This is a genomic window from Halomonas sp. C10-5, assembly GCF_057169305.1.
Genome location: NZ_CP175665.1, coordinates 2,307,995 through 3,195,755, shown reverse-complemented (window position 1 = coordinate 3,195,755; position 887,761 = coordinate 2,307,995). Strand labels below are relative to the sequence as shown.

812 protein-coding genes, 26 tRNA genes, 6 rRNA genes, 1 other RNA gene and 1 pseudogene (2 of these 846 cut by a window edge) are annotated in these 887,761 nt (G+C 67.3%); 492 read left to right on the top strand and 354 right to left on the bottom strand.

The genetic code is table 11. The features are described 5' to 3' along the window. Both ssrA and smpB read right to left on the bottom strand, forming a co-directional pair. Positions 1-4: a transfer-messenger RNA gene (ssrA, locus tag ACJ7IV_RS14975) on the bottom strand; it reaches 377 nt to the left of the window's first position. A 40-nt stretch (positions 5-44) separates the two neighbouring features. Beyond that, positions 45-536, bottom strand: a complete 492-nt coding sequence (smpB, locus tag ACJ7IV_RS14970; protein WP_483865042.1) for an SsrA-binding protein SmpB — start codon at positions 534-536, stop codon at positions 45-47. 127 nt (positions 537-663) lie between these two features. Here smpB and ACJ7IV_RS14965 point away from each other — a divergent pair, with 127 nt between their 5' ends. Next, the gene (locus ACJ7IV_RS14965; RefSeq protein WP_161430113.1) at positions 664-1,098 is read left to right on the top strand and encodes a type II toxin-antitoxin system RatA family toxin; all 435 of its coding nucleotides are present in this window, start codon (positions 664-666) and stop codon (positions 1,096-1,098) included. A gap of 3 nt (positions 1,099-1,101) precedes the next feature. Continuing rightward, positions 1,102-1,398, top strand: a complete 297-nt coding sequence (locus ACJ7IV_RS14960) for an RnfH family protein (protein WP_483865041.1) — start codon at positions 1,102-1,104, stop codon at positions 1,396-1,398. 54 nt (positions 1,399-1,452) lie between these two features. On the opposite strand, the gene ACJ7IV_RS14955 is transcribed toward ACJ7IV_RS14960, so the two are convergent. After that, entirely contained in the window at positions 1,453-1,878 is a 426-nt protein-coding gene (locus tag ACJ7IV_RS14955; protein WP_483865040.1) for an outer membrane protein assembly factor BamE, read from the bottom strand. Between the two features lie 72 nt (positions 1,879-1,950). Between ACJ7IV_RS14955 and fur the strand changes: the two genes are divergently transcribed. After that, positions 1,951-2,397, top strand: a complete 447-nt coding sequence (gene fur, locus ACJ7IV_RS14950) for a ferric iron uptake transcriptional regulator (RefSeq protein ID WP_161430116.1) — start codon at positions 1,951-1,953, stop codon at positions 2,395-2,397. Positions 2,398-2,484: 87 nt separating this feature from the next. Here fur and recN read toward each other — a convergent pair whose 3' ends face one another. Continuing rightward, a complete protein-coding gene (recN, locus tag ACJ7IV_RS14945; protein WP_483865039.1) occupies positions 2,485-4,158 on the bottom strand; it encodes a DNA repair protein RecN in 1,674 nt (557 codons plus the stop codon). 241 nt (positions 4,159-4,399) lie between these two features. Between recN and grpE the strand changes: the two genes are divergently transcribed. The 3 genes from grpE to dnaJ all read left to right on the top strand — a co-directional run bounded on the left by grpE (position 4,400) and on the right by dnaJ (position 8,341). Beyond that, entirely contained in the window at positions 4,400-5,029 is a 630-nt protein-coding gene (gene grpE, locus ACJ7IV_RS14940) for a nucleotide exchange factor GrpE (RefSeq protein WP_161430118.1), read from the top strand. A 124-nt stretch (positions 5,030-5,153) separates the two neighbouring features. Continuing rightward, positions 5,154-7,085: a molecular chaperone DnaK gene (dnaK, locus tag ACJ7IV_RS14935; protein WP_213312206.1), complete on the top strand. Its 1,932-nt coding sequence runs from the start codon at positions 5,154-5,156 to the stop codon at positions 7,083-7,085. Between the two features lie 104 nt (positions 7,086-7,189). Further along, positions 7,190-8,341 carry a molecular chaperone DnaJ gene (gene dnaJ, locus ACJ7IV_RS14930; RefSeq protein ID WP_213312207.1) on the top strand — a complete coding sequence of 384 codons (1,152 nt, stop codon included), beginning with the start codon at positions 7,190-7,192 and terminating at the stop codon, positions 8,339-8,341. 380 nt (positions 8,342-8,721) lie between these two features. Here the strand turns inward: dnaJ and ACJ7IV_RS14925 are convergent, their stop codons facing one another. After that, entirely contained in the window at positions 8,722-10,413 is a 1,692-nt protein-coding gene (locus ACJ7IV_RS14925) for a methyltransferase domain-containing protein (protein ID WP_483865038.1), read from the bottom strand. Between the two features lie 284 nt (positions 10,414-10,697). Between ACJ7IV_RS14925 and ACJ7IV_RS14920 the strand changes: the two genes are divergently transcribed. The 7 genes from ACJ7IV_RS14920 (at position 10,698) to greA (ending at position 18,431) form a co-directional block, all read left to right on the top strand. Next, positions 10,698-10,976: a DUF2218 domain-containing protein gene (locus ACJ7IV_RS14920; protein ID WP_161430122.1), complete on the top strand. Its 279-nt coding sequence runs from the start codon at positions 10,698-10,700 to the stop codon at positions 10,974-10,976. Next, positions 10,973-11,878 carry a DMT family transporter gene (locus ACJ7IV_RS14915; RefSeq protein WP_483865037.1) on the top strand — a complete coding sequence of 302 codons (906 nt, stop codon included), beginning with the start codon at positions 10,973-10,975 and terminating at the stop codon, positions 11,876-11,878. The genes ACJ7IV_RS14920 and ACJ7IV_RS14915 overlap by 4 nt, the downstream gene beginning before the upstream one ends. Positions 11,879-11,951: 73 nt before the next feature. Then, positions 11,952-12,329 (top strand): cupin domain-containing protein, encoded by a 378-nt coding sequence (locus ACJ7IV_RS14910; RefSeq protein WP_483865036.1) that lies wholly within the window; start codon positions 11,952-11,954, stop codon positions 12,327-12,329. A 111-nt stretch (positions 12,330-12,440) separates the two neighbouring features. After that, complete coding sequence (gene dapB, locus ACJ7IV_RS14905; RefSeq protein WP_483865035.1) at positions 12,441-13,244, top strand: 4-hydroxy-tetrahydrodipicolinate reductase; 804 nt, start codon at positions 12,441-12,443, stop codon at positions 13,242-13,244. 276 nt (positions 13,245-13,520) lie between these two features. Beyond that, complete coding sequence (gene carA, locus ACJ7IV_RS14900; RefSeq protein ID WP_483865034.1) at positions 13,521-14,669, top strand: glutamine-hydrolyzing carbamoyl-phosphate synthase small subunit; 1,149 nt, start codon at positions 13,521-13,523, stop codon at positions 14,667-14,669. Between the two features lie 58 nt (positions 14,670-14,727). Continuing rightward, positions 14,728-17,958 (top strand): carbamoyl-phosphate synthase large subunit, encoded by a 3,231-nt coding sequence (gene carB / locus ACJ7IV_RS14895; RefSeq protein ID WP_282042310.1) that lies wholly within the window; start codon positions 14,728-14,730, stop codon positions 17,956-17,958. Next, positions 17,955-18,431: a transcription elongation factor GreA gene (greA, locus tag ACJ7IV_RS14890; RefSeq protein WP_213312212.1), complete on the top strand. Its 477-nt coding sequence runs from the start codon at positions 17,955-17,957 to the stop codon at positions 18,429-18,431. The genes carB and greA overlap by 4 nt, the downstream gene beginning before the upstream one ends. 198 nt (positions 18,432-18,629) lie before the next feature. Here the strand turns inward: greA and ACJ7IV_RS14885 are convergent, their stop codons facing one another. Beyond that, positions 18,630-18,956, bottom strand: coding sequence for a YhbY family RNA-binding protein (locus tag ACJ7IV_RS14885; protein ID WP_213312284.1), 327 nt, complete (start codon positions 18,954-18,956; stop codon positions 18,630-18,632). 167 nt (positions 18,957-19,123) lie between these two features. Between ACJ7IV_RS14885 and rlmE the strand changes: the two genes are divergently transcribed. The 15 genes from rlmE (at position 19,124) to pnp (ending at position 34,850) form a co-directional block, all read left to right on the top strand. Then, positions 19,124-19,783 (top strand): 23S rRNA (uridine(2552)-2'-O)-methyltransferase RlmE, encoded by a 660-nt coding sequence (gene rlmE, locus ACJ7IV_RS14880; RefSeq protein ID WP_232912133.1) that lies wholly within the window; start codon positions 19,124-19,126, stop codon positions 19,781-19,783. 191 nt (positions 19,784-19,974) lie between these two features. Then, a complete protein-coding gene (ftsH, locus tag ACJ7IV_RS14875) occupies positions 19,975-21,960 on the top strand; it encodes an ATP-dependent zinc metalloprotease FtsH (protein WP_232912132.1) in 1,986 nt (661 codons plus the stop codon). Between the two features lie 88 nt (positions 21,961-22,048). Next, positions 22,049-22,897 carry a dihydropteroate synthase gene (folP, locus tag ACJ7IV_RS14870; protein ID WP_483865033.1) on the top strand — a complete coding sequence of 283 codons (849 nt, stop codon included), beginning with the start codon at positions 22,049-22,051 and terminating at the stop codon, positions 22,895-22,897. Next, a complete protein-coding gene (glmM, locus tag ACJ7IV_RS14865; protein WP_483865032.1) occupies positions 22,897-24,255 on the top strand; it encodes a phosphoglucosamine mutase in 1,359 nt (452 codons plus the stop codon). The genes folP and glmM overlap by 1 nt, the downstream gene beginning before the upstream one ends. Positions 24,256-24,329: 74 nt before the next feature. Continuing rightward, positions 24,330-25,079, top strand: a complete 750-nt coding sequence (tpiA, locus tag ACJ7IV_RS14860; protein ID WP_483865031.1) for a triose-phosphate isomerase — start codon at positions 24,330-24,332, stop codon at positions 25,077-25,079. Positions 25,080-25,083: 4 nt separating this feature from the next. Then, positions 25,084-25,443 (top strand): preprotein translocase subunit SecG, encoded by a 360-nt coding sequence (gene secG / locus ACJ7IV_RS14855; protein ID WP_483865030.1) that lies wholly within the window; start codon positions 25,084-25,086, stop codon positions 25,441-25,443. A gap of 30 nt (positions 25,444-25,473) precedes the next feature. Continuing rightward, positions 25,474-25,560, top strand: a tRNA-Leu gene (locus ACJ7IV_RS14850). 129 nt (positions 25,561-25,689) lie between these two features. After that, positions 25,690-25,766 (top strand) — tRNA-Met (locus ACJ7IV_RS14845). Positions 25,767-26,009: 243 nt separating this feature from the next. Next, a complete protein-coding gene (rimP, locus tag ACJ7IV_RS14840; RefSeq protein ID WP_483865029.1) occupies positions 26,010-26,471 on the top strand; it encodes a ribosome maturation factor RimP in 462 nt (153 codons plus the stop codon). Between the two features lie 82 nt (positions 26,472-26,553). After that, positions 26,554-28,044: a transcription termination factor NusA gene (gene nusA, locus ACJ7IV_RS14835; protein WP_213312216.1), complete on the top strand. Its 1,491-nt coding sequence runs from the start codon at positions 26,554-26,556 to the stop codon at positions 28,042-28,044. A 117-nt stretch (positions 28,045-28,161) separates the two neighbouring features. Next, positions 28,162-30,684: a translation initiation factor IF-2 gene (gene infB, locus ACJ7IV_RS14830; protein WP_483865028.1), complete on the top strand. Its 2,523-nt coding sequence runs from the start codon at positions 28,162-28,164 to the stop codon at positions 30,682-30,684. 18 nt (positions 30,685-30,702) lie between these two features. Further along, entirely contained in the window at positions 30,703-31,110 is a 408-nt protein-coding gene (gene rbfA, locus ACJ7IV_RS14825) for a 30S ribosome-binding factor RbfA (RefSeq protein ID WP_483865027.1), read from the top strand. Next, a complete protein-coding gene (gene truB / locus ACJ7IV_RS14820; RefSeq protein WP_483865026.1) occupies positions 31,110-32,027 on the top strand; it encodes a tRNA pseudouridine(55) synthase TruB in 918 nt (305 codons plus the stop codon). Before rbfA ends, truB begins: the two co-directional genes overlap by 1 nt. A gap of 76 nt (positions 32,028-32,103) precedes the next feature. Next, a complete protein-coding gene (gene rpsO, locus ACJ7IV_RS14815) occupies positions 32,104-32,373 on the top strand; it encodes a 30S ribosomal protein S15 (protein ID WP_161430138.1) in 270 nt (89 codons plus the stop codon). A gap of 341 nt (positions 32,374-32,714) precedes the next feature. Then, positions 32,715-34,850 carry a polyribonucleotide nucleotidyltransferase gene (pnp, locus tag ACJ7IV_RS14810; RefSeq protein ID WP_483865025.1) on the top strand — a complete coding sequence of 712 codons (2,136 nt, stop codon included), beginning with the start codon at positions 32,715-32,717 and terminating at the stop codon, positions 34,848-34,850. Between the two features lie 164 nt (positions 34,851-35,014). Here pnp and ACJ7IV_RS14805 read toward each other — a convergent pair whose 3' ends face one another. From ACJ7IV_RS14805 to dksA, 11 genes are all read right to left on the bottom strand, one after another. Beyond that, positions 35,015-36,190, bottom strand: coding sequence for an acetyl-CoA C-acetyltransferase (locus tag ACJ7IV_RS14805; RefSeq protein ID WP_483865024.1), 1,176 nt, complete (start codon positions 36,188-36,190; stop codon positions 35,015-35,017). A gap of 193 nt (positions 36,191-36,383) precedes the next feature. Then, the gene (gene panD / locus ACJ7IV_RS14800; protein ID WP_161430141.1) at positions 36,384-36,764 is read right to left on the bottom strand and encodes an aspartate 1-decarboxylase; all 381 of its coding nucleotides are present in this window, start codon (positions 36,762-36,764) and stop codon (positions 36,384-36,386) included. A 26-nt stretch (positions 36,765-36,790) separates the two neighbouring features. After that, on the bottom strand, positions 36,791-37,639 hold the full coding sequence (gene panC / locus ACJ7IV_RS14795; protein WP_483865023.1) for a pantoate--beta-alanine ligase: 849 nt from the start codon (positions 37,637-37,639) through the stop codon (positions 36,791-36,793). A 51-nt stretch (positions 37,640-37,690) separates the two neighbouring features. Next, a complete protein-coding gene (gene panB, locus ACJ7IV_RS14790) occupies positions 37,691-38,482 on the bottom strand; it encodes a 3-methyl-2-oxobutanoate hydroxymethyltransferase (protein WP_161430143.1) in 792 nt (263 codons plus the stop codon). Between the two features lie 101 nt (positions 38,483-38,583). Beyond that, on the bottom strand, positions 38,584-39,090 hold the full coding sequence (gene folK / locus ACJ7IV_RS14785) for a 2-amino-4-hydroxy-6-hydroxymethyldihydropteridine diphosphokinase (RefSeq protein WP_483865022.1): 507 nt from the start codon (positions 39,088-39,090) through the stop codon (positions 38,584-38,586). Then, positions 39,087-40,496 (bottom strand): polynucleotide adenylyltransferase PcnB, encoded by a 1,410-nt coding sequence (pcnB, locus tag ACJ7IV_RS14780; RefSeq protein ID WP_483865021.1) that lies wholly within the window; start codon positions 40,494-40,496, stop codon positions 39,087-39,089. Before pcnB ends, folK (ACJ7IV_RS14785) begins: the two co-directional genes overlap by 4 nt. 909 nt (positions 40,497-41,405) lie before the next feature. After that, positions 41,406-42,800, bottom strand: a complete 1,395-nt coding sequence (locus tag ACJ7IV_RS14775) for a sigma-54-dependent transcriptional regulator (RefSeq protein ID WP_483865020.1) — start codon at positions 42,798-42,800, stop codon at positions 41,406-41,408. Further along, the gene (locus ACJ7IV_RS14770; RefSeq protein WP_483865019.1) at positions 42,797-45,730 is read right to left on the bottom strand and encodes an ATP-binding protein; all 2,934 of its coding nucleotides are present in this window, start codon (positions 45,728-45,730) and stop codon (positions 42,797-42,799) included. The genes ACJ7IV_RS14775 and ACJ7IV_RS14770 overlap by 4 nt, the downstream gene beginning before the upstream one ends. Further along, positions 45,720-45,896, bottom strand: coding sequence for a hypothetical protein (locus tag ACJ7IV_RS14765; RefSeq protein ID WP_170293762.1), 177 nt, complete (start codon positions 45,894-45,896; stop codon positions 45,720-45,722). The genes ACJ7IV_RS14770 and ACJ7IV_RS14765 overlap by 11 nt, the downstream gene beginning before the upstream one ends. 27 nt (positions 45,897-45,923) lie before the next feature. Beyond that, positions 45,924-46,817 carry a tRNA glutamyl-Q(34) synthetase GluQRS gene (gene gluQRS, locus ACJ7IV_RS14760; RefSeq protein ID WP_483865018.1) on the bottom strand — a complete coding sequence of 298 codons (894 nt, stop codon included), beginning with the start codon at positions 46,815-46,817 and terminating at the stop codon, positions 45,924-45,926. An 84-nt stretch (positions 46,818-46,901) separates the two neighbouring features. Then, positions 46,902-47,339 carry an RNA polymerase-binding protein DksA gene (gene dksA / locus ACJ7IV_RS14755; RefSeq protein ID WP_161430149.1) on the bottom strand — a complete coding sequence of 146 codons (438 nt, stop codon included), beginning with the start codon at positions 47,337-47,339 and terminating at the stop codon, positions 46,902-46,904. Between the two features lie 236 nt (positions 47,340-47,575). On the opposite strand from dksA, the gene ACJ7IV_RS14750 reads away from it, so the two are divergent. Together ACJ7IV_RS14750 and sfsA are read left to right on the top strand one after the other, a co-directional pair. Beyond that, positions 47,576-48,736, top strand: a complete 1,161-nt coding sequence (locus ACJ7IV_RS14750) for a pyridoxal phosphate-dependent aminotransferase (protein ID WP_483865017.1) — start codon at positions 47,576-47,578, stop codon at positions 48,734-48,736. Positions 48,737-48,744: 8 nt separating this feature from the next. Beyond that, on the top strand, positions 48,745-49,503 hold the full coding sequence (gene sfsA, locus ACJ7IV_RS14745) for a DNA/RNA nuclease SfsA (protein WP_483865016.1): 759 nt from the start codon (positions 48,745-48,747) through the stop codon (positions 49,501-49,503). A gap of 6 nt (positions 49,504-49,509) precedes the next feature. Here the strand turns inward: sfsA and ACJ7IV_RS14740 are convergent, their stop codons facing one another. The 6 genes from ACJ7IV_RS14740 to ACJ7IV_RS14715 are packed head-to-tail and all read right to left on the bottom strand — an operon-like array spanning position 49,510 to position 54,042. After that, positions 49,510-49,965 (bottom strand): DUF4426 domain-containing protein, encoded by a 456-nt coding sequence (locus ACJ7IV_RS14740; RefSeq protein WP_483865015.1) that lies wholly within the window; start codon positions 49,963-49,965, stop codon positions 49,510-49,512. Between the two features lie 41 nt (positions 49,966-50,006). After that, a complete protein-coding gene (metW, locus tag ACJ7IV_RS14735) occupies positions 50,007-50,603 on the bottom strand; it encodes a methionine biosynthesis protein MetW (protein WP_161430153.1) in 597 nt (198 codons plus the stop codon). After that, a complete protein-coding gene (metX, locus tag ACJ7IV_RS14730; protein ID WP_483865014.1) occupies positions 50,600-51,757 on the bottom strand; it encodes a homoserine O-succinyltransferase MetX in 1,158 nt (385 codons plus the stop codon). The genes metW and metX overlap by 4 nt, the downstream gene beginning before the upstream one ends. A 46-nt stretch (positions 51,758-51,803) precedes the next feature. Next, the gene (locus ACJ7IV_RS14725; RefSeq protein ID WP_483865013.1) at positions 51,804-52,397 is read right to left on the bottom strand and encodes a YggT family protein; all 594 of its coding nucleotides are present in this window, start codon (positions 52,395-52,397) and stop codon (positions 51,804-51,806) included. A gap of 55 nt (positions 52,398-52,452) precedes the next feature. After that, positions 52,453-53,277, bottom strand: coding sequence for a pyrroline-5-carboxylate reductase (gene proC, locus ACJ7IV_RS14720; protein ID WP_483865012.1), 825 nt, complete (start codon positions 53,275-53,277; stop codon positions 52,453-52,455). Positions 53,278-53,334: 57 nt separating this feature from the next. Next, complete coding sequence (locus tag ACJ7IV_RS14715; protein ID WP_483865011.1) at positions 53,335-54,042, bottom strand: YggS family pyridoxal phosphate-dependent enzyme; 708 nt, start codon at positions 54,040-54,042, stop codon at positions 53,335-53,337. Positions 54,043-54,103: 61 nt separating this feature from the next. Here ACJ7IV_RS14715 and ACJ7IV_RS14710 point away from each other — a divergent pair, with 61 nt between their 5' ends. Both ACJ7IV_RS14710 and ACJ7IV_RS14705 read left to right on the top strand, forming a co-directional pair. After that, on the top strand, positions 54,104-55,132 hold the full coding sequence (locus tag ACJ7IV_RS14710) for a type IV pilus twitching motility protein PilT (RefSeq protein WP_282042355.1): 1,029 nt from the start codon (positions 54,104-54,106) through the stop codon (positions 55,130-55,132). A gap of 50 nt (positions 55,133-55,182) precedes the next feature. Further along, complete coding sequence (locus ACJ7IV_RS14705; RefSeq protein WP_483865010.1) at positions 55,183-56,328, top strand: PilT/PilU family type 4a pilus ATPase; 1,146 nt, start codon at positions 55,183-55,185, stop codon at positions 56,326-56,328. Positions 56,329-56,349: 21 nt separating this feature from the next. On the opposite strand, the gene ACJ7IV_RS14700 is transcribed toward ACJ7IV_RS14705, so the two are convergent. Continuing rightward, positions 56,350-57,504 (bottom strand): anhydro-N-acetylmuramic acid kinase, encoded by a 1,155-nt coding sequence (locus ACJ7IV_RS14700; RefSeq protein ID WP_483865009.1) that lies wholly within the window; start codon positions 57,502-57,504, stop codon positions 56,350-56,352. Positions 57,505-57,618: 114 nt separating this feature from the next. Between ACJ7IV_RS14700 and tyrS the strand changes: the two genes are divergently transcribed. The 6 genes from tyrS (at position 57,619) to rrf (ACJ7IV_RS14670) (ending at position 64,556) form a co-directional block, all read left to right on the top strand. Beyond that, on the top strand, positions 57,619-58,818 hold the full coding sequence (gene tyrS / locus ACJ7IV_RS14695) for a tyrosine--tRNA ligase (RefSeq protein ID WP_483865008.1): 1,200 nt from the start codon (positions 57,619-57,621) through the stop codon (positions 58,816-58,818). A gap of 561 nt (positions 58,819-59,379) precedes the next feature. Beyond that, positions 59,380-60,918: ribosomal RNA gene (locus tag ACJ7IV_RS14690) — 16S ribosomal RNA — on the top strand. 97 nt (positions 60,919-61,015) lie between these two features. Then, positions 61,016-61,092, top strand: a tRNA-Ile gene (locus ACJ7IV_RS14685). An 86-nt stretch (positions 61,093-61,178) separates the two neighbouring features. Further along, positions 61,179-61,254, top strand: a tRNA-Ala gene (locus ACJ7IV_RS14680). 217 nt (positions 61,255-61,471) lie between these two features. After that, positions 61,472-64,358: ribosomal RNA gene (locus tag ACJ7IV_RS14675) — 23S ribosomal RNA — on the top strand. Between the two features lie 82 nt (positions 64,359-64,440). Further along, a 5S ribosomal RNA gene (rrf, locus tag ACJ7IV_RS14670) occupies positions 64,441-64,556 on the top strand. Together the 16S, 23S and 5S rRNA genes with 2 tRNA genes alongside form the textbook arrangement of a ribosomal RNA operon. A 241-nt stretch (positions 64,557-64,797) precedes the next feature. On the opposite strand, the gene ACJ7IV_RS14665 is transcribed toward rrf (ACJ7IV_RS14670), so the two are convergent. The 4 genes from ACJ7IV_RS14665 to ACJ7IV_RS14650 all read right to left on the bottom strand — a co-directional run bounded on the left by ACJ7IV_RS14665 (position 64,798) and on the right by ACJ7IV_RS14650 (position 70,962). Next, on the bottom strand, positions 64,798-67,644 hold the full coding sequence (locus tag ACJ7IV_RS14665) for a valine--tRNA ligase (RefSeq protein WP_483865007.1): 2,847 nt from the start codon (positions 67,642-67,644) through the stop codon (positions 64,798-64,800). Between the two features lie 102 nt (positions 67,645-67,746). After that, on the bottom strand, positions 67,747-68,193 hold the full coding sequence (locus tag ACJ7IV_RS14660; protein WP_161429895.1) for a DNA polymerase III subunit chi: 447 nt from the start codon (positions 68,191-68,193) through the stop codon (positions 67,747-67,749). Positions 68,194-68,196: 3 nt separating this feature from the next. Beyond that, on the bottom strand, positions 68,197-69,297 hold the full coding sequence (locus ACJ7IV_RS14655; RefSeq protein WP_483865006.1) for a branched-chain amino acid aminotransferase: 1,101 nt from the start codon (positions 69,295-69,297) through the stop codon (positions 68,197-68,199). Positions 69,298-69,441: 144 nt separating this feature from the next. Continuing rightward, the gene (locus ACJ7IV_RS14650) at positions 69,442-70,962 is read right to left on the bottom strand and encodes a leucyl aminopeptidase (protein WP_483865005.1); all 1,521 of its coding nucleotides are present in this window, start codon (positions 70,960-70,962) and stop codon (positions 69,442-69,444) included. 136 nt (positions 70,963-71,098) lie between these two features. Here ACJ7IV_RS14650 and lptF point away from each other — a divergent pair, with 136 nt between their 5' ends. From lptF to bfr, 5 genes are all read left to right on the top strand, one after another. Beyond that, entirely contained in the window at positions 71,099-72,181 is a 1,083-nt protein-coding gene (lptF, locus tag ACJ7IV_RS14645) for an LPS export ABC transporter permease LptF (protein WP_483865004.1), read from the top strand. Further along, positions 72,178-73,242: an LPS export ABC transporter permease LptG gene (lptG, locus tag ACJ7IV_RS14640; protein ID WP_483865003.1), complete on the top strand. Its 1,065-nt coding sequence runs from the start codon at positions 72,178-72,180 to the stop codon at positions 73,240-73,242. Before lptF ends, lptG begins: the two co-directional genes overlap by 4 nt. 14 nt (positions 73,243-73,256) lie before the next feature. Next, positions 73,257-73,733 carry an RDD family protein gene (locus ACJ7IV_RS14635; protein WP_483865002.1) on the top strand — a complete coding sequence of 159 codons (477 nt, stop codon included), beginning with the start codon at positions 73,257-73,259 and terminating at the stop codon, positions 73,731-73,733. A gap of 100 nt (positions 73,734-73,833) precedes the next feature. After that, positions 73,834-74,040, top strand: a complete 207-nt coding sequence (locus ACJ7IV_RS14630; RefSeq protein WP_213312236.1) for a (2Fe-2S)-binding protein — start codon at positions 73,834-73,836, stop codon at positions 74,038-74,040. A 95-nt stretch (positions 74,041-74,135) separates the two neighbouring features. Next, positions 74,136-74,618, top strand: a complete 483-nt coding sequence (bfr, locus tag ACJ7IV_RS14625) for a bacterioferritin (protein ID WP_213312237.1) — start codon at positions 74,136-74,138, stop codon at positions 74,616-74,618. Between the two features lie 66 nt (positions 74,619-74,684). On the opposite strand, the gene ACJ7IV_RS14620 is transcribed toward bfr, so the two are convergent. The 5 genes from ACJ7IV_RS14620 to ACJ7IV_RS14600 form a co-directional block, all read right to left on the bottom strand. Continuing rightward, a complete protein-coding gene (locus ACJ7IV_RS14620) occupies positions 74,685-74,909 on the bottom strand; it encodes a DUF1653 domain-containing protein (RefSeq protein ID WP_161429903.1) in 225 nt (74 codons plus the stop codon). An 85-nt stretch (positions 74,910-74,994) separates the two neighbouring features. Continuing rightward, positions 74,995-75,834, bottom strand: a complete 840-nt coding sequence (gene tcdA, locus ACJ7IV_RS14615) for a tRNA cyclic N6-threonylcarbamoyladenosine(37) synthase TcdA (RefSeq protein ID WP_232913361.1) — start codon at positions 75,832-75,834, stop codon at positions 74,995-74,997. 4 nt (positions 75,835-75,838) lie between these two features. Next, positions 75,839-76,645: a pseudouridine synthase gene (locus tag ACJ7IV_RS14610; protein ID WP_483866601.1), complete on the bottom strand. Its 807-nt coding sequence runs from the start codon at positions 76,643-76,645 to the stop codon at positions 75,839-75,841. Positions 76,646-76,658: 13 nt separating this feature from the next. After that, the gene (locus ACJ7IV_RS14605; protein WP_483865001.1) at positions 76,659-77,918 is read right to left on the bottom strand and encodes an iron-containing alcohol dehydrogenase; all 1,260 of its coding nucleotides are present in this window, start codon (positions 77,916-77,918) and stop codon (positions 76,659-76,661) included. 34 nt (positions 77,919-77,952) lie between these two features. Next, complete coding sequence (locus tag ACJ7IV_RS14600; protein ID WP_483865000.1) at positions 77,953-79,122, bottom strand: cation diffusion facilitator family transporter; 1,170 nt, start codon at positions 79,120-79,122, stop codon at positions 77,953-77,955. Positions 79,123-79,288: 166 nt separating this feature from the next. On the opposite strand from ACJ7IV_RS14600, the gene aceK reads away from it, so the two are divergent. The 4 genes from aceK (at position 79,289) to ACJ7IV_RS14580 (ending at position 83,258) form a co-directional block, all read left to right on the top strand. Further along, positions 79,289-81,034, top strand: coding sequence for a bifunctional isocitrate dehydrogenase kinase/phosphatase (aceK, locus tag ACJ7IV_RS14595; RefSeq protein ID WP_483864999.1), 1,746 nt, complete (start codon positions 79,289-79,291; stop codon positions 81,032-81,034). Between the two features lie 80 nt (positions 81,035-81,114). Further along, complete coding sequence (locus tag ACJ7IV_RS14590) at positions 81,115-81,534, top strand: SpoIIAA family protein (protein WP_483864998.1); 420 nt, start codon at positions 81,115-81,117, stop codon at positions 81,532-81,534. Between the two features lie 74 nt (positions 81,535-81,608). After that, the gene (locus ACJ7IV_RS14585) at positions 81,609-82,343 is read left to right on the top strand and encodes an SIR2 family NAD-dependent protein deacylase (RefSeq protein WP_483864997.1); all 735 of its coding nucleotides are present in this window, start codon (positions 81,609-81,611) and stop codon (positions 82,341-82,343) included. Positions 82,344-82,409: 66 nt separating this feature from the next. Beyond that, on the top strand, positions 82,410-83,258 hold the full coding sequence (locus tag ACJ7IV_RS14580) for a tRNA-uridine aminocarboxypropyltransferase (protein ID WP_483864996.1): 849 nt from the start codon (positions 82,410-82,412) through the stop codon (positions 83,256-83,258). A gap of 68 nt (positions 83,259-83,326) precedes the next feature. Here ACJ7IV_RS14580 and ACJ7IV_RS14575 read toward each other — a convergent pair whose 3' ends face one another. The 7 genes from ACJ7IV_RS14575 to def all read right to left on the bottom strand — a co-directional run bounded on the left by ACJ7IV_RS14575 (position 83,327) and on the right by def (position 90,837). Beyond that, positions 83,327-84,571 carry a TraB/GumN family protein gene (locus ACJ7IV_RS14575; RefSeq protein WP_483864995.1) on the bottom strand — a complete coding sequence of 415 codons (1,245 nt, stop codon included), beginning with the start codon at positions 84,569-84,571 and terminating at the stop codon, positions 83,327-83,329. A gap of 65 nt (positions 84,572-84,636) precedes the next feature. After that, the gene (locus ACJ7IV_RS14570) at positions 84,637-86,085 is read right to left on the bottom strand and encodes a TrkH family potassium uptake protein (RefSeq protein ID WP_483864994.1); all 1,449 of its coding nucleotides are present in this window, start codon (positions 86,083-86,085) and stop codon (positions 84,637-84,639) included. 13 nt (positions 86,086-86,098) lie between these two features. Then, complete coding sequence (trkA, locus tag ACJ7IV_RS14565; protein ID WP_483864993.1) at positions 86,099-87,472, bottom strand: Trk system potassium transporter TrkA; 1,374 nt, start codon at positions 87,470-87,472, stop codon at positions 86,099-86,101. 102 nt (positions 87,473-87,574) lie between these two features. After that, complete coding sequence (locus ACJ7IV_RS14560) at positions 87,575-87,781, bottom strand: dodecin (RefSeq protein ID WP_483864992.1); 207 nt, start codon at positions 87,779-87,781, stop codon at positions 87,575-87,577. Positions 87,782-87,849: 68 nt separating this feature from the next. After that, positions 87,850-89,217 (bottom strand): 16S rRNA (cytosine(967)-C(5))-methyltransferase RsmB, encoded by a 1,368-nt coding sequence (rsmB, locus tag ACJ7IV_RS14555; RefSeq protein WP_483864991.1) that lies wholly within the window; start codon positions 89,215-89,217, stop codon positions 87,850-87,852. After that, the gene (fmt, locus tag ACJ7IV_RS14550) at positions 89,214-90,218 is read right to left on the bottom strand and encodes a methionyl-tRNA formyltransferase (protein WP_483864990.1); all 1,005 of its coding nucleotides are present in this window, start codon (positions 90,216-90,218) and stop codon (positions 89,214-89,216) included. Before fmt ends, rsmB begins: the two co-directional genes overlap by 4 nt. A 106-nt stretch (positions 90,219-90,324) precedes the next feature. After that, complete coding sequence (gene def, locus ACJ7IV_RS14545; protein ID WP_483864989.1) at positions 90,325-90,837, bottom strand: peptide deformylase; 513 nt, start codon at positions 90,835-90,837, stop codon at positions 90,325-90,327. Positions 90,838-91,064: 227 nt separating this feature from the next. Here def and ACJ7IV_RS14540 point away from each other — a divergent pair, with 227 nt between their 5' ends. From ACJ7IV_RS14540 to aroE, 5 genes are read left to right on the top strand one after another with little or no spacing between them, the layout of a single operon-like run. After that, entirely contained in the window at positions 91,065-92,093 is a 1,029-nt protein-coding gene (locus tag ACJ7IV_RS14540; RefSeq protein WP_483866600.1) for a LysM peptidoglycan-binding domain-containing protein, read from the top strand. A gap of 7 nt (positions 92,094-92,100) precedes the next feature. Next, complete coding sequence (dprA, locus tag ACJ7IV_RS14535) at positions 92,101-93,201, top strand: DNA-processing protein DprA (protein ID WP_483864988.1); 1,101 nt, start codon at positions 92,101-92,103, stop codon at positions 93,199-93,201. A gap of 46 nt (positions 93,202-93,247) precedes the next feature. Beyond that, positions 93,248-93,805, top strand: coding sequence for an L-threonylcarbamoyladenylate synthase type 1 TsaC (gene tsaC / locus ACJ7IV_RS14530; RefSeq protein WP_483864987.1), 558 nt, complete (start codon positions 93,248-93,250; stop codon positions 93,803-93,805). A gap of 36 nt (positions 93,806-93,841) precedes the next feature. Next, positions 93,842-94,777: an oxygen-dependent coproporphyrinogen oxidase gene (hemF, locus tag ACJ7IV_RS14525; RefSeq protein ID WP_483864986.1), complete on the top strand. Its 936-nt coding sequence runs from the start codon at positions 93,842-93,844 to the stop codon at positions 94,775-94,777. Continuing rightward, entirely contained in the window at positions 94,774-95,586 is an 813-nt protein-coding gene (gene aroE, locus ACJ7IV_RS14520) for a shikimate dehydrogenase (protein WP_483864985.1), read from the top strand. The genes hemF and aroE overlap by 4 nt, the downstream gene beginning before the upstream one ends. A 15-nt stretch (positions 95,587-95,601) precedes the next feature. Here the strand turns inward: aroE and ACJ7IV_RS14515 are convergent, their stop codons facing one another. Continuing rightward, the gene (locus ACJ7IV_RS14515; RefSeq protein WP_483864984.1) at positions 95,602-95,859 is read right to left on the bottom strand and encodes a hypothetical protein; all 258 of its coding nucleotides are present in this window, start codon (positions 95,857-95,859) and stop codon (positions 95,602-95,604) included. Position 95,860: 1 nt separating this feature from the next. Beyond that, entirely contained in the window at positions 95,861-96,664 is an 804-nt protein-coding gene (locus tag ACJ7IV_RS14510) for a M48 family metallopeptidase (RefSeq protein ID WP_483864983.1), read from the bottom strand. 277 nt (positions 96,665-96,941) lie between these two features. Here ACJ7IV_RS14510 and ACJ7IV_RS14505 point away from each other — a divergent pair, with 277 nt between their 5' ends. Next, on the top strand, positions 96,942-97,808 hold the full coding sequence (locus ACJ7IV_RS14505) for an ATP-binding protein (protein WP_483864982.1): 867 nt from the start codon (positions 96,942-96,944) through the stop codon (positions 97,806-97,808). A gap of 57 nt (positions 97,809-97,865) precedes the next feature. On the opposite strand, the gene ACJ7IV_RS14500 is transcribed toward ACJ7IV_RS14505, so the two are convergent. The 15 genes from ACJ7IV_RS14500 to trmJ form a co-directional block, all read right to left on the bottom strand. Continuing rightward, positions 97,866-98,489 carry a hypothetical protein gene (locus ACJ7IV_RS14500; RefSeq protein WP_483864981.1) on the bottom strand — a complete coding sequence of 208 codons (624 nt, stop codon included), beginning with the start codon at positions 98,487-98,489 and terminating at the stop codon, positions 97,866-97,868. Positions 98,490-98,645: 156 nt separating this feature from the next. Beyond that, positions 98,646-100,049 carry a ribosome biogenesis GTPase Der gene (der, locus tag ACJ7IV_RS14495; RefSeq protein WP_161429926.1) on the bottom strand — a complete coding sequence of 468 codons (1,404 nt, stop codon included), beginning with the start codon at positions 100,047-100,049 and terminating at the stop codon, positions 98,646-98,648. After that, a complete protein-coding gene (gene bamB, locus ACJ7IV_RS14490; protein WP_483864980.1) occupies positions 100,046-101,194 on the bottom strand; it encodes an outer membrane protein assembly factor BamB in 1,149 nt (382 codons plus the stop codon). The genes der and bamB overlap by 4 nt, the downstream gene beginning before the upstream one ends. Then, positions 101,191-101,868, bottom strand: a complete 678-nt coding sequence (locus tag ACJ7IV_RS14485; protein WP_483864979.1) for a YfgM family protein — start codon at positions 101,866-101,868, stop codon at positions 101,191-101,193. Before ACJ7IV_RS14485 ends, bamB begins: the two co-directional genes overlap by 4 nt. A gap of 32 nt (positions 101,869-101,900) precedes the next feature. Further along, positions 101,901-103,214 (bottom strand): histidine--tRNA ligase, encoded by a 1,314-nt coding sequence (gene hisS, locus ACJ7IV_RS14480; RefSeq protein WP_483864978.1) that lies wholly within the window; start codon positions 103,212-103,214, stop codon positions 101,901-101,903. A gap of 28 nt (positions 103,215-103,242) precedes the next feature. Continuing rightward, positions 103,243-104,358 (bottom strand): flavodoxin-dependent (E)-4-hydroxy-3-methylbut-2-enyl-diphosphate synthase, encoded by a 1,116-nt coding sequence (ispG, locus tag ACJ7IV_RS14475; protein ID WP_483864977.1) that lies wholly within the window; start codon positions 104,356-104,358, stop codon positions 103,243-103,245. A gap of 10 nt (positions 104,359-104,368) precedes the next feature. Then, a complete protein-coding gene (locus ACJ7IV_RS14470; RefSeq protein WP_483864976.1) occupies positions 104,369-105,382 on the bottom strand; it encodes a RodZ domain-containing protein in 1,014 nt (337 codons plus the stop codon). 30 nt (positions 105,383-105,412) lie between these two features. Next, positions 105,413-106,162 (bottom strand): type IV pilus biogenesis/stability protein PilW, encoded by a 750-nt coding sequence (gene pilW, locus ACJ7IV_RS14465; protein ID WP_483864975.1) that lies wholly within the window; start codon positions 106,160-106,162, stop codon positions 105,413-105,415. Positions 106,163-106,284: 122 nt separating this feature from the next. After that, the gene (rlmN, locus tag ACJ7IV_RS14460) at positions 106,285-107,412 is read right to left on the bottom strand and encodes a dual-specificity RNA methyltransferase RlmN (protein ID WP_483864974.1); all 1,128 of its coding nucleotides are present in this window, start codon (positions 107,410-107,412) and stop codon (positions 106,285-106,287) included. Positions 107,413-107,499: 87 nt separating this feature from the next. Continuing rightward, positions 107,500-107,925: a nucleoside-diphosphate kinase gene (gene ndk, locus ACJ7IV_RS14455; RefSeq protein WP_483864973.1), complete on the bottom strand. Its 426-nt coding sequence runs from the start codon at positions 107,923-107,925 to the stop codon at positions 107,500-107,502. A 210-nt stretch (positions 107,926-108,135) separates the two neighbouring features. Continuing rightward, on the bottom strand, positions 108,136-108,462 hold the full coding sequence (locus ACJ7IV_RS14450) for a HesB/IscA family protein (RefSeq protein WP_161429934.1): 327 nt from the start codon (positions 108,460-108,462) through the stop codon (positions 108,136-108,138). Between the two features lie 56 nt (positions 108,463-108,518). Next, the gene (locus ACJ7IV_RS14445) at positions 108,519-109,676 is read right to left on the bottom strand and encodes an IscS subfamily cysteine desulfurase (RefSeq protein ID WP_483864972.1); all 1,158 of its coding nucleotides are present in this window, start codon (positions 109,674-109,676) and stop codon (positions 108,519-108,521) included. 31 nt (positions 109,677-109,707) lie between these two features. Further along, a complete protein-coding gene (locus tag ACJ7IV_RS14440) occupies positions 109,708-110,181 on the bottom strand; it encodes an Rrf2 family transcriptional regulator (RefSeq protein ID WP_161432943.1) in 474 nt (157 codons plus the stop codon). A 285-nt stretch (positions 110,182-110,466) separates the two neighbouring features. Then, positions 110,467-111,318 carry a serine O-acetyltransferase gene (gene cysE, locus ACJ7IV_RS14435; protein ID WP_483864971.1) on the bottom strand — a complete coding sequence of 284 codons (852 nt, stop codon included), beginning with the start codon at positions 111,316-111,318 and terminating at the stop codon, positions 110,467-110,469. Positions 111,319-111,437: 119 nt separating this feature from the next. Then, positions 111,438-112,178, bottom strand: coding sequence for a tRNA (cytosine(32)/uridine(32)-2'-O)-methyltransferase TrmJ (trmJ, locus tag ACJ7IV_RS14430; protein ID WP_483864970.1), 741 nt, complete (start codon positions 112,176-112,178; stop codon positions 111,438-111,440). 156 nt (positions 112,179-112,334) lie between these two features. Here trmJ and ACJ7IV_RS14425 point away from each other — a divergent pair, with 156 nt between their 5' ends. Further along, positions 112,335-113,129 carry an inositol monophosphatase family protein gene (locus tag ACJ7IV_RS14425; protein WP_483864969.1) on the top strand — a complete coding sequence of 265 codons (795 nt, stop codon included), beginning with the start codon at positions 112,335-112,337 and terminating at the stop codon, positions 113,127-113,129. A gap of 99 nt (positions 113,130-113,228) precedes the next feature. On the opposite strand, the gene hisC is transcribed toward ACJ7IV_RS14425, so the two are convergent. Continuing rightward, positions 113,229-114,293, bottom strand: coding sequence for a histidinol-phosphate transaminase (gene hisC, locus ACJ7IV_RS14420; RefSeq protein WP_483864968.1), 1,065 nt, complete (start codon positions 114,291-114,293; stop codon positions 113,229-113,231). A 109-nt stretch (positions 114,294-114,402) separates the two neighbouring features. Between hisC and ACJ7IV_RS14415 the strand changes: the two genes are divergently transcribed. The 5 genes from ACJ7IV_RS14415 to mnmH all read left to right on the top strand — a co-directional run bounded on the left by ACJ7IV_RS14415 (position 114,403) and on the right by mnmH (position 119,577). Further along, positions 114,403-115,302, top strand: coding sequence for an AEC family transporter (locus ACJ7IV_RS14415; protein WP_483864967.1), 900 nt, complete (start codon positions 114,403-114,405; stop codon positions 115,300-115,302). A gap of 105 nt (positions 115,303-115,407) precedes the next feature. Beyond that, positions 115,408-115,857 (top strand): copper resistance protein NlpE N-terminal domain-containing protein, encoded by a 450-nt coding sequence (locus tag ACJ7IV_RS14410; RefSeq protein ID WP_161429941.1) that lies wholly within the window; start codon positions 115,408-115,410, stop codon positions 115,855-115,857. Between the two features lie 131 nt (positions 115,858-115,988). Beyond that, positions 115,989-117,365, top strand: a complete 1,377-nt coding sequence (radA, locus tag ACJ7IV_RS14405; protein ID WP_483864966.1) for a DNA repair protein RadA — start codon at positions 115,989-115,991, stop codon at positions 117,363-117,365. A 50-nt stretch (positions 117,366-117,415) separates the two neighbouring features. Beyond that, entirely contained in the window at positions 117,416-118,453 is a 1,038-nt protein-coding gene (gene selD, locus ACJ7IV_RS14400; protein WP_483864965.1) for a selenide, water dikinase SelD, read from the top strand. Continuing rightward, entirely contained in the window at positions 118,450-119,577 is a 1,128-nt protein-coding gene (mnmH, locus tag ACJ7IV_RS14395) for a tRNA 2-selenouridine(34) synthase MnmH (protein ID WP_483864964.1), read from the top strand. Before selD ends, mnmH begins: the two co-directional genes overlap by 4 nt. On the opposite strand, the gene ACJ7IV_RS14390 is transcribed toward mnmH, so the two are convergent. Beyond that, the gene (locus ACJ7IV_RS14390) at positions 119,552-120,241 is read right to left on the bottom strand and encodes a type 1 glutamine amidotransferase (RefSeq protein WP_483864963.1); all 690 of its coding nucleotides are present in this window, start codon (positions 120,239-120,241) and stop codon (positions 119,552-119,554) included. The genes mnmH and ACJ7IV_RS14390 overlap by 26 nt on opposite strands. A 46-nt stretch (positions 120,242-120,287) precedes the next feature. On the opposite strand from ACJ7IV_RS14390, the gene ACJ7IV_RS14385 reads away from it, so the two are divergent. Together ACJ7IV_RS14385 and ACJ7IV_RS14380 are read left to right on the top strand one after the other, a co-directional pair. After that, complete coding sequence (locus ACJ7IV_RS14385; RefSeq protein ID WP_483864962.1) at positions 120,288-120,581, top strand: MGMT family protein; 294 nt, start codon at positions 120,288-120,290, stop codon at positions 120,579-120,581. A 139-nt stretch (positions 120,582-120,720) separates the two neighbouring features. Beyond that, positions 120,721-121,305: a YjaG family protein gene (locus ACJ7IV_RS14380; RefSeq protein WP_483864961.1), complete on the top strand. Its 585-nt coding sequence runs from the start codon at positions 120,721-120,723 to the stop codon at positions 121,303-121,305. Between the two features lie 3 nt (positions 121,306-121,308). On the opposite strand, the gene hisF is transcribed toward ACJ7IV_RS14380, so the two are convergent. The 4 genes from hisF to hisB form a co-directional block, all read right to left on the bottom strand. Then, positions 121,309-122,082, bottom strand: a complete 774-nt coding sequence (gene hisF / locus ACJ7IV_RS14375; RefSeq protein WP_483864960.1) for an imidazole glycerol phosphate synthase subunit HisF — start codon at positions 122,080-122,082, stop codon at positions 121,309-121,311. 2 nt (positions 122,083-122,084) lie between these two features. Continuing rightward, complete coding sequence (gene hisA / locus ACJ7IV_RS14370; RefSeq protein ID WP_483864959.1) at positions 122,085-122,831, bottom strand: 1-(5-phosphoribosyl)-5-[(5-phosphoribosylamino)methylideneamino]imidazole-4-carboxamide isomerase; 747 nt, start codon at positions 122,829-122,831, stop codon at positions 122,085-122,087. A gap of 64 nt (positions 122,832-122,895) precedes the next feature. Beyond that, complete coding sequence (hisH, locus tag ACJ7IV_RS14365; protein WP_483864958.1) at positions 122,896-123,537, bottom strand: imidazole glycerol phosphate synthase subunit HisH; 642 nt, start codon at positions 123,535-123,537, stop codon at positions 122,896-122,898. A gap of 31 nt (positions 123,538-123,568) precedes the next feature. Beyond that, positions 123,569-124,162 (bottom strand): imidazoleglycerol-phosphate dehydratase HisB, encoded by a 594-nt coding sequence (gene hisB / locus ACJ7IV_RS14360; protein ID WP_483864957.1) that lies wholly within the window; start codon positions 124,160-124,162, stop codon positions 123,569-123,571. A 204-nt stretch (positions 124,163-124,366) separates the two neighbouring features. Between hisB and ACJ7IV_RS14355 the strand changes: the two genes are divergently transcribed. The 7 genes from ACJ7IV_RS14355 (at position 124,367) to ACJ7IV_RS14325 (ending at position 128,998) form a co-directional block, all read left to right on the top strand. Then, positions 124,367-124,828 (top strand): acetyl-CoA sensor PanZ family protein, encoded by a 462-nt coding sequence (locus ACJ7IV_RS14355; RefSeq protein WP_483864956.1) that lies wholly within the window; start codon positions 124,367-124,369, stop codon positions 124,826-124,828. Further along, positions 124,825-127,170: an AsmA family protein gene (locus ACJ7IV_RS14350; protein ID WP_483864955.1), complete on the top strand. Its 2,346-nt coding sequence runs from the start codon at positions 124,825-124,827 to the stop codon at positions 127,168-127,170. Before ACJ7IV_RS14355 ends, ACJ7IV_RS14350 begins: the two co-directional genes overlap by 4 nt. A gap of 52 nt (positions 127,171-127,222) precedes the next feature. After that, on the top strand, positions 127,223-128,314 hold the full coding sequence (gene mutY / locus ACJ7IV_RS14345) for an A/G-specific adenine glycosylase (protein ID WP_483864954.1): 1,092 nt from the start codon (positions 127,223-127,225) through the stop codon (positions 128,312-128,314). A 25-nt stretch (positions 128,315-128,339) separates the two neighbouring features. Then, positions 128,340-128,612: an oxidative damage protection protein gene (locus ACJ7IV_RS14340; protein ID WP_161429955.1), complete on the top strand. Its 273-nt coding sequence runs from the start codon at positions 128,340-128,342 to the stop codon at positions 128,610-128,612. Positions 128,613-128,672: 60 nt separating this feature from the next. Next, a tRNA-Phe gene (locus ACJ7IV_RS14335) sits at positions 128,673-128,748 on the top strand. 6 nt (positions 128,749-128,754) lie between these two features. Further along, positions 128,755-128,829, top strand: a tRNA-Gln gene (locus ACJ7IV_RS14330). 93 nt (positions 128,830-128,922) lie between these two features. Then, positions 128,923-128,998: transfer RNA gene (locus ACJ7IV_RS14325), tRNA-Thr, on the top strand. A 141-nt stretch (positions 128,999-129,139) separates the two neighbouring features. On the opposite strand, the gene ACJ7IV_RS14320 is transcribed toward ACJ7IV_RS14325, so the two are convergent. The 4 genes from ACJ7IV_RS14320 to ACJ7IV_RS14305 all read right to left on the bottom strand — a co-directional run bounded on the left by ACJ7IV_RS14320 (position 129,140) and on the right by ACJ7IV_RS14305 (position 132,610). Continuing rightward, the gene (locus tag ACJ7IV_RS14320) at positions 129,140-129,676 is read right to left on the bottom strand and encodes a winged helix DNA-binding protein (RefSeq protein WP_483864953.1); all 537 of its coding nucleotides are present in this window, start codon (positions 129,674-129,676) and stop codon (positions 129,140-129,142) included. A 2-nt stretch (positions 129,677-129,678) separates the two neighbouring features. Continuing rightward, entirely contained in the window at positions 129,679-130,974 is a 1,296-nt protein-coding gene (locus ACJ7IV_RS14315) for a TRAP transporter large permease (RefSeq protein ID WP_483864952.1), read from the bottom strand. Positions 130,975-130,990: 16 nt separating this feature from the next. Beyond that, positions 130,991-131,542 (bottom strand): TRAP transporter small permease, encoded by a 552-nt coding sequence (locus tag ACJ7IV_RS14310; protein ID WP_483864951.1) that lies wholly within the window; start codon positions 131,540-131,542, stop codon positions 130,991-130,993. A 63-nt stretch (positions 131,543-131,605) separates the two neighbouring features. Further along, positions 131,606-132,610, bottom strand: coding sequence for a TRAP transporter substrate-binding protein (locus ACJ7IV_RS14305; RefSeq protein WP_483864950.1), 1,005 nt, complete (start codon positions 132,608-132,610; stop codon positions 131,606-131,608). 200 nt (positions 132,611-132,810) lie between these two features. Here ACJ7IV_RS14305 and ACJ7IV_RS14300 point away from each other — a divergent pair, with 200 nt between their 5' ends. From ACJ7IV_RS14300 to ACJ7IV_RS14280, 5 genes are all read left to right on the top strand, one after another. Next, entirely contained in the window at positions 132,811-133,572 is a 762-nt protein-coding gene (locus ACJ7IV_RS14300) for a 5-oxoprolinase subunit PxpA (RefSeq protein WP_483864949.1), read from the top strand. Beyond that, on the top strand, positions 133,569-134,291 hold the full coding sequence (gene pxpB, locus ACJ7IV_RS14295; protein ID WP_483864948.1) for a 5-oxoprolinase subunit PxpB: 723 nt from the start codon (positions 133,569-133,571) through the stop codon (positions 134,289-134,291). The genes ACJ7IV_RS14300 and pxpB overlap by 4 nt, the downstream gene beginning before the upstream one ends. Continuing rightward, entirely contained in the window at positions 134,288-135,250 is a 963-nt protein-coding gene (locus tag ACJ7IV_RS14290) for a 5-oxoprolinase subunit C family protein (RefSeq protein WP_483864947.1), read from the top strand. Before pxpB ends, ACJ7IV_RS14290 begins: the two co-directional genes overlap by 4 nt. 175 nt (positions 135,251-135,425) lie before the next feature. Next, on the top strand, positions 135,426-136,424 hold the full coding sequence (thpD, locus tag ACJ7IV_RS14285) for an ectoine hydroxylase (protein WP_483864946.1): 999 nt from the start codon (positions 135,426-135,428) through the stop codon (positions 136,422-136,424). A gap of 101 nt (positions 136,425-136,525) precedes the next feature. Continuing rightward, a complete protein-coding gene (locus ACJ7IV_RS14280) occupies positions 136,526-137,191 on the top strand; it encodes a fumarylacetoacetate hydrolase family protein (protein WP_483864945.1) in 666 nt (221 codons plus the stop codon). Positions 137,192-137,442: 251 nt separating this feature from the next. Here the strand turns inward: ACJ7IV_RS14280 and speA are convergent, their stop codons facing one another. From speA to ACJ7IV_RS14265, 3 genes are all read right to left on the bottom strand, one after another. Next, positions 137,443-139,365: a biosynthetic arginine decarboxylase gene (speA, locus tag ACJ7IV_RS14275; RefSeq protein ID WP_483864944.1), complete on the bottom strand. Its 1,923-nt coding sequence runs from the start codon at positions 139,363-139,365 to the stop codon at positions 137,443-137,445. Then, on the bottom strand, positions 139,362-140,321 hold the full coding sequence (locus ACJ7IV_RS14270) for a homoserine kinase (RefSeq protein ID WP_483864943.1): 960 nt from the start codon (positions 140,319-140,321) through the stop codon (positions 139,362-139,364). The genes speA and ACJ7IV_RS14270 overlap by 4 nt, the downstream gene beginning before the upstream one ends. 74 nt (positions 140,322-140,395) lie before the next feature. After that, complete coding sequence (locus tag ACJ7IV_RS14265) at positions 140,396-140,689, bottom strand: DUF2782 domain-containing protein (RefSeq protein ID WP_483864942.1); 294 nt, start codon at positions 140,687-140,689, stop codon at positions 140,396-140,398. A gap of 157 nt (positions 140,690-140,846) precedes the next feature. On the opposite strand from ACJ7IV_RS14265, the gene polA reads away from it, so the two are divergent. Beyond that, positions 140,847-143,615, top strand: coding sequence for a DNA polymerase I (gene polA, locus ACJ7IV_RS14260; RefSeq protein ID WP_483864941.1), 2,769 nt, complete (start codon positions 140,847-140,849; stop codon positions 143,613-143,615). Positions 143,616-143,676: 61 nt separating this feature from the next. Here the strand turns inward: polA and ACJ7IV_RS14255 are convergent, their stop codons facing one another. After that, a complete protein-coding gene (locus ACJ7IV_RS14255; RefSeq protein ID WP_483866599.1) occupies positions 143,677-144,705 on the bottom strand; it encodes a Fe(3+) ABC transporter substrate-binding protein in 1,029 nt (342 codons plus the stop codon). 223 nt (positions 144,706-144,928) lie between these two features. Here ACJ7IV_RS14255 and ACJ7IV_RS14250 point away from each other — a divergent pair, with 223 nt between their 5' ends. Further along, entirely contained in the window at positions 144,929-146,101 is a 1,173-nt protein-coding gene (locus ACJ7IV_RS14250) for an ABC transporter ATP-binding protein (RefSeq protein WP_483864940.1), read from the top strand. Here the strand turns inward: ACJ7IV_RS14250 and ACJ7IV_RS14245 are convergent. The 4 genes from ACJ7IV_RS14245 to dctP (ACJ7IV_RS14230) form a co-directional block, all read right to left on the bottom strand. Then, positions 146,018-147,595, bottom strand: a complete 1,578-nt coding sequence (locus tag ACJ7IV_RS14245) for an ABC transporter permease (RefSeq protein WP_483866598.1) — start codon at positions 147,593-147,595, stop codon at positions 146,018-146,020. The genes ACJ7IV_RS14250 and ACJ7IV_RS14245 overlap by 84 nt on opposite strands. A gap of 272 nt (positions 147,596-147,867) precedes the next feature. Continuing rightward, a complete protein-coding gene (locus ACJ7IV_RS14240) occupies positions 147,868-149,196 on the bottom strand; it encodes a TRAP transporter large permease (RefSeq protein WP_483864939.1) in 1,329 nt (442 codons plus the stop codon). Continuing rightward, positions 149,193-149,696, bottom strand: coding sequence for a TRAP transporter small permease subunit (locus ACJ7IV_RS14235; protein ID WP_483864938.1), 504 nt, complete (start codon positions 149,694-149,696; stop codon positions 149,193-149,195). The genes ACJ7IV_RS14240 and ACJ7IV_RS14235 overlap by 4 nt, the downstream gene beginning before the upstream one ends. 93 nt (positions 149,697-149,789) lie before the next feature. After that, on the bottom strand, positions 149,790-150,899 hold the full coding sequence (gene dctP / locus ACJ7IV_RS14230) for a TRAP transporter substrate-binding protein DctP (protein ID WP_483864937.1): 1,110 nt from the start codon (positions 150,897-150,899) through the stop codon (positions 149,790-149,792). A 365-nt stretch (positions 150,900-151,264) separates the two neighbouring features. On the opposite strand from dctP (ACJ7IV_RS14230), the gene ACJ7IV_RS14225 reads away from it, so the two are divergent. Together ACJ7IV_RS14225 and ACJ7IV_RS14220 are read left to right on the top strand one after the other, a co-directional pair. After that, a complete protein-coding gene (locus ACJ7IV_RS14225) occupies positions 151,265-153,472 on the top strand; it encodes a tRNA(Met) cytidine acetyltransferase TmcA (RefSeq protein WP_483864936.1) in 2,208 nt (735 codons plus the stop codon). A gap of 29 nt (positions 153,473-153,501) precedes the next feature. Then, on the top strand, positions 153,502-154,971 hold the full coding sequence (locus ACJ7IV_RS14220; RefSeq protein ID WP_483864935.1) for an aminoacyl-histidine dipeptidase: 1,470 nt from the start codon (positions 153,502-153,504) through the stop codon (positions 154,969-154,971). A 75-nt stretch (positions 154,972-155,046) separates the two neighbouring features. Here the strand turns inward: ACJ7IV_RS14220 and ACJ7IV_RS14215 are convergent, their stop codons facing one another. Next, on the bottom strand, positions 155,047-155,520 hold the full coding sequence (locus ACJ7IV_RS14215; protein WP_483864934.1) for a Dps family protein: 474 nt from the start codon (positions 155,518-155,520) through the stop codon (positions 155,047-155,049). Between the two features lie 278 nt (positions 155,521-155,798). Here ACJ7IV_RS14215 and ACJ7IV_RS14210 point away from each other — a divergent pair, with 278 nt between their 5' ends. Together ACJ7IV_RS14210 and ACJ7IV_RS14205 are read left to right on the top strand one after the other, a co-directional pair. Continuing rightward, complete coding sequence (locus ACJ7IV_RS14210; protein ID WP_483864933.1) at positions 155,799-156,338, top strand: hypothetical protein; 540 nt, start codon at positions 155,799-155,801, stop codon at positions 156,336-156,338. Then, positions 156,335-156,694 carry a hypothetical protein gene (locus ACJ7IV_RS14205; protein WP_483864932.1) on the top strand — a complete coding sequence of 120 codons (360 nt, stop codon included), beginning with the start codon at positions 156,335-156,337 and terminating at the stop codon, positions 156,692-156,694. Before ACJ7IV_RS14210 ends, ACJ7IV_RS14205 begins: the two co-directional genes overlap by 4 nt. A 35-nt stretch (positions 156,695-156,729) precedes the next feature. On the opposite strand, the gene ACJ7IV_RS14200 is transcribed toward ACJ7IV_RS14205, so the two are convergent. Then, the gene (locus tag ACJ7IV_RS14200; RefSeq protein WP_483864931.1) at positions 156,730-157,173 is read right to left on the bottom strand and encodes an HIT domain-containing protein; all 444 of its coding nucleotides are present in this window, start codon (positions 157,171-157,173) and stop codon (positions 156,730-156,732) included. A 140-nt stretch (positions 157,174-157,313) separates the two neighbouring features. Between ACJ7IV_RS14200 and ACJ7IV_RS14195 the strand changes: the two genes are divergently transcribed. The 3 genes from ACJ7IV_RS14195 to ACJ7IV_RS14185 all read left to right on the top strand — a co-directional run bounded on the left by ACJ7IV_RS14195 (position 157,314) and on the right by ACJ7IV_RS14185 (position 158,662). Next, entirely contained in the window at positions 157,314-158,060 is a 747-nt protein-coding gene (locus ACJ7IV_RS14195) for a sulfite exporter TauE/SafE family protein (RefSeq protein ID WP_483864930.1), read from the top strand. Positions 158,061-158,125: 65 nt separating this feature from the next. Then, positions 158,126-158,257, top strand: coding sequence for an entericidin A/B family lipoprotein (locus tag ACJ7IV_RS14190; RefSeq protein ID WP_483864929.1), 132 nt, complete (start codon positions 158,126-158,128; stop codon positions 158,255-158,257). A gap of 90 nt (positions 158,258-158,347) precedes the next feature. After that, the gene (locus tag ACJ7IV_RS14185; protein WP_483864928.1) at positions 158,348-158,662 is read left to right on the top strand and encodes an I78 family peptidase inhibitor; all 315 of its coding nucleotides are present in this window, start codon (positions 158,348-158,350) and stop codon (positions 158,660-158,662) included. Here the strand turns inward: ACJ7IV_RS14185 and ACJ7IV_RS14180 are convergent. The 4 genes from ACJ7IV_RS14180 to ACJ7IV_RS14165 form a co-directional block, all read right to left on the bottom strand. Further along, entirely contained in the window at positions 158,659-159,174 is a 516-nt protein-coding gene (locus ACJ7IV_RS14180; RefSeq protein WP_483864927.1) for an acyl-CoA thioesterase, read from the bottom strand. The genes ACJ7IV_RS14185 and ACJ7IV_RS14180 overlap by 4 nt on opposite strands. A gap of 90 nt (positions 159,175-159,264) precedes the next feature. Further along, the gene (locus ACJ7IV_RS14175) at positions 159,265-160,575 is read right to left on the bottom strand and encodes a short-chain fatty acid transporter (RefSeq protein ID WP_483864926.1); all 1,311 of its coding nucleotides are present in this window, start codon (positions 160,573-160,575) and stop codon (positions 159,265-159,267) included. Positions 160,576-160,646: 71 nt separating this feature from the next. Next, the gene (locus tag ACJ7IV_RS14170; protein WP_483864925.1) at positions 160,647-162,017 is read right to left on the bottom strand and encodes an MATE family efflux transporter; all 1,371 of its coding nucleotides are present in this window, start codon (positions 162,015-162,017) and stop codon (positions 160,647-160,649) included. Positions 162,018-162,125: 108 nt separating this feature from the next. Next, a complete protein-coding gene (locus ACJ7IV_RS14165) occupies positions 162,126-162,737 on the bottom strand; it encodes an outer membrane beta-barrel protein (protein WP_483864924.1) in 612 nt (203 codons plus the stop codon). Between the two features lie 214 nt (positions 162,738-162,951). Between ACJ7IV_RS14165 and ACJ7IV_RS14160 the strand changes: the two genes are divergently transcribed. Continuing rightward, positions 162,952-163,266 (top strand): hypothetical protein, encoded by a 315-nt coding sequence (locus tag ACJ7IV_RS14160; protein WP_483864923.1) that lies wholly within the window; start codon positions 162,952-162,954, stop codon positions 163,264-163,266. Positions 163,267-163,347: 81 nt separating this feature from the next. Here the strand turns inward: ACJ7IV_RS14160 and ACJ7IV_RS14155 are convergent, their stop codons facing one another. From ACJ7IV_RS14155 to ACJ7IV_RS14140, 4 genes are all read right to left on the bottom strand, one after another. Next, complete coding sequence (locus ACJ7IV_RS14155; RefSeq protein WP_213312667.1) at positions 163,348-163,596, bottom strand: YfhL family 4Fe-4S dicluster ferredoxin; 249 nt, start codon at positions 163,594-163,596, stop codon at positions 163,348-163,350. 69 nt (positions 163,597-163,665) lie between these two features. After that, on the bottom strand, positions 163,666-164,145 hold the full coding sequence (gene coaD, locus ACJ7IV_RS14150; protein ID WP_213312666.1) for a pantetheine-phosphate adenylyltransferase: 480 nt from the start codon (positions 164,143-164,145) through the stop codon (positions 163,666-163,668). A gap of 5 nt (positions 164,146-164,150) precedes the next feature. Next, the gene (locus tag ACJ7IV_RS14145; protein ID WP_483866597.1) at positions 164,151-166,031 is read right to left on the bottom strand and encodes a beta-ketoacyl synthase; all 1,881 of its coding nucleotides are present in this window, start codon (positions 166,029-166,031) and stop codon (positions 164,151-164,153) included. A gap of 123 nt (positions 166,032-166,154) precedes the next feature. Next, positions 166,155-166,997: a Tim44 domain-containing protein gene (locus ACJ7IV_RS14140; protein WP_483864922.1), complete on the bottom strand. Its 843-nt coding sequence runs from the start codon at positions 166,995-166,997 to the stop codon at positions 166,155-166,157. 117 nt (positions 166,998-167,114) lie between these two features. Here ACJ7IV_RS14140 and ACJ7IV_RS14135 point away from each other — a divergent pair, with 117 nt between their 5' ends. Continuing rightward, positions 167,115-167,690 (top strand): isochorismatase family protein, encoded by a 576-nt coding sequence (locus ACJ7IV_RS14135; RefSeq protein WP_483864921.1) that lies wholly within the window; start codon positions 167,115-167,117, stop codon positions 167,688-167,690. A gap of 60 nt (positions 167,691-167,750) precedes the next feature. Here ACJ7IV_RS14135 and yaaA read toward each other — a convergent pair whose 3' ends face one another. Both yaaA and ACJ7IV_RS14125 read right to left on the bottom strand, forming a co-directional pair. After that, positions 167,751-168,530 carry a peroxide stress protein YaaA gene (gene yaaA, locus ACJ7IV_RS14130; protein WP_483864920.1) on the bottom strand — a complete coding sequence of 260 codons (780 nt, stop codon included), beginning with the start codon at positions 168,528-168,530 and terminating at the stop codon, positions 167,751-167,753. Between the two features lie 98 nt (positions 168,531-168,628). Further along, positions 168,629-169,660 (bottom strand): NADP(H)-dependent aldo-keto reductase, encoded by a 1,032-nt coding sequence (locus ACJ7IV_RS14125; protein ID WP_483864919.1) that lies wholly within the window; start codon positions 169,658-169,660, stop codon positions 168,629-168,631. A gap of 223 nt (positions 169,661-169,883) precedes the next feature. Here ACJ7IV_RS14125 and ACJ7IV_RS14120 point away from each other — a divergent pair, with 223 nt between their 5' ends. After that, positions 169,884-170,399 (top strand): tetratricopeptide repeat protein, encoded by a 516-nt coding sequence (locus tag ACJ7IV_RS14120; protein WP_483864918.1) that lies wholly within the window; start codon positions 169,884-169,886, stop codon positions 170,397-170,399. A gap of 61 nt (positions 170,400-170,460) precedes the next feature. Then, a complete protein-coding gene (locus ACJ7IV_RS14115; RefSeq protein WP_483864917.1) occupies positions 170,461-170,961 on the top strand; it encodes a 3'-5' exonuclease in 501 nt (166 codons plus the stop codon). A gap of 1 nt (position 170,962) precedes the next feature. Here ACJ7IV_RS14115 and ACJ7IV_RS14110 read toward each other — a convergent pair whose 3' ends face one another. From ACJ7IV_RS14110 to ACJ7IV_RS14075, 8 genes are all read right to left on the bottom strand, one after another. Beyond that, positions 170,963-171,511, bottom strand: a complete 549-nt coding sequence (locus tag ACJ7IV_RS14110) for an LOG family protein (RefSeq protein ID WP_483864916.1) — start codon at positions 171,509-171,511, stop codon at positions 170,963-170,965. 116 nt (positions 171,512-171,627) lie between these two features. Further along, positions 171,628-171,750: a hypothetical protein gene (locus ACJ7IV_RS14105; protein ID WP_483864915.1), complete on the bottom strand. Its 123-nt coding sequence runs from the start codon at positions 171,748-171,750 to the stop codon at positions 171,628-171,630. A gap of 59 nt (positions 171,751-171,809) precedes the next feature. Further along, positions 171,810-172,331, bottom strand: coding sequence for a DUF501 domain-containing protein (locus ACJ7IV_RS14100; protein ID WP_483864914.1), 522 nt, complete (start codon positions 172,329-172,331; stop codon positions 171,810-171,812). Further along, the gene (locus tag ACJ7IV_RS14095; RefSeq protein WP_483864913.1) at positions 172,312-172,629 is read right to left on the bottom strand and encodes a hypothetical protein; all 318 of its coding nucleotides are present in this window, start codon (positions 172,627-172,629) and stop codon (positions 172,312-172,314) included. The genes ACJ7IV_RS14100 and ACJ7IV_RS14095 overlap by 20 nt, the downstream gene beginning before the upstream one ends. A gap of 71 nt (positions 172,630-172,700) precedes the next feature. Next, entirely contained in the window at positions 172,701-173,171 is a 471-nt protein-coding gene (gene ybaK, locus ACJ7IV_RS14090; RefSeq protein ID WP_483864912.1) for a Cys-tRNA(Pro) deacylase, read from the bottom strand. Next, entirely contained in the window at positions 173,168-173,575 is a 408-nt protein-coding gene (locus ACJ7IV_RS14085) for an acyl-CoA thioesterase (RefSeq protein ID WP_161429988.1), read from the bottom strand. The genes ybaK and ACJ7IV_RS14085 overlap by 4 nt, the downstream gene beginning before the upstream one ends. 60 nt (positions 173,576-173,635) lie before the next feature. Next, a complete protein-coding gene (locus tag ACJ7IV_RS14080; RefSeq protein ID WP_483864911.1) occupies positions 173,636-174,448 on the bottom strand; it encodes a hypothetical protein in 813 nt (270 codons plus the stop codon). Positions 174,449-174,474: 26 nt separating this feature from the next. Then, a complete protein-coding gene (locus tag ACJ7IV_RS14075; protein ID WP_282040101.1) occupies positions 174,475-174,909 on the bottom strand; it encodes a hypothetical protein in 435 nt (144 codons plus the stop codon). A gap of 46 nt (positions 174,910-174,955) precedes the next feature. On the opposite strand from ACJ7IV_RS14075, the gene ACJ7IV_RS14070 reads away from it, so the two are divergent. Then, positions 174,956-176,119, top strand: coding sequence for a MalY/PatB family protein (locus tag ACJ7IV_RS14070; RefSeq protein WP_483864910.1), 1,164 nt, complete (start codon positions 174,956-174,958; stop codon positions 176,117-176,119). Positions 176,120-176,177: 58 nt separating this feature from the next. Here ACJ7IV_RS14070 and ACJ7IV_RS14065 read toward each other — a convergent pair whose 3' ends face one another. Together ACJ7IV_RS14065 and ACJ7IV_RS14060 are read right to left on the bottom strand one after the other, a co-directional pair. Next, complete coding sequence (locus tag ACJ7IV_RS14065) at positions 176,178-177,125, bottom strand: tetratricopeptide repeat protein (RefSeq protein WP_483864909.1); 948 nt, start codon at positions 177,123-177,125, stop codon at positions 176,178-176,180. Positions 177,126-177,387: 262 nt separating this feature from the next. Then, a tRNA-Met gene (locus ACJ7IV_RS14060) sits at positions 177,388-177,464 on the bottom strand. 188 nt (positions 177,465-177,652) lie between these two features. On the opposite strand from ACJ7IV_RS14060, the gene phbB reads away from it, so the two are divergent. Beyond that, complete coding sequence (gene phbB / locus ACJ7IV_RS14055) at positions 177,653-178,399, top strand: acetoacetyl-CoA reductase (RefSeq protein WP_483864908.1); 747 nt, start codon at positions 177,653-177,655, stop codon at positions 178,397-178,399. 99 nt (positions 178,400-178,498) lie between these two features. Here phbB and ACJ7IV_RS14050 read toward each other — a convergent pair whose 3' ends face one another. Beyond that, the gene (locus tag ACJ7IV_RS14050) at positions 178,499-181,282 is read right to left on the bottom strand and encodes a DUF349 domain-containing protein (protein ID WP_483864907.1); all 2,784 of its coding nucleotides are present in this window, start codon (positions 181,280-181,282) and stop codon (positions 178,499-178,501) included. 244 nt (positions 181,283-181,526) lie between these two features. Here ACJ7IV_RS14050 and minC point away from each other — a divergent pair, with 244 nt between their 5' ends. From minC to sbcB, 4 genes are all read left to right on the top strand, one after another. Then, on the top strand, positions 181,527-182,273 hold the full coding sequence (gene minC / locus ACJ7IV_RS14045) for a septum site-determining protein MinC (RefSeq protein WP_483864906.1): 747 nt from the start codon (positions 181,527-181,529) through the stop codon (positions 182,271-182,273). 55 nt (positions 182,274-182,328) lie between these two features. Further along, positions 182,329-183,147: a septum site-determining protein MinD gene (gene minD, locus ACJ7IV_RS14040; protein WP_161429995.1), complete on the top strand. Its 819-nt coding sequence runs from the start codon at positions 182,329-182,331 to the stop codon at positions 183,145-183,147. Then, complete coding sequence (minE, locus tag ACJ7IV_RS14035; RefSeq protein ID WP_161429996.1) at positions 183,144-183,404, top strand: cell division topological specificity factor MinE; 261 nt, start codon at positions 183,144-183,146, stop codon at positions 183,402-183,404. The genes minD and minE overlap by 4 nt, the downstream gene beginning before the upstream one ends. A 122-nt stretch (positions 183,405-183,526) precedes the next feature. Beyond that, the gene (sbcB, locus tag ACJ7IV_RS14030) at positions 183,527-185,020 is read left to right on the top strand and encodes an exodeoxyribonuclease I (RefSeq protein WP_483864905.1); all 1,494 of its coding nucleotides are present in this window, start codon (positions 183,527-183,529) and stop codon (positions 185,018-185,020) included. A 74-nt stretch (positions 185,021-185,094) separates the two neighbouring features. On the opposite strand, the gene ACJ7IV_RS14025 is transcribed toward sbcB, so the two are convergent. Both ACJ7IV_RS14025 and ACJ7IV_RS14020 read right to left on the bottom strand, forming a co-directional pair. Further along, on the bottom strand, positions 185,095-187,938 hold the full coding sequence (locus tag ACJ7IV_RS14025; RefSeq protein ID WP_483864904.1) for an insulinase family protein: 2,844 nt from the start codon (positions 187,936-187,938) through the stop codon (positions 185,095-185,097). Continuing rightward, positions 187,935-188,624, bottom strand: coding sequence for an SOS response-associated peptidase (locus ACJ7IV_RS14020; RefSeq protein ID WP_483864903.1), 690 nt, complete (start codon positions 188,622-188,624; stop codon positions 187,935-187,937). The genes ACJ7IV_RS14025 and ACJ7IV_RS14020 overlap by 4 nt, the downstream gene beginning before the upstream one ends. Before the next feature lie 114 nt (positions 188,625-188,738). Here ACJ7IV_RS14020 and ACJ7IV_RS14015 point away from each other — a divergent pair, with 114 nt between their 5' ends. Together ACJ7IV_RS14015 and ACJ7IV_RS14010 are read left to right on the top strand one after the other, a co-directional pair. Next, positions 188,739-189,344, top strand: coding sequence for a TetR/AcrR family transcriptional regulator (locus ACJ7IV_RS14015; protein WP_161429999.1), 606 nt, complete (start codon positions 188,739-188,741; stop codon positions 189,342-189,344). An 8-nt stretch (positions 189,345-189,352) separates the two neighbouring features. Beyond that, positions 189,353-190,075 carry a 1-acyl-sn-glycerol-3-phosphate acyltransferase gene (locus tag ACJ7IV_RS14010; protein WP_483864902.1) on the top strand — a complete coding sequence of 241 codons (723 nt, stop codon included), beginning with the start codon at positions 189,353-189,355 and terminating at the stop codon, positions 190,073-190,075. 15 nt (positions 190,076-190,090) lie between these two features. Here ACJ7IV_RS14010 and ACJ7IV_RS14005 read toward each other — a convergent pair whose 3' ends face one another. Then, positions 190,091-191,362, bottom strand: a complete 1,272-nt coding sequence (locus ACJ7IV_RS14005; RefSeq protein ID WP_483864901.1) for an HlyC/CorC family transporter — start codon at positions 191,360-191,362, stop codon at positions 190,091-190,093. Positions 191,363-191,441: 79 nt separating this feature from the next. After that, complete coding sequence (locus tag ACJ7IV_RS14000; protein ID WP_483864900.1) at positions 191,442-192,242, bottom strand: cytochrome C assembly family protein; 801 nt, start codon at positions 192,240-192,242, stop codon at positions 191,442-191,444. Positions 192,243-192,444: 202 nt separating this feature from the next. On the opposite strand from ACJ7IV_RS14000, the gene ffh reads away from it, so the two are divergent. The 11 genes from ffh (at position 192,445) to ACJ7IV_RS13945 (ending at position 203,482) form a co-directional block, all read left to right on the top strand. After that, entirely contained in the window at positions 192,445-193,854 is a 1,410-nt protein-coding gene (ffh, locus tag ACJ7IV_RS13995; RefSeq protein WP_483864899.1) for a signal recognition particle protein, read from the top strand. A 123-nt stretch (positions 193,855-193,977) separates the two neighbouring features. Further along, complete coding sequence (rpsP, locus tag ACJ7IV_RS13990; RefSeq protein ID WP_161430004.1) at positions 193,978-194,226, top strand: 30S ribosomal protein S16; 249 nt, start codon at positions 193,978-193,980, stop codon at positions 194,224-194,226. 38 nt (positions 194,227-194,264) lie between these two features. After that, positions 194,265-194,816 (top strand): ribosome maturation factor RimM, encoded by a 552-nt coding sequence (rimM, locus tag ACJ7IV_RS13985; RefSeq protein ID WP_483864898.1) that lies wholly within the window; start codon positions 194,265-194,267, stop codon positions 194,814-194,816. 38 nt (positions 194,817-194,854) lie between these two features. Beyond that, on the top strand, positions 194,855-195,616 hold the full coding sequence (gene trmD / locus ACJ7IV_RS13980; RefSeq protein ID WP_483866596.1) for a tRNA (guanosine(37)-N1)-methyltransferase TrmD: 762 nt from the start codon (positions 194,855-194,857) through the stop codon (positions 195,614-195,616). Positions 195,617-195,769: 153 nt separating this feature from the next. Continuing rightward, the gene (rplS, locus tag ACJ7IV_RS13975) at positions 195,770-196,126 is read left to right on the top strand and encodes a 50S ribosomal protein L19 (RefSeq protein WP_483864897.1); all 357 of its coding nucleotides are present in this window, start codon (positions 195,770-195,772) and stop codon (positions 196,124-196,126) included. 118 nt (positions 196,127-196,244) lie between these two features. Beyond that, positions 196,245-197,144, top strand: a complete 900-nt coding sequence (xerD, locus tag ACJ7IV_RS13970; RefSeq protein WP_483864896.1) for a site-specific tyrosine recombinase XerD — start codon at positions 196,245-196,247, stop codon at positions 197,142-197,144. A 3-nt stretch (positions 197,145-197,147) separates the two neighbouring features. After that, the gene (locus ACJ7IV_RS13965; RefSeq protein ID WP_483864895.1) at positions 197,148-197,888 is read left to right on the top strand and encodes a DsbC family protein; all 741 of its coding nucleotides are present in this window, start codon (positions 197,148-197,150) and stop codon (positions 197,886-197,888) included. Positions 197,889-198,027: 139 nt separating this feature from the next. Continuing rightward, complete coding sequence (locus tag ACJ7IV_RS13960; RefSeq protein WP_483864894.1) at positions 198,028-199,344, top strand: homoserine dehydrogenase; 1,317 nt, start codon at positions 198,028-198,030, stop codon at positions 199,342-199,344. Between the two features lie 3 nt (positions 199,345-199,347). Then, the gene (gene thrC, locus ACJ7IV_RS13955) at positions 199,348-200,736 is read left to right on the top strand and encodes a threonine synthase (RefSeq protein WP_483864893.1); all 1,389 of its coding nucleotides are present in this window, start codon (positions 199,348-199,350) and stop codon (positions 200,734-200,736) included. A gap of 324 nt (positions 200,737-201,060) precedes the next feature. Further along, positions 201,061-202,854, top strand: coding sequence for a single-stranded-DNA-specific exonuclease RecJ (locus ACJ7IV_RS13950; RefSeq protein ID WP_483866595.1), 1,794 nt, complete (start codon positions 201,061-201,063; stop codon positions 202,852-202,854). 10 nt (positions 202,855-202,864) lie between these two features. Further along, a complete protein-coding gene (locus ACJ7IV_RS13945; protein ID WP_483864892.1) occupies positions 202,865-203,482 on the top strand; it encodes a YitT family protein in 618 nt (205 codons plus the stop codon). Between the two features lie 84 nt (positions 203,483-203,566). Here ACJ7IV_RS13945 and ACJ7IV_RS13940 read toward each other — a convergent pair whose 3' ends face one another. Then, positions 203,567-206,347, bottom strand: a complete 2,781-nt coding sequence (locus ACJ7IV_RS13940; RefSeq protein WP_483864891.1) for a heavy metal translocating P-type ATPase — start codon at positions 206,345-206,347, stop codon at positions 203,567-203,569. Next, entirely contained in the window at positions 206,344-206,802 is a 459-nt protein-coding gene (locus ACJ7IV_RS13935; RefSeq protein WP_483864890.1) for a MerR family transcriptional regulator, read from the bottom strand. The genes ACJ7IV_RS13940 and ACJ7IV_RS13935 overlap by 4 nt, the downstream gene beginning before the upstream one ends. Before the next feature lie 301 nt (positions 206,803-207,103). Here ACJ7IV_RS13935 and ACJ7IV_RS13930 point away from each other — a divergent pair, with 301 nt between their 5' ends. The 4 genes from ACJ7IV_RS13930 to ACJ7IV_RS13915 all read left to right on the top strand — a co-directional run bounded on the left by ACJ7IV_RS13930 (position 207,104) and on the right by ACJ7IV_RS13915 (position 211,990). Continuing rightward, a complete protein-coding gene (locus tag ACJ7IV_RS13930; RefSeq protein WP_483864889.1) occupies positions 207,104-208,405 on the top strand; it encodes an OmpP1/FadL family transporter in 1,302 nt (433 codons plus the stop codon). A gap of 199 nt (positions 208,406-208,604) precedes the next feature. Next, positions 208,605-209,703, top strand: a protein-coding gene (gene prfB, locus ACJ7IV_RS13925; RefSeq protein WP_483864888.1) for a peptide chain release factor 2 whose coding sequence is annotated in 2 segments (ribosomal slippage) — positions 208,605-208,679 and positions 208,681-209,703 — 1,098 coding nt in all. Because the reading frame shifts where the segments join, the coding sequence is not laid out codon by codon here. A gap of 138 nt (positions 209,704-209,841) precedes the next feature. Further along, positions 209,842-211,392, top strand: a complete 1,551-nt coding sequence (gene lysS, locus ACJ7IV_RS13920) for a lysine--tRNA ligase (RefSeq protein ID WP_483864887.1) — start codon at positions 209,842-209,844, stop codon at positions 211,390-211,392. Positions 211,393-211,603: 211 nt separating this feature from the next. Beyond that, positions 211,604-211,990: a hypothetical protein gene (locus tag ACJ7IV_RS13915; RefSeq protein ID WP_483864886.1), complete on the top strand. Its 387-nt coding sequence runs from the start codon at positions 211,604-211,606 to the stop codon at positions 211,988-211,990. Between the two features lie 43 nt (positions 211,991-212,033). On the opposite strand, the gene ACJ7IV_RS13910 is transcribed toward ACJ7IV_RS13915, so the two are convergent. Next, positions 212,034-212,828 carry a class I SAM-dependent methyltransferase gene (locus tag ACJ7IV_RS13910; protein WP_483864885.1) on the bottom strand — a complete coding sequence of 265 codons (795 nt, stop codon included), beginning with the start codon at positions 212,826-212,828 and terminating at the stop codon, positions 212,034-212,036. 106 nt (positions 212,829-212,934) lie between these two features. On the opposite strand from ACJ7IV_RS13910, the gene ACJ7IV_RS13905 reads away from it, so the two are divergent. The 4 genes from ACJ7IV_RS13905 (at position 212,935) to ACJ7IV_RS13890 (ending at position 216,067) form a co-directional block, all read left to right on the top strand. Next, positions 212,935-214,314, top strand: coding sequence for an MFS transporter (locus ACJ7IV_RS13905; RefSeq protein ID WP_483864884.1), 1,380 nt, complete (start codon positions 212,935-212,937; stop codon positions 214,312-214,314). A gap of 88 nt (positions 214,315-214,402) precedes the next feature. After that, the gene (locus ACJ7IV_RS13900) at positions 214,403-214,711 is read left to right on the top strand and encodes a BolA family protein (RefSeq protein ID WP_161430019.1); all 309 of its coding nucleotides are present in this window, start codon (positions 214,403-214,405) and stop codon (positions 214,709-214,711) included. Further along, a complete protein-coding gene (locus tag ACJ7IV_RS13895; RefSeq protein ID WP_483864883.1) occupies positions 214,708-215,529 on the top strand; it encodes a hypothetical protein in 822 nt (273 codons plus the stop codon). The genes ACJ7IV_RS13900 and ACJ7IV_RS13895 overlap by 4 nt, the downstream gene beginning before the upstream one ends. Beyond that, positions 215,519-216,067: a GNAT family N-acetyltransferase gene (locus ACJ7IV_RS13890; protein WP_483864882.1), complete on the top strand. Its 549-nt coding sequence runs from the start codon at positions 215,519-215,521 to the stop codon at positions 216,065-216,067. The genes ACJ7IV_RS13895 and ACJ7IV_RS13890 overlap by 11 nt, the downstream gene beginning before the upstream one ends. A gap of 14 nt (positions 216,068-216,081) precedes the next feature. Here ACJ7IV_RS13890 and ACJ7IV_RS13885 read toward each other — a convergent pair whose 3' ends face one another. Both ACJ7IV_RS13885 and rsmD read right to left on the bottom strand, forming a co-directional pair. Continuing rightward, the gene (locus ACJ7IV_RS13885; RefSeq protein WP_161430021.1) at positions 216,082-216,276 is read right to left on the bottom strand and encodes a cell division protein ZapB; all 195 of its coding nucleotides are present in this window, start codon (positions 216,274-216,276) and stop codon (positions 216,082-216,084) included. A gap of 97 nt (positions 216,277-216,373) precedes the next feature. Continuing rightward, a complete protein-coding gene (gene rsmD / locus ACJ7IV_RS13880; protein ID WP_483864881.1) occupies positions 216,374-217,039 on the bottom strand; it encodes a 16S rRNA (guanine(966)-N(2))-methyltransferase RsmD in 666 nt (221 codons plus the stop codon). A 90-nt stretch (positions 217,040-217,129) separates the two neighbouring features. On the opposite strand from rsmD, the gene ftsY reads away from it, so the two are divergent. The 4 genes from ftsY to rpoH all read left to right on the top strand — a co-directional run bounded on the left by ftsY (position 217,130) and on the right by rpoH (position 221,207). Next, positions 217,130-218,581, top strand: coding sequence for a signal recognition particle-docking protein FtsY (gene ftsY, locus ACJ7IV_RS13875; protein ID WP_483864880.1), 1,452 nt, complete (start codon positions 217,130-217,132; stop codon positions 218,579-218,581). Continuing rightward, positions 218,578-219,246 carry a cell division ATP-binding protein FtsE gene (gene ftsE / locus ACJ7IV_RS13870; RefSeq protein WP_161430024.1) on the top strand — a complete coding sequence of 223 codons (669 nt, stop codon included), beginning with the start codon at positions 218,578-218,580 and terminating at the stop codon, positions 219,244-219,246. The genes ftsY and ftsE overlap by 4 nt, the downstream gene beginning before the upstream one ends. Further along, complete coding sequence (ftsX, locus tag ACJ7IV_RS13865; protein WP_483864879.1) at positions 219,243-220,217, top strand: permease-like cell division protein FtsX; 975 nt, start codon at positions 219,243-219,245, stop codon at positions 220,215-220,217. Before ftsE ends, ftsX begins: the two co-directional genes overlap by 4 nt. A gap of 123 nt (positions 220,218-220,340) precedes the next feature. Next, complete coding sequence (rpoH, locus tag ACJ7IV_RS13860) at positions 220,341-221,207, top strand: RNA polymerase sigma factor RpoH (protein WP_232912739.1); 867 nt, start codon at positions 220,341-220,343, stop codon at positions 221,205-221,207. A gap of 201 nt (positions 221,208-221,408) precedes the next feature. On the opposite strand, the gene slmA is transcribed toward rpoH, so the two are convergent. Genes slmA through coaBC form a run of 5 tightly spaced genes read right to left on the bottom strand, consistent with a single transcriptional unit; the run spans position 221,409 to position 226,188 of the window. Then, the gene (gene slmA, locus ACJ7IV_RS13855) at positions 221,409-222,020 is read right to left on the bottom strand and encodes a nucleoid occlusion factor SlmA (RefSeq protein ID WP_483864878.1); all 612 of its coding nucleotides are present in this window, start codon (positions 222,018-222,020) and stop codon (positions 221,409-221,411) included. Between the two features lie 7 nt (positions 222,021-222,027). Then, the gene (gene argB / locus ACJ7IV_RS13850; RefSeq protein WP_161430028.1) at positions 222,028-222,927 is read right to left on the bottom strand and encodes an acetylglutamate kinase; all 900 of its coding nucleotides are present in this window, start codon (positions 222,925-222,927) and stop codon (positions 222,028-222,030) included. A gap of 40 nt (positions 222,928-222,967) precedes the next feature. Further along, positions 222,968-224,362 carry a phosphomannomutase/phosphoglucomutase gene (locus tag ACJ7IV_RS13845; protein WP_161430029.1) on the bottom strand — a complete coding sequence of 465 codons (1,395 nt, stop codon included), beginning with the start codon at positions 224,360-224,362 and terminating at the stop codon, positions 222,968-222,970. A 40-nt stretch (positions 224,363-224,402) separates the two neighbouring features. Next, positions 224,403-224,870, bottom strand: a complete 468-nt coding sequence (dut, locus tag ACJ7IV_RS13840) for a dUTP diphosphatase (RefSeq protein WP_161430030.1) — start codon at positions 224,868-224,870, stop codon at positions 224,403-224,405. A gap of 28 nt (positions 224,871-224,898) precedes the next feature. Beyond that, a complete protein-coding gene (gene coaBC / locus ACJ7IV_RS13835; RefSeq protein WP_420841734.1) occupies positions 224,899-226,188 on the bottom strand; it encodes a bifunctional phosphopantothenoylcysteine decarboxylase/phosphopantothenate--cysteine ligase CoaBC in 1,290 nt (429 codons plus the stop codon). A 130-nt stretch (positions 226,189-226,318) separates the two neighbouring features. Here coaBC and radC point away from each other — a divergent pair, with 130 nt between their 5' ends. The 10 genes from radC (at position 226,319) to ACJ7IV_RS13785 (ending at position 235,017) form a co-directional block, all read left to right on the top strand. Continuing rightward, the gene (gene radC, locus ACJ7IV_RS13830; protein WP_483864877.1) at positions 226,319-226,993 is read left to right on the top strand and encodes a RadC family protein; all 675 of its coding nucleotides are present in this window, start codon (positions 226,319-226,321) and stop codon (positions 226,991-226,993) included. Positions 226,994-227,292: 299 nt separating this feature from the next. Next, a complete protein-coding gene (rpmB, locus tag ACJ7IV_RS13825) occupies positions 227,293-227,529 on the top strand; it encodes a 50S ribosomal protein L28 (RefSeq protein WP_023007520.1) in 237 nt (78 codons plus the stop codon). Positions 227,530-227,572: 43 nt separating this feature from the next. Then, entirely contained in the window at positions 227,573-227,728 is a 156-nt protein-coding gene (gene rpmG, locus ACJ7IV_RS13820) for a 50S ribosomal protein L33 (protein ID WP_021819788.1), read from the top strand. Between the two features lie 103 nt (positions 227,729-227,831). Then, positions 227,832-228,662, top strand: coding sequence for a bifunctional DNA-formamidopyrimidine glycosylase/DNA-(apurinic or apyrimidinic site) lyase (gene mutM, locus ACJ7IV_RS13815; RefSeq protein WP_161430033.1), 831 nt, complete (start codon positions 227,832-227,834; stop codon positions 228,660-228,662). Positions 228,663-228,678: 16 nt separating this feature from the next. After that, on the top strand, positions 228,679-229,872 hold the full coding sequence (locus ACJ7IV_RS13810) for a class I SAM-dependent rRNA methyltransferase (RefSeq protein WP_161430034.1): 1,194 nt from the start codon (positions 228,679-228,681) through the stop codon (positions 229,870-229,872). A 38-nt stretch (positions 229,873-229,910) separates the two neighbouring features. Continuing rightward, a complete protein-coding gene (locus tag ACJ7IV_RS13805) occupies positions 229,911-230,228 on the top strand; it encodes a putative signal transducing protein (RefSeq protein WP_483864876.1) in 318 nt (105 codons plus the stop codon). A gap of 33 nt (positions 230,229-230,261) precedes the next feature. After that, entirely contained in the window at positions 230,262-230,696 is a 435-nt protein-coding gene (locus ACJ7IV_RS13800; RefSeq protein WP_483864875.1) for an acyl-CoA thioesterase, read from the top strand. Positions 230,697-230,767: 71 nt separating this feature from the next. Further along, a complete protein-coding gene (locus tag ACJ7IV_RS13795; RefSeq protein ID WP_483864874.1) occupies positions 230,768-231,793 on the top strand; it encodes a tryptophan--tRNA ligase in 1,026 nt (341 codons plus the stop codon). A 181-nt stretch (positions 231,794-231,974) separates the two neighbouring features. Next, positions 231,975-233,183: a YeeE/YedE family protein gene (locus tag ACJ7IV_RS13790; protein WP_483864873.1), complete on the top strand. Its 1,209-nt coding sequence runs from the start codon at positions 231,975-231,977 to the stop codon at positions 233,181-233,183. 154 nt (positions 233,184-233,337) lie between these two features. Next, positions 233,338-235,017, top strand: coding sequence for an NAD-dependent malic enzyme (locus ACJ7IV_RS13785; RefSeq protein WP_483864872.1), 1,680 nt, complete (start codon positions 233,338-233,340; stop codon positions 235,015-235,017). A 76-nt stretch (positions 235,018-235,093) separates the two neighbouring features. On the opposite strand, the gene acnA is transcribed toward ACJ7IV_RS13785, so the two are convergent. After that, positions 235,094-237,838, bottom strand: a complete 2,745-nt coding sequence (gene acnA, locus ACJ7IV_RS13780) for an aconitate hydratase AcnA (protein WP_483864871.1) — start codon at positions 237,836-237,838, stop codon at positions 235,094-235,096. Between the two features lie 205 nt (positions 237,839-238,043). Here acnA and ACJ7IV_RS13775 point away from each other — a divergent pair, with 205 nt between their 5' ends. Further along, the gene (locus tag ACJ7IV_RS13775; RefSeq protein WP_282039775.1) at positions 238,044-238,253 is read left to right on the top strand and encodes a zinc ribbon domain-containing protein; all 210 of its coding nucleotides are present in this window, start codon (positions 238,044-238,046) and stop codon (positions 238,251-238,253) included. A gap of 110 nt (positions 238,254-238,363) precedes the next feature. Beyond that, positions 238,364-239,314, top strand: coding sequence for a thioredoxin-disulfide reductase (gene trxB / locus ACJ7IV_RS13770; RefSeq protein WP_483864870.1), 951 nt, complete (start codon positions 238,364-238,366; stop codon positions 239,312-239,314). 63 nt (positions 239,315-239,377) lie between these two features. Here the strand turns inward: trxB and ACJ7IV_RS13765 are convergent, their stop codons facing one another. Further along, a complete protein-coding gene (locus tag ACJ7IV_RS13765) occupies positions 239,378-239,623 on the bottom strand; it encodes a SlyX family protein (RefSeq protein WP_213312080.1) in 246 nt (81 codons plus the stop codon). Positions 239,624-239,717: 94 nt separating this feature from the next. Between ACJ7IV_RS13765 and ACJ7IV_RS13760 the strand changes: the two genes are divergently transcribed. Then, positions 239,718-240,182 carry a cold-shock protein gene (locus tag ACJ7IV_RS13760; RefSeq protein ID WP_483864869.1) on the top strand — a complete coding sequence of 155 codons (465 nt, stop codon included), beginning with the start codon at positions 239,718-239,720 and terminating at the stop codon, positions 240,180-240,182. A gap of 92 nt (positions 240,183-240,274) precedes the next feature. Here ACJ7IV_RS13760 and ACJ7IV_RS13755 read toward each other — a convergent pair whose 3' ends face one another. From ACJ7IV_RS13755 to map, 7 genes are all read right to left on the bottom strand, one after another. Further along, positions 240,275-240,676 (bottom strand): hypothetical protein, encoded by a 402-nt coding sequence (locus ACJ7IV_RS13755; protein WP_483864868.1) that lies wholly within the window; start codon positions 240,674-240,676, stop codon positions 240,275-240,277. 7 nt (positions 240,677-240,683) lie between these two features. Continuing rightward, positions 240,684-241,856 (bottom strand): succinyl-diaminopimelate desuccinylase, encoded by a 1,173-nt coding sequence (dapE, locus tag ACJ7IV_RS13750; RefSeq protein ID WP_483864867.1) that lies wholly within the window; start codon positions 241,854-241,856, stop codon positions 240,684-240,686. Beyond that, the gene (dapD, locus tag ACJ7IV_RS13745; RefSeq protein WP_483864866.1) at positions 241,843-242,868 is read right to left on the bottom strand and encodes a 2,3,4,5-tetrahydropyridine-2,6-dicarboxylate N-succinyltransferase; all 1,026 of its coding nucleotides are present in this window, start codon (positions 242,866-242,868) and stop codon (positions 241,843-241,845) included. Before dapD ends, dapE begins: the two co-directional genes overlap by 14 nt. Positions 242,869-242,920: 52 nt before the next feature. Continuing rightward, on the bottom strand, positions 242,921-243,265 hold the full coding sequence (locus ACJ7IV_RS13740; RefSeq protein WP_213312083.1) for a Spx/MgsR family RNA polymerase-binding regulatory protein: 345 nt from the start codon (positions 243,263-243,265) through the stop codon (positions 242,921-242,923). Next, positions 243,265-244,464: a succinyldiaminopimelate transaminase gene (gene dapC, locus ACJ7IV_RS13735; protein WP_483864865.1), complete on the bottom strand. Its 1,200-nt coding sequence runs from the start codon at positions 244,462-244,464 to the stop codon at positions 243,265-243,267. The genes ACJ7IV_RS13740 and dapC overlap by 1 nt, the downstream gene beginning before the upstream one ends. 108 nt (positions 244,465-244,572) lie before the next feature. After that, complete coding sequence (locus ACJ7IV_RS13730) at positions 244,573-247,254, bottom strand: [protein-PII] uridylyltransferase (protein WP_483864864.1); 2,682 nt, start codon at positions 247,252-247,254, stop codon at positions 244,573-244,575. 4 nt (positions 247,255-247,258) lie between these two features. Beyond that, a complete protein-coding gene (map, locus tag ACJ7IV_RS13725) occupies positions 247,259-248,050 on the bottom strand; it encodes a type I methionyl aminopeptidase (protein ID WP_483864863.1) in 792 nt (263 codons plus the stop codon). Between the two features lie 316 nt (positions 248,051-248,366). Between map and rpsB the strand changes: the two genes are divergently transcribed. From rpsB to tilS, 18 genes are all read left to right on the top strand, one after another. Then, complete coding sequence (gene rpsB, locus ACJ7IV_RS13720) at positions 248,367-249,116, top strand: 30S ribosomal protein S2 (protein ID WP_161430051.1); 750 nt, start codon at positions 248,367-248,369, stop codon at positions 249,114-249,116. Between the two features lie 162 nt (positions 249,117-249,278). Then, positions 249,279-250,148 carry a translation elongation factor Ts gene (gene tsf, locus ACJ7IV_RS13715; protein ID WP_213312087.1) on the top strand — a complete coding sequence of 290 codons (870 nt, stop codon included), beginning with the start codon at positions 249,279-249,281 and terminating at the stop codon, positions 250,146-250,148. A gap of 113 nt (positions 250,149-250,261) precedes the next feature. Further along, positions 250,262-251,023: a UMP kinase gene (gene pyrH, locus ACJ7IV_RS13710; RefSeq protein WP_161430053.1), complete on the top strand. Its 762-nt coding sequence runs from the start codon at positions 250,262-250,264 to the stop codon at positions 251,021-251,023. A gap of 4 nt (positions 251,024-251,027) precedes the next feature. Continuing rightward, on the top strand, positions 251,028-251,585 hold the full coding sequence (gene frr, locus ACJ7IV_RS13705; protein ID WP_232912715.1) for a ribosome recycling factor: 558 nt from the start codon (positions 251,028-251,030) through the stop codon (positions 251,583-251,585). Positions 251,586-251,644: 59 nt separating this feature from the next. Further along, on the top strand, positions 251,645-252,433 hold the full coding sequence (gene uppS, locus ACJ7IV_RS13700; protein ID WP_483864862.1) for a polyprenyl diphosphate synthase: 789 nt from the start codon (positions 251,645-251,647) through the stop codon (positions 252,431-252,433). Then, entirely contained in the window at positions 252,426-253,226 is an 801-nt protein-coding gene (locus ACJ7IV_RS13695) for a phosphatidate cytidylyltransferase (protein WP_483864861.1), read from the top strand. The genes uppS and ACJ7IV_RS13695 overlap by 8 nt, the downstream gene beginning before the upstream one ends. Before the next feature lies 1 nt (position 253,227). Further along, positions 253,228-254,427 carry a 1-deoxy-D-xylulose-5-phosphate reductoisomerase gene (gene ispC / locus ACJ7IV_RS13690; RefSeq protein WP_483864860.1) on the top strand — a complete coding sequence of 400 codons (1,200 nt, stop codon included), beginning with the start codon at positions 253,228-253,230 and terminating at the stop codon, positions 254,425-254,427. Positions 254,428-254,476: 49 nt separating this feature from the next. Continuing rightward, complete coding sequence (gene rseP / locus ACJ7IV_RS13685) at positions 254,477-255,835, top strand: sigma E protease regulator RseP (RefSeq protein ID WP_483864859.1); 1,359 nt, start codon at positions 254,477-254,479, stop codon at positions 255,833-255,835. A gap of 164 nt (positions 255,836-255,999) precedes the next feature. Continuing rightward, positions 256,000-258,348: an outer membrane protein assembly factor BamA gene (gene bamA, locus ACJ7IV_RS13680; protein ID WP_483864858.1), complete on the top strand. Its 2,349-nt coding sequence runs from the start codon at positions 256,000-256,002 to the stop codon at positions 258,346-258,348. A gap of 62 nt (positions 258,349-258,410) precedes the next feature. Then, on the top strand, positions 258,411-258,893 hold the full coding sequence (locus tag ACJ7IV_RS13675; protein WP_483864857.1) for an OmpH/Skp family outer membrane protein: 483 nt from the start codon (positions 258,411-258,413) through the stop codon (positions 258,891-258,893). A 19-nt stretch (positions 258,894-258,912) separates the two neighbouring features. Beyond that, positions 258,913-259,950, top strand: coding sequence for a UDP-3-O-(3-hydroxymyristoyl)glucosamine N-acyltransferase (lpxD, locus tag ACJ7IV_RS13670; protein WP_483864856.1), 1,038 nt, complete (start codon positions 258,913-258,915; stop codon positions 259,948-259,950). 101 nt (positions 259,951-260,051) lie between these two features. Further along, on the top strand, positions 260,052-260,495 hold the full coding sequence (fabZ, locus tag ACJ7IV_RS13665; RefSeq protein WP_161430061.1) for a 3-hydroxyacyl-ACP dehydratase FabZ: 444 nt from the start codon (positions 260,052-260,054) through the stop codon (positions 260,493-260,495). Next, the gene (lpxA, locus tag ACJ7IV_RS13660; protein ID WP_483864855.1) at positions 260,492-261,259 is read left to right on the top strand and encodes an acyl-ACP--UDP-N-acetylglucosamine O-acyltransferase; all 768 of its coding nucleotides are present in this window, start codon (positions 260,492-260,494) and stop codon (positions 261,257-261,259) included. The genes fabZ and lpxA overlap by 4 nt, the downstream gene beginning before the upstream one ends. Positions 261,260-261,261: 2 nt before the next feature. Continuing rightward, positions 261,262-262,476: a lipid-A-disaccharide synthase gene (gene lpxB / locus ACJ7IV_RS13655; protein WP_483864854.1), complete on the top strand. Its 1,215-nt coding sequence runs from the start codon at positions 261,262-261,264 to the stop codon at positions 262,474-262,476. Then, entirely contained in the window at positions 262,473-263,117 is a 645-nt protein-coding gene (rnhB, locus tag ACJ7IV_RS13650; protein ID WP_483864853.1) for a ribonuclease HII, read from the top strand. The genes lpxB and rnhB overlap by 4 nt, the downstream gene beginning before the upstream one ends. A gap of 102 nt (positions 263,118-263,219) precedes the next feature. Beyond that, positions 263,220-266,732 carry a DNA polymerase III subunit alpha gene (dnaE, locus tag ACJ7IV_RS13645; RefSeq protein ID WP_483864852.1) on the top strand — a complete coding sequence of 1,171 codons (3,513 nt, stop codon included), beginning with the start codon at positions 263,220-263,222 and terminating at the stop codon, positions 266,730-266,732. 113 nt (positions 266,733-266,845) lie between these two features. Then, complete coding sequence (accA, locus tag ACJ7IV_RS13640; protein WP_483864851.1) at positions 266,846-267,799, top strand: acetyl-CoA carboxylase carboxyl transferase subunit alpha; 954 nt, start codon at positions 266,846-266,848, stop codon at positions 267,797-267,799. Then, the gene (gene tilS, locus ACJ7IV_RS13635; protein ID WP_483864850.1) at positions 267,783-269,078 is read left to right on the top strand and encodes a tRNA lysidine(34) synthetase TilS; all 1,296 of its coding nucleotides are present in this window, start codon (positions 267,783-267,785) and stop codon (positions 269,076-269,078) included. Before accA ends, tilS begins: the two co-directional genes overlap by 17 nt. 23 nt (positions 269,079-269,101) lie before the next feature. Here the strand turns inward: tilS and ppx are convergent, their stop codons facing one another. Then, positions 269,102-270,628 carry an exopolyphosphatase gene (gene ppx, locus ACJ7IV_RS13630; protein WP_483864849.1) on the bottom strand — a complete coding sequence of 509 codons (1,527 nt, stop codon included), beginning with the start codon at positions 270,626-270,628 and terminating at the stop codon, positions 269,102-269,104. A 439-nt stretch (positions 270,629-271,067) separates the two neighbouring features. On the opposite strand from ppx, the gene rho reads away from it, so the two are divergent. The 9 genes from rho to ACJ7IV_RS13585 all read left to right on the top strand — a co-directional run bounded on the left by rho (position 271,068) and on the right by ACJ7IV_RS13585 (position 280,140). Continuing rightward, positions 271,068-272,327, top strand: coding sequence for a transcription termination factor Rho (gene rho, locus ACJ7IV_RS13625; RefSeq protein WP_161430068.1), 1,260 nt, complete (start codon positions 271,068-271,070; stop codon positions 272,325-272,327). Between the two features lie 74 nt (positions 272,328-272,401). After that, positions 272,402-273,889, top strand: coding sequence for a 4-hydroxy-3-polyprenylbenzoate decarboxylase (ubiD, locus tag ACJ7IV_RS13620; RefSeq protein WP_483864848.1), 1,488 nt, complete (start codon positions 272,402-272,404; stop codon positions 273,887-273,889). 34 nt (positions 273,890-273,923) lie between these two features. Further along, positions 273,924-274,703 (top strand): NAD(P)H-flavin reductase, encoded by a 780-nt coding sequence (locus tag ACJ7IV_RS13615; RefSeq protein WP_161430070.1) that lies wholly within the window; start codon positions 273,924-273,926, stop codon positions 274,701-274,703. Next, the gene (gene folM, locus ACJ7IV_RS13610; protein ID WP_483864847.1) at positions 274,700-275,413 is read left to right on the top strand and encodes a dihydromonapterin reductase; all 714 of its coding nucleotides are present in this window, start codon (positions 274,700-274,702) and stop codon (positions 275,411-275,413) included. The genes ACJ7IV_RS13615 and folM overlap by 4 nt, the downstream gene beginning before the upstream one ends. A 95-nt stretch (positions 275,414-275,508) precedes the next feature. Further along, on the top strand, positions 275,509-275,637 hold the full coding sequence (locus tag ACJ7IV_RS13605) for a hypothetical protein (RefSeq protein ID WP_023004631.1): 129 nt from the start codon (positions 275,509-275,511) through the stop codon (positions 275,635-275,637). Positions 275,638-275,697: 60 nt separating this feature from the next. Further along, entirely contained in the window at positions 275,698-275,826 is a 129-nt protein-coding gene (locus tag ACJ7IV_RS13600; protein WP_483864846.1) for a hypothetical protein, read from the top strand. Between the two features lie 297 nt (positions 275,827-276,123). Beyond that, entirely contained in the window at positions 276,124-277,188 is a 1,065-nt protein-coding gene (locus ACJ7IV_RS13595; RefSeq protein ID WP_483864845.1) for a 3-deoxy-7-phosphoheptulonate synthase, read from the top strand. Positions 277,189-277,379: 191 nt separating this feature from the next. Next, positions 277,380-277,892: a DUF3087 family protein gene (locus ACJ7IV_RS13590; RefSeq protein ID WP_483864844.1), complete on the top strand. Its 513-nt coding sequence runs from the start codon at positions 277,380-277,382 to the stop codon at positions 277,890-277,892. A 133-nt stretch (positions 277,893-278,025) separates the two neighbouring features. Next, positions 278,026-280,140 (top strand): PhoX family protein, encoded by a 2,115-nt coding sequence (locus tag ACJ7IV_RS13585; protein ID WP_483864843.1) that lies wholly within the window; start codon positions 278,026-278,028, stop codon positions 280,138-280,140. 125 nt (positions 280,141-280,265) lie between these two features. Here ACJ7IV_RS13585 and ppk1 read toward each other — a convergent pair whose 3' ends face one another. Then, the gene (gene ppk1 / locus ACJ7IV_RS13580; protein ID WP_483864842.1) at positions 280,266-282,479 is read right to left on the bottom strand and encodes a polyphosphate kinase 1; all 2,214 of its coding nucleotides are present in this window, start codon (positions 282,477-282,479) and stop codon (positions 280,266-280,268) included. 47 nt (positions 282,480-282,526) lie between these two features. Continuing rightward, complete coding sequence (gene hemB, locus ACJ7IV_RS13575; RefSeq protein WP_483864841.1) at positions 282,527-283,534, bottom strand: porphobilinogen synthase; 1,008 nt, start codon at positions 283,532-283,534, stop codon at positions 282,527-282,529. A 208-nt stretch (positions 283,535-283,742) separates the two neighbouring features. Here hemB and elbB point away from each other — a divergent pair, with 208 nt between their 5' ends. Beyond that, the gene (gene elbB / locus ACJ7IV_RS13570) at positions 283,743-284,405 is read left to right on the top strand and encodes an isoprenoid biosynthesis glyoxalase ElbB (RefSeq protein ID WP_483864840.1); all 663 of its coding nucleotides are present in this window, start codon (positions 283,743-283,745) and stop codon (positions 284,403-284,405) included. A gap of 145 nt (positions 284,406-284,550) precedes the next feature. Here the strand turns inward: elbB and tatC are convergent, their stop codons facing one another. The 13 genes from tatC to ACJ7IV_RS13505 all read right to left on the bottom strand — a co-directional run bounded on the left by tatC (position 284,551) and on the right by ACJ7IV_RS13505 (position 297,145). Next, on the bottom strand, positions 284,551-285,318 hold the full coding sequence (tatC, locus tag ACJ7IV_RS13565) for a twin-arginine translocase subunit TatC (protein ID WP_483864839.1): 768 nt from the start codon (positions 285,316-285,318) through the stop codon (positions 284,551-284,553). After that, the gene (gene tatB / locus ACJ7IV_RS13560; protein WP_483864838.1) at positions 285,315-285,740 is read right to left on the bottom strand and encodes a Sec-independent protein translocase protein TatB; all 426 of its coding nucleotides are present in this window, start codon (positions 285,738-285,740) and stop codon (positions 285,315-285,317) included. Before tatB ends, tatC begins: the two co-directional genes overlap by 4 nt. Before the next feature lie 6 nt (positions 285,741-285,746). Continuing rightward, positions 285,747-286,019, bottom strand: coding sequence for a Sec-independent protein translocase subunit TatA (gene tatA, locus ACJ7IV_RS13555; protein ID WP_483864837.1), 273 nt, complete (start codon positions 286,017-286,019; stop codon positions 285,747-285,749). A 64-nt stretch (positions 286,020-286,083) separates the two neighbouring features. Then, positions 286,084-286,419: a phosphoribosyl-ATP diphosphatase gene (locus tag ACJ7IV_RS13550; RefSeq protein WP_161430081.1), complete on the bottom strand. Its 336-nt coding sequence runs from the start codon at positions 286,417-286,419 to the stop codon at positions 286,084-286,086. 38 nt (positions 286,420-286,457) lie between these two features. Then, positions 286,458-288,080, bottom strand: coding sequence for a ubiquinone biosynthesis regulatory protein kinase UbiB (gene ubiB / locus ACJ7IV_RS13545; RefSeq protein WP_483866594.1), 1,623 nt, complete (start codon positions 288,078-288,080; stop codon positions 286,458-286,460). Beyond that, on the bottom strand, positions 288,080-288,718 hold the full coding sequence (locus ACJ7IV_RS13540) for a ubiquinone biosynthesis accessory factor UbiJ (RefSeq protein WP_483864836.1): 639 nt from the start codon (positions 288,716-288,718) through the stop codon (positions 288,080-288,082). The genes ubiB and ACJ7IV_RS13540 overlap by 1 nt, the downstream gene beginning before the upstream one ends. Before the next feature lie 7 nt (positions 288,719-288,725). Then, positions 288,726-289,493 (bottom strand): bifunctional demethylmenaquinone methyltransferase/2-methoxy-6-polyprenyl-1,4-benzoquinol methylase UbiE, encoded by a 768-nt coding sequence (gene ubiE / locus ACJ7IV_RS13535; RefSeq protein ID WP_161430083.1) that lies wholly within the window; start codon positions 289,491-289,493, stop codon positions 288,726-288,728. 93 nt (positions 289,494-289,586) lie between these two features. Further along, entirely contained in the window at positions 289,587-289,970 is a 384-nt protein-coding gene (locus ACJ7IV_RS13530) for a gamma-butyrobetaine hydroxylase-like domain-containing protein (protein ID WP_213311310.1), read from the bottom strand. 186 nt (positions 289,971-290,156) lie between these two features. After that, entirely contained in the window at positions 290,157-291,479 is a 1,323-nt protein-coding gene (gene hslU / locus ACJ7IV_RS13525; protein ID WP_483864835.1) for an ATP-dependent protease ATPase subunit HslU, read from the bottom strand. Positions 291,480-291,489: 10 nt separating this feature from the next. Further along, positions 291,490-292,023: an ATP-dependent protease subunit HslV gene (gene hslV, locus ACJ7IV_RS13520; protein WP_483864834.1), complete on the bottom strand. Its 534-nt coding sequence runs from the start codon at positions 292,021-292,023 to the stop codon at positions 291,490-291,492. Positions 292,024-292,171: 148 nt separating this feature from the next. Then, on the bottom strand, positions 292,172-292,906 hold the full coding sequence (locus ACJ7IV_RS13515) for an SPOR domain-containing protein (protein WP_483864833.1): 735 nt from the start codon (positions 292,904-292,906) through the stop codon (positions 292,172-292,174). Between the two features lie 3 nt (positions 292,907-292,909). Further along, a complete protein-coding gene (gene argS, locus ACJ7IV_RS13510; protein ID WP_483864832.1) occupies positions 292,910-294,595 on the bottom strand; it encodes an arginine--tRNA ligase in 1,686 nt (561 codons plus the stop codon). 150 nt (positions 294,596-294,745) lie between these two features. Continuing rightward, positions 294,746-297,145 carry a primosomal protein N' gene (locus tag ACJ7IV_RS13505; RefSeq protein WP_483864831.1) on the bottom strand — a complete coding sequence of 800 codons (2,400 nt, stop codon included), beginning with the start codon at positions 297,143-297,145 and terminating at the stop codon, positions 294,746-294,748. A 20-nt stretch (positions 297,146-297,165) separates the two neighbouring features. On the opposite strand from ACJ7IV_RS13505, the gene rpmE reads away from it, so the two are divergent. Beyond that, complete coding sequence (gene rpmE, locus ACJ7IV_RS13500) at positions 297,166-297,378, top strand: 50S ribosomal protein L31 (protein WP_483864830.1); 213 nt, start codon at positions 297,166-297,168, stop codon at positions 297,376-297,378. A gap of 186 nt (positions 297,379-297,564) precedes the next feature. Further along, a complete protein-coding gene (locus ACJ7IV_RS13495) occupies positions 297,565-298,833 on the top strand; it encodes a malic enzyme-like NAD(P)-binding protein (RefSeq protein ID WP_483864828.1) in 1,269 nt (422 codons plus the stop codon). 96 nt (positions 298,834-298,929) lie between these two features. Here ACJ7IV_RS13495 and ACJ7IV_RS13490 read toward each other — a convergent pair whose 3' ends face one another. Continuing rightward, positions 298,930-301,446: a penicillin-binding protein 1A gene (locus tag ACJ7IV_RS13490; RefSeq protein ID WP_483864827.1), complete on the bottom strand. Its 2,517-nt coding sequence runs from the start codon at positions 301,444-301,446 to the stop codon at positions 298,930-298,932. 260 nt (positions 301,447-301,706) lie between these two features. Here ACJ7IV_RS13490 and ACJ7IV_RS13485 point away from each other — a divergent pair, with 260 nt between their 5' ends. From ACJ7IV_RS13485 to eno, 12 genes are all read left to right on the top strand, one after another. Continuing rightward, complete coding sequence (locus ACJ7IV_RS13485; RefSeq protein ID WP_213312107.1) at positions 301,707-302,768, top strand: pilus assembly protein PilM; 1,062 nt, start codon at positions 301,707-301,709, stop codon at positions 302,766-302,768. Further along, positions 302,765-303,352 (top strand): PilN domain-containing protein, encoded by a 588-nt coding sequence (locus ACJ7IV_RS13480; protein WP_483864826.1) that lies wholly within the window; start codon positions 302,765-302,767, stop codon positions 303,350-303,352. Before ACJ7IV_RS13485 ends, ACJ7IV_RS13480 begins: the two co-directional genes overlap by 4 nt. Further along, a complete protein-coding gene (locus ACJ7IV_RS13475; RefSeq protein WP_483864825.1) occupies positions 303,349-303,972 on the top strand; it encodes a type IV pilus inner membrane component PilO in 624 nt (207 codons plus the stop codon). The genes ACJ7IV_RS13480 and ACJ7IV_RS13475 overlap by 4 nt, the downstream gene beginning before the upstream one ends. Further along, entirely contained in the window at positions 303,969-304,505 is a 537-nt protein-coding gene (locus tag ACJ7IV_RS13470) for a pilus assembly protein PilP (protein WP_483864824.1), read from the top strand. Before ACJ7IV_RS13475 ends, ACJ7IV_RS13470 begins: the two co-directional genes overlap by 4 nt. A 136-nt stretch (positions 304,506-304,641) precedes the next feature. Then, a complete protein-coding gene (locus ACJ7IV_RS13465; RefSeq protein ID WP_483864823.1) occupies positions 304,642-306,741 on the top strand; it encodes a type IV pilus secretin PilQ in 2,100 nt (699 codons plus the stop codon). After that, positions 306,741-307,283: a shikimate kinase AroK gene (gene aroK, locus ACJ7IV_RS13460; RefSeq protein WP_213312111.1), complete on the top strand. Its 543-nt coding sequence runs from the start codon at positions 306,741-306,743 to the stop codon at positions 307,281-307,283. Before ACJ7IV_RS13465 ends, aroK begins: the two co-directional genes overlap by 1 nt. Before the next feature lie 3 nt (positions 307,284-307,286). Beyond that, positions 307,287-308,393, top strand: a complete 1,107-nt coding sequence (gene aroB, locus ACJ7IV_RS13455) for a 3-dehydroquinate synthase (RefSeq protein ID WP_483864822.1) — start codon at positions 307,287-307,289, stop codon at positions 308,391-308,393. Positions 308,394-308,855: 462 nt separating this feature from the next. Next, positions 308,856-313,307 carry a glutamate synthase large subunit gene (gltB, locus tag ACJ7IV_RS13450; RefSeq protein ID WP_483864821.1) on the top strand — a complete coding sequence of 1,484 codons (4,452 nt, stop codon included), beginning with the start codon at positions 308,856-308,858 and terminating at the stop codon, positions 313,305-313,307. 128 nt (positions 313,308-313,435) lie between these two features. After that, complete coding sequence (locus ACJ7IV_RS13445; protein ID WP_483864820.1) at positions 313,436-314,854, top strand: FAD-dependent oxidoreductase; 1,419 nt, start codon at positions 313,436-313,438, stop codon at positions 314,852-314,854. 210 nt (positions 314,855-315,064) lie between these two features. Then, positions 315,065-316,720: a CTP synthase gene (locus ACJ7IV_RS13440; RefSeq protein WP_483864819.1), complete on the top strand. Its 1,656-nt coding sequence runs from the start codon at positions 315,065-315,067 to the stop codon at positions 316,718-316,720. A gap of 5 nt (positions 316,721-316,725) precedes the next feature. Further along, entirely contained in the window at positions 316,726-317,577 is an 852-nt protein-coding gene (gene kdsA, locus ACJ7IV_RS13435; RefSeq protein ID WP_483864818.1) for a 3-deoxy-8-phosphooctulonate synthase, read from the top strand. Positions 317,578-317,611: 34 nt separating this feature from the next. Further along, entirely contained in the window at positions 317,612-318,904 is a 1,293-nt protein-coding gene (gene eno / locus ACJ7IV_RS13430) for a phosphopyruvate hydratase (RefSeq protein ID WP_483864817.1), read from the top strand. 491 nt (positions 318,905-319,395) lie between these two features. Here the strand turns inward: eno and fdxA are convergent, their stop codons facing one another. Together fdxA and mutS are read right to left on the bottom strand one after the other, a co-directional pair. Continuing rightward, complete coding sequence (gene fdxA / locus ACJ7IV_RS13425; protein ID WP_213312115.1) at positions 319,396-319,719, bottom strand: ferredoxin FdxA; 324 nt, start codon at positions 319,717-319,719, stop codon at positions 319,396-319,398. A gap of 155 nt (positions 319,720-319,874) precedes the next feature. Next, entirely contained in the window at positions 319,875-322,454 is a 2,580-nt protein-coding gene (gene mutS, locus ACJ7IV_RS13420) for a DNA mismatch repair protein MutS (protein WP_483864816.1), read from the bottom strand. A gap of 151 nt (positions 322,455-322,605) precedes the next feature. Here mutS and ACJ7IV_RS13415 point away from each other — a divergent pair, with 151 nt between their 5' ends. The 9 genes from ACJ7IV_RS13415 to ACJ7IV_RS13375 all read left to right on the top strand — a co-directional run bounded on the left by ACJ7IV_RS13415 (position 322,606) and on the right by ACJ7IV_RS13375 (position 329,711). Continuing rightward, the gene (locus tag ACJ7IV_RS13415) at positions 322,606-323,118 is read left to right on the top strand and encodes a CinA family protein (RefSeq protein ID WP_483864815.1); all 513 of its coding nucleotides are present in this window, start codon (positions 322,606-322,608) and stop codon (positions 323,116-323,118) included. A gap of 106 nt (positions 323,119-323,224) precedes the next feature. After that, complete coding sequence (gene recA, locus ACJ7IV_RS13410; protein ID WP_483864814.1) at positions 323,225-324,289, top strand: recombinase RecA; 1,065 nt, start codon at positions 323,225-323,227, stop codon at positions 324,287-324,289. A 3-nt stretch (positions 324,290-324,292) separates the two neighbouring features. Beyond that, positions 324,293-324,775: a regulatory protein RecX gene (locus ACJ7IV_RS13405; protein ID WP_483864813.1), complete on the top strand. Its 483-nt coding sequence runs from the start codon at positions 324,293-324,295 to the stop codon at positions 324,773-324,775. A 163-nt stretch (positions 324,776-324,938) separates the two neighbouring features. After that, the gene (alaS, locus tag ACJ7IV_RS13400; protein ID WP_483864812.1) at positions 324,939-327,548 is read left to right on the top strand and encodes an alanine--tRNA ligase; all 2,610 of its coding nucleotides are present in this window, start codon (positions 324,939-324,941) and stop codon (positions 327,546-327,548) included. Between the two features lie 107 nt (positions 327,549-327,655). Further along, a complete protein-coding gene (locus tag ACJ7IV_RS13395; protein WP_161430109.1) occupies positions 327,656-328,909 on the top strand; it encodes an aspartate kinase in 1,254 nt (417 codons plus the stop codon). A 206-nt stretch (positions 328,910-329,115) separates the two neighbouring features. Continuing rightward, positions 329,116-329,313, top strand: coding sequence for a carbon storage regulator CsrA (gene csrA, locus ACJ7IV_RS13390; protein WP_161430110.1), 198 nt, complete (start codon positions 329,116-329,118; stop codon positions 329,311-329,313). Positions 329,314-329,395: 82 nt separating this feature from the next. Then, positions 329,396-329,488: transfer RNA gene (locus tag ACJ7IV_RS13385), tRNA-Ser, on the top strand. Positions 329,489-329,509: 21 nt separating this feature from the next. Continuing rightward, positions 329,510-329,586: transfer RNA gene (locus ACJ7IV_RS13380), tRNA-Arg, on the top strand. Positions 329,587-329,634: 48 nt separating this feature from the next. After that, positions 329,635-329,711 (top strand) — tRNA-Arg (locus ACJ7IV_RS13375). Between the two features lie 164 nt (positions 329,712-329,875). Here the strand turns inward: ACJ7IV_RS13375 and ACJ7IV_RS13370 are convergent. Further along, a complete protein-coding gene (locus ACJ7IV_RS13370) occupies positions 329,876-330,874 on the bottom strand; it encodes a tRNA dihydrouridine synthase (RefSeq protein ID WP_483866593.1) in 999 nt (332 codons plus the stop codon). 179 nt (positions 330,875-331,053) lie between these two features. On the opposite strand from ACJ7IV_RS13370, the gene ACJ7IV_RS13365 reads away from it, so the two are divergent. From ACJ7IV_RS13365 to ACJ7IV_RS13355, 3 genes are all read left to right on the top strand, one after another. Beyond that, complete coding sequence (locus ACJ7IV_RS13365) at positions 331,054-331,308, top strand: OadG family protein (protein ID WP_483864811.1); 255 nt, start codon at positions 331,054-331,056, stop codon at positions 331,306-331,308. A 68-nt stretch (positions 331,309-331,376) separates the two neighbouring features. Further along, positions 331,377-333,197, top strand: a complete 1,821-nt coding sequence (gene oadA / locus ACJ7IV_RS13360) for a sodium-extruding oxaloacetate decarboxylase subunit alpha (RefSeq protein WP_483864810.1) — start codon at positions 331,377-331,379, stop codon at positions 333,195-333,197. A 10-nt stretch (positions 333,198-333,207) separates the two neighbouring features. Then, positions 333,208-334,530: a sodium ion-translocating decarboxylase subunit beta gene (locus tag ACJ7IV_RS13355; RefSeq protein ID WP_483864809.1), complete on the top strand. Its 1,323-nt coding sequence runs from the start codon at positions 333,208-333,210 to the stop codon at positions 334,528-334,530. An 86-nt stretch (positions 334,531-334,616) separates the two neighbouring features. Here ACJ7IV_RS13355 and ACJ7IV_RS13350 read toward each other — a convergent pair whose 3' ends face one another. Then, positions 334,617-335,234, bottom strand: coding sequence for an IMPACT family protein (locus ACJ7IV_RS13350; RefSeq protein WP_483864808.1), 618 nt, complete (start codon positions 335,232-335,234; stop codon positions 334,617-334,619). After that, positions 335,234-335,716: a transcriptional repressor LexA gene (gene lexA / locus ACJ7IV_RS13345; RefSeq protein WP_483864807.1), complete on the bottom strand. Its 483-nt coding sequence runs from the start codon at positions 335,714-335,716 to the stop codon at positions 335,234-335,236. The genes ACJ7IV_RS13350 and lexA overlap by 1 nt, the downstream gene beginning before the upstream one ends. 188 nt (positions 335,717-335,904) lie before the next feature. On the opposite strand from lexA, the gene ccmA reads away from it, so the two are divergent. The 13 genes from ccmA to ACJ7IV_RS13280 all read left to right on the top strand — a co-directional run bounded on the left by ccmA (position 335,905) and on the right by ACJ7IV_RS13280 (position 350,869). Then, on the top strand, positions 335,905-336,549 hold the full coding sequence (gene ccmA, locus ACJ7IV_RS13340; RefSeq protein WP_483864806.1) for a cytochrome c biogenesis heme-transporting ATPase CcmA: 645 nt from the start codon (positions 335,905-335,907) through the stop codon (positions 336,547-336,549). A 7-nt stretch (positions 336,550-336,556) separates the two neighbouring features. Then, positions 336,557-337,297, top strand: coding sequence for a heme exporter protein CcmB (gene ccmB, locus ACJ7IV_RS13335; RefSeq protein WP_483866592.1), 741 nt, complete (start codon positions 336,557-336,559; stop codon positions 337,295-337,297). A 14-nt stretch (positions 337,298-337,311) separates the two neighbouring features. Next, positions 337,312-338,052, top strand: coding sequence for a heme ABC transporter permease (locus ACJ7IV_RS13330; RefSeq protein ID WP_483864805.1), 741 nt, complete (start codon positions 337,312-337,314; stop codon positions 338,050-338,052). Continuing rightward, positions 338,052-338,291, top strand: a complete 240-nt coding sequence (gene ccmD / locus ACJ7IV_RS13325) for a heme exporter protein CcmD (RefSeq protein WP_483864804.1) — start codon at positions 338,052-338,054, stop codon at positions 338,289-338,291. The genes ACJ7IV_RS13330 and ccmD overlap by 1 nt, the downstream gene beginning before the upstream one ends. 1 nt (position 338,292) lies before the next feature. After that, positions 338,293-338,796 carry a cytochrome c maturation protein CcmE gene (ccmE, locus tag ACJ7IV_RS13320; protein ID WP_483866591.1) on the top strand — a complete coding sequence of 168 codons (504 nt, stop codon included), beginning with the start codon at positions 338,293-338,295 and terminating at the stop codon, positions 338,794-338,796. A 26-nt stretch (positions 338,797-338,822) separates the two neighbouring features. Further along, complete coding sequence (locus tag ACJ7IV_RS13315; protein WP_483866590.1) at positions 338,823-340,817, top strand: heme lyase CcmF/NrfE family subunit; 1,995 nt, start codon at positions 338,823-338,825, stop codon at positions 340,815-340,817. Next, positions 340,814-341,347, top strand: coding sequence for a DsbE family thiol:disulfide interchange protein (locus ACJ7IV_RS13310; protein WP_483864803.1), 534 nt, complete (start codon positions 340,814-340,816; stop codon positions 341,345-341,347). Before ACJ7IV_RS13315 ends, ACJ7IV_RS13310 begins: the two co-directional genes overlap by 4 nt. Beyond that, positions 341,347-341,820, top strand: coding sequence for a cytochrome c-type biogenesis protein (locus ACJ7IV_RS13305; protein ID WP_483866589.1), 474 nt, complete (start codon positions 341,347-341,349; stop codon positions 341,818-341,820). Before ACJ7IV_RS13310 ends, ACJ7IV_RS13305 begins: the two co-directional genes overlap by 1 nt. Continuing rightward, positions 341,817-343,067, top strand: a complete 1,251-nt coding sequence (gene ccmI, locus ACJ7IV_RS13300) for a c-type cytochrome biogenesis protein CcmI (RefSeq protein WP_483864802.1) — start codon at positions 341,817-341,819, stop codon at positions 343,065-343,067. Before ACJ7IV_RS13305 ends, ccmI begins: the two co-directional genes overlap by 4 nt. A 19-nt stretch (positions 343,068-343,086) precedes the next feature. After that, entirely contained in the window at positions 343,087-346,578 is a 3,492-nt protein-coding gene (smc, locus tag ACJ7IV_RS13295; RefSeq protein WP_483864801.1) for a chromosome segregation protein SMC, read from the top strand. A 225-nt stretch (positions 346,579-346,803) separates the two neighbouring features. Then, positions 346,804-348,384: a cell division protein ZipA gene (gene zipA / locus ACJ7IV_RS13290; protein WP_483864800.1), complete on the top strand. Its 1,581-nt coding sequence runs from the start codon at positions 346,804-346,806 to the stop codon at positions 348,382-348,384. A 134-nt stretch (positions 348,385-348,518) separates the two neighbouring features. Further along, complete coding sequence (gene ligA / locus ACJ7IV_RS13285) at positions 348,519-350,600, top strand: NAD-dependent DNA ligase LigA (protein ID WP_483864799.1); 2,082 nt, start codon at positions 348,519-348,521, stop codon at positions 350,598-350,600. After that, positions 350,597-350,869 carry a YheU family protein gene (locus ACJ7IV_RS13280; RefSeq protein ID WP_213312129.1) on the top strand — a complete coding sequence of 91 codons (273 nt, stop codon included), beginning with the start codon at positions 350,597-350,599 and terminating at the stop codon, positions 350,867-350,869. The genes ligA and ACJ7IV_RS13280 overlap by 4 nt, the downstream gene beginning before the upstream one ends. 45 nt (positions 350,870-350,914) lie before the next feature. Here ACJ7IV_RS13280 and mnmC read toward each other — a convergent pair whose 3' ends face one another. Together mnmC and ACJ7IV_RS13270 are read right to left on the bottom strand one after the other, a co-directional pair. Then, positions 350,915-352,930: a bifunctional tRNA (5-methylaminomethyl-2-thiouridine)(34)-methyltransferase MnmC2/FAD-dependent 5-carboxymethylaminomethyl-2-thiouridine(34) oxidoreductase MnmC1 gene (gene mnmC, locus ACJ7IV_RS13275; RefSeq protein WP_483864798.1), complete on the bottom strand. Its 2,016-nt coding sequence runs from the start codon at positions 352,928-352,930 to the stop codon at positions 350,915-350,917. Positions 352,931-353,084: 154 nt separating this feature from the next. Then, positions 353,085-353,384 (bottom strand): YciI family protein, encoded by a 300-nt coding sequence (locus tag ACJ7IV_RS13270; protein ID WP_483864797.1) that lies wholly within the window; start codon positions 353,382-353,384, stop codon positions 353,085-353,087. Between the two features lie 126 nt (positions 353,385-353,510). Here ACJ7IV_RS13270 and ACJ7IV_RS13265 point away from each other — a divergent pair, with 126 nt between their 5' ends. Next, entirely contained in the window at positions 353,511-354,416 is a 906-nt protein-coding gene (locus tag ACJ7IV_RS13265) for a PHP domain-containing protein (protein ID WP_483864796.1), read from the top strand. Positions 354,417-354,420: 4 nt separating this feature from the next. Further along, positions 354,421-355,044, top strand: a complete 624-nt coding sequence (locus tag ACJ7IV_RS13260) for an L-threonylcarbamoyladenylate synthase (protein WP_483864795.1) — start codon at positions 354,421-354,423, stop codon at positions 355,042-355,044. Between the two features lie 12 nt (positions 355,045-355,056). On the opposite strand, the gene ACJ7IV_RS13255 is transcribed toward ACJ7IV_RS13260, so the two are convergent. Both ACJ7IV_RS13255 and ACJ7IV_RS13250 read right to left on the bottom strand, forming a co-directional pair. After that, a complete protein-coding gene (locus ACJ7IV_RS13255; protein WP_483864794.1) occupies positions 355,057-355,989 on the bottom strand; it encodes an ion transporter in 933 nt (310 codons plus the stop codon). A 23-nt stretch (positions 355,990-356,012) separates the two neighbouring features. Further along, entirely contained in the window at positions 356,013-356,879 is an 867-nt protein-coding gene (locus tag ACJ7IV_RS13250; protein ID WP_483864793.1) for a CYTH domain-containing protein, read from the bottom strand. Positions 356,880-356,983: 104 nt separating this feature from the next. On the opposite strand from ACJ7IV_RS13250, the gene ACJ7IV_RS13245 reads away from it, so the two are divergent. The 6 genes from ACJ7IV_RS13245 (at position 356,984) to glrR (ending at position 364,834) form a co-directional block, all read left to right on the top strand. Continuing rightward, the gene (locus ACJ7IV_RS13245; protein ID WP_483864792.1) at positions 356,984-357,664 is read left to right on the top strand and encodes a TIGR00153 family protein; all 681 of its coding nucleotides are present in this window, start codon (positions 356,984-356,986) and stop codon (positions 357,662-357,664) included. A 73-nt stretch (positions 357,665-357,737) separates the two neighbouring features. Next, positions 357,738-359,003, top strand: coding sequence for an inorganic phosphate transporter (locus ACJ7IV_RS13240; RefSeq protein ID WP_483864791.1), 1,266 nt, complete (start codon positions 357,738-357,740; stop codon positions 359,001-359,003). A gap of 173 nt (positions 359,004-359,176) precedes the next feature. Continuing rightward, positions 359,177-360,490 carry an amino-acid N-acetyltransferase gene (argA, locus tag ACJ7IV_RS13235; RefSeq protein WP_483864790.1) on the top strand — a complete coding sequence of 438 codons (1,314 nt, stop codon included), beginning with the start codon at positions 359,177-359,179 and terminating at the stop codon, positions 360,488-360,490. An 847-nt stretch (positions 360,491-361,337) separates the two neighbouring features. Further along, complete coding sequence (locus tag ACJ7IV_RS13230) at positions 361,338-362,825, top strand: sensor histidine kinase (RefSeq protein ID WP_483864789.1); 1,488 nt, start codon at positions 361,338-361,340, stop codon at positions 362,823-362,825. A 4-nt stretch (positions 362,826-362,829) separates the two neighbouring features. Then, positions 362,830-363,405 (top strand): hypothetical protein, encoded by a 576-nt coding sequence (locus ACJ7IV_RS13225; RefSeq protein WP_483864788.1) that lies wholly within the window; start codon positions 362,830-362,832, stop codon positions 363,403-363,405. A 58-nt stretch (positions 363,406-363,463) separates the two neighbouring features. Further along, a complete protein-coding gene (gene glrR / locus ACJ7IV_RS13220) occupies positions 363,464-364,834 on the top strand; it encodes a two-component system response regulator GlrR (RefSeq protein WP_232912112.1) in 1,371 nt (456 codons plus the stop codon). Between the two features lie 64 nt (positions 364,835-364,898). On the opposite strand, the gene ACJ7IV_RS13215 is transcribed toward glrR, so the two are convergent. Further along, positions 364,899-365,555: a peroxiredoxin gene (locus ACJ7IV_RS13215; RefSeq protein WP_232912087.1), complete on the bottom strand. Its 657-nt coding sequence runs from the start codon at positions 365,553-365,555 to the stop codon at positions 364,899-364,901. A 152-nt stretch (positions 365,556-365,707) separates the two neighbouring features. Continuing rightward, positions 365,708-367,075: an exodeoxyribonuclease VII large subunit gene (gene xseA, locus ACJ7IV_RS13210; protein ID WP_483864787.1), complete on the bottom strand. Its 1,368-nt coding sequence runs from the start codon at positions 367,073-367,075 to the stop codon at positions 365,708-365,710. 140 nt (positions 367,076-367,215) lie between these two features. Here xseA and guaB point away from each other — a divergent pair, with 140 nt between their 5' ends. From guaB to ACJ7IV_RS13190, 4 genes are all read left to right on the top strand, one after another. Continuing rightward, positions 367,216-368,685 carry an IMP dehydrogenase gene (gene guaB, locus ACJ7IV_RS13205; RefSeq protein WP_213312134.1) on the top strand — a complete coding sequence of 490 codons (1,470 nt, stop codon included), beginning with the start codon at positions 367,216-367,218 and terminating at the stop codon, positions 368,683-368,685. A gap of 96 nt (positions 368,686-368,781) precedes the next feature. Further along, entirely contained in the window at positions 368,782-370,359 is a 1,578-nt protein-coding gene (gene guaA / locus ACJ7IV_RS13200; protein WP_161431191.1) for a glutamine-hydrolyzing GMP synthase, read from the top strand. A 139-nt stretch (positions 370,360-370,498) separates the two neighbouring features. Further along, positions 370,499-371,173, top strand: coding sequence for a glutathione S-transferase family protein (locus tag ACJ7IV_RS13195; RefSeq protein ID WP_483864786.1), 675 nt, complete (start codon positions 370,499-370,501; stop codon positions 371,171-371,173). 90 nt (positions 371,174-371,263) lie between these two features. Next, positions 371,264-371,740: a phosphate-starvation-inducible PsiE family protein gene (locus ACJ7IV_RS13190; RefSeq protein WP_483864785.1), complete on the top strand. Its 477-nt coding sequence runs from the start codon at positions 371,264-371,266 to the stop codon at positions 371,738-371,740. A 56-nt stretch (positions 371,741-371,796) separates the two neighbouring features. On the opposite strand, the gene ACJ7IV_RS13185 is transcribed toward ACJ7IV_RS13190, so the two are convergent. Beyond that, a complete protein-coding gene (locus tag ACJ7IV_RS13185) occupies positions 371,797-372,795 on the bottom strand; it encodes a zinc-binding dehydrogenase (protein WP_213312140.1) in 999 nt (332 codons plus the stop codon). Positions 372,796-373,002: 207 nt separating this feature from the next. Beyond that, complete coding sequence (locus ACJ7IV_RS13180; protein ID WP_161431197.1) at positions 373,003-373,206, bottom strand: cold-shock protein; 204 nt, start codon at positions 373,204-373,206, stop codon at positions 373,003-373,005. 310 nt (positions 373,207-373,516) lie between these two features. Here ACJ7IV_RS13180 and ACJ7IV_RS13175 point away from each other — a divergent pair, with 310 nt between their 5' ends. The 6 genes from ACJ7IV_RS13175 (at position 373,517) to nadA (ending at position 377,698) form a co-directional block, all read left to right on the top strand. Further along, entirely contained in the window at positions 373,517-374,434 is a 918-nt protein-coding gene (locus tag ACJ7IV_RS13175; RefSeq protein WP_483864784.1) for a segregation and condensation protein A, read from the top strand. Next, the gene (scpB, locus tag ACJ7IV_RS13170; protein ID WP_483864783.1) at positions 374,431-375,309 is read left to right on the top strand and encodes an SMC-Scp complex subunit ScpB; all 879 of its coding nucleotides are present in this window, start codon (positions 374,431-374,433) and stop codon (positions 375,307-375,309) included. Before ACJ7IV_RS13175 ends, scpB begins: the two co-directional genes overlap by 4 nt. Further along, positions 375,306-376,157 (top strand): 23S rRNA pseudouridine(2605) synthase RluB, encoded by an 852-nt coding sequence (rluB, locus tag ACJ7IV_RS13165; protein ID WP_483864782.1) that lies wholly within the window; start codon positions 375,306-375,308, stop codon positions 376,155-376,157. Before scpB ends, rluB begins: the two co-directional genes overlap by 4 nt. A 77-nt stretch (positions 376,158-376,234) precedes the next feature. Then, a tRNA-Lys gene (locus ACJ7IV_RS13160) sits at positions 376,235-376,310 on the top strand. Between the two features lie 28 nt (positions 376,311-376,338). Continuing rightward, positions 376,339-376,414 (top strand) — tRNA-Lys (locus tag ACJ7IV_RS13155). Positions 376,415-376,669: 255 nt separating this feature from the next. Continuing rightward, a complete protein-coding gene (gene nadA, locus ACJ7IV_RS13150; RefSeq protein WP_483864781.1) occupies positions 376,670-377,698 on the top strand; it encodes a quinolinate synthase NadA in 1,029 nt (342 codons plus the stop codon). Between the two features lie 163 nt (positions 377,699-377,861). Here the strand turns inward: nadA and ACJ7IV_RS13145 are convergent, their stop codons facing one another. Beyond that, positions 377,862-379,328, bottom strand: a complete 1,467-nt coding sequence (locus ACJ7IV_RS13145; RefSeq protein ID WP_483864780.1) for a M48 family metalloprotease — start codon at positions 379,326-379,328, stop codon at positions 377,862-377,864. 131 nt (positions 379,329-379,459) lie between these two features. Between ACJ7IV_RS13145 and ACJ7IV_RS13140 the strand changes: the two genes are divergently transcribed. Continuing rightward, a complete protein-coding gene (locus ACJ7IV_RS13140; RefSeq protein ID WP_483864779.1) occupies positions 379,460-379,708 on the top strand; it encodes a sulfurtransferase TusA family protein in 249 nt (82 codons plus the stop codon). Beyond that, a complete protein-coding gene (locus ACJ7IV_RS13135) occupies positions 379,705-380,805 on the top strand; it encodes an AI-2E family transporter (RefSeq protein WP_483864778.1) in 1,101 nt (366 codons plus the stop codon). The genes ACJ7IV_RS13140 and ACJ7IV_RS13135 overlap by 4 nt, the downstream gene beginning before the upstream one ends. A gap of 28 nt (positions 380,806-380,833) precedes the next feature. Here the strand turns inward: ACJ7IV_RS13135 and ACJ7IV_RS13130 are convergent, their stop codons facing one another. Beyond that, positions 380,834-381,322: a peroxiredoxin gene (locus ACJ7IV_RS13130; protein WP_483864777.1), complete on the bottom strand. Its 489-nt coding sequence runs from the start codon at positions 381,320-381,322 to the stop codon at positions 380,834-380,836. A gap of 233 nt (positions 381,323-381,555) precedes the next feature. Between ACJ7IV_RS13130 and dapA the strand changes: the two genes are divergently transcribed. Genes dapA through purC form a run of 4 tightly spaced genes read left to right on the top strand, consistent with a single transcriptional unit; the run spans position 381,556 to position 385,002 of the window. Next, positions 381,556-382,440 carry a 4-hydroxy-tetrahydrodipicolinate synthase gene (gene dapA, locus ACJ7IV_RS13125; protein WP_213311418.1) on the top strand — a complete coding sequence of 295 codons (885 nt, stop codon included), beginning with the start codon at positions 381,556-381,558 and terminating at the stop codon, positions 382,438-382,440. Between the two features lie 45 nt (positions 382,441-382,485). Further along, positions 382,486-383,442, top strand: a complete 957-nt coding sequence (locus ACJ7IV_RS13120; protein WP_483864776.1) for a lipoprotein, NlpB — start codon at positions 382,486-382,488, stop codon at positions 383,440-383,442. Then, positions 383,442-384,248: an MBL fold metallo-hydrolase gene (locus tag ACJ7IV_RS13115; protein ID WP_483864775.1), complete on the top strand. Its 807-nt coding sequence runs from the start codon at positions 383,442-383,444 to the stop codon at positions 384,246-384,248. The genes ACJ7IV_RS13120 and ACJ7IV_RS13115 overlap by 1 nt, the downstream gene beginning before the upstream one ends. Positions 384,249-384,288: 40 nt before the next feature. Further along, positions 384,289-385,002, top strand: coding sequence for a phosphoribosylaminoimidazolesuccinocarboxamide synthase (purC, locus tag ACJ7IV_RS13110; RefSeq protein WP_483864774.1), 714 nt, complete (start codon positions 384,289-384,291; stop codon positions 385,000-385,002). Positions 385,003-385,054: 52 nt separating this feature from the next. On the opposite strand, the gene tsaA is transcribed toward purC, so the two are convergent. After that, positions 385,055-385,780 carry a tRNA (N6-threonylcarbamoyladenosine(37)-N6)-methyltransferase TrmO gene (gene tsaA / locus ACJ7IV_RS13105; protein ID WP_483864773.1) on the bottom strand — a complete coding sequence of 242 codons (726 nt, stop codon included), beginning with the start codon at positions 385,778-385,780 and terminating at the stop codon, positions 385,055-385,057. 101 nt (positions 385,781-385,881) lie between these two features. On the opposite strand from tsaA, the gene ACJ7IV_RS13100 reads away from it, so the two are divergent. Next, the gene (locus tag ACJ7IV_RS13100) at positions 385,882-386,421 is read left to right on the top strand and encodes a GNAT family N-acetyltransferase (RefSeq protein ID WP_483864772.1); all 540 of its coding nucleotides are present in this window, start codon (positions 385,882-385,884) and stop codon (positions 386,419-386,421) included. Here the strand turns inward: ACJ7IV_RS13100 and nadC are convergent. Further along, a complete protein-coding gene (gene nadC, locus ACJ7IV_RS13095; protein WP_483864771.1) occupies positions 386,418-387,278 on the bottom strand; it encodes a carboxylating nicotinate-nucleotide diphosphorylase in 861 nt (286 codons plus the stop codon). The two genes, ACJ7IV_RS13100 and nadC, sit on opposite strands and share 4 nt — an antisense overlap. A gap of 95 nt (positions 387,279-387,373) precedes the next feature. On the opposite strand from nadC, the gene ampD reads away from it, so the two are divergent. The 6 genes from ampD (at position 387,374) to ACJ7IV_RS13065 (ending at position 395,695) form a co-directional block, all read left to right on the top strand. Next, on the top strand, positions 387,374-387,943 hold the full coding sequence (gene ampD / locus ACJ7IV_RS13090; protein ID WP_483864770.1) for a 1,6-anhydro-N-acetylmuramyl-L-alanine amidase AmpD: 570 nt from the start codon (positions 387,374-387,376) through the stop codon (positions 387,941-387,943). Positions 387,944-388,280: 337 nt separating this feature from the next. Further along, positions 388,281-390,959 carry a pyruvate dehydrogenase (acetyl-transferring), homodimeric type gene (gene aceE, locus ACJ7IV_RS13085; protein WP_483864769.1) on the top strand — a complete coding sequence of 893 codons (2,679 nt, stop codon included), beginning with the start codon at positions 388,281-388,283 and terminating at the stop codon, positions 390,957-390,959. Between the two features lie 58 nt (positions 390,960-391,017). Continuing rightward, on the top strand, positions 391,018-393,015 hold the full coding sequence (aceF, locus tag ACJ7IV_RS13080; RefSeq protein WP_483864768.1) for a pyruvate dehydrogenase complex dihydrolipoyllysine-residue acetyltransferase: 1,998 nt from the start codon (positions 391,018-391,020) through the stop codon (positions 393,013-393,015). Between the two features lie 239 nt (positions 393,016-393,254). Then, complete coding sequence (adk, locus tag ACJ7IV_RS13075; protein WP_483864767.1) at positions 393,255-393,911, top strand: adenylate kinase; 657 nt, start codon at positions 393,255-393,257, stop codon at positions 393,909-393,911. A 318-nt stretch (positions 393,912-394,229) separates the two neighbouring features. Further along, positions 394,230-394,934 (top strand): tRNA (adenosine(37)-N6)-threonylcarbamoyltransferase complex dimerization subunit type 1 TsaB, encoded by a 705-nt coding sequence (tsaB, locus tag ACJ7IV_RS13070; RefSeq protein ID WP_483864766.1) that lies wholly within the window; start codon positions 394,230-394,232, stop codon positions 394,932-394,934. Continuing rightward, positions 394,931-395,695 (top strand): class I SAM-dependent methyltransferase, encoded by a 765-nt coding sequence (locus tag ACJ7IV_RS13065; protein ID WP_483864765.1) that lies wholly within the window; start codon positions 394,931-394,933, stop codon positions 395,693-395,695. The genes tsaB and ACJ7IV_RS13065 overlap by 4 nt, the downstream gene beginning before the upstream one ends. On the opposite strand, the gene plsB is transcribed toward ACJ7IV_RS13065, so the two are convergent. Further along, complete coding sequence (gene plsB / locus ACJ7IV_RS13060) at positions 395,696-398,152, bottom strand: glycerol-3-phosphate 1-O-acyltransferase PlsB (protein ID WP_483864764.1); 2,457 nt, start codon at positions 398,150-398,152, stop codon at positions 395,696-395,698. Between the two features lie 110 nt (positions 398,153-398,262). Here plsB and ACJ7IV_RS13055 point away from each other — a divergent pair, with 110 nt between their 5' ends. After that, entirely contained in the window at positions 398,263-399,384 is a 1,122-nt protein-coding gene (locus tag ACJ7IV_RS13055; protein ID WP_483864763.1) for a phospholipase D-like domain-containing protein, read from the top strand. A 114-nt stretch (positions 399,385-399,498) separates the two neighbouring features. Here the strand turns inward: ACJ7IV_RS13055 and ACJ7IV_RS13050 are convergent, their stop codons facing one another. After that, a complete protein-coding gene (locus ACJ7IV_RS13050; RefSeq protein WP_483864762.1) occupies positions 399,499-400,137 on the bottom strand; it encodes a YecA/YgfB family protein in 639 nt (212 codons plus the stop codon). 82 nt (positions 400,138-400,219) lie between these two features. Between ACJ7IV_RS13050 and ACJ7IV_RS13045 the strand changes: the two genes are divergently transcribed. The 3 genes from ACJ7IV_RS13045 (at position 400,220) to ACJ7IV_RS13035 (ending at position 403,770) form a co-directional block, all read left to right on the top strand. Beyond that, on the top strand, positions 400,220-400,780 hold the full coding sequence (locus tag ACJ7IV_RS13045) for a SprT family zinc-dependent metalloprotease (protein WP_483864761.1): 561 nt from the start codon (positions 400,220-400,222) through the stop codon (positions 400,778-400,780). A 169-nt stretch (positions 400,781-400,949) separates the two neighbouring features. Further along, the gene (acs, locus tag ACJ7IV_RS13040; RefSeq protein WP_483864760.1) at positions 400,950-402,899 is read left to right on the top strand and encodes an acetate--CoA ligase; all 1,950 of its coding nucleotides are present in this window, start codon (positions 400,950-400,952) and stop codon (positions 402,897-402,899) included. A gap of 208 nt (positions 402,900-403,107) precedes the next feature. Continuing rightward, positions 403,108-403,770 (top strand): LuxR C-terminal-related transcriptional regulator, encoded by a 663-nt coding sequence (locus ACJ7IV_RS13035; RefSeq protein WP_483864759.1) that lies wholly within the window; start codon positions 403,108-403,110, stop codon positions 403,768-403,770. A gap of 239 nt (positions 403,771-404,009) precedes the next feature. Here the strand turns inward: ACJ7IV_RS13035 and ACJ7IV_RS13030 are convergent, their stop codons facing one another. The 4 genes from ACJ7IV_RS13030 to ACJ7IV_RS13015 form a co-directional block, all read right to left on the bottom strand. Then, entirely contained in the window at positions 404,010-407,954 is a 3,945-nt protein-coding gene (locus tag ACJ7IV_RS13030; RefSeq protein ID WP_483864758.1) for a hybrid sensor histidine kinase/response regulator, read from the bottom strand. 66 nt (positions 407,955-408,020) lie between these two features. After that, positions 408,021-408,539 (bottom strand): hypothetical protein, encoded by a 519-nt coding sequence (locus ACJ7IV_RS13025; RefSeq protein ID WP_483864757.1) that lies wholly within the window; start codon positions 408,537-408,539, stop codon positions 408,021-408,023. Between the two features lie 114 nt (positions 408,540-408,653). Then, entirely contained in the window at positions 408,654-410,450 is a 1,797-nt protein-coding gene (locus ACJ7IV_RS13020; RefSeq protein WP_483864756.1) for a sodium:solute symporter family protein, read from the bottom strand. Positions 410,451-410,456: 6 nt separating this feature from the next. Then, on the bottom strand, positions 410,457-410,717 hold the full coding sequence (locus tag ACJ7IV_RS13015) for a DUF4212 domain-containing protein (protein WP_161431234.1): 261 nt from the start codon (positions 410,715-410,717) through the stop codon (positions 410,457-410,459). A 566-nt stretch (positions 410,718-411,283) separates the two neighbouring features. Here ACJ7IV_RS13015 and ACJ7IV_RS13010 point away from each other — a divergent pair. The 3 genes from ACJ7IV_RS13010 to ttcA all read left to right on the top strand — a co-directional run bounded on the left by ACJ7IV_RS13010 (position 411,284) and on the right by ttcA (position 414,754). Further along, complete coding sequence (locus ACJ7IV_RS13010; protein ID WP_483864755.1) at positions 411,284-413,104, top strand: DUF294 nucleotidyltransferase-like domain-containing protein; 1,821 nt, start codon at positions 411,284-411,286, stop codon at positions 413,102-413,104. Between the two features lie 34 nt (positions 413,105-413,138). After that, entirely contained in the window at positions 413,139-413,765 is a 627-nt protein-coding gene (locus ACJ7IV_RS13005; RefSeq protein WP_483864754.1) for a 3'-5' exonuclease, read from the top strand. 83 nt (positions 413,766-413,848) lie between these two features. Continuing rightward, complete coding sequence (gene ttcA / locus ACJ7IV_RS13000) at positions 413,849-414,754, top strand: tRNA 2-thiocytidine(32) synthetase TtcA (protein WP_483864753.1); 906 nt, start codon at positions 413,849-413,851, stop codon at positions 414,752-414,754. 135 nt (positions 414,755-414,889) lie between these two features. On the opposite strand, the gene fnr is transcribed toward ttcA, so the two are convergent. The 11 genes from fnr to ccoN form a co-directional block, all read right to left on the bottom strand. After that, complete coding sequence (gene fnr / locus ACJ7IV_RS12995; protein WP_483864752.1) at positions 414,890-415,633, bottom strand: fumarate/nitrate reduction transcriptional regulator Fnr; 744 nt, start codon at positions 415,631-415,633, stop codon at positions 414,890-414,892. A 108-nt stretch (positions 415,634-415,741) separates the two neighbouring features. Then, entirely contained in the window at positions 415,742-417,082 is a 1,341-nt protein-coding gene (locus ACJ7IV_RS12990; protein ID WP_483864751.1) for a radical SAM protein, read from the bottom strand. Positions 417,083-417,173: 91 nt separating this feature from the next. Next, positions 417,174-417,878 carry a sulfite exporter TauE/SafE family protein gene (locus ACJ7IV_RS12985; protein ID WP_483864750.1) on the bottom strand — a complete coding sequence of 235 codons (705 nt, stop codon included), beginning with the start codon at positions 417,876-417,878 and terminating at the stop codon, positions 417,174-417,176. Then, positions 417,878-418,168: a cbb3-type cytochrome oxidase assembly protein CcoS gene (ccoS, locus tag ACJ7IV_RS12980; RefSeq protein ID WP_483864749.1), complete on the bottom strand. Its 291-nt coding sequence runs from the start codon at positions 418,166-418,168 to the stop codon at positions 417,878-417,880. The genes ACJ7IV_RS12985 and ccoS overlap by 1 nt, the downstream gene beginning before the upstream one ends. Then, on the bottom strand, positions 418,165-420,651 hold the full coding sequence (locus ACJ7IV_RS12975) for a heavy metal translocating P-type ATPase (protein WP_483864748.1): 2,487 nt from the start codon (positions 420,649-420,651) through the stop codon (positions 418,165-418,167). The genes ccoS and ACJ7IV_RS12975 overlap by 4 nt, the downstream gene beginning before the upstream one ends. Before the next feature lie 15 nt (positions 420,652-420,666). Further along, positions 420,667-421,170, bottom strand: a complete 504-nt coding sequence (locus ACJ7IV_RS12970; protein ID WP_232912263.1) for a FixH family protein — start codon at positions 421,168-421,170, stop codon at positions 420,667-420,669. 1 nt (position 421,171) lies between these two features. Continuing rightward, positions 421,172-422,611: a cytochrome c oxidase accessory protein CcoG gene (ccoG, locus tag ACJ7IV_RS12965; protein ID WP_483864747.1), complete on the bottom strand. Its 1,440-nt coding sequence runs from the start codon at positions 422,609-422,611 to the stop codon at positions 421,172-421,174. Positions 422,612-422,718: 107 nt separating this feature from the next. Further along, positions 422,719-423,648, bottom strand: a complete 930-nt coding sequence (gene ccoP, locus ACJ7IV_RS12960) for a cytochrome-c oxidase, cbb3-type subunit III (RefSeq protein WP_483864746.1) — start codon at positions 423,646-423,648, stop codon at positions 422,719-422,721. Then, positions 423,645-423,860, bottom strand: a complete 216-nt coding sequence (locus ACJ7IV_RS12955; RefSeq protein WP_483864745.1) for a cbb3-type cytochrome oxidase subunit 3 — start codon at positions 423,858-423,860, stop codon at positions 423,645-423,647. The genes ccoP and ACJ7IV_RS12955 overlap by 4 nt, the downstream gene beginning before the upstream one ends. Before the next feature lie 2 nt (positions 423,861-423,862). Beyond that, a complete protein-coding gene (gene ccoO, locus ACJ7IV_RS12950) occupies positions 423,863-424,468 on the bottom strand; it encodes a cytochrome-c oxidase, cbb3-type subunit II (protein WP_483864744.1) in 606 nt (201 codons plus the stop codon). A gap of 23 nt (positions 424,469-424,491) precedes the next feature. After that, complete coding sequence (gene ccoN, locus ACJ7IV_RS12945; protein ID WP_300273274.1) at positions 424,492-425,916, bottom strand: cytochrome-c oxidase, cbb3-type subunit I; 1,425 nt, start codon at positions 425,914-425,916, stop codon at positions 424,492-424,494. Positions 425,917-426,080: 164 nt separating this feature from the next. Here ccoN and ACJ7IV_RS12940 point away from each other — a divergent pair, with 164 nt between their 5' ends. The 10 genes from ACJ7IV_RS12940 (at position 426,081) to ACJ7IV_RS12895 (ending at position 434,731) form a co-directional block, all read left to right on the top strand. Continuing rightward, positions 426,081-426,824 carry an alpha/beta family hydrolase gene (locus ACJ7IV_RS12940; RefSeq protein WP_483864743.1) on the top strand — a complete coding sequence of 248 codons (744 nt, stop codon included), beginning with the start codon at positions 426,081-426,083 and terminating at the stop codon, positions 426,822-426,824. A gap of 89 nt (positions 426,825-426,913) precedes the next feature. Further along, positions 426,914-426,989: transfer RNA gene (locus tag ACJ7IV_RS12935), tRNA-Val, on the top strand. A 39-nt stretch (positions 426,990-427,028) separates the two neighbouring features. Then, positions 427,029-427,105, top strand: a tRNA-Asp gene (locus ACJ7IV_RS12930). A gap of 29 nt (positions 427,106-427,134) precedes the next feature. Then, a tRNA-Asp gene (locus ACJ7IV_RS12925) sits at positions 427,135-427,211 on the top strand. Between the two features lie 51 nt (positions 427,212-427,262). Continuing rightward, a tRNA-Val gene (locus ACJ7IV_RS12920) sits at positions 427,263-427,339 on the top strand. 3 nt (positions 427,340-427,342) lie between these two features. Next, a tRNA-Asp gene (locus ACJ7IV_RS12915) sits at positions 427,343-427,419 on the top strand. Between the two features lie 255 nt (positions 427,420-427,674). Then, positions 427,675-429,687, top strand: coding sequence for an FAD-dependent oxidoreductase (locus tag ACJ7IV_RS12910; protein WP_483864742.1), 2,013 nt, complete (start codon positions 427,675-427,677; stop codon positions 429,685-429,687). A 235-nt stretch (positions 429,688-429,922) separates the two neighbouring features. Next, positions 429,923-431,845 (top strand): PrkA family serine protein kinase, encoded by a 1,923-nt coding sequence (locus tag ACJ7IV_RS12905; RefSeq protein ID WP_483864741.1) that lies wholly within the window; start codon positions 429,923-429,925, stop codon positions 431,843-431,845. Positions 431,846-431,860: 15 nt separating this feature from the next. Further along, on the top strand, positions 431,861-433,147 hold the full coding sequence (locus ACJ7IV_RS12900; RefSeq protein WP_483864740.1) for a YeaH/YhbH family protein: 1,287 nt from the start codon (positions 431,861-431,863) through the stop codon (positions 433,145-433,147). Positions 433,148-433,174: 27 nt separating this feature from the next. Next, entirely contained in the window at positions 433,175-434,731 is a 1,557-nt protein-coding gene (locus tag ACJ7IV_RS12895; protein ID WP_483864739.1) for a SpoVR family protein, read from the top strand. A gap of 120 nt (positions 434,732-434,851) precedes the next feature. Here ACJ7IV_RS12895 and ACJ7IV_RS12890 read toward each other — a convergent pair whose 3' ends face one another. Then, positions 434,852-435,166 (bottom strand): high-potential iron-sulfur protein, encoded by a 315-nt coding sequence (locus ACJ7IV_RS12890; RefSeq protein ID WP_483864738.1) that lies wholly within the window; start codon positions 435,164-435,166, stop codon positions 434,852-434,854. 305 nt (positions 435,167-435,471) lie between these two features. On the opposite strand from ACJ7IV_RS12890, the gene ACJ7IV_RS12885 reads away from it, so the two are divergent. Then, the gene (locus ACJ7IV_RS12885) at positions 435,472-435,747 is read left to right on the top strand and encodes an Lrp/AsnC family transcriptional regulator (RefSeq protein ID WP_213311440.1); all 276 of its coding nucleotides are present in this window, start codon (positions 435,472-435,474) and stop codon (positions 435,745-435,747) included. Between the two features lie 95 nt (positions 435,748-435,842). Further along, positions 435,843-436,709 (top strand): DNA/RNA non-specific endonuclease, encoded by an 867-nt coding sequence (locus ACJ7IV_RS12880; RefSeq protein WP_483864737.1) that lies wholly within the window; start codon positions 435,843-435,845, stop codon positions 436,707-436,709. A gap of 89 nt (positions 436,710-436,798) precedes the next feature. On the opposite strand, the gene ACJ7IV_RS12875 is transcribed toward ACJ7IV_RS12880, so the two are convergent. The 3 genes from ACJ7IV_RS12875 to ACJ7IV_RS12865 form a co-directional block, all read right to left on the bottom strand. Beyond that, positions 436,799-436,885: transfer RNA gene (locus tag ACJ7IV_RS12875), tRNA-Leu, on the bottom strand. Positions 436,886-436,923: 38 nt separating this feature from the next. Beyond that, a tRNA-Leu gene (locus tag ACJ7IV_RS12870) sits at positions 436,924-437,010 on the bottom strand. A gap of 32 nt (positions 437,011-437,042) precedes the next feature. Then, positions 437,043-437,129, bottom strand: a tRNA-Leu gene (locus ACJ7IV_RS12865). Positions 437,130-437,351: 222 nt separating this feature from the next. Between ACJ7IV_RS12865 and rnr the strand changes: the two genes are divergently transcribed. Then, the gene (gene rnr, locus ACJ7IV_RS12860) at positions 437,352-439,772 is read left to right on the top strand and encodes a ribonuclease R (protein WP_483864736.1); all 2,421 of its coding nucleotides are present in this window, start codon (positions 437,352-437,354) and stop codon (positions 439,770-439,772) included. A gap of 53 nt (positions 439,773-439,825) precedes the next feature. Then, complete coding sequence (gene rlmB, locus ACJ7IV_RS12855; RefSeq protein ID WP_483864735.1) at positions 439,826-440,635, top strand: 23S rRNA (guanosine(2251)-2'-O)-methyltransferase RlmB; 810 nt, start codon at positions 439,826-439,828, stop codon at positions 440,633-440,635. A 68-nt stretch (positions 440,636-440,703) separates the two neighbouring features. Here the strand turns inward: rlmB and ACJ7IV_RS12850 are convergent, their stop codons facing one another. Further along, positions 440,704-442,086 (bottom strand): NAD(P)-binding domain-containing protein, encoded by a 1,383-nt coding sequence (locus tag ACJ7IV_RS12850; protein ID WP_483864734.1) that lies wholly within the window; start codon positions 442,084-442,086, stop codon positions 440,704-440,706. A gap of 261 nt (positions 442,087-442,347) precedes the next feature. Here ACJ7IV_RS12850 and ACJ7IV_RS12845 point away from each other — a divergent pair, with 261 nt between their 5' ends. From ACJ7IV_RS12845 to ACJ7IV_RS12810, 8 genes are all read left to right on the top strand, one after another. Next, positions 442,348-442,533: a hypothetical protein gene (locus ACJ7IV_RS12845; RefSeq protein WP_483864733.1), complete on the top strand. Its 186-nt coding sequence runs from the start codon at positions 442,348-442,350 to the stop codon at positions 442,531-442,533. A gap of 114 nt (positions 442,534-442,647) precedes the next feature. Further along, positions 442,648-443,031 carry a 30S ribosomal protein S6 gene (gene rpsF / locus ACJ7IV_RS12840; protein ID WP_483864732.1) on the top strand — a complete coding sequence of 128 codons (384 nt, stop codon included), beginning with the start codon at positions 442,648-442,650 and terminating at the stop codon, positions 443,029-443,031. A gap of 33 nt (positions 443,032-443,064) precedes the next feature. Continuing rightward, positions 443,065-443,292 carry a 30S ribosomal protein S18 gene (gene rpsR, locus ACJ7IV_RS12835; protein ID WP_027960188.1) on the top strand — a complete coding sequence of 76 codons (228 nt, stop codon included), beginning with the start codon at positions 443,065-443,067 and terminating at the stop codon, positions 443,290-443,292. A 12-nt stretch (positions 443,293-443,304) separates the two neighbouring features. Then, complete coding sequence (locus tag ACJ7IV_RS12830; RefSeq protein ID WP_483864731.1) at positions 443,305-444,156, top strand: hypothetical protein; 852 nt, start codon at positions 443,305-443,307, stop codon at positions 444,154-444,156. Positions 444,157-444,171: 15 nt separating this feature from the next. Beyond that, a complete protein-coding gene (gene rplI / locus ACJ7IV_RS12825; RefSeq protein WP_161431260.1) occupies positions 444,172-444,618 on the top strand; it encodes a 50S ribosomal protein L9 in 447 nt (148 codons plus the stop codon). A gap of 121 nt (positions 444,619-444,739) precedes the next feature. Beyond that, the gene (dnaB, locus tag ACJ7IV_RS12820; protein ID WP_161431261.1) at positions 444,740-446,128 is read left to right on the top strand and encodes a replicative DNA helicase; all 1,389 of its coding nucleotides are present in this window, start codon (positions 444,740-444,742) and stop codon (positions 446,126-446,128) included. Positions 446,129-446,207: 79 nt separating this feature from the next. Further along, a complete protein-coding gene (locus tag ACJ7IV_RS12815) occupies positions 446,208-446,501 on the top strand; it encodes a hypothetical protein (RefSeq protein ID WP_483864730.1) in 294 nt (97 codons plus the stop codon). A gap of 119 nt (positions 446,502-446,620) precedes the next feature. Then, complete coding sequence (locus tag ACJ7IV_RS12810) at positions 446,621-446,923, top strand: DUF6482 family protein (RefSeq protein WP_213311447.1); 303 nt, start codon at positions 446,621-446,623, stop codon at positions 446,921-446,923. A 45-nt stretch (positions 446,924-446,968) separates the two neighbouring features. Here the strand turns inward: ACJ7IV_RS12810 and ACJ7IV_RS12805 are convergent, their stop codons facing one another. Together ACJ7IV_RS12805 and ACJ7IV_RS12800 are read right to left on the bottom strand one after the other, a co-directional pair. Then, on the bottom strand, positions 446,969-447,373 hold the full coding sequence (locus ACJ7IV_RS12805; RefSeq protein WP_483864729.1) for a thiol-disulfide oxidoreductase DCC family protein: 405 nt from the start codon (positions 447,371-447,373) through the stop codon (positions 446,969-446,971). Next, positions 447,370-448,980 (bottom strand): cryptochrome/photolyase family protein, encoded by a 1,611-nt coding sequence (locus ACJ7IV_RS12800; RefSeq protein ID WP_483864728.1) that lies wholly within the window; start codon positions 448,978-448,980, stop codon positions 447,370-447,372. Before ACJ7IV_RS12800 ends, ACJ7IV_RS12805 begins: the two co-directional genes overlap by 4 nt. A 119-nt stretch (positions 448,981-449,099) precedes the next feature. Between ACJ7IV_RS12800 and hemH the strand changes: the two genes are divergently transcribed. Then, positions 449,100-450,188, top strand: a complete 1,089-nt coding sequence (hemH, locus tag ACJ7IV_RS12795) for a ferrochelatase (RefSeq protein ID WP_483864727.1) — start codon at positions 449,100-449,102, stop codon at positions 450,186-450,188. Positions 450,189-450,241: 53 nt separating this feature from the next. Here hemH and ACJ7IV_RS12790 read toward each other — a convergent pair whose 3' ends face one another. Genes ACJ7IV_RS12790 through ACJ7IV_RS12765 form a run of 6 tightly spaced genes read right to left on the bottom strand, consistent with a single transcriptional unit; the run spans position 450,242 to position 456,077 of the window. Further along, positions 450,242-450,628 carry a Na+/H+ antiporter subunit G gene (locus ACJ7IV_RS12790; RefSeq protein ID WP_483866588.1) on the bottom strand — a complete coding sequence of 129 codons (387 nt, stop codon included), beginning with the start codon at positions 450,626-450,628 and terminating at the stop codon, positions 450,242-450,244. Between the two features lie 14 nt (positions 450,629-450,642). After that, positions 450,643-450,912 carry a K+/H+ antiporter subunit F gene (locus tag ACJ7IV_RS12785; protein WP_483864726.1) on the bottom strand — a complete coding sequence of 90 codons (270 nt, stop codon included), beginning with the start codon at positions 450,910-450,912 and terminating at the stop codon, positions 450,643-450,645. Then, a complete protein-coding gene (locus ACJ7IV_RS12780; RefSeq protein WP_483864725.1) occupies positions 450,906-451,403 on the bottom strand; it encodes a Na+/H+ antiporter subunit E in 498 nt (165 codons plus the stop codon). The genes ACJ7IV_RS12785 and ACJ7IV_RS12780 overlap by 7 nt, the downstream gene beginning before the upstream one ends. Beyond that, positions 451,400-452,908, bottom strand: coding sequence for a monovalent cation/H+ antiporter subunit D (locus ACJ7IV_RS12775; RefSeq protein ID WP_483864724.1), 1,509 nt, complete (start codon positions 452,906-452,908; stop codon positions 451,400-451,402). The genes ACJ7IV_RS12780 and ACJ7IV_RS12775 overlap by 4 nt, the downstream gene beginning before the upstream one ends. Then, complete coding sequence (locus ACJ7IV_RS12770; protein ID WP_023006663.1) at positions 452,905-453,249, bottom strand: Na+/H+ antiporter subunit C; 345 nt, start codon at positions 453,247-453,249, stop codon at positions 452,905-452,907. Before ACJ7IV_RS12770 ends, ACJ7IV_RS12775 begins: the two co-directional genes overlap by 4 nt. Next, entirely contained in the window at positions 453,249-456,077 is a 2,829-nt protein-coding gene (locus tag ACJ7IV_RS12765) for a monovalent cation/H+ antiporter subunit A (RefSeq protein ID WP_483864723.1), read from the bottom strand. The genes ACJ7IV_RS12770 and ACJ7IV_RS12765 overlap by 1 nt, the downstream gene beginning before the upstream one ends. A 222-nt stretch (positions 456,078-456,299) precedes the next feature. On the opposite strand from ACJ7IV_RS12765, the gene ACJ7IV_RS12760 reads away from it, so the two are divergent. The 12 genes from ACJ7IV_RS12760 to rloA3 all read left to right on the top strand — a co-directional run bounded on the left by ACJ7IV_RS12760 (position 456,300) and on the right by rloA3 (position 466,225). Further along, entirely contained in the window at positions 456,300-458,630 is a 2,331-nt protein-coding gene (locus tag ACJ7IV_RS12760; RefSeq protein ID WP_483864722.1) for a putative monovalent cation/H+ antiporter subunit A, read from the top strand. Next, a complete protein-coding gene (locus tag ACJ7IV_RS12755) occupies positions 458,623-459,057 on the top strand; it encodes a Na+/H+ antiporter subunit B (protein WP_483864721.1) in 435 nt (144 codons plus the stop codon). Before ACJ7IV_RS12760 ends, ACJ7IV_RS12755 begins: the two co-directional genes overlap by 8 nt. 9 nt (positions 459,058-459,066) lie before the next feature. After that, positions 459,067-459,414, top strand: coding sequence for a Na+/H+ antiporter subunit C (locus ACJ7IV_RS12750; protein WP_483864720.1), 348 nt, complete (start codon positions 459,067-459,069; stop codon positions 459,412-459,414). Then, positions 459,411-460,928, top strand: a complete 1,518-nt coding sequence (locus ACJ7IV_RS12745; protein ID WP_483864719.1) for a Na+/H+ antiporter subunit D — start codon at positions 459,411-459,413, stop codon at positions 460,926-460,928. Before ACJ7IV_RS12750 ends, ACJ7IV_RS12745 begins: the two co-directional genes overlap by 4 nt. After that, a complete protein-coding gene (locus ACJ7IV_RS12740; protein WP_483864718.1) occupies positions 460,925-461,398 on the top strand; it encodes a Na+/H+ antiporter subunit E in 474 nt (157 codons plus the stop codon). The genes ACJ7IV_RS12745 and ACJ7IV_RS12740 overlap by 4 nt, the downstream gene beginning before the upstream one ends. Before the next feature lie 28 nt (positions 461,399-461,426). Further along, positions 461,427-461,696: a monovalent cation/H+ antiporter complex subunit F gene (locus ACJ7IV_RS12735; RefSeq protein WP_161431274.1), complete on the top strand. Its 270-nt coding sequence runs from the start codon at positions 461,427-461,429 to the stop codon at positions 461,694-461,696. Further along, positions 461,689-462,093 carry a monovalent cation/H(+) antiporter subunit G gene (gene mnhG, locus ACJ7IV_RS12730; RefSeq protein WP_483864717.1) on the top strand — a complete coding sequence of 135 codons (405 nt, stop codon included), beginning with the start codon at positions 461,689-461,691 and terminating at the stop codon, positions 462,091-462,093. Before ACJ7IV_RS12735 ends, mnhG begins: the two co-directional genes overlap by 8 nt. A 172-nt stretch (positions 462,094-462,265) precedes the next feature. Beyond that, the gene (locus ACJ7IV_RS12725) at positions 462,266-462,418 is read left to right on the top strand and encodes a DUF2256 domain-containing protein (protein WP_483864715.1); all 153 of its coding nucleotides are present in this window, start codon (positions 462,266-462,268) and stop codon (positions 462,416-462,418) included. Beyond that, positions 462,415-463,782, top strand: coding sequence for a DASH family cryptochrome (locus ACJ7IV_RS12720; RefSeq protein ID WP_483864714.1), 1,368 nt, complete (start codon positions 462,415-462,417; stop codon positions 463,780-463,782). Before ACJ7IV_RS12725 ends, ACJ7IV_RS12720 begins: the two co-directional genes overlap by 4 nt. 10 nt (positions 463,783-463,792) lie before the next feature. Further along, complete coding sequence (locus tag ACJ7IV_RS12715) at positions 463,793-464,272, top strand: DUF3429 domain-containing protein (RefSeq protein ID WP_483864713.1); 480 nt, start codon at positions 463,793-463,795, stop codon at positions 464,270-464,272. Positions 464,273-464,347: 75 nt separating this feature from the next. Beyond that, positions 464,348-465,631, top strand: a complete 1,284-nt coding sequence (locus tag ACJ7IV_RS12710) for a lytic murein transglycosylase (RefSeq protein WP_483864712.1) — start codon at positions 464,348-464,350, stop codon at positions 465,629-465,631. Positions 465,632-465,652: 21 nt separating this feature from the next. Then, entirely contained in the window at positions 465,653-466,225 is a 573-nt protein-coding gene (rloA3, locus tag ACJ7IV_RS12705) for a retropepsin-like aspartic peptidase RloA3 (RefSeq protein ID WP_483864711.1), read from the top strand. On the opposite strand, the gene ACJ7IV_RS12700 is transcribed toward rloA3, so the two are convergent. Continuing rightward, complete coding sequence (locus tag ACJ7IV_RS12700; RefSeq protein WP_483864710.1) at positions 466,226-466,942, bottom strand: 16S rRNA (uracil(1498)-N(3))-methyltransferase; 717 nt, start codon at positions 466,940-466,942, stop codon at positions 466,226-466,228. A 117-nt stretch (positions 466,943-467,059) separates the two neighbouring features. Here ACJ7IV_RS12700 and phaR point away from each other — a divergent pair, with 117 nt between their 5' ends. The 5 genes from phaR to ACJ7IV_RS12675 all read left to right on the top strand — a co-directional run bounded on the left by phaR (position 467,060) and on the right by ACJ7IV_RS12675 (position 470,663). Then, entirely contained in the window at positions 467,060-467,539 is a 480-nt protein-coding gene (gene phaR, locus ACJ7IV_RS12695) for a polyhydroxyalkanoate synthesis repressor PhaR (protein WP_483864709.1), read from the top strand. Between the two features lie 96 nt (positions 467,540-467,635). Then, complete coding sequence (gene purD / locus ACJ7IV_RS12690) at positions 467,636-468,928, top strand: phosphoribosylamine--glycine ligase (RefSeq protein ID WP_483864708.1); 1,293 nt, start codon at positions 467,636-467,638, stop codon at positions 468,926-468,928. Between the two features lie 45 nt (positions 468,929-468,973). After that, a complete protein-coding gene (locus ACJ7IV_RS12685) occupies positions 468,974-469,414 on the top strand; it encodes an acyl-CoA thioesterase (RefSeq protein WP_483864707.1) in 441 nt (146 codons plus the stop codon). Further along, positions 469,414-470,286, top strand: a complete 873-nt coding sequence (locus tag ACJ7IV_RS12680; RefSeq protein WP_483864706.1) for a phosphoribulokinase — start codon at positions 469,414-469,416, stop codon at positions 470,284-470,286. The genes ACJ7IV_RS12685 and ACJ7IV_RS12680 overlap by 1 nt, the downstream gene beginning before the upstream one ends. 35 nt (positions 470,287-470,321) lie before the next feature. Continuing rightward, positions 470,322-470,663: a histidine triad nucleotide-binding protein gene (locus ACJ7IV_RS12675; protein WP_349608244.1), complete on the top strand. Its 342-nt coding sequence runs from the start codon at positions 470,322-470,324 to the stop codon at positions 470,661-470,663. 122 nt (positions 470,664-470,785) lie between these two features. Here ACJ7IV_RS12675 and ACJ7IV_RS12670 read toward each other — a convergent pair whose 3' ends face one another. The 3 genes from ACJ7IV_RS12670 to ACJ7IV_RS12660 all read right to left on the bottom strand — a co-directional run bounded on the left by ACJ7IV_RS12670 (position 470,786) and on the right by ACJ7IV_RS12660 (position 473,171). Continuing rightward, positions 470,786-471,205 carry an OsmC family protein gene (locus ACJ7IV_RS12670; protein ID WP_483864705.1) on the bottom strand — a complete coding sequence of 140 codons (420 nt, stop codon included), beginning with the start codon at positions 471,203-471,205 and terminating at the stop codon, positions 470,786-470,788. Positions 471,206-471,471: 266 nt separating this feature from the next. Then, entirely contained in the window at positions 471,472-472,152 is a 681-nt protein-coding gene (gene murU / locus ACJ7IV_RS12665; protein WP_483864704.1) for an N-acetylmuramate alpha-1-phosphate uridylyltransferase MurU, read from the bottom strand. Next, the gene (locus tag ACJ7IV_RS12660) at positions 472,149-473,171 is read right to left on the bottom strand and encodes an aminoglycoside phosphotransferase family protein (RefSeq protein WP_483864703.1); all 1,023 of its coding nucleotides are present in this window, start codon (positions 473,169-473,171) and stop codon (positions 472,149-472,151) included. Before ACJ7IV_RS12660 ends, murU begins: the two co-directional genes overlap by 4 nt. A 142-nt stretch (positions 473,172-473,313) precedes the next feature. Between ACJ7IV_RS12660 and ACJ7IV_RS12655 the strand changes: the two genes are divergently transcribed. From ACJ7IV_RS12655 to ACJ7IV_RS12620, 8 genes are all read left to right on the top strand, one after another. Next, positions 473,314-475,767, top strand: a complete 2,454-nt coding sequence (locus ACJ7IV_RS12655; RefSeq protein WP_483864702.1) for an LPS-assembly protein LptD — start codon at positions 473,314-473,316, stop codon at positions 475,765-475,767. Between the two features lie 44 nt (positions 475,768-475,811). Further along, a complete protein-coding gene (locus ACJ7IV_RS12650) occupies positions 475,812-476,465 on the top strand; it encodes a SurA N-terminal domain-containing protein (protein WP_483864701.1) in 654 nt (217 codons plus the stop codon). Continuing rightward, positions 476,465-477,538, top strand: coding sequence for a 4-hydroxythreonine-4-phosphate dehydrogenase PdxA (gene pdxA, locus ACJ7IV_RS12645; RefSeq protein WP_483864700.1), 1,074 nt, complete (start codon positions 476,465-476,467; stop codon positions 477,536-477,538). The genes ACJ7IV_RS12650 and pdxA overlap by 1 nt, the downstream gene beginning before the upstream one ends. A 137-nt stretch (positions 477,539-477,675) precedes the next feature. Then, on the top strand, positions 477,676-478,494 hold the full coding sequence (gene rsmA, locus ACJ7IV_RS12640; RefSeq protein WP_483864699.1) for a 16S rRNA (adenine(1518)-N(6)/adenine(1519)-N(6))-dimethyltransferase RsmA: 819 nt from the start codon (positions 477,676-477,678) through the stop codon (positions 478,492-478,494). Beyond that, a complete protein-coding gene (gene apaG / locus ACJ7IV_RS12635; protein WP_483864698.1) occupies positions 478,491-478,904 on the top strand; it encodes a Co2+/Mg2+ efflux protein ApaG in 414 nt (137 codons plus the stop codon). The genes rsmA and apaG overlap by 4 nt, the downstream gene beginning before the upstream one ends. A 41-nt stretch (positions 478,905-478,945) precedes the next feature. Next, positions 478,946-479,767 carry a symmetrical bis(5'-nucleosyl)-tetraphosphatase gene (locus tag ACJ7IV_RS12630; RefSeq protein ID WP_483864697.1) on the top strand — a complete coding sequence of 274 codons (822 nt, stop codon included), beginning with the start codon at positions 478,946-478,948 and terminating at the stop codon, positions 479,765-479,767. A 48-nt stretch (positions 479,768-479,815) separates the two neighbouring features. Then, positions 479,816-480,136: a thiosulfate sulfurtransferase GlpE gene (gene glpE, locus ACJ7IV_RS12625; protein WP_483864696.1), complete on the top strand. Its 321-nt coding sequence runs from the start codon at positions 479,816-479,818 to the stop codon at positions 480,134-480,136. Positions 480,137-480,144: 8 nt separating this feature from the next. Beyond that, the gene (locus ACJ7IV_RS12620) at positions 480,145-481,287 is read left to right on the top strand and encodes a tRNA nucleotidyltransferase/poly(A) polymerase-related protein (RefSeq protein WP_483864695.1); all 1,143 of its coding nucleotides are present in this window, start codon (positions 480,145-480,147) and stop codon (positions 481,285-481,287) included. Between the two features lie 9 nt (positions 481,288-481,296). Here ACJ7IV_RS12620 and folK (ACJ7IV_RS12615) read toward each other — a convergent pair whose 3' ends face one another. Continuing rightward, the gene (gene folK / locus ACJ7IV_RS12615) at positions 481,297-481,815 is read right to left on the bottom strand and encodes a 2-amino-4-hydroxy-6-hydroxymethyldihydropteridine diphosphokinase (protein ID WP_483864694.1); all 519 of its coding nucleotides are present in this window, start codon (positions 481,813-481,815) and stop codon (positions 481,297-481,299) included. Further along, positions 481,815-482,180: a dihydroneopterin aldolase gene (gene folB / locus ACJ7IV_RS12610; RefSeq protein WP_483864693.1), complete on the bottom strand. Its 366-nt coding sequence runs from the start codon at positions 482,178-482,180 to the stop codon at positions 481,815-481,817. The genes folK (ACJ7IV_RS12615) and folB overlap by 1 nt, the downstream gene beginning before the upstream one ends. 138 nt (positions 482,181-482,318) lie before the next feature. Between folB and plsY the strand changes: the two genes are divergently transcribed. Continuing rightward, complete coding sequence (gene plsY / locus ACJ7IV_RS12605) at positions 482,319-482,906, top strand: glycerol-3-phosphate 1-O-acyltransferase PlsY (protein ID WP_483864692.1); 588 nt, start codon at positions 482,319-482,321, stop codon at positions 482,904-482,906. 2 nt (positions 482,907-482,908) lie between these two features. Here the strand turns inward: plsY and tsaD are convergent, their stop codons facing one another. After that, positions 482,909-483,937 (bottom strand): tRNA (adenosine(37)-N6)-threonylcarbamoyltransferase complex transferase subunit TsaD, encoded by a 1,029-nt coding sequence (tsaD, locus tag ACJ7IV_RS12600; RefSeq protein WP_483864691.1) that lies wholly within the window; start codon positions 483,935-483,937, stop codon positions 482,909-482,911. A 261-nt stretch (positions 483,938-484,198) separates the two neighbouring features. On the opposite strand from tsaD, the gene rpsU reads away from it, so the two are divergent. Together rpsU and dnaG are read left to right on the top strand one after the other, a co-directional pair. Next, a complete protein-coding gene (gene rpsU / locus ACJ7IV_RS12595; RefSeq protein ID WP_016416934.1) occupies positions 484,199-484,414 on the top strand; it encodes a 30S ribosomal protein S21 in 216 nt (71 codons plus the stop codon). Positions 484,415-484,565: 151 nt separating this feature from the next. Continuing rightward, on the top strand, positions 484,566-486,422 hold the full coding sequence (gene dnaG / locus ACJ7IV_RS12590) for a DNA primase (RefSeq protein ID WP_483864690.1): 1,857 nt from the start codon (positions 484,566-484,568) through the stop codon (positions 486,420-486,422). 8 nt (positions 486,423-486,430) lie between these two features. On the opposite strand, the gene ACJ7IV_RS12585 is transcribed toward dnaG, so the two are convergent. Continuing rightward, positions 486,431-486,637, bottom strand: a complete 207-nt coding sequence (locus ACJ7IV_RS12585) for a hypothetical protein (RefSeq protein ID WP_483864689.1) — start codon at positions 486,635-486,637, stop codon at positions 486,431-486,433. Positions 486,638-486,662: 25 nt separating this feature from the next. Between ACJ7IV_RS12585 and rpoD the strand changes: the two genes are divergently transcribed. Further along, positions 486,663-488,495 carry an RNA polymerase sigma factor RpoD gene (gene rpoD, locus ACJ7IV_RS12580; RefSeq protein WP_213312856.1) on the top strand — a complete coding sequence of 611 codons (1,833 nt, stop codon included), beginning with the start codon at positions 486,663-486,665 and terminating at the stop codon, positions 488,493-488,495. Between the two features lie 108 nt (positions 488,496-488,603). Here rpoD and ACJ7IV_RS12575 read toward each other — a convergent pair whose 3' ends face one another. Beyond that, entirely contained in the window at positions 488,604-489,260 is a 657-nt protein-coding gene (locus tag ACJ7IV_RS12575; protein WP_483864688.1) for a hypothetical protein, read from the bottom strand. Positions 489,261-489,583: 323 nt separating this feature from the next. On the opposite strand from ACJ7IV_RS12575, the gene ACJ7IV_RS12570 reads away from it, so the two are divergent. The 5 genes from ACJ7IV_RS12570 (at position 489,584) to ACJ7IV_RS12550 (ending at position 494,336) form a co-directional block, all read left to right on the top strand. Continuing rightward, complete coding sequence (locus ACJ7IV_RS12570; protein ID WP_483866587.1) at positions 489,584-490,357, top strand: ABC transporter ATP-binding protein; 774 nt, start codon at positions 489,584-489,586, stop codon at positions 490,355-490,357. Further along, on the top strand, positions 490,354-491,100 hold the full coding sequence (locus ACJ7IV_RS12565; RefSeq protein ID WP_483864687.1) for an ABC transporter ATP-binding protein: 747 nt from the start codon (positions 490,354-490,356) through the stop codon (positions 491,098-491,100). Before ACJ7IV_RS12570 ends, ACJ7IV_RS12565 begins: the two co-directional genes overlap by 4 nt. Before the next feature lie 84 nt (positions 491,101-491,184). Next, complete coding sequence (locus tag ACJ7IV_RS12560) at positions 491,185-492,405, top strand: ABC transporter substrate-binding protein (protein ID WP_483864686.1); 1,221 nt, start codon at positions 491,185-491,187, stop codon at positions 492,403-492,405. Positions 492,406-492,462: 57 nt separating this feature from the next. Beyond that, positions 492,463-493,350 carry a branched-chain amino acid ABC transporter permease gene (locus ACJ7IV_RS12555; protein ID WP_483864685.1) on the top strand — a complete coding sequence of 296 codons (888 nt, stop codon included), beginning with the start codon at positions 492,463-492,465 and terminating at the stop codon, positions 493,348-493,350. Between the two features lie 2 nt (positions 493,351-493,352). Then, positions 493,353-494,336: a branched-chain amino acid ABC transporter permease gene (locus tag ACJ7IV_RS12550; protein ID WP_483864684.1), complete on the top strand. Its 984-nt coding sequence runs from the start codon at positions 493,353-493,355 to the stop codon at positions 494,334-494,336. Between the two features lie 78 nt (positions 494,337-494,414). Here the strand turns inward: ACJ7IV_RS12550 and gfa are convergent, their stop codons facing one another. The 9 genes from gfa to pqqA all read right to left on the bottom strand — a co-directional run bounded on the left by gfa (position 494,415) and on the right by pqqA (position 504,229). After that, entirely contained in the window at positions 494,415-495,125 is a 711-nt protein-coding gene (gfa, locus tag ACJ7IV_RS12545; protein ID WP_483864683.1) for an S-(hydroxymethyl)glutathione synthase, read from the bottom strand. A 99-nt stretch (positions 495,126-495,224) separates the two neighbouring features. Then, on the bottom strand, positions 495,225-496,334 hold the full coding sequence (locus ACJ7IV_RS12540; RefSeq protein WP_483864682.1) for an S-(hydroxymethyl)glutathione dehydrogenase/class III alcohol dehydrogenase: 1,110 nt from the start codon (positions 496,332-496,334) through the stop codon (positions 495,225-495,227). Between the two features lie 99 nt (positions 496,335-496,433). Continuing rightward, positions 496,434-498,989 carry an insulinase family protein gene (locus ACJ7IV_RS12535; RefSeq protein WP_483864681.1) on the bottom strand — a complete coding sequence of 852 codons (2,556 nt, stop codon included), beginning with the start codon at positions 498,987-498,989 and terminating at the stop codon, positions 496,434-496,436. After that, the gene (locus tag ACJ7IV_RS12530) at positions 498,976-500,820 is read right to left on the bottom strand and encodes a S9 family peptidase (protein WP_483864680.1); all 1,845 of its coding nucleotides are present in this window, start codon (positions 500,818-500,820) and stop codon (positions 498,976-498,978) included. The genes ACJ7IV_RS12535 and ACJ7IV_RS12530 overlap by 14 nt, the downstream gene beginning before the upstream one ends. Next, a complete protein-coding gene (pqqE, locus tag ACJ7IV_RS12525; RefSeq protein ID WP_483864679.1) occupies positions 500,817-501,968 on the bottom strand; it encodes a pyrroloquinoline quinone biosynthesis protein PqqE in 1,152 nt (383 codons plus the stop codon). Before pqqE ends, ACJ7IV_RS12530 begins: the two co-directional genes overlap by 4 nt. Beyond that, positions 501,961-502,251 (bottom strand): pyrroloquinoline quinone biosynthesis peptide chaperone PqqD, encoded by a 291-nt coding sequence (gene pqqD / locus ACJ7IV_RS12520; RefSeq protein WP_483864678.1) that lies wholly within the window; start codon positions 502,249-502,251, stop codon positions 501,961-501,963. Before pqqD ends, pqqE begins: the two co-directional genes overlap by 8 nt. Continuing rightward, positions 502,248-503,027, bottom strand: coding sequence for a pyrroloquinoline-quinone synthase PqqC (gene pqqC, locus ACJ7IV_RS12515; RefSeq protein ID WP_483864677.1), 780 nt, complete (start codon positions 503,025-503,027; stop codon positions 502,248-502,250). Before pqqC ends, pqqD begins: the two co-directional genes overlap by 4 nt. Before the next feature lie 102 nt (positions 503,028-503,129). After that, a complete protein-coding gene (gene pqqB / locus ACJ7IV_RS12510; RefSeq protein WP_483864676.1) occupies positions 503,130-504,059 on the bottom strand; it encodes a pyrroloquinoline quinone biosynthesis protein PqqB in 930 nt (309 codons plus the stop codon). Between the two features lie 98 nt (positions 504,060-504,157). After that, on the bottom strand, positions 504,158-504,229 hold the full coding sequence (gene pqqA / locus ACJ7IV_RS12505; RefSeq protein WP_081786101.1) for a pyrroloquinoline quinone precursor peptide PqqA: 72 nt from the start codon (positions 504,227-504,229) through the stop codon (positions 504,158-504,160). 397 nt (positions 504,230-504,626) lie between these two features. Here pqqA and ACJ7IV_RS12500 point away from each other — a divergent pair, with 397 nt between their 5' ends. The 8 genes from ACJ7IV_RS12500 to ACJ7IV_RS12465 all read left to right on the top strand — a co-directional run bounded on the left by ACJ7IV_RS12500 (position 504,627) and on the right by ACJ7IV_RS12465 (position 512,607). After that, on the top strand, positions 504,627-506,411 hold the full coding sequence (locus ACJ7IV_RS12500) for a methanol/ethanol family PQQ-dependent dehydrogenase (protein WP_483864675.1): 1,785 nt from the start codon (positions 504,627-504,629) through the stop codon (positions 506,409-506,411). Between the two features lie 153 nt (positions 506,412-506,564). Then, positions 506,565-507,080 carry a c-type cytochrome gene (locus tag ACJ7IV_RS12495; RefSeq protein ID WP_483864674.1) on the top strand — a complete coding sequence of 172 codons (516 nt, stop codon included), beginning with the start codon at positions 506,565-506,567 and terminating at the stop codon, positions 507,078-507,080. Positions 507,081-507,164: 84 nt separating this feature from the next. Beyond that, positions 507,165-508,028, top strand: coding sequence for a quinoprotein dehydrogenase-associated putative ABC transporter substrate-binding protein (locus tag ACJ7IV_RS12490; protein WP_483864673.1), 864 nt, complete (start codon positions 507,165-507,167; stop codon positions 508,026-508,028). Then, a complete protein-coding gene (locus ACJ7IV_RS12485) occupies positions 508,018-508,665 on the top strand; it encodes a hypothetical protein (protein ID WP_483864672.1) in 648 nt (215 codons plus the stop codon). Before ACJ7IV_RS12490 ends, ACJ7IV_RS12485 begins: the two co-directional genes overlap by 11 nt. 141 nt (positions 508,666-508,806) lie before the next feature. Further along, entirely contained in the window at positions 508,807-509,988 is a 1,182-nt protein-coding gene (locus ACJ7IV_RS12480; protein ID WP_483866586.1) for an ABC transporter substrate-binding protein, read from the top strand. 86 nt (positions 509,989-510,074) lie between these two features. Then, positions 510,075-511,007 carry a PQQ-dependent catabolism-associated beta-propeller protein gene (locus ACJ7IV_RS12475; RefSeq protein WP_483864671.1) on the top strand — a complete coding sequence of 311 codons (933 nt, stop codon included), beginning with the start codon at positions 510,075-510,077 and terminating at the stop codon, positions 511,005-511,007. 8 nt (positions 511,008-511,015) lie between these two features. Continuing rightward, complete coding sequence (locus tag ACJ7IV_RS12470; protein ID WP_483864670.1) at positions 511,016-511,801, top strand: ATP-binding cassette domain-containing protein; 786 nt, start codon at positions 511,016-511,018, stop codon at positions 511,799-511,801. Further along, the gene (locus ACJ7IV_RS12465) at positions 511,798-512,607 is read left to right on the top strand and encodes an ABC transporter permease (RefSeq protein ID WP_483864669.1); all 810 of its coding nucleotides are present in this window, start codon (positions 511,798-511,800) and stop codon (positions 512,605-512,607) included. The genes ACJ7IV_RS12470 and ACJ7IV_RS12465 overlap by 4 nt, the downstream gene beginning before the upstream one ends. Before the next feature lie 9 nt (positions 512,608-512,616). On the opposite strand, the gene ACJ7IV_RS12460 is transcribed toward ACJ7IV_RS12465, so the two are convergent. The 3 genes from ACJ7IV_RS12460 to ACJ7IV_RS12450 all read right to left on the bottom strand — a co-directional run bounded on the left by ACJ7IV_RS12460 (position 512,617) and on the right by ACJ7IV_RS12450 (position 514,398). Continuing rightward, positions 512,617-512,964: a c-type cytochrome gene (locus tag ACJ7IV_RS12460; RefSeq protein WP_483864668.1), complete on the bottom strand. Its 348-nt coding sequence runs from the start codon at positions 512,962-512,964 to the stop codon at positions 512,617-512,619. Between the two features lie 63 nt (positions 512,965-513,027). Continuing rightward, the gene (locus ACJ7IV_RS12455; protein ID WP_483864667.1) at positions 513,028-513,393 is read right to left on the bottom strand and encodes a hypothetical protein; all 366 of its coding nucleotides are present in this window, start codon (positions 513,391-513,393) and stop codon (positions 513,028-513,030) included. Between the two features lie 114 nt (positions 513,394-513,507). Beyond that, positions 513,508-514,398: a LysR family transcriptional regulator gene (locus ACJ7IV_RS12450; protein ID WP_483864666.1), complete on the bottom strand. Its 891-nt coding sequence runs from the start codon at positions 514,396-514,398 to the stop codon at positions 513,508-513,510. A gap of 125 nt (positions 514,399-514,523) precedes the next feature. On the opposite strand from ACJ7IV_RS12450, the gene ACJ7IV_RS12445 reads away from it, so the two are divergent. The 5 genes from ACJ7IV_RS12445 (at position 514,524) to fdhF (ending at position 522,021) form a co-directional block, all read left to right on the top strand. Beyond that, entirely contained in the window at positions 514,524-515,633 is a 1,110-nt protein-coding gene (locus ACJ7IV_RS12445; RefSeq protein ID WP_483864665.1) for an S-(hydroxymethyl)glutathione dehydrogenase/class III alcohol dehydrogenase, read from the top strand. Between the two features lie 70 nt (positions 515,634-515,703). Continuing rightward, positions 515,704-516,561: an S-formylglutathione hydrolase gene (fghA, locus tag ACJ7IV_RS12440; protein ID WP_483864664.1), complete on the top strand. Its 858-nt coding sequence runs from the start codon at positions 515,704-515,706 to the stop codon at positions 516,559-516,561. A 112-nt stretch (positions 516,562-516,673) separates the two neighbouring features. Further along, positions 516,674-517,378, top strand: a complete 705-nt coding sequence (gene mtgA / locus ACJ7IV_RS12435; protein ID WP_483864663.1) for a monofunctional biosynthetic peptidoglycan transglycosylase — start codon at positions 516,674-516,676, stop codon at positions 517,376-517,378. 70 nt (positions 517,379-517,448) lie between these two features. After that, the gene (locus tag ACJ7IV_RS12430) at positions 517,449-519,167 is read left to right on the top strand and encodes an NADH-ubiquinone oxidoreductase-F iron-sulfur binding region domain-containing protein (protein ID WP_483864662.1); all 1,719 of its coding nucleotides are present in this window, start codon (positions 517,449-517,451) and stop codon (positions 519,165-519,167) included. Between the two features lie 10 nt (positions 519,168-519,177). Next, the gene (gene fdhF / locus ACJ7IV_RS12425) at positions 519,178-522,021 is read left to right on the top strand and encodes a formate dehydrogenase subunit alpha (RefSeq protein WP_483864661.1); all 2,844 of its coding nucleotides are present in this window, start codon (positions 519,178-519,180) and stop codon (positions 522,019-522,021) included. On the opposite strand, the gene ACJ7IV_RS12420 is transcribed toward fdhF, so the two are convergent. Further along, entirely contained in the window at positions 521,981-522,904 is a 924-nt protein-coding gene (locus tag ACJ7IV_RS12420) for a DMT family transporter (protein ID WP_483864660.1), read from the bottom strand. The genes fdhF and ACJ7IV_RS12420 overlap by 41 nt on opposite strands. A 449-nt stretch (positions 522,905-523,353) precedes the next feature. Here ACJ7IV_RS12420 and dctP (ACJ7IV_RS12415) point away from each other — a divergent pair, with 449 nt between their 5' ends. The 5 genes from dctP (ACJ7IV_RS12415) to ACJ7IV_RS12395 all read left to right on the top strand — a co-directional run bounded on the left by dctP (ACJ7IV_RS12415) (position 523,354) and on the right by ACJ7IV_RS12395 (position 530,157). Next, positions 523,354-524,514, top strand: coding sequence for a TRAP transporter substrate-binding protein DctP (gene dctP / locus ACJ7IV_RS12415; RefSeq protein ID WP_483864659.1), 1,161 nt, complete (start codon positions 523,354-523,356; stop codon positions 524,512-524,514). A 144-nt stretch (positions 524,515-524,658) separates the two neighbouring features. After that, positions 524,659-526,857 (top strand): TRAP transporter large permease subunit, encoded by a 2,199-nt coding sequence (locus tag ACJ7IV_RS12410; RefSeq protein ID WP_483864658.1) that lies wholly within the window; start codon positions 524,659-524,661, stop codon positions 526,855-526,857. Between the two features lie 132 nt (positions 526,858-526,989). Next, positions 526,990-527,376 carry a DUF4168 domain-containing protein gene (locus ACJ7IV_RS12405; RefSeq protein WP_483864657.1) on the top strand — a complete coding sequence of 129 codons (387 nt, stop codon included), beginning with the start codon at positions 526,990-526,992 and terminating at the stop codon, positions 527,374-527,376. Between the two features lie 146 nt (positions 527,377-527,522). After that, a complete protein-coding gene (locus ACJ7IV_RS12400; RefSeq protein ID WP_483864656.1) occupies positions 527,523-529,436 on the top strand; it encodes a DUF294 nucleotidyltransferase-like domain-containing protein in 1,914 nt (637 codons plus the stop codon). A 1-nt stretch (position 529,437) separates the two neighbouring features. Beyond that, complete coding sequence (locus ACJ7IV_RS12395; RefSeq protein WP_483864655.1) at positions 529,438-530,157, top strand: 3'-5' exonuclease; 720 nt, start codon at positions 529,438-529,440, stop codon at positions 530,155-530,157. A 114-nt stretch (positions 530,158-530,271) separates the two neighbouring features. Here ACJ7IV_RS12395 and ACJ7IV_RS12390 read toward each other — a convergent pair whose 3' ends face one another. The 5 genes from ACJ7IV_RS12390 to ACJ7IV_RS12370 form a co-directional block, all read right to left on the bottom strand. After that, the gene (locus tag ACJ7IV_RS12390) at positions 530,272-531,945 is read right to left on the bottom strand and encodes a BCCT family transporter (protein WP_483864654.1); all 1,674 of its coding nucleotides are present in this window, start codon (positions 531,943-531,945) and stop codon (positions 530,272-530,274) included. Positions 531,946-531,995: 50 nt separating this feature from the next. Continuing rightward, positions 531,996-532,424: a universal stress protein gene (locus ACJ7IV_RS12385; protein WP_023006121.1), complete on the bottom strand. Its 429-nt coding sequence runs from the start codon at positions 532,422-532,424 to the stop codon at positions 531,996-531,998. Positions 532,425-532,706: 282 nt separating this feature from the next. After that, on the bottom strand, positions 532,707-533,582 hold the full coding sequence (locus tag ACJ7IV_RS12380) for a glycine betaine ABC transporter substrate-binding protein (protein ID WP_483864653.1): 876 nt from the start codon (positions 533,580-533,582) through the stop codon (positions 532,707-532,709). 96 nt (positions 533,583-533,678) lie between these two features. Then, positions 533,679-534,512 carry an ABC transporter permease gene (locus tag ACJ7IV_RS12375; protein ID WP_483866585.1) on the bottom strand — a complete coding sequence of 278 codons (834 nt, stop codon included), beginning with the start codon at positions 534,510-534,512 and terminating at the stop codon, positions 533,679-533,681. 5 nt (positions 534,513-534,517) lie between these two features. Beyond that, positions 534,518-535,768 (bottom strand): quaternary amine ABC transporter ATP-binding protein, encoded by a 1,251-nt coding sequence (locus ACJ7IV_RS12370; protein ID WP_483864652.1) that lies wholly within the window; start codon positions 535,766-535,768, stop codon positions 534,518-534,520. Between the two features lie 353 nt (positions 535,769-536,121). Here ACJ7IV_RS12370 and ACJ7IV_RS12365 point away from each other — a divergent pair, with 353 nt between their 5' ends. Together ACJ7IV_RS12365 and ACJ7IV_RS12360 are read left to right on the top strand one after the other, a co-directional pair. After that, the gene (locus ACJ7IV_RS12365; RefSeq protein ID WP_483864651.1) at positions 536,122-536,490 is read left to right on the top strand and encodes a hypothetical protein; all 369 of its coding nucleotides are present in this window, start codon (positions 536,122-536,124) and stop codon (positions 536,488-536,490) included. A 105-nt stretch (positions 536,491-536,595) separates the two neighbouring features. Beyond that, complete coding sequence (locus ACJ7IV_RS12360; protein WP_483864650.1) at positions 536,596-537,003, top strand: hypothetical protein; 408 nt, start codon at positions 536,596-536,598, stop codon at positions 537,001-537,003. 114 nt (positions 537,004-537,117) lie between these two features. On the opposite strand, the gene ACJ7IV_RS12355 is transcribed toward ACJ7IV_RS12360, so the two are convergent. The 5 genes from ACJ7IV_RS12355 to ACJ7IV_RS12335 all read right to left on the bottom strand — a co-directional run bounded on the left by ACJ7IV_RS12355 (position 537,118) and on the right by ACJ7IV_RS12335 (position 543,132). Further along, positions 537,118-538,527, bottom strand: a complete 1,410-nt coding sequence (locus tag ACJ7IV_RS12355) for a sigma-54-dependent transcriptional regulator (RefSeq protein ID WP_483864649.1) — start codon at positions 538,525-538,527, stop codon at positions 537,118-537,120. Beyond that, positions 538,524-539,966 carry a sensor histidine kinase gene (locus tag ACJ7IV_RS12350; protein WP_483864648.1) on the bottom strand — a complete coding sequence of 481 codons (1,443 nt, stop codon included), beginning with the start codon at positions 539,964-539,966 and terminating at the stop codon, positions 538,524-538,526. The genes ACJ7IV_RS12355 and ACJ7IV_RS12350 overlap by 4 nt, the downstream gene beginning before the upstream one ends. Before the next feature lie 51 nt (positions 539,967-540,017). Further along, complete coding sequence (locus tag ACJ7IV_RS12345; RefSeq protein ID WP_483864647.1) at positions 540,018-541,169, bottom strand: PQQ-dependent sugar dehydrogenase; 1,152 nt, start codon at positions 541,167-541,169, stop codon at positions 540,018-540,020. A gap of 105 nt (positions 541,170-541,274) precedes the next feature. Further along, entirely contained in the window at positions 541,275-542,153 is an 879-nt protein-coding gene (locus ACJ7IV_RS12340) for an AEC family transporter (protein ID WP_483864646.1), read from the bottom strand. A gap of 70 nt (positions 542,154-542,223) precedes the next feature. Then, a complete protein-coding gene (locus ACJ7IV_RS12335; RefSeq protein WP_483864645.1) occupies positions 542,224-543,132 on the bottom strand; it encodes a LysR family transcriptional regulator in 909 nt (302 codons plus the stop codon). Between the two features lie 180 nt (positions 543,133-543,312). Here ACJ7IV_RS12335 and ACJ7IV_RS12330 point away from each other — a divergent pair, with 180 nt between their 5' ends. The 7 genes from ACJ7IV_RS12330 to ACJ7IV_RS12300 all read left to right on the top strand — a co-directional run bounded on the left by ACJ7IV_RS12330 (position 543,313) and on the right by ACJ7IV_RS12300 (position 552,098). After that, positions 543,313-545,268 (top strand): ligand-gated channel protein, encoded by a 1,956-nt coding sequence (locus tag ACJ7IV_RS12330; protein ID WP_483864644.1) that lies wholly within the window; start codon positions 543,313-543,315, stop codon positions 545,266-545,268. 74 nt (positions 545,269-545,342) lie between these two features. Further along, on the top strand, positions 545,343-546,272 hold the full coding sequence (locus ACJ7IV_RS12325) for an ABC transporter substrate-binding protein (RefSeq protein WP_483864643.1): 930 nt from the start codon (positions 545,343-545,345) through the stop codon (positions 546,270-546,272). Between the two features lie 56 nt (positions 546,273-546,328). Then, a complete protein-coding gene (locus ACJ7IV_RS12320) occupies positions 546,329-547,297 on the top strand; it encodes a FecCD family ABC transporter permease (protein ID WP_483864642.1) in 969 nt (322 codons plus the stop codon). An 88-nt stretch (positions 547,298-547,385) separates the two neighbouring features. Then, positions 547,386-548,453 (top strand): FecCD family ABC transporter permease, encoded by a 1,068-nt coding sequence (locus ACJ7IV_RS12315; protein WP_483864641.1) that lies wholly within the window; start codon positions 547,386-547,388, stop codon positions 548,451-548,453. Then, positions 548,450-549,253: an ABC transporter ATP-binding protein gene (locus tag ACJ7IV_RS12310; RefSeq protein ID WP_483864640.1), complete on the top strand. Its 804-nt coding sequence runs from the start codon at positions 548,450-548,452 to the stop codon at positions 549,251-549,253. The genes ACJ7IV_RS12315 and ACJ7IV_RS12310 overlap by 4 nt, the downstream gene beginning before the upstream one ends. Positions 549,254-549,325: 72 nt before the next feature. Further along, the gene (locus ACJ7IV_RS12305; RefSeq protein WP_483864639.1) at positions 549,326-551,149 is read left to right on the top strand and encodes an ABC transporter ATP-binding protein; all 1,824 of its coding nucleotides are present in this window, start codon (positions 549,326-549,328) and stop codon (positions 551,147-551,149) included. Further along, a complete protein-coding gene (locus ACJ7IV_RS12300) occupies positions 551,142-552,098 on the top strand; it encodes an arsenic resistance protein (RefSeq protein WP_483864638.1) in 957 nt (318 codons plus the stop codon). The genes ACJ7IV_RS12305 and ACJ7IV_RS12300 overlap by 8 nt, the downstream gene beginning before the upstream one ends. A gap of 66 nt (positions 552,099-552,164) precedes the next feature. Here the strand turns inward: ACJ7IV_RS12300 and fhuB are convergent, their stop codons facing one another. The 3 genes from fhuB to ACJ7IV_RS12285 all read right to left on the bottom strand — a co-directional run bounded on the left by fhuB (position 552,165) and on the right by ACJ7IV_RS12285 (position 555,832). Next, a complete protein-coding gene (gene fhuB, locus ACJ7IV_RS12295) occupies positions 552,165-554,141 on the bottom strand; it encodes a Fe(3+)-hydroxamate ABC transporter permease FhuB (RefSeq protein WP_483864637.1) in 1,977 nt (658 codons plus the stop codon). Beyond that, positions 554,131-554,982: an ABC transporter substrate-binding protein gene (locus ACJ7IV_RS12290; protein WP_483864636.1), complete on the bottom strand. Its 852-nt coding sequence runs from the start codon at positions 554,980-554,982 to the stop codon at positions 554,131-554,133. The genes fhuB and ACJ7IV_RS12290 overlap by 11 nt, the downstream gene beginning before the upstream one ends. A gap of 79 nt (positions 554,983-555,061) precedes the next feature. Then, positions 555,062-555,832, bottom strand: a complete 771-nt coding sequence (locus tag ACJ7IV_RS12285) for an ATP-binding cassette domain-containing protein (RefSeq protein ID WP_483864635.1) — start codon at positions 555,830-555,832, stop codon at positions 555,062-555,064. Between the two features lie 195 nt (positions 555,833-556,027). Here ACJ7IV_RS12285 and ACJ7IV_RS12280 point away from each other — a divergent pair, with 195 nt between their 5' ends. Beyond that, positions 556,028-558,223, top strand: a complete 2,196-nt coding sequence (locus ACJ7IV_RS12280; protein WP_483864634.1) for a TonB-dependent siderophore receptor — start codon at positions 556,028-556,030, stop codon at positions 558,221-558,223. Positions 558,224-558,291: 68 nt separating this feature from the next. Here ACJ7IV_RS12280 and fhuF read toward each other — a convergent pair whose 3' ends face one another. Together fhuF and ACJ7IV_RS12270 are read right to left on the bottom strand one after the other, a co-directional pair. Next, positions 558,292-559,035 (bottom strand): siderophore-iron reductase FhuF, encoded by a 744-nt coding sequence (gene fhuF, locus ACJ7IV_RS12275; protein WP_483864633.1) that lies wholly within the window; start codon positions 559,033-559,035, stop codon positions 558,292-558,294. Positions 559,036-559,113: 78 nt separating this feature from the next. Further along, positions 559,114-560,133 (bottom strand): CNNM domain-containing protein, encoded by a 1,020-nt coding sequence (locus ACJ7IV_RS12270; RefSeq protein WP_483864632.1) that lies wholly within the window; start codon positions 560,131-560,133, stop codon positions 559,114-559,116. A 150-nt stretch (positions 560,134-560,283) separates the two neighbouring features. Here ACJ7IV_RS12270 and ACJ7IV_RS12265 point away from each other — a divergent pair. The 7 genes from ACJ7IV_RS12265 (at position 560,284) to ACJ7IV_RS12235 (ending at position 567,439) form a co-directional block, all read left to right on the top strand. Then, positions 560,284-560,360 (top strand) — tRNA-Ile (locus tag ACJ7IV_RS12265). A 263-nt stretch (positions 560,361-560,623) separates the two neighbouring features. Beyond that, positions 560,624-561,877 (top strand): IS256 family transposase, encoded by a 1,254-nt coding sequence (locus tag ACJ7IV_RS12260; protein WP_483864631.1) that lies wholly within the window; start codon positions 560,624-560,626, stop codon positions 561,875-561,877. 145 nt (positions 561,878-562,022) lie between these two features. Beyond that, the gene (locus ACJ7IV_RS12255; RefSeq protein WP_483864630.1) at positions 562,023-564,413 is read left to right on the top strand and encodes a DNA/RNA helicase domain-containing protein; all 2,391 of its coding nucleotides are present in this window, start codon (positions 562,023-562,025) and stop codon (positions 564,411-564,413) included. Between the two features lie 108 nt (positions 564,414-564,521). Beyond that, entirely contained in the window at positions 564,522-564,878 is a 357-nt protein-coding gene (locus ACJ7IV_RS12250) for a nucleotide pyrophosphohydrolase (RefSeq protein ID WP_483864629.1), read from the top strand. 220 nt (positions 564,879-565,098) lie between these two features. Continuing rightward, positions 565,099-565,875, top strand: coding sequence for a type IV toxin-antitoxin system AbiEi family antitoxin domain-containing protein (locus ACJ7IV_RS12245; protein WP_483864628.1), 777 nt, complete (start codon positions 565,099-565,101; stop codon positions 565,873-565,875). Beyond that, positions 565,865-566,785 carry a nucleotidyl transferase AbiEii/AbiGii toxin family protein gene (locus ACJ7IV_RS12240; RefSeq protein WP_483864627.1) on the top strand — a complete coding sequence of 307 codons (921 nt, stop codon included), beginning with the start codon at positions 565,865-565,867 and terminating at the stop codon, positions 566,783-566,785. Before ACJ7IV_RS12245 ends, ACJ7IV_RS12240 begins: the two co-directional genes overlap by 11 nt. Positions 566,786-567,160: 375 nt before the next feature. Next, complete coding sequence (locus ACJ7IV_RS12235) at positions 567,161-567,439, top strand: hypothetical protein (protein WP_483864626.1); 279 nt, start codon at positions 567,161-567,163, stop codon at positions 567,437-567,439. Positions 567,440-567,456: 17 nt separating this feature from the next. Here the strand turns inward: ACJ7IV_RS12235 and ACJ7IV_RS12230 are convergent, their stop codons facing one another. From ACJ7IV_RS12230 to ACJ7IV_RS12210, 5 genes are all read right to left on the bottom strand, one after another. Then, positions 567,457-568,254 carry a ribonuclease H family protein gene (locus ACJ7IV_RS12230; protein ID WP_483864625.1) on the bottom strand — a complete coding sequence of 266 codons (798 nt, stop codon included), beginning with the start codon at positions 568,252-568,254 and terminating at the stop codon, positions 567,457-567,459. Between the two features lie 68 nt (positions 568,255-568,322). Further along, on the bottom strand, positions 568,323-569,552 hold the full coding sequence (gene chrA, locus ACJ7IV_RS12225; protein ID WP_483864624.1) for a chromate efflux transporter: 1,230 nt from the start codon (positions 569,550-569,552) through the stop codon (positions 568,323-568,325). Between the two features lie 94 nt (positions 569,553-569,646). Continuing rightward, positions 569,647-570,945, bottom strand: coding sequence for an MFS transporter (locus ACJ7IV_RS12220; RefSeq protein ID WP_483864623.1), 1,299 nt, complete (start codon positions 570,943-570,945; stop codon positions 569,647-569,649). A 36-nt stretch (positions 570,946-570,981) separates the two neighbouring features. After that, complete coding sequence (locus tag ACJ7IV_RS12215) at positions 570,982-572,184, bottom strand: MFS transporter (protein WP_483864622.1); 1,203 nt, start codon at positions 572,182-572,184, stop codon at positions 570,982-570,984. A 29-nt stretch (positions 572,185-572,213) separates the two neighbouring features. Further along, positions 572,214-572,558, bottom strand: coding sequence for a DsrE/DsrF/TusD sulfur relay family protein (locus ACJ7IV_RS12210; RefSeq protein ID WP_483864621.1), 345 nt, complete (start codon positions 572,556-572,558; stop codon positions 572,214-572,216). A gap of 106 nt (positions 572,559-572,664) precedes the next feature. On the opposite strand from ACJ7IV_RS12210, the gene ACJ7IV_RS12205 reads away from it, so the two are divergent. Beyond that, positions 572,665-573,321 carry an ArsR/SmtB family transcription factor gene (locus ACJ7IV_RS12205; RefSeq protein ID WP_483864620.1) on the top strand — a complete coding sequence of 219 codons (657 nt, stop codon included), beginning with the start codon at positions 572,665-572,667 and terminating at the stop codon, positions 573,319-573,321. A gap of 29 nt (positions 573,322-573,350) precedes the next feature. Here the strand turns inward: ACJ7IV_RS12205 and ACJ7IV_RS12200 are convergent, their stop codons facing one another. From ACJ7IV_RS12200 to ACJ7IV_RS12185, 4 genes are all read right to left on the bottom strand, one after another. Continuing rightward, on the bottom strand, positions 573,351-573,674 hold the full coding sequence (locus ACJ7IV_RS12200; RefSeq protein ID WP_483864619.1) for an AzlD family protein: 324 nt from the start codon (positions 573,672-573,674) through the stop codon (positions 573,351-573,353). Further along, a complete protein-coding gene (locus tag ACJ7IV_RS12195; protein WP_483864618.1) occupies positions 573,671-574,378 on the bottom strand; it encodes an AzlC family ABC transporter permease in 708 nt (235 codons plus the stop codon). Before ACJ7IV_RS12195 ends, ACJ7IV_RS12200 begins: the two co-directional genes overlap by 4 nt. Before the next feature lie 113 nt (positions 574,379-574,491). Then, a complete protein-coding gene (locus ACJ7IV_RS12190) occupies positions 574,492-575,142 on the bottom strand; it encodes a hypothetical protein (RefSeq protein ID WP_483864617.1) in 651 nt (216 codons plus the stop codon). Beyond that, complete coding sequence (locus ACJ7IV_RS12185) at positions 575,139-575,348, bottom strand: hypothetical protein (protein WP_483864616.1); 210 nt, start codon at positions 575,346-575,348, stop codon at positions 575,139-575,141. The genes ACJ7IV_RS12190 and ACJ7IV_RS12185 overlap by 4 nt, the downstream gene beginning before the upstream one ends. Before the next feature lie 388 nt (positions 575,349-575,736). On the opposite strand from ACJ7IV_RS12185, the gene ACJ7IV_RS12180 reads away from it, so the two are divergent. Both ACJ7IV_RS12180 and ACJ7IV_RS12175 read left to right on the top strand, forming a co-directional pair. Next, positions 575,737-576,297, top strand: coding sequence for a cysteine hydrolase family protein (locus ACJ7IV_RS12180; RefSeq protein WP_483864615.1), 561 nt, complete (start codon positions 575,737-575,739; stop codon positions 576,295-576,297). Positions 576,298-576,366: 69 nt separating this feature from the next. Next, the gene (locus ACJ7IV_RS12175; protein WP_483864614.1) at positions 576,367-577,050 is read left to right on the top strand and encodes a cupin domain-containing protein; all 684 of its coding nucleotides are present in this window, start codon (positions 576,367-576,369) and stop codon (positions 577,048-577,050) included. Here the strand turns inward: ACJ7IV_RS12175 and ACJ7IV_RS12170 are convergent. After that, on the bottom strand, positions 577,010-577,933 hold the full coding sequence (locus ACJ7IV_RS12170; RefSeq protein ID WP_483864613.1) for a LysR family transcriptional regulator: 924 nt from the start codon (positions 577,931-577,933) through the stop codon (positions 577,010-577,012). The two genes, ACJ7IV_RS12175 and ACJ7IV_RS12170, sit on opposite strands and share 41 nt — an antisense overlap. A 158-nt stretch (positions 577,934-578,091) precedes the next feature. Between ACJ7IV_RS12170 and ACJ7IV_RS12165 the strand changes: the two genes are divergently transcribed. The 4 genes from ACJ7IV_RS12165 (at position 578,092) to ACJ7IV_RS12150 (ending at position 582,507) form a co-directional block, all read left to right on the top strand. Beyond that, the gene (locus tag ACJ7IV_RS12165; RefSeq protein ID WP_282039310.1) at positions 578,092-578,304 is read left to right on the top strand and encodes a hypothetical protein; all 213 of its coding nucleotides are present in this window, start codon (positions 578,092-578,094) and stop codon (positions 578,302-578,304) included. Continuing rightward, positions 578,297-579,757: a sodium:solute symporter family protein gene (locus ACJ7IV_RS12160; RefSeq protein ID WP_483864612.1), complete on the top strand. Its 1,461-nt coding sequence runs from the start codon at positions 578,297-578,299 to the stop codon at positions 579,755-579,757. The genes ACJ7IV_RS12165 and ACJ7IV_RS12160 overlap by 8 nt, the downstream gene beginning before the upstream one ends. 17 nt (positions 579,758-579,774) lie before the next feature. After that, positions 579,775-581,094 carry an amidohydrolase gene (locus tag ACJ7IV_RS12155; RefSeq protein WP_483864611.1) on the top strand — a complete coding sequence of 440 codons (1,320 nt, stop codon included), beginning with the start codon at positions 579,775-579,777 and terminating at the stop codon, positions 581,092-581,094. Positions 581,095-581,202: 108 nt separating this feature from the next. Further along, positions 581,203-582,507, top strand: a complete 1,305-nt coding sequence (locus tag ACJ7IV_RS12150; RefSeq protein WP_483864610.1) for an OprD family outer membrane porin — start codon at positions 581,203-581,205, stop codon at positions 582,505-582,507. A gap of 93 nt (positions 582,508-582,600) precedes the next feature. Here the strand turns inward: ACJ7IV_RS12150 and ACJ7IV_RS12145 are convergent, their stop codons facing one another. The 7 genes from ACJ7IV_RS12145 to ACJ7IV_RS12115 form a co-directional block, all read right to left on the bottom strand. Then, complete coding sequence (locus ACJ7IV_RS12145; protein ID WP_483864609.1) at positions 582,601-583,980, bottom strand: L-serine ammonia-lyase; 1,380 nt, start codon at positions 583,978-583,980, stop codon at positions 582,601-582,603. Positions 583,981-584,001: 21 nt separating this feature from the next. Further along, entirely contained in the window at positions 584,002-585,240 is a 1,239-nt protein-coding gene (gene sstT / locus ACJ7IV_RS12140) for a serine/threonine transporter SstT (RefSeq protein WP_483864608.1), read from the bottom strand. 181 nt (positions 585,241-585,421) lie between these two features. Then, the gene (gcvT, locus tag ACJ7IV_RS12135) at positions 585,422-586,537 is read right to left on the bottom strand and encodes a glycine cleavage system aminomethyltransferase GcvT (RefSeq protein WP_483864607.1); all 1,116 of its coding nucleotides are present in this window, start codon (positions 586,535-586,537) and stop codon (positions 585,422-585,424) included. Positions 586,538-586,765: 228 nt separating this feature from the next. Further along, the gene (locus tag ACJ7IV_RS12130) at positions 586,766-587,074 is read right to left on the bottom strand and encodes a monooxygenase (RefSeq protein ID WP_483864606.1); all 309 of its coding nucleotides are present in this window, start codon (positions 587,072-587,074) and stop codon (positions 586,766-586,768) included. A gap of 42 nt (positions 587,075-587,116) precedes the next feature. Next, positions 587,117-587,359, bottom strand: a complete 243-nt coding sequence (locus ACJ7IV_RS12125; RefSeq protein WP_161431366.1) for a hypothetical protein — start codon at positions 587,357-587,359, stop codon at positions 587,117-587,119. A 127-nt stretch (positions 587,360-587,486) separates the two neighbouring features. Then, positions 587,487-589,220 (bottom strand): isocitrate/isopropylmalate family dehydrogenase, encoded by a 1,734-nt coding sequence (locus ACJ7IV_RS12120; protein ID WP_483864605.1) that lies wholly within the window; start codon positions 589,218-589,220, stop codon positions 587,487-587,489. A gap of 88 nt (positions 589,221-589,308) precedes the next feature. Continuing rightward, entirely contained in the window at positions 589,309-590,556 is a 1,248-nt protein-coding gene (locus tag ACJ7IV_RS12115; protein ID WP_483864604.1) for a threonine ammonia-lyase, read from the bottom strand. Between the two features lie 150 nt (positions 590,557-590,706). Here ACJ7IV_RS12115 and ACJ7IV_RS12110 point away from each other — a divergent pair, with 150 nt between their 5' ends. Continuing rightward, entirely contained in the window at positions 590,707-591,453 is a 747-nt protein-coding gene (locus ACJ7IV_RS12110; protein ID WP_483864603.1) for a tellurite resistance TerB family protein, read from the top strand. Further along, complete coding sequence (locus ACJ7IV_RS12105; RefSeq protein ID WP_232913145.1) at positions 591,453-591,926, top strand: phosphatidylglycerophosphatase A family protein; 474 nt, start codon at positions 591,453-591,455, stop codon at positions 591,924-591,926. The genes ACJ7IV_RS12110 and ACJ7IV_RS12105 overlap by 1 nt, the downstream gene beginning before the upstream one ends. On the opposite strand, the gene ACJ7IV_RS12100 is transcribed toward ACJ7IV_RS12105, so the two are convergent. Together ACJ7IV_RS12100 and ACJ7IV_RS12095 are read right to left on the bottom strand one after the other, a co-directional pair. Beyond that, entirely contained in the window at positions 591,911-593,851 is a 1,941-nt protein-coding gene (locus ACJ7IV_RS12100) for an alkaline phosphatase family protein (RefSeq protein WP_483864602.1), read from the bottom strand. The two genes, ACJ7IV_RS12105 and ACJ7IV_RS12100, sit on opposite strands and share 16 nt — an antisense overlap. A gap of 447 nt (positions 593,852-594,298) precedes the next feature. After that, a complete protein-coding gene (locus ACJ7IV_RS12095; RefSeq protein ID WP_483864601.1) occupies positions 594,299-595,555 on the bottom strand; it encodes an ISL3 family transposase in 1,257 nt (418 codons plus the stop codon). Between ACJ7IV_RS12095 and ACJ7IV_RS12090 the strand changes: the two genes are divergently transcribed. The 6 genes from ACJ7IV_RS12090 (at position 595,554) to ACJ7IV_RS12065 (ending at position 602,018) form a co-directional block, all read left to right on the top strand. Then, positions 595,554-596,774, top strand: a complete 1,221-nt coding sequence (locus ACJ7IV_RS12090) for an IS200/IS605 family accessory protein TnpB-related protein (protein ID WP_483864600.1) — start codon at positions 595,554-595,556, stop codon at positions 596,772-596,774. The genes ACJ7IV_RS12095 and ACJ7IV_RS12090 overlap by 2 nt on opposite strands. Before the next feature lie 178 nt (positions 596,775-596,952). After that, positions 596,953-598,071: a substrate-binding domain-containing protein gene (locus tag ACJ7IV_RS12085; protein ID WP_232913147.1), complete on the top strand. Its 1,119-nt coding sequence runs from the start codon at positions 596,953-596,955 to the stop codon at positions 598,069-598,071. Between the two features lie 24 nt (positions 598,072-598,095). Continuing rightward, positions 598,096-599,271, top strand: coding sequence for an ABC transporter ATP-binding protein (locus tag ACJ7IV_RS12080; RefSeq protein ID WP_483864599.1), 1,176 nt, complete (start codon positions 598,096-598,098; stop codon positions 599,269-599,271). After that, positions 599,264-600,151: an ABC transporter permease gene (locus tag ACJ7IV_RS12075; protein WP_483864598.1), complete on the top strand. Its 888-nt coding sequence runs from the start codon at positions 599,264-599,266 to the stop codon at positions 600,149-600,151. The genes ACJ7IV_RS12080 and ACJ7IV_RS12075 overlap by 8 nt, the downstream gene beginning before the upstream one ends. Further along, positions 600,148-600,951 carry an ABC transporter permease gene (locus ACJ7IV_RS12070; protein ID WP_483864597.1) on the top strand — a complete coding sequence of 268 codons (804 nt, stop codon included), beginning with the start codon at positions 600,148-600,150 and terminating at the stop codon, positions 600,949-600,951. Before ACJ7IV_RS12075 ends, ACJ7IV_RS12070 begins: the two co-directional genes overlap by 4 nt. Before the next feature lie 167 nt (positions 600,952-601,118). Continuing rightward, positions 601,119-602,018 carry a cation diffusion facilitator family transporter gene (locus tag ACJ7IV_RS12065; protein WP_483864596.1) on the top strand — a complete coding sequence of 300 codons (900 nt, stop codon included), beginning with the start codon at positions 601,119-601,121 and terminating at the stop codon, positions 602,016-602,018. 6 nt (positions 602,019-602,024) lie between these two features. On the opposite strand, the gene ACJ7IV_RS12060 is transcribed toward ACJ7IV_RS12065, so the two are convergent. From ACJ7IV_RS12060 to ACJ7IV_RS12050, 3 genes are read right to left on the bottom strand one after another with little or no spacing between them, the layout of a single operon-like run. Then, complete coding sequence (locus ACJ7IV_RS12060; protein WP_483864595.1) at positions 602,025-603,374, bottom strand: sensor histidine kinase; 1,350 nt, start codon at positions 603,372-603,374, stop codon at positions 602,025-602,027. Beyond that, on the bottom strand, positions 603,371-604,042 hold the full coding sequence (locus ACJ7IV_RS12055) for a response regulator transcription factor (RefSeq protein ID WP_232913152.1): 672 nt from the start codon (positions 604,040-604,042) through the stop codon (positions 603,371-603,373). The genes ACJ7IV_RS12060 and ACJ7IV_RS12055 overlap by 4 nt, the downstream gene beginning before the upstream one ends. Next, positions 604,039-604,419, bottom strand: coding sequence for a PepSY domain-containing protein (locus tag ACJ7IV_RS12050; protein ID WP_232913153.1), 381 nt, complete (start codon positions 604,417-604,419; stop codon positions 604,039-604,041). Before ACJ7IV_RS12050 ends, ACJ7IV_RS12055 begins: the two co-directional genes overlap by 4 nt. 112 nt (positions 604,420-604,531) lie before the next feature. On the opposite strand from ACJ7IV_RS12050, the gene ACJ7IV_RS12045 reads away from it, so the two are divergent. Continuing rightward, positions 604,532-604,999 (top strand): PepSY domain-containing protein, encoded by a 468-nt coding sequence (locus ACJ7IV_RS12045; protein ID WP_161431379.1) that lies wholly within the window; start codon positions 604,532-604,534, stop codon positions 604,997-604,999. A gap of 91 nt (positions 605,000-605,090) precedes the next feature. Here the strand turns inward: ACJ7IV_RS12045 and ACJ7IV_RS12040 are convergent, their stop codons facing one another. From ACJ7IV_RS12040 to ACJ7IV_RS12030, 3 genes are all read right to left on the bottom strand, one after another. After that, entirely contained in the window at positions 605,091-605,873 is a 783-nt protein-coding gene (locus ACJ7IV_RS12040) for a TSUP family transporter (RefSeq protein ID WP_483864594.1), read from the bottom strand. Continuing rightward, on the bottom strand, positions 605,873-606,445 hold the full coding sequence (locus tag ACJ7IV_RS12035) for a gamma-glutamylcyclotransferase (protein WP_483864593.1): 573 nt from the start codon (positions 606,443-606,445) through the stop codon (positions 605,873-605,875). The genes ACJ7IV_RS12040 and ACJ7IV_RS12035 overlap by 1 nt, the downstream gene beginning before the upstream one ends. A 75-nt stretch (positions 606,446-606,520) precedes the next feature. Then, positions 606,521-607,429: a LysR family transcriptional regulator gene (locus ACJ7IV_RS12030; RefSeq protein ID WP_483864592.1), complete on the bottom strand. Its 909-nt coding sequence runs from the start codon at positions 607,427-607,429 to the stop codon at positions 606,521-606,523. Positions 607,430-607,593: 164 nt separating this feature from the next. Here ACJ7IV_RS12030 and ACJ7IV_RS12025 point away from each other — a divergent pair, with 164 nt between their 5' ends. The 7 genes from ACJ7IV_RS12025 to ACJ7IV_RS11995 all read left to right on the top strand — a co-directional run bounded on the left by ACJ7IV_RS12025 (position 607,594) and on the right by ACJ7IV_RS11995 (position 615,266). Then, entirely contained in the window at positions 607,594-609,105 is a 1,512-nt protein-coding gene (locus ACJ7IV_RS12025) for a CoA-acylating methylmalonate-semialdehyde dehydrogenase (protein ID WP_483864591.1), read from the top strand. Positions 609,106-609,267: 162 nt separating this feature from the next. After that, positions 609,268-610,914 (top strand): GMC family oxidoreductase, encoded by a 1,647-nt coding sequence (locus tag ACJ7IV_RS12020; protein WP_483864590.1) that lies wholly within the window; start codon positions 609,268-609,270, stop codon positions 610,912-610,914. Positions 610,915-611,126: 212 nt separating this feature from the next. After that, positions 611,127-611,333 (top strand): cold-shock protein, encoded by a 207-nt coding sequence (locus ACJ7IV_RS12015; RefSeq protein ID WP_213312394.1) that lies wholly within the window; start codon positions 611,127-611,129, stop codon positions 611,331-611,333. A 148-nt stretch (positions 611,334-611,481) separates the two neighbouring features. Next, positions 611,482-612,150, top strand: coding sequence for an alpha/beta hydrolase (locus ACJ7IV_RS12010; RefSeq protein WP_483864589.1), 669 nt, complete (start codon positions 611,482-611,484; stop codon positions 612,148-612,150). Positions 612,151-612,256: 106 nt separating this feature from the next. Beyond that, positions 612,257-613,459, top strand: coding sequence for a tryptophan synthase subunit beta (gene trpB, locus ACJ7IV_RS12005; protein WP_483864588.1), 1,203 nt, complete (start codon positions 612,257-612,259; stop codon positions 613,457-613,459). Positions 613,460-613,624: 165 nt separating this feature from the next. Beyond that, positions 613,625-614,968, top strand: a complete 1,344-nt coding sequence (locus tag ACJ7IV_RS12000; protein WP_483864587.1) for a sensor domain-containing diguanylate cyclase — start codon at positions 613,625-613,627, stop codon at positions 614,966-614,968. 76 nt (positions 614,969-615,044) lie between these two features. After that, complete coding sequence (locus ACJ7IV_RS11995) at positions 615,045-615,266, top strand: hypothetical protein (protein WP_483864586.1); 222 nt, start codon at positions 615,045-615,047, stop codon at positions 615,264-615,266. A gap of 80 nt (positions 615,267-615,346) precedes the next feature. Here the strand turns inward: ACJ7IV_RS11995 and ACJ7IV_RS11990 are convergent, their stop codons facing one another. From ACJ7IV_RS11990 to ACJ7IV_RS11980, 3 genes are all read right to left on the bottom strand, one after another. After that, on the bottom strand, positions 615,347-616,741 hold the full coding sequence (locus ACJ7IV_RS11990; protein ID WP_483864585.1) for a PhoH family protein: 1,395 nt from the start codon (positions 616,739-616,741) through the stop codon (positions 615,347-615,349). A 238-nt stretch (positions 616,742-616,979) separates the two neighbouring features. Further along, positions 616,980-618,005, bottom strand: a complete 1,026-nt coding sequence (locus ACJ7IV_RS11985; RefSeq protein ID WP_483864584.1) for a patatin-like phospholipase family protein — start codon at positions 618,003-618,005, stop codon at positions 616,980-616,982. A gap of 78 nt (positions 618,006-618,083) precedes the next feature. Beyond that, positions 618,084-618,806: a murein L,D-transpeptidase catalytic domain family protein gene (locus ACJ7IV_RS11980; RefSeq protein ID WP_483864583.1), complete on the bottom strand. Its 723-nt coding sequence runs from the start codon at positions 618,804-618,806 to the stop codon at positions 618,084-618,086. A gap of 188 nt (positions 618,807-618,994) precedes the next feature. On the opposite strand from ACJ7IV_RS11980, the gene ACJ7IV_RS11975 reads away from it, so the two are divergent. Beyond that, positions 618,995-620,170 (top strand): RNA-guided endonuclease InsQ/TnpB family protein, encoded by a 1,176-nt coding sequence (locus ACJ7IV_RS11975; RefSeq protein WP_483864582.1) that lies wholly within the window; start codon positions 618,995-618,997, stop codon positions 620,168-620,170. A 64-nt stretch (positions 620,171-620,234) separates the two neighbouring features. Beyond that, positions 620,235-621,845, top strand: a complete 1,611-nt coding sequence (locus ACJ7IV_RS11970; RefSeq protein ID WP_483864581.1) for a L,D-transpeptidase family protein — start codon at positions 620,235-620,237, stop codon at positions 621,843-621,845. Here the strand turns inward: ACJ7IV_RS11970 and ACJ7IV_RS11965 are convergent, their stop codons facing one another. From ACJ7IV_RS11965 to ACJ7IV_RS11955, 3 genes are all read right to left on the bottom strand, one after another. Beyond that, entirely contained in the window at positions 621,846-623,702 is a 1,857-nt protein-coding gene (locus ACJ7IV_RS11965; protein WP_483864580.1) for an ABC transporter ATP-binding protein, read from the bottom strand. Between the two features lie 85 nt (positions 623,703-623,787). Then, complete coding sequence (locus tag ACJ7IV_RS11960) at positions 623,788-625,587, bottom strand: peptidoglycan DD-metalloendopeptidase family protein (protein WP_483864579.1); 1,800 nt, start codon at positions 625,585-625,587, stop codon at positions 623,788-623,790. Between the two features lie 226 nt (positions 625,588-625,813). Next, the gene (locus tag ACJ7IV_RS11955) at positions 625,814-626,683 is read right to left on the bottom strand and encodes a pirin family protein (protein ID WP_483864578.1); all 870 of its coding nucleotides are present in this window, start codon (positions 626,681-626,683) and stop codon (positions 625,814-625,816) included. 100 nt (positions 626,684-626,783) lie between these two features. On the opposite strand from ACJ7IV_RS11955, the gene ACJ7IV_RS11950 reads away from it, so the two are divergent. The 4 genes from ACJ7IV_RS11950 to ACJ7IV_RS11935 all read left to right on the top strand — a co-directional run bounded on the left by ACJ7IV_RS11950 (position 626,784) and on the right by ACJ7IV_RS11935 (position 631,580). Beyond that, positions 626,784-627,698, top strand: coding sequence for a LysR family transcriptional regulator (locus tag ACJ7IV_RS11950; protein WP_483864577.1), 915 nt, complete (start codon positions 626,784-626,786; stop codon positions 627,696-627,698). A 100-nt stretch (positions 627,699-627,798) separates the two neighbouring features. Next, positions 627,799-628,803 carry a glutathione S-transferase family protein gene (locus ACJ7IV_RS11945; protein WP_483864576.1) on the top strand — a complete coding sequence of 335 codons (1,005 nt, stop codon included), beginning with the start codon at positions 627,799-627,801 and terminating at the stop codon, positions 628,801-628,803. 43 nt (positions 628,804-628,846) lie between these two features. Continuing rightward, the gene (gene hslO, locus ACJ7IV_RS11940) at positions 628,847-629,722 is read left to right on the top strand and encodes an Hsp33 family molecular chaperone HslO (RefSeq protein ID WP_483864575.1); all 876 of its coding nucleotides are present in this window, start codon (positions 628,847-628,849) and stop codon (positions 629,720-629,722) included. A 304-nt stretch (positions 629,723-630,026) separates the two neighbouring features. Continuing rightward, positions 630,027-631,580 (top strand): phosphoenolpyruvate carboxykinase, encoded by a 1,554-nt coding sequence (locus tag ACJ7IV_RS11935; RefSeq protein WP_483864574.1) that lies wholly within the window; start codon positions 630,027-630,029, stop codon positions 631,578-631,580. A 119-nt stretch (positions 631,581-631,699) separates the two neighbouring features. On the opposite strand, the gene ACJ7IV_RS11930 is transcribed toward ACJ7IV_RS11935, so the two are convergent. Next, positions 631,700-633,409 carry an AMP-binding protein gene (locus ACJ7IV_RS11930; RefSeq protein WP_483864573.1) on the bottom strand — a complete coding sequence of 570 codons (1,710 nt, stop codon included), beginning with the start codon at positions 633,407-633,409 and terminating at the stop codon, positions 631,700-631,702. A 260-nt stretch (positions 633,410-633,669) separates the two neighbouring features. On the opposite strand from ACJ7IV_RS11930, the gene ACJ7IV_RS11925 reads away from it, so the two are divergent. The 4 genes from ACJ7IV_RS11925 to ACJ7IV_RS11910 all read left to right on the top strand — a co-directional run bounded on the left by ACJ7IV_RS11925 (position 633,670) and on the right by ACJ7IV_RS11910 (position 639,253). Then, positions 633,670-636,024, top strand: coding sequence for a Tex family protein (locus tag ACJ7IV_RS11925; RefSeq protein WP_483864572.1), 2,355 nt, complete (start codon positions 633,670-633,672; stop codon positions 636,022-636,024). A gap of 229 nt (positions 636,025-636,253) precedes the next feature. Beyond that, entirely contained in the window at positions 636,254-637,864 is a 1,611-nt protein-coding gene (gene gshA / locus ACJ7IV_RS11920; RefSeq protein ID WP_483864571.1) for a glutamate--cysteine ligase, read from the top strand. A 5-nt stretch (positions 637,865-637,869) separates the two neighbouring features. Then, positions 637,870-638,373 carry a disulfide bond formation protein B gene (locus ACJ7IV_RS11915; protein WP_282039632.1) on the top strand — a complete coding sequence of 168 codons (504 nt, stop codon included), beginning with the start codon at positions 637,870-637,872 and terminating at the stop codon, positions 638,371-638,373. A 19-nt stretch (positions 638,374-638,392) separates the two neighbouring features. After that, the gene (locus tag ACJ7IV_RS11910; protein ID WP_483864570.1) at positions 638,393-639,253 is read left to right on the top strand and encodes an alpha/beta hydrolase; all 861 of its coding nucleotides are present in this window, start codon (positions 638,393-638,395) and stop codon (positions 639,251-639,253) included. Here the strand turns inward: ACJ7IV_RS11910 and ACJ7IV_RS11905 are convergent. The 5 genes from ACJ7IV_RS11905 to ACJ7IV_RS11885 form a co-directional block, all read right to left on the bottom strand. Further along, on the bottom strand, positions 639,238-639,918 hold the full coding sequence (locus tag ACJ7IV_RS11905) for an ABC transporter ATP-binding protein (RefSeq protein WP_483864569.1): 681 nt from the start codon (positions 639,916-639,918) through the stop codon (positions 639,238-639,240). The two genes, ACJ7IV_RS11910 and ACJ7IV_RS11905, sit on opposite strands and share 16 nt — an antisense overlap. A 5-nt stretch (positions 639,919-639,923) precedes the next feature. Further along, entirely contained in the window at positions 639,924-640,667 is a 744-nt protein-coding gene (locus ACJ7IV_RS11900; RefSeq protein WP_483864568.1) for an ABC transporter ATP-binding protein, read from the bottom strand. Further along, entirely contained in the window at positions 640,660-641,601 is a 942-nt protein-coding gene (locus ACJ7IV_RS11895; protein ID WP_483866584.1) for a branched-chain amino acid ABC transporter permease, read from the bottom strand. Before ACJ7IV_RS11895 ends, ACJ7IV_RS11900 begins: the two co-directional genes overlap by 8 nt. Before the next feature lie 85 nt (positions 641,602-641,686). Continuing rightward, entirely contained in the window at positions 641,687-642,607 is a 921-nt protein-coding gene (locus tag ACJ7IV_RS11890) for a branched-chain amino acid ABC transporter permease (RefSeq protein ID WP_483864567.1), read from the bottom strand. 95 nt (positions 642,608-642,702) lie between these two features. After that, positions 642,703-643,845 carry an ABC transporter substrate-binding protein gene (locus ACJ7IV_RS11885; protein WP_483864566.1) on the bottom strand — a complete coding sequence of 381 codons (1,143 nt, stop codon included), beginning with the start codon at positions 643,843-643,845 and terminating at the stop codon, positions 642,703-642,705. A 249-nt stretch (positions 643,846-644,094) separates the two neighbouring features. Between ACJ7IV_RS11885 and rsd the strand changes: the two genes are divergently transcribed. Then, complete coding sequence (gene rsd / locus ACJ7IV_RS11880; RefSeq protein WP_483864565.1) at positions 644,095-644,598, top strand: sigma D regulator; 504 nt, start codon at positions 644,095-644,097, stop codon at positions 644,596-644,598. 75 nt (positions 644,599-644,673) lie between these two features. Here rsd and ACJ7IV_RS11875 read toward each other — a convergent pair whose 3' ends face one another. Next, positions 644,674-647,745: an efflux RND transporter permease subunit gene (locus tag ACJ7IV_RS11875; RefSeq protein ID WP_483864564.1), complete on the bottom strand. Its 3,072-nt coding sequence runs from the start codon at positions 647,743-647,745 to the stop codon at positions 644,674-644,676. 1 nt (position 647,746) lies between these two features. Then, on the bottom strand, positions 647,747-648,871 hold the full coding sequence (locus ACJ7IV_RS11870; RefSeq protein ID WP_483864563.1) for an efflux RND transporter periplasmic adaptor subunit: 1,125 nt from the start codon (positions 648,869-648,871) through the stop codon (positions 647,747-647,749). A 224-nt stretch (positions 648,872-649,095) separates the two neighbouring features. Here ACJ7IV_RS11870 and ACJ7IV_RS11865 point away from each other — a divergent pair, with 224 nt between their 5' ends. Further along, positions 649,096-650,073: a malate dehydrogenase gene (locus tag ACJ7IV_RS11865; RefSeq protein WP_483864562.1), complete on the top strand. Its 978-nt coding sequence runs from the start codon at positions 649,096-649,098 to the stop codon at positions 650,071-650,073. A gap of 139 nt (positions 650,074-650,212) precedes the next feature. Here ACJ7IV_RS11865 and ACJ7IV_RS11860 read toward each other — a convergent pair whose 3' ends face one another. Then, positions 650,213-650,869: a histidinol-phosphatase gene (locus ACJ7IV_RS11860; protein ID WP_483864561.1), complete on the bottom strand. Its 657-nt coding sequence runs from the start codon at positions 650,867-650,869 to the stop codon at positions 650,213-650,215. Positions 650,870-651,023: 154 nt separating this feature from the next. Between ACJ7IV_RS11860 and ACJ7IV_RS11855 the strand changes: the two genes are divergently transcribed. Both ACJ7IV_RS11855 and ptsP read left to right on the top strand, forming a co-directional pair. After that, positions 651,024-651,515: an RNA pyrophosphohydrolase gene (locus ACJ7IV_RS11855; RefSeq protein WP_213312355.1), complete on the top strand. Its 492-nt coding sequence runs from the start codon at positions 651,024-651,026 to the stop codon at positions 651,513-651,515. A gap of 170 nt (positions 651,516-651,685) precedes the next feature. Further along, complete coding sequence (ptsP, locus tag ACJ7IV_RS11850; protein WP_483864560.1) at positions 651,686-653,944, top strand: phosphoenolpyruvate--protein phosphotransferase; 2,259 nt, start codon at positions 651,686-651,688, stop codon at positions 653,942-653,944. 81 nt (positions 653,945-654,025) lie between these two features. Here ptsP and ACJ7IV_RS11845 read toward each other — a convergent pair whose 3' ends face one another. Further along, the gene (locus tag ACJ7IV_RS11845; protein ID WP_483864559.1) at positions 654,026-654,787 is read right to left on the bottom strand and encodes an NRDE family protein; all 762 of its coding nucleotides are present in this window, start codon (positions 654,785-654,787) and stop codon (positions 654,026-654,028) included. A 107-nt stretch (positions 654,788-654,894) separates the two neighbouring features. Here ACJ7IV_RS11845 and ACJ7IV_RS11840 point away from each other — a divergent pair, with 107 nt between their 5' ends. From ACJ7IV_RS11840 to ACJ7IV_RS11805, 8 genes are all read left to right on the top strand, one after another. After that, complete coding sequence (locus ACJ7IV_RS11840; RefSeq protein ID WP_483864558.1) at positions 654,895-655,890, top strand: response regulator; 996 nt, start codon at positions 654,895-654,897, stop codon at positions 655,888-655,890. Beyond that, positions 655,887-656,681, top strand: a complete 795-nt coding sequence (locus ACJ7IV_RS11835; RefSeq protein ID WP_483864557.1) for a sulfite exporter TauE/SafE family protein — start codon at positions 655,887-655,889, stop codon at positions 656,679-656,681. The genes ACJ7IV_RS11840 and ACJ7IV_RS11835 overlap by 4 nt, the downstream gene beginning before the upstream one ends. Positions 656,682-656,704: 23 nt before the next feature. Then, on the top strand, positions 656,705-657,502 hold the full coding sequence (lgt, locus tag ACJ7IV_RS11830; RefSeq protein WP_483864556.1) for a prolipoprotein diacylglyceryl transferase: 798 nt from the start codon (positions 656,705-656,707) through the stop codon (positions 657,500-657,502). Positions 657,503-657,613: 111 nt separating this feature from the next. Next, positions 657,614-658,387 (top strand): thymidylate synthase, encoded by a 774-nt coding sequence (locus tag ACJ7IV_RS11825; RefSeq protein ID WP_483866583.1) that lies wholly within the window; start codon positions 657,614-657,616, stop codon positions 658,385-658,387. After that, complete coding sequence (locus ACJ7IV_RS11820; RefSeq protein WP_483864555.1) at positions 658,384-658,926, top strand: dihydrofolate reductase; 543 nt, start codon at positions 658,384-658,386, stop codon at positions 658,924-658,926. The genes ACJ7IV_RS11825 and ACJ7IV_RS11820 overlap by 4 nt, the downstream gene beginning before the upstream one ends. A gap of 103 nt (positions 658,927-659,029) precedes the next feature. Beyond that, entirely contained in the window at positions 659,030-660,085 is a 1,056-nt protein-coding gene (locus ACJ7IV_RS11815; protein WP_483864553.1) for a ProQ/FINO family protein, read from the top strand. Positions 660,086-660,484: 399 nt separating this feature from the next. After that, positions 660,485-661,618, top strand: a complete 1,134-nt coding sequence (locus ACJ7IV_RS11810; RefSeq protein WP_483864552.1) for a porin — start codon at positions 660,485-660,487, stop codon at positions 661,616-661,618. 103 nt (positions 661,619-661,721) lie between these two features. Next, the gene (locus tag ACJ7IV_RS11805; RefSeq protein WP_483864551.1) at positions 661,722-662,774 is read left to right on the top strand and encodes a hypothetical protein; all 1,053 of its coding nucleotides are present in this window, start codon (positions 661,722-661,724) and stop codon (positions 662,772-662,774) included. 138 nt (positions 662,775-662,912) lie between these two features. Here ACJ7IV_RS11805 and ACJ7IV_RS11800 read toward each other — a convergent pair whose 3' ends face one another. Together ACJ7IV_RS11800 and ACJ7IV_RS11795 are read right to left on the bottom strand one after the other, a co-directional pair. Further along, positions 662,913-664,079, bottom strand: coding sequence for a DcaP family trimeric outer membrane transporter (locus tag ACJ7IV_RS11800; RefSeq protein ID WP_483864550.1), 1,167 nt, complete (start codon positions 664,077-664,079; stop codon positions 662,913-662,915). A gap of 389 nt (positions 664,080-664,468) precedes the next feature. Continuing rightward, positions 664,469-665,629, bottom strand: a complete 1,161-nt coding sequence (locus ACJ7IV_RS11795; RefSeq protein ID WP_483864549.1) for a DcaP family trimeric outer membrane transporter — start codon at positions 665,627-665,629, stop codon at positions 664,469-664,471. Positions 665,630-665,946: 317 nt separating this feature from the next. Between ACJ7IV_RS11795 and ACJ7IV_RS11790 the strand changes: the two genes are divergently transcribed. Together ACJ7IV_RS11790 and ACJ7IV_RS11785 are read left to right on the top strand one after the other, a co-directional pair. Further along, positions 665,947-666,963 carry a cache domain-containing protein gene (locus tag ACJ7IV_RS11790; protein ID WP_483864548.1) on the top strand — a complete coding sequence of 339 codons (1,017 nt, stop codon included), beginning with the start codon at positions 665,947-665,949 and terminating at the stop codon, positions 666,961-666,963. Between the two features lie 42 nt (positions 666,964-667,005). Continuing rightward, entirely contained in the window at positions 667,006-667,911 is a 906-nt protein-coding gene (locus ACJ7IV_RS11785) for a GGDEF domain-containing protein (protein WP_483864547.1), read from the top strand. Between the two features lie 23 nt (positions 667,912-667,934). Here the strand turns inward: ACJ7IV_RS11785 and ACJ7IV_RS11780 are convergent. Next, a tRNA-Arg gene (locus tag ACJ7IV_RS11780) sits at positions 667,935-668,011 on the bottom strand. A 23-nt stretch (positions 668,012-668,034) separates the two neighbouring features. Between ACJ7IV_RS11780 and ACJ7IV_RS11775 the strand changes: the two genes are divergently transcribed. Next, positions 668,035-670,137: a TonB-dependent receptor domain-containing protein gene (locus ACJ7IV_RS11775; protein ID WP_483864546.1), complete on the top strand. Its 2,103-nt coding sequence runs from the start codon at positions 668,035-668,037 to the stop codon at positions 670,135-670,137. A gap of 126 nt (positions 670,138-670,263) precedes the next feature. Here the strand turns inward: ACJ7IV_RS11775 and ACJ7IV_RS11770 are convergent, their stop codons facing one another. After that, entirely contained in the window at positions 670,264-672,198 is a 1,935-nt protein-coding gene (locus tag ACJ7IV_RS11770) for an FUSC family protein (RefSeq protein WP_483864545.1), read from the bottom strand. A 153-nt stretch (positions 672,199-672,351) separates the two neighbouring features. Between ACJ7IV_RS11770 and ACJ7IV_RS11765 the strand changes: the two genes are divergently transcribed. Then, positions 672,352-673,182 carry a methyltransferase domain-containing protein gene (locus ACJ7IV_RS11765; protein WP_483864544.1) on the top strand — a complete coding sequence of 277 codons (831 nt, stop codon included), beginning with the start codon at positions 672,352-672,354 and terminating at the stop codon, positions 673,180-673,182. Beyond that, positions 673,179-674,234, top strand: coding sequence for a methyltransferase (locus ACJ7IV_RS11760; RefSeq protein ID WP_483864543.1), 1,056 nt, complete (start codon positions 673,179-673,181; stop codon positions 674,232-674,234). Before ACJ7IV_RS11765 ends, ACJ7IV_RS11760 begins: the two co-directional genes overlap by 4 nt. Here the strand turns inward: ACJ7IV_RS11760 and ACJ7IV_RS11755 are convergent, their stop codons facing one another. Both ACJ7IV_RS11755 and greB read right to left on the bottom strand, forming a co-directional pair. Then, a complete protein-coding gene (locus ACJ7IV_RS11755; RefSeq protein WP_161431434.1) occupies positions 674,235-674,489 on the bottom strand; it encodes a DUF2442 domain-containing protein in 255 nt (84 codons plus the stop codon). Between the two features lie 41 nt (positions 674,490-674,530). Next, on the bottom strand, positions 674,531-675,070 hold the full coding sequence (gene greB / locus ACJ7IV_RS11750; protein WP_161431435.1) for a transcription elongation factor GreB: 540 nt from the start codon (positions 675,068-675,070) through the stop codon (positions 674,531-674,533). Positions 675,071-675,207: 137 nt separating this feature from the next. Between greB and ACJ7IV_RS11745 the strand changes: the two genes are divergently transcribed. From ACJ7IV_RS11745 to ACJ7IV_RS11725, 5 genes are all read left to right on the top strand, one after another. Then, positions 675,208-675,855, top strand: a complete 648-nt coding sequence (locus ACJ7IV_RS11745) for a tetratricopeptide repeat protein (protein ID WP_483864542.1) — start codon at positions 675,208-675,210, stop codon at positions 675,853-675,855. A gap of 71 nt (positions 675,856-675,926) precedes the next feature. Continuing rightward, positions 675,927-676,568, top strand: a complete 642-nt coding sequence (locus ACJ7IV_RS11740; protein ID WP_483864541.1) for an NUDIX domain-containing protein — start codon at positions 675,927-675,929, stop codon at positions 676,566-676,568. 1 nt (position 676,569) lies between these two features. Further along, a complete protein-coding gene (locus ACJ7IV_RS11735) occupies positions 676,570-677,019 on the top strand; it encodes a DUF1249 domain-containing protein (protein WP_232912009.1) in 450 nt (149 codons plus the stop codon). Positions 677,020-677,094: 75 nt separating this feature from the next. After that, the gene (locus ACJ7IV_RS11730) at positions 677,095-677,835 is read left to right on the top strand and encodes a phosphodiesterase (protein WP_483864540.1); all 741 of its coding nucleotides are present in this window, start codon (positions 677,095-677,097) and stop codon (positions 677,833-677,835) included. A 5-nt stretch (positions 677,836-677,840) separates the two neighbouring features. Further along, positions 677,841-679,172 carry an RNA-guided endonuclease InsQ/TnpB family protein gene (locus tag ACJ7IV_RS11725; RefSeq protein ID WP_483864539.1) on the top strand — a complete coding sequence of 444 codons (1,332 nt, stop codon included), beginning with the start codon at positions 677,841-677,843 and terminating at the stop codon, positions 679,170-679,172. 331 nt (positions 679,173-679,503) lie between these two features. Here ACJ7IV_RS11725 and ACJ7IV_RS11720 read toward each other — a convergent pair. After that, a pseudogene (locus tag ACJ7IV_RS11720) lies at positions 679,504-679,593 on the bottom strand (DUF1698 domain-containing protein); the annotation flags it as partial. 91 nt (positions 679,594-679,684) lie between these two features. Here ACJ7IV_RS11720 and ACJ7IV_RS11715 point away from each other — a divergent pair. The 3 genes from ACJ7IV_RS11715 to ACJ7IV_RS11705 are packed head-to-tail and all read left to right on the top strand — an operon-like array spanning position 679,685 to position 680,942. Further along, positions 679,685-679,936: an AbrB/MazE/SpoVT family DNA-binding domain-containing protein gene (locus ACJ7IV_RS11715; protein ID WP_483864538.1), complete on the top strand. Its 252-nt coding sequence runs from the start codon at positions 679,685-679,687 to the stop codon at positions 679,934-679,936. Continuing rightward, complete coding sequence (locus ACJ7IV_RS11710) at positions 679,842-680,228, top strand: type II toxin-antitoxin system PemK/MazF family toxin (protein WP_483864537.1); 387 nt, start codon at positions 679,842-679,844, stop codon at positions 680,226-680,228. Before ACJ7IV_RS11715 ends, ACJ7IV_RS11710 begins: the two co-directional genes overlap by 95 nt. Before the next feature lie 39 nt (positions 680,229-680,267). Beyond that, positions 680,268-680,942 (top strand): zinc metallopeptidase, encoded by a 675-nt coding sequence (locus ACJ7IV_RS11705; protein ID WP_483864536.1) that lies wholly within the window; start codon positions 680,268-680,270, stop codon positions 680,940-680,942. Between the two features lie 108 nt (positions 680,943-681,050). On the opposite strand, the gene ACJ7IV_RS11700 is transcribed toward ACJ7IV_RS11705, so the two are convergent. The 3 genes from ACJ7IV_RS11700 to cmoA all read right to left on the bottom strand — a co-directional run bounded on the left by ACJ7IV_RS11700 (position 681,051) and on the right by cmoA (position 683,164). Then, on the bottom strand, positions 681,051-681,299 hold the full coding sequence (locus tag ACJ7IV_RS11700; RefSeq protein WP_483864535.1) for a GlsB/YeaQ/YmgE family stress response membrane protein: 249 nt from the start codon (positions 681,297-681,299) through the stop codon (positions 681,051-681,053). A gap of 87 nt (positions 681,300-681,386) precedes the next feature. After that, entirely contained in the window at positions 681,387-682,379 is a 993-nt protein-coding gene (gene cmoB / locus ACJ7IV_RS11695) for a tRNA 5-methoxyuridine(34)/uridine 5-oxyacetic acid(34) synthase CmoB (RefSeq protein ID WP_483864534.1), read from the bottom strand. A 2-nt stretch (positions 682,380-682,381) separates the two neighbouring features. Further along, positions 682,382-683,164, bottom strand: a complete 783-nt coding sequence (gene cmoA, locus ACJ7IV_RS11690; protein ID WP_483864533.1) for a carboxy-S-adenosyl-L-methionine synthase CmoA — start codon at positions 683,162-683,164, stop codon at positions 682,382-682,384. Between the two features lie 93 nt (positions 683,165-683,257). On the opposite strand from cmoA, the gene pgi reads away from it, so the two are divergent. The 7 genes from pgi to leuA all read left to right on the top strand — a co-directional run bounded on the left by pgi (position 683,258) and on the right by leuA (position 694,172). Beyond that, positions 683,258-684,916, top strand: a complete 1,659-nt coding sequence (pgi, locus tag ACJ7IV_RS11685; protein WP_483864532.1) for a glucose-6-phosphate isomerase — start codon at positions 683,258-683,260, stop codon at positions 684,914-684,916. Between the two features lie 28 nt (positions 684,917-684,944). Further along, a complete protein-coding gene (locus tag ACJ7IV_RS11680; RefSeq protein ID WP_483864531.1) occupies positions 684,945-685,571 on the top strand; it encodes a YqiA/YcfP family alpha/beta fold hydrolase in 627 nt (208 codons plus the stop codon). Between the two features lie 15 nt (positions 685,572-685,586). Continuing rightward, complete coding sequence (gene parE, locus ACJ7IV_RS11675) at positions 685,587-687,467, top strand: DNA topoisomerase IV subunit B (RefSeq protein ID WP_483864530.1); 1,881 nt, start codon at positions 685,587-685,589, stop codon at positions 687,465-687,467. 200 nt (positions 687,468-687,667) lie between these two features. Then, a complete protein-coding gene (gene parC / locus ACJ7IV_RS11670; protein WP_483864529.1) occupies positions 687,668-689,929 on the top strand; it encodes a DNA topoisomerase IV subunit A in 2,262 nt (753 codons plus the stop codon). A gap of 149 nt (positions 689,930-690,078) precedes the next feature. After that, on the top strand, positions 690,079-691,308 hold the full coding sequence (gene serB / locus ACJ7IV_RS11665) for a phosphoserine phosphatase SerB (protein WP_483864528.1): 1,230 nt from the start codon (positions 690,079-690,081) through the stop codon (positions 691,306-691,308). Then, the gene (locus ACJ7IV_RS11660; protein WP_483864527.1) at positions 691,305-692,129 is read left to right on the top strand and encodes an ion transporter; all 825 of its coding nucleotides are present in this window, start codon (positions 691,305-691,307) and stop codon (positions 692,127-692,129) included. The genes serB and ACJ7IV_RS11660 overlap by 4 nt, the downstream gene beginning before the upstream one ends. Positions 692,130-692,465: 336 nt before the next feature. After that, positions 692,466-694,172: a 2-isopropylmalate synthase gene (gene leuA / locus ACJ7IV_RS11655; RefSeq protein ID WP_483866582.1), complete on the top strand. Its 1,707-nt coding sequence runs from the start codon at positions 692,466-692,468 to the stop codon at positions 694,170-694,172. 110 nt (positions 694,173-694,282) lie between these two features. Here leuA and epmB read toward each other — a convergent pair whose 3' ends face one another. After that, positions 694,283-695,272, bottom strand: coding sequence for an EF-P beta-lysylation protein EpmB (gene epmB / locus ACJ7IV_RS11650; protein WP_483864526.1), 990 nt, complete (start codon positions 695,270-695,272; stop codon positions 694,283-694,285). A 315-nt stretch (positions 695,273-695,587) separates the two neighbouring features. Here epmB and efp point away from each other — a divergent pair, with 315 nt between their 5' ends. Both efp and epmA read left to right on the top strand, forming a co-directional pair. Beyond that, positions 695,588-696,154, top strand: a complete 567-nt coding sequence (gene efp / locus ACJ7IV_RS11645; protein ID WP_161431454.1) for an elongation factor P — start codon at positions 695,588-695,590, stop codon at positions 696,152-696,154. 131 nt (positions 696,155-696,285) lie between these two features. Further along, positions 696,286-697,272, top strand: coding sequence for an EF-P lysine aminoacylase EpmA (epmA, locus tag ACJ7IV_RS11640; protein WP_483864525.1), 987 nt, complete (start codon positions 696,286-696,288; stop codon positions 697,270-697,272). Positions 697,273-697,419: 147 nt separating this feature from the next. On the opposite strand, the gene asd is transcribed toward epmA, so the two are convergent. The 3 genes from asd to rsgA form a co-directional block, all read right to left on the bottom strand. Beyond that, complete coding sequence (asd, locus tag ACJ7IV_RS11635) at positions 697,420-698,265, bottom strand: archaetidylserine decarboxylase (RefSeq protein ID WP_483864524.1); 846 nt, start codon at positions 698,263-698,265, stop codon at positions 697,420-697,422. A 54-nt stretch (positions 698,266-698,319) separates the two neighbouring features. Beyond that, the gene (locus ACJ7IV_RS11630; RefSeq protein ID WP_483864523.1) at positions 698,320-699,147 is read right to left on the bottom strand and encodes a sulfurtransferase; all 828 of its coding nucleotides are present in this window, start codon (positions 699,145-699,147) and stop codon (positions 698,320-698,322) included. A 62-nt stretch (positions 699,148-699,209) separates the two neighbouring features. Beyond that, complete coding sequence (gene rsgA / locus ACJ7IV_RS11625) at positions 699,210-700,244, bottom strand: small ribosomal subunit biogenesis GTPase RsgA (protein WP_483864522.1); 1,035 nt, start codon at positions 700,242-700,244, stop codon at positions 699,210-699,212. A gap of 96 nt (positions 700,245-700,340) precedes the next feature. Between rsgA and orn the strand changes: the two genes are divergently transcribed. Next, positions 700,341-700,946, top strand: a complete 606-nt coding sequence (gene orn, locus ACJ7IV_RS11620; RefSeq protein ID WP_483864521.1) for an oligoribonuclease — start codon at positions 700,341-700,343, stop codon at positions 700,944-700,946. 86 nt (positions 700,947-701,032) lie between these two features. Here orn and queG read toward each other — a convergent pair whose 3' ends face one another. Further along, positions 701,033-702,145 carry a tRNA epoxyqueuosine(34) reductase QueG gene (gene queG, locus ACJ7IV_RS11615; RefSeq protein ID WP_483864520.1) on the bottom strand — a complete coding sequence of 371 codons (1,113 nt, stop codon included), beginning with the start codon at positions 702,143-702,145 and terminating at the stop codon, positions 701,033-701,035. 126 nt (positions 702,146-702,271) lie between these two features. On the opposite strand from queG, the gene ACJ7IV_RS11610 reads away from it, so the two are divergent. The 11 genes from ACJ7IV_RS11610 to ACJ7IV_RS11560 all read left to right on the top strand — a co-directional run bounded on the left by ACJ7IV_RS11610 (position 702,272) and on the right by ACJ7IV_RS11560 (position 715,415). After that, a complete protein-coding gene (locus ACJ7IV_RS11610) occupies positions 702,272-703,774 on the top strand; it encodes an NAD(P)H-hydrate dehydratase (protein ID WP_483864519.1) in 1,503 nt (500 codons plus the stop codon). A 19-nt stretch (positions 703,775-703,793) separates the two neighbouring features. Beyond that, positions 703,794-704,303 carry a tRNA (adenosine(37)-N6)-threonylcarbamoyltransferase complex ATPase subunit type 1 TsaE gene (gene tsaE, locus ACJ7IV_RS11605; protein WP_213312326.1) on the top strand — a complete coding sequence of 170 codons (510 nt, stop codon included), beginning with the start codon at positions 703,794-703,796 and terminating at the stop codon, positions 704,301-704,303. Further along, positions 704,300-705,748, top strand: a complete 1,449-nt coding sequence (locus ACJ7IV_RS11600; protein WP_483864518.1) for an N-acetylmuramoyl-L-alanine amidase — start codon at positions 704,300-704,302, stop codon at positions 705,746-705,748. Before tsaE ends, ACJ7IV_RS11600 begins: the two co-directional genes overlap by 4 nt. A 151-nt stretch (positions 705,749-705,899) precedes the next feature. Next, a complete protein-coding gene (gene mutL / locus ACJ7IV_RS11595) occupies positions 705,900-707,855 on the top strand; it encodes a DNA mismatch repair endonuclease MutL (protein ID WP_483864517.1) in 1,956 nt (651 codons plus the stop codon). 4 nt (positions 707,856-707,859) lie between these two features. Continuing rightward, positions 707,860-708,798 carry a tRNA (adenosine(37)-N6)-dimethylallyltransferase MiaA gene (miaA, locus tag ACJ7IV_RS11590; protein ID WP_483864516.1) on the top strand — a complete coding sequence of 313 codons (939 nt, stop codon included), beginning with the start codon at positions 707,860-707,862 and terminating at the stop codon, positions 708,796-708,798. Positions 708,799-708,898: 100 nt separating this feature from the next. After that, the gene (gene hfq / locus ACJ7IV_RS11585) at positions 708,899-709,147 is read left to right on the top strand and encodes an RNA chaperone Hfq (protein ID WP_161431466.1); all 249 of its coding nucleotides are present in this window, start codon (positions 708,899-708,901) and stop codon (positions 709,145-709,147) included. 8 nt (positions 709,148-709,155) lie between these two features. Beyond that, positions 709,156-710,478, top strand: coding sequence for a ribosome rescue GTPase HflX (gene hflX, locus ACJ7IV_RS11580; protein ID WP_483864515.1), 1,323 nt, complete (start codon positions 709,156-709,158; stop codon positions 710,476-710,478). An 84-nt stretch (positions 710,479-710,562) separates the two neighbouring features. After that, a complete protein-coding gene (gene hflK / locus ACJ7IV_RS11575) occupies positions 710,563-711,795 on the top strand; it encodes an FtsH protease activity modulator HflK (protein WP_483864514.1) in 1,233 nt (410 codons plus the stop codon). Further along, complete coding sequence (gene hflC / locus ACJ7IV_RS11570) at positions 711,796-712,680, top strand: protease modulator HflC (RefSeq protein ID WP_483864513.1); 885 nt, start codon at positions 711,796-711,798, stop codon at positions 712,678-712,680. Positions 712,681-712,882: 202 nt separating this feature from the next. Continuing rightward, positions 712,883-714,058 (top strand): ATP phosphoribosyltransferase regulatory subunit, encoded by a 1,176-nt coding sequence (locus ACJ7IV_RS11565; RefSeq protein ID WP_483864512.1) that lies wholly within the window; start codon positions 712,883-712,885, stop codon positions 714,056-714,058. Between the two features lie 61 nt (positions 714,059-714,119). Beyond that, positions 714,120-715,415, top strand: coding sequence for an adenylosuccinate synthase (locus ACJ7IV_RS11560; protein ID WP_232912036.1), 1,296 nt, complete (start codon positions 714,120-714,122; stop codon positions 715,413-715,415). Positions 715,416-715,493: 78 nt separating this feature from the next. Here the strand turns inward: ACJ7IV_RS11560 and ACJ7IV_RS11555 are convergent, their stop codons facing one another. The 8 genes from ACJ7IV_RS11555 to ACJ7IV_RS11520 form a co-directional block, all read right to left on the bottom strand. Further along, on the bottom strand, positions 715,494-718,208 hold the full coding sequence (locus ACJ7IV_RS11555; RefSeq protein WP_483864511.1) for a tetratricopeptide repeat protein: 2,715 nt from the start codon (positions 718,206-718,208) through the stop codon (positions 715,494-715,496). A gap of 49 nt (positions 718,209-718,257) precedes the next feature. Next, complete coding sequence (locus ACJ7IV_RS11550; RefSeq protein ID WP_483864510.1) at positions 718,258-719,508, bottom strand: alginate lyase family protein; 1,251 nt, start codon at positions 719,506-719,508, stop codon at positions 718,258-718,260. A gap of 37 nt (positions 719,509-719,545) precedes the next feature. Further along, the gene (locus ACJ7IV_RS11545; RefSeq protein ID WP_483864509.1) at positions 719,546-720,427 is read right to left on the bottom strand and encodes a polysaccharide lyase; all 882 of its coding nucleotides are present in this window, start codon (positions 720,425-720,427) and stop codon (positions 719,546-719,548) included. Positions 720,428-720,491: 64 nt separating this feature from the next. Continuing rightward, complete coding sequence (locus ACJ7IV_RS11540; protein ID WP_483864508.1) at positions 720,492-722,009, bottom strand: PilZ domain-containing protein; 1,518 nt, start codon at positions 722,007-722,009, stop codon at positions 720,492-720,494. Then, positions 722,002-723,960, bottom strand: coding sequence for a glycosyltransferase (locus ACJ7IV_RS11535; RefSeq protein ID WP_483864507.1), 1,959 nt, complete (start codon positions 723,958-723,960; stop codon positions 722,002-722,004). Before ACJ7IV_RS11535 ends, ACJ7IV_RS11540 begins: the two co-directional genes overlap by 8 nt. A 12-nt stretch (positions 723,961-723,972) precedes the next feature. Further along, positions 723,973-725,319, bottom strand: coding sequence for a UDP-glucose dehydrogenase family protein (locus ACJ7IV_RS11530; protein ID WP_483864506.1), 1,347 nt, complete (start codon positions 725,317-725,319; stop codon positions 723,973-723,975). Between the two features lie 302 nt (positions 725,320-725,621). Further along, positions 725,622-726,221 (bottom strand): cob(I)yrinic acid a,c-diamide adenosyltransferase, encoded by a 600-nt coding sequence (gene cobO / locus ACJ7IV_RS11525; protein WP_483864505.1) that lies wholly within the window; start codon positions 726,219-726,221, stop codon positions 725,622-725,624. A gap of 67 nt (positions 726,222-726,288) precedes the next feature. Beyond that, positions 726,289-727,785 (bottom strand): RimK family protein, encoded by a 1,497-nt coding sequence (locus ACJ7IV_RS11520; RefSeq protein ID WP_483864504.1) that lies wholly within the window; start codon positions 727,783-727,785, stop codon positions 726,289-726,291. Positions 727,786-727,962: 177 nt separating this feature from the next. Between ACJ7IV_RS11520 and ACJ7IV_RS11515 the strand changes: the two genes are divergently transcribed. From ACJ7IV_RS11515 to pepN, 4 genes are all read left to right on the top strand, one after another. Beyond that, positions 727,963-728,454, top strand: coding sequence for a GNAT family N-acetyltransferase (locus ACJ7IV_RS11515; RefSeq protein WP_483864503.1), 492 nt, complete (start codon positions 727,963-727,965; stop codon positions 728,452-728,454). A 39-nt stretch (positions 728,455-728,493) separates the two neighbouring features. After that, positions 728,494-728,979 carry a YajQ family cyclic di-GMP-binding protein gene (locus tag ACJ7IV_RS11510; protein ID WP_483864502.1) on the top strand — a complete coding sequence of 162 codons (486 nt, stop codon included), beginning with the start codon at positions 728,494-728,496 and terminating at the stop codon, positions 728,977-728,979. Positions 728,980-729,132: 153 nt separating this feature from the next. Then, on the top strand, positions 729,133-729,504 hold the full coding sequence (locus ACJ7IV_RS11505; protein ID WP_483864501.1) for a YbaN family protein: 372 nt from the start codon (positions 729,133-729,135) through the stop codon (positions 729,502-729,504). 66 nt (positions 729,505-729,570) lie between these two features. Further along, positions 729,571-732,201, top strand: coding sequence for an aminopeptidase N (pepN, locus tag ACJ7IV_RS11500; protein ID WP_483864500.1), 2,631 nt, complete (start codon positions 729,571-729,573; stop codon positions 732,199-732,201). 63 nt (positions 732,202-732,264) lie between these two features. Here pepN and ACJ7IV_RS11495 read toward each other — a convergent pair whose 3' ends face one another. The 4 genes from ACJ7IV_RS11495 to ACJ7IV_RS11480 are packed head-to-tail and all read right to left on the bottom strand — an operon-like array spanning position 732,265 to position 734,826. Further along, the gene (locus tag ACJ7IV_RS11495) at positions 732,265-732,552 is read right to left on the bottom strand and encodes a hypothetical protein (RefSeq protein WP_213312309.1); all 288 of its coding nucleotides are present in this window, start codon (positions 732,550-732,552) and stop codon (positions 732,265-732,267) included. Positions 732,553-732,568: 16 nt separating this feature from the next. After that, positions 732,569-732,955, bottom strand: a complete 387-nt coding sequence (locus ACJ7IV_RS11490) for a CBS domain-containing protein (protein ID WP_282039080.1) — start codon at positions 732,953-732,955, stop codon at positions 732,569-732,571. Positions 732,956-732,982: 27 nt separating this feature from the next. Further along, entirely contained in the window at positions 732,983-733,333 is a 351-nt protein-coding gene (locus tag ACJ7IV_RS11485; protein WP_282039078.1) for a P-II family nitrogen regulator, read from the bottom strand. Continuing rightward, positions 733,330-734,826 (bottom strand): DUF1538 domain-containing protein, encoded by a 1,497-nt coding sequence (locus tag ACJ7IV_RS11480; protein WP_483864499.1) that lies wholly within the window; start codon positions 734,824-734,826, stop codon positions 733,330-733,332. The genes ACJ7IV_RS11485 and ACJ7IV_RS11480 overlap by 4 nt, the downstream gene beginning before the upstream one ends. A 196-nt stretch (positions 734,827-735,022) precedes the next feature. Here ACJ7IV_RS11480 and ACJ7IV_RS11475 point away from each other — a divergent pair, with 196 nt between their 5' ends. The 3 genes from ACJ7IV_RS11475 (at position 735,023) to ACJ7IV_RS11465 (ending at position 738,311) form a co-directional block, all read left to right on the top strand. Beyond that, entirely contained in the window at positions 735,023-735,619 is a 597-nt protein-coding gene (locus ACJ7IV_RS11475; protein ID WP_483864498.1) for a LemA family protein, read from the top strand. 13 nt (positions 735,620-735,632) lie between these two features. Beyond that, positions 735,633-737,543, top strand: coding sequence for a M48 family metalloprotease (locus ACJ7IV_RS11470; protein ID WP_483864497.1), 1,911 nt, complete (start codon positions 735,633-735,635; stop codon positions 737,541-737,543). Positions 737,544-737,606: 63 nt separating this feature from the next. Further along, positions 737,607-738,311 carry a hypothetical protein gene (locus tag ACJ7IV_RS11465; RefSeq protein WP_483864496.1) on the top strand — a complete coding sequence of 235 codons (705 nt, stop codon included), beginning with the start codon at positions 737,607-737,609 and terminating at the stop codon, positions 738,309-738,311. A gap of 127 nt (positions 738,312-738,438) precedes the next feature. Here the strand turns inward: ACJ7IV_RS11465 and ACJ7IV_RS11460 are convergent, their stop codons facing one another. Next, positions 738,439-738,645: a cold-shock protein gene (locus ACJ7IV_RS11460; RefSeq protein ID WP_023005630.1), complete on the bottom strand. Its 207-nt coding sequence runs from the start codon at positions 738,643-738,645 to the stop codon at positions 738,439-738,441. Between the two features lie 263 nt (positions 738,646-738,908). Here ACJ7IV_RS11460 and ACJ7IV_RS11455 point away from each other — a divergent pair, with 263 nt between their 5' ends. Continuing rightward, on the top strand, positions 738,909-739,325 hold the full coding sequence (locus tag ACJ7IV_RS11455) for an NINE protein (protein WP_161431482.1): 417 nt from the start codon (positions 738,909-738,911) through the stop codon (positions 739,323-739,325). A gap of 6 nt (positions 739,326-739,331) precedes the next feature. Continuing rightward, complete coding sequence (locus ACJ7IV_RS11450; protein WP_483864495.1) at positions 739,332-739,976, top strand: LysE family translocator; 645 nt, start codon at positions 739,332-739,334, stop codon at positions 739,974-739,976. Positions 739,977-740,088: 112 nt separating this feature from the next. Here the strand turns inward: ACJ7IV_RS11450 and ACJ7IV_RS11445 are convergent, their stop codons facing one another. Beyond that, entirely contained in the window at positions 740,089-742,035 is a 1,947-nt protein-coding gene (locus ACJ7IV_RS11445; RefSeq protein WP_483864494.1) for a transglycosylase SLT domain-containing protein, read from the bottom strand. Positions 742,036-742,196: 161 nt separating this feature from the next. Here ACJ7IV_RS11445 and ACJ7IV_RS11440 point away from each other — a divergent pair, with 161 nt between their 5' ends. From ACJ7IV_RS11440 to sixA, 8 genes are all read left to right on the top strand, one after another. Continuing rightward, entirely contained in the window at positions 742,197-742,541 is a 345-nt protein-coding gene (locus ACJ7IV_RS11440) for a YkvA family protein (protein ID WP_483864493.1), read from the top strand. A 40-nt stretch (positions 742,542-742,581) separates the two neighbouring features. Continuing rightward, positions 742,582-743,070, top strand: a complete 489-nt coding sequence (locus ACJ7IV_RS11435) for a PaaI family thioesterase (protein WP_232912565.1) — start codon at positions 742,582-742,584, stop codon at positions 743,068-743,070. Next, entirely contained in the window at positions 743,063-743,533 is a 471-nt protein-coding gene (locus ACJ7IV_RS11430; RefSeq protein WP_483864492.1) for a PaaI family thioesterase, read from the top strand. The genes ACJ7IV_RS11435 and ACJ7IV_RS11430 overlap by 8 nt, the downstream gene beginning before the upstream one ends. A 106-nt stretch (positions 743,534-743,639) precedes the next feature. Continuing rightward, positions 743,640-745,547: a molecular chaperone HtpG gene (gene htpG / locus ACJ7IV_RS11425; RefSeq protein ID WP_483864491.1), complete on the top strand. Its 1,908-nt coding sequence runs from the start codon at positions 743,640-743,642 to the stop codon at positions 745,545-745,547. 233 nt (positions 745,548-745,780) lie between these two features. After that, positions 745,781-747,352, top strand: a complete 1,572-nt coding sequence (locus tag ACJ7IV_RS11420; protein WP_483864490.1) for a Re/Si-specific NAD(P)(+) transhydrogenase subunit alpha — start codon at positions 745,781-745,783, stop codon at positions 747,350-747,352. A 16-nt stretch (positions 747,353-747,368) separates the two neighbouring features. Then, positions 747,369-748,811, top strand: a complete 1,443-nt coding sequence (locus tag ACJ7IV_RS11415; RefSeq protein ID WP_483864489.1) for an NAD(P)(+) transhydrogenase (Re/Si-specific) subunit beta — start codon at positions 747,369-747,371, stop codon at positions 748,809-748,811. A gap of 116 nt (positions 748,812-748,927) precedes the next feature. After that, positions 748,928-750,019, top strand: a complete 1,092-nt coding sequence (locus ACJ7IV_RS11410; RefSeq protein WP_483864488.1) for an NAD(P)H-dependent glycerol-3-phosphate dehydrogenase — start codon at positions 748,928-748,930, stop codon at positions 750,017-750,019. After that, positions 750,012-750,488: a phosphohistidine phosphatase SixA gene (sixA, locus tag ACJ7IV_RS11405; protein ID WP_483864487.1), complete on the top strand. Its 477-nt coding sequence runs from the start codon at positions 750,012-750,014 to the stop codon at positions 750,486-750,488. The genes ACJ7IV_RS11410 and sixA overlap by 8 nt, the downstream gene beginning before the upstream one ends. Positions 750,489-750,544: 56 nt before the next feature. Here the strand turns inward: sixA and ACJ7IV_RS11400 are convergent, their stop codons facing one another. Continuing rightward, entirely contained in the window at positions 750,545-751,492 is a 948-nt protein-coding gene (locus ACJ7IV_RS11400; RefSeq protein WP_483864486.1) for an AEC family transporter, read from the bottom strand. A gap of 206 nt (positions 751,493-751,698) precedes the next feature. Here ACJ7IV_RS11400 and ACJ7IV_RS11395 point away from each other — a divergent pair, with 206 nt between their 5' ends. From ACJ7IV_RS11395 to ACJ7IV_RS11385, 3 genes are read left to right on the top strand one after another with little or no spacing between them, the layout of a single operon-like run. Next, positions 751,699-752,511, top strand: a complete 813-nt coding sequence (locus ACJ7IV_RS11395) for an alpha/beta fold hydrolase (RefSeq protein WP_483864485.1) — start codon at positions 751,699-751,701, stop codon at positions 752,509-752,511. Further along, positions 752,508-753,404 carry an alpha/beta fold hydrolase gene (locus ACJ7IV_RS11390; protein WP_483864484.1) on the top strand — a complete coding sequence of 299 codons (897 nt, stop codon included), beginning with the start codon at positions 752,508-752,510 and terminating at the stop codon, positions 753,402-753,404. Before ACJ7IV_RS11395 ends, ACJ7IV_RS11390 begins: the two co-directional genes overlap by 4 nt. Next, on the top strand, positions 753,401-754,474 hold the full coding sequence (locus tag ACJ7IV_RS11385) for a patatin-like phospholipase family protein (RefSeq protein ID WP_483864483.1): 1,074 nt from the start codon (positions 753,401-753,403) through the stop codon (positions 754,472-754,474). Before ACJ7IV_RS11390 ends, ACJ7IV_RS11385 begins: the two co-directional genes overlap by 4 nt. Positions 754,475-754,482: 8 nt before the next feature. On the opposite strand, the gene ACJ7IV_RS11380 is transcribed toward ACJ7IV_RS11385, so the two are convergent. Further along, positions 754,483-755,055 (bottom strand): Smr/MutS family protein, encoded by a 573-nt coding sequence (locus ACJ7IV_RS11380; protein ID WP_483864482.1) that lies wholly within the window; start codon positions 755,053-755,055, stop codon positions 754,483-754,485. A 126-nt stretch (positions 755,056-755,181) separates the two neighbouring features. On the opposite strand from ACJ7IV_RS11380, the gene prmB reads away from it, so the two are divergent. From prmB to phaC, 5 genes are all read left to right on the top strand, one after another. Next, positions 755,182-756,135: a 50S ribosomal protein L3 N(5)-glutamine methyltransferase gene (prmB, locus tag ACJ7IV_RS11375; RefSeq protein ID WP_483864481.1), complete on the top strand. Its 954-nt coding sequence runs from the start codon at positions 755,182-755,184 to the stop codon at positions 756,133-756,135. A gap of 31 nt (positions 756,136-756,166) precedes the next feature. Next, positions 756,167-757,252 carry a chorismate synthase gene (gene aroC, locus ACJ7IV_RS11370; RefSeq protein ID WP_483864480.1) on the top strand — a complete coding sequence of 362 codons (1,086 nt, stop codon included), beginning with the start codon at positions 756,167-756,169 and terminating at the stop codon, positions 757,250-757,252. 101 nt (positions 757,253-757,353) lie between these two features. After that, entirely contained in the window at positions 757,354-757,806 is a 453-nt protein-coding gene (locus ACJ7IV_RS11365; protein ID WP_483864479.1) for a hypothetical protein, read from the top strand. Between the two features lie 130 nt (positions 757,807-757,936). Continuing rightward, on the top strand, positions 757,937-758,362 hold the full coding sequence (locus ACJ7IV_RS11360; protein WP_213312297.1) for a phasin family protein: 426 nt from the start codon (positions 757,937-757,939) through the stop codon (positions 758,360-758,362). A gap of 139 nt (positions 758,363-758,501) precedes the next feature. Further along, the gene (phaC, locus tag ACJ7IV_RS11355; RefSeq protein ID WP_483864478.1) at positions 758,502-760,340 is read left to right on the top strand and encodes a class I poly(R)-hydroxyalkanoic acid synthase; all 1,839 of its coding nucleotides are present in this window, start codon (positions 758,502-758,504) and stop codon (positions 760,338-760,340) included. Positions 760,341-760,476: 136 nt separating this feature from the next. Here phaC and lnt read toward each other — a convergent pair whose 3' ends face one another. The 5 genes from lnt to miaB form a co-directional block, all read right to left on the bottom strand. Beyond that, a complete protein-coding gene (gene lnt, locus ACJ7IV_RS11350) occupies positions 760,477-761,943 on the bottom strand; it encodes an apolipoprotein N-acyltransferase (protein ID WP_483864477.1) in 1,467 nt (488 codons plus the stop codon). Positions 761,944-761,966: 23 nt separating this feature from the next. Continuing rightward, entirely contained in the window at positions 761,967-762,848 is an 882-nt protein-coding gene (locus ACJ7IV_RS11345; protein ID WP_483864476.1) for an HlyC/CorC family transporter, read from the bottom strand. Beyond that, the gene (gene ybeY, locus ACJ7IV_RS11340) at positions 762,845-763,333 is read right to left on the bottom strand and encodes an rRNA maturation RNase YbeY (protein ID WP_483864475.1); all 489 of its coding nucleotides are present in this window, start codon (positions 763,331-763,333) and stop codon (positions 762,845-762,847) included. The genes ACJ7IV_RS11345 and ybeY overlap by 4 nt, the downstream gene beginning before the upstream one ends. Then, positions 763,330-764,424 carry a PhoH family protein gene (locus tag ACJ7IV_RS11335; RefSeq protein WP_483864474.1) on the bottom strand — a complete coding sequence of 365 codons (1,095 nt, stop codon included), beginning with the start codon at positions 764,422-764,424 and terminating at the stop codon, positions 763,330-763,332. The genes ybeY and ACJ7IV_RS11335 overlap by 4 nt, the downstream gene beginning before the upstream one ends. Before the next feature lie 166 nt (positions 764,425-764,590). After that, entirely contained in the window at positions 764,591-765,934 is a 1,344-nt protein-coding gene (miaB, locus tag ACJ7IV_RS11330) for a tRNA (N6-isopentenyl adenosine(37)-C2)-methylthiotransferase MiaB (RefSeq protein ID WP_483864473.1), read from the bottom strand. A gap of 436 nt (positions 765,935-766,370) precedes the next feature. Here miaB and ACJ7IV_RS11325 point away from each other — a divergent pair, with 436 nt between their 5' ends. Then, positions 766,371-767,009: a TIGR04211 family SH3 domain-containing protein gene (locus ACJ7IV_RS11325; protein ID WP_483864472.1), complete on the top strand. Its 639-nt coding sequence runs from the start codon at positions 766,371-766,373 to the stop codon at positions 767,007-767,009. A gap of 22 nt (positions 767,010-767,031) precedes the next feature. Beyond that, positions 767,032-767,673, top strand: a complete 642-nt coding sequence (locus tag ACJ7IV_RS11320; RefSeq protein WP_483866581.1) for a class I SAM-dependent methyltransferase — start codon at positions 767,032-767,034, stop codon at positions 767,671-767,673. Positions 767,674-767,676: 3 nt separating this feature from the next. Here ACJ7IV_RS11320 and ACJ7IV_RS11315 read toward each other — a convergent pair whose 3' ends face one another. Further along, a complete protein-coding gene (locus ACJ7IV_RS11315) occupies positions 767,677-768,267 on the bottom strand; it encodes a YajG family lipoprotein (RefSeq protein ID WP_483864471.1) in 591 nt (196 codons plus the stop codon). A 115-nt stretch (positions 768,268-768,382) separates the two neighbouring features. Between ACJ7IV_RS11315 and ACJ7IV_RS11310 the strand changes: the two genes are divergently transcribed. After that, a complete protein-coding gene (locus tag ACJ7IV_RS11310; RefSeq protein WP_483864470.1) occupies positions 768,383-768,811 on the top strand; it encodes a GNAT family N-acetyltransferase in 429 nt (142 codons plus the stop codon). Positions 768,812-768,848: 37 nt separating this feature from the next. Here the strand turns inward: ACJ7IV_RS11310 and msrQ are convergent, their stop codons facing one another. Continuing rightward, positions 768,849-769,469 carry a protein-methionine-sulfoxide reductase heme-binding subunit MsrQ gene (gene msrQ / locus ACJ7IV_RS11305; RefSeq protein ID WP_483864469.1) on the bottom strand — a complete coding sequence of 207 codons (621 nt, stop codon included), beginning with the start codon at positions 769,467-769,469 and terminating at the stop codon, positions 768,849-768,851. Then, positions 769,469-770,485: a protein-methionine-sulfoxide reductase catalytic subunit MsrP gene (gene msrP / locus ACJ7IV_RS11300; RefSeq protein ID WP_483864468.1), complete on the bottom strand. Its 1,017-nt coding sequence runs from the start codon at positions 770,483-770,485 to the stop codon at positions 769,469-769,471. The genes msrQ and msrP overlap by 1 nt, the downstream gene beginning before the upstream one ends. A gap of 190 nt (positions 770,486-770,675) precedes the next feature. On the opposite strand from msrP, the gene rpe reads away from it, so the two are divergent. From rpe to trpC, 6 genes are all read left to right on the top strand, one after another. Further along, positions 770,676-771,377, top strand: coding sequence for a ribulose-phosphate 3-epimerase (rpe, locus tag ACJ7IV_RS11295; RefSeq protein ID WP_483864467.1), 702 nt, complete (start codon positions 770,676-770,678; stop codon positions 771,375-771,377). Positions 771,378-771,381: 4 nt separating this feature from the next. Further along, complete coding sequence (gene gph, locus ACJ7IV_RS11290; RefSeq protein ID WP_483864466.1) at positions 771,382-772,560, top strand: phosphoglycolate phosphatase; 1,179 nt, start codon at positions 771,382-771,384, stop codon at positions 772,558-772,560. 253 nt (positions 772,561-772,813) lie between these two features. Continuing rightward, the gene (gene trpE / locus ACJ7IV_RS11285; RefSeq protein ID WP_483866580.1) at positions 772,814-774,310 is read left to right on the top strand and encodes an anthranilate synthase component I; all 1,497 of its coding nucleotides are present in this window, start codon (positions 772,814-772,816) and stop codon (positions 774,308-774,310) included. Positions 774,311-774,329: 19 nt separating this feature from the next. Continuing rightward, complete coding sequence (locus ACJ7IV_RS11280) at positions 774,330-774,938, top strand: anthranilate synthase component II (RefSeq protein ID WP_483864465.1); 609 nt, start codon at positions 774,330-774,332, stop codon at positions 774,936-774,938. A gap of 16 nt (positions 774,939-774,954) precedes the next feature. Next, positions 774,955-775,974 (top strand): anthranilate phosphoribosyltransferase, encoded by a 1,020-nt coding sequence (gene trpD, locus ACJ7IV_RS11275; RefSeq protein ID WP_232912594.1) that lies wholly within the window; start codon positions 774,955-774,957, stop codon positions 775,972-775,974. 43 nt (positions 775,975-776,017) lie between these two features. Continuing rightward, the gene (gene trpC / locus ACJ7IV_RS11270; protein ID WP_483864464.1) at positions 776,018-776,821 is read left to right on the top strand and encodes an indole-3-glycerol phosphate synthase TrpC; all 804 of its coding nucleotides are present in this window, start codon (positions 776,018-776,020) and stop codon (positions 776,819-776,821) included. A gap of 179 nt (positions 776,822-777,000) precedes the next feature. Here the strand turns inward: trpC and ACJ7IV_RS11265 are convergent, their stop codons facing one another. Both ACJ7IV_RS11265 and ACJ7IV_RS11260 read right to left on the bottom strand, forming a co-directional pair. Next, on the bottom strand, positions 777,001-778,800 hold the full coding sequence (locus ACJ7IV_RS11265; protein WP_483864463.1) for a cation:proton antiporter: 1,800 nt from the start codon (positions 778,798-778,800) through the stop codon (positions 777,001-777,003). Between the two features lie 139 nt (positions 778,801-778,939). After that, positions 778,940-782,152 (bottom strand): FAD-binding and (Fe-S)-binding domain-containing protein, encoded by a 3,213-nt coding sequence (locus tag ACJ7IV_RS11260; protein ID WP_483864462.1) that lies wholly within the window; start codon positions 782,150-782,152, stop codon positions 778,940-778,942. A gap of 180 nt (positions 782,153-782,332) precedes the next feature. On the opposite strand from ACJ7IV_RS11260, the gene serS reads away from it, so the two are divergent. Continuing rightward, positions 782,333-783,610 (top strand): serine--tRNA ligase, encoded by a 1,278-nt coding sequence (gene serS / locus ACJ7IV_RS11255; protein WP_483864461.1) that lies wholly within the window; start codon positions 782,333-782,335, stop codon positions 783,608-783,610. A gap of 132 nt (positions 783,611-783,742) precedes the next feature. After that, positions 783,743-784,846, top strand: coding sequence for an AI-2E family transporter (locus tag ACJ7IV_RS11250; protein WP_483864460.1), 1,104 nt, complete (start codon positions 783,743-783,745; stop codon positions 784,844-784,846). Between the two features lie 81 nt (positions 784,847-784,927). On the opposite strand, the gene trxA is transcribed toward ACJ7IV_RS11250, so the two are convergent. Beyond that, entirely contained in the window at positions 784,928-785,251 is a 324-nt protein-coding gene (gene trxA, locus ACJ7IV_RS11245) for a thioredoxin (RefSeq protein ID WP_161431525.1), read from the bottom strand. Positions 785,252-785,494: 243 nt separating this feature from the next. Between trxA and cysB the strand changes: the two genes are divergently transcribed. After that, a complete protein-coding gene (cysB, locus tag ACJ7IV_RS11240; RefSeq protein ID WP_483864459.1) occupies positions 785,495-786,466 on the top strand; it encodes an HTH-type transcriptional regulator CysB in 972 nt (323 codons plus the stop codon). 17 nt (positions 786,467-786,483) lie between these two features. On the opposite strand, the gene pabB is transcribed toward cysB, so the two are convergent. Continuing rightward, on the bottom strand, positions 786,484-787,845 hold the full coding sequence (pabB, locus tag ACJ7IV_RS11235; RefSeq protein WP_483864458.1) for an aminodeoxychorismate synthase component I: 1,362 nt from the start codon (positions 787,843-787,845) through the stop codon (positions 786,484-786,486). Positions 787,846-788,076: 231 nt separating this feature from the next. Between pabB and ACJ7IV_RS11230 the strand changes: the two genes are divergently transcribed. The 11 genes from ACJ7IV_RS11230 to rrf (ACJ7IV_RS11180) all read left to right on the top strand — a co-directional run bounded on the left by ACJ7IV_RS11230 (position 788,077) and on the right by rrf (ACJ7IV_RS11180) (position 802,058). Further along, the gene (locus ACJ7IV_RS11230; protein ID WP_483864457.1) at positions 788,077-788,787 is read left to right on the top strand and encodes a GntR family transcriptional regulator; all 711 of its coding nucleotides are present in this window, start codon (positions 788,077-788,079) and stop codon (positions 788,785-788,787) included. 30 nt (positions 788,788-788,817) lie between these two features. Further along, a complete protein-coding gene (prpB, locus tag ACJ7IV_RS11225; RefSeq protein WP_483864456.1) occupies positions 788,818-789,708 on the top strand; it encodes a methylisocitrate lyase in 891 nt (296 codons plus the stop codon). Positions 789,709-789,751: 43 nt separating this feature from the next. After that, on the top strand, positions 789,752-790,879 hold the full coding sequence (gene prpC / locus ACJ7IV_RS11220; protein WP_483864455.1) for a bifunctional 2-methylcitrate synthase/citrate synthase: 1,128 nt from the start codon (positions 789,752-789,754) through the stop codon (positions 790,877-790,879). A gap of 83 nt (positions 790,880-790,962) precedes the next feature. Continuing rightward, entirely contained in the window at positions 790,963-793,578 is a 2,616-nt protein-coding gene (gene acnD, locus ACJ7IV_RS11215) for a Fe/S-dependent 2-methylisocitrate dehydratase AcnD (protein WP_483864454.1), read from the top strand. Then, the gene (gene prpF, locus ACJ7IV_RS11210; RefSeq protein ID WP_483864453.1) at positions 793,575-794,753 is read left to right on the top strand and encodes a 2-methylaconitate cis-trans isomerase PrpF; all 1,179 of its coding nucleotides are present in this window, start codon (positions 793,575-793,577) and stop codon (positions 794,751-794,753) included. The genes acnD and prpF overlap by 4 nt, the downstream gene beginning before the upstream one ends. A 122-nt stretch (positions 794,754-794,875) precedes the next feature. After that, a complete protein-coding gene (locus tag ACJ7IV_RS11205) occupies positions 794,876-796,357 on the top strand; it encodes a bifunctional 2-methylcitrate dehydratase/aconitate hydratase (RefSeq protein WP_483864452.1) in 1,482 nt (493 codons plus the stop codon). A 605-nt stretch (positions 796,358-796,962) separates the two neighbouring features. Beyond that, a 16S ribosomal RNA gene (locus ACJ7IV_RS11200) occupies positions 796,963-798,501 on the top strand. Between the two features lie 97 nt (positions 798,502-798,598). Then, positions 798,599-798,675 (top strand) — tRNA-Ile (locus tag ACJ7IV_RS11195). 4 nt (positions 798,676-798,679) lie between these two features. Continuing rightward, a tRNA-Ala gene (locus ACJ7IV_RS11190) sits at positions 798,680-798,755 on the top strand. Positions 798,756-798,973: 218 nt separating this feature from the next. Then, positions 798,974-801,860 (top strand): 23S ribosomal RNA (locus tag ACJ7IV_RS11185). Between the two features lie 82 nt (positions 801,861-801,942). After that, positions 801,943-802,058: ribosomal RNA gene (gene rrf / locus ACJ7IV_RS11180) — 5S ribosomal RNA — on the top strand. Between the two features lie 707 nt (positions 802,059-802,765). Here the strand turns inward: rrf (ACJ7IV_RS11180) and gdhA are convergent. Continuing rightward, positions 802,766-804,118, bottom strand: a complete 1,353-nt coding sequence (gdhA, locus tag ACJ7IV_RS11175) for an NADP-specific glutamate dehydrogenase (protein WP_483864451.1) — start codon at positions 804,116-804,118, stop codon at positions 802,766-802,768. Positions 804,119-804,489: 371 nt separating this feature from the next. Here gdhA and rlmM point away from each other — a divergent pair, with 371 nt between their 5' ends. After that, positions 804,490-805,557 (top strand): 23S rRNA (cytidine(2498)-2'-O)-methyltransferase RlmM, encoded by a 1,068-nt coding sequence (rlmM, locus tag ACJ7IV_RS11170; protein WP_483864450.1) that lies wholly within the window; start codon positions 804,490-804,492, stop codon positions 805,555-805,557. A 3-nt stretch (positions 805,558-805,560) separates the two neighbouring features. Here the strand turns inward: rlmM and ACJ7IV_RS11165 are convergent, their stop codons facing one another. Then, positions 805,561-805,851 (bottom strand): antibiotic biosynthesis monooxygenase family protein, encoded by a 291-nt coding sequence (locus tag ACJ7IV_RS11165; protein WP_483864449.1) that lies wholly within the window; start codon positions 805,849-805,851, stop codon positions 805,561-805,563. Positions 805,852-805,895: 44 nt separating this feature from the next. Here ACJ7IV_RS11165 and tusA point away from each other — a divergent pair, with 44 nt between their 5' ends. After that, positions 805,896-806,135 (top strand): sulfurtransferase TusA, encoded by a 240-nt coding sequence (gene tusA / locus ACJ7IV_RS11160; RefSeq protein WP_483864448.1) that lies wholly within the window; start codon positions 805,896-805,898, stop codon positions 806,133-806,135. Here tusA and ACJ7IV_RS11155 read toward each other — a convergent pair. From ACJ7IV_RS11155 to ACJ7IV_RS11145, 3 genes are all read right to left on the bottom strand, one after another. Beyond that, positions 806,132-806,863 (bottom strand): hypothetical protein, encoded by a 732-nt coding sequence (locus ACJ7IV_RS11155; protein WP_483864447.1) that lies wholly within the window; start codon positions 806,861-806,863, stop codon positions 806,132-806,134. The two genes, tusA and ACJ7IV_RS11155, sit on opposite strands and share 4 nt — an antisense overlap. 157 nt (positions 806,864-807,020) lie before the next feature. After that, entirely contained in the window at positions 807,021-808,073 is a 1,053-nt protein-coding gene (locus ACJ7IV_RS11150) for a DUF3080 family protein (RefSeq protein ID WP_483864446.1), read from the bottom strand. Further along, positions 808,045-809,493 carry an MATE family efflux transporter gene (locus ACJ7IV_RS11145; protein ID WP_483864445.1) on the bottom strand — a complete coding sequence of 483 codons (1,449 nt, stop codon included), beginning with the start codon at positions 809,491-809,493 and terminating at the stop codon, positions 808,045-808,047. The genes ACJ7IV_RS11150 and ACJ7IV_RS11145 overlap by 29 nt, the downstream gene beginning before the upstream one ends. A 110-nt stretch (positions 809,494-809,603) precedes the next feature. Between ACJ7IV_RS11145 and ACJ7IV_RS11140 the strand changes: the two genes are divergently transcribed. Both ACJ7IV_RS11140 and ACJ7IV_RS11135 read left to right on the top strand, forming a co-directional pair. Next, positions 809,604-810,161: an elongation factor P hydroxylase gene (locus ACJ7IV_RS11140; protein WP_483864444.1), complete on the top strand. Its 558-nt coding sequence runs from the start codon at positions 809,604-809,606 to the stop codon at positions 810,159-810,161. A 90-nt stretch (positions 810,162-810,251) separates the two neighbouring features. After that, the gene (locus tag ACJ7IV_RS11135; RefSeq protein ID WP_483864443.1) at positions 810,252-812,417 is read left to right on the top strand and encodes a thiamine pyrophosphate-dependent enzyme; all 2,166 of its coding nucleotides are present in this window, start codon (positions 810,252-810,254) and stop codon (positions 812,415-812,417) included. Between the two features lie 8 nt (positions 812,418-812,425). Here ACJ7IV_RS11135 and ACJ7IV_RS11130 read toward each other — a convergent pair whose 3' ends face one another. Then, positions 812,426-812,929, bottom strand: a complete 504-nt coding sequence (locus tag ACJ7IV_RS11130; protein WP_483864442.1) for a hypothetical protein — start codon at positions 812,927-812,929, stop codon at positions 812,426-812,428. 11 nt (positions 812,930-812,940) lie between these two features. Continuing rightward, the gene (locus tag ACJ7IV_RS11125; RefSeq protein WP_483864441.1) at positions 812,941-813,834 is read right to left on the bottom strand and encodes a TatD family hydrolase; all 894 of its coding nucleotides are present in this window, start codon (positions 813,832-813,834) and stop codon (positions 812,941-812,943) included. A 124-nt stretch (positions 813,835-813,958) separates the two neighbouring features. Here ACJ7IV_RS11125 and ACJ7IV_RS11120 point away from each other — a divergent pair, with 124 nt between their 5' ends. Next, positions 813,959-815,917, top strand: coding sequence for an ATP-binding cassette domain-containing protein (locus tag ACJ7IV_RS11120; protein ID WP_483864440.1), 1,959 nt, complete (start codon positions 813,959-813,961; stop codon positions 815,915-815,917). Between the two features lie 48 nt (positions 815,918-815,965). On the opposite strand, the gene ACJ7IV_RS11115 is transcribed toward ACJ7IV_RS11120, so the two are convergent. Beyond that, positions 815,966-816,421, bottom strand: coding sequence for a universal stress protein (locus ACJ7IV_RS11115; RefSeq protein ID WP_161432585.1), 456 nt, complete (start codon positions 816,419-816,421; stop codon positions 815,966-815,968). A 134-nt stretch (positions 816,422-816,555) separates the two neighbouring features. Here ACJ7IV_RS11115 and ACJ7IV_RS11110 point away from each other — a divergent pair, with 134 nt between their 5' ends. Further along, complete coding sequence (locus tag ACJ7IV_RS11110; RefSeq protein ID WP_483864439.1) at positions 816,556-817,086, top strand: preprotein translocase subunit YajC; 531 nt, start codon at positions 816,556-816,558, stop codon at positions 817,084-817,086. Here the strand turns inward: ACJ7IV_RS11110 and slyA are convergent. Both slyA and ACJ7IV_RS11100 read right to left on the bottom strand, forming a co-directional pair. Next, the gene (gene slyA, locus ACJ7IV_RS11105) at positions 817,083-817,532 is read right to left on the bottom strand and encodes a transcriptional regulator SlyA (protein ID WP_483864438.1); all 450 of its coding nucleotides are present in this window, start codon (positions 817,530-817,532) and stop codon (positions 817,083-817,085) included. The two genes, ACJ7IV_RS11110 and slyA, sit on opposite strands and share 4 nt — an antisense overlap. Before the next feature lie 73 nt (positions 817,533-817,605). Next, the gene (locus tag ACJ7IV_RS11100) at positions 817,606-818,904 is read right to left on the bottom strand and encodes a DUF5924 family protein (protein ID WP_483864437.1); all 1,299 of its coding nucleotides are present in this window, start codon (positions 818,902-818,904) and stop codon (positions 817,606-817,608) included. A 181-nt stretch (positions 818,905-819,085) separates the two neighbouring features. On the opposite strand from ACJ7IV_RS11100, the gene fadB reads away from it, so the two are divergent. Both fadB and fadA read left to right on the top strand, forming a co-directional pair. Further along, a complete protein-coding gene (gene fadB, locus ACJ7IV_RS11095; protein ID WP_483864436.1) occupies positions 819,086-821,278 on the top strand; it encodes a fatty acid oxidation complex subunit alpha FadB in 2,193 nt (730 codons plus the stop codon). A 30-nt stretch (positions 821,279-821,308) separates the two neighbouring features. Beyond that, complete coding sequence (fadA, locus tag ACJ7IV_RS11090) at positions 821,309-822,487, top strand: acetyl-CoA C-acyltransferase FadA (RefSeq protein WP_483864435.1); 1,179 nt, start codon at positions 821,309-821,311, stop codon at positions 822,485-822,487. A 71-nt stretch (positions 822,488-822,558) separates the two neighbouring features. Here the strand turns inward: fadA and ACJ7IV_RS11085 are convergent, their stop codons facing one another. Next, positions 822,559-823,575: a TAXI family TRAP transporter solute-binding subunit gene (locus ACJ7IV_RS11085; RefSeq protein ID WP_483864434.1), complete on the bottom strand. Its 1,017-nt coding sequence runs from the start codon at positions 823,573-823,575 to the stop codon at positions 822,559-822,561. Between the two features lie 237 nt (positions 823,576-823,812). Continuing rightward, positions 823,813-824,277 (bottom strand): flavodoxin family protein, encoded by a 465-nt coding sequence (locus ACJ7IV_RS11080; protein ID WP_483864433.1) that lies wholly within the window; start codon positions 824,275-824,277, stop codon positions 823,813-823,815. Between the two features lie 68 nt (positions 824,278-824,345). On the opposite strand from ACJ7IV_RS11080, the gene ACJ7IV_RS11075 reads away from it, so the two are divergent. Beyond that, on the top strand, positions 824,346-824,825 hold the full coding sequence (locus ACJ7IV_RS11075; protein ID WP_483864432.1) for a YbhB/YbcL family Raf kinase inhibitor-like protein: 480 nt from the start codon (positions 824,346-824,348) through the stop codon (positions 824,823-824,825). Positions 824,826-824,923: 98 nt separating this feature from the next. Here ACJ7IV_RS11075 and ACJ7IV_RS11070 read toward each other — a convergent pair whose 3' ends face one another. Then, positions 824,924-825,610: a type 1 glutamine amidotransferase domain-containing protein gene (locus ACJ7IV_RS11070; RefSeq protein WP_483864431.1), complete on the bottom strand. Its 687-nt coding sequence runs from the start codon at positions 825,608-825,610 to the stop codon at positions 824,924-824,926. A 142-nt stretch (positions 825,611-825,752) separates the two neighbouring features. Here ACJ7IV_RS11070 and ACJ7IV_RS11065 point away from each other — a divergent pair, with 142 nt between their 5' ends. Next, on the top strand, positions 825,753-826,130 hold the full coding sequence (locus tag ACJ7IV_RS11065) for a thiol-disulfide oxidoreductase DCC family protein (protein WP_483864430.1): 378 nt from the start codon (positions 825,753-825,755) through the stop codon (positions 826,128-826,130). A gap of 57 nt (positions 826,131-826,187) precedes the next feature. Here the strand turns inward: ACJ7IV_RS11065 and ACJ7IV_RS11060 are convergent, their stop codons facing one another. Together ACJ7IV_RS11060 and ACJ7IV_RS11055 are read right to left on the bottom strand one after the other, a co-directional pair. Further along, positions 826,188-827,120, bottom strand: a complete 933-nt coding sequence (locus ACJ7IV_RS11060) for a 2-dehydropantoate 2-reductase (protein WP_483864429.1) — start codon at positions 827,118-827,120, stop codon at positions 826,188-826,190. A gap of 76 nt (positions 827,121-827,196) precedes the next feature. Then, positions 827,197-827,658 carry a potassium channel family protein gene (locus tag ACJ7IV_RS11055; protein ID WP_483864428.1) on the bottom strand — a complete coding sequence of 154 codons (462 nt, stop codon included), beginning with the start codon at positions 827,656-827,658 and terminating at the stop codon, positions 827,197-827,199. Between the two features lie 171 nt (positions 827,659-827,829). On the opposite strand from ACJ7IV_RS11055, the gene ACJ7IV_RS11050 reads away from it, so the two are divergent. Together ACJ7IV_RS11050 and ACJ7IV_RS11045 are read left to right on the top strand one after the other, a co-directional pair. After that, positions 827,830-829,410, top strand: a complete 1,581-nt coding sequence (locus ACJ7IV_RS11050; protein ID WP_483864427.1) for a thymidine phosphorylase family protein — start codon at positions 827,830-827,832, stop codon at positions 829,408-829,410. A 4-nt stretch (positions 829,411-829,414) separates the two neighbouring features. Continuing rightward, a complete protein-coding gene (locus tag ACJ7IV_RS11045; protein WP_483864426.1) occupies positions 829,415-830,320 on the top strand; it encodes a ribose-phosphate diphosphokinase in 906 nt (301 codons plus the stop codon). An 86-nt stretch (positions 830,321-830,406) separates the two neighbouring features. On the opposite strand, the gene ACJ7IV_RS11040 is transcribed toward ACJ7IV_RS11045, so the two are convergent. From ACJ7IV_RS11040 to ACJ7IV_RS11030, 3 genes are all read right to left on the bottom strand, one after another. Then, positions 830,407-830,655, bottom strand: coding sequence for a hypothetical protein (locus tag ACJ7IV_RS11040; RefSeq protein ID WP_483864425.1), 249 nt, complete (start codon positions 830,653-830,655; stop codon positions 830,407-830,409). Between the two features lie 207 nt (positions 830,656-830,862). Then, positions 830,863-832,107: a M20/M25/M40 family metallo-hydrolase gene (locus ACJ7IV_RS11035; RefSeq protein WP_483864424.1), complete on the bottom strand. Its 1,245-nt coding sequence runs from the start codon at positions 832,105-832,107 to the stop codon at positions 830,863-830,865. A gap of 70 nt (positions 832,108-832,177) precedes the next feature. Next, positions 832,178-833,236 (bottom strand): SO_0444 family Cu/Zn efflux transporter, encoded by a 1,059-nt coding sequence (locus tag ACJ7IV_RS11030; protein WP_483864423.1) that lies wholly within the window; start codon positions 833,234-833,236, stop codon positions 832,178-832,180. A 128-nt stretch (positions 833,237-833,364) separates the two neighbouring features. Here ACJ7IV_RS11030 and ACJ7IV_RS11025 point away from each other — a divergent pair, with 128 nt between their 5' ends. Beyond that, positions 833,365-834,123 (top strand): VIT1/CCC1 transporter family protein, encoded by a 759-nt coding sequence (locus ACJ7IV_RS11025; RefSeq protein WP_483864422.1) that lies wholly within the window; start codon positions 833,365-833,367, stop codon positions 834,121-834,123. Positions 834,124-834,198: 75 nt separating this feature from the next. Here ACJ7IV_RS11025 and ACJ7IV_RS11020 read toward each other — a convergent pair whose 3' ends face one another. Further along, positions 834,199-835,635, bottom strand: a complete 1,437-nt coding sequence (locus tag ACJ7IV_RS11020; protein WP_483864421.1) for an alanine/glycine:cation symporter family protein — start codon at positions 835,633-835,635, stop codon at positions 834,199-834,201. 343 nt (positions 835,636-835,978) lie between these two features. Here ACJ7IV_RS11020 and ACJ7IV_RS11015 point away from each other — a divergent pair, with 343 nt between their 5' ends. Further along, positions 835,979-836,404: an Hsp20/alpha crystallin family protein gene (locus ACJ7IV_RS11015; protein ID WP_483864420.1), complete on the top strand. Its 426-nt coding sequence runs from the start codon at positions 835,979-835,981 to the stop codon at positions 836,402-836,404. A 1-nt stretch (position 836,405) separates the two neighbouring features. Here the strand turns inward: ACJ7IV_RS11015 and ACJ7IV_RS11010 are convergent, their stop codons facing one another. Together ACJ7IV_RS11010 and ACJ7IV_RS11005 are read right to left on the bottom strand one after the other, a co-directional pair. Then, positions 836,406-837,500, bottom strand: coding sequence for a histone deacetylase family protein (locus ACJ7IV_RS11010; RefSeq protein ID WP_483864419.1), 1,095 nt, complete (start codon positions 837,498-837,500; stop codon positions 836,406-836,408). A gap of 115 nt (positions 837,501-837,615) precedes the next feature. Next, entirely contained in the window at positions 837,616-838,524 is a 909-nt protein-coding gene (locus ACJ7IV_RS11005) for a complex I NDUFA9 subunit family protein (protein ID WP_483864418.1), read from the bottom strand. Between the two features lie 131 nt (positions 838,525-838,655). Between ACJ7IV_RS11005 and ACJ7IV_RS11000 the strand changes: the two genes are divergently transcribed. The 8 genes from ACJ7IV_RS11000 (at position 838,656) to ACJ7IV_RS10965 (ending at position 846,031) form a co-directional block, all read left to right on the top strand. Further along, positions 838,656-838,994: a zinc ribbon domain-containing protein YjdM gene (locus tag ACJ7IV_RS11000; protein WP_483864417.1), complete on the top strand. Its 339-nt coding sequence runs from the start codon at positions 838,656-838,658 to the stop codon at positions 838,992-838,994. A gap of 205 nt (positions 838,995-839,199) precedes the next feature. Beyond that, entirely contained in the window at positions 839,200-839,664 is a 465-nt protein-coding gene (locus ACJ7IV_RS10995) for an SUF system Fe-S cluster assembly regulator (RefSeq protein ID WP_161432605.1), read from the top strand. Between the two features lie 72 nt (positions 839,665-839,736). Further along, complete coding sequence (sufB, locus tag ACJ7IV_RS10990; protein WP_483864416.1) at positions 839,737-841,179, top strand: Fe-S cluster assembly protein SufB; 1,443 nt, start codon at positions 839,737-839,739, stop codon at positions 841,177-841,179. A 44-nt stretch (positions 841,180-841,223) separates the two neighbouring features. Further along, positions 841,224-841,976, top strand: coding sequence for a Fe-S cluster assembly ATPase SufC (sufC, locus tag ACJ7IV_RS10985; protein WP_232911964.1), 753 nt, complete (start codon positions 841,224-841,226; stop codon positions 841,974-841,976). Continuing rightward, the gene (gene sufD, locus ACJ7IV_RS10980) at positions 841,973-843,334 is read left to right on the top strand and encodes a Fe-S cluster assembly protein SufD (RefSeq protein ID WP_483864415.1); all 1,362 of its coding nucleotides are present in this window, start codon (positions 841,973-841,975) and stop codon (positions 843,332-843,334) included. The genes sufC and sufD overlap by 4 nt, the downstream gene beginning before the upstream one ends. Positions 843,335-843,361: 27 nt before the next feature. Beyond that, a complete protein-coding gene (locus tag ACJ7IV_RS10975; protein WP_483864414.1) occupies positions 843,362-844,618 on the top strand; it encodes a cysteine desulfurase in 1,257 nt (418 codons plus the stop codon). 40 nt (positions 844,619-844,658) lie between these two features. After that, entirely contained in the window at positions 844,659-845,231 is a 573-nt protein-coding gene (gene sufT, locus ACJ7IV_RS10970; RefSeq protein WP_483864413.1) for a putative Fe-S cluster assembly protein SufT, read from the top strand. A 71-nt stretch (positions 845,232-845,302) separates the two neighbouring features. After that, entirely contained in the window at positions 845,303-846,031 is a 729-nt protein-coding gene (locus ACJ7IV_RS10965; protein WP_483864412.1) for a SanA/YdcF family protein, read from the top strand. A 77-nt stretch (positions 846,032-846,108) separates the two neighbouring features. Here ACJ7IV_RS10965 and ACJ7IV_RS10960 read toward each other — a convergent pair whose 3' ends face one another. The 4 genes from ACJ7IV_RS10960 to ACJ7IV_RS10945 form a co-directional block, all read right to left on the bottom strand. Continuing rightward, a complete protein-coding gene (locus tag ACJ7IV_RS10960; protein ID WP_483864411.1) occupies positions 846,109-846,558 on the bottom strand; it encodes a hypothetical protein in 450 nt (149 codons plus the stop codon). A gap of 122 nt (positions 846,559-846,680) precedes the next feature. Next, a complete protein-coding gene (rimK, locus tag ACJ7IV_RS10955) occupies positions 846,681-847,589 on the bottom strand; it encodes a 30S ribosomal protein S6--L-glutamate ligase (RefSeq protein WP_483864410.1) in 909 nt (302 codons plus the stop codon). Between the two features lie 31 nt (positions 847,590-847,620). After that, positions 847,621-848,058 (bottom strand): ATP-dependent zinc protease family protein, encoded by a 438-nt coding sequence (locus tag ACJ7IV_RS10950; RefSeq protein WP_161433130.1) that lies wholly within the window; start codon positions 848,056-848,058, stop codon positions 847,621-847,623. A gap of 24 nt (positions 848,059-848,082) precedes the next feature. Next, positions 848,083-849,102: a DUF3549 family protein gene (locus tag ACJ7IV_RS10945; protein WP_483864409.1), complete on the bottom strand. Its 1,020-nt coding sequence runs from the start codon at positions 849,100-849,102 to the stop codon at positions 848,083-848,085. 262 nt (positions 849,103-849,364) lie between these two features. Here ACJ7IV_RS10945 and ACJ7IV_RS10940 point away from each other — a divergent pair, with 262 nt between their 5' ends. Beyond that, positions 849,365-849,697, top strand: a complete 333-nt coding sequence (locus tag ACJ7IV_RS10940; RefSeq protein WP_483864408.1) for a YqcC family protein — start codon at positions 849,365-849,367, stop codon at positions 849,695-849,697. A gap of 96 nt (positions 849,698-849,793) precedes the next feature. Here ACJ7IV_RS10940 and ACJ7IV_RS10935 read toward each other — a convergent pair whose 3' ends face one another. Then, positions 849,794-850,420: an OmpW/AlkL family protein gene (locus tag ACJ7IV_RS10935; RefSeq protein WP_483864407.1), complete on the bottom strand. Its 627-nt coding sequence runs from the start codon at positions 850,418-850,420 to the stop codon at positions 849,794-849,796. A gap of 209 nt (positions 850,421-850,629) precedes the next feature. On the opposite strand from ACJ7IV_RS10935, the gene ACJ7IV_RS10930 reads away from it, so the two are divergent. Beyond that, on the top strand, positions 850,630-850,923 hold the full coding sequence (locus ACJ7IV_RS10930) for a hypothetical protein (protein WP_483864406.1): 294 nt from the start codon (positions 850,630-850,632) through the stop codon (positions 850,921-850,923). A gap of 92 nt (positions 850,924-851,015) precedes the next feature. Here ACJ7IV_RS10930 and putP read toward each other — a convergent pair whose 3' ends face one another. The 7 genes from putP to ACJ7IV_RS10895 form a co-directional block, all read right to left on the bottom strand. Beyond that, entirely contained in the window at positions 851,016-852,506 is a 1,491-nt protein-coding gene (putP, locus tag ACJ7IV_RS10925; protein WP_483864405.1) for a sodium/proline symporter PutP, read from the bottom strand. A gap of 15 nt (positions 852,507-852,521) precedes the next feature. Further along, a complete protein-coding gene (locus ACJ7IV_RS10920; protein ID WP_483864404.1) occupies positions 852,522-852,644 on the bottom strand; it encodes a hypothetical protein in 123 nt (40 codons plus the stop codon). A 44-nt stretch (positions 852,645-852,688) separates the two neighbouring features. Beyond that, complete coding sequence (gene putA, locus ACJ7IV_RS10915; protein WP_483864403.1) at positions 852,689-855,880, bottom strand: bifunctional proline dehydrogenase/L-glutamate gamma-semialdehyde dehydrogenase PutA; 3,192 nt, start codon at positions 855,878-855,880, stop codon at positions 852,689-852,691. Positions 855,881-856,034: 154 nt separating this feature from the next. Then, positions 856,035-856,826, bottom strand: coding sequence for an AraC family transcriptional regulator (locus ACJ7IV_RS10910; RefSeq protein ID WP_483864402.1), 792 nt, complete (start codon positions 856,824-856,826; stop codon positions 856,035-856,037). 58 nt (positions 856,827-856,884) lie between these two features. Next, positions 856,885-857,259: a hypothetical protein gene (locus tag ACJ7IV_RS10905; RefSeq protein WP_483864401.1), complete on the bottom strand. Its 375-nt coding sequence runs from the start codon at positions 857,257-857,259 to the stop codon at positions 856,885-856,887. 61 nt (positions 857,260-857,320) lie between these two features. Then, a tRNA-Gly gene (locus ACJ7IV_RS10900) sits at positions 857,321-857,394 on the bottom strand. A 379-nt stretch (positions 857,395-857,773) separates the two neighbouring features. After that, positions 857,774-858,181 carry a CBS domain-containing protein gene (locus ACJ7IV_RS10895; protein ID WP_483864400.1) on the bottom strand — a complete coding sequence of 136 codons (408 nt, stop codon included), beginning with the start codon at positions 858,179-858,181 and terminating at the stop codon, positions 857,774-857,776. 162 nt (positions 858,182-858,343) lie between these two features. On the opposite strand from ACJ7IV_RS10895, the gene ACJ7IV_RS10890 reads away from it, so the two are divergent. From ACJ7IV_RS10890 to ACJ7IV_RS10855, 8 genes are all read left to right on the top strand, one after another. Continuing rightward, positions 858,344-858,853 (top strand): YqaE/Pmp3 family membrane protein, encoded by a 510-nt coding sequence (locus ACJ7IV_RS10890; protein ID WP_483864399.1) that lies wholly within the window; start codon positions 858,344-858,346, stop codon positions 858,851-858,853. A 76-nt stretch (positions 858,854-858,929) separates the two neighbouring features. Further along, entirely contained in the window at positions 858,930-859,799 is an 870-nt protein-coding gene (locus tag ACJ7IV_RS10885) for a carboxylate/amino acid/amine transporter (RefSeq protein WP_483864398.1), read from the top strand. Between the two features lie 65 nt (positions 859,800-859,864). Beyond that, complete coding sequence (locus ACJ7IV_RS10880) at positions 859,865-860,782, top strand: NAD(+) kinase (RefSeq protein ID WP_483864397.1); 918 nt, start codon at positions 859,865-859,867, stop codon at positions 860,780-860,782. Position 860,783: 1 nt separating this feature from the next. Continuing rightward, on the top strand, positions 860,784-861,788 hold the full coding sequence (locus ACJ7IV_RS10875) for a metallophosphoesterase (protein WP_483864396.1): 1,005 nt from the start codon (positions 860,784-860,786) through the stop codon (positions 861,786-861,788). A gap of 177 nt (positions 861,789-861,965) precedes the next feature. Continuing rightward, positions 861,966-862,820: a rhomboid family intramembrane serine protease gene (locus ACJ7IV_RS10870; RefSeq protein WP_483864395.1), complete on the top strand. Its 855-nt coding sequence runs from the start codon at positions 861,966-861,968 to the stop codon at positions 862,818-862,820. Positions 862,821-862,863: 43 nt separating this feature from the next. Next, on the top strand, positions 862,864-863,148 hold the full coding sequence (locus ACJ7IV_RS10865; RefSeq protein ID WP_483864394.1) for a YeaC family protein: 285 nt from the start codon (positions 862,864-862,866) through the stop codon (positions 863,146-863,148). Continuing rightward, on the top strand, positions 863,132-863,992 hold the full coding sequence (locus ACJ7IV_RS10860; protein ID WP_483864393.1) for a DUF2797 domain-containing protein: 861 nt from the start codon (positions 863,132-863,134) through the stop codon (positions 863,990-863,992). The genes ACJ7IV_RS10865 and ACJ7IV_RS10860 overlap by 17 nt, the downstream gene beginning before the upstream one ends. Before the next feature lie 55 nt (positions 863,993-864,047). Beyond that, on the top strand, positions 864,048-865,046 hold the full coding sequence (locus ACJ7IV_RS10855) for a zinc-dependent alcohol dehydrogenase family protein (RefSeq protein WP_483864392.1): 999 nt from the start codon (positions 864,048-864,050) through the stop codon (positions 865,044-865,046). A gap of 74 nt (positions 865,047-865,120) precedes the next feature. On the opposite strand, the gene ACJ7IV_RS10850 is transcribed toward ACJ7IV_RS10855, so the two are convergent. Then, a complete protein-coding gene (locus ACJ7IV_RS10850; protein ID WP_483864391.1) occupies positions 865,121-865,510 on the bottom strand; it encodes a hypothetical protein in 390 nt (129 codons plus the stop codon). A gap of 183 nt (positions 865,511-865,693) precedes the next feature. On the opposite strand from ACJ7IV_RS10850, the gene ACJ7IV_RS10845 reads away from it, so the two are divergent. Beyond that, positions 865,694-867,019 carry an IS200/IS605 family accessory protein TnpB-related protein gene (locus tag ACJ7IV_RS10845; protein WP_483864390.1) on the top strand — a complete coding sequence of 442 codons (1,326 nt, stop codon included), beginning with the start codon at positions 865,694-865,696 and terminating at the stop codon, positions 867,017-867,019. On the opposite strand, the gene ACJ7IV_RS10840 is transcribed toward ACJ7IV_RS10845, so the two are convergent. The 4 genes from ACJ7IV_RS10840 to ACJ7IV_RS10825 all read right to left on the bottom strand — a co-directional run bounded on the left by ACJ7IV_RS10840 (position 867,004) and on the right by ACJ7IV_RS10825 (position 871,047). Then, positions 867,004-867,201: a twin-arginine translocation signal domain-containing protein gene (locus tag ACJ7IV_RS10840; protein ID WP_483864389.1), complete on the bottom strand. Its 198-nt coding sequence runs from the start codon at positions 867,199-867,201 to the stop codon at positions 867,004-867,006. The two genes, ACJ7IV_RS10845 and ACJ7IV_RS10840, sit on opposite strands and share 16 nt — an antisense overlap. A gap of 348 nt (positions 867,202-867,549) precedes the next feature. Beyond that, positions 867,550-868,146: a hypothetical protein gene (locus ACJ7IV_RS10835; protein WP_483864388.1), complete on the bottom strand. Its 597-nt coding sequence runs from the start codon at positions 868,144-868,146 to the stop codon at positions 867,550-867,552. Between the two features lie 133 nt (positions 868,147-868,279). Beyond that, positions 868,280-869,572, bottom strand: a complete 1,293-nt coding sequence (gene gabT, locus ACJ7IV_RS10830; RefSeq protein ID WP_483864387.1) for a 4-aminobutyrate--2-oxoglutarate transaminase — start codon at positions 869,570-869,572, stop codon at positions 868,280-868,282. A 29-nt stretch (positions 869,573-869,601) separates the two neighbouring features. Beyond that, positions 869,602-871,047, bottom strand: a complete 1,446-nt coding sequence (locus ACJ7IV_RS10825; RefSeq protein WP_483864386.1) for an NAD-dependent succinate-semialdehyde dehydrogenase — start codon at positions 871,045-871,047, stop codon at positions 869,602-869,604. Positions 871,048-871,268: 221 nt separating this feature from the next. Between ACJ7IV_RS10825 and ACJ7IV_RS10820 the strand changes: the two genes are divergently transcribed. The 3 genes from ACJ7IV_RS10820 (at position 871,269) to ACJ7IV_RS10810 (ending at position 875,808) form a co-directional block, all read left to right on the top strand. Continuing rightward, complete coding sequence (locus tag ACJ7IV_RS10820) at positions 871,269-873,734, top strand: DUF1266 domain-containing protein (RefSeq protein WP_483864385.1); 2,466 nt, start codon at positions 871,269-871,271, stop codon at positions 873,732-873,734. Positions 873,735-873,952: 218 nt separating this feature from the next. Further along, positions 873,953-874,582 (top strand): C40 family peptidase, encoded by a 630-nt coding sequence (locus ACJ7IV_RS10815; protein WP_483864384.1) that lies wholly within the window; start codon positions 873,953-873,955, stop codon positions 874,580-874,582. A 32-nt stretch (positions 874,583-874,614) separates the two neighbouring features. Beyond that, the gene (locus ACJ7IV_RS10810) at positions 874,615-875,808 is read left to right on the top strand and encodes an MFS transporter (RefSeq protein ID WP_483864383.1); all 1,194 of its coding nucleotides are present in this window, start codon (positions 874,615-874,617) and stop codon (positions 875,806-875,808) included. 78 nt (positions 875,809-875,886) lie between these two features. On the opposite strand, the gene ACJ7IV_RS10805 is transcribed toward ACJ7IV_RS10810, so the two are convergent. Then, on the bottom strand, positions 875,887-876,369 hold the full coding sequence (locus tag ACJ7IV_RS10805) for an FKBP-type peptidyl-prolyl cis-trans isomerase (protein ID WP_213313009.1): 483 nt from the start codon (positions 876,367-876,369) through the stop codon (positions 875,887-875,889). 221 nt (positions 876,370-876,590) lie between these two features. Here ACJ7IV_RS10805 and ACJ7IV_RS10800 point away from each other — a divergent pair, with 221 nt between their 5' ends. Next, a complete protein-coding gene (locus ACJ7IV_RS10800; protein ID WP_483864382.1) occupies positions 876,591-876,872 on the top strand; it encodes a hypothetical protein in 282 nt (93 codons plus the stop codon). 118 nt (positions 876,873-876,990) lie between these two features. On the opposite strand, the gene ACJ7IV_RS10795 is transcribed toward ACJ7IV_RS10800, so the two are convergent. The 9 genes from ACJ7IV_RS10795 to ACJ7IV_RS10755 form a co-directional block, all read right to left on the bottom strand. Then, entirely contained in the window at positions 876,991-877,458 is a 468-nt protein-coding gene (locus tag ACJ7IV_RS10795) for an outer membrane lipoprotein (RefSeq protein WP_483866579.1), read from the bottom strand. Positions 877,459-877,724: 266 nt separating this feature from the next. After that, complete coding sequence (locus ACJ7IV_RS10790) at positions 877,725-879,317, bottom strand: isocitrate lyase (protein ID WP_483864381.1); 1,593 nt, start codon at positions 879,315-879,317, stop codon at positions 877,725-877,727. A gap of 338 nt (positions 879,318-879,655) precedes the next feature. Then, positions 879,656-880,093 carry a GNAT family N-acetyltransferase gene (locus tag ACJ7IV_RS10785; RefSeq protein ID WP_483864380.1) on the bottom strand — a complete coding sequence of 146 codons (438 nt, stop codon included), beginning with the start codon at positions 880,091-880,093 and terminating at the stop codon, positions 879,656-879,658. A gap of 167 nt (positions 880,094-880,260) precedes the next feature. Next, positions 880,261-881,439, bottom strand: a complete 1,179-nt coding sequence (locus tag ACJ7IV_RS10780; protein ID WP_483864379.1) for a JmjC domain-containing protein — start codon at positions 881,437-881,439, stop codon at positions 880,261-880,263. Further along, positions 881,436-882,824: an adenylosuccinate lyase gene (gene purB, locus ACJ7IV_RS10775; protein WP_483864378.1), complete on the bottom strand. Its 1,389-nt coding sequence runs from the start codon at positions 882,822-882,824 to the stop codon at positions 881,436-881,438. The genes ACJ7IV_RS10780 and purB overlap by 4 nt, the downstream gene beginning before the upstream one ends. A gap of 49 nt (positions 882,825-882,873) precedes the next feature. Further along, positions 882,874-883,515, bottom strand: a complete 642-nt coding sequence (gene hflD, locus ACJ7IV_RS10770; RefSeq protein WP_483864377.1) for a high frequency lysogenization protein HflD — start codon at positions 883,513-883,515, stop codon at positions 882,874-882,876. Next, positions 883,512-884,642, bottom strand: a complete 1,131-nt coding sequence (mnmA, locus tag ACJ7IV_RS10765) for a tRNA 2-thiouridine(34) synthase MnmA (protein WP_161432468.1) — start codon at positions 884,640-884,642, stop codon at positions 883,512-883,514. The genes hflD and mnmA overlap by 4 nt, the downstream gene beginning before the upstream one ends. 72 nt (positions 884,643-884,714) lie before the next feature. Beyond that, positions 884,715-885,164 (bottom strand): NUDIX hydrolase, encoded by a 450-nt coding sequence (locus tag ACJ7IV_RS10760; protein ID WP_483864376.1) that lies wholly within the window; start codon positions 885,162-885,164, stop codon positions 884,715-884,717. After that, a complete protein-coding gene (locus ACJ7IV_RS10755) occupies positions 885,161-885,802 on the bottom strand; it encodes a pseudouridine synthase (protein WP_483864375.1) in 642 nt (213 codons plus the stop codon). The genes ACJ7IV_RS10760 and ACJ7IV_RS10755 overlap by 4 nt, the downstream gene beginning before the upstream one ends. Positions 885,803-886,079: 277 nt before the next feature. On the opposite strand from ACJ7IV_RS10755, the gene ACJ7IV_RS10750 reads away from it, so the two are divergent. Next, positions 886,080-887,761: the 5' portion of an NADP-dependent isocitrate dehydrogenase gene (locus ACJ7IV_RS10750; RefSeq protein ID WP_483864374.1), read on the top strand. The gene runs 556 nt beyond the window's last position; only the first 1,682 of its 2,238 coding nucleotides appear in the window; the start codon lies at positions 886,080-886,082; its stop codon lies off the right edge, out of view.

Sequence of the window (887,761 nt, the reverse complement as noted above, 5' to 3'; positions counted from 1 at the left end):
CCCCTCAATTGGCATCCTAACAGGATGTCCGAGCTTATGACAGATCAGCCACGGTTTTGTTCCCGCATGATGCGTCCCTTCTGACGCTGCCAGTCGCGATCCTTCTCGGTGGCGCGCTTGTCGTGCAGCTTCTTGCCGGTCACCAGCGCCATTTCGCACTTCACCCGGTTGCCCTTCCAGTAGAGCTTGAGCGGCACGCAGGTGTGCCCCTTGTCCTGGGTGCGCGAGAAGATCCTGGCGATCTCCTTCCTGTGCAGCAGCAGCTTGCGGGTGCGCGTGGGGTCGGCCACCTCGTGGGTGCTGGCGGTGTTGAGCGGCAGGATATGGCTGCCCAGCAGCCATGCCTCGCCGTTCTTGACCAGGATATAGGTGTCGGTCAGCTGGGCCTTGCCCGCACGCAGGCTCTTGACCTCCCAGCCAGCCAGCACCAGGCCGGCCTCGAAGGTCTCTTCGATGTGGTATTCGAAGCGCGCCTTCTTGTTCAAGGCGATGACGTTGCTGCCTGGGCCCTTGCCCTTGGCTTTCTTGTTGGCCATGAAACCTCGTATCGTGTCCTTGCCCGTGGCGGCTCCCTCCGAGATGGGGGGAAGCGTGGTACCATTCAAGGCCTGAAATGACGGCCCATGATACGCCCTGGGCACCGTGAAGTCAGCGAGGAGCGCAATGCCAACGGTCAACCGAACCGCCATGGTGCGGCATACACCCCAGGAGATGTTCGATCTGGTCAACGATTTCGAACGCTATCCGGAGTTCCTGCCGGGCTGCCGCCGCGCCCGCCTGGTGGAGCGCGACGAGTCGCACCTGATCGGCGAGATGACCCTGGGGCGGGCCGGCATCGAGCAGAGCATCATGACCCGCAACGACCTGATCGAACCCGAGCGCATCGAGATGTCGCTGGTCAGCGGCCCCTTCAAGCGCCTGCGCGGCCGCTGGCTGTTCACGGCGATGGGCGAGGATGCCTGCAAGGTGAGCCTGGAGATGGAGTTCGAGTTCGCCAATCGCCTGCTCGGCATGGCCTTCGGCAAGCTCTTCCAGCAGGTCGCCGGGCAGCTGGTCGACTCCTTCACGCGCCGCGCCAACGATCTCTACGGGAACTGAGGGATGGCCGAGATCGCGATCGAGGTGGCCTTTGCGCTCCCGGAAAAGCAGCGCATCATCAGCCTGCGGGTGCCGCTGGGCACCACCGCCCGCGAGGCCGTGGTGCTCGCCGATCTGCCGTCACACTTCCCCGAGCTGCCCGCCGATGCCTTCAGCGACCCCGACCTTGGCCTGTTCGGCAAGCGCCTTCGCGAGCCGGGGACCCATCGCCTGCGCGCGGGTGACCGGGTCGAGGTCTACCGCGGGTTGATCATCGATCCCAAGGCGGCGCGTCTGGCGCGGGCCGGCACCAGACGCTGACGCCCCGCCGGGCAGGAGCGCGGCGGGGCGTCGGATTGGCCGTGCGAGCGGGTATCAGCGCTGGTCGGCGGGTGCCGCGTTGGGCGTCACCTGAGGGGTAGCGGTGCCGCCTTCCGGCAGCGGACCGCCTTCGCTCTGTTGCATCTCGATCGCCTCGTCGAGGTCGCCCTCGCGCTGGATATCCACCAGGCGGTTGCCGTCGAAGGTCAGGGTCACGCGGCGGCGTTCGATGTCCTCGTAGGCCTTGTCCAGATAGAAGACGTAGTCCCACTGGCTGGCGTCGAAGGGCGCCTCCAGCAGCGGGCTGCCCATCACATAGACGACGTCGTCGCGAGTCATGCCCGTCCGCAGCTGCTCGACCATCTCGGCGGTCACCAGGTTGCCCTGGGGGATGTCGCGCTTGTAGACGCCGAAGTAGCTGCAGCCGCTGGCCATCAGCAGGGCGGCGGTAAGGGTGACGATTCTGGTCAACTTTTGCATTTGCGCCTGTTCTTCACTATCGTGGTTTCGGTCGATCATACCCGACCCTACCTGATACTGCGAAGAGCAACCATGGCCGACCAGAACCATGAATTACGCAAGGCCGGTCTGAAGGTGACCCTGCCCCGCGTGAAGATCCTGCAGATCCTGGAAAACGCCCAGGGCGAGCATCACATGAGCGCCGAGGATGTCTACAAGACGCTGCTCGATGCCGGCGAGGATGTGGGCCTGGCTACCGTCTACCGCGTGCTGACCCAGTTCGAGACCGCCGGCCTGGTGGTGCGTCACAACTTCGACGGCGGCCACGCCGTGTTCGAGATCTCCCAGGAGGAGCACCACGACCATATGGTGTGCCTGGAGAGCGGCGAGATCGTCGAGTTCTTCGACGAGGTGATCGAGCGTCGCCAGCAGGAGATCGCCGAGGAGCATGGCTACGAGCTCGTCGACCACGCCCTGGTGCTCTATGTGCGCCCGCGTGGTTCCAGCGTGACCCGCCAGGACGGCCCGCCGCGCAAGTAGCCGGCAGCGCCAGCCAGCAGCACGACGGCCCCGATCATCGATCGGGGCCGTCGTCGTTTGGGGCATCGTATGGGGCGATGGCAGGCCCTAGTGGTGGGGACGCTGGCTGGCGTCGAGCATCTCCCGCGCATGGGCGAGGGTGCGGTCGGAGAGATTGACCCCGCCCAGCATGCGCGCCAGCTCGCCCACGCGGCCGGCCTCGTCGAGCAGCGCCATGCGGGTCAGTGTGGTATCGCCCTCGGCCTGCTTCTCGATATGCAGGTGGCGGTGGGCCTGGGCCGCCACCTGGGGCAGGTGGGTCACGGTCATCACCTGGCCCTGCTCGCCGAGCCGACGCAGCAGCTGACCGACGATCTCGGCGGTGGCGCCGGAGACCCCCACGTCGACCTCGTCGAATACCAGGCTGGGAATGGTGGAGTGGCGGGCCGCCACGACCTGAATCGCCAGGCTGATGCGTGACAGCTCGCCGCCCGAGGCGACCTTTGCCAGTGGGCGTGCTGGCTGGCCGGGGTTGGCACTGATCAGGAAGCGCACCGCGTCGAGCCCCTCGGCGGCGGGCGCCTCGCGCTCGCTGACTTCCACTTCGAAGCGCGCCTTGCCCATGGCCAGGAAGGCGAGCTGCTCCTGCACCGCCTCGCCGAAGCGGCCGGCGGCCTGGCGGCGGGCTTCGCCCACCTCGCGGGCCAGGCGCTTCCACGCCTCGCGCAGCGCCTCGACCTCGGCAGATAGGGCGTCCAGGTCCTGGTCGCCCTCTTCCAGTGTCGCCAGTTCGGCCTGCAGGCGCTGATGCAGGGTCGGCAGCTCCTCGGGCATCACGTGGTGCTTGCGCGCCAGGCGGTGTACGTCGCCCAGGCGCTCGTCCACCCAGGCCAGGCGTTCCGGGTCGAGCTCGGTGTCCGCGGCGAGGTGGGAGAGCTCCCGGGCCGCCTCCTCGACCTGGATGCGCGCCTCGCCGAGCATGCCCAGCGTCTCGCCCAGGCGACCTCGCTCGCAGCCGGGCAGCGCCTCGAGGCGGCCGATCGCCTGGGTGAGCAGGCTGATGGCGCCACCCTCGTCATTGTCACAGCACTCGCTGGCGAACTGCGTCTCGCGCAGGCGCTCCTCGGCGTGGGCCAGCTCCTCCTGCTCCTCCTCCAGGGCCTTCAGCTCACCCTCGGCGAGCCCCAGCTGGTCGAGCTCCTCCACCTGGTAGCGCACCAGCTGGCGGCGGGCGTTCAGCTCGTCGCCATCCTCGGCCAGGCGCTTGAGCCGGCGGCGAGCGGCCTGCCAGGCGCGGAAGGTCTCGGCCATCTCGGCCACCGCCTCGCGGTGACCGGCGAAGTCGTCGAGCAGCCGCAGATGGGTCTCCTCGCGCAACAGCTGCTGGTGGGCGTGCTGGCCATGCACCTCGATCAGGTGCTCGCCCAGGGCGCGCAGGTCGGCCACGGTGGCCGGCTGGCCATTGATCCACGCCTTGGAGCGTCCGCTGGCACTGACCACCCGCCGCAGCAGGCAGTCGTCGGCGGGCAGCTCCCGGGCGGCCAGCCAGGCACGAGCCTGGGGCAGGTCGGCGATATCGAAGCGAGCGGAGAGGTCGGCACGATCGCGGCCGTGGCGCACGCTGGCGGCATCGGCGCGCTCACCCAGGCACAGGCCCAGGGCACCGAGCAGGATCGACTTGCCGGCGCCGGTCTCGCCGGTGATGGCGGTCATGCCGCCGGCAAGTTCCAGCTCGAGATGGTCGACGATGGCGAAGTCGCGAATGGCAAGTTCCGTGAGCATGTTGCCTCCCCGGTCGGGCCTGTTATCGGGCACCTGTTCATTCATACATGATGTGAGTGTTTATACAGTAGTCCAGGATTTCCGACAATGCACGGCCGACTCGTCTCGCCCGATGCCTTGAGTTCCGCGGCGACGTCCCCATATAGCGGGCATAACCGTTTCACGTCCACATTGATCATCTTGCATCGGCGGCCCCTGGCCGCCGCATCTGAATTTCACAGAAGAGCTTCAGGAGAGACCCATGGCCAAAGATCCCCAGACCCCGCTGGACGAGGAGCTCAAGCGCCAGGAGGAAGAAGCGGAGCCCCAGGCCGAGCCGCAGCCCGTGGAGGGTGAGCTGGAGGAGGTTGCCGAGGCCGCCGATCAGGCGGAGCAGGCCGCAGCGTCCGGCGACAATCCCGAGGCCGAGGTGCTGGCCGCCCGCGTCGAGGAGCTCGAGCAGAGCGTGGCCGAGGCTAAGGACCAGGCGCTGCGCGCCGCCGCCGAGGCACAGAACGTGCGCCGCCGCGCCGAGCAGGAGGCCGAGAAGGCCCGCAAGTTCGCGCTGGAGAAGTTCGTCAAGGAGCTGCTGCCGGTGGTCGACAGCCTGGAGAAGGCGCTCGAGGCGATGTCAGATGAGGCCAGCGAGGCCCACCTGGAGGGGGTCTCCATGACCCTCAAGATGCAGCTCGACGTGCTCGGCAAGTTCGGCGTCGAGGTGGTGGACCCCGCCGGCGAGCCCTTCGACCCGCAGTACCACGAGGCCATGGCCATGGTGCCCAACCCTGAACTCGACCCCAACAGCGTGATGGAGGTGGTTCAGAAGGGCTACCTGCTCAACGGCCGCCTGGTGCGCCCGGCCATGGTGGTGGTCAGCCAGGCCGCCGGCTGAACGGCAACAATTCCGGGGCGCGGGGCTTGAAATGCTTCCCGCGGCCCCCAGATAGATGGCAACTCCGCGGCGAAAGCCGCTGAACACGACTCCTGAATACATCACACGACTTCGAGGATTTCCTATGGGACGCATCATCGGAATTGACCTTGGCACCACCAACTCCTGCGTGGCCGTGCTCGACGGCGACAGCGCCAAGGTGATCGAGAACGCCGAGGGTACCCGCACTACACCCTCCATCATCGCCTACACCGAGGACGGTGAGACCCTGGTGGGCCAGGCGGCCAAGCGCCAGGCGGTCACCAACCCCGAGAACACCTTGTACGCCATCAAGCGTCTGATCGGTCGTCGCTTCAAGGACGACGTGGTCCAGAAGGACATCAAGATGGTGCCCTACACCATCACCGAGGCAGACAATGGTGACGCCTGGGTCGAGGTGAAGGGCAAGAAGCTGGCCCCCCCCCAGGTCAGCGCCGAAGTGCTGAAGAAGATGAAGAAGACCGCGGAAGACTACCTGGGTGAGGAAGTCACCGAGGCGGTCATCACCGTGCCGGCCTACTTCAACGACAGTCAGCGCCAGGCGACCAAGGACGCGGGCCGCATCGCCGGCCTCGAGGTCAAGCGCATCATCAACGAGCCCACCGCGGCGGCGCTGGCCTACGGCATGGACAAGTCGCGCGGCGACAAGACCATCGCGGTCTATGACCTTGGCGGCGGCACCTTCGACATCTCCATCATTGAGGTGGCCGACGTCGACGGCGAGACCCAGTTCGAGGTGCTGGCCACCAACGGCGACACCTTCCTGGGCGGCGAGGACTTCGACCTGGCGCTGATCAACTACCTGGTCGACCAGTTCAAGAGCGACAGCGGCATCGACCTCTCCGGCGACAACCTGGCCATGCAGCGCCTCAAGGAAGCCGCCGAGAAGGCCAAGATTGAGCTCTCCAGCGCCCAGCAGACCGACGTCAACCTGCCGTACATCACGGCGGACAACACCGGTCCCAAGCACCTCAACGTCAAGGTGACCCGCGCCAAGCTGGAGTCGCTGGTCGAGGAGCTGGTCAAGCGCTCCCTCGAGCCGTGCAAGACCGCGCTCAAGGATGCCGGCCTCTCCGCCTCCGAGATCGATGACGTTATCCTGGTCGGCGGTCAGACCCGCATGCCCATGGTGCAGAAGTCCGTGGCCGACTTCTTCGGCAAGGACGCCCGCAAGGACGTCAACCCGGATGAAGCCGTGGCCGTGGGCGCCGCCATCCAGGGTGGCGTGCTGGGCGGTGACGTCAAGGACGTGCTGCTGCTCGACGTCACCCCGCTGACCCTGGGCATCGAGACCCTGGGCGGCGTGATGACCCCGCTGATCGAGAAGAACACCACCATCCCGACCAAGAAGACCCAGACCTTCTCGACCGCGGATGACAACCAGACCGCCGTGACCATCCACGTGCTGCAGGGTGAGCGCAAGCAGGCGGGCGGTAACAAGTCGCTGGGCCGCTTCGACCTGGCCGATATCCCGCCGGCACCGCGCGGCGTGCCGCAGATCGAGGTTGCCTTCGACCTGGACGCCAACGGTATCCTCAACGTGTCTGCCAAGGACAAGGCCACCGGCAAGGAGCAGTCCATCGTCATCAAGGCCTCCAGCGGCCTTTCCGACGACGAGATCGAGCAGATGGTCCGCGACGCCGAGGCCCACGCCGACGAGGACAAGAAGTTCGAGGAGCTGGTCCAGCTGCGCAACCAGGCCGACGGCATGGTCCACGCCGCACGCAAGACCGTGGAAGAGGCCGGCGAGCACGCCAGCGACGAGGAGAAGGAAGCCATCGAGAGCGCCGCCAAGGAGCTCGAGGAGGCGATCAAGGGGGATGACAAGGACGACATCCAGGCCAAGCTCGACAAGCTGACCGAGGCCTCCGGCAACCTGGCGCAGAAGATGTATGCCGCCCAGGCCGAGGCCGGCCAGCAGGCTGGCGGCGAAGCCGGCGACGCCGGTACCAAGCCGGAAGATGACGTGGTCGACGCCGAGTACGAAGAAGTCAACGACGACCAGAAGAAGCAGTAAACCACGCATCTGAACTACGCATCTAAGCCATGGATGACACCAGCGCGGGGGCCTGACTCCCGCGTTGGTGTTTCCGAGGGACCGCGACGGAGGCGGACAGACCCATGTCCAAACGCGACTATTACGAGGTACTGGGCGTAGAGCGCGGTGCCGATACCAAAGACATCAAGAAGGCCTACCGCCGGCTCGCCCAGAAGTTTCACCCCGACCGTAACCCGGATGACGAAAGTGCGGCGGAGAAGTTTCGCGAGGTCTCCGAGGCCTACGAGGTACTCAGCGACAGCGAGAAGCGCGCCGCCTACGACCAGTTCGGCCATGCCGGCGTGGATGGCCAGGCCGGCGGCTTCGGCGGTGGTGGCTTCGGTGGCGCCGGGGCCGGTGGCTTCAGCGATATCTTCGGCGATGTGTTCGGCGATATCTTCGGCGGCGGCGGTGGCCGGCGGCATCCCAACGCCCCGGCCCGGGGCAGTGACCTGCGCTACAACCTCGAGCTCGACCTCGAGGACGCCGTGGCCGGCACCAGCGTGGATATCCGCGTTCCGCGCCACGTGGAGTGCGAGCGCTGCGACGGCGACGGCGCCGAGCCGGGCTCCAGCAAGGAGACCTGCCCGACCTGTGGCGGTCATGGCCAGGTGCGCATGCAGCAGGGCTTCTTCGCCGTGCAGCAGACCTGCCCGACCTGCCATGGCTCCGGCCAGCACATCAAGGTGCCGTGCCACAAGTGCCACGGCGAGGGCCGGGTACGCGAGACCCGCACCCTGTCGGTGAAGATCCCCGCTGGCGTGGATACCGGCGACCGCATTCGCCTCAATGGCGAGGGCGAGGCCGGCATCAACGGTGGCCCGCCGGGAGACCTCTACGTTCAGGTGCACCTCAAGCCGCACCCGATCTTCCAGCGCGACGGCCGCCACCTGCAGTGCGAGGTGCCGATCAACTTCGTCGATGCAGCGCTGGGTGGCGAACTGGAAGTGCCGACCCTGGGCGGCCGGGTCAAGCTGAAGATCCCGCCCGAGACCCAGACCGGCAAGCTCTTCCGCCTGCGTGGCAAGGGCGTCAAGCCGGTGCGCGGCGGCGCCCCGGGCGACCTGATCTGCAAGGTGGTGGTCGAGACCCCGGTGAAGCTCAAGGAGGAGCAGAAGGAGCTGCTGCGCCAGTTCCAGGAGAGCCTGGGCGGCACCAACAGCGCCCACCACTCGCCCAAGAAGAGCGGCTTCTTCGACGGCGTGAAGAAGTTCTTCGAGGACATGAAGCCCTGACGCTATCACCCCAGCGGCTCGCTCCTCGAGGCGTTTCAGGAGACCCCGGCATCGCGAGATGCCGGGGTCTCGTGTATGGGGCTCAGCGCTGCAGGTGTGCCAGGCGCCAGGCCAGTGCCTCTCGATCGGACTGCCAGTGCGGATCGCGGGGCAGCACCAGCGGCTGTTCGTCGAGTTCGCACAGCCAGCGGCTGTCGGGCACCAGTGCATCCACCGTGGGGCTGACGTGCCTACAATCTGCCGCGAGCTGCGGCTCACATCATGTTATTACACGACTAGACTCGCGCTCACCTTCGGAGCGAAACGTGAGTGTTGCAGCCAACGGTGCTCAGGAATGTGGCGGGCATTGGAGAAGATGTCCGGCCCCCCGCTCGTAGTACTCAGCTGGCTAGTCCCTGCCATTCCGCCAGCTGCTGGTTGGCCTTGAGCCGCTGACGCTGCAGCAGCACGCTGTCGAATAGCTGAGTCAGGTCCGCACCGCTGGGCAGGAGCGGCAGAGAAGCCTGCGCTTCGTCGCGGAACTGGCTGGCGAGGGTAGGTTCTGCGTCCAGGATCTCCCACCAGGCCAGGATGTCCTGCCTGGCATGCTCCATTAGTGCGGCAGCGGGCAGGCGGTCGGACTTAGCGGCATTGGCCCGCTCGGTGGCCGGTAGCAGGTTCCAGAGGTCGTTGTTCTGCCAGCGTGACCATGGAAAGCAGTGGTCCACCGCGTAGGCTCGCTTGTGCAGGTCCTGTTGCGACCACACGCAGTGCAGCGGTGCCGGTGTGGACAGGTGCTTGGCGATCAGATGGCGAACCTGCTGGGTTTCACGCCGGCTTTCCGGCCAGGTGAGTGCTCGATGCAGCAGGCCAACATCAGCTTGGGGGTTGTAGCCCTGCATCAGCTGCATCCACTCATGCGTGATCGCGGGCTCCAGCCAGCAGGCATAGCGGCTCATGCAGTCCCACAGCGCCGTGGGCACCCGGTACTCGCCGAACGCGGCCAGCATTTGGGTATCCAGCCGGACGGGCCGGCCGTTGACCCTCATTCCCCGGCGCTCACCGGCAAAGACGGGCTCGGCACTCCCTGGCCAGGTGGTGTAGCGCGTGGGCATGTGCACGATAGTCTGGCAGGCATCACGAATGGCCCGTAGTACGGTGGCGGCGATGTCGGAGTCTGACAGCGGACTGCCGATGCGCATGTCCCCGGGTGCCAGCTGTGCCAGGCGGTGAAAATCCTCCTTGGCAAACCCGTAGCCACGCGAACCGGGTGACTGACGCAGGTGATGATCCAGCAGCAGCGGTCGGTAGAGGTGTAGCCAGTACAGACCTACCGCACCTAGGGGTAGTATCACCCAGTCATCGTCGCGTCGTGAGACGATGCCCGGTGCGGTATCGGCCAGACGTACCAGGGTACGCAGCAGGGCCAGCTTGTAGGTGGAAGACTTGTCGTCGTTGACGATGATATGGCGCAGCACTGGCAGTGCTCCGGTGCCGTCATCGGGCAGGCGATAGACACGCAGCTGCCAGTCCACGCTGCGTCGGCCCAGCTGGTCATCACTGCGTGACGCGGCAAGCGGAAGGAGGGCGAGGTCTTGAGCCCAGCGATCCAGGGAGGCCAGGCTGACCTCGAAGAACTGACGCTCATCGCCGCTCTTCCCCTGACGGGCCGAGATCACCAGTATGCCTCCCGGAGCCAACAGCATGGTCAGCACGCGCAGGGCACGTTGCTGCTCCTCGGGGCGCAGGTGCATCCACACTGCCGAGATCAGGATAAGCGAGTAGCGCTGGGAGAGGGCGCGCAGCTTGGCCAGACTGGGAAGTCGATCATCTAGCCAGGTGACGTCGTGGCCTGCTGTGTGGGCGCGGCCGAGCTGACGAAGGTTGTCGGCAGGCTCCACCGCGACGACTTGCCACCCACGCTCGGCCAGAGCCCGGGCGTCACGTCCGCTGCCGGCACCGACGTCTAACGCCAGGCCGGACTGCTCCGGCATCAACGACAGCCAGTCGTGGTGCACCTGCTCGAAGTCGACCGACTGGTACTGATCGAAGAACCGCCTGGCGTGCTCATGGTAGGGCCGTTCGCTGGACATCCTGTCGCTTCTCTTGAACCTGATAGCGCTACGTTACCGCCCGGTCTGCAGGAATGCGATACGCCGATTAGCGTATCTCAGAAGTCGTGGTAATACCGATGTGAGTGTGATTTGCCAGTGCTTGTGGTGTTCTGCAGGCCATTTATCAACGCTCGACAGACTTGGCGCTACGTTGTCTTGGTGGCCGCTATCGAATGTGAGCAAGCGTGTAGAAGCGCCCGCTTGGCTTCGACGGTGAGGCGGCATAGTCTGGAGATCCGACATTTCTGCAGGAGGAGAGCGCCATGCCCATTTCACGCGCCGAGCTGCACGCCGACGATGCGGCAGCCCTGATCGATCAGCTGTGCGAGCGCTGGTCGGACGCCAAGGAGGTGGACCGTTCCGCCGACCCGGTGCGGGTCGATTTCGAGAACGGCAGCTGCTATCTGCAGGCCCAGCCGGACAAGCTGCTGGTGGTGGTTGAGGCCGTCGATGACGAGAGCCACGACCAGCTGGAGGGCCAGGTGGATCACGCCCTGGATACCCTCAAGGGTGTCGAGCTGGATATCGTCTGGGAGGCGTGAGCCGAAGCGTTACCTCCCGCGGCGCCCACCTCGGCATGCTGCTGTGGGCGGCCCTGGTAGGGCTCTCCTTTCCCGTCGTGGGGCTGATGAGCGAGCTGCCGCCACTGCTGCTCACCGCCCTGCGTTTCGCCATCGCCTGTGCCGGCCTCTTCGTGCTGGCCAGGCGCTCGCCTGACTTCCTGCCCCGGGGGCGGAGCCTGCCGCTGTATGCGCTGATGGGGCTCTGCCTGGCCGGCTTCTTCTCGGCCATGTTCTGGGCCGCGCATCATGCCACGGCGCTCACCATGGCGACCCTGCATGTCACGGTGCCGCTGCTCGCCTTCCTGCTGGGCCTGGGATTGCGGGTGGAGAGGCCAGGCTGGCGGCTGCCCGCGATCCTCGCCCTGGGCGCCATCGGCGCCCTGGGGCTGGCCGTCGCCGAGGCGTGGCAGCAAGGTGGCGGGCTGCGCTTCGGGATCGGCGAGGCGGTGTTCTTCGTCGGCTGTGTCGCCACGGCGCTCTATCCGGTGCTCAGCCGCTGGGGGCTGGCCAGTGGCCGCCTGCCGGAATCGGCGGCGGTGCGCACCTTCTGGAGCCTGGGCCTGGGTGGCCTACTGGTTGGCCTGGCCGGCCTTGCCATCGAGCCGGTGGGGCGCCTGGCGGCCATGCGTGCCACGGACCTGACGTTGCTGGTCTATCTGGGGCTCTGCTCCAGCGCCCTGACCTTCTGGCTGATGCAGCGGGCCACCGCGGTGCTCACCCCGGGGGTGGTCACCGCCTACGGCTATCTGGTGCCCTTCGTCTCCATGCTGCTGCTGTTCCTGCGTTCGCCGCAGCATATCGGCTGGGTGTGGCTGCCGGGCAGCCTGATGGTGCTCGTGGCCATGGCGCTGCTGATGCGCCGGGATGCCCCTGCGACATGAGGTCTCGCTGCCTTGCCTCTTTCCAGGGGGCTGCCTAGTCTGGAGGCGTTGTCTCGATTCCGAGGGAGTGATCATGACGCAGGAAACGCAACGCACGACCCTGCCCATCGTGCAGATGGCAAAGGATAACGACGAGTTTCGCCAGGTGATCTGGACCGGTGAACAGACGCAGCTGGTGTTGATGGCGATCCCGGAAGGCGGCGAGATCGGCGGCGAGGTCCACGAGGGCCACGACCAGCTGCTCTACTTCGTCGACGGCCAGGGTGAGGCCACCATCGGAGAAGCCAAGGTCAGCGTGCAGGCCGGCGATGTCAGCATCGTGCCCTCCGGCATGTTCCATAACTTCAGGAACAGCGGCAGCGGCATGCTCAAGCTCTACACCACCTACAGCCCGCCCGAGCATGAGCCGGGGACCGAGCATGCCACCAAGGGCGAGGCCGACGCCGAATAGCCCCGGCAGGCCATGCGTGCCATTGCTCCGTTGCCTGCGGGCCCGGCCATGCCGGGCCCGCTCTGTTATACTGGCCGCCCATCGTTTCCACCGAATATTGCAGGAGCCCTCATGACCCGAATCGCCATCGTCGGTGTCGCCGGCCGCATGGGCCGCACCCTGGTCAATGCCGTTCAGCAGGATGACGGCGCCACCCTGGCGGGGGGCATCGTCGAGCCGGGCAGTTCGCTGATCGGTGCCGATATCGGTGAGCTGGCCGGGGTCGGCCGGGTGGGTGTGAGCGCGGTGGACGCGCTGGACGCCATCGTCGATGACTTCGATGTGCTGATCGACTTCACTGCGCCTCGGGTGACGCTTTCCAACCTGGCGTTCTGCGCCGCCCATGGCAAGCGGATGGTGATCGGTACCACCGGGCTCTCCGACGAGGAGCTGGCCGAACTCGACGCCTTCCGTGAGCAGCTGCCCTTCGTCTTCGCCCCCAACATGAGCGTGGGGGTGAACCTCACACTCAAGCTGCTGGAGACCGCGGCCCGGGCGTTGGGCGACGAGGGCTACGATATCGAGGTGATCGAGTCCCACCATCGCCACAAGGTGGATGCCCCCTCCGGCACCGCGCTGAAGATGGGCGAGGTGGTGGCCGAGAGCCTGGGCCGCACCCTCAAGGAGCATGGCGTTTTCGAGCGGGTGGGGCAGTGCGGGCCGCGCACTGACAAGGAGATCGGCTTCGCCACGGTGCGCGCCGGGGATATCGTCGGCGAGCACACGGTGATGTTCGCCACCGAGGGCGAGCGCATCGAGATCACCCACAAGGCGTCGAGCCGCATGACCTTCGCCAAGGGGGCGGTGCGCGCCGCGCGCTGGGTGGCCGGCCAGGACAAGGGGCGCTACGCCATGCAGGATGTGCTTGGGCTCTGAGACTTATGGGGTAGTCGCCGGGCGCCGTTTCCTGTAATATCCCCAAAATTTTGGCCGGGCGCCTGGGCGAAGACCCAACACAGCGCTTGTTGCTTCGGCCCTTTGTTCTGAGCGAACCAGCTCTGAGCACATCAGTTCCGAGCGAATGACAACAAGCGGGATGAAACCGGTCACCATCGGGTTTCGTCCCGCTTTTTTGCGGGCCGGCCATCGGCCACCGTATGCCTTGACGAGCTGTCTCGATAGCTCTCTCTAAAAACCTGGGAGGACGTTGCATTGAACAGACCCGCGATACTGGCCCTGGAAGACGGCAGTGTGTTTCACGGCACGGCCATCGGTGCCGATGGACAGACCAGCGGTGAGGTGGTGTTCAATACGGCCATGACCGGCTATCAGGAGATCCTGACCGACCCCTCCTACACCCGACAGATCGTCACCCTGACCTACCCCCATATCGGCAATACCGGCGTCAACACCGAGGACGTGGAGTCCGGGGCCATCGCCGCCGCCGGCCTGGTGATCCGAGACCTGCCGCTGCTGGCCAGCAGCTTCCGTTGCGAGCAGACCCTCTCCGACTACCTCAAGGGTCAGAACGTGCTGGGCATCGCCGAGATTGATACCCGCCGTCTGACGCGTATCCTGCGCGACAAGGGCGCCCAGAACGGCGCGATCCTGGCCGGCAGCGAGGCCGAGGGCGAGGACGCCGTGGAGCGTGCCCTGGCCGCCGCCCGCGCCTTCCCGGGCCTCAAGGGCATGGATCTGGCCAAGGTGGTCTCCTGTCAGAGCCCCTACCAGTGGAGCGAGGGCGAGTGGGCCCTGGGTCAGGGTTACGCCGACACCACCCAGGGTGAGCGCCCCTTCCATGTGGTCGCCTACGACTTCGGCGTCAAGCGCAACATCCTGCGCATGCTGGCCTCCCGCGGCTGCCGTCTGACCGTGGTGCCGGCCCAGACTCCGGCGTCCGAGGTGCTGGCCATGGCCCCCGACGGCATCTTCCTGGCCAACGGCCCCGGCGACCCCGAGCCCTGCGACTACGCCATCAAGGCGATCCAGGAGATCCTCGAGACCGAGATCCCGCTGTTCGGCATCTGCCTGGGCCACCAGCTGCTGGCCCTGGCCAGCGGGGCGAAGACCGTGAAGATGAACCATGGCCACCATGGTGCTAACCACCCGGTTCAGGACCTCGACACCGGCCATGTGATGATCACCAGCCAGAACCACGGCTTCGCCGCCGACGAGGCGAGCCTGCCGGCCAACCTGCGGGCCACCCACCGCTCGCTGTTCGACGGCACCCTGCAGGGGATCGAGCGCACCGACCGCCCGGCCTTCAGCTTCCAGGGCCACCCGGAGGCGAGCCCCGGGCCCCGGGACGTCGCGCCGCTGTTCGATCGTTTCGTCGAGATGATGCGGACCAGCCAGGCCTGAGCCTGGGGAATCGCCACACTCACGTCGCCACTCGTCACCCTTTTCAGCGGGAAGCACCATGCCCAAGCGTACCGACATCCAGAGCATCCTGATCATTGGCGCCGGCCCCATCGTCATCGGCCAGGCGTGCGAATTCGACTACTCCGGCGCCCAGGCCTGCAAGGCGCTGCGCGAGGAGGGCTACCGGGTCATCCTGGTCAACTCCAACCCGGCCACCATCATGACCGACCCGGCCATGGCCGACGCCACCTATATCGAGCCGATCACCTGGCAGGCGGTGGAGAAGATCATCGAGGCCGAGCGCCCCGACGTCATCCTGCCCACCATGGGTGGCCAGACCGCGCTCAACTGCGCGCTGGAGCTGGACAAGCACGGCGTGCTGGCCAAGTACGGCGTCGAGATGATCGGCGCCAACGCCGACGCCATCAACAAGGCCGAGGACCGCGACCTCTTCGACCAGGCCATGAAGCGCATCGGCCTGGAGTGCCCCAAGGCCGAGGTGGCCCACAGCATGGAAGAGGCCTGGCGCATCCAGGGGGATCTGGGCTTCCCGGTGATCATCCGCCCCTCCTACACCATGGGCGGTTCCGGTGGCGGCGTGGCCTACAACAAGGAGGAGTTCGAGGAGATCTGCCAGCGCGGCTTCGAGCTCTCCAACAACCACGAGCTGCTGATCGACGAGTCGCTGCTGGGCTGGAAGGAGTACGAGATGGAGGTCGTTCGTGACAGGAACGACAACTGCATCATCGTCTGCGCCATCGAGAACTTCGACCCCATGGGCGTGCACACCGGCGACTCCATCACCGTGGCCCCGGCCCAGACGCTGACCGACAAGGAATACCAGATCATGCGCGACGCCTCACTGGCGGTGCTGCGCGAGATCGGCGTCGAGACCGGCGGTTCCAACGTGCAGTTCGGCATGGATCCGAAGACCGGACGCATGGTGGTGATCGAGATGAACCCGCGGGTGTCGCGCTCGTCGGCGCTGGCCTCCAAGGCCACCGGCTTCCCGATCGCCAAGATCGCCGCCAAGCTGGCGGTGGGCTACACCCTGGACGAGCTGCAGAACGACATCACCGGCGGGCGCACCCCAGCCTCCTTTGAGCCGTCCATCGACTACGTGGTCACCAAGATCCCGCGCTTCACCTTCGAGAAGTTCCCCCAGGCCAACGACCGCCTGACCACCCAGATGAAGTCGGTGGGCGAGGTGATGGCCATCGGGCGCACCTTCCAGGAGTCGCTGCAGAAGGCGCTGCGCGGCCTGGAGACCGGCAACGACGGCCTCGACCCCAAGGTCACCCGCTTCGACGCCGACGGGCTGGCGCATATCAAGGGCGAGCTGCAGGCCGCCGGTGCCGAGCGCATCTTCTACGTGGCCGATGCCATGCGCGCCGGCATGAGCCGCGACGAGATCTTCACGCTGACCAACATCGATCCCTGGTTCCTGGTCCAGCTCGAGGACCTGGTCGCCACCGAGGCCGAGGTGGCGCGGCGCTCGCTCTCCGAGCTCGACAAGCGTGAGCTGTTCCGCCTCAAGCGCAAGGGTTTCAGCGATGCGCGGCTGGCCACATTGCTCGGCGTCTCCGAGAAGGAGTTCCGCAAGACCCGCCAGCAGGCCGGTATCCGCCCGGTCTACAAGCGCGTCGACACCTGTGCCGCGGAGTTCGCCTCGGATACCGCCTACATGTACTCCACCTACGAGGAGGAGTGCGAGGCGGAGGTCTCCGACCGCCAGAAGATCATGGTGCTGGGCGGTGGGCCCAACCGTATCGGCCAGGGCATCGAGTTCGACTACTGCTGCGTCCATGCCGCCTTCGCTATGCACGACGACGGCTATGAGACCATCATGGTCAACTGCAACCCGGAGACCGTCTCCACCGACTACGACACCAGCGACCGCCTCTATTTCGAGCCGGTGACCCTGGAGGACGTGCTGGAGATCGCCGACAAGGAGCAGCCTGTCGGCGTGATCGTGCAGTTCGGCGGCCAGACCCCGCTGAAGCTGGCCCGCGAGCTGGAGGCCGCCGGCGTGCCGATCATCGGCACCACCCCGGACGCCATCGACCGCGCCGAGGACCGCGAGCGCTTCCAGCAGATGATCGAGAAGCTGGGCCTCAAGCAGCCGCCCAACGCCACCGCGCGCAGCTTCGAGGAGGCCTTCGCCAAGGCCGAGACCATCGGCTATCCGCTGGTCGTACGCCCGAGCTACGTGCTGGGCGGCCGCGCCATGGAGATCGTCTACGACGCCTCGGAGCTGGAGAACTACATGACCCACGCGGTCAAGGTCTCCAACGACTCGCCGGTGCTGCTCGACCACTTCCTCAACGCCGCCATCGAGATCGACATCGATGCGGTCAGCGACGGCAAGGAAGTGGTGATCGGCGGCATCATGCAGCATATCGAGCAGGCCGGGGTGCACTCCGGCGACTCCGCCTGCTCGCTGCCGCCCTACTCGCTGCCCGCCGAGGTGCAGGATGAGATGCGAGACCAGGTCCGGCAGATGGCGGTGGAGCTTGGCGTCAAGGGCCTGATGAACGTCCAGCTGGCCTGGCAGGATGGCGAGATCTACATCATCGAGGTCAACCCCCGTGCCTCGCGCACCGTGCCCTTCGTCTCCAAGTGCATCGGCACCTCGCTGGCCCAGATCGCCGCCCGCTGCATGGCCGGCACCACCCTGGCGGAGCAGGGCTTCACCCGCGAGATCGTGCCGCACTTCTTCAGCGTCAAGGAGGCGGTCTTCCCGTTCAACAAGTTCCCGGGGGTCGACCCGATCCTGTCGCCGGAGATGAAGTCCACCGGTGAGGTGATGGGCTCAGGCGATACCTTCGCCGAGGCCTTCTACAAGGCGCAGCTGGGTGCCGGCGAGGCGATTCCGCCGCTTTCCGGGCCGCGCAAGGCGTTCCTCTCGGTGCGCGAGCCGGACAAGGCGGGTGTTATCGAGGTGGCGCGTTCTCTGGTAACATTGGGCTTCACGCTGTGCGCGACCCGCGGTACCGCCGCCGCCCTCGAGGCCGCCGGTATCGATGTCGAGGTCGTGAACAAGGTCTTCGAAGGCCGCCCGCATATCGTCGATCTGCTCAAGAACGACGAGATCGCCTATATCGTCAATACCACCGAGGGTCGCCAGGCGATCAACGACTCCTCGGTGATCCGTCGCACCGCGCTTGCCCGCAAGGTTCCCTACGCCACCACGCTGGCGGGGGCCAGTGCCGTTTGTCTGGCGCTCGAGTACGGCAACGAGATCACGGTGCGGCGGCTACAGGAACTGCATGCAGGAGCTGCACAATGAACAAGGTCCCGATGACCGTCGCCGGAGAGTCGCGCCTGCGCAAGGAGCTCGAGCACCTCAAGAGCGAGGCGCGTCCGAAGGTGATCGCCGCCATCGCCGAGGCCCGTGAACACGGCGACCTCAAGGAGAACGCCGAGTACCATGCCGCCCGCGAGCAGCAGGGTTTCATCGAGGGGCGCATCCAGGAGATCGAGGGCAAGCTCTCCAGTGCCCAGGTGATCGACGTCACCAAGCTGCCCCAGACCGGCAAGGTGATCTTCGGCGTCACCGTGGGGTTGCTCAACCTCGATACCGACGAGGAGGTGACCTACCGCATCGTCGGCGAGGACGAGGCCGACATCAAGCAGGGGCTGATCTCAGTGACCTCGCCCATCGCCCGCGCCCTGATCGGCAAGGAGGAGGGCGACGTGGTGGTGGTCAAGACTCCCGGCGGTGACGTCGAGTACGAGATCTCGAGCGTGGAGCACCTGTAACTCAAGCTTGAAGAAAAAACACCCCCGCAGCCATGGCTGCGGGGGTGTTGTCGTATGGAGCCGCCGTAGGAGGGATGCTTCGCATCGCGACTGGCGCCGTAAGGCGCCCGGTGGTTTCACTGGCTCACGGGTGGCCTGTTAGGGAGGCCTTCGGCCTGCGTCGCGAGACGGAGTCTCCCTCCTACCTGGACGCGGGCCTCAGTGCCGCCCGTGGTGCCCCTCGTAGCGCTGCACGTTGGAGAGCTTCGGGTTGGCCTGGGGATTGCGCCGATAGAGCAGCGCCATCTTGCCGATCTTCTGCACCAGCTCGGCGCCGCTCGCCTCGATCAGCTCGTCGAGCATGGCGCCGCGTTCGTCGCGTTCCGGCAGGGCGAACTTCACCTTGATCAGCTCGTGGTCGTTGAGGGCCCGGTCGAGCTCCGCCAGCACTCCTTCGGAGATGCCGTTCTCGGAGATCATGACCACCGGGTTCAGGTGGTGACCGATGCTGCGAAATGCTTTCTTTTGTGCCTGTGACAAGCTCATGGTATCTTGCGTCTTCTCGGTTGCGCGCAGCCAGCCATGGTACGCGCAAATCGTCACGCCGAAAACGTCTTCGGTGAAAGCGCCGGATCAACCGGCCATTCTTCGGCGCTTCAGTACCGTAATCCGCTCCGCGCCAGTCACACCCCCGCTACGTTCCAGGTGATGCCGTGGCTCGTTCCCGCACCCCATCTCCCGCCTCCAGCAAGCACTCTGCCAGCAAGACCAGCAAGGGCTGGCTGAAGGAGCACTTCGACGACCAGTACGTGCAGCGCTCCTGGCAGGAGGGCTACCGCTCGCGGGCCAGCTACAAGCTGTTCGAACTCGACGAGAAGGACCGGCTCCTGGCGCCGGGCATGACGGTGATCGACCTGGGGGCGGCGCCCGGCGGCTGGAGCCAGGTGGCGGCCGAGAAGGTGGGCCCCGAGGGGGTGGTGATCGCCTCCGATATCCTCGAGATGGATGCCCTGGCCGGGGTCGACTTCATCCAGGGCGACTTCACCGAGGAGGCGGTCCTCGAGGCGATCCTCGCCACCCTGGGCGGCCGCCCGGTGGACCTGGTGATGTCCGACATGGCCCCCAACATGAGTGGCATGGCCGCCATCGACCAGCCCCAGGCGATGTACCTGGTGGAGCTGGCGCTGGACCTGGCCGGGCAGACCCTGCGTCCCGGCGGCACCTTCCTGGCCAAGGTGTTCCAGGGCGAGGGCTTCGATGAATACCTGAAGGCGCTGCGCAGCGCCTTCACGCGGGTGGTGACCCGCAAGCCCGGCGCCTCACGGGCGCGCTCCCGTGAGGTCTACCTGCTGGCCCAGGGCTTTCGCGGCTGAGCCTGACCGGATGGGCGCCGTGATAGTCCCGGCCTACCGGGGCGATTGCCGGACAGCGCAGCACAAAGTGTGTCACAGTGCCTGCTGCGGTGGACCGCCCGGCGGGCGGTGGCCGAACGCGGCCGGCTCCTGTAGTGTCCAAGGTGCCAGGTCCCTGCGGCCGACAGATTTCAGATATTGAGGGTAGTCCCTTGAACGATATGGCGAAGAACCTGATCCTGTGGTTGGTCATCGCGGCAGTCCTGCTGACGGTGTTCAACAACTTCAGTGTCGATAGCTCACCTCAGGCGATGAACTACTCCCAGTTCGTCCAGCAGGTGCAGAACGAGCAGGTACGCAGTGTCACCATCGATGGCTATACCATCACCGGTGAGCGTACCGATGGGTCGCAGTTCCGGACCATCCGCCCCGCGGCGGAGGACCCCAAGCTGATGGACGACCTGCTCTCCAGCAATGTCACCGTGGTGGGCAAGGAGCCTGAACAGCAGAGCCTGTGGATGCGGCTGCTGATCGCCAGCTTCCCGATCCTGCTGATCCTGGCCATCTTCATGTTCTTCATGCGCCAGATGCAGGGCGGTGGTGCCGGCAAGGGCGGGCCCATGAGCTTCGGCAAGTCCAAGGCCAAGCTGCTCTCCCAGGACCAGATCAAGACTACCTTCGCCGACGTCGCCGGCTGTGACGAGGCCAAGGAGGAGGTCGAGGAACTGGTCGACTTCCTGCGCGATCCCACCAAGTTCCAGCGCCTGGGCGGCACCATCCCCCGCGGCGTGCTAATGGTGGGCCCGCCGGGTACCGGCAAGACGCTGCTCGCCAAGTCCATCGCCGGGGAGGCCAAGGTGCCGTTCTTCTCCATCTCCGGCTCCGACTTCGTCGAGATGTTCGTCGGCGTGGGTGCCTCCCGCGTGCGTGACATGTTCGAGCAGGCCAAGAAGCAGGCGCCCTGCATCATCTTCATCGACGAGATCGATGCCGTGGGCCGCTCCCGTGGTGTCGGCATGGGCGGCGGCAACGACGAGCGCGAGCAGACCCTCAACCAGCTGCTGGTGGAGATGGACGGTTTCGAGGCCAACGAGGGCATCATCGTCATCGCCGCCACCAACCGTCCCGACGTGCTCGACCCCGCGCTGATGCGCCCGGGCCGCTTCGATCGCCAGGTGGTGGTGCCGCTGCCCGATATCCGTGGCCGTGAGCACATCCTCAACGTGCACCTGCGCAAGGTGCCGCTGGCCGACGACGTCAAGCCGTCGCTGATCGCCCGCGGTACCCCCGGCTTCTCCGGCGCCGACCTGGCTAACCTGGTCAACGAGGGTGCCCTGTTTGCCGCGCGGCGCAACAAGCGCCTGGTGGGCATGGAAGAGCTGGAGATGGCCAAGGACAAGATCATGATGGGCGCCGAGCGCCGCTCCATGGTCATGACCGAGAAGGAGAAGCTCAATACCGCCTACCACGAGTCGGGCCACGCCATCATCGGCCTGGTGATGCCGGAGCACGACCCGGTCTACAAGGTGACCATCATCCCGCGGGGCCGCGCCCTGGGCGTGACCATGTTCCTGCCCGAGCAGGACCGTTACAGCCTGTCGCGCCAGCAGATCATCAGCCAGATCTGCTCGCTGTTCGGCGGCCGCATCGCCGAGGAGATGACCCTGGGCCCGAATGGCGTCACCACGGGTGCCTCCAACGACATCAAGCGTGCCACCGAACTGGCCCATAACATGGTCGCCAAGTGGGGCCTCTCCGAGGAGATGGGTCCGATCATGTACGACGAGGACGAGTCCCACCAGTTCATGGGCGGTCCCGGCCAGGGCGGCAAGCTCAAGTCCGGCGAGACCATCTCCAAGCTCGACAAGGAGGTCCGCAAGGTCATCGACGGCTGCTATGCCGAGGCCAAGCGTATCCTCGAGGAGAATCGCGACAAGCTCGACGCCATGGCCGACGCGCTGATGAAGTACGAGACCATCGACGCCGACCAGCTCAAGGACATCATGGAGGGACGCACGCCGCGTCCGCCCAAGGACTGGGAGGACGGCGACTCCTCCGGCCCCGGTGCCCCGGTGACCGAGGGTCCCCAGGCCGAGGCTTCCCCGGACGAGCCGGAGCAGGTCGACGGCGACGAGGACGATGACGAAGAGCCGCGGCGGCGGCCCTCCGACCCGCTGGGCGGGCCGGCCGGCTCCTGAGTCTGCCGCGACACTGCCTTTCAGGCGCCCCCGCGGGGGCGCCTTTGCCTTTCTGGTCCACCCCTTTCCGATTACCAGCCGAGCGAAGATGAACCCGACAGCCTCCCTGATGTGCGGCCGACACCGGCTCGACCTCTCCTATCCCCGCGTCATGGGGATCCTCAACGTCACTCCCGACTCCTTCTCCGACGGCGGCCGCCATGTGGCCCTGGACGACGCCCTGCGCCACGCCGAACGGATGCTGGCCGAGGGCGCGGCGATGATCGATGTCGGTGGCGAGTCGACCCGGCCGGGGGCCGAGCCGGTCTCGCCCCAGGAAGAGCTCGAGCGCGTGGCGCCGGTGGTGGAGGCGCTGGTGCGCGAGCTCGACGCCCTGGTCTCGGTGGATACCAGCTGCCCCGAGGTGATGCGCGAGAGCGCGGCGCTGGGTGCGGGAATGATCAACGACGTGCGCTCGCTGGATCGCGAGGGGGCCATGGCGGCCGCTATCGGCAGCGGACTGCCGGTGTGCCTGATGCACCGCCAGGGCGAGCCCCGCGACATGCAGCAGGCGCCCCGCTATGATGTGCCCATCGAGGAGGCGGTGGCCGAGTATCTCGCCGCGCGCGTGGCCGCCTGCGAGGCGGCCGGCCTGCACCGCGACCGCCTGCTGCTCGACCCGGGTTTCGGCTTCGGCAAGAGCGTGGAGCACAACCTGCGCCTGCTCAACCGCATGGATCGCCTCGCCGAGCTCGAGCTGCCGCTGCTGGTGGGCATGTCGCGCAAGAGCATGATCGGCAAGGTGCTGGAGCGTCCGGTGGAGGAGCGCCTGCCGGGCGGCCTGGCGCTGACTGCGCTGGCGGTGGAGCGCGGTGCCCGCATCCTGCGCGTCCACGATGTGGCCCCCAGCGTGGATGCGGTGAACATGACCTGGGCCGTACTCAAGGAGGGTTGCTGATGGCACGACGCTACTTCGGAACCGATGGCATTCGCGGCACGGTGGGCGAGCCGCCGATCACCGCCGACTTCATGCTCAAGCTGGGCTGGGCCACCGGCCGCGTGCTGGCCTCGCGCAACCCCAAGCGCCGCCACCGGGTGCTGATCGGCAAGGACACCCGCATCTCCGGTTATATGTTCGAGTCAGCCCTGGAGGCCGGGCTCTCCGCCGCCGGCGTCGACGTGGCCCTGCTCGGTCCCATGCCGACCCCGGGTATCGCCTACCTGACCCGCACCTTCCGGGCCGATGCCGGCATCGTCATCTCGGCGTCGCACAACCCCTTCGCCGACAACGGCATCAAGTTCTTCTCCACCGAGGGCGCCAAGCTCGGCGACGAGCTCGAGGCGGAGATCGAGGCGATGCTCGACGAGCCGTTGACCACGGTGGCCGCCGACCGGCTCGGCAAGGCCGCGCGTATCGATGATGCCGCCGGGCGCTATATCGAATTCTGCAAGTCCACCATTCCCGACCGGGTCAGCCTCGCGGGGCTCAAGGTGGTGCTGGATTGCGCCCATGGCGCCACCTACCACATCGCCCCCAGCGTGTTTCGCGAGCTGGGCGCCGAGGTGAGCCTGATCGGTGCCGCCCCCGACGGCCTCAATATCAATCGCGAGGTGGGCTCCACACATCCGGCGGCGCTGCGTGCGGCGGTGATCCAGCAGGGTGCTGACCTCGGCGTGGCCTTCGACGGCGACGGCGACCGGGTTCTGCTGGTCGACAGCGACGGTCGCGAGATCGACGGTGACGACATCCTCTACCTGATCGCCCGCGACCGCCACGCCCGTGGCGAGCTGGGCGGCGGCGTGGTGGGGACCCTGATGACCAACTTCGGCCTCGCCGCGGCACTCGAGACGATGGGCGTGCCCTTCGAGCGAGCCAAGGTGGGCGACCGCTACGTGATGGAGCGGCTGGCCATCAATGGCTGGCAGCTGGGTGGCGAGTCATCCGGGCATATCGTCTGTGGCCATGTGCAGACCACCGGCGATGGCATCGTCTCGGCACTGCAGGTGCTGGCCTTCATGGTGCGCGAGGGCAAGTCGCTGCAGCGCCTGCTGGATGGCCTGGAGAAGGCGCCCCAGGCGCTGGTCAACGTGCGCCTCACGCCGGGCAGCGATGCCCGGGCGGTGATGGCCATGCCGGCCCTCCAAGAGACGGTGAGCGAGGTCGAGGCCGAGCTGGGCGACGAGGGGCGGGTGCTGCTGCGCCCCTCCGGTACCGAGCCGCTGATCCGGGTGATGGTGGAAGGGCGTCCGCACCTGGACGTGGACGGCCTGGCGCGGCGTCTCGCCGAACGGGTCGAGGCGCTGCTCGACGCCTGAGCGCGCAAGGCCACCGGTTGTCTTGACAGGGCCTCTCCTATACCATTTCGCTCCACCTTGAAAGAGGACAGTCGATGCGCACGCCGCTGATTGCCGGCAACTGGAAGATGAATGGCTCGACCGAGCTGGTCGAGGCCTTCGGTCGGACCTTCTCCAGTGCCGCGCTGCCGAGTTCGCTGGAAGCGGCGATCTTTCCGCCCTATCCCTATCTGGATGCGGCGCGGCGCGCCTTCGCCGAGACGCCATTGCGGCTCGGCGCCCAGACGCTCAATCCGCTCCACTCCGGCGCCCATACCGGCGAGGTGAGCGGACGTATGCTGCGCGAGTTCGGCGTCCGGTATGCCCTGGTGGGCCACTCCGAGCGCCGCCAGCTCTACCGCGAGAGTGACGAGCAGGTGCACGACCGCCTGCTGGCTGCCCTCGGTGTCGACATCACGCCGGTGCTCTGTGTGGGCGAGACCCTCGAGGAGCGCGATGCTGGTCACACCATGCAGGTGGTGCTGCGCCAGGTCGGCTACGTGATGGCGCGACTGGAGCCGGAGCAGCGCGAGCGCGTGATCATCGCCTATGAGCCGGTGTGGGCCATTGGTACCGGCCGTACCGCGACGCCGGAGCAGGCCCAGGAGGTCATGGCCGGTATTCGCGAATACCAGGCCGGCTTCGATCGCGACCTGGCGGCCAGGCTGCGGCTGCTCTACGGCGGTAGCATGAACGCGGGCAATGCGGCGGAGCTGCTTGCCCAGCCCGATATCGACGGCGGCCTGGTGGGCGGTGCCTCGCTCAAGGTCGACGATTTCCTAGCCATCTGTCAGTCAGCAGGTTGATCCCATGCAAGTTGCCATTCTCATGATCCACGTGGCGGTCGCCATCGCTCTGGTCGTCCTGATCCTGCTGCAGCAGGGCAAGGGCGCCGAGGCCGGTGCCGCCTTCGGTGGCGGTGCCTCCCAGACCGTGTTCGGCTCCCGCGGCAGCGGCGGCTTCCTGTCGAAGTTCACCGCCGTGCTGGCGGCTGCCTTCTTCGCCACCTCCCTGACCCTGGCCTGGTTCGCCGGCCAGGCCGGTGATGCCCCCGAGGCGGGAATTCCCGACTCGCGGCTGATCGAGCAGCAGAACAGCGTGCCGACCCTTGACGACGAGGGCTCGAGCATGGATAATGCTGCGCCAGTGCTGGAGGGCAGCGACGAGTAGTTCGCTGCGCAGTTTCCAGCCTCCCCTGATGCCGAAGTGGTGGAATTGGTAGACACGCTATCTTGAGGGGGTAGTGACCTTACGGTCGTGCGGGTTCAAGTCCCGCCTTCGGCACCATCTGATTCATCGCGGCACCCATGGCAAGTCTGGCGTGTGTCGACGATCCTTCAGAAGCAGGATTGGCAACGCGGTGTGCGCCACTTGACGGATTCGTCAGTTGCGTGTAAGATCACCGACCTAGATTGATGCGGGGTGGAGCAGTCTGGTAGCTCGTCGGGCTCATAACCCGAAGGTCATCGGTTCAAATCCGGTCCCCGCTACCATCTTCCGGCAGGTGCCTGTCGAACACTGACTCGGTCATGTTCGAATCGAAGGGGCAGCCAGTTTGGCCGGAGTGGTTTACAGGTTTCTTGTGAAAGCCCCTTCCTGTGAAGGGGCTTTTTGTTAGCAGCTTGCCCAGGGCGCCAGGCGCCGGGGCACTGTTCCGGGCAATGCCAATCAGCCACCTGACTTCCCAGTTCTCTCCCGGCCAGGTGCCTGATGCAACGGCTGTAGGAGTCTATTCCGTGGCTACCAAGGATGCTGCGCTATACGCATTGATCGAACCCGTGGTTACCGCCATGGGCTTCGAGCTGTGGGGCATCGATCACCTCTCCCAGGGTAAGCACTCTCGCCTGGTGATCTATATCGATCACGAAGACGGCATCAACGTCGACGACTGTGCGGACATCAGCCGCCAGGTCAGTGCCCTGCTCGATGTGGAAGATCCGATCCACGGCGAGTATCGCCTCGAGGTCTCCTCTCCGGGGATGGATCGCCCGCTGTTCACCCTCGATCAGTTTTCCCGCTACCGCGGCCACGAGGTGGCGCTGAAGCTGCGTGCCCCCTTCGAGGGGCGCCGCAAGTTCCAGGGCCTGCTAGCCGGCGTGGAGGGCGACGAGGTGCTGCTGCAGGTCGAAGGCGAGGAGTACTGCTTTCCCGTCGATGGCATCGATCAGGCCCGCGTGGTGCCCCGTTTCGAGGACTAGCCCGCGGTTCAAGGATTCGGCCTCCCCCCGGGAGGCAAGTTGAGCATCAGCTCGAGAACAGGTTTTCTGGCGAGGCAAAGGCATGAGTAAAGAGATTCTGGCGGTCGTCGATGCGATCTCCAACGAAAAGGGAGTTCCCCGCGAGGTGATCTTCGAGGCCGTCGAGGCGGCCCTGGCCAGCGCATCGCGCAAGCGCTTCGAGGACGAGGAAGCTAGCGTGCGGGTGCATATCGACCGCAGCACCGGTGACTACGAGACCTTCCGTCGCTGGGAAGTGGTCGAGGATGACGACTTCGATGGTCCCGACCACCAGATCAAGCTCACCTTCGCCGAGCGTCGCGACCCGCCCCTGGGCCTGGGCGACGTGGTCGAGGAGAAGATCGAGAACGCCGACTTCGGCCGCATCGCCGCTCAGACCGCCAAGCAGGTGATCGTGCAGAAGGTCCGCGAGGCGGAGCGCGCCGAAGTGGTGCGCCTCTACGCCGACCGCGAGGGCGAGCTGGTCTCGGGCATCGTCAAGAAGACGACACGCGACGGGCTGATCATCGACCTGGGGGACAACGCCGAGGCGTTCCTGCCGCGCAGCGAGATGATTCCCGGCGAGCGCTACCGCATGAACGAGCGGGTACGCGCCCTGCTGATCAAGGTCGACCCGGAGGCGCGCGGTGCGCAGCTGATCCTCTCACGCACCTGCCCCGAGCTGATCATCGAGCTGTTCAGTATCGAGGTGCCAGAGATCGCCGAGCAGCTCATCGAGATCAAGGGTGCTGCCCGCGATCCGGGCTCGCGGGCCAAGATCGCCGTGAAGACCAACGACCGCCGCATCGATCCGGTGGGTGCCTGCGTCGGCATGCGCGGTTCGCGGGTCCAGGCGGTCTCCTCGGAGCTGCAGAACGAGCGTGTCGATATCGTGCTGTGGGACGACAACCCGGCTCAGTTGGTGATCAACGCCATGGCGCCGGCGGATGTCGCCTCCATCCTGGTCGATGAGGATGCCCACGCCATGGACGTGGCCGTCGCCGAGGACAACCTGGCCCAGGCCATCGGCCGCAGCGGCCAGAACGTGCGCCTGGCCTCCGAGCTCACCGGCTGGCGGATCAACGTCATGACCGAGGCCGAGGCGGAGGACAAGCGCGACCAGGAGATCGACAGCCTGGTGGAGCACTTCGTGCAGCACCTCGATATCGACGACGAGGTGGCGCGCCTGCTGGTCGAGGAGGGCTTCACCACCCTGGAAGAGATCGCCTACGTGCCGGTCGAGGAGATGCTCGAGATCGAGGAGTTCGACGAGGAGACCATCGAGGAGCTGCGCGCCCGCGCCAAGGACGAGCTGCTCAACCTCGCCATCGCCTCCGAGGAGGAGCTGGACGGTGCCCAGCCGGCCGACGACCTGCTGGAGATGGAAGGTATGGAGCGCCACCTGGCCTTCATCCTGGCCAGCCGCGGGATCGTCAGCATGGAGGATCTGGCCGAGCAGTCCGTCGATGATCTGCTCGATATCGAGGGCATCGACGAGGAGCGTGCCGCGTCACTGATCATGACTGCCCGTGCGCCCTGGTTTGAGAACGAGTAGTTCGCATACGAACCGGTTGAAGGCGAATAGCGTGCAGACAGGGGTCCGATGCCCAGCGCTCGGACCGGCAGTATTCGAAGCGAACAGATTTGGGGTCACGGGCTCAGGAGGGTCTACATGTCAGACATGACCGTTAAGGATTTTGCAGCGAAGGTGGGACGCGATGTTCCCCGCCTGCTGGAACAGATGAAAGAAGCCGGGCTCAAGCACCAGTCCGAGAGCGATGCCGTATCCGAGGAGGACAAGCGTCAGCTGCTCGACTACCTGACCAAGAGCCATGGCGGTAACGCCGAGAAGGCTGCGCCGAAGAACCGCATCACCCTGACGCGCAAGACGCGCAGCCGCATCAACACCGGTGAGCGTGGCAAGACCATCGAGGTGCAGGTGCGTAAGAAGCGCACCTACGTCAAGCGCGCCGAGGAAGAGAGCAAGCCGGAGCCGGTGGAAGATACCGGGCCGCGCCAGTTGGTCGGCGACATGGCCGACTCCCAGCAGGCCCAGGCCGCGAAGGAGGCCCGCGAGGCCGAGGAGGCCAAGGCAAAGGCCGCGGAGCAGGCTGCCCAGGAGGCCGCTGCCAAGCTCGAGGCCCAGAAGGCCGCCGAGGTTCCCGATATTCCGGTACCCGAGCTCGAGACTCCGGCACCCTCCGACGAACCGCCGGCTCCCCCCAAGGAGGGTCGCTCCGATCGTCGCACCGCGCCTCCCAAGAAGGCCGCGGCCAAGAAGGGGCGCCACGAGCGTGACGACGACGACCGCGAGGAGCGGCGTCGTGGCGGCGGCAAGAAGGCCAAGCGCGCCGAGCGCCGTGGCGGTCGCCGCGGTGGCAGCAGCCAGGGCGGTGGCAAGCACGGCTTCCAGAAGCCGACCCAGCCCATCGTTCGCGAGGTCTCGATCCCCGAGTCGATCAGCGTTGCCGACCTGGCCGACAAGATGTCGATCAAGGCCAACGAGGTCATCAAGACCATGTTCACCATGGGCGCGGCGGTGACCATCAACCAGACCATCGACCAGGAGACCGCGGCCATCGTGGTCGAGGAGATGGGCCACAAGCCCAAGCTGGTCAAGGATGATGCGCTGGAAGAGGAAGTGCTGGAGAGCATCTCCTACGAGGGGGAAGAGCTCACTCGCGACCCGGTCGTCACCGTGATGGGTCACGTCGACCACGGCAAGACCTCGCTGCTCGACTACATTCGCCAGGCCAAGGTGGCCACCGGCGAGGCCGGCGGCATCACCCAGCATATCGGCGCCTACCACGTCGCCGCCGAGAAGGTGAACGGCTCCCACGGTGTGACCTTCCTGGACACCCCCGGTCACGCGGCCTTCACCGCCATGCGTGCCCGCGGTGCCAAGGCCACCGACGTGGTCATCCTGGTGGTGGCCGCCGATGACGGCGTGATGCCCCAGACCATCGAGGCAGTAGAGCACTCCAAGGCTGCCGGTGTGCCGATGGTGGTCGCCGTCAACAAGATCGACAAGCCGGCCGCCGATCCGGACCGCGTCAAGAACGAGCTCTCCCAGCACGGCGTCATCTCCGAGGAGTGGGGTGGCGACACCCAGTTCGTGCACGTCTCCGCCAAGACCGGCGAAGGCATCGACGAGCTGCTCGAGGCGGTGCTGCTGGTCTCCGAGGTGCTCGAGCTCAAGGCCGTGCCCGAGGCGCCCGGCAAGGGCGTGGTGGTCGAGTCGCGCCTGGACAAGGGCCGCGGCCCAGTGGCCACAGTGCTGGTCCAGAACGGTACCCTGAAGAAGGGCGATATCGTGCTGGCCGGCCTGCACTACGGCCGCGTGCGCGCCCTGACCAACGAGCTCGGCAAGCAGGTCGACGAGGTCGGCCCGGCGATGCCGGTGGAGATCCAGGGCCTCGACGGCACCCCCGAGGCGGGTGACGACTTCATGGTGCTGGCCGACGAGAAGAAGGCCCGCGAGGTCGCCAACTTCCGCCAGGGCAAGTACCGCGAGGTGCGCCTGGCGCGCCAGCAGAAGGCCAAGCTGGAGAACATGTTCAGCCAGATGGGCCAGGAGGTCGCCGCCAAGCTCAATATCGTGCTCAAGGCCGACGTCCAGGGCTCCCTGGAAGCGATCAAGGGCGCACTGGAAGAGCTCTCCACCGACGAGGTGGAAGTGGCTGTGGTCTCCTCAGGCGTGGGTGGCATCACCGGCACCGACGCCAACCTGGCGCTGGCCTCCGAGGCCATCGTGATCGGCTTCAACGTGCGTGCCGACGCCGCCGCCCGCGAGATCATCGAGCGCGAAGGCCTCGACCTGCGCTACTACAGCGTCATCTACCAGCTGATCGATGAGGTCAAGCAGGCGATGACCGGCATGCTGGCACCGGAGTGGAAGGAAGAGATCGTCGGTGTGGCCGAGGTCCGCGACGTCTTCCGTGCGCCCAAGATCGGCGCCATCGCCGGCTGCATGGTCATCGAGGGCAGCGTGCACCGCAACAAGAAGATCCGTGTGCTGCGTGATGATGTGGTCATCTACGAGGGCGAGCTCGAGTCGCTGCGTCGCTTCAAGGACGACGTCCAGGAAGTGCGCAACGGCATGGAGTGCGGCATCGGCGTGAAGAACTACAACGATGTCCAGGTCGGCGACAAGATCGAGGTCTTCGATCAGGTCAAGGTCGAGCGGACCCTCTAAGGGCTCGAGGAGTCGTACATGCGCGAGTTCAAGCGTACCGACCGGGTGGCCGACCAGCTCCAGAAGGAGCTGGCGGTACTCATCCAGCGCGAGGTCAAGGATCCGCGCCTGGGCATGGTCACCGTCAGCGGGGTCGAGGTCAGCCGTGACCTCGGCTATGCCGATGTCCATGTGACCCTGCTGGGCGAGGATACCCCGGAACGCATCAAGGAGAACCTCAAGGTTCTCAAGCAGGCTGCCGGCTTCCTGCGCGGACAGATCGCCCGGCGCATCAAGCTGCGCCACGTGCCGGAGCTGCGCTTTCACTACGACGAGAGCGTGGTCCGTGGCCAGCGCCTCTCCTCGCTGATCGACGAGGCGGTGGAGAGCGACCGCGTCCGTCATGGCGAGGAGTCTTCCCCCGAGGACGAGGGCGAGCGCGGCTGATGGCGCGTCGACGTCGCGGCCTGCCGGTCAACGGGGTGCTGCTGCTGGACAAGCCTGCGGGCATGTCCAGCAACCATGCCCTGCAGCGGGCCAGGCGCCTGTTCCAGGCGCAGAAGGCGGGTCACACCGGAACCCTGGATCCGATGGCGACCGGCCTGCTGCCGGTGTGCTTCGGCGAGGCGACCAAGTTCTCCGCCCACTTGCTGGCATCCGACAAGGTCTACCGCACCCGGGTGGAACTTGGTGTGGTGACCGACACCGGCGACGCCGAGGGCGAGGTGGTCGAACGGCTGGCGGTGCCGGTGCTGACCGCCACCGACGTGGAGGCGGTACTCGCGCGCTTCCATGGCGAGATCGAGCAGGTGCCGCCGATGTACTCGGCGCTAAAGCACCAGGGCCGCAAGCTCTACGAGCTGGCCCGCGAGGGCAAGTCGATCGAGCGTGCAGCACGCCGCGTGACGGTGTATGATGCGCGGCTCGTTGCCTTCGAGGGCAGCGCCTTCGAGCTCGAGGTGACGGTCAGCAAGGGCACCTATGTGCGCACCCTGGCCGAGGATATCGGTCGCGCCCTGGGTAGCGGCGCGCATATCAGTGCGCTGCGACGTCTGGCCACCGGCCCCTTCGGCGCCGAGGGCATGCTGACCCTCGAGGCGCTGACGGCACTGCCCGACCAGGACGCCCGGGAAGCGACGCTGCTGCCGGTGGACATCCTAGCCGCGCACCTGCCACGGCTCGAGGTCGACGCCGACGCGGCCCGGCGACTGACCCACGGTCAGTCGGCCCGGGCGGACACCGGCAGCCTCGCCGTCGACGATACGGCAAGACTCTACTGCGACGAGGCCTTTCTGGGTCTCGGCGTGGTAACGACGCCACAGGAGGTGGCGCCGAAACGGTTGCTGAGCACCGCAACCGACTAGGGAGCAACGCGGAGACTGCAAATATGCGTGGTCTCACACATTCATCATTCAGGCATATTGCTTACTGGAGAGACAGATGGCACTCACAGCCGAACAGAAGGCCTCAATCGTCAACGAATTCGGTCGTGGCGATAACGATACCGGTTCCCCCGAAGTGCAGGTTGCCCTGCTGAGCGCCAACATCGATGGCCTGCAGGACCACTTCAAGACCAACAAGCAGGATCACCACTCCCGCCGTGGCCTGATCCGCATGGTCAACCAGCGCCGCAAGCTGCTGGACTACCTGAAGCGCAAGGACTTCGAGCGCTATCAGGCTCTGATCCAGCGTCTGGGCCTGCGTCGCTAAGCGACGTACCCCACGCGGCAGAGAAACGGGCAGCCTTCGGGTTGCCCGTTTTGCGTTGGTAAGTCCGCGATTTCACTTAGTTATCGGAGTCATAAACAGCGAGGGACGCTGGGGGCAAGCCGAAGAGGAGGCCCTACGCCAGGGATGGCGTCGGTAGCGTACAGGGAGGTATTCACAGCGCCTCCTCGCAGGCTTGCCGCCAGATCAGGCCCGAGCGATGCATGGTGATGCAATACCCAGGAAATGTCGCTATCCGGTGGCCGCGGGACGCGTCAACCCCTAAAATGGTCGGCGAGTCGAAACGACCCAAACACAGAAAAGTAACGTTGAAGGAAGTCGCCGTGAATCCGGTCAAGAAGACATTTCAGTACGGTCGCAGCACCGTCACCCTGGAAACCGGGCGCATCGCTCGCCAGGCCACCGGTGCCGTGATGGTCACCATGGACGATACCGTGGTGCTGTGCACCGTGGTCGCCAAGAAGGAGGCCAATCCTGCCCAGCCCTTCTTCCCGCTGGGGGTGTTCTACCAGGAGAAGACCTACGCGGTCGGCAAGATCCCCGGCGGCTTCTTCAAGCGCGAGGGGCGTCCCACCGAGAAGGAGACCCTCACCTCGCGGCTGATCGACCGCCCGATCCGCCCGCTGTTCCCCAAGGGCTTCATGAACGAGGTGCAGGTCGTCTGTACCGTGCTTTCCACCGACCGCAACCATGACCCGGATATCGCGGCGCTGCTGGGTACCTCCGCGGCCCTGTCCATCTCCGGCGTGCCCTTCAATGGCCCCATCGGTGCGGCCCGCGTCGGCTTCGACGAGGAGAAGGGCTACTTCCTCAACCCCACCGTGGAGGAGCTCGCCAGCTCCGAACTGGACATGGTCGTTGCCGGTACCGAGAAGGCGGTACTGATGGTGGAGTCCGAGGCCGATGAGCTGCTCGAGGACGAGATGCTCGGCGCCGTGCTCTATGGCCACCAGGAGATGCAGGTGGCGATCCAGGCCATCAACGAGCTGGTCGCCGAGGCCGGCAAGCCGAAGTGGGACTGGCAGCCACCGGCGGAGAACACCGCCCTCAAGGCCGCCGTGGCCGAGGCCTTCGAGGCCCGCGTGGGCGAGGCCTATCGCATCACCGACAAGATGGCCCGTCAGGACGCCCTCTCCGCCCTCAAGGCCGAGGCGGTCGAGCAGCTGGCCGGCGAGGAAGAGGGCAAGTTCGACAGCGATGAGGTCAAGGGTGCCTTCGCGAGCCTGGAGAAGCGCGTGGTGCGCCATCGCGTGGTCAAGGGCGAGCCGCGTATCGATGGCCGCGATCACAAGACCGTGCGTCCGCTGGATATCGAGGTGGGCAGCCTGCCCAAGACCCACGGTTCCGCGATCTTCACCCGCGGCGAGACCCAGGCCATCGTGGTCGCCACCCTGGGCACCCTGCGCGACTCCCAGCTGATCGAGTCGCTGGAGGGCGAGCGCAAGGATCGCTTCCTGCTGCACTACAACTTCCCTCCCTACAGCGTGGGCGAGGCCGGCTTCATGGGCGGCCCCAAGCGTCGCGAGATCGGCCATGGCCGGCTGGCGCGTCGCGGCGTGCAGGCGATGCTGCCCGACGAGGCGGATTTCCCCTACACCATCCGCGTGGTCTCCGAGATCACCGAGTCCAACGGCTCCAGCTCCATGGCGTCCGTGTGCGGCTCCTCGCTGGCCCTGATGGACGCCGGCGTGCCGATGAAGGCCCCGGTAGCGGGTATCGCCATGGGCCTGGTCAAGGACGCCGATGGCTTCGCCGTGCTGACCGATATCCTCGGTGACGAGGACCATCTCGGCGACATGGACTTCAAGGTGGCCGGCTCCGCGGATGGCGTTACCGCCCTGCAGATGGACATCAAGATCGAGGGCATCAACGAAGAGATCATGGAGCAGGCGCTGCAGCAGGCGCTGGAAGCGCGCCTCGGCATCCTCGAGCAGATGAATGCGGTGATCGCCCAGAGCCGCGCTGAGGTCTCCGAGAACGCCCCCTCCATGGCCACGATCAAGATCGCCCCGGACAAGATCCGCGATGTCATCGGCAAGGGCGGCGCCACCATCCGCAAGATCTGCGAGGACACCGGCGCTTCCATCGACCTGGACGACGACGGCACCGTGCGCATCTACGCCGAGGACAAGTCGGCGGCCAAAGCGGCCATCGATACCGTGCTGGCGATCACCGCCGAGCCCGAGATCGGCAAGCTCTACCGCGGCAAGGTGGTGCGTATCGCCGACTTCGGTGCCTTCGTCAACATCATGCCCGGCACCGACGGCCTGGTGCACATCTCCCAGATCGTGCCGGAGCGGGTCAACGACGTGCGTGACTTCCTCAACGAGGGCGACGAGCCCATCGTCAAGGTGCTCGATATCGACAACCGCAACCGGGTGAAGCTCACCATCAAGGAGATCACCCCGGAAGAGAAGGCGGCATTCGAGGCCGAGGAGGCCGCCGAGCCCGCGCTGTAAGGAGCCACAAGCGCCAGGGAACAAGGCGCAAGGGAACCGCCGTCAGGGTCATGCCCTGGCGGCGGTTTCTTGTATGGGGCCGAAAAGAACATGCCCCGGGAGTCGATCCCGGGGCATGCTGTCTGCTTGGCGCTTGGCGCTTGGCGCTTGGCGCTTGGCGCTTTTTAGCGCTCGATGGCGAGTGCGACCCCTTGCCCACCGCCGATACACAGGGTGGCCAGGCCCTTCTTGGCGTCGCGGGCGATCATCTCGTGGACCAGCGTCACCAGGATGCGGCAGCCGGAGGCACCGATGGGGTGACCGATGGCGATGGCACCACCGTTGACGTTGATCTTGGAGGCATCCCAGCCCAGCTCCTTGTTGACTGAGAGTGCCTGGGCGGCGAAGGCCTCGTTGGCCTCGATCAGGTCGAGGTCGTCGATACTCCAGCCGGCCTTCTCCAGGCAGCGGCGGGTGGCCGGGGCCGGGCCGATGCCCATGATGGCGGGGTCGACGCCGGCATTGCTGTAGGCCTTGATGCGGGCCAGCGGCTCGAGGCCCAGGGCCTTGGCCTTCTCGGCGCTGCACAGCATCACCACGGCGGCGCCGTCGTTGATGGAGGAGGCGTTGCCGGCGGTAACGGTGCCATCCTTCTTGAACGCCGGACGCATGCCGGCGAGCTTCTCGGCGGTCACGTCGCGGGGGCCCTCGTCGGTGTCGAAGACGACCGGGTCGCCCTTGCGCTGGGGGATCTCCACCGGGACGATCTGCCCCTTGAACTTGCCCTCGCGAATGGCGGCGGCGGCCTTCTGCTGGGAGCCGGCGGCGAACTCGTCCATCTCCTCGCGGGTGATGCCGTACTTCTCGGCCAGGTTCTCGGCGGTGATGCCCATGTGGTAGTTGTTGAAGGCGTCCCACAGGCCGTCGTGCACCATGCTGTCCACCGCCTTCCAGTCGCCCATGCGCTGGCCATTGCGCGAGTTGGGCAGCACGTGGGGCGAGGCGGACATGTTCTCCTGGCCGCCGGCGATGATCAGCTCGGCGTCGCCGCAACGGATCGCCTGGGTGGCCAGATGCAGCGCCTTGAGACCCGAGCCACACACCTTGTTGATGGTCATGGCCGGCACGGCGTCGGGCAGGCCGGCCTTGATGGCCGCCTGGCGTGCGGGGTTCTGGCCGACACCGGCGGTCAGCACCTGGCCGAGCAGCACCTCGTCCACCTGATCGCCGGCCACACCGGTGGAGGCCAGAAGGTCCTTGATGACCACGGCGCCCAGGTCGCTGGCAGGGATGCCGGCCAGGGAGCCGCCGAAGGAACCGACGGCGGTACGGCGGGCGGCAACGATAACCACTTCTTGCATGTGAGCACTCTCCTCGCTGGAAAGACGGGCTTGCGGCCTTGTCGCGACAGCCGGACACGACCGGGCCTTTCAGCATAGGGGAGTCTTGTGCGGCGCCGCAATGTTTGCATGGCGGCAATTGGTGGTAGGCGAGAGCCCGGGGCGGGAGGCGGGCGGCAACCCGGCATGCAGCGGCGGGTTACCGCCCCGGGGCTCAGGCCATCTGGACGGGGATGGCGTGGCTGGTGTGGCTGACGTGGTTGCCTTCCTGGAGGTAGACCAGGGCGGGCTGGTGGCTCTCGAGCTCTGCGTCGCTGTAGTGGGCATAGCTGCAGATGATCACCCGCTGACCCTCGCTGGCCAGGTGGGCGGCAGCGCCGTTCACCGAGATCACCTTCGAGCCCTCCTCGGCACGGATGGCATAGGTGGTGAAGCGCTGGCCATTCTCGACGTTGTAGATCTGGATCTGCTCGTTCTCGCGGATGCCGGCCATGTCGAGCAGCTCACCATCGATGGCGCAGGAGCCCTCGTAGTTGAGCACGGCGTGGGTGACGCGGGCCATGTGCAGCTTGGCCTTGAGCATGATGGTGTACATGGAAACAGGGTCCTCCAGGGGCTGCCTCAGCGCGGCAGGGTCAGGGTCAGGTTATCGATCAGCCGGGTGGTGCCCAGCCGGGCGGCGGCGAGCAGTACTGCCTCGCGGGTGGCGGTGGTGAGCGGCCCGAGGTCGGCGGCGCGCAGCTCCAGGTAGTCGGGCTCGAAGCCGGCCTCCTCCAGGCGTGTCCGGCCCTGCTCCAGGAACGCGGACGGGGTGCCTCCGGACTCCAGGCCCTCGCGCAGTTCGCACAGGGTGGCGTAGAGGCGCGGGGCGATGGCTCGCTGCTCGGGGCTCAGGTAGCCGTTGCGCGAGGAGAGTGCCAGGCCGTCCTCGGCGCGCACGATGGGCACGCCGATGATCTCGATGGGGAAGTGCAGGTCGGCGACCAGGCGTCGGATCACCGCCAACTGCTGGTAGTCCTTTTCGCCGAAGCAGGCGAGGTCGGGCTGCACCAGGTTGAAGAGCATGCCGACTACCGTGGAGACGCCGTCGAAGTGGCCGGGGCGTGAGGCGCCGCACAGCCCTTTGGTGACCTCGGGGACCACGATGCGGGTCTGGGCTTCCAGGCCGCGGGGATAGACGGTGGTGGTGTCCGGGGCGAAGAGCAGGTCGCAACCGGCCGCTTCGAGTCGCGCCTGATCCTCTTCGAGGGTGCGCGGGTAGGCGTCGAGGTCCTCGCCTGCGCCGAACTGCAGCGGGTTGACGAAGATGGTGGCGATCACCACCTCGGCCCGCTCGCGGGCGGCGGCGACCAGTGCCAGGTGGCCATCGTGGAGGTTGCCCATGGTGGGGACCAGGGCGATGCGCTCGCCGCGACGACGGGCGTCGCCCAGCGTCTCGCGCAGGGCGGGTATCTCTCTCAGGGTGCGCATGGCAAAGTTCCGGCTGGAAGCGGTATTCAATACCGTATTTAACACTCGAATCTAGAAACAGTGCTCCTCGGCGGGGAAGCGCCGGGCCTTGACGTCCTCGTGATAGCGACGGAAGGCGCCGTGGATGTCCTCGGCCTCGGCCATGAAGTTCTTGACGAAGCGGGGCTTGCGACCAGGAGTGACGTCAAGCATGTCGTGCATGACGAGTATCTGGCCGTCGGTGTCGGGGCCGGCACCGATACCGATCACCGGTACATCGAGGGCCTCGGTGATGGCGCGCCCCAGGCTCGCCGGCACGCACTCGAGCAGGATGACCGAGGCGCCGGCCTCGACCAGGGTGCGGGCGTCCTCGAGGATCTGGCTGGCGCGATCGGCATCGCGCCCCTGCACCTTGTAGCCGCCCAGCTGGTAGACGGTCTGTGGCGTCAGGCCCAGGTGGGCGCACACCGGCACGCCGCGGCGGGTCAGCTCACGGATCCCGTCGGCCATCCACGCCTCGCCCTCCACCTTGACCAGCTCGGCCCCGGCTCGCATCAACTCACCGGCATTCTCCAGCAGGCGCTCGGTGCTGGCATTGCCCATGAAGGGCAGGTCGACCATCAGCAGGCTAGCGCCCTTGCCACGGGCCACGCAGCGGGTGTGGTAGCAGATCTCCTCCAGGGTGACCGGCAGGGTGCTGGCGTGGCCCTGCAGGACCATGCCCAGGGAGTCGCCCACCAGCAGCACCTCGATGCCGGCATCGCTGGCGGCCCTGGCGAAGGAGGCGTCGTAGGCGGTCAGGGAGCTGAAGGTGTCACCGGCGCGCTTGTAGGCCTGCAGCGTGCTCAGGGTGATGGGTTTCATGGCGTGCTCTCTCGTTTGTGACGTCGGGTCGCGGCGCGGGGGCCGGCCCGTGTAACCCGCGATTGTTACCTGAAAGGCCGCGTTGTGTCGATGGGTAACACTTATCGTCCATTGACCCCGCTGGGTAACACTCGCAGTGTCGCTGCGTCGGGATGCGCCGCCTCCAGGTCGGCCAGCCGCCGGCCATCGGGCAGCCGCATCCGCGGCTCCACCGTCAGCAGCGGCACCAGCACGAAGGCGCGCCGGGTCATCTCCGGGTGCGGTACCGTCAGGCGCGGCAGGCAGAGGGTGCTGTCACCGAACAGTAGCAGATCCAGGTCGAGGGTGCGGGGCCCCCAGCGGCGGCTGCGGACCCGCCGGTGGCGTTGCTCCAGGGCCTGTAGCTGGTCGAGCAATGCCAGCGGCGAGAGGCGGGTCTCCACGCAGGCCACGGCATTGATGAAGTCGGGCTGATCCTGGGGGCCGACGGGGCGGCTGGCATACAGCCTTGATGCGGCGGTGCGACGCGTCAGGGGCAGCCGGTCGAGTGCCTCGAGGGCCCGGGCGACCTGCGCCTCGGGATCCTCGAGGTTGCTGCCCAGGCCGATCCAGGCGCGCTGCACGCTCATGCCTCGGGGCTGCCGCCATCGTTGTCGCGGCGCGGCTTGCGCCGGCGGCGCCGCTTCTTGCGGCCGGGTTTGCCGCTACCGGCGGGGTTGGCGCCGGCCTTGTCGAGCAGGCGGGCCTGTTCGTGTTCATCGGCCTTCTGGAAGGCGGTCCACCAGTCGCCGAGTCCGGGCTCGAGTTCGCCGGCCGCCTCGCGCAGCAGCAACAGGTCATAGGCGGCGCGGAAACGCGGATGCTCGCGGGTCTGGAACACCCGGCGACCGCGGCGCAGCGGCAGGCGTTGCTGGAGGTCCCAGATGTCGCGCATGGGCAGGCTGAAGCGCTTGGGGATCGACACGTGCTGGAGCTGGCGCGAGACCACCTGCTGGGACGCGGCCTGCAGCGCCGGGATCGGCGGCAGGCCCCTGGCCTCCTGTTCGGCCTGGCGCTGCACCACCGGCCCCCACAGCATGGCCGCAAACAGGAAGGCCGGGGTTACCGGGCGCTCCTCGAGGATGCGTCGATCGGTGCTGGCCAGGGCCTCCTCGACCAGGCGCTCGGCCCAGGGCAGCTCGTCCATGGCCTCGGCGGCCTCGGGGAAGAGCATCTCGAACAGGCCGTAGTGTCGCAGCAGTCGGAACGTCTCGACGCCGTGACCGGCCATGAACAGCTTGAGCACCTCGTCGAAGAGACGCGCCGGGGGAATCTGCAGCATCAGGGGGGCGAGCTCGCGGATCGGCGCCTCGCTGTCCGGGGCCAGCTGGAAGTCGAGCTTGGCCGCAAAGCGCACGGCACGCAGCATGCGCACCGGATCCTCGCGATAGCGGGTCGCCGGGTCGCCAATCAGCCGCAGGGTGCGCACCTCGATGTCGCGAACGCCGTTGGCGAAGTCGTGGATCGAGAAGTCGGCGATGCTGTAATAGAGGGCGTTGATGGTGAAGTCGCGGCGCAGCGCATCTTCCTGGATGTTGCCCCAGACGTTGTCGCGCAGCAGCAGGCCGTCGTCGGACTGCTGGGCGATATGGTCGGCGTGGTCGTCGCCGGGCTTGCCGCGGAAGGTGGTGACCTCGATCACCTCGCGGCCGAAGCGCACGTGGACGATGCGAAAGCGGCGACCGATGATCCGCGAATTGCGGAACAGCCCCTTGACCTCCTCCGGCGTCGCGTCGGTGGCGACATCGAAGTCCTTGGGCATGCGTCCCAGCAGGGAGTCGCGGATGCAGCCACCGACCAGATAGGCCTCGAAGCCGGCGTTATGCAGCCGATAGAGGACCTTGAGGGCGGCATCGCTGAAGTGCTGGCGCGATACCGGGTGCTCCTCGCGGGGAATGACGCGCACCTCGGGCACGCCGGCGGCGGCCTCGGTACCGAACAGCGACTTCAGGCTCTCGCCGGGGCTCTGCAGAAAACGGGTAAATCCTTTGAACATGCGGCGATATCGACTCGCAAGGCGGAGAAAGCTCGTGGAAAGCGTATAAAAGCATTGAGTGTAGCGGACCCCCGTAAGCTTGCATAGCGCAGGGCGCCTGCCGAGCGGCCACACGTAGAAGGGGGAGGCCGATGGCCTCCCCCTCAAGCAACGGTGCAGCATCCCTGCTGCTGGTTCTTCTTCGTGATGGCACATCGCCTTGAATACGCACCACAGTCACCAAGGAGTACAGGCAAGCAGTGTTGTTATCCTTGTTGGCGCTCCCGGGGGTAACCGCCTCGTATTCAAAACAATAATCCAACCACGACGGCAGAAAACCTGCCTTCCCCCGGCGTCTTGGTATTGTTTCCGGGGGTGCACCTCGCTTGCCCATTGTTCTTGTTGTGGGCGTGGCTGGCGCGTCGCGTCCTGAGTCTTCCGGTGCCTCGGGTTGCTGTTGTTGTTGGGGCCGAGGGGCCGGGCACGTCATTCAGTTGTTCTTGTTGGTCTCGTGCCTGTAGCGGCACTCGCCCACGCTGTTGGCATTGTTGTGGTGGGCGTCTGCCATCCGGGCTGCGCTGTTGTTGTTGTGGCGGGCAGCGGATGACGCCGGAACTTGTTTTTCTTGCCCTTTTATATAGCAGACGGCATGCCAGGCTTTGGTTTTTCCTATTTATTCAGCTGGTTACGGAAGGTGGTAAAAAGGATGCCGTCGGATGCGGGGGTGAGTGTTACCCGGATGGCACCGTGTTGGGGCCCTGTCTGTGTGGGACGGTAACAAATGGTGCGTGGCTGGCCCGGAAGCTGCCCCCGGGCGTCGACAGGAGGCCAGGAGAGAGCTCTTGCACCTTGGTCGAAGGTGCCTCGCTTCGATCACGCCCTGGCCGGGCGAAGGGTGGTCGTGGCCTGGTCAGCGGGGGTGGTCAGGAATCAGTCGGCCCTGCGGCGGGGGCTCTTCTTGCGGGGAATGCCGAGTCGCTGGCGCCGTTCCCAGAGCGACTTGCGGCTGATGCCGAGCTTCTGGGCCAGCTCGGTCTCGCTCATCTGGTCCTGATGCTCCAGAACGAAGTGCTGGAAGTAGTCCTCCAGGGAGAGGTCGTCCTCGGGTGCGCTCTCCTCCTTGTCGTCCGCGGGTGCCTCCGGGGGTGGGGTAGGGCGTCGAGCCATCGCCGGGGCCCCGCCGGCCGCGGAGAGGCCCAGGTCATCGGGGTGGATCAGATGGCCCTCGGCGAGGATCACGCCGCGCTCCAGGGCGTTCTCCAGCTCACGTACATTGCCGGGCCAGGGGTAGTGGCGAATCTCCTCGCGTGCGGCCCGGGAGAGGCGCAGCCCCTCGCGCTCATGGCGCCGGCAGGCCTTCTCCAGCAGGGCGTCGGCGATCAGCAGCACATCGTCCTCGCGCTCGCGCAGGGGCGGCAGGTCGATCTGCATCACGTTGAGGCGATAGTAGAGGTCGAGGCGAAATTCGCCGGTCTTCGACAGCGATTGGAGGTCACGGTGGGTGGCGGCGATCAGGCGCACATCGACGTGGCGGGTCTCCACCGAGCCGATCTTGCGGATCTCGCCCTCCTGCAGCACGCGCAGCAGCCGCGCCTGGGCGTCCAGGGGCAGTTCGCCGATCTCGTCGAGGAACAGGGTGCCGCCGTCGGCGGCCTCCACCAGGCCGGTACGGGCCGCACTGGCCCCGGTAAAGGCGCCCTTCTCGTGGCCAAACAGCTCCGACTCGATCAGCGTCTCGGGAATCGCCGCGCAGTTGACGCAGATCAGCGGCGCCTGGGCGCGCTTGCTCTGCTGGTGCAGGGCGCGGGCCACCAGCTCCTTGCCGGTGCCGGACTCCCCCTGGATCAGCACGGTAACATCGGCCGGGGCGGTCTTGCGGATCCGCGAATAGACTCGCTGCATCGCCTCGCAGTGGCCGATCATCGGCCGCGCCTGGCCATCGGGTTCGGCGACGTCGGGGGGCTCGGCGCGCAGGCTGCCCTGCTGGTGGAGCACCCGGGCCACGGTCTCGAGCAGTTCATCGTGGTCGAAGGGCTTAGCCACATAGTCCACGGCACCCAGCTTGAGCGCGTCCACGGCCGAGCGCATGCTGGCATAGCTGGTCATGATCAGCACCGGCACCGGAGCAGCGCGGGCGATCAGCTCGGTACCAGGCTCGCCCGGCAGGCGCAGGTCGCTGATCACCAGGTCGAAGCGCTGCGGATCCAGGCCCATGGCATCGGCGACCGAGCCTGCCTCGTCGACCCGGTAGTCGTGGCGCTCGAGCAGGCGGCGCAGCGCGCGGCGGATGATGGCTTCGTCTTCTACGATCAGGATCCGGCTCATCGGGGTGTTTCACCCTCCTTCTGGTGGCGCGGCAGCCACAGGCTGATGCGGGTGCCACGCTCGCGTCCCGGTGGTGGAGATTCGACCTCCAGGTTGCCGTGGTGCTCGGCGACGATGCTGTAGACCAGCGGCAGGCCGAGGCCGGTGCCTTCGCCGGGGGGCTTGGTGGTGGTGAAGGGCTCGAAGAGGTGGTCGCGCACGCTGGGGTCGATACCGGCCCCCTCGTCGGTGACGCTGATCCTCAGCCCCGCGCCCTCCGGGACCGCCTCGATGGTCACGCCATCCCCCGGGCCACTGGCGTCGCGGGCGTTGCCCAGCAGGTTGACTATCACCTGCAGCAGGCGCTGGGCATCGCCCTCGATGCGCTCCGCCGCCGGGCAGCGATTGTCGAAGCGCACATCCTCCCTCGAGCGGGCGAGGTGGATCAAGTGGATGGCCTCGTCGACCACCTCGGCGATGGCAACCGGGGCGAGCTCGCGGCCGGCCAGGTGGCGCCCGCCATGGGCAAAGCCCACCAGCGAGGAGACGATGCGTGAGACGCGGTCGGTGAGCTGCTGGATCTGCTCGGTGGTTTCCAGCACCTCGGGGTCGTCGGTCTCGTAGCGCAGGTTCTGGGCCAGCGAGGAGATGCCGGTGATGGGATTGCCGATCTCGTGGGCCACGCCGGCGGCCAGCTGGCCGATGGAGGCCAGGCGGGCGGCGTGGACCAGTTCGTCCTCCAGCCACTTCATCTCGCTGTGGTCCTCGACCAGGATCACCATGCCGCCGGGTTCGCTGTCGTTGCCCTCCAGGGCGGCCTTGTGCAGGCTCAGGTATCGTGTGGTGCCGTCCAGGCTGACCGGCTGCTTGTAGAGGTGGCTGCCGGGCTCCGCGATGATGCGTCCCAGCAGTTCGCCCCAGGGGGCAGGCAGGCTCTCGCGCCGTGCGCCGACCACACCGCCGCCCTCGATGCCCGAGAGCCGGGCCAGGGCGTCGTTCCACATCAGCAGCTCGCCATCCTCGCCGAAGGCGCACAGCCCCACCGGTAGCCGGGTCAGAGTGCGGCGGTGATAGCGGCGCAGGCCGTCGAGCTCCCGGGCGAGACCGGTGAGCCGCGAGCGGTAGGCCTCCAGGCGGCTCTCCACGAAGTGGATGTCCTCGGTGGCGCTGGGACCATCCTGACGGTAGGGCAGGTAGCGGTCGACGATGTCCTGGGCCACCGAGGGACCCATCAGCCCTGAGAGGTTGGCCTGCAGGCGGTCGCGCAGCCGGCGCAGTGCATAGGGGCGGCCGTCCAGGGGTGACAGGCCCAGGTCATCCAGGGCGCGATCCACCTCGCGGGCCGCCACCGACTCGCCCAGGGCGCGTGCCAGGTGCGACTTGAACTCCTCGCCGTTGGCGGCCTCCAGCGGCAGCCGTTTGGGGCGGATCACTGCGTCCACCGAGCAGGCCTCGGCGGCGGCGCGCTCCCCCTCGGAGGTCGGGGTGGCCAGGGAGACCACGATGAACACCAGGGCGTTGCTCGCCAGCGAGACCAGGGTCACCGCATACCAGGCGGGCTCGCCGGCCAGCGCCTCGAGTCCCGGAGGAATGATCACCAGGGCGGGCAGTCCGGTCAGCAGCGGCAGCCACAGCCCGGCGAGCCACACCAGGATGCCGCTGGCCAGCCCGGCCAGCATGCCCCGCCGGTTGGCACCCGGCCAGTAGAGCAGGGCCAGCAGGCCGGGCAGGCATTGCGCCATGCCCACGAAGGCGGCAAGCCCCAGGCTGGTCAGGTCGTGGTGCACGCCGACGATGCGATAGAACAGCCAGCCACCGAGCACCACGGCGGCGACCAGTCCGCGGCGCAGCCAGCGCAACCAGCGGTAGAGGTCTTGGTGGGCCTCGGGAGGGTGCGCCACCAGGAAGACATGGTTGACCAGCATGCCCGACAGCGCCAGGGCGATCAGCAGCGTGGTGGCACTGGTGGCGGCCAGGCCAGCAAGGAAGGCCAGGGCCTGGAGTGCCACCGACTCGGAGAGGCCGAACGCCAGGTAGGCGGTACCCAAGGGATCATCGGCGCCCAGGCGCTGGCCCGCCCACAGGATCAGTGGCACCGGCAGCGCCATCAGCAGCAGGAACAGGGGCAGTGCCCAACTGGCCTGCAGCAGGGTGTGACGCGATCGGGTCTCGGTGAATACCAGGTGGAAGATGTGCGGCATCAACAGGCCGGCGAAGAACAGCAGCAGCAGCGAGCGCCAGTGCGCCGGGTCGGTCTGGACCACGCTGGCCTGGAAGGCCTGGCCAGGACCCTCGAGCCAGGCCTGGACGTCGGCGGGACCCTCGAACACGGCGAACAGTGCGAAGGCACCCAGGCCCAGCATGGCGGACAGCTTGATCAGCGAGGAGAGTGCCATCACCGCCAGCAGGCTGTCGTGCTGGCCGTCGATGCGCCGTCGCCCCACGAAGGTCATGTCGAACAGCGCCAGCAGCACGCAGAAGACCAGCGCCAGCGTTGCCGGCGAGGCGGCGCCGGTCATCAGGTAGATGGCGTTGCCCATGGTCTGCACCTGCAGCGCCAGCAGCGGCAGTACCGCCAGCAGGCTGACCAGGGTGATCAGGGTGCCGACCCAGCGCGAGCGATAACGGAAGGCGAAGAGGTCGGCCAGGGAAGCCAGCTGATGGGTGCGTACCATGCGCTGGATCGGCACCAGCAGCACCGGCGCCAGCAGGAAGGCACCGGCCACGCCCAGGTAGTAGGTCAGGTAGCCGTAGCCGGAGGTGGCGGCCAGCTCCAGGCTGCCATAGATCGCCCAGGCGCTGGCGTAGACTCCCAGCGCCAGGGCGTAGACCAGCGGGTGGCGGGTGATGCGCGTAGGGATCCAGCCGCGATCCACGGCCAGGGCGCAGAGCCACAGCAGCAGCAGGAAGCCGGCCCCCACGCCGAGCATGGTCGCCAGGCTAGCGTTCATCGAGCTTCCTCTTCTGCTCAAGCCACACGGTCAGGGCGATCAGCACGCCCCAGATGACGAAGGGACGGTACCAGGCGACGCCGGGAGTGGCCCAGCCACTCATGATCAGCGGCGAGAGCAGGTAGCCACCAAGCACCAGGAACAGCATCAGCCGATAGACGTACATGGAGCCTCCTTCTCTTTCAGCGCGCCGTTACCCCGGCGTGTCAGTGAGCGGGCGCTCGGCCAGCGGGCGGATGCGTGCCACCGACCAGGCCTCCAGGGCCCAGGCAAGCTGCTCGGCCACCGGGGCGGTGGCCAGGGCGTCTGGTGGGGCCTGGTCCAGCGCTGCCAGGGCGGCGTGGAGCAGCGGGCGCACCGCGGCATCGCCGGTGGGCAGGGCCGGTGCCAGGTTCTGCTTGGAGAGCTTCTGGCCGCCTTCGCCGGTGATCAGCGGCAGGTGCAGGTAGCGCGGCTCGGGATAGCCCAGGGCGTGCTGCAGCTGGCGCTGCCAGGGGGTATTGTCGAGCAGGTCGAAGCCGCGCACCACGTCGCTGATGCCCTGGTCGGCGTCGTCCACCACCACGGCGAGCTGATAGGCCCACAGGCCATCCTTGCGCTTGAGCACCACGTCGCCGAGCTCGGCCGGGTCGAAGCACTGCTCGCCGAACAGGCGGTCCTGCCATACCACCGGGCTCAGCCCCAGGTCGCTGCGCAGCCGCCAGGCCACCGGCTTGTCGGGTTCGCGCACGCCTTCTCGGCACCAGCCGGGATAGATGGAGAAGTCGCGCCACTGCTTGCGTGAACAGCCGCAGGGGTAGGCGAGGCCCAGTGCGGTCAGCCGCTCGAGGGCGGCCTGGTAGGCGTCGCCGCGATTGTGCTGCCAGAGCACCGGGCCGTCCCAGTGCAGGCCGAAGGCCTCCAGCTGGCGCAGGATCGCGTCGGCGGCGCCGGACGGGCAGCGCGGCGGATCGATATCCTCGATGCGCAGTAGCCACTCGCCCCCGGCGCGGCGGGCATCCAGGTAGCTGGCCAGGGCCGCCACCAGCGAGCCGAAGTGCAGCGGCCCGGAGGGGGTGGGGGCGAAGCGTCCGCGGTAGTGGCTCATGGGCGGCTCCGGGCAGCGGATACGCGGACGGGCACCCAGGGGTGCCCGTCACGGAGGGTCGGCCAGGCCATCGGCATGCCTGGATCAGCCGCCTAGCTGCTTTTCCTTGAGCTCGGCCAGCGTCTTGCAGTCCACGCACAGAGTGGCCGTGGGACGGGCCTCCAGCCGGCGAATGCCGATCTCGACGCCACAGGCCTCGCAGAAGCCGTAGTCGTCCTCGTCGATCTTCTCGAGGGTCTCGTTGATCTTCTTGAGCAGCTTGCGCTCGCGATCCCGGGTGCGCAGCTCCAGGCTGAAGCCCTCCTCCTGAGTGGCGCGGTCGGCCGGGTCGGCGTAGTTGTTCGCCTCCTCCTGCAGGTGGCGCACGGTACGGTCGACCTCCTCCATGAGCTCCTGCTTCCAGCCCAGCAGGATCTGCCGGAAATGCTCCAGCTGCGCCTCGTTCATGTACTCTTCACCCGCCGCCGGTTCGTAGGGGGTGAACTTCTTGGGCGCTTCCGTTTTCTTGTCGGCTACTGGCATGGGACTGCCTCGTTACTTGAGTGACTGCTGATCAATACCCGCTGCGATGCAAGGTATCTCACGCCAAAGGCATGCTTGTTTAGCCGAAAAGGCGCGGGGTTGCAACCTCGGGCACGCCATTGGCTGCGATCCTGCCACCAAAGTCGCTACACTAGGGCCTTCGATGACACCATCTTTTGACCACGCCGCGGGGCCCTGGCTCCCCGGCGTACTGGCCTACCGACAGGAGTCCTGCCATGGCGTGGAGCCCGCGCATCGACCAGGTTGCCCCCTTCCGGGTGATGAGCCTGCTGGAAACCGCCCAGGCCCGCGAGGCGGCCGGCCATGACGTGATCCACCTGGAGGTGGGCGAGCCGGACTTCGCGACCCCGGAGCCGGTGGTCGCCGCTGGACAGGCGGCGCTGGCGGCGGGGCACACCCGCTACACGCCGGCGGCCGGGCTGCCCGCCCTGCGCGAGGCGATCGCTGGCCACTATGCCGAGCACTTCGGTGCCGCCGTCGACCCGCGCCGTATCCTGGTCACCCCCGGTGCCTCCGGGGCGCTGCTGCTCGCCAGCCAGCTGCTGGCCGGCCCCGGCGACCGGGTGCTGATGGCGGACCCCAACTACCCCTGCAACCGCCACTTCATGGCCCTGGCCGGGGCCGAGGTGGATGCCGTGCCGGTGGGGCCGGCAAGCGGTTGGCAGCTGGACGCCGAGCTGGTCGCAGCGCACTGGCACGACGCCACCCGCCTGGCGATGCTCGCCACGCCCTCCAACCCCACCGGCCATATGCTGGATGCGGGGCAGCTGGCGGCGGTGGCCGAGACGGTGGCAGCGCGGGGTGGCCACCTGCTGGTGGACGAGATCTACCAGGGGCTCTGCTATGACCTCGAGCCACTCTCGGTGGCGTCGATCACGCCGGACGCCTTCGTGGTCAACAGCTTCTCCAAGTACTTCGGCATGACCGGCTGGCGACTGGGCTGGCTGCTGGCGCCGGAAGAGGCGGTGGAGCCGCTGACGCGGCTGGCCCAGAATGTCTTCCTGGCCGCCCCGACCCCGGCTCAGCACGCCGCCCTGGCGGCCTTCACCACGCAGACTCGGGGCATTCTCGAGGAGCGTCGGGCCGAGCTGGGCCGGCGCCGCGATGCCCTGCTGGCCGGGCTGGCGCGGCTCGGCCTGGCGCCCTCGCTGCCGCCCCAGGGGGCCTTCTACCTGTGGCTCGACATCTCCCGCTACAGCGACGACAGCCAGGCCTTCTGCCGGCGCCTGCTGGAGGAGGAGAACGTGGCCATTACTCCGGGGATCGACTTCGCCCTGCAGGGCGGTGAGCACCATGTGCGCATCGCCTTCACCACCGGGGTCGAACGCCTAGAGGAGGCGGTGAGTCGCCTCGAGCGCTTCCTGGCGCGCCAGTAAGGAGCCACATGGACTATCCCGAACTGCTGCCCGGCACCCTGCTGCGTCGCTACAAGCGCTTCCTGGCCGATGTGCGCCTCGACGATGGCCGCGAGGTGGTGGCCCATTGCCCCAATACCGGCTCCATGCGAGGGGTGAACGTGCCGGGCTGCCGGGTGTGGCTGTCGCCCAGCGATAACCCGAAGCGCAAGCTGGCCTGGACCTGGGAGCTGATCGAGCTGCCCCAGCCCGACGGCCGCCTGGCCATGGCCTCGGTACAGACGGGGCGCGCCAACCGCATCGTCGAGGAGGCGCTGCGCGCCGACAGGGTGCCATCGTTGACCGGCTATGCCGAGCTGCGACGCGAAGCGCCGGTGGCCTGTGCGGGGGAGAAGGCCTCGCGGCTCGATTTTCGCCTCGACGACCCCGAGCGCGGCACGGCCTTCGTGGAGGTCAAGCAGGTGACCCTCAGGGAGCCCGACGGGCACGGCTACTTCCCCGACGCGGTGAGCGAACGCGGCAGGAAGCATCTGGAGGTGCTGATGGACCTGGCCGAGGCGGGGCAGCGTGCGGTACTGCTGTTCTGCGTGGCCCACGAGGGGATCGATGCCGTGGCGCCGGCCGAGCATCTGGATCCCGCCTATGCCCGGGCGCTGCGCGAGGCAGCAACACGCGGTGTGGAGGTGCTGGCGCAGCGCTGCGAGATCCGGCGCGAGGGCAAGCGGCCGGTGGCGATCCACCTGGGCGAGGTGCTGCCGGTGGATCTGGAGCGGCGCTTCACCGCGTAAGGCGTGCTAGCGGTCGATATAGAAGCGCTGGATGAAACGCACGCGGGCCGGCTCGGCGTTGCGGTCGTGGTAAACCTCCAGGTCGAAGCGCATCGGCTCGTCATCGTCGATGCGGAATACCGCCACCTGGGAGGGAGTGTCGCCGATGCGCAGGGTGCGGAAGCTCAGCGGCCGGCCGTCGTCATCCTCGGCCACGCTGCCGACCCGGCCATCGACCCGGGCGGGCACGCTGCGGGTGGTGCCGTCCTCGCGCTCCTCGAGCACGCTTATGTTGAGCAGTGCCATCGCCGGGCTGCGCTGGATCTGGTGTTCGCGGGCCACCGCCTCGGGCAGGAAGCTGGTGGTCACCGCGCTGTAGTGGATCTGGACGTCGCCTACCTGCTCGTACTGCTGGGCGGTGGCCTGTCCCGCCAGCAGCGTCAGTGCGCCCGCCAGCAGGGCGCTCAGGATGCCTCGCTTCATCGTCTTCCCTCTCTTGCCGTCAATCTCCGGTCGATTCCGGGTCAGCCGCGGGTGACCCGGAAGATCGCGATCTCGCCGAACAGGTTGGGCCACCACCGCGAGGTCCAGTGCCCCTCGTGATCGCCGATGCCCACCGCCCGGTCGACGATGATCAGACCCTTGTCGCGGCAGAGTTGTTCAAAGTCGTTGAAGGTCGACAGGTGGATGTTGGGGGTGTCGTACCAGGCGTGGGGCAGCGACTTGGAGACCGGCATGTAGCCGCGGATGCCCAGGTGGACCCGATGCCGCCAGTAGGCGAAGTTGGGGAAGGTGATGATCGCCTCGCCGGCAACCCGCAGCATCTCGTCCAGGGCACGGTCGGGGCGGCGCAGGGCCTGGAGGGCCTGGGTCATCACCACCAGGTCGCAGGCGCCATCGTCGAAATTGGCCAGCCCGTCATCGAGGTTCTGCTCGATGACGTTGACGCCCCGGGCGATGCAGGCGGTGATGCCGTCGGGGTCGATCTCCAGGCCGTAGCCGGTGACCCCCTTGTCGCGGGCCAGGGCGTCGAGCAGGGTGCCGTCGCCGCAGGCCAGGTCGAGGATATGGGCGCCGGCCGGTACCCACTCGTGGATCCGCTTGAAGTCCGGGCGGTTCATGGGCGTTCCTCCAGGCCCAGGTCCCGAGCCACCCGTGACATGAAGGCGGCAAACACCGCCTGGTAGCGTGGCTCGGGCATCAGGAAGGCGTCGTGGCCGTGGCTCGAGTCGATGTTGGCATAGCTGACCGGTTTGCCGGCGCGGATCAGGGCGTCGACCAGCTCCCGGGATCGCGAGGGCGGGAAGCGCCAGTCGGTGGTGAAGCTGACCACCAGGAAGGGACACTGGGCCGGGGCCAGGGCGCGGGCCAGGTCGCCGCCATGAATGGAGGCCGGGTCGAAGTAGTCCAGCGCCTTGGTCATCAGCAGGTAGGTGTTGGCGTCGAAGGAGGTTGAGAAGGTGTCGCCCTGGTAGCGCAGATAGGACTCCACCTGGAACTCCACGTCGAAGCCGAAGTTCAGGTCGTCGCTGCGCAGGTCGCGGCCGAACTTGTGGCCCATGGCGTCTTCGGAGAGGTAGGTGATATGTCCCACCATGCGTGCCAGCTTGAGCCCGCGCCGGGGGATGGCGTCGTGCTCGGCGTACCAGCCGTCATGGAACTCGGAGTCGGAGCGGATCGCCTGGCGCGCCACCTCGTTGAAGGCGATGTTCTGGGCCGAGAGCTTGGGGGTGGCAGCGATCACCGCGGCGCTGGCGACCCGCTCCGGGTAGCTCAGGGTCCACTGCAGGGCCTGCATGCCACCAAGGCTGCCGCCGATCACCGCGGCGAAGCGCTCTATCCCCAGGCGGTCGGCCAGGCGGGCCTGGCTGTGCACCCAGTCGCCCACGGTCATCATCGGGAACTCGGGGCCCCACAGACGCCCGGTCCCCGGGTTGGTGCTGGCCGGGCCGGTGCTGCCATGGCAGCCGCCCAGGTTGTTGAGCGAGACCACGAAGAAGCGCTCGGTGTCGATGGACTTGCCCGGCCCGATATGGGCGTCCCACCAGCCCGGCTTGCGCTCCTCGGCGGTATGGTAGCCGGCCGCGTGGTGGTGGCCCGAGAGGGCATGGCAGATCAGCACGGCGTTGGAGCGCTCGGCGTTGAGGGTGCCGTAGGTCTCGTAGACGAGGTCGTAGGCCGGCAGCGTCATGCCGCAGGCCAGGTCCAGGGGGTCGTCGAAGTGCGCCGTCTGGGGCGTCACCAGGCCGACCGAGTCGCGTGCGATCTCGGGCATCAGTCCTTCCGTGTCCAGTCGTTGCGGAGGTGGTTCGCCGCGGTCCTCAGAGCCCCACCAAGGCCCCGGCCACCCCGGCGGCACGGGTCAGCGAGGTCACCACGATACCATCGATCAGGCTGATGGCGATGAAGATGAAGATCGGTGACAGGTCGATCATGCCCAGGGGCGGGATCACCTTGCGTACCGGTGCCATGATCGGTTCCAGCAGCTGCATGACCAGCAGCGCCCCGGGATGGCTGGCGTTGGGCGCCACCCAGCTGAGGATGATCATCACGATCAGGGCGAAGAAGTAGATCTTGAGGATGGCGTTGGCCAGCGCCGCCACGGCAGCGATGGCGACCCCCGCGATGGAGGGGATGCCGAAGCCGGCGATCTGCAGGATGATCACGATGCTGACCGCCTTGATCACCAGGCCGGTGGCCAGGGTGGCCAGGTCGAAGCGCCCCATCACCGGCCCCAGGAAGCTCTGGAAGGGGCGCACCGCCGGCTGGGTAACCTTGACCACCGATTGGCTGATGGGGTTGAAGTAGTCGGCCCGGGATGCCTGCAGCAGGAAGCGCAGCATCAGCAGGAAGATATAGATATTGATCAGGGTGTTGACCAGCATCAGGCCGGCGCTGCCCAGTTGGCTGCCCATAAGGGCCCTCCTCAGGATTCGCTTGAAGTTGCGCAGCGCATGGCTGCACCTTTGCTCAGTTCTTGCCGAGTTCGTCGGCCATCTCGCGGGCACGCGCCGCACAGGCGTCCATGGCCTCGGCCAGGGTGGTGCGCAGTCCGGCCTGCTCGAGGTGCTCGATGGCGCGCTCGGTGGTGCCGCCGGGCGACATCACGTTGCGCTTGAGCTCGGCCGGCGACTTGTCGCTGGCCATGGCCATCTTCGCCGCCCCGAGGGCGGTCTGCATGGCCAGGCGGCGCGCGGTGCCAGCGGGCAGGCCGAGCCTGGCACCGGCCTCCTCCATGGCCTCGAACATCAGGAAGAAGTAGGCGGGCGCGCTGCCGGAGACGGCGGTGACGGCCTCCAGCAGGCCCTCGTCGTCGACCCACTCCACCAGCCCCACGGCCTCCATCAGCTCGGTGGCCAGGCGCCGTTGTGCCTCGTCGACGTTGGCATTGGCGTAGAGCCCGGCGGCGCCGGCGCCGACCAGCGAGGGGGTGTTGGGCATGCAGCGCACCAGCGGCAGGTCGCCGCCCAGCCAGCGCTCCAGAGTCTCGGCAGGCAGGCCGGCGGCCACCGAGACGATCAGCGGGCGGCGGGCCTGGACGGCGTCGCGCATGCCCTCGCACACCTCGCGCATGATCTGCGGTTTGACCGCCAGCACGACCACATCGGCCTCGGCCACCGCCGCGGCGTTGTCGGTGCTGGTGTGGATGCCGAGGCGCTCGCGCAGCGGGGCCAGCATGCTGTCATCGGGGGAGGTGGCGGTGATGGCATCGGCGCTGAAGCCGCTGTCGATCATGCCACCGATGATGGCGCCGGCCATGTTGCCGGCGCCGATGAAGGTGACTCGGTTTGCCATGGGAATGTCCTGTGTCACTCGCTTGAGGCGACCGCCGCTGGCGGCCGCGGCGTTGGGTCACTCGTGTCGCTGTCTTGCCCCGAAGATGGCGGTACCCAGGCGTACCAGGGTGGCACCCTCGAGCACGGCGGCCTCCAGATCGTCGCTCATGCCCATGGAGAGGGTGTCCAGCGGCGCCTCGGGGAAGCGCTCGCGGAGCCTATCGAGGGCCTGGCGCAGCCGGGCAAGGGGGGCGCGCTGGGCATCCAGCCCCTCGGCCGGGGCGGGTATCGCCATCAATCCGCGCAGCCGCAGCCGCGGCATGGCCAGCACCGCCTCGGCCAGGGCCGGGAGCTCGTCGAGGCTCACCCCGGACTTCGAGGCCTCGGCGCTGATATTGACCTGCAGGCAGACCTGAAGGGGCGGCAGCGCCTCGGGGCGTTGATCGTTGAGGCGCCGGGCGATCTTCACGCGGTCTACGCTATGTACCCAGGCGAAGCGCTCGGCCACCTCGCGGGTCTTGTTGGATTGCAGCGGGCCGATGAAATGCCACACGATGCCCGCGAGGTCGGCCAACTCGTCCTGCTTGTCCAGCGCTTCCTGGACATAGTTCTCGCCGAAATCGCGCTGGCCGAGGTGCCAGGCCTCACGGATCATGGCGGCGGGCTTGGTCTTGCTCACTGCCAGCAGGCGCGCATCGGCCAGCGGGCGGCCAGCTTGCTGCAGGGCATCGGCCAGGCGCTGCCGGGCGGCGGCAAGGGATTCGGAGATCACCGGCTCCGTCATGTCTCAAGCTCTGTCATACTGGACCTCACAAGACGCACCACATCGGGAGCAGGGAAAACGCATGGATATTACCGAACTGCTGGCGTTCTCGGCAAAGCAGAACGCCTCCGACCTCCATCTATCGGCTGGCCTGCCGCCGATGATTCGCGTGGATGGCGATATCCGCCGGCTCAACGTGCCGGCCATGGAGGATCGCGAGGTCCGCAAGCTGATCTACGACATCATGGCGGATCGGCAGCGCCGCGACTACGAGGAGTTCTTCGAGACCGACTTCTCCTTCGAGGTGCCGGGCATCTCGCGCTTTCGTGTCAACGTCTTCAACCAGGCCCGCGGTGCGGGGGCGGTGTTCCGTACCATCCCCACCGAGGTGTTGACCCTCGAGGACCTGGGGATGGGTCAGACATTCCGCCAGCTCTCCATGCTGCCGCGTGGCCTCGTCCTAGTCACCGGCCCCACCGGCTCGGGCAAGAGCACCACCCTGGCGGCGATGATCGATTACATCAACGACAACCGCTACGAGCATATCCTGACCATCGAGGACCCGGTGGAGTTCGTCCACCGCAGCAAGCGCTGCCTGGTCAACCAGCGCGAGGTGCACCGCGACACCCATGGCTTCGCCCCGGCTCTGCGCAGTGCCCTGCGTGAGGATCCGGACATCATCCTGGTCGGTGAGCTGCGTGACCTGGAAACCATCCGCCTGGCGCTCACCGCGGCCGAGACCGGCCACCTGGTGTTCGGCACCCTGCATACCACCTCCGCCGCCAAGACCATCGACCGGATCATCGACGTCTTTCCCGGCGACGAAAAGTCCATGGTGCGCTCGATGCTCTCGGAGTCGCTGCAGGCGGTGATCTCCCAGACGCTGCTCAAGCGCATGGGTGGGGGCCGGGTGGCGGCCCACGAGATCCTGGTCGCCACCGCGGCGGTGCGTAACCTGATTCGCGAGGACAAGGTGGCGCAGATCTACTCGGCCATCCAGACCGGCGGCAACCTGGGCATGCAGACCCTCGATGCCGCCCTGGCCAAGCTGGTGACGGACAACGTGGTGGCTCGTGACGAGGCCCAGGCCAAGGCCAAGGGCCTGATCTGAGCGAGTCAGGAGCGAGACAGAACGACACTACAGGCAGAGGGAGCAGGGACATGACGGCTCAAGAGTGGCTCAACCAGCTGCTGGACATCATGGTGCAGAAGGATGCCTCGGATCTGTTGATCTCGGTGGGGGCGCCGCCGACCATCAAGATGGCCGGCAAGCTCACCCCCATGGGCGAGCAGGGGCTCAGCGTTCAGCAGGTCAACGAACTGGTCAACGCCACCATCCCGGAGGTGACGATGGCCCGCTTCGAGGCCGAGCACGAGGCCAACTTCGCGCTCAGCCTCAAGGGCAAGGGGCGCTTCCGTGTCAGCGCCTTCCAGCAGCGTAACCAGAAGGCCATGGTGATCCGGCGCATCGGCTTCGAGATTCCCCATCTGGAGGAGCTGTCGCTGCCCTCCACGCTCGGTGACCTGGCCAATAACAAGCGCGGTCTGGTGTTCGTGGTGGGCGGCACCGGCACCGGCAAGTCGACCACCCTGGCGTCGATGATCCAGCAGCGCAACGAGACCCTGGGCGGGCATATCATCAGCGTCGAGGATCCCATCGAATATGTGCATCCGCACAAGAAGGCGATCATCAACCAGCGCGAGGTGGGCATCGACACCGAATCCTTCGAGGTGGCGCTCAAGAACACCCTGCGCCAGGCGCCGGACGTGATCCTGATCGGCGAGGTGCGGACTCGCGAGACCATGGAGCACGCCCTGACCTTCGCCGAGACCGGCCACCTCTGCCTGGCCACGCTGCACGCCAACAACGCCAACCAGGCGCTGGATCGCATCATCAACTTCTTCCCCATCGAACGGCACGCCCAGGTGTGGCTCGACCTGTCGCTCAACCTGCGTGCCATCGTCGCCCAGCAGCTGCTGCCCACGCTGGATGGCGGGCGCTGTCCGGCCATCGAGATCATGCTCAAGTCGCCGCTGATCGGTGACCTAGTGCGCAAGGGGGAGGTCTCCGAGATCAAGAACGTCATGTCGCGCTCGCGGGATCTCGGCATGCAGACCTTCGACCAGGCCCTCTATGACCTGTTCAAGGCGGGCAAGATCTCCGAGGAGGTGGCGCTGGTGCACGCCGACTCGGCCAACGACCTGCGCATGATGATCAAGTATGGCGGTGGGGAAGCTAGCGAGGGGATCGGTCAGGCCAAGGAAGCCGCCAGTCAGCTTTCACTGAAGCGTGACGACGACTTCTGAACCGCTGCCGAGGGGCGGCGATCAGGCGGCGTAGACCCCTCCCAGTACCCGGGGGCCGGCGGCACCGGTGACGCTGGGCAGGTTGCCCGGGAGTCCGGCCAGTCGTCGCCAGGCCAGCCAGGCGAAGGCGCCGGCCTCCAGCCAGTCGGCCGGCCAGCCCCACTCGGCGCTGTCGCCGAGGGTTGCCTCGGGCAGGCGGCGGGCCAGTCGCCCCAGCAGGTCGCGGTTGTGGGCGCCGCCGCCACAGGGAATCAGCCGCGCCGCCGGCGGGGCATCGAACCGCTCCCGGGCCATCTCCACCGCCAGCGCGACGCTCGCCGCAGTCAGCTCGGCGAGGGTCGCCTGCACATCCTCGGGGCGCTCCTCTCCGCCCAGTCGCTTCTCCAGCCAATCGAGATGGAAGAGCTCGCGACCGGTGCTGCGCGGTGGCGGCAGATGGAAGAAGGGCTCCTCCAGCAGGCGTGCCAGCAACGTCTCGTCGACCCGTCCCGAGGCGGCCCAGGCGCCGTCCGCGTCGAAGGCGCCGCCGCGGTGGCGGGCGTGCCAGGCGTCCAGCAGGGCGTTGGCCGGCCCCGAGTCGAATCCCAGGGGGGCGCGTTCGTCTTCACCGGGGGGCAGCAGCGTCAGGTTGGCGAAGCCACCCAGATTGAGCACCAGCCGCCACTCGTGGCGATCGCGGAACAGCGCCTCATGGAAGGCCGGTGCCAACGGAGCCGCCTGGCCACCCGCCGCCAGGTCGCGACGCCGGAAGTCGGCCACCACGGCGATCCCGGTGAGTTCGGCCAGCCGGCTGGGGTTGTCGAGCTGCAGGGTGTAGGCGGGGCCATTGGCATGGCTCCCATCGGGATGTCCATAAGGGGCGTGCTCGACGGTCTGGCCATGGCTACCGATGGCCACTACCGCCTCGCGCGCTGTTCCGCTGGCGGCCAACAGGGCGATCACGGCCTCTGCCTGGAGCCGACAGAATGCTTCCTCGGCCGCCGCCAGTTCGGCGAATCCGACGCGCTCGGCGTGGCAGAGCTCCCAGAGCCGCGACCGCAGCGCTGCCGGCATCGGCTCGGCGTGGCTGGCGAGTAGGCGGGGGTGGCCCCCGGCTGGCCTGTCATCGATCTCCACCAGGGCGGCATCGATGCCGTCCAGGCTGGTGCCGGACATCAGGCCGATATATAGGGGCATGGCGGTCTCCCGGGGCAGTGTGGCGTCAGCGCAGAGCGTCGACTCATGCTACCATCCTGCCCCATTCGATGGCCTCATCGGGGCCGGGCAACCTGATACGTGGAGTAGGAGACGATGAGCGATGTGGCGAGCGCGCTGGCGCTGCTGAAGCGGGGAACCCAGGAGATCCTGCTGGAGGAGGAGCTGGTCAAGAAGCTGGAGTCCGGGCGCAAGCTGCGCATCAAGGCGGGCTTCGATCCGACCGCCCCGGACCTGCACCTGGGACACAGCGTGCTGCTGACCAAGATGCGCCAGTTCCAGGACCTGGGGCACGAGATCATCTTCCTGATCGGCGACTTCACCGGTCGCATCGGCGACCCCACCGGCAAGAACGTCACCCGCAAGCCCCTTACCGAGGAGGAGGTCAAGGCCAACGCCCAGACCTACAAGGAGCAGGTGTTCAAGATCCTCGACGCCGACAAGACCGAGGTGCGCTTCAACTCCGAGTGGTTCACCGCCATGAGTGCCGCCGACATGATCGAGCTGGCCGGGCAGAGCACGGTGGCTCGCATGCTCGAGCGGGACGACTTCGAGAAGCGCTACAAGGGGGGGCAGTCGATCTCCATCCACGAGTTCCTCTATCCGCTGGTCCAGGGCTACGACTCGGTGGCCCTGAAGGCGGATATCGAGCTGGGCGGCACCGATCAGAAGTTCAACCTGCTGATGGGGCGCGAGATCCAGAAGCACTTCGGCATGGAGCCCCAGGTGGTGGTCACCATGCCGCTGCTGGAAGGGCTCGACGGCGTGCAGAAGATGTCCAAGTCGCTGGGCAACTACGTGGGTGTCGACGAGGCGCCGGGCGCGATGTTCAACAAGCTGGTCTCGATGCCCGATAGCCTGATGTGGCGCTACTTCGAGCTGCTCTCCCTCAAGCCCAACGAGGAGATCGAGGCGCTCAAGCGCGACGTGGAGGCGGGCGCCAACCCGCGCGACATCAAGATGGTCCTGGCGCGTGAGCTGATCGCTCGCTACCACGGCGAGGAAGCCGCGGCCAACGCCCACCGCTCCGCCGGTAACCAGCTGGCCGAGGGTGAGCTTCCCGAGGACCTCCCCGAGATCGAGGTGGACTTCGAGGGCGGTGCCCAGGCACCGATCGCTGCCGTGCTCAACCGCTCCGGGCTGACAAGGAACAGTGCCCAGGCCAAGGACATGCTCGGCAATGGCCGGGTCAAGGTCGATGGCGAGGCGGTGGCGCGTGATCACATGCTGGAGACCGGCCGCAGCTATGTGATCCAGGCGGGCAAGAAGCGGTATGCCCGGGTCGTGCTCAAGTAGGGAGTGTCATGCTCCCGAAACTTTTTATCCGAAGGTATTGCACGCCGCCGGGGAAAGCCGTAAAGTACGCATCCGCTGCCGGCGACGGGCACACGTTGCAGGCGGTGGAAGTGGCAGAAGTGATTGTTCTGCTTGGAGTTTTTCGAATCCCTTCGAAATATTCCGATTGACAATCACGGCACGTTCGGTAGAATGTGCGCCACTGGATTCGCAGCCATCTCGGAAGGATGAGATGGGCAGTCAGCGGGATATGGACGGGATGCAGCGCATCGCCAACCACCGCTTGACACGCTGACGCGAATCGGTAGAATACGCCTTCCTCGCAGGGCGCTGGCGACACGGAGTCCGCTCCGGCCGGCAGCAAGCGAGACGCTTCACCCAATAGGGTTTGAAGCCGCTCTTTAACAATCGATCAGGTAATTCATGTGGGCGCTTGTCGATGGCTCGGTGATCATGTCATTGAACCATCAAGGCAAGCGACTCGTCATAGATCTTCGGATCTATTTGAGAACGTTTGAACCTTGAGCCAAGTTTGGTGCTACTTCAAGCACTTATGATCTTAAACTGAAGAGTTTGATCATGGCTCAGATTGAACGCTGGCGGCAGGCCTAACACATGCAAGTCGAGCGGAAACGATGGAAGCTTGCTTCCAGGCGTCGAGCGGCGGACGGGTGAGTAATGCATAGGAATCTGCCCGGTAGTGGGGGATAACCTGGGGAAACCCAGGCTAATACCGCATACGTCCTACGGGAGAAAGCAGGGGATCTTCGGACCTTGCGCTATCGGATGAGCCTATGTCGGATTAGCTAGTTGGTGAGGTAATGGCTCACCAAGGCCGCGATCCGTAGCTGGTCTGAGAGGATGATCAGCCACATCGGGACTGAGACACGGCCCGAACTCCTACGGGAGGCAGCAGTGGGGAATATTGGACAATGGGCGAAAGCCTGATCCAGCCATGCCGCGTGTGTGAAGAAGGCTTTCGGGTTGTAAAGCACTTTCAGTGGGGAAGAAATCCTCGGGGCCAATACCCTCGAGGGAGGACATCACCCACAGAAGAAGCACCGGCTAACTCCGTGCCAGCAGCCGCGGTAATACGGAGGGTGCGAGCGTTAATCGGAATTACTGGGCGTAAAGCGCGCGTAGGCGGCGTGATAAGCCGGTTGTGAAAGCCCCGGGCTCAACCTGGGAACGGCATCCGGAACTGTCAGGCTAGAGTGCAGGAGAGGAAGGTAGAATTCCCGGTGTAGCGGTGAAATGCGTAGAGATCGGGAGGAATACCAGTGGCGAAGGCGGCCTTCTGGACTGACACTGACGCTGAGGTGCGAAAGCGTGGGTAGCAAACAGGATTAGATACCCTGGTAGTCCACGCCGTAAACGATGTCGACTAGCCGTTGGGGTCCTTGTGACCTTTGTGGCGCAGTTAACGCGATAAGTCGACCGCCTGGGGAGTACGGCCGCAAGGTTAAAACTCAAATGAATTGACGGGGGCCCGCACAAGCGGTGGAGCATGTGGTTTAATTCGATGCAACGCGAAGAACCTTACCTACTCTTGACATCGTGCGAACTTTCCAGAGATGGATTGGTGCCTTCGGGAACGCACAGACAGGTGCTGCATGGCCGTCGTCAGCTCGTGTTGTGAAATGTTGGGTTAAGTCCCGTAACGAGCGCAACCCTTGTCCCTATTTGCCAGCACGTAATGGTGGGAACTCTAGGGAGACTGCCGGTGACAAACCGGAGGAAGGTGGGGACGACGTCAGGTCATCATGGCCCTTACGAGTAGGGCTACACACGTGCTACAATGGCCGGTACAAAGGGTTGCGAAGCCGCGAGGTGGAGCTAATCCCGAAAAGCCGGTCTCAGTCCGGATCGGAGTCTGCAACTCGACTCCGTGAAGTCGGAATCGCTAGTAATCGTGAATCAGAATGTCACGGTGAATACGTTCCCGGGCCTTGTACACACCGCCCGTCACACCATGGGAGTGGACTGCACCAGAAGTGGTTAGCCTAACTTCGGAGGGCGATCACCACGGTGTGGTTCATGACTGGGGTGAAGTCGTAACAAGGTAGCCGTAGGGGAACCTGCGGCTGGATCACCTCCTTACCGATATGTCTCCGACTGTCGGCAAGTGCTCACAATGAATTACCTGATCGACCAGAGCAAAAGACTGTTTGGGTCAGCGACCCAGTGGTTGGAAGCCGGGTCTGTAGCTCAGTTGGTTAGAGCGCACCCCTGATAAGGGTGAGGTCGGCAGTTCAAATCTGCCCAGACCCACCAAATTTGCGTGATACTGCGTTGCTCCGACTCTCGCATAGCAGGCTATGCGTCGCATCGAGGCGCCTTGTCTCACACAAATTATCTTCGGGGCCTTAGCTCAGCTGGGAGAGCGCCTGCCTTGCACGCAGGAGGTCAGCGGTTCGATCCCGCTAGGCTCCACCATCTCCCACCCCACAGTCTTACCTGATCGGATCCGCAGTCATAAGCCATCCTTGCACAGCGCAATGACCGGTTTATGACTGTCGATTGACAGTCTGCTCTTTAACAATGTGATTCATGCTGACAAACGTTCTTTCCGCAAGGAAAGAACACGAGATACGTCTCAAGCGTATCCGGCAATGTCGTGTGTCATCGCGGACCAGACCCTTTGGGGTTATATGGTCAAGCGATGAAGCGCATACGGTGGATGCCTAGGCAGCCAGAGGCGATGAAAGACGTGGAAGCCTGCGATAAGGCTCGGCGAGGTGGCAAACAACCTGTGACCCGGGCATCTCTGAATGGGGAAACCCACCCAGTGTAAGCTGGGTATCCCGCACTGAATACATAGGTGTCGGGAGGCGAACCAGGGGAACTGAAACATCTAAGTACCCTGAGGAAAAGAAATCAACCGAGATTCCCCCAGTAGCGGCGAGCGAACGGGGACCAGCCCTTAAGCATGTGACTGATTAGACGAACGCGTTGGGAAGCGCGGCCATAGTGGGTGACAGCCCCGTAGTCGAAAATCTGATCATGTGAAATCGAGTAGGTCGGGGCACGAGAAACCTTGACTGAAGACGGGGGGACCATCCTCCAAGGCTAAATACTCCTGGCTGACCGATAGTGAACCAGTACCGTGAGGGAAAGGCGAAAAGAACCCCGGAGAGGGGAGTGAAATAGATCCTGAAACCGTATGCGTACAAGCAGTGGGAGCATGCATGTCATGTGACCGCGTACCTTTTGTATAATGGGTCAGCGACTTATTTTCAGTGGCGAGCTTAACCGTATAGGGGAGGCGTAGGGAAACCGAGTCTTAACTGGGCGACCAGTCGCTGGGAATAGACCCGAAACCGGGCGATCTATCCATGAGCAGGTTGAAGGTTGAGTAACATCAACTGGAGGACCGAACCAGGATCTGTTGAAAAAGATTTGGATGACTTGTGGATCGGAGTGAAAGGCTAATCAAGCCCGGAGATAGCTGGTTCTCCTCGAAAGCTATTTAGGTAGCGCCTCACGTAGCACCGCCGGGGGTAGAGCACTGTTTCGGCTAGGGGGTCATCCCGACTTACCAACCCGAGGCAAACTCCGAATACCGGTGAGTGACGCGTGGGAGACACACAGCGGGTGCTAACGTCCGTTGTGAAAAGGGAAACAACCCAGACCGTCAGCTAAGGTCCCGAAATCCTGGTTAAGTGGGAAACGATGTGGGAAGGCTCAGACAGCTAGGAGGTTGGCTTAGAAGCAGCCATCCTTTAAAGAAAGCGTAATAGCTCACTAGTCGAGTCGGCCTGCGCGGAAGATATAACGGGGCTCAAACCAGGTACCGAAGCTACGGGTTCGTCGAATGACGAGCGGTAGAGGAGCGTCGTGTAAGCCGATGAAGGTGGATCGAGAGGTCTGCTGGAGGTATCACGAGTGCGAATGCTGACATGAGTAACGACAAGGGGAGTGAAAAACTCCCCCGCCGGAAGACCAAGGGTTTCTGTTCGACGCTAATCGGAGCAGAGTGAGTCGGCCCCTAAGGCGAGGCCGAAAGGCGTAGTCGATGGGAAACGGGTTAATATTCCCGTACCTCACTGTATTGCGATGGGGGGACGGAGAAGGCTAGGTGAGCCAGGCGTTGGTAGTCCTGGTGAAAGTCAGTAGGCTGAGGATTCAGGCAAATCCGGATCCTCAAGGCCGAGAGACGAGACGAACTGACCACGGTCAGGAAGTCATCGATGCCACGCTTCCAGGAAAAGCCTCTAAGCTTCAGATACAGTGGGACCGTACCCCAAACCGACACAGGTGGTCAGGGTGAGAATCCCAAGGCGCTTGAGAGAACTCGGGTGAAGGAACTAGGCAAAATGGTGCCGTAACTTCGGGAGAAGGCACGCCGCGTTAGTGTGAAGGCCCTGCGGCCGGAGCACGAGGCGGTCGAAGATACCAGGTGGCTGCAACTGTTTATTAAAAACACAGTACTCTGCAAACGCGTAAGCGGACGTATAGGGTATGACGCCTGCCCGGTGCCGGAAGGTTAAGTGATGGTGTTAGCGCAAGCGAAGCTCTTGATCGAAGCCCCGGTAAACGGCGGCCGTAACTATAACGGTCCTAAGGTAGCGAAATTCCTTGTCGGGTAAGTTCCGACCTGCACGAATGGCGTAATGATGGCCACGCTGTCTCCACCCGAGACTCAGTGAAATTGAAATCGCAGTGAAGATGCTGTGTACCCGCGGCTAGACGGAAAGACCCCGTGAACCTTTACTATAGCTTCACACTGGACGCTGATGTTGCTTGTGTAGGATAGCTGGGAGGCTTGGAAACCCGGACGCCAGTTCGGGTGGAGCCAACCTTGAAATACCAGCCTGGCATCATTGGCGTTCTAACTCAGGTCCGTTATCCGGATCGAGGACCGTGTGTGGTGGGTAGTTTGACTGGGGCGGTCTCCTCCCAAAGCGTAACGGAGGAGCACGAAGGTACCCTCAGCACGGTTGGAAATCGTGCAGTGAGTGCAAGAGCATAAGGGTGCTTGACTGCGAGACAGACACGTCGAGCAGGTACGAAAGTAGGTTCTAGTGATCCGGTGGTTCTGTATGGAAGGGCCATCGCTCAACGGATAAAAGGTACTCCGGGGATAACAGGCTGATACCGCCCAAGAGTTCACATCGACGGCGGTGTTTGGCACCTCGATGTCGGCTCATCACATCCTGGGGCTGAAGTCGGTCCCAAGGGTATGGCTGTTCGCCATTTAAAGTGGTACGCGAGCTGGGTTTAGAACGTCGTGAGACAGTTCGGTCCCTATCTGCCGTGGGCGTTGGAGATTTGAGAAGAGCTGCTCCTAGTACGAGAGGACCGGAGTGGACGCACCTCTGGTGTTCCGGTTGTCACGCCAGTGGCATTGCCGGGTAGCTATGTGCGGACAGGATAACCGCTGAAGGCATCTAAGCGGGAAGCCCCCTTCAAGATGAGATCTCCCCGAGGCCTTGAGCCTCCTGAAGGGCCCAGCGAGACCAGCTGGTTGATAGGCCGGATGTGGAAGCGCTGCAAGGCGTTGAGCTAACCGGTACTAATGGCCCGTGAGGCTTGACCATATAACACCCAAGGGGTCTGTGATGACCCACGACGCCGGATACGCAAGAGACGTGTCTCGTCAGCATGAATCACCGTTTTTCGCCTGACGACCATAGCGAGCGTGAACCACCTGATCCCATGCCGAACTCAGCAGTGAAACCGCTCAGCGCCGATGGTAGTGTGGGGTCTCCCCATGTGAGAGTAGGTCATCGTCAGGCACTTATTCAGAAACCCCAGCCCATGGCTGGGGTTTCGTCGTTCCAGGGGTCTCCCCATGGAGAGTAGCGGAGCGCCGCCCGGATCATCGTCAGGCACTTATTCAGAAAAGCCCCGAGCATCGTGAGATGCTCGGGGCTTTTTGCGTTCGGGGCATTCCATGGCTGGCTCCACCGCACGGTCGGCAGGCAGTAAAAAGCCCGGCCATCGGCCGGGCTCGGGTCAGACGGGCGCTGGGTCGGCTCAGAGGGCGGCGATCTTGTCGCGCTGCTCCGCCAGCAAGCGCCGGGAGGCCAGGAAATCGTTGAGCTTGCCGCGCTCCTTCTCCACCACCGCGGCGGGAGCCTTGGCCACGAAGCCTTCGTTGGAAAGCTTCTTCTCGATGCCGCCGATCAGCTTGTCCTGCTTCTCGATCTCCTTGTCGAGGCGGGCCAGTTCTGCCTCCTTGTCGATGAGGTCGGCCATGGGCACCAGCACCTCCATCTCGCCAACCAGCTGGGTGGCCGAGAGCGGCGCCTGCTGCGGATCATCCAGCCACTCGACGCTCTCCAGCTTGGCCAGCTTGGCCAGGAACAGGCGATTGGCTTCCAGACGCTCGCGATCGGCACTGCCGCCCTTGGTGAGCAGCACGTCGAGGGGCTTGCCCGGGGCGATGTTCATCTCGGCGCGGATATTGCGTACCGCCACGATCACCCCCTTGAGCCACTCGATATCCCGGGTGGCGCCCTCATCGAGCAGCGCCTCGTCGGCGGTCGGCCAGGGCTGGGCCATGATGGAGTCGCCCGCGCCCTGGAAGGTGCCGGCCAGCGGCGCCACGCGCTGCCAGATCTCCTCGGAGATGTAGGGCATCATCGGGTGGGCCAGGCGCAGGATGGCTTCCAGCACGCGTACCAGGGTCTGGCGGGTACCACGCTTGGCTTCGAGGCTGGCGTTGTCGTCCCAGAGTACCGGCTTGGAGAGCTCGAGGTACCAGTCGCAGTACTCGTTCCAGACGAACTCGTAGAGCGCCTGGGAGGCGTGGTCGAAACGGAACTCCTCCATGGCCCTGGTCACCTGGGCGGCGGTCTGCTGCAGACGCGAGAGGATCCAGCGATCGGCCAGGGACAGCTCGATCGCATCACCAGCCAGGCCGGTATCCTCGCCCTCGGCGTTCATCAGCACATAGCGCGAGGCGTTCCACAGCTTGTTGCAGAAGTTGCGGTAGCCATCCAGGCGGCCCATGTCGAACTTGATATCGCGTCCGGTGGTGGCCTGGGAGAGGAAGGTGAAGCGCAGCGCATCGGTACCGTGGGGCTCGATGCCCTCCGGGAACTCGCTGCGCGTGGCCTTGGCGATGGCCTTGGCCTTCTGGGGCTGCATCATGTTGCCGGTGCGCTTCTCCACCAGCGTGTCCAGCTCGATGCCGTCGATCAGGTCGATGGGGTCGAGCACGTTGCCCTTGGACTTGGACATCTTCTGGCCCTGACCGTCACGTACCAGGCCGTGCACATAGACCTGCTTGAAGGGCACCTCGTCGGTGAACTTCAGGGTCAGCATGATCATCCGCGCGACCCAGAAGAAGATGATGTCGAAGCCGGTGACCAGCACGCTGGAAGGGTGGAAGGTCTTGAGTTCCTCGGTCTGTTCCGGCCAGCCCAGGGTCCCGAAGGTCCACAGCCCCGAGCTGAACCAGGTGTCCAGCACGTCCTCGTCCTGGTTCAGCTCGAGGTCGGCAGGCAGTCCGTGCTTCTCGCGGGCCTCCTGCTCGCTGCGAGCCACATAGACGTTGCCCTCGGCGTCGTACCAGGCGGGAATACGGTGCCCCCACCACAGCTGGCGGGAGATGCACCAGTCCTGCAGGTCGCGCATCCAGGCGAAGTACATGTTCTCGTAGTTCTTGGGGACGAACTGGATATCGCCCTTCTCCACTGCCTCGATGGCCGGCCTGGCCAGGCTCTCCACGGCGACGAACCACTGATCGGTGAGCAGCGGCTCGATGACATCGCCACTGCGGTCGCCATAGGGGAGGGTGTTGTTCACCGTCTCCACCTGCTCGAGCAGGCCTGCGGCCTCCATGTCGGCGACGATGAGTGCGCGGGCCGCGAAGCGGTCGAGGCCGGCGTAGGCCTCGGGCAGGCTCGTGTCGATCTCGGCCAGCGGACGGCCCTGGATATCGAAGGCCTCGGCGCGCCCAAGGATCGATGCGTCCTGGGTGAAGACGTTGATCAGCGGCAAGCCCTGGCGACGGCCCACCTCGTAGTCGTTGAAGTCGTGGGCCGGGGTGATCTTAACGCAGCCCGAGCCCTTCTCCATGTCGGCATGTTCATCCGCCACGATGGGGATCCGGCGCCCCACCAGCGGAAGCGTAACGAACTTGCCCACCAGCGAGGCGTAGCGCGGATCCTCGGGGTTCACCGCCACGCCGGTATCGCCAAGCAGGGTCTCGGGGCGGGTGGTGGCGACCACCAGATGGTTCTTGCCGTCGTCTGTGGTGGCGCCGTCGGCCAGCGGGTAGCGGAAGTGCCAGAAGCTGCCCTGCTGGTCGCGGTTCTCCACCTCGAGATCGGAGATGGCGGTGTGCAGGGTCGGGTCCCAGTTGACCAGCCGCTTGCCGCGGTAGATCAGGTCCTCCTCGAAGAGGCGCACGAAGACCTCCTGCACTGCCTTGTAGAAGCCGTCGTCCATGGTGAAGCGTTCGCGGCTCCAGTCGACGCTGGCCCCCATGCGACGCAGCTGGCGGGTGATATGCCCGCCGGATTCCTGCTTCCACTCCCACACCTTGTCGATGAAGGCCTCGCGGCCGAGGTCGTGGCGGCTCTTGCCCTCTTCCGCGGCGACCTTGCGCTCCACCAGCATCTGGGTGGCGATGCCGGCGTGGTCGGTGCCCACCTGCCACAGGGTGTTGCGCCCCTGCATCCGCCGCCAGCGGATCAGGGTGTCCATGATGGTGTCCTGGAAGGCGTGACCCATGTGCAGGCTGCCGGTGACATTGGGCGGCGGGATCATGATGGAGTAGGGCTCGCCCTCGCCTGCGGGGGCGAAGCGGCCATCGGCCTCCCAGCGCTGGTACCAGCGGGATTCGATCTGCGCGGGTTGGTAGGTCTTGTCCATGGGCGTTCCGGGTCCAGAAATGATCACCGCCGGCCAGATGGCCGGACGGCAGGAATGGCGACGAAAAATGGGCTTGATTATAGCCCGGCGGGGTAGCTGGCGTCAGCCTGGCTGGCCGCGCAGCTGATGCGCCTTGACCGGATAGCCGCGCTTCCGGTAGGTCTGCCAGCACTCGCGTTTAGCGGTCAGTACCGCCTGGTGCTGGTTGATGATCTCGGCGACACGCTCAAAGCGCGAGAACCACTCGGGGATGCCCGGCGAGAGGTTGAGCAGGGCCTGCACCGCACGCTCGGGAGGCGGCGGCTCGGCCCAGCCGATGGTGACTGGCACCCGGTCGGCGAGGTCGTCGCCGGCGAGGGCATGGGGCACATAGGCGTCGGCCCGGAAGGTCCACAGTGCCGCGTCGAGCTCCCTGGCCATGGCCTCGTCCTCGGCGTGCAGGTGCAGCCGATAGCCCTTGCGCTGGATGGTCTCGGCCAGCCGGCAGGCGAAGTCGAGACGCGCCTCCAGGGTGGTATCGGGAAGGACGTAGAAATCGATCTGGGTCACGCCCTACACCAGCCGCGTCAGCCAGCCGTGGGTGTCTTCCGCACGGCCATACTGAAGGTCGAGCAGCTTGGCGCGCAGACGCTTGGCGATGGGGTTGCCGTTGTCGCCGGCCAGGCGGATGCGCTCCTGCTCGCTGACCAGCTCGCCCACCGGGGTGATCACCGCGGCGGTGCCGCAGGCGAAGACCTCGGTGATCTCGCCGCTGGCCGCGCTCTCGCGCCACTCTTCGATGCTGATCGGGCGCTCTTCGGGCGTCAGCCCCTCGTCTCGGGCCAGGGTCAGCACCGAGTCGCGAGTGACGCCCTCGAGGATGGTGTCGGTCAGGCGCGGGGTGGCGATGCGTCCGTCCTTGAACACGAAAAACAGGTTCATGCCGCCCAGCTCCTCGATCCACTTGTTCTCGGCGGCATCCAGGAAGGCGACCTGGCCGCAGCCATTGGCGCTGGCTTCCTTCTGGGCCGCCAGGGAAGCGGCATAGTTGCCGCCGCACTTGGCGAAGCCGGTACCACCCGGTGCCGCCCGCTTGTAGTGCTCCGAGAGCCAGATCGAGACCGGCTCCACGCCACCCTTGAAGTAGGCAGCCGCCGGCGAGGCGATCACGTAGTAGTCGACCTCCTGGGCCGGGCGCACGCCGAGGAACTTCTCGCTGGCGATCATGAAGGGGCGCAGGTAGAGGCTGCACTCGTCGGCCTCGCTCTTCGGCGTCGGTACCCAGGCGTGGTCCTGGGCCAGCAGCGCCTTGATCGAGCCGATGAAGTCCTCGTCGGAGAGTTCGGGCAGGGCCAGCCGGCGGGCGCTGCGGCGGAAGCGCTGGGCATTCTTCTCGGGACGGAAGGTCCAGATGGAACCATCGGCGTGGCGGTAGGCCTTGATGCCCTCGAAGATCTCCTGAGCGTAGTGCAGCACGGCGGCGGCGGGGTCCAGGGTCAGCGGGCCATAGGGACGTACCTCGTGGCCGTGCCAGCCGGCGTCCAGGGTCCAGCGTACGTGGGCCATGTGGTCGGTGAAGTACTGGCCGAAGCCGGGGCTGGCGAGGATGTCCTCACGGATCGAGTCGGCCGTGGGGGTGGAGTTGGGCAGGAGTTCGAAGCTGGCATTCGACACGGCAAGGGGTCTCCGCTACGCCCGGGGCGTGCCTGCCCCGGGGTGATACTGGAAGCTCGGGCCGGTGAGAGCCGGCCCGGGTCGTGGATTCATCGTCAGTCCCACATGAGAAAGGCGACGCGAAAAAAACGCAAGAGCGAGGCGCTATTCCGCCTCGGTTTCCACCGCGGCGTCGGCTTCCCGGTCCAGCAGGTACTGGGTCAGCAGGCCCACGGGGCGGCCGCTGGCGCCCTTGTCCTTGCCGGAACTCCAGGCGGTGCCGGCGATGTCCAGATGTGCCCAGGGGAACTTGTCGGCGAAGCGCGAGAGGAAGCAGGCGGCGGTGATGGTGCCCGCCGGCTTGCCGCCGATATTGGCCAGGTCGGCGAAGTTGGAGTCGAGCTGTTGCTGGTACTCGTCCCACAGCGGCAGGTGCCAGGCGCGGTCCCAGGCCGCCTCGCCGGCATCCAGCAGGTCGAGTGCCAGGTCGTCGTCGTTGGCGAGCAGGCCGGTGGCGTGATGGCCCAGTGCGATGATGCAGGCGCCGGTGAGGGTCGCGATATCCACCACGCTGGCAGGCTCGAAGCGCTCGGCGTAGGTCAGGGCGTCGCACAGCACCAGGCGGCCCTCGGCGTCGGTATTGAGCACCTCCACGGAGAGGCCTTTCAGCGTCCTGATGATGTCGCCGGGCTTGGTGGCGCGGCCGTCGGGCATGTTCTCGGCGGCGGCCACGATGGCTACCAGGTTGACCTTCGGGCGGATGCCGAGAGTCGCCTTGACGGTGCCGAACACGCTGGCCGCGCCGCACATGTCGAACTTCATCTCGTCCATGGCCTCGCCGGGCTTGAGCGAGATGCCGCCGGTGTCGAAGGTGATGCCCTTGCCGACCAGCACGTGGGGCGCCTCGTCGGCATCCTCGGCGCCCTGGTACTTCATGACGATCAGCCGCGAGGGCTGCTCGCTGCCGCGGCCCACGGAGAGCAGGCTATGGGCGCCCAGCGTCTCGAGGGCCGCCTCGTCGAGGATCTCCACCTGCAGGGTGCCGCCCGAGTCCCGGCCCAGCGCCTCGGCCTGCTCGGCCAGGTAGCTCGGGGTGCAGACGTTGCCGGGCAGGTTGCCCAGGGTGCGGGCATAGTTGATGCCCTGGCCCAGGGCATCGCCGATGCGCGCGCCTTCGGCGGCGGCCTGGACGTCGTCTTCACCGTTGACCAGCAGCTCGACCCGCGCGAGTCGCGCCGCAGGGGCCTTCTCGGACTTGAACTCCTCGAAGCGGTAGAGGGCGCGCTGGGCGGCCTCGGCGACCATGCGTGCCTTCCAGTCGATGCCGCGATCCGCCAGGGGTACCTCGGTGAAGGCCACCGCCACCTCGTCCACTGGCAGGCCTGCCAGGGCCGTGAAGGCGGCATCCAGCGCCTTGCGGAAGGCCGTCTCCTGGCACGCCTCTCGCTTGCCCAGGCCGACCAGCAGCAGGCGCTCGCTGGCGAGGCCCGGCGCGAAGGGGATCAGCTGCACGTTGCCCAGCCTGGCGTCGAAGTCGCCACGCTCGAGCAGCTGGCCCACCAGGCGCTCGCTGGCATCATCCAGGCGGGCGGCGGTGGGCAGCAGCGCCTCCTCCTTGAACACCGGGATGACGAGACATGCGCTCTCGACCTTGGCGGGGTTACCCGTCCTGACAGGGAATTCCATGGCGTCTCCACAAGACAAGCGTTGGGGTTACAGGCGATTGGGGTTACAAGCGTACGGGGATTCTGGATAATGCCGGCACGTTGCCGTGTCGCTCCAGTGTACTCAAGGCATGGCCCCATTGCATGGCAGACGCCGCATGATCATCTTCCGTTACCTGACCCGCGAGATCCTGCTGACCATGGCGGCCGTTGCCGGCGTGCTGTTGCTGGTGATCATGGGCAGTCGCTTCATTCGCTACTTCAGCAATGCCGCCGAGGGCGAAATTCCCGCCGATATCCTCGGTACCCTGATGCTGCTGCACCTGCCGGGGTTCCTAGAGCTGATCCTCCCCCTGGCGTTCTTCCTGGGCATCCTGCTCGCCTATGGCCAGCTCTATCTTAACAGCGAGATCACCGTGCTGGTGGCCTGTGGTACCAGCCCCAACAAGCTGCTGCAGGTGAGTCTGGTGCCGGCCGTCCTGGTGTCTGTGCTGGTCGGGCTGTGCAGTCTGTGGCTGACCCCGGCCGGGGCTCTCGAGACCGAGACCCTGCTCGAGGACCAGCGCAGCCGGGTGGATTTCTCCACCCTGGGACCCGGCCGCTTCCAGGAGTTCGGCAGCGGGCGTACCGCCTATACCGAGGGCTTCAGCGAGGATGGTAGCGAGATGCGCGGCGTCTTTATCAGCGAGCGGCAGCGGCGCAGCGATGGTACCCCGGAGAGCGTGGTGACCCGCGCCGAGGGCGGCCACCAGGCGGTGGACGACGATACCGGCAGCCGCTTCCTGGTGCTGACCGACGGCGAACGCTACAGTGTCGAGCCGGGCAGGCAACAGGCCGAGCGTCTCGAGTTCGAGACCTATGCGGTGCGCCTGTCGCGGGCCGAGTCGCTGGGCGAGCTCGACTCCCCGGAGCTCACCCCCACCCGCGAGCTGCTCGGTGACGACTCGCCGGAGGCGCGCGCCCAGTTGCAGTGGCGGCTGGGCATGCCGCTGATGGTGTTTATCCTGACCCTGCTGGCGATGCCGCTGTCGCGAGTCAATCCGCGCCAGGGGCGCTTCGCCAAGCTGCTGCCGGCGATCTTCCTGCATGTGGCCTACCTGAGCCTGCTGCTGGCGGCACTGGACGCCATCGGTCGCGGCAACCTGCCGGCCGCGGTGGGCATGTGGCCGATCCATGGTGCCTTCCTGGCGCTGGGGCTGTTGATGATGATGCGCGCACAGCGCAAGGGGATGAGCGGATGATTGCCGATCGCTTCGACCGCTACCTGGCACGCAACGTGCTGGGCGCCATCATCGTCGTCCAGGTGGTGCTGCTGGGCCTCGACCTGGTGATCACCTATATCAACGACCTGGGCGATGTGGAGGGCGACTATGGCGCTCTCCAGGTGCTGCTCTACCTGCTGATGCGCCTGCCCTGGCGACTCTATCAGTACGCGCCGGTGGCGGTGCTGATCGGTGCGCTGATCGGCCTGGGCAGCATGGCCTCCAGCAACGAGCTCACCGTGATGCGTGCCGCCGGGCGCTCCCTGGCGCGGATCCTGTGGGGCGCCATGAAGCCGATCATCCTGGTGGTGGTCGTGGTGCTTTTCATCGCCGAGTACGTCTCCCCGCGCACCGAGCAGTTCGCCAGCGCCTGGCGCGTCGAGAAGATCCAGGGCTCCGGGGCCCTGGTTACCGAGCGCGGGGGCTGGCAGCGGGAGGGTGACAGCTTCTACCGCTTCGGTGCCATCCGCGCCGACGATACCGTACTCGACCTCACTCGCTACCGCTTCGAGGGCCAACGCCTGGTCGAGGCGCTGAGCGCCGCGCGAGCCATCTGGCGGGAGGGGCACTGGGAGCTGGAGGATGTCGCGTTGACGCGGTTCACCGAGCAGGGTACCGAGGCGCAACACCTCGCGACCCGGGGGTGGGATACCCAGCTGACCCCTGAGCAGCTCTCGCGGCTGCTGCGCGACGTCGAAAGCCAGTCGCCCAGCGAGCTGTGGGCCTACGCTCGCTATCTGCGCGAGCAGGGTCAGCAGGCCACCCAGCCGCTGCTCTACTTCTGGCAGAAGATGCTGTTGCCACTGACCATGGGCTCGCTGGTGCTGGTGGCCGCCTCCTTCGTGTTCGGCCCGCTGCGCAGCGTGGCCGCCGGCACCCGGGTGTTCTACGGGGTGGTCACCGGCCTGGCATTCAAGTACCTGCAGGACCTGCTGGCGCCGGCCTCCACGGTCTTCGGCTTCTCGCCCGCCTGGGCGGTGCTGGCGCCCACCCTGATCTGCGCCGCGGTGGGAATCCTCCTGCTGCGCCGCAGCGGCTGAGACAAGGAGAGCCCATGCCCCGCCGCTTCCCCAACCTCGATGATGTCTGGCCCGCCGGCCTCGGCCGCCGGCTGGGCGCCATGCTCTACGATGCCTTTCTGGTGGTCGCGATCTGGCTGCTGATGGCCGGCCTGCACCTGCTGGTCGTGCGTCACCTGGTCGGCCTGCCGGCCGAACAGGTCGGGGTGGGCTTCCTGCAGGTCGCCTCCCTGCGGCTGATCATGCTGGTGTCGGCCTTCGCCTTCTTCGCCTTCTTCTGGTGCCGTGGCGGCATGACCCTGGGGATGCAGGCCTGGCGGCTGCGGGTGCAGACCCTGGATGGCCACGCCATCTCCCTGCGCCAGGCCATGGTGCGCTACCTGGTGGCCTGGCTCTCGGTGGCCGCGCTGGGACTCGGCTACCTGTGGGTGCTGTTTGATGCCGAGCGGCGCAGTTGGTCCGATATCGCCTCGGGCACCCGGGTCGTGGTGCTGCCCAAGCCGGCCAGATAGCCCGGGTATTGATCGGGGTCAGACATTGGTCGAGTCCCGGTTGCAACACCTTATGCGAATCATTTACATTTGTTCTCGCTATCCAACGCGAGGTGTTCGCATGTACGTCTGCATCTGCAAGGGAGTCTCCGATCGCCGTATCCGTCAGGTCGTCGAGGAGGGCGCGCGCAGCTGGCGCGAGGTCCAGGCCGAGACCGGCTGTGGCACCCAGTGCGGCAAGTGTGCCTGCGTGGGCAAGAGCCTGACCCGCGAGGCGGTGAAGGAGGAGCTGCTGCTCTCCGGCGCGGAGCTCGCCTACGCCGTATAACGGCATCGGCGAATATTATCCCGTCGGGGTTTGGCAATCGTCATCCCGGCATGCCAAGCTTGGAGTCGACTCCCCACATCATGAGAGGCAGATCCATGAAAGGCGACAGCAAGGTCATCGAGCATCTCAACCGCGCCCTGGGCAACGAGCTGGTGGCCATCAACCAGTACTTCCTGCATGCCAAGATGTACAAGGACTGGGGCCTGCAGAAGCTGGCCAAGTGGGAGTACGACGAGTCCATCGAGGAGATGCAGCACGCCGACAAGCTGATCGAGCGTATCCTCTTCCTCGAGGGCATCCCCAACCTGCAGGACCTCGGCAAGCTGCATATCGGCGAGAACGTGCGCGAGATGCTCGAGAGCGACCTCAAGATCGAGCACGAGGGGCGCAACGACTACATCGAAGCCATCGGCTACTGCGAGCAGGTGAAGGACTATGTGACCCGCGACCTTTTCCGCGACCTGCTGGCCGACGAGGAAGGCCATATCGACCATATCGAGACCGAGCTCGGCCTGATCGACAAGGTCGGCATCGAGAACTACCTGCTCAAGCAGATGCAGGAGGCCGGCGACGAGTGATCGTCACCGTCATTTCGCTCCCGACACCGGCGCCCATCGTGGCGCCGGTGGTCGTTTTGGCCCGCCTCAGAAGGCCTTCTCCAGGTCGAAGCGCGGCACCGGCTCGCCCTGCACCTCCACCAGCTCGGTGAACATCGCCAGCGGTCGTACCCACAGGCCATAGTCGCCGTAGAGGGCGCGATAGACCACCAGTGGCTCCTCGCTCTCGCTGTGATGGGCCACGCCGAGTACCTCGTAGCGGTTGCCCTTGTAGTGGCAGTAGATTCCGGGAACCGGTAGCGGGCGGGTCATGGCACTCTCCTGAAGAAGAAGGGAATCCTGATCGAGACACGAACCCCCGGGGCTTTCGCTATGCTGGGGGCGGCGGCTGGGATCATCAAGGGGAAGTCTGCTCGCTGGCGGCCTGCCTGGCCAGCCGGGCCAGGGTGCGCGAGGCGGCCACGAAGCCGAAGCTGCCGGTAACGAAGGTGGCGGCGCCGAAGCCGGAGGCGCAGTCCAGGCGGGTGGCCTCGCCGCTGCCCGGCTTCTGGAAGCACACCTCGCCGTCGCTGCCCGGGTAGACCAGCTGCTCGTCGGAATAGACGCACTCCACCGCGAAGCGCCGTTTCGGATTGCGCGAGAAGCCGAAGTCGCGGCGCAGCCGCGAGCGCACCTTGGCCAGCAGCGGGTCGTGCTCGGTGCGCGTCAGGTCGGCCACCCGGATGCGGGTGGGATCGGTCTGGCCGCCCGCCGCGCCGGTCACCGTGATCGGCAGCTTGCGCCGCTTGCACCAGGCGATCAGCGCCGCCTTGGCGACCACGCTGTCGATGGCGTCGATCACGTGGTCGGCGTCCTCGGGAATGCGCTCGGCCAGGTTGGTGGGCGTGACGAAGGCGGCGTCGGCCATTACCTCGATCCCCGGCTGGATCGCCCGACAACGCTCGGCCAGCACCTCCACCTTGGGGCGCCCCACGCTGCCGTCCAGCGCATGGAGCTGACGGTTGACGTTGGAGACGCAGACATCGTCCAGGTCAATCAGCGTCAGCCTGCCGATGCCGGAACGCGCCAGGGCCTCCACGGCCCAACTGCCTACGCCTCCCACGCCGACGACCACCACATGCGCGGTACGAAAGCGTGCGAAGGCGCGTGCGCCGTAGAGACGGCGAATGCCGCCGAAGCGCAGCGCGTGGTCGTCCTCGGCGAAGGCGGCAGGGGAGGCGGTAATGGGATCGCTCATGGTCTCATGGGGTCGTGAGTAGGTCAGTGGGTGGCGTCGCGACGGCGGGCCAGAGGGTATCGCCAGGCGCGAGGTCCCGAACGCCGTCCCTCGGCAGGTGGCCGGCCCAGCCGAAGCGTTCGAGCAGCGCGGTCATGGCGCCATCCGGGGCGCATTCGACGCTCAGCCGCTGGCCCGAGGCCGGGTGATCGAAGGCCACTCCCACCGCGGCCAGCAGCAGCCGGGGGGTGCCCAGGCGCTCGGCGAAGAAACGGTTGTGGTTGCCCTTGCCGTGCTTGGCGTCGCCGATGATCGGATAGCCGCGCCGGGAGAGGTGGCGGCGGATCTGGTGGCGCCGCCCGGTCAGGGGGTAGGCCTCCATCAGCGAATAGCGGCTCCGGGGATAGCGGTCCACCTGCACCGGCAGCTCCACGCTGTCGAGGCGGCGGATATCGGTGACGGCCTCCATGGCCGGCATCTCCGCCTTGGGGCGGCTGCCATCCTCCTCGCGCAGCGCATAGTCGAGGCGTTCGGTCGCGGGCCCGATACCACGCACTACCGCCAGGTAGCGCTTGGCCACCTCGCGCCCGGCGAAGGCCGCGCCCAGGGATGCGGCGATCTCGGGCGACAGGGCGAACACCATGGCCCCCGACGTGGGGCGATCGAGGCGGTGGGCCGGATAGACCCGCTGCCCCAGCCGGTCGCGCAACCGCTGCAGCAGGAACTCGCGCTCGCCCCGGGCCAGGGCGGTGCGATGCACCAGCAGCCCGGCGGGCTTGTGCACGACCACCAGGTGCTCGTCGCGATAGAGAATGCGCAGCTCGTCCGCCATGGCCGGGTCCGGTTCAGGAAGGGCGGCCATTGTCGCCCTCAGTCGCGGCGATGTCATCCCCGGCCGAGGCGGGCTGGGCCATCAGCCCGCACAGCAGGCTCTCGAGCTCCGCCTGGCCAAGGTAGCGCGGGACGGCATAGGTGAAGCGCACCTCGGCGCGGGCCGCCCTGGCCAGCGCCGGGATATCCTCGCCGCGTAGCGCCGCCACCCGTTCGGGGATGCCGAAGTCGGCATTGAGCCGGCGCACGCGGGCGATGAACGCCTCGGCCGCGGTGCCGTCGTCGGTGCTGGTGGTGACCTGGCAGTGGCGGGCAAGCGAAGCCAGTCGAGGCGCGATGGTTGGCAGCGATGCTTCCAGCAGGTGCGGCATCACCATGGCATTGGCCAGGCCATGGGGCAGGTGGTACCAGGCGCCCAGCTGGTGGGCGATGGCATGGATATAGCCGACACCGGCCTGGGTAAAGGCGTAGCCTGCCTGGTGGGCGGCCCTGGCCATGCGCAGGCGGGCCTCGAGGTCGTGGCCGGCGGCAACACAGCGTGGCAGCTGTGTCAGGGTCTCGCGAGCGGCCTGGAGTGCGGCGCGATCGGTGCGCGGCAGGGCGTTGCGCGACAGGAATGCCTCCACGGCGTGGGTCAGGGCATCCATGCCGGTGGCGGCGGTGATATGGGGCGGCAACCCGATCATCAGCTCGGGGTCCAGGGCGGTGGCCCGGGGCAGCAGGCGCGGGTCCACCGCGGCGAGCTTGCGACGCCGGGCGGGGTCGGAGACCACCGCGGCCAGGGTGGTCTCCGACCCGGTCCCGGCGGTGGTGGGGATGGCGTAGAGGGGCGGCATGCCGCGGTGGACGCGAAACAGCCCCGCCAGGCGCCGTACCGGGCGACGGTTGTGGGCGCGGGCCCCGATCAGCTTGGCGGCGTCGATGGGCGAGCCGCCGCCGATGGCCAGCAGCGCCTCGGTCCGGTGCGCGTTCAGGCAGGTCAGGCCGGCCTCGATCTGGCCGATATCGGGATCGGGTGTCACGCCATCGAACAGGGCCCAGGCCACGCCATGGCGTTCCAGCTCCTCGAGCAGGGGGGCCACCAGGCCGAGGCGCACCAGCTCGGCGTCGCTGACCACCAGCACCCGGCGGTGACCCGCCTCTGCCAGGAGGCGCACCAGGTCGCGTGCGCTGCCGGGACCCTCGAGGCAGTGCGGCCAGCGCAGGGGTAGCAGGGCGGTAACCGTCTTGAGGCCGAGCATACAGGCCCGCAGCGGGAGGTGCTGCCACGCCATCACGATTCCTCCTTGGCTGGACCGCGAGGGGGCGTCAGCCGGTGGCCGGTAGGTAGGGGGTGCCGGCCAGGCGGCGCACCTCGACGTGGGAGAGCCAGTCGATATCGGCGGCGCGCCCTTCCAGCTCCCTCGCTACCGCCCGGCTGTCCCGGGGGCACTCCTCGTCCAGGCAGATCACCACGGTGACCGCGCCCTCTAGATAGTGCAGCTCCATCTCGCGGATCTCCGACCAGACTCCCAGGGCGGACCAGCGTCGGGCCAGCGCGGCCTCCACCTCGGGACGCAGTGGCAGCCCCGGGAAGCGGCTGGGATCTCCCTCGCCGGCGTCATCTTCGGGGTCGATATGGAAGGTCAGGTCGGTGAGGGCGGGGAAGCCGTTGCGCAGTCGGCGGCTCACCTCGTTGCCGATCTCGTGGCCCTCGGAGACGCTGATCCGCGGCGGCACCACCACGTGCAGGTCGAGCATGGTGCGTCCCGCCGACTGGCGGGTGCGCAGGTCGTGGATGCCGTGCACGCCGGGTACGCTCATCGCCATCTGGCGCATCTCCTCCTGGGTGGCCACGGGCAGGGCGGTATCCACCAGTTCGCGGCCCGATTCCCACAGCAGGTCCCAGCCGACCTTGCCGACCAGCAGGCCGACGATCACCGCCGCCACGGTATCGATCCAGGCGGCGCCGAACTGGCTGCCGATCAGGGCCACCATGACCACGCCGGTGGAGAGCACATCGCTGCGGTGGTGCCAGGCGTTGGCCTCGAGCATCTTCGAACCGATGCGCTGCGCCACTCGGCGGGTGATATGGAAGAGCCACTCCTTGGCGAGCAGCGCCAGGGCGGTGAGCAGGATCGCCCAGAGGCCGGGGGGCGGGATCTCGGCGGCGGAGAACAGCCGCTCCAGGCTCGACCAGGCGATGGCGCCGGCCACGAAGATCAGCACGCTGCCCAGGAACAGCGTGGCCAGGGTCTCGATGCGTCCATGGCCGTAGTGGTGGTCGTGGTCGGGGCCCTGGTGGCCATAGTGGGAGGCGGTGAGCACGAAGCCGTCGGTCACCAGGTCGGAGAAGGAGTGCACGCCATCCGCCACCAGCGCCGCCGAGCCGACGACCCAGCCCACGATGATCTTGGCCACGCCCAGCACGCAGTTCACCCCTACCGACAGGAGGGTGACGCGACGGGTGGCCTGGTGTTTCTCGGGATTGGTCTGCATGGTCGATCCTGGGACGCTTCCCTGGAGGAGCCGCCTTGGCGGTATCGCTCAAATGGTACTGAAAAGGTCCTGATTTGCGCAAGGCGCTGACATCAGGGCCGGCTCGCCGTGGCAGCGCCTGCGGGTCATGCGATAGGCTTGCCTGATGCCGCCTGTGGAGCCGCCCATGCCACTCTCGCCCAGCTACCGCCTCGCCGCCACCATCCTGCACGGTTTCGACGCCTATCGTTCGCGCTTCAAGGCGATCACCGCTGACGCCAGCCGGCGTTTCGCCGAGGCGGCATGGCGTGAGGCACAGCAGGCGTCGGCTGAGCGCATCAACCTCTACGAGGAGAAGGTCCAGGATACCCTGAACCGGCTGCGTCGCAGTTTCGCCGATGATCTCCTCACCGACTTCGAGTGCTGGCGCGAGGCACGAACCCACTACGCCGAGCTGATCAACCAGCGGCTCGACTACGAGCTGGCCGAGACCTACTTCAACTCGATGTTCTGCTCGCTCTTCCACCACCGCCATATCCGCAACGACTGGATGTTCGTCTACAGCTCCCGCGAGCAGGCGGCCCACCATTCCGGCCTGACCCTGTGTCGGCACCGCCGGGTGGCGGGCGACTGGGTGGCCGGGCTACGCTGGGCGCTGGGCGAGGCGCGCTTCGAGACGCCTTTCATCGACCTGGAGCGGGATGCGGTGCAGGGGGGCGAGGCCCTCCGGCGGCTGTTGCCGGAGGCCGTCCGTGACGATCCCGAGGCCGAGATCGAGCTGATCAAGAGTGTCTTCTATCGCAACAAGGGGGCCTACCTGGTCGGCCGGGTGCGGGGAGTCGGCCAGCAGGTGCCACTGGTGCTGCCGGTGCTCCACGAGGAGGGCAAGGGGCTCTACCTGGATACCGTGCTGATCGAGCCCGACGAGGTGTCGATCATCTTCTCCTTCACCCGCGCCTACTTCCAGGTCAAGGTCGTGGTGCCCAGCGAGTTCGTGCACTACCTTCAGGAGCTGATGCCCGACAAGCCCCAGGGCGAACTGTATGCCGCCATTGGCTTCTTCAAGCACGGCAAGACCGAGTTCTTCCGGGCCCTCAACCACCAGGTGGCGCGGCGCGAGGACAGGTTCATCATCGCCCCGGGGGTGCGCGGCATGGTCATGGCGGTGTTCGTGCTGCCCTCGTTCCGCACGGTGTTCAAGATCATCAAGGACCGCTTCGACCCCGGCAAGGCGATGAGCCGGGATAACGTGCGCGAGAAGTACCGTCTGGTGAAGCGTCACGACCGTGTGGGGCGCATGGCCGATACCCAGGAGTTCTCCAACTTCATCGCCCGCCAGGACCACTTCACCCCCGAGTGCCTGGCGCACCTGCTGGAGGTGGCCCCCTCCACCGTCACCCTGCGCGGTGACAAGGTGATCATCAAGCACTGCTACACCGAACGCATGATGACCCCGCTCAACCTCTATCTCGCACAGTGTGACGAGGAGGAGACCCGGGCGGTGCTCAAGGACTATGGCAACGCCATCAAGCAGATGGCCGCCGCCAACATCTTTCCCGGCGACATGCTGCTCAAGAACTTCGGGGTGACCCGCCATGGTCGGGTGGTGTTCTACGACTACGACGAGGTCTGCTACCTCACCGAGTGCAATTTCCGGCATATCCCCGAGCCGCTCTACCCCGAGCAGGAGCTGGCCGACGAGCCCTGGTACTCGGTGGGGCCCAACGATATCTTCCCCGAGGAGTTCGGCCCCTTCCTGTTTGCCGATATTCGCCTGCGCAAGCTCTTCTACCAGCTCCACCCCGAGCTGTTCGATGCCGACTACTGGAAGGGGTTGCAGCAGGCGATCCGCGATGGCCGGGTCATCGACGTCTACCCCTACCGCAACAAGCAGCGCTTCAGTGGCGACGAGGATAACGGCCTGGTCCACTAGCCGAAGCGCGGCACGCTATGCTGAAGGCGAGTGAAGTCCCTGATGACTGCATGCAGGGCTCTCGACCCAAGGAGAACATCATGTTGGACCTGATTACCCATTCGGCGGGGCATGTCGTGGCGATGAAGGCGGGTGGCATGGTGACCGGACAGGAGCTGCAGCGTGCCATCGATGCCATCGAGGCCGCCAAGCGAAGCCACCCCCTGGTCAGCCTGGTGATCACCATCGATGAGCTGCGCTGGATGACCCTCGGCGCGCTGCTCAAGGATGTCGGTTACGGCCTGACGCAGCTCGGCGACCTGGAGCGCTATCACCGTGCCGCCGTGGTCACCGACCAGGCGTGGCTCAAGCACGTTGCCCATCTGGAGGAGCGCCTCTTCAGCGCGGTGGAGATCCATACCTTTGCCAGGCGCGACCATGCTGCCGCCATGGCCTGGGCCGCCGAACTCCCCAGAGGCGCCCACGAGAGTCCCGAAGAGGACGGCTATCACGGGGCCTGAGCCGGCTCGCTGCTGGCCGGTCCGAACAACAGGTGATAGCTTCGTTCGAGGCAGTCAGTGGCAAGAGGTGACGCATGGCGGAGCAGCGAGTGCCGCATCTGGTGGTGTTGAGCGGGGCGGGCATCAGCGCCGAGAGCGGTATCCAGACCTTCCGCGCGACGGATGGTCTGTGGGCCGACCATCCCGTCGAGGAGGTGGCTACCCCCGGCGCCTGGCGGCGTGACCCGGCGCGGGTGCTGGCATTCTACAACGCGCGTCGCGACCAGGTTCGCCGGGCGCGGCCCAACGCCGCGCACAAGGCCCTGGCGGCGCTGGAGGAGCAGGGCTTTCGGGTCAGCATCATCACCCAGAATATCGACGACCTGCATGAGCGGGCCGGTTCCCGCCATGTGCTCCATCTGCACGGCGAGATCCTCAAGGCACGCTCCTCGGTGGACCGCCGCATGCACTATCCGCTGCCCCGCGGCGGCATCGAGCTGGGTGACATCTGTGACAAGGGTAGCCAGCTGCGCCCCGATGTAGTGTGGTTCGGCGAGGAGGTGCCCCACTTCGGCGAGGCCTGCGAGATCGTCGCCGATGCCGACCTGGTGCTGGTGGTGGGCACCTCGCTTGCGGTGATGCCGGCGGCCTCGCTGCTTCAGCAGGCGCCCTTCGGCACGCCCTGCGTGCTGGTCGATCCCGAGGCCGAGTCGCTGGCGGCTCCCGGCGTCACCCGACTCAGCCAGCCTGCCGGCAAGGGGGTGCCGGCGCTGGTGCGCCACTGGCGACGCGAGGGGCGGCTCTGGGTCCCGGAGACACTATTAGGCTGAGGCGGGGCAGGGCGTGAGTCGCATGCTAGAATGCGGCCCCGCTTTTGCCCCCGGACACAGGCCACCATGCAGGACGATTCCTTCCACGACCCCGAGCCCCGTCAGCGGCGCGACCTTGCAACCGGCTCTTCGCGTGACCCTGGGACCGGGCTTAGTGACCCCGGGACCGGGCTTGCGAGTGACCCCGGGACCGGGCTTGCGAGTGACCCCGGGACCGGTCATCCACGGCCGCCGCGCCGCGAGTTCAAGGCCCGCGGCAGCTTCGTAGAACGCTGTCCGGGCTGTAACCTGCCGCAACTCAACTGCCTGTGTCCCTATGCGGTCGGCGCCGAGAGCGAGGCGCGGGTGTGGCTGCTGACCCACTCCATGGAACACCTCAAGCCCACCAATACCGGGCGGCTGATCCGGGACGTGCTGCCCGATACCGAGGTCTTCACCTGGTACCGCACCGCGCCCGACGAGCGCCTGCTGACGCTGCTGGAGGATCAGCGCTTTGCGCCCTTCGTGGTCTTTCCCGATGACCAGCCCGACTACGCCGAGCGTGTGGTGGGCATCGACGCCGTGGCCGAGGCGAAGGCGGCGGGTCGCATTCCGGTCTACCTGCTGCTCGACGGTACCTGGCGCCAGGCACGGCGCATCTTCCGCAAGAGCCCCTATCTCGATGCCCTGCCGGTGCTGCCGCTGCGCACCGAGCGGCTGACCCGCTATCGGCTGCGCAAGCCGGCCTCCAGCGCCCACCTGTGCACCGCCGAGGTGGCCGCCGAACTGCTGCGCCAGGGCGGCGACGAGGATGCCGCCCAGGTCCTGGACGACTACTTCGATGCCTTCAACGACAGCTACGCTGCCAGCCGGCGCTTCGAGAAGATCGAGGCACCGACGGCGGCGATGCGTCGCCTGCTGGCGCGAAAGGGATAGCGCTATAACGCAAAGATAGGGGCGCTTGTCGCCAGGTCAGCCCCGGGCCGTAGGGGCTCCTGGATTGATCAAGGCGAGCCTCCGAACAGCGTGCCGGCGATGCGGAAGCCGGCGATCCAGGTGCCGGCGGCGGAGCCCAGGGTGGCCGTCAGGAACACCAGCAGGGTGCGAGAGACCCGGTTGCGCCACCACCCCTTGAGGTGGGTGACATCGTGGCGCAGCGTGGAGAAATCGCGCACCTTGGGCTTGCGCAGGTAGAGCTCCACCCCGGCGGCCACGAAGCCGGCACCGATGGTGGGGTTGAGCGAGGTGAGCGGTGCGGCGAAGAAGGTGGCGATCACCGTGACCGGGTGGGCCAGGGCCACCAGGGTGGCCCCCGCCGAGAGCACGCCGTTGATCAGGAACCACTCCACCACCAGCTGCCAGCCCAGGTCGGTGTTGCGTGAGAAGCCGATGGCGAAGCCGGTCAGTACCAGGGCGGTGATCAGCCAGGGCAGCGACTTCCAGATCTTCGACGGCGGTGGCGTGGCCTCGAGCGCCTCGCGCTCCGGACGCGGGGCCTCGGGAAGCGGTGCGGCGAAGTGCTCGGCCATGCCCTTCATATGGCCGGCGCCGATCACTACCAGCACGTGGCGGTAGCGCCCCGGAGGCGCATCCTCGGCCAGGCGCAGCACCATGTAGCGGTCGCGTTCGCTGATCAGCGGGGTGTAGAGACTCTCCGACTCGGCAGCGAACTCGCTGAAGGTGGACTCCAGCACGTCGCCCTCCTTGAGCCGCTCGATCTCCTCGGCGGAGACCTCCTGGCGCGACATCACGCTGCCGAGCAGCCCCGAGAACAGCGAGAAGCGCTGCCACCAGGGGACGTTGTGATAGATGCGCTTGAGGGTGATCCCCACGTCGCGGTCGATCAGCAGCAGCGGCAGCTCCGCCTGGCGCGACTCCTCCAGGGCGGCACGCATCTCGGCGCCGGGCTCGATGCCGGACTGCTCGGCCAGGCGCTGCTGGAAGGCGCCCAGCGCCAGGCTGGCGGCCACCACCCCGGCCTTGCCCTGGCGGAAGATCTGGAACAGGTCCTGTTCGCCCAGGGCGTCGGGGTTGGTGAGGCTATGGTGGCGCGAGTCGCACAGCTCGATGGCCACGGCGTCGAACTCGCCGGAACGGATCAGTCGGCGCACATCCTCGGCGCTCTCGGCGGAGACGTGGGCGGTGCCGAGCAGGGTGTAGCGGGTCTCGCCGACCTGCAGGACCCGCTGCGGGCCGCTGGTGGCGTCGTCCGTATCGCGCGGAATCACGCTGTCCTGAAGGTCGGTCATGAAGTCTCGTTCTGAAGGGGTGAGGGCCGATTATCCACGATGGGCCGGGGCTGGGCCAAATCCGCTCAGCGGCGCCAGAAGGCCGGGGTAAAGAGTACCAGCACGGTAAAGATCTCCAGGCGGCCCAGCAGCATGGCCATCACCAGGATCCACTTGGCCAGGCTGGGTAGGTCGCCGTAGTGAGCCGAGGCCTCGCCCAGGGCCGGGCCCAGGTTGTTGAGCGCCGAGCCCACCGTGGACCAGGCGGTGACCTGGTCGACCCCGGTGGCCATCACCCCCACCAGCATCAGGAAGAACAGCATCACGTAGACGGAGAAGAAGCCCCATACCGCCTGGGCGATACCGTCAGGCACGCTCACCTTGCCGATCTTCACCGTGATCACCGCGCTGGGGTGGATCAGGCGCATCACCTCGCGCATGCCCTGCTTGAGGATCAGGATGATGCGAATCACCTTCATGCCGCCGCCGGTGGAGCCGGAGCAGCCACCCACGAAGGCGGCCATGAACAGCAGGAAGGGCAGGGCGCCGGGCCACAGCGAGAAGTCGGCCACCGCGAAGCCCGCAGTGGTGGCCACCGAGACCACCTCGAACAGCGCATGGCGCAGCCCCAGCTGGGTCTCGTAGGTGCCGGTCAGCCACAGCGAGACGGCGGTGATGGTGGTCAGGCCGGCCAGGAACAGCAGCAGGAAGCGCGCCTCGGGGTCATCGAAGTAGTGCAGCACGCTGCGCTCGCGCCAGGCGGTGAAGTGCAGGCTGAAGCTGACCGCGGAGACCAGCAGGAAGAACACGCAGATCAGCTCGATGGCGGCGCTGTCGAAGTGGCCGATGCTGGCATCGTAGGTGGAGAAGCCGCCGATGGCCACGGTCGAGAAGCTGTGGCCAAGGGCATCGAACCAGTTCATGCCGGCGGCCATGTAGGCGAGCATGCAGGCGATGGTCAGCGAGGCATAGATATACCACAGCGCCTTGGCGGTCTCGGTGATACGCGGGGTGAGCTTGGAGTCCTTGAGCGGCCCCGGAATCTCGGTGCGGTAGAGGGCCATGCCGCCGACCCCCAAGGTCGGCAGGATCGCCACCGCCAGCACCACGATCCCCATGCCGCCGAGCCACTGCAGCTGCTGGCGGTAGTAGAGGATCGATTCGGGCAGATGGTCGATGCCGGTGATCACCGTGGCGCCGGTGGTGGTCAGCCCCGAGAAGGACTCGAACACCGCATCGGTCAGGGAGAGCGCCGATTCGCCGGTGAGCATCAGCGGCAGCGAGCCGAACAGCGCCAGCACGCTCCAGAACAGCGCAGCGATCAGGAAGCCGTCCCGGGTGCGCAGCTCCTTGCGGGCGCGGCGATTGGGCAGGAACATCAGTGCGCCGGTGGCCACAGTGATGCCGATGGCCACGGCGAAGGCGTCCCACTGGCCGTCGGCGAACAGCAGCGAGATCAGGATCGGCGGCATCATGGTCAGGCTGAAGAGCATCAGCAGCAGCCCCAGGATGCGCAGGATCATGCGCAGGCTCATTGATGACTCCCGTTCAGAAGAAGGTCAGCCCGACCTGGAACAGGCGCTCCACGTCACGGATACGGCGCTTGTCGATCACGAACAGGATGACGTGGTCGCCGGACTCCACCACCACATCGTCGTGGGCGATCATCACCTCCTTGCCGCGCACGATGGCGCCGATGGTGGTGCCCCGGGGCAGGTCGATCTCGCCGATGGCGCGGCCCACCACCTTGGAGGACTGGGTGTCGCCGTGGGCGATCGCCTCGATGGCCTCGGCGGCGCCGCGGCGCAGCGAGTGGACGTTGACGATGTCGCCACGGCGCACGTGGGTCAGCAGGCTGCCGATGGTGGCCTGCTGGGGCGAGATGGCGATGTCGATCTCGCCGCCCTGCACCAGGTCGACATAGGCGGCGTTGTTGATCAGGGTCAGCACCTTCTTGGCGCCCATGCGCTTGGCCAGCATCGACGACATGATGTTGACCTCGTCGTCGTTGGTCAGCGCGCAGAAGATATCGCACTCCTCGATGTTCTCCTCCTCGAGCAGCCGCTTGCTGGTCGCGCTGCCATGCAACACCACGGTGCGGTCGAGGCGCTCGGAGAGCACCGTGCAGCGCTCCAGGCTGTGCTCGATGATCTTCACCTGGTGGCTGTGCTCCAGGTGCTCGGCGAGACGCTCGCCGATATTGCCGCCGCCGGCGATCATCACCCGGCGGAAGTCGCGGTCGAGGCGCCTGAGCTCGCTCATCACCGCGCGAATGTCGCGCCGGGCGGCGATGAAGAACACCTCATCGTCGGCCTCGATGACGGTGTCACCGCGGGGAATGATTGGCCGGTTGCGGCGGTAGATGGCCGCCACACGGGTGTCGACGCTGGGCATGTGGCGGCGCAGGAAGGCCAGGTCCTGGCCCACCAGGGGGCCGCCGTAGATCGCCTTGACCGCCACCAGCTGCACCAGGCCACCGGCGAACTCCAGTACCTGCAGGGCGCCGGGGTGCTCGATCAGGCGGCGGATATGGTCGGTGACCACCTGCTCGGGGCTGATCAGCACGTCGATGGGCACCGCCTCGTGGGCGAACAGGCCGCGGCGGGTGAGGTAGGCGGTGGCGCGCACCCGGGCGATCTTGGTGGGGGTGCGGAAGAGGGTGTGGGCGACCTGGCAGGCGATCATGTTGACCTCGTCCTGGCTGGTCACCGCGATCAGCATGTCGGCGTCCTCGCAGCCCGCCTGACGCAGCACCACGGGGTAGGAGCCGGGTCCCACCACGGTGCGGATATCGAGCTTGGTGTGCAGCTCGCGCAGCTTGTTGCCGTCGGTGTCGACGACGGTGATGTCGTTCTCCTCGCGGGCCAGGTGTTCGGCCAGGGTGCCGCCGACCTGGCCGGCGCCGAGAATGATGATCTTCATCGCGTGGGGATTCCGCTGGGTCGAGGGGCGGCGCCAGTGGTGCGCCGCAGCACGTGACGGCTAGCCTAAACCAGCCGCCACGGGAAGGACAGGTCGCCGGGGTCAGTCCAGGGTGAAACCGACCTTGAGGGTGACCTGCCAATGCACGATCCGGCCATGCTCGACATGGCCGCGGGTGTCGATGACCTCGAACCAGCGCATGCCGTGCAGGCTCTCGCTGGCCTTGGCGATGGCGCTCTCGATGGCTTGCTGGATGCCCTCCTCGGAGGAGCCGGTGAGTTCGATATGCTTGTAGACGTGGTTGCTCATGATGCCTCCGGCGCGTGTGGATAAGCGGTCATGCGGTGCAGCCTGGCGGGACGGCGGCCCTTCCCGCGTCAGGCATTGGCCTTCCTGAGTCTGGCATAGAAGAAGCCGTCGTGGCTGTCGACCTCCGGCAGCAGCTGGCGCCCGGCACCGGCGGGGCGCCCCCAGGCCACGTCTGGCGGGGTGGTCGCCTCGGCATCCGGGGTGCGGGCAAGGAAGGCAGCGACCTGCTCGCTGTTCTCCTCGGGGAGCACCGAGCAGGTGGCGTAGAGCAGGGTGCCGCCCGGACGCAGCAGCGGCCAGAGGTTGTCGAGCAGGCGTGCCTGCAGCGCGGCCAGCGCCTTGATATCTGAGGGGCGGCGCAGGCGCTTGATATCCGGGTGGCGGCGGATCACGCCGCTGCCCGAGCAGGGGGCGTCGAGCAGGATCGCCTCGAAGGGGGTGCCGTCCCACCAGTCGCGGGCAGTGGCGTCGCCGTGTGTCAGGCGCGCCTTCAGGCCGAGGCGCTGCAGGGCATCCTCGACCCGGGCCAGGCGTTCGGCGTCGCTGTCCACGGCATGCATCTCGACATCGAAGACCTCCAGCAGGTGGGCGGTCTTGCCCCCAGGGGCACAGCAGGCATCGAGTATCCGGCCACCGGGGCGTGGCGCCAGGGCCGGGCCCAGCAGCACGGTGGCGAGCTGGGCGGCCTCGTCCTGGACGCTGACGTGGCCGGCGTCGAACCCCGGCAGGTCATGGACATCGCAGGGGGCCTCCAGGGTGATGCCGTCCGGGGCGTGGGCGCACAGGCGCGCCTCCAGGCCGGCGGCGGCGAGGCGGTCGAGGTAGGCCTCGCGATCGCCGTGGCGGCGGTTGACCCGCAGCGTCATGGGGCCGGGAACATTGTTGGCCTCGGCCACGGCGCGCCAGTCGTCGGGCCAGGCCTGGCGCAGCGCCTTGAGCAGCCAGCCGGGATGCAGCAGCGCCACCGCCGGGTCGCGATCCACTTCCGCCTGCAGGGCGGCGGATTCGCGCTGCAGGCGGCGCAGGCAGCCGTTGAGCACCCGGGTGGCCCACTCCTTGCCGAGCAGGCGAGCGGCGCCGGCGGTCTCGCCCACGGCGGCGTGGGCGGGCACGCGCAGGTAGAGCAGCTGGTGGATGCCCAGCAGCAGCAGCGCCTGGACATCGGCATCCCGCGCCTTGAAGGGCTTGACCAGCAGCTTCGCGGCCAGGGCCTCGAGGCGCGGCAGGGTGCGGCACACCCCGTAGCAGAGCGCCTTGAACAGGGCGCGGTCGCGGGCCACCACCTGGTGGTCATCGAGCCCGGCAAGCGAGCCCTTGCCGGTGATCACCGGTATCAGGGCGCGGGCGGCGGCGGCGCGAACGGCCAGGCCGCCGTCGTTCTCCAGGCCTCGAGAGGCGGGACGGCGCGGCTTGCCGTGGGAGGGTGGGTGGCTCATGCCGGGGTCTCCTGGTCATGGTGGCCTAGGCGCAGGCCGGGCGGGAAGCGGTCGGCGCGGGCGCGCAGCAGCTCGCTGACCGGCAGTGCCTTGCCGCCGGGCAACTGGGCGCGGGTGACCCTCAGTACCTCCCGGCCATCGGGACCGCAGGCGATGCGCAGGGCCTCGTCGTCATGGTCGAGCAGGGTGCCGGGGGCGGCGGGGGAGGTGTCTCTGCCGAGCCCATGCGCCTCGCCCTGCAGCAGGCGCAAGCGGTCGCCGTCGAAGGCGCACCAGGCCACCGGCCAGGGATTGAAGGCGCGCACCCGGGCGGCCAGCTCCGCGGCGGGGCGGCGGAAGTCCAGCTCGGCCTCGGCCTTGGAGAGCTTGGCGGCGTAGGTCACACCCTCCTCGGGCTGGGGAGTGGCGGGCAGGCCCTCTCCGGCCAGGGCGTCCAGGGCCTCGACGATCGCCTCGCCGCCCAGCGTGGCCAGGGTGTCATGGAGTTCGCCGCCGGTGGTCGAGGCGGTGATCGGCGTGCGTCGCACCAGCAGCATGTCGCCGGTGTCCAGGCCCTCGTCCATCTGCATGATGGTCACGCCGCTCTCGGTGTCGCCGGCCTCGATGGCGCGCTGGATGGGCGCCGCCCCGCGCCAGCGTGGCAGCAGCGAGGCGTGGACGTTGAGGCAGCCCAGCCGCGGCGTAGCGAGCACCGCCTTGGGCAGGATCAGGCCATAGGCTACCACCACCATGAGGTCGGCGCCGAGGGCGGCCAGTTCGGCCTGGGCCTCGGCGGCCTTGAGGCTCTCGGGCTGGTACACCGGCAGGTCGTGCTCGAGGGCCAGCGCCTTGACCGGGCTCGGCGTCAGCTTGCGGCCGCGACCGGACGGGCGGTCGGGCTGGGTATACACGGCGATCACGCGGTGGCGGCTGGCCAGCAGCGCCGCGAGGCTCTCGGCAGCGAAGTCGGGCGTGCCGGCGAAGATGACGCTGAGTGAGCGAGAGTCGTGGGATCGGGACATGGTGGGAGCCTGGCCGGGAGTGAATACCCCTAATGATAACGGAGCGCGCCGCAAACGACGAAGGCCGACGCATGTTGCGTCGGCCTTCGCGTGAGACGGGGCGGCTTCAGGCGTCGTGCATCAGCTTGTGGCGCTTCTGCATCTTCTTCATTACCCGGTCGCGCTTGAGCGGCGAGAGGTAGTCGACGAACAGCACCCCCTCGAGGTGGTCGTGCTCGTGCTGGATGCAGTGGGCCAGCAGGCCGTCGGCCTCCAGCTCATAGGGCTGGCCGTCGCGATCCAGGGCCTTGAGGTGGACACGCAGGGCGCGCGGCACATCGGCGTAGTACTCGGGGATCGACAGGCAGCCCTCCTGCATCGGCTCGCGCTCCTCGCCGATGGGCGCAACCTCGGGGTTGATCAGCACCAGGGGGCTCGAGCGGTCGTCGCTGACATCCATGACGATCACGCGGCGGTGCACGTCCACCTGGGTGGCGGCCAGGCCGATTCCCCTGGCGTCGTACATGGTCTCCAGCATATCGTCGACCAGCCGGCGCACCTCGTCGTCGACGGTCTCCACCGGCGCCGCCCGGTTGCGCAGGCGTTCGTCGGGATATTCGAGGATAGGTAATTTGGCCATGGCGTTGGATTCACCGTTATGCTGTCATTTACACAATGACTCTATTCTAGGTGTGTTGCGCACATCGGCGACAGGGGCTGCGTCGCAACACGTCGATAACCTCAGACTATAACACGCCGGTAGCGTTCCATGGCATCGGCCGGCGACACGCGGGGAGAGCAGGGATGAGGCAGAGAAGTGATGGCAAGGGGCCGCGCCGCTGGCTGGGCCTGGTGGCGGCGTTGGGCATGGCCCTGGCTGCCGGCGTCCAGGGCCAGGGGCTCAGCTGGGAGGATGGCCTGCGTGGCGACGCTCCGGACCGCTATACCGTGGTGCGCGGTGACACCCTGTGGGACATCTCGGGGCGCTTCCTGCGCCATCCCTGGCAGTGGCCCGAGGTGTGGCAGGTCAACCCGCAGATCCGTAACCCGCACCTGATCTATCCGGGAGACGTCATCTACCTCTACGACTGCGACGGCCGCCCTTGCCTGGGGCTGGAGCGGGGTCAGGGGCAGGTAAGACTGTCGCCCGAGATGCGCACCATCCCGCATCGCGAGGCGATCGAACCGATTCCCCTGGAGGATATCCGCCACTTCCTGCGTGAGCACCGCATCGTCGATGACCCCGAGGCCCTCGAGGAGCTGGCCTATGTGGTGGGTGGCGATGACCGTCGGCTGATGAGCGGCGTGGGCGATCGCCTCTATGCCCGGGGCGAGGTGCCTGCGGGCGGGCGCGTGGGCTTCTATCGCGTGGGCGAGCGTTTCCTCGACCCGGCCAGCGGCGAGCTGCTGGGTCTCGAACTGGAGAGCGTCGGCCAGGCGCGCCGCGAGCGCCAGGAGGAGGACATGGCGGTGCTGGAGGTGACCTCGTCACGCCAGGAGGTGCGCAACGGCGATATCGTGCTGCCCCTGGAGGATCGCGGCCTGGTGACCGAGTTCATTCCGCGTGCCCCCGAGCGCGAGGTCGAGGGCACCATCCTGTCGGTGCCCGGTGGGGTGCAGTTCATCGGCCGCCTGCAGGTGGTGGCGCTGGACCGCGGCCAGCGCGACGGGCTCGAGGCCGGCCATGTACTGATGGTCGAGCAGCGCGGCGAGCTGGTCAGCGATCCGCGCACCGGCGAGCAGCTGCGCCTGCCGGGTGAGGATGCCGGTCTGGTGATGGTCTTCAAGACCTATCAGAAGATGAGCTACGGCCTGGTCATGGAGGCCAGCCGCACCCTGGGCGTGGGGGATCGCGTCCATAACCCGCGGCGGGCGGTCAGCGCCGCCCAGCGTTGAGGTCACCATGTCGTCGCCGGCCCTCGGCGCCCGGGAGTGGCTGGCCCTGGCGGGCCTGCCGGGGCTCGGGGCGGGCTCGCTGGCCGAGCTGGCCGCCCGCCGACCCGAATGGCCCGGCGGCTGGCTGGCGGTGCTGCCGTGCGAGGCCGCTACCGCGCTGCGGCTTTGGCTCGATCATCCCTCTCGCAGTCCGCTTTCCCCTGCGGTAGAGGCGGCCCTCGCCTGGGCCGAGGGTTCCGCCGACCGCCACCTGCTGCATGCCGGGCACCCTGCCTGGCCCGAGCTGCTCACCGAGATTCCCGATCCGCCGCCGCTGCTGTGGGCCTGGGGTGACCTCGCCGCCCTGGCGCCCCCCAAGCTGGCCATGGTGGGGTCGCGTCGTGCCACCCGCGAGGGGCTGACCAACGCCGCCGCTTTCGCCCGCGAACTCGCCGAGCGGGGCTGGTGCGTGGTCAGCGGCATGGCGTTGGGCATCGATGCCGCCGCCCAGCAGGCCGCCCTGGATGCCGGCGGGACCAGCGTGGCGGTACTCGGCTGCGGTGTCGATGTGGTCTATCCGGCACGCCACCATCGCCTGCACGCCCGCCTGCGTGAATCGGGTGGCCTGCTGCTCTCCGAGCACCCGCCCGGCACCCCGGCCCGGGCCGGCTTCTTCCCTCGTCGCAACCGCATCGTCACCGGGCTCAGCTGCGGGGTGCTGGTGGTGGAGGCGGCCGAGCAGAGCGGCTCCCTGGTCAGCGCGCGGCTGGCCGGGGAGCAGGGGCGTGAGGTGTTCGCCCTGCCCGGCTCGCTGCATAACCCCCAGGTGCGGGGCTGCCTGCGGTTGATCCGCGAGGGTGCCGTGCTGGTGCGCGGGGTCGATGACATCCTCGCCGAGCTCACCCAGTGGCAGGCCCCGGCGATGCCCGTCGCGCCCCGTGGCGAGGCCTCGGGCCGGAATGATGACCCGCTGCTGCGCTGGCTGAGCGGCAGCCCGACCCCCGCGGACGCGCTGGTAGGGCTGACCGGTCTCGACATCGCCGAGTGCCAGCGGCGCCTGCTGGCGCTGGAGCTGGAGGGCCAGGCGGCGCGGGTCGCCGGCGGCTGGGTGCGCCTCTCGGCGCCGTGATAGAATCCTGCGCTGTTTCGCCGCACCGAGCCAGGAGAGCTATCCAATGAGCCAGGCCAGCCAGATCGACCATGCCGTCGCCGCCCTGCGCCGGGGCGGCGTGATCGCCTATCCCACCGAGGCGGTCTGGGGCCTGGGCTGCGACCCCGACAACGACGCGGCACTTGCGAAACTGCTGCACCTCAAGCATCGCGATCCCGCCAAGGGGGTGATCCTGGTGGCGGGGCGCACCGAGCAGTTCGCCGCCTGGCTCGAGGGGCTGCCCCTCGAGCTGCAGGAGCCGCTGGGGGCCAGCTGGCCGGGGCCCAATACCTGGCTGGTGCCCGACAACGGCCGCAGCCATGCCCTGGTGCATGGCGAGCATGACCGGGTGGCCCTGCGGGTCAGCGCCCATCCGCTGGTGGCCACGCTGTGCGAGGCCTTCGGCGGCCCCATCGTCTCCACCTCGGCGAACGTGGCCAGCGAGCCGCCGGCCAGGAGCGCCGAGGAGGTGCGCAGCATCTTCGGCGATGGGCTCGATGCCATCGTCGAGGGTGAGCTCGGCGGCCTCGAGCGGCCCAGCACCATTCGCGACCTGGTCAGTGGCCGGGTGCTGCGCGACTGACCCTTTTCCGTCACTTCACCCCATCCGGAGGCTACGTTGGCCCACCCGCGACTCGATGACGTCAAGACCTACCTGCTCGACCTCCAGGAGCGCCTGTGTGCCGCCCTGGCCGCCGCGGATGGCGGCGCCGGATTCCGCGAGGATGCCTGGCAGCGCCCGGCGGGCGGCGGCGGCCGCTCGCGGGTGATCGAGAACGGGCGCGTGTTCGAGAAGGGCGGGGTTAACTTCTCCCATGTGTATGGCGAACGCCTGCCGCCTTCGGCGACCGCGGCTCGCCCCGAGCTCGCCGGACGCAGCTTCCACGCGGTGGGGGTCTCCTGGGTGCTGCACCCGGAGAACCCCCATGTGCCGACGAGCCACGGCAACGTGCGCTTCTTCATCGCCGAGAAGCCCGGCGAGGCGCCGGTGTGGTGGTTCGGGGGCGGCTTCGACCTGACACCCTTCTACCCGGTACTCGAGGATGTGGTGCACTGGCACCGGGTGGCCAGGGAGGCCTGTGCGCCCTTCGGCGAGGAGGTCTACCCGCGCTTCAAGGCGTGGTGTGACGACTACTTCTATCTGAAGCATCGTGACGAGACCCGGGGCGTGGGCGGGCTCTTCTTCGACGATCTCAACGACTGGGGCTTCGAGCGCAGCTTCGCCTTCCAGCGCGCCGTGGGTGACGCCTTCCTCGAGGCCTACCTGCCCATCGTGAGTCGCCGCGTCGACACCCCCTGGAGCGAGCGTGAGCGCGACTTCCAGCTCTATCGACGCGGGCGTTACGTGGAGTTCAACCTGGTCTGGGACCGCGGCACCCTGTTCGGGCTGCAGAGTGGCGGGCGCACCGAGTCGATCCTGATGTCGATGCCGCCGCTGGTGCGCTGGGAGTATGCCTGGGAGCCCGAGGAGGGGAGCCCGGAGGCGGAGCTCTACGCACACTACCTGCACCCCCGGGACTGGCTTGGCGAGGCACGAGAGGAGAACGAAGCATGATCGATCGCTACTGTGTCTTCGGCCATCCGGTGGCCCACTCGAAGTCGCCACTGATCCATGCGGCCTTCGCCGAGCAGACGGGCGAGAGCATCGAGTACACCGCCATCGAGGCGCCGCTGGATGACTTCACCGGCGCCTGGCGGCGCTTTACGGCCGAGGGCGGACGCGGCGCCAACGTCACCGTACCCTTCAAGCAGGAGGCCTTCCGGCTCTGTGACACGCTCAGTGAGCGCGCCCGCCGCGCCGGGGCGGTCAACACCCTGGTCCTGGGCAGGAACGGCCTGACATATGGCGATACCACCGATGGCATCGGTCTGGTGCGCGACCTCGAGCGCCACGGCGTGACGCTGTCCGGAGCACGAATCCTGGTACTGGGCGCCGGAGGCGCGGTGCGCGGGGTGCTGGAGCCGCTGCTGGCCGCGGGGCCGGGAAGCCTGTTCGTGGCCAACCGCACCGCCGAGAAGGCCGCGCGGCTCGCCGCCGACTTCAGCGACCTGGGTGAGATTGCCGGCGGCGGCTTCGACGCCGTGGCCGGTCCCTTCGACCTGGTGATCAACGGTACCAGCGCCAGTCTCGCCGGTGACCTGCCGCCGCTGCCCGATGACCTCTTCGCCCCGGGGGGCACTGCCCACGACATGATGTACGGCGCCGCGCCCACCGTCTTCCTGCGCTGGGCCGCCGAGCGTGGCGCGCGCACCGTGGACGGCCTCGGCATGCTGGTGGAGCAGGCGGCGGAGTCATTCTTCCAGTGGCGGGGCAGGCGACCCGAGACGGCCCCGGTGCTGGAGGCGCTCCGCCAGGTGCTGTGATCTCGGCGGCGCCCTTCAGCGCCGTTTGGTATAGAGCCCCACCATGCACAGCACCAACCCGACCAGCGACAGCAGCATCCCGCCGTTGACCAGCCAGGGGTAGCGCTGCAGCCAGGAGACGAAGGGCTGTGGCGTATCGCGGCAGATTCCCTCCAGATAGTCCCAGTGGCCACCGGAGAGCGTGCACTCGCGCACGCTCGAGTACTCCCAGAAGTAGACCCCCATCAGCACCAGCATGGGGGCGATCAGCAGCAGCAGTCCCAGTCTCAGCATCTTACGGCCCCGGGCAGTCGGGGGTGCGGCCGGCCTGGCGAGCACGCTCGTAGCGGCCCAGGGCCTCGTTCATGCGCGCCTGCAGGTCCTGGGTGCGCTGGCCGTGGCTGGGGTGGCTGGAAAGCCAGGCCGGCGGACGGGCCCCGCCCTGGGCGCTCATGTTCTCCCACAGCGCCAGGCTGGCGCGGGGGTCGAAGCCGGCGTCGGCCATCAGGTAGAGGCCCAGTTCATCGGCCTCGCTCTCGTGGCGCCGCGAGAAGGGCATCAGGATGCCGTACTGGGCGCCCATGCCCAGGGCGCCCATGATCTGCTGGCCGCCCGCGCCCTCCAGGCCCGCTGCCGAGGAGAGCACCGAGAGTCCCAGCTGGGTGGCGGTCTGGGTGGAGACCCGCTCGTTGGCATGGCGGGCCAGCACATGGGTGATCTCGTGGCCGATCACCGCGGCCAGTTGATCCTGGTTCCTGGCCACCTTCAGCAGGCCGGTGTTGACCCCCATGTAGCCCCCGGGCAGGGCGAAGGCGTTGGCATCCTCGGCCTCGAAGACGCGGATCTGCCAGTTCTGCGACTCACGTTGCTGGGGCGGCAGGGCGCTTACCAGCGCACTGGCCACACACTGCACATAGCGGTGGGTGGCGCCGCCCACGGTGGGGCGCTCCTGCTGATACTGCTCGAAGGCCTGGGCGCCCATCTGGTCGAGCTGGGCGTCCGACACCAGGGTCAGCTGCTGGCGGCCGGTGGGCGAGGTGGTACAGGCGGCCAGGGCGAGGCTGAGGGCACCGATGGCGAAAGGTTTGATCCAGCGCATGGCGGGTCTCCTTGGTGGGGTGTGGCATCCAGCCAACGTAAGACGCTGGACGGGCGTCCGGGTTCGCCACAAGATACCCTGAACGCCTGCAAGGTCAACCACTGACACGGTGTGCCCATGGCATGAGGCTTACCCGGCGACAGGCCTTCGAGGGGGTGCTGTGAACCACTCCCTGGGCGCTACCGACGCCATCCCTGGCGTAGGACCCCCTCTTCGACCTGTCCCCGGCGCCTCATGCGGTGAGTGCGCCGCCATCGACATGGAGAAGGAGAGGAACATGGATCCCGAGCTGACGCGTCGCCTGCTGCATCTGCTGGATCACGTCGAGCACTGGCTGCCCCCGGCCCCGGTGGAGGTGGACTGGTCGCGGGACGTGGCCGCCCTGTGGCAGCGCCACGCCCTGGGTGGGCGCCTGCTGCCGGTGCCGCCGCGCGACGCCCTGAGCCTGGATGACCTGCTGGGCATCGAGCGCCAGAAGCTGGCGCTGGTCGACAACACCCGGGCCTTCCTGCAGGGCCTGCCTGCCAATCACGCCCTGCTGTGGGGCTCCCGGGGCAGCGGCAAGTCGTCGCTGATCCGTGCCCTGCTCAACAGCCTGGCCGGTGAGGGGCTGCGCCTGGTGCAGGTGGATCGCCACGACCTCGCCAGCCTGCCGATGCTGGTAGAACAGCTGCGCCACCACGGTCAGCGCTTCGTCGTCTACTGCGACGACCTCTCCTTCGAGGGCCACGACGATGCCTACAAGGCGCTGAAGAGCGTGCTCGACGGCGCCCTGACCGGCCCGCCGGCCAACGTGCTGCTCTACGCCACCTCCAACCGCCGCCACTTGCTGCCGGAGTCGATGAACGACAACGAGGGCTCGCGGCTGGTGGGTGATGAACTCCATCACGGCGATGCCGTGGAGGAGAAGATCTCGCTCTCCGACCGTTTCGGGCTGTGGCTGGGTTTCCACCCCTTCAACCAGGACGTCTACCTGGAGGCGTGCTGCCACTGGGTCACCCAACTGGGGCGCCGCGAGGACTGGAACGCCGAGGCCCGCGCCGAGGCGATCCGCTTCGCCACCCTGCGCGGCGGGCGCAGCGGCCGTGGCGCCTGGCAGTTCGCCACCCAGTGGGTGGGCCGCCGGCGCCTGCACGGGAAGTAGTGACGCGCCCCGAGACCAGGGGCGCCGGAACAGCCCCGCTTCGACCTGTTATCAGCACTACCCCCGCGGAATCAGGCTGCCGTCCTCGCCTACGCCCAGGCGGATGGTGGGGGTGAGCAGGCTGGCGGGCAGGGTCATGCCCAGGCCGCGCAGGTCGCCGGGGGTGATGGCAAGCTCGCTGCCGGCGGGCAGTTCGCCCTGGCTTGCCAGCTGGCTGGCCAGCTCCACCATGGGGCCCAGCTGCTCGCGGCCGCCGCCCAGCAGGTCGAAGGCCACCGGCAGGCGCAGTTTGGCGTCGTCGGCCGAGGTCAGGGTCACGTCCTGGGCGTAGTCGCCGCTGACCGGGTCCACGCCCGGTATCTCCAGTGACCAGCGAAAGCCGGCCATCTCCACCGGCGGCATGCCGCTGGGCAGGCCCAGGCCCATGGCCAGGGTCGCCTGCACCGGCAGGCTGCCGGCACCCAGGCTGGACATCGCCAGGGACATGATATCGCTGGTGTCGAGGCGGGCATCCACGCTGTAGGGGCCGATGCGGACCTCCTCCACGCCCAGCGAGGTCACCGCCAGGCGGAAGGCGAACAGCCCCGTCTGGGGCAGCGCCAGGCAGCCGGCGAGCAGCAGGGAGAGGCAGAGCGGCGCCAGCAGGCGCCAGCGCCGGACAGCAACGGGAAGTGGGAACATCCAGGACGCCTCCTTGGCGAATCGGCTATGCATCGACGCCGATGATGCGCCTTCCCTGCCCGGCGTGGAAGTGGCGAAAAAGCGACAGCACCCGACTCACTCCTGCTGTGGTCAGGGGCGGGTCGGGCGCTGTGGGCCGTGCCAGGTGCAGCAGGATCAGCGGCGGCTCTTGCGCGCCTCCTTGGTGCGACCCAGTTCGCGTTTCTTGGCCTTCTCTCGATCGCTGGCGTTGGCCATGGGATCGAAGGGGTTGCTGCCGGAGCGGAACTCGAAGCGCATCGGCGTGCCACGCACCTTGAGCACCTTGCGGAAGGTGTTGGTCAGGTAGCGGCGATAGGCCTCGGGCAGGGAGCCGGTCTGATTGCCGTGGACCACGATGATCGGCGGGTTGCTGCCGCCCTGGTGGGCCATGCGCAGCTTGATGCGGCGACCACGAACCAGGGGTGGCTGGTGGGATTCCACCGCGTCCTGCAGGATGCTGGTCAGGCGATTGGTGGACCAGTGGGCGTTGGCCGAGGCGAAGGCGCGCTCCAGCGATGGATAGAGGTCGCCCACGCCGGTGCCGTGCAGCGCCGAGATGAAGTGCAGGTCGGCGTAGTCGGCGAAGCCCAGGCGGCGCTTGATCTCGGCACGCATCTTCTCCTTGGCTTCGCTCTCCAGGCCATCCCACTTGTTTACGGCCAGCACCAGCGCGCGGCCGGTGGTCAGCACGTAGTCGAGCAGGTGCAGGTCCTGCTCCACCAGCCCGGAGCGGGCGTCGAGCACCATGATCGCGACATGGCACTCCTTGATCGCTTCCAGGGTCTTGATGATCGAGAACTTCTCGGCGATCTCGTGAACATTCTTGCGGCGCCTTACGCCGGCGGTATCCACCAGCACATAGGGCTTGCCGCGGCGCTCGAAGGGGATCTCGATGGCATCGCGGGTGGTGCCCGCCTCGTCGAAGACCACCACGCGCTCCTCGCCGAGCAGGCGATTGACCAGGGTCGACTTGCCCACGTTGGGGCGGCCGATGACGCCGATGCGGATGCCCTTGGTGCCGGTATCCGCCGGGATGCTCTCGTCGCGCTCCGGGAAGGGGGCGAGCACTTCGTCGATCAGCGTGGTGACGTTGCGGCCATGGGCGGCGGCGATGGGCCGCGGCTCGCCCAGGCCCAGCTCCCAGAACTCGGCGGTGGCGCTGTCCTCGTCGAGGCCATCGGTCTTGTTGACGACGAGCCAGGTCTTCTTCTGGTTGACCCGCAGGTGGTTGGCGATGGCCTGGTCGGCGACGTTGAGACCGGCCCGGGCGTCGACCAGGAACAGCACGATGTCGGCCTCGTCGATGGCGGCCAGCGACTGCTCGGCCATGGCGGCATCGATACCATCCTCGTCACCGCTGATGCCGCCGGTGTCGATGACCGTGTAGGCCTTGCCGCCGAGCATGCCATTGCCGTACTTGCGGTCCCGGGTCAGGCCCGGGAAGTCGGCCACCAGAGCGTCGCGGGTGCGAGTCAGGCGGTTGAACAGGGTCGACTTGCCCACATTGGGCCGGCCGACCAGGGCGATCACGGGTGTCATCGGATATCCAGGGTCTCGAGGGTGCCGTCATTGGCCAGCACATGAATGCGGTTGCCTTCGGTGACCGGGCGCACGCCGATCCCGGAGCCGTCGATTCGCTCACGACCGACCATATCGCCGCTGCGCGCGTCGATCAGATGCAGGTAGCCTTCGTAATCGCCGAACACCAGCTTGCCGTCGGCGAAGGCCGGTGAGGTAGGCTGGCGGCCCTCCAGATCGGTGTTGCGCCACACCTCCTCACCGTTGTCGGCGGCCAGGGCCAGGATGCGCCCCGACTCCTCCACCACGAACAGGAAGTCACCCACCACGATGGGCGTATGGTAGCTGGAGAGGTCGCGGGCCCACAGCGGCTCGCCGCGGGACGCTTCCAGGGCCACCAGGCGGCCGTTGTAGCTGGTCACGAAGAGGCGGCCATCGGGAGTCAGTACCGGCTGGGCGGCGAGGTCGACCAGGCGCTCGATGTCGCTGCGCCCCTGGGCCACGGCGATGCGTCGCTCCCACAGTGGCTGGCCGCTGCGGTTGTCCAGGGCCACCAGGCGGCCGTTGGCGAAGCCGGCAAAGGTCAGCGGGTCGATGGTGGTGGGGGTACCGGTGCCGCGCAGGGTCAGCGAAGGCAGGCTGGCCTGGTAGCTCCAGCGCTCGTCGCCGCTGCTGCGGTCCAGGGCGGTGATGGTGCCGTCGACGCTCTGCACGATCAGCAGCTGCTGGTTGGGTTGCGGGGCGGCCAGTACCTCGCTGGGCACGCGGGCGCGCCAGCGCACGCTGCCATCGCGCTGGCTCACCGCCAGCACCTCGCCGTTGCGGGTGCCCAGGTAGAGGTCCCCGGCCACTGCGGTCAGCGCGCTGGAGACTGGTACCTCGAGGTCGACTTCCCAGCGGGTGTCGCCGTCATCGGCGTCGAAGGCGAACAGCTCGCCGCGATAGTCGGCGGCGAACAGGGCATCGCCGTCGCGGGCCGGGGCGATGGGGTAGGCGGCGCGCCCCAGGCCGTCACCAGCGCCCTCGCGCCAGGCGCTGGAGAGCTCTGCGCTCGCCGCGAAGTCGCTGAGCTCGGTGGGCGGATACTGCGGTTCCACCTTGTTGCCGGCGCAGCCCGCCAGCAGGGTCAGGCCCGCGAGGGTGGCGATCAGGAAGGTCGGTTTCATGAGTCCAGCCCCTGGTTGTCGGGACCCGCTGCCAGGCCCAGGTTGTCGAGCTTGAGTTGCACGCCGTAGAGCGGCTGGTCGTTGGTCTCGGCGAGATCCAGCGCCTCGCGCCAGGCCGCGGCGGCATCGGCCTCGCGGCCCAGGGCATGCAGCGCATCGCCGCGCACCTCGGCGCGCTGGGCGGCCAGCGCCTCGGGGACGCCGCTCTCCAGGGCGTCGAGAGCCGCCTCCGCGTCGCCGTCGGCAACCAGCAGGCGTCCGAGGCGCAGGCGCGCCAGGCCGCCCACATAGCCGCGAGAGTCGGCATCCGCCAGGGCCTGCAGCCGCTCGCTGGCCCCCGCGAGATCGCCCTGAGCGACCGCCAGGCGGGCATCCACCAGGCGTGCCAGATCGGCATAGAGGGTCTTGCCGTGCTCCTCGACGATCTCCTCCACCAGGGCGCGGGCCTCGGGCAGTTGGGCCTCGTCGAGGGCGTTGCCGGCGGTCAGGTTGACCAGCTGCTGGTAGCGCATCGAGGCGGCGGTGGCCTGGTTCTCCTGGTAGCCCTGCCAGGCGTTCCAGCCAAGCACGCCGGCCCCGGCGATGACCACGCCGGCGATCAGCGAGAGGCCGTTCTCCTTCCACCAGCGCTTGAGCGCCTCGACCTGTTCTTCCTCGGTTCTCAGCTCCGCCACGGGCGGTCTCCTTGTATGTCTCGTGTGGGCCTTCAGGCCAGCAGTTCGCGCAGCTCGTCGACCAGGGCGTCCCGCGCCAGGCTGCGCTGCTCACGCTCCTCGCGCAGGAACTTCAGGGTCGCGGTGCCGTGTGCGAGTTCGTCCTCGCCGAGCAGCAAGGCCAGGCGGGCGCCGCTGCGGTCGGCCTTCTTGATGCGACTCTTGAAGCTGCCGCCGCCGCAGTGCAACTGGGCACGCAGCTCGGGCAGTTCGCCACGCAGGCGTTCGACCAGCTGCAGGGCGGTACCGGCAGCGGTGTCATCCATGGGCAGCACATAGAGGTCGAGCTCGCCGCGGGCGGCGTCGGGGATTAGCTCCAGGGTCTCGAGCAGCAGCACCAGGCGCTCGATGCCCATGGCGAAGCCCACCGCCGGGGTCGGCTTGCCGCCCAGCTGCTCCACCAGGCCGTCGTAGCGGCCGCCGGCGCATACCGTGCCCTGGCTGCCCAGGGCAGTGGTGGTCCACTCGAAGACGGTGCGGCCGTAGTAGTCCAGGCCGCGCACCAGCCGCGGGTTGATCACGTAGTCGATGCCGGCAGCGTCGAGCAGCGCGCACAGCGCCTCGAAGTGCTCCCGGGAGTCAGCGTCCAGATGGTCGAGGAGCCGCGGGGCGCCGGCCAGCATCTCGGCCATCTCCGGGTTCTTGGAGTCGAGGATGCGCAGCGGGTTGCTGGTCAGCCGCCGGCGCGAGTCCTCGTCGAGCACATCGAGATGCTGCTCGAAGTAGGCCACCAGGGTGTCGCGATAGGCAGCACGAGCCTCGGAGGAGCCCAGGGAGTTGAGCTCCAGGGTGACGTGCTCCATCAGGCCCAGCTCGCGCCACAGGCGGGCCGAGAGCAGGATCACCTCGGCGTCGATATCCGGACCCTCGAGGCCGAAGCTCTCCACGCCCACCTGGTGGAACTGGCGATAGCGCCCCTTCTGGGGGCGCTCGTGGCGGAACATCGGACCCTGGTACCACAGACGTTGGGTCTGGTTGTGCAGCAGGCCGTGCTCCATGGCGGCGCGCACGCAGCTCGCCGTGCCCTCGGGGCGCAGGGTGAGGCTGTCACCGTTGCGATCCTCGAAGGTATACATCTCCTTCTCGACGATATCGGTGACCTCGCCGATGGAACGCGCGAACAGCGCGGTCTGCTCGACGATGGGCGTGCGGATCTCGGCGTAGCCGTAACGGGCCATCAGGTCGCGGACCTTGCCCTCGAAGTACTGCCACAGCGGCGACTGCTCCGGCAGCAGGTCGTTCATGCCGCGAATGGCCTGGATCTTCTTCTTGCTGGGTGCCTTGTGACTTGCTTGGGACTTGCTCAACGGTGGCTCCTTGATGGGTGCCGGCGACTCAGGCGTCGCGGGCGATCACGTCCTGTTCGGCCTGCTCCTTCTCGCGCACCTTGTCGCGGATCAGCCGCTCGAGGTCATCGACCAGGTGGTCGTTGCGCAGCTTGGAGGCCGGCTTGCCGTCGATATAGACGAGGTTGGCCGGTGAACCGCCGGTGAGGCCGACATCGGTCTCCTTGGCTTCGCCGGGACCGTTGACCACGCAGCCGATCACCGAGACATCGAGCGGGGTCATGACGTCCTCGAGACGTTCCTCCAAGGCGTTCATGGTGCCGATGACGTCGAAGTTCTGGCGCGAGCAGCTGGGGCAGGCGATGAAGTTGATGCCCTTGGAGCGCAGGCGCAGGCTCTTGAGCATGTCGAAGCCGACCTTGATCTCCTCTACCGGGTCGGCGGCGAGCGACACGCGGATGGTGTCGCCGATGCCGTCCATCAGCAGCATGCCCAGGCCGATGGAGGACTTGACGGTGCCCGAGCGAAGCCCGCCCGCCTCGGTGATGCCGAGGTGCAGCGGCTGCTCGATGCGCGTGGCCAGGTCGCGATAGGCGGCCACCGCCATGAACACGTCGGAGGCCTTGACGCTGACCTTGAAGTCGGGGAAGTCGAGGCGGTCGAGGTGGTCGATATGGCGCATGGCCGACTCCACCAGGGCCGCCGGGGTGGGCTCGCCGTACTTCTTCTGTAGGTCCTTCTCCAGCGAGCCGGCGTTGACGCCGATGCGGATCGGGATGCCGTTGTCACGGGCGGCGGAGACCACCGCGCGCACGCGCTCTTCCTTGCCGATATTGCCGGGGTTGATGCGCAGGCAGTCGACGCCGAGCTCGGCGACGCGCAGGGCGATCTTGTAGTCGAAGTGGATATCGGCGACCAGCGGCACCTCGACCTGGCGCTTGATGCGGCCGAAGGCCTCGGCCGCCTCCATGTCGGGGACAGAGACGCGCACGATATCGGCACCAGCGGTCTCCAGCTGGCGGATCTGCGCCACGGTGGCGGCCACGTCGAGGGTGTTGGTGTTGGTCATGCTCTGCACCGAGATCGGGGCATCGCCCCCGACGGCTACCCTGCCGACGTGGATCTGGCGCGACTTGCGACGGACGATAGGGGATTGTGCGTGCATGATGGTGGAATCATTCTCCCAGGGTGAAGCGGGCGACGTTGTTGGCCCCGGCGCGCGCCGGGAGGTCCACGGGCTCGCCTTGCCAGACCAGCTCGACGCCGGTGGCGTTGCCCACGGTCAGGCGGAAGGGCGGCTCGCCTTCGACGCTGGCCGTGGTGCCGGGTTCCTGCAGGCCGACGAAGACGCGCTGGTTATTGGCGTCGAAGACCTCGGTCCATGACTGTTCGTTGAAGGTGAAGGCGAGGCGTCCGGCCTCGCCCTGCGGCTCGGCGGCGGCAGTGTCGACCTGCTCGGCTTCCGCCGCGGTCTGCTGCTGCTCCTCGTCGGCTGCGGCCTCGCTATCCTGCTCCTCGCGGACGGTGTCCGATGCGTCGATGCTCGCGGCGAGCTCGGCGTCCACCGACGCGTCGTCGGCGAGGGCGTCGTCGGTCTGCTCGCCGGGTGCCTGGGCGGTGGACTCTGTCTCGGCCACCTCCTCGGGCAGCGGCGGCAGGCTATCCGGCCCGGTGCCGTCGGCCGAGGTGTCGGGCTCGGTCACGCTGGCGGAGCCATCCAGGCGGTCGACGGAGACCGGATCGCTCTCGCCGATGCTGGGTGGCTCGCCGCCGCCGCGGCTTTGCCACCACATCAGGGTCAGGCCGATCAGGCCGGCCAGCACCAGCAGGGAGACCAGGCGGAACAGCCAGGCTCCCAGGCGTGAGGGGGGCTTGCTGACCTGCACCGGGGTGACCTTGCGCTGGGCGGCATCCTGGCTGCCGAAGCGGGCGCGATAGGCCTCCAGCACCGGAGTGTCGTCGATGCCCAGCAGGTGCGCATAGGCGCGCAGGTAGCCACGCCGGTAGGTGGCGATCGGCACCTCCTCGTAGCTGTCCTCCTCCAGGCCGCGGACCACCGCCGGCCGCAGGTTGAGCGCGCCGGCCACCTCGGAGACGGAGAGGCCCTGATTCTCGCGTTCAAGCCTCAGCTGCTCGCCGGGCGAGGCCGTGGCGTCAGCGTGCAGGTCCGGTTCGTGGGTGTCGCTCATGGCGGCGCATCCTTCGGTGGTGTTCTCGGGTCAGGGCGTGGTGCCACGCCCCTCCAGCTGTTGGGTGTAGAAGGCGGCAGTGGCGCTGTCGCCCTGGGCGCGGGCGATGTCACCGGCCAGCCTCAGGGCCTCCGGGCGCGGCCCGGCCAGGCGCATGAAGGCCTCGATCTGCGCTCGCGCCTGGGCCAGGTTGTTGTCGGCGTACTCGAGCTCGGCCAGGGTGAAGTAGCTGCGCGGCGCACGGGGATCGATCTCCTGGGCGCGCTGCAGATTGCGGCGTGCCTCCTGCACCTCCCCCAGCTCGCGATGGCACTGCCCGAGGTTGGCGAACAGCTGGGCGCGATTGGGGTACTGGGCATCCGTCGAGGCCCGTTCGAGCTGCTCGCAGGCTTCGCGTACGCGGCCTCGGGCGTAGAGAAAGGCCGCGTAGTTGTTGCGCGCGCGGGTGAAGTCGGCGTCCGCGGCGAGGGCCCGACGGAAGGTCTCGTCGGCCAGCGCCTCCTCCCCCTGGCGCTGGTAGACCATGGCCATGGCCTGCAGTGCCTCGGGGTCATCGGGGGCGATCTCCAGGGCGCGGTCCAGGGCGCCCATGGCGCGGCGCAGGTTGTTGCGCTCCAGATAGGCGACGCCGAGCTGGGTGTAGGCGTCGGCCGGGCTGGCCTCGCGGTCGGCGCCGCTGATGCCCTGGGACTGTGTGGCACAACCGGTCAGCCACAGGCCGCCCAGCAGGGCGGCCAAGGGCAGCAGCGAGCGTCCGGGCAGTCGTGAGCGGCGGGTCATGAACTCCTCCCGAGGGTCGGCGGGCTCCCTCCGGCGGCGTGCCGCGGGCAAACGGAAGCCGGGGGGAGGCAGGGCCTGCCCATCAAAGCGCTGTGCCCGGTTGAAGTCAAGGCGGGCTCCCTTCAGTCGGCGTCGATCTGGATCGACTTGATATAGCGCTCGTGCCGACGGGTGCGGTCCTTCACCCGGCCCACCAGCTGGCCGCAGGCGGCGTCGATATCGTCACCGCGAGTGGAGCGGATCGGTGCCGTGTAGCCCAGTTCGTAGAGCCACTGCTGGAAGCGCATCACCTGGTTGCGTGACGGCTTCTCGTAGCCCGAATGGGGGAAGGGGTTGAAGGGAATCAGGTTGATCTTGCACGGCAGCTCGCGCAGCAGTTCGGCGAGCTGCTCGGCGTGCTCCTGTTGGTCGTTGACGTCCTTGATCACCGTGTATTCGATGGTGACCATGCGCGTGTCGTCGCACTTGGCGAGATAGCGCTGGCAGGCATCCAGCAGGCTGCGGATGTTGTACTTGCGGTTGAGCGGCACCAGCTCGTTGCGCAGCTCGTCGTTGGCGGCGTGCAGCGAGATGGCCAGGCTCACGTCGAGCTCGTCGCCGAGCTTGTCGAGCATCGGCACGACTCCGGAGGTGGAGAGCGTGACGCGGCGCTTGGAGAGGCCGTAGCCGTCGTCGTCGAGCATCAGCTTCATGGCCGGCACGACGTTGTCGTAGTTCATCAGCGGCTCGCCCATGCCCATCATCACCACATTGGTGACCGGGCGATTGGCTGTGTCCTTGCGCGGGCCCACGCTGCGCTGGGCCACCCACACCTGGCCGATGATCTCGGCGGCGGTGAGGTTGCGCTGGAACCCCTGCTTGCCGGTGGAGCAGAAGCTGCAGTCCAGCGAGCAGCCCACCTGGGAGGAGACGCACAGGGTACGGCGCTTGCCGTTGTCGGCGGGGATCAGCACCGTCTCCACATAGCTGCCGTCCTCGACCTCCAGGACCCACTTGCGAGTGCCGTCGTTGGAGGTGCCCTCGTAGACCACGCCGGGGCCGCGGATCTCGGCCACCTCGGCGAGCCTGGCGCGCAGCGCCTTGGCGAGGTTGGTCATGGCCGCGAAGTCGTCACAGCCCTCGTGGTGGATCCACTTCATCACCTGGGCGGCACGGAACTTCTTCTCGCCGATGGAGAGGAAGAAGGCTTCCATCTCCTGGCGGGACATGCCGAGCAGGTTGGTCTTCTGGGGTGCGGTATCAGCGGTCATGGCGATCAGCGGGTCGGGGAAGGGAAGGCGGCAGGGGGAGGCGGAGACAGGGCCCCGCCCGGAGCCTGGATCAACGCGGGCCGAAAATCAGCGCGGGCAAAGTTCGCTGCTCTCGAAGAAGTAGGCGATCTCGCGCTCGGCGGACTCGGGAGAATCGGAGCCGTGCACGGCGTTGGCGTCGATGGTCTCGGCGAAGTCGGCGCGGATGGTGCCCGGCGCGGCTTCCTTGGGGTTGGTGGCGCCCATCAGTTCACGGTTCTTGGCGATGGCGTCGTCGCCCTCGAGCACCTGCACGACCACCGGACCGGAGGTCATGAAGCCGACCAGATCCTTGAAGAAGGGGCGCTCCTTGTGCTCGGCGTAAAAGCCGCCGGCCTTGTCGTCGTCCAGCTTGAGCATCTTGGCGGCGACGACCTTGAGGCCGGCCTTCTCGAAGCGGGCGATGATCTCGCCGATGGCGTTCTTGGCGACGGCATCGGGCTTGATGATGGACAGGGTGCGCTGGGTAGCCATGGGCATGTCTCCAGTAGGGGGTGATGGGGTGTCGAAAGAGTGCGCCGCGCCACCCTCGGGCTTGGGAAAGCGAGGGCGGCGCGGCGAATCGGGTAATGCGGCTCGGCGATGCGCCGACTGGGCCGGGATTATAGCGCCCCGCGGTGGCGTTGAACAATCGTCGCTGATCGCGAGGCGCGGCGCGCCTCGGGTCGCGGGAATTCTGTGAACCTAGACCGAAAAGCTCTCGCCGCAGCCGCACTGGTCCTTGACGTTGGGGTTGTTGAAGCGGAAGTAGCGGTTGAGCCCCTCGTTGACGTAGTCGACCTCGCTGCCGTCGAGCATCTCCAGGGCATCGGGGGCGACGAAGACCTTGACCCCGTGCTCCTCGAAGCAGGTGTCGTCGTTGGCCGCCTCGTCGGCGAAGTCGAGTACGTAGCTGTAGCCGGAGCAGCCGCTGGGCTTGACCGAGACGCGCAGGCCAAGGCCCTGGCCGCGCTCGTCGAGCACCCGGCGGATCTGCTCGGCGGCGGCGTCGGTGATGGTGAGATGCGCCATGGTCTCTCTCCTGTGGGTAGCTGCCTGTTGCAGGGGTTGCGCCTGTCGCGAAGGCGTCATTGGGCCTGGCGGCGCAGGCCGGACAGGGCGTGACGCAGGGCGTCGACGGCCCGGTCGATGTCGGCCTCGGTGGTGAAGCGTCCGAAGCTGAATCGCAGCGAGGCGAGCGCCAGCGCCCGCGGCAGGCCGATGTTCTTCAGTACATAGGATGGCTCGACGCTGGCCGAGTTGCAGGCCGAGCCGGTGGAGAGGGCGATATCGCGCAGTGCCATCAGCAGCGACTCGCCCTCCACGCCGGCGAAGGCCAGGTTGAGGATATTGGGCACGGCGGCTTCCAGCGCGGTATTGCGATGGATACCGTCGAGGTCGGCCAGGCCGTCGAGCAGGCGGTCGCGCAGAGAGGTGATGCGGGCCTGGTCGGCCTCGCCCTCGGCGGCGGCGATGGCGAAGGCCTCACCCATGCCGACGATCTGGTGAGTGGGCAGGGTGCCGGAGCGCATGCCGCGTTCGTGGCCGCCGCCGTGGATCAGCGCCTCGACGCGGATATCGGGGTGGCGCCTGACGTAGAGGGCGCCAACGCCCTTGGGTCCATAGGCCTTGTGCCCGGAGAGCGACATCAGGTCGATCCCCAACTGGTTCACATCGAGGTCGAGGCGGCCTACCGCCTGGGCGGCGTCGACATGGAAGGCAGCGCCGCCGGCATGGGCCACCTCGGCCAGTGCCGCCAGGTCGTGGATTACGCCGAGTTCATTGTTGACCGCCATCAGCGACACCAGCGCGGTGTCCTCGCGCAGTGCCTCGCGCAGCTGTGCCGGGCTGATCCGCCCGTCGCCTGCCGGTGTCAGCCAGGTCACCTCGAAGCCCTCGTCCTCCAGCGCCCGGGCGGTATCCACCACTGCCTTGTGCTCGACGACGGAGGTGATCAGGTGGCGGCCACGGTGGCGATTGGCGCGCAGGAAGCCGGTTAGGGCCAGGTTGTCGGCCTCGGTGGCGCCGCTGGTCCAGACGATCTCGCGCGGATCGGCAGCGATCAGGTCGGCCACCTGGCGGCGGGCATTCTCCACCGCCTGCTCGGCCTGCCAGCCCAGCATGTGGCTGCGCGAGGCGGGGTTGGCGAAGATGCCGTCGAGGGTCAGGTGGCGCGCCATCAGCTCGGCGACCCGGGGGTCGACGGGGGTGGTGGCAGCGTAGTCGAGATAGACGGGTGTGGTCATGGCCTCGGGAAGTCTCGGTTTGGCCTGGCGGTCAGGGCGCTGAGGCGAGGATGCTGTCGTCGCCATCGAGGCGGCGCCGCTGACGGCTGGCGATCTGCTGGATCTCCTGGCGGTCGGCCAGCTGACCCAGGGTGACGCCGTCGAGGAAGCCGTGGATATGCGCCGACAGCTCGATCCACAGGTGGTGGGTGAGGCAGGTATCGCCCTGCTGGCAGTCGGAGAGGCCACCGCAGCGCGTGGCGTCCACGGACTCATCCACGGCGTCGATCACCCGCGCCACCGAGATTGTCTCCGGCGCCTGGGCCAGCAGGTAGCCGCCCCCCGGGCCGCGCACGCTGTCGACCAGCCCGGCACGGCGCAGGCGGGCAAACAGCTGCTCGAGGTAGGAGAGCGAGATCTCCTGGCGTCGCGAGATATCGGCCAGGCAGATCGGCCCGCTGCGGGCGTTCATCGCCAGGTCGAGCATGGCGGTGACGGCGTAGCGTCCCTTGGTGGTCAGGCGCATGGCGTCCTCGGCGCCGCCGGGGCGGCGTTGGGTAAGCGTCGGCTCCGGGGGAGCGGTCGAACTGACCGTGCATTATGGGAAAGACCGAGTGGCATGGTCAACCATTTGCTGACTGGCGTAGTGGGTGGCCATCGAAAGGCTGCTTGTTCCGGAGCTGATCTGGGGGCAAGCCTTCGAGGAGGCGCTGTGAACCCATCCCTGGGCGCTACCGACGCCATCCCTGGCGTAGGACCTCCTCTACGACTTGCCCCCAGCGCTCCTTCTATACCTGTCGATCTGGTTGGCCTAGTCGCGTCGCTCCCCTTCGCCGGCCTTCTCGGTCGTCTCGGCGGCCGGCGTCTTCTCCGGCATCTTGCAGGCGTCGTCGAGCACCTCGGCGAAGTCCTCGTCACGAAGCTCCGGCAGCTCGCCCTCGCGGTAGCTGGCGTCCACCTTGCGCAGGGTCTGGCACATGCGCTCGAGGCGCTCGTCCACGGCGTGCATATGATCGAGCATCGCCTGGATGGAGCGGGCCACCGGGTCGGGCATGTCCTCGCTGACCCCGTAGGCGTCGAAGCCGAACTTGCGGCGAATCGCCTCGCGGCGCTCGGGGTCGACGTCCAGGGTGTCGGCGGCATCCGGCTCCTCGCGCTTGACGATCTTGCCGGGGATGCCCACCACGGTGGCGCCGGCGGGGACCTCCTTGGTCACCACGGCGTTGGAGCCGATCTTGGCTCCGGCCCCGACGCTGAAGGGGCCGAGGATCTTGGCGCCGGCGCCGACGATCACGCCATCCTCCAGGGTGGGGTGGCGCTTGCCCTTGTTCCAGCTGGTGCCGCCCAGGGTCACGCCCTGGTAGAGGGTGACGTCGTCGCCCACCTCGGCGGTCTCGCCGATCACCACGCCCATGCCGTGGTCGATGAAGAAGCGCCGGCCGATGGTGGCCCCGGGGTGGATCTCGATGCCGGTCAGCCAGCGCGAGAAGGTGGAGAGGCTGCGTGCCAGCCAGCGCAGGTTGGCGCGCCACAGGCGGTGGCTCAGGCGGTGGAGCAGCAGGGCGTGCAGGCCCGGGTAGTTGGTCAGCACTTCGAGGAAGTTGCGTGCCGCCGGGTCGCGGTCGAAAACGCTGTTGATGTCCTCACGCAGGCGTTGAAACATGCAGCGGTCCTTGGGCTTGGATGGGCAGGGCGGCAACCGCCGCGGATGATCATCTCAGTGTGGGGGCGGCGGTGGGGAGCTTCAAGGCGAGCCTGCCCCTTTCCGCCGGGCGTTGGCCATCACTCATCCCGCGGCGGGGCGAGCTTCTCGGTATCCGAGAGGATGCCGCGCAGGATGTTGAGCTCCATGCGCTCCGGGCGGGCGCGCAGGGTGAAGCGACGCAGCCGGGCCATCAGCTGGCGCGGGGTGGCCGGGTCATGGAAGCCGATGGCGACCAGGGTGCGCTCCAGGTGGGCGAAGTAGTGCTCGAGCTCGGCGTGGGTGGCCAGGGCCTGGTCGGGCTCCACCGGGGCGGCCGGCTCTCCCGCCAGCCAGGCCTGGCGGCACTCGTAGGCCAGCACCTGCACCGCCGCGGCCAGGTTCAGCGAGCTGAAGTCCGGGTTGGTGGGGATGTGCACGTGGGCATGGCAGCGCTGCAGCTCGGCATTGGTCAGGCCGCTGTCCTCGCGGCCGAACACCAGCGCCACCCGGGCGTCGGGGGCGGCCAGCTCCTGGGGCAGGCGGTCGCCCAGCTCGCGCGGCGAGAGCATCGGCCAGGGCAGGGTCCGCGAGCGGGCACTGGCGCCCACCACCAGGGTGCAGTCGGCCACGGCCTCCTCCAGGGTGTCGACCACCCGGGCGCCGTGGACCAGGTGGTCGGCACCGGAGGCCCGCGACACGCTATCGGCGGTGATCGGCTCGCAGCGCGGCGCCACCAGGGCAAGGTCGCTCAGGGCCATGTTGTGCATGGCGCGGGCGGTAGCGCCGATATTGCCGGGGTGGCTGGTGCCGATCAGGACGATACGGATGCGCTCGAGCATGGGTCAGGGTCCGGTGCTGCAGGAAGTTGAGGAGCGCAGTCTAGCATGCGAGCGTCGCGGTGGATGGCGCGTCCCGAGCGCTTCTGCTAGGATTCGCGCCAGCGTTTCGAGTGAACGCCCCGTTCTTTAACACCACCGACTCCCCAAGGCCCGATCATGCATCCGATGGTCCAATACGCGCTGCGCGCCGCACGCAGCGCCGGCGAGCAGTTCCTGCGCATTCGCGAGCGCATCGAGAACTCCCACCAAGAGCACAACCTCGACCGCCTGCTGGAAGACGCCGCGCGCAACGCCGAGACACTGATCGTGCGTCAGCTCTCCCGCGGCTACCCCCAGCACGGCGTCGTCGGCCGTTTCACCCCCCATCGCGAGGGGGAAGGCGAGGGGCGCGATGTGCTGTGGCGCATCGAACCCTTCCACGGCTACTCGAACCTCGAGGTGGCCGCTCCCGGCTTCGCGCTGTCACTGGTATGCCTGGTCAAGGGCCGTGCGGAGCATGCGGTGGTGATCTGCCCCTTCAGCGACGACGAGTACCTGGCCAGCCGTGGCCGTGGTGCCCAGCACAACGGCAAGCGTATCCGCGTGCCCGGCAAGCATGCCGTGGCCGGCACGCGCGTCGCCATGGGGCTGCCCGACAGCTCGCTGCGCAATCGCTACCTGCCCTCCTACCTGACCCTGGTGCAGCAGCTCGGTCCGCTCATCGAGGTGCAGCGGGCCAGCGGCAGCGGCCTGCTCGATCTCGCCGAGCTGGCCTCCGGGCGTGCCGATGCTGCCTTCGTGCTGGGCCTGGAGGAGCAGGATCTGCATGTCGGCAGCCTGCTGCTCAAGGAGTCCGGCGCGCTGATGGGAACCCCCGACGGCCAGCCCAGGGTGGACGCGGATGGCCCGCTGATGGCCGCCGGTCCGCGCCTCTACAAGGCGCTGGTGCAGCAGCTCAAGCTGCACTTCTGACGCTGCGGCGAGCCTGACCCGAGCCCGAGTGAAAGCCCCGCGGCGCGCAAGTGCCGCGGGGCTTTCGTGTGTGTGGAGGGAGGGTGGTGGGGCGGGGGCTCAGGTCGGCGCCTGGCAGAGCAGCGTCAGGGTCTCGATGAGGCTCTCCATCTCGTCATCGGTGCCGATACTGATGCGCAGGTGGTCGCGCAGCGCCTCGGTGTTGAAGTGGCGCACCAGCACGCCCCGCTCGCGGAGCCCCACGAAGAGCTGGGCGGCATCCTGGTCGGAATGGCGTACCAGCAGGAAGTTGGCCTGGGAGGGCAGCACCTCGAAGCCCAGTCGCTCGAGCGCGCTGCGGGTTTGCTCGCGGGTGGTGATCACCCGTTCACGGCACGCCTCGAAGTGCTCCTCGTCGGCCAGGGAGGCGATGGCCACGGCGCTGGCCAGGCTGTCCACCGGGTAGGAGTTGAAGGAGTCCTTGACCCGCTCCAGTCCCTCGATCAGTTCCCTGGAGCCCACCGCATAGCCCAGCCGCAGGCCGGCCAGGCTGCGCGACTTGGAGAAGGTGCCGGTGACCAGCAGGTTGGGGAAGCGCTTCACCAGCGGCACCGCGCTCTCGCCGCCGAAGTCCACGTAGGCCTCGTCGATCAGCACCACCGACTCGGTGATCCTCTCGAGCAGGGCGGCGATCGCCGCGCGGTCGTGGCCGTGGCCGGTGGGGGCGTTGGGGTTGGCAAAGACCACCCCGCCCGCCGAGGGGGCGAAGGCCGCGAGGTCCACCGACCAGTCGGCGGCCAGCGGCAGGGCCTGGCGCTCGATGGCGTAGAGCCGGCAGTAGACCGGGTAGAAGCTGTAGGTGATCGTCGGCATCTGCAGCGCCGCTGCCTGGCGGAAGAAGGCCTGGAAGGCCAGTGCCAGTACCTCATCGGAGCCATTGCCCACGAACACCTGCCCGACCTCGACGCCGAGTTCCGCGGCCAGCGCCTCGCGCAGCGCCCGGGACTCGGGGTCCGGATAGCGGCGCAGGTGGTCGCTGGGGAAGTCACGCAGCACGGCGCCGACTCCCGGGGCCGGGGGGTAGGGGTTCTCGTTGGTGTTCAGCTTGATCAGGCGCTCGCGGGGCTGCTCGCCGGGAACATAGGGCGTCAGCTCGCGGACCTCGGGGCTCCAGAACTTGCTCATGGCTCTCGCTCGGGACAGGGAGGGAATGTCGGCATGGTGACCCGCGCGGCCGAGCCGCGCAAGCCGTGCTAGGCTGGTGCCCCCTGACCCCGATCACAATGACTTCGCGATGACCGCCCAGATCCTTGCCACCCTGCTGCCGGTATTCCTGATCGCCGGATGCGGCACCCTTTACGGCCGCCTGCGCAACCCCGATATCGCCACCCTCAACACGCTCAACATGGAGCTCTTCGTGCCCATGCTGGTGTTTGCCGTGCTGGCCGACGGCCAGGCGCCGCTGGAGGAGTATGCGGGGCTGGCGCTGGGCGGCACGGTGGTGGTGCTGGGCTCCGGGTTGGTGCTGTGGCCATTGGTGAAGTGGTTGGGGTTGGAGGTGAAGACCTTCCTGCCGCCGATGATGTTCAACAACTCCGGCAACATGGGCATCCCGCTGCTGCTGCTGGCCTTCGGCGAGGCGGCGCTACCCGCCGCGGTGGTGTTGTTCATCGTCGAGATGCTACTGCACTTCACGGTAGGGCTGTGGATGCTGAGCCCCGGCTCCTCGCTGCTGCGCATCCTGCGCCTGCCCATCGTGCTGGCCACCTTCGCCGGCCTGGCGGTCAACCTGCTGGGCGCGCCGCTGCCCGGTTGGCTGCTGGAGGCGCTGCATATGCTGGGTGGGGTGTGTATCCCGCTACTGCTCTTCGCCCTCGGCGTGCGCATGCTCGACATCGACTTCTCGGACTGGAAGACCGGCCTGCTGGGCGCCGTGCTCTGCCCGCTCTCCGGCCTGGTACTGGCCGCGCCGCTGGTCTGGCTGCTGGGGCTCTCCGGGCTGCAGGCCGCGGCGCTGTGGGTGTTCGCCGCCCTGCCGCCGGCGGTGCTCAACTACCTGGTGGCCGAGCAGTACCGCCAGGAACCTCACAAGGTCGCCTCGCTGGTGCTGATCGGCAATCTCGGTTCGCTGGTGGTGATGCCAGTGGTGCTGGCGCTGGTCTTTGCCCATGTGCATGCCGGTATCGGCGGATGAAGGGCCGTGAAACTGTGCGTCGGCCGTATCAGCGGTTATGCTGTGACTCAGGCCGTCAGGCCGCCGTGCATTACGGTGCAACGCCCACTGCCCAGGAGGACACATATGCAAATCAGGACCTTGCTTGCCGGATCGGCGATGCTTGCGCTGCTGGCCGGCTGCGCCGCCGGCCCCACCGATGGCCCTGCGGGTGCCGCCGTGGAGCCCGACGAGGAGCGCTACCAGGGCACTCTGCCCTGCCGCAACTGCGATGGTATCGACCTCGATGTGCTGATGCGTGGCGATGAACAGGCCGCCGCCGAGGATCGTACTTTCGAGCTCAACGCCTCCTATCGTGGCCATCCGCAGAGCCCCCCGGACGAGACCTACGCTGGCAACTGGGAGGTGCTGGAAGGTACCGCCAATGAGCCTGATGCCACCGTCTACGAGCTCACGCCGGACGGCGAGGGGCAGATCTACTACTTCCTGCGCCTCGATCCGCAGACCCTGGAGCTGATCGACCCCGAGCGTCGGCGCTTCCAGAACAGCGAGATGCTGCAGCTCAAGCGTCAGTGATCGCTCGCGGATGACCCCGGGTGATCCGGTGGGGGCGGCCTTCGGGCCGCCCCCTGCCGTTGTGGCTGTTGCCACTGACGCCACGGCCCGACCAGCGACACTTAACGATCCATCCACCCACGAGACACGCCATGGCCAAGGCAAAGAGCGCCTACGTCTGCACCGAGTGCGGCGCCGAATACCGCAAGTGGCAGGGGCAGTGCACGAGCTGCCGAGAATGGAACACCCTCAGCGAGGTGCGTCTCGCCCCGGCTCGACCGGGAGCCGCAGCCGCATCGCCGGCGGCGCGCGGTGGCTATGCCGGCGCTCTGACCCGCGAGGTGGTCGACCTGGCCAATGTCGATCTCAGCGAGGTACCCAGGCTCTCCTCCACCTTCGCCGAGTTCGACCGGGTGCTGGGCGGCGGCCTGGTGCCCGGCTCGGCGGTGCTGCTGGGCGGCCACCCCGGGGCGGGCAAGTCGACGCTGCTGCTGCAGACCGCCTGCAAGCTCGCCCAGGGGCGCGGCGTGCTCTACGTCACCGGCGAGGAGTCGCTCTCCCAGGTGGCGATGCGTGCCCACCGCCTGCAGCTGCCCACCCAGGGGCTGAAGATGCTGGCCGAGACCAGCGTCGAGACGATCCTCGCCGTGGCCGAGCGTGAGCGGCCGGAGATCCTGATCATCGACTCCATCCAGACCATGCATCTGGAGGATATCGCCTCGGCCCCGGGCGGTGTGGCCCAGGTGCGCGAGTCCGCCGCGGCCCTGACCCGCTTCGCCAAGCAGAGCAACACCGTGCTGCTGCTGGTGGGCCATGTGACCAAGGATGGCAGTCTCGCCGGCCCCAAGGTACTGGAGCATATGATCGATGCCTCACTGCTGCTGGAGGGCGGCGCCGACTCGCGCTTCCGCACCCTGCGCGGCCAGAAGAACCGCTTCGGCGCGGTCAACGAGCTGGGGGTCTTCGCCATGCTCGAGCATGGCCTCAAGGAAGTGAAGAATCCCAGTGCCATCTTCCTGTCGCGCACCGAGGAGCAGGCGCCGGGCAGCCTGGTGATGGTGGTGTGGGAGGGCACCCGGCCGATCCTGGTGGAGGTGCAGGCGCTGCTCGATGACTCGCCGCTGGGCAACCCGCGCCGCGTGGCGGTGGGCCTCGATGCCAACCGCCTGGCCATGCTGCTCGCCGTGCTGCACCGTCATGGCGGGCTGTTCACCGGTGACCAGGATGTCTTCCTCAACGTGGTGGGCGGGGTCAAGGTGCTGGAGACGAGTGCCGACCTGGCGGTACTGCTGGCGGTGGTTTCCAGCCTGCAGAGTCGCCCGCTGCCCCGCGAGCTGGTGGTGTTCGGCGAGGTGGGGCTCTCCGGCGAGATCCGCCCGGTGCCCAGCGGCCAGGAACGTATCCTCGAGGCCGCCAAGCACGGCTTCACCCGCGCCATCGTGCCGCGGGCCAACGCCCCCAAGCGGGCCCCCGAGGGGATGGAGGTGGTGGCGGTGGACAAGCTCGCCGACGCCCTCGAGGCCCTGTGAGCCGGGGCCTTGATGTTAGAATACCCGTAACCGATTCCGAGGAGATTCCGATGAGCGCCATCCGCCTGACCCAGTACAGCCACGGAGCCGGCTGCGGCTGCAAGATCGCCCCCGACGTACTCGACGGCATCCTGGCCAAGGCCGGTCCGGGGGCCACCCATTCGCGACTGATCGTCGGCAACCAGGGACGCGAGGATGCCGCCGTCTACGACCTGGGTGACGGCCGCGGGATGATCGCCACCACCGACTTCTTCATGCCCATCGTCGACGACCCCTTCGACTTCGGGCGCATCGCCGCCACCAACGCCATCAGCGATATCTACGCCATGGGTGGCACCCCGGTGATGGCCTTGGGCATCCTCGGCTGGCCGCTGGACAAGCTGCCCGCCGAGGTGGCCGGTGACGTGATGGCCGGCGCCCAGGCGGTGTGCCGCGAACTGGGCCTGGCGCTCGCCGGCGGCCACTCCATCGATGCCCCGGAGCCGATCTTCGGCCTGGCGGTGAACGGCCTGGTGAACCTGGAGCATCTCAAGCTCAACAAGGGCGCCAGGCCCGGTGACCTGCTGTTCCTGACCAAGCCGCTGGGGGTGGGCATGCTGACCACCGCCGAGAAGAAGGGACTGCTGGAGCCCGGCCACCAGGGCCTGGCCCGGGAGACCATGCTGCGCTCCAACCGCATCGGTGTGGACCTGGCCCGGGTGGCGGGCGTGCACGCCATGACCGATGTCACCGGCTTCGGGCTCGGCGGCCACCTGGCCGAGGTGTGCGCGGCCAGCGAGGTGGCAGCGCGCATCGACTTCCGGCGCCTGCCCCGCTTGGCCGAGGCCGAGGCCTATCGCCGCCAGGGGGCGGTGCCGGGAGGCACGCTGCGCAACCGTCAGGCCCTGGGGGCGAGCCTGCCCGAGATGGACGAGGCCCACTGGCAGTGGCTGTGCGATCCCCAGACCTCCGGCGGCCTGCTGCTGGCGGTGGACCCGGCCTGGGAGGATGACGTCGAGCGGATCGGCCGCGAGCATGGCCTGACCCTCGAGCCCTTCGGCGAGATCATCGAGGCCAGCGGCCCGGCGCGCATCGAGGTGCATGGATGAGTGAGCTGCCGCTGGTCGACCCCGACCTGGCGCTGCTGCGTGAGGGGCGGCACCTCATCGATGTGCGCGCTCCCGTGGAGTTCGCCCAGGGGGCGCTGCCCGGGGCGGTGAACCTGCCGCTGATGGATAACGAGGAGCGCCGCCTGGTCGGCATCGAGTACAAGCAGCGCGGCCAGGCCGCGGCGATTGCCCTGGGCGAGCGTCTGGTCAGTGGCGAGGTCAAGGCGGCGCGGGTGGCGGCCTGGATGGCGGAGCTAGAGCGTTACCCCGATGCCATCGTCTACTGCTTCCGCGGCGGGCTGCGTTCGCAGATCGCCCAGCAGTGGATCCGTGAGGCGGGCATCACCCGGCCGCGCATCCGCGGCGGCTGGAAGGCGATGCGCCAGGCGCTCTGCGCACGCATCGATGCCGCCGCCGAGCAGCCGCTGCTGGTGGTGGGCGGGCTCACCGGCTGTGCCAAGACCGACCTGGTGCTGGCCCTGGACAATGGCCTGGACCTGGAGGGGTGTGCCCGTCACAAGGGCTCCGCCTTCGGCCGCCATCCGCTGCAGGCCCCCGGCCAGATCGACTTCGAGCATGCCATGGGCCTGCGCCTGCTGGAGTTGCCGGGCCCCGTGGTGGTGGAGGACGAGTCACGCCATATTGGTGGCGCCAACCTGCCCCAGGCCTTCTGGGAGGCGATGCAGCACGCCCCGCGACTGCGCGTGGAGATGTCCCTGGACTGGCGCCTGGCGCAGATCCACCGCGACTATATCGAGGAGCTGTGGGCGGTCTATCGCCGGCAGTTCGGCGAGTGGCTGGGCTGGACCCTGATGCGCAAGCAGCTGGAGGAGTCCCTGGCCAAGCTGCGCAAGCGCCTGGGCAGCGCGCGCCTGGCCCGGCTGCAGCGGCTCCAGGCGCTGGCCTTCCGCGAGCATGAACGTGGCAACCCTCAGGCCCACGAGGCGTGGCTGGCACCGCTGCTGACCGAATACTACGACCCCATGTATCGACACCAGCTGGAGAAGCGTGATCCGGGTCACTTCCTGCATGTGGGCGACTGGGAGAGCTGCCTGGCGGTGGCCCGGGAGTGGTCCGAGGAGCAGGCGTCGGTCACGCCTAAGCACTCCGCAGCCACTGGCTGAGCAGGCGGTCTAGCAGCGGGGCGAGGCGGTCGAAGCGCCGCGGGTCCCCGAGCATCGCCGCGGTATCCTGGGCGTGGGGGCTGGCCTCGCTGCCTTCGGGCAGCGGCTCGTTGGCGAGCAGCGCCCCGACGCTCTCGGCGGTGGCCTCCAGGTGGCAGAGCAGCCCCAGCACGCGGCCGAGATCCCAGCTGAAGCCCTGCAGCGGGCTCGCGTCGCTGCCACCCAGTGGCATGGCCTGGTCGGGCAGGGCGAAGACCTCGCGATGCCACATGAAGGCCTCGAACCGCTCGGGCAGGTCCAAGCTGCTCTCCGCGGCAAGCGTGACCGGGTGCCAGCCGGTTTCCGCGAAGGTGCCGCGGGCGACCACCGCACCCAGCGCCGTGGCGATCAGGCGAGCGCCGTAGCCGATGCCCAGCAGCGGCCTGTGGCCGTCCAGGGTGCGCTCGACCAGCTTGCGCTCGCGCCTGAGCCAGGGCTGTCGAGTCTCGTCCAGGGGGCCCTCGGGGCCATCGAGCAGCACCAGGGCATCGCCGTCGCCGGGTTTCGGCGGCAGCTCGCCGGCGTCGAGGTGGAATACCGTGTGGCTGTGGCCCATGCTGGTCAACCAGTCGGCCAGGCGTGCCGGCCCCTGGTGGGGGGCGTGCTGGAGCAGATGAACGTGCATGGGTAACCTCGCCAGCGGATGCAACGGACAGGGGGCGCAAGGGTACATGAAGGCCGGCTGGAGGGAACAGGTCCTGACCATCATCGCCGAGATCCCGCCCGGGCGGGTGACCACCTATGGGCGCATCGCCGCCATGGCCGAGGGCGCCACGCCGCGGCTGGTGGCCCGTGCCCTGCGCGAGCTACCCGCCGGCCACGACCTGCCGTGGTTTCGCATCATCACCGCCTCGCGCAAGCTGGCCGACCACCCTGGCGCCGCGGAGCAGCGCCAGCGCCTGGCCGCCGAGGGGGTGCTGTTGGATGCCCGCGGCCGGGCGCCGGCGGAGCGGATGTGGCCGTGAACAGACCATAGACACTGAACCTGCCCGAGGAGCGCCGGGGTCAGGTCGTATAGGATGTGAAGGCCTGTCGCCGGGTCAGCTCCGAGTACTGCCATGGTCGAAGGGGGCAGCCGACAGAACCAACAGCCAAGGAGAGTCCATGAGCGGTTTCTTTCAGCGCCTGCAGGGCCTCGAGCCGCGTCGCCAGCAGGCCTTCATGGCGGCGCTGTGCGAGCGCCTTCTGCCCAACTATGTCCTCTATGCCCAGACTGCCGGCCATGGCAACCCGGCGGGGCTGCGCGCCATCCTCGACCTGGTGTGGGAGCGGCTGGCGATTGCGGGGGCGCGCATCGACTTCGAGCGCCAGGCCGAGAAGCTGGCCGAGCTGGCACCGCCGGAGGATGACGACAGCTTCGGTGCGCGGCGCGCCACCGAGGTTGTGGCGGCGCTCTCGGCGCTCCTCGACACCCTGCAGGGCGAGGCGCCCGAGGCGGTTCTGGAGGTGAGTCGCGCCTCGCGAGGCGGGGTGCGGGCCTTCATCGAGCTGACCGAGGGCGAGGAGGACGGCGAGCGCCTGGCCGCCCTGGTGCGCGAGCATCCGCTGATGGCGGACGAGAACGACTTTCAGGACGCAGTGCTGGAGGCGGTGGAGGCAGGCCCGCTGGATCGCGATGCCCTCAAGGCGCTGCGCCGGCTGGGGCGCAACGAGGGCGTCAGCAATCTGGGGCTCTCCGCCGACGAATAGTGCCTACAGCCGCATCTCGATGCCCCGCTCGGCCATGTAGCGCTTGGCCTCGGGGATGGTGTATTCGCCGAAGTGGAAGATGCTGGCGGCGAGCACCGCGTCGGCACCGCCCTCGACCACGCCCTCCACCAGATGGTCGAGGTTGCCGACCCCGCCGGAGGCGATCACCGGCACGCTCACCGCCTCGCTGATGGCGTGGGTCACGCCGAGATCGAAGCCGGCCTTGGTGCCGTCGCGGTCCATGCTAGTGAGCAGCAGCTCGCCTGCGCCGTACTCCACCATCTTCTTCGCCCACTCCACGGCATCGAGGCCGGTGGGGCGGCGCCCTCCGTGGGTGAAGATCTCCCAGCGCGGGGCCTCGCCCTCGGCGGAGACCTTCTTGGCGTCGATGGCCACCACGATGCACTGGCTGCCGAAACGCTCGCTGGCCTCGCGCACGAACTCCGGGTTGGTGACCGCGGCGGTGTTGATGGAGACCTTGTCGGCACCGGCATTGAGCATGGTGCGGATGTCATCGCAGGTGCGGATGCCGCCGCCCACGGTCAGCGGGATGAAGACCTCGCCGGCGATGCGCTCGACCATCTCCACCGTGGTGCCGCGGTCCTCGTGGCTGGCGGTGATGTCGAGGAAGGTGATCTCGTCGGCGCCCTGCTGGTTGTAGCGCTGGGCGATCTCCACCGGGTCGCCGGCGTCGCGGATGCCGATGAAGTTGACCCCCTTGACCACGCGGCCGGCGTCGACGTCGAGGCAGGGGATGATGCGCTTGGCGAGTCCCATGGTCAGCTCCCTTTCCGGGCGAGTTCATCGCACAGCCGTTGGCCCTCGGCCAGGTCCAGGCTGCCCTCGTAGATGGCGCGTCCGGTGATGGCGCCGAGGATACCGGGTTCGTCGGCGGCCACCAGGGCGCGCAGGTCGTCGAGGTTGGTCACCCCGCCGGAGGCGATCACCGGCAGGCCGCCGTCACGGGCGAGTGCCGCGGTGGCCTCGACGTTGACGCCGTTGAGCATGCCGTCCCGGGCGATATCGGTGTAGACGATGCTGGAGACGCCGTCGTCGGCGAAGCGCTTCGCCAGGTCCACCGCCTTGACCTGGGAGACCTCGGCCCAGCCGTCGGTGGCCACGAAGCCGTTGTGGGCGTCGAGGCCGACGATCACGTGGCCCGGGAAGGCGCGGCACATCTCACCCACGAAGTCGGGCTCCTTGACCGCCTTGGTGCCGATGATCACGTAGCTGACCCCGGCCTTGAGGTAGTGCTCGATGGTCTCGGCGGAGCGGATGCCGCCGCCGATCTGGATCGGCAAGTCGGGGTAGCGGCGGGCGATGGCGGTGACCGCCTCACCGTTGACCGGCTTGCCCTCGAAGGCGCCGTTGAGGTCCACCAGGTGCAGGCGACGGGCGCCGGCGGCGACCCAGCGCTCGGCCATGGCCACCGGATCGTCGCCGTAGGTGGTGGCATCGTCCATGCGGCCCTGCTTGAGGCGCACGCACTGGCCATCCTTGAGGTCGATAGCGGGAATTACCAGCATGTCAGTGTCCTGTTGATCCATGGTCGGGCGGCGCGGGATGGGCCCCCGGTTGACCGGGCGCGGTTCAGGGCGCCCAGTTGACAAAGTTCTCGAGCAGCCTGAGGCCGGCGCGGGAGCTCTTCTCGGGGTGGAACTGCACGGCGAAGGTGGCGTCGCGGCCGATCGCCACATGCGCCTGCACCCGGCCGTAGTCGGTGGTGCCGAACACCGTGGCGTCATCACTGGCCGCCACGTAGTAGCTGTGCACGAAGTAGAAGTGCTCGTCCTGGTCGATGCCATCCCACAGCGGGTGCTCGCGCTGCTGGTGCACCAGGTTCCAGCCCATATGGGGGACCTTGAGGCGCTGGTTCAGGTCGTCGCGCATGTCGCCGGGGAAGCGCTTCACTTCACCGGCGAGGAAACCCAGGCAGTCAACGCCGCCGTTCTCCTCGCTACGGTCGAGCAGCATCTGCTGGCCCACGCAGATGCCCAGCAGGGGTTTCTCCTGGCTGGCCAGCAACTCCTCCACCAGGCCGCGCAGCTCGGTCTTCTCCAGCTCGCCGATGCAGTCGCGAATGGCGCCCTGACCGGGCAGCACCAGGCGTGTAGCGCCGAGGATTCGGCGCGGGTCACGGGTGATCACCACGTTCTCGTGGGTGACGTGCTCCAGTGCCTTGGCGACGGAATGCAGGTTGCCCATCCCGTAATCGATGACGGCAATCGTCATGGGGCGCTCCTCGTGGGGTGGTACGTGGGCCTCACAGGCTGCCCTTGGTGGAGGGCATCTGGCCGGCCATGCGGGGGTCTTCCTCCAGGGCCATGCGCAGGGCACGACCGAAGGCCTTGAAGATGGTCTCCGCCTGATGATGGGCGTTGAAGCCCTTCAGGTTGTCGATATGCAGGGTGACCATGGCGTGGTTGACGAAGCCCTGGAAGAACTCCCAGAAGAGCTGGGTATCCAGGTGGCCCACGGCGGCGCGGGTGAACTCCACATCCATGAACAGGCCGGCGCGGCCGGAGAAGTCGACCACCACCCGGGAGAGGGCCTCGTCGAGCGGCACATAGGCGTGGCCGTAGCGCCGGATGCCGCGCTTGTCGCCGATGGCCCTGGCGAAGGCCTGGCCGAGGGTGATACCGAGGTCCTCGACGGTGTGGTGGTCGTCGATATGCAGGTCGCCTTCGGCCTTGATGTCGAGGTCGATCAGGCCGTGGCGGGCCACCTGGTCGAGCATGTGGTCGAGGAAGGGTACGCCGGTCTCGCAGTTCAGCTTGCCGCTGCCATCGAGGTTGACGGTGACGCTGATCCGGGTCTCCTGGGTGTCGCGACTGACCGTGGCGATACGCTCGGACATTGAGGCTTCTCCAGCGCCTGGGCGCATGTCGAGGCGGACCGCTGGCACAGCGGCCCGCAGAAACGGGGGTGACGGCGGACCTCGCCCGCGGTCGGAAAACTGCCATTATAGAGAATCGCCGACCCCATCCGCTACAATGCCTCCATTCACTACGCCCGTCGCGCGGCGGCGATACCTGCCGTCCCGGCCCAAGGAGGTTCTTTTATGCCGGTGACTCTGCACCCCGTCGATCGGGGCGCCTGGGAAGCGGACGCCCAGGCGCGAACCGACCTCGCCCGAATCTATGCCGACGCTCCTGCCGAGCGCCTGCCCGCCCCTGCCGATGCCTTTATCGAGGATCACCTGACGGCCGGGGGCGCCTTCCTCTGTGCGCGCTTCAATGATCGCCTGATCGGTGCCGTGGCGCTGCGCGACGATGGCAGAGCCTGGTGGCTTTCGCACTTCTGTGTGCGCAAGCCGACTCGGCGCCGGGGCGTCGGCTCGCGCTTGCTGGCGCTGGTCGGCGAGGCCGCCAGCGCCGAGGAGAAGCCTCTGCGTGCAGAGCTGGCCCAGTTGCAGATGGCCGACCAGCTGATGCTCTCGCGGCTCGGCTATCGGCTCGACCGTAGCGGCGACCATTATGAGCTCGTCCTGCCCGGCTGCCACCCCAAGGAGTCACCGCGATGAAGCGCCTGCTGAGCACCCTGCTGGCCGCTATCGGTATCCTCGCCGTGCTGGCGGTGGGGGCGGTGGTCTACGTTACCACCTTCCTCGACCCCGAAGACCTCAAGCCTCGGCTGGAGGAAGTGGTGCAGGAGCGGGTCGGCCTGACCCTCTCCCTCGAAGGCCCCATCTCGTGGTCGTTCTACCCGCGGCTGGGGGTCGGCGTGGAGCAGGCCGAGGCCTGGCTGCCCGAGCAGTCGGCCGGCGAGGACGCCGCCTTCATGGCCTTTCGCCGTGCCGAGGTCAGCCTCGCCTTCGCCTCACTGTTGCGCGGCGAGGTGGCCATCGATGGCATGACCCTGGATGGCCTGCGACTCAACCTGTCCCGTGACGAGGACGGTCGCGGCAACTGGGAATCCCTGATGGAGCGTTTCGCCGGCGGAGAGGACTCGCCGACGCCGGCCAGTGCCTCCTCGGCGCCGGTTCCCGGTGGTGGCAATGGGCCCTCCGTGGCCTTCAACATCGCCAGCGTGGAGGTCAAGGACGGCGAGGTGAGCTATACCGACCAGTCCGCCGGACACTCGCTGCGCCTCAAGGGGCTCTCCGTCACCGGGCGCAACGTCAATCCGCGCCGCTCCTTCCCCTTCACGGCGGATTTCCAGCTACTCGGCCATGACACTCCAGCGGGCGTGGACGACACCGTGCCGCGGCTGGCCAGCGAGGTCGCCATGCAGGGGCGCCTCGCCCTGGCCCTCGCCGAGCGCCGCTATACCCTCGAGGACCTGTCGCTTTCCACCCGCAACCGGCTGGCCGGTGTGGAGAGCCCGCAGCAGCTGGAGCTGAGCGGCCAGCGGCTGGTAGTCGACATGGCCGCGCGCCAGTTGCGCCTGGAGCCCGGCACGCTGAAGGCCACGCTGGCGCATCCCGCGCTGGGTGACACGCCTCTCTCACTGGCCATGGAGTTCGCCCTGGAGTCAGACCTGGCCGCCGGCAGTGCCCGGCTGCGCGACCTGACGCTGAGTGGTGACCATGGACTGCGCCTCAGCGGCAACCTCAACCTTGCCAACCTTCACGAGTCACCCCGCTACGATGGCCAGCTGCGTCTGGCTCCGCTCTCTCTGCGGCCGTGGCTCGAGCGCTTCGACAGCCTGCCGGCCACGGCCGATCCCGAGGCGTTGAGCGACGTGGCGTTGACCACCCCCCTGGAGGGTGACCTCGAGCGGGTGGACCTTACCGGCATGACCCTGGTGCTCGACGGCAGCACCTTTACCGGGCGCCTGGCGGCGGGCCTCGACGGCCACCGCCTGGAGACGGAGCTGCAGGGGGACAGCCTGGACCTGGATGCCTACCTGCCGGCATCCACGGGGCAGGCGCCGGACGCCGCCGGCCTGTGGCTGCCCGGTGTCGGTCATGCCCACGCCCAGGACGAAGAGGCACTCCTGCCCGTCGAGTGGCTGCGTGAGCTGGCGCTGGATGCGCGGCTGAGCCTGAGCAGCCTGCGGTTGGGCGGGCTGGATTTCCGCGACGTGGCGTTGCGGCTCGAGGGGCGGGACGGCCGGCAGCGGCTGGTGTCGCTCGAGTCGGCCTTCTACGAGGGCAGCCTGGCCGCCGATGGCGAACTGGACCTGACCCGCGAGCCCGTCGCCTGGCGGCTGGCGCCGCGCCTCGAGCGGGTGCGCATCGATGCGCTGCTGGAGGCGCTGGGCGAAGGCGAGGAGCCGGCGCCGCTGCGTGGCCTTGCCTTCGTCGAGGGGGAGCTGACCACCCAGGGCAATGCCTGGCCGGTGATGAAACGCGGCCTCGATGGCCGCCTGGCCGCGCGCCTGGATGACGGAGCCATCCTCGACGTCAATGTCTCCCGGGAGCTGTGCAGTGCGGTGGCGAGCCTGCAGGGGGAGCAGACCCAGCGCGAGTGGGAGGCGGATACCCGCTTCGAGCGCGCCGAGGCCACCCTAAGCGTGCGCGATGGCGTGGTGGAGAGCGATGACATCATTGTCACCCTGCCGGGCATCGATGTGGGCGGCGAGGGCACTCTCGACCTGACCACCGAACGCTTCGATCTGCGTGCCGCGGCGCGGGTGGTGGATACCGCGGATGTGGCCTGCGAGGTCAATCCTCGCCTCGAGCGCCTGCCCCTGCCGGTTCGCTGTGAGGGCAGCCTCGGCGGCGACAGCGCCGAGTGGTGCCGCTTCGATCGTGAAGGCTTCAGCGCTGCCATCGGTGAGGCACTGCGTGAAGAGTTGGGCAGCCGCGCCGGTGACGAGGTGGAGCAGCGCCTGGAAGGCGCCCTCAACAAGCTCGAGGAGCGCGTCGGCGAGGACGCCGGCAGGGAACTTCGCGACGCCCTCAAGGGTCTCTTCGAATGAGCAAAGTCAGTCCCTGCGTCGGCCCCGTGCCGGCGCCTTTTTTTGAGCCGCAATGACCGACACGCCGACTCCCTTACTCGCCCCCGCGGCCTTCCAGCGGCGCCTGCTCGACTGGTTCGATGAACACGGCCGCCACGACCTGCCCTGGCAATTCGGGCGCACGCCCTACCGGGTGTGGGTCTCGGAGATCATGCTGCAGCAGACCCAGGTGGCCACCGTCATCCCCTACTTCGAGCGCTTCATGGCGCGCTTCCCGGATGTGCAGAGCCTGGCGGCAGCGGACCAGGATGAGGTGCTGCACCTGTGGACGGGGCTCGGCTACTACGCCCGCGGGCGCAACCTCCACAAGGCCGCCAGGGTGGTGGTCGACGAGCATGGTGGGGAATTTCCGCTCCACAGCCTGGAGGAGATGGCGGCCCTGCCCGGCATCGGACGCTCCACCGCCGGGGCCATCGTCGCCCAGAGCCAGGGGCGGCGTGCGGTGATCCTCGATGGCAACGTCAAGCGCAGTCTCAGCCGCCTGCACGCCGTGCCAGGCTGGCCGGGACGAGTGGCAGTGGAGCGTCGGCTATGGGAGCTGGCGGAGCACTATACGCCCCACGAGCGACTGGCCGACTATACCCAGGCGATGATGGACCTGGGCGCGACCCTCTGCCGTCGCGGTACCCCCGAGTGTGGCCGCTGCCCCTTCAACGATGTCTGCCTGGCCCATGCGCGCGGCGAGGAGCGCCGCTTTCCGGAATCGAAGCCGAAGAAGGCGTTGCCCACCCGAACCACCCGCATGCTGCTGCTGCTTGATGCCCGCGGCCGGGTGCTGCTGGAGCAGCGCCCGGCCAGCGGTCTGTGGGGCGGGCTGTGGAGCCTTCCCCAGTTCGATGAGGCGGCAGCGCTGCAGGCCTGGCTCGATGCCCACGCCCCGGGCAGCCGGCTGGATGCCCCCCGGGCTCCCTTCACCCATGTCTTCAGCCACTTCCGCCTGGAGATCACCCCCCAGCCGGCGCGGGTCGAGCGCCTCGATTCGATAGGCGAGACGCGTCGCTGGTACGATCCCGATAATCCCGATGCCGTGGGCCTGGCGGCTCCGGTGAAGGCGCTGCTGGCGAGCCTGGCGACCTTCACCCTGGATACGCCGCCGGGACCCTGAGTTAGCGTTTACCAAGGAGTCACCCATGAGCCAGACCGTGTTCTGTCGCAAGTACCAGCAGGAGCTCGAGGCCCTGCCGTTCCCGCCGCTGCCCGGCAAGAAGGGGCAGGAGATCCAGGCCAGCGTGTCGAAGCAGGCCTGGGAGGAGTGGCAGGCGCTGCAGACCCGCCTGATCAACGAAAAGCATCTCAACATGCTCGAACCATCGACCCGGGAGTACCTGATGGAGCAGATGGAGCGCTTCCTGGACAACCGTGAGACCGACCGTGCCGAGGGCTATGTACCGCCCTCATCTTGATGAAAAGAAAGGGGTTGACGAGAAAGGTCGGTTGGGGTTTAATACGCACCGTTGGCAAGGGGCCAGATAGCTCAGTTGGTAGAGCAGGGGATTGAAAATCCCCGTGTCGGCGGTTCGATTCCGTCTCTGGCCACCACGCTGCTGGGGTATAGCCAAGTGGTAAGGCACCGGTTTTTGGTATCGGCATTCCCAGGTTCGAATCCTGGTACCCCAGCCATCGCCAACCTCGTTTTCGAAAGACCGTGGACTCGAGTTCACGGTCTTTCTCGCTCAGAGGACCTCGTCCTCCACGCCGTCAAGAGCGGCAGTTGCCGGCATAGCTCAGTTGGTAGAGCAACTGACTTGTAATCAGTAGGTCCCGGGTTCGACTCCTGGTGCCGGCACCATTTAAAGCCTTGTGATTCATCGCTTTACCGCGATACCCAAGCCGCCCCGAGAGGCGGTTTTTTGTTGCCTGCAGAAAATCCCCTCCTCTTGCCCCCTGTCCATCGCGCGGTGAACAGGGGGCAGATGCGCGATTCAGCTGGCTACAGCGAGGCCGCCGCCCTGGCGGCCTGGTCGTAGATCCCCGACATCGCCCGCAGCATGCCCGCCAGGCGGCTGGTCTCCTCGGGCTCGATGCCCAGCGACGACAGCGACTCGATCAGGCAGTCCTCGCGAATCTCGGCGTAGCGCTGGCAGGTGCTGCGTCCTTCCTCGGTGGTCCTGAAGAAGGTCTCCTTGCCGTGCTTCTCACCGTGCACCAGCCCGAGCTTGGCGAGCTTCTTGAGGGCATAGGTCACGGTGTGGCTATCCTCGACGTTGAGTACCAGGCAGATGTCCGCCAGGCGCTTGGCCCGTTCGCGATGGTTGACGCTATGCAGCACCAGCACATCCAGCGGCCCCAGCTCCGGGAAGCCGGCGGCGGTCATGCAGCGCACCATCCAGCGGGTGAAGGCGTGGGAGGCGATGATCAGGCCGAACTCGAACTCCGACTGCTCCTGGGCCCGGTGGGAAAGGTGTTCCGAGGAGACGATCGGGCCGCTGGTGCGGCCCTTGAGGGAGGAAGCGGAGGATGCGGGCATGTCTAGTTGCTCATGGCGTTGGGCAGATAGGTGACGATCGCGGGGAACAGGCTGATCAGCACCACCCCGAGCATCATCAGGAAGAAGAACGGCATGGCAGCCCAGGCGATGGAGAGGATGTTGCGTCCGGTCATGCCCTGGAGCACGAAGAGGTTGAACCCCACCGGCGGCGTGATCTGCGACATCTCCACCACGATCACCAGGAAGATCCCGAACCATATCAGGTCGATACCCGCCGCCTCCACCATGGGCAGCATGATCGAGGTGGTCAGTACCACCACCGAGATACCGTCCAGGAAGCAGCCCAGCAGGATGAAGAACAGTGTCAGCGCGGCGAGCAGCATCCAGGGCGAGAGGTCGAGGGTGCCGATCCAGGCGGCCAGGTCGCTGGGCAGCCCGGTGAAGCCCATGGCGGCGGTCAGGAAGGAGGCCCCGGCGAGGATGAAGGCGATCATCGTCGAGGTACGCACCGCGCCGAGCAGGGCATCGCGGAACGTCGTGCGATCCATGTTGCCCTGGATGCGAGCCAGGAGCAGCGAGAGCACCACGCCCACCGCGGCCGCCTCGGTGGGCGAGGCCAGGCCGGTATAGATGGAGCCGATGACGCCGATGATCAGGGCCAGCATGGGGATCAGGCGGCGCGCACGGCGCAGCTTCTCCGCCAGCGGCAGGCGCTCCTCGGCAGGGGGGACGCGATCGGGATAGCGCCAGGACCACAGCATCAGGTAGAGGCCGAACAGCGAGATCAGCATCAGCCCGGGCAGGATGCCAGCCATGAACAGGCGCGAGATGGACTGGTCGGTGGCCACACCGAAGACGATCAGGATGATCGAGGGCGGGATCAGCAGGCCCAGGGTCGCGGAACCGGCCAGGGTGCCGATCACCAGGCTCTCGTCATAGCCGCGGCGGGTCAGTTCGGGGATGGTCATCTTGCCCATGGTGGCGCAGGTGGCCGCCGAGGAGCCGGAGACCGCGGCGAATAGCCCGCAGCCCACCACATTGGTGTGCAGCAGGCGACCGGGGATGCGCTGCATCCAGGGCGACAGGCCGGTGAACATGTCGTCGGCCAGGCGCGAGCGGAACAGGATCTCGCCCATCCAGATGAACATCGGCAGGGCGGTCAGCTCCCAGCTGTAGCTGGAGCCCCAGATATCCGAGGCCATGACGTCGCCGGTCGGAATCGAGGTGAACTGGGAGAGGCCGATCCAGCCCAGGGCGAGCAGCGAGAAGCCCACCCAGACCCCGCTGCCGAGCAGCAGCAGTAGGGCCCCGAAGAGCACGGTCATCATCAGTAGCATGGTGGTTCTCCGGGGCTCACTCGTGGCCGCTGTCGTCGATGGTGAAGCTATGGGGGTGACGGATCGCTGCGTTCAGCGTCTGCAGCAAGCTCTCGATCAGCACCAGGCAGAACAGCACCACGCCGGTGATCATGGCCGACTGGGGAATCCACAGCGGTATGCTGACCAGGCCATAGGAGGTCTCGTTGAAGGCGATGCTGTCGGCGAGCAGCCAGTAGAGGTTCCAGGCCAGGTAGAGGCACAGGGCCAGGGCGATGGAGAGGCAGAATACCTCGACCCAGGCGCGTGCCGCCGGGGCCAGCCGCCCGATCAGCAGGGTCACGCGGATATGGCCGCCATGCACGAAGGTGTAGGCCAGGCCCAGGAAGCTGGCGCCGACCAGCAGGAAGCCGGAGATATCGGAGAGCCCCGGGATCGCCAGGCCGATGCGCTCGCCGCCGATGGCGGTGGCGATCTGGTCGATGATGCGGCCCACGATCTGGGCGGTAATCAGCAGGCAGATCAGGGTCAGGCAGGCGGCGGACAGGTAGCCGCCGAGGTTGTAGAGGGGACGTAGTCGATAGGTCATGGCGAGTATCCCGTGGACGGTTCAGGATCGCCCCGGCGGCAAGCCGGGGCGGTCGAGTCGGGATTACTCCCGGGCGCTCTGGTAGGCCTCGAGGATCGCCTGACCCTGTTCGCCGGCGCTCTCGACCCACTCCTGGGTCATGGTCTCGCCCACTTCCTTGAGTTTCTCGGCCAGTGCCTCGCTGGGCTCGCTGACCACGATGCCGTTCTCCTCGAGTACGGCGAGGGCGTCGTCGGTCTCCTGGCGGCTCATCTCCCAGCCGCGGGTCTCGGCCTCGGCGGCCGCGTCGAGCACCGCCTCCCGGGTGGTCTCATCGAGGCGAGAGAAGGCCTTCTCGCTGACGATGATCATGTTCTTGGGCAGCCACAGCTGGGCATGGTTGAAGTGGCTCAGGTAGTCCCAGGCCTTGGTGTCGGCGCCGGTGGCCGGGGAGGTGATCATGGCCTCGACACGCCCGGTGCTGAAGGCGGTGGGGATATCGGGGACCTCCACCTGGGTGGGTACCGCGCCGACCAGCTGGGCGATGCGCTCGCTGGCGGTGTTGTAGGCGCGCATGCTCAGGTTCCTGAGGTCATCGCCGCTCTCTACGGCCTGGTTGGTGTAGATGCCCTGGGGCGGCCACGGCACGGCGAACAGCAGGCGCAGGCCCTGCTGCTCGAGCTCCTCGGCGATGATCTCGCGGGAGGCCTCCCAAAGCGTCCACGCATCCTCGTAGCTCGCGGCCAGATAGGGCACCGAGTCCACCTCAAAGATGGGGTTCTCGTTGGCCAGGCGGGACATGATCACCTCGCCCATGGGCACGATGCCGCGGCGTACGGAATTCTTGATCTCGGCATGGCCGATCAGCGAGCCATTGGAATGCACGGTGATATCCAGCTCGCCATCGGTGGCTTCACGCACGTCATCGGCGAATTCGCGGATGTTCACGGTGTGGAAGGTGCGATCGCCGTAGGGCGTCGGCATGTCCCACTCGGTGGCGGCAACGGCGCCCGTGGAGAGGGTGGTCAGGCTGGCGCCCAGGACCGCGGCAGTGGCCAGGCAAGAAAGACGGGATTGGATCGCAGGCATCGAAAGGTCCTCGTTGAGTGTTCGTTGTTGTCCGGGTCACATCGGCTAGGTCACCGACTACGCTCTGAGTGTAGCCGTTGATGATGGGGCGAGGTTAGGTGGCCGCCATTGACTTCGTCAACGTTAACTAGACGAATGGATGATGTGTTATCGGTAAAACGTTGATAAATTCACTGAGAAACTTCGATCAGGAGAGGCCCATGCCGTCACGTCCCTTGCTGCTCAATGCCGATATGGGAGAGAGCTTCGGTCCCTGGGTGATGGGGATGGATCATGAAGTCATGCCCCATGTGGACCTGGCCAACGTGGCCTGCGGCTTTCATGCCTCGGATCCCGACGTGATCCGCATGACGGTGCGGCTGGCGGCACGGCACGGGGTGCGGGTCGGCGCCCACCCTGCCTATCCGGACATGGTGGGCTTCGGTCGCCGTTCCCTGGCCTGTTCCTCCGAGGAGGTGGAGAACCTGGTGCTCTACCAGCTCGGAGCCCTGGCCGGGGTGTGTCGCGCCGAGGGGCTTACGGTGAGCTACGTGAAGCCCCACGGTGCCCTCTACAACGACATGGCGCGTGACCCCGAGATCATGAGTGCGGTGATGAAGGCGATCCTGGCCTTCGATCCAGCCTTGCCGCTGATGACCATGGCGACCCGGGATACCGGTGCGGTAAGAGAATTGGCCGCCGAGCATGGTGTCACCCTGTGGTTCGAGGCCTTCGCCGACCGCGCCTACGACGGCGCTGGGCGGCTGGTCTCGCGGCGTGAACTGGGCGCGGTGCACCATGATCCTGCGGTGATCGTCGACCAGGCGGTGCGTATCGCCAGCGGCAAGCCGTTGATCGCCAGTGACGGCAGCGAACTGATCCTGGCCGCCGACACCCTCTGCGTGCATGGCGACAATCCCGAGTCCATCGCCGCGGTCAAGGCGATCCGCGAGGCCCTGGGCCGACTCGGGGCCGTCGCATGATTCAAGGTGAGCGTTTGCCACGCATCGAGTCGGCGGGCCTCGATGGCTGGATGGTGCGGCTGTTCGATCGCATCGACGAGGTCAACCTGGCGTGGCTCGGCGCGCTGGTGCGGCGTTGCGAGGCCGGGTTCGGCGAGGCGCTGATTGACCTGGTGCCGTCCTACACCACGCTGTTGGTCGTGTTCGATCCGTTGAGGCTCTCTCCGCTGATGGCGCGACAGAGGCTGGAGAGGTTGCTGAGGGACCTGGAGCCCGAGGAGGCGGCCGCCGCGGGTGAGGTTCACGAGCTGCCCACCTGGTATGACCCGAGCGTGGGCCCGGACCTGGAGCGTGTCGCCCGATACGCGGGCATGAGCGTGCAGGCGGTGATCGATTGTCACGCCGGGCAGGAGTACCGCGTCTTCGCCCTGGGCTTCGCGCCGGGCTTCGCCTTCATGGGGCTGCTCGATGAGCGGCTCGAGGTGCCGCGGCTGGATACCCCGCGCAAGAGGGTGCCGGTCAACAGCGTGGCCATCGCCGGCCGGCAGACAGCCGCCTACCCGGCGGTAACGCCTGGCGGCTGGAACCTGCTGGGGCGAACGTCGGCGCGCCTGTTCGACCGCGATCGCGACGGCTTCAGCCTGCTCAAGGTGGGTGATCGCGTGCGTTTCGTGCCGGTGGATCGGGCAACTTTCGAGCAGCAGGGCGGTGATGTTACCCCTGTGGAGGCGTCTCGATGAGTCAAGAGCGTGTTATCGGGTTTCGCGTCCAGCGTGCCGGCCCCTTGGCCCTGCTGCAGGATGCCGGCCGGTTCGGTGTGCGTCGCCTGGGTGTCACCCAGGGTGGCCCGGCCGACCTGCACGGCTGGGCCTGGGCCAACCGCCTGGTGGGTAACGCCTGGGGCTCTCCGGCGCTGGAGGTCACCTTCGGTGGCCTGACCCTGGTGGCGGAGCGTGACCTGACCATCGCGGTGGCCGGTGCCGACCTGGGAGCCACGCTTGAGGGAAGCCCCTTGCCGCCGTGGCAGCCGGTGAGCCTGCGCGAAGGCCAGACCCTGGTATTCGGCGCACCGCGCAATGGCCTGCGTGCCTACCTGGCGGTCGCCGGTGGCTTTCAGGCCGAGCCGGTGCTGGGTAGCGTCAGCTGTGTGGTACGTGAGGGGCTGGGCGGCTTCGATGGACGCGGCGGCAAGCTCGCCGAGGGTGATCGCCTGGCGGTGACCATCGATGCCAGCCGGCGAGTCGAGGGGCGGGCGACTCCTGATCCGGAAAAGCCCGACTACAGTCAATCGGCAACCCTGGCGTTGCTGCCGGGTGCCCAGGTGGCGGATTTCACCGGTGACAGTCTGTTTGCCGCCTTCAACCGCCCTTGGCGAATCGATGATCGCGCCGATCGCATGGGGGTGCGCCTCACGGGGCCGAAGCTGACATGCCGGATCGACTCGCTTATCTCCGAGGGGATCGGGCTCGGGGCCGTACAGGTGCCACCGGATGGCCAGCCCATTGCGCTGCTCAATGATCGTCAGACGATCGGGGGCTATCCGCGCCTGGGGGCGCTGACACCGCTTGCAGCCTCGCGTTTGGCCCAGTGTCTGCCGGGCCAGGAGGTGCGCCTGGCAACCACGACCCACGAGCGCGCCTTGGCTGCCTATCGAGGCTTTCGCGCAGCAGTCGGTGATGCGATCGCCTCGGGTAACTGAGTGGCACCTGGCCGCGCTGGTAGGGGTCCATCGCGGGGGCGAACTGCCCCTTGAATACTTCCGAGGCATCCCCAGATGATGACATGCGGCTCCTTCCCGGGGTCGCCCACGGCTGTCTTGCCGTCGGATCACGAGTTTTGCTGAGACTGATCACGGATACACAGGAGGTGATTGGATGTCAGTCAAGACGTCTGAGCGTACCCTGCAAGAGAGCGTTTACCAGCATGGCGTTGTCGATTCGCCGGACCCACAGAGCCGCGTGAAGAGTGCGCCGCGCCCGGGTGATGACCCCTATCCCACGCGCCTGGCGGAGCCCCTCGACATGCCCTGGCTCAACCGTCGCGAGGCGGTGGTGAAGGGGCGTGCCGAGGATGGCCCCCTTAGCCAGGCGCAACTCGACGAGTTCGACCGCAAGGGCTTCCTGTTCGAGCCCGGTTTCATCGGCGGCGAGGAGCTCGACGAGCTGCGTCGGGAGCTGGCGGCGCTGCTGGAGAATCCCGACTACCGCCATCGCGACTTCAGCATCACCGAGCCCTCCGGCAACGAGCTCCGCTCGCTGTTCGCGATGCACTTCCTCTCCGAGCGCTTCGCCCGCCTGGCCCGCGACGAACGCCTGGTGGGGCGTGCCCGCCAGATCATCGGCGGCGAGCCCTACGTTCACCAGTCGCGCATCAACTACAAGCCGGGCTTCGAGGGCAAGGGCTTCAACTGGCACTCGGACTTCGAGACCTGGCACGCCGAGGACGGCATGCCGGCCATGCATGCGGTGAGCGCTTCCATCGTGCTCACCGACAACCACCACTTCAACGGCCCGCTGATGCTGATTCCGGGCTCCCACCGAGTGTTCGTGCCCTGCCTGGGCGAGACGCCGGATGCCAACCACCGGCAGTCGCTGAAGCAGCAGGAGCTCGGCGTGCCGAGCCGCGAGGCGCTTGCCCGGCTGGTCGAGCGCCACGGCATCGAGGCGCCCACCGGCGCCGCCGGCGGCCTGTTGCTGTTCGATTGCAACGTGCTGCATGGTTCCAATGCCAACATGTCGCCGGACCCGCGCAGCAACGCCTTCTTCGTCTATAACCGGCGTGACAATCGCTGCGTGGCGCCCTTCGCGGCCCCCGGGCGGCGTCCGGCCTTCCTGGCCCACGCCCCCGACGAGGCGTGGTCGCCGGAGGAGTAAGGGCCGCGCGACGGCGGCGTTGTGGCGTGTGCCGCGGGCTGCGGTAGACTGGGAGGTCTGTCGCGCCCGCGGCACGCCTAACGAGAAGGAGAAGATGCGCCATGCGCTTTGTCCCCCGCTTCACCGACGGCCAGGCCTTTCCCGAGCGGCTCGGCAAGGTCGTCTGCGTCGGCCGCAACTACGCCGATCACGCCCGGGAGCTCGATAATCCGGTGCCTAATGAGCCGCTGCTGTTCATCAAACCGGCGACCAGCGCCGTGCCCCTGGAGTCGCCCATCGAGGCCCCCTTCTCGCGGGGTGAGGTGCACTACGAGACCGAGCTGGCGCTGCTGATCGGTGAGGAGCTCACCCACGTCACCGCCGACGAGGCGGAGCGTGCCGTGGTGGGTATCGGGCTGGCGCTCGACCTGACCCTGCGTGATGTCCAGTCGCGGCTCAAGGAGAAGGGGCACCCCTGGGAGATCGCCAAGGCCTTCGACGGCGCCTGTCCGCTCTCCTCCTTCCTGCGGCTCTCCCAGGTGCCCAACTGGAGCGCGCTCTCCTTCACCCTGGAGGTGGACGGCGAGCCGCGCCAGCATGGCGAGGGCGCCGACATGCTCTTCCCGGTGCCGACCCTGCTGGCCGAGATGAGCCGCCACTTCTCCCTGCAGCCGGGGGACGTGGTGCTCACCGGCACGCCCGCCGGAGTCGGCCCGCTGGAGCACGGCAGCGAGCTGCGTTTCACCCTGACCGGCGGCCTGCAGGTGACCACCCGCGTGGTGGAGTAGTGTTAGTCAGTAGGTGTCGCTCGAGGCTTTTCCGGCGACAGATCCCGGAGCGCCGGACCGTCGATGGGGCGCTGTGAACCCGTCCTTGGGCGCTACCGACGCTCTGCTTCGCTCTCGCGTCCTGCTTCGCTTGCAGGACCGGTGCTGGCCATCCATGGCCAGCCCGTTCGAAGCAGTGCTTCTCACCCCTGGCGTAGGACCCCCTCTTCGATCTGTCCCCGGCGCCTTCTCGCTCTACTCTTTTGGCGCAGTCACTCGAGGTAGGTATAGCCCGCCAGCCCCTCTGAGAGATCATCGAGGAAGCGCCGCTGCTCGGCCTCTTCCAGGCCGCTGGCGGCGAGCTGCTCGGCCAGGTTGTGGCGCAGCACCTCGGCGTCGAAGTTGACGTAGCCGAGCACATCGGCCACCCGGTCGCCCTGCTGGATATGGCTCAGGGTCCAGCTGCCGTCGTCGTTGAGGGTGGCGTCCACCGAGTCGGTGTCGCCGAACAGGTTGTGCAGGTCGCCGAGGATCTCCTGGTAGGCGCCCACCATGAAGAAGCCCAGCAGTCGCTCGTCACCCTCCTGCCACTCGGGCAGCGGCAGGGTGGTCTCCACCCCCTGGCCATCCACGTAGCCGTCGATGCGCCCGTCGCTGTCGCAGGTGATGTCCTGAATCACGCCGCGGCGTACCGGCTCCTGATCGAGGCCGGTGAGCGGCATCACCGGGAAGATCTGCTGGATGCCCCAGACGTCGGGCACCGACTGGAACAGCGAGAAGTTGACGAACAGCTTGTCGGCGAGCTTCTCGGCCAGCTCGTCGCCGATCTCGCGGTGCACCCGGTTGCGGGTATCGAGGCGCGCCCGCAGCCGCGCGGAGGCGGCGAAGTAGACCGCCTCGCCCTCGGCGCGGGCGGTGATATCGGTTAGCCCCATGACGAAGCGTTCATGGAGGTCACCCATGGCCTGGACCAGGTCGTGCCAGGCCTCGACCAGGCCACGCTGGTCGGGGGAGGCGCCGAGCAGGTCGTGGACGCGCCACAGTTCGTCGACCTGGGGGTCGCCCTCGACCCGGCGCTCGGGGGAGGCGTCGCTGACCCGCTCCTCACCGATCACGTTGGTGATCAGCACTGCATGGTGGGCGGTGAGCGCACGCCCCGACTCGCTGATCAGGTGGGGCTGGGGCAGGTCATGCTCCTGGCAGGCCAGGCGGAAGGCGTAGACCACGTTGCGGGCATACTCGAGCATCGAGTAGTTGGCCGAGCAGAAGCTGCGTGAGCGGGTGCCCTCGTAGTCGACCCCCAGGCCGCCGCCGACGTCCACGGTGTCCACCGGGGCGCCCAGCTCGACCAGGCTCTGGTAGAAGCGGGCACACTCGCGCAGGGCGCGCTGGATATCGCGGATGTTGGCGATCTGCGAGCCGAGGTGGAAGTGCACCAGCTGCAGGCTGGCCAGGGCGTCAGCCTCGCGCAGCTGCTCCACCACGCTGAGGATCTGGCTGGCGGTAAGGCCGAACTTGGACTTCTCGCCGCCGGTGTTCTGCCAGCGGCCACGCCCCACGGTGGCCAGCCGGGCACGCAGGCCGATACGCGGCTTGACGCCGAGCGCGGCGGCCTCCTCGAGGATCAGCGGCAGCTCCGAGAGCTTCTCCACCACCAGGTAGACGCGATGGCCGAGCTTCTCGCCCATCAGCGCCAGGCGCACATATTCGCGGTCCTTGTAGCCGTTGCAGACGATCAGCGAGGGGCCGTCACCGGAGAGCGCCAGCACGGCGAGCAGCTCCGGCTTGCTGCCGGCCTCCAGGCCGACGCGGTCGCGGCCGCGCTCCGGGGTGGCGAGGATCTCCTCCACCACCCGGCGCTGCTGGTTGACCTTGATCGGGTAGACCGCGGTGTAGCCGCCGTCGAAGGCCTCCTCGGCCATGGCGGTGTCGAAGGCGGCGCACAGCTGTTCGACGCGGTCGTGGAGGATGTCGATGAAGCGCACCAGCACCGGCAGGCGCAGGCCGGCGGCCTTGAGCTCGGCGACCAGGTCGTCCAGCGGCAGGGCGGGACCCTCGGCCTCGCTGCCCTGGGGGCGCACCAGGGCGTGGCCGGAGTCGTCTACGTCGAAGTAGCCGCTGCCCCACTGATCGATGTTCCAGACGCGACGTGCGCGGCGGGCGGGACTTCCCGAACTGGCCATGGGTCGACTCATGAATCAGCCTCCGGCAGGGGCAGCGCATCCTGGTCGATGCGCGCCTTGAGGATGGTGCGGAACCGCTCGGGATCGTGGGGGGTGAGGTCGTGGGCCGGCGGGTCGACGTAGACCACCAGCAGCCGCGAGAGCCAGTAGCGCAGGGCGGTCAGGCGCAGCATCATCGGCCAGGCGTCGCGCTCGGCGGCGGTCAGCGGGCGATGGGCCTGGTAGGCGGCGAGGATGGCGTCATGGCGCTCGGCATTCAGGCGACCGTCTGCATCGCTGGCCCAGTCGTTGATGACGATGGCCAGGTCGAACAGCAGGTCCCCGGTGCAGCCGTTGTAGAAATCGATGATGCCGCCCAGGCGCTCGCCCTCGAACAGGGTGTTGTCACGGAACAGGTCGCCGTGCAGGGCGCCCTGGGGCAGCTCGGGACCATTGCCGAAGAACCCCTGGTAGGTCTCCACCTCGTCCTTCATCAGTGTCTGGTCCTCGGGGGCGAGGTAGACCAGCACCTTGTGGTGCATGGGCAGCAGCCAATGGAGGTCGCGGGGGTTGGGACGGTGGCCGGAGAAGTGCCTGGATACCCGATGCAGGCGTCCCAGGGTCTCGCCCAGGGTGCGACACTGGGCCAGGTCGGGGGCGCTGGGGTGTTTGCCGGGCAGGCGCGGGAAGAGCAGGGCAGGCTTGCCGGCCAGGTCGTGGAGTGCCACGCCGTCGCGGTCGTGCAGCGGTCCCGGCACCGGCAGGCGGTGCTCGTCGAGGTAGTCGAGCAGGTCGACGAAGAACGGCAGCTCCTCGTGTTCGCCCTGCTCGAACAGGGTCAGCACAAGCTCGCGCCGGTCGGTGCTGACGAAGAAGGTGCTGTTCTCGGTGCCGGCGGGAACGCCCTCCAGGGAGACCAGTGAGCCGGCGTCGAAGCGGCTCAGGAAGGCTTCGACCTGGGACTCGGTCAGCGGTGTGAATACGGCCATGTGTCTCTCACCCGGGAATGCCAAGCCGCCTATTGTAGCGACTTGCGAGTGTGATGCACGCGTCGTCTACCTGATCAGAAAGTCTTCAGCACCCATTCGGGCACGGCGATGCGGTCGCCCTCCTGGCGCTCGAAGTTGCCGTCGCCGTCGTGGTCGACCAGGTAGTAGGAGGGGCCGGCAGAGGGGCGGATCTCGATGGCGTAGAGCTCGCCATTGACCCGGTACTCGCGGATGATGCGCTCCTCCTCCTGGCGGATGGTGATGTCCGGCTCGAGGTTCTCGTTGGATTGGGCCAGCGCGGGGGAGGCGGCGGCGAGCGTCAGCCCCAGGGCCAGCAGCAGGGCGGAAAGCGAACGAAGGGCGTTCATGGTGACCTCCAGGCCGCCGGTGGGCGGTGAAATGGTGAGCCTGCCCCCAGTGTAAGGGGTCTCACCGCTTGCGCCCACTGGCCGCGGCAAAACGCCCGCGCAATGCGTATCATGGTTGACCAGAATCATCTTCCGCTCAGCTGCAATGGATGCCTCCATGGCCGATACTCCCATCGTTCTCGTCGACGGTTCCTCCTACCTCTATCGGGCCTTCCACGCCCTGCCGCCGCTGACCACCTCCGAGGGCCTGCCTACCGGGGCGATCAAGGGCGTGCTCAACATGCTCAAGCGGCTGATCAAGGACTATCCGGACAGCCCCATGGCGGTGGTCTTCGATGCCCCGGGCAAGACCTTTCGCGACGAGTTGTTCGAGGAGTACAAGTCCCATCGCCCGCCGATGCCGGATGATCTGCGCGACCAGGTGCAGCCACTGCACGACTGCGTGAGGGCGCTGGGGCTGCCGCTGCTGTGCATCGAGGGGGTCGAGGCCGACGATGTCATCGGCACCCTGGCGCGCCGGGCCACCGAGGCGGGCCGCGATGCGGTGATCTCCACCGGCGACAAGGACATGGCTCAGCTGGTCAATGCCCATATCACCCTGGTCAACACCATGAAGGATGAGACCCTGGACGTGGCGGGGGTGAAGGAGAAGTTCGGGTTGCCTCCGGAGCTGATCATCGACTTCCTGGCGCTGATGGGCGACAAGGTCGACAACATCCCCGGAGTGCCGGGGGTGGGCGAGAAGACGGCACTCGGCCTGCTGCAGGGCATGGGCGGCGGGCTCGACGCCATCTACGCCGACCTGGAGAAGGTCAAGACGCTGGGCTTCCGCGGCGCCAAGACCCTGCCGAAGAAGCTCGAGGAGCATCGCGACCAGGCCTTCCTCTCCTACCAGCTGGCCACCATCAAGACCGACTGCGAGCTGCCGGTGGGACTCGACGATCTGGATATCGCCCATCCGGATCGCGAGGCGCTGCTCGAGCTCTATCGTCGGCTGGAGTTCCGGGCCTGGCTCTCCGAGCTGCTCGAGGGCAGGGACGAGGGCGTCGACGACGCGGCGGGCGGCACCCCGGTGCCGGCCGGGGACGAGGGGGCGACCGGTTCGGAAAGCCGCTCCCCCCGCGAGGACCATGTCATCCTGGCGCAGGCCGACTTCGACGCCTGGCTCGAGCGGCTCAAGGCGAGCACGGCCTTCTGCTTCGACCTGGAGACCACCAGCCTGGACTACATGGAGGCGCAGATCGTCGGCGTGGGGCTGGCGCTGGAAGCGGGGGAGGCCGCTTATATCCCGCTGGCCCACGACTACCTGGACGCCCCCGAACAGCTCGATCGCGATGCCGTGCTCGCCGCACTCAAGCCGCTGCTGGAGGATGGCAGCAGGACCAAGGTCGGCCAGAACCTCAAGTACGATATCTCGGTGCTGGCCGGTTACGGCATCCGGGTGGCGGGGCCGCTCCAGGACACCATGCTCGAGTCCTATGTGCTCGACTCTACCGCCACGCGCCACGACATGGACTCCCTGGCGCTCAAGTACCTGGGGGAGAAGACCGTCTCCTTCGAGGAGATCGCCGGCAAGGGCGCCAAGCAGCTTACCTTCAACCAGGTGGCCCTGGAGCAGGCCGCGCCCTACGCCTGCGAGGACGTCGACATCACCCTGCGCCTGCACAAGGAGCTGCGTCCCCGCGTCGAGGCCGAGGGACGGCTCGCCGAGGTGCTGGAGGCGATCGAGCTGCCACTGGTGCCGGTGCTCTCGCGCATGGAGCGCACCGGGGTGGCACTGGATCCTCAGCGTCTGCACGACCAGAGCCAGGAGCTGGCGAAGCGCATCGACGAGCTGGAGGCGCGGGCCCACGAGCTGGCTGGCCGCGAGTTCAACCTCGGTTCCCCCAAGCAGCTCGGCCAGATCCTCTTCGATGAGCAGCAGATCCCGGTGATCAAGAAGACCCCAAAAGGGGCGCCCTCCACCGCCGAGGCGGTGCTCGAGGAGCTGGCGCTGGACTATCCGCTGCCCAAGGTGATTATGGAGCACCGTGGCCTGGCCAAGCTCAAGTCCACCTACACCGACAAGCTGCCGCGGCTGGTCAACAAGGCCACCGGCAGGCTGCACACCAGCTACCACCAGGCGGTCACCGCTACCGGGCGGCTCTCCTCTAGTGATCCCAACCTGCAGAACATCCCGATTCGCACAGAAGAAGGGCGCAAGATCCGCCAGGCCTTTATCGCCCGGCCGGGTTACCGCATCGTCGCTGCCGACTACTCCCAGATCGAGCTGCGCATCATGGCCCACCTCTCCGAGGACAAGGGGCTGCTCGAGGCCTTCGCCGAGGGGCGTGATATCCACGCCGCCACCGCCGCCGAGGTGTTCGGGGTGGCGCTCGACAAGGTCTCGGGTGACCAGCGGCGCAGCGCCAAGGCGATCAACTTCGGGCTGATCTACGGCATGAGCGCCTGGGGGCTGTCGCGGCAGCTGCATATCGAACGCAACCAGGCCCAGACCTGGATCGAGCGCTACTTCGACCGCTACCCCGGGGTGGCCCGCTACATGGAGCGCATCCGCGCCCAGGCCGCCGAGGACGGCTTCGTCGAGACGGTGTTCGGTCGGCGCCTCTACCTGCCCGAGATCCGCTCCCAGAACCGCGCCCGCCGCCAGGGCGCCGAGCGCACCGCCATCAACGCCCCCATGCAGGGCACCGCGGCGGACATCATCAAGCGCGCCATGATCGATGTGGCCGCCTGGCTGGAGGAGGGCGAGATGGACGCCTGGATGGTGATGCAGGTCCACGACGAACTGGTGTTCGAGGTGGCCGAGGCCCAGGTCGAGGCCTTTATCGAGCAGGTGAAGGCGCGCATGCAGGCCGCCGCCGAGCTCAGCGTGCCGCTGATCGTCGAGGCCGAGAGTGGGGCGAACTGGGACGAGGCCCACTGACCATCAAAAAAACGCCACCGTTAGACGGTGGCGTTTCTGGTTGAAGCGAGGGCCGAAAGGCTTAGCGCCAGCCGACGCGATCGAAGATCTTGATCGCCTCGGGGTTGTTCTCGCCCAGCTTGCTGATGTTGAGGCTGTCCATCTTGAAGTTGCCCCAGGATTCGAGCACCGGATTCTTCTTCACGTCTGCCACCACCGGGAACTCGTAGTTGCCGTTGGCGAAGATCTCCTGGGCGGTGTCGGAGGCCAGGAACTCCAGGAAACGCACCGCGTTCTCGCGGTTGGGAGCCCCCTCGACCACACCGGCACCGCCGACGTTGATATGGGTGCCGCGGTCATCCTGGTTGGGGAAGATCACGCCGACCCGGCGGGCGACCTCGCGATCCGCCTCGTCGTCGGAGTGCAACAGGCGCACGTAGTAGTAGTGGTTGGCCACCGCCAGGTCGCACTCGCCGTTGGCCACGCCCTTGATCTGGTCGGTGTCGCCACCCGCGGGATCGCGGGCCATGTTGGCGACCACGCCCTGGGCCCACTCCTCGGCACCCTCGGCGCCGTGATGCTCGACCAGCGAGGCGAGCAGCGACTGGTTGTAGATATTGTTCGAGGAACGAATGCACACCTCGCCCTCGAATTTCGGGTCGGCGAGCTCCTCGTAGCTGCCGATCTGGCTCGGATCGAAACTCTCGCGGTCATAGAAGATGGCGCGGGCGCGCTGGCTGAAGCCGAACCACAGCCCCTCGGGGTGGCGCATGGCCTCCGGCAGGCGCTCGTTCAGCACCTCGGAATCGACGCTCTGGAAGATCTCCTCCTGCTCGGCGCGCCACAGGCGGCCGGCGTCCACGGTGATCATCACGTCGGCGGGACTGGCCACGCCCTCGCGGGTGATGCGTTCGATCAGCTGATCCGAATCGCCTTCCAGCAGGTTGACCTCGATACCGGTCTCCTCGGTGAAGGCCTGATAGAGCGCCTCGTCGGAGTCGTAGTGGCGCGCCGAGTAGATATTCAACTCGTCGGCGGAGGCGACGGTAGCGAAGGCGGAGCCGGCCAGCGCGACGGCGATGGGAGCGGCGAGACGAGCGTGCTTGATCATCATGACCTCGGTGGTTTCCGGTGGAATGGATGAGTGGAATGATAATACGTTGCATTATTGACACGCCTATTGAAGCCCCGCATGTCGGCGACGTCAAGTGGCCGTGGGCAGATTCCTTGCGCTGAAGCAGGTAATTCGCTGAATGCGAGTCGCTTTCAAACGCATTAGCGCTCACGATCGGTTATGATAAGGGCAACTCCACCGACACGACGTCGAGGGCCCCATGAACCAGAATCTCCAGCAATCGCTCTCCTCAGCCGCACCGGCACTATCGATGCAGGGCATCCACCATGCCTTCGGCAGGCACGAAGTGGTGAAGGGCATCGACCTCGAAGTGCTGCCCGGCGAGGTGGTCTGCCTGCTGGGCCCCTCGGGCTGCGGCAAGACCACCCTGCTGCGCATCGCCGCCGGTCTCGAGAAGCTGCAGCAGGGCCGTGTAGCTCTGGAAGGCAAGGAAGTGGCGCGCTCCGGTGGGCGTCATCTACCCCCCGAGAAGCGCAGTGTCGGCCTGGCCTTCCAGGATTCCGCACTCTTCCCCCACCTCTCCGTGCTCGAGAACGTGACCTTCGGGCTCAAGCACCTGCCGGCGGGGGAGCGCCGTCAACGCGCCCTGACGCTGCTCGAGCAGCTGGGCATGGCGGCTCACGCCGAGAGCTATCCGCACATGCTCTCCGGTGGTCAGCAGCAGCGCGTGGCCCTGGCCCGCGCCCTGGCACCCGAGCCGCACCTGATGCTGCTCGACGAGCCCTTCTCCAGCCTCGATGCGCGACTGCGCGACCAGATCCGTGATGACACCCTGCATGTGCTCAAGAAGGTCGGGGCCGCCACCCTGCTGGTGACCCACGACCCGGAGGAGGCGATGTTCATGGCCGACCGCATCGCGCTGATGCGCGATGGCCATATCGTCCAGGTAGGCACGCCGCGAGAGCTCTACTGCAACCCCAGCGATCCCTTCGTGGTGACCTTCTTCGGTGAGGTGAACGAGCTCTCCGGCGAGGTTCGCGACGGCCAGGTACTGACCCCGGTGGGCCCCGTGGATGCCGGCTGGCTGGCCGAGGGGAGCACCGCACGGGTGCTGGTGCGGCCGGAGGCGCTGCAGGTCGCGGCGCTGGATGCGCCGGCGGAAACGCATAGCCATAGCCATATCGTCATGGCCAAGCTGCTGGGACGCAGTAGCCTGCTGCATATCTGTGCCCATGCTCCCGACGGTGAGGAGGCTCACGTCCACGCTCGGGTGCCGGGGGTCTTCCTGCCTGCCGAGGGCCAGCCCGTGACCCTGCGACTCGACCCCTCCCAGGTATTCGTCTTTCCCTCACTCCCCGCCGGGGCGCGAGCGGCGCATGGCCAGGCTCAGCAGGATCACCGGCACTATGCCTACGACCACGATGGCCAGTGAGGCCGTCGAGGCCTCGGCGAGCCGCTCGTCGGCCGCCAGGCTGTGAGCCCGCACCGCGAGGGTATCGAAGTTGAAGGGGCGCAGGATGATGGTTGCCGGCAGCTCCTTCATCACATCCACGAACACCAGGATGCAGGCCGCCAGCAGGCTGCCGCGCATGATCGGGGTGTGCACGCGCTTGAGGGTGCCGGTGGCAGTCTGGCCCAGGGTGCGTGAGGCGGCGTCCATGCTCGGGGTCACCTTGCCCAGGCTGGCCTCCACGGCATTGAACGATACCGCCAGGAAACGCACCACATAGGCGTAGATCAGGATGAACGCCGAGCCGCTGAAGATCAGTCCGATCACCTCCCCACCGCGCGACAGCAGCCAGGTGTTGATGGTGTTGTCCAGCCAGGCGAAGGGGATCAGGATGCCGACCGCGACCACCGAACCCGGGATCGCATAGCCCATGGCCGAGATGCGCGTGGCAGTGCGGGTCAGCCGGGTATCGTTGAGGCGTACCCCGTAGCTGAGCACCACCGCCAGGGTCACCGCGATCAGCGCGGCGATGCTGGCCAGCACCAGGCTGTTGCGGGCGTAACCGATAAAGCTCGACCCGAACAGCGCGTCGCCCTGCTCGATGGCCAGCTCGGCGAGGATACCGCTGGGAATCAGGAAACCACCCAGGATCGGCAGCAGGCAGGCCAGGAAGGCGCCGGCCGAGGCCCAGCCGCCGAGCTGGAACTCCGGCAGCTGCTGGTAGCGGCTGGAGGTGTGGAAGTAGCGGCGCTTGCCCCGCGACCAGCGCTCCAGCAGCACCAGGGCGATCACGAAGGCCAGCAGGCAGGCGGCCAGCTGGGCAGCGGCGACCTGCTCGCCGAGGCCGAACCAGGTGCGGTAGATGCCGGTGGTGAAGGTATCCACGCCGAAGTACTGCACCGCGCCGAACTCGTTCAGGGTCTCCATCAGCGCCAGCGATACGCCACCCACCAGGGCGGGGCGCGACAGCGGGATCGCCACGCTGCGGAACAGCTGCCAGGGGCCGCGGCCCAGGGTGCGACCCACGTCCAGCATGCACACCGACTGCTCCATGAAGGAGGCGCGCGCCAGCATGTAGACGTAGGGGTAGAGCACCAGGGTGATCAGCGTCGCCGCGCCGCCCAGTGAACGCACCTCGGGGAACCAGTAGTCACCGAAGCTCCAGCCGAACAGGTCGCGCAACCACCCCTGCAACGGGCCGGAAAACTGCAGGAAGTCGGTGTAGGCGTAGGCGATCACGTAGGTGGGTACGGCCAGCGGCAGTAGCAGTGCCCACTCGAACAACCGACGTCCCGGGAAACGGCACATCACCACCAGCCAGGCGGTGCCGGTGCCGATCACCAGGGTACCGAGCCCCACCGTGATCACCAGGAACAGGGTGTTGGCCAGGTAGCGTGGCAGCACCGTGCTGGCCAGGTGCTGCCAGACGCCGCCGGTGGGCATCAGGATATGCGCCAGTACCGCCAGCACCGGCATCGCCACGATCAGGGCGACCCCGAGCAGCAGGGCGGTCCAGGGGGTGAAGGAGGGAATCAGCCGGCGCGATAGGGCGGGCAGGCCACCGCTGGAGGGTCGAGACAAGGGAAGGCTCCTTGCAGGCGCGGAAAAGCAAATGCGAGACGTTGACGACGGCAAATGGTATCAGTTGCGCCCGATCGCTGCAGCCGACTTCGGCTGACCGGTGTCAAGACGACGACGCCCGCCGTCATATGACGGCGGGCGTCGCGCCTCGTACTGCTCGGGGAGGGTCAGTAGCCCAGCAGCATCGCCGGCAGGCCGGTGATCAGCACCGGGAAGAAGGCCATCAGCACGCAGGCCAGCACGATCAGTGCCACGAAGGGCACCACCGCCTTGTAGAGGTCGACGATCTCCACTCCGGGCGGCGCCACCCCCTTGAGGTAGAAGAGCGCATAGCCGAACGGGGGGGTCAGGAAGGAGGTCTGCAGTACCACGGCGACCATCACCACGAACCACAGCATATCCACGCCCATGGTGTCGACGATGGGCAGCATGATGGGGAAGCTGAGCAGCACGATGCCGGTCCAGTCCAGGAACATGCCCAGGATGAAGACCAGGAACAGCATCAGGATCAGCGCCCCGGTGGTCCCGCCGGGCATCGCCGTCACCACGTTGTGGATGACGTCCATGCCGCCACCGATGGAGAACACCCCGGTGAAGGCGGTGGCCCCCACCACCACCAGCATTACCATGGTGGTGGTCTTGCTGGCCTCGATCAGGGTGCGATAGCAGGTGGAGGCCTTGCGGTCGCCGAAGATCAGGAACAGCAGGAAGGCGATGAAGACCCCGATGGCCGAGGCCTCGGTGGCCGTGGCGATGCCCAGGAACAACGAACCCAGTACGCCGAGGATCAGCGACATGGGCGGCAGCACGTATTTGCCGAGCATGATCAGCAACTCGCCGGTCGAGGTCTCGGCGCGCTCCGCGGCCGGCACGGCCGGGCCATAGCTGGGTTTGATAAAGCAGATGATCAGTACGTAGAGCGCGTACATGGTGCCCAGCATCACCCCGGGTACCAGGGCGCCGGCGAACAGCGCGCCCACCGAGACCGGCGAGTAGCTGGCCATCAGGATCAGCATGATGCTGGGAGGGATCAGGATGCCCAGGCAGCCGCTGGCCATGATCACCCCGGTACTCAGCTCCTTGTTGTAGGAGTACTTCAGCATCGGGACCAGGGCGATCATGCCCATCACCGCGATGGAGGCGCCGACGATGCCGGTGGTGGCGGCCAGCAGCACCGAGACGATGACCACGGTGAGTGCCAGGCCGCCGCGCAGGTTGGCCAGCAGCAGGCGCATGGTGTCGAACATCTTCTCGGTGACGCCGGAGTCATTGAGGAAGCGTGCCATCAGCACGAACAACGGGATGGCCACCAGGACATAGTTGTCCATGGAGTTGCCATAGATGTTGTTGATCAGGATGCCCAGGGTCTTGGCACCGGGACCGAGCCAGGCGCCGAGCACGGCCACGCCGCCCAGCACGAAGGCCAGCGGATGGCCCATGAACAGGCCGATCAGCAGACCGCTGAACATGAACAGGGTGAGCATCTCGGGGCTCATGCGGTGGTCTCCTTGCGCAGTTCACCGAAGGCGCGGATGACGATGGCGATGGCCTGCAGCAGCAGCAGCACGGCGGCCACCACAATCACGCCCTTCACCGGGTAGACCGGGATGGACATCATGCCGTAGGTGGTCTCGCCGCGGCTGAAGGAGCGCTCGAAGAAGGCCCAGCCGAAGGTCAGCAGCATCCAGATGAAGGGCACGAAGAAGAGCAGGTAGCCGAGAATGTCCAGCACCGCCTGCTTGCGGTGGGAGAGCAGGCGCTTGAGCACGTCGACCTCGACGTGGGCGTGATGGCGCAGGCCGAAGGCGGCCATCAGCATGAAATGGGCGCCGAACAGCATCTTGGTGACATCGAAGGCCCAGTCGCTGGGGCGTCCGATGAAGAAGCGGGCGGCGATATCATAGATCACGATCAGCGTGATCACGGCTAGTAGCGGGGCGATCAGGCGTCCGAACCCCTCGTTGAGGGCATCGATGGCCCTGGCAATGGCGTTCATGGTGAGGCTCTCGGAAACAGGCGAATCAGACGAAAGGCGGCGCCAGGGGCGCCGCAGGGGAGCCGGGCCCCGAGGGCCCGGCGGTTTTCCCGATTACTGGTTCATGCAGGCCTCGAGCTCCTCCAGGGACGGCAGGTTGTCCATGGTGCGGCTCATGTTGAAGGGCACGGTCACGTCACGCCAGTTGGCGTAGTGCTCCAGGTAGCTGACCATGGAGTGGTAGACCTTGGCATGCATCGGGTCCTCGCAGGCGCCCTGCAGGATCACCTCGTTGGTGACCTCCTGGATGCGGGCCAGGTCCTCCTCGGACAGCTGATTGATGGTCATGCCCTCGTCCTTGAACTTGACGGTGGCCTCGGTGGAGCCGCGCTCGGACCAGGCCAGCGACCAGGCCATGGTGGCCTCGGCGGCGATCTTCAGCTTCTCCTGGGTCTCCTCGGAGAGGGCATCCCAGGCGTCCTTGTTGATCATCACGCCGAACACGCTGGCGGACTGGTGCCAGCCCGGGGTGGACCAGTAGTCGGCGACCTCGCCGAAGCCGGCCTTGTAGTCGACCCCCGGGGTGGAGAACTCGCCGGCGTCGATCACGCCGCGCTCGATGGCCTGGTAGACCTCGCCGCCGGCCAGGGTGACCTGGGAGCCACCCAGCTGCTCGAGCACGCGACCCTGGTCGCGGCCGGAGAGGCGCAGGCGCTTGCCCTCGAGGTCGGCGATGCTCTCGATGGGCGTGCCGCCCATGAAGCCGGACTCGTTGTTGGTGATGCCGTAGGGCAGGTAGACCATGTCGTACTCGCCGTAGACCTCCTGGTAGAGGTCCCAGCCGCCCCACTGGTTGATCCAGTTGAGGTAATCCACGCCGTTGAAGAGGCTGGTGGTGGTGGCCAGCGGCGAGAAGGCCGGGCTCAGGCCGGCCCAGTAGCCGGGCCAGTCGCCGGCTGCCTCGATGGCGCCGGTCTGGGTGGCGTCGAACACCTCGGTGCCGGGCATCAGGGTGCCGCCGGCGCGGAAGTCGATGGTCAGTTCTTCGCCGGCCAGCTTGTTGACCAGCTCCACCCAGTGGCGGTCGATCTGGATCAGGTCCAGGTTGTCCGGCCAGGTGGTGGTCATGGTCCACTCTTCCTGGGCCTGGGCGGTGGTGCTCAGCGTGGCCAGGGCCACGCCGGCGGCCAGGCCGGTGAGCGTGAAGGTGCGCATTGCTTTCATGTTGTTCTCCCTTCGGGTCTGAGCAGGCGGCGGCGCCTCTCGGCGTCGACCGGATAATGCCGGGTTGCGGGGGCCGTTGGCATGCTGCATTGGCAGATCCGCAACTTCGGCCCCAAGCTAGCACGCTATTGGCTTGCGCGACGATCTCGTCGTTGTGACGGAGGTGCCCCCCGGGGGCAAGGTGGCGGTACCGGTAGCCTGTCAGTACAGGGCCTAGGCGATGTTGATAAAATGTTTCTTTATCAATAGTTTGGACTTGGCTTACGTTAACGTAAAGGTCGCGGTTTGCGGGACCTCCAGCGTTGAATGTTGCATCGCCATAAGACCAAAGTGCTAGAAGCGGCCACGGTGCCAGGGGAGGGGCGATGATCCAGAGGCAAGAGGAAGGGGCCAGAGAAGGGGGCGAGCGGCACGCCGCGGCGCGGCCATTGTTGGCCCATGCCAGGCGGCTCGGCCGGCGTCGCTGGCGGGGACTGGCGTGGCTGCAGGGCACGCCGGAGGCGTGTCGCGGAGCCGCTGTCGAGCTGTGGAGAGCCGGTGGCTGGCGTGCGCCCCTCTGGGTGGCACCCGAGGGCCCCCGGCAGGTCGAAGAGACGCACTGGCTGGCGCCGGCCCGGGCGCGCACTCGCCTGGGGGGCGAGCACGACCTGCTGGTGATCGACGCCGTCTCCTGCGGGGCGGGCTTCGACCCCGACGCCGTCGCGGCCCTGGTCGGCACCCTGTGCGCCGGCGGCCTGCTGGTGCTGATGACCCCGGAGGACTGGGGCGCCCGTCCGGATGCCGACTATGTGCGGCTGGCCGAGCACCCCTGGCGGCCCGAGGCGCTCTCCAGCCGCTACCTGGCCCGGCTGGCGCGGCTGTTGGCAGGCGCCGACGAGGTGATTCGCTGGCGCGCCGGGCAAGTGCCGTGCCTGCCCAGGCTCGCCGTTCGCGAAGTGTGCAACGGGGTGACGGTGGGCGACGGCGACTGCCTGACCGCCGACCAGGCCCAGGCGGTGGCCCGCCTGGGCCGCCTGCGTCGCCGTCGTCCGCTGGTGATCACCGCCGACCGCGGACGCGGCAAGAGTGCCGCCCTGGGTATTGCCTGTGCCCGCTGGCTGGCCGCGGGGGAGAGCGAGGTGCTGGTCACCGCGCCGCGGCCGGCGGCGGTGGATAGCCTCTTCGAACGCCTGGCGGCGCTCTGCTCCCACGGCGAGCGGCAGGGGCACGCCTTTATCACCGACCACGGCGCGATTCGCTTCGTGGCCCCCGATGCGCTGGCCGAGCTGGCTCGGCAAGGTGAGCTGGGCGGCGCCGGAAGGCTGCTGCTGGTGGACGAGGCGGCGGCGATCCCCGCCGGGCTGCTCGGCGAGTGGCTCGAGGCCTTCCCGCGCATTGCCTTTGCCACCACGGTGCACGGTTACGAGGGCTCCGGCCGGGGGTTCGCCCTGCGCTTCCGTGAGCGTCTCGCGCGCACCACGCCGGAGTGGCGCGGGCTGCACCTGGCCGAACCGATCCGCTGGGCAAGTGACGATCCGCTGGAGCCACTGGTCCATCGCCTGCTGATGCTGGATGCCGAACCTCCCGAGTCCGCGGCGCGGGCCGACGGCATGCCGGAGTGGTTGCCGCGGGATGAACTTGTCGTCGATGAGCCACGCCTGCGTGCCCTGTTCGGCCTGCTGGTGCAGGCCCACTACCGGACCACGCCGAGCGACCTGCGCCTGCTGCTGGACGGTCCCGGCCTGGCCGTCGGCGCGCTGATGGCAGATGACGCGCCGCTGGGGGTGGTGCTGACCGCCGACGAGGGGGGCTTCGCGGCGGAGCTGGCCGAGCGAGTCGCCCGTGGCGAGCGGCGCCCCCGTGGCCACCTCATGGCCCAGTCCCTGGCCGCCCACGCCGGATCCCGGGAAGCGCTTACCGGTCGCCTGCGCCGGGTGGTACGCATCGCCGTAACCCCCGAGCGCCGCCGGGAGGGACTGGGGCAGGCGCTGGTCGAGGCGGAGCTGGCGCGAGCACGGGAGGATGGCTGCGACCTGCTTGGCGCCAGCTTCGGCGCCGAGCCCGGGCTGATCGCCTTCTGGCGACGCCTGGGGTTTCGCGCGGTGCGCCTGGGCCTGACCCGCGAGACCGCCACCGGTGAACACGCCCTGATGGTGGCCCGGGCCACCGGCGAGGGCGGCGAGCGCCTGCTGGCCACCCTGACCGAGCGCTTCCAGCGCGCCTTGCCGGGCCTGCTTGCCTTCGAGTTGCACGACCTGGCGCCGGAAGTGGCCGCCGCCCTGCTGTCGGAGGGTGACGGACCGGCCCTTACCGACGACGATCGCCAGGATGCCGAGGATGTCGCGGCCGGCCACCGTGAGCCGGCGCTGGCCCGCCACGCGCTGCAGGCACTGGTGCGTCACGCACTGGCCCGCGGCGTGCCTCCCGAGGATGCCGACCTGGCGCTGCTGGTGGCCTGGGGCTTCCAGGGCCTGGCCGGCGAGGCCCTGGCCCGGCGCCTCGGCGTGCCGGGGCGCCGCCAGGCCACCGCCCGGCTCCGCCAGGCGGCAGGGAGGCTGTTGCCTTCTCTTCCCCTGCCGGAGCGGGCTGAGTAAGGTAGGTCGGTCAATCAGGAAGGATCCCCATGAACGAACATCTCGACCGGCTCGCGCCGCAGCCGCTGTGGCGCCACTTCCGCACCCTGTGCGAGACCCCGCGCCCCTCCGGCCACGAGGCCGCCCTGGCGGAGCGCCTCGAGGCCTGGGCCGACGCCTGGGGCCTCGCCCACGAGCGCGATGCCTTCGGCAACCTGCTGATCCGCAAGCCCGCGACTCCTGGCCGCGAGGCCGCCCCGGGGGTGATCTTTCAGGGCCACCTGGACATGGTGCCCCAGGCCAACAGCGACCGCCCCCACGACTTCACCCGCGACCCCATCGAGACCCGCCTCGGCGACGATGGCTGGCTGCGCGCCAGCGGCACAACCCTGGGTGCCGACAACGGCCTCGGTGTGGCTGCCGCCCTGGCGATCCTCGAGGCCGATGACCTCGAGCATGGCCCGCTAGAGGCGCTCTTCACCCTGGAGGAGGAGTCCGGCATGGGCGGGGCGCTCAACCTCGCCGAAGGCTGGCTCACCGGGCACTACCTGCTCAACCTCGACTCCGAGGATCGTGGCGAGGTGTTCATCGGCTGTGCCGGCGGCACCGATGTGGTGGTGGAGGCGCAGCTGCCGACCGCGGCGATGGCCGACGACGAGGTGGCGCTGCGGCTGTCGCTCACCGGCCTGCGCGGCGGCCACTCGGGAATCGATATCCACAAGGGGCTGGGCAACGCCAACCGGCTGCTGGTCCGCGCGTTGCGCGCCCTGGAGTGCTTCGATGCCCGCCTGGTGAGCTACCAGGGCGGCACCCTGCGTAACGCCCTGCCGCGGGAGGCCTTCGCCGTGCTGGCGCTGCCCGAGGAGGAGCGCGAGGCCGCCACGGCCGAGATGGCAGCCCTCGAGGCCACCCTGCGCGCCGAGCTGGCCGGGGTCGACGATGGGCTTTCGCTGACCCTCGAGGCGACTGAGAGGCCCGCCGACGAGCCGCTCAATCCCCAGGCGACCCACCTGCTGCTGGCCGCCCTGCACGCCGCTCCCTGCGGCGTCGAGCGCATGAGCCAGGAGGTGCCTGGCGTGGTCGAGACCTCCAATAACCTCGGGGTGGTCAGCCTCGAGAAAGGACGCTTCCAGCTCGGTGCCCTGGTACGCTCGCTGCGCGACAGCGCCACCCGGGACCTGGCCGACCGCCTGCGTGCGCTATTCGAGCTGATCGGCGCCCGGGTGCGCATCGAGAACGGCTATCCGGGCTGGACACCGCAGCCGGGCAGCGAGCTGCTCACGCGCTTCCAGCGGGTGCACCGCGAACGGTTGGGCAGCGAGGCGGCGGTCAAGGTGATCCATGCCGGGCTGGAGTGCGGCATTCTGGGCGGCAAGTACCCCGAGCTGGAGATGATCTCCTTCGGCCCGCTGATCCGCGGCGCCCACTCGCCGGACGAGCGGGTCGAGGTCGCCTCGGTTGAGGAGTTCTGGACGCTGCTGCGCGCCCTGGTGGAAGACCTGGCTCGCCCCGCGGCCTGAGCGCCGCGCCAGCCAGATACGACAACGCCGGGCCTGGGGGCCCGGCGTTGTCGTGAGAGAAACCCTGCTTCCGGATCAGGCCAGGTAGCTGGCCAGCATCCATACGGTCTTCTCCTGCTCGCGGATATAGTCGCCGGCCTGGGCGGCAGTGCCCTCGTCGTCGGCATCCGAGGCCAGGGAGAGGATCTCGCGCTGCAGCTCGATCAGCACCTGATAGCCTGCCAGCACGCCCTCGACGCAGGTCTTGCCGTCCGAGACGTTCTTGTCCTCCTTGACGCGCGAAATCTCGACGTAGTCACTGTAGGCGTGCACCGGCTGGTGGCCCAGGGTAAGGATGCGCTCGGCAACCTCGTCGACCTTGGTCAGCAGGTCGGTGTAGAGCTCCTCGAACTTCTCGTGGAGCTGGAAGAACTGCGGCCCCTTCACGTTCCAGTGGTAGCCGCGCACGTTCATGTAGAAGATCTGGTAGTTGGCCAGCAGCTCGTTGAGCTTCTCGGCCAGCTGGCTGGCGCTGGCCTCGTGCAGGCCGATACGGTTGGTGTCGCTCATGCGAATGCCTCCTTGGTCGCTTGGGTATCCATGATCAGCGTGCCACCAGATGGCGGCCAGCGCATCCTGATCATGGCCATGATAGCCGTGTTGCATGACATCTTGGCAGGCGATGCCGATTTCAAGTGACCTGCGTCACCCCGCCGCGCCTACAGTGCGGGGCAATCGCAGATGGCAGTACCGCTCAAGGCTGTTCCCGGCGCCTTTCGCCATCACCCTGTCGGTAACCGCGATTGCCCTGGCCTACACTGGAGCTGTCCAACCTCGGGAGAGAGACCATGCGTCCCTGGCCGTTGCTCATCATGCTGGCACTGGCCGGCTGCCAGACCGTTCCCGCGACCTTGCCGGTAGCGGAGCCACCTCCCGCGGCGGCCTGCCGCTGGCCGGCTGCGGCCGAGCCACCCGGCGAGATCCTGCGTCGCGCGGTGGTCGCCCTGGAGGATGACGGCTTCCTGATCCGCCATACCGCCACCGCCCCGGCACTGGTGAGCGCCGAGCGTACCCGCATCCTGCCCGGCTACGGCGATCGCTACGCTACCGGGGGGCGTCACGGGGTGTTCGGCGGCATCGGCCTCGGCGGGGGCAGTGGCGGCATCGGCGGCGGGGTGATGATCGGCTTCGGCGGGGTCGGCAGCCTGACCCGCGACGCTACCCAGCTGGAGCGGGTCTCGCTGCTGGTCAGCGGGAGTGAGGTGCGGGTCAGCCGCGACCTGCAGATCATCGACTGGCGCGGCGAGCTGGTGGAGACACGCAGTGCCAGCACCGAGGCCTTCTGCAGTGACCTGCACCGCGCCATGCGGGCCGGGAGTGCGCCATGAGTCGTCTGCCGATCGTGCTGCTGGTGGCCCTGCTGCTCGCCGGGTGCGCCACCCCGCGGCCCGCGGCGTCGCCCACCGAGTTGATGCTCGCCGCGTCGCCGGATGCGGCCCTGGAGGCCGCCGCCGAGGCGTTGATGGCGGGCGGCTATGTGGTGCGCCATGCCGACGCCTCCCTGGGTCGGCTCGAAGCGGTGTTCTCGCGCTGGCCGGGCTATCGAGTACTGGTCCGTGTCGAGGCCCGGGGGGAGGGCAGCCAGCTTGCGCTGACCGCCACCCGTGGCGGGCGTGTCCTGCCGCCGAGCACCCTGGGGCGGCTGACGGCGGAGATTGCCGCCAGGTTTGCCGCCAGTGACTGACTGTGGCTCGGCAGTCCCGGTATCGGCCGGCGGCCTCAGCTGGCCTTTGCCGCCTCGGGGCGCAGGTCGAGCCCCTCGATCATGGCCAATACTCGGTCACGCATGGCGGCCAGGGCATCGAGGTCGTAGGGAGTGGCCTCGCCCTGGCCCCACACCGGCCCCGGCCAGGCGTCGTCACCCTCCCGGCGCAGCACCAGGTGCACATGCAGCTGTGCCACCACGTTGCCGAGGCTCGCGACATTCAGCTTGTCGGCCTCCATCAGCGTCTTGAAGGCCTGGCCGATCCGCCCCGCCTCCCGCCACAACTGCTGCTGCTCCGCCTCGTCCAGTTCGAAGACCTCGCCGACACCTCGCTTGCGCGGGATCAGCAGCAGCCAGGGAAAGCGGGTATCGTTCATCAGCCGCAGCTGGCACAGCGGCAGCTCGGTGACCGGATAGCTGTCTTCCACCAGGCGGGGATCGGGCTCGAAGTGGTCCATCTGGGCTCTCCCGGGTAATCAACGAGTGGTATCGCCTGCCTGGCATCATGCCACAGAACCGCTGGTACAGAAGCGCGGGGAGTTTTCCCCGGCTGCCCGGGCGGCTAAGCTGTGCAGCCCGCCCCTGAAAGGACTCTCCCATGACCCTGTTCGAGGCGCTGGCCCTTCTGCTGATCGGCACGCTGGCCGGCTTCATCAATGTGCTCTCTGCCGGTGGGTCCATGCTCACCCTGCCGCTGCTGATGTTCCTGGGCCTGCCGCCCCAGGAGGCCAACGGCACCAACCGTGTCTCCATTGCGCTGCAGAGCGTCTCGGCGGTCTACAACTTCTTTCGCGCTGGGGCACGCCATCTGGGACTCTCGCTGCGGCTCTCGCTGCCGGCGGTGGTGGGCTCGCTGGCCGGGGCCTGGCTGGCCCTGCGCACCGGCGATGCCCTGTTCGAGGCGATCCTGATCGTGGTGATGGCGGGGTCGGCACTGCTCATGCTGCTGCCTCAGCCGCGCCTGGACACCCGTCCGCTGACGTCCGAGCGGCTGACCCCGGCGATCTACCTGGCGATGTTCGGCATCGGGCTCTACGGCGGCTTTATCCAGGTGGGGGTGGGCATCCTGTTCATCGTGGTGCTCTACCGGATGCTCAAGATCGACCTGGCCCAGGTGAATGTCTTCAAGGTGCTGATCGTGCTGGTCTACACCCTGCCGGCGCTGCTCATCTTCCTGGTCGAGGATCAGGTGCGCTGGGGTTACGGCCTGCTGCTGGCGGCGGGAAGCATGACCGGGGCCTGGCTGGCGGTGAAGGTCAACGTCAGCCCGCGCGGGGCCTTCGTGGTCAAGTGGCTCACCGTGGCGGTGATCGTGGCAATCATCCTGCGCCTGCTGATCGGGTAAGGCGGGTATTGCCGTCACCTGCTAAATTACTGGAGCAACATCCGAATTCCACAAGGAGGTCGACCATGAAACGCACACTGACGATGCTTCTGGCGGCGCTGTTCGCCATGTCGCTGCTATCCGGCTGCAATACCATTCGCGGTGCCGGTGAGGACATCGAGCGCGGCGGCGAGGCGATCCAGGACGCCAGCGACTGATTCCCCAGGGACTTCGCGCCGGAGCGATTGTCGCTTCGGCGTTTTTTATCGCTTCTGAGATAGAAACCCAGGCAAGGAACCCATATGTTCATGACGAGACTCACGCCGCTTGTAGTCGGCCTGCTGCTGGCCGGCTGCAGCGGCATGAACGCGGCGCCGAGCCCCGACCCGGCCCCGCCGCCACCCCGGGTGGAGTCCAGCGGCGAGTGCGGCGCGGAGCTTGTGCAGGACCGTGTCGGCCGCGCCTACAGTGAGGCGCTCGGCGAAGCGATCCGCGCCGAGAGCGGGGCGGCCGCCATGCGGGTGATTCGCCCCGGCGAGGCGGTGACCCTCGACCATCGGCCCGATCGCCTCAACGTCCACCTCGACGAGACGGATACCATCGCTTCCCTGGACTGTGGCTAGTCGCTCCCTTCCCTGGCGCCGTGCTCATCCTGGGTGCGGCGCTCCTCCTCCTCGGCCTGCTTGCGCAGTTTCTTGCGCAGGGCGGCCTTCTCGAAGCGCAGCTTCTGCAGTTTCGTCTCCAGCCTGAGCGGAGGCACCGGGGCCGGCTTGCCGTCGGAGTCCACCGCCACCATGGTCAGGTAACAGCTGTTGGTGTGGCGGATCAGCTTGTTCTGGATGTCCTCTGCCACCACCTTGACGCCGATCTCCATGGAGGAGCGGCCGACGTGGTTGACGCAGGCCAGGAAGGTGACCAGCTCACCCACGTGGATCGGCTGCTTGAACAGCACCTGGTCCACCGAGAGGGTGACCACGTAGTGGCCGGCGTAGCGGCTGGCGCAGGCGTAGGCCACCTCGTCTAGCTTCTTGAGGATGGCCCCGCCATGCACCTTGCCGCTGAAGTTGGCCATGTCGGGGGTCATCAGCACGGTCATCGAGAGTTCATGCTGGCCGGGCAGGGGGTGGGTGTCCATGGGAGTCTCCTTGTGTGTTATCCACAGCATAACGCCTTGCCCCCGGCCTGGGGACAAGGCGTCAGCGTGTCGAGCAGTTGATGCCTTGCGTCAGAACCAGGTCAGGCCGATGGAGATCAGCACCCCGGTGATGACCAGCTGGATCAGGCAGAAGCCCATGATGTCCTTGGCCTTGAGGCCGGCGATGCCGAGCACCGGCAGGGCCCAGAAGGGCTGCAGCAGGTTGGTCCAGGCATCACCCCAGGCCACGGCCATGGCCACCCGCGGGATCTCCACCCCCAGTGCCTCGGCGGCGGGCAGCATCACCGGCGCCTGCACGGCCCACTGGCCGCCCCCGGAGGGCACAAAGAGGTTGACGATGCCGGCGCTGATGAAGGTCCAGAAGGGCAGGGTGGTCTCGGTGGCGAAGGAGACCAGACCCTCGGAGAGGGTCGCCGCCAGGCCGGACTGCACCATGATCGCCATGATCCCGGCGTAGAAGGGGAACTGGATGACGATGCCGGCGCCGCCCTTGATCGCCTCCTGCAGGCTGGTCAGCAGGCTGCGCGGGGTGCGATGCAGCACGATGGCCAGGAACAGGAACAGGAAGTTGACGATGTTGAGGTTGAGGCCTCCGCCGCGCAGGAAGAAGTGGTCGACCAGGTAGATCAGGCCGGGGATGCCCACCAGCCAGGCCAGCACCACGCTGTTCTCCATGCGTTCGGCGGGGCGGGTGATGCGCACGCGCACCTCCTCATCCTCGCCCAGCAGCTTGGGATCGATGAAGACGCTCTCGTTCTCGTCGGGAAGCATCATGCGGTTGACCAGCGGTACGGCGATGAACAGCATCACCACGATGGCCAGGTTGAAGAAGGCGAAGACGGTGGAGCCGGTGCCGATCACTCCGATCTGGTCGGCACTGAAGTGGCCCTCGGTGGCGATGGTCAGCGGCACCGAGCCGGCCAGGCCACCGTGCCACACCACGAAGCCGGAGTAGGCACTGGCCACCAGCAGGCGGTAGTCGACGCGCACCAGGCGAGCCAGCTCCTTGGCGAACAGCGCACCCACCACCAGGCCGAAGCCCCAGTTGATCCAGCTGGCCGCCAGCGACACATAGGTGACCAGCAGGATGGCGCCGCCGGGCCCCTTGGCCAGGGCCGCGAGGCGCTGCAGCAGCTTCTTCACGGGAGGGGAGCTGGCCAGCATGAAGCCGGTGACCAGCACCAGCAGCATCTGCATCGAGAAGGTCAGCAGGTTCCAGAAGCCGTCGCCCCACATGCGCATCACCGCCAGCGGCGTCTGGCGCTCCACGGCGATGGCCGCCACCGCGGCGATGATGGTCAGCAGCAGCACGAAGATATAGGGGTCGGGCAGGTAGCGTTCGACCAGCTTTACCGCCGGTCTCGAGAGGGCCTTGAGCATGGCGTTCCCTTACTGTTGTGGGTGTTCTTGAAGTTTCAACACAGAAAGTAGCGCAGCGTCAGTATCTTGCGTTATTGCACTACCAACGGTCCAGGCTTCTCACGCCAGTCGCTGAGCCGACGCCTGCGGTAGTAGGCGATCAGCGTCGCCGAGCGCACCAGGGTAAACAGCGTGAAGGCCAGCCACAGGCCGTGGTTGGTCAGTGCCTCCGGCAGCAGCGCCTGGGTCAGCCACCAGGCGGGCAGGTAGACGGCGAGCCCGGCGAAGATGCTGTTGCGCATCTCGCGGATCGCCGTGGCGCCGATGAATACGCCGTCCAGCAGGTAGCTCCACACCGCGATCAGCGGCATGGCGACCATCCACGGCAGGTAGCTGGCGGCGGTGTCCCGCACCTCCGGCAGGCCGGTGAGCAGGGCGATCAGCGCCTCGCCGCCCAGGGCGAAGGCCAGCGAGGCGATGCCGGCGGTGATCAGCGAGAACCAGGCCGCACCGCGCACCATGCGGCCGAACTCCGCCCAGCGCCTGGCGCCCACCGAGCGCCCGGTCAGCGCCTCGGCGGCGTGGGCGAAGCCGTCCAGGGCGTAGCTGGTGAGCATGATGAACTGCAGCAGCACGGCGTTGGCGGCGAGCACGGTGTCGCCCTGGGCCGCCCCCCGGGAGGTGAAGAAGGCCATGGCGAACAGCAGGCCCAGGGTGCGCACGAAGAGGTTGGCGTTGACCGAGAACAGCTCGCCATAGGCGGCAAGCGCCAGCAGCCGGCTGCGCAGGAATCGCCCCGAGAGCCACCTGAGCTGGCGCGAGACCAGCCACAGCCCGAAGGCGAACGCCGTGTAGTCGGCGATCACCGTGGCCCAGGCCACGCCGTCGCTGGTCATGCCCAGGCCCACCACGAACACCAGGTCGAGCACGATATTGACGCCGTTGGTCAGCACCAGGATGGCCAGGGTCACCCGCGAGTTCTGCTGGCCCAGGAACCAGCCGAGGATGGCGTAGTTGGCGAGCACCGCCGGCGCCGAGAGGATGCGGATCTCGGCATACTCGGCGGCCAGCGCCGTGGCCGCCTCGCTGCCGTCGAGCAGCCACAGCCCCAGCGTGATCAGCGGTCGCGAGAGCAGGATCAAGGCCGCACCGATGCCCGCCGCCAGCAGCAGCGACTGTCCCAGCAGGTTGCGCACATCCGTGTCGTTCTCGCGGCCCACCGCCTGGGAGGTGAGGCCGGTGGTACCCATGCGCAGGAAGCCGAAGCCCCAGTAGAGGAAGCTGAACAGGGTGGCGCCCAGGGTCACCGCGGCCAGGTAGCGGGAGTCCGGCAGGTGGCCGACCACGGCGGTATCCACAAGTCCCAGCAGCGGCACGGTGATATTGGAGAGGATGATCGGCCAGGCCAGCGTCAGGATGCGCCGGTGCGCGGACGCGGGGGACGAGGAATCCGAGCGGCTCACGATGGGCTCCTGAGGGTTGCGAGCCGCGCAGCATGGCCGGCGGCGGGGCATAACGCAACCGCCCCGCGCTGGGGCGGGGCGGTTGGGGCAGCTTGGCTCGGTTTTCGCTTAGAAGCGGTAGCCGATGCTGGCGGAGATCAGGTCGATCTCGAAGTCCTCGCCGCTGTCGCTGATATCGTAGCGTTCGAACTCGGCACGCATCAGGATGCGCTCGACCTCATACTCGGCACCGATACCATAGTAGGGGTCGCTGCCGTCTTCGCTGGCGGAATCGCGATAAATATCCCCACCAATGGTGGCATCCAGGTCCAAGTCAGCATCCCATGCGACCATGCCCAGCTTGCCGAAGACGCTAAAGCCGTTCTGGATCGGTAACTTTCCGACTAACGCTGCGGTGAAACCCTCAACACCAAGTTTCAGGCGGGCACTATCAGTTCCATCTGCCCCACTAGCGTCGAAGTCACCAAAGTCGACATAGCCGGCTTCAACGGCAAAGTTGGGGTTGAACTGATAGCCGACGAAAAGCTTGTAACCAGTGTCGCTGTCATCGGTGCTTGCGCCAATATCCCCGAGCCAGTCGAGGGTGTCGTTATCCAGCTTGGAGTACCCCAGCCCCGCACCCACATAGGGCCCCTCGTTGGGGTTGTACTGATAGCTCTGGGCGAAGGCGGGGCTGGCGACGAGGGTGGCCAGGGCGGCGGTGGCGATCAGACGTTTCATCATGCGCTCCATTGCATGGTGGTGGTGCAGGCGATGCCTGCGGGTTGGGCAAGCGGTGAAAGCCGTCTACCCTGATGTAAGATCCTGTGAAAGGATGTAACCTCGGGCATTCTAGAAGCTAACAATGGTTAGTGCCATACCCGGTATATCGGTGGGCTGGTACTGGCAGGGTGACAACGGCAGCAGAGACTGCAGGGAGCAGGGAGTGAAAGCGATGGGCAAGCGGACCTTGATTTTCTTCGCGCTGGCGCTGGTGACGCTGCTGGGCACCACCCCGGCGGTGGCGCAGGAGCAGCGCGCGGAGGCCCAGCCGAGCGGCGGGGCAATGATCGCCGATGCGGTGATCGCGCGGCCGCTGCTGGCGGCGGCCACTGTTGGCGGCACGGCGGTGTTCCTGGTCACGCTGCCCTTTACCGCCCTGGGTGGCGGCGTTGATACCGCCGCCGAGACGCTGATCAAGACCCCGGCCGAGGCGGCCTTCCGCCGCTGCCTGGGCTGTACGGTAAGCAAGCGCGCCGACGAGCTGTAGCGCTCCGCCCAACATCCCAACGCAAGACGCCCCGCTTCGAGCGGGGCGTCGTGTCATGCTGTCGGGACGTTCAGTACATCTTCAGGCCGCGGTGATGCGCTCATACTTGGCCATCAGTTCCTCGCGGCTCTCCTCGCGCTCGGGGTCGAGGGGAATGCAGTCCACCGGGCAGACCTGCTGGCACTGCGGTTCGTCGTAATGTCCGACGCACTCGGTGCACAGCTCCGGGTCGATGATATAGATCTCCTCGCCTGGCGAGATGGCGCCGTTGGGGCATTCCGGCTCGCAGACATCGCAGTTGATGCACTCGTCGGTGATCATCAGGGCCATGGGGGTACCTCACGGAAGTCGCTGGCCGCGGTCGTCGGGATCTGCTCGGTGCAATCCCGAGCCTTGTGGTCAGGTATTGTAAAGGCTCTTCAGCGCCGCGGCGACCCTGGGATGCACATGCAGCGAGACATCGCCGCCCAGCTTGGCGATCTCGCGCACCAGGGTGGACGAGATATAGGAGTTCTCCACCGCCGGAGTCAGGAAGACGGTCTCGAGTTCCGGCATCTGGGCGCGATTCATGTTGGCCAGCTGCAGCTCGTACTCGAAGTCGGAGACCGCCCGCAGGCCGCGCAGCAGCACGCGGGCCTGCTGCTGCTTCATGAACTCGGTCATCAGCCCCGAGAAGCCGACCACCTCGATGTTGTCGAGTCCGGCGGTGACCTCCCGGGCCAGGGCGATCCGTGTATCGATATCCAGCGCCGGGCCCTTGCCGGGGCTCGTGGCGATGGCCACCACCACCTTGTCGAAGAGTCGAGAGGCACGCTCGATCAGGTCGAAGTGGCCGTTGGTGATGGGGTCGAAGGTGCCGGGGTATACCGCGATATTCATCGCCGTCACTCCTCGAGTCTGCCGAAGGGATTGTTCACCGCCAGGGAGACAGGGCGGGCATAGCCGGGGATCTGGATCTCGTCGTCGCTGATCGTGAGCTCCGGCCCCTCCAGCACGCCCTCACCGAAGCGGTAGCGCGGCGCGAAGCGCCCCTGGTCGGCCTGCCGGCGGTAGGCGGCGGCGGCCTCGCGGGTCGCCTCGCGGCGTACCTGCCAGGCGGCAACGGCGGCCTCGCCGTGGCGCTGCAGCAGCAGGCGCTCGGTCACGGCCGGGGAGAGCAGCACGCCGGTAGCGTTGTTGCCGCCGAAGCCCTTGGCATTGATGAAGGCGGCGTCCGCGGAGAAGGGCATGGACTCGCATGAGAGCCGCAGCCGCTCGGCATGGACGTCGTCGGCCACGGCATCCAGATTGGCGATGCCCGGCAGCAGGCCGTGGGCGAAGCTGCCCAGGGCGCTGGTCAACTGGTCGCCGGCGGCACTGCCCTGGGAGTGGCCCACATAGGACTTCACCGCCACCACCGGCCACGCCTCGATGCCATAGGCCCGCGCTACCAGGTCGAAGACATGGGATTCGGTGGTGCGGTTCTTGGGCGTGCTGGTGCCGTGGGCGTGCAGGAAGGTGCGCTTGCGCAGTGCCTGTTCGCCGAGCATCTCCCGCACCAGGGAGGCGGCCTTTCCCAGGGTGATGTAGTTGCCGATGCCCGGCGCGGAGATCGAGCGTTTCCAGCCGTCGGCGTTGACGAAGACGTCCGGCACGCTGCCCAGGATCTCGGCGCCCACCTCAAGAGCGAGGGCATCATCCATCAGCATCACGAACTGGCTGGATTCGGCGATGGTGAAGCCGCAGTTGCGGGCGAAGGGGCGGCAGGCCTTCTGGTAGTCGGCGTCGGTCAGCAGCTCCAGGGCATCCAGGGCGCGCAGGCTGTCGTCGTCGGCCAGGGCGCCCATGGCGCGGAAGCCCTCGATGATCTCCGGGGTGACCGGAGCATCGGCGGTGCCCACCATGACTACCCGGCGGCGTCCGGCGCGGATATCGTCCACGCCCAGGCGCAGGTTGTAGAGGAAACTGGCGCAGGCGCCCATCGCCGCACCAGTGCCGCCTACGCTGCCCAGCACATAGGCGTTGAGGAAGTCGGCAGGCATCTGGCCGTAGCCCAGCGGCATCTGCTTGGAGGTGGCGCGCTTTCCGGAGACGAAGCTCTTGAGCAGCCCGCCCCAGCCCTCGTCGTCAAGCTGGCCGATGGAGTTGCCGGCATAGACGGCGACCGCGTCGGGGTCGAGGCGGTCGCGCAGGGTGTCCCAGTCGAGGCCGCTGTCGCCCAGGCAGTCGCTGGCGGCGAAGATCGCCATGGAGAGGCCGCGAGGGTGGTGCACGCTGCGGTAGAGCTGGCTGGGCTCGAAGCCGCTGGGCAGCTGGCCGGCGGCCCGCACCTGGGCGGAGCGGTGCTCGGGCAGCATCACGTCCATCTCCCCGGCGGGCACCGTCACCTCGAGCAGCTTGCGATCGAGTTCGCGTACCTGCCAGGTCGGCGGCAGATCCCGGGGTAGCTGGCGACGACGGATGCGGAAGGTGAGGGGAGCGTCCAGCGCCAGGCTGGCCTGGCGGTTGGCGGGCAGGCCCTCGTCGTTGAAGAGCGGATCCTCGATGCGGCGGATCAGGGTATGGTCGAGGACCTGCTGGCGGGTCTGCTCGACGATAGCGTCAGGATCGAGGGGGCGACCCTCGGCGTCCTGCCAGCCGCCGTCTTCCTCGCCGCTGGCCAGGCGCATCATAGCGGCCAGGCCCAGCAGGGTGCGGGCCTGGTCCTCCGCGGGCAGGGCATCGAGCACGGTGCGGCGAAACGCCTGGTGGCCCGAGGTTCTGCCGGCAGGGTTCACGCCGCCCATGCCGACGATCACCGGTAAGTGTGACAAGCCGGATTCCTCGTTGTGCTGTTGGTGTCTACGAGTTCGTTATTGATCGTGGATCATAGCACCCGGCCAGTGGCGGCGTCATGCGGGGCCCCGGCCCTAGCCGTTCTGTTCGATGCCCTGCACGTACCAGGGGGCGCCATCGCGCAGCTCGCGCACCAGATGCCAGGTCTCGTTGAACTCGTTGTGCTCGCCGTTCTCGTCGAGGATCCCGTGGAAGATCACCGTGGCCTCGGCCTGCTGGCCCACCTCCTGCACCATGCCGAGCTCGGCGAACAGGCGCACCACCTCGGTGCGGTTGTTGGCGGGCTGGCGGGCGCGCTCCTCGCGCAGCAGGTTGTAGAGTTCCGGGGTGACGTACTCCTGGATGCCGCTGAGGTCGTTGTTGTCCCAGGCGCGCTGCAGGGTCATGAAGTGCTCCTTGGCGCCGCCCAGGAAGCGCTCGCGGTCGAACCACTCAGGCTCGCCGGCGAAGGCGCCACCGAGTGGGGCACCGCTGGCCTGGAAGGGCTGGGCGGTAGCGTTGCTGCGGGCCGCCTCGGCGTTCGGCGCGGGGCCGCCGGCCACGGCTGGCCGGCGGCGCGCCAGCAGCCGGAAGAGCAGGAAGGCGATGCCGGCCACCACCAGGATGTCCATTAGCCGCAGCTCATCGAAGGCGCCGCCGAAGAACAGCGCGGCGAGCAGACCACCGGCTAGCATCCCGCCCAGCATGCCCGGCATGCGCGAGCCGGTACGGCCCGGGGTGGCGCGGGTGCCGGTGGCCTGGTTCTGGGTGGCGGCCGGCTGCTGCTGCACGCTGCGCGACTGGGTGCCGAAACTCTTGCCGCCGCCCAGGCGACGCGCCTCAGCGTCCTGCAGGGCCGGGCCCAGAGTGAATAAGCCTGCCACCAGCATGATCAGCAGGTGGCGGAAGAGCGAGGTATGAGCGAATCGTGTGGTCATGGGGTGTCGTCTTCGGTCAGGGGGAGGAAGAGTCGAGTCAGGCCATTCTAGCGGCTATGCTGGTGGCCTCCACTAAAATCGACAGCGTAGTGCCGACAACAACAGGGAGTGAGTGCCATGCGCCTGAAACGTGAAGAGAGCCTGCTGCTGGTCGTCGATCTGCAGGCGGGTCTGCTGCCGGTGATCGAGCACGGCGACCAGGCGGTAAACGAGGCGGCCTGGCTGGGCGGCCTGGCCGAGTCCATCGAGGTGCCGGTGTGGGTCACCGAGCAGTACCCCGAGGGGCTGGGCGGCAGCGAGCCACGGCTGCTCGAGGCGCTGCCGGGGCACCGGCTGTGGCAGAAGTTGACCTTCGACGCCTGCGCCAACCCGGAGTTCGCCGCCACCCTTGCGGAAAGCGGCCGGCGCCAGGTGGTGCTGTGCGGCACCGAGGCACATATCTGCGTGATGCAGACCGGGCTTGGACTACTTGAGGCGGGCTACGAGGTCTACTGGCTCACCGAGGCCTGCGCCAGCCGCCGCGCGGCGGAGGCGCGCCTGGCCCGGGAGCGCATGGTGCAGGCGGGGGCGGTGGCGGTGAGCGCCGACATGGTGGCCTACGAGTGGCTGCACCGCTGCGACGACGAGCGCTTCAAGCAGGCCCACCGCCGTTTCCTCAAGGCACGTGCCTCACGGCCGCTGGTCTTTACGTAGTGAGGTGAGCGCGCAGCGCGCTCACCTCACTACAGCTTACAGCTCCCGGCGCAGCCGGGTTCAGGCGGCCCCTTCGGGGCGGGTAAATACCAGGGTGCTGCCCTCGCTCATCGCCGGGTTGTAGGCGTAGCCGGCCACATCGAACGCCTTCAGGCCCTCGGGATCGTCCAGGCGCTGGCGGATCATCCAGGCCGCCATCAGGCCGCGAGCCTTCTTGGCGTAGAAGCTGATGATCTTGAGCTTGCCGTTCTTCTCATCCTTGAACACCGGGGTGATCACCCGCGACTCGAGCCGCTTGGTGTCGATCGCCTTGAAGTACTCGTTGGAGGCGAGGTTGACCAGCACCGGGCTGCCGCTTGCCGCGACGGCGCGGTCGAGTTCGGCGGTGAGGGTCGCCTTCCAGAAGGCGTAGAGGTCCTTGCCCGCCGGGTTCTCGAGCCGGGTGCCCATCTCCAGGCGATAGGGCTGGATCAGGTCCAGCGGGCGCAGCAGGCCGTAGAGGCCGGAGAGGATGCGCAGGTGCTCCTGGGCGAAGGCGTTGTCGCCGTCGTCGAAGGTGTCGGCCTCGAGACCCACGTAGACGTCACCCTGGAAGGCCTGGGCGGCGGGCTTGGCGTTCTGCGGGGTGAAGGGGGTGTGCCACTCGCCGTAGCGGGCGGCGTTGAGGGCGGCCAGCTTGTCGCTGATGCCCATCAGCTCGGAGAGCCGCTGGGGCGAGTAGTCGCGCAGGATATCGATCAGCTCGCGGCTCTGGTCGAGGAAGTCCGGCTGGGTGTGCAGGGCCGTGGTGGCCGGGGTCTCGAAGTCCAGCGTCTTGGCGGGCGAGATCACGCTCAGCATGGGGCGCTCCTGAATCCGGTGGGGTCGCGGACGAGTATACCAAGGGCGCCCCGCCCGAGGGGCTATCGCGGTGATAGTCGCCGGGCGGGGCGGTGGCCTCAGGGGGCGGGATTGGAGTAGCGCCGATGCACGTCCTCGATGGCCTCGAGCACCTCATCGTCGAGGCGCAGCGACTCGCTGGCCAGGTTGCTCTCCAGCTGCGCCATGCTGGTGGCGCCGATGATGTTGCTGGTCAGGAAGGGGCGCGAGTTGACGAAGGCCAGCGCCATTCGAGCCGGGTCCAGGTCGGCTTCCCGGGCGATGCGCACGTATTCGGCGGTGGCGGCCTGGGCCTGGGGGTTGGTGTAGCGCTGGAAGCGCTCGAACAGCGTCAGCCGAGCCCCCTCGGGGCGGGCGCCGTCCAGGTACTTGCCCGAGAGCATGCCGAAGGCCAGCGGCGAGTAGGCCAGCAGTCCCACCCGCTCGCGATGGGCGATCTCGGCCAGGCCCACCTCGAAGCTGCGGTTGAGCAGGTTGTAGGGATTCTGCACCGAGGCGACCCGGGGCAGGCCCTGGGATTCGGCCAGGTGAAGGGCGCGCATCACGCCCCAGGGGGTGTCGTTGGAAAGCCCGATGGCGCGCACCTTGCCGGCATCCACCAGCTCCTTGAGGGCGGCCAGGGTCTCTTCGAGCGGGGTGGCGTCCTCCCGCTCGTCATGCGCATAGCCCAGCTTGCCGAAGAAGTTGGCCTTCCGCTCCGGCCAGTGCAGCTGGTAGAGGTCGACATAGTCGGTCTGCAGGCGCTCAAGGCTCTCGTCGATGGCCTGGTGGAGATGCTCGCGGGTCAGCCGCGGGCCGCCGCGGATATGCTCGAGTCCTGGGCCCGCCGCCTTGGTGGCGATGATCACGTCGTCACGGCTGCCGCGCTGCTTCAGCCAGCTGCCGATATAGGCCTCGGTGCGGCCCTGGGTCTCGCCCTTCGGCGGTACCGGGTACATCTCGGCGGTATCGATGAAGTTGATGCCGAAGGCCACCGCGCGGTCGAGCTGTGCGTGGGCCTCGGCCTCGCTGTTCTGTTCGCCGAAGGTCATGGTGCCCAGGCAGAGGCGACTGACCTCGATGCCGGTATCGCCCAGTGGTCGCGTCTGCATCCTGGCTTCCTCGCGGATCTGGAAATGGAGTCGGCATGGTAGCCAGGCGCTGTCGGGGCGGCAAATCGGGCGCGGGTCATGCTCCGGGTTGAGTCGGCGTCGGGGCGGGCGTATGCTGGCCGCCCGTTGCGCCCCGTGGACCGGGGCTGGCCAGACTTCAGACGCCGCGCACAGGATGGTGCAGGGTGTCTTTTTCTTGCGATACAGGATCCGGTAGAAGGCCATGACACAGGCATCATCACTGTTCACCCGGCTCGAGTACCGCCTGGCGGAGCAGCTCTTCCATACCCGCTGGCTGCCTCGTTCACCGCGCACCCAGCGCCTGACCATGCATCTCTTTCAGCGCTGTGCCGATGCGGGCCATCCGGCGGCGCTCTCCACCTACGGTCATATGCTGTTCCACCGCGGCCGGACGCCCCAGGACAAGGCCCGTGGTGCGCGCTACGTGCTCGAGGCGGCCCACGCCGGCGACTCACGTGCCCAGTACCAGGCGGGGCAGATCTACGAGAATGGCTGCGCCCTCTATCCGCGCCGCGACGACCACGCCGTGACCTGGTACGCCCGCGCCGGCGAGGCGGGCCATCCGCTGGCTGCCCAGCGCCTGGCGCGCGCCTATCGTGAGGGCCAGCTGGGACTGCCGGTGGACGCCGAACGTGCCGCCCACTGGCAGTGCCTGGCCGACCGCGCCGCCGGATTCGGCGAGGTGCTGGACAGCGTGGAAGCCGAGACGCGACACTGACCTGCGCGGCGCCGGCGCGACGGCGCCCTTCCTGTTTCCGCCTCGAGGATGCCTGCCCGCCGTGACGCTACCGACCCTGCTCGATATCGAGGCGTCCGGATTCGGGCGTGGCAGCTACCCCATCGAGGTGGGGCTGGCTCGGCCCGATGGCAGCAGTTGCGCCTTCCTGATCCAGCCCCTGGCCGAGTGGACCCACTGGGACCCCAAGGCCGAGCTGCTCCACGGCATCAGCCGGGCACGCCTGCAGCGCGAGGGGCATCCGGTGCGCCAGGTGGCACAATGGCTCAATGACGAGCTCGGCGAGCTCAAGATCTGCTACAGCGACAGCTGGGGTTACGACAACACCTGGCTGTCGCTGCTCTTCCATCATGCCGGCATGCTGCCGGCCTTCCGCCTGGAGGCGCTGCGCAAGCTGCTCGATGAGGGGCAGCTGGCGTTGTGGAACCCTACCAAGGAGGCGCTGATCGAGGAGCTGGGCATCCACCGGCATCGCGCCGGCGAGGATGCCCGGCTGTTGCAGCTCACCTACCAGCGCACCCGCGAACTGGCCGGCGAGGCCTGACTCAGCGAGCCAGTTGGGCTTCCAGCATATCCAGCAGCGCGAGGGGCTCGCTGGCGTCGAACAGCTCGGCCCGGGTGCGGGCGTTGAGGAAGCCCTGTTCCACGGTATTGTCGAGAAAGGCCAGCAGTGGCGCGTAGAAGCCTTCGGTGTCGAGCACGCCGATCGGCTTGTCGTGGAGCCCCAGGTAGCGCCAGGTCCACGCCTCGAAGAACTCCTCCAGGGTGCCGATCCCCCCGGGCAGCATGATGAAGGCATCGGCATGGGCCGCCATGCTGGCCTTGCGCTCGTGCATGTTGCGTACGTGGATCAGCCGGGTCAGGCCGCGATGGGCCTGCTCGCGCTCCACCAGGTGGTCGGGCATCACGCCGATGACCTCGCCGCCGGCATCCAGGGCGGCATCGGCCAGGGCCCCCATCATCCCGATGCGGGCACCGCCATAGACCAGGGTGTGGCCACGGCGCGCCAGCGCCTCGCCCAGCCGCCGGGCGTCGGCCAGGTACTGCGGGTCACGGCCCTCCCGTGAGCCCAGAAAGACGCAGAATCTCGACATGCTCATCTCCTTGGCAAGAGTGCCCATCCTGGCGTGCCCCGCGTGTTGCCGCAAGACCTTGAAGCAGAACGACGAAGGGCGCCATCAGGCGCCCTCATTGACCGCGTTGCCCTGCTTCAGCGGGCGGCGTCGGCGTCGCGCTTCATGGCTTCGCGCAGCAGCTTGACGCCGACCACGGAGATGCCGATCAGGCTGGCGATCAGGGCGAGGCTGGCAATGACATGGGTATCGACGTACATCGGGGGCTCCTTGTTGAGCATCTTATGGTCAGGGGGGGCGAGTGGAGGCGCCGGGTGCTTCAGGGCAGGCAGTCGGCGACGCCATACTCGGCGTCCATCCAGCGGCCGATGACATTGTTGCCGCACAGGTGGTGGGCGTACTGGGTATGCAGGCAGCGCACCTGGTCCCAGTTGGCGATGCCGCCGATACCGCGCTCCGTGAGCACGCCATCATAGCCGAGCCGGATTACCTCAGCCTTTTGTGTCTCGCTCATGTGCCGCCAGCGCGCTGCCACGTAGTCGCGGTGGCTGGCGTGGTAGGCGGCGAGCAGCTCGGGCTCCTCCTGCAGGCGGGCCTCGAGTCGCTTGATGGCGCCGTCGGCCTCGATGCGCGAGATCACCACCTTGAGGAGCTCGGAGCTCAGCCAGTAGAGGGTCGGGAAGGGTTTGCCATCGACGATCGGCGCCATGCGCAGCACCAGGGGAGTGCCCTCGCCATCGGTGGCGGCCACGGCCTCGATGCCGCGGGGGGCGCGGCCGAGCTGCTCGGTGATGATCGCCAGCTGGCTGGGGTCTGGCGGGTTATCGGTCTGGATCACCATCGTCGGGGTCCCGTAGAAACTTGTTGGACTCGCCAACGGCCAGGAAGAAGGAGCGATTGAGCTGCTCAGGGGTGGGCACGTAGCACCACTCTCGCTCGCAGTATTCCGCGGCCCGCGCCATCAGCACGTCATGGAGTCGATTGAACGGCGCATCATAATCGTAGGGGTCGGCGCCGAACAAGCGGATGTGGGGATAGTCGGCGAAGCGCTCGATGAAGTAGCGCAGCAGCTGTGCCTCCATGGCGCGGTGGCGCTGGGTGTCCTCCGGGTCCAGCCAGAGGGTGTAGCGGATGGCCATGGCGGGCTCCTGTGGGTGCATGTCCCGGGCTTGCCCGGTCTCTCGTGGGACAGCGGTGGTGGGCGATCGGCTCAGTCGCGGACCAGCTTCGCCAGGCGTGCGCCGGTCAGCCGGAGCAGGTCGGACGGCGCCAGGCGGATCTCGAGCCCGCGGCGGCCGCCGCTGACGTGGATCGCCGCCAGGGCCTCGGCGCTGGCATCCAGGAAGGTGGCCAGGCGGCGCTTCTGGCCCAGCGGGCTGATGCCGCCCACCACATAGCCGGTGGCCCGCTGGGCCTCCTCGGCCTCGGCCATCTGCGCCTTGCGGGCGCCGGCGGCGCGTGCCAGGGCCTTGAGGTCGAGCTTGCGCGATACCGGCACGATGGCCACCGCCAGGCGGCCGTCGTCGAGCCTGGCCAGCAGCGTCTTGAATACCTCGTCCGGCGACAGGCCTAGTGTCCGGGCGGCCTCCTCGCCGTAGGCGGGGCTGCGCGGGTCGTGTTCGTATTCGGCCAGGGCGAAGTCGACCCCGGCCTTCTCCAGCTGCTTGACGGCGGGAGTCATGCCTCGGCGGGCTCCTCGTGGAAGTGCGCCTCCAGGGCCTCGCGCAGCTCGCCCTCGATGGGGATGGCCTGCTTGGCCTCGTGGTCGAAGTGCACCATCACGGTGTGCCCCAGGTTGGTGAGCTGGCCGCCCTGGCGCGCCTCCTGGCTGACGGTGAAGGAGCTGTTACCGAGCCGCGAGACGTAGGTGCGGATCTCGATCTCCTGGCCATACTGCAGCTCGGCGCGATAGTCGACCTCCATGCGGGCCATGATCAGCCGCCACTTGCGCGGGTCCAGGTCCGGCGTGAACAGCCGGAAGAGGTCGTTGCGGGCCAGCTCGAACCAGGCCGGCAGTCGGGTATTGTTGACGTGGCCCAGGGCATCGGTGTCGTAGAAGGCGGGCTCGATGGTGCGGGTAAACATGGGGGAATCCTTGTTGTGGTGTCTCCAGAACGAACAGCTTTGCCCCGAGCAAGCGCTCGGTCAAGTCCTCGCGGCCCGTCTTGCTCCCTGCCAGGCCTGGAAGCGGGTCCAGGCGGCGAGCCACAGGGTGGCCACGGCGAAGCCGGCCAGGGTGCCCAGCGCCAGCCCCAGGGTTGGGTAGGCGAAGGAGACGCACAGCGCATAGCAGAGCAGCGCGCCGAGCCCCATGGGATAGTGCTTGATCACGGTGGCCACCGGGCCGGGGCCATGGGTCAGATGGAGGATCACCAGGAAGGGATACATGGTGACCGGGAAGGCGGCCATCACCCCTGCCCAGGCGGCCGGCAGCACATGGGCCAGGCCGGTGATCACGAAGATGATCACCGCGGCGAGCAGGGCGCGCACCATCAGGGCGGCCCAGGAGAAGCGCCCGGCGGGTCGGGCCGCGCTGTCCGGTACGCGGCGGTAGAGCCAGGTGAACAGGGCAATGGCGGCCAGGGTGGTGAGGGTGCCGGTGAGGCGGTCGAACTCCACCCGGGTCAGCACCAGGCTGACTGCCAGGAAGGCGGCGAGCCCGGCGGCGGTGCCGGCCGCTACGCCGGGTAGCCCGGGACGGCGCCCGGCCAGCAGGTAGCCGCCGCCCAGCGCCAGGGTGGCGGTGAAGCCGGCCAGGGTGTGCACGGCGCTCTCGGCGGCGAAGCCCGGCGATAGCTCCAGGCCGATGAAGAACAGGGCGATGGCGGTGCCCAGCGGATAACCCGCCAGCAGGCCGGCGACGCGGGGACTGACACGCACGGCGATGGCACCGAGGCCCAGCACCATGCCGATCGAGACCGCAAGCTTGGCCAGCTGCCAGCTCAGGGGAACTTCCATCTTGTTTTCCTTATCCTTGTTAGACGCTAGATCAGTCGCAGTCCCTGGCGGTCGCGCCAGGCGGCTGGCAGGGCATCTGCCAACGGCTCGCGCAGGTGGGCCGGCAGCGCCGATGTCGCCGCCTCCAGGGAGTCGAAGTCGCGGTTGCGCAGCCAGCAGTAGGCCCAGGCGCAGGCCTCGTCGCCGTCGCGGGGCTGGGGCCGGGCGGGCATCTGCACCAGCAGGAAGGTGGCGGTCCGCGCGGCCCACAGCGGGATCTCGTCGCCACTCTTCGCCTCGCTCCAGGCCGTCAGGGTGGCGGCGTCGGGGGTGGCTTCCGGCTGGCCGATGCGTACCACCCGGGCGGTCTCGGCGAGCAGCAGGGCGAGACGCTGCGGGGCATCCTGGCCCAGTTCACGCCATTGCGCCACCAGTCGCGGCATGCCGCGTCGCACCTTGGCATAGAAGTCGTCCTGGGGCATGGTCGAGGTCATGGGATTGTCCTGGCCGTCGAAAAGGAGTGAGCGCATGGCGTTCGATTTTGCCACGCCGGTGGAGCGTCGGCACCCGTCCGGTAACTGGCCATCACAGAAGTGGCATCGCTACGGTGACGGGGTACTGCCGCTATGGGTGGCCGACATGGACTTCGTTTCGCCCCCGGCGGTGCGTGAGGCGCTGCGCGCCCGGGTCGACCACGGCGTCTTCGGCTATGGCCTGGTGCCCGATTCGCTGCGCGAGACGCTATGCAGCTGGAGTCGCGAGCACTACGGCTGGGAGATCGCCCCCGAGTGGCAGCAGTGGCTGCCCGGGGTAGTGCCGGCGTTGCACCTGGCCAGCATGGCGCTGACGTCACCCGGTGACGGGGTGCTGACGGTAACGCCCATCTACCCGCCCTTCCTCAAGGTGGCCGAGCGTTCCAGGCGCACGCCTCAGCAGGCGAGCATGCGCGAGCCTGCGGCGCCGGGCCAGCCTTGGCGCCTCGACCTCGAGGCCCTGGAGGCGGCGATCACTCCGCGCACCCGGCTGCTGCTGTGGTGTCACCCCCACAATCCCACCGGGCGGGTATGGGATTACGACGAGCTGGCTGGACTGGCCGAGCTGGTGGAGCGCCACGATCTCCTCGTGGTCTCCGACGAGCTGCACTGTGACCTGCTGCTTGACGATGGCGCCCGCCACGTGCCGCTGGCGCTGGCCTTCCCGGCGCTGGTCGAGCGTACCATCACGCTGTGGGCGCCCTCCAAGACCTTCAATTTGGCCGGGCTTACCACCGCCTGCGCGGTGATCCCCGACCCCCGGTTGCGACGGCGCTTCGCAGCGGCGGCAAAGGGGCTGACGCCGGATGGCAACGTGCTGGGGCTGGTGGCCGCCGAGGCCGCCTACGCTCAGGGGGACCCCTGGCGGCAAGTGCTGCTCGAGGTGCTGCGTGACCACCGCCGCAGCCTGGTCGAGCGAGTGGCGTGCTGGCCCGGGGTTTCCATGAGTGCCCCGGAGTCCACCTACCTGGCCTGGCTCGACCTGCGCGAGGCGGGGCTCGGCGCATCACCCCAGCAAACGCTGCTGGAGCGAGCCGGGGTGGCGCTCTCCGATGGCGCCGACTTCGGCCACCCCAGCTTTGTTCGGCTCAACTTCGGGACTACCGCCACCCAGCTGGAAGAAGCCCTGTCGCGGCTGGATGGCGTGCTGACCGGCTGAACGCGATACGGCCGCCCGAGGGCGGCCGTATCGGAGGCATTAAAGCCCCGGCGCGGGCTCAGTAGAGCATGGCGAACAGCTTGCGGCGGTAGCTGACCGTGAGCGGGTGGTCGGCGCCCAGGGCATCGAAAACCCGCAGCAGGGCCTTGCGTGCAGCGTCATCGCCAAAGGCACGGTCGGCTTTCATCAATGCCAGGAGCCCCTCGAGACCCGGCTCATAGTCGCCATCGGCGACCCGGCGCAGGGCACGCAGGTACTGCGCCTCGCTGTCGTCGCGCTCACCCAGGGCGGCCAGCTCCTCGGCGGAGGGGGCTTCCTCGCCGAACTCGATGCTGGCGCGCACGCCGCGGGCCGGAGCAGCATCGCGCTCCTCTGGCGGCAGGTTGTCGAGCACGCTGCGAGCTTCCTCGGCGCGGCCTTCGACTACCAGGGTACGGGCCAGCTCCACCTGGTAGGGCGTGTGGTCCGGGTATTGCTGGCTGAGTTCCTGATAGATGGCACGGGCAGTGGCGGCATCCCCGGCGGTCAGTGCCTCGGCGGCCTGGTCCTCGGGGCTCGCCGGGGCGTCTTCCGGGGCGGGGAAGTAACGGCCCAGCCACTCGCGGATCTCTTTCTCGGGCAGCGCGCCCTGGAAGTGGTCGACCAGGCCGCCCTGGCTGACCAGCTTGACGTCGGGCACCGATCGCACGCCCAGCTGGGAAGCGATCTCCTGGTTCTCGTCGATGTTGAGCTTGGCCAGGAGGAAGGCGCCCTGGTATTCGCGGGCCAGCTTTTCCAGTACCGGCATCAGGTTCTTGCAAGGGCCGCACCAGGGGGCCCAGCAGTCGAGCAGCACCGGCAACTGCATGGAGAGTTCCAGCACCTGCTGGATGTTGCTGGCGTCGACGTCGATGATGACCTCGGGGGCCCCACCCGCCTCGGCCTGGGCAGGTTGCGACTGAGCCTCATGCGGGGCACTGGTGTCGGCAGTGAGCGGTTCACCGGTACGCGGATCGACGATGGACATGGTTGGGCTTCCCGAAAACGAATGGATTTACCTTCGAGATGCGGGTGAAGGCGGGCAGATTCAAGGGGGAGAGGCTCGTGCAGTGCGGATCGCGGGTCCTTAGGCGAGCGGGCATGAAAAAAGCCGACTTCCGGAGGAATCGACTTTACTTAGCTATTTGTTAGCGGGGACCGCTGGTTCTGAAACGTGAGGGAACCGATGGCCTTCGGAGTGTGAGCAAGAAAAAAGCCGACTCCCGGAGGAATCGGCTTTCTTCGATATTTGGTAGCGGGGACCGGATTTGAACCGATGACCTTCGGGTTATGAGCCCGACGAGCTACCAGACTGCTCCACCCCGCATCAACGTGTTGCGTATTCTACACGGGATTCACCTTTAGTCAACCTTTGCTCTCAAACGCTCGTCCCTCATGCCCTCCTTGCGCCATACTGATCCTGGTTTGTCATCAAGGTGACAACTTGACCAAGAACAATGCGATGTTCGGCCGGCTGGGCCGGAGCGCAGTGTCATCATCATCAGGGAGGTACACATGGCCAATCAATCACGCGTCGCTTGGGTAACCGGTGGTACTGGCGGCATCGGTAGTGCGATCTGCCGTTCACTGGCCGCCGAGGGCTACAAGGTAGTAGCCGGTTATCATAACCCTGAGAAGGCCAAGGCCTGGCTCGAGGAGCAGAAGGCCGCCGGCTTCGACAATATCGACATTGCCGGGGTCGACCTGGTTGATTACGACGCCTGTGTGAAGGGCGTCAAGGAGATCGAGGAGAAGCACGGGCCGATCGCCGTGCTGGTCAACTGTGCCGGTATCACCCGTGATGGCACCATGAAGAAGATGAGCCCCGAGCAGTGGCACGAGGTCATCGACACCAACCTGAACAGTGTCTTCAACACCTGCCGCAGCGTGATCGAGAGCATGCTCGAGCAGCAGTACGGCCGGATCATCAACATCTCCTCGATCAACGGCCGCAAGGGCCAGTTCGGGCAGGTGAACTACGCAGCCGCCAAGGCGGGCATGCACGGCCTGACCATGTCCCTGGCCCAGGAGACTGCCACCAAGGGCATTACCGTCAACACCGTGTCGCCGGGCTATATCGCCACCGACATGATCATGAACATTCCCGAGAAGGTGCGCGAGTCGATCCGTGAAACCATCCCGGTGAAGCGTTACGGCAAGCCCGAGGAGATCGGTCGCCTGGTGGCCTATCTGGCCGACGAGGAGTCCGGCTTCATCACCGGTGCCAACATCGATATCAACGGCGGCCAGTTCATGGGCTGATCCCGGTTGTCGCCTCGCCGTTCGGCGGAGCAACACGACGCAGGAGCGCGGGGAGGAACCTCGCGCTCCTGCGTCGTTTCGGGGCTCGGATGCCGGGCTTCAGGGGGGTGGAAGGCGCGACAGCCGCTCCAGCAGATGGTCCAGCTCGCCCACCTCGCGTTCCCACAGCTCGGGCGGTACCGGGCCGATGGCCAGCAGCTCAACCAGCACGCCGCGCACCTCCTTGGCTCGGGAGCGCTCGCGTCCCAGATTGTCGTTGAGGCGTTCGACCTGTATCGCCAGGCGCAGTGGGTCGTCGCGGTGGCTGACGCTACCCTCGGCCAGCAGCGAGAGGTGTACCCGGACGCGAGCGAGGCGCTCTTCGACGGTGTCGGTCGCGGCGCCCTCCTGCCGGGCGGCGTTGCGCCTGAAGTGGGCGCTGCGCAGGTCTTCAGAGAGCGCCGGACTCTCCGCGAGCGGCACCTCGCGCGGCTCGTTGCCGGCCAGGCTCTCGGCGTCCGCCGCCAAGTGAGCCTCGAGCAGGGGGCGCACTGCCTGCCAGGTGTCCACCTGGTCGGCCACCGCCAGCCGCTCGAGGCGCTCGCGCCGGGCGCGCACGATGCCGGACCAGCGTCGGCGCATGCCTTCGCTGCGGCGTCCGCCGGGAAGCGGCTCCAGCGCGGCGGCCTCGTCGATGGCCCGGGCCAGCACCTCGGCGTCTTCCGGTCGGGTGGGCTGCCAGCCATCCATGCGGTCGACAAGCGCCTGCATGGTGTCAAGGCGCTCCCTGTCGCGGCGCACGCGGTCATCCCGAGCCGCCTCGCGGCTGGCGAAGATGGTGTCACACAGGCCACGGAACTCGCGCCATAGCGCCTGCTCCTCACCCTTGGGGGCTCGGCCCAGTTCTCGCCAGCGACGCTGCAGCGTCTTGGCCTGCTCGGCACGCCTGGTCGCCGGCATCTCCTCTGCCGACAGCTGGCGTGCCTCCTCGACCAGCTCGCGCTTGGCCTCGGCGATGTCCCGGGCGCGCTGATCGATCAGTGCCTGGAGCCGGTGGCGGATGGCGCCGAAGCGGCGTCCGATGGCCTCCGCCTGGTCGCGGGGCACCGGCGACGCCCGGCGCCACTGGTCCCGGGCGCGATCGCGGATCTCGCGCAGGGCGTCCGGGTCGGCTTGCTGTGCGGGATGGTCGAGGAGTGTCTCGAGCTGTTCGCATAGGGCGATACGCGTCGCCAGGTTGTTGTCGCGCTCGGCGTCCAGGCGTGCCCGCCAGCCCGCCAGGCGCTCGTGGATGCGATCCGAGGCGGCGCGGAAGCGGGCCGACTGTTCGCGGTTGGCGGCGGCGTCGCCCAGTGACTTCCACTCCTTGACCAGCTGACGGTGGCGGCGATCCAGGGCGGCCTCCACGCTGGCCTCGTCGTCGGCCAGGGCCTCGATGCCGGCAACCAGCTGCTCGCGCTTGGGGCCGGCCACGAACCCCCGCCAGTCGCGCAGCTCGGCCAGTCGGGCGCCAAGGCGCTTGAAGCGTGCCTCCAGTGGGCGGAACCGGGCGCCATCGACTCGCTCGGCGAGTTGGCGCAGGCGCTGGTAAAGGCGGCTGGCGGGCTTGAAGGCGCCGCGCTCCAGCAGGCGCTCGAGCTCATCGAGCTGCTCCTCGAACTGCTCCGCCGATACCGCGTCAGTTGCCGGGGTGGTGGCGGGGCGGTGCTCGAGTCGCTGGCGGGCCCTGTCCAGCAGTGGCGTGGGGGCCAGGTCGTCGGGCCAGTCGATCGCCGTGAGCAACCCCTTGAGGCGCTCCTCGTCGTCATCCTCGAGGGCGCGTTGGAGTTCGCCGGCGCGCTGAGTGAGGCGCACCCAGGCGCCGCCGATCTCCTCGAAGCGGCTCAGGGCGGCGTCGTAGCGCCGGCGCAGGGCTTCATCGGTGACATGATGGTCGGCGAGCTCCTGCCAGCGGTGGGCCAGCAGTCGCTTCTGTGCGCGCAGGCTGTCGATATCCTGGGCCCCCAGCGTCTCGCTGCGCTCGAGTGCCTCGAGGCTCTCTTCCAGCGCCTCCACCAGGCTCTCGCTGGCCTGCTGGGCATCCTCGCGATGCTGGTAGGCGGCGGCATTGGCACGCTCCTGGGCCTCGTGATCCTCGATCACCTTGCGACAGCGCAGGCAGGCGTCGTGGTAGCGCCGCTCGAGGCTCGCCTCGGGGGTGTCCTCGAGCTGCTGCCATTCGCGCATCAGGTGGCGCAGGCGCCCGGCATAGAGGGGCTCCCAGGGAGCGGAGGCATGCCGTTCCAGTGCCCGCACCAGTGTTTCGCGGCGCTCCCGGGCGGCGGCCAGCTCGGCGGCATCGGCACGGCGGCGGTTGAGTCGCTCGCGGGCCTGGCGCATCACCTGGCGGTCGCGTTTCGCCTCGCGCGCCAGCCGCGACAGGCCGGTGTCGCTGTCGACCCTGACCGCCGCGGCATGGCGTACCGCGGCGATGCCGTTGTCGCAGGCCTGGCGCACCAATGCCTCCTCGTCCTCGAGGCGCTCGATCGCCGCCAGGCGCAACTGCTGATTGTCGCCCTCGAAGGCGATCGTCTCGAGCAGCGCAGCATCCTCCAGCCGGCCGACCATGGCGACCCGCGCCGAGAGTTCAAGCTGGCCCTCCTTGCCGCAGATCAGCGCCGCTAGGCGTCGTTCGAGCTCCGGGGAGCGCGCCTCGTCATCGAGCAGGGCGATCAGCCCTTCGGGGTCTTCGAGCCGCGCAAGCGCCGCGGTGCGCACGGCCGGGTCGACATCCGCTGCCAGCCGTTCCAGGGCACGACGCTGGTCCTCGCGGGAAGGATCGAGGCGCTCGATGGCCTGGCGCCGCACGCCGGGGTCGGGGTGCTGCCAGCGGGGGGCGAAGAGGCGGCGGAAGAGTCCGGACATTGGGTATCCTGGGGTGGGCGGCGCGGCATGCCGCGGTAATCTCGCCCGTAGTGTTGTTGGTCAAGCGTGTTCCCGCTATCTAAGCATGCGCTGCGCCTGGGGAAAAGTCCGGTCCACGGAGTGTCTGTGGTCGGATGGCGACACTGACAGTCGGCGCGTGTCGCGCGTATGATGGAGTTGCAGGGGAGGTGTGAGTCGCTTAGCTTTGACTCTAACTCTCATCACAGCGATCTGGAGTTCGGCAATGAGCCTCAAACTGGACAGGGAAAGCGCGGCCTTCACCTTCAAGGGGGGCATGTTGCCAATGACGGTCATGGAACTGGCCAGTGCCGATCCCGAGCAGATTCGCGATCAACTCGCCGGCAAGATGAGCCAGTCACCAGCCTTCTTCCAGCATACGCCGGTGGTGCTCAGCGTGGAGAAGCTCGACGAGCCTCATCTCGCACTGGAGCGTATCTGCGCCGTTTGTCGCAGCCACAAGCTGCTGCCCGTGGCCGTGCGTGGCGGTGCCGATCCGGTCAAGCAGTCTGCCTGGGCCCTGGGCCTGGGCTGGTTCCCGCCCCAGGAGAGCGGCCGAGCGCGTCCGCTGGAGAGTGTCACCGCCGGTGACGCCATGGAAGACGAAGAGTCGGTCGATCTGGCGGTGCCGCCGGGCGTCGCCAGCGGAGGCCGCATCTTCCGCGGGACGGTACGTTCCGGGCAGCAGATTACCTCGCCCAGCGGTGATCTGGTGGTGGTCGGTGCCGTGAATGCCGGCGCCGAGGTGCTCGCCGCGGGCAGTGTGCATGTCTACGGCGCGCTGCGTGGCCGCGCTCTGGCCGGGATCCATGGTGATCCCCAGGCCAGCATCTTCTGCCGTGAGCTCCACGCCGAACTGCTCTCGGTGGCCGGCAACTACAAACGCCTCGAGGACATCGACCGACGGTTGCTGGGCACCCCGGTGCAGGTACGCCTCGACGGGGATCAGCTGGGCATTACCTCGCTCGCCTGAGCGACATGCCCGTCGATAGCCCGATCCATTTCAACGACACGACAGGAAGCGACTCTTGGCCAAGATCATCGTTGTGACCTCCGGCAAGGGAGGCGTCGGCAAGACAACCAGTGCGGCAGCCATTGCCACCGGCCTGGCACTGCGCGGCAACAAGACCGTGGTCATCGACTTCGACGTCGGACTGCGTAACCTGGACCTGATCATGGGCTGCGAGCGGCGCGTGGTCTACGACCTGGTGAACGTCATCCAGGGAGAGGCGGGCCTGAGCCAGGCACTGATCCGCGACAAGCGCGTGGACAACCTGCATATCCTCCCGGCCTCCCAGACCCGCGACAAGGATGCCCTGACCCTGGAAGGGGTCGAGAAGGTACTCGATACCCTGAGCAAGGACTTCGACTACATCCTCTGCGACTCCCCGGCAGGCATCGAGCGTGGCGCCCAGCTGGCCATGTACTTCGCCGACGAGGCGATCGTGGTCACCAACCCCGAGGTCTCCTCGGTGCGCGACTCCGACCGCATCCTCGGCCTGCTGGCCTCCAAGACCCGCCGCGCCGAGCGCGGCGAGGATGAGATCAAGCAGCACCTGCTGATCACCCGCTACAATGCCATGCGGGTCGACACCGGCGACATGCTCAACCTCGAGGATATCCGGGAGATCCTGGCCATCGACCTGATCGGCCTGATCCCGGAGTCCGAGGCGGTACTGCGTGCGTCCAACCAGGGGGTGCCGGTGACCCACGACAACGATAGCGATGCCGGCCAGGCTTACGCCGATACCGTGTCGCGTCTGCTCGGCGAGGAGGTGCCCCTGCGCTTCCACGAGTACCAGAAGAAGAGTCTGCTGAGCCGCATGTTCGGAGGAGGTCGTCGTTGAAACTGCTTGAATTCCTGAAGCGAGAACGCAAGAAGTCCGCGTCGGTCGCCAAGGAGCGGCTGCAGATCATCGTGGCTCACCAGCGCAGCCAGCGGGGGCAGCCCGATTACATGCCGATGCTCGAGCGCGAGCTGCTGGAGGTGATACGTCGCTACGTCCAGGTGGACGACGATGCCATCAACATCAGCCTCGACAGCGAGGACAACTGCTCCGTGCTGGAGCTCAACGTGACCCTGCCCAAGGGCTCGCCGGGTTGAGCCAGCGCCCCTGAAGCCTGGTGGCCGCGATAGCCCTGCGGGCTGAGCCAGGCTGGCTGAGCGCGCCGCGGGGCTGTGCTAGGCTGTGGCCTCCATGCTGAATCGCCGGAGAGACCTTGCCCATGGCGCCGCCTGACGCCCCGCAGACCTTCCTGTGGCACGACTACGAGACCTTCGGTGCCGATCCCCGGCGCGACCGGCCCTCCCAGTTCGCCGCTATCCGCACCGATGCCGAGTTCAACGAGATCGGTGAGCCGGTCACCTGGTACTGCCGGCCGGCCGACGATTTCCTGCCCCATCCCCAGGCCTGCCTGGTCACCGGCATCACCCCCCAGCAGGCGCGGCGCCGCGGGGTGCCCGAGGCGCAGTTCGCCGGGCAGATCGAGGCGCTGATGAGCGTGCCGGGCACCTGCTCGGTGGGCTACAACAGCGTGCGCTTCGATGACGAGATCAGCCGCCACCTCTTCTACCGCAACCTCCTTGACCCCTACGCCCGGGAGTGGCAGAACGGCAACTCCCGCTGGGACCTGATCGACGTGGTTCGCGCCTTCCATGCGCTGCGCCCCGAAGGGCTCGAGTGGCCGCGCCGCGGGGATGGCGCCCCCAGCTTCCGCCTTGAGGACCTCACCGCCGCCAACGGCATCGAGCACGCCGGGGCCCACGATGCCCTGGCCGATGTGCGCGCCACCATCGCCCTGGCCCGGCGCCTGCGCGAGGTAAACGCCAATCTCTTCGACCACCTCCTCGGGATGCGCGGCAAGCGCGCCGTGGGCAAGTTGCTCGATGTGCCCGGGCGCAAGCCGCTGCTGCATATCTCGCGGCGTTACCCGGCCAGTCGCGGCTGCGCCGCCCTGGTGGTGCCGCTGGCCGAGCACCCCACCAACCCCAACGGGGTGATCGTGTACGACCTCTCGGTGGATCCAACGCCGCTCTTCGAGCTCTCCGCCGAGCAGATTCGCCAGCGGGTCTTCGTCAGCAACGACGACCTCGCCGAGGGTACTGAGCGCATTCCGCTCAAGGTGATTCATATCAACAAGTGCCCAGTGCTCTTCCCGGCCGGCGCCCTCAAGGACGTGGCGGGGGAGCGCAAGGGACAGTACGGCGAGATCGTCGAGCGCCTGGGCCTGGACATGGCGGCCTGTCGTGACCACTGGAAGCGCCTGGCCGGCCACCCCGAGGTGGCCTCCCGGGCCGCCGAGGTGTTCGCCGAGCCGCCCCCGGTGGGGCCGGGAGATCCCGACCTGATGCTCTACTCGGGGGGCTTCTTCTCGCCGGCGGATCGCCAGCAGATGCAGCGGGTGCGGGATACCGATCCCTGGGACCTGGTGGGGGCCACTTTTGCCTTCCAGGACCCGCGCCTGGAGGAGATGCTGTTCCGTTACCGGGCGCGCAGCTTCCCCGAGACGCTGGAGGGCGACGAGCTCGCCCGGTGGGAGGCCGACCGCTGGGCGCGCATGAATGACGCCGAGGTGGCGAGCCTGACCCTCAAGGGCTTTGCCCGGGAGATCGAGCGACTCAACCAGGTCGAGCTGACCGATCGTGATCGCCAGGTCCTCGAGGAGCTGGTCATGCACGTCGAAGCCATACTGCCGCCTCAGGCCTTCGACGCGGACTGACTCCCTGCGCCAACGAGCCGGGGCAGGCCCTTGCGGTCCTGCCCCGGCGCATCTCACTCCTGGCGTCTCACGCCTCAGCCTTCATCGTGTTTTGGCAGCGGCGCCAGGTGCTTGGTCAGTGCCAGCACATCGTCGGGCTCGTCGCCCGGGTCGAAGGCGACCGCCACCGTCGGCGCGTCGCGCAGCGCCTGCCAGGCCTGGCGCAGCTCGTCGGGGCTCACCGCGAGCACCCGCTCGGCCAGCCGCTCGCGGCGATCGAAGTCGGTGTCACCGTAAGCCAGGGCCCGCCACAGGCGGTCGGTGCGGCCCCCCAGGCTGGTGTCGCGTCGGGTCAGCTCGGCGTGCACCGCTTGGCGATAGGCGGCCAGGTCATCCTCCTCGAGCGTCGCCAGGGTCGCCTCGAAGTCGTCGAGGAAGGCGTCGACGTGCTCGCCGATCGCCTCGCTCCCGGTCTCGGGTGACTGCACCATCAGGGCGAGCCCCGGGGCATCCAGCATCGGCGAGTAGCCGGCGTTGACCACGTAGCCGAGCTGCTGCTCGGTGCGCAGGCGCTGGTAGAAGGGCGTGTCGATCAACTGCCCCAGCACCGCCAGACGCGCCTGGCTCGAGAGCGAGCGGTCCGGGCCCTGCAGGTAGCGCAGCAGTATCGATTCTTCGCGACTGGTGTGCGGGGTCAGGGTGGGCAGCTCCGAGGAGGCATCCAGGGGCACCAGCTCGGGAATCGCATCGGCGGAGAGCGTCGGGGCGAGGGTCTCGGCCACCCGGCGCGCGATGGTGTCTGCCTGCTCGGCGTCGAGGTTGCCCACCGCCATGGCTTCCAGACGCAGCTCGCCGAGGAAGGCATCGCGGAAGTCGCGCAGGTCCTCGGTCGTCAGGCCCTCGCTTTCCTCGAGCAATGCCGCGCTGGGCCACTGGGGACGCACCAGGGCCTCGGCCAGGGTGCGGTTGGCCTGGCGGTGCAGCGGGTCCTGGGGGGCATTGCGCCACTCGCGCTGCAGGCGGTAGCGCACTCGCTCGAAGGTGGCCGGGGCGATCTCGCCCTCCTGCAGCTGCTCGATCACCCGCTCCATCACCACCTCCTGGCGGTCGCGCCAGCCGGAGAAGGCCAGGGTGATGCCCCGGGCGTGGGCATAGGCATCGACCCCCTGGCCGGCCAGCCGTGCCGGGTAGAGCGCCTCGTTCAGGCTATCCTCCAGCCAGCCGGCCAGCAGTCGGGCCAGCACCGCGGCGCGGGGCGCCTCGGCGGCACGCGGGTGCTGCAGGCTGAAACGCCACTCCGCCTTGGGCGTGTCGAAGCTGGCGTCGGCCATGTGCCAGAAGGCGAAGGCGGGCTCGTCGATCCGCTGCCTCGGGCGCTCGTCCTGGGCGTCGAGCAGCGTGAGGTCCTCGGCGATATAGGGGTTGGGCTCGGGCAGCGCCAGCTCGTCGAGGAGCCTGCCGTCGGTGCTGTGCGTATCGTCACGCCAGGGGGCGTTGAACCAGGGCGAGGTCTGCTCGCCCTCGACGTCCGGGGCGCTGTAGAGGCGGATCAGGTTGTCGGGGGTGAGGGCGGCCAGGTAGCCGCGGGTACGCTCGCGGTCGAAGCCGTCCATGCGGTAGTCGGCATACTGCACATCCTCCACCGGGAAGCGCGCCAGGTTCATGGCCAGGCGCATGGCGTCCTGCAGGGGCGAGCCGTGCTGCTGGAACTGGAAGCTCTGCTCGGCCAGGCGCGCCTGCTGCTCATAGCGCCACGCCTCGGGGCCGGCCTCGCGGATCGTCTCGATGGCGGCGAACAGGCTGTCCTCGATGGCGTCGCGCTGCTCGGCGCCCTCCGGGGTCAGGCTGAGGCTGACGGTGAACAGGGCATGCCGGCCATCGCCCCGGGAGACCCCGGCGGAGAGACCGTCGGCCCAGCCCGCCTCGCGCAGGGCGGCGAGCAGGCTGCCCTCGCCCTCATGTCCCAGCAGGTGGGCGATCAGGTCGGCGGGCTTGTGGCGGTACTCGGCGACGGGGTCGGGTACCGGGAAGAAGAAGCGCAGCTGGCGGCTGTCGCGCAGTGACTGCACGGCGACCCGCCGGGGCAGCGACTCCGGCAGGGCCAGCGGGGTGGCTATCTCGGGGCGCTCGAGGCCGCGATCGGGCACCGTGGCGAAGCGCTCGGCGAACAGCTTTTCCAGCTCGTCCAAGGGCTGGGGGGCCACCACCGCCAGATGCATGACATTGGGGCCATAGTACGACTCGTAGAAGTCGATGACGCGCTCACGCAGGTCGGGTTCGCCCTCGGGGCGGTCGGCCAGGGTCTCGCGGCTGCCGACCGAGAAGCCGGTAAAGGGGTGTTCCGGGTTCAGCACGCGGTCGAGCACGTCGTTCTCGCGTCGCCCCTCGTCGCGGATGCGTGCCATGTACTCGGAATGCACCACGTTGCGCTCGCTCTCCAGGCGGTCGGCGTTGAACAGCGGGGCGATGAAGAACTGGCTGAAGCGGTCCAGGGCGCCCTCCAGGGCGTCCGGCTCGATATCGAAGAAGTAGTTGGTGTCCTGGGGCGCGGTGAAGGCGTTGTGGCTGCCGCCGTGGCGGGTCAGGTAGCCCTGGTAGGCGTCCGCCTCGGGGTAGGACTCGGTGCCCAGAAACAGCATGTGCTCGAGGAAGTGGGCGAGGCCGGCCAGGTCCTCGGGATCCTGGGCGCTGCCCACCGAGACGTTGAGGGATACCGCCGCCTTGTCGGCCTCGGGGTCGCTGACCAGCAGGGCGGTGAGGCCATTCTCCAGGGTCACCACACGATAGTCGCGCTCGTCGTGGGGGCTGACGCGGGGCGTGGTGGCATCGGCCACCTCGTCGATGCTCTCGGCCCGGGTCGGGGCGGCGAGCGCCAGCAGGGCGAGCAGGCAAAGGGGCAGCAGCCGCATTAGCGGCGCGAGGGGCTGGGCGCGGGTCATCGTCTCTCCAGGGGGTTCTGGTGGCGTAGCATGGGGCCTACCGGATGGGCGCAGGCCGCCTCCTGGTTCGCCGGGTTGTTCACACGTCTTGATACCGGGAAAGCGCCGAGGAGTTCCCGTGGTGCCGCGGCCAGCAGGGCCTGGGCGCTCTCGACCGGCGTCTGCGGGTCGAGCCAGCGTCGTGCGTCATCGGAAGGGATGACCGCCGGCAGGCGGTCGCCGAGCGGCGCCAGCAGGGCGTTGGTCGGCACCGTGATCAGCGCCAGGGAATCGGTGTGCTCGGCGAGGCTGGTGTGGAAGCGGCACCAGAGGGCGGCCAGCAGCAGCGGGCCGCGGTCGACCCGGGTGACCAGGAAGGGTTGCTTGGCGCGCGGCTGGGATTTCCAGACATAGATACCGGTGGCCGGAACCAGGCAGCGCCGGGCCTGGAAGGCATCGCGAAACATGCGGCGCTCGGCCAGCGACTCCGCCCGTGCGCAGTGGGGGGCGTGGTCCAGTACCGTGAGCCAGGGCGGCGTCAGCCCCCAGAACAGCCGTACCAGGTGCAGCCGGCCGGCCTCCAGGCGAATGCCCGAGAGCATGCGGCGGGGTGCCAGGTTGGCACTGGTCACCTGGGGCATGTCCATCACCAGGTCGGGCAGCAGCTGGCTGAAGTCGATCGGTGCGATATGCAGTCGGCCGGCCATGGGAGCTCCGGGTCTGGGTGCGTCAGGGTAACACAGCTATCGAAAACAGTGTTCGATGTGCGCTATCCTTGGGGTCCTTCACGCAACTGCCCGCTCCGGCTCGCGAGGAACTCGATGGCTCGTCCCAGACAGCATGCTCCCGAGGCACTTCATGCCCAGGTCATGGCGGCGTGCGACGCCTGGTTGCAGGACAATCCGGTACACAGCCTGTCCCTGCGTGCCCTGGCGCGCGAGGTGGGGTGCGCTCCCAGCACCCTGCTCAAGCTCTATGGCAGCTTTCATAACCTGCTGCAGCACGTCAATATCGAGACCCTCGGCCACCTGCGCGAGGTGATCGAGCCGCTGACCAGCCAGGCCACCCCGGAGGAGCGGCTGCGTGCCCTGGCTCGTGCCTACTGGCAGTTTGCCCAGCGCGAGGCCTACCGCTGGCAGCTGCTGTTCGACTTCCCGCTGGCCCAGGAAGGTGAGCTGGATCAGCGTCAGACCGAGATGATCGAGGCGCTCTTCCGCCGTGTCGAGGCCACCCTCAAGGAGTATCAGCCGGCCCTCGATGACCTCGAGGCGCGCCGCCTGGGGCGCACCCTGTGGGGCAGCGTGCATGGCCTGGTGCTGCTGGGCCTCAACGAGCGCCTGGGCTACTGGCAGGGCCAGCAGCTGGAGGTGGGTGAGCTGCTCGACCAGCTGCTGGGAACCATCCTCGCCGGCCTGCGAGCCAGGTAGGAGGTCCGTTGACGGCGCTGATCTGGTCCCTGGTCGCCTGTGTGGCACTGTGGTTCGCCTGGCGGGTCAAGCAGGCGCCGCGCCCGGCGGTCCGCCTGCTGGTCTACCTGCTGGTTCGCCTGGTCTACCGGCTGCGCCGGGTGGGGGTCGAGCATCTGCCCAGGCGCGGGGCCGCCCTGGTGGTATGCAATCACGTCAGCTTCATGGATGCGCTGGTGATGGGGGGCGCCAGCCCGCGGCCTTTGCGTTTCCTGATGGACAAGCCGATCTATGACTCACCCTGGCTCAACTGGCTGTTCCGCCTGGTGGGTGCAATTCCCGTGGAGTCGGAGCGCTGCGACACGGGTAGCCTGCGCCGAGCGCTGGATGAGGTGAGTCGTGCGCTGCGCGATGGTGAGGTGGTGATGCTGTTTCCCGAGGGGCGGCTGACACGGGATGGCGAGGTGCAGGAGTTTCGCCGTGGCCTTGAGCTGATCCTCGCCCGTGACCCGGTGCCGGTGATTCCGGCGGGCCTCTCCGGGTTGTGGGGATCGTGGACCTCCCACTGCCACGGCCGCGCCCTGAGCGGGCGACCACGCCGCTTCCGCGCCCGGGTGATGTTGCGGCTCGGCGAGCCGCTCTCGCCGGGTGCGGCCACCCGGCGCCACCTGCAGGCCCGGGTAAGCGAGCTCAAGTGCGAAGGGGATGCCTGGACCCAGCCGCTAGCCGAACAGCAGGTCCAGCGGCACTGAGCCTGGGCTCCCGGCTCAGCGCCGTCGTGGTGCCGGCCAGCAGCGGGCCTCGGTGATCAGGTTGTCGCGGACCTCCTGGATCTCCATGCGTACGCCACCCACCTGCAGCGAGACGGGGCCCTCCGGAAACGCCTCCAGGTGCTCGAGGATCAGGCCGTTGAGCGTCTTGGGGCCATCGGTGGGCAGCTGCCAGCCCAGCGACTTGTTGACGTCGCGGATATTGGCGGTGCCCTCGATCACCACGCTGCCGTCCTCCTGGCGATGGATCTCCTCCTCCATGCCCGCCACGTCGGTGGTGAACTCGCCGACGATCTCCTCGAGGATGTCCTCCAGCGTCACCAGCCCCTCCACATCGCCATACTCGTCCACCACGATGCCGATGCGGCGTTTCTGCTTCTGGAAGTTGAGCAACTGGGTGTGCAGCGGGGTGGATTCGGGAATGAAGTAGGGTTCCCGTGCCTCCTGGACGATGGCCGCCTTGGTCACCTCGCTGCGGGACAGGAAGCGTGCCGCGTTGCGCAGGTGCAGCATGCCGATGATGTTGTTGATGTCCCCCTTGTAGACCGGCAGCCGGGTGTGCTGGCTGGTGCGGATCTGGGTGAGGATCTCCTCGAGCCCGTCGTCGAGGTTGATGCCGACCACCTCATGGCGCGGGACCATGATGTCGTTCACGGTGACGTTCTCGAGGTCGAGGATCGAGAGCAGCATCGTCTGGTGGCGCTGGGGGATCAGGGTCCCCGCCTCATGGACCACGGTGCGCAGCTCGTCGCGGGTCAGGTTGTCGCCGTCGCCATCGATGTTGCGCACGCCGATCAGGCGCAGCAGGCCATTGGAGATTACGTTGACCAGCCATACCAGCGGATAGAGCAACTTGAGCAGCGGTTCGAGGACCAGCGAGGCGGGGAAGGCGATGCGCTCCGGCTTCACTGCCGCATAGGTCTTCGGGGTGACCTCGGCGAAGATCAGGATGGTGATGGTCAGTACGGCGGTGGCCACGGCCGGGCCGGTGACGTCGCCGAGGAAGTGAATGGCGATGATGGTGGCGATTGAGGCTGCCAGGTTGTTGACGAAGTTGTTGCCGATCAGGATCACGCCGATCAGCCGGTCGGGGCGCGACAGCAGTCGGGCGACCCGCTGGGCGCGCGCCTCGCCGCTGTTGACCCGGTGGCTGAGGCGGTAGCGGTTGATCGACATCATGCCGGTCTCGGAGCTCGAGAAGAAGGCAGACAGGCAGATAAGCAGGAACAGCAGGCCGAACAGCAATCCCAGTGGGAAGTCGTCGCTCAAGTCGAAGGGTCCTCGGTCGCGGGTCAGGCTCGATTTGACGGGAGGTGGGCGCGCGGTGTCAAGGCGGCGGGAGGCCCGCTCAGCCGCGGCTGAGCAACACTTCCAACACGAAGCGGCTGCCGAAGTAGGCCACCAGCAGTACCGCGCAGCCTCCCAGGGTCCAGCGCACGGCACGCATGCCGCGCCAGCCCAGCCGGTGATGGCTGAACAGCAGTATCGCGAAGATCACCCAGGCGGCCAGGGAGAGGATCGTCTTGTGGGCGAGGTGCTGGGCGAACATGTTGTCGAGGAACGCGAAGCCGCTGATGATCGCCAGGGTCAGCATGCCCATGCCGGCCCAGATCAGTTCGAAGAGCAGGCGCTCCATGGAGGTGAGCGGGGGGAGGGCCTGGACGATGCCGCGGATCTGGTGATGGCGCAGGGCGTGATTCTGCAGGCCCAGCAGCACGGCCTGCACGGCGGCAATGGCGAGTATCGCAAACCCCAGCAGGGAGCTGATGGCGTGGAGTGTCACGCCGAGTGGCAGGTCCTCGGAGGGCGGTGCCGCCGGTACCGTTGCGGCCAGCAACAGCGCGATTCCCGCCAGCGGCAGGATGCCCGTCGCGGCATCCAGTACCGGCTTGAGCAGGCTGATTGCCAGCAGCATCGCCACCACCATGGCGCTGATCAGCACCATGCTGGCATAGAGCCCCGGCAGCACCTGGACGTCATGTCCGAACAGGCCGACGACCAGGGGCAGGTGGCACAGCAGGCCGAGCAATGCCAGGCCGCGCACCAGCATCGGCTGCGGTGCGACCCGTCGAGCCAGGGTCAACCCCTGCCAGGAGGCGGCGGCGATGTAGAGGAGGAAGGCCATTATGGCCAGGGCGAGCGCCTGCATGGGTTGCGATCCGTGCGCCTGTGGAAGTGAACAGCATAAGGGTGACTAGCGTGCGGCTACTATACCCAATCCCCTGCCTGCCGCACAGGCCGTGGCCTGCGGCGCCTCGTCCCGGGGCGCGAAGCCAGGTGCATGGAGAGTCGCGCCCACAGCGCGTATAATCGCCCGCAACCTTCAGGCCATCGCACATGTGGAGAGGCCAATGTTCCAGAATCTCAGTGAGCGCCTGTCGCAGACGCTCAAGTCGATCAAGGGTCAGGCGCGCCTGACCGAAGACAACGTCAAGGATACCCTGCGCGAGGTGCGCCGGGCACTGCTCGAAGCCGACGTCGCCCTGCCGGTGGTCAAGGACTTCATCGAGCGGGTGCGCGAGCGCGCCGTGGGTCAGGAGGTCTCGAAGAGCCTCTCGCCCGGCCAGCAGTTCGTCAAGATCGTCCAGCAGGAGCTCGAGGCGACCATGGGCGAGGCCAATGAGGGTCTGACGCTCAAGGGCTCGCCGGCGGTGGTCCTGATGGCCGGCCTGCAGGGTGCGGGCAAGACCACCTCGGTGGCCAAGCTGGCGCGCTACCTGCGCGAGCGCGAGAAGAAGAAGGTGCTGGTGGTTTCCGCCGACGTCTATCGCCCGGCGGCCATCGATCAGCTCGAGACCCTGGCGAAGGAGGTCGAGGTCGACTTCTTCCCGTCGCGTTCCGACCAGAAACCTGTCGATATCGCCGAGGCGGCGATCCGGCACGCCAAGATCCAGTTCCATGACGTGGTGCTGGTGGATACCGCCGGTCGCCTGGCCATCGACGAGGCGATGATGGCGGAGATCCAGGCGCTGCACAAAGCCGTCTCGCCCCAGGAGACGCTGTTCGTCGTCGACGCCATGACCGGTCAGGACGCCGCCAACACCGCTAAGGCCTTCCACGAGGCCCTGCCGCTGACCGGCGTCATCCTGACCAAGGCCGACGGCGACGCCCGCGGCGGCGCCGCGCTCTCGGTGCGCCATATCACCGGCAAGCCGATCAAGTTCATGGGCGTGGGCGAGAAGGTCGACGCCCTGGAGCCCTTCCACCCGGACCGTGTCGCCTCGCGGATCCTCGGCATGGGCGACGTGCTGTCGCTGATCGAGGAAGCCGAGCGCACCGTCGACAAGGGCAAGGCCGAGAAGCTGGCCAAGAAGGTCAAGAAGGGCCAGGGCTTCGACCTCGAGGACTTCCGCGACCAGCTCCAGCAGCTCAAGAAGATGGGCGGCATGGGCGGCCTGCTGGGCAAGCTGCCGGGCATGGGGCAGATGGCCGAGATGGCTCAGGGCCCCGGCCCCGAGAAGGAGATGGGCAAGCTCGAGGCACTGATCAACTCCATGACTCCCCAGGAGCGCCGCAAGCCCGAGATCATCAACGGTTCGCGCAAGCGGCGCATCGCCGCCGGCGCCGGCCTGCAGGTGCCCGACCTGAATCGCCTGCTCAAGCAGCACAAGCAGATGCAGAAGATGATGAAGAAGGCGGGCAAGAAGGGCGGCATGCAGAACATGATGCGCGGCATGTCCGGCATGATGGGTGGCGGCGGCCTGGGAGGCCCCGGTGGCATGGGCGGAATGGGTGGCCCGGGCGGCAAGCCCTGGCGATAAGCCCGAAAAAGGTTCCCAAGCGGGGCTGTTTTCCGTAGAATGCTGCGTCTTCACTGGCAGGACCGCGAATGGCGCGGTCATCGTCGTGACCGAATCCAACTCAACCGAAGGACTGACTAGGCCATGGTTACCATTCGTCTGGCTCGTGGTGGCGCCAAGAAGCGTCCCTTCTACCACCTGACCGTTACCGATTCCCGCAACGCCCGCGACGGCCGCTTCATCGAGCGTCTCGGCTTCTTCAACCCGGTCGCCCGCGGCCAGGAAGAGCGTCTGCGGATCGACCTCGACCGTATTGCCCACTGGCAGAGCCAGGGTGCCCAGCTCTCCGGCCGCGTCGCCGAGCTGGTCAAGGAAGCTCGCAAGCAGGCCTGAGGCCTGATGCGATGGTTATCTCGGTTCCGAGGTCGTCGATGAGCGAATCCGCCAAGGCTCAGCCCGCCGACGATCATGTGGTGCTGGGAAAGCTGACCAGCCCCTATGGCGTGAAGGGCTGGCTCAGGGTGTACTCGTACACCAGCCCCATGGAGGGCATCCTCGACTACTCCGAGTGGGTAGTGCGTCACGATGAGACGCTCGAGCGTCGCCGCCTGGTGCAGGGGCGCCGCCATGGCAAGAGCCTGGTGGCCCGGCTGGAGGGGTGTGATAGCCGCGAGGCCGCCGAAGCGCTGGCCGGTGCGGAGATCGTGATGCCCAAGGCCGAGTTGCCCGAACTGACCGGCGACGACTTCTACTGGCACGAACTGGAAGGCCTGCGGGTCGTGACCCGCGAGGGCAGCGTGCTGGGACGCATCGACCACCTCTTCGAGACCGGCGCCAACGACGTCATGGTCGTGAAGGGGAGTCTCGAGGCGGACGCCATCGACGCCCGCGAGCGGCTGCTGCCGTTCCTGCCCGAGGAGGTGATCCTCGAGGTCGACCTCGATGCTGGCGTGATGACTGTCGACTGGGATCCCGAATTTTGACGGAATCCGAACCGACCCCGGTCGAGTCGGTGCCCGACATGTGGATCGGCGTCGTCTCGCTGTTTCCGGAGATGTTCGAGGCGATAACCCGCCACGGCGTCACCGGTCGGGCAGTGGACAACGGACGTATCGCGCTGGAGATCTGGAACCCGCGCGACTACGCCAGCGACCGGCATCGCACCGTCGACGACCGCCCCTACGGTGGCGGGCCGGGGATGCTGATGAAGGTCGATACCTTGCGCGCGGCGATCCACGCCGCCAGGGCCAGGGCCGAGCAGGCCACCGGGCAGCGTCCCAGGGTGATCTATCTTTCGCCCCAGGGTCGGCGGCTCGACCAGGCCGGCGCGCAGGAACTGGCTGCCGGACCACCCTTGGTGGTGGTGGCCGGGCGTTACGAAGGCATCGATGAACGCGTGGTGGAGAGCGACATCGATGAGGAGTGGTCGATCGGCGACTACGTGCTGAGTGGCGGCGAGCTGCCGGCCATGGTGCTGATCGATGCCGCGGCAAGGCTGGTGCCCGGAGTGCTGGGCCATCAGGATTCCGCGGTCGAGGACTCCTTCAACGACGGGCTGCTGGACTGCCCGCACTACACCCGCCCGGAGGTGATCGACGGGCGGCAGGTGCCGGAAGTCCTGCTCAGCGGCAATCACGGCGCCATCCGGCGCTGGCGGCTGAAGCAGTCCCTGGGGCGTACCTGGCAGCGGCGTCCCGACCTGCTGGAAGGCAGGGAGTTGAGCAAGGAGCAGCGCGAGCTGCTTCGGGAGTACCTCGAGGAACACGCGCTGCTCGCCAGATAGGGCAGGGCGGAGGTGCGGGACACCCGAGCCGCCGAGCTCGTGGCCCCGCGTCACCCATTATCTCCCGCGCTCTCGAGTTCGTTCGAGCGCCGGGATCACGATTCACCGGCAAGCCAAGCGACCGCTGAATCAAGTTATCAAGGAGTCATTGTCATGAGCAGCAAGAACAAGGTGATCCAGGCGCTCGAAGCCGAGCAGATGAGCAAGGAAGTTCCGGCCTTCGCCCCCGGCGACACCGTCGTCGTCCAGGTCAAGGTCAAGGAAGGCAACCGCGAGCGTCTCCAGGCCTTCGAAGGCGTGGTGATCGGCAAGCGCAACCGCGGCCTGAACTCCGCCTTCACCGTGCGCAAGATCTCCCACGGTGTCGGCGTCGAGCGTACCTTCCAGACCTACAGCCCGCTGGTCGACTCCATCAGCGTCAAGCGTCGTGGCGACGTGCGCCAGGCCAAGCTCTACTACCTCCGCGAGCGCAGCGGCAAGTCCGCTCGCATCAAGGAAAAGCTGGTCTGAGGCCGAGCCCTCGCAGCCCTCGAGCCGGGGCCCAGCCCCGGCTCGACCGAGAAACCCCGTCACCGCACCCGCGGGGCGGGGTTTCCTTGCATCCGGGGGCTGCCCACCGGAGCCTGCCATGAGCGCGTCCGACGACAGTATCGCCATCGACGCCTTCCTCGACGCCCTGTGGCTCGAGCAGGGGGTGAGCGAGCATACGCTGGCCGCCTACCGTCGTGACCTGGCTGCCTGGGCGGCGCGTCTCGCCGAGGGTGGCGAGACTCTGGTCACGCCGGCTCCCGCAAGCCTGCCGACCTGGCTCGATGAGCGGCGTGCGGCCGGCTACCAACTGCGCAGCAACGCCCGGCTGCTCTCAAGCCTGCGTCGCTTCTACCGCTGGGCGCTGGAGACGGGGCGTATCGAGCGCGATCCGCTGGCTGAGATTCGCCTGCCGCGGGTGCGCCCCAGCCTGCCGGAGACCCTGGAGGAGGTCGAGGTGGAGCGGCTGATCGCCGCGCCGGATATCACAACCGACCTGGGGCTGCGCGACCGCACCATGCTGGAGGTGCTCTACGGAGCGGGGCTGCGTGTCTCGGAGCTGGTGGGGCTGACCACCGATGCCGTGAACCTGCGCCAGGGGGTGGTCAGGGTGCGCGGCAAGGGAGACAAGGATCGCCTGGTGCCGCTGGGTGAGGAGGCCGTCGACTGGGTCTCGCGCTACCTGCGCACCGCCCGCGGGACGCTGATGCGCGACGCCACCCGGCCCGCGCTCTTCCCGGGGCGCGATGATCGTCCATTGACCCGCCAGGCCTTCTGGTACCGTATCAAGCATCATGCCCGGGTGGCCGGTATCGAGCGCTCGCTGTCGCCGCATACCCTGCGCCACGCCTTCGCCACCCATCTGTTGAATCATGGGGCCAATCTGCGTGTCGTACAGATGCTGCTCGGTCACAGTGACCTCTCCACCACCCAGATCTATACCCATGTGGCCCAGGCGCGTCTGGAGCGCCTGCACGCCGCCCATCACCCACGAGGATGAACCATGACGACCCTTTCCCGGATCCTTCTTCTCGGCCTGCTGGCCGCGCCGCTGGCGAGCTCGCCAGCCCTCGCCCAGCAGGACGGTGCCGAGCGCCTCGCCGAGCGGCTCTCGGTCAACGGCCAGTCGATGCCGGTGCAGAGCGTGCGCGAGGCGCCGATGGACGGTCTCTTCGAGGTGCGCCTGGAGACCGGTGAGCGCTTCTACAGCGACGCCGAGGGCGAGCACTTCCTGGTCGGTGACCTCTACCGCAATGGCGACCAGGGCCTGGTCAACCTGACCGAGGAGGGGCGCAACACCGAGCGCGCCGCGCGGCTGGAGCAGGTGCCGGAGTCGGAGCGCATCATCTTCCGCGGGCCGCAGAGCGACGCCAGGGTGATGGTGTTCACCGATACCACCTGCCCCTACTGCCGGCAGCTCCACGAGGAGGTGCCGCGGCTCAATGAGCTGGGTATCGAGGTGCACTACCTGGCCTTCCCGCGCAGTGGCATGAATGCCCAGGGCGCACGTGACATGCAGCAGGTGTGGTGTGCCGACAATCCCGCCGAGGCGATGAGCGCCGCCAAGCGGGGTGATTCGCTTTCGGCCCCCGCAGACTGCGACAATCCGGTCGAGTCGCAGTATCATCTGGGGCTGGAACTGGGCGTCCAGGGGACGCCAGCCATCGTGCTCCCCGACGGCCGCCTGGTGCCGGGCTACGTGCCCGCCGAGCGCTTGGCCGCCATGCTGGGGCTCGACGAGTAGGGCGCAGACCATCAGCGGCGTACGCATGAATGATCAGACGCCCCGGGGCGGGGTTACACTCGCCCCGGCGGCGTCATCGACACGCCTGGACACGACACGCCATACAACGAACTCGGAACACGCGAGCAGGAGCAATACATTGAAACCGGTGAGAGTAGGAATCTGTGGGCTGGGGACCGTCGGCGGCGGAACCTTCAACGTGCTGACGCGCAACGCCGAGGATATCGCCCGGCGAGCCGGGCGACCGATCGCCATCGAGCAGGTCGCCTATCGCACCCCCAACCCCGAGTGCGACCTTACCGGCATCAACACCACCGCCGACGTCTTCGAGGTGGCCAGCAACCCCGATATCGACGTGCTGGTGGAGCTGATCGGCGGTTATGACGTGGCCCGTGAGCTGGTACTCGCCGCCATTGCAAACGGCAAGCACGTGGTCACCGCCAACAAGGCGCTGATCGCCGTGCACGGCAACGAGATCTTCGCGGCGGCCCACGAGAAGGGTGTGATCGTGGCCTTCGAGGCCGCCGTGGCCGGGGGCATCCCGGTGATCAAGTCGCTGCGCGAGGGCCTCGGTGCCAACCGCATTGAATGGGTGGCCGGCATCATCAACGGCACCGGCAACTACATCCTCACCCATATGCGCGACGAGGGCCGGGCCTTCGACGATGTGCTGGCCGAGGCCCAGGCGCTGGGCTACGCCGAGGCCGATCCGACCTTCGACGTCGAGGGCATCGATGCCGCTCACAAGCTGACCATCCTCGCCTCCATCGCCTACGGCGTGCCGCTGCAGTTCGAGAAGGCCTATACCGAAGGCATCTCCCGGGTTACCGCCCAGGACGTGGAACAGGCCGATAACCTGGGCTATGTGATCAAGCATCTGGGTATCTCCAAGCGCACCGAGCAGGGGCTGGAATTGCGTGTGCATCCCACGCTGATTCCCAAGGAGCGCCTGCTGGCCAATGTGCACGGCGTGAAGAACGCCATCGCCGTGATGGGTGACGCCGTGGGGCCGACCCTCTACTACGGCGCCGGCGCCGGGGCCGAGCCTACCGCCTCTGCGGTGGTGGCCGACCTGCTCGACGTGGCCCGCGATATCACCACCGACCACCACTACCGGGTGCCCTACCTGGCCTTCAGCGGCATCAGCGAAGACGTCAGCCAGCTGCCGATCATGCCCATGGAGGAGATCACCACCGCCTATTACCTTCGGCTGCTGGCGGTGGACCGCCCCGGCGTTCTGGCGCGAGTGGCCACCATCCTCTCCGAGCAGGGTATCTCCATCGAGGCGCTGATCCAGAAGGAGGCCACCGAAGGCGAGCTGGTGCCGATCATCCTGATGACCCATCGCACCCGTGAGCAGCACATGAACGAGGCGATCCGCCAGATCGAGTCCATGGCCGATATCGCCGGCCCGGTCACCCGGATTCGCGTCGAGTCCCTGGACGAGCAGGAATAAGCCATGCGCTATATCAGTACCCGCGGGCAGGCGCCCGCGCTCTCCTTCGAGGAGGTCGTGCTCACCGGCATGGCCAGCGACGGCGGCCTCTACGTGCCGGAAGAGGTTCCCACGCTCACCCGTGACGACCTCGCCGCCATGGCCGGGCTCTCCTATGCCGAGATCGCCTTTCGGGTGATGAAGCCCTTCGTCAACGGCGAGATCGACGACGAGACCTTCCGCGGCATCGTCGAGGAGGCCTACGCCACCTTCAGCCACGACGCCGTGGTGCCCCTCAACCAGCTCGACGCCAACCACTTCCTGCTCGAGCTTTTCCACGGCCCGACCCTGGCCTTCAAGGACGTGGCGCTGCAGCTGCTCGGCCGCATCCTCGACCACTTCCTGAAGAAGCGCGGCGAGCGGGCGGTGATCATGGGGGCGACCTCCGGTGACACCGGTTCGGCCGCCATCGAGGGCTGCCGCCACTGCGACAACCTCGACATCTTCATCCTCCACCCCCACAACCGGGTCTCGGAGGTGCAGCGCCGCCAGATGACCACGGTGATGGCGGACAACGTCTTCAACATCGCCATCGAGGGCAACTTCGACGACGCCCAGGCGATGGTCAAGGCGAGCTTCGCCGACCAGTCCTTCCTGAATGGCACCCGGCTGGTGGCAGTCAACTCCATCAACTGGGCGCGCATCATGGCCCAGATCGTCTACTACGTGGCCTCCGCCGTGGCGCTGGGTGCGCCACAGCGCGAAGTGAGCTTCTGCGTGCCCTCGGCCAACTTCGGCAACGTCTTCGCCGGCTACATGGCCTACCGAATGGGGCTGCCGGTGGAGCGCTTCGTCATCGCCACCAACGCCAACGACATCCTGCACCGCACCCTGGCAGCCAACGACTTCTCGAAGCAGGAGCTCAAGGCGACTCTGGCGCCCTCCATGGATATCGTGGTGTCGTCCAACTTCGAGCGGCTGCTGTTCGAGGCCTACGAGCGTGACGGCGCCGCCGTGGCCGAACTGCTCGAGCGCTTCCAGGCCGAGCCCACGGCACTCGCCGATGCGCCCCTGGCCAGGCTGCGTAAGAAGTTCGCCAGCCACAGCGTGGATGATGCCACCATCCTCGAGGTGATCCGCGAGGCGCACCACCGCACCCAGGAGATCCTCGACCCGCACACCGCCACCGGCTACCGCGCCGCGGAGCGCGAGCGGGGCGATGCCGCCGTGCCGATGATCACCCTGGCCACCGCCCACCCGGCCAAGTTCGCCGAGGCGGTGGTCAAGGCGGGCTTCCCGGGCGTGCCGCTGCCGCCACACATGGACGACCTACTGGAGCGCGAGGAGCGCTACAGTGTGTTGCCGGCGGAGCTTTCTGCCGTGCAGCAGTTCGTCGTCGAGAATCGCCGCTGAATCTCATGCCTGTAGTGCAGCGTCATCACTAGCGAGGGACGCTGCTCGAGTTCGATGCCCGCTCGGGGCTGATCCGGCGACAGGCCTGCGAGGGGGGGCTGTGAACCCATCCCTGGGCGCTACCGATGCCCTGCTTCGCTCTCGCGTCCTGCTCGGCTTGCAGGACCAGTGCTGGCCATCCATGGCCAGCCCGTTCGAAGCAGTGCTTCTCACCCCTGGCATAGGACCCCCTCTTCGGCCTGTCCCCGGCGCCCCTCGCTATTGCGGTGCCCCTCTCTTGCATGCGGTCATAGACTTGAACCAGAGGAGCCTGGCTTGGACGCAGTGACGGACCCTATCGATCTCAGCGAGCGCCTGAGGCCACGCATCCTGCCGCGGCCCCGGGATGCTGCCCTCTATGCTCGCGCCCAGCGCGAGGGGCTCTCCGAGCTCCAGGCCCGGGTATTGGCCGGGCGCCTGGCGGGCTATCAGGGCGAGCTCGCTCCGCTGGTCTCGCCCAGCCTGCGTCATCTGGCCCACCCCGAGCGGCTCGCCGACGGGCGTCGCGCCGCCGAGCGCATCGCCCAGGCTGTGGTCGACGGCGAGCATATCGGCATCCTCACCGACTACGACGTCGACGGTATCACTTCCCATGTGGTCATCCGGCGCACCCTGCACGAGCTGTTCGGCGTGCCCGAGGCGAAGCTGCACAGCCTGATCGGCCACCGCATCCACGACGGCTACGGCATCAGCCTGCCGCTGGTGGAGCGTACCCTGGCCCTCAAGCCGCGGCCCAGCCTGGTGATCACAGCCGACTGCGGGAGCTCCGACGAGCCGCGTATCGCGCGGCTGGTCGCGGAGGGCATCGAGGTGGTGGTCAGCGACCACCACGCCCTGCCGGTGGAGGGGCCGCCGCCATCCGCCCATGCGGTGGTCAACCCCACCCGCGATGACTGCGACTACCCCGACCCGACCATCGCTGGTTGCATGGTGGCCTGGCTTACGATGTCGCTGACCCGCTCGGTGCTGATCGAGTGGGGCGTGCTGGGTCGGGAGACACCCAAGCTCTCGCCCTGGCTCTCCTACGTGGCACTGGGCACGGTGGCGGACTGCGTCTCGCTGGGTGGCAGCCCCGCCAACCGGGCGGTGGTGACCCACGGCCTGACCCTGATCAACCGCATGGAGGCCGCCTGCTGGCGCGCCATGGCCCAGCGGTTGGGGGCCGACAGCGTACCCTTCGACGCCGAGACCCTGGGTTTCCAGATGGGGCCGCGCATCAACGCCCGCTCGCGGCTCGATGACCCCTATGCGGCGCTGCACTTCATGCTGGCAGCCGATGACGCCACGGCGTCACGGCATCTGGAGACGCTGGATCAGGACAACCAGTCGCGCAAGGCGATCGAGGCCGACATGGCCGAGGAGGCGCGGGCACTGGCACTGCCGGCGTTGACCGCCGACGAGCCGGCCATCGTGGTCTATCTCGAGAGCGGCCACGCCGGCGTGCAGGGTATCGTCGCCTCACGGCTGGTGCAGGCTTACGGACGCCCTGCGCTGGTACTGACCCCCGCCGCGGCACCGGGCATGCTGACCGGCTCGGGGCGCTCCATCGAGGGGCTCCACCTGCGTGACGCCCTGCAGCGCACCTTCGAGCTGGAGCCCGAGGCGCTGCCACGCTTCGGCGGCCACCGCGGGGCGGCCGGCGTCGGCGTGCCCGTCGAGCAGCTGGATGCCTTCAAGGCTGCCTTCCTTCAGGCGGTGGCCGAGCAGCTGGGCGGGGCGGCGCTCTATCCGCGGATCCTCACCGATGGCGACCTGACCCCCGAACAGCTGAGCCTTGCGACCCTGGACGAACTTCAGGCGCTGGGCCCCTATGGGCGCGAGTTCGATCCGCCGCTGTTCCAGGGCGAGTTCATCGTCGAGCGGCTGCGTCCGGTGGGCGCCGATGGCAACCACCTGATGCTGGAGCTCTCGCTGGGCAGGGTCATCCACCGGGCGATCTGGTTCCGGGCGGTGACCCCGGGCGAGGTGCCCGCCTTCGGCGTGGGCGACCGGCTGCGCTGCGCCTACAAGCTCAACCGCAACCGCTGGCGGGGCAGGGAGAACCTGCAGCTGATGGTCGAGCACGCCGAAGTCATATAAGGAGTCAGGCATGGATCCGCAGGAGCTGCCCAAGGACCCCCACTCCCTCCGGGAGGACGCCATGGCGATGCTGGTCGGCACGCTGTTCGTGGCGCTGGGCGTGACCCTCTACACCCAGGCCACGCTGCTCACCGGCAGCACCGCCGGCATGGCCTTCCTGCTGCAGTACGCCAGCGGCTGGCCCTTCGGCGCCTGGTTCTTCCTGATCAACCTGCCGTTCTACTGGCTGGCCATCAAGCGCATGGGGTGGTCGTTCACGCTGCGTACCTTCGCCGCCATCGGCCTGGTGTCGCTGTTCTCCGAGCTCACCGGTCGCTGGATCGACATCGCCACCGTGGCGCCGCTCTACGGTGCACTGATGGGTGGCTGCCTGATCGGCATTGGCATGCTGATCCTGTTTCGCCACCGCGCCAGCCTCGGCGGAGTGAATATCCTGGTGCTCTACCTCCAGGACCGCTTCGGGCTGCGTGCCGGCTATGTGCAGCTGGCCATCGACGGTGCCATCATGCTGGTCGGCCTGGCGCTGCTGCCGGTCGACCGGGTGGGGCTCTCGGTGCTCGGTGCGGTGGCCCTCAACCTGATCATCGCGCTGAACCACAAGCCCGGGCGCTACATGGGGGTGAGCTGAGCCGGCACCCGGCTCAGCGCTTGCCCCAGAACCACCAGGCGATCAGGCCGATCAGGGCGAGTCCTGCCAGATTGATGATCCAGCTCATCGCTTGGCCTCCTCGTGCTGGTTGTCGTCCTCTTCGTTGCCCCCGGCCTCGCCGGAGGGGCGGAACAGGCGCAGGCGGTTGGCGTTGCTGACCACGGTGATCGAGGAGAGCGACATCGCCGCCCCGGCGATCATCGGCGACAGCAGGGTGCCGGTGATGGGGAAGAGCACCCCCGCGGCGATGGGAATGCCCAGGGTGTTGTAGCCGAAGGCGCCCACCAGGTTCTGCTTGATGTTGGTCAGTGTGGCGCGGCTGATCTCGATGGCCGCGGCGACGCCGTGCAGCGAGCCGCGCACCAGGGTGATGCCGGCACTCTCGATGGCCACGTCGGTGCCCTGGCCGATGGCGAAGCCGACGTCGGCCCGGGCCAGCGCCGGGGCGTCGTTGATGCCGTCGCCGACCATGCCCACCACCTCACCCTCGCCCTGCAGGCGCTCGATCTCGGCGTGCTTGTCCTCGGGCAGCAGGCCGGCGCGGAAGTCGTCGATGCCCACCTCCCGGGCGATGGCGGAGGCGGTGTGCTCGTTGTCGCCGGTCAGCATCACCACCTTGAGGCCGTCGGCCTGCAGGCGCTTCACCGCCGCCACGGTGTCGTGACGCAGCGGATCGCTGATGCCGAACAGCGCGGAAAGTGTACCATCCACGGCCAGGTAGACCACGGTGCGCGCCTTCTCCTCCAGTTCGCCGGCCTTCTCCCTGCCGCTGGCCAGGTCGACGCCGGCCTCCTCGAGCAGACGGGCGTTGCCCAGCAACAGCGCCTTGCCGTCGGCGGTCTCTGCCTTCACGCCGCCGCCGGTGACGCTGTCGAAATGCCGGATATCGGCGGGCTCGGCGTCGGCCTCCTCGGCGTGAGCCATCAGGGCCGCAGCCAGCGGGTGCTCGGAGCCACGCTCCAGGGCTGCCACCAGGCCGAGCCGCTCCTGCTTGTCGCCCTCGAAGCCTGGGGCAGAAAAAAAGTGGGTCTCGGTGACTCGCGGCTTGCCCTCGGTCAGGGTGCCAGTCTTGTCTACCACCAGGGTGGTGAGCTTGCTGGCGGTCTGCAGGGCGTCGCCGCTTCTCACCAGCACGCCGTGCTCGGCGGCCTTGCCCACCCCGATCATGGTGGAGATCGGTGTGGCCAGGCCCAGGGCGCAGGGGCAGGCGATGATCAGCACCGTAGTGGCGGTCACCAGCATGTGCAGCACCCGTGGCTCGGGGCCGAGGTTGTACCAGACCAGCGCGGTGAGCACGGCGATGATCATCACCGAGGGCACGAAGATGCTCGAGACCTTGTCGGCCAGTGCCCCGATGGGCGGCCGCGAGTTCTGGGCGCTGGCCACCTGCTCGGTGATGCGGCCCAGGCGGGTATCGGCACCGACCCGGGTGGCTCGGTAGACCAGCGAGCCCTTGCCGTTGACGGTCCCCGCGCTCACCTCGTCACCCTCGCCCTTGGTCACCGGCAGGGGTTCGCCGGTAAGCATCGATTCGTCGATATGGCTCTGCCCCTCGGTCACCTCGCCATCCACCGGCAGGCGCTCGCCGGGACGCACGCGGATATGGTCCCCCTCGCGCACCTCGTCGATCTCGACCTCGCGCTCCTCGCCGTCGCGGATCACCCGGGCCGTGCGGCTCTGCAGGTCGAGCAGGCGCTTCAAGGCGTCGCTGGTGCGGCCCCGGGCTCGCAGCTCCAGGGCGTTGCCCAGCAGCACCAGGCCGATGATCATCGACGAGGCCTCGAAGTAGATGCCGCGGGCCATCTCGGGCAGCCAGGGAGCGAAGGCCACCACCGCCATGGAGTAGGCCCAGGCGGTGCCGGTGCCCATGGCGATCAGGGTGTCCATGTTTGCCTGGTGGTGGCGGAAGTTCTTCCAGGCGTTGACGAAGAAGTGCCGCCCGGGGAAGGCCATCACCGCGAGTGTCAGCGCCCCGATGACCAGCCAGAAGAGCCGGCCCGCGCCTTCCGGATGGGGGTGGTAGACGAACATGCCGACCATCAGCGGGATGGCCAGGGCCAGCGACCAGAAGCTGCCCTTGAGGCGGCGACGATACTCCCGCGCATCGCGATCGGCGCGGGCCGCCTCGGCCTGGCGCAGGTCGTGGATCGGCTCGGCGCCATAGCCCACCGCCTCCACGGCCTCGATCAGGGCCTCCTCGTCGGCGTTGCCCTGCACCTGGGCGGTGTGGGTACCGAAGTTGACCGTGGCGGAGACCACGCCCGGGGTGCGCTCCAGCGCCTGCTGGACGCTCTTCACGCAGCTGGCACAGGTCATGCCGCCGATGGAGAGGCGCCGGGTGGTGGCGCGCTCACAGGTGGGCGATTCCCGGGGTGCCTCGCTCGGGGCCTCGGTGTCGGGAACGGCTTCCTCCCGTTCGTCATCCATGGCGGCCTGCTGCTCCTCTCCCGGCGGATAGCCGGCCTCGTCCAGCAGGCGGTCCAGCGTCTCGTCATCCAGCCGGGTGGTCACGGTGAGGTGTTTCTCCGCCGGCTCGCCAACCACCTCGGCGTCGGCATCCTCGGCCTGGATCGCCTCGCGCATGCGCTTCACGCAGCCCTGGCAGTTCATGCCGGGCACCTGGCGCTCGCGACGCAGCGGGCGATCCGCCGGGGGGTAGCCGGCGTTCTGCAGCGTGCGGTCGAGCCGCGCGTCGTCGAGGGTGGAGGTGACGGTGAGACGCTTGTCGTCCGGAGCACCCATGACCTCGGCCTGCGGGTCCTCGGCCTGGATCGCCTCGCGCATGCGCTTCACGCAACCCTGGCAGTTCATGCCGGGAACGCGGCGTTCGAGGGTGGCGTTCATGGCGTCTCCTTGTGGGGCTGTTGTGAAGAGGGGGCGGTGTCGGTGTGGAGCGGCTCGGGGAAGCTCTCGATCAGGCGGCACAGGCTGTGGCCGTCCGGGGTGCCGTCAGGCATCTCGGCCCAGGCGTCCAGCGCCCGCTCCATGCGCTCGGCCAGGGCCTGCAGCTCGGAGATCCGCTCGCGGATCTGCGGCAGCCGGCTGGCCAGCAGGTCGCGAACCATGGGGCAGGGCGAGTCGCCGTGGTCGGCGTGGTCGAGAATCTCGCGGATCTCGGCGACGCCGAAGCCCAGGGTGCGGGCGCGCTGGATAAAGCGCAGCCGCTCCAGGTCGTCCTGGGTGAACAGCTGGTAGCCGTTGTCGGGATGGCGCTCGGGGTGCAGAAGACCCTCCCGCACATAGTGGCGGACAGTCTCGGCGGTGACGCCGGCACCCCTTGCCAGTTCACTGACCTTCATGGGATCGCCTCTCTCGGGATTGGCATGCCTGTAGTGTAAAACCCTTGTGTTACCCAAAGGTCAAGGCATTCACGGACTGTCGGAATGTGCCGATTCGTTACGGGGCAGGCGAGAGGTAACTCCATGAAAGTTCATGGCTTCAAACGGCCGTGCGACCAAAGTATTAGCGTTTTCAGCATTAAAACGCTCGTTTGGGGTTGAAACGCTCGTTGGCATACGCGAAAAGGGAGGGGCACGCGCCAGCCTCCGCGAGAGGCTACGCCGGCGCCAACGTCATAACAGCACCGCAAGGGATGGATCCATGAAGAACAAGTTCAACCGCCTGACCCTCGCCGCCGCCGTGGCGGCTGCCGCCTTCGCCAGCCAGGCCCAGGCCGGCGGCTACCAGATCAACGAGCAGAGTGTCAGTGGCCAGGGTTATGGCCACGCCGGGCGCAGCTCCAACGTCAACGATGCCACCATCGTCTTCGGCAACCCGGCAGGGATGTCGTTCCTGGACCGGGCTCAGGTATCGGTAGGTGGTACCTACCTGGATGTCAGTACTGACCTCGACAATACGACCTACACAGCAACGGTGCCCGGCACGGGCGGAACGACGGCGCAAGGGGATATGGTGCCCGGTACCTTGGTGCCATATGCCTTCTATGCTCACCCGGTAAATGAACAGCTGGCATTTGGCTTTGGGGTCTATGCACCTTTCGGTTCCAAGACCGACTACGAGGACAGCTTTGCGGGCCGTACATTTGGCACCCTGACCGAGGTAAAGGTTATGAGTGCACAGCCGACGGTCTCCTATCGCTTCAATGATCAATGGTCGGTAGGTGCTGGTGTCTCTTACAATCGTGTGGATGGCAAGTTATACCGTAATGCTCCTGCCGCTCCGGGCGTTGAGCTGGACTCGCGAGTGGAAGGCGATGATGAAGCCTGGGGATATAACCTCGGTATCATCTATCAGCCGATTCCGGAAACGACACTTGGCCTTACCTATCGCTCAAAAGTTGAGTACACCCTTGAAGGTGACTTCAAGGCAACAGGCCCTGATGGTTCGGTTGCAAGCCGGCCGGTAGAGACTCCCATGGGGCCTGTCATGGTTCCGCTCCAGGATAGCGCAAGCCTGGATCTGACGACGCCTGAAACCGTCAACTTCTCCGTTACCCAGGAAATGACGGATCGCCTCAAGCTGATGTTTGGTGCCTCCTGGGCGCGTTGGAGCCGGTTCGACCAGATCCTTGTCGAGGGCGAGAATCTGGGTGAGATCACGAATGAGCCGCAGAACTACTCAAATGCCTGGGCATTTGCCGTTGGGGGTGAGTATCAGCTGAACCCGCAATGGGCCCTGCGTGCTGGTCTGTCGATTGACAATACGCCGACCAATGACATTGATCGTAGTGTTCGTATTCCCTCCGATGACCGCCGGATCTTTTCCGTCGGGGCTGGGTGGACACCCGTCGACAACATGACGGTCGACCTGGCCTACTCCTACCTCTCCGAGCGCGGCACCTTCGTTGAGCAGGGCGACCCGACCGACCTTCGAGGGCAGTTCAGGACCGACTACAAGAACGAGGCCCACGGCTTCGGCGCCCAGCTGACCTACCGCTTCTAATCGTCAGCCAGCACGGCGTATCCATGGAACCCGGCTGCGGCCGGGTTCCCTGCGTTAGGGGCCGGGAGGGCGCGGCGAGTGGATGCGACTCGGCGCGGCTTTCGCTACAATAGACGTCTTTTCCGTGCCGCCGCGGCGCCGGCCTCTCGCCGGTGCCGCGGCGGCCGTACGTCCACCGCAGATTCAGGCGAGACGCCCCATGCTGGAAACCAACCCGATTCACAACCTCATCAAGGACCTGTCTGAGCGGACAGATGTCCTGAGGGGGTATCTTTGACTATGCCGAGAAGAAGGATCGGCTAGAGGAAGTCACCCGCGAGCTCGAGGATCCCAACGTCTGGAATGATCCGGACTATGCCCAGAAGCTGGGCAAGGAGCGGGCCTCCCTGGAGCTTATCGTCGCCACCATCGACGAACTGGACCAGGGCCTCGGCGATAGCCGCGACCTGCTGGAGCTGGCCGAGATGGAGGAGGACGAGGGCACCGTCGCCGAGGTGGAGAAGGAGCTCGAGGGCATGAAGGCCAGCCTCGAGAAGCTCGAGTTCCGGCGCATGTTCTCCGGCGAGATGGACGAGAACAACGCCTACCTCGACATCCAGGCGGGCTCCGGCGGCACCGAGGCCCAGGACTGGGCCAACATGCTGCTGCGCATGTACCTGCGCTGGGCCGAGCACCACGGCTTCAAGGCGGAGATCACCGAGCTCTCCGCCGGCGAGGTGGCGGGCATCAAGTCGGCCTCCCTGCATATCCAGGGTGACCACGCCTTCGGCTGGCTGCGCACCGAGACCGGCGTGCACCGCCTGGTGCGCAAGAGCCCCTTCGACTCCGGTGGCCGCCGCCATACGTCGTTCGCCTCGGTGTTCCTGTCTCCGGAGATCGACGACAGCTTCGAGGTGGAGATCAATCCCTCGGACCTGCGGGTCGACACCTATCGCTCCAGCGGTGCCGGCGGCCAGCACGTCAACACCACCGACTCGGCGGTGCGTATCACCCACGAGCCCACCGGTATCGTGGTGGCCTGCCAGAGCCAGCGCAGCCAGCACGCCAACCGCGACTTCGCCATGAAGCAGCTGAAGGCGAGGCTGTGGGAGCACGAGATGGAGAAGCGCAACGCCGCCAAGCAGGAGGCCGAGGACTCCAAGTCGGACATCGGCTGGGGCAGCCAGATCCGCTCCTACGTGCTGGATGACCAGCGTATCAAGGACCTGCGCACCGGCGTGCAGACCAGCAACTGCGACAAGGTGCTGGATGGTGATTTAGACCAGTTTATTGTCGCCAGCCTCAAGCAAGGTCTGTAGCCACCCGTCTGGAACCGCGAAACGGGGAGGCCTGCGGCCTCCTTTCGCCCGGCACAGCCGCCCTCCCACCAGGCTCGCGCGGCTATAGCAGCAGGCGTGTCCCAGTTTCTTTATCAAAGATTTCCAACAGGTAGCGAAATGGCCAACGAGAGCCCCACCCCGGACAGCCCCCAGAACGACGAGAACCGCCTGATCGCCGAGCGTCGCGCGAAGCTGGCGGCGCGCCGCGAGCGGGCCGCCGCGCAAGGCGAGAGCGCCTTCCCCAACCACTTCCGTCGTGACAGCCATGCCGCCGAGCTCAACGCAGCCCTGGGCGACAAGGACAAGGCCGAACTCGAGGCGTTGAACCACCAGGCAGGCGTGGCCGGGCGCATCATGCGCAAGCGTGGCCCCTTCATCGTCATCCAGGACGTCAGCGGCCAGATCCAGCTCTATGTCGACAAGAAGGGGCTGCCTGCCGAGACCCTCGAGGAGATCAAGGGCTGGGATATCGGCGATATCGTCGCGGGGCGTGGCCCGGTGCACAAGTCGGGCAAGGGCGACCTCTACGTGATGATGGAGGAGGCGGTGCTGCTCACCAAGAGCCTGCGTCCGCTGCCCGACAAGTTCCACGGCCTCACCGACATGGAGGCGCGCTACCGCCAGCGCTACGTGGACCTGATCATGAACCCCGACTCGCGTCAGGTGTTCGAGACCCGTGCCGGGGTGATCAGCGCCATGCGCCGCTTCTTCGAGGCGCGCGGCTTCATGGAGGTGGAGACCCCCATGCTGCAGGCGATTCCCGGCGGCGCCACGGCGCGCCCCTTCGTCACCCACCACAATGCGCTGGACCAGGACATGTACCTGCGCATCGCACCGGAGCTCTATCTCAAGCGCCTGGTGGTGGGCGGCTTCGAGAAGGTCTTCGAGATCAACCGCAACTTCCGCAACGAGGGGCTCTCCACGCGTCACAACCCCGAGTTCACCATGATCGAGTTCTATCAGGCCTACGCGGACTACCATGACCTGATGGACCTCACCGAGGAGATGCTGCGCACCCTGACTCGCGAGGTGCTGGGCACCACCACCGTGGTCAACACCGTGCGCAACCGCGACGGTGAGGTGCTGGAGCACTTCGAGTACGACTTCGGCCAGCCGCTGCGCCGCCTGACCGTGTTTGACTCGATTCTCGAGTACAACCCCGAGATTCACGCCGATGCGCTGGCCGATGAGGCCGCGGCGCGTCAGATCGCCGAGCGTCTGGATATCGACGTCAAGGATGGCTGGGGCCTGGGCAAGATCCAGATCGAGATCTTCGAGAAGACCGTGGAGCATCGCCTGCAGCAGCCCACCTTCATCACCGAGTACCCCACCGAGGTCAGCCCGCTGGCGCGCCGCAAGGACGCCAACCCCTTCGTCACCGAGCGCTTCGAGTTCTTCGTTGGCGGCCGCGAGATCGCCAACGGCTTCTCGGAGCTCAACGATGCCGAGGATCAGGCCGAGCGCTTCCGCGAACAGGTGGCGGAGAAGGAGGCCGGCGACGACGAGGCGATGTACTACGATGCCGACTATGTGCGCGCGCTCGAGTATGGCCTGCCACCTACGGCCGGCGAGGGCATCGGCATCGACCGCCTGGTGATGCTGCTCACCGACAGCGCCTCGATCCGCGACGTGCTGCTGTTCCCGGCCATGCGGCCCGAAGTCGATTGACAGGTGATGGTGCGAGGGGCACCGGGGGAAGGCCGAAGAGGAGGTCCTACGCCATGGATGGCGTCGGTAGCGCCCAGGGAAGGGTTTACAGCGCCTCCTTGCAGGCCTTCCGCCGGATCAGCCCCGGGCAGTGCCTTCATGGTGGGAAGCATTGGTAAACACTGCAGACAGCGCCCATAATGGCTGTCGTTTCGACGTCGAGGAGACCACCATGAAACTGCTCAATCGCTCTGCCCTGAGCGTCCGCCCGACCCAGCACTTCGTGGACTGGATCAACGGGCTCGAGCCCACCCTCGGCGACGACGACCTGACGCTGGCCGACGTCGAGCGCGAGAGCACCGTCTACCTGATTCCCGAGATGGACACCCCGGAGGCCCTGCAGGGCTTCGTGCGCGAGCGCTATCTCGAGATTCTCGAGACCGAGCTGCGTGCCTGGGAAGAGGACGAGCGGCAGTGGCCCGAGACCATCAACTGGTCGCTGTTCCAGCGCTTCCTGCAGCTCGAGCACAGCTATCTGGCCATCGACCTCGACAACGAGGCGGCACTGGAGATCTCCGAGATCGATGACAGCCTGCTGCTGGAGACCGATCAGGACTGACCCTGAACGGCCCTCGCGTCCCGGTAGCCCGCGCGATGAGCATTCAGCTGCCGGGGCTCTCCCAGCCCAGCATCGCCCAGCGCATCGGGGCGCCTCCCCGGCGGCCGCGCTCTGGGTCCCGCGCATACCATGCCGCCAGCCGTGAGGCCTCCTCGTTGCTCAGCTCACCCAGTATTCGGGTGGCCCGCTGCACGAACGCATCGGCACTTTCCGCGCCGGCCAGCCGGCTGGGAGTCTCGATGTAGTCCAGGGTGGCGTATATACCACGCGCGTGGAGCAGGTTGAGTGCGTAGATATGGTCGGGCAGGCCAATGCCGGGACGCTCCAGCAGGGCGTCGATCTCGGGATCGAGGAAGTGGCCCCCGGCCAGCTGGGTCATGTAGACGCGCCGCCTGGCGTGGGTGTTGAGCTTGGCCAGGGCGTCGTCGAGGTCATCGACCAGGCCGGCCCTCGAGGCGACCACGATGTCGCAGCGGGGCACATCGTGCCAGGGCTCCTCCCAGGCGCGACGGATCGAGGTCACGTTGTCGGCGCCGAGCTCATCGGCGCGGCGCGCCAGCTGATCGAGCATCGCCGGGCTGTGGTCGAGTCCGTAGACATGCTCCATCCGGTCCCACAGCAACAAGCCGATGGTTCCCGGGCCGCAGCCCACGTCGAGCAGGGTGTGGCAGTCGCTGAGATCCAGCCGGGACACGAAGGCGTTCGCGTAGCTGCCGCCCAGCGGCTTGGCGCCCAGCTCGGCGGCACGGGCATCCCAGGCGCTGACCGGCTTGGGCTGGCGCCCCGAGGCGTCAAGGTGTTGGCGATAGCGGGCGGCGAAGTCGATGTCGCTGAGCATGGCGGGCTCCCTTTCCGGCAATCACCATAGCCTAGCGCTACTGCGGCCAGGCGAGTGTGATGCGCATCAACTCATTCGACATGGACCCCAAGGAAGGGCAAATACCGTGAGCCGACTCTTCGAGACCCGCCCCGGCGACGATGGCCTGCCGGGACACGAACGGCGTCTGGCCGTGCTGGCGCTGATCCTGGGTACCCTGATGGCGGTGGTGGACACCACCATGGTCAATATCGCGCTGCCCTCCATCGCCAGGAGCCTCGAGGTCTCCGCCTCCCGGGTGGTGTGGGTCACCAACCTCTTCCAGGTCAGCTGTGCCGCCTTCCTGCTGGTATTCGCCGCCCTCAGTGAGCTGCTCAGCCGGCGTCGCCTCTACGTGGCCGGTGTCGCGGTCTTTGCCCTGGCGGCGCTGGGCAGTGCGCTCTCGACCAGCCTCGAGTCGCTGCTGGTGTTCCGGGCCCTGCAGGGGCTGGGGGCGGCGGCGACCCTCTCCATCGGTCCCTCGATCTACCGGCAGATCTTTCCCACGCGGCTGCTGGGCAGTGCACTGGGGCTCTCTGCCATGGTGGTGGCGGGCGGCTATGCCGCCGGCCCGGCCATCGGCGGGCTGCTGCTCTCGGTGGCCGACTGGCCCTGGCTGTTCGCCCTGCATCTGCCGCTGGGCGCGGTGGCGGTGGTACTGGCCTGGCGGGCGCTGCCCCGTGAGTCGGCACGTCCCGGCGGCTTCGACTGGCAGGGGGCGCTGCTCTCGGTGGCCATGCTCGGCGGCTTCTTCGTTGCCATGGATGGCCTCGGGCATGGCATGCCGGCCTGGGCGCTGGTGGCGTGGCTGGGCAGCAGCCTGGTCGCGGCGCTGCTGTTCCTGCGTCGCCAGCGGCGTGCCACCCATCCGCTGCTGCCGCTGGCGATCTTTGCCGAGCGACGCTTCAGCCTGGCGCTGGCCGCCCAGGGCAGCGCCTTCGTGGGCCAGGGGCTCGCCTTCGTGGCACTCTCCTTCCTGTTCCAGCAGCAGATGGGCTTCTCGCCGCTGGAGACCGCCTGGCTGTTCACCCCCTGGCCGCTGGCGATCATGCTGGTGGGGCCGCTGGCGGGCCGGTTGGCAGACCGGGTGAACCCGACCCTGCTGGCCTCGCTGGGCCTGACCCTGCTGATGGTCGGCCTGGCCGCGCTGGCCCGGCTCGATGCCGAGGCCGGGGTGGTCGAGGTGTTGTGGCGCATGGCGCTGTGCGGGCTGGGCTTCGGGCTCTTCCAGCCGCCCAACAACCGCGAACTCATCGGCAGCGTGCCCGCCGCGCGCAGTGCCAATGCCTCCGGGGCCATGAGCACCTCGCGCACCGTGGGACAGTCGCTGGGGGTGGCCCTGGTGGGTGCCTTCCTGGCCGCCGGCGTGGCGGTGCAGGCGACGCTATGGCTGGGCGCGCTGACCACCCTGGTCGCCTTGCTGTTCAGCCTGCTGCGGGTCCCGCTTGCCGCCGTCCGGCGCGAGTAGCGACGAGCGCGCGCGACCCAGGCGCATCGTTCGCGCCGCCGATAGCGAGTACAATGGGGCCTTCACTTCACCACTTCGGGAAGCCGCCATGAGCATCCAGTCAAGCATCGAAGAGAAGCTCAAGGCCCTCGAGCCCGCCTTTCTGCAGGTGGAGAACGAGAGCCATCGGCACGCCGTGCCGCCCAACTCCGAGACTCACTTCAAGGTCACCCTGGTCAGCGAGCGCTTCGCGGGGCTGATGCCGGTCAAGCGTCACCAGCAGCTCTATTCCCTGCTGGCCGACGAACTGGCCGGCCCGGTGCATGCCCTGGCCCTGCACCTCTACACGCCGCAGGAGTGGGAGGCCAGCGGCCAGGCGCGTCCCGACTCCCCCGACTGCCAGGGCGGCGGGCGGTGACCAGCGAGCCGCAGCGCCTCCAGTATCTGGAGGCGATGGGTCTGACCTCCTGGGTGTCACGCTATGTGCTGCCCAACGCACGCAGCACCCCGGCCTGTGACTGGGAGCTGCCCGAGGCAGCCCCCGAGGCCGATCACGGCGAGCGTCTGCATGCCCTGCTCGACGAGGCGCGGGAGCAGCCTGCTGCCCCCCGGCCGGAGGTTCCCACCCAGGAGCGTGCCGCGCGCCCGCCGCGACCTGGCAAGGCGCGCGCGGCCCTGCTGGGGGATATCCCGCCTTCGCCAGAACCCGACAGCGGGGCCGAGGAGACGGCAGGATCTACCGCGCAGGCGCCGGGAGAGGCGCTACGCTTCGCCTTCCAGGTCGCCTGCCTGGAGGGGCGCTGGCTGCTGGTGCTGCTGGGCGAACAGGCGCCGGGGCGTCCCCAGCTGATGCTGCTCGCCAACCTGCTGCGGGCCGCGGGTATCGACTCGCCGCTGCCGGTCTTCCAGGACTTTCGCTGGCCGCTGCAGGAGGGGCTGCCGGTGCATGAGCCGCTGGAGGAGGCCCGCGAGGGCCTGAAGGCCTTCATCGCGGGGGCCAGCCGGCGCGGCTGGGCGCCACGCCGGCTGCTGATGTTCGGCCAGGATGACACCCTGGACCGGGTGCTGTCGCTCGAGGCGGGGCACTGCCCGCTCTTCGACCTGCCAGCCTGGCAGGCGCCGTCACTGAACGAGCTCTCCGCCAGTGCCGATGCCAAGCGCGCGCTGCTGCCGCAGCTGCTGGAGCTGGGCGAGGCGTGGCGAGACGCAGCAGGGGAAGTGCCGGATGAACGCTAGCAAGCGCGGGAAGAAGCCGATACTGGTGCGCCTGACACAGGCCGACCTCCCGGCGGTGGCGGCGCTGGAGGCGGCTCACGGCTGGCCTATGGGCGGCTCCGAGGCGCAGTTGAAGACAGCCCTGGCCGACCCCGCCACGGCTGTCTACGGCCTGCTGGCCGGCGATGCCCCGATGGGTGATGAACTGCTGGGCTATGCCGCCGTGGCCCGACTGCCCTTCGAGGCGGAGCTGCAGGCGATCCTGGTGGACAAGACGCGGCGCGGCCAGGGGCTCGCCCGGCAGCTGCTCACCGTGGTGACCGACCAGGCCCGTGACTGGGGCAGCGAGCGGCTGCTGCTGGAGGTGCGGGCGGGCAATGCTCCGGCCATAGCGCTCTATCGTGCGGCGGGCTTTCGCGAGGATGGCATTCGTCGTGGCTACTATCCGCCACTGCCGACTCGTGCCTCGCCCTCGTTGCATGCCCCGGACACGCCACCGCCCCGGCAGGCCGGGGCGGTCAGGGAAGATGCGCTGCTGATGTCGCTGGCGCTGGGGTGAGTCCGCTCGGCGGCTCAGCCCTGGCTGTCGCCATCCAGCTCGTCCAGCTTGCCCAGCACGGCGGTCAGGCGGCGCTCCCACTCCTCGCGCTCCTGCTTCAGGCGGCTGTTTTCCTCGCGCAGCTCTTCGGCTTCCATCTTCAGCAGCTCCAGAGCCTCCACGGCACTGGTGACCTTCTGTTCGAGCCGGTTGAAGAGTTCGATGCTCATCCTGTTCTCCTGAGGTGTCGTTCCGGGTGGTCCTTGCGGCCGAGCCGGGGCCCGTGGCGGGCGGTCCAGGCCAGCAGCGTAACGCCGAGCTACTGGCTCAGCAAGCGTCGTCGGGCGGCGACATCACTGCAGTGTCACGGCGGTAGAGCCGGCCGTGGCTGTCGCCGGCCTGTACCTCGCGGTGCAGCTGCCAGCCGGCGGGGACCTGCGGGTCGAGTCCGGTCTCGGTCTCCAGGTAGATGAAGGCGTCGTCCGCCAGCCAGCCCGCCTCCAGGGCGGCGCAGCAGGGCTCGGCCAGGCCCTGGCGGAAAGGCGGGTCGAGGAAGACCAGGCTGGCGGGGCAGGGCGTGCCGGCCAGGAAGGTGGCAGCATCGTCGTTGACGACCCGCCCGCGCGGCGCTGCCCCCAGGGTGGCGAGGTTCGCGGTGAGCTGGTCGGCGACCCGGGCATCGCGCTCCACGAAGGTGGCTTCCCGGGCGCCCCGCGAGAGGGCTTCCAGGCCGAGGGAGCCGGTGCCGGCGAAGAGGTCCAGAACCCGGGCGCCGGGCAGGGTCGCTGCCAGCCAGTTGAACAGGGTCTCGCGGACCCGGTCGGGCGTGGGCCGCAGCCCGGGGCTGTCGAGTACCGGCAGCAGTCGGCGGCGGTAGTCGCCGCCGATGATGCGCAGGCGGCCGGCGCTCCGGTGGCCGGTGTCCTTGCCGCCGTGCTGGCGGGCGGTGGCGGGCTTGCCTGAACGGCGTGAGCGTGGGTGGCGTCGAGTCATGGCGAGGATTGTAACGGGCGGCTTGTCCACAGTCATGGTGGGCAATGGTAGGATGTGGCGATTCGTTCATCCGCGAGGCTGATTCTGTCCATGTTCGGTTTTTTCAAGCGCAAGAAGAAGCAGGAGCAAGAGGCGACCCGGGAGGAGCATGACCTCCAGGACGAGACCGCCCCGCCTGCCGATGAGGGTGAAGGCTCCGCCGAGGGGGAGCGTGACGGTGAGCCCGAGGGCCGGGCCGAACCACCGCACGCCGAGACGGCCGAGGAGCCTCTCGACAAGAGCGTCGCGGAGGACAGCGCTGCGGCGCGTCAGCTGGAGCCCGAGGTCGAAGTGGCACCTGATGCAGGGGGCGACCAGGCAGCAGGCGTTGCCCCCGATGTCCCCGAGCAGCAGGCTGCTGTCGAGCCCGAGCCCGAGCCCGAGCCCGAGCCCGAGCCCGAGCCCGAGCCCGAGCCCGAGCCCGAGCCCGAGCCCGAGCCCGAGCCCGAGCCCGAGCCCGAGCCCGAGCCCGAGCCCGAGCCCGAGCCCGAGCCCGAGCCCGAGCCCGAGCCCGAGATGCCCCGCGCCGCGTTGCAGGAGAAGCCCGTCGCCGGCGAGAAGAAGGGGTGGTTCGCGCGCATCCGCTCGGGCCTCGGCAAGACCCGCGCCAACCTGACCGATGGCCTGGCGGACCTGTTCCTGGGCAGGAAGCAGATCGACGATGACCTGATGGAGGACCTCGAGACCCAGCTGCTGATGGCGGACGTGGGCATCGAGGCCACCACCGAGATCATCGATCGCCTGACCGAGCGGGTCTCGCGCAAGGAGCTCAAGGACAGCGAGGCGCTCTACCGCGCCCTGCAGGAGGAGCTGGCCATCATACTCGAGCCGGTGAGCCATCCCCTGGTGCTGCCGCCCAAGGGGGAGGGGCCCTTCGTGATCCTGGTGGTCGGCGTCAACGGCGTGGGCAAGACCACCACCATCGGCAAGTTGACCCAGCGCTTCCAGCGCGAGGGACGCAGCGTGATGCTGGCCGCTGGCGACACCTTCCGAGCCGCCGCGGTGGAGCAGCTCAAGGTGTGGGGCGAGCGCAACAAGGTACCGGTGATCGCCCAGCACACCGGCGCCGACAGCGCCTCGGTGGTCTATGACGCCGTGGCAGCCGCCAAGGCCCGCGGTGTCGATGTGCTGATCGCCGATACCGCCGGGCGCCTGCACAACAAGGCGCACCTGATGGAGGAGCTCAAGAAGGTCCATCGGGTGATGGGCAAGCTCGACGCCGCAGCGCCCCACGAGGTGATGCTGGTGCTCGACGCCGGCACCGGTCAGAACGCCCTCTCCCAGGCCAGCACCTTCCACGAGGCGGTGCCGATCACCGGGGTCACGCTGACCAAGCTCGACGGCACCGCCAAGGGCGGCATCATCTTCGCCCTCGCCAAGCAGCTGGGTATTCCGATCCGCTTCATCGGGGTCGGTGAGTCCCTGGACGACCTGCGGCCCTTCGTGGCCGGCGAGTTCGTCGATGCCCTGTTCGACCGCGAGAGGGACGACGCCCAGGGATGATCGTCTTCGAGCACGTCGGCAAGCGCTATGGCGGGCGCTTCGATGCCCTCGCCAACCTCGATTTCCGCGTGCGGCGTGGCGAGATGCTGTTCCTGACCGGCCACTCCGGTGCCGGCAAGAGCTCACTGCTGCGCTTGATCATGCGCCTGGAGCGACCTTCCCGGGGGCGAATCCTGGTCGCCGGCCACGATATCGACCGGCTCCATCCCAGCCAGGTGCCCTTCTATCGTCGCCAGATCGGCGTGGTCTTCCAGGATCACCAGCTGCTCTACGACCGCTCGATCTTCCACAACGTGGCGCTGCCCCTGGCGATCCAGGGCGTCGAGCCCCGCGAGGCGGCGCGCCGGGTGCGGGCGGCACTCGACAAGGTGGGGTTGCTGCACCGCGAGAAGGCGTTGCCCATCGAGCTTTCCGGCGGCGAGCAGCAGCGCGTCGGGATCGCCCGGGCGGTGGTCAACAAGCCGGCCCTGCTGCTGGCCGACGAGCCCACCGGCAACCTCGACCCCCAGCTCTCCGCCGATATCATGGCGCTGTTCGAGGACTTCAACCGCATCGGCACCACGGTGATGATCGCCAGCCACGACCTGGCGCTGATCGCCCGACTCCACCATCGCACCCTGCGCCTGCGCGAGGGGCGCCTGGTGGGTGACCAGGAGGCCGCATGAGCCGTTCTCCCGCTCCGCCCCCTCGCGGCGCTCGCACGCACCGCACGCGTTCATCGAGCCGCTTCCGCGGCTGGCTGCGCCACCATCGGGCCATGGCCCTGGACAGTGCCCGGCGGCTGCTGCGGACGCCCATCGGCAGCCTGGTGACCATGCTCGCCATCGCCATCGCTCTGGTGCTGCCGGCGGCGCTGTGGCTGACCCTGGACAGCGCACGGCTGCTCGACGCCGAGCTCACCGAGAGCGCGACCCTCACCGCCTACCTCGCCCCGGGGGTCGATGATGGCGAGGCGGGACGCATCGAGGAGGCCCTGGGGGCCCAGCCCGGCGTGGCCCGCACCCGGCTGATCACCGCCGCCGAGGGCATGGCGGAGTTTCAGCAGGCGCTGGGGCTCACGGACGCCCTGGCGCGCCTCGATGACAACCCGCTGCCGGCCAGCGTGGTGGTGACCCCCGAGGTGCCGGCACCGGATGCAGTGAGGGAGCTGGCCGAGACGCTGGGGGCGCTGTCCGGAGTGGAGGAGGTGCGCCTGGACATGGCCTGGATCGAACGCCTGCGCAGCCTGGCCGAACTGGGGCAGCGCGTGGCGCTGGCGCTGGCGGTGCTGTTCGGTGGGGGAGTGCTGCTGGTGGTGGGCAATACCATCCGCCTGGCGGTGGAGAGTCGCCGCAAGGAGATCGAGGTGATCACCCTGATCGGCGCCACGCATGGCTTCGTGCGCCGCCCCTTCCTCTACAGCGGAGCCTGGTATGGCCTGGGCGGCGGCCTGCTGGCCTGGGCGCTGCTGACCCTGGGTGGGGAGTGGCTGGCGGCACCGGTCTCGGCGCTTGCGGCCAGCTACGGCGCCAGTTTCAGCCTGCCCCGGCTGGGGGTGGGCGGTTCCGCCACCCTGGTCGGCTGTAGTATACTATTGGGCTGGCTGGGTGCCTGGATCGCGGTCAGTCGCCACCTCGCCGAGGTGAAGCCGCGCTGAGGCAAGACCAGCGCGTCGATGGCTCCGAGACCATAGGGACCTCGCGGAACTTTTCGATGTTCCTGGCGTCTGAGGAGCCGCACGCCAAGACACACATGGGCTGATTGAGGAGACATCCTGCACATGAGCAACAGTCTTCTTCCGGTGGGCCAACTCTCCCCGGGGCACGACCTCAACGGGTATATCCGGGCGGTGAATGGCATTCCCATGCTTACCTCCGACGAGGAGCGTGAGCTGGCCTTCCGACTGCATGATGAGGGCGATCTGGAGGCGGCACGCCGCCTGGTGCTGTCGCACCTGCGCTTCGTCGTGCATATTGCCCGCAGCTACTCCGGCTATGGCCTGCCCCAGGCGGACCTGATCCAGGAGGGCAATGTCGGCCTGATGAAGGCGGTCAAGCGTTTCGATCCCAATCAGGGCGTGCGACTGGTCTCCTTTGCCGTGCACTGGATCAAGGCCGAGATCCACGAGTTCGTGCTGCGCAACTGGCGTATCGTGAAGATCGCCACCACCAAGGCCCAGCGCAAGCTGTTCTTCAACCTGCGCAGCGCCAAGAAGCGCCTGGCCTGGCTCAACAGCGACGAGGTCGAGGCGATCGCCAAGGACCTCGACGTCAAGCCCGAGGTGGTGCGCGAGATGGAAGGTCGGCTCTCCTCCCACGATGCCGGCTTCGATGCGGCTCCCGGCGAGGATGACGAGAGCAGCTGGCAGGCGCCGGTGCACTATCTGGACGACGCCTCCGCCGATCCGGCGACCCAGCTCGAGGCGAGCGACTGGGAGGGCGACTCCACGCGCCGCCTGCAGCAGGCCATGGAGGCCTTGGACGAGCGCTCCCGGGATATCCTGCAGCGTCGCTGGCTCAGCGAGCCCAAGGCGACCCTGCACGACCTGGCCGATGTCTACGGTGTCTCCGCCGAGCGTATCCGACAGCTCGAGAAGAACGCCATGAAAAAGATCAAGCAGCAGATCGGCGACGCCCTGGTGGCATGACCCACGGCAGGGCGCCTGGTGTCTGGTGTGGGCGGCTGAGCCCGCCATGAAGTATCGAGGAGCAAGCTGCAAGGGAACCCCTTGGCTTGCTCCTTCTGGTTCAGGCCAGCCTGACTTGCTCCTTGCTCCTTGCTCCTTGCTCCTTGCTCCTTGCTCCTTGCTCCTTGCTCCTTGCTCCTTGCTCCTTGCTCCTAGCGCCTGTCAGGCCGGCTGCGGGCTCTCCCGGAGCAGCTGTGCCGAGAGCAGCCCCCACTGGTCCTCCCAGTACTCGGTGGGGCGGCGGCGGAAATCGCTCCTCACGTACTGGCTGATGCGCCCTTCGGCGGTGGCCAGCAGCAGGTTGGCGGCGGCGGAGGCGGGCAGGCTGGGGCGGCGCCCCTCGCGCAGCTCGGCCTCGCGCAGGACCTGCCTGAGCTGGGTCTCGAGCCGCTCGAACAGCTGGTGGATGCGGGTTCGCAGGCGCGCCGTCTCGCCGGTGAGCACGCCGCCGTCGAGCAGCCGTGAGAGACCGGGGTTCTTCTCGGCGAAGCCCAGCAGCAGGGTCAGCAGCGCCGCGCAGCGCGGCAGTGCCTCGTGCTCCTCTTCCAGGATGCGCCCGATACGGGCGAACAGGGTCTCCTCGATGAACTCGATGAGGCTCTCGAACATGCGTGCCTTGCTGGGGAAGTGGCGATAGAGCGCGGCCTCGGTGACGCCGACCTGCTTTGCCAGGGCGGCCACGGTGATGCGTTTGCCGCTGTCCTCTTCCAGCATCAAGGCCAGTGCCTGCAGGATCTGCTCGCGGCGACTAGGGGTGGGAGTTGCCTGCGTCATGGTGTGGTCAGCTTTCGTCGGTGATCAGGGTGCCGACCCCGGCGTTGGTGAAGATCTCCAGCAGGGTGGCGTGGGGCACCCGGCCGTCGATGATATGGGCGCTCGCGACGCCACCCTTCACCGCCTCCAGGGCGCAGCGGATCTTGGGCAGCATGCCGCCGTGGATGGTGCCGTCACTGATCAGCGCATCCACCTGGGCGGTGGTCAGGCCGGTCACCACCTCGCCGGAGCCATCCATCAGGCCGGCCACGTTGGTCAGCAGCATCAGCTTCTCGGCACCGAGCGCCTCGGCCACCTTGCCGGCCACCAGGTCGGCGTTGATGTTGTAGCTGTGGCCCTCGGCGTCGACGCCGATGGGGGCGATCACCGGGATGAAGTCGCGCTCGGCGAGCATCTCGATCAGGTCGGTGGAGATATGCTCCACCTCGCCGACATGGCCGATGTCGATGATCTCGGGGACGGTCATCTCCGGGCTCTGGTGCACCACCTTGAGCTGGCGGGCACGTATCTGGGCGCCGTCCTTGCCGGTGAGGCCGATCGCCTTGCCGCCGCACTGGTTGATCAGGTTGACGATGCCCTTGTTGACCAGGCCGCCCAGCACCATCTCCACCACGTCCATGGTCTCGGCATCGGTGACCCGCATGCCATTGACGAAGCGTGACTCGATGTTGAGCTTCTTGAGCAGCTCGCCGATCTGCGGACCGCCCCCGTGGACCACCACCGGATTGATGCCGACCTCCTTCATCAGCACCATGTCGCGGGCGAAGGAGTCGATCAGGGTGTCCTCGGTCATGGCGTTGCCGCCGTACTTCACCACCACGGTCTTGCCGGAGAAGCGCTGGATATAGGGCAGCGCCTCGGAGAGTACCTCCACCACAAGGCGCGGGTCGCGGGTCTGTTCGGTCATCGGTCGGGTTCCCTCTCCTGTCTATGCGATGAACCGCCCCTTAGAGGGGCAGTTCGAGGTCGGGTGACACCTGGGTGAGGGCGTCAGCGAAGCGGCCGCGGATGCGGGCCAGGGCGGCGTCGTCCTTGCCCTCGAAGCGCAGCACCAGCACTGGCGTGGTGTTGGAGGCGCGGCACAGGCCCCAGCCGTCGGGGTAGTCGACGCGGATGCCGTCGAGGGTGGTCTTGACCCCCTCCTCGCCGAAGTCGCCCTCGCGGGCCAGGCGTGCCACCAGGTCGAACTTGGTCTCGTCGGTGACGGTGATGTTGATCTCCGGGGTGCCCTTGTCCTGGGGGTAACGGTCGAAGAAGGCGTCGGCATCCATCTCCTGGCGGGAGAGGATCTCCAGCAGGCGGGCGGCGCCGTAGAGGCCATCGTCGAAGCCGTACCAGCGCTCCTTGAAGAAGATGTGGCCGCTCATCTCGCCGGCCAGCAGGGCGCCGGTCTCCTTCATGCGCGCCTTGATCAGCGAGTGGCCGGTGCGCCACATCTCGGGCTCGCCGCCGGCCTCATCGATCACCCGGGCCAGGTTGCCGGTGCACTTGACGTCGAAGATCACCTTGGCGCCCGGGTTGCGCTCCAGCATGTCCTCGGCGAAGGCCATCATCAGGTGGTCGGGGTAGATCAGGCGGCCGGAGGGGGTGATCACGCCGAGGCGGTCGCCATCACCGTCGAAGGCCAGGCCGATATCGGCGCCGCTCTCCTGCACCACGCGGATCAGGTCCTGCAGGTTCTCGGGCTTGCCCGGGTCCGGGTGGTGGTTGGGGAAGGTGCCGTCGATCTCGGCGAACAGCGGGAGGGTCTCGACGCCGAGCTTCTCCACCAGCTGTGGGCCGAGCTCGCCGGCCACGCCATTGCCGCAGTCCACCACCGCCTTCAGCGGGCGGGCCAGGCGCACGTCGGCCAGGATGCGCGCCAGGTAGGCGTCGCGCACGTCCACCTCGCGCACGCTGCCCTGGCCTGTGCTCAGTTCGCCCCCGACGATACGGGTGTGCAGGGCGGTGATCGCCTCGCCGGAGAGGGTCTCGCCGCCAAGCACGATCTTGAAGCCGTTGTAGTCCGGCGGGTTATGGCTGCCGGTGACCATCACCCCGGAGGCGGTGCCGTCCAGCGCATGGGTGGCAAAGTAGAGCACCGGGGTGGGCACCATGCCGACGTCGATGACGTCGCGACCGGCGGCGGTCAGACCGCGCACCAGGGCGTCCTTGAGGCGTTCGCCGGAGAGGCGACCGTCGCGGGCGACCACCACGGTGGACTCGCCGCGGGCGGCGGCCTCGCTGCCGATGGCGCGGCCGATCAGCTCGACGCTGTCCTCGGTAAGGGTGTCATCGACGATGCCGCGGATATCGTAGGCGCGGAAGATGGAGGCGGGAACGGTCTGGGTGTCGGCTGTCATGGTTATCCTTTTCCTGTGAATAGCGTCGCGGGACTCAACATCAGTGGCGGCCGGAGCTGCCGAAGCCGCCGCTGCCACGCTGGCTGGCGTCGAAGTTGTCTACCACCTCGAGCGCGGCCTGCACCACGGGGACAAGCACGAACTGTGCCAGGCGATCGAAGGGCTCGACGGTGAAGTCGGTCGCGCCGCGGTTCCAGACCGAGATCATCAGTTCGCCCTGGTAGTCGGAGTCGATCAGCCCCACCAGGTTGCCGAGCACGATGCCGTGCTTGTGGCCCAGCCCCGAGCGCGGCAGGACCAGGCCGGCGAGGCCCGGGTCGGCGATATGCACGGCGAGCCCGGTGCGCACCAGCTCGCACTGGCCCGGGGCCAGGGTCAGCGGGGCCTCGAGCAGGGCGCGCAGGTCCATGCCGGCGGAGCCTTCGCTGGCGTAGCGGGGCAGGTGGTCGCGCAGGCGCTCGTCGAGGAGCTTCACGGCGAGGCGCGGGGGAGTGGCGGAAGCGGGCATCGGGTTTCCTGGAAATCGGTCGTGTGGGTCAGCGGGACTGCCGGTCGGCGAGGCAGGCCAGGGCGCGGCGCAGGATCGCCTCGGCGAGCCGCGCCTTGGGCTGTGGAGGGAAGGCGTCGCGGCCGAGATCGTCGCCCTTCGGCGACGATTGACGGGGCCCAGCCCGCCATAGCAGCACGGCGGCGTTGTCGTCGGCGCCGAAGCCGAGGCCCTCGCAAGAGACGTCGTTGGCGACGACCATGTCCAGCCCCTTGCGGGCGAGCTTGTCCCGGGCGTAGCGCTCCACGTCCCGGGTCTCGGCGGCGAAGCCTACCACCAGCGGCCGGCTGGCCTCGGGCAGGGCGGCCACCGCGGCGATGATGTCGGGGTTCTTGACCAGGCGCAGGGTCAGGGCGTCCTCGCCCTCCACCTTCTTGATCTTGTGCTCGGCTGCCGTCTCGGCGCGGTAGTCGGCCACCGCGGCACAGCCGATGAAAAGGTCGCTCTCGGGTGCCAACTGCTGGGCGGCGGCGTGCATCTCGCGGGCCGTCTCCACCTCGAGACACTCCACGCCGGTCGGGCAGGCCAAGGCCACCGGACCACTGATCAGCTTGACCCGGGCGCCCAGCGCCGCGGCGGCCTCGGCCAGGGCGTAGCCCATCTTGCCGGAGCTGTGGTTGGATAGGTAGCGCACCGGATCCAGCGGCTCCCGGGTGGGGCCTGCGGTGATGGTGATGGTCAGGCCCGAAGCGGGACCCTTGTCGGTGTCCGCGGCCCCCTCCGCCACCCGCAGGGCCTCGAGGATCGCCTCGGGCTCCAGCATGCGCCCAGGACCGACATCGCCGCAGGCCTGATCGCCGCTGTCCGGCCCCAGCAGGCGCCAGCCGTCCTCGGCGAGCCGGGCGGTGTTGCGCTGCGTCGCCGGGTGGGCCCACATCGCCTGGTTCATGGCCGGGGCCATCACCTTCTCGGCGTCGCTGGCCAGGCACAGGGTGGTGAGCAGGTCGTCGGCCATGCCGGCGGCCAGCCGCGCCATCAGGTCGGCGGTGGCGGGGGCGATCAGGATGGTGTCGGCCCAGCGGGCCAGCTCGATGTGCCCCATCCCGGCTTCGGCCTCGGGGTCGAGCAGCGAGGTGCGCACCGTCTCGCCGGTCAGTGCCTGAAGGGTTAGCGGGGTAATGAAGGACTGGGCGCCCTGGGTCATGACGACCCGCACGTCACAGCCCGCCTGCTTGAGCAGGCGGGCGAGCAGGGCGCTCTTGTAGGCGGCGATGCCGGCGCTGATGCCGAGCAGCACGCGTCGGCCTGTCGTGGGTCCGGATGGCGATGACATGGGCATGTCCCAGGGCGCTGTTATCAGCCGCCTACCTTACCATCGGCGCCCGACCTTGCGTAGCCGGGCCGGCCATGCCGGAAGAGTGGCTACACTGAGGAGACTCGGCGTGCGGGAGAAGAGTGGGAGGGTGGCGATGTCGATCAGGGACTGGCCGGAGGGTGAGCGCCCCAGGGAGAAGTTGCTGGCGCTGGGCGCGGAGGTGCTCTCGGATGCCGAGCTGTTGGCGATCTTCCTGCGGGTGGGCGTGCAGGGCCGCTCGGCGGTGGACCTGGCGCGTGACCTGCTGCTGGAGTTCGGTGGCCTGCGCCAGTTGCTGGAGGCCGAGCGCGAGCGCTTCTGTGCGGCGCGGGGCATGGGGGATGCCAAGTACGTGCAGCTCCAGGCTACCCTGGAGCTGTCGCGGCGCCACCTGGCCAGCCAGCTGGCGCGGGGGGAGGCGCTCACCTCGCCGACCCTGGTGCGTGCCTATCTCTCCAGCCAGCTGCGCCATCTCGGGCACGAGGAGTTTGCCGCGCTGTTCCTCGATACCCAGCACCGGGTGATCCGCTACGAGTCACTGTTCCGCGGCACCCTGGACAGCGCCTCCGTCTATCCCCGCGAGGTGGCTCGCCGCGCCCTGGAGCTCGGTGCCGGGGCACTGATCCTCGCCCACAACCACCCCTCCGGCGTGGCCGAGCCCAGTGATGCCGACCGGAGCATCACCGAACGGCTGCGTGAGGCATTGGGGCTCTTCGAGATCCGCGTGCTCGACCATTTCGTGGTGGGGGATGGCGAGGTTGTCTCCTTCGCCGAACGAGGGTGGTTATAGTCAGCGGGGCATGACGCGGGGCGCCACTTCCTCTATAATGCCGCCTCGGCTGCGCCTGACCCCGCAAATCGGGGTCGCCTGCCAAGCGCCTGCCCACCGTCAGTCGCCTTTCGCGTCGCACTCGCCGTCGCGGGGCATGTCATGCCCTTGCGCTCCGGGCTTGTCCGGCGAGGCGGTCTCTGGTATAAAGTGCAGCCTTTGAATTCCCTTGGGTCAAATGTCACGGGATCTCCCGGTTTGCCCGACAGGTTTTGAACACAACAGGTGATTGAACACCTGGCCAGTGGTTGGAGGCTCCCATGTCCAAAGTATGTCAGGTTACCGGCAAGCGCCCGGTGACTGGTAACAACGTTTCACACTCCCAGCGCAAGACTCGCCGCCGGTTCCTGCCGAACCTGCACACCCACCGTTTCTGGGTGGAGTCCGAGAACCGCTTCGTCAAGCTGCGCGTCTCTTCCAAGGGCATGCGCATCATCGACAAGAAGGGTATCGAGGCGGTACTCGGCGATATCCGCAAGCGCGGCGAAGCCGTCTAAGCGATTCGCTTTCTAGCGATTCATTAAAGGGGAGCAAGTAGTCATGCGTGACAAGATCAGAATGGTGTCCAGCGCCGGTACCGGCCACTTCTACACCACCGACAAGAACAAGCGGAACACTCCGGACAAGCTGGAGATGAAGAAGTTTGATCCGGTCGTCCGTAAGCACGTGATGTACAAGGAAGCCAAGATCAAGTAAGCCTTGATCCTCTTCCGCAGGTGTTCAAGCCTGTTGACCTGAACCCGGCTGACTCCTCAGCCGGGTTCAGGCGTTTCTGAGGCAGCCGCAGAGACCGCCGTCGATGCCCGAACTTCCCGAAGTCGAAACCACCCGCCGCGGTATCGCGCCCCATGTCGAGGGCCGCGAGATCGGCGAGGTGATCGTACGCCAGCCCCGCCTGCGCGTGCCGGTGCCTGGCGACCTGGCCGAGCGGCTGGTGGGCGCGCGCATCGGTACGCTGGCCCGACGCGCCAAGTACCTTCTGCTGCCCCTCTCCGGGGGAGAGGCCGCCGGGGCCACCCTGCTGTGGCATCTGGGCATGTCCGGAAGCCTGCGTATCGCGCGTCTCGGCGAACTCCCCAGGAAGCATGATCACCTCGACCTGGTGCTCGACGACGGCGCCATCCTGCGCTACCACGACCCGCGCCGCTTCGGCTTCGTCGACTGGCTGGCCGGTTGCCCCGAGCAGGATTCGCGCCTGGCGCACCTGGGGCCTGAACCGCTCTCGGCGGCCTTCGATGGCGAACGGCTCTACCGGCTTTCCCGCGGGCGTCGGGTCGCGGTCAAGCCCTTCCTGATGGACAACACCGTGGTGGTGGGGGTAGGCAATATCTACGCCTCCGAGGCGCTGTTCATGGCCGGCATCGACCCGCGCCGTGCCGCCGGGCGCATTTCGGCCGAGCGCTATGCTTGCCTGGCCGCCGCCGCCAAGGAGGTGCTGGCCGCGGCCATTACCCAGGGCGGCACCACCCTGCGTGACTTCGTCGGCGGCACCGGCGAGCCCGGCTACTTCAAGCAGCGGCTCAATGTCTATGGCCGCCACGGCCAGCCTTGCCGCCGCTGCGGCGCCGAGCTGCGCCTCATTACCCTCGGGCAGCGGGCCAGTGTCTACTGCCCCCACTGCCAGACCTGATTCCCCGGAGAGACCCATGACCCTGTCCTCACTGCGCCTGAAGAAGAACGCCGACCGCCGCCTCAAGGCCGGCCACCTGTGGCTCTACTCCAACGAGATCGACACCGATGCGACCCCGCTCAAGGGGCTGGAGGCCGGGGCGCAGGTGGTGGTGGAGGCCGCCAACGGCAAGGCCATGGGCGTGGCCTACGTCAATCCCAACTCGCTGATCTGTGCTCGGCTGGTCTCCCGGGACCCCAAGCAGGGCCTCGACCGTTCGCTGCTGGTGCATCGGCTCAACCAGGCGCTGGCGCTGCGCCAGCGCCTGTTCGCCGCGCCCTACTACCGGCTGGTGCACGGCGAGGGCGACCTGCTGCCGGGGCTGGTGATCGACCGCTTCGGCGATACGCTGGTGGTGCAGCTCAATACCGCCGGCATGCAGGCGGCCCTCCCCGAGCTGCTCGACGCCCTGGACAAGGTGCTCTCGCCGACTACCGTGGTGCTGCGCAACGACACCTCGGGGCGCCGCCAGGAGGGCCTCGAGCGCGTCGTGGAGGTGGCCAAGGGGGAGGTGAGTGATCCCGTGCTGCTGGAGGAGAACGGCGTGCGCTTCGCCGCGCCGGTGCTCGATGGCCAGAAGACCGGCTGGTTCTATGACCACCGCGCCAACCGCGCCTGGCTCAACCAGTTCGTGGCCGGCAAGCGGGTGCTGGACCTGTTCAGCTATGTGGGTGGCTGGGGCGTGCAGGCGGCGGCCCACGGTGCCAGTGAGGTGCTCTGCGTGGATGCCTCCGCCCCGGCGCTCGAGCGGGTCGCCGAGAATGCTGCGCTCAACGGCCTCCAGGAGCAGGTGTCGGTGGGCGAGGGTGACGCCTTCGAGGCGCTGGCGGCCCTCAAGGCGGAGGGAGAGCAGTTCGATGTGGTGATCCTCGATCCGCCCGCCTTCATCAAGAAGCGCAAGGATATCCCCAACGGCGAGCGCGCCTACGCGAAGCTCAATCGCGAGGCGATGCGCCTGCTCGGACGTGACGGCCTGCTGCTCTCCGCCTCATGCTCCATGCACCTGGCGCCGGAGCGACTGGTGGACGTGGTGCGCGGTGCGGTGCGCCACCAGGACCGCCATGGCCAGGTCCTCTTCCAAGGCCACCAGGGGCCGGATCACCCGGTGCATCCGGCGATCCCCGAGACCAGCTATCTCAAGGCGCTGGGCGTGCGGGTCTTCCGGGACTGACATGGCGGACGCGGCGGTGCGGGTCTTCCGGGACTGACATGGCGGATGCGGCGGTGCGGGTCTTCGCCCACAGCAATGCGCTGCTGGTCAGTCATGTGCGCAACCTGCTCGAGGCGGCGGGGATCCCGGCACAGCTGCGCAACATGACCCTGGGTGGCGGCGCCGGCGAGCTGCCGCTGGGGGAGTGCGAACCCGAGGTGTGGGTGAAGCCCCATAACGGCGAGCGGGCGGAGGCACTGATTCGTGAGGCCCTGGCCGGGGCGAGCGAGGCACCGGCCTGGCGCTGCCCCGGCTGCGGTGAGCCGCTGGATGGCGTCTTCGACGCCTGCTGGAACTGCGGAGCGCTGCGTCCCTGAGATTCGAGCCCCTGACATGCGAGGAGCGTCTTAATGGAGTGGGATCTGCCCGAGCCCTTCGTCATCGAACTCGTTGTCGAGCCCGCGGCCATCGATGAGTATGACCATGCCAACAACGCCGAGTACCTGCGCTGGATCGAGCGGGTGAGCTGGGCCCACTCCGACGCCCTGGGGCTCCCCCTGGCGCGCTACCGGGAACTGGATCGCGGCATGGCGGTACACCGCCATGAGCTGGATTACCTGGCCCCGGCCTTCGCCGGCGACCGCCTTGCGCTCGCCACCTGGATCATTGCCGATGACAGCCGCTTGACCCTGACCCGCCGCTTCCAGCTGATCCGTCCCGCCGATGGCCGCACCCTGCTGCGGGCGCGCACCCGCTTCGCCTGCATCGAGCTCTCAAGCGGCCGCCCGCGGCGCCTGCCCGAGGAGTATCGGCGGATCTACGGCGAGGCGGCCGTGGCCGAGTGACCCCGGTCGCCTTGGCGGGGTGCGCGCGTTACCATAGCGGCCATTTCCGAACCGCAGAGTCCGCTTTTCCCATGAGTGCAGCTTCCGAGAAGACCCGCGTTCTTACCGGCATCACCACCACCGGTACCCCCCACCTGGGCAACTACGTTGGCGCCATCAAGCCCGCCATCGAGGCGAGCCAGGATCCCAACGTGCAGTCCTACTACTTCCTGGCCGACCTGCATGCGCTGATCAAGTGCCAGGACCCGCGCCGGGTGCAGGAGTCGCGCCTGGAGATCGCCGCCACCTGGCTGGCCCTGGGCCTGGATACCGACAACGCCATCTTCTACCGCCAGTCGGATATCCCCGAGATCCCCGAGCTGACCTGGATGCTCTCCTGCGTCTGCGCCAAGGGGCTGATGAACCGCGCCCACGCCTACAAGGCGGCGGTGGCGGAGAATGAGACCGCCGGCAACCAGGATCCCGACAAGGGCATCACCATGGGCCTGTTCGGCTACCCGGTGCTGATGGCCGCCGACATCCTGATGTTCAACGCCAATAAGGTGCCGGTGGGGCGTGACCAGATCCAGCATATCGAGATGGCCCGCGACATGGCCGGGCGCTTCAACCACCTCTACAAGGGCCAGTACTTTACCCTGCCCGAGGCGGCGGTGGACGAGAAGGTGGAGGTGCTGGGCGGCCTGGACGGACGCAAGATGTCCAAGAGCTACAACAACACCATCCCGCTGTTCGTCTCCGCGAAGAAGCTGCAGAAGCTGGTGCGCAAGATCAAGACCAACTCGCTGGAGCCCGGCGAGCCCAAGGACCCGGATACCTGTACCCTGTTCCAGATCTACTCCGCCTTCGCCACGGCGGAGGAGAGCGCGGCCATGCGTGACGAGTATGCCAATGGCATCGGCTGGGGCGAGGCCAAGAATCGCGTCTTCGAATACCTCGATGAGCACCTGCGCGAGCCCCGCGAGCGCTACCAGGCGCTGCTGGAGGATCCGGGCCATATCGAGCAGGTACTGCTGAAGGGGGCCGAGCGTGCCCGCGCCGAGGCGGCTCCGTTGATGGATCGCCTGCGTCAGGCCGCGGGCCTGGGGCGCTTCGTCTGATCGACGCGACCACGCGGCCATGTGACGGGCGCCCCGCGGGGCGCCCGTCGTCTTGCATGGCAATATATTCCTTTTTGGAATTATAATTTTCTTTTAAATACTTTTACGTGCTTTGCTGGGTTCGTTAGCCTGCTCTGTCTCCCGGGACCTCCCGCCCCAGACGACTTCAAGAGAGCCTGCCATGAGTGAACTTGCCCTGACCCAGCGCACCCGACTCTCCCTTCCCGCCGTGGCCGCCGGTGCCCTGCTGCTCGCGGCCCTGGCCGTGAGTGCTGCCTTCGGCGCGCGCCTGGGCGCCCTGATGGTGGTCGGCGGCCTGCTGGGCATGGTGCTCTACCATGCCGCCTTCGGCTTCACCGCCGCCTGGCGGGTCTTCATCAGTGAACGGCGCGGGCGCGGTTTGCGCGCGCAGATGGTGATGCTGGCCATCGCCGTGCTGCTGTTCTTCCCGGCGCTGGGCGCCGGCAGCCTGTTCGGCCAGCCGGTATCCGGCTTCGTTGCGCCCATTGGCGTGTCGGTGGTGTTCGGTGCCTTCCTGTTCGGGGTCGGCATGCAGCTGGGTGGCGGCTGTGCCTCCGGCACCCTGTTCACCGCCGGCGGCGGCAATGCGCGTATGCTGATCACCCTGGCGTTCTTCATCGTCGGCTCGCTGATCGGTACCGCCCACTTCAACTGGTGGCAGAGCCTGCCGGCCTTCCGGCCGGTGTCGCTGGCCAGCGAGTTCGGTACCGGTGGCGGCATCGTGGTGAGCCTGGTGCTGTTTGCCCTCATCGCTGCCTTCACCGTGTTCATGGAGAAGCGCCGCCATGGCCAGCTGGAGCAGGCACCGACGAACGATGCCGGCAACCGGCGCTGGCTCACCGGACCCTGGCCGCTGCTCTTCGGTGCCGTGGCCCTGGCGCTGCTCAACTTCGCCACCCTGGCCCTGGCCGGGCGCCCCTGGGGGGTCACTTCGGCCTTCGCCCTGTGGGGCGCCAAGGGCTTCGAGCTGCTGGGGGGAGACGTCAGCCAGTGGGGCTACTGGCAGGCACCGGGCAATGCCGCGGCCCTCGAGGCCAGCGTCTGGGGCGATATCACCACGCTGATGAATGTCGGTATCATGGTCGGCGCCCTGGTGGCGGCGTCCCTGGCCGGCAGGTTTGCCCCCAACTTCCGTATCCCGGCGCGCTCGGTAGTGGCGGCAGTGATCGGCGGGGTCATGCTCGGCTACGGCGCCCGCCTGGCCTTCGGTTGCAACATCGGCGCCTACTTCAGCGGTATCGCCTCGGGCAGCCTGCACGGCTGGGTATGGCTGGTGGCGGCCTTCGCCGGCAACATGCTCGGGGTGAAGCTACGGCCCCTCTTCTTCACCGGCGAAGCGGCGCTCAAGCCTGCCGCCAAGGGCTGCTGAGCCCGGTCGGTGCTCCCAGATTGTCCCGTGATTGCCGCGTGATCCGCGCCCCGGCCCAGGCCGGGGCGCGGCGTTTTCGTGCGTGGTAGAGTATCGCTACAAGGCGCCGGCAGAGCGCCAACGGCCCGTTCCCGTCAACCGATCGAGAGCTGAGATGACCACCGAAGCCAAGCGCCCCCTTTATATTCCCTTCGCCGGCCCGCCGCTGCTGGAGATGCCGCTGCTCAACAAGGGTAGCGCCTTCAGCCAGGAGGAGCGCATCGAGTTCAACCTGATCGGCCTGCTGCCGCAGTGCGTCGAGAGCATCGAGGAGCAGGTGGAACGGGCCTACCGCCAGTATCGCCAGTGTCAGACCGACCTCGACAAGCATATCTACCTGCGCGCCATCCAGGATGACAACGAGACCCTCTACTACCGGCTGGTCTCGGAGCATCTCGAGGAGATGCTGCCGATCATCTATACGCCCACGGTGGGCAAGGCGTGTCAGGAGTTCTCGAACATCTATCGCAATCACCGTGGCCTGTTCATCAACTACGGCGACCGCGACCGCATGGATGACATCCTGCGTTCCTCCACCAAGGACAAGGTCAAGGTGATCGTGGTCACCGACGGTGAGCGTATCCTGGGCCTGGGCGACCAGGGTATCGGCGGCATGGGCATTCCCATCGGCAAGCTGGCGCTGTATACCGCCTGTGGCGGCATCAGCCCGGCCTACACCCAGCCGATCATGCTCGACGTGGGCACCAACAACCAGGCGCTGCTCGACGATCCCATGTACATGGGCTGGCGCCATCCGCGCATCTCCCAGGAGGAGTACGACGCCTTCATCGAAGAGTTCATCGCCGCGGTGAAGCGGCGCTGGCCCGGCGTGCTGCTGCAGTTCGAGGACTTTGCCCAGGCCAATGCCGTACCGCTGCTCACGCGCTACCGTGACGAGCTGTGCTGCTTCAACGACGATGTCCAGGGCACCGCCGCGGTGGTGGTGGGCACCCTGATGGCGGCCTGCCAGGCGCGTGGCGAGAGCATCGCCCAGCAGCGCGTGGTGTTCGTGGGTGCCGGTTCCGCCGGTTGCGGCATCGCCGAGCAGGTGGTGGTGGCGATGCAGGCCGAGGGCCTCTCCGAGCGGGAGGCTCGGGCGCGCATCTACATGGTCGACCGCGAGGGACTGGTCACCGACGACCAGAGCTGGCTGCGCGACTTCCAGAGCCGCCTGGCCCACGAGGCAACGTTCACCCAGGGCTGGAACGGCCAGGATCTGGTGGAGACGATCCGCCAGGTCAAGCCCAGCGTGATGATCGGCGTATGCGGGCGACCGGGCATCTTCACCGAGGAGGTGGTGCGCACCATGCACGCCGGCTGCGAGACGCCGGTGATCATGCCGCTCTCCAATCCCACCTCCCAGGCCGAGGCGCTGCCCGAGGACGTGATCCGCTGGACCGACGGGGCGGCGCTGGTCGCCACCGGCAGCCCCTTTGCCCCGGTGGAGCATGCGGGGCGCTCGATCCCCATCGCCCAGTGCAACAACGCCTATATCTTCCCCGGCATCGGCCTGGGGGTGGTGGCCTCGGGCGCGAAGCGGGTGACCGACGACATGCTGATGGCAGCCTCCCGGGCGCTGGCCCGCGAGGCACCCATCGTCAAACAGGGCGAGGGGGCGCTGCTGCCGGCGCTCTCCAAGATCCGCGAGCTCTCCAAGGCGATCGCCTTCGACGTGGCCGGCCAGGCCCAGGGCGAAGGCGTGGCGCTGAAGACCGATGGCATCAAGCTGCGCGAGGCCATCGAGCGCAACTCCTGGACGCCGGAATACAGGCGCTATCGTCGCCGCTCCTTCTGACCCGCGACGAGCACCAACAAGAAGGCCCTGCCGGATAACCCGGCAGGGCCTTTCGCTGCGGCACCGAGCGTAGGGGTCAGGCGGCGCCGATCATCTTGCGCAGCACGTAGTGGAGGATGCCGCCATGGCGGTAGTACTCCAGTTCGTTGGCGGTGTCGATACGGCACAGCGCCTCGAGCGTCTTCTCGCCCTTGTCGGAGGCGATGGTCACCTTGACCTTGCCCCCTGGGGTGAGCTCGGAGAGCCCCTCGATAGAGATCCGCTCGTCACCGGTCAGGCCCAGTGACTGGCGGCTCTCGCCTTGCGGGAACTGCAGCGGGACCACGCCCATGCCGATCAGGTTGGAGCGGTGGATACGCTCGTAGGACTCGGCCAGCACCGCCCTTACGCCGAGCAGGCGGGTGCCCTTGGCGGCCCAGTCGCGGCTGGAGCCGGTGCCGTACTCCTTGCCGGCCACCACCACCAGCGGCGTGCCCTCCTGCTGGTAGCGCATGGCAGCGTCATAGATCGCCATCTGCTCGCCTGAGGGAACATGCCGGGTCTCGCCGCCGACCACGCCATCGAGCATCTCGTTCTTGATGCGCACGTTGGCGAAGGTGCCGCGCATCATGATCTCGTGGTTGCCGCGCCGCGAGCCGTAGGAGTTGAAGTCCACCGGCTTGACCCCGCGCTCCTGCAGGTAGCGACCGGCGGGGCTGTCCGGTTTGATGGCGCCGGCCGGCGAGATATGGTCGGTGGTCACCGAGTCACCCAGCATGGCCAGGATCCGCGCCTCCTTGACGTCCTCGATGGCGTCGGGCTCGCGGCCCATACCCTCGAAGAAGGGCGGGTGCTGGATGTAGGTCGAGTCGTCGGACCACTGGTAGACCTTGCTCTGAGGGACCTCGATGGCCTTCCACACCTCGTCGCCGTCGAACACCTCGGCATACTCCTTGCGGAACATCTCGGTGTTGACCTGCTCCACGGCCTCGGCGATCTCCGCCTGGCTGGGCCAGATGTCCTTGAGGTAGACCGGCTCACCGTCCTTGCCGGTGCCGATGGGCTCGCGGGTCAGGTCGAGCTGGACGTTGCCGGCCAGGGCATAGGCGACCACCAGGGGCGGCGAGGCGAGCCAGTTGGTCTTGACCAGCGGGTGGACCCGGCCCTCGAAGTTGCGGTTGCCGGAGAGGACCGAGGCCACGGTGAGGTCGGACGCCTCGATGGCCTTCTCGATGGGTTCGGCCAGCGGCCCCGAGTTGCCGATGCAGGTGGTGCAGCCGTAGCCCACCAGGTTGAAGCCCAGGGCGTCGAGATCATCCTGCACGCCGCCGGCGGCCAGGTAGTCGGTGACCACCTTGGAGCCCGGCGCCAGCGAGGTCTTGACCCACGGCTTGGTGGAGAGTCCCTTCTCGCGGGCCTTCCTCGCCAGCAGGCCGGCGGCCATCATCACGCTGGGGTTGGAGGTGTTGGTACAGGAGGTGATGGCGGCGATCACCACGGCACCGGGGTTGAGCTTGAAGGCATCGCCGTCGAGGTCCACGTCCTGGCTGTCATGGTGCTCGTAGCTCTCCTCGACGCCTACCGCGGTCTGGCCGCCCTCGGACATCAGCTTGCCCTTCTCGGTGGAGGAGAGCGGCTTGCCATCATCCTCCATCACCTTGGCGAAGGCCGACTTCATGTCCTTGAGCGCCACCCGGTCCTGGGGCCGCTTGGGCCCGGCCAGGCTGGCCTCGACCTCGGTCATGTCCAGCGCCAGGGTGTCGCTGAACACCGGCTCGTCGCCGGGCTCGCGCCACAGCCCCTGGGCCTTGCTGTAGGCCTCCACCAGTGCCAGCTGGGCGTCGTCGCGGCCGGTGAGGCGCATGTAGGTCAGCGTCTCGTCATCCACCGGGAAGAAGCCGCAGGTGGCGCCGTACTCCGGGGCCATGTTGGCGATGGTGGCGCGGTCGGCCAGCGGCAGGTCCTTGAGACCGTCGCCATAGAACTCCACGAACTTGCCCACCACGCCCTTCTTGCGCAGCATCTGGGTGACGGTCAGCACCAGGTCGGTAGCGGTGATGCCCTCGCGCAGCTTGCCGGTGAGCTTGAAGCCCACCACCTCGGGGATCAGCATCGAGACCGGCTGGCCGAGCATGGCCGCCTCGGCCTCGATGCCGCCCACGCCCCAGCCCAGCACGCCCAGGCCGTTGATCATGGTAGTGTGGGAATCGGTGCCCACCAGGGTGTCCGGGTAGGCCAGCGTCCGGCCGTCCTGCTCCTTGGTCCAGACGGTCTTGCCCAGGTACTCGAGGTTGACCTGGTGGCAGATGCCGGTGCCGGGCGGCACCACGCGGAAGTTGTCAAAGGCCTGCTGGCCCCAGCGCAGGAACTCGTAGCGCTCGTGGTTGCGCTCCATCTCGATGGCCACGTTGTCCTTGAACGCCGTGGGGTTGCCGAACTTGTCCACCATCACCGAGTGGTCGATCACCAGGTCGACCGGCGACAGCGGGTTGATGCGCGCCGGGTCCTCGCCCAGGCTCTCCACGGCGGCCCGCATGGAGGCCAGGTCGACCACCCCGGGCACACCGGTGAAGTCCTGCATCAGCACCCGCGCCGGGCGGTAGCCGATCTCGCGGTCGGAGCGCCCCTCCTGCTGCCAGTCGACCAGCGCCTGCATATCCTCGCGGGCGACGCTCTCGTCGTCGGCGAAGCGCAGCTGGTTCTCGAGCAGGATCTTGAGGGTCTTGGGCAGGCGGTCGATGTTCCCCAGCGCCTCGGCGGCCTTCGGCAGGCTGTGGTAGTGGTAGGTATTGCCCGCGGCCTCGAGGGTCTGCAGGGTATCGGGAATGGAGTCGGTGCTCATCGAAGTCCTCCTCGTCGCGGAGAGTGAACGAACCTTCCTGGTCGTCTGAGAGTACATGGTCATGATAGGCAGGCTTTTCAAGCGTTGCCCGGAAGCCACTTGAATTGCCCTCGGGCGGCCGCCATCTTGATTCCTAGCCACCACTGTTGCCCAGCCGGCAGTATGGCACTCGTCCATGACATGCCGACAGCGGCCGGGAGTTCCCATGCATGAAGAGGCGTTGATCCCACGGCGCGTGCGCTGCCCCTACTGCGATGCGCCCTTCGACCTGCTGCTGGATGTCTCCCAGGGCAGCCAGCTCACCTGGGAGGATTGCCACGTCTGCTGCGCGCCGATCCAGGTGCGTATCGAGGCCGACCCCGGCGACCCGGAGGCGTTGACGGTCTCGCTGGGGCGCGACGACGAGGTGATGTAACCCCCGTGTCGGGCACGCGACGACGCGACGCGTCGGACGGGCCGCGATGGGCGCCGGTGGCTGCTACAATGGCGCCACTTTCTCGAACGTTACTGCCACGAGGTTTTCCCATGAGCGATGCGCGTCACGAACGCCTGATCATTCTCGGCTCCGGCCCGGCGGGCTACACCGCCGCGGTCTATGCGGCCCGCGCCAACCTCAAGCCGCTGCTGATCACCGGCATGCAGGCGGGTGGCCAGCTGACCACCACCACCGACGTGGACAACTGGCCCGGCGACGACGCCGGCGTGCAGGGGCCCGAGCTGATGGAGCGCATGCAGCGCCACGCCGAGCGCTTCGACACCGAGGTGCTGTTCGACCATATCCATGAGGTGGAGCTGCGGGAGCGGCCCTTCACCCTGAAGGGCGACAACGGCACCTACACCTGTGACGCGCTGATCATCGCCACCGGGGCCAGTGCCCGCTACCTGGGGCTCGAGTCGGAACAGCAGTTCATGGGGCAGGGAGTCTCGGCTTGCGCCACCTGCGATGGCTTCTTCTACCGCAACCAGGAGGTGGTCGTGGTGGGCGGCGGCAATACCGCCGTGGAGGAGGCGCTGTATCTCGCCAACATCGCCTCCAAGGTGACCCTGGTGCACCGTCGCGACAGCCTGCGTTCCGAGAAGATCCTCCAGGACAAGCTGTTCCAGAAGGCCGAGGAGGGCAAGGTGGTGCTGGAGTGGAACCACACCCTGGATGAGGTGCTGGGCGACAACACCGGGGTGACCGGCGTGCGCCTCAAGTCCACCGAGAGCGGCGAGACGAAGGAGATCGCCGCGCCGGGCGTGTTCATCGCCATCGGCCACAGTCCCAACACCGGCATCTTCGAGGGGCAGCTGGAGATGAGCGGCGGCTATATCCGGGTCAAGTCAGGCCTCGATGGCAACGCCACCGCTACCAGCGTGCCTGGCGTGTTTGCCGCCGGTGATGTCATGGATCATGTCTACCGCCAGGCGATCACTTCCGCCGGCAGTGGCTGCATGGCCGCCCTGGATGCCGAGCGTTACCTGGACGAGGTGTAACGGCGCCGCTCGCCAAGGTGCCGCCGCCTATCGTCCCTTGCTCCTTACCCCTTGAAGCTGGGGTCAATAGTGCGGCGGCAGCTCGTCCTCGGGGCGAGGTTGCGCCGCGTCACCCTCCTGCAGCGCCCGCTGCTGCTCGCGGATCTTCTGCTGCATCAATGCATTGATGCGCTCCAGCTTGGCCAGGCGCGTCTCCTGGGCGGCTACCGCCTGATCCAGGGTATCCAGCCAGTGCTCCTGGTAGGCGATACGGCTCTCCAGCGCCTCCAGGCGCTCGTTCAGGGCATCGGACGCCCGTGTTGTGCTCATGCTAGAATCCTGTCGCTGCGTGTCACCGTTCACCGTGGCACCTTCCCATGGTTGTCAATATCGTTCATTACCAACAAGAGAGTCATTCGAGTCCATGAATCGCAAGGTCATGTTTCGCTGTAGTCTCGTCAGCCTGCTGCTCGCCGCCCCGGCGCCGCTGCTGATCGCCCTGTTCATTCACCTGGCCGGCGGCGCCCTCTCGGAGGCGCTGTTCGATAGCCTGCGCATCGGTGGCGTCGCCGTGGTCTATGCCGCCGCCGCGCTGGCGGTCTTCCTGGTGCTGCTTATCGGCACCCTGGCGGTCAATGTCCTTACTCCCCAGCTGGTCAACCTGGCCGAGGTCGAGAACGACGATCGCGAGCTCGGCGAGGTGAAGTGGTTCAACGTCAACAAGGGGTACGGTTTCATCACCCGTGACAGCGGCGAGGATGTCTTCGTCCACTTCCGCGCCATTCGCGGTCGCGGTCATCGCACCCTGGCCGAGGGCCAGAAGGTGCGCTATCACGTGGTGGAGAACGAGAAGGGCCTGCAGGCCGACGATGTTACCGTGATTACCTAGCAGTGCGTGCACCCTCGGCGCGGCCGGCGTAACGCCGGCACACTCGCTCGACACGACATCGCCCCGCATATGCGGGGCGATGTCGTTTGCGGCTACTGGCCGGAGTCGGGCCAGTGGATCTCCTCCTCGCGGCCGTCGGGGAGCACCCGCAGGAAGCGGTCGGGCTCGTCGCCGGGCTGCCACCCCCCCAGCGAGCAGCGTACCTCGGCACCCAGCTGCATGGCGGCGGCGCGGGCGCAGGTCGCGTCGTCCGGCCAGGGAGTCTCAGCGCTGTCGAACCACAGGCTGGCGAAGCCGTCGGCGGCACGCTCCACCAGCAGCACCGGGATCTCACCGCCGGCAAGCCGGCCGCGGGTACGCCACTTGCCCTTGCCGGCGGGGGCCAGGGGGTCGGCGCCGATGGCCGTACCCAGCCACTCGTCGAGTGACGCCACGGGCGCCTTGGCCAGGTAGATCTCGATATCGGGGTAACGGGTTTCGCTGTCAGCTGTCATGCAAGCCTCAGGGTCGGGCACTGCCGTTGATGAACAGGTGCTTCATGACCGCCTCGTAGATGCGGCTCAGCTCGTCCAGGTCGGCGGCACGCACCCGCTCGTTGACCTGGTGGATGGTCGCATTGAGGGGGCCCAGCTCCACCACCTGGCTGCCCAGGGTGGCGATGAAGCGGCCGTCCGAGGTGCCGCCGCTGGTGGAGAGCTCAGGCGTGTGGCCGGTGACCTCCTCGACGCCCCGCACCGCCGCCTCCACGAGCTCGCCCTCGGCGGTGAGGAAGGGCTCGCCGTTGAGGGTCCAGTCCAGCTCGTAGTCCAGGCCGTGGGCATCGAGGATCGCCTCGGTACGCGCGCGGAGCTCGTCGTGGGTCACCTCGGTGGAGAAGCGGAAGTTGAACACCACCTCCACCTCGCCGGGGATGACGTTGGTGGCACCGGTACCCGAGCGGAAGTTGGAGACCTGGAAACTGGTGGCCGGGAAGAAGTCGTTGCCGGCGTCCCAGTGCTCCCGGGTCAGCACATCCAGCGCGGGCATTGCCTGGTGGATCGGGTTGCGCGCCAGGTGGGGGTAGGCCACGTGGCCCTGCACGCCACGGATATGCAACACGCCGCCCAGCGAGCCACGCCGGCCGTTCTTGATCACGTCCCCCAGCCGGGCGGTGGAGGAGGGCTCGCCGACGATACAGTAGTCGAGTCGTTCGTGGCGCTCGCGCAGGTGCTCCACCACGGCGCGGGTGCCGTCCTTCGCGGGGCCCTCCTCGTCGGAGGTGATCAGGAACCCCAGGCGGCCGTGGTGCTCGGGGTGGTCGGCCACGAAGCGCTCCACCGCGGTGATCATGGCCGCCAGGCTACCCTTCATGTCGGCAGCGCCGCGGCCCCGGAGCATGCCGTCATCGTCGATACAGGGCGCGAAGGGCGGGAAGTCCCAGCGGGTATGGGGGCCGCTGGGGACCACGTCGGTGTGACCGGCGAAGGCCAGCAGCGGGCCGTGGTGGCCGCGGGTGGCCCAGAAGTTCTCGACGTCGCCGAAGGGCAGGCGTTCGATATGGAAACCGAGCGCCGTGAGGCGCTCGGTCATCAGGTCCTGGCAGCCCAGGTCATCCGGCGTCACCGAGGGGCGCGCCAGCAGGTCGAAGGCGAGCCGCAGGGTGGGCGAGAGGCCCTCAGGATCAGTTATGGGCATGCAGCGCCTCGTTGAGCGCAATGGCGCTCTTGTTGGTCAGGCACTCGATGCGGCCGTTCTGGGAGTTGCGGCGCAGCAGCAGGTCGTCCTGGTTGGCCAGCTCGCGGGCGGCCACGGTACGAACCTCCTCGCCCTGGTCGTCGAGCAGGGTGACCTTGGCGCCGGCGGTGAGGTAGAGACCCGCCTCCACGGTGCACCGGTCACCCAGCGGGATACCGATGCCGGCGTTGGCACCGATCAGGCAGCCCTCGCCGACCTTGATGACGATATTGCCGCCACCGGAGAGGGTGCCCATGGTGGAGCAGCCACCACCGAGGTCCGAGCCCTTGCCCACCATCACGCCGGCGGAGATGCGGCCTTCGATCATGCCGGGGCCTTCGGTGCCGGCGTTGAAGTTGACGAAGCCCTCGTGCATCACGGTGGTGCCCTCGCCCAGGTAGGCGCCCAGGCGCACCCGGGCGGTGTCGCCGATGCGCACGCCGCCAGGCACCACGTAGTCGGTCATCTTGGGGAACTTGTCGACGCAGTCCACGGACAGGGGGCGGCCCTCCAGGCGTGCCTTGAGGCGGCGTGCGGGCAGTTCCTGGACGTCGATGGCGCCCTCGCTGGTCCAGGCGATGTTGCGCAGCAGGCCGAACATGCCGGTGAGGTCGAGGCCGTGGGGCTTGACCAGGCGATGGGAGAGCAGGTGCAGCTTGAGGTAGACCTCCGGGGCGCTCTGCGGGGGCAGGTCCTCGGCGATGAACATCGCCACCAGCGGGCGCGTCGCAGCGGCGAAGGCCTCGGCCAGCTCCGCCTGCTCGGCGTGGCCGGCAGCCTTGAGGGCGCCGGCCAGCTCGGCGCACTGCTCGGGCAGGAAGCTCACCGCGGCGTTGCCCTCCGGCACGTCCAGTACCCGCTTGATCGCCTCGATCAGGCCGTCGTCGGGGTCGAGCAGGGGGGCGGGGTAGTAGATTTCCAGCCAGTCGCCCTGGGTGTTCTGGGTGCCGGTTCCGAGTGCAAAGCTCAGCATGTCGAGGGTCCTCGTGGGTCGAGTGTGAGTAGGTGAGTCGTGGCGCCGGGGGTCAGCCCTGAAGATCGTCGTAGTCGCCGTCGCGGAAGCCCACGCGGATCTCCTCGCCGGTATCCAGCAGCGGGCGCTTGAGCAGGGTGGGGTGGGCGAGCAGCAGCTCACGGGCACTGTTGGCGTCCACCTCCCGCTTGTCCTCGTCGGGCAGGTTGCGCCAGGTGGTGCTGCGCTTGTTGAGCGCTTCCAGCACCGGCACCTTGTCGAGGATATGCTCGAGCAGCGGCGCCGACAGGCCATCCTCGCGCAGGTCATGGAACTGGTAGGGAATGCCGGAGTTATCCATCGCCTTGCGCGCACGGCGACAGGTGTCGCAGTTCTTGATGCCGTACAGGGTGAACATCACAGCCTCCTCTCGATGAAGTCGCGGATGCGTCGGGCCGCCTCGGCAGTGGCCCGGGGTTCGGCGACCAGCGCCAGGCGCAGTCGACCGCTGCCGGGGTTGGTGCCGCTGCTGCCGACCCGGCCCATATAGCTGCCGGGCAGCACGCTGACGTTGGCATGGCGCAGCAGCTCCCGTGTGAAGGCCTCATCGTCGCCACCGGGCACCGCCGGCCACAGGTAGAAGCTCGCCTCGGGAGCAGAAAACTCCAGCACCGGGGCGAGTATCTCGGTGACCGCGGCGAACTTCTCGCGATAGGCGTCGCGGTTGGCGCGCACATGGGCCTCGTCGTTCCAGGCGGCGATGGAGGCGTGCTGTACCGGCAGGGCCATGGCGCAGCCGTGATAGGTACGGTAGCGCCGGAAGGGAGCGATCAGCGCGGCGTCGCCGGCCACGAAGCCGGAGCGCAGCCCCGGCAGGTTGGAGCGTTTGGAGAGCGAGTGGAACACCAGGCAGCGGCGGTAGTCATGGCGGCCCAGCGCCGCGCAGGCCTCGAGCAGCCCCGGCGGCGGGGTCGCCTCGTCCAGGTAGAGCTCCGAGTAGCACTCGTCCGAGGCGATGATGAAGTCGTGTTCGTCGGCCAGTTCGATCAGCCGCTGGAATTCCGCCAGTGGCGTCACCGCACCGGTGGGGTTGCCCGGCGAGCAGAGGAAGACGACCTGCACCTGGCGCCAGGTGTCGGCGGACACGGCGTCGAGGTCGGGCCTGAAACCGTTGTCGGCGCGGCAGTCGAGATAGTAGGGCTCGCCGCCGGCGAGCAGGGTGGCGCCCTCGTAGATCTGGTAGAAGGGGTTGGGCATCGCCACCTTCGCCGGACGGGTGCGGTCGAGTGCCGTCTGGACGAAGGCGAAGATCGCCTCGCGGGTGCCATTGACCGGAAGCACCTGGGTCTCGGCGTCGAGCCCGGCGAGACCGAAGCGGCGCGTAGCCCAGCCACCGATCGCCTCACGCAGTGCGGCAAGGCCGCCGGTGGCCGGGTAGCGGGCGAACTCGTCCTGATGGGCGTGCAGTGCCTCGAGCGCCGCGGCGAAGGGGGCGTGCTGGGGCTCGCCGATGGTCAGCGGGATGTGCGCGAGCCCCTCGGGGGGCGTCACGTCGGCCCTGAGGGCGGCCAGCCGCTCGAAGGGATAGGGCTTGAGGGCGTCGAGATCGGGGTTCATGGGGGTCCAGGCGCGCCTCTGGGCCGTGGCCTCGGGCGTCGTTATGTGAGTCGTTGTCGGAGAAGGGCCTTGATTATAGGGAAGCCCGCAGTAGGCCTCAAACGCCCTCTACCCTGAGACATCCAGCACCTCCACCAGCCGCTCGCGTAGCCGCGCCTGGCGCTCGGGGTCGGTGAGGGGTGCCCCAGCCTTGTCGGTGATGAAGAAGACGTCCTCCACCTTCTCGCCGAGGGTGGCGATCTTGGCCGCGGAGAGGGCGATGTCCTGCTCCATGAAGATACGGCCCACCCGGGCCAGCAGCCCGGGTCTGTCGGGGGCGATCAGCTCCAGCAGGGTACGCTCGTTGGCCGGGTCCTGCTCGATGATCACCTCGGTGGGCACCTTGAAGTGGCGCAGCTGGCGGGGGGTGTGGCGGGTGACGATCTGAGGATAGTCGTCGGGATCGTCGAGCTCCTCCACCAGGTGGGCGCGGATCTCCTCCAGCCGCTCGGGCTCGCGGATCGGGTCGCCATGGTCGTCGAGCACGATGAAGGTGTTCAGCGTCCAGTCGTTGCTGGAGGTGGCGATGCGCGCATCGTGGATGGAGAGGCCGAGCTGGTCCAGGGCCGCGGCGGTAGCGGCGAACAGGTCGTCTACCGAGCGGGTGTGGATGAACACCTTGGTGCCGCCTTCGGCCATGCCCTCGGCCGGGGCGCTGAGCAGGATCAGTGGCAGCTGGCTGTTGCCATGGCCGAGGATGCCCTGGGTCTGCCAGGCAATCTCGCTGGGGGCGTACTGCAGGAAGTAGTCCTCGCCCAGCGACTCCCACAGCCGCTGTACCTGGTCCATGTCGGCGCCCACCGCGGCGAGCAGCGAGAGCGCCTCGTCGCGGGTCTCGTTGACCCAGTCGTTGCGCTCCAGCGGGTTCTCCAGGCCGCGGCGCAGGGCGCGTTTGGTCTCGGCATGCAGCTGGCGCAGCAGCGAGGCGCGCCAGCCGTTCCACAGCGTGGGGTTGGTGGCGTTGATGTCGGCCACGGTCAGCACGTAGAGGTAGTCGAGGCGGGTCTCGTCGCCCACCAGGCGGGCGAAGTCGGCGATCACGTCGGGGTCGGTGATGTCGCGCTTCTGGGCCACCATGGACATGGTCAGGTGGTGCTCGACCAGCCAGCTCACCAGGCGGGTGTCGCGGGGCGAGAGGCCGTGGCGCTCGGCGAAGGCCTCCACGTCGCGGGCGCCGAGGATCGAGTGGTCACCGCCGCGCCCCTTGCCGATGTCGTGGTAGAGCCCGGCGATCCACAGCAGCTCCAGCTTGGGCAACTGGTGGATGACGTTGGCGGCCACCGGGAAGGTCTCGCGGGCCTCGGGCTTGCGGAAGCCATGGATGAACTTCAGCAGATGCAGGGTGTGGGCGTCCACGGTGTAGATATGGAAGAGGTCGTGCTGCATCAGCCCCACGGCGCGGCCGAACTCCGGCAAGTACTTGCCCAGCACCCCGTAGCGGTTCATGCGCCGCAGCTGGCGTGCCACGTTGCCACCGGAGCGCAGCAGCTCCATGAACAGGCTCTGGTGGCGCACGTCATCGCGGTAGAGGTCGTCGATCAGGTGTCGATGGTCGCGGATCTGGCGGATGGTGTCGGCCCGCACCCCCTCGATCCCCGGGTGCTCGGCCATTAGCAGGAACAGCTCGAGCAGTGCCGAGGGACGATCGCGGAAGACGGTGCGCGAGCGCGCCTGGATATAGCCATCCTTGATTTCGAAGCGCTCGTTGAGCGGCTCCACCGGCAGGGCTTCGCCGGCGTGGAGGATCGCCTCGTCGAAGTGCTGCAGCAGCATGTCGTTGAGGCCGGCCAGTGCCGTCACGTGGCGATAGTAGCGCTTCATGAACTGTTCGACGGCGAGGCGCTCCGGGGTGTCGCGGAAGCCGAACAGCTCGGCGATGGTGCGCTGGTGGTCGAACAGCAGGCGGTCCTCGGCGCGGCCGGTGAGCATGTGCAGGGCGTAGCGCACCTGCCACAGGAAGGCCTGGCCCTGGCTGAGGATGCGCAGCTCGGCATCGTTCATGAAACCCGTAGCGACCAGGTCCTCGTAGCGCTCGCTGCCGAAGTGGCGCTTGGCCACCCAGCCGATCATCTGGATATCGCGCAGCCCGCCGGGGGCACTCTTGATGTTGGGCTCCAGGTGGTACTCGGAGTTGTTGTGGCGGTAGTGGCGGTTGATCTGCTCCTGCCACTTGGCCTCGAAGAAGCGGTCCGCCGGCCACACTCGCTCGGGCGCCAGGCGTGTCTTCATCGCCTCGCGCAGTCTCTCGGGGCCGGCGATGGTGCGGCTCTCCAGCAGGTTGGTGATCACCGTGACATCGGCCTCGGCTTCGCGCTCGCAGTCGGCAAGCGAGCGCACGCTGTGGCCGATCTCCAGGCCGATGTCCCAGAGGAAGGTGATGAAGGCGGTCAGCGCCTCCCGGTAGGGGACGTCGTCATCCTTTTCCAGCAGGAGAAGCAGGTCGACGTCGGAGTGTGGGTGCAGCTCCCCGCGGCCGTAGCCACCTACGGCGAGCAGGGCGACACCCTCGTCGGGCCAGGTGTGCTGCTCCCAGGCCACCGTCAGCAGCCGATCCAGGCACCAGGCGCGACCGTGGACCAGGTCGCGGATATCGGCGCCGGCGCGGAAGCGCGCGTCGAGGCGTGCCTGGATCTCCCGCAGGGCCGCCTTGAAGGGAGCGATCGGCGAGCGGCTGCCCGAGAGCTCTTCGCGGAAGCCGTCGACGTCGAACAGCGTCCCGTCCGGCGTGAAGCGGTAGTGGTGGAGCAGCATCGGCTCAGTGCTCGAGGAAGGAGAGGTCTTCGTCGCTGCGTGCGGTCAGCACCTCGACGCCGGACTCGGTGACCAGCAGGGTGTGCTCCCACTGGGCGGAGAGGCTGCGGTCGCGGGTCACGGCGGTCCAGCCGTCGCGCAGCACCTTGGTGCGGTAGCCGCCCACGTTGATCATCGGCTCGACGGTCAGGCACATGCCGGCGGCGAGTTCGATATCGGCCTCCGGGGCATAGCCGTCGTAGTGCAGCACCTGCGGCTCCTCGTGGAAGCTGGCACCGATGCCGTGGCCGCAGAAGTCGCGTACCACCGAGTAGCCGTTGGCCTCGGCGTGCTTCTGGATGGCCTGGGCCAGCGTGGAGAGGCGCACACCCGGGCGCATCAGCGCCATGCTCTTGTACAGGCACTCCTGGGTGACGCGGCACAGGCGCTCGCCCTGGATGGTCTCGCCGATCACGAACATCACGCTGGAGTCGCCGTGGTAGCCGTCGGCGGTCTTCACGGTGATGTCCAGATTCATGATGTCGCCGTTCTTGAGCTTCTTGGCGTCATCGGGGATGCCGTGGCACACCACGTGGTTGATCGAGGTGCACACCGACTTGGGGAAGCCGTGGTAGTTGAGTGGGGCGGGGGTGGAGCCCAGCTCGTCGACGATGAAATCGTGGCACAGCCGGTCGATCTCGCCGGTGGAGATGCCGGCCTTGACGTGAGGGGTGATCATCTCGATCACGCGGGCGGCCTGACGGCCCGCCTCGCGCATCTTCTCGATCTCGTCGGGCGTCTTGATGGGTACGTTCATGAGGTCTCGGATTCGGGGGTAGGGTGTCCGCGGGAGGGTACGGTACGCGCGCGGACGGCTTCATCTCGGCGTTATTCCATGGTATAAAGCTGCGCGCCTTCCTGCAATCGCCGAGCCTGTCGGCAGCGTCTCTTGCGACCTCCCGGTCGCGAAGCCGGGCCGGGAGCCCGCGATAGCGAGGGCGTCAATCAACATAACGCCTTGAAAACACACATGCACCGGCACATGGTCCCGGGTGCTGTCGCGTCTCTCACGGGTGCGGCGGTCGGATCCATGGGGTGCATGGAGGCCTAACCCGATATTTCAGGAGTCATCCATGGCACACGTCAATATGCGTGACCTGCTCAAGGCAGGTGCTCACTTCGGTCACCAGACCAAGTACTGGAACCCGAAGATGAGCAAGTTCATCTTCGGCGCCCGCAACAAGATCCACATTATCAACCTCGAGCACACCCTGCCGGCCCTCAATGAGGCGATCGATGTGGTCGAGAAGATGGCAGCGGCCAACAACAAGATCCTGTTCGTCGGCACCAAGCGCAGCGCGAGCAAGATCATCAAGGAAGAGGCCAACCGCGTCGGCCAGCCGTTCGTCAACCACCGCTGGCTCGGCGGCATGCTGACCAACTACAAGACCATCCGCGTTTCCATCAAGCGCCTGCGCGACCTCGAGACCATGCACGAGGACGGCACCTTCGAGAAGCTGACCAAGAAGGAAGTGCTGATGGCGACCCGCGAGCAGGACAAGCTCGAGCGGTCCGTGGGTGGTATCAAGGAGATGGGTGGCCTGCCCGACGCCCTGTTCGTGATCGACGTCGACCATGAGCGCATCGCCATCAACGAGGCGAACAAGCTGGGCATCCCGGTCATCGGCGTGGTGGATACCAACTCCGACCCGGACGGCGTCGACTACGTGATCCCCGGCAACGATGACTCCATCCGCGCCATCCAGATCTACGTCAAGTCCATCGCTGATGCCTGCGCGCGTGCCAAGGAAGGTCGTCCCGACGAGTTCGTCGAGGTGACCGAAGAGCCCGCCGCCCAGGAAAGCGACAGCGCCGCCGAGTGATCGCGGCCCGTCTGATCGGCGGCAGTGGGCGGCCTGTCATGCCGCTACCATCGATGCCGGTTAGACGAGAAGGGGGCCGCGGCCCCCTTTCTTCTCCGAATTTTCCGGATTCTCCCAAGTGAGGGTCCGGCCCACTTCCCGAGATATTCAGAGGTGACACCCATGGCAGCTATCAGCGCCTCCCAGGTCAAGGAACTGCGCGAGCGTACCGGGCTCGGCATGATGGAGTGCAAGAAGGCCCTCACCGAGACCGACGGTGACATCGAGCAGGCCATCGAGAACCTGCGCAAGAACTCCGGTCTCAAGGCCGCCAAGAAGGCCGGTCGTACCGCCGCCGAGGGCGTCGTGGTGACCCGCGTGGCCGATGACGGCAGCTACGGCGTGATGGTCGAGATCAACTCCGAGACCGACTTCGTCGCCCGTGACGACAACTTCACGGCCTTCGCCGAGAAGATCGCCGATGCCTTCTTCGCGGCCAAGAGCGAAGACGTGGCCGCCGTGATGGCCGGTGATCTGGAAACCGCCCGCGAGCAGCTGGTGCAGAAGATCGGCGAGAACATCGGCGTGCGTCGCAGCGTGGTGGTCGAGGCCGGCGCCGGCAACCTGGTGGGTGCCTACGTCCACGGCGGCCGCATCGGTGTGCTGACCGAGCTCAAGGGTGGCAACGCCGAGGTGGCCAAGGACGTCGCCATGCACGTTGCCGCCATCAACCCGGCCGTGGCGCGTCCCGAGGACATGCCTCAGGAGCAGCTGGACGCCGAGAAGGCGATCATCCTGGCCCAGCCCGACATGGCCGGCAAGCCCGAGCAGATCGCCGAGAAGATGGTCCAGGGCCGCCTCAAGAAGTACCTGGCCGAGAACAGCCTGACCGAGCAGCCCTTCGTCAAGAACCCGGACCAGTCCGTGGCCGAGTTCGTCAAGGCGGCCGGTGGCGAGGTGGTCGGCTTCACCCGCTTCGAGGTGGGCGAGGGCATCGAGAAGGAAGAGGTCGACTTCGCCAAGGAAGTGATGGAACAGGCCAAGCGCAGCTGAGGTCGGAAGTTCCGCTAAGATGATGGCGTGCGCGCGAGCGCACGCCTTCGCGTATCCGGCCGGTCGATCCGGTCGCCCCGTCATGCCACCGCTGATGCCCAGGAGATGATGCCATGTCCACATCCGATCACGTCGAAGCGCCCGCCAAGCCGCGCACCCAGAAGTCGAAGTACAAGCGGATCCTGCTCAAGCTTTCCGGCGAGGCACTGACCGGGGATGCCGAGTTCGGCATCGACCCCAAGGTGCTCGACCGCATGGCTCTGGAGATCGGGCAGCTGGTCGGTATCGGCGTCCAGGTGGGCATCGTGGTCGGTGGCGGCAACCTGTTCCGCGGCGCCGCCCTGCACGAGGCCGGCATGGAGCGGGTCACCGGCGATCACATGGGCATGCTGGCCACGGTGATGAATGCCCTGGCCATGCGCGACGCCCTGGAGCGCTCCAACATCCGCTCGCGGGTGATGTCGGCGATTCCCATGAGCGGCGTGGTGGAGCACTATGATCGTCGGACCGCCATCCGCTACCTCACCTCCGGCGATGTGGTGCTGTTCTCGGCCGGTACCGGCAACCCCTTCTTCACCACCGACTCCGCGGCCTGCCTGCGTGGCATCGAGATCGATGCCGACGTGGTGGTCAAGGCCACCAAGGTGGATGGGGTCTACGACAAGGATCCGGTCAAGTACCCGGACGCGGTCAAGTATGACCAGCTCAGCTACGACGACGCGCTGGCCCAGAAGCTCGGCGTCATGGATTTGACCGCCATCTGCCTGGTGCGGGACCATGACATGCCGGTACGCGTCTTCAACATGAACAAGCCCGGCGCCCTGCTCAACCTGGTGGTGGGCGGCGAGGAAGGCACGCTGATAGACAGAGGCTGATATCGTGATCAATGACATCAAGAAGGACGCAGAGAGCCGCATGAAGAAGAGCGTCGAGGCGCTCCACGGCAACCTGAACAAGATTCGTACCGGGCGGGCCCACTCCAGCATCCTGGACTCGGTCACCGTCGAGTATTACGGCAGCCAGGTTCCGCTGAACCAGGTGGCCAACATCAATACCGAGGATGCCCGCACCCTCTCGGTGGTGCCCTGGGAGCAGAGCATGGTGCCCAAGGTCGAGAAGGCGATCATGACCTCCGACCTCGGCCTGAACCCCTCGACCGCCGGCAACAATATCCGCGTGCCGCTGCCGATGCTCACCGAGGAGACCCGCAAGGGCTATATCAAGCAGGCGCGTCATGAGGCCGAGAACTCCCGGGTGGCGGTGCGCAACGTGCGCCGCGATGCCAACGGTGACATCAAGGCCCTGCTCAAGGAGAAGGAGATCAGCGAGGACGAGCAGCGCCAGGCCGAGGAGGCGATCCAGAAGCTGACCGACAAGTATATCGCCGAGATCGACAAGACCCTGGAGTCCAAGGAACACGACCTGATGCAGGTCTGAGGACATCCGCCCGGCCCGCTCGCGGCCGGGCGGCGGCGACACACCCGAAGCGAGACCCCATGACGTCAACGCACTCCCCCGACGCCGGCTCCGATGCCGGCGCTTCTGCCGCCAGCGAGGCCGGCCTGCCACGCCACGTGGCGATCATCATGGATGGCAACAACCGCTGGGCTAAGGCGCGTGGCCTCTCCGGCGTGCGCGGCCATCACGCCGGCGTCGAGGCGGTGCGCGCCACCATCCGCCGCGCCGCCGAACGCGGCGTCGAGGTCCTGACCCTGTTCGCCTTCTCCAGCGAGAACTGGAAGCGGCCCAGGGCGGAGGTGAGCGCGCTGATGGAGCTGTTCCTGCTGGCGCTCAAGCGCGAGGTTAACAAGCTCCACGCCAACGGCATTCGCCTCACGGTGATCGGTGATCGCAGCGGCTTCTCCGAGGCGATCCAGGCGCATATCGCTCGCGCCGAGGCGAAGACCCGCGACAACACCCGCCTGCACCTGGTGGTCGCCGCCAACTACGGCGGCCACTGGGACCTGGCCCGGGCAGCGCGTCGCCTGGGCGAGCGAGTCGCCGCCGGCGAGCTCGCCCCCGAGGCGATCGACGAGGCCGCTCTGGGCGGCGAGCTCAGCCTGGCCGGCGTGGCCCCGGTGGATCTGTGCATCCGTACCAGCGGCGAGCAGCGTATCTCCAACTTCGTGCTCTGGGAGCTGGCCTACGCGGAGCTCCACTTCACGCAGCGCCTGTGGCCCGATTTCGACGCCGACGCCTTCGATGCCGCGCTGGAGGACTTCCGGCGCCGCAAGCGGCGCTTCGGCATGACCGATGACCAGATCGACGAGGCTCAAGGTGCTTAGACAGCGCATCATCACCGCCGCCTGGCTGGCACCGCTGATGCTGGCCGGCCTGTTCGGCCTCACGGGTGGTGCCTTCGCGCTCTTCACCGCGGCCATCGTGCTGCTGGGCGGCTGGGAGTGGACCAACCTGGCCGGCATCACTGGGCGTGGCCGACGCCTGGCGCTGGTCGCCGCACTGGCCGTGGCCATGGCGCTGCTATGGGCCACTGGCGCCATCCAGGCCGCCTGGCCGCTGTGGCTGGGCCTGGTCGGCTGGGCGCTCAACCTCTACTGGGTCACCCACTATCCCGAACGCACCGGACAGTGGTCCTCCGCCGCCAGGCGCCTGGCCATGGGGCTCTGGGTGCTGCTGCCCGCCTGGGTGGGCCTCAATGTGCTGCGCGAGACCGGTGGCATCTGGCTGCTCTTCGTGCTGCTGTTGGTGTGGAGCGCCGATATCGGCGCCTACTTCGCCGGCCGCGCCTTCGGGCGGCAGAAACTGGCCCCGCGGGTGAGCCCCGGCAAGAGCTGGGAGGGCGTGCTCGGCGGCATGGGGGCCACCCTGGCGCTGGCCCTGGTGTTCGCCATCGGCCAGGGGCTGGTCGCGATCGACGCCGTCCTGCTGGTGCTGACCACCCTGGCGGTGACCCTGGTCTCGGTGCTCGGTGACCTGCTCGAGAGCATGCTTAAGCGCCACCGTGGCATCAAGGATTCCAGCAACCTGCTGCCCGGCCACGGCGGCGTGCTCGACCGCATCGACAGCCTGACCGCGGCGTTGCCGCTGTTCGCCCTGCTTGCACCGGGGGTGATCTAGAATGGCCAGCGATACTGCCCTGCGCCGCCAGGGTGTCACCGTGCTGGGTGCCACCGGCTCTATCGGCACCAGCACCCTGGATGTTGTCGCGCGTCATCCCGAGCGCTACCGGGTCCATGCGCTGACCGCTCACCGCTCCCGCGAACCGCTACTGGCACTGTGTCGGCGTCACCGCCCAGCGGTGGCGGTGCTCGAGCGTGAGGCCGATGCCGCCTGGCTGCGCGAGCGCCTGGCCGAGGCCGGCGTCGCCACCGAGGTGCGCAGCGGGGCCGAGGCGTTGGTGGAGGTGGCCGAGGCCCCCGAGGCCGAGGTGGTGATGTCAGCCATCGTGGGTGCCGCGGGCCTGTTGCCGACACTCGCCGCGGTACGTGCCGGCAAGCGGGTGCTGCTGGCTAACAAGGAGGCCCTGGTGATGTCCGGGGCGCTGTTCATGGAGGCGGTGCCACGCCATGGCGCCACCCTGCTGCCCATCGACTCCGAACATAATGCCATCTACCAGTGTCTACCCGTGGAGCATCGCGGCGGCCTGGACCGTCACGGGGTGACCCAGCTGCTGCTGACCGCCTCCGGCGGCCCCTTCCGAGGCTGGTCGGCCGAGGCACTGGCCGGGGTCACCCCGGCCCAGGCCTGCGCCCACCCCAACTGGAGCATGGGGCAGAAGATCTCGGTGGACAGCGCCACCCTGATGAACAAGGGGCTCGAGTTGATCGAGGCGTGCTGGCTGTTCGATGCCCGTCCCGATCAGGTGCAGGTGGTGGTGCATCCGCAGAGCGTGATTCACTCCATGGCTGCCTACAGCGACGGTTCGGTGATCGCCCAGCTCGGCAACCCGGACATGCGTACGCCCATCGCCTATGGCCTGGCGTGGCCCGAACGCATCGACGCCGGCGTCCAGTCGCTGGACCTCTTTCAGGTCGCGCGCCTCGACTTCGAGCCGCCCGATGAAGCCGCCTTTCCCTGCCTGGGCCTGGCGCGGGACGCCATGGCGGTGGGCGGCACGGCGCCGGCGGTGCTCAATGCCGCCAACGAGGTGGCAGTGGCGGCCTTCCTTGCCGGGAGGCTTCCCTTCACCGGTATCGCCGAGCTGGTGGCGAGGGTGCGTGATGCCGAGCCGGTGCAGCCGGCCGACGAGCTCGAGGCGATCCTCGATGCGGACACCCGCGCGCGGCGTGCCGCCGAGTGCCACCTGGCACGTCGGTGAGTCGCGTCCGCTTGTACATGAATAGCCATGCTGTCAGGAGGAGAGTGACTTGGGCGTGATCCAGAATATCCTGGCCGTGATCGTGGTACTGGGCCTGCTGATCACCTTCCACGAGTTCGGCCACTTCTGGGTGGCGCGGCGCTGCGGGGTGAAGGTGTTGCGCTTCTCGGTAGGCTTCGGCACGCCGATCTGGTCGCGGGTGGATCGCCACGGCACCGAGTACGCCATCGCCGCCATCCCGCTGGGCGGCTACGTCAAGATGCTCGACGAGCGCGAGGGCGAGGTGCCCCCCGAGGAGCTCGACCGGGCCTTCAACCGCAAGAACGTCTGGCAGCGCATCGCCATCGTCGCCGCCGGCCCCCTGGCCAATTTCCTGCTCGCCCTGGTGGCCTACTGGGCGCTGTTCGTCGCCGGTACGGCAACGGTGGCACCGGTGATCGGGGAGGTGGCGCCGGATTCTCCCGCTGCCCGGGGCGGCCTGGTGGCGGGCCATGAGATCACCTCGGTTCAGGGCGAGGCGGTGCGCTCCTGGGAGGAGATCAACCTCAAGCTGGTGGCGGCCATCGGCGAGCGCGAGGCGCTCGCCATCGCCACCCGCGAGGACGCCGCCGCCGAGATTCGCCAGCACCAGGTGCCGGTGGAGGACTGGCTGGTGCGTCAGGATCCTCCCCAGCCGCTGCCCAGCCTCGGGGTGACCCCCTGGCGGCCGCCGATGCCGGCGGTGCTGGATCAGGTGATGGAGGGCGAGGCCGCCGCGGCGGCGGGACTCGAACCGGGTGACGAGATTATCCGCGTGGATGCGGAGCCGGTGGATGACTGGATGCACTTCGTGGATATCGTGCGAGCCAGTCCCGGCGAACCCCTCGAGCTCGAAGTCGACCGGGATGGCGAGCGTCTCGGCTTGACCGTCACCCCCGGCCGTAGCGAGCTGGAGGAGGGCGTGACCATCGGCTATATCGGCGCCGGAGCGGCGCCGGTGGAGTGGCCCGAAGAGTATCGCCGCGAGATCCGCTATGGCCCGATCGCCGCGGTGGGCGAGGCCTTCGCGCGCACCGGCGAGATGATCACGCTGACCTTCGATGCGGTGCGCAAGATGCTGGTGGGGCTGATCTCGCCCTCCAACCTCTCGGGGCCGATCACCATCGCCCAGATCTCCGGCGACTCCGCCCGGGCGGGGCTGGAGAGCTTTGTCAGCTTCCTGGCCTACCTCTCGATCAGCCTGGGGGTGCTTAACCTGCTGCCGATTCCGGTGCTGGATGGCGGCCACCTGCTCTACTATGCCATGGAGGTGGTGCGCGGTCGGCCGGTCTCGGAGCGGACCCAGGCAATCGGCCTGCGCATCGGCCTGGCGCTGGTGGGTACGCTGATGCTGATGGCGATCTACTTCGACCTGATGCGGCTCTGGTAGGGCAGGGCAATCGCAGTTGCAGAAACCAAGGGGCGCCAGTCCCGAGCGACAAACCATCTGCGATTGCCCAGGCCCCGAGGGCCTCGCCTTGTCAGTTGGCCGTGCAAATGTATAAGGTGCCTGTCTGGACAGGTTTGGCAGATCAACGCGAGCGAATCGACTGCATGAAAATCAAGACCATCGGACTGGCGGCACTGCTGCTTGCCGGGGCCAGTGTGGCCCAGGCGGAACCTTTCGACGTTGCCGACATTCGGGTGGAGGGCCTGCAGCGCATCTCTGCCGCCTCCGTCTTCAACGCCTTTCCTGTCACCGCCCGTGACCGCGTCGACGAGCGTGAGCTCGCCGAGGCTGCCCGTGAGCTCTTCGCCACCGGCCTGTTCGAGGATGTCAGGCTGGCTCGTGAGGGCGATGTGCTGATTATCCAGGTGGTCGAGCGTCCCACCATCAGCCGTCTCAATATCGACGGCAACCGCCAGCTCGACGAGGACCAGCTGCGCCAGGGGCTGCGTGAGGCCGGCCTCGAGGAGGGTCAGGTGCTGCAGCTCTCCACCCTGGAGGAGATCGAACGCGAGCTCGAGGGCGTCTACCAGGCTCAGGGCCGCTACAGCGCCAACATCGAGACCAGCGTGCGCGAGATCGATGAGGGCCGTGTCCAGGTCGACATCGAGATCGACGAGGGCGCAGTGGCCAAGATTCGCCAGATCAATATCGTCGGCAATCGCGCCTTCGACGACGAGACCCTGCGTGAGGTGTTCGAGCTCAACGATCGGCCGGGGCGCATCTTCGGCTGGTTCTCCAAGGATGAGTACTCCCGGGAAGCCCTCGCCGGCGACCTAGAGCGGCTGCGCTCCTTCTATCTGGATCGCGGCTACGTCAACTTCAACGTCGAGTCGACCCAGGTCTCGATCAGCCCCGACAAGTCCGAGATCTTCGTCACCATCAACGTCAACGAGGGCGCCGAGTACCGGCTCGGCGACGTGCGCTTCGTGGGCGACCTGACGATCAGCGAGCGCGAAGCGCGCGAGCTGCTGGAGGTGACCCCGGGCGAGACCTTCTCGCGCAGCGACGTCACCGCCTCCACCGAGGCACTGCGTGCCCGCCTGGGTGCCGACGGCTTCGCCTTCGCCAGCGTCGATGGCATCCCCGAGACCGGCGCCGACGGCGAGACCGTCGACCTGGTGTTCCGGGTCGATCCGGGCCGTCGTGCCTATGTGCGGCGCATCGAGTTCGTCGGCAACACCACCACCATGGATGAGGTGCTGCGGCGCGAGATGACCCAGATGGAGGGCGCTCCGGCCTCCACCGATGCCATCAGCCAGTCACAGCAACGCCTCGAGCGCCTCGGCTTCTTCAAGCAGGTCGAGGTGGAGACCCAGCCGGTGGCCGGCGAGCCCGACAAGCTCGACGTCACCTACAGCGTCGAGGAGCAGCCCTCCGGCTCCATCTCCGCCAGCATCGGCTTCTCCCAGAGCGCCGGCGTCATTTACGGCGTGGGCCTCTCCCAGAGCAACTTCCTGGGCACCGGCAATCGGGTGAACATCGGCGCCCAGCGCAGCGATACCTTCACCAGCATCAACTTCGGCTTCACCGATCCCTACTGGACCATGGACGGGATCTCCCGGGGCTATAACCTCTACTATCGCGAGTCCGACTACGAGGACTCCGATATCTCCACCTACTCCACCGACGCCTACGGTGCGGGGATCAACTTCGGTTATCCGATCAACGAGATCACCCGCCTGAACTTCGGTACCGCGGTGGAAGACCTGACCATCAAGACCTACAACGACACGGCGTCGGAGATCAAGCGCTATGTCGACGAGCAGGGCGCCGATGCCCAGGCCCTGAAGCTGACCGCCAGCTGGACCCGCAACAACCTCAACCGCGGCATCATGCCCACCGATGGCAGCTACCAGCGCCTGTCGCTGGAGACCGCGGTACCCGGCAGTGACGCCGAATATGCCAAGCTGCGCGCCCAGGCGCGCCAGCTCTTCGCACTGGACGACAACCACGACTGGGCGCTGAAGTTCAGCGGCGAGCTGGGCTATGCCGACACCCTGGGCGGCAACGACCCCTATCCGTTCTACGAGAACTTCTATGCCGGCGGCCTGGGCTCGGTGCGCGGCTTCACCGGCAACACCCTGGGCCAGCCCACCACGCCGTCGGGCAACTCCACCCGCGACCGCACCCTGGGCGGCAACATGCTGGTGCAGGGCAGCGCCGAGCTGATCTTCCCGACGCCCTTCGTGGGTGACCAGCGCACGGTGCAGAGCTCGCTGTTCGTCGACGGCGGCAACACCTTCCTCTCCGACTGTTACCCGGTGCTCGATGCCGATGCACCGGCCAGCTGCAACTCGGGGATCGACCTCGGCGACCTGCGCTACAGCGTCGGCCTGGGGCTCTCCTGGCTGACCCCGGTGGGGCCGCTGACCTTCAGCGTCGCCGAGCCGATCAACGACGAGAGCGGCGACGATACCCAGTTCTTCCAGTTCTCCCTCGGCCAGACCTTCTGACCGGGCCTCGACACCCTTGCTACCTGGCCGCCGCCGCCGGCGGCCTCAACAGGAGTCCTACCATGCGCAAGTTGACCGCCGCCTTCGCCCTGCTGCTGATCTCCGCCATCGCCCTGCCTGCCCTGGCCGCCGACGTGGCGGTACTGGACTGGCGCCGTGCGCTGATGGAGACCGACGCCGCCCAGCGCTCCATGAGCGAGCTGGAGAGCCGTGTCGGCAGCCAGCAGCAGCAGGCCCAGGCCCTCGAGCAGGAGCTCAACCAGCTGCAGCAGCGCGCCGACAGCCTCAGCGACAGCGAGCGCCAGCAGGCCAACCAGAAGGTGGCCGAGCTCAATCGCCTGATGGGCGAGGTCATGCAGGCCCGCCAGGAGTCCGAGCAGGCCCTGCTGCAGCGCGCCGAGCCCAAGCTGCAGCAGGCGGTGGAGCAGATCATCGCCCGCCACAGCATCCAGGTACTGGTGGAGCCCCAGGGGGTGCTGCACGCCGAGCGCGACCTGCAGAACGTCACCGCCGAGGTGACCGAGATTCTCAACAGCATGCTGTGACCGCGGCGGATCCCTTCCCATGACGCGAAGTGCTATTCCCATGATGACCCTGGGTGACCTGGCCGAGCGGCTGGGCGCGCGCCTGGTCGGCGATGCCGGGCGCCAGGTCGGTGGCCTGGCCACCCTCGGCGAGGCCGGGCCGGACCAGGTGGCCTTCCTGGCCAACCGGGCCTACCTCAAGGACCTGCCCGGGACCCGCGCCGCGGCGGTGCTGCTGCATCCTCAGCACGCCGACAGCTGCCCGGTGGACCGGCTCGAGCTGGACAACCCCTATCTGGGCTATGCCGCGGCGTCGCGGCTGTTCGACTCCCTGGCGGGCCATGATCCGGCCGGCATCCATCCTTCGGCGGTGGTCGATCCCACCGCCACCCTGGGCGAGCGGGTCGAGGTGGGCGCCAATGCGGTGATCGAGGCCGGGGCCACCCTAGGCGACGACGTGGTGATCGGGCCCGGCTCGGTGGTCGGTGCCGATACCACCATCGGCGACGGGTCGCGGCTGCATGCCAATGTCACCGTCTACCATGGCGTGGTGATCGGCCGGCGGGTGATCCTCCACAGCGGTAGCGTGGTCGGTGGCGACGGCTTCGGCTTCGCCCACGACGGCAGTCGCTGGCACAAGATCGCCCAACTCGGCGGGGTAGTGCTGGGCGACGATGTGGAGGTGGGCAGCTGCTCGAGCATCGACCGCGGCGCCCTGGGCGATACCCTGATCGGCAACGACGTCAAGATCGACAGCCAGGTGCAGATCGCCCACAACGTGCAGATCGGCGAGCATAGTGCCCTGGCCGGCTGCGTGGGTATCGCCGGCTCCACGAAGGTGGGGCGGCACTGCATGCTGGGCGGTGGCGTGGGCCTGGCCGGCCACCTGACCCTCTGCGATGGCGTCCAGGTGACCGGCATGAGCCTGGTGACCAACTCGATCCACGAGCCGGGCGTCTACTCCTCGGGCACCGGGGCCATGGCCAACGCCCAGTGGCGCAAGAATGCGGTGCGCTTCAAGCAGTTGGATGACATGGCCAAGCGACTCACTCGACTCGAGCGGGCGCGCGGCGCTTGAGGGCCCTGCGGGGGGCGCTATAATCCCCCGCCAGACCGGCATGGTTGCCGGCTCTCGCCTGCCGGGACGGCAGGCATCCCGAGACTTCAGAGGTTGTGACGATGGTAATGGACATCAACGAGATCCGTGAGTATCTGCCCCACCGGTATCCTTTCCTGCTGGTGGACCGGGTCACCGAGCTGGCCCTGGGCGAGACCATCGTTGCCTACAAGAACGTCAGCATCAACGAACCCTTCTTCAATGGTCACTTTCCCCATCACCCGATCATGCCCGGGGTGCTGGTGATCGAGGCGCTGGCCCAGGCCTGTGGCATCCTCGGCTTCAAGACCGTCAACAAGCTGCCTGCCGACGGCTACGTCTACTACCTGGTGGGCAGCGACAACGTGCGCTTCAAGCGCCCGGTCATGCCTGGCGACCGGCTCGACCTGCGCGCCGACGTGGTGCGCGAGAAGCGCGGCATCTGGAAGTTTGCCTGCAAGGCCAGCGTGGCCGGCGAGGTGGCCTGCGAGGCCGAGATCATCTGCGCCGAGAGGAAGGTCGCTTGATTCATCCCACCGCCCTCATCGACCCTGCCGCCCGGCTGGCCGACGACGTCGAGGTCGGCCCCTTCACGGTGGTCGGTCCCGACGTGGAGATCGGCCCCGGTTCGCGCATCGGTCCCCATGTGGTGATCAAGGGGCCGACGGTGCTCGGCGCCCGCACGCGCATCTTCCAGTTCGCCTCGGTGGGCGAGGACTGCCAGGACAAGAAGTATGCCGGCGAACCGACCCGCCTGGTGATGGGGGATGACAACGTGGTCCGCGAAGGCGTCACCCTGCACCGCGGTACCGTCCAGGATCGCGGCGAGACCACCATCGGCTCGCGCAACCTGTTCATGGCCTATGTGCATGTGGGCCACGACTGCGTGATCGGCAACGACTGCATCCTGGCCAACCAGGTGACCCTGGCCGGCCACGTCAAGATGGGTGACTTCGCCATCCTCGGCGGCCTCTCCGCCGTGCACCAGTTCTGCCACTTCGGCACCCATGCCATGGCCGGGGGTGGCTCCATCATCACCAAGGACACCCCGGCCTTCGTGATGATCAACGGCAACCCCGCCCAGGTCCACGGCCTCAACCTGGTGGGGCTCAAGCGCCGCGGCTTCTCCCGTGATGCCCTCAAGGCGCTGGGTGAGGCCTACAAGCTGGTCTATCGCCAGGGGCTCACCGTCGAGCAGGCGCTGGCCGAGATCCGCAGCCGCTTCGCGCTGGTCGAGACCGAGGCCTTCGCCGCCTCCATCGAGGCCTCGACCCGCGGCATCATCCGCTAGCCATGCCCGCCGACGAGCGCGTCGCCGTGCAGCGCATCTACCTGGTGGCCGGCGAGCTCTCCGGGGATATCCTCGGCGCCAGCCTGATGCGTGCGCTCAAGTCTCGTCATCCCGGTGTCGAGTTCCGCGGCATCGGCGGGCCGCGCATGATCCAGGAGGGCATCGACAGCCGCTTTCCCCTGGAGACCCTCTCGGTGATGGGGCTGGTCGAGGTGCTCCGTCACCTGCCACGGCTGATCGGCGTGCGCCGCGAGCTCAGGCGCGATGCGCTGGCCTGGCGACCCGATATCGTGATCGGCATCGACGCCCCCGACTTCAACCTCGGTCTCGAGCGCCAGCTGCGCGAGGCCGGGCTGACCACCGCCCACTACGTCAGCCCCTCCGTGTGGGCCTGGCGCCAGGGGCGGGTCAAGGGCATCGCCCGCTCCGTCGATGCCATGCTCACCTTCCTGCCCTTCGAGGCGGCCTTCTACGCGCGGCACCGCGTTCCCGTGGCCTTCGTCGGCCACCCGCTGGCCGACGAGCTGCCTCTGGAGAACGACCGTGGCGCGGCCCGCGCCGAGCTGGGGCTGCCCGAGGCGGGCGAGGTGCTTGCCGTGCTGCCCGGTTCACGGGCCAGCGAGATCCGCTTTCTGGGCGAGACCTTCCTGGCCGCCGCCGAGCGGCTGTGCGCCGCGCGACCGGAGCTCTCGGTGGTGATCCCGGCGGCCACGCCGGAACGACGCCGCGAACTCGAGGCGCTTCTCGCCACCTGTCCGGCCCTCGCCGAACGCCTGACCCTGCTCGACGGCGGGGCCCGGGAGGCCATGGTAGCCGCGGATGCCGTGCTGCTCGCCTCGGGCACCGCGGCGCTGGAGGCGATGCTCTGCCATCGCCCCATGCTGGTCGCCTACCGCATGGCACCGGCCACCCACTGGCTGGCGAAGCGGCTGGTCAAGACCGAGTGGATCTCGCTGCCCAATCTGATCGCTCGCGAGAGCCTGGTGCCGGAGCTGATCCAGGAGGCGGCCAGCCCCGAGGCGATCGCCGCTCGTCTCGGCGAGATGCTCGACGACGCCGACGGTCGTGCGGCGCTTGAGGCTCGCTTTGCCTGGATGCATGCCGGCCTGCAGCGTGACGCCAGCCGCCGCGCGGCGGAGGCCATCGAGGCCCTGGTCGCGGGCCGTCCGCTGCCGGCCAGCGTCGCCCCCGAGCGCGCCGCAGAGGTGGCGCCTTGACGCGGCAGCAGGCGAAGGCGGCGAGCGCGACGCGTGGCGGTAGCCTGCCGCCGCTGGTGGTTGACTACAGCGGCGAGCGGCTGGCCGGCGTCGACGAGGTGGGGCGTGGCCCGCTGGTGGGCAGTGTCGTGGCCGCCGCGGTGATCCTCGATCCGGCCCGGCCGATCCCGGGGCTCGGCGACTCCAAGACCCTGAGTCCCAGGCGTCGCGAGGCGCTGGACGTCGAGATACGCGACAAGGCGCTGGCCTTCGCCGTGGCCGAGGCGAGTCCGGCGGAGGTGGACGAGCTCAATATTTTCCACGCCACCCATCTCGCCATGCGCCGCGCCATCGATGGTCTGGACCCGGCGGCCGAGTACCTGCTGGTGGACGGCAATCGCCTGCCCGGGCATCATGTGCCCGGCCAGGCGGTGGTCAAGGGCGACGCCCGCCACCCGGCCATCGCCGCGGCCTCGATACTGGCCAAGGTGGCCCGGGATGCCCAGATGCGGGCCCTCGATGCCCGACACCCCGACTACGGCTTCGCCCGCCACAAGGGCTACCCGACCCGCGAGCACCTGGCCGCCCTGGAACGCCTGGGGCCGCTGCCCGAGCACCGCCGCTCCTTCGGTCCGGTCAGGCGCCAGCTGGCGCTGCTCTGACCCGTCCTTGGCCTCCACTGGTGCAGGCAGCGCCGAGCAATATTGACGGGTTAGCCTCGCGCTTCCTGTACTGATTATTTACCGCCAAGCCCGAGCCCCCCTATGACCACGCCCTTCGTTCATCTCCGCGTCCATACCGAATACTCCCTGGTCGACGGCCTGCTGCGCCTCAAGCCGCTGGTCAAGCAGGCGGCGGGGCTGGGCATGCCGGCACTGGCCGTCACCGACGAGGCCAACCTCTTCGGCCTGGTCAAGTTCTACAAGGCCGCCCAGGGCGCGGGGCTCAAGCCGATCATCGGCGCCGACCTGTGGCTGACCAATCCCCAGGACGAGGCGCATCCCTACCGGGTGACCCTGCTGGCCATGAACGAGGTGGGCTATCGGCACCTGACCGAGCTGATCTCCCGGGGCTGGATGGAGGGACAGCGCCTGGGCCAGGCGCTGCTCCAGCGCGACTGGGTGCTGGAGCGCAGCGAGGGGCTGATCGCGCTCTCCGGCGGGCGCGACGGCGAGGTGGGGCGCCACCTGCTCGGTGACCATCCCGACGAGGCCCGTGAGATCCTGGCGCAGTGGAATGCCGCCTTCCCCGGGCGCTTCTACCTAGAGCTGACGCGTACCGGTCGCCCTCAGGAGGAGGAGTGCCTGCACCTCTCGGTGGAACTGGCTGCCGAGACCGGCACTCCGGTGGTGGCCACCAACGACGTGCGCTTCCTCGAGAAGGAGGACTTCTGGGCCCACGAGACTCGCGTGGCCATCGGCGAGGGCAAGGCGCTGGACGACCGGCGCCGCGAGAAGAAGTACAGCGAGGAGCAGTACCTCAAGAGCCCCGAGGAGATGGCGGAGCTTTTCGCCGACGTCCCCGAGGCGCTGACCAACAGCGTGATGATCGCCGCGCGCTGCAGCGTCGAGGTGCGCCTGGGCGAGATCTTCCTGCCCGAGTTCGAGATCCCCGAGGGCCTGACCCGGGACGAGTACTTCCGCAAGGTCTCCCACGACGGCCTCACCGAGCGCCTGGACTTCCTGTTTCCGCCCGAGCAGTACCCCCGGGAGGGGGCCGAGTACGCCGAGATCGACGCCCGCTACCGAAAGCGCCTCGATTTCGAGCTCGACATCATCATTCAGATGGGCTTCCCGGGCTATTTCCTGATCGTGATGGACTTCATCCAGTGGGCCAAGGACAACGACGTGCCGGTGGGGCCCGGACGTGGTTCCGGTGCCGGCTCGCTGGTCGCCTATGCCCAGAAGATCACCGACCTCGACCCCATCGGTTACGACCTGCTGTTCGAGCGCTTCCTCAACCCCGAACGGGTCTCGATGCCCGACTTCGACGTCGACTTCTGCATGGAGAAGCGCGACCGGGTGATCGACTACGTCGCCGACCGCTACGGGCGTGACGCGGTCTCCCAGATCGTCACCTTCGGCACCATGGCCGCCAAGGCGGTGGTACGCGACGTAGCCAGGGCCCAGGGCAAGCCCTACTCGCTGGGCGACAAGCTCTCCAAGCTGATCCCCTTCGAGGTGGGCATGACCCTCGGCAAGGCCATCGAGGCGGAGCCGGCGCTCAAGGAGTTCCTCGACAATGACGAGGAAGCCGCCGAGATCTGGGAGATGGCGCTCAAGCTCGAGGGCATCACCCGCGGCACCGGCAAGCACGCCGGCGGCGTGGTGATCGCACCCACCAAGCTCACCGACTTCTCGCCGCTGCTCTGTGACGAGGACGGCTCCGGCCTGGTGGTGCAGTTCGACAAGAACGACATCGAGGACGCCGGCCTGGTCAAGTTCGACTTCCTCGGCCTGCGCACCCTGACCATCATCGACTGGGCGCTGGAGATGGTCGACAAGGTGCGCGCCGTGGGTGGCGAGGGGCCGCTGGATATCGACACCATCCCGCTGGACGACGCTCCCACCTTCGAGATGCTCAAGCGCGCCGAGACCACGGCGGTGTTCCAGCTCGAATCCCGCGGCATGAAGGAGCTGATCAAGCGCCTGCTGCCCGATTCGCTGGAGGACATGATCGCGCTGGTGGCGCTGTTCCGCCCGGGCCCCCTGCAGTCGGGCATGGTCGACGACTTCATCAACCGCAAGCATGGCCGGGCGGAGATCTCCTATCCCCACCCGGACTACCAGCACGAGCTGCTCGAGCCGGTGCTGGCCCCCACCTACGGCATCATCCTCTATCAGGAGCAGGTGATGCAGATCGCCCAGGTGATGGCTGGCTACAGCCTGGGCCAGGCCGACATGCTACGCCGTGCCATGGGCAAGAAGAAGCCCGAGGAGATGGCCAAGCAGCGCGCCGGCTTCCTGGAGGGGTGTGAAGCCAACGGCATCGATGCCGACCTCGCCGGCAACATCTTCGACCTGGTGGAGAAGTTCGCCGGTTATGGCTTCAACAAGTCGCACTCGGCGGCCTATGCGTTGGTGTCGTACCAGACCGCCTGGCTGAAGGCGCACTATCCCGGCCCCTTTATGGCGGCGGTGATGTCCACCGAGATGGACAACCTCGACAAGGTGGTGCCGCTGATCGAGGAGTGTCGCAACCTCGGCCTCACCGTGACCCCGCCGGACGTCAACGTCGGCGGTTACAAGTTCAGCGTCGACGACCAGGCCCGTGTCGTCTATGGCCTGGGGGCGATCCGCGGCGTGGGTGAGGGGCCCATCGGCGCCATCGTCGAGGCCCGCGAGGCCGATGGCCCCTTCGCGGACCTGTTCGACTTCTGTCGCCGGGTCGACCCCAGGCGCATGAACAAGCGCACCCTGGAGGCGCTGATCCGTTCCGGGGCCCTGGACACCCTGGGTCCCAATCGCGCGGTGCTCAGCGCGGCCCTGGACGACGCCCTCAAGGCCGCCGCCCAGAACCAGACCAACCAGAACCTGGGCATGGTCGACATGTTCGGCGAGGCCTTTGCCGCCCCGGACGAAGGCGAGGGTGGCGGCGACGCTTACGCCGATTACCTGTGGGTGCGCGAGTGGAGCGACAAGGAGCGCCTGGCCGGCGAGAAGGACACCCTGGGGCTCTATCTCACCGGCCACCCCATCGACGAGTACGAGAAGGAGCTGGAGCGCTTCGTCTCCACCCGCATCGCCGACCTCAAGCCCTCCCGGGAGCCCCAGCGGGTTGCCGGCCTGGTGGTGGGGGTGAGGACCATGAAGTCCAAGCGTGGCGACACCATGGCCTTCCTCACCCTGGACGACCGCACCGGGCGCATCGAGGCGTCGCTGTTCGGCGAGCTCTTCGACCAGATGCGCGGCCAGCTGGAGGCCGACCAGGTGCTGATCGTCGAGGGCGAGGTCTCAAGCGACGACTACTCCGGCGGCCTGCGTCTGCGTGGCAAGGAGGTCACCCCCATGGTGGCGGCACGCACCCGCTACGGACAGGCGGTGGAGCTCTCCCTGGACGGGGCGGCGGTCAACGGCCGCCTGGTCGACTCGCTGCGCGAGAGCCTGGAGCCCCACCGTAACGCCGAGGGCCTGCCGGTGCGCCTGCGCTATCGCAATGCCGAGGCCACCGGCTGGCTGGAGCTGGCCGAGGAGTGGAAGGTGGCCCCCACCGATGAGCTGCTTATCGGCCTGCGCGAGGTGCAGGGCCAGGACGGGGTGCGACTCAAGTACCGCTGAGGCATCGCCTTGCGTGGCGCGTTGAGGGTGCGATAATGCCCCTCACTCTTTTTCATGCCGTCCTGGACCCCAGCTGGTCGGTCGGTGGCAGACGATAACAAGGCGGCTTGCCCATGAATCCCAACTATCTCGACTTCGAACAGCCCATCGCCGAACTCCAGGCCAAGATCGAGGAGCTGCGGCTGGTCGGCAACGACAGCCAGGTCAATCTCAGTGACGAGATCGGTCGCCTCGAGGAGAAGAGCCGCAAGCTCACCGAGTCGATCTTCAAGGACCTTACCCCCTGGCAGGTCTCGCAGCTCTCCCGGCACCCCCAGCGCCCCTACACCCTGGACTACCTGGAGCACGTCTTCAGCGACTTCGACGAACTCCACGGCGATCGACGCTTCGCCGACGACGCCGCCATCGTCGGCGGCGTGGCACGCCTCGACGACCGGCCGGTGATGGTGATCGGTCACCAGAAGGGGCGCGACGTCCACGAGAAGGTGCGGCGCAACTTCGGCATGCCGCGTCCCGAGGGCTACCGCAAGGCGTGTCGCCTGATGGAGATGGCCGAGCGCTTCCGCATGCCGGTGCTCACCTTCATCGACACGCCCGGCGCCTATCCCGGCATCGATGCCGAGGAGCGCGGCCAGTCCGAGGCGATCGCCTACAACCTGGCGGTGATGTCGCGGCTGCGCACGCCGATCCTGGCCACCGTGGTGGGCGAGGGTGGCTCCGGCGGGGCACTGGCGATCGGTGTCTGCGACGAGCTGGCCATGCTGCAGTACTCCACCTACTCGGTGATCTCGCCGGAGGGCTGCGCCTCCATCCTGTGGAAGAGCGCCGAGAAGGCGCCCGATGCCGCCCAGGCCATGGGCATCACCGCCGAGCGTCTCAAGGAGCTGGGGCTGGTTGACACCCTGATCCCGGAGCCCCTGGGCGGGGCCCACCGTCAGCCGGTACAGACCGCCGAGCGGGTCAAGGAGGCGCTGCTGGCCAGCCTCGACCGCCTCGACGTTATGGACACCGATGCCCTGCTGGAACGGCGTTACCAGCGGTTGATGAGCTATGGTGCACCGGCCTGAGAAACTGCCCCTCCAGTCCCTGATCGACGACGCCCTGGCGCAGACCCCGCCGGGGCGTCGCGTATGGGTCGCCCTCTCCGGCGGCCTCGACTCCTCCCTGCTGCTGACCCTTGGCGCCGAGGCCTGCCGGCGTCATCCCCGCGCGCTGCATGCCATTCACGTCAACCATGGCCTGCAGCAGGCCGCCGCCGACTTCGAGGCCCATTGCCGGACGCTCTGCCGGCGCCTGGGGGTGCCGCTGTGCGTCGAGCACGTCAGCGTCGACCCGGGCAACGGCCAGGGCCTGGAGGGTGCCGCCCGGGAGGCGCGCTACGCCGCCTTTGCCCGCTGCGTGGCGGAGGGCGAGAGCCTGTGGCTTGCCCAGCACCGCGACGATCAGGCCGAGACCCTGCTGCTCGCTGCCCTGCGGGGAAGTGGCGTGCAGGGGCTGGCGGGCATGCCGATGGGCCGTGACTGGCAGCGGCGTCGGCTGCAGCGACCGCTGCTGGGCATCTCCCGGGCGGAGCTCGAGGCCGAGGCGGCAGACCTCGGCCTCGCTTGGACGGAGGACCCCAGCAACGCCGTGCCTGACCAGGACCGCAACTACCTGCGCCATGCGATCCTGCCGCGGCTCGCCGAGCGCTGGCCCCATGCCGCCGGGTCCCTGGCCCGCAGTGCGGCACTCTGTGGCGAGGCCGACGGCCTGCTGGCGGAGCTGGCAGAGCTCGACCTGGAGGGCCTGGGCGGCGACCCGGGGCGCCTGCCCCGCGACGGCCTGTCCCGGCTCTCGGCGCCACGCCGCCGCCTGCTGATACGCCACTGCTGCGAGCGGCTGGGCCTGGCGCCGCCGCCGGCGCGCCGCCTGGAGAGCCTGCTGGCCCAGCTGGATGCCCGGGAGGATGCCGAAACCCTCGTGGCCTGGTCCGGTGGCGAGGCGCGGGTGTGGCGCGGGCATCTCTACCTGCTGGCGCCGCTGCCGGCACTGCCGACGGCGTGGCAACTCGCCTGGGATGGATGCTCTCCGCTTGCCACGCCGTACGGCAACTGCCGGGTCGCGTTGGCGGGACCGGCGGACGGGGAGGGGGACCTGCGGGCGATGCCGCGCCGCGGCGGCGAATGCCTGCGCCTGGCGGGGCGCGGACGCCGTGACCTCAAGCGGCTGCTTCAGGAGCTGGGGGTGCCACCCTGGGTGCGAGGGCGGCTGGTGGTGGTCCGGGCGGGAGAGACGCCGGTGGCGGTGCTCGACCCGGGGGCCGGTCAGTGGCTGGTGCTTGCCGAAGGCTGGCGAGGGATGGACTGAGGCACCCGGGGGCTGGCGACGGGTCAGCGCCCCAGGGTCAGGCCGAAGCCGGCGGCCTGCTGGTAGGCGGCCTCCTGCTCCAGGTCGTTGAGCAGCAGCGCCGGGTCGTCGTCGTTGCCCAGGCCCAGCGTCAGCGCGTCGCCGCTGGCCGAGAGCCGCGGTGTTTCGGGGGGCTGCTCGGGGCGCGAGTGGTTGAGGATCACCGCCAGGCGCAGCAGGCGGGCGAGCCGGGCATGGGAGTCGCGATCGGGGGCGGGCAGTGCCTGCCACTCCTTGAACGGAAACTTGCGGCGGTGGGCGCGTACCAGGAAGGCCAGCAGGCGCTGTTCGGGCCGCGAGAAGCCGGGCAGGTCGGAGTGCTCCAGCAGATAGGCGCCGTGGCGGTGGAACTGGCTGTGGGAGATGGCCAGGCCGATCTCGTGCAGGCGTGCCGCCCATTCCAGGAAGCGTGCCTGGACGTCGCTCAGTGCCCACTCGTCCCTGACCTGGTCGAACAGCGCACGGGCCGTGGTGGCCACGTTGTCGGCCTGGCGCGCGTCGACCTGATAGCCGCGACTGAGGTTGTCGAGGGTCTTGAGCCGGCTGTCCTCGGCGCTGTTGCGGCCCACCAGGTCGTAGAGCACGCCTTCGCGCAGGGCGCCGTCGGCGTAGCGCATGTGTTCGAGCTCGAAGGCCTCGAAGATGGCGCCCAGGATCGCCATGCCGGCAGGGAAGACCCGCGCGCGGTCGGGCTTGAGGCCCTCCATGGAGACCCTGTCCAGGCGCTTGGCCTTGATCAGCCGGCGGCGCAGCTCGGCCAGCCCCTCGCGGGTGATCACGCCCTCCGGCGTGGCCCCGCTTGCCGCCAGCACCGCGGCGGCGGCCTTGATGGTGCCGCTGGAACCCACCGGATCCTGCCAGCCCAGCTCCCGATAGGGGCGGCGGATATTGGCCAGCTCGGAGAGCGTGGCGAGCTCGGCGCGGCGCATGCGTTTCTCGCTGATCTCGCCGTCGCCGAAGAAGCGGCGCGTGAAGGTCACGCAGCCCATGCGCAGGCTCTCCAGGGCCAGCGGCTCGAAACGCTCCCCGATGATGAACTCGGTGGAGCCGCCGCCGATATCGACGATCAGCCGCCTGCCATCCTCGGCCAGGGCGTGGGCCGCGCCCAGGTAGATCAGGCGCGCCTCCTCGCGGCCGGCGATGATCTCGATGCGGTGACCCAGGTTGGCCTCGGCACGTTCGATGAGGGTCTCGCTGTTGGCGGCGTCGCGCAGGGCGTTGGTGCCCACCACCCGCAGGTGGTCCTGGGTGACGCCTTCCAGGAAGGGAGCGAAGCGCGCCAGGCACTCCAGAGCCCGGGCCATGGTGGCCTCGTCGAGCATGCCATCCTCGTCCAGGCCAGCGGCGAGCTGCACCTTCTCGCCCAGGCGCGCCACCACCTGCAGGCGGTCGTCCTGGTAGTTGGCCACCAGCAGGTGGAAGCTGTTGGAGCCCAGGTCGATGGCGGCCAGCCGGCGGGGATCGCTGGCGGCTTCCTGGGAGGTGGTGGCCGGGTCCTGTGGCGAGCTCATGGGTCTTCCTTCGGTGGGTCTCGAAAAAGGGTGCGGCCAAGCCGCGTCCCTGTCAATCGCCGCTGGCGGCAGGACTTGCGTTCATCGGCGGGCTTGTCTAGTATCGAGGCATTCGCCTGTTCCGAATGCTTTCCGACCGAACCGGCGATCCCGTCTCGGTCATTTCCAAGTCGTCAGACAGCCCACTGCATCAGACCGCGTTCCCGGCCTTGCGGCTCCGAACCGCTGATCAGGCGAAACGAACCTGCTTCCTCGCTCTCGATATCGGCCCGGCAACCCCTGTGCGGTCTCCCGCCCATGGCCATTCGATGCATCACGACCAGAGGTGGCCTGTCCGGGCTCTGAACGCACCCACAGGGCGTCTTCGTCTCGCCTCCTGTCGCTTTTCCTCACGGCGCTTCGCCGCCCGGCTTACCAAGAGCAACGTCTGAACACACCGATGAATCTTACCGAACTCAAGCAAAAGCCCGTGCCGGAACTGCTGGAGATGGCCCGCGAGATGGGCATCGACAACCTGGCACGTTCCCGCAAGCAGGACATCATCTTCGCCATCCTCAAGAAGCACGCCAAGAGCGGCGAGCCGATCTTCGGCGATGGCGTGCTGGAGATCCTGCAGGACGGTTTCGGCTTCCTGCGCAGTGCCGACAGCTCCTACCTGGCCGGGCCCGACGACATCTATGTCTCGCCGTCGCAGATCCGCCGCTTCAACCTGCGCAAGGGTGACTCCATCTCCGGCAAGATCCGCCCGCCCAAGGAGGGGGAGCGCTACTTCGCCCTGCTCAAGGTCAGCGAGATCAACTTCGATCGGCCGGAGAACGCCAAGCACAAGATCCTGTTCGAGAACCTCACGCCGCTGTTCCCCGAGGAGCGGCTGCGCATGGAGATCGGCAACGGCTCCACCGAGGACCTCACGGCGCGGATCATCGACCTGGTGGCGCCCATCGGCAAGGGCCAGCGTGGCCTGCTGGTCTCCCCGCCCAAGGCGGGCAAGACGCTGATGCTGCAGAACATCGCCACCTCGATCACCCGCAACAACCCCGAGTGTCACCTGATCGTGCTGCTGATCGACGAGCGCCCGGAGGAGGTGACCGAGATGTCGCGCACGGTGCGCGGTGAGGTGGTGGCCTCGACCTTCGACGAGCCACCGGCGCGTCACGTGCAGGTCGCCGAGATGGTGATCGAGAAGGCCAAGCGGCTTGTCGAGCACAAGAAGGATGTGGTGATCCTGCTCGACTCCATCACCCGCCTGGCGCGGGCCTACAACACCGTGGTGCCGAGCTCCGGCAAGGTGCTCACTGGTGGTGTCGACGCCCATGCCCTGGAGAAGCCCAAGCGCTTCTTCGGTGCGGCGCGTAATATCGAGGAGGGCGGCAGCCTGACCATCATCGCCACGGCGCTGGTCGACACCGGCTCCAAGATGGACGAGGTGATCTTCGAGGAGTTCAAGGGCACCGGCAACATGGAGGCGCACCTGGACCGCAAGCTGGCCGAGCGTCGCGTCTACCCGGCGATCAACATCCGCCGTTCCGGCACCCGCCGCGAGGACCTGCTCGCCTCCGAGGACGAGATGCAGCGCATGTGGATCCTGCGCAAGCTGCTCAACCCCATGGAGGATACCGCGGCCACCGAGTTCCTGATCGACCGCCTCAAGGATACCAAGACCAACATCGAGTTCTTCGAGGCCATGAAGCGCCGCTAGGCGGCACCGGCGGTATCAAGAAGGGGCAGCATGCTATGCTGCCCCTTTCGTCATTCCGGAACCGGGACACCCGAATGAAGTACAAGGACCTGCGCGACTTCATCGCCGCCCTGGAGGCCCAGGGCGAGCTCAGGCGCATCACCGCCGAGGTCGACCCCTACCTCGAGATCACCGAGATCTGCGATCGCACCCTGCGCGCCGGCGGTCCCGCGTTGCTGTTCGAGAACGTCAAGGGCCACGCCATGCCGCTGCTAGGCAACCTCTTTGGCACGCCGAAGCGGGTGGCCATGGGCATGGGCCAGGACTCCGTGGCTGCGCTGCGCGAGGTGGGCGAGCTGCTCGCCTTCCTCAAGGAGCCCGAGCCGCCCAAGGGCTTCCGCGATGCCTGGGACAAGTTGCCGATCTTCAAGCAGGTGATGAGCATGGGGCCGAAGACGGTGCGCTCGGCCCCGGTACAGGCGCTGGTCTACGAGGGCGACGAGGTCGACCTCGATCGCCTGCCGATCCAGCACTGCTGGCCCGGTGATGCCGCGCCGCTGGTTACCTGGCCGCTGGTGATCACCCGCGGGCCCCACAAGAAGCGCCAAAACCTGGGGATCTATCGCCAGCAGAAGCTCGGGAAGAATCGCCTGATCATGCGCTGGCTCTCCCACCGCGGTGGGGCGCTGGACTTCCAGGAGTTCCAGCAGGCCCACCCCGGCGAGCCCTTCCCGGTGGCGGTGGCGCTGGGTGCCGACCCGGCCACCATCCTCGGTGCGGTGACCCCGGTGCCCGACTCGCTCTCCGAGTACGCCTTCGCCGGGCTGCTGCGTGGCTCGCGCACCGAGCTGGTCAAGTGTGGCCATGCCGACCTCGAGGTGCCGGCGTCCGCCGAGATCATCCTGGAGGGCTTCATCTACCCGGATGACATGGCGCCGGAGGGTCCCTACGGCGACCACACCGGCTACTACAACGAGGTGGACCACTTCCCGGTGTTCACGGTGACGCGCATGACCATGCGCGAGAATGCCATCTACCACTCCACCTATACCGGCCGCCCGCCCGATGAGCCGGCGATCCTCGGCCTGGCGTTGAACGAGGTGTTCGTGCCGATCCTGCGCCGCCAGTTCCCCGAGATCGTCGACTTCTACCTGCCGCCGGAGGGCTGCTCCTACCGCATGGCGGTGGTGACCATGAAGAAGCAGTACCCCGGCCACGCCAAGCGCGTGATGATGGGGGTATGGAGCTTCCTGCGCCAGTTCATGTACACCAAATTCGTGGTGGTGCTCGACGATGACGTCGACGCCCGCGACTGGAAGGATGTGATCTGGGCCATCACCACGCGCATGGACCCGGCCCGGGACACCGTGATGGTGGAGAATACGCCCATCGACTACCTGGATTTCGCCTCGCCGGTCTCCGGCCTGGGCTCCAAGATGGGCCTGGATGCCACCAGCAAGTGGCCCGGCGAGACCGACCGCGAGTGGGGCGTGCCCATCGTCATGGACGAGGCCGTCAAGGCCCGTGTCAGCGAGCGCTGGCACGAACTGGGCATCGACCTACCCGACAACACAACCCCCTGACAACACGACCCCCTGACAAGTGTAAGAGGCACTCATGACGCCAAGGATCCTGACCTGCCCGGTCACCGAGGTCGAGGACCTCAGCCCGGACGTCTTCCGCGTCCGGCTCGACGGGCGCGCCGAGGCGGCTGCCCACGACCCCGGCCAGTACCTGGAGCTCAAGCTCGACGAGGGAATCTGGGTGCCGTTCTCCATCGCCAATGCCTGGCGCGGTGACGGCGAGATCGAACTGCATATCCAGCACTGGCCGGAGCGCGACAACTCCGCTCGACTGCGCGAGATGGTCAAGGTGGCCAACCGCCTGACCCTGCGCCTGCCCGGTGGCGACTGCGTGCTCGACCCGGACAGTTCGCGCCCGCTGCTGCTGATCGCCGCCGGCACTGGCTTCGCCCAGATGAAGGCGCTCGTGGAGGGGGCGCTGGCCGCCAACCCCGGTCGCGAGATCGCCCTGTGGTGGGCCGCGCGGGAGGAGCGCGACCTCTACCTGGAGCGCCTGCCCCGGGAGTGGGCCGAGGCGCATGCCGGCTTCACCTTTCATCCGGTCACCGAGGTGGCCCCGGAGCTGCCCTGGGCCGGCGAACGGGTGGTGGGCCATCGCGGACGCATCGACCAGGCCCTGGCCGCGGGGCTCGATGACGTCTCCGGCCATGACGTCTATCTCTCCGGCTCGCCGGGCATGGTCTATGCCTGCGTGGACGTGCTCGCCTCGCTGGGCCTTGCGCCCTCGCGGGTCTTCTCCGATGTCTTCGCCTATGCGCCACGGGATCCCATCGTGCCCACCGCCGGGAGCCTGCGGCGTGAGGCCGACGCATGAGTGCCTCGCCGATCCTGATCACCGGCGGTGCCCAGCGCCTGGGGCGTCACTGCGCGGAGCAGCTGGTCAACGACGGCCATCCGGTGATCATCAGCTACCGGCGTGAGCGGCCGGAGCTCGAGGAACTGCGCGAGCGTGGCATCGTCACCCTGCAGGCGGATTTCTCGACCGAAGCGGGCATCCTCGACTTCCTGGCGCGTCTCAGGGCCGAGACGCGGTCGCTGCGGGCCATCGTGCACAACGCCAGCGACTGGGCGCCGGACTCTACCGGAACCGAGGCGGGGGTCACCTTCGAGCGGCTCTTCCGCATCCATATGCTGGCGCCCTACCTGATCAACCTGCACGCCCGAGAACTGCTTGAGGCGTGCAGTGAGCCCCAGCGCGATATCGTGCACATGACCGACTACGTGGTGCAGAAGGGCTCCAGGAAGCACGCCGCCTACGCCGCCACCAAGGCCGGGCTCGATAATCTGACGCTGTCATTCGCCGCCATGTACGCCCCCGAGATCCAGGTCAACGCGATCGCCCCGGCGCTGATCATGCTGGGCGAGGGCGATGACGAGACCTACGCCGAGAAGGCCCGGGCCAAGTCGGTGATGCAGAAGGTGCCCGGCCCCGGAGTGATCTACCAGACGCTGCGCTACCTGCTCGACAACCGTTACGTCACCGGTGCGACGCTACCCGTGGACGGCGGCCGCCATCTGCGCTGAACCTGCGACTTTCGGTGTCGTGCCGAGGCGCGTGGACTTCGCTAGAATGGTGGCCACCCCAGACCCCAACCCTGACGCAATCGAAGGAGTGACACATGGCGGGACACGACGAGAACTTCCGTGACAGCAGCGGCCTGTTGTCCATCATCATGGGCCTGATCGTGCTGGTGGCGATGAGCTGCCTGCCGGCCACCATCGGCTGGTACCAGCTGTTTGCCGGCTGAGTTGGCCTTGCCAGCCTTGCCGCTATGCGGCAGGATGAAACGACTGCTCAGGAGAAACCGATGATCGCATCCGCCACTTACTCGTTCCGTCATCACGCCGCTTGCGGCCGTGCGGAATTGCCGTGCGTGGCTGCGGGCGGTTTCTGGTATGGCTATTTTATGACCGGTGTGCCGGCGGCCATGTCCTGAGCGCAAGACGCGACATCGCCGGAGGCACACCCACCAGGGCCGCCTCCACCAGAACCCCCGGACGGCAGCCCCGCCCGGGGGTTCTGCATTTAAGGGCCCCCACACCACAACCGACTTCGAGGAGAGAGACCATGACCGCATCCATCGCCATCCGCCAGACCCGGAACTGTGTGGGCTATTACGGCTACTGGCGATTTAGCGAGCTGCGGTCGGTCCACTCCGCCACGTCCGACCGTAGCGAGATCGGTGGCACCCGACAGACACGATGTATGACCGCTACCCGGAGTTGATGACAACATGAACGCTACGCTTGCCGCCGTGAACCTGAACGAATCCCAGCGCCCCGCCGCCAACCCCGCTCGAGTGCTGCCCACCCCGGGGGAGCTGACCCGCGAGCTGCCGCTCTCCACCGACCTGTCGCGTCGCCTCGAGAGCCAGCGCCACGCCGTCCACGATATCCTCGCCGGCCGCGATGATCGCCTGCTGGTGGTGGTCGGCCCCTGTTCCATCCACGACCCCCAGGCGGCGCTGGAGTATGCCCACCGGCTGGCGGAGCTGGCCGCACGGGTGGAGGACCGCCTGCTGCCAGTGATGCGTGTCTATGTGGAGAAGCCCCGCACCACCGTGGGCTGGAAGGGGTTGGCCTACGACCCCGACCTGGACGGCAGCGGCGACATGGCCCGCGGCCTCGAGGTCTCGCGACGGCTGATGCGCGATGTGGCCGCGCTGGGATTGCCGGTGGCCACCGAGCTGCTGCAGCCGATGCTGGCCCCCTATCTCGAGGACCTGCTCTCCTGGGTGGCGATCGGTGCCCGCACTACCGAGTCCCAGCTGCACCGTGAACTGGCCAGCGGTCTCGCGGCGGCGGTGGGCTTCAAGAACGCGACCGGCGGCGATATCGGCGTGGCCCTGGATGCCATGCGCGCCGCCGCCCACCCCCACAGCCATTTCGGCATGGATTCCGAGGGGCGGCCGGTGATCCGCGATACCGCCGGCAATCCCCATACCCAGCTGGTGCTGCGCGGCGGTCACGGCGAGCCCAACTACCAGGCGCACCACGTCCAGGCGGCACGTCGCGCCCTGGAGGAAGCCGGCCTCTCGCCGCGGCTGATGGTCGACTGCAGCCACGCCAACGCACGCAAGGACCACCGCCGCCAGAGCGAGGTACTGCTCGACGTGCTGGCCCAGCGCGAGGCCGGCGAGACGGCGATCGCAGGGCTGATGCTGGAGAGCCACCTTCACGAGGGCAAGCAGGCGCTGGAACCGGGGCGGCTGCGCCACGGTGTCTCGGTCACCGACGCCTGCATCGGCTGGGAGACCACCGAACACCTGCTGCTCTCCGCCGCCGAGCGGCTTCGCTGACAGCGCCTCTTGGCGATGTGCGCCGGGGGGAAGGCCGTCGAGGAGGTCACAGCGCCTCCTCGACGGTCCGGCGCTCCGGGGCCTTCCCCCGGATCAGCTCCGAGCGGGTTTGGTGCTGGTTGGCTCTGTACCCTTGGTAACATTGTCGGGATAATGCCTACGATTGCCGATTCGCCACCCAGGAGCCCTTCATGCCGTTCCAGTTCGAGGAGCACGATCCCGAGTCCTACCGCCGCAAGGGGCGGCTGATCAGCCTGGCCATGGCCGGCCAGCTGATCGTCTTCGGGTTGGTGTTCGCCCAACTGCTGCAGGCCGCCTTCGATGGCGGCTTCTGGCTCAACGTGCTGGGCGTGGTGTTGGGACTGGTGGCAACCAGCCTGGTGTTTGCGGCCCTGCGTGAGCGTCCCTGGATGGCCGAGGTGCGTTACGCCTGGCAGCTCAAGCACCACCTCTCCCGGGTCAGCGGCTACCTGCCGGCGCTGCGCCGTGGCATGGCGGAGGACAACGCTACCGCCCTGAACCTGCTCGCCTTCTACCATCAGGGCATGGCCCAGCTCGCCGAACTCAACGGGCGCACCCTGGATGACGACGCCGAGCTGCTTGCCGAGCGCGAGGTGGTACGGGTGGCCCGCCGCGAGCAAGGCCTGCCCGAGCGCGTCGATGGCCTGGACCCCCACGACCTGGCGGCCTTCCGCAGGGGCTGAGACTTCGCCACTCCCCTCGGGGGCCCCCTCCGGGATCGCCGGGCGTTTCATCGCCCTGTCACCTTGCTCGCCTAGCCTGACCTCGTCCTGGAGGCGTCTTCACGCCTCTCCCCCATCCGACGAGGAGTCTCCCATGAGCAAGGAAATCGAGGATCATCGCGTCCTTAACCCGGGCACCAATGAGCCCTTTGCCTCCGTTCTCGAGCGCCATGTCTCGCGGCGTAGCGTGATGCGTGGCGGCCTGGGGCTGGCCGCCGCCTCGATGCTGGGTTTCGGCGGTGCCGCCCAGGCGTTGGCAGCGAGCACTAACCAGAAGAAGACGCCGCTTAGCCTGGCCTTCGAGTCGATCGCCGGTTCACGCAGCGATGCCGTGGTGGTGCCGCCGGGCTATACCGCTCAAGTGCTGGTGCCCTGGGGCACGCCGCTCTCAGGTGAGGCATCGGATTGGAGCAGCGATATCGCCATGACTGCCGAGCGCCAGGCGCAAAGCGTGGGCATGCATCACGATGGCATGCACGGCTTCCCGTTGGACGCGGAAAGCGCCTCACGCCGCTTCGTGCTGGCGCTCAACAACGAGTACATCGACCAGCAGGCGCTGTGGGCACCCCAGGGCGGCCCCACCAATGCCGAGGAGGGGGCTCGCCCCGCCGAGGAGTCGCGCACCGAGATCAACGCCCACGGCGTGACCCTGGTGGAGGTGAAGCGGGGTGACGATGGTCGCTGGAGCCATGTGCAGGGCTCGCCTTACAACCGCCGCTTCACCAGCGCGACCGAGATGGAGCTGGCCGGCCCGGTCGCCGGCAGCGACTACGTGAGGACCAAGTTCTCGCCGGAGGGGCTCCTCACCCGCGGTACCAACAACAACTGCGGCAACGGCTTCACCCCCTGGGGCACCTACCTGGCCTGCGAAGAGAACTGGCCCAACATCTTCGTCAACACCGGCGAGCGTTTCGCCGACGACGCTCGCATCGGCATTCCCACCGAGCGTGGCCGTTACGGCTGGGAGACCTCAGCAGGCGACCCTTCCGAGCAGAATGACGAGTTTGCGCGCTTCGATATCACGCCGCGCGGTGCCGACGCTGGCCAGGACTACCGCAACGAAGCCCGCACCTTCGGCTACCAGGTGGAAATCGACCCCTACGATGGCAGCCGCCGTGCCGTGAAGCGTACCGCCCTGGGTCGCTTCCGCCACGAGGGCTGCTGGCTGGGCAAGCTCGAGCCCGGCAAGCCGGTGGTCTTCTACTCCGGCCACGACGCTCGCAACGAGTATATCTACAAGTTCGTCTCCGCTGCCGCCTGGGATCCGGCCGATGCCAACCGCCCCGGTGCCAACTTCGATCGTCTGGCGATCGGCGCCAAGTACCTGGACGAGGGTACCCTCTACGTGGCGCGCTTCGATGCCGATGGCAGCGGTGAGTGGCTGCCCCTGACCCCGCAGGCACGGACCACCGATGGCCGTCGTCTCCACCAGGCCCTGGGGCTGGCTGCCGACGACCAGGCGGGCATCATCATCAACACCTGCGACGCCGCCGACCTGATGGGTGCCACGCCCATGGACCGCCCCGAGTGGGCCAGCGTCGACCCCGCCTCCGGCGATGTCTATATCACCCTGACCAACAACAGCAAACGCACCGAGGCGGGCAGCGAGGCGACCTATACCAACGAGGGGGGCGCCATCGATGAGCTCGGAGTGGGCTTTGCCACCGCACCAATCAACGAAGCCAACCCACGCCCCGACAACGGGGCCGGGCATATCATCCGCTGGCGTGAAGGCAGCGACGAAATGCGTTTCGTCTGGGAGGTCTTCGTCTTCGGCGCCGCCGCCACCGACGGCGACAACCGCTCGGGCCTGACCGAGGCCAATCAGTTCGCCAGCCCCGATGGCCTGTGGTTTGACGATCGTGGCGATGGCCAGGGCATCCTGTGGATCCAGACCGACAACGGCTATGAAGGAGTTGCCGAGCATACCAACGACCAGCTGCTGGCGGTGGTGCCGGGGGTTCTGGAGGGTGGAGTGGTCACGCCCGAGAACCAGCAGCATCTCAAGCGCTTCGCCGTGGGTCCCAATGGCTGCGAGGTCACCGGGATCTTTGCCACCCCGGACAAGACCGCGCTGTTCATCAACATCCAGCACCCGGGCAACTGGCCCGCCTCCGAGAATGCCACCGAGGCCGCAAGCGGCGATGTGCGCCCGCGGGCGTCCACCGTGGTGATCCAGAGACAGGATGGCGGCCAGATCGCCGTCTGACCCGGCTTCGCCGGGAGCTGTAAGCCGTAAGCTGTAAGAAAAACCGCCCCGGTAGCCTGGCTGCCGGGGCGGTTGCGTTCATGCTGTCTTCGAGCTTCCAGCGCCGGGCATAGCCCGGCGCTCGGTCAGGCCTTGGTGGCGTAGGCGTAGAGCAGTGTCTCCTGGGCGCTGATCGGTGCGGCGTCGCCGGGCTGCTGCTTGAGGTAGCTGCCGTCGGGCTGCAGCAGCCAGCTCTGGCAGTTGTCGACCAGGTAGGTCTCCAGGTCCTTGCGCACCCGTGCCGCCAGCTTCTTGTCGAGCAGCGGGAAGCAGGTCTCCACGCGGTGGAACATGTTGCGGGTCATGAAGTCGGCACTGGAGGCCCACACCTCCGGCTTGCCGCCATTGTGGAAGTAGAAGACCCGGGTGTGCTCCAGGAAGCGGCCCACGATCGAGCGCACCCGGATATTCTCCGATACCCCGGGGACGCCGGGGCGCAGGCAGCACTGGCCGCGGATGATCAGGTCGCACTCCACGCCGGCTTGGGACGCACGGTAGAGCGCCTGGATCAGCTTCGGCTCGGTCAGCGAGTTGCACTTGACGATCAGGTGGGCGCGCTTGCCCTTGCGAGCCTCCACCGCCTCGCGCTCGATCATCGCCACCAGCCCTTCGTGCAGGGTGAAGGGGGCATGCAGCAGCGTCTCGATGCGCCGCGCCCGGCCCATGCCGGAGAGTTGCTGGAAGACCTGGTGAACGTCCTCGCACAGGGTGGGGTTGGCGGTGAGCAGGCTGTAGTCGGTATAGAGCCGGGCGGTCTTGGAGTGGTAATTGCCGGTGCCGAGATGCGCATAGTGGCGCAGCTTGTCCTTCTCGCGGCGGACGATATGCATCATCTTGGCGTGGGTCTTGTAGGCCATCACGCCGTAGATGACGATGGCGCCGGCTTCCTGGAGCCGCGAGGCCAGCGACAGGTTGTCGGCCTCGTCGAAGCGCGCGCGCAGCTCGATCACCACCGTGACCTCCTTGCCGCCTCGCGCCGCCTCCACCAGCGAATTGACGATAGGCGAATCGGCGCCGGTGCGATAGAGGGTCTGCTTGATGGCCAGCACGCCCGGGTCCCGGGCGGCCTCGGAGAGCAGGTCCTCGACCGGCGCGAAGGACTGGAAAGGGTGGTGCAGCAGGACATCGCCAGCGGCGATGATATCGAACAGGCTTCCCCCCTTGTTGAGGTTCTTGGGGAAGCCGGGGGTGAAGGGGCGGTAGAACAGCTCGGGGCTGTCGACCTGGCCGAGCAGCGACATCATGCGGGTCAGGTTCACCGGGCCGTTGACGCGATAGAGGTCCTCCTCCTCCAGTTCGAACTGCTTGAGCAGGAAGGTGGCGAGCTCCTCCGGACAGGTGTCGACCACCTCCAGGCGCACACCGCTGCCGTAGCGCCGCGCCAGCAGTTCGCCGCGCAGCGCCGAGGCCAGATCGGAGACCTCTTCCGGGTCCACCGTCATGTCGGCATTGCGGGTCAGGCGGAACTGGTAGCAGCCGCGCACCGTCATCCCCGGGAACAGCTCCTCGGCGTGGGCATGGATCATCGAGGAGAGGAACACGGCCTCCGTGAAGCCCTCGTCACACAGCTCCGGGGGCATCGCGATCACCCGGGGCAGCGAGCGCGGTGCGGGTAGGATCGCCAGGCCGCCTTCGCGGCCGAAGGCGTCCTTGCCCTCGAGCTGGACGATGAAGTTGAGGCTCTTGTTGACCAGCCGCGGGAAGGGGTGGGAGGGATCCAGTCCGATGGGGCTGATCACCGGCATGATCTCTCCCTCGAAGTAGTCGCGTACCCAGGCGCGCTGGTCCTTGGTCCAGTCGCTGCGGCGCCGGAAACGCAGCCCCTTCTCGAGGAGCGCCGGCAGCAGCACCTCATTGAGGATCCGGTACTGGCGTTCGATCTGTTCGTGGGCGATCGTCGAGATCTCGCTGAGCACCGCCCGTGGCGAGCGGCCGTCGGCCCCGGTGCTGGCGTCGCCCAGGGCCAGCTGGTGCTTGAGTCCGGCGACCCGGATCTCGAAGAACTCGTCCAGGTTCGACGAGAAGATCAGCAGGAACATCAGCCGGTTGAGCAGCGGGTGCGACTCGTCCAGGGCCTGCTCGAGTACCCGGATATTGAACTGCAGGTGGGAGAGTTCGCGGTTGAAGTAGAGGGACGGGTCGCTCAGATCCGCGTCGGCCTGGGGCTTGGCCTTGGGCTTGATGCCGGCACGGGTCTGGTTGAGGCGCGGGGTCGGGATATCGACCCCGCTCTCCTCACCGATCGGGCCGCTCAGTTGCTGCGTCACGGCGGGGACATGTTCGGGACTGCGGTCTTCCATGGAGTTCTCTCCGCGTTTCCAGGGAGGGCGCGCAGTCCACTCCCTTGCTACTGGGTGAGCAGTCGTGCTGCCCGCTTGGCGAAATAGGTCAATACGCCGTCGGCGCCGGCACGCTTGAAGCACAGCAGTGATTCGAGGATCACGCCATCGGCATCCAGCCAGCCGTTCTCGAAGGCTGCCATGTGCATGGCGTATTCGCCGCTGACCTGGTAGGCGTAGGTCGGCGCCTTGAGCTCGTCCTTGACCCGGCGCACCACGTCCAGATAGGGCATGCCCGGCTTGATCATCACCATGTCGGCACCCTCGGCCAGGTCCATGGCCACCTCATGCAGCGCCTCGTCGCCGTTGGCCGGGTCCATCTGGTAGGTGCTCTTGTCCGCCTTGCCCAGGTTGGCGGCGGAGCCCACCGCGTCACGGAAGGGGCCGTAGTAGCGCGAAGCGTACTTGGCGCTGTAGGCCATGATGCGGGTGTTGACCAGCTGCTCCTGCTCCAGCACCCGGCGGATCTCGCCGATGCGGCCATCCATCATGTCCGAGGGAGCCACCACGTCGGCCCCGGCCTCGGCGTGGGAGAGCGCCTGCTTGAGCAGGGTCTCCACGGTGCGGTCATTCTGCACATAGCCCTGCTCGTCGATGATGCCGTCCTGGCCGTGGCTGGTGTAGGGATCCAGCGCCACGTCGGTGATGATGCCGAGCTCGGGCAGGGCTTCCTTCAGGGCCCGCACGCTGCGCTGCACCAGGCCGTTGGCGTTGTAGGACTCCTCGGCCAGCTCGCTCTTCAGCGAGGCATCCACCACCGGGAACAGTGCAATGGCGGGGATGCCCAGCTCGACGGCCTCGCGGGCCTCATCGATCAGCAGGTCCAGCGACAGGCGCTCGACCCCCGGCATGGAGGGCACCGCCTCGCGCTGGCCCTCGCCCTCCAGCACGAAGACCGGCCAGATCAGGTCGGCCGGGGTCAGCACGTTCTCGCACATCAGGCGGCGCGAGAAGGCGTCGCGGCGCATGCGCCGCATGCGGGTGGCGGGGAACTGGCGTGGGGTCGTGAAGCTCAAGATCGTCTCTCCGGCTCTGGCGCCGCCGATGGTAGTCTGGCGGCCCTTGATGACAATGACGTGACAGCAGGGTGTCGGCTGTCCTCGAGTATATCAGTGTCGCATTGCGCCGAAAGTCTCGCCTTGTCGCACTCGAGGGATCGCTCTAGAGTGTGGAGCTCGATAACTGGTCCTGCCGTCGGCAGGCGAACCCTGCAAGGAGATAGGCATGAGCAAACAGGTGGCGGTGATCCTTTCGGGCTGCGGGGTCTACGATGGCTCCGAGATCTACGAGACCACCCTGACCCTGCTGCGGCTCGACCAGCTGGGCCTCGGCTATCGCTGCTTCGCGCCGGATATCGCCCAGCACCACGTCATCGACCACCTCAGCGGCGAGGTCGCGGAAGGTGATCCGCGCAACGTGCTGACCGAGTCGGCGCGCCTGGCGCGTGGCGAGATCCAGCCGCTGGGCGAGCTGGAGGCGGACGACTTCGACGCGGTGATCCTGCCCGGCGGCTTCGGCGCCGCCAAGAACTTCTCCAGCTTCGCAGAGGATGGCGCCGAGATGACGGTACTCGACGAGATCAAGGAGGCACTGGAAGGCTTTCACGAGGCCCGCAAGCCCATCGGCATGATGTGCATCAGCCCGGTAATGGTGCCACGCCTGCTGGGTCCAGGCATTGCCGTCACCATTGGCCAGGACCCCGGTGTTTCCGGCGCCATCAGCGCCATGGGTGGCCTGCACCGCAGCTGCGGCGTGGAGGACATCGTGGTGGACTTCGAGCATCGCGTGGTGACCACGCCGGCCTATATGCTCGCCACCCGCATCAGCGAGGCCGCCACCGGCATCTTCAAGCTGGTCGACCGGGTCGATGAGCTGATGGATCTCTAGCCGCGAAGCGGCTCAAGCCGGAAGCTGAAAGAGCGCCGCTTCGCGGCTGGAAGCTGGAAGAAAAACGCCCCCATGGCACTGTCATGGGGGCGTTTTCGATCAGGTTGGACTTCAAGCTTCAAGCTTCAAGCTTCAAGCTTTGGGCTTACGAGTCGTCTTCCGTCTCGCGCTGCTGCTTCTTGCGCCGGGCGAAGCGGCCGAAAAAGAGACCCACCTCGTAGAGCAGGTACATGGGGATCGCCAGCAGGCTCTGGGAGATCACGTCCGGCGGCGTCAGCAGCATGCCCACCACGAAGCAGCCCAGTACCACATAGGGGCGCTTCTTCGACAGGCTCTCCACCGTGGTGGCGCCGGAGGCGATCAGCAGGAAGGTGGCGATGGGGATCTCGAAGGCCACGCCGAAGGCGAAGAACAGCTTCAGCACGAAATTGAGGTAGGCGTTGATATCGGTCATCACCGTCACGTTCTCCGGCCCGGTCTGGGTGAAGAACTCGAACAGCAGTGGAAAGACCGCATAGTAGGCGAAGGCCGCACCGGCGTAGAACAGCATCACGCTGGAGGCCAGGATGGGGATGGCCAGCGCCTTCTCGTTGTCGTACAGGCCCGGGGCCACGAAGGCCCAGGCCTGGTGCAGCACGTAGGGTACGGCGATGAATACTGCCGTGACCAGGGTCAGCTTGAAGGGCGCCAGGAAGGGCGACGCCACCTCGGTGGCGATCATCTGCGAACCTTCCGGCAGCAGCGCCATCAGCGGCTGGGCCACGAAGGTATAGATGTCGTTGGCGAAGGCGTAGAGGCCGAGGAAGATCACCAGCACCGCCACCACCGCACGCAGCAGGCGCGAGCGCAGCTCGATCAGATGCTCGATCAGCGGGGCCTGGTGCTGTTCCGGGCCGTCACCGGGGTTGCTCATCGTTCAGGGGCGTCCTTGTCGACGGGGGAGGGCTCGGGCGTGGTGTCAGGCTGGGTGTCAGCCCCCTCGCGGGCGCGTGACAGGGCGTCATCCAGGCGCTGCTCGGGCGTCGCCGGCGGCGCATCCTGGCGGCGACTGCCTGCATCCCGGGAGCCGCGCTCGGGCTCGGCGATACCCTCGACGCCGCGCTTCACCTGGTTGACGCTGTCGTCCAGCTTCTTCTGCTGCTCGTCGAGTTTCTGGCGCAGCTCTTCCGCCTCCAGCTGAGCGCTGATCTCGCGCTGCATGCCGGAGACGGTTCGCTTGATCTTGCCGATCCACAGGCCCAGGGTGCGTGCCGCCTTGGGCAGCCGCTCCGGGCCGAGCACCAGCAGGCCTACCACGCCGAGCAGCAGGAGTTCGAGAAAGCCGATATCGAACATGGCGGTTTACTTGCGCTCTTCTTGTTCCTCGGGCTTTCGCTCGGCCTGGACGTCGTAGGTGTTGGTCTCATCCTTGTGGTCGACGCGGGCCTGGGTCTGCGCTTCGGTTTCCTCTTCCTCGGCCTTGTCGCCCTTCTCGTCCTCGTTCATCGCCTTCTTGAAGCCCTTCACGGCGCCACCCAGGTCGGTGCCGACGTTGCGCAGCTTCTTGGTGCCGAAGATCAGGATGATGATGCCGAGAACGATCAGCAGCTGCCAGATACTGATACCACCTAACATTAGCGCTTCCTCTGATTGGGGTTCCGGCTCACCCGGAACGGCCAGTGATGTTGTGTCCAGCGGACTATGGCTGGCGTGCAGCCTTCTCGTCGTGGCCGGAGATACCGAAGCGGCGGCCCAGCTCGTCGAGCACCGCTCCATGTTCGAGGCCGAGATGCGACAGCATCACCAGGCTATGAAACCACAGGTCGGCCGTTTCGGCGATCAACGCTTGGCGTTGGGCATCGCCGCCGCCTTCTGCGTCCTTCGCCGCGAGCAGGGTCTCGGTGGCCTCCTCGCCGACCTTCTCGAGTATCTTGTTCAGGCCCTTGTGATGCAAGGCGGCGACGTAGGAGTCGGAAGGATCGGCCTCGCGGCGTTGATCCAGGACAACCTGCAGCCGCTCGAGAATATCGCTCATCGATGACGTCTCCATGAAAAGGCGAGCATGAAACTGGGTCAGTGCCAGGCCAGCAGGGCCAGGCCGATGGCCGCGGCGGCCAACGCCGGCCAGGGCTGTCCGCCGGCCCACTCGGCCAGCGGCTGCCAGGCCACCGCCAGCACGACCAGCAGCAGTCCCAGCCGCAGCCGGCGGTGGCGCCGGCCCTGGTGAGCCAGATGGCGCTGGATGCCGCCGAGCGCCTCGCCCTGGTGGCGGCGCTGGCGCTTCTCCAGCTCGGCCTGGGACAGCACCTGATGGACCAGGGAGGGCAGCTCGGGAAGCTGGTGGCTGAGCTCCGGGGCCTGGCGCTTGAGCGAGGCCCAGAAGCCCTTCACCCCGGCGCGCTCTTCCATCCAGCGCTCCAGATAGGGCTTGGCGGTCTGCCACAGGTCCAGTTCCGGGTAGAGCTGGCGCCCCAGCCCCTCGATATTGAGCAGGGTCTTCTGAAGCAGCACCAGCTGCGGCTGCACCTCCATGTCGAAGCGCCGCGCGGTCTGGAACAGGCCCAGCAGTACCTGGCCGAAGGAGATGTCCTTGAGCGGCTTCTCGAGGATCGGTTCGCACACGGTACGAACTGCCGCAGCGAACTCGTTGGCCCGGGTATGCTCGCCGACCCAGCCCGATTCGATATGCAGCGCCGCCACCTCGTAGTAGTCCTGATGGAAGAAGGCCAGCAGGTTGCGGGCCAGGTAGTCCTGGTCCTCGCGAGTCAGGCTGCCGACGATGCCGCAGTCGATGCCGATATACTGCGGGTCGTGGGGGTGCTTGCGGGAGACGAAGATGTTGCCCGGATGCATGTCGGCATGGAAGAAGTTGTCGCGGAACACCTGGGTGAAGAAGATCTCTACCCCACGCTCGGCGAGCTTCTTGAGGTCGGTGCCCTGGGCCCGGAGGGCGGCGATATCGGCCACCGGCACGCCGTAGATGCGCTCCTGGACCATCACCCGGTGGCGGGTCAGCTCCCAGTGGATGCCCGGCACGTAGAGGTGGGCGGAGTCCTTGAAGTTGCGCTTGAGCTGGGAGGTGTTGGCCGCCTCCTTGTGCAGGTCGAGCTCGTCGAACAGGGTGGTCTCGTAGTCGCGCACGACCTCCACCGGACGCAGGCGGCGCGCCTCGGGCACGATGGTCAACAGGCGGGCGAAGCGGTAGAGCAGGGCCATGTCCTGACGCATCACCCGTTCGATGCCGGGGCGGATGATCTTGACCACCACCTCCTCGCCACCGTGCAGCCGGGCGCCGTGGACCTGGGCGATGGAGGCCGAGGCCAGGGGCTCGGCGTCGAAGCGCGCGAAGGCCTCGGCCACCGGCAGGCCCAGCTCCGCCTCCACCACGCCGCGGGCCTCGCTGCCGGGGAAGGGCGGCACCTGGTCCTGCAGGCGCTTGAGCTCGTCGGCCACGTCCTCGGGCAGCAGGTCGCGGCGGGTGGAGAGCACCTGGCCGAACTTGACGAAGATCGGCCCCAGCGACTCCAGGGCCAGGCGCAGGCGCTCGCCCCGGGAGCGCTCTCCTATGGGCACCAGGCGCAGTGGCGAGAGCTTGAACAGGAGACGCAGCGGCCAGGGCAGGCGCTCGTGGGGCAGCAAGGTATCGAGGCGGTAGCGGGTGATGACCCACAGGATGCGCAGCAGACGCAGCAGGATCATGGCGTCACCCTGTCCGCCAGACGCCGGTGCAGGCGGGCGAGGCGCGCCTCGAGGCGGTCGGAGGCCACTTCCAGCTCGGTCAGGTGGTCACGCAGCACCTCGAGTTGGGGGCGCCCCGGCAGCAGACGGGCCTCCTCGACCAGGTATTCGGAGAGGTCGGCACAGAACTCCTCGCGGGTGCGCAGACCGAAGCGGCCCAGGCGGCGCAGTCCCTCGGCCAGGCTGTGGGCGGGGATATCGCCGAGCCAGCGGGCCAGCTCGCCTTCCCAGTCCAGGTCGAGGTCGAGCAGCAGGTCGCGGGTCTCCTCCAGCAGCGGGATGCGGCCGCGAACCGCCAGCCGCCCCTGGAACATCAGCCGCTCCATCGAGGCGCCGCCCAGCAGGGCGCCGAGGGTCTCGGCGTCCAGCTCGACCACGGCATCATAGGCCTCCTCGGCCGGGTCGTCGGGGCGCAGCAGGTCGAGGCCGCCGCCATGGAAGTGGATGGCCAGTGCCAGCTCGGGGTGCTCGAGGCGCAGCAGCAGCCGCTGGCCGGCCAGCCGGGCCAGACGCGAGGGGGCAGCCGGGTCGCGGGCCAGCAGGCCGTTCAGGGTCCTCTCGGCAGCGGCGAGCAGCAGGGTCGGTGTCAACGCCATGCCCACCTCAGAGCTTGATGCCGCGGTGCAGGGCGACGATGCCCCCGGTCATGTTGGTGTACTCGACCCGCTCCAGGCCGGCCGCCTCCATCATCCCCTTGAGCGTCTCCTGATCGGGGTGCATGCGGATCGACTCGGCCAGGTAGCGGTAGCTGTCGGCATCGCTGGCCACCACCTGGCCGATGCGCGGTAGCAGGCGAAAGGAGTACTCATCGTAGGCCTTGGTCAGCAGGGGGTTGCCCGGCTTGGAGAACTCCAGCACCAGCAGACGGCCGCCGGGCTTGAGCACCCGGGCCATGGAGCGCAGCGCGGCATCCTTGTCGGTGACATTGCGCAGCCCGAAGGCGATGGTGATGCAGTCGAAGGTGTTGTCCGGGAAGGGCAGGCACTCGGCGTTGGCCTGGACATACTCGACATTGCCGCCCACGCCATGGTCGAGCAGCTTGTCACGACCGACGCGCAGCATCGACTCGTTGATATCGGCCAGTACCACGCGGCCGCGGGGGCCCACCAGGCGCGAGAACTTCAGCGTCAGGTCGCCGGTGCCGCCGGCGATATCGAGCACACTGTGGCCGGGGCGCACCCCGGCGCGCTCGATGGTCAGCCGCTTCCACAGGCGGTGTATGCCGAACGACATCAGGTCGTTCATGACGTCGTAGCGGGCCGCCACGGAGTGGAATACATCGGCTACCCGGGAGGCCTTCTCCTCGAGGGGCACTTCCTGATAGCCGAAATCGGTGGTCTGCTTGTCCCTGGAGCTGGGGTTGGCGCTCATGCGATGGGGCTCCCGAATCGCTGCATGGGAGAGGTCAAGGCCTCGGATGGGCGCCATTGTAGCCTCCCGCGGCGGCGATTGTCTTGACGCGGGTTACAGCTGCTTGATTTCTATGCCCAGCGGCTCGCGGCTGGCGCCGGCCGCTTCCAGGCGCTCCAGGTATTCGGCCCAGTTGGCCTCGCGATTGTCGATCAGCCACTTCAGATAGTCCCAACTGAACAGGCCGCTGTCGTGGCCGTCATCGAAGTGCAGCTTGAGGGCGTAGCGACCGGTGGGGGTGATGTCCTTGAGGCCGACGAACTTTTTGCCTACCTGCAGGGTCTCCTGGCCCTTGCCGTGGCCGCGCACCTCGGCTGAGGGGGAGAAGACTCGCAGGTATTCGATGGCGAGGCGGTAGCTCTGGCCATCGGCATAGCCGAGCTCCAGCTCGCGGGCCTGCTTGTGGTAGTGCACCTTGGTAGGAATTGGGGCTGGCATGGTTGGCGTCCGGATCTGGGCATTAGGGGACGCGGCTGACCCGGTGACAGGCCTTCGCGGAGGCGCTGTGAACCCATCCCTGGGCGCTACCGATGCCATCCCTGGCATAGGACCTCCGCTACGGCCTGTCCCCGGCGCCGCGGGCAGCCGCTGGGGGCATACTGTGCCCCGCGGCGTGCCGCTTGGTTACAGGATATACCGCGACAGGTCCTCGTCCATCGCCAGCTCGCCGAGCTGGGAATCCACGTAGGCGGCGTCGATCACCAGCGGGGTGCCGATGTCGCTGCCGCGGAAGGAGGCCTCCTCCAGCAGGCGTTCCATCACGGTGTGCAGGCGGCGCGCGCCGATATTCTCGGTGCCCTCGTTGACCTTCCAGGCGATCTCGGCGATGCGCTCGATGCCGTCGGCGGTGAACTCGATCTCCAGGCCCTCGGTGGCCAGCAGCGCCTGGTACTGCTTGGTCAGCGCCGCGGAGGGCTCGGTGAGGATGCGCTTGAAGTCGTCCGGGGTCAGGGCGTTGAGCTCGACACGGATCGGCAGGCGACCCTGCAGTTCCGGGATCAGGTCCGACGGGCGCGACAGGTGGAAGGCGCCGGAGGCGATGAACAGCACGTGGTCGGTCTTCACCATGCCGTACTTGGTGGAGACCGTGGAGCCCTCGATCAGCGGCAGCAGGTCGCGCTGCACGCCCTCGCGGGAGACCTCCCCACCGCTGGACTGGCCACCGCCCTTGCAGACCTTGTCGATCTCGTCGAGGAAGACGATGCCGTTCTGTTCCACCGACTCGATGGCGCGGGCCTTGATCTCCTCCTCGTTGACCAGCTTGCTGGCCTCCTCGTCACGCAGCAGGGCGAAGGCGTCCTTGACCGCCACCCGGCGGGTCTCGGTCTTCTGCTTGCCCATGCCGGAGAACAGGCTCTGCAGCTGGCTGGTCATCTCCTCCATGCCAGGCGGGGTCATGATGTCGACGTTGGGTCCCTGCTGGGAGACCTCGATATCGATCTCCTTGTCGTCGAGCTGCCCCTCGCGCAGCTTCTTGCGGAAGATCTGGCGCGTGGAGCTGTCCTGGCGGGGCTCCTCCTCCTGGCCGCGCGGCGGCGGCAGCAGGGCGTCGAGGATGCGCTCCTCGGCGGCGTCCTCGGCGCGATGGCCGACCTCTTCCTTGGCCTGCTCACGGACCAGCTTGATGGCGGCCTCGGTGAGGTCGCGCACGATCGACTCCACATCGCGGCCCACATAGCCCACCTCGGTGAACTTGGTGGCCTCGACCTTGATGAAGGGCGCGCGGGCCAGCTTGGCCAGGCGGCGGGCGATCTCGGTCTTGCCCACCCCGGTGGGGCCGATCATCAGGATGTTCTTGGGCGTCACTTCCTGGCGCAGGTCGCCCTCGAGCTGCATGCGCCGCCAGCGGTTGCGCAGGGCGATGGCCACGGCGCGCTTGGCGTCCTGCTGGCCGATGATGTACTGGTCCAGGGCGTGAACGATCTCGCGGGGGGTCATCTGGGTCATGGTATCGGCCTTAGCTCGCCTTGGCAGGCAGCTCCTCGAGGGTGACATTGTGGTTGGTGAACACGCAGATATCGCCGGCGATCGCCAGCGACTTCTCGGTGATCTCGCGGGCCCCGAGGTCGGTGTTCTCGAGCAGGGCGCGGGCCGCGGCCAGGGCGTAGTTGCCGCCGGAGCCGATGGCGATGATGCCGCCCTCGGGCTCCAGCACATCGCCGTTGCCGGTGATGATCAGCGAGGCGTCCTTGTTGGCCACGGCAAGCAGCGCCTCCAGGCGGCGCAGGGCGCGGTCGGTGCGCCACTCCTTGGCCAGCTCCACGGCGGCCTTGACCAGGTTGCCCTGGTACTTCTCCAGCTGCGCCTCGAAGCGCTCGAAGAGGGTGAAGGCGTCGGCGGTACCGCCGGCGAAGCCGGCCAGCACCTCGCCGCGATAGAGGCGGCGTACCTTGCTGGCGTTGCCCTTCATCACGGTATTGCCCAGCGATACCTGGCCATCACCGGCCAGCGCCACCTGGTCACCGCGGCGCACGGATACGATCGTGGTCATGGAGGAGACTCCTTGGGGGAGCGGGTGAACGGCTCCCGATGACTTTCGACGCCCAGCCGGGCATCGTGACGAATCTGTCTGGTGGGAGTAGGTGCGGGCGCGCCGCCCGGAATTCAAGCGGCCGCGCGTGTCACTGCGGGAGGCGGGCTCAGTTGTTGAGCTGGATAAGCAGCGGCTCGATACCCTGGGTGACCATCAGGTCCTGGGCCCGGGATAGCTCGCGGCGGTCCTCGTAGGGACCCACCTGCACCCGGTGCCAGGTCTCGCCGCCCCCGGCCTTCACCTCGCTGACCTGGGCCAGCAGGCCGAAGTCGCGCAGGCGGCTGCGCAGCTGCTGGGCATCGCCGACCTCGCGGAAGGAGGCGGCCTGGAGCATGAAGCGCTGGCCCGAGGCGCTGGTGGCGGCCGCGGCGGGCTCACGGGAGGGCTCGCTGTTGGCCTGGCGGTCGCTGGCCAGGTTGGCGGCGATCACCTCGGCGATGGGGTCGTCGGCAGGCGCCGAATCGTCGGCCGCCGTCTCCTCCGCCGGGGGCGGCGGAGTCGCCGTGGAGGCGGGCATCTCGCCACCCGGAGCGATCACCTCGGATTCCGGCAGCAGGGTGTAGAACTCGAAGGTCGGCATCGGCGGTTCGCTGGGCTCCGCCGCTGCCTCGGGCTCGGCCTCCGGCGGCGCGCTGCGTGGCAGCACCGTGGCCAGCGGCGAGTCCTCGACCTGCCAGGGTGCCACGCCGTGCTGGTGCTGGGAGAGCAGGAAGCCGGCCACCAGGCCAGCCAGGCCCCACACCCAGCCGGGCAGGCGCCATTCGCGACGCGCCTTGCGGGCGGGTTGGCGGCGGCTGTTGGTGGCACCGCGCTTCTTGGGGGGCTGCTTGCGAGTCGCCATGGGTTACATTTCCTCCGGGGCGCCGACTCCCATCAGCTCCAGGCCGTTGCGCAGCACCTGGCGCGTGGCCAGGCCCAGCGCCAGGCGGGCGTTGCGCAGGGCGTCGTCCTCGACCATCACCTTCACCGCGTTGTAGCAGGTGTGGAAGTCGGCGGCCAGGTCGAGCAGGTACTGAGCAATCTGCTGGGGCTCGCGGGCGGCCGCGGCGTGTTCCACCGCCTCGGGGTAGCGCGCCAGGCGGTTCAGCAGCGCCTTCTCCTGGTCCTCTTCCAGGCGACCCAGGCTGGCCATGGCCAGGGCGTGATCGAAGGGCTGGTCGTCGCTGCGGGCCTTCCGCTCGACGCTGCAAACCCTGGCGTGGGCGTACTGCACGTAGTAGACCGGGTTGTCGTTGGACTGCGAGCGCGCCAGGTCGATGTCGAAGGTAAGCTGGGAGTCTGCCCGACGCGCGGCCAAGAAGAAGCGCGTGGCGTCGCGGCCCACCTCGTCGATCAGGTCGCGCACGGTGACGTAGCTGCCGGCGCGCTTGGAGAGCTTCACTTCGACCCCGGAGCGAGTGACCATCACCATCTGGTGCAGCACGTAGTCGGGCCAGCCCTTCGGAATGCCCGCCTCCAGGGCCTGCAGGCCGGCGCGCACCCGGGTCACGGTGGAGTGGTGGTCGGCGCCCTGCTCGTTGATCACCGTGGTGAAGCCACGTTGCCACTTGTCGAGGTGGTAGGCGACGTCGGGCAGGAAGTAGGTGTACTGCCCGTCGGACTTGCGCATCACCCGGTCCTTGTCGTCCCCGAAGTCGGTGGTGCGCAGCCACAGGGCGCCGTCCTGTTCATAGGTGTGGCCCTTCTCGATCAGGCGCTCGACGGTCGCCTCCACCTTGCCGTCGCGGTAGAGCGAGGACTCCAGGAAGTAGACATCGAACTGCACGCCGAAGGCCTTGAGGTCGAGGTCCTGCTCGCGGCGCAGGTAGGCCACGGCGAACTCCTGGATCGCTGCCAGGTCGTCCGGGTCACCGCTGGCGGTGACATGGCGGTCGTCGGCATGGACGGTCTCGCCGTCGAGGTAGGCGTTGGCCACGTCGATGATGTAGCCGCCGCGATAGCCATCCGCCGGCCAGCCGTCGTCCTCGGGGTCGAGCCCCTTGGCCCGGGCCTGCACCGAGAGCGCCAGGTTGCTGATCTGGGCGCCGGCATCGTTGTAGTAGAACTCGCGGGTCACGTCGAAGCCGGTCGCTTCCAGCAGGCGACAGATGCAGTCGCCGATGGCCGCGCCGCGGCCGTGGCCGACGTGCAAGGGGCCGGTGGGGTTGGCGGAGACGAACTCCACCTGCACCTTGTGGCCCTGGCCGGTGAGGCTGCGGCCGAAGGCGTCGCCGGCGTCGAGCACCTGACGGACCACCTGGGCGGCGGCGTCGGTGGCGGCGAAGAAGTTGACGAAGCCGGGGCCGGCGATCTCCACCTTCTGTACTGCCTCGCTCTCGGGCAGCGCGCCGATCAGCGCCTCAGCCAGCTCGCGGGGCTTGCGGCCGGCCGGTTTGGCCAGCATCAGCGCCAGGTTGGTGGCGTAGTCGCCATGGGCCTTGTCCCGGGTGGGGTCGACCTTGATGGTCGGGGCGAGGTCGGCGGGCAGCACGCCCTGCTGCCGGAGGGAGTCGAGGGCGTCCTCGAGCAGCGCAACGATGGTCTCTTTCATGGGGCGTCGGATGTCCTGTGGCGTCGGGCCGAGCGGCCGATGAACCGGCGGTGAAGAGGCGCTCGGCCCGGCGTGGGCATGGAAACGGAGCCCTGAACGGGCATGGCCGGCCATTATCGGCAATTGTGGGGCGGCTTTAAAGGGCGGGGGTCAGCTTAGCGTCTGCGGGTCGATATCCAGCGACCAGCGTACCCGGCGCGCCTCGGGGGTGGCCTCCATCCAGGCGGTGAGCCAGGCACAGGCCTCATGCAGGGCGCTGCGCTTCTCGGCGCCCAGCATCAGCTGCAGATGGTAGCGCCCCTGGCGTCGCTCCATGGGCGCCGGCACCGGGCCCAGGCAGTCCACCGTAAGCTCGCGCTCGGCAAGCCAGCCACGCAGGGCGGTGGCGGCACGCCGGCCCAGCTCGCCGGCGGCCTCCTCCCTGGCGCTCTCCAGGCGCAGCAGGGCGAGGAAGCGGAAGGGCGGCAGGGCGGCGGCTCGACGCTCCTCCAGCAGCCGGTCGGCGAAGGCGGCATAGCCGCGTTCGGCCAGCAGGCGCAGGTGCGGGTCATCGGGGTGCATCGTCTGCACCAGCACCCGCCCGGGATGGGCGGCGCGGCCGGCACGGCCGGCCACCTGCACCAGCAGCTGCGCACCCTGCTCCAGGGCGCGGAAGTCGCTGGCATAGAGGCCGGCGTCGGCGTTGACTACCACCACCAGGGTGACATGGGGCAGGTGGTGCCCCTTGGCCAGCATCTGAGTACCCACCAGTAGGCAGGGCTCGCCGCGGCGCACCTCGGCCAGCGCGTTCTCGAAGGCGTCGCGGCGGCGGGTGCTGTCGCGATCGATGCGGTGCACCGGCACCTTGGGGAAGCGTCCGGCCAGGGTCTCCTCGGTGCGTTCAGTGCCGCTGCCCAGGGGGCGCAGGTCGATGCTGCCGCATTCGGGGCAGCTCTCCGGCAGGGCGCGGCGGCGATCGCAGTGGTGGCAGGCGAGCAGCGGCGGCTGGCGGTGCAGTGTCATGCGGGCGTCGCAGGCGTCGCACTCGGCCAGCCAGCCGCAGGCGTGACAGGCCAGGGTCGGGGCAAACCCGCGGCGATTGATGAATACCAGCACCTGGTGACCGGCCTGGAGGGTCTCCGCGATCGCCTCCAGCGCCGGCGGCGCCAGGCCGCCCAGGCGGGGCCGCCCGCGCAGGTCGAGCAGTTCCAGTCCGGCGGGGGCGTGACGGGTGGCGCGGCGGGTCAGCGGCAGGTGACGCCATTCGCCACGCCGCGCCCGGGCCAGACTCTCCAGCGAGGGCGTGGCGCTGCCCAGCAGCAGCGGGATACCGTGGTGGTGGGCGCGCGCCACGGCGAGGTCCCGGGCGTGGTAGCGCAGCCCGTCCTGCTGCTTGTAGGAGCCGTCGTGCTCCTCGTCGACGATGATCGCCCCGGGGCGAGCCAGGGGGGTGAAGATCGCCGAACGTGTGCCGATGACGATGGGAGCCCGACCGCTGGCGGCGGCCTCCCAGGCATCCAGGCGCTCGTGATCGGTAAGCCCCGAGTGCAGTGCCACCACCGGCACCCGGAAGCGCTTACGGAAGCGTGCCAGGGTCTGCGGAGTCAGGCCGATCTCCGGCACCAGCACCAGCGCCTGGCGTCCGCGGCCCACCACCGCCTCGATCAACTGCAGGTAGACCTCGGTCTTGCCGCTGCCGGTGACCCCTTCCAGCAGGCAGGGGTGATAGGCATCGAGCCGTTCGTGCAGCGCCGAGAGGGCATGGGCCTGCTCGCGGTTGAGCGGCAGCGCCGGGTCGGCCAGCAGGTGGTCGGCATCGGGCTGGGGGGCGGCGGCAAGTGGCTCCTCGTGGCGTTCGACGAGCCCCTTGGCGGTCAGGGCCTTGAGCTGATCACGGCTGAAGGCCTGGGCGAGGATCGCCTGGCTGGCCAGGCCATGGGGGTGCTGGCGCAGCATCTCCAGCAGCGCCGCTTGGCGCGGGGCGCGGGGCAGGGCATCGCTGCCGGCGGCATGCCCCGCGGCGGTGAGGGCCCAGCGCTCCCGGGTGCGGGCGGCAAGCGCACGGCCCTGGCGCAGCAGCACCGGCAGTGCCTGGTGCAGGGTGTCGCCCAGCGGATGCTGGTAGTAGCGTGCGGTGAAGCGGCATAACCACAGCCAGTCTTCCGGTAGCGGGGTGTCGTCCAGGCAGGCCAGCACCGGCTTGAGGTCGGCCAGCGGCAGTTCGCCCCGGTCGCAGCACGCGACCACGATGCCGACCACCTCGCGGCGCCCGAAGGACACCCTGACGCGCAGGCCCGGCTGCCAGCCGCAAGCCGGGGCCTCGCTGCTCGGGCGGTAGTCGAACAGGCGGTGCAGCGGTGAGGGGATGGCGACGCGCAGCACGCGTGGAACGGGCGATTCAGGCAATTGGCCTCCGGCAGTGGCTCTGGTAGAATGCTGCGCTCCCCGGCGCCAGGTCGGCGTTTCGGGGTGTTCCGGTGAGTTCCCAAGCTTGCTCGGCAATCCCAGACAGGTGCCGGCAACCGATAGACAACCGTATGCGGTGCCTGGCAGCGGATCAGGTGGCGGCATACAGCGCAACGAGGCTCAAGATGAAACAAGGTATCCACCCCGAATACAAGACGATCAAGGCGACCTGCTCCTGTGGCGCCACCTTCGAGGTTGGCTCCACCGCCGGCCGCGATCTGGAGTTGGACGTCTGCTCCCAGTGCCACCCCTTCTATACCGGCAAGCAGAAGCAGGCGACCACCGGTGGTCGCGTCGAGCGCTTCAACAAGCGCTTCGGCGCCGCGCTCAAGCGCTGATCGCGTTGCGGCACTACGCCGTGCGTGCCAAGAACCCGCCCTCTGGGCGGGTTCTTGCGTATCTGGCCGGAACAATGTCGACAATGGCGCCCAATGAGCGCCGACCGGCCATCACGCATGGTGCTGTAAAGATATGGAAACTTTTTCTATACTCTGGATCACGACTTTACCCAAGCGGACACAAGCATGACTGACGCAAGACAGGCAGCGCTGGACTATCACGCCAAGCCCATTCCCGGGAAGCTCTCCATCGAGCTGACCAAGCCTACCGCCACCGCCAGGGATCTGGCTCTGGCCTACAGCCCCGGCGTGGCCGAGCCGGTACGCGAGATCGCCCGGGACCCCGAGAACGCCTATCGCTACACTGGCAAGGGCAACCTGGTGGCGGTGATCTCCGATGGCACCGCCATCCTCGGCCTGGGCAACCTGGGGCCGCTGGCCAGTAAGCCGGTCATGGAAGGCAAGGGTGTCCTGTTCAAGCGCTTCGCCGGCATCAACTCCGTGGATATCGAGGTCAACGCCGAGAGCCCCCAGGCCTTCATCGATACCGTGGCGCGCATTGCCGATACCTGGGGTGGCATCAACCTCGAGGACATCAAGGCCCCCGAGTGCTTCGAGATCGAGCAGGCGCTCATCGAGCAGTGCAGCATCCCGGTGTTCCACGACGACCAGCACGGCACCGCCATCGTCACCACGGCAGGCACGCTCAACGCCCTGTCCATCGCCGGGAAGTCGGTCGAGGAGGCCAAGATCGTCTGCCTGGGCGCCGGTTCTGCCGCCATCGCCTGCATGAAGCTGCTGGTCAGCTGCGGCGCGCGTGCCGAGAATATCTACATGCTTGACCGCAAGGGGGTGATCCACACCGGGCGTGAGGATCTCAACCAGTACAAGGCGATGTTCGCCGTGGAGACCGACAAGCGTACCCTGGGCGACGCCATCGACGGTGCCGACGTGTTCCTGGGCCTGTCCGGTCCCAACCTGCTCTCAGCCGAGCAGCTCAAGAAGATGGCACCCAACCCGGTGGTGTTCGCCTGCTCCAACCCGGACCCGGAGATTCACCCGGAGCTCGCTCGCGAGACCCGCGATGATGTGATCATGGCGACCGGGCGTTCGGACTACCCCAACCAGGTCAATAACGTGTTGTGCTTCCCGTTCATCTTCCGTGGCGCGCTGGACGTACGTGCCACGCGCATCAACGAGGAGATGAAGGTGGCCGCGGTGCACGCCCTCAAGGACCTGGCTCGGGAGCCGGTGCCCAGCGAGGTGCTCGAGGCCTACGAGATGGAGAGCATGAGCTTCGGTCGCGACTACATCATCCCCACCCCGGTCGATGTGCGCCTGCTTGACCGCGTGGCCTCCGCGGTGGCCCAGGCCGCCGTGGACTCCGGGGTGGCGCGCAAGCCCTACCCCTCCCACTATCCGCTCAAGACCGTCGACGAGGTCTACGGCGGCTGACGCCAAGCGCCAAGCCAGCCGGATAGATAGAACGAGATCGGGGCCCAGAAGGGCCCCGATCTCGTTGTGGTTCTGCCTCCTTGGCGGGTTTGCCCGCTAGAAGATCGCCTCGTAGGTCCCCGTTCCCTGGGATCCGCTGCGCTGTTCCACTTCGCGCTCCACGCGGCGCGGCTGGGTGCCGGGAAGGTGGTCGGGGTGGAAGATCTCGCTGATGCCCCCGCGCGACAGGCGCCTGCCGGTATCGGGGTCGATCTGGGCGGTGACCAGCTCGGCCGGCGGTTCGGGCATCGCCGGGGGCTGTCCCTCCAGGGCCTCGCCCATGAAGGTCATCCAGATCGGCAGGGCGGCGCTGGCGCCGTACTCGGCGGTGGTGGTGTTGTCATCCTTGCCCAGCCAGACCGTGGCCACCAGGTTGCTGTTGAAGCCGGCGAACCAGGTGTCACGCTGGCCGTTGGTGGTACCGGTCTTGCCGACGATATCCTCGCGGCCAAGCTCCAGGGCGCGGCGCCCGGTGCCGTTCTCGATCACGTCGCGCAGCATGTCGCGCAGGATGTAGAGGTTGATGGGGTCCACCACTCGGGTGGCGACCGGATAGCTCCTGCCATCGATCGTCACCTGCTCCTGCCCCGGGGGGCAGTTGCGGCAGGCAACGGCGGGGTTGGCCTCTTCCAGGGTCGTCTCGCCCTTGGCGACACGCTCGACGAACCAGGGGGTGACCTTGAAGCCGCCGTTGGCCAGCACCGCGTAGGCGTTGGTCATCTCCAGGGGCGTCAGGTCGGCGCTGCCCAGACCGAGGGAGAGGCCGCGGGGCAGGCGCGAGGGCTCGAATCCGAAGCCCTCGAGGAAGTTGATGGTCTCGTTCAGCCCCACCTCGCGTAGCACGCGGATGGTGACCAGGTTGCGCGAGCGGGCCAGGGCATTGCGCAGGCGCATGGGACCCAGGAAGTCGCCGCTGGCGTTGACCGGGCGCCACAGCTCGTTGCTGCCGTCGTTGATCACCACCGGGGCATCGTTGACCACGCTGGCGGCAGTCATCGTGCCGCTCTCGAGTGCCGCCAGATAGATGAAGGGCTTGAAGATCGAGCCCGACTGACGCTGGGCCTGAACGGCGCGGTTGAACTTGCTGGCGTTGAAGTCGAAGCCGCCCTGCAGGGCGAGGATGGCGCCGGTCTCGGGGTGCATCACCACCAGCGAGCCTTCGGCGTCGGGGCGCTGGGCCAGGCGCAGGCTGCCGTCCTCGCGCTCCATCACGCGCACCAGGTCGCCGCGGCCGGCGATCTCGGCCGCCGAGCCGGGCTCCGGACCGCGGTACTGGGCGTTGCGGAACTCGCGGGCCCAGGAGAGGCCGTCCCACTCGATGGTGCGCAGCTCGCCGTCGCGCAGCAGCACGCGCATCTGGCGCCCTTCGCTCGCCACCACGATGGCCGGGTGGAGCAGGCCGTAGCGCGGGGTGCGCTCGAGTACCTGGACCCAGTTGCTGACGTCGCCGTCGATGCCCTCGACCCGGGTCTCGCTGCGCTCGGCGGCGCGCCGGGCGGTCTCCAGCACCTCGGGGGATTCGTCGAGCTCCTCCTCGAGGCCGCTGCGCTCGGTGCGATCCTGCGCCTCGGCGAGGCTCTGGGGCAGCTCCTCCTCCTCCGGGCCACGCCAGCCGTGGCGGGTGTCATAGTCGATCAGGCCGCGGGCCAGGGCACGACGCGCCATGGGCTGGAGCTCGCTGTCCAGGGTGGTGGTGATGTTGTAGCCGCCGGTATAGGCCTCGCTCTCACCGAAACGGTCCACGGCATACTGGCGGGCCATCTCGGCGACATAGTCGGCATCCACCTCGGCCTGGGCCACGTGGCGCTCGGCGGTGATCGGCGCCTGCACGGCCTCGTCGTAGGTAGCCTGGTCGATATACCCCAGGTCGCGCATGCGGAACAGGATCCAGTTGCGGCGGATCAGCGCACGCTCCGGGTTGGTCAGCGGGTTGAAGCTGGAGGGCGCCTTGGGCAGTCCGGCGATCATCGCCTTCTCGGCCAGGGTCAGCTCATCCAGCGGGCGGTCGTAGTAGATCTCGGCGGCGGCGGCGATGCCGTAGGCGCGGTGGCCGAGGAAGATCTTGTTGACGTAGAGCTCGAGGATCTCCTCCTTGCTGAGCACCTGCTCCATCTGCAGGGCCAGCAGGATCTCGCGGATCTTGCGGGTAAAGGTGCGATCCAGGGTCAGCAGGTAGTTGCGCGCCACCTGCATGGTGATGGTGGAGCCGCCGGACTGGATCTCGCCGCCGCTGGCGACCAGCTCGCCGGCCGCGCGCATCAGCCCCATGGGGTCGACGCCGCGATGTTCAAAGAATCTGTCATCCTCGGCGGCCAGCAGCGCCTGGGTGAACTCCTCGGGGATCTCGGCATGATCGATCGGCAGGCGACGCTCCTCGCCGTACTCTCCGATCAGCTTGCCATCCCGGGTATAGATGCGCAGCGGTGAGTGCAGCTCGAAGTCCTGGAGCTGGCGCACGTCGGGCAGCCCGGGGGCGAAATAGAGGGCGGCGCCCACCACGCCGAGCCCGGCCGCGGCGATCAGCGAGACGGTGAGCCAGGCCAGTGAGAAGAGCAGGGTTCTGATAAACGTCATGAAGTGGCGGTGTCCATGCAGGGAACTGGAGCGGTTGTGAAGCGATGACGAGAGATCCGGTTGCGCGGCCATTATAGGAACCCCGGGCGGGGGTCACCAGCGTTGAGAGTGCAAGCCCAAGGTTTACCGTGTGACCAATGGCAAGATCATGTAACCTCATGCTACAGGATGGGAACAACAATCGAGACCTGCCGATATGCGTAAGGCGGGCACCACGACAAGGCGGGCAAGCCGCAAGACTCAGCAGGGGCAGGACCGAGATGCGATTGATGGCATCCAGCAAGGGACTGATCGGCGTCGACATCACCTCGGCTACGGTCAAGCTCGTGGAACTTCGGCGAGCTGGCGCCACTTATCAGGTGGAAAGCTATGCCGTCAGACCGCTGCGCGAAGGCGCGGTGGTCGAACGGCGCATCCAGGACATGGGCGAGGTAGTAGATGCCCTTACCCGAGCCGTTCAGCAGGCCAAGCCACACACCCGCCAGGTGGTGGTATCGGTGCCCGCCAGTGCGGCGATCACCAAGACCCTCACGCTACCGGCGTCGCTCAGCGACGACGAGATCGAATCGCGCATCCAGCTCGATTCAGACAAGCACATTCCGTTTCCGTTCAGTGAGGTCGCCTTCGACTTCCAGCGCCTGGGGCTTAACGCCCGCTACGCCGACCAGCAGGATGTGCTGCTGGTGGCCTGCCGCCAGCAGGACGTCAGCCAGCTAACCGATGCCGTGATGCAGTCCGGCCTGACGCCTGCGGCAGTGGATGTCGAGACCTTCGCCATGGAGCGTGCCTTCACCGAGGTGCGCCACCAGCTGCCGGCGCTCAGCGGCGAGGAGGACTGTGTGGCGCTGGTGGATATCGGGGCGACCATGAACACCTTCCATGTGCTGCGCCAGGGCCGTGTGGTCTACAGCCGCGATACCGTGTTCGGCGGCCGCCAGCTCACCGAGGAGATCCGCAATCGCTACGGCCTGAGCTACGACGAGGCAGGCCTGGCCAAGAAGCGTGGCGGCCTGCCGGATGACTACCAGCGCAGTGTCCTCGACCCCTTCCTCGATACCCTGGTCCAGCAGGTGGGGCGCTCATTGCAGCTCTACTATACCGCCGGACGCAAGCAGGAGGTGCGTCACATGGTGCTGGCCGGTGGCTCCAGCGTGCTCCCCGGCCTGGCCGAGCGGCTTGCCCAGGAGAGCGGCCTGGAGGTCTCCATCGCCAACCCCCTGGCGCGCATGAAGGTCAACAACCGTATCGACGTGCAGACCCTCTCCGGCGACGCGCCGGCGATGCTCACGGCCTGCGGACTGGCAATGAGGGCGCGCCCATGACCATCGAGATCAACCTCCTGCCCTGGCGAGAGGAGCAGCGCGCCCGGCGCAGCAAGCGTTTCTACGTGGCCCTCGGGCTGGCGGCGCTGCTGGGCCTCGGTGGCGGCTACGGCATGACCTGGTACTACGAACAGGAGGCCGAGGCCCAGCGCCAGCGCAACGCCCATATCGAGGCCCAGAGTCGCCAGCTCGACTCCGCCATTCGCGAGATCAGCGAGCTCGAGCAGATCCGCGAGCAGATGCTCGAGCAGGTGCGGGTCTTTACCGAGCTGCAGAATGGTCGCACCCAGACGGTTCACGTGATGAGCGACCTCACCACCAGCCTCGAGGAGGGCGTGCACTATACCCAGCTCAACCGGCAGGGTGACAGCCTGCGCCTCTCCGGCCGGGCCGAAGATAACGGCCAGGTCTCCGACCAGCTGCGTCGCCTGGCGGCAGCGGCCTCCTTTACCGAGCCGGTGCTCTCCGAGGTGGAAACCGAGGGAGGTGGGGAGCGCAGGAGCTTCAGCCTCAGCATGAGCCAGCGCATGCCCGAAACGCCCACGCAGGCACCGCAAGGCGAGGCCGAGGAGGAGGGATCATGAGTCTCAATGCCGAGATGCGTCGCCTGCGCGAGCTGGACTGGCGCGAACTGGATATCAAGGAGGCCGGGGTCTGGCCCTGGTCGCTGCAGCTGCTGCTCTGCCTGATACTGCTGGGCGTGACCTTCTTCGCCATGCACTGGTACCTGGCCGGTCCCGCCAAGGAGCAGCTCGAGCAGGTCAGGGCCGAAGAGCCACAGCTGATTCGTGACTACCGCAGCAAGGCGGCCCAGGCCGCCAACCTGGAGGCGATGCGCGAGCAGATGGGCGTCCTCGAGGCGCGCATGGACACCCTGCGCGAGATGCTGCCCAGCGGTGCCGAGATTCCGGCGCTGATCGACAACATCACCGAGACCGCCCTCGACAACCAGCTGGCCATCGATTATATCCGCCTGCGTGGTACCGCGGCGCGAGAGCACTACGTCGAGCAGCCCTTCGATATCCAGGTGCGTGGCGACTATCACCGCATCGCGGCCTTCCTGGCTGGCGTGGCCGGGCTGCCGCGCATCGTCACCCTGCATGACATGACCCTGGCGCCGGAAGGCGGTGATGGTCAGAACCTGCGCCTCTCCATGCTGGCGCGCACCTACAGCTACCGCCAGAGCGAGGAGGGTGGCTCATGATGGCCTGGCAGAAATCGCTCCTTGTCGTGGCCGGCCTGGCAGTGATCGCCGGCTGCGCCGACCCGCAGCTGGCCAGCCTCGATCGTGACCTGGCCGATATCCGCAGCAACCCTGGCCCGACGCCCAACATCGAGCTGCCGGAGATACCCGATTACGAACCGGTGCCCTACGATGAGGCCGACCTGCGCAGCCCCTTCGTGCCGCGCCTGCCCGAGGCGGAGCAGCAGGCCCAGGGCTCCGTGGAGCTGGCGCCCGACCTGGCCCGCCCACGGGAGACGCTGGAGGCCTACAAGCTCAGCGAGCTGCGGCTGGTGGGCACCCTCACCGAGAGTGGCCAGCCCTCGGCGCTGGTACGCGCGCCGGACGGCCAGGTCCATCGGCTGCGGGTCGGTAACCATATGGGCAGCGACTTCGGCCGCATCGTCAGTATCACCTCGTCAACGGTGCAGCTGATCGAGGTAGTGCCGACCGGGCGCGGTGGCTGGGTCGAGCGCACCACGCGCCTCGAGCTCAATGGCCAGGGTGATTCCTGATATACCGCCGGCAAAATCGGAAACGATCAGCGGTCAGCGGCCGAGTAAACAGGCAAATAAGCGAACTAATAAGCGAACAGCACAGCAAGCCTACCGCCGTTCCCGGGGAGCGGCGTCAAGCGGGGGGAAGGGAACCATGCGATCACTCATCATCAAGCGTGCCGCGGCATTGCTCGCCATGCTGGCGGTGTCGGGAACCGCCCTGGCGGCCTCGACGCTCGAAGGCCTCGACTTCCGGCAGGGTGCCAGCGGTGAACTCGAGGTTGATCTCGACTTCGCCGGACCGGTGCCCGAGGTGCGCGGCTACCGTATCGATGATCCGGCACGGCTGACCATCGACCTGATGGAGACCGATAACCGCCTCGATCGCCGCAGCTACTCCCTGGGCATCGGCGGCGTGCAGCAGGTTACCGCCCTGGAGGCCGGCTCGCGTACCCGCCTGGTCTTCGACCTCGAGGGGCCGCTGCCCTACAACACTCGCGAGCAGGGCGACCGCCTGCGCCTGGCCATCGGCGGTGGCGCCGCCGATACCGGCGTGGCCGCCCGTGCCGCCAGCTCATCCACCACCCCGACGGCCACCACCACGACAGCCGCCGCATCGCCCGAGCCGGCGCCGCGACAGCCGGTCAGCAGCGGTCCCAGCGTCGAGGATATCGACTTCCGCCGCGGCAGCGATGGCGCCGGCCGGCTGGTGGTCACCTTCGATCGCGCCGGCGTCGACGCCCGGGTGAACGAGAGTGGTCGTAATCGCATCACCGCTGAACTGATGGATGTCGACCTGCCCACCTCGCTGGACCAGGTCTATGACGTCAGCGACTTCGGCACCCCGCTACAGCGGATCACCCCGCGAGTGGGGCGCAACGGCGTGACCCTCGACATTCAGGGCAGCGGCGACTATGCCATGGTCTCCACCCAGAGCGGCCGCCAACTGACCATCGAGGCCCAGCCGGTCACTCGCCAGGAGCAGGAGCAGCGGGTGCGCGAGCAGTTCCCCTACACCGGCGAGCGCATCACCCTGAACTTCCAGGATATCGAGGTGCGCTCGGTGCTGGCGATCATCGCCGACTTCACCGGGCTCAACCTGGTGGCCAGCGACAGCGTGCAGGGTCGCGTGACCCTGAACCTCGAGGATGTTCCCTGGGACCAGGCGCTGGACCTGGTGCTCAAGAGCCACGGGCTCTCCAGCCGACAGGAGGGCAACGTGATCGTGGTGGCTCCCGCCGCCGAGCTCGCCCAGCGAGAACAGCTCGAGCTGCAGACCCGCGAGCAGCTCGAGACCCTGGCGCCGCTGGAGACCGAATACATCGAGGTCAAGTACGCCAAGGCGAACGATATCGCCGCCCTGCTGCGCGGTGGCGGTCAGTCAGGCTTCGGCCTGCTGACCGAGCGCGGCAAGGTGGCAGTGGATCCGCGCACCAATACCCTGCTGATTCAGGATACCGCCGACCAGATCGATAGCATCATGGATACCCTGGAGCGCCTCGACGTGGCAGTGCGTCAGGTGCAGATCGAGGCGCGTATTGTCATCGCTGGGCAGACGGCCTCGCGTGAACTGGGCGTCAACTGGGGGGCGTCGGGAGCAGGCAGCCGCTTCGATCTGGGGGGCGCCTCCGATGGTTCGCCGATCTCCGGGCTTGGCGGGCTGGCGGTAGATTTCGGTTCCACCGACCGTGGCGTCGGAGGCATGACCAGTTTTGCCTTCGGCTACCTCTCCGGCGATGTGCTGCTCGACCTGGAGCTGCGTGCCATGGAGAGCGATGGCAAGAGCTATACCATCTCCCAGCCACGAGTGATTACCGCCAACCAAACCACCGCGGTGATCAAGCAGGGTCAGGAACGCGCCTATCGCGAGGCGGCGGCCAGTGGTGCCTCGGCGGTGGACTTCAAGGAGGCAGTGCTCTCCCTTGAGGTGACCCCCCAGATCACCCCGGACAACCGCATCATCATGGATGTGGCGATCACCAATGACACCTTCGGCGAGTTCAATCCTGGCGAGGAGCCCCCGATCAACAAGAACGAGATCGAGACCCAGGTGCTGGTGGACAACGGCCAGACCGTGGTGCTGGGCGGGATATTACAGACCGAAGAGCTGCAGAACCTGGTCAAGACGCCGTTCCTGGGCGACATACCGGTGCTCGGCAACCTGTTCCGCTATACCCAGGAGAGCAACGACAAGGTAGAGTTGCTGGTATTCATTACCCCACGAATTCTGGACGACGGTGTGGCCCTTCGCTGATGTTGGCACTACCCAACCTGATATTGATCGGCCCCATGGGGGCCGGCAAGAGCACCATCGGCCGCCTACTGGCGGCCGAGCTTTCTCGTGACTTCCTCGACACCGATCACGAGATCCAGGCACGCTGCGGCGCCGATATTCCCTGGATCTTCGACGTCGAGGGCGAGGCGGGCTTCCGCGATCGCGAGACCCTGATGATCGACGAGCTGACCCGCCGCGAAGGCGTGGTGATCGCCACCGGCGGCGGCGCCGTGCTGCGCGAGGAGAATCGCCGCATGCTGCGCGAGCGGGGCACCGTCATCTACCTCTTCACCACCGTGGAGCAGCAGCTCAAGCGCACCGCCAAGGACCGCAACCGGCCGCTGTTGCAGCGCCCGGACAAGGAGGCGGTGCTGCGCGAGATGTTCGGCCAGCGCGACCCCCTCTACCGCGCCACCGCCGACCTCACGGTACGCACCGATCGCCGCGGCCCGCGCTCGGTGGTCAACGATATCGTCCGCCGCGTGACGCGGCTGGTCGACCCCCTGCAAGCCAAGGCCTGAACCATGACCCAGACTCTCTCCGGCCCGCACACCCTCGAGGTGGCGCTGGGCAGTCGCAGCTACCCCATCCATATCGGTCCCGGCCTGCTCGGCGAGCCCGGCGCCCTAGCCCCCTGGCTGGCCGGCCGCCAGGTGATGATCGTCACCAACGAGACGGTGGCGCCGCTCTACCTCGAGTGCTGCCGCAAGGCCCTGCCGGACGACGTGGAGCTGCGCGAGCTGGTGCTGCCCGACGGCGAGGCCACCAAGAACCTCGAGCATGTCTCGCGCATCTGGGATGCCCTGCTCGACGCCGGCTTCAACCGCCGCTGCACCCTGGTGGCCCTGGGCGGCGGCGTGATCGGCGACATGGTGGGCTTCGCCGCGGCCTGCTACCAGCGCGGCGTGGCCTTCATCCAGGTGCCCACCACCCTGCTGGCCCAGGTGGACTCCTCGGTGGGCGGCAAGACCGGGGTCAACCATCCGCTGGGCAAGAACATGATCGGTGCCTTCTGGCAGCCCCGGGCGGTGCTGATCGACACCGATACCCTGGCCACACTGCCGCCCCGCGAGTTCTCGGCGGGCCTGGCCGAGGTGATCAAGTATGGCCTGATTCGCGATGCGGAATTCCTCGCCTGGCTGGAGCAGGCACTGCCGGCGCTGCGCGACCTTGCGCCCGCTGCCCTGGCGCGTGCCATCCAGCGCAGCTGTGCGCTCAAGGCGGAGATCGTCGCCGAGGATGAGACCGAGCAGGGCGTGCGTGCGCTGCTCAACCTGGGCCACACCTTCGGCCACGCCATCGAGGCCCATCAGGGCTATGGCAACTGGCTGCATGGTGAGGCCGTGGGCACCGGCATGCTGATGGCCGCCGAGCTCTCGGCACGCCTGGGCTGGCTCTCCGCGAATGACGTCGAGCGCCTGCGGGCCATCCTGCGGGCCGCGGGCCTGCCGCTGGAGGCCCCGGCCGAGATGGGTGTCGACGACTTCCTGTCGCGCATGCGCCTCGACAAGAAGAACGTCGACAGCCGCCTGCGCCTGGTGCTGCTGCGCGCCCTGGGCGATGCCTGCGTGGATGACGCCACGCCCGAGGAGACCCTGGCGACGCTGCTGGAGCAGTTTCCCCGCGGCTGAGCCAGCCTCCTTCCCCCTCTCCATATCCCTTTCTGATCAAAGTTACACCCGCGCTATCCCGGCGCGGGCGTGGCTCGTCTATGCTGCGGTGAGCAGCGCCGCAAGCCGACAGGAGGCGATCGATTGGCATGCCTTATGCGCTATCGGCATGGGGAAATTCGCCATAATCAGACTAAAGTCTAATGCTATTTCCTGTTCGTTAAACTTGCGTTTATGGCGTTTGCAAGTCGTTGAGTGGTGGGGTTTTTTGCCCTTAGGGTAGGTAGCAACTGTCGGATTTATCGACGGTTTCTCGGAAGGGGTGGGCGCGATCCCATTGCGCTGCAGCGCGGCCGCTGGCTATGCTGGACGCTCTTTTGCCATGCAGGTCGGCGCGGGGGTTGCGCCATCTCGGTGAAATAAAAAACCTTTAAAAATATCACGAGATTCCTGCCAAAAAAACCACTTTCCCGAGGCGCGCCAATGAACAGAGGTCTTCATCAGCCCGGCGAGTTCCGCGACAACTGCGGGTTCGGCCTGATTGCTCACATGGAGGGCCGCGCCAGCCACGAGCTGCTGCGCACCGCCATCGAATCCCTGACCTGCATGACCCACCGCGGCGGCATCGCCGCCGACGGCAAGACCGGTGACGGCTGCGGCCTGCTCCTGCAGCTGCCGGATGCCTTTATGCGCCAGGTTGCACATGAAGCCCTCAAGGTCGAGCTGGGCGAGCGCTACGCGGTGGGGGCGGTGTTCCTGCCCGATGACGATGCTCGAGCCGCCCACGCCGCGGAGGTGCTCGAGGGGGAGCTGCGCGCCCGTGGCCTGGTGATTCGTGGCTGGCGCGAGGTGCCGCTGGACTCCTCGGTGTGCGGCCCCATGGCCCTCGAGTGCCTGCCGCGCATCCGTCACCTGTTCGTGGAGCCGGGCAAGAACGGCAGCCCCGAGACCTTCGAGGTCGATCTCTTCATGGCCCGCCGCCTCGCCGAGCAGGCGCTGCGCGACGAGCAGGAGTTCTACGTCTGCTCGCTCTCCGAGAAGGTGCTCTCCTACAAGGGGCTGGTGATGCCGGTGGACCTGCCGGCCTTCTACCACGACCTCGGCGACGAGCGCCTGGAGACCGCCATCTGCGTCTTCCACCAGCGTTTCTCCACCAACACCGCGCCGCGTTGGCCGTTGGCCCAGCCGTTCCGGCTGCTGGCCCACAACGGCGAGATCAACACCATCGAGGCCAACCGCGGCTGGGCCAACTCGCGCAAGGAGAACTTCGTCTGCGAGCGGCTGCCTGACATCGCCGAACTCGACGAGATCGTCAACACCGTGGGCTCCGACTCCTCGAGCATGGACAACATGCTCGAGGTGCTGCTGATGGGCGGCATGGAGCTGCACCGCGCGGTGCGCATGATGGTGCCGCCGGCGTGGCAGAACGTCGAGCTGATGGACGCCGAGCTGCGCGCCTTCTACGAGTACAACTCCATGCACGTGGAGCCGTGGGATGGCCCCGCCGGGGTGGTGATGACCGACGGCCGCCAGGCGCTGTGCATGCTCGACCGAAACGGCCTGCGCCCGGCGCGCTGGGTGATCACCAAGAACGGCTTCATCACCCTGGCCTCGGAGATCGGCACCTACGGTTACCGGCCCGAGGATGTGGTGGCCAAGGGCCGCGTGGGGCCGGGTCAGGTGCTCGCCGTGGATACCGAGACCGGCGAGGTGCTGCATACCGACGACATCGACGAGCGCCTCAAGTCGGCCTATCCCTACAAGCGCTGGCTCAAGCAGGAGGCGCAGTACCTGGAGTCGGCGCTCACCGAGCTGGCCAGCTTCCATAACATGGATGCCGACGCCCTGGCGGTGGCCCAGAAGATGTTCCAGGTCAGCTTCGAGGAGCGTGACCTGCTGCTGCGCCCGCTGGGCGAGAGCGGCCAGGAAGCGGTGGGCTCCATGGGCGACGACACCCCCATGGCAGTGCTCTCCGCCAAGCCGCGCGTGCTCAGCGACTACTTTCGCCAGAAGTTCGCCCAGGTCACCAATCCGGCCATCGACCCGCTGCGCGAGGCGATCGTGATGTCGCTGGAGACCTGCATCGGCGCCGAGCGTAACGTCTTCAAGGCGACCCCGGAGCATGCCCACCGCATCATCCTGACCACGCCGATCCTCTCGCCGCGCAAGTTCACCGCCCTGGTGGAGCAGGAGGATCCGGCCTACGCCAGCCACCGGCTGCGCATGGCCTACGACCCCGAAAAACACGGCCTGCAGGCGGCCCTGCGCGAGCTCTGTCGCGAGGCCGAGCAGGCGGTGCAGGCCGGCAAGGTGATCCTGGTGCTCTCCGACGCCGACCTCGAGAAGGGCGAGCTGCCGATCCATGCTGCCCTGGCGGTGGGCGCCGTGCACCACCACCTGGGCCGGCTGGCGCTGCGCCCGCGCTGCAACATCGTGGTGGAGACCGGCTACGCCCGCGACGCCCACCAGATGGCGGTGCTGTTCGGCGTGGGCGCCACCGCGGTCTTCCCGTGGCTCGCCTACCAGGTGATGGCCGACATGCACCGCACCGGCGAGCTGGTCGGCAACCCGGCCGACGCCCGCGAGAACTACCGCAAGGGGCTGCAGAAGGGGCTGTTCAAGATCCTCTCCAAGATGGGCATCTCGACGCTGGCCTCCTACCGCGGCTCCATGCTCTTCGAGGCGGTCGGCCTCGACGACGAGGTGATGGCACTGTGCTTCCCGGGGATGGCTTCGCGCATCCAGGGCACCGGCTTCGCCGAGCTCCAGCTGCAGCAGGAGCTGCTCGCCCGCGACGCCTGGATCTCGCGCAAGGGCATCAGCCAGGGCGGCCTGTTCAAGTACGTGCACGGCCACGAGTACCACGCCTTCAACCCCGATGTGGTCAAGTCCCTGCAGGAGGCGGTGCAGGAGGGCAGCTACGCCAAGTGGAAGCGCTTCGCGGCGCTGGTCAACGAGCGTGATCCCGCTACGCTGCGCGACCTGCTGCGCCTCAAGCCGGCCGCAGAGCCCTTGCCCCTCGAGGAGGTGGAGCCGGTCGAGGAGCTGCTGCCGCGCTTCGACAGTGCCGGCATGTCGCTGGGCGCGCTGTCGCCGGAGGCCCATGAGGCGCTGGCCCAGGCCATGAACGAGTCCGGCGGGCGCTCCAACTCAGGCGAGGGCGGCGAGGATCCGGCCCGCTACGGCACCATCCGCTCCTCCAAGATCAAGCAGATCGCCTCGGGGCGCTTCGGCGTCACCCCGGCCTACCTGGTCAACGCCGAGGTGCTGCAGATCAAGGTGGCCCAGGGCGCCAAGCCCGGTGAGGGCGGCCAGCTGCCCGGCGGCAAGGTCAACGAGCTGATCGCCCGGCTGCGCTACGCGGTGCCCGGCGTGACCCTGATCTCGCCGCCGCCGCATCACGATATCTACTCCATCGAGGACCTGGCCCAGCTGATCTTCGACCTCAAGCAGGTCAACCCGGACGCCCAGGTCTCGGTGAAGCTGGTCTCCGAGCCCGGCATCGGCACCATCGCCACCGGCGTGGCCAAGGCCTACGCCGACCTGATCACCGTCTCCGGCTACGACGGCGGCACCGCGGCGAGCCCCATCACCTCCATCAAGCACGCCGGTTCCCCCTGGGAGCTGGGCCTGCCCGAGGTGCATCAGGCGCTGCGCATCAATGGTCTGCGCGACAAGATCCGCCTGCAGACCGACGGCGGCCTCAAGACCGGCCTCGACGTGGTCAAGGCGGCGATCCTTGGTGCCGAGAGCTTCGGCTTCGGCACCGCGCCCATGGTGGCGCTGGGCTGCAAGTACCTGCGCATCTGCCACCTCAACAACTGCGCCACCGGCGTGGCCACCCAGCACGACTACCTGCGCGGCGAGCACTTCCGCGGCACCGTGGACATGGTCAAGCACTACTTCCGCTTCATCGCCGAGGAGGTGCGCGAGCTGATGGCGATGCTCGGCGTGCGTAAGCTCACCGACCTGATCGGCCGCACCGACCTGCTCGAGGCGATCGAGGGGGTGACCGCCTCCCAGCGCAAACTCGACCTCACTCCGCTGCTCGGTAACGACCACGTGCCGGCGGATGCCCCGCAGTTCTGCCAGGCGAGCCGCAACGTGCCCCATGATCCGGGCGCCAAGAACCAGGAGGTGCTGGAGGCACTCAAGGAGGCCATCGAGCAGAAGAGCGGCGGCGAGTTCGCCTTCACCATCACCAACTGCGACCGCTCCGTAGGCGCGCTGACCTCCGGCGCCATCGCCAAGCGCTACGGCGAGGCGGGCCTCGAGGATGCTCCGGTCACCGCCCGCTTCACCGGCGTGGCGGGCCAGAGCTTCGGGGTGTGGAACGCCCGCGGCCTGCACCTCTACCTGGAGGGCGATGCCAACGACTACGTCGGCAAGGGCATGAACGGCGGCAAGGTGGTGATCACCCCGCCGAAGGGCAGCCGCTTCGAGAGCCACCGCACGGCCATCGTCGGCAACACCTGCCTGTATGGGGCCACCGGCGGCAAGCTCTTCGCCGCCGGCACCGCCGGCGAGCGCTTCGGGGTGCGCAACTCCGGTGCCCACGCGGTGATCGAGGGCGCCGGCGACCACTGCTGCGAGTACATGACCGGCGGCCTGGTGGCCGTGCTCGGCGAGACCGGGGTCAACTTCGGCGCGGGCATGACCGGCGGCTTCGCCTACGTGCTCGACGAGGACCGCTCCTTCGTCGACAAGTACAACCACGAACTGGTGGAGATCCACCGTGTGAATACCGAGGCCATGGAAGCCCATCGCCGCCACCTGCGCGAGATCATCGAGGAGTTCGTCGCCGAGACCGACTCGGCCCGCGGCCACGCCATCCTCGAGGACTTCAGCGACTTCATCCGCCACTTCTGGCTGGTGAAGCCCAAGGCGGCGAGTCTGAACAGCCTGCTGGCCCAATCCCGGCGTCAGCCGGAATAAGAGTCGGCGACAGCCGGAGTAGAGAGGTGGCTTCAGCCGGAACAAGAGCCGCCACCGGATCAGCCAACAGGCAGGTGCCCGCCCCGGCAGCCCGGGGCCAGGCCGACAGGACTTCCAGGAGAGAGAACATGGCAAACCGTCTGAGCAACGACTTCCAGTTCATCGACGTGGGTCGCCAGGACCCCGAGAAACGCGACGCCCGCACCCGCTCGCGGGAGTTCGCCGAGATCTACGAGCCCTTCAAGCCCCAGGAGGCGGCCAGCCAGTCGCACCGCTGCCTGCACTGCGGCAACCCCTACTGTGAGTGGAAGTGCCCGGTGCACAACTACATCCCCAACTGGCTGCAGCTGGTCAGCGAGGGCAACATCCTCGAGGCGGTGGAGCTGTGTCACAAGACCAACTCGCTGCCCGAGGTGTGCGGCCGGGTGTGCCCCCAGGACCGCCTCTGCGAGGGGGCCTGCACCCTCAACGACGGCTTCGGTGCCGTCACCATCGGTTCGGTGGAGAAGTACATCACCGACACCGCCTTCGCCATGGGCTGGCGCCCGGACATGTCTCAGGTCACCTGGACCGACAAGCGGGTGGCGGTGATCGGTGCCGGCCCGGCGGGGCTGGGCTGCGCCGACATCCTGGTGCGCAATGGTGTGAAGCCGGTGGTGTTCGACCGCAATCCCGAGATCGGCGGCCTGCTCACCTTCGGCATCCCCGAGTTCAAGCTCGAGAAGAATGTCATGGAGCGCCGCCGTGCGGTGTTCGAGGAGATGGGGGTGGAGTTCCGCCTGGGCGTGGAGATCGGCCGCGACATCACCTTCGACACCCTGCTCGAGGAGTACGACGCGGTATTCCTGGGCATGGGCACCTACAAGTACATGGAGGGCGGTTTCCCCGGCGAGAGCCTGCCCGGGGTCTACAAGGCCCTCGACTTCCTGATCGCCAACGTCAACCACTGCCTGGGCTTCGAGAAGGACCCGAACGAGTACATCTCCTTCGAGGGCCAGCGGGTAGTGGTGCTGGGCGGTGGTGACACCGCCATGGACTGCAACCGCACCTCGGTCCGCCAGGGCGCCACCAGCGTCACCTGCGCCTACCGCCGCGACGAGGAGAACATGCCCGGCTCGCGCAAGGAGGTGGCCAACGCCCGCGAGGAGGGTGTGGAGTTCCTGTTCAACCGCCAGCCCGTCGCTGTGGTGGGCGAGGGCAGGGTCGAGGGGGTCAAGGTGGTGCGCACCCGCATGGGCGAGCCCGACGAGAACGGTCGCCGTCGCCCCGAGGTGGTGCCGGGCTCCGAGGAGGTGATTCCCGCCGATGCCGTGGTCATCGCCTTCGGCTTCCAGCCCGACCCGCCCGAGTGGTTCGCGACGGCGGGGGTCGAGGTCGACGAGCGTGACAGGGTCAAGGCCGCGGAGCAGAGCGAGTTCGCCTTCCAGACCAGCCGCGAGAAGATCTTCGCTGGCGGCGACATGGTGCGCGGTTCCGACCTGGTGGTCACCGCCATCTACGAGGGGCGCCAGGCCGCCGAGGGCATCCTGGACTACCTCGGGGTGTAAGGCCTCGACGGTCCGAAGCCGCCGGTTTCGGTGGCTTCGGACCCCCGGCGCCGCTTGACTCATCGACTCTGTTAGCCTGCGGCGGGGCTATCATCCTGCTTGGGCTGCTTGGCACTGAAATTGAGCCATTCGTCGTATTCTGCTAGTCTGTCGTCCCATCCTGGCGCGGCTTCCTGCCGGGCCTACCGATCACGCTTCGACAGGTTCCTCATGACACGATACATCTTCGTGACCGGCGGCGTTGTGTCCTCTCTCGGCAAGGGCATCGCGTCGGCCTCGCTGGCGGCTATTCTCGAGGCGCGCGGCCTCAAGGTCACCATGCTCAAGCTCGACCCGTACATCAACGTGGATCCGGGCACCATGAGCCCCTTCCAGCATGGCGAGGTGTTCGTCACCGAGGATGGCGCCGAGACCGACCTCGACCTGGGCCACTATGAGCGCTTCATTCGCACCAAGATGACCCAGGGCAACAACTTCACCACCGGCCGGGTCTACGAGCACGTGCTGCGCAAGGAGCGCCGCGGCGACTACCTGGGCGGTACCGTGCAGGTGATCCCGCATATCACCGACGAGATCAAGCGTCGGGTGTACGAGGGTGGTGAAGGCTTCGACGTGGCGCTGGTGGAAATCGGCGGCACCGTGGGCGACATCGAGTCGCTGCCCTTTCTGGAGTCGATCCGTCAGATCCGCAGCGAGCTGGGCGCCAGCCGGGCGATCTTCATGCACCTGACCCTGGTGCCCTATATCAAGACCGCCGGCGAGACCAAGACCAAGCCGACCCAGCACAGCGTCAAGGAGCTGCGCTCCATCGGCATCCAGCCGGATATCCTGATCTGCCGCAGCGAGGTGGAGCTGGAGGAGAGCGAGCGGCGCAAGATTGCCCTGTTCACCAACGTGGAAGAGCGTGCGGTCATCCCGCTGCAGGACGCCGACACCATCTATCGCATCCCGCTGATGCTCCACGAGCAGGGCCTGGACGAGATCGTTTGCGACAAGCTGCGCCTGACGGCCGACGAGGCCGACCTCGGCGAGTGGGTGCACGTCCTGGATGCCAAGCTCAATCCGCTCAAGTCGATCAATATCGCCATGGTCGGCAAGTACATGGAGCTGCTCGACGCCTACAAGTCCCTCAATGAGGCGCTGATCCATGCCGGCATCCAGACCCGCGTGAAGGTCAACGTTGACTATATCGACTCCGAGGATATCGAGCGCCACGGCACCGAGCGCCTGGCCGGCAAGGACGCCATCCTGGTGCCCGGCGGCTTCGGCGAGCGCGGCGTGGAGGGCAAGATTGCCACGGCCCGCTTCGCCCGCGAGAGAGGCATTCCGTATCTCGGCATCTGCCTCGGCATGCAGGTCGCGGTGATCGAGTTCGCCCGCAACGTGGCCGGCTGGGAGGATGCTAACTCCACCGAGTTCACCCACGACACCCAGCACCCGGTGGTAGGCCTGATCACCGAGTGGCTGAGCCCCGAGGGCAAGATCGAGCTGCGCGATGCGGCCTCGGATCTCGGTGGCACCATGCGCCTGGGCGGCCAGGTGTGCCAGCTCAAGTCCGGCAGCAAGGCCCGCGAGGCCTATGGGTCCGACGAGATCGTTGAGCGCCACCGCCACCGCTACGAGGTCAACGAGCAGTTCATCGAACAGCTCGAGCAGGCCGGCCTGGTGGTCTCCGGCAAGAGCGTCGACAACTCCCTGGTGGAGGTGGTGGAGCTGCCTGACCACCCCTGGTACATCGCCTGCCAGTTCCACCCGGAGTTCACCTCCACGCCCCGCGATGGCCATCCGCTGTTCACCGGCTTCGTCAACGCGGCGCTGGAGCACAAGGCGGCGCGCACCCGCGCCCAGTCCTCTCACCAGGAGTGAAGCGGATGACCACGCCCGAGAGAACCATCGAGATTGCCGGCCTGAAGGCCGGCAATTCGTTGCCGCTGATGCTGTTCGGCGGCATGAACGTGCTGGAGTCCCGTGAGCTGGCCCTGGAAGTGGCCGAGGCCTATGTCGAGGTCACCGGTCGGCTCGGCATGCCCTACGTGTTCAAGGCCAGCTTCGACAAGGCCAACCGCAGCTCCATCCACTCCTTCCGCGGCCCCGGTCTCGAGAAGGGGCTCGAGATACTGGCCGAGGTGAAGTCGCGCTTCGACGTGCCGATCATCACCGATGTCCACGAGCCCTGGCAGGCCGAGCCGGTGGCCGAGGTGGCCGACGTGATCCAGCTGCCGGCCTTCCTGGCCCGCCAGACCGACCTGGTGGTGGCCATGGCCAGGACCGGGGCGGTGATCAACATCAAGAAGCCGCAGTTCCTGGCGCCCCACGAGATGCGCCATATCGTTCGCAAGTGCGAGGAGGCCGGCAACGACAGGGTGATCCTCTGCGAGCGTGGCTCCAGCTTCGGCTACAACAACCTGGTGGTCGACATGCTCGGCTTCGGCGAGATGAAGCAGAGTGGCCTGCCGGTGTTCTTCGATGTGACCCATTCGCTGCAGCGCCCCGGCGGGCGCGCCGATAGCGCTGATGGTCGCCGCGCCCAAGTGGCGGAGCTGGCCCGGGCGGGTGTTGCCGTGGGGCTGGCGGGGCTGTTCCTTGAGGCCCACCCCGACCCCGACAACGCCAAGTGCGATGGGCCCTGCGCTTTGCCGCTGGATCGCCTCGAGCCCTTCCTTGCGCAGCTCAAGGCCCTCGATGACCTGGTGAAGGGCTTCGCGCCGCTCGAGATCCAATAACATCCCAACGCTGACACCACAGAGGAAGACTCGCATGACCAAGATCGTCGATATCCGTGCCCTCGAGGTACTCGATTCCCGCGGCAATCCCACCGTCCAGGCCGAAGTGCGCCTGGAGAGCGGTGCCGTGGGCGTGGCCTGTGCCCCCAGCGGTGCCTCCACCGGCTCCCGCGAGGCGCTCGAGCTGCGCGACGGTGACAAGGCTCGCTACCTGGGCAAGGGCGTGCTGAAGGCGGTGGCGGCCGTCAATGGTGCCATCCGCGAGGCGCTCGTCGGTATGGACGCCCGTGACCAGCGCGGCCTCGACGATGCCATGCTGGCCCTCGACGACACCGACAACAAGGCCAAGCTTGGCGCCAACGCAATCCTGGCGGTGTCGCTGGCCGCTGCCAAGGCCGCGGCCAACGCCAAGGGCGTGCCGCTCTATGCCCATATCGCCGAGCTCTACGGTCAGCCGGGTCAGTACCAGATGCCGGTGCCGATGATGAACATCCTCAACGGCGGCGAGCATGCCGACAACAACGTCGATATCCAGGAGTTCATGGTCCAGCCGGTGGGCGCGCCCAACTTCCGAGAGGGCCTGCGTGTGGGCGCCGAGATTTTCCATGCCCTGAAGAAGGTGCTCTCCGCCAAGGGGCTCTCCACCTCGGTGGGCGACGAGGGCGGCTTCGCCCCCAACCTGGCCTCCAACGCCGAGGCGCTGGCGGTGATCAAGCAGGCGGTGGAAGATGCCGGCTACACCCTGGGTCGCGACGTGACCCTGGCGCTGGACTGTGCCTCTTCCGAGTTCTTCAAGGATGGCCAGTACAACCTGGCCGGCGAGGGCAAGTCATTCGACGCCGCCGGCTTCGTCGACTACCTGGCCGAGCTGTGTGACCAGTACCCCATCGTCTCCATCGAGGATGGCATGGACGAGTCCGATTGGGAGGGCTGGAAGGCGCTGACCGACAAGCTGGGCGACAAGGTACAACTGGTGGGTGACGACCTCTTCGTAACCAACACCCGCATCCTCAAGCGCGGCATCGACGAGCAGATCGGCAACTCCATCCTAATCAAGTTCAACCAGATCGGTTCGCTCTCCGAGACCCTGGACGCCATTCGCATGGCCCAGGACGCCGGCTTCACCGCGGTGATCTCCCACCGCAGTGGCGAGACCGAGGACACCACCATCGCCGACCTGGCCGTGGGCACCTGTGCCGGGCAGATCAAGACCGGCTCGCTGTGCCGCTCCGACCGCGTGGCCAAGTACAATCGCCTGCTGGTCATCGAGAACGAGCTGGGTGACGGCGTGGCCTACCCGGGCCTGTCGGCGATCAAGGGTCAGTAATTCCGTGTAGGAAATCGCCTACACTTCGTGTAAGTGATATCCGACATGGCGACGAGGAGGCCGGCACCATGGCGTGCCGGCCTCCTTTCTATCTGGTTGAAATTCAAGCGCTATTTCAGAAAGGGTGGCGCCCTGCAGGAGAGGCGTCCTGCGTGGGCGGCGCGCCCCGGGTGCTTGTGCCCGCGCCAGGCTCTGCCAGAATGTGCAGCAGGACGAGGAGGCAAGGAGCAGTGCCTTCGGCAGGATGCAACGGGATGCTGAGTGATACGCCAGGTGCGGCAGGAAGCCGCCTCCGGGCATGGAGGTTATCACGGGAGTCCGGGTGGAAGGAGCCACCCTTGGAATTGCTTGGAGCTGGCGGCCCCTGGGCCGCCTTTTTCCTTGTGTGGTGTTCTCCTCCTTCCGCCCGGTGGTAGGGCAGAAGCGACAGCGCCGACCGTCGAGAGACGGTCGGCGCTGTCGTTATCGGGTGGGCCAGCGGGGCGTTGGTCTCAGCGCTCCAGCAGGTCGAGCTTGCCCGGCTTGCCGTCCCACTCCTCGGCGTCGGGCAGCGGGTCCGTCTTCTCGCTGATATTGGGCCACACTTCGGCCAGTTCGGCGTTGATCTCGATGAACGGCTCCTGGCCGTCAGGCAGCTCATCCTCCGAGAAGATCGCCTCGGCGGGACACTCCGGCTCGCACAGGGCGCAGTCGATGCACTCGTCGGGGTGGATCACCAGGAAGTTGGGGCCCTCGTAGAAGCAGTCCACCGGACACACCTCGACGCAGTCGGTGTACTTGCATTTGATGCAGTTCTCGGTGACGACGAATGTCATGCCGTTCTTCCCTCCTCGTGGCCGGCCGCGTCTGGGGCTGCGACCACTATGAATATTAAAAGGTAATAAAAATAAGTTTTCTTATTCTAACGTGTCCGGAGATTCGTCCATTCTAGTCGCCGCCGCCAGGCCGCCGCAAGCGAGGGCGCTGCCTCTTAAAGCGTTTCCCGCCAGCGGTAGAGCAGCTCCAGCGCCTGGCGCGGAGTCAGGTCGTCGAGGCTGAGGCCGCCGAGCTCCTCCACCAGCGGGTGCGGCGTGCTGGCAAAGAGGTCGTTCTGCAGCGGTGCCACCACTGCACCGCCATCGCTGCGCGCCGGGCGACTGCCCTGGTCGACCTCCTGCTGTTCCAGCTGGGCGAGCTTCTCCCGGGCTCGGGCGATCACTCCCTGGGGCACCCCGGCGAGCTGCGCCACCTGCAGACCGTAGCTCTGGCTGGCTGGACCTTCCTCCACCCGGTGCATGAAGACGATGCCGTCCCTGTGCTCTGCCGCGGTGAGGTGCACGTTGGCCACCCCCTCGGCCTGCTCGGGCAGGGCGGTCATCTCGAAGTAGTGGGTGGCGAACAGGGTAAAGGCGCGGGTGCGGGTCAGGTGCTCGGCGCTGGCCCAGGCCAGCGAGAGGCCATCGAAGGTGCTGGTACCGCGGCCGATCTCGTCCATCAGCACCAGGCTTTCGTCGGTGGCATTGTGCAGGATGCTGGCGGTCTCGGTCATTTCCACCATGAAGGTGGAGCGTCCGCCGGCCAGGTCATCCGAGGAGCCGATGCGGGTAAAGATCCGATCCACCGGGCCGATCTCCGCCTCGTCTGCCGGCACGAAGCTGCCGGTGTGGGCGAGCAGCACGATCAGCGCTGCCTGGCGCATATAGGTGGACTTGCCGCCCATGTTGGGGCCGGTGATCACCAGCATGCGGCGGTCGTCGCCCATCATCAGGTCGTTGGGCACGAAGGGAGCGTCGGAGACTCGCTCCACCACCGGGTGGCGACCGCCACGGATGGCGATGCCCGGGGCCTCGGCCAGGCGTGGACGCACGAACTCCAGGGCGCGAGCGCGCTCGGCGAAGGTGCACAGCACGTCCAGTGTCGCCAGTGCCCGAGCGCTGGCCTGGAGGGCGTCGAGCTCGGCGTTGAGGGTGTCGAGGAGTCCCTCATAGAGCAGCTTCTCCCGGGCGAGTGCCCGGGACTTCGCCGACAGTGCCTTGTCCTCGAACTCCTTGAGCTCGGGAATGATGAAGCGCTCGGCGTTCTTCAGTGTCTGGCGACGGATATAGTCCGCCGGGGCCTCCTTGGCCTGGGCGCGGGGGATCTCGATATAGTAGCCGTGGACCCGGTTGTAGCCGACCTTGAGGCCGGGCAGGCCGGTGCGTTCCCGCTCGCGGGTCTCCAGCCTCACCAGGTAGTCGCCGGCGTGCTCGGCCAGCCCGCGATGCTCGTCAAGCTCGGCATCGTAGCCCTCGGCAAGCACTCCACCGTCGCGGATCACCACCGGCGGGTTCTCCACCAGGGCGCGGTTCAGGGTGTCGGCGAGCTCGGGATAGGGGCGGACATGACGCTTCAGCTCGTCCAGGGTGGAGCCCTCGGGGTAGTCGGCCAACCGTGCCTCGAGGTCGGGTAGGGCGTTGAAGGCGTCGCGCAGCCGGGCCAGGTCCCGTGGGCGGGCACTGTAGAGGGCCACCCGGGCCAGGATGCGCTCCACGTCGCCGATCGCCTTGAGGTCGTCGCGCAGCACCTCGAAGCCGTCTGCCTCCAGCAGCAGTGTCACGGCGCTCTGGCGCGCCTGGATGCGCTCACGGTCACGCAGCGGGCGGTTGAGCCAGCGCTTGAGCAGCCGCGAACCCATGGCGGTGGCGGTGGTGTCGAGCACGCTGGCCAGGGTGTTGTCGCCGCTGCCACCGAGGTTGACGTCGATCTCCAGGTTGCGACGGCTGGCGGCGTCGATCACCACCGCGTCGTCGCGGCTCTCCACGCCGATGGCGGTGACGTGGGGCAGGCGCGAGCGCTGGGTGTCCCGGACGTACTCGATCAGGACCCCGGCGGCGGTGATGGCGGCCTCCAGGTGGGCGCAGCCGAAGCCGCGCAGGTCCTGCACCTGGAACTGGTCGCAGAGCAGGCGGGTGGCGCTCTCCGGGTCGAACAGCCAGTCGCTCTGGCGGCGCAGGCCGCGGCGCCCCTCCAGGGCCGGCGGCAGGGAGAGGCTCTCGGCCACCAGCAGTTCGGCCGGGTCGAGGCGCTGGAGCTCGGCGAGCATCTCGCCTTCGCCCTCCACTTCCAGCACGCTGAAGCGTCCGCTGGAGAGCTCCAGCCAGGCCAGGCCGATGCGCTCGCCGGCGGCATGCACGGCCACCAGCAGGTTGTCACGGCGGGCATCCAGCAAGGCTTCGTCATACAGGGTACCGGGGGTGACGATGCGCACCACGCGGCGCTCCACCGGGCCCTTGCTGGTGGCGGGATCGCCGATCTGTTCGCAGATCGCCACCGATTCGCCGGCGGCCACCAGGCGCGCCAGGTAACCCTCGGCGCTATGGTAGGGCACCCCGGCCATGGGGATCGGCTGCCCGGCGGACTGGCCGCGCTGGGTCAGGGTGATGTCGAGCAGCGCCGCGGCGCGCCTGGCGTCATCGAAGAACAGCTCGTAGAAGTCGCCCATGCGATAGAAGAGCAGCACCTCCGGGTGCTCGCGCTTGATCTTCAGGTACTGGGCCATCATCGGCGTATGCTGGGCGCTGGCCTGGGACATGGCGATCTCTGGGCTCCTGGTCTCGTTGAGCGGTCGTCGGAGGCGCACGCGAATCGGCTGCGCCTGCATCCCCTCGGCAAAGGCAGTATTCTACGCAGATGGTCCTGCCTCGTCAGGCATGCCTTCGATCCACCGTGCAGGAGTCCTCACCATGTCCCACTCTGCCGCCAGCCTCGCCAACCTCGACCTGTCCACCCTGGCCGAGCGCCTGGGTCGCCTGTGCCGAGACCGAGGGGTGACAATCACCTGCGCCGAATCCTGTACCGGCGGCGGGGTGGCCAGCGCCATCACCTCGGTGGCCGGCAGCTCAGACTACTTCGAGACCGGCTACGTCACCTACTCCAACGCCGCCAAGACCCGCCTGCTGGGCGTGGAGGGGGCACTGCTCGACGCGCATGGCGCGGTCAGCCGCGAGGTGGTGGAGGCCATGGTGCGTGGCGCCTGCCGTGACAGCGGCGGCGATCTCGGCGTGGCGATCAGCGGCGTGGCCGGCCCGGGCGGTGGCAGCGCCGACAAGCCGGTGGGTACCGTGTGGCTGGCGTGGGGTGACGCCGAACACGCCGAGGCGGAGTGCCATCGCTATCCCGGCGATCGCCGGGCGGTGCGCGAGCAGGCGGTGCGCGAGGCGCTGGTGGGGCTGGTGCGACGTCTCGAGGCGCGCTGAGGTCGCCGCTCGCCCAGGAACAATTTTCGCTGGCCGAGCGCGCCATTTTTCTCCATACTACTGGTCAGTCATACAGTATCAGAAACCCAGATTGAGGAGGCCCGTGATGGCTCAGGAAGACAACCGTTCCAAGGCGCTGGAAGCCGCCCTTTCCCAGATCGATCGCCAGTTCGGCAAGGGCACCGTGATGCGCCTGGGTGACGCCCCGCGCGTGGTGATGCCCTCGGTCTCCACCGGTTCGCTGGGCCTGGATATCGCGCTGGGCATTGGCGGCCTGCCGCTGGGCCGGGTGGTCGAGATCTTCGGCCCCGAGTCCTCGGGCAAGACCACCCTGACCCTGTCGGTGATCGCCCAGGCCCAGAAGCAGGGCAAGACCTGCGCCTTTATCGACGCCGAGCATGCCCTGGACCCGAGCTATGCCGAGAAGCTCGGCGTCAACCTGGATGACCTGCTGGTCTCCCAGCCCGACACCGGCGAGCAGGCCCTGGAGATCTGCGACATGCTGGTGCGCTCCGGCGGCGTCGACGTGATCATCATCGACTCGGTGGCTGCGCTGACCCCGCGGGCCGAGATCGAGGGCGAGATGGGCGACTCCCACGTCGGCCTGCAGGCGCGCCTGATGTCCCAGGCCCTGCGCAAGATCACCGGCAATATCAAGAACGCCAACTGCATGGTGGTGTTCATCAACCAGATCCGCATGAAGATCGGCGTGATGTTCGGCAGCCCCGAGACCACCACCGGCGGCAACGCCCTGAAGTTCTACTCCAGCGTGCGCCTGGATATCCGCCGCACCGGCTCGGTGAAGCAGGGCGACGAGGTGACCGGCAACGAGACCCGCGTCAAGGTGGTCAAGAACAAGGTCGCGCCGCCTTTCCGCCAGGCCGAGTTCCAGATCCTCTACGGCAAAGGAATCTACCATGCCGGAGAGGTGGTCGACCTGGGCGTGCAGTGCAAGCTGATCGACAAGGCGGGCGCCTGGTACAGCTATCAGGGGAACAAGATCGGCCAGGGCAAGGCCAATGCCGCCCAGTTCCTCGAGGACAACCCGGCGGTGATGGAGGAGATCGAGAGCCAGATCCGCGCCCAGCTGCTCGCCCCGGTGGAGCCCAGGAAGGAGGCCGAGGAGGCTGCCCTGCCGGCCGGCGACGAGCAGGACGACGACCTGCTGTAAGCCATGCTGGAGCGAACCGCCAGCGACGCCACGCCCCGTGATGATGCCGTCCGGCTGCTGGCCCGGCGCGAGTACTCTCGCGCCGAGCTGGCCGAGCGCCTGGCGGCGAAGGGGCATGCCGACGACAGCATCGCCGAGTGTCTCGACGACCTCGCCGAACAGGGACTGCAGTCCGACGCCCGCTTCGCCGAGAGTTTCCTGCGCTCGCGGATCTTCCGCGGCCAGGGGCCGGTGAAGATCCGCCTGGAGCTGGAGCGGCGTGGCCTCGGTCGTGAGGAGGTCCAGGCCGCCTTCGCCGCGAGCGAACAGGCCGGCGAAGCCGACTGGGCAGCCCTGGCCTGTGCGGCGCTCGCGCGGCGTTTCACTGGGCCCGGTGACACCCCGCGCGAGCGCGCCCGTCGCGAGCGCTTCCTGGCAAGCCGTGGCTTCGACTTCGACCAGGTGCGCCACGCCCTGGCCCATGCCTGGGACTCCACATCGGACTAGCCCCCCTTCAGTCCCTTGACAACTGCGCTATAATGTCTCCCTTTGCGAACGCCCCGGGTGGCCCCCCGCGGCGCCGCGATGCGCCATGTTCACGCGCCTCGTGGCGCCCGTATCGAGCCAGCGTCGCCCGCCGGGTCACCCCGTTCATCGCCACGGATACCCCATGAAAAGCGCAGACATCAGACAGGCCTTTCTGAGTTACTTCGAGGAGCACGGCCACACCGTCGTGCCCTCCAGCTCCCTGGTTCCCGGCAACGACCCGACCCTGCTTTTCACCAATGCGGGCATGGTGCCCTTCAAGGACGTCTTCCTGGGCCGCGACCCGCGCCCCTATGTGCGTGCCACCTCGGCCCAGCGCTGCGTGCGCGCCGGGGGCAAGCACAACGACCTCGACAACGTCGGCTATACCGCGCGTCACCACACCTTCTTCGAGATGCTGGGCAACTTCAGCTTCGGCGACTACTTCAAGCGCGATGCCATCCGCTTCGCTTGGGAGTTCCTCACCGGCACCCTGGGGCTGCCGAAGGAGAAGCTGTGGGTCACCGTGCATGTCAGCGACGACGAGGCCGAGCGCATCTGGAAGGAGGAGGTCGGCATCGACCCCGAGCGCTTCTCCAGGCTCGACGAGGACAACTTCTGGCAGATGGGCGATACCGGTCCCTGCGGGCCGAGCTCCGAGATCTTCTATGACCACGGTCCCGAGGTGTGGGGTGGCCCGCCCGGGAGCCCCGAGGAGGACGGCGACCGCTACATCGAGATCTGGAACCTGGTGTTCATGCAGTTCGACCGTGACGCCGAGGGCACCATGCATCCGCTGCCCAAGCCCTCCATCGATACCGGCATGGGGCTGGAGCGCATCGCCGCGGTGATGCAGGGCGTGCACTCCAACTACGAGATCGACCTGTTCCAGAACCTGCTGGAGTCGGCGGCGCGCCATACCGGCCACGCCGATACCCGCGCACCCTCGCTGCGGGTGATCGCCGACCATATCCGCTCCTGCGCCTTCCTGGTCGCCGATGGTGTGCTGCCCTCCAACGAGGGGCGCGGCTATGTGCTGCGCCGAATCATCCGTCGTGCCATCCGCCACGGCCACAAGCTGGGCGCCCAGGGCAACTTCTTCCACAAGCTGGTGGGGGCGCTGGACGCCGAGATGGGCGATGCCTATCCCGAGCTTCGCCAGGCGCGCCACCAGATCGAGCGCGTGCTGCTCAAGGAGGAGGAGCAGTTCGCCCGCACCCTGGAGCACGGCATGGGCCTGCTCGAGGAGGCCCTGGCCGCCCTCGACGGCGAGGTGCTGCCCGGCGAGACGGTGTTCAAGCTCTACGACACCTACGGCTTCCCCTTCGACCTGACGGCCGACGTCTGCCGCGAGCGCGGCGTGACCCTCGACGAGATCGGCTTCGAGCGCGCGTTGGAGGCCCAGCGCGAACGCGCCCGGGCGGCGAGCCAGTTCGGTGCCGACTACGGCGCCGCCCTGGAGCTGGAAGGCGAGACCGACTTCACCGGTTACGAGCGCCTCGAGGATCGCGCCACCGTCACCGCCCTGGCCGACCGCGAGGGCAACGCCCTGGAGCGGCTCGTGCCGGAGCACAAGGCTGTGGTGGTGCTCGACCGGACCCCCTTCTACGGCGAGTCCGGCGGCCAGGTGGGCGACACCGGCTACCTGCATCTCGATGGCGGTGGCCGCTTCCTGGTGGAGGACACCCAGAAGCAGGGCGGCCACCACCTGCACCACGGCGTGCTGCTCGAGGGTGAGCTGGCGCTGGGCGACGCGGTGCGTCCCCAGGTGGATGCCGGCCTGCGCGCCGCCACGGTGCGGAACCACTCCGCCACCCACCTGATGCACAAGGCGCTGCGCCTGGTGCTGGGTGACCATGTGGCCCAGAAGGGTTCCCTGGTGACCCCGGAGCGGCTGCGCTTCGACTTCAGCCACTTCGAGCCGATGACCGCCGAGCAGCTCGCCGAGGTGGAGCGCCTGGTCAACGAGCAGGTCCTGGCCAATGCACCGACCCACATCGAGCAGATGACCCTGGATGAGGCCAAGGCCAAGGGGGCGGCGGCGCTCTTCGAGGCCAAGTACGCCGACAGCGTGCGGGTGCTGACCATCGGTGCCGACGACTTCTCCATCGAGCTGTGCGGCGGCACCCATGTGGCGCGCAGCGGCGATATCGGCTGCTTCCATATCGTCAGCGAGCAGGGCATCGCCTCCGGCGTGCGCCGCATCGAGGCGATCACCGGCGAAGGCGCGCTGGCCTGGTTCCATGAGCAGGAGGCCAGGCTCAACCGTGTCGGCGAGCGCTTGAAGGCCAAGCCCGAGCAGGTCGAGGAGCGCGTGGAGTCGCTGGTGGAGCGCAACCGCACCCTGGAGAAGGAGCTCGAGCGGCTCAAGGCCAAGCTGGCCAGCGCGGCCGGCAGCGACCTGGTCGCCGAGGCTCGCGAGATCAAGGGGGTCAAGGTGCTGGCCAGGTCGCTGGAGGGCGTCTCCGGCAAGGAGCTGCGCGGCATGCTCGACCAGCTCAAGAACAAGCTGGGTTCCGGCATCATCGTGCTGGGCGTGGGCGACGAGGCGGCCGGCAAGGTCAGCCTGATCGCCGGCGTCACCGATGACCTCACCTCGCGCGTCAAGGCCGGCGAGCTGGTCAATCACGTGGCCGGCCGGGTAGGCGGCAAGGGTGGCGGTCGCGCCGACATGGCCCAGGCCGGCGGCAGCGACGTGGCAGCCCTGCCGGCGGCCCTGGAGGGCGTTGCCGCCTGGGTCGAGGAGCGCCTTTAGCAGGATTCGAGGGGGCCGGTAGCCGCGAGGCGCCGGCCCTGCTTGTAGAGAGACACCTTTCACTCACCCGGGCCTAGCTGCCCGACATACGAGGGGAAATTTCACCGATGGCACTATACGTACAGAAGTTCGGCGGCACCTCGGTGGGCTCCGTGGAGCGCATCAAGGCCGTGGCCGAGAAGGTCAAGGGCTTCCGCGACAATGGCCACCAGGTCGTCGTGGTAGTCTCCGCCATGAGCGGCGAGACCAACCGACTGATCGGCATGGCCAACGAGATCAACGATGAGCCGACCCCGCGCGAGATGGACATGCTGGTCTCCACCGGCGAGCAGGTGACGATCTCGCTGCTGGCCATGGCGCTGCACAAGCTGGGCGTGCCGGCGACCTCCTATACCGGCTCCCAGGTGGGCATCCAGACCGACAGTGCCCACACCAAGGCGCGCATCCAGCGTATCGAGACCGATGAGCTGCAGTCCGACCTGGACGACGGCCAGGTGGTGGTGGTCGCTGGTTTCCAGGGGGTCGACGAGGAGGGAAATATCACTACCCTCGGTCGCGGCGGCTCCGATACCACTGGCGTGGCCCTGGCTGCGGCGCTGAAGGCCGACGAGTGCCAGATCTATACCGACGTCGATGGCGTCTACACCACCGATCCCCGGGTGTGCAGCAAGGCCCAGCGCCTCGAGAGCATCACCGTCGAGGAGATGTTGGAGCTGGCCAGCCTGGGCTCCAAGGTGCTGCAGATTCGCGCCGTCGAATTCGCCGGCAAGTACAATGTGCCGCTGCGCGTGCTGTCCAGCTTCGAGGACGGCCCCGGCACCCTGATCGTTGCAGACTCTGACCAAGACGAGGACACCATGGAAGAACCGCTGATCTCCGGTATCGCCTTCACCGCCAACGAGGCCAAGCTGACCCTGCTCAATACCCCCGACGTGCCGGGCGTGGCCTCGCGCATCCTCGGCCCCATCGCCGACGCCAACATCGAAGTCGACATGATCGTGCAGAACGTGGCGCCGGCCGGCGACTACACCGACTTCACCTTCACCGTGGCCAAGGGTGACTACAAGCAGACCCTCAAGATCCTCAACGAGCAGGTGCTGCCGGACCTGGGCGAGGGTGAGGTCAAGGGTGACGACAACATCGCCAAGGTCTCCCTGGTGGGCGTCGGCATGCGCTCCCACGCCGGCGTGGCCTCCAAGATGTTCCGCGTGCTCTCCGAGGAGAACATCAACATCCGCATGGTCTCCACCTCCGAGATCAAGATCTCAGTGGTGATCGACGAGAAGCAGATGGAGCTGGCCGTGCGCGCCCTGCACAAGGCCTTCGGCCTCGACAAGGCCGATATCGAGAGCGAGGAATAAGCCGACCCGTGGCGGCAGATTACCTTCTACGCTGGTAGAAAGGCCCGCCGCGTCCTGCGGCGGGGCTTCCCTTCAACGGGCGGCCCGTGTTTGATGGGCCGCCGTGTTGGTCACGGAGGACGTTCTGCCACATACTGAGGCGGCGTGGTACTGCCGGCCAACATCCCGTTGCCAGCCAGAGAACAAGCCTGAGAAGGAGATCAGCCATGCTCATCCTGACCCGCCGTGTCGGCGAGACCCTGATGATAGGTGACGACATCACCGTGACGGTGCTGGGCGTGAAAGGCAACCAGGTCCGTATCGGGGTGAATGCGCCGAAGGATGTGGCAGTTCATCGCGAGGAGATCTATCAGCGCATTCAGCGCGAGAAGAGTGACGAGGAAGGTTCTGGTCACGAAGAGTAGCGGTCAGGACTGCAGACAAAAAAGCCGTGGGGGCGCTGGACAAACCCCTTCGGAAACGGTAAGATATGCGCCGTGTCGTTAGGGAGAGGTGGCCGAGTGGCTGAAGGCGCTCCCCTGCTAAGGGAGTAAGGGGTTTATAGCCTCTTCGAGGGTTCGAATCCCTCCCTCTCCGCCACGGCGACACCGTGAAGCATCAGCGCCCGTAGCTCAGCTGGATAGAGTACCTGACTACGAATCAGGTGGTCGGAGGTTCGAATCCTCCCGGGCGCGCCAGCTTCCACGCAAGACAGGTGATGGCGGTCACTGACAACACCGCACTTCGCGCCCGTAGCTCAGCTGGATAGAGTACCTGACTACGAATCAGGTGGTCGGAGGTTCGAATCCTCCCGGGCGCGCCAGATTTCGACCCGTCCTCCATCGCGAGGGCGGGTCTTCTCTTTTTTGGGACGTCCTGTCCCACCCGGTTTCTGCTAGCCGGGGCGCCTCCTCCTAGCGCCCCTGCGATCGTTTGAGGCGCCGTCGCCATTGCGACGTGCGCCTCCTTTTTTTCCTGCCGTCATGGTTATCCCGCAGAGACCGTCTGGCCTGCCGTCATGGCCGTCATCGATCGGGCGCTACCCTCATTTCCAGGATGGTCGGCCGCAACGCCCGCCAGCAGGTCGTCCAGCCTGGTGAGGCGCTTGAGATGCTGGAAGCGTCGCCCCGCCTCGGCGTCGCCCTGGCGCATATGGTTGAGCCACTGCTTGACCAGCGAGGTGACCACGCGCTCGGGGAGCGTGCTACGCTGCAGTGCAGCGAATTCGCCCAGGATCTTCGCCCGCGCCGCCCAGGGGGTGGGTGCCAGGCGCTCGCCGGTGCGCTGCCAGTGGCGGATGCGCGCCGCCAGCCAGGGGTCGGCCAGCGCCCCGCGGCCGAGCATGACATCGCGGCAGCCGGAGAGGGTGCGGGCCTTCCAGTAGTCCTCTAGGGTCCAGATGTCGCCGTTGGCGATCACCGGGATGGTCAGGTCGCGTCGAATGCGACCGATCCACTCCCAGTGGGCCGGTGGGCGGTAGCCCTCTTCCCGGGTGCGGCCATGCACCACCAGGTGTCGGGCGCCCCCTGCCTGGGCCGCGCGACCGCAGGCCAGTGCCAGGCGCCGATCGGCGAAGCCCAGGCGTATCTTGGCGGTCACCGGAATGTGCTGGCCTACCGCCTCATGCACGGCAGCGACCACGGCATGCACGCGCCGCGGATCGCGCAGCAGTGAGGCGCCGCCATCGTGGCGGTTGACCAGCTTGGCCGGACAGCCGAAGTTGAGATCGACACCGGTGGCGCCGAGACGCAGGGCCTGGCGGGCATTGGTCGCCAGGGCCTCGGGATCGGAGCCGAGCAGTTGCAGCTGGACCGGTACCCCGCCTGGGGTCATCATGCGGGCGTGCTGCAGTTCGGGGCAGTGCTTGTGGAAGACGCGTGGCGGCAGGCGGGCATCCACCACGCGGACGAACTCGGTGACTGCCCAGTCGAAGCCCGGCTGGCGGGTCAGCAGGTCCCGGGTATGGGCGTCGATGACCCCTTCCATGGGGGCCAGGCCGATCAAGCCGTGTGAACCCTGTAGTAAATTAACAACGTTGACTTCCACCATGAATCCATTGCAATTTGTCGACAATCTGGCAGTTTATACCACAATCAAACTTCGCGAGCCGCCATGTTCCGCGAATTCAGGGGGCATGGTAGCGAGATAACGTCAGGAGGCGCCCGATGCAGGACATGCAGCTGCTGGAGGAGGGTCTGTCCCTCATGGCCCTGGGCATGGGCTTCGTTTTTGTTTTTCTTACCTTGCTAGTGATCGTCACCACCCTGATGTCCAAGGCCATCGGCCGGTTCTTCCCGGAGCCGGTGGCACCTGCAGCGCCGGTGCGCGGTGGCGCTACCACCCAGCCGAGCCAGGACGATGACGTCATGGTGGCCATCAGCGCCGCGGTGCACCGCTACCGCCGCCGCCATCGCCGCTGAGCGGCGCCCCGTCCCCAGTGCCCCCTTACTTCCCTTTCCTTTCCATTCATAACGACAAGGTCACGACCATGACTGACAACGTACGCCCGCTGGGCATCACCGATGTCGTCCTGCGCGACGCCCATCAGTCGCTGTTTGCCACCCGCCTGCGCCTCGATGACATGCTGCCCATCGCCGAGAAGCTCGACCGCGTCGGCTTCTGGTCGCTGGAGTCCTGGGGCGGGGCCACCTTCGACGCCTGTATCCGCTACCTCGGGGAGGATCCGTGGGAGCGGATACGGGCGTTGAAGGCGGCCATGCCCAACACCCCCCAGCAGATGCTGCTGCGTGGCCAGAACCTGCTCGGCTATCGCCACTACGCCGATGACGTGGTGGACAAGTTCGTCGAGCGGGCCAGGACCAACGGCGTCGACGTGTTCCGCGTCTTCGATGCCATGAACGATCCGCGCAACCTGGAGCGCGCCATCCAGGCGGTGCGCAAGGTCGAGGGCCATGCCCAGGGCACGCTCTCCTACACGGTGAGCCCGGTGCACACCCTGGACGGCTGGGTCGAACTCGGCAAGACCATCGCCGCCATGGGCGCCGATTCGCTCTGCATCAAGGACATGGCCGGCCTGCTCAAGCCCTATGACGCCTTTGAACTGGTCACCAAGCTCAAGAAGGCGGTGGACATCCCCATCCACATGCAGTGCCACGCCACCACCGGCATGTCCACCGCCACCGCCCTCAAGGCCGCCGAGGCGGGCATCGACAACGTCGACACCGCCATCTCCTCGATGTCCATGACCTATGGCCACAGCCCCACCGAATCGCTGGTGGCGATCCTCCAGGACACCGAGCGCGACACCGGCCTGGATCTCGAGCTGCTCGAGGAGATCGCCGCCTACTTCCGCGAGGTGCGCAAGAAGTACGCCGCCTTCGAGGGCTCGCTGAAGGGCATCGACTCGCGCATCCTGATCGCTCAGGTGCCGGGCGGCATGCTCACCAACATGGAAGGCCAGCTCAAGGAGCAGGGCGCCGGGGACAAGCTCGACGACGTGCTCAAGGAGATCCCCAGGGTGCGCGAGGACCTGGGCTTCATCCCGCTGGTCACCCCCACCTCCCAGATCGTCGGCACCCAGGCGGTGATGAACGTGATGATGGGTGAGCGCTACAAGTCGATCTCCAAGGAGGTCCAGGCGCTGCTCAAGGGCGAGTACGGTGCCGCCCCGGCACCGTTCAACAAGGAGCTGCAGGCGCGCGTGCTGGAAGGAGGCGAGCCGATCACCTGCCGCCCGGCCGACAACCTCAGCCCCGAGATGGACAAGCTGGCCGCCGAGCTCAAGGAGAAGGCCAAGGCCGACGGCATCCGCCTGGCCGAGGGCGAGCGCGAGATCGACGACGTGCTCACCTATGCGCTGTTCCCCCAGATCGGCCTGAAGTTCCTCAGCAACCGCGACAATCCCGATGCCTTCGAGCCGGCGCCCCAGGCCCCCGAGGCCGGCGCCAGCCTGCCCGCGAAGGCAGAGGCCAAGGCAGCCGCGACCCAGGGTGGCGCCCCGGCCGTACCCGAGACCTATACCGTCAAGGTCAACGGCAAGCAGTATGTGGTCGAGGTCGCCGAGGGCGGCGAAGTCGGCGCCGTCCAGGAGCAGGGCGCGGCCGCCCAGCCCGCCGAGAGCGCCCCCGCCGCCCCCAGCGGCGAGGCGATCACCGCGCCCCTGGCCGGCAACATCTTCAAGGTCAACGTGCGCGAGGGGGACAGCGTCGCCGAGGGTGACGTGGTGATCATCCTCGAGGCGATGAAGATGGAGACCGAGGTGCGTGCCGCCAGCGCCGGCACCGTCTCTTCCGTCAAGGTCAGCGAGGGCGACAGCGTCGCCGTCGGTGACGTGCTGATCGAGCTCTAAGGGCCCCGACATGGAGAGACTACTGACACTCTGGTACGGCTCGGGGGTCTACAACCTGACGCCGGGTCAGGCCGTGATGATCCTGGTCGGCATGCTGCTGCTCTACCTGGCCATCGCCAAGAAGTTCGAGCCGCTGCTGCTGGTGCCCATCGGCTTCGGCGGCATACTGGCCAACATCCCCGAGGCGGGCCTGGCGCTGTCGGCGCTGGACCAGGCCATCGAGGTGGCCAAGCCTGCGGTGTTGCAGCAGCTCGCGACGGCGCTGGGCGTGACCCTCGACCCCCTGGCGAACGCCGAGGCGTGGCGTGAGGCGCTCAAGGGCGTGGCCCACGAGGGAGCCACACCGGACGCGCTGCGCGCCGCGCGCGATATCGCGGTGGGCGTCGGCTATGGCGACGGCATGCTCTACAGCTTCTACAAGGTCGCCATCGCCTCCGGCATCGCCCCGCTGATCATCTTCATGGGCGTGGGTGCGATGACCGACTTCGGCCCGCTGCTGGCCAATCCGCGCACCCTGTTCCTGGGCGCGGCGGCCCAGTTCGGCATCTTCGCCACCCTGTTCGGTGCGGTGGGCCTCTCGTCGCTGGGCGTGATGGACTTCTCGCTCAACCAGGCCGCCGCCATCGGCATCATCGGCGGTGCCGACGGCCCCACCTCGATCTATGTGTCGAGCGTGCTGGCTCCCGAACTGCTGGGTGCGATCGCCGTGGCCGCCTACGCCTACATGGCCCTGGTGCCGCTGATCCAGCCGCCGATCATGAAGCTGCTGACCAGCCAGAAGGAGCGCGAGATCACCATGACCCAGCTGCGGCCGGTGTCGAAGCGCGAGAAGATCGTCTTCCCCATCGCCATCCTGCTGCTGGTCGCCTTCTTCCTGCCCGACGCCGCACCGCTGCTGGGGATGTTCTGCTTCGGCAACCTGATGCGCGAGTGCGGGGTGGTGGAGCGTCTCTCCGATACCGCCCAGAACGCCCTGATCAACATCGTCACCATCATCCTGGGCCTCTCGGTGGGCTCCAAGCTGATGGCCGAGAGCTTCCTGGCCGTGGAGACCCTGGGCATCCTGGCGCTGGGCATCGTGGCCTTCGGCATCGGCACCGCGGCTGGGGTGCTGATGGCCAAGCTGATGAACGTGATGAGCCGCATTCCGATCAATCCGCTGATCGGCTCGGCGGGGGTCTCGGCGGTGCCCATGGCGGCCCGGGTCTCCAACAAGGTGGGCCTGGAGGCCAACCCGCACAACTTCCTGCTGATGCACGCCATGGGGCCCAACGTGGCCGGAGTGATCGGCTCGGCGGTGGCCGCCGGGGTGATGATCAAGTACCTCGGCTGAGCGTCGTGGCGACGCCAGCAATACGACGAAAGGCGCCTGCGGGCGCCTTTTGTCGTGTCATGGTCTCGAGAGGGGCGGTGCCGGCCTCAGGCCTCGAGGAGCTCGAGGTGGCCGCGCAGCCGCGAAGCCAGCGGGCTCAGGTCGACCTCAACGTCGCGGGGCCAGCCGACGCTGAGGCGCACGCCCTGGGCGTCGTAGTCGGCCGCCTCGACGGGGATCTCGCGCTCGGCGAGCCAGGCCCGGGCCTCGGCCTCGCCGGCGAAGTCGATCCGCAGGCGCAGCGAGGTGCGCTCGATGACCTCGCGTCGCGGCAGGGTCTCCAGTGCTTGGGACACGGCCTGGCTGTAGGCGCGGGCCAGGCCGCCGGTGCCCAGCTTGGTGCCGCCGAAGTAACGTGTGACCACGCAGCCCACCTGGCCCAAGCCCGAGCCCTCCAGCACCTGAAACATGGGGCGGCCGGCGGTTCCGCCGGGCTCGCCATCGTCGGAGAAGCCGATGGCGGCCTGCTCGCCGGGCGGCCCGGCGATGAAGGCGCTGCAGTGGTGGCTGGCGCCGGGGTGGCGCTCGCGGGCGGATGACAGCAGCGCATCGAAGGTGGCGACGGTAGGGGCGTGGCAGAGCCAGGCGATAAAACGACTGCGCTCGACCTCGATCTCGATTTCCCGCCACTTTCCCGGTGGCAGGTCAGGTACCGGGTAGCGCATCAGGCGGCCAGCTCGCCCTGGCGCACCACGCCCATCACCATGCCCAGCACCTGGATATCGCTGTTCCTGAGGAAGATGGGGGCCATCTGCTGGTTGGCGGGCTGCAGGCGTACGCCGGACTTCTCGATATAGAGCTTCTTCAGGGTGACCTCCCGGTTGTTGATCATCACTACCGCGGTCTCGCCGTTCTCGGCGCTCTCGCACTGTTCGATGATGATCACATCCCCGTCGAAGATGTTGCAATCGATCATCGAGTCACCGCGCACGCGCAGGGCGTAGGTATTGCGACGCACCATGCGTCGCGGGACACGGATATGGCTGACGCTGGGGCAGGCCTCGATGGGCATGCCCGCCGAAACGCTGCCCAGCAGCGGGACCTCGACCATCTCCTGTGCATCGTCGGGCATGGGGCAGGGCGACCAGGCCTCGGCCAGGCGCCGGTTGGGGCGGCGGATCATGAACCGCGGGGTGACCTCGGGCATGCTGCATCTCCTGTTGAAACATACAGTGCCATGGAAGCATAGCAGGGCGCCCGAATCTGGCAAGGCGACCAATCGACGATGCGCTTGATGCATGTCAACCGCGACCTGCTGACGCGGCAGGCGTCTCTGGTAGAAAAAGCCCATTCCGTGTAGAGTCTCGAGCCAAATTACCCACGCCGGAGAGTGTCTTGACCCTGCGCCTGCAAGCCAGAGGCCTGGCCTGTGAACGGGATGATCGGTGGCTGTTCGAGGATCTCGACCTGGATATCCGCGGCGGTGAGATCGTGCGCGTCGAAGGCCCCAACGGCAGTGGCAAGACCACCCTGCTCAAGATCCTTTCCGGCCAGCTTGCCGACTACCATGGCGAGCTGTTCTGGAACGACCGGCCGATGCGCCAGGCGCGCCAGGCCTTCCTCGAGAACCTGCTCTATCTGGGTCATGCCCCGGGGGTCAAGGCGGCGCTGACACCGCTGGAAAACCTCGCCTGGTACCAGGCGCTGGCCGGTGAGGCGGTCCATGAGGCCCCGCGCCTGGCAGCGCTGGAGTCGGTGGGGCTGGCGGGGTTCGAGGACGTGCCGGCAGGACAGCTCTCGGCGGGCCAGCAGCGTCGGGTGGCGCTGGCCCGCCTGGAGCTCACGCCGCGTCCGTTGTGGGTGCTCGACGAGCCCTTTACCGCCATCGACCGCCATGGGGTCGCGGCGCTGGAGGAGCGCCTGGTGGTCCATGCCCGTTCGGGTGGCTGTGTGCTGGTGACCACTCACCATGAACTCAAGGCGTCGGAAGAGCTGCGACATGTCCGTCTCGGCCGGGGAGGGCAAGATGCCGAGCGCTGATACTCGCATGAACGGCAGCGGCAGCAAGCGCGATAACGGCGACCGTCAGGCCACTGCACGGGAACCCCGCGGCGGCCTGGCGGTCGCAGTCTGGGCGACGCTCAAGCGCGACCTGACCCTGCTGATGCGTCGACGCAGCGAGGTGCTCAATCCGCTGGTGTTCTTTGCCCTGGTGATCACCCTGTTCCCGATCGGCATCTCGCCGGACCCGGAACTGCTGGCCACCATCGCCCCGGGGCTGCTGTGGGTGGCGGCTCTGCTGGCGGCGCTGCTCTCACTGGATAGCCTGTTTCGCGGCGACTACGAGGACGGCTCCCTGGAGCAGCTGCTGCTGACGCCACAGCCGCTGCCCATGCTGGGCCTGGCCAAGGTGGCGGTTCACTGGCTGCTGACCGGCCTGCCGCTGGCGCTGATGGCCCCGGTGTTGGGCATCATGCTGGCGCTGCCGGCGGGAAGTTACCTGATCCTGGCCTTCTCCCTGGCCCTGGGCACCGCCAGCCTGAGCCTGATCGGTGCCATCGGCGCGGCGCTCACGGTGGGGCTGTCACGCGGCGGGGTTCTGCTGTCGCTGCTGGTACTGCCGCTCTATATCCCGGTGCTGATCTTCGGCGCCGGCGCCGTTCAGGCGGCGATCATGGGCGATGGCGCCGCCGCGCATCTGGCGATTCTGGGGGCCCTGCTGGCCCTGTCACTGATGCTGGCCCCCTGGGCGATCGCGGCGTCGCTGCGCATCAGTATCAACGGTTGAGAGGTGGAAAAGGCATGTGGGCCTTCATTAACAAGTTGCGTTCCCCCAAGTGGTTCTACGCCATCAGCGAACGGCTGCTGCCGTGGTTCTGGGTGGCCGCGGCTGCGCTGATCCTGGTGGGCAGCGTCTGGGGGCTGGCCTTCGCCCCGGCGGACTATCAGCAGGGCAACAGCTTCCGCATCATCTACGTGCACGTGCCGGCGGCCTTCCTGGCCCAGTCGATCTTCGTCAGCATGGCGGTGTGTGGCCTGGTCTACATGGTGTGGAAGATCAAGGTGGCCGACATGGTCGCGGCGATGATGGCGCCGCTGGGGGCCGCCATGACATTCATCTCGCTGTTCTCCGGGGCGGTGTGGGGCGTGCCTACCTGGGGCACCTGGTGGATGTGGGATGCGCGGCTGACCTCGATGCTGATCCTGTTTTTCCTCTACCTGGGAGTGATCGCCCTGCGCGGCGCCTTCTCCAGCCGCGACAGCGCTTCCCGGGCCGCCTCCGTGCTGGCCATGGTGGGTGTGATCAATATCCCCATCATCAAGTACTCGGTGGACTGGTGGTACACCCTGCACCAGCCCGCCACCTTTACTGTTACCGGACGTGTCGGCATGCCCATGGAGATGTGGGTCCCGCTGCTGATCATGGTGCTGGGGTTCTACAGCTTCTTCATCGCGGTGACCCTGATGCGCACCCGCAGCGAGATCCTGCGCCGCGAATCCAACAAGCGTTGGGTGCGTGACCTGGCCGGAGGAGAGCGCTGATGGCCTTCGAATCCTTCAACGAATTCATCGCCATGGGGGGGCATGCCCCCTATGTCTGGGCGGCCTGGGCGGCGACCGCCGCGCTGCTCGTCGCCATCGTCCTCCACGCCCGCGCCGAGCGCCGACAGCTGCTGCGCAAGCTCCAGCGCCGCGAGCGTCGCGAGCAGCGCCTGGGAGTCGATCAGGACGTGGCAGCGAAAGTTTCACATCAATCGGGTGGTAATCGTCATGACACTTAGCCTGACACCGAAGCGCAAGCAGAGGCTCTTCGTGATCCTGGGGCTCGTCGCCCTGGCCGCGATCGCCGTGGGCCTGACCCTCTACGCCCTGCGCAGCAACATCAACCTGTTCTTCAGCCCGGTACAGATCGCCGCCGGGGACGCCCCCTTCGAACGCCAGATCCGTGCCGGAGGCATGGTCAAGGAGGGCACCGTGGCCCGTGATCCGGATAGCCTCGATGTGGCCTTCGTGGTCACCGACTATGTCGACGATCTCGAGGTGCGCTACAGCGGCATCCTGCCCGACCTGTTCCGCGAGGGGCAGGGTGTGGTGGTTGTCGGCGAACTGCAGTCCGAGGGCTGGCTGCGTGCCGACCAGGTGCTGGCCCGCCACGACGAGAACTACATGCCCCCCGAGGTGGCCCAGGCCCTGGAAGACGCCGGCTACTCGCCGGAGGACTACCAGGCCAAGGCCGCCGAGGTGGGTGAACGGATGGAAGCCCAGCAGCAAGGCGCCAGCCAGTAACGAGCGGAGAACCCATGCAGACCCTGATGATCCCCGAGATCGGCCACTACGCCCTGGTGATCGCCATGTTGATGGCCGCCGTGCAGGGCGTGCTGCCACTGGCCGGCGCGGCCACCCGCCGCCCGCTGTGGATGGCCTATGCCCGGCCCATGGCGGCCGGGCAGCTGCTGTTCGTGGCCATCGCCTACGCCTGTCTGACGGCCAGCTACATGCTGGACGACTTCAGCGTGGCCAACGTGGCCAACAACTCCAACTCCATGCTGCCCTGGTACTACAAGCTCAGCGCCGTATGGGGCAACCATGAGGGTTCGGTGCTGCTGTGGAGCCTGCTGCTGGCCGCCTGGGGCTACTTTGCCTCGCGCTTCTCCCGGGAGCTGCCCCGCGACATGGTGGCCCGGGTGCTGGGCGTGCTGGGGCTGGTCGGCACCGGCTTCCTGGCCTTCGTGCTGGTCACCTCCAACCCCTTCGAGCGCCTGCTGCCCAACGTGCCGAGCGACGGTGCCGACCTCAACCCGCTGCTCCAGGACATCGGTCTGATCATGCATCCGCCGATGCTCTACATGGGCTATGTGGGCTTCTCGGTCGTCTTCGCCTTCGCCATCGCCGCCCTGCTGGGCGGTCGTCTGGATGCGGCCTGGGCCCGCTGGGCGCGCCCCTGGACCAACCTGGCCTGGGCCTTCCTCACCGTGGGCATCGCCCTGGGCAGCTGGTGGGCCTACTACGAGCTGGGCTGGGGCGGCTGGTGGTTCTGGGATCCCGTCGAGAACGCCTCGCTGCTGCCCTGGCTGACCGGCACGGCGCTGATGCACTCCCTGGCGGTGACCGAGAAGCGCGGTGCCTTCAAGAGCTGGACCCTGCTGCTGGCGATCTTCACCTTCTCGCTGTCGCTGCTGGGCACCTTCCTGGTGCGCTCCGGGGTGCTCACCTCGGTGCACGCCTTCGCCAACGACCCTTCCCGCGGCCAGTTCATCCTGATGCTGCTGGGCATCACCGTGGGCCTGTCGCTGCTGGTATTCGCGTTGCGGGCGCCGCGGGTCGGCCACAAGGTCGGCTTCACCTGGTTCTCTCGCGACGCCCTGCTGCTGATCAACAACATCCTGCTGGTGATCATGACGATCACCGTGCTGATGGGCACCGTCTACCCGCTGCTGCTCGATGCCCTGGACCTGGGCAAGATCAGCGTCGGCCCTCCCTACTTCAACGCGCTCTTCGTGCCGCTCACCCTGGTCCTCGCGCTGTTCATGGGGCTCGGCCAGGTGGCGCGGTGGAAGCAGACTCCGGTGAGCCTGCTGGTCAGGCGACTGTGGCTGGCTGCCGTAGGGGCCGTGGTGATGGGGGCGGCACTGCCGCTGCTGTTCGCCGAGCGCTGGAGTCCGGCGGTGGCGATCGGCCTGATCGCGGCGCTGTGGATCGTGCTGCCCATGCTGCGTGACCTGTTCGAGAAGACCCGTAACGCCAGCTCCGTGGGTGCCGGGCTCAAGAAACTGTCGCTCGCCTACTGGGGCATGCAGCTCGGCCACCTGGGCGTGGCGGTGACCATCGTCGGCGTGGCGGTGGTCTCCAACTACAGCATCGAGCAGAACGTGCGCATGGCACCGGGCGACAGTGTCGAGGTGGCCGGCTACACCTTCACCATGAACGAGCTCTCCAGTCGCCAGGGGGCCAACTTCCTGGCCGACCGGGCGAACATCTCGGTACAGCATGGCGACAGCAGTCGCAGCTTTGCCATGAATCCCGAGAAGCGGCTCTACCTGGCGACCCGCATGCCGATGTCCCAGGTGGCGCTGCGTCCCGGCTTCCTGCGTGACCTCTACGTGGCCATGGGCGAGGACCTGGGCGACGGCAGCTGGGCGCTGCGGGTGCAGTACAAGCCCTTCGTGCGCTGGCTGTGGCTGGGTGGCCTGCTGATGGCCTTCGGTGGTGTCCTGGCGGTGGCCGACAAGCGCTACCGGCGCCTGGCGACCGCGCGTGACCCCGAGTCCAGGACGGCCCCCGCGACGGGGCGGGAGGCCAGCGCATGAATCGTCGGCTGATCTTGCTGCTGCCGCTGGCCGGCTTCCTGGCGCTGGCGGTGTTCCTCTACCAGGGGCTGTCGTTGAATCCCTTCCATCGCGAGTCGGCCCTGATGGCGCGCGAGTTTCCCGAGTTCGACCTGGCCACCCTCAAGGAGCCCGAGCGGCGGGTCGATCGTGACCTGCTCACCACCGGCGAGCTGACCCTGGTCAATGTCTGGGGTGAGTGGTGTCCCGAGTGCAAGCGCGAGATGCCGCAGCTGCTCGACCTAGCCGAGCGCCACGATATCCGCCTGGTGGGCATCAGCTGGAAGGATACCCGGGAGAAGGCGTTGGGCTTCCTGGAGGAGTTCGGCGACCCCTTCGAGGTCAATATCTTCGACCCCGACAACGAGCTGGCCTTCGAGCTCGGCGTCTATGGCGCGCCGGAGACCTTCCTGGTGGATGGTGACGGGGTGATCCGCTACCACCACACCGGTTATATCGCGCCGGGCGATGTCACCGAGACGATCCTTCCGGAGGTGGAACAATGGCGCTGATGCGACTTTCGAGACTCCTGGCCACGGCCCTTGTCCTGCTGCTGGTGGCGGGATTGGCACAGGCCGCCGCCATCGAGGTACGCGAGTTCGATGACCCGGTGCTCGAGGAGCGCTATCGCGACCTCACCGCCTCCCTGCGCTGTCCGACCTGTCAGAACCAGGCGATCAATGATTCCGATGCCCCGGTTTCCGGCGACATGCGTGATCGCGTCTACCGGCTGCTGATGGACGGTCGCGCGGACATCGAGATCCGTAACCATATGGTGGAGCGTTTCGGCGACTACGTGCTCTACAATCCGCGCCTCGAGGGCCGCACCTTCCTGCTGTGGGGGCTGCCGGCGGTGCTGGGTCTGCTTGGCCTGGTGCTGGTGGGCCTGCTGGTACGCGCCCGTCGCAACGCCTCCAACAGGGAGCTCTCCGCCGAGGAACGTGCTCGCCTGGATGCCCTGATCAACCGCGAGAGAACCGAATGACCCTGCTGTGGATCGCCTTCGCCCTACTGCTGCTGCCGGCCCTGTGGCTGCTGGTGGCGCCTCTCAAGCGAGCCCGCGCGGTGCACGACGCCCAGCGCGATCATGAGACCAACGACCGCTCCGCGGATCAGAACGTGGCCATCTACCAGCGCCGCCTGGCCTCCCTGGAGGCCGCCTTCGAGCGTGGCGATATCGATCAGGCCAGTTTCGAGGAGGACCGTCTGGCACTCGAGCGCAGCCTGCTCGAGGATACCGAGCGACTCAAGCGAGCCCCGCTCAAGGCCTCCGCCTCCGGGCGCCTGGCGGTGCCGCTGGTGATGCTGGCGGTGGTGGTGGTCAGCGTGCTCTGGTATCAGCACGAAGGTGCCGAGGGTGACCTGGCCCTGCTCTCCGTGCAGCAGGAGGTTATGGCCCATCCGGAGGGCTCGGCTCAGATGCTGATCGAGCGGCTCGAGGCGCAGGCCGCCCGCCAGCCGGAGAACCCCAACGTCTGGAGCATGCTGTTCCCGCTCTATCGTGACGGTGGCCAGGGGCGCGAGGCCATCGATGCCCTGGAGCGGCTGATCGAGATCGAGGGTCGCCATCCCCAGCTGCTGGCACAGTTGGCCCAGATCGAGTTCTTCGTCGCTGGCCGCCGGTTGACCGACCGCGTACAGGAGTTGGTCGACGAGACCCTGGAGAAAAACTCCAGCGAGCCCACTGTGCTTGGCCTGCTGGGCATCGAGGCCTTCGACCGCGGTGCCTATCAGGAGGCCATCGACAACTGGCGGCGTGCCATCGCCGGCATGAGTGATCCCGCCTCCGGTGAGGCCCTGCGCCAGGGTATCCAGATCGCCCAGCAGCGCCTGGGCCAGGAGCCCGAGGGTGACGTGGCAGTGGAGGAGGAGCCCCAGGGGCCCGGTATCCTGGCCCGCGTCAGCCTGGACGAGGAGCTCGCCGGTCGCCTCGACGACGACACCCCGGTGTTCGTGGTCGCCCGGGACATGAATGGCGAGCTGCCGCCGCTGGCCGTGGCCCGCCTGACCCTGGGCGACCTGCCCACCGAGCTGGTGCTCGACCAGCGCCACGCCATGTCGCCCCAGGCCAACCTCGGCCAGGTCGAGCAGGCACGCCTGGTGGTGCGCGTCTCCGAGAGTGGCCAGGCCACGCCCCAGCCCGGCGACATGTTCGGCCAGCGTGGCGGTGTCGCCGTGGGCGACACCGACGGCGAGCCGGTCGAGGTCGTGATCGACAGCGTCGTCGATTGAACGGAGTGGACCGCCCGCGATGCGCCTGACCTCGATCCGCCTGGTGGGCTTCAAGTCCTTCGTCGACCCGGTCACGGTGCCCTTCGACAGCAACATGACCGCCATCGTCGGGCCCAACGGCTGTGGCAAGTCCAACATCATCGATGCGGTGCGCTGGGTGATGGGGGAGTCGTCGGCCAAGACCCTGCGTGGCGAGTCCATGGCCGACGTCATCTTCAACGGCTCCACCGGCCGCAAGCCGGTGGGGCAGGCCGCCATCGAGCTGCGCTTCGACAACCGTGACGGTGCCATGGGCGGACTGTATGCCCAGTACGCCGAGATCGCGGTGAAGCGCCAGGTCACCCGCGAGGGGCAGTCCAGCTACTTCTTCAATGGCCAGAAGTGCCGTCGCCGCGATATCGCCGACCTCTTCCTGGGCACCGGGCTGGGCCCGCGCTCCTACGCCATCATCGGCCAGGGCATGATCTCGCGGCTGATCGAGGCGCGCCCCGATGAGTTGCGCGCCACCCTCGAGGAGGCCGCGGGGATCTCCAAGTACAAGGAGCGGCGCCGCGAGACCGAGAACCGCATGCGTCGCACCCAGGAGAACCTGGAGCGTCTGGAGGATATCCGCGAGGAGCTCGACAAGCAGCTCGAGCGACTCAGGCGCCAGGCCGAGGCGGCGCGCCGCTATCAGCAACTCAAGAACGAGCAACACCGCGTCAAGGGCGAGCTGGCCCTGCTGCGGGCCCGTGCGCTGCGTGCCAGCCAGGGCGAGGAGGAGAGTCGCGTCGCCGAGCTCGAGACCGCCGTGGAGCGCGAGGTGCTCGGGCTGCGGCAGTGCGAGACCCGCCTGGAGGAGGCCCGTGCCGACCATGATCGCCTGGCCTCCGAGCTCGACGCCGAGCAGTCGCGCTTCTTCGAGACCACCACCGCCATCGCCCGCCTGGAGCAGGATCTGGAGCATGGCCGTTCCCGGGACGCCCAACTGGCCCGCGACCTCGAGACGGCACGCCGCGAACTGGCCGACCTCGAGCGTCTCGGCGAGGACGACGGCGAGCGCCTGGTCAGCCTCGACGAGCGTCTGGCCACCCTGGTCCCCGAGCGAGAGGAGCTCGCCGAGCGCCTCGAGGAGCTGGAGGCCGCCCTGGAGGAGGCCGAGCCTGAGGCGGAAGAGGCCGATGCCGCCTGGGAGACGTTCAGCGAGCACTGGCGCGAGACGAGCCGAGAGGCCGAGCGCAGCCAGGATCGCCTGCGCGAGCTGGAGTCGCGCCTGGAGCGACTCGACGCCGACCTGGCCCGTCGCCGCCAGCAGCTGCAGGAGCTGCCCGACCTGCAGGCGTTGACCGCCCAGCGCGACGAGCTCGCCGAGCAGCTCGCCGAGATCGAGCTCGAGCGCGAGGCGCTCGAGGATCGTCGCGATGCCCTGGTCCAGGCCCGGGAGGCCGCTCGCGAGACGGCGCGAACCGCCGAGGATGGACGCGAGGTCGAACGCCAGGCGCGCAGCGAACTGGCCGGTGAGCTGGCGTCGCTGGAGGCGTTGATCGAGGCCGGACTGGCCGACCACGACGAGGCGCTGGATGCCCACCTTGCCGAGCATGGGCTCGGCGATGCCCCGCGCCTCGGCGAATGCCTGGCGGTGACCCCGGGCTGGGAGGAGGTCGTCTCCTGGGTGCTGGCACCCTGGCTGCGCGCTCGGATGGCGCCACTCGACGGCCGTCTGGAGGCCCTGGCGACCTCGCCGGGGGAGCTGGGGCTGGTCGCGGCGAGTGAGTCCGCGGCGCCGCCCGACAGCCTCGCCGCCCGGGTGGAGGGAGCCGGTGGTGCCGGCCAGTGGCTGGCCACGGTGCGCTGCGCGGAGAGTCGCGATGACGCCTGGTCGCGTCACCACGAGCTGGCTCCTGGCGAGAGCCTGATCACCGCCGATGGCCTGTGGCTCGGGCATGGCTGGGCACGCCGGCGGGGCAGCGGCGACGGCCCGGATGCGCTGCTCGTCAGCCGGCGCCGCCAGGCCGAGGTGCGCGAGCGCCTCGACGCCGTCGAGGCACGTCTGGCCGATCACGAGACACGCCTGGTGCATGCCCTGGAGGAGGCCGAACGTGCCGACACGGACCTCGAGGCGTGCCACCAGGCGGAGCGCGACCTCGATCGCCGCCATCAGCAGCTCGCCGTCCAGGACAGTGGCCTGGCCAGTCGACTCGAGCACCTGCAGGGGCGCGCCGCCGAGCTGAGCGAGGAGCTTGCCGGCCTCAGCGAGTCTCGCGAGGAGGCGCGCCTGGCCATCGATGAGGTGCGCGAGCAGTGGCAGGCCGCCATGGTGCGCCTGGAGGAGGGCGCCGAGCGTCGGGAACGCCTGGAGAAGCTGCGCCAGGCGGCCCGCGAGCGGCTCGCCAGCCTGCGTGGCCAGCAGCGCCCGCTGGCCGACCAGCTGCAGCGCCTGGCCCTCGAGCAGGAGCGCCTGGCCGCCGAGCGTGCAGGCCTCGCCGAACAGCAGGGGCGTGCGGGGGAGGCGCGGGAGCGGCTCCAGGGGCGCCTCGCGGAGCTGGAGGAGGAGCGTGAGCTGCTCCGCGAGCCCGAGGAGGAGAGCCGCGAACGCCTCGAGGAGCTCCTCGACCGGCGCGAGCGCGAGGAGCGCAGCCTCAACGCGGTGCGTGCCCGGGCCGCGGAGCTGGTCGAGCGACTGCGCGAGGACGAGCAGGCTCGCCAGGGCCACGAGCGTGCGCTGGAGGGCATCCGCGAGCGTCTGCAGGAGTCGCGCATGCAGGTCCAGGCGCTGCGTCTCAAGGCCGAGGGCCAGGATGAACAGCTGCGGGAGCTGGGCCACGACGAGCAGGCCCTGGGCGAGTCGCTCGACCCCAACGCCACCGAGTCGGCCTGGCAGACCCGCCTCGAGGAGCTCGGTGAGCGCATCCGCCGCCTGGGTGCCATCAACCTGGCGGCCATCGAGGAGTACGACCAGCAGGCCGAGCGCCGCGACTATCTGGAGGCCCAGCACGCCGAGCTGAGCGAGGCGCTGGAGACACTCGATCGGGCGATTCGCCGCATCGACCAGGAAACCCGGAGTCGATTCCGGGACACCTTCGAGCGAGTCAACACGGGTCTGCAGGCACTTTTTCCGCGAGTCTTCGGTGGCGGAACCGCGTGGTTGACGCTGACCGGCGACGATTTGCTGGAGACCGGGGTCGCCATCATGGCGCGACCGCCGGGCAAGAAGAACAGCACCATTCATCTGCTGTCGGGGGGCGAAAAGGCGCTGACAGCCCTGTCGCTGGTATTCGCCATCTTCCAGCTCAACCCGGCACCCTTCTGCATGCTCGACGAGGTGGACGCTCCTCTGGATGATGCCAATGTGGGACGCTACGCCAGGCTGGTGAAGGAGATGTCCGAGAGCGTGCAGTTCATCTACATCACCCACAACAAGATCGCCATGGAAGCGGGCGAGAGGTTGATGGGGGTGACGATGCAGGAGCCGGGTGTCTCTCGGCTCGTGGCGGTGGATGTCGAAGAGGCCGCGGCACTCGCCGAGGCCTGAACGCTTGAATGAAAGCCCGAAAAGGGGTAACAAGGAAGCATCACATGTTGCAATGCATGGAAGCAGGGGGATCATCGAAGGGCGATTGCGAAGGGCAGGTTCGGCTTGGCGTGGAAAATCGCCGGTGCTTGACAAATAAAAAAAGTGGCCCTTTTTTCGGCAATCGCGCTATGCTGGTGACGGACAACCATCTGGCATGGCGCCCTAGCGAAAGGCTGACGACCCATGGAACTTAGAGAGTGGCTGATCATCCTGGGGTTGGCGCTGGTGACCCTCATCGTGGTGGATGGAGTGCGTCGCCTGCAGCGCCAACGACGTATTCCCCGCCTCGATGAGGTGGCGGAAGACGCCCACGGCACCGACCCCGACGAAGAGGCCCGCAAGGCCGAAATCAACTGGGAACTGCCCAACGGAGGGGCGCGAGTCGTCAGGCCCGCCGATTACAGCCGTGTGCAACCCAAACCCAAGCTCGAGCGCCAGGAGCATCCTGGCCCGTCGCGTGTGCTTTCCAGCTGGAAGGCTTCCGCTCCCCAGCAGGAGGCGCATGAGTCGGTAGCCGCCGAACCGGCAGCACCACGTGCCGCTGCTGCCGGCGTTGCGCATTCCGCGTCATCGGTATCGGCCGAGAGGGCGGAAGAGGCGGCATCACGCGAGAGCGTGAGAAGCTCGGTCAAGAGCGAGCCCGAGCCCCACGTGGCCGCCGCAGAGCGCGATACCGATGTTCGTGGCGCCCGGCAGCATGGCGAGAGCCCCGTGGAAGAGCGTCGCGAGCCTACCCTTGCGGCCTTCGAGGAAACTTCCGGAGCCACCTCCGCACCGGGTGAGCCGATGGCAGACGCCGGCGCCGAGCCCCTCGCCGCCGATCCCCGGGATCACGAGGATGCCGAGGACGACGACCGCTACCGCCTGGTCGATTTCGATGGTGTCGGCGACTCCCTGAAGAGTGGCTCGAAGCGCATGGGCGCCTCGGTCCAGCGCTTCGGGGCTTCGCTGCAGAAGAGCCTGGCCGAGCGTCGCGAGCAGAAGCGCCAGGACAGGATTCGTCGCGAGGAGGAGAAGGCTCGCAAGGCGGCCGAGGAGGCCGAGCGCAAGCGCCAGGCCCAGGCCGAGGCAGAGTCTGCCCGAGTTGCCCGCGAGGCCGAGCGTCGGCGCCTGGAGTCGGAAGCCGCCGCCGAGGATGGCGACGATCCGCTCTTCGCGCCGCGCCGGCAGGCCGATGAGGTGAACGATGCCATGGCGGTCGCCGAGGAGGAGGCCGTCGAGGCATCCCGCTACAGCGACAAGGTACGCATCCATCCGGTGCTGGAGAAGGCGCTGCGTCACGACGTGAGCGCGGAACATGCCCGTCTCACCCTCAGCCAGGCCGAGGAGATCATCGTCATCTCGGTAATGGCCCGGGATGACGAGGGCTTCTCCGGTACTGCCCTGCTCGACCTGATGCTGGCCTGTGGCCTGCGTTATGACCGCGAGATGGGGGTCTTTCACCGCTTCGAGACTGAGGACCCCGAGAGCCGTCTGCAGTTCTCCATGGTCAATGGCGTCAAGCCCGGGACCTTCCCCATCGAGGCGATCGATGACTTCCGTACGCCGGGGATCACGCTGCTGATGCCGCTGCCGGGTGCCGAGGACTGCGGTGCCGCCTTCGAGGCGATGGTGGAGACCGCGATGGTCATCGTGCGCCACATGGGTGGCGAGCTGAAGGACGAGAACCAGAGCGTGATGACCGCCCAGACGGTAGAGTTCGCCCGCCAGCGGGTGCAGGAGTTCGTGCGCCGCAACCGCCTGCACCGCTATCAGGTCAACTAGCCGTAAGCCATAGGCGTGACGCTGCAAGACACCCCCCGTGAGGTAGCCCCACGGGGGGTGTTGCTTTGGTAAGCTAGTCGATCATCTTGCCTCGTGCCCCGAGGCCCACGCGATAGACCGTGACACGGATTGCCATGACCCAGCCCGACTCGAAGATCCGCGACGAGCTCGAGCGCCTGCGCGCCGAGCTAGACGATGCCAACTACCGCTACTACGTCCTCGACGATCCGGTCCTTACCGATGCCGACTACGATCGCCGGCTGCGTCGTCTCCAGGAGCTCGAGGACGAGTATCCCGAGCTGGTGACGGCGGACTCGCCGACCCAGCGAGTCGGGGCGCCTCCTGAGGCGGGCTTCCCCGAGGTCGAGCATGCGGTGCCCATGCTCTCCCTGGACAACGCCTTCGACGAGGAGGAGATCAAGGCCTTCGTCAGGCGTGTCGCCGACCGCCTGGAGGCTCATGGTGAGCCGCTGGCCTTCTGCTGCGAGCCCAAGCTCGACGGGGCCGCGGTCTCGCTGGTCTATGAAGGCGGCGAGCTGACTGCCGGAGTTACCCGGGGCGACGGCCGCACCGGTGAGGGGATTACTTCCAATGTGAAGACGTTGAGGTCGATTCCTCTCAGGCTACGCGGAAAGGAGTGGCCCGGTCGCCTCGAGGTGCGTGGTGAAGTCACCATGCGCCACGCAGACTTCGAGGCCATGAATGACAAGGCCCGGGAGGAGGGAAGCAAGGTCTTCGCCAACCCTCGCAACGCCGCCGCCGGCAGTCTGCGCCAGCTCGACCCGCGAGTTACCGACAAGCGGCCCCTGGAGTTCACTGCCTATCAGCTGGTGGATCAGGACATGGCCAGCCTTGCCAATGTCGATGTGCCGACCCACAGCAAACAGATGCAGTTGCTGCGTGACTGGGGGTTTCGGATAAATCCCGAACTGGCGGTGGTCGAGGGGGCCGAGGGGGTCATCGACTACTGCCGGCGCCTCGGCGAGAAGCGTGATTCACTCGGCTACGATATCGATGGCGTGGTGATCAAGGTCGACGACCTGCGCCTGCAGCGCGAGCTGGGCTTCGTGGCGCGCGCCCCGCGCTGGGCCATCGCCTTCAAGTTTCCCGCCCAGGAGGAGACCACCCGGCTCAACGACGTCGAGTTCCAGGTCGGCCGCACCGGGGCGATCACCCCGGTGGCCCGCCTCGAGCCGGTCTCGGTGGCTGGGGTCACCGTCTCCAATGCCACCCTGCACAACGCCGACGAGATCGCCCGGCTCGGGGTGATGATCGGCGATACCGTAGCGATCCGTCGGGCAGGTGACGTCATCCCCCAGGTGGTCCGGGTGCTCGAGGAGCGCCGTCCGGTCGATGCACGGGCGATCGTCTTCCCCGAGCACTGCCCGGTATGTGGCTCGCAGATCGAACGCCTGGAGGGCGAGGCGGTGGCACGCTGCTCCGGGGGGCTCTACTGCCCGGCCCAGCGCAAGGAGGCCCTCAAGCACTTCGCCTCGCGGCGCGCGCTGGATATCGACGGCCTCGGCGAGAAGCTGATCGACGCCCTGGTCGAGCGCGACTGGGTATCTACCCCGGCGGATCTCTTTCGCCTGGAGGCCGAGCGCCTGGCCACGCTTCCGCGCATGGGCAAGAAGTCCTCCGAGAATCTGGTGGCCTCGCTCGAGAAGGCCAGGCAGACCACGCTTCCGCGCTTCATCTACGCCCTGGGCATTCGCGAGGTGGGCGAGGCCACCGCGGCCAACCTGGCGCGACACTTTGGCTCCCTGGAGGCGTTGATGGCGGCCGAGGTCGAAGCGCTCGAGGCGGTGGAGGACGTGGGACCGGTGGTCGCCGCCCATGTCCACACCTTCTTCCGTCAGGCCCACAACCGGGAGACCATCGACGACCTGATCGCCTGCGGCGTGCACTGGGAGGAGGAGGCCGTGGCCGAGCGGCCCCAGCCGCTGCTCGGCCAGACCTGGGTGCTCACCGGTACCCTGGAGAGCATGACCCGCGATCAGGGCAAGGCTCTCCTTCAGGCGCTGGGGGCCAAGGTGGCCGGCAGCGTATCGAAGAAGACCGCCGGCCTGGTGGCCGGCGAGGCCGCCGGCAGCAAGCTGGATAAAGCGATGCAGCTGGGGGTGCCGGTACTGGACGAGGAGGCCTTCCTGGCGCGGCTGGCCGCCTGGGAAGCCGGCGCATCCGCAGAGGGCGAGGCGCAGGAGGGCGAGTCATGAGCGGCGATCGCTTTATCGAGGTGCCCTACCGCATGCTGCCGGGGGAGACGCTGGATGCCCTGCTGGAGGCCTTCGTCACCCGCCAGGGTTATGACACCACCGATACCGGGGAGGGGATGCGCGGCTGGGTGGCCGAGCTCAAGCGCCAGCTGGAGCGCGGCGAGCTGCTCATCGCCCATGACCTGCGTACCGAGACCACCGAGGTGATGACCCTGGCCCAGTGGCGGGCCTTCGGCCGTGACCTGGCCGACGATGAAGAGGAGGGGTAGGGCGCAGCCCCCTCTACGGGCTGTACCCGACGCCTCGCGCTGACTCTACTTTCCTCTAATCAGGTCGCGGATCAGGCGCCGCCCCGGGTGCAGGTGGTCCACCAGCGGCTGCTCCAGGGGCAGCGGCTCGTCGCAGATCCGCGAGGCGAGCAGCTCGGCGCACAGCGGGGCGCTGGCCATGCCGCGGGAGCCATGGGCGGCGCTGACCCAGAGGCCCGCAGGGTGGCCGCCGGGTGTCTCGGGGATGCGCGTCGCGTCCTTGGCCAGTACCGCGTACTCCTCCCGCCAGGCGTCGGCGTCGGGCACCGGGCCGCAGTAGGGCGTCTTGTCGGGGCTGGCCGCCCGTACGCCGACCAGCGCGGTGAGATTCTCGGGGGCGAGGTCGGCGCCGGCGTTGCGCAGGGCGGCGACGAAGTGCGGCAGGCCGCGCTCCAGCTCCTCCAGATTGGCGCGGTGGTCGACCTCGCGTTCGCCGGTATCGGTATCGCCAGGCCCGAAGGTGGCCCCGAAGTTGAGCACCCCATCCGCCGCCGGAGGCACATAGCCGCCGGCGCAGACCACGCGTCCCAGCCGAGGCGCCCCCGCGGGCAGCGCGAGCTGGCTGAGCTGGCCGCGAACCGGCTGCAGCGGCAGCGAGGCGGTCTGGGCGAAGGTGGCCGTCTCGACGGCGCCGGCGATCACGACCTGATCGGCCGTGAGCGGCTCGCCCGTGGCCATCTCCAGCATCCAGCTACTCTCCTGCTGGCGGAGTGCCGCCACCTCGCCGCGCCGGAAGGTGACGCCAGGCGTTGCCGCCAGGCGCACGCAGAGCTCCATGGGCCTGACCCAGGCGGCGTCGGGATAGTCCAGCGCCGGGGCATCGATCCTGACGCCGGCGGCGGCGCTGGCCGCCTCGGCGTCCAGCCCCCGCACCACGCTCTCCGGCAGGGGGTGGTTGGCCAGGAAGCGTGCCTGACGCGCCTGCTCCTTCTCGCTCCGGGCCAGCTGCAGCACCCCGCTGGCCCGCCACAGCTCCTGCCGCGGATCGAGCCATGCCAGCCAGCGGCGGCTGTGCAGGAAGCCCGCCAGGTAGGTACGGCTCTGCCGGTTGGTGTCGGCGGCAAGCTTGACGTAGAGGGCCCCCTGCAGGTTGGTGCTGCCGAGATCGGCGCGCGCGAAGCGGTCGATCAGGGTGACGGCAATGCCGCGCCGGGCCAGGGCGGCGGCCGTGCTGGCGCCGGCGATTCCCGCACCGATGACCGCTACATGGCGGGGCGGCCGGGCGGTCGGCGGTGTGAACCAGGGCGTCTGTCGCCGGCGCTCATCCACGGGAGGCGTGGCGATCTCGCCGCACAGCATCTCGCGCTTGTGCCCGAACCCCGGTGCCTTGCGCCAGGCGAAGCCGGCAGCGGCCAGGCCGCGCTTGACCACCCCGGCGCAGCTGAAGGTGGCGAAGGTGGCGCCCGGCCGTGAGCGGGCCGCCATGGCCTTGAAGAGCTCGGGTTGCCACATCTCGGGGTTCTTCGCGGGGGCGAAGCCGTCCAGGAACCAGGCGTCGACCCGGCCGTCGAGCAGCGCCAGGCGCTCGGTGGCGTCGCCCAGGTGCAGGTCCAGGGTGACCCGCTCGTCGAGCCATAGCCGATGCACGCCGGCCACGGGTTCGGGCCACTGTGCCACGAGAGCCTCGCTGCGCTCGGCCAGGTCCGGCCAGGCGGCCAGCGCCCTGGCCAGGTCTTCGCGGCCGAGCGGAAACTTCTCGGTGGAGACCAGGTGCAGCCGCGCCTCGGCCGGGGCCTGGGCGTCGAAGCAGGCCCAGGCGCAGAGCATGTTGAGTCCGGTGCCGAAGCCGGTCTCGCCGACCACGAAGGGGCGCGGCTCCCGCCACTCCCTGAAGCGCTCCGCCAGGCGGTTGCCGGCGACGAAGACATGCTCGGTCTCGGCGCGACCGTCATGCCGGGAGAAGTAGACGTCATCGAAGGCGGGGGAGTGCGGGGCGGCCTCGCCGCTGGCATCGCTGCGCCAGTCGAGGCGAGCGGTTTCCAGGGCGGCGAGGGGCGGCAGGCCATCGGGGGCGGCGGTCAAGGGGAGCTCCGGAAGCGTTCAAAATTTGATCGGTCGCGCCGCGGGGCCGGGGCCAGGGGGCTGGCGAAAGGCATCCGCGGCGTTTCAACAGTGTTATCCACAGCGCCTGTGCAAAACCGGCTGTTGATAAGCAGCTCTTTTCAGGCCGCCGCTCTCAGGGGAGCACCTTCTTGAAGGGCTTCACCGTGACCTTGGCGTAGACGCCGGCGATCATGTAGGGATCGGCGTCGGCCCAGGCCTGAGCCGCCTTGAGGCTGTCGAATTCGGCGACCACCAGGCTGCCGGAGAAGCCGGCCTCGCCAGGGTCCTCGCTGTCGATCGCCGGGTGGGGGCCGGCCATCACCAGGCGGCCGTCGTCGCGCAGCGCCTCGAGGCGTGCCAGATGGTCCGGGCGGGCGGCCAGTCGGCGCTCCAGGCTGTTGTTTACATCCTCGCTGATGATCGCATAGAGCATGGGTGGCTTCCTTCTATGGGGGCGGCATTGCCGAGGGGCGGGCGTCATTGACCTGCACCGGATTGACCGGCATTGGCCAGGCGCGCACCATGGTAGGCCATTCTGACAAAGTCGCCGGTCGGCGTCATGCCAATGCCTCCACTTCCCGTTCGCTTCGAGGGTGACCCCGAGCCTCTCCGTATCGATCTGCACATGCACTCCACCGCCTCGGATGGCGCCCTGCCGCCCGCCGAGGTGGTGGCGTTGTGTGCCGCTCGGGGCCTGACCCATATGGCGCTGACCGACCATGACACCGTCGACGGCGTGGCTGAGGCCACCGCGGCCGCCGAGGAGAAGGGACTTGTGCTGATCGCCGGCTGCGAGCTTTCCACCCAGTGGCGCGGCATCGGCATCCATGTGGTGGGGCTGTTGCCCGACGGCGCCCGTGGCCCGCTGGTCGAGGGGTTGGCGGCACAAGCCGTGGCACGCGAGAAGCGTGCCGGGACCATCGCCTCACGCATGGAGAAGATCGGACTCGCTGATGCCCTGGCCAAAGCCCGGGAGCAGGCCGGCAGCGAGCGTCTCCTGGGGCGCCCCGACTTTGCCCGGGCGCTGGTCGCGGCGGGGCTGGTCCCCGATGTGGCGACCGCCTTCAGGAAGCACCTGGGAAATGGCAAGCCAGGCGACGTCAAGGCGCTGTGGCCGGATCTCGCCGAGGCGGTGGGCTGGATTGTCGATGCCGGCGGCGTGGCCGTGCTGGCCCATCCGCTGCGCTACTCCCTGACGCGGCGCAAGCGTGGCCTGCTGCTCGACGACTTCGCCGCCGCCGGCGGCCAGGCGGCCGAGCTGGTCAGCGGCTTCCAGAACCCCGACGTGACCCGCGACCTGGCGCGCCAGTTGCAGGAGCGCGACCTCTACGCCTCCCAGGGCAGCGACTTCCACTTTCCCGGCGGCCACCTGGCACCGGGCAGCATGAGCCCGGTGCCGCGCACCGCTACGCTACCGGTATGGACCCATCCGCGGCTGGCGCCGCGTCTCAATTCAGGAGCGTGACCACATGAGCCAGTTCTTCCAGATCCACCCCGAGAACCCCCAGAAGCGCCTGATCGACCAGGCGATCGGGATCATCCGTGCGGGCGGAGTGGTGGCCTATCCCACCGACTCCGGCTACGCCCTGGGCTGCCACCTGGGCGAGAAGAAGGCCATCGACAAGATCAAGTGGCTGCGCTCCCTGGACGACAAGCACAACTTCACCCTGGTGTGCTCCGACCTCTCCGAGATCGGCACCTATGCCAAGGTGGACAACGCCGTGTTCCGCCTTCTCAAGGCCCACACCCCCGGCGCCTACACCTTTATCCTCAACGCCACCACCGAGGTGCCGCGCCTGCTGCTGCACCCCAAGCGGCGCTCCATCGGCGTGCGCGTGCCTGACCACGCCATCACCCACGCCCTGCTCGAGGCCCTCGGCGAGCCGCTGATGAGCGTGACCCTGATCCCGGTGGGCGAAGAGTTGCCGATGACCGATGCCGAGGAGATCCGCGAGCGCTTCGGCGCCCACCTCGACCTGATCATCGATGGTGGCGCCTGCCATCTGGAGCCCACCAGCGTGGTGGACCTGCGTGACCTGCCGCCGGTGATCCTGCGCGAGGGGCGCGGCGACGTCGAGCCCTTCCGCGAGTAGGCCCGCGCGGCCTCAGCCCTCCTGCGGCGGCGAGGAGGCGTCGTTGCCCTTGCCGCCGTGCTCCTCCCACCAGGCCTCCTGCTCCTCCTCGGAGAGCTGCGGGTCGGGAGTGTCCTCATCCAGCCAGGTGCCGCACAGCAGGCAGTACTTGGCACGCTGCTCGTGGCGGTCGTGGCCGCAGCCGGGGCAGGCTTCGTCGGAGTAGCGGTCGGCACGGATCGAGCGAATCACCTCCGCCGAGAAGACCCCGGTGGGCACGGCGATGATCGAGTAGCCGATCAGCATCACCATTACCGAGATCGCCTGGCCCAGCGGCGTCACCGGCACGATGTCGCCGAAGCCTACCGTGGTCAGGGTGACGATGGCCCAGTAGATCGCCGTGGGGATGCTGGTGAAGCCGGCCTCGGCGGGTTCGATCAGGTAGATGATCGAGGCGAAGATCGAGACCAGCATGAACACGGTGAACAGGAACAGGAAGATCTGGTGGCTGCTGCGCTTCAGCGCTCCCACCAGCAGTCGTCCCTCGCCGACGAACTCCATCAGGCGCAGCACCCGGAAGATGCGCAGGGTGCGCAGCAGGCGCACCATCACCAGGGTCTGGGCCCCGGGCACGATCAGCGTCAGCCAGGTGGGCAGGATGGCGATCAGGTCGACCATGCCGTAGAAGCTCTTGAGGTACTGCAGCGGCCGCTCCAGGCAGTAGAGGCGTGCCGCCAGCTCCAGGGTGAAGGCGATGGTGAAGCCCCACTCCAGCCAGAAGAACAAGGTGCCGTAGTCGGCCCGCAGACTCTCGATGCTCTCCAGCATCACCACCAGCACGCTGGCGAGTATCGCCACGATCAGGGCGATATCGAAGCCCTTGGCCAGCGGGGTATCGGACTCGAAGATGATCTGGAAGACCCGGGTACGCAGGCCTTCGCCGGCGGGTTTGGGCAGGTGGTTCACGGGCGGCGTCCTTGTAGGTGGGGTCAGGCCAGGGGCTCACGGCCCGACAGGTGGTGCGACAACTGCAGCAGGCAGCGCCCGAGGGCAGGCGTCAGCCAGATATCATCGACCAGGGCGTCGGCGAGTGCACCTGCCGCCTCGCGTGTGACAGTGTCGCCCTGCGAGGCGAGTCGCCGGAAGGCCTCGCGAGCCGCCGCGTGGTACTCGGCGCGACCGCTGTCGGTGTGGGCGTCAAGTGCCACCACGGCGCGGTGCAACCAGGCCTGTGGCGAGCCCCCCTCGGGCAGGCGCCACTCGCCCGCGAGCAGGGCGCCGCCGCGAGCGGCCTTGCTGGTGTCCGAGGGACGCAGCGCCACGCGCTCGGCCAGGGCCTCGGCGAGCGACCACAGAGTGGCTGTCTCGCCTGCCTTGAGTTCGAGTTCCAGCTCGCGGATCGCCACGCGGCGATCCCCTGCGGTGATCTCGCCCTCGTCCAGCGCCAGCTCGATCGTTGCCCCGCGGTGCTCCAGTTGCCAGGTCTTGCGGCGAAAATCCGTGGTAAAGCGCGCCTCCAGGCGTTCCAGCACGTCCCGGCCCAGTGTGGCCGGCGGCAGCCCTGCCAGGCCGGCCAGGTCCAGCCCCGGTCCCGGGACCTGCCACTCCCACTCGCCGCGCCGCGACAGGCCGCCGCCACCCTCGCCGCGGGTCTTCACCGTCTGCAGCAGGCGGCCATCGAGCCGTCGCAGGCGCAGCGCCATGCGTGCCGCCTCCAGCTCACCCGCGGGGGTGTCGAAGTAGGTGTTGCCGAGGAAGACGACGCCGGGTGTGATGTCCGCGAGCAGGGGGTGATGGCGCAGGGCGTCGGGGCCTTCGGGACCCAGGGCAAGCTTCAGTTCGATCTCTTGACTCATGTGGCGGCGGCCTCGATCAGATGACGTTTGAATGAATATTTCATGACGATAGCAGCAGGGGTCACTATACTGTCGCCGCCATTTTCCAGGTTTCGAGATGCCCTATGGTGACATCCAATCCCTTCTCCGCGATGTTCGGTCGCTCGCCATTCCAGCCGTTGCTGACCCATATCGTCAAGACGAGCGAGTGCGCCGATCATCTGCTGCCGTTCTTCGAGGCGACCCTGGTGGGCGACTGGGAAGAGGCGGCGACCCACCGCGAGTCGATTACGCGCCTCGAGCATGAGGCCGATGAGCTCAAGACCGAGCTGCGCCTCAACCTCCCCAATACCCTGTTCCTGCCGGTGTCGCGCTCCGATCTGCTCGACCTGATCAGCGTGCAGGACAAGATCGCCAACAAGGTCCGCGACATCACCGGAATCATGCTTGGCCGGCGCATGCAGGTGCCCGAGGAGCTGGCCCAGCCGATGCGCGACTACATGCGCACCGCGGTTGCCTGCGTGGCCCAGGCTCGCCACGCCCTGGAGGAGCTCCGGGAGCTGCTCGAGTCCGGTTTCGGTCGCAACGTCAGCGACGTGATGCAGAAGCTGATCCGCGAGCTGCACCGCCTGGAGCAGCAGGCCGACGACCAGCAGATCGCCATTCGTCGCCAGCTGTTCGGCCTCGAGGATCGCCTGCCGCCGGTAGACGTGATGTTCCTCTACAAGATCATCGACTGGGTGGGTGAGCTCTCTGACCGCGCCGAGCGCGTGGGCAGCCGCCTGCAGATCATGACGGCCAACTGAATTCCACGGCCCCGGTGATCCCGGGGGCGCACCAGTACGCCATCCAACGACCGCAACGAGGGGACACATCCTCATGTCGATCATTGCGCAGCACGGCGAGATCTTCATCATCCTGGCCTGCCTATTCGGCTTCTTCATGGCCTGGGGTGTAGGTGCCAACGACGTCGCCAACGCCATGGGCACCTCGGTAGGCTCTCGCGCCATCACCATCAAGCAGGCGATCATCATCGCCGTGATCTTCGAGTTTCTCGGCGCCTGGCTGGCCGGCGGCGAAGTCACCAATACCATTCGCAAGGGCATCATCGATCCCGAGCTGCTCCAGGATGACCCGCAGCTACTGGTCTACGGCATGCTGGCGGCGCTGCTGGCGGCCGCGACCTGGCTGCTGATCGCCTCCATGAAGGGCTGGCCGGTCTCCACTACCCACTCCATCGTCGGTGCCATCGTCGGCTTCTCGGTGGCAGGCCTCGGCGCCGCCGCGGTGGACTGGGCAGGCGTGGGCAAGATCGCCGCCAGCTGGGTGGTCTCGCCGGTACTCGCGGGCACCATCGCCTTCACCCTGTTCAAGTCGGTACAGCACCTGATCTTCGAGGCCAAGGACCCCTTTGCCGCGGCCAAGCGCTATGTGCCGATGTATGTCTTCCTGGTCGGCTTCGCGGTGACCATGGTGACCCTGACCAAGGGCCTCAAGCACGTCGGCCTGGACCTCGGTTTCGGTGCCAGCCTGCTGCTCTCCATCCTCGCCGGCCTGCTGGTCGCGGCCCTGGGTGGTTTCATGGAGCGACGGGTGCAGGCCAGCAGCCGCAAGACCGACCAGTTCGGCTTCAGCGGGGTCGAGCGGGTCTTCGGCGTGCTGATGATCTTCACCGCCTGTGCCATGGCCTTTGCCCACGGCTCCAATGACGTGGCCAATGCGGTGGGGCCGCTGGCGGCGGTGATCAGCGTGGTACAGACCGGTGGCGAGATCGAGGCCGCGGCCCTGGTGCCCTGGTGGGTACTGGTGCTGGGCGGCGGCGGTATCGTCGTCGGCCTGGTCACCTATGGCCACAAGGTGATCGCCACCGTGGGCACCGGCATCACCGAGCTGACGCCCAGCCGTGGCTTCGCCGCTACCCTGGCCGCCGCGGTCACCGTGGTGCTGGCCTCGGGCACCGGCCTGCCGATCTCCACCACCCACACCCTGGTGGGGGCCGTGCTGGGCGTGGGCCTGGCCCGCGGCATGACGGCACTCAACCTGCGCGTGATCGGCACCATCGCCATGTCATGGCTGATCACCCTGCCCGCCGGTGCGGGCCTGGCGATCCTGTTCTTCTTCACCTTCAAGGGCATGTTCGGCTAAGCGTCGAGCGGCAAGCACCGAGCGACAGGAAACCCCGAAGGCCGAGGCCTCGGGGTTTCCATTTGTCGCGGCCGGTGCCACGCTGCCGCTTGGCCGCTGCCGCCGTTTTCATCGCTCTGCTATAGTCGTGGCTCCCCAGCTGCTATCGTTCACCCGCTGCCGGAGAGCGGCCCTTGGATACACGCTTCCCCTTCGTCGACTGGTTTCGCAACTCCTCGCCCTACATCAACGCCCATCGCGGACGAACCTTCGTCATCCTGATCGAGGGCGAGGCGATGGCGCGGGGGCGTGGCGAGCAGCTGGTACAGGACCTGGCGCTGCTGCACACCCTCGGCGTGCGGTTGGTGGTGGTGTTCGGCATCCGTCCCCAGGTGCAGCAGGCGCTGGAGGCCGCGGGAATCACGCCGGGACAGCACCAGGGACGCTGGGTCGCCGACGCCGAGGTGATGGCCTGCATCGAGCGGGTTGCCGCCGAGCAGCGGCTGTGGCTGGAGGCGCGTTTCTCGCTCGGGTTGCCCAACACGCCCATGCATGGCGTCGAGCTCACCGCGGTCTCCGGCAACCTGGTGATGGCCAAGCCACTGGGAGTTCGTGAAGGGGTCGATTTCGATCACAGCGGCGAGGTGCGTCGGGTGCGTACCCAGGCCATCGAGGGGCTGCTGGAAAAGGGGGCGCTGGTGGTGCTGCCGCCTCTGGGCTTCTCCAGCACCGGCGAGGTGTTCGATCTCGACGCCTCCGATGTGGCCCAGCACGCCGCCATGGCGCTGTCTGCCGACAAGCTGATCCTGCTCGGCGAGGCCAGCGGGCTGTTCGATGCCAGCGGCCAGCTGCAGCGCCAGCTGACTCCCGCCGAAGCGGGGCCGTTGCTGGCCCAGGCGGCGCCCGGCAGTGAGCTGGCGCGCCATCTGGAGGCCGCATGCCAGGCGGCCCGCCACGGGGTGGCGCGCACCCATCTGCTCTCCTGGCATGACCACGACGCCCTGCTCGGCGAGCTCTTCACCCGTGACGGTGTGGGTACCATGATCACCCAGCACCGCTACGAGCAGTTGCGCCCGGCGGAGCTGGCGGATATCGGCGGCCTGCTGGAGCTTCTCGAGCCCCTGGAACGGCGCGGCATGCTGGTGCCCCGCTCCCGGGAACGCCTCGAGCACGAGATCGACGACTACCTGGCGATCGAGCGTGACGGCATGATCATCGGCTGTGCGGCCCTGCACCGTTTCGACGATGCCGAGATGGGTGAGCTGGCCTGCGTGGCGGTTCACGACGACTACCGCGGCGGTGCCCGAGGCGAGCTGCTGCTCGCCGAAATCGAGCGGCGCGCCCGTCGCCTGGGGTTGTCGGCGCTGTTCGCCCTGACTACCCACACCACGCACTGGTTCTTCGAGCACGGCTTTCGTCTGGCCGACCTCGAGGCCTTGCCTCCACTGCGCCGGGACACCTACAACCACGCCCGCAAGTCCAAGGTGCTGGTCAAACCGCTGGGCTGAGCAGGGGTGTCGCCGTGTGGCGCCATGCGCGGCGCCACTGTCGTCGTATTGCGACCTCTCAAGCTGCTGAAAATAAAGACTTTCTCGAAATCCTCTTGCATGCCGTCGCCTCCTGGCGACGGATTGGCCCCCGAAATCCTCCCGTTATCTTCATCCTGCCGTCGTGCCAGATTCGTGTTGTATTTAACTATCTGAAAATAAGTGATTTTTCATTTTCTGGCACGGCTATCGCAATACTCTTGGTGAGCAACGAAAGCGGTTCATTACGGCTCGAACCGTTTCGATCACCGAGGGGGCGAAACCACGCTGCCCTGTGCCTCGCCTCCCCGGCGATCAGCGTCTGCTCCTAGCGATGTGTGACTTAGGTTGCGATGAGACGGGTACCGACACGGTCATGGACGCGTACCCCAAGGGCAAGGATGCCCTGGCATGGATGCCTCTCCCCCTTGCGGGGGATCGAATCGCGCAGTGGCGTTACGGCCCGACCCGATGCGGCCAGGCCGGACGACACTGCCAGACACGAAGCAGGGCGATGCGCCTGGCGCATCGTCCACATGAGGAAGGCCAGCCCCTGGTGGCAGATGGCTGACCCATGGCTTCGAGGGCCCTCCCCGGCCCGTTTGGAAGGGTGAGCGCTGGATGGATCAGGCCACCAGTGGTGATCCTTTCAGACCCTTCAGTTCCCTGCGTACTTGGGCCGGCCCTGCCGGCCCTTTTTTTCGCCGCTCGCCCGGGCTCGGGGGCGGGAGACACGGCTCCCGAGCAAACTCTGGTATTCTCAAGGTCCGACATGATGGCAGCCCCATCCACCGCCCCGCCCCTCGGCCTCCTGCAAAGAACGCTGGATATGACCACTCGAGTCGCGCGTCGCTGGCGCCCCCGCTCCCTGCTGCAGCTTGTGCTGATCGCCTTCCTGGTGGTGATGCTGCCGCTGGGCGTGCTGATGTTCCAGGCGGGCCAGGCGCTCACCGAGCTGACCCGGCTGGCCGATGTTAGCGCCCGCCAGGCGGTGGAGGAGACGCGCCGCGCCCGGACCCTAGGGGCGCTGGCGCTGGAGATGGAACGCAGCGCTCGTCAGTATGCGGTACTCGAGCAGGAGAGCCTGCTGGAGATCTACGCCGAGCGGCTCGAGGAGTACCGTCAGCTGCTGCAGCTGCAGCGAGAACTGCTGCCGGGCGATCCCGTCGTGGCGGACCTGGAGGAGCAGCTGACGCGCCTGGGCGAGCTGCCCGGGCTGACGCCGCAGGCCCTCGAGGAGCGCCTCGATGCCTTTCCGGCCTTCGCCGAGCGCACCGAGGCGCTGCGCCGCGCCACCAATCAACGCATCGATGCCCGCATCGATGCGATCCGCCAGCGGGCGAGTAGTGTGCAGGGCCGGCTGTGGTGGCAGACCGGTGCCCTGGTCTCTGCCAGCCTGGTGCTGATGCTGCTGTTCTCGTGGCTGATCATCCGCCCGGTGCGACAGCTGGAGCGGCGCATCCTGAGGATCGGCAGTGGCGCCCGCGATGAACCGCCACAACCGGTGCAGGGCCCGGCGGAGCTGATCAAGCTGGATGAGCGTCTCGACTGGCTCGCCTCGCGGCTCACCGAGCTGGAGGCCGAGAAGCAGCAGTTCCTGCGCCATATGTCCCACGAACTCAAGACCCCGCTGGCCAGCGTGCGTGAGGGCTCGGCGCTGCTCGCCGACGGCGTGGCCGGGGAGCTGACCCCGCAGCAGCTGGAGATCCTCGAGCTGATCGATGGCAGCGGCCGCGAGCTGCAGCGGCTGATCGAGCAGCTGCTCGACTACAACCTGCTGCAGCACAGCCGGCGAGTGGAGGTCGAACGGCTCGATGTTGCCACCCTGGTTCGCGAGGTGCTGGCCAAGCACCGCCTGGCCCTGGCCAACAAGGGGATGCGGGTCGAGAGCTTCGACGGCCCGGTGGAGTGGGAGCTGGACCGCACGGCGACCGGCCATATCCTCGACAACCTGGTGTCCAACGCTATCGCCTACGGTGCCGATGGTGGCGAGCTGGAGATCCGGGTCCGCCAGCGCCGCAATCGCCTGGAGCTGGAGGTGGCCAACAGCGGTGAGCCCATCGCCGAGGTCGACCGTCCGCGCCTGTTCGAGGCCTTCTACCAGGGGCGTACCCGCCGCAAGGGCCCGCTCAAGGGCTCCGGCATCGGTCTCTCGGTAGCGGCGGATTGCGCACGCCTCCAGCAGGGTGAGCTGGCGCTGGTGGAGGATCCGCGCCTGGCGGTCTGCTTCCGCCTGACGCTGCCGCGGGCCGTCCCGTCCATGCGAGACCACAACCTCACGCCTGCCGGGATGGCAGGCCAAGATGCAAGGAGCTGATGTCATGAATCTTCGCCCTCTGCTGGCCTGCCTGCTGGCCGTGTGGCTGGCCGGCTGCGAGTTGCTGCCCCGGGCGCCCTTCGAGCTGCCCTCCAGCCGCACCACCTCTGAGGCGGCCGCCTCGGCCAGCGGCTGCCATGCCGATCTGCCGAGCTTCGCCAACGAGGAGTGCCTGCTGAACGAGTGGATCGACCTGGGGCTGGCGTCCCAGCGTGGTGATCGTGTCTGGCGCCAGGCGATGCTCACGCGCCTGGAGGGGGACTCAACGGAGCGGCGCCTGGCCCGCGCCGTGGTGCTCGCCTGGGGCAACCAGAGCCAGTGGGAGCGCGCCTCGGAGCTCTACAAGGCCGATCTCGCCGCCGCGCCGGTGCTTCTGCAGCCGCTGCTGCGCTACTGGCTCAACGAGCTCGAGGGCCGTCGTGCCAGGGCCGGCAGGCTGAATGCCGCAGAGTCGGCTCAGGCACAGAGCGAGGCGAGCCGCGCGGCGCTGGAAGAGGAAAATGCCGACCTGGAGAAGAAGCTCGAGGCGCTGACCGCTATCGAGCGCAGCATCAACCTGCGTCAGCAGGCCGACGAGTGATGGAGGACCCGACGTGAAGAACCTGCCCCCCCTGCAAGCCCGCGCTGAATCGACACGGATGGCGGCCGCCGGGAGTGCCGGTCGTCGGCAACCTGCGCATATCCTGCTGGTGGATGACGACGTCAGCCTGCTCAAGCTGCTGGGCATGCGCCTGGAGAGTCGCGGCTACCGGCTGACCACTGCCGAGAGCGGCCGCGAGGCGCTACGCTCGCTGGAGGTCGATCGCCCCGACCTGGTGCTTACCGACCTGCGCATGGACGAGATGGATGGCCTGGCGCTGTTCCGTGAAGTACAGCGCGAGGCGCCGGGACTGCCGGTGATCCTGCTCACCGCCCACGGCTCGATTCCCGACGCCGTCGCCGCCACTCGCGAAGGGGTGTTCAGCTTCCTGACCAAGCCGGTGGACCGTGATGAGTTGTTCGAGGCCATCGAGGAGGCGCTGGCCCAGGCACCGGGGGTCACCCCCGAGGGTGACGAGGCCTGGCGCGCCGGGATCATCACCCACAGCCCCGAGATGGAGCGGCTGCTGGAGCAGGCGCGCATGGTGGCGGCTTCCGACGTCAGCGTGCTGGTGACCGGCCCCTCCGGCTCCGGCAAGGAGCTGATGGCCAAGGCCATCCATCGCGCCAGCCGGCGAGCCGACAAGCCCTTCGTGGCGATCAACTGCGGTGCGCTGCCGGAACAGCTGCTGGAGAGTGAGCTCTTCGGCCACGCCAAGGGCGCCTTCACCGGGGCGGTGAGCGAGCACCAGGGCCTGTTCCAGGCCGCCGATGGTGGCACCCTGTTCCTGGACGAGATCGGTGACATGCCGCTGTCGCTGCAGGTCAAGTTGCTGCGCGCCCTGCAGGAACGCCAGATCCGCCCATTGGGCTCCACCACCCAGGTCCCGGTGGATGTGCGGGTCATTTCCGCCACCCATCGCGACCTCGATCGCGCCATGAGCGAGGGGGAGTTCCGCGAGGATCTCTACTACCGCCTCAACGTGGTCAACCTGCGCCTGCCCCCGCTCCATGAGCGCGCCGAGGATGTGCCACTGCTGGCCAAGCATCTGGTGGCCCAGGCCGCCGAGCGCCACAAGCCCTTCGTCAAGGGTTTCTCGCCGGAGGCCCTCAAGCTGCTCGCCGCCAGTGCCTGGCCGGGCAACGTCCGCCAGCTGGTCAATGTGGTGGAACAGTGCGTGGCGCTGACCGGGACCGCCATCATTCCCGAGGCGCTGGTGGCCCAGGCCCTGGCCGCCGAGGAGCAGGCCCTGCCCACCTTCAACGACGCCCGGGCGGCCTTCGAGCGCCGCTACCTGATCAAGGTGCTCAAGCTCACCGAGGGCAACGTCACCCAGGCGGCGCGCATCGCCGGGCGCAACCGCACCGACTTCTACAAGCTGCTGGGGCGCCACGACCTGGAGCCCTCCACCTTCAAGCCCGAGCGCTGAGCTCCCTTCCAACGCAAGGCCCCCGCCGATTGGCGGGGGCCCGGGGCGACGCGCGGTGGGGCGCTTACTTCTGCGGCAGCTTGGCGCGACGCAGGTAGGGGAAGACGGTCTCGAACTCGCCGTACTTCGCCTTGGCGTCCTCGTCGGAGACGCTGGTGGGGATGATCACATCCTGGCCCAGGTTCCAGTCGGCCGGGGTGGCCACACCTTCGCCGTTGGCGGTCTGCAGCGCATCCAGCGCGCGCAGTACCTCGGCGAAGTTGCGACCGACGTTCATCGGGTAGGTCATGGAGAGCTTGAGCTGCTTGTCCGGACCGATGATGAACACCGAGCGGACGGTGGCGCTGTCGTTGGGGGTGCGGCCGTCCGGCAGGTAGGCATCGGCCGGCAGCATGTCGAACAGCTTGGCGACCTTGAGGTCCTCGTCGGCGATGATCGGGAAGCCGACGTCACAGCTGGCGAAGCTGGCGATGTCCTTGATCCAGCCCTTGTGCTCCTCGACGCCATCCACCGAAATGCCGATCACCTTGGTGCCGCGCTTCTTCCACTCCTCGCCGAGCTTGGCGACGGCGCCGAACTCCGTGGTGCACACCGGGGTGAAGTCCTTGGGGTGGGAGAACAGGATCGCCCAGCTGTCGCCGATCCACTCATGGAAACGGATTGGGCCTTGGCTGGTATCGGCTTCGAAATCCGGTACAACATCATTGATGCGCAGAGACATGGTGGTACTCCCTGTTGCGTGGTGATAAGCCCCCACCCGTGGCGGGGACGTCGTGAGGATATTCGACGTAACGGCATCTGGCCGATGGCGTCAAGACTTCTTGTGACTAAGCTTAGGTAGTTCTCTTTGGAATAACTATATTCCTAAAACTATCAGCTCGATTGTTCCCTGGCCTGCGGTTTGGTGTCGCGGCGGAGCACCTCCAGCGTCAGGCGCCCTTCGCCCAGTCGGGCGGTCAGGCGGTCGCCGGGGGCGGTGTCGTCGGCGCGACGTACCACGTGTCCCTGCTGGTCCTCGAGGATCGCGTAGCCGCGGCCGAGCACCGCCAGCGGGCTGACCGCCTGCAGCTCCCGGGCCACCCCGGCCAGGCGCTCGCGATGGCGCGCCAGCTCTCGCGGTGCGACGGTGGCCAGGCGCCGTCTGGCCGCCTCGAGCCGACGTTCGGCCAGCGTCAGCTGGCGGCCGGGAGGATGTGCCGCCAGGCGGCGCTTCAGCTGGCTCTGGCGGCGCCGGGCCTCGGCCAGGCGTGCCTGGATGGCACGCGTCAGTCGCCCGGTGAGCTGGGCCAGGGCCTGGCGCTGACGTTCGAGCCCCTCGCCGGGGTGGCGCAGCCGCGCACGCAGGTGATCCAGCCGCTGGCCCTCGGCGTCGAGGCGTGCCTGAACGGCTCGCAGCAGGCGAGACTCCAGGGCCTCGAGACGCTGGGCGAGCTCGCGGCGATCCGGCACCAGCCGCTCCGCGGCGGCGGAAGGCGTGGGGGCTCGCGCATCGGCGGCGAAGTCGGCGAGGGTCACGTCCACCTCGTGGCCCACCGCCGACATCACCGGCAGCCGTGAGTGGAAGATCGCTCGAGCCAGGTGCTCGTCGTTGAAGGCCCACAGGTCCTCCAGGCTGCCGCCACCTCGGGTGAGCAGGATGGCATCCCGGCTCGGGTCGAGGCTCGACTGGCGATTGAGCAGGCCCAGCGCCGAGATCATCGCCGGCACAGCCTCTCGTCCCTGCACCGCCACCGGGATCAGCGTCACGTTGACCATCGGCCAGCGGGCGGCGAGCACCGCCAGTACATCACGGATCGCCGCGCCGCTGGGCGAGGTGACCACCAGCAGGTGGCGCGGGGGGCAGGGCAGGGGACGGGCGTTGGCGAACACGCCCTCGCCGGCGAGCCGGGCCTTGAGTCGCTCGAAGGCCGCCAGCAGCTCGCCCACGCCGGTGGCCTGCACCGCCTCGGCGATCAGCTGGTAGTCGCCCCTGGGCTCGAAGATCGACAGCCGCCCGCGGACCTTGACCCGGTCGCCGTCGCGCATGGGCGCGCCCACGAAGCGCGCACGGTTGCGGAACAGGGCGCCGCGCAGCTGGGCCTGCTCGTCCTTGAGGGTGAAGTAGACGTGGCCGGAGCTCGGCCGTGACACCCCGGAGAGCTCACCCTCGACCCAGACCTCGCCGAAGCGTCCCTCCAGCAGCTGGCGGGCGCTGCGGTTGAGTTCGCTGACGGAGAGGGGCGGGGCGTCGGGGTGCTGCATGGCGTCGGCTCGGTTGGCATCAGGCGTTCAGGGTAGCATGACGTCTCGCTGGACAGTGACGTGACCCGCCCCCGGCCGTTATAATGGTGGATTAACTTCACCTGCCCCTTCTTCCCACCAGCTCACTGGGTGTTGCCGATATGCTACGTATGGCCCAAGAAGCCCTGACGTTCGATGACGTCCTCCTCGTGCCCGGCTACTCCGATGTCCTGCCCAAGGATGTCAGCCTGCGGACCCGACTGACCCGCGACCTCTACCTCAATATCCCGCTCGTCTCCGCCGCCATGGACACCGTCACCGAGGCGCGCCTGGCCATCGCCATGGCCCAGGAGGGCGGCATCGGCATCATCCACAAGAACATGACCATCGCCCACCAGGCGGCCGAGGTGCGCAAGGTCAAGAAGCACGAGAGCGTGATCGTCAAGGACCCGGTCACCGTGGGGCCCAAGGCCAAGCTCGAGGACCTGCTGGCCATGGCCCAGGAGCACGGCTTCTCGGGTTTCCCGGTGGTCGAGGGCGAGACCCTGGTGGGCATCGTCACCGAACGTGACATGCGCTTCCAGCCCAACCACGGCGACAGCGTGGCGGACATCATGACCCCCGGCGAGAAGCTGGTCACCGTGCCGGTAGGCACCGACCTTTCCGTGATCAAGAGCAAGATGCAGGAGCACCGCATCGAGAAGATGCTGGTGGTGGATGACGCCTTCCGCCTGCGTGGCCTGGTCACCTTCCAGGATATCGAGAAGGCTCGCACCTTCCCCAGCGCCGCCAAGGATGCCGACGGCCGCCTGCTGGTCGGCGCCGCCGTGGGCACCGGTCCCGAGACCCCGGATCGCATCGCCGCCCTGGTCGAGGCCGGTGTGGACGCGATCATCATCGACACCGCCCACGGCCACTCCAAGGGCGTGATCGACCGCGTGCGCTGGGCCAAGGAGCACTTCCCGCAGATCCAGGTGATCGGTGGCAACATCGCCACCGCCGAGGCGGCGAAGGACCTGGCCGAGGCCGGCGCCGATGGCGTCAAGGTGGGTATCGGCCCCGGCTCCATCTGCACCACCCGCGTGGTGGCCGGCGTCGGCGTACCGCAGATCACCGCCGTCTCCAACGTCGCCGCGGCCCTGGCGCCCTATGATATCCCGCTGATCGCCGATGGCGGCGTGCGCTTCTCCGGCGACCTGGCCAAGGCCGTGGCCGCCGGCGCGAGTGCGGTGATGGTGGGCGGCCTGCTGGCCGGCACCGAGGAGGCCCCCGGCGAGATCGAGCTCTACCAGGGCCGCACCTACAAGGCCTACCGCGGCATGGGCTCCATGGGTGCCATGGCCCAGAGCCAGGGCAGCGCCGACCGCTACTTCCAGGACAAGGACGCCGGTGCCGAGAAGCTGGTGCCGGAAGGCATCGAGGGCCGCGTACCCTACAAGGGCATGATGGGCGCCATCGTCCATCAGCTGATGGGCGGCCTGCGTGCCTCCATGGGCTACACCGGCTGCCGCGACGTCCAGGAGATGCGCACCAAGCCGCAGTTCGTGCAGATCACCGGTGCCGGCTTCGCCGAATCCCATGTGCACGACGTGCAGATCACCAAGGAAGCCCCCAACTACCGCGCGGGTTGATACACGCTTGACGCCGGGAGGCTTGAAGCTGGAAGTGGCCGCGCCGCTTCCAGCTTTCGTGTTTCCGGGCCGTTCGCCTCTCAAAGGAAAGGCCAGATGACCGACATTCACGCCCACAAGATCCTGATCCTCGACTTCGGCTCCCAGTACACCCAGCTGATCGCTCGCCGGGTGCGCGAGATCGGCGTCTACTCCGAGGTTCGTGCCTTCGACATCAGCGAAGCCGAGATCCGCGAGTACGCCCCCAACGGCATCATCCTCGCCGGCGGCCCGGAATCCGTCACCGAGCTCGACTCGCCCCGTGCCCCGGCGTGCGTGTTCGAGATGGGCCTGCCGGTGCTGGGCATCTGCTACGGCATGCAGACCATGGCCGAGCAGCTCGGCGGCGCCGTGGAGGGCTCACACGTCCACGAGTTCGGCTATGCCCAGATCCGCCTCGACGCCGAGACGGCGCTGTTCCGCGACATCTCGGACCATATCGATCACGAGACCGGCCGCAACCTGCTCGACGTCTGGATGAGCCACGGCGACAAGGTCTCCCGCGTGCCCGCCGAGTTCACCGTTACCGCCTCCACGCCGAGCTGCCCCATTGCCGCCATGGCCTGGGAGGAGAAGCGCTTCTTTGGCGTGCAGTTCCACCCCGAGGTGACCCATACCCTGCAGGGCCAGCGAATCCTCGAGCACTTCGTGATCGATATCTGCCAGGCCGAGTGCAACTGGACCCCGGCCCAGATCATCGAGGACCAGATCGCCCGGGTGCGCGACCAGGTGGGCGACCGCCATGTGCTGCTCGGCCTCTCCGGCGGCGTCGACTCCTCGGTGGTGGCGGCGCTGCTGCACAAGGCGATCGGCGACCAGCTGACCTGCGTGTTCGTCGACAACGGCCTGCTGCGCAAGGCCGAGGGCGACCAGGTGATGGAGACCTTCGCCCGCCACATGGGCGTGAAGGTGATCCGCGTGGACGCCGAGGACCTATTCCTCGACAAGCTGAAGGGCGAGGCCGACCCCGAGGCCAAGCGCAAGATCATCGGCAACACCTTCATCGACGTGTTCGACGCCGAGGCCGCCAAGATCGAGGGTGTGGACTTCCTGGCCCAGGGCACCATTTATCCGGACGTGATCGAGTCCGCCGCCGCCAAGACCGGCAAGGCCCATGTGATCAAGTCGCACCACAACGTGGGTGGCCTGCCCGAGACCATGAAGCTCAAGCTGGTCGAACCGCTGCGTGAGCTGTTCAAGGACGAGGTGCGCAAGCTCGGCGTCGAGCTCGGTCTGCCCTACGACATGGTCTACCGCCACCCCTTCCCGGGGCCGGGCCTGGGGGTGCGCATCCTCGGCGAGGTGAAGAAGGAGTACGCCGATATCCTGCGCGAGGCCGATGCCATCTTCATCGAGGAGCTGCACAGGGCGGACTGGTATCACAAGACCAGCCAGGCCTTCGCGGTCTTCCTGCCGGTCAAGTCCGTCGGCGTGGTCGGCGACGCCCGCCGCTACGAGTGGGTCATCGCCCTGCGTGCCGTGGAGACCATCGACTTCATGACCGCCCGCTGGGCCCACCTGCCCTACGAGCTCCTGGAGACGGTCTCCAACCGCATCATCAACGAGATCAGCGGCGTATCCCGCGTGACCTACGATGTGAGCAGCAAGCCGCCGGCCACCATCGAGTGGGAGTGATCCTCCACGGCTGATGGTGTCATTCCGAACCCGCCCTCAAGGCGGGTTCGGCGTCTTTAGACTGGTGTGGGAGAAGGGGCTTTCGCGACCCGCGGCGTTCGGGGCACCATGACCCTAAGACCGTTGCCGGGATACCACCATGATCAGACTCCACCACTGCGTCAGCGCACGCTCCTTCCGTCCCCTGTGGCTGCTCGAGGAGCTGGGGCTACCCTATGAGCTGGTGATGCACGCCTTCCCGCCGCGGATGCACGACGAGGCCTTCCTCGAAATCAATCCGCTGGGCACGGTGCCGGCGTTCTTCGACGGCGAGGTAGCCATGACCGAGTCCGCGGCCATCTGCCAGTACCTCGCCTCGAGGCTGCCCGAGGCGGGGCTGGAGGTGGCGCCGGGCGAGCCCGCCTATGGCGACTACCTGAACTTCCTGCACTTCGGCGAGGCGACCCTGACCTTCCCCCAGACCCTGGTACTGCGCTACGGCCAGTTCGAGCCGCCGGAGCGCCGCCAGCCCCAGGTGGTGGAGGACTATGCTCGCTGGTGTCTCTCCCGCCTGCGCACCCTGGAGCCTCGACTCGAGCGTGAGCCCTTCCTGTGCGCGGGACGTTTCACCGCCGCCGATGTCTCGGTTGGCTATGCGCTGCTGCTGGCCAGCCATGTCGGCCTGAGCGAGCGCTTCAAGCCTGCCGTTTCCGCCTACTGGGAGCGCCTGCAGCGGCGCCCGGCCTTTCGGCGTGCCTTGGCCGTGGAGCGAGAGGCGGCCCTGGCTCAGGGCGTCTCGCCCGAGCCGGCCATGGCGGCGGGCAGGTCTTTCTGAGGTCTTGAGGGAGCAGGCATCGATTGACAGCGCCGTGTGGCCGGGCATCAATGGACGGACCCCGCTGCGGGGCTATCGGGAGAGACCACGATGGATCGGCAAGATGATGACCTCAACCATGGGCCCCAGCTGCTGCATGATGAGCTACCCAAGGAGCATGAGGACCCGCTGATCCGCCGGCTGCACCTGGTCATCCGCTTCGCCATCAAGGTGCTGGCGGTGCTGATGGTGCTGGTGATCATCTGGGGCGTGCTGGACGTGATCTACGTGCTCTACTCGCGCTTCATGGCACCGCCGGTGATGCTGTTCGAGGTCAGCGATATCTTCATCATCTTCGGCGCCTTCATGGTGGTGCTGATCGCCGTCGAGATCTTCATCAATATTCGCCTTTACCTGGGCACCAACCTCCTGCCCATCCGGCTGGTGGTGGCCACGGCGTTGATGGCGATAGCCCGGAAGGTGATCATCCTGGATATCGCCACCGTCACGGCACAGCAGATGCTGGCGATAGCCGCCGTGGTGCTGGCGCTAGGCGTGACCCACTGGCTGGTGGGCAAGGAGAATTAGGTGCCGGCGATCAGCGCCAGCCCATCGGCCAGTGGAAGTGCAGCGGGCGCGAGTGCTCAGAGCCTGACCAGCATCTTGCCGGTATTGGCACCTTCGAACAGGGACAGGAAGGCGTCCGGCGTGCGCTCCAGGCCCTCCTCGATGGTCTCCGTGTAGTCGATCTCGCCATTGGCGACCAGGGGGCCGACTTCCTCCAGGAAGCGCGGATAGTCGTCCCAGTGATCGAAGATGATGAAACCCTGCATGCGGGCGCGGCGGATCAGAATCATCGCCAGGTTGCCGGGGCCTGCGCTCGGTGATTCCTCGTTGTAGCGGGCAATCATTCCGCAGACGGCGATGCGCGCGCCGACCTTGAGGGTGTTCAGCGCCGCTTCCAGGCAGGTGCCGCCGACGTTCTCGTAGTAGACGTCGAATCCCTCCGGGCAGGCGCCCTGCAGGGCCTCGGTGAGCTGGGCGGCGTCCCTGTCCCGGTAGCTCACCGCCTTGATGCCGTGGGACTCCAGCCACTCGAGCTTCTCGGCGGACCCGGCGATGCCGACCACGGTGCCGCCCCTGGCCTTGGCCAGCTGCACGGCAAGCGACCCTACCGCGCCGGCGGCGCCGCTGACCAGCACGTTGTCACCGTCTTTCATCTCGGCGATCCGGTTGAGGCCTGTCCAGGCAGTCATGCCCGGCATGCCGAGCACGCCCAGGTAGGCCTGCTCGGGCACGTCGATGCCCGGCAGCGGCTCGACCTGGTCGCCCGGCAGCTGGGCGATGTCGCGCCAGCCGCCCATGTGGCGGACCCGGTCGCCCACCGCCAGGCGCGCGTGGCGCGACTCGATCACTTCGCCCACCGCGGCGCCTTCCAGTGGCTCGCCGATGGTGAAGGGGGCGATGTAGGTCGTTACGCCGCTCATGCGCCCGCGCATATAGGGGTCCACCGACAGCCAGGTGTTGCGGATGCGCACCTCGCCCTCGGCCAGGGCGGGCAACTCGGCCTCGTGCAACTCGAAAAGCTCGCGTCCCGGCGTACCCTGGGGGAAGCCGTTGATGGTGAAGTAGCGTGACTGCATGGTGTCGTTCCTTCACGTGATGAGTAGCCCGCCAGTCTATGCCAGCGAAGAGGGCCCCCGTCAATTTCGCCGAGAACCGGCGGGAGATCATGGGCGTCGAGGGCAATGCGCCGGCAGGCCGCAGGGCAGGCACACAACGAAACAGGGCCCGCCGAAGCGGGCCCTGTCGCACGAACCCTGGGGTTCGTCAGCGTTTCTGATCGGGGATCAGAGCGGCTTGATGTTCGAGGCCTGAAGGCCCTTCTTGCCCTGGGTCACGTCAAAGGAGACGCTTTGACCTTCCTGCAGGGACTTGAAGCCGTCAGCCTGAATTTCGGAGAAATGGGCGAAGACGTCATCACCGCCGTCGGACGGAGAGATGAAGCCGAAGCCTTTAGAATCGTTGAACCACTTCACGGTACCAGTCGTCATGTTAAATCCTTTCGCGCTTAGCGCCTTGCAAAGTTCCTGGTGTCACCCAGATGTATAGCGGGTAAAACAAGAATGATCATACAGGCGGTCGAAAGAATTCGAATGCTGCTGAAACCATGCTGCTTGCCAACCTACTGACGCTAAGGTCTCATTCCTGGCGGCTCAGGTCAAAGGGTTTCGTGATTTATTTTTCGGGGGGCCGGCAGTGGCTGCCCCGCCGGTGGTTCCTGAACCGCGATCACGCTGTTTCCGTGGGCATGCTCTTGCTAGACTTCGCCGTTGATCCTGCGTCCCCGGAGAGGCACGCCGCGTGAGCGCTACCCCCGATACCACCAGCCTCGAACAGACCGCTGTCGATGCCGGCCCCGCCGGGGTGCTCGGCAGGCTGTTCGACGAGCCGATCACCGAGCTGCCGGAGGACCTGTATATCCCGCCGGAGGCGCTGCGCGTGTTCCTCGAGGCCTTCGAGGGGCCCCTCGACCTGCTGCTCTACCTGATCCGTCGCCAGAACCTGGATATCCTGGCCATCGACGTGGCCGCCATCACCCGCCAGTACATCGAGTATGTGGAGCTGATGAAGGCCATGGAGATCGAGCTGGCCGGGGAGTACCTGCTGATGGCGGCGATGCTGGCCGAGATCAAGTCGCGCACCCTGCTGCCGCGCCCGCCGAAGGAGGGGGGTGACGATGAGGAGGAGGATCCCCGGGCCGAGCTCATTCGCCGCCTGCAGGAGTACGAGCGGCTCAAGAATGCCGCCGAATCGCTGGCCGAGTTGCCGCGCCTGGGGCGCGACTGGTTCCCGGCCCGGGCGGCACTGCCGCCGCTGGAGAGTCGCGTGATCCACCCCGATGTGGGGCTGGATCAGCTGCTGGGGGCCCTGGCCGGCATCCTGCGCCGTGCCGAGCTCAATCAGACCCACCAGATCAGCCGTGAGGTGCTCTCGACCCGCGAGCGCATGCTGGCGATCATGGAGCGGCTCGCGGGCGGGCGTTTCACCCCCTTCGAGGCGCTGTTCTCCCTGGAGGAGGGGCGCGCCGGGGTGGTGGTCACCTTCATGGCGATCCTCGAACTGGCCAAGGAGGCGATGATCGAGATCGTCCAGAACGCGCCCCTGTCGCCACTGCATGTGCGTGCCCGGGCCGCCACGACCGAGGGAGGTGATCTGGATGACCTGGAGGGCGAGGGGGAGAGCGCCTTCGAGGAGGAGTTCGAGGAGGGGACGCCATGACCGCCATGGAGTTTCCCGACGCCCTGGACGAGATCCTCGAGGCGGCGCTGCTGGCCGCCGGGGAGCCGTTGCCCCTGGAGCGCCTGGAGGTGTTGTTCGATGACCACGAGCGGCCGCCGCGGCGCGCCCTGCGCGAGGCCCTGGAGCGCCTGGGTGTCCGCCATGAGCGCGGGGCCATGGAGCTGATCGAGACCGCCTCGGGCTATCAGTTGCGCATCCGTCCACGGCTGTCGCCCTGGGTATCGCGGCTGTGGGACGAGCGACCCCAGCGTTACTCCCGGGCACTGCTCGAGACCCTGGCGCTGATCGCCTACCGCCAGCCGGTGACCCGCGGGGATATCGAGGAGGTGCGCGGGGTCACGGTGAGCGGCTCGATCATGCGTACCCTGCTCGAGCGCGGCTGGATCCGTGTGGTGGGGCATCGCGACGTGCCGGGACGTCCGGCGGTCTATGCCACCACCCGTGGCTTCCTCGATGACTTCGGCCTCAAGACCCTCGACGAGCTGCCGCCCATGCACGAGCTGAAGGAGTTCGAGGAGCCGGAGGCGATGAAGGCGCTCGAGGAGGAGGGCCCGCCGCCGGCCCAGGCCGAGATTCTCGCCCAGGCAGATGCGGCGCCGGAGGAGGGCGACGAGACGGAGGGTGCCGACGAGGCATCCGGTAGCGCTACACTAGAGGGGGCGTCGGCCGAGGCCGACGCCCCCGATACGACGGCCGGGAAGGCCGACACAGACCACGCCGGGACGGCGTCCGAGCGGACAGGGTTGAGCTTCGCCGATCTCGAGGCTCGCCTGTCCGAACGTGCCCGGGGCCGCGTCGACGATGACGCTGCCCCGGGGGCGGAATCCACACCCAGTGAGAACGACGATTCATGAGCAATACCAGCGAAAAACTGCAGAAGGTCCTGGCGCGTGCCGGGCTTGGCTCGCGCCGCGAGATGGAGACTGCCATCGCCGCCGGCCGGGTCCAGGTCAATGGCCAGGTGGCGACCCTGGGCGACCGCATCGAGACCCGCGACAGGGTGCTCTTCGATAACCGTCCGGTGACCCTGCGTGCCGCCGAGGAGGTGCCGCGGCGGGTGATCATGTACAACAAGCCCGAAGGCGAGCTGTGCACACGCAAGGACCCCGAGGGGCGCCGCACCGTGTTCGACCGCCTGCCGCGCCTCAAGGGCGAGCGCTGGATCGCCATCGGACGCCTCGACATCAATACCAGCGGCCTGCTGCTGTTCACCACCGATGGGGAGCTGGCCAACCGCCTGATGCATCCCTCCACCCAAGTGGAGCGCGAGTACGCCGTGCGGGTGATGGGTGAGGTGACCAAGGAGCAGGTGGTGGCCATGGTCGAGGGCGTGATGCTCGACGACGGGCCGGCGCGTTTCACCGACGTCCAGGAGTTCGGTGGCGAGGGCATCAACACCTGGTTCCACGTGGTGATCATGGAAGGGCGCAATCGCGAGGTGCGCCGGCTCTGGGAGTCCCAGGGGCTCACCGTCAGCCGCCTCAAGCGGGTGCGTTACGGCAACATCTTCCTCGACAAGCGGGCCAAGGCCGGCGAGTGGGTGGAGCTTTCCCAGGAGGAGGTCGACGACCTGGCCGAACTGGCGGAGCTGCCGACGCGCAAGGTACCCGAGCTGACGCCGGACGAGAAGAATCGCTGGAGCCGCGACAAGCACAAGCGCAAGCCGGTGCAGGCGATGCGCAAGCCCAAGTCCCGGCGCTGATCGTTCGCTGCAGCAGAAGGCAAAAAAATCCTTGCCAGGCCGGGGGCATGCCAGTATTATCTGCCCCCGTTCGGAAGGGGTCGTTAGCTCAGTTGGTAGAGCAGTTGGCTTTTAACCAATTGGTCGTAGGTTCGAATCCTACACGACCCACCACTCCGGACTCTGGCTTGCTCGCAAGCTCGGGTCGTTAGCTCAGTTGGTAGAGCAGTTGGCTTTTAACCAATTGGTCGTAGGTTCGAATCCTACACGACCCACCAATTCAGACGCCCCGGCCTCATTGAGGTCGGGGCGTCTTGCTGTGGGCGACTGCGGGTCGGGCTTTATGTGCCGAGGTGGTGATTTCTTGACCAGGAGTGGTCAATTGCCGGGCGTTGTGGGCTAGAATGATCATCAGAGCCGGCAGGCGAGAGACGCGGCCGGGCTCGTTGGCACATCACGCCACGCGGAGTGCGTGGGGGTGATGCTCCCGTAATACGCAGGGGGAGCCCCTGCCAGTCACAGTGGTAGACACGATGACGATCATGACTTCCCGTGCCCAGGTGCGTGAGCACCTGACCCGCACTTACTGCCCTACCCGTATTCCCGCCGAGGACGAGGCGCGTGTCGAGGAGATCAAGCGCCTCCTCGAGGCCCACAACGCCGTCCTGGTGGCCCACTACTACACCGACGATGCCATCCAGCAGCTCGCCGAGGAGACCGGTGGCTGCGTAGCCGACTCCCTGGAGATGGCCCGCTTCGGCGCCCGCCATCCCGCCGATACCCTGGTGGTGGCCGGGGTGCGCTTCATGGGCGAGACCGCCAAGATCCTCTCGCCGGAAAAGCGCGTGCTGATGCCCACCCTGGAGGCGACCTGCTCGCTGGACCTGGGCTGCCCGGCGGACGAGTTCGCCGCCTTCTGTGACCAGCACCCCGACCGCACCGTGGTGGTATACGCCAATACCTCGGCGGCGGTGAAGGCGCGTGCCGACTGGGTGGCGACCTCCTCGATCGCCGTGGACGTGATCGAGCATCTCCAGGCCCGTGGCGAGAAGATCCTGTGGGCCCCGGACAAGCATCTGGGCGGCTACATCCAGAAGAAGACCGGCGCCGACATGCTGCTCTGGGATGGTGCCTGCATCGTTCACGAGGAGTTCAAGGCCCAGGGGGTCGAGGACCTCAAGGCACTCTATCCCGAGGCCGCGGTGCTGGTGCATCCGGAGTCGCCCGCTGCGGTGGTGGGGCTGGCCGACGTGGCGGGCTCGACCTCCCAGCTGATCAAGGCGGCCAAGGAGCTGCCCAACGACAAGCTGATCGTGGCCACCGACCGCGGCATCTTCTTCAAGATGCAGCAGGCAGTCCCGGAGAAGACGCTGTTCGAGGCGCCCACCGCCGGCAATGGTGCCACCTGCAAGAGCTGCGCCCACTGCCCGTGGATGGCGATGAACGCCCTGGACAACCTGGCCGACGCCCTGCGCCACGGCAGCGGCGAGATCCAGGTCGACGCCGAACTGCGCCGGGCGGCGCTAAAGCCCCTGGAGCGGATGCTCAACTTCCAGAAGTAAGCGCCGAGCGACAAGAACCCCCGAATGCTAAGCATTCGGGGGTTCTTTTGCTGCGGGCCACATCACGATGCTCCTTGCTCCTTGCTCCTTGCTCCTTGCTCCTTGCTCCTTGCTCCTTGCTCCTTGCTCCTTGCTCCTTGTTCCTTGCTCCTTGCTCCTGCGCTTACTGGAACTCCTCCAGCGTCTCCCGGTAGCCGAGAAACGCCTCGTAGCGCTGTTCGATGCGCGCGGTAGCGGCGCTGTTGCCTTCGCGCTCGGCCACCCGACGGGCCACGCCCAGCTGGCGGATGGCGTCGGTGATGCGCCCGGTGAGCTGCTGGTGTTCGGCACGGGCCAGGTGACCCAGGGCCTCGCGGCCGCTGCGTCCCGCGGCCTCGGCCAGAAGCGCAAACACGCGATGATCCTCGGGACGCCGCTCGGCCAGCTCGCGCAGCAGCCGCCAGGCCTCGTCGGGATCGCGCTGCAGCAGCGCCTCGGCGAGGGTGAGGGTGGTCGGCACATGCCCCGGCACCAGGCGAAGCAGGCGTCGGCTGCGCTCGATGGCGTCATCGGTGTGTCCGGCCGCGAAGGCCACCTCGACCGCCGAGGCGGGAATCAGGGTGAGGTCGGGCAGCTCCCGGGCCAGGGCGTCGAGCCGGCGCAGCGCCGTGGCGGTATCGCCACGCTCGGCGAGTACCAGGGCGTCCAGGTAGCGCCTGGCCTCCTGGGGCGTGTCGCCCTGGGCCAGTCGGGTGGTGGCCTGGCCGGGGTCTCGCTGGTGGATCGCCAGCAGCGCCCGGGCGCGTACCAGATGGTACTGCAGGTCCTCTCGGCCACCCTTCCCGGCGAGCTGGGCGGCGCGTGAGGCGGTATCGCTGATGCGCGACTCGGTGAGGGGGTGGGTGAGCAGGAACTCCGGCGGTGTGCCCCCCTGGAGGCTGGCCAGACGCTGCATGGCGCGGAACATCGAGGCCATGGCCTCGGGGTCGTAGCCGGCTTCGGCCATGACCTGCAGTCCCAGGCGGTCGGCCTCCTGCTCGTAGCGCCGCGAGTAGGCCAGCTGGTCCTGGATGAAGGCGGCCTGGGAGCCCATGGCGACGCCGATGCCGGCATCGCCCCCGCCCGCGGCGGCGATCAGCATGCCGGCCAGCATGGCGGCCATGGCGGGAACCTGGGTCTGTTCGGCACGGGCCTGGCCACGGGTATAGTGGCGCTGGGCGAGGTGGCCGAGCTCATGTGCCAGCACCGAGACCAGCTCCGCCTCCTGCTCGGCGAAGGCGAACAGTCCGGCGTTGACGCCGATCACGCCGCCCGGTACCGCGAAGGCGTTGAGACGGTGGCTGTCGACCAGGGTCACGACCAGGTCGCTGCCGCCCAGTCCGCTGTGCGGGGCCAGCTGCGATACCAGCGATTCGACATAGGCCTGGGCGAGGGGGTCCTGCCACTCCGGGGCGCGGGCGCGGAACTGGCGCAGCCAGGCGCGCCCCAGTCGGTACTCCTCGCCGTCGGCGGCTCGGCTACCGGGGCTCGACAGGCTGGGCAGGCCGACGTCACTCTCCCAGGCAGGCTCGGTCCACTGGCCGGTGGCAGGCAGGGCCAGGGACAGGCCCATCACCAGAGCGATAGCGCGGGGGAGGTGGCGCGACAGCATGGATAAGCTCTCCTTCGGGCGAGGCGGCCCACTCTCTGACATTGATTCGCCCCGCAAAGTGCCTTTAAATCCCTAGGGTTCCCGCTGCCGGCACGCCGGCGGCGTTATCCTGCATTCTTCCGGGAGTCTCCATGTCTCTGCAACCCGACCAAGTGCTCGACGTCTGCGGACTGCCGTGCCCGCTCCCCCTGCTCAAGGCCAAGCAGGCGCTCTCCCGGCTCGAGGCGGGCCAGCTTCTCGAGGTCAGGGCCACCGATGCCGGCTCCTGGCAGGACTTCGCCAGCTACGTCGAACAGAGCGTCCACGAGATGCCGGCCAGGGAGGAGCGCGACGGTATCTACCACTACTGGCTGCGCAAGGGCACGGAGCGCGCCTCATGACGCTGCGGGCGGTGCTCAAGAGCTGGGTCGACCACTACCTCTCCGACGAGGAGGCGGTGATCCTGCTGGTGGTACTGGTACTGGGCTTCGCCGCGGTGATCTTCCTGGGCCGCATGCTGGCCCCCTTCCTCACCGCATTGGTGATCGCCTTCCTGCTCCAGGGGGCGGTGAGCTGGCTGGAGCGGCGACATGTGCCGCACCTGCTGGCGGTGATCCTGGTGTTCCTGGGTTTCATGGGCCTGTTGCTGGCGCTGGCCTTCATCCTGATGCCGCTGATCTGGAACCAGCTGGTGACCCTGGTGCAGGAGACGCCACGGATGTTCGCCAGTGGCCAGCAGCTGCTCGACGACCTGCAGGCGCGCTACCCGCAGCTGATCACCCCGGACCAGATCCAGAACTGGATCGCCACCGCCGGTCGCGAACTGACCCAGCTGGGCCAGCGCGCCCTGACGCTGTCGCTGGCTTCGCTGGGCAACGTCCTGGGGCTGATCATCTACCTGGTGCTGGTGCCGATCCTGGTGTTCTTCCTGCTCAAGGATCGTGAGCGGCTGGTGGACTTCATCCTTTCGCTGCTGCCCCGCAAGCGGACGCTGATGACCCGCATCTGGCACGAGATGGACAGCCAGATCGCCAACTATGTGCGCGGCAAGTTCATCGAGATCATGATCGTGGGTACCGTGGCCTTCCTCACCTTCGCCTTCTTCGGGCTGCCCTATACCGCACTGCTCTCGGTGATGGTCGGCTTCTCGGTGCTGGTGCCCTATATCGGGGCGGCGGTGGCCACCCTGCCGGTGGCCGCGGTGGCCGGCTTCCACTTCGGCATGACCGACGAGTTCCTCTATGTGCTGGTCGCCTACGGGGTCATCCAGGCGCTGGACGGCAACGTGCTGGTGCCGGTGCTGTTCTCCGAGGCGGTCAACCTGCACCCGGTATCGATCATCGTGGCGGTGCTGTTCTTCGGCGGGATCTGGGGCTTCTGGGGAATCTTCTTCGCGATTCCCCTGGCGACCCTGCTCAAGGCACTGGTCTTCGCCTGGCCGCGGGGGATCAAGCGCCACCGGCAGGTTGAGGGTGGTGAGGTGGCGGCGGAGAAGTGAGGGCCGCCGCGGGCGGCCCTGGTGGCTGTCACGCGCCGGTGAGATTGCCGTCGTTGAGGGCCTGGGCCGCCTCCAGTACCTCCTGGGCGTGGCCCTTGACCTTGACGCCGCGCCACTCCCGAGCCAGCTTGCCTTCGCTGTCGATCAGGAAGGTGCTGCGTTCGATGCCGAGATGCTCCTTGCCGTACATCTTCTTTAGCTTGATGACGTCGAACAGCCGGCACAGGCTCTCGTCCTTGTCGGAGATCAGGTGGAAGTTGAAGGCCTGCTTGGCCTTGAAGTTCTCCTGGGCGCGGATGCCGTCCCGGGAGACCCCGAGGATCACGGTGTTGGCGGTATCGAAGTCCGCCTTGCGATCGCGGAAGTCGCCGCCCTCGGTGGTGCAGCCGGGAGTGCTGGCCTTGGGATAGAAGTAGATCACCACCTGTCGGCCGCGGAACTGGGCCATGGTGATCTCCTGGTCGCCGGTAGCCTGGGCGGTGAAGTCGGGGACGGTCTGGCCGATGCTGACGCTCATGAAAGCCTCCTGGATGAGAACCGGGTGAGAGTGGCGAGGCGTCGATTACACGCAACCGCCGCCCGGCTGTCAAAGCGGGGCGTGGGGAAAGTGGCGCCGCCGCTGTACAGGCTCAGGCCGCCTGAGTACCATTTGCCCTTTGGGGTAGTGTCCTGCCCCGTTTTGGCTCCGGTGCGGCCGGGGCAGCGCGCGGCAATCGAACCGGCAGCAGTCGAACCGAGAGGATAGAGAGGATGGTCACGGGAAGCATCGTCGCCCTGGCGACGCCGATGAAGGTCAATGGCGATATCGATTGGGAGGCCTTGCGCCGCCTGGTGAACTTCCATCTCGACCACGGCACCGATGGCATCGTCGCCGCCGGGACCACCGGCGAGCCCACCACCATGTCCTTCGCCGAGCACTTCGATGTGATCCGCGCCGTGGTGGAGGAGGTCGACGGGCGCATTCCGGTGATTGCCGGCACCGGCGCCAACGCCACCTCCGAGGCGGTGGAGCTGGCGCGCTACGCCAGCGAGGTGGGGGCGGACTACTGCCTGTCGGTCTGCCCCTACTACAATAAGCCGACCCAGGAAGGGCTCTACCGCCACTTCAAGGCGGTGGCCGAGGGCAGCGAGCTGCCGGTGATCCTTTACAACGTGCCCGGTCGCACCTGCTCCGACCTCTACAACGAGACCGTGCTCCGCCTCGCCGAAGTGGACAATATCGTCGGTCTCAAGGATGCCACCGGCAACCTGGAGCGCGCCGAGGATCTGATCAGTCGCCTCAAGGGCAGCGGTTTCATGCTCTACTCCGGCGACGACGGCACTGCCTGCGACTTCATGCTGATGGGCGGCCACGGCGACATCTCGGTGACCGCCAACGTCGCGCCCCAGGCCATGCATGACCTGTGCGCCGCCGCGGTGGCCGGTGACGCCGAGCACGCCCACCAGTTCAACACCCGCCTGATGCCGTTGCATACCAATCTCGGCATCGAGTCCAACCCGATTCCCGTCAAGTGGGCGCTGCATCGCATGGGGCTGATCGAGCCGGGCATTCGCCTGCCGCTGACCTGGCTCTCGGAGAAGTACCACTCCACCATCAGTGAGGCCCTGCAACTGGCCGGGCTGATCGACGACTGATCGGCGTCGCGCCGGACTCTGGAGAACTGGATGCAAGGTAGACCCATGAACTCAGCGCTGAAATGGCTGCCGCTGGCGGCGCTCGTCGCCCTGGCCGGTTGTGCCCGTGACGACGGTTACTACCACGACCGCAACATCGATTATGCTGATGCCCGCCAGGCGCCCCCCCTGGTGCTGCCCGAGAGCCGCAATTCCCAGCGCTACCGTGATGCCATGCCGGTGCCCGAGGCCGCCGGCAGCTTCCGCGCCGGCGGTGAGGGGTTCGAGGCGCCGGCACCGCAGCCGCTGGGCGCCGGGCGGATCGAGCGGGAGTTCGTCGAACGCCGCCGCGTGGGCGATGATGCCTGGCTGGTGGTGGCTGCCGGCCCGGATGCCATCTGGCCCCAGCTGGAGGGCTTCGCCCGCAGCCGTGGCCTGGACGTGATCGCCAGCGACACCTCCAGCGGCGTGGTCGAGACACAGCAAGGGCAGCTGAGCGTGCGCCAGGGACTGCGCGCCGGTGACAGTGAGGTGCGCTGCGAGCAGTCCGGGCGCCCGGTGGATGCCTGCCTGAATGCCCTGGAGCAGTACTTCGGCGCACGCAGCGCCACGGCGTCCGGCACCGCCTCCCTGCAGGCCCAGCGGCTGGCTGGCGAGGAGCGCCTGAGCCTTGCCCAGCGTGGTGAGGAGTGGGTGGTCGAGGTGCCGCTGGATATCGAGCGGACCTGGGCCGAGCTGGAGTACCAGCTGCGTCAGGACTTTACCCTCGAGGGAAGCCGTGAGCTGCTGGAGAGCACCCCGGCGGACTACTCCCATCGCATCCGTTATCTGCCTCTTTCCGAGCGCCGTGAAGGCTTCTGGAAGGGACTGGTGTCATCGCCGTCGCCGCGCGAGATCCGCCTGGTACTGGAGAGCGAAGGGCCCGAACGGACCCTGCTGCGCGCCGAGAGTGCCAGCGAAGAAGGCTTCAGCGCCGATGATCGGCGCGAGCTGCTGGAGCGGGTGGCGAGCCTGCTGCGCTGATGACGGTAGCCGGCAAGAGCGCTGCCTTGCCTGGTGGGTGGCTGAGTTTTGCCTCCCTGGGCAGCGGCAGCAAGGGCAACGCCACCCTGGTCAGCGACGGCGCGACCCACCTGCTGGTGGATTGTGGCTTCACGCTGCGTGAGGCCGAGCGCCGGCTGGCTCGGCTGGGCTTGCACCCGCGTCAGCTCGATGCCCTGCTGGTGACCCATGAGCACGGTGACCATATCCGTGGGGTGGGGCCCCTGGCGCGGCGCTACGGGGTGCCGGTGTGGCTGACGCCGGGCACCTGGGCTTCAGGGCGCCTTGGCGAGCTGCCCGAGCGTCACTGGATCACGCCCCAGGCGCGGTTTGCGGTGAAGGGCCTCTGCATCGATCCGGTGACCGTGCCCCACGATGCCCGCGAGCCGGTGCAGTTCCGCATCCAGGGTGGTAGCGGGCGTCACCTGGGTCTGCTTACCGACCTCGGTCACCCCACCGAGCATGTGGTCCAGGCCTTCGCCGGCTGTGATGCCCTGGTGCTCGAGTGCAACCATGACGTCCGCATGCTCGCCGAGGGTCCCTATCCGCCGCGCCTCAAGCGTCGGGTGGGGGGCGACTGGGGCCATCTGGCCAACACCCAGGCGGCGGCGCTGCTGGCCCGGCTCGGCCTCGATCGACTGCAGCATATCGCCTGTTCGCACCTGTCCGAACACAACAACCGTCCCGAGCTGGCCCTGGAAGCCCTGGTGCCGCTGCTCGACGGCGACGAATCGCGGCTGATGGTGTCCTGCCAGGACGATGGCCTGGCGTGGCAGGCCATCGCCTGAGCCTGCAACCTTCCACCTGACCTAGCCTCCGGAGGCTTCCATGGAAAAGCGTCAAGAACTCTACGCCGGCAAGGCCAAGTCGGTCTTTGCCACCGATGACCCGGATCGCGTGATACTCCAGTTCCGCGACGACACCAGCGCCTTCGATGGCGAGCGCATGGAGTCGCTGGCCCGCAAGGGGATGGTCAACAACCGCTTCAACGCCTTCATCATGGAGAGGCTGGCCGAGGCGGGCGTGCCCACCCACTTCGAGAAGCGCCTCTCCGATACCGAGAGCCTGGTCAAGGCGCTGGAGATGATCCCGGTGGAGTGCGTGGTGCGCAATATCGCCGCCGGTGGCCTGGTCAAGCGTCTGGGTGTCACCGAGGGTGAGGAGCTCACGCCCCCCACCTTCGAGCTGTTCCTCAAGAACGACGCCCTGCATGATCCCATGATCAACGAGTCGCTGGCCGAGACCTTCGGCTGGTCGACACCCGAGCAGCTGGCCGAGATGAAGGCGCTGACCTTCAAGGTCAACGCGGTGCTCAAGAAGCTGTTCGCCGATGGCGGCCTGCTGCTGGTGGACTACAAGCTCGAGTTCGGCCTCTTCCAGGGGCAGATCGTGCTGGGCGACGAGTTCTCCCCGGACGGCTGTCGGCTGTGGGACGCCAAGACTCGCGAGAAGCTCGACAAGGACCGCTTCCGCCAGGGTCTCGGCGGCGTGATCGAGGCCTACGAGGAGGTAGGGCGTCGCATCGGTGTCAGCTTCGACTGAACTCGCCGCGTCGCTTCAGCGTCACGAAGGGCCCTGCGGGGCCCTTCGTCGTTCAGGCCGGCACGATGTCCAGCACTTCCAGGCGGGTCGCGCCGTCGCTGGCCGCCACGGCCTGGAAGCGCACGTCCAGGTCGCGCAGGCGCACACCGTAACGGCGCGCCTCGCCGCCGTTGCGATAGGCCGGCCGGGGGTCCTGGCTCAGCACTTCCTCGATCAGCGCGCGCAGCGAGGCGGCGTCTTCCCGCCCTGCCAGGGCCGCCTCGGCCTCGTCGCTGAAGCGCACCGGTAGCCTGGCGGGCGCCTCGGGGGCGAAGTCCGCGCGGGCCTCCGGCCTGGCCTCGACCCAGGGCAGGTAGGGCTTGATATCGAGCACCGGGGTACCGTTCACCAGGTCGGCGCCGGCAAGATGCAGCCTGACGCCCTGGTGGGTGTCGATCCCGATCAGCTCGACCAGCGACAGCCCCAGGCGGTTGGGGCGGTGGGTGCTGCGGCTGGCGAAGACTCCGATCCGGCGGTTGCCCCCGAGGCGCGGTGGTCGCACCAGCGGCGTCCAGCGTTCGGGGCTGTGATGGAAGAGGAAGGTGAGCCACAGGTGGCTGAAGGCGTCCAGGCCCCTTACCGTGAGCGGGTCGTCGTAGGGCGGCAGCAACCGGAGTGTGGCGCGAGCCGACGGGGCCAGGCCAGGCTGGCGGGGCACGCCGAACTTGTCGGGGAAGTCACTCTCGATGACGCCGACAGGCGACAGGGTGACGGCAGGCAGGGGGGCTGGATCGCTCATGGCGAGCATTATGCCTGCTCCCCAGCGGGGCAGCGACAGCAGTTGGCCTGTCGAGCGGCGTTGTGTAGTCTTTCGGCAACATTCAGCCTCGTGAGGCCACCATGAACGAGACGATGACTGCGCCGGGCGATGCGCCTGAGCGTCGCCGTGCTCCGCGGATCCGCTACCGTGAGGCCCTGACGCGGGATGCCGGTGACCAGGCCGAGGTCTTCCACCATGCGGTGATGCAGGGTGCCGTGGCGCACTACACCAGGCCCCAGCGCGAGGCCTGGGCTTCGGCGCTGCCGCGGGATGCCAACGCCTGGGCGGCGCGGCAGGCGCTCTACACCACCCTGGTGGCGGACTGCGATGGTCGCTGCGTGGGCTTCCTGGAGCTGGAACCGTCAAAGGGGCGCATCGTCACGCTGTATGTCTGGCCCTCGCTGGCGCGTCGTGGCATCGGCTCGACGCTGCTGATCCATGCCGAGCGACTGCTGATCGAGCGGGGGGTAGACCGGGTCAGCATCGACGCGAGCCTGATGCTGACCGAGTATCTGGTGAGGCGCGGCTGGCGCGACCTGGGCGAGGAGTGGGTGGAGCGCGGCGGTGAACGGCTGTCGCGTCACCGGCTGGATAAGTCGCTGGTCGCGCTGGAAACCTAGTCCAGCAGGCGCATGGAGAGGTCGATCGCCTTGAGGTCCTTGGTCAGGGCGCCGCTGGAGATGCAGTCGACGCCGGTCTCGGCGATGGCGCGCAGGGTGCTCTCGTCGACGTTGCCGGAAGCCTCCAGGGTCGCCTTGCCGGCGGTACGGCGCACCGCCTCGCGCATCTCGTCGAGGCCGAAGTTGTCGAGCATGATCACGTCGGCGCCGGCCGCCAGCGCCTGCTCCAGCTCGTCGAAGGTCTCCACCTCCACTTCCACCGGCAGGTCACTGGCGATGCGTCGCGCCTCGCTCACCGCCGCCGCGATGCCACCGCAGGCGGCGATATGGTTCTCCTTGATCAGGAAAGCATCCCACAGCCCGATGCGATGATTGTGGCCACCGCCGCAGGCCACCGCATACTTCTGGGCCAGGCGCAGGCCGGGCAGGGTCTTGCGGGTGTCGAGCAGGCGCACGCCGGTGTCGCCGATCAGGTCGACGTAGTGGCGGGTGCGGGTGGCGGTGGCGGAGAGGGTCTGCAGCAGATTGAGTGCCGCGCGCTCGCCGGTGAGCAGGCTGCGCGCCGACCCTTCCAGCTCGAGGAAGCACTGGCCGGCCTCCAGGGTGTCACCGTCGGCGGCCTGCCAGTGCAGCGCCACCGTGGCATCGAGGCGCCGGAACAGCTCGTCGACCCAGGCCACGCCACACAGCACGCAGGCCTCGCGGGTGACGACCCGGGCCCTGGCGAGCTGTTCGGCGGGAATCAGCCGCGCGGTGATGTCGCCGGGGCCGACGTCCTCGGCCAGCAGCCGGGCGGCGGCGTCGCGGATCTCTTCGACGAGCTTGGTGTAATAGGGCAGGGTGTCCTGATTGTGCATGGGTCACTCGCGGGTTGGCGCCGGCGTGGGGGTGGCCGGGGTGGTCGAGGACGTCCATTATAGGGAATCCACTCCGGTCACGTCAGGGGAGACGCATGGCGATCGAACAGGGCTGGCTTGCCGAGGCGCGGCGGGTGCCATCACCCAACTGCGATGAGCGGCCTCAGGACGAGGTGTCGCTGCTGGTGCTGCACTCCATCAGCCTGCCGCCCGGTGTGTTCGGTGGAGAACACATCGAGCGACTCTTCACCAATCGCCTCGACCCTGACGCCCACCCCTTCTTCGCTTCCATTCAGGACCTGCGTGTCTCGGCTCACCTGCTGATTCGCCGCGATGGCGAGTGCGTGCAGTTCGTCCCCTTCGAGCGCCGCGCCTGGCACGCTGGCCGCTCCTGCTGGCGCGACGGCGACCGCTGGCGCCGCGCCCTCAATGACTTCGCCATCGGCATCGAGCTGGAGGGCGATGAAGTCTCTGCCTACTCCGCCGCACAGTATGAGCGCCTGGCCGAGGTCACCCTCGACCTCTTCGCCGCCTATCCCGCGCTGGATGCATCGCGGATCACCGGCCACGCGCGGGTAGCGCCGCTGCGCAAGAGCGATCCGGGTCCCGCCTTCGACTGGGCCTACTATCGCCAGCGGCTCGGCGGGCACGAGCGTGCCGAGTGAGCCTCCTGGCCAGTGTGGCCTGCTGGAGTCGCTCGCTTGCTTCATACGGTAGTTTACTTACATCCTCTTGACCTTCGTCGAGTTTCTGCCTTCTTGAGCCGCTAACTCCTTGTGCTGCGGTGCGGTATCCGGTTATGTGGAAAGTCGTTCCATTCAAACTTGCTTTGGCAGGAGACGAGGTATACGGTATCTTTCGGCTTGAAACAGCGGTTTTTTCGCGTCGCACGTAATAAAATTACATAAAATCACGGGGCGTGAGGCCTCTCTGCAGAGAGGACGCCCTGCTTCCCGCGCTGCCGCGGGCATGCAACATCCATCGTCATTTGGAGAGACGTCTATGAGTCTGGAGGCAAGAGAGGATATCGACCCGGTCGAGACCGAGGAGTGGTTGGAATCCCTCGAATCGGTCCTGGATCATGAGGGCGAGGAGCGTGCCCGGCACCTGCTCACACGCCTGGCCGACCGCCTGCGGCGCGACGGGACGCAGCCCCCCTTCTCGGCCACCACGCCGCACCGCAATACCATTCCGGTGCATCGTGAAGCGCCGATGCCGGGTGATCTCTTCATGGAGCGCAAGATCCGCTCCATGATCCGCTGGAACATGGCGGCGATGGTGACCCGGGCCAATCGCAAGCACAAGGGCATCGGTGGCCACCTGGCCAGCTACATGTCCAGTGCGACTCTCTATGAGGTGGGTTTCAACCACTTCTTCCGTGCCCCCAACGGCGACTTCCAGGGCGACCTGGTGTTCATCCAGGGCCACAGCTCCCCGGGTATCTATGCCCGTGCCTTCCTCGAGGGCCGCCTGACCGAGGAGCAGATGGACAATTACCGCCAGGAGGTCGACGGTAACGGGCTCTCCTCCTATCCGCACCCCTGGCTGATGCCCGATTTCTGGCAGCTGCCTACTGTCTCCATGGGCCTCGGACCGATCATGTCCATCTACCAGGCCCATGTGATGAAGTACCTGGACCAGCGCGGCCTGCAGCCGATGCAGGATCGTAAGATCTGGTGCTTCATGGGCGACGGCGAATGCGACGAACCGGAGTCCCTCGGCGCCATCCACCTGGCCAGCCGCGAGAAGCTCGACAACCTGATCTTCGTCATCAACTGCAACCTGCAGCGCCTCGACGGCCCGGTGCGCGGCAACTCGCGGATCATGGACGAGCTCGAGGGGGTGTTCCGCGGTGCCGGCTGGAACGTGATCAAGGTGGTCTGGGGCCGCCTGTGGGATCCGCTCTTCGAGAAGGACAAGAAGGGTGTCCTGCAGAAGGTCATGGATGAGACCGTCGACGGCGAGTACCAGAACTGCAAGTCCAGCGGCGGCGCCTACACCCGGGAGAACTTCTTCGGCAGGTACCCCGAGACCGCCGAGATGGTCAAGGACATGTCCGACGAGGACATCTGGAAGCTCAACCGCGGTGGCCACGACCCGTTCAAGGTCTATGCGGCCTACCACCAGGCGGTGAACAATGCCAACGGGCGTCCCACCGTGGTGCTGGCGCACACCGTCAAGGGCTACGGCCTGGGTACCGACGGTGGCGAGGCGGACAACGAGGCCCACCAGGTCAAGTCCATCGATGACCCCGAGGTGCTCAAGCGTTTCCGCGACCGCTTCGGGATTCCGGTCTCCGATGAGGCGATCGAGCACGAGATTCCCTACTACAAGCCGGCCGATGACACGCCGGAGATGAAGTACATGCATCTCCAGCGCGAGCGTCTGGGTGGCTACCTGCCGGCGCGCCAGCACGACTTCGAGGCGCTGGATATCCCGGGTCTGGACGACAAGATCTTCGCCAGCCAGATGGGTGGCTCCAAGGGGCGTGAGGTCTCCACCACCATGGCCTTCGTGAGGGTCCTCAACGGCCTGGTCAAGCACAAGGGCTTCGGCAAGCAGGTGGTGCCCATCGTGCCCGACGAGGCGCGTACCTTCGGCATGGAGGGCATGTTCCGCCAGCTCGGCATCTATACCTCCGAGGGCCAGAAGTACGAGCCCATGGACAAGGGCCAGCTGATGTTCTATCGCGAGGACAAGGCCGGCCAGGTGCTCGAGGAGGGCATCACCGAGGCGGGTGCCATGTCCTCGTGGATCGCCGCGGCCACCTCCTACGCCAACCACGGCCTGCCGCTGCTGCCGTTCTACATCTACTACTCGATGTTCGGCTTCCAGCGTATCGGCGACCTGGCCTGGGCAGCGGGCGACCTGCAGGCACGCGGCTTCCTGGTGGGCGGTACCGCCGGTCGCACCACGCTCAACGGCGAGGGCCTGCAGCACCAGGATGGCCACAGCCACCTGCAGGCGGCAATGATCCCCAACTGCCGCACCTACGATCCCACCTATGCCCACGAGCTGGCGGTGATCGTGCAGAGCGGCCTGACCCGGATGTTCGTCGACAAGGAGCCGTGCTTCTACTACCTGACGGTGATGAACGAGAACTACGAGCACCCCGAGATGGAGGAGGTGCCCGCCGACGACATCATCAAGGGCATGTACCTGCTGCGCGAGACCCAGGGCGACAAGGCCCGGGTGCAGCTGATGGGCTCCGGTACCATCCTGCGCGAGGTCGAGGCTGCCGCCGAGCTGCTGCGTGACGACTGGGGCGTCGGCGCCGATATCTGGAGTGTGCCGAGCTTCAGCGAGCTGCGCCGCGAGGCACTGACGCTGGATCGCGAGGCATTCCTCAATCCCGACGCCGAGCCGGGCAAGCCGCATGTCACTGGCTGCCTGGAAGGACGCCAGGGTCCGGCCATCGCCGCTACCGACTACATGCGCCTGTTCGCCGATCAGGTGCGTGCCTGGGTGCCCACCGACTACCACGTGCTGGGGACCGACGGCTTCGGCCGCTCCGATACCCGCGAGAAGCTGCGTGAGTTCTTCGAGGTGGACCGTCGCTTCGTCACTGTGGCCGCGCTCAAGGCGCTCGCCGAGCGCGGCGAGGTCGAGCGCAAGGTGGTTGGCGAGGCGCTGAAGAAGTATGGCATCGATCCGGCCAAGCCGAATCCGCTGACCGACTGATCCGGTGGGGCGGGCGAGTGCCCGCCCCCTCCAGGCACGATTTGGAAGGAGCGCGACCTTGAGTAGCGAAATCATCAAAGTACCGGACATCGGCGGCGATACCGATGTGGAGATCATCGAGATCGCGGTGTCGGAGGGCGATGTCATCGACGCCGAGGACACCCTGATCACGCTGGAGTCCGACAAGGCCAGCATGGACGTGCCCTCGCCCAAGGGCGGCAAGGTGGTCAAGGTGCTGGTGAAGGAGGGCGATACCGTCTCCGAGGGCGACGACATCGTCGAACTGGAAGTCGAGGGCGGCGGTAACGCCGAGCCGGCGGCCGACAAGGCGGAGGAGAAGGCCGCGCCGGCGCCCGAGAAGGCGCCGGAGCCCGCCGCCGAGAAGTCGGCGGCAAAGTCCGGCGGCGGCAAGCGTACCGTGGAGATCACCGTTCCCGACCTGGGCGGCGACAGCGACGTCGAGGTGATCGAGGTCGCCGTGGCCGAGGGCGACGAGATCGACGAGGAGGCGCCGCTGATCACCCTGGAGTCCGACAAGGCCTCCATGGACGTGCCCAGCCCCTATGCCGGCAAGCTGGTCTCGCTGGCCGTCAAGGAGGGCGATACCGTCTCCGAGGGTGATGTCATCGGTACCATGGAGATCTCGGATGCGGCCGGCAGCGAGGATTCCGCCGAGCAGGCCAGCCAGGCGCCCAGCGACGCCCCGGCTCCCGCCGCGAGCGAGTCCGCCGACGAGCTGGAAGAGCCGGCGGCTACCGGCGAGCCTCAGCGCCAGGAAGTTCGCGTCCCGGACCTGGGCGGCGCCAGCGACGTGCCGATCATCGAGGTGGCTGTGGCCGTAGGCGACGAGGTGGAGGCGGAAGCACCGCTGATCACCCTGGAGTCCGACAAGGCCTCCATGGACGTGCCAAGCCCGCTCAAGGGCAAGCTGGTGGAACTCGCCGTCAAGGAGGGCGACAGCGTCTCCGAAGGTGACCTTATCGGCTATATCGAGACCGCCGCGGCCAAGCCGGCGGCCGGCAAGCCGAGCGACAGGAAGGCCGAGTCCCCCAGGGCCGAGAAGCCTGCCCCGACCCCCGCCGGCACGCCGAGCCCCGAGGCCGAGATGGCGGCCCACAAGCCCCGCGACGGCAAGCTGGTCCACGCCGGCCCCGCGGTGCGCATGCTGGCCCGGGAGCTGGGCGTCGACCTGGCACTGGTCAGGCCCAGCGGCCCGAAGGAGCGCGTGCTCAAGGAGGACGTCCACGCCTACGTCAAGCAGGTGATGGCCAACCAGGGCAAGCCCCAGGCTGGCGCTTCGGCACCCGCGGCGGCCGGCTCGGGCATTCCGCCGATCCCGGACCAGGATTTCAGCCAGTTCGGCGAGGTGGAAGAGAAGCCCATGGGGCGCCTGATGAAGATGGGCGCAACCAACCTGCATCGCAGCTGGGTCAACCTGCCCCACGTCACCCAGTTCGACGAGGCGGACATCACCGAGCTGGAGGCCTTCCGCAAGTCGATGAAGGCCGAGGCGGAGGCCCAGGGCGCCAAGCTCACGCCGCTGCCCTTCCTGATCAAGGCCTGTGCCTTCGCGCTGCGCCAGTACCCGCAGTTCAACGTCAGCCTGAAGAGCGACGGCGAGACGCTGGTGCACAAGAAGTACGTGCATATCGGCATCGCCGTGGATACGCCGGACGGCCTGATGGTGCCGGTGATCCGCGACGCCGACAGGAAGTCGCTGATCGACCTGGCCAAGGAGTCGGTGGAGCTGGCCAAGAAGGCGCAGTCGAAGAAGCTCAAGCGCGAGGAGATGACCGGTGGCTGCTTCACCATCTCCAGCCTGGGCTCCATCGGTGGCACCGCCTTCACGCCCATCGTCAACGCCCCGGAGGTGGCCATCCTCGGCATCTCCAAGGCGTCGATGAAGCCGGTGTGGGACGGTGCGGCCTTCCAGCCGCGGCTGATGATGCCGCTGTGCCTCTCCTATGACCACCGGGCCGTCAATGGTGCCGACGCGGCGCGCTTCACCGCGCTGCTGGGGCAGCTGCTCACCGACATCCGTCGGCTGCTGCTCTAGGGCCAGGCTCGCCCTGCCCGGACGACGGCGCCTGCGGGCGCCGTCGTCATTTCCGGCCTCCGTACCCACGACAAGACCAAAGTGCTAATCGCCCGGAGGTCATTGAAATGCAACGCGCTTTTGTGGCGAAAAGGGGTGCCGCCAGGGCCCGGCGCTTGTGCTGGTCGTGGGCCGCGGTTATCGTTCCCTTCCCAAGAATTCTTCATTGTTGACAACTACTTGACCACGAGGACTCTAACATGCGTTTGATCCTGTTGGGCGCCCCCGGTGCCGGCAAGGGCACCCAGGCCCAGTTCATCTGCGAGCGCTTCAACATTCCGCAGATCTCCACCGGCGACATGCTGCGTACCGCCGTCAAGGAGGGCAGCGAGCTGGGCGTCAAGGTCAAGGAGATCATGAACAGTGGCGGCCTGGTGTCCGACGACATCATCATCGCCCTGGTCAAGGAGCGTATCGCCCAGCCCGACTGCGCCAACGGCTTCCTGTTCGACGGCTTCCCGCGCACCATTCCCCAGGCCGATGCCATGAAGGAGGCCCAGGTGAAGCTCGATCACGTGCTGGAGATCGCCGTGGCGGACGAGGAGATCGTCAGCCGTCTGGCCGGCCGCCGCGTGCACCCGGGCTCCGGGCGTGTCTACCACGTCGACCACAACCCGCCGAAGGAGGAGGGCAAGGACGACGTGACCGGCGAGCCGCTGATCCAGCGTGACGACGATCGCGAGTCCACCGTACGCAACCGCCTGGCGGTCTATCACGAGCAGACCGCGCCGCTGGTCGACTACTACCAGGCCTGGGCCGAGCAGGACCCCGAGGCCGCGCCTGCCTATCACCGTGTCGAGGGTGTCGGCAGCGTCGACGACATCAAGGCCCAGGTGCTCAAGGCCCTGGAGGGCTGACTCCAGGCGGAACAGGACAAGGCTCCGCGGGGGCGCCGGGGATAGGCCGAAGAGGAGGTCCTACGCCAGGGGTGAGGAGCACCGCACCGAACGGGCTGGCCATGGATGGCCAGCACCGGACCTGCAAGCGGAGCGGGACGCGAGAGCGCAGCAGGGCGTCGGTAGCGTACAGGGATGTATTTACAGCCCCTCCTCGCAGGCCTGTCGCCGGATCAGCCCCGTTTACCATAGTATTTGGATGGCCCGCTTTCGCGGGCCATCGTCGTTATGGGCCCGGCCGCGTATAATGGCGGCCCGTTTTCCCGAGATGGTGACCCCATGTCGATCCTGCTGGCCCTGGATGCCTCCTCGAGTGCCTGCTCCGCCGCCCTGCTGCGGCGGCGCCCCGGCGCCGACGACGAACTGCTCTCCCGCTTCGCGCTGACTCCCCGCGAGCATACCCGGCGGCTGCTGCCCATGGTCGACGAGGTGCTCGCCGAGGCCGGCGTGCGCCCGGCGGAGCTCGACGCCGTGGCCTATGGTCACGGTCCAGGCTCCTTCACCGGCCTGCGCATCGCCGCGGGTGCCGCCCAGGGGCTCGCCTACGGCCTCGACCGGCCGCTGATCGGGGTCTCCACCCTGGCGGCCCTGGCGCTGGGCGCCCACCGTCGCCACCACTTCCGCTGGCTGCTCACCGCCCTGGACGCGCGCATGGGCGAGGTCTACGTGGCGGCCTGGCAGTGCCGCGATGGCCTGCCGGAGCGGCTTCTCGACGAGGCGGTCATGGCGCCCGAGCGGCTGCGCCTGCCCGGCGGACACGACGAGCACGACTGGGTCGGGGTCGGGTCCGGCTGGAACCTGCTGGAGCGGATGCCCGCCCAGGTGCAGGCCGGGCTCGGCCAGCACCTGCCGCAGGTGGAGGCCGACGCGGCGGACATGGCACTGCTGGCCATGCACGAGCTGGAGGCCGGCGGAGGCCGGGCGGCCCACCTCGCCCAGCCGGTCTATCTGCGCAACGAGGTGGCCTGGAAGAAGGCGAAATGAGCGAGCTGCCGCCGGTGGCGGTTCACGACCCGGCGCTGGCGGCACTGGCCGAGCGCCTGGGGCTGCCCTTCGCGGTCGAGTCCGAGCTGGTCCTGGAGCAGCGTGAGGGCCGCCTGGTGCTGGCCGGCGACGAGAAGCGCTACGGCCACCCGCTGGCGGTGGAGTTCGCCAGCGGCCGGGCGGCCCATCGGCGTCGCTTCGGCGGCGGGCGGGGACAGCTGGTCGCGCGTGCCTGCGGGTTCGCCCAGGGGGTGACACCTGCGGTGGTGGATGCCACCGCCGGCCTGGGACGCGACGCCTTCGTGCTGGCCAGCCTGGGGGCTCGGGTGCTGCTGGTGGAGCGGGTGGCGGCGATCTTCGCCCTGCTCGAGGATGGCCTGGCCAGGGCGCTGCTCGATGCCGACACCGCCGAGATCGCCAGGCGTATGGGCCTGGTCCATGGCGATGCCGCCGGTGACCTCGAGGCGCTGGTGGCCGAGGCGGGCTTCGCTCCCCAGGTGATTCACCTGGACCCGATGTTTCCGCACCGTGACAAGTCTGCACTGGTCAAGAAGGAGATGCGCCTGTTCCGGACCCTGGCCGGCGACGATGCGGACGCCCCGCGCCTGCTGGAGGCGGCCCTGGACGTGGCGACCCATCGGGTGGTGGTCAAGCGCCCGCGCAAAGCGCCGCCGATTGAGGGGCCCGCGCCGCGCCACGTCATCGAGGGCAGGACCAGCCGCTATGACCTCTATGTGCACCGCAGCCTGCAGGCCACGTGATCAGTCGCCCTGGCGGGTGATCAGCTGCAGGCGGTGGCGCAGGGCCGGGTCGAACAGCCGCCGCGAGCGCCCGGCCGCCTCGCGCAAGCGCTCGTCGAACATCAGCCGTCCCGCGGGATCACGCCACAGCCAGCCCTCCAGCTCCAGGCTCTCCACCAGCCTGACGAACAGGCGCGTATCGAAGAATTCCGGGGCATCGAGTCCCGAGAGCAGCGCCAGCCGCTCGGCGAGCAGCCGGCTGTGCTCGGCCAGCTCTTCGGCCGTCAGCTCGCCTGCCCCCGCGTGGATCAATACCGCCAGCAGCAGGTAGCCGCGCTGCAGTGATGGCTGCATCAGCTGCCCCAGCAGGTCGAGGCTCTCGCCAGCCTCCAGGCTGTCGTCGGGCCGCCGCCAGCCACCCCGGGCGTCGGGCTCCAGCAGCCCCAGCTCGACCAGGGTATCGAGCATCGCCGCCAGTGCCTCGCCCAGCGCCGGTGGGGGAGAGACCATCAGTTCCCGGGCCAGGATCGGCCAGCCCGGGGCCAGCAGGGCCTCCAGTTCGTCCAGATGGTGGTGCGCCTGGTGGCGGAAGGCGAAGGCGGTGAGACCGGCCAGGGCGTAGAGGTGCAGCACGTTGTTGCGGTACCAGCCCAGCTGGCTGGCCTGCTCGGCATCGGCGAGCAGGATGTCGCCCAGCGACTGTTCGCGGCGCTGGATCATGCCCAGTGACAGGGCCTGGGCGATCCACTCCGCGGGTTCGCCCGCGGGCAGGCTCGCCCGGGCGGCGCCCGGCATTCGCCGCTGGAGCGCCGCCAGCAGCGCCAGCTGACGCTCCAGCAGGCGCTCCTCGATGGCATGGTGCGGCGTGGCCAGCAGCACCAGGGCGACCAGGTTGACCGGGTTGAGGGCGGCGGCGGCGTTGATGCGCCGGCTCAGGGTCTCGCCCAGGCGTGGCACCATCTCGCCGAGCCACTCGGGCTGGGGAGCGCGCTCCCTGCGCCAGTGGGTGCCGAGCTCATGGTCCAGGTAGTCGGCCAGACGCAGCGGCTCCCCGACGCTCAGGCTCACGCGACCGAAGGGCTGGCGCAACTTTCCCACGACCCGCAGCAGCGCCAGCGGCGTCTCCTTGCGCTTCCTGCCGCCACGCAGCTCGCGCTGATAGCTGGCACTCTCGATGACCCGTTCGTAGCCGATATAGACTGGAATGAAGGCCACTGGCCGCGCCTGTCCGGCAGCGTGGCTGCGCAGGAAGGAGCGCAGGGTCATGGCCAGCATGCCGGGGCGCGCGGGCAGCATGCGGCCGCTGCGCGAGCGGCCGCCTTCCATGAAGTACTCCAGTGGGTGCCCGCGAGCGATGAGGCGGTGCAGGTATTCGTTGAATACCGTCGCGTAGAGGCGATTGTCGCGGAAGCTGCGGCGCAGGAAGAAGGCGCCGCCGCGGCGCAGCAGCGGGCCGATCAGCGGCATGTCCAGGTTGCGCCCGGCGGCGATATGCGGCGGCATCAGGCCCTCCTGGTAAAGCACGTAGGAGAGCAGCAGGTAGTCGACATGGCTGCGGTGGCAGGGCACGTAGACCAGGGTGTGGTCCTCGGCCAGCGGCTTGATCGCCGCCAGGCCGCGCACGTCGACACCGTCGTAGAGGCGGTTCCAGAGCCGGCGCAGCAGGCCATCCATGAAGCGCAGCACCGGGTATGTCATGTTGGAGGCGATCTCGTGACCGTAGCGGCGGGCGCGACGCTCCAGCCGTGCGCGGCCATGCCCACCCTCGCCGGCCAGTTCGTCGATCACCCGGCCTACCTCGGGGCTCGCTGCCACCCCCTCGATCAGCGTGCGGCGATGGGAGAGGTCCGGGCCCAGCACCCGGGTGCGCATGCGCCGGAAGTGCACGCGCAGCAGGCGGGCCGCCTTGCGATTGGTGAGCGCCGGGTCGCGGTCGTCACACAGCTGGCGCAGCATCAGCGGGGCGCCGAAGTGCACCTCCACGCTGCGCCGGTTGACCAGCACCGAGAGGGCGCGGCGCAGGCGGCCGGTCAGCTGCCAGTTGTCCGCGGCGACCATCCGCCAGAAGCCGAAGCGCTTGCCCGGTGCACGCCCCCAGAAGATGCTGACCGGCACCAGCTGTACCGCGAGTTGCGGGTCGGCCTCGAGGCGTTCGATCAGCGCCGCGAAGGGCGGCACGCCGCGCGCGGAACGGCGCAGCCTCCGGCGTGGCAGCGGCAACGCCAGGCAGCCGGGGAGTCTCAGGCCGGCGAGGCGCCGGGGGCGGTCGGCGGCCGGCAGGCCGTGGTGGGAGGTCAGCGCAGCGAGCAGCCAGGTGTCGCTCATTGCCGGCCGGGGCAGCACGTAGACCACCGGCAGGTCCGGGGCGATCCCCAGCTCAGCGGGGGACGGCTCGATCAGGCGCGGCCGAACCCAGGCGGCGATCACGCGGGTCATCGCCGCGCGCAGGGGGGTAGTCAGGGTGTGCAGCAAGGCCATCCGTTTGCCCCGGGTGCAGGAAAGGGAGAGGAAAGGCCAGTATAGTCGTCGGGAGTCGCCGGGTCAGCGGCGACTCAGGGGCGTGTGACGAAGCGGACAGGGATACGGCCATGCACGGGATCTGGCGAGATGGCAATGACTTCGAGCTGCTGCCTGAGGCAAGCCGCTTCCTGCCCGCCATGTTCGAGGCCATCGAGCAGGCGCGGGCCTCGATCCTGATCGAGCTCTACCTGATGGAGTCGGGACGGCTGGCCTCGGCGCTGATCGATACCCTGGTGCGGGCTGCCGAGCGCGGCGTGACGGTGCTCCTGCTGCTCGACGGTTACGGCGCCATGGGCCTGTCGGGGCACGATCGCCAGCGGCTCGAGGCGGGCGGCGTGGCCCTGCGCTTCTTCAACCCGCTGGGGCTCCACTCCCTGGCACGCAACCTCACCCGTGACCATCGCAAGCTGGTGGTGATCGACGGCCGTGTCGCCTTCACCGGCGGCTTCGGTGCCGTGGACGAGTTCCTGGACGCCTGGTACGAGGTGGCGGTGCGCATCCAGGGGCCGGTGGTGGCCGACTGGGTGCGTCTGTTCAGCCGCCTGTGGGATTCCCCGCTGACGCGCGGTCGTGGCCCCTCGGGTCTGGTGCGCGGACTGTCGACCGTGACCCGCGCCGAAGATGGTTACCGCGGCATGCGCGGCCGGGCGATCTGGGGGCAGGGATATCGCTACCAGGCGATACGCCACTCGCTGCATGGCCGGGTGGAGCGTGCGCGCCGCCGGATCTGGATCTGCACACCCTACTTTGCGCCGACCTTCAGCCTGCGCCTGCGCCTGGCGAGGGCGGCCCGGCGAGGTGTCGACGTGCGCCTGCTGCTGCCCGGCGAGTACCACGACCACCCCGGCGTTCGCTATGCGGGGCAGCGCTTCTACGGGCGCCTGCTCAAGGCCGGGGTGCATATCCACGAGTTCCAGCCGACCTTCATTCACGCCAAGTTCTCGCTGGCCGATGACTGGGTCAGCCTGGGGTCGTGCAACTTCGATCACTGGAGCCTGCACTGGAACCTGGAGGCCAACCAGGAGGTGGATGACCGGCGCTTCGCCGGCGAGGTGGCGCAGCTCTTCGAGCGCCACTTCGCCGCCAGTCAGGAGATCGAGCCACGGCTGTGGGCGCAGCGTCCGCTATGGCAGCGCCTCAAGGAGTGGCTGTTCGGCACCCTGGACGGGATGCTGACCCGCCTGCGTTAGCCGGGCTACGCCCGGAGCTGCAAGAGCGTCGCTTCGCTCCTGGAAGCTATAAGCTGGAAGAAAATCTTGCCCCCAAGGCGGGTGACATCAGCTTTCCGGTTTCCGGCTTCTAGCCTACGGCTTACGGCGGCCGGCGGGCTTCTTCCTGCGCGGGGTGGGCTTGGGCGTCTCCGGCGGCACGCGGTAGTGCAGGTAGAGGTCGAGCACGAGCTCGGGAAGCTGGCGTACCAGCCCCTCGAGGCGCGCGGTGTCGGCGACGAACTCGGCCATGTCGGGCTCGTCGTCGAACAGGCCGGAGAGCGCCATGAAGGGCAGCAGCAGGGTGGCGGCGGCTTCCTCATCCTCCTCGAACCAGGCCGTCTCGTCGAGAAAGACCCCCTCCATGAAACCGGCACACCAGTCGCCGATGGGCGTCTCCTCCGGGGCAATGCCGTCCAGGGTCTGCTCGAAGGGCAGTTCCGGCAGCAGACCCTGCTCCAGGGCGGCGATGGCGTTATGGCGCAGCCGCTCCAGCAGGCCGAGGATGACCTCGCGCTCGGCGTCGTCGGCGAAGGTCGGCTCCCCCTGGAACAGCTCCGCCACCCAGGCCGCCGGCGGCACCTCCCGGGGACTGACCGCCAGGGCCACCAGGAAGCCGTGGGTGCCGATCAGGTCCAGGGCATCCTCGGGAACCCGCTCCGAGGCCAGGAAATCATCGAGATGATCGAGCTGGTCATCGTCGAGCAGGGGTTCGGGCTGCGGGGTATCGGACATCGAGACTCTCTCACGCTGGTTGACGGGCTCACGCTGGTGACGGGGCTTTACGCCCGTGGGGTCAGGCGGCATTCTAGCATTCATGAAGCGTGCCGCGTTGCCTCACCCCGATCCCGACGCCCTCGCCGCCCTCGGCCCGACCGACCTTTCGCGAGTCCTCAGTGAGCGAGTCGAGGCGGCCTGGGAGCTGTGTCGCGAGGTGCATCCCCACCTGCCCAGGCCTCGAGTATGGCTCGACCTGCGCGGCCAGTGCGCCGGCCAGGCGCACTTCGGTCGCGGGGGGTTGCGCTTCAACCCGGTGCTGTATGCCGAGAACCGCGTGGACTTCCTGGTCGATGTGGTGCCCCACGAGATGGCTCACTGGCTGGTCCACCACCTGGAAGATGGCCGGCGGGCACGGCCCCACGGTCACGAGTGGCAGACGGTGATGCGTCGGCTGTTCGGGCTCGAGCCGCGTACCACCCACCGCTTCGATACCGGCCGCGCCAGTCCGACGCCGCATCGCTACGTGTGCGGCTGTCGCGAACATGGTTTTACCCCTCGGCGCCACGCCCTGGCCAGCCAGGGGCGTCGCTATCGCTGCCGAAAGTGTGCTCAGACCTTGGTCTATCACCCTGGGTCGGCGTTTGAAAATGCTAGATAACCTGTTGTTATAAAAAGATTTTTTGATCATACCAATGTCTAAGAGGAAGGCCGGCGCCAAGGCGTTATGCTGGCCGCACTTCCATGGCACTGGCGGCAACGACAATCTCAATGCTGGTCGCCGGTTTCCACCCACCTGACGGGGCCACCCCAAGGACAGAGGCAACTCCATGAGCGAACAACAGAACATCTATCCGGTGCGCGATGCCATCGCCGCCAAGGCCTGGGCGGACAAGGAAAAGTACCAGGCGATGTATAAGCAGTCCGTGGACGACCCCGATACCTTCTGGGGCGAACAGGCCAAGCGCATCGACTGGGTCAAGTTCCCGACCAAGATCAAGCACACCAGCTTCGATCCCCACAATGTCGATATTCGCTGGTTCGAGGACGGCAGCCTCAACGCCAGCGCCAACTGCCTGGATCGTCACCTCGAGAAGCGTGGCGATCAGACTGCCATCATCTGGGAAGGCGACGATCCCAACGACTCCGCCCACATCAGCTACCGCGAGCTGTACGAGCGCACCTGCCAGCTGGCCAACGCACTCAAGGCCCAGGGCGTGAAGAAGGGCGACGTGGTCACCCTCTACATGCCGATGATTCCCGAGGCTGCCGTGGCCATGCTGGCCTGCGCCCGCATCGGCGCCGTGCACTCCGTGGTCTTCGGCGGCTTCTCGCCGGACGCCCTGGCCCAGCGCATCATCGGCGCCAACTCCAAGCTGGTGATCACCGCCGACGAGTCCGTACGCGGTGGCAAGCAGGTGCCGCTCAAGGACAACGTCGATGCGGCCCTGACCCGCGACGGCACCGAGGTGTGCCAGAAGGTGCTGGTGGTCAAGCGTACCGGCGGCGAGATCGAGTGGAAGGAGGGACGTGACCTCTGGTACCACGAGCAGGTCGATAGCCAGCCTACCGACTGCGCGGCGGAGGAGATGAACGCCGAGGATCCGCTGTTCATCCTCTACACCTCCGGTTCCACCGGCGCACCCAAGGGCCTCAAGCACACCACCGGCGGCTACATGGTCTACGCCAGCCTGACCCACCAGTATGTATTCGACTATCAGGATGGCGAGGTCTACTGGTGCACCGCCGACGTGGGCTGGGTCACCGGTCACAGCTACATCGTCTATGGCCCGCTGGCCAACGGCGCCACCACTCTGATGTTCGAGGGCGTGCCCAGCTATCCGACCCACGGCCGCATGGGCGAGGTAGTCGACAAGCACAAGGTCAACATCCTCTACACCGCGCCCACCGCCATCCGCGCGCTGATGGCCCATGGCGAGAACGTCATGGACTCCAGCAAGCGTGACAGCCTGCGCATCCTCGGCTCGGTGGGCGAACCCATCAACCCCGAGGCCTGGGAGTGGTACTACCGGGTGATCGGCAACTCCAACTGTCCCATCGTCGATACCTGGTGGCAGACCGAGAACGGCGGCATCATGATCGCTCCGCTGCCCGGCGCCACGGATCTCAAGCCGGGCTCCGCCACCCTGCCGTTCTTCGGCGTGCAGCCGGCGCTGTACGACAGCGAGGGCAAGGAGCTCAAGGGCGCAGTGGATGGCAACCTGGTGATCACCGACTCCTGGCCCGGCCAGGCGCGCTCCATCTGGGGTGACCATGAGCGATTCACCCAGACCTACTTCTCCACCTACCAGGGGGTCTACTTCACCGGCGATGGCTGCCGCCGCGACGAGGATGGCTACTACTGGATCACCGGCCGTGTCGACGACGTGATCAACGTCTCCGGTCACCGCATGGGCACCGCCGAGATCGAGTCCTCGCTGGTGGCCCACGACGCCGTGGCCGAGGCTGCCGTGGTCGGCTTCCCCCATGACATCAAGGGGCAGGGTATCTACATCTACGTCACCCTGAATGACGATGCGGAGCCCTCCGATGAGCTCAAGAAGGAGCTCACCCAGTGGGTGCGCAAGGACATCGGGCCGATCGCCTCGCCGGACGTCATCCAGTGGGCACCGAGTCTGCCCAAGACGCGCTCCGGCAAGATCATGCGCCGCATCCTGCGCAAGATCGCTGCCAACGAGTGCGATGGCCTGGGTGATACCAGCACCCTGGCCGATCCGTCCGTGGTGGACGAGCTGATCGAGCATCGCGCCAACCGCTGAGCCGCCGCGACGAGCCCGCCTCGTCGTCACCTGAGCCTGGCGAGCCGGCCCCCACGGGGCCGGCTTCTTTTCGGCTATCGGAAATATTGTCGACAATGTGCGCGCGAGGCTTGGGAATCGCCTCTCCCATGGGGTAACATGCGACTCAACGAAGAAGAGCCCGTGTGGCGGTCGTCGATCCGCTGCCAGAGGAACCGGAGGAGAATCCATGGCCTTTGCCCAGAAATTCATCGTCGCCGATGACCATCCGCTGTTCCGCGCAGCCCTCACCCAGGCACTGCGTCAGCTGGCGCCCCAGGCCGAGATCGTCGAGTCCGACACCATGGAGGCTACCGCCGAGGTGGTGACTCGCCACCCCGATGCCGACCTGATCCTGCTCGACCTGCACATGCCGGGCGCCCACGGTTTCTCGGGCCTCATCCAGCTGCGTGGCCAGACCCCGGACATTCCGGTGGCGGTGGTCTCGGGCAGCGACGAGCCCTACGTGGTGCGCCGCGCCATCGACTACGGTGCCTCCGGCTTCATCCCCAAGTCCTCCTCGCTGCAGCTGATCGCCGAGGCAGTGGGCGAGATTCTGGATGGCGAGGTGTGGTTGCCGGCGGAGCTGGCCGCTGCCATCGGTGAGGCCGACGAGGAGGAGACCAAGTTTGCCGAGGCGATCGCCTCGCTGACCCCGCAGCAGTTCCGGGTGCTCAACATGCTTACCGAGGGCCTGCTCAACAAGCAGATCGCCTACGAGCTCAGCGTCTCCGAGGCCACCATCAAGGCCCACGTCACCGCCATCCTGCGCAAGCTGGGCGTACACTCCCGCACCCAGGCGGTGATCGCCGCCCAGAAACTCGAGGTGGAGCCGCCGAAGGTGGAGTCGTAGCGCCAAGGCGCAAGCTTCAAGTAAACGCAGAAACCCACCGTCAGGTGGGTTTCTTGCTTGTGGTAGGTGTTTGAGAACCACTTCAGTTGCTCGAGGCTGTCCCGGCGACAGGTCTGATCGGGGGCGCTGTGAACCCCTCCCTGGGCGCTACCTCGGCCATCCCTGGTCCTCGGACCCCCTCCAGACCTGCCCCCGGCGCCTCTCGCTGCACCATCAGAGCGACGAACTCGTCCCGTGTTCTACTTCGCTGCCCGGCTGGCCTGCAGGGTGCGGGTGAGCAGGGCGCGCAGGGCGGCGGGGCGCACCGGCTTGAGCAGCAGCTGGTAGCCGGCGCGCTTGACCTCCTCGGCGACCTCCTCGGTGCGGTCGGCGGTGATCACGATGCCGGGCACCGCGCCCTCCAGCCGCTCGCCGAGGGCCTCCAGGGCCATCAGCCCGGTGACCTCGTTGTCCAGATGGTAGTCGGCGAGTATCGCGTCCGGGTCGCCATCGAGGTGGCGCAGCACCGACTTGGCGCCACCGATGCTGGTGGTGGTGAAGACCTCACAGCCCCACCCGGAGAGCATCGCCTTCATGCCCTCGAGGATCAGCGTCTCGTTGTCGATGCACAGGATCCGTGTGCCGGCGAGCTTGTTGCCAGCACGGCGCGGGGCGGCCGCTTCCTCGGCCTGTTCGGCCTCGCTGCGCGCGGCCACCACCGGCACGCTGACCGAGAACATGGTGCCGTGACCCTCTCGGGAGCGCACCGTGATGGGGTGGTCCAGCACCCGGCTCATGCGATCGGCGATGGAGAGCCCCAGGCCCAGCCCCTTCTCGCTCTCCTTGTGGCGCGAGGCCTGGTCGAGGCGGCGGAACTCCTGGAAGATCTCCGCCTGCTTGGAGGCCGGGATGCCGGGGCCGGAGTCCCACACCTGGATAGAGAGGCGGTCCCCCTGGCGACGGCAGCCCAGCAGCACCCGTCCCTCCTGGGTGTAGCGGATGGCGTTGGAGAGGAAGTTCTGCACGATGCGACGCAGCATCTGGGCGTCGCTGTCGACCCACTGGCGGGTCGGTACCACCACCAGGTCGAGGCCGCGGTCCTCGGCCATCACCTCGAACTCGGCGCGTAGCGGGCGGATGATATCCGCGAGGGCGAAGTGGCTGCGGCGCGGCGTCAGGGCGCCGGCATCCAGCTTGGAGATGTCGAGCAGGGTGCTGAGGAGCTCCTCGGCGGCCTGCAGGGAGTTGTCGATATGGCCGATGGTGCGCTTCATGTCGCTGGCATCCATCTCCTGGGAGAGCGCCGAGGTGAACAGGCGGGCGGCGTTCAGCGGCTGCAGCAGGTCGTGGCTGGCGGCGGCCAGGAAGCGAGTCTTGGAGGCGTTGGCATCCTCGGCCAGCTGCTTGGCCTGGCGCAGCGCCTGCTCCGCCTCGGCGCGCACCCGGTTCTCCTGGCGCAGCGCCGCGTTGGCCTCGGAGAGCGCCTGGGTGCGCTCGCGTACGCGCTCCTCCAGGGTCTCGTTGGTCTCCTTGAGGGCGATCTCCGCGAGGCGGCGCTCGGTAATGTCCTGGTAGAGGGCGAAGAAGCCGAGAATCGCGCCGCTGTCGCCGAAGTGGGGGGTGTAGGTCACCAGCATGTAGCGGCGCCCCTCGGGGAGCCGGATCGAGACCTCGAAGCTGACCCGCTCGCCGGACAGCGCCCGCTCGATCCACTGCTCCCGCTCCAGGGCCATCTCGGGCGGGATGACCTCCTGCACGCGCTTGCCGATCACCGCGTTGCGGTCGATGCCGAAGGCCTGCTCGTAGGCGCGGTTGGTGAAGAGGTAGCGACACTCCTTGTCGAAGTAGGCGATCAGCGCGGGGACGTTGTCCGTGTAGATGCGGATGTTGTTCTCCGAGCGGATCAGCGCCTCCTCGATGCGCTTCTGCTGGGTGATGTCCTGGTAGGTATAGACGAAGCCGCCGCCGGGCATGGGGTTGCCCTGGACCTCAAGTACGCTGCCGTCCTGGCGGTAGCGCACGTAGCGGTGAGGCTGGCCCTCGCGGATGTTGTCGAGCAGCAGCTGGACATGCTCCTCGGGATCGCCGGGGCCGTACTCGCCGTTGTGGGCGTTGTAGCGAAAGATCTTGTCGATCGGGGCGCCGACCCGGATCAGGTGGTCGGGGAAGCGGAACAGCTCCAGGTAGCGCTGGTTCCACACCACCAGGCGCAGGTTCTGGTCGACCACGCTGATGCCCTGGTTGATGTTCTCGATGGTGGCCTGGAGCAGGGCGCGGTTGAATTCGAGTACCTGGGAGGCCTCGTCGACGATGGAGATGACGTCGGAGATGCCGATGCCGCGTCCCTGCAGCGCCGAATTGACCACGATGCGCGCCGAGGAGGCGCCGAGAACCGAGGCCAGGAAGCGCTCGGTGAACTGGATGATGTCGATGGAGGCGCGGGTACCATCTTCCAGCGGTTTGCCGCTGCGCCGGGCGTAGTCGTCGAAAGCCCGGCTGACCTGGCCGGCGCCCAGGAAGCGTTCGCACAGTACCTTGAGGTCGCCCACCGTGGTGGCGCCGGTCCAGGGGCGGTTCACCGAGGTCTGGCGGGTCTCGACGCTGTCGACGAACAGCGAGGCCTGGATGCGTTCCACTACTCGCTGGGAGGTGACCTGGGAGACGAAGATGTAGCAGAACAGGTTGACCCCCAGCGACAGCATCACGCCGTGGGTGAAGCTGTCGCCGACGTTGAGGCCGAACAGCGAGGTGGGGGCGAGCCAGGCCACGCCGAGCGGGCCGCCCGCCAGCCACTCGGCGGGCAGTACATCGGCGCCGATCATCGCCGGCATCAGCAGGCTGTAGGCCCAGATGGCGAAGCCGGCGTTCATGCCGACGATCACCCCCAGGCGGTTGCCACGCTTCCAGTAGAGTCCGCCGATCAGCGCCGGGGCGAACTGGCCGGCGGCGGCGAAGGAGAGCATGCCGATGGAGGCCAGCGAGGTGAATTCGCCGATCAGCTGGTAGAAGCCGTAGGCCATGGCCAGCACCGCGCCGATAGTGATGCGCCGCGCGCGCAGGACCAGGCGGCCATAGTCGCGGGCCTTGGTATCGAACCAGCGCAGCCGGAAGAGTGCCGGGATGACGATCTCGTTGGAGATCATGATCGATACCGCCACGGCGGCGACGATCACCATGCCGGTGGCCGCCGAGAAGCCACCGATGAAGGTCAGCAGGGTCAGCCAGGTGCTGTCGGCAGCCATGGGCAGGGCCAGCACATAGCTGTCCGGTTCCACGTCGCCGCCGGCGAACAGGGTCAGGCCGGCGGCGGCCAGGGGCACCACGAAGAAGGCGAAGGCCAGCAGGTAGAGCGGGAACAGCCAGCGTGCGGTGCGCGCGTCGTCGCGGTGGGTATTCTCCACCACCGCCACGTGGAACTGGCGCGGCAGGCAGAGGATCGCCAGCATCGCCAGCAGGGTCTGGGCCCAGAAGCTCTGGCCGAAGTCCTGCTGGGCCAGCTGGCGCTGCAGCTCGAGCTGGCTCTCGGCGCGTGCCAGCAGGTCGCCCAGCCCGTCGAACATGCCCCAGGTGACATAGGCCCCCAGCGCCATGAAGGCGAGCAGCTTGACCAGCGACTCGAAGGCCACGGCGTGGATCAGCCCCTCATGGTGCTCGGTGGCGTCGGTGTGGCGGGTGCCGAAGAGGATGGCGAAGGCGGCCATCACCAATGCCACGTAGAAGGCGGTATCGGCGAACAGCGGCGCGCGGGTGATATCGGTGTCGGCCGTCAGCACGCTGAAGGAGGTGGCCACGGCCTTCAGCTGCAGGGCGATATAGGGCAGGGTGCCGATCAGTGCCACCAGGCTGGCGAAGGCCGCCAGCGACTGGGTCTTGCCATAGCGCGAGGCGATGAAGTCGGCAATGGAGGTGACGTTCTGGTGCTTGGCGACGCGGATCATCTTGGCCAGTACCGGCCAGAACAGCAGGAAGGTGAGGATCGGCCCCACGAAGATGCTGGCGAAGGACCAGCCGCCGCTGGCGGCCTGGCCTACCGCACCGTGGAAGGTCCAGGAGGTGCAGTAGATGGCCAGTGCCAGGCTGTAGATGATCGGCCGTCGCTGACTGGCGCCGTGGCGCCGGGCATGACGATCGCCGCGCCAGGCGATGGCGAACAGTACGGCGATGTAGAGCAACGATGCGGCGACCAGCAGCCAGCCTGAGAACATGAGCTTCCTCCCTGGGTGTCGCCGCCCATTCTAGGGCAAGGACGCGGCTGAGGGCAGGCGCATGGTTCAGTCGGTTTCCACACAGACGGCGCGGTAGAGCGGGGCCTCTGCTGTCAGGCGACGCATAGCGTCCAGCTGTGGCTGGCGCGACTCGCCCGCCAAGGGCAGGGTCTCGCGGGTGGCGCAGTTCATCAGCCAGGTCTGGTGGCTGACACTGTCCTGGGCCTGCTTCTCGAAGCGGTAGAGCAGGAATTCGACCCGTTTCTCGCCATCCTGCGCCTGGACCGTCATGCCCTGCTCGTCGACCACGCTGAAGGCGGTGGTCATGGGGAAGAGGTAGGTCCAGGGGCGCCAGAACATGGCGTCCTGCTCGGCCTGGACGACGCGGGCGCTTTCCGGCAGCAGCGAGCGCTTGTGCTCGTACCAGCTGTACTCCGTCTGGATCTGGTAACCGAGCATCCCCAGGCCGCCCAGTGCGGGGATGATCCAGCGCGGCAGGCGCTTGCCACTGACCTTGCGCAGCAGCAGGCCGATGCCCGCCGCCCCGAGGCCGGCGAAGATCGCCCCAATCAAGTGCCAAATCATGGTTCACCTTTTCTCAAAGAGATCGGGCTTCCCAAGGGAAGCCCGATCGGTAGGGAGTTACTGGCCCGGCGAGCCGGGCCAGGGGGCCATTATGGCCCAGTAATTGCCGAGACGTCAGTGCTCGGTTGCGGCACCAGCACCCTTGGGATAGCGAACGCTCTCCACCAGGTCCTGGATCTCCTGCGGGGGCTCTTCGGTGGCGGTGGACACCAGGTAGGCCACCGTGAAGTTGAAGATCGCACCCACCGCGCCGAAGGAGAGCGGCGAGATGCCCAGGATCCAGTTATCCGGCGTGTTGGGCAGCATGTTGGTGCCCGGCACGAAGAACCAGCCCAGGTAGGTGAAGATGTAGAGCAGGGTGGCGATCAGGCCGGTCAGCATGCCCGCCACGGCGCCCTTGTTGTTCACCCGCTTGGAGAAGATCCCCATCATCAGCGCCGGGAACAGCGAGGCGCCGGCGATACCGAAGGCCAGGGCCACCGTCTGGGCGGCGAAGCCCGGCGGGTTGAGGCCCAGGTAGGTGGCCAGCAGGATGGCGCCCGCCATGGAGATCCGTGCGGCCAGCATCTCGCCCTTCTCGGTGATCTTCGGGTTGATCATGGTCTTGATCAGGTCGTGACTGATCGCCGAGGAGATGGCCAGCAGCAGACCCGCCGCGGTAGAGAGGGCAGCCGCGATACCGCCGGCGGCGATCAGGCCGATGACCCACGGGGGCAGGTTGGCGATCTCGGGGTTAGCGAGTACCAGGATATCGTTGTTGACGGTCAGCTCGCTGCCTTCCCAGCCACGCGCCTCGGCGGTGTCGGCGAAGTCGGCGTTGCCGTCGTTATAGAGCTGGATGCGGCCGTCGTCGTTCTTGTCCTCGAAGTTGATCAGGCCGGTCTCCTCCCAGGTGCGAATCCATCCCGGGCGCTCCTCGTAGACCAGCGCATTGCTGGCGGCGGCCTCGTAGTCCTCGACCTGGCCGGCCATCTCCGGATAGATCGTGGTGGCGAGGTTCAGGCGCGCCATGGAGCCCACGGCCGGTGCGGTGAGGTAGAGCAGGGCGATGAACACCAGCGCCCAGCCGGCGGACCAGCGAGCATCGGCCACCTTGGGCACGGTGAAGAAGCGGATGATGACGTGGGGCAGACCCGCGGTACCCACCATCAGCGACAGGGTGAACAGCACCATGTTGAGCTTGTTGTCGACGTCCGCGGTGTAGTCGCGGAAGCCCAGGGCGTTGACCACATCGTCGAGCTTCTCCAGCAGCGGGATGCCGGACTCGGTGTGGGTGCTGAACATGCCGAACATGGGGATCGGGTTGCCGGTCAGCTGCATGGCGATGAACACCGCCGGAATGGTATAGGCGATGATCAGCACGATGTACTGGGCCACCTGGGTGTAGGTGATGCCCTTCATGCCACCGAAGACCGCATACAGGAACACGATGAAGGCCGCGATCCAGATGCCCCAGGTGTTGGATACCTCGAGGAAGCGCGAGAAGGCCACGCCGGCACCGGTCATCTGGCCGATGACGTAGGTCACCGAGGCGACGATCAGGCAGATGACGGCTACCAGGCGTGCGGCGTTGCTGTAGAAGCGGTCACCGATGAAGTCCGGCACCGTGAACTTGCCGAACTTGCGCAGGTAGGGCGCCAGCAGCATGGCCAGGATGACGTAGCCGCCGGTCCAGCCCATCAGGAAGGTGGAGTTGGCGTAGCCGCCGGAAGCCAGCAGGCCGGCCATGGAGATGAACGACGCGGCGGACATCCAGTCGGCGGCAGTGGCCATGCCGTTGGTGATCGGATGGACGCCGCCGCCCGCCACATAGAAGTCCTTGGTCGAGCCCGCTCGGGCCCAGATCGCGATGCCGATGTAGAGGGCAAACGAGGCCCCTACGAACAGCAGGTTGATTGCAAATTGACTCATGCTGTCTTACTCCCCGAGTCCGAATTTCTTGTCGAGTTGGTTCATTCGCCAGGCGTAGAAGAAGATCAGGCAAATGAATGTCAGGATCGAACCCTGTTGGGCGAACCAGAAGCCCAGGTCGGTGCCACCGACCGGGATGCCGGCGAGCAGCGGCCGGAACAGGATGGCGCAGCCGTAGGAGACGAAGGCCCAGACGACCAGGCAGCCAGCGATCAGGCGCACGTTGGCCTTCCAGTACTCGGTTGAGTCGACTTTCTCTTCTGCCATGTCGTGTTCTCCACTTGTTGTTGAGCTAGGGAACTTGTGCAGTCGTTGGTTGAGGGATCACCAGGGCAATCGCACGCCCCCGGCCGCGAGGCGCATTGGTGTCGTGCGATTGCCCTGCATGATGCAGGTGGATAGTGGTCAATGAGTGGCAAAAATGAATCCCAGACTTTCGTATCATGAGAATAAAGCAATTCAACGCGTTTTATAAAAATCGTTTTTTTTCAGAGTGTTGAATTGATTGTTTTCGTGAAATGCCGGGAGCGGCGGTGGCAGGATAGAACCATGGTATATCCTGTTCTCCTATGACCTTTGTCTAGGAATGAATGGGTGGGATAGGACCATGGTCTAAGCGGTGCTCGGTCGATACGATCGTCTAGCTTATCGGCGAGGTGTCGTCGTTGTTATGCTCCAGAGAAGTACCGATGTGTCATCGGCATCATCGACAGCCGATCACGCCTGCGGAAACCAATAACAATGCCGCCGCTGAAGCCGCCCCGGGTCGCCGCCGAACGACGTCCGGGGTAGGGGTCTTCCTCGCAGTGGTGGCCGATCCGTGAGGTCCAGCCATGGTCGATCTCGATCTTTCCCAGCCGCCGTTCACGCTGCTCGACGACGCTGGTCGCGAGCGCGTGCGTCAGGGTGTCGATCTGGCCTACTTCGACCGCGACGAGATCATCCTCGAGGCCGGCCAGCCCGGCGAGTATGTCTTCATTATCCACAAGGGCGAGGTGGCCGAGATCGATACCACCCAGCCCGCGGCTCGGGAACGCATCGGTCATTACACCCAGGGCGACCTGTTCGGTGCCATCAGTATCCTCAATGGCAAGAGTCGCTATCGCTTTCGCGCCGAGCAGGAGAGCCTTTGTTACCTGCTGCCCAAGGCGCTGTTCCTCGAGCTGTGCGATGACTGCCCGCCATTCGCCGAGTTCTTCCGCCAGACCCTGGCTCACAAGGCCCGTCTGCTTACCGAGCAGCGCGCCGAGGGCGGGGTGACCATGGCCGGCTTCATGCTGGCGGCGGTGGACGAGTGCATGCGCGAACCGCTGGTGGTGCCCGCCACCACGACCATTGCCGAGGCGGTGGCCACCATCAACGAGCGGCGTGCCGACTCGCTGCTGGTGGCGCGTGACGGCGGCCACGGCATGATCACCAAGACCGACCTGCTCAATGCCCTGGTGGTGGACGAGCTCGGTCGCGACTCTCCGCTGGAGGGGCTGGGCCATGGCGAGCTGATCACCGTGGCGCCCGGGCAGTACCTGTTCGAGGCGCTGGTGATCATGACCCGCCACAAGGTGGAGCGGGTGGTGGTGATGGAGCAGCAGCGCCCGGTGGGGGTGGTGGAGCTGACCGACGTGCTCAGCTACTTCTCCAGCCGCAGCTACGTGGTCAGCCTGCAGGTGGAGCAGGCGGAGAGCCTGGAGGCGTTGGCCGCCGCCAGTCGCCGCACTCCCGAACTGGTCAGCGCGCTGATGGCCCAGGGGGTCAAGCTGCGCTTCGCCATGGGGCTGCTGGCCGCACTCAACGGGCGGATCATCAACAAGGCCTGGGGGTTCCTGGTGGATGAGCGCTACCACGCCGGTAGCTGCCTGATGGTGATGGGCAGCGAGGGGCGCGGCGAGCAGATCCTCAAGACCGACCAGGACAATGGTCTGATCCTGGCCGACGACCTCGACTGGCCCGATTGCGCCGAGCAGATGCAGCGCCTGACCGACACCCTGATCGAGCTGGGCTATCCGCCCTGTCCCGGCAACATCATGGTCTCCAACCCCGAGTGGGTGGGCACGGTCAGCCAGTGGCAGCGACGCATCGCGCGCTGGATCGAGGCCCGCGACGGCGACAGCCTGATGAAGCTCGCCATCATGCTCGACTCCCATGCGGTGGCGGGCAATCCGGCGCTGCTCGACCGGGTGCGCGACGACCTCTTCGCCCAGTGCGCCGGCAACGAGTTGCTGCTCTCCTACTTCGCCCGCACCATCCTGCGCTTCTCCACGCCGCTGACCCTGTTCGGTTCGCTCAAGCGTCCCCAGCACGGCATCGACATCAAGAAGGGCGGCATCTTTCCCATCGTCCACGGCGTACGAGTGATGGCCCTGGAGCGCGGCATCCGGCCCACCTCGACCCTGGAGCGCCTCGATGCCCTGGCCGACGACGGTCGCCTGGAACCGCGCTTCGCCGAGGACCTGGCCGAGGCGCTGTCGCTGTTCACCGAGCTGCGCCTCAAGCAGCAGCTGTCTCGCCGCGAGGGCGATGACGACAACCGCAAGCCCGACCGGGTCGTGGTCCAGGAACTCTCGTCACTGGAGCGCGACCTGCTGCGCGAGGCGCTGCATATCGTCAAGGACTTCAAGCAGCGCCTCTCGCATCGCTTCCATCTGGAATACTCATGAACCGACGGAACGACAACGACACAAGGAGCCCGTCATGCTCAAGGTCCTGAGGCGCGCCGCGGACCGAAGGCGCCATGCCAACGGCGAGTACGCTTGGCTGTTTCACCCCTATACCGGCGAGGAGATGGTGGTTATCGACACCGAGACCACCGGCCTGGATACCCGCAGTGCGGAGCTGGTGTCGATCGCCGCGGTGCGGGTGCGTGGCGACCGTATCCTGACCAGCGAGTCCCTGGACCTGCGCCTGAGGCGGCCCGACACGCTGACCGGCGACTCCATCCGCATCCATGGCCTTCGCGGCGTGGATCTCGACAACGGCGAGAGCATCGATGCCGCCCTGGCGCGACTGCTCGACTTCGTCGGCAATCGCCCGCTGGTGGGCTGGCACCTGGGATTCGACCTGGCGATCCTCAATCGCGAGCTGCGCCCGCGTTTCGGCTTCGAGCTGCCCAACGCCACCGTGGACGTGGCCCAGTTGTGGCGACGTCGGCTTTGGCGCCGGCACCCGGAGATCGACAGCCTGCCGCGCTTCGAGGCTGTCGCCGAGCGCCTGGGGGTGCCGGTGATGGGGCGTCATACCGCCCTGGGCGATGCGGTCACCACCGCGCTGATGTTCCTGCGCCTGGAGCGGGGCCACGCCAGCGGCGACCAGTTCGCCTGAGCGTGCCGGCGTCGCCTGGCGGCGGCGCCGATGGTAGGATGGGCGCCCTCCCATTTTCGCCCGCACTGGCAGCGCCAAGACCCATGCAAGACGCCGTGATCTTCGACCCCCGTGAGCGCCACGCCGCGCCCTCAGCCCCCGAAACGTCCGATGCCCCCGATGCACGGGCGAAGCGCGAGTTCAACAAGCTGCACAAGCGCCTGCGGCGCCAGGTGGGCAATGCCATCATCGACTACGGGATGATCCACGAAGGTGACCGGGTGATGGTGTGCCTCTCAGGTGGCAAGGACAGCTACACCCTGCTCGAGATCCTGCGCAGCCTGCAGCGCAACGCCCCGGTGAGCTTCTCGCTGGTGGCCGTCAACCTCGACCAGAAACAGCCCGGCTTCCCGGAGCACGTGCTGCCCGAGTACCTGGAGGGCACGGGCGTCGAGTACCATATCCTCGAGCGCGACACCTACTCGGTGGTCAAGGAGAAGACCCCGGAAGGCAAGACCACCTGCGCGCTCTGCTCGCGGCTGCGGCGCGGCTCCCTGTACGGCTTCGCCGAGGAGATTGGTGCCACCAAGATTGCCCTGGGCCACCATCGCGAGGATATCCTCGAGACGCTGTTCCTCAACATGTTCTTCGGTGGCAGCCTCAAGGCGATGCCGCCCAAGCTGCTCTCCGATGATGGCAGGAACATGGTGATACGGCCGCTGGCCTATTGCCGCGAGGCGGATATCGCCGAGTTCGCCCGGCAGATGGCCTTCCCGATCATCCCCTGCAACCTGTGTGGCTCCCAGCCCAACCTGCAGCGGCAGCTGGTCAAGGAAATGCTCGCTGAGTGGGAGGCGAAGCACCCCGGGCGCCTGGAGAGCATGTTCAAGGCGGTGACCAACGTCGCCCCCTCGCAGCTGGCCGACCGCGAACTGTTCGACTTCGCCGGGCTGGAGGAGAAGCAGGCGAGGATGCAGGCCAGTCGGATCGAGATCCGCCAGGAGTCTTAGGCGGGAAGGGCCCGGGCTTCGCCGGGGAGCTTGAAGTTTCGAGAGCGGCGCTTCGCGCCTGGAAGCTGGAAGAGAAATCGCCCCCATGGCCTTGCCATGGGGGCGATTTCATTCAGGCGGCCGACCCGCTTCCAGTTAGTGCGCGCCCTCTTCCTCGGCCAGTCGAGTCAGCGACGGCAGGTCGAGGATATTCACCTCGCGCCCGGAGACAGCCACCAGGCCCTGGGTCTGGAAGCGTCCGAGGATGCGGCTCACCGTCTCCACCGCCAGGCCCAGATAGTTGCCGATATCGGCCCGCGACATGGAGAGGCGGAAGCTGTAGGGGGAGTAGCCGCGCCGGCGAAAGCGCTCGGAGAGGCTGGTGAAGAAGCTGGCCAGCCGCTGGTCGGCGGTCTTGCGCGACAGCAGCCGCATCATGCGGCGGTCGTCGCGCAGCTCCTTGCTCATGCTGCGGTAGAGCTGGCCGCGCAGTTCCGGCAGCGACTCCGAGAGGTGGTCCAGGCGGTCGAAGGGGATCTCGCAGACAGTCGTGGTTTCCAGCGCCACCACGGTGCCGGGGTAGTGCTCCTCGTCGATGCCGTCGAGGCCCACCAGCTCGCTGGGCAGGTAGAAGTTGGTTAGCTGGTCCTCGCCGCTGCCCTCAGTGGTGACCTGCTTGAGGCTGCCGGAGCGAACCGCGAACACGCTGGTGAAGGGGCTGTCCTGGCGGAACAGCGCCTCGCCCTTCTTGAGCGGCGCGCGGCGCCGGATGATGGCGTCGAACTGGTCCATGTCCTCCACCTCCAGCGCCAGTGGCAGGCAGAGCGAGCTCAGGCTGCAGGTCTGACAGCGTGTCTCCTGCAGCACCGAACGCCGTCGGCCGGTGAGGGTGTCAGCCATGGCCCTTTCCTTCTTGATCGTGGTCATGGGCCCATTATGGAGCAAAGCGCGGGCAGGGCAAACCACCCTGGACAGGGTAATGGAGAACGACGCCGCCCCGAGGCGGGGTCAGGTGGTCGGCGGAGGAGTGAATGCCTCGAGGATGCGGGGCAGCCGCCAGTGTCCCTCGGCGGTCAGCACCATCCCGTCACCCGTGAGTTCAACCAGCCCCTCGGCGCGCAGCGCCTCCAGGCCGGAGCCCGTCACCAGGGCGGCAGGATCGATGGCGCGACCGCAGAGCAGTGTCTCGAGCGTCTCACGATAGCGCTGCTGCTCGGCCGTGAGGCGTATGCCGCGGGCAGCGGGCAGGCGACTGGCATCCAGGGCTTCTTCGTACTCCGCCAGGCTGTCGGTGTTGCGTATCCACAGATCGCCGATGCGGCTGGTGGCGCTCATGCCGAGCCCCAGCAGGTCGCCGGCGGGGCCCTGGGTAAAGCCCAGCGGGCCGTGACCCAGGGTACCGCTGGCCTGGGCCTGGGCCAGGCGGTCAGTGTGGCGTGCATAGAGGCCGAGGCCGATATGCACGTAGCCGGCAGCATCCAGTCGGCCACGCGCCTCTGCCAGCAGCCGCCGGCGTGTCGCCGCGTCGGGCAGCCAGTCGCGGTGGATGGCACGCTGGGCCAGATGACGCTCGGGGCGGTGGTGGTAGCGGTAGAGACGGATGCGTGCCGGGGCCATGCCGATCACCTGCTCCAGGGTATCGGCGAGGCCCTGCGGTGTCTGGAAGGGCAGGCCGAGCATCAGCGACAGCGTCAGTTCCCGGAAGCCAAGGCGGTCGGCCTCGTCGACCAGCGCCTCGGTCAGGGCGCGTGGCTGGATGCGATTGATGGCCTGCTGGACCCGGGGGTCGAGTTCCTGCACACCCAGGTTCAGGCGGTTGAAGCCCAGTGCCTGCAGGTGGCGCAGGGTGAGCATGTCCGCCTCTCGGGGGTCGAGCTCGATGCTGAAGTCGCGCTCCCGGGCACCGGAGAGGCCCAGGCGGGCATCCAGACGGTCGAAGAGGTCGCTCATCTGGTCCAGGGCAAGGAATGCCGGCGTCCCGCCGCCCCAGTGCAGACGCATCACCGAGGGCAGGCCGGTGAGTCGGCGCCGGGCCAGCACCATCTCGCGGTCGAGCCGCGACAGATAGGGCTCGGCCTGGCGGTTGTTGCGGGAGGGCACGCACTGGCTGGCGCAGAAGCGGCAGGCATGACGGCAGAAGGGCAGGCGTACCTTTACCGCCAGGGGCGCCTCTGCCGGGCGGTCGGCGAGGGCCGACTCCAGTGCCGGGGCGCCGACGCTGTCGCGATAGTGGTGTGGGCCGGGATAGGCGACCTCGGCGGCAGATACCAGGTCGCCCGCGCCGGGCAGCGGCTCTCGAGGCGGACTCGAGGCCCCGAAGGGGGCGGTGCGCTTGGCGTGAACGGACATGGGGCGACTCCGGGTCGTGAACATACTCCCCATGCTAGGGTGCCGCGGCCAGGCAAGCGTTGAGCTGCGTCAATCCCGCGTGGAATAGTGATCAGCCAGCGTGTCCACCTTCCAGGGGGAGCAGCTGCCACAGCTGCCAGAGCGCGAAGGCGATGATCGACAGCGCGGCGATGCTGCGGGTGGCCGGGTGGCGAATCAGCCCTGCCAGCTGGCGGGCGGCGAGCCCGGTGGCCAGCAGCGCCGGCAGGGTGCCGAGCCCGAAGGCGCCCATCAGCAGCGCGCCGTACAGCGGGTCGGCCATGGCCAGGCTCCAGGCGAGCATGGAGTAGACCAGTCCGCAGGGCAGCCAGCCCCATACCGCCCCCAGCGCCATCGCCTGGGGCACCCTGACCACCGGCATCAATCGCCGCCCGATCGGCTCCAGATGGCGCCACAGGCGCTTGCCCACCGCCTCCACCCGCAGCAGCCCCTTCCACCAGTCGGCGATATACAGCGCCATCAGGATCAGCATCACAGCGGCGAAGCCCTGTAGGACGAGGCGCGCGGGGGCGGTCAGCGAGAGCAGGGTACCCAGTGCCGCCGCCAGGGCGCCAGCAACCATGTAGCTGGCGATGCGTCCCAGGTTGTAGCCCAGCAGCAGGCCGCCGAGGCGCGCCGGCGAGCGCATGCTGGGGGGCACCGCGAAGGAGAGGGCGCTCATGATGCCGCCGCACATTCCGATGCAGTGGGCGCCCCCCAGCAGGCCGAAGACGAAGGCTGCGGCGAAGGGCGGCAGGTCGAGCCCGGTCGGATCCATCAGCGCCTCTCGCCCCGCTGTGGCGGCGTCGCCGGCCCGTTGTCACCGTGCTTGGCGTGACGCGCTTCGGCGCCCGCGTCGTCTCCCGTCTCGCCGTTTTCCTGGCCTTCCTTCCCGGCTTGTCGGCGCTGCGCCAAGGGGGCGTCGTTCTCGTCGTCATCGAAGAGGATGCGATAGGCCGGCCCCTCCAGGTCCTCGAACTGATCGTGCTTCACCGCCCAGAAGAAGGCCCAGACGGCCAGGCCAAGCAGGATCAGCGACAGCGGGATCAGCAGGTAGAGAATGCTCATGGGTTGACCTCCGAGGGCGTGGCGGCCGGGGCAGCGGACGCATCGGCGAGGCGGCTGCGGAAACGGTTGAGGCGCAGGGCATTGCCCACCACCACCAGGGAGCTGGCCGACATGCCGATGGCGGCCAGCCAGGGGGGCACGATGCCGATGGCGGCCAACGGCATCGCCGAGGCGTTGTAGACCACCGACCATAGCATGTTCTGGCGCATCACCCGACGGGTGGCACGGCACAGTTCCACCGCCTCGGCGATGCGTGACAGGCGCGGACTGAGCAGGATGGCGTCGGCGCTGGTGCGCGCCAGGTCGGTGGCACCGTTCATGGCGATGGCCACGTCGGCGCCAGCCAGCACCGGCACGTCGTTGATGCCGTCGCCGACCATGGCGACCCGTTCGCCTTCGGCCTGGCACTCGCGGATGCGTTCCAGCTTGCGTTCGGGGCTGGCGCTGCCCTCCCAGGTCGCGATGCCCAGGCGGCTGGCCAGGCCTTCGGCAGCCCCGGGAGTGTCGCCGGAGAGCAGTTCCACGGCGAGGCCGAGCTCCTGCAGCATGGCTATCGTCTCGGCGGCGTCGTCACGCACCTGGTCCTGCAGCCGAAACCAGCAGCGCGGCTCGCCATCCTCGGCCAGCAGCAGCCACTGGCCCTCCCCGGGTGGAACCGGAGACGCCTCGGGGGCGGCAAAGTCCGCACGGCCTAGCCGCCAGGCGCGACCGTCCAGCTGCCCCTCGAGACCCTTGCCGGGGCGGCTGGTGACCCGTTCGGCGTGCCGGTCGGCATCCCGGTAGGGGTGGAAGGCGCGGGCGATGGGGTGTTCGGATCGCGCCTCCAGGGCGGCGGCCAGGGAGCGCGCCCGCTCCACCTCCAGTCCCCCCAGCGGGCGCGTCTCCACCAGGCTCATGCGGCCGGTGGTGAGGGTGCCGGTCTTGTCGAGGATCACCCGATCGACCTGGGAGAGCGCCTCGATGGCATCGGCGCGGGTAACCAGCACGCCACGTCGGCGCAGCTGGCCGTGGCCGGCGGTGAGGGCGGTGGGGGTCGCCAGGGCCAGGGCGCAGGGGCAGGTCACCACCAGCACCGAGAGGGTGACCCACAGCACCCGCGAGGGGTCGATGAACCACCAGACGATGGCCACGCCCAGGGCCACGAACAGCAGCCTGAGCACGAACAGGTGGGCCATGCGCGCGGCCATCTGGGCGAGCCGCGGGCGGCTGGCGAAGGCGCGGTCGGTGAGGTCGACGATGCCGGAGACCCGGGCATCGCGGCCGGCATGGGTCACCCGCACCACCAGCGGGCTCTCCACGTTGTGGCTGCCACCGGTGACGGCATCGCCGAGGCGACGGGTCACAGGCAGGTACTCGCCGGTGAGCATCGATTCGTCGAGGCTCGATTCGCCCTCCTCGATCACGCCGTCGGCGGGTACGGTGTGGCCGGGCTTGACCAGTACCCGGTCGCCGGCGGAGAGCTCGCCGGCGGGCAGGATTCTCTCCTCGCCCGCGTCGGTCAGGCGGATCGCCGAGGGGGGCAGGGCGCCGGCCAGGGCGTTGCCGGTATGGCCGCTGCGGCGCCGGGCGCGGGCCTCCACATAGCGCCCGAAGAGCAGGAAGAAGGTGAACATCGCCACCGAGTCGAAGTAGACCTCTCCCATACCGCTGATCACCGCATAGCTGCTGGCCAGATAGGCGCCGCCGATGGCGATGGAGACCGGTACATCCATGCCCAGCACCCGGGTGCGCAGATCGCGCAGCGCATTGCGGAAGAAGGGCAGGGCGGAGAAGAACACCACCGGGGTGGCCAGGGCGAAGGAGAGCCAGTGGAACAGGGCGAGGAAGTCCTCGCTGATCTCCCCGGGGCCGGCCACGTAGATGGGAATCGAGAACATCATCACCTGGGCCATGCCCACCGCGGCGACGATCAGACGGCGCACGGTCATGCGCTCCTCGCGCTGCAGTCGCGCCTGGGCCTCGTCGGGTTCCCAGGGCTGGGCCTGGTAGCCGATGGCGGCCATCTCGGCGAGGATCCGCGACAGTTTAACCTCCTGCGGGTCCCAGCTGACGCGTACCCGGTGGTGGGTGAGGTTGACCGCGCTTGCGGCGATCCCCTGCAGGGCGTTGAGGCGATGCTCGATCAGCCAGGCGCAGGCGGCACAGGTGATGCCGTCCACCGCCAGGGTGGCGTGGACGCGTCCGCTATCGTCCCCCTCAGGATGCACGAACTGGCGCTGCAGGCCGGGATCGTCGAATACCGCCCAGGTCTCGGCCCGGGCGGCGTCGCGGTCATCGGGGCGCTCCGGCAGCTCGGTGCGGAAGCGGTAGTAGCTGGCCAGCCCGCCATCGACGATGGCGTGGGCCACCGCCTCGCAGCCGGGACAGCACAGCGGATGGCGGGTGTCGTCCAGGGTGATCGACCAGGGGGCCCTGGCGGGCACCGGGTTGCCGCAGTGGTAGCAGGGTGCGTCGCGGGAGGTGTCGGCGGTGTCGTTCGTCATGTCACAGGCGCCGGGCTAGAGGCCCGGTTCCAGGGCGGCCTCGTCGTCGCTGGGGAAGCTCCCCTCGCCGGTCAGTCGCCATTCGGCCCCTTCCCCGGCCTCGGGCTGCAGCTGCAGGTACCAGCGGTGGCGCAGCGGCTCGTCCAGGGTGGTGACGTAGCGACCCTCGCGTACGTGCTCGAGGGTGAGTTCGCGGTCGAAGTCGCTGTCGGTGGGGAAGATCAACGCCAGGTGCAGTCGATCAGGCTGGCGCGGCCCCTCCAGGTCCACCACCACATCGCCGGTGCGGTTGTCGACCCGCAGGCGGGCCTTGAGTCCCAGCTCCTGGGCGTGCTCCTGCTTGGCCAGCTGCTCGTTGATGGCCAGGCCACGCTTGTAGTAATCGCCGCCCACCGAGCCATCGTAGTAGCGGATCGAGAGCGTTAGATAGACCAGGCTGAAGGTGATGGACGACAGCAGTAGCCCGATCAGGAACCAGGGCCAGAACTGTTTGTACCAGGGCTTGATATCTTCGCTCATCTTATCTCCGCAGGTCGCCGAGGAAACGCGCCTCGCGCTCCAGGCTGATGTCGGGTGACTGTTCGGCGGTCAGCCGCAGGGTAATGGCGTGGCTCGGCTGCTCGATGGCATCCCCCGGCGCGGTGATGGTGATTACCCGCTGGCGGGAGTCGCTGGCCGGGACCCGGATGCTGTCGGTGTCCAGCGTCAGCCCCGGTAGGCCGGAGGCCTCCAGGCGATACACGTGGGCCTCGGCGTCCATGTTGCGCACCGTGATGGCATAGCTGTTGCTGATGCTCCCGTCGGCAGTGGTCTGGAACAGCCGGTTGCGGTCGCGCTCGACATCGAAGGAGAGCGGGGTGCGGTCCCCCACCGCCCAGACGAAGAGGCCGATCATCACCAGCAGGGCGGCGAGGTAGCCCATCAGACGCGGACGCAGGATATGGGTCGGCTTGCCCTCCAGGGCGTTCTCGGTGGTGTAGCGGATCAGCCCGCGGGGGTAGCCCATCCTGTCCATCACGCTGTCGCAGGCGTCGATGCATGCGGCACAGGTGATGCACTCGTACTGCAGGCCGTCGCGGATGTCGATGCCGGTGGGGCAGACCTGCACGCAGAGGTCGCAGTCGATGCAGTCGCCGTGGCCGGCGGCGCGGGCCTCGGCGTGGGAGAGGGTCTTCCTGCGTGCGCCGCGCGGTTCGCCACGGGCCTCATCGTAGGAGACGATCAGGGTGTCGCGGTCGAACATCACCGACTGGAAGCGGGCGTATGGGCACATGTAGATGCACACCTGTTCGCGCAGCCAGCCGGCGTTGAGGTAGGTGAAGACCAGGAAGAAACCGACCCAGAAGTAGGACCAGCCATGGGCCTCGAGGGTCGGCAGTTCCACCACGAGCTCCTGGATGGGGGTGAAGTAGCCCACGAAGGTGATGCCGGTGGCCAGGGCAATGGCCAGCCAGATGAGGTGCTTGGCCCCCTTGCGCCACAGCTTGTCGGCATTCATGGGCTGCTTGTCGAGCTTGATGCGCCGGTTGCGCGATCCTTCCAGGCGATGTTCCACCCAGATGAACAGGAAGGTCCAGACGCTCTGCGGACAGGTGTAGCCACACCAGACGCGGCCGGCGAACACGGTGATGAAGAACAGGCCGAAGGCGCAGATGATCAGCAGCCAGGAGAGCAGCATGAACTCCTGGGGGTAGAAGGTGGCCGAGAAGATATGGAACTCGCGGCCGGGGAGGTTGAACCAGATCGCCGGGCGATCACCCCAGGGGACCCAGGGCAGGATGAAGAAGGCCAGCATCAGCACCCAGTTGGAGGCCCGGCGCAGGCGCTGGAAGAGCCCCTTGATCTCGCGCACATAGATGTGGCGGCGGCTCGCGTACATCTCCTGGGTGACGGCTTCCTGTGGGGTATGACGCTCCACGGGATCCGGGGTGACATCGTGGGTCGGAATCTTGTTGCTCATGGCGGGCTCGCGTCAGGAAGGTGGGATCCATTGTATCGATGCGCTGCACAAACGAGAAAGGGTGCGACCTGGAGCCGCACCCTTTCTGCACCCGATGGCAGGTCGCCTCAGTCCTGGTCGCGCAGGCTGTAGACGTAGGCGGCCACCAGGTGGACGCGCTCCTCGCCGATATAAGCGGCCTGGGCCGGCATGTGGCCGTTACGGCCGTTGCGCAGGGTCTGGCGCACGGAGTCCGCGACGCTCTGGCCGGGCTGCTGGTAGAGCCAGATATCGTTGGTCAGGTTGGGCGCACCGAGTGCCTGATTGCCGGTGCCGTCGGGCATGTGGCAGGCCGCACACACCGAGGCGAAGGTCGCCGCACCGCTCTCGGCACGCTCGGCTTCATGCTCCTGGCCAGACAGTGACAGCACGTGCTGGGTGACGTTCTCGATGTTCTCCTCGCCGAGCTGCTGCCAGGAGGGCATCAGACCGTTGCGGCCGTTGTTGAGGGTCGCCAGGATCTGCTCCGGCTCGCCACCGTAGAGCCACTCGTCGTCGGTCAGGTCGGGGAAGCCGTAGCCGCCCTGGGCGCCCGAGCCGTGACACACCGCACAGTTGTTGAGGAAGATCCGCTCGGCGACCTGCATCGCCTCGCCGTCCTGGGCCAGCTCGGGGATCGGGACCTCCTCATACTGGGCGAAGATCGGCGTGAAGCGCTCCTCGGCGCGCGCCACTTCCTTCTCCCACTGCTCCTCCTGGCTCCAGCCCAGCACGCCGGCGAAGTTGCCGAGGCCCGGGTAGAGCACCAGGTAGCCCAGCGCGAAGATCACGGTGCCCACGTAGAGCTGGAACCACCAGCGCGGCAGCGGGTTGTCGTACTCCTCGATGCCATCGGCGGCGTGGCCGGTGGTATCCACGTTGCCCTCGGCATCAGGGGTCTTGTCGGTCTTGCGGTTGGCGTAGAGCAGCCAGAAGGCAATTCCGATGGAGCCCAGCGTGATGACGATGATCCAGGCGCTCCAGAACCCGGAAAGGGAGTCACCCCAGAGATTGTTCATGTGTTCCTGTCTCCCTTGTGCTTGCGGGAATCGGCCCCGTTCGGCGAGGCGCTCGTGTCACGGTTCGGTTGTTCGTCATCGTCGGCGAAGGGCAGGTTGGCCGCCTCGTCGAAGTCAGGCTTGCGCCGCTTCGAGTAGGCCCAGGCGGCGATGCCGATGAAGGCCACGATCAGTACGCCGGTGACGATGCCGCTTACGGTGCCGCTATCCATGCTCAGTTGCTCTTCAGGACGGTGCCCAGCTGCTGCAGGTAGGCGATCAGGGCAGTGATCTCCTGCTCGCCGCGAACCTCGCTGGTGGCGTTATCGATCTGCTCGTCGGTGTAGGGCACGCCAAGGGCACGCAGGGCACGCATCTTCTTCGGGGTATCCTCGCCGTCGAGGGTGTTCTCGAACAGCCACGGGTAGGCCGGCATCACCGATTCGGGCACCACGTCGCGCGGGTTGTACATGTGGGCGCGGTGCCAGTCATCGCTGTAGCGGCCGCCGACGCGGGCCAGGTCCGGCCCGGTGCGCTTGGAGCCCCACAGGAAGTTGTGGTCGTAGACGGTCTCTCCGGCCACGGTGTAGGGGCCGTAGCGCTCGGTCTCGGCCCGGAACGGGCGCACCATCTGCGAATGGCAGCCCACGCAGCCCTCGCGGCGATAGATGTCGCGGCCTTCCAGCTCCAGGGCCGAGAGGGGCTCGAGGCCCTCCACCGGCTCCGTGGTCTGTTTCTGGAAGAACAGCGGCACCACCTCGGCCAGGCCGCCGAAACTGATCACCACCAGGATCAGCACGGCGAGCAGCCCGACATTCTTTTCGACGATCTCGTGTCTCATTGGAAGTCTCGTTCCCTGTAGGCTCAGGCGGTCTGCGGAAGCGGCTGGCGAGCACCCTCACCGCGCTTGACGGTCATGGTGACGTTGTAGGCCATGATCAGCATGCCGGTGACCCAGCACAGGCCGCCGATCAGGCGCACGATGTAGCCCGGGCCACTGGCCTCCACGGCCTCGACGAAGGTGTACATCAGGGTGCCGTCGGGGTTGATGGCGCGCCACATCAGACCCTGGAGGATGCCGTTGACCCACATGGCGGCGATGTAGAGCACGGTGCCGATGGTGGCCAGCCAGAAGTGCACGGCGATCAGGTTGACGGAGTGCATCTCGGTGCGGCCGAACAGGCGCGGGATCAGGTGATACATGGAGCCGATGGTGATCATCGCTACCCAGCCCAAGGCGCCGGCGTGGACGTGACCGATGGTCCAGTCGGTGTAGTGGGAGAGGGCGTTGACGGTCTTCACCGCCATCATCGGGCCCTCGAAGGTGGACATGCCGTAGAAGGAGAGGGCCACCACCAGGAAGCGCAGGGTCGGGTCGGTACGCAGCTTATGCCAGGCACCGGAGAGGGTCATCATGCCGTTGATCATGCCGCCCCAGGAGGGAGCCAGCAGGATGATCGACAGCACCATGCCCAGCGACTGGGTCCAGTTGGGCAGTGCGGTGTAGTGCAGGTGGTGCGGGCCGGCCCACATGTAGACCATGATCAGCGCCCAGAAGTGGACGATGGACAGGCGGTAGGAGTAGACCGGGCGCTCGGCCTGCTTGGGCACGAAGTAGTACATCATGCCCAGGAAGCCGGCGGTCAGGAAGAAGCCCACCGCGTTATGGCCGTACCACCACTGCACCATGGCGTCGATGGCGCCGGCGTAGATGGAGGTGGAGTACCAGGCGGTGACCGGAAGCGCCGCGTTGTTGACGATATGCAGCACCGCGATGGTGAGGATGAAGGCGGCATAGAACCAGTTGGCCACATAGATATGCGATACCTTGCGGCGCTTCACGGTCATCAGGAAGACGATGGCATAGGCGATCCAGACCACGGCCAGCAGGATGTTGATCGGCCACTCGAGCTCGGCGTACTCCTTGGTGGTGGTGTAGCCCAGGGGGAGCGTGATGACCGCCAGAAGGATGACCGCCTGATATCCCCAGAAGGTGAAGGCGGCGAGCCGGTCGGAGAACAGCCGTACCTGGCAGGTCCGCTGCACCACGTAATAGGAGGTGGCGATCAGCGCCGAGCCGCCGAAGGCGAAGATGACGGCGTTGGTGTGCAGCGGGCGCAGGCGGCCGAAGCTGGTCCAGGGCAGATCGAGGTTCAGTTGCGGCCAGACCAGCTGGGCGGCGAGGATGACACCGAGTGTCATGCCCACGATGCCCCAGACCACGGTCATGATCGCGAACTGCCGAACTACCTTGTAGTTGTAGGTCGGGTGTTCAAATGCTGTGCTCATGTCGGGTTCCCATCGAACGCGGTAGGAGATAAAGCTGCGTCAGTTTGTCACGGACGCGGCCTCCCTGAGGATGATGCGAGTCAATTCGGCGAGGATTCTACCCCAGCCAGACGATATCCTGAACACGCCTATCGGCGTAATTGCAGAACTCGCAAGGAGATCACTTGTCGCATTATACCGGCCCGGATTATGAGTCGATTACCCCGCACGAGTGTCGCGAGCGCCTGTTGAGGGGCGAGCTTGGGCACTGGCAGTTGCCCGATGGCCCCCTCGAGGTGAGCGGCGAGGCATCCGTCGGGCGACTGCTGATCGCCCACGGTGCGGGCGCGGGCCAGGATTCCACGTTCCTGCAACGGCTGCGTGCCGGCCTGGCCGAAGGCGGTGTGCAGACCCTGGCCATCGAGTTCGCCTATCTTCAGAAGATGCGCCGCGAAGGGCGCCGGCGTCCGCCGCCCAGGGTGGAGCGACTGGTGGAAGAGATGGCGGCCTGGTGCGACCTTCTGACGCACCCCGAGCTCCCGCCTCTATGGCTGGGTGGCAAGTCGATGGGCGGACGGGTGGCCAGCCTGTTCGCTGCCCGCGGCGGCGCCCCTGGCCTGGTGCTGTGCGGCTACCCCTTCCATCCCCCCGGCAAGCCCGAGCGCCTGCGCCTGGATCACTGGCCTCAGCTGACCTGTCCCACACTGGTGGTGCAGGGCACGCGCGACCCCTTCGGCACCCGTGAGGAGGTGGCTGGCTATGCGCTCCCCGGGAGCGCGCGACTGCACTGGCTGGAAGATGGCGACCACGACTGGAAGCCGCGGCGCGCCAGCGGCAGGAGCCAGGTCCAGCTGATCGATGAGGGAGTTGTCGCCATCCTTGCCTGCATCACCGCGCACGCCAGCGGCCATTCACAGCCAAGTGAATGAATCCGCTGGCGAATGCCGTGTCGACGCCGGGTGACAAAAAGCGTTGACTTTGAAAGCCGCCCCTGTAGAATGCAGCGCCACGTGACCGGGGGTGGTTAGCTCAGCTGGGAGAGCACCAGCCTTACAAGCTGGGGGTCACAGGTTCGAACCCTGTACCACCCACCACTGCCTCGGCAGTCCCGAATCACGTAGGTAGCACGCAGCGGACCGGTAGTTCAGTTGGTTAGAATGCCGGCCTGTCACGCCGGAGGTCGCGGGTTCGAGTCCCGTCCGGTCCGCCAACGTGTTTCCGATCAGTCAGCCCTGTTGCGGACCGGTAGTTCAGTTGGTTAGAATGCCGGCCTGTCACGCCGGAGGTCGCGGGTTCGAGTCCCGTCCGGTCCGCCATCTAGGCCTGGCAGCTTGCTTGAGAAAGTGCAGTAACTTGTGCGATTGCGTGGGTGATTAGCTCAGTTGGTTAGAGCACCAGCCTCACATGCTGGGGGTCACTGGTTCGAATCCGGTATCACCCACCACGCGGACCGGTAGTTCAGTTGGTTAGAATGCCGGCCTGTCACGCCGGAGGTCGCGGGTTCGAGTCCCGTCCGGTCCGCCAACGTCGCCACGAATTCCCGAAGCCCCGAGCCTTGCTCGGGGCTTCTTCGTGTGTGCGCCCTTCATCTCTGGTCATGGCATTTTTCCGCCTCCCCTGACCGACCTGTCTGCCCTTGCTGTCCTCCTGAGTCTCTCACCACGATGCTGGCGCTGGCCTCGTCCGTGCCCCACGGTTTTGCACGCCTGCGTCAGCTGTCATACAGTTGTTTGAATTCGGTCCGATAACAACTTCCCCGACACTGCCCGGAGCGCCGCCATGACCGCCTATCCCCACCTGTTTCGCCCCCTCGAGCTTGGTCATCTGACCCTGCCCAATCGGATCCTGATGGGCTCCATGCACACCAACCTGGAGGAGGTGCCGGGTGGCTTCGCGCGCCTGGCGGCCTTCTACGCCGAACGCGTCCGGGAGGGCGTCGGGCTGATCGTCACCGGTGGCATCGCGCCGAACCCCGAAGGCGCCGTCTTCCAGGGGGCGGCGACCCTGGAACGCGAGGAGCAACTGGACGATCACCGCCGGGTGATAGAGGCGGTGCACGGAGAGGGTGGCCGGATCTGCATGCAGATACTGCACGCAGGGCGCTATGCCTATACTCCGGAGCCGGTGGCACCCTCGGCGATCCAGGCGCCCATCAACCCCTTTGCCCCCCGGGCGCTGACGAGCGAGGAGGTGGCGCGCCAGGTCGACGATTACGTACGCTGCGCCGAGCTGGCGAAACGGGCCGGCTACGATGGTGTGGAGGTGATGGGTTCCGAGGGGTACCTGATCAACCAGTTCATCTGTCGGCGCACCAACCAGCGCGATGACGCCTGGGGCGGGGAGTTCGAGCAGCGTATCCGCTTCCCGCTGGAGATCGTACGGCGCATCCGCGAGGCGGTGGGCGATGGCTTCCTGGTGATCTTCCGGCTGTCGATGATCGATCTGGTGGAGGAGGGCAGCACCCATGATGAGGTGGTGGCCCTGGCCAGGGCGATCGAGGCGGCCGGAGCGGATGCGCTCAACACCGGGATCGGCTGGCACGAGGCACGCATTCCCACCATTGTCACCAGCGTGCCCCGGGCGGCCTTTACCGAGGTGACCCGGCGACTGAAGGGGGCGGTCTCCCTGCCGCTGATCACCACCAACCGCATCAACATGCCCGAGGTCGCCGAGCGGGTGCTGGCCGAAGGGCATGCCGACATGGTCAGCATGGCGCGGCCCTTCCTCGCCGATCCGGCCTGGGTCAGCAAGGCCGCGGCGGGACGCAGTGACGAGATCAATACCTGTATCGCCTGCAACCAGGCCTGCCTCGACCACACCTTCGCCGGCAAGCTCACCTCCTGTCTGGTCAACCCGCGAGCCGGTCACGAGACCGAGCTGGTCATCGAGCCGGTGGCGGCGCCGCGCCGCATCGCCGTGGTGGGCGGCGGGCCGGCGGGCCTGGCCGCCGCGTTGACCGCAGCCGAGCGCGGTCACGCGGTCACCCTCTTCGAACGGGATGGCGAACTCGGGGGCCAGTTCCACTATGCTCGCCAGATTCCCGGCAAGGAGGAGTTCGCCGAGACCCTGCGCTACTTCCGGGTGATGCTGGACAAGCACGGCGTCGAGGTGCGCCTCAGGCACACCGCGGAGGTGGCGACGCTGGCCGACTTCGATGCGGTGGTGCTGGCCAGCGGCGTGCGTCCGCGCCGGCTCGAGCTGGCCGGTGCCGATCACCCCAAGGTGATGGGCTATCCCGAGGCGATCCAGCATCCCGAACGGGTGGGGCCGCGGGTGGCGATCATCGGGGCGGGAGGCATCGGCTTCGACGTGGCCGAGCTGCTGACCCAGGTCGGCCAGCCGTCGCTGGATGCCGAGGCCTGGTGCGAGGAGTGGGGCGTGGATCTTGCCGTCTCCACACCCGGAGGGCTCATGGCGCCGCGTCCCCCGGAGGTGCCGCGTCGGGTCTTCCTGCTGCAGCGCAAGACCAGCAAGCCCGGTCGCGGGCTCGGCAAGACCACCGGCTGGGTGCATCGCGCCTCGCTCAAGCAGCGCGGGGTGGAGACCCTTGCCGGTTGTGAATACCGGCATATCGATGATGCCGGCCTGCATATCCGTCACGCCGATCAGCCACGCCTGCTGGAGGTCGATACGGTGGTGGTCTGTGCCGGCCAGGAGTCGGTGCGCGAGCTCTATGAGCCACTGCGCGAGGCCGGTGTGGCGGTGCATCTGGTCGGTGGCGCAAGCGAGCCCGGTGAGCTCGATGCCAAGCGTGCCATCGAACAGGGTACCCGGGTGGCCGCCATGCTCTGAGCTCTTCCGGTCGTTGTGCTGCGGGCCTGCCGTCATCGTGATGGCGGGCCCGCTGCGTTGAATGGCCTTGGCGCGGTGATGTCGAACCATGAGTCCGTGGCGGGCTCATAGGAATTAAGCCCAAGCGTTGACTGGAAGTCTGCCGATAGTGTGCCGCGCTGACCTACGCTGAAGGTGACCCTGTTCTCGCGCGCCCGCATGCCGGCGCCGAGCCATCGGGCTTAAGGAGGCATCGATGAGCATCTTCGACCATGTGCAGAACCGTTTCGCCCGCGTCCAGCAGGAGGAGATGAGCCTACAGGAGTATCTGGAGCTGTGCCGCGGCGAGCCGATGGCCTATGCCTCGGCCGCCGAGCGTATGCTCCAGGCGATCGGCGAGCCGGAGGTCATCGACACGGCCAAGGACCCACGGCTGTCACGCATCTTCTCCAACAAGGTGATCCGTCGTTACCCGGCGTTTGCCGAGTTCTACGGCATGGAGGAGTCGATCGAGCAGATCGTTGCCTATTTCCGCCATGCCGCCCAGGGGTTGGAGGAGCGCAAGCAGATCCTCTACCTGCTGGGGCCGGTGGGTGGCGGCAAGTCATCGCTCGCCGAGCGGCTCAAGTTGCTGATGGAGCGCGTGCCCTTCTATGCTATCAAGGATTCGCCGGTCTACGAGTCGCCGCTGGGGCTGTTCTCGCCGGAGGAGGATGGCGAGCTGCTGGAGAAGGAGTACGGCATTCCGCGCCGCTACCTGAAGAGCGTGATGTCCCCCTGGGCGGCCAAGCGGCTCAAGGAGTATGGCGGCGACATCAGCCAGTTTCGGGTGGTGCGTCTCTATCCCTCGCGGCTCAACCAGGTCGCCATCTCCAAGACCGAGCCCGGCGACGAGAACAACCAGGATATCTCCTCGCTGGTGGGCAAGGTGGATATCCGCCAGCTCGAGCTCTACTCCCAGGATGACCCCGACGCCTACAGCTTCTCCGGTGGCCTGTGTCGGGCCAACCAGGGGCTGATGGAGTTCGTCGAGATGTTCAAGGCGCCGATCAAGGTGCTGCATCCGCTGCTCACCGCCACCCAGGAGGGCAACTACAACCCCACCGAAGGCATGGGGGCTATCCCCTTCGAGGGCGTCGTGCTGGCCCACTCCAACGAGAGTGAGTGGCAGACCTTCCGCAACAACCGCAACAACGAGGCCTTCCTGGACCGGGTCTACATCGTCAAGGTGCCTTACTGCCTGCGCGTCTCCGAGGAGGTGAAGATCTACGAGAAACTGCTCGAGCACTCGTCGCTGGCCGAGGCACCCTGTGCGCCAGACACCCTGCGCATGCTGGCGCAGTTCTCGGTGCTCTCGCGGCTCAAGGAGCCGGAGAACTCGAGCATCTACTCCAAGATGCGGGTCTACGACGGCGAGAACCTCAAGGACACCGATCCCAAGGCCAAGTCGATCCAGGAGTACCGTGATGCAGCGGGGGTCGACGAGGGCATGGACGGGCTCTCCACCCGCTTCGCCTTCAAGATCCTCTCCAAGGTGTTCAACTTCGACAGCCACGAGGTGGCGGCCAACCCGGTGCACCTGCTCTACGTGCTGGAGCAGCGCCTGGAGCAGGAGCAGCTGCCCCGCGAGATCTTCGAGCGCTACCTGCGCTTCATCAAGGAGTTCCTGGCGCCGCGCTATGTGGATTTCATCGGTAAGGAGATCCAGACGGCCTACCTCGAGTCCTACTCCGAGTACGGCCAGAACATCTTCGACCGCTATGTCACCTACGCCGACTTCTGGATCCAGGACCAGGAGTACCGAGACCCCGAGACCGGCGAGTTCCTCGACCGCCAGGCCATCAATGAGGAGCTGGAGAAGATCGAGAAGCCGGCGGGCATCTCCAACCCCAAGGACTTCCGCCACGAGGTGGTCAACTTCGTGCTGCGGGCACGTGCCCAGAACAATGGCATGAACCCCAGCTGGCAGTCCTACGAGAAGCTGCGCGGGGTGATCGAGCACAAGATGTTCGCCAACACCGAGGAGCTGCTGCCGGTGATCTCCTTCAACGCCAAGGCCTCCAGTTCCGACCAGAAGAAGCACGAGGACTTCGTGGCGCGCATGGTGGAACGTGGCTACACCGAGAAACAGGTGCGCCTGCTCTCCGAATGGTACCTGCGGGTGCGCAAGTCGCAGTAGTGCGAGGAGGTCCGCATGAGCTATTTCATCGATCGACGGGCCAACGCCAAGCACAAGAGCGCGGTCAACCGACAACGCTTCCTCGACCGTTATCGCACCCATATCAAGCGGTCGGTGGAGGAGGCGGTCAATCGCCGCTCGATCACCGACATGGAGCGCGGCGAGAAGGTCTCGATTCCCGCCCGGGACATCTCGGAACCGGTGTTCCAGCATGGCCCCGGGGGCAAGCGGCGCATCGTTGCCCCGGGCAACAAGGAGTTCGTCGAGGGTGACCGCCTGCGACGTCCCGGCGGCGGGGGCGGCGGTGACGGCTCGGGGGAGGGGGGCGCCTCCAACCAGGGCGAGGGGGTCGACGAGTTTGCTTTCACCCTCTCCCGTGAGGAGTTCCTCGACTTCGTCTTCGACGGCCTGGAGCTGCCGCATCTGGAGCGCAAGAACCTGGTCGATCTCGACGAGGTGCGTCCGGTACGCGCAGGGGTCTCCAAGCAGGGAGTGCCGGCAAGGATCAATATCGTGCGCTCCATGCGCGAGGCCCACGCCCGACGCATCGCCATGCGCGCGCCGATTCGACGTGCCCTGCGCGAGGCCCGCGAGGCGCTGGAGGTCGAGGAGCGCAAGGACCCCGTACTGCGCAACCCGGCGCGCATCGCTGAGCTCAGGGCCGAGGTGGAACGTCTCGAGAAGCGCCTCGAGGCGGTGCCCTTCATCGATACCTACGACCTGCGCTACAACCACCTGGTCAACCAGCCGCAGCCCTCCAGCAAGGCGGTGATGTTCTGCGTGATGGACGTCTCCGGCTCCATGACCCAGGCCCACAAGGATATCGCCAAGCGCTTCTTCCTGCTGCTCTACCTCTTCCTCGAGCGCAACTACGAGAAGGTCGAGCTGGTCTTCGTGCGCCACCACACCGCCGCCCGGGAGGTCGACGAGGAGGAGTTCTTCTACTCCCGGGAGACCGGCGGCACCATCGTCTCCAGCGCCCTGACGCTGGTCGACGAGATCATTGCCGAGCGCTACCCGCCGGGGCAGTGGAACCTCTACGTGGCCCAGGCCTCGGACGGCGACAACTGGGACGACGATTCGGTGGCCTGCCGCGACCTGCTGGTCAGCAAGCTCATGCCGCGGCTGCAGTACTTTACCTACGTGGAGATCACGCCCCATGCCCATCAGGCGCTGTGGGAGGAGTACGAGAGCGTGGCCGCCGAGTTCCCGGCCCGCTTCGCCATGCGCCAGATCGTCGAGGCGGGAGATATCTACCCGGTATTCCGCGAGCTGTTCAAGCGCCGTGTCGCCGGCAGCTGAGGGCCGGTCAGCGGCCGAGGAGGCAAGATGACCCGACGCAAGCCCATCGCCACGGGGTCCGACTGGAACTTCGAGATACTCGCCGAGTTCGAGCGGGAGATTGCCCGCCTGGCCGACGAGTATCGCCTGGATACCTATCCCAACCAGATCGAGGTGATCACCTCCGAGCAGATGATGGACGCCTACGCCAGCGTGGGCATGCCGGTGGGCTATCACCACTGGTCATTCGGCAAGCAGTTCCTGGCCGTGGAGCAGGCCTACCGTCGTGGCCAGATGGGCCTGGCCTATGAGCTGGTGATCAACTCCGACCCCTGCATCGCCTACCTGATGGAGGAGAACACCCTGATGATGCAGGTGCTGGTCATGGCCCACGCCTGCTACGGCCACAACTCCTTCTTCAAGGGCAACTACCTGTTTCGCACCTGGACGGACGCCAGCTCGATCATCGACTACCTGGTGTTCGCCCGGAAATATATCGCCGAATGCGAGGAGCGCCACGGCGTCGCCGCGGTTGAGCAGCTGCTCGACGCCTGCCATGCCCTGCAGAATTATGGTGTCGATCGCTACAAGCGCCCCTCGCCGATCTCCGCCGAGGAGGAGGTGCGGCGCCAGAAGGAGCGCGAGCAACTCCTGCAGGCCCAGGTCAATACCCTGTGGCGCACCATTCCCGAGCATCGCTCGCCGGAGGCATTTGGCAGCGAGCAGGACGCGGAGGATCCACTAGGCCTGCACGCCGGCGGCCGCTACCCGTCGGAGCCCCAGGAGAACCTGCTCTACTTCATCGAGAAGAATGCCCCGCTGCTGGCGCCGTGGCAGCGCGAGGTGGTGCGCATCGTGCGCAAGCTGGCGCAATACTTCTATCCCCAGCGCCAGACCCAGGTGATGAACGAGGGTTGGGCGACCTTCTGGCACTACACTCTGATGAACCGACTCTTTGATGAGGGCGCGGTGGATGAGGGGCTGATGCTGGAGTTCCTGCAGTCCCACACGGCGGTGGTCCAGCAGCCCGCCTTCGACAGCCCCTGGTACAACGGCATCAATCCCTATGCGTTGGGTTTCGCCATCTTCAGCGACCTCAAGCGCCTCTGTGAGGCGCCCACCGAGGAGGATCGCCAGTGGTTCCCGGATACCGCCGGCAGCGACTGGCGCGAGACCCTAGAGTTCGCCATGAAGAACTTCAAGGACGAGTCCTTCATCCAGCAGTTCCTGTCGCCCCGGGTGATCCGTGATCTCAAGCTCTTCATGCTGGTCGATGATGACCAGGAGGAGATGCTGGAGGTGACGGCGATCCACGACGAGCGCGGGTATCGACGCATCCGGGAGGCGCTGGCCGCCCAGTACGCGCTCGCGGTGCGCGAGCCCAATATCCAGGTCTATTCGGCAGACATCCGCGGCGACCGTTCGCTGACCCTGCGGCATGTCCAGGATGACCGCCGTCCCCTGGCGCGCAGCGTCTACCCGGTGATTCGCCACCTGCATCAGCTGTGGGGCTTCCCGGTGCGCCTGGAGTCGGTCCAGGATGAACATGTGGTGCGGCGCTACCAGTGGCCGCTGCCGGACGAGGAGGGCGCCGAACGAGCCTGAAGCGTCGCTTCGGGTGCCGGGGGGCAGTCCCTCGGGGCCCGGGCAGGCCGTAAAAAACAGGACCCGCGCCGTGGCGCGGGTCCTCGCATATGCCAGTTGGCGGTCGGTGCCGCCCGGGCATCAGCCCTGGGCGGTCCAGGACTGGCACCAGCCCGCCGGCTCGACACTGTTCTGGGGGAACAGCTGGCAGCCATTGGTGTCGGCTTGGAAGAACATGCAGTTGTTGCACTGCTCGCCTTCCGCGTAGGCCGGGTGGTCGGCGGCCTCGGTGGCATCCTTGACGTAGTTGAGGGCCTGGGCCTGCTCGGCTGAGGGGTCCAGCGGCGGCAGGTCCTGAGCGAAGGCGCTCTTTGACAAGATGCCCGCACCCAGCGGCAGGGCGGCCATGCCCAGCAGGCTGTTACGCATGAAATCACGACGGCTGTGGTTAGCCATGGAATCTCCTTATTGTCTCGTTGCCAGTCACGGTCGGGCGTCTGCCCGCTATCCTCGGGTGGTGTCCCACCTCTCGAACTCCGACAGTCGGCTGCCGGAGGAGTTCGTCAGCTCATGGTAGTCAAGGCGCCTGGCACATGCGAACACGTGGCTGCGACGGCTTGTCGCAGTCACGCGAGGTGTCGGGCCACTCGCGATTCTTCCCGGCCCCCGGCACTGGTATACTCGATGCCAGACCCCGGGGCCGCCGTCGACGGCGGCCCGTCGCCCACTCCGCCCTCGGGGCGCAAGCTGGAGAGAGCCCGATGCAGAATGCCGTGATCCTGATCAATGCCGAGAAGGGACAGGTCAAGTCGGTGGCCGAGCGCCTGGCCGACGTGGAGGGAATCAGCGAGGTCTACTCCACCTGCGGCCGCTATGACCTAGTGGCCATCGCCCGTACGCGCGACTTCGAGAGTCTGGCGGAGCTGGTCACCGGGCGTCTGAATGCGGTGGAGGGCATCCGCGAGACCGAGACCCTGAATGCCATGCAGGTGCACTCCCGCCACGACCTCGAGACCATGTTCTCGCTGGGCTGGTAGCCTGAGTCGCGGCTCGCCGCCAGCGGTGTAGCGGCGGCCTGTCGTCCGCCTTCTCTATGTAGTTCCCCGTCCTTCCATCGGAAAGCCATTCACGGATGAGTCGCCGACGTTCCCCCCTGTTGCGCCGTGGCCGACCGCTGCGGCGCCTCGCCGTCAGCCTGCTGTTCGTGGCCGTGAGCACCGGCCTGTGGCATTTCCAGGCCCGCGAACTGCGTGATTCCCTGGTGTGGATGGGCGTGCCCGAGTGGCAGCAGGTGTCGCCCTCCAGCTTCCACCGTGTGCTGCGCAACGAGGGGTTCTTGGTGGGCTGGTCCGATGTGCGGGTCAATCCGCTGTGGGTCAGCTATCGACTCCAGGCGGTGGAGGATCCCCGATCCGGGCCGCGCCCCGGGTTCCGCCAGGATTGGCGCACCCTGTGGCCCATCGGTACCGACCACTACGCCGGCAGTGGCTTCGACCGCGGCCACCTGGCGCCCAATTACGCCATCGCCGCGGTGCATGGTCGTGATGCCCAGCTCGACACCTTCTACATGAGCAACATGACGCCTCAGCGTCCCGATCTCAATCGGCGGCTGTGGCAGCGCCTGGAAGAGGTGGTGATGGACCACTTCGTGCCTCGCTTCGGCACCGTGCAGGTGATAACCGGGCCGGTATTCCCCGAGCGCTTCCTCGACAATGTCTTCAACCGGGTCGGCTTCGTGGAGGTTCCCGAGGCTTTCTACAAGATCATCGTGGTGCCCGCCGAGAGCCCCCGAGCGCTGGCCTTCCTGATGCCTCAGGGCGTGCGCGGCGACGAGCCGCTGGATGACTTTCTGGTGAGCATCGACGAGCTGGAGGTACGCACCGGGCTCGACTTCTTTCCCAACCTGCCGGCAGCGGCCGCCGAGGCGCTGGAGGGGCGGGTGAGTACCCATGGCTGGGCGCTGGAGGAGGTCGCGAAGCGCCCCGGGCGCTTCGAGTAGGGCCTATCGAGCAGGCACAAAAAAACCGCGATCCATGTCGCGGTTTCTTGTGTGTATCGTCTGATCCAGCCTGCATGACGCTGAAAAAATGGTGCCCAGGAGAGGACTTGAACCTCCACATCCGTAAGGATACTAGCACCTGAAGCTAGCGCGTCTACCAATTCCGCCACCTGGGCGCATCATGCATCTCGTCGTGTCCGCTTCTCCGAAGGAGTGGTGCCCAGGAGAGGACTTGAACCTCCACGTCCGTAAGGACACTAGCACCTGAAGCTAGCGCGTCTACCAATTCCGCCACCTGGGCGAACACGAGCGAGTCGTACTGTAAAAGAGCGATGGTGCCCAGAAGAGGACTTGAACCTCCACGTCCGTAAGGACACTAGCACCTGAAGCTAGCGCGTCTACCAATTCCGCCATCTGGGCAGGCGACGCGTATGGTACCCGAATTCGCCGGCTTTGCAAGGGGCAGGATGGCCGCGAGGTGATTTTTTCCAGCCTCGAGCGGCCCGCCAAGGTTGGGTGGCCGCGCCCGCGGCGCTATACTGCGGCCATGATCAATGAATCCCCAAGCAACATCTCGTTCCCGCGGCGCTCGAGCGCCTCCTTACCCATGTCGTCCCCGACCCTGCCAAGGATGCACCGCGCATGACCCACTGGACGCTCAGCGACGATCCGCACGCGGAACGCGAAGCCCACAAGTATGACAAGCCCGCCCCCAGCCGCGAGTACCTGCTGGCCCGTCTGGAAGAGGTCGGCAAGCCGATCACCCACGAGAGGATGAGCCAGCAGCTTGGCCTCGAGGATGAGGAGCTGCAGGAGGCTGTGCGTCGCCGGCTGGCGGCCATGGAGCGTGATGGCCAGGTGCTGCGCAACCGTGCCGGTGCCTACGCGCTGATCGACAAGCTCGACCTGATCAAGGGTAAGGTGCTGGGTCACCGCGACGGCTTCGGCTTCCTGCTGCGTGACGACGGCAAGAAGCCCGATCTGGTACTGCCGCCGCGGCAGATGCGCCGTGTCTTCCACGGCGATCACGTGCTGGCACGGGTCAGCGGTCGCGACCGCCGCGGCCGCGACGAGGCCACCATCGCCGAGGTGCTGGCGCGTAACACCCAGACCATCGTCGGCGTCTATCGCCAGAACACCCCCGAGTTCGGTGTGCTGATCCCCGAGAATGCCCGCATTACCCAGGAGATCATCATTCCCCACAGTGCCTGCGGGGGGGCGAAGGATGGCCAGGTGGTCTCGGCGCACATCGTCAAGCAGCCCGAGACCCGGGTGCAGCCGGTGGGCGAGGTGATCGAGGTGCTGGGCGAGCGCATGGATCCCGGGATGGAGATCGATATCGCCATCCGCAGCTACGAGATCCCCGCCGAATTCCCGCCGGAGGTCCACGACCAGATCGCCGGCATGTCCGCCGAGGTGGCCGAGGAGGACACGCATCGGCGCATCGACCTGCGCGACGTGCCGCTGGTGACCATCGACGACGAGAGCGCCAAGGACTTCGATGACGCCGTCTGCGCCTGGAAGACCAAGTCCGGGAGCTGGAAGCTGCTGGTGGCCATCGCCGACGTCTCCCACTATGTGAGACCGGGCAGCGCCCTGGACCAGGAGGCGATCCGCCGCGGCAACTCTGTCTACTTCCCGGGACAGGTGGTGCCGATGCTGCCGGAGCTGCTCTCCAACGGGCTCTGCTCGCTCAACCCGGCCGTCGATCGCCTGGCCCTGGTCTGCGAGATGAATATCTCCCAGAGCGGTGCCATCAGCCGCTACCGCTTCTACGAGGCGGTGTTCCAGTCCCATGCGCGCCTCACCTACAATAAGGTGGCGGCGATCCTCGACGACGAGGGCCAGGAGGGAGAGGCCCTGCGCGAGGAGTACAGCGAACTGGTGCCGTCGCTGAAGAACCTGCACGCTCTCTACCGGCTGCTGCGCGAGGCCCGGGTGGAGCGGGGCGCCATTGACTTCGAGACCACCGAGACGGCTATTGTCTTCAACGACGAGCGCAAGATCGAGAAGATCGTGCCGCGCTCCCGCAACGATGCCCACAAGATCATCGAGGAGTGCATGCTGGCGGCCAACGTGGCCACTGCGCGCTTCCTCGACAAGCATGACCTGCCGGCCCTCTACCGCATCCACGAGAAGCCATCACCGGAGCGCCTCGACAAGCTGCGCCTGTTCCTCAACGAACTGGGCCTGTCGCTGGCCGGCGGCGACGACCCGAGTCCCCAGGACTATCGTGACCTGGCCGAGGCCATCAAGGGGCGCCCCGACAGCGATGTCATCCAGACGGTGATGCTGCGCTCCATGAGCCGGGCGGTCTACTCGCCCCAGAACGATGGCCACTTCGGCCTGGCCTATCCGGCCTATGCCCACTTCACCTCGCCGATCCGGCGCTACCCGGACCTGCTGGTGCATCGCGCCATCCGCTCGGTGATCCGCGGGCCGCGCCAGACCAATACGGTACTGCGTGCCGACGGGGCGGCGGTGGAGCCACCCAGCAAGTGGGCGCCCTATACCTTCGAGCAGATGCTCGAGCTCGGCGAGCACTGCTCGATGACCGAGCGCCGTGCCGACGATGCCACCCGCGACGTCGAAGACTGGCTCAAGTGCGAGTTCATGTCCGACAAGCTCGGCGAGGTCTACGACGGCACCATCGCCTCGGTGACCCAGTTCGGCATCTTCGTGCGGCTCGACGAGGTCTATGTCGAGGGGCTGGTCCACGTCACCTCGCTGCCCTCCGATTACTACCACTACGAGCCGGAGAAGCACCGCCTCAAGGGCGAGCGCAGTGGCATGAGCTACCGCCTCGGCGACGGCGTCACGGTGCAGGTGGCCCGGGTCGACCTGGACGATCGCAAGATCGACTTCGCCCTGGCCGACGACAAGCCGCGCCCCCAGCGTGCGCCGCGCCGGCGCCGTGCGGTGGATGATGCGCCCGCCAAGGGGCGCGCCAGCGCCGGTGGCAAGCCGCCCAAGGCCGAGGCATCCGCCGCCAAGGGAGACAAGTCCGACAAGGGCGATGGCCGCAAGCGCAGCGGCAACCGTCGGCGCCGTTCGCGGCGCTGAATCCTGTGGCGGGCCATCGGGCCCGCCGTGTGACCCTCGATGAAGCGATAACCATGAAGCACAAGCGATCCCACCGGCCTGCCGCCGGCAAGCCCGCCGCGCCCGGTGGCCTGGAGGCGGTATTCGGCGTCCACGCCGTGCGTGCCTTGATCGAACGCGGCGAGACGCCTCGCGAACTGTGGGTGCAGGAGGGCAGTGCGGGGGCGCGCCTGGCCGAGCTGGTGGAGGTTGCCCGCCGCGGCGGCGCCCGCATCCAGTCGCGTCCGCGTGACGAGCTCGATCGCCTGGCCCAGGGGGCCGCCCACCAGGGCGTCGTGGCCTTCACCACGCCGCTGGCGTTCGAGGCCGAGAATGCGCTGTGGTTCCGCCTGGAAGCGTGGCCCCATGCGACGCCCCCGCTGCTGCTGGTGCTCGACGGTATCACCGACGTGCACAACTTCGGCGCCTGCCTGCGCAGTGCCGATGCCGCCGGGGTGCATGGGGTGATCGTGGCTAAGGACAAGGCCGCGCCGCTCAACGCCATGGTGCGCAAGGTCGCCTGCGGTGCCGCCGAGAGCGTGCCGGTCTATCAGGTCACCAACCTCTCCCGGGCCCTGGCCAGGCTCAAGTCGCTCGGCATCTGGGTCACCGGCACCGCCGGTAAGGCCGAGTCGCTGATCTTCGAGGTCGACCTCACCGGGCCCACGGCGCTGGTGATGGGGGCCGAGGGCAAGGGCATGCGCCGCCTGACCCGCGAGGCCTGCGACCAGCTGGTCAAGCTGCCCATGGCCGGCACCGTCTCCAGCCTCAACGTCTCGGTGGCCACCGGCATCAGCCTCTTCGAGGCGGTACGCCAGCGGGGGCGGGCGACGCCCGGGACCTGAAGCCCGGGGGCTGGAACGACAACGCCTGCCGTATGGCAGGCGTTGTCGTCTCTACGCGGCGCGAACGATCAGCTGTCGGCTTCCTCGGGGGTAGCGGCCGGGCGTCTGGCAGGGGCGTCGAGGAAGGCCTCCAGTGAATCATCCATGGCATCCAGCCAGCGGGTATGGTGGGCCGGCGCCTGGGTGCCGGTCATCAGCGAGGAGTAGGACTTGTCACGGAAGGTCATGATGTCCGTGTGCTTGTGCTGCTCCCACTCGAGGAAGGTCCGGTTGACCCCCTCGATGTCGAAGCTCGGATAGTCGGTGGCATCGATCAGGCTGGCGACATAGTCGCCCTGGAAACGGATCATCTGCTCATCATCTTCCAGCGCCTCCTCGCGCTCGCGCCAGGCCTGGCTGTCGGCCTGCATGGTCTCGCGGTCGGGGAGGGCGATACGCCCCAGGATGATGTCGCGGACATACCAGGCCTGGGCGTCGAACATGTTGAAGGTGTACCACTGATCCTGCATGCCCAGGTAGAAGAGCCCGGGGTTGTCCTCCCAGACGACCCCGCGGTAGAGCCCCAGCGGCCACAGGCGGTTGTTGGTCTGCAGACGCAGGGCGTCCGGCAGGAAGGGGAAGTGGTGCAGGTAGCCGGTGCACAGGATGATGGCATCCACCTGCTTGCTGGTGCCGTCGGCGAAGTAGGCGGTGTTGCCGTCGACCCGCTGCAGCAGGGGCTTCTCCTCCCAGTTCTCGGGCAAGTCGAAGCCCATGGGACGGGTGCGGTAGCTGGTGGTGATGCTGCGCGCGCCATACTTGTAGCACTGCGAGCCGATATCCTCGGCGGAGTAGCTGCTGCCCACCAGCAGCAGGTTCTTGCCCTGGAACTCCAGGGCGTCCCGGAAATCGTGGGCATGCAGGATGCGGCCGTTGAAGGCCTCGAAGCCCTCGAACTCGGGCACGTTAGGCGTGGAGAAGTGGCCCGAGGCCACCACCACATGGTCGAAGATCTCGCTCTCGACCACGTCGCGCTCATGGTCATGCACGGTGATCAGGAAGGTCCCGTCGTTCTCCCGGTATTCCACATGACGGACGGGGCAGTTGAAGCGGATGTACTCGCGTACGCCTGACTTCTCGACGCGCCCCTTGATGTAGTCCCACAGCACGGCACGCGGCGGATAGGAGGCGATCGGCTTGCCGAAGTGCTCCTCGAAGCTGTAGTCGGCGAACTCCAGGCACTCCTTGGGGCCGTTGGACCACAGGTAGCGGTACATGCTGCTGTGGACGGGTTCGCCATTGGCATCGAGGCCGGTGCGCCAGGTGTAGTTCCACTGGCCGCCCCAGTCGCTCTGCTTCTCGAAGCAGACCAGTTCGACGGGGTCGGCCCCCTTCTCGAAGGCTGACTGGAAGGCGCGCAGTTGCGCCAGGCCGCTGGGGCCGGCACCGATGATGGCAACACGTTTTGTCATGAATGGCTCCGTGAGAGAGGCTCGCCACGGCGCCGCCGACAGCGGCGTCCGGGTCGAGCATCGAGATGGCAGAAAGCATGGATGCCCGGTGCCCGTCAGGGGGCAGGACGCCTGGTCCGCGATTCGGTCCCGGGGCGGTGATCCGTCCCCGGGATGGGGTGCGCCTGTCGTAGTGACGGGGCGGAGTGCTTGCTGATGGCGTCATGGCGCCGATTCCGAGGCAGGGCCCATGCAGGCCGGCGACAGCGGCGGAGAGGCGGCATGGTGCGCCCGGAATCAGTGCGGATGTGGCGTGTCGGCCACGGGGAAAGCGGGGTGGTCCATAACTATGCGTTATCAAAATATGGATATTTGATTATTATGTCAAATATCTGTCCGGTGCTGCCGCGCCCCCTCGAGGCCATGGTCGAGGAAACGCGCCTTGCTAGTCCGGCGGCCATTCTTTAGAATGCTTGCGCCCGTTCGTCCATCGAGCGGGCATTCGTGTTTCTTCTATCACCTCCTTGCTTCCCCGGAGCGCCGAGACCTCCCGAGGAAGCTGCCAAACCGCAAGGAGATCCCATGCGTCATTACGAAATCGTGTTCATGGTCCATCCGGACCAGAGCGAGCAGGTTCCGGCCATGGTCGAGCGCTACACCAGCCTCGTCACCGAGAACGGCGGCACCGTGCATCGCCTGGAGGATTGGGGCCGTCGTCACCTGGCCTACCCGATCAACAAGATCCACAAGGCTCACTACGTGCTGATGAACGTCGAGTGCAGCGGCGAGACCCTCGACGAGATCGAGAACATCTTCCGCTTCAACGATGCCATCATCCGCAGCCTGGTGGTGCGCTGCAACGAAGCCATCACCGAGGCCTCGCCGATGATGAAGCCGGTGGAGGAGAAGCGTGCCCGTCGCGAAGACAAGCCCCGCGACGAGAAGCCCCGCGCCGAGTCCGCCTGATCACCCCCATCGCACGTCTGAAGGAGTCTTCACATGGCACGCTTTTTCCGTCGCCGCAAGTTCTGCCGTTTCACCGCCGAGGGCGTGAAGCAGATCGATTACAAGGATCTGGACACCCTCAAGGCCTACATCACCGAGACCGGCAAGATCGTTCCCAGCCGCATCACCGGTACCAAGGCCCGCTACCAGCGCCAGCTGGCGACCGCCGTCAAGCGCTCGCGCTACCTGGCACTGCTCCCCTACTCCGATAGCCACCAGTAAGCCGGCGGCAAGATGCTGACGATCGCCCGCTGGGTGATGCGCGGTACGCCCTACGCCTCCGGCGGGGCCGCCGTGGCCACCCTGATTCCCTGGCTGTTCTGGCTGGGGGCCGCCATCGCGGCCCTGGTCACCCTGCGTCGGGGGCTCTCCCCGGCACTGCCGGTGATCGTGGCCGCCGCCGTGCCTTCGGGCTGGTGGTGGATGCAGGGGGATGTCATCCCGCTCTCCAGCGTGCTGCTGGTGACTCTGATGGCGGTGGTGCTGCGTTCCCGCCTGCGCTGGAGCGAGGCGCTGATCGTCGGCGCCCTGGCCGGCGCGGTGATGATCCAGCTGGGTATCTTCCTGCCCCCCGGGGGCACCGGGGAGATGCTCGACCAGCTGCGACAGGCCTCTCCCGAGGTGGAGCGCCTGCTCACCGAGCTGGGCAGCCAGGGACTCGATACCGAGCAGCTGGCGGGATTGCTGATCGGCGGAGTCACCGGCCTTATCGTGCTGATTGCCGCCGTGGCCTGTCTGGCCCTGGCGCGCAGCTGGCAGGCGGGACTCTACAACCCCGGGGGCTTCCGCGAGGAGTTCCACGCCCTGCGCCTGGCGCCGCGTGAGCTCGCCGTGCTGGTGGTGCTCGGGGCAATCGGCGCCGTGCTGGGGCTTCCGGGCCTTGGCATGCTGTTGTGGGTTCCGCTGCTGGTCGCCGGCATCGCCCTGGTGCATGGATTTATCGGACTGAAAGGGATGAACGGGCTGTGGCTGGTCGCCTTCTACCTGCTGCTGATCACCACCTGGCCCATGATTCTGATCGTGCTGCTGCTGGCCTTCATCGACGCCTTCGCGAACATTCGCGGGCGCCTGGCCAGCCGCAACTGACAAGAGGTTTACGAGATGGAAGTCATTCTGCTCGACAATATTGGCAAGCTGGGCGGCCTGGGTGACCAGGTCACCGTCAAGCCCGGTTACGGCCGCAACTACCTGGTGCCCTACGGCCTCGCCGTGCCGGCCACCAAGGACAACATCGAGGCCTTCGAGGCCCAGCGTGCCGAGCTCGAGGCCCAGGCTGCCGAGCGCAAGGCCGAGGCCGAGGCGCGTGCCGCCCAGCTCAACGAGATCGAGCTCTCCCTGGTCGCCAAGTCCGGCGACGAGGGCAAGCTGTTCGGCTCCATCGGGCCCCGCGACCTGGCCGATGCCATCGCCTCGGCCGGCATCGATGTGGCCAAGAGCGAAGTGCGCATGCCGGAAGGTCCGATCCGCGCCACCGGCGAGTACGACATTGCGCTGCGTCTGCACGCCGATGTCGAAGCCACCGTGCGCGTGGTGGTGGTGGCCGAGTAAGTCCTGACGGCCGCTCCTGACGAGGGGCGCGGGGAGAGATCCTCGCGCCCCTCGTCGCGTTTTTATTGTGTCTGTCTGGGGTAGAATGGCGACCCCGCAATGCCCAGGGTGAACCATCGCCATGTCAGAGATGCTCGAGCACGACCAGGAAACCGCCGCCCTCAAGGTGCCGCCCCACTCGCTGGAGGCGGAGCAGTCGGTGCTGGGCGGGCTGATGCTCGACAACCAGGCCTGGGACAACGTCGCCGACCGCCTGGTGGCCGACGACTTCTATCGCTATGAGCACCGCCTGATCTTCAACGTCATGGCGGAGCTGGCCGAGTCGGCGCGGCCGCTGGACGTGGTGACCCTCTCCGAGGCGCTGGAGGGGCGTGACCAGCTGGACACCGTGGGCGGCCTGGCCACCCTCGCCGAACTGGCCCGCAATACCCCCTCCGCGAGCAATATCCGCGCCTATGCCGATATCGTTCGCGAGCGGGCGACTCTGCGCAAGTTGATCCGTGCCGCCAGCCAGATCGCCGATGGTGCCTTCAGCCCCCAGGGGCGGCCGGCGGACGAGCTGGTCGACGAGGCCGAGCGGCTGGTGTTCCAGATCAGCGAGGAGCGCCCCAAGTCGGGCGGCCCCATCGGCATGAGCGAACTGCTCGCCAAGGCAGTGGACCGCATCGACGAGCTGTTCAACATGAAGGGCGAGATGACCGGCCTCTCCACCGGCTTCCGCGACCTGGACGAGATGACCTCGGGGCTGCAGCCCTCGGACCTGGTGATCATCGCCGGGAGGCCCTCGATGGGCAAGACCACCTTCGCGATGAACATCGTCGAACATGCGGTCATCTCCAGCGAGAAGCCGGTGATGGTGTTCTCCATGGAGATGCCCGCCGATGCCCTGATGCTGCGCATGCTCTCGTCGCTGGGCCGCATCGACCAGACCCGGGTGCGTACCGGCCAGCTGGAGGACGAGGACTGGCCGCGGCTGACCTCGGCGGTGAACCTGCTCAAGGACAAGCAGCTGTTCATCGATGATACCGCGGCGCTGTCGCCCAACGAGATGCGCTCGCGGATTCGTCGCCTGGTGCGTGAGCACGGCAACGTCGGGCTGGTGATGATCGACTACCTGCAGCTGATGCAGATCCCCGGCTTTTCCGAGAACCGTACCGGCGAGATCTCCGAGATCTCCCGCTCGCTAAAGGGGCTGGCCAAGGAGTTCGGCTGTCCGGTGGTGGCGCTCTCCCAGCTCAACCGCTCCCTCGAGCAGCGTCCCAACAAGCGGCCGGTGATGTCGGACCTTCGTGAATCGGGCGCCATCGAGCAGGACGCGGACGTGATCGCCTTCGTCTATCGCGACGAGGTCTATAATCCCGACAACCCCGACAATCAGGGCCTGGCCGAGCTGATCATCGGTAAGCAGCGTAACGGCCCCATCGGCACGGTCCATATGGCCTTCATCGGTCGCTATACCCGCTTCGAGGACCTGGCGCCCGACAGCTATGGTGACGGTTTCGGCGAGTGAACAGGAGTGCTGCGGGTTGAGCCCCCGCGGTGGCCCCGTATAATGCCCACCCCTCGAACGAGTACAGGAAGGAGGCAGCATGGCAGGCGGATTTCAGCGCGGCAATCGGCGCCGCACCCCCAAGCTGGAGGCGCGCGGCGAGCTCCAGTCCGTGGAGCGTGAAGGCCCGTTCAAGGAGTGGCTGGGCATGCCCGACCTCTACCGCTACCAGCTGGTGGTGGAGGGCGAGTCCTACAGCTACCAGACCGAGGATGCCGAGCTGCCGGTGTCTGTCGGTGATCGTGTGGTGTTCCGCTACAAGGAGACCAAGGCCGGCAAGTGGGTCGACCGCAACTCCCTGGGCAAGGCGATCGATCCTTCCGACTATCAATAGCTTGTGGAACTCTCCTGGGGTCTCGTAGTCACATTTCCGACATGCAGCCGTCACCCTGGCGTCACCCCCGGGCGCCAAGCTGAGAGGATATGCAACGACAAGACACCCAGGAGGGATCCATGGAATTTCACGACCTCAAGGCCTTCGCGGCCCATCATGACAACTACGAGATTCGCGTCATCGGCCATGCCGGCAGCCGCTTCTATCAGGTGGAACTGGAGGATATCGAGGGCCAGCGACACATGCTGACCCGTCACGGCAAGCCGGTGCTGTTCCGCTCGCTGGATGACGTCTACGTGGAACTCAAGGGCGCCGGTATCCACCGCGCCTATCTGGTGCAGCAGGTACCCCACGACGAGGTGATCGGCCGCGCGACCCACTACCAGGACCCGCTGACTTCACGCATGCCCCTGGTCTTCTGAGTTCCCCACGTTATTGCCGGCAGGCCTTCGCGTGCCGGTCACCATTCAGCCTGCCGACTTCCGCCGCCGCCGCTCCAGCCAGCGCCCCAGGCGCACCCGGCGGCGGGCAAACCATCGATACCCCGCGTCCAGCACGCCCGCGAGCCCGGGCAGGCTGCTCAGCCACACCAGCCGTCGATAGCCGAGCACGGCGTAGAGCGCGCGGCTGGCGTCCATCCCGATATACCACTGTCCCCTGGCGTCCTTCAGGTGCAGCCTGCCCATCATCGCCTCGAAGGTCCGGCCCTGCGCCGTGGCGTCGAAGTCCGGTGCCTGGATGTCCACCAGCGCCACGCGCTCCCGGCGGGGATGTCGCTCCAGCCAGGCCACCTCACGCTGGCACAGCGGGCAGTTCCCGTCGTGGTAAAGGGTGACCGGCGGCGTGGCGGCAAGGGTATCACGATGGCTCATGGGGTCTCCTCCTGGCGCGTGGTGCGGTAACCGGCGAGATGGCGGCGGCGCTCTTCAACGTCTCCCGCCTGGCGCCATGACGAGCTGCGCGGCAGTGTTGCCAGGAAGGCGTCGGCCTGGTCGCGGATGGCTGCGCGCTTCTCCTCGCTCATCCTGGCGAGCGAGCCATAGATCAGTTTCATGCGCGGGTTGGCGGAGAGGGTCTCGGCATGACGCTCCAGGAAGCGCCAGTAGAGGCTGTTGAGCGGGCAGGCGTCGTCACCGGTGACCTGCTTCGGGTCGAAGCGGCAGTGGCGACAGTGGTCCGACATGCGGTCGATATACTTCCCCGAGGCGCAGTAGGGCTTGGAGCCCATCAGGCCGCCATCGGCATGCAGCACCATCCCCAGGGTATTGGGCAGCTCCACCCACTCGCAGGCGTCGGCATACACCGCCAGGTACCAGTCGCACAGCGCCTCCGGCGACACATCGCAGAGCAGTGCGATGTTGCCGGTCACCATCAGCCGCTGGATATGGTGGGCATAGGCGTTGTCACGGGTCATCTCGATGGCGCGCGCAAGGCAGCGCAGCTCGGTCTTGCCGCTCCAGTAGCAGGCCGGCAGGTCGCCCTCGGCCCCCAGGGCGTTGCCCGTCTTGTAATCGGGCATGCGTGTCCAGTAGAGGCCGCGCACATACTCCCGCCAGCCCAGGATCTGGCGGATAAAGCCCTCCACCGAGTTCAGCGGGGCGCGTCCCTCGAGATACTCCCGCTCCGCCGCCTCGCACAGCTCGCGGGGCGACAGCAGTCCCAGGTTGAGTGCCGCCGCGAGCCGCGAGTGGAACAGGAAGGGCTCGGCGTCGCTGATGGCGTCCTGATAGCGACCGAACTCGGGGAGCAGGTGCTGGGTGAAGTGGCGCTGGTCGACCAGCGCCTGGCGCCGCGTCACCGGCCAGTGGAAGCCCTCGAGGGTGCCGAAGTGGTCGCCGAAGTGCTCTGCCACCAGCGCCAGGACCTCCTCGGTGACGGCGTCCCGATGGTGGTGCGGGGGTTCCGGGGCCTCGAGTGACTCCGGCAGCGGCTCGCGGTTGTCGTGGTCGAAGTTCCACCGCCCGCCGGCGGGCTGGTCATCCTCCATCAGGAGGTCCGTTCGCCGTCGCTGCTCCCGGTAGAAGTACTCCAGGCGCAGCGACTTGCGGCCACGCGCCCAGGCGGCGAAGTCGTCCGGGGTGGTATAGAAGCGGTCGTCCTCGAGCAGGCGCCAGGGCAGGGCGGCGCTTGCACGCTCGTGCATCGCCTGCCACAGCCGCCACTCCCCGGGACGCACGACCTGGATCTCGTCGCAGCCGTAGAGGGCCGCCAGCCGCTCTGCCTCCTGGATCAGCCCCTGGACGTTGTCGGCATCGTCCAGGGCGCTGTAGTGCACCCGGAAGCCCCTGTCGCGAAGTTCGGCGGCGAAGTGGCGCATGGCGGCCAGGATCAGGGCGATCTTCTGTGGGTGGTGGGGCACATAGGTGCCCTCGGCGGCCACCTCGCAGAACGCCACCACGGCACCGTCGGGCGGGTCGCGCAGGCTGGGAAGCGACGGGGTGAGCTGGTCGCCGAGCACCAGCACCAGGGGGCGGGACATGGCTTGACCTCGAATTGTACAAATCCATTTGATAGTACAACCCGATCGCCGCCGCCGCGAGGGTCCTGATACACTAGACCCGTTTTCAACAACCGCACGTATCACCAAGGAGCCAGCCCATGACCACCGCGACCCAGGATTCGGCCAATTCCGGCATGGACCACCCCGGCAGCGGCCGCCTGGCCCATGCGCCGGATGACCATCCGCCGATTCCGCGCGCCCGGGTCGGGGTGGTGCTGGTCAACCTGGGTACCCCGGACGCCACCGATTACTGGTCCATGCGCCGCTACCTGAGTGAGTTCCTCTCCGACAAGCGGGTCGTGGACTATCCGAACTGGAAGTGGCAGCCGCTGCTGCAGCTGATCATCCTTTCGCGGCGCCCCTTCAAGTCCGGTGAGGCCTACCGTGGCATCTGGAACACCGAGAAGGACGAGAGTCCGCTGTTGACCATCACCCGGGATCAGACCCGCAAGGTGGCCGAGGGGCTAGAGGCGCGCTACGGCGATCAGGTGATGGTCGACTTCGCCATGCGCTACGGCAACCCCTCCACCGACAGCGTGCTCAAGCGCCTGCAGGCGGCGGGCTGCGAGCGGATCCTGTTCTTCCCGCTCTACCCCCAGTACGCCTCGCCCACTACCGCCACGGCCAACGACCACGCCTTCCGCACCCTGATGAAGCTCAAGTGGCAGCCGGCGATTCGCACCGTGCCTGCCTATTTCGAGCATCCTCGCTATGTCGAGGCCCTGGCCAGCTCGGTACGTGAGGCGTATGACGCCGCCGAGACGCCGCCGGAAGTGCTGGTGGCCTCCTATCATGGCGTGCCCAAGCGCTTCCTGATGGAGGGCGATCCCTACCACTGCCAGTGCCAGAAGACCACGCGACTGCTGCGCGAGGCCCTGGGCTGGGAGGAGGGCGCGATCCAGACCGCCTTCCAGTCCCAGTTCGGTCCCGAGGAGTGGGTGGGGCCGGCCACCGTGGAGCATGTCGCCGAGCTGGCGCGCCAGGGCAGGAAGCATATCGCCGTGGTTTCCCCGGCCTTCTCCGCGGACTGTGTGGAGACTCTGGAGGAGATCCAGGAGGAAATCCGCGACGCCTTCCTCGAGGCCGGCGGCGAGAGCTTCACCTACATCCCCTGCCTCAACGACCGCGACGACCATATCGCCGCGCTGCTTGCGATCATCGACAACGAACTGGGCGGCTGGGTGTAGCGTACCCCGACCCCTCACGACAGCGGGTCCGCCATTGGCGGGCCCGCTGCGTATCAGTCGTAACCGCGGTCCGGGTGAGGTACCGGCTTTTCGCCGACCTCCTCGGGGCGCAGCTCCACGGGGGTACCGATGGTCTTGTCCGCGTGCCGGAGCTTCAGGTGCAGGCCGGTCTTGGCCAGCAGGTGGGCGCTGACCGGGGCGGTGATGAACAGGAACAGGGTGATCAGCATCTCCTGGATGTCGGGCTTGCCCTCGGTGGCCCAGAAGTAGAGCATCGAGCCGACCAGCATGCAGCCGATTCCCAGGGTGGTGGCCTTGGTGGGGCCGTGCAGGCGCATGTAGAAGTCGCGCAGGTGGGCCATGCCCAGCGAGCCGATGAACACGAAGGCACCGCCGGCCACCAGCAGCAGGGAAGTGATTGCCTCGACAATCAGATGCAGGGTCATGACGCCTCCTATTCGATGATGTCGCCGCGCAGCAGGTACTTGCATACCGCCACGGTACTGATGAAGCCGAGCATGGCGATCAGCAGCGCCGACTCGAAGTAGGTCTTGGTGTTGAGCCACAGCCCCAGCAGCACGATCAGCGCGATGGAGTTGATGTACATGGTGTCCAGCGCCAGCAGGCGGTCGGGCATGTCCGGGCCGATGGTCAGTCGATAGACATTCAGCGCCAGCGCCGCCACCACCAGGGCCAGGCTGGTAAAGAGTGCGATCTCTAGCATTCGTATATCTCCTTCAGCGGCCGTTCGTAGCGTTCGCGAATGGTCTCGATCAGCGCGTCATCATCCTCCACGTCCAGGGCGTGGATCAGCAGCGACTTGCCATCCAGGCGCAGGTTGGCCGACACCGTGCCGGGCGTCAGGCTGATGGTGTTGGCCAGCAGGGTGATGGTGAAGCGGTTCTCCAGCATCAGCGGGTACTCCACGAAGTGGGGCCGCAGGCGTCGCCAGGGGTTGATGATCAGCCAGGCGACCTGGAGGTTGGCGGTCACGATATCGCCGAGCACGCGCATCGCAAAGCGCAGCAGCAGCCGCGGCTTCTTTACATGGGGCTGGGCATCCCAGAAGCGGTGGGTCACCAGCGGGATCACCACCGCCAGCAGGCCCCCCAGCAGGAGATGGCCGAAGGCGATGCTGCGCACCATCAGCAGCCAGACGATCAGCAGCAGGATCGACATCAGCGGGGTGGGCAACCAGGAGCGAGGCTGGATCATGGGGCGTCTCCCTCGGTGTTCAGCAGGGCCCGGGTCAGCGACTCGGGGCTCGCCAGCTGTTTGGCGGTGGCATCGGTGTAGTCGACCAGCGGGCCGGCCAGGACCACCAGCAGCGGGGCGGCGGCCATCAGCCAGGCAACCCCGAACCACTGGCGATGCGACAGGCGCTGGCCGTCCGCCTCGCCGGTGCTGCGCCAGAAGAGCGTCGAGCCGGCCCGGGAGAGGGCAATGATGGCGGCGAGCCCCGAGAGCAGCAGGATCGGCCACAGCCAGGCGCGCTCCATGCCCTCGGCGGCGGCCAGCAGCAGCGCCTTGCCGATGGCGCCGGAGAGCGGCGGCATGCCGGCCACGGCGATGGCGCCGGCGAAGAACAGCACGGCGAGCCAGCCTCCCTGGCGCAGCGGGCGACCCTTGACCAGGCGGGTACCGGCCTGGCCACGCTGGGCGCCGATCATCTCGGCGAGCAGGAACAGGCCGCCGGTGATCAGGGTGGTATGGACCAGGTAGTAGAGCAGGGCGGAGACCGCTGCGGGGGTGCCAATGCCGATCCCCGCCAGCAGGGTGCCCACCGAGACCAGCACCAGGTAGGCCACCAGCAGGCGCAGGTCGCGGGCGGCCAGCACACCGATACCGGCCGCCACCAGGGTGCCCAGCGACAGCCACCACACCCACGCCTGCTCCAGGTTGGCCAGCGGGCCCGCGGCCTCGCCGAAGATCAGCGAGTAGACCCGCAGGATGGCGTAGATGCCGACCTTGGTCATGATCGCGAACAGCGCGGCCACCGGTGCCGGTGCCGCGGCATAGGCCTTGGGCAGCCAGAAGTAGAGCGGCAGGATGGCGGCCTTGAGACCGAACACCACCAGCAGCATCAGCCCACCGGCCATCACCAGCCCCTCGCGTTCGGCGGGCAGCTCGGCGAGGCGCATGGCCATGTCGGCCATGTTGAGGGTGCCGGTGGCACCGTAGAGGATGCCCACCGCGATCAGGAACAGCGATGACCCGGCCAGGTTGAGCACCACGTAGTGCACCCCGGACATGATCCGCTCCTTGCCGCCACCGTGCAGCAGCAGGGCGTAGGAGGCGAGCAGCAGGACCTCGAAGAACACGAACAGGTTGAACAGGTCGCCGGTCAGGAAGGCGCCGTTGATGCCCATCAGCTGCCACTGGAATAGGCCATGGAAGTTGCTGCCGCGCTCGTCATCGCCGGCACAGGCGAACACCACGGCCCCCACCGCCAGCGCCGCGGTGAGCAGCACCATGAGTGCCGAGAGCCGGTCGAGCACCAGCACGATTCCGAAGGGGGGCTGCCAGTCCCCCAGGGCGTAGTAGGTCACCTCGCCGCCGGCGGCGCGAGCCACCAGGGCGATGCCCACCAGCAGCAGGGCGAGGGTGGCGCCGGCGCCGATCAGGCGCTTGACGCGGACGCTGCCCTGACGCTGGAAGAGCAGCAGGATGCCCGCCACCAGCGGCAGCACCACCGGCAGCACGATCAGGTGTGAGCTCATCGGCGTCCCTCCCCGGCTTCATGCTTGCGGCCGTCGACATGATCGTTGCCCGCCTCGCTGCGGGCGCGCATGGCCAGTATCACCACGAAGGCGGTCATGGCGAAGCCGATGACGATGGCGGTCAACACCAGCGCCTGGGGCAGCGGGTCGGCGTAGTCGCCTGCTCCGTCGACCAGTGCGGCGCCATCGGTGGTCAGGCCGCCCATGGAGAACAGGAACAGGTTCACCGCGTAGGAGAGCAGGGTCAGGCCCACCACGACGGGGAAGGTTCGCGAGCGCAGGATCAGGTAGAGCCCGCAGGCGGTGAGAACGCCGGTGGTGATGGCGTAGAGGCTTTCCATCAGGAGGACTCCTTGGAACTGTCGGGAGACGGTGCGCTTGCGGTGCTGGGCTCCTTGGCCGGACGGTGGGGTGTGGTCACCTTGCCCAGATTGGCCAGGATCATCAGGGTGGCGCCGACCACCGCCAGGTAGACCCCCAGGTCGAAGAGCATGGCCGTGGCCAGCTCGAACTTGCCCACCAGTGGCAGCGAGAAGTAGCCGAACGAGGAGGTCAGGAACGGGTAGCCGAACAGCCAACTGCCCAGGCCGGTCAGGGTGGCGATGCCGACCCCGGCGATGGCCACCGGCTGGTAGGGGAAGTCGAGTCGCTGCTGGGCCCACTCCACTCCGCGGGCCATGTAGAGCAGGATCAGCGCCACCGCGGTGATCAGGCCGGCGATGAAGCCACCACCGGGCTGGTTGTGGCCGCGCAGGAAGATGAAGGCGGAGACGAGCAGCGCCAGCGGCAGCAGGGCCATGGAGATGGAAGTCAGGATCGCCGGGTAGCGGTCCGGCGACCAGACGCGGCCCTCGCCGTCGCTGTGCGGCATGAACAGCCGCAGGCGGTTGAGCAGCTTGAAGATCGCCAGGCCGGCCAGGGCCAGCACGGTGATCTCGCCGAGGGTATCGAAGCCGCGGAAGTCCACCAGGATGACGTTGACCACGTTGTGGCCGCCGCCGCCGGGCACGCTGTTCTCCAGGAAGAAGCCGGAGATGGGCGCCTTGTCGCGGGTCAGCACCGCATAGTTGAGGCTGGCGACTACCAGCCCCAGGGCTCCGGCGAGTACCACGTCACGCAGGTTGCGGCGGTTGGAGGACTCGGTGGGGGTCTTCTGGGGCAGGAAGAACAGCGCCAGCATCAGCAGGATCATGGTCACCACCTCCACCGAGAGCTGGGTCAGCGCCAGGTCCGGGGCCGAGAAGCGGGCGAAGGTCAGCGAGACGACCAGGCCCACCACCGAGAGCATGATCAGCGAGATCAGGCGGAAGCGGTGGGTCACCGCGGTGGCGATGCCGCCGAACATCAGCAGGGCGGCGCCCAGCAGCACGACGCCGTCGATGGGCTGGTTGCCCAGCGAACCGGTCAGCCCGCTCATGTGCGCCAGGCCCAGCCCGCCCATCAGCAGTGAGGCGAACAGCAGCCAGGTCATATAGCGCTGTAGGGAGCCACCATCGAAGCGGCCCAGGCCGCGTTCGGACCAGCGGCCAAGGCGCTGCAGCGCCGCCTCGAACACCAGGCGGGCATCCACCGGGCCGAAGCCGCGGTGGAAGTGGCGCAGGTCGGCGTGTCGCCAGTAGGCGGCGACCCCGGCGACCAGGGCAATGGCACTCATCGCCAGCGGCAGGTTGAGGCCGTGCCAGATGGCCAGGTGGAAATCCAGGGGTTCGCCCAATACCGCCTCCACGGCCAGACCCAGCAGCCCCTCGGCGAGCACCGGCACCAGACCTACGATCACGCAGAGCGCCACCAGCAGCTCCACCGGCGCGCGCATCAGCCACGGCGGCTCGTGGGGCGATTTGGGTGGCCCCTCCTTGGCGGGCTTGAAGAATACGGCGTGAACGAGGCGTAGCGAATAGGCCACCGAGAGAATGCCGCCCAGGGCGGCGAGTACCGGCAGCACCCAGCTGAGCCCGGCCAGCACCGGGGTCTCCAGCGTTTCGGTGAAGAACATCTCCTTGGAGATGAAGCCATTGAGCAGCGGAACCCCGGCCATGGCCGCGCCCGCTACGCTGGTCAGCAGTGCGGTGACCGGCATGGCCCTCTTCAGGCCGCCGAGGCGGTCGAGCTCACGGGTGCCGGTCTCGTGGTCGATGATCCCGGCGCTCATGAACAGCGCCGCCTTGAAGGTGGCGTGGTTGAGGATATGGAACAGCGCGGCGAGTACCGCCATGGGGCTGCCGATGCCCAGCAGCACCGTGATCAGGCCCAGGTGGCTCACCGTGGAGAAGGCCAGGATGCCCTTGAGATCGGTCTTGACCAGGGCGAACCAGGCGCCATAGAGCATGGTGGCCATGCCCACCAGGGACACCACCGCGGACCACAGCTCGCTGCCGGCGATGGCCGGGTGCAGGCGCGCCATCAGGAAGATGCCCGCCTTGACCATGGTCGCCGAGTGCAGGTAGGCCGAGACCGGTGTGGGCGCCGCCATGGCGTGGGGCAGCCAGAACTGGAAGGGGAACTGGGCCGACTTGGTGAAGGCCCCCAGCAGCACCAGTGCCAGCATGATCGGGTAACGCGGGTCGGCCAGTATCGCCTCGCCGCCGGCCAGGACGTCGTCCATGGCGTAGCTACCCACCATGTCGCCCAGCAGCAGCAGACCGGCGAGCAGGGCCAGGCCGCCGGCGCCGGTCACGGTGAGCGCCATGCGGGCGCCCTTGCGTGCGTCGCTGCGGTGGGACCAGAAGCCGATCAGCAGGAAGGAGGAGAGGCTGGTCAGCTCCCAGTAGAGCCACAGCAGGATCAGGTTGTCGGCCATCACGATGCCGACCATGGAGGCCATGAACAGGATCAGGTAGGCGTAGAAACGCCCGAACGGCTCCTCCGGCGACAGGTAATAGTGCGCATAGAGCAGGATCAGCAGGCCGATGCCCATGATCAGCAGGTTGAAGAGCAGCGACAGGCCGTCCAGGCGGAAGGCCAGCTCGAGCCCCAGGCTGGGTATCCAGTCCACGGAGAAGCGCAGGGCCTCGCCGGCGGAGAGGGCCGGCAGCTGTGCCAGCATCAGCAGCAGGGCCAGGGCCGGGAGTACGGCGGTGGCCAGGGAGCAGAGGCGTCGTCCGCGGCCGGCAGTGACCATCGGCACCAGCATGCCCACCAGCGGCAGCAGGGCTATCCACATCAGAGTCATCGGTCGCTCATCCTGCGAGTGAGAAGTAAGGGGAGGGGCGCAGGATGCCTGCTGGGCCGGAGGATGCAAGCGACAACGGGTCGCATCCCGTCCCTGGGGCGCTGGCCCGTCCACGGCGGTATGCCGTTTATCCTAACGCAAAGCGCTGTTTCACGCTCTACCCTTGAGTTTCAACACCTTGTGTGGATAAGGTGATCCGATCGACCGACGGGAGGGCGCCGGATGCAGCTCGCTGTGCTGGGAGGGTTCGTGGTGGCCGCCATGGCGCCGCTGCTGCACCGCTGGTTCGGGCCGGGCACCGCGCGAGTGATGGCGCTGCTGCCGGCGGCCATCGCCGCCTGGCTGATCGGCCAGTGGCCAATAATCGCCGCAGGCGACACGCTGTGGCTCGAGTGGGCCTGGGTGCCGGGCCTCGATATCACCCTCACCTTCATGATCGACGGGCTGGCCTGGCTCTTCGCCATGCTGATCACGGTGATCGGCACGCTGGTGCTGATCTACTCCGGGGAGTACCTCCACGGCCACCGTGACCTGCCGCGCTTCCTGGTGGTGATCACCGCCTTCATGATGTCGATGCTTGGCCTGGTGCTGGCCGACAATCTGGTCACCCTGTTCGTGTTCTGGGAGCTGACCAGCATCACCTCCTACCTGCTGATCGGCTTCAACCACACCGACCTTGCCGCACGCAAGTCAGCCCAGCAGGGGCTCTTCGTCACTGTGGGGGGCGGACTGGCGCTGCTTGCCGGCTTCGTCATGCTGGCCCTGGCCGGCGACAGCTGGTCGCTGGTCGAACTCAATGCCCGAGGCGAGCAGCTCAAGGCACATGCGCTCTATACGCCGCTGCTGATCTGCGTGCTGATCGGCGCCTTCACCAAGTCGGCCCAGTTCCCCTTTTACTTCTGGCTACCCAATGCCATGGCGGCGCCGACCCCGGTCTCGGCCTACCTGCACTCGGCGACCATGGTCAAGGCGGGCATCTATCTGCTGGCACGGCTCCATCCGGCGCTGGGCGGCACCGAGCTCTGGGTGGTCACGCTGTCGCTGGTGGGAGCGCTGACCATGGCCACCGGCGCCTTCCTGGCGATCCAGCACACCAACGTCAAGAAGCTGCTGGCCTACTCCACGGTGATGGCGCTTGGCACCCTGACGATGCTGCTGGGTATCGGCACCGAAACCGCGCTCACCGCCTTCGTGGTCTTCCTGCTCGGCCACTCCCTCTACAAGGGGGCGCTGTTCATGGTGGCCGGCATCCTCGACCACGAGACCGGCACCAAGGATGTCACCGCCATGGGCGGGCTGCGCCACGCCATGCCGAGCACCGCCCTGGTGGCGGCGGTGGCGGCGCTGTCGCTGGCGGGGCTGCCGCCGCTGCTCGGCTTCATCGGCAAGGAACTGATGCTGGAGTCGGTGCTGGGCGCATCGGACTACCGTGGAGTGATCCTGCCGCTGGCCTTCCTCGCGGCCTTCCTGACCCTGGCGGTGGCGGCGATCGTCGCCATACGCCCCTTCTTCGGCCCGCTGCGCGAGACGCCGCAGACGCCCCATGAGCCCCCCGGCGGCCTGCTCGCCGGCCCCGCCCTGCTGGCCGCACTGTCGCTGCTGTTCGGCCTGGCGCCGGGGCTCCTCGACGCCCTGGTGAGTGCCACCGTCGCGGGCATCGGGGCAGGGCAGGTCGAGGTGCATCTGGCGCTGTGGCACGGCCTCAACCTGCCGCTTGCGCTCTCCCTGGCCAGTCTGGCGCTGGGGGCGCTGGTGTTCCGCCGCTGGGATCGCCTGCGTTCGCGGCTGGCGCGCCTGGAGCCGCTGATGGCCCGCGGCCCCGAGGCCGGCTACGAGGCCCTGATGGCGGGCATGGTGCGTGTCGCCGAGTGGCAGACCCGCTTCCTGCAGAACGGTTATATCCGCAACTACCTGGTGATGACCCTGCTGGTGCTGCTGGGTCTGGTGGGCCACGCCCTGCTGGTGCGTCACACACCGACCCTCTCCTTCGCGCTGGATGTCTACCTTCATGAGGCGATGGTGGCGGGGCTGATGGTCGCCGGGGCGGTCGCCGCCTGCGTGATGCGTTCGCGCCTGGCGGCCGTCGCCGCGGTGGGGGTGATGGGCTACTCCATCGCCCTGACCTTCGTGCTGTTCAGCGCCCCGGACCTGGCCATCACCCAGCTGCTGGTGGAGACCCTGACGGTGATCCTGCTGGTGCTGGTGCTGTTCCGCCTGCCGCGCTTCGCCACCCTCTCGACCCCCGTCGAGCGACTGCGTGACCTGGTGGTGGCGGGGCTCTCCGGCGGCCTGATCACCCTGTTGATGCTGACGGTGCTCTCCGGCGAGCGCCTGCCGCGCATCTCGGACTACATGGTGGAGAACAGCCAGCCGCTGGGCCATGGCCACAATATCGTCAACGTCATCCTGGTGGACTTCCGCGCCCTGGACACCCTGGGCGAGATGTTCGTGCTGGCGCTCGCGGCCATCGGGGTCTACGCCATGTTGCGTTTCCACGCCGAGGAGTACGAGGCGAGGAGTGCCTCGCGGACACGGAGGGGAGACGATGGTTAGATCGGGCACGCTGATCCTCAATGTGGCGGCGCGGCTGCTGCTGCCGTTGCAGCTGATGTTCTCGCTGTTCCTGCTGCTGCGCGGCCACGATGAGCCCGGCGGTGGCTTCATCGCCGGGCTGGTGGCGGCAGGGGCCTTCGCGCTCTACCTGTTCGCCTACGGGCGGCGTGCCCTGGGGGCGATGCTCAAGGTCTCGCCCCGCGACCTGGTGGGGGTGGGGCTGCTGCTGGGGGTGGTCTCGACGCTACCCGCCTGGTGGCATGGCCAGCCCTTCTTCACCGCCCAGTGGTGGACCATACCGGTCATCGGCTTCAAGGCCTCGACGCCGCTGATCTTCGATATCGGCGTCTACCTGGTGGTGCTGGGCTCGGTTCTCACCGCCATCACCGCCCTGGTCAAGACCGACGATACGGACGACCAACGCTGAGGAGAACCCATGGAACCCTTGATGGCCGTCACCATCGGCACCCTGTTCGCCGCCGCCATCTACATGATGCTGCGCCGCTCCATCGTCAAGCTGGTGATCGGGTTGATGCTGCTCTCCAATGCCGCCAACCTGCTGATCTTCTCCACCGCCGGCATGACCCGCGGAGCGCCGCCGCTGGTGCCAGAGGGTCTCTCCGCTCCCGCCGGGACGGTGGCCGACCCGCTGCCCCAGGCGCTGGTGCTCACCGCCATCGTCATCGCCTTCGGCGTGCTGTCGTTCGCCGTGGTGCTGGTGCGACGGGCCTGGGAGATCGTGCGTGCCGATGACCTGGACAAGATGAAGGATACCGACACGTGAATCCCGAGATCGCGCTGCCCATCCTGATCCCGCTGATGTCGGGGGCCGTGTCGCTGGTATTCTGGCGCTCGCGCCTGATGCAGCGGCTGGTCGCCGTGGGCGGCACCGCCGGGCTGCTGGTCACCGCCCTATGGCTGCTCGCCTCGGTGAACCGCGACGGCATCCTGGTGATGCAGATGGGCGGCTGGGCCGCCCCCTTCGGCATCAGCCTGGTGGCCGACCTGCTGGGCGCCATCATGGTGGTGCTCACCGGCATCATCGGCTTCGCCGTGGCGATCTACTCCCTGGCCACCGCCGGACGTGGCCACGAGGCCTACGGCTACTTCCCGCTGATGCACCTGCTGCTGGCCGGGGTGGCCGGCGCCTTCCTCACCGGCGACATCTTCAACCTCTACGTGTGGTTCGAGGTGATGCTGGTGGCCTCCTTCGCGCTGCTGATACTGGGCAGCGAGAAGGCGCAGATGGAGGGGGCGATCAAGTACGTGGCGCTCAACCTGCTCTCCTCGGTGATCTTCCTGATCGCCGTGGGGCTGCTCTACGGCATGGTCGGCACCCTCAACATGGCCGACATCGCCAGGCGCCTGGCGGCGGTGGAGGAGCAGGGCATGGTCGATGCCCTGGCGATGATGTTCATGGTCGCCTTCGGCATCAAGGCGGCGGCCTTTCCGCTGTTCTTCTGGCTGCCGGCCTCCTACCACACCCCGCCGGTGGCGGTGTCGGCGCTGTTCGCGGGGCTGCTCACCAAGGTGGGGGTCTATGCGCTGTTCCGGGTGTTCACGCTGATCTTTCACCATAGTCCGGGCTACACCCACGAGATCCTGCTGTGGGGGGCGGGGCTGACCATGCTCTCCGGGGTGCTGGGCGCAGCGGCCCAGTTCGAGTTCCGGCGCATCCTGTCGTTCCATATCGTCAGCCAGATCGGCTATATGATTCTGGGGCTGGCGCTGTTCACGCCGCTGGCGATCGTCGGCGGGGTCTTCTACATCATGCATCACATCATCGTGAAGACGAACCTCTTCCTGGTCAGTGGCATCGTCCACCGCTTGGGGGGCAGCTACCAGCTCAAGCGCCTGGGCGGCTTCTACCGCAGCCACCCTTGGCTGGCGGTGCTGTTCCTGATTCCGGCACTGTCGCTGGCCGGCATCCCGCCGCTCTCGGGTTTCCTGGCCAAGTTCATCGTGATCCGTGCCGGTATCGAGGCCGAGGCCTACGGCGTTACCGCCATCGCCCTGCTGGTAGGCCTGCTGACCCTCTACTCGATGATCAAGATCTGGGCCGAGGTGTTCTGGAAGTCGACGCCGCCCGAGGGGGAGGTCGACCCCTATCCCGAGGTGCGCCAGCGCGAGTTGTGGCTGATGGCCGCCCCGGTCGTAGGGCTCGCACTGTGCACCCTCTTCATCGGCCTCTATCCGGCGCCGATCCATGCCCTGGCCGAAGCCTCGGCCGCCCAGCTGCTCGACCCCGACGCCTATATCCGCGCGGTGCTGGGGGCGCAGCCGGAGGTGCTGCCATGATCGGCGCGGCCTGGAACCTGCTGCTGGTGGGCGCCTGGGTGGTGCTCACCGGCGACTTCAGCGGCCTCAACCTGCTGGCCGGGCTGGTCTTCGGCTACCTGGTACTGGCACTGATCCAGCCTCAGGTGCCGGCGCTTGCCGGCTATGCCCAGCGCCTGCCGCGGCTGGTGCGTTTCATCGGCTTCTTCCTCAAGGAGCTGGTCATGGCCAACCTCAAGGTGGCCTTCGACATCGTTACCCCGCCCTGGTACATGAAGCCCGGGGTGATCGCCATGCCGCTCCAGGCGCGCAGCGAATTCGAGATCGCCTTCGTCGCCAACCTGATCTCGCTGACCCCGGGCACCCTGAGCCTGGATGTCTCCGACGATCGCCGGGTGCTCTATATCCACGCCATGTTCCTGGACGACGAGGCGGCGCTGCGCCGCGACCTGGCGGAGCTGGAGCGCCGTGCCCTGGAGCTGTTCCACTGATGTCCATGAGTCGCGGAGGAGGACGCCGATGTCGCCGCTGATCCTGTTGAGCCTGGTGCTGATGGCGCTGGCGCTGTGTCTGACCTTCGTGCGCCTGTTCCGTGGCCCGAGCCTGCCCGACCGGGTGGTGGCCCTGGAGCTCTTCTCATCGATCCTGGTCGGCATCATCGGGGTGGTGGCCATCGCCACCGACGTCGCCAGCCTGCTCGACGTGGCCATCGTCATGGCGCTGATGGCCTTCATGGCCGCCATCGGCTTCGCCCGCTTCCTGGAGCGAGGGGGGCCGCGAGATGACTGAGATCCTCAAGGAGGGGCTGATCCTGATCGGGGCGCTGTTCATGCTGCTGGCAGCGCTGGGGGTGGTGCGCCTGCCCGACCTGCTGACCCGCATGCACGCCACCACCAAGGCGGCCACCCTCGGCGCGACCCTGATCATGCTGGCGGTGGCGCTGCACTTCGCCCAGGTGGCGGTGGTGGCGCGGGCCTTCGGCGTGATCCTGTTCATCATGATGACGGCACCCGTGGCCGCCCACGTGATCGGCCGTGCCGGCTACTTCGTCGGTTCCCGGCTGTGGGAGGGCACCCTCAAGGACGAGCTCAAGCCCAACTATGATCCCCTGACCCACGAGCTGAAGAGTGGCTTGGAGACCGAGCGCAATGCGCGCCGCGAGCCGGGGGAGAGCGACGCTTCCTGAGCGCTTCCCGACCACGGGTGTGGCATGAGGGGCCACCATCGGGTGGCCCTTCCTGTAACGGCTCCCGGGGCCTGACTGGCGTGACCGGTATCGAGCGGCTGGTGGTAGCAGGAGTTTAAATTGTACATATACTGTACTATTATTTATTAATGTACATGATTGGGGTCCTGGCATGCACCGCAAGCCATACCTGCCACACAAGGCCTGCACCGGATGCGGCCGGCCCTTCGCCTGGCGCCGCAAGTGGGCGCGCTGCTGGGAGGAGGTTCGCCACTGCAGCGAGCGTTGTCGGCGCGAGGCGCGTCGCCGGAGTTCCGCATCGTGAGGCGGGTGCTGGCATGGCTGCGTGGTGACCTGCGCCTGGCCGACAATCCCCTGCTGCGCTTCGCTTCCCCCGCCGAGTCGCTGCTCTGCGTCTACGTGCTGGACCAGGCCTGGCTCGAGGATCGCGTCGGCCTGGGGCCCCGCATCGGCGCCGCGCGGCTGCGCTTCCTGTGGGAGAGTCTGATCGCCCTGCGCGGCGAACTGCTTGGTCGCGGCAGCGACCTGCTGGTGCTTGTCGGGGATCCGGTGGCGGAGGTCGCCGCTCTGGTCGAGCGTCACGCCATCGACCAGCTTCGCGTGCGTCGCGACGCCGGCTGGGAGGAGGGCCGCGCGGTGGCGCGCCTGGCCGAGCGCCTGGGGTCAGGGGTCGAGCTGTGGCAGCCCGATTCCGGCACGCTCCTCGACGAGGACGGCCTGCCGCTGCCCCTGGCCTCGCTGCCGCCGAGTTTCTCGGCCTTCCATCGCCGTGTGACACGCGACGCCACGCTGCCGGCGTCCTGGCCGGCGCCGGTGACCCTGCCGCCCTGGCCGGAAGACGCGCAGCGAGGGCTGCCGGCGCTGCAGCAGATATCACCGGCGGCCGCCGACTGGTCGGCCGATGCGCGAGGGGACTTCCGCTTCGCCGGTGGCGAGGCGGCGGGGCTGGCGCGGCTCGACCACTATCTCTGGCAGGGTGGCGCCGTGGCCAGCTACAAGCAGACACGCAACGCCCTGATGGGTGCTGACTTCTCCACCCGCCTCGCGCCCTGGCTGGCCCACGGCTGCCTCTCGGCGCGACAGGTTCATGATGCGGTACGTGCCTGGCAGGCGACCCATGGGGCGAGTGACTCCAGCGAGTGGGTGATTGTCGAACTGCTGTGGCGCGACTACTTCCATTGGGCGGCGCGCCAGGAGGGAGCGGCACTTTACGGCCACCAGCAGCTGCCGTCGGACGACGACGCCTTCCGTCGCTGGCGTCGTGGGCAGACAGGGGTGCCGCTGATCGATGCCGCCATGCGCGAACTGGTGGCCACCGGCTGGCTCTCCAACCGGGCGCGGCAGAATGCGGCGAGTTACCTGATCTTCGAACTGGGGGGCGACTGGCGCCTCGGCGCGGCCTGGTTCGAGCGCTGCCTGGTCGATTACGATGCCGCCAGCAACTGGGGTAACTGGCGTTACCTGGCCGGTGTGGGGCGGGATCGCCGCGGGCATCGCTTCGATATCCCCTGGCAGACCCGTCGCTACGACCCCGAGGGTGACTATGTGGCCCGCTGGCAGCCCTCGCTGGCCTCGCTGCCGGTGGCGCAGCGCCACTGGCCCCGGCGTGCCGATGCCGAACGCTTTGCGCCGTCCCCGGGCGACAAGGTGCCGCCCGTCGACCCCTGAGGAGACTTCCATGACCCTTCCCGGTATTGCCATCGATGCCGACGGCCGCCATTCGCGACTGCCGCTGCTGCTTGGCCTGGCCGGCCTCCTGCCCTTCCTGTTCATCGCCACGGCGGCCTGGCTGGCGCCGGTCGCCTGGCAGGTGGTGGCCATCAAGGCCTTTCTCTATTACGCCGCCGTGATCCTCTCGTTTCTGGGCGGCATCCAGTGGGGCGTTGCCATGTCGCTGGAGTCGGCCGGCCGCACCGCCTTTCGCGTGCGCCTGCTGTTGAGCATGGCCCCGAGCCTGGTCGCCTGGCCGGCGCTGCTGCTGCATCCGTTGACCGGTGCCTGGGTGCTGGCCGGCGGCTTTGTGCTGGTGCGCCTGCTTGAACTGGGTCGCGACAGCCGCGAAACGCTGCCCGTGTGGTTCCAGTCCCTGCGCAACCTGTTGAGCCTGGTGGTGCTGGCCTGCCTGGCCGCGGTGATCCTGAGGCTGTTCGGGAACTGAGCAGGACTGGCCGTGGCGCGCCAACTGCGCGATGATCATTGCCTGTTGCCATCACGCCAAGGAGTGCCTGCCACCATGCAACGGATGACCCTGACCTGCTGCCTGACGCTGGCCCTGCTGGCCGGCTGTCAGAGCGGCCCGGCCCGCGAGGCGAGTGCCGCCGACCAGACGACCGCGACCTCCGGCGAGGCGGCTTCCGAGGCCTCTTCCGGCGCTGCCGATGCCCGGGAGCCCGCCGCCGCCGAAAGCTTCACCGCCTGGCTGGCTCGCTTCCGTCAGGAGGCGCGTGGCGAGGGGATCTCGTCGGCGACCCTGGAGCGCGCCCTGGACGGCGTGCGCTATCGCCCACGGGTAATCGAGCTGGACCGCTCCCAACCGGAGTTCGTGCGGCCCATCTGGCAGTATCTCGACAGCGCCGTCTCCGCCCAGCGTGTCACCACCGGGCGGGCCCGCCTGGCCGAGCATCGCGACACCGCGCATCGCATGGAGCAGCGCTACGGCGTGCCGGCGGAGGTGATCGTGGCGATCTGGGGCATCGAGAGCAATTACGGCGGCAACTTCGGCGACTTCTCGACCCTCGAGGCGCTGGCCACGCTGGCCTATGACGGGCGGCGCAGCGACTTCGCCCGCGGTGAGCTGCTCGCCGCCCTGCGTATCATCGAGGCCGGCGATATCGCCCCCGAGCGCATGCTCGGCTCCTGGGCGGGTGCCATGGGCCACACCCAGTTCATTCCCTCCAGCTTCGAGGCCTACGCCAAGGACGGTGATGGCGACGGGCGTCGTGATATCTGGGGCAGCATCCCGGACGTCATGGCCTCCACCGCCCACTATCTGGCGCAAGCCGGCTGGCGCGAGGGGGAGCCCTGGGGCGTCGAGGTGACCCTCCCCGAGGGGTTCGACTATGCCCAGACCGAGCTTTCCAACCGGCGCTCGTCCGCCGCCTGGTCCGCACAGGGCGTGCGTGCCGTGGGTGGTGGAGCCTTGCCCGCCTATGACGAGGCGGCGGTGATCGTGCCAGCTGGCGCGAGGGGACCGGCCTTTCTGGTGGGGCCCAACTTCCGGGCCATCCTGCGCTACAACAACGCCACCAGCTATGCGCTGGCCGTGGGCAGCCTGGCCGACGAGATCGCGGGGCGTGGCGGGATCGTCGGCGGCTGGCCCCGGGAGGAGCAGCCGTTGAGCCGCAGCCAGGTGCGCGAGATGCAGCAGGCCCTCAATGCACGCGGTTTCGAGGTGGGCACGCCCGACGGTATCATGGGCCCCAATACCCGCCGCGGAGTGCGCGAGTTCCAGGCCTCCATCGGCACCCCCCCGGATGGCTTCGCCACCCGCAACCTGCTCGAGCGTCTGCAGCGCTGAGCTCCCGACCCGGAGGAGAGCATGACTCTGACACGTATCGGCCTGCCCCTGCTGGCCGCCCTGCTGCTGAGCAACGCGTCGTCGGCCAGCGCCGACGGCGAGGAGAAGGTCTTCGGCTGGGTCGAGAAGGCCATCGTGCAACCCTGGGGCGTGGAGGTGAAGGCCAAGCTCGACAGCGGCGCCCTGACCTCCTCGCTGGACGCCCGCGAGATCGAGCGCTTCAAGCGTGATGGCGAGCGCTGGGTGCGCTTCCGCCTCAAGCTTGAAGACGAGGAGAGCGGGGAGGTGTTCAGCGAGCGTCTGGAACTGCCACTCTATCGCAGCCTCAGGCTGCGCGGTGCCGGCGGTACCGACCGACGGCCGGTGGTGCTGATGAAGGTCTGCCTGGGCGATACCGTCTACGAGGAGCAGTTCAGCCTGCGCGACCGCGGCGACATGAACTACCCGCTGCTGCTGGGGCGGCGCACCATCGGCCACCTGGGCCTGCTCGACGTGCGCGATACCTTCCTCTCCGAGCCGACCTGCGATGACGACTCGCCGCTGGTCAAGCACGATCCCGAGGAGGAGGAGGTCGTCGAGGAGCCCGACGACTGACTACTGGAAGAGCCGTGCCAGCAGGGCGGTCACCGCGGTCTCCACCCGCAGGATGCGCGGGCCCAGGTGGATGCCCTCGCAGCCCGTCGCCAGCAACTTCTCCACCTCCCAGGGAATGAACCCCCCCTCCGGGCCCACCAGCAGCAGGGTGGGCTCGTCTAAGCCGCGGGGGCAGTCGTTGGGCATGCCGGGGTGGGCCAGCAGCCCGCGCCGACCCTCCAGCAGGCCGGGCAGGCGGTCCTCCATGAAGGGGCGAAAGCCCTTCTCCAGAGTGACCTCGGGCAGCCGGGTGTCCCGGGCCTGCTCCAGGCCCAGCACCAGGTGGTGATGGATCTTCTCCGCCTCGAGTTCCGGCGACATCCAGTAGCTCTTCTCCACGCGGCGGGTATGCAGCAGGGTGATCCGCTTCACCCCGAGGGTGGTGACGTGCTCGAGGGTGCGTGCCAGCATGCGCGGCCGCGGCAGTGCCAGCACCAGGTGCACCGGCAACGCCGGCGGCGCCGCCTGGTCGAAGGCTTCCAACGCGAAGGTCGCTTCCCGCTCGCCGAGGGTGAGCAGTTCGCCCCGGCCGATGGCCCCGCCGACGACGCCGAGGGTCAGGCGGTCGCCGGGGGCGGCGCGGTGTACCTCGCGTAGGTGGCGCAGACGGCGCGGATCGGTCACCCGGGCGAGGCCTTGATGCGCGATATCGTCGGGGGCTAGCAGGATCAGGTTCATCGGGGACTCGCCGCGTTGGTAATCAAAAGATGGCTATGCCTTGCATGGTTGGTGTCGCGGTGCACAATGGTCCCACAGGGGCAGTCGTCCCTCCCATGTAAAATGAGGAGCAGCGCCGTGCGCGTGATTCGCAAGTATGCCAACCGCAGGCTCTATGATACCGAACAGAGCCGCTATGTGACCCTCGAGGACCTGCGTGGTCTGATCCTCGACGAAGTGCCCTTCCGCGTCGAGGATGTCAAGAGTGGCGAGGACCTGACTCGTACCATCCTGCTCTCGATCATCATCGAGCAGGAGCAGGCCGACGGCGATGCGCAGGTATTTTCCAACGACCTGCTGGCCCAGTTCATTCGCGTCTACGACATGGCCCATCCGCTGCCGTTGTCGCGCTACCTGGAGCAGGGCACCAAGCTGATGATGGAGCAGCAGCAGCGCATGCAGGACCAGTGGCAGCAGGCCCTGCGCCACTCGCCCATGGATCTGATGCGCGAGATGGCCGAGGAGAACATGCGCTTCTGGCAGCAGACCATCGGCCAGGCCCCCGGTGCCGGTGGCAAGGAAGACAAGAGCGACAAGGACGACGAAGACAAGGCGTGAGTGCGTCTCGCGGCGCAGGCGTCACGACTTTCTGACATAATGCCGCCTCGATTTCCAACGCCGCACAGTCGGCCAGCAGCATGAAGGTGGAATAGGATGAAGGTGCTGATCATCGGCGGCGGTGGCCGCGAACACGCCCTGGCCTGGAAGGTCGCCCAGTCGCCCGGTGTGGCGATGACCTATGTGGCGCCGGGCAATGCCGGCACCGCCCGGGAGCCCGGGTTGACCAATGTCGCGATCGCCGCGGATAACCTGGAGGGCCTGCTGGTCTTCGCCCGCGACGCCGCCGTCGATCTCACCATCGTCGGCCCCGAGGCGCCGCTGGTGGCCGGTGTGGTAGACCGCTTCCGCGAGGCGGGCCTGGCGATCTTCGGCCCCACCGCCGGCGCCGCCCAGCTCGAGGGTTCCAAGGCCTTCACCAAGGACTTCCTGGCGCGCCACGCCATCCCCACCGCCGACTACCGGACGTTCACCGCGGTGGCGCCGGCCCTCGACTACCTGCGCGAGCAGGGCGCGCCCATCGTGATCAAGGCTGACGGCCTGGCCGCGGGCAAGGGCGTCATCGTCGCCATGACCCTCGCCGAGGCCGAGGCGGCGGTGCGCGACATGCTCGAGGCCAACGCCTTTGGCGATGCCGGCGCCCGGGTGGTGATCGAGGAGTTCCTCGACGGCGAGGAGGCCAGCTTTATCGTCATGGTGGACGGCGAGACCGTGCTGCCCATGGCCACCAGCCAGGATCATAAGCGGGTGGGCGAGGGCGACAGCGGCCCCAACACCGGCGGCATGGGCGCCTACTCGCCGGCGCCGGTGGTCACCCCCGCGGTGCATGAGCGCATCATGGAGCGGGTGATAATGCCGACGGTGCGTGGCATGGCCGAAGAGGGCCATCCCTATACCGGCTTCCTCTACGCCGGCCTGATGATCGACGCCGCGGGCAATCCCAAGGTGATCGAGTACAACTGCCGCTTCGGCGACCCCGAGACCCAGCCGATCATGCTGCGCCTGCAATCGGATCTCACCGCGCTGTGTCTGGCGGGAGCGCGTGGCGAGCTGGCTGGGCACGCCTGCGACTGGGACGCACGCGCCGCGGTAGGCGTGGTGCTCGCCGCCGGCGGCTACCCGGGCAGCTACCGCAAGGGTGATGCCATCGAGGGGATCGAGGCCGCCGAGGCCACCGGCTGCAAGGTATTCCATGCCGGCACCGCCGACCGGGACGGTCAACTGGTGACCTCCGGTGGCCGGGTGCTCTGCGTCACCGCCCTGGGCGAGGGGGTCTCGGCGGCCGCCGCGAATGCCTACCGCGGGGTCGACGCCATCCACTGGGAGGGCGTCTTCTGCCGCCGTGATATCGCCCATCGCGCCATCGTCCGCGAAAGCGGCGAGCGCTGAGCCCAGGCCTCGACCCACCACAACAAGACTCACTAGGAGGCGAGCATGGAGCGTGTCAGGCTCGAGTTTCCCGAGGCGGCCATCGTTCACCGTCAGCCACTGACGGTGCGCGTCACCGACATGAACTACGGTCGCCACCTGGGCCATGATGCCCTGGTGTCGCTGCTCCACGAGGCGCGCATCCAGGCCCTGGCCGCGCTGGGGCTCACCGAGTGGGACCTGGGCGGCTACCCCAGCGTGGTGGCCGACCTCGCCGTGCAGTACCAGTCCGAGGCGCGCTGGCCCGATGCCCTGGTGGTGGAGACGGCGATCCCCGCCCCGCAGGGCAAGCCTCTCATCGTCTTCCAGCGGGTGTGTCACGCTGAAGGCGGCCGTCCGGTCGCCACGGCGCGGCTCAACCTGCTGCTGGTGGATCCCGAGAGCGGCCGCCCGGTGGCGGTGCCCGAAGCCGTGAAGGCGGCTATCGCCGGGGCGGGAGGGGCCTGATGTCCCGTGAATATCCGATCATCGCCGTGACCGGCTCCTCCGGGGCCGGCACGACCACCGTCAAGCGCACCTTCGAGCGCATGTTCTCGCGCGAGGATGTGCACGCCGCCTTCGTCGACGGCGACGCCTTCCACCGCTATACCCGGGAGGAGCTTTCGCGGATCTTCCGCGAGGAGCCGGAGCGCAAGGACGAGCTCTCCCACTTCGCGGTGGAGGCCAACCTGCTCGAGGAGCTCGAGACCCTGTTCCATGAGTATGGCGACAGCGGCAGCGGTACCTATCGCCACTATATCCACGCCGAAGACAAGCAGATGATCGAGTCCGGCTACCACATCGGCACCTTCACCGAGTGGCAGCCGCTGCCCTATGGCACCGACCTGCTGTTCTACGAGGGGTTGCACGGAGGCCTGGTCACCCCCGACCACGATATCGCTCGTCATGTCGATCTGCTGGTGGGGGTGGCGCCGACCATGAACCTCGAGTGGATCCAGAAGATCGACCGCGACACCAAGCTGCGCGGTTACTCCCAGGAGGCGGTGATCGACACCATCCTGGGGCGCATGGACGACTATGTACGCTATATACAACCGCAGTTCTCGCGCACCCACATCAACTTCCAGCGGGTGCCCACGGTGGATACCTCCAATCCCTTCGAGGTGCAGGACATTCCCACCGACGCCGAGTCCTTCGCGGTGATCCGCTTCCGTGAGCCGGCCACGGTGGACTTCCCCTACCTGCTGGCGATGATTCCGGATGCCTTCATGAGCCGTCCCCATACCCTGGTGGTGCCCGGGGCGCGGGTCTCCCTGGCCATGGAGCTGATCCTGGGGCCGCTGGTGCGTCACCTGCTGGCCCAGCGCCGATTCCGCTGAGCGCGACCAACCCGACGAGAGAGGAGGCTCGAGAGATGGAGTGCCTGTTCTGCAAGATCATCAACCGCGAGATTCCCGCCGAGATCGTCTTCGAGGATGACCAGGTGGTGGCCTTCGAGGACATCAATCCCCAGGCGCCGACCCACCTGCTGATCATTCCCCGGAAGCATATCGCCACCCTCAATGACCTCGAGGAGGGCGACCTGGCGCTGGCGGGACGCCTGCAGTTCACCGCCTCGCGCCTGGCGAAGGAGCGAGGCTTCGCCGAGGAGGGTTACCGGGTGGTGATGAACTGCAATGACCTTGGCGGCCAGACCGTCTATCATATTCACATGCACCTGATGGGCGGCCGACGCTTTACCTGGCCGGCTGGGTAGTCGGCGTTCCTGCGGGCAACCGCGCGATCTACGGTGTTCGGCGCATCAGGTGCATCCCGCTTACCGATAACAGGACGGCGCCACCCTCGGGTGGCGCCGTCCTGTCATGGGCCCGCTGCGGGTCAGCCCTCGACGATGGTGTAGGAGTGGGTCACCTCGACCCCGCCCTTGACCAGCATGATCGAGGCGCTGCAGTACTTCTCGGCAGAGAGCTCCACGGCGCGCGCGACCTGCTTTTCCTTGAGCCCCTTGCCGGTGACGGTGAAGTGGACATGGATCTTCGTGAACACGCTGGGGGTGGCATCGGCGCGCTCGGCCTCGATGCTCGCCACGCAGTCGCTGACGTCGGCGCGGGCCTTCTCGAGGATATTGAGGATATCGAAGGAGGTGCAGCCACCCATGCCCATGAGCAGCAGCTCCATGGGGCGGGGGCCGGTGTTGCGGCCGCCATGGTCGGGCGGGCCATCGATGACCACGCTGTGGCCGCTGCCCGATTCGGCGACGAACTGGCGACCGTCGGTCCATTTCACTGTGGCTTTCATGTCTCGAGTGTCCTTGTCAGTTGCTTGCAGAGTCGCCGGGGCTTTTCTCGGCGTCCCTCGCTGTTGCTTTTTGAGGCTGCGGTGTAAAAGGCGATCAGCATAGCAGCTGCATCGTTCAAGCTCAGCCTTACCCTCGCGGAGCAAATCCGCTCGAGGCTATTCCGGTGGTTGGCCTGCGAGGGGGCGCTGTGAATACATCCCTGTACGCTACCTCGGCCGTCCATGGTCCTCGGCCCCCTCTACGGCCAACCCCCGGCGCCTCTCGCTCAGCTTTGAAGACGACTCGAGGCCAGTTCCTCGTCCAGCGCGTTGAGTCTTTCCGGTGTACCCACGTCCACCCAGCGGCCGCGATGGTGGTGGCCGGCCACGCGCCCCTCGGCCATGGCGCGACGCAGCAGCGGCGCCAGGGCGAAGGCGCCCGGAGATTCGCCGGCCACCAGCGCCGGGTCGAGCAGGCCGATGCCGGCGTAGGTGAGCCGCGGCTCGCCCTCGGCGCGGACGCGGCCGGTGGCGTCGAGGTGGAAGTCGCCCGCCGGATGGTGGTCGGGGTTGTCCACCAGCACCAGTCGCGCCAGGTCACCGTTATCCAGCACGGGCAGGGTGCTCGGGTCGAGATCGCACCAGACGTCGCCGTTGACCAGCAGGAAGGGGGGGCGACCGAGCAGCCCCAGCGCTCGCTGGATGCCACCGCCGGTCTCCAGCGGCGTCTCCTCGCGGCTCCAGGCGATGCGCACCCCATGGTCGCCGCCGTCACCCAGCGCCTCGATGATCTGCTCGGCACGGTAGCTGACATTGATCACGATCTCGGTGATGCCCGCCTCGCGCAGGCGTTCGAGGTGGTGGACGATCAGCGGCCGGCCAGCCACCGGCAGCAGCGGCTTGGGGCAGTGGTCGGTGAGCGGGCGCATGCGGGTGCCGAGCCCCGCGGCGAGGATCATCGCCTTCATGTGGAGGCCTCCAGCCTGGCGGCCAGGGCCGGGCGGAAGGCGTCGGCCAGCCAGGCCTTGAAGTCGTCATGCCCCTCTACGCCGGCCAGGCTCTCCTCGAGGTGAGCGAGGAAGTGGGGCAGGCGTTCGAGGTAGCCCGTCTTGTGGTCGCGAAGGGTCAGGCGGCAGAAGATGCCCAGCACCTTGAGCGAGCGCTGGGCGGCCATGGCGTTGGCCTGGGCCAGGAAGGTGGCCTCGGTGGTGCTCGAGGGGAGACGGCAGTCGGCCACGGCGCAGCGGCGGAAGGCCTCGACCCAGGCGGCGAACTGCTCGGCGTCGAAGCGGCAGTAGCGGCCGCGCAGCAGCGAGATCAGGTCGTAGCTGATGGGGCCCACCACCGCGTCCTGGAAGTCGATCAGCACCAGCGAAGCGTCTCGCACCATCAGGTTCATGGCGTCGAAGTCGCGGTGCACCGTAACCATCGGCTGGGCCAGCGCCTGCGCCACCAGGGCCTGGCGCAGCGCTGTCCAGCCCGGAGGCGTCGCCAGCCCCAGCCATTCGCCCAGGCACCATTCGGGGAAGAGCGCCAGCTCACGCTCGAGCAGGGCGGCATCGAAGCGCGGCAGGTCGTCGGGGCCGGCGCGGTTCTGCAGCTCGTGGAGCAGTGCGATGGCCCGCTCGTGCCAGGCCAGCGCCTCGCCCTCATCGTCGAAGCAGCACTGCAGGGGAGTGTCTCCGAGGTCCTCCAGTTCGATGAACCCCGCCTCCAGGTCGACCGCGTGGAGGTGCGGTACCGGCAGCCCGGCGGCCTCCCAGCGGCGGGCGATGGCCACGAAGGGTTGGCTGTCCTCCTGCTCGGGCGGGGCATCCATCAGGATGCGGGTGGTGTCGTCGGGCAGGACCAGGCGGAAGTAGCGGCGGAAGCTGGCGTCGCCGGCGGCCAGGCGCAGGTCGAGGGCGTCGGGCGCCAGGGCGTGGCGCTCGGCGGCCCAGCGGGCGAGCCGTTCGCGGCGCGAGGCGTCGAGGGCGGCGTCGGTCATGGAGGAGGCTCCTGGGTCGGGGTGTCCGGTTGACGGTCGTGGGCGCGCGCCGCATGCTGGGCGCTGCGCCGTCACCGCCGGCAGGACAGGCCGACGGCGGCCTGTATAATAGCGTTTCACCTCGCCAAGGACATCGACCAACATGGGCAAGCGACTCTCATGGACGGCCCTTGCAGGCCTGGTGGCCTCGGGTCTTGCCGGCGGCCCGCTGCTGGCAGCCCCGCCGGAGCCCCTGCCCGCCGCGCAACTCGACTTCCGCCCCTGGGGCAGCGAGAACCCGGGGGCCTCCCTGTGCCGCGGCGCCTACGTGATGCCCGACTATCGCCTGCCACCCCCCGAACCCGGCAAGGTGGCCAGCGAGTCGACAAGCGCCAGCTACGGCGAGGATGGCGAGACCCTGCTCCAGGGCGAGGTGGTGCTGCGGCGCGATACCGCCCAGCTCGAGACCCCGGGGGTGCGGGTGCCACCCAGCCGGGAGCGCGCCTTCGCCGAGGGTCCCCTGGCGCTGCGCGACCAGGGACTGCTGGTGCGCGGCAGCGCCGGTGAACTCTCGCTGGTGAACGACGCCGCCAGCGTTGACGAGGCGCACTACGTCATCCACGACCGCCACCTGCGCGGCGACGCCCAGCGCCTGGCGCGCCTGGAGGACGGGCGCTACCGGCTCTCCTCGGCGAGCTTCACCACCTGCGATCCGGGTGACAACCTGTGGCAACTGGTCGGCGGCGATGTGATGCTCGATCGCGAGAGCGGCTTCGGCACCGCCCGCCATGCCCGGCTGGAGGTCAAGGACGTGCCGGTCTTCTACTGGCCCTGGGTGCGCTTTCCCATCGATGACCGCCGTCATACCGGCTTCCTGTGGCCGGCGGTGGGCTTCTCCACCGACTCGCTGGACTACGCCCAGCCCTTCTACTGGAACATCGCCCCCGACCAGGATGCCACCATCACGCCGCGCTGGATCAGCGATCGTGGACTGCTGCTGGGCGGCCAGTACCGCTACCTGCTCGCCGAGTCGGCCGGGCAGATCGAGGGTGCCTGGCTCGACAGCGACGATGGCGGTGACAGCGACAACCCCAACGATGCGGCGCGCCGCTTCGAGGGCGAGGAGCGCTGGTACCTCGACTATCGCCACGCCGGCACCCTGAGCCCGCGCAGCCGCTACCAGCTGCGCTACGGGGCGGCCAGCGACGGCCGTTACTTCGACGACTTCGGCAGCGACTTCGCCGAGCAGAACACTTCGTCCATGTCGCGCCTGGCCCAGATCGACTATCGCGGCGACACCTGGCGCCTCGATGCCCGCGCCCAGGGATTCCAGAAGCTCGATGACCCGTTGCTGGAGAAGGACAAGCCCTTCTACCGCCTGCCCAGCCTCAGCGCCGCCGCCCGCTGGAGCCAGGAGAGCGGCTTCTACCAGCAGTGGCAGAGCAACTACAGCTACTTCTGGCGCGATATCGACGAGACAGAATTGCCGAATAATCCACGTTTTGATCGTGAATCGGCCACCGGTTCACGGCTGCATCTTGCGCCGGCCGTGGGCTGGCGCTTCGACGAGAGCTGGGGTCACCTGGAGCCGCGCCTGGAGTGGCTCGGCACCGCCTATGAACTGGACTACGGCGAGCGCGACATCGAGAGCGACACCTCGTTGACCCGCAGCGTGCCGGTCACCTCCGTGGATGCCGGCCTGGTGTTCGAGCGCGAGCTCGACCTGGGAGGGCGGGATTACCGCCAGACCCTGGAGCCCCGCGCCAACTACGCCTATGTGCCGGCCCGCGACCAGAGCGACTTCCCCGACTTCGACACCAGCGAGCGGGCCTTCTCCTGGGGGCAGCTGTGGTCGCCGCACCGCTTCTCGGGCAGCGACCGGGTCGGCGACCTCAATCGCCTCTCCCTGGGCCTCGAGTCGCGGCTGCTGGAGGACGAGGGCGGCCGCCAGCGGCTCTCCCTCGGGCTAGGCCAGGCGCTCTACTTCGAGGACCGCAGCATCGATATGGATGGTGATCCCGACAAGTCGCAGCGTGACGATTTCGCCACCGGTGAGGATTATTATCGCGCCACCCGCGATCGTTCGCCGCTGGTCGCCAATGCCGACTGGCAGGTCACCGAGCGCTGGCGCACCCGCTGGCAGTGGCTGTATGACGATGACCTGGAGCGCACCGAGCGCGCCGGGGTCGACCTGCAGTACCGCTCGCCGAAAGGGCACGCGTTGAACCTCGGCTACCGCTGGGAGCTCGAAGGCTTCGATCCCTCGCTGGATCAGTTCGACGACGACTTTCGCACCTACGACCGCGAGGAGTACGACGCCTCCTTCGCCTGGAAGGCCGGCCGGCGCGTTGACCTGATCGGTCGACTGCTCTACGACAACACCAACGACCGCGCCTTGGAGCAGCTCGCCGGGGTGCAGTGGAACGACTGCTGCTACGGCGTGCAGCTGGTGTGGCGCGAGTGGATCGACGACAACGACACCGGCATCCTGGCCGATGATTTCACCGATCGCGGGGTCTTCCTGCGCTTCGTGTTCAAGGGGCTCGGCGGCGTGGGCCGCGAGGCCGATAGCTACTTCGAGGAGGCCATCCCCGGCTACCGCAGCACCGCCTTCTGAGCCGGATGGCCCGTTAGAGAGGAATGATGAAAGGACAGCACACCATGCGCAGTCGCCGCACCCCCTTCCTGGCCGCCGGCCTGGCCATGGCCCTGGGCCTCGCCGCCGTGCCCGTCAGCCAGGCCCAGGAGCCGCCCTCTACCCAGCGCCAGGCGCTGGACCGCATCGTGGCAGTGGTCAACGAGGGGGCGATCATGCAGAGCCAGCTTGAGGATCGCCTCGCCCAGGTGCGCAGCCAGATGGGCGCACAGCAGCAGGAGCTACCCCCCGCAGGGACCCTGCGCGAGCAGGTCCTGGAGCAGATGATCCTCGAGGAGATCCAGTGGCAGATGGCGGATGAGGCCGGCCTCACGGTGGATGACACCGACCTCAACCGCCAGGTGCGTGGCATCGCCGAGCGCAACGGCATGAGCCTGGAGCAGTTCGCCGATACCCTGGAGGCCGACGGCCTGACCCTGGCCGGCGTGCGTGAGGAGATCCGCCGCGAGCTGACCCTGCGCCAGCTGCAGCAGCGCCGCGTGGGCAGCCGGGTCAATCTCTCCGAGCGCGAGGTGGAGCGCTTCATGGAGCAGGAAGGTGTCGGCCGTGAGCAGGCCCAGCAGGCCCTCTTCCAGCGCAAGGCCAACGAGGAGCTCGGGGTGTGGCTGCAGGAGATCCGCTCCCAGGCCTTCGTCGACAACCGCCTCGACGAGCGCTGATGGCGACCCCCGCCGCGCCGGTCCTGGCGCTGACCAGCGGCGAGCCCGCGGGCATCGGGCCCGAACTCGTGCTGAAGCTGGCCGCCGAAGGCGTGGCCGGCACTCGCCTGGTGGCGGTGGGTGACCCCGGCCTGCTCGATGAGCGCGCCGCCGCCCTCGGCCTGACGGTGGAGCTGGTCGAGCTCGCCCCCGGCGAGGCGGTGCCCGCGGCGCGACCCGGGCGGCTGCCGGTATGGCCGGTGGCGCTGCGCGCCCCGGTTCGTCCCGGCGTGCTCGAGGCCGCCAATGCCGACTACGTGCTCGAGACCCTGGACGTGGCGATCCGCGCCTGTCGCGCGGGCCAGGCCGCGGGCATGGTCACCGCGCCGCTGCACAAGGGCGTGATCCTCGACGCCGGGCATGCGGGGTTCACCGGCCATACCGAGTACCTGCGCGACGCCTGCGGTGTCGAGGAGGTGGTGATGATGCTCGCCACCGACGCCGCCCTGCACGCCGAACGGCCCGGCTGGTCGGGGAGCGCCGCCTTGCGGGTGGCCCTTGCCACCACCCACCTGCCGCTGCGCGAGGTGGCCGATGCCATCACCCGTGAGGGCCTGGCGCGGGTGCTGCGCATCCTTGCTGCCGACCTGACGCGCTGGTTCGGCCTGGATGCGCCGCGCATCGCGGTGTGCGGGCTTAACCCCCACGCCGGCGAGGGTGGCCACCTCGGCCGCGAGGAGCTCGAGGTGATCGAGCCCACCCTCGAGGCGCTGCGTGGCGAGGGGCTGACCCTCGACGGTCCGCTCCCCGCTGATACCCTGTTTACCCCGCGTCACCTGGCAGGCGTGGATGCGGTGCTGGCCATGTACCATGACCAGGGCCTGCCGGTGCTCAAGTACGCGGGCTTCGGCCGCGCCGCCAATATCACCCTGGGGTTGCCGCTGGTGCGTACCTCGGTGGATCACGGCACCGCCCTGGACCTGGCCGGCACGGGCCGCGCCGACCCCGGCAGCCTGAGGGTCGCCGTGGCGCTGGCCGCGCAGATGGCCGCCCGCGGCGTTAGTTTATCGGGAGGAGCGCCGGGGGCAGGCTGAAGAGCAGGTCCTACGCCATGGACGGCGTCGGTAGCGCCCAGGGATGGGTTCACAGCGCCTGCTCGTAAGCCTGCCGCCGGAACAGCTCCGGTTCAGCAAAGAATTCCAGACTTCCAGCGACAGAAGGACACTCCTGAATGGCATCTCGCCCCCCGGTCCACCGGGCCCGCAAGCGCTTCGGCCAGAATTTCCTGCGTGACCGCGGCATCATCTCCCGCATCGTGCGGGCCATCGGGCCGCGCCCCGGCGATCGGATCGTGGAGATCGGCCCCGGCCAGGGGGCGCTCACCGAACCGCTGCTGGAGGCCGCCGGCGGTTGTCTGGAAGTGATCGAGCTCGACCGCGACCTGATTCCCGGGCTGCGTGTGCAGTTCTTCAACTATCCCGACTTCGTGATCCATGAGGGCGATGCGCTCAAGGTCGACTTCCGCGCCCTGCGCGGCGAGGGGCAGCCGCTACGTGTCGTCGGCAACCTGCCCTACAACATCTCCACCCCGCTGATCGCCCACCTGCTCCAGGCCGGCGATGCCGTCGCCGACATGCACTTCATGCTGCAGAAGGAGGTGGTGGAGCGCCTGGCCGCCGAGCCGGGCGGCGCCGACTGGGGGCGCCTCTCGGTGATGGCCCAGTACCGCTGCCGGGTGGAGTCGCTGTTCGTGGTGCCGCCGGAGGCCTTCGTGCCGCGGCCCAAGGTGGACTCCGCCATCGTGCGGCTCACCCCCCATGCCGAGCTGCCCCATCCGGCACGCGACGAGGCGCTGCTGGCGGCGATCGTCAAGGAGGCCTTCGGCCAGCGCCGCAAGACCCTGCGCAACAACCTCAAGGGGCGCATCACCGCCGCCGAACTCGAGGCACTCGATATCGACCCCGGCCGGCGCCCCCAGACACTCTCCGTGGCGGAGTTCGTGCGTATCGCCGACCACCTGGCCCAGACGACAGGGGAGGCAAGCGCATGAGCGATCGAGCCGCCAGCGGTGACGCCCCCATGGATGAGGTGCGAGGCGTGAGCGTCGAGGTCCAGCCGGAGTTTCGTGCCGACGAGTCTGCCCCCGGCGAGGGGCGCTACGTGTTCAGCTACACGGTGACCGTGCACAACGCCTCGCGCCACAGTGTCCAGCTGATGGCCCGCCACTGGACCATCACCCAGGGCAGCGGCAAGGTCCAGGACGTGCGCGGCAAAGGGGTGGTGGGGCAGCAGCCGGTGATCGGCCCCGGCCAGCACTTCCGCTACACCAGCCGGGCGATCCTCGATGGACCGGTGGGGGTGATGCAGGGCGACTACACCTGCGTGGATACCGCCACCCAGCGCCCCTTCGAGGTGCCCATCGCCCCCTTTCGCCTGGCCTGCCCCAACCAGGTCCACTGACCCCACTGCACTCGAGCCCCAACCGAATACCGGGAGAGCCCATGACCACCTATGCCATCGGCGACCTCCAGGGCTGCCATGCTGAGTTCGTCGAACTGCTCGAGACCCTGGACTTCGACCCGCGCCGTGACCGGCTGTGGCTGGCCGGCGACCTGGTCAACCGCGGCCCCGGGTCGCTCGACTGCCTGCGAGAGGTCGAGGCGCTGGGCGACGCCGCGCTGACGGTGCTCGGCAACCATGACCTGCACCTGCTGGCGGTGGCGCGGGGCGGTGCCGCGCTCAACCGCAAGGACACCCTGGACGCCATCCTCGCCGCTCCCGATCGCGAGCGACTGCTCGACTGGCTGCAGTCGCGTCCGCTGCTGGTGCGCGAGACGCTGGGCGGCGCGGATACCCTGATGACCCATGCCGGGCTGTTGCCCCAGTGGTCGCCGGAGCTGGCCGCGACGCTGGCCGCGGAGGTGGAGGCGGTGTTGCGCGACGACCGCGGCGGCGCCTTCCTCGAGCGCATGTACGGCAATGCACCGGACCAGTGGCGCGATGACCTCGATGGCATCGACCGCCTGCGCGCCATCGTCAACGTCCTGACCCGCATGCGCTTCATCGACGCCCAGGGGCGGCTGGACTTCGCCGCCAAGGAGGGGCTCGACAGCGCCCCGGCGGGCTTTGAACCCTGGTTCCGCTTTCCCCGCGGCGACGATGTTCGGCTGATCTTCGGTCACTGGGCGGCCTTGCAGGGCGAGACCCCCGGCAGCCGGGTCAACGCCTGTGCGCTGGATACCGGCTGCGTGTGGGGAGGCTCCCTGACGGCCCTGGACCTGGTTAGCGGCGAGCGCACCAGCGTGCCCAGCCGGCGACGTTGAACGCAGCTATCCTTTCCTTTCGATCACTTCCTGACACGAGGCGCTTCCATGAGCTTCCAGCATCTCGATATCGCCACCCTCGCGACCTGGCTCGACGAGGGCCGCGACGCCGCGCTGGTGGATATTCGCGACGCCCTGAGCTTCGCCCAGGGACATATTCCCGGTAGCCGGCGGCTCGACAACGACACGGTGGGCGACTTTGTCGAGACGACCCCCGTCGAGCGCCCGGTGGTGGTGGTCTGCTACCACGGCCACTCCAGCCAGCAGGCCGCCGCCTGGCTGGCCGGCCAGGGCTTCGCGGCCGTCTATAGCCTCGATGGCGGCTTCACCGACTGGCAGATGCGCCACCCCGATCGGGTAGAGGCCTGAGCGTGGCGATGACGGACGACCCGGCCGTGCGCGGACTCTCGGTCTATCGGGTGGGCGGTGCGGTACGTGATGCCCGCCTCGGCTGGCCGGTCACCGACACCGACTGGGTAGTGGTCGGGGCCACCCCGGAGGCACTGCGTCGCCGTGGCTTCCGGCCCGTGGGGCGTGACTTTCCGGTCTTCCTCCACCCCGAGACCCACGAGGAGTACGCCCTGGCACGTACCGAGCGCAAGGCGGGCCACGGCTATACCGGTTTCGTGGTCCATACCAGTCCGGAGGTGACCCTGGAGGAGGACCTGGCGCGCCGCGACCTGACCATCAATGCCATGGCCGAGACCCCGCAGGGCGAGCTGGTCGATCCCTATGGCGGCCTGGCCGATCTGGAGGCGCGGGTGCTGCGCCACGTCTCCCCGGCCTTCGTCGAGGACCCGCTGCGCGTGCTGCGCACCGCGCGCTTCCTGGCCCGCTACGCAGGACTCGGCTTCACCATCGCCGAGGCGACCCGGGCGCTGATGCGTGAGCTGGTGGAGAACGGCGAGCTCGCCCACCTGGTGGCCGAGCGGGTGTGGGTCGAGACCGAGAAGGCGCTGGCCGAACCCTGGCCCGAGGTCTACTTCCAGGCGCTCGACGACTGCGGCGCCCTGGCGGTGCTGATGCCGGCGCTGGCCGCCGACCGGGAGGCCTTGGACGAGGCCTTGGGTCGGCTGCATCGGCTGCCCGAGGAGGGGGAGGGCGAGGCCCTGGCCCGCTGGCGCTGGGCGCGGCTGGTGGAGCACCTGGACGAGGCGGCCCGGGGCGAACTGGCCGAACGCCTGCGCCAGCCGAAGGCCTACGTCGAGCTGGCACGGCAGGTGGCACAGACCCGTGCGCTGGTCGCACAGGCGCGCCGCGCGCCCCCCGATGGGGCGCGGCTGCTGGCCTGGCTGGATGCCATCGATGCCTGGCGGCGCAGCGAACGGGTGGTGCCGCTGATCAGCCTGGTGAGCCTGGAGGCGCCGGCGCTGGCCGAGGAGCTGGCCGTGGCCTGGCGGCTTGCCGCCCAGGTATTGCCGAAGACGCTGGTAGAGGAGGGGTTCAAGGGGCGCGAGCTGGGCGTGGAGCTCGCCCGGCGGCGGCGTGAGGTGATCGATGCCGCCCTGCGGCGCGAGTAGGCCGGCCGTTCAGTCGGGGTGCGAGATCCGGCGGCCGGCCCAGCTGAAGGCCACCGGCCAGAGCCGCTGGTCGCCCGCCTCGAAGCGGCGCCACAGGGCCGCGTAGGTCTCGCCGCTCCCGGGCAGGCGCGCCTCGGGCAGCAGCTCGGCCAGGGGCTGGAGCACGAAGGCGTGGTGGGTGATCTCGCCCCGCGGCAGGCTGACGCCGTCGTGCTCGCCGCTGAGCTCGCCCACGGTCAGCAGGTCGACATCCAGGGTGCGTGGGCTGAACTTGGGGCTGCCCTCGCGCCGGCCGTTGGCGAACTCGAGGCGCTTGCACCAGGCCTGCAGCTCACCCACCGTGGCCTCGCTCTCGAAGGCCGCCACCAGGTTGTAGAAGTTGCGCCCATCCTCGAAGCCCACCGGTTCACTCTCGAATACCCGCGAGACCCGCAGCCCCTCGAAGGAGGCCGCCAGGGCATCCAGGCAGACACGCACATGGTGCTCCCGCTCGATATTGCTGCCGATGCTGACCGTGACCAGGGCCATCACACTGCTCCCGGGCGGGAGCCGCGCTCGATGCGTACGCCCACTGCGGCCGCGGCCGCCACGGCTCCTGGCTTGCGCAGCGTCAGGCGCAGCCAGGCGATGCCGAACTCCTCACGCAGGGCCTCGGCCAGGCGCTCGGCAAAGGTCTCCACCAGGGCAAAGTCATGCTCGGCGGCGAAGGCCTGGATGCGCTCGCTGATCGCCGCATAGTCGAGGGTCCGGGAGATGTCGTCATCCGCCGCTGCGGGGCGGATATCGGTGGCCAGCTCCAGGTCGAGCACCAGGCGCTGGGTGATGGTGCGCTCCCAGTCATAGACCCCGATCACGGCGTCGACGGCGAGGGACTCGATCAGCACTAGATCCATGGCGGGATTCCGGGCGGCTCAATGGCAAAGGGTGGTGGGGATTGTACGCGAGCGACGCTGCACCGAACACCTTGGCGGCTGGGCAGCCCGGGGCGGGGCTGTCAGAATGGCCGGGTTCCCGTTGCAGGAGGGCCGGCCGTGGAGGCGCCACTGATCTTGCTGCTGCCGCTGGTGGTCCTGGGCTACCTGAGTGGCAGCTGGCTGGGTGCCCTTAGCGTGTGCCGGCTGGCCGGCGTGGGCGATCCACGCCTGGCAGGCTCCTTCAACCCGGGGTTTTCCAATGTCCTGCGCCTGCACGGCCGGCGATTTGCCCTGGCGACCCTGCTGGTGGATGCCGCCAAGGGTGTACCGGCCCTGGCGCTGGCGGTTCTGCTCGGGTTGCCGCCCTGGGCCCAGGGGCTGGTGGGCCTGGCCGTGCTGCTGGGCCACAGCTACCCGGTCTGGCATCGCTTCCGCGGCGGCAAGGCGGTGGCCAGCGCCTTCGGGGTGATGCTGGTGCTGACCCCGGGGGTGGCGCTGGTGTGTGCTGCGCTATGGGCGCTGCTCGCCTGGCGGGTGCGCACCGCCGCGGTGGCGTCGCTGGCCAGCGCCGCCGCTGCTCCCCTGGCCAGCCTGTGGCTGGCGCCGGATTACGTCATCGTGGTGATCGCCTTCACCCTGCTGGTGCTGGTGCGCCACGTGCTCAATATCCAGCGCCTGGGGCGCGGCGACGAGCCGCCCTTGTAAGCTTACGGCTTACGCAGGGTATCCATGGGCCAGCGCGGCACTGCTTTCATAACGCCGGTCTCGTCACGTTCGCCGGCCTGCAGTCGCTGGGCGCCCACATAGGCGATCATGGCACCGTTGTCGGTGCAGAAGCGCCCGCGAGGGTAGTAGGCCCGGGCGTCGCGCTTCGCGCACTCGCGCTCCAGCCGCTCGCGCAGCCGGGTGTTAGCACTGACCCCGCCGGCCACCACCAGGCGCTTGAGGCCGGTCTGGTCCAGGGCGCGGCGGCACTTGATCACCAGGGTGTCGACCACCGCCTCCTCGAAGGCGCGGGCCACGTCGGCGCGTGCCTGGTCGTCGAGTTTGCCCGCCTCCTCGAGCTGGCGAATGGCGGTGAGGGTGTGGGTCTTGAGCCCCGAGAAGCTGAAGTCGAGACCGGGACGGTCGGTCATCGGTCGCGGGAATCGCAGGCGTGCGGGGTCGCCGTTCTCGGCCAGGCGCGCTATCTGGGGGCCGCCGGGGTAGTCCAGGCCCAGCATCTTGGCCGCCTTGTCGAAGGCCTCGCCGGCGGCGTCGTCCACCGACTCGCCGAGCAGGGTATAGGCCCCCAGTCCGCGCACCTCGACCAGCTGGGTATGGCCGCCGGAGACCAGCAGGGCCACGAAGGGGAAGGCGGGACGGTCCTCCTCCAGCATGGGTGCCAGCAGGTGGCCCTCCATATGGTGGACGCCGAGTACCGGGATATCCAGCGCCCGGGCCATGCCGTGGGCAGTGGCGGCGCCCACCATCAGCGCCCCCACCAGGCCAGGGCCGGCGGTGTAGGCGATGGCGTCGAGATCCGCACGGACCAGGCCCGCCTCGTCAAGCACCTGCTGGATCAGCGGCAGCAGGCGGCGGGTGTGATCGCGGGAGGCAAGCTCCGGCACCACGCCGCCATATTCGACGTGCAGGGCGACCTGGCTGTAGAGGGCGTCGGCCAGCAGGCCGCGCTCGGTGTCGAAGAGGGCGACGCCGGTCTCGTCGCAGGAGGTCTCGATGCCCAGTACGCGCATGGTGTCGGCTCGGTGTCTTGGAAATGGCCGCCATTCTACGTGGAATGGACACGGAAAGCATTTGCATAGGCCGGGCGTGAGGTCTAGACTACTGTGCGCTGCAAGACTGGGTCGTGCACCCAGGTGGCGAAATTCCGCGACCGATACCCTCGTTTTCCGGCGCGCTCAGGCGTTCCGGGCGTTTGTTCGTCGCGAAACGTGCCACCCGCAGGGGTGTGCGTACTAACCGAACTCTAGTTACCTAAGGTAGGTGAGTGCTTAATGCCTTCTGTCAAAGTACGAGATAACGAGCCGTTTGACGTCGCGCTGCGTCGCTTCAAGCGTTCCTGCGAAAAAGCCGGTGTTCTCTCCGAGGTGCGTCGTCGCGAGCACTACGAGAAGCCGACCGCGGAGCGCAAGCGCAAGGCGGCCGCTGCCGTCAAGCGTCACGCCAAGAAGCTCCAGCGTGAGCGCAAGCGCTTCGAACGGCTCTATTGATCCGTACTGGAGACGTCGGGCCCCAGGCCCGGGCTGTCTCAGGAGGACGCCAAGCGGCCGCCATCCGGTGGCCGCTTGTTTTTTCCGGGTCGGTGGCGGCTGCCGTCGACCCAGGGTGATCACACCGCAGCCGTCGAGGTGATCCGACTTCATGGCCGGACAGATTCCCCAGCGCTTCATCGATGACCTGCTCGCCCGCGTCGACGTGGTCGAGGTGGTGGGTGACCGAGTCAAGCTCAAGAAGGCCGGACGCAACTACTCGGGCCTGTGCCCCTTCCACCAGGAGAAGACGCCGTCGTTTACCGTCAGTGCCGACAAGCAGTTCTATCACTGCTTCGGCTGCGGTGCCCACGGCAATGCCCTGCGCTTCCTGATGGAGTACGACAAGCTGCGCTTCCCCGAGGCGGTGGAGCAGCTGGCCGGACGCCTGGGCATGGAAGTGCCCCGTGAGGGGGCCGACGACCCGCGCGCCCAGGCCAGGGAGCGCAAGCGCAAGGAGGGTGTGAACCTCCTCGAGCTCTCGGCCAGCTTCTTTCGCGAGCGGCTGAAGATGCCGGAAGGCCAGGGCGCCCGGGAGTACCTGGAGCGTCGCGGCCTGGCGCCGGAGGTGATCGAGACCTTCGGTGTCGGCTATGCCCCGGACACCTGGGAGAGCCTCAAGCGCCATCTCGGTGAGCGCGGGATCGGCGAGGCGGTGCAGGTGGAGTATGGCCTGCTGGTGCATCGCGAGGAGAGCGGACGCACCTATGACCGCTTTCGCGACCGGGTGATGTTCCCGATCCGCGACATCAAGGGGCGCACCATCGGCTTCGGCGGGCGGGTGCTGGGTGATGCCAAGCCCAAGTACCTCAACTCGCCCGAGACCCCGGTGTTCCACAAGGGGCGCGAGCTCTATGGCCTCTACGAGGCGCGCCAGGCCGATCACCGCCTGGAGCGGCTGGTGATCGTCGAGGGCTACATGGATGTGGTGGCCCTGGCCCAGTTCGGCATCCGCAATGCGGTCGCCACCCTGGGCACCTCCACCAGTGAGGAGCATCTCGGGCGACTGTTCCGGCTGGTCAATGAGGTGGTGTTCTGCTTCGATGGCGACCGTGCCGGGCGTCAGGCCGCGACACGGGCGCTGGAGACGGTGCTGCCGCTGATGATCGATGGCCGCCAGGCACGTTTCCTGTTCCTGCCCGAGGGGGAGGATCCGGACACCCTGGTGCGTCGCGAGGGCAGCGAGGCCTTCCAGGACCGCATCACCTGCGCCAGCCCGCTGTCGGAGTTCCTCTTCGACCAGGCGGCGGCGGGCCGTGACCTGGCGCGCATCGAGGAGCGTGAGCGTTACGCCAGCCAGGTGCTGAAGGCGATCGGGCGTTTGCCGGAAGGGGTGCTCAGGTCGCTGATGCTGAGCGAGCTGTCGCGGCGCACCGGTGTCGAGGCGGCGAACTTCTCGGCCCTGCTGGCAAGGGGCGAGGGCATAGCGGGGCGAGAGTCGCGCGGCGCACAGGAGCCAGCCGCCATGGAAGGGGGGGAAGGCAGCGCCATGTCGGAGCCACCGCCCCGGGGCGAGAGCAGTGTCGCTCTTGCGCGTCGCTCCGGTGGGGCGTTGAGCCTGACGGCGCGCGCCCTGCAGCTGCTGCTTCACGAGCCGGCGCTGGTGTCGCGGTTGCCCGAGGAGGACGACTGGTGTCCGGAAGAGGAGCCCGACGGGGTACTGTGTCGCGAGGTGATCCGCCTGCTGAGGGCTGGTGGCTACCGCAGCCCCCAGGTGCTGCTGGCGCACTTCCATGGCAGTCCCGAGGGTGAGCGCCTGGCGGCACTGGCGCGGCGCGAGCTGCTGATCCCGAAGCCGGCACGGGGTGCCGAGCTCGAGGAGCTGGTGGCGCACTTCCGGCGGCACCGTCGCAGACGCTCACCCCAGGAGGAGTTCGACGCACTGCTGGCCAGGGAGAAGGCGGGGGAGCGGCTGTCGCGGGAGGAGAAACAGCGACTGATGGCGTTGATCACCGAACTGCATCGCTGACCGGAAGGTCAAAAAAACACACGACGGATTGGCGCTGCGGTTGATTTCTCTCCTAACATCCCCACATAGGAGACAGCGCTCGGCACCGGCGTAACCTGACAACCTAACACACCTGAATGACCGCGCAAATAGATCGAACTGGCAGAAAGGTGCTTTCTGCCGCTATACTGTTCGGCTTCATGAGTTTTCTCCACCCAGCGCTTCAGGTGCTTCATTCTTCTTCGTCGAGATAGGGTTTCTATGGCTGGAAATGCGCAGCAGCAGTCGCGTCTGAAGGAGTTGATCGCGCGCGGCAAGGAACAGGGCTTCCTGACCTATGCCGAGGTCAACGACCACCTTCCCGAGGATATCGCCGACCCGGATCAGGTGGAAGATATCATCGGCATGATCAACGACATGGGCATCAGCGTCGTCGAGGAAGCGCCCGATGAAGATACCCTGATGATGTCGGATCACTCCACCGACGAGTCGGCGGCCGAGGAGGCCGTGGCGGCGCTGGCCGCCGTGGAAAGCGACGTGGGTCGTACCACCGATCCGGTGCGCATGTACATGCGCGAGATGGGTACGGTGGAGCTGCTGACCCGCGAGGGCGAGATCGAGATCGCCAAGCGCATCGAGGAGGGCACCCGCGAGGTGATGTCGGCGCTGGCCTACCTGCCCGGCGCGGTGGAGTCGATCCTCGATGCCTATGACACGACCCAGGATGAAGAAGCCCCGGGCCGACTCTCTGACCTCTTCTCCGGCTTCATCGACCCCGACGAGGGCATTCCCGGTGTGGCCGAGGCGGAGGTTCCCGAGGAGGAGCCCCAGGCGGCGGGTGACGACGACGAGGACGCCGAGGCCGAGGAGGAGACGACCGGCGGCCCCGATCCCGAGGAGGCCCGCGCCCGCTTCGAGCAGATCCGCGAGCAGAACGCCGCGGCCCAGGCCGCCATCGAGGCCCACGGCCGCCACTCCAAGCCCGCCCAGGAGGAACTGGCGCGGCTGGCTGAGCTGTTCTCGCCGATCAAGCTGGTGCCCAAGCACTTCGAGCGCCTGGTCAACCAGGTGCGCATCAGCGTCGAACAGGTGCGCGCCCAGGAGAAGGCGGTGATGCAGCTGTGCGTCAAGAAGGCGCGCATCCCCCGCAAGACCTTCATCAAGGCCTTCCCGGGCAGTGAGTCCGATCCCGAGTGGCTGGATGCCTTCGCCGGCGAGCACCCCAAGTATGCCGACCGCCTCGCGCCGCTGCGCACGGATATCCAGCGTGCCCAGCGCAAGATCGCCTTCGAGGAGGAGATGGTTCGCCTGCCGGTGCAGGAGATCAAGGAGGTCAACCGCCGCCTCTCCATCGGCGAGGCCAAGGCTCGCCGCGCCAAGAAGGAGATGGTCGAGGCCAACCTGCGCCTGGTGATCTCCATCGCCAAGAAGTACACCAACCGTGGCCTGCAGTTCCTGGACCTGATCCAGGAGGGCAACATCGGCCTGATGAAGGCGGTGGACAAGTTCGAGTACCGTCGCGGCTACAAGTTCTCCACCTATGCCACCTGGTGGATTCGCCAGGCGATCACCCGCTCCATCGCCGACCAGGCGCGCACCATCCGTATTCCGGTGCATATGATCGAGACCATCAACAAGCTCAACCGGGTCTCCCGGCAGATGCTTCAGGAGATGGGGCGCGAGCCCACCCCCGAGGAGCTGGGCGAGCGTCTCGAGATGCCCGAGGACAAGGTGCGCAAGGTGCTCAAGATCGCCAAGGAGCCGATCTCTATGGAGACGCCCATCGGCGACGATGACGACTCCCACCTGGGCGACTTCATCGAGGACAGCTCCATGGTGCTGCCCATCGACTCCGCCACCGGCGAGGGGCTGATAGAGGCGACCCGCAACGTGCTGGGTGGGCTCACCGCCCGGGAAGCCAAGGTGCTGCGCATGCGCTTCGGCATCGACATGAACACCGACCACACCCTCGAGGAGGTCGGCAAGCAGTTCGATGTCACCCGCGAGCGGATCCGCCAGATCGAGGCCAAGGCGCTGCGCAAGTTGCGTCATCCCAGCCGCTCCGAGCCGCTGCGCTCCTTCCTCGACGAATAGGGTGCGAATCGCGCCGGCTCCGGCCGGCGTTGGTGCCATGAAGAAGCCCCGACAGGCCAGGCCTGTCGGGGCTTCTTGTCTTGTCGGCGGCCGTGCGCCGGAGGCGGCTCAGCCCGCCTTGCGCGCCAGGGCCCAGCGGCGGGCCAGCAGGACGAATTCGATCACTGCAATCAGCAGCAGGGCGTAGCCGAACAGCTCCACCACCTCCTCGGCGGCGCTCTTGAAATCACGCAGGTAGTTCTCCTGGAGGATCGCCTGCCAGAAGTCGCCACGTCCGTAGAGGCGCGAGAAGACGTAGGTGGTCAAGAAGCCCGCGGCGAACAGGCCGAAGGAGAGGCTGTTGGCGTAGCTGGCGAACTCGGCCGCGAAGCGCCGCCGCTGGCGGATGACCACGAACAGGATCGGCAGCACCGTGAGGCTGACCAGCAGCTGCCAGGCCCCGTCGAAGACCCGAGAATCGAGCAGTGCATCCTGCTCGCGGATCAACGAGGCAAACAGGAAGCCGAACATCAGCAGGGCAACGAGGCGCAGCTGGCCTAGCCCGAGCATCACGTAGAGCAGCAGGGCGGAAGCGGTGGCCAGCAGGCTGGTCTGGGCCAGTTCGGTGAAGCCGCGTTCGGAGAAGCGGGCATCAGGGAAGTGCAGGGATTCGTAGAAGACCCCCTGGGCGATACCCGCCACCAGCAGGATATAGAGCGTCGCACGCAGGCATACGGCACGGAACCCGATGGGCCAGGAAGGCTCGGGCAGAGACTTATGGGGCATGGCGAAGTTCGAATATGCAGGCAATAGTGTTTGCGTATTCTACCTGCCCCGCCAACCGGTGGCTAACCTTGCGGGCTAGTTGTTTGCAAACTATTGAATTTATGGGGCCTACACCATTAGTCGAGTTTTCACCCTGGCCTATTGCCGAGTCGGAATCACTCCTCTAGCTTACGTTAACGTAAAGTGCCGAGGCCGGTGACCACTCGAGGATCGCCACCTGTCCGATGCGGATGACCACAGCCGTCATGCCGACGACGACAACGGCCAACAACAACGACAACAGCACCAAGGCGGGTCGCCAGGCGACCCCGAGAGGACGATCCATGACCCAGGAGTTCATACTGGAGACTCGCGGGTTGACCAAGCAGTTTCGCGGCTTCACCGCCGTGGACGACGTCAATCTGCAGGTTCAGGAGGGGCATATCCATGCCCTGATCGGCCCCAACGGGGCCGGCAAGACTACCGTCTTCAACCTGTTGACCAAGTTCCTGCCGCCGACCCGCGGCGAGATTCTCTATCGCGGCAAGCCCATCACGCGCATGAAGGCCAACGAGATCGCGCGTCTCGGCCTGGTGCGCTCCTTCCAGATCTCCGCGGTGTTCGGCCACATGACCGCCCTGGAGAACGTGCGGGTGGCCCTGCAGCGCAAGCTGGGGACCTCCTTCCACTTCTGGAAACCCGAGAGCAGCCTCGACCACCTCAACGACCGTGCCCTGGAACTGCTCGCCGAGGTGGGCCTCGCCGAGTACGCCGACGTGCTTACCGTGGAGATGCCCTACGGGCGCAAGCGCGCCCTGGAGGTGGCTACCACCCTGGCGCTGGAACCCACGCTGATGCTGCTCGACGAGCCGACCCAGGGCATGGGCGCCGAGGACGTCGACCGCATCGTCGAGCTTATCCGGCGTGTCTCCAGGGGGCGCACCGTGTTGATGGTGGAGCACAACCTGAGCGTGGTCAGCCGGCTGTGCGACCGCATCACCGTGCTGGCCCGCGGCGCCGTGCTGGCCGAGGGCGACTATCAGGAGGTGTCGCGCAACCCCCAGGTGCGCGAGGCCTACATGGGCAGTGAAGCGGCGGAAGAGGAGGCCAGCGCATGAGCCAGGCAGCCGAGGCGATCACCGAGTATCGCGACCTCGACGGTGCCGAGATGCTGCGGGTCAGCGACCTGCACGCCTTCTACGGCGAGTCGCACATCCTCCACGGCGTCGACTTCGACGTGAAGCGCGGCGAGCTGGTGACCCTGCTCGGCCGCAACGGCGCCGGGCGCAGCACTACCCTCAAGGCGATCATGAACATGGTCGGCCGGCGCACCGGCTCGATCATGATCAACGGCAACGAGACGCTGAACATGAAGCCCCACCGCATTCCGCGGCTGGGCATCGGCTACTGCCCCGAGGAGCGCGGCATCTTCTCGAGCCTCGATGTCGAGGAGAACCTGCTGCTGCCGCCCACGGTGCGCTCCGAGGGCATGAGCATCGACGAGATCTATGCGATGTTCCCCAACCTCCACGAGCGGCGGCGCAGCCAGGGCACCCGGCTCTCCGGTGGCGAGCAGCAGATGCTGGCCATGGCGCGCATCCTGCGCACCGGGGCGCGGCTGCTGCTGCTCGACGAGATCACCGAGGGGCTCGCCCCAGTGATCGTCCAGGCGCTCGGCGAGGTGCTGGTCAAGCTCAAGGAGCGGGGCATGACCATCGTGCTGGTGGAGCAGAACTTCCGCTTCGCCGCGCCGCTGGCCGACCGTCACTTCGTGATGGAGCACGGTCGCATCATCGAGGAGATCAGCGCCGCCGAACTGCCGTCGCGTCGCGACCACCTCAACAGCCTGCTGGGGGTGTGACGGCACGCCCGTCGCCCGGCAGTTTCACCACCGCCAACCGTATCGACAACAACAAACCGCCCCTCGTGGGCCACGGAGTCAATCATGACCTTCAACCGCAAGATTCTCGCTACCAGCGTTGCCCTGGCCACCGCCACCCTGATGGCCACCGGCGCCCAGGCCCAGATGAGTGATGATGCCGTGCGCATCGGCTACCTGGCCGACATGTCCGGTACCTACCGTGACCTCGCCGGACCGGGTGGCCTGGCGGCCCTGGAGATGGCCATCGAGGACTTCGGCGGCGAGGTGAACGGCGCCCCCATCGAGGTGTTCAGCGCCGATGACCGCAACAGCGCCGATGTGGGTGCCAACACCGTACGTGAGTGGTTCGATACCCGCAACGTCGACCTGGTGGCCGGCCTGGTGGCCTCCTCGGTCTCCATCGCTGCCACCAAGGTGATCGAGGAGAACGACGGCCTGGGCATCGTCTCCGGTTCCGCCGCCTCCAGCATCACCAACGAGCACTGCACGCCCAACCATATCCACTGGGTCTATGACACCTACCCCCTGGCCAACGGCACCGCCAAGGCGGTGGTGGAGCAGGGCGGCGACAGCTGGTTCCTGCTTACTGCCGACTACGCCTTCGGGCATGCCCTCGAGGCCGACGTGACCAAGGTGGTGGAGGAGAACGGCGGCGAGATCGTCGGCGGCGTGCGCCATCCCTTCCCGACCAGCGACTTCTCCTCCTACATCCTCCAGGCCCAGGGATCCGGGGCCAAGATCGTCGGCCTGGCCAACGCCGGTGCCGATACCGTCAACGCCATCACCACCGCCAGCCAGTTCGGCCTGACCCAGTCCGGCCAGCAGCTCGCCGGCCTGCTGATCTTCCTCAACGACGTCCACTCCATGGGCCTCGAGGATACCCAGAACCTGCTGCTCACCACCGGCTGGTACTGGGACATGGATGACCAGGCACGCGAGTGGGCCGACCGCTACTTCGACCGGGTGGGCGCACGTCCGACCATGGTCCAGGCCGGCATCTACTCCAGCACCATTCACTACCTGGAGACCGTGGCCGAGGAGGGCACCGATGATCCCGAGGCGATCCGCGCGGCCATGGCCGAGCGCCCGGTGGATGACTTCTTCGCCCGCAATGGCCAGATCCGTGAGGATGGCCGCATGATCCACGATATGTACCTGGCCCGCGTGAAGACGCCCGAAGAGTCCACCGACGAGTGGGACGTCTACGAGATCCTCGCCACCATCCCGGCAGAAGAGGCCTACCGCCCGCTCTCGGAGAGCCAGTGCAAGCTGGTCAACAACTGAGCGGATGCGGAACCGGCGGCGGCTGCGGCCGCCGCCAGCTGACGGGAGGTCCATGACATGACAATGATTTTTGGGGTGCCAGTGATGGTGTTCATGGGCCAGCTGATGCTGGGCCTGATCAACGGCGCCTTCTATGCTCTGCTCAGCCTGGGGCTGGCGGTGATCTTCGGCCTGCTGAAGATCGTCAACTTCGCCCACGGTGCCATGTACATGCTGGGTGCCTTCGTGGCCCTGCTGGGCCTGCAGCACCTGGGACTCAACTACTGGGCGGCGCTGCTGGTGGTGCCGCTGGTGGTGGGGGGGCTGGGTATGCTGATCGAGCGCTTCATCCTGCGCCGCATCGCCCACCTCGACCACCTCTACGGGCTGCTGCTCACCTTCGGCCTGGCGCTGATCTTCGAGGGCACCCTGATCAACTTCTTCGGCGTCTCGGGCTCGAGCTACCCCACGCCCGAGGCCCTGCAGGGGGGCGTGAATCTCGGCTTCATGTTCCTGCCCACCTATCGTGGCTGGGTGCTGTTGGCGGCCCTCGGCGTCTGCCTGGCCACCTGGTTCATCATCGAGCGTACCCGCCTGGGTGCCTACCTGCGCGCCGGCACCGAGAACTCGGCGCTGATGCAGGCCTTCGGGGTCAACGTGCCCCAGCTGATCACCCTGACCTACGGCTTCGGGGTGGCCCTGGCCGCCTTCGCCGGGGTGCTGGCCGCCCCGCTCTACCCGGTGTCGCCGACCATGGGCTCGAGCCTGTTGATCGTGGTCTTCGCCGTGGTGGTGATCGGTGGCATGGGCTCGATCATCGGTGCCGTGATCACCGGCCTGGCCATGGGCCTGATCGAGGGCCTGACCAAGGTCTATTATCCCGAGGCCGCCAATACCGTGATCTTCGTGGTGATGGTGGTGGTCCTGATGCTGCGTCCCGCGGGACTCTTCGGCAAGGAGGCGTGACCATGTCCACCACGACCGCACTGACACCCGCCATGAAACTGAAACGGCGCGCGAACCGGCGGCGCAGTGCCCTCTATCTGGTGCTGATCGCCATCGCCCTGGTGGCCCCCTTCGTGGCCTACCCGGTGTTCCTGATGAAGGTGCTGTGCTTCGCGCTGTTCGCCTGCGCCTTCAACCTGCTGCTCGGCTATGCCGGCCTGCTCTCCTTCGGGCACGCCGCCTTCCTGGCCACCGGCGGCTATTTCACCGGCATCATGCTGGCCAGCTACCCGGGGCTGACCCCCGAGCTCGGCATCCTGATCGGCACCTTCGCCGCCGTGGTGCTGGGCACCCTGTTCGGCGCCCTGGCGATCCGCCGGCAAGGCATCTACTTCGCCATGGTGACCCTGGCCCTGGCGCAGATGATGTTCTTCTTCTTCGTCCAGGCGCCCTTCACCGGCGGCGAGGATGGCCTGCACGGGGTGCCGCGTGGCGAGCTGTTCGGGCTGATCAGCCTGAAGAGCAACCTCAGCATGTACTACTTCGTGCTGGCGGTGTTCCTGATCGGTTTCGCCATCATCCAGCGCGCCGTGCACTCGCCCTACGGCCAGGTGCTCAAGGCGATCCGCGAGAACGAGCCGCGTGCCGTGTCGCTGGGCTACAACGTCGATGCCTACAAGCTGGTGGCCTTCGTGCTCTCGGCGGGCCTCGCCGGCCTGGCAGGCTCCACCAAGACGGTGGTGTTCCAGCTCGCCTCGCTGACCGATGCCCACTGGCACATGTCCGGCGAGGTGATCCTGATGACCCTGCTGGGTGGGGTGGGCACGCTGTTCGGCCCGCTGGTGGGGGCCGGTGTGGTGGTCAGCCTGCAGACCCAGCTGGCGCAGTCGCCACTGGGCAACTGGGTGAGCGTGATCCTCGGCGCCATCTTCGTGATCTGCGTGTTGAGCTTCCGCAGCGGCATCGTCGGCGAGATCCAGAAGATCGTGAAGAAGAACTTCAAGTAACCCGAGACAGCCACTCAACCATCGGGCGCCCCAAGGGGCGCCCGATGGTGTTTCTGCGGGACTAGGAACGGCTCGACGTCACAGGACTCCCTTGGCCTTGGCCGTATGGATGGCGATGGCATCCATCAGCGGGGGTGAAAGGCAGTCGTAGGGTTCCAGGCCCAGCTCCTTGAGCCGTCCACGGACCTTGTCCATGTTGTCCGGGTTGGCGCCCGACTCGATGATGGAAGAGACGAAGGCGGCGAACTCCGGCGCCGCCCAGCCCGTGTCGTCGGAGAGTTCCGTGTGGATGAAGTCCAGGCCGTGGAAGGGGTGGTCGGTATTCTCGATGCGGCCGAACATGTGGACGCCGCACTCCTTGCAGGCATGACGCTGGATAGCGGCCGAGGGGTCGACGACCTCCAGCTTGTCCTCGTTGGCCGTGACGCTGAGGCTCTCGCGGGGCACCACGGCGACCATCGAGAAAAGGGCCCCCTCGGGTTTCCAGCACTTGGTGCAACCGCACACATGGTTGTGGGCGCACTGTGCCTTGACGGTCACCTCCACTGGGTTGTCGGAACAGTGGCAATGCAGGGTGCCGCCGTTGAAGCTGTCGCTTCCAGCACGCACACCGCTGTTCACGGCGGGATGGATCCTGATGTCGCTCATGGTGGTGGCTCCCTGGGTGGTGGCTGCTGCGGAGGATGTTGCTGCGGGTGATTCGGGTCGGTCACGGCCCTGCTGGGGCGCTGTCGAGGATGTCGCCCCCTGGCCGCCGAACCAGCGCTTCAGGGTGTCCATCAGGCTCATGGGCTTCCGCTCCTCTTGTAGTCTTGTCAGCATGGCGATCACCTGCGTCGTAGTGGGCCAGGCGGTACCTGTCGGTCACGCCGCCCCGGTAACGAAGCCTCAGTAGTGAAGCACGGTGCGGATACTCTCACCCCGGTGCAGCAGCTCGAAGGCCTCGTTGATCTTCTCGAAGGGCATGTCGTGGGTGATGAAGTCGTCGATATTGATCTCGCCGTTCATGTACTGCTCGACATAGCCCGGCAGCTCGCTCCTGCCCTTGACGCCGCCGAAGGCGGAGCCCTTCCAGACACGACCGGTGACCAGCTGGAACGGACGGGTGGAGATCTCCTCGCCGGCACCGGCCACACCGATGATGACCGATTCGCCCCAGCCCTTGTGGCAGCACTCCAGCGCCGAGCGCATCACGTTGACGTTGCCGATGCACTCGAAGGAGTAGTCGACGCCGCCGTCGGTGAGGTCGACGATGACCTGCTGGATGGGGTCGCTGTAGTCCTTGGGATTGACGAAGTCGGTGGCACCGAACTGCTCGGCGAGCTTGAACTTCTCCGGGTTGACGTCGATGGCGATGATCCGCGAGGCCTTGGCCATCACCGCACCCTGGATCACGGCGAGGCCGATGGCACCCAGGCCGAACACGGCGACGGTGGCGCCCGGCTCGACCTTGGCGGTGTTCATCACCGCGCCGATGCCGGTGGTCACGCCGCAGCCCAGCAGGCAGATCTTGTCCATGGGCGCCGCCTTGGAGACCACCGCCAGGGAGATCTCGGGCAGCACGGTGTACTCGCTGAAGGTGGAGGTGCCCATGTAGTGGTGGAGCATCTTGCCGTCCAGCGAGAAGCGTGAGGTACCCTCGGGCATCACGCCCTTGCCCTGGGTGGCGCGCACCGCACCACACAGGTTGGTCTTGCCGGAGAGACAGAACTTGCACTGGCCGCACTCGGCGGTATAGAGCGGGATGACGTGGTCGCCGGGACGCACGTTGGTGACGCCCTCGCCCACCTCCTGGACGACGCCGGCACCCTCATGGCCCAGCACCGCCGGGAAGTTGCCCTCCGGGTCGGCCCCGGACAGCGTATAGGCATCGGTATGGCAGACGCTGGTGGCGGCGATCTTCACCAGCACCTCGCCGGCCCTGGGGCCCTCGACGTCGATCTCGACCAGTTCCAGGGGCTTGCCGGCTTCCATGGCGACGGCGGCACGTGACTTCATGGTGACTCTCCCCTCGTTGCCAATCTGGAGGCATGCGTTAATGATTATGCAGTCAGTCTAGGTGAGCTTAGGCGAGTCGATTGTTCGGCAGCAGCATAACTACGTTGCCGGTGGGCAATGCTGAGAGGCAGGAGAGCCAGGCGAGGTAGGCGCATGGGCCCACCAGCGCATCGGCAGGGTGCCGCCTGCCAGGGCCGAGGCCAGGACCTCGAGGTCGGTCGCGGTGAGTGAGTCGAGGTCAGCGCCTTCCTGTTGCCAGGGGGCCAGTCGCCAATCCGGTGGGGAGGCGGTGTCGGACGGTGACCGGCGCAATGCCTGCCAGGCTCGCTCGATGGCCTCGTCATGGGTTTCAGGCGGCCCCTGGCGCGCAAGCAGGCCACGACGCAGCCGCTCCAGCTGCGGCGCATCCCGCCGGGCCAGCCTTACGGCATCGGCGTCAAGAAACGCGAGGATGGCCTGACGCAGCGTCTCCACCGAGGCCCTTGGCGACTGCACGACATAGCCCAGTCTCGGCCAGCCCGACGACTCCCGGTAGCGCACCGCCGCGACATAGCCGAGTCCTCGCCGCTGGCGCATCTCCCGATGGTAGGCGGCGTCATGGCAGTGCGCCAGCAACTGCAGCAGCCAGCGCATGCGAGGGCCGTCGTCGCTCCCCTCGACCTCCAGCATCACGGCCCGGTCGTCTCCCTGCGGGGCGAGCCAGGTCATTTCCTGGCCATCGCCTTGCGACGCATCGCGAGGCGGGGAGGGATACTCGGCATGGGACAGCCGCTCGGCGAAGCCCTTGGCCGTGCCCTGCGCCTCCCGCGTCCCCATCTCGCCCCGGGCCCAGCAGAGCAGGGTGGGCATGGCGTCAGGCGGGCACGGCGGTGGGCGTGTTTCCAGATGACCCAGCAACTGCTGGGCGAGCAGGCCGCTCGAGAAGGCGGGGCCTGTCGGCGCTGTCACGGCACTCGAGGCCATCCAGTCGTCCAGGGCCTGATCCACCAGCGAGGCGAGACCGGCGGGGCTGCCGCGGGCCATCAGCCAGTCACCCCGGGCGTCACTGCCCAGGGTGAGCGCCTGGCCCCTGGTGCCGGCCGCCTGGCGCAGGGCCAGGGTCCGGCGCTGCCAGTCACGCAGACGCGCGTCATGGTCCCGAGCAGCGGCGGGCCACCCCAGGCACCAGCCGGTCTCGCCCTCGCGGGTCGGCCAGTCCAGGCCATCCCACCACAGCGAGAGATGAGCATCCCGGTAGAGCAGCCCGGCCGTCGGCCTATCCTCGGCCTGTGGGCCGAGTCGGTCATCCGGGACGCGGCGCAGAGGAAGGGGGGCAGGTACCTCGGGCAGGGCCAGATCGCGAGGGGGGCAGGAGAGGTCGAGGAGACGCCAGGGAGTCGCGGTCTCTTCGGTGTGGCTCCAGGCCCCGGTGGGCCGTTCGGTACTCTCCCGCCACAGCAACCGACACTGTTCCGGGGCGAGCCACGCCGACAGGGTGTGGCGATCCAGGTCCATCGGTGAGCAGGTGCTGGCAGTGAGGCGCAGGCTCAGTCGTTGCGCCTGCTTCCGGGGCCAGGCATCGAGGTCGATCCTCCTTGCCGGTGGCGGGGTGAAGGCGTGACGCCGACATGCCTGCCGAAGGGCGCGCTGGCAGGTGGACACCAGCGGTGCGATATCCGATGGCGTTTCCATAAGGTCGATTGTCAGGCTCAGGGCTGGCCCGGTGCCCTCGGGGGCCATGTCGGCCTTCAGCTCCTGGACCGCATAGGCCTGCTGCAGGGTGGCGGCCAGGGCGCCATCGTTCAGCTGCGAGGCAACCGCTCGCAGTGGTGCAGTGAAGGCACTGGCGAGGGCACCCGGCAATGGCCACAGCAACTCCAGGGTATTGGCAGCGGGCAGGCTCGACTCATTCGGGGAGTGCCAGGCCACCCCGCGTGGTGTGGCCCAGCGCCAGCGATCTGGAGACGGCGTGTCGACGGCCGTCGCCGGGAGCCGGCGGCCATGGCGTTCGATCAGGCCAAGCTGCTCGTCCACCGGCTGTGGGCCGAGCACCACCAGGGCCATCCGGTCGGCACGGTAGTGGCGGGCATGAAAGTCGCGCAGGCGGGCGACCAGCACCCGCGGGTCATCTCCGAGGGTGTCCCGGTTCCCGGCGTGGCAGGCCGCGGCCGGATGGCCGGGGTCGAACAGCCGGCCCAGCGCGGCCAGGCGATGCAGCGCCGGGTCGTCCAGGCGGGCCCGGAACTCGGCGTCCAGCACCTCCACCTCGTCGACGATGGCGTCGGGGTCGAGGCGGGGATAGCCGAGCAGGTCGACCAGTCGCGCCACGCCAGCCTCGGCGGCGTCTACCGGAAGGTGCAGGTGGACGTCGGTGACCTCCTCCCCGGTATGGGCATTGTAGCGCCCCCCCAAAGAGCCGACCCACCGGGCCAGGGCGCTTCTGCCGGGCCAGCGGTCACTGCCCAAGAAGAGCCCGTGTTCCAGCAGGTGGGCCAGGCCCCGACAGTCGGCCGGGTCATCGAGATACCCCACGCCGGCCGCGCCGACTAGTCGTGACTGGCGAGCCCGGGGGACCTGTGCCGCCATGATCCACAGGCCATTGCCGAGACGACGTGACGCCACTCGGCTGCCGGGGGGCAGGCCGGCTGAAACGTGATCGAAATCAGCCTTGCCCATTGCGCTGCTCCATGAAGAAGTGCATTTCGGCCGCAATCATGCGGCAGCGATTGTGCGGCTGACGAATGCCGTGCCCCTCGTCCTTGAACAGCATGACCCTGGCCGGGACACCGCGGTGGCGCAGTGCCTCGACCATGGACAGCGTCTGCTCCGGCACCACCACGTTATCGTGGTTGCCCTGGAAGAAGATGACGGGTGTGGTGAAGGTATCGAGCCGATGGATCGGGCTGCGATCCCGCTGGCTCTGCGCATCGCCCAGCAGCCAGTCGAGGTAGCCGCACTCGAAACGGTGGGTCCGGGTGGCCAGGTGCGGGGCATCGGTGACGCCGTAGAGGCTGGCCCCGGCCCGGAAGAGGGAACTTGTCGCCAGCAGGTTGAGCACGGTGAAGCCGCCGGCGCTCTGGCCCCGTACGAACAGCCGATCGGTATCGGCCAGGCCGCGGGCCACCAGTGACCTGGTTAGTGCGATCACATCCTCGACGTCGATGCGGCCCCATTCGCCTGCCAGGCGCTCACGGTAGGCCCGTCCGGCATTGCCGCTGCCGCGGGGGTTGATATCGGCCACGGCGAAGCCGTGTGTCGTCCAGTAGTGGACCAGCGGATCGAACACCGGATAGCAGGCCGAGGTGGGGCCGCCATGCACGCGTACGATCAGCGGCGGTGGCCGGGTCGAGGCGGTGTCGGGACCATAGAGGAAGGCCGAGACGTGTTGGCAGTCGGCCACGGTGGCCTGCAGCGCCTGCGGCAAAGGGGGATCCTCGGGGGTGGGCAGCGCGAAGAGCGTCTCCTCGGCATGGGTCGTCAGGTTCACGCGGGACAGTCGCGCCGCATGCCGAGCCCCTTGGGTAATGGCGTAGAGCCAGCCATCGGCATGCGCCAGGCCCACCAGCCGGCCGGCATCGCGCAGGATACCGGCGTGCTCACGACCCCGGCCATCGGTGATCAGGATCCGCGCCGCCCCCTCCTCGAAGGCCATCAGCACGCCCTGGTCGTGTGCCGGCCACAGATGCTGGCACTCGCCGAGCTGCCAGGGAGTGGACGCGTGGTCGGCCTGCCGCTTGCCGAGTCGCTGGATATCGAGTGCGCCGGCAGGACCGGTCACCCGATATGGCTGCCACCAGCCACCATGGTCGCTGAGCACGATGAGCTCGTTGGCCGCGGTGAAGCGGGGCTGGGTGATGGCGGCGCCGGCATCCCAGTGGGACAGGTCATGCAGCTTGCCCTGGGCGTCCAGCCTTGCCTGGCCCAGGCGCGAGCGCTGCCAGGGCATGACCCCGAGGTCCCATTCGACCCAGGCGAGCCGGGTGCCGCAGGGGGATAGAGCCGGTGCGCCATAGAAATCGGCGCCGGCCACCAGCAACTGCCGGCGTTTTCCATCCAGGGCGACCAGGCGCTGGCTGGCGTCGCGGCCATGGCCGCTTTCCTCCACGGCGAGCAGCCTCCGTCGCTGCGGGTCGGGGGTGAGCCCGCCATAACGGCAGTCATGCCGCGACCACCAGGGGCAGGCCTCACCGCCGTTCAACGGCTGGCGATGGAGGTCCTGGCTTTCGGCCTCGACGAAGATGGCGTGCTCATCCAGGCAGGCCAGGGCGCCGCCGCCGTAGCCGTTGACGCGACTGGCGATATCGAGGTGCTCGGGGCTCAGCGCTTGTGTTTGGCCATCCTCGAGCCGGTCGTGCCACTGCCAGAGCCGACGTCTTCCTGTGTCGGGGTCGGTTGCCAGCCAGAGTATGCCTCGGGCGGTGGCACGCAGGTCGCCCAGGCCATCGGCGGTCAGTGCTGCCTGGCGCAACAGGTCGTCATGCGGCTCGCCGGACTGAGGAACCTTCATGTGCGGCAGAACACCCTCGATTCATGGACGTTGCGTGGCGTCAGCTCCCGGGCAGAGCGGGTGTCGCCCTCCGCCTCGCGGCGGGCCGCCTCGACCAGGTGATGGTCAGGCGAGAGATCGCACACCGGGTCGGTAGCGGCGGGATCACCGGTGAGCAGGTAGGCCTGGCAGCGACAGCCACCCACATCCCGGTGGCGCTCGTCGCAGCTGCGGCAGGGCTCCGACATCCAGGCATCGCCGCGATAGCGGTTGAAGGCCTCGCTCTGGTACCAGATCTCGCGCAGAGGGCGCTCGCGCACTGTGGGGAAGCGCATCGGCAGCATGCGTGCGCTGTGGCAGGGCAGCACCGCGCCGTCCGGCGCCACAGTCATGAAGATCGACCCCCAGCCTCCCATGCAGGCCTTGGGACGGTCGGCGTAGTAGTCGGGCACCACAAACAGCAGTTGCATGTCGCGTCCACGCTCGGCCAGGCGCTCCCGCCAGCGTGCCGTAGTGGCCTCAGCGGCCTCGAGCTGGGCCGGACTGGGCAGCAGCCCGGCGCGATTGAGATGTGCCCAGCCATACAGCTGGCAGTTGGCGAGCTCCACCGCATCGGCGCCGAGTTCATCGCACAGGGCAATGATGTGATCGAGTCGGTCGATGTTGTGGCGGTGCAGTACCACGTTGAGCACCATGGGGTAGCCTGCGGCCTTGACGGCCCGCGCCATGGCCAGCTTCTTCCCGTGGGCCTTGCGCGAGCCGGCCACTGCCGCGGCGACATCGGGGTCGGAGGCCTGCAGGCTGATCTGGATATGGTCGAGTCCCGCCTCGCGGAGCGCCTCGATGCGCGACTCGTCGAGTCCCAGGCCGGAGGTGATCAGGTTGCTGTAGAAACCCAGTCGACGGGCTTCGGTCACCAGAGTCTCGAGGTCCCGGCGAACCAGGGGCTCGCCACCAGAGAAGCCCAGTTGCACTGCCCCCATGGCACGGGCCTGGGTCAGGGTGTCGATCCACTCCGCGGTATCGAGCTCCTCCTCGACCGCGGCGAAGTCCAGAGGATTGGAGCAGTAGGAGCACTGCAGCGGGCAGCGGTAGGTCAGCTCGGCAAGCAGCCACAGCGGGGCGCCGGTCTGGCCGTCGGGGGTTACGGTGTCAGTGCTGTCAGTCATGATGGATCCACCCTTGTTGCGCGGCGTCGACCATGAATTCGTGGACATCCTCGGCGATGGCCGCGGCGGGAGCCTCGGGGTAACGCGCCTGCAGGGCCGCGATCACCGCGTCCACGTCCCTCTGCCCATCGAGCTGGGCGAGGATGGCGCCGGCGGTGTCGTTGAGCTGCACCATGCCCTCGGGATAGAGCAGCACGTGACGCTGCTGGGCCTCTTCCCACTGCAGACGCCAGCCGGGACGCAGGCGGCAGACGCTGCGCCCGTCGATGGGTACGTCGTTCATGACAGCCCCCGGTGATAGACGCGCCGGTCGGTGACGGTATGGTAGGGCGCCCGGTCGAGCTGGTAGGCCAGGGTCATGGCGTCGAGCATCGACCAGAGCACGTCGAGCTTGAACTGCAGTATCTCCAGGGCGCGTTGCTGGGCGGCGGCGGTGGTGCAGACTGCCAGCGCCACCTCCAGGCCGTGCTCGACATCACGACGCGCCTCCTTGAGGCGCTTGCGGAAGTAGCCGTAGCCGGCCGCATCGATCCACGGATAGTGGGTCGGCCAGGTATCCAGGCGGCTCTTGTGGGCCGCCGGAGCGAACAGCTCGGTGAGCGAGGAGATCGCCGCCTCCCGCCAGTCGGCACGACGCACGAAGTTGACGTAGGCATCCACCGCGAAACGTACGCCGGGCAGCACGTGCTCCTGGGACCACAGCTCGTCACGGCTCAGCCCCACCGCCTCGCCCAGGGTCAGCCAGGCCTCGATACCGCCGCCATCCTCGCCATGGCCGTCATGATCGAGCAGCCGCTGGATCCAGCGCCGTCGCGTGGCGGCGTCGGGACAGTTGGCGAGCAGGGCAGCATCCTTCTGGGGAATGTTGATCTGGTAGTAGAAACGGTTGGCGACCCAGCCACGCAACTGCTCGGGGGTGGCGCGTCCCTCGGTCATGTCCACCTGGTAGGGATGGTGGATATGGTAGTAGGCCCCCTTGGCCATCAGGGCCTCGCGGAAGGCCGTGGGGCTAAGGGCCTCTCCCTGCGAACTCGCCAGTGGCGAGGCGATACTTGTCATATGTGGCTCCTCCGTTGTGGCTGGATGCGCCACTACCGCTTCAGGCATGGCAGATATCAGAACGCCGGTCCTGATGCCGATACGCGGCGGGTTCACTCGCGTTCACACTTCCAGCCGCAAGCCGTCGAAGGCCACCTCGACCCCCTGTCGGGTCAGGGTAGCGCGTTCCTGTGAACCTTCGTCGAGGATCGGGTTGGTGTTATTGATATGGATCAGCACCCTGCGGGTGGTGGCCGGCAGGGCCGCGAGCTCGGCCAGTAGTCCCCGCTCGCCGGAGAGTGCCAGGTGGCCCATGTCGCGGCCGGTGGCCTGGCCGACACCGGCGCGCAGCAGCTCGTCGTCACGCCACAGGGTGCCATCGACCAGCACGCAGTCGGCCCGGCGCAGGAAGCCGCGTACCCGGTCATCGATCTCGCCCAGCCCGGGGGCATAGAAGAGGGTGGTGCCGCGGCGGCGATCCTCCACCAGCAGGCCGATATTGTCGCCCGGGGTCGGGGCGCCACGACGCGGGGAGTAGGGTGGTGCATTACTGGTCAGCGACAGGGCGGTAAAGGTCAGGCCAGGACACGACGGCACCACGAAGGTGGCCTCCAGGTGCTCGCCGTCGACCGCGATGGGATGCCAGGTCAGGCCACCCTGCCAGTGCTCGAGCATGGTGAACAGCGGAAAGCCACTGCTCAGGTCCTGATGCACATTGGGGGTGCACCAGACGTCTAGGGGGCAACCTTCTCGCAGCGACAGCAACCCGGTGGAGTGGTCGATCTGGCCGTCCACCAGCAGGACTCCCGCGATACCACTGTCCCTCGGCACTTGCTTGGGATGCAGTTCGGGGTTGCTGGCCAGTTGGTGGCGGATGTCTGGTGAGGCATTGCAAAGCAGCCACTGCTCGCCGCCACTGCTGATGGCGATCGATGACTGGGTGCGCGGCGTTGCCTCGATGCTGCCCTGTCGAACACCGTGGCACAGCGTGCAGTTGCAGTTCCATTGCGGAAAGCCACCTCCCGCTGCCGCACCTAGCACCAGTACCTGCATGGTTATCTTCCTGTCCCGAAGCCTACCCCTGAACGATAAGGGCTGACGCCCCAGCAGGAGACGTCAGCCCTAGGTGTGCTGCCACGTCGCGCGTGGCCTCAGCGATTGGAAATATACAGCGTCACTTCGAAGCCTAGCCGCAGATCGGTATAGGCGGGTTTGGTCCACATGAGGCACCTCCATGGGGTGAATGGTTGTTGTTGGGCGTTCACACCTCAGTAAAGCACAGGATGACGCTGCGACATTGCTACGAAAGTCGCATGCCTGCTGCCGGGAGTCGAATCGGAGGTGACCGCAATGGCGTAACCCACGCTCCGGCACGGCTGAACCGGGCAGGCGGCATGATTGTTGCCACAGAGAAAAACTCTTTTGACCGTATGCGAGTGCCGAATTCGTCATTGCCAGGACTGACGGTACCCACAGATGTGCTAGACCTTCATGTGTCACTGCCTGAAACAGGAACATAACCACAACGAGATGTGCCGCCACCCTCGGCACACCTTTCAGTGCAATGGAGACAACGCAATGCTTCGCTTCCCAGGACTCGTGATGACGGCTGCAGGGTTGATGGCCGCATCCTTGGCGCATGCCAATCAGAATCAACTCGACCTCCAGCAGAATCCAGACTTCTGGGCCACTCAGCTGGGCAACTATCAAGGCAACCGCTTCAGCCAGCTGGATCAGATCAATCGTGACAACGTCCAGGACCTTCGCGCGCAGTGGCAGTTTTCCACTGGTGTACTGCGGGGGCATGAGGGCGGACCACTGTATGTCGGCGATGGGCGTCTCTATATCCATACCCCGTTTCCCAACAAGGTCTTCGCTCTGGACCTCGAGGACGAGGGACGCATCGTCTGGAGCTATGAACCGGACCAGGACTCGCGCGTCATCCCGGTGATGTGCTGCGATACCGTCAACCGCGGTCTGGCCTATGCCGACGGTCGGCTGTTCCTCAACCAGGCAGACAACACTGTCATCGCTCTGGATGCCGAGTCTGGTGAGCTGGTGTGGGAGGCCCAGAACGGTGACCACACCCAGGGGGAGAGCATGACCATGTCGCCGCTGGTGGTGCACGACAAGGTCATCGTGGGCAACAGCGGGGGCGAATTCGGCGTACGTGGTCACCTGACCGCCTACAACGTCGAAACAGGTGAGATGGAGTGGCGGGGCTACTCCAATGGCCCGGATGAAGACGTGCTGATCGACCCCGAGACCACGACCATGCTGGGCGAGCCGATCGGCGAGGCCGACCTTGGCGTGTCCACCTGGCCAGAGGGAGAGTGGGAGCGCGGCGGTGGTGCTCCCTGGGGCTGGATCACCTATGACCCCGAACTCGACCTGATCTTTTACGGCACAGGTAACCCCGGGACCTGGAACCCGGAGCAGCGGACCGTCGATGGTGAGCCCGCCGATAACAAGTGGGCGATCACCGTATTTGCTCGCGATCCCAACACAGGGGAGGTCAAGTGGGTCTACCAGAAGGTGCCCTTCGATGAGTGGGACTATGACGGGGTCAACGAGAATCAGCTGATCGATGTCGAGTTCGAGGGCGAGCAGCGCAAGGGACTGGCGATCATCGACCGTACCGGCTTCGGTTTCCTGCTCGACCGTGAGAGCGGTGAACTGCTGGTCGCCGAGAAGTTCGCCCCGGAAACCAACTGGGCTGACAGCTACGATATGGAGACCGGCCGGCCTAACGTCAGTGAGGAGTACAGCACCTTCCGCCAGGGGGTCGACGTCAATACCACCGATATCTGTCCCACCGCCATGGGCGCCAAGAACATGCAGCCGTCAGCCTACTCCCCCGAGACCGGGCTGCTCTATGCCGGCATCAACCGCATCTGCATGAACTATGAGCCCTTCGAGACCGAATACGTTGCCGGCCAGCCCTATGTGGGTGCGACCCTGACCATGATGCCTGCACCGACCCAGGAGGGGGACATGGAAGGGCGCATGGGCAGCTTCATCGCATGGGATCCGGTCGCCGGCGAGACCGTCTGGGAGATCGACGAACGTTTCGCCGTGTGGAGCGGTGCCCTGGCCACGGCCGGTGATCTGGCCTTCTACGGTACCCTTGAAGGGTACGTCAAGGCGGTGGACATCGAGTCCGGCGAGGAGCTGTGGCGTTTCAAGACACCGTCCGGGGTCATAGGCAACGTCAACACCTTCCAGCATGAAGGCAAGCAGTACATCGGTGTCCTCTCCGGGGTCGGCGGTTGGGCCGGTATCGGTCTCGCGGCGGGGCTCGAGGATCCCGAAGCGGGTCTGGGGGCAGTGGGCGTCTTCTCCGCCCTCGATGACTACACCGAACTGGGCGGGATTCTGACCGTGTTTGCCCTGCCTGACGCCTGATCATTGCTCATCTACCATCGATGGCACGAGCCCTTTGGTCTCGTGCCATCGATGCTCCGGTTATCCATTCCCCGCCACAAGGTGGCCCGCGGCAGTGCAGCCTGCCCAGTGTTCACTGCTGCCTATCGGCTCATCGCAATTTAAGGAGATCGCATGCACCTGACCAGGACTCCGCGACGGCTCGGTGTCGAGGCCCTCGGCACACTGTCAATCATATTGCTCGCGGCCAGTGGTATTACTGCCCAGGCTGCCGGCAACAACGAGGAGAAGGTCTCGTCGCAATCGGGGGAAGGCCCCGGCAGCTATATCGTCATCGACGGCAAGGTCGATCAAGGTACCTACGATGGCTACATTGCCTATACCCGTGCCTGCATGGCCTGCCATGGTCCTGACGGCTTGGGATCGACCTTCGCCCCGAGCCTGGTTCAGGTGGCGGAGCGTCGCAACTTCGGGGAATTTGCCAACACCATCGCCAGTGGCCTGGAAATCCAGCCCGGCAGGGTCATGCCCTCCTTCATCGACGACGAGTACGTGCTGAGCAATGTCGAGAACATCTACAGTTACATGAAGGCACGTGGTGCCGGGGATCTGGGGCGGGGGCGCCCCAAGGTGATCGAGGAGGAAAAGGAAGAGCAGGCAGCGGACTCCAGTAATGAGGAACAGGGGTGAAGAGGAGTGGGCCCCTGGTGTCCAGGACGAAGCCAAGGCTGTCCAGGAGCAGTCGGGGGACGGAACTAAGTGAGGAGAGGGCGAATGCGTGTCGACACTTGGTGGGCGGTACGGTTCAGGGTGGGCCTGCTGGCTTGCCTGGTAATGATCGTCGCTGATGACTCTAGGGCTGACCTGCCCGAACAGACGCAGCGCGATCGGCTGCGTGTGTGTGCCGATGGCAATAACCTGCCGTTCACCAACGAGGCCGGAGAAGGGTTCGAGAACCGCATCGCTGAGCTGCTGGCCGATGACCTTGATCTTCCCCTGGAGTACGTGTGGGCACCTCAGGTGATGGGCTTCGTGCGCAACACCCTGGAGCTGCGCCTCTGTGATGTGATGATCGGTGTGGCTGCCGGCTATGGCTTCGTGCAGAACACCAATGACTACTACCGCTCCATCTATTCGCTGGTGATACCCGCGGACTCCGAACTGGATGTGTCCTCGCTGGATGATGATGCCCTGCAGGGTCAACGCATCGGCGTTGTCTCCGAGACCCCGCCGCTGGTGCCGTTGAGGCGTGTTGGCGCCAGGGTGGAGGGGTATCCGCTGCAGACCGATACCCGAGCCAGGACGCCAGCCAGAGAAGCCATCGAGGACGTGGCGGCCGGCAGGACCGAAGGTGCGGTGCTCTGGGGGCCGATTGCCGGCTACTACGCGGCACGCCAGACACCGCCGCTCGAGGTAGTCCCTCTGGTCGACGATGATACCGATGCTCGCCTGGATTACCGCATCACCATGGGCGTACGGCAGGGAGAACCTTACTGGAAGGACACCCTCAACGACTTCATCGACCGGCGTCAGGACGATATCGATGCCATCCTGGTGGAGTATGGCGTTCCGCTTCTGGACCGGCACGGCCAGTTGATCAATCCCCTAGCCACCTCGGGAGGTCAGGATGACGAATGACATGCGGGTCATGGGCCTGGCGCTGGGCCTTGCGATGACGATCCTGGGTCTCGGGATGCCTGATGCTCGTGCACAGCGAGCCGCGACCGGGCCGCCGGACTGGCCGTGTGTGCAACGCCTGGTGCCCGAGCTGGCTTGGGGCACCATCTGGACCGGACCGTCTCCCGAGGCGCTGGAGCGTTCCTGGTGGGAGGACGAGGAAGTCGGCCGTGTGGTTCGCTTCGCAACGGCTCGCGAGACCTCGCGTGACGAGGCTCTCCAGCGCGTGAGCGAGTTCGTCGCCCAGGTGGCGAGCCAGCCGGAGGCCGAGCGAGAGGAGCGACTGACGCTGCTGTTTGCCGGCCTCCTCGAGCGGGTTGATCGTGAGCGAGGTCGCGTCATCGAACGCATCCGCAGTGCGTCGCGCGGTCAGGTCAAGCGGCTGGACAGGCTCACGGAACTGGTCGATGAGCTCGAGGCACGGCGGGCCTCGGACGAGGGCAACGGCGGTGACATCGAGCAGCTGCGCCAGGAGCTGCACTGGGAGCAGCAAACCTTCCAGAAGCGCCAGCAGCTCTTGCCGGTGCTGTGCGAGAAGCCCTCCCTGCTCGAGGAGGAACTGAGTCGAATGGTGAGGGTTATTCGTGCCGAGTTGTAGCCTAGGTAGCGGGCTATAGAACCAGAAGTGTTGTCCGCAGGATGAACCAGGGATGAGAGGAGAGGCCAAATGCAGGCATTCGATGACAGGACGACAGGGCTCGATTCCAGGCCCAGAATCGCAGGATGGTTGTTGCTGGGGATGACCGTGGTGGGCCTGGGGCTCACTGGCTCGGTTGTCGCTCAGGAAGACGACCAGCCGGCGGAGGCCATCACCCTGGGTTACCTGGGGCTGGAGCCTGCTGATGAGCTGGAGCCCTTGTCGGTGCTCGACCCGGTCCTCGATGACGAAGGGCGGCAGGGCGCCCGCCTGGCGATCAGCGACAACAATGCCACCGGCCAGTTCCTGGGGCAGAGGTTCTCGCTGGTCGAAACAACGGTGTCCCGTGACGGCGAGGTGCTCGATGGCCTGGATGACCTGATCGAGCAGGGGGCCGACTGGATACTCAGTGACCTCCCCCGGGAGGCCCTGGAGGAGGTGTTGGTGGCCTCGGCCCTGGAGGATCGCATCATCTTCAATGTCGCCGCCCCCGACAATGCGCTGCGCGGCGATGCCTGCCACCCCAACCTCTTTCATACCACCCCCAGCCGCCGCATGCTGGCCGATGCCCTGGCCCAGTTCCTGGCTTACAAGCAGTGGGATCGTTGGGCCCTGGTCTACGGCAATACCGACGAGGACCGCTTGCTGGTCGAGGCCTTTCGCGAATCGGCCCGACGGTTCGGCCACGACATCGTCGGCGAGAAGATGTGGCCCCACGACCCCATGGCCAGGCGTGCCGAGGGGGGCTTTCATGCCATACAGCGCGAGATCCCGGTCTTCGTGCAGGATCTCGACGAGCATGATGTCCTGTTGATCGCCGACGAGAATGACTATTTCGGCGAGTACTTTCCCTACCAGGGCTGGCTTCCCCGGCCGGTGGCCGGAACCCAGGGCCTGGTCGCCACCGCCTGGCACCGTGCCCATGAGTCCTGGGGAGGAGTGCAGTTGCAACGGCGCTTCGAGGACCACGCCGGGCGCTGGATGACTCCGACCGACTTCGCCGCCTGGCTGGCGGTGCGTTCGCTGGGTGAAGCCGCGGCGCGAACTGGCTCGACGGCGCAAGGCGAGGTGCTCGACTACATGCTTAGCGAGGAGTTCGAACTCGCCGCCTACCTGGGGCTACCGGTGAGCTATCGACCCTGGAACCACCAGCTCCGCCAGCCCATCCTGGTGACCGGGCCACGCATGGTGGCGTCCGTGTCTCCCCAGGAGGGTTATCTGCATCCGCGCTCCCCGCTGGACTCCCTGGGGGCTGACGAAGGGGAATCGACATGCCGTTTCTGACTGGATCATTCGCATCCCGGGCGCAATGCCCCGGCCGCCCGGTACTCGGCTCTGCTCTCCGGGGAACGCTTCTGGGGGCTGCACTGGTGCTGCTGCCCAGCCTGGCCCTGGCCGAACGCGTCTTCGTCTCCAATGAGAAGGACAACACCGTATCGGTGATCGACGGCGATTCCCTGGAAGTGGTCGAGACCATCAAGGTAGGGCGTCGGCCGCGTGCCATGGCCTTCAGCAACGACGGCAGCGAGCTCTTCGTGGCCGTAGGCGATGATGAGGCCATCGACATGGTCGACCTGGAGACACTGGATGTCGTCAGTACCCTCTCCTCCGGCGAGGATCCCGAGGTGATCCGGGTCGATCCCAACCGCCCCTACGTCTATGTCTCCAACGAGGACGACAATATCGTCTCGGTGCTGGATTACCGGCAGCGCCGCCTGGTAACGGAGATTCCTGTGGGGGTCGAGCCTGAGGGGGTAGGGATAAGCCCGGATGGCAAGTGGCTGATCGCTACCACAGAGACCTCCAACATGGCGCATATCGTCGACCTGGAGTCGATGGAGGCGGTCCATCATCGGCTGATGGGTGCGCGTCCGCGGCATGCCGAGTTCACGGCCGACGGCTCGGAGGCCTGGGTCTCCGCGGAAGTTGGTGCCACGGTGTCGATCCTCGACATGCAGGAGACCTTCGATGTCAGTCACACTATCCGCTTCGATGTACCGGGCGTGCCCCGGGAGACCGTGCAGGCGGTGGGCGTGGCACTGACCTCGGACGGACGCTATGGCTTCGTCGCCCTGGGGCCCTCCAACCGGGTCGCGGTGATCGACCAGCAGAGCTACGAGGTGCTTGACTACCTGCTGGTGGGGCAGCGTGTCTGGCACCTGGCCCTCAATGCCGACGAGAGTCGCCTCTATACCACCAACGGGGTGAGTGGCGACGTCACCGTGATTGATGTCGATGACCTCGAGGCGATCCGCTCGATTCCCGTGGGTCGCTTCCCCTGGGGGGTGGTCGTCGAGCCGTGACTCGGGAGATGACATCGACAGGTATCCTTGACCGGGTCGAGCAGACAGCGCCGCTGGATGACGAGCCTGCCCTGAGCGTACGTGAGCTAGGGTTCAGCTACAGTGGCCAGCCGGTGCTGGAGGCGCTTTCCTTCGATATCCGGGCGGGTGAGTTTGCGTTGTTGCTGGGTCCCAACGGGGCCGGCAAGACCACGCTGTTCTCCCTGATCACCCGGCTCTACGCCTATCGCCAGGGCCGGATAAGTATCGGTGGCCATGACCTTGGCCGCCATTCGATCAAGGCCCACGCGCGAATGGGTGTGGTTTTCCAGCAGCCTACCCTGGATCTGGACCTCTCCGTCAGGCAGAACCTGACCTATCACGCCGCCCTGCACGGCATGGCGCCGGCCGAGGCGCGGCGTCGTGCCGTGCAGCAGCTTGCGCGAGTGGAGATGCCGGAGAGCCTGCGACAGCGGGCTCGCCATCTCTCCGGCGGTCAGCGGCGACGCGTAGAGATCGCCCGGGGACTGCTCCACGAGCCGCAGCTGCTGCTGCTGGATGAGCCCACGGTAGGGCTCGATATCGCGTCGCGGCGTGCCCTTGTCGACCATGTGCATCGACTCTGTCGGGAGCAGGGCGTGGCCGTGCTGTGGGCCACCCACCTGATCGATGAGGTTCATCCCGGCGACCGTGTGATCGTACTGCATCGTGGCCGGATTCGCGCCGATGGCAGCGTCAGTGAGGTGGTGTCCCGGGTCGGTGCCGCCTCGATCGGCGAGGCCTTCGACCGCCTGACCGATGGAGCCGAGCGATGAAGCTGGCGAGCTATGGACACTGCCTGCGCGGGGTGGTCAGCCGTGAGTTGTTACGCTTCGTACACCAGCGTTCGCGTTTCGTGGCCGCGCTGGTCAGGCCGCTGGTCTGGCTGTTTGTTTTCGCCGCTGGCTTCCGCATGGCGCTGGGTGTAGCCATGACCGAGCCCTATCAGACCTATGTCCTCTATGAGGTCTATATCGTCCCGGGGCTTGTGGGCATGATCCAGCTCTTCAACGGCATGCAGAGTTCCTTGTCGATGGTCTACGACCGCGAGATGGGCAGCATGCGCGTCCTGCTGGTCAGTCCCTTCCCGCGCTGGTACCTGTTGGTGAGCAAGCTGCTGGCCGGCACCCTGGTGTCGATCGTGCAGGTCTATGTATTCCTGGCCATCGCCTACCTCTACGGGGTGCAGGCGCCGCTGACGGGCTATGTACTGGTGCTGCCGGCACTGGTGGTGACCGGCTTCATGGTCGGAGCCCTGGGCCTGCTGCTGTCGAGCTTCGTGCGCCAGCTGGAGAACTTCGCCGGCATCATGAACTTCGTGATCTTCCCGATGTTCTTCCTCTCCTCGGCCCTCTACCCCCTCTGGCGGATCCGTGAGGGCAGCTATCTGGTCTACCAGATAGCCGCCGTCAACCCCTTCACCTATGCCGTGGAAATGATCCGTTTCGCGATGTACGAACGCCTTCATGCCGTGGCCGTCTCCATCTCCCTGGTAACGACGGTCGTGCTGCTGGGGCTGGCGATTCTCGCCTACAATCCAGCGCGGGGCATGATGTCGCGCAAGGGGGGCAGCGGCGACTGAGCGTCGGGGCTAAGGCTGTCCGGTAGCCTGGAGATAGTCGATCAGTACCTGCCTGGCATCCTCCGGCAGTCCCCAGAACACCATGCGTGTGCCGGGCAGGAAGGCGTCCGGGTCGGCCAGGAAACGGTCGAGGGTCTCGGGGGTCCACAGCAGCTCAGCTTCCTGCAGCGTCCGGGAGTATTCGAAATCCGCGACCTCACCGACGCGTCGCCCGACCACGCCATGCAGGCTTGGGCCGGCAATGTGCCTGCCGGGCGTCAGCGAATGACAGCCTCGGCACTGGTTGCGGAAGACCCGCTCACCCTGGGCCAGCAAGGCCTCGTCTGCCGGCAAGTCAGGGGGAAAGCCGAGTGTCATCAGTAAGACCCCGATGGATGGCACCAACCTGAGGCCAGCCGGGGCATGGCGAAGCATGTCGCCTCAGAAACAGCGCAGGTCGGCTTCGGCCTGCACGCTGCGGAAGTGATTCAGATCCTCCTGCATGCTGCGTTCCGTGCGGAACAGCATGCCCAGCTCGCCGGGCTGATCCTGCATGCTCATCACTGTTCTTGCCGCCTCGTAGTCCTCATGGGGCATAAGTTCGGCGATCACGTCGATGCTGCAGGAGCACTTCTGCATCATCAGGTGATCCTGGCCATTGGCGGCCATGCACCCGAGCACGTAGTCGACGCGGGTTTCGGTAGGGTAGTCGCTGGCCATGGCCAGGGGAGCCGCGAGCAGCGCCGCCGCGATGTATGCCCTGGAGGCACGCGGTGCGGTACCCCAGCGGCGGTTGACGTTATCCATCCGATACCTCACACGGAATGATGATGAAATGCCGGTGACGGTCTCCCTTCAAGCTATGGCACTTTGCGGCTTTTTGCCAACGCCACGGATGCGACGGAGTCCTACTCACCCTGCTTAGCGACGCACGGGCAGCAGTTCATCGATATGTTCGACCAGGTAGTCGATGAACTGGTGCACCTTGGGCGAGCGATGGCGATGACGGGGGTAGACGGCCCAGACCGCAGTATCGTCGTGCTGGTAGGTATCGAGTACCGAGACCAGTTCACCGCTGGCCAGGTAAGGGTCGACGTAATAGTCGGGCAGCTGGGCCAGTCCCAGTCCCTTGAGGGCTGCATCGAGCAGGGCCGGTCCCGAATTACCCTCCCAGGCACCCTCGACCCTTACCTCGCGTCGCACCCCATCGACATCGAATCGCCAGTGGTCGCGAGAGCCCACCAGGCAGCGGTGGCGGGAGAGCTCCGACAGGGTATGGGGCCGGGGCATTCGGTTGAAGTAGTCCGGGGAACCGACCACGTACTCGTGGCGTTCACAGATGCGCCGGGCAATCAGAGTCGAATCCTTGAGTGTGCCCATGCGGATGGCGATGTCATACCCTTCGTCGATGATGTCCACCTGGCGATTGGTAAAGTGCAGGCGGATCTCGAGCTGGGGATGCTGACAGAGAAAGTCATTGATCAGCGGTGCGATGAAGCGCTCACCGAAGGTGGTCGCCGAGGTCAGCCTGAGTACGCCACTGGGGCGGGCCTGCAGGTCATTGATCGCCGCCTCGGCCTCGCGAAAGCCGTCGAATAGGTGGTGGCAGTGTTCGTAATAGAGGCTCCCGGCATCGGTGAGCCGTATCTGGCGGGTGGTCCGGTAAAGGAGCGTGGTCCCCAGCTGGTTCTCCAGTTGGCTGACCAGGCGGCTGACATGGGAGTTGGAGACCTTGAGATGTCGTGCCGCGGCCGCGAAGGTCCCCAGGCGCACCACTTCCACGAAGGCTTCGATCCTGTCCCAACGTTGCATCTTGGCCACTCCTGAGCAGACTGTTGCTCTATGACAACAATGTCATGTGTTTGATGCAGTTTATCCCAATGCTCCGGATTGCCTAGAATGTCATCAGGATCATCACACCAACCGAGGAAGATGCCATGAAGTCACGCGCCGCCGTTGCCCTGGAAGCGGGCAAGCCCCTGGAACTCGTCGAGATCGACGTCGAAGGCCCCAAGGCCGGCGAGGTGCTGGTGAAGATGGCCGCCACCAGCGTCTGCCATACCGATGCCTATACGCTGTCCGGGGCCGACCCAGAGGGCAACTTCCCGGCGGTGCTGGGCCATGAGGGTGCCGGCGTCGTCCAGGAGGTGGGCGAGGGCGTCACCAGCGTGCGTCCCGGCGACCACGTCATCCCGCTCTATACCGCCGAGTGCGGCAAGTGCAAGTTCTGTCTCTCCGGCAAGACCAACCTGTGTGGTGCAGTGCGCGCCACCCAGGGCAAGGGCGTGATGCCCGACGGTACCTCACGCTTCTCGCTGGACGGCAAGATGCTCCACCACTACATGGGCACCTCCACCTTCAGCGAGTACACCGTGCTGCCCGAGATCTCCCTGGCGGTGGTCTCCAAGGCGGCGCCCATGGACAAGATCTGCCTGCTGGGCTGCGGCGTGACCACCGGCATCGGCGCGGTGATGAACACCGCCAAGGTCGAGCCGGGCGCCACCGTCGCCGTGTTCGGCCTGGGTGCCATCGGCCTCGCCGTGATCCAGGGTGCGGTGATGGCCAAGGCCTCGCGGATCATCGCCATCGACGTCAACCCGGAGAAGTTCAAGCTCGCCGAGCAGTTCGGTGCCACCGACTTCGTCAATCCCAAGGACTACAGCGACCCCATCCAGCAGGTCATCGTCGACCTCACCGACGGCGGCGTCGACTACTCCTTCGAGTGCATCGGCAACGTCAACGTGATGCGCTCGGCGCTGGAGTGCTGCCACAAGGGCTGGGGCGAATCGGTCATCATCGGTGTGGCCGGTGCCGGCGAGGAGATCTCCACCCGTCCGTTCCAGCTGGTCACCGGTCGTGTCTGGAAGGGCTCCGCCTTCGGCGGCGTCAAGGGCAGGAGCGAGCTGCCGGGCTATGTCGAGCAGTACATGAACGGCGAGATCAATATCGACGACTTCATCACCCACGACATGCCCTTCGAGAAGATCAACGAGGCCTTCGAGCTGCTGCACCGGGGCGAGAGCATCCGCACCGTGCTTCACTATTGACCGATACTTGCCCGACCCCACTACCGCCAAGTGCAGGCCGGGGATTACCCGGCCTTCAGGAGACACCTCGATGACCATGACTGAGAACCTCGAGCTGGTATCGGCCAACAAGAGCTTCGGCGGCTGGCACAAGCGTTATCGCCACCGCTCCCGGGCGCTGGATTGCGAGATGGTGTTCGCCGTCTACCTGCCGCCCCAGGCCGAGACCGAGCGGGTGCCGCTGCTGTGGTGGCTCTCCGGACTCACCTGCAGCGACGAGAACTTCATGCAGAAGGCCGGTGCCCATCGCATCGCCGCCGAACTGGGTATCGCCATCATCTGCCCGGATACCAGCCCGCGGGGTACCGACCTGCCCGGCGAGCATGACAGCTATGACTTCGGCTCCGGGGCGGGTTTCTATGTCAACGCCACCCGGGAGCCCTGGAAGCGCCACTACCGCATGTACGACTACGTCACCGAGGAACTGCCCTCGGTGGTGCGTCAGCACTTTCCGGTCAACGGTCGCGAATCGATCAGTGGCCACTCCATGGGCGGTCACGGCGCGCTGGTCATGGCCCTGCGTCGCCCCGGCCACTACCGCTCGGTGTCGGCCTTTGCGCCCATCGTCAATCCCACCGAGTGTCCCTGGGGCCAGAAGGCCTTCTCCGGTTACCTCGGCGAGGACCGCGGCAAGTGGACCCAGTACGACGCCTGCGAGCTGGTGGCCCGCGGCGCCTCCAGCCAGCCGCTGTTCATCGATCAGGGCGAGGCCGATGACTTCCTCGAGGAGCAGCTCAGGCCCGAGCGTCTCGAGGCGGTGTGCGCCGAGCACGACCACCCTCTGACCCTGCGTCGCCAGCCTGGCTACGATCACAGCTACTACTTCATCGCCAGCTTCATCGAGGACCACCTGCGTTACCACGCCGAGCGACTGCACAAGAAGCGCTGAAACCGCCGCCTCCCCCCGAGGCGACCGGGGCCCTATACTGGCCGCAGGTGAGCAGCGGGCCCGGTAACCGGGCCCCGGGACGAGGGGAGAGACGCATGCGACGAGGTCGGCGATGATCGCCAGGTGGAGGCGGCGGCTATGGGGCTGGCTGTGGAGGGCGGCGCTGGGCTTCGTGGTGCTCTCGGTGCTGCTGGTGCTGCTGTTCCGCCAGGCGCCGGTGTTCGGTTCCATGGTGATGGTGGAGCGCAAGGTGCACTCCTGGGTGGCGCGGGAGCCCATCGACATCCAGCACCGCTGGCGACCCTGGGAGGCGCTCTCCGACCACGCCAAGCTGGCGGTGATTGCCGCCGAGGACCAGCGCTTCCTGGAACACCACGGCTTCGACCTGGTGGAGATCCGCCGCGCCTGGCAGGCAAGTCGTAACGGTGGTCGGCTGCGCGGGGCCAGCACCCTCAGCCAGCAGACCGCCAAGAACCTCTTCCTGTGGAGCGGGCGCAGCTGGGTGCGCAAGGGATTCGAGGCGTGGTTCACCCTGCTGATCGAGCTGATATGGCCCAAGCAGCGCATCCTTGAGGTCTACCTCAATATCGCCGAGTGGGATAGCGGCGTGTTCGGCCTGGAGGCTGCGGCCCAGCACTACTTCGGCGTCTCCGCCGAGCGGCTCAGCGCGGCCCAGGCCAGCCGTCTGGCGGCGATCCTGCCCGACCCGCGGGGTCGCGATGCCGCTCGGCCCTCTCCCGGGGTGGTCCAGCGCAGCGCCTGGATACGCCGGCAGATGAGCAACCTGGGAGGCGTCGCCTACCTGCAGAATTTCTAGGCGAAGCTTACGGTGAGCTTGATCGCCCGCATTACAGCCACAATGACAAGAGCACAATAGCGAGGCCGCCATGCACGATACCACCAGCCCCCAACGAGCACGCCGTCGCGGCGGGGCCCGCGGCCGCGAACTGGCGCCGCTGGCGCTGACCGGGCTGCGAGCCCTGCTTGGCGACGAGCGCCGCGACCCCCAGCTCCAGCGTCGCGACCGACTGATCGAACACCTGCACGCCATCCAGGATGCCCAGGGGCATCTGGCCATGGCAGAGCTGCGGGCGCTGGCCAGCTACATGAACCTGCCCATGGCGGCCATCTTCGAAACCGCCACCTTCTATGCCCACTTCGATGTGGTCCACGATGAGCAGTCGCCGCCGCCGGCGGTGACGGTGCGGGTGTGCGACTCGCTGCCCTGTCGACTGGCCGGCGCCGAGGCGCTGCATGCGCGGCTCGTGTCCGGGGCCGACCCCGCAGCGGTGCGGGTGCTGCGGGGTCCCTGCATGGGGCGCTGCGACGGCGCACCGGTGGCCGAGGTAGGCCACCACCACGTGCGCTACGCCACCGCCGAGGGCGTCGAGGCGGTGGTGGATACCGGCCATGCCCACCCCGAGACGATCCTCTGGCAGCGCCTGGGTGACTATCGCGACGCCGGCGGCTATCGGCTGCTGGCCGCGTGTCGAGCCGGCGAGGTGGACTTCGCGACGCTCTGCGAGGCCTTCGAGCACGCCGGGCTGCGCGGCCTGGGCGGTGCCGGCTTCCCGATCTACAGGAAGTGGCAGGCGGTGCGCGCCGAGGCTGGACCCCGTTATGCGGTGATCAACGCCGACGAGGGGGAGCCCGGCACCTTCAAGGACCGCCATTATCTCGAGCATGAGCCGCACCGCTTCCTGGAAGGGGCCCTGGTCGGCGCCTGGGCGGTGGAGGCGGAGGCTCTGTATATCTACCTGCGCGACGAGTATCCGGGCTTGCACCGGGTGCTCACCGAGGCCATCGTCGAGCTCGAGGCCGAAGGCCTCGTACCACCGGGCTATATCGTGTTGCGCCGGGGCGCCGGCGCCTATATCTGTGGCGAGGAGTCGGCGTTGATCGAATCGCTGGAGGGCAAGCCCGGCAAGCCGCGCCATCGCCCGCCCTTCGTGGCCCAGCGCGGGCTCTTCGGCCGGCCCACCCTGGTCAACAATGTCGAGACCGTCTACTGGGTTCCGCGGATCTGGGAGCAGGGTGCCGACTGGTTCGCCGCCCAGGGACGCCACGGGCGCCAGGGCCTGCGCAGCTTCTCGGTCTCCGGACGAGTTGCCCGTCCCGGGGTGCACCTGGCCCCGGCGGGCATCACGCTCGCCGAGCTGCTCGAGGAGTACTGTGGCGGCATGGCCGAGGGCCATCGCCTCGCCGGCTACCTGCCCGGCGGCGCCTCCGGTGGCATCCTCCCGGCGAGCAAGGCCGATATCCCGCTGGACTTCGATACGCTGCAGGAGCACGGCTGCTTCATCGGCTCGGCGGCGATCATCGTGCTCTCGGACCAAGATGACCTGCGCATCGTGGCCACCAACCTGCTGGCTTTCTTCGCCGACGAGTCCTGCGGGCAGTGCACGCCCTGCCGGGTGGGCACCGAGAAGATGCTCGCCCTGCTCGAACGCGACGAGTGGGATGTCGAGCAGCTCGAGCGCCTCGCCCGGGTGATGGCGGATGCCTCCATCTGCGGCCTGGGCCAGGCCGCACCCAATCCGGTGACGAGCCTGCTGCGCGATTTTCGCGGCGAGCTCGAAGCCCGGCACCTGATCGCGAAAGGGTAGGGAGGTCGAGATGAGCGACTCCAGCAGCAACGACAGCTTCACCCTGACCCTGGACGGCGCCGAGGTCAGCGCCCGTCCCGGCGAGACCCTGTGGCAGGTGGCCCGGCGCGCCGGCGAGACCATTCCTCACCTCTGCTTCAAGGACGCCCCCGGCTACCGCTCTGACGGCAACTGCCGCGCCTGCATGGTGGAGATCGAGGGCGAGCGGGTACTCGCCGCGAGCTGCATCCGCGAGGCGGCCCCGGGCATGGTGGTGAAGAGCGCCGGCTCCGAGCGCGCCCGGGAGGCCCGCGAGGGCGTCATGGAACTGCTGCTCGCCGACCAGCCCGAGCGCGAGGCGAGCCCCGACCGCTCGAGCCACCTCTGGGCCATGGCCGACCGGCTGGCCATCGACGCCGGTGCGGTGCGCCGCCGCCTGCCGTCGCGGGCGGAGCGCGAGGCGCCCACGGTACGGCATGTCGCCGCGCGCTCGGCCGCGCTGCCCCATGCCGACGGCCATGACGCCACTCACTCGGCCATGAACGTCAACCTCGACGCCTGCATCGAATGCGGCCTCTGCGTGCGCGCCTGCCGCGAGGTGCAGGGCAACGATGTCATCGGCTTGGCGTATCGCGGGGCGGCGGCCAAGATCGTCTTCGACTTCGACGACCCCATGGGGGAGAGCACCTGTGTGGCCTGCGGCGAGTGCGTCCAGGCCTGCCCCACCGGGGCGTTGATGCCGGCCACCCTGATCGATGAGGCAGGCCGTGGCGACTCCGCCGTGGCCGACCGCACGGTCGATTCCATCTGCCCCTACTGCGGCGTGGGGTGCCAGCTGACCTACCACGTCAAGGATGAACAGATCCTCTTCGTGGAGGGCCGCAATGGACCCTCCAATCAGGGACGGCTATGCGTCAAGGGGCGCTTCGGCTTCGACTACCCCAACCACCCCGCACGCCTCACCCGACCGCTGATCCGTCGCGAGGGGGTGCCCAAGGGCATGGATCCCGGCTTCGATCCCGCCAACCCATTGACCCACTTCCGGGAGGCGAGCTGGGAGGAGGCGCTGGATCTCGCCGCGAACGGTCTCACCGGACTCAAGGTGGCCCACGGCCCCGATGCGCTGGCCGGCTTCGGCAGCGCCAAGTGCTCCAACGAGGAGGCCTGGCTGTTCCAGAAGCTGGTGCGCACCGGCTTCGGCTCCAACCATGTCGACCACTGCACGCGGCTGTGTCACGCCAGCTCCGTGGCGGCGCTGATGGAGTGCCTCGGCTCCGGCGCGGTGACGGCATCGTTCATGCAGGCCCTAGAGGCCGACGTGGTGATCCTCACCGGCTGCAATCCGGCGGTGAACCACCCGGTGGCGGCCACCTACTTCAAGCAGGCGGCGAGAAATGGCACCCGGTTGATCATCCTCGACCCTCGCGGCCAGGCGCTGGACGCCTACGCCTGGCGCAGCGTGCGCTTCACCCCCGGCGGTGACGTGGCGCTCTACAACGCCATGCTCCATGTCATCGTGACCGAAAAGCTGTATGACCCGGCCTATATCGACGCCCACACCGAGGGCTTCGAGGCGCTGGCGACCAGCGTCGTCGACATGACCCCGGAAGCCATGGCGCCGCTGTGTGGCGTGGACCCCGAGACGATTCGCGAGATCGCCCGGGCCTACGCTACCGCCGACAAGGCGATGATCTTCTGGGGCATGGGCATCTCCCAGCATGTCCACGGCACCGACAACGCTCGCTGCCTGATCTCGCTGGCCCTGGCCTGCGGCCACACCGGCCGCCCCGGCACCGGCCTGCATCCGCTGCGCGGGCAGAACAACGTCCAGGGCGCCTCGGATGCCGGCCTGATCCCCATGGTGCTGCCCGACTACCAGCCGGTGGGCGATGCCCAGCTGCGCGCCGCCTTCGAGGAGCTGTGGAATACGCCTCTCGACGCGACGCCGGGGCTGACCGTGGTGGAGATCATGGACGCCATCGTGGCCGGGACTATCAAGGGGATGTATATCCTCGGCGAGAACCCGGCGATGTCCGACCCCGACCTCAATCATGCCCGCGCGGCGCTGGCCTCCCTGGAGCACTTGGTGGTGCAGGACCTGTTCGTCACCGAGACCGCCCAGTTTGCCGACGTCATCCTGCCGGCCAGTGCCTGGCCCGAGAAGGAGGGCACGGTGACCAACACCAATCGCCAGGTCCAGCTGGGGCGCGCCGCCGTGGCACCGCCCGGGGAAGCGCAAACCGACTGGTGGATCACTCAGGAGATCGCCCGGCGCTTCGGCCTGGGCTGGGAGTATGCCCACCCGCGGGAGGTGTTCGCCGAGATGAAGCAGGGCATGCACTCGCTGGACCACATCAGCTGGTCGCGCCTCGAGCGCGAGGGATCGGTGACCTACCCCTGTCCCGCCGACGATGCCCCGGGAGTCGACGTGGTGTTCTCCGATGCCTTCCCGCGCGACGGGGGGCGGGCGAAGTTCTCGGCCACCCGGCCGCTGCCGCCGGACGAGCCGGTGGACGGCAACTACCCGACGGTATTGACCACCGGGCGCTTGCTCGAGCATTGGCATACCGGTGCCATGACCCGTCGCAGCCGGGTGCTCGACGAGCGCGAGCCCGAAGCGGCGGCCTACCTGGCGCCGGCGGAGCTGGGCCGCCTGGGCGTGGCCCCGGGGGAGTCGATCACCATCGCTACGCGGCGTGGCACGATCACCCTGGTGTCACGGGCCGATCCGCGCATGCCCGAGGGCATGGTGTTCGTGCCCTTCGCCTTCGTGGAGGCGGCGGCCAACCTGCTGACCAACCCGGCGCTGGACCCCTTCGGCAAGATCCCGGAATTCAAGTACGCGGCTTGTCGGCTGTCGCCGGCGGTGTCCTGACCACCAGCACCACCCCGGCAATGGCGATGGCCATGCCGAGAAGCGAGATCGGCGGCAGTGCCTCGTCGAACAGCCACCAGGCCTGCAGGGCGGTGACCGGCGGCACCAGGTAGAAGAGGCTCGCCACCCGTGAGGCCTCGCCGCGCTTGATCAGTGCCATCAGCAGCAGGATGGCGCTGATCGAGAGTACCAGCACCAGCCAGCCCAGGGTCAGGGAGAAGGTGGCGGACCACTCGACATCGCGCTCCTCGAACAGCAGGGCACCCAGGCCGAGCAGGGTCGCCGCAGCCAGGTACTGCACCACGGTGCCGGAGAGCAGCGGCATGCCGGTGCAGTAGCGCTTCTGGTAGAGCGTGCCTCCGGAGATGCCCAACAGTGCCACCAGCACCGCGCCCAGGGCCCCCAGGCCAAAGCCCTGGAAGAGGCTCTCCCCCGGGTCGAGCTTGCCGCCCAGCACCATGATCACCCCGGCCAGTCCCAGTGCCAGCCCCAGCCATTGACGCGTCGCCAACCGCTCCCCGAGCAGCGGCCCGGCCAGTCCCGCCGTCAGCAACGGCTGCAGTCCCACCAGCAGCGAGGCGAGCCCCGCCGGCATGCCCAGGTAGATGCCGTAGAACACGCCCCCCAGGTAGGCACCATGCACCAGCAGACCGGAGACGGCGATATGTCCCCATAGCGCGGGTCCCCTGGGCCACTCGCCGGAGAGCCAGTGGGCCAGGGGCACCAGCAGCGCCAGGGTCAGGGCGAAGCGGATGAACAGGAAGGTGAAGGGCTCGGCATAGGGAAGGCCGAACTTGGCGCCGATGAAGCCGGTGCTCCACAGCGCCACGAACAGCAGCGGCATGGCAGCGAGCCAGAGCCGGTGAGAGGCGAGTGAGGTCATGGAGGCATCCTTGCGAGGCAAAGCCCGCATCATGGCCCCTGGTGAGCTCCCTTGCCAACCTTCCGCCGTCGGCTCTGTCAGGCGGGAGCGTGTCGGATGGCCTACCTTCCCTCGTGCTTTGGTCGTAGGTCAAAGGCTGATTGGCTAACTGGTCAGACCAGTTTTTCCATTTGTTTTACATGTGCTTGCCGCTCAAAAAGGCACAGTGGTATGGCGTGGGCGGCCAGGAGTCCGTTGAATCAGTACGTTGGCTGGGCGTTGGGTTTTCGCTAGCTTTCTCAGGGGAAGGGCACCACACGCCCCCACTGCCCGTGTTCGATGGAGTCGAGCGCGCAGCCAATCGAGCCCGCCCAGCGGTGCAAGAACGGCTAACCATTCCAGGGAAGACAACAACAAGATTTGGTCGCCATCCCGAGTGGAGCCGACCATCGCCATCTGGAGTTCATGTCATGCAAGACGACAAGCAGCCGTCACGCATCATCACGTCCCCCGGCGAAGAGGCCACGGCTCGTCGCGAGCCCGCCCGCCGCCGCTTCCTGAAGGCCGCCGCTGTCGGTTCCGCCGCCGCCGTGGCGGCGCCCTGGATCGGCAACGTCCAGGCCCAGGAGGGCATCCGCATCCGAATGCAGTCCTCGTGGCAGCCGGGCACCGTCGGCTACCGCACGTTCGAGGCGTGGGCCAAGGGGGTGGTCGAGTCCACCAGCGGCGAGGTCAATATCGAGCCCTTCCCCGCGGGTGCCGTGGCCGGTGCCTTCGAGGTCGCCGATGCCGTGCGCAACGGCGTACTCGACGGCCAGAACTGGTTCACCGTCTACTGGCCCGGCAAGATGCCCGCCGGCGTCTTCCTTACCGCCTACCCCATGGGCCTCTCGCTGCCTCACCAGTGGGACATGATGTTCGGTGCCTACGGAGGCCTGGATATTGCCAAGGATCTCTACCGCAAGCAGGGCCAGGAGTTGCTGGGCTATGTCCACCACGACCTCAACCTGATCCACTCCAAGGTGCCGCTGCGCAGCTTCGACGACTTCGACGGCGTCAAGATCCGCATGCCGGGCGGCATCGTCGCCGAGACCTTCGCTGAGATGGGCGCGCGTACCACCCTGCTGCCCGGCTCCGAGGTCTATCCGGCCCTGGAGAAGGGCACCATCGATGCCGCCGACTTCACCGGTGCCGCGGTCAACTACGAACTGGGTTTCTGGCAGGTGGCCGACTATATCATCATGGGCCCACCCTCCACACCCTGCCTGCACCAGTCGGTCGACCTCATGGATATCGCCGTCAACCGGCGCGTCTACGAGCGCATGTCCTCCCAGACCCAGGACCTGATGCACGATCTGGTGGCGGCCTACTCCCGCGAGCACTACGCCGCGATCCAGAAAGCCAATGCCGAGGCCTGGCCCAAGTACCGCGAGAAGGGCGTCGAGATCATCCACCTCTCCGAGGAGGACGCTACCCGCTTCCGCGAGGTCGCCATCCCGCTGTGGTTCAAGTGGGCCAACAAGGACCCGGATGCCGCGCGCATGTTCAAGGCGCACCTCGACACCATGATGGACCCGGCGGTGGCGCTGATCACCGAAGAGGACATCAAGGACTACGAACTCAACGTCTGACCTTCCTGCTCGACCCTGCCGGGTGTTGTGAGCCGAGGGCCGCAGCACCCGGCTTGCCTAGGGCATAACTCTCAATCCCGCATCCCGTCGGCTCGATGATCCGTCGCCATCGCCGGGAGGTGATGGCACCGCGGAGGAGTTTTCATGAATTTCGAGATCAATTTCGTTCTGCCCCACTGGCTCTATTGGTCGGTGCTGATTTTCCTGCCCCTGGTGGTCATGTTCTTCGTCGATCGCAGCTTCCGCCGCGGCGGCAGCATCGACGGAGGCGAGATCGCCGAGGTGCCCGCCGGCGAGGAGGTCGAGGTCGGCTACCAGCCCCCGGGCAACCTGTTCACGGTCGTCATCGACCGGGTTTCCGGCTTCTTCGGCCGCTACGTGGCCTACTGGTCGCTGGTCGCGCCCTTCGTATTCGCCTACGAAGTGCTGATGCGCTACGCCTTCAACTCGCCGACCAACTGGGCCCACGAGTCGATGACCCTGATGTTCGGCATGCAGTACCTGATGGCCGGCGCCTTCGCCCTGCGCGAGGGCGGCCACGTGCGCGTGGATATCCTCTACCAGCGTGCCCGGCCGCTGACCCGGGCGGCCCTGGACCTGCTGACCTCGGTGTTCTTCTTCATCTTCACCCTGGCCCTGCTGGTGACCGGCTGGAAGTTCTTCTCCCAGTCGGTGAGCGACCAGCTCTTCTTCGGCTCGAGCTACGCCAACGAGGTCTCCTTCACCGAATGGGCGGTGCAGTACTACCCGGTGAAGTTCATGCTCTTCTTCGGCGCGCTGCTGCTGCTGCTGCAGGGTATCGCCCAGCTGATCCGCGATTTCCAGTCCTTCCTTCACCACCGGGCACGGGATGAGCGGGGGCAGGGCTTCCCCAACCTGCTGGTGGCCCTCGGCGTGGTGCTGGCGGCATGGACCCTGTTCGAGATGGTCAATATCGCCACCACCGACTACGAGAGCCTGACCGGCAGCCTGGAGAGTGTGCTGGCCAATGTCGGCATCGGTGGCCTGACCCTGGTGATGTTCGGGACTTTGATGGTGGTGCTGGTGGCAGGCCTGCCGCTGGCCTTCGTCACCGGCGGCCTGGGCGTGGCCTTCCTCTACCTGGTCGGCAGCCAGGACATGCTCAACCTGATGCCGTCGCGCATCTTCCCGATGATGACCAACTACCAGCTCTCGGCCATCCCGCTGTTCATCTTCATGGCCTCGGTGCTGGAGAAGGCGGGGATCATCGAGGAGCTGTTCGATGTCGTCTACAAGTGGATGGGTGGCCTCAAGGCGGGTCTGGCCATCGCCACCGTCATCGCCTCCACGCTGCTCGCCGCCATGGTCGGCGTGATCGGGGCCGCGGTGGTGACCATGGGCCTGATCGCCCTGCCGGCGATGCTCAAGCGTAACTACAACCCGGAGATCGCCATCGGCTCGATCATGGCCGGCGGCACCCTGGGCATCCTGATTCCGCCCTCGATACTGGCCATCATCTACGGCGTCATCGCCCAGCAGTCGGTAGGTGAGCTCTATCTCGGTTCGCTGCTGCCCGGCCTGCTACTGGCTTTCATGTATGGCTTCTACTGCTGGATGCGCGGCACTCTCAACATCAGCATGGCGCCGCCGATGCCGGTCGAGGATCGCGTCGACATGAAGGAGAAGCTGCGCCTCTTGCGCAACATGCTGGCGCCCATCGTGCTGGTGGTGCTGGTGCTGGGCATCATCTTCACCGGCATCGCCACGCCAGTGGAGGCGGCCGGCATCGGCACCTTCGGTGCCCTGGTGGTGGCCGCGATGCACAAGCGCCTCACCTGGCCCAACCTGCACGCGGCCTGCATGACCACCCTGGTCGCCTCGGCGATGGTGATGTGGATCATCTTCGGTGCCAGCATCTTCGTCGGCTTCTATATCCTGCAGGGTGGCCAGACCTTCGTGCAGGAGCTGATCTCCGGCGCGGGCCTCGGCCCCTATGCGGTGCTGGCGCTGATGATGGTGCTGCTGGTGGCGCTGGGCATGTTCCTGGACTGGGTGGGCATCCTGCTGCTGGCGGTGCCGATCTTCGTGCCGCTGATCAAGGGGCTCACCTTCGATGGCGTGTTCGGCCTCCCCGGGGTGGATCCCGCCGACGTCTCGCTGTGGTTCGGTGTCATCTACCTGGTCAACATGCAGATGTCCTTCCTCAGCCCGCCGTTCGGCTATGCGCTCTTCTATATCAAGGGGGTGTGCCCACCGCATATCACCATGGCGCAGATCTTTCGCTCCTCCTTCCCCTTCCTGGGACTGCAGGCGCTGGGACTGCTGTTGGTGATCCTGTTCCCGGCGCTGGTCACCTGGCTGCCCAACCTGGCCTACGGCTGATGGGGCTTGCCACGCAAAAGAGGGCGCCTGCGGGCGCCCTCGTTACGTTCCGACACAAAACGATCTGAACTCCCCGGGACGAGGGTCGTCACAGTGGGGCACATACACGATGCAATATCCTTGGAGGTATCTATGAAACGCATGACTGCCCTGTTCTCTGCCGCCCTGCTCAGCGCCGGCCTGATGTCGGCCACCGCACACGCGCAGGAGGACTCCGCAGCCAATGCCGCCGAGCAGCCCCAGGCCGCCGCCCCGGCCCAGGACTTCTCCGATGCCCAGCTCCAGCAGTTCGCCGATGCCTCTCAGGAGATCGCGGTGCTGTCCCAGGAGTACACCGAGCGCCTGCAGTCCGCCGAAGGTGAAGAGGCCCAGCAGGAAGTTCGCATGGAGGCCAACGAGGAGATGGTAAAGGTGGTCGAGGAGAGCGGCCTCGACGTGGATACCTTCAACGCCATCGGCCAGGCCATCCAGCAGGACCCCGAGATGATGCAGCGTGTCCAGGAGATGGCCCAGTCGTAAGCCGCTCCTGAGACGACGCCGACACCCATCGGCATTCGACGGCCACCCTCCGGGGTGGCCGTTTTCGTGGGGAGCATCAAGGCGCTTTACAGCGACTCGGCAAGCTTCCAGACTTGGCGAAAACGAGCGGCGACGGGAGAGCACGCATGGAAGTGGAATGGCTGGAGATTCGCCAGCATATGGGGCGCTTCCCGCCCTTCGACGCGCTCTCCGACGAGCTGCTCGACGAGATCGCCGGCCAGGTGGAGGTGGCCTACTACCGCGCTGAGAGCGATATCTTCGTCGCTGATCAGGAGGTCGACGTCCTGGGCTATGTGCGCAGTGGTGCGGTGGAGGTGCGGCGCCGCAACGGCGACCTCTATGATCGCCGCGGCGAGGGGGAGATCTTCGGCCACTTCAGCCTGCTGCGGAACTACAAGGTGCGCTTCCCCGTGCGCGCCCTGGAAGACAGCCTGATCTATTTTATCCCCGACGCCGTCTTCCAGCGCCTGTGCGAGGAGGATGAGCACTTCGCCGATTTCGTCGAGGTGGAGCGCCCGCGTCTCGAGAGTGCGGTGGAGCAGCAGAAGCAGCAGAACGACATGATGATCACTCGGGTGCGCAAGCTGCTCACCCGCTATCCGCTGATGCTGGAGGCGCGCACCACGCTGCAGGAGGCGGCCGGCCAGATCAGCGACTTCGGCGCTTCGGCGGTGCTGGTGCTGGACAGCCCCGGCGACAACCCGCGCTATACCTTCCGCGACAGCGAGGAGCGCGCCTGGCAGGTGCGCGGCATCCTCACCGACAGCGACTTCCGCCGCACGGTGGCGGAGGGGCGACCACCCGATACTCCCATCGGCGAGGTGGTGGGTGACCGGTTGGTGGCGATCCAGTCCGACGAGTCGGTGCACGAGGCGATGCTCACCATGTTGCGCAATAACATCCACCACCTGCCGGTGATGCATCGCCGCAGCCCGGTGGGCATCGTGCACCTCTCCGATATCATCCGCTACGAGACCCACTCCAGCCTCTACCTGGTCAGCAATATCTACAGCCAGTCCACCGCCGAGGGGCTGGCCAAGCTGGCGCCGGACGTGCGCGCCGCCTTCGTGCGCATGGTGGAGGACGGTGCCGACTCGCGCATGATCGGCAGCGCACTCTCCACTATCGGGCGCAGCTTCACCCGCCGCCTGCTGGAGCTGGCCGAGGAGGAGCTGGGGCCGCCCCCGGTGGCCTACTGCTTCATGGCCATGGGCTCCATGGCGCGCAACGAGCAGACCCTGGTCACCGACCAGGACAACGCCCTGGTGCTCTCGGACGACTTCGATCCGAAGACCCACGACGACTACTTCCTGGCGCTGGCCAAGCGGGTCAGCGATGGCCTGGCGGCCTGCGGCTACAGCTACTGCACGGGCGACATCATGGCCACCAACCCCCGTTGGCGCCAGCCGCTGTCGGTGTGGAAGGGCTACTTCCAGGAGTGGATCCGCGACCCGACCCCGGAGCGCCTGCTGCATAGCTCGATCTTCTTCGACCTGGATGCGGTGTACGGGGAGAACGCCTACGTCGAGCAGCTTCAGGACCTGATCGCTACCCAGGCCCCCCAGAGCCGACTGTTCCTGGCCGCCATGGCCCGTAATGCGCTCAACCGTACCCCGCCGTTGGGCTTCTTCCGCACCTTCGTGATGGAGAAGGATGGCAAGCACAACAACTCCATCAACCTCAAGCGGCGTGGCACGGCCCCGCTCACCGACCTGATCCGCGTACACTCCCTGGCTTGCGGCTCCCGGGCCCAGAACAGCTTCGAGCGTCTCGACGATATCGACCAGACCCAGCTGCTGGCCCAGGGGGTGAGTGCCAAGCTGCGCCATGCGCTGGAGTTCCTGACCATGGCGCGGATACGCCACCAGGTGATCGATATCCAGCACGAGCGGACACCCGACAACAATATCGAACCCGAGAACGTCAGCGACAGTGAGCGCCATACCCTCAAGGACGCCTTCCAGGTGCTGAGCAACGCCCAGAAGTTTCTTAAGTTCCGCTACCCTGTGCCGCCCGCCGCCGAGCGGCGGAGGCGCTAGGATGACCATGGGGCGCAGGAAGCAGGCGGCACCGGGCTGGCCGGAGTATCTGGCCGACCGCGCGGGCCGGGTGAGCCATCCGCTGCTGGCCGACTTCTTTTCCGCCGGCTGTCCGGCGGCCGACACGCCCATCGGTGAGGCGCCGCTGGTGGCGCTGGATATCGAGACCACCGGCCTCGACCCGCGTCGCCATGCCATTGTCAGCATCGGCATGGTGCCCTTCAGCCTGGCGCGTATTCCGCTGCGCGAGGCGCGCTACTGGGTGCTCAAGCCCTATCGCGAGCTCACCGAGACCTCGGTGACCCTGCACCACATCACCCATGACGAGGTGGAGAATGCCCCGGACCTGGTTGAGGTACTGCCCGAGGTGCTGGAGGTGCTGAAAGGGCGCTTGGCAGTGGTGCACTATCGGCATATCGAGCGCGGCTTCTTCGATGCGGCCGTCAAGAACCGGCTGGGGGAGGGGCTGCTGTTTCCGGTGATCGATACCATGTCGCTGGAGGCGCGGCTCTACCGCCAGTCGCTGTGGGCACGCTTCAGGCGCTGGCTGGGGCGCCCGCCGGTATCGATCCGCCTGCAGGCGAGTCGCGAGCGTTATGGCCTGCCCCCCTACCAGGGGCACCACGCCCTGGTGGATGCCCTGGCCACCGCGGAGCTGCTCCAGGCCCAGGTGGCCAGTCGCTTCTCGGCGGAGACCCCGCTGAGCGAACTGTGGAGCTGAGCACCTCGAGCGCTGTTCATAGGCTTTGCCCATAAGCTCGACCCATAACGCAGCGAGGCGGCCCGAAGGCCGCCTCGCTGCGTCTTGCTGGCTGCTTGCCAGCCCGGGGCCGATCTACTTGGCCTTGGGCTCGCTCATCAGTCCCTTGACGATGGCGTAGCAGCCCACCAGCAGCACCAGGGTGAAGGGCAGGCCGGTGGTCAGTGCCGCCGTCTGAAGCGCGCCGAGGCCGCCACCCAGCAGCAGGGCGATGGCGATGGCACCCTCGATCAGCGCCCAGAACACACGCTGGGGCTTGGGGGCATCGACCTTGCCGCCGGCGGTGATGGAGTCGATCACCAGCGAACCGGAGTCCGACGAGGTGATGAAGAACACGACCACCAGCACGATGCCGACGAAGGAGGTGATGGCGCTCAGCGGCAGGTGCTCCAGCATGGTGAACAGCTGAAGCTCCAGGGCGGCGTCCTGCACCTCGGTGATGCCGGAGCTGATCACCTGGTCGATGGCGGTGGTACCGAAGGCGGTCATCCATACCACCGAGGCCAGGGTGGGTACCACCAGCACGGCGATCAGGAACTCACGCACGGTACGGCCGCGGCTGACGCGGGCGATGAACATGCCGACGAAGGGCGACCAGGCGATCCACCAGGCCCAGTAGAAGGCGGTCCAGCCCTGGCTGAAGTTGGCATCCTCGCGCCCGAAGGGCATCGAGAGCGCCGGCAGGTTCTTCACATAGCCGAGCAGGTTCTCGAGCACGCCGGTGGCGATCATCAGGGTCGGGCCCACGGCGATCACGAACACCAGCAGCAGCAGGGCCAGGCCCATGTTGAGCTGTGACAGGCGCTGCACGCCCTTGTCGACGCCGAGCATGATCGAGCCCAGGGCGACGACGGTGATGCCCAGGATCAGCAGCACCAGCGTGACGTTGTTGTCGGGAATGTCGAACAGGTAGTTGAGACCGGCCGAGGCCTGGGTCGCCCCCAGCCCCAGCGAGGTAGCCAGGCCGAACAGGGTGGCAAACACCGCCAGGATATCGATCAGATGGCCCGGCCAGCCCCAGATACGCTCACCCAGCACCGGGTAGAAGATCGAGCGCATGGTCAGCGGCAGGCCCTTGTTGAAGGCGAAGATCGCCAGCGACAGGCCCACGATGGCGTAGGCACCCCAGGGGTGCAGGCCCCAGTGGAAGATGGTGGCGGCCATGCCCAGCGAGATGGCGGCCTGCTGGTCACCTTCGGCACCGCCCAGCGGGGCCCAGTCGGTGCGCAGGCCATCTTCGCCCATGGTGATGCCGCCCATGGCGGTGCCATAGTGGCCCAGCGGCTCGGATACACCGTAGAACATCAGGCCGATGCCCATGCCAGCGGCGAACAGCATGGCGAACCAGCCGGGATAGCCGAAGTCCGGCGTGGCCTTGGCGCCGCCGATGCGGACCTTGCCCATGGGGGTGAAGATCAGCACCAGCGCCAGGATCACGAAGACGTTGGCACCGAGCAGGAACACCCAGCTCAGCTTGGTGGTCAGGAAGCTGAACATGCTGTTGAAGATCGGCTCCATCTGAGCCTGCATGGCCAGCGTCAGGATCACGAACAGCAGGATCACGATCGACGAGACCATGAAGACCTTGCCGTGCAGATCCACGTCGATCCCCATGGGGGAAGCGGTGATGTTGTCCTGACCGATCACGTAATCCGTGTCGATCAGGTTGGCTGCCCCCTCAGGGGCCGGAATCCCCTCGGAGCCGCCATTCGGCTCCTGGGGCTTGTCATCGTTGGTCTGGTTGGCCACGAGACGTCTCCCTTGCGGTTATCGATGTACGCAGTTGTGTGTCGTAGCGGTTATTCACCGGCCCCCGGACGTACCAGGAATACCGAGGCCTTGGTGTGCGTTGCCACCTTGCCGCCGTGGGACGGCATGATCACGTCCAGATGCTTGGGCGGATGGGTCGGCATCACCACCAGGTCGGCACCCACCTTGTCGATGGCCTCGATCAGGTCGTCGTCGAGGTCGGCGATGGGGTCGGGGCTGACGATGGTGTGGGTACTGACCGGCTGACCATGCACCGCGGCACGCTTCTGGGCGAAGGCCTCCAGCTTCTGGGAGAACTCCTCCGGGGTGCGGGCCACGCTGCCCGGGGTGTTGGCGGTGATGCCCACGTAGCAGACCTCGGCATCATAGTGCTTGGCCAGGTCGGCCACCGTCTGCAGGGCGGGCTCGATCACCTCGATATGGGCGAGGTCGATCGGCACCATGATCTTGCGATACATCACGGCATCTCCTTGTCGTTGCGATGAGTGGGGCGAGGCGGCGCCCTGAGCAAGCGTGTCCTTTACAGCAAGGGACACTCGAAGCGTAGTCGCTCTCTGGCGGACAGTGCTTCAACGCATCACGCTTGTTGTACGCGAACTGTACACCAATGATGAAGCTGGCGCAGGCGAGCTCCGGCGAGCCCGCGCGATGCAGCATAGCTTGCATGTCAGACATGAAGCAGGGGAGCCACTCGCGTGGCTCCCCCGGGAAGGCGCGGCCTCGGCCGCGGTCAGCCAGGATCAAGAGGCGGCGTCGAGCCACTCCTGGACCTGCTCCTGGTTCTCCTCGACCCACTTCTGGGCGTTCTCGTAGGGGTCGGCGTCCTCTTCCTGGTTCATGAGCATGACTTCGCCCATGTCCTCGGGAGTCCACTCGAAGGCATCCAGGATGGCATAGGCCTCCGGCATCTCCTCTTCGAGGCCCTGGCGTACGATGGTGTGGATCTGCTCGGCGCCGCCATAGACGTTCTCGGGATCCTCGAGATACTTGAGGTCCCAGCGTGCGAACTTCCAGTGCGGGGTCCAGCCGGTAACCACCACGTCTTCCTCGTTCTCGATGGCGCTGGCCAGGGCCGCGGTCATGGTGGCGCCGCTGCCGCTGCGCAGGGCCAGGTCGAGGTCATAGGTATCGACCACCTCTTCGGTCAGGCCCATGATGCCGGCGCCTGGGTCGATGCCGATGATCTCGCCGTTGAACGAATCGGCGTGGTCATTGAGATCGGCGATGGAGTCCACGTCGCTGTAGGCCGGCACGACCAGGCCCAGCTTGGTGCCATCGAGGTTGGGGCCGAGGTCGTTGACCTTGTCGCCCACGCGCTCCAGGTAGTCGGCGTGGGTGGTGGGTAGCCAGGCGGCGACGATGGCGTCGGCATCGCCGGTGGAGACGGCCTGCCACATGGCGGCGGCGGAGAGCGAGGTCATGTCCACCTCATAGCCGGCCTGCTCGAGCACGGCGCGCATCACGTTGGTCGAGGCCACTTCGGAAGACCACTCGACGTAGGCCAAGTGGACGGTGCCCTTGTCCTGGGCCTGGGCGGCGCCGGCGGTCAGGGCGGCGCCGGTGGCCAGTGCCAGGCCGGCGAGACGGATTCGACGGTTCAGCGGGTGCTTCTTCATCGTGTACCCCTTCTCTTTGTGTTCATTCAATCACTCTGGAGGTCATGAAAGACCTTTTCAAGGTGCGGCCTCAATGCCCGCACCCTGTTCTTGAACTTACGACTTGCGCTCCTTGCGCAGCGACTGGGTCAGGCGGTCGAGCAGCATGGCCAGTATCACCACGGCGATGCCCGCCTCGAAGCCGTCGCCCGGGCGCAGGCGCTGGATGGCGCGCCACACCTCGCTGCCCAGGCCGTCGGCGCCGATCATGGCGGCGATCACCACCATGGAGAGGGCCAGCATGATGGTCTGGTTGATGCCGGCCATCACCGTGGGCAGGGAGAGCGGCAACTGTACCTTGAACAGCTTCTGGCTACGGGTGGCGCCGTAGGCGTCGGCGGCCTCGATCAGCTCCCCCGGCACCTGGCGGATGCCCAGGGTGGTGAAGCGAATCGCCGGCGGCATGGAGAAGATCACCGTGGCGAAGATCGCCGACACCGAGCCGATGCCGAAGAAGGGAATCGCCGGGATCAGGTAGACGAAGGCCGGCATGGTCTGCATGAAGTCGAGCACCGGCATGATCAGCCGGTAGAGCCGCTCGGAGAGCGCCGCAGCGATCCCCACCGGCAGGGCGATCACCACCGCCACCAGGGTGGCGATCACCACCAGGGTGAGGGTCTCGATCATCGGGTCCCACAGGCCCAGGTTCCAGATCAGGGCAAGTCCCAGGGCGGCACCGATGCCCAGGCGCAGGTTCGCCACCCACCAGCACAGGCCGACGATGATCAGCAGCAGGCCCCAGGGGGGCAGCCACATCAGGGCGTCGTTGAGGCCGTCGATGCCGGTCTGGGTCACCCGGGAGATGCCGCGGGTAACGATGGAGTACTCGCTGGTCAGCCAGTCAAGGCCACCCTCGATCCACTGGCCGAGCGGAATGCTAGGAATCTCGATCGCCATCACTGTTCTCCTGCCGCTGCGCTGTCGGTATCTGCATCTGCCGTGGCGTTCTCCTCGGCGGCCTGGGCCAGCTGGTCGAGCACGGCACCCTTGACCACCACGCCGAGCAGGCGCTCGTCGTCATCCACCACCGCGATGGGGAAGCTCTTCTCGCTGAACATGGCGAAGAGGTTGTGCAGCGGCTCCTCGGGCCCGACCTTTCGGAAGTCCTGGGTCATGGCCTCGCCGATGGTGTCGGCGCCCTGTCGGGCCGCCTGTTCCGCGGCATCGACCTCGAGCAGGCCCAGCAGGGTGCGGTCGCGGCGGGTGACGTAGATGGAGTCGAGGTTGTGCTCGTGCATCTTGCGCAGGGTGGTGCGCGGGCCGTCGCCCTCGCGGGCCACGGCGCGCACCTTGCGCATGGCGTGTTCGGCGGTAAGGATCCTGGACATGTCCACGCCTTCCACGAAGCGCTTGACGTAGTCGTCCGCGGGGTGGGTCAGGATCTGCTCCGGGGTGCCGATCTGCACGATCTCGCCATCCTTGAGCAGGATGATGCGGTCAGCGATGTTGAGCGCCTCGTCGAGGTCGTGGGTGATGAACACCGTGGTCTTCTGCATGTGGCTCTGCAGCTCCTGCAGCTCCTGCTGCATGTCGCCGCGGATCAGCGGGTCGAGCGCCGAGAAGGCCTCGTCCATCAGCAGCACCGTGGAGTCGTTGGCCAGTGCCCGGGCCAGGCCCACGCGCTGCTGCATGCCACCGGAGAGCTGGTTGGGATAGGAGTCCTCCCAGCCGTCGAGGCCCACCTGCTTGAGCGCCTTGCGGGCGATCTCGGCGCGCTCGGCCTTGTCCACGCCGCGGATTTCCAGGCCGAACTCGGCGTTCTGCTGCACCGTGCGATGGGGGAACAGCGCGAAGTTCTGGAACACCATGGAGAAGTGGCGGCGACGGCACTCCAGCAGCGCCTTGTCATCCAGCTCCGGGATGTTCTCGTCGTCGATGACGATCTCGCCCTCGGTGGGCTCGATCAGCCGGTTGAGGCAGCGGATCAGGGTCGACTTGCCTGAACCGGAGAGCCCCATGATCACCAGCAGCTCGCCTTCGTAGACGTCGAAGTTGATGTTGGAGAGGCCCAGCGTCTGGCCGGTCTTCTCGTGGATCTCGGCGCGCGTGAGGCCCTGGTCACGCAGTTCGAGCCCCTTCTTCGGGTTGCTGCCGAAGACCTTGCTCAGGTTGCGAACCCGAATCTTGACGTTTCGGTTCTCGTTCATTGGATAGCCTTCTTGTCAGCCCCTGGCGTAACGCAAGCAGTGCATGAAACACGGTGCCGGCGTCGCACAGGTTGGCATGCGGAAGCGTTGACGGTTGCGAAAGGCCCTCTACCCTACGTTTTTTTGAATGATCATTCAAATTAAAAACCCGGGATGTCGAAGGGCTGCACGATGGCGCAAGGATGACCCATGTGTCGAATCTGACCATCCGGCAGGCCTCGGTCAGCCGCACCTTCTGCAACCCATTTTATTTATAAGATATTGATTTTTGGTGAATGTTAGTTTTTTTGGCAGAGTCTGGCACGCTGCCTGCTTGGTGTTGGGTGAAGTCCAGATGACTCAGGGAGCAAGCGATGAGTGACCAACAGCTGAATCGAGACATGCCCCGCAGGACGCGACGGCGCCGACTGACGAACCTCGCCGCGATCGCCGTCCTGGGGCTTGGCAGCCTGGCCCTGGCCGGCTGTGGCAATGGAGAGGAGGAGTTGCCGCCGATGGATGAGCCGGCCGGCGAGGAGTCTTCCTCCATGGGCGGCGAGATCAGTATGGAGCAGGAGTCGAGCATGAACAGTGAGGATCCTGTCATGCAGCAGGACCAGGCTCAGCAGGACCAGACCATGGACCAGGAGTCCAGCATGGACTCTCAGGCGGCTTCCGGTGAAACGACTTCCTTTCCGGAGTCGTCCGGAAGCCAGGAAGACGACGACCAGAGCGCTAACTGACCGCTATCTCTCATCGGTGACCGGCCTACCGGACAGCCGCCGGTCACCCTCCGGGCAAGCCATGCCCGATCCACCCTCGATCTTCATGAATGAAGGAGGTGCAAGATGATGTCCAAGGAAACCCTCAAGAAGCTCGGTATCTTCGGTGTCTCGTTCGGCCTGATCGCAAGCCCGTTGGCCTTCGGTGACATGCACGAGGACCCTGCCACCCAGCAGGCGGACCCCGCCGCCGCTGACCCGATGGCCGACCCGAACGCCCAGGGTGACCCGGCCGTGCCGGGCAGTGACCCCGCGGCCCAGAGCACCGATTCCGCCGCCGACCCCGCGACCCAGCAGGCGGACCCCGCTGCCGGCGACCCGACTCAGGACCCCGGCTTCGGTGACGGCCCCGAGGCGATGCCCGGCGCCGACGACCCGGCCGCCGGCGGTGAAGAAGAGTACGAGAACGAGGAAGAGGAGGCGCCCTGGGACGAGGAGGGCGACGACAGCGAGGATGAGGAGCAGGGCTGGTAAGTCCACTCGTCCACTCCCCGTACACATGCCATTCCCCGACCGTTGTATCGTGTTCCCCTCTGAACGGCCCGGCATGTGACCCCTGGCCCCCGCTGCGGCGGGGGCCCTTTTTGGCTACTCCTCCTCGAGGCGACGGTAGAGGGTGCGCCGGGCGATCCCCAACACCTCGGCGGTGCGCCGCTTGTTGCCGCCCGTGGCTTCCAGCACCTTGCGGATATAGCGCTTCTCCACCTCTTCCAGGCTCGGCCAGTTCGCCCGCGCGGCCGCGTTCGCCAGCGCCCCCTCGACTCGGGCCTCATGGCAGTGGCGTCGTTGGGCCTCGCCCTGATCGCGGATCCGCTGGGGCAGGTCGGCGTGGCAGAGCTGGCCCGCCTCGGCCAGGGTCACCGCCCGCATGATGGCGTTCTCCAGCTCGCGCACATTGCCCGGGTAGGTGTAGCCGAGCAGGGCCTTCAGGGCGGCGGGCTCGATCCGCTGGATGTGCTTGCCCTGCTGGCCGGCATGCTTGTCGATCAGCGCCGGGATCAGTCGCTCGATGTCACCCTCCCGCTCGCGCAGCGGCGGGATGCGAAGAGAGAAGGTCTCCAGGCGATAGAAGAGGTCGCTGCGGAAGTGCCCCGCTTCGATCTCCTCCTCCAGATGTCGATGGGTGGCGGCGATGATGCGCACGTCCACCGTTTCCTCCCGTTCGGCGCCCACCGCCCGCACGCTCTTCTCCTGCAGGGCCCGCAGCAGCTTGGCCTGCAGGGCGATGGGCATCTCGCCGATCTCGTCGAGGAACAGGCTGCCGCCCCGGGCGGCCTGGAAGAGCCCCTGGCGGGACTCGTCGGCACCGGTGAAGGCGCCCTTCACATGGCCGAAGAACTCGCTCTCCATCAGTTCGCCGGGAATGCTGGCACAGTTCACGGCGACGAAGGGACCGTCGCGACGCGGGCTCTCGGCATGCACGGCCCGCGCCATCAGCTCCTTGCCGGTGCCGCTCTCGCCGAGCAGCAGCATGGGCGCATCGCTGCCGGCCAGCCGGGCGGCGTCGTGGAACAGCGACTGCATGGCCTCGCTCTCGCCGACGATGCCGTGGAAGCTGTTTGCCGCCCCGTCGCTGGCCAGGCGCGAGGCCAGCCGACGGCTCTCCAGCACCCGGTAGACCGCCTCGCGCAGCCCCTCCAGGTCCAGCGGCTTGGTCAGGAAGTCGTCGGCGCCCTGCTTGAGTGCCTCCACTGCCTGGTCGATGGTGCCGAAGGCGGTGATCACGATGAAGCCCAGTGTGCTTCCCTCGCGGCGCAGCCGCTCGAGCAGCTGCATGCCGCTGATGCCCGGCAGGCGCACGTCGCTGATCACCAGGGCCACCTCGCTGTGGCTGAGCGTGGCCAGGGCCTGCTCGGCACTGGTCGCGGTGAGGGTCGCGTAGCCGGCGTCGGCCAGCTCCTCCTCGAGCAGCTCCAGGATGGCCGGGTCGTCCTCGACGACCAGCAGGGGCAGGGCCGGCGTGTCGCGTTCCGTTTCTGGCATGGCGTGTCCGTTCATGGGGTGGTGTCCTCGAGTGGCAGCACGATCTCGAAGCCGGCGCCTCCCAGCGCGCTGTCGAAGGCGCCGATGGAGCCACCGTGATCGTTGATGATGCGATGGACCATGGAGAGCCCGAGGCCACTGCCCTGGCCCACGGGCTTGGTAGTAAAGAAGGGGTCGAAGACCCGGGGCCGCACGGCCTCCGGAATACCGCAGCCGTCGTCCTCGATGGTCAGGCAGAGGGCGTCGTCGCGACGGTGCCCCGTGAGCCGTATTCGCCGGACGCCCTCGGCCTGGGCGGCATTGCGCAGCAGGTTGGTGAGGACCTGGACCAGCTGCTGGCCATTGACCAGCAGCATCAGCGGCGGCTCCGGCAGCAGCGGCTCGAGGCGAATGTCGCGCGCCTCGAGGTCGGCCTCGACCAGTTGCCGGGCGTCATGGACCAGGTCGTCCAAGGCGAACCGCTCCTTCTCGACATTGTGCTGGCGCCCCAGGTCCATCAGCTGGCGCACGATCTCGACGATGCGCTGTACCTCGCCGCGGATGCGCGCCAGGCGGCGCTGTTCGTCCTCGCCGATACCATCGCGGCGCGCCAGGCGCTGGGCCTGGCCCTCGATCACGGTAAGTGGCGTGCCGACCTCGTGGGCCACGCCGGCGGCCAGCACGCCGAGCTCGGCCAGCTTGCGCGACTTGCGCAGGCGCCGCTCCAGCTCGATCTCGCGCTGCTGCCGGGCCTCGATGTCGGCATCCTTCTCGGCCAGGGCGTCGAGCATATGGTTGAGGGCCAGGCCGAGACGGCGGAACTCGTCCAGGCCGTGGATCGTCGCCCGTTGGCGGCGCTCGCCCTGGGTGACCCGCTCCATCACCTTGAGCAGCTGTCTCAGCGGTCGCTCGATATGGCGTCGGAACATCCACCAGATGCCCAGCACGATGCCCGCGGCACCGATGCCGAAGGCGACCAGGGCGACCTGGCTGAGAAAACCGGTGTAGTTCTCGATACCCGTATTGAGACGGTTGACCTGCAGTACGCCGAGGATATTGCCGTCGGGGGAGCGCAACGGCACCAGGGTCGAGAAGTAGGTTCTGCCCTCGTCGTCGTGATAGTCACTGCGCATCTCGCTCGCCTCGGCGACGGCCTGGAGCTCCTCGGCGTCGTAGAGCGTCTCGCCGAGCCCCAGGCCATGGATCTCGTTGCCCTTGATGTCGAAGACATAGGCGCCGTAGATGCGGTTGTAGGAGAAGGCCGACCGCAGGGTCTCCTGCAGCGACTCGGGGCTATCGCGGGAGAGGGCATAGCCCAGGGAGGTGCCGATGGCACGGCTGATGGTCTGGACCTCGGTCTCCAGCTTGGAGCGTACGTTGTCCTCCAGCGACTTGATGGCTACAAGGCTGAAGACCATCAGCACCAGGAAGAGCGGCACGATAACCGTGACGATGATCAGGTTGCGCAGGCGCATGGGGGATCCCTGGGGTCGTCAGGGCCGCGTCCGCTGCGGCCCCTGTCGTGACTAGTCGGCGGGCACCAGGCGGTAGAGTGCGCCACGGGCGGAATCTTCGAGCAGATAGATGGCGCCGTCCGGGCCCTGGCGCACGTCGCGGATGCGGCCGATCTCGCCCTCGAGGATTACCTCGCGCTCGACCACGTCGTCGCCGTCTAGCGCCAGGCGTACCAGGCGCTCGCTGGCCAGGCCGCCGGCCAGCAGGTGGCCCTGCCAGGCGGGGAAGGTGTCGCCACTGACCTCGGTGAGGCCCGAGGGCGCGAAGCGTCCCTCGAAGACATGCAGCGGGTCACGCATGCCCGGGGCGCTGTCGCGACCGATGGGCTCGTTGGTGGCGTAGTCGTTGCCGCGGCTCACCACCGGCCAGCCGTAGTTCTCGCCGCCCACCAGGCGGTTGAGCTCGTCGCCGGTGCGCGGGCCGTGCTCGGTAGACCAGATGGTGCCGTCGGCGGCGACCGTGAGCCCCTGAGGGTTGCGGTTACCCATGGTGTAGAGCTCGTCGAGCACCGCGCCGTCGGCGACGAAGGGGTTGTCCTGGGGCACGCCACCGCTCTCAGTTAGGCGCAGCACGCTGCCGGCGTGGTCGCCGCCATCCTGGGCCCGAGGCGGTTCGCGGCCGCGGTCGCCGATGCTCATCAGCAGGCTGCCGTCGGGTAGCCAGGCGAGCCGCGAGCCGTAGTGGCGGCCGGGGTCGGAGAAGCGGTCCTGGACGAACAGCGTCTCGACGTCGGTCAGGGTGTCCTCGGCCAGGCGGGCGCGGGATAAAGTGGTGGCGCTGCCGCTGCTCCCGGGCTGGCTCCAGGTGAAGTAGAGCCAGTTGTCCTCGCCCTCACCGCTGCCGAAGTCGGGATGCAGGGCCAGGTCGAGCAGCCCGCCCTGGCCGCGGGTGCTGACCTCGGGCACGCCGTCGAGGCGGGTGACCTCCCCGGCCTCTTCGATGCGAGCCAGGCGTCCGGGGCGCTCGCTGACCAGCAGGTCACCATCCGGAAGGAAGGCCAGCGACCAGGGGTGTTCGAGCCCCGTGGTGATCCGCTCCAGGCGCAGTTCGTGGTGGTCGCTCTCGAGTCGTTCGACCAGCGTCTCGGCGGCCGTGGCCTGGCCGCCGAGGGCGAGTCCGCCCGCAAGCAGCGCCGCGGGCAGTCGGTACAGAGTGGCAGGCATGGCGTATTCCCTCTTCCGGTTGTGGGCCCAATTTTGTGGGCTTGCCTCAACAGGATAGGGACTCCGGCAGGAGAGCGGTGTTCCCTGTCGCCATCCGGGGACGGCCTACATCAGCCAGGCCAGCAGGATCGGCAGGTAGATCAGCGACAGCAGAGTCGAGCAGAACACCAGGCTCGCCACGTACTCCGGTTCGCGGCGCGCCTTCTGGGCGAAGAGGTAGTTGAACACCGCTACAGGCATGCTCATCTGCAGGATCAGGATGCCCTGGGCCAGGGGTGGCAGATCGAGCAGGGTGCCGATGCCCCAGGCCAGCGCCGCGGCTACCGGGATGCGCAGCAGGCTGAAGCCGACACCGGACTTGAGGCTGCGGACCTGGATGCTGGCCAGCGAGACCCCCAGGGTGATCAGCATCAGCGGCACGGTGAAGCCCGAGATCAGGTCGACGCTGTTGGCAAGCCATAGGGGCAGGGCGGTATCGGTAAGCAGCAGTGCCAGCGAGATGGCAATGGCGTAGACGGTGGGGGTGCGTGCCAGGGTGCGCAACGGATTGCCGCCGTTGCTGGCCATCACCGAGCCCAGGGTGAACTGGAACAGCGATACCGTGACCATCACCGTGATGCCGTAGGCGAAGCCGGCGCTGCCGAAGGCGTAGAGCACCACCGGCAGCCCCATGTTGCCGGTGTTGGGGTACATGGCCGGGGCCAGCAGCACCCGCCAATCCTTGCCCAGCAGGCGTGCCAGCGGCCAGGTCATCGCCGCCATGGCGCTGATCACCAGCGCCGTGGCTAGCATGGTGCGCCCGAAGCTGCCGGCATCGATCTCGGCGCCGGAGAGCGAGGCAATTACCAGTGCCGGGGTACCGATGTTGAAGACCAGCCGGGTGACGAACTCCACCGGATAGGATTGGCCCAGGCGCACCCAGGTAAAGCCCAGACCGGCGCCGGTGAGCACCGGTGCCATCACGGCGAAGAGTTCGGCAAGCATGTGGTCGTCCCTGAGGCTAAGAGCGGGCGACTATTGTCGGAAGCGGCGGCCGGCCTGGCAAGGTGGCCGCTCAATGGTGCAGCCGCCAGGCGTCGGGCACGGCCCGGCGCAGACAGTCGAGCAGGGCGTTGACCCGGCGTGGGCGCTGGCCGTAGGGGTAGAGCAGGGTCACCGCCAGCGGCATCGGTCTCCACGCGGGCAGGCAGGCCACCAGTTCGCCGGGATGGTGGGCCTCGCGGGCGGCTACGATCCACTCCGGCAGCACCCCGATGCCCTGGCCGCGGGCGATGGCATCCACATGCAGCACCGGCAGGTCGACCCGCAGCCGTGAGCGTGGTGGACGGAAACAGAAGGCGCCCCGCTCGGAATGATGCAGCGTCAGCCCCGCGTGCGTGGTGCCCAGCAGGTCGATCCAGGGATGGTGTGCGAGTGCCTCGGGATGTGCCGGTGCCCCGTGGCGTGCCAGATAGTCGGGGCTGGCATAAAGATGACGCGAGAGGCGCCCCAGCGGCTCCGTCCTGAGGCCGGCCTCGGTGGGTACCTCGCCCAGCCACACCTGTACGCACTGGCTCTCCGGCGAGCACTCCGCTTGTTCACGCGCCTGCAGGGTCAGCTCCACCTCCGGATGGCGTGCCAGGAAGTCCTCCGCCACCCCCGCCGCCCAGCTGCGCGCCAGCCCGCAGTGCACCCCCAGGGTGAGGCGCCCGCGCACCGCCTCGGAGAGGTCGGCCAGCGCCTCGCGACTGCGGCTGGCCAGGCGCAGCATATCGCGGCAGTAGTCGTGGAACAGCAGCCCCGCCTCGGTAGGAATCAGGCGGTTGGCCTGGCGACGCAGTAGGGGCTGGCCGAGCCGGCTCTCCAGCTGGCTGATACGCCGACTGAGGGTCGACTTGGCCAGGCCCAGCTCCCGCGCGCTGCGGGTCAGGCTGCCCGAGGCCATGATCGCGTCGAAGGCGGCCAGCTCATCGAAGTCGTGCATGGTGGTGTGAGCAATGCTCTCAGTAGTGGGAGGTAAGCATAGTATTACAAGTAGTAACTATTTGCATTAGCGTTGCTTTTCATGGAACGTAGCGTTCCCCCTCGAGGGTGAGAGTTTGTGAAAGAATATCAAACGATAATAATTTGTATTCATCGCAAGCCAAGGACCAAGGAGAACCCCATGTCTCGCCCCCTGCCGCTCACCCTCTTGACGATAGCCACAATGGCCGCTTCAACCGGAATGGCTTCTGCCCAGGAGGCCAGTCAGCTGGATGATGTGGTGGTCACGGCTGCTGGCTATGAGCAGCAAACCCGGAACGCTCCGGCATCAATCAGCGTGATCACACGCGAGAATCTGGAAGGCCACGCCTATCGTGACATCACCGATGCGCTGCGCAATGTGCCGGGCCTGACCGTCACTGGCGGCGGGTCATCCCAGGACATCAGCATCCGCGGCATGGGCGCCAAATACACCCTGCTCCTGGTCGACGGCAAGCGCCAAGGCTCGCGGGAAACACGTCCCAACAGCGATGGTCCGGGCATCGAGCAGGGCTGGATGCCGCCGCTGTCGGCGATCGAACGCATCGAGGTGATCCGCGGGCCGATGTCGTCGCTGTACGGCTCCGATGCCCTGGGCGGCGTGATCAACGTGATCACTCGCAAGGTACCGCAGGAATGGGGCGGCGAGGTCTCGACCAGCATGACGATCCAGGAAGGCTCCGCCTCAGGCGACGAGCACAACAGCCGCTTCCACGTCGCCGGCCCGCTGGTTGCCGACCGTCTCGGCCTGCAGGTCTACGGCCAGTACGACCAGCGCGACGAGGATGCCATCATCGGCGGCTATGCTGACCAGCGCTTGGCTAGCGGTACCGCGAAGCTTAGCTGGACCCCCGATGACACCCATGAGATCGGCCTGGAGGCGGGCTATAGCCAGCAGCGCCGAATTACCAACCCTGGCGAGTCAGTGGCGTTGGTGGGAAATCGTGGACCGAATGAGCGCTCCGAGCAGGAATACGACCGGCGCCACGTCGCAATGAGCCATGCTGGACACTTCGCCTTCGGCAGCACCACCAGCTATATGCAGCAGGAAGAGATCGATAACCCCTCGCGGGACATGAACTTCCGCAGTACCGTGCTGGATACCAAGGCGGTGCTGCCGCTGGGCGCTCATATGCTGACACTGGGTGGCCAGTACGAGGATCAGCGCCTCCAAGACGGTGGCAACGAGTCCGAGACGTCGAACCTGAGCGAGTTGGAACGGTATCGCTGGGCCCTATACGCCGAGGACGAGTGGATGCTGACCGAGGACTTCTCGCTGACTGGCGGCGTTCGTCTCAACGAGGACGAGCAGTATGGCAGCCACTGGTCACCTCGCCTCTACGGCGTCTGGCACTTGGATGGCCGCTGGACTTTGAAGGGTGGCGTGTCCTCCGGCTTCCGCGCGCCTGACCTGCGCCATACCAGCCCCGGCTGGGTTCAGGTCAGCCGTGGTGGCAACGTCTACGGCAACCCGGATCTGGAAGCGGAAACCTCGCTCAGCCAGGAGTTGGGGCTGCACTACGCCGGCGACAACGGCTTGGTGAGCGGACTGACCCTCTTCCATACCTACTTCAAGGACAAGATCACCCGGATCACCTGCCCTACATCCGTATGTACCGATGGTGTCAACCAGTTCGGCTCGGATCCAACCTACCGGGTCAACGTCGACGAGGCGGTGACCCAAGGCGTTGAGTTCTCACTTACCGCGCCGCTATCTGACAGCTTGGACTTGAGCGCCAGCTATACCTACACCGACTCCGAGCAGAAGAGTGGCGAGTACCGGGGTGAGCCGCTTACTCAGCTGCCCAAGCACCAGGTCTCCGCATCGCTGGACTGGCAAGCCACCGATCGCCTGAACCAGTGGACTCGCCTGACCTACCGTGGCGAGGAAAGCCAGCCCAATACCGGCCCCTCGCAGGACTCCATCGTTGCGCCGTCCTACACCTTCGTGGACGCCGGTATCGGCTATCAGCTGACCCCGCAGACCACCCTGAATGCCGGTCTCTACAACCTCTTCGACGAAGACATCACCGAGGACGAGTACGGCTACGTTGAGGATGGTCGCCGCCTCTGGCTGGGTATCAATGTCGCATTCTGATCGTCGGCTGCTGCCCCTATCAAGAGTCACCCCTTTGCCGTGCCCGGGCGCGGTCAACCAAGGAGTACCCGTCAATGCAGTATGTGACACGTCTCGCCGCCGGAATCGCCGGCCTGGCTACCCTGTTGACCTTCTCCGTGGCCCAGGCGGCCAGCGTGGATACCGCTCACGGTGAGGTCGAGGTTCCCGATGCTCCCGAGCGGGTGGTGACCCTCTACGAGGGCGCCCTGGACGCCGCTCTGGCGGTAGAGGTGACGCCGGTGGGGGCGGTCACCACCCGCGGCGGCGATGGCGTGGCGCGCTACATCGAGGCCCATCTCGAGGGGGAGAACCGCCCGGCCATCGTCGGGGTGGTGCGCGAGATCAACCTGGAGGCGGTACTGGCCGAGCGGCCGGACCTGATCCTGGCTGCCCCGCAGCTCTCTGATGAGCAGTACTCGCTGCTGTCGCGGATTGCCCCCACCGTGGTGCCCGAGGCCCGTGAGCTGGCCGCCGACAACTGGAAGCATGAGGCGCGCCTGTTCGGCGCGGCCCTGGGCCGCGAGGCGGCACTGGAAAGCGCCATCGACGAGGTGGAGGCGCGGGCCGCCGGCTTGGCCGAGGCTCTCGCCGAGACAGGCATCGACGGCAGCGCCAACCTGGTGCGCTGGATGCCCCAGGGACCGCTGGTGATGTCCGAGGCGCTGTTCACTAGCGGCGTGCTGGCGGCCGCCGGCCTGCCGGTCGGCGACGCCGACCTGGTCAATCAGCGCGGGGTGCACAGCGACCCGCTGAGCCTCGAGAACCTCTCACGGCTGGAGGGCGACTGGATGTTCCTAGCCACGCTGAACGAGGAGGGCGACCAGGCCCTGGAGGCCGCCAAGCAGTCCGCCGCCTTCGCCCGCTTGCCGGTGGTAGACAAGGGCCAGGTGATTCCGGTGGATGGCCAGCTATGGACCAGCGCCAATGGCCCGCTGGCCGCCCAGGCGATCCTCGATGACATCGAATCCGCGCTGCTGCCCTGATGCCGGCCGCTACTCTTCGTCTCCAGCCCCGCCTTCCGGCGGGGCCCTGGCGTGTGATGGCCCTGCTGCTGACACTTTTGGTGCCGGTGGTCGTTGCCAGCCTGCTGCTGGGCGCCGGTGACGTCACGCCGGCACGTGCCCTGGCCGTGCTGCTGGGGCGGGGCGATGACGAGGCCGCCTTCGTGGTGGGGTCGCTGCGCGCGCCGCGCACCCTGATCGGCATCGTCGTCGGCGTCTCGCTGGGCCTGGCCGGGGCGCTGCTGCAGGCTGTCTCGCGCAACCCGCTGGCCGAGCCCGGGTTGCTCGGGGTCAGCGCCGGCGCCGCCTTCGCGGTGGGCGTGGCGCTGTGGCTGGGGGCCAGCGCCGCCACCCTGCGCATCGCGGTGGGGCAGCTGGGGGCGCTGCTGGGGTGTGTGGCCGTGCTCGGCGTGGTGCGCCTGCGCGGCATGGGCGACGACCCGGTGCGCCTGGTGCTGGCCGGCGCCGCCTTCTCGGCGCTGCTCGCCTCGCTCACCTCGCTGCTGCTGCTGTTCGATCAGCGCACCGCCGACGAGATCCGCTTCTGGGTGGTGGGCAGCCTGGCGGGGCGCCATCTCGAGGATCTGGTCGCGGTGCTGTCTAGCCTCGCCGTGGCGCTGGGGATCATCGCCGTCATCGCCCGGCCGCTGGCCGCCCTGGCGCTGGGCGAACGGGTGGCCTCGGGCCTGGGGCACCACCCGGGCCGCGTGCGCCTGCTGGTGATCCTGGCGGTGGCGCTGCTGGTGGGGGCGGCCACCGCGCTGGTCGGCCCCATCGCCTTCGTCGGCCTGGTGGTGCCCTTCGCCGCCCGTGCCCTGGCTGGCCCCGACATCCGCCGCACCCTGTGGCTCTGCCTGCCGCTGGGGCCGCTGATGGTGCTGGTCGCCGATATCGTCTCGCGCCTGGTGGTGGCCCCCTCGGAGCTGCCCATCGGGGTGCTCACCGCGTTGCTCGGCGCCCCGGTGCTGGTGGCCGTGGTGCGGGCCCGCCGTCTGCCGACCCTGTGAGGAAGCGAGTATGAACACGCAGCAGGACCTTCGGGGTCAGACCCCGGCCGAGTGTCCATGCCTGTCTAGACGCTCATGGCGAGGGGACTTGGCGCCGCCGGGGGCTGACCCCGGCAGCGGCGGGGCCCCGTCCGGCTACTGGCACCTCACCCTCGGTCGCGCCAGCCTGCTGCTCGAGCGCCGCGCCCTGTGGGTCGGTGCGCTGCTGCTGTCGGCCCTGCTGCCGGCGTCGCTGGCCTATCTCGTCCTGGGCTCCGAGCGGTTGCCGCTGGCGGGGCTGTGGCCCGCCCTGCAGGGCAGCGGCGACCCCTTCGCCACCTTCATGGTCCAGGAGCTGCGCCTGCCGCGGCTGGTCGCCGCCTGGCTCAGCGGTGCCGCCTTCGCCCTGGCCGGCTGCCTGATGCAGACCCTGGCTCGCAACCGCCTGGCCACGCCGGGTATCATCGGCATCGATAACGGCGCCACCGCCTTCGCGGTGGCCTCCATCGTGGGGCTTGGCGTCTCCCTGGCGCCGCCCGCCATGGCCCTGGCCGGCGGCGCCACCGCGGCCGCCATCACCTTCGGCCTGGCCAGCGGCGGCGACACCCGCGGCTACCGCTTCATCGTCGCCGGCATCGGCATCGGCGCGGTCTTCGGCGCCGTGACCCAGCTGCTGCTGGCCCAGGTGGATATCGACAGCGCTAACGCCGCCTATCCCTGGACGGTGGGCACCCTCAACGCCCGCTCGCCGGGGGCGGTGACGGTGCTGGCCGCGGGGCTGGCGCTGGGACTGCCGCTGGCCCTCGCCCTGGGCCGCTCGCTGGCCGGCCTGCGCTTCTCCGATGCCGTGGCCAGCGGCCTGGGTCTCCCCCTCAAGCGCCGGCGACTCCAGGTGCTGACCCTCGCGGTGCTGCTCACCGCCCTGGCGGTGGCGGTCGCCGGCCCGGTGGGCATGGTGGGGCTGATCGGCCCGGAGATCGCCCGCTCGCTCTCCTCGCCGCGCGGCGTACCGCTGGTCGCCTCGGCGCTGGCCGGCGCCCTGGTGATGGTGCTGGCCGACCTGGTAGGGCGCCTGCTGCTGGCGCCCATCGAGCTGCCGGTGGGCATCGTCACCGCCATCGTCGGCGGCCCCTGGCTGCTGTGGATCCTGCTGCGACCCTCGAGGAGCCCCGCATGAACGCCTCCGCCCACCCCGCGAACCTGCTGCAGGCCAGCGCGCTCTCCCTGGCCCACGGCCGGACGACCATCATCGACGACCTGGCCCTGACCCTGCCGCCGGGTCGGGTCACCGCCATCGTCGGCCCCAACGGTTGCGGCAAGTCGACCCTGCTGGCCGGCCTGGCGCGCCTGCACGCCCCCGCCGGCGGAGCGGTGCTGCTCGACGGCGAGGATATCCGGCGCCTGCCGGCCCGTGAGCTGGCGCGACGCCTGGCGCTGCTGCCCCAGGAGGCCAGTGCCCCCGAGGGGCTGACGGTGGCCGACCTGGTACGCTTCGGCCGCCAGCCCCACCAGGGCTGGCTGCGCCAGTGGTCGGCGGACGACCGCCGGGCGGTGGCCGAAGCGCTGGCCGCGGCGGGCCTCGAGGCCCTGGCCGAACGTCCCCTAGAGGCGCTCTCCGGCGGCCAACGCCAGCGCGCCTGGATCGCCATGACCATCGCCCAGCAGACGCCGCTGCTGCTGCTCGATGAGCCCACCTCGGCGCTGGACCTGGGCCACCAGCTGGAGGTGTTCGAGCTGGTGCGTTCGCTGGCCAGCCGTGGGCGCACCATCGCCCTGGTGCTCCACGACCTGGCCAGCGCCTGCCGCTACGCCGACCACCTGGTGGCCATGCGTGATGGACGCATCGTCGCCCAGGGGGCGCCGGCCGAGGTGGTCACCGAATCCCTGGTGCGCGGGCTCTACGACGTCGCCTGCACCCTGCTTCACGACCCGGCGACGGGCACCCCCATCCTTACCGACCTGCGTCGACTCCCCTAGCCCACCCGGTGCCCATGTTGGAGGGACGAGGGGGAGTCGCTATCCTGCCTGAGTCAACCACAAGGACTCCCCATGACCTCCACCCCGGCGACTCCCAACAGCTTCCAGGCGCTGGTGCGCCTGCTGCGCTACGCCCGCGGCTACCGTCGGCGCATCATCGCCGCCAGTGCCTGCTCGATCATCAACAAGCTCTTCGATATCGCGCCGGAGATTCTGATCGGTGTGGCCATCGATGTGGTGGTCAATCAGGAGGAGAGCTTCGTGGCTAGGGCGGGCTTCACCTCGGCTCAGGAGCAGATATTCGTTCTGGCGATCCTGACCTTCTTTATCTGGGCCGGCGAGTCGCTGTTCGAGTACCTCTACAAGATCCTGTGGCGCAACCTCGCCCAGCGCCTCCAGGCCGACATGCGTCTGGACACCTACGAGCACGCCCAGCGCCTGGACATGGCGTTCTTCGAGTCGAAGAGCTCTGGCCAGCTGGTCGCCACCATGAACGACGACGTCAACCAGCTGGAGCGCTTCCTCGACGGTGGTGCCAACTCGCTGATCCAGGTGGGGGTCACCGTGGTGGCGGTGGGGGCGGTGTTCTTCGTGATCTCGCCGCTGATTGCGCTGCTCGCCTTCACGCCGATTCCGCTGATCATCTGGGGCGCCTTCTACTTCCAGCGCAAGGCGGGGCCGCTCTACGCCGACGTGCGCGAGAAGGTGGGTGACCTGGCCAGTCGGCTGGCCAACAACCTGGCCGGTATCGCCACCATCAAGAGCTTCACCAGCGAGGCCCGCGAGGCCGAACGCCTGCACCGGGTCAGCGAGGCCTATGTGGAGGCCAACCGCCGGGCGATTCGGGTGAGCTCGGCCTTCATCCCGGTGATTCGAATGGCGATCCTGGCCGGTTTCTTGGCCACCTTCACCGTGGGTGGGATGCTGGCGCTGAAGGGCGAACTCAACGTGGGTGCCTACGGCGTGCTGGTATTTCTCACCCAGCGCCTGCTCTGGCCACTCACCGGCCTGGCCGAGGTGATTGACCTCTTCGAGCGCGCCATGGCCAGCACCCGGCGCATCCTCGATCTGCTGGCGGAGCCGATCCAGGTGCGCGATAACGCCGGCGTGCCGCTGGCCGAGCCGCTGCGTGGTGAGGTCAGCTTCGAGAGCGTGAGCTTTCGCTATGCGGCGAGCGAAGTGGGTGTGGAGAACGTCAGCCTGGAAGTGCCGGCCGGCCACACCCTGGCCCTGGTGGGCGCCACCGGCTCCGGAAAGTCCACCCTGATCAAGCTGCTGCTGCGCTTCTACGACCCCGACGCCGGGCGGGTACTGATCGACGGACAGCCCATCGAGGCGGTGAGCCTCGCCTCGCTGCGCGGCGCCATCGGCCTGGTCAGCCAGGACGTCTACCTGTTCGAGGGCACGGTGCGCGACAACATCGCCTACGGGAAACCGGAGGCCGACGAGGCAGAAGTGATCGAGGCGGCCAGGACCGCCGAGGCGTGGGAGTTCATCCAGGCGCTGCCCCAGGGACTCGACACCCCGGTGGGCGAGCGCGGCGTGCGCCTCTCCGGCGGCCAGCGCCAGCGTCTCTCGCTGGCCCGGGCGCTGCTCAAGGACCCGCCCATCCTGGTGCTGGATGAGGCCACCAGCGCCGTGGACAACGAGACCGAGGCCGCCATCCAGCGCTCGCTGCGCCGCATCGGTCACGGTCGCACCGTGATCATGATCGCCCACCGTCTCTCGACCATCGTGCATGCCGACGAGATCGTGGTGATCGAGGGCGGCCGGGTCACCGAACGCGGCACCCATGACGAGCTGCTCGAGGCCAATGGCCGCTACGCCGCCCAGTGGCGGGTGCAGACCGGAGCGCTGATGGCGGACGGCGTCGAGGGCCAGGCTACGAATGCGTGAGGCGCTGGAACGCCACCAGGTCTGGTGCTATCTGGCGGCGATCCTGGTCGGGCTGGGCCTGGGGCTCTTGCGTCCCACTACCGCCGCCGGCCTGGAGGGCGGCCTCTGGCCGTTGCTCGGCCTGCTGCTCTACGCCACCTTCACTCAGGTGCCGCTGAGTCGGCTGGGCCTGGCCTTGAAGGACTGGCGCTTCGGCACGGCCCTGCTGCTGGGCAACTTCGTGCTGCTGCCGCTGATCGTCGGCAGCCTGGTGGTAGTGCTGCCGCTGGCGCCGGCGGTGAAGCTCGGCGTGCTGATGGTGCTGTTGGTGCCCTGCACCGACTGGTTCATCAGCTTCACCCACCTCGGGTGCGGCGACGCCGGGCGTGCCATCGCCGCCACCCCCCTGCTGCTGCTGGTGCAGCTGATGGCGCTGCCGGCTTACCTCTGGCTCTTCCTGGGAACGCAGGGGATGAGGGATGCCATTGGCGGGCCGCTGCTTGCTGCCTTCACCGGCCTGGTCCTGGCGCCGCTGGTGGCGGCCTGGCTAACCCAGCGGTTGGCCCGACGCGACCCGAAGGGGCGCCACCTGGTGCAGGGGTTGGGCTGGTTGCCCGTGCCGCTGCTCGCCACAGTGCTGCTGGTGGTGGCGGCGACCCAGGTCGCCGGCTTGGAGGGACTGGGCGGGGTGCTGCTGCAGGTGTTACCGCTCTTCGTCGGCTACCTGGTGCTGGCCGCGCTGCTGGGGCGAACGCTGGGACGGCTGTTCGGGTTAACGCCCCCGGCGGCGCGGACGCTGACCTTCAGCCTCGGCACCCGCAACTCCTTCGTGATGCTGCCCATCGCCCTGGCGTTGCCTCAGGGCTGGCAGGCCGCGGTTGTGGTCATCGTTGTCCAGTCGCTGGTGGAGCTGTTCGGCATGCTCGCCTTCCTGCGCTGGGTACCCGGCCGATTGATTCCTGACCGCTAGGTCGGCGATGGCGGCGAGGGAGAACGCCTTGCAGTCATGCCCGGCGGCGAGTGGCGTGCGCCAATGTTATCGGCGCCCGAGGCCCCACATGAAGTAGGCGCCGCCCAGTAGCGAGGCCACCAGGCCGGCGGGGATCTCGGCGGGGAACAGCAGTTGGCGGCCCAGCCAGTCGGCCAGCACCATCAGTAGGGCGCCGATCAGCGCTGCCCCTAGCAGGTGCGCACGGGCCCGAGAGAAGCCCGCCAGCCGCGCCATATGGGGCGCCAGCAGGCCGACGAAGGAGAGCGGACCCACCACCAGGGTGGCACAGGCGGTCAGCAGGGCGACCAGCAACAGCAGCGCCAGGCGCGCGCGCGCCACCCGCACCCCCAGTGCCGCGGCCGTGGCGGCCCCCAGCGGCAGGATATCCAGCCAGCGGGCGAAGGGGCGTGCCGCCAGGGCCAGCGCCACGGCGAACCCGGCGACGACCGTCGCGCTGATGGGGTCGACGTAGTAGGTAGAGCCCGACAGCCAGGCGATGACCTTCTGACCACGGGGATCGCCGCCGGCCAGCACGATGGCGCGTACTGCATCGAACAGCGCGGTGATCGCTACGCCGCTGAGCAGCAGGCGCTCGGGCACGAAGCCGCTGCGGTGGTTGAGCAGTACCAGCACCGTCAGGCTGCCCAGCGCCCCCAGGGTTCCAGCGACGACCAGGGTCAAGTTCCCCGGGGCGGGCAGCAGGAAGATGGCGGCCATCAAGGCGATGGCGCTGCCGCCGCTGATCCCCAGCACCTCGGGGCTGGCCATGGGGTTGGCAGTGACGCGCTGGATCAGGGTGCCGGCGATCGCCAGCATCACCCCGCTGCCTGCAGCGGCCAACAGCCGTGGCCAGCGCCACGCCAGCACCGCCTCATCGAGGGTCGTGAACCAGCCGCCGGCCGCTTGGCCTAGCAGCAGGGCGATGAGAATGGCGGCCATGAGGCCCAGACCCAGCCCCGCGGCCAGGCGACCGGGCGCCGGGTGACGCGGCGCCAGGGCCGCGGCGTTGGCAGGCGGGCGACCGCTCTCCAGGCGCAGTCGGGGGATCAGCCACAGCAGCAGCGGTGCTCCCAGAGCCGCGGTGGCGGCCCCGGTGGGGATCAGGGTGGGCAGGCTGCCGGCGAGGCGCTGCAGCAGCAGGTCGGTGGTGGCCAGCAGCAGGGCGCCGAGCAGCGTCGACCAGATGAGCCGCGATCCCAGCCGGCGTGCCCCGGCCAGGCGCACGATATTGGGCGCCGCCAGGCCGATGAAGCCGATCACCCCCACCACGCTGACCACGCAGCCGGTGAGAAAGACCGCCAGGCCCAGCCCCGCCAGGCGCAGGTGCTTAAGCGACACGCCCAGGCTCCTGGCGCTGGCATCGTCGAGCTCTAGCACTGCCAGCGGCCGCAGCAGCAGCCAGGCCACCAGGCCGCCCAGCAGTAGTCGCGGGGCCAGGTAGATGGTGTCATGCCAGCCGTTCTGGGAAAGCGCCCCCGCGCCCCAGATCAACAGCCCCTTGAGGGTCTCCTGGTGGAAGAGCAGCAGCACCATGCCCAGCGCCCCGGCGTAGAGGTTCACCACCAGGCCGGCGAGGACCACCACCGCGGGGGAGAGGCCGCGACGCCAGGTCAAGGCGAAGACCAGCGCTATGGCGCCGGCGCCGCCGGCCAGGGCCACCCATTCGCGTCCGGCCAGCAGCAGGCCTGGCGCGAACAGGGTGACAGCCATCAGCGCCAGGTTGGCGCCGCTGGCCACCCCCAGAGTGGTGGGCGCGGCCAGGGGATTGCGCAGCACCTGCTGCATCAGCACTCCGGCGAGGGCCAGGCCACCGCCGGCCAGTAGTGCCATGGCCAGGCGTGGCCACCAGCTGTAGTGGCGCACCAGCGCCTCGGCATTCGCCGGCGTCACGGTCATCAGTGCGTGCAGGCCATCGAACAGCCCCTCCTCGGCGAGTGAACCCAGCGCCAGGGCCAGCAGCGCCAGGCCCGGCAACAGGCAGACCAGGGCAGGGGCATGGCGGCGGGCGGTCTCAGTCGTCATGGGGCGCCACCTCCAGGGCGGCCACCAGATGATCGGCGAAGCGCTGTGCCGAGGGCAGGGCGCCGAAGCTCCATACCGGGGGGAGAGTGATCAGGCTGTCAGCGAGCACACTCGGTTGCTGCTGCCAGAGACCGCTGTCCGCCAGCGCCGCCTCGACGCCGACCGGGTAGGGTTCGACTACCACCAGTTGGGCCTCCAGGCCGGCCAGCTGTTCGAGGCCCACCAGCGAAAAGCCCCAGGCGTTTGTCTCGCCGGACCAGGCATTCTCCAGCCCCAGGCGGACCATCACGGCCTGGTAGAGTCCGCCCTCGCCGAACACCCGGACATGGCGCTCGTCCATGAACTGCACCACCAGCAGCGGCGGCACCCGCGCGGGCAGCCGCTGTCGCAGGGCCTCCAGTCGCGTTTCCGTCTCGTCGATCAGCCGTTCGGCGGCCGCCTCCCGCTCGGCCAGGCGACCCACCTCGCGGGTCAGTTCGCGCAGCTGGGGCCAGGGTTCGCGGCCCGGGGAGTAGAGGGGCAGGGTGGTGACCGGGGCGATGCGCGACAGCCGCGGCGCCAGGTTGGCGAACATCGGCGAGATCAGGATGCGGTCCGGCGCCAGGCTCGCCAGCAGCTCCAGGTTGGGCTGGCTGCGCAGGCCGAGATCGACGCTGGCCTCGGGCAGGCGCGGCGCGCCGACCCAGGCATGGTAGGCATCGACCTGAGCGACGCCGGCCGGCGTGACGCCCAGCGCCACCAGGGTCTCGGCCAGGGTCCAGTCGAGGGTGGCGATGGCTGGCCTGGCCAGGGCGCGAGGTGGCGCTGCCAATGCCAGGACCATTAGCAGGACGGCCAGCATGACTCCCCGATGCCAGGCACTATCGGGCCTGGTGGAGGAGGCTGCGGGGTGGAGAAGGGGCGAGGGAACCATCGGAGCGTCAGGCATGGACCAGGGCGACGGAGTGGTGGCTAGAAGGATGCGCCATCACCCGCATGGGGATGCCGTAGATGGCCTCCAGCGTGGCCTCGTTCATCAGTTCTGGCGGGGCGCCCCGGGTCAGCACGCGCCCACCGTGCAGGGCCACCAGGTGGTCGCAGTAGCGCGCTGCCATGTTGATGTCATGCAGCACGATCACCACGCCGAGCCCCAGGGTCTGGCTGAGCTGGCGGATCAGTGCCAGCACCTCCACCTGGTGGGCGATGTCCAGCGCGGCGAGAGGCTCATCCAGCAGCAGGAAGTCGCTGCCCTGGGCCAACAGCATGGCAAGCCAGACTCGCTGGCGTTCGCCGCCGGAGAGGGTGTCGACCAGGCGGTCGGAGAAGGCTTCGGTGTGGGTGGCGGCGATGGCTCGCTCGATGGCTGCCTCGTCTTCGCGGGTGTGCCGCCCCAACAGGCCGCGCCAGGGGTAGCGGCCCATGCCCACCAGTTCTCGGCCGAGCAGGTTCTCGGTGGCGGGCAGCTGCTGGGGCAGGTAGGCCACACGTCGGGCGAACTCTCGATGGCCCCAGCGGGAGAGGGCGCGGCCGGCGAAGTGCAGTTCGCCCTGGCTCGCCGGTTGCTGACGAGCCAGCAGCTTGAGCAGGGTCGACTTGCCCGAGCCATTGTGGCCGATCAGGCCATGGACCCGGCCGCCCTCAAGGGTGAGGTTGGTGGCGGCGAGCAGTGACCGGTCGGCGATGGCGAAACCGGCTCCGCACAATTCGAACATGCAGGAGACTCCCTCGACGGGCCCCGGGCGGGGCGGACGATGGACGCTACCTTACCCGTGTTGAAAATGCGTATCAATAAGGTTGTGGCCAGATAGTGGCGCTACAGATGCGAACAATTCCTACTTGTTTGCATAAATGATAGTGATTACCATGCGCGTTGAATCCGCACACAAGAACCCAAGGCTTGCTCACCCATGTTCCAGACTGCCGTCTACCCGCTCGGGATCGATCCCCTGGCCCAGGCCGTGCGCCGGGCCCTTGGCCTGGCCACTGCCGGTGCCTTCCTGTTCTGTTCGCCTGCCCTGCTGGCCCAGGAAACCGAACCCACCGAGGCACTCGAGACCCTGACCGTCGAGGCCGAGGCTCTGTCGGTCATCACCGAGGGCACGGAGCGTTACCGGGTGCCACTCACCAGCACCGCGACCCGACTCGACCTGACGCCCCGCGAGACGCCCCAGTCCGTATCGACCGTGACCCGGGCGCAGATCGAAGACTTCAGTCTGGACACCACCAATGATGTCCTGGAGAGCACTCCCGGGGTCACGGTGGAGCGACTGGAGACGGACCGCACCTACTACTCGGCCCGCGGCTTCGAGATCTCGAACTTCCAGGTCGACGGGGTGCGCGTGCCGATGCCCTACAACAACGTGCACGGTGATGTGGATACTGCGATCTATGACCGGGTGGAGGTGGTGCGAGGCGCCACCGGGTTGATGTCCGGATCAGGCAATCCCGCGGCGACGGTCAACTTCGTGCGCAAGCGGCCCACCTATGTGCCCCGGGCCTCGGTGGCGGCGAGCGTCGGCTCCTGGGATCAGCGGCGCCTGGAGGCCGATGTGGCCGGGCCGCTGGACGATGCAGGACGCATTCGCGGACGCCTGGTGGCGGCTGGGATGCGGGGCGACTCCTACCTCGATCGGCTGAGCCGCGAGCGGGGGCTGCTCTACGGCGTGCTGGAGGCCGATGTCACCGACAGCACCCTGGTGACCCTCGGGCACATCTGGCAGCAGAACGACACTGACAGCAACATGTGGGGCTCGCTGCCGCTCTATGACTCCGCCGGCAACCCCACCGACTACGATGTCGAGACCTCCTCGGCACCCGACTGGTCCTACTGGGACGTGGAGACCCACCGCAGCTTCCTCGAGGTGCAGCAGGCCCTCGGCGATCGCTGGTCACTGAAGGGCACGCTCACCCATCTGGACATGCTCTCCGACACCCAGCTGCTCTATATCTACGGCGCGCCCGATGCCGCCACTGGGCGCATCGCCGACAACCAGCTGACCCTCAGCCGCTACGACCGCCACCTGGAGCAGTGGGTGGCCGACCTGCATGCCAAGGGCGATGTCGATGCTTTCGGCCGTACCCATCAGCTGGTGGTGGGCACGGACTGGAGCCAGAGCCGCAATCAACAGGAATCCCGCTATCCCACGGCGGACTTCGATGCGGGCGGCCAGGGGCTGCCGCCGCTGGACGACTGGAATGGCCGCTACCCCGAACCCGATGCCTGGGTGGCCTTCCCAGGCACCGACGGCGATGCCACGGTCAAGGAGCGTAGCGTCTATGGGGCGGCCAAGCTCGACCTCGCCGAGCGCTGGACCGCGGTGGCCGGCGCCCGATTGAGCTGGGCCGACACCACCGGCGAGCAGTACGGGGTGTCCCAGGCGAGCGACCACGATCGGGTGCTGACGCCCTACGCCGGCCTGATCTATGACGTCAGCGACCGGACATCCCTCTATGCCAGTGTCACCGAGATCTTCCAGCCCCAGACCGCCATCGACCGCAACGGCGATTACCTCGATCCCGTGGACGGGGTGAGCCAGGAGGTGGGCCTCAAGGGCGAGCTCTTCGACGGCGGCGCCGATGCCTCGCTGGCGCTGTTCCGCACCGAACAGGACAACGTGGCTCAGCAGTCTGGCACTCGGCCGGATGGCACCACCTTCTATACGGGCGGAGACGGCATCACCAGCGAGGGGGTGGAGGCCACGCTCGCCGGCGAGCTGGCACCGGGCTGGCAGGCCAGCGTCGGCTATACCTACCTGGAGGTCGAGGACGCCGAGGGTGACGCCACCAATACCTATATTCCGCGCCATCTGGTGCGCGCCACCACCAGCTACCGGCCGGCCGCCCTGGATGCGCTCAAGGTGGGGGCGAGGCTTCGTTGGCAGGATGAGATCGAACGCGACCGTGACCTCGCCGACGGCAAGACCCGTCAGGGTGCCTATGCCCTGGTCGACCTGATGGCCAGCTACGACTTCAGCGACAACCTGACCGGCTCGCTGAACGTCAACAATGTTACCGATGAGGAGTACCTGGCCAGCCTCAAGTGGGACCAGGCCTTCCATGGTGCACCGCGTCACGTCATGGCCAACCTGACTTGGCGCTTCTGAGACCGGCGCACCAAAACACGTCACCAAGGCCCACCCTGGTAACGGGGTGGGCCTTCGTCTTGTTAGGTTCAGGAGGTTTCGGCGGCGCGGACTCGGCCTCGGCAGGTCAGTGGGCAGTTGCCACAGACGTCCAGCTCATCGAGTAGGTAGCGGATGCAGCACAGGCGACGGACCCGCCGAGGGGGCTCGTCCTCCACCTCGACATAGCGCACTGGGCGATAGAGGGGGTTACGACGCCCGTCGGGCAGCGTGCGGCTCGCCATCAGCGCCCGGGCGGGCTCACCCACGTCCGCTGAGGCCATCGGGTGGTCGGCCAGGGCGCCGGCGAAGTGCTCGAAGTAGTTGCCAGCGTTGCTCCAGAACACTTTGGCTGAGGCGCCACTGGCCGCGGCAAGGGCCTCGATCAGCGGTCGCAGGTGGGCGTCGAGAAGGGTCGCGAAGCGCGAAGGGGAGTCGAGCTCGGCCAGGGGGCGATCGGCATGGCGCAGCACCAGGCCGGTGGTCTTTCCTTCGGGCGATTGCGCGAGACTAAGCGCATCCAGGCCTAGCGGCAGATCGCGCTCAAGCAGCAGGTTGGCCGCCAGGCCATGGGCGATCACGGCGCTGAAATGCCATTTAGACCACAGTGAGGCCACCGCACGGCGATCCCCCTGGCCGTACTGGACGCCAAAACGCGTCAGCAGTGCGTCCAGCCGGACCGGATCGAGCAGGTCACGGGCCGGCATGCCGAGAGTCGTCTCTACGGGCTCGATCGACGGTGGGGTGAGGTGCTGCAGGGGCCCGATGTAGAGCCGGGCCAGGGGGGAGGGCATGGCGTGACCAATCGAGTCGCGGAAAACGCCATTATACAAACAGTAATCATTATCAAAAATAGGTGCCGTGTTGGTGAGTTACTCCTCCAGCTTCTTGAGACTCTTGGTCCAGCGCTGGCGGGCGTACTTGCGCAGGTTGGCGACGTTGTCGGTCTCGTCGACGATCTCCTGGCCGAGGATGGTCTCGATGACGTCCTCCAGGGTGATCAGGCCCATCCAGGTGCCGTGGTCGTCGTAGACCACGCACAGGTGCTGGCGATCCTGCACCATCGCCATGAACACCTGTTCGACGCTTTCCTCATCCTGCACCGTCTTGACCGGATGCATCAGAGACTTGAGATCGACATCGTCCTCGGCGTTGTAAGTGTCGGCCCGGTGGATATAGCCCAGTGCCTGCTCGCCGCCGTCCATCACCGGGAAGCGGGTGAAGGGAGAGGTGCCGCATGTCTCGTCGAACTCCTTCAGAGTCATGCCAGCCTTGGCCGTCACCGAAACGGTGCGCGGGGTCATCACGCTCCTCACGGTGATGTCGTGCAGGTTGAGGATGTTGACGATGACTCGGGTCTCTTCAGGGTCCAGCGCCTTCTCCTCCTGGCCGATCTGCGCCAGCGCCTTGATCTCGCCGCGCATATCGGTGTCCATGGCGTCCTTGCCGATGCGCCGAGTGATCTGCTCCGACAACCAGATGAACGGCTTCAGGCTCCACACCATGACATTCAGCGTGGAGGCCAGCATGGGGGAGAGCTGGCGCCAGTAGGTGGCGCCGATGGTCTTGGGGATGATCTCGGATACGAACAGGATCAGCAGCGTCATCAGCGCCGAGGCGACGCCCAGCCAGGCCTCGCCGAACACCACCGTAACCTGGGCCCCAACGCCGGTGGCGCCCACCGTATGGGCGATGGTGTTGAGCGTGAGGATCGCCGCCAGGGGCTGGTCGATGTTGCGCTTCAGATCGTTGAGCTTGGCGTGCAGCCTGGGGTTGGTCTCACGCACCTGGGCTACGTAGCTGGGTGTCATCGAGAGCAGCGCCGCCTCGAGCAGCGAACAGAGGAAGGAGACGCCGATGGAGAGGACGGCAAAGGCAATCAGCAGGAACATGAGGTCTCGTTTGGTGGCTCAGGGAGTGCCGCCTCTGGCGGCCCCGGCATCATCGCCGAAGCGCCGTCCACCCCGCAAGGCGTGCAGCTATGGCCTCGGCCATCGGTATTCGCTATCATACGCCGGCGCCGCCAGGCGCTCCCGCCTAAAGGGCCTATAGCTCAGTTGGTTAGAGCAGGGGACTCATAATCCCTTGGTCGCTGGTTCGAGTCCAGCTGGGCCCACCAGTCTTCAATCTCTCACGCTTCTCTCGTCTCTTCGCCCGGTTTCTCCGGCGGGCGGACTGCCGCCTATCGACCGCTGTTCCTAGGGGAGCCAAACCTGCTCGGGACAGAGGCCTGGCGTGCGCGGTATCCTCCTATTCGTTAACCAGCTCAACGAGTTGGCAGTCGAGTTAAGCTCAAGTCTTGTGTATGGAGGGCAGAAGGAAGGGTGGCGTATCCTGCTGATTGATCACGCCAGATCACAACCAGCATAGGATGGATACGCCATGACCGATTCTACCCTCCAAGCCGTGACGCAACCAGACACTGGTGCTACCGACCCGCTGCATGAATTGCTTCGCCAAGGTGCCCGAGATCTGATCGCCAAAGCCGTGGAGGCCGAGTTGAGCACGTTCCTTGAGCAGTACGCCGAGAAGACGCTGGAAGACGGTCGCCGTGCCGTCGTCCGCAACGGCTACTTGCCGGAGCGCACGGTGCAGACCGGTATCGGCGACGTCGAGGTCAAGGTGCCCCGGACCCGCGATCGCAGCGGTGATGGGGTTACCTTCAGCAGCGCGCTGCTGCCGCCCTACCTGAAGCGGGCCCGGAGCATCGAAGAGCTGATCCCCTGGCTCTACCTGAAGGGGGTCTCCACCGGTGACTACCAGGAGGCCCTGGCAGCCCTGCTGGGCGACCAGGCCAAGGGGCTTTCGGCCAACACTGTGTCGCGGCTCAAGAAGCAGTGGGAGGCTGAGCACGCCGAGTGGCAGAAGCGGGGCTTATCAGAGCAGCGCTACGTCTACTGGTGGGCAGACGGCGTCTACAGCAACGTTCGAATGGATGACCGCCTGTGCCTGCTGGTGATCATCGGTGTCACCGAGCAGGGCCGTAAGGAGTTGGTCACCGTCGAGGATGGGCGACGCGAGTCGGAAGCCAGCTGGAAAGAGCTGCTCACTGGGCTACGCGAGCGCGGGCTGACCACTGCCCCCAAGCTCGCGATCGGTGACGGCGCCATGGGCTTCTGGGCGGCGTTGAGCAAGGTCTATCCGGAGACCAACCACCAGCGTTGCTGGGTCCACAAGACCGCCAACGTACTGAACAAGCTACCGAAATCCGTGCAGCCCAAGGTCAAGGCCGACCTCCACGAGATCTGGATGGCCGAGACCCGCGACGAGGCACATAAGGCCTTCGATCGCACGGTAAAACGCTTCGAGGCCAAGTACCCCAGAGCCATGGAGTGCCTGGCCAAGGATCGGGAGGAACTGCTGGCGTTCTATGACTACCCGGCAGAGCACTGGGTGCATATCCGCACCACCAACCCGATCGAATCGACCTTCGCCACGGTCCGCCTGCGGAGCAGGCGCAGCCGGAACTGCGGCTCCAGAGCGACGACCCTGGCGATGGTCTTCAAGCTGCTTCAGAGCGCCCAGAAGCGCTGGAAGCGGATCAAGGGGTTCAACAAGCTGGAGCTGGTCGTGAACAACGTCCAGTTCAAGGACGGCAACCCCTTGACCGATCAGTCAGACAGGGCTGCCGCCTGACCGGCCATACACAGAAATTGACAATAACTCTTGGCAGTCATGATGAGGGCGTCTGGCCTCGTCACTCCTGCCGAGTCGAACAACGTGCAGCCGTTTTCCATGAGTCAGGATGGTGAGCCAGGTCTTGAAAGGGAGCTAGGAGACAATGCTGGTCTACAACGCCACCAAGCAGCAGTTCATCGACGATGTGCGAGCCAACGTCATCACCGACGCCATCGAGAACGAGGTGGCACGCAGACTGAACCGCAACTCGCCTCGCAGTGAGGTGACGTCGTGGGAGAACTCCCTGCGCTTCATGATGAGCGTCCTGCTCGACGAGGGCATTCCCGCATCGGCGGGGGTGGCCATCGAGTACAACATCCCACTGACCAATCGCCGTGTGGACTTCATCCTGACCGGCAAGAACCACCATCGGGATGATGCGGCCGTCATCGTGGAACTGAAACAGTGGCAGTCCGTCGAGGTGACAAAGAAGGACGCCATCGTGCGTACCCAGCTGGGCGGTGGCATTCGCGAGACCAACCATCCGTCGTATCAGGCATGGTCCTATGGCGCGCTGATCGAGGATTACAACGAGACGGTACGCTCCGAGTCGATCCGCCTGGTGCCCTGCGCCTACCTTCACAACATGAAGCAAGGTGACGCCATCAATGATCCGTTCTACGAGTACCACACGCGCCGTGCGCCGGTCTTCATCTCCCAGGATGCCCTGAAGCTCTCCGAGTTTCTGAGCCAGCACATCAAGTACGGCGACAGCAACGACATCATGTATCGCATCGAGCACGGTGTGATCAAGCCGAGCAAGAACCTGGCGGATGCCCTGGCCTCGATGATGCAGGGCAAGACTGAGTTCCTGATGATAGACGACCAGAAGCTGGTCTATGAAACCGCCATCGATCTTGCGCATCGCGCAGGCAGCGGCAACAAGCAGTGCCTGATCGTCAAGGGCGGGCCGGGTACCGGCAAGTCGGTGGTGGCCATCAACCTACTGGTGGAGCTGACGAAGCGCGAAATGATGACGCAGTACGTCTCGCGCAACTCGGCCCCTCGTGAAGTCTTCAAGAAGAAGCTGACCGGCACGCGCAAGAAGACCCACATCGACAACCTGTTCAAGGGCTCGGGCAGCTACGTCAACGCCGAGCCGGATACCTTCCATGCGCTGATCGTCGATGAGGCGCACCGCCTCAACGAGAAGTCGGGCATGTATCAGAACCTGGGCGAGAGCCAGATCAAGGAGGTGATCACCGCGTCACGCTTCTCGATCTTCTTCATCGACGAGGCGCAACGCGTGACGCTGAAAGACGTCGGCACGGTCGAGGAGATCCGGCGGCGAGCGGTGGAATGCGGCGCCGATGTCCACGAACTCGAGCTGGCCTCGCAGTTTCGCTGCAACGGCTCGGATGGCTATCTGGCATGGCTTGATCACGCCCTTCAGATTCGTACCACGGGCAACACCGACCTGGAGGACATCGACTACGACTTCCAGGTGTTCGACGACCCGAGTGCCTTGCGCCGGGCGATCCTCGAGAATAACCGCAAGGCCAACAAGGCACGAATGGTGGCCGGCTACTGCTGGCCCTGGGCCAGCAAGAAGGACAAGCACGCCATGGACATCGTGTTTCCCGAACATGGCTTCGCCGCCCAGTGGAACCTCGATGACGACGGCATGCTGTGGGCGATCGCCGATGGATCAGCAGAGCAGGTCGGCTGCATCCACACCTGCCAGGGGCTCGAGTTCGACTACGTTGGCGTCATCATCGGCGACGACTTCGTGATTCGTGACGGCCGCGTGGTGACGGACGCGGCCAAGCGGGCAGGGCAGGACCGCTCGGTGCATGGCTACAAGAAGATGCTCAAGGAGCAGCCCGAGCATGCCCGTGCCCTGGCGGACCAGATCATCAAGAACACCTATCGCACCTTGATGACGCGGGGCCAGAAGGGCTGTTACGTCTATGCCACGGACCCCGAGACCCGAGAGTACTTCGCGGCCTTTGCTCGTTCGCAGGCAGCCTCCGAGCATACCGATCTGGCTGAAGAGGCCGAGATACTGGATGGCTTGCATCTTCCTGTCGTGACGCGTGGTGAGGCGGTGCCATTCGAGCGCCATGTGCCCGTGTTCGACCTGAACATCGCCGCCGGCGAGTTCAGCGAGATGCAGATCGCCGACGCCGAGTACTGGGTCGAACTGCCGGACTTCATGCGCGTGAGCCACGACCTGTTCGTCAGCCGGGTAGTGGGGGAGTCGATGAACCGACGCATTCCCAATGGCGCCTGGTGTCTGTTTCGTGCCAACCCCGGCGGCACACGGCAAGGCAAGGTCGTCGTGGTGCAGCATCGCGCCATCGAGGACCCTGATCACGGCGGCAGCTTCACGATCAAGCTGTACCAGAGCGAGAAGGTCGAGGAATACGGCGAGTTCGTGAACCAGCGCATCGTGCTGAAGCCCCAGACCAACGCCTTCGGCTACAAGGACATCGTGCTCGAGGACGAGCTTGAGGACCTGAAGGTCATCGGCGAATTCCTCTCCGTGCTTTGAGCGACTGGGCAGTCGGATGCGTCGTCTACGCCGATGCTGGCTGGATAGCGAGCGGCGGAGCAGGCATGCTCATCGCTATCCGATACCGCAGAACCAGGTGAGCCCCAGATGTCAGACTCGTTCAAGCAGCTCCGTGACGCCATGGACCAGTTCGCCACAGAGCGTGACTGGGACCAGTTCCACTCGCCCAAGAACCTGGCCATGGCGCTGACGGTGGAGGCAGCTGAACTGCAGGAGTGCTTCCAGTGGCTGACCGAGGCGCAGTCCAGGGAGCTGGATGAGCAGCAACTGGCCGCCGTGCGCGACGAAATCGCCGATGTTCAGCTCTATCTGATCCGGCTGGCGGGCAAGCTGGACGTGGATATCGAAGCGGCATGCCGGGCGAAGATGGAGAAGAATGCGGAGAAATATCCCGCCGACCAGGTGAAGGGAAGTGCGAAAAAGTACACGCACTATCAGGATTGAAGTGCTGTGTGGCCGCTTTGTCCCCTGCAGCGGCCGTCTCTGCTAGCTTCGTCCCTCAAGCTACCTCCCGCTAAATTTGGGCTTAAGCAGGGCAGGAGACTCAGCTTTTGGTTTAAAAAACAATACTAAAAGCGGCCTTAAATGCCGATTTTTCGCTTGAATATAAACCATCGTGGTTTATTCTTCACTCTGAAGACGGAGTTTAAGGCCGCTTTTTAACGTGAAAATAAACCAGCTGCTGCACGAGATCCCGTATGGCGCCGTCGTGACGACCGCCTGGCTGGCGTCACACGGCGTCACCTCGGATCAGGCGCGTAAGCTGGCCGGCAGTGGCTGGCTGCAACGCGTGGGGCACGGTGCCTACTGCCAAGCGGGGGAGGCTCTTACTTGGGAGAGCGCCGTCTTCGCCTTGCAGGCGAGCGATGACACGGGGCTGCCACCGCTTTGGCCGGGTGGCCAGACGGCCCTGGCACTGCATGGTTTTGCTCACTATCTGCCCATGGGGGAAAGCACGACGCACCTGTATGGCAAGGAGGCCGCTCGGCTGCCCCGATGGCTGAGTGACGCCGAGTGGGCAGGGCGGATGGTGCTCCACTCCGAAAAGGGCCTGCCAGTGCAGCTTCCCGGCAGCTTCACGGACTACAAGCCGGATGGCAGAGCCTTCAGCTTGCAGGTATCGACCCCCGAGCGAGCGATCTTGGAGTGGATCGCCGTGACGCCGAATGAGCTGCTGTTCAGCAGTGAGCTGGTGGATACCTTCGGCGGGCTCAATACGCTGCGTCCGCGTCGGTTGCAGGCATTGCTGGAGTGGTGCCGTTCGGTGAGAACCAAGCGGGCTTTCCTAGTGCTGGCTCGCCACGCCGGGCATGCCTGGTACGGTCGCCTGGAACCACGCCGACTGGACCTCGGCAAAGGCAAGCGGCAGCTCTGCCAGGGCGGCAAGCTGGACAGGGAATATCACGTGACGGTGCCGGAGACATTCCTGCATGCCGATTGAAGCTCGCTACCACGAACAGGTCAGGCTGTTGGTCTCGCTGCTGCCATTCCTCAATGACGAGCCGTGCTTCGGCCTGAAGGGCGGTACGGCCATCAACCTCTTCGTGCAGCCATTACCCCGCCTTTCGGTCGACATCGACCTGGCCTACCTGCCGCTGGAGCCTCGTGACGAGGCACTGCGACGCTGTCGCGAGGCGCTGCAGCGACTGGCAGGGACTTTCAGCGTCCGACTGCCAGGTGTGCTGGCCGAGCTTCAGGATAATCGCCGAGACGAGCTGAGGATCCTGGTGAGTCGAGGTCGCAGCCAGGTGAAGGTGGAGGTGTCGCCGGTACTGCGTGGCACTCTGCACCCGTCCCAGGAGCGCGATGTCGTGGAGGCCGTGGAAGACGAGTATGGCTTCGCTGCGGTGCGGGTGGTGTCACTGCCGGACCTCTATGGCGGCAAGATATGCGCCGCGCTGGATCGCCAGCACCCCAGAGATCTCTTCGATGTGAAGCTGCTGCTGAACCAAGGCGGCCTGGATCGCAGTGTATTCGAAGGCTTTCTGGTTTATCTGCTGGGGCACCCCAGGCCCTTGAACGAAGTGATCAACCCACGGCTGAAACCGTTGGGTGACGTCTACCGACAGGAGTTTGTCGGGATGGCCAGGGTTGACCTTCCATTGCAGGAGCTGGAGAGCGTCCGCGATGAGCTGCTGTCGCGGCTGGGGCAGCTGATGACGGATGAAGATGTTCGCTTCCTTCTGTCCTTCAAGCAGGGAGCCCCTGACTGGGCGCTGCTTCCGCTATCGGGCGTGGATCGGCTGCCAGCCGTGCGCTGGAAGCTGGCCAACATCCAGAAGATGGGGGCCGACAAGCACCGTCAGTCACTCGAGCTGTTGGGGCAGGCATTGGACAGGCTGTGCGAATAATAGCCGGTTACCCGGGTGGTACAACTGCCTAAGTGACTCCTCCTTAAGACGAACGATAACTGGGAGCTGGCAGGCAGATCGAATTGTGCAGACTGTCAGTACCAGCAGCTCCGGCTAGATGTGACCTCTCAGTAGGTTGTTCATCCAGAGCCCACCCCTATGGCCGTGACGTCCTTGGCAGAGTAGAATTGCCATTAGCAAGCTACCGAAATGCTGCGCGATCCATTCCATGGGATGTGATGCTCCAGCAGACGCACGACGACTACAAGAATTTAACTTGCCTCCCCTGACACAGCGCCACGGCCTGCGATGCCGCTGGTGTGGTTCTACCGTGCCGCAGGCCCGGTACATGCCCTGTCAGAGGAGACCTTTCCAATGCCTCGCCCCACGCGCCCAGATCCCGGCACCGCCATGCACGCCCTGATTCGTGAGATCCGTACTCGCGTTCCCTTCACCACGCCCGGGTCGAGCCTGTGTCGAGGGCCCTGTCGGGGCTGCTCGAAGAAGCTGCTGGAGTTCCTCGATACCGAGCTAGAGGAGTGGGAAGACCGCCTGGAGGAGGGCGAGATGCCGCGCTTCGGTGACCTCAAGCGTCTGGAGAAGCTGGCTACCAAAGTGATGGCGGCGCTGCGCAAGAACGGCCTGGTTGCCTGAGCTTTCGCTGAGACAGATCAGCCCCTTCGCAACTTGAGGATATCCGCGACGGTGTAGTCGCCCGGGTAGCGAACGAAATCGCGCTTCTTACGGTCGGCGCCATACATCGCCATACGGTCGGCCAGTTCGTTGCCCTCCACCCCGGCATGTCCCTTCACATGGGCGATGGTCACCTTCGACTTCAGGCCTTCGTACAGCGCGTAGGTGGGTTGGATGATCTCGGGGTTCTTGATCGCCTGGCCATCGGCCTTCTTCCAGCCGCGCTTCTTCCAGCCGCCGGCCCACTTGGTGATGGCATTGATGGTATAGGTAGAGTCGCAGTGGATCCGCACGGACGCTCCCCGGGCGACCTCCTCCTGGGCGACCAGCAGGGCCTGCCGCAAGGCGTTCAGCTCCGCCGTGTTGTTGGTGCCCGCGGGGTTGTAGAGGCCATACCAGAGCTCTGAAAGCTTGCCGTCACGGTAGATCACCATGCCGGAGCCGGCATCGCCGGGGTTGGGCTCACAGGCACCGTCGCAGTAGATCTCCGTATCGTAGGTCTTGTCCGGGGCGGCGGAGGTGCCCGAGGGCGTGGGTGCCTTGCGGCGTGCCGGCCGTTTCGCGGGCGTGCCCGCGGCCTCTCCCTGCCTGGCGGATGTGCTCCCGCCCGGGCCCTTCGAGAAGGCCGCTTCGGCCGCTTCCCGGGAGGGGAAGGACTTGAAGCGCGCCTTGGGGTAGCCCTTCACCTGGCGGCTGCACTCCTCCCAGGAGGTGAAGATGCCGGTCTGCCGGCCCACCCAGACGACATAGAACTTGGGGCCCTTGCTGGCTGCCATGGCCTGCTCCTTGGCGAAAATTCGGCCCGCCATGATACATGACTCGCCCCATCACGGCCGGGCTTGCCTCAAACCGAGATCAGCACCCCGCCGCCCGCCAGCAGTGCAACTACCGCCCAGGCGGGGAGCTTCCATACGCCGAGCAGCAGGAAGCCGGTGAGCGCCAGGGCGAACTCCCGAGGGCCGAGGATGGCGCTGGTCCAAACCGGCTGGTAGAGCGCCGCTCCCAAGATGCCCACCACGGCGGCGTTGGCGCCGCGCATCAGCGCCTGGGCGCTGTCCCAACGGCGGAAGCGGTTCCAATGGGGTAGCACCGCCACCAGCAGCAGCATGCCGGGCAGGAAGATCATCACCAACGCCAGGGTGGCACCGAACAGGCTGCCGCCGAAAGGCACCATGGCAGCTCCCCCGGGCAATGAACCCTCAATGACGGAGCCTAAGTAGGCGGCGAAGGTGAACAACGGCCCGGGGATCGCCTGGGCGGCGCCGTAGCCGGCCAGGAAATCATCGGGGCTCACCCAGCCGGACTGCACCACCTCGGCCTCGAGCAGCGGCAGCACCACGTGGCCACCGCCGAACACCAGGGCGCCGGCACGGTAGAAGGCATCCATTACCGCCAGCGTCATGGAGGGCGTGACCCAGGCCAGCAGCGGCAGGACGACCAGCAGCACGACGAAGCCGGCCCCCGCCAGGTGGCCGGCGCGGCGGGAGATGGGCAGGGTCAGGGGATGCACCTCTGCCTCGGCGTGGGTGCGACAGAGCAGCATGCCGGCAACGGCGCCGACGACGATGGCCGCTACCTGGCCCAGCGGGCCGCTCACCAGTACCACGGTGAACACCGCGGCGAGCGCGATGCCGGCGCGGCGCCGGTCGGGGCAGAGATTGCGTGCCATGCCCCAGACCGCATGGGCGACGATGGCTACGGCAGTGACCTTGAGGCCGTGGATCAGGCCCTGGCCGATGGGGCCTTCGAAGGCGGCGGCGCCCAGGGCGAAGAGCACCAGCAGGATCGCAGAGGGGAGGGTGAAGGCCGTCCACGCCGAGAGTGCTCCCCAGGGGCCGCCGCGCATCAGTCCCAGAGCGAAGCCCACCTGGCTGCTGGCGGGGCCAGGCAGGAACTGGCATAGCGCTACCAGGTCTGCGTAGTCCTGCTCGGTCAACCAGCGACGCTGCTCCACGAACTCGCTGCGGAAGTAGCCGAGGTGGGCGATGGGGCCGCCGAAGGAGGTCAGGCCGAGCAGCAGGAAGGCGCGGAAGACCTCGCGGACGCGGCCTGGGGTTGCCTGGTCAACGCTCATGACACTCTCCTGAAGCCTTTGGCAAGGCTGTCACCCTGCTGATGAAGGGTGACAGCCGTGTGACAGGTGGGCATAGCCGATCGGAGCGGGCGGATCAGGGCTCCGGGTTGAGCCGCGGATGGGTCTCTTCTCCCCAGGCCATGACCAGGGCGCCCGAGAGGAACATGGCGATGACCACGAACCAGAAGCCGGCGGTAACGGCGCCGGTAAGGTGGGCCACCAGGCCGAAGCCCAGGGCGCCGATTCCGTAGCCGAGGTCGCGCCAGAATCGATAGATGCCGATCGCGGAGCTGCGCCAGTTGGGGTGGGAGATATCCGCCACCGCCGCGCTCAGGTTGGGGTAAAGGAGCGCCATGCCGACGCCGGTGACGGCGGCCGCAAAGGACCACCAGGCCACGCCGCTTCCGAGTAGCGTCAGGGCCACGCCACCACCGCAAATCCACATGCCCCAGACGATGGTCTTGAGGCGGCCGACATGGTCCGAAAGCTTGCCGGTGACGAACTGGGAGCCGCCCCACACGAAGCCATAGATCCCCACCACCCAGCCGATGGCGTCGAGCCCCAGGCCCTGCTGGTAGAGGAAGACCGGATAGAAGACCCACACAAGGGCGTCGACGAACTTCTCCACCAGGCCTGCCTGGCTGAAGGCGGCCATGCGCCGGTCACGCCAGCTCATCAGTGCGAACATCTCACCGGTGGTCGGGGCGTCCGAGACCAAATGTGAGATTCTGGCCCTCGGCCCGTCGGAGTTGCCGCTGGCGTGGCGAGCGCTCTCTGCCTTGGCCCAGGCGTGCGTCTCGCGGATCGAGGTCAGGGTCAGCACGATGGCCAGAGCGATCACCGCGGCACCGAACACGAAGAGCCCCAGGCGCGGACCGAGCCCCATCGCCAGATAGCCCGTGACGATCCCCGCCACGGCGACCCCCACGTAGCCCGAGAACTCGTTCATGCCCATGGTGAAGCCGCGCTCGTCGGCTCGGGTGATATCCATCTTGGCGGTCTGCGTCATCGACCAGCAGAGCCCCTGGTTGACGCCCAGCAGCACGGTGGCGACGACGATCCAGCCCCAGGAGGGGGCATACAGCACCATGGCAGGGATCGGGATGGCCGATAGCCAGCCGAACAGGAGTACCTTCCTGCGCCCGATGCGCTCGGCGAGTCGCCCCGCCACGAAATTGAGGGCGCCCTTCACGAAGCCGAAGGCTACCACGAATGACGTCAGCATCATGAAGGAGCCCTCGGCGACGCCGAACTCGGATTCCGCCAGCGCCGGCACTACGGTACGCATCATGCCGATGGTGAGACCGACCAGGAAGACCTGGCCCAGCTGATGAGTGAACTGGTGAAGGTTCTCGCGGATGCCGTGGCGGTAATGGTCGTCGTTGGGACTCATCTGATGAAACTCCGGGAGTGATCGTGAACCGGTGACTCAGGAGCCGCTTGGCGTGGCCTGTGTGCGCTGGCTGAAACCGAACCACAGCGTGGCCAGCATCACCAGCAGGATGGCCGGCAGCATGGCCAGGTTCAGCGCCTCCCAGCCCAGGTGGTGCAGCAGCGCGCCGGCCATCAGCGATCCCAGGGCGACCAGAGAGAAGATGATCAGGTCGTTCACGCCCTGCACCTTGCCGCGCTCCGCCTCGCTGTGCACCGTGGAGAGCAGCGCACTGCCTCCCACGAACAGGAAGTTCCAGCCGATGCCGAGCAGCACAAGCGCCACCCAGAAGTGCGCCAGGCTGGTGCCCAGGTTTGCCACCAGCACCGTGCCGGTCAGCAACAGGCTGCCCGCCAGCAGGATGCGCGGTACGCCGAAGCGGGCGATCAACCCGCCGGTAAAGAAGGAGGGGGCGAACATGCCCAGCACGTGCCACTGCATGATGAAGGCGACCTGGCCCATCTCGAATCCCCGGGCGCGCATGGCCAGCGGCGTGGCGGTCATCACCAGCACCATGATGGCGTAGCCCACCGCGCCGGCGAGCACCGCCACCCGGAAGCTCGGCCGGGCGGCGATGGCGGCCAGGGGACGGGATTGCTCCCCGGGCTGCGGCTCACCCGTGGCCGGTACTTTCAACTGACTGAGCAGGCCGATGGCCATCAGGGCGAGGATGGCGATCACCAGATAAGGGCCGCCCAGGGGCACCGCGGCGATCAGGTTGGTGGCGGCGCTGGCGTTCCAGGGGCCCAGGAAGGCCGCGGCCACGCCGCCGGCCATCACGAAGGAGATCGCCCGACTGCGGAAGGCGGGGCTCGCCACGTCGGCGGCGGCGAAGCGGTAGTACATGGCGAAGCCCTGGTAGAGACCCAGCAGCAGGTTGCCGATGCAGAACAGCCAGAACGACCCCAGCGAAATGGCGGTGAAGCTGAGCAGGCCACCGGCCACACCGCCCAGGCTTGCCCCGGTGATGAAGCCGCGGCGCCGTCCCACCCGCTTCATGTAGAGCGAGGCCGGCAGGGTCGAGGCCACGGTGCCCAGCATCATCATGGCGATGGGCAGGGTGGCGAACCCCGGGTCGGGACTCAGCTGCTGGCCCACCACCCCGCTCAGTGTCATCACGGTGATCGAGGCCACCATGAACAGCACCTGGCTGGTCACCAGGATGGCCACGTTGCGCTTTTCCCGGCTTGCCGGTTCCATGGGCATAATGCTCCTCGGAGTGGAAGGGATCAGAACACCATAACCCTGTCGGCCAGCTCGGTGGCCTCGGCCAGGGCGTCCATGGTGCTGCGCTCGGCGCCCTTTACCACCTCCTCCTCGGTAATGCCGCGGGCATCCATGCAGGTCCCGCATAGCAGCACGCGGCCCTTGGTGGTGACCCGCTTGACCATGCGCTCGGCGTTGTAGAAGCCATCCGGCGTCTTCTGGCCGGCCTTGGCGCCGGAGACGGCATCGCCCATCAGGAAGACCGTCACTTCGTGCTCACGCTTGATCAGGGCGTGGGCCAGGCGCAGGCCGTTGTAGAGACGCTCGGTGCCGTAGGGCGGGTCGTTGATGATGATGAGGCTTTTCACTGGAAGGCTCCTTCTGCCATCATTCTATAAAACGATAGAATGATGGTGATGGATGCCGATGCCTGTCAAGCGGCACCATGGTTAGTGCACCTTCAAGAGAGTGAACATGACCGATCAACAGCAGATACTGGATACCCTGGCCCAGGTGGGGCGTGCGCTGGGCAACGGCCATCGCCTGGCACTGCTGGAGCGTCTGGCCCAGGGCGAGGCTCCGGTGGAGACCCTGGCGACGACCGCCGGTCTCACGGTCGGCAATGCCTCACAGCACTTGCAGCAGCTGCGTCGTGCCGGGCTGGTCACCGCCAGCCGCGCGGGCAAGCAGATGATCTACCGGCTGACTGACGAGCGTATCGTCGGCCTGATGGGGCTGCTGCGGGAGATCGCCGAGACCAACCTGGCGGAGATGGAGCGCCTGGTCGGGCAGCTGTTCGCGGATGACGATGCTAATGGTGCCCTGGAAGCCGTGACCCGGGACGAGCTGATGGCTGGTCTGGAACGCGGAGAAGTGGCCCTGCTGGACGTGCGCCCCGAGGATGAGTATGCGGCCGGCCACCTGCCGGAGGCGATCAACATCCCCTTACCGGAGCTGGGGCAGATGCTGGAGCGGCTGCCACAGGACAAGGAGATCGTGGCTTACTGCCGTGGCCCCTATTGCGCCCTCTCCCACGAGGCCGTGCAGCGTCTGCGTCAGCTCGGTTACCGAGTGCGACGCTTCGAGGAGGGCTATCCGGAGTGGAAGGCAGCGGGGCTGCCGGTGGCATAGTGCCCGGTGGCAAGCATCGCGATTCGCGGCTATGCCGCCCCGGGCAGGAACTGGCGGCACAGCGCCGCGACCAGGATGCCGCCGGCGATGGCCGGCAGCGGCTTCTTGAGCGTCAGCATGATCACGGCGGTGGTGAGCAGTGCCAGGCGGGCGCCGGTGTCGCCGGTCACCGACAGGGGCGCAAGCAGTGCTACCAGCACCGAGCCGGACATGGCATGGATGAACTGTCGCACCCGGTAGCCGATGGGCACGAAGGACATCACGAAGACTCCGCCCCAGCGCGTCGCCAGGGTTACCAGCGCCATGGCTAGGATGACGAAGAGCGCACCCAGGCCGCCCGTTTCGAGGCTCATTCGCGCTTCCCCCAGGCCAGGCCGACCAGGCCGCCGGCGATGGCGCCCACCACCACGTGGCTGTTCTCTGGCAGATAGTAGAAGGCGAGCAGCGAGGCGCCGGCGGCTACCGTCCAGATCAGCAGCATGCGCAGGTTCTTCTCGCCGCCCACCACCATGGCCAGCAGGAAGCAGCCCATCACCATGTCGAGCCCCAGGCTCGCGGGGTCCTGCACCGAGCCGCCGACGTTAAGGCCCAGCCAGGTACCCAGCACCCAGAAGCCCCACAGCGCGATCCCGCCGCCCAGTAGCAGTCCCAGCCCCGGTCGGTCGCGGCCGAAGGCCTGCATGGCCATGGCCCAGTTGGCGTCGGACGCGACCAGCATGATGCCGTAGCGCCGGGCCGGCGAGAGCGGTTCGAGCCAGGGGTAGAGGGTGGCGCCCATCAGCAGGTGGCGTGCATTGATGGCAAACACCGTTACCAGCAGGGTGAAGAAGGGCACCTGTGGCCCCCACAGCTCCAGGGCGGCGAACTGCGAGGCCCCGGCGAAGACCAGGGTGCTCATCAGCACGATCTCGAGGTCGCCGAGCCTGGCCTGGGTCGCCGCCAGGCCGAAGGCGACGCCAAAGACGATGACGAACAGCGAGAGCGGTAGCAGCGCCTTGAATCCCTCCCACACCAGCGCCCGGTCCAGGCGGTGGGGGCTCGCTTCCTTGCGTGTCATGGGGGCTCCGAGGGGGATGTTGTCGGGGGCGTGAACCCCTGATGTTAGCAGATGGCACCGCGTGGCTGGTGGGTGGGCCAGGCCGGCGAACCGGGCCACCCACCGGCACGTCGTCACTCCTCCTTCGGGAGCAGTTGGTCCGGCAGGTTCTCGTCGCTACCCTTTATGCCGAAAGTGGCCCGGGGCGGGTCGAAGTCGTCACGTTCGCCGATCACCTCGCCCTCGGGTGTGATGACCATGCTGCGCTTGTCGGCATAGCAGTAGTGGTAGCGCTTGACCTCGCCCCAGGTCACCAGGGTGCCGCCGCTCTGCTGCATATGGTCGCGAGCCTTGTGGCAGGCCGCAGCCAGGCGCTCCTCCCAGGGCAGGCGCCAGAAGTCGATGGGGAAGGGCAGGCGGCGGAAGTGCTCGGTGAAGGCCATGGCGAAGATGGGTGTGCCGCGGCCGCGCACATAGTCGGTGTCGGCGAACAACCAGTGGCGAAAGGCGGCGCGATCCTCGGCCAGGCGGTCGCTCACGGCGGCGATGGCGGGGCGGTAGTCGGCCGGGGCCAGACCGATGCTTCGGCAGAGCGCCTCGAGGAAGCCGCGGGGAGCGTAGTGGGCGTCGTGAAACTGGCGCTCGAGTCCCAGGTAGCGGCCCTGGAGCACGGCCTGAAAGTGCTCGAGCGCTTCGGGCTCGGACTGCTCGTAGCCGAGCTCGGCGAGGAGGGTCTCCGGCGTCAGGTGGTGGGTGCGCAGGTGCAGTTCATGGAGCAGGTTCATTGTGCCACCCTCCCTGCCGTCCGGGAGAGGCGAGCTCCGCGGTGGTTGTGATCCTTCCTTCCGACGCGCTGCGTGCGGTCGGAGAGGATGGCGTCATCGCGCAGCTCCGGGCGCACGATATCGTCCTGGGTCAGGTCGAGCGCGGCGAGGCGGGCGAGGGTGGTGGCCGGCCGTTGGCGGCTGGCGGTCTGGGCGAGATGGCTCATGTCAGTCTCCTTTTCCCCTGTCTGGAGGTCGTGGTTCGGCAAGCGCCGACCCAGGGGAGAGGAGCCGTGCGCCGCTTTAGCTGCATTTCTATCCCGCCCGCAAGTTGGTGCTTAAATCGGCGGTGGCCCGGGGGCCAGATACACAAAACCCGCTTTGCAGATGCTAAAGCGGGCTCTTGGCGTCGCTTTAGCTGGATTTGTAGAGCGCCCGCAAGCTGGGATTCAAATCGGCGCTGGCTTAAAGGTACGGCGCCGCCGGAACGATGTCAAATGCTTTCGGGCCGTGTGGCGAAGCCGGCGCACGTTGACGTCAATTTGCCCCGGCCAGCCGACCCAGCGAGTTTTCTCTGCCATGATGCAGGCTCCAACCTCCAAGGAGAACGCCCCGATGAGCGATACCGCCCTGATGATCGTCGACCTGCAGAACGACTACTTCCCCGACGGCAAGTGGCCTTTGGTGGGCATCCAGCCGGCTGCCGAGCAGGCCGCTGCCGTGCTCGGACACTTCCGCGAACGCTCGCTGCCGGTCGTGCATATCCGCCACGAATTTCCCTCCGCCGAGGCGCCCTTCTTCGCGCCGGGCAGCGAGGGGGCTCACATTCACGCCACCATGGCGCCGCGGGAATCGGGCAACGAGTCGGTGGTCCTCAAGCACAGCGTCAACGCCTTCCTCGGTACCGACCTGCACGAGCACCTGCAGGCGCAGGGCATCGAGAAGCTGGTGGTGGTGGGCGCCATGAGCCATATGTGCATCGACGCCGCCACCCGTGCCGCCTCGGATCTCGGCTACCAGGTCACGGTGCTGCAGGATGCCTGCGCCACCCACGACCAGACGTTCAACGGCGAGACGGTGCCGGCGGCCCAGGTGCATGCATCCTTCATGGCCGGGCTGGCCTTCGCCTACGCCGAGGTCACCGACACCGCCGAGTGGATCAAGCAGCACTCATAGCCTTGCCTGGGGGCCGTAATCCACCATCATGGGGGATAATTCTCCAACTTCCGCTTTTCAGGAGTGACCATGCGTATCAATGCGGACTTCACCCGGCGTGCCGTCGTCACGCCGGAGCAGCACGAGTGGGTGGCCTCGCCCCAGGGCGGCGTCGAGCGGGTGATGCTCGACCGGGTGGGGGCCGAGAAGGCCCGCGCCACCAGCCTGGTGCGCTACGCCCAGGGCTCCCACTTCCCGCCCCATGAGCACCCCGGAGGGGAGGAAATCCTGGTGCTCTCCGGCACCTTCTCCGACGAGAGCGGTGACTTCCCGGTGGGCTGGTATGTGCGCAACCCGCCGGGCTCCGCGCATCGACCCTCCAGCGAGCCGGGCGCCACCATCTTCGTCAAGCTGTGGCAGATGCCGCCAGAGGACGATCATCACGTCCGCGTCGACACCAACGACCCCGCCGCCTGGCATCGCCAGGGGGAGGGGCGCGAGACCTGCCAGCTGTTCGAGTCCGCCGCCGAGCGAGTCTGCCTGGAGCGCCTGGCGGCGGGGCAGGCGCTACCGCTAGAGGCGACCCGGGGCGTAGAGCTGCTGGTGCTGGACGGCGAGCTCAGCCTCGACGGCGAGACTCCGGGCCAGACCCTTAGCAAGGGTAGCTGGCTGCGCCTGCCCGTCGGCGACACGCCGCGCCTTCTCGCCGGGACGGACGGCGTCACCTGCTATCTCAAGCGGGATCATCTGGGCGAGATCCGCGCGCCGGAGTGAAGCCCGCCTCCGCCAGTGCCACCAGGTTGTGCAGCACCGGCGAGTCGTTGCCGCTGCGCCAGGCCAGCCACAGGGGCATGCCACTTTGTGTCAGTTCTTCCAGCTCCAGGAAACGGATGCCGGGCATGGGGTGGCTGGCACTGGCGGCGGGCACGATGGCGATGCCCAGGCCTGCCGCCACCATGCTGAGGATGGCGATGTTGTCGGCGCCGAACTGCACCACCCGGGGGTGAAAGTCGAGGCGCTGAAAGTGTGCCATCACGCGGTCGTAGTAGACCGGCGAGACACTGCGGAAGCCCCAGATGAAGTCGGCCTGCTCGAGTTCCTTGAGGCGTTGCGGCGGCGCGCTTGCCCAGTGAGAGTCGGCGGGCACCGCCAGCATCAGGTAGTCGTTCTGCAGCTGGCGTGCCTCCAGGCCCTGCTGCTCGGCGCTGTCGAGATACAGGATGCCGGCGTCCAGGGTGCCCTCGCGCAACCGGTCAAGCTGCGGCCCCGAGAGCAGTGGGAAGACCTCGAATCCGACCTCTGGATAGCGATCGCGATAGCATCGCAATAATCCGGCTACCTCCGGCACCCACAGGTGGGTCACCGTCACCCCCAGGCCGAGCTTGCCGGTCAGGCCGCTGCCCAGCGCCGAGAGCCGCGCCCGCACCTGAGTGCGCCGGTCGAGCAGTGCCACCGCTTCTTCGTAGAGCGCCTTGCCGGCTACCGTCAGCCGCACCCCCCGGGCGTGACGTTCCAGTAGATTGACCTCCAGATCCTCCTCCAATAGTCGAATCTGACGGGTCAGCGCCGGCTGGGCCACGTGCACCCGGCGGCTGGCAGCGGAGATGGAGCCGGTCTCGGCGACAGCCACGAAGTAGCTGAGTTGGCGGAATTCCATGGGATTGGGCCTGCACAGGGGCGATATCGGGAACTCTACTCATGCTTAAATGGCATGTCAGCTATCCAAAAGTGATATTTTTGCTATCGCTTGCGGCGTTCCATAGTGGAAGGACAATCCACAACAAGTCTCGCCCCGTGCGAGCCGGAACGCCCTCCATGACCAAGACCTACCACCTGCTGACGGGGCTGCACTTCGCCTTGTGCACCCTGGCCATGATCTGGCCCGGCGCCCTGATCGCCAACCGTATCGAGCCCACCGTGCTGGGCCTGCCCTTCCTGTTCTTCTGGTACACCCTGTGGATGCTGCTGCTGTTCGTGGGCATGTGGGTGGCCTTCGTGATCCGCCACGGAGGTGACCGCCATGAGTGATATCGCGATCGTCATCGGCATCACCCTTGCCTACTTGATGGTGGTTCTGGCCGTGGGCCTGCGCGCCCGCGGGCAGGCGAGCTCCAGCCTCGAGGGCTATGTGGCCGGCGGGCGCCACGTGGGCGTGGTGATCCTGTTCTTCATCCTTGGCGCCGAGATCTTCTCCGCTTTCGCCTTTCTTGGCACCCCGGGCTGGGCCTACCAGCACGGGGCGCCGGCCTTCTACATACTCGCCTATCTGTCACTGGTGCCGATCACCATCTGGGCGCTGGGGCCGCGAGTGGCCAAGCTGGGCCGCGAACGCGGCTACCTCACCCAGGGCGACATGATCGCCGACCACTACCGCAGCAAGCCGCTGGGCATGCTGGCCGGGGTGATTGGCGTGATGGCGCTGGTGCCTTACCTGACCATCCAGATCGCCGGTGCCGGTCTGCTGTTCCAGGCCGCCACCGATGGGGCGGTGCCCTTCTGGCTGGGCGGCCTGCTGGCCTTCCTGGTGGTGGCGGCCTATGTCTTCGCCAGCGGGCTGAGTGGCATCGGCTGGACCAACCTGGTGCAGGGCGTGATGATGATCGCCATCGCCTGGTTCCTGGGCCTGGCTATCCCCGAGCGTCTCTATGGCGGGGTGGGGGAGATGTTCACCCAGCTCCAGCAGCAGGCTCCGGAGTACCTGACCATGCCCGGTGCCACCGGCATGGGCTGGGGTTACTTCAGCACCGCGGTGCTGGTCAGCGCCTTCGGCGGCGCCATGTGGCCCCACCTGTTCATGAAGTTCTACTCCGCCGACAGCGGCAAGACCCTGCGCAAGGTCAGCGTCTTCTATCCGCTCTATGCCTACCTGCTGGTGCCGCTGCTGTTCATCGGCTTCGCCGGCATCCTGGCCTTCGCCGAGGCGCCCCTGGAGCGCTCCGACACTGTGCTGCTGCAGATGGTGATGGATGTCGCCAACTTCTCGCCCTGGGTGATCGGCCTGATGCTCTCCGGTGCTCTGGCAGCAGCGATGTCCACCGGCGCCAACCTGGCGCACACCGCCGCCGTGGTGCTGGTGCGCGATGTGATGGGCCCCACCGTGATGAAGAACGCCAGCGAGGAGGCAGCGGTGAGTGCCACCCGCTGGAGCGTGCTGGGGCTGTCGCTGCTAGCCTACCTGATCGCGTTGCTCAACCCCGGCTCGCTGGTGATGATCCTGCTGACTGCCTACGGCCTGATCGTGCAGCTTTTCCCGATGGTGATCGGGGCGCTCTTCATGCCCCAGCTGCGGCGTGCCAGCGTGATGGCCGGCGCCCTGGTCGGTAGCCTCGCCTACGTGCTGATGGACTTCGTATGGAGCTCGCCGTTTGGCTGGCACGCCGGGGTCTGGGCGATCCTGCTGAACATTCTGGTCGTGGCGGCCTGGCAGCGCGTCGGGCGTTCTGACAGCGACGCGTCAATCACCAGCCCGGCTAGCCGCTAAGCGGCAAGGAGACTCGCATGACGACACGACACGATACTGCCGGCGCAATCGACAAGGGTAATGATCTCAAGGACGCCATCGACGCCCGGGTGGAGGCCGCCTTCGGCGAGGTGCAAACGCTCTACCGCCAGCTCCATCAATATCCCGAGTTGCCGTTCCAGGAGCATGAGACCAGCACCCGCCTCGCCGAGGCATTGGAAGCGCTGGGCTATGCGGTGACCCGCGGTGTGGGTGGCACCGGGGTGGTGGCCATGCTCGAGAACGGCGAGGGACCCACGGTGATGCTGCGTGGCGACATGGACGCCCTACCGATCAAGGAGGTCACCGGCCTGGACTATGCCAGCACGCGTACCGCGGAGACCGAGAGCGGCACGGTGCCACTGATGCACGCCTGCGGCCACGACCTACACAGCAGTTGTGTGGTAGGCGCCGCCGCGGTGATGGCCGGGCTCAAGGAGCAGTGGTCCGGCACCCTGATGCTGATCTGCCAGCCCGCCGAAGAGATCTTCGGCGGTGCCCGGGCCATGCTCGACGATGGCCTCTACGAGCGCTTCGCTCGGCCGGATGTCATCCTCGGCCAGCACAATATGCCGGCGCTTGCCGGCACCGTGGGGCATCGCCCCGGCAGTGCCATGGCCGCCTGCACCAACCTGGCGGTGACCATCCACGGCGCCGGCGGCCACGGCTCGATGCCGGCCCAGACGGTGGATCCGGTGGTGATCGCCGCCCATGTAGTGACCCGGCTGCAGACCATCGTCTCCCGGGAGGTGCCGCCGGAGGAGACCGTGGTGGTCACGGTGGGCAAGCTCGCCGCCGGCACCCAGGCCAACATCATCCCGCACTCCGCCGAACTCGAGATCAACGTACGCAGCTTCGACGATACCCTGCATCGCCAGGTGGTGGCGTCCATCGAGCGTATCATCCGTGCCGAGTGCGAGGCGGGACGCTCGCCGAAGCCTCCGGAGTTCCGTGTGCTCAACGAGACCATCGCCCTGCACAATGACTCGGCGGCAGTGGAGCGGGTGCGCCAGGCCCACGCCGCCCAGTTCGGCGAGGAGGCTCTCTACGCCATGCCGCGCCTGAACGGCAGCGAGGACTTCCCCTTCTTTGGCAACGCCGAGGCGGGCGGCTTCGGCGGCGAGGATATCCCCTATGTCTACTGGTTTATCGGCGCCACCCCGGCCGAGCGCTGGGTCGAGACGCCGGGGGAGGGCGTGGCACAGAAGATGCGCCACCTGGAGATGCCCCACTCGCCCTACTACTTCCCGGGCAATGCGATAACCATGCGCACCGGTATCGAGGCCATGGCGGCCGGGGCACTCGCCTACCTGACCTGACCTCTCACGATCCTTGCTTGATCACCGCCGCCCTGCTCACACGCAGGGCCGGCCACCCGCGTGCCCAAGACACAAAAACCACAACCACCATACGCAAAAGAGATCACCATGACCCGACCCGCCCTGACAGGTGCTGCCCTGCTGCTGTCCCTCTCCCCGTCACTCGTTTTCGCCGCCGGCTTCACCGAGGATGGCCAGACCCAGCTGCAGTACCGCCAGTACTACTGGAACGAGGACCCGGGAAGCGGCGTGGGGCCGACCCGCGACGAGTGGGTGCATGCCCTGCAGCTCGACTACACCTCCGGCTTCTATCGCGACATCATCGGTTTCGACCTGGGGGTAGGGGTCGCCGATGCCTTGAACGTGGGCAGCGAGGCAAACAACGTCAGTAATCTTTCCACCGATGGGGACCTGCAGGACCCCGATGGCATCGCCAAGCCGACCACGGCTTACCTGAAGCTGCGCTTCGGCGAGGAGGGCAATCGGCTGCGCCTGGGTTGGGGCAAGAAGGTACGCGACTATCGCCTCTATGCCGACAACACCACGCGCATCCTTCCGGCCGCCTCGGTCGGCTTCGATGCGGCCTACGACTTCCGCGACCTGTCGCTCTATGCGGCACGCATCGAGCGCTTCAGTCCCCGCGACGAATCCGGCTGGGGCGACGATCTGCGCACCTTCGATGGCCAGGCCATCGACAGCGTCGACCTGGCCGGGCTGAGCTATGCGTTGCCGGGCGAGCTCAAGGCCGAGGCCGAGTACCTGTCGGCGAAGGACTACCTCGACGAGGCTTTTGTGCGCCTGAGCCGGGACTTTGCCATGACGTCGGATGCGACCCTGGCAGTCGCCCTGGCCCATACCCGGCAGAGCGATGGTGGTGAGCTGTTCGAGGAGCAGGGGGTGCCCGGTGTCTACTCGGCGGATGCCGAACACGAGTCGCGTTCCAATGAGCTGTCGCTGACCTGGCGTCAAGCCCCCGGTTATGTGGGTGTGGCTTACTCCAAGGTTCTGGGCGATAACTTCGATCGCGTGCTATTCAACCGTGATTATGGCACCTGGGACAGCGCCGCCGACAACTTCTACCGCTTCGGCTTGGCTGGGGAGGCCATGTGGAAGGTCAGCGCTGGCCTGGACCTGACCATGCTGGGCCTCGAGGGACTGCGCTGGGATGGTTACTACGCTCACTCCGATGAGGCCGACGGCTACACCGGGTTCTCGCGCAGCGAGTTGCTGAGCATGCTGCAGTACCGCTTTCAGGGCCCCCTGGACGGACTGTCACTGGCCTGGCTGCACGTCAACTTCGAGACCGAGGGCGAGCCCCGCCCGGGCAGCGGCCAGCAGTTGAATCTGGGCCCGGCCGGCTTCATCACGCATGATGTCGATCGGCTCTATGTGACGTACACCTACCGCTTCTAGCCCGCCGGGCACTCGCCCCGGCTGCTACCCCATCACAACGAAAGGGCGGACACTTGCCAAGTGTCCGCCCTTCACTGGCCTTGGCTTACCGACTCAACACTCGATGGCGTTCACGGCCAGCCCGCCCGTCGAGGTCTCCTTGTACTTCGCCTGCATGTCGGCGCCAGTGTCGCGCATGGTGCGGATCACCTTGTCCAGCGAGATGAAGTGCTCGCCATCGCCGCGGAGGGCCATCTGGGCGGCGTTGATGGCCTTCACCGAGGCGATGGCATTGCGCTCGATGCAGGGCACCTGGACGAGGCCGCCCACCGGGTCACAGGTCAGGCCCAGGTTGTGCTCCAGGCCGATCTCGGCGGCGTTCTCCACCTGGTTGATGGTGCCGCCCATTACCTCGGTGAGGCCGGCGGCGGCCATGGCGCAGGCCGAGCCTACCTCGCCCTGGCAGCCCACCTCGGCGCCGGAGATGGAGGCGTTCTTCTTGCACAGGATGCCTACCGCGCCGGCGGTGAGCAGGTAGTCCACCACGTCGCGCTCGCTGGCGCCCTTGCGGAACTGCATGTAGTAGTGGAGCACCGCCGGGATGATGCCCGCCGCACCGTTGGTGGGCGCGGTGACCATGCGCCCGCCGGCGGCGTTCTCCTCGTTGACCGCCAGGGCGTAGAGGTTGACCCAGTCCATGGCCGACATGGTGGAGGCGATCAGCGAATGGTCGTCCTCGCTGGCCAGCATGCGCTGATACAGGGTCTTGGCGCGGCGCTTGACGTTGAGCCCACCAGGCAGCACGCCCTCGGCTTCCATGCCCTTCTTGACGCAGACCTGCATCGCCGCCCAGATCACCAGCAGGCCCTCGCGAATCTCCTCTTCGCTGCGCCAGGCCTTCTCGTTCTCCAGCATCAACTCGCTGATGCGCAGGTCGTTCTCCCGGCACATGCGGAGCAGCTCGTCACCGGTCTGGAAGTCATAGGGCAGCGCGGTTTGATCGGTATCCAGCGCCCCCTCGGCGGCCTGGGCCTCATCGATGACGAAGCCACCACCCACCGAGTAGTAGGTGTTGCGGTAGAGTTCGTCGGCGTGGCCGTGGGCGATCAGGCGCATGGCGTTGGGGTGATGCGGCAGGCTCTCTTCGAGCAGCTGCATGTCACGCGCCCAGACGAAAGGGACGCTATGGCGGGCATCCAGGCGCAGTGCCTCGGCCTCCTTCAGCTCCTCGATGGAGGGGGCGATGATATCGGGGTCGATGCGATCGGGGCGCTCGCCCATCAGCCCCATGAGCACCGCGTGGTCGGTGCCGTGGCCGATGCCGGTGGCGGAGAGCGAGCCGTAGAGCTGCACCTCCACCCGCGCCACGCGGGTCAGCAGGTCGCGCTCCTTGAGCTCACCGACGAAGTCGTAGGCGGCCCGCATCGGGCCCACGGTGTGCGAGCTCGAGGGCCCCACGCCGATCTTGAACAGGTCGAAGACGCTGATGGACATGGTCGTGAACCTCTGTTGTTGTTACTGCGCCTCGGCTTGCGCCTGCCGCCCCTCGGCGGCGCGGCAGGCGGCCGCGGTGAACAGTACGTCGGTGGAGGAGTTGAGTGCCGTCTCGGTGGAGTCCTGGACCACGCTGATCACGAAGCCGATTGCCACCACCTGCATCGCCACATCGGTGGAGATGCCGAACAGGCTGGCGGCCATGGGGATCAGCAGCAGTGAGCCGCCGGCCACACCCGAGACACCGCAGGCGGCCAGCGCCGAGACCACGCAGAGCAGCAGGGCGGTGGGGAAGTCGACCGGGATACCCAGGGTGTTGGCCGCGGCCAGAGTGATCACCGAGATGGTGATCGCCGCGCCGGCCATGTTGATGGTGGCACCCAGTGGGATGGAGATCGCGTAGGTGTCGGGGTCGAGATCGAGCCTCTCGCACAGCGCCATGTTGACCGGGATATTGGCCGCCGAGCTGCGCGTGAAGAAGGCGGTGATGGCACTGCCACGCAGGCAGGTGAAGACCAGCGGGTAGGGGTTGCGGCGGGTCTGCCAGAAGACGATCAGCGGATTGGTGACCAGTGCCACGAACAGCATGCAGCCGACGATCACACCCAGCAGTCGGCCGTATTCGAGTAGTGCGCCGAGTCCGGCTTCCGCCAGGGTATTGGCGACCAGACCGAAGATGCCCAGCGGGGCGAAGCGTATCACCACGCGCACGATACCGGAGATGGCTTCGGAGAGGTCGTTGAGCGCGTCGCGGGTGGTCTCGCTGGCGTGGCGCAGCATCAGCCCCAGGCCGATGGCCCAGGCCAGGATGGCGATGAAGTTGGCCTCCATCAGCGCGGTAACCGGGTTGGCAACGGCATTGAGCAGCAGGTTGCGCAGGATCTCGATGATGCCGCCCGGCGGGTTGCCACTGACCTCGGGCATGTCCAGCGTCAGGGTGGTGGGGAAGGTGAAGCTGGCCAGCACGGCGACCAGTGCCGCCACCAGGGTGCCGACCACATAGAGAAGCAGCACGCCGCGAATATGAGTGGGCTGTCCCTTGCGGTGCCCGGCGATGGCCGCCGCCACCAGCACGAACACCAGTATCGGGGCCACGGCCTTGAGGGCCGAGACGAACAGCTCGCCGAGCAGCGAGAACGAGGCGGCGAGGTCGGGAGATACGACGGCGAGCAGGATGCCGCAGACGATGCCGATGGCGATCTGGGTGATCAGGCCCAGGCGCAGCAGCGGGCCGAAAAGGGTATTAAGCGTGGAAGTCATCGAGGATCTCTCGGTGGTTGGGTGCTGGCAGAATTGTTGTGTGCCTGGGCCGGATCAGGCGGCCCTGGCCTTGCGGGCCCCCGGCGAGGTAGCGCCAGGGGGCTTCGGTCTTGCGTTACCGCGGACGGGAAATATCCGCGGCGGAGCCTTTTCGTTTCGCGACAGCCACTTCCTGCGACAGTCACTTCCCTCGGTAGTAGCCCGGTGCGACGAAGGGGGTCTTGCTGACGGTCATCGGCAGGCGCTTGCCGCGCACCTCGGCGTAGACGGTGGTGCCCAGCTCGGCGTTGGCTATGGTCACATAGCCCATGGCCACCGGTGCGCCGACGCTGGGGCCGAAGCCTCCGGAGGTCACCGTGCCGATGGCGTTGCCTTCGGCGTCGAGCAGCGGAGCACCTTCGCGCACCGGGGCACGTCCCTCGCCAAGCAGGCCGACCCGCTTGCGGGTGTGATCCTTGGCATCGACCTGATGGAGGATCGCCTCGGCGCCCGGGAAGCCGCCGGGACGCTCACCGCCGTTGCGGCGGGGCTTGCCGATGGCCCAGATCAGTCCGGCCTCCACCGGCAGGGTGGTGGTGTCGATATCGTGGCCGTAGAGGCACAGGCCAGCCTCCAGGCGCAGGGAGTCGCGGGCACCCAGGCCGATCGCCTCGACCTCCGGCTCCGCCAGCAGGCGGCGTGCCAGGGCCTCGGTCTGCTCGGCGGCCACCGAGATCTCGAAGCCGTCCTCGCCGGTATAGCCGCTGCGGCTGACCCACACCGGGATGCCGTCGATCTCGAAGTGGCCATGTTGCATGAATACCATCTCGGTGGCATCCGGGCACAGCCGCTTCATCATCTCGGCGGTCTGCGGACCCTGGATGGCGATCAGGCCGCGATCGAGCTCCTCGATCTCGTGGCCGGCCGGCAGGTTGGCGCGCAGGTGGGCGATGTCCTGGTCCCGGCAGGCGGCGTTGACCACCAGGTAGAGGTGGTCGCCGGCGTTGACCACCATCAGGTCGTCGAGGATGCCTCCCGCCTCGTTGGTGAAGATGGCGTAGCGCTGCATGCCCTCGGGCAGGCCGACGATATCCGCCGGTACCAGGGTCTCCAGTGCCTCGGCCGGGGAGGGGCCGCGCAGCAGCAGCTGCCCCATGTGCGAGACGTCGAACAGTCCGCAGGCCGTGCGTGTATGCTCATGCTCCTTCTTCACGCCCAGTGGATATTGCACCGGCATTTCATAGCAGGCGAAGGGTACCAGCTTGGCACCGAGCTCGACGTGCAGGTCATGGAGTGGGGTACGCTTCAGCTCGCTCATGGGGGCCTCCGATAACAGGGAAAACGAAGTGGCGTGCCTCAAGGATAGCGGCAACCGGACAGCATAGTGCCTAGAGTAGACGATGTTTCCTATTGGAAACAATGGGCGTCATCAAGAATCGCCTACTCCATGCCGGTCGGTAGGGCGTTGCTGGCGAGTGTCGGGTTTTCCTATTGGAAACAGCCTGCGGTGAGGCTGTTTCCCTGTGGCAGGAGGCGTGGCAAGGGGTTACTGAGTCAGCGGCCCGCCGTTGATCGCCGAGAGCGCCTCGTTGGCCTCGAGGATCTGGGCCTCGATGCCACTTACGCCCATGCCCTCCAGGCGGCCGGTGTGCATCCGGCAATAGGCCTCGGCCTCTTCGCGGGTGGCGAACAGGTAGACACCGCCGGCCCGCTTGCCCGCGGGATCCTCGGTCCAGATCTTCCACAGCAGGCCGGGCTCGTCGTTGATGGAGCGGGCCAGCGGCGTCATGGCCTCGACCATTGCCTCGCCGAAGGGGCCATCGAAGGGAAAGTGCACCTGTAGAATTACGGCCATGGGGGCCTCCTGTGGTCGGGTAGTAGGGATGTGTGGCTGGGCTCAGGCGAAGTCGGGGTCGTCGGTGCGGAAGATCGACTCCTCCTCGCCGGGCAGGGTGACCGAGAATTCGCCGCCGCCCAGGTAGCTGACCGGGTGTCCCTCGCGGGTGCGCAGGGCGGGACCGCCGCTCACCGGGCCGGCATGGGTCAGCTCGCCGAGCTCCTTCACGCTGACCTGGATGTCGATCATCACCTCGCGGCCCTGATCGTCGAAGGCCATGATGGTGCGTTCGTGTTCGCTCATGGGGTTGGCTCCGGCTGGTAGGGTGGCCGTCAGTATCGGCATTTTCGGCCCGCGAGGCGAGTGGCCGAACGACACGGGGCCTGCGCAAAGGCAGGCCCCGTTGGTGTCGAAGGCGACTGGGTGACGATCAGAGGCGGCTGGCCACGGCGTCCAGAAAGCCCTGCATGTCGACCAGGGTCTCGTTCTCCGGGGCGTTGGTCTTGCCCTTGAGGTCGCCGGTGATGATGCCAGCGTCCACGGTGTCGATCAGCGCCGACTTGAGGCGGTGGGCGTAGTCGACCAGGGCGGCGTTCTCCTCGCGCTCGCCCAGGGTTTCCAGGGCGTTGGCCACGGCGTAGAGCAGGGCGGAGGAGTTGAAGTGGGCCTCCTTGCCGTCGCTCTCCAGGTACTTCAGGTAGAGGTCGTGGGCGGTGCCGTGGGGTGCCTCGAACAGCATGGTGCCGTCCTTGCTCTCGATGATGGAGCTGGCGGTGGCCAGGCTGCCGCCGAGCGCGGCGGAGATGTCCGAGAAGATGTCGCCGTCCAGGTTCTGCGCCGGGTAGAGGGCGTTGCGGGGCGGGTCGGTGATCATCTTGATCAGCTGGCTGGAGGGCCGCATGATCATGAACGAGGGTGGCGGGGTGCCATTCTCGGCCAGCTCGCGGCGCACGTCGGTGATCACGGTACTGAACACCTCGTCGTACTCCATGTACTCGCGCTTGAGGCCGAAGTAGACCTCCTTGCTCTTGCGCGAGGCGTCGCGGAACACCTGCAGCACCCAGTCCTTGATTGCCTCGTGGTCGTTGGACATCAGCAGGATGGGGTCGCCCTTGCGCACGTGGCGGGCATGCTTCTCCTCGCCGTCGACGATCACCTTGAGGATGCCGTCCTCGTCGGCGGGGGCGTTGAAGCTGCCGTACTGGTCGCCACCGCCGGCGCTCATGCGCGAGATGGAGACCTGGGCCTTGCGGTCGGGGATGCCGAAGCGCTTGAGCTGCTCCACCAGCTTGTGGAGCTTGCGTCCGGTGGTGTTGTCGGGCACGCCCCAGATGGCGCGCTCGGGCGGATTGGCGACGATCCGTGCGGCCTGGGCGTCGATCAGCTCGTAGAAGTAGTTGAGCCCCAGGGCCCCGACCTGTTCGCGGTAGTGCTGGTCGTAGATCCCCTCGATGGCGGCACGCATCACCCCGTCATAACCGGAGATCACGGTGTCCTTGAGGCCCAGGTAGATGTCGCGCTTCTCGTCGATGGCGCGCTGGAAGAAGCGGTGGGCCCAGGCCTTGACGTCCTCCAGGTCGTTGGTGGCGAGCAGCCAGGGGTCGCCCTTCTTGACCTCGCGGCGGTGCAATTCCACCGGGTCGCCGCTGGCACCCACGAACATCAGCTTGACGATGCCGGTGGCGCGCGAGAGCTCGTTGAAGCTCTCCTTGATGCCGCCCACCTCCATGGTGTCGACGACGATGTCGCGGTCGACCCACTCGGGGCGCTTGACCTTGAGGTTGCGGAACTGGATGTCCTCGCGGGTGATGTTGCCGCCGATGCCCTTGCGGATGGCGCCGTTGGGAGACTTGGTGGCCAGCGGGTGCAGCCGAGTGCCGTCGAGGTCGGGGTGCTTGGCGAGCAGTTCGCCGAGCTGGGCGCGGTTGACCGTCATGCCGGCGTTCTTGATGCCCACGCCGTGGCGCTTGAGCGCCTCCACGGCATCGACCACCACCTGGCCGTTGGTGACCAGGCGATTCTCGGCGGAGAGGTCGATCTCGACCAGCGGGATCTCCAGCCGGGAGGTCACGAAGGTATCGAGAATCTTCTCGAAGGCTACCTGGGCCATCTCGTCACCGTGGAGGATGACCAGGGGGGCCTCGACTCTGATCTTGCTGCTCATCGCCTCTTCTCTTCTGCTGCCGCTGGAAAGTGCGCATAGGGTACGCCGGAAGGCCCAAGGGCGCCATGCCTCCAAGGGGTAAGGCCGCTCACCCCTCGCTGCCGGCCCAGCGCTCGTCCGGATGGACCTCGTTGGCGGGCAGCACCGGGTCGTAGCCATCCCGACGCAGCGCCTCGATCACCTCCCGGGTGTGGTCGCTGCCGAGGGTCTCCAGGGTGGCCTCCACCTCGGTGGCGCGCAGCGAGAGGTCGGTGAAGGTGCGGTGGTGGGCGATATGGATGACGTTGGCGTGCTGCTCGGCGAGCTGCCGCGTCAGCTCGGCCAGGGCGCCGGGCACGTCGGGAATCGCCACGCGCACGCGCACGATGCGCCCACTCCGCACCAGGCCGCGCTGGATCACCGAGGAGAGCGCCAGCATGTCGATGTTGCCGCCGCACAGGATCAGCCCCACCTTGCGTCCGCGGTAGCGTTCGGGGTCGGCCAGCACCGCGGCGAGCCCCGCGGCGCCGGCGCCTTCCGCCACGCTCTTCTCGATCTCCAGCAGCAGCAGGATGGCGCGCTCGATCTCGGGCTCGTCCACCAGCACGATGTCGCGCACCCGCTCGCGCACGATGGGCAGGGTCAGCTTGCCGGGCTGCTTGACCGCGATGCCCTCGGCCAGGGTGGCCAGCCCGCAGTGGATCTCCTCACCGGCCAGGGCCTGCTGCATGGCGGGGAAGCGCTTGGTCTGCACACCCACGATCTCGATGCCGGGCTTGAGCTCGGTGGCGGCGATGGCGTTGCCGCTGATCAGTCCACCGCCCCCGATGGGGATCACCAGGGCGTCGAGGTCCGGGGCGTCCTCGAGCATCTCCAGGGCGATGGTGCCTTGCCCGGCGATGATGCGTTCGTCGTCATAGGGGTGCACGAAGACGAGGTCGCGCTCGGCCGCGAGGCGGTGGGCAAAGTCGCCGGCCTCGGCGACGCCTTCGCCCTCGAGATGCACCTCCGCGCCGAGCCGGCGGGTGTTGTGTACCTTGAGGTTGGGGGTATGGCGCGGCATGACGATGGTGGCGCGGATGCCCAGCCGGGCGGCGTGGTAGGCCACCGCCTGGGCGTGGTTGCCGGCCGACATGGCGATGACGCCGCGGGCACGCTCCTCGGAGGAGAGTGCCAGCAGGTGGTTGAGCGCCCCGCGCTCCTTGAAGGCGGCGGTGAACTGGTGGTTCTCGAACTTGATGTAGAGCTCGCAGCCGGTGATGCGTGACAGGGTATGCGACAGCAGGCAGGGCGTGCGCTCCACGCTGCCCCGAATGCGTTCGGCGGCGCTACGGATGTCGTCGAGGGTCACACTCATGGCGGGGCGGCTCCTGTTCTGGTCCAGCTTTCATGATGCGTGTTCGCAGAGTTGATGTCGAAATGCATGGCGAGACGCATGTCGAAACCCTGGCGCCTGGGATAGAGTCCCTCTCGATACATTCCTGTGTGTGGTTATGAGGAGAGCGCGATGAACGCCAGCAAGATACTGGAACAGTTGATGCAGCAGGCCGGCGGCCAGTCCGGCAACTCTTCCGGCGGTAGCCAGGGCGGTTCCGGCCTGGATATCAAGGGCATGCTCGACGGCCTCTCCCGCCAGCTGGGCGGTGGCGAGACCAGGTCCGGCCAGGGCGGTGGCTCAGGATTCGACGTCAAGAGCCTGCTGGGTGGCGGTGCCCTGGGACTGCTGGTGGGCTCCAAGCGCGGCCGCAAACTGGGTGGCAAGGCCCTCAAGTATGGCGCCATCGCCGGGGTGGGGATGCTGGCCTGGAAGGCGTGGCAGAACTCCCGCGGCGCTGCCGGTGGGCAGCAGGGCGAATCGCCCGCCGAGGGCGAGCCGGTGGAGCGACTGGCCGGTCAGGCCCGCGAGCAGCGCAGCTTGGAGCTGCTGCAGGCGATGATCATGGCGGCCCGCGCCGACGGCCATATCGATGACCAGGAGCGTGAGCTGATCGCCGGCCAGATCGACGCCCTGGGCGCGGACAGCGAACTGCACGCCTGGGTGGAGCGTCAGCTCCAGGCGCCGCTGGACGCCGAGGCACTGGCGGCCCAGGTCGATTCGCCCCAGGCTGCCCGCGAGATGTACCTGATCAGCGTGGCGGTGGTCGACGAGCAGAACGCCATGGAGCGCGCCTGGCTCGACCAACTGGGTCGCGCGCTGGCGCTGCCCGGCGAGGTCACCGCCGAACTGGAGTACCAGGCCCGGGAGGCCGGTTGATGGTCGAGCCCTTGATGGCGCTGGCCACCGGCTTCGGCCTGGGGCTCTCGCCCTGGGCCTCGGGTACCGTCGGGTCGCTGCTTGGGCTGCCGCTGGCCTGGTGGCTGCTGGGCCGCACCCGGCGGGTACAGATCGCGGTGACGCTGGTACTGCTGCTCGCTGCGGTGCCTGTGTGTCACCTGGTCGAGCAGGAACTGGGCGGCAAGGATGATGGCCGCATCGTGCTCGACGAGATCGTCGCCTTCCCGGTGGCGGTGCTGGGCCAGGCGGCAGCCCGCCAGCCCTGGGCGATGGCCTCTGCCTTCGTGGTCTACCGGGTAGTCGACGCCACCAAGCCGCCGCCGGTGAGTCTGGCCGAGGCGGTGCCGGGCGGTGCCGGCATCGTGCTCGACGACGTCATCGCTGCGGCCATGACCTGGCTGGTGATGGCGGGCGGCCTCATCCTGTGGCGCCGGCGTCAGGCGTCGTCCTGAGCCGCCGGCGGGAAGCTGACATCGAAGCCCCGGGCGTCGAGCTGGCGAATCGCGTGGGGGCGGCCCTGGGTGTCGAAGTCGACCAGGCCGATCCCGCTGCCGTTCCAGAGCCGCTCGCCGGCTTTGGCGCGGTCGGGGTCGCGGGGTGTGATGGCCAGGCGGCGGCGCTTGGTGAACCAGTTGAGCGGTGACCAAGGCGCGTAGAGCCAGCGGTTCAGGCGATCGAACCAGTCGAGCAGGGTATCGGGGAAGGCGTTCTTGATGCCGCTGGAGGTGATCTGCCACAGCCGCGGGCCCTGGCGACGTTGGCGGATGTGAATGTCGTAGGCGAAGGAGTAGTGCACGTCGCCGGAGAGGATGACGTAGTTCCCCGGGGTGCGCGAGTGGCGGAAGATGTTGAGCAGCACGCTGGCCGCGCCGCGGTGGGCCATCCAGTTCTCGGCGTCCACCAGCAGCGGCCTGCCGGCCAGGGTGAACAGCTTCTGGATGACCTCGATCAGCTTGACGCCGAACATTGGCGCCGGAGACACGATGATCACCGAGGGGTGGCCGAGCAGCGCCTGCTGGAAGTCGCTCAGCGCCTCCCAGTCCATCAGCCCCGAGGGTCGCTTCGGGCTGCGTTCACTGCGCCAGCGCCGGGTGCGGGTATCGAGCACCACCAGCGGCGGGTCTCCCGGGATCTGGTACTCCCAGCCCTCGAAGCGCAGCAGGCGCCGGATCACGGCATCCAGGGCATCGCCGTCGAGCCAGCCGTCGTTCGCCGTGGCGTCCTGCAGCAGCCGGGCGCACTCATCCAGCGGCTCGGCCAGGCGCTCGGGGGCATTGCCCCAGCCCTGGAAGAGCAGGTAGCCGAGCAGGGCGTTGCCGATGATGCGCCGTGAGAAGGGGTGGCCGTAGGCGGTGCGCTCCCAGTCGGCGGTGAGATTCCAGTCGTCGGTGATGTCGTGGTCGTCGAAGATCATCAGGGTCGGTAGCCGCGCCAGCAGCCGCGCGGCGGCCGGCAGGCCGGCCACGAAGCGCTCGATCACCGCGTGCTGCTCGGCGAACAGAGCGGCGTGCTTGTCATCCAGCGCGGGCGTTGCCACCTCGATCAGTTCCCAGGGCGTGGGTGACCACACCAGCAAGTACATGGCCACCACCTCGGCGAAGGTGGCCAGGTGGTTGTGGGCGTTGGCCGAGGTGAACACCGGCTTGCGCACCCCGCCGAAGAAGCGCTCGCGCAGGTTCTCGCTGCTCTTCACGTCGGGCAGCAACGATTCGCGATCGTAGTAATGGGCGGCCTCGCCATGCAGCGCCCGGCTGTCGGCCACCACGGCGCCCTCCAGCGATTCGTCGAACAGCCCAAGGCGGCGGATCAGGGCATGGATGGCCACCAGCATGGGGCCGGCGACATCGTCGGCGTAGACCTGGTCGCCGGTCATCAGCAGCCAGGCGGGGCGCTCCTCGGGGGCCTCGCGGTGCTCGGCCAGCCACGCTTCAGCGCGCACCAGGCCGTCGCCGCCGTCGTGGTGGGGCTTGCGGCAGGAGCCGTGCAGCAGCCGGTGGTGGCGGTCGGCCAGCACGAAGGCGGGGAGCTCGCCCTCGGCGTCGAGCAGGTGGTCGCCCCAGTCGGCGATGCTCCGCTCGCCTTCGCCCTCGTGGTGGCGCTCAGCGTCGCGCAGGCGCAGGTCGTAGGCGATCAGGGTGTCGGTCGGCAGCGGCGTCTCGAGGGGCAGGTCGATCAGATGTAGCCAGGCGTGGCGCCCCACCGGCACCCGCCGGCAGTGGTCGTCCAGAGACAGCCGTCGCGTCCCCTCGCCGGCCGGGGTGAGGGCGAGGGTCAGCGCGAGGGGGCGGCTCGCCGCTAGCCACAGCACCAGGCGGTCGGGTGCCAGGCGGCGCAGCAGCGGGCCGGCGAGCACAGCGGGGAGGGTAGCGTCGTCCATGGGCGAGATCGTCTGCGGTTTCCTTGGGGCACCCCGTCACCGACAGGCGCGCGGGGCCGAGGTTCCACCCTCGCTTATGTGTTGGACCTCGGCAAGCGCCGCGTTGAGCCAGTCAGCCGCGCATCCTACGTATCGACGCGAAGCGTGATGCGCTAGTTAAGCGGCGAGCCTTGGCGAACGTCAAGGCAAATACTGGGTAAATATCAGGTAATGGCTTAGGCTTTTTCCATGACTCGAACCATGATTCGCACGGACAAGTGGCCACTACAAGCCACGACGCAGCAGCGACACCTGATGCGTTTGACGCTGGCGGAGTACCGTCAGTTCTGCCGTGCGTTGTCGGTGGTGGTCCTGGCCAACTGGCCGTCGCTGCAGCAGGCCTCCAGCTTTGCCGCTGCCGTGGAGCGGCTGATGCACCCCACCAGTAAAAATCGGTTCTTCGTCACTTCACGTGGATTTGGCCTGATCGAACAGGCGGCCCACTGGGCTACCAATCAGGTAGATCATGGCGATGAAGTTGGCCTCGTTCCGGTAGCCGCGTGCGCGTGAACGAGCCGCCTGGAACAAGCCGTTCATCCCTTCCAGTCGCGCGTTCGTCAGCCCCGAGATCCAGCGCCTGACCACCGCGTCGGTGTGCCGCTCCAGCGTCTCCAGAGCTTTTCCCATGGACTTCAGCAGTGGCTTCTCCGAGACCGCCGCCTTCATGACCTTGAGGTAGTTCGTGATACGCCACCGGGCCGCTCGCGGTGTCGGGGCCTTCTGGATCCAGCGCAGCTTCTCCTTGATCACCCAGGCGTCGGACGTGGCGCTCTGGTCAGCCACCAGTTCCTGGAGCGCCGCCAGCTGCTTGGGCGTCAGGTTCTCGTTTTCCAGGCTCTTCAGCAGGGCCCAGCGCAGCGACTTGGGGTGTCCCTGCTCCCGGCGCTCCTTCTTGCGTACCTCGTCCAGCCGCTTGGTGAAGGTCTGCACGATATGAAACCAGTCGACCGTGACCTCGGCCCTGGGAAGATGCTCGGCCACGCCGCTCAGGAAGGCCTGTGACATGTCACAGACGACCTCGGCCACGTTGTCCGGATCGCCGCCATGAGCCGCCAGGAAGGCGCTGAAGGCCTTGATGGTGTCCTTGCCGTGGCCGGGGACGGCGAAGATCACCGGCTCCTGCTTGCGCTGCATATCGAGGAACACCGTCACATAGCGCTGGCCGCGCCGGGAGGCGGTTTCATCAACACCGACGGTGGCCACCTTGGACAGGTCCAGCTCCCCCAGCATCCGACCGACGTAGTGATGCACGATGCGCCACAGCCGCTTGTCGGAGATCTCCAGCTGCCGGGAGACGGCCAGCACCGGCATCTCCTTGACCAACGACATGGCGGCTTGCTCGAACAGCAGGGTGAAGTCGCTGCCCGGCCGCGCCCAAGGGACCTCGATACGCTTGACGCCATGCACCGGGCACTTGGTACGCGGCACGCGAGCATGCAGGTAGCAGTGGTGCTGGAAGAAGTTCAGATGCCGCCAGGTCTTGTCGGCGAAGTCGTGAGCCGGGCAGGCCTTGCCGCAGTCAGGACAGGGGTAGAGGCTGCCCCGCTCGGCCTCGACGTAGAGGTCCAGCCGGTGGGGTGACACGGCGGTATCCAGGTGCTGGTCCTTGAGGATCCAGGGCGCTTCCAGGCCCAGGCCGAGGGTCAGAATCTGGGTGCCGTCCATGCCATGCCTCCTGTCGTCGTGGAGGCCATATCCTGGCCCAGCTCAGGGGGCGAATTCCACACCCAACGACGAAGAGCCTAAAAATCCCTCGCCTCGCCACCACTACTTCGCCAAGCGTTTCTATAAGTTTCCGTCTTACCTGCGCCGAGCCGCCATCGAGTTCGTCAAGGGCCAGGTATCGAGCTACCTGACCCGCTATTGGGCCTGGCAGTCGGGAGATCGCCAGCGGAAAAATGCCCAGCCACCGCGCTTCAACCCCGTGGCCGGCTGCTATCCGGCGATGTATCGCGGGCAGTTGGTCAAGTTCGATGCCGACTTCACCACCGCCAGCCTGAAGCTGTGGGATGGCAAGGAGTGGCTGTGGCATAACGTGGCGATCAAGGCGGTACGTCAGCGCCATCTTCTCGGCACGGTGAAGTCGCCCACCCTGGTGCTCAATCGACGCTGCCACCTGGCGGTGCCGGTGGCGTTGGCGCCTCAATCCCTCCCTGACCAGCAGCGCGTATGCGCCGTGGACGTGGGGATCAATACGCTGGCCACGGCCAGCATCGTGACACCGGACGGCACTGTCGCAGCGCGTGGATTCTTCCACCCCGCCGCGGACATAGACCGTCGCGACAAGCGCGCCACGCTGATTCGCCGCAAGGCGCGCAAGACCGCCAGGCTCTCGAAAGGGTTCGGGCGGACATGGTATCGCAAGGCCCAGCACATCAACGAGGACATCGCCCAGCAGACCTCCCGTCGACTGGTCGACTTCGCACTGGCACAGGGAGCCGATGTGATCGTGCTGGAAGACCTGAAGGGCGGGCGCCCCAAGGCTGGCAAGAAGCGGTCGGGACTTCGCCAGCGCTTTCATCAGTGGCTGCATCGCTGGCTGGCCACGCTGATCGAGCAGAAAATGGCCGAGGCGGGTGGTCGGGTTGTCTACGTCTATGCCCGGGGCACGTCTTCCTGGGCTTTCGATGGCTCGGGTCGCGTCAAGCGGGACAAGGCACAGCACGAACTGGCTACCTTTCCGAACGGCAAGCAGTACAACGCTGACCTCAACGCCAGCTACAACATCGGTGCCCGCTATTGGGCTTGGAAACACAAGCTGACCCGCCGCAAGGACGGGCAGTTGTCAGCGGGCAGAAGCTCCCCTGGCAAACCGAGAACACCGGTCACGCTCTCAACGCTCTGGCGGCGAGAGCCTGAAGCCCCGCATCAATGCGTCGCATGATGTGTGGGAGTGTTCACGCGTCCCACTGGCGAGGTGTGGGGAATCGCCTACATTGGAGATTCAGATTGAACGGTCATGCAGGCGTCATGTCGGCGTCATCCGGCTGTCACGGCCGGGCGACATAAGGGTACGGCACGTCGCACCATCTTCGGACCCCACCGCTCGAGGAGAATTTTCCATGTCGATCACCCGTCGCCGCTTCCTGCAGGGCTCGCTGGCCGCCGGTGCGGCCGCCACACTGCCGACTCCCTTCTATATCAATCGGGCCCTGGCCCAGCAGGAGCCGTTGCGCATCTACGCCTGGGCGGGCTACTTCAACGACGCCATGCTGGCCGACTTCACCGACAAGACCGGCATCCCGGCGACCTTCACTCCCTATGGCACCAACGACGAGCTGATGAACTCGCTGCGCGCCAGTGCCGGCGAGGGCTTCGACGTGATCATGCCCACCGTGGACCGGGTGCCGGGCTATCTCGACTACGACCTCATCCAGCCGCTGGACGAGTCGCGTATCAACTGGAGCGGCGCCCTGGACAGCGCCATCTCGGGCTCCGAGACCGGCGGAGTGGTGGATGGCAAGCGCTACTTCGCGCCCAGCGACTGGGGCACCGAGGCAATCACCTGGCACCGCCGCTACGCCGATATCGACCGCGCCAACCTCAGCTACGCCGACCTGTGGAATCCCGAGCACGGCCAGGGCGTCACGGTGCGCGGCCACTCGGCGCTGGTGGGGATCGGCCTGTGGCTGGAGCGTGAGGGCAGGTTGCCCCACCCGCTGCTCGACTCCTACCGCAGCGAGGAGGCGATGCGCGCCAACTTCGATGTCATCCTCGAGGAGGCGGTCAAGCACAAGGAGCTGCTGGTGCAGTTCTGGAACACCGAGAACGAGGCCCAGGCCGCCTTCCGGACCAACGGGGCCATCATCGGCCAGACCTGGGACTCTACCGCCTTCCGCCTGATCCAGGAGGGCGACGATATTGCCTACGGCGCGCCGAAGGAGGGCGCCCTGGCGTGGATGGAGGGCTTCGTCATCCCCAAGAATGCCCGCAACCCGGATGCCGTCTACGAGCTGATCAACTGGTACTACACCCCCGAGGCCGGCGCCATGTTCGTCGAGGCCACCGGTTACAACTCCACCTCCAAGGGCGCCACCGAGCTGCTGCCCGAGGCGACGCGCAACTTCTTCACCGACTCCTACACCGAGCAGGATCTCGAGAACCTGTGGTGGTGGCCGATCCAGGAGCCCTGGTACGTGGCGCTGCGCAACGAGTACCAGGACCGCTATCTGTCCGCCTGACGAATGCTCGACCGCGAGGTGACCATGGACGGCAGCGTCCGCCTGGAGGAAGTGGTGATGCGCTTCGGCGACTTCACCGCCATCGACAAGACGTCGCTCGAGATCGGCTCGGGGGAGTTCTTCAGCTTCCTCGGCCCCTCGGGCTGTGGCAAGACCACCCTGCTCAACATGATCGGCGGCTTCCTGACGCCCAGCGAGGGCCGGGTATCGATCGGTGGCGAGCCCATGGCCGGGGTGTCGGTGAATCGCCGCCCCACGGCGATGATCTTCCAGAACCTGGCGCTCTTTCCGCTGATGACGGTGTTCGAGAACATCGAGTTCGGCCTCGAGGTGCGCGGGGTCGACCGCCGCACCCGCCGCACCCGCCGCGCCACCGCCGAACGGCTGCTGGCGCTGGTGGCGCTCGAGGGCGTAGGGTCGCGCCGGGTCACCGAGCTCTCCGGCGGCCAGAAGCAGCGCGTGGCCATCGCCCGGGCGCTGGCGGTGGAGCCACGGGTGCTGCTGCTCGACGAGCCACTCTCGGCGCTGGACCTCAAGCTGCGCCAGCATATGCGCAGCGAGCTCAAGGCGATCCAGCGCAAGACCGGCATCACCTTCATCTACATCACCCATGACCAGGGTGAGGCCCTGACCATGTCCGATCGGGTGGCGGTGATGTCGGCGGGCCGCCTGCAGCAGGTGGCCGATCCCATGACCCTCTATCGCCAGCCGGCCACCGGCTTCGTGGCGGCCTTCGTCGGCGAGAACAACCGCATCGAGGCGAGGGTGATCGACCGCCTGGGTGAGCGGGTGCGCCTGGATGCCGGGACCCTGGGTGAGCTGGAGGGCCGTGTGGGTGACGAGGCGAGCCTGGGCGGTGGCGCGGAGGTGGCGCTCTATGTGCGCCCCGAGCAGCTGCGTCCAGTGGCCGCCGGCACTTCCGGCGATGCCTACATGGGTGGTTCGACCCTGGTCGCGGAGGTCGAGTCGGTCAGCTTCGAGGGCGCCTGGCTGATGGTGCAGGCACGCCTCGCGGGTTCCGGCGAGGCGCTGCGGGTTCAGCTGGGCAGCGAGGTGTCGCGAAGCTTCGCCGATGCACTGGTGCCCGGCGAGGCGATCACCCTGGGCTATGATCCCGCCGAGACGGTGGTGCTGCCCCGGGATGACGGCCCGCGGGTGGACGAAGCCACCGGCGAGGTGGTGGAGGCAGCAGATGTTTAGACAGCTCGCCGCCCGCTTCGGTGGCCCCCTGTCGGCGGCCATCCTGGCGCTGCTGGGCATCTGGCTGATCCTGATGGTGACCCTGCCGCAGCTGCAGATGATCGACTACTCGCTGCGCCCCAACCTGCTGCCCGACCATCGCGGCGGCCCCGAGGATGGCTGGACACTGGCCAACTACGCCACCCTGTTCGCCAACGACATCCACCGCGCCATCTTCTTCAAGACGCTGTGGTCCAGCGTGCTGGTGACCCTGCTGACCCTCGCCGTGAGCTATCCGCTGGCCTGGTACCTGGCCAAGGTGGCCACCCCGCGGCAGGCGGTACTCTGCATCCTGCTGCTGATCATTCCCTTCTGGATCAACGAGATCCTGCGCACCTACTCGTGGTTCATCATCCTGGCCTTCCGCGGGCCGCTCAACGAGCTGCTGCTGATGCTGGGACTCATCGACCGCCCCATCCGCTTCCTCAGCGGTGATGGCGGGGTGATGGTGGGCATGGTCTATGCCTATATCCTGTTCATGGTGTTCCCGCTCTACAACGCCATCGAGAGCCTCGACGACAACCAGGTGCGTGCGGCCCGGGACCTGGGCGCCGGCACGCTGCGCACCCATCGGCGCATCGTGATTCCCCACGCCAAGCCGGGCATCGCCACCGGCTGCATCATGACCTTCATGCTGGCCGCCGGCAGCTATGCGGTGCCGGCACTGCTCGGCTCGCCGGGCAGCCGCTGGTTCACCCAGATCATCTACAACTGGTTCTTCGAGGGCGGCAACTGGAACCAGGGGGCGGCCTACGCCTTCCTGCTGCTGGTACTGTGCATCGGCTTCATGTCGCTGGTCATGAAGGTGTTCCGGGTCGGCCTGGGGGATATCGCCAGATGAGCTCGCAACGGCTGCTCGGTTGGGGCCTGCGCTTCTACGTGGGGGTCTTCTTCGCCTACCTCTTCCTGCCGCTGATCGTCATGGGCGCGGCGACCTTCAACGGCAGCCGCTTCCCCACCGTGACTCCCTGGGACGGCACCACCCTGAAGTGGTTCGGCGAGCTCGCCGCCGATGGCGCCATGTGGCAGGCGCTGACCAACAGCGCCATCGTGGCCACGGGCGTGCTGCTGCTGGCGGTGCCCATCGGCATCGCCACGGCGCTGTTCCTCAACACCGTGCAGAGCCGCGCCAAGCCCTTCCTCTATGCGCTGATCCTCTCGCCGCTGCTGACCCCGGGGGTGATCATCGGCATCTCCACGCTGATCTTCTGGCGCCAGTGGGGCGTGGGCGGTGGCATCTTCCTCACCGTGGTGGGCCAGGCCACCTTCATCGCCGCCTACGTGATGCTGATGGTCACCGCCCGACTGCAGCGCTTCGACCGCACCATGGAGCGCGCTGCCCTGGACCTCGGGGCCAGCCAGTGGCAGATGTTCCGGCGCATCCTGCTGCCCTACCTGCGCCCGGCGATCCTCTCGGCGGCGGTGATCGCCTTCCTGCAGTCCTTCGAGAACTACAATACCTCGCTGTTCGTGGTCGGCTACGACACCACCCTGACGGTCTACATCGCCTCCAAGGTGCGCACCGGCCTGACCCCGGCGGTCAACGCCCTGGGGCTGATCCTGATCCTGGTGACGGTGCTGCTGGCGGCGGCCTATGAGTTCAAGCGGCGCCGCGAGGCCGCACGGGTAGCAGGCGTATAGGTGTATAGCAGGGGCGCTGGGGGCAGGTCGAAGGGGAGGTCCTACGCCAGGGATGGCGTCGGTAGCGCCCAGGGAGGGGTTCACAGCGCCTCCCCGTAGGCCTGCCCCCAGGTAAGCCCCGGGGGCAGGACCGATGCTATGCTGGGGGCCCGCCACAGGAGGGCCCCATGTCCCACGATCACTCCCATGACCATGCCCATCACGCCCACGACAGCCGGCGCCGGCTGAGCTGGGCGATCCTGCTCACCGGCGGCTTCATGGTTGCCGAGGTGGTGGGCGGCATCGTCTCCGGCTCGCTGGCGCTGCTGGCCGACGCCGGGCATATGCTCACCGATACCGCCGCCCTGGCGCTGGCCTGGTTCGCCGCCTGGATCAGTCAGCGGCCCGCAGACGGCAGGCGCAGCTACGGCTACCACCGGGTGCAGACGCTGGCCGCCTTCGTCAACGGCATCACCCTGATCGCCATCGTGGTGTGGATCGCCATCGAGGCGGTGCGCCGCTTCCTTGCGCCGGTAGAGGTGATGGGCGGCACCATGCTGACCATCGCCGTGCTGGGGCTTGGTGTGAACCTGGTGGTGTTCGGCATCCTCCACGGCGGCGATCGCGACAACCTCAACATGCGTGGTGCCGCCCTGCATGTGCTGGGCGACCTGCTCGGCTCGGTGGCGGCCATCGTCGCCGCCCTGGTGATCCTGGCCACCGGCTGGACCCCCATCGACCCGCTGCTGTCGCTGCTGGTGGCGGCCCTGATCCTCAGGAGCGCCTGGAAGCTGACCCGCGAGGCGGGACATATCCTGCTGGAGGGCTCACCGCACGACCCCGATGCCGCGACCCTGCGCCGGGAGATTCCCGAGGCGCTGCCGGCGGTGCATGACGTCCACCATGTCCATATCTGGTCGCTGACGCCGGCGCGCCACCTTGTCTCGCTGCATGCCGCTGTGGAGGCGGGGGAGGATCGCCAGGCGACCCTGGTGGCGATCAAGGCGCTGCTGGTGGAGCGCTACGGCATCCGTCACGCGACCATCCAGGTCGAGGACCGTAACGACTGCGTCGACGAACGGAGGTGAGGGAGCTCAGGGCTGCTCGCGCAGCGCGCTGCCGGGTAGCCAGAGCCGAACCCACAGCCCGCCGATCGCGGCCTCTTCGAGGCTCAGGCGGCCACCGTGCAGCTCGATCAGGTCCTTGACGATGGCCAGCCCCAGTCCGCTTCCCGAACGCTGCTCGTCGAGTCTTGCCCCGCGGGCCATGGCGGCCTGTCGCTGAGACGCGTCCATGCCCGGGCCGTCGTCCTCCACCGCCAGCCACACCCCGCCGGCTTCCTCCCCACCGTTCAGACGGACTTGCCCCGCGGCCCAGCGCAGGGCGTTGTCGAGCAGGTTACCGACCAGCTCCTGCAGGTCCTGGGCATCCATGCGCAGGTACAGCGGTTCCGGCAGCTCGGCGTGCAGGGCGATGCCGCGGCGCTCGGCCAGCCGGCCCAGCCCCTCGACGATCGGGGCAAGCACCTCGCCCACCGCAATGCGCGGCGCCAGGCCGGCGTCGCCGGCCGCGGTGGCGCGGGCGAGGTGGTGATGCACCGCGCCGTCGATGCGCGCCAGCTCGTCACGGATGCGGCGGCGGCGTGGCTCCTCGATGCCGTCGGCCAGGGTGGTCAGCACGCTGACCGGGGTCTTCAGGGCGTGGGCCAGGTTGCCGGCGGCGTGCCGGGCGTGGGCCATCAATCGGCGGTCGCGCTCCAGCACGCCGTTCATGGCTGCGGCCAGGCGGGCGAGCTCCTCCGGGAGGCGGGTATCCAGGCGCTCGGCTTCGCCATCCTCCACCCGGCGCAGATCGGCGCGCAGGCGGCGCAGCGGTGCCAGCCCCCAGCGGATCTGCAGCGCCAGGGCGGCCAACAGCAGCGCGCCCAGGCCGGCCAGGGAGAGCGCTACCAGGCGGTTGAAGCGGGCGATCTCGGTGTCCAGCGGCTCACGGGAGATCGCCACGGCGACGTGCAATGACTCGGCCAGGGGGGCGAGGCGGATGTCACGCTCGATGGCCCGCAGCGGCGTGCCGCGAGGCCCCGGCAGGTCGCGGAAGGCGATCTCCGGGTGGGAAGCCGTGGCCAGGCGCTGGTCCCATAGCGAGCGCGAGGCGAGGGTGTGATTGCCGCCGTCGCTGGCCTGCCAGTACCAGCCGGAGAAAACCCGGGTGAAGCGTGGCTCGCCCAGGTCGCGCTGCAGTACCAGCTCGCCGGCGACCTCGTCCCAGGCCAGCCCGGCGACCACCACCTGCAGCAGCGATTCCAGCCGCTCATCGAAGGCGGCGGTGGCGGTGGCCTGGACGTGGCGGGAGAGGGCGATGCCGGCGAGCGGCAGCGAGACCAGCAGGATTGCCAGCGTCGCCAGCATCAGTCGGCTGGCCAGGGAGAGGCGGCGCGGAGTCATGGCGCGCCGTCGGTGTCGACCAGGCGATAGCCCTGGCCGCGCAGCGTCTCGATGCGTGCCGCGCCCAGCTTGCGGCGCAGGCGGCTGATCTGCACGTCGATGACGTTGGAGTCGGGTTCGTGGTCGCGGTCGTAGACGTGCTCGGCCAGTTCGCTGCGGCTGACCACCCGGGGGGCGGCGTGGGCAAGGTAGGCGAGCAGGCGCGACTCCTGGGCGGTCAGGCTGATGGGGCGGCCGGCCAGGGTGACGCTGCCGCTGTGGGTATCGAAGGCGAGCTCGCCGATCCTCAGCACCGGATGGGCGTGGCCGTGGGTGCGCCTGACCAGGGCGCGCAGTCGGAACAGCACCTCGGCGGTCTCGAAGGGCTTGGTGACGTAGTCGTCGGCGCCGGCCGAGAAGCCGGCGGCCTTGTCGGCCCAGCGGGTGCGGGCGGTAAGCACCAGCACCGGCAGCTCGATGCCGTCCTCGCGCCAGTCGGCGAGCCAGCGGCTGCCGTCGCCATCGGGCAGGCCCAGGTCGAGGATCACCGCGTCGTAGGCCTCGGTGCGCACCAGAAAGTCCGCCTCGCCGCCGTTCTCGGCTCGTTCCATCAGCAGCCCGGCTTCGCCCAGCGCCTCGCATAGCGCATCGCTCAGGGCGCGGTCGTCCTCCACCAGCAGCACCTTCATGGTGTCACCTCGCGGCGGCGCATGGCATCGATCTTCACCCCTTCCATGCCGACCAGCTCACCGCTCTCGGCGTCGAACTCGAACTCCACCACCTGGCCGTCGGGGCCGAGCATCTCGATCTCGTAGGCGAGGCGGCCGTCGTCGCGCTCCAGTTCCACCTCCAGCACCTGGCCTTCAAAGCGCGCCTCCAGCCAGTCGAGCAGGCTCGGCAGCGCCACGATCCTCTCTTCGCGTACTGCCTCGTGGAGATCCTGCCAGTGCTCCTCGGCCGGCGCAGACGAGGCGGCCAACTGTACCAGCAGCCCTGCGAGCAGGCCGGCCAGCAGCGTCAGCCGGGGACGCAGGTGAGGGCGAGTGTGGGGGTGTCGTGTCAGCATGGGCTCAGGGTGCCAGGGGCAACATGAACAGAGCATGAACGCTGCCTTCACCTTCAGGCAAGGTGAGGGGGTGTGTAATGGCCCGGCAACCCGCAGAGATGAGGACACCACCATGCAACGCAAGATGATCCTGACCGCTTCCCTGGCCGCCCTGCTGGGCGCTGCTACCCTGGCCCAGGCCGCGGATGAGCGCCTGGCGACCGAGCGCCTCGACGAGGTGTTGGCCCAGGCCGGTGATTTCGGCTTCCAGACCTTTGATGAGATCGAGGTGAAGCGTGACGACCGTGTTGAGGTCGAGGGTTGGCTCGATGACGAGTGGCAGGCCGAGGTGAGCTTCGACCTGGCCAGCGGCGAGAGCCTGAAGGAGGAGCGCAAGAAGCGCGAAGGCGGTGCCTGGGGCCTCTCCGAGGCCGAGGTGCGCGACGCCATGGCGCTGGCCGTGGCCGAGGGCCTGGCCGAGTTCGAGGAGCTCCAGGCCGAGCGTGACGGCCGCATCGATATCGAGGGCTACGACGCCGACGACCGTGAGCTGGAAGTGAAGATCCGCGACGGCGAGGTGCTCGAGGTCGAGCGCGACTGAACTGCTCCCGGGGCGCCTCCCGGCCAGCGACTCAAGAGTAGATAAGGAGGGCCCGGCTCATGATGCGCCGGGCCCTCTGCCATTCAGGCGCTCAGCGCAGGGAGGTGAGTAGTCCCACCACGCTGACCAGGATCAGCACGGCACCCAGCACCCGGAAGTAGAGGTTGGCGCGGCTGCCCACCAGGTAGCGGTGGGCGCGCTCGCCGAGCAGGTGCCCCACCAGGGCGCAGGGCAGCAGCCACAGCTGGTGGATAAGTTGCAGGTCGACCCCGGCGATCAGGAAGGAGACCATCTTGATCAGCACCAGGATGAACCACAGCACGAAGAGCGTATCGCGTAGCTGGTGCGTGGCTACGTGGGTGGCGAATACCGCCACGATCAGGGGAGCGCCGATCAGCGAGGTGCCGCTGACGTAGCCGCCCAGCGCCAGCAGCAGGGCATCGACCCAGCGACTGTTGCTGCGAAAGGGCCTGTCCAGCACATAGCCCACCGCGTAGACCATGACGATCACGAAGATGATAGCGGTCATGATGTGGCCGGGCAGGGTCAGCAGGCCCACCACCCCGATCAGCTTGGGCACGATCATCACCTTCATGGCCCGCCACAGGTAGGCCCAGTCGATGTTGCCCTCGGCTGGCGGGCGGCCGCCGTTCTCGGCCACCAGCTGGCGATGGCCGTTCCAGGCGATCCAGCTGGAGAAGATCAGCAGCTGGATGGCGATGATCGGCAGGAACACCAGCGGCTGGTCGAGCACCAGCAGCAGGAAGGGCAGCGACAGCACCGCCCCGCCGAACCCCAGGCTGGTGCGCACGAAGCCGCTCCACACGAAGATCAGGGCGATTGCCAGATACTGCCAGGCCGCGAGCGCTTCCATCAGTCGCGCGCCCCGGGCAGCCGCGCGGTCAGGGCGAAGACGTGGTCATCCTCGACGTCGAGGGCGCGCAGCGCTGCCGCCAGGTTGACCAGGTAGTCGCGGTTGGGACCGCTGGGGCCGTGGGCGGTGGCGATCTGCGCGGCGATGGTGTCCAGCGGCGCATCGCCGAGGTAGGCGGCGTTGTCGGCGCCGGCCAGGTAGACCAGCCCCTCTGCGTGGTCGCCGGCGGCATCGTCGAAGCACAGGGTGGTCACCTCGCGCAGATAGCCATTCTTCTCGCGCACATCCAGCGGCGCCAGCACCTCGGGGGTGATGCGGTAGGCCATGCCGTGGCAGACCGCTCCGGGCTCGCGTACCAGGGTGACGACCCGACCGGGGGCCTCCGGGGTGCCGCGATGGTCGTGGGAGCCCTGCCAGAAGCGCCGCACCCAGCCGTGGATATGTGCCGGGCGGCGTTCGATATAGGGAAAGTCGGCCTTCCAGATCAGCGAGCCGTAGCCGAACAGCCAGATGGCGTCGTGGCCGGCGAAGTGGTTGCGCTGGCGATTCAGTTGGGTGGTGTCGTGGCTCATGGGTAGGGTCGTGGAGATCATTAGACGGAAAAGTGTCCATGATGCGCCGCCGCCGGCGCTATGTCGAAGGCACCTTCAGGCGCCGGGGCGTCCCCAGACCGCCTCCAGGGTCGAGAGGGCCTCGGCGATCACTGGCTCCTCCTCGCGCCCCCGGGGCCACAGGAAGCAGAGCGCGCAGGGCAGGTGGACCCCCTCGGCAAGCGCCAGGCCGCGCTCCTGGCGCTCGGTCATGGCCAGGGTATCCCGCGCCAGGCTCAACCCCACGCCGGCGCGCACCAGGTCGAGCATGCAGGCTTCCTGGTCGACACGCGCCACCCCACGCGGCGTGAGCCCCAGGGGGGCAAGCGCTCCCGCCAGCAGGCGGTGATGCACCGAGTCGGGCGGTGTGACGATCCACGGCAGGCCGGCCAGCCGGACCCAGTCCGCCCCGTCCAGGCGACTGCCCCAGCCCGCCGGGGCGATCACGCGATAGTCGAAGTGGGTCAGCTCGCGGTGGGCGATGGTGTCGGCCTGCTCACCGGGCCCCTCGCCCAGCGGCGCCAGGTAGAAACCGACATCGAGTTCGTCGCGGCCCAGGCGTGTCAGCACGCTGCCGCTCATGCCATGGTGCAGTTCGGTCTCCAGCTGCGGGGCGCGTTCCACCAGCCGGTGCAGGAAGGCCCCCAGGCGGATGAACTCGGGGTCGACGATGGTGCCGATGCGCAGTCGCCCGCGCAGGGTGCTGTGCAACGCCCGGGCCTGCTGCTCGAAGGCAGCCGCAGTGGCCAGCGCCTTCTCGGCGGCGGGCAGCAGCGCCTCGCCATCCTCGGTGAGGGCAAGCCCCTGGGGGCGGCGGCGGAAAAGGGTCAGCCCCATCTCCTGCTGGAGCTGCTTGAGCTTGAGGCTGATTGCTGGCTGGGTCAGGTGCAAACGCTCGGCGGCGCGGGAGACGCTGCCCTCGCGGGCCACGCTGACGAAGGCGCGCAGGGTCTGGAGGTCCACCATGGGGTGCTCCGGCTCGAGTGATATCAGTAAAACTTATACTGTGCTTTTGGATTTCTCAATTGATCCCGGCCGGCGGCGCGCTAGTCTGGAAGGGTTGCATCCCCTTGATACGGGCTCCCTGTCCCATCCCCCGGGGATACCCGCACGACAAGACGAGGCGAGACATGAGCACAGTCAGCATCCAGCATTATATCAACGGCCGAATTTCAGGCGGCGAGTCCGGCCGTACCCAGCCGGTCACCAACCCCGCCACCGGCGAGGTCACCGGCCAGGTGGCCCTGGCCAGCGCCGCCGATGTCGATGGCGCGGTGGCCGCCGCCGCGGCCGCCTTTCCGGCCTGGGCCGATACCCCGCCGATCCGCCGTGCACGGGTGCTGTTCAAGTTCCTCGAGTTGCTCAACGCCAACAAGGACGCCCTGGCCGAGGCGATCACCCGGGAGCACGGCAAGGTGTTCACCGACGCCCAGGGCGAGGTGGCCCGGGGCATCGATATCGTCGAGTTCGCCTGTGGTATCCCGCAGCTGCTCAAGGGCGACTACACCGAGCAGGTGAGCAGCGGCATCGACAACTGGACCATGCGCCAGCCGCTGGGCGTGGTGGCCGGCATCACCCCGTTCAACTTCCCGGCCATGGTGCCGATGTGGATGTTCCCGGTCGCCATCGCCACCGGCAACAGTTTCATCCTCAAGCCGAGCCCGCTCGACCCCAGCGCCTCGCTGATGATCGCCGACCTGCTCAAGCAGGCCGGGCTGCCGGATGGCGTGTTCAACGTGGTGCAGGGCGACAAGGAGAGCGTGGAAGCGCTGATCGACCACCCCGAGGTGCGTGCGCTCTCCTTCGTCGGCTCCACACCCATCGCCAACCTGATCTACGAGCGTGGCGCGCGCCATGGCAAGCGCGTCCAGGCCCTGGGCGGGGCCAAGAACCATATGGTGGTGATGCCCGACGCCAACTTCGACAAGGCGGTGGATGCGCTGATCGGCGCGGCCTATGGCTCCGCCGGCGAGCGCTGCATGGCGATTAGCGTGGCGGTGCTGGTGGGCGGCGTGGGCGATGAGCTGGTGCCGCGCCTGGCCGAGCGAGCACGTGCACTCAAGGTGAAGGATGGCATGCAGCTGGATGCCGAGATGGGCCCCATCGTCACTCGCCAGTCCCACGAGCGCATCACCGGTTACATCGCCAAGGGGGTGGAGGAGGGCGCCGAGCTGGTGGTCGACGGCCGCGAGTTCGACACCTCGGCTACCGGCGAAGGGTGCGCCGACGGCTTCTGGATGGGTGGCACCCTGTTCGACCACGTCACCCCGGAGATGACCATCTATCGGGAGGAGATCTTCGGTCCGGTGCTGGTCTGCGTGCGGGTGCCGGACGTGGCCACCGCCATCGAGCTGATCAACGCCCACGAGTTCGGCAACGGCGTGAGCTGCTTCACCGAGAGCGGCAGCGTGGCCCGCGAGTTTGGGCGGCGCATCCAGGTGGGCATGGTGGGTATCAATGTGCCGATTCCGGTGCCCATGGCCTGGCACGGCTTCGGCGGCTGGAAGCGCTCGCTGTTCGGCGACACCCACGCCTACGGCGAGGAGGGCGTACGCTTCTACACCAAGCAGAAGTCGATCATGCAGCGCTGGCCAGACTCCATCGATGCCGGTGCCGAGTTCGCCATGCCGACCCATAAGTAGGTCCGGCCACCCAATGCCCAGGCGAGAGGCGCCGGGGGCAGCTTGAAGAGGGGGTCCTATGCCAAGGAAGGCATCGGTAGCACCCAGGGAGGGGTTCACAGCGCCCCCTCGCATAGCTGTCGCCGGGATAGCCTCGCGCAGAATGCGACGTGAGAGCACGCCATGGCGGAACAGGAATTCGACTATATCGTGGTGGGAGCCGGCACCGCCGGCTGCCTGCTGGCCAATCGCTTGAGCGCCGACCCGGCCAACCGGGTGCTGCTGATCGAGGCGGGCGGCCGCGACAACTACCACTGGATCCATATCCCGGTGGGCTACCTCTACTGCATCGACAACCCGCGTACCGACTGGCGGTTTCGCACCGAGCCGGACGACGGCCTCAACGGCCGCTCGTTGATCTACCCGCGGGGCAAGACCCTGGGCGGCTGTTCGAGCATCAATGGCATGCTCTACCTGCGCGGCCAGGCCCGCGACTATGACGGCTGGGCCGAGTTCACCGGGGAGCCCGAATGGCGCTGGGAGAACTGCCTGGCGGACTTCATGCGCCACGAGGACCATCATCGCCTGGATGAGGACGGTGATGCCGACCCCGAGCACGCCGCCTTCCATGGCCACGGTGGCGAGTGGCGGGTGGAGAAACAGCGCCTCAAGTGGCAGGTGCTCGACGACTTCGCCACCGCGGCTGTGGAGGCCGGCATCCCGCGCACGCGAGACTTCAACCGCGGCGACAACGAGGGAGTCGACTACTTCGAGGTCAACCAGCGTCGTGGCTTCCGCTGGAACACCAGCAAGGCCTTCCTGCGCGGGGCCGAGAAGCGTGACAACCTGACTTTGTGGCACTCCACCCAGGTGCTGGGGCTGGAGGTCGCCGACGAGGGCGGCGAGCCCAGGGCGAGTGGGGTGCGCGTGTTGAGCGGTGGAAAGGAGTCGCTGGCTCGCGCCGGGCGCGAGGTGATCCTGGCCGCCGGGGCGATCGGCTCGCCCCAGCTGCTGCAGCTCTCGGGTATCGGCCCGGCCGGGTTGCTGGCCGAGCACGAGATTCCGCTGGTGGTGGACCTGCCCGGGGTGGGCGAGAACCTGCAGGACCACCTGCAGATCCGCTCGGTCTACAAGGTCAAGGGGGCCAAGACGCTGAACACCATGGCCAACTCCCTGGTGGGCAAGGCGATGATCGGTCTGGAGTACCTGCTCAAGCGCTCCGGCCCCATGAGCATGGCGCCCTCCCAGCTGTGCGCCTTCACCCGCAGCAGCGAAGAGTTCACCCATCCCAATATCGAGTATCACGTGCAGCCGCTGAGTCTCCCGGCGTTCGGGCAGCCGCTGCACGACTTCCCGGCGATCACCGCCAGCGTCTGCAACCTCAACCCCACCAGCCGCGGCTCGGTGCGCATCAAGAGCGCCGACCCGCGCCAGGCGCCGGCCATCGCACCCAACTACCTGAGCACACCCGAGGATCGCAAGGTGGCAGCGGATTCGCTGCGCGTCACCCGGCGCATCGCCTCCCAGCCAGCCTTCGCCAGGTACTCCCCCGAGGAGTTCAAGCCGGGGCTCGAGTACCAGAGTGACGACGACCTGGCGCGGCTGGCCGGTGATATCGGCACCACGATCTTCCACCCGGTGGGCACGGCCAGGATGGGGCGTGACGACGATCCCATGGCGGTGGTGGATCCTCACCTGCGGGTGCGCGGCGTGACGGGGCTGCGAGTGGTGGATGCCAGCGTGATGCCCACCATCACCAGCGGGAATACCAACTCGCCGACGCTGATGATCGCCGAGAAGGCGGCCCGCTGGATCCTGGCCGGGGAGTGAGCCGTGTCACTTTCCGGTCACGCGAGGCAAATAGTGTTTGACGTGCGCCCGCCGAGGGCGCATGCTGCGCGCAGTTGGTTAGCAAGTCGTAACACCCCAGGTAGGCATCGAACGCTCTAGCGCCTCGATTTTCCCGGGAACGTTTCTTGTTTTACCCACTGCAACTCGGGTATTACCCGGCAAAATCAAAACGCTATTAGAGGAATTCGATAATGGCTACCGGTACCGTCAAGTGGTTCAATGACACCAAGGGCTACGGCTTCATCTCTCCGGACGACAACGGTGACGACCTGTTCGCGCACTTCTCCGAGATCCAGGCCGACGGCTTCAAGACCCTGCAGGACGGCCAGAAGGTCTCCTTCGAGGTCACTCAGGGCAAGAAGGGCCTCCAGGCCTCCAACATCAAGCTCATCGACTGAACGTCGATCGATCATGATGTGACTGCCCTGCAGTCGATGAAAGGCTCGCCACGGCGGGCCTTTCTGCTGTCTGGATCCCTGGCCCCGATGGCCAGCCTCGGCGCATTGCGCTAGGGTGATGCCCTTTCCCCGCTGGAGACGAATTCCCATGAGCGAACCCGGTGAGCTGATCATCGACCCCAAGGGCAACAAGCCCGCCGACGCCTGCGTGTTCATCCTCCATGGCCTGGGCGCCGATGGTCGCGACTTCGAGCCGCTGATACCGGCTCTGTCGCTGCCGGGCGATGCCAGCGTGCGCTTCATCCTGCCCCATGCGCCGCGTCTGCCGGTGACCATCAACGGCGGCATGGTGATGCCCGCCTGGTATGACATCAAGGAGATGAGCCTCGACCGTCGTGTCGACGAGGCGCAGCTGCTGGCCTCGGCCCAGCGTATCCAGGCGCTGGTTCGCGAGCAGATCGGTCTCGGCATCGACAGTCGCCGGATCATCCTGGCCGGCTTCTCCCAGGGCGGTGCTGTGGCCTACCAGACCGCACTCTCCTTCGACCAGCCTCTGGGCGGCTTGCTGGCGCTCTCCACCTACTTCGCCACCGCCGAGAGCATCGAGCTGGCCGAGGCCAACCGCGAGCTGCCCATCGAGGTGCACCACGGCAGCTTCGACCCGGTGGTACCCGAGGCGCTGGGCAAGGCGGGCTTCGAGACGGTCAAGCGCCTGGGCTACCCGGCCCACTATCGCCAGTATCCCATGGCGCATGCGGTCTGCCCCCAGCAGGTGGCGGACATCGGCCACTGGCTGGGCAAGCGCCTGGCGCGCTGAGGCGCCGGTAAGGATCGCCACGGGCGTCGCCGAAGGTCGCCTCGACAGCCTCGTCGCCTGCGGGCAGGATATCTGCCACGATTTTCTTGCCTGCAGGATTGATACCATGAGCGCTTCCCCCTATGCCAACCTCCCCGATGCCCAGGGCTACTTTGGCCGCTTCGGTGGCCAGCTGATTCCCCCCGAGCTCAAGGCGGTGATGGACGAGATCGACGCCGCCTACGAGGCGATCTGCGTCCGCGATGATTTCCGGCAGGAGCTGGCCGAGCTGTTCGCCGACTACGTGGGGCGTCCCAGCCCGATCTTCCATGCCCGACGGCTCTCCGAGAAGCTGGGCGGCGCCCAGATCCACCTCAAGCGCGAGGACCTGAACCACACCGGCGCCCACAAGATCAATCACTGCCTGGGCGAGGCGCTGCTGGCCAAGTTCATGGGCAAGACCAAGGTGATCGCCGAGACCGGCGCCGGCCAGCACGGCGTGGCCCTGGCCACCGCCTGCGCACTGGTGGGCATCCCCTGCGAGATCCATATGGGGCAGGTGGATATCGAGAAGGAGCATCCCAACGTCACCAAGATGAAGATCCTGGGAGCCACCCTGATCCCGGTGACGCGTGGCACGGCGACCCTCAAGGATGCCGTGGACAGCGCCTTCGAGGAGTATCTCAAGGACCCGCAGCACTTCATCTACGCCATCGGCTCGGTGGTGGGGCCGCACCCCTTCCCGAAGATGGTGCGCGACTTCCAGTCGATCATCGGTCGCGAGGCGCGCGAGCAGTTCCTGGCGCGTCACGGCCGCCTGCCGGACCACGTCACCGCCTGCGTGGGTGGCGGCTCCAATGCCATGGGCATGTTCACCGCCTTCCTCGAGGACGAGAGCGTGCACCTGGTGGGCGTGGAGCCCGCCGGCGAGGGCCTCGACACCCAGCGCCACTCCGCGACCCTGACGCTCGGCAAGCCCGGCGAGCTCCACGGCATGGCCTGCTACGTGCTGGAGGACGAAGAGGGCAATCCCATGCCGGTGCACTCCATCGCCTCGGGCCTCGACTACCCGGGTGTGGGACCCCAGCACAGCTACCTCAAGGAGCAGGGCCGGGTGGACTACCAGAGCGCCAGCGACGACGAGTGCCTGGAGGCCTTCCTGACCCTGTCCCGGGTCGAGGGCATCATCCCGGCCCTGGAGAGCGCCCATGCCGTGGCCTGGGCGATGCGCGTGGCACCGACCCTGCCGGCCGACCAGCATATCCTGGTCAACCTGTCCGGCCGCGGTGACAAGGACGCCGACTACGTGGCGGGCCGTCTGGGCCTCTAGCCGCATACCCACCCGGTTGTCGTCCGACGCCACCTGCTGACTCGTGGCGTCGGGTGCCAGGGCCGCCGGCAGAGCCGAGGGGTGTGTCCCGGGGCGAACTGGGGTAGGGTGGCATAAGGGTCCGGAGAGGCCCACCTACCGCACAGGGAACCTCGGGGTGAGGAGATGGCAGCACTCAGGGAGAGATGGCAACGCTGGTGGCGTGGCGGGTCGGCTGAAGAGCCGAGCCTCGACGCGCTGTTCCTGGAGCACTACCCCGGCACCGTGATGCTCCTCGACGACCAGGGCGTGGTGCGCCGGGTCAATCCCGCCTTCGAACGCCATGCCGGCCATCCGCCCGAGCAGCTGCTGGGCAGGCGCGCGGTGACGCTCGATATCGACCCGCTGCGCGGTGACTTCGCCCGGGCCCTGGAGCAGTGCGTGGCCACCCTGCGGCCCTGGCAGGGCCTGCTGCTGTGCCGCCGTGCCGACGGCTCCCTGCGTCACCAGACCACCATGATCCAGCCGCTGCAGCGCGATGATGGGCCTCTGCGGCTGCTGGTGATGCAGTATGACGTGACCGGCATGCGCGAGCGCGAGCTGCGCGACCGTCAACTGCTGGGGCGCCTGGAGGGCACCGTCTCGCGGGTGCCCGGTGCGCTGTTCCGGCTGCGCCAGGGCGGAGACGGCCGCCTCGAGTTCCTCTATCTCAGCCCGGCCCTGCGCTCGCTCTTCGGGCTGGCGCCGGAGCAGTGCATGGATGACCCCGCGGCCCTGCTCGGCCGGCTGCCCGGCGACGACCGCCAGCGCTTCGAGGCCAGCCTGGCCCAGTCTGCGGTATCCCTTGCCCCCTGGCAGCTGGAGTTTCGGCTCTCGCTGCCCGAGGGGTTGCGCTGGATCGAGGCCCGCGCCACGCCCCTGGCGCGGGGCCAGGGTGATCTGATGTGGGATGGGCTGCTCATCGACATCGATGAGCGCAAGCAGATCGAGCAGCGTGTCCAGCGGCTGGTGGGAACCGACATGCTGACCGGGGCCCTCAACCGTCGCGCCTTTCTCGAGCAAGGCGAGGCGGCCCTGGCGCGTGCCGTTCGCCGCGGCGAGTCGCTGTCGCTGGCCATGCTCGACCTCGATCACTTCAAGGCCTTGAACGATACCTACGGCCATGCCGTGGGCGACCTGGCCCTGCAGGCTTTCGCCACCACCTGCCGTGAATCCCTGCGGCCCTACGACCTCTTCGCGCGCATCGGTGGTGAGGAGTTCGTGGTGGTGCTGGTGGACAGCCGGCCCGAGGAAGCCTGGAGTGTGCTGGAGCGCCTGCGGCAGGCGGTTGCCGCCATCGAACTGGAGTCGGAGGGAGCGACGGTGCGCTTCACCGTCAGCCTGGGCCTTGCGGTGCTCGGGGGCGAGGGCACGCTGGAGTCGGGGCTCGCCCAGGCGGATCGCGCGCTCTACTGTGCCAAGCGGGCCGGGCGCAATCGGGTGTGTGGTCCCGAGGCGCTCGTCCAGAAACCGAATCCCGGAGCTTCGTGAGGAGAGCGGGCTGGCATTTCACTCCGTACCTCGTCACGATCATGACACTCTACCCAAGCACAAGGAGTACATCAGCATGTCCGGACTCTCCGAAGACTTTCGCCTGCCGGTGGCCTGCCCGGGCTGCGGCAGCCACCTGATGCGGGTCTCCCAGGTGAAGAACCCCGACGACGTGGTGCACTGCGCCTCCTGCGGCAAGGCGATCTGCTTGTGGCACGAGGCCCAGACGGTACTCAGGCAGGGGCCCGGCAGCGAGAGCGAGGCGCTGATCGAGGCCGCGGTCAACCGCCGCAGCTGAGTGGCGTCAGCCGCGATCCGCCAGCAGGAAGGCCGGCGCCGATGGCGCCGGCCTTCCGCGTTTCCGGCAGCTGTCCTCGGCTACAGCAGCTCCTCGCCGGCCAGCGCCAGGCGCGAGCGCTCGACGCTCTTGAGGGTGATGTGGCCGGCGTGGGGCCAGTCGCGGAAGCGTTGCACCAGCGCTGCCATGCCGCAGGTGTTGGCGGTGAGGTAGGGGGTGTCGATCTGGCCGACGTTGCCCAGGCAGACGATCTTGGTGTTGCGCCCGGCCCGGGTGACTAGCGACTTGAGCTGCTTGGGCGTGAAGTTCTGCGCCTCGTCGATGATCAGGAAGGTATCGTTCAAGGTCCGCCCGCGCATGAAGCCGGGAGCCCGGATCTGGACCCGGGCGCCGAGCAGCTGGCGGGTAGCGCCATTGTCCCAGCTGGACTCGCCGTCCTCATTGCGCAGCAGGTTGTCCATGTTGTCGTGGAAGGCCCCCATCCAGGGCGACATCTTCTCCTCCTCGGTGCCGGGCAGAAAGCCGATATCCTCGCTCATGGAGATGGGCGCCCGGGTGAAGACAATGCGCTCGAAACGCTTGCTGTCCAGGGTCTGCTGGAAGGCCGCGGCCAGCGTCATGAAGGTCTTGCCGGTGCCGGCGCTGCCGGCGATGGTGACCAGGTCGATATCGTCATCCATCAGCAGGTTGAAGGCGAAGTTCTGGTGGCAGTCGCTGGCGTGTACCCCCCACACGCTGGCGCCGTGACGATAGTTGCTGATCAGCTCCAGGCGGGCGCGCCGGTCGCTCACCTCACGCACGATGGCCTCGAAGCTGGCATCGCCGTCGGCGACCAGCATGCCGGGATGCCAGTCGGCGGGGATCTCGCCGGCCAGGTGATAGGTCACGCGGTGGTGGTCACGCTCGACCCTGACGTCCAGGGCGAGGCCATTCCACAGCTCGCTGCCGGCATCCGGGTAGACCCGCACCCCCTCCAGCATGGCGTCGCTGTCGGTGAAGGCGCGGTCGGTGAGGTAGTCCTCCACCGGCACGCCCAGGGCGGCGGCCTTGACGCGCAGGTTGATATCCTTGGTGATCAGGATCACCGAGGCGTCTTCGCGCTCGCGGCGCAGCCGGCAGGTCTCGGCGAGGATGCGGTTGTCGGGGCTGTCTTCCAGCGGTTCCAGTGTGGCGAGGTCGGGGTAGCAGAGCAGGCGCAGGCGACCCTCGGGGCCGGTGAGGCGCGGAATGGGAATGCCATCGCGAATCTGCTCGAGGCCGACGTCTGCGGTGAGGTCGGACAGGGTGCGGCTGACCTGGCGGGCGGTGCGGGCGATTTCGCGGATGCCGTTCTTGTGCTTGTCGAGCTCCTCGAGCACGGTCATGGGAATGACCACTTCATGCTCGTCGAACTGGTAGAGGGCGGCGGGGTCGTGCAGCAGCACGTTGGTGTCCAGCACGTACAGCCGGGTGGCCTTCTTGTCGATGCGTACCATCGGCGCAGCTCTCCTGATTGTCGCGAGAGGGACGTCATGTGACGCCCCGATGTCGACACTGTCAGCGCACGATGTCAGGAAGGTGACAGCGGCTGACGGCGTCAGTAGCGCTGGTAACTCCTCCTGTGGCCTTGGACAAACGGCGGGGAACAGGGTGCCCCGCTGGTTCGAGCATGGCCGGCGCCGCGAGGCGTAGCAAGACGAGAGGCTCGCGGGTGGTCAACGCAAGCCGCAAGGCTTATTCCGTATCTCGGTAGACGCTCTCCACATCCAGGGTGGAGTGGCTGCCCAGGGCCGCGAAGTGCTCGGCCAGCCACGCCTCGGCGGTGCTTCGGCCCGCGTCGCGCAGGTGGCAGAGGAAGGGCCACTCGGCATTCATCTTGCTCGAGATGGAGAGCTCACCGAGCACCTCGTCGCCGGCGATGCGGTGGAACAGGGCGCCGGCATAGCAGCCGATATCGACCCCGTGGTCGCCGAGCAGGCGCTGGAGCATGGCGATCATACGCACCTCCTTGATCAGCGAAGCATTGAAGGTGATTTCGTTGAGGCGGTTCATGATCGCCGCGGCGCTGGTGGGAAGTTCCTCGCGGTAGATGGGGTTGATCTGGACGATGACGATGTCCCGGGAGCCGCAGTGCTCCATCAGCGGCATCAGCGCCGGGTTGCCGGTGTAGCCGCCGTCCCAGTAGGCCTCGCCGTCGATCTCCACGGCATGGAACACCGTGGGCAGGCAGGCCGAGGCCATCACCGCGTCGACACTCATCTCCTCCCGGGCGAAGACCCGCTGCTTGCCGCTGCGCACGTTGGTGGCAGTGACGAAGAGTTTGAGATCGGGGCAGCGGCGCACCCGCTCGAAGTCGACCCGTTCGGCGACGATATCCCGAAGCGGATTGAGGTCGAAGGGGTTGAACTGGTAGGGCGAGACCAGCCGGCTCATCAGGTCCATGGCCACGTAGCCGGGCGAGTGGTCGAGGCTCCAGTTGCCGGTGAGCATGTCCAGCGGGCCGCGCCGGATGGGGCTGGCCATTCCGGCGCGGCTCACTGCCTGCCAGAAGTCATGCAGGGCCTGGCGGGCGGTGTCGCGGTCGCCGCGAGTCAGGGCGTCGGCCATCACCACGCCGTTCATGGCCCCGGCGCTGGTGCCGCTGATCCCTTCGATCTCGATGCGAGGGTCCTCCAGCAGGCGGTCCATCACGCCCCAGGTGAAGGCGCCGTGGGCGCCGCCGCCCTGCAGTGCCAGGTCGATCCGCTTGGTCTCGCTCATGCTCACCCTCGTTCGGTCGTCAGGCCATGGTGCTGCGACGCATCATGGCAGCTTCTCGCCGTCGAGGGAAAGCGGTTGCTACTGCATGGCGAGCTGCTGGCCCGGGTCGCGGTCGCAGTCGAGGTAGGCGGAGCTCGCCAGCCACTCGGGGTCGGGGTAGTAGGCGAACAGGTACTGCTCCTCCTTGAGGCTGTCGATCAGCGGTGTGGTGACCTCCTGGCGTACCGCCGGGCAGCCCAGGCTACGGCCCAGGCGACCGGTCTGCTCGATGAACGATTCGCTGACATAGTCGGCGCCGTGCATCACGATGGCGCGTTCATAGGCCAGGTGGTTGACGCCCGGCTCGAGGCCCTCGAGGCGCAGCGAATAGCCATTGCGTCCATAGTAGGTGTTCATGGTGCGGAACAGCCCCAGGCTCGACTGGTGGCTCTCCGGCGTGTTCGAGAAGCGCGAGGCCAGGGCATCGCCGGAGCCGCGACCGTGGGAGACCAGCTCCTCGAAGAGTAGGGCCTTGCGTCGCAGGTCGAATACCCACAGGCGCGGTTCGCTGGAGGGCAGCGAGTAGTCGATGACCGCCAGGCGCTCGGCATTCGGGTCGGCGCAGGAGAGGGCGCTGGCGGCCAGTGCCAGCACCTTGCGGCTGGCCGCCGGTGCCAGGCGGGTGAGGGTCTGCTCCAGGGGTTCACCCTCCAGCACCCTGGGGTGCAGGGCCTGGGCGAGGGTCGTGTCGGCGAGGACAGGCGCGCTGGCCATAAGCCCGGCCGCGCAGAGCAGCCAGGCGGGAAGGATCGATCGCATCATCGTTTTTGTCTCCTGGTTTCTCGCTATTATGTAGGGACGAGCCGGGATGGCCAAGTTAGCAATAGTCTGGGAAAGCCCTCCCCCATTCGGGCGTGGAAACAAGCTGGCAGTGCGATAGCGCTGCTGGATTTGCGGCATTGGGTCCGGCGGCATATGCTGTACATGCATTCATGCTTCGATGGCTCATCATGCTTAAGGCTACTAAGATACGCATCTACCCCACGACCGAGCAGGCGGAATTTTTGAATCGCCAGTTCGGCACGGTGCGCTTCGTCTATAACACCGGCCTTCGCATCATGTCGCATCGCTACCAGCGCCACGGGCAGTCGTTGAGCGCCAAGCACGACATCAAAAAGCTCTTGCCGGTAGCCAAGAAATCTCGCAAGTACGGGTGGCTGAAAGATGCTGACTCCATAGCTCTCCAGCAAGCGTGCCTCAACCTCGATCATGCCTTTCAGCGCTTCTTCGACCCTTCGCAGAAGGCCGGCTATCCACGTTTCAAGCGCAAGCGGGGCAAGCAGTCCAGCTATCATTGCGTCGGCGTCAAGGCTGGCGACGACTGGATCAAGGTGCCCAAGCTCGGGCCGATCAAGGCCAAGGTGCATCGTCAGGCCGAGGGCAGGCTGAAAAGCATCACCTTGACCCGAACGGTTACCGGCAAGCACTACGCCTCGCTGCTCTTTGAAACGGCTCGCGTCGCCACAGAACCGCTGATGGACGTTGACGCTGCCAAGGTCGTCGGACTCGACATGGGGTTGTCACACCTGGCGATTGATTCCACCGGACGCAAGATCGCCAACCCTCGCTTTCTCAAGCAAGCGCAGAAGAACCTCAAGCGCAAACAGCAGGCTCTGTCCCGCAAGAAGAAGGGCAGCGCTCGCCGAGCCAAGGCACGGCTACTCGTCGCCAAGGCTCACGAGCGGGTCGCCAATGCCCGTAACGACTTCCAGCACAAGCTCGCTCGACAGATCGTTGACGACAGCCAAGCGGTGATCGTCGAGACACTGAAGGTCCGCAACATGATGAAGAATGCCCGCCTTGCCAAGCACATTGGCGATGCGTCCTGGCATGCCTTGATCGCCAAGCTGGACTACAAGGCCAGGGAGCAGGGCAAGCATCTGGTCAAAATCGACCCGTGGTTTGCCAGCTCTAAGACCTGCCACATCTGTCACCACAAGATGGGCGCTATGCCACTGAGCGTCCGGTTGTGGGAGTGCCCCGCCTGCCATGCGTTCCACGACCGGGACATCAACGCGGCGCTGAACATCAAGCATCAAGGCATAATCCAGTTGAAGGCGGAAGGGCTGTCCGTCTCTGCCCATGGAGGCTTGCGTAAATCCGGCGTGTCGCCGGTTGTTGCCTGAGAAGTGGGAAGCCTTGCCCGATAGGGTGGGGAACAGTCACCAATAAACGATACTGGAGGCGAACATGCGGCGATCTGTCGCGATAGGCGCGATGATGTTGGGCATCATGCTGGTGTCCGGCATGGCCATGGCGCAGCAGTCGGCAGCGCAGGAACGCACCGTGACCGCGGTGGAGCAGGCCCTCGATCAGCGTGATGGAAGCCTGGAGGCGTTCTATGCGGTGCGAGATTATCAGGCCGCCTGGACCCGCGAGTCACGCGTCGAGGCGCTGGTCGAGGCGCTGAAGAAACTGGCCGAGGATGGCCTGGAGCCCACCGACTACGGCGCCGATCGCCTGCTGGCGGAGTTTCGCCAGGCCCAGGCCGGCGATGACATGGCCAGGGGGCGTTTCGATACCCGGGCGACCCGCGCCCTGCTCACGGCACTGCGCCACCTCCACCATGGCAAGGTCGACCCCAACAGCATCGATGCCGACTGGGAGGTACCCATCAACGCGCAGTTGCCCCCCATGGGGGCGATCGTGCGGGCGGTGGACGCGGGAGAGATCACGGCGCTGCTCGATTCGGTACGCCCTGCCTATGCCCCTTACCAGCGGCTGCAGCAGGGGCTGGCCCGCTATCGCCATATCCAGCGCCTGGGCGGCTGGCCGATGCTGCCCGAGGGCGGGCCGACCCTGCGCCTGGGCGAGGCGCACCCCGACGTGGCCATCCTGCGCGAACGCCTGGCCCGGGTCGGTGAACTGGAGGTAATGGCGGCGGATCCCTCGATCCTGCCGGCGGCTGACCTGGAGGCGCCGGATCCACGGCGTTTCGATGCCGATCTGGAAGCGGCGGTGAAGCGCTTTCAGGACCGCCACCTGCTGGAAACGGATGGTGTCGTCGGGCCCCGCACCCGGGCGGCCCTCAATGTGCCGGTGGGCAAGCGCGTCGACCAGATTCGCCTCAACCTGGAGCGTGCCCGCTGGCTGATGCATGGCCTGCCCGAGGCCTTCGTGCTGGTGGATATCGCCGGTTACCGGCTCAGCTACTTCCGCCCCAACGGTGAAGTATGGCGCTCGCGCATCGTGGTGGGCCAGCCCTATCGGCGCACGCCGTCGCTGCGCTCGGAGATTACCCACCTTACCGTCAACCCCACCTGGACGGTGCCGCCGACCATCCTGCGCGAGGACGTGATCCCCAAGGTGCGTCGCGATCCGGGCTACCTGGCGCGCCAGAACATGCAGGTACTGTCGCCCTCGGGGCAGCGCCTCAGCCCCGGCCAGGTCGACTGGTCGAACCCGGGCAACGTGATGATTCGCCAGGCCGCCGGCCCCGGCAACTCCCTGGGCCAGGTAGTGGTGCGCTTCCCCAACGACCACCTGGTCTACCTGCATGACACCCCGGCTCAGTCACTGTTCGCCCGCGAACAGCGGGCCTTCAGCTCGGGCTGCATTCGCGTGCAGGGGGTGCTGGAGTTCGCCCAGTTGCTGTTCGACGATACCGGCAGCGGTCATGACCTCCGCGCCCTGCTGAGGGACGGGCGCACCCGCGACGTGCCCCTGGCCGAGACGATGCCGGTGATCCTGCACTACTGGACGGTTCACCCGGACTCCGGCGGGCAGATGGTCTTCCGTCCGGATATCTACGAGCGCGACGCTGCCCTGCTGCGCGCGCTGGATCGCCCCTTGGCGCTTTAGTCACTCATAGCCCTTGGCCTGGAGGCGGAAGAGTCGCGCATAGCGGCTGTTGGCGGCCATCAGGCTCGCATGGTCGCCCTGCTCGAGGATCTCGCCGCCGTCGATCACCAGGATCTGGTCGGCGGCGCGCACCGTGGAGAAGCGGTGGGAGATCAGGATGGTCATCTTGCCCTGGCTGTGGTCGCGGAAGTCGGCATAGACCGCCGCCTCGGCGGCGGCATCCATGGCCGCGGTGGGCTCGTCGAGGACCAGGATATCGGCGCTCTCGCGCATATAGGCCCGCGACAGGGCGACCTTCTGCCACTGGCCGCCGGAGAGCTCCTGGCCCCCCTTGAACCAGCGTCCCAGCTGGGTGTGGTAGCCGCCCGGCATCTCGGCGATGAAGTCGTCGGCCAGGCCGCGGCGGGCCGCCTCGCGCCAGCGGGCCTCGTCCTCGAAGGCGGCCACGTCACCGGCGCCGAGGTTCTCGCCGACCTTCATCTGGTAGCGCACGAAGTCCTGGAAGATCACTCCGATGCGCCGGCGCAGCGCCTGGACGTCCCACTCGCGCAGGTCGTTGCCGTCGAGCAGGATGCGTCCCGTGCTCGGCTCATAGAGCCGGGTCAGCAGCTTGATCAGGGTGGTCTTGCCCGAGCCGTTGGCGCCCACCAGCGCCAGGCTCTCGCTGGGTCTGAGGTGCAGCGAGATGCCCGAGAGGGCGGGCGTCTCGGCTCCGGGGTAGGTGAAGCCCACGTTCTCGAAGCGGATGCCGTCCCCGGGGCGAGTGCCCGCGGTCAGGCTGCCCTCTTCCGGGGCCACTGGCTGCTCCAGGTACTCGTAGAGGTTCGAGAGGTAGAGGTTGTCCTCGTACATGCCGCTGATCGAGGTCAGGCTCGCCGAGAGTGCCGCCTGCCCCTGCTTGAAGACCATCAGGTACATGGTCATCTGACCTAGGCTCAGGGTGCCGGTGATGGTCTCCACCACCACCCAGGCGTAGGCGCCGTAGAAGGCGACGGTGCCTAGCAGGCCGAGCACGAAGCCCCAGCCCTCCCGACGCAGCGTGAGTCGGCGATCCTCGGCGTAGAGGGTGTCGAAGATCTTGCGGTAGCGGTCGAGCAGCAGCGGTTCCAGGCCGAACAGCTTGACCTCCTTGATGCTGTCCTCGCGGGCCAGCACCGTCTCCAGATACATCTGCATGCGGGTCTGGGGTGAGCGCCAGCGGAACAGCCGGAAGGCGTCGCCGGAGAACTTGGCCTCGGAGATGAATACCGGCAGGGCGCCGATCACCAGCACCAGCGGCGCCCAGGGCGAGAACTGCACCAGCAGCACCCCGAAGCTGATCAATGAGATGGCGTTCTGGGCCAGGGAGAAGGTCTTGTTGACCAGCCCCAGGGGGCGCACCGATGCCTCGCGGCGGGCCCGGGTAAGCTTGTCGTAGAACTCCGAATCCTCGAACTGGGCGAGGCTCAGGGTGCCGGCTTTCTCGAGGATCATCACGTTGACCTTCTGGCCGAGCAGGGCACGCAGCAGCGACTGCTGGGCGGAGAGCGCCCGCTGGGCCAGGGCGATGGCAGCGATCACGCCGGCCTCGGCCAGCACGTAGCGCAGCACCGGCCACCAGTCGGCCTCACCGGTGGCCTCGTGGTGCTCCATGGCGGCGACCACGGCGTCGACGATCAGCTGGCCGAGCCAGGCGGCTACCGCCGGCAGCACCCCGGCCACCAGGGTGGCAATCGCCAGGCCCACGGTGAGTGCCCGCGAGGTCTGCCACACAAGCACCATGGCGCGGCGGCTGTAGCGGAACACGCCGAGGAAGGCCGTCAGGCGGTTCTCGGGCGGCGGGGCAGGGCGGGGCGAACGCGTGTGGGGGGATGACACGGGGCTCTCCGGGGGCGGGGCACAATCGAGGCGCCCCGCACGATGGCGGGGCGCAGCGGAACAGCAGGGATGGGACGACGCGCGATCAGCCCTCGTCGGCCTCCTCGTCGGAATCCGTCTCGGCGGTGCTGGCCACCACCGGGCCGACCTCGCCGGACCTCAGGGTGGCGAGCAGCGGCTCTGCCTCACGCTGGAATGCCACCAGGCGGTCCCCCGCGAGACTCTTGTTCTCGGGCAGCTTGACCTGCATGGCGTCGACCTGGTTGTCGTTGACCAGTACCTCGTAGTGCAGGTGGGGCCCGGTGCTGCGGCCGGTGTTGCCGGAGAGGGCGATGCGCTGCCCCATGCTCACCCGCTCGCCGCGGCTGACCAGCGGCTTGGAAAGGTGCAGGTAGCGGGTGCGGTAGCCGTTGTCGTGGCGGATCACCACATAGCGGCCGGCCGCGTAGTGGCTGCGCACGGACTCGACCACGCCGTCCGAGGGAGCGGTGATCGGCGTTCCGATCGGCATGGCGAAATCGGTACCCTTGTGCGGGCTGACGCGCCCGGTCACCGGGTGCTTGCGGCGCGGGTTGAAGTTGGAGCTCAGCCGATAGCGTCCCTCGAATGGATAGCGGTTGAAGGCGGGGTCGAGGCTCTCGCCCTCCGGCGTATAGAAGTTGTTGTCGGCGCTGTTGCGGACCAGGGTCAGATCGGTGCGCTCGCCCTCGTACTGGACCGCCAGGATGCGCGGGTCGAAGCTCTCCCCGTCGATCACGTCGGACTCGACCAGCACCTGAAAACGATCGCCGCGACGGGTGTCGCGGCGGAAGTCGAGTTTCTTGCCCAGCACGTGGGTCAGGCGCGAGACCTCGGTGCTGGAGAGACCGGTGGCCTGGGCCGAGCGGGTGAAGCTGCCGCTGACGGTACCGGCGAACAGGCGCTGGGCGGCCTCGCCGGTGCGCTCGATGCTGGCGACTTCGAAGGCCTCGCCTTCGCGCTCGACGACGAAGCCGCTGCGGGCGTCGCGCATCATGCGCAGCGAGAGCAGGCTGCCATCCTCGTCCAGCTGGTAGTCGAGGCGAGTGCCGACCCGCCAGCGCTCGAGCATGTTCCTGTCGGGCAGCTGATCCAGCAAGGCCAGGACCTCGTTGTAGCCCAGGCCCAGGCGGTTCTGGGCCATCACCGCGAAGGCGTCGCCCGACTGTACCGTATAGGTCTCCCACTCCGGGACATAGGGCTCACGCGCGGCGATCTCCTGCTCGAGCAGCACCGGTCCGTCGTCGAGTATGCTCAGCTCGCCTTCGGGGATCTCCTCGTAGGAGGTGGCGTCCGCCACCAGGCTGCCATCATGGTCGAGCATGCCGCTGCCGATGGTGCCGATCACCGTGGCGATATGCACGGCACCGCGGTCGAGTCCGCCGGCATCCTGCGCCGCGATCTCGGTGGCGATGCGCACCGCGTGTTCGTCCAGGGTGTTGCTGGTCGGTGCCTGGGCCATCACCAGGGGCGTGTCGCCACCTGGGGTGGCGTCATCGGCGGGGCGGGCCAGCAGCGGAGGCGCGGTGCCTGCGCTGGCGGCACCGGCCTCATCGATGAGTTCGAGGTCGACTACCTCGCTGACCTTCAGCTGGGTGATGGGCACACGCTGGCGCGTGGCATCCAGTGCCTGGTTGGCCAGTTCGATGGCGTCACCCACGGGCCCGCGCTGAAGGCTCAGCGAGGGCAGGCGGGAGGTGGCGTCGGCGTCGAGGGGAATCACGACGGTTTCCAGCGACCGGGAGTCGCGCTGGACATCCTGATAGGTGGTGACGATCTTCTGTGCGCCCAGCACGGTGACCATGGTGGCGACCGGTAACAGCAATAGCTTGTGCGTGCGGGGCAGCGAATGGAGGACTCGCAGCATGGGTAAAGGCCAGTGAATATAGATAAAGGTAGAAAAAGGCTTCTGAACCTTAACCCATGGCGCGGGTGCTGCCTAGGCTGTATGCATACACAGCTGTGTCGCCCCGAGCAGCCAGCGTGCCGATCCGCAGGGTGGAAGAGGGTGGTGTGAACGCTGTTTTCTAAGTATCCATTGGAACGAAGCTGGCCGGAGATTGCAACCCCGGCCGGCAACCTTCGGTCGGTGCTCAGGCCGTACCGTCGGCGAAGCTGCCATCGCGATAGTCGCGTAGCGCCTGATCCAGCTCATGCTGGTGATTCATCACGAAGGGCCCGTAATGAGCGATGGGCTCGCCGTGGGGAGTGCCCGCCAGCAACAGGGCGTCGGCGCCCTCGGCGCTGGATAGCATGAGGCGGTTGCCGTTGCCCAGGCGCGCCAGCTGGCCGGCCGGTACCCGAGTCTCGCCGACCTCGAGTTCGCCCGCGAACACGTAGACCAGCAGGGTCGGGGCATCGACGCGCAGCGCAAGCTCGCTCACCGGCCCCAGGCGGACATGGGCCACGCCAGCCTGGCCGGCCAGGCCATCCAGCGGCCCCTCGATGGCCTCGCCATCGTCGCGCTGCCAGCGTCCCCCCAGGGCGGTCAGCTCGCTGCCTCGGGCGTCCGCGGCCAGGCGGCCCAGCCGCGGCATTTCGGTGGCGCGCACGTCACGATAGGTAGGGGCGCTCATCTTCTCGCTGGCGGCCAGGTTGATCCACAGCTGGAAGGCGTGCAGGCCCTGGCTGTCGGTGAGTGGCATCTCTGAATGGATGATGCCGCGGCCGGTGTGCATCCACTGGGCATCGCCGGCGCGGATGGTGCTGGAGTGTCCCAGGTGGTCCTCGTGGGTCAGGCCACCGTGGAGTACATAGGTCAGGGTCTGCATGCCGCGGTGGGGATGCGGCGGGAAGCCACCGATATAGTCGTCGGCCCGCTCTGAGCCAAGCTCATCGAGCATCAGGAAGGGGTCCAGGCCGCCGCCGAAGTCGTGGATGCGGCGGATCTTGACGCCGTCGCCGTCCTGGCTGGGCTGGCTCGGCTGCAGCTGCTGGACCTGGCGGAGTCGGGAGGAACTCATGGGGATTGCCTCGTGGTGATTGATGTCTCGCTGGTATTTTAGGTCGGTTTTTTCGAAACTTAAGCGCATAGTTTCGCTTTGTATGTTCGAGGAGTTCGAAATGTCCCGTGTCACCCTGGCCCAGTGGCAGATGTTGGCGGCGGTCGTCGATCACGGTGGTTTTGCGCGTGCCGCCGAGGCGATCCACAAGAGTCCCTCCACCCTCAACCATGCGGTGCACAAGCTGGAGGAGCAGCTCGGGGTGCGTGTCCTGGAGCCGGCCGGGCGCCAGGTGCGCCTGACCGAGGCGGGCGAGATGCTGCTGCGCCGCGCACGGCAGCTGATCGAGAGTGCAGCGGCGCTGGAAGAGGTGGCAGGCAGCCTCGCCGAGGGCCTCGAGGCCGAAGTGGTAGTGGCGGTGGACCAGGTGTTTCCCCCCGATGCCCTGGCCCGCGCCCTGGCCACCTTCTCCGCGGCCTATCCCCATGTGCGGGTACAGCTTCACGAGACGGTGCTCAACGGCGGCATCGAGATGCTCTACGACGGCCGGGCCGACCTGGTGATCTCGGGCCTCTCCGCCCAGGGGTTCCTGGGCGAACCGCTGGCCACCGTGCGTTTCGTGGCGGTTGCCCATTCGCAGCATCCGCTGCATCGGCTGGGGCGGCCGCTGGACCTGCGGGACCTGGTGCAGCACCGCCAGCTGGTGGTGCGCGACTCGGCGCTGCGGCAATCCATGGATGCCGGTTGGCTCAAGGCCGAGCAGCGCTGGACCCTGAGCCACCTGGAGACCTCCATCGACATGCTGGAGCGTGGCCTCGGCTTCGCCTGGCTGCCGGAGACGCGGATTCGCCAGGCACTCGATAGCGGGCGCCTCCAGCCGCTGCCGCTCACCGCCGGCGGTATCCGTGAGATCCCCGTGCAGCTGATCCATCGCGACCGCGACCGCGCCGGACCCGCGACCCGCTTCCTGGCCGGTGCCCTGACCACGGAGGTTCAGCGCGTTCCTGGCGAGATTGAATTCGATGCTATCGAATGAAAGCGCCCAGAATATGCGCTGAAGCGTCGATAGTTTCGCACTACGCTAGGGGAATACCGACCTATCGGCGGCGAAGGTCGCCCACCAGAGGAGGATCCCCATGGGCCTGTTGATCGACGGCAAGTGGCACGACCAGTGGTACGACACCGACAAGCACGGTGGCGAGTTCGTGCGCGAGTCCGCCCAGCTGCGTGACTGGATTACCCGTGACGGCGGCGCCGGCCCCGATGGCCAGCCGGGACTGCCCGCCGAGGCGGGGCGCTACCACCTCTATGTCTCCCTGGCCTGCCCCTGGGCCCACCGCGTGATGATCATGCGCAGGCTAAAGGGGCTTGATGGGCTTGTCGGCCTCTCCCACGTCAGTCCGCTGATGCTCGACCAGGGCTGGACCTACGAGGAGTCCGAGGGCTCGAGCGGCGACCCCGTCAACGGCGTGGCCTATCACCGCGAGCTCTATACCATGACCGATCCGCACTACACCGGCCGGGTCACGGTGCCGGCGCTGTGGGACAAGCAGGCAGGGCGGATCGTCAACAACGAGTCGGCCGAGCTGCTGCGCATGTTCAATGGCGCCTTCGACGAGCTCACCGGCAACCGCCTGGACTTCTATCCCGAGGACCTGCGCGAGACCATCGACGCGGTCAACGCCGATGTCTATGACCACATCAACAACGGCGTCTACAAGTCCGGTTTCGCCACCGAGCAGGCGGTATACGAGAAGCACGTGGTGGCGCTGTTCGCGGCGCTGGACCGCATGGAGGCACGCCTGGCCGAGCACCGCTACCTGGCAGGCGAGTGGCTCACCGAGGCGGATATTCGCCTGTTCACCACCCTGGTGCGCTTCGATACCGTCTATCACGGCCACTTTAAGTGCAACCTGCGGCGCATCGAGGACTACCCCAACCTCTCGAACTATCTGCGCGAGCTCTACCAGTGGCCGGGGGTGAAGGAGACAGTGGACTTCGACCATATCAAGCGCCACTACTACTACAGCCACGACACCATCAATCCCACGCGGATCGTGCCCCACGGCCCCATCCTCGAGCTTTCGCGCCCCCACGGCCGTGAGCGCCTGCCGGGGCAGGGTATCCGCGAGAAGGGGTGAGGCTGGTAGAATGCGCCCAACTTCATATCCAGATACGAGTCCCATGACCGACCAGATCCAGCGCTTCCTGTTCGACAACACCAACGTGCGCGGCGAGCTCGTCACCCTCGAGCAGGCCTATTCCGAGGTCCTCGATCGCCACGCCTATCCCCCGGCGGTGAATCACCTGCTCGGCGAACTGCTCGCCGCGGTGGCCCTGCTCACTGACACCGTCAAGCTCGACGGCACCCTGAGTATCGAGGTGCGCGGCAGCGGTGCCCTGGCCCTGCTGATGGCCGAATCCAACCCCGGCGGAGAGCTGCGCGCCATCGCCCGCATGGCCGAGGACGCGGCGATCCCCGGCGAGGAGGCCGGCTTCCGTGAACTGGTGGGCGAGGGACAGATCATGATCACCCTGGACCCCCGCGAGGGGCATCGCTATCAGGGCATCGTCGCCCTGGATCGCGATAGCCTGGCCGACTGTCTGGCCGACTACTTCGCCCAGTCCGAGCAGTTGCCCACCCGGCTGTGGCTGGCCGCCGATGGCCGACGCGCCGGCGGGCTGCTGCTGCAGCGCATGCCTGATGAGTCCCAGAACCAGGATCTCGACGCCTGGGAGCGCAGCGTGCACCTGGCGGCGACCGTCAAGGAGGAGGAGCTGCTGGGTCTTACCCCCAAGGAGCTGCTCCAGCGCCTCTACCACGAGGAGACGGTGCGAGTCTTCGAGCCCAAGGCGCTGCGTTTCGGCTGCACCTGCTCACGGGAGCGCATCGCCGATGCGCTGGTGACGCTGGGTGCCGAGGAACTGCGCGACGTGGTCGCGGAGCAGGGCGGCATCGAGACCCAGTGCCACTTCTGTCACACCCGCTACGCCTTCTCACCGGAGGAGGTCGAGGCGCTGCTGGCCGGTGCCAGCGAGCCGCCGGCGACCCTGCACTGAGCACCTGATCGCCAGTGCCGGGCCGGCTCAGCAGAGTCATCAGCCTGGTTACCGCCGCCGATATTGCGCTGCACAAGAATATCGGCGGCGAAATTCTTTCATGTTGTAGAAAAACTACATGAATTCCGCCTAAAAAGGGCGTTTCCCGCCCCGGTCCTTTTTGCCATAATGGCGCCGCTTTCAGACGCGACCGCTCAAAGAGGACGGCCCACCGTCCGTCCGGTCGCGATCCCTCCCCCGGCTTTTCCGCGTCTTCGGCGACGCCAGGCACACGAGAGAATCGGCCCACGGCCCAGGAATCGACATGACCACACCCCAAGCTTCTCACGCCCACGTCAATCTCAGCAGCGCCGAACTGATCGAGCGGTCAGTGGCCAGCGGCGAAGGCCGCCTGGCCGCCAACGGCGCCCTGGTGGTGAGCACCGGCGTGCGTACCGGTCGCTCGCCCAAGGATCGTTATATCGTCGACGAGCCCTCCACCAGCGCCAAGATCGACTGGGGCAGCGTCAACCGTCCCTTCGACGCCGAGAAGTTTGCGGCCCTCTGGGATCGTGTCGAGGCCTACCTGACCGGCAAGGAGCACTATGTCTCCGAGCTGCACGTGGGCAGCGACCCGGACTACTACCTGCCGGTACGCGTGCAGACCGAAACCGCCTGGCAGAACCTGTTCGGCCGCACCATGTTCGTGCGCCCCGAGGCCTACAACCCCTCTGCCAAGGCGGAGTGGACCATCCTCAACGCCGCCAGCTTCGAGTGTGACCCGTCCCGCGATGGCACCAACTCCGACGGCACCGTGATCATCAACTTCGCCGAGAAGAAGGTGCTGATTGCCGGCATGCGCTACGCCGGCGAGATGAAGAAGGCGATGTTCTCGGTGCAGAACTTCCTGCTGCCCGAGTTCGACGTGCTGCCGATGCACTGCTCCGCCAACGTCGGCGAGGACGGCGAGACCTGCCTGTTCTTCGGCCTCTCCGGTACCGGCAAGACGACCCTCTCCGCCGACCAGGCGCGCTACCTGATCGGTGACGACGAGCACGCCTGGGGTCCGGGTACCGTCTTCAACATCGAGGGCGGCTGCTACGCCAAGTGCATCGACCTCTCCGAGAAGAACGAGCCGGTCATCTGGAACGCCATCAAGTTCGGCACCGTGCTGGAGAACGTGGTCCTCGACGATCGCCGCGAGCCGGACTACGCCGATGACAGCCTGACCCAGAACTCGCGTGCCGCCTATCCGCTGGAGCACGTCGAGAAGCGCGTTCCCGAGAACCGCGCCGGCGAGCCCAACGCCATCGTCTTCCTGACCTGCGACATGTCCGGCGTACTGCCCCCGGTCTCCGTGCTCTCCAAGGAGGCCGCGGCCTACCACTTCCTCTCCGGCTACACCGCCAAGGTGGGCTCCACCGAGATGGGCTCCTCCGAGGGCCTGGCCGCCACCTTCTCCACCTGTTTCGGCGCGCCGTTCTTCCCGCGTCCGGCGCGTGAGTACGCCGACCTGCTGATCAAGCGCGTGGAAGAGAAGGACGCCCAGGTCTACCTGGTCAACACCGGCTGGACCGGCGGTGCCTACGGCGAAGGCGGTTCGCGCTTCTCCATCCCGACTACCCGCGCCATCATCAGTGCCATTCAGTCCGGCATGCTGCGCGAGGTCGAGACCCAGCGCCTCGATGGCCTCAACCTCGACGTGCCCACCGCGGTGCCGGGCGTCGACTCCAGCCTGCTCAACCCCCGTGAGACCTGGGAAGACAAGGACGCCTACGACCGTCAGTGTCAGGAGCTGGCCGCCAAGTTCGTCGACAACTTCAAGAAGTTCGACGGCGTCAGCGACGCGATCGTCAAGGCGGGCCCCAGCCTGACCTGAGCACAGCACTCGGGGCCCTTGCGGGGCCCTGTTGCATGAAAGAACCCGACACCGCCTAGACGGTGCCGGGTTCTTTCGTATGGTGGGAGGTCTGCAACCTTAATCCGGCGCTTGTTGTTTCACTCCTTGAGGTCGGGGAAGTCCTCCTCCCGGAACTCCAGCTCGCCGCGCTCATCGCTGGCCTTGTGTACCTCGGCCTGGCGCAGCTCCACCCGGCGGATCTTGCCCGAGATGGTCTTGGGCAGGTCGGCGAACTCCAGCCGGCGGATGCGCTTGTAGGGCGCCAGTCGCTCCCGGGCGAAGGCGAGGATATCCCGGGCCAGTTCGGCGCTGGGCTCGTAGCCGGCGGCGGGAATGATATAGGCCTTGGGTACTGAGCTGCGCACCGGGTCGGGGCTGGGCACGATGGCCGCCTCGCCCACCGCAGGGTGCTCGATCAGCACGCTCTCCAGCTCGAAGGGGCTGATGCGATAGTCGGACGCCTTGAAGACATCGTCGGCCCGGCCCACGTAGGTGATGTAGCCCTGGTCATCGATGCTTGCCACGTCGCCGGTGCGGTAATAGCCGCCCTGCATGGCCGCCGCCGTGCGCTCCGGGTCGTTGGCATAGCCCACCATCAGGCCGGCGGGACGCTCCTCACCCAGGGCCAGGGCTACCTCCCCTTCGCTTGCCGGCTGACCCTCGGCATCCAGCATCGCCACCCGGTAGCCGGGCAGGGGGCGCCCCATGGAGCCTGCCTTGAGCGGCTGGCCCGGGGAGTTGCCGATCTGGGCGGTGGTCTCGGTCTGGCCGAAGCCGTCGCGGATGGTGATGCCCCAGGCGCGTCGCACCTGCTCGATCACCTCGGGGTTGAGGGGTTCGCCGGCGGCCACCGCCTCGCGCAGGGCGACTCGGTGGGCGGCCAGGTCCTGCTGGATCAGCAGTCGCCATACCGTGGGCGGTGCGCACAGGGTGGTGATCTCGTAGTCCGTCAGCACCTTCAGCAGGGCGGCGGCGTCGAAGCGCGAATAGTTGTAGAGGAACACGCAGGCGCCGGCGTTCCAGGGGGCGAAGAAGCAGCTCCAGGCGTGTTTGGCCCAGCCCGGCGAGCTGATGTTGAGGTGGCGGTCCCCTTTCTGCAGGCCGATCCAGTAGAGGGTGGAGAGATGCCCCACCGGGTAGGACTGATGGGTATGGGTGACCAGCTTGGGCTGGGAAGTGGTGCCCGAGGTGAAGTAGAGCAGCATGGGGTCGTCGGCGGGGGTCGGCCCGTCGGGGGTGAAGGCGTCGCTGGCGTTGTGTGACTCGGCGAAGTCATGCCAGCCTTCGGCGGCGCCGCCCACGGCGATGCGCGTCAGGCCGTCCTGGCGGCCCGCAAACTTGTCCAGATGCTCATGGCCGATCACCAGGTGGCGGACCTGGCCGCGGGTGATGCGATCCTCGAGATCCTCCGGGGTCAGCAGGGTGGTCGCGGGAATGATCACCGCACCGAGCTTGATGGAGGCCAGCATCACCTCCCACAGCGGCACCTCGTTGCCCAGCATCAGCAGCACCCGGTCGCCCCGCGCCACGCCCAGGGAGCGCAGCCAGTTGGCGGCCTGGTTGGAGCGCCGCGCCATCTCGGCGAAGCTAAGCTTCGCCTCCCGGCCATCCTCCTCGACGATCCACAGCGCCGGGGCGTCATTGTCCCGGGCCATGACGTCGAAGTAGTCCAAGGCCCAGTTGAACTCGCTGAACGTCGGCCAGCGGAAGTCGCGATAGGCGGTGTCATAGTCCTCGCGGTTGGCCTGCAGGAAGTCGCGGGCGGCGAGGAAGCGCTCCAGCGCCGGAGAACTCGATGGTGTCGGCATGTTCTGATCCTTCTTGTTGTTGAGAGCGTTATCGAAAGCGTTGTCGAGCGTGTTCTTGCTGCCGAGCGTGATGCTGCACGACGGTGTAAAAGGTGCTGAGGCTAGAAACTCTAGCCAGATTCTGGCCTGCCTGTCCAAGAACCAAGCGAACGCTTGGACTAAAGTTGCCTGCCCCGTGGTGGCGGCGGCCGTGCGTGGCTCGTCCCGGCGTTTGTGATACCTTGTCGCGATCGTTTTTCGAGCATCAGTGAAGGGGTTACATGGACGCCACCAAACGCATCATCACGCGCCTCGCCGAGGAGCTTTCCGTTCGTCCACAGCAGGTCTCGGCCACGCTAGAGCTGCTCGACGGCGGGGCGACCGTGCCCTTCATTGCCCGCTATCGCAAAGAGGTGACCGGCGGGCTCGACGACACCCAGCTGCGCCAGCTCCATGAGCGCCTGGGTTACCTGCGTGAGCTGGAGGAGCGCCGCGCCACGGTGCTGACGGCCATCGACGAGCAGGGCAAGCTCAGCGACGAGCTCGCCGGGCTGATCCAGGCCGCCGATACCAAGCAGCGCCTGGAAGACCTCTACCTGCCCTACAAGAAGAAGCGCCGCACCAAGGCCCAGATCGCCCGCGAAGCGGGCCTCGAGCCCCTGGCCGACGCCCTGCTGGCCGACCCCACCCTGGACCCGGAGGCCGAGGCGGCCAACTACTTGCGCCCCGCGGAAGGTGATATTCCCGCCATCGAGGACGCCAAGGCGGCCCTGGATGGTGCGCGCCAGATCCTGATGGAGCGCTTTGCCGAGGATGCCGAGCTGGTGGGGCGGTTGCGCGAGCGGCTGTGGAGCGAGGGAGAGCTCTCTGCCCGGGTGATCCCGAGCAAGGAGGCCGAGGGCGCCAAGTTCTCCGACTACTTCGAGCACGACGAGAAGCTCGCCAAGGCGCCGTCGCATCGCGCGCTCGCCATGTTCCGCGGCCGCAACGAGGGTGTGCTGACCTTGGCCATCCGCCTGCCCGGCGAGGAAGAGGCACCGATCCATCCCGCCCAGGTGGCCATCGCCCGACACTTCGAGGTCCATGACGAGGGGCGCGCCGCGGACAAGTGGCTGCGCGACGTGGTGCGCTGGACCTGGCGGGTCAAGCTCTACACCCATCTCGAGACCGAACTGCTGGGTCGGCTGCGCGAGCGCGCCGAGCTCGAGGCCATCGAGGTCTTCGCCGCCAACCTCAAGGACCTGCTGCTGGCCGCCCCGGCGGGGCAGAAGGCGACCCTTGCCATCGACCCGGGCCTGCGCACCGGCTGCAAGGTTGCCGTGGTCGACGCCACCGGCCAGTTCCTCGAGCACGCCACCATCTACCCCCACGCCCCGCGTAACGCCTGGGACGCCTCGCTGGCCGAGCTGGCCAGGCTGGTGGAGAAGCATGACGTGGCGCTGATCGCCGTGGGCAACGGCACCGCCAGTCGCGAGACCGACAAGCTCGCCGGCGACCTGGTCAAGCGGCTGGCTGGCAAGCGCTCGCTCTCCAAGGTGATGGTCAGCGAGGCCGGTGCCTCGGTCTACTCCGCCTCGGAGTATGCCTCCCGCGAGCTGCCCGACCTCGATGTCACCATCCGCGGCGCGGTTTCCATCGCCCGCCGCCTGCAGGACCCGCTGGCCGAGCTGGTCAAGATCGAGCCCAAGTCCATCGGTGTGGGTCAGTACCAACATGACGTCTCCCAGGTGCAGCTGTCGCGAAGCCTGGAGGCGGTGATCGAGGACTGCGTGAACGCCATCGGCGTCGATCTCAACACCGCCTCGAGCGCGCTGCTCTCGCGGGTGGCGGGCCTCTCGCCGGCGCTGGCCGAAGCCATCGTCGCGCGGCGCAACGCCGAGGGACCTTTCGCCAGTCGCCGGCAGCTGCTCGAAGTCAGTCGCCTGGGCCCCAAGACCTTCGAGCAGTGTGCCGGCTTCCTGCGCATCATGAACGGCGACAACCCGCTCGACGCCAGCGCCGTGCACCCCGAGGCCTACCCCCTGGTGGAGCGCATCGCGGAGAGGAGTGGCCGAGAGCTTTCCAGCCTGATCGGCGACAGCGCCACCCTCAAGGCGGTCAAGCCCGCCGAGTTCGCCGACGAGCGTTTCGGGGTGCCCACGATCACCGATATCCTGGTCGAGCTCGACAAGCCGGGCCGCGACCCGCGCCCCGAGTTCAAGGCCGCGGAGTTCCGTGAGGGGGTCGAGACCCTCAACGACCTGGAGCCGGGGATGATCCTCGAGGGCAGCGTCACCAACGTCACCCACTTCGGCGCCTTCGTCGATATCGGCGTGCACCAGGATGGCCTGGTGCATATCTCGGCGCTATCCGACAAGTTCGTCGAGGACCCGCGCTCGGTGGTCAAGGCCGGCGATATCGTCAGGGTGAAGGTGATGAGCGTCGACCTGGAGCGTGCCCGCATCGGGCTCTCCATGCGCCTCGACGACCAGCCGGGCGAGGAGGGCGAGAAGCCCCGCCGCGGTGGTGGCGAGCGCCAAGCCCGCGGCGGCCAGAAGCCGCCGCGCAAGGGCGCCGGGCGCGGCAGCGATGCCGGCCAGGGCGGGCAGATGGGTGCCCTGGGGGCCGCGTTGCTCAAGGCCAGGAAGAAAAGCTGACGGACAGCTGCAGTAACAACTGGCCAATAGCCCAGGGCTATCGCAGTTTCCCGGCGTGAGGGCTATCTACGATCGACCTGGTAAATAGCCGGCTAAACTTTGAATCCGGCGCATCAGGCACCATAATCAGCATATTTTACGGGCGCCGCTTTGGCGCCCGTATCACTATCAGCGAGGCGTGCCGCCTCGGCGCCTACCATCGCGCCTTTCCAACACAAGGGGTGTTACCTTGTCCGATACACTCGCCAGTCTTGTTTCCCGCCTGGAGGGCCATGCCCGCCAGGGTGAGTTCAGCCGACTGCGTCGCGGCCTCGAGAAGGAGGGGCTGCGCGTCGACCCCGAGGGGCGCGTCGCCCAGACGCTGCATCCCCATGCGCTGGGCTCCAAGCTGACCCATCCGCATATCACCACCGACTACTCCGAGGCGCTGCTCGAGTACATCACGCCGGTCACCTGTCGGCCCGCCGATGCCCTGGAGTTCCTCGGCGACCTGCACCGCTTCAGCTATCGCTACCTGGGTGATGAATTGATCTGGCCGGGCAGCATGCCGGCGCGCCTCGACGGCAACGACAGCATCCCCATCGCCGACTATGGCAGCTCCAACGTGGGCACCATGAAGCGGGTCTATCGCCAGGGGCTCGACGTGCGCTACGGGCGCATCATGCAGGCCATCGCCGGGGTGCATTACAACGTCTCGCTGCCCGACGACCTGTGGACGCTGCTGCGTGATCTCGATGGTGCCCAGGACACGCCGCTGAACGACTATCGATCGGCGCGCTACTTCGGCCTGATCCGCAACTTCCGCCGCCACAGCTGGCTGCTGCTCTACCTGTTCGGCGCCTCGCCGGCCATCGACCGCAGCTTCCTGCCCGACGGTCGGATCCCCGAGAAGCTCGAGGCCCACGGCGAGGAGACGCTGATCTCGCGCTACGCCACCAGCCTGCGCATGTCGGACCTGGGTTACCAGAACAAGGTGCAGGAGCAGCTCAAGATCTGCTTCAATTCGCTCTCCAACTACGTCAACACCCTGCGCCACGCCATCTCCACGCCGTGGCCCGCCTACGAGGCGCTGGGCGTCAACGAGAATGGCGAGTGGCGCCAGCTCAATGCCAACATCCTGCAGATCGAGAACGAGTACTACAGCGATATTCGGCCCAAGCGGGTGGCCCGTCACGACGAGACCCCCAGCCAGGCCCTGGAGGCCCGCGGGGTGGAGTATATCGAGGTGCGCTGTCTCGACCTCAATCCGCTGCTCACCCTGGGCGTGGACGAGCCCCAGATCCACTTCATCGACACCTTCGTGATGTGGTGCCTGCTGTCCGAGAGCCCGTGGATCCCCGATCCCGAGTGCGACACCCTCGACGATAACCGGCGCCTGGTGGTGGAGCGCGGCCGCGATCCCGAGCTGCGCCTGTGCCACGCCGGCACCCCGCGCAGCGTGGCCGACTGGGGCGGCGAGATCCTCGGCGAGATGCGTCGGGTGGCCGAGCTGCTCGACCGCCTGGAGGAGGGTACGCCCCACGCCGATGCCGTGGCCGCCATGCTGCCGCGGCTGGAGGATCCCGCACTGACTCCCTCCGGCCAGCTGCTGGCACGCCTGCAGGAGCGTAACGAGGAGCTTTCCGAGGCGATGCTGGGCATTGCCCGGGAGCAGGCCGAGCGGCTGCGCCAGGAGCCCATGGACCCCGGCCGCGAGAGGCTCTTCGACGAGCTGGTGGAGACCTCCCATCGCCAGCAGGCGGAGATCGAGGCCGCCGATCGCGTCTCCTTCGCCGACTTCCTGAGCGACTACTTCGCCCGTGCCCGGGAATCCCGGGTAACCGATGGGGTCAGCCAGTGAGTGCCCTGTCTCGCCTCTCCGTGCGCCAGTGGAGCCTCGCCGGCCTGGCCTTCTGTGTCCTGATGATGGCGGTGGCCCTGGGACTCGAGCATATCGTCGGCCTCGAACCCTGCCCGCTGTGCATCTTCCAGCGCGTGGCGGTGATAAGTGCCGGCGTGGTGTTCGCCCTGGCGGCCATCCACAACCCCGCCGGTCGCCTCGGCTCAGCACTCTACGGCGTGCTGGGCCTGGCCGCGGTGGGTGGCGGCATCGGCGTGGTGAGCCGCCACCTGTGGCTGCAGTCGCTGCCCGCCGACGAGGTGCCCAGCTGTGGCCCGGGCCTCGACTACATGCTGGATATCCTGCCGCTGCAGGAGGTCGTGAACATGGTGCTCTCCGGCTCCGGGGAGTGTGCCGAGATCGACTTCCTGTTCCTGGGCATCACGCTGCCGGGCTGGACCCTGGTGGGCTTCATCGTGCTGGCCCTGGCACCGCTGGGCATGCTGCTCTCGGCCTTCCGCGAGCGCTGAACTGCCGTCGAGGATTGCCATGCTCTACCGCGACTTCGCCACCCAGGAAGCCATCGACCGCGCCTACGATCCGATGATCGGTCGCGACCCGGCGGCGCTGGTGGCCGACTGGCGGGCACGCAGCGACGCTGCCCGCCACCGCGTATCCCGCGACGTGCCCTACGGACCCAGCCTGGCCGAGCGACTCGATCTCTATCACGCCGCGGATCGCAAGGAGGGTGAGCGCGCGCCGTTGCACCTCTTCTTCCACGGCGGCTACTGGCGCTCGCTGGGCCACCGGGAGTTCGGCTTCATCGTCGACGACCTGGTGGCCGCCGGGATCTCGGTGGGGGTGGTCAACTATGCGCTCTGTCCTACGGTGCGCTTCGCCGAGATCGTGCGCCAGGCCCGCGCCGCCGTGGCCTGGGCGTATCGCCACGCCGCCGAGGAGGGCTGCGACCCGGCCAGCATCAGCGTCTCCGGCCACTCCGCCGGCGGGCACTTGTGTGCGATGTTATTGGCCACCGACTGGGAAGGTGTCTACGGCCTGCCCAACGACCTGATCAGGGGAGCTCTATGCGTCAGTGGCCTGTATGACCTCGGCCCCTTCCCCTGGTCCTGGCTACAGCCCAAGCTCAGGCTCGATGGCCGCGACGTCGCCGAGTTCAGCCCGGCCTTCCTGCCCAGCCGAGTAGCGGCGAAAGTGAGCCTGGTGGCGGGTGGTGAGGAGTCCGGCGAGTTCACCCGACAGATGACGGACTACGCCACCCACCTGGGCGAGCAGGGCATCGCGGTCGAGCAGGCCGTGCTGCCCGGCGACGACCACTTCTCGATCCTCGAGCACTATCTCGATAGTGGACGCCTGGCCAGGACCGTCATGGGGTTTCACACTCCCAGATAGCGGTCGCGCAGCGACTCGGTGAGCGCCTCGGCGGGGCCCGCCCAGGCGCTGCGGCCCTTCTCCAGCAGCACGCAGCGATCGGCCAGGGGCAGCAGCTCCGAGAGGCTCTTGTCGACGATCAGGATCGCCTGGCCCTGGCCCTTGAGGCGGCCGATCGCCTGCCAGATCTCCCGACGGATCACCGGCGCGAGCCCCTCGGTAGCCTCGTCGAGCACCAGCAGCCGCGGGTTGGTCATCAGCGCCCGGCCGATGGCCAACATCTGCTGCTCGCCGCCGGACAGGGTCGCCGCGGCCTGGCGGTCGCGCTCTCCCAGGCGCGGGAAGAGCGCCTCGACCCGCTGCAGTGTCCACTCGCCGGCGCGTGCGGCCACCAGCAGGTTCTCGCGCACCGTCAGGTTGGGGAAGCAGCGTCGTCCCTCCGGCACCAGGCCCAGCCCTAGGCGGGCGATGCGGTGGGGCGCCAGGCCGCGCAGCTCGCGCCCCTCGAAGGTGATGCGCCCGGCGTGGGGTGGGGTGAGCCCGAAGATCGAGCGGATGGTGGTGGTCTTGCCCATGCCGTTGCGCCCCATCAGCGCCACCATCTGGCCAGCCTCCACCGCCAGGTCCACCCCGAACAGGGCCTGGGCCGGGCCGTAGCGGGTCTCGATGGTTTCCACCTTGAGCATGACGGTCACTCTCCCAGGTAGGCGTCGCGAACCTGCGGGTCGCGACGGATGGTGTCGCCATCACCGTGGGCGATGACCCGACCGGCGACCAGCACCGAGATGCGCTCGGCCAGCCGGAACACCGCCTGCATGTCGTGTTCGATCAGCAGGATCGGTACCTCGAGCCTCAACGACTCGAGCAACTCGGTGAGTCGCGCCGAGCCCTCGGGGCCGAGACCGGCCATGGGCTCGTCGAGGAGCAGGGCACGAGGCTTCATCGCCAGGGCGCAAGCCACCTCCAGCGCGCGGCGTTCGCCGTGGGAGAGCTCGGCCACGGGCGTCCAGGCGCGGTGGGCCAGCCCCATGCGCGCAAGCGCCGCCAGTGCCGGTTCGATCAGGCGCGGGTCGCGCTCCGCCGGCTTCCAGAAGCGGAAACTGTGGCCGGCCTGGGCCTGGACACCGATCATCACGTTGCGGATCGCTGGCAGCGGCTCGGCCAGCGACGAGACCTGGAAGCTGCGGCCCAGCCCGCGCCGGGCACGGGCGGCGACGCTCAACCCGGTGATCTCCTCGCCGCCGAGCAGGATGCGTCCGGCGTCGGGACGCAGGCTGCCGGCGATCTGCGCGATCAGCGTCGACTTGCCGGCGCCGTTGGGACCGATGAGGGCGTGGATCTCGCCGGGCCTCAGGGTCAGCGAGACGTCGTCGGTCGCGGCCAGGGCGCCGAAGCGCTTGTGGAGCCCCTCCAGGGCCAGCACAGCCTCAGCCATGGGGCTCCCTCCCCGCCAGCCAGCCCATCACGCCGTGGCGGGCGAACAGCACCACGCCGAGCAGCACCAGGCCCAGGAACAGCTGCCAGTACTCGGTCAGCCCGCCGAGCAGGGTCTCCATGCTGATATACAGCACGGCCCCGGCCAGGGGCCCGTAGAGGCGGCCCACGCCACCGAGAATGACGATCACCATCAGCTCGCCGGACATGTGCCAGCTCAACATGCTGGGGCTGACGAAGCCGTTGAGGTCGGCATACAGCGCACCGGCCAGGCCGGTGATCATCGCCGAGATGACGAAGCTCACCAGACGCACCGGATAGGGGTTGATGCCGGCGGTGGCCAGGCGGGTGTCGTTGAGTCGCGCCATGGTGAGTGCCGCGCCGAAGCGCGAGCCCATCAGCCGCGAGGTGAGCGCCATGGCCAGCACCAGGCCGGCGAAGCAGATCAGGAAGAAGGTCAGCGGGTCCTGGGTATCCAGGCCTGGCAGGGTGTTGCGAATATAGATCGGCAGGCCATCCTGGCCACCGTAGGTGGGCCAGGAGTTGGCGAAGTAGTAGACCATCTGGGCGAAGGCCAGGGTGATCATGATGAAGTAGACCCCGCTGGTGCGCAGCGAGACGGCACCGATCAGCAGCGCCAGCAGGCCGCAGGCCAGCATCGCCAGCGGCCACAGCACCAGCAGGTTGTCGCTGCCGGGGAGCATGCCCATGAAGGCGGTGGTGTCGAAGGCGTGGTAGGCGCCGATGCCGGCCACATAGCCGCCCAGGCCGAAGTAGGCGGCGTGGCCGAAGCTGACCATGCCGCCGTAGCCCAGCGCCAGGTTGAGGCCTACCGCGGCCATTGCGATCAGCGTCAGCCGTGAGGCGAGCGTCACGTAGTAGGTGTGCCCCGTGAGGTCGGCGGCCACCGGCAGCACCAGCAGCAGGGCGAGCATGACGAGCTGCACCGTGCCCCGGCGGCCAAGGCGACGCGGTGGACGGGTGGGCAGGTCGCCGGGGAGGGTGCCGGAAGGCGTCTGGTCAGTCATTGACGGCGAAGAGTCCCTTTGGCTTGAAGGCCAGGATCACGGCCATGAGGATATAGATCAGCATCGAAGCCAGGGCGGCACCCACGTCGGTGGCCTCGGAAGGCGGCAGGAAGCCGCGGAAGAACAGCGGCAGGAAGACCCGACCCAGGGTGTCCACAACGCCGACCAGCAGGGCGCCGAACAGCGCCCCCTTGATGGAGCCGATGCCGCCGATCACGATCACCACGAAGGCGAGGATCAGCACCGGCTCGCCCATGCCTACCTGCACCGATTGCAGCGCGCCGACCATGGCTCCGGCCAGGCCGGCCAGCCCCGCCCCCAGCGCGAACACCGCGGTGTAGAGGCGCGAGATGTCGATGCCCAAGGCGCCGATCATCTCGCGGTCGCTCTCCCCGGCGCGCACGCGCATGCCCAGCCGGGTCCGCGAGATCAGCAGGTAGAGGCCGACCGCCACGCTGATGCCCACACCGATGATCACCAGGCGGTAGAGCGGGTAGCGGGCGTCGCCGGGCAGGGTGACGAAGCCCGACAGCCACGGCGGCGTGTTCAACCACAGCGGCGAGGAGCCGAACAGCCAGCGGGTCCCCTCGGAGAAGATCAGGATCAGTGCGAAGGTGGCCAGCACCTGGTCAAGATGCGGGCGGTGGTAGAGGCGACGGATCACCACCAGTTCCACCACGGCACCCACCGCGGCGGCGCCCAGCAGTCCCGCCGAAATGCCCAGCAGGAAGGAACCGCTGGCGGAGGTCACCGCGGCGGTGAGGTAGGCGCCCACCATGAAGAAGGAGCCGTGGGCCAGGTTGATCAGCCCCATGACTCCGAACACCAGGGTCAGGCCGCTGGCCATCAGGAACAGCATGGTGCCCAGCTGCAGGCCGTTGATCAGTTGTTCGAGAAGCAGGGTGGCTGACAAGCGATAAGATCCGTGCGTGGTGAATGGTGAATGGTGAATAGTGAGTGGCAGCCATTCACGACTCACCACTCACAAGCGCAAAGCGCGCTTACTACTTACATCTTGCAGTCGACGTGGTAGACGTCCTGGATATCTTCCACGGCGATACCGAGCAGGCGGTTGGTGGGCTCGCCATCCTCGCCTGCGACCACCTCGCGCACATAGATGTCCTGGATGGGATGCTGGTTGGGGCCGAAGCGGAACTCGCCGCGCACCGAGTCGAAGTCTGCCTCGCGCAACGCCTCGCGGAAGGCGTCCTGGTCGTCGGGGTGGGCCTTCTCCAGGGCGGAGAGGATCAGGTTGGCGGTATCGAAGCCCTGGGCGGCATACAGGGTCGGCATGCGGCCATAGGCCTCGCGGAAGCTTTCGACGAAGGCGTGATTGGTGGCTTTGTCGAGGTCGTAGGCCCACAGCGAGGTGTTCCTGGCGCCGATGGCTGCCTCGCCCACCGCTTTTATCAGGATCTCGTCGAAGGAGAAGGCGGCGCCGAACACCGGCATCTCCACGCCCGCGTTCTGCCACTGCTTCATGAAGGAGATGCCCATGCCGCCGGGCAGGAAGAAGAACAGGCTGTCGGCATCGCTGGCGCGGATCTGGGCGATCTCGGCGGCGTAGTCGGTCTGGCCCATCTGGGTGTAGAGCTCGTCGGCCACCTCGCCCTCGTAGAGGTGCTTGAAGCCGGCCAGGGCATCGGTACCCGCCGGGTAGTTGGGGGCCATGATGATGGGGTTCTCGTAGCCCTGCTCGCGCATCCAGGCGCCCATGGCACCGTGCAGGTTGTCGTTCTGGTAGGCGGCGTTGAAGTAGTTCTCGTGGCACATGCGCCCGGCGAGGTCCGAGGGCCCGGCGTTGGGAGAGAGGTAGAAGGTCCCCTGGCGCACCACCGAGGGCACCACGGCCATGGCCAGGTTGGACCAGATGATGCCGGTCATGATGTCCACGTCATCGCGCTGCATGAACTCGTTGGCCAGGTTGCGCGCCAGATCGGGCTTGCGGGCATCGTCCTGCACCAGCACCTCGATATCGTCGCGACCCGACTGTTCGATGGCCAGCAGGAAGGCGTCGCGCACGTCGACACCCAGATGGGAGCCGCCCCCGGAGAGGGTGGTGATCATGCCGATCTTCACCTCTTCGGCGTGGGCGGTGGCAAGGCCGCCGGCGAGGAGCAGGCCGAGACCCAGGCGAGCAAGCTGTTTCATGGAGAACCTCGGGAGTGTTGTTGTTGAGCAGTGGCTTGGTGTGGTTGGCGTCGACATAGACTACCAAGTAAACGCCGGCGCCAGGCAATCGAAAAGGCCGCGATGGTCCTCTTGACGCCATGGGTTCTCCACGTTTGCGGTCGCAGGATTGACAGCCGTCGATGGTAGCGCGACTCTGAGGCTCACCCGGCCGGGCGCTGGACGCCCTCGGTACCCGCGAGCTTGCTCGACCAAACGAATGGAGGCCCCATGCTGGAAGACTGCAAGAGCGCCCTGGAGCGCTGGGGCGGCGTACACAAGCTGATCGATCGTTGGCTGGATGAGCGCCGCGAGCTGCTGGTCAACTTCGTCGAGCTCAAGGAGGCCTGCGACGCCGAGCTGGAAGCGGTGACCAAGGAGCGCATCGACGGCTTCAGCGAATTGCTGATGGACTACATCAGCGCCGGCCACTTCGAGGTCTACCCCCAGCTGCGCGAGGAGGCCCGCGCCTTCGAGGACGACTCGGCCCTGACCCTGGCCGACCGCCTGCTGGAGCGCCTGGAGATGTCCACCGAGCTGGTGCTCGACTTCGATGCCGAGTACGCCAGCCCCGGCCGCGTGCGCCAGCACCTCGCCCGCCTGCCTGCCTGGCTGGAGCGCCTGGCCCACGGCCTCACCGAACGCTTCTCCCTGGAAGACCAGCTGATCGGGCGCATCCATGCCCGCCACGCGCCGGATGCGGCCCGGGCGGAAGCCGCCAGCCGTACCTCGTAGGAGCGCGATTGATCGCGCGATTACACGGCCCAACGCCGCTGTATCGGTCTCCAGTCGCGAGACGCAGTCTCCCTCCTACTGCTTGGATTCAGGCTTTTTCCACCGGGGTTCCAGTACCAGCATGCAGGGCGTCAGCAGCAGCGTCAGACCGGTGGCGAAGGTCAGTCCGCCGGCGATGGCGCTGGAGAGCTGGGTCCACCACTGGGTGGAGGGGGCGCCGATCCCCAGGCTGGGAGCGAGCAGGTCGATGTTGATCCCCAGCACCATGGGCGTGAGGCCCAGCACCGTGGTCACCGCGGTAAGCAGCACCGGCCGCAGACGCAGGCTGCCCGCCTCCAGGGCCGCCTCGAAGGGGCTGAGCCCCTCCCCGCGCAGTTCGTTGTAGGTGTCGATCAGCACGATATTGTTGTTCACGACGATCCCCGCCAGGGCGATGATGCCCATCCCCACCATCACGATGCCGAAGGGCTGGGCGTTGGCCAGCAGCCCCAGCAGCACCCCCGCGGTGGAAAAGACGATCGCCGAGAGCACCAGCCCAGCCTGGTAGAAGCTGTTGAACTGGGTCACCAGGATCAGCGCCATCAGCCCGATGGCCACCATGAAGGCGCCGGCCAGGAAGCGGCTCGCCTCCTGCTGGTCCTCCTGCTCGCCGGCCACGCTCAGCTGCACGCCCTCGGGGGGCTCGCCGGCGGCCTCGAGCAGGGCTCGCAGTCGCTCGTCGGCGCTAGCGTCGCTGGTCACGTCGGCCTCGAGGGTAATGGCGCGGCGGCCATCGATGCGGTGCAGGGTGCCCACCTTGGGAGCCGGCTCTACCGACACGAAGTGCGATAGCGGTACCTGCCCCCGGGAGGTGTTGAGGCTCAGCCGGCCCAGCTGGTCCAGGGTGCGGTCGCCCTCGGGCAGGCGCACCCGGATATCCACCTCGTCGTCGACCCCCTCGGGTCGGTAGCTGGCCACCTGGACCCCGGTGGTCAGCAGCTGCACCGCGCTGCCCACGCTGGTCACGTCGGTGCCGAAGCGGGCCGCCGCCTCGCGGTCGACGATGATCCGCCACTCCACCCCGGGCAGGCTGCGGTTGTCCTCGACGTCACGGAAGCCGCCCAGCTCCCCCATCAGCTCGCGCAGCCGGTCCACCGCCTGGTCGGCGAGCTCGGGCGTCCGGCCGCCGATCTCCAGCACGATCGGCTTGCCCTCGCCGGGCCCCATCTGCTGCTCGCGGAACTCCAGGGTCAGGCCGGGCAGGTCGGCGGTCCGCTGGCGCATTTCGTCGAAGATGCCGGTCAGCGGCCGACGCCGGTGCCAGTCGATCAGCTGGAACTGCAGCACGCCGATGACGTCGGCACCGAGCTGCTCGTTGGGGTTGGCGAAGGAGCGCGCATAGAGCGCCTCGACCTCGCTCATGCCGCCCAGCCTCGCTTCGACCCGGCGCACCATGGCGTCCTTCTCCTCGATGGAGAAGTCACCGCGGGTGCGCACCATCACCTGGGCGGTGTCGGGCTCAACGCTGGGGAAGAACTCCACGCCGTGGTTGAAGCGCGCATAGGCGGTGTAGATCAGCGCCATCAGCAGCACCGCGAACAGCAGGGTCAGCACCGGGTGGGCGAGCAGCCGTGACAGCGCCGTGCGATAGAGCCGGCCGCCGGCCGTGGCGTCCACCGGCGCCGAGCCCGCAGAGGCTGCGCGAGCGCCGAACACGCCGCCCAGGGTGGGCAGAAAGACCAGCGCCATGGCCAGCGAGGCGAGCAGGCAGAGGATCACCGTGGCCGGCAGGTACTTCATGAACTCGCCCACCATGCCCGGCCAGAACAGCAGCGGCACGAATACCGCCAGGGTGGTGGCGGTGGAGGCGATCACCGGCCAGCTCATGCGGGTCGCTGCCTCCAGCCAAGCCTGGCGCGGCGCCATGCCCTGGTGCAGGTGGCGGTCGGCCAGTTCGCTGACCACGATGGCACCGTCCACCAGCATGCCGGCCACCAGGATCAGCGCGAACAGCACCACGATATTGAGGGTGTAGCCCACCGCCCAGATCATCAGGATGCCACTGAGAAAGGCCCCGGGGATGGTCAGCCCCACCATCAGGGCGCTACGCCCGCCCATGGCCGCCAGGATCACGATCAGCACCAGCACCACCGCGGTGACCACGTTATTGAGCAGCTCCGAGAGCATGTCTTCGACGAACTCGGATTGGTCGGTGATGGTGGTGACCTTGAGCCCTTCGGGGAGCATGCCGGCGGCCTCGTCGAAGAGTGCCTGGACCTGCTCCACGGTGGCGATGATATTGGCGCCGGCGCGCTTGGAGATCTCCAGCACCAGCGCCGGCTGGCCGTCGATGCGCGCATACCCCTCGGGGTCCTTGAAGGTGGGACGGATGATCGCCACGTCGCCGAAGGTCACCACCCGGTCGCCGTCCACCTTTACCGGCATGGCCATCACATCCTCCAGGGTCTCGATGACCCCAGGCACCTTCATGCCCAGGCGGCCCGCACCGCTGTCCAGGCTGCCGGCCGCCACCAGGCGGTTGTTGCGGCTGACCAGGTTGAACAGGGTGGCGAAGTCGATGCCGTAGCTTTCGAGCACCAGCGGATCGACCACGATCTCCAGCAGCTCCTCGCGGTCGCCGCCGATATCCACCTCCAGCACCTCGGCGATGCCCTCGATCTCGTCCTTGATGCGTCGCGCGATGGCCACCCGTTGGGTCTCCTCCACGTTGCCGGAGAGGCCGATGGAGAGCACCGGGAACTCGCTGACGTTGACCTCCACGACGCGCGGCTCGTCGGCTTCGGAGGGCAACTCGGCCTTGGCGATATCGACCTTCTCGCGCACGTCGGAGAGCGCCTGGTCGGCGTCGAAGCCGGCATCGAACTCCAGGGTGATGGAGGCGTGACCCTCGCTCGACTGGGCGGTCATCTTGCGCAGCCCTTCGATGCTGCGCAGCTCCTGCTCCATGGGGCGCACCAGCAGCCGCTCGCCGTCTTCGGGACTGACCCCCTCCAGGCTCATCGCCACGTAGATCATGGGGATGGCGACGTCCGGATTGGCCTCCTTGGGGATCGCCTGCCAGGCGCCGAGGCCCGCCAGCAGCAGGGCGGTCAGCAGCAGCAGGGTGGTGCGGGCGCGCTCCTGAGCGGCCGCGATCAGCTGGCGCATCTCAGCGGGCCCCCGTGCCGACGGTGGCTGCGTCGGTGTCGCCCTCGAGGCTGTCGGGGGCCACCGGCGTGACGCGCTCGCCGACCTCCACCAGGCCGGCCCCCAGGGTGATCAGCCGCACCGGGTCGGGGAGGCCGGCCACCCGGGCGCTCTCGAGGTCGGCATCGACCAGGGTGACCCTGGTCTGCACCACCCGGTCGTCGGCATCGAGGTGCTTGACCGCCAGCTCGCCATCGGGGTTGAGCACCAGCAGGGCAGGCGAGAGTCGGTGAACCCGGCGCTCGGGCAGGGTGATCGCCAGCGTGGCGCTGGCGCCGGCCAGGCGACGTCGCTCGGGGTTGTCGGCGCTGACCTCGACCCGGAAACTGCGAGTCGCCTCCTCGGCGCGGCGGGCCACCATGCTGACCTCGCCGGATAGTCGCGAGCCGTCAAGCAGGCGCAGCTCGGCGGGCAGACCGGCGGCGAGGTCCAGGGCGTCGCGCTGGGGCGCCCAGGCCGCGGCAACGAGCCGCGAGTCGTCCACCAGCCGACCCCAGGCCTCGCCCACCTGCACCAGTTCGCCGAGCTCCACATCGAGCCGATCCAGGGTGCCGGGGAAGGGGGCCTTAAGGCGGGTGTCGGCAAGCTGGCGCTGCAGCGCGGCAAGCTCGGCCGTGGCGCGACTCGCCTGGGCCTGCAGGCGCAGGTATTCGGGGCGCGAGATCAGCTTGCGACTGAGCAGTGACTCGGCGCCGGCGAGCTCCGCCCGGGCCAGTGCCAGGTCATCCTCGGCCTGGCTCAGGCGCGCGGGCAGCTCCTCACGGGCCAGCGCCAGCATGACCTCGCCCGCCTCGACCCGACTGCCTTCCGCCACCGGCAGTGCCTCCACGTGGCCGGACTGGCGGGCGCGCAGCTCCAGTTCGCGTTGCGCCTCGAGCTCGCCCTGGAGTATCAGGGTGGGGGCATGGGTCTCGGCCTCGCGGCGCTCCACCTCGACCCGCGGCGCGTCGGCTTTGGCGGCCGGCTGGGCCTCCGGCGGGGCATCGCGAAAGCCCTGGATGTCACCCAGCAGCAGCCAGGCGAGCAGGGCGATGACCAGCCCGATGGCCAGCAGGGCGGGGAAGGGGGGAAGACGGCGGCGGGGCATGCGGGTGATCCATCAGCGGCATGAAGGCGCCAGCATACTATTCTCGAGAGGCACACTCATACAGCCGTTTGTCGCACCACTCACTCCCGCCCTACGTCGCATTGAGTTTTGTGCGGTGCAGGCATACCATCTTGGCGGTTTGTTTTCAGGCCAGTGCGGGCCCGGCGCCCGCCCGGCTCGTCCTCACGGCGACAACCCGCGCGTTGACAACCCAAGGAGCCACCATGAAAGAACCCGTTCGCATTGCCATTACTGGCGCAGCCGGCCAGATCAGCTACTCCCTGGCTTTCCGCATCGCCTCTGGCGACATGCTGGGCAAGGACCAGCCGGTCATCCTGCAGCTGCTCGAGATCACCCCGGCCATGGACGCCCTGAATGGCGTGGTCATGGAGCTCAATGACTGCGCCTTCCCGCTGGTGCAGGAGATCGTCGCCACCGACGATGCCAACGTTGCCTTCAAGGATGCCGACTTCGCCCTGCTGGTGGGTGCCCGTCCGCGCGGCCCGGGCATGGAGCGCAAGGACCTGCTGGAAGCCAACGCGGCGATCTTCTCCGTGCAGGGCAAGGCGCTCAACGACAACGCCAGCCGTGACGTCAAGGTGCTGGTGGTGGGCAACCCGGCCAACACCAACGCGCTGATCGCTTCCTGCAACGCGCCGGACCTGGACGCCAAGCAGTTCACCGCCATGACTCGCCTGGACCACAACCGCGCCCTGACACAGCTGGCCCAGAAGACCGGCAAGCACGTCAACGACGTTGAGAGCATGATCATCTGGGGCAACCACAGTGCCACCCAGTACCCCGACATCGCCCACTGCAAGGTGGACGGCAAGCCGGCTCCCGAGCTGGTCGAGCGCGACTGGTACGAGAACGACTTCATCCCCACCGTGCAGCAGCGCGGCGCGGCCATCATCAAGGCCCGCGGTGCCTCCTCAGCTGCCTCTGCTGCCTCTTCCGCTATCGACCATATGCGCGATTGGGCACTGGGCACCGATGGCAAGATCGTCAGCATGGCGATTCCCGCCGACGGCAGCTACGGCGTCGAGCCGGGCATCATCTACTCCTACCCGGTGACCTGCCAGGGCGGCAAGTACGAGATCGTCCAGGGTCTGGACGTCGACGACTTCAGCCGCGAGCGGATGAACGCCACCGAGCAGGAGCTGCGTGAAGAGCGCGCCGCGGTCGAGCATCTGCTGGGCTGAACCCCAGTTTGAAGCTGTAAGCTTTAAGCCGTAAGAAAACCCCGCCAGGCCATGCCTGAGCGGGGTTTTCATGTTCTCAAGGCGCGAATCGCCTTTCTTACAGCTTACGGCGTATAGCTCTGATCCGGCCGAGTCCGGATCAGTCCCTCAGGCTGATGATCCGCCAGCCGCGTGCCTCGGCTACCTCGCGCAGGGTGGGGTCGGGGTCGACGGCCACCGGGTACTCGACGATCTCCAGCAGCGCCAGGTCGTTGTGGGAGTCGCTGTAGAACCAGGCCTCGTCGAGGGTCTGGTCCTTGTCGGCCAGCCACTCCTCCAGGCGTTTCACCTTGCCCTCGCGGTAGCTGGGCGTGCCGTTCACCTTGCCGGTGTAGTGGCCATCGACGATCTCGGGCTCCACCGCGATCAGGTCGTCGACGCCCAGCCGCTCGGCGATGGGGCCGGTGATGAAGCGGTTGGTGGCGGTGACGATCAGCAGGGTGTCGCCGCGGGCGCGGTGGCGGGCCAGCAGCTCCTCGCCCTTGTCCAGGATATGCGGCTCGATCTTGCTGGCCATGAACTGCTGGTGCCAGGCGGCGAGCTGCTCGGGGCTGTTCTCGGCCAGGGGCCTGAGCGCCACCTCCAGAAAGGCGTGGATATCCAGGGTGCCGGCCTCGTAGTCGGCCAGGAAACGGTCATTGGCCTCGCGGTAGGCCACCGGGTCGACGGCGCCCTGCTCGAGCAGGAACTCGCCCCAGGCATGATCGCTGTCGATCGACAGCAGGGTATTGTCCAGGTCGAAGATGGCCAGGCTCACGTAAACTCCCCAGGTAGCTGACAAGGTGGGTTGAAAGCCGGCGATTATGGCAGATGGTGTGTTCCCCTGCATCACTGCGGCGGAAGGCGTATTGATGCGCTTCACGGCCTTGTGGAAGAATGGCTGCAATACTGGATTCAACAAGGTGAAGTCCGTGATCGACGCAGACGGCTTTCGCCCCAACGTTGGCATCATCATCGCCAACGACCACGGGCAGCTGCTTTGGGCGCGTCGGGTAGGGCAGAATGCATGGCAGTTTCCCCAGGGAGGCATCAAGGCTGACGAGACACCCAAACAGGCGCTATTTCGAGAGCTCCATGAGGAGATCGGCCTGACGGCCGGTGACGTCGAGGTTCTAGCCTGCACCCGGGGTTGGCTGCGCTATCGCCTGCCGCGACGCATGATTCGCACGCATTCAAGGCCGGTATGTATCGGCCAGAAACAGAAGTGGTTCCTGTTGAGGATCCGCTGCCAGGAGAGCCAGATATGCATGGATATCTCCGAGAAGCCGGAGTTCGACGGCTGGCGCTGGGTCAGCTATTGGTATCCGCTGGCCCAGGTGGTGCCCTTCAAGCGTGAGGTCTATCGCCGGGCCCTGAAGGAGCTCTCGCCGCGCGCCCAGCGCCTGGCGCTGGGGCACGGCTAGCCTCACGGCGCGCTCGAGGGCGAGCCTGCGGGCCTGCGCGAGGATAGACCGTGTTGAACCACGCACCGGGGAGCGAGTCTCACGGCCGTGGCTGCTGCCACGATCCAGGGCTGCTCCCGGCGACAGCCCCCGACCACAACGTCCAACGATAACAGGGATACCCGCTCGACATGCTCGAGGTCTTGCGCCGCATCATCCAGGAAGTCAACGGGGCCCGCAGCCTGGACGCGGCGCTCTCCACCATGGTGCGACGCATTCGCAAGGCGATGCAGACCGATGTCTGCTCCTTCTACCTGTTCGACGAGGAGATCGATCGCCTGGTGCTGATGGAGACCATCGGTCTGCGCAGCCAGGCGGTGGGGCAGGTGACCCTGCCTATCGGCGAGGGCCTGGTGGGCCTGGTGGCCAGGCGCGAGGAGCCGCTCAACCTCGAGGACGCCCAGGCGCACCCGCAGTTTCGCTACTTCGAGTCCACCGGCGAGGAGCGCTACTCCAGTTTCCTTGGCGTGCCCATCATCCACCAGCGCCGCATGCTCGGCGTGCTGGTGGTGCAGCAGGCCGAGAAGCGCCGCTACGGCGAGGAGGACGAGGCCTTCCTGGTGACCATGGCGGCCCAGCTCGGTGGCGTGCTGGCCCATGCCCTGGCCACCGGCAACCTGACCCGGCCGAGCCTCGAGGGGCAGGTGCAGTTCAAGGGTGTGGCTGCCTCGCCGGGCATGGCCATCGGCGAGGCGGTGGTGATCGCCCCGCCCGCCGACCTCGACAGCGTGCCCGACCTGATTCCCACCGATGTCGACTACGAGATCACCCGCCTCAAGGAGGCGATCGGCCGGGTGCGCGAGGAGATCCGTGCCGCCGGTGCGCGCCTGGCCAATCGCATCTCGGTCCAGGAGCTGGCGCTGTTCGAGGTCTACCAGCAGATGCTCAGCGAGGCGGCGCTCTCCCAGGAAGTGGAGAAACGCATTCGCGAGGGGCAGTGGGCCCCGGGGGCCCTGGCCGACGTGGTCAAGCGCCACGTGCAGTATCTGGAGCGGGTCGACGACGACTACCTGCGCGAGCGCTCCGCCGATGTGCGCGATCTAGGGCGGCGAGTGCTGGCTCACCTCCAGGAGGAGACGCCCCAGACCCCCAGCGTCTATCCCGAGCGCACCATCCTGGTGGGTGACGAGCTGAGCGTGGCGCTGCTCGGCGAAGTGCCCCGCGACAAGCTGGTCGGCCTGGTCTCGGTGCGTGGCTCCAGCACCTCCCACGTGGCGATCCTGGCCCGGGCCATGGGCATCCCCACGGTGCTGGGCATGGTCGACCTGCCGCTGCCGCGGCTCTCCGGTTCCCAGCTGATCCTCGACGGCCACCGCGGGCGGCTGTTTATCCGCCCCGGCCAGGAGCTGCTGACCCACTACGCCAGCATGATCGCCGAGGAGGAGGCGCTGGCCGAAGTGCTCGAGCACGAGCAGCACCTGCCCAGCTGCACCCCGGATGGTCACGACATGCCGCTGATGGTCAACACCGGCCTGGCGGTGGACGCGGTGGCCTCGCTCAAGCCACGCATCAGCGGGGTGGGGCTCTACCGCACCGAGGTGCCCTTCATGGTCACCGAGCGCTTCCCCGGTGAGCAGGAGCAGACCCGCCTCTACCGCGACCAGCTCGAGAGCTTCGCGCCACTGCCGGTGGTGATGCGCACCCTGGATATCGGCGGCGACAAGGACCTGCCCTATTTCCCGATCGAGGAGGCCAATCCCTTCCTCGGCTGGCGCGGCATCCGCGTGACCCTCGACCACCCCGAGGTGCTGATGGTGCAGCTACGCGCCATGCTGCGCGCCTCCCAGGGGCTCGATAACCTGCAGGTGCTGCTGCCCATGATCACCAATGTCGACGAGGTCGACGCCGCCCAGCGCCTGCTCGAGCGCGCCATCGTCGAGCTGGGCGAGGAGGGCGTGGTGGTGCCGCGCCCCAAGGTGGGGGTGATGATCGAGGTGCCGGCGACGCTCTACCAGCTCGACGCCCTGGCCGCGCGGACCGACTTCTTCTCGGTGGGCAGCAACGACCTGACCCAGTACCTGCTGGCGGTGGACCGCAACAACCCGCGGGTCGCCGATCTCTACGACGCCTGCCACCCGGCGGTGCTCTCCGCCATGGCCACCCTGGCCCGGGAGTCGCGGCGCCTCGAGATGCCGATCTCGGTGTGCGGCGAGCTCGCCGGTGACCCGGCCGGCGCGCTGCTGCTGATGGGCATGGGCTTCGGTGCCCTCTCCATGAACGCCCCCAGCCTGCCGCGGGTGCGTGCCGCCATTCGCCGCGTATCGCTGAAAGACGCGCGGACGCTGGTCGACCAGACCCTGCGCGTCGATTCCCCCGGCGAGGTGCGCCGCCATCTCGACCAGCGCATGGGGGAGTGGGACCTCGCCCACCTGTTGCCGCCGCGGGATTGACCCGGCCTCGTTGCTGTAGGAGCGCGATTTATCGCGCGATGTTTTGGACAACGCCGAATAATCGCCCGATAAATCGGGCTCCTACGTCTGGATTCGCGTCTCACCCTCTGCCACTCCCCCCGGCCCGAAGCGCCGCTCGCCGATCTCGATGCTCCCGCTGGCGTGCCAGCTCACCCAGGTCATGGCGCGGGTGCCGTACTGCTCGCCGATGATAAAGGGGGAGGAGAGGGTGCGCTCCAGCTCGAGCCCCACGCCGGTATCCGGCAGGGCGTGGTCATCGGCGGGGTGCGGGTCGGCCATCGCCGCCAGGGCATCATCCGGCCAGCGGCCATGGCGCAGGGTGCTGGCCAGGCCCTGGCGGGCGTCGATCAGCTTCGGCCAAGGCGTGTCGAGGGCGGCGTTGGAGAGGCCGTGGATACCGGGCGGCACCTCGCGGAGCACGGCGCCTTGCCTGCCTCGGTGCAGATGCCACAGCCGTTCGCCGTCGCCGGCCAGCAGGTTGAAGCCGGCATAGCGCAGTGCCTCGCCACGTGCCAGTCGCGCCATCCAGCCGCCCAGGTTGGGGTGGATCAGTGCTTCATAGACCAGGCCGCCACGGCTCGGTGCACTATCGGGCACGTGCAGGCTCGGGTCGCGCACATTGGTCACCGCCGCGAAGCGCCCGCGTCTATGTACCGCCAGCCAGGTTCCGCCGGCCTCCAGGTCACGTCCGCCGATGATCTCGGGGGCGTCCTCCCAGGCGGCCAGCACTGCGGCGGGGCGGGCGTGGAACTCGTCGCGGTTGGCGACCAGGCGCAGGGGCCAGTCGCTGCCCGGTCGATGGTCAAAGGCAATCAGGCACATGCGGCCAGCTTAGCGGCTCGGCGCCGGCCGGGGAAGCGTCCGCCATGACAGCGCCCACGGGCCGGCGTACACTCGTGCGATACCTCGTTAACGGCCAGGGATGACGGATGCGAGACGCCTATCGGCGCCCCCGGCGCCTTCCACCACTCATCGTCATGGCACTGCTGGTCCAGCTGCTCCTGCTGCTGGCCGGTGGCGCTATCCTGCTGTTTGGCCCGGGCGGCTCGGCAGCCTGGCTGATGGCCCTGCTGCTGGGAGCGAGCCTCAACCTGATGCTGGTGGTGCTGCAGCCCTGGCCGGCTCGCCAGCAGGCCGAACCGCCCGCCGAGTCCCCCGACCATCGCCACCTGGCGCAGGACCCGGTTGCCGAGCATTCGGCGGCCGAGGAGCGCCTGCGTCGCCAGGTGTGCGACCTGGAAGATGCCGTGGTGCATCGTGACCAGCGGCTCTCCCGCCTGGCGGCCGGTCGTGAACGGGCCCGCGAGGAGTCGCGGCTCAAGTCGGACTACCTGACCCTGATGGGGCGCGAACTGCAGCGCCTGCGCCTGCGTCTCGAGGAGCTCTCCGGCGAGCAGGCGTCGAGCCCGGAGGCCGGGCAGTCCATGGCTGCCGAGCTGCGTGAGCGCCTCGCCGATCTGACCGAACTCCTCGAAGGCCTGGCCGGCGCACCCGAGCCGCCGCCGTCGCTTCCGGCCACACGGCAGGGGCGGGTGCTGATCGTCGACGATGGCCCGGTCAACCTGATGCTGGCCCGGCAAGTGCTGGAGCGCGAGGGGCTCGATGTCTCCACCGTGACCTCCGGGGCCGAGGCCCTCTCCCTTCAGGAGCAGGAGCACTTCGATCTGGTGCTGATGGATATCTTCATGGAGGGCATGGACGGCATGGAGGCGAGCCGCCGCTGGCGCGAGCATGAGCGTGCCCGCCACGTTACCCATGGCAGCGTGCTGGTGGCGCTGACCGCCAACGCCAGCGACGCCGATCGCCGGCGCTTCGCCGAGGCCGGGCTGGACGACTTCCTGGCCAAGCCCTATCGCCCCCAGGAATTGGTCGAACGGGTCACCCGCTGGCTGCCCGAGCGCCTGGTGGAGGCCGGCACCCCATGAGCCTGCTGCTGGTCTTCATCGGCTACCTGGCGTTGGGTGCCGTCGCCGGGACACTGGCCGGCCTGTTCGGTGTGGGTGGCGGGCTGATCATCGTGCCGGCGCTGGTCTTCGCCTTCGGCCTGCAGGGCGTGCCCGCGGAGGTCACCATGCACCTGGCGGTGGGCACGTCGCTTGCCACCATCGTGGTCACCGGCGCCTCCTCGGCCTGGGGCCATTACCGCCGCGGCAGCATCCATCGCCAGTGGTTCCTGGCGCTGTTGCCCGGGCTGCTGCTGGGGGCCGTGGCCGGGGTATTCGTCGCCGACGGGCTCTCCGCGGGCAGTCTCGGCACCCTGTTCGGTATCTTCGTGCTGGTGATGGCGGTGCGCATGGCGCTCTCCCGCGGGCCGCGCCCCGGCAGCGTGGCGCCGGGACGGGCGGTGATGGCCGCCGCCGGCGGGGTGATCGGCGGCGTCTCGGCGCTGTTCGGTATCGGCGGAGGCACCCTCTGCGTGCCCTGGCTGACCCGTTGTGGCGCGCCGCTGACCCAGGCCGTGGGTACCTCCGCCGCCTGCGGCATTCCCATCGCCCTGTTCGGGGCGGCTACCTTCATGGTGCTGGGTTGGGGCAATGCCCTGCTGCCCGCCGGCGCCGTGGGCTTCGTGATGTCGCCGGCCCTGCTGGGTATCGTGTTGGCCAGCGTTCCCTGTGCCCGCCTCGGGGTGTGGCTCGCCCATCGCCTGCCGGCCAGGGTGCTGCGCCTGGCCTTCGCCGGCCTGCTGGCCGGTGTCGGCCTGACCTTCGTTTTATAAGCTTCCAGCTCTAAAGGACCTTCATGCTTTCGTATCCCGATATTGATCCCGTGGCGATCTCCCTGGGCCCCTTCCAGGTGCACTGGTATGGCCTGATGTATGTAGTGGGCTTCGTCGCCGCCTGGTTCCTTGGGCGTCGTCGCGCCGCGCGCATCGGCCTTACCCCCGATGATATCGCCGACCTGCTGTTCTACGCGGCTCTGGGCGTGGTGCTTGGCGGACGGCTGGGCTATGCGCTGTTCTATGGCCTCGATCAGTGGCTGGCCGACCCGCTGTGGATCGTGCGGGTCTGGGATGGCGGGATGAGCTTCCACGGTGGCCTGCTCGGCGTGCTGGTCGCCGCCTGGTGGTTCGCCAGGAAGAAGCAGCTGGCCTTCCTGACCCTTACCGACTTCGTCGCCCCGCTGGTGCCCATCGGCCTGGGCGCCGGGCGCATCGGCAACTTCATCAACCGCGAGCTGCCGGGCCGCGTGACCGAGATGCCCTGGGGCATGCCGTTCCCCGGCCTCGGGCCCGAACCGCGTCACCCCAGCTCGCTCTACGAAGCGCTGCTCGAGGGCGCGGTGCTGTTCGTGGTGCTGTGGTTCGTTACCGCCACTCCGCGCCGCCGTGGCCTGGCTTCGGGACTCTTCCTTGCGCTCTACGGCGCCTTCCGCTTCCTGGTCGAGTTCTACCGCCTACCGGATGCCCATATCGGCTATCTGGCCTTCGGCTGGTTCACCATGGGCATGCTGCTGACGCTGCCGATGATCGCCGGTGGCCTGGCGCTGATCGCCTGGTCGCGCCGCCAGCCCATCGATGCCCGTATCGGCGCCCCGTAGGAGCGCGATTTATCGCGCGATACGGTAGAATTTCGTCCCTGCATTCATCAGCCAGAGAACATCGTGACCGACGCAACCCTGCCTGCCCTGGAACAGCCCTACCTCGACCTGATGCGCCAGGTGCTCGACCACGGTGTCGAGCGTGACGACCGCACCGGGGTGGGCACGCGCTCGATCTTCGGCCACCAGATGCGCTTCGACCTGGCCCGCGGCTTCCCGCTGCTGACCACCAAGAAGCTGCATACCCGCTCGATCTTCCACGAGCTGCTGTGGTTCCTGGCCGGCGACACCAATATCGGCTATCTCAAGGAGCACGGCGTACGGATCTGGGACGAGTGGGCCGACGAGAACGGCGACCTCGGCCCGATCTACGGCTATCAGTGGCGCAGCTGGCCCGATCCGCGCGGCGGCCACGTCGACCAGATCGCGGGCCTGCTCGAACAGCTGCGCGTCAATCCCCGCTCGCGGCGGCTGATCGTCTCCGCGTGGAATCCCGCCCAGGTCGATGAGATGCAGTTACCGCCTTGCCACTGCCTGTTCCAATTCTACGTGGCCGAGGGGCGGCTCTCCTGCCAGCTCTACCAACGCAGCGCCGATATCTTCCTGGGGGTACCCTTCAATATCGCCAGCTACGCGCTGCTGACCCAGATGATCGCCCAAGTGGCGGGTTTCGCACCCGGCGAATTCATCCACACCCTGGGCGATGCCCACCTCTACTTGAACCATCTGGAGCAGGCCGAGCAGCAGCTCACCCGCACCCCGCGGCCGGCGCCGCGTCTGGTGCTCGACCCGAGCATCGATGACCTGTTCGCCTTCCGTATCGAGCATATCGCCATAGAAGGCTATGATCCCCATCCGCATATCAAGGCCGAGGTGGCGGTATGAACCAGTCAGACCCCTTGAGCGATGACACCCTCGTTCCAGTGGCCATGATCGCCGCCATGGATCGTCGGCGGGTGATCGGCGTCGACAACCAGCTGCCCTGGTACCTGCCCGAGGACCTCAAGTTCTTCAAGCGCATGACCCAGGCCAAGCCGCTGGTGATGGGGCGCAAGACCTTCCAGTCCATCGGCAGGCCGCTGCCCGGGCGGCTCAATATCGTGGTTACCCGCGACACCGGGTTCGCCCATGACGGCGTGCGGGTCTGCCACGACCTGCCATCCGCCCTGGTCCTGGCCGACCAGCAGGCGATCATCGATGGCGTCGAGGAGATCATGGTGATGGGCGGTGCCGAGATCTACGCCCAGGCCCTGCCTCACGCCAGCCGCCTCTATCTCACCGAGGTGGATATCGAGGCGGAGGGCGACACCCGCTTCCCGGAGATCGATCCCGCGGAGTGGGAGGAGGTCCAGCGCGTGCCGGGCAATCCCGCCGAGGGGCAGCCCGCCTACGACTTCGTCGAGTATCGTCGTCGCGAAGGTTAGCGCCGCGAGGATGTCGGCACCCGACGACATTTGTCATGGGCACGCATCTGGCACAGACTTGAAGGCGATGCCTGTATCACAGAGCTTGCGGGAGGAGACCGGTTTGGCCGAGCAACGCGTACACTCGCTGCTGGACGCCCTGGATGGGCGCACTCGATCGCTGCTGGAGCGCCTGACCCTCGAGCGCGAGGCGCGCCGCCACGCCGAGGCCGTGCAGGGCGAGCTGGCTCAGCGCCTCGCCGAACTGGAGCGGCAACTGGCCGAGGCCGAGGCCACACGCCTGGAACTCATCGAGGAGTGCCGCGAACTCGACGAGCAGAACAGTGAGCTGGAGGCCCACAACCGCCATCTCCATGAGCGACTTGCCGCCGGCGAGCCCGCCGAGGGCGGATTCCGCCCCGGGCGTCGCTCCCAGGGGCTCTCGGCGCTCATCGGCCGTCGGCCCGCGGCGCCCGATGCCGCTCCTGCCGACCCGCCAGCGGAGAGTCGCCGCGAGGAGGCCGCTTCGCCGGCCGCGGCGTCATCGGTCGCCACCGAGCCCTTGACCAGTGACCAGGTCCCCGGAGAGTCCGAGCCTCCCCAGGAGCTGCAGGTCGCTCGCCAGGATTCCCTGGCCATTGGCGAGGCCCCCTCGCCCCAGGCGCTGCTCGACGAATGGTACACGCGCTATCCCTCGGCCTTCTTCAAGGGTCATACCCGCCCGCTGATGGTCGGCATCCACGAGGTGCTGGCCAGCCGCGAGCCCTGGCCCGAGAAGCTGGTGCGCCGGGCGCTGGCTTGCTACGTCAACCTGCCGCGCTACCTCAAGGCGGTGCGCGAGGGTGCCGAGCGTATCGATCTCGACGGCCAGCCCGCCGGCAAGGTGGATGCCCAGTCGGCCGAACACGCCCACCGCAAGCTCGACCGCCTGCAGGGCGAGAAGCGGAACACTCAAGGTCGCAAGGCCCAGGGGCGTCAGAACAACAAGGGGCGCGGCAAGCCGGCCAGGGCAGGGTCTCAGGACCGAGCCCACGGCAAGCCGAAGGATGGCGCCAAGGGCAGGCCGTTGTCGCAGGGGCAGGGCGCCAGCGCCGGGCCCGTCCGCGAGCGTGCCGAGCCGGCACCCGTCACCATGGAAGAGAAACTCTCGGCCCTGCTGGCCAAGCATAATGGCCGCTAACACCCCGCCAGACAAGTCTTTTTTCAATCTTCATCGCTCGCCATGCCGTTATCGAACGGCGTTGGTGGGCGTTGACTTGTGTTCGTCATATCGGCAAGGCATGATGCAGCAACTGCCGTGAGGCGAGTGTTTGCGTAGGCAGGGGAAAGTTCCATGGGATGGGCTCATCGCGAAGGAAAACAGTGTTTTTTCTTCTTGCGTTCCCCCAGAACCCGGTATAAGGTTCCTCTTGCGAGCATTGGACTATAACAAGGCTTCGTCGAAGTCGGCTCGCATCGGCGCCCTCCGCGAGGAGTCCTGCCGCTACGAACCGGCACAGACCGGCAAAGCCCGCCGAATCGCCCCAGAGCGGTCGGCATAAAACGATCGAAACAGACTGCTAGTCAAAGGAACGTCATCATGAAAAAGACACTGTTAGCGACTGCTATTGCTGCTTCCATGGTCGCCTCCGGCGCCCAGGCTGCCACCGTCTACAACCAGGACGGCACCAAGCTGGATCTGTATGGCAACCTGCAGTTCGCCTACGCGAACACCAACGATGCAGACGGTGAGAGCACTGACGAGCTGGCCGACAACGGCTCTACCCTGGGTGTCAAGGGTGAGCACATGATCAGCGAAGGCCTGGCCGGCTACTTCAAGTACGAGTTTGAAGGCGACGCCGACGAGATCAAGGGTGCTGGCGGCCTCGACACCGGCGACCAGGCTTATATGGGTCTGAAGGGCAACTTCGGTGATGCTCGTCTGGGTTCCTGGGATCCGCTGATCGACGACTGGATCCAGGATCCGATCACCAACAACGAGTACTTCGACGTCTCCGATTCCAACCAGAACATCGTTGGTATCGAGGATTCTCGCGAAGGCAACAAGCTGGCCTACACCTCTCCGGCCCTGGCCGGCTTCCAGTTCGCCGTGGGTACCCAGTATGAGGGTGACGCTGAAGATAATGGCACTGCAGATCTGGTCGGTGCTGCAGGTCCGAACGCTGGCGTAGATTACTCTGTCCAGAACGATACTGACAGCAATGCCTCATTCTTCGGTGGTCTGAAGTACACCGCCGGCGCCTTCTCTATCGCGGCTGTCTACGACAACCTCGACAACAATGACGGTACTTACACTGCTGGTCCTTATGCAGGTCGGGATTTTGATGCTGGCGAGCAGTACGGCATCACAGCTCAGTACGCTATGGACACCCTGCGTGTGGCCCTGAAGCTGGAGCGTTTCCAGTCTGACAGCGACCTCATCGAGGACGTTAACTACTACGGCCTGGGTGCCCGCTACGGCTATGGCATGGGCGACATCTACGGTGCCTACCAGTACGTCGACGTGGGTGGTGATGAGCTTGTCGATACTGCCGACGATGCCTTCACCAGCGGTGACTGGCCGAACGAGGAAGGTGAGAGCTACAACGAGGTCGTCCTCGGTGCCACCTACAACATCTCCGATGCCATGTACACCTTCATCGAGGGTGCCTGGTACGATCGTGAGAATGACGCTGACGACGGCGTTGCCGTTGGCGCGGTCTACATGTTCTAAACTTCTCGGTCGCAGGGCCTGACCCTGCCCCGATGGGTTTCGACACCGAAAGCCGATCCTCCGGGGTCGGCTTTTTTATTTTCCATGTGATCAGCGAGGTTCCATGAACAAGCCTATCTTGACCGCCGGCCTGCTGACCCTGGGGCTCGCCCTGGCCAGCTCCCAGGTGCTGGCCAGCGAGATGCAGGATCGTTTCCGCGAGTCGGGCAAGCAGCTCGACCTGACCGGCTTCCTGCAGGCCGATAATGACGCCCGCAGCCGCAGCTTTCTCTACGGCGGCGTGCAGGAGCACGACTTCACCGTAAAGGAGGCCGGCAGCTACCGCTTCGAGAGCCGCGTGCCGACCGGTGAGTCCGAGGAGTATCGCATCGAGGCACTGCTGCTCGATAAGCAGGGCAACGTGCTGGCCCGCAGTGAAGGGCTCGGTCAGAACGGCGGGCTGAGTTTCGAGCAGCGCCTGGAGCCCGGCGACTATGTGCTGCAGGTGCAGGCCAACAAGTTCGGTACCGTGCGTCGCGGTGGTAACAGTTTCTCGGTGACAGTCTCCGGTGTGGATGTCGAGGAGGGCGTCTCCGCCGGTGACGGCATCGCCTTTAGCGGCAAGAGTCGCGAAGGTGGACGCAGCGCCTTCGTGCGTCGCCCGGACGTGGTGGCCGCCATTGCCGCGCCTGGGGCCAGTGAGTCCGACGAAGCGTCGCAGCCGGCCCAGGCGGATACCCAGTCTGCAACAGCAGAGCCTGCCGCGCCGGCAGCAGATGCTGCCGATAGCCAGGCAACCACTGCCGAGAGCGACGCTTCTGCGGCCTCAGCGCCTGATCCCGACAAGGGCTTCGAGCGGATCGTAACCGATGTGAAGATCCGTGCCCGTGGCGAGGTGCTCAGCTTCGAGGTGCTGGAAGCGGGAACCGTGGCCATTACCACGTCGACTTACCCAAGTGGCCAGGAGGATACCTACCGTCTCGAAGTGGAGGTGCTGGACGAGCAGGGTCGCGTGGTGGCAAGCGATGCCGGCGAAGGCTTCGATGGCGACGTCGACCTGCGCACCGAGCTGGAGCCGGGGCGCTACACCATTCGTGTCAACGGACAGAAGTTCGGCGGTTCGCAGTCCGGCGTCAACAACTACGCCCTCGAGGTGCGGCAGCTGGATCGCCGCTAGGGCTCGGCCCTCGGGTCCCGCATTCCGCCATTCGATCGAGACCACCAAAAAGCGCCCCGGCCAGTCTCTGGTCGGGGCGCAATCGATCGAACCATCTCTTCTGTTCAGGCCGTCATCATTGGGCCGTCATCCGACAGCTCAGAAGCTGTACTTGACCATCCCCTGCAGGCGCACCGCGTCGCCGTCGCGGCCGTCGACCACCTCACGGGTATGGTAGGCGGCCTCGATGCCATAGCTGACGCGCTGGATTGGCGACCAGATGTAGTTCAGGTGCACCGCCTCGAACTGCTCGTTGGCGCCATCGCCAGTTGCAAACCCGTTGGCATAGGCATCATCCAGGTCCGCCTTGGAGATGCCGTAGCCCAGGTTGATGGCACCGGGACCGGCGGCCAGGCTCATGCCCACGTTGGCACCCCAGGCCTCGACGGTCTCGATGCTGTCGCCATCCCAGTAGCCTGGTGCGGAGGGGTTGTTCTGCATATATTCGCCGATGCCGTCGCCCCAGGTCAGCGCGCCACGCAGGGTCAGCGCCTCGGTGGCGGGATAGCGGGCTGCCAGGTTGAGGCCATACCCAGTGGCAGTGTCATCCATCCCCTCGCCATCGACTTCCAGCTGACGGACCATGGCGGCGGCAGAGTAGTGCATACCGGCAGCCTGGTTCTGATAGCGCAGGGTCAGGTCGGGCAGGGCTGACTTGGCATCACCAAGCACATTCTTCTTGGCGCTGGGATTAGAGGCCGCGACGCCATCGGCGTAGTCGTCCGGGTCCGGATTCTCCAGAGCGATATGCCAGTTGCTCAAGGAGTAGCGCAGCTGCGCCTTGCGGCCCACCTTGCTCTGGCCCGGCTGGGGGGCGAGGTCGATGGTCGGGGTCTTGCCCAGCAGGCTGCCGAAGTTGGTCCAGGTCTTGCCCGCCAGGATGCCGTTCCAGCTGCCGAAGGCGTGGCGCAGGCGCAGGTCGCCGCCTTCCGGGGCGTTGTTGAACCAGTCCACCTCGACCATGGTGGTCAGGTTGCTGCCGCCCATGGGGGTGGCGGTCTTGAAGCCCAGGCGGCTCTCGTAGGCATGCATATTGAAATGGCCGTCGCTGCTGGGCTCACCATCGAGCTGGATACGCGGACGGGCGGCCAGGTCGCCGAGCTCATTGTCGACGTCGTAGATCATGTCCAGCTTGGCGTAGCCGTAGACGCTGGCCTTGGTGTCGCCGACCTCGAAGTCGACGGCGTGGGAGGCCGAGGCGATGGCCAGCGCCAGGGTGCTGCCGGCGAGCAGCGTGGCGTGCTTGAGGTGGATGGGAGCAGTCATTGGCTTTTCCTTCTTGCGGGACGCCCAGTGGGCGGAAGCGACTCGGCGACGCCTGCGGGTTCCCTTGATGATTCCGCTTGCCGCCGATGGTTGTCATGCTAACCACCCCGGCGCTCCGGGCCCACAGTCGAGTCGAAGGAAAAGCTTGATATGAGTCAAGACGTAGAAGGATCCGGAGATTCAGTCGGGTCGGGCAGTTCATCCTGCTGAAACAGCTGGTTAAGGAAGAATTAACGCTTTGTCCGGGGTCATCCTTGCGACGGGAAGCCCCCGGCTCGACGCAAAAAGCCCCGGCCAGTGGCCGGGGCGTAAGGATCGAAGCATTCTGCTTGTACTGTCGGGTGCTATCGCCAGCATGGCGGGGCGGGCCCCGCCATCGGTCAGCTTGTTTAGAAGCTGTACATCACCATGCCCTGGATCCGAGTGGCATCGCCGTCCTGGTCACCTTTGGTCTCGCGGCTGGCCCAACTGGTCTCGATACCGTAGCTGATGCGATCGGCCGGTGACCAGATATAGTTCAGATAAGCGGTCTCGAAGGTGTCGTTATCAGTGGCGCCGTAGTAATCCTCGTCATCGAGGTCGACGGTAGAGACGTTATAGGAGGCGTTGATGGTGCCCGGGCCGGCCTTGATGCTGGCGCCCAGGGTCCCGCCGGTGCTCTCCAGAGTTTCGAGATCGCCGTTGTCGGCCACATAGGCGGGAGATGTCTGCGGGCTGACGTTCATATAGCCGCCGATACCATCGCCGTGGGTCACGCCGGCACGCAGCGTTACAGCCTCGTTGACCGCCATAGCGGCTTCCAGGGCGATACCCCAGCCAAAGGCGGAGTCGTCATTGACGGTGGCATTGGGATCGGCTTCGGCATCAAATTCGAGCTGACGCAGCACCGCTGAGGCGGAGTACTTGAACGGACCGGAGGTGTCGGTATAGCGCGCTGTTACGTCCGGGAGTTCGCTCTTGGCAGCGTCCGCTGAGGTTTGGACCACATTATTTTCGGTGGTTTCTGAAGAGCCCAGAGTGTCCGGATCCTCGATGGATGCCGAGAAGTTGCCGGCGGTATAGCGCAGCTGCGGCTGGCGTGCCTGGTTGCCGACCCCGGGCGGGCCGCGGAAGTCAATAGTCGGGGTGCCGGCGACGAAGCCGTAGAAGTTGGTCCAGTACTGGCCGGCGAGGATGCCGTTCCAGGAGCCGTAGGCGTGACGCAGGCGGAAGTTGTTGTCTGAGCCGTAGAAGTCCCCCTCGATCTGGGTGACCAGATCGCTGCCGGAGACCGGGGTCACGGTCTTGAAGCCGATGCGGCTCTGGTAGGCGTGCATATTGAAATGCCCGTCCTGGCTCGGCTCGCCATCCAGCTTGATTTTGCTATGGGTGACGAGGTTGCCCATATCGGCATCCACGTCATAGATGATATCCAGCTTGGCATAGCCGTAGACGCTGGCCTTGGTGTCGCCGACTTCGAAATCCACGGCGTGGGAGGCGCTGGCCACGGCCAGTGCCAGGGCAGAGGCGGCAAAGACCGATGCCTGCTTGAGCTTGTTGTATTGGGTCACGTGCGTTGTTCCTTGAATCGTCTGGCCGCGCAGGGGCGGCGTTATTGTGTTGGTCCTGCGATACATGCCGATCTCGCGGATTGGCGATGCGTCTGACGTAAACGTCAGGGTGAAAGTAGCGAGACGCTGCGTTGATGACAACGCCATGAATGCCCAAGGCGACCAAAGTTGTAGGAACTTTCCTATCCGACGTTTCCACCCGAGCGTTCGTCTCTGGGCCTCGACCCCAGCGTTGACCGCTGTTGCCCGTTTCACCTTCAGGGGGTTCGGCTCTGTGGCATCATGTCGCCAGTGAACGACGCTCCTGGAGCCGCCCGTTGCCCATCCTTCTTCCACTCTCCCTGCGTACCCGCCTGCTGCTCGGCATTGGCATGGGCTGGCTGGCGCTGGTGGCGGCGCTGCTGGCCTACAGCCATCTGAGCGGTGGCAAGCTGACCCGGCACGAGAACCTGGTGCACCTGGAGTATGAGGCGCGGCTGGTCGCCGACCAGATGACCCGGGAGCTGGCCGAGCGCCAGGCGCTGCTGGCACGCCTGGCTCAGGAGATCGATCTCGACGATCCCGAACTGGTCGAACGGCTGCGCGGCCAGCATCCGCTGCTGGCAATGTTCGACCGGCTGATGGTGTTCGATGCGGATGGGAGGCCGGTTGCCGACTGGCCGCCCTTTGCCGAGGGGGGGCCGACCATTGCCGAGCGGCCCTATTTCAAGAAGGTCCGGGCCTTTCGGCGCCCGCTGGTCACCGAGCCCTATAGCGGCGGGGAGACCGCCATCGATCAGGTGATGGTGGTGCAGCCGCTGCTCGGTGAGCAGGGCGAGTTCCTGGGCATTCTCGGCGGCAACACCGCTCTGCGTGACGGCGAGGCCTATCTCAACCTGCGTGGACGTTACCTGGGCGAGGCTGGCCATGTGTTGCTGATGACTGCCGAGGGCCAGGTGATCAGCCACCCGGACCCTGAGCGCATGATGCTCCCGCTGGAGGATCTCGAAGAGCGCCCCCTGCTCGACCAGGCCCTGCTGGGCTGGCAGGGCGGTGGCACCACGCTGACCCTCGATGGCGAGCCCGCCCTGGCGTCGTTTCGCCAGGTTTGGGCCGCCGACTGGGTGGTAGGGGTCTACTTGCCCCTGGATCAGGTAAAGGCGCCGCTGCGGCGCTATGCCGCCGAGCTGCGTTGGGTGGGTCTCGGCACGGTGCTGCTGATGCTGCCGCTGCTGTGGTGGTTGCTGGGACTGGGCTTGCGGCCGCTACACCGTCTGGAGCGCCAGATCGCCCGGATCGGGCGTGGCGAGTCGCAGCGCCTGGAGCTGGCCACCGGCATGCAGGAGTTGCGCTAGCTGGAGGAGGCCTTCAACCGCCTGGAGGGGCAGCGCCGTGCGGTGCATGCATCGCTGGAGGCGCGCGAAGCCTTTCTGCGCGCGGTGCTGGCGTCGTCGCCGGTGGGCATGTTCATCGCCGACACCCGGGGCCATGTCAGCTACCTCAACCCCGCCCTGGAACGACTGACCGGTGTCTCGCTGTCGAGCTATCGGCCGCTGGCCTGGCTGCGACGCATACACCCCGAGGATCGTGCCGGCTTCCTGGCCGGCTGGCGCGAGGCACTGGCCCGGGGCTCGGCCCTGCAGCAGCACTACCGACTCCGCGGGCCGACGGGGGACTGGCGCAGGCTCGATGTCCAGGCCAGCCGGGTGGTGCAGGGTGGGCGGCCGCTGGGCTTCGTCGGCCTGATCCGCGATGTCACCGATTACCACGAGCGTGAGCGTCGCCATCGCTGGGAGGCCGAGCACGATGCCCTGACCGGCAGCCTCAATCGCCGGGGTTTCCTGCGTCGGCTGGCGGATGCCTGCCACCTGGATACACCGTCAGAGACGCCCCGGGCGCTGGTGATGCTCGACCTGGACCACTTCAAGACGGTCAATGACCGTGCCGGTCATGCGGTCGGCGATGCGCTGCTGCAGCAGGTGGCGCGGGTGTTGGGCGAGGTGGTGCGCGAGGAGGACCAGGTGGCACGGTTGGGCGGCGACGAGTTCGCCGTGCTGCTGGCGCCGGCACCCCATGACGCCTCGCTGCACGTCGCCGAGCGTATCCGCGAGGCGCTGGAACGCATGGTGTTCGAGCATGCCGGGGAGCGTTATGTGGTCTCGGCCAGTGTCGGCGTGGCCATGCTGACGGCGGAGGAGGAGTCGCCGGAGGCGCTGATGGAGCGTGCCGATCAGGCCAGCTATCGGGCCAAGCGGCTGGGGCGTAACCGGGTGGTGATGGCCGAGGAGATGAGTCTCGGGTGACATGCCGGTGGAGCAGGGCGAGGTGGCGCCCCCTTCAGGATTCGAACCTGAGACCTTCCCCTTAGGAGGGGGACGCTCTATCCAGCTGAGCTAAGGGGGCAACACGCGGCGCATTATAGGGAAATGCGCCGCCGAGGGGAACCGTGGTGCCGCTGTCATAGGGTTATCCCAGATGCCAGCACCGCTCAAAGCTGTTCCGACGACAGGCCGTCGAGGGGGCGCTACGAGTACTTCCTTGTTGCCGCCGCGGCCTGGGGCTCGCTTGCCCAGGCACAGGGCACCGATACCCTCTCCACCATCGTGGTGGAGGGCACCCAGCAGGTGCCCGGGGAGCTGTCGCTCTCGCCCAAATCCTCACCCGCACCGGCGGCCGATGCCGGTGAATGGCTGCGGCGCCTGAATGGCGTCGAAGGCATTCGCATGGGTGGCCATGGCCTCGACCCGGTGATCCGCGGCCAGCAGGGCAACTCCCTGAATGTCCTGATCGACGGGGGCTATGTGTTCGGTGGCTGTCCCAACCGCATGGATCCGCCCACCGCCTATGCGCCGCTGCACAGCATCGATCGCGTGACGGTCAGCAAGGGGGTGACCACCCTGCAGCATGGCGCCGGTGGCAGTGGCGGTACCGTACTGTTCGAGCGCAGTGCACCGGAGTTCCAGGGCGATGCGGTCGGCCAGCAAGGCAGCGTGGGCGCCAGCTACGACGACAATGGTGAGCGTGTCGGCCTGTACGCCAATCTGGAGGCCGGCAACCAGCAGGGCTACCTGCAGGTGTTCGGCGAGCACCAGAACGCCAGCGACTATGAGGATGGCGACGGCCAGCGCATCCACAGCGGCTTCGAGACCACCAGCGGCGGCATCACCCTGGGCCTGACACCCAGCGAGAATACCGAGCTGGCCCTGGGCTATGAGGCGGTGCGTGAGCGTGACGTCAAGTTTGCCGGCGCCGGCATGGACTCCCCCGAGAGCGACAACGACACCGTGCGCCTGCGCCTCGACCATGCCTTCTCCGATACTCTGAGCATGGAGAATCGGCTGCAGTACACCACCATCGACCATGTGATGGACAACTACTCGCTGCGTGCCCAGCCGATGATGAAGATGCGCTCGCCCACCGAGTCCGACACCTTCACCTGGAAGAGCATGTTCACGCAGCAGCTGGCCGACAGCGACCTGCGCTACGGGGTCAATGTGCTGCAGAACGAGCGCGACGCCGAGATCATCAACGATTCCACCGACAAGCTGATGTTCAACTCCTGGCCGGATGTGACTACCCGCCAGGCCGGCGCCTTCGCCGAGCTGGATCACTACCTGGGCGAGCGCACCATCGTCAGCGGCGGCCTGCGCCTCGACTACTCCGAGGCCAGCGCCGACGGGGCCAACGATCCATCCGAAAATCCAATGAACGGCGGGTTGCCGGCAGCTGCCTTCTACAAGAAGGTCTACGGCGTTGAAGGCGATCTGGATCATGATGCTTGGCTGGTGGGGGCCTTTCTGCGTGGCGAGCAGCGCCTCAACGAGTCCGACAGCGTCTTCGCCAGCCTCAGCCGCGCCGAACGCGATGCCGACGCCACCGAGCGCTACTTCGCCAAGAACGACTGGGTCGGCAATCCGGAGCTGGATCCCGAGGTGCACCACCAGCTGGATCTGGGCTTCGAGCGCCGCCTGGATATGGCCGGCTTCGAGGTGGTGGCCTTCGCCGACCGCGTCGATGACTACATCTTCCGGTCAGCGAATGCCGATGGGGTCAGCACCTATCGCAATATCGATGCTACCCTCTATGGCCTGGAACTCACCGGCGACCTGCGCTGGGCCCACAACTGGGAGACCCGCGGTCAGCTGAGCTGGGTGCGTGGCGACAACCTCGATGACGGTGGCGCGCTGTCGGATATCGCCCCGCTGCGTGGCCAGCTCTCCCAGTTCTACGTGGCCGATGCCTGGGAGGCGGGCCTGACCGCGCGCTTCTCCGACGATCAGGACCGCCTGGGCCCGGATGAAGTCGCCACCTCCGGCTATGTGGTGCTGGATGCCGAGGCCGCCTGGCAGTGGCAGGCGCTGACCCTGCGCACCGGCGTCAGCAACCTGCTGGACAAGACCTACAGCGACTTCCTGAACCGCAATCGCTCCAGTAGCGACCCCTTCCTCAGCAGCGATCCGGAGAGCGAGGAGCTGCCGCTGAACGAGCCAGGACGCAGTGTCTGGCTGGCGGTGGACTACGCCTTCTAGAGGCACCGTCGTTCAGCCTGCTGAACAGGCGATACATAGCGCCGCCAGCCATCGCTGGCGGCGCTTGCGTTGGGGCGGTGCAGGCCGTTCTTGGCCAGCGGTAACTGATTCGAGGCAGGGCGCGATTCAGGTCTCACCCTGGAAGAAGTCGCGGTTCTCGCGCAGCAGCGTGGCCGAGTGCCTGGCCTGGCGGGCCAACTCGACCTGTTGGCGGCGTGCCAGGGTGCGCGCCAGGCGCTCCAGGGCCGCGGCGGCTTCCAACGGGGCCTGGCGCAGCCGGGCGACACGGCGCAGGCAGGCCTCCAGGCGCCGCCGGGTGCCCGGGTCGGCCTGATTCTGGCCCTGCTCCTGACTATAGTGACGCAGCGCCTCGAGGGTCTCGCCCAGGGTCAGGGCCGCCAGGCTAGCGTCGACCACCCGATGGGTCGCCTCGCCCTGCAGGTGGGCCCAGTGCACCAGGCGCATCACCCGATGGTAGAGGCGCGCCTGCCATAGCGCTTCGCGCTGGCTATCGCCGCGGGAGGCGAGGGTTTCCAGCTCGTGGAGCATCATCCCCTCGAGGTGGCGTTGGCGACGCCGGGCATTGGTGGGAAAGATCAGTCGGAAGGCGATCAGCGCCAGCAGCGGGCCGGCCACCACGGCCAGGGCCAGGGCGAGGGAGTGAGCGAAGGTGCCGGTGAGCGGCAGGCTCGGCTGCGACAGCAGCAGCAGGATCATCACATAGTCCATGGAGCCGTTCTGGGTGCGGCGGTGGGAGAAGGGCACCACCGTGGCCAGGATCAGCGGCAGCAGCATGGCGATCAGTTGCCATTCGGCGCTGGCCAAAGGCCAGGCCAGCCAACGCAGGGCCACCGCGCACAGCGCACCGACCGCCTGCCAGGCCAGGATACGGCGCATGATCCAGGCGGGGTTCTCGAAGGTGGAGAACAGGGTCACCATCACCGAGGTACCCAGCATCACGTAGGCACCGGCGGACCAGCCGGTGGCCACCCAGGCCAGGCCGATCACCAGCAGCACGCCGGTGGTGCGCAGCATCGCATGACGGGCGTGGATCCAGTCACGGTGGCGAGTCACCTGTCGGCGACTCGCGTCGCGGTCGGTGCGGCCGGTGTCGCGGAACTGCTGGCGCTGGGTCAGGGTGGCGGCCATCCTTCCCAGTACCTCGCCCAGGGCCGGGTCCTCCGCTTCGGCCAGCTGGCTGGCGCGGTTCAGGTGCGCCGCCACCGTGGGCAGGGGCTCGGCGTTATCCATGGCGAGTGCTGCCTCCGCCACGGCCTCATGGGCGGCGGCCTGGTGCTGTCCGTGCTCGCGACGGCGAATCCACAGCAACGCTGCCGTCAGGGCGGCGAGGATCGCCCGCTGGGAGCGCGCCGAATGGCGTGCACGCCGAGAACCGGCGGCGCTGGGCTCCAGCTCCGCCTCGAGGATGGCGATATCGGAGAGCAGCTCGTTGGGGGCCAGGCGGGTACCGCGTGGTTGCGGGCCCAGTCGTTGGGCCAGCAGGTGGAGGACCCGTGCGGTGCTGCGCCGGCCGCGCTCCTCGAGCGCGCTGCGCGAGGCACGGGGTGTGAGCGCGAGCCCCACCACCAGCGCCATGATCACGCCGACCAGCACGGTCAGCAGCCGGTCGGCTCCCAGCGCCAAGATATTCATGCCGGAGGCGGTACCAAGCAGGGCGACCATGGAGGCGGAGTAGCCCGACAGCAGGGTGGCGTAGGCGATCATGCTGTGCAGGGCGTTGCCGATGCCGGCGCACAGGCCGACCCAGAGCGCCAGTCCGATCACCAGCCAGAGCAGGCTGTCGCCGGTGGCAAGCAGCAGAAGCAGGCCCACCGCGGTGCCCACCAGGGTGCCCAGGGCACGGTAGAGGCTCTTCTCGACCAGCAGCTCACGCACCGGCTGGGAGGCGGCCCATACGGTCATCGCCGACCACTGGGGATGCTCCAGGCCGATCGCCCAGGCCACGCTCAGGGCCAGGCAGGCAGCCAGGGCCGTGCGCAGGGAAAAGCGCAGCCGCTCGAGATCGAAGCCCTGGCCGGAGAGCCAGCGTGAGAGAGGCATGGGCGGTCCTCGTGGTGTGATGAACAGTGAGGGTTGAATACTGAAGGTTGAAACTATTAGCCGGCGATTTTATCACGCGACCGAAAGGATCACGGGCATGAGCCCGGCGCGGCTTGCGGGTAGAATGCCCGCATCTCTCTTCAAGGTAGCCCCATGACCACTCCCGCATCTCCGCTCTCCGTCCATGGCGATCGCCACTTCGATGGCCTGGCCGACAAGTTTGCCGCCAGTCTCTACGGTGGCGTGCGCGGCGAGCTGCGCCTGGCGCTGCTCGACCGCCTGTTGCCGGAGATGCTCGACCTCCGTGGCCAGCTGCTGCTCGACGTGGGTGGGGGCCTGGGTCAGCTGGCGGCGTGGTTCGCCGGGCGCGGCCACCCGGTGACCCTGGCCGAGCCCTCCGGCGAGATGCTTGAGCGAGCTCGGGAGGCGCTCCTGGAAGCATCGGTGGAGCGCGAGGTCACGTTCCTGCAGGCGCCGCTGCAGGCGCTGCCCGAACGTGCCGCCGGGCCCTGGTCGCTGATCGCCTGCCATGCGGTGCTGGAGTGGCTGGGCGACCCGCGGGGAGCGCTGGCCACCCTGGCGGGCCTGCTGGCCCCGGGCGGGCAGCTCTCGCTGATGGTCTTCAATCGTGATGCCCTGCGTTTCTCCAATGTGGTGAAGGGCAATCTGGAGAAGGCCCTGGATGACCGCCTGGAGGGCAAGGGGCTGCGCCGGCGGCTGACGCCGATCTCGCCGCTGACCCACGCCCAGCTCATGGCCTGGAGCGAAGAACTGGGCCTGGAAGTGCGCAGCGTGGCGGGAGTGCGGGTGTTCCACGACTACCTGCGCAAGCCCCCGGAAAGTGACGCCGACCGACAGCGGCTGCTCGAGCTCGAGTGGCGCTACTGCCGGGTCGAGCCCCACTGGCGGCTGGGGCGTTACCTGCTCTATACCCTGGTGCGCCCCGGCGCATCGCCTTCTTCCACCGAGGAGTCCCCGAGATGAGTGCCGAGACGGTTCGTGCCGAGAACCCTGTCTGTCAGCTGCTGGAGCGCCAGGCCGCCGACTATCGCGGCTGGTGGTGGGTGGCGCCGCCCCGGGATGCCTGGCTCGAGACGGGGCAGGGCACGGCGATCAGTGCCGACCTGATGGTGCGCGAGGCCTGGCAGGCCGACGGGCGCGCGGCGCTCTCGCCCTTTGCGGCGGGATCCGTAGGTGATGTTGGTACGCCGGCCGGGGCGGTGCTGTTCTGGCCCAAGAGCCATGCCCTGGGCGAGTGGTGGCTGCTGTGGCTGTGCGCCACGCTACCCGAGGGCACGCCGCTGCAGCTGGTGGGTGAGAACCAGGGCGGCATCAGGCGGGTGCTCAAGGTGCTGGCGGCACTCGGGCTGGGCTGTCGCAAGCTCGATAGTGCGCGGCGCTGCTCGCTGTTCGAGACCCGCCTCGGGCGTGTCGGCATCGACCCCGATGCCGCCTGGACCACCTTCGATGCCGAGCTGGGCAGCGAGCGGCTGACCCTGACCAGCCATCCCGGGGTATTCGGCCACGGCAAGCTGGATGACGGCACCCGATTGCTGATCGAGACCCTGTCGGAAGAGGGGAGGGCGCCCATTGGTCTTGCGGGCGATGTCCTCGATCTGGGCTGCGGCGACGGCATCCTGGCCGCCTGGCTGGCGCGTCAGGGGGCAAGAGTCACCGCGGTGGATGTCAACGCCTTCGCGGTGGAGGCGACCCGGCGCAGCCTGGCGGCTAACCAGCTCGCCGGCGAGGCCTTGTCTGGAGAAACGCTGGAGAGTGATGTCTACTCGGCGCTGGGTGGTCGGGTCTTCGATGCCATCGTCAGCAATCCGCCGTTCCATCAGGAGAGGGCCATCGACTACGGGCCGGCGGCACGGTTGATCCTTGATGCCCCTGCGCACCTGCGACCCGGTGGTGCGCTGGTCATCGTCGCCAACGCCTTCCTGCCCTATCCCGACCTGCTCGAACGCGCCTTCGGTGGCTTCGAGATCCTCGCCGACGACCGCCGCTTCCGGGTCTACCGGGCGGTCAGGCGTTGATCAGGCGACGTGGTCGTGATGCTGCGTGATGTCACCGCGTCCGGCGAGCAGGCCTTCAACGGAGATATCCTCATCGAGATCATCCCAATGCAGGCCCTTGCCCGAATAGCTGATACGACATGCGTCGCGTTCGGCAGGACTGGCATGCAGCAGGCGCGGGAACCAGGCCAGCGGAATGCCCAGCGTCCGGCCGTCGTTGAGTTCGACCCACATGGTGTAGTCATCAAAGCTGACGGTCTTCGCGGAAATACTCATTCCAGGCCCTCTCGATATCACTACGGTGCTCTTCAACCAGCCTATTTCCCCGGATTGCGATAGTCGATCTCGGTGATCACGTAGGTGGTCTCCCCGCCTGGGGCGGCCACCGTCACCTCCTCGTCGAGAGGCTTACCAAGCAGCGCCTTGGCCAGGGGGGAATCGACGCTGATCCAGCGCTTGTCCGGGGCGATCTCGTCGTGGCCGACGATGCGTACCTTCATCTCCTCGCCTTCCTCATCCTCCAGGGTGACGAAGGCGCCGAAGTAGACTTTTCCGGTATCCGCCGGCAACCGGTCCACCACCGTCAGCTCGTCGAGGCGTTTGGTCAGGTAGCGTATCCGGGCGATCACCCGGTTCAGCTCCTTCTTGTTGTAGGTGTAATCGGCGTTCTCGCTGCGGTCGCCCAGGGCCGCCGCCTCGCCCACCTTGGCGGAGAGGGCGGGACGCTTCACCCGCGAGAGATGGTCGAGGATGCCGCGCAGCCGCTCGGCCCCCTCGGCGGTGATCAGGTTGCTCTTGGGTTCCTGGCGCGGGTCCTTGGCCGGATCGCGCCAGCGGGTCATGTTGCGGCCTTTCATGCTCTTCCTCTTGATCCGGGCTATGGCGGCGAACATACGCCATGGCGGCCAGGCGGCCAAGCCGCTGGCCAATCATTCAAACGTTCGTTACATTTCAGGGCGGGAGCACAATACCAACACCCCGAAGGAGATCCGATATGCCGCGTCGTCGTCTGCTGAATACCGCCATGGGCGTGGGGCTGAGCCTCGGCCTCGCCGTCCTGCCGCTGGCCGCTGCCCATGCCTGGGAGGCCCGCGTGGAGGGCATGAAGAATCACTGGGAACGCCTGATTACCGAGCAGCCCGAGGGCCAGCGCGGCGATGGCCTGAAGGCCCTCGCTGGCCAGGCCGAGCGGCTGGTGGCCGAGCACCCAGAGGCGGCGGTGCCGCTGGTGTGGCAGGGCATCATCGAGGCGTCATGGGCCCGCGAGCGCAGCGGCCTGGGGGCGCTCTCCAGCGCGAAGAGCGCCCGCAAGGCCCTGGAGCGGGCCGTCGAGCTCGATCCCCAGGGCCATAACGGCTCCGCCTATGTCACCCTGGGAGCCCTCTACGATCGCGTGCCGGGCGGGCTGATGGGTTTCGGTGACAGCGAGACCGCCGAGCAGATGTTCGAGCAGGCGCTTTCGATTCGCCCCGACGGCATCGACGTCAACTTCTACTATGCCGCCTTCCTCGAGGAGGAGGGGCGCCTGGACGAGGCCCGGGAGCATGCCCGCCGGGCGGTGGAGGGCGAGGCCCGCCCCGATCGCCAGGCCTCCGACGAGGCACTACGCGACGAGGCGCTTGCGCTGCAGCAACGCCTCTGACGCCAGGCCGGCGGTTGGCATCCACGCCTCGGGTCACGATAATGGGCGTCTTTGCGCCAGTGGAGACCGCCATGAGTGACACGCCAGAAGTACCCGGCCCGGCACCGGCGGCGCCCTTCACCCGCGCCGATGTGGAACTGCTGGAGCGGCGCTGCCTGCACCAGGGCTTCTTCCGCCTCGAGGAGCTGCACCTGCGTCACCGCCTGTTCGAGGGCGGCTGGAGCGAGCCCATGGTGCGCGAGGTGCACCACCGCCACGACGCCGTGGGCGTGCTGCTCTACGATCCCGAGCGCGACGCCGTGGTGCTGGTGGAGCAGTTTCGCCCCGGTGCCCTGGACGACCTGGCCTCGCCCTGGAAGCTCGAGGTGGTGGCAGGCTTGGTGGAGCGCGGCGAGAGTGTCGCCGAGGTTGCACGCCGGGAATCCCTCGAGGAGGCGGGTTGCGAGGTGGGCGAGCTGATCGAACTGCATGCCTACTATCCCAGCCCCGGCGCCTGCGACGAGCGGGTCACGCTGTTCTGTGGCCTGGTCGACAGCCGCGGCCTGGGCGGGGTGCACGGCCTGGACGCGGAGCACGAGGATATCCGCGTGCATGTGCTGCCGTTTGCGCGGGCCTGGGAACTCCTGCAGGCTGGTCGACTCGACAATGCCATGTGTCTGATCGCCTTCCACTGGCTGGCGGGCGAGCGGGCCTCATTGCGAGCGAGGAGGTAGCGTGCCGAACAGAAACGCCTATGTGACCGACCTCAAGAGCCTGCAGGGCGAGTGCAGCGTCAACTACCTGCGGCTTGTCCGCCTGATGGGCGAGCTGGAGCCGGGCGAGACCCGTGAGGTGGAGCTGGTGAGCCATGGCCGCCGCGTCGGTGAGCTGTGCCTCAAGCTGCAGGAGCGTGCACCCTATACCAGCATCGTGAGGGTCTCACAGCGCGGCATCCTCGACGACTACCTCGAGACGCCACGCATGCGCGTGCACCTCTATCATGATGTACGCATGGCCGAGGTCACCGACTTCCAGCGCCAGCGCCATTTCCACGGTCGCTACCGCTATCCCAACGCCCAGATGCACCAGCCGGACGAGAAGCTGCAGCTCAACCGCTTCCTCGGTGAGTGGCTGGAGCACGGCCTGGCCCACGGCCACTCCCTGGACCTGCCCGAACTTCCCTGACTGTTGCCCTGACGCGTCGCCGTGAACTCGCCTCCCGGATTTACCCTGAGCCCTTGATGCCCCCGGAGTCCTGCCATGCCCCGCCTGATCCAGATCAGCGACTGTCACCTGTGTGCCGATCCTCGGGCCCGCGGCCGGCGCGGTGTTCCGCTGCGCCAGCTGGAGGCGGTGGTGGCGGCCGTCAACCATGAACGGCCGGATCGGGTGCTGGTCACCGGGGATATCAGCAACGACGACAGCCCCGCCTCCTACGCCCTGGCCAGGCGCACCCTGGACGCCCTCGAGACTCCCTGGGAGTGGCTGCCCGGCAATCACGACGTGATCGAACCCATGGCCGCGACCCGGCCGTTGCAAGCGGAGCTGGCACTCGGCAACTGGCGCATCCTGCTGCTCGATACCCACCTGCCCGGCAAGCCCCACGGCGAGCTCGGCGAGGCGGCTCTGGAGGCGCTGGCCCGGCGCCTCGCCGCCGACCCTGTGCGACCGGTGCTGATCGCCATGCACCATCCGCCCCTGGCGGTGGGCTCCGCCTGGCTGGATGCCATCGGTCTGCGGCATGCCGAGGCATTCTGGGAGACCCTGGCGCCCTTCACCGGGGTGCAGGCGATCCTCTGCGGGCATATCCACCAGGCCTTCGTGGGCCGCCATGCAGCGGGAGAGCGCGAGGTCATGGTCTACGGCTGCCCCTCCACCATCGACCCCTTCCTGCCGGGCAGCGAGACCTTCGCCGTCGACCCGGTCGCGCGTCCCGGCTATCGCGTCGTCGATCTGGTCGGTGCGACCCTGACAACGCAAGTGCAGCGAGTCGATATCTGACCAAAATGCGAGACATGCCCCGTACTTTTAGTGCGGGGAAGGATGGAGCCGCCGAGGTAGCGCGGACGCCGAAGGCGTCCTATAATACTGGATATAGTTACAGTCACCGGATCGCCATGCAACGCCTTCAAGCCTTCAAATACGAACTGATGCCCAACGGCGAGCAGGTGCGGAAAATGCGCCAGTTCGCCGGCATGGCCCGGTTCGTGTTCAACCGGGGGCTGGCGTTGCAAAAGGAACGGTATGAAGCCGGTGACAAGAAGCTCAGCTATGCCGCCTTGTGCAAGCAGCTCACCGGCTGGCGCAATAGCGCCGAGACACCTTGGCTCCGGGATGGCCCGACACATCCCCTCCAGCAGTCGCTGAAGGATCTGGAGCGCGCCTACGCTAACTTCTTCGCCAAGCGGGCCGACTTCCCGCGGTTCAAGAAGAAGGGGCAGCGCGACAGCTTCCGTTATCCCGATCCGAAACAGCTCAAGCTCGATCAGGGTAATCGCCGCCTCTACCTGCCCAAGCTGGGCTGGTTACGCTTCCGCAAGAGCCGTGAGGTGCTGGGGACGGTCAAGAACGTCACCGTCAGCCAGTCAGCGGGGCGATGGTTCGTCTCGATCCAGACCGAGCGCGAGGTCGCGGTGCCGACGCCGACTGGCGGTGCCGTGGGCATCGACCTGGGCGTGGCGCGGTTCGCCACGCTCTCCGATGGCAGCTACCTGGCACCCCTCAACAGTTTTAGAAAGCACCAGACGGCGCTGCGCAAGGCGCAGCAAGTCATGAGCCGCAAGGTCAAGTTCAGCAACAACTGGAAGAAGGCCAAGGCCCGCGTCCAGAAACTCCAGGCTCGCATCGCCAATGCCCGGCGTGATTTCCTGCACAAGGCTTCCGCCACGATCAGCCAAAACCACGCGCTCGTGGTGCTGGAAGATCTGCAGGTAGGCAACATGTCGCGCTCGGCCAGAGGCAGTGTCGAGCAGCCAGGCCGCCATACCCGGCAGAAGTCTGGCCTCAACCGCTCGATCCTTGATCAGGGGTGGTACGAGTTCCGGCGCCAGCTCGACTACAAGCTGGCCTGGCGCGGAGCGCATCTGGTCGTTGTGCCACCGCACAACACCAGCCGTACCTGCCCCGAGTGTGGTCATGTCGCCGCGGAGAACCGGTGCAGCCAGGCCTGCTTCGCCTGCGTCGAATGTGGCTATCAGGCCAACGCCGATCATGTCGGCGCCATCAATGTGTTAAGGGCGGGGCACGCCCGGTTAGCCTGTGAAGTGAGTGGTGCACTAAGGCCGCCAGCAGCAGGAACCCACCGAAGCGACTCAGGAGCGGCTCAACGCCGCGCCTGAGCGCCGTAGGAATCCCCTTCCTTCCCGCCGCAGGCGGCAGCTTCCTTTAGAACTGAGGGAGGGGAGGACGTCAAGGCCGGGTGGTACATTCCAGCCTGCCGGAGGCACCGGCTCGGGTCGGTCAGGAGGTCATCCGCCGGCATCGGGCGTCGGCGGGCACTCCCTGGTACCTCGAGAGCGGCGATCGCTTCATCAGCGGCGTGTCGATCGATGGTGCAACCGGCGTGTCAGCGACTTCGCCATCGTCATCAACATGGGGGTCGCCCGGCGCCTGGGAAGCTTCCCGCCGATGCCGCTGCTTCAGGTCGCCGATACGGTGGAGTGAACCTCGCTACCCCGCCCGATTGGCGATGAGCACCGCCCGGCGTGGGGCTGGGTAGCCCCCGCAGGTTCTGGTGGGGTCCTCGGGGTCGAGGAAGTCGCATGGGTGATGATTCGGTGATATTGACATTGTGGTAGACTAGGCGTACTAACGAAGTTATTACTTATGCAGTCTGTCGGGAGGGTTTCCCATGCGTACGCATCTCAGGAAGATTGGAAATTCCAAGGGTGTGTTGATTCCTGTTGCCATGTTGGCTGAGCTGGGTATTGACGACGAGGTGGATATCCATCTTGAGGGGCAGCGTCTGGTAGTGGAGGCCGTCAAGGAACCGCGCCGTCATTGGTTTGATGGCTATGATGCCTCGCGCGATGAGGGAGGGTGGGAAGACCGAATTGAAGCAGAGGTCGGTGAGGATGAGTGGCAGTGGTATTCGTCGCGGTGAAGTTTACTGGGTCAATCTCGACCCGACAGTGGGCACCGAAATCCGCAAAACTCGCCCCGCACTTATCATCTCCCCGGATGATATGAACGCTGTTCTTCCGAGAGTCATCGTGGCGCCAGTGACTAGCAAGGGGCAGCCTCTCGGCTGTCGGCCGGTCCTTACCTTCCGGGGTAAGCCAGCGTGGGTCCTGCTTGATCAGCTGCGCTGTATCGACAAGCGAAGGGTGCTGAGCAAGATGGGGGATATTCCGCCTTCGATCTGGCATTCCACCTTGCTGGAGATGTTTCAGTAGCTCTGCCCTATCTCGGCTGAACCTCCGGAGTCCCGCTCGATGCTTGTTCTCGCTATTGCCCTGCTGCTGGCCCTCTTCCTGCTGCCCAACGTCTGGGCCCAGTGGGTGCTCAAGCGCCATGCTCGCGGCCGCGACGATTACCCCGGCAGCGGGGCGGAACTGGCCGAGCACCTGCTGCGCCGGCTGGGTATCGAGGGCGTCAGGGTGGAGCGCACCGAGCAGGGTGACCACTACGACCCCGTGGCGCGCTGTGTGCGGCTCTCGCCGACGGTCTACGGCGGGCGCTCGCTTACCGCAGTGACGGTGGCGGCCCACGAAGTGGGCCATGCCATCCAGCACTACCGCGGCTATGCGCCGCTGCTGGCACGCTCGCGGCTGGTGGCGGTGGCCCAGAAGGCCGAGAAGCTCGGCGCGCTGCTGATGATGGCCGCTCCCTTCCTGTTCCTGCTGACCCGGCTGCCCGGCGGTCTCGCCATCGTGGTGGCCGCGGCGGTGATCAGCTTCGGCACCGCGGCGCTGGTGCACCTGGTGACCCTGCCGGTGGAGTTCGACGCCAGTTTCCAGCGCGCCCTGCCGCTGCTCAAGGAATATATCCCGCCGGGCGATATGGCCGGCGCCCGCCATGTGCTCACCGCCTGCGCCTTCACCTATGTGGCGGCATCGCTTGCCAGCATTCTCAACCTGGGGCGGTGGCTTACGATCCTGCGGCGCTGAAGATGATGCCGCTGACGGGTCGACCGCTGCGGTGCGCTCCATCCGAAAACGCAGAAGCCGCTCCGAGGAGCGGCTTCTGCGTGTCTGCCTGAGGCGGCGACGGGCGAATCACTTCCTGATCATGCGGTAGGCGCCGAGCAGCACCAGGGCACCGATGATGGCGGTGATGAAGCTGCCCAGGCTGAAGTCGCCCATGCTGCCCATGCCGACCATGGAGCCCAGCCAGCCGCCCACGAAGGCACCGCCGATACCGATCAGGATGGTCACGATGATGCCGCCCGGGTCCTTGCCGGGCATGATCCACTTGGCCAGGACGCCGGCGATCAGGCCGAACAGAATCCATGCGAGTACACCCATGTAGGCTCTCCTTGCTTGGGGGAATGGATATCAGATTCTGCCATACCTGGCAGCGCAACCCTAATGGCTCGGTGCAAGCTCCCGGTGCTATCCGTGGCGATTGGCGATGATCACCGCCCGGCGCGGGGCGGGGTAGCCCTCGCGGGTGCGGCTCGGGTCGTCGGGGTCGAGGAAGTTGGACAGCGACTGGAAGGTCATCCACTCGGTGGTGCGTTGCTCCTCTGTCGTCGTCGGTGCCTCGTCGACCACCCGCACGTTGGTAAAGCCGCAGCGCTGGAGCCATTGGCAGAGGGCGGTGGAGGAGGGCAGGAAGTAGACGTTGGGCATGGCGGCGTAGCGCTCCCCGGGCAGCAGCACCGTGGTGGCGTCACCCTCGACGACCAGGGTCTCCAGCACCAGCTCGCCACCGGGACGCAGGGCGCCGCGGAGCTGCAGCAGGTGCTCCAGCGGCGAGGGGCGGTGGTAGAGCACGCCCATGGAGAATACCGTATCGAAGAATCCGAGCTCCTCGGGGACCTCCTCGATGCCCACCGGCAGGAAGTGGGTGCGCTGGTCGTCGGCGTCGCCGACGAAGTGGCGTACCGCCCGGAACTGCCAGAAGAAGCGCGGCGAGGGGTCGATCACCAACACGAAGGAGGCCCCTGCCCCCGCCATGCGCCAGGCGTGGTAGCCGCTGCCGCCGCCCACATCGAGCATGCGCCGGCCGGCCAGCGGTGCCAGGTGGGGGGCGACACGCTGCCACTTCCAGTCGGAACGCCACTCGGTGTCGATATGAATACCGGCGAGTTCGAACGGCCCCTTGCGCCAGGGGGTGAGCTTGCTGAGCAAGTTCTCGCACTGGCGGCGACGGCTGTCTGGGAGGTCGCATTCCACCGTGATGGTATCGGCATCCAGGCGCACCTCGCGCTTCTCGGGAAGCATCGGCAGCTTGGCTACCGCCTTCTCCCAGGCGGGCAGGTCGCCATAGCGCTTGCGGTCTAGCCCGCGGGCGAGCTGCTCGGGTAGCCGGGCCAGCCAGGCGTCGAGGCCCTGGTCGAGAAAGGCCTGGTAGAGGTCGCGATGTTCGGCGGGTATCGGCACCCTCAGGTCTCCTGTGACGTGGGGGAAGCGGTGTCCTTGAAGGCCTCGTTCTTGAACGCGACCAGGGATGCGAAGTTGAGCAGCTGTAACCAGGTATGGCTGCGCGAGAAGCCGGCCCTGGCCAGGCGGGCATGGTGCGCGTCCAGGGTGTCGGGTACCAGCACGTTCTCCAGCGCCGTGCGCTTCTGGCTGATCTCCAGGTCGCTGTAGCCGTTGGCGCGCTTGAAGTCGTGGTAGCGCTCCACCAGCCAGGCGTTCTCCTGTTCGTCGGAGGCCTGGATCTTCTCCGAGAGCACCAGTACGCCGCCGGGCTCCAGTGCCTCGAAGAGCCGCGTCATCAGCGCCTCGCGGTCCTCCGGAGGCAGGAACTGCAGGGTGAAGTTGAGCACGATCATGCCGGCCGGCTGGTAATCGAGGCGCCGGATGTCGCCTTCAAGCACTTCCATGGCATGCTCGGGGCACTCGCTGGTCAGCGTCTCCCGGGCCCGTGCCACCATGGCCGGCGAGAGGTCCACACCGGTGTAGCGAAAGGTGTCCGGGGCGAGCTGGCCGGCCAGGGCCAGGCCGCCGGCACCCAGCGAGCAGCCCAAGTCATAGACCCGGGCACCGTGGCGCAGGTGACGACGGGCGATCAGCCCCAGCATGCCGAGTATCTGCCCATAGCCCGGCACCGAGCGACGGATCATGTCGGGAAAGCAGGCGACGACCCGCTCGTCGAAGGAGAAGCGTGCCACCCGGTCGAGGGGTGTCGAAAAGATCGCGTCACGGTAAGATGCGTCACTCATCGTCGAGCCAGTCATGCAGGGAAATCCGTCATTCTACGTTGTGATGTAGGGCGGTGCACGGAGGCCCGTTCATACGACGTCCAAGGAGGAGCCATGATCGATCAGACCCCCGCCTGGCAGGCTTTGCAGGCGCATGCCAATACCCTGGGCCAGACCCATCTGCGCGAGCTGTTCGCGGCGGAGCCGGATCGCCAGCCGCGCTTCACCCGCCACGCCGCGGGCCTGACCCTCGACCTCTCCAAGCAGCGCTGGTCTACCGAGACCCTGGCGCGCCTGCTAGCTCTTGCCGAGCAGGCCGAGGTGCCCGCGGCCATCGGCCGGCTGCTCGACGGCGAGCGCGTCAACGTCAGCGAGGATCGCCCGGCGCTCCACACCGCCCTGCGCCTGCCCGCCGATGCCTCGCTGGTGGTGGAAGGCGAAGACCTGGTGCCCGGGGTGCATCGTACCCTTGAGCGCATGGCGGCCATGGTGGAGCGTTTTCACTCGGGGCAGTGGCGGGGCGCCACCGGCAGGGCGATCCGCGATGTGGTCAACCTGGGGGTGGGCGGCTCGGATCTCGGCCCGCTGATGGTGACCCATGCCCTGGCCGACTACCGCCCGGATGACGTGCATTCGGTCGAGGTGCACTTCGCCTCCACCATGGACGGCTCCCAGCTGGCCGACTACCTGCGACGGCTCAACCCCGAGACCACGCTGTTCGTGCTGTCGTCGAAGTCCTTCACCACCATCGATACCCTCTCCAACGCCAATACCGCCCGCGACTGGCTGATGGGCCGCCTGGCTGGAGAGGAGGGCGTCGACGCCGAGCTGATCATGCGCCAGCACTTCATCGGCGTCTCGGCCAGTGACGTGAAAATGGGCGAGTGGGGCATCGACCCGGCCCACCGGCTGGAGTTCTGGGAGTGGGTCGGCGGGCGCTATTCGCTGTGGGGGGCGATCGGCCTGCCCATCGCCCTGATGGTAGGCATGGACAATTTCCGCGCCCTGCTGGCCGGGGCCCATGCCATGGATCGCCACTTCCGCGAGGCTGCCCTGGCCGACAACCTGCCGGTGTTGCTGGCCCTGGCGGGGATCTGGAACGTCAACTTCCTGGATATCCGCGCCCACTCCATCCTCCCCTACGATGGCCGCCTGGAGTACTTCGCCGCCTATCTCGAGCAGCTGGAGATGGAGTCCAACGGCAAGTCGGTGACCCATGACGGTCGCGAGGTGAGCTACGCCACCTGCCCGGTGCTGTGGGGACAGCTCGGACCCAACGCCCAGCACGCCTTCTATCAGCTGCTGCACCAGGGCACCCAGGCGGTGGAGTGCGACTTCATCGCCCCGCTCAGGCGCTATGACGATGTCGAGGATGCCGCCACTCGCGAGCACCTCAAGGGCCAGCACCGGCTGACGCTGGCCAACTGCTTCGCCCAGTCCCGAGTGCTGATGCTGGGCGACGACGCCATCGCCGACGATGGCCCGCGACCGGGGCACAAGCGCTATCGCGGCAATCAGCCCTCCAGCACCCTGCTGCTCGATGAGCTCACCCCGGCTACTCTGGGGGCGCTGATCGCGCTCTATGAGCACAAGGTGTTCGTCCAGGCGACCATCTGGGGTATCAACCCCTTCGACCAGTGGGGCGTTGAACTGGGCAAGAAGATCGCCGGGGAGACCCAGCGTATCCTCGAGAGCCGCCAGGGGCTCGCGGCCATGGATGCCTCCACGCGGGCGCTGATCGAGGCGACCTGGGCGGCGGAGGAGTCTCCATGATGCTGGCTACCCATACAGGTGTTGGGGTATGCTGAGTACGCCTCGGCGGAGTCGCCCGGCCAGCGGCGTGCTCTACCTGCACGGCTTCAACAGCGGGGCCGCCTCGCCCAAGGGGGTGCTGATGCGCCGCGCCTGCGAGGCCCTGGGAGTGCCCTGTATCACTCCCCAGCTGCCGCATCGTCCCGGTGCGGCGCTGGCGCTGGCCGAATCGCGCCTGGCCGAGCTGGGGGAGCGCCCGCTGGTCGCGGGCAGCTCACTGGGAGGCTTCCTGGCCACCTGCCTGGCCGAACGCCACGACCTCGATGGCGTGCTGATCAACCCGGCGGTGCGCCCGGCGGATCTGGTGGCCGAGTGGGTGGGCGAGCGCTTCGCCAACGAGCATACCGGCGAGCGCTTCACCATCGGCCGCCAGCACCTGGCCGAGCTGGCGGCACTGACGCCCGAGGCGGTTACCCCGGAGCGCTACCTGCTGCTGCTGGGTAGCGCCGACGAGGTGCTCGACCCGGCGCATGCCTTCACGCTCTATCGCGGCGCACGGACCCTGCTGCACCCCGGGGCCGACCACGCCTTCACGGTGCTTTCCCGGCACTTGCCGGCGGTGCTGGCCCATGGCGGCCATGCCCTGCCGCCGGAGTGGCAGGCCAGCCAACACTAAGGAACCGGACGACTCATGACGCAATACAGTGCCAGCTCGATCGAGGTGCTTTCCGGCCTGGAGCCGGTGCGCAAGCGCCCGGGCATGTACACCGATACCAGCCGGCCCAACCACCTGATCCAGGAGGTGGTCGACAACAGCGTCGACGAGGCGCTGGCCGGCCATGCCAGCCACGTCAGCGTGCGCCTGTTCGAGGATGGCGGCATCGAGGTCTCCGACGACGGCCGCGGCATGCCCATCGATATCCACCCCGAGCATGGCGTCTCCGGGGTGGAGCTGATCCTTACCCGACTCCACGCCGGCGGCAAGTTCTCCAACGCCAGCTACAAGTTCTCCGGCGGCCTCCACGGGGTCGGCGTCTCGGTAGTCAACGCGCTCTCCCGGCGCCTCGAGGTGGAGGTGCTGCGCGACGGCAGTCGCCATGCTGTCGCCTTCGAACACGGTGAGCCGGTCTCCAAGCTGGCGGTGATCGGCAGCGTGGGCAAGCGCAATACCGGCACCGTGCTGCGCTTCTGGCCTGAGCCGAGCTACTTCGACAGCCCGCGACTGGCCGTGGGGCGCCTGAAGCACCTGCTGCGCGCCAAGGCGGTGCTCTGCCCGGGGCTCAAGGTGAGCCTGCTGGAGGCCGATGGCACCCAGAGCGAGTGGCAGTACGCCGATGGCCTGCGCGACTACCTGGCCCAGGCCACCGACGGCTATGAGGTGCTGCCCGCCGCGCCCTTCATCGGCCACTTCGCCGATGACGAGCACGGGGTGGACTGGGCGATCCAGTGGCTTCCCGAGGGCGGCGAGCCGCTGCTGGAGAGCTACGTCAACCTGATTCCCACGCCCCAGGGTGGCACCCACGTCAATGGCCTGCGCGCCGGCCTGCTCGAGGCGCTGCGCGAGTTCTGCGAGTACCGCAGCCTGCTGCCGCGGGGGGTCAAGCTCACCGCCGAGGACCTCTGGGAGCGGGTCAGCTACGTGCTCTCGGTGAAGATGCTCGATCCCCAGTTCGCCGGCCAGACCAAGGAGCGTCTCTCCTCGCGCACGGTGGCGGGCTTCGTTTCCGGGGTGGTCAAGGACGCCTTCTCGCTGTGGCTCAACCAGCACGTGGACCAGGCCGAAGCATTGGCCGAGCTGGTGATCAGCGCCGCCCAGCGTCGCCAGAAGAGCTCAAAGAAGGTGGCACGCAAGAAGGTCACCCAGGGCCCGGCGCTGCCCGGCAAGCTGGCCGACTGCTCCGGCCAGGATCCGGCGCAGAGCGAGCTGTTCCTGGTGGAGGGCGACTCCGCCGGCGGCAGTGCCAAGCAGGCGCGCAACCGCGAGAGCCAGGCGATCCTGCCGCTGCGCGGCAAGATCCTGAATACCTGGGAGGTGGAGAGTCACGATATCTACGGCTCCCAGGAGGTCCACGACATCGCCGTGGCCATCGGCATGGACCCGGGCAGCGACGACCTCTCCAAGCTGCGCTACCACAAGATCTGCATCCTGGCCGATGCCGACTCCGACGGCCTGCATATCGCCACCCTGCTGTGCGCGCTCTTCGTGCGCCACTTCCCGGCGCTGGTGGATGCCGGCCACGTCTTCGTGGCCATGCCGCCGCTCTACCGCATCGATCTGGGCAAGGAGGTCTTCTATGCCCTGGACGAGAGCGAGAAGGCGGCGATCCTGCGCAAGCTGGAGGGCAAGCGCGGCACCGTGAACGTGCAGCGCTTCAAGGGGCTGGGCGAGATGAGCCCGCTGCAGCTGCGCGAGACCACCATGGCCCCGGATACCCGCCGCCTGGTGCAACTCACCCGCGAGGTCGGTGACGGCACCATGGAGATGATGGACATGCTGCTGGCCAAGAAACGCGCCTCCGACCGCAAGAGCTGGCTCGAGGACTACGGCAATTTGGCGGATATCGAGGTATAGCCACAAGCCACAAGCGCCAAGGGCGAGCGGCGCCGGGGACAGGTCGGAGGGGAGGTCCTATGCCAGGGATGGCATCGGTAGCGCCCAGGGAAGGGTTCACAGCGCCTCCGCGATGGTCCGACACTTCGGGGCCTGTCGCCGGATTAGCCGCGAGGTAAGAAAGCCAACGATTTTGGACACCCTGATCAGGGGCATACCGTATGACCATGGATATCCAGGTGGCGGAGGGCGACGTCGAACGCCTCTCGCTGCGCGAGTACACCGAGAAGGCGTATCTCGACTATTCGATGTACGTCATCCTCGACCGGGCGCTGCCGCATATCGGCGACGGCATGAAGCCTGTGCAGCGGCGCATCGTCTACGCCATGCGCGAGCTGGCCCTCAATGCCAGCGCCAAGTACAAGAAGTCGGCGCGTACCGTCGGCGACGTGCTGGGCAAGTTCCACCCCCATGGCGACAGCGCTTGCTACGAGGCGATGGTGCTGATGGCCCAGCCGTTCAGCTACCGCTACCCGCTGGTGGATGGCCAGGGTAACTGGGGCAGCCCCGACGATCCCAAGTCCTTCGCCGCCATGCGCTACACCGAGGCGCGGCTGTCGAAGTTCGCCGAGGTGCTGCTTGCCGAGCTCGGCCAGGGCACCGTGGACTGGACCCCCAACTTCGACGGCACCATGAACGAGCCGGTGGTGTTGCCGGCGCGCCTGCCCCACGTGCTGCTCAACGGTGGCACCGGCATTGCCGTGGGCATGGCCACCGATATCCCGCCCCACAACGTGAACGAGGTGGTCGAGGCCACCTGTCACCTGCTGCGCCACCCCGAGGCCACCACTGCGGACCTGGTCAGGCACCTGCCGGCACCGGACTTCCCCACCGAGGCGGAGATCATCACGCCCCGCGCGGACCTGCGGAAGCTCTACGAGAGCGGGCGCGGGTCGGTCAGGCTGCGCGCCCGCTACGTGCGCGAGGAGGGCAGCGTAGTGATCACCGCGCTGCCCTACCAGGTCAGCGGCGCCAAGGTGCTCGAGCAGATCGCCGCCCAGATGCAGGCCAAGAAGTTGCCCATGGTCGCCGACCTGCGCGACGAGTCGACCCACGAGGAGCCGACCCGGCTGGTGATCGAGCCGCGCTCCAACCGCGTCGATATCGAGGCGCTGATGGCGCACCTGTTCGCCACCACCGACCTCGAGAAGAACATTCGCGTCAACATGAACGTGATCGGCCTCGATGGCCGACCGCGGGTCATGCCGCTGCCCGACCTGCTCGGCGAGTGGCTGCGCTTCCGGCGCTCCACGGTGCGCCGGCGCCTGGAGCATCGCCTAGGCAAGGTGGAGGATCGCCTGCACCTCCTCGAGGGCCTGCTGATCGCCTACCTCAATATCGACGAGGTGATCCGCATCATCCGCGAGGAGGACGCGCCCAAGCCTGCGCTGATGGAGGCCTTCGGTCTCAGCGACCGCCAGGCTGAGGCGATCCTGGAGCTGCGCCTGCGCCACCTGGCCAAGCTCGAGGAGATGAAGATCCGTGGCGAGCAGGAGGAGCTCGAGACTGAACGCGCACGCCTCCAGGAGCTGCTTGGCAACGAGGCCAAGCTCACCGACCTGATCGAGGAGGAGCTGCGTGCCGCCGCCGAGGCCCATGGCGACCCCCGCCGCTCGCCCATCGTCGAGCGCGAGGAGGCCCGCGCACTCTCCGAGGTGGAGCTGGTGGGCGCCGATCCGGTCACCGTGGTGCTCTCCGAGAAGGGCTGGATCCGCAGCGCCAAGGGCCACGAGATCGACCCCGCCGGGCTCTCTTACAAGGCCGGAGACCGCTTCGCGCTGGCCGCCCGGGGCAAGACCAACCAGCCGCTGGTGCTGCTCGATGACACCGGCCGCGCCTATACCCTGCAGGCCCACAACCTCCCCAGCGCGAGGGGCCAGGGCGAGCCGGTCACCAGCCGGGTCAACGTGGTCGCCGGTGCCCATATGGCCGGAGTGATGCTGGCACCGCCGTCCACCCGCTACCTGCTCGGCTCCGACGGCGGCTATGGCTTCGTGGCGCGTCTCGAGGAGCTGGTCGGCAAGAACAAGTCTGGCAAGTCGGTGCTGACGGTGCCCAAGGGGTGCAACGTGCTGCCGCCGGTGGCGGTACCGGAGGGTGAGGGGGCGCTGGTCGCGGCGGTTTCCAACGAGGGGCGCCTGCTGCTGTTCCCCCTGGCGGAACTTCCCGAGATGGCCAAGGGCAAGGGCAACAAGATGATCGATATCCCGGGGCCGCGGGCGTCGCGCCGTGAGGAGTTCGTCCGCGATCTGGTGGTGCTGCCGGAAGGCGCGGCGCTGGTGGTGCACGCCGGCAAGCGCCACCTTACCCTCAAGGCCGACGATCTGGCGTATTATCGCGGCGAGCGCGGCCGGCGCGGCAGCAAGTTGCCCCGCGGGCTGCAGAAGGTCGACAGGTTGGAAGCGCTGAACGGCGACAGCTGACCAGATGGTGCCGCGGCGCCGGGGATAGGCCGTAGAGGAGGTCCTACGCCAGGGATGGCGTCGGTAGCGCCCATGGAAGGGTTTACAGCGCCTCCTCGAAGGCCTGTCGCCGGATCAGCCGCGGAAACGAGAGAGCTCCTGAGGCAACCATGACACGACGAATCCTGATTCGCGCCACCGGCGCGGCGCAGCCGGGCCAACTGGCCGGCCTGGGCAGGGCCCTGGCCGGCAGCGGCGCGCGGCTGTTGGACATCAACCAGAGCGTGACCTTCGGCATGCTCTCCCTGGAGGCCCTGGTCGGGCTCGATCACGAGGCCGATCTCGAGGCGGCGCTTTCGGCGGCAGGGGACGAGCTGGGCCTCGACGTCCAGGCGATCCAGGTCGCCGCCGAGGACTACCAGCGCTGGAGCAGCCAGGCCAGCCAGCCGCGGCTGATCCTGACTCTGCTGGCGCCGCACCTGCCCGCCGGGATCCTGGCCGAGGTGGGGGCGCTCACCGCCGAGCATGGCCTGACCGTGGAGCTGATCCATCGCCTCTCCGGACGCGAGCCGCTGGACGGCGGCGTGCCCGGCGAAGACGACGCTATCCAGGGCGCCTGCGTGGAGTGCTGGCTGCGCGGAGAGGAGGTGGACCTCGACGCCCTGCGCGAGAAGGCGCTGGCGCTGGGCGCCATGCACGGCGTGGATATCGCCATCCAGGAGGACTCCATCTGGCGCCGGCATCGCCGCCTGGTCTGCTTCGACATGGACTCCACCCTGATCAAGGCCGAGGTGATCGACGAGCTGGCGCGCCGCCACGGTGTCTATGACGAGGTGGCCGAGGTCACTGAGCGGGCGATGCGTGGCGAGTTGGACTTCCAGCAGAGTTTTCGAGAGCGCATGGCCAAGCTTGCCGGCCTCGACGAGTCGGTGCTGGCCGAGATCGCCGAGTCGCTTCCGCTGATGGATGGCGTCGAGCGGCTGATGGCCCAGCTCAAGCGCCTGGGCTACCGCACGGCGATCCTTTCGGGCGGCTTCACCTACTTCGCCCGCCACCTGCAGGAGAAACTCGGCTTCGACGAGATCCACGCCAACGAGCTGGTGATCGAGAACGGCAAGGTGACCGGCGAGGTCCGCGAGCCGATCCTCGACGCCGACCGCAAGGCAGAGCTGCTGGGCGAGATCGCCGCGCGCGAGGGGCTCGCCATGGAGCAGACCATCGCCGTGGGCGACGGCGCCAACGACCTCAAGATGCTCGCTGCCGCCGGGCTCGGCATCGCCTTTCGCGCCAAGCCCCTGGTGCGCGCCCAGGCGCGCCACTCCATCTCGACGCTGGGGCTCGATGCGGTGCTCTACCTGATCGGCTATCGCCAGGGTGACCTGGAGGAGTCGGCGTCGTGAGCTCGGTCTTCGAGGCATGGCGCGACCGCTTCGAGCGGCTGCGTGCCAACAAGCTGTTTGAGTCCGCGGTCATTGCCATCATCATCATCTCGGCGCTGCTGATCGGCGCCAAGACCTACGAGGAGACCAATCGCTTCCAGCAGTGGCTGCTGGTCCTGGACGTGGCGGTGACGGTGTTCTTCCTGGTGGAGATCCTGATCCGCATGGCCGCGGAACGGCGCCTGCGGGACTTCTTCCGCCGCGGCTGGAACGTCTTCGACTTCTTGATCGTCACCGCCAGCCTGATCCCCCTGGACGATTCGGAGATGGTGCTGCTGGCGCGGCTGCTGCGCATCTTCCGGGTGCTGCGCCTGGTGTCGATGATCCCCGAGCTGCGCCTGCTGATGGCGGCGCTGGTCAAGTCGATCCCGCGGATGGGCTATGTGGCGCTGCTGATGTTCATCATCTTCTACATCTATGCGGCCATCGGCAGCTTCCTGTTCGCGGACATCGATGACTTTCTGTGGGGCAATATATCCATCGCCATGCTCACGCTGTTCCGCATCGCCACCTTCGAGGACTGGACCGACGTGATGTATGCCACCCAGGAGGTGTATGCCTGGAGCTGGATCTACTACCTGACCTTCATCTTCCTCACCGCCTTCATCTTCCTCAACATGATGATCGGCATCGTGCTCGACGTGATGCAGAAGGAGAGCGTGCAGATGGAGATCGAGAGCGGGGAGGGGGAGGCCGCCGAGCTCCACGGGCTGCGCAGCGACGTGCGCGAGCTGCGTGACCAGCTGACTCGCATGGAGGCACTGCTGGAGCGACGGAGTTGACAATGTCCTCCAGGCCTGATTTTCTAGGGGTATGAACCTGACCGCGTACGACCTCGACCTACGACTACTAGCGCTAGCCTGAGCGCTGGCGATGCCGCCTGCATCGCCGAGTCACTGCTCCCCTGTTGGAGCCCCGGTCGTCAAGAGGTCGTACCATGTCATCCATCCCCGTCGTCATAGCTTGTTTCCAGGTCGCACTGGTATCGCCCCAGCGGGGCGCTGCCTGCCGCACCGTGATCTTTCATGCAGCGCCCCGACCGGCTCCCCGCCGTCGGGGCGCTGCCGTTTCCGAACGCCAGCACGCCTGACGCCCCGTATCCAGAGGAGAACGCCGCCATGATGCTCGACAATCCCGCCGCCAAGTATCGCCCCTTCGTCGCCGTGGACCTGCCCGACCGCCAGTGGCCCAATCGCCGCATCGAGCAGCCGCCCATCTGGACCAGCGTCGACCTGCGCGACGGCAACCAGTCGCTGATCGACCCCATGGACCAGGAGCGCAAGCAGCGCCTCTTCGACCTGCTGGTGAAGGTCGGCTTCAAGGAGATCGAGGTCGGCTTCCCCTCCGCCTCCCAGACCGACTATGACTTCGTACGCTCGCTGATCGAGAATGACCGCATTCCCGGGGATGTCACCATCCAGGTGCTGACCCAGGCCCGCGACCACCTGATCGATCGCACCTTCGAGGCCCTCGAGGGGGCGAAAAACGCCATCGTCCACGTCTACAACGCCACCGATCCGATGTTCCGCCGCGTGGTGTTCGGGGTCGACAAGCCCGAGTGCATCCAGATCGCCGTGGATGCCACCGCGCGTATCCGCCAGCGCATGGAGGAGGCTCCCCAGACCAACTGGACCTTCCAGTACTCCCCTGAGCTGTTCACCACCACCGAGATGGAGTTCGCCCGGGAGATCGTCGAGGCGGTAATGGACACCTTCGGCGCCAGCGCCGAGAAGAAGATGATCGTCAACCTGCCGGCCACGGTGGAGGTCGCTACCCCCAACAACTACGCCGACCAGATCGAATGGTTCTGCCGCAACATCAAGGATCGCGAGGCGCTGATCGTCAGCGTGCATCCCCACAATGACCGCGGCACCGGCGTGGCTGCCGCCGAGATGACGCTGATGGCCGGCGCCGATCGCGTCGAGGGCACCCTGTTCGGCAACGGCGAGCGGACCGGCAACGTGGATATCGTCACCCTGGCGATGAACATGTACACCCAGGGGGTGCACCCGGGGCTCGACTTCTCGAATATCACTCCGATCATGCGCGAGGTGGAGTACTGCAACCAGCTGCCGGTACATCCGCGCCACCCCTATGTGGGGGACCTGGTGTTCACCGCCTTCTCCGGCTCGCACCAGGATGCCATCAAGAAGGGCATGGCCGAGCGTCGCGCCCATCCGGAGGCCGTCTGGGACGTGCCTTATCTGCCCATCGACCCGCTTGATGTGGGCCGCAGCTACGAGGCGGTGATCCGTGTCAACAGCCAGTCGGGCAAGGGCGGCGTCTCCTACTTGCTGGAGCAGGAGCACGGTATCGAGCTGCCGCGCCGGCTCTCCATCGAGTTCAGCCAGGTGGTGCAGGAGGTGGCCGACCGCACGGGCAAGGAGATCACCTCGCAGATGATCTATCAGGCCTTCGCCGACGAGTACCTCGAGCAGACCTCGCCCTTCGGACTGGTCAGCCATCGCCTCTCCTCGGAGCCCGACAGCCCGACGGTGAGCCTGGAGGCTACCATCGAGGAGCGCGGCGAGCGCCGCACCCTCCAGGGGCAGGGCAACGGCCCGCTGGCTGCCTTCATCAAGGCGCTGGCCGCTGCCGGCCATGACGTGGAGATCATCGACTACCACGAGCACTCCCGTGGCCAGGGCTCGGATGCCGAGGCGATCGCCTACGTGGAGGTGCGCATCGACGGCGAGGCGGTGTTCGGCGTGGGCACCGACGAGAGCATCACCAGCGCCTCCATGAAGGCGGTGATGAGCGCCATCAACCGCAAGCTCTCCAGCCAGGAACCGGCGGCCAATGTGACTGCCGCGTCACTGGCGTGAACGGTTTCCTGTAGGAGCCCAATTCATTGGGCGATGGAGGCCGTAGGCCTCCCCAGCGCCAGCGGCACCGCCGGGCACCTGCGGCGCCAATCGCCCGACAAGTCGGGCTCCTACAAGGGCGTCTTGCTCCCCTCGCCGGGGATCTCCCTGACCAGCCGCGGCATCAGGAATCCCGGCAGCATCTCCCTGAGGCCCGCGACCAGTTCGCGGGCCTCGTCGTCCGGGACGTCGAAGTGGGCCGCGCCGGCTACCGGATCGAGCACATGCAGATAGTAGGGCAGCACGCCGGCTTCGAAGAGCCGTTCGGAGAGCGTGGCCAGCGCCGCCACCGAGTCGTTGACCCCGCGCAGCAGCACGCTCTGGTTGAGCAGGGTCACCCCGGCCTCGCGCAGGTGGGCACAGGCGGCGATGACGGCGTCATCGATCTCGTGGGCGTGGTTGATATGCAGCACCATCACCTTCTGCAGGCGGGTGCCTCCGAGCCACGCCAGCAGGGCGTCGTCGATGCGTTGGGGGATCACCACCGGCAGCCGGGTGTGGATGCGCAGCCGCCTCAGGTGCGGAATCTCGCCCAGGCGCTCGACCAGCCAGGCGAGACGCCGATCGCTGGCAGCCAGCGGGTCGCCGCCGGAGAGGATCGCCTCGTGGATGGTGGTGTCGTCACGCAGGGTGTCGAGGGTCGCCTCCCACTGGGCCATGGAGGGGGAGTTCTCGGCGTAAGGGAAGTGGCGACGGAAGCAGTAGCGGCAGTTCACCGCGCAGGCGGGGCTCGCGATCAGCAGCACGCGGCCCGAGTACTTGTGGATCAGCCCCTTGGCCGGAGTATGCGCGGCCTCTTCCAGCGGGTCGGCGACATAACCCGGCGTGGGCCGGGACTCCTCGCCCAGCGGCAGTACCTGGCGCAGCAGGGGGTCGTCGGGGTCCTCCGGGCGCATGCGCGCCAGGAAGGCCTCCGGCACGCGCACTTCGAAGAGCTCATGGCCAGCCTCTGCCCCAGGCAGCCAGCGCTCGTCCAGCCCCAGGCGGCGACACAGCTCGCGCGGGTCGCGAACGGCGCCGGCCAGCTGGGCCTGCCAGGCGGGCGGCAACGCCAGTGGCACGGCTTCCTCTCTCGAGGCTGACCCGGCGACAGCTCTGCGAGGGGGCGCTGTGAACCCTTCCTTGGGCGCTACCGACGCCATCCCTGGCGTAGGACCTCCTCTTCGACCCGTCCCCGGCGCCTCTCGCTGCGAACCTTTCTGGTTGCTTTCTTCGCCTTCGTCGTGACGCTGCAATTGGTCGGGGCTTCGGGTTATCATGCGGCACCAGTCAATGCTGACGAGATTGCGCCTCGTAAGGCATGCCCTCGTCGAAAATCGTTTCCCAGTGCGCCGCCGGGGCTCCGGTGACGCGCTCAAATCCATGGGTGAGTGAAGATGGCGAACTATTCTACCAACGAATTCAAGGCCGGTCTGAAGGTGATGCTCGATGGTGACCCCTGTGCGATCGTCGAGAACGAGTTCGTCAAGCCGGGCAAGGGCCAGGCGTTCAACCGCGTCAAGCTGCGCAACCTGATGACCGGCCGCGTCTGGGAGCGCACCTTCAAGTCCGGCGAGAGCCTGGAAGGCGCCGACGTCCTGGATCTGGACATGGAGTATCTCTACAACGATGGCGAGATGTGGTACTTCATGAAGACCGACGGCTCCTTCGAGCAGTATCCGGTGGAGAAGAAGGCCCTGGGCGACACCGAGAAGTGGCTCAAGGAGCAGGTGGTCTACACCATCACTCTGTGGAACGACAACGCCATCAGTGTGAGCCCGCCCAACTTCATCGAACTCGAGGTGACCGAGACCGACCCCGGCCTCAAGGGCGACACCGCCCAGGGTGGCTCCAAGCCGGCGACCCTCTCCTCCGGTGCCGTGGTGCGTGTGCCGCTGTTCATCAACGAGGGCGAGGTCCTCAAGGTGGATACGCGGAGCGGCGAGTACGTCAGCCGGGCTTGATCTCTCAACGACACGCCTGTTGACGACCACTCTGTAGGAGCGCGATTCATCGCGCGATTGGCTGGCCCTGCCCATCGCTGGATAAATCCAGCTCCTACGGGCGGGGCCAGCGTCGTTCAGGAGGGTAGGGAATGATCGATGACTGGTGCCCCACGGCGACCATCGTGACCCTGCGCGAGCGGGCGCGGCTGATCGCCGAGGTGCGCGCCTTCTTCGCCGAACGCGGCGTGCTGGAGGTGGAGACCCCGGTGCTCGGCCACGGCGGCAGCACCGATGTATATCTCGCGTCGCTATCTGCCGAGGCCACCACGCCTGCCGGGCGCGAACGGCTGTGGTTGCAGACCTCGCCTGAGTTCGCCATGAAGCGGCTGCTGGCCGCGGGCTCGGGACCCATCTTCCAGCTGGCCCGCTGCTTTCGCGACGGCGAGGTGGGGCGGCGCCACAACCTCGAGTTCACCATGCTGGAGTGGTATCGCCCGGGCCTGACCCTGGATGCTTTGATCGAGGAGACCGCCGAGCTGGTGCGTCGGGTGCTGGGCCGAGAACCGGGGGATGGCCCCGTGCCACTGCGGCGTCGCCGCTATCGTGACCTCTTCCGGGAGGCTCTGGGCATCGACCCCTTCACCGTGTCTATCGAGACGCTGCGGCGGCTGGCGGCGGAGCAGGGCGGGCTTGCCATGGACGACGCCCCTCGCGACGACTGCCTCGACCTGCTGATAAGTCTCGAGATAGAGCCGCATCTGGGGCGGGGCGGCATCGATGTGGTAGTGGACTATCCGGCCAGCCAGGCGGCCCTGGCGAGACGTCACCGCGACCCGGAGGATGGCGAGTGGGTGGCCTCGCGCTTCGAGCTCTACCTTGAGGGGCTGGAGCTGGCCAATGGCTACGACGAGCTCACCGACGCCGAGGAGCAGGCGGTGCGCTTTGCCGAGGACAACGCCGCCCGACGGGCGGCGGGTCTGCCGGAGGTGGATGTGGATCGGCGCCTGGTCGCGGCGCTCGAGCATGGCATGCCAGCGGGCAGCGGCGTGGCGCTTGGCATCGACCGGCTTATCCAGCTGGCGCTGGGCCACGAGAGCGTGGCCGAGGTCATGGCCTTCGCCACCCCGCGCTGCTAGCAAGATTCCCAGGCATCGTCGATCTGCACCGCTCGGGGCTGTTCCGTCGACAGGCCTGCGAGGGGGCGCTGTGAATACCTCCCTGTACGCTACCGACGCCATCCCTGGCGTAGGACCCCCTCTTCGGCCTGTCCCCGGCGCCCCTTGCTATGGCTGTCGGAGTGCCCCCAGCGACTGCCCCATCTGCACCTTGGCGCCGGGCTCGAGGCCGTCGGCGAAGTCCACCGGCTCACTGAACGCCATCACCACCGTGGAGCCGAGCTTGAAGCGGCCCATCTCCGCGCCCTTCTCGAGCCTGATCGGGGTGTCGAAGCGAATGCGCTGCACGCCACCCTTGGGCAGCGGGGTGATCTGGCCCGCCCATACCGTCTCGATGGCGGCGACGATCATCGCCCCCACCAGCACCATCGCCATGGGGCCGCGCTCGGTATCGAAGTGGCACACCAGGCGCTCGTTGCGGGCGAAGAGGCCGGGGACATGTTCGGTGGTGGCGGCGTTGACCGAGAAGAGCCGCCCCGGCACATAGACCATCTCGGTCAGGGTGCCGGAGAGGGGCATGTGTACCCGGTGGTAGTCGCTGGGCGATAGGTAGACCGTGGCGAAGCTGCCGCCCAGGTAGCGGGTTGCGGCCTCCACGTCGCCACCCAGCAGCGCCTCGGCGGAGAAGCGGTGCCCCTTGGCCTGCATCAACTGGCCCGCCTCGATGGCGCCGAACTGCGAGAGCTGCCCATCGGCAGGGCTGACCAGCCCCTCAGCGATGGGGCGCGCGCCGTCCTTCAGCGCCCGGGTGAAGAAGTCGTTGAAGGTGGCGTAGGCCGTCGGATCCGGCTCGGCGGCCTCGGCCATGTCTACCCCGAAACGCCGGATGAAGGTGCGCACCAGGGTATTCTTGATCGCCGGCTGGCGACACTCGGCGAGCCGACCCACCAGCCGCGAGAGAAGGTGGTGGGGCAGGGGGTACTGGATCAGGGCAAACAGCTTGGCTAGGGACACTATGCGTGAGTTCTCAAAAGGGCTTCAGGGTGGTGAGCGACAGGGATATTGCTGTCATTCGATAGGGGTATCGTCGCGATTGCCCCACTCCTTCCAGGAGCCGGCATAGCCGCGGATCTTCTCGAACCCCAGCGCCTTGCCTACCAGCCAGGTGAAACCGCTGCGGTGGTGGCTCTGGCAGTGGGTGACCACTTCCATATCCGGGGTCAGGCCCAGCGCCTCGAGTTCGGTGATCAGCTCGGCATAGTCGCGGATGCGCAGGGCGCGCTCACGGTCCATGGCCTGGGTCCACTCCAGGTTTACCGCGCCGGGAATATGGCCCAGGCGCTTGTTCTCGCCCTTCTCGCCGCGATACTCCTCGGGGGAGCGGGCGTCCCATACCGCGAAGCCCTTCTCGTCCAGGCGCTCGACCAGTTCGCTGCGCTCGATCTGCACCTCGGGCCGGAGGATCTCCGCCTCATACTCGCTGGGAGTGGGCCGGCTGGCCTCGCTTTCGAGCGGCTTGTCCGCCTCGCGCCAGGCGTGGATACCGCCGTTGAGATAGGAGTAGCGGGTGTGGCCAATCAGCTCCAGGGTCCACAGCAGGCGACCCGCCCAGCCACCGCCCTCGTCGTCGTAGGCGACCACGTGGGTGTCCCGGGTCAGGCCCAGCTCGCTGAACAGCGCCGAGAGCTGCTCGATGGTGGGCTCGAGGCAGGGCACCTCGCCTTGGCCGCGCATCAGCCGGGCCTTGTCGAGGAACACCGCGCCGGGCACGTGGCCCTCGGCGTAGCTCTCGGCGCGCATCGGCACGTCGACGATCAGCAGCGAGGCATCGTCGAGATGCTCGGCGAGCTCTTCCGGCTCGACAATCAGCGGCAGCAGGTTGGCTTCGGAACTCATGGGGCTCTCCTTTCCGGTATCAGGGGCTGGCCTGGTGTCAGGTCCTTGGTCTCTGCGCGCCCTCAGCTCGCCTCCAGCGAGTCGAGAATGCGGCGGTAGCTGGCGAAGCGCTCGGGATGAATCTCGCCACGTTCCACCGCTTCCAGCAGGGCGCAGCCGGGTTCCTGGCGGTGGCGACAGTCGCGGAAGCGGCAGTGGCCCAGGAAGGGGTGGAACTCGATGAAACCCTCGGTGACCTGCTGCTCGTTGAGGTGGATCAGGCCGAATTCGCGAATTCCCGGGGAGTCGATCAGTTCGGCACCCTCCGCTTCCGGCAGGCGATAGAGCCGTGCGGTGGTGGTGGTATGGGTCCCCTTGCGTGAATCCTTCGACAGCTCGCCGATGCGAAGTTCCTCGTCGGGCAGCAGGCGGTCGATCAGCGACGACTTGCCCACGCCGCTCTGGCCCACGAACACCGAGGTGCGGCCGGCGAGGCGGGCATGCAGGGTGTCGAGGCCCCCCTCACGCTCGGTGGTAGTGGTCACCACCGGGTAGCCCAGTCCCTCGTAGCGACGCAGCAGCGCCATCAGCTCGCCACCGTCATCGGGCAGCAGGTCGACCTTGTTGAGCACCAGCACCGGAGGGATCCCGGTGGCCTCGGCGGCCACCAGGTAGCGGTCGATCAGGTTGGGGTGTGGCTCGGGCTCCACCGCGAAGACGATCAGGATCTGGTCGATATTGGCCGCCACCGGCTTGAGCTGGCCGCGGGCATCGGGGCGTTCGAGCACGCTTGCACGCTCGCCGCGGGCCACCACCACGCCCTCCACGGTGCGTCCTTCGGCATCCGTCCTGCCGCGCCACACCACCCTGTCACCGGTGACCAGGCCCTCGAGGTTGGCGCGCAGGTGGCAGCGTATCACCTCGCCATCGGCGTCCGGTCGCACGTCCAGGGTGCGCCCGAAGTGGGCGATCACCCGGCCCGGTTGCTCGGGGCCGTAGTCCCCCGCGGCGAGCAGCTCGTCCTCCGGGACATCACGTCGGGTCGCACGCTCGGCGCGTTCGGCCTGGATCTTCTCGATACGCCAGCGCTGCTGGCGGCTCAGCTTGCGTTTGCTCATGAGGCCCTGATGCTCGGTACAATGAAGGCATTGTACTCATCCATGACGCCGGCTGTCGCGAGGTTGCGAGCCGGCCCCGCAGGAGAAGGCTTCCCCATGAGTTCGCAAGCGTCAGCGAAAGACAGTAAGCAGGATCCCCGCAAGCAGCGCCTGGTGTGGATCGATCTGGAGATGACCGGGCTGGACCCGGAGAAGGAGCGCATCATCGAGGTGGCCACCCTGATCACCGACGCCGAGCTCAACGTGATCGCCGAGGGACCGGTTATCGCGGTCAGGCAGCCCGACGCCCTGCTCGAGGCGATGGACGAGTGGTGCACGAAGACCCACGGCGAGTCGGGGCTGACCGCGCGGGTGCAGGCCAGCGATATCGACACCGCCGAGGCCGAGCGGCGTACCCTGGAGTTCCTGCGCGAGCATGTCGACTCCGGCACCTCGCCGATGTGCGGCAACAGCGTCCATCAGGATCGCCGCTTCCTGGAGCGCGAGATGCCCGAGCTGCTAGCCTTCTTCCACTACCGCAACCTGGATGTCTCCACCCTCAAGGAGCTTGCCAAGCGCTGGAATCCCGGCGCCATGGCGGGTTTCCGGAAGCGCAACGTGCACCTGGCCATGGAGGACATCAAGGAGTCCATCGCCGAGCTGGCCCACTACCGCGAGACCTTCCTGCGCCTGCCGGGCCAGTGGAGCGACGAGGAGGAATAACCGGGCTTCGCCCGGAGCTGTAGGAGCCGGATTTATCCGGCGATTGGCGCCGGCAGGCGCCCCTGCTCGCGCGATGAATCGCGCTCCTACGGCCTGCGGCTCGCCGCAATCAGCGGCGGCCGCTTCTCTCGCTGCCTGTCCAACGCCCAGCGCACATGCTCTCGAACCAGGTCGGAGGGGTAGGCCAGCCGCGCGCGCAGTGCGGCCTCCACGGCTACGCTCCAGGGGGCGTTGCCCAGCCCCACGGCGAGGTTGCGCAGCCAGCGCTCGTAGCCGATGCGGCGGATCGGGCTGCCGGCGGTCTTGTCCAGGAACTCTTCCTCGCCCCAGGCGAACAGCGACAGCAGGCTGGCGCGGTCGAGGTCGTGGCGCGGCGTGAAGTCCTTCTCGGCGGTGGGGGTGGCGAAGCGGGTGAAGGGGCAGACCAGCTGGCAGTCGTCACAGCCGAACACGCGGTTGCCCATGGCTTCGCGGAAGCGCTCGGGAATGGCGCCGAACAGTTCGATGGTCAGGTAGGAGATGCAGGCCCGGGCGTCCACCACTCGGTCCTCGACGATGGCGCCGGTGGGGCAGGCCGTGCGGCAGGCGCTGCAGCTGCCGCAGTGCTCGCCCTCGAAGGGTGGGTCCACCGGCAGCGGCAGGTCGGTATACAGCTCGCCCAGGAAGAACAGCGAGCCGGCCCGGGGGTTGAGCAGCATGGCGTTCTTGCCGACCCAGCCGAGCCCCGCCTTGCGGGCGAGGGCGCGCTCCATCACCGGTGCCGAGTCGACGAAGGCGCGGTAGCCGAAGGGCCCTGCCTCGGCCTCGATCCACTTGGCCAGCGTCGCCAGGCGCTTGCGCATCAGCTTGTGATAGTCGCGCCCGGTGGCATAGCGCGATACATAGGCCGTCTCGGGCCTCTCCAGCGTGGCCAGGGTCTCCACCTCGGCGGGCAGGTAGTCCAGGCGCACGCTGACCACCCGTACGGTGCCTGGCACCAGCTCGGCGGGGCGAGTGCGCTTGGTACCGTGCTTGGCCATGAAACCCATCTCGCCATGCCGGCCGGCATCCAGCCAGCGGGCGAGGCGCGCCTCATCCTCGGCCAGGTCGACATCGGTGATGCCGAGCTGCTGGAAGCCGAGCTCGCCTCCCCAGGCCTTGATTCGCTCGGCCAGGGCATGCAGATCGGGGGCGTCGGCGTGGACAGACGAGGAAGACATGATCGCGGAAACACCGTGCAGGGGGCCTGCGTCACTTGGCGCAAGCCACGAAGGCTTTACACTGTTCGATAAGCGCGTTCATCGAACCATCGCCATGATAAAGCATTGCCACCCGGGAGACACCGCATGGCCGACAGCCATCCTGCCGTATCGCTGCACCCGCTCTACCGTGCCGAGCAAGTGCGTGAGCTCGACCGGCGGACCATCGCCCGTGGCTTCGAGGGCTTCGCCCTGATGCAGCGTGCCAGCGCTGCCGCCTGGCAGTGCCTCAGGGAGCGCTGGCCCGAGGTGCGCTCGCTGACGGTGCTGTGCGGCGCCGGCAACAACGGCGGCGACGGCCATGTGCTGGCCGCCCTGGCCGCCGCGGAGGGGCTCGCTGTGCAGCGCATCCTGCTCAAGGAGGTTGACGAGCTGAGTGGCGATGCCCGCCTCGCCGCGGACATGGCAACCGCAGCCGGCGTCGGTGCTGAGCCCTGGAGTCCCGGTATGGCGTTTACCGGCCAGCTGCTGGTGGATGCCCTGCTGGGTACCGGCCTCGATGGCGAGGTGCGCGGCGACTTCCGCGAGGCGATCGCCGCGGTCAACGCGAGCGCCACGCCGGTGCTGGCCATCGATATTCCCTCGGGATTGCATGCCGACAGCGGCACGGTGCTCGGCGAGGCGGTGCGCGCCGCTGCCACCGTGACCTTTATCGGCGACAAGGTGGGGCTGCACACCGGCGCCGCCGCGGACCACACCGGCGAGGTCGTCTTCCGCGACCTGGGCGTGGACGCCCTGGCCGAGGCCGACCTGGTGCCCTCGGCTCAGTTGCTCGACGAGAGCCTGCTGCGAGCCTGGCTGCCGGCGCGTCGCCGCACCGCCCACAAGGGCGAGTGTGGGCATGCCCTGATCCTGGGAGGAGCGCCCGGCTTCGGGGGGGCGGCGTTGCTGGCCGTCGAGGCCTGCGCGCGGCTGGGGGCGGGCAAGGTGAGTCTGGCTACGGCGCCCGAGCACGTCACCGCCAGCCTGGTGCGGCGTCCCGAGGTGATGGCCCACGCTGTCCGCGGTGCCGCCGACCTCGGCGCGTTGCCCACCCTTGCCGATTTGCTGGTGGTAGGGCCGGGCCTGGGTGAGGGTAGCTGGGGGCAGGGCGTGCTGCAGGCGGCGCTGGCTGCCGGCAAGCCGCTGGTGGTGGATGCCGACGGGCTCAACCTGCTGGCCACGCACTTCGCCGGGACACGCCGTGATGACTGGATCCTGACGCCGCACCCCGGCGAGGCGGCACGCCTGCTGGGATGCACTGCCGCCGAGGTCGAGGTGAATCGTCCCGCGGCGGCGCGGGCGCTGCGCGAGCGCTGGGGTGGCGTGGTCATCCTCAAGGGCGCGGGCAGCCTGATCGAAGGCCCCGCAGGGATGGCCGTCTGCCCCTTCGGCAACCCGGGCATGGCCAGCGGCGGCATGGGCGATGCGCTCTCCGGGATGCTCGGCGCCCTGCTGGCCCAGGGCGTACCACTGGAGACTGCCGCCCGGCTGGGGGTGCTGGTGCACGCCCGGGCCGCGGATCTCGCCGCGCTAGACGCCGAGGAGCGTGGTTTGCTGGCCGGCGATCTGGCATCCTATGCGCGAATTCTGGTCAACCCGACCGTGTGAGATGGCAAGGGCGAGGGCGATGCGGCTGCGACTCGATGACGAAGAAAGCCAGGTGGGCCTGGGCGAATGCCTGGGCCGTGCCCTGGAGGGGCGTGGACGGGTCTATCTCGTCGGCGAGCTGGGGGCCGGCAAGACCACCCTGGCACGCGGCGTGCTGCGTGCCTATGGCCATCGCGGCGCAGTGAAGAGCCCTACCTACACCCTGGTGGAGCCCTACGAGCTCGACGGGGTGCGGGTCTACCACTTCGATCTCTATCGGCTGGGGGACCCCGAGGAGCTGGAGTTCATCGGTGGTCGCGACCTGCTCGGCGACGACGCCCTGAGCCTGATCGAATGGCCCGCCCGTGGAGCCGGCTGGTTGCCCGATCCCGACCTGCGCATCGAGCTTGGCGTGGTGGGCAGTGGCCGCGAGGCCCGGCTGGAAGCGCACAGTGCGCATGGTCGCGCCGCCCTGGCACGCCTGGGCGCCATGCCCGCCGTCGCCGAATGGCGGCTCGCCGATGATCGCCGCGAGGGGAGCACCCCATGAGGTTGGCTGCCCTGCATCGTCTGCTGGCGCTGGGCATGTTGCTGCTGGCCCCGCTGACCGGGGTCCAGGCCGGCGAGGTGGAGAACCTGCGCCTGTGGGCGGCGCCCGATCATGCGCGTCTGGTCTTCGACCTGGCATCGCCGACCCGGGCCGAGGTGTTCTCCCTCGACAATCCGCGCCGCCTGGTGATCGACCTGGATGATAGCCGCATGGGGGCCGATCTCGACGGCCTCGACCTGACCGGCAGCGCCATCAGTCGCATCCGTTCCGGCGTGCGGGATGGCAGCGGCCTGCGCGTGGTGCTCGACCTCGAGCGCGAGGTGGACCCACGGCACTTCTCCCTGGCGCCCAACGACCAATACGGCCACCGCCTGGTGGTGGATCTGGAGTACCCCGGGGAGAGTGCGGTGGAGGACCCCATCGACCCCATCGAGGCGATGATCCGCGAGCAGGAGATCGCCGCCAAGCGTGCCCAGGCCCAGGCCGACCAAGGCGGCGCGGCCGCGGCTGCCGAGCCCGAGGCGGCGGTGCAGCGCGCCCAGCCCCACCCCCGACGCGATATCATCATCGCCATCGATGCCGGGCACGGTGGCGAGGACCCGGGTGCCATCGGCCCCGCGGGGACCCGCGAGAAGGACGTGGTGCTGCAGATCGCCAAGCGCCTCCAGCAGCGGGTCAACGCCACCGAGGGCTTTCGCGCCGTGATGATCCGCGACAGCGACTACTACGTGGGGCTGCGCCAGCGCACCCACATCGCGCGCGAACAGAAGGCGGACTTCTTCGTCTCCATCCATGCCGATGCCTTCAATAGTCCGCGCCCCAACGGCAGTTCGGTCTACGCGCTCTCCCAGCGCGGGGCCACCTCCGAGACCGCCCAGTGGCTGGCCGAGAGCGAGAACCAGGCCGACCTGATCGGCGGCGTGGACGGCAACCTGTCGCTCAAGGACAAGGACGAGGTGCTGCGCGGCGTGCTGCTCGACCTGACCATGACCGCGACGCTCAACGACTCCCTCTCCATCGGCGGTCAGGTGCTGGATCGCCTGGGGCGCGTCAACCGCCTGCACAAGTCGCGGGTGGAGCAGGCCGGCTTCGTGGTGCTCAAGTCGCCGGATATCCCTTCGCTGCTGGTCGAGACCGGCTTCATCTCCAACCCCGATGAGGAGCGGCGCCTGCGCGATCCGGCCCATCAGGAGGAGATGGCCCGGGCCGTCTTCTCCGGCCTGGAGGAGCATTTCCGCACCAATCCGCCACCGGCCAGCCTGCTGGCCTGGCAGCGCGACAACGGGCGGAGTACCGCCGGCAACGAGTACCGCATCCAGCCGGGCGATACCCTGTCCGAGATCGCCTCGCGCCACAACGTGCCGGTGGGCCGCCTCAAGCAGGCCAACGAGCTCAATGGTGACGTGATCCGGGTCGGTCAGGTGCTGCGCATTCCCCGTTCATGACCCCTTCGGGGAGCTGTAAGCTTTAAGCTGTAAGAAAAAACCGTGTCGTGAGTTTCGGCGGCGACATCTTGGCTTACGGCTTACGGCTTACGGCTTACGGCTTACGGCTTACGGCTTACGGCTTACGGCTTACGGCTTTATTTGGAGTGATATGTCAGAACAGCGTCGTATCCGGGTCCTGGACCCGCGCCTGGCCAACCAGATCGCCGCCGGCGAGGTGGTCGAGCGCCCCGCCTCGGTGGTCAAGGAGCTGGTCGAGAATGCTATCGACGCCGGCAGTTCGCGCATCGAGGTGGAACTCGAGGCCGGCGGTGCCCGGTTGATCCGGGTGCGCGACGACGGCAGCGGCATCGGCGAGGATGACCTGCCGTTGGCGCTGTCGCGCCACGCCACCAGCAAGATCGTGTCGCTGGAGGAGCTCGAGGGCGTGGCGAGTCTGGGCTTCCGTGGCGAGGCGCTGGCCTCGATCAGTTCGGTATCGCGCCTGGAGCTGGTCTCCAACCCCGCGGAGGACCCCACCGCCGGCTGGCGAGTGGTGGCGGAGGGGCGCAACATGGAGCCGCGGGTCTCCCCGGCGCCCCATCCCCGCGGCACCTCGGTGACGGTGCGTGACCTGTTCTTCAATACGCCGGCGCGGCGCAAGTTCCTGCGTACCGAGAAGACCGAGTTCGGTCACGTCGAGGAGGCCTTCCGCCGCCAGGCGCTGTCCCGCTACGACATCGGCTGGACCCTGCGCCACAACCACAAGACCGTCCATCAGCTGCGCCCCGGGGAAGATGTGGCCAGCCGTGAACGGCGCATCGCCGCGCTGCTCGGCAAGGCGTTCCTCGAACACGCCCTGCATCTGGACCTCGAGGCCTCCGGCTTGCGTCTGTGGGGCTGGGTCGGCCTGCCCACCCACTCCCGGGCCCAGGCCGACCAGCAGTACTTCTTCGTCAACGGCCGCGTGGTGCGCGACCGCCTGGTGGCCCACGCCGTGCGCCAGGCCTACCGTGACGTGCTCTTCCATGGTCGCCACCCGGTGTTTGTTCTCTATCTGGAGGTCGACCCGTCGGTGGTCGATGTCAATGTCCACCCCACCAAGCATGAGGTGCGCTTCCGCGACGGGCGCCTGGTCCACGACTTCCTGTTCTCCAGCCTGCACCGGGCGCTCGGCGAGGCCCGGGCCGGCCAACCGGGGGTTGGGCCTGGCGAAGAGTTCGACGAAGGCGGCGACCAGGGATCCAGCGGGAGCAGCGAGGCGGGTGCCGCGCCGCAGCGGGTGGCCGAGTCTGCCGGGCGCTGGCAGCAGCAGCCCATGTCGCTGCCGAATCGCGAGGAGGGGGGCAAGGTGACGCCCGACAGGGTGCGGGCCTTCATGGAGGGCTATCGCAACCTGCATCCCGATCACGAGGAGACCCTGCTCACGCCTCAGCCCGCGGCGCCCGGCGCCGGTGGTGCCGCGGCCGACCTGGCCGTGGCCGAGCGCCAGGCGGCACAGGCCTCGCAGCGCGAGTCGCTCCCCGAGCAGGACGACACCCGGGCGCCGCCGCTGGGCTATGCCGTGGCACAGCTGCACGGGGTCTATATCCTCTCCCAGAGCGAGCGTGGCCTGATCCTGGTGGACATGCATGCCGCCCACGAGCGTATCGTCTACGAGCGCATGAAGACCCAGGTCCATGGTGGTCGCCTCGAGGCCCAGCCGCTGCTGGTGCCGGTCTCGCTGGCGGCCAGCCCCGCGGAGGTGGCCACCGCGGAGAGCGAGCGCGAGGCCTTTGCCCGGCTGGGCGTCGAGCTCGATATCGCCGGCCCCGAGACACTGCTGGTGCGCCAGGTGCCGGCGCTGCTGGCCGATGCCGACGTGGAGCCGCTGGTACGCGAGATGCTCGCCGACCTCGAGCGCTACGGACGCTCCGACCGCCTCGAGGCACATATCAACGAGCTGCTCTCCAGCATGGCCTGCCACGGCAGCGTGCGCGCCAATCGCCGCCTGACCCTGGCGGAGATGAATGCCCTGCTGCGCGACATGGAGCGCACCGAGCGCAGCGGTCAGTGCAACCACGGCCGCCCCACCTGGACCGAGATGAGCATGAAGCAGCTCGACCGTCTCTTCATGCGAGGGCAGTAGGCCCATGATCGATAAGCGCCCCCCCGCGATCCTGCTGATGGGTCCCACCGCCGCCGGCAAGACCGATCTCGCCATCGAGCTCCATGAACGCCTGGGCGTGGAGTTGATCAGCGTCGACTCGGCCATGGTCTACCGTGGCATGGACATCGGCAGCGCCAAGCCCTCGGCGCAGGAGCTGGCCCGCGCGCCGCACCGGCTGATCGATATCCGCGATCCTGCCGATCCCTACTCGGCGGCGGAGTTTCGCGAGGACGCCCTGCGTGAGATGCGCGAGATCAGTGCCGCCGGCCGGGTGCCGCTGCTGGTGGGCGGCACCATGATGTACCTCAAGCAGCTGCTGCACGGCGTGGCCAACCTGCCGAGTTCCGACCCGACGGTGCGCGCCGAACTCGAGGCCGAGCTCGCTGTCCGCGGCATGGCCGCACTGCATCAGGAGCTCGGCCGCGTCGATCCGGGCTCGGCGGCGCGAATCCACCCCAGCGACCCCCAGCGGCTGCTGCGCGCCCTGGAGGTCTTTCGTATCAGCGGGCGCACCCTCAGCGAGCTGTGGGCCGAACAGCGTCCGGAAACCTTTCCCTGGCGTACGCTGTCGATAGGGCTCGCGCCGGGTGAACGGCGCGTGTTGCACGAGCGTATCGCGACGCGCTTTACGGCCATGCTCGAGGGTGGCTTGATCGAGGAGGTCGCCGCCTTGCGATCACGCGGCGATTTGACGCCGGCGCTGCCCTCGATGAAGAGCGTAGGGTATCGTCAGGTATGGGAGTACCTCGACGGTGAGGTCGACCGCGCCGGTCTCGAGCAGCGTGGCATCGTGGCGACCCGGCAGCTGGCCAAGCGGCAGCTGACCTGGATGCGCAGCTGGGAGGCGCTGCACTGGGTGGATACCCTGGGCGACGACCCCCTGGCGGAGGTACTGAAACTCGTGCGCCATTTCGGCACTTAGCGTAAGATACGGTGTTTCCTAGGCCACTGGCCGGGCCGCTTGAAAAGGCCCCACAAAACCCCAATAACCCAACCCCAGAGACAAATCCAGGGAGAGTAAAATGTCCAAAGGGCAGTCGCTTCAAGATCCGTACCTGAACATCCTGCGCAAGGAGCGTATCCCGGTATCGATCTTCCTGGTCAACGGCATCAAGCTGCAGGGCCAGATCGAGTCCTTCGACCAGTTCGTCATCCTGCTGCGTAACACCGTCAGCCAGATGGTCTACAAGCACGCCATTTCCACCGTGGTGCCGTCGCGCAACGTGCGTCTGCCGGCCCAGGATCCTGCCGCGCCGCAGGAAGATGAGTGAGGTAGTGATTGTTTTTTGAACGCCCCGACGCCGGTGAGACGGCGGTACTCGTCCATGTGGATTTCCAGGACGAACATGAGCGCGAGGATCCGGGTGAATTCCTGGAACTCGTGCGTTCGGCCGGCGCCGTGCCGGCCACCCTGCTGACCGGCAGTCGCAAGCGCCCCGATTCGCGCACCTTCGTGGGTTCCGGCAAGCTCGAGGAGCTGCGCGAGGCGCTCGGCGTACACGGCGCTGAGCTGGTGATCTTCAACCATGGCCTGAGCCCCTCCCAGCAACGCAATCTCGAGCGTGAGCTCAAGTGTCGGGTGCTCGACCGTACAGGCCTGATCCTCGATATCTTCGCCCAGCGGGCGCGTACCCATGAGGGCAAGCTGCAGGTGGAGCTGGCCCAGCTGGAGTACATGTCGACCCGCCTGGTGCGTGGCTGGACTCACCTGGAGCGCCAGAAGGGCGGCATCGGCCTGCGCGGTCCCGGCGAGACCCAGCTGGAGACCGACCGGCGGCTGCTGCGTGGGCGTATCAAGGCGATCCACAAGCGCCTCGACAAGGTGCGTGGCCAGCGCGACCAGAACCGTCGCTCCCGGGCCCGGGCCGAGATTCCCAGTGTCTCGCTGGTGGGCTACACCAACGCCGGCAAGTCAACGCTGTTCAACGCGCTTACCGAATCGAAGGTCTATGCGGCCGACCAGCTCTTCGCTACCCTCGACCCGACGCTGCGGCGCCTGGAGATCGAGGATGTGGGGCCGGTAGTGATGGCCGATACCGTAGGCTTCATCCGTCACCTGCCGCACAAGCTGGTGGAAGCCTTCCAGGCGACCCTGCAGGAGGCCGCCGAGGCCAGCCTGCTGGTTCACGTCATCGACGCCGCCGATCCCGACCGCGAGCTCAATGTGGAGCAGGTCGAGACGGTGCTCGACGAGATCGGTGCCCTGGGGGTGCCGACACTCAGGGTGATGAACAAGATCGACCTGCTCGACAGCGCCCCGCGTATCGAGCGCGACGGCGAAGGGCGCCCCGAGGTAGTGTGGCTCTCGGCCCGCGAGGGTAGGGGCCTTGAGCTGCTGGAGCAGGCGCTCTCGGAGTGCCTGGCCGATGATGTCATCGATTTCGCGCTGACTCTGGAGCCCGAGCAGGGTCGCCTGCGCGCTGGCCTGCACGAGCTGGGTGCGGTGCGCGAGGAGAGCTTCGCCGAGGATGGCCAGACACACCTGCAGGTGCGGCTGCCGCGCCGCGACTTCCTGCAGTTGATGGCGCGGCTCGGCGAGCGGGCCGAAGACTACCTGCCGGCGTCGCTGAGCGAGCGTGAGGCGTGGGAAGAGACCTCCTAGACGGGGCATGGACAAGACAGGATCGCAACCGAGGCCCCGGCCGGCATCTCCGGTCGGGGCAGCAACGCATAGTGGAGAAGACCTATGGCCTGGAATGAGCCTGGTGGTGGTGGCAACCAGCACGACCCCTGGAGTGGGGGCGGTCGTCGCGGCGGCGGTAACGGCGGCGGTGGCAAGGGCGGTGGCAATCAGCCCCCGGACCTGGACGAGGCCCTGAAGAAGTTTCAGGACAAGCTCAACAGCATGCTGGGTGGCCGCGGGGGAAAGAAGGGTGGATCCGGCGGCAAGGGCGGGGGTGGCAAGCCACGCAATGCCTTCACCCTGCCGGGCCTGCTGGTCGTGGTGGCCCTGGCTATCTGGGCGGCCTCGGGCTTCTACCTGGTCGACCAGTCGGAGCGGGGCGTGGTGCTGCGCTTCGGCAAGTTCCAGGAGGTCGTCACCCCCGGCCTGCAGTGGAATCCGCCGCTGATCGACGACGTACGCATGGTCAACGTGACCCGGGTACGCTCGCTGACCCAGACCCAGTCGATGCTGACTCGCGACGAGAACATCGTCGAGGTCGAGATCTCGGCCCAGTACCAGGTCGCCGATCCGCGTGACTTCGTGCTCAACGTGCGCGACCCGCAGCTCTCCATCGAGAACGCCCTGGACAGTGCCCTGCGCCACGTGGTCGGCGGCACCGACATGATCGATATCCTGACCTCCGGTCGTGAGATCCTCGGCAGCTCGGTGGCGAGTCGTCTGCAGTCCTACCAGGACAGCTACGGCACCGGCATTCGCCTGCAGACCATCAACATCGAATCCACCTCGGCGCCGGACCAGGTCATCGATGCCTTTGATGATGTCATCCGGGCCCGTGAGGATCGCCAGCGCACCATCAACCAGGGCATGGCCTACGCCAATGCCATCATCCCCGAGGCCCAGGGCCAGGCGCAGCGCATTGTCGAGCAGGGCCAGGGCTATCGCGAATCGGTAGTCGCCGAGGCGCGTGGTCAGGCCAGCCGTTTCAGCGCCCTGCTTACCCAGTACGAGGATGCACCGGCGATCATGCGTGAGCGCCTCTACCTCGATGCCGTCAGCGAAGTGTTCGGCAACACCTCCAAGGTGATGGTCGATGTCGCCAACGACGCGCCGCTGATGTACTTGCCCCTGGATCAGCTGGGCAGAAGCGGCAGCAGCAGCGCACAGCAGGGCGAAGAGGGCGAGCTCGACCCAAGGGTGCTGGAGCGCCTGCGCGGCACCCAGGGCGCCTCGTCGTCTTCCGGCGACACCAGCAACAGCAGCAACACCGGTGGTATCCGCAGGGAGGGCCGCTAAATGATTAATAATCGTTCCCTGCTCATTGTCGGCGGCCTGGCGGCCGTCGCCTGGCTGGCCAGCAACAGCCTCTACGTGGTCGACGAGACCGAGCGTGCGGTCAAGCTGCGCTTCGGTGAGATCATTGAGGAGAACATCCAGCCCGGCCTGCACTTCAAGGTGCCGATCACCCAGACGGTGCGTACCTTCGATACGCGGCTGCTGACCCTGGATACCGAGCCCAGCCGCTACCTGACCCTGGAGCAGAAGGCGGTGATCGTCGACTCCTACGTCAAGTGGCAGGTGGTCAATCCGACTCAGTACTACGAGGCCACGGCCGGTGACGAGCTGATGGCCAGCCGGCTGATCCAGCCGCGTGTCGACGAGAGCCTGCGTAACGAGTTTGGCCGTCTCGACCTGCAGCAGATCATCGCCGAGCGTCGCGATGACCTGATGACCGGTCCCACCGAGGAGCTCGATGAGCTGCTGCGCGATGAGCTGGGCGTGGCCATCCGCGATATCCGCGTCAAGCGTATCGACCTCCCCGAGGATGTCTCCTCGGCGGTCTATGAGCGCATGCGCTCCGAGCGTGAGCGGGAGGCCCGCGAGTGGCGCGCCCAGGGTCAGGAGGAGGCCGAACGCATCCGTGCCAACGCCGACCGCCGTCGTCAGGTGCTGTTGGCCCAGGCCAACGAGCGCTCCGAGACCCTGCGCGGTGAGGGTGATGCCGAGGCCGCGGCCATCTTCGCCGAAGCCTATGGCAAGGATCAGGAGTTCTTCAGCTTCTGGCGCAGCCTGAACGCCTATCGCGACAGCTTCGCTGGCGATGACAACATGCTGGTGCTCGATCCCTCCAGCGAGTTCTTCCAGTACCTGAAGAGCCCCACGCCAGGCGACGGGGAGTAAGGCATCCGGCCGGGCCTGCGGGCCCGGCCGGGGTTCATCCCCGACGCAAACGTGGTAAACTCCTGTAACCGGGCGTGGCCCGGTTTTTTTGTGGCCGTCTATCCACAAGCCCTGCGCAAGCCCAGGCGCACGTCAGACGCTCGCCGCCTCGGCAGGAGCGTAGACTTCACGGCCATTTTCACTGCCTTGCAGGATGATTCACATGACCATCGCTGACCGCTGGCTGCTGCCCGACGGCATGGACGAAGTGCTGCCTCCCCAGGCGAACCGCATGGAGGAGCTGCGCCGTGCGCTGCTCGATCTCTATCACCGCTGGGGCTACGATCAGGTGATGCCGCCTACCGCGGAGTTCCTCGACTCGCTGCTCACCGGTACCGGTTCCGACCTGGCGCTGCAGACCTTCAAGCTCACCGACCAGTTGACCGGCCGCATGATGGGCATCAGCGCCGACGTCACCCCCCAGGTGGCGCGCATGGATGCCCACTCGCTCAAGCGCCAGGGCCCGGTGCGGCTCTGCTACTGCACCAACGTGCTGCGCGCCACGCCCGACCAGCACCAGGGCGGCCGCAGCCCGGTGCAGGTCGGGGTGGAGCTGTTCGGCCACGCCGGCCTCGAGGCCGACCTGGAGATCCTCAACCTGGCGCTGGCCTCGCTGACCGCCGCTGGCGCCGGTGAGATCCACCTGGCACTGGGGCACATCGGCATCTATCGCAGCCTGGTGGAGGCCTCGGGCCTCGAGGGCGATGCCGAGCGAGCGATGTTCGAGGCCCTGGAACTGAAGTCGCCGGGAGAACTGGCCGCCCGCGTCGAGGCGAGCGTCGGCGATCCGGGGCTGGCCGAGATGTTCATGGCGCTCGGCCGCCTGCACGGCGGCGTGGAGGTACTCGACGAGGCGCGCGAGGCCTTCGCCGAGGCGCCTGCCGCCGTGGGTGCCGCCCTCGAGCAGCTGCGTGCCCTGCAGCAGGGCGTGCTGGCCGCACATCCCGAGGTATCGCTCTACCTCGACCTGGGGGAGCTGCGGGGCTACGCCTATCACACCGGCATGATGTTCGCGGCCTATGTGCCCGGCTACGGCCAGGCGTTGGCCAAGGGCGGCCGCTATGATGATACCGGGCGTGCCTTCGGCCGCGCCCGCCCGGCCACCGGCTTTTCCATGGACCTCAAGCAGCTGGCCACGCTGTCGCTCGCCGAACCGCCCTGCGACGGCATCTGGGCCCCGGCCGATGGCGAGGGTCTGGCCGAGGCCGTGTTGGCGCTGCGCGCCGAGGGCGAGCGCGTGGTGCAGGCTCTGCCGGGACAGCGCACCGGGCCCTCCGAACATCGCTGCAATCGTCAGCTGGTGCATCGCGATGGCCACTGGCAGGCCGTGACACTGTAGACTGGGATACCACCTTGGCGCGACGGCCCGCCGCCGCGCGGCAACGAGAGACGAGAGAGCAATGGGCAAGAACGTAGTCGTACTGGGCACCCAGTGGGGTGACGAGGGCAAGGGCAAGGTCGTCGACCTGCTGACCGAATCCGCCGATGCGGTGGTGCGTTTCCAGGGCGGCCACAACGCCGGCCACACCCTGGTGCTCGACGGCGAGAAGACCGTCCTCCACCTGATCCCCTCCGGCATCCTGTGGCCCGGCAAGATGTGTGTCATCGGCAACGGAGTGGTGCTGTCTCCGGAGGCACTGATCAAGGAGATTCGCGAGCTGGAGGCCAAGGGTGTGCCGGTGCGCGACCGCCTGCGCCTGTCGCCGGCCTGTCCGCTGATCCTGCCCTACCACGTGCGCCTCGATCAGGCCCGCGAGAAGGCCCGCGGCGTGGCCAAGATCGGCACCACCGGGCGGGGTATCGGCCCGGCCTACGAGGACAAGGTAGCGCGCCGCGGGCTGCGCCTGGGTGACATGCTCCACCGCGAGCGCTTCGCCTCCAAGCTCGGCGAGGTGCTGGACTACCACAACTTCGTGCTGGTCAACTACCACGGCGAGCCGCCGGTGGACTTCCAGGAGGTCCTCGACAGCGCCATGCAGATGGCCGAGGAGCTGCGTCCCATGGTGGCCGACACGGTGGGCCTGGTGCATGGGGTGCGGCGCGCCGGCGAGAACATCCTCTTCGAGGGCGCCCAGGGCTCGCTGCTGGATATCGACCACGGCACCTATCCCTTCGTGACCAGTTCCAACACCACCGCCGGCGGCACCGCCACCGGCTCCGGCGTCGGTCCGCTCTACCTGGACTATGTGCTGGGCATCACCAAGGCCTACACCACCCGGGTCGGCTCCGGCCCGTTCCCCACCGAGCTGTTCGATGATCACGGCCGTCACCTGGCCGAGAAGGGCCACGAGTTCGGCGCCACCACCGGCCGTCCGCGTCGCTGTGGCTGGTTCGATGCCGTGGCCCTGCGCCATGCCGTGCAGATCAACTCCGTCTCGGGCATTTGCCTGACCAAGCTCGACGTCCTCGATGGCCTCGAGAACATCCGCGTCTGCATCGGCTACCGCAGCAAGGATGGCGAGGTGCTGGATACCCCGGTGGACTCCGAGGGCTATGAAGCCATCGAGCCGCTCTACGAGGACCTCCCGGGCTGGAGCGAGTCGACCCTGGGTGCCAAGCGCGTCGAGGACCTGCCGGCCAACGCTCGCTCCTACATCAGCTTCCTGGAAGAGAAGGTGGGCGTGAGCATCGATATCATCTCCACCGGGCCGGATCGCAACGAGACCATCGTGCTGCGCAATCCCTTCGACGGCTGAGCGTCTTCTCGACAGCCCGGAAACAGGAAGGCCGGCCCCCAAGGGGCCGGCCTTCGCGTAGTGGGGTGCGCTGGGGGATCACTCCGCTGCCGCTACTTCCAGCGCCTCGGCGGCACTCTCGTCGGAGAGCAGCTCGTGGAGGGTCTGCAGCGCCATGCTGCTGTCGCCTTCCATGACGCCATCGAGCCACACCAGGGCCTGCTCGCGGCTGGCATTCTCGAGGCCGTTGGCCGCCAGGTAGGCCTTGGCCAGCGCCAGACGAGCACTGGAGTGGCCCTGCTCGGCCGCCTTCAACAGGTAGTCGGCCCCCTGGCGGACATCCTGCTCGAGGTTCTCGCCGCGTATGTACTCCCGGCCCAGGGTGGCTATGGCCCCGGGGTGCCCCTGGTCGGCGGCCTCCTGCAGCAGCTCCTGGCCGCGCTCCGTGTCCACGGGCATACCCGCCTCGCCCCGCAGCAGCACGCGGCCCAGGTTGGCCCGTGAAGCGAGATCGCCACTCTCGGCGGCTCTTTCCAGCCACTCCCGGGCCTGCTCGGGATCGGCCGTCACCCCCAGACCCTCCTGATAGGCCACGCCTAGCTCCCGGGCAGCATGGGGATTGCCCGCTTCGGCGAGGGGGCGCAGGTATTCGATACCCCGCTCGGCATCGGCCGCGACGATATCACCCTTCAGGTAGGCCTGGCCGAGGGTCAGGCGCGCCCCCTCGTGGCCGGCGTCGGCGGCGGACTGCAGCAGCGACAGGGCGCGCTGCGGCTCGCTGTCGAGCAGCATCTCGCCGATCTCGGCGCGCGCCCCGGTGTGGCCGGCATTCGCGGCCTGCTCGAGCCAGTGGCGGGCCGCCCGGGGATCTGCCTGCACGCCCCGGCCTTCCCGGAAGGCGCGTCCCAGGTCGGCCATGGCCCCGGGGTGTCCCTGCTCAGCGGCCTCGATCAGGGCGTTGATATCGCCGCCAGCCCCCTTCTTGCGGTTGACCCCGACCATGACCTCATCAGCGGCCATGCTCCCGGCCTCACGGGCCCGCGTCAGCCAGTGTGTGGCCTCGTCGAGGTCCTGGCCGACCCCGTCGCCGTCGCGATAGGCGCGACCCAGCACCAGCATGGCATTGGCGTCGCCGTTGCGCGCCGCGCGCTCGAGCAGGGCCAGGCCGCGGCCGCTATTCTCCGGCAGCGGCCCCCGAAGGTAGGCCTCACCGAGTACCGCCATGGCGGTGTCATCACCGGCCTCGAGGGCCTCCTCCAGCAGCGACTCGGCACGGCTGGGGTGGAAGGGCAGGGGCCCCTGCTCCTGGAGGTGGGCTTCACCGAGCAGGCGCAGGGCCCCCGCCTGACCCTGTTGCCCCGCCTCGCGAAGCAAGCCTTCCGCCAGGCGTCCGTCCTGCGGAACGCCGCGGCCCTCGAGGTAGGCGGCGCCCAGCTGCTGGGTGGCCCAGGGGTGACCCAGCTCGTGTGCGCGCTCCAGGTAGTCGATGGCCAGATAGGGCTGGCTGGGTACCAGCTCGCCCGCCATATAGAGATCACCCAGGCGAGTCATCGCCAGGGCGTGGTCCTGCTCGGCGGCGCGCTCGAGCAGGGCGATGCCACGCTGGGCCGCGGGTGGGGTGAAGAGGGCCGGTTCGCCGAGGTCGGGGGAGGCAACATCGGCGTCGCTTCCCAGCGAGCCCATCGCCTCCTGCCGCTGACGGGCCTCGGCCACCAGCGTGGCCCCGAGTATCTCCATGGCGTCGATGTTGCCGGCTTCAACGGCCCTCTCGAGCCAGCGCTTGCCTTCCGCCGGCCTGGTTGGCTCCTGCTCGGAGTCGACCAGCAAACCGCCCAGTTTGCTCATGGCGTCGACATCGCCGTGTCTGGCCGCCTCCTCGAGCATTGCGATCCCCTCTCGGGTTTCCCCGGCCTCGAGCAGAGCGTTACCTGCGTTGCCCAGCGCATCCTCATCGCCGGCCTCGGCCGCCTGGCGTAGCCAGTGCAGGCGTTGATCAGGCTGGTCGCCGACCAGGCCATCGGGGGCATGCAGTCTCGCCAGGCGCCGCATGGCATCGGTCTCGCCGGCCGCGGCGCGCTTGCGCAGCGCCGCGGCGTAGCGTTGGGCGTAGTCCATGGCGAGTTCGGGCTTCTCGTCCAGCCAGCCGCCGGGGGCATGGGCCTCGGCCAGCGCCCTGAGCGCTTCCTCGCGCCCCTGCTCGGCCTCCATGGCATAGAGCCTGGCCGCCTGCTCGGGGTCGGCCGGCACCCCATCGCCGCCGTCGCGCAGCAGTTCCGCCAGCATCACCCGCTCGTCACGCTCCACCTCCTCTTCGATGGCCAGGCGCAGCAGGTGGTAGGCGAGCAGGTCGTTGCGCTCGACGGAGTCGCCCTCGCGATAGAGCTTCGCCAGGTTGAGCGCGGCATGGCCGCGAATGTAGGAGGGGGTGCGCACCGCTCGGGCGTAATGCTCGGCCGCCCGTCCTGGGTCGCGCTCCATCGCCTCGCCCTGGTCATAGAGCTTGCCCAGTTCATAGTGCGCCTGGGGAAAGCCCTGATCGGCCAGGCCGGTGAGCAGTCGAATCGCCTCACGGGGGTTGCCTGCGGCGGCCGCCTCGTCGGCCTTCTCGACGGTTTGCTTGTGCATCCACTCGAGGTTGCGCGGCTGGCCGTCCTCGAACCAGGCCTGGTAGCGCTCGGGCAGGGGCGCGATGGCCTGGGGAGTCGTGTCGGTGACGGCGCATCCGGCGAGCAGCACCAGCAGGCTGGCCGAGGCCATCAGGCGAAGTCCTCTAGCCTGTGGCAGTGCGTGGGTAGCGGTCGGGATGATTTTCATGGGGTTCGGGCCTCGTGGTGATTCTCGGATGACGGCGGATATCGGGGTATCACTCCTGCCCCAGTCCCTTGAACGCCGTGGTCTCCTGCTTTTCCTCGTCGAGCACGACATGGTGCTGGGCATCGGGATCCATGAAGTAGAGGGTCATGTAGCCGCCGGCACTGCGGTTGTAGAGGGGGCGTACCCGGCGGATGAAGTCCTCGACGCGGGGGTCATCGAAGCGTTTGAGGTAGATTTCCATCCAGGTGAAGTACTGGGGATCCTTGAGAAATCCGGTGTACTGCTCGAGGGGGGCGTAGTCGCCCAGGGCGGCCGGGTCGTCGAGGATCGCGAACAGGAAGTCGATGGCGTCATGGATGGTGCGGCCGTCGACCTCGAGCTCGAAGATGTCGTAGCCCTGGCGGGCGATCACCTGCATGTTGGTGATCAGGTAGAGCAGGCCATAGTTCTGGTAGTGGGTGGCGCGCCGACCTCGGGAGACCTCCAGCGGAAAGGCGCCCTCCTCGGTCATGTCATGCAGCGCGGCATGAATGGCGCTGACCCCGAAGCGGAACAGCTCGTTGTCCTCGGTCAGCACACCGACCATGCTGGCGTAGAGCGCCCGACGGTAGAAGTGGTTGTTGCAGCAGCTGTTGCCCTCGCCACCGGGGATATCGGCGTGCTGGTGGGCCAGGCCGTTGAGCCACGCCTCGACGCGCTCACGCTCCTCCTGCATGCCGTCGACGAAGGGGCGCACGCTGGCGTAGGCCATGGCGGCGGCGAAGATCATCGACTCGGTGGCGAACCACGCCTGGGGCTCGACGGAGTCGTAGTAGAAGTCGGTCAGGGCTTCCTGCTGCGCCCAGTGGTCGAGGAAGCGCACCAGGCACTCGGCATAGTAGTCGTCGCCGCTGGCGACGAAGCTGCCGGCCAGCATCGAGACGTTGTCCTCGAACTGGAACAGCGGCTCCGAGGCGAGCTCCCATGCCTCGGGGTTGGGGTAGTAGCCGGGAACCCGAAGCTGGGTGGTGATGGGCTCGTACGCCATTATCTGCTGGCAGCTCGGGCCCTGGGCGAGCTGGTCGACCTCCTGGAGCAGGATGGCGTTGTCGGTGTCGGCGAGTTCTTCCATGCGGGCCGCCACGTCGAAGTAGCCGGCGTCGGGGGCGGTGACGCGATAGTCCGAGAGGTCCAGCGCCTCGCGCTCCTCGATGGTGAGGACCTCCCTCTCCTGGGCGCCCGCGCCGCTCGCCAGCCCGGCGAACAGCAAAGTCAGGGCGGCGAGAGGGCGGTGGGGCAGTCCGAAACGGGCCTGGGGCATGGCGGGTGTCACTCCTTGTGAGATGGGGCGGCCCCGCTCAGGGCGAGGGGGCATAGAAACGGAAGGCGGCGAAGTCGGCATGCTGGTCGGACGGGGTGCGCCACTCCTTGCCGCTGCCGCCAAAGAAGGTCGAGAACATCAGGCCGTCGATGGCCACCTCGTCGGTGGTGCGGTAGAGGATCCCGCCCTGCTCAAGCACTGGCACGCCGTCGATCCACACCCGGGCCAGCCCGTCGGCCTCACCCGGCGTGTTGAGCACCAGCTCCTGTTCGATGGTGACCCACTCCCCGCTGGGGAAGCTCCACAGCCCGCGACCCACGGAGGCGCCGAACTCCTCGTCCTGGCTGGCCACGTACTCGTAGAGCTCCCCCTGGCCGGCCTCGCGCCACATGAAGCGCATCGAGAAGCCGCTCTCGCCGTCGACCTCGTCGCCGCCACTGGGAGCATCGCCGCCGTAGAGGCCCGGCAGCTTGCCCCCCTTGACGAAGTCGAACCCTGGCTCGAAGCGCACCTGGTAGGTGAGGCAGGCCCGCTCGGCCCCGGTCAGGCCTGCTGGGGCAGCATAGAAGCCGGCGCCCCCCTGCTCCGTGTCTCCGGGGGAGGAGGTGCCCTCGGGGTAGTGGACGCGCAGTCCCGGCTCGCCGAGGCCCGTGGCGTCGGCCTCGAGGAGTTCGACATTATCCTCGACGCCCCAGTCACGCCGGGTGCCGAAGCCCTGGCGCACCCCTGCCCGGGCATCCTCGGCGGTGAGGTCCGGCTGCGGGGTGGCCACCAGCGGATAGCGCGCCGAACAGGGTTCGACCCGCGGGTAGGAGAGTGACGGCTCCTCGTCTTCCCGGGCAGCGGCGCCCGACGAGGCGAGGCCCGACAGCAGGACCGTGAGGAGCAGTGCCAGATGCCGGGAATCGGGTGATGTCATGTGCATGGAGTCTCCTTGACGAAGGGCCGCGGTGCCGAGGCATCGCGGCGTCGGTGGTCGGGGATCACCCCGCCTCGGGAGGGGCGTCCTCCTGGGTGGCGGCACGATAGACACGCTCACCCAGCTGGATCACGGCCCGCATCCCCTGCCAGACCCACTCGGCGGTGGCACCCAGCAGCGGGGCCTCGGTGAAGCGCACGTCTGCCGGCTTGCCGACACTTTCCGGGGGCAGGCTCTTCTCGGGCACCAGCAGCACGCTTGCCACGTTCTGCTGCTGGCGGACCCAGCTGGGAAAGCCGGCGCGCGGCTGGCGCTCGACGTCGAGCGCCACGTTGCGTACCCGAGCGCGGATCGGGGTCGAGGCGTTGGGCAGCGAGACATAGGCCGTCTGGTTGGGCTCGATGCGGTCGATGTCATCCATGTGGACCAGCGCCTCGACCATGACATCGTCCTCACCGGTGCGGATCAGGGTCATGATCCGCTCGCTCTCGTTGACATAGGTGCCGTCTGCGCTGCTCAGGGCCCAGGCCACCAGGCACTCGCACGGGCTGTAGATGTCGTTGCTGGCCTGGCGTGCCTCCAGCGCGGTGATGCGAGAACTCTCCAGGTCGCGTGCCGTCTCGAACTGCTCGATGCGTGCCTGGGCGATCTCCGGCGACACCGTCTCGAAGCTCATGGCATCGCCGCTTTCGGGGCGCGCGGAGCTGGCGATGCTGACCTGGCCGCCGCCGGCCGACGCCAGGTGCTCCTTCAGGTTCGTGATGAGCTGCTCGTTGTAGTTGAGCGAGGCGCGGGAGAGGATCAGTTCCGACTCCAGGTCGCTGTTGGCGATGCTGGTCAGCTCCTGGTCGCGCTCGACCCGGTCGCCGGCCTGCAGGTCGTGGGCCTCGAGGATGCCGGGGCCCGGAGCGCGGATGTCGATCCGTGGGGCGGTGACCGCGGCGAAGCTCGGCTCGATCAACATGAAGTTGCGGTAGGCTGTGGCCGCGGCCGCGATCGCGAGGACGCCGATGGCGGTGAACAGCAGCAGGTAGCGTCCCCGCGGCTTGGGTGGGCGCGACGGCGGCAGGGGCGAGGAGTGGCCCGCCTTGCGCCTGCGCGGGGTCTGCGGATCCTCGCCTTCCATCAGCGACTCAATGCTGGGGTGGCGTCCGGTCAGGCAGCTGCGAACCACCTGGCGCAGCAGTTCGCGGTGTGGTGGTTCGATATCCGTGATCTCGAAGCCGTTGACGTAGTTCCGCCCGCCCTGCTCGGCGGTGGCATGGCGGCACTCGGCCTGCACCGGCACGATCAGTTCGGTGGCCCCGGCGGTCAGCAGCAGCGAGGCCGACAGGCGCTCGCCAGGGCGCAGCGGCCGTGAGGTGCGCACCGCGAAGCCGCCCACCGAGACATCGGCACCGGGGAGCTCCTGGCCATCCTCGAGGCGTACCCGGAAGGGCGGCGAGACGCGGATGAAGCGGCGCTCGTCGCGCCGCTCGTGGTGGATTCTCTCGTGATGGCGTCCCTCGCCTCGGTGGGCGACCGGACCCAGGCTCGGCTCGTTGCGGTCGATGCCGTTCATGTCGGGATAATGATCAGACATCCTTTGCCTTCTCCTTGCTCTGTTGGTTGGCCGACGCCAGGGTGTCGCCGGAACGGCCGGAGTCCACCTGGATCCTCAGGCCCTTGAGGCGCATCGAGTGGTGCTTCAGTGTCAGGGTGCAGCCGGCAGGCTGCGGGCAGACCGCCGCTTCGGCGATGGGTCGTCCACGGCTGTCGCTCAGGTGGGTGGCCAGCTCGGCGGTGACGAAGAGGCGCGTGGCGTCCCCCGAGGCACCCAGCAGCTGCCGGGCCCGGGGGCGGTCGAGGCCCTCGATTGTGTCCAGCAGCTCGTCGTCGAGATGGAAGTCACCGGCCGGCAGTTGCACGCTGCCCCCCTCCGGGGCATCGGCGATGGCCAGCGACAGCCAGCGGTCGTCCACCCGCGACTGCGCCGCCGGACTGCCGCCGATCAGGGTGGCCAGCGAGGTGCGGTCCGGTGGCTGCAGAACCCCGGTGGCCAGCACCAGCACGTAGAGCAGCACGCCGTAGGCGAAGCCGTGGAGCACATGGCCCATGCGCCGCTGGCGCTTCACGGCCGCCGGGTCGTCGGGTTCCCCCGCGGAGATGCCCTGGCGCGACCACTTCTGGCGGTTGAAGCGGAAGCTGACATAGGTCTTGAGCAACGCACCCCACACCTGGTTGTAGTAGATCAGGGGCACCCAGAGCAGGCTGTAGCGTCCGTGCTGCCAGGCCAGGATGAGCGTCACGATGCCGCGGGTGAAAAGGATCCACAGGACATAGGCGAATATGAACGAGGGGCGGATGAACAGGGTTACCAGGAGCGCCACCGTGGGGCCGATCAGGGTGGTCCACATGGAGAGCCGCTGGTCGACCAGGCTCCACCAGGTGAACAGACCCATGGGCCTTGGTCCCAGGGCGATGGCGCGGTTGCTGGTGCGCAGCATGTTGCCGTACCAGCGGCGCATCAGGTCGGTGGTCGACTTGAAGAACCGCCTGCGGTCGGGCAGTTCCTCGAAGCCCGAGACGTGCACGTCCGGGATGTAGAGCATCCGCCAGCCGTTCTTCAGCAGCCAGTACCAGGTCGACTTGTCGTCACCGGAGAGGAACTTGAAGGTGCCGAAGCGCCAGTGGTCGACGTGGTCGTTCTCCACCAGTTCGATGAAGTCGGGCTGGGTCGCCAGTTCGGCCCGGAAGGCACTGTAGCGGCCGGTCAGTACCAGCAGGCGCCGTGAGACCGACATCGAGCTCATCACCAGGTGACGCTGGGCATAGCGGATGTCATACCACTCCTTGGTGGCGTCGCCTCCCGTGACGATGGCGCTGTTGTTGGTGGTCAGGGCGCCCAGATCATCCTGGACGCTGAAGAACGACAGCGAGCGCGACAGGGTGCCCGGCTCGAGCCGGATATCGCCGTCCATGGAAACCAGCAGGGCGCCCGGCGCCGGCATGCGTCGCGAGATGGCGCGCAGCACCTCGGCCATGGCCGAGCGCTTGCCATCGCCCTTCTGGAACATGTAGCGCAGCTCGATGTTCTCCGGCCAGCCGTTGTCGTCCATGACGTGGGTGATGATGTCCACGTCGGTGCGGTCCGACAGCGAGGCGAAGATGGTGGTGGGCACGCCATAGTCGGCGACCTCGCGTACCAGGGCATCGTAGACACGGAAACTGACCTCGGGCTCGATGCGGAAGGAGGTGCACAGCACATAGAGCTCCGGGGGGAGGCCCTGCTCCCCCTGGGCATCCGCCTCGGCCCGCAGGCGCGGGAAGATCCGACGGTTGTACCACACCGAGCGCACGGCCTGGATCAACCACCAGCTGTAGCGCCAGATGCCCACCGCCCCGACGGCGAAGAAGAAGCTCTTCGATTCCGAGGAGAAGACATCCAGCGGCAGGCCATCGACCACCACGATCAGCAGGGCGATCCCGAGGATGAAGGTAGTGACCTCCGTCACCTTGCTGGCGACGGAGCGATCGTCAGGTGTGTTCGACATCTCGACTCCCCCTCAGGCGAGTACGGGACGCACGGAGTCACCCCGGCCGATGGCGTAATAGGCGAGGCCTGCGGCCTTGACCGACTCGGGCGGGAAGAGGTTGCGGCCGTCCACCACGACCGGCTCGCGCAGGGTCGCTCGCAGCGCCTCGAAGTCGACGGTGCGGAAGGCCTTCCATTCGGTGCAGATCACCAGGGCATCGGCGCCCTCGAGGGCCTCGTCGCGATAGCCGGCGAGCACCAGGTCGTCACGGTCGCCATACAGGCGGCGACACTCCTCGGCGGCCTCGGGGTCATAGGCCTGGACCCGGGCACCGGCCTCCCAGAGGGCCTCCATCAGCGCCCGACTGGGGGCCTCGCGCATGTCATCGGTGTTGGGCTTGAAGGCCAGGCCCCACAGCGCGATGGTCCTGCCGGCCAGTTGGCCGTTGAAGGCCTGGCACAGCATCTCGAACAGTCGGCTCTTCTGACGCGCGTTGACGCGCTCCACGGCGGCGATCATCTCGGCGGGGTGGCCGACCTGCTCGGCAGTATGCGCCAGCGCCTTGACGTCCTTGGGGAAGCAGGAGCCACCGTAGCCGCAGCCGGGATAGATGAAGTGATAGCCGATGCGTGGGTCGCTGCCGATGCCGTGGCGAACCTCCTCCACGTCGGCTCCCAGCCGCTCGGCCAGGTTGGCGATCTCGTTGATGAAGCTGATCTTGGTGGCGAGCATGGCATTGGCAGCGTACTTGGTCAGCTCGGCGCTGCGCACGCCCATGAACATCAGCTTGTCGCGGTTGCGGTTATAGGGGCCGTAGCACTCACGCATGGCGCTGCGCACGCGGTCGGAATCTGTCCCTACCACGATGCGCGAGCCCCGCGAGAAGTCCTCGATCGCGGCGCCCTCCTTGAGGAATTCCGGGTTGGAGCAGACATCGAAGGGGAGCTGCAGACGGCGCTGCCCGAGCTCGGCGCTGATCACGCGCGCCACCTTGCTGGCGGTGCCCACCGGCACCGTCGACTTGTCGACGATGATGCGGTACTGGGTCATATGGCGGCCGATGGTCTTGGCCACCTCGAGCACATGTCGCAGGTCCGCGCTGCCATCCTCGTCGGCGGGCGTGCCCACGGCGATGAACTGCAGCAGGCCGAAGGCCACGCCCTCGGCGGCATCGGTGGTGAAGCGCAGGCGTCCGGTCGCCCGGTTCTGGCGGATCAGGCCCTCCAGGCCGGGCTCATAGATCGGTACCTCGCCGTCATTGAGGCGCGCGATCTTGTCGGCATCGACGTCGACGCAGAGGACGTCGTGGCCCACATCGGCCAGGCAGGCGCCGGTCACCAGGCCCACGTAACCGGAACCGAAGATGGTAATCCGCATGGTCGTCATTGCTCCTTGCTGAGGGCCCACCCGCAGGCATCGGACGCGGGGAGGGCAGGTCTACGGGGGCATGCGACCACTCACAGGAGCAATTATCGGGCCATGTTTTTATATTCCTTTTATATCAATGGATTGTGCTATCAACGGGGCGGCGATCTCGCCGGAGACGTGGCCGAAGCGTCGCCGCGCAGCTACAGGACTCGCAAGGCCTGAGAAAGTTCTTTTATATCAATTAGATAAGGTGTTGCCAGGCGGCAACGCCGCCCTTGGGGATCTTTTCAGGTTATTGATTTAATTGAATTTCAGTAGTCGATGCCGCGGCGCGCCTGTACGCCCGCATTGAAGGCGTGGCGCACCTCCTGCATCTCGGTCACGGTATCGGCCATGTCGAGCAGCTCGCGGTGGGCATTGCGCCCGGTGACGATCACGCTCTGCTCGGCGGGACGGTTCTCGATGGCGCGCCGCACGGTGTCGATGTCGAGGTAGCCGAACTTGAGCATGTAGGTGATCTCGTCGAGTACCACCAGGTAGACATCGGGGTCGGCCAGCATGCGCTCCGCCTCGGCCCACACCTCGCGGCAGGCGGCGGTATCGGCCTCGCGGTTCTGGGTCTCCCAGGTGAAGCCGGTACCCATGATGGCGACCTCGAGGTTGGGGTCCTCGACCAGCCGCTCGCGCTCGCCGCACTCCCACTGTCCCTTGATGAACTGGATCACCCCGACGCGGTAGCCGTAACCCAGTGCGCGGGTCACGGTGCCCCAGGCGGCGGTGGTCTTGCCCTTGCCGTTGCCGGTGAAGACCAGCAGCAGGCCGCGCTGTTCGGTGGCGGCGGCGACCTTCTCGTCGACGTGGGCCTTGAGTTTCTGCATTGACTGCTTGTGGCGGGTATCGCGATCGCTCATCGGGGCTCCATATGCTGTACAAGGCTTGTAGAGGAAAATGACAGCATACGCGAGCCGTGGCCCGGCGTCAGCTCCCCTGGCGTACCCGTGTCTCCATGTGTGACAGGAATACCGCCATGATGCGCTCATAGAGACCCCGACCGAGCACGGCATCCTCGATGCCGGCATCGATATTGGGGTTGTCGTTGACCTCGATCACCACCACCCGGTCACCGGCCTGCTTGAGGTCGACGCCATACAGGCCGTCGCCGATCAGCCGACAGGCCTTGAGGGCCGCCCTGATCACCGCCGGCGGCACCTCCTCCGGGGCATGGGTGGTGAAGCCGCCGCTCCTCACCCCGGCAGCGGAGTGGTCGTAGATCTGCCAGTGCCCGCGGGCCATGTAGTAGCGGCTGGCGAACAGCACCTGGCCATCGAGCACTCCGATGCGCCAGTCGTATTCGGTGGGCAGCCACTCCTGGAGCAGCAGCAGGGCCGAGTCGTGGAACAGGCGGCCCGCCTGGTGTTCCAGCTGGGCCAGCTCGGTGACCTTGACCACGCCACGGGAGAACGAGCCGTCGGGGACCTTGAGCACCAGCGGGAAGTCGAGGCCGTCGAGGCGTTCGGCCAGCGGGCGACGGTCACCGCGCTTGAGCAGTACGCCCTCCGGTGCCGGCACCCCGCGGGCGCGCAGTAGGGCGTGCAGGTAGACCTTGTTGGTGCAGCGCAGGATATCCCGTGGCGAGTCGATCACCACCAGCCCCTCGTGTTCGGCACGGCGCGCCATGCGATAGGTGTGGTGGTCCAGGGCGGTGGTCTCGCGAATGAACAGGGCGTCGAACTCGGCGATTCGTCCGGCATCGCGGCGGGTGATCAACGAGACATCGATGCCGAGCCGGCGTCCGGCCCGGATGAAGGCCTTCAGCGCCCCGCGGTTGCTGGGGGGCAGCGCCTCCCCGGGATCGACCAGGATCGCCAGGTCGAAGCGGTAGCGGCGTCGCGCCTTGGGTGTGCGCCAGACCTTGCGGGAGTGGCGGTTGAGGGCGCTGGCGAAGAGGTCCTGCTCCTCGAGTGCCAGGTCGCGCAGGCGCAGCGGCTTGAGACGGGAAAGCCGCCACTGGTCGTGGCGGCGCACCAGCCGGGCCTCCAGCAGGGGGCAGGGCAGGCGTTCGAAGAGCTTGCGTGCCAGGCGCTCGAGGCCGGGTTGGTGACACTCGCCGAACAGCACACGCAGGGTCACGGCATCGCCGGAAAGCCGGCCGCGCCGTGCCAGTTCGCCGAGCAGCGGGGTCAGGGTATCGAGCTGCAGGTCGATCAGCGCCTTGCGCGACAGCTCGTTGAGCGTTTCCACCGTGGGCAGCACCCGCTGGCCGCGGGCCTGGGCCAGCAGCGACACATAGTAGCCGGTGCCCAGGTAGTCGAGCTCACCGCATAGGTTGATCACATGGGTGGTGCGTTCGCTTTCGGCGCCGCTGCGGTGGCGGCGGTCCAGCGAAAGATAGTCGTCGGCGCTGATCAGGTCTTCACTGGGGTAATAGGGCTGCCAGTCGGCGAGGCGGTCGACGACGATTCGCAAGGGGCACATGGTGGCGGCTACCGGATAGGGAGGAGGGCGGCCGGGGCGGGCCGAACTGTGGCCAGAATGCGCCTGGCTCGCGGCCACGGCAAGGCGGAAGCTGAGTGAAAATATTTCATGCTCCTGCCTCGCTGACATCGGCCCCGAGCACGCTCAGAATCGGCCGGATACCCTCTGGAGAGCCCCATGACCATTCAGCTGCGTCGGGCCACCGGCCACGACCTCGACGCCCTCTTTCGCCTGGAGCAGAGCGCCTTTACCGGCGACCGCTTCAGCCGTCGCCAGCTCTGGCACCTGCTCAACCGCGCCCATGCCGAGACCTGGGTGCTGGAGCGCGACGCCGAGGCGCTCACCCCGGTGCGGCTGCTGGGTTACGGTACCCTGCTGTTCCGTCACGGCAGTACCCGCGCCCGGCTCTACTCCTTCTGCGTGCACCCCGAGTTCCGTGGCTCGGGCCTCGGGCGTCAACTGCTCGAAGCCCTGGAAGGGGCGACCCGGGCGCGAGGCTGCACTCGCCTGGGGCTCGAGGTGCGCGCCGACAACCGTGCGGCGCTGGCGCTCTACCGGCGCATGGGGTTTCGGCTCGAGCGCTGGTTGCCGGAGTATTACCAGGATGGCTGCGCCGCCTGGCAGATGGTCAAGGCGCTGGAGCCTGCGGCGCCGGGGGCTCAGGGCTGATAGAATCCCTGGATCTTTCCCCCATTGCCAGGAGCCGTCATGCCCTCCTTCGATATCGTCTCCGAGTTCGACAAGCACGAAGCCAGCAACGCCGTGGATCAGGCCAACCGCGAGGTCCAGTCGCGCTTCGATTTCAAGGGCGTCGATGCCAGCTTCGCGCTCGAGGGTGAGAGCGTGAAGCTCGAGGCCGAAGTGGACTTCCAGCTCAAGCAGATGCTCGACGTGCTGCGCAACAAGCTGATCGGCCGTGGCATCGATGCGCGCTGCCTCGATATCCAGGAACCGGTGCTCTCCGGGGTGCGTGCCCGTCAGGAGGCGCACCTCAAGCAGGGCCTCGAGCAGAAGGAGGCCAAGGATATCGTCAAGCGCATCAAGGACAGCAAGCTCAAGGTGCAGGCGCAGATCCAGGGCGAGAAGGTGCGCGTCACCGGCAAGAAGCGTGACGATCTCCAGGCAGTGATGGCCCTGCTGCGCGGTGAACAGGGCCCCGATCTGCCGATGCAGTTCGACAACTTCCGCGACTGACACGCGCGCCCCTCGCGAGCATCGAGGGGCCGGCGAAAGCGGCCCGCGCTACCCCGGTGCAGCGGAGCCCATGGCGTTCATAGGGCATGGCGATTGGCGTGCCCTGCTCGGCTGGTCTTCAATGAAGGCTGAGACGTCACCGGAGGCTGCACCATGTCATCCATCCCCCGCCTGGCCTTCCTGCTGATCGCCTGGCTGAATTTCGGCCTCGGCGTGCTGGGCGTCTTCGTGCCTCTCATGCCTACCACCTGCTTCATGCTGCTGGCGGTATGGTCCGCCTCGAAGGCGTCGCCGGGCTTCGCCCGCTGGATCCGAGAGCATCCGCGCTTCGGCCCCGCGGTGCTGGCCTGGGAGGGCGAGCGCGCCATCCCGCGCCACGCCAAGCAGCTGGCCGCCGGCATGCTGGCCCTTTCCATGCTGGTGCTGGCGCTGACCGTCAGCCTGCTGTGGCTCAAGCTCGCGCTGATCGGCGGCCTCGCCCTGCTAGGGGCCTGGATCATCACCCGGCCGGAGCCGGCCCTGTGAGGGTGCTTTGAGCTCGGGGGGCGCGGCGCCGTACAATGGTCGCAATTCTCGACAGGAGCACCACGCATGTCCGATCCCCAGGCGACCTACCTGAGCGATTACCGTCCCCCTGCCTACCGCGTCACCCATGCCGACCTCACCTTCGACCTCGATCCCACCGCCACGCGGGTCAAGGCACGCCTGCACCTGGCGCGTCACCCCGAGCGTGAGTCGGGTGAGCCGCTGGTGCTCGACGGTGAAGGGCTGTCCCTCAAGGCCATCGCCCTCGACGGCGAGCCGCTGGAGGCGGACGAGTATGCGGTAGACGACAAGCACCTGACGGTGCACCGGGTGCCCGAGGTGTTCCACCTCGACACCGAGGTGGAAATCGCTCCCGAGGCCAACACCGCCCTGGAGGGGCTCTACCTTTCCAACGGCATGTACTGCACCCAGTGCGAGGCCGAGGGCTTCCGGCGCATCACCTTCTACCCGGACCGCCCGGATGTCATGGCGACCTTCTCCACCACGGTGATCGGTGGTACCGGCGAGCCGGTGCTGCTCTCCAACGGCAACTCGGTGGAACGCGGCGAGTTGCCGGGCGGCCGCCACTTCGTCACCTGGGAGGACCCGCATCCCAAGCCCAGCTACCTGTTCGCCCTGGTGGCCGGCGACCTCAAGAAGGTCGAGGATGCCTTCACCACCGCCAGCGGGCGCGAGGTGACCCTGCAGATCTGGGTCGAGGAGGAGAACCTCGACAAGACCGATCACGCCATGGCCTCGCTGAAGCGCGCCATGCGCTGGGACGAGCAGGCCTACGGCCGCGAGTACGACCTCGACCTGTTCATGATCGTGGCGGTCAACGACTTCAACATGGGCGCCATGGAGAACAAGGGGCTCAACATCTTCAACTCGGCGGCTGTGCTGACCCATCCCCACACCGCCACCGACGCCGCCTTCCAGCGGGTCGAGAGCATCGTCGCCCACGAGTACTTCCACAACTGGTCCGGCAACCGGGTGACCTGTCGCGACTGGTTTCAGCTCTCCCTGAAGGAGGGCTTCACGGTGTTCCGCGACCAGTGCTTCTCCGCCGACACCAACTCCCCGGCGGTCAAGCGCATCGAGGACGTCGCCTTCTTCCGCACCGCCCAGTTCGCCGAGGATGCCGGCCCTACCGCGCATCCGGTGCGCCCCGACCACTACATCGAGATCGGTAACTTCTACACCCTGACCATTTACGAGAAGGGGGCCGAGGTAGTGCGCATGCTCGCCAACCTGGTGGGCGAGGCAGCCTTCCGACGTGGCAGCGACCGCTACTTCGAGCGCTTCGACGGTCAGGCGGTGACCATCGAGGACTTCGTCGACTGCATGGCCGAGGCCTCGGGACTGGACCTTTCCCAGTTCATGCACTGGTACTCCCAGTCCGGTACCCCGGAGATCGATGCCTTCGGCGAGTATGACTACGCCAAGGCGGAGTATCGTCTGATCCTGCGCCAGCGCACCCCGGCGACCCCCGATCAGCTCGACAAGCAGCCGCTGCACATCCCGGTGCGCCTGGGCCTGGTGGGTACCAAGAGCGGCCGTGACCTGCCGCTGACCCTGGATGGCGAAACGCTGGGGAGCGATGCGGTGATCCACCTGCGCGAGGCGGAGCAGGAGTTCCTGTTCACCGACGTCTCCGAGGCACCGGTGCCCTCGCTGCTGCGCGGCTTCTCGGCCCCTGTGAAGCTGCGTTTCCCCTATGGCCGCGAGGACCTGGCCTTCCTGCTGGCCAACGACTCCGATGGCTTCAACCGCTGGGATGCCGGCCAGCGCCTGGCCATGCTGGCCCTGGACGACCTGATCGCCGCGCACCGTAACGGTGTAGAGAAGGTGATGGATCCGCGGGTCACCGAGGCCTTCCGCGGCCTGCTGGAGGGGGAGCCCGAGGACCGCGCGGTGCTGGCCGAGATGATCACCCTGCCCAGCGAGGCTTACATCGCCGAGCAGCAGCCACTGGTGGACGTCGACGCCATCCACGCCGCCCGGGAGTTCATGCGTCGCGGGCTGGCCACGGCACTGCGGGATGACTTCCTGCGCGTCTACCGCGAGAACCAGGACGACAGCCCCTATGCGCCCACGCCGGAGCAGATCGCCCGGCGCAGCCTGAAGAACGTGGCGCTCGCCTATCTCATGGCCATCGAGGACGAGGACGGCGTGCAACTGGCCCGCGAGCAGTTCGAGGCCGACCACAACATGACCGACGTGCGCCATGCCCTGACCCTGCTGACCCACAGCAGTCGCGACGAGCTCAGCGAGCCGGCGCTCAAGGCCTTCGGCGAGAAGTGGGCCCATGACCCGCTGGTGATGGACCAGTGGTTTGCGATCCAGGTATCACGCCCGCAACCCGACGTGCTCGAGCGGGTGAAGTTCCTGATGCAGCACCCTGCCTTCTCGCTGAAGAATCCCAACAAGGTGCGCGCACTGATCGGCACCTTCGCCGGCCAGAACCGGGTCAACTTCCACCGTATCGACGGCGCGGGCTACCGCCTGCTGGCCGACACCGTGATCGAGCTCAACCGCCTCAACCCGGAGATCGCCGCACGGCTGATCACCCCGCTGACGCGCTGGGCTCGCTTCGACGAGGAGCGCCAGGAGCTCATGAAGGGCGAGCTCGAGCGCATCCGTGCCGAGGAGCTCTCGCCCAATGTGTATGAGGTGGTGGAAAAGGCCCTGGCCTGAACCTCCGCGTCTTCAACGGCAAGCGCCGCCCCTCGGGGCGGCGCTTTCACGTCGGGATGGCGGTCAATATATGAGCCAGCTCAACACCACGAAGCCCAGCAGCAGCCAGATCAGCGTGGCGACGATGGCGCGGCGGGTCAGCGCCCGGAACGCCTTCCACAGCATCCACAGGCCGACCACCAGGATCAGCAGGCTGACGATGGAGGTGGAGATGCCCAGCGAGCCGGCCAGCCCCTGGAGGAAGCCGCGGGCGGAGTCGCCGATATTGGCGAAGAAGCCGGTCAGCAGGTCGACGACGAAGCGGATGATCTCGCCGAGGGTCCTGCCGATCCAGGTGAAGAACTCTTCCATGTGCGGGTTCCGGTAGCTACTCGATCAGATCGAGTACGGTACCCACGATATCATCCATTGTCACCAGGCCCACCAGACGATTGTCGTCCAGCACCAGGGCGCGCTTGACCACGCTGTCTGTCATCAGCTTGGCGACATGGCGCACGTCCAGTGACTCGCCGACACCAATGGCCGGCTTGGCGCAGATGTCGTAGACGTTGATCAGGTCGATATCGCCGTTCTCGGCAACGATGGTCTTGAGGACATTGGTGTAGGTGATCAGCCCCCAGGCATCGTGGGGATCCTGCTGCTCCACCACCAGGCACTTGAGGTTGTGCTGTTTCATCAGACTCAGGGCGTCGCGCAGAGTGGCGAAGGGTGACACCGTCACCACATCGCGCATCATGATGTCCTTTACCAGCATCGTGTTACTCCATTGGTAGGGGAAAGGTCAGACTTCGTGCCTGAGGCGCTCCTCGAAACGCTTGATCTGTGACATGTCGATTCCGCCGAGGTGCTCCACAGGCAGCGTCATCACTAGCCCCTTGGAGTCCTCACCGGAGGGGCTCAGGAGATCCCGGATGGCCTTGAGCACCTTGAGCGACAGTCCCTTCTCGAGGGTCATCAGCATCACGCTCTGGCTGCCTTCGTAGGTCAGGCCGAAGAAGGTCTTCTTGCGCTCGCCGCCGATACCGCGGCCCGACATCAGGGTCATGCCCACGGCACCGGCTTCGGTGGCGGCATCGATGCACTCCTGTTCCATCTCTTCTGGCACGATGGCCACCAGCAGGGAAAACTTCATGGGGCTGTCTCTCTTCTGTGAGCCATTCGCTCCATGAGAATGGCATAGCTCATCACGGTCACGATAGGGAATATGGAGGCGAAGGCGATCAGGCCGAAGCCATCGATCAATACGCTGCGTCCGTCGATCTGGCCGGCCAGGCCGATACCCAGGGCGGTCACCAGTGGTACCGTCACCTCGGAGGTGGTCACGCCCCCGAGGTCGAAGGCCAGCGCCACGATGTAGCGGGGGGCGAGAATCGTCAGCACGATCACCAGAAGGTAACCACCGATGATGTAGTAGTGGATCGAGTCGCCGCTGATGATGCGATGGACGCCGATGGTGATGCCGATGGCGACCCCGAAGGCCACCAGCAGGCGGATCACGTTGCCCTGGATCTTGCCGGCGGCGGCTTCCTCGGCCTGCTGGCCCACGGCGATCAGGGCCGGTTCGGCCATGGTGGTGGCGAAGCCGATGGCGAAGGCGAAGAGGTAGACCCACAGCCAGGTGTCGAAGGTGATGAGCTGCTCGGCCATGCTCCTGCCGATGGGGAAGAGCCCCAGCTTGAGTCCCACCACGAAGGCGTAGAGGCCGATGATCACCAGGCCGAAGCCCACGCCCACCTTGAGCGGGCTGGCCAGCGAGTGGCGCAGTACGGCGTACTGAAAGAACAGCACGGTCAGGATGATCGGCAGCACGTCGCGCAGCATGCTGAACAGGTCGAGGATCATGGCCAGCAGTCCCGCGGGCTTGCCGGTATCGCCTCCGGTGCTGACCAGCTCGGCCCCGCTGGCCAGGTTGCCGGCATCGGCATAGACCAGGATGCCGTAGAGCTGGACGCTGATCATCGGCACCATGACCGCCAGCGCCACCAGGCCGAAGCCGTCGATCAGCGGGTTGCGACCGCGAATGGAGGAGGCCAGGCCGATGCCCAGGGCGGCGATCAGCGGTACGGTGACGATATTGGTGGTGACACCACCGGAGTCGTAGGCCAGGCCCACGATCTCTGCGGGAGCGAAGAAGGTGACCAGTACCACCGTGACGTAGCCGGCGATCATGTACCAGTGGATCGGGTGGCCGAGGATCACCCGCAGCACACCCATCGCCATCACCAGCCCCACGGAGCAGGCCACGATCAGCCTCAGGGTCAGGGCGTCGATGCGCCCCCCGCTGATCTCCCGGGCCTGCTCGGCCACGGCAATCAGCGCCGGTTCGGCCACCACCGCCGAGAAGCCGATGGCGAAGCCGAAGGCCATCAGCAGCGGCACCGAGCCGCGCCGGGCGAACTGGTTGGCGAGCCGCTTGCCCACCGGGAAGATGCTGAGCTCGAGGCCCTGCAGGAAGAGTGCCACCCCCACGGCGACGATCAACAGGCCACCCGCCATGGCGAGGCCGCCTTCCGGCCACTCACGGAACAGCAGGGCCTGGAAGGCCGCCACCACCAGTATGATGGGCAGCAGGTTACGCAGGGCATGGAGGAAGGCGTGGGCAAAGTCCCTGAGTGGTCCGGCCAAGTTCCGCTCCCTGAATGTGTGGCGTCGATGTCCTGGACGGCCCCGGTGGCCACATCCTGCTAATCTTGTGGCAGGCGGTGTCCGGCGCCGAATGGGGGGATCATATCACCCTGGCGGTGGCATCGGCATGGGCCGCCGGTGATGTTGCCTTGATATGCGTCAAGTATGACTGCGCCACTACCACAAGGAGTCCGCCATGGACCTTTCGCTGATCCTGCCTGTCGTGTTGCTGGTTGCCCTGCTGATCTATGCCGTCAGCATCTACAACCGCCTTGTGGCGCTGAAGAACCGCTTCCAGAACGCCTTTGCGCAGATCGAGGTGCAGCTCAAGCGGCGCCACGACCTGATTCCCAATCTGGTGGAGACCGCGCGGGCCTACATGGCCCACGAGCGCGAGACGCTCTCCGCGGTGACCGAGGCGCGCAATGCCGCCGAGGTCGGCCTGAAGCATGCCGCCGCGGATCCCGGCAATGCCGCCGCCATGGCCGAGCTGGCCGGTGCCGAGGGAGCGTTGGGTGCCGCCCTGGGGCGCCTCAACGTGGTGATGGAGGCCTATCCGGATCTCAAGGCCTCGGAGAATATGCAGCAGCTCTCCGAGACCCTGACCAGCACCGAGAATCGCGTCGCCTTCGCCCGCCAGGCCTTCAACGACGCCGTGATGCAGTACAACACCTACAAGCAGAGCTTTCCGCCGGTGATCCTGGCCGCCTCCTTCGGCCACAAGGAGGACGCCGCCCTGCTGGAGTTCGAGGACAGCGCGGATATCCAGGCCGCGCCCCGCGTGAGCTTCTGAGCGGAGGCCCCGCATGGACTTCTTTACCGCCCAGGACCGTGCCCGGCGGCTCTCGGCTCGGCTGGTCCTGCTGTTGCTGCTCGCCGTCGTGGTCCTGGTAGTGCTGACCTGCGTGCTGGTGGCGCTGGCCGTGGTGGTGATGAACCCGGAGCGGATGGGCGCCGGTGACCCGCTGGCGGCGGCGCTGGAGCCCAGGCTCTTCGCCCTGGTGGCGGGTGGCGTGGTGGCCATCGTGGTGCTGGGTGGCCTGGTGCGTCACCTGCAGCTGCGTGTCGGCGGCTATGCGGTGGCCGAGGCCCTGGGCGGGCGTCCCCTGGCACTGGATACCCGGGATGAGGACGAGCGGCGCCTGCTCCATGTGGTGGAGGAGATGGCCATCGCCTCGGGGATGCCGGTGCCGGCGGTCTACCTGCTGGATGACGCTGCCATCAATGCCTTCGCCGCCGGGCATGACACCCATGATGCCGTCATCGGCGTGACCCGCGGCGCCATCGAGCACCTCGACCGAGATCAGCTGCAGGGCGTCATTGCTCATGAGTTCAGCCATATCCTGCATGGCGACATGCGCCTCAACCTGCGCCTGGTGGCGCTGCTCCACGGCATCCTGGTGATCGGCCTGGCGGGCCGCTTCCTGCTGCGCGGGCTCGCCGGCGGGCGCCGCCGGGGTTCCCGGCGCGGTGGCCATGTGGCGATCATGGGCCTGGGGGTGGCGCTGATGGCGGTGGGCTACGCCGGTACCCTGTGCGGCAACCTGATCAAGGCGGCGGTGAGTCGCCAGCGCGAGTTCCTGGCCGATGCCAGCGCCGTGCAGTACACCCGCAACCCCGAAGGCATCGGCGGGGCCCTCCAGACCCTGGCCGCCTACCGCCTCGGCTCGCACCTGCTGGCGGCCAATGCCGCCGAGTTCAGCCATCTCTATTTCGGCAGTGGCGTGCGCAGCCTGAGCCGATTCACGGCGACCCACCCGCCGCTGGAGGCGCGCATCCGTCGCGTGCTGCCGCGGTGGGATGGCCGCTTGCCGGAACCTTTCGCACCGACGCCCAGGGCCGCTCCTGAGCCTCCGTCCTCGCCGGCCACGCCCTCCCATGCCACTCCCCTCGGCGGGGCGGCACTGGACGGGGCCGCTCTGGGGGCCGCCGCGGTGGCCAGTATCGGCCGCCCCGACGATGCGGCGCTGGCCAGCGCCCGCCGGCGCCTGGCCGGGCTCGATGAGCGGCTGATCGAGGCGGCCCATGAGCCCTTCGCGGCCCGGGCGCTGGTCTATGCCATCCTGATGGGGATCGACCCGGCGAGCCGCGACTCCCAACGAGAGGTGCTCGAGCGCCAGGCGCTGCCCGAGGTGCTGGTCGAGCTGGAGGCCCTGACCGAGCCGCTGGCGGGCCTGTCGCCTGGCGACCGGCTGCCGCTGATCGAGCTGGCGCTTCCCGCGCTGCGTGCCTTGAACCCCGCCCAGGGGGCGCGCTTCCGTGCCTGCCTGGATGGGCTGATGGCCGCCGAGGAGGCGCCGGGTGCCCTGCAGTGGGCGCTTCACCGGCTGGTCAGGTCGGGGCTGGATGGGGAGCGCCGAGCCCACCGTGACCGGCGCCTGGCCGACCTGGCCGGTCCGCTCTCCCGCCTGCTCTCGACCCTGGCCCTGGCGGGGCAGCCCGAGCAAGATGCGGCACAGGCGGCGCTGGAGCGGATTGCCTCGGCGCTGGGCGTGTCGCTGGACCTGGTCGTAGAGCCTGCCACTCCCCGCGAGCTGGACTGGGCGCTGGAGCGCCTGGCGCGGCTGCGCAACGAGGCGCGGGCACCGCTGCTTGCCGCCATGGTCTGCTGTGTGGAACAGGATGGGCGGGTCGAGCCCCGGGAGGCCGAACTGCTGCGAGCGGTGGCCTGGACCCTGGGGGTCCCGCTGCCGCTGGGCGCACTCGATGAGGCATAAGTCGGCTTGCGAGGGATGGGCCGCTCTGCTGCAATGAGCCCTTTTCGTGACGGAGACGCTTGGATGATCACTACATTCTGGAAGCCGACCCTGCTGGCCGCGCTGCTGGCTCTGGGGCTGGCCGGCTGCGGCAACGGCGATGAATCGGCCGGCGGTGGCGATGCGTCACAGTCGGCGGAACAGGTGCCGGAGGAGCAGGCGGCGGAGGAGCAGGCGCCGGCCGTCGCGGAGTCGGATGACTCGAGTGCGGATGGGCAGGCCGCGGAAGAGGCGCCTCCCGCCGAGGAGGGTGAGTCGGAGACCATGTCGGCCGACGCCGAGGTCTCCGCCGATGTCGACTCCCTGGGAGAGTCCCCCGAGGACGCCCTGGAGGAAGAGGGCGCCCTGCCCGGCGAGGCCACGCGCGAGGATGTCGATGCCATCATCGAGGAGACCGAGCGGCGCTTCGAGGAGGCCCAGCAGCGCATCGACGAGCAGTTCGAGCAGGCCGAGCAGGAGGCTTCGGTGCCCGAACCCATGGAGGGCGACGACTTCGAGAGCAGCATCGACATCGACTCTTCCCTCGGTGAGGATCCGCTGGCCGGTGAGGGTGCGGGCGAATCGGATATCGACGCCATCATCGAGGAGCAGGAGCGTCGCTTCGAGGAGGCCCAGCGTGAGCTGGAGCAGCAGTTCGAGGAGATGGAGCGGGAAGTGCCGGAATTCGAGGACTTCGACGTCGAACCCATGGAGGGGGATGCGACCGCCGATGAGGCCGTCGCGGAGTAACGCCCCGCCGGCCCGGGCCTCGCACGCCGAGGGTTCGTCTCAGGATGTCGTCACCAGCAGCAAGAAGGCCCACCGCCTGGTGGGCCTTGCTCGTTGGTTCGGCGGCGCCGTTCCGTCGAGTTGACGCTCAGTCGGCGGGCCGGATGTTGGAGGCCTGAAGGCCCTTCTTGCCCTGGGTCACCTCGAAGGTGACCTTCTGGCCATCCTGCAGGGACTTGAAGCCTTCAGCCTGAATCTCGGAGAAGTGCGCGAACAGATCATCGCCGCCGTCGTCCGGGGAGATGAAGCCGTAGCCCTTGGTGTCGTTGAACCACTTGACAGTGCCAGTTGCCATTTGTCGATTTCCTTAACATACGGATGGTGTTGCCGGCGCCAACGCGTCGATCGCGCCGTTGCCGCGGTGCCTGGCAGGCGAGAAGGCAGCGTTCACTGCCCCCATTTTCGCCGACCAGTGCATCGATCGCGGTGCCTCGGCCAGACTTGCGCACGCTGCGTGTCGCAGGGAGACTATGCCGAGCCCGCAAGATCACTCTAGTTGGAAAGCCCGGGGGCGTCCAGCGCGCCAGGGCCACTGTTTCCACCACCCTCGAGATCGCCATGACTGCAACCCCACTCGCCTCGCGTGACACCCACAGCATGCTGCTCGGCTACCTGCTGTGGCTGTTCGGCTTCCTCGGTGCCCACCGCTTCTACTACGGCAAGCCGGTGACCGGCACCATCTGGTTCTTTACCCTCGGCCTGCTGGGGATCGGCTGGCTGATCGACCTCTTCCTGATTCCGTCCATGGATCGCCAGGCGGACCTGCGCTTTACCTCGGGGCCGATCAACTACTCCCTGGCCTGGCTGTTGCTGACCTTCCTCGGGGTGTTCGGCCTGCACCGCTTCTATCAAGGCAAGTGGTTGACCGGGATCCTCTATTTGCTGACCTTCGGTCTGCTGGGACTGGGCGTGCTCTACGATTTCTGGACCCTCAACGACCAGATCTCGATGCGCCACGCACGCCGCGCGGGATAGGGCAGCATGCTGGTCGATGCCCAGTTCTGGCCCTTCCTGGTGGCCATCACTCTGCTCTCGGTCACCCCGGGGGTCGATACCCTGCTGGTGATCCGCAACACCGCCCGGGGCGGGGTGCGAGATGGGGTGCTGACCAGCCTGGCGATCTGCTGCGGGCTCTTCGTGCATGCCGCCGTCTCGGCCCTGGGCATCTCGCTGATCCTACTGCAGTCGGCCTGGGCCTTCGGGTTGCTCAAGCTGGCCGGCGCCGCCTACCTGATCTGGTTGGGGGTTCAGGCCCTGTTGGCGGCCCGCCGCGGCCAGGGCCTGCCGGTGGCCGGGGTGAGCAGCGAGCGTCGTGCGGTGCCCGCCTGGAAGCCCCTGCGCGAGGGCCTGCTCTCCAACGTGCTCAACCCCAAGACCGTGGTCTTCTACATGGCCTTCCTGCCGCAGTTCATCGCGCCCGGGGATCCGGCGTTGGCCAAGTCGCTGTTCCTGGCCGGGGTGCACTTCGTGATCGCCAATATCTGGCAGGTGGGGGTGGCGCTGATGGTGGGCGGGGCTGGGCGGCTGCTGGCCAGCCCCGCCTTCGCGCGCTGGCTCAATGGGCTGACCGGCGCGGTGCTGGTTGCCTTCGGTATCAAGTTGGCGCTCGAGCGCTCCCCCGGCTAAACCGGACTGCATCCGGAGCTGTAAGCGATCAGCTTTACGCTGTAAGGAACCCCAGCCGCAAGCCCTGGTGGCTACACCTTGGCTTACGGCTTACGGCTTACGGCTTACGGCTTCAGTTCCTGGCCAGCAACGAGCCGTCGTAGCGCACCGTCTTCTCCGCGGGAGTGAGCATCGAGACCCCCTCGCTGTTGCCGCCGTTGGCCAGGCTCTCGAAGATCGCCCGATAGGTGAGCACCGCCTGCACGTAGTTGCGCGTCTCGCGGAAGGGGATGCTCTCCACGAAGAGGTCGAACTCCCGGGGGGCACCCTCCGCGAGCCAGCGGTCCACCCGGCCGGGGCCGGCGTTGTAGGCCGCCGTGGCGGCCAGGCGGTTGCCACTGTAGCGCTCGAGCATGTCGCGGATATAGGTGCTGCCCAGGCGGATGTTGGTCTGCGGGTCGAGCACGCCGTAGGCGCCGGGGTCGGCGATGCCCAGCTGACGGGCCAGCTGGGTGGCGGTGCCGGGCATGACCTGCATCAGCCCGCGGGCGCCGGCCGGGGATACCGCCTCGGGGTTGTAGGCGCTCTCGCGACGGGCGATCCCCATCAGTAGGTAGGGGTCGACCCCCGTCCTGCGACCCCACTCCATGAAGTGCTCGCGATAGGCCTCGGGAAAACGCCATTCGAGGGCGTCCCACAGCTGGCCGGCGATGGTGGTCTGCACCAGCTTGGCGTGCCAGCCGCGGCGCTGGGCATAGTCGCCCAGGGCGCGGGCATCCCGTGGACCGGCCCGCCGCACCGCCGCATACCACTCGCTGGCGGCCAGCCCCGGCTCGTCGATCTGCAGCAGGGCCTCGGTGCGCCTCACCACGGGCCAGCGAGACACCTGTTCGCGGTAGGCGGCGTCGAAGGTGTTGCGCTCCATGTTGAGGGCGTAGGGGCGGCCCAGCCTGTCGGCGGCAGAGAAACCATAGAAACTGCGTCCCGCGGCGGCGGCGGCATAGGCACGCCCGGCGCTGGCCTCGTCGCCGAGCTGTTCGTAGGCGCGCCCCAGCCAGTACTGCCAGCGTTCGTCGCGACGCGTCTCCTCCGGCATGCGCTGGACCCAGTCGATGACGCCTCGCCAGTCGCGATCGGCCAGGGCGGTGCGTACCCGCAGCTCGAGCAGTTCAGGATCTGGCAGGTCGGGGAGGGCGGCGTCGACCCAGGCGCGATTGGCGTCTATCTCGCGCACCAGTGAATAGAAGATCAGGTCGCGCTGGATCGCCTGGCGGTGCTCGGCCGTGAGCTGCAGTCGCGGGGCGATCTGGCGCCAGGCCTTCAGTGCCTCCTCGGTATCGGCGCGCACATAGCCATGCATGGCGGCGGCGAAGAACTGGCCTCTGCCGCGGCAGTCGGGGCCGAGGCAGGCGGGGACCCGGGTGATCGCGGCGTAATCGTCCTGCACGCGGCTCATCGCCTCCTGGGCGGACTGCCAGCGGCTGCCCAGCTGGCGACCCAGATAGCTCGCCAGGCCACTCTCGCCGGCCTGCCAGGCGAGCATCTGACGCTCCCAGACCTGCTGTTCGCCGATCTCGCCGCGGCTGCGCAGGGTGTCGAAGAGGCTATCGCAGGCCTCGGGCTGGGAGCGGCCGACGCGCCACAGCTCGCGCCCTCCCTCGGCGGCCGTGGCGGGGTCGCGGTCGAGCAGGGCGGTGTAGTAGTGGCAGCGCCGGGCGGTGCCTTCGGGTTCCCCGTCGGCGACTTCCAGCAGGTAGGCGTGGCGTTCGGCCTGGCCATACTCGTCGATGGCCTGGCCGCGCATCCAGTCGGCGAGGGGGGAGTCGGCGTGGTCGGCGATGAATGCCAGTACCCGCTGCGGCTCGACATCCGGCAAGCGGTCACGCAGGCGGTGATACGCCACGTAGCCGGCCAGCTCATGGTCGCGAATGGCCGCCTCGTCGACCTTGTGCCAGTCGCCGGCCCGGGCGGCCTGCAGTGCCTCGCGCATGCTGCGGTCATCGGCCTGGGCCAGCAGAGGCAGGCAGGCCAGGGTGGCGGCGGCCAGGGCGCGCCAGGAAACGGGGAAGCGCAGGGACATGGGAACCCTCCAGCGTCGATTCTCGTGCAAACCACCATCCTCGCCGATGGGGGAGCTCGGGGATAGTGTCGCCCGTGCACGACAACGCGTCGAGACTGTCGCCGCGACCGGGAATCGCCTATCGTGAAGTCCTGTTAGGCAGGAGTGGCAAGGAGGAGCCCATGGCAGGCAAGGGCAGCAAGCTGATGACGCGGCTGCGCGGGCGTTCCCGGGTGATCGGCCAGATCGTCCGGGCCCTGAAGCTGTTTGTGCCGATGCTCGGCGACGTGCTGCGTGGTCGCTATCGCCCCGTGCCCTGGGCGGCCATCCTGTGGATGCTCGCCGCGCTGGTCTATCTGGTCTCTCCCCTTGACCTGATCCCCGACTTCCTGGTGCTGGTGGGTGTGCTCGATGACGCGGTGATCGTGGGCTGGCTGCTGACCCGAGTGGACGCCGCCCTTGGTCCCTATCGCGCCTGGCGCGAGGGCGGGGTGGACGCGAACGAGGACGATGCCTCCACGACCTGATACGATCGTTTGATCGACCAGCAAGGCGAACCCGACCCGCATGACTTCCCCCACCGATGCCGACTGGCGGCGCGCCCTGAGCCGCTTCGTCAACGTGATCCCGCATACCCGTGAGCTGGGCCTCGAGGTGCTCGAGGCGTCGCCACGGCTGACCCGCATGCGCCTGCCCTGGCACGAGGACTTGCTGGGCGACAGCGCTCGCGGCCTGGTCCACGGAGGGGTGCTGACCATGCTGCTGGATACCGCCTGCGGCTCGGCGGTGCTGCCTGCGCTGCCGGCGCCGGAGGTGTGTCCGACCCTGGACCTGCGTGTCGACCACTTCCGTCCAGCGGTGGCCGGCCTCGACCTGCTGGTGGAGGCGCGCGCGCTGCGTGTCACCGCCTCGGTGGTGTTCACCGAGGGACGGGTCTGGCAGTCGGGGCAGGGTGACGTGGCCCGGGCCGTCGGCAACTTCGTGCGGCTGGGGCCGCGCAACACGCCGCCGGAGTTCGCCCAGGCGCTGTTTGCCGAGGAGGATGACCATGCCTGAGGGTATTCATGGTGTGGAGTGGCTGGCCAGGACCCGTGACGATCGCGATCTGGCGGCATGGCTCGAGCTGATGCCCTATGCGCGGCGCATCGGGGTATCGGCGCAACTGGAGGCGCAGGGCGAGGGGCTGCTGTTCCGCCTCGACCCCCAGCCGGGCAACGTCGGCAACGTGATGCTGCCGGCATTGCATGGCGGGGTGGTAGCGGCCTTCATGGAGACCGCGGCGACGCTTGACCTGATGCTGGCTTCCCGGGAGCCGCGCCTGCCGCGCGTCGTCGATGTCTCCATCGACTACCTGCGTACCGCTCGCCTGGTGCCTACCTATGCCCGCTGTTCGCTGCTGCGCGAGGGGCGACGCCTGGCCAATGTCACGGTCACCGCCTGGCAGAAGGATGTCGCCGCGCCGGTGGCCACCGCGCGACTGCATTTCGTGCTGGGGGATCCCGCGAACCATCAGGAATGACTCAGCTCGAGGCTTGAAAAGCGCCATCGCAACCCCATATCGACTGCCAGTTCCGAGTCGGTGGCCCGTCCACCGTCGTCATGTCGAAAGAAGGGGTTCACGCTACATGACTACCGCCACGCAACATGAAGAGACCCTCGGCTTCCAGACCGAGGTGAAGCAGCTGCTGCACCTGATGATCCACTCCCTGTACTCCAACCGGGAGATCTTCCTGCGCGAGCTGATCTCCAACGCCGCCGACGCCTGCGACAAGCTGCGCTACGCGGCGTTGGACAACGACGCCCTCTACGAAGGCGACAGCGAGCTGCGCATCGAGATCGAGCACGATGCCGAGGCGGGCACCGTCACCGTGCGCGACAACGGCATCGGCATGAGCCGCGACGAGGTGATCTCCAACCTCGGCACCATCGCCCGCTCCGGTACCGCCGAGTTCCTCAAGCAGCTCTCCGGTGAGCAGCAGAAGGACGCCCGCCTGATCGGCCAGTTCGGCGTGGGTTTCTACTCCGGCTTCATCGTCGCCGACGAGGTCACGGTGCGCACCCGCAAGGCGGGCAGCGACCACGCCGAGGGCGTCGAGTGGCGCTCTCAGGGCGAGGGCGAGTTCACCGTCGCTGACATCGAGCGCGAGGCCCACGGTACCGAGATCGTGCTGCACCTCAAGGCCGACGCCCAGGAGTTCGCCGACGACTTCCGTCTGCAGAGCCTGGTGCGCAAGTACTCCGACCATATCGAGGTGCCGGTGCGCATGCCGAAGGTCGAGGCCGCCCGCGACGAGGAGGGCAACGAGATCGAGGGTAGCGAGACCGTCACCTGGGAAACGGTCAACGAGGCCACCGCCCTGTGGGTGCGTCCCAAGGGCGAGATCTCCGACGACGAGTACCAGGCCTTCTACAAGCACGTCGCCCACGACTTCTCGGATCCGCTGACCTGGAGCCACAACAAGGTCGAGGGCAAGCTCGAGTACACCAGCCTGCTCTATGTGCCGGGCCGGGCACCCTTCGACCTCTATGAGCGCGACGGCGCCCGGGGCGTGAAGCTCTATGTGCAGCGCGTCTTCATCATGGACGACGCCGAGCAGTTCCTGCCGCTCTACCTGCGCTTCATCAAGGGCGTGCTGGACACCCGTGACCTGTCGCTCAACGTCTCCCGGGAGCTGCTGCAGCAGGATCCCCAGGTCGAGAAGATCAAGTCTGCGCTGACCAAGCGGGCGCTGGACATGCTCAAGAAGCTGGCCAAGGACAAGGAGGCCTACCAGACCTTCTGGAACACCTTCGGCAGCGTGCTCAAGGAGGGGCCGGCGGAGGACTTCGCCAACCGCGAGAAGATTGCCGGCCTGCTGCGCTTCTCCACCACGCATACCGACAGCGCCACCCAGGACCAGTCGCTGGCCGACTACATCGAGCGCATGCAGGAGGGGCAGCAGAAGATCTACTACATCGTCGCCGACGGCTTCAACGCGGCCAAGTCCAGCCCCCATCTGGAGATCTTCCGCAAGAAGGGCATCGAGGTGCTGCTGCTGCATGACCGCATCGACGAGTGGCTGATGAGCCACCTCACCGAGTTCGACGGCAAGAGCTTCGTCGACGTGGCCAAGGGCGAGCTCGACCTCGGCGAGATCGAGGGCGAGGAGGAGAAGAAGGCCCAGGAGGAGACCGCCAAGGCCAAGCAGGACCTGGTCAAGCGGGTCAAGGAGGCGTTGGGCGAGACCGTCCAGGAGGTCAAGGTGACCCATCGCCTCACCGACTCGCCGGCCTGCGTGGTGCTGCCCGAGCACGAGATGGGCTTCCAGATGCGCCGCATCATGGAGGCCGCCGGCCAGCCACTGCCCGAGGTCAAGCCGATCCTCGAGCTCAACCCCGAGCATGCGCTGGTGGCTCGCCTCGAGGGCGCCGTGGGCGAGGGCTTCGCCGACCTGGCCCATATCCTGCTCGACCAGGCGATTATCGCCGAGGGTGGCCATCTCGATGACCCGGCCGCCTACGTCAAGCGCCTCAACGCCATGTTGAGCGCCTGACCCAGCCAGCCTTTTCGCCCTTGCAGGCCGCCTTCGGGCGGCCTGCGCGCTTCTGTCACTTGCCTTTTTCCCGGTTTCCGGTCAGCGTCGGTTTATTCCAGTTTTTCAGCGTGATGCTGCTTCATTGCGAGCGCCTTCGACGGAGATTCGACGGTTGTGCAATGCGGCATTGTCAGGTATGAATAAAAGGACTGCCCTATGCATGATTTCAATAACCAACCGGGAGATCCAACGTGAAGATTGGTGCACCCAGGGAGCTCGCCAAGGGCGAGGCGCGCGTCGCGCTGACCCCTGACAGCGCGAAGTTCATCCAGAAGCTTGGACATGACTGCCTGATCGAGAGCGGGGCCGGCGTAGCCGCCGGCTTCGACGACCAGGCCTACCGTGACGCCGGTGTCAGCGTCGTCGACGGCGCCGAGGCGCTGTGGTCCGACGCCGAGGTGGTGATCAAGGTCCGTGAGCCCGAGGAGGCGGAGGTCAAGCACCTGCGCCAGGGCCAGACCCTGATCAGCTTCTTCTGGCCGGCCCAGAACGAGGAACTGCTCGAGAAGTGCCGTGCCCAGGGCGCCACCGTGGTGGCCATGGACATGGTACCGCGCATCTCGCGGGCCCAGAAGATGGATGCCCTGTCATCCATGGCCAACATCGCCGGCTATCGCGCGGTGATCGAGGCGGGCAACAACTTCGGACGCTTCTTCACCGGTCAGGTGACCGCCGCCGGCAAGGTGCCGCCGGCCAAGGTGCTGGTGGTCGGCGCCGGGGTGGCGGGTCTCGCCGCCATCGGCACCGCCACCAGCCTGGGTGCCGTGGTGCGTGCCTTCGACGTGCGCCCCGAGGTGGCTGAGCAGATCGAGTCCATGGGCGCCGAGTTCCTGTTCCTCGACTTCGACGAGAGCCAGGACGGTGCCGAGACCGGCGGCTACGCGGCCCCCTCCAGCCCCGAGTTCCGCGAGAAGCAGCTGGAGTGCTTCCGCGAGCAGGCCCCGGAGGTCGACATCGTCATCACCACCGCGCTGATCCCTGGCCGCCCGGCGCCCAAGCTGTGGCTCGAGGACATGGTCAAGGCCATGAAGCCGGGTTCGGTGATCGTCGACCTGGCGGCCGAGAAGGGCGGCAACTGTGACCTCACGGTGCCCGACGAGAAGGTGGTGACCGACAACGGCGTGACGGTGGTCGGCTACACCGACTTCCCCTCGCGCATGGCGACCCAGTCGTCGTTGCTCTACTCCACCAACATTCGCCACATGCTCACCGACCTGACGCCGGAAAAGGATGGCAAGATCGTCCACGACATGGAGGACGACGTCATCCGCGGCGCCACAGTGACCCACGCCGGCGAGGTCACCTTCCCGCCGCCGCCGCCCAAGGTGAAGGCGATCGCCGCGGCCAAGCCCAAGCCCAAGGAGAAGGAGCCGACGCCTGAGGAGAAGAAGGCCGCCGAACTGGCTACCTTCAAGGCCCAGACCAAGCGCCAGGTGACCCTGCTCGGGGTGGGCGGCGCACTGATGCTGCTGCTCGGCCAGGTGGCCCCGGCCTCCTTCATGCAGCACTTCATCGTCTTCGCCCTGGCCTGCTTCGTCGGCTTCCAGGTGATCTGGGGCGTCAGCCACTCGCTGCATACGCCGCTGATGGCGGTGACCAATGCCATCTCCGGGATCATCATCCTGGGGGCGATACTGCAGATCGGTTCGGGCAGTGGGCTGGTGACGCTGATGGCAGCCATCTCGGTGCTCATGGCGACCATCAATATCGTGGGCGGCTTCCTGGTGACACGCCGGATGCTGGCCATGTTCCAGAAATCGTGAACCGCGGAGACAACCCATGCTGAGTCAAGGATTCGTGTCTGCCGCGGCGATCGCGGCAAGTGTACTGTTCATCCTCTCCCTGGGGGGATTGAGCAATCAGGAGAAGGCCAAGCGGGCGGTGTGGTACGGCATCGTCGGCATGGCGGTGGCGGTGTTCTTTACCGCCTTCGGCCCGGGTATCGGCGCCTACGGCTGGATGATCCCGATGATGGTCATCGGCGCCGGCATCGGTGTCTATGTGGCCAAGAAGGTCGACATGACCGAGATGCCGCAGCTGGTGGCGGCGCTGCACAGCTTCGTCGGCCTGGCCGCAGTCTTCGTCGGCTGGAGCGCCGACCTGGAGCGGCGTCGCGTGCTGGCGGCCCGCGCCGTCGAGGCGGGTACCGAGCAGTTCTCGGCCTTCGCCGGCCTGGTGGCCACCAAGGCGCCGGACGAGCTGATGTTCCTGCAGATCGAGGTGGTGCTGGGGGTGTTCATCGGTGCGGTGACCTTCACCGGCTCGGTGATCGCCTTCGGCAAGCTGGCCGGCAAGGTGGACGGCAAGCCGAAGCAGCTGCCCGGCGGGCATATGCTCAACGCCGGCGCTGCGGCGCTCTCGCTGCTGTTCGCCATCCTCTATCTCAATGGGGCTGGCTTCTGGACCCTGCTGCTGATCGCCGCCCTGGCGTTCTTCATCGGCTACCACCTGATCATGGGCATCGGCGGCGCCGACATGCCGGTGGTGGTGTCGATGCTCAACAGCTACTCCGGCTGGGCCGCGGCGGCCATCGGCTTCACGCTCTCCAACGACCTGCTGATCGTTACCGGCGCCCTGGTGGGCTCCTCCGGTGCCATCCTGTCGTACATCATGTGCAAGGCGATGAACCGCAACTTCGTCAACGTCATCCTCGGTGGCTTCGGTGGCACCCAGGGGCCGGCGGCGGAGATCGAGGGCGAGCAGGTCGCCATCGACGCCGGTGGCGTGGCCAGCGCCCTCAACGATGCCGACAGCGTGATCATCGTGCCGGGCTATGGCATGGCGGTGGCCCAGGCGCAGAACGCGGTCAGCGAGCTGACCCGCAAGCTGCGCGCCGCGGGCAAGACCGTGCGCTTCGGTATCCACCCGGTGGCGGGTCGCCTGCCCGGTCACATGAACGTGCTGCTGGCCGAGGCCAAGGTGCCCTACGACATCGTGCTGGAGATGGACGAGATCAACGACGACTTCTCCTCCACCGACGTGGTGATCGTCATCGGCTCCAACGATATCGTCAATCCGGCGGCCGAGGAGGATCCCAACAGCCCCATCGCCGGCATGCCGGTGCTGAAGGTATGGGAGGCCAAGCAGGTGTTCGTCAGCAAGCGTGGCCAGGGTACCGGCTACTCCGGCATCGAGAACCCGCTGTTCTTCAAGGAGAACACCCGGATGTTCTATGGCGATGCGCGCAAGAGTGTCGATGACCTGCTGCCGCTGATCGACTGACGCCCCGTCCAACCAGGCCCGCTTCGGGCCGCACTCCCCGACGCCCGGACCGGTCACGGTCCGGGCGTCTTTTTCGCTACAATCTCCCCATCCATACACTTCCTGCGGGGTTCATCATGGCAGAGGAACGCATGCGGGTGGCGGTGCTGGGCGGCGGTAGCTTCGGCACTGCCCTGGCCAGCATCGCCGCCGACAACGGGGCCGAGGTGCGCCAGTGGCTGCGCGACCCGTCCCTGGCCGAGCAGATCAACCGCGAGCATGTCAACGGACGCTACCTGCCCGACTACGCCATCAATCCGTCGGTGGTGGCCTCCACCGAGATGGCCGAGGTGCTGCCCGGCGCCGGGCTGGTGCTGGTGGCCATTCCCTCCAAGGCCTTTGGCGATGTGGTGCGCCAGGCGCGCCCCTTCCTGACCCCCGACCAGATACTCGTCAGCACCACCAAGGGTATCCAGGAGGAGGGTTTCAAGCTGATGAGCCAGATCCTCGAGGAGGAGACCGGCTTTGCGCATATCGGCGTGATCTCGGGGCCCAATCTCGCCTCCGAGGTGGCCGACAAGCAGCTCACCGCCACGGTGATCGCCAGCGATGACCCCGAGACGCGTACCCGAGTGCAGAACGCGCTCGGCTGTGACTACTTCCGGGTCTATGCCAGCAACGACCGTTTCGGCGTGGAACTCGGCGGGGCGCTGAAGAATATCTACGCCATCGCCGCCGGCATGGCCGCGGCCCTGGGCATGGGTGAGAACACCCGCAGCATGCTGATGACCCGGGCGCTGGCCGAGATGAGCCGCTTCGCCGTCTCCCAGGGCGCCAATCCCATGACCTTCCTGGGCCTGGCCGGGGTGGGGGACCTGATCGTGACCTGCTCATCGCAGCTCTCACGCAACTACCGGGTCGGCTATGCCCTGGGCGAGGGGCGCAGCCTGGACGAGGCGGTGGATGCCCTGGGCCAGGTCGCCGAGGGGGTCAACACCGTGCGTCTGGTGCGCGACAAGGCGCGCGCCGAGGGCATCTACATGCCGCTGGCCGAGGGGCTCTACCAGGTGCTGTTCCGGGGTGTGCCGGCCAAGGAGATGGCACGGCTGCTGATGCTGGGCGAGCAGAGCAGCGATGTGGAGTTCGTGCTGGCGCGCGAGGACGTGCAGCGCGCCCACCGCGAACAGGAGGGCGACAAGCAGGGTGCCAAGGAGGGCGGGCATGGTTGAACGGCTGCTGATCATGCGCCACGGCGAGGCGGGGCCGGGCCGCCCCGACGTCGAGCGTGAGCTGACCGGCCATGGCCAGCAGGAGGTGCGACGCATGGCGGCCTGGCTTGCCGACCGCGACGACCTGGCCGGCCTGCGCCTGCTGGCGAGTCCCTACAGACGCGCCCGGCAAAGCGCCGCGGCGCTGGCCGAGGCGCTGGAGGCAGAGATCGAGACGCTCCCCCTGATCATGCCGGATGACCCGCCTCAGGGGGTGGCCGACTGGCTGCTCGAACAGCCATCTGGACGGCCTCTGCTGCTGGTCAGCCATATGCCGCTGGTCGGGGCGCTCACCGGGTTGCTGGTGGAGGGACGAGCGGATCGTGGCCTCGCCTTTCCCACTGCCGGGGTGGCGGAACTCGAGGCCGAGGTGTGGGCGGCGGGCTGCGCCCGCCTGGCGCGCTTTATGACTCCTGCCGATCTCGGCTGAGCCGGGCCTCGCAGGCTTGCCGCCAGACCAGCCCCGGGCGCTGAGACCCGCCGCCGCTAGATCAGGCCAGCCATCTGCAGGCCGAAGGCGCCCAGGGTGATGGTGACGCTGGCCATCAGGGTGGTGAGGGCGATGATGTTGGCGGTGAGCACGGCATTGCCGCCCATGGCCCTGGCCATCACGAAGGCCGCCGCCGCGGTGGGACTGGCGAAGAACAGGAACATCACCCCCAGTTCGCGTCCCTCGAAGCCGGCCAGCCAGGCCGCACCGGTGGCCAGTATCGGAATCACCACCATCTTCATCAGGCTGGCGCTGAGCGCCACCGCGCCGGAGGCCTGCAGGGCGCCGAAGGAGAGGGTGGCGCCGATGCAGATCAGCGCCAGCGGCAGGGTCAGGGAGGCGAAGTACTCTCCCGAGGTCAGCAGCCAGCCGGGTAGCGGTGGTGCGAGCAGAGCCACCGGCAGCGCCGCCACCACGGCCAGGATCAGCGGATTGCGCACGATATGGGCGAGGATATCGCGCCAGTCGACCCGGGCCTCGTCGCGGTAGGTGGCCAGGGCCACCACCGAGAAGGCGTTGTAGGTGAGGATCACCACGCCAAGCAGCAAGCCACCGGCAGAGAGGCCGTAGTCGCCATACATGCTCGCCGCCAGCGCCAGGCCGACGATGCCGCAGTTACCGCGGAAGGCGCCCTGGATGTAGCTGCCGCGGTCGGCCCGGGCCACGCGCAGCGCCGCCCAGCCCCACACCGCCAGGAAGCTGCCTAGGGTGGCCAGGGCGAAGACGCCAAGCAGCCGCGGGTTGAGGGTCGCCTCGAGATCGGCGCGGATGATGCTCAGGAAGATCAGCGTCGGCAGGGTGGCCTTGAACACCAGCTGGGAGGCGGTGGTGACGAAGGCCGCATCGATCCAGCGGGCGCGCTTGAGTCCCAGGCCGATGAAGACCATGGCGAAAACCGGCAGGGTGATCTCCAGGGTCGTCTGGAAGATCGCCAGGGCCTCCATTAGCGCACCAGCCAGAAGCCGACCACCACGGCGGCGAGGACGGTGGCGAAGAAGAGTCGATTGCGGATCCGGGTATCACGGGGCTTGCGGGCGGTCACGGGGGCTCCTGGTTGGGGGGCGGCTTGGCGAAACATGGTAATCCCGTTAGCCTGCTACCACCAGGCGCCCCACCCGCGCCGCGCTTCTCCCCGGATCAGGAAACGCCGATGACGCCCGCCGAGACCGACCGTCCCACGCTGCTGTTCGCCCACGCCAATGGTTTCCCCGGGGTCTGCTATCGCAGCTTCCTGGCGCCGCTGGGTGAGCGTTTCGTGCTCCATCCGCTGGATCGGCTCGGCCACCACCCCGATTTCCCGGTGGGCCACAACTGGCTGGCGCTGCGCGACGAGCTGCTCCACGCCCTGGAGGATCTCGATACACCGGTGATCGGCGTGGGCCACTCCATGGGCGGCGTGCTGATGGCCATGGCCGCCGAGGCGGCGCCGGCACATTTCCGCTGCGTGGTGATGCTCGACCCGCCGCTGATGCTGGGCATGGATGCCTGGGGGATGAAGGTCGCCAAGCAACTGGGCCTGGCGGATCGCGTCACCCCCGCCGGCAAGAGCCTGGGGCGGCGCACCACCTGGCCGGATCGCCAGGCGATGCGCCACTACCTGCGCCGGCGCGGGCTGTTTCGCCGCTTCACCGAGCAGGCCATGGACGATTACGTCGAGGGCGGTACCCGGCTGCTCGACGACGGTCAGGCGGTGCTGGTCTATGACCCGGATATCGAGGTCGAGATCTTCCGCCACCTGCCGGATCACCTGGGGGACCTGCCGCGCCGGCTGCGGGTGCCCCACGCGGTACTGGCCGGCGAGGATTCCGACCTGCTGACGCCGCGTCGCTGCCGCCGCCTGCGACGCCACGGGGTGCCGGTGCACCCGGTGCCCGGTACCCACATGTTTCCCATGGAGCATCCCGACGAGGCGCGGCAGGGCCTGCTGGCCGTGCTGGATGATTTGCTCGGGGAGGCAGCATGAGCGCGCCACAGGCCCTGCGTCTGGCCGGAGGACGCCTGTCGGGACTGGCCTGGGGGGAGGAGGGGGCCCCGCCGTGGCTGGCGCTGCATGGCTGGCTGGACAATGCCGCCAGTTTCTCGCGCCTGGCGCCGCTGCTGGCCGAGCGGCTGGGTGTGCGGGTGGTGGCCATCGATTTCGCCGGCCATGGCCACTCGCACCACTCGCCCGGCGACTATGCCATCTGGGACTACTGCGATGACGTGCTCGACGCCGCTGATGAACTGGGACTCGAAGCGGTCACCCTGCTGGCCCACTCCATGGGGGCCGGGGTCGCCTGCCTGACCGCCGCGGCCCTGCCCGAGCGGGTGGTGCGGCTGGCGCTGATCGATGGCCTGGGTTCGGTGACCACGCCCCCCGGCGAGGCCCCCCGGCAGCTGCGCCGGGGGCTGCTGGGCCACCGCCGCCCGCCCTCCGGCGGGGCGAGCTATGCTGATCAGGAGGAGGCCGTGGCGGCGCGGGTCAAGGGTGGAGCGACCCCGGTGGATGCCGGCACGATCCGCCCGGTGGTGGTTCGCAACCTGACAGCGCTGCCGGACGGGCGCCTGGGCTGGCGTACCGACCCCCACCTGGTGCGTCCCTCGCCGGTGCGCTTGACGCCCGAACAGGTGCTGGCCTGCCTGGCGGGAATCGAATGCCCGGTGCTGCTGGTTGAAGGCGAGACCGGTATCCTCGGCGAGAAGGAAGCGGCACGGATGGCACGCGCCGCACTGTCGGGGCTCGATCGCCGGGTGTTGTCGGGAGGACACCACCTGCACCTGGAGCCCGACGCGGTGGCGGCGGTAGCCGAGACCATCGGCACCTGGGTGACACGCGATGCCGGACGGTCAGAGAAGCGAGGAGAAGCAGGCGAATGAGCGACAGGACGGCAGCCTCCGCCGCGGGCAAGCGAGTGGCGCTGGTGTTGGGCAGCGGTGGGGCGCGTGGCTATGCGCATATCGGCGTGATCGAGGAGATCGAGCGTCGCGGCTACCAGGTCGTGGCGATTTCCGGCTGCTCCATGGGGGCCCTGGTGGGGGGCGTCTACGCCGCCGGCCAGCTGCCGGCCTACCGCGACTGGGTGTGTCGACTCGATTACTTCGACGTGCTGCGCCTGGTGGACGTGACCTGGAGCCCCATGGGCGCCATGAAGGCCAACAAGGTGATGAGCAAGCTGGAGAGCCTGGTAGGCGATGCCCGCATCGAGGATCTGGCGATCCCGGTGACCACCGTGGCCACCGACATGACCCGCCAGCGTGAGGTGTGGTTCCAGAGCGGCCCGCTGCTCGAGGCGATCCGCGCCTCCATCGCCGTGCCCGGGGTGATCACCCCGGTGCACCGCGGCCAGCAGGTGCTGGTCGACGGCGGCCTGCTCAACCCGCTGCCGATCATTCCCTCCGTGTCGTCCGACGCCGACCTGGTGATGGCGGTTAACGTCACCGCCCACAGTCCACGGCCGGTGACCCTGGAGGAGCTGCTGCCTCCCGAGGCCGCCCGCAAGGAGCGGGAGCGTGAGGCCGCCCGCGATGCCAGGGGGAACGAGTTTACCGCCTGGATCGACGAGGTGAAGAACGCCGCCAGCCGCTGGTTCGATGGCCTGGGCGGTGCCGGTGGCAGCACCGAGGGAGAGGCAGACGAGCCCAGCGAAGTGGCCAGCCGCCGTCGCCAGTGGGGCCGACTGGACATGGTGCTCGCCTCCTTCGATATCACCCAGGCGGCGCTGGCCAAGTACAAGGTGGCGGGCTATCCCCCGGACGTGCTGATCGAGGTACCCAAGACGGTGTGCGGCGCCTACGAGTTCCATCGTGCCGAGGCGTTGATCACCCTGGGGCGTCAGCTGGCGGTGGAGGCGCTGGATCGCTATGAGGGTCGCAACCACCCGGGGTGGGGCGGCCGTGGCATCATCGTCGGCCCCAGCCTGCCTGACGACAAGCCGCCGGTCGCGTAGGACATGTGCTAGCGTTCGCCGCGACGGCGCAGCAGCACGTAGACGGCGCCGGTACCGCCCTCGGCCTCCACGGCCGAGCAGAATGCCAGCACGCCGGGCCACTCGCGCAGCCAGGCGTTGACGTGGCTCTTGATCACCGGGTAGTTGCCGTCCACACCCCAGGCCTTGCCATGCACCACCAGCAGGCAGCGGCGACGTTCTGCGGCGGCGTCGCGCAGGAAGCCCTCCAACTGCTCGCGCGCCTCGTCCAGGGTGTAGCCGTGCAGGTCGAGACCCGCCTCCCAGGCCATCTCACCGCGCTTGAGGCGGCTGCGGGTGCGCCACGGCAGGTCGGGCAGGGCGAAGTCGAGGTACTCCGAGGGGCGTACCGCCTCCACGCGGCCGTCGGAGGTGCGTCCCCTGGCGCTGTCGTCGCCCGCCGCCTGGGCAGCGGCGCGGCGCGCCGCGGCAGACGGGTCCTCGCGCCGCGGGCGGCCCGGATCGGCGCGGTTGCGCTTGATCTGCCTTACCCCGGCCTGGTGCAGGGCCTGGCGGAAGGCGCTGATCTCGTCGTCGTCCGGGCGGTGGCGATTTTTGCTCATGGGGCAGGGCTCATGGGGCGCTGTCGGTTGGCGTGGGGGAGACCAGTATACCCGGCGTGGCGTGGCTGTGAACCGGCGGGGCGGGTTACAATCAATCCCCCTTTCTCTCGACCCTCAGGTGCTCCCTTGGCCGATCAGCACGACCTGCGCCCGACCTCAACGCTTACCCTTGCCGACGAGCAGCTCGCCGCAGAGCTCGTCACCCTCCGCGACTGCCTGCGCTGGGCGGCCAGCGAGTTTCACCTTGCCGGCCTGTTTCACGGCCATGGCAGCGACTCGCCCTGGGATGAAGCGGTGGCCCTGACCCTGGGCGCGCTGCACCTGCCCTGGAATGTCGACCCGGCGGTGCTCGACGCCCGCCTGCTGCCCATGGAGCGCAGCCGCATCGTCGCCCTGGTGCGTGAACGGATCACCGGCCGGCGTCCACTGCCCTACCTGCTCGGCGAGGCCTGGTTTGCCGGCCTGCCCTTCGACGTCGACGAGCGGGTGCTGATCCCGCGCTCGCCCATCGCTGAGCTGGTGGAGACGGGCTTCGCCGCCTGGTTCCCCGAGGAGCCGCCGGAGGGGGTGCTCGACCTGTGTGCCGGCTCCGGCTGCATCGGCATCGCCACGGCGCTGCACCTGCCCACCTGCGCGGTGGATCTCGCCGATATCAGCCAGGAGGCGCTGGCGGTGGCCCGCCAGAACATCAGCCGCCACGATGTCGGAGCGCGGGTGCGCGCGGTGCAATCGGACCTCTTCGAGGCGCTGCCGGGCCGCTATGATCTGATCGTCTCCAACCCGCCCTATGTGGATGCCCGCGACCTGGCCACCATGCCCGCGGAGTTCCGCCACGAGCCTGCCCTGGCGCTGGGCGCCGGCGAGGATGGCCTGGATATCGTGCGGCGCATCCTGCGCGAGGCGCGCGATCACCTGACCGACCGCGGCGTACTGGTCGTCGAGGTGGGCAACTCCGATCACCACCTGGAGGCCGCCTTCCCGGAGGTACCCTTCCTGTGGCTCGACTTCGAGCGCGGCGGCCAGGGGGTGTTCGCCCTCACCGCCGATGAACTCGACGCCCATGCGGCGTCCTTCGCCTGATTCACCGACCCCGATCACTCGAGGAGCGCCCATGTCCGGCAATACCTTCGGCAAGCTGTTTACTGTCACCACCTTCGGCGAGAGCCACGGCCCGGCGCTGGGCGCCATCGTCGATGGCTGTCCGCCGGGACTGCCGCTCAGCGAGGAGGACCTGCAGCACGACCTGGATCGGCGTCGTCCGGGGACCTCGCGCCATACCACCCAGCGTCGGGAGCCCGACCGGGTGCGGATCCTCTCCGGTGTCTTCGAGGGGGTGACCACCGGCACCTCGATTGGCCTGCTGATCGAGAACACCGACCAGCGCTCCAAGGACTACTCGAAGATCAAGGACCAGTTCCGTCCCGCCCACGCCGACTACAGCTACCACCACAAGTACGGCATCCGCGACTACCGCGGCGGTGGTCGCTCCAGCGCCCGGGAGACCGCCATGCGGGTGGCCGCCGGGGCGATCGCCAAGAAGTACCTGGCGGCCAGGGGCATCATGGTGCGCGGCTACATGAGCCAGCTCGGCCCCATCGAGATCGCCTTCAAGAGCTGGGAGGCGGTGGATGGCAACCCCTTCTTCTGCCCGGACCCGGACCGCGTGGAAGAGCTCGAGGCGTACATGGACCAGTTGCGTCGCGACCAGGATTCGGTAGGCGCCAGGATCAGCGTGGTGGCCGAGGGCGTGCCCCCGGGGCTCGGCGAGCCGGTATTTGACCGCCTGGACGCCGAACTGGCCCATGGCCTGATGAGCATCAATGCGGTGAAGGGTGTGGAGATCGGTGACGGCTTTGCTGCCGTGGCCAGCCGTGGCAGCGAACACCGCGACGAGATGACCCCCGAAGGGTTCCTCTCCAACCATGCCGGCGGGGTGCTCGGTGGCATCTCCAGCGGCCAGGCGATCATCGCCCATCTGGCCCTCAAGCCGACGTCGAGCATCACCACGCCGGGGCGCAGCATCGATGTCCACGGCAACCCGGTGGAGGTGGTCACCAAAGGGCGTCACGACCCCTGCGTGGGGATCCGCGCCACCCCCATCGCCGAGGCGATGATGGCGCTGACCCTGATGGATCACCTGCTGCGCCACCGCGCCCAGAACGCCGAGGTGAGCGTGGCCACGCCGGTGCTGCGCTGAGTGTCGTGACGCCATGGGTATGGCGCAGGGGCCATGCCGTTGAGGGCCGGCCCGAAGGGGCTGCTACACTGCGGGACAGACCAACGGACAGGGCTTGAAATATGAAGATCAATGTCGAGTTTGACCTCACTCCCGACGAGTTCCGCCAGGCGCTGGGCCTGCCGGATGTGGCGGCTTTCCAGAAGGACCTGCTGGACCGGATCCAGAAGCAGATGGAGTCCGGAGTCGAAGGGTATGACCCGATGAGCCTGATGCAGCCCTTCCTGCAGCAGGCCGGCATGGGGCAGGGCATGACCCAGGGGCTTTCCCAGGGCCTGTCCCAGGGGCTCTCCAGCTTCGGCACCTATCAGCAGATGATGCTCGACATGCTCAAGCAGGCCGGCCAGTCAGCCGGCCAGGCCCGGTCATCGGAAGCCGAGGGCAAGGGGAGCGACTCCGGTTCGAAGGCAGCCAGCGCTTCCCCCTCGGGTAGCGCCAAGGCCTCCAGTCGTGCCAAGGCCAGCAAGGGGACCTCGACCTCCAGCACCCGTTCGCGGACCAAGCGCGAGAGCTGATGGCGACCAGTCGCCTGCCAGCCTCTTGCCGACATGATCTTGCAACAAGGGCGGTGGCAGACTACGCTTTGTGCAGTGCAACATTGTGGGCAGGCCGTCCACGACTGACCACCGTCCGGGAGGAGGTCCCATGCAAGACAAGATGATCGAAAGCTTCAACGAGCAGACCCGCAAGTTCTTCGAGCCGATGCGCAAGCTCAACTCCCTGATGCTGGACAACATGGAGAAGCTGTCCCAGTACCAGATGGAATCCATGAAGCGCTACAGCCAGATGGGCACCGAGCGCATGCGCGACGCCAGTGAGGTCCAGGATGCCGACAGCCTGCGCGACTTCGGTACCCGCCAGGCCGAGATGATGAACCAGCTCTCTCAGCAGATGATGGAGGATGCCAAGGCGCTTTCCGAGATGAGCGTGGAGTTCAAGGCCGAGATGGAGAAGCTCTTCACCGAGCAGGCCAAGGCGATGGGCGATGCCGCCAGGCAGCAGTCCGGTCAGGCCGACAAGGCCGAGCCAGCCAAGGCACAGTCCTCGCGGGGCGGCAGCAGCAAGAGCTGAGTGCGCGTCATGAGCGCTGCGGGCGCAGCGCAATCCGGCCCCTGACGGGGCTTCTGATCAGGCCGCCGCTCTCTTCGTGAGGGCGGCGGATCGTGCTATATGAAGTCGGCATGGCGTGGCCGACGCACCGGAGGGTTCAATGCAGCCAGGGGTTCAAGCACCGACACAGGCCGAGCTGGAGGCGTGGAATGCACAGCTCCAGCAGATCGGCGAGGAGTATCGTCACCTGATGGGCGACCTGCTGGAGCGCATGGTGCCCAGCGATGCCGCCGATTCGGTCTATGAGGATATGCGGAAGAGCTTCCAGACGGCGGCCGAGTCGCTGATGGGCAATCCGCCCCAGCTGTGGCAGACCCAGGCGCGCCTGATGCAGGATCAGTTCCAGCTGTGGCAGAACGGACTGCGGGCCATGGCCGGCGAGCAGGTCGAGCCGCTGGTGACGCCGGGCAAGGGGGATCGCCGCTTCAAGGACGAGGCCTGGACCAGCGACCCCTACTACCTGGCGATCATGCAGCAGTACCTGCTCTTCTCGCGCCTGGTCGAGGAGCTGATCGACGGCCTGGACCTGCCGGTGGACCAGAAGCATCGGCTGGCGTTCTACGCTCGCCAGATGGTCAACGCCATGTCGCCCACCAACTTCGTCACCACCAATCCCGAGGTGATGCGCAAGACCATGGAGACCCGTGGCCAGAACCTGGTCGATGGACTGGCCCGGCTGCGCCACGACCTGGCCAACTCCGCCGAGGGCCTGAACGTCACCATGACCGACCGCAGCGCCTTCGAGGTGGGCAGGAACATCGCCGTGACCCCGGGCTCGGTGGTCTACGAGAACGAACTGATCCAGCTGATCCAGTACGCGCCCACTACCGAGCAGGCCTACAAGACGCCGCTGCTGGTGATTCCCCCCTGGATCAACAAGTACTACATCCTCGACCTGCGCGAGGACAACTCCTTCGTCAAGTGGCTGGTCGACCAGGGCCATACGGTATTCCTGATCTCCTGGCGCAACCCCGGTCCCGAACAGCGCGACCTGACCTGGGCCGACTACATGCAACTCGGCCCCATCGCCGGCATGGAGGCGATCGAGCAGGCCACTGGCGAGAAGTCGGTGAACCTGCTCAGCTACTGCGTGGGCGGCACCCTGGCGGCCTCCACGGTGGCCTACCTGACCAGTACCCGTCGCGGGCGCAAGGTGAAGTCGGTCACCTACATGACCACCCTGCAGGACTTCCGCGATCCGGGCGAGATCGGCGTCTTCCTCAACGAGCCGGTGCTGCAGGGCATCGAGGCCAAGATGGAGCGCGACGGCTATCTCGACGGCCGGGCCATGGCCTTCAGCTTCAACCTGCTGCGCGAGAACGACCTCTTCTGGTCCTTCTATATCAGCAACTACCTGAAGGGAGACGTGCCGGCCCCCTTCGACCTGCTCTACTGGAACACCGACGGTACCAACCTGCCGGCGGCGACCCACGGCTGGTACCTGCGCAACATGTACATGGAGAACCGCCTGGTCCAGCCCGGTGGCATCGAGCTCGATGGGGTCAAGATAGATTTGCGCAAGATCTCCACCCCGAGCTACTTCCTCTCCACCCGCGAGGACCATATCGCCCGCTGGAACAGCACCTACTACGGCGCGCTGCTGCCCAAGGGGCCGGTCAAGTTCGTGCTGGGTGGCTCGGGACACATCGCCGGCGTGGTCAACCCGCCGCACAAGAACAAGTACGGCTACTGGACCAACGACGCTCTGCCCGAGAGCCATGAGGAGTGGCTGGCCGGCGCCGAGCAGCACGAGGGCTCCTGGTGGCCGCACTGGCAGGCGTGGATGACCGAGAACGGCTACGCCGACCCCGAGAAGATGGTGCCGGCACGCCAGCCCGGTGACGGTGAACTCGACATCCTCGAGCCGGCCCCGGGGCGCTACGTCAAGATGACCATTCCCGAGGTGGTGGGCGAAACCCCGGCTTCCCCGGGAGCTTAAAGCTATAAGCTGTAAGTAGAAGCGCCCAGTCGACTCATCGGCTGGGCGCTTCTTGTTTTGTCCCCAATGTCTCGCGAAAGATCTGGCTTACGGCTTACGGCTTACGGCTTACGGCTTACGGCTTACGGCTTACGGCTTACGGCTTGCGGCGAAGTTGCAGCCCCGGCAATACCAGCAGTGCGGCGAGCAGCCAGGTGGGCCAGCTGCCGGTGCGGGTGAAGGGGGTGAGGCCCTGCATCGGGGTCACCTCGCCGGTGAGGCTGGCGATTTCGAACTGGGGTGCCCGGGCGGTGATGCGGCCGCGTTCGTCGATGATGGCGGTGACCCCGTTGCTGGTGGCGCGGATCACCTGGCGGCCGTTCTCCAGGGCGCGCAGGCGGGCCATCTGCAGGTGCTGCAGGGGGCCGATGGAGCGTCCAAACCAGGTGTCGTTGGACACCGTCAGCAGCAGCGCCGCGTGGCGCGCCTGTGCCGCGACCTGATCGGCGTAGATGATCTCGTAGCAGATGGCGTTGCCGATGGTGGTGCCGGCGGCACGCAGCGGCGCCTGGCCCTCCGGCCCCGGTGTCATCGCCGGCATCGGCAGGTCGAAGAAGGCGATGGTGCCGGCGAGCAGGCTCTCCAGGGGCAGGTATTCACCGAACGGCACCAGGTGCGTCTTGCGGTACGCGCCCTCCACATCGCCCAGCCCGATCACGCTGTTGTAGTAGAGCCCCTCGCCGTCGCGCTGCAGGATGCCGGTGAGCAGGGCGGTGTCGGGAGCGAGGTTGGACTGTACCCGCTCGAGGATCGGTCGCGCCTCGCGCTCGAACATCGGTAGCGCCGCCTCGGGCCAGACGATCAGGTCAGGGTCATCGTCCTGCGCGCGGGTCAGCTCGCTGTAGCGGTTGGCGGCCTCGCGCTGGCCCTCAGCGGTCCACTTGATCGCCTGGTCGAGGTTGCCCTGCAGCAGCGCCACCCGCAGCGGCTCGCCGGCGGGGCTCGTCCACTGGGCGGGCAGCACTAGGGGCACCAGCCACAGGGCGGCGACGGGGAGGGCGGCCCACCAACGGCGACGCAGCAGCTCGACTCCCAGGCTGCCGGTCAGTGCGGTGATCAGCGAGAGCAGGTAGACCCCGCCCACTGGGGCCCAGGGGGCCAGCGGGGAGTCGACCTGGGAGGTGCCCAGCAGCAGCCAGGGGAAGCCTGTGAACAGCCAGGTGCGCAGCCACTCGCCGAGGACCCAGGCACCGGCGAAGCTGAGCCAGGCCAGCCGTGGACCGGTGAGGCGGCGGTAGAGCCAGAGGGTCACGGCGGGAAAGAGGGCCAGGCCGGCGACGAACAGCACAGTAAGGAGTAGCGCCAGGGGCACGCCGGTATAGCCGTAGTCGTGGATCGACACATAGACCCAGGAGGCGCCGGAACCGAACAGCCCTAGCCCGTAGCTCCAGCCGCGCAGGGCTGCCTGGCCGGGCGTCAGGGTGTGGATGCCGAGGTAGATCAGCCCCGCGGCCACCGGGCCCAGCCACCAGAGCTCGAAGGGCGAGGCGGTAAGCGTGGTGAGGATACCCGCCGCGGCTGCCAGCAGGCAGCCGATGGCGGGGGAGAGGCGAAACGCTGGCATCTTGGCCCTCCGTGGCAGGCGCGTCAGTCGTTGTCGTCGAGGCCGTCGTCCTCGTCGCAGGGCTCGGCCTCGAGCAGTCGGATGCGGCGGTTGTCGGCGTTGAGCACCGTGAAGCGCCAGCCGCCGATGACGGCGTGCTCGCCGCGGGCGGGCAGGTGGCCGAAGCGCTGCATCACCAGTCCGCCGAGGGTGTCGAACTCCTCGTCGGAGAAGTGGGTCTGGAAACGTTCGTTGAAGTCTTCGATGGGCGTCAGGGCGCGGATGGCGTAGCGCCCGTCGCCCAGCTCGCGAATATCCTCCTCCTCGTCGGCGTCATGCTCGTCCTCGATCTCGCCGACGATCTCCTCGAGGATATCCTCGATGGTGACGATGCCGGCGGTACCGCCATATTCGTCGACCACGATCGCCATATGGTTGTGGGTGCTCTGGAACTCCTTGAGCAGGCTGTTGAGGCGCTTGGATTCCGGCACGAAGAGTGCCTGGCGCACCACCTCCTCGAGGCGGAAGGGCCTGCCGTTCTCCTGGCCGCTGCGCAGCAGCGGCAGGAGGTCCTTGGCCAGCAGGATGCCGTTTACCTCGTCGAGATTCTCGCCGATCACCGGATAGCGGGAGTGACCGGTCTCGAGGATGACCGGCAGGTACTCCTCCAGGGGCTGGTCCATGGCGATGGCGGTGACCTGGGAGCGCGGGATCAGCACCTCGCGAACCTGCTGGTCACTGATCTTCAGGGCGCCTTCGATGATCATCATGGCATCCTGCTCGAGCTTCAGGCGACCTCCCGCCTGGCGCAGGAACTCCAGTAGCTCGTCCCGGGAGCTGGGTTCGTCGCTGTCGCTGGAGAGCGCCCCCAGCAGTTTCTCGAGCCAGGAGCGGTTGCCCTGGCTACTCGATCGGTCTTCGCTCATGAGTCAGTTCTCTCGTCCTCGGGTGCGGTCCGGTAAGGGTCGGCGATGCCCAGTTCGGCCAGGATCTCGCGCTCCAGCGCCTCCATGGCCTCGGCCTCGTCATCCTCGAGATGGTCATAGCCGAGCAGGTGAAGGGTACCGTGAACCACCATGTGAGCGTAGTGATCGTGCAGCGACTTGTCCTGCTCGGCGGCCTCGGCCACCACCACCGGGTGACAGATCACCAGGTCGCCGAGCAGCGGCAGGCTGACGCCGGGCGGGTTCTCGAAGGGGAAGGAGAGCACGTTGGTGGGGCGGTCCTTGCCGCGGTAGTCGCGGTTCAGCGCCTGGCTCTCCTCGGCGTCGACCAGGCGCACGCTGAGCTCGCTGTCGGCATCGACCTCATGCCGGCAGAGCACCGCGCCGACCCAGGCCTCCAGCTCCGCCTGGTCTGGCAGCCCTTCGGCAGCGATGGCCACCTGACGGTCGACCCAGGGCTGGTTCATGACTCGCCTCGTTCGCGGTCGAGACGCTCCAGGCGTTCCTGGCGCTCCTGACGCAGGGCCTCGCGTTCCTGCTCCTTGGCCTCCTTGCGGGCGCGCTCGGCGGCCTCCTGCTCGGCCTCGAAGCTGTCGTAGGCCTCGATGATGCGCTGCACCAGCGGGTGGCGCACCACATCCTTGGCGGCGAAGTGGGTGACGCCGATGCCGGGGGTGCCCTTGAGCACCTCGAGGACCTGGATCAGCCCCGAGCTCTGGCCGCGGGGCAGGTCGACCTGGGTGACGTCGCCGGTGATCACCGCGGTGGAGCCGAAGCCGATACGCGTCAGGAACATCTTCATCTGCTCGCGGGTGGTGTTCTGGCTCTCGTCGAGGATGATGAAGGCGTTGTTGAGGGTGCGCCCGCGCATGTAGGCCAGCGGGGCGATCTCGATCACCTGGCGCTCGATCAGCTTGGCCACCTGCTCGAAGCCGATCATCTCGTAGAGGGCATCGTAGAGCGGGCGCAGGTAGGGGTCGATCTTCTGGGCCAGGTCGCCGGGCAGGAAGCCGAGCTTCTCGCCGGCCTCCACCGCCGGGCGCACCAGCAGGATGCGGCGCACCTCCTGCTGGTTGAGGGCCTCCACCGCCGCGGCCACGGCCAGGTAGGTCTTGCCGGTACCCGCCGGGCCGATGCCGAAGTTGATGTCGTGGGCACGGATGCTCTGCACATAGCCCTGCTGGTTGAGGCCGCGGGGCTTGATCAGGGTGCGTGGGGTGCGGATCAGCACCTCGGCGGTGTCGGCATCTCCCTCGTCCTCCTCGAGCGCCTGCTGGCCGGACTCCTGCAGGAAGAGGTGCACGGTATCCGGCTCCAGGTCGCTGGCCTCGGTCTCGCGGTAGAGGTGCTCGAGCACATTGGCGGCGGCCTTGACCCGGTGGATGGGCCCGGCCAGCTGGAAGATATTGCCGCGGTTGCGCAGGGTGATGCCCAGGCGCGACTCCACCAGCTTGAGGTGCTCGTCACGCTGGCCGCAGAGATTGGCCAGGCGGCGCGGGTCGTTGGGCTCGAGGGTCAGGGTGATGATGCGGTTGGCCTGGGAGGCTGGCTGGCTCAAGACGGGCGGGTCCCCTGGATGATGAATGTGTAGGTTCAGCTTACTGCCCCGGCGTTTGCCGGGGCAATGTGTGAAGGGCTATCGCGTTCGGAATGTGGTGCTCGAGCCTAGGGGCGCCGGGGGCCTGCCGCCGGATCAGCCCCGGCAGCAATACCCCTTGTCTGGCTCAGTAGATCTCCGGCGAGGCGAGCTCGCCGCGCAGCGAGTTGGGCAGTGCCTCGGTGATCTCCACGTCGACGAAGTAGCCGATCAGCTCGGTGGGGTTGGGGGCACGGAAGTTGACCACCCGGTTGTTCTCGGTGCGGCCGGAGAGCTGGCCTGGGTCCCGCGGTGCGAAGCCGGTGACCAGGATGCGCTGGGTGGTGCCTACCATGCGCCGGCTGATCTGCATGGTCTGCTGGTTGATGCGCTCCTGGAGGATCGCCAGGCGCTGCTTCTTGACCTCCTCCGGGGTGTCGTCCTCGAGGGAGGCCGCCGGAGTGCCGGGGCGTGCCGAGTAAACGAAGCTGAAGGAGTGATCGAAGCCAATGCGATGGATCAGGTCCATGGTGGCCTCGAAGTCCGCCTCGGTCTCGCCGGGGAAGCCGATGATGAAGTCCGAGGAGAAGCTGATATCGGGGCGCAGCGCGCGGATGCGCTCGAGCTTCTCGACATACTCCTCCACGCCGTGGCCGCGCTTCATGGCGGCAAGCACCCGATCCGAGCCAGCCTGTACCGGCAGGTGCAGGTGGCTGACCAGCTCGGGGATCTCGCCATAGGCCTCGATCAGGCTGTCGGAGAACTCCACCGGATGAGAGGTAGTGAAGCGGATGCGATCGATGCCCTCCACCGCCGCCACGCAACTGATCAGCTCGGCCAGGTCGATCTCGTCGCCCAGCTGGTTGAGGCCGCGGTAGGCGTTGACGTTCTGGCCGAGCAGGTTGATCTCGCGCACGCCCTGGTCGGCCAGGTGGATGACCTCGTCCATCACCGCCTCGAAGGGCCGCGAGACCTCCTCGCCGCGGGTGTAGGGCACCACGCAGAAGGTGCAGTACTTGGAGCACCCCTCCATGACCGAGACGAAAGCGGTGGCGCCGTCGGAGCTCGGCTTGGGCAGGTGATCGAACTTCTCGATCTCCGGGAAGGTCACGTCGACCACCGAGATCTGCTCCTGCTGTCGTGAGTCGAGCATGGAGGGCACCCGGTGCAGGGTCTGGGGGCCGAACACCATGTCGACATGGGGCGCGCGCTTGCGCAGCGCCTCGCCCTCCTGGCTGGCCACGCAGCCACCCACGCCGATCACCAGGTCGGGGTTGGCCTCCTTGAGCTTCTTCCAGCGCCCCAGCTGGTGGAACACCTTCTCCTGGGCCTTCTCGCGGATGGAGCAGGTATTGAGCAGGATGACGTCGGCATCGCGCTCGTCGTCGGTGAGCTCGAGCTGGTGAGATTCGCCGAGCAGATCCGCCATGCGCGCGGAATCGTACTCGTTCATCTGGCAGCCGTGCGTCTTGATGAAGAGTTTCTTCGCCATAAGGATTGGGTCGTGGCGCCAGGCGCCCGACGTCTGTCACCGGTGGGTTCAGGGATGCGCGACACTCACGGCGGCGGACCGCCGGCGGCGCGGCAATGGATGGCGGTGGCCGTCCGGGCCATCGTTGAAAACAGGCGCCCATTATACGTGCCGTGCCCGTGCGGAACCAGCCCGCCGCCTGGCCAGGGCGAGTATGCTAACCTAGCGGACCCGGTCGTCGGGGCGGACCTCTGGTCAGGTAATGATCAGCAACCCGAAAGCGGCGGTGTGGCGCTGCCAGCGGACGACTTTCCCCGGGTTGTCCCGCCGGTTGTCCACAGAAGCTGTGAATAACCATTGCGGCGTCGTTGCCGGGTATCCGGGATGCGACCGCCCCAGGGCCAGGCTGTTTTCCGGCACGCCGCTTCAGTCAGTACGCTTCAGTCAGGATCATGGCATGACGACACACCACAGCACACGAACCGGCCTGGGCCTCTGCCTGGGTACGCTACTTGGCCTGCTGGCCCTGCCGCTGGCGGCCCAGGAACAGAACGATACCGTCTGGGTCTCCGACTCCCTGACCACCTATGTGCGCAGCGGTCCCACCGATGGCTACCGCATCGTCGGCACCCTCACCGCCGGCGAGCCGGTGGAGCGGCTGGAGACCAGCGGCGACTATACCCGCGTCCGCGGCCCCGGTGGCGACGACGTCTGGGTGCTCAGTCGCGAGATTCAGGAGGCCCCCAGTGCCCAGGTGCGCCTGCCCGAGCTGGAGCAGCGGGTGGCCGAGCTGGATGCCGAACTCGACGGCATCGATGAGGAGTGGGAGCAGCGCACCGCCGCGCTGCGTGAGACCCTGGAGGTTCGCGAGGCCCGGGTCGCCGAGCTGGAGTCGCGCAATCACGAGCTGGATGCCGAGGCGGAACGCTCCCGGCAGGCCGTGCGTGAGCTCGAGGCGCGCCTCAACACCCAGGAGCAGGACCTGCTGATGCGCTACTTCATGTATGGCGGTGGGGTGGCCGGTGCCGGCCTGCTGGTCGGCCTGATCGTCCCCCATCTGCCGCGTCGCCGCCGCAAGCGCGATCGCTGGTTCTGAGTGCATGGAGGTAAAGGGAGACATGGAGAACGAGTGGCTGGCGCGCTGGCGCGAGGGGCGCATCGGCTTCCATCGTGACGCGCCGCATCCCGCGCTGCGCCATCACTGGCCGCTGCTGGGCGTGCGCCCCGGCGTCAAGGTGCTGGTGCCGCTATGCGGGAAGAGCCACGACATGCGCTGGCTGGGTCGTCACGACCACCCGGTGCTGGGCATCGAGCTGGCCTCCCAGGCGGTCGAGCAGTTTCTCGACGAGGGGGGCGAGCCCGTCTCTCGCTATCGCCAGGCGGGGTTCGAGATATGCCGCCAGGGCAATGTCGAACTCTGGTGTGGCGACTTCTTCCATTTCCATATCGCCCAGGCGGCCGAGATCGGCGCCTTCTACGATCGCGCTGCCCTGATCGCCCTGCCACCCGCCACCCGCCAACGCTACGCCTTCCATCTGGCCCAGCTGATTCCGCCCGGGGCCAGGGGGCTGTTCATCAGCCTCAACCGGACCGCCGGAGAGGAACTGGCCGGTCCGCCGTTCCACGTGCCGGAAGCGGAGGTGCGCGAGCTGTTCGAGCCCAACTTCCAGATCACCCTGCTGGAGCGGGGTGATCCGGAGCCGGGCAGCGGTTTCCAAGAGCATGTCTGGGCCATGGTGCGCCGCGGCCCCATCGACTGACCCTCAGCGGGCCAGCAGGCGGCCCAGTTCGGGATCCCGGAAGGCACGGTCCAGGCCGTCGGAGAGCAGGTCGTTGATCATCCGGCTATTGGCCTCCTGGTCCGGACGCACGGCAAAGCTCTGGGTGCGCCGAGAGGTGTAGGTGCCGGTATAGGTCGTGCCGCCATTGACTGCCTCGGCGACGAATACCGCCTCCATGCGAGCCTCGCCGATCACCGGGCGGCTTTGGCCGCGGGCATAGCCCAGGTGGTCGAGTGTCAGGGTCAGGCTGGGGCGTCCTTCGGCGCGCTGGGTGGTGGGCTCGAAGCCCATCTCGCGCACCGCTCGCTCGGCCTCGCGCTGCAGGCGCGGCATCAGTTCGTGGGCGTAGACGGTAATGGTGGCGGTGGACATGGCGCTGCCGGTGCGGGTGCCGATCACCTCGCTGTCGCGACCGTCCGCGGCGATCACCGTGATCGCCTGGCCGCTGCCGGTCACCGGTACCTCGGCGCTGCGTTTCGGGTCAAGCTGCAGGGTCTGGGGTGCGGCGCAGCCGGCCAGCCAGCCGGTGGCGACCAGGGCCAGAGAAAGGCGAAGAAAGCGTCGACGCAGCATGGAAAGCTCCCGTATCGAGGGTGAGTTCGGGGCGCAGTATAGCGCCGGGTACTCGCTCAGGGTACGACGTCGCCCCCTCGCTTACACTGTTGTCATACGTCGAAGGAGTCGAGACATGATCCGTCCCGCTACCGCCGAGGAGATTCCCGGGCTGGTCGATATCTGGCTGCGTGCCTCGATCCGTGCCCACCCCTTCATTCCCGAGGCGTTCTGGTCGTCCCGCGCCGAGGCCATGGCGCGAGAGAACCTGCCCCAGGCCGAGGAGGTCGCGGTGCTGGAAGTCGAGGGCAGGGTGATCGGTTTCGCCGCCCTCAACGGCGACCACCTCGAGGCGCTGTTCATCGACCCGGAAGTGCAGAGCTATGGCCACGGTTCGCGGCTGATGGCCCACGCCATGGCCGGCCACGAGCGCCTGACCCTGTGTGTCTACTCACGCAACGTGCGTGCAGTCTCCTTCTACCATCGGCTGGGCTTTCGCGCCGTGGAGGAACGTGTCGAACCGCTCAGCGGCGAGAGCGAGACACTGATGGCCTGGGAGCGCTGAGCCGGCGAAGCACCCTGGAGTGCCAAGGCGACAGGCGCTACGTGCCAGCGAGGCGATAACGTATCCTGGGTAGTGTACGAGCCACCGGCGGCAGGCGGGTCGCCATGACCAGCGCCGCGATGGCGGCATGCATCGCCCACTCGCCGAGATCGGCGCGTACCACCCACAAGAAGTGCAGCAGTACCAGTCCCAGGATGGGGTAGGCGAGCCGGTGCAGGGTCTTCCAGCGCTTGCCCAGGCGACGCATCGACCAGCGGTTGGAGGTGGCTCCCAGCGCGGCAAGGCCGATCAGCGCCAGCATGCCGACGATGATGTAGGGCCGTTTGACCAGCTCGCTGCCCAGCATGGCCCAGTCAAGCCCCAGTATGAACAGTGCGTAACTGAGCATGTGCAGGGTGGCGTAGGCCAGTGTCCACAGGCCAAGTTGCCGGCGGATCAGGGTGAAGCCCTTCCAGCGAGTGAGTCGGGTCAATGGCGTGAGGCTAAGGGTGAGCAGCAGCATCCACAGGGCGCCGGTGCCGATATTCAGCAGCAGGTAGCGCCCCGGCTCGGGCCCAGCGGCGTTATTGGCCACCTGCCAGCCCCACACCACCAGCGGAGCCAGGGCCGCGAGGAATACCCCCACTCGCCACGTTCGCCATGTGTTCCGGGTGGCCATCAGTAGTTCACCCGCAGATCCAGCCCCGCATAAAGCTCGGCGACGTCGTCGGCGTAGCCATTGAACATCTGGGTATCGATGGTGTTGGGGCTGAAGAGGCTGTTGGGCAGGCGCCGTTCGGTGGCCTGACTCCAGCGGGGGTGGTCGACCTGCGGATTGACGTTGGCGTAGAAGCCGTACTCATCGGGCGCGATTTGCTGCCAGGAGTTGAGCGGCTGCTCCGCCACCAGCGAGATGCGCACGATCGACTTGATGCTCTTGAAGCCATACTTCCAGGGCACCACCAGGCGCAGCGGGGCGCCGTTCTGGTTGGGCAGTTCACGGCCATACATCCCCAGGGCAAGCAGCGTCAGCGGATGCATGGCTTCGTCCAGGCGCAGCCCCTCCACGTAGGGCCAGTCGATCAGCGAGAAGGCGGAGCGTTGTCCCGGCATCTGCTCGGGGTCGACCAGGGTCTCGAAGCGCACGTAGCGGGCCTTGCTGGTGGGCTCGGCCCGCTTGATCACCTCGGCGAGGGGAATGCCCAGCCAGGGAATCACCATCGACCAGGCCTCGACGCAGCGCAGGCGATAGATGCGCTCCTCGAATTGCGAGGGCCTGGCGAGATCCTCCAGCGCCAGGCGCCCGCCGTTGTTGACCTCGCCATCCACCACCACGCTCCACGGCTGGGTTTCCAGGCTGCCTGCATGGCGAGCCGGATCGGACTTGCCGGAGCCGAACTCGTAGAAGTTGTTGTAGCCGCTGGCGTCGTCGTAAGGAGCGAGCTTGTCCTTCTCGGGGTCGCTCGGGGTAATCGCCTGCCAGCGGGTGGCGTCGATCTTCTCCTTCAGCCAGGCCGGCGCATCGCCATCGGGGACGTCCGCGTAGTCGGCGCTGGCGTGGGCCTGGCCGGAAAGGGCGAGTCCCGCACCCAGGCTCGCCATGCCGCCCATGAAGCGTCGTCGGGAGAGGTAGATGGATTCCGGTGTCACATCGAACTCGTGCAGGTCACTGGGTCTGGCGATCTTGATCAGCATGAAATGGCTCCAATGGGGTGAGGGCGGCAAGCTCTGGCTACTGTGACACTCTCGCATGAGATTCATTTCGAATTGGTGGGTAATTTCGTGCCATTTCAGGCCATGTCCTGCGGTGAGGCATCCGGCGCCTGCCGGTGGTGGGGCGGTCTGGTAGAATGTGCCCTCTCGTCATCGACTCGGGACCCCTGCCATGACCGACGCGACCCGCGATTTCCAGATCGCGCCTTCGATCCTCTCCGCCGATTTTGCCCGGCTGGGTGAGGAGGTGGACGATGTTCTCGCCTCCGGCGCCGATATCGTCCACTTCGATGTGATGGACAATCACTATGTGCCCAACCTGACCATCGGGCCCATGGTCTGCGCGGCACTGCGCAAGCACGGCGTGACCGCGCCCATCGACGTGCACCTGATGGTGCGCCCCGTCGACCAGCTGATCGGCGATTTCATCGCCGCCGGGGCCAGCATCATCACCTTCCATCCCGAGGCCTCCGACCATATCGACCGCTCCCTGCAGCTGATCCGCGACGGTGGCTGCCGGGCCGGCCTGGTGTTCAATCCGGCCACGCCGCTCTCCTATCTCGACTATGTGATGGACAAGGTCGACATGGTGCTGCTGATGAGCGTCAACCCCGGCTTCGGCGGCCAGTCCTTCATTCCCGCCACCCTGGACAAGCTGCGCGAGGCGCGTCGGCGCATCGATGCCTCCGGCCGTGATATCCGCCTGGAGGTGGATGGCGGGGTGAAGGTCGACAATATCGCCGAGATCGCCCGGGCGGGCGCCGACACCTTCGTGGCCGGCTCGGCGGTGTTCAAGGCGCGTAACGCGGCGGACCCGCACCGTTACGACGGCGTGATCCGCGAGTTTCGCGAGCAGCTAGCCGGCGTGCGCTGAGCCGGTGAACGGGACCCGTTCCAGGCCCGACGAGTGTCCCGCGGAGAAGGTGGCGGTGTGGCACCTCTACCTGCTGGAGACCGCCGGCGGTGCGCTCTACACCGGCATAACCACCGACGTGGCGCGACGTCTCGCCGAGCACGCCGCGGGGCGTGGCGCCAAGGCGCTGCGCGGCAAGGGCCCGCTGGCGTTGCGCCACCACGAGCCGGTTGGCAGTCGCGGCGAGGCGCTGCGCCTGGAGGCCCGGATCAAGCGACTTACTGCGGCACAGAAGCGGGACTGGCTGCTGGCGAGGGGGACTCCGCCAAGCCTGCCCACGGGGCAGGGGCCCCACAGAGTACAAGGAGCGAGCATGCACCCCATTCTCGATGGCATCGAACTGGTGGCCTTCGACCTCGACGGCACCCTGATCGACTCGGTGCCCGACCTGGCCATCGCCGTGGACGCGGCCCTGGCCGAACTGGGCCTGCCCGTCGCCGGGGAGGCGCGGGTGCGCGACTGGGTCGGCAACGGCTCCCGGGTATTGATGGGGCGCGCGCTGCGGCATGCAGTACTCGCCGGAAGCGGCGAGGCTGATCCGGCGACTGATCTCCGAGGGGGCGCTGTGAACCCCTCCCTGGGCGCTACCGATGCCATCCCTGGCATAGGACCCCCTCTACGATCAGTCCCCGGCGCCTCGCCTGGTGGCGCCTCATCTGGTGGCGCCATGCCAGTGGATGCCGAAGAAGTGGACAGCACCCTGCTGGAGCGCGCTCACGCCGCCTTCCTCGACCACTACGGCCGCGACCCCGGGGCCCATACCCGGCTCTACCCGGGAGTGCGCGAGTGCCTGGATGCCCTGCGCGACCGTGGCCTGCCCCTGGCGCTGGTGACCAACAAGCCCCATGCCTTTATCGCGCCGCTGCTGAAGGGCGTAGGGCTCGACGCGCACTTCGCCCTTTGCCTGGGTGGCGACAGCCTCCCCGAGAAGAAGCCGCATCCGGCACCGCTGCTGCTTGTCGCGGCCCACTTCGATGTTTCGCCTGGGGCGTGCCTGATGGTGGGAGACTCACGCCACGATGTCGCCGCCGGCAAGGCCGCGGGTTTCCGCACCCTGGCGGTTCCCTACGGCTACAATCACGGCGAGCCGGTGCGCGACAGCGGCCCGGATGGCGTGGTTGAATCGCTGGCGGAACTCGTTTAACGTGAGCTTGGCTATTGCTATAAGGTAGAGCCTTTTCAATATGTTATTGATATAAGACGCGGACACCCCCTCGATGACCACCCGCATGTTCACGGACAACACCCGCTCCAGCGGCGCCCCCCATGCCGCCTTCCTGCCTGCCCGGTCGCCCGCCCGGGGCGGCTGGCGATGGTGATGCTCACTCCACTCGCTTGAGCCGCGGCGCCTGGGCGCCTGCCATTGCCAACCCGTCTTATCGAGGATTCCGGGCATGATGACCCCCGAACGCTTTCATGAGCTGGCCGATGCCGGCTATAACCGCATCCCGGTCACCCGTGAGGTACTGGCCGATCTCGACACCCCGCTCTCCACCTACATGAAGCTCGCCAATGCGCCCTGGACCTTCCTGCTGGAGTCGGTGCAGGGCGGCGAGAAGTGGGGGCGCTACTCGATCATCGGCCTGCCCTGTCGCGAGCGCATCGAGGTGCGTGGTTTCAGCATCAGCCATATCGTCGACGGCGAACTCCACGGCGCCGCCGAGGTCGAGGACCCGCTGGCCTGGATCGAACAGTTCCAGGCGCGCTTCAAGGTGCCGCGCCTGGACGACCAGCCGCGCTTCGACGGTGGCCTGGTGGGCTACTTCGGCTATGACACCATCCGCTATATCGAGCCGCGCCTGCGCAGCGAGGTCGCTGCCGCCAAGCCCGACCCGCTGGGCGTGCCGGATATCCTGCTGATGGTGTGCGATGAACTGGTGGTGTTCGACAACCTCTCCGGTCGCCTGACGCTGTGGACGCATGCCGATCCGGCCGAGCCCGGCGCCTATGCCAGCGCCGTTGAGCGCCTGGAGGCGCTGGAGATTCGCCTGCGCAGCGCCACCCTCAACACCGTGAGCCCCGGCACCGGCAGCGCCGCGGTGGAGGAGGGCGACTTCACTTCCGGCTTCACCGAGGCGGGCTTCAAGGCCGCGGTAGAGACCATCAAGGAGTACGTGCTGGCCGGCGACGTCATGCAGTGCGTGCCCTCGCAGCGCATGTCGATTCCCTATCGCGCCGCGCCGCTGGACCTCTATCGGGCACTGCGCAGCCTCAACCCGTCGCCCTACATGTTCTTCCTCGACCTGGGCGATCACCAGGTGGCCGGCTCCTCGCCGGAGATCCTCACCCGCCTGGAGGAGGGCGAGGTGACCGTGCGTCCCATCGCCGGCACCCGCAAGCGCGGCCGCACCGAGGCCGAGGACCGTGAGCTGGAGGCGGAGCTGCTGGCCGATCCCAAGGAGCGTGCCGAGCACCTGATGCTGATCGACCTGGGGCGCAACGACGTCGGCCGCATCAGCGAGACCGGCTCGGTGAAGGTCACCGAGGAGATGGTGGTGGAGCGCTACTCCCACGTCATGCATATCGTCTCCAACGTCACCGGGCGACTCGCGCCGGGCCTCACCGCCATGGATGCCCTGCGCGCCACCTTCCCGGCGGGCACCGTCTCCGGCGCGCCCAAAATCCGCGCCCTGGAGATCATCGACGAGCTCGAGCCGGTCAAGCGCGGCATCTATTCCGGGGCGGTGGGCTACCTCTCCTGGCACGGCAACCTGGATACCGCCATCGCCATCCGCACCGCGGTGATCAAGGATGGCCAGCTGCACGTCCAGGCCGGCGCCGGCATCGTCGCCGATTCGGTGCCCGAGATGGAGTGGCAGGAGACCCTCAACAAGGGGCGGGCGCTGTTCCGCGCCGTGGCCATGGCCGAGCGTGGCCTGGACAACCTCGAATAGCCCGGTGGCGGAGAGACCCATGAAAGTCTGCATGATCGACAACTACGACAGCTTCACCTTCAACGTGGTGCAGTACCTGGGCGAGCTGGGTGCCGAGGTTGAGACCTACCGCAACGACGCCATCACCCTCGACGAGATCGCGGCCATGGCCCCGACCCACCTGGTGATTTCGCCGGGCCCCTGCACCCCCGACCAGGCGGGCATCTCCATGGAGGCCATCCGCCACTTCGCCGGGCGCCTGCCGATACTCGGCGTCTGCCTGGGCCACCAGGCCATCGGTCAGGTCTATGGTGGCAAGGTGGTGCGCGCCCCCCAGGTGATGCACGGCAAGACCTCGGCCATCCGCCACTCGGGACTTGGGGTCTTCGCGGGCCTGGAGGACCCCCTGGAGGTGACCCGCTATCACTCCCTGGTGGTTGAGCGGGAGACACTTCCCGAGTGCCTGGAGGTGACCGCCTGGACCGATGACAATGACATCACGCCGGGGTTGATCATGGGGCTGCGCCACCGCGAACTGGATGTGGAGGGTGTGCAGTTCCATCCCGAGTCGATCCTGACCCGCCAGGGCCACGAGCTGCTGGCCAACTTCCTGAAGCGTCGCCCCCAGGCGCCGCTGGGCCGTGCCTGATTCGAGGAGAACCATGATGCAGATGCGAGATGCCCTCGGGGCCCTGATGCGCCGCGAGAACCTCAGCTTCGCCGAGACCCATGAGGTGATGCGCCAGATCATGACCGGGGAGGTCAGCGACCCGCAGATCGCCGCCTTCCTGATGGGCATGGCCATGAAGGGCGAGACCGCCGAGGAGATCAGCGCCGCCGCCCAGGTGATGCGCGAACTGATGAAGCCGGTCCACCTCCAGGCGGACAACGTGGTGGACATCGTCGGCACCGGTGGCGATGGCGCCAACCTGTTCAACGTCTCCACCGCGGCGAGCTTCGTGGTCGCCGCCGCCGGCGGCCACGTGGCCAAGCACGGCAACCGCGGCGTCTCCTCCTCGTCGGGCAGTGCCGACCTCTTTGCCGTGGCGGGTATCCACCTCGACCTCGATGCCGAGCAGGTGGCGCGCTGCATCGAGCAGGTGGGCGTGGGCTTCATGTTTGCCCCCAACCACCACCCGGCGATGCGCTACGCGGTCGCGCCGCGCCGTGAGATGGGCGTGCGCACCCTGTTCAACATCCTGGGGCCCCTGACCAACCCCGCCGGCGCCCCCAACCAGGTGCTGGGCGTCTACGCCCCGGAACTGGTGCCGCTGATGGCCGATGTGCTGCGTCGCCTGGGCAGCCGCCATGTACTGGTAGTGCACGCCGAGGATGGCCTGGACGAGATATCCCTCGCCCAGCCTACCCTGGTGGCCGAGCTCAGGGAGGGCGAGATCCAAGAGTACGTGATCACTCCCGATGAGCTCGGCATCAAGCGCCAGTCCCTGGATCCGCTGCGGGTCGCCTCCGCCGAGGAGAGCCTGCGCCTGGTGGAACAGGCCCTGGTGGGAGAGGGGCCGGCGGCGGACATCGTGTCGCTGAACGCCGGCGCGGCCCTCTATGCCGCCGACGTGGCCGACAGTTTAAAGGAGGGGGTGGCACTGGCCCAGGATGCCCAGGCCTCGAAGCTCCCCCTGGAGAAGCTCAAGGAACTGGCCAATTTCACCCGCGTCTTCCTGCAGTGAGCGCCCTTCGCTCTCTCAGCGCACCCCCCAGAGGAGTCACCCCATGAGCGGTTCCAGTACCCCGACCATCCTGACCCGCATCCTCCAGCGCAAGGAGGAGGAGGTCGCTGAGCGCGCCCGCGCCGTGTCCGAGGCCGAGCTGCTGCGCCTGGCCGCCGAGCAGGGGGCGCCGCGGGGGTTCAATGCGGCGCTGGCGCGGCGCATTGCCCAGGGCGACCCGGCGGTGATCGCCGAGATCAAGAAGGCCTCGCCCTCCCGCGGGGTGATCCGCGAGGAGTTCCGCCCCGGCGAGATCGCCGCCAGCTACGCCGAGGGCGGTGCCGCCTGCCTCTCGGTGCTCACCGACGCCGACTTCTTCCAGGGCCATGAGGACTTCCTGATCGAGGCCCGCGACGCCTGCAAGCTGCCGGTGATCCGCAAGGACTTCATCACCCACGGCTATCAGGTCAGCGAGGCTCGCGCCATCGGCGCCGACTGCATCCTGCTGATCGTCGCGGCCCTGGACGACACCCAGCTGGCTGACCTGCACCGCCAGGCGTTGGAACTGGGCATGGACGTGCTGGTGGAGGTCCATGACGCCCATGAGCTGGAGCGGGCACTCAAACTGGACCTCACCCTGGTGGGCATCAACAACCGCGACCTGCACACCTTCGACACCACCCTGGACACCACCCTGGAGCTGCTGCCGCGTATTCCCGGCGGTGTCACCGTGGTCACAGAGTCCGGCATCCACACCCCCGGCGACGTGCTGCGCATGCGCGAGCACGACGTCAACGCCTTCCTCGTCGGCGAGGCCTTTATGCGCGAGGCCGATCCCGGCCAGGCGCTTAGACGGCTGTTCTTCTGAGTCATCCTGGCAAGTAACCCAGGGGCCGGCATCTGCCGGCCCCTGCCGTTTTGGTGCCTCAGGATGTAGCAGGAGATTGTCTCGGCACTGCGGAGACAATCTCCTTCGCCGCCGCCAGGGCATGGCGTCAGGTAGGCTCGGGCGCGCCGAGCAATCGAACCGCTTGAGTCACTCGGGCGTCAGAACGCCGGTGACGTCGGATCGATCAGGCAGATGACCGTCTCGCCGGGCTGCGGGTCGAGTTCGCTTCGGTCGCTGGCTACCCGCACATGTCCCTTGGCGTCGAGGCAGAAGAGTGCCAGCAGCCGGTCGTCGTGGTCGCGGCGATAGGCGGCGAAGTCGTGATCCTCATGCAGGCGTGCCATGCGCACCTCGGCGCCACGGGCGACCCGGCTGGCCAGGTCGGCCCAGCTGACCTTCTCCCCGAACAGCCGCGGCAGTTCGGCCAGGTCTCGAGGACGCTGGCGCTCGGCCTGGTCATCCCTGCTGGCCTCGATGCGAAATACCTTGCCGGGAGCGAACTGCTCGGCAAAATGCAGCGCCGCCAGGTCGTTGGCCTCGCGATAGGGCGAGAGGGGCAGGAAGTGGCCCAGGCCGGTGAGCTCCAGATGGCTCTCGGCATGTTCGGAGTGGGGCTTGCCGTAGTAGACGGGCAGACCCGCCATGCGCGCCGCTTCCAGCGCCTCACGGTCGGTGTCGGTCAGGCGCACGGCGAAGCCGGCCTGCTGCAGCGCCTGGGCGATCACGCGGGCCACCGGGTTGGCGCCGAGGATCAGGAAGCCGCTGGGCGGTGGCGTCATCACCCCCAGTGCCCTGGCGATGGGGCGTGACAGCAGGCTCTGGATCACCACGGTGGCGATGATCACCAGGAAGGTGACCGGCACCAGCATCTCGGCGCCCTCCACGCCCTGCTCCTCCAGCTTCAGCGCGAACAGCGAGGCCACCGCGGCGGCGACGATGCCGCGGGGGGAGATCCACGCCAGCAGCGCCTTCTCCCTGAACTCGAGGCCGCTGCCCAGGGTGCACAACCATACCGCCACGGGGCGGGCCACCAGCATCAGCACGGCGAGATACGCCCATGCCGGCCAGCCGAGCAGGGCGAGCTGGTCCAGCCGCAGGCGGGCGGCCAGCAGGATGAAGAGCCCGGAGATCAGCAGGACCGTCAGGGTCTCCTTGAACTCGATGATCGGCTCGGTGGGTACCCGCTTCATGTTGGCCAGCCAGGCGCCCATCACGGTCACGGTAAGCAGCCCCGATTCATGGAACAGCTGGTTGGAGAGGGTGAAGAGCGCCAGCATCACCATCAGGGTGCCGAAGCTGTGTAGCTGGCGTGGCAGCCAGTGGTGGCGCAGCACACAGCCCCACAGGTAGCCGCCGGCACCGCCCAGGCCGAAGCCGATCACCAGGGTGAAGCCGAACAGCGCCAGGGTGTGGGTGAAAGGGTCGCCTGCCGAGCCGATGACCACGAACTCGTAGACCAGTACAGCTCCGATGGCACCCACCGGGTCGATGAGGATGCCTTCCCAGCGCAGGATCCGGGAGAGTGACTCCCTGGCGCGCAGCGTCTTGAGCAGTGGCAGCACCACCGTGGGCCCGGTGACCACCAGCAGGGCGCCGAGCACACTGGCCATTCCCCAGGTCAGCCCCAGCAGCCAGTGGGCTGCCAGGGTGCTGATCACGGCGGTGATCAGCGCGCCCCAGGTGACCAGCCGGCGCACCGTATGGCCATGGCCGCGCAGTTCGCAGAGGTTGAGGGTCAGGCTGCCCTCGAAGAGGATCACCGCCACGGCCAGCGAGACCAGCGGGAAGAGCAGGTCGCCGAGCAGGGCGTCCGGGTCGAGCAGGCCGCTTGCCGGCCCCACCAGGATCCCGGTAATCAGCAGCGGCAGGATGGCGGGCACCCGCAGTCGCCAGGCCAGCCACTGGCAGGCGAGGGAGAGCAGGCCGATGCCGGTGAGGAGTACGGCGGGGCTGTCCATGGCAAGGCTCCAGGTGGGGTCCACTCTGCAGATTAGCCACTACCGATGGGTTGCGCTATACGTGTGATGCCGCAGTTGCTCGAGTGACTCGCCCGGGAGGCGCCTGTTCCTGGCGCCTCCCGGCTTGGGCAGTGCGGCCCTAACCCTGCCGCTTGAGCTCGTCCAGCAGCGCCTGCAGCGGATGCGGCAGGGCAGTCTCCGACAGGCGCTTCACCTGGCTGCGGCAGGAGTAGCCGGTGGCCAGCAGGTGGCCGGCGCTGGCCTCGTCCTCGACCACCGGCTGCCACGACTGGGCGTAGATGGTCTTCGAGGTCTCGAGGTTGCGCGCCTCGTGGCCGTAGGTGCCGGACATGCCGCAGCAGCCGGTCGAGACCAGCTCGAGCTCCAGGCCGAAGGCGTTGAACAACTGCTGCCAGGCCTTGGGGCTGCCCGGGGCGTTGGTCTTCTCGGTGCAGTGCGAGAGCAGCCGGTATCCGGGCCTTGTCGCCGCCAGTCGGCGGGGGGCAAGGGTCGGCAGGAGAGCGGCCAGCCACTCCTGCAGCATCAATACCTCGGGCACGGCGTCGGCCCCCAGCGCCTTCACGTACTCCTGGCGATAGGTGAGGGTCATGGCCGGGTCGATGCCCACCAGCGGAACCCCGGACTCGGCCAGCATCCCGAGTCGTTCGGCCTGCTTCGCGGCGGTGTGCTCGAAGGCACCCAGGAAGCCCTGCACGTTGAGCGGCTTGCCGTTGGGAGAGTAGGGGGCCACGAAGACCCGGAACTCCAGCCGGCTCAACAGCTCGACGATATCCATGACCAGCCGGGCCTCGAAGTAGCTGGTGAAGGCGTCCTGGACGATCACCACGCTGCGCGCCTTCTGGGCATCGGTGAGCAGGCCCAGCGAGGTCGGTGTCGCCTCCGCCACGCCCCAGGCCGCCAGCTGCTTCCTGAGGCTGGCGCGGGAGAGCCGGGGGCTGTCAACCATGCCGACGGGGCCGGCCAGCAGGCGTTCCACCAGCCGGTTGCCCAGGGCGGCATTGTAGAGCGGGGCGATGCGCGACAGGGTCGGGACCATGAACTCCAGGCCGCCGATCAGGTAGTCGCGCACCGGGCGCAGGTAGCGGCCGTGGTAGACCTCGAGGAACTGCGTGCGGGAGTCCGGCACGTTGACCTTGATCGGGCACTGGCCGGCACAGGACTTGCAGGCCAGGCATCCGGCCATGGCGTCGTAGACCTCGTGGGAGAAGTCCTTCTCGCCGCGCCGCCTGGCCAGGGTGTTGCCGAGCCGCTTCGGGAAGTCCCTGACGAAGCCCCAGGCACCCTCGGCCTTCTTCTTTCGCGACTCCTCGACCAGGTCGATGCCGGCCTCGCCCTGCAGGCGCAGCCACTCGCGGACCAGGCTGGCGCGCCCCTTGGGGGAGTGGATGCGGTCGCGGGTGGCCTTCCACGACGGACACATGGCGTCGTCGGGATCGTAGTTGTAGCAGGCACCGTTGCCGTTGCAGTAGACGGTGGCGGCGTGGGCCTGCCACACCCGCTCGTCGATGGTGCGGTCGAGCTGGCCCCGGGTTGGCACACCATCGATGGTCAGCAGCCCCGGGTCCACCCACTTGACCGCCTCCGCCTGATCGGCGGTGCTGGTTTGCGAGGTTGCTCCCTCGGCGTCGGGGGGGCATCCCGCGGCTTCGGGCGGGCTCCCCACGGGGGCGGGTGGGGTAGAAGAGGAAAGCGGTGTCGCGATCTTGCCGGGGTTCAACTGGTTGTGGGGATCGAAGGCCGCCTTGATCCGCTGCAGGCTGGGGTAGAGCTCGCCGAAGAACCTCGGTGCGTACTCCGAGCGCACCCCCTTGCCGTGCTCCCCCCACAGCAGGCCGCCGTACTTGCGGGTCAGCTCGGCCACCTCGTCGGAGACCTCGCGGATCAGCCGCTCCTGGGTCGGGTCCTTCATGTCGATGGCGGGGCGCACGTGCAGCACCCCGGCATCCACGTGGCCGAACATGCCGTACTCGAGGCCCCGGGCGTCGAGGGCGGCCCGGAACTCGGCGATGAAGTCGGCCAGATGCTCCGGGGGAACCGCGGTGTCCTCGACAAAGGGGATGGGGCGCTTCTCGCCCTTGGCATCGACCCTGGCGTTGCCCAGCAGGCCCACGGCGCGTTTGCGCATCCCGTAGACCTGCTGGATCTGCCCGCGCCCCTCGGCCAGGGTGAAGCCCAGGCGCTCGACGCTGTGGTCACTCTCCAGGTGGCAACAGAAGGCCTCGACGCGCTCACTCAGGCGCTCGGGGTCATCATCGTTGAACTCCACCAGGTTGATGCCGCGCACCGGCGTCTCACCGGCGGGGAAGAACTCCGCCACGCTGTCCCAGACGAAGTCCTCCATGGCCAGGGTCAGCACCCGGTCGTCCACCGTCTCGATGGAGGTGGGGGCGGCGGAACTGGCCTTGAGCGCCTTGGCGTCGCGCAGGGCATCCATGAAGCTGGCGTAGCGCACATTGACCAGGGTCGAGTGCCTGGGGATCGGCAGCACGTTGAGCACCGCCTCGTCGAGCAAGCCCAGCGACCCCTCAGAGCCGCACAGCAGGCTGTTCATGTCGAGCCGGCCTCGGTCGTCTCTCAGGTGCGCCAGGTCGTAGCCGGTCAGGCAGCGGTTGAGGGGCGGAAACTTGGCCCGGATCAGCTCGCCCTGGGTATCGATGACCTCCCGGGCGATACGGTAGGCACGGCCGCTGGTGGTCTCGGAGGCACACAGTGTCTGAAGCTCGCTCTCCGCCACCGGCCGGCTCACCAGCCTCTCGCCGCCCAGTAGGAGTGCCTCGAGCTCGAGCACGTGGTCACGGGTCTTGCCGTACTCGCAGCTGCCCTGGCCGCTGGCGTCGGTGGAGATCATTCCGCCGATGGTGGCGCGATTGGAGGTCGAGAGGTCGGGGGCGAAGAACAGCCCGTGGGGCTTGAGCGCCGCGTTGAGCTGGTCCTTGACCACCCCGGCCTGGACCCGCACCCGGCGGTTCTCCACGTCGATCTCGAGAATCCGGTTCATGTGCCGCGACACGTCCACCACCAGGCCGTCGGTGAGCGACTGACCGTTGGTGCCGGTGCCACCGCCGCGGGGGGTGAGCACCACCTGGCGGTGCTCGACCTGGCCGGCCAGGTGGGCGATGCGCTGCAGGTCCTCGCCGTGGCGGGGGTAGAGCGCGGCCTGGGGTAGGCGCTGGTAGATGGAGTTGTCGGTGGCCAGCACCGTGCGATCGGCATAGTCCGGGGCGATCTCGCCCTCGAAACCGGCGGCCTTCAGGGCCTCGAGAAAACGCAGGTAGGGTGCGGCAAGCCCGGGGGCGGTGCCGACATCGGTGGTGTCCAGTCGAGCGATCATGGGCATCTTCGTGAGGAAGCGTGAATGGGCCTACTTTACCGCGCGGGGCCCGAGGGCGCATCCCGGCGGCCGGTTCGCGTGGCGCCACTTTCGCCTTTTGCCTACAATGGTCAGCCTGTTTCCTGCCGCCGTCTCCCCGCGGCCGACACCTCCAATCACCGACTGCAACGGACCGATTCCATGCTCGATCCCAAACTGCTGCGCAGCGACCTCGAGACGGTCGCCCAACGACTCGCCAAGCGGGGCTTCGCCCTGGACACCGAACGCCTCTCGGCGCTGGAGTCCCGGCGCCGGGAGCTGCAGGCCGAGACCGAGTCGCTGCAGGCCGAGCGCAACACCCGCTCCAAGGCGATCGGCAAGGCCAAGGCAGCGGGCGAGGATATCCAGCCATTGCTCCACGAAGTGAGTGACCTGGGCGAGCGCCTGGATGGCGCCAAGACGCGTCTGGCCGAGGTCCAGGCCGAGTGGGACGATGCGGTGAGCGGCATTCCCAACCTGCCCCACGAGAGCGTGCCCGAGGGGGCCGACGAGAGCGACAACGTCGAGCTGCACCGCTGGGGCACCCCCCGCGAGTTCGACTTCACGGTTCGCGACCACGTCGACCTGGGCGAACTGAAGGGGGACCTCGACTTCGACCTGGCCGCCAAGCTGACCGGGGCGCGTTTCGCGGTGATGCGCGGACCCATCGCGCGGCTGCACCGTGCGCTGACACAGTTCATGCTCGACAAGCAGACCCAGGAGCATGGCTACGAGGAGTGCTACGTGCCCTACATGGTCAACGAGGCCTCGCTGCGCGGCACCGGCCAGCTGCCCAAGTTCGGCGAGGACCTGTTCAGGCTGGACGATGAGCGTGGCTACCACCTGATCCCTACCGCCGAGGTGCCGCTGACCAACTTTGCCCGTGACGAGATCCTCGACGCCAAGGCGTTGCCGGTGAAGCTCACCGCCCATACGCCCTGCTTCCGCAGCGAGGCGGGCTCCCATGGCCGCGATACGCGCGGTATGATCCGCCAGCACCAGTTCGACAAGGTGGAGATGGTGCAGATGGTCGAGCCGGAGCACAGCTACACGGTGCTGGAGGAGATGCGCGGCCACGCCGAGGCGATTCTCCAGGCCCTCGAGCTGCCCTACCGGGTGGTGACCCTGTGCAGCGGCGACATGGGATTCGGCGCCGCCAAGACCTACGACCTGGAGGTATGGATCCCCAGCCAGGAGACCTACCGCGAGATCTCCTCGGTCTCCAATTGCGAGGACTTCCAGGCGCGGCGCATGCAGGCACGCTTCCGCGGCCCCGAGCAGAAGAAGCCTCAGCTGCTGCATACCCTCAACGGCTCCGGCCTGGCGGTGGGACGCTGCCTGGTAGCGGTGCTGGAGAACTACCAGAACGCCGACGGCTCGGTGACCGTGCCCGAGGCCTTGCGTCCCTATATGGGGGGGCAGGAAGCGATCAATCTATAGCCTCGCCCAGTGCCTGGGTGCATCGAACCCCCGCCGGCGGCGGGGGTTCGGCGTTCTGGAGACATTGCTGTCGATTGTTGCCGTCCTGGCGAAGGGGCATGATGAAGGCCATGAACGGCTAGGGAGATGCTGATGAGGGATGCTGACGAGGATACGACGGGCATCATACCGCTGAACCTGGTGCTGGGGCTGGCGGCGCTGGTGGTGATCGTGGCCGGTATGCGGGCCGGTGCCAGCCTGCTGGTACCCATGCTGCTGGCGGCCTTTATCGCGGTGATCTGCACCGCACCGGTACTGTGGCTCAACCGCCATGGTCTGGGGCTGCGCCTCTCGGTATGGCTGACCCTGATAGTGATCGGCGGGGTCATCTCGCTGCTGGGCCTGCTGCTGGTCAACAGCTTCGGCACCTTCGTCGATGCCCTGCCGGGCATCGAGCAGAAGCTCTATGACTACTACCTGGGGCTGCTGGATGGCCTGTCGCGCCTGGGTCTGGCCATCGATACCGATCGCCTGGCCGAGCTGCTGGATGCCGAACAGCTGGGCGGCTGGATCCCGGCCCTGATCGGGGAAGTAGGCAACCTGCTGATGCAGAGTGTCGTGGTCGGGCTACTGGCGGTGTTCATGCTCTTCGAGACCCTCAATTTCCGCGACAAGCTCTCCTTCGCCCTGGCCAACCCGGCTCCCAGCCTGGATCGCTTCAGCGAATTCAGCCTGACCCTGAAGCGCTACCTGGCGGTAAAGACGGTGGTCAGCCTGGTGACCGGCGCCCTGGTCTGGGTCGCCTGCCTGCTGGTGGGGGTGGACTTTCCGCTGCTCTGGGCGGTGCTCGCCTTTGCGCTCAACTATATTCCCAATATCGGGTCGGCCATCGCCGCGGTGCCGCCGGTGATGCTTCTGCTGGTCTCGCCCCAGGGTGGTCTGATCGATGCCCTGCTGCTGGCGTCGGCCTATCTGGGCATCAACTTCCTGATCGGCAATATCGTCGAGCCGCGCATGATGGGCAAGGCGCTGGGGCTCTCCACCTTCGTGGCCTTCCTGTCTCTGGTGGTATGGGGCTGGATCTTCGGCGCGGTGGGCATGCTGCTGTCGGTGGTGCTGACCATGACCCTGAAGATCGCCCTGGACAGCCACCCCCAGACCCGCTGGATCTCCCATCTCTTGGGGCCGGGCGACGAGCCAGCAGTGGTCGAGGCGGATCGCCGGCCTTCCGAGCGTCACGACGAAGAGGGGGGCTGAAAGGGGCCTGAAACGACATCGCCCCGGCTTCGGCCGGGGCGATGTCGACGGTGTAGTGGCGTCGGCGTACTACAGTGCCGCTCAGGCGTTCTGTTCGATGAACTGGCTGAGCTGTGACTTGGACTGGGCGCCGACCAGCGAGGCGACCTTGGTGCCGGACTTGAAAAGCATCACGGTGGGTACGCCGCGGACGCCTTGCTCGGCGGCGATCTCGGGAGCATCGTCGACATTGATGCTGACCACCTTGAGGTTGCCGCTGCGCTCCTCGGCGACCTCGTCGACCACCGGTGCCATCACCTTGCAGGGACCGCACCAGGGTGCCCAGAACTTGAGCAGCACCGGCGTGTCGGCCTTGAGGACTTCCTGCTCGAAGTTGGCGTTGGTGACATCGACGTTATTGGCCATGGTGTTCTCCAGTTGCGTTGCGCTGCATCGAGCGGATCGGGTTGGCAGGCGCCCCTTGCGGGTCGCCTGTCCGGTCGGCCGATGTTAGCGGTCGGCCGGAGTGCTGGCAAATCGAGAATGTCTATTGCGGCTTGTGCGGCGCTTGGCATTATATGCTATAAATGCATTAATAGTTGATTTGATATTCCTTTTTTCACCGCTTCGACGCCCTCCAGCCGAATGGGGCGGCATGGGAGAGTCGCCATGAAACTACAGCAGCTGCGCTACGTCTGGGAAGTCACTCGCCACAACCTGAACGTCTCGGCCACTGCCCAGAGCCTGTTTACCTCGCAGCCCGGAATCTCTAAGCAGATCCGCCTGCTCGAGGACGAGTTGGGGGTCGAGATCTTCGCCCGCAGCGGCAAGCACCTGACCCGGGTCACCCCGGCGGGGCAGGCGATCGTCGAGCTGGCCGGCGAGGTGCTGCGGCTGACCGACAATATCAAGGAGGTGGCACAGGAGTTCAGCGACGAACGCCGCGGCAGCCTGTCGGTGGCCACCACCCACACCCAGGCGCGCTACGCGCTGCCGCCGGTGATCCGAGAGTTCACGCGCCAGTACCCCGACGTGGCCCTGCATATGCAGCAGGGCACGCCCAAGCAGATCGCCCAGATGGTCAGCGATGGCCAGGCCGACTTCGCCATCGCCACCGAATCACTGGAGCTGTTCAACGACCTGGTGCTGCTGCCCTGCTACCGCTGGAACCGCTGCATCCTGGTGCCCCAGGGACACCCCCTGGCCGAGGAGGGCGAGCTGACCCTGGAGGCCATCGCGCGCCATCCGCTGGTCACCTACGTGTTCGGCTTCACCGGCCGTTCCCAGCTCGACGATGCCTTCCGTGACAGGGGACTTACCCCCAACGTGGTGCTGACCGCCGCCGATGCGGATGTGATCAAGACCTATGTGCGTCTGGGCCTCGGGGTAGGGATCGTCGCGCACATGGCGGTGGATCCGGAGCACGACACCGACCTGGTGGCGCTGGACGCCGGCCACCTGTTCGCGAGTTCCACTACCAAGATCGGTATCCGCCGCGGCACCTTCATGCGCGGCTATATGTACGACTTCCTCAAGGGGTTTGCCCCCCACCTGGAGCGTGACTTGGTGGATGCCGCCCTGGCCGCCGGGCCGCGCCACGAGCGAGCCCTGTTCGAGGGGATCGAGCTGCCGCTGCGCTGAGCTATCCCCCGCGGCGTCTATCCCGCCAGCGCCGCCATCAGGTGGCGGATCTTGTCCCAGGTCTCCTGATACTCCGCCTCGCCCTCCGAGTCGGCCACCAGGCCGCCACCGCCCCACAGGTGCAGGCGGCCGCCGTCCGCCACCGCGCTGCGGATGGCGATGGAGGTGTCCATGTGGCCACGGGTATCCACATAGCCGAGGCTGCCGCAGTAGACACTGCGCCGACTCGGCTCCAGCTCGTCGATGATCTGCATGGCCCGCACCTTGGGCGCTCCGGTGATGGAGCCACCGGGGAAGGCGCCCGCCAGCAGCTCCAGCGGCGTGCGTCCGTCGGCAAGCGTGCCGGTGACCACGCTGACCAGGTGATGGACGTTGGTGTAGCTCTCCAGGCCGCACAGTTGTGGCACTCGTACCGTGCCGGGGCGACAACTGCGCCCCAGGTCGTTGCGCAGCAGGTCGACGATCATCACGTTCTCGGCGCGATCCTTCAGGCTCCCCTCGAGTTCGGCGGCCAGGCGGGCGTCGCTCCCCGGGGTGTCGCCGCGTGGTCGGGTGCCCTTGATGGGGCGGGTCTCCACCTGGCCATCACGGCACGCCAGGAAGCGTTCCGGTGACAGCGAGAGGATCGCCTGCTCGCCATGTGCGGAGGGCCAGGCCATGAAGCCAGCATAGGGCGTCGGGGTGGCCGTGCGCAGCCGTCGATAGGCCGCCCACAGGTCGCCTTCGTAGGGCGCGCTGAAGCGCTGGGCCAGGTTGACCTGGTAGCAGTCGCCGGCGCGGATATAGCGCTGCACAGCATCGAAGCGGTCCAGATAGGCGTCGCGGTCGAGCTCGGCGGCAAACGGGGCCGTCAGGTGGCAGTCGTTCCCGGCGGCGGGAGCGGCGTTCAGCCATTCGAGGGCCTGGCGGCGGCGCTCGGGAGTGGCCACCAGCCAGGCCTCGCCACGCTGGTGATCCTGGATCAGCGCCCAGTCATAGAGGCCCACCCGGCTGGCCGGCAGCGCCACGGCACGGCGGGCACGTTGCCCCACCGGCTCCAGCTGATAGCCGAGGTCATAGCTCCAGTAGCCGATCAGCCCGCCCAGGAAGGGCAGTTCGCTCGCCGGTAGCGGCCGGGTCGCGGGGAGTCGCTCGAGCAGCGCCTGCTGGGCGGCAAAGGGGGAGAGGTCCCGAAGCTCCGGCACGCCGTCGACCCGGCCCGCCTCATCCACCTCAAGCGCTGCCAGGGGGTCGCTCGACAGGATGTCGTAGCGTCCCCCCGGTGCCTCCGGACGGCCACTGTCCAGCAGCACGGCACCGGGCCTTCGGCGCAGGCGCGCGAAGGCGGAGAGCGGGGTGGGCCGATAGGGGTGCGGCGTGATCTGGAGTGGTGAGCTCATCGACGGGACGGGCCTATACAGAGGGGGCGCCCATTCTAGGCGCCGAGGGCGCCGCTGTCCTCGTTGCGGGGCGCTGGCGGACTCAACGCTGCCGACCGCATTGTCGACATCTGGAGCCGGCAAGGCTGGGTTGTCTACAACCAAAGACGTACCGTTCGGCCGTGACGCCATGTTGACCCGAGGACGGGCAATGGCTACTCTTCGCTCATCCCATAATTGTCGACAATCATCATGAAGCCAGCCGAAGCCGAATCGACCAGCCCCGAGGTGCGTACCCTCGCCGAGCGCGTCTTCCAGCAGCTGCAGGATGCCATCGTCCGCGGCGAGATGGCACCCGGCAGCAAGATCACCGAGCCTGGCCTGTCACGCACCTATGGCATCTCCCGTGGGCCGCTGCGCGAGGCGATGCGCCGCCTCGAGGCGCACCGCCTGATCGAGCGGGTGCCCCACGTCGGCGCCCGGGTGGTAAAGCTCTCCATGAAGGAGCTGCTCGAGCTGTTCGACGTGCGTGAGGCCCTGGAGAGCATGGCCGCCCGCCTGGCGGCCGAGCACATGACCGCCGAGGAGATCGCCGGGCTGCGTGAGGTGCTCGCGATGCACGAGCGCCAGGCCGACCTCAAGAAGGGTGAAGCCTACTTCCAGCGCGAGGGTGACCTGGACTTCCACTACCGCATCGTCCAGGGCAGCCACAATCGCATGCTGGTGACCATGCTCTGCGATGACCTCTATTACCTGGTGCGGCTCTACCGCACCCAGTTCAGCGCCAGTGGCTCACGCCCCCAGCGCGCTTTCGTCGAGCACCATCGCATCGTCGATGCCATCGAGGCCGGCGACGCCGAGCTCGCCGAACTGCTGATGCGACGCCATGTCAGCGCCTCCCGGGCCAATGTCGTTGATCGCTACGCCGCTTCCCTCAGGGAGCTGGAAGAGACCACTGCCTGACCCCTTACCGGATACCACAGGAGAAACACCATGACCCAGCAGACTCCCGGCGCTCGCTTCCGCGCCGCCCTCGAGGCCAATCGCCCGCTGTCCATCGTCGGTACCATCAACGCCTATACCGCCATGATGGCCGAACGCGTGGGCCACCAGGCCATCTACCTCTCCGGCGGCGGCGTGGCCAACGCCTCCTTCGGTCTGCCGGACCTGGGCATGACCACCATGAACGACGTGGTCGAGGACGCCCACCGCATCTGCGGCGCCACCGACCTGCCGTTGCTGGTGGATATCGATACCGGCTGGGGTGGGGCCTTCAACATCGCTCGCACCGTCAAGGAGATGCAGCGTGCCGGCGTCGCCGCCGTGCACCTCGAGGACCAGGTGGCCCAGAAGCGCTGTGGTCACCGTCCCAACAAGGCCATCGTCTCCCAGCAGGAGATGGTCGACCGCGTCAAAGCCGCCGCCGATGCGCGCATCGATCCGGACTTCTACCTGATCGCCCGTACCGATGCCTTCCAGAAGGATGGGCTGGATGCCGCCATCGAGCGCTCCCAGGCCTGCATCGAGGCGGGTGCCGACGCCATCTTCGCCGAGGCGGTGCACACTCTCGACGACTATCGCGCCTTCTGCGAGCGCGTCGATGCGCCGATCCTGGCCAATATCACCGAGTTCGGTGCCACCCCGCTGTTCTCCCAGCAGGAGCTGGCCGAGGTGGGCTGCCGCATGGTGCTCTATCCGCTGTCCGCCTTCCGCGCCATGAACGCGGCGGCGCTCAAGGTCTACCAGAGCATTCACGACAACGGCCATCAGCGTGACGTGGTCGACATGATGCAGACCCGCGACGAGCTCTACGACTTCCTCAACTACCACAGCTTCGAGCAGAAGCTCGATGCCCTCTTCGTCGAGAAGGGCAGCGACGCCTGAGACGCGCCCCACGCCGGAAACACCATTCAAGAGGAGAGAGAACATGGCTGATAAACCCGTTAGTGGCGCAGGCCTGCGCGGCCAGAGCGCCGGCACCACCGCCCTGTGCACCGTCGGCAAGACCGGCTCGGGCCTGACCTACCGCGGCTTCGACATCAAGGAGCTGGCGGAGAAGGCGAAGTTCGAGGAAGTGGCCTACCTGCTGCTCAAGGGCAAGCTGCCCAACCAGGCCGAGCTCGACGCCTACATCACCAAGCTCAAGGGCCTGCGCGGCCTGCCCGCCGAACTCCGCACCGTGCTCGAGCAGATCCCGAAGGATGCCCACCCCATGGACGTGATGCGCACCGGCGCCTCCATGCTGGGCAACCTGGAGACCGAGCAGAGCTTCGATGAGCAGCAGGACGTCTCCGACCGCCTGCTGGCCGTGCTGCCGTCGATCATCTGCTACTGGTACCGCTTCAGCCACGATGGCGTGCGTATCGAGACCGAGACCGACGACGAGTCGGTGGGTGGCCACTTCCTGCACATGCTGCGCGGCGAGCCGGCCTCCGAGCTGCACGCCCGGGTGATGAACGTCTCACTGATCCTCTATGCCGAGCACGAGTTCAACGCCTCGACCTTCACCGCACGCGTCTGCGCCTCGACCCTTTCCGATATGCACTCCTGCGTGACCGGCGCCATCGGCTCCCTGCGCGGCCCGCTGCATGGTGGTGCCAACGAGGCGGCCATGGAGATGATCGAGGACTGGAAGTCCCCGGAAGAGGCCGAGAGCAAGATCCTCGGCATGCTCGAGCGCAAGGACAAGATCATGGGCTTCGGCCACGCGATCTATCGCGAGTCCGACCCGCGCAACGCGATCATCAAGGAGTGGTCGAAGAAACTTTCCGAGGACGTCGGCGACAGCGTGCTCTACCCGGTCTCCGAGCGCGTCGAGGCGGTGATGTGGCGCGAGAAGAAGCTGTTCTGCAACGCCGACTTCTTCCACGCCAGCGCCTACCACTTCATGGACATCCCCACCAAGCTGTTCACCCCGATCTTCGTCTGCTCGCGGGTCACCGGCTGGTGTGCCCATGTCTTCGAGCAGCGCGCCAACAACCGCATCATTCGCCCGAGTGCCGACTACATCGGCCCGGAGAAGAGCGAGTGGGTGCCGATCGAGCAGCGCGACTGATCGATCACCGCCCCCGGACGGCCCGACCTGGCCGTCCGGCCTTCTTCCCCCTTCTCCGACGCCTGCAAGAGACCCCTCACGCCATGAATACCGACTACCGTAAACCGCTTCCCGGCACCGAGCTGGACTACTTCGACGTGCGTGCGGCCGTCGAGGAGATCCAGCCCGGTGCCTATGACACCCTTCCCTATACCTCGCGGGTACTGGCCGAGCAGCTGGTGCGCCGCTGCGAGCCGGAGATGCTCACCGACTCGCTCAAGCAGCTGATCGAACGCCGTCGCGACCTGGACTTCCCTTGGTACCCGGCCCGGGTGGTTTGCCATGACATCCTCGGCCAGACGGCACTCGTCGACCTGGCCGGCCTGCGTGACGCCATCGCCGAGCAGGGCGGGGACCCCGCTAAGGTCAACCCGGTGGTGCCGACCCAGCTGATCGTCGACCACTCCCTGGCCGTGGAGCATGCCGGCTTCGAGGCGGACGCCTTCGACAAGAACCGCGCCATCGAGGATCGTCGCAACGAGGATCGCTTCCACTTCATCGAGTGGACCAAGACCGCCTTCGAGAACGTCGACGTGATCCCCGCCGGTAACGGCATCATGCACCAGATCAACCTGGAGAAGATGTCGCCGGTGGTCCAGGCCCGCGACGGTGTGGCCTACCCCGACACCTGTGTGGGCACCGACAGCCATACCCCGCATATCGACTGCCTGGGCGTCATCGCCGTCGGCGTCGGTGGCCTCGAGGCCGAGACCGTGATGCTGGGCCGTCCCTCCATGATGCGCCTGCCCGACATCGTCGGCGTGGAGTTGACCGGCAAGCCCAAGCCCGGCATCACCGCCACTGATATCGTGCTGGCGATCACCGAGTTCCTGCGCCGCGAGCGCGTGGTGGGGGCGTATCTCGAGTTCTTTGGCGAGGGGGCCAAGACCCTTACCATCGGCGACCGGGCCACCATCTCCAACATGACGCCCGAGTACGGGGCGACTGCGGCGATGTTCTATATCGACGAGCAGACCATCGACTACCTGACGCTGACCGGCCGCGAGCCGGAGCAGGTCGAGCTGGTCGAGACCTACGCCAAGCAGACCGGCCTGTGGGCAGACAGCCTGGCCGGTGCCCAGTACGAGCGGGTGCTGACCTTCGACCTGTCCAGCGTGGAGCGCAACCTGGCGGGTCCCTCCAACCCGCACCGTCGCCTGCCCACCAGCGCCCTGCATGACCGCGGCATCGCCGTGGACTACGACAAGGCCCAGGCGGAGGAGAGGGAGGGCAAGATGCCCGATGGCGCGGTGATCATCGCCGCCATCACCAGCTGCACCAACACCTCCAACCCGCGCAACGTGGTGGGTGCCGCCCTGCTGGCCAAGAAGGCCAATGAACTGGGCCTGACGCGCAAGCCTTGGGTGAAGAGCTCCTTCGCGCCCGGCTCGAAGGTGGCGCGCCTCTACCTGGAGGAGGCCGGGCTGCTGCCGGAGCTGGAGAAGCTCGGCTTCGGCATCGTCGCCTACGCCTGTACCACCTGTAACGGCATGTCCGGGGCGCTCGATCCCAAGATCCAGCAGGAGATCATCGACCGCGACCTCTATGCCACCGCGGTGCTCTCCGGCAACCGCAACTTCGACGGCCGCATCCACCCCTATGCCAAGCAGGCCTTTCTGGCCTCTCCGGCGCTGGTGGTGGCCTACGCCATCGCGGGGACCGTGCGTTTCGACATCGAGAAGGATGTGCTGGGTACCGATCACGACGGCAACCCGGTGACCCTCAAGGACCTGTGGCCCTCCGACGAGGAGATCGATGCCATCGTCGGCGAGTTCGTCAAGCCCGAGCAGTTCAAGCAGGTCTATATCCCGATGTTCGACCTGGACGCCTTCGAGAAGGCCGAGAGTCCGCTCTACGACTGGCGCCCCCAGAGCACCTACATCCGCCGCCCGCCCTACTGGGAGGGCAACATGGCGGCCGTGCGTGAGCTCAAGGGCATGCGGCCGCTGGCGATCCTGCCGGACAACATCACCACCGACCACCTGTCACCGTCCAACGCCATCATGATGGACAGCGCGGCGGGGGAGTATCTGCACAAGATGGGCCTGCCGGAGGAGGACTTCAATTCCTACGCCACCCACCGCGGCGACCACCTCACCGCCCTGCGGGCCACTCTGGCCAACCCCAAGCTCTTCAACGAGATGGTGCGCGACGAGAACGGTGAGGTTCGGCAGGGGTCGCTGGCACGCATCGAGCCGGAAGGTCAGGTGACTCGCATGTGGGAGGCCATCGAGACCTACATGGAGCGCAAGCAGCCGCTGATCGTCATCGCCGGTGCCGACTATGGCCAGGGCTCCTCCCGTGACTGGGCGGCCAAGGGCGTGGCCCTGGCCGGGGTCGAGGCGATCGTCGCCGAGGGCTTCGAGCGCATCCACCGCACCAACCTGATCGGTATGGGCGTGATGCCGCTGCAGTTCAAGGAAGGCACCACCCGTCACACCCTGCAGCTCGACGGCACCGAGACCTATGACGTCGAGGGCAAGCCGGCGCCAGGCGCGACCCTGGAGCTGGTGATCCACCGCAAGACCGGTGAGGTCGATCGCGTACCGGTGACCTGCCGCCTGGATACCGCCGAGGAAGTCACCATCTACTCCGCCGGCGGCGTATTGCAGCGCTTCGCCAAGGACTTCCTGGAGTCCTCGGAGGTGGCGAGCGCATGAGCCAGGTTCCTCAGATCCGGATCCACGCCACCTATATGCGTGGCGGGACCAGCAAGGGTGTGTTCTTCAAGCTGACTGACCTGCCCGAGGCCGCGCAGGTGCCGGGCGAGGCTCGCGATCGCCTGCTGATGCGAGTGATCGGCAGTCCCGACCCCTACCAGAAGCAGATCGACGGCATGGGCGGGGCCACCTCCAGCACCAGCAAGACGGTGATTCTCTCGAAGAGCGAGAGCCCCGACCACGACGTGGACTACCTGTTCGGCCAGGTCGCCATCGACAAGGCCTTCGTCGACTGGAGCGGCAACTGCGGCAACCTCTCCGCGGCAGTGGGGCCCTTCGCGATCAGCAATGGTCTGGTGGACCCGGCGCGCATTCCCGAGAACGGCGAAGCGGAGGTGCGCATCTGGCAGGCCAATATCGGCAAGACCATCGTCTCCCGGGTGCCGATCCGGGACGGCGAGGTGCAGGAGACCGGTGACTTCGAGCTGGACGGGGTCACCTTTCCTGCCGCCGAGGTGCAGGTGGCCTTCAAGGACCCGGCGGACGGCGAGGGCGCCATCTTCCCCACCGGCAACCTGGTGGATGAGCTGGAGGTGCCCGGTGTCGGCACCCTCAAGGCGACCCTGATCAACGCCGGCATCCCGACCGTCTTCCTGAATGCGGACGAACTCGGCTATACCGGCACCGAGCTGCAGGAGTCGATCAACGGCGACGCCGCGGCGCTGGAGAAGTTCGAGACCATTCGCGCCCATGGGGCGGTGAAGATGGGGCTGATCAAGGAGGTGACCGAGGCCGCGGCCCGCCAGCACACCCCCAAGGTGGCCTTCGTGGCGCCGCCGGCAGACTATCTCGCCTCCAGCGGCAAGCAGGTGAAGGCCGATGATATCGACCTGGTGGTGCGCGCGCTCTCCATGGGCAAGCTGCACCACGCCATGATGGGCACCGCGGCGGTGGCCATCGCCTCGGCCGCGGCCATCGAGGGCACCCTGGTCAACCTGGCCGCCGGCGGCGGCAAGCGTAACGCCGTCACCTTCGGGCATCCCTCGGGCAGCCTGCGGGTCGGCGCCGAGGCGAGCCTGGTGGATGGTCGCTGGGTGATCGACGAGGCGGTGATGAGCCGCAGTGCCCGGGTGCTGATGGAGGGCTGGGTGCGCGTCCCCGGCGACAGTTTCTAGGGCCTGCCTGGTCAGGGGCCTGCCGAAAGATAAAGACGCCCCGGGTCCAGGACCCGGGGCGTCTTCTATAGTGAGGGTCACGCATCAAGGGCGTTTGCTCGACAAGGTGACAGGAGAAGTTCATGAGTACCGTGGAAGCCAATGTGCGGCCGGACTACGACGCCGAGCTGCAGAAAATCGCCGACTATGTGCTGGGCTACCGTATCGAGAGCGATGAGGCCTGGGATACCGCCAGGCACTGTCTGATGGATACGCTGGGTTGCGGCCTGCTGGCGCTGCGTTTTCCCGAGTGCACCAAGCACCTCGGCCCGCTGGTGGAAGGCACCGTGGTGCCCCATGGTGCCCGGGTGCCCGGCACCTCCTTCCGCCTGGATCCGGTGAAGGCGGCCTGGGATATCGGCGCCATAGTGCGCTGGCTCGATTACAACGACACCTGGCTGGCCGCGGAGTGGGGACACCCCTCGGACAACCTGGGGGCCATCCTGGCCGTAGCCGACCACCTCTCCCAGAAGCGGGTGGCCCAGGGCGAGGCGCCGCTTACGATGCGCGACGTCCTCGAGGCGATGATCATGGCCCACGAGATCCAGGGGGTGCTGGCGCTGGAGAACTCCTTCAACCGGGTGGGGCTCGACCATGTGGTGCTGGTCAAGGTGGCCTCCACCGCAGTGGCGGCGAGGATGCTGGGTGCCGATCGCGAGCAGCTGCTCTCGGCACTCTCCCACGCCTGGGTCGATGGACAGAGCCTGCGCACCTATCGTCATGCGCCCAACGCCGGGTCACGCAAGAGCTGGGCGGCGGGGGATGCCACCTCCCGAGCAGTGCGCCTGGCGGATATCGCGCTGCGCGGCGAGATGGGCGTCCCCGGTGCGCTCAGCGCCCCCCAGTGGGGCTTCTATGACGTGCTGTTCAGCCATACCAACCGCGACCTGGCCACCAAGCCCGAGTGGGAGCGCCGCTTCCGATTCCAGCGCGATTTCGGCAGCTACGTGATGGAGAACATCCTCTTCAAGCTCTCGTTCCCGGCGGAGTTCCATGCCCAGACAGCCTGTGAAGCGGCGGTGACCTTGCACCCCGAGGTGAAGGGGCGAATCGACGAGATCGAGCGGGTCGTGATCACCACACATGAATCAGCAATCCGTATCATCTCCAAGGAGGGCGACCTGGCCAACCCGGCGGATCGTGACCACTGCCTGCAGTACATGACCGCGGTGCCGCTGATTCTTGGCGAGCTGACCGCCGAACACTACGAAGATGACTTCCACGCCGCACACCCCGAGATCGATGCCCTGCGGGCGAAGATGGAGGTGGTGGAGGAGCCGCGCTATACGCGTGACTATCTGGACCCCGACAAGCGCTCCATCGCCAACGCCATCCAGGTCTTCTTCACCAATGGCACCTCTACCGACCAGGTCGCCGTGGAGTACCCCATCGGCCATCGGCGGCGGCGTGAGGAAGGTATCCCTGTGCTGGAGGCCAAGTTCCGGCGCAACCTCGAGACGCGGTTCCCTCGTTCGCGCAGCGAGACGGTACTCGCGCTTTGCCAGGATCGGCAGAGACTGGAGTCGACTCCTGTTCAGCGTTTCATGGACCTGCTGGTAATCTGATGGCGCAGGAAGCGACATGCTTTCCAACGGGGCCATGGCCCCTGGCGTGTAACTGGACTACATTTTTATCTGTAGGGTCTTGCACGCCGCCGGAGAAAGCCGTAAAGTACGCATCCGCTGCCGGCGACGGGCACACGTTGCAGGTGGTGGAGGTGGCAGAAGTGATTGTTCTGCTTGGAGTTTTTCGAATCGCTTCGAAACATTCCGATTGACAATCACGGCACGTTCGGTAGAATGTGCGCCACTGGATTCGCAGCCATCTCGGCAGGAAGAGATAGGCGGTCAGCGGAAAAACGGACGGGATGCAGCGCATCGCCAACCACCGCTTGACACGCTGACGCGAATCGGTAGAATACGCCTTCCTCGCAGGGCGCTGGCGACACGGAGTTCGCTCCGGCCGGCAGCAGGCGAGACGCTTCACCCAATAGGGTTTGAAGCCGCTCTTTAACAATCGATCAGGTAATTCATGTGGGCGCTTGTCGATGGCTCGGTGATCCATATCATTGAACCATCAAGGCAAGCGACTCGTCATAGATCTTCGGATCTATTTGAGAACGTTTGAACCTTGAGCCAAGTTTGGTGCTACTTCAAGCACTTATGATCTTAAACTGAAGAGTTTGATCATGGCTCAGATTGAACGCTGGCGGCAGGCCTAACACATGCAAGTCGAGCGGAAACGATGGAAGCTTGCTTCCAGGCGTCGAGCGGCGGACGGGTGAGTAATGCATAGGAATCTGCCCGGTAGTGGGGGATAACCTGGGGAAACCCAGGCTAATACCGCATACGTCCTACGGGAGAAAGCAGGGGATCTTCGGACCTTGCGCTATCGGATGAGCCTATGTCGGATTAGCTAGTTGGTGAGGTAATGGCTCACCAAGGCCGCGATCCGTAGCTGGTCTGAGAGGATGATCAGCCACATCGGGACTGAGACACGGCCCGAACTCCTACGGGAGGCAGCAGTGGGGAATATTGGACAATGGGCGAAAGCCTGATCCAGCCATGCCGCGTGTGTGAAGAAGGCTTTCGGGTTGTAAAGCACTTTCAGTGGGGAAGAAATCCTCGGGGCCAATACCCTCGAGGGAGGACATCACCCACAGAAGAAGCACCGGCTAACTCCGTGCCAGCAGCCGCGGTAATACGGAGGGTGCGAGCGTTAATCGGAATTACTGGGCGTAAAGCGCGCGTAGGCGGCGTGATAAGCCGGTTGTGAAAGCCCCGGGCTCAACCTGGGAACGGCATCCGGAACTGTCAGGCTAGAGTGCAGGAGAGGAAGGTAGAATTCCCGGTGTAGCGGTGAAATGCGTAGAGATCGGGAGGAATACCAGTGGCGAAGGCGGCCTTCTGGACTGACACTGACGCTGAGGTGCGAAAGCGTGGGTAGCAAACAGGATTAGATACCCTGGTAGTCCACGCCGTAAACGATGTCGACTAGCCGTTGGGGTCCTTGTGACCTTTGTGGCGCAGTTAACGCGATAAGTCGACCGCCTGGGGAGTACGGCCGCAAGGTTAAAACTCAAATGAATTGACGGGGGCCCGCACAAGCGGTGGAGCATGTGGTTTAATTCGATGCAACGCGAAGAACCTTACCTACTCTTGACATCGTGCGAACTTTCCAGAGATGGATTGGTGCCTTCGGGAACGCACAGACAGGTGCTGCATGGCCGTCGTCAGCTCGTGTTGTGAAATGTTGGGTTAAGTCCCGTAACGAGCGCAACCCTTGTCCCTATTTGCCAGCACGTAATGGTGGGAACTCTAGGGAGACTGCCGGTGACAAACCGGAGGAAGGTGGGGACGACGTCAGGTCATCATGGCCCTTACGAGTAGGGCTACACACGTGCTACAATGGCCGGTACAAAGGGTTGCGAAGCCGCGAGGTGGAGCTAATCCCGAAAAGCCGGTCTCAGTCCGGATCGGAGTCTGCAACTCGACTCCGTGAAGTCGGAATCGCTAGTAATCGTGAATCAGAATGTCACGGTGAATACGTTCCCGGGCCTTGTACACACCGCCCGTCACACCATGGGAGTGGACTGCACCAGAAGTGGTTAGCCTAACTTCGGAGGGCGATCACCACGGTGTGGTTCATGACTGGGGTGAAGTCGTAACAAGGTAGCCGTAGGGGAACCTGCGGCTGGATCACCTCCTTACCGATATGTCCCCGACTGTCGGCAAGTGCTCACAATGAATTACCTGATCGACCAGAGCAAAAGACTGTTTGGGTCACCGACCCAGTGGTTGGAAGCCGGGTCTGTAGCTCAGTTGGTTAGAGCGCACCCCTGATAAGGGTGAGGTCGGCAGTTCAAATCTGCCCAGACCCACCAATTCGGGGCCTTAGCTCAGCTGGGAGAGCGCCTGCCTTGCACGCAGGAGGTCAGCGGTTCGATCCCGCTAGGCTCCACCATCTCCCATCCCCACAGTCTGACCTGGTCGGATCCGCAGTCATAAGCCATCTTTGCACAGCGCAATGACCGGTTTATGACTGTCGATTGACAGTCTGCTCTTTAACAATGTGATTCATGCTGACAAACGTTCCTTTCGAAAGAAAGGAACACGAGATACGTCTCAAGCGTATCCGGCAATGTCGTGTGTCATCGCGGACCAGACCCTTTGGGGTTATATGGTCAAGCGATGAAGCGCATACGGTGGATGCCTAGGCAGCCAGAGGCGATGAAAGACGTGGAAGCCTGCGATAAGGCTCGGCGAGGTGGCAAACAACCTGTGACCCGGGCATTTCTGAATGGGGAAACCCACCCAGTGTAAGCTGGGTATCCCGCACTGAATACATAGGTGTCGGGAGGCGAACCAGGGGAACTGAAACATCTAAGTACCCTGAGGAAAAGAAATCAACCGAGATTCCCCCAGTAGCGGCGAGCGAACGGGGACCAGCCCTTAAGCATGTGACTGATTAGACGAACGCGTTGGGAAGCGCGGCCATAGTGGGTGACAGCCCCGTAGTCGAAAATCTGATCATGTGAAATCGAGTAGGTCGGGGCACGAGAAACCTTGACTGAAGACGGGGGGACCATCCTCCAAGGCTAAATACTCCTGGCTGACCGATAGTGAACCAGTACCGTGAGGGAAAGGCGAAAAGAACCCCGGAGAGGGGAGTGAAATAGATCCTGAAACCGTATGCGTACAAGCAGTGGGAGCATGCATGTCATGTGACCGCGTACCTTTTGTATAATGGGTCAGCGACTTATTTTCAGTGGCGAGCTTAACCGTATAGGGGAGGCGTAGGGAAACCGAGTCTTAACTGGGCGACCAGTCGCTGGGAATAGACCCGAAACCGGGCGATCTATCCATGAGCAGGTTGAAGGTTGAGTAACATCAACTGGAGGACCGAACCAGGATCTGTTGAAAAAGATTTGGATGACTTGTGGATCGGAGTGAAAGGCTAATCAAGCCCGGAGATAGCTGGTTCTCCTCGAAAGCTATTTAGGTAGCGCCTCACGTAGCACCGCCGGGGGTAGAGCACTGTTTCGGCTAGGGGGTCATCCCGACTTACCAACCCGAGGCAAACTCCGAATACCGGTGAGTGACGCGTGGGAGACACACAGCGGGTGCTAACGTCCGTTGTGAAAAGGGAAACAACCCAGACCGTCAGCTAAGGTCCCGAAATCCTGGTTAAGTGGGAAACGATGTGGGAAGGCTCAGACAGCTAGGAGGTTGGCTTAGAAGCAGCCATCCTTTAAAGAAAGCGTAATAGCTCACTAGTCGAGTCGGCCTGCGCGGAAGATATAACGGGGCTCAAACCAGGTACCGAAGCTACGGGTTCGTCGAATGACGAGCGGTAGAGGAGCGTCGTGTAAGCCGATGAAGGTGGATCGAGAGGTCTGCTGGAGGTATCACGAGTGCGAATGCTGACATGAGTAACGACAAGGGGAGTGAAAAACTCCCCCGCCGGAAGACCAAGGGTTTCTGTTCGACGCTAATCGGAGCAGAGTGAGTCGGCCCCTAAGGCGAGGCCGAAAGGCGTAGTCGATGGGAAACGGGTTAATATTCCCGTACCTCACTGTATTGCGATGGGGGGACGGAGAAGGCTAGGTGAGCCAGGCGTTGGTAGTCCTGGTGAAAGTCAGTAGGCTGAGGATTCAGGCAAATCCGGATCCTCAAGGCCGAGAGACGAGACGAACTGACCACGGTCAGGAAGTCATCGATGCCACGCTTCCAGGAAAAGCCTCTAAGCTTCAGATACAGTGGGACCGTACCCCAAACCGACACAGGTGGTCAGGGTGAGAATCCCAAGGCGCTTGAGAGAACTCGGGTGAAGGAACTAGGCAAAATGGTGCCGTAACTTCGGGAGAAGGCACGCCGCGTTAGTGTGAAGGCCCTGCGGCCGGAGCACGAGGCGGTCGAAGATACCAGGTGGCTGCAACTGTTTATTAAAAACACAGTACTCTGCAAACGCGTAAGCGGACGTATAGGGTATGACGCCTGCCCGGTGCCGGAAGGTTAAGTGATGGTGTTAGCGCAAGCGAAGCTCTTGATCGAAGCCCCGGTAAACGGCGGCCGTAACTATAACGGTCCTAAGGTAGCGAAATTCCTTGTCGGGTAAGTTCCGACCTGCACGAATGGCGTAATGATGGCCACGCTGTCTCCACCCGAGACTCAGTGAAATTGAAATCGCAGTGAAGATGCTGTGTACCCGCGGCTAGACGGAAAGACCCCGTGAACCTTTACTATAGCTTCACACTGGACGCTGATGTTGCTTGTGTAGGATAGCTGGGAGGCTTGGAAACCCGGACGCCAGTTCGGGTGGAGCCAACCTTGAAATACCAGCCTGGCATCATTGGCGTTCTAACTCAGGTCCGTTATCCGGATCGAGGACCGTGTGTGGTGGGTAGTTTGACTGGGGCGGTCTCCTCCCAAAGCGTAACGGAGGAGCACGAAGGTACCCTCAGCACGGTTGGAAATCGTGCAGTGAGTGCAAGAGCATAAGGGTGCTTGACTGCGAGACAGACACGTCGAGCAGGTACGAAAGTAGGTTCTAGTGATCCGGTGGTTCTGTATGGAAGGGCCATCGCTCAACGGATAAAAGGTACTCCGGGGATAACAGGCTGATACCGCCCAAGAGTTCACATCGACGGCGGTGTTTGGCACCTCGATGTCGGCTCATCACATCCTGGGGCTGAAGTCGGTCCCAAGGGTATGGCTGTTCGCCATTTAAAGTGGTACGCGAGCTGGGTTTAGAACGTCGTGAGACAGTTCGGTCCCTATCTGCCGTGGGCGTTGGAGATTTGAGAAGAGCTGCTCCTAGTACGAGAGGACCGGAGTGGACGCACCTCTGGTGTTCCGGTTGTCACGCCAGTGGCATTGCCGGGTAGCTATGTGCGGACAGGATAACCGCTGAAGGCATCTAAGCGGGAAGCCCCCTTCAAGATGAGATCTCCCCGAGGCCTTGAGCCTCCTGAAGGGCCCAGCGAGACCAGCTGGTTGATAGGCCGGATGTGGAAGCGCTGCAAGGCGTTGAGCTAACCGGTACTAATGGCCCGTGAGGCTTGACCATATAACACCCAAGGGGTCTGTGATGACCCACGACACCGGATACGCAAGAGACGTGTCTCGTCAGCATGAATCATCGTTTTTCGCCTGACGACCATAGCGAGTGTGAACCACCTGATCCCATGCCGAACTCAGCAGTGAAACCGCTCAGCGCCGATGGTAGTGTGGGGTCTCCCCATGTGAGAGTAGGTCATCGTCAGGCACTTATTCAGAAACCCCAGCCTATGGCTGGGGTTTCGTCGTTCTAGGGGTCTCCCCATGGAGAGTCCCGGAGTGCCGGCCAGATCATCGTCAGGCACTTATTCAGAAAAGCCCCGAGCATCGTGAGATGCTCGGGGCTTTTTGCGTTCGGGGGAGGGGAAGGTCAGCTCGCGGCCCTCGCTCTGATAGCCGAGGTTAGACTTTGGTCTTTATACCAAGGTATAATCTTCGCCATTATCAATAGCGCCAGAGGTCCTTGTCATGATCAAGTCGGTTGAAGCCTTCCCTACCATCTGGGACCGCAGCGGAACTTCGCGCCGTGTCGTAAAGCCTCTTCTGCGCGGCGTGTGGCGTGGAATGATCAAGCTGGCTGAAGCTCAGTGCGCGGCGCATGCCCGCCGTGGTTTCATGCCTCACGTCTGAGCCAGGGCTATCGCAGTTAGCCATGCGGCGATAGCGAAAGGCGCCGGGGACAGGTCGAAGAGGGGGTCCTATGCCAGGGATGGCATCGGTAGCGCCCAGGGACGGGTTCACAGCGCCCCCTCGAAGGCCTGTCGCCGGAGAAGCCTTGAGCGGTGTTTCTATCTGCGATAGCCCTGACGTCTGAGCCTCGTCGCTTGCCGAGCCGGTCGGCGATACAGGCAACAATAGAAAAGCCCGGACCATGTGGTCCGGGCTTTTGCATGATGATGCCCAGGGGCGTGTGTCTTACACCACGCCCTGGTCGATCATCGCATCGGCCACCTTGCGGAAACCGGCAATGTTGGCACCCAGCACCAGGTTGGTGGGCTCGCCGAACTCCTCGGCGGTATCAGCGCACTGGCGGTGAATATTGGCCATGATCTCCTTGAGCTTGTCGTCGACCTTCTCCAGGGGCCACTGCTCCATGCTGCTGTTCTGGGCCATCTCCAGCTGGCTGGTCGCCACACCGCCGGCATTGGCGGCCTTGCCGGGTCCGTAGGCGATCTTCGCCTCGAGGAAGCGATCCACGGCATCTGCGGTGGAGGGCATGTTGGCGCCTTCGCTGATGCAGTAGACGCCGTTGTCCAGCAGGGCCTGGGCGTCGTCGGCAGTGAGTTCGTTCTGGGTGGCACAGGGGAAGGCGGCATCGGCCTTGATACGCCAGACCGCGTGGCCACCCTCGGGGTACTCGCCGGCCGGAATGTAGGTCGCTTCGGGGTGCTGCTCCAGATAGGACTCCAGCGAAGCGCGCTTGACCTCCTTGAGCTCCTTGAGCAAGTCAAGGTCGATGCCGCGGGCGTCATGCAGGGTGCCGCGGGAGTCGGAGCAGGTCACCGGCTTGGCGCCCATCTCGTAGAGCTTCTCGATGGTGTAGATTGCCACGTTGCCGGCGCCGGAGACCAGGCAGGTCTTGCCTTCGAGGGTCTTGCCGAGGGCTTCAAGCATGTTCTGGGCGAAGTAGACCGCGCCGTAGCCGGTGGCTTCCTTGCGGCCGATGGAGCCACCCCAGTCCAGGCCCTTGCCGGTCAGCACGCCCTCATAGCGGCCGGTCAGGCGCTTGTACTGGCCGTAGAGGTAGCCGATCTCACGGCCGCCGACGCCGATGTCACCGGCGGGGACGTCGGTGTTCGGGCCGATATGCCGATACAGCTCGGACATGAAGGCCTGGCAGAAGCGCATGATCTCGCCATCGGACTTGCCCTTGGGGTCGAAGTCCGAGCCGCCCTTGCCGCCACCGATGGGCAGGCCGGTGAGGGCATTCTTGAAGATCTGCTCGAAGCCGAGGAACTTGATGGTGCCGGAGGTGACACTGGGGTGGAAGCGCAGCCCACCCTTGTAGGGGCCCAGCGCCGAGTTGAACTGGATCCGGTAGCCCTTGTTGACCTGAACGCGGCCGTCATCATCGGTCCAGCAGATGCGGAACATGATCTGGCGTTCCGGCTCGACGATGCGCTCGATGATGCTGTGGTCGTGGTAGTAGGGGCTGCGCTGGAAGAGCGGACGAAGGCACTCGAGTACCTCTTCCGCTGCCTGGTAGAACTCAGTCTGGGCGGGGCTGCTCTTGCGCAGGTTTTCCAGGGTCTCGTGAACGTAGGGCATCGTGGTGTCCTGTGTGAGTTGAATGTGCCGGCCGCAGCGGGCCAATCTGAAAGTGGTTTCCACGGACAGTGACTATATAGCAATGCACCGTTATGCAGCAAATGTATGGGCCATGCGCCCGTTAGACATTGTTATGAGCCAAACACCCTTGTAAATCCCGAAAACTCCCGCACTGGATTGATGCATAAATAATTCTTCATAAATGATTTTTAAACGAAATGGAGGTAGTGAAGTGGCAAGGTGTCTGGGGTGTTACCGTGGCTTTCCCTGCAGGGGAGGGCGGTGCTAAGGTGCTTCGCCGCCGGCCGACCCGGCCGGGGAGGGCGAGTGCCAAGGCACGCCGAGGAACAAGGTGGGGCATGGAGAAGACGATGACATACCCGGGAGAGCTGCTTTGCTACTGTCGCCCCGGTTTCGAGCCCGACCTGGCAGCCGAGCTTGCCGACAAGGTCGCGGCGCTCGGCAGAGAAGGTGAGGCTCACTACACACAGGGCGACGGCTTCGTGCGTTTCCTGCTTCCCGCAGGCGAGGCGGCCAATAGCCTGCACCGAGACCTGCCGCTGACTGGGCTGGTCTTCGCCAGACAGAGCCTGGTGGCGCTGCCGCTGTTGACGCTGTCCCGTGATGATCGGCTGACACCGATCATCGATCAGGTGGTGGCCAGCGGCTGGAGCTTCGAGAGCCTGTGGCAGGAGACCCCGGATACCAACGACGGCAAGGCGCTGGCCGGGCTGGCCAAGGCCCTGGAGAGGCCTCTGGCCTCGCTGCTGACGAAGCGCAAGGCGCTGCGTCGCAAGGCGGGTGGTCGTCGTCTACACCTGCTGTGGAGTGCTGGTGATCGAGTGCAACTGGGGATGAGCTTTCCCGGCAATCGCAGCGAGCTGCCGGGCGGCGTCCGTCGCCTGCGCTTCCCGAGGTCGGCGCCCAGCCGTTCCACCCTCAAGCTGGAGGAGGCGTGGCATGAGTTCGTGCCGCGCGATGAGTGGGACGAGCGTCTGGGCCAGGGCATGCAGGCGGCGGATCTGGGCGCGGCGCCCGGGGGCTGGACCTGGCAGCTGGTGCAGCGCGGCATGCATGTCTATGCCATCGACAATGGCCCCATGGACAAGGCGCTGATGGCCACCGGCCAGGTCGAGCACCTGCATGAGGATGGTTTCACCTGGGAGCCACCGTATCGCCTCGACTGGCTGGTCTGCGATATCGTCGACAAGCCGTCACGGGTCGAGGCGATGGTGGAGCGCTGGCTGGTTCGGCGCTGGTGCCGGGAGGCGGTGTTCAATCTCAAGTTGCCGATGAAGCGACGCTGGCCCGAAGTGGAGGCCTGCCTGGGGCGGCTCGCCGAGGCGCTGGAGACTGCCAGGGTCGATGCCGAGATTGCCTGCCGTCACCTCTACCATGATCGTGAAGAGGTGACGGTACATGTGCGCCTGCGGGGGTGATGCTCAGTGGGCGGTGGGCTCGTAGATGCGGATCCGCTCCTCCTCGGTGAGCAGTGGCAGCAGGCGCTGCATCACCCGGGTGCGGGTCTCGCTAGTGTACCATTCCTTCCAGGCGCGCAGGTCGCGCCACTTGGTGATCATCAGACGCCGGTCGCTATGTCCCAGCTCCACCAGGCTCTCTCCACCCACGAAGCCTCTGGCGCCCAGAGACTGGCGCATCGCCTCGCGGGCGGCCTCCTCGTACTCCTCCTCGAGGCCGGGCATGATGCGGCGTTCGATAATGATCTTGATCATCTTGCAGGCTCCGACTGATTTCCAAAGCAACCACGAGGTCCTCGATGGCTGAGACACCCGACTTTCACGCCGAGCTCGACACCACCGGGCTCTACTGTCCCGAGCCAATCATGCTGATGCACAACAAGGTCCGCGACATGCAGACGGGCGAGGTACTCAAGGTGATCGCCAGCGACCCGGCAACCACCCGCGACGTGCCCAAGTTCTGCCAGTTCCTGGGCCATGAACTGGTCCATCAACAGCAGCTCGACGACAGCTACCTCTACTTTATCCGTTTGGGCTAATCTTGTCCTGGCCCGGCCGGTGATGCACCGCAATCGCCCTCCGGTATCACCATCAGGGCCAGCGCCTCCAGGGTCGCGGGGTCCTCCTGGCGGATGCGGTTGGCGATCTGGCGCTGGAAGAAGTAGACCAGGCGATGGCGACTGTGCCCGGGGTAGAGGCAGGCATCGCCGAGCAGGATCGGCGTCTGCTCCACCCGCTGCTCGTCGGCGAGCAGCGCTTCGATGCTGCCATCGCTGTAGAGGCGCCAGCCGAAAACCTGCTTGAGCTGCCAGGGCGCATCGCCAGCGTCCATGCACAGCGCGTGGGTGCCCTGGATCTCGGGCAGCTGCTGGATCAGGGTGACCTGCTCGGTCTCCTCGTAGTCGAAGTAGCTGGCGGCATGCTCCAGCTCCATCAGCTTGTGCTCCGGCGCCACCTCGAACAGCTCCTCGGTCTCGGGGTCGCGGTAGCCGATGAAGCGTCCATGCTCGTCGTCGTCGAGGCGCTGGCAGGGCATCAACGTCTCCATCCACGCCACCAGGCCGACCACTTCGCCATCCTCGCGCAGGCCCCAGGCCAGCAGTGGCATGCCGTACAGCGTCTCGGCGCTGGAGTCGAGGCGATACACCATCTCGAGCCCATCGAGTTCCGGTGCCAGTCGTATCAGGCGGCGTCTGGCCTGCTGACGCTGGCGCCTGGCTTCCAGGTCGATGACCCGGGCGGAGCGGGGTGACAGCTGGGTTCCCATGGTGTCCCTCCAGGTGCTGCTTGATCACGGGACCGGGCCGGGCGGCAGGCTCCCCGGGCCGGCGCGGAAGCGCTCTGCGTCACTCAGTGACCACCAATAGCATAGACCCACCCGCAGGTTAAGCCCCGTGACATGGGCCCGCCGCCGGCAGGAGCGTTCAGCAGCGCGAGGCGAGGCGCCGGCGGCGCTCCAGGTGGCCCTGCATAGCCTGTCGAAAACTGGCGAGCGGCGCCTCGGAGCTCTGGCGGGAGAGCCATGCCTGACGGTACGCCTCCACGGCCTCCGGCGGCGCCTCCAGGCTGGCGAAGAGAGGTGCCAGGCCGGTGAGCCACGCCTCGGCCGCATCATCTAGCGCCTCCAGCCAGGCGGCGAGCCGTCGGGCCTCGGGGTTCTGCTGCAGGTTGGCGGTGAAGTCTCCTGTGGGGCAGTGCCCGTGAGTGGAGAGTGCCCGGTCGAGCAGGGCATTGGCTTCCGTGAGGCGCTGTTCGGCGAGCAGCAGGGTGCGTAGCAGCTGTGCCGTGTAGGGGCGCTGGTGGAGTGCCTGGAGGTGCTCCTCAAGCGCCTCGGGGGCGGGCAGCGACCGGTTCGTCTCGAAGGGGGCTCGGCTCAGCTCGTGCAGGTAGTCGAGGGCGGCCAGTTGTTCGTCCGGCGGCGCCAGGGCCTCCGGCTCCAGCGTCGAGCTGACCCGAGAGAAACTCTGCGCCCATTCCTCGGAGCCGAAGAGCCCGTTCCAGGTGGCGTGCCGCAGCTGCGCACGCTTGGTGACGGCCAGCCGCTCGAGGCGGACGAGATCATCCGCGGCGAGGCGCCCCGGCACGTCGCTCGACAGGCATGACTCGAGGCGCTGCCACAGCTCGAGTTCGTACTGCCAGCGCTGGCTGGCCGGCGCCACGCGGCCCAGGGTGCTGTTGCGCTCGGCGACCAGGGTGGTGATGTGGCATTCGCGCAGGGCGTAGATATCGAGCATGCCTTCGCGGGTCTCGGGAATGCTCACGCGGCGTTCGCGCAGCTTGGGGAAGGCGCCGATATTGCGGGGCTCGGCGTGCTCGGGAGGTGCCAGGTCGAGCCGCTCGGCGAGGGCTCTCTGGTAGTCGCGGAGCAGGCGGTCACTGGCGTCGTTGCCGCCGCAGCCGACCAGGCTTACCGCCAGGACGATGCCCACGCCGACGCGGCGTAGGATGTCATGGATGGAGCGGGTCGCGTTCGCCATGGGCCACCGCCTTGCCGATGCGTCTCAAGCGTTCGCCGAGCATCACCGCGGCGGCGGTGAGCCCGCCGATCAGGCCAACCCAGTAGCCGTGCACACCGAGAGGCTCGACGAGTCCGGGAATGCCGCGGGTCCCCAGCCAGTGACCGCCGGCCATGCCCACCAGCCAGTAGGAAGCCAGCGTGATCACCATGATGATACGCGTATCCTTGTAGCCGCGCAGCGCACCGGCCAGGTTGACCTGCAATGAATCGGAGACCTGGTAGATCATGGCCAGCAGCACCAGCGACAGGGCCAGGCTGGCCACTTCGGCGTCGCGGGTATAGAGACCGATCACCGGTTCCGCGGTAAAGCGCAGCAGCAGGCCGTTGAACAGTGCCACGGCGAGGCAGACGGTGATGCCGTGCCAGGCCACCCGCCGAGCATAGCTCGGGCGGCCCTGGCCGAGCACGTTGCCCACGCGCACCGTCAGCGCCATGCTCAGCGACAGCGGGAGCATGAACAGGATGGACGTGTAGTTGAGCGCCACCTGATGGGCGGCCACGGTGATCTCACCCAGGCTGGCGATGAACAGGGCGATCAGCGTGAACAGCGTGACCTCGACGAAGATCGCCACGCCGATGGGCAACCCCACGTAGAGCAGCTCGCCGATCATCCGCCGCCGAGGGGGGCTGGGGGCGTGCCACAGCGAGACCTCGCCATAGGCTCGCGAGTGGCGGGTATAGAGCACCATGGCCAGGCACATGGTCCACAGCGACAGCGCCGTGGCGATGCCGCAGCCCAGGGCTCCCAGGGCTGGCAGCGTTTGAATCCAGCCCGGCAGCCAGCTGCCCAGCAGGTCGCTGAGACCCTCGCCGCCGTAGATCAGCACGAAGTTGCTGGGCACATTGACCGCGAGGCCCAGCAGGCTGATCCACAGCGAGGGACGGGTGTGATTCATGCCGTCGGAGAAGGCGCGCAGGGCCTGGAAGAGGGCGGCTCCGGGCATGCCGAAGGCGACCGCGAAGAGGTAGCTGCGGGAGCGCTCCGCCACCGCTTCGGGCACGTCCATAAGGGTGAAGATCGGGCCCACTGCGAACCACAGCAGGGTAGCGGCCAGCGCCCCCAGTGCCAGGGCCACCCACAATCCCTGGTGCACGTTGGGGCCGATCTCGCCTCCGCGTTGGCCACCCAGCAGCTGAGCGACGATGGGCGTCAGCCCCATGAGGGTACCGGTCATGAACAGCATCAGTGGCAGCCACAGGCTGGAGCCCACCGAAACCGCCGCCAGGTCGGTGGCGCTCAGGCGTCCGGTCATCATCACGTCGGCCACGCTCATGCCGGCCTGGGCCAGCTGGGCACCGCAGATCGGCAGGGCCAGTACCAGCAGCGGGCGCGTCTCGCGGCGAGCGGTGTCGAGAAGGGTGGCAAGCGGGCGGCTCAAGGGGGGCGCTCCATGCGGCCGGGAAGGGCGCTCATGCTAGCAAGGCCGAGCGTTTTTTACCCGTCTGGCGGCGGGTATACTGGCGCCTCACCCATGACCACGGAGGCCGCGTGACACACCGCCTCGAGGACATCATCGCCCTGTTCGACGGCCTGTTCGAGGAGACTTACCAGACTCGCCTGGTACGCGGGGGGGGTGAGCCCCTCTACTTGCCCGCCGACGCCGAGAGCCCCTGGCATCGAGTGATCTTCGCCCGCGGCTTCTTCACCAGCGCGCTGCACGAGATCAGCCACTGGTGCATCGCCGGCGCGCGGCGCCGCGAGCTGGAGGATTACGGCTACTGGTACCTGCCCGACGGTCGGGACGCCCACCAGCAGCGTGATTTCGAGGCCGTGGAGGTGGCGCCCCAGGCGCTGGAACTGCTCTTCTCTCGGGCCTGTCGTCTGCGCTTTCACGTCAGCGTCGACAACCTCGACGGCGATGCCGAAGTGGATCGCGACGCCTTCCATGCCAAGGTCGAGGCGCGTGCCCGGCGCTACCTGAGCGAGGGCCTGCCACTTCGGGCCGAGGCGCTGCGCACTGCCCTGACGACCTTTTACCGCGACGGCGCAGCACTCGATGAGGCGCTGGCGGCCGGCCGCGACCGGCTGCAGGTCGAGCCGGCCTGAAGCGTTGGCAAGCGTGAGCCGGCGGGTGCTGTTCGCAGCGGCCGCGGACGGGCTAGGGTATAGGCTTGATCGTTGGCCGATGGAGTCACCGTGTACCCCGATCCGCACCCGCAGGAGCAACGCTTCCTCGAGGCCCTGGGCCAGGACGACTGGCCCGCTGCCGAGCAGGCCCTGAGCCTGGCGCAGGCAGGACTCTCCGCCGAGGCCCTGATCGAGCTGTTCGAGTCGCAGCTGATGAGCCGCCACCTGGACCTCCAGGCGCGCCGTCTGCAGGCGCGTGGCGAGGCCTTCTACACCATCGGCAGCGCCGGCCACGAGGGCAATGCCGCCGTGGCCATGGCGCTGCGACACACCGACCCCGCCTTCCTCCATTACCGTGATGCCGCCTTCTTCATCCAGCGCGCACGCATGGTGCCGGGGCAGGATCCGCTGCGCGATCTGCTGCTCAGCTTCGTGGCCTCCGCCGAGGACCCGATCTCCGGTGGTCGCCACAAGGTGCTCGGCTCCAGAGCTCTCAATGTGCCGCCCCAGACCAGCACCATCGCCTCCCACCTGCCCAAGGCCATGGGTACCGCCCACTCCCTGGCCCTGGCGAAACGCCTGGGAGTCGCGGGTCAATGGCCCCATGACGGGGTGGTGCTGTGCAGCTTCGGGGACGCCACCTTCAACCACTCCACCGCCCAGGGGGCGCTCAATGCCGCAGCCTGGAGCACCTACCAGGGCCTGCCGATGCCGCTGGTGTGGCTCTGCGAGGACAATGGCATCGGCATTTCGACCCCCACGCCCGCCGGGTGGATCGCGGCAAGCATGACGTCACGCCCCGGCGTTCACTACCTGGCCTGCGATGGCCTCGACCTGCTCGATACCTGGCGGGCGGCACGCGAGGCGGTGCATATCGCGCGCACCCGGCGGCGGCCGGTGTTCCTGCATATGCGCTGCGTACGCCTCTTCGGCCACGCCGGCTCCGATGCCCAGCAGGCGTATCTTTCTCCCGCGCGCATCCAGGCCGATGAGGCTCGCGACCCGCTGCTGGTCACTGCCGGCCTGCTGCGCCGCCACGACGTCCTGAGTCGCGACGCCATAGCCCAGCGCTATCATGACCTGCGTGAGCAGGTGGCGCGCCGTGCCGAGGAGGCGATCGGCCGTCCGCGTCTGACGAGTGCGGAGCAGGTGATGGCGAGTATCGTGCCGCCGCCTCGGCCGTCACGTATCGCGCCTTGGCAGGGCACGGTCGATGTCACCCCCGACACCCTGGCGCGGCGTCTCAATCGCGCCCTGGAGCGGCTGATGGGCCGCTACCCGCACCTGGTCATGGCGGGTGAGGACATCGGTCGCAAGGGCGGCGTCTACGGGGTGACCCAGAAACTGCAGGCGCGATTCGGGGCGCATCGGGTGATCGATACCCTGCTCGACGAGCAGAGCATCCTGGGGCTCGGCATCGGCATGGCCCAGAATGGCCTGGTGCCGATCCTCGAGATCCAGTTCCTGGCCTACCTGCACAACGCCGAGGACCAGCTGCGCGGCGAGGCGGCCACGCTCAGCTTCTTCTCCAGCGGGCAGTACACCAACCCCATGGTGGTGCGTATCGCCGGGCTGGGTTACCAGAAGGGCTTCGGAGGGCACTTCCACAACGACAACGCCATCGCCGTGCTGCGCGACATTCCGGGACTGCTGGTGGCCTGCCCCTCAAACGGGGCCGATGCGGTGGGGCTCCTGCAGGAGGCGGTGCGCCTGGCCGACGAGGAGCAGCGGGTGGTGGTGGTCATCGAGCCCATCGCCCTCTACCACACCCGCGACCTGCTCGGGGAGGGCGACGGCGCCTGGTGCTTCGCCGATCCGGGGCCCGAACATCGCCTGGCGGTGGGTGATCTGGGCCAGTGGGGCACCGGCCGGGACCTGGCCATCGTCACCTACGGCAACGGCGTCTACCTGTCGCGGCAGGCCGCGGAGCGGTTGCAGGCCGAGGGAGTCGCGCTGCGCATCGTCGACCTGCGCTGGCTCACCGACATCGACCACGATGCCGTGCATGCCGCCGTGGCCGACTGCGCGCGGGTGCTGATCGTCGACGAGTGCCGTCGCTCCGGCTCGCCGAGCGAGGAGCTGGTGACCGGGCTGGTGGAGCATGGCCTGGACGGCAGGCAGGTGATGCGACTCACCGCCGAGGACAGCTTCATTCCCCTGGGGCGCGCCGCCACCGTGACCCTGCCAGCCGTGGAGGACATCGTGGTGCGTGCCCGGGAGCTGCTGGGGCGATAGCCGGTCTTTTAGTCCGCGTCGCCGCCGTTGAGCCGCTGATGCAGCCGCAGCATCACCTCTACCTCATGCTCCGGGCGCAGTGGCTCGAGGCCCAGTTCGCCGAACAGCTCGCCGCGTGCCCGCGACCAGTCGCCGGGGTCGAGGTCATCATACAGGCTCTCCGCGGGGGCCAGTTCGACGAAGGGATCCAGCCCGTAGGTATCGAAGAGCTGTGACAGGGCCGCCTCGTCGTCGCCGACGCCGGCAGTGAACAGGGTGGCGCTGAAATGGTCGTTTTCCAGCTCGCGGATCACGTCCAGCGGGCTTACCCCCATGCTACCGAGTTCCTCGAGGCTGTAGCCGCCCAGCGAGACCAGCTCGGCCTCCAGCCACTCGTCCTCGGGCTGGATCAGGGTGTGCTTGACGCGGCCATCGGGCAGCGTCCAGGCGATCGCCAGCGGCAGCCCGCCCTCATCGCCGGTCTCCACGGCGATAAAGCCGGGGATCGAAGTGTCATCGCCTTTGGGTGGCATGTCGGGTGTCCTCATGGTGTCGTGTCGCCGCGGCTCGCCTCGCGGGAAGCGTCGGCCGGCAGTCGGAAGAAGCGCCGGGCCGTTGTGGTCGTAGCCGCCGCCAGTTCGGCCTCGCTGTCGCCGCGCCAGTGGGCGATCTCGCGCAGGATCCAGGGCAGCAGCGCCGGCTCATGGCGTCTGCCCTTGAGTTTGGCAGGTAAGTTGCGCGGCAGCAGGTAGGGACAGTCGGTCTCCACCATCAGCCGCGTGGCGGGGATCTCCGCGACCAGCTCGCGCAGGTGGTGGCCACGGCGCTCGTCGCACAGCCAGCCGGTCAGGCCGATATGCAGGTCCAGGTCGAGATAGCCGAACAGCGTCGCACGGTCGGCGGTGAAGCAGTGCACCACAGCATCGCCGATCGCGTCGCGCCATGCATGCAGCATCTCGCGCATGCGCTGGCCGGCATCGCGCTCGTGGATGAACAGCGGCTTGCCGCTCTCCGCCGCCAGCCCCAGCTGGGCCTCGAAGGCGCGCTCCTGTTCGGCGGGGGTCGAGAAGTTACGGTTGAAGTCGAGGCCACACTCCCCCACGGCCACCACCTCGGGCTGGCGCTGCAGCTCGGCCATGGCGGCGGCAATTCCGGTATCCCAGCGGCTGGCATCGTGGGGGTGGACCCCGGCGGTGGCATGCAGTGCCAGGCCGTCGCCGGTGTACCGGCGGGCCATGGCCACCGCCTGCTCGGCGTGCTCGCGATCGGTGCCGGTGAGGATCAGTGTGGTCACGTTGGCCGCCCGGGCCCGGGCTAGCACCGCCGGCAGGTCCCGGGCAAAGCTGTCATGGGTCAGGTTGGCGCCGATGTCGACCAGCGGGCTGGGCGAGGTGAAGCGCAGCGCCTCGGGCAGGAAGTCATCGAAGGTGTCGGCCACGCCTTGGCTCCTGTGCAGTGGGGGGCGGCAGGGGGCGCTATTCTACCCGTCGGACGGAGGCCACGGCCACGTCCGGGCACGCTTGAGTTACACTGGGCGCCCTGTCGATCGAGGAGGACCCCGCGTGACCCTGCTACGTCTGGAACAGCTGCAACTGGCCTATGGTACCCATGTACTTCTCGACGGCGCCGACCTGGTGCTGCAGAAGGGCGAGCGCCTGGCCCTGGTGGGGCGCAACGGCACCGGCAAGTCGACGCTGCTGCGCCTGGTGGCCGGCGAGATCCTGCCCGACGGCGGCAATATCTGGCGTGCTCCCGGGCTCAAGATCGGCGTGCTGGCCCAGGAGCTTCCGGAGGCCTCCGGCCAGACCATCTTCGACATGGTGGCGGGTGGACTGCCCGAGGCCGGCGAGCTGCTCTCCGAGTACCACCACCTGATCCACGAGGACGAGCCCGACATGCGCCGCATGGCCGAGCTGCAGACGCGGCTGGAGGCGATCGACGGCTGGTCCTTCCACCAGCGCATCGATGTGGTGCTGACCCGCCTCGGCCTGCCCGCCGAGGCCGAGATGGCAGACCTCTCCGGTGGCTGGCGTCGCCGCGTGGCGCTGGCTCGGGCGCTGGTTGCCGAGCCCGATCTGCTGCTGCTCGACGAGCCCACCAACCACCTCGACCTCGACACCATCGCCTGGCTGGAGGAGCAGCTGCTGGACTTCAATGGTGCCGTGCTCTTCATTACCCACGACCGTGCCTTCCTGTCGAGGCTGGCCACGGCGATCCTCGAGCTCGATCGCGGGCGCCTGGGCCGCTATCCCGGGGAGTATGCCGCCTATCAGGCGCAGAAGAGCCATGAGCTGGAAGTCGAGGCCCGCGAGCATGCCGAATTCGACAAGAAGCTCGCCCAGGAGGAGGCCTGGATCCGCCAGGGCATCAAGGCTCGACGCACCCGCAACGAGGGCCGGGTCAGGGCACTGGAGCAGCTGCGCCGCGAGCGCAGCGAGCGCCGTGAGCGCCAGGGCAAGGCCGCGCTCTCCGTCGATAGCGGCGAGCGCAGCGGCAAGCGGGTAGTGAGCCTCGAGCACGTCACCCAGCGCTTTGCCGGCGAGCCGGTGATCCGCGACCTGTCGATGGAAGTGCAGCGCGGCGACCGCATCGGCTTCATCGGCCGCAACGGTGCCGGCAAGACCACGCTGCTCAAGATCCTGCTCGGGGAGCTTGAACCGAGCGAGGGCAAGGTGCAGTTCGGGACCAAGCTTCAGGTGGCCTATTTCGACCAGCTGCGTGCCGGGCTGGAGCCCGAGAAGACTGTCTATGACAACGTCGCCCAGGGCAGCGACCGCATCAGCGTGGGCGGCCGCGACCGCCACGTGATGAGCTACCTGCAGGACTTCCTGTTCACCCCGGAGCGGGTGCGGCAGCCGGTCAAGGCGCTTTCCGGCGGCGAGTCCAATCGCCTGCTGCTGGCCAAGCTGTTCACCCAGCCCGCCAACGTGCTGGTGCTCGACGAGCCCACTAACGATCTCGACGTGGAGACCCTGGAGCTGCTCGAGGAGTTGCTGCTCGACTTCGACGGCACCCTGCTGCTGGTCTCCCACGACCGGGCCTTCATGGACAACGTGGTCACCAGCGTGCTGGCCTTCGAGGGCGAGGGTCGGGTACGCGAATATGTGGGTGGCTACAGTGACTGGGTGCGCCAGGGCGGCTGTCTGCCGCCGGCCCCCTGGGAAGGGGCGGCGCGCCAGCACGTCGAGCCGGTGGTGGAGCCGTCGCCATCGGGGGGCACGACGGTTGTGGCCGCGGGAGCGGAGAAGTCGGCCTCGGCCGCTACCAAGAGTGTCGCCAGGAAGCCCGCCAAGCTCTCCTACAAGCTGCAGCGCGAACTCGACGGCCTGCCGGCGGAGATCGAACGTCTGGAAGGGGAGGTCGCCGGGTTCGAGGCCCAGGTCGGTGACCCGGGCTTCTATCAGCGGGAGGCCAGTGAGGTGACCGCTACACTGGAGGCCCTCGCCGCGCGGCAGGCCGAGCTCGATGCGGCCATGGAGCGGTGGATGGAGCTGGAGGCCCAGGCGTCCGGTGACGCATGAAGAAGGCGCCCCGGAGGGCGCCTAGAGAAATGGGGCGACAGTAGGCGATTACTCCTCGCTCTTCTCGCCCTTCTGGCCCACGCGCACGGCCAGCACGTCGCATTGGGCGCCGTGGAGAACGCCAGTGGAGGTGGAGCCAAGCAGCAGGGCAAAGCCGTGACGGCCATGGGAGCCGACCACGATCAGGTCGACGTCGTGCTCCTCGGCGAAGCGGTGGATCTCGGTGTCGGGCATGCCCACCACCACATGCTGGTCCTCCTTGGCCACGCGCGGGTCGGCGATCTCGGCGAGACGATGCTTGGCATGCTCGTCGAGCTGGTCCTGGATGCTGGTCAGGTCCATGGGGATGTCGCCGCCATAGGCGAAGCCCAGCGGCTCCAGGGTGTGCATGATGGAGAGCTTGGCCTGGTTGCGGTCGGCGATCTGGGCGGCGCGCTCCAGCACCCGGTGGGAATCCTTGGTCAGGTCGACGGCGACCAGGACGTGACGATATTCGTTGCTCATGGGAGGGCTCCTCGACAGATGTCGTGCGGTCTATGGTGATGCCATCACTCTAGGCCGGCTGACCCGGCAAGACAACGGTCTATATCAACCATTTCGCATCCATTGTTGCGTATCAACCCGAAGGAGAGACGCCGATGATCTGGCTGTTCATCGTGCTGGCCATGCTGCTGGTGATCTCGCCGGTGATGTGGCTAAAGCCCAGCCCGCGGCAGAAGCGCGTTGCGGCACTCCGCAACGCGGCCATGCAGACTGGGCTGAAGGTGACGCTGCAGGTGCCGCCGCTGCATGGCGACAAGGTGCCGATGCCGGCCTATCGCTGGCCCTACCTGCCGCAGCGGCCGGGGCCGGATTTCATGCTGGTCCGTGGCTCGCATGCGGCCGAAGCGCTCAAGCCCTTCGCCCATGACTGGCGCTGGCGCAAGGAGCCGTTGCGGCCCCTGCCCGACGCGCTGGAGACGAGGCTCAAGCGGCTGCTGGAGCGGTTGCCCCAGGACGCCTTGGTGGTGGAGTCCGATACCCGGGCCTTGACCCTGTGGTGGCATGAATCCCAGGGCTATGAGCGCTTCTCTACCTATCTCGAGGATTTCCAGGCCCTGCGTGATGGCCTGGCAGGGCGGCCCGATGACCCGCAAGCATCCGGGCCGCCGGCGCCGCCCGCCGTCTAGCACTGCGCCTCATCCCCCCGCGCCTGCAGCGCCAGGCCATTGTCCTCGATGCGTGACAGCAAATCGGTCAGGGTGGTCACCTCGGACTCATCGAGGCCGGCGAGCATCTCGTTGCGTGCCTCTCGCACCACGTCGTCGATGCGCTCGAGCAGCGGCGTGGCCGCGGCGGTGAGATAGACGCGTTTGGTGCGACGGTCCTGGTCGCAGGGGCGGCGCTCCACCAGGCCCTGCTCGGAGAGCTGGTCGAGGGTACGCACCAGCGAGGGGGCCTCGACGCCGATGGCGCGGGCCAGGTCGCACTGGGGCTGGCCATCACCCAGCCGCCACAGGTGGTAGAGCGTGACCCAGCGGGTCTGGGTCAGTCCCAGTGGGGCGAGGCGCTCGTCGATGACCGCACGCCACAGGCGGGGCAAACGGCTGAGCTGGAATCCGATGTTCTCTTGCATGGACGTTGGGCCTTCGGTTCAGGAAATCTGCCTGGATTGTCGGAACCCCCTGCGTGGATTGCAAGCGGGCTTATCATTCGCTTTTCCCTGCAGTTGCCGGCACGGGTGTATCGGCGGGGCTGACCTCGCTTTTATCGCCACTCTCTCCCTCGCCACTCTCTCCCTCGCCACTCTCGGGGTCGCCCGGCGTCTGCTCCATGGCGGCCTCCTGTGATGCCTTGTCTGCGCTCTCGGCCTCACCATCGTCCGGGACGTGGGGCCGCCATGCCAGCCCCGGCAAGCCCGCTGGCCGCCGCGGATGCCCATCGGCCAGGGTGGCTGACTCATCCTCGGCCACCTGGAAGCGGATCACCCCGATGCGCTGGCCACCTTCGGTCATCACATCGATGCGCCAGCGCCCCGCGGGCGACTCGGGAAAATTCTGCTTGTGGCTCCAGGCGCGGTAGCCCGCCTCGCGGCCCCCCTCGATCACCAGCGGAATCCGGTCCACTTCCTGGCCATTCTGGCGCCACACATGCTGGATCTCCTCACGCAAGCCGCGAGGGGCCCGGATTGCCGTGTAGGCGAACAGCCCCTGGCTGCTCAGTGCCTCGGGGGTAAGGCGCAACTCGCCACTTGGCGCTCGGGCGGCCTCGTCGAAGCCCGGTGAGAGGGCGGTTGCAGTGATCCACAGGTTGGCCGGTGGCACCCAGATGCGTCCCGCCCAAGCTGCTCCCGCCAGCAGCGGCAGCAGGACCAGTACCATCAGCCAGCGCCTCCCACGCTTTGCAGCGGTGAGGTGCAAGAGGCTCGGCAGGCTGAACAGCAGCATGGCGGCGATGGCCAGCAGCAGGCTCTGGTAGGTGGTGAGGTGCAGCAGGGTGGGCAGGGTGACCAGCACCACCAGGAAGACGCACTGGGCGTGAAAGGCGAAGTAGAACCAGCGCTGCCGCTCGGCGATCCGGTGGTAGAGGGGGTCGAGGACGGAGAACAACGCCATGGCGATGATCAGCAGGGTGAATAGCGCCTGGCCGCTGCGCCACACCGTGGTGGCGAGCAGGAAGGGGAGGCAGAAGAACAGTGTCTCCTGGTGGATCATCTGGGCGATGAACTGGGTCACCGTGCGCGGCAGGGTGGGGTAGCCGCGTCGCGCCAGCAGCCGTCCGATCAGGCTCTCTGAGAGAAGCAGCAGCCAGGCGCCAAGCATCCCCAGCGCGAGCAGCGCGCCGAGCCACTGTTGGCGCTCCACCAGGAAGAAACTGCCGACCCCCGCGGCGAAGGCGATGGGCGGCCAAAGCCAGCTCCAGGGGCGCAGGTGGCGGATCAATGCCTCGGCATGAGCCTGCAGGCGAGCGGCACGGCTGGCGGCTGGCGTATCGTTGGGGTAGGGCATTCGCGCCTCGGCTGGGCTGACGACTCGGTCAGCTGGCATCCTAGCAGCCTAGCACTCGGCAGATGGAGTCGCCGTCCACCGACAGCGGATCGAGGCGTTGGCGGAGACACTTGACGCAGGCGCCGGGCTGAACCAAGCTGTGCGCATTCAAACGGCCGTATGAAATCGGGAGATTCGCGGAATGATCTATCAAGGCAATGCCATCACGGTAGTGCGTGGAGATGACGATATCGCCACGCTTACCTTCGATCTGCAGGACGAGTCGGTCAACAAGCTCTCCAGCGCGGTGGTCACCGAGTTGGATGAAGCGGTCAAGGCGCTGCAAGGTGAGAGTGGTCTGGCGGGCCTGCTGCTCACCAGCGCCAAGGAGGCCTTCATCGTCGGTGCCGACATCACCGAGTTCCAGGCCATGTTCGGCAAGGGGGGAGACTTCCTAGAGTCGATGCTGGTGCGGGTCCACGGGATTTTCAATGCCATTGAGGACCTTCCGTTCCCCACAGTCACCGCCATCAATGGTCTGGCGCTGGGCGGTGGCTGCGAGGTGTTGCTGACCACCGACTTCCGGGTGATGAGCGAGAGTGCCCAGATCGGCCTGCCCGAAACCAAGCTCGGCATTCTCCCCGGCTGGGGCGGCTGCGTGCGCCTGCCGCGCCTGATCGGTGCCGACAACGCCATCGAGTGGATCGCCGGTGGCACCCAGAACCGGGCCGATGTCGCCCTGAAGATGGGCGCCGTGGATGCCGTGGTGCCGGCCGAGCAGCTGGAGGCAGCGGCCCGCGACATCCTGGCCCGGGCCATCTCCGGCGAGCTGGATTACCGTGCCCGCCGTACCGAGAAGCAGCAGCCCCTCAAGCTGGGGCCTATCGAACAGATGATGGCCTTCGAGACGGCCAAGGGCTATGTGGCCGGCAAGGCGGGACCGCACTACCCGGCGCCCGTAGAGGCGATCAAGGTGATCCAGAAGGGCGCCGGCGAGGAGCGCGCCCGGGCCCAGGCCATCGAGTCCAAGGCCTTCGTCAAGCTGGCGATGGGTGAGGTGGCCTTCAACCTGGTCGGCCTGTTCATGAACGATCAGGTGGTCAAGAAGAAGGGTGCCCGCTACGAGAAGCAGGCGCGCCCGGTCAAGCAGGCCGCAGTGCTCGGCGCTGGGATCATGGGCGGCGGCATCGCCTACCAGAGTGCCAGCAAGGGCACGCCGATCCTGATGAAGGACATCAAGGACGACGCCATCGAGCTTGGCCTCAAGGAGGCGCGCAAGCTGTTCGCCAAGCAGGTAGAGCGTGGCAAGCTCACCACCGAGAAGATGGCCGAGCGGCTCACCAATATTCGTCCGACCCTCGCCTACGGCGACTTCGGTAACGTCGACCTGGTGGTCGAGGCGGTGGTCGAGAACCCGAAGGTCAAGGAGGCGGTACTGGCCGAGGTGGAAGCCGAGGTGAGCGAGCAGGCCATCCTGACCTCCAACACCTCCACCATCTCCATCACGCGGCTGGCACAGAACCTCAAGCGCCCCGAGAACTTCTGCGGCATGCACTTCTTCAACCCGGTGCACCGCATGCCACTGGTGGAGGTGATCCGCGGCGAGCAGACCAGTGACGCCGCCGTGGCCGCCACCGTGGCCTACGCCCGGGCCATGGGCAAGACCCCCGTCGTGGTCAACGACTGTCCGGGATTCCTGGTCAACCGGGTGCTCTTCCCCTACTTCGGCGGCTTCAGCCTGCTGATGGAGCAGGGCGCCGACTTCGCGCGGGTCGACAAGGTGATGGAGAAGTTCGGCTGGCCCATGGGCCCCGCCTACCTGCTCGACGTGGTGGGCCTGGATACCGCGGTGCACGCCGGCGAGGTGATGGCCGAGGGCTTCCCGGAGCGCATGGGCGGCCTGGGCGGTGGCGCCAAGGGTGAAGGCGACAGCCAGAGCGCCATTCAGGTGATGTTCGAGAACGACCGCCTGGGCCAGAAGAACGCCAAGGGCTTCTACGCCTACGAGGATGATCGCCGCGGCAAGCCGAAGAAGGTGCGCGACGAGGTCGCCATCGAGCTGGTCAAGGGGGTGGCCAGGGAGAGCCGCGAATTCAGCGACGAGGAGATCATCGCGCGCATGATGGTGCCGCTGTGCCTGGAAGCCGTGCGCTGCCTCGAGGACGACATCGTCGACAGCCCGGCCGAGGCCGATATGGCGCTGATATACGGCATCGGCTTCCCGCCGTTCCGTGGGGGGGCGCTGCGCTACATCGACGCCATGGGCGTGGATGCCTTCGTCGCGCTGGCCGACGACCTGGCCAAGGAGCTGGGTGCCCTCTATGCGCCCACCGACAAGCTGCGCAAGATGGCCGCCGCCGGCGAGCGCTTCTACGACACCCAGAACCAGGCCTGATCCCCGCCACGACAACAGGAGTCGCAAGCAATGAGTCTGAATCCGAGAGATATCGTGGTGGTCGACTGTGTGCGTACCGCCATGGCCAAGGCCAAGAACGGCGCCTTCCGACACGTGCGTGCTGAGAACCTATCCGCCGCCGTCATGCAGTCGCTGTTCGAGCGCAATGCCGGCCTCGATCCGGCAGAGGTTGACGACGTGATCTGGGGCTGTGTCAACCAGACCCTGGAGCAGTCCATGAACATCGCCCGCAACGCGGCGATCCTGACCGGCATTCCGCGCAGCGTGCCGGCCCAGACGGTCAACCGTCTGTGTGGTTCCTCGATGAGCGCGCTGCATATCGCTGCGGCCAATATCAAGGCCGGCATGGGAGATTTCTACGTGATCGGTGGCGTGGAGCACATGGAGCACGTGCCCATGACCCACGGTGTCGACGTCAATCCGGCGGCCAGCAAGCATGTCGCCAAGGCGGCAATGATGATGGGCCTGACCGCCGAACTGCTGGGCAAGATGCATGGTGTCTCCCGTGAGGAGCAGGACGCCTTCGGCGTGCGTTCCCACCAGCGTGCCCAGGCGGCCATGGAGAAGGGCGGTTTCGACAACGAGATCATCGGCGTGGAGGGGCACGATGCCAATGGCTTCCGCACCCTGGTCAAGCGCGACGAGGTGATCCGTGCCGATGCCAGCCTGGAGAAGATGGCCGAGCTCAGGCCGGCCTTCGACCCGCGTGGCGGGACCGTCACCGCAGGCACCTCCTCGGCGCTCTCGGTGGGCGCCTCGGCCATGGCAGTGATGAGCTACGAGCGCGCCCAGGCGTTGGGTCTCGAGCCCATCGCTCGGGTGCTCTCCACAGGCGTGGCCGGCTGTGACGCCTCCATCATGGGCTATGGCCCGGTGCCGGCCTCGAAGAAGGCGCTCAAGGCCGCCGGCCTCACTGCCGACGATCTCGACACCGTGGAGCTCAACGAGGCCTTCGCCGCCCAGGCGCTGCCGGTGCTCAAGGATCTCGGGCTGCGTGATGTCATGGAGGAGAAGGTCAACCTGCATGGCGGCGCCATCGCCCTGGGCCACCCGCTGGGCTGCTCCGGCGCGCGCATCTGCACCACCCTGCTCAACGTCATGCGCGAGCGCGACACCACCCTGGGCCTGGCCACCATGTGTATCGGCATGGGCCAGGGCGTGGCCACGGTGTTCGAGCGCCTTAAGTAGGCTCCTACTCTGGCCTCCAAGCAACGGCGGCGCCCCAAGGGGCGCCGCCGTTGCTTTTCGGGGTGCCGCCGTCAATCCACGATCAGCGCATCTGCAGTGTGCGGACGCGTTGCGCTGTCCTCGGCCACCAGCACCCCGTCTTGGATCCATCCCTGCTCGCGGTAGTAGCGCAGTGCGCCTTCATGCAGTGGCGCGCTGAGCCCTTCCTGAATCATCGCCTGGGGCGTCAGGGTGCCCAGCGAGGGGTGGGCAGCCTTGAAGCGTATGAACTCCTCGAAGACATCCGACACCACTCGGTAGACCAGATCGGCGTCGGTGTCCGCCCGGGTGACCAGCGTTGCCTTGACCCCGAAGGTGTGCACCGCCGGCTGGTCGGGACCATAGAGGCCGCCGGGAATCGTGGCGAGTGTGAAATAGGGGTAGGCGTTCACCAGCAGGTCGACGGTCTCCCCCCGTACATCGATGATCTCTGCGTTGCATAGCCGGATGGCCTGGTCGACGGAGGCGTTGGGGTGACCCACGGTGTAGACCATGGCATCGATATTGCCGTGGCAAAGCTCCATGGACTGCTGGTCGGCGGGCAGGTCGTGAACCTGGCGGAAGTTGCTGCGGCTCCAGCCTCGGGCATCCATCAGCCTGAGCATGGTGCCGCGCTGCCCGGAGCCCGGGTTGCCGATGTTCACCGAGCGCTGCTCGAGGTCCTCGAAGCTTCGTATCCCGGCGTCTCGGCGTACCACCAGGGTGAAAGGCTCGCTGTGCAGGGAGAACACCGAACGCAGCGAGGTGTCCGGCCCGATATGGCGAAATCCCTCGATGCCCTGCACCGCATACTGGTGAAGGTCCGACTGGGCCAGGGCGAACTTCAGCTCGTCTCGTCGCAGGGCGCGCAGGTTGGCGCTGGAGCCGTCGCTTGGCTGTGCCCGGCAGGGAGTATCGATGGCTCGGCACAGGGCGCGCCCCACCACATGATAGACCCCGGCGGGGCTGGCGGTGGCGATGGTCAGTGGTGCTTCGGCATGGGCCGAGAGCGGAAGACCGAGGAGCAGGCTGGCCATGCCGATGGCCAGCCGTCGAGCAGTGGTTTTCATGACTCACCTCGCATCAGTGAGTCGGCCAGAGGCACCCGAACCAGCAGGGCCAGATGGAAGCCGAGGGGAGTGACTTCGCATTGCGTCTGGTCGACAGGCTGAGTTGTTATGTTGGTATTGTCGGCCAAGGTGGTGTCGAGACAGCCCGGGTCTCCCTGCGTTTAGAAGGGCTGACTTGATTTATAGCAGCTGTCCTGCACATGAAAGTCGCTTTAAACGAAATTTAATCGTATAAGCTTATAGCACTCCAGCCTCTAGCCCCGCAGCCATGGTCATGGCGAGCTCTTCCACCTGATCGACGAACCCCTCTTGCCACTCGCCGTGCAGGATCAGCGGTTCCTGCACCCACTTCCAGCGCAGGCCGGTGATGATGACCTCCACGGCGCGGCGGGTGCCGGTGCCGTCGTGTCCGGCGCGGATATAGAGGGCACAGGGGAGGCCCTGGGTCTCCTCGAGCAAGGGGTAGTACGAGCGATCGAAGAAGTCCTTGAGTGCTCCGCTCATGTAACCCAGGTTTTCCGTGGTACCGAGCAGGATGGCATCGCAGGTCAACACATCCTCAGGGCCGGCCTCCAGCGGTGCCTTGACGTTGATCTCCACGTCCTCGATATCGGGATGGCACGCCCCACGCTCGGCGGCCTCGCGCAGCCTGGCGGTGTTGGGGGAGGGGGCATGGGCGACGATCAGCAGACGCTTGGGCATATTGACAGCTCCTCGGTTGTTTCCCAGGCTACATCGGCACTTATTCGCTTTCATCAGGAGGATCATCCATGGCATTCGCCCTGTCGACCCTGCGACTCTCCAGCCCCGCCTTCGAGGACGGGGGTGCCATTCCTGCCAAGCATACGGGTGAAGGCGATGATCTCTCGCCGGCACTGGTCTGGCAGGACGCCCCGAAGGGCACCAAGGGCTTCGCCCTGATCTGCCACGATCCGGACGCCCCGCTGGTGCAGAATGGCACCTACGGCTTCGTGCACTGGGTGCTCTACAACATTCCGGCCTCCACCGGCAGCTTGGAGGAGGCAACCCGGGTCGGGACTCGCGGCAAGAACGACTTCGGCAAGCTGGGCTACGGCGGCCCCATGCCTCCGGAAGGGCACGGTACCCATCGCTACTACTTCTGGGTGCTGGCGCTGGACAGGCCCACCGACGACCTGCCCGAAGGGCTCTCGCTGCGTGACCTGCTGGTCAAGGTCGAACCGCACCTGCTGGGCATGAACCGCCTGGTGGGCACCTACCGTCGCGGCTGATCATCTCCGGTCAAGACGAAGACCCCCCGGTATCCTGATGGATGCCGGGGCGTCGTCATTTCCTGACCTGGGTGGGGCGCTGCCAGGTGGTCAGGCGATCACTCGGCCAGTGCCTCCAGCAGCACCCTGGCGACAGGCTCCGAGGAGGGCGGGTTCTGGCCGGTGATCAGGCGGCCGTCGCGGCAGGTATAGGGCGCGAAGTCATCTGCCTTGGAGTAGTCGGCGCCGGCGGCCTTCAAGGCCACCTCCACCAGCTGCGGCACCACCTCGGTCAGCCCCACGGCGTCCTCCTCGCCGTTGGTGAAGCCGGTGACCCGGCGGCCTCGCACGAGCGGCTCCCCGTCGGTGTCGCGCGCATGGAGCAGCACGATGGGGGCGTGGCACACCGCTGCCACGGGCTTCTGCTGGGCCCAGAAGGTCTCGATCAGGCGTATGGAGTCGGGATTGTCCACCAGATCCCACAGCGGGCCATGGCCCCCGGGGTAGAAGATGGCATCGAAGTCGTCGGCGCTCACCTCGTCGAGGCAACGGGTGGTGGCCAGCTGCTGCTGGGCTTCCGGATCCTGCTTGAAGCGCCGGGTGGCCTCGGTCTGGCTCTCCTCGGCGTCGCTGCTGGGATCCAGCGGCGGTTGGCCGCCGGCGGGCGAGGCGAGTACCACCTCGGCACCGGCATCCAGGCACGCATAGTAGGGTGCCGCCAGCTCCTCCAGCCAGAAGCCGGTGGGCTTGCCGGTGTCGCCGAGGCGGTCGTGGGAGGTAAGGACCATCAGAATACGTTGGCTCATGAATCTCTCCTGTCTGTGGCATTGTCTTCGCAAGCGTCGCGATCCACTGTGAAGCAAGAGCATGCCACTCGGGAATTGGAGTTTGGCTATGGCCGGCATGCAGGGTATCCATCATGCCGGCACGGGGAAGCGGAGGTCTGTCATGCCAGAGGGGCGTAACGACGTCTTGAGGGTCTACTACGACGGTATCTGCCCCGGTTGCCGGCGAGACCGCGCCCGCTACGAGCGCTGGGCCGGGGAGGCGGGCGCGCAGGTTCAGTGGTGCGACGTGACCGAGCATCAGCAGGTACTACGGGCCAGGGGCGTCGACCCCGAGGCGGCGCTGCTCTCGCTGCACGTGGAGGAGGAGGACGGGCGCATCAGCGAGGGCATCGACGCCTATATCCTGCTGATGCGCCGGGTGTCGCGGCTCAGGCCCCTGGCCTGGTTGATCGGTCTCCCCGGCATCAAGTCACTGCTGCGTCGGGGCTATGATGCCTGGGTCAGGCGACGCCTGGCACGCCAGGGGCGCCTGCCGTAAGGGGCGTGTCGTCTCGGCCTCTCCGGCAGGGTGATGGCTGGCGAGCGTGGCGGTGGCTCAGTTTGCCTCCCGCGCCTTGCGCTCCTGGGGCAGCAGGGCCGAGTGGATCAGGGTGTTGACCGGGGTGGCCACCCCGGCCTCGCGGCCCAGGCGCACCACGGCCCCGTTCTGTGATTCCAGTTCGGAGGGGCGGCCGGCCATGATGTCGCGCTGCATGGAGGCGGTGCTCGCCTCGGGCAGGGCATCGATGAAGCCCAGCGCCCTCGCCTCGGCATCCTCGGGCAGGGCGATGCCTCGCGCCCGGGCCACCGCGACGATCTCCGTGAGGATCTGCTCGATCATCTCGCGGGTCTCGGGCAGGTGGCGAGTCACGCCGATGGGGGCGCGGGTGATGGCCCCGATGCCGCTCATGGCGCAGATGAACAGGAACTTGCTCCACACCGCGGCCTGGATATCGTCGGGGATCTCGGCGGTGACGCCATGGGCCGCATCGAAGGCGGCCTTGAGGCGCTCGGCGCGCTCGCTCCTGTGGTTGTCGCGCTCGCCGAAGCGCATGAAGGGGGCGACGCCGGCATGCCTGATATGCCCCGGGGCCTCCTGCCAGGCGAGGATCCCGCACAGCCCCTCCAGTACGCTCTCCTTACCGAGTGCCTCGGCCAGGGTATCGGCGGCCTCGACACCGTTCTCCAGCGGGACCACCAGGGTCTCGGCCCCCACCAGGGGGCGTATCGCCTCGGCGGCCGCGCTGACCTGCCACGCCTTGACCGCCACGATAACGGCATCCACCACGCCGACCGTGCGCGGATCGTCGGTAGCCTTCACCTCGGTCAGATGCAGGTCGCCCTCGATGCTCGAGACTCGCAGTCCGTCGCGCTGCATGGCGGCCAGGTGCTCGCCGCGGGCGATGAAGGTGACCTCGTGGCCGGCTTCGGCCAGGCGCGCGCCGAAGTAGCCGCCCACGCCGCCGCTGCCCATGATCGCGAAACGCATCCCTCTCTCCTTGTGCCGATGTCATCAGGCAGAGCCTACACCGCCGTGGCGCTAACGGCACGGCCGGCACCCCGGTTCAGCGTTCGCGGCGGGCCGACCAGTGGCGCTGCATCTCGAGGAAGGTGAGCGAGGCCGACCAGGTGATCAGCATGAAACCCAGTAGTGCCTCGCTGCCGGTGATGAAGCGGATCGGCCCGGTGGGAAAGAGGTCACCGTAACCCAGCGTGCTGTAGGTGATGGCGGAGAAGTAGAGGTAGTCGAGCAGGGTGACGGTCTCGAGGCCCACCAGCTGCCCTGCCAGGGGGTGCTCGGTGAGCAGGGCCATTGCCACGCCGAAGATCCAGATCTCAGCCACATGGGCGCCAAACAGCACGAAGCTGAGCATCAGGAAGCGCCGGCGCAGGGTGCCATGGGCGCGTTCCAGTCCTCGCCACAGCCGCATCGACACCTCGTAGTGCAGCATGATGCAAAGCGTTACCGCGATCAGGGTAGTGGCCACGGCCCAGAAGTGGCCTGGATCCAGGTAGGCATCGAACACTGGCGGTACTCCGCTGGTCGGAAGCCGTCAGCCTAGCGTGATCCGACGACCCTCGTTAAGCCCCGCGCGACGCCATGACGCCCCGACACGGCGGCTGGTAGGATGGAGGTAACCACCCAACCCGTGATGGTCCGGCCATGGGCCTGGCCGCCACGCCCCCTGGACGTCGCCATGAAGAAGAGCTCCCCCGCGGTGGCACCGCTGGACGATACCCTCTCGCCGCTGGTCCTCAAGCGGGTGGGTATCGACACCTATCGCGAGAACGTGGCCTACCTGCATCGCGAGTGCCACCTCTACCGTGCCGAGGGCTTCCAGGCCCTCTCCAAGGTGGAGGTGCGCGCCAATGGCCAGCGCATCCTCGCCAGCCTCAACGTGGTCGATGACCCCAGCATCGTCGACTGCCAGCAGCTCGGCCTCTCCGAGGACGCCTTCGCCTCGCTGGGACTTGCGGAGGGGCGCCCGGTGAGCGTCTCCCAGGCCGAGCCGCCGGCATCGATTCCCGCCCTGCATCGCAAGATCCGTGGCGAGCGCCTCACCCGCGACGACTATCGGGCGATCATCCAGGACATCGCCGACCTGCGCTACTCGAAGATCGAGCTGACCGCCTTCGTGGTGGCCTGCGACCTGGGCGAGCTGGATCGCGAGGAGATCTTCTACCTCAGCGATGCCATGTGTCGGGTGGGGCGTCGCCTCGACTGGCACGAGCATCCGGTGGTCGACAAGCACTGCATCGGCGGCATCCCCGGCAACCGGACCTCGATGCTGGTGGTGCCCATCGTCGCCGCCCACGGCCTGCTGTGTCCCAAGACCTCGTCGCGGGCCATCACCTCGCCCTCGGGTACCGCCGACACCATGGAGGTGCTGGCCGAGGTCGACCTGCCCTTCGATGCCCTGGGCGAGATCGTGCGCACCCATCGTGGCTGCCTCGCCTGGGGTGGCACCAGCCAGCTCTCGCCGGCCGATGACGTGCTGATTTCGGTGGAGCGCCCGCTCTCCATCGACTCGCCGGGCCAGATGGTCGCCTCGATCCTCTCCAAGAAGGTCGCCGCCGGCTCCACCCACCTGCTGCTTGATATCCCCGTGGGCCCCCACGCCAAGGTGCGCTCCATGCCCGAGGCCCGCCAGCTACGCAAGCTGTTCGAGTTCGTGGCCGGGCGCATGGGGCTGACCCTGGACGTGGTGATCACCGACGGCAGCCAGCCCATTGGTCGCGGCATCGGCCCCATGCTCGAGGCCCGCGACGTGATGCAGGTGCTGACCAACCATCCCGACGCCCCCATGGACCTGCGCCAGAAGGCGCTGCGCCTGGCCGGGCGGATACTGGAGTTCGACCCCGACGTGCGCGGCGGGGACGGCTTCGGTATCGCCAGGGATATCCTCGATTCAGGCCGCGCCCTGGAGAAAATGCAGGCGATCATCGAGGCCCAGGGGGCGAAGCCCTTCGATCCGGGTAACCCGCCTCTGGCGTCGCACCACTTCGAGGTGGTGGCACCCGCGGATGGCGTGGTGGTGGGCATCGACAATCTCAAGCTGGCGCGCATCGCCAGGCTGGCCGGGGCGCCCAAGGCGGTCGGGGCGGGAGTCGACATGGCGGTGCGGCTCGGCGATGAGATCAAAGCCGGCCAGGCGCTGTATACCGTCTATGCCGCCTTCCGCAATGAGCTGTCGCTGGCCCACCAGTCCAGCGAGCGCGACAGCGGCGTGACCCTGGGCCAGCGTGACGAGCTGATACACCTTAACGTGGAGATGTGATCCCGTGAGTCGAGACAAGGAACGTGCCCTGCTGCATTTCGCCGACGAAGCCACCGCGGCCCGGCGCCTGGCCGACGCCGCCGGCATGGAGGCGCTGGCCGTCGAGCGCCACCGCTTCCCCGATGCCGAGCTCAAGCTGACCCTGCCCTTCGGTGATGAAGGGGGCGTCCCCGAGTGCCTGGTGGTCTACCGCAGCCTGGATCGACCCAACGACAAGCTGGTCGAGCTGCTGCTGCTGGCTCGCCATGCGCGCCGCCAGGGCGTGAGGCGCCTGGTGCTGGTGTCGCCCTACCTCGCCTACATGCGCCAGGATATCGCCTTCCACCCCGGCGAGATCGTCAGCCAGACCATCGTCGGTGGCTTCCTGGCCGAGCTGTTCGATGCCGTGGTCACCGTGGACCCGCACCTGCATCGCATCCAACGCCTCGACCAGGCGATCCCCCTCGAGCACGCCATCGCGCTCTCCGGTGCACCGCGCCTGGCCGAACTGGTGGCCGAGAAGCGCCCCGCGGCACTGCTGCTGGGCCCGGACGAGGAGGCACGGCAATGGGTGGCCCAGGCCGCCGCGGTCACCGGCGGCGACTTCGGGGTGTGCCGCAAGGTGCGCCACGGCGATCGTGACGTGTCGATCCAGCTCCCCGAACTCCCTGTGGCGGGGCGTCAGGTGGTGCTGATGGACGACGTGGCGAGCTCCGGGCATACCGTGGCCCGTGCCGCCGAGGCGTTGCTTGCCGCGGGCGCGGCGTCGGTGGACCTGGCCCTGACCCATGCGCTGTTTGCCGATGATGCCCTGGCGGTGATTCGCTCGGCCGGCGTAGGAGAAGTGTGGAGTACCGACTGTATTGCCCATCAGAGCAATGCCATCGCCATGGCGCCGTTGCTGGCCGAGGCCCTGGAAGGGTTGTGGTAACCCCCAGCGGGTCAAGGTGATGAATCCATACAAAACGACCGCGCCGCCCAAGAGGGCGGCGCGGTCGAAGGGTTGCTGTGTGCGGCTCAGGCGAAGGCGGGACGTGGCATGAAGGCCCTGAGGCTCTCCAGGCTCATCACCTTGTGACCGGTCTCGGGCTGGTCGGTCTGGAAGCCGATGTCGAAGCCCTGATCCTCCAGCCTTGCCTGCCAGAATTCCTGGGTGGCCAGTTCCTCGGCCTCGCCAGCGTTGGTGGCGTGGAAGATGCCGCCGCCGAGGTGCTGCTCATGGCCGTGGGGGTGGATAGCATAGACGTCGACGAGGAAGGGTTGCATGAGGCTCTCACTGGCTGGTGACTGTGGGCACATGATAGCCCCCTGCAACGGATTTCCTGAGCGAATGTGAATGCCGTTGTCACACTCCCCATGACGCCAGTGCATCATTCCTCGCCGGCATGATAGATGCCGCCAGCGACAGGGCCCCGCATGCCAGGCATGCGGGGCCCTGTTGTCGGTGTCACGACAGGCGTTGCGGTGTGCCGGTCAGCTCTGCTGGTCTGCCGGTTTCTCGCCGCCACGGTGGCCCAGCGGACCGGCCTGGTCGAGGCGCGGATGGTGGTCGAGGAACTCGCGGTGCGGGTCGGGCAGGGCATCCAGGGCCTGCAAGCTACGGGTGATGGCGTGGATCGCCGCCACCACATCCCTGGTGTTGCCGGTCTCCGAGATGGTGTGCATGTTGCGGATCGGGAAGCCGATGGAGGTGGCCACGCAGTCCACCGCGGCGAGCACGCCGGCCATGCCGTCGGTGCCGGTGTCGACGCCGGCGACGTCGCGTTGCATGGGGATGGCATGCTCGCGGGCGGTACTCTCGATGATGCGGTTGAGCTGCTCGCTGGCGATGGAGCCCACCGACATGGTGAAGCCCTTGCCCATCTCCAGCGGCTGCATGCGGCGGTCGCCGATGCCGGGTGCGGCTACGTAGTCGTGGTTGACGTCCACGGCGATGATGGCGTCCGGCTCGAGCTCCCCGGCCAGCACCCGGCTGCCGAAGCGGCCGATCTCCTCGTAGCTGGCGATGGCGAACATCACCCTGACCTTCTCGGTGCCGCCCGCCTCGGCGATCAGTCGCGCCACCTCGGCGGTGACGAAGCAGCCCAGGCCGTTGTCGAGGTAGGCGCCGTAGAAGGTGTCCGGGCTGAAGCCGTGGCGGATGGGACGTTCCAGCAGGATAGCGTCGCCGGGACGCACGCCCAGATTCTCCACCTGCTGCTTCTTGTTATCGCCATGGATCTGCAGGTCGAGGTAGAGCTGCTCCTTCTTGATGCCCTTGTCACCATTGCGCTGGGCGGGGTCGGAGAAGTGGATGGCGCCCAGTGCCTCCACGGTGCCGCCCTCGATGCGGCGGTAGCTTCCCGGTGCCTCGGGGTCCTCGCTGAACAGGGTCACCTCATGGCCGACCAGCACGTTGGGCAGGAAGGAGTCGCTGTTGATCCAGATCTTGCCGTCCTCGCCGATGGAGCGCACCTGCATGCGGATCTTGTCGGCGTGGCCGATGATCATCACCTTGAACAGGTCATCGCGGCCAGGGTGGGTGTCCAGCACCACACCGGCGTGCCCCTTGAACTGGTGCAGTTGCCAACCCGCGGGGGCGAACCGCTCGAAATGGGGCTTGAGCACGCCGTAGGTCATGGCCCCTTCGAGCCCTACGGGGCTCGGCGCGGCGAGGATCTCGCGCATCAGCTCGAACTGCTCCTCGGGCATGGCGGAAGTCCAGGGGGTATCGCTCATTCGTTGGTTCTCCTTGCATGGCGGGCGCCATGACCGGCGCCCGGGTAATGATGGTTGTCGAGGGAGGGAATCAGGCGCGCTGGGGAAGCCTAGCGCCTAGCCACTGGCGCAGCGGCTTGATGGCGAGTATCAGCAGTACCACCAAGGCCGCCGCTTCGAGCCATTCGGGCAGCAGCTCTTGCACCCCCTCGACCTGATCCGGGATATTCAATTGCCAGACATTGGCCAGGGCATCGGTGCCCAGCCCCAGCAGTATCACGCTGGTCAGGATGCCGGCCAGGTAGGCGATCAGCGCATGACCCCCCAGTTCCCGGCGCAGCACCCCCAGGGTAGCCAGGCTGGTGACGGGGGCGGCCACCAGGAAGACCAGCACGGTGCCCGGCGAAACGCCGGCCAGCAGCAGGCCGGCAGCGATCGGGGTGGCCGCGGTGGCGCACAGATACATGGGAATGCCGATCACTGCCATCAACAGCATGGCGGGGAGCCCGCTGCCGAAGGCGGCGAGCTGTTCGGCGGGCACCAGGGCGATCAGAGCACCGGCCACTACCAGGCCGACGAGCAACCAGCGGCTGATATCATCGAGGATATCGCTGAAGGCATAGCGCAGCCCGCCTGACAGGCGCCGGGCGAGGGGCTCGGGACCCTCGGGCAGGCTGCCCGAACCGGCACAGCTACCGCTCGCGCAGCAGCCGGAGCCGGCTGGTGTTGCCGCGGGAGCGGCGGGTGCAGCGCTTGCGGTGGTGCCGACCAGTAGCCCCGTGGCAATGGCGGTGATCACGGCGGTCAGTGCCCTGGCTACGGCCATGAAGGGTCCAAGCAGGGCATAGCTGATGGCCAGCGAGTCGACGCCGATGCCCGGGGTGCCGATCAGGAAGGCTGTGGTAGGGCCGCGCGCGGCGCCGCCACGGTGCAGTGCCAGGGCGGTGGGAATGGCGCCACAGGAGCACAGGGGCAGCGGGGCGCCAATGATGGCGGCGCGGGTCACGCTGGCCACGCCGCGCCCACCGACCCAACGCTGCAGCAGCTGCTCGGGGAGCAGCGCCTTGATCAGGCCGGCGATGGTCAGCCCCAGCAACAGCCAGGGGGCGGCCGAAAGGGCAACCTGCAGGATGGCGTGAAGCAGCGTCATGGCGATAGGCTCCCGTGAGGGTGTTGCCCCAGCTTACCATGCACCGGGCCCCACTCAGCAGTGGCTGCCTGGCGTCACTGGATATGCCAAGCTGGAGTTGGTGATATCGGTGAATCGGGGGGAGCGGCATGCAAGGACACAAGCGTGGCGATCTGGAGGAGGAGCATCATCCCGAGGCCATTCGCCGACGGCTGCAGGGCGGCAATGCCGGGCAGAGCCTGCCCGATGCCATCCTCGGCGGCATCGATGGCTGCGTGACCACCTTCGCCGTGGTCTCCGGCGCCTTCGGTGCCGGCTTCTCGGCCACGGTGGCACTGGTGCTGGGGTTCGCCAACCTGCTCGCCGATGGCTTCAGCATGGCGATCAGCAACTACGAGGCGATCAAGGCCCAGCGCGAGCATATCGACGGGGTGCGCCGCGACGAGCACCACCATATCGACGTGATCCCCGATGGCGAGCGTGAGGAGGTCCGCCAGATATTTATCGCCAAGGGCTTCAAGGGGGAGGTCCTGGAGCAGGTGGTGGAGACCATCTGCAGCGACCGCGAGCTGTGGGTGGAGACCATGCTGCGCGAGGAGCATGGCCTGCAGACCGAGGGGTTGAGCCCCCTGCGTTCGGGGCTTGTGACTTTCGTCGCCTTCCTGGTGGTGGGCGCGGTACCGCTGCTGCCCTACGCCGTGCCCGGCCTGGCCGCCAATACCCAGTTCCTGGCGAGCCTTGCCCTCGCCGGAGTGATGTTCTTCCTGATCGGTATGGGCAAGAGCCTGGTCTACCACCAGCCGGTGCTTGCCTCCGGGGTGCGCACCCTGCTGATGGGGGGCGCCGCGGCGGGGCTGGCCTTCCTCACCGGCCATCTTGCCCAGGCGCTGTTCGGCGTCGGCCTCTAGCCGCCCGGAGGCAAAAGGCAACGCCACGCGTGGGCGTTGCGTTACGGTGGTGAACTGGCGCTTAAGGGGCTCGCCTCAGCGCCCGGGCCAGGCCCTGGGGTCGACCTTGTCGGCCAGCCTGGGGAAGCGACTCGGATCGAAGATGGGGTCCTGTCCCGCCTTGAGCTGGCGCTCGTAGTCCTTGAGCAGCGCGAAGGCCACCGGGGAGAGCAGCAGAATGGCGACCAGGTTGATCAGTGCCATCATGCCCATGGAGAGGTCGGCGAAGTTCCAGATGGCCCCCAGGCTTGCCATGGATCCGACCATCACCATTCCCAGCACGGCCAGGCGATAGACCAGTATGGCCAGTGGTGCGCGGCGCGGTCCGGCCAGGTACTCCACGTTGGATTCGCCATAGGAGTAGTTGGCGATCACCGAGGTGAAGGCGAACAGCAGGATGGCGATGGCGATGAACTGACCACCCCACTCGCCCACGTGCCGGGAGAGTGCAATCTGGGTGAGCTGGATGCCGTTGGCCTCGTCGCTGGCCAGCAGCTCGGGGCCTGCCATGATGATGATGGCCGCGGTGGCGGTGCAGATCACCAGGGTGTCGAGGAAGACACCGAGCATCTGGATGAAGCCCTGGGCCGCGGGATGGTTCGGATGGGTGGTGGCAGTGGCCGCGGCGTTGGGGGCCGAGCCCATGCCCGCCTCGTTGGAGAACAGCCCGCGCTTGATGCCGTTCATGATGGCCTGAGCCACCGCGTAGCCCACCGCACCGCCGGCAGCCTGTTCGAGTCCGAAGGCGCTCTTGATGATGGTGCCCAGCGCTGCGGGCAGGTCGCCGATATTGAGCAGCACCACGGTCACCGCCAGCAGCAGATAGAGTAGCGCCATCAGCGGCACCACCAGCTCGGCGACCCGGGCGATGGACTTGAGGCCGCCAAAGATGATCGGCGCGACCACCACGACCAGCACCAGGCCCATGGCCCAGGTGGGTACGGCGAAGGCCTCCTGCATCGCCTGGGCGATGGAGTTGGCCTGTACGCTGTTGAAGGCCAGGCCGAAGGCAATGATCAGGCAGATCGAGAAGAGTACGGCCAGCCAGCGCAGGCCCAGGCCACGCTCGATGTAGCGCGCCGGACCGCCGCGGAAGGTCTGGTCACCGTGGTCGACCTTGTAGGCCTGGGCCAGGGTGGATTCCACGAAGCTGGTGGCCATGCCGACCAGGGCGGTCATCCACATCCAGAAGATGGCGCCGGGGCCGCCGAAGTAGATGGCCACGGCCACGCCGGCCAGGTTGCCGGTGCCTACCCGAGCCGCCAGGCTGGTGGAGAGCGCCTGGAAGGAGGAGATGCCGCCGTCCCCCTCACGGGAGTGGCGCAGCAGCTTGAACATATGGCCGAAGTAGCGGAACTGGATACCGCGGGTCATCACGGTGAAGTAGAGGCCGGCACCGATCAGCAGGTAGATCAGTACGCTGCCCCACAGCAGGCCATTGCCGCCGTCTACCAGTCGGTTGAAGAATTCCATGAAAGTCGCCTGATTTGCGATGGGTTCGGGCGACTATTCTTCATTTTCCACCCCTGTTGGCAACTATTTCCGTAGGGGAGTGTTGTTATGGTTTTTTCTCTTGTCTTGTCGGTGGGGGCAAGGGAGCCATGGTTGACATGTATCAAGGCGAAAGGGTGGGTCTGGTCTAGGCTGCTGATTGGGCGAACCTGTTAGTGCGGGCCTGGCGACGAGAGTCGCGAGAGGGTCGTGTGCCGGGTCCTGCCATCAACCTGTTGCCAAGCGTCTGGAGGGTGTCAGTATGGCCAAGAAATCCAAGGAAACGTCCCCGGCCCCGAAAACGGAGTCACGGAGTGTCAGTCCCTTGCATGAATTCGATCGCTTCTTCGATAACGTCTTCGATCGCGGCTGGATGCCCATGCTGCATCGCGACCCCCCGCTGTGGGAACGCTTTGCCGGGTTCGACAAGGGCATGCCCAAGGTCGATGTGATCGAGCGTGATGCCGAAGTGGTGGTGCGGGCCGAGGTGCCCGGCTTCGAGCGCGAGGATCTCGAGGTGTCGGTCAGCGACCGCAGCGTCACCGTCAGGGGCGAGCACCGGCAGGAGAGCAAGGAAGAGGAGGGCGAGTTCTATCGCTCGGAGATTACCACCGGCTCCTTCAGTCGCAGCGTGCCGTTGCCCAGCGATATCGACGCCGACAAGGCCGAGGCGAGCTTCAAGAACGGCATCCTGGAGCTGACCCTTCCCAAGCTCAACAAGGCCACTCGGCGCAAGGTCGAGGTCAAGTGAGCTAGCCGAGGAAGGCGCCGCGATGGAAGGCAGCGGCGGCTTCCACTTCGGCTATCCCGCGCCGCCCGGGTTCCGGCGGCGCCTCGCCGGCCAGCACGCGCAGTACCGCGCTGACCCCGCGTGACAGGGAGATGAGGTTGTAGCCCCCTTCCAGCACGAAGACCAGTCGACCTCCGCACTGCTCCCGGGCCAGGGCCTGGAGGATGCCGGTCATGGCGGCAAAGCCGTCATAGGAGACATTCAAGGCCAGGTCATGGCTGTGGGGATCGAAGCCTGCCGAGACCAGGATCAGGTCGGGCCGGAACCACTGCGCGGCGGGGATCAGGATCTCGCGAAACGCCTTGAGGTAGGCAGCGTCACCGGCATCAGCCGGCAGCGGCACGTTGACGTTGGTGCCATCACCGAGGCCTACCCCGATCTCCTCGAGGCTGCCCGTGCCGGGATAGAAGGGCGCGCCGCGGTGGATGTCGAAGAGCAGCACGTCGGGGTCGGCCCAGAAGATGTCCTGGGTACCGTTGCCGTGGTGGGCATCCCAGTCGACGATCATCACTCGCTCGCAGCCCAGTATCGTCTGGGCATGGGCGGCGGCCACCGCCACGTTGTTGAACAGGCAGAAGCCCCGGGCGCGAACCGGCTCGGCGTGATGGCCCGGCGGCCTCACCAGGGCGAAGCTGCTCTCCGCGCGTCCCTCGACCACCGCTTCCACTGCCGCGATCGCCGTACCGGCGGCCACCTCGGCGGCCTCGATGCTGCCGGGTGACACCGCCGTGGTGTCCACGTCCAGCCAGGCGCTCTCGCCGCGCAGTTGAAAGATGCTGTCGAGATAGGAGAGGGTGTGGACCCGTGCCAGCTGTTCGCGTGTCGCGGCCACCCCTGCCTCGAAGGTCACCCCGGGGACCGGCTCGAGTTCGAGGAAGTGGCGGATGGCAGTGAGCCGGGCGGGGTGTTCCGGGTACTTCCAGGGCACACCGAGACCCGACAGCAGCGAGCGGATTCGCGTGTCCATGCGCCCCGGGAGGAATGGCACCTCGATATCCGGCTCGTGGGCCAGCATGCGCTCGTCATAGAAGGCGATCACCCGACTCTGGTCGCTCACGGCTGGGACTCCCTGTTTGCCGAGGCCCTACTGGAGGTGGGCCCGCCTCCCCAGCATAGCCGTCCGGGCGGTGCGCTGTCCGTCAGGGACGCATTTTGCGTCACCCAGGGGGCCGTCAGTGTCCGGGCAGGCAGCGCGGCAGGCAGTCATGCAGGGTGCGGGGCACGATGCCGAGGTCGGCGAAGCCACCGGCGTCCGGGTCGGCCAGGTTGTCGCGCTGCATCAGCAACACCTGGTCCCGGGTCAGGGGTGGCGAGGGCAGCGGGGCGAGCAGGGCGGCGGCCAGGCGCCAGGCGAGGAAGGGCAGTGGCACCAGCCGCGGATGACGCTCCAGCTGCGCCGCCACCCGTTGCACCAGTTCGCGGTAGCTTAGGATCTCGGGCCCACCCAGCTCGAAGAGTCGGCGCGCCACCGGGCGAGAGCCGCTCAACCGCACCGCGGCGCGGGCCACGTCGTCCACATGCACCGGCTGCAGCCGGGTCGCGCCACGGCCGAACAGCGGCACCAGTGGCAGGCGTACCAGCCGGGCCAGGTTGGCCAGCAGGGCGTCATCCGGGCCGAACAGCACCGAGGGGCGCAGCAGGATCGCCTTGGGCAGCGCCTCGAGCACGGCGTCCTCGCCGGCGGCGCGGGCGCGCACATAGGCGGAAGGGGAGTCGGCGCTGGCGCCGATGCCCGAGACATGTACCAGCCGGGCGATGCCGGCCTCCCGGGCGAGCCTCGCCAGTCGGCCGGCCCCTTCCGCGTGGATCGCGGTGAAGGTCGGGCCCGCCCGGCGCCGCTCCACATAGAGGCCCACCGCATTGATCGCGGCGACGCTGCCCGCCAGGGCGGCGGCCACCTGACTCTCGTCGCGAATATCGCACGCCATGCACTCGATGCGGTCCCCGGGCTCGCGCCAGTCGGGCAGGCGCGGGTGGCGCGCGGCGATGCGTACCGCCCGGCCGGCTTCCACCAGCTCGCGCACGATGGCGCGGCCGAGGAAACCGGTGCCACCGAAGACCGTGGTCGGGCCCTCCTGCATGCTGCTTCCTTCTCACCGATGAAGAGCGTCAATCCTGCCAGGCCGGGCCGTGGCCGTCATGTGTCCGCTGGAGACCCGTGCCGCCGCGGTGTACGCTTGGCGGCTTTCCGCCACCCCGTCAGGAGCCCGCCATGAGCGATCTGCCCGTCTGTCCCGCCTGCTCTTCCCCCTACACCTATGAGGACGGCATCCAGTATGTCTGCCCCGAGTGCGGCCACGAGTGGTCCGGGGAAGCGAGCGTCGAGAGCGATGACACCCTCCAGGTACGCGATGCCAACGGCAACCTGCTGGCCGATGGCGACAGCGTGACCGTGATCAAGGACCTCAAGGTCAAGGGCTCTTCCCTGGTGGTGAAGGTGGGCACCAAGGTCAAGAACATCCGTCTGGTCGAGGGCGACCACGATATCGACTGCAAGGTCGACGGGGTCGGCCCCATGAAGCTGAAGTCCGAGTTCGTGAAGAAGGCATGAGCAGGTGCGGGGCAAGGATCGCGATAGTGAGCTCTAATGAGAACGATAGGCGTTCTTGATGTGAATGGTGCCTATCGTGCTGTAAAGCTGCCCCTTTGGCAGGGAAACCGTCTCGCGGGCTTCACATCGAATTCATACAGGACTAAAATGGTCCGCAATCGAGGCACGGTATTCCGCCGGGCCGCTCGCTGACAGGAGGCTCGTCATGCTCAAGCTCTCGCGGCTGACCGACTATGCCGCCGTGGTGATGGCCCAGATTGCCCGTCACCCCGAGCAGCCCCAGGCGGCGGCCGAGCTCGCCGAAGCGGTCCAGCTTCCGCATCCCACCGTCAGCAAGACGCTGAAGATGCTGGTGAAGGCGGGGTTGCTGGAGTCGCGGCGCGGTGCCCAGGGGGGATACTCCCTGGCGCGGCCCGCCTCCGAGATCACCGCCATCGACATCATCACCGCCATCGAGGGGCCGGTGGCGATGACCGAATGCAGTCATGCCGAGGGCGACTGTGACCTGGCCGCTACCTGCGGCGTGGCCGACAACTGGCAGCGCGTTTCGCTGGGGGTGCGCACCCTGCTCGGCAGCGTGACCCTGGCCCATCTGGCCAGCGCCTCGCCGATCAAGCTGCCGGTGCAGCTGCCCATCCAGAGCGTGAGCCTGGCCGCTGACACGGCCTGAGCCACTCAAGTTTCATCGGATTCAATCGGCGAGCCCGTCTCGCCGGCCCAACCGCCCGGGAGGGGAGAGATCATGGCAAGTCAGGAAATGGAACAGTTGGTCCGTCGCGACTACAAGGAAGGGTTCGTGACCGACATCGAGAGCGACACGCTACCGCCCGGCCTCGACGAGGATGTGATCGCCTTCATCTCGAACAAGAAGGGCGAGCCGGAGTGGATGCTGGAGTGGCGCCTGGACGCCTATCGCAAGTGGCTGAAGATGACGCCACCCTCCTGGGCGCACCTTGACTATCCGCCCATCGACTACCAGTCGATCTCCTACTTCAGCGCCCCCAAGCGCCCTGAGGATCGCCCCCAGAGCCTCGACGAGGTGGACCCCAAGCTGCTCGAGACCTACGAGAAGCTGGGCATCCCGCTGCACGAGCGTGCCGCCCTGGCCGGCGTGGCGGTGGACGCGGTGTTCGACTCGGTCTCGGTGACCACCACCTTCAAGGAGAAGCTGGCCGAGGCCGGGGTAATCTTCTGCTCCATCTCCGAGGCGGTGAAGGAGTATCCGGAGCTGGTCAAGCAGTACCTGGGCAGCGTGGTGCCCCAGACCGACAACTACTTCGCGGCCCTCAACTCCGCGGTGTTCACCGACGGCTCCTTCGTCTACGTGCCCAAGGGCGTGACCTGTCCCATGGAGCTCTCCACCTATTTCCGTATCAACGCCGAGAACACCGGCCAGTTCGAGCGCACCCTGATCATCTGCGAGGAGGGCGCCCAGGTCTCCTACCTGGAGGGCTGCACCGCGCCGATGCGTGACGAGAACCAGCTGCACGCCGCGGTGGTCGAGCTGGTGGCGCTGGACGACGCCTACATCAAGTACTCCACCGTGCAGAACTGGTATCCCGGCGACGAGGATGGCAAGGGCGGCATCTACAACTTCGTCACCAAGCGTGGCGACTGCCGTGGCGATCGCTCGCGGATCAGCTGGACCCAGGTCGAGACCGGCTCCGCCATTACCTGGAAGTATCCCTCCTGTGTGCTGCGCGGCAAGGATAGCAAGGGCGAGTTCTACTCGGTGGCTGTGACCAACGGTCGCCAGCAGGCCGATACCGGGACCAAGATGATCCATATCGGCGAGGGCAGCCGCTCCAGCATCATCTCCAAGGGGATCTCCGCCGGGCGCAGTAACCAGTCCTACCGTGGCCTGGTGAAGATCGGCCCGCGGGCCAAGGGGGCGCGCAACTTCACCCAGTGCGACTCCCTGCTGATCGGCGACAAGTGCGGCGCCCACACCTTCCCCTATCAGGAGATCGGCAACAGCACCGCCACCGTGGAGCACGAGGCCACCACCTCCAAGATCGGCGAGGACCAGCTCTTCTACTGCCAGAGCCGCGGCATCTCCGAGGAGGACGCGGTGAGCATGATCGTCAACGGCTTCTGCAAGGACGTCTTCCAGGAGCTGCCCATGGAGTTTGCCGTCGAGGCCGAGGCGCTGCTCAGCGTCACTCTCGAAGGCTCCGTCGGCTGATCACCCTGTTGCCAATCGCTTTCTCGAATCAAAAGGTATTCACGATGCTCGAAGTCAAGGATCTGCACGTCACGGTCGAGGGCAAGGAAATCCTCAAGGGCCTTTCCCTGACCATCAACGCCGGTGAGGTGCACGCCATCATGGGCCCCAATGGGGCCGGCAAGTCGACCCTTTCCTCGGTGATCGCCGGCAAGGAGGGGTATGAGGTCACCTCCGGCTCCATCACCTTCGAGGGCCAGGACGTGCTGGAGATGGAGGTCGAGGAGCGCGCCCAGGCCGGCCTGCTGCTGGGCTTCCAGCACCCCGTCGAGATCCCCGGGGTGAAGAACATCTACCTGCTCAAGTCGGCACTCAATGCCCAGCGCGCGGCCCGTGGCGAGGGCGAGATGCCCGCTCCGGAGTTCCTCAAGCTGATCAAGGAGAAGATCGCCGAGATGCAGATGGACGCCAGCTTCCTGCAGCGTTCCGTCAACGAGGGTTTCTCCGGCGGCGAGAAGAAGCGCAACGAGATCCTGCAGATGCTGGTGCTGCAGCCGAAGCTCGCCATGCTCGACGAGATCGATTCCGGTCTCGATATCGACGCGCTGCGCGTGGTGGCTGACGGGGTCAACAGCCTGCGCGCCGAGGACCGCGGCATCCTGCTGGTGACCCACTATCAGCGCCTGCTCGACTATATCGTGCCCGATCATGTCCACGTGCTGATCGATGGTCGCATCGCCAAGAGCGGCGACGCGGAGCTGGCGCGCGAACTCGAATCCCGTGGCTATGACTGGGTGCTGGAGGAGTCTGCCGCATGAGTGAAGAGACACAGCGTTTTCTCGACCGCCTGGCCGAGTTCCGCGCCGGCCGCCTCGAGACTCGGGGCCAGGAGCCGACCTGGATCGCCGCCCGGCGCCAGGCCGGTGCGGCCCGCTTCGAGGCGATGGGCTTTCCCACCCGCCGCGACGAGGCGTGGAAGTACACCGACGTGCGCGCCATCGCCCGGGGCGACTTCGCCCTGGCCGAGGATGCCGAGTTCTCCCAGGCAGGCGCGGCGGCCCTGACCCTGCCCATCGATGCGCACCGGCTGACCTTCGTCGACGGCGTCTTCGCCCCGGCCCTGTCGCGGCTCGACGACCTGCCGGCGGGTGTCAGCCTGGTGCCGCTCTCGGCGGCCCTGGAGGAGAACCACGAGGCGGTGGGCGGTCCGCTGGGGCGCCTCACCGGGGTCGAGTTCTCGCCCTTCTCGGCGCTCAATACCGCCTTCATGGAGGAGGGCGCCGTGCTGCGCCTGGCGCCGGGCACGGTGGTCGAGAAGCCGATCATCCTGCAGTTCCTCTCCAGAAGTGGCGAGCAGCCGGTGATGAGCCATCCGCGCATCCTGGTCCAGGCCGGCGGGCGCAGCCAGGCGACCCTGGTCGAGCACCATGTGGGCGAGGAAGAGGCGGCCAACTTCACCAATCTGGTGGAGGAGATCATCCTCGAGCGCAACGCCATCCTGACCCACTACAAGCTGCAGGAGGCGCCGCTGGCTGACCTGCATGTGGCCTCGATCCACGTCGAGCAGGCCCGCGACAGTCGCTATACCTCGTTCAACCTGAACCTGGGTGGCGCCCTGGTGCGCACCGACCTGATCAGCGAGCTGAATGGCGAGAACGCCACCTGCGACTTCTATGGCCTGTTCTACGGCCAGGGACGTCAGCACGTGGACAGCCACACCCTGGCCAACCACAACGCGCCCCACACCTTCTCCAACGAGAACTACAAGGGCATCCTCGATGACCGCGCCCACGGCGTGTTCAACGGCAAGGTGGTGGTCAAGCGCGACAGCCAGAAGATCGAGGGCTTCCAGAGCAACGCCAACCTTCTGCTCTCCGACCGTGCCGAGATCGATGCCAAGCCGGAGCTCGAGATCTACGCCGATGACGTCAAGTGCTCCCACGGCACCACCACCGGCCAGCTCGACGAGGAGGCGATCTATGCCCTGCGCAGCCGCGGCATCGACCGCCAGACCGCCCGCGGCCTGCTGACCCTGGCCTTCGCCGGTGAGGTGCTTGAGGAGGTGAACCTGGACGCCATCGCCGAGCGCGTGGAGCTCGCCGTGGCCGGCAAGCTGCCCGAGCGCTTCAACCTGGCCGGGCTGGTGGAAGCCGCCGTGGCCATGGGTGATGAATAACCGAGAGCCCATGAGGAGGAGCCTGCCATGAACGACCTGGCCACCCGTGCCGCGGCGATGCCGAGTCTCGATGTCGCGGCGATCCGCGCGGACTTCCCGATCCTCTCCCGCCAGGTGCATGGCAGGCCGCTGGTCTATCTCGACAATGCGGCGACCAGCCAGACCCCGCGCCAGGTGATCGCAGCGTTCGACGCCTACTACGGCGGCTACAACGCCAATATTCACCGCGGGCTGCACACCCTGGCAGACGAGGCCACGGCGGCCTTCGAGGGCACTCGGGAGACGGTGCGGGGTTTCCTGAACGCAGCCGAGACCCGTGAGATCATCTTTACCCGCGGCACCACCGAGGCGATCAACCTGGTGGCCAACAGCTGGGGGCGCGCCAACCTCAAGGCGGGCGACGAGGTGCTGATCTCGCGCCTCGAGCACCACTCCAATATCGTGCCCTGGCAGCTGTTGGCCGCCGAGCTCGGCTTCACCATCAAGGTGATCCCGGTGGATGAACGCGGCGTTCTCGACCTCGACGCCTACCGTGAGCTCTTCACCGAGCGCACCCGGCTGGTGGCGGTGAACCACGTCTCCAACGCCTTCGGTACGGTCAACCCGGTCAAGGCGATGGCGGCGGTTGCCCATGCCCACGGGGCTCTGATCCTGGTCGACGGCGCCCAGGCCACGCCCCACCAGGCGGTGGACGTGCGCGACCTCGATGCCGACTTCTATGCCTTCTCCGGGCACAAGGTCTACGGCCCCACCGGTGTCGGCGTGCTCTATGGCAAGGCCGAGCTGCTCGAGGCGATGCCGCCCTGGCAGGGCGGTGGCGAGATGATCGCCACGGTCTCCTTCGAGGCCGGCACCACCTTCGCCGGGCTTCCCCACAAGTTCGAGGCCGGCACACCGGCCATCGCCGAGGTGATCGCCCTGGGCGAGGCGCTAAAGTGGGTCGCCGGTGTCGGTCTCGACGCCATCGGCGCCTGGGAAGGGCGGCTGCTGGCCCATGCCACCGAGCGGGTCCTGCGCATCGATGGCCTGCGCATCCTGGGCACCGCCCCGGACAAGGCCGGGGTGCTCTCCTTCGTGGTCGATGGCGCCCATGCCCAGGATATCGGACTGCTGATCGACCAACTCGGGGTGGCGATCCGTACCGGTCACCACTGTGCCCAGCCGCTGCTCGCCCACTTCGGCGTGGACGCCACTTGCCGGGCATCGTTCGCCGCCTACAACACCCTGGAAGAGATCGACGTCTTCGCCGAGGCCCTGGAGCGCGTCATCGGCATGGTCAGGTAAGCCCCGGTCGGACAGGGAATCCGCCAGATAAAGGAACGCCATGAGCGATATCGAGCAGATAGCGAGCCTCCACAAGGGGCAGGAGCTGCCCCTGCAGCGCGACGTGGAGGTAATCTCCATCCCCTTCGGCAAGACCGTGACCCTTGCCGAGGACAGCGTGGTCAGCGTGATGCAGGCGAAGGGCAGCACGGTCAGTGTCGGCTTTGAGGGGCGCCTCTACCTGATCGAGGGCGCCAACCTCGACGCCCTGGGCCTGGAGGCGCTGCCGCGCCCGACCCTGCCCGAGGACGCCTCCGACGAGGAGATCGAGCAGTTCGTGTGGGACCAGCTGCGCACCTGTTTCGACCCCGAGATCCCGGTCAACATCGTCGACTTGGGGCTGGTCTACGGCTGCCGCATCGAGCGGCTGATCAGCGGCGAGCGCATCGTCACCATCCGCATGACCCTCACCGCCCCGGGCTGCGGCATGGGCGACGTGATCGCCGCCGACGCGCGCAACAAGATCCTCGGTGCCCCGCAGATCAGCAAGGTGCATACCGAGATCGTCTTCGATCCGCCCTGGAGCCGTGAGATGATGAGCGACGAGGCCAAGCTCGAGCTCGGCATGTTCTAGCGGCCTGTGCCCGCGGCACCTCGCGGTGATCGACCAGGACGTGCCGGGCGCACAGGGAACAGGAGATGCCGATGAAGTTGGCAGCATGGCGGGTCCTCCGGGCCATCCTGATGGTGCTGGGCACGGCGGTGCTGCTGGCGGCACTGCTGTTGCTGGTCGCCAACCTCTGGGTGCTGGGCCAGACCCGTGAGCGTATCGAGCATGATCTGCCGCTGTGCCGTGCCGAGCGGGTGGGCATCGTCTTCGGCACCTCCCACTGGACCCGCAGCGGGGTCCGCAATCCCTACTTCGAGGCGCGCATGAGCGCCGCGGCGCAGCTGCTGAGCCTGGGCCGCGTCGACCACCTGCTGCTCTCCGGCGACAACCGCACCCTCTCCTACAACGAACCCATCACCATGTGGCGCGACCTGCGCGGCCGCGAGGTGCCCGAAACCGCCATGACGCTGGACTACGCCGGTTTCAGTACCTTCGATACCCTGGCCCGAGCCCGCCAGGTATTCGGCGTGGAGCGTGCGCTGCTGATCACCCAGGCCTGGCACCTGCCACGGGCGCTGTTCATCGCCGAGGCGCTGGGCATCGAGGCCCAGGGCTGCGCGGTATCGACAGGGGAGGTGAGGGGCCAGTGGCGGCTGGCGGCGCGGGAGTGGGTGGCGCGCCTGGCCACCCTGGGGGATCTTTATCTGTGGGGGCGTGAGCCCCACTTCCTGGGCCCTAGAGAGCCGCTGGTGATCGTGCCGCAGCGTTTGCCACCGCAGGGCTGGGCCGGCGATACGCCGGGACCGCCAGCACAGCGGCGCTGATCAGCAGCCCTCGGAGCCACCCAGAGCCATCAGCGCCATTCGGACATAAGCCTTCAGCGCCATTCGGAAAAGAGTGCTCAGCGCCGCTTGGTGCGGCTTTTCTGTAGCGTGTAGAGCTCGCGGATCAGCGCCCGGCAGCCCTTCCAGCACTCCTCCACCTTCGGCTCCAGGGCATCGGGCAGGGGGTGGGTCATCAGGTTGGAGAGGGCCTGCATCAGCACGCGTTCCTGCTCCAGCAGCTCCCCGATCACCACCTGGCTCTCGTTGCCGACGAAGCTCTTCAGCCGGCTCCACAGCCACATGTAGTCGTCGCGTTCGACATCGGCGTCCCGGGGCAGCATGTTGAGATGCTCCCGGGCGAGCTCCTGCAGCTCGCGCATCGACTGGCTGCGCGCCTCATAGTGCGGCTTGAGGGCGTCGCGCAGCGAAGGGCGCAGGCGCTCCAGATTGTCCTGAAAGTAGTCGATGCTGTCGGCCAGCGCTTCCAGCACGCTGTCCATCGCCACCTGGCGATTGTCGAGAAACATGAGCGGTCACCCCCTTTGGTGACGCAGATTGTGGCCGGGGAAACACTGTTTTGCTACCCCCGGACTGGAATAAGTGTGGAATCCGCGATGCCCATTGGGCCTGGCCTGTGCACAACTGGCAATTACCCCTTGGGCTTAGGCGGTGTCTTGCGGGCCGGGGCGGCATTCTTCTCCAGGTGTTCGATGATCAACCCGGCGATATCCTTGCCGGTGGCCGTCTCGATCCCCTGCAGGCCAGGGGAGGAGTTGACCTCCATGATCACCGGGCCGTGATTGGCACGCAGCAGGTCGACGCCGGCCACCCGCAGACCCATGGCCTTGGCGGCGCGGATCGCCGTGGATCGCTCTTCAGGCGTGATGCGGATCACGCTGGCGGTGCCGCCGCGGTGCAGGTTGGAGCGGAATTCGCCATCGGCGGCCTGGCGCTTCATGGCCGCCACCACCTTGTCGCCGATCACGAAGCAGCGGATATCGGCGCCGCGGGCCTCCTTGATGTACTCCTGGACCATGATATTGGCCTTCATGCCCATGAAGGCCTGGATCACGCTCTCCGCTGCCTGATTGGTCTCGGCCAGCACCACGCCGATGCCCTGGGTGCCCTCGAGCAGCTTGATGACCAGCGGGGCGCCCTTGACCATGGTGATCAGGTCGGGGATGTCGTCGGGGGAGTGGGCGAAACCGGTGATCGGCAGCCCCAGTCCCTTGCGCGACAGCAGCTGCAGGGAGCGCAGCTTGTCCCGGGAGCGGGTGATCGAGACATTATCGTTGAGCACATAGGTGCCCATCATCTCGAACTGGCGCAGCACCGCACAGCCGTAGAAGGTCACCGAGGCACCGATACGCGGCACCACCGCGTCGAAGGGCTCCAGCTCCTCCCCCTTGTAGTGGATCGAGGGGTTGTGGGCGGCGATGCTCATGTAGCAGCGCAGGGTGTCGACCACCCGGGCGGTGTGGCCGCGCTGTTCGGCGGCCTCCACCAGGCGCCGCGTGGAGTAGAGGTTGCGATTGCGTGACAGCAGCGCGATATGCATCGAGTAGCTCCGGGACGATGGGCCGGTCGGTTCAGGGTTCGCCGTGCAGGAAGGCGGCGCCGGGCGCCACCAGCAGGCGGCGCAGGGCGCGGCGGCCCAGCAGCATGGGGTGGCGCATATTGCGCCGGTCGGTCAGGGAGAGCTCCACCTGGTACTCCAGCGAGCCCAGGCGCATGGGCGTGCGGATCACGTAGCGCCACTCCTCCTGGCCGTTGGAGCTGCGCACCTTGCGGCGATCGTGGAGGTGCATGCGAAAGACGTGGGGCGGCGTCTCGGGGCCCCCGCTGCGGGTGGTGAAGCTCACCCACAAGTGGCCGTCCTCCTCGAAGGATTCGATGTCCTCGGCGTGCAGCGCCGAGGTGCGTGCCCCGGTATCCGCCTTGGCGCACAGCACGAGGTGCATCTCCGGCAGCTCGACCATCTCGCGGCGGCCGATCACCGCCTTGGGGGTATAGGGCAGTTCCTTCATCATCGTCATGGGTCGTTCTCGCCTTCAGCGCGTCAGGGCCGCGAGCCGCTGGCCGATGGGCGAGTCGGCGGGCGCCTCGCGCAGGGTCATCAGCACCGGCAGTCGCAGCCTGGGAATCAGGGCCAGGTCGCGGGCCACTGTCATGAAGTCGGCCTGCTCGCAGCTGGCCAGGCGCTCCAGATAGCGCGGCAGCCGCTGGCCATCCTCGAGCAGGGGCCAGCCGCGTGCGGCGATGGCCGCCAGCAGGTCGGGACCACAGGCGTGGGCATCGGCGAGCAGGCTGTCGAACCAGGCGCCGGCGGCCTCGCTTCCAGAGACGGCGCGCGCACAGGCACACAGGGCCTCCACGTCACCGGCCTCGGCGGCTGCCTCGCCGCGGGTGCGCAGGGCAGCGGCCAGCTCGCCATCGATGGCCACATGCTCGAGGCAGTAGCACAGCGAGATCAGTACCGCGTGGGGCAGGTCGGGAAGCCGCGCGACCAGCTGGCGGCGCTCCTCGTCACCCATGCGCACCGCGAAGTCTGCCAGCCCCTGGAGGCCGAGCGCCTGCCAGTCGAGGGCCTGCTGGCCGCTCAGGTAGGCCTCCACCGGCTCCAGGTGCTGGCTGGCCGGACGGCCCAGGTCGCGACTGGCACGGGCATGCAGCATGGCCTGGAAGGGCAACGAGGGGGTGAATGCCAGGGGATTGTCCTTCATCAGGTTATCCACCGCCTGGCCATCCTCGCGGCCGACGCTCTCCACGCTGCGCCCCAGGGTCTCGAGCAGCCGCTGCACGAAGGCATCGCGGGATGCCGGGTCGAGGCGGCCCTGTTCATCCAGGGGCAGCGCCAGGAACCATATCAGCGGGTCCTGCATGTCACCCAGGCGAAAGACCAGGCCCAGCCTGGCCTGGCCCTGCCAGGGGGCGGGCCAGGGCGCCGCGTCATCCTCCAGAGCCGCCAGGGTGGCCATCTCGCATGGCTCCACGCGGCGGCCAAGGTGGTAGAGCCGCACCTCGGCACCGCTGCGCACGAAGAAATCGTGAAGGGTGTGGATGGGTTGCATGGCATCTCCGCTTGTCAGAGCGTGCACTCTACCGCGGCATCGATGGGCTGTCAGCAGGTTCGCCATGGATCCCGGGGTAATGGTCAAATCTTGATCGCTGGCCGCCGGCGCCCATGACATCGGGGCTGGCGGACTCTTTCCAGCGGTTATCCACAGCCCCGTTCACGGAAACTGTGAATGGGGGAGTGGACAGCGGTGCGACGGGTGGCCACTCGCCGCCGGGGGCGGGATAATGGCCCCACACCCGCATGGAGTTTCCCCGATGACGGTTCACGACGAACTCGACCAATCCCTGCGCCGGCTCGAGGCCACCATGAAGGCCGCCAACCTGTGGCGCATGGAGACGCCCGACCCCGCGGCGTTCGACAGCCAGCAGCCCTTCTGCGTCGATACCATGGCGCTGCCCCAGTGGCTGCGCTTCGTGTTTATCGCCCGCCTGGACGCCCTGGTGGAGCGGCGCGCCGCGCTGCCGGCACGCTGCGACGTGGCCCCGGCGCTGGAGGCCTATCTCACCCAGCAGGGGGTGCGCGCCAGCGACCGGCTGCTGCTCTGCCAGGCGGTGGAGGAGATCGACCGCCTGGTCACCGAGAACTGAACCGGCCATCCGGTGACCGGTTCGACGGATAGCCGGACCATAACGCAGCGGGGCCCGCCAATGGCGGGCCCCGCTGCGTTCGGCGTCGTCTGCGGATCAGAACCGGTAGCTGATGCCACCCATCACCACCACCGGGTCGATCTCGACCTTGCCGGCGTCGGCACCGCCCACCTTGGCGTCGGAGTCGATATCCATATACCAGACCGCGCCGTTGAGGGCCCAGTTGTCGTCGATCAGCAGGTCCGCACCCAGCTGGCCGGCGGCACCCCAGGAGTCATCCAGCTCCAGGGTGCTACCTTGTACTTCTTCGTCGGAGAACTTGGTGTAGTTGACGCCGACGCCCATATAGGGCTGCACATAGGCGTCGGTGCCGCCCAGCGGATAGTACTGCAGGGTCAGCGTCGGCGGCAGATGCTCGGTGGAGGCCAGGTTGGCGCCGTTCAGTTCAATGTCATGATCGAAGGGCTCGGCGGCCAGCAGCTCGACGCCCAGCTTGTCGGTGAAGCGGTAGCCCAGGGTAAAGGCGAAGGCGCTATCGTCCAGGACATCAACTTCAAATGCTCCATTCGCCAGCGATCCGTTATCGCTCTTGGGCTCGACCTTGGCCACGCCGACACGGGTGAAGAAGTCGCCGGCGCCGTAAGCGAAGGCCTGGGTGCTGGCGGTGACGGCAGCGGCGGCAACGCTCGCCGCGATCAGGGTGGTGAGGGCACTCTTGCGCATGGGTCTGCTCCTGATGGCTGAAGGCTGTGGCACGACGCCGCAGCTGACGATAAGTTCATTCTAGCGGCATCTTGCAGTGTTCGAATTGATCCAGCGCAAGATAAGTTGCGCTGCAGTCCAACGCCACATGCGCGGATGAAACTCTGCAGGAGTCGCCAGAACGGGGCGAATCGTCTTCACTGAAGCCAGGCGGAAGAGGAGGGGAGACCATGAGGCGTGAGGAATCACGAAACGGCCGGGGAGCGGTGCTGCTGGCGCTGCTGCTGGCGGCGGGCCTGGCGATCTGGCTGCTGCTGCGGCCGGAGCTGGTCACTGCCCTGCCGCTTGCCTGGCGTCTGCCGCTGATCCTGCTGGGCGCCTGGTCGCTGGGTGCCGCCTTTCTGGGCCCCTACGCAGTGGTACCGCGTCGTCGCTGGCAGCGCCGGATGGTCTCGCCGCCCTGGAGTCTGCTGGCGCTGGGGCTGTTTGCGCTGCTGCTGGCGGGACGGGCCCTGTCGGGGTAATGCGCAGAGATGCATGCTACGACAACAGAAAAGGGCTCCCGTGGGAGCCCTTGCACTCTCTTCCAGCAGGCTGGAAGCGTTCTCGTGCCCTGTCAGCGCGTGATGTGCTGATATTCGCCGGCGTCGGCAGTCACGCTGCTTACCACCAGGATGGCGATGAAGGAAGCGATGAAGCCAGGAATGATCTCGTACACGCCGGGTCCGCCCATGAACGAGCCGTTCCAGCCCAGTGAGATCCAGATCATGACGGTGGCGGCGCCTATCACCATGCCTGCGATGGCGCCGGCGCCATTGGTGCGCGACCACATCAGCGACAGGATGATCAGCGGGCCGAACGCCGCACCGAAACCGGCCCACGCATTACTGACCAGGCCCAGGACCTGAGAGTTGGGGTCAGACGCAATGACGGCGGCAACCAGGCCCACCAGGACGACACAGACTCGGCCGACCAGGACGGTTTCCTTGTCGGTCGCCTCCTTGCGCAGGAACAGGCGGTAGAAGTCCTCGGTCAGGGATGAGGATGACACCAGAAGCTGGCTGGAAATGGTGCTCATGATCGCCGCCAGCAGGGCCGCGTAGAGGAAGCCGGTGATCAGCGGGTGGAACAGCAGGTTCGCCAGGATGATGAAGATCGTTTCCGGGTCCTCGACTTCCAGGCCGTTGCGGATCGCATAGGCCCGGCCGAAGATGCCCAGCGAGACCGCACCGACCAGGGAGATGAGCATCCAGCTCATGCCGATGTTACGGGCGGTGGGCACATCCTTCAGGGAGCGGATGGCCATGAAGCGCACGATGATGTGCGGCTGCCCGAAATACCCCAGTCCCCAGGTGACCGCAGACAGCCAGCCGATGAAGGTCAGCCCCTCCGTCCAGGTCAGCAGTGTGGGATCGACCTCGTTCAGGGTCTGAGACGCCTGGGCGAAACCGCCGCCACCTTCACCAAACAGCACCACCGCCGGCATGATCACCAGGGCCAGCATCATGATGCAGCCCTGCACGAAGTCCGTCAGGCTCACGGCCAGGAAGCCACCGACGACGGTATAGGCAAGCACCACGCCCAGGGTGATGAGAACGCCTGCCGCGTAGTCGCTCATGCCCCCGATGTTGATGACGCCGGAAAACGCGCTCTCGAACAGCTTGCCGCCTGCCACCAGGCCTGACGCGGTGTACACCGCGAAGAAGATCACGATGACGATGGCGGATACCGTTCTCAGCGACATGGCGCGGGTCGGGAAGCGGTTCGCCAGGAACTCCGGAATGGTGATCGCATTGCCATAGTGAACCGTCTGTTCGCGCAGGCGTGGTGCGACCAGCACCCAGTTGAAGAACGCCCCCACGAGCAGGCCGATACCGATCCACGCCTGACCCAGGCCAGAGACAAAGAGTGCCCCGGGCAAGCCCAGCAGCAACCAGCCGCTCATGTCCGAAGCACCGGCCGACAGGGCCGCCACCTGAGGGCTGAGCTGTCGGCCACCCAGCATGTAGTCTTCAGACGAAGACGTTGCCCTTTGCATTGCATAAAAGCCGATGGCGATCATGAGCGCAAAGTAAGCAAAGAGACTGATCCATACACCAATAGCCATAGCAGTTTCTCCCGTTTATTGGGCCGGATGTTGCGCCGGCATCTTGTTGGTAGGCATGCCGGTCTGGATACCGGTGGCGAGCGCCACGCCCGGGTCGGGCGCTGGCGTGAGGCCATTGGTGGCACTGTTTTCAACCATCAGGCGATTCCTTCAGTCAGTATTGTTGTATAGACGAGTGTGGTTCACTCGTCTCCCAGCGCAAGCAGTGATGCGTTACCGCCCAGGGCAGCGGTGTTCACGGTCACTGTCTTCTCGGTGGCGAATCGCAGCAGGTAATGCGGCCCGCCGGCCTTGGGTCCGGTGCCGGAGAGGCCCTGGCCGCCGAAGGGCTGCACGCCGACGACGGCACCGATGATATTGCGGTTGATATAGACGTTGCCAACGCGAATCTTCCGCGCAATCTCCTCGGCGAAGGATTCGTTGCGGCTATGCACGCCGAAGGTCAGGCCGTAGCCGCGACCGTTGATCGACTCGATCACCCGCTCCAGTTCGCTCGCCTTGTAGCGCACGATATGCAGGACAGGTCCGAACTGTTCCCGCTCCAGTGCCTCGATGCCGTCGATCTCGAAGGCCACCGGGGCGACGAAGGTGCCGTGCTCGGTCGCGGCCGGGTCGAGCGGGGTCTCGGCCAGCAGTCGGCCCTCGGCCTTGAGCCTCTCCACATGGGCCAGCAGCCCCTGGCGGGCGTCCTCGTCGATCACCGGGCCCACGTCGGTACCCAGGTCGCGGGGGTCGGCCACGCGCAGCTCCTTCATGGCGCCCTCGAGAATGCGGATCACCCGGTCGGCGACATCCTCCTGAAGGTAGAGCACACGCAGTGCCGAGCAGCGCTGGCCGGCGCTCTGGAAGGCCGACTGGATGACGTCCACCACCACCTGCTCGGGCAGTGCGGTGGAGTCGACGATCATGGCATTCATCCCGCCGGTCTCGGCGACCAGGATCGGCAGCGGGGCGTTCTCGCGGTTGGCCAGGGCGCGATTGATCACCTGGGCGGTGTCGGTGCCGCCGGTGAACACCACGCCGGTGATGCGGGGATCGCCGGTGAGCACGCTGCCCACGGTGGGGCCGTCGCCGGGCAGCAGCTGGACCACGTCGCGGGGCATGCCGGCCTCATGCAGCAGCTCCACTACCCGGTGGGCGACCAGCGAGGTCTGCTCCGCGGGCTTGGCCAGCACGGTGTTGCCGGCCACCGCGGCGGCGACCAGCTGGCCGCAGAAGATCGCCACCGGGAAGTTCCAGGGGCTGATGGCGGCGAACACCCCGCGGCCGCCCATCTCCAGCTGGTTGGATTCACCGGTGGGGCCGGGCAGCACGATGGGTTCGCCGAACAGCGTCTCGGCCTGCATGGCGTAGTAGCGACAGAAGTCCACCGCCTCGCGGATCTCGTCGACGCCGTCGGTGAGCAGCTTGCCGCCCTCCCGTGAGCAGAGCGTCATCAGCTCCGCCATATGGGTCTCCATCAGCTCGGCCAGGCGACGCAGGATGGCGGCGCGCTCGGCCACCGGGGTGGCGGACCAGCGCGGGAAGGCGTCCCAGGCGGCGTCGAGGGCCTTGCCGGCCTGTTCCGCGGTGGTCCACTGCACGCTGCCTACCACCTGTCGACGGTCGTAGGGCGAGGTCACCCGGTGCACCTGTGCGGCGTCCTCCGGGACCTCGAAGGCCAGCAGTGGCTTGACGTGGTGCTCCCTGTCCATGCAGGCGGCCATGGCGTCCATCAGCGGCTGGTAGTGGCTGCGCACATTGAGATTGACGCCGCGGGAGTTACGGCGTCTGTCGCCGTAGATAGCGGTCGGCAGCGGAATGCGCGGGTTGGCGTAGCAGGCATGCTGGCGCAGGGTATCGGCGGGGTGCTCGCAGAGTGACTCCACCGGGACCCTGGGGTCCACCAGCTGGTGGACGAAGGAGGAGTTGGCCCCGTTCTCCAGCAGGCGACGCACCAGGTAGGGCAGCAGGTCCTTGTGGGCGCCTACCGGCGCGTAGATGCGACAGTAGGTGCCCTCGGGGGCGCGCGTGAGGGCGGCGTCGTAGAGCGCCTCGCCCATGCCGTGCAGGCGCTGGAACTCGAAGGGGCGGGTGGCCTCGTTGGCCTGCTCGAGGATGGCGCAGATGGTGTGGGCGTTATGGGTGGCGAACTGCGGGAAGATGCGCCCGCGGGTCTCGTCGGAGAGCAGGAAGCGGGCGCACACCAGGTAGGCAACATCGGTGGCCGCCTTGCGGGTGAATACCGGGTAGCCCTCGACCCCGAGCTGCTGGGACTCCTTGATCTCGGTGTCCCAGTAGGCGCCCTTGACCAGGCGCAGCGGGATCTCGTCGCCCTGGGCCTCGGCCAGGCGATTGAGGTAGTGCAGCACCGGCAGGGCACGCTTGGCGTAGGCCTGGACCACCAGGCCGAAGTGGCCCCAGCCCCTGACCGTGTCGCTCTCGTAGACGGCGCGGAACACCTCCAGAGAGATCTCCAGGCGGTCGACCTCCTCGGCGTCGATGGTCAGCGCCACATCGCGCTCCCGGGCCATGGCAGCCAGCTTGCGGACGCTCCCCACCAGCTCCTCTAGGACCTGCTCGCGGCGCCCGAACTCGTAGCGCGGGTGCAGGGCCGAGAGCTTGATGGAGACCGAGGGCGAAGGCGTCTTCGCCGACAGTGTCTTGCTGGTCCTGCCGACCCGCTCGATGGCACGCGCGTAGTCGTCGAAGTAGCTGGCGGCGTCATCGCGGGTGCGGGCGGCCTCGCCGAGCATGTCGTAGGAGTAGGTGTAGCCCTTGTCGAACAGCGGCTGGGAGCGCTTGAGCGCCTCGTCGATATCGCGGCCCAGCACGAACTGCTTGCCCATCACCTTCATCGCCTCACGCATGGCGCGGCGGATCACCGGCTCGCCCATGCGGTTGACCAGACGGTTGATGAAGCTGGCCGGCTGGCCATCTCTGGGCTGGTCGAGGTTGATCACCCGGCCGGTCATCAGCAGGCCCCAGGTGGAGGCGTTGACGAACCAGGAATCGCTTTGCCCCAGGTGTGACTTCCAGTCGGCCGGTCCCAGCTTGTCCTCGATCAGTGCATCGGCGGTGGCCTTGTCGGGAATCCGCAGCATCGCCTCGGCGAGGCACATCAGCATCAGCCCCTCGTGGGTGTCGAGGCTGTACTGCTGGAGCAGCTCATCGATGGAATCCACCGCGGTGTCCATCTCGCGCACCTCGCGGACCAGCTCGGCGGTCCTGTCGGCGATGCGCCGCGCCTGGCTGACATCGGCACTCAGTACCCGGACGAGCTCACCGACGAAGGCCTCCTCGTCGACGACATAGTGTTCGCTGATCCGTGCGAAGAGAGTGTCCAGATCCTGCCGCCAGGTGGCGGCATCCAACATGGTGGTGGCTTCGAGCATGGGGTCTCCGGTCGCATCGTCGTCTGACAGGGTTCAGACTCTAGGCCGCTCCCGGCGATGCTGCTTGTGGATTCCGCGGGTCTTGTTGCGAGAACCGCGGGAGTTGTCCGATAATGACCGTATTTATTAGACTTTCGTCGCAATTCGTGCTGGGTCAGTCCAAGGCACCGGCAAGCTGGCGTGACGACAGGCTGGAGCGGCGGCGCAGCCGGCCGGGGGGCTGGCCATAGGCTTCGCGACAGGCGTGGGAGAGGGCGCTCTGGTTGCTGAAACCGGCCAGGGCGGCGACTTCGGCCAGCGGCAGATGGCTCTCGTCGAGCAGCCGGCGCGCGGTCTCCAGGCGTCGGCGACGCACGTATTGCCAGGGGGTGAGCCCGGTCTGGCGGCGGAAGCAGTGGCGGAAGTGGGCCTCGCTGAGGCAGGCCTCCCGGGCCAGGTCGGCGACACTGAGGCGATTGGCCAGGTGCGCCTCGATGAAACGATCCAGGCGTGCCAGATCGAGCCTGGCGGGAGCCGCCGGCTCGTCCCGCGCCAGGCGGCCGTGCAGGCAGCCCAGCAGGGTGGCGGCGAGACGATCGCTCTGCTGGGCGTCGTGTGGCGAGTGTTCGAGTTCCAGCAGCAGGAACTCCAGATAGCGCTTGAGCGGGTCGTCCAGCGTGAAGAAGCGCGGCGCATCGAAGAGGCGGCTGAGCTCACCCTGGGGGCCGGTGAGGGCGGCCGAGCGGGCCGGCAGGTCGAGGATCAGTTGGCGGTTGTCACCGGTGCCGGCGTAGTAGTGCTCATGGTTGGCCGGCACGATGCAGCCGGAAAGCGCCGAGATGGCGCCACCCAGACCCTCTATCTCGAACTCCGCGCGGCCGCGCAGGCCGATTACCACCTGATGGTAGTCGTGGGCATGGTGGAGAGTGGCAGTATCGAGGGGGATCTGGCGGATCACGCTGGGCATGGCGGCCTCCCTCAGGCTGGCGGGCGAAGTGACATCTTACCCCTTGCGGCAGGATGTCTCATTCCACGCTGCGTTGACGCTCACGCAGGGCCTGGCGGCTCGCCAGGTGGGCGCGTAGCGCCTCGAGCTCGCCATGTCCCGTCTCGTCAAGCAGCGGCTTGCCGCGAGCGGCGCGACCATGATTGCCGTGCTCGTCCATCAGGCGCTGGGCACGTCGGCGCACGCCATCCAGATAGTCGTCGTGACGGATCGGATAGCCCATGATGGCATTCCATTCGCTCTCGTTGACGCGGCCTTCCAGGGCCTGGTCGAAGAGCGTCAGCAGTTGCTCGGGGTCGGTACGAAAGCGGGGTGTCCCGGAGAGCAGCAGGATGCCGACCATGCTGGCGAAGATCAGCAGGCAGACGGCGAAGACGAGCAGGAAGAGGGCCACGGCGAGCTCCATCGTGACCCCGGTATCGGGGACGGGAGGGCCACGGAGGGCGGTAAGAAACTGGAGCGGGTGAAGGGAATCGAACCCTCGTCTTAAGCTTGGGAAGCTTCTGCTCTACCATTGAGCTACACCCGCGATACCGAATCGATAGTAAAACCAACCGCTTAGCCATGCAAGCCCGAGCCGGTGGTTTTTCCGGGGCTGTCAGCGTGGCGGCGCCAAGCGGCTGTTTTACCAAGGGCTATTCCCGGCGGGACAAGAAAAATTCGGTTGTGTCGCGAACTTTTTCTCCAGCCGCTGTCTGATCCTGTACAGCCAGTCGCGATAGCAGTCGCTAACACTGTTGCCCCACTGGCAGTTTCGATCGCATCTTGGCCGCCTCCTTCGAGGCGGCCTTCTTTTTGGTCATCGCACTTTGCCGGGAGACGAGTCAGGGGCCGGGCGGCTGGCGCCAACGCGCTCGCCCCGTCTAGGACGGGGCGAGCGCGTGGGGGAGGGGCGAGGTCGTCGCCGCTCAGCGGTGGCGCATGCGCAGGATGGCGTTGAGCACGTCGCGGCGGGTCACGATGCCCACCAGGCGGTTCTGCTCCACGACCGGGTAGACCTTGGGCTTGTTGCCGAGCATCTCCTGGGCCAGGTCGGTGATGCTCTTGGTGGGTGACACCGAAAGCACCTCGTGGCGCATCAGGTCGCTGACCAGCGGTGGTTCGTCGTTGAGGTAGGCGCTCTCCAGCACCTTGCCCATCACGTCCTGCTCGGAGATGAAGCCGATCAGGTGGTCATGGTCGTCGACCACCGGCACGCCGGGTAGCCGGTGCAGCGAGAGGCCTTCGGCCAGCGTCGAGACCGAGGTCTTGCCGGTGACCCGGTAGCAGTCGCGGGACATTATCTCACGTACTATGGTTGGGGCCTTGCTGGGCATGGCGGGTCTCCTTGTGCCGGTTTGCCCCTAGCATAGCCGACCATGACGGCTTGTTCGCCTCGCAGCGTCGAGTGACCTTCAACGCTCGTGGTGGTCTCTGGAACCCGTTGCGGCCTGACCCCCTCCAAGTTCTTACCATTCCCCATCGTGCGGAGAGCGCCCATGGATGCACGCGAATACCTCGCCAGGCAGGGAATCGACGGCGAACGCGACCGCGAGCGACCCAATACCCTGGAGGAGAAGGCCTGGGCCCGTGCCCGGGAGGCCGGCGATCACCGCCCCCGGGCCGGCACGCCCCACGACTGGGAAGAGTGGGAGCGCTACCACGACGATCTGGCCGAGGGTGCCGAGTCGATCACCCAGAAGATCGACCACGAGGCCCATCGCCGGGCTCTGGAGCACGAGAGGGCCGTCCGCGCTGATGCCGCCGTCGGCATCGTTAGCCCGAGGGGGGAGAGTGACAGGCGCTCCACTCCCGCGGTGTCGGGCACCGTTCACGAGGAGCCGCCAAGGCTGCGTCTGGCACTCAAGGTGCTGGCGTTCCTGCTGCCACCCTTGGCCTTGGGCCTGGCCGGAGAGTCGGCGCGCCGGGTGCTGGTCGCCGTGGCATTGACCCTACTGGGCTGGGTGCCCGGGGTGGTGTACGCCTGGCGCTGCCTCGCTGACTCCTGACCGGCCCCGGCGGCTTGGCAGTGGTATGCCGCCCCGTGTAAGCTTGGTAAACCTTACTTTGTAACGAGGTTTACTGATGGGCTTCCTGGTTGGCGTTACCGTCCTCTGGGCGTTCTCCTTCTCGCTGATCGGCGTCTACCTGGCCGGCCAGGTGGATAGCTACTTTGCGGTGCTGATGCGCGTCGGGCTGGCGTCGCTGGTCTTCCTGCCCTTCCTGCGCCCACGACTGTTGAGAGGACGGCAGCGCTGGCTGCTGATGGGGCTGGGGGCGATTCAACTGGGCGTGATGTACCTGTTCTTCTACCAGTCATTCCTGCTGCTGTCGGTGCCGGAGGTGCTGCTGTTCACCATCTTCACGCCGATCTATATCACCCTGCTCGACGATGCGCTGTTCGGTCGCTTCACCCCCTTCTACCTGGCGACCGCGGCGCTGGCGGTGCTGGGTGCCGCGGTGATCCGCTACGCCGATGTGGACAGCGGCTTCTGGCTGGGCTTCCTGGTGGTGCAGGGGGCCAACCTCTGTTTCGCCCTAGGGCAGGTGGGCTACCGGCGGCTGTCGGCCGAGCTTCCCGACTCGCTGCCGCGCCACAGCGTGTTCGCCTGGTTCTACCTCGGGGCCCTGATGGTGGCGGTGCCGGCCTTCGCCCTGCTCGGCAACGCCGCCGCGCTGCCGACCACCGGCGTGCAGTGGGGGGTGCTGCTGTGGCTGGGCCTGGTGGCCTCGGGTCTCGGCTACTTCCTGTGGAACCTGGGCGCCGTGCGGGTGGATGCCGGCGCGCTGGCGATCATGAACAATGCGCTGATTCCGGCCGGGCTGCTGGTCAACCTGGTGATCTGGAACCGCGATGCCGACCTCGCCCGGCTGGGGCTGGGCGGGGCCATCATCCTGGCGGCCCTGCTGCTCAACGAGTGGTGGGTGCGCCGGCGCTCGGCGGAAGCGGCCTGAGGTCGGGTTTGCCCGGGGCCGGGTCGCTCGCCATAATGAGCCGCTGCGATGCGAGAGGCTCCCGAATGCCATCCCAACAGAGAACACCGGTGGGGCGCGAGACGCCACCCTTCCGCAACATCGGCCTGATCGGCCGCCTGGGCAGCGCCAAGGTGGTCGAGACCCTCAAGCGGCTGATGCGCTTCCTCGACGAGCGCGGCCTGCATGTGATCGTCGAGGATCGCACCGCCACGGTGCTGCTCGACCATGGCCATCCCGAGGCCAGTCGACGCATGCTCGGCGAACTGTGTGACCTGGTGATCGTGGTCGGCGGTGACGGCAGCCTGCTGGGAGCGGCGCGTACCCTCTGCCATAGCGGCACCCTGGTGCTGGGGGTCAACCGCGGCCGACTGGGGTTCTTGACCGATATCTCTCCCGACGAGCTGGAGGCGCGGGTCGGTGAGGTGCTCGATGGGCACTATGAGGTGGAGGAGCGCTTCCTGCTCGATGCCGAGCTCTACCGCGGTGATACCCTGATGGGCAGCGGCGATGCCCTCAACGAGGTGGTGCTGCACCCCGGCAAGGCGGTGCGCATGATCGAGTTCGAGCTGTTCCTCGACGGCCAGTTCGTCTACAGCCAGCGCAGCGACGGTCTGATCATCGCCACTCCTACCGGCTCGACGGCCTATTCGCTCTCCGGCGGTGGGCCGATCATGCATCCCCGGCTGGATGTGTTGACCCTGGTGCCGATGTTTCCGCACACCCTGTCGAGTCGTCCCATCGTGGTGGACTCTTCCAGCGAGATCCGCATCCATATCGGCGAGACCAATCAGACCTACCCGCATATCAGCTGCGACGGCCAGACCCGGGCGGTAGCCAAGCCCGACGATGTCCTGGTGATTCGCCGCAAGCCCCAGACGGTGCACCTGGTGCATCCCGTGGGGCACAACTTCTACGAGGTCCTGCGCAGCAAGCTGGGCTGGAGCCACCGCCTGGGAGATTGACGTGAACAAGCGGGCGAGGCTTGAAGGCTATGACCTGATCGGCGACGTGCATGGCTGCGGCGCCACCCTGGCCGCGTTGCTGGAGAAGCTGGGCTACCACCAGCGCGGCGGGGTCTACCGCCACCCGCGGCGCAGGGTAATCTTCCTCGGCGACCTGGTCGACAGGGGGCCGCGTATCCGGCTGGCGGTGCAGATCGCCCGGCGCATGGTGGAGGAGGGCGAGGCGCACATCGTGATGGGCAATCACGAGTACAATGCCCTGACCTACTGCCAGCGTGCTCCTTCCGGATTGGGACGCGACTGGCTGCGCGAGCATACCCCGCGCAACAACCGCATCATTCGCGAGACTCTCGAGCAGTATCAGGACCATCCCCAGGAGTGGGACGATGTCCTGGCCTGGTTCCTGGAGATCCCGCTGTGCCTGGAGCTCGATGGCCTGCGCGTGGTGCACGCCTGCTGGGACCAGCCGCTGGTCGACGAGCTCTACCGGCGGCGTCCCGATGGCCGCATGGATGAGGCCTTCCTGGTCGAGTCCACGGCGCCCGGTACCCGGGCCTTTCGTATCCTCGATCGCCTGACGCGTGGCACCCAGATCCCCCTGCCGCTGGGCGTGGACATCCACTCCGGAGATGGCTTCACCCGGCGCAGCTTCCGCGCCCACTTCTGGGCACGGGCGCCCGAGACCTGGGGCGATGTGGTGTTCCAGCCCGACAACCTGCCGGGGGACCTCGAACAGCGTCCCTTGACGGCGGAGGAGCGAGCTCGCCTGAGCCATTATGGTCTCGACGAGCCGCCGCTGTTCATCGGGCACTACTGGTGCGAGGGCATTCCCGCGCTGCCGGCTCCCAATATCGCCTGCCTGGACTACAGCGCGGTCAAGTTCGGCCGCCTGGTGGCCTATCGCTGGAGCGGCGAGTCGCGCCTGGATGCCGACCACTTCGTGTGGCTGGGCGTGCCCCGGGAAGAGCAGGTGCGTCCCCAGCCGTGGGAGATCGATCTGGATTGATACAAACTGTTACAAAATTCCGGAGTCGAGGGCTGAACTCCCGACCCGATCCGCCATCTGAGTAGGTGTTCCCTTGAATGATCCCTTGCTCTTGTCCGGCGGCCCCCTCCGCCGGATTTTTTATGCGTGTCCGTCCAGCGCTTGTTGCCGAAACTTCCCGCCGCTCGAGGTAATGCCATGTACCGCGTGATGCTGCTGCCCGCCGATGCCGACACCCGAGAGCTGCGCCGCGCCCTGTGGGCGGCGCGCATCGGCCATCGCATCACCGAGGAAGCGGAGGGGCAGCTGCTGTGGCTGGCCGACCCGGCCCAGCACGAGGCGCTACTGGAGGTGGTGGGACGCTGGCAGCGCGGCGAGCCGCTGCCGGTCGAGACGCCGCCGCTGCGTCCCGGCAATGCCGACTCGCTGCGATCGGTGCTGCGTCAGGTACCGCTCACCGCGACGACCCTGGGCCTGTGCCTGCTGGTGTTTGCCGCCATGGCAGTGTTCGGTGACCTGGTGATCGCGGGGCTTGCCATCGTGCCCCTGGGGATCAGCCCGGCCGGCACCCTGTCGGTGGGCAGCCTGACGGAGGCGCTGGCATCGGGCCAGGTGTGGCGGCTGCTGTCGCCGGCCTTCCTGCATTTCGGCTGGATGCACCTGATCTTCAACATGCTCTGGCTGTGGTATTTCGGCCGCCAGGTGGAGGCGCTGCAGGGCAGCCTGCGCATGCTAACGATCCTGCTTGCCGCCGGGATCGGTGCCAACCTGGCCCAGTACGCCGCCGGCACCGCGCTGTTCGGCGGCATGTCGGGCGTGGACTTCGCGCTGCTCGGCTATGTCTGGCTGATGTCGCGGCGTGCGCCGGGCAGCGGCTTCTTCGTGCCCCAGATGCTGGTGGTCTTCATGCTCGGCTGGATGCTCTTTACCATGACCGACATGGCCGGAGCGGTGGGCTTTGGCAACGTGGCCAACGAGGCGCACCTGGGCGGCCTGGTCGTGGGCCTGGCCCTGGGCTGGTACTATTCCGGGCGGGCACGCCGGCAGCGCTGATCTCGCCGTCACCGCATTGCGTATGTACACAGAGAGACTTTCCATGAGCGATATGACCTTCGAGCGCATGATCCAGCAGATGACCCCGGCCATCTACGCGAGCCTCAAGCAGGCAGTGTCCCTGCGCAAGTGGCCGGACGGCCGGATGCTGACCCGCGAGCAGACCGAGCTGTGCCTCGAGGCGGTGATGCGTTACGAGGTGGAGAACAATGTGCCCGAGAGCGACCGAGTAGGCTACCTCGAACGGCGCACCTGCGGCGGCGCCAGCAGTGGGGCGAATGTCGATCCCGCGCTGGCCGGCCTGGCCAAGGATGCCGGCCGTGACTGAGACCATCGCCGCGGCCGCCGAGGTGACGGGCTGCCTGACCAAGATGGCGATCGTCCCGGGGCAGGGCGGCGAGCCCGCCCGCTATACCCTGCGCGCTGGCGAGCAGCGCCTCGACCTCAACGAACGCCTTGGCAAGCCGCTCTCGCTTGCCTGGAGCGGTGCCATCGCCTGCACCCACTGCGGCCGCGCGACGAAGAAGAGTTTCGCCCAGGGCTACTGCTACCCCTGCTTCAAGCGCCTCGCCCAGTGCGATACCTGCATCGTCAAGCCGGAGACCTGCCACTTCTTCGAGGGCACCTGCCGGGAGCCGGAGTGGGCCGAGCGACACTGTTTCCAGCCGCATATCGTCTATCTGGCCAACGCCTCGGGCCTCAAGGTGGGGATTACCCGCGGCACCCAGGTGCCGACCCGCTGGCTCGACCAGGGCGCCATCCAGGCGCTGCCTGTCCTGGCCGTGGATACCCGTCAGCAGTCCGGCTTCGTGGAGATGCTGTTCAAGGAGGAGGTCTCCGACCGCACCAACTGGCGGGCCATGCTCAAGGGCGAGACCGCGGCGCTCGACCTGCCCGCCGAGCGGGATCGCCTGCTGGCGCGCCTCGAGGCCGGCCTCGCCAACCTGCGTGAACGCTTCGGTGCGGATGCCATCCGCGTGCTGGACGAGGCACCGGTGGCTCTCGACTATCCGGTGCTCGAGTATCCCACCAAGGTGGTCTCCCACAACCTCGACAAGAGCCCGGAGGTGTCCGGCACCCTGCTGGGCCTCAAGGGGCAGTACCTGATCCTCGATAGTGGTGTGATCAACCTGCGCAAGTACACCGGCTACGAGGTCAAGGTGGTCGCCTGACGCCTCGGCTATCCTGTCGGCTGAGCCCACGATGACAGCCGACAGGAGATTCCCGATGAGCGAGACCATGCGCGCCATGCGCCTGCATGCCCCCGACCAGCCGCTGGTGCTGGAAACCCTGCCACGCCCTCGACCGGGGGGCGGAGAGGTACAGCTGCGGGTGCTGGCCTGTGGCGTCTGCCGTACCGACCTGCACGTGGTGGATGGCGAGCTGACCGAACCGCGCCTGCCGCTGGTGCCCGGCCATGAGATCGTTGGCGAGGTCACCGCACTGGGGGAGGGGGTGAGCGGACCCTCGATCGGCCAGCGCGTCGGGGTGCCCTGGCTGGGCTGGACCTGCGGCGAGTGCGCCCCCTGCCGGCGCGGCGAGGAGAACCTCTGCGAGCGCGCCGAGTTCACCGGCTACACCCGCGATGGTGGCTACGCCGAGTATTGCGTGGCCGATGCACGCTACTGCTTTCCCGTGCACGACGACGATGCCCAGGCTTGCGCACCGCTGCTCTGCGCGGGGCTGATCGGTTACCGCACCTGGCGCCTGGCCGGTGGCGAGGCAACCCAACGGCTGGGCATCTACGGGTTCGGTGCCGCGGCGCACATCCTGGCACAGCTGGCCGTCGCCCGTGGCCAGCGCGTCTTCGCCTTTACCCGACCCGGTGATGCCGAGGCCCAGGCCTTCGCCCGACGCCTCGGCGCCGAGTGGGCCGGTGGCAGCGACGAGGCACCGCCAGAACCCCTCGACGCCGCCCTGCTGTTCGCCCCGGTGGGCGATCTGGTGCCCACCGCGCTCGCCCAGGTGCGTCCCGGTGGCGTGGTGGTCTCCGGTGGCATCCACATGTCCGATATCCCGAGTTTTCCCTACCGCCTGCTGTGGGAGGAGCGCAGCGTGAAGTCGGTGGCCAACCTGACCCGTCGCGACGGCGAGGAGTTCCTGGCCCTGGCCCCCGGGGTGCCGATTCGTACCGAGACTCGCGCCTATCCCCTGGCGCAGGCCAACCAGGCGCTTGACGACCTGCGCGAGGGGCGCCTCTCCGGGGCCGCCGTGCTGGTACCCTGAGCCGTTGTCGGCTTCCCTGCATAAACAGGCCCCTCGTGAGGGGCCTGTTTATGCATCGGCGGATGGGTGGCGCGTCAGCCGGAGTCGGCGACCGTCGGGTAGGGGTTATCCGGCATCAGCGTGCGCGGTAGCGCCGGACGGCGGGTATCCTCCTTGGGACCGTAGTACTCGGCCAGGTAGTCGAGGATGGTGTCCTCCGTCTCGGGCTGGAACTCCCACAGCTCCTGGGTCTCCTGCATCCAGCGGATCAGGTACTCCCAGTGGTTGCGAGTGCCGCTGTTCTGGGTCACCAGGTTGGCCGAGTGGCAGGCGGTGCAGTTGCTGCGCACCGTCTCCCACCCCTCGGCCATCACCAGGCCGGTATCGGGGTCGCTCTCAGGCGTCTCCTGTGCCATCCCTGCCAGCGGCAGGGTCAGCAGGGCCAGCCCCAGGGAGGTCGTAGCGAGCGTGTGTAACGGCGTCATGGGAACCTCCTAGGCCACCTGGACCGCGATGCGGTGGCAGGCGTTGTTGAGCCAGTCAGCCGTGCATCCTACGTATCGACGCGAAGCGTGATGCGCTAGTTAAGCGGCGAGCCTTGGCGAACGTCAAGGCAAATGCTGGATAAATATCAGGTAATGGCTTAGGCTTTTTCCATGACTCGAACCATGATTCGCACGGACAAGTGGCCACTACAAGCCACGACGCAGCAGCGACACCTGATGCGTTTGACGCTGGCGGAGTATCGCCAGTTCTGCCGTGCGTTGTCGGTGGTGGTCCTGGCCAACTGGCCGTCGCTGCAGCAGGCCCCCAGCTTTGCCGCTGCCGTGGAGCGGCTGATGCACCCGACCAAGAAGAACCCCTCGTCTCGCCACCACTACTTCGTGAAGCGTTTCTACAAGTTCCCGTCCTACCTGCGCCGAGCCGCCATCGAGTTCGTCAAGGGCCAGGTATCGAGCTACCTGACCCGCTATTGGGCCTGGCAGTCGGGAGATCGCCAGCGGAAAAATGCCCAGCCACCGCGCTTCAACCCCGTGGCCGGCTGCTATCCGGCGATGTATCGCGGGCAGCTGGTCAAGTTCAACGCCGACTTCACCACCGCCAGCCTGAAGCTGTGGGATGGCAAGGAGTGGCTGTGGCATAACGTGGCGATCAAGGCGGTACGTCAGCGCCATCTTCTCGGCACGGTGAAGTCGCCCACCCTGGTGCTCAATCGACGCTGCCACCTGGCGGTGCCGGTGGCGTTGGCGCCTCAATCCCTCCCTGACCAGCAGCGCGCATGCGCCGTGGACGTGGGGATCAATACGCTGGCCACGGCCAGCATCGTGACACCGGACGGCACTGTCGCAGCGCGTGGATTCTTCCACCCCGCCGCGGACATAGACCGTCGCGACAAGCGCGCCACGCTGATTCGCCGCAAGGCGCGCAAGACCGCCAGGCTCTCGAAAGGGTTCGGGCGGACATGGTATCGCAAGGCCCAGCACATCAACGAGGACATCGCCCAGCAGACCTCCCGTCGACTGGTCGACTTCGCACTGGCACAGGGAGCCGATGTGATCGTGCTGGAAGACCTGAAGGGCTGGCGCCCCAAAGCCGGCAAGAAGCGGTCGGGACTTCGCCAGCGCTTTCATCAGTGGCTGCATCGCTGGCTGGCCACGCTGATCGAGCAGAAAATGGCCGAGGCGGGTGGTCGGGTTGTCTACGTCTATGCCCGGGGCACGTCTTCCTGGGCTTTCGATGGCTCGGGTCGCGTCAAGCGGGACAAGGCACAGCACGAACTGGCTACCTTTCCGAACGGCAAGCAGTACAACGCCGACCTCAACGCCAGCTACAACATCGGTGCCCGCTATTGGGCTTGGAAACACAAGCTGACCCGCCGCAAGGACGGGCAGTTGTCAGCGGGCAGAAGCTCCCCTGGCAAACCGAGAACACCGGTCACGCTCTCAACGCTCTGGCGGCGAGAGCCTGAAGCCCCGCATCAATGCGTCGCATGATGCGTGGGAGTGTTCACGACGGTCAAGCCCTCCTTGCCCTCCAGGGTGAAGGGCTCCTCGCTCTGCGCCAGGGCTGCTGGGATCAGGCCACCAGGCATTTTGTCGGCAAAGGGAATCGAGCCGCCCACTGCGGCCGCCATGGCCAGCAGGCTCGAGCGCTTGAGGAAGCCGCGGCGGGTCACCGGGTCGACCTCGCGGTTCCACAGCAGGCGGTCCGCTGCCTCGGGGTTCTCGGCGTACAGCTCATGGAGGCCACGAGTCCTGGTTTCGGGGGGAGTTTTGTCATGGCACTGCTCCTGGCAGGACCGAACGCCAGCCTCCCGCTGGCGCCGGCCCCTTGTTGTGCTTGTGGTTTTGGTGCCTGAGTCGTCCCTTGCTCGGGTATTACGTTATTCCAGCCTAGCAGGATTGCGGCAAATTGCCGCTTGGGGTGCAGGGGGCACCCCGAGCATGCAGCGTGCTCGCGCCGGCGCCGCCCGCACGTATCGGTAGACCATGGGCGAGTCGGTGACAATCTGGCGGGTGCGGGCTCAGCCCGGCCTGGGCAGGATGCGTCGGTAGCGGTCGAGGCGTTCGTCGAGCCAGGCCCCGGTGAGGCGGGGAGGCGGTGTGGTGCCGGGCACGCGCAGGGTGAGCAGGAACCAGCCGCTGGTGCCGGATGACTCGGGAAGGGCGGCGGCGAGCCCGGTCGGCAGTCGCTGCGGACGCCGCCAGGCGAGCTCGAGGGCGTCGCGTTCCAGCAGGTACTGGAAACGCGCGGCGTCGCGCAGTATGGAGATGGCGCCTTCAGCGACACCTCGGGAGAGGCTCTCCAGGGTGCGGTAGGCAGGTGCGCCCGCGGCGCGGCAGGCGTGGGTGCCGGCCACATGGCAGCGTTCGCGGGCCTCTGGGGTCTCGGGCCAGCTGCCCCCGGCCAGACGCTTCGCGGTGGCAGGGTAGGCGAGGGCGACGGCAAGCGCCGGGGTGCCGTCGGCGAGGCGTGCCGTCTCGTCGACCACGGTGCCGTGGCGCAGCTGGTCGCGTAGCCAGCGGTAGTCGCTGGCCTGCTGCACGCTGGCGCGGGCCTCGTCGGCGGTGTGGCTGGCGCCCTGTAGGGAGCGCAGCAGGGAGAGGGTTCTGAGTATCACGCTATGGCCTCGCGGTGGACGCCGCTATCTTCCTGGCTGGCTGTTATCCATGCAAGTAGGGAGATGCTGAGCGTTCAAAACGAGCACCGCCCGGCACTTGGCCGGGCGGTGAGGTCAGGCGGGGTCGCCGGGATCAGGCGGTGGCGGGCTGGCCCACCAGCTCCTTGAGGGACTCCTCGACGATGGCCAGGCCCTCCTCGAGCACCTCGTCCTCGATGGTGACCGGCATCAGGAAGCGGATGGTGTTGCCGTAGAGGCCGCAGGAGAGCAGGACCAGCCCCTTCTCGCGGGCACGCTTGCACAGCGCCGCCGCCAGGTCGGCATTCGGGGTGTGCTTGGCCTTGTCGGAGACCAGGTCGATGGCCGCCATGGCGCCCATGTGGCGGCCGTTGTCGACGCAGTCGAACTGCTGCTGCCACTTCTCGAAGCGTTTGGCCAGCTTGTCACCGAGGGCCTGGCTCTTCTCGAGGATGTTCTCCTCCTTGAAGACGTCCAGCACCGCCAGCACGGCGGCACAGGAGACCGGGCTGCCAGTGTAGGTGCCGCCCAGGGAGTTGGCCCCGGAGGCGTCCATGTGCACGTCGGTGCCCACCACGGCGGAGATCGGCATGCCGTCGGCCATGCTCTTGGCCATGGTGATGATGTCCGGTTCGACACCGCTGTGCTCGATGGCGAACATCTTGCCGGTGCGACCGAAGCCGGACTGCACCTCGTCGATGATCATCAGCATGCCATGCTCGTCGCAGATCTCGCGGATCGCCTTGAGGAAGCTGGCCGGGGCAGGGTAGAAGCCGCCCTCGCCGAGCACCGGCTCGAGCACGATGGCCGCGGTGTCACGGGGGTTGGCGTCGGTCTTGAGCGCCATCTTCAGGCCGCGCAGGGCCTCATCCTCGCTGACCCCGTGGTAGGGCACCGGGTAGGGCGCGCGGAAGACGTTGCCCGGCATGCTGCCGAAGTCGGCGGCGTAGGGGGCGACCTTGCCGTTCATGGCCATGGTCATGAAGGTGCGGCCGTGGTAGCCGCCGTCGAAGCAGATCACGTTGTTCTTGCCGGTGGCGGCACGCGCGACCTTGACGGCGTTCTCCAGCGCCTCGGCGCCGGAGTTGGCCAGCATCACCTTGGCGTGGCCGCGCACTGGGGTGATCTTACTGAGCTGCTCGGCCACCTTCACGTAGCCCTCGTAGGGCATCACGGTCTGGCAGGTGTGCATCACCTTGTCGAGCTGGGCCTTGACGGCCTCGACCACCTTGGGGTGGCGATGGCCGATATTGAGCACGCCGATACCGCCGGCGAAGTCGATGATGCGGTTGCCGTCGGCATCCCAGATCAGGGCGTTCTCGGCGCGGTCGGCGAACTGGGTGGCGGGGCTGGCGGCGCCGTTGGCGACGTAGCGCTTCTTCAGGTCGTTGAGTTCAGCGTTGGTCATGTTGCCTCCTGGTGGTTGAGTGGCGGACGTTACAGGCCGCCGACACACACATATTTTAGTTCAGTATATTCATCCAGGCCGTGGTGGGAGCCTTCGCGCCCGAGGCCTGACTCCTTGACGCCGCCGAAGGGGGCCAGCTCGGTGGAGAGGATCCCCTCGTTCACCGCCACCATGCCATACTCCAGCCCTTCCATGACATGCCAGATGCGGCGGTAGTCGCGGGCGTAGAAATAAGCGGCCAGGCCGAACTCGGTAGCGTTGGCCATGGCGATGGCCTGCTCTTCGCTTGCGAAGCGGAACACCGGTGCCAGAGGACCGAAGGTCTCCTCGCGGGCGACCCGCATCTCCTCGCTGACATCGGCAATCACCGTGGGTTCGAAGAAGGTGCCGCCCAGGGCGTGGGGCCTGCCTCCGGTGACCAGGCGCCCACCCTTGGCCAGGGCGTCGGCGATGTGTGCCTCGACCTTCTTCACCGCCGCGGCATTGATCAGCGGCCCCTGGGCCACGCCCTCCTCGAGGCCACTGCCCACCCTGAGCTCGGCCACCCGGGCGGCCAGCTTCTCCACGAACGCATCGTAGATGCCGTCCTGCACCAGCAGGCGGTTGGTGCACACGCAGGTCTGGCCGGAGTTGCGGTACTTGGAGGCGATGGCGCCTTCCACGGCGGCGTCCAGGTCGGCGTCGTCGAAGACGATGAAGGGGGCGTTGCCGCCCAGCTCCATGGAGGCCTTCTTGACGGTGCCGGCGCACTGGGCGAGCAGCTTCTTGCCCACCGGGGTGGAGCCGGTGAAGGAGATCTTGCGCACCCGCGGATCGCTGGTCAGCACCTCACCGACCTCGACCGGGCGACTGGCGGTGACCACGTTGATCACTCCCGCCGGGAAGCCGACGAGCTCGGCCAGGCGTGCCAACGCCAGGGCGGTAAGCGGCGTCGCCTCGGCGGGCTTGATCACCACCGGGCAGCCGGCGGCCAGCGCCGGGGCGCACTTGCGGGTGATCATCGCCAGCGGGAAGTTCCAGGGGGTGATGGCCGCCACCACGCCGATGGGCTCGCGGAATACCAGGATACGCTTGTCGACGCCGTGGCTGGGCAGGGTCTCGCCGGCCACGCGCTTGGCCTCCTCGGCGTAGAACTCCACGAAGGAGGCGCCGTAGGCCACCTCGCCCCGGGACTCGGCCAGCGGCTTCCCCTGCTCCCGGGTCATCAGCCGGGCGAGTGCCTCCTGATGGTCCATGATGGCGTCATACCAGCCGCGCAGCAGGTTGGCCCGCTCCTTGGCGGTGCGCTTCCGCCACGCCGGCCAGGCGGCTTCGGCGGCGGCCACGGCGTCGCGGGTGGCGTCGGCGCCAAGGTCGGGCACCTCGGCGAGCACCTCGCCACTGGCCGGGTCGGTGACGGCGAAGCGTGACTCGGCATCGCGCCACTCGCCGGCGATGAAGGCCCTGGGAATCAGGATATCGGGAAGCTCTGGCATGGGTCCTCCGGGGGTGTTGTTGGCATAATTTACACAGTGTGCATTATTTAAAACGCCTCGCCAAGCCATCGGCGTAAGCGGTGCTTTCCGCTACACTATGCCGCCTGAAATCGTGGCGCCTGCAATTACGGCGCACAGGTTTCCTGACGCCGAACGACACGCATGTCGAAATACCCCTTTGCCGCGCGTGCGACCCTTGCGACCCGACATCGAGGTGAGCCTTGATCGATCTCCTGAACGCCTGGTGGGCCCAGCAGCTGGTGCTCTGTGACTGGGCCTTCGACCCCGACCCGCTCAGTGTGGAGCCCGAGGATGCCCGTGCTCGCCTGGCGATCCTGGCGGTGCCCGATCGTGGTGAGCTTGGCTGGCGGCTGCTGGAGTCGCTGGACACCGGCGGTGCCGATGCCGATCCGGCACGGCTGCTGGCAGCCCTCGAACTGGCGGCCCTGGCCGGCGCCGCGGGCTGGCTGGATGAGTCTCAGGCCCGTGCCTGGGCCCACTGGCTGGCCGGCGAGATCGTTGCCCATCATCGCGATCTGGACGCCTGGCTGGAGGCCCTGCGCCGCGCGCGCAGTGCCGATGGCTGGGTGCGCGGTGATGATGGTTTCGCCGATGCCTGCGAGGCGCTGGCGGTGCTCGAGCACGAGGGGGATGGCATCACCTGGGAGCGTCTTGGCGAGTGGCTGGCGGTGCATGATCGCCCCGACGCGCCCTGGCCGAGCCACGGCGGCGCCGCGGCCTGGCGGCTGCGTGCCGGTTTCGCTCCGGTGCTGGCCCTGCCCGCCGGCGAGCACGACTGGGCGGGACTGGCCGAATGGCTCGCCGAGGACTGGCGGGTGCACAGCCGCGAGGACCTGCTGCGGGTCCTGCTCTGGCTGGGTGCCCAGGGGGATCGTCAGGGTTGGGACCTCGATGCCACGCGGCTGCTGGCCCTGGATCACGATGCCCGTCGTGCCTGGTGCGCTGGGCTGGATGCGGATGAGCGCCGCTATGGCCGCACCCTGCTGGCTTTCCTGGAGCAGGGTGAGCCGCTGGAGTGGGCCGCCTGGGATTGGCTGCGCCTGGTGGACCTGGCCTGGGCGGGGGCCTGCTTGGGCTGGCTCGAGGCCGAGGAGGCCGAGGCCTTCGCCCTGCACGCCGCCGACCTGGTCCAGCACCGTTACAGCGACTGGTCGGCTCTGGCCAGGGCCTACCAGCGCGGACGCAGCCTGTTTGATGGGCGCAACCTGCTGGGCGCCTTCGAGAGCGACTGGCGGCTGTTGCTGCAGTCGCCGCTGAGCCCCTGGCGAGTGCCTCTTCAGGGGCTGGTCGACGAGGCTCGGCTGGCACCTGCCCGCGAGGCGATGCGAGGCTGGCGTGCCGATCCTCGCCACTGGGTGCTGGCTCTGGCTTCGGTGCGAGAGCCGGAGCTCGCCGTGCGCCAGGGACCACCGGTGGCAGTGAGCGCGGCGCGCCGTGACGATGCACTGAGTTTTCTGGCCGAGAATCTCGACCTGTATCCCGAAGAGGGAGTCGCGGCGCTGGAACGCTACTGGCTGCCGGCCCAGGCCCACCACCTGAACCAGCTCGCTGCCGATGCGGCCCACGGGGCCCTGCCGCCGGCCGAGACCCCCTTCGGGGTGGCGGAGCCTGCCGCCCTGGCCCAGCGTGATGGCCTGCGCCGGGCCAGCCATCATGCGGCGACCATCCATATGGCAGAGAAGTACGCCTTCTACCTGCAGATGGCCTTCGACAGCGAGGCCTTCGATGTCGACGGGCTGGCGGCCCTGGCCGAGGCGCTGCGCGGCTCGCTGTGTCGCTTCTACCCCGATTCCCGACGCCTGCTGGAGGCCTGGGCCAGCTGGGACTCGCTGCTCCCGGAGGAGGACCAGCCGACTCTCGCCCTGGAGATCCGCTGGCACTTGGAGGATCCCGGCAGCCTGTTCCACTGGCTCGACTGGCGGGTCGATGAGTGGCGCGAGCCCGGCCCTCGCCCGAGGCTGTCACAGTTTACCGCGCTGTCACTGGTGGGGCCGCTCAACAGTCCGCCCTGGAGCGTGCCGCACCGCGAGAGCGAGCGTGAGGCAGTGGCCATCCGCGAGTGGGTCGATGGCCACTACGGCCTGCATTCCGCCGATGAGCTCGGTGAGTTCCTGGACTTCCTGCTGGAGAACGGTGATCGCCAGGAGTACCAGATCAACTATGCCCCCTACACGCTCAATTCGGCCCGCCTCGCCTCTGAGATCGCCACCCTGGAGAGCGGCGAGTGCAGTGACGAGGAGCGCACCCACCTGCTGCGCCTCCAACGGGTTCGCGACAACGAGGATGGCTGCAACGAGATTGACCTCACGGCCTGGGATCTGGCCCAGGCGGTTGACCTGGCGGTCGCCGGTCGCCAGCTGGGCTGGCTGGAGTCGGCGGCCTTCGACAGGGTGCTGGAGCGAGCCCACGGCCTGGCCGCGTCCCACTACTCCGGCTGGGATGCCTACGCCCGCGGCTTCTACGCCGGCTTCTCGTTCTTCATGGGTGAGACGCCGGAGCGCGAGAGCTTCCTGGCGGGGCTGCGTCAGGCACTGGTGGCCTGGCTCAGCGCCGCGCCGCCCCTGGCGGGCCCCTGGGCCAGCCTGGAATTTCCCGGTGCTCGGCCGCGCCACTGGGCGCCGATGCATATCGACACCCTGCCGGGCGACGCCCGGCTGCTGCACTGAGGTGATGCGCGGGGCTCGCCAGCCACGCGATGCTGGTTTATAGTCGTTCCCGAATATGCCATGGCTCCACCTGTCGGGAGCCCCGTATCACAGCGAGCCGCCGACAGGCCGCTTCGGCAGTGCTACCGGCCTTGACCGGCGCCACTGCCACAGCGTTGCTCCCCGCCCCGGATCCTTGATGCCGGCGGGAGCGGCTCGGGGAATGAGGTCGCTGCAGGATGGTCGTCAACCCCTTGTGCCGTACCCTGCTGGTTGTCGTGTCGTTGGCCGTGCTGGCCGGCTGTGCCTCGACCTCACGGGAGAGCGCTTCCCGCGACGTCGAGGAGCCCTATTTTGCCCGTGACCTGCCGGGACTTCCCGGCGGCTGGGATCCCATGATGTCGCCGGTGGACAATCCCATCCTCGAAGCACGCCGTCTCGGAAATCCGCCACCCGCCCTGGTGCAGCAGGCCCTGCTGGCCCAGCATGAGCGCTGGGTGGGCACTCCCTATCGTCTGGGCGGTACCTCCCGGGCGGGGGTCGACTGTTCGGCTCTGGTGCAGAATGTCTTCGAGGAGACCTTCCAGCTCTCCCTGCCGCGCACCACCGGTGAGCAGGTGAGCCAGGGGCGTCCCGTTGCACGCGATGAGCTGGCCCCGGGCGATCTGGTGTTCTTCCGGCCGCCCGGCACCTACCGCCACGTCGGCATCTATGTCGGCGAGGGGCGCTTCCTGCACGCCTCCTCCTCGCGAGGGGTGATGATCTCCAAGCTCGACAACAGCTACTGGCGTCGCCACTACTGGCAGGCACGGCGTCCTCTGGAGCCGACCAACCTGGCCCAGCGCCTGCAGGCCGACGTCGACGCCTGAGGGGGCAGGGCGCCCGCCATTCAAGGTCTGTCATGATTCGCATACGCAGCCCCGCCTGGTGGCGAGCAACCCTGGCATTGAGCCTGGGCTCGCTGCTGGTCTTCATCAATCTCTATGCGCCGCAGCCGCTGCTGCCTGACCTGCGCGAGGCCTACGGTGTCTCGACGCTGGTGGTGGGGTTGGTGATGTCGCTGGCCACGCTGGCGCTGGCGGCATCGCTGCTGGTCTTCGGGCCACTGTCGGATGCCATCGGCCGCGCCGGCATCATGCGTCTCAGCTTGCTGGCGGCGGGACTGCTCTCCCTGGCCCTGGCCCTGGCGCCCAATTTCGAGACCCTGCTGGTGCTGCGCACCCTGCAGGGCTTCGTGCTGGGTGGCCTGCCGGCGGTGGCCATCGCCTGGATGGGCGACGAGTTCGAGCCCGATGCCATGCTGGCCGCCGTGGGCCTCTATATCGGTGCCAACACCCTGGGGGGGATCAGCGGGCGTGTGGTGGGCGGTGGCATGGGTGAGCTGGGCGGCAGCGCGTCCGGCTTCCTGGCGGTGGGGCTGATCACCCTGGCAGGGGTGGCACTGTTCTGGAAACTGCTGCCACCGTCGCGGGGCTTCACGCCGCGCCGCTTCGAGCTGGCCGGTGCCGTCTCGGATCTCGGTGCCCACCTGCGCAACCCGACCCTGCTCTCGGCGTACCTTCTCGGCGGGCTCAACTTCCTGATCTTCATCAACCAGTACAGCTACATTACCTTCCGCCTGGCGGCACCGCCCTTCGACCTCGGTGCCACTCTGCTGGGACTGATCTTCCTGACCTACCTGGGCGGTACCCTCGGCTCATCCCTCTCGGGGCGGCTGGTGCGCCATCTCTCCCAGCCGGCCTGCATGATGATGGGCATCGCCATCTTCATGGCGGGCACCCTGGTCACGCTCTCCGACAGCCTGCCGCTGATCCTGGTGGGACTGACCATCAATGCCTTCGGTTTTTTCGTGGCCCACTCCATGGCCTCGAGCTGGGTGGGGCGGCATGCGCGCCAGGCGCGGGGCAGCGCCTCGGCACTCTATCTGGTGTTCTACTACACCGGCGCCAGCCTCGGGGTGTTCTGGCTGGAGCCGTTCTGGCACCTGGGCGGCTGGAGGGGGGTGGCACTGGGTTCCTGGCTGGTGCTGGGTGTGACGCTGTCCATCGCTATCTGGCTGTGGCGGCGGCCTCCGGATAGTGCCGCCGCCGGCTGACTCGCCACCGGCTTGCCGACGTAAAAGGGGCAGCCAATCGGCTGCCCCTTCACGATGCGGTGTCGCTCGCTGAGTGACTCAGTGCTCGTGGCCACCCTCGCCGTGCACATGACCGTGCTCGACCTCTTCCTCACTGGCTTCGCGCACCGAGGCGATCTCGACGTCGAAGTTCAGGGTCTGGCCTGCCAGCGGGTGGTTGCCATCGACGGTGACGGTGTCGCCACCGACCTGAGTCACGGTAACCATCAGCGGGCCGCCCTGGGTCTGGGCCTGGAACTGCATGCCGGGCTCGATGCTCTCGACGCCCTGGAAGGCGTCACGCGGCACTTCCTGCACCAGTTGCTCCTGCTTCTCGCCGTAGCCCTCGGCAGGCGTCACGGTAGCGTTGAGCTTGTCGCCGGCAGAGCGGCCCTCAAGCTCCTTCTCGAGGCCCGGAATGATGTTGCCGGCGCCGTGGAGGTAGGTCAGCGGCTCGCGGCCTTCCGAGCTGTCCAGCACTTCACCTGCGTCGTTGGTCAGGGTGTAGTGGAACGCGACAACGGAATTCTGCGCAATCTGCATTATTGAAGAACCTTTCGGTGAGTGCATGTCGGGGCATGGTAACGCGGCGGGCGGATGCTGTCAGGGGCGATGGACCATTTTCAGGATCGGCGCCACCATCCTGAGCCTCGTTCACCCGCTGCATCGGCGACCTTCGGATGGTTGCGTCACCCCGGTGCCGGGGCTAACCTAGCGGCCACCCGAATCTACCAACGACGCTCACTCGATACCCGGAGACCCCCATGACCCAAGTCGTGATCTGGCTGATCGCCTTCGCTGCGATCCTCGTTCTCTCCCTCAAGCGCTGGTCCTCGCTGAGCGCTTCCCTGGACTGCCTGCTGCCCCAGGCGATGAAGACCGGTGGCAACAATAGCGTGGTCTGGAGCCTGGCCCTGGCCGTGGTCGGTGCCACCACCCTGGTGCGTCCGGTGGATGTTCTGATGACTGCCATCGTGGTTGGCATCCTGGTGCTGGTTGCCGTCAAACTGGGTGGCTGGGCGATGAGCAAGGTGGATTTCCACTGAGCCCTTGGCCTGGCCTCTGGCCAGGCCATTCGACGCTCTATGCGAAAGGCCCGCGGATCTCTCCGCGGGCCTTTCTCTCTTATGCCGGCATTTCAAACCGGCATTGTCCGGTCGGCGGTCAGTAGGGGGCAACGGTGATGTTGCTGCCACTGCCGATCAGGCGCACGCGCTGGCCGACCTGGAAGGCCTGGTCGGCCTTCTGCACGACCACGATATCGATGCCGTCGTCACGACGGATCTCCATCTCCCAGGCACTGACCCGGTTGGCGGACTCCTCGATCTTGCTGCCCGCCACGCTGCCGGCGATGACGCCAGCGGCGGTGGCGAGGGTACGCCCGGAGCCCCCGCCCACCTGATTGCCCAGCAGGCCGCCGATCACCGCGCCACCGCCGGTGCCGATGATGCCGCCGGCACGGCTGTCGGCCTGGACCTGCACCTGGCGCAGGGCCTGGATGGTGCCGAAGCGCACATTCTGTTCGGCGCCGACCTGGTTGCTGCTGTAGACGTTGCCGCCCATGGAAGCAGTGTTGGCGCAGCCGGCCAGCGTCAAGGCGCCGATGGCGAGCACGGGGAGAAGACGTTTCATGGGAATCATGCATGACCTCCTGGGGCGTTCAACGAGAGCGGTTGCTTCGATGACTTCCTGTCGAATGGGCGAACACTGTTCTGTTACACCGAGTTTACCCGGGGCTACCAGGCTTTGCCAGCGCCGGGTAGGCGATTGCTGTTCATTCTAGCCCGTTAAAACGACAAGGAAAGTGGATATTCACCGGCAGTAACAGAATTTGCGCACACAAAAAAGGGGAGGCGTGAGCCTCCCCAAGGTTCCAGTCGTCTAGTGCTTCACCATGCTCAGAACTGGTTCATGGTGTTGTCCTTGCCACCGGCCTTGAGGGCCGCCTCGCCGTGGAAGAACTCCTTGTGGTCGTCGCCGATGTTGGAACCGGCCATGTCCTGGTGGCGGACGGTGGCGATACCCTCGCGGATCTCGCGGCGCTGCACCCCTTCCACGTAGGCCAGCATGCCCTCGTCGCCGAAGTAGCCCTTGGCCAGGCTGTCGGTGGACAGCGCCGCGGTGTGGTAGGTCGGCAGGGTGATCAGGTGGTGGAAGATGCCGGCATCGCGTGAGGCATCGCGCTGGAAGTTGCGGGTCCACTCGTCGGCCAGCTTGGCCAGTTCGGTGGCGTCGTACTCCGGGCTCATCAGCTTGGCGCGATCGTAGGCGGAGACATCCTTGCCCTCTTCCTGCCAGGCGTCGAACACCTGCTGGCGGAAGTTCAGCGTCCAGTTGAAGGACGGGCTGTTGTTGTAGACCAGCTTGGCATCGGGCACCGCCTGGCGGATGCGGTTCACCATGCCGGCGATCTGGCCGACGTGGGGCTTCTCGGTCTCGATCCAGATCAGGTCGGCACCGTTCTGCAGGCTGGTGATGCAGTCCAGCACCACGCGGTCCTCGCCGGTACCCGGCTTGAACTGGTAGAGACCGGAGGCCAGGCGCTTGACCTTGACCAGCTTGCCGTTCTGCTTGATGACCACGTCGCCGTTGTTGATGTCCTCGGCCTTCTCGATGACGTCGCCGTCGAGGAAGCTGTTGTACTGGTCGCCCAGGTCGCCCGGCTCGTTGGTCACGGCGATCTTCTGGGTCAGGCCGGCGCCCAGGGAGTCGGTGCGGGCAACGATGACGCCGTCGTCGACGCCCAGCTCCAGGAAGGCATAGCGCACGGCGTTGATCTTGGCCAGGAAGTCCTCGTGGGGCACGGTGACCTTGCCGTCCTGGTGGCCGCACTGCTTCTCGTCGGAGACCTGGTTCTCGATCTGGATGCAGCAGGCACCCGCCTCGATCATCTGCTTGGCCAGCAGGTAGGTGGCTTCGGCGTTGCCGAAACCGGCGTCGATATCGGCGATGATCGGCACGATGTGGGTCTCGTGGTTGTCGATCGCTTTCTCGAGTTCGGTCACCCTGGCGCTGTCTCCGGCCTGACGGGCCTCTTCCAGGTCGCGGAACAGGTGGTTGAGCTCCCAGGCGTCGGCCTGGCGCAGGAAGGTGTAGAGCTCCTCGATCAGGCCGGAGACGGCGGTCTTCTCGTGCATGGACTGGTCGGGCAGCGGGCCGAACTCGGAACGCAGGGCGGCTACCATCCAGCCGGAGAGGTAGAGGTAGCGGCTCTTGGTGGTGCCGAAGTGCTTCTTGATGGAGATCATCTTCTGCTGGCCGATGAAGCCGTGCCAGCAGCCCAGTGACTGGGTGTACTTGGCGCTGTCGGCGTCGTAGGCGGCCATGTCCTCGCGCATGATCTTCGCGGTGTACTTGGCGATGTCCAGGCCAGTCTTGAAACGGTTCTGGGCCCGCATGCGGGCGGCGTTCTCGGGGCTGATGTCCGCCCACTTGCCCTGCATGGCTTCACGAAGCTGGGACAGTGCCTTGATATCTTCCTGGTATGACATGGGGCCATCCTCTCTGAGGGTAATCGCTCGGGGTGTTGGTCGCTTGCCGGTGACTCTCGATGCTGCACCTGCGAAGTGAAATCAGCTTCATCGATCGAAGGCGGCCTGTCTCTGCTGCCTTGGTCGAATACTGGCGATTTTGAAACGGATGTATGAGGCCGGTTCTGAAGGAGCCTGAAACATGCGTTTGCTCACTCGCCTTGACCAGCACTATGGCCCATGGTGACGGGACGCAACAATCGCCCCTTAGGGTAAGGCAGGGTTGTAGCTCGACTACAGGAAGCCTCTCGGTGCAGGCTTCCTGTAGTGGTTTTTCGTTTGAAGGTGGGAGGGGTGACTCAGCGGTCACCCAGCAGGAGGCGCATATTGCGGTGCGGTATGCCGGCGTCGAGGAACTCCGGACCATGGGCCTCGAAGCCCAGCCGGGCGTAGAATTCGAGGGCATGGGTCTGGGAGGCGAGTTCCACGGCGGTGTGACCGTGGCGGCGGGCGGCCTCGATGGCGGCGTGCATCAGCGCCGCCCCGATGCCATGGCCGCGCGCCTCGGCGAGCACCGCGACCCGTCCGATATGGGCATCCGGCAGCAGGCGGGCGGTGCCCACCGGACGGCCATCCAGGAGGGCCAGGAAGTGGTGGCACTCGCCATCACGGCCGTCCCACTCCTCCTCCCGGGAGACGCCCTGCTCCTCGATGAAGACCACCCGACGGATCTCGGTGGCCTCGGGACCGAGCGCCTCCCAGCGTCCCTCGCGTATCTGCAGCTTGGCTTCTTGCATGTGATTCCTTCCCATGTCGGGGCTGATCCGGCGGCAGGCCTTCGAGGAGGCGCCATGAATACTTCCCTGTAGCCTACCGACGCCATCCCTGGCGTAGGACCTCCTCTTCGGCCTACCCCCGGCGCCCCTCGCGTGAAACTAACGTACCGATCTCCACTTTCTACTTGCTACTGCTCTTCAAACTCATCCGCCCAGGCCAGGCTGCCGGCATCGAGCAGCGCGGCGAGCAGTGCATCGGCCCCCTCGTGGGCCAGCAGCTCGGCATCCAGCACCGCCTGGGAGGCGATCAGCCGGGCCAGTGGCAGCTCGCACTCGGCGCCATCGCCATCAGCGAACAGGGTGGCGCGCCCCTCGTCCAGGGCATGCCAGGCGAAGCGCGAGCCCGGGGTGTGCACTAGCTCCTCGCCCTGCTGTAGTGCGGCGACAAGCTCCGCCGGGTCGGTGGGCGTCTCGTTGGCCACCAGCTGGTCGGCGTACTTGGGCTGGGTCATCACTCGGCCGAACCACTGGGCGAGCCGGGCGGGGTCGTCCAGGGTATCGAGGATCAGGCGGCGCATGCGCTCGACGGCGCCGTCATCGAGTTCGCCGGGGTCGGCGGGCGGGGCCATGCCGGCGTCGGCGTAGCGCAGCGAGTCGGGGAGCTTGTCGCCCAGGAAGTCGGCGAAGGAGACGATCGCCTCGTCGGCTGAAGGGGCCCGGAAACCCACCGAGAGGGTCAGGCAGTCGTCGGACTGGCTGACGCCGTGGTGGGCCCAGCCCGGGGGCAGGTAGAGCATGTCGCCGGGCTCCAGTACCCAGTCGTCGCCGGCCTCCACCTCGAAGCGCTCGAGGATGCGCAGGTCGATACCGGGGATAATCGCGGCATCGTCGGGCACCCGGCCGCCCAGCTGCCAGCGGCGGCTCCCCATGCCCTGGAGCAGGAAGACGTCGTACTGGTCGACGTGGGGACCGACGCTGCCCCCCGGCGGGGCGTAGCTGATCATGATGTCGTCGAGGCGCCAGCGGGGCAGGAAGGCGAAGCGCTCGAGCAGTTCGGCCACCTCGGGCACGTAGTGGTCCACCGCCTGGACCAGCAGGGTCCAGTCGCGGTCGGGGAGAGACGCGAAGGTCGCCTCATCGAAGGGGCCGTGGCTGACCTGCCAGGGACCCCGAGCGCCGTGCTCCTCGACCAGGCGCGCCTCGACGCCCTCCTCGCAGGCGAGTCCGGCGAGCTCGTCGGGGGAGAGCGGGCACTGGAAGTCGGCGAAGGCGCCGCGGATCAGCACCGGCTTCTGCTGCCAGTAGTCGCGCAGGAACTCGGCGGCAGAGAGGCCGCCCAGCATGGCCAGCGGTGTGGTGGGGCTCATAGGCTCCGCGCCTGCTCGGCGGCGTTGCCGATATAGGTGGCCGGGGTCAGCGCCTTGAGTTCTGCCTTGACGGTTTCCGGCAGTTCCAGGGTATCGATGAAGGCGGCGAAGCCGGCCTGGTCGATGCGCTTGCCGCGGGTCAGCTCCTTGAGCTTCTCGTAGGGCTTCTCGATGCCGTAACGACGCATCACGGTCTGGATAGGCTCGGCGAGCACCTCCCAGCTGGCGTCGAGGTCCTCGGCGATGCGCGCCGGGTTTGCCTCGAGCTTGCCGATGCCCTTGAGCGCGGCCTCGTAGGCGATCAGGCCATAGGCCAGGCCCACGCCCAGGTTCCTGAGCACCGTGGAGTCGGTGAGGTCGCGCTGCCAGCGTGAGATCGGCAGCTTCTGGGCCAGGTGGCCGAGGATCGCGTTGGCAAGCCCCAGGTTGCCCTCGGAGTTCTCGAAGTCGATGGGGTTGACCTTGTGGGGCATGGTCGAGGAGCCGATCTCGCCCTCCACGGTCTTCTGCTTGAAGTAGCCCAGCGAGATGTAGCCCCAGACGTCGCGGTCGAAGTCGATGAGAATGGTGTTGAAGCGGCACACCGCATCGAACAGCTCGGCGATATAGTCGTGGGGTTCGATCTGGGTGGTGTAGGGGTTGAAGGTCAGGCCCAGCCCCTCGACGAAGGTGCGGGCATTGGCCTGCCAGTCCACCTCGGGGTAGGTGGTCAGGTGGGCGTTGTAGTTGCCCACCGCGCCGTTGATCTTGCCCAGTATCTCCACGCCCTCGATCAGCTTGAGCTGGCGGCGCAGGCGATAGGCGACGTTGGCCATCTCCTTGCCCAGGGTGGTGGGGCTCGCCGTCTGGCCGTGGGTGCGCGAGAGCATCGGCAGCTCGGCGTGCTCATGGGCTAGGCGGGCGACCTGGTCGGCCACCTCGTGCATCGCCGGCAGCAGCGCCTTGAGGCCGTCGCTCAGCATCACGCCGTGGGAGAGGTTGTTGATATCCTCGCTGGTGCAGGCGAAGTGCACGAACTCGCTGATGGCGTGCAGCTCCGGCACCTCGGCGATACGCTCCTTGAGGAAGTACTCCACCGCCTTGACGTCGTGGTTGGTGGTGCGCTCGATGGTCTTGATGCGCTCGGCGTCCTCCACCGAGAAGTCGCGGATCAGCGCCTCGAGGAAGGCGGTGGCCTCGGCGGAGAGCGGCGGCACCTCGGTGATGCCGGGCAGTTCGGCCAGGCGCTCGAGCCAGCGGACCTCGACGATGACCCGGGCACGGATCAGGCCGAACTCGCTGAAGTGCTCACGCAGGCGTTCGGCCTTGGCGCCGTAGCGGCCGTCGACGGGAGAGAGGGCGGTCAGGGCGGACAGGGGGAGCGAAGAGTGCGGCTGGGCTTGCATGGGCGTGTTCCGGTTCGTGAAGGCGTTGTGCAGCGTAGGGGAGAGTGGCTCAGGAGAGCCGATCCAGGGATTTCTTCAGGGCGCCGCGCTGGGCGATCAGCTTCCAGCGCCGGCCGCCCTGCTGGTGCCAGAGTAGGGCGAAGCGGATGCCGGCCAGCAGGCAGGCACGCACCCGCTCCGGCATCATGCGGCTCTGCAGCAGCGAGGGGTCGCCCTGGACCACGATACGGGTCTTGAAGGTGGAGAGCGTCTCCTGGTAGGCCTCACCGAGACTGGCGACGACGTTCTCGTGGGTCGCGCCGAAATGCTCGGCCTGGCCCTGGATGCGGCTCAGTTTCTCGCCCAGGGCGTCCATCATCGCGGTGTTGCGGCGCAGCTTGTTCATCAGCAGCAGCAGGGTGAAGCCGTAGCGCAGCACCACCGGGTTGGCCTGCTTGCGACCGATCACCCCCTCGAGCACCTCGAGGCCCCGGCGAAGGTTATTGGGGTGGCCGCCGTAGATCGCTTCGAAGCTCTCGGGACTGGTGTCCAGGGTGGCGCGGATCAGGGTGTCCCAGGCACGCTGGTCGACCTGGCCGGTGCGGGCCAGTTCGTCGACCAGGCTGGCGGCCTGGAAGACGCCGGCCAGGGCCAGGGCCTGGCGGGTGGTGGGGTCGTCGGGGACGCGGTGGATCGGCGTGGTGGCGGTCATGCGGCCACCTCCGCGGCGTTCCAGGTCTCGCGGATGACCCCGCCGCCCAGGCAGATCTCGCCGTCGTAGAGGACCAGCGACTGACCGGGGGTGACGGCACGCTGGGGTTCGTCGAAGACCACCTCGACGCCGCCGTCCGGCCGGGTGCGGAAGGTGCAGGGCACGTCGGCCTGGCGGTAGCGGGTCTTGGCGGTGAGGCGGCCCTCGGCCAGCGGTGCCTCGCCGGCGACCCACTCCATGGCCTCGGTGGCCAGGCTGTCGGTGTAGAGCAGCGGGTGGTGCTTGCCCTGCACGGCGACGAGCACGTTGCGCTCGAGGTCCTTGGCGGCCACGTACCAGGGCGCCTCGGGATGGTCGGGCAGCCCGCCGATGCCGAGCCCCTGGCGCTGGCCCAGGGTGTAGTACATCAGTCCCATGTGCTCGCCGATCACCTCGCCCTCGGGGGTCTCGATCACCCCGGGCTGGGCGGGCAGGTACTGCTGCAGGAAGTCGCGGAAGCGCCGCTCGCCGATGAAGCAGATGCCGGTGGAGTCCTTCTTGCGTGCGGTGACCAGGTCGTGGCGCTCGGCGATGGCGCGCACTTCGGGCTTCTCGAGTTCGCCCACCGGGAAGAGGGTGCGGGCGATGGCGGCCTCGGGCACGGCATGCAGGAAGTAGCTCTGGTCCTTGTTGGGATCGAGCCCCTTGAGCAATCTCGGGCGGACCTCGCCGCGGATCCCCTGGCGGACCCGTCCTTCACGAACATAGTGGCCGGTGGCAATCTTCTCCGCGCCGAGCATCTCGGCGTACTCGAGGAACACCTTGAACTTGATCTCGCGGTTGCAGAGGATGTCCGGGTTCGGCGTGCGTCCCGCCTGGTACTCGGCGAGGAAGTGCTCGAAGACGTTGTCCCAGTACTCGGCGGCGAAGTTGGCGGTGTGCAGCCGGATGCCGAGCTTCTCGCACACGGCCTCGGCGTCCGCCAGGTCCTCCTTGGCGGTGCAGTACTCGGTGCCGTCGTCCTCGTCCCAGTTCTTCATGAACAGGCCCTCGACGTCATAGCCCTGCTCGAGCAGGAGCAGGGCGGAGACGGAGGAGTCGACGCCGCCGGACATGCCGACGATCACCTTGCCTGGGGTGGCGGTCATGGGCGCCCTCGAAATCGGTGTGACATAAATGGGGCGAGATTATACATGATCCGGGCGCTGGTCGCCGAGCGCTCAACGTTCGTGAATCACGTCCATGGGGTAGAAGCGTCCGGCCAGGGCGTCGCGGATGCGGCGTAGCACCAGGGGGCTTCTCAGCCGCCCCTCGCGATCCAGGGCCTCGATCTGTTCCAGGGTCAGCCAGTGCACGGCGTGGATCGCCGGGTCCAGATCATTGCCCATATGCGCCAGCGCCATGCCGAGGAAGGCATGGCTATGGAAGGTCTTGCCGTCGGGGGCCTGGTAGACGTACATGCCGAGATAGTCGCTGATGCCGACCCGCCAGGCGGTCTCTTCCTCCACCTCGCGCAGGGCGGCATCGGGGATGCGCTCGCCGGGCTCCAGATGGCCGGCGGGCTGGTTGAACAGCGTCTGCGGGCCGCCGCGCTCCTCTTCCACCATCAGGAAGGCGCCGGCTCGCTCTACCACGCAGGCCACGGTCACATAGGGGTGCCAGTGGCTCATCGTTTGCCTCCTTGCTTGTCGGTGGGTCTCTTGCCGGGTGCCCCGCGGCGGGGCCCTTGCGTGCGGCGGGTGGCGGAGGGGGCGTGCAGTGTCTCGCGGCGCCACTCCCCGGGGGCCAGCCCGTCGAGCCGCCAGGGGCCGATAGCCACCCGCACCAGGCGTAGGGTCGGGTGGCCCACATGCGCGGTCATGCGCCTTACCTGTCGATTGCGCCCCTCGCTGATGGTCAGCTCCAACCAAGTGGTCACGGGGTGGCGCCTGGGGCCCAGGGGCGGGTTGCGTTCCGGCAGCCCGCTCTCCGCAAGCCGGCGCACCTTGGCCGGGAGTGTCATGCCGTCGCCGAGCTCGACGCCTGCCCGCAGCGCCTGCAGGGCGTCTTCCCCGGGGGTGCCTTCTACCTGAACGCGATAGGTCTTGGGCTGCTTGTGGCGGGGGTGGCTGATGCGATGGATCAGTTCGCCATCGTCGCTGAGCAGCAGCAGTCCTTCCGAGTCGTGGTCGAGGCGGCCGGCCGGGTAGATGCCGGGCACGTCGATCACATCGGCCAGGGTGGCGCGCGGCCCCCTGTCACCGTCCTCGCGGTCGGTGAACTGGGACAGCATGCGGTAGGGCTTGTGCAGCAGATAGAGGTTGCTCATGGGGCAAGCTTACCGGCAAGCGGGGCGGGATGGCAGGGGCGCGTCAGCCTTATTGCGCATACGCCGGGGCGGGGTGGCTGGTATAATGCGCCCGCTTGCCGGCAGTGCATCGTCATTACAAGGCCTGCCGAGACTCCGCCAGCGGCGCGGTGCCGAGCGCATCCCCGCCGGATCATAACTTGGGGGGAGCACCCCGGGGTCCCCCGTTCCAGTCATCGTGAGCGCGCTAGCGATCCCGTTTCTTGCTACCGCAGCGACCAGAGAGATCAACGCCAACATGTCCAAAACGCCGAAGATTATCTACACGTTCACCGACGAAGCGCCTGCGCTGGCGACCCACTCGCTGCTGCCGATCATCGACGCCTTCACCGATGCTGCCGGAATCGAAGTGGAGACCCGCGACATCTCCCTGGCGGCGCGGATCCTCTCTCTGTTCCCCGACTATCTGGCCGAAGGCCAGCGCGTCGAGGACCACCTGGCCGAACTGGGCGCCCTGACCAAGACGCCAGAGGCCAACATCATCAAGCTGCCCAATATCAGTGCCTCCATGCCGCAGCTGCGGGCGGCGATCAAGGAGCTGCAGGGCCAGGGCTACCCGCTGCCGGACTACCCGGATGAGCCGAGCAGCGACGAGGAGCGTGACATCAAGGCGCGCTATGCCAAGGTCATGGGCAGCGCGGTGAACCCGGTGCTGCGCGAGGGCAACTCCGACCGTCGCGCACCAAAGGCGGTCAAGGAGTACGCCCGCAAGTACCCGCACCACATGGGCGAGTGGAGCCAGGCCTCGCGCACCCACGTCTCCCACATGCATGGCGGCGACTTCTACCATGGCGAGAAGTCGATGACCCTGGACCGCGCCCGCAAGGTGAAGATGGAGCTGATCACCGACAGCGGCCAGGCGCTGGTGCTCAAGCCCGAGGTCTCGCTGCTCGAAGGTGAGATCATCGACAGCATGTTCATGAGCAAGAAGGCGCTTCTCGACTTCTACGAGCGCGAGATCGAGGATGCCCGCAAGACCGGTGTGATGTTCTCCCTGCACGTCAAGGCCACCATGATGAAGGTCTCGCACCCCATCGTGTTCGGCCACTGTGTGCGGATGTTCTACAAGGATGCCTTCACCAAGCACGGCGAGCTGTTCGATGAGCTGGGCGTCGACGTCAACAACGGCATGGCCAACCTCTACGAGAAGCTTGAGACTCTGCCCGAGGCCCAGCGTGATGAGATCATCCGTGACCTGCACGCCTGCCATGACGATCGCCCTGAGCTGGCGATGGTCGACTCGGCACGCGGGATCACCAACTTCCACTCGCCCAGCGACGTGATCGTCGACGCCTCGATGCCCGCCATGATCCGCGCCGGCGGCAAGATGTACGGCGCCGATGGCCGCATGAAGGACGTCAAGGCGGTGATGCCGGAGTCCACCTTCGCCCGCATCTACCAGGAGATGATCAACTTCTGCAAGTGGCACGGCGCCTTCGACCCCGCCACCATGGGTACCGTCCCCAACGTCGGCCTGATGGCCCAGAAGGCCGAGGAGTACGGCTCCCACGACAAGACCTTCGAGGTGCCGGAGGGCGGTGTGGCCAACATCACCGACCTGGAGACCGGCGAGGTGCTGCTCTCCCAGACCGTCGAGGAGGGCGATATCTGGCGGATGTGCCAGGTCAAGGACGCGCCGATCCGTGACTGGGTCAAGCTCGCCGTGAACCGCTGCCGCGACTCCGGCATGCCGGCGGTGTTCTGGCTCGACCCTTATCGTCCCCACGAGAACGAGCTGATAAAGAAGGTCCGCACCTATCTCAAGGACCACGATACCGACGGGCTCGACATCCAGATCATGTCCCAGGTGCGCGCCATGCGCTACACCCTGGAGCGCGTGGTGCGCGGCCTCGACACCATCTCGGTGACCGGCAACATCCTGCGTGACTACCTCACCGACCTGTTCCCGATCCTGGAGCT

Excerpts from the sequence above, each read along its gene's own strand:
- smpB (WP_483865042.1), bottom strand. The coding sequence starts at position 536 with ATGGCCAACAAGAAAGCCAAGGGCAAGGGCCCAGGCAGCAACGTCATC.
- ACJ7IV_RS14965 (WP_161430113.1), top strand. The coding sequence starts at position 664 with ATGCCAACGGTCAACCGAACCGCCATGGTGCGGCATACACCCCAGGAG.
- ACJ7IV_RS14960 (WP_483865041.1), top strand. The coding sequence starts at position 1,102 with ATGGCCGAGATCGCGATCGAGGTGGCCTTTGCGCTCCCGGAAAAGCAG.
- ACJ7IV_RS14955 (WP_483865040.1), bottom strand. The coding sequence starts at position 1,878 with ATGCAAAAGTTGACCAGAATCGTCACCCTTACCGCCGCCCTGCTGATG.
- fur (WP_161430116.1), top strand. The coding sequence starts at position 1,951 with ATGGCCGACCAGAACCATGAATTACGCAAGGCCGGTCTGAAGGTGACC.
- recN (WP_483865039.1), bottom strand. The coding sequence starts at position 4,158 with ATGCTCACGGAACTTGCCATTCGCGACTTCGCCATCGTCGACCATCTC.
- grpE (WP_161430118.1), top strand. The coding sequence starts at position 4,400 with ATGGCCAAAGATCCCCAGACCCCGCTGGACGAGGAGCTCAAGCGCCAG.
- dnaK (WP_213312206.1), top strand. The coding sequence starts at position 5,154 with ATGGGACGCATCATCGGAATTGACCTTGGCACCACCAACTCCTGCGTG.
- dnaJ (WP_213312207.1), top strand. The coding sequence starts at position 7,190 with ATGTCCAAACGCGACTATTACGAGGTACTGGGCGTAGAGCGCGGTGCC.
- ACJ7IV_RS14925 (WP_483865038.1), bottom strand. The coding sequence starts at position 10,413 with ATGTCCAGCGAACGGCCCTACCATGAGCACGCCAGGCGGTTCTTCGAT.
- ACJ7IV_RS14920 (WP_161430122.1), top strand. The coding sequence starts at position 10,698 with ATGCCCATTTCACGCGCCGAGCTGCACGCCGACGATGCGGCAGCCCTG.
- ACJ7IV_RS14910 (WP_483865036.1), top strand. The coding sequence starts at position 11,952 with ATGACGCAGGAAACGCAACGCACGACCCTGCCCATCGTGCAGATGGCA.
- dapB (WP_483865035.1), top strand. The coding sequence starts at position 12,441 with ATGACCCGAATCGCCATCGTCGGTGTCGCCGGCCGCATGGGCCGCACC.
- carB (WP_282042310.1), top strand. The coding sequence starts at position 14,728 with ATGCCCAAGCGTACCGACATCCAGAGCATCCTGATCATTGGCGCCGGC.
- greA (WP_213312212.1), top strand. The coding sequence starts at position 17,955 with ATGAACAAGGTCCCGATGACCGTCGCCGGAGAGTCGCGCCTGCGCAAG.
- ACJ7IV_RS14885 (WP_213312284.1), bottom strand. The coding sequence starts at position 18,956 with ATGAGCTTGTCACAGGCACAAAAGAAAGCATTTCGCAGCATCGGTCAC.
- folP (WP_483865033.1), top strand. The coding sequence starts at position 22,049 with ATGAACCCGACAGCCTCCCTGATGTGCGGCCGACACCGGCTCGACCTC.
- glmM (WP_483865032.1), top strand. The coding sequence starts at position 22,897 with ATGGCACGACGCTACTTCGGAACCGATGGCATTCGCGGCACGGTGGGC.
- tpiA (WP_483865031.1), top strand. The coding sequence starts at position 24,330 with ATGCGCACGCCGCTGATTGCCGGCAACTGGAAGATGAATGGCTCGACC.
- secG (WP_483865030.1), top strand. The coding sequence starts at position 25,084 with ATGCAAGTTGCCATTCTCATGATCCACGTGGCGGTCGCCATCGCTCTG.
- nusA (WP_213312216.1), top strand. The coding sequence starts at position 26,554 with ATGAGTAAAGAGATTCTGGCGGTCGTCGATGCGATCTCCAACGAAAAG.
- infB (WP_483865028.1), top strand. The coding sequence starts at position 28,162 with ATGTCAGACATGACCGTTAAGGATTTTGCAGCGAAGGTGGGACGCGAT.
- rbfA (WP_483865027.1), top strand. The coding sequence starts at position 30,703 with ATGCGCGAGTTCAAGCGTACCGACCGGGTGGCCGACCAGCTCCAGAAG.
- truB (WP_483865026.1), top strand. The coding sequence starts at position 31,110 with ATGGCGCGTCGACGTCGCGGCCTGCCGGTCAACGGGGTGCTGCTGCTG.
- rpsO (WP_161430138.1), top strand. The coding sequence starts at position 32,104 with ATGGCACTCACAGCCGAACAGAAGGCCTCAATCGTCAACGAATTCGGT.
- ACJ7IV_RS14805 (WP_483865024.1), bottom strand. The coding sequence starts at position 36,190 with ATGCAAGAAGTGGTTATCGTTGCCGCCCGCCGTACCGCCGTCGGTTCC.
- panD (WP_161430141.1), bottom strand. The coding sequence starts at position 36,764 with ATGTACACCATCATGCTCAAGGCCAAGCTGCACATGGCCCGCGTCACC.
- panC (WP_483865023.1), bottom strand. The coding sequence starts at position 37,639 with ATGCGCACCCTGAGAGAGATACCCGCCCTGCGCGAGACGCTGGGCGAC.
- panB (WP_161430143.1), bottom strand. The coding sequence starts at position 38,482 with ATGAAACCCATCACCCTGAGCACGCTGCAGGCCTACAAGCGCGCCGGT.
- folK (WP_483865022.1), bottom strand. The coding sequence starts at position 39,090 with ATGAGCGTGCAGCGCGCCTGGATCGGCCTGGGCAGCAACCTCGAGGAT.
- pcnB (WP_483865021.1), bottom strand. The coding sequence starts at position 40,496 with ATGTTCAAAGGATTTACCCGTTTTCTGCAGAGCCCCGGCGAGAGCCTG.
- ACJ7IV_RS14775 (WP_483865020.1), bottom strand. The coding sequence starts at position 42,800 with ATGAGCCGGATCCTGATCGTAGAAGACGAAGCCATCATCCGCCGCGCG.
- ACJ7IV_RS14770 (WP_483865019.1), bottom strand. The coding sequence starts at position 45,730 with ATGAACGCTAGCCTGGCGACCATGCTCGGCGTGGGGGCCGGCTTCCTG.
- ACJ7IV_RS14765 (WP_170293762.1), bottom strand. The coding sequence starts at position 45,896 with ATGTACGTCTATCGGCTGATGCTGTTCCTGGTGCTTGGTGGCTACCTG.
- gluQRS (WP_483865018.1), bottom strand. The coding sequence starts at position 46,817 with ATGAGCCACTACCGCGGACGCTTCGCCCCCACCCCCTCCGGGCCGCTG.
- dksA (WP_161430149.1), bottom strand. The coding sequence starts at position 47,339 with ATGCCAGTAGCCGACAAGAAAACGGAAGCGCCCAAGAAGTTCACCCCC.
- ACJ7IV_RS14750 (WP_483865017.1), top strand. The coding sequence starts at position 47,576 with ATGGCGTGGAGCCCGCGCATCGACCAGGTTGCCCCCTTCCGGGTGATG.
- sfsA (WP_483865016.1), top strand. The coding sequence starts at position 48,745 with ATGGACTATCCCGAACTGCTGCCCGGCACCCTGCTGCGTCGCTACAAG.
- ACJ7IV_RS14740 (WP_483865015.1), bottom strand. The coding sequence starts at position 49,965 with ATGAAGCGAGGCATCCTGAGCGCCCTGCTGGCGGGCGCACTGACGCTG.
- metW (WP_161430153.1), bottom strand. The coding sequence starts at position 50,603 with ATGAACCGCCCGGACTTCAAGCGGATCCACGAGTGGGTACCGGCCGGC.
- metX (WP_483865014.1), bottom strand. The coding sequence starts at position 51,757 with ATGCCCGAGATCGCACGCGACTCGGTCGGCCTGGTGACGCCCCAGACG.
- ACJ7IV_RS14725 (WP_483865013.1), bottom strand. The coding sequence starts at position 52,397 with ATGGGCAGCCAACTGGGCAGCGCCGGCCTGATGCTGGTCAACACCCTG.
- proC (WP_483865012.1), bottom strand. The coding sequence starts at position 53,277 with ATGGCAAACCGAGTCACCTTCATCGGCGCCGGCAACATGGCCGGCGCC.
- ACJ7IV_RS14715 (WP_483865011.1), bottom strand. The coding sequence starts at position 54,042 with ATGACGGAGCCGGTGATCTCCGAATCCCTTGCCGCCGCCCGGCAGCGC.
- ACJ7IV_RS14710 (WP_282042355.1), top strand. The coding sequence starts at position 54,104 with ATGGATATTACCGAACTGCTGGCGTTCTCGGCAAAGCAGAACGCCTCC.
- ACJ7IV_RS14705 (WP_483865010.1), top strand. The coding sequence starts at position 55,183 with ATGACGGCTCAAGAGTGGCTCAACCAGCTGCTGGACATCATGGTGCAG.
- ACJ7IV_RS14700 (WP_483865009.1), bottom strand. The coding sequence starts at position 57,504 with ATGCCCCTATATATCGGCCTGATGTCCGGCACCAGCCTGGACGGCATC.
- tyrS (WP_483865008.1), top strand. The coding sequence starts at position 57,619 with ATGAGCGATGTGGCGAGCGCGCTGGCGCTGCTGAAGCGGGGAACCCAG.
- ACJ7IV_RS14665 (WP_483865007.1), bottom strand. The coding sequence starts at position 67,644 with ATGGACAAGACCTACCAACCCGCGCAGATCGAATCCCGCTGGTACCAG.
- ACJ7IV_RS14650 (WP_483865005.1), bottom strand. The coding sequence starts at position 70,962 with ATGGAATTCCCTGTCAGGACGGGTAACCCCGCCAAGGTCGAGAGCGCA.
- lptF (WP_483865004.1), top strand. The coding sequence starts at position 71,099 with ATGATCATCTTCCGTTACCTGACCCGCGAGATCCTGCTGACCATGGCG.
- lptG (WP_483865003.1), top strand. The coding sequence starts at position 72,178 with ATGATTGCCGATCGCTTCGACCGCTACCTGGCACGCAACGTGCTGGGC.
- ACJ7IV_RS14635 (WP_483865002.1), top strand. The coding sequence starts at position 73,257 with ATGCCCCGCCGCTTCCCCAACCTCGATGATGTCTGGCCCGCCGGCCTC.
- ACJ7IV_RS14630 (WP_213312236.1), top strand. The coding sequence starts at position 73,834 with ATGTACGTCTGCATCTGCAAGGGAGTCTCCGATCGCCGTATCCGTCAG.
- bfr (WP_213312237.1), top strand. The coding sequence starts at position 74,136 with ATGAAAGGCGACAGCAAGGTCATCGAGCATCTCAACCGCGCCCTGGGC.
- ACJ7IV_RS14620 (WP_161429903.1), bottom strand. The coding sequence starts at position 74,909 with ATGACCCGCCCGCTACCGGTTCCCGGAATCTACTGCCACTACAAGGGC.
- tcdA (WP_232913361.1), bottom strand. The coding sequence starts at position 75,834 with ATGAGCGATCCCATTACCGCCTCCCCTGCCGCCTTCGCCGAGGACGAC.
- ACJ7IV_RS14610 (WP_483866601.1), bottom strand. The coding sequence starts at position 76,645 with ATGGCGGACGAGCTGCGCATTCTCTATCGCGACGAGCACCTGGTGGTC.
- ACJ7IV_RS14605 (WP_483865001.1), bottom strand. The coding sequence starts at position 77,918 with ATGGCGTGGCAGCACCTCCCGCTGCGGGCCTGTATGCTCGGCCTCAAG.
- ACJ7IV_RS14600 (WP_483865000.1), bottom strand. The coding sequence starts at position 79,122 with ATGCAGACCAATCCCGAGAAACACCAGGCCACCCGTCGCGTCACCCTC.
- aceK (WP_483864999.1), top strand. The coding sequence starts at position 79,289 with ATGCCACTCTCGCCCAGCTACCGCCTCGCCGCCACCATCCTGCACGGT.
- ACJ7IV_RS14590 (WP_483864998.1), top strand. The coding sequence starts at position 81,115 with ATGTTGGACCTGATTACCCATTCGGCGGGGCATGTCGTGGCGATGAAG.
- ACJ7IV_RS14585 (WP_483864997.1), top strand. The coding sequence starts at position 81,609 with ATGGCGGAGCAGCGAGTGCCGCATCTGGTGGTGTTGAGCGGGGCGGGC.
- ACJ7IV_RS14580 (WP_483864996.1), top strand. The coding sequence starts at position 82,410 with ATGCAGGACGATTCCTTCCACGACCCCGAGCCCCGTCAGCGGCGCGAC.
- ACJ7IV_RS14575 (WP_483864995.1), bottom strand. The coding sequence starts at position 84,571 with ATGACCGACCTTCAGGACAGCGTGATTCCGCGCGATACGGACGACGCC.
- ACJ7IV_RS14570 (WP_483864994.1), bottom strand. The coding sequence starts at position 86,085 with ATGAGCCTGCGCATGATCCTGCGCATCCTGGGGCTGCTGCTGATGCTC.
- trkA (WP_483864993.1), bottom strand. The coding sequence starts at position 87,472 with ATGAAGATCATCATTCTCGGCGCCGGCCAGGTCGGCGGCACCCTGGCC.
- ACJ7IV_RS14560 (WP_483864992.1), bottom strand. The coding sequence starts at position 87,781 with ATGAGCAACCACGTCTACAAGCATATCGAACTCACCGGCTCCTCCGAG.
- rsmB (WP_483864991.1), bottom strand. The coding sequence starts at position 89,217 with ATGAGCCACCCACCCTCCCACGGCAAGCCGCGCCGTCCCGCCTCTCGA.
- fmt (WP_483864990.1), bottom strand. The coding sequence starts at position 90,218 with ATGTCCCGATCCCACGACTCTCGCTCACTCAGCGTCATCTTCGCCGGC.
- def (WP_483864989.1), bottom strand. The coding sequence starts at position 90,837 with ATGGCCAAATTACCTATCCTCGAATATCCCGACGAACGCCTGCGCAAC.
- ACJ7IV_RS14540 (WP_483866600.1), top strand. The coding sequence starts at position 91,065 with ATGGCCCTGGCTGCCGGCGTCCAGGGCCAGGGGCTCAGCTGGGAGGAT.
- dprA (WP_483864988.1), top strand. The coding sequence starts at position 92,101 with ATGTCGTCGCCGGCCCTCGGCGCCCGGGAGTGGCTGGCCCTGGCGGGC.
- tsaC (WP_483864987.1), top strand. The coding sequence starts at position 93,248 with ATGAGCCAGGCCAGCCAGATCGACCATGCCGTCGCCGCCCTGCGCCGG.
- aroE (WP_483864985.1), top strand. The coding sequence starts at position 94,774 with ATGATCGATCGCTACTGTGTCTTCGGCCATCCGGTGGCCCACTCGAAG.
- ACJ7IV_RS14515 (WP_483864984.1), bottom strand. The coding sequence starts at position 95,859 with ATGCTGAGACTGGGACTGCTGCTGCTGATCGCCCCCATGCTGGTGCTG.
- ACJ7IV_RS14510 (WP_483864983.1), bottom strand. The coding sequence starts at position 96,664 with ATGCGCTGGATCAAACCTTTCGCCATCGGTGCCCTCAGCCTCGCCCTG.
- ACJ7IV_RS14505 (WP_483864982.1), top strand. The coding sequence starts at position 96,942 with ATGGATCCCGAGCTGACGCGTCGCCTGCTGCATCTGCTGGATCACGTC.
- ACJ7IV_RS14500 (WP_483864981.1), bottom strand. The coding sequence starts at position 98,489 with ATGTTCCCACTTCCCGTTGCTGTCCGGCGCTGGCGCCTGCTGGCGCCG.
- der (WP_161429926.1), bottom strand. The coding sequence starts at position 100,049 with ATGACACCCGTGATCGCCCTGGTCGGCCGGCCCAATGTGGGCAAGTCG.
- bamB (WP_483864980.1), bottom strand. The coding sequence starts at position 101,194 with ATGAAACCGACCTTCCTGATCGCCACCCTCGCGGGCCTGACCCTGCTG.
- ispG (WP_483864977.1), bottom strand. The coding sequence starts at position 104,358 with ATGCACGCACAATCCCCTATCGTCCGTCGCAAGTCGCGCCAGATCCAC.
- ACJ7IV_RS14470 (WP_483864976.1), bottom strand. The coding sequence starts at position 105,382 with ATGAGCGACACCCACGAACCGGACCTGCACGCTGACGCCACGGCCTCG.
- pilW (WP_483864975.1), bottom strand. The coding sequence starts at position 106,162 with ATGACCCGCCGCTCACGACTGCCCGGACGCTCGCTGCTGCCCTTGGCC.
- rlmN (WP_483864974.1), bottom strand. The coding sequence starts at position 107,412 with ATGACCGCTGATACCGCACCCCAGAAGACCAACCTGCTCGGCATGTCC.
- ndk (WP_483864973.1), bottom strand. The coding sequence starts at position 107,925 with ATGGCTACCCAGCGCACCCTGTCCATCATCAAGCCCGATGCCGTCGCC.
- ACJ7IV_RS14450 (WP_161429934.1), bottom strand. The coding sequence starts at position 108,462 with ATGGCGCATCTCACCATCACCGACGCCGCCGCCGAGCAGATCCGCCGG.
- ACJ7IV_RS14445 (WP_483864972.1), bottom strand. The coding sequence starts at position 109,676 with ATGACCACACCCGTCTATCTCGACTACGCTGCCACCACCCCCGTCGAC.
- ACJ7IV_RS14440 (WP_161432943.1), bottom strand. The coding sequence starts at position 110,181 with ATGCGCCTGACCACCAAGGGACGCTACGCCGTCACCGCCATGCTCGAC.
- cysE (WP_483864971.1), bottom strand. The coding sequence starts at position 111,318 with ATGTTTCAACGCCTGCGTGAGGACATCAACAGCGTTTTCGACCGCGAC.
- trmJ (WP_483864970.1), bottom strand. The coding sequence starts at position 112,178 with ATGCTCGAGCGCATCCGTATCGTCCTGATCGGCACCAGCCACCCCGGC.
- ACJ7IV_RS14425 (WP_483864969.1), top strand. The coding sequence starts at position 112,335 with ATGCATCCGATGGTCCAATACGCGCTGCGCGCCGCACGCAGCGCCGGC.
- hisC (WP_483864968.1), bottom strand. The coding sequence starts at position 114,293 with ATGAGCAAGTTCTGGAGCCCCGAGGTCCGCGAGCTGACGCCCTATGTT.
- ACJ7IV_RS14415 (WP_483864967.1), top strand. The coding sequence starts at position 114,403 with ATGACCGCCCAGATCCTTGCCACCCTGCTGCCGGTATTCCTGATCGCC.
- ACJ7IV_RS14410 (WP_161429941.1), top strand. The coding sequence starts at position 115,408 with ATGCAAATCAGGACCTTGCTTGCCGGATCGGCGATGCTTGCGCTGCTG.
- radA (WP_483864966.1), top strand. The coding sequence starts at position 115,989 with ATGGCCAAGGCAAAGAGCGCCTACGTCTGCACCGAGTGCGGCGCCGAA.
- selD (WP_483864965.1), top strand. The coding sequence starts at position 117,416 with ATGAGCGCCATCCGCCTGACCCAGTACAGCCACGGAGCCGGCTGCGGC.
- mnmH (WP_483864964.1), top strand. The coding sequence starts at position 118,450 with ATGAGTGAGCTGCCGCTGGTCGACCCCGACCTGGCGCTGCTGCGTGAG.
- ACJ7IV_RS14390 (WP_483864963.1), bottom strand. The coding sequence starts at position 120,241 with ATGCACGTTCATCTGCTCCAGCACGCCCCCCACCAGGGGCCGGCACGC.
- ACJ7IV_RS14385 (WP_483864962.1), top strand. The coding sequence starts at position 120,288 with ATGAAGGCCGGCTGGAGGGAACAGGTCCTGACCATCATCGCCGAGATC.
- ACJ7IV_RS14380 (WP_483864961.1), top strand. The coding sequence starts at position 120,721 with ATGAGCGGTTTCTTTCAGCGCCTGCAGGGCCTCGAGCCGCGTCGCCAG.
- hisF (WP_483864960.1), bottom strand. The coding sequence starts at position 122,082 with ATGGGACTCGCCAAGCGCATCATCCCCTGCCTCGACGTCGACGCCGGC.
- hisA (WP_483864959.1), bottom strand. The coding sequence starts at position 122,831 with ATGCTGGTAATTCCCGCTATCGACCTCAAGGATGGCCAGTGCGTGCGC.
- hisH (WP_483864958.1), bottom strand. The coding sequence starts at position 123,537 with ATGACGATTGCCGTCATCGATTACGGGATGGGCAACCTGCATTCCGTC.
- hisB (WP_483864957.1), bottom strand. The coding sequence starts at position 124,162 with ATGTCCGAGCGTATCGCCACGGTCAGTCGCGACACCCAGGAGACCCGG.
- ACJ7IV_RS14355 (WP_483864956.1), top strand. The coding sequence starts at position 124,367 with ATGCCGGTGACTCTGCACCCCGTCGATCGGGGCGCCTGGGAAGCGGAC.
- ACJ7IV_RS14350 (WP_483864955.1), top strand. The coding sequence starts at position 124,825 with ATGAAGCGCCTGCTGAGCACCCTGCTGGCCGCTATCGGTATCCTCGCC.
- mutY (WP_483864954.1), top strand. The coding sequence starts at position 127,223 with ATGACCGACACGCCGACTCCCTTACTCGCCCCCGCGGCCTTCCAGCGG.
- ACJ7IV_RS14340 (WP_161429955.1), top strand. The coding sequence starts at position 128,340 with ATGAGCCAGACCGTGTTCTGTCGCAAGTACCAGCAGGAGCTCGAGGCC.
- ACJ7IV_RS14320 (WP_483864953.1), bottom strand. The coding sequence starts at position 129,676 with ATGCCCGCATCCTCCGCTTCCTCCCTCAAGGGCCGCACCAGCGGCCCG.
- ACJ7IV_RS14315 (WP_483864952.1), bottom strand. The coding sequence starts at position 130,974 with ATGCTACTGATGATGACCGTGCTCTTCGGGGCCCTACTGCTGCTGCTC.
- ACJ7IV_RS14310 (WP_483864951.1), bottom strand. The coding sequence starts at position 131,542 with ATGACCTATCGACTACGTCCCCTCTACAACCTCGGCGGCTACCTGTCC.
- ACJ7IV_RS14305 (WP_483864950.1), bottom strand. The coding sequence starts at position 132,610 with ATGCCTGCGATCCAATCCCGTCTTTCTTGCCTGGCCACTGCCGCGGTC.
- ACJ7IV_RS14300 (WP_483864949.1), top strand. The coding sequence starts at position 132,811 with ATGCCGTCACGTCCCTTGCTGCTCAATGCCGATATGGGAGAGAGCTTC.
- pxpB (WP_483864948.1), top strand. The coding sequence starts at position 133,569 with ATGATTCAAGGTGAGCGTTTGCCACGCATCGAGTCGGCGGGCCTCGAT.
- ACJ7IV_RS14290 (WP_483864947.1), top strand. The coding sequence starts at position 134,288 with ATGAGTCAAGAGCGTGTTATCGGGTTTCGCGTCCAGCGTGCCGGCCCC.
- thpD (WP_483864946.1), top strand. The coding sequence starts at position 135,426 with ATGTCAGTCAAGACGTCTGAGCGTACCCTGCAAGAGAGCGTTTACCAG.
- ACJ7IV_RS14280 (WP_483864945.1), top strand. The coding sequence starts at position 136,526 with ATGCGCTTTGTCCCCCGCTTCACCGACGGCCAGGCCTTTCCCGAGCGG.
- speA (WP_483864944.1), bottom strand. The coding sequence starts at position 139,365 with ATGAGTCGACCCATGGCCAGTTCGGGAAGTCCCGCCCGCCGCGCACGT.
- ACJ7IV_RS14270 (WP_483864943.1), bottom strand. The coding sequence starts at position 140,321 with ATGGCCGTATTCACACCGCTGACCGAGTCCCAGGTCGAAGCCTTCCTG.
- ACJ7IV_RS14265 (WP_483864942.1), bottom strand. The coding sequence starts at position 140,689 with ATGAACGCCCTTCGTTCGCTTTCCGCCCTGCTGCTGGCCCTGGGGCTG.
- polA (WP_483864941.1), top strand. The coding sequence starts at position 140,847 with ATGGCCGATACTCCCATCGTTCTCGTCGACGGTTCCTCCTACCTCTAT.
- ACJ7IV_RS14255 (WP_483866599.1), bottom strand. The coding sequence starts at position 144,705 with ATGATCAAGCACGCTCGTCTCGCCGCTCCCATCGCCGTCGCGCTGGCC.
- ACJ7IV_RS14250 (WP_483864940.1), top strand. The coding sequence starts at position 144,929 with ATGAACCAGAATCTCCAGCAATCGCTCTCCTCAGCCGCACCGGCACTA.
- ACJ7IV_RS14245 (WP_483866598.1), bottom strand. The coding sequence starts at position 147,595 with ATGCCGGTGCTGGCGGTACTGGCGCATATCCTGATGCCCACCGGCGGC.
- ACJ7IV_RS14240 (WP_483864939.1), bottom strand. The coding sequence starts at position 149,196 with ATGAGCCCCGAGATGCTCACCCTGTTCATGTTCAGCGGTCTGCTGATC.
- ACJ7IV_RS14235 (WP_483864938.1), bottom strand. The coding sequence starts at position 149,696 with ATGAACGCCATTGCCAGGGCCATCGATGCCCTCAACGAGGGGTTCGGA.
- dctP (WP_483864937.1), bottom strand. The coding sequence starts at position 150,899 with ATGAAAGCAATGCGCACCTTCACGCTCACCGGCCTGGCCGCCGGCGTG.
- ACJ7IV_RS14225 (WP_483864936.1), top strand. The coding sequence starts at position 151,265 with ATGATCCAGAGGCAAGAGGAAGGGGCCAGAGAAGGGGGCGAGCGGCAC.
- ACJ7IV_RS14220 (WP_483864935.1), top strand. The coding sequence starts at position 153,502 with ATGAACGAACATCTCGACCGGCTCGCGCCGCAGCCGCTGTGGCGCCAC.
- ACJ7IV_RS14215 (WP_483864934.1), bottom strand. The coding sequence starts at position 155,520 with ATGAGCGACACCAACCGTATCGGCCTGCACGAGGCCAGCGCCAGCCAG.
- ACJ7IV_RS14210 (WP_483864933.1), top strand. The coding sequence starts at position 155,799 with ATGCGTCCCTGGCCGTTGCTCATCATGCTGGCACTGGCCGGCTGCCAG.
- ACJ7IV_RS14205 (WP_483864932.1), top strand. The coding sequence starts at position 156,335 with ATGAGTCGTCTGCCGATCGTGCTGCTGGTGGCCCTGCTGCTCGCCGGG.
- ACJ7IV_RS14200 (WP_483864931.1), bottom strand. The coding sequence starts at position 157,173 with ATGGACCACTTCGAGCCCGATCCCCGCCTGGTGGAAGACAGCTATCCG.
- ACJ7IV_RS14195 (WP_483864930.1), top strand. The coding sequence starts at position 157,314 with ATGACCCTGTTCGAGGCGCTGGCCCTTCTGCTGATCGGCACGCTGGCC.
- ACJ7IV_RS14190 (WP_483864929.1), top strand. The coding sequence starts at position 158,126 with ATGAAACGCACACTGACGATGCTTCTGGCGGCGCTGTTCGCCATGTCG.
- ACJ7IV_RS14185 (WP_483864928.1), top strand. The coding sequence starts at position 158,348 with ATGACGAGACTCACGCCGCTTGTAGTCGGCCTGCTGCTGGCCGGCTGC.
- ACJ7IV_RS14180 (WP_483864927.1), bottom strand. The coding sequence starts at position 159,174 with ATGGACACCCACCCCCTGCCCGGCCAGCATGAACTCTCGATGACCGTG.
- ACJ7IV_RS14175 (WP_483864926.1), bottom strand. The coding sequence starts at position 160,575 with ATGCTCAAGGCCCTCTCGAGACCGGCGGTAAAGCTGGTCGAACGCTAC.
- ACJ7IV_RS14165 (WP_483864924.1), bottom strand. The coding sequence starts at position 162,737 with ATGAAACGTCTGATCGCCACCGCCGCCCTGGCCACCCTCGTCGCCAGC.
- ACJ7IV_RS14160 (WP_483864923.1), top strand. The coding sequence starts at position 162,952 with ATGGGCAAGCGGACCTTGATTTTCTTCGCGCTGGCGCTGGTGACGCTG.
- ACJ7IV_RS14155 (WP_213312667.1), bottom strand. The coding sequence starts at position 163,596 with ATGGCCCTGATGATCACCGACGAGTGCATCAACTGCGATGTCTGCGAG.
- coaD (WP_213312666.1), bottom strand. The coding sequence starts at position 164,145 with ATGAATATCGCGGTATACCCCGGCACCTTCGACCCCATCACCAACGGC.
- ACJ7IV_RS14145 (WP_483866597.1), bottom strand. The coding sequence starts at position 166,031 with ATGGGCGGCGTGAACCCTGCCGGCAGAACCTCGGGCCACCAGGCGTTT.
- ACJ7IV_RS14140 (WP_483864922.1), bottom strand. The coding sequence starts at position 166,997 with ATGACCACACGATTCGCTCATACCTCGCTCTTCCGCCACCTGCTGATC.
- ACJ7IV_RS14135 (WP_483864921.1), top strand. The coding sequence starts at position 167,115 with ATGCGCCTGAAACGTGAAGAGAGCCTGCTGCTGGTCGTCGATCTGCAG.
- yaaA (WP_483864920.1), bottom strand. The coding sequence starts at position 168,530 with ATGCTGAGCGTGATCTCGCCCGCCAAGACGCTGGACTTCGAGACCCCG.
- ACJ7IV_RS14125 (WP_483864919.1), bottom strand. The coding sequence starts at position 169,660 with ATGCAGACGCGACCACTGGGCGATACCGGCATCGAGGTCAGTCGCCTC.
- ACJ7IV_RS14120 (WP_483864918.1), top strand. The coding sequence starts at position 169,884 with ATGACACAGGCATCATCACTGTTCACCCGGCTCGAGTACCGCCTGGCG.
- ACJ7IV_RS14110 (WP_483864916.1), bottom strand. The coding sequence starts at position 171,511 with ATGTCGAGATTCTGCGTCTTTCTGGGCTCACGGGAGGGCCGTGACCCG.
- ACJ7IV_RS14105 (WP_483864915.1), bottom strand. The coding sequence starts at position 171,750 with ATGTACGTCGATACCCATGTCATTGCCAGCCTCGCCCTGATCGCCAGC.
- ACJ7IV_RS14100 (WP_483864914.1), bottom strand. The coding sequence starts at position 172,331 with ATGGTGATCCAGACCGATAACCCGCCAGACCCCAGCCAGCTGGCGATC.
- ACJ7IV_RS14095 (WP_483864913.1), bottom strand. The coding sequence starts at position 172,629 with ATGGCCATCCGCTACACCCTCTGGCTGGACCCGGAGGACACCCAGCGC.
- ybaK (WP_483864912.1), bottom strand. The coding sequence starts at position 173,171 with ATGACTCCCGCCGTCAAGCAGCTGGAGAAGGCCGGGGTCGACTTCGCC.
- ACJ7IV_RS14085 (WP_161429988.1), bottom strand. The coding sequence starts at position 173,575 with ATGTTTACCCGCACCATCGAGCCCGCCTTCTACGACACCGATGCCCTG.
- ACJ7IV_RS14080 (WP_483864911.1), bottom strand. The coding sequence starts at position 174,448 with ATGGAAGTTCCCCTGAGCTGGCAGCTGGCCAAGCTTGCGGTCTCGATC.
- ACJ7IV_RS14075 (WP_282040101.1), bottom strand. The coding sequence starts at position 174,909 with ATGCCCCAGGACGACTTCTATGCCAAGGTGCGACGCGGCATGCCGCGA.
- ACJ7IV_RS14070 (WP_483864910.1), top strand. The coding sequence starts at position 174,956 with ATGGCGTTCGATTTTGCCACGCCGGTGGAGCGTCGGCACCCGTCCGGT.
- ACJ7IV_RS14065 (WP_483864909.1), bottom strand. The coding sequence starts at position 177,125 with ATGTCCATCGTCGATCCGCGTACCGGTGAACCGCTCACTGCCGACACC.
- phbB (WP_483864908.1), top strand. The coding sequence starts at position 177,653 with ATGGCCAATCAATCACGCGTCGCTTGGGTAACCGGTGGTACTGGCGGC.
- ACJ7IV_RS14050 (WP_483864907.1), bottom strand. The coding sequence starts at position 181,282 with ATGTCCGGACTCTTCCGCCGCCTCTTCGCCCCCCGCTGGCAGCACCCC.
- minC (WP_483864906.1), top strand. The coding sequence starts at position 181,527 with ATGAGCCTCAAACTGGACAGGGAAAGCGCGGCCTTCACCTTCAAGGGG.
- sbcB (WP_483864905.1), top strand. The coding sequence starts at position 183,527 with ATGGCGCCGCCTGACGCCCCGCAGACCTTCCTGTGGCACGACTACGAG.
- ACJ7IV_RS14025 (WP_483864904.1), bottom strand. The coding sequence starts at position 187,938 with ATGACCCGCGCCCAGCCCCTCGCGCCGCTAATGCGGCTGCTGCCCCTT.
- ACJ7IV_RS14020 (WP_483864903.1), bottom strand. The coding sequence starts at position 188,624 with ATGGCCGGCCGACTGCATATCGCACCGATCGACTTCAGCCAGCTGCTG.
- ACJ7IV_RS14015 (WP_161429999.1), top strand. The coding sequence starts at position 188,739 with ATGGCTCGTCCCAGACAGCATGCTCCCGAGGCACTTCATGCCCAGGTC.
- ACJ7IV_RS14000 (WP_483864900.1), bottom strand. The coding sequence starts at position 192,242 with ATGCAGGCGCTCGCCCTGGCCATAATGGCCTTCCTCCTCTACATCGCC.
- ffh (WP_483864899.1), top strand. The coding sequence starts at position 192,445 with ATGTTCCAGAATCTCAGTGAGCGCCTGTCGCAGACGCTCAAGTCGATC.
- rpsP (WP_161430004.1), top strand. The coding sequence starts at position 193,978 with ATGGTTACCATTCGTCTGGCTCGTGGTGGCGCCAAGAAGCGTCCCTTC.
- rimM (WP_483864898.1), top strand. The coding sequence starts at position 194,265 with ATGAGCGAATCCGCCAAGGCTCAGCCCGCCGACGATCATGTGGTGCTG.
- trmD (WP_483866596.1), top strand. The coding sequence starts at position 194,855 with ATGTGGATCGGCGTCGTCTCGCTGTTTCCGGAGATGTTCGAGGCGATA.
- rplS (WP_483864897.1), top strand. The coding sequence starts at position 195,770 with ATGAGCAGCAAGAACAAGGTGATCCAGGCGCTCGAAGCCGAGCAGATG.
- xerD (WP_483864896.1), top strand. The coding sequence starts at position 196,245 with ATGAGCGCGTCCGACGACAGTATCGCCATCGACGCCTTCCTCGACGCC.
- ACJ7IV_RS13965 (WP_483864895.1), top strand. The coding sequence starts at position 197,148 with ATGACGACCCTTTCCCGGATCCTTCTTCTCGGCCTGCTGGCCGCGCCG.
- thrC (WP_483864893.1), top strand. The coding sequence starts at position 199,348 with ATGCGCTATATCAGTACCCGCGGGCAGGCGCCCGCGCTCTCCTTCGAG.
- ACJ7IV_RS13945 (WP_483864892.1), top strand. The coding sequence starts at position 202,865 with ATGGATCCGCAGGAGCTGCCCAAGGACCCCCACTCCCTCCGGGAGGAC.
- ACJ7IV_RS13940 (WP_483864891.1), bottom strand. The coding sequence starts at position 206,347 with ATGAACGCCACCCTCGAACGCCGCGTTCCCGGCATGAACTGCCAGGGT.
- ACJ7IV_RS13935 (WP_483864890.1), bottom strand. The coding sequence starts at position 206,802 with ATGAAGGTCAGTGAACTGGCAAGGGGTGCCGGCGTCACCGCCGAGACT.
- ACJ7IV_RS13930 (WP_483864889.1), top strand. The coding sequence starts at position 207,104 with ATGAAGAACAAGTTCAACCGCCTGACCCTCGCCGCCGCCGTGGCGGCT.
- lysS (WP_483864887.1), top strand. The coding sequence starts at position 209,842 with ATGGCCAACGAGAGCCCCACCCCGGACAGCCCCCAGAACGACGAGAAC.
- ACJ7IV_RS13915 (WP_483864886.1), top strand. The coding sequence starts at position 211,604 with ATGAAACTGCTCAATCGCTCTGCCCTGAGCGTCCGCCCGACCCAGCAC.
- ACJ7IV_RS13910 (WP_483864885.1), bottom strand. The coding sequence starts at position 212,828 with ATGCTCAGCGACATCGACTTCGCCGCCCGCTATCGCCAACACCTTGAC.
- ACJ7IV_RS13900 (WP_161430019.1), top strand. The coding sequence starts at position 214,403 with ATGAGCATCCAGTCAAGCATCGAAGAGAAGCTCAAGGCCCTCGAGCCC.
- ACJ7IV_RS13890 (WP_483864882.1), top strand. The coding sequence starts at position 215,519 with ATGAACGCTAGCAAGCGCGGGAAGAAGCCGATACTGGTGCGCCTGACA.
- ACJ7IV_RS13885 (WP_161430021.1), bottom strand. The coding sequence starts at position 216,276 with ATGAGCATCGAACTCTTCAACCGGCTCGAACAGAAGGTCACCAGTGCC.
- rsmD (WP_483864881.1), bottom strand. The coding sequence starts at position 217,039 with ATGACTCGACGCCACCCACGCTCACGCCGTTCAGGCAAGCCCGCCACC.
- ftsY (WP_483864880.1), top strand. The coding sequence starts at position 217,130 with ATGTTCGGTTTTTTCAAGCGCAAGAAGAAGCAGGAGCAAGAGGCGACC.
- ftsE (WP_161430024.1), top strand. The coding sequence starts at position 218,578 with ATGATCGTCTTCGAGCACGTCGGCAAGCGCTATGGCGGGCGCTTCGAT.
- ftsX (WP_483864879.1), top strand. The coding sequence starts at position 219,243 with ATGAGCCGTTCTCCCGCTCCGCCCCCTCGCGGCGCTCGCACGCACCGC.
- rpoH (WP_232912739.1), top strand. The coding sequence starts at position 220,341 with ATGAGCAACAGTCTTCTTCCGGTGGGCCAACTCTCCCCGGGGCACGAC.
- slmA (WP_483864878.1), bottom strand. The coding sequence starts at position 222,020 with ATGACGCAGGCAACTCCCACCCCTAGTCGCCGCGAGCAGATCCTGCAG.
- argB (WP_161430028.1), bottom strand. The coding sequence starts at position 222,927 with ATGACCGAACAGACCCGCGACCCGCGCCTTGTGGTGGAGGTACTCTCC.
- ACJ7IV_RS13845 (WP_161430029.1), bottom strand. The coding sequence starts at position 224,362 with ATGACAGCCGACACCCAGACCGTTCCCGCCTCCATCTTCCGCGCCTAC.
- dut (WP_161430030.1), bottom strand. The coding sequence starts at position 224,870 with ATGCCCGCTTCCGCCACTCCCCCGCGCCTCGCCGTGAAGCTCCTCGAC.
- coaBC (WP_420841734.1), bottom strand. The coding sequence starts at position 226,188 with ATGCCCATGTCATCGCCATCCGGACCCACGACAGGCCGACGCGTGCTG.
- radC (WP_483864877.1), top strand. The coding sequence starts at position 226,319 with ATGTCGATCAGGGACTGGCCGGAGGGTGAGCGCCCCAGGGAGAAGTTG.
- rpmB (WP_023007520.1), top strand. The coding sequence starts at position 227,293 with ATGTCCAAAGTATGTCAGGTTACCGGCAAGCGCCCGGTGACTGGTAAC.
- rpmG (WP_021819788.1), top strand. The coding sequence starts at position 227,573 with ATGCGTGACAAGATCAGAATGGTGTCCAGCGCCGGTACCGGCCACTTC.
- mutM (WP_161430033.1), top strand. The coding sequence starts at position 227,832 with ATGCCCGAACTTCCCGAAGTCGAAACCACCCGCCGCGGTATCGCGCCC.
- ACJ7IV_RS13810 (WP_161430034.1), top strand. The coding sequence starts at position 228,679 with ATGACCCTGTCCTCACTGCGCCTGAAGAAGAACGCCGACCGCCGCCTC.
- ACJ7IV_RS13805 (WP_483864876.1), top strand. The coding sequence starts at position 229,911 with ATGGCGGATGCGGCGGTGCGGGTCTTCGCCCACAGCAATGCGCTGCTG.
- ACJ7IV_RS13800 (WP_483864875.1), top strand. The coding sequence starts at position 230,262 with ATGGAGTGGGATCTGCCCGAGCCCTTCGTCATCGAACTCGTTGTCGAG.
- ACJ7IV_RS13795 (WP_483864874.1), top strand. The coding sequence starts at position 230,768 with ATGAGTGCAGCTTCCGAGAAGACCCGCGTTCTTACCGGCATCACCACC.
- ACJ7IV_RS13790 (WP_483864873.1), top strand. The coding sequence starts at position 231,975 with ATGAGTGAACTTGCCCTGACCCAGCGCACCCGACTCTCCCTTCCCGCC.
- ACJ7IV_RS13785 (WP_483864872.1), top strand. The coding sequence starts at position 233,338 with ATGACCACCGAAGCCAAGCGCCCCCTTTATATTCCCTTCGCCGGCCCG.
- acnA (WP_483864871.1), bottom strand. The coding sequence starts at position 237,838 with ATGAGCACCGACTCCATTCCCGATACCCTGCAGACCCTCGAGGCCGCG.
- ACJ7IV_RS13775 (WP_282039775.1), top strand. The coding sequence starts at position 238,044 with ATGCATGAAGAGGCGTTGATCCCACGGCGCGTGCGCTGCCCCTACTGC.
- trxB (WP_483864870.1), top strand. The coding sequence starts at position 238,364 with ATGAGCGATGCGCGTCACGAACGCCTGATCATTCTCGGCTCCGGCCCG.
- ACJ7IV_RS13765 (WP_213312080.1), bottom strand. The coding sequence starts at position 239,623 with ATGAGCACAACACGGGCGTCCGATGCCCTGAACGAGCGCCTGGAGGCG.
- ACJ7IV_RS13760 (WP_483864869.1), top strand. The coding sequence starts at position 239,718 with ATGAATCGCAAGGTCATGTTTCGCTGTAGTCTCGTCAGCCTGCTGCTC.
- ACJ7IV_RS13755 (WP_483864868.1), bottom strand. The coding sequence starts at position 240,676 with ATGACAGCTGACAGCGAAACCCGTTACCCCGATATCGAGATCTACCTG.
- dapE (WP_483864867.1), bottom strand. The coding sequence starts at position 241,856 with ATGCCCATAACTGATCCTGAGGGCCTCTCGCCCACCCTGCGGCTCGCC.
- dapD (WP_483864866.1), bottom strand. The coding sequence starts at position 242,868 with ATGCTGAGCTTTGCACTCGGAACCGGCACCCAGAACACCCAGGGCGAC.
- ACJ7IV_RS13740 (WP_213312083.1), bottom strand. The coding sequence starts at position 243,265 with ATGTTCACCCTGTACGGCATCAAGAACTGCGACACCTGTCGCCGTGCG.
- dapC (WP_483864865.1), bottom strand. The coding sequence starts at position 244,464 with ATGAACCCCGATCTCGACGCCCTCAAGCCCTATCCCTTCGAGCGGCTG.
- ACJ7IV_RS13730 (WP_483864864.1), bottom strand. The coding sequence starts at position 247,254 with ATGCTGCTCCACCACTACCGCTTCACGCCGGACGGGACGCTGTTCGAC.
- map (WP_483864863.1), bottom strand. The coding sequence starts at position 248,050 with ATGAACGTACCCATCAAGACGCCCGACGAGATCGAGAAGATGCGCGAG.
- rpsB (WP_161430051.1), top strand. The coding sequence starts at position 248,367 with ATGGCACACGTCAATATGCGTGACCTGCTCAAGGCAGGTGCTCACTTC.
- tsf (WP_213312087.1), top strand. The coding sequence starts at position 249,279 with ATGGCAGCTATCAGCGCCTCCCAGGTCAAGGAACTGCGCGAGCGTACC.
- pyrH (WP_161430053.1), top strand. The coding sequence starts at position 250,262 with ATGTCCACATCCGATCACGTCGAAGCGCCCGCCAAGCCGCGCACCCAG.
- uppS (WP_483864862.1), top strand. The coding sequence starts at position 251,645 with ATGACGTCAACGCACTCCCCCGACGCCGGCTCCGATGCCGGCGCTTCT.
- ispC (WP_483864860.1), top strand. The coding sequence starts at position 253,228 with ATGGCCAGCGATACTGCCCTGCGCCGCCAGGGTGTCACCGTGCTGGGT.
- bamA (WP_483864858.1), top strand. The coding sequence starts at position 256,000 with ATGAAAATCAAGACCATCGGACTGGCGGCACTGCTGCTTGCCGGGGCC.
- ACJ7IV_RS13675 (WP_483864857.1), top strand. The coding sequence starts at position 258,411 with ATGCGCAAGTTGACCGCCGCCTTCGCCCTGCTGCTGATCTCCGCCATC.
- lpxD (WP_483864856.1), top strand. The coding sequence starts at position 258,913 with ATGACGCGAAGTGCTATTCCCATGATGACCCTGGGTGACCTGGCCGAG.
- fabZ (WP_161430061.1), top strand. The coding sequence starts at position 260,052 with ATGGTAATGGACATCAACGAGATCCGTGAGTATCTGCCCCACCGGTAT.
- lpxB (WP_483864854.1), top strand. The coding sequence starts at position 261,262 with ATGCCCGCCGACGAGCGCGTCGCCGTGCAGCGCATCTACCTGGTGGCC.
- dnaE (WP_483864852.1), top strand. The coding sequence starts at position 263,220 with ATGACCACGCCCTTCGTTCATCTCCGCGTCCATACCGAATACTCCCTG.
- accA (WP_483864851.1), top strand. The coding sequence starts at position 266,846 with ATGAATCCCAACTATCTCGACTTCGAACAGCCCATCGCCGAACTCCAG.
- tilS (WP_483864850.1), top strand. The coding sequence starts at position 267,783 with ATGGTGCACCGGCCTGAGAAACTGCCCCTCCAGTCCCTGATCGACGAC.
- ppx (WP_483864849.1), bottom strand. The coding sequence starts at position 270,628 with ATGAGCTCGCCACAGGACCCGGCCACCACCTCCCAGGAAGCCGCCAGC.
- rho (WP_161430068.1), top strand. The coding sequence starts at position 271,068 with ATGAATCTTACCGAACTCAAGCAAAAGCCCGTGCCGGAACTGCTGGAG.
- ubiD (WP_483864848.1), top strand. The coding sequence starts at position 272,402 with ATGAAGTACAAGGACCTGCGCGACTTCATCGCCGCCCTGGAGGCCCAG.
- ACJ7IV_RS13615 (WP_161430070.1), top strand. The coding sequence starts at position 273,924 with ATGACGCCAAGGATCCTGACCTGCCCGGTCACCGAGGTCGAGGACCTC.
- folM (WP_483864847.1), top strand. The coding sequence starts at position 274,700 with ATGAGTGCCTCGCCGATCCTGATCACCGGCGGTGCCCAGCGCCTGGGG.
- ACJ7IV_RS13605 (WP_023004631.1), top strand. The coding sequence starts at position 275,509 with ATGGCGGGACACGACGAGAACTTCCGTGACAGCAGCGGCCTGTTGTCC.
- ACJ7IV_RS13600 (WP_483864846.1), top strand. The coding sequence starts at position 275,698 with ATGATCGCATCCGCCACTTACTCGTTCCGTCATCACGCCGCTTGCGGC.
- ACJ7IV_RS13595 (WP_483864845.1), top strand. The coding sequence starts at position 276,124 with ATGAACGCTACGCTTGCCGCCGTGAACCTGAACGAATCCCAGCGCCCC.
- ACJ7IV_RS13590 (WP_483864844.1), top strand. The coding sequence starts at position 277,380 with ATGCCGTTCCAGTTCGAGGAGCACGATCCCGAGTCCTACCGCCGCAAG.
- ACJ7IV_RS13585 (WP_483864843.1), top strand. The coding sequence starts at position 278,026 with ATGAGCAAGGAAATCGAGGATCATCGCGTCCTTAACCCGGGCACCAAT.
- ppk1 (WP_483864842.1), bottom strand. The coding sequence starts at position 282,479 with ATGGAAGACCGCAGTCCCGAACATGTCCCCGCCGTGACGCAGCAACTG.
- elbB (WP_483864840.1), top strand. The coding sequence starts at position 283,743 with ATGAGCAAACAGGTGGCGGTGATCCTTTCGGGCTGCGGGGTCTACGAT.
- tatC (WP_483864839.1), bottom strand. The coding sequence starts at position 285,318 with ATGAGCAACCCCGGTGACGGCCCGGAACAGCACCAGGCCCCGCTGATC.
- tatB (WP_483864838.1), bottom strand. The coding sequence starts at position 285,740 with ATGTTCGATATCGGCTTTCTCGAACTCCTGCTGCTCGGCGTGGTAGGC.
- tatA (WP_483864837.1), bottom strand. The coding sequence starts at position 286,019 with ATGTTAGGTGGTATCAGTATCTGGCAGCTGCTGATCGTTCTCGGCATC.
- ACJ7IV_RS13550 (WP_161430081.1), bottom strand. The coding sequence starts at position 286,419 with ATGAGCGATATTCTCGAGCGGCTGCAGGTTGTCCTGGATCAACGCCGC.
- ACJ7IV_RS13540 (WP_483864836.1), bottom strand. The coding sequence starts at position 288,718 with ATGGCGTTGACACCGACCCTGCTGCTCGCCGCTGCCGAGAGGACCCTG.
- ubiE (WP_161430083.1), bottom strand. The coding sequence starts at position 289,493 with ATGAGCGCCAACCCCAGCTCCAGGGACAAGCAGACCACCGATTTCGGC.
- ACJ7IV_RS13530 (WP_213311310.1), bottom strand. The coding sequence starts at position 289,970 with ATGCCAGCCCCAATTCCTACCAAGGTGCACTACCACAAGCAGGCCCGC.
- hslU (WP_483864835.1), bottom strand. The coding sequence starts at position 291,479 with ATGACCCAGATGACCCCCCGCGAGATCGTTCACGCCCTGGACCAGTAC.
- hslV (WP_483864834.1), bottom strand. The coding sequence starts at position 292,023 with ATGACCACGATCGTATCCGTGCGCCGCGGTGACCAGGTGGCGCTGGCC.
- ACJ7IV_RS13515 (WP_483864833.1), bottom strand. The coding sequence starts at position 292,906 with ATGGCGACTCGCAAGCAGCCCCCCAAGAAGCGCGGTGCCACCAACAGC.
- argS (WP_483864832.1), bottom strand. The coding sequence starts at position 294,595 with ATGAAAGAGACCATCGTTGCGCTGCTCGAGGACGCCCTCGACTCCCTC.
- ACJ7IV_RS13505 (WP_483864831.1), bottom strand. The coding sequence starts at position 297,145 with ATGCCGCCACCTGATCCGCTGCCAGGCACCGCATACGGTTGTCTATCG.
- rpmE (WP_483864830.1), top strand. The coding sequence starts at position 297,166 with ATGAAACAAGGTATCCACCCCGAATACAAGACGATCAAGGCGACCTGC.
- ACJ7IV_RS13495 (WP_483864828.1), top strand. The coding sequence starts at position 297,565 with ATGACTGACGCAAGACAGGCAGCGCTGGACTATCACGCCAAGCCCATT.
- ACJ7IV_RS13490 (WP_483864827.1), bottom strand. The coding sequence starts at position 301,446 with ATGACGTTTATCAGAACCCTGCTCTTCTCACTGGCCTGGCTCACCGTC.
- ACJ7IV_RS13485 (WP_213312107.1), top strand. The coding sequence starts at position 301,707 with ATGCGATTGATGGCATCCAGCAAGGGACTGATCGGCGTCGACATCACC.
- ACJ7IV_RS13480 (WP_483864826.1), top strand. The coding sequence starts at position 302,765 with ATGACCATCGAGATCAACCTCCTGCCCTGGCGAGAGGAGCAGCGCGCC.
- ACJ7IV_RS13475 (WP_483864825.1), top strand. The coding sequence starts at position 303,349 with ATGAGTCTCAATGCCGAGATGCGTCGCCTGCGCGAGCTGGACTGGCGC.
- ACJ7IV_RS13470 (WP_483864824.1), top strand. The coding sequence starts at position 303,969 with ATGATGGCCTGGCAGAAATCGCTCCTTGTCGTGGCCGGCCTGGCAGTG.
- ACJ7IV_RS13465 (WP_483864823.1), top strand. The coding sequence starts at position 304,642 with ATGCGATCACTCATCATCAAGCGTGCCGCGGCATTGCTCGCCATGCTG.
- aroK (WP_213312111.1), top strand. The coding sequence starts at position 306,741 with ATGTTGGCACTACCCAACCTGATATTGATCGGCCCCATGGGGGCCGGC.
- aroB (WP_483864822.1), top strand. The coding sequence starts at position 307,287 with ATGACCCAGACTCTCTCCGGCCCGCACACCCTCGAGGTGGCGCTGGGC.
- gltB (WP_483864821.1), top strand. The coding sequence starts at position 308,856 with ATGAACAGAGGTCTTCATCAGCCCGGCGAGTTCCGCGACAACTGCGGG.
- ACJ7IV_RS13445 (WP_483864820.1), top strand. The coding sequence starts at position 313,436 with ATGGCAAACCGTCTGAGCAACGACTTCCAGTTCATCGACGTGGGTCGC.
- ACJ7IV_RS13440 (WP_483864819.1), top strand. The coding sequence starts at position 315,065 with ATGACACGATACATCTTCGTGACCGGCGGCGTTGTGTCCTCTCTCGGC.
- kdsA (WP_483864818.1), top strand. The coding sequence starts at position 316,726 with ATGACCACGCCCGAGAGAACCATCGAGATTGCCGGCCTGAAGGCCGGC.
- eno (WP_483864817.1), top strand. The coding sequence starts at position 317,612 with ATGACCAAGATCGTCGATATCCGTGCCCTCGAGGTACTCGATTCCCGC.
- fdxA (WP_213312115.1), bottom strand. The coding sequence starts at position 319,719 with ATGACATTCGTCGTCACCGAGAACTGCATCAAATGCAAGTACACCGAC.
- mutS (WP_483864816.1), bottom strand. The coding sequence starts at position 322,454 with ATGTCCCAGGCCAGCGCCCAGCATACGCCGATGATGGCCCAGTACCTG.
- ACJ7IV_RS13415 (WP_483864815.1), top strand. The coding sequence starts at position 322,606 with ATGTCCCACTCTGCCGCCAGCCTCGCCAACCTCGACCTGTCCACCCTG.
- recA (WP_483864814.1), top strand. The coding sequence starts at position 323,225 with ATGGCTCAGGAAGACAACCGTTCCAAGGCGCTGGAAGCCGCCCTTTCC.
- ACJ7IV_RS13405 (WP_483864813.1), top strand. The coding sequence starts at position 324,293 with ATGCTGGAGCGAACCGCCAGCGACGCCACGCCCCGTGATGATGCCGTC.
- alaS (WP_483864812.1), top strand. The coding sequence starts at position 324,939 with ATGAAAAGCGCAGACATCAGACAGGCCTTTCTGAGTTACTTCGAGGAG.
- ACJ7IV_RS13395 (WP_161430109.1), top strand. The coding sequence starts at position 327,656 with ATGGCACTATACGTACAGAAGTTCGGCGGCACCTCGGTGGGCTCCGTG.
- csrA (WP_161430110.1), top strand. The coding sequence starts at position 329,116 with ATGCTCATCCTGACCCGCCGTGTCGGCGAGACCCTGATGATAGGTGAC.
- ACJ7IV_RS13370 (WP_483866593.1), bottom strand. The coding sequence starts at position 330,874 with ATGGAAGGGGTCATCGACGCCCATACCCGGGACCTGCTGACCCGCCAG.
- ACJ7IV_RS13365 (WP_483864811.1), top strand. The coding sequence starts at position 331,054 with ATGCAGGACATGCAGCTGCTGGAGGAGGGTCTGTCCCTCATGGCCCTG.
- oadA (WP_483864810.1), top strand. The coding sequence starts at position 331,377 with ATGACTGACAACGTACGCCCGCTGGGCATCACCGATGTCGTCCTGCGC.
- ACJ7IV_RS13355 (WP_483864809.1), top strand. The coding sequence starts at position 333,208 with ATGGAGAGACTACTGACACTCTGGTACGGCTCGGGGGTCTACAACCTG.
- ACJ7IV_RS13350 (WP_483864808.1), bottom strand. The coding sequence starts at position 335,234 with ATGCGCTACCCGGTACCTGACCTGCCACCGGGAAAGTGGCGGGAAATC.
- lexA (WP_483864807.1), bottom strand. The coding sequence starts at position 335,716 with ATGCCCGAGGTCACCCCGCGGTTCATGATCCGCCGCCCCAACCGGCGC.
- ccmB (WP_483866592.1), top strand. The coding sequence starts at position 336,557 with ATGAACGGCAGCGGCAGCAAGCGCGATAACGGCGACCGTCAGGCCACT.
- ACJ7IV_RS13330 (WP_483864805.1), top strand. The coding sequence starts at position 337,312 with ATGTGGGCCTTCATTAACAAGTTGCGTTCCCCCAAGTGGTTCTACGCC.
- ccmD (WP_483864804.1), top strand. The coding sequence starts at position 338,052 with ATGGCCTTCGAATCCTTCAACGAATTCATCGCCATGGGGGGGCATGCC.
- ACJ7IV_RS13315 (WP_483866590.1), top strand. The coding sequence starts at position 338,823 with ATGATCCCCGAGATCGGCCACTACGCCCTGGTGATCGCCATGTTGATG.
- ACJ7IV_RS13310 (WP_483864803.1), top strand. The coding sequence starts at position 340,814 with ATGAATCGTCGGCTGATCTTGCTGCTGCCGCTGGCCGGCTTCCTGGCG.
- ACJ7IV_RS13305 (WP_483866589.1), top strand. The coding sequence starts at position 341,347 with ATGCGACTTTCGAGACTCCTGGCCACGGCCCTTGTCCTGCTGCTGGTG.
- ccmI (WP_483864802.1), top strand. The coding sequence starts at position 341,817 with ATGACCCTGCTGTGGATCGCCTTCGCCCTACTGCTGCTGCCGGCCCTG.
- smc (WP_483864801.1), top strand. The coding sequence starts at position 343,087 with ATGCGCCTGACCTCGATCCGCCTGGTGGGCTTCAAGTCCTTCGTCGAC.
- zipA (WP_483864800.1), top strand. The coding sequence starts at position 346,804 with ATGGAACTTAGAGAGTGGCTGATCATCCTGGGGTTGGCGCTGGTGACC.
- ligA (WP_483864799.1), top strand. The coding sequence starts at position 348,519 with ATGACCCAGCCCGACTCGAAGATCCGCGACGAGCTCGAGCGCCTGCGC.
- ACJ7IV_RS13280 (WP_213312129.1), top strand. The coding sequence starts at position 350,597 with ATGAGCGGCGATCGCTTTATCGAGGTGCCCTACCGCATGCTGCCGGGG.
- ACJ7IV_RS13270 (WP_483864797.1), bottom strand. The coding sequence starts at position 353,384 with ATGCTCTATGCGATCATCAGCGAGGATGTAAACAACAGCCTGGAGCGC.
- ACJ7IV_RS13265 (WP_483864796.1), top strand. The coding sequence starts at position 353,511 with ATGCCAATGCCTCCACTTCCCGTTCGCTTCGAGGGTGACCCCGAGCCT.
- ACJ7IV_RS13260 (WP_483864795.1), top strand. The coding sequence starts at position 354,421 with ATGAGCCAGTTCTTCCAGATCCACCCCGAGAACCCCCAGAAGCGCCTG.
- ACJ7IV_RS13250 (WP_483864793.1), bottom strand. The coding sequence starts at position 356,879 with ATGAGTCAAGAGATCGAACTGAAGCTTGCCCTGGGTCCCGAAGGCCCC.
- ACJ7IV_RS13245 (WP_483864792.1), top strand. The coding sequence starts at position 356,984 with ATGGTGACATCCAATCCCTTCTCCGCGATGTTCGGTCGCTCGCCATTC.
- ACJ7IV_RS13240 (WP_483864791.1), top strand. The coding sequence starts at position 357,738 with ATGTCGATCATTGCGCAGCACGGCGAGATCTTCATCATCCTGGCCTGC.
- ACJ7IV_RS13230 (WP_483864789.1), top strand. The coding sequence starts at position 361,338 with ATGACCACTCGAGTCGCGCGTCGCTGGCGCCCCCGCTCCCTGCTGCAG.
- ACJ7IV_RS13225 (WP_483864788.1), top strand. The coding sequence starts at position 362,830 with ATGAATCTTCGCCCTCTGCTGGCCTGCCTGCTGGCCGTGTGGCTGGCC.
- glrR (WP_232912112.1), top strand. The coding sequence starts at position 363,464 with ATGGCGGCCGCCGGGAGTGCCGGTCGTCGGCAACCTGCGCATATCCTG.
- ACJ7IV_RS13215 (WP_232912087.1), bottom strand. The coding sequence starts at position 365,555 with ATGTCTCTGCGCATCAATGATGTTGTACCGGATTTCGAAGCCGATACC.
- xseA (WP_483864787.1), bottom strand. The coding sequence starts at position 367,075 with ATGCAGCACCCCGACGCCCCGCCCCTCTCCGTCAGCGAACTCAACCGC.
- guaB (WP_213312134.1), top strand. The coding sequence starts at position 367,216 with ATGCTACGTATGGCCCAAGAAGCCCTGACGTTCGATGACGTCCTCCTC.
- guaA (WP_161431191.1), top strand. The coding sequence starts at position 368,782 with ATGACCGACATTCACGCCCACAAGATCCTGATCCTCGACTTCGGCTCC.
- ACJ7IV_RS13195 (WP_483864786.1), top strand. The coding sequence starts at position 370,499 with ATGATCAGACTCCACCACTGCGTCAGCGCACGCTCCTTCCGTCCCCTG.
- ACJ7IV_RS13190 (WP_483864785.1), top strand. The coding sequence starts at position 371,264 with ATGGATCGGCAAGATGATGACCTCAACCATGGGCCCCAGCTGCTGCAT.
- ACJ7IV_RS13185 (WP_213312140.1), bottom strand. The coding sequence starts at position 372,795 with ATGCAGTCACGCTACTTCACCATCAACGGCTTCCCCCAGGGTACGCCG.
- ACJ7IV_RS13180 (WP_161431197.1), bottom strand. The coding sequence starts at position 373,206 with ATGACGACTGGTACCGTGAAGTGGTTCAACGATTCTAAAGGCTTCGGC.
- scpB (WP_483864783.1), top strand. The coding sequence starts at position 374,431 with ATGACCGCCATGGAGTTTCCCGACGCCCTGGACGAGATCCTCGAGGCG.
- rluB (WP_483864782.1), top strand. The coding sequence starts at position 375,306 with ATGAGCAATACCAGCGAAAAACTGCAGAAGGTCCTGGCGCGTGCCGGG.
- nadA (WP_483864781.1), top strand. The coding sequence starts at position 376,670 with ATGACGATCATGACTTCCCGTGCCCAGGTGCGTGAGCACCTGACCCGC.
- ACJ7IV_RS13145 (WP_483864780.1), bottom strand. The coding sequence starts at position 379,328 with ATGCTGTCGCGCCACCTCCCCCGCGCTATCGCTCTGGTGATGGGCCTG.
- ACJ7IV_RS13140 (WP_483864779.1), top strand. The coding sequence starts at position 379,460 with ATGTCTCTGCAACCCGACCAAGTGCTCGACGTCTGCGGACTGCCGTGC.
- ACJ7IV_RS13135 (WP_483864778.1), top strand. The coding sequence starts at position 379,705 with ATGACGCTGCGGGCGGTGCTCAAGAGCTGGGTCGACCACTACCTCTCC.
- ACJ7IV_RS13130 (WP_483864777.1), bottom strand. The coding sequence starts at position 381,322 with ATGAGCGTCAGCATCGGCCAGACCGTCCCCGACTTCACCGCCCAGGCT.
- dapA (WP_213311418.1), top strand. The coding sequence starts at position 381,556 with ATGGTCACGGGAAGCATCGTCGCCCTGGCGACGCCGATGAAGGTCAAT.
- ACJ7IV_RS13120 (WP_483864776.1), top strand. The coding sequence starts at position 382,486 with ATGAACTCAGCGCTGAAATGGCTGCCGCTGGCGGCGCTCGTCGCCCTG.
- ACJ7IV_RS13115 (WP_483864775.1), top strand. The coding sequence starts at position 383,442 with ATGACGGTAGCCGGCAAGAGCGCTGCCTTGCCTGGTGGGTGGCTGAGT.
- purC (WP_483864774.1), top strand. The coding sequence starts at position 384,289 with ATGGAAAAGCGTCAAGAACTCTACGCCGGCAAGGCCAAGTCGGTCTTT.
- tsaA (WP_483864773.1), bottom strand. The coding sequence starts at position 385,780 with ATGAGCGATCCAGCCCCCCTGCCTGCCGTCACCCTGTCGCCTGTCGGC.
- ACJ7IV_RS13100 (WP_483864772.1), top strand. The coding sequence starts at position 385,882 with ATGAACGAGACGATGACTGCGCCGGGCGATGCGCCTGAGCGTCGCCGT.
- nadC (WP_483864771.1), bottom strand. The coding sequence starts at position 387,278 with ATGCACAATCAGGACACCCTGCCCTATTACACCAAGCTCGTCGAAGAG.
- ampD (WP_483864770.1), top strand. The coding sequence starts at position 387,374 with ATGGCGATCGAACAGGGCTGGCTTGCCGAGGCGCGGCGGGTGCCATCA.
- aceE (WP_483864769.1), top strand. The coding sequence starts at position 388,281 with ATGAGTCTGGAGGCAAGAGAGGATATCGACCCGGTCGAGACCGAGGAG.
- adk (WP_483864767.1), top strand. The coding sequence starts at position 393,255 with ATGCGTTTGATCCTGTTGGGCGCCCCCGGTGCCGGCAAGGGCACCCAG.
- tsaB (WP_483864766.1), top strand. The coding sequence starts at position 394,230 with ATGTCGATCCTGCTGGCCCTGGATGCCTCCTCGAGTGCCTGCTCCGCC.
- ACJ7IV_RS13065 (WP_483864765.1), top strand. The coding sequence starts at position 394,931 with ATGAGCGAGCTGCCGCCGGTGGCGGTTCACGACCCGGCGCTGGCGGCA.
- plsB (WP_483864764.1), bottom strand. The coding sequence starts at position 398,152 with ATGGCCTTGCTGCACACCCTGACTACCCCCCTGCGCGCGGCGATGACC.
- ACJ7IV_RS13055 (WP_483864763.1), top strand. The coding sequence starts at position 398,263 with ATGCACGGGATCTGGCGAGATGGCAATGACTTCGAGCTGCTGCCTGAG.
- ACJ7IV_RS13050 (WP_483864762.1), bottom strand. The coding sequence starts at position 400,137 with ATGTCCGATACCCCGCAGCCCGAACCCCTGCTCGACGATGACCAGCTC.
- ACJ7IV_RS13045 (WP_483864761.1), top strand. The coding sequence starts at position 400,220 with ATGAAGCGTGCCGCGTTGCCTCACCCCGATCCCGACGCCCTCGCCGCC.
- acs (WP_483864760.1), top strand. The coding sequence starts at position 400,950 with ATGAGCGAACAACAGAACATCTATCCGGTGCGCGATGCCATCGCCGCC.
- ACJ7IV_RS13035 (WP_483864759.1), top strand. The coding sequence starts at position 403,108 with ATGGCCTTTGCCCAGAAATTCATCGTCGCCGATGACCATCCGCTGTTC.
- ACJ7IV_RS13030 (WP_483864758.1), bottom strand. The coding sequence starts at position 407,954 with ATGTTCTCAGGCTGGCTGCTGGTCGCCGCATCGTTGCTCTACATCGCC.
- ACJ7IV_RS13025 (WP_483864757.1), bottom strand. The coding sequence starts at position 408,539 with ATGATTTGGCACTTGATTGGGGCGATCTTCGCCGGCCTCGGGGCGGCG.
- ACJ7IV_RS13020 (WP_483864756.1), bottom strand. The coding sequence starts at position 410,450 with ATGAGTCAATTTGCAATCAACCTGCTGTTCGTAGGGGCCTCGTTTGCC.
- ACJ7IV_RS13015 (WP_161431234.1), bottom strand. The coding sequence starts at position 410,717 with ATGGCAGAAGAGAAAGTCGACTCAACCGAGTACTGGAAGGCCAACGTG.
- ACJ7IV_RS13010 (WP_483864755.1), top strand. The coding sequence starts at position 411,284 with ATGGTCGATCTCGATCTTTCCCAGCCGCCGTTCACGCTGCTCGACGAC.
- ACJ7IV_RS13005 (WP_483864754.1), top strand. The coding sequence starts at position 413,139 with ATGCTCAAGGTCCTGAGGCGCGCCGCGGACCGAAGGCGCCATGCCAAC.
- ttcA (WP_483864753.1), top strand. The coding sequence starts at position 413,849 with ATGCAAGACGCCGTGATCTTCGACCCCCGTGAGCGCCACGCCGCGCCC.
- fnr (WP_483864752.1), bottom strand. The coding sequence starts at position 415,633 with ATGGCTGACACCCTCACCGGCCGACGGCGTTCGGTGCTGCAGGAGACA.
- ACJ7IV_RS12990 (WP_483864751.1), bottom strand. The coding sequence starts at position 417,082 with ATGTCCGTTCACGCCAAGCGCACCGCCCCCTTCGGGGCCTCGAGTCCG.
- ACJ7IV_RS12985 (WP_483864750.1), bottom strand. The coding sequence starts at position 417,878 with ATGGATCCGACCGGGCTCGACCTGCCGCCCTTCGCCGCAGCCTTCGTC.
- ccoS (WP_483864749.1), bottom strand. The coding sequence starts at position 418,168 with ATGAGCATTCTCTACCTGCTGATCCCGCTGTCGCTGATCCTGCTTGGC.
- ACJ7IV_RS12975 (WP_483864748.1), bottom strand. The coding sequence starts at position 420,651 with ATGACGAACGACACCGCCGACACCTCCCGCGACGCACCCTGCTACCAC.
- ACJ7IV_RS12970 (WP_232912263.1), bottom strand. The coding sequence starts at position 421,170 with ATGAGCGAAGATATCAAGCCCTGGTACAAACAGTTCTGGCCCTGGTTC.
- ccoG (WP_483864747.1), bottom strand. The coding sequence starts at position 422,611 with ATGAGCAACAAGATTCCGACCCACGATGTCACCCCGGATCCCGTGGAG.
- ccoP (WP_483864746.1), bottom strand. The coding sequence starts at position 423,648 with ATGAACAATCTCTGGGGTGACTCCCTTTCCGGGTTCTGGAGCGCCTGG.
- ACJ7IV_RS12955 (WP_483864745.1), bottom strand. The coding sequence starts at position 423,860 with ATGGATAGCGGCACCGTAAGCGGCATCGTCACCGGCGTACTGATCGTG.
- ccoO (WP_483864744.1), bottom strand. The coding sequence starts at position 424,468 with ATGAGACACGAGATCGTCGAAAAGAATGTCGGGCTGCTCGCCGTGCTG.
- ccoN (WP_300273274.1), bottom strand. The coding sequence starts at position 425,916 with ATGAGCACAGCATTTGAACACCCGACCTACAACTACAAGGTAGTTCGG.
- ACJ7IV_RS12910 (WP_483864742.1), top strand. The coding sequence starts at position 427,675 with ATGACCGCCTATCCCCACCTGTTTCGCCCCCTCGAGCTTGGTCATCTG.
- ACJ7IV_RS12905 (WP_483864741.1), top strand. The coding sequence starts at position 429,923 with ATGAGCATCTTCGACCATGTGCAGAACCGTTTCGCCCGCGTCCAGCAG.
- ACJ7IV_RS12900 (WP_483864740.1), top strand. The coding sequence starts at position 431,861 with ATGAGCTATTTCATCGATCGACGGGCCAACGCCAAGCACAAGAGCGCG.
- ACJ7IV_RS12895 (WP_483864739.1), top strand. The coding sequence starts at position 433,175 with ATGACCCGACGCAAGCCCATCGCCACGGGGTCCGACTGGAACTTCGAG.
- ACJ7IV_RS12890 (WP_483864738.1), bottom strand. The coding sequence starts at position 435,166 with ATGGCTAACCACAGCCGTCGTGATTTCATGCGTAACAGCCTGCTGGGC.
- ACJ7IV_RS12885 (WP_213311440.1), top strand. The coding sequence starts at position 435,472 with ATGCAGAATGCCGTGATCCTGATCAATGCCGAGAAGGGACAGGTCAAG.
- ACJ7IV_RS12880 (WP_483864737.1), top strand. The coding sequence starts at position 435,843 with ATGAGTCGCCGACGTTCCCCCCTGTTGCGCCGTGGCCGACCGCTGCGG.
- rnr (WP_483864736.1), top strand. The coding sequence starts at position 437,352 with ATGACCCACTGGACGCTCAGCGACGATCCGCACGCGGAACGCGAAGCC.
- rlmB (WP_483864735.1), top strand. The coding sequence starts at position 439,826 with ATGAAGCACAAGCGATCCCACCGGCCTGCCGCCGGCAAGCCCGCCGCG.
- ACJ7IV_RS12850 (WP_483864734.1), bottom strand. The coding sequence starts at position 442,086 with ATGACAAAACGTGTTGCCATCATCGGTGCCGGCCCCAGCGGCCTGGCG.
- ACJ7IV_RS12845 (WP_483864733.1), top strand. The coding sequence starts at position 442,348 with ATGGTGCGCCCGGAATCAGTGCGGATGTGGCGTGTCGGCCACGGGGAA.
- rpsF (WP_483864732.1), top strand. The coding sequence starts at position 442,648 with ATGCGTCATTACGAAATCGTGTTCATGGTCCATCCGGACCAGAGCGAG.
- rpsR (WP_027960188.1), top strand. The coding sequence starts at position 443,065 with ATGGCACGCTTTTTCCGTCGCCGCAAGTTCTGCCGTTTCACCGCCGAG.
- ACJ7IV_RS12830 (WP_483864731.1), top strand. The coding sequence starts at position 443,305 with ATGCTGACGATCGCCCGCTGGGTGATGCGCGGTACGCCCTACGCCTCC.
- rplI (WP_161431260.1), top strand. The coding sequence starts at position 444,172 with ATGGAAGTCATTCTGCTCGACAATATTGGCAAGCTGGGCGGCCTGGGT.
- dnaB (WP_161431261.1), top strand. The coding sequence starts at position 444,740 with ATGTCAGAGATGCTCGAGCACGACCAGGAAACCGCCGCCCTCAAGGTG.
- ACJ7IV_RS12815 (WP_483864730.1), top strand. The coding sequence starts at position 446,208 with ATGGCAGGCGGATTTCAGCGCGGCAATCGGCGCCGCACCCCCAAGCTG.
- ACJ7IV_RS12810 (WP_213311447.1), top strand. The coding sequence starts at position 446,621 with ATGGAATTTCACGACCTCAAGGCCTTCGCGGCCCATCATGACAACTAC.
- ACJ7IV_RS12805 (WP_483864729.1), bottom strand. The coding sequence starts at position 447,373 with ATGAGCCATCGTGATACCCTTGCCGCCACGCCGCCGGTCACCCTTTAC.
- ACJ7IV_RS12800 (WP_483864728.1), bottom strand. The coding sequence starts at position 448,980 with ATGTCCCGCCCCCTGGTGCTGGTGCTCGGCGACCAGCTCACCCCGTCG.
- hemH (WP_483864727.1), top strand. The coding sequence starts at position 449,100 with ATGACCACCGCGACCCAGGATTCGGCCAATTCCGGCATGGACCACCCC.
- ACJ7IV_RS12785 (WP_483864726.1), bottom strand. The coding sequence starts at position 450,912 with ATGCTAGAGATCGCACTCTTTACCAGCCTGGCCCTGGTGGTGGCGGCG.
- ACJ7IV_RS12780 (WP_483864725.1), bottom strand. The coding sequence starts at position 451,403 with ATGATCCAGCCTCGCTCCTGGTTGCCCACCCCGCTGATGTCGATCCTG.
- ACJ7IV_RS12775 (WP_483864724.1), bottom strand. The coding sequence starts at position 452,908 with ATGAGCTCACACCTGATCGTGCTGCCGGTGGTGCTGCCGCTGGTGGCG.
- ACJ7IV_RS12770 (WP_023006663.1), bottom strand. The coding sequence starts at position 453,249 with ATGGAAAGCCTCTACGCCATCACCACCGGCGTTCTCACCGCCTGCGGG.
- ACJ7IV_RS12765 (WP_483864723.1), bottom strand. The coding sequence starts at position 456,077 with ATGACTCTGATGTGGATAGCCCTGCTGCCGCTGGTGGGCATGCTGGTG.
- ACJ7IV_RS12760 (WP_483864722.1), top strand. The coding sequence starts at position 456,300 with ATGCAGCTCGCTGTGCTGGGAGGGTTCGTGGTGGCCGCCATGGCGCCG.
- ACJ7IV_RS12755 (WP_483864721.1), top strand. The coding sequence starts at position 458,623 with ATGGTTAGATCGGGCACGCTGATCCTCAATGTGGCGGCGCGGCTGCTG.
- ACJ7IV_RS12750 (WP_483864720.1), top strand. The coding sequence starts at position 459,067 with ATGGAACCCTTGATGGCCGTCACCATCGGCACCCTGTTCGCCGCCGCC.
- ACJ7IV_RS12740 (WP_483864718.1), top strand. The coding sequence starts at position 460,925 with ATGATCGGCGCGGCCTGGAACCTGCTGCTGGTGGGCGCCTGGGTGGTG.
- ACJ7IV_RS12735 (WP_161431274.1), top strand. The coding sequence starts at position 461,427 with ATGTCGCCGCTGATCCTGTTGAGCCTGGTGCTGATGGCGCTGGCGCTG.
- mnhG (WP_483864717.1), top strand. The coding sequence starts at position 461,689 with ATGACTGAGATCCTCAAGGAGGGGCTGATCCTGATCGGGGCGCTGTTC.
- ACJ7IV_RS12725 (WP_483864715.1), top strand. The coding sequence starts at position 462,266 with ATGCACCGCAAGCCATACCTGCCACACAAGGCCTGCACCGGATGCGGC.
- ACJ7IV_RS12715 (WP_483864713.1), top strand. The coding sequence starts at position 463,793 with ATGACCCTTCCCGGTATTGCCATCGATGCCGACGGCCGCCATTCGCGA.
- ACJ7IV_RS12710 (WP_483864712.1), top strand. The coding sequence starts at position 464,348 with ATGCAACGGATGACCCTGACCTGCTGCCTGACGCTGGCCCTGCTGGCC.
- rloA3 (WP_483864711.1), top strand. The coding sequence starts at position 465,653 with ATGACTCTGACACGTATCGGCCTGCCCCTGCTGGCCGCCCTGCTGCTG.
- ACJ7IV_RS12700 (WP_483864710.1), bottom strand. The coding sequence starts at position 466,942 with ATGAACCTGATCCTGCTAGCCCCCGACGATATCGCGCATCAAGGCCTC.
- purD (WP_483864708.1), top strand. The coding sequence starts at position 467,636 with ATGAAGGTGCTGATCATCGGCGGCGGTGGCCGCGAACACGCCCTGGCC.
- ACJ7IV_RS12685 (WP_483864707.1), top strand. The coding sequence starts at position 468,974 with ATGGAGCGTGTCAGGCTCGAGTTTCCCGAGGCGGCCATCGTTCACCGT.
- ACJ7IV_RS12680 (WP_483864706.1), top strand. The coding sequence starts at position 469,414 with ATGTCCCGTGAATATCCGATCATCGCCGTGACCGGCTCCTCCGGGGCC.
- ACJ7IV_RS12675 (WP_349608244.1), top strand. The coding sequence starts at position 470,322 with ATGGAGTGCCTGTTCTGCAAGATCATCAACCGCGAGATTCCCGCCGAG.
- ACJ7IV_RS12670 (WP_483864705.1), bottom strand. The coding sequence starts at position 471,205 with ATGAAAGCCACAGTGAAATGGACCGACGGTCGCCAGTTCGTCGCCGAA.
- murU (WP_483864704.1), bottom strand. The coding sequence starts at position 472,152 with ATGAAGGCGATGATCCTCGCCGCGGGGCTCGGCACCCGCATGCGCCCG.
- ACJ7IV_RS12660 (WP_483864703.1), bottom strand. The coding sequence starts at position 473,171 with ATGACCGACGCCGCCCTCGACGCCTCGCGCCGCGAACGGCTCGCCCGC.
- ACJ7IV_RS12655 (WP_483864702.1), top strand. The coding sequence starts at position 473,314 with ATGGGCAAGCGACTCTCATGGACGGCCCTTGCAGGCCTGGTGGCCTCG.
- ACJ7IV_RS12650 (WP_483864701.1), top strand. The coding sequence starts at position 475,812 with ATGCGCAGTCGCCGCACCCCCTTCCTGGCCGCCGGCCTGGCCATGGCC.
- pdxA (WP_483864700.1), top strand. The coding sequence starts at position 476,465 with ATGGCGACCCCCGCCGCGCCGGTCCTGGCGCTGACCAGCGGCGAGCCC.
- rsmA (WP_483864699.1), top strand. The coding sequence starts at position 477,676 with ATGGCATCTCGCCCCCCGGTCCACCGGGCCCGCAAGCGCTTCGGCCAG.
- apaG (WP_483864698.1), top strand. The coding sequence starts at position 478,491 with ATGAGCGATCGAGCCGCCAGCGGTGACGCCCCCATGGATGAGGTGCGA.
- ACJ7IV_RS12630 (WP_483864697.1), top strand. The coding sequence starts at position 478,946 with ATGACCACCTATGCCATCGGCGACCTCCAGGGCTGCCATGCTGAGTTC.
- glpE (WP_483864696.1), top strand. The coding sequence starts at position 479,816 with ATGAGCTTCCAGCATCTCGATATCGCCACCCTCGCGACCTGGCTCGAC.
- ACJ7IV_RS12620 (WP_483864695.1), top strand. The coding sequence starts at position 480,145 with ATGACGGACGACCCGGCCGTGCGCGGACTCTCGGTCTATCGGGTGGGC.
- folK (WP_483864694.1), bottom strand. The coding sequence starts at position 481,815 with ATGGCCCTGGTCACGGTCAGCATCGGCAGCAATATCGAGCGGGAGCAC.
- folB (WP_483864693.1), bottom strand. The coding sequence starts at position 482,180 with ATGGATCTAGTGCTGATCGAGTCCCTCGCCGTCGACGCCGTGATCGGG.
- tsaD (WP_483864691.1), bottom strand. The coding sequence starts at position 483,937 with ATGCGCGTACTGGGCATCGAGACCTCCTGCGACGAGACCGGCGTCGCC.
- rpsU (WP_016416934.1), top strand. The coding sequence starts at position 484,199 with ATGCCTTCTGTCAAAGTACGAGATAACGAGCCGTTTGACGTCGCGCTG.
- dnaG (WP_483864690.1), top strand. The coding sequence starts at position 484,566 with ATGGCCGGACAGATTCCCCAGCGCTTCATCGATGACCTGCTCGCCCGC.
- ACJ7IV_RS12585 (WP_483864689.1), bottom strand. The coding sequence starts at position 486,637 with ATGAAGCACCTGAAGCGCTGGGTGGAGAAAACTCATGAAGCCGAACAG.
- rpoD (WP_213312856.1), top strand. The coding sequence starts at position 486,663 with ATGGCTGGAAATGCGCAGCAGCAGTCGCGTCTGAAGGAGTTGATCGCG.
- ACJ7IV_RS12575 (WP_483864688.1), bottom strand. The coding sequence starts at position 489,260 with ATGCCCCATAAGTCTCTGCCCGAGCCTTCCTGGCCCATCGGGTTCCGT.
- ACJ7IV_RS12570 (WP_483866587.1), top strand. The coding sequence starts at position 489,584 with ATGACCCAGGAGTTCATACTGGAGACTCGCGGGTTGACCAAGCAGTTT.
- ACJ7IV_RS12565 (WP_483864687.1), top strand. The coding sequence starts at position 490,354 with ATGAGCCAGGCAGCCGAGGCGATCACCGAGTATCGCGACCTCGACGGT.
- ACJ7IV_RS12560 (WP_483864686.1), top strand. The coding sequence starts at position 491,185 with ATGACCTTCAACCGCAAGATTCTCGCTACCAGCGTTGCCCTGGCCACC.
- ACJ7IV_RS12555 (WP_483864685.1), top strand. The coding sequence starts at position 492,463 with ATGACAATGATTTTTGGGGTGCCAGTGATGGTGTTCATGGGCCAGCTG.
- ACJ7IV_RS12550 (WP_483864684.1), top strand. The coding sequence starts at position 493,353 with ATGTCCACCACGACCGCACTGACACCCGCCATGAAACTGAAACGGCGC.
- gfa (WP_483864683.1), bottom strand. The coding sequence starts at position 495,125 with ATGAGCCTGATGGACACCCTGAAGCGCTGGTTCGGCGGCCAGGGGGCG.
- ACJ7IV_RS12540 (WP_483864682.1), bottom strand. The coding sequence starts at position 496,334 with ATGAAGTCACGTGCCGCCGTCGCCATGGAAGCCGGCAAGCCCCTGGAA.
- ACJ7IV_RS12535 (WP_483864681.1), bottom strand. The coding sequence starts at position 498,989 with ATGGGCAAGGCTGATTTCGATCACGTTTCAGCCGGCCTGCCCCCCGGC.
- ACJ7IV_RS12530 (WP_483864680.1), bottom strand. The coding sequence starts at position 500,820 with ATGAAGGTTCCTCAGTCCGGCGAGCCGCATGACGACCTGTTGCGCCAG.
- pqqE (WP_483864679.1), bottom strand. The coding sequence starts at position 501,968 with ATGACTGACAGCACTGACACCGTAACCCCCGACGGCCAGACCGGCGCC.
- pqqD (WP_483864678.1), bottom strand. The coding sequence starts at position 502,251 with ATGAACGACGTACCCATCGACGGGCGCAGCGTCTGCCGCCTGCGTCCC.
- pqqC (WP_483864677.1), bottom strand. The coding sequence starts at position 503,027 with ATGACAAGTATCGCCTCGCCACTGGCGAGTTCGCAGGGAGAGGCCCTT.
- pqqB (WP_483864676.1), bottom strand. The coding sequence starts at position 504,059 with ATGCAGGTACTGGTGCTAGGTGCGGCAGCGGGAGGTGGCTTTCCGCAA.
- ACJ7IV_RS12500 (WP_483864675.1), top strand. The coding sequence starts at position 504,627 with ATGGCCGCATCCTTGGCGCATGCCAATCAGAATCAACTCGACCTCCAG.
- ACJ7IV_RS12495 (WP_483864674.1), top strand. The coding sequence starts at position 506,565 with ATGCACCTGACCAGGACTCCGCGACGGCTCGGTGTCGAGGCCCTCGGC.
- ACJ7IV_RS12490 (WP_483864673.1), top strand. The coding sequence starts at position 507,165 with ATGCGTGTCGACACTTGGTGGGCGGTACGGTTCAGGGTGGGCCTGCTG.
- ACJ7IV_RS12485 (WP_483864672.1), top strand. The coding sequence starts at position 508,018 with ATGACGAATGACATGCGGGTCATGGGCCTGGCGCTGGGCCTTGCGATG.
- ACJ7IV_RS12480 (WP_483866586.1), top strand. The coding sequence starts at position 508,807 with ATGACCGTGGTGGGCCTGGGGCTCACTGGCTCGGTTGTCGCTCAGGAA.
- ACJ7IV_RS12470 (WP_483864670.1), top strand. The coding sequence starts at position 511,016 with ATGACATCGACAGGTATCCTTGACCGGGTCGAGCAGACAGCGCCGCTG.
- ACJ7IV_RS12465 (WP_483864669.1), top strand. The coding sequence starts at position 511,798 with ATGAAGCTGGCGAGCTATGGACACTGCCTGCGCGGGGTGGTCAGCCGT.
- ACJ7IV_RS12460 (WP_483864668.1), bottom strand. The coding sequence starts at position 512,964 with ATGACACTCGGCTTTCCCCCTGACTTGCCGGCAGACGAGGCCTTGCTG.
- ACJ7IV_RS12455 (WP_483864667.1), bottom strand. The coding sequence starts at position 513,393 with ATGGATAACGTCAACCGCCGCTGGGGTACCGCACCGCGTGCCTCCAGG.
- ACJ7IV_RS12450 (WP_483864666.1), bottom strand. The coding sequence starts at position 514,398 with ATGCAACGTTGGGACAGGATCGAAGCCTTCGTGGAAGTGGTGCGCCTG.
- ACJ7IV_RS12445 (WP_483864665.1), top strand. The coding sequence starts at position 514,524 with ATGAAGTCACGCGCCGCCGTTGCCCTGGAAGCGGGCAAGCCCCTGGAA.
- fghA (WP_483864664.1), top strand. The coding sequence starts at position 515,704 with ATGACCATGACTGAGAACCTCGAGCTGGTATCGGCCAACAAGAGCTTC.
- mtgA (WP_483864663.1), top strand. The coding sequence starts at position 516,674 with ATGATCGCCAGGTGGAGGCGGCGGCTATGGGGCTGGCTGTGGAGGGCG.
- ACJ7IV_RS12430 (WP_483864662.1), top strand. The coding sequence starts at position 517,449 with ATGCACGATACCACCAGCCCCCAACGAGCACGCCGTCGCGGCGGGGCC.
- fdhF (WP_483864661.1), top strand. The coding sequence starts at position 519,178 with ATGAGCGACTCCAGCAGCAACGACAGCTTCACCCTGACCCTGGACGGC.
- ACJ7IV_RS12420 (WP_483864660.1), bottom strand. The coding sequence starts at position 522,904 with ATGACCTCACTCGCCTCTCACCGGCTCTGGCTCGCTGCCATGCCGCTG.
- dctP (WP_483864659.1), top strand. The coding sequence starts at position 523,354 with ATGCAAGACGACAAGCAGCCGTCACGCATCATCACGTCCCCCGGCGAA.
- ACJ7IV_RS12410 (WP_483864658.1), top strand. The coding sequence starts at position 524,659 with ATGAATTTCGAGATCAATTTCGTTCTGCCCCACTGGCTCTATTGGTCG.
- ACJ7IV_RS12405 (WP_483864657.1), top strand. The coding sequence starts at position 526,990 with ATGAAACGCATGACTGCCCTGTTCTCTGCCGCCCTGCTCAGCGCCGGC.
- ACJ7IV_RS12400 (WP_483864656.1), top strand. The coding sequence starts at position 527,523 with ATGGAAGTGGAATGGCTGGAGATTCGCCAGCATATGGGGCGCTTCCCG.
- ACJ7IV_RS12395 (WP_483864655.1), top strand. The coding sequence starts at position 529,438 with ATGACCATGGGGCGCAGGAAGCAGGCGGCACCGGGCTGGCCGGAGTAT.
- ACJ7IV_RS12385 (WP_023006121.1), bottom strand. The coding sequence starts at position 532,424 with ATGTATCGCAAGATCATGGTGCCGATCGACCTCGCCCATATCGAGGTG.
- ACJ7IV_RS12380 (WP_483864653.1), bottom strand. The coding sequence starts at position 533,582 with ATGAAGAAGCACCCGCTGAACCGTCGAATCCGTCTCGCCGGCCTGGCA.
- ACJ7IV_RS12370 (WP_483864652.1), bottom strand. The coding sequence starts at position 535,768 with ATGAACGAGAACCGAAACGTCAAGATTCGGGTTCGCAACCTGAGCAAG.
- ACJ7IV_RS12365 (WP_483864651.1), top strand. The coding sequence starts at position 536,122 with ATGAGTGACCAACAGCTGAATCGAGACATGCCCCGCAGGACGCGACGG.
- ACJ7IV_RS12360 (WP_483864650.1), top strand. The coding sequence starts at position 536,596 with ATGATGTCCAAGGAAACCCTCAAGAAGCTCGGTATCTTCGGTGTCTCG.
- ACJ7IV_RS12355 (WP_483864649.1), bottom strand. The coding sequence starts at position 538,527 with ATGAACGGACACGCCATGCCAGAAACGGAACGCGACACGCCGGCCCTG.
- ACJ7IV_RS12350 (WP_483864648.1), bottom strand. The coding sequence starts at position 539,966 with ATGCGCCTGCGCAACCTGATCATCGTCACGGTTATCGTGCCGCTCTTC.
- ACJ7IV_RS12345 (WP_483864647.1), bottom strand. The coding sequence starts at position 541,169 with ATGCCTGCCACTCTGTACCGACTGCCCGCGGCGCTGCTTGCGGGCGGA.
- ACJ7IV_RS12340 (WP_483864646.1), bottom strand. The coding sequence starts at position 542,153 with ATGCTTGCCGAACTCTTCGCCGTGATGGCACCGGTGCTCACCGGCGCC.
- ACJ7IV_RS12335 (WP_483864645.1), bottom strand. The coding sequence starts at position 543,132 with ATGCACGACTTCGATGAGCTGGCCGCCTTCGACGCGATCATGGCCTCG.
- ACJ7IV_RS12330 (WP_483864644.1), top strand. The coding sequence starts at position 543,313 with ATGTCTCGCCCCCTGCCGCTCACCCTCTTGACGATAGCCACAATGGCC.
- ACJ7IV_RS12325 (WP_483864643.1), top strand. The coding sequence starts at position 545,343 with ATGCAGTATGTGACACGTCTCGCCGCCGGAATCGCCGGCCTGGCTACC.
- ACJ7IV_RS12320 (WP_483864642.1), top strand. The coding sequence starts at position 546,329 with ATGGCCCTGCTGCTGACACTTTTGGTGCCGGTGGTCGTTGCCAGCCTG.
- ACJ7IV_RS12310 (WP_483864640.1), top strand. The coding sequence starts at position 548,450 with ATGAACGCCTCCGCCCACCCCGCGAACCTGCTGCAGGCCAGCGCGCTC.
- ACJ7IV_RS12305 (WP_483864639.1), top strand. The coding sequence starts at position 549,326 with ATGACCTCCACCCCGGCGACTCCCAACAGCTTCCAGGCGCTGGTGCGC.
- ACJ7IV_RS12300 (WP_483864638.1), top strand. The coding sequence starts at position 551,142 with ATGCGTGAGGCGCTGGAACGCCACCAGGTCTGGTGCTATCTGGCGGCG.
- fhuB (WP_483864637.1), bottom strand. The coding sequence starts at position 554,141 with ATGACGACTGAGACCGCCCGCCGCCATGCCCCTGCCCTGGTCTGCCTG.
- ACJ7IV_RS12290 (WP_483864636.1), bottom strand. The coding sequence starts at position 554,982 with ATGCTGGCCGTCCTGCTAATGGTCCTGGCATTGGCAGCGCCACCTCGC.
- ACJ7IV_RS12285 (WP_483864635.1), bottom strand. The coding sequence starts at position 555,832 with ATGTTCGAATTGTGCGGAGCCGGTTTCGCCATCGCCGACCGGTCACTG.
- ACJ7IV_RS12280 (WP_483864634.1), top strand. The coding sequence starts at position 556,028 with ATGTTCCAGACTGCCGTCTACCCGCTCGGGATCGATCCCCTGGCCCAG.
- fhuF (WP_483864633.1), bottom strand. The coding sequence starts at position 559,035 with ATGCCCTCCCCCCTGGCCCGGCTCTACATCGGGCCCCTGCAGCACCTC.
- ACJ7IV_RS12270 (WP_483864632.1), bottom strand. The coding sequence starts at position 560,133 with ATGTTCCTGCTGATTGCCTTTGCCGTCCTCTCCATCGGCGTCTCCTTC.
- ACJ7IV_RS12260 (WP_483864631.1), top strand. The coding sequence starts at position 560,624 with ATGACCGATTCTACCCTCCAAGCCGTGACGCAACCAGACACTGGTGCT.
- ACJ7IV_RS12255 (WP_483864630.1), top strand. The coding sequence starts at position 562,023 with ATGCTGGTCTACAACGCCACCAAGCAGCAGTTCATCGACGATGTGCGA.
- ACJ7IV_RS12250 (WP_483864629.1), top strand. The coding sequence starts at position 564,522 with ATGTCAGACTCGTTCAAGCAGCTCCGTGACGCCATGGACCAGTTCGCC.
- ACJ7IV_RS12240 (WP_483864627.1), top strand. The coding sequence starts at position 565,865 with ATGCCGATTGAAGCTCGCTACCACGAACAGGTCAGGCTGTTGGTCTCG.
- ACJ7IV_RS12235 (WP_483864626.1), top strand. The coding sequence starts at position 567,161 with ATGCCTCGCCCCACGCGCCCAGATCCCGGCACCGCCATGCACGCCCTG.
- ACJ7IV_RS12230 (WP_483864625.1), bottom strand. The coding sequence starts at position 568,254 with ATGGCAGCCAGCAAGGGCCCCAAGTTCTATGTCGTCTGGGTGGGCCGG.
- chrA (WP_483864624.1), bottom strand. The coding sequence starts at position 569,552 with ATGAGCGTTGACCAGGCAACCCCAGGCCGCGTCCGCGAGGTCTTCCGC.
- ACJ7IV_RS12220 (WP_483864623.1), bottom strand. The coding sequence starts at position 570,945 with ATGAGTCCCAACGACGACCATTACCGCCACGGCATCCGCGAGAACCTT.
- ACJ7IV_RS12215 (WP_483864622.1), bottom strand. The coding sequence starts at position 572,184 with ATGGAACCGGCAAGCCGGGAAAAGCGCAACGTGGCCATCCTGGTGACC.
- ACJ7IV_RS12205 (WP_483864620.1), top strand. The coding sequence starts at position 572,665 with ATGACCGATCAACAGCAGATACTGGATACCCTGGCCCAGGTGGGGCGT.
- ACJ7IV_RS12200 (WP_483864619.1), bottom strand. The coding sequence starts at position 573,674 with ATGAGCCTCGAAACGGGCGGCCTGGGTGCGCTCTTCGTCATCCTAGCC.
- ACJ7IV_RS12195 (WP_483864618.1), bottom strand. The coding sequence starts at position 574,378 with ATGACACGCAAGGAAGCGAGCCCCCACCGCCTGGACCGGGCGCTGGTG.
- ACJ7IV_RS12190 (WP_483864617.1), bottom strand. The coding sequence starts at position 575,142 with ATGAACCTGCTCCATGAACTGCACCTGCGCACCCACCACCTGACGCCG.
- ACJ7IV_RS12185 (WP_483864616.1), bottom strand. The coding sequence starts at position 575,348 with ATGAGCCATCTCGCCCAGACCGCCAGCCGCCAACGGCCGGCCACCACC.
- ACJ7IV_RS12180 (WP_483864615.1), top strand. The coding sequence starts at position 575,737 with ATGAGCGATACCGCCCTGATGATCGTCGACCTGCAGAACGACTACTTC.
- ACJ7IV_RS12175 (WP_483864614.1), top strand. The coding sequence starts at position 576,367 with ATGCGTATCAATGCGGACTTCACCCGGCGTGCCGTCGTCACGCCGGAG.
- ACJ7IV_RS12170 (WP_483864613.1), bottom strand. The coding sequence starts at position 577,933 with ATGGAATTCCGCCAACTCAGCTACTTCGTGGCTGTCGCCGAGACCGGC.
- ACJ7IV_RS12165 (WP_282039310.1), top strand. The coding sequence starts at position 578,092 with ATGACCAAGACCTACCACCTGCTGACGGGGCTGCACTTCGCCTTGTGC.
- ACJ7IV_RS12160 (WP_483864612.1), top strand. The coding sequence starts at position 578,297 with ATGAGTGATATCGCGATCGTCATCGGCATCACCCTTGCCTACTTGATG.
- ACJ7IV_RS12155 (WP_483864611.1), top strand. The coding sequence starts at position 579,775 with ATGACGACACGACACGATACTGCCGGCGCAATCGACAAGGGTAATGAT.
- ACJ7IV_RS12150 (WP_483864610.1), top strand. The coding sequence starts at position 581,203 with ATGACCCGACCCGCCCTGACAGGTGCTGCCCTGCTGCTGTCCCTCTCC.
- ACJ7IV_RS12145 (WP_483864609.1), bottom strand. The coding sequence starts at position 583,980 with ATGTCCATCAGCGTCTTCGACCTGTTCAAGATCGGCGTGGGGCCCTCG.
- sstT (WP_483864608.1), bottom strand. The coding sequence starts at position 585,240 with ATGACTTCCACGCTTAATACCCTTTTCGGCCCGCTGCTGCGCCTGGGC.
- gcvT (WP_483864607.1), bottom strand. The coding sequence starts at position 586,537 with ATGAGCGAGCTGAAGCGTACCCCACTCCATGACCTGCACGTCGAGCTC.
- ACJ7IV_RS12130 (WP_483864606.1), bottom strand. The coding sequence starts at position 587,074 with ATGGCCGTAATTCTACAGGTGCACTTTCCCTTCGATGGCCCCTTCGGC.
- ACJ7IV_RS12125 (WP_161431366.1), bottom strand. The coding sequence starts at position 587,359 with ATGAGCGAACACGAACGCACCATCATGGCCTTCGACGATCAGGGCCGC.
- ACJ7IV_RS12120 (WP_483864605.1), bottom strand. The coding sequence starts at position 589,220 with ATGAGCAGCAAGATCAGAGTCGAGGCCCCCCTGGTCATCCTCCACGGT.
- ACJ7IV_RS12115 (WP_483864604.1), bottom strand. The coding sequence starts at position 590,556 with ATGAGTGTGACCCTCGACGACATCCGTAGCGCCGCCGAACGCATTCGG.
- ACJ7IV_RS12110 (WP_483864603.1), top strand. The coding sequence starts at position 590,707 with ATGAACGCCAGCAAGATACTGGAACAGTTGATGCAGCAGGCCGGCGGC.
- ACJ7IV_RS12105 (WP_232913145.1), top strand. The coding sequence starts at position 591,453 with ATGGTCGAGCCCTTGATGGCGCTGGCCACCGGCTTCGGCCTGGGGCTC.
- ACJ7IV_RS12100 (WP_483864602.1), bottom strand. The coding sequence starts at position 593,851 with ATGGACGACGCTACCCTCCCCGCTGTGCTCGCCGGCCCGCTGCTGCGC.
- ACJ7IV_RS12090 (WP_483864600.1), top strand. The coding sequence starts at position 595,554 with ATGCCATGCCTCCTGTCGTCGTGGAGGCCATATCCTGGCCCAGCTCAG.
- ACJ7IV_RS12095 (WP_483864601.1), bottom strand. The coding sequence starts at position 595,555 with ATGGACGGCACCCAGATTCTGACCCTCGGCCTGGGCCTGGAAGCGCCC.
- ACJ7IV_RS12085 (WP_232913147.1), top strand. The coding sequence starts at position 596,953 with ATGTCGATCACCCGTCGCCGCTTCCTGCAGGGCTCGCTGGCCGCCGGT.
- ACJ7IV_RS12080 (WP_483864599.1), top strand. The coding sequence starts at position 598,096 with ATGGACGGCAGCGTCCGCCTGGAGGAAGTGGTGATGCGCTTCGGCGAC.
- ACJ7IV_RS12075 (WP_483864598.1), top strand. The coding sequence starts at position 599,264 with ATGTTTAGACAGCTCGCCGCCCGCTTCGGTGGCCCCCTGTCGGCGGCC.
- ACJ7IV_RS12070 (WP_483864597.1), top strand. The coding sequence starts at position 600,148 with ATGAGCTCGCAACGGCTGCTCGGTTGGGGCCTGCGCTTCTACGTGGGG.
- ACJ7IV_RS12065 (WP_483864596.1), top strand. The coding sequence starts at position 601,119 with ATGTCCCACGATCACTCCCATGACCATGCCCATCACGCCCACGACAGC.
- ACJ7IV_RS12060 (WP_483864595.1), bottom strand. The coding sequence starts at position 603,374 with ATGACTCCGCGCCGCCTCTCCCTGGCCAGCCGACTGATGCTGGCGACG.
- ACJ7IV_RS12055 (WP_232913152.1), bottom strand. The coding sequence starts at position 604,042 with ATGAAGGTGCTGCTGGTGGAGGACGACCGCGCCCTGAGCGATGCGCTA.
- ACJ7IV_RS12050 (WP_232913153.1), bottom strand. The coding sequence starts at position 604,419 with ATGCTGACACGACACCCCCACACTCGCCCTCACCTGCGTCCCCGGCTG.
- ACJ7IV_RS12045 (WP_161431379.1), top strand. The coding sequence starts at position 604,532 with ATGCAACGCAAGATGATCCTGACCGCTTCCCTGGCCGCCCTGCTGGGC.
- ACJ7IV_RS12040 (WP_483864594.1), bottom strand. The coding sequence starts at position 605,873 with ATGGAAGCGCTCGCGGCCTGGCAGTATCTGGCAATCGCCCTGATCTTC.
- ACJ7IV_RS12035 (WP_483864593.1), bottom strand. The coding sequence starts at position 606,445 with ATGAGCCACGACACCACCCAACTGAATCGCCAGCGCAACCACTTCGCC.
- ACJ7IV_RS12030 (WP_483864592.1), bottom strand. The coding sequence starts at position 607,429 with ATGGTGGACCTCCAGACCCTGCGCGCCTTCGTCAGCGTGGCCCGCGAG.
- ACJ7IV_RS12025 (WP_483864591.1), top strand. The coding sequence starts at position 607,594 with ATGAGCACAGTCAGCATCCAGCATTATATCAACGGCCGAATTTCAGGC.
- ACJ7IV_RS12020 (WP_483864590.1), top strand. The coding sequence starts at position 609,268 with ATGGCGGAACAGGAATTCGACTATATCGTGGTGGGAGCCGGCACCGCC.
- ACJ7IV_RS12015 (WP_213312394.1), top strand. The coding sequence starts at position 611,127 with ATGGCTACCGGTACCGTCAAGTGGTTCAATGACACCAAGGGCTACGGC.
- ACJ7IV_RS12010 (WP_483864589.1), top strand. The coding sequence starts at position 611,482 with ATGAGCGAACCCGGTGAGCTGATCATCGACCCCAAGGGCAACAAGCCC.
- trpB (WP_483864588.1), top strand. The coding sequence starts at position 612,257 with ATGAGCGCTTCCCCCTATGCCAACCTCCCCGATGCCCAGGGCTACTTT.
- ACJ7IV_RS12000 (WP_483864587.1), top strand. The coding sequence starts at position 613,625 with ATGGCAGCACTCAGGGAGAGATGGCAACGCTGGTGGCGTGGCGGGTCG.
- ACJ7IV_RS11995 (WP_483864586.1), top strand. The coding sequence starts at position 615,045 with ATGTCCGGACTCTCCGAAGACTTTCGCCTGCCGGTGGCCTGCCCGGGC.
- ACJ7IV_RS11990 (WP_483864585.1), bottom strand. The coding sequence starts at position 616,741 with ATGGTACGCATCGACAAGAAGGCCACCCGGCTGTACGTGCTGGACACC.
- ACJ7IV_RS11985 (WP_483864584.1), bottom strand. The coding sequence starts at position 618,005 with ATGAGCGAGACCAAGCGGATCGACCTGGCACTGCAGGGCGGCGGCGCC.
- ACJ7IV_RS11980 (WP_483864583.1), bottom strand. The coding sequence starts at position 618,806 with ATGATGCGATCGATCCTTCCCGCCTGGCTGCTCTGCGCGGCCGGGCTT.
- ACJ7IV_RS11975 (WP_483864582.1), top strand. The coding sequence starts at position 618,995 with ATGCTTAAGGCTACTAAGATACGCATCTACCCCACGACCGAGCAGGCG.
- ACJ7IV_RS11970 (WP_483864581.1), top strand. The coding sequence starts at position 620,235 with ATGCGGCGATCTGTCGCGATAGGCGCGATGATGTTGGGCATCATGCTG.
- ACJ7IV_RS11960 (WP_483864579.1), bottom strand. The coding sequence starts at position 625,587 with ATGCTGCGAGTCCTCCATTCGCTGCCCCGCACGCACAAGCTATTGCTG.
- ACJ7IV_RS11955 (WP_483864578.1), bottom strand. The coding sequence starts at position 626,683 with ATGAGTTCCTCCCGACTCCGCCAGGTCCAGCAGCTGCAGCCGAGCCAG.
- ACJ7IV_RS11950 (WP_483864577.1), top strand. The coding sequence starts at position 626,784 with ATGTCCCGTGTCACCCTGGCCCAGTGGCAGATGTTGGCGGCGGTCGTC.
- ACJ7IV_RS11945 (WP_483864576.1), top strand. The coding sequence starts at position 627,799 with ATGGGCCTGTTGATCGACGGCAAGTGGCACGACCAGTGGTACGACACC.
- hslO (WP_483864575.1), top strand. The coding sequence starts at position 628,847 with ATGACCGACCAGATCCAGCGCTTCCTGTTCGACAACACCAACGTGCGC.
- ACJ7IV_RS11935 (WP_483864574.1), top strand. The coding sequence starts at position 630,027 with ATGACCACACCCCAAGCTTCTCACGCCCACGTCAATCTCAGCAGCGCC.
- ACJ7IV_RS11930 (WP_483864573.1), bottom strand. The coding sequence starts at position 633,409 with ATGCCGACACCATCGAGTTCTCCGGCGCTGGAGCGCTTCCTCGCCGCC.
- ACJ7IV_RS11925 (WP_483864572.1), top strand. The coding sequence starts at position 633,670 with ATGGACGCCACCAAACGCATCATCACGCGCCTCGCCGAGGAGCTTTCC.
- ACJ7IV_RS11910 (WP_483864570.1), top strand. The coding sequence starts at position 638,393 with ATGCTCTACCGCGACTTCGCCACCCAGGAAGCCATCGACCGCGCCTAC.
- ACJ7IV_RS11905 (WP_483864569.1), bottom strand. The coding sequence starts at position 639,918 with ATGCTCAAGGTGGAAACCATCGAGACCCGCTACGGCCCGGCCCAGGCC.
- ACJ7IV_RS11900 (WP_483864568.1), bottom strand. The coding sequence starts at position 640,667 with ATGGCTGAGGCTGTGCTGGCCCTGGAGGGGCTCCACAAGCGCTTCGGC.
- ACJ7IV_RS11895 (WP_483866584.1), bottom strand. The coding sequence starts at position 641,601 with ATGCTCGCCCTGCTGCTGGTGCTGCCGGTGGCCGCCGACCTCACGGGG.
- ACJ7IV_RS11885 (WP_483864566.1), bottom strand. The coding sequence starts at position 643,845 with ATGAAACAGCTTGCTCGCCTGGGTCTCGGCCTGCTCCTCGCCGGCGGC.
- rsd (WP_483864565.1), top strand. The coding sequence starts at position 644,095 with ATGCTGGAAGACTGCAAGAGCGCCCTGGAGCGCTGGGGCGGCGTACAC.
- ACJ7IV_RS11875 (WP_483864564.1), bottom strand. The coding sequence starts at position 647,745 with ATGCGCCAGCTGATCGCGGCCGCTCAGGAGCGCGCCCGCACCACCCTG.
- ACJ7IV_RS11870 (WP_483864563.1), bottom strand. The coding sequence starts at position 648,871 with ATGCCCCGCCGCCGTCTTCCCCCCTTCCCCGCCCTGCTGGCCATCGGG.
- ACJ7IV_RS11865 (WP_483864562.1), top strand. The coding sequence starts at position 649,096 with ATGAAAGAACCCGTTCGCATTGCCATTACTGGCGCAGCCGGCCAGATC.
- ptsP (WP_483864560.1), top strand. The coding sequence starts at position 651,686 with ATGCTCGAGGTCTTGCGCCGCATCATCCAGGAAGTCAACGGGGCCCGC.
- ACJ7IV_RS11845 (WP_483864559.1), bottom strand. The coding sequence starts at position 654,787 with ATGTGCCTGATTGCCTTTGACCATCGACCGGGCAGCGACTGGCCCCTG.
- ACJ7IV_RS11840 (WP_483864558.1), top strand. The coding sequence starts at position 654,895 with ATGCGAGACGCCTATCGGCGCCCCCGGCGCCTTCCACCACTCATCGTC.
- ACJ7IV_RS11835 (WP_483864557.1), top strand. The coding sequence starts at position 655,887 with ATGAGCCTGCTGCTGGTCTTCATCGGCTACCTGGCGTTGGGTGCCGTC.
- lgt (WP_483864556.1), top strand. The coding sequence starts at position 656,705 with ATGCTTTCGTATCCCGATATTGATCCCGTGGCGATCTCCCTGGGCCCC.
- ACJ7IV_RS11825 (WP_483866583.1), top strand. The coding sequence starts at position 657,614 with ATGCGCCAGGTGCTCGACCACGGTGTCGAGCGTGACGACCGCACCGGG.
- ACJ7IV_RS11820 (WP_483864555.1), top strand. The coding sequence starts at position 658,384 with ATGAACCAGTCAGACCCCTTGAGCGATGACACCCTCGTTCCAGTGGCC.
- ACJ7IV_RS11810 (WP_483864552.1), top strand. The coding sequence starts at position 660,485 with ATGAAAAAGACACTGTTAGCGACTGCTATTGCTGCTTCCATGGTCGCC.
- ACJ7IV_RS11805 (WP_483864551.1), top strand. The coding sequence starts at position 661,722 with ATGAACAAGCCTATCTTGACCGCCGGCCTGCTGACCCTGGGGCTCGCC.
- ACJ7IV_RS11800 (WP_483864550.1), bottom strand. The coding sequence starts at position 664,079 with ATGACTGCTCCCATCCACCTCAAGCACGCCACGCTGCTCGCCGGCAGC.
- ACJ7IV_RS11775 (WP_483864546.1), top strand. The coding sequence starts at position 668,035 with ATGCGCCGCCGAGGGGAACCGTGGTGCCGCTGTCATAGGGTTATCCCA.
- ACJ7IV_RS11770 (WP_483864545.1), bottom strand. The coding sequence starts at position 672,198 with ATGCCTCTCTCACGCTGGCTCTCCGGCCAGGGCTTCGATCTCGAGCGG.
- ACJ7IV_RS11765 (WP_483864544.1), top strand. The coding sequence starts at position 672,352 with ATGACCACTCCCGCATCTCCGCTCTCCGTCCATGGCGATCGCCACTTC.
- ACJ7IV_RS11760 (WP_483864543.1), top strand. The coding sequence starts at position 673,179 with ATGAGTGCCGAGACGGTTCGTGCCGAGAACCCTGTCTGTCAGCTGCTG.
- ACJ7IV_RS11755 (WP_161431434.1), bottom strand. The coding sequence starts at position 674,489 with ATGAGTATTTCCGCGAAGACCGTCAGCTTTGATGACTACACCATGTGG.
- greB (WP_161431435.1), bottom strand. The coding sequence starts at position 675,070 with ATGAAAGGCCGCAACATGACCCGCTGGCGCGATCCGGCCAAGGACCCG.
- ACJ7IV_RS11745 (WP_483864542.1), top strand. The coding sequence starts at position 675,208 with ATGCCGCGTCGTCGTCTGCTGAATACCGCCATGGGCGTGGGGCTGAGC.
- ACJ7IV_RS11740 (WP_483864541.1), top strand. The coding sequence starts at position 675,927 with ATGAGTGACACGCCAGAAGTACCCGGCCCGGCACCGGCGGCGCCCTTC.
- ACJ7IV_RS11730 (WP_483864540.1), top strand. The coding sequence starts at position 677,095 with ATGCCCCGCCTGATCCAGATCAGCGACTGTCACCTGTGTGCCGATCCT.
- ACJ7IV_RS11725 (WP_483864539.1), top strand. The coding sequence starts at position 677,841 with ATGCGAGACATGCCCCGTACTTTTAGTGCGGGGAAGGATGGAGCCGCC.
- ACJ7IV_RS11715 (WP_483864538.1), top strand. The coding sequence starts at position 679,685 with ATGCGTACGCATCTCAGGAAGATTGGAAATTCCAAGGGTGTGTTGATT.
- ACJ7IV_RS11710 (WP_483864537.1), top strand. The coding sequence starts at position 679,842 with ATGGCTATGATGCCTCGCGCGATGAGGGAGGGTGGGAAGACCGAATTG.
- ACJ7IV_RS11705 (WP_483864536.1), top strand. The coding sequence starts at position 680,268 with ATGCTTGTTCTCGCTATTGCCCTGCTGCTGGCCCTCTTCCTGCTGCCC.
- ACJ7IV_RS11700 (WP_483864535.1), bottom strand. The coding sequence starts at position 681,299 with ATGGGTGTACTCGCATGGATTCTGTTCGGCCTGATCGCCGGCGTCCTG.
- cmoA (WP_483864533.1), bottom strand. The coding sequence starts at position 683,164 with ATGAGTGACGCATCTTACCGTGACGCGATCTTTTCGACACCCCTCGAC.
- pgi (WP_483864532.1), top strand. The coding sequence starts at position 683,258 with ATGATCGATCAGACCCCCGCCTGGCAGGCTTTGCAGGCGCATGCCAAT.
- ACJ7IV_RS11680 (WP_483864531.1), top strand. The coding sequence starts at position 684,945 with ATGCTGAGTACGCCTCGGCGGAGTCGCCCGGCCAGCGGCGTGCTCTAC.
- parE (WP_483864530.1), top strand. The coding sequence starts at position 685,587 with ATGACGCAATACAGTGCCAGCTCGATCGAGGTGCTTTCCGGCCTGGAG.
- parC (WP_483864529.1), top strand. The coding sequence starts at position 687,668 with ATGACCATGGATATCCAGGTGGCGGAGGGCGACGTCGAACGCCTCTCG.
- serB (WP_483864528.1), top strand. The coding sequence starts at position 690,079 with ATGACACGACGAATCCTGATTCGCGCCACCGGCGCGGCGCAGCCGGGC.
- leuA (WP_483866582.1), top strand. The coding sequence starts at position 692,466 with ATGATGCTCGACAATCCCGCCGCCAAGTATCGCCCCTTCGTCGCCGTG.
- efp (WP_161431454.1), top strand. The coding sequence starts at position 695,588 with ATGGCGAACTATTCTACCAACGAATTCAAGGCCGGTCTGAAGGTGATG.
- epmA (WP_483864525.1), top strand. The coding sequence starts at position 696,286 with ATGATCGATGACTGGTGCCCCACGGCGACCATCGTGACCCTGCGCGAG.
- ACJ7IV_RS11630 (WP_483864523.1), bottom strand. The coding sequence starts at position 699,147 with ATGAGTTCCGAAGCCAACCTGCTGCCGCTGATTGTCGAGCCGGAAGAG.
- rsgA (WP_483864522.1), bottom strand. The coding sequence starts at position 700,244 with ATGAGCAAACGCAAGCTGAGCCGCCAGCAGCGCTGGCGTATCGAGAAG.
- orn (WP_483864521.1), top strand. The coding sequence starts at position 700,341 with ATGAGTTCGCAAGCGTCAGCGAAAGACAGTAAGCAGGATCCCCGCAAG.
- queG (WP_483864520.1), bottom strand. The coding sequence starts at position 702,145 with ATGTCTTCCTCGTCTGTCCACGCCGACGCCCCCGATCTGCATGCCCTG.
- ACJ7IV_RS11610 (WP_483864519.1), top strand. The coding sequence starts at position 702,272 with ATGGCCGACAGCCATCCTGCCGTATCGCTGCACCCGCTCTACCGTGCC.
- tsaE (WP_213312326.1), top strand. The coding sequence starts at position 703,794 with ATGCGGCTGCGACTCGATGACGAAGAAAGCCAGGTGGGCCTGGGCGAA.
- ACJ7IV_RS11600 (WP_483864518.1), top strand. The coding sequence starts at position 704,300 with ATGAGGTTGGCTGCCCTGCATCGTCTGCTGGCGCTGGGCATGTTGCTG.
- mutL (WP_483864517.1), top strand. The coding sequence starts at position 705,900 with ATGTCAGAACAGCGTCGTATCCGGGTCCTGGACCCGCGCCTGGCCAAC.
- miaA (WP_483864516.1), top strand. The coding sequence starts at position 707,860 with ATGATCGATAAGCGCCCCCCCGCGATCCTGCTGATGGGTCCCACCGCC.
- hfq (WP_161431466.1), top strand. The coding sequence starts at position 708,899 with ATGTCCAAAGGGCAGTCGCTTCAAGATCCGTACCTGAACATCCTGCGC.
- hflK (WP_483864514.1), top strand. The coding sequence starts at position 710,563 with ATGGCCTGGAATGAGCCTGGTGGTGGTGGCAACCAGCACGACCCCTGG.
- hflC (WP_483864513.1), top strand. The coding sequence starts at position 711,796 with ATGATTAATAATCGTTCCCTGCTCATTGTCGGCGGCCTGGCGGCCGTC.
- ACJ7IV_RS11565 (WP_483864512.1), top strand. The coding sequence starts at position 712,883 with ATGACCATCGCTGACCGCTGGCTGCTGCCCGACGGCATGGACGAAGTG.
- ACJ7IV_RS11560 (WP_232912036.1), top strand. The coding sequence starts at position 714,120 with ATGGGCAAGAACGTAGTCGTACTGGGCACCCAGTGGGGTGACGAGGGC.
- ACJ7IV_RS11555 (WP_483864511.1), bottom strand. The coding sequence starts at position 718,208 with ATGAAAATCATCCCGACCGCTACCCACGCACTGCCACAGGCTAGAGGA.
- ACJ7IV_RS11550 (WP_483864510.1), bottom strand. The coding sequence starts at position 719,508 with ATGCCCCAGGCCCGTTTCGGACTGCCCCACCGCCCTCTCGCCGCCCTG.
- ACJ7IV_RS11545 (WP_483864509.1), bottom strand. The coding sequence starts at position 720,427 with ATGACATCACCCGATTCCCGGCATCTGGCACTGCTCCTCACGGTCCTG.
- ACJ7IV_RS11540 (WP_483864508.1), bottom strand. The coding sequence starts at position 722,009 with ATGTCTGATCATTATCCCGACATGAACGGCATCGACCGCAACGAGCCG.
- ACJ7IV_RS11535 (WP_483864507.1), bottom strand. The coding sequence starts at position 723,960 with ATGTCGAACACACCTGACGATCGCTCCGTCGCCAGCAAGGTGACGGAG.
- ACJ7IV_RS11530 (WP_483864506.1), bottom strand. The coding sequence starts at position 725,319 with ATGCGGATTACCATCTTCGGTTCCGGTTACGTGGGCCTGGTGACCGGC.
- cobO (WP_483864505.1), bottom strand. The coding sequence starts at position 726,221 with ATGAGCGATCGCGATACCCGCCACAAGCAGTCAATGCAGAAACTCAAG.
- ACJ7IV_RS11520 (WP_483864504.1), bottom strand. The coding sequence starts at position 727,785 with ATGTGCCCCTTGCGAATCGTCGTCGACCGCCTCGCCGACTGGCAGCCC.
- ACJ7IV_RS11515 (WP_483864503.1), top strand. The coding sequence starts at position 727,963 with ATGACCATTCAGCTGCGTCGGGCCACCGGCCACGACCTCGACGCCCTC.
- ACJ7IV_RS11510 (WP_483864502.1), top strand. The coding sequence starts at position 728,494 with ATGCCCTCCTTCGATATCGTCTCCGAGTTCGACAAGCACGAAGCCAGC.
- ACJ7IV_RS11505 (WP_483864501.1), top strand. The coding sequence starts at position 729,133 with ATGTCATCCATCCCCCGCCTGGCCTTCCTGCTGATCGCCTGGCTGAAT.
- pepN (WP_483864500.1), top strand. The coding sequence starts at position 729,571 with ATGTCCGATCCCCAGGCGACCTACCTGAGCGATTACCGTCCCCCTGCC.
- ACJ7IV_RS11495 (WP_213312309.1), bottom strand. The coding sequence starts at position 732,552 with ATGGAAGAGTTCTTCACCTGGATCGGCAGGACCCTCGGCGAGATCATC.
- ACJ7IV_RS11490 (WP_282039080.1), bottom strand. The coding sequence starts at position 732,955 with ATGCTGGTAAAGGACATCATGATGCGCGATGTGGTGACGGTGTCACCC.
- ACJ7IV_RS11485 (WP_282039078.1), bottom strand. The coding sequence starts at position 733,333 with ATGAAGTTTTCCCTGCTGGTGGCCATCGTGCCAGAAGAGATGGAACAG.
- ACJ7IV_RS11475 (WP_483864498.1), top strand. The coding sequence starts at position 735,023 with ATGGACCTTTCGCTGATCCTGCCTGTCGTGTTGCTGGTTGCCCTGCTG.
- ACJ7IV_RS11470 (WP_483864497.1), top strand. The coding sequence starts at position 735,633 with ATGGACTTCTTTACCGCCCAGGACCGTGCCCGGCGGCTCTCGGCTCGG.
- ACJ7IV_RS11465 (WP_483864496.1), top strand. The coding sequence starts at position 737,607 with ATGATCACTACATTCTGGAAGCCGACCCTGCTGGCCGCGCTGCTGGCT.
- ACJ7IV_RS11460 (WP_023005630.1), bottom strand. The coding sequence starts at position 738,645 with ATGGCAACTGGCACTGTCAAGTGGTTCAACGACACCAAGGGCTACGGC.
- ACJ7IV_RS11455 (WP_161431482.1), top strand. The coding sequence starts at position 738,909 with ATGACTGCAACCCCACTCGCCTCGCGTGACACCCACAGCATGCTGCTC.
- ACJ7IV_RS11450 (WP_483864495.1), top strand. The coding sequence starts at position 739,332 with ATGCTGGTCGATGCCCAGTTCTGGCCCTTCCTGGTGGCCATCACTCTG.
- ACJ7IV_RS11445 (WP_483864494.1), bottom strand. The coding sequence starts at position 742,035 with ATGTCCCTGCGCTTCCCCGTTTCCTGGCGCGCCCTGGCCGCCGCCACC.
- ACJ7IV_RS11440 (WP_483864493.1), top strand. The coding sequence starts at position 742,197 with ATGGCAGGCAAGGGCAGCAAGCTGATGACGCGGCTGCGCGGGCGTTCC.
- ACJ7IV_RS11435 (WP_232912565.1), top strand. The coding sequence starts at position 742,582 with ATGACTTCCCCCACCGATGCCGACTGGCGGCGCGCCCTGAGCCGCTTC.
- ACJ7IV_RS11430 (WP_483864492.1), top strand. The coding sequence starts at position 743,063 with ATGCCTGAGGGTATTCATGGTGTGGAGTGGCTGGCCAGGACCCGTGAC.
- htpG (WP_483864491.1), top strand. The coding sequence starts at position 743,640 with ATGACTACCGCCACGCAACATGAAGAGACCCTCGGCTTCCAGACCGAG.
- ACJ7IV_RS11415 (WP_483864489.1), top strand. The coding sequence starts at position 747,369 with ATGCTGAGTCAAGGATTCGTGTCTGCCGCGGCGATCGCGGCAAGTGTA.
- ACJ7IV_RS11410 (WP_483864488.1), top strand. The coding sequence starts at position 748,928 with ATGGCAGAGGAACGCATGCGGGTGGCGGTGCTGGGCGGCGGTAGCTTC.
- sixA (WP_483864487.1), top strand. The coding sequence starts at position 750,012 with ATGGTTGAACGGCTGCTGATCATGCGCCACGGCGAGGCGGGGCCGGGC.
- ACJ7IV_RS11400 (WP_483864486.1), bottom strand. The coding sequence starts at position 751,492 with ATGGAGGCCCTGGCGATCTTCCAGACGACCCTGGAGATCACCCTGCCG.
- ACJ7IV_RS11395 (WP_483864485.1), top strand. The coding sequence starts at position 751,699 with ATGACGCCCGCCGAGACCGACCGTCCCACGCTGCTGTTCGCCCACGCC.
- ACJ7IV_RS11390 (WP_483864484.1), top strand. The coding sequence starts at position 752,508 with ATGAGCGCGCCACAGGCCCTGCGTCTGGCCGGAGGACGCCTGTCGGGA.
- ACJ7IV_RS11385 (WP_483864483.1), top strand. The coding sequence starts at position 753,401 with ATGAGCGACAGGACGGCAGCCTCCGCCGCGGGCAAGCGAGTGGCGCTG.
- ACJ7IV_RS11380 (WP_483864482.1), bottom strand. The coding sequence starts at position 755,055 with ATGAGCAAAAATCGCCACCGCCCGGACGACGACGAGATCAGCGCCTTC.
- aroC (WP_483864480.1), top strand. The coding sequence starts at position 756,167 with ATGTCCGGCAATACCTTCGGCAAGCTGTTTACTGTCACCACCTTCGGC.
- ACJ7IV_RS11365 (WP_483864479.1), top strand. The coding sequence starts at position 757,354 with ATGAAGATCAATGTCGAGTTTGACCTCACTCCCGACGAGTTCCGCCAG.
- ACJ7IV_RS11360 (WP_213312297.1), top strand. The coding sequence starts at position 757,937 with ATGCAAGACAAGATGATCGAAAGCTTCAACGAGCAGACCCGCAAGTTC.
- phaC (WP_483864478.1), top strand. The coding sequence starts at position 758,502 with ATGCAGCCAGGGGTTCAAGCACCGACACAGGCCGAGCTGGAGGCGTGG.
- lnt (WP_483864477.1), bottom strand. The coding sequence starts at position 761,943 with ATGCCAGCGTTTCGCCTCTCCCCCGCCATCGGCTGCCTGCTGGCAGCC.
- ACJ7IV_RS11345 (WP_483864476.1), bottom strand. The coding sequence starts at position 762,848 with ATGAGCGAAGACCGATCGAGTAGCCAGGGCAACCGCTCCTGGCTCGAG.
- ybeY (WP_483864475.1), bottom strand. The coding sequence starts at position 763,333 with ATGAACCAGCCCTGGGTCGACCGTCAGGTGGCCATCGCTGCCGAAGGG.
- miaB (WP_483864473.1), bottom strand. The coding sequence starts at position 765,934 with ATGGCGAAGAAACTCTTCATCAAGACGCACGGCTGCCAGATGAACGAG.
- ACJ7IV_RS11325 (WP_483864472.1), top strand. The coding sequence starts at position 766,371 with ATGACGACACACCACAGCACACGAACCGGCCTGGGCCTCTGCCTGGGT.
- ACJ7IV_RS11320 (WP_483866581.1), top strand. The coding sequence starts at position 767,032 with ATGGAGAACGAGTGGCTGGCGCGCTGGCGCGAGGGGCGCATCGGCTTC.
- ACJ7IV_RS11315 (WP_483864471.1), bottom strand. The coding sequence starts at position 768,267 with ATGCTGCGTCGACGCTTTCTTCGCCTTTCTCTGGCCCTGGTCGCCACC.
- ACJ7IV_RS11310 (WP_483864470.1), top strand. The coding sequence starts at position 768,383 with ATGATCCGTCCCGCTACCGCCGAGGAGATTCCCGGGCTGGTCGATATC.
- msrQ (WP_483864469.1), bottom strand. The coding sequence starts at position 769,469 with ATGGCCACCCGGAACACATGGCGAACGTGGCGAGTGGGGGTATTCCTC.
- msrP (WP_483864468.1), bottom strand. The coding sequence starts at position 770,485 with ATGCTGATCAAGATCGCCAGACCCAGTGACCTGCACGAGTTCGATGTG.
- rpe (WP_483864467.1), top strand. The coding sequence starts at position 770,676 with ATGACCGACGCGACCCGCGATTTCCAGATCGCGCCTTCGATCCTCTCC.
- trpE (WP_483866580.1), top strand. The coding sequence starts at position 772,814 with ATGACCCCCGAACGCTTTCATGAGCTGGCCGATGCCGGCTATAACCGC.
- ACJ7IV_RS11280 (WP_483864465.1), top strand. The coding sequence starts at position 774,330 with ATGAAAGTCTGCATGATCGACAACTACGACAGCTTCACCTTCAACGTG.
- trpD (WP_232912594.1), top strand. The coding sequence starts at position 774,955 with ATGCAGATGCGAGATGCCCTCGGGGCCCTGATGCGCCGCGAGAACCTC.
- trpC (WP_483864464.1), top strand. The coding sequence starts at position 776,018 with ATGAGCGGTTCCAGTACCCCGACCATCCTGACCCGCATCCTCCAGCGC.
- ACJ7IV_RS11265 (WP_483864463.1), bottom strand. The coding sequence starts at position 778,800 with ATGGACAGCCCCGCCGTACTCCTCACCGGCATCGGCCTGCTCTCCCTC.
- ACJ7IV_RS11260 (WP_483864462.1), bottom strand. The coding sequence starts at position 782,152 with ATGATCGCTCGACTGGACACCACCGATGTCGGCACCGCCCCCGGGCTT.
- serS (WP_483864461.1), top strand. The coding sequence starts at position 782,333 with ATGCTCGATCCCAAACTGCTGCGCAGCGACCTCGAGACGGTCGCCCAA.
- ACJ7IV_RS11250 (WP_483864460.1), top strand. The coding sequence starts at position 783,743 with ATGAGGGATGCTGACGAGGATACGACGGGCATCATACCGCTGAACCTG.
- trxA (WP_161431525.1), bottom strand. The coding sequence starts at position 785,251 with ATGGCCAATAACGTCGATGTCACCAACGCCAACTTCGAGCAGGAAGTC.
- cysB (WP_483864459.1), top strand. The coding sequence starts at position 785,495 with ATGAAACTACAGCAGCTGCGCTACGTCTGGGAAGTCACTCGCCACAAC.
- pabB (WP_483864458.1), bottom strand. The coding sequence starts at position 787,845 with ATGAGCTCACCACTCCAGATCACGCCGCACCCCTATCGGCCCACCCCG.
- ACJ7IV_RS11230 (WP_483864457.1), top strand. The coding sequence starts at position 788,077 with ATGAAGCCAGCCGAAGCCGAATCGACCAGCCCCGAGGTGCGTACCCTC.
- prpB (WP_483864456.1), top strand. The coding sequence starts at position 788,818 with ATGACCCAGCAGACTCCCGGCGCTCGCTTCCGCGCCGCCCTCGAGGCC.
- prpC (WP_483864455.1), top strand. The coding sequence starts at position 789,752 with ATGGCTGATAAACCCGTTAGTGGCGCAGGCCTGCGCGGCCAGAGCGCC.
- acnD (WP_483864454.1), top strand. The coding sequence starts at position 790,963 with ATGAATACCGACTACCGTAAACCGCTTCCCGGCACCGAGCTGGACTAC.
- prpF (WP_483864453.1), top strand. The coding sequence starts at position 793,575 with ATGAGCCAGGTTCCTCAGATCCGGATCCACGCCACCTATATGCGTGGC.
- ACJ7IV_RS11205 (WP_483864452.1), top strand. The coding sequence starts at position 794,876 with ATGAGTACCGTGGAAGCCAATGTGCGGCCGGACTACGACGCCGAGCTG.
- gdhA (WP_483864451.1), bottom strand. The coding sequence starts at position 804,118 with ATGCCCTACGTTCACGAGACCCTGGAAAACCTGCGCAAGAGCAGCCCC.
- rlmM (WP_483864450.1), top strand. The coding sequence starts at position 804,490 with ATGACATACCCGGGAGAGCTGCTTTGCTACTGTCGCCCCGGTTTCGAG.
- ACJ7IV_RS11165 (WP_483864449.1), bottom strand. The coding sequence starts at position 805,851 with ATGATCAAGATCATTATCGAACGCCGCATCATGCCCGGCCTCGAGGAG.
- tusA (WP_483864448.1), top strand. The coding sequence starts at position 805,896 with ATGGCTGAGACACCCGACTTTCACGCCGAGCTCGACACCACCGGGCTC.
- ACJ7IV_RS11155 (WP_483864447.1), bottom strand. The coding sequence starts at position 806,863 with ATGGGAACCCAGCTGTCACCCCGCTCCGCCCGGGTCATCGACCTGGAA.
- ACJ7IV_RS11150 (WP_483864446.1), bottom strand. The coding sequence starts at position 808,073 with ATGGCGAACGCGACCCGCTCCATCCATGACATCCTACGCCGCGTCGGC.
- ACJ7IV_RS11130 (WP_483864442.1), bottom strand. The coding sequence starts at position 812,929 with ATGCCACCCAAAGGCGATGACACTTCGATCCCCGGCTTTATCGCCGTG.
- ACJ7IV_RS11115 (WP_161432585.1), bottom strand. The coding sequence starts at position 816,421 with ATGAGCAACGAATATCGTCACGTCCTGGTCGCCGTCGACCTGACCAAG.
- ACJ7IV_RS11110 (WP_483864439.1), top strand. The coding sequence starts at position 816,556 with ATGATCTGGCTGTTCATCGTGCTGGCCATGCTGCTGGTGATCTCGCCG.
- slyA (WP_483864438.1), bottom strand. The coding sequence starts at position 817,532 with ATGCAAGAGAACATCGGATTCCAGCTCAGCCGTTTGCCCCGCCTGTGG.
- ACJ7IV_RS11100 (WP_483864437.1), bottom strand. The coding sequence starts at position 818,904 with ATGCCCTACCCCAACGATACGCCAGCCGCCAGCCGTGCCGCTCGCCTG.
- fadB (WP_483864436.1), top strand. The coding sequence starts at position 819,086 with ATGATCTATCAAGGCAATGCCATCACGGTAGTGCGTGGAGATGACGAT.
- fadA (WP_483864435.1), top strand. The coding sequence starts at position 821,309 with ATGAGTCTGAATCCGAGAGATATCGTGGTGGTCGACTGTGTGCGTACC.
- ACJ7IV_RS11085 (WP_483864434.1), bottom strand. The coding sequence starts at position 823,575 with ATGAAAACCACTGCTCGACGGCTGGCCATCGGCATGGCCAGCCTGCTC.
- ACJ7IV_RS11080 (WP_483864433.1), bottom strand. The coding sequence starts at position 824,277 with ATGCCCAAGCGTCTGCTGATCGTCGCCCATGCCCCCTCCCCCAACACC.
- ACJ7IV_RS11075 (WP_483864432.1), top strand. The coding sequence starts at position 824,346 with ATGGCATTCGCCCTGTCGACCCTGCGACTCTCCAGCCCCGCCTTCGAG.
- ACJ7IV_RS11070 (WP_483864431.1), bottom strand. The coding sequence starts at position 825,610 with ATGAGCCAACGTATTCTGATGGTCCTTACCTCCCACGACCGCCTCGGC.
- ACJ7IV_RS11065 (WP_483864430.1), top strand. The coding sequence starts at position 825,753 with ATGCCAGAGGGGCGTAACGACGTCTTGAGGGTCTACTACGACGGTATC.
- ACJ7IV_RS11060 (WP_483864429.1), bottom strand. The coding sequence starts at position 827,120 with ATGCGTTTCGCGATCATGGGCAGCGGCGGCGTGGGCGGCTACTTCGGC.
- ACJ7IV_RS11050 (WP_483864427.1), top strand. The coding sequence starts at position 827,830 with ATGAAGAAGAGCTCCCCCGCGGTGGCACCGCTGGACGATACCCTCTCG.
- ACJ7IV_RS11040 (WP_483864425.1), bottom strand. The coding sequence starts at position 830,655 with ATGCAACCCTTCCTCGTCGACGTCTATGCTATCCACCCCCACGGCCAT.
- ACJ7IV_RS11035 (WP_483864424.1), bottom strand. The coding sequence starts at position 832,107 with ATGAGCGATACCCCCTGGACTTCCGCCATGCCCGAGGAGCAGTTCGAG.
- ACJ7IV_RS11030 (WP_483864423.1), bottom strand. The coding sequence starts at position 833,236 with ATGACGCTGCTTCACGCCATCCTGCAGGTTGCCCTTTCGGCCGCCCCC.
- ACJ7IV_RS11025 (WP_483864422.1), top strand. The coding sequence starts at position 833,365 with ATGCAAGGACACAAGCGTGGCGATCTGGAGGAGGAGCATCATCCCGAG.
- ACJ7IV_RS11020 (WP_483864421.1), bottom strand. The coding sequence starts at position 835,635 with ATGGAATTCTTCAACCGACTGGTAGACGGCGGCAATGGCCTGCTGTGG.
- ACJ7IV_RS11005 (WP_483864418.1), bottom strand. The coding sequence starts at position 838,524 with ATGCAGGAGGGCCCGACCACGGTCTTCGGTGGCACCGGTTTCCTCGGC.
- ACJ7IV_RS11000 (WP_483864417.1), top strand. The coding sequence starts at position 838,656 with ATGAGCGATCTGCCCGTCTGTCCCGCCTGCTCTTCCCCCTACACCTAT.
- ACJ7IV_RS10995 (WP_161432605.1), top strand. The coding sequence starts at position 839,200 with ATGCTCAAGCTCTCGCGGCTGACCGACTATGCCGCCGTGGTGATGGCC.
- sufB (WP_483864416.1), top strand. The coding sequence starts at position 839,737 with ATGGCAAGTCAGGAAATGGAACAGTTGGTCCGTCGCGACTACAAGGAA.
- sufC (WP_232911964.1), top strand. The coding sequence starts at position 841,224 with ATGCTCGAAGTCAAGGATCTGCACGTCACGGTCGAGGGCAAGGAAATC.
- sufD (WP_483864415.1), top strand. The coding sequence starts at position 841,973 with ATGAGTGAAGAGACACAGCGTTTTCTCGACCGCCTGGCCGAGTTCCGC.
- ACJ7IV_RS10975 (WP_483864414.1), top strand. The coding sequence starts at position 843,362 with ATGAACGACCTGGCCACCCGTGCCGCGGCGATGCCGAGTCTCGATGTC.
- sufT (WP_483864413.1), top strand. The coding sequence starts at position 844,659 with ATGAGCGATATCGAGCAGATAGCGAGCCTCCACAAGGGGCAGGAGCTG.
- ACJ7IV_RS10965 (WP_483864412.1), top strand. The coding sequence starts at position 845,303 with ATGAAGTTGGCAGCATGGCGGGTCCTCCGGGCCATCCTGATGGTGCTG.
- ACJ7IV_RS10960 (WP_483864411.1), bottom strand. The coding sequence starts at position 846,558 with ATGTTTCTCGACAATCGCCAGGTGGCGATGGACAGCGTGCTGGAAGCG.
- rimK (WP_483864410.1), bottom strand. The coding sequence starts at position 847,589 with ATGCATATCGCGCTGCTGTCACGCAATCGCAACCTCTACTCCACGCGG.
- ACJ7IV_RS10950 (WP_161433130.1), bottom strand. The coding sequence starts at position 848,058 with ATGAAGGAACTGCCCTATACCCCCAAGGCGGTGATCGGCCGCCGCGAG.
- ACJ7IV_RS10945 (WP_483864409.1), bottom strand. The coding sequence starts at position 849,102 with ATGCAACCCATCCACACCCTTCACGATTTCTTCGTGCGCAGCGGTGCC.
- ACJ7IV_RS10940 (WP_483864408.1), top strand. The coding sequence starts at position 849,365 with ATGACGGTTCACGACGAACTCGACCAATCCCTGCGCCGGCTCGAGGCC.
- ACJ7IV_RS10935 (WP_483864407.1), bottom strand. The coding sequence starts at position 850,420 with ATGCGCAAGAGTGCCCTCACCACCCTGATCGCGGCGAGCGTTGCCGCC.
- ACJ7IV_RS10930 (WP_483864406.1), top strand. The coding sequence starts at position 850,630 with ATGAGGCGTGAGGAATCACGAAACGGCCGGGGAGCGGTGCTGCTGGCG.
- putP (WP_483864405.1), bottom strand. The coding sequence starts at position 852,506 with ATGGCTATTGGTGTATGGATCAGTCTCTTTGCTTACTTTGCGCTCATG.
- ACJ7IV_RS10920 (WP_483864404.1), bottom strand. The coding sequence starts at position 852,644 with ATGGTTGAAAACAGTGCCACCAATGGCCTCACGCCAGCGCCCGACCCG.
- putA (WP_483864403.1), bottom strand. The coding sequence starts at position 855,880 with ATGCTCGAAGCCACCACCATGTTGGATGCCGCCACCTGGCGGCAGGAT.
- ACJ7IV_RS10910 (WP_483864402.1), bottom strand. The coding sequence starts at position 856,826 with ATGCCCAGCGTGATCCGCCAGATCCCCCTCGATACTGCCACTCTCCAC.
- ACJ7IV_RS10895 (WP_483864400.1), bottom strand. The coding sequence starts at position 858,181 with ATGCCCAGCAAGGCCCCAACCATAGTACGTGAGATAATGTCCCGCGAC.
- ACJ7IV_RS10890 (WP_483864399.1), top strand. The coding sequence starts at position 858,344 with ATGGATGCACGCGAATACCTCGCCAGGCAGGGAATCGACGGCGAACGC.
- ACJ7IV_RS10885 (WP_483864398.1), top strand. The coding sequence starts at position 858,930 with ATGGGCTTCCTGGTTGGCGTTACCGTCCTCTGGGCGTTCTCCTTCTCG.
- ACJ7IV_RS10880 (WP_483864397.1), top strand. The coding sequence starts at position 859,865 with ATGCCATCCCAACAGAGAACACCGGTGGGGCGCGAGACGCCACCCTTC.
- ACJ7IV_RS10870 (WP_483864395.1), top strand. The coding sequence starts at position 861,966 with ATGTACCGCGTGATGCTGCTGCCCGCCGATGCCGACACCCGAGAGCTG.
- ACJ7IV_RS10865 (WP_483864394.1), top strand. The coding sequence starts at position 862,864 with ATGAGCGATATGACCTTCGAGCGCATGATCCAGCAGATGACCCCGGCC.
- ACJ7IV_RS10860 (WP_483864393.1), top strand. The coding sequence starts at position 863,132 with ATGCCGGCCGTGACTGAGACCATCGCCGCGGCCGCCGAGGTGACGGGC.
- ACJ7IV_RS10855 (WP_483864392.1), top strand. The coding sequence starts at position 864,048 with ATGAGCGAGACCATGCGCGCCATGCGCCTGCATGCCCCCGACCAGCCG.
- ACJ7IV_RS10850 (WP_483864391.1), bottom strand. The coding sequence starts at position 865,510 with ATGACGCCGTTACACACGCTCGCTACGACCTCCCTGGGGCTGGCCCTG.
- ACJ7IV_RS10845 (WP_483864390.1), top strand. The coding sequence starts at position 865,694 with ATGATTCGCACGGACAAGTGGCCACTACAAGCCACGACGCAGCAGCGA.
- gabT (WP_483864387.1), bottom strand. The coding sequence starts at position 869,572 with ATGACCAACGCTGAACTCAACGACCTGAAGAAGCGCTACGTCGCCAAC.
- ACJ7IV_RS10825 (WP_483864386.1), bottom strand. The coding sequence starts at position 871,047 with ATGCCAGAGCTTCCCGATATCCTGATTCCCAGGGCCTTCATCGCCGGC.
- ACJ7IV_RS10815 (WP_483864384.1), top strand. The coding sequence starts at position 873,953 with ATGGTCGTCAACCCCTTGTGCCGTACCCTGCTGGTTGTCGTGTCGTTG.
- ACJ7IV_RS10810 (WP_483864383.1), top strand. The coding sequence starts at position 874,615 with ATGATTCGCATACGCAGCCCCGCCTGGTGGCGAGCAACCCTGGCATTG.
- ACJ7IV_RS10805 (WP_213313009.1), bottom strand. The coding sequence starts at position 876,369 with ATGCAGATTGCGCAGAATTCCGTTGTCGCGTTCCACTACACCCTGACC.
- ACJ7IV_RS10800 (WP_483864382.1), top strand. The coding sequence starts at position 876,591 with ATGACCCAAGTCGTGATCTGGCTGATCGCCTTCGCTGCGATCCTCGTT.
- ACJ7IV_RS10795 (WP_483866579.1), bottom strand. The coding sequence starts at position 877,458 with ATGAAACGTCTTCTCCCCGTGCTCGCCATCGGCGCCTTGACGCTGGCC.
- ACJ7IV_RS10790 (WP_483864381.1), bottom strand. The coding sequence starts at position 879,317 with ATGTCATACCAGGAAGATATCAAGGCACTGTCCCAGCTTCGTGAAGCC.
- ACJ7IV_RS10785 (WP_483864380.1), bottom strand. The coding sequence starts at position 880,093 with ATGCAAGAAGCCAAGCTGCAGATACGCGAGGGACGCTGGGAGGCGCTC.
- ACJ7IV_RS10780 (WP_483864379.1), bottom strand. The coding sequence starts at position 881,439 with ATGAGCCCCACCACACCGCTGGCCATGCTGGGCGGCCTCTCTGCCGCC.
- purB (WP_483864378.1), bottom strand. The coding sequence starts at position 882,824 with ATGCAAGCCCAGCCGCACTCTTCGCTCCCCCTGTCCGCCCTGACCGCC.
- hflD (WP_483864377.1), bottom strand. The coding sequence starts at position 883,515 with ATGACCGCCACCACGCCGATCCACCGCGTCCCCGACGACCCCACCACC.
- mnmA (WP_161432468.1), bottom strand. The coding sequence starts at position 884,642 with ATGACCGCCACCCCAGGCAAGGTGATCGTCGGCATGTCCGGCGGCGTC.
- ACJ7IV_RS10760 (WP_483864376.1), bottom strand. The coding sequence starts at position 885,164 with ATGAGCCACTGGCACCCCTATGTGACCGTGGCCTGCGTGGTAGAGCGA.
- ACJ7IV_RS10755 (WP_483864375.1), bottom strand. The coding sequence starts at position 885,802 with ATGAGCAACCTCTATCTGCTGCACAAGCCCTACCGCATGCTGTCCCAG.